Here is a 922,746-nt window from a genome sequence, read left to right as displayed (position 1 = left end):
GTCTCGAAGTATTGCGGATCGTCAATGAGCCTACAGCAGCTGCATTGGCATACGGTATGGAGAAATCCGAAGATCAGACTATCCTGGTATATGACCTGGGTGGTGGTACGTTTGACGTATCTATTCTCGAGCTTGGAGATGGCTTCTTCGAAGTTAAGGCGACCAGTGGTGACAACCAACTGGGTGGTGATGACTTTGACCAAGTAATCATCGACTACCTCGTAAGTGAATTTAAAAAGGATCAAGGTATTGATCTGAGCAAGGATAAAGCAGCTGTTCAACGTCTGAAGGATGCTGCAGAGAAAGCGAAGAAGGAATTGTCCGGAGTACTTACGACAACGATCTCTTTGCCGTTCATTACAGTAGTAGACGGCGTGCCACAGCACTTGGAGCTGAGCCTTACTCGTGCGAAATTCGAAGAGCTGTCCGCGAATCTTGTTGAGCGCACACTAGGCCCTACTCGTCAAGCATTGAGCGATTCCGGCTTGAATGCTAGTGAGATCGACAAGATCGTTCTGGTTGGTGGTTCCACTCGTATTCCTGCTGTGCAAGAGGCAATCAAGAAGCTGACAGGTAAAGAGCCACATAAAGGCGTTAACCCGGATGAGGTTGTAGCTCTGGGTGCGGCTGTTCAAGCTGGCGTATTGACTGGTGACGTTAAGGATGTTGTCCTGCTCGACGTGACACCTCTGTCCCTTGGTATTGAGACTGCAGGCGGCGTATTCACGAAGATGATTGACCGCAATACAACAATCCCTACAAGCAAGTCTCAGGTGTTCTCTACTTATGCGGACAACCAGCCAAGCGTAGAGATTCATGTCCTGCAAGGTGAGCGCGAGATGGCTGCTGGCAATAAGACTCTGGGTCGCTTCCAATTGGGAGACATCCCTCCAGCACCACGTGGTGTTCCGCAGATTGAAGTTACCTTCGATCTCGATGCCAACGGTATTGTGAACGTATCTGCAACGGATAAGGGAACAGGCAAGAGCCAAAAAATCACGATTACTTCTTCCAGCGGTCTGAGCGACGAGGAAGTTGAACGCATGATGAAGGATGCCGAGTTGCATGCGGAAGAAGACAAGAAGCGCAAGGAGCTTGTTGAGGCGAAGAACTCCGCAGACCAATTGATCTATCAAGTAGACAAGACCGTCAAGGATCTTGGCGATAAGGTCGATGCTTCCGAGATCGAGAAGGCAAATGCAGCCAAAGACAAGCTGCAAAAAACACTCGAAACCGACAATGTTGACGACATCAAGGCTGCAACAGAAGAATTGACAGAAATCGTGCAACAGCTGTCCGTGAAGCTCTATGAGCAAGCAGCACAAGCACAGCAAGCTGCTGAGGGTGGCGCATCCTCCGAAGGCGCTGCTCGCGATAATGTCGTAGACGCAGACTATGAAGTCGTTAATGATGATCAGGATAAGAAGTAAGCTACAATTAAAAAATGGCATGATGAACAAAAGGGCGTGAACGTTAACTTCACAGGAAGCTCGTGAACACATACAATTGTCGCATCATGCCGAATGCATAAATATAACGTGCTGAGCAGCCATGTCATGATGGAAAGGTCAAAGCCGGGACCTCCCGTGCTTTGACTTTGCTTTTTCCATGCCATACATGGGTTAGCCAATCAGTGCGTTAGGATGGGGGTGGAATGTTGGCTGACAAGCGTGATTACTATGAGGTGCTTGGTGTAAATAAAAGCGCCGGCGAGGACGAAATCAAAAAAGCGTACCGCAAGCTGGCCCGTCAATATCATCCTGATGTCAACAAAGCACCGGATGCCGAGAATAAGTTCAAGGAAGTCAAGGAAGCCTATGATGTGCTTAGCGATGGTCAGAAGCGAGCGCGCTATGATCAATACGGGCATGTAGATCCTAACCAGGGAATGGGCGGCGGATTTTCTGGCGGTGGTGATTTTGGTGGCTTCGGGGATATCTTCGATATGTTCTTCGGTGGCAACGGCGGTGGTCGTCGTGACCCGAACGCACCACAGCGGGGAAATGACCTGCAGTACAACATGACGATTGAATTTAAGGAAGCCGTCTTCGGCAAGGAGACAGATATTACAATTCCTAGAACCGAAAGCTGTGATACCTGTCATGGCTCCGGTGCAAAGCCTGGGACTCATCCTGAGACGTGCTCGGTCTGCCGTGGCACAGGACAGGAAGAGGTTGTGCAAAACACGCCGTTCGGTCGCATGGTGAATCGTCGTGCTTGCTCCAACTGTAGTGGCACAGGCAAGATCATCAAGGACAAATGCTCGACATGCAGCGGCAGCGGTAAGGTCCGCAAGCAACGCACTATACATGTTCGCATTCCTGCGGGAGTAGACGACGGTGCACAGCTACGTATGACAGGTGAAGGCGAAGGCGGATTGCGTGGTGGTCCAGCTGGTGACCTGTACATCGTTATTCGCGTGAAATCGCATGATTTCTTCGAGCGTGAGGGCGACGATATTTACTGTGAGATTCCGTTGACTTTTGCTCAGGCAGCGCTTGGGGATGAGATCGAGATTCCGACGCTTACGGAGAAGGTCAAGCTTAAGGTTCCTGCCGGAACACAGACTGGAACGTACTTCCGCTTGAAAGGCAAGGGTGTGCCAAGACTTCGTGGTGTAGGTCAGGGTGACCAGCATATCAAGGTAGTCGTAGTAACACCAAGCAAGCTTAGTGATGAGCAGAAGGATCTCCTTCGTCAGTTCGGTTCCTTAAGTGGAGAGCAGACACACGAGAATGAACAATCCTTTTTTGACCGGGTGAAGCGCGCATTCCGTGGAGATTAAGGCTCTGAATTGAAGACGATCGTTGTAATGCTCTAAAGTACTGTTACTGTCTGTATGACTTTAATGAGTACAAATAAATAGATATGTGAATAAGCCAGATTGCTGTGATCCGTTAAAGGATGCAGTGATCTGGCTTATTGCGTTATACCGTATAAGACAAGCATCCATGCATAAGAAACGATGCCGTGCACACCCTAAAGTGAGGCGGCAGGAGCTCAGCACTACAGAAGCTAGGACCTACGCATTCTGCAATTTTACTTCGAAAGGATTACACGCAGTATGATTGCATTTGGTGGTGCTATGCTCGCGTTGTACTAGGGCATAAATGAACTGTCGGACATTACAGGAAGAGGGATGGCTTGTGAGCGAGAAAAATATTCTAGCATACTTCAACACACCCGAACAGGCGCAGGAGGCGGCTAACAAGCTGAAGGCACTGCGAGTCGTCGATATGTCCATTGACCGGTTCAGTCGTTATCCAGGCGCAGGTATGAGCTCAGGTATTCCTGTCTTTTCCGGGAAAGTAAGTAGCCTGTCCTCTTTAACATCAGGTGCCGATTTTTACGGAAGCTCCTCATCCATTCTTGCTGCAGCTGATATTACGGCGAGCGGGATGAGTGACGGCGGCCAGGGAGGACCGACAGGGAAGGATATTTTGCTAACGGCCGTCGTCGATGAATCCATTCATCACCAGGCATTGCAGATCGTTGAACAAACCGGAGGCATGGTTTAGGAAAAGTAAATCAGGAAAATCAAAATAGGAAAATAAAATCAGGAAAATTAACATTCCATCTCGAAGGAGGCTGCTTCATGTCCAGAAATAAACGTCATGACAGAGTACTAACCAAGACTGACAAACTGAAGAAACTACAGTCCGCGAAGAATGAGGACGTAGAATTCTCGGCAGAGCTGGCCGATCATGATGATGTCGAAGCACTTCGTCGTAGTGAGGCGGCAGACCGCAGACAGGATCGCATTATGAACAAACCTGAGCTCAGCGATCTCTAGAATGCTGCTACAACTAGGGCTTGAAGGATTGATGAGGGACAGGGCTAGAGAGGGCTGCACCATAAGCAGTCCTCTCTTTTTTTGTGCTAGGGACAGCAAGTATAGTACAATACTATGGATGCTTGTTAAATGAGGAGGAGTAGAACTACATGTTATGGCATGAATTAACCATACATACAACAGAAGAAGCGGTGGAGATGATCTCCAACTTTTTGCATGAAGCCGGAGCTGGGGGGGTGTCCATTGAAGAATCGGGGACGCTGAACAAAGAGCGTGATACTTCCTTTGGACAGTGGTACGAAAGACCGCTGAACGATATTCCTGAGGGGCAGGCTGTCATTAAGGGTTACTTCGCTGAAGAGACAGATTTGAATGATATTCAGGGAGAGCTTGTACCGCGAATTGAAGAACTGAGAACATTCGATATTGATCCTGGGGACTATCGCTTCGAGCAACAGACCGTGAATGAAGATGACTGGGCTGACGCCTGGAAGCAGTACTTTAAGCCACAGCGTGTATCTGAGCGCCTGACCATTAAACCAACATGGGAGAACTACGAGCCAACTGGTAGCAACGAGCAGATTATCGAGCTGGACCCGGGTATGGCCTTCGGAACAGGAACACATCCTACCACATCTCTGTGTCTGCGTACGCTGGAGTCGGTCATCAAGGGTGGCGAAGAGGTCATTGATGTCGGTACAGGCTCCGGTATTCTATCTATCGGTGCAGTGAAGCTCGGTGCCAAGCACGTATTAGCCTTGGATCTTGATCCTGTAGCGGTGTCAAGTGCACTGGCGAATACCAGCTTGAATGGGCTGGAGAAGCAGATTACAGTTAAGGAAAGCGACCTGCTGTCTGTCCTGGATGGTCAAGATCCGTTGCTTGGGGTCGAGCTCCCGGTTCAGGTTGTCGTCGCGAATATTTTGGCTGAGATCATTCTGTTGTTCATTGACGATGTGTACCAGGCGCTCGTTCCAGGCGGTGTATACATTGCTTCAGGGATCTGGAAGAACAAGGAGCAGGTCGTGGAGGAAGCGCTGGTTGCAGCTGGCTTCCAGATCGAGGATAAGCACCGGGACGAGGACTGGATTGCGTTCGTAGCGAGAAAGGGGTAATCCATGGATTTCTTGAATTCCATATTCAGGTTCTCATTGACCGAATTACCATTCGTACTGCTGACACTCATGTTTGCATTTACGATTCACGAGTTCTCGCACGCCTATTTTGCGAATAAATTCGGAGACCCGACGGCCCGCCTCCTGGGGCGGGTGTCGCTTAATCCGGCAGTGCATCTGGACGTGCTAGGGACGCTGCTGCTCGTCATTGCGGGCTTTGGCTGGGCGAAGCCTGTCCCGGTGAATCGCGATAACTTCAGTAATCCCCGGCTCATGGGGATCGTGGTCTCCGCTGCTGGACCGTTAAGTAACCTGTTACTGGCCTTTGTGACTACACTGTTCTATGTAGGACTTGCAGCCACTGGGCTATGGTCGACGATTAGTGAAGCTAATCCAAATGCATTTGAGGCCATTCGCATTTTTGTTAATTATATGGTGACGTTGAATATCCTGCTGTTCCTGTTCAATCTGATTCCGCTGCCACCACTCGATGGGTACCGGATTCTGGAGGATGTGGCCCCTGGGCCGCTGCGTCGCCGATTGCAGCAGTTCGAGCAATACTCTATTTTTATTTTTCTGCTAATTCTGGTGCTGCCACCTGTGCGCGCCTTTACGATTGACCCACTGTATTCCATGATTAACGTGATTGCCGATCAATTTTTCAGATTTGCCATCATGTTGTTTGGAGTAGGGGGAGCCTAGCGGCTCCCTTTTTTTGTTGAGGCAATCGCCGAATGATTCGAAATACTGGTCATCCATCCACAAAAGTTGTATGATATATTTTTGGAAGCATCGTAATGAACGTGACTGAAGCAGGTAGGGAGGCACAAGCAATGCAGCGTTATTTCATCCCTCCGGCACACTTTCTGGAGGATCGCGTCGTTGTGGAAGGCGAGGATGCTCGTCATATCACCAGAGTGATGCGGAGCAGGCCTGGAGATCAATTTATCGTTAGTGACGGAATATCACGTGAAGCTCTGGTAGAGATTGAGGAGATCGGGGCAGAGAGTGTGACTGCTGTAATTATAGAGAAGCTGGATATGACATCCGAGCCGCAGGTGCAGGTTACAGTTGCACAAAGTCTGCCAAAGGGTGACAAGATGGAGCTGGTCATTCAGAAATGCACGGAGCTTGGGGCGTATGCCTTTGTTCCGTTTCTGTCTGATCGGACGGTTGTGCAGTATGACGGGAAGAAGGAAGCAAAGCGTCTGGAGCGCTGGCGCAAGATTGCCAAGGAAGCAGCAGAGCAGAGTCACCGCAATCGGATCCCGGAGCTGACAGCATCGCTCTCATGGAAGCAATTACTGGCCTCTTTTACGGGGTATGATCTGGTATGCTATTGTTATGAAAAAGAAAGCGGACGCCAGCTGCGTGACGTGATTGCTCCCTTTATGCAGGAGAGAGATAACGGTGCACCGGCTCCGCATATTTTGCTCGTGATCGGACCAGAGGGCGGATTTACAGAGCAAGAGAGCGTAGAAGCAGAGACGGCAGGTGCGCAATCGACAGGGCTCGGACGGCGCATTTTGCGTGCTGAGACAGCAGGGATGACTGCACTTGCTTGTATACTTTATGAATCAGGAGAAATGGGAGGGATTTGACATGCCGGCCGTGGCATTTTATACATTGGGCTGTAAAGTCAACTTTTATGATACAGAAGCGATATGGCAGTTGTTCAAGCAAGAGGGGTATGATCAGGTTGATTTCGATGAGCAGACAGCTGATGTCTATCTGATTAACACCTGTACTGTAACCAATACCGGGGACAAGAAGAGTCGACAGATCATTCGTCGTGCCATTCGCCGTAACCCGGATGCGATCGTAGCAGTAACAGGATGCTATGCCCAGACCTCGCCAGCCGAAATTCTGGACATTCCAGGTGTTGATCTGGTTGTAGGTACACAGGATCGGGATAAGATTTTGCCTTATGTCAAGCAGATTCAGGAGTCCCGCCAGCCCGTAAATGCGGTACGCAACATTATGAAGACTCGTGTCTTCGAGGAAATGGATGTCCCGGATTTCGCAGACCGTACGCGTGCTTTTCTGAAAATTCAGGATGGTTGTAACAATTTCTGCACATTCTGCATTATTCCTTGGTCACGTGGGCTGTCCCGCAGCCGGGAGGCCAGTAGCATTATTGCCCAGGCTCATCAGCTTGTAGAAGCTGGATATAAGGAGATTGTGCTGACAGGCATTCACACGGGTGGCTATGGTGATGATTTGGAGAACTACGATCTGTCTGATCTGCTGTGGGACCTGGAAAAAGTAGATGGACTGGAGCGCATTCGAATTAGTTCGATTGAGGCCAGTCAGATTGACGAGAAAATGCTGGACGTTCTGAAGCGTTCCCGGAAGCTGGTGCGTCACTTCCATATTCCGCTGCAAGCCGGAGATGATACGGTGCTGAAGCGTATGCGCCGTAAATATACAACAGAAGAGTTCTACAACAAGATGCTAATGATCCATAAGGCGATGCCTGATGTAGCGATCACGACCGATGTCATTGTAGGCTTCCCGGGCGAGACGGACGAAATGTTCCGGAATGGCTATAACTTGATGAAGAAGATTGGTTTCTCCGAAATGCATGTCTTTCCATATTCGAAGCGTACAGGTACTCCTGCGGCTCGTATGGAGGATCAGGTTGACGAGGACGTCAAGAATGCTCGTGTGCATGAACTGATCGAGCTGTCAGAGCAAATGCAGTTGGCTTATGCCCAAAAATTCGTAGGACAGGTGCTGGAGGTCATTCCTGAGGGAGAACCGAAGGGCTTGAAAAATAGCGGCAGGGTACATGGCTATAGCGACAATTACATTGATATCGTGTTCGAGGGATCTACCGAGCTGAATGGTCAGGTATGTCAGGTTCTGCTTACAGAAGCTGGAGTGAATGAAAGCCAGGGCAAGCTCATTCGTGTCGTGGACAGCAGTCTGCGTGCAGCGGCTTTGTAAAGCTATTATTGCTTGACAACATTAACGGACAAGGATTTTGTCTTCCGCTGGAGGATAAAATCCTTGTTTGCACAAGGAGGGCATGATATGACAGCCGTAAAAAAGGAAATATCTGCAGGTGGTGTGGTCTATCGTCATGTGGATGGGAAGCTTGAGGTTCAACTGATCACGGATCGTTACGGGAAAATGTCTTTGGCCAAAGGGAAAATGGAGGCCGGAGAGACCATTGAGGAGACTGCTCTTCGTGAAATTTTGGAGGAGACGGGCGTCACTGGAAAGATCATCAATCAGGTAGATATGATTGCTTATACGTATGAGCATCCTGATTATGGACAAGTCGATAAGGAAGTGCATTATTATCTCGTGGAGGCGCTGAGCGGTGAGTTGCAGGCTCAGGTTGAGGAGATTAAAGGCGTAGACTGGTACAGCCCTGAGCAGGCTTGGTCTCTGCAACGGAGCGGTGGCTATGATAATAACGATATTATTTTGCAAAAAGCACTGTCCCAACTGGATATTCATGTATCCTGATTAAGAGTCACATTAGAAATACAGTAGATCAAGGGTGCTTAATCTACTGTATTTCGCTGTATTTCTCCACTCGTCTGTTTGGATATCTTCTCAAAATAATCTACAACTACCTCATGGAATTCGAGAGCAGCCCGCGAAATGTATCGACTCTTGTGCCATAACAAAGCGATCTCCCGTACCAATTCCTCATTCTCTACACTGAGATATTTAATGTGCTCCCATGAATTCCTAGCCGTGCTTGGTATAAAGGCTATGCCAATTTCTGCTTCTACAAGAGAACTTAGCCTTGCAGGTTCGTCCCCCTCATATACATATTTAGGTAAAAATCCAACCGATTCGCATATGGAGTCTACCAGATCGCGAGTACCGTAACCTCTCTTAACACCAACAAACGATTCATCGCTTAGCTCACTCAAGGATACACTGCTTCGATCTGCCAGCCGATGGCTCTTTGGAACAGCCACAACGATAGGGTCGATGAACACGATTTGACATTCAATGTCTTCTCCTTGTATAGGAGGTGAGGCTAAGCAGAAATCGACCTCTCCTCTATGAAGGCGTGTAACCATCTCCTGTGTAGTCAGCATCTGAACATGAAATTGGATATGGGGCCGTCTTTTCCGAAACTCTCGCAGAATATGGGGTAACCTGCTTGCGGTGGTCACCGCCAATTCCAGTGTGCCATGTTCTGGGCTGGACAAATCGCTAATCTCCTGCTTACCCTGTTGCAATTCAAACAACGCTCTTTCTGCACGGAGAAGGAACCTACTACCGAACTCATTTAATCGCAACTTTCTCCCTATTCGATCGAATAAAGGGACGCCCAGATCCTCCTCCAATCGCTGAATCGTTTTGCTTAATGATGACTGAGTAACGTACAGACTGCGTGCAGCTTCAGTCATATGCTCCAGACGAGCTACTGCGATAAAATATTGCAGTTGAAGAAGTTCCATTTGCACTCTCCATTCATTCCTTCAAATCAATGAAATCATAACATAAAATGCTTTGGAATGAATAATGAATCTCAAGTAAGATGAGATGAATAAGATATTGGAGGGAGCAAAATGAGTGATCGCAGCAGGTGGTTGATGATTTCCGTTGGACTGGGGGTACTACTGAACCCCTTAAATTCTTCAATGGTCTCGGTTGCTATTGCAAGGATACAAAACGAGTTCCAGCTTGGATTTACAGTGGTTTCATGGATTATTTTTTCTTTCTACATAGCAAGCGCAATAGCTCAACCAATCATGGGAAAAGCCAGTGATTTATTGGGTCGGAGGAGGATATTTCTTACTGGACTTGTTGTATCCTTCGTTGCATCTTTATTAGCTCCCATATCGCCGAATTTTGGATGGCTTATCGTGTTCCGCATAGTGCAAGCCATTGGCACAAGCATGATGGTTGCGGTTGGAATGGCCCTCGTGCGAATTCACATTACGGAGAAACAAGCGACTGCGTTGTCAGTGTTGTCCATATTCCTCTCTGGAGCGGCAGCAATCGGACCTTTTATAGGCGGGATCATCATTCACTGGTGGAGTTGGCCTGCCATCTTTCTCGTTAATATTCCGTTCGTGGTGACAAGCTTTCTATTGGCTTGGAGCCATATTCCAAAGGACGAGCCGTCAGCATCATCCGCTGCACGTAGCATGTCCTTTCGTGAATGGTCTCAATGGATGGATGTGAAAGGGATTCTATTGTTCACGGTAGGGCTGATTGCCTTGCTTGTTGGATTGCTGTCAGCCAAATCTTCTGCTCAAATTTCGTTAAGTAATGTTAGTGTTACGCTGATGGGCTTCGTTGTACTGGGAGCTTTTGTACGGCATGAGCTCAAGGCGAAGTCACCTTTTATTCCTTTGCGTACATTTGCTAAATATCCTGCGATGACTTGGGTGAATGTCGAATTCCTGCTTGTGAATGCACTTTTTTACTCGTTTTTTTTCGGACTTCCTTCCTACCTACAAATGGTACGCCATGTCAGCGAGTTCCATACAGGCATTCTCATGCTAAGCTTAGGCTTGTGTTCACTCGTTACCTCTCCAATGGCAGGACGTTGGATTGATAAAGCAGGACCTCGACCAGCGTTGCTCGTGTCCGGCATACTGATGACATTTGGTTCAATATGGATCGTCACATTGAATGAAACTTCTCCGGTTATCAGTGTATGTGCGGCTTTAGCTGCGTTCGGTATTAGTAACGGGTTGAACAGTGTTGGTATGCAAGCGGCCTTGTTCAATAGCTCTCCAAAAGAAGTTATAGGGGTAGCATCTGGAATATTTAATACATCAAGATATCTGGGTACCATTCTCTCTTCATTATTGATTGGCAGCGTAATGGGGAGTAACTTCAGCTTCCAAGGATTCCGAGTGCTTGGGATGATCCTCACATTCATTGCATTGTCCTTGGTATTCATGAGTTGGCGGCGCCGGGAGTCAGGGCAATTGCAAGAGTCCTAGCCGATTATCAAAGATCGGGCATGATCTTGATGATGATGTTCACGACTACATGGACTACGATCTGATCACAGGTAGTGTATCCTTCGGCCCGCCAGCTTGGTCCAGTCGACTCCATATCGGGAGGTAGCATAAGGGGAGAGCCAATAATGAGCTAATCAGATTGAACAAGGTCTGAGCATGGGCGACCTGCGCTCCCGCCTCATTGGAGATCAGAGTTGCGGCTGTTTGTAGCCACGGGATTAAGGGCATGAAGATCAGCGCGCCAGCAACATTCAGCAGAATGTGGGTCCAGGCCACGAATTTGCCGGAGGTACTACCTCCGATTGAAGCCATCCACGCGGTAACGCAGGTGCCGACATTCGAGCCGATGACGATTGCAATGGCTACATCCAGCGGTAGCGCTCCCGTGGCCGCCAGACTCATAGCAATGCCAATAACGGCAACGCCGCTGTGCATGATGGCCGTGAGACAGGCTCCTGCAATAAATGCCCACCACATATTTTGAGTTGCATGTGTCAGAAACCACTGGAACATCCCCGTTTCCTCGACCCAGGGCCCGATGGCCTGCATGATGCGGATGCCTGTCATGATGAGTGCAAAGCCAGCGATAGCGAGACTGACAAACTGTAGGCCCAAGCCTCTGCCGGTATGCTCGTACCATATCACAGCAAGTATCCAGCTTAGGATAGATAATACCAGCAGAGGCAAAGCAATCGTGCCTAGCTGCAAACCCATCAGCTCTGTGGTAAGACACGTACCAATATTAGTGCCTAATATAATGCCAAGCGTACGGCCATATGTGAGTAAGCCAGCATTAACCATTCCTATGGTGATGACAGTCACGGCGCTACTGCTCTGCAATAGAGCAGTTATACCTGTACTGACCAGCAATCCTCTCAGCGGAGAAGCTGTGGCGTGCTGAAGCCCTCGCTGGAGCATAGGGCCGGCAAGCTTTCGCAGCCCTGACTCCATGATCTTCATTCCTCCAAGAAATACGAACAGCCCCCAGCCCAGTGGCATGATGATCTGATAGAACAAGCGTGTCCACTCCTTCCCGATTCTATTGATGAGGATCAGCCTGGTACATGCCGATAGATGTTTTTCATACTACATATATGAGGTAGCGGGCGGAGACATGACAAGCCCGGCTTGACCATCACTGTATCCTGCAGATGAGTAGACCAAAAGCAGGTGGAATGATATGCCGCAGCAAGCGAAAAGTAGATGCCTGTCTGCAATTGAGCTATAATGAATAAGTTAGTTAGTCTGGTATTTGTAAAAAAGGAGCGAAACACATTTGCCTTCCGTAATATTAGAGCGCAGTCGCAAGAAACGGCTGGAACAAGCTCATCCATGGATTTTTAAAAATGAAATTGCCTCTGTCGACGGGAATCCGTCCCCTGGAGAGCTCGTGAGTGTAATGAATCATCAGGGGCGCTTTTTGGCTGCAGGCTATTATAATCCAGCATCCCAGATCACGGTCCGCGTCGTGTCCTATCAACCACTTGAGGCGATGGATACAGCCTTTTTTGTACGTAGATTTCGAGAGTGCTTACAGCATCGTGAACGCTTCCTGAAGGATGGAGATGCCTATCGTCTGGTGTACGGCGAAGCGGACTTCCTACCTGGGTTGATCGTAGACCGCTTTGGTGACGTACTGGTGGTGCAGTTGCTGACCCTGGGCATGGACCAGCGTCGGAATGAGATTCGAGATGCACTGGCGGAGGTCGTGCAGCCGACTGCCATCTACGAACGCAGTGATGTATCCATTCGGGAGCTGGAGGGTCTGGAGCAGGTGAAGGGCCCGCTGTTAGGGGACTGCCCGCGTTATGTGACCGTGACAGAGAATGGCCTGAAGATCAAGGTAGACATTGTGGAAGGTCAGAAGACCGGATATTTCTTCGATCAGCGCGAGAATCGTGCAGCCATCGCACCATTGATGACAGGCTGGGGCGCAAGAAGTGGCATTACTCTGCAGGATGTGGAGGAGAACGGTCAGCTTGTAAAGCATCCGGTGAACAAGAGTGGCAAGCGTGTGGAATTTCCTTATTGGGATGGAGCGACTGTACTGGAATGCTTCTCACATACAGGAAGCTTTACGTTAAATGCTTGCCAGCATGGTGCCAAGAAGGTAACCTGCCTCGATATTTCCGAGCATGCGATCGAGAGTGCACGGGAAAATGTACGGCTGAACGGCTTTGAGGACAGAGTCGAGTTTGTCGTGGAGGATGCATTTCAGTATCTGCGAGATCAAGTGAAAGGTACCGAGGAACGTGCAGCGCGCGCAAGCGGTCAGAAGGTTGATACGTCCAAGCCACTTACCGCAGGGGGAGGCAAGACCTTTGATGTGGTGATTCTGGACCCCCCTGCTTTTGCGAAGACACGCAATGCTGTCAAAGGCGCTTGTCGCGGCTATAAGGACATTAACCTGCACGGCATGAAGCTCGTGAACGAGGGAGGATATCTGGTGACAGCCAGCTGTTCTTTCCACATGAGACCTGACCTCTTTCTGAGTACGATCAAGGAAGCGGCTGAGGATGCAGGCAAAATTCTGAGATTGGTCGAGTGGCGTGCGGCAGGTAAGGACCACCCTCAGATTCTGGGTGTTGAGGAAGGTCATTATTTGAAATTCGCCATCTTCGAGGTTCGGAGCAAGCACCTTCTGTAGCTTTTGTTAGCTGTCGGAGCGGATTGACCTCAGATGTACCGTTTATCTCAGGGAAGCAGGAGGTTGAGCGTGCATGAAGACGTGGTTTTTATACAATTGGCAGGTGCGCAAAGAATGGTATCGTTGGTGTGAAGCGCTAGATGAAGAAGAATTGCTCAGAGCTCGTACAGGCGGAGTGGGAGGGATTCTGAAGACGCTCTTCCATATCGTGGATGTAGAGTGGAGCTGGATCAGAGTCATGGAGGACAAGCCTGACACGGAAGAGGACTTTGAGGAATATAGCACGTTGGCTAAGGTAATGGCGCTTGATGCCAGATACCATCAGGATGTCTGTCCGTTCATAGAACACTGGCATGATGGTCTGGAGCACAAAGTATTTGTTAACCATCGTCATGATGGTAGTGTAGAGGAGCATATGTGGGGGGAGATTATGCGCCACATTGTTGCTCACGAGATACACCACATAGGGCAGCTTTCTGTTTGGTCACGGGAGTTAGGAATGCAGCCGCCTTCGGCTAATCTGATCCGTAGAGGCCTGAGAGATAGTCTGCCGCCTGTAAATTAATGTTTTTCAATTGGTTAAAGCTGGAGAGGCTCATGCATGGTTGCATGGGCTTTTCGGTATTGGCATACAGGCTGGTCACGAGGCTGTGACAAACGTATGTTCTTTGTTTCGGGCGTATTGTGCTATACTGTGCACATGATTGATACTTGGAAGGGACGGACAATCCGTCTGAATATAGGATCAAGACGTAAATGGCTAGGAGGTACAGGAGCATGATCCGTTTGATGATAGGACGTGCCGGGACCGGAAAGAGTACCCGGATTCACCGCGAAATTGATGCACAGCTGCAGGATAGCCCTGTCGGCTCTCCGCTCATTCTGCTGGTGCCGGAGCAGATAACCTTCCATACGGAGTATGAACTGCTGTCCGGTGGTAGCGTACAGGGCAGCGTGCGTGCTCAGGTGCTCGGCTTTCGGAGACTTGCTCATCGGGTGCTTCAGGAGACAGGTGGCTCGGCCATTGCTTCGGTAAGCGAAGAGGGTAAGAAGATGCTTTTATATAAAATATTGCGCAGACACAAGGAAGAGCTGCGTGTCTTCCGTGATTCAGGAGACCAGCTCGGCTTCGTAGATCGACTGAACCGTCTCTTCACGGAGCACAAGCAATACAGTGCAGAGGGTGAATCGTTGACAGAGCAATTAGGGCGTGTCGGGGCGATGAAGGATATGCCGATTTTAGGTGATAAGCTCCAGGACGTCGCCTTGATCTATCGGGAGTTCGAGCAGGAAATGGCTCCACTGTATCTCGACGGTGAGGACACGATGCTACGGCTAGCCGGACAGATCCAGCATTCACAGTGGCTAAAAGGCGCCCGCATCTGGCTGGATGGACATCGTACCTTCACTCCACTGGAGTACCAGGTCATTCGTGAACTGATGACTGTAGCAGAGGAATTTACGGTCTCCTTGACTTTAGACCCTACTTATGCGACAGGGCGTTCTCCGCATGAATTGGACATGTTCCACCCTACGGCGATAACATACACCAAGCTCAGAGGGATGGCAGAGGAGCTGGGCATTGAACAGCATACAGAAGTGCTGCGTCCTGAGGTTCCGCCTCGCTATCTGCCTGGCTCAGGGCTGATGCGTCTCGAAGCAGCCTTTGAGCAGCCGAGAGCACGGTCATTTACAGACCCGATAGAGGATATTCGGCTGTATGCTGCCTCAGATCGGCGTGCAGAGCTGGAGGGTGCGATTCGGGAAATAAGACGTCTGGCTCGTGAGCATGGCGTCAGATATAAGGATATGGTTATCCTTGTGCGGAATCCTGCCGATTATGAGCATCTGGCACAGCCGCTGTTTGCTAAATATGAGGTTCCGGTGTTCGTCGATGAGAAGAGAGGAATATTGCATCATCCCCTCGTAGAGCTGGTGCGGGCTTCGCTGGATATCGTGCGGCGAGGCTGGCGCTATGAGGATGTGTTCCGTGCCATCAAGACAGAGCTGCTGCTGCCATCTGATGGCCCGGTGAATCGGGCTCTAATGGACGAGCTTGAGAATTATGTCCTAGCCTGCGGCATTCACGGTTCACGCTGGACGGACGGCAAGCCGTGGAAATCAGTTCCGAGCCTGTCGCTGGACATGGAGGAGCAGGAGCGAAGCCGTCATAAAGATGAGCTTCTGGAGCGAATGGAACTATGTCGACAGGCCATTGTGACCCCGCTGCATGCGTTTGAACGACGGATGAAGCGGGCGAAAAGTGTAATTGCACAATGTGAGGCGCTGTATCTGCTGTTGGAGGAAGCCGAGATTGGGCAGAAGCTGGATCTGCTGATTCAGCAGGCCGAAGTGGAAGGGGACCCTGAGGCGGCTCGGGAGCACCGTCAGATCTGGGATGCTGTGCTGGAGCTGCTGGATCAGGTAGCCCAGATGATGGGGGACGAGCAGTGGGACAAGGAGCTGTTCGCATCCATATTGGAGACGGGATTGGCCGAATACCGATTGGCCTTAATTCCGCCTGCGCTTGATCAGGTCATCTTAGGAAGTATGGACCGATCCAGAGTGAATCATATTCAGCATGTTTTTCTGCTGGGGATGAACGAAGGGATTATGCCTGCTGTTCCGCAGGAGGATGGAGTACTGTCTGAGCAGGAAAGGGCACGCCTGTCGCAGCTGGGTCTCCAGCTAGCTCCCGAGGTGAATCGGCGCTTGCTGGATGAGAGGTTCCTGGCATACACGGCGATGACAGCTGCTGGGAGAGGACTCTGGCTTAGCTACCCCGTAGCTGATGATGAAGGCAAGCCTTTGCTACCCTCTGAATATATCAGGCAGCTGCGGAGCATGTTCCGTAGTCTGCGGGAGCAGCCGTTGGCTGCCGGACCGTTGCCTGGCAGCGAATGGGCGTTACAGGCCACATTTGCGGCGCATCCGGCGGATGCACTACCTCAGCTTGTTATGCAGCTGCGTCAGTGGATGCGGGGAGAATCCATCGCAGACCTATGGTGGTCCGTATACAATTGGTTCGCGTCATCTGCTTCGGACGGGCCTTATTATTCACGCCTGCGCCAGCTGCTCACCTCGCTATTCTATGCGAACCACACAATTACGCTGCTTGAGGATACGAGTCGCCAGCTGTATGGAAATACGCTACGAACGAGCGTCTCTCGGATGGAACGTTTCGTCGCCTGTCCGTTCTCGCACTTTGCCTCGCACGGACTTAAGCTTAAGGAAAGACAGGTGTATCGACTGAAGGCGCCAGATATCGGTCAGCTCTTCCATGCAGCACTTGGCATGATGGCTACAAGCTTGAAGGAGCGTAACCAGAGCTGGGGAAGCCTGAGTGCTGAGGAGTGCAGACAAGAGGCGGAGAATACGGTGGAGCAGCTGGCTCCCCGTCTGCAGGGCGAAATTCTGCTCAGCTCCAAGCGGTACGGCTATATCTTCCGCAAGCTAAAGGACATCGTAAGTCGTGCATCCGTAATTCTGGGGGAGCACGCCCGACAAGGAAGCTTTGAGCCGTTGGGACTAGAACTGGATTTTGGACCGGGCAAGGAGATTCCTCCTCTGCGCTTCGAGCTCGACAACGGGGTCGTGATGGAAGTGATTGGGCGTATTGACCGGGTCGATGTGGCTGAAGGAGAAGAGGGTCTTCTGCTGCGAGTGATTGATTACAAATCAAGCCAAAAAGACCTTCGTCTTCATGAAGTTTATTACGGCCTGTCGTTGCAGATGCTGACCTATCTCGATGTGCTGCTGACGCACGCCGAGCAGTGGCTCGGAGAGCCTGCTTATCCTGCGGGCACATTATACTTCCATGTGCACAATCCGCTCTTGCAGGCAGCGAATGGGCTACGTGAGGAGCAGGCACAGCAGGAGATGCTGAAGAAATTCAAAATGAAAGGCCTGCTGATGGCTGATCCGGGCGTTATTCGCAAAATGGATATGCTACTCGACAAAGGTTATTCCTCCATTCTACCTGTAGCAATCAAAGCGGACGGAACCTTTTACAGCAGCTCCTCTGTAGCTGGTCCTGGACAATGGGATCGTCTGCTGTCTGCCGTGCGACATAATATTCGCGATATCGGGAGCAGGATGACCAATGGAGAGACACGTATTGAGCCCTATCGGATTCAACAAGAGACAGCCTGCGATTTCTGCTCCTTCAGGCCTGTATGTCAATTCGATGATACGCTGGAGAGCAACGGCTACAAATGGTTGGGCAGACCGGGTAAGGAGCAGGCATGGAGCATGATCGAGCAGAAAGGAGGCGGGAACAAATGACGAAGCAATCTATACCGAAGCCGGAAGGCAGCATATGGAGTGATGATCAGTGGGAGGCCATCTCCCGTTCAGGGCAGGACATGCTGGTGGCGGCTGCGGCAGGCTCGGGTAAGACGGCAGTATTGGTGGAGCGGATTATTCGCAAAATAGCCGATCCAGAATCGGGCTATAGCGTAGATCGCCTGCTAGTAGCTACCTTTACCAAGGCCGCTGCAGCCGAGATGCGCCATCGTATTCGTGAAGCGCTGGAGCGATCGCTGGAAGAGAACTCGAATAGCGAGCATATCCGCCGTCAGCTTGCTCTGCTGGGCAGAGCCTCGATCACTACGCTCCATTCCTTTTGTATGGAAGTGATTCGTCGTCATTATCAATCCATCCCGCTGGACCCTGGCTTCCGCATCATGAACGAGCATGAGACCGAAATTATGCGCCAGGAGCTACTGGAGGAGATTTTCGAGGAGCAGTATGGATTACACCCGGAGGGCAGTGCCTTTCGGAGTATGGTCGATTGGTTCAGCGGTGAACGGACTGACGATGCTGTCTATGGCTTGGTGCAGCGATTGTATGATTTTTCGCGAAGCCACCCATGGCCGGAATATTGGTTAAGCAGTATGGCTGCAGCATTCCGTACCGAAGATCTGGAGCAGCTTGGCAGATCCGCATGGGTAAGGAGCATTCAGCAGGATGCCATTCTGTCCTTGCGTGGGGCAGCTAATCTGCTAGAGCAAGCTAGGGAAACGGCGGTACAGCCCGGTGGACCGGCTCCCTACGCTGTGACAGTTGAGGAAGAGCTGCATATGGTGCGAGATTTGCTGCAGCAGGTAGAGCAGGAGCCTTGGGACTCTCTGTATGATGCGTTTCAGGAGATTGCTTTTGGCAAACTGAAGCCCGTAAAGAAGGACCAGACGGATCAGATGCTACAGGAGCGTGTAAAGGCTCTGCGCGATAGTGCAAAAAAAACAATAACTGAGCTCAAGAGCTCATTGTTCGGTCGCAGACCCGAGCAATTTTTGGCGGAGCTGCACGATGCGGCACCTTTGATGGAGGAGCTAACGAGAGTGATCCAGGCGTTCGCTGAGCGCTTCCGTCAGGAGAAGCAGTCCAGAGGACTAGTGGACTTTAATGACTTGGAGCATTATTGTCTGCACATTCTTCGACATCCCGATTCCACACCGGGACAGCTGCTGCCATCGGATGCGGCACTTGAGTATCGCGCTCTGTTCGATGAAGTCCTGCTGGATGAGTATCAGGATACGAATACTGTACAGGAGGATATCGTGCGTCTGCTGGCGCGAGAGCAGCCTGGGAACCGATTCATGGTAGGGGACGTCAAGCAGAGCATCTATCGCTTCCGACTTGCGGAGCCAGGCTTGTTTCTTGATAAATATCATCGCTATGGCTTGGAGGAGAATGAGGGTCTGCTGATTGATCTGGCTCGTAATTTCCGCAGTCGCCGTGAGGTAGTGGATGCAGTCAATTTAGTTTTCTCACAGATTATGAGTGCAGAGGTCGCTGAGATTGTCTACGATGAACGGGCTATGCTGGTCCACGGTGCTTCGTTTCCGGAGGCTTCAGCTGTAGCTGGTTTAGCCGAAGATAGGAGTGGACAAGAAAAGTACGAACAAGCAGAGAATGGTCAGGAAGAGGCAGTCACACAACTGATGTCGCTGGAGCAAAAGTATGAGCCAGAGCTGCTGCTGATTGAACGGATGAGTTCACAAGAGAGCTATGGTTCTGGCTCCAGCGGTCTTTCCTCATCTGGCGAGGAGGGCGATGCAGAGACCAGGGACGAGGAGGAACTGGCTGAGCTGGAGACAGCTCGGCTGGAGGCCAGGCTAATTGTGCGGAGAATCAAGGAGCTGATCGGAGATACAGCTCCTGCTCTTCCGGTGTATGACAAGGCGTTGAAGGCCATGCGTCCTGCACGTTACGGTGACATAGTTATCCTGCTTCGCTCTGCTGCACTGTGGGCTCCGCTAATCATGGAGGAGCTTCGTCTAGCCAGCATTCCAGCCGCAGGCGAGCAGACGAAGGGGTATTTCAAGGCTACTGAAGTGGAGATTATATTGTCCTTGTTGCAGGTTATAGATAATCCACGACAGGATATCCCATTGGCTGCTGTACTACGCTCGCCGATTGTGGGCTTATCAGAGGAAGAGCTGGCGCGCATTCGATTGCAGCAGCCTTCAGGCTCCTTCTACGATGCAGTCCAACTAGCTGTGTCCCCACCTGAGACACAGGGCATTGTGGAGGCTGCTGTTGGTCTGCAGACCGATGCGCATAAGCAATCGATAGAGGAATCCAGGCTTGGACACTTCATGCACCAGCTTGAAGAATGGAGACGAGCCTCAAGACTAGGGCGTCTCAGTGAGCTGATCTGGCGACTATATCAGGAGACAGGTTATCTGGACTGGGTTGGAGGGCTTCCCGGTGGTATGCAGCGTCAGAGCAATCTTAAGGCACTATACGATCGGGCTCGTCTATATGAGCAGTCCACGTCGAATCGAGGGTTGTTCCGGTTCCTCACCTTCCTGAACAGATTGCGTGAGCATGGCGGTGATCTGGGTGCGGTCGCTACGGAGACGGATACAGATCAGGCTGTACGCATCATGACGATTCACAAAAGTAAGGGGCTAGAGTTCCCGATTGTCTTTGTGGCAGGAACCGCGAAGATGTTCAATCGGCAGGATCTGAACATGCCATTCCTGATGCATAAAGAGCTGGGGTTTGGTCCGAAATATGTAGCAGAGAAGGTGCGTGTAAGCTATCCTACACTGGCCCATCTGGCGATTCGGCGCCGCTTGCAGCTTGAACTGCTTGCCGAGGAGATTCGGGTGCTGTATGTAGCCCTGACTCGCCCGCGCGAGAAGCTGATTATGATAGGAACGGTGCGTGATCTCGCTGCACGGGTACTCGCATGGTCTGGAGTGAGCGGCCATGATTCCCCCGTATTACCTGACTATGTGCTCGCTTCTGCTCGCAGCTATCTTGATTGGCTGGGTCCAGCGTTAATTCGTCATCCGTCTGCCGCCGTGCTAAGAGAAACGGTCGGCTTGGAGCATGAGGTACCAGGGGCGTCATCACTTCCGTCAGCTCTACTACAAGGAGATTGGCAGGTTCATGTACATCGTTCTGATGAGCTGCTTATGGATCAGGGTGTTAGCACAGACGCAGTAGAAGACAAGGTTGTGGACCTAGCGTTTGAGAGCAGAATAAGGGCGTTACGCGCTGGTCAGGTCATTGGAACAGGGAATATGGATAAACAAGAACATGGTGCTGTAACAGGAGATAAGACAGAAGAGTATCGAACAGTAGAGTACGGGGGAGAAGAGGAGGCTGTGCAAGAAAAGAGCACAGCAGCGGAAATACTGGAACAAGCCCAGATTGCTAATACGCTAGCAGCGCTAACCTGGACTTATCCGTATGCGCTAGCTGGGCAGATTGCAGCCAGTACCTCAGCTACGGAGATGAAGCGAACAGCCGATGTACAGGAGCAGCTATCTGTAACCTGGGAGGAATGGCAAGGTGCTGATCGGCAGCAACCTATTGATTCACTAGGCAGGGTTGACACGCCCGCTGAGGATTCGCCTACAAATAAGCTGGCTCAGGAGAATCTGAGTCAGGGGGGGACGACTGAGGCTGGTAAATCCGTTCGTCAGGCAACTGTTCCTTTAAGTGCGGGAAAGACCTCATCACTGCAGCTTCGGAGACCCCGATTTATGGAGAATAAAGCGCTTAGTCCTACGGAACGAGGCACAGTCTACCATACCATGCTGCTTCATCTTCCCTTGCAAGGGCCTATCACACAAGAAAGCATAGAGGCTACCCGGAGGCATCTTGTGGACGCGGAGATTTTGCTGGAGCAGCATGCAGCGGTGGTGGATGCTGTGGTGCTCGAACGTATTTTTGCAAGTCCGATTGGACAGCGAATGTTAACGGCGGAGCAGGTCTGGAGAGAACAACCGTTCAGCTACGCACTACCAGTAAACGAATATCTACGTATGTCCCGCTACCGTGGGGATCTGGAGCCCTTATCCTCACGATCAACTGAGATCACGAATGATAAGGTGATGGTAAAAGGGATTGTGGACTGTATGTTTGAGGATTCAGAGGGACTGGTCCTGATTGACTATAAGACCGATCAGATCTCTGAATATCGAACGATGGACAGGCTGGTTGAGCAGTATAGCTTTCAGCTAGAGCTGTATGCCAGAGTGATGAAGGGTATCCTGCATAAGCCTGTAGCTGAGTGCTGGCTGTGCTTCCTGGAGACAGGTGAATTCGTACGTGTAGAAGTCCGTTCAGATGCAAGTCATGAATAATAACAGTGAATAAGTACATGGACAAGCACAAGTGAATAAATACAGTGCACAAGTACAAGTGAATAAATACAGTGCACAAGTACAAGTGAATAAATACAGTAAATAAAAATCAGGTGAATAAGTACAAGTGTGTGCGAAAGGAGGAACCCGCATGAGAATATTGCATACCGCAGATTGGCATCTAGGCCGGACACTGGAAGGACGGAGTCGTGTAAAGGAGCAGGAAGCCTTTCTGGAGGAGCTCGTTCGAATCGTTGATGACCAGCAGGTGGATTTGATTCTGATGGCTGGCGATGTATACGACTCCGTGAATCCGCCGGCAGTTGCCGAGCAGATGTTCTATGAAGCAGCGGCGCGTTTGACGGATCATGGTCGGCAGCTAGCGGTTATTGCCGGGAATCATGACCAGCCGGAGCGCGTGGCTTCCGTTAAGCCGCTTGTCCAACGCCGAGGCATTGAGCTAGTAGGTCTGCCTGGCTCGGAGGCCCTTCGAATCCATGTGCCCCGTACAGATGAGGTTGCTTTGCTGGCGGCCCTTCCTTACCCGTCAGAGGCTCGATTGAACGAGCTACTGACCGTGGAAGGGGATGAGGGAGTGCTGCGTGAGGCCTACAGTACACGAGTAGGTAAATTAATGTCTCACATGGCAGCGTCATTCCGACCAGACACCGTGAATTTGGCAATGAGCCATATTTATGTGCTAGGCGGGCTTGAGACGGATTCGGAAAGACCCATTCAGGTCGGAGGAGCCTATACTGTCGATCCCTCAGCCCTGGCTACTGGTGCCCAGTATACTGCGCTTGGGCATCTTCACAGACCCCAGCATGTAAAAGGTGAGGGAGTAATTCGTTATAGCGGATCTCCATTGGCCTACAGCTTCTCGGAGGCGGGGCAGGCGAAATCGGTCACGATTATTGATGCTTCTCCTGGAAAGGCTATACAGCTTGAGGAACTGCATTTGACGAGCGGTCGTCCGCTAGTTCGTTGGCGGGCTAAGGGAGGTCTGGAGGAGGTATATCGCTGGCTTGATGAAGGGCTGGACAAGACGGCCTACATTGATCTGGAGGTTACCTTGACCGAAGCGATGTCTATGGGGGATATTCAGCGTCTACGCAAAAGCAGGGACGGCATTATCCATATTCGCCCGATTTATCCCGAGATGGTCACCTCTATGGTAGAGCAGCAGCGCTCTGAGTTACCCTTGCCTGAGCTGTTTCGCTCCTTTTACCAGCGACAGACTGGGGGGGCTGAAGCGGAAGACGTGCTTGTGAAACTTTTTCTGGAACTGGTGGACGAGGATGCGGACCGTGAAGCCGTATTTTCAGAGGATTCAGCTCGTGAGAGCGGTGAGGGGATACCGTCATGAAGCCGATTCTATTAAAAGTTGGAGGTCTACAAAGCTACAGGGAGACGCAGGAGATTCAGTTCGAGCAGCTGACCGAGACAGGTCTGTTCGGGATTTTCGGGCCTACTGGCAGTGGGAAATCAACGCTACTGGATGCTATTACACTATCCTTGTACGGGAAGGTAGAGAGAGCAGTTAATGGAACACAGGGCATCATGAATCATGCCGAGGATTCGCTCTCGGTGCAGTTCACCTTTGAGCTGATGTCTGCTGACGGACCGCTGCGCTATCGGGTGGAGCGGCGTTTTAAGCGGACATCTGGTGTATCGGTCAGCAATACACTGAGCCGAATTGTCTCCATTACGCCTGAGGGTGATCAGGTACTCGCAGACAAGCTCGCAGATGTTACACGGTGCGTTGAGGATATCATCGGTCTGAAGATGGATGATTTTACGAGAGCCGTAGTATTGCCACAAGGGAAATTTGCCGAGTTCCTGTCCTTGAAGGGCAGTGAGCGCAGACAGATGCTTCAGAGGCTATTTCACCTGGAGCGCTATGGCGACCAGCTTGCCCAGAAGCTTAGCACGCGCGTGAAGGCGAGTGAGGCAGCTTTGAGAACGCTGGAGGCTGAGCAGCAGGGGCTTGGGCAAGCAGGAGAGGAAGCGCTCAAGGAGACGGAGGGACGACTGAAGGAAGCTGTAGTTGCAGCTGCGAAGATCCGCTCTGAGCTGGAGCAGCTATCAGGTGAGGCAGAGGCTATGCGCAAGCTGCGTGAACTGATTGTCGAACTGGACGGGCGCAAGGTCGAGCTTGAACGTCTTGCTTCCCGTGAGTCGGCGATTGCTGAGCTGGAGCAGCGGCTGGCCATGGCAGAAAGTGCGGCTTCGCTACTGCCTGTGCTGCAGGAGTGGAGACGCTCGGTTGAGCATGCAGAGCAGCAGGAGCGAAGCGTCCGTGAAGCTCAGTTGGCGGCGCAGCAAGCTGAGGAGGCAGCAATTAAAGCTGCTGAATCTGATGAGCGTGCGCAAAGGGCGCTCACGGAGGAGGAACCGAAGCTACTCGTTCGTATAGATCAGTTGGAGCAGGCTCAGGCGCTTCAACGGGATGTCGAGGAGCTCTCGATCCGTTGTGACCAAGTAGTGCAGCAGTTAACCGCAGGCAGGCAACAAAGAGAGCAGCTTGAGAGCACGCTTACGCGTGAACGGGAGCTGTACGCTCGTGGAGCTGCCCGTCAGAAGGAGCTGCAGCAGGAGTTGGAGCAGGTTGAGGTAAAGTTCGAAGAGCGGCAGCTCCTTCAAACTGCCCTACAACAGGTGCAGCAGTTACGGACATGGACAGAGCAGCTTCATGAAGCCGAAGGGGAACTGACAACACAGGAGCAGCTTGTGGCGCGTGCTAGGGCCGTAGAGAAGCAGTTATCAGAGGAGGTTGCAGAGCTTGCATCCAGCCATCAACAGCTTGCTGAGCTTGCGTCCAGTCAAGTAGAACGTTGGCTTAGCCTGCAGGAGCGTATGAAGGATGAGGGAGTAGCCCTATCGGCAGCACTTGAGCACCAGCGTAGGGAGCGGCAGGAGGAGGAACTCCATAGACTCGCTACCAGACTCGCGGCTGGCCTGCAGCAGGGTGAGGCCTGTCCAGTGTGCGGCTCATTGGAGCATCCTGCACCAGCAGCTGTAATAACTGCTGAGCAGCAGGTCGCTTCTGAGCTAGAGCAGCTTCAGGAGCTTAGTAGCGAGCTGCAGGACCTGCGAATAGAGCTACGCCAGCGGCTTCAGGAGTATCGGAATATACAGCTGCAGCTACCGTCGTATACAGCAGAGGCTGCAGCAGCACTAGCAGAGCCCATGTCAGTGACCGATGTAGCTTCTGCACGGACAAATAGCCCAAGCGAAGTCGCTGACGCTATTCGTAGCGTCGAGGATTGCCAATCTGCACTGAGCGAGCTGAAGGAATCCTTGACGGAGCTTCAGAGCTATACCCAGACGCTTCAGGAGCAGTTCACAGCTCTTCAGCATCGCGAGAAGTCTATTCACCAGAAGCACATACGAGCCGTTGCCGAGCGCGAAGCCGTCGAAGCGGCTTACATACAGGCTGAGCGCAAGCGCAATACCCTCTTCGAACGCCGGACGAATGCCGAATCCAGTTGGCAACAGGAGCATCCTGGAATGTCGATTCAGCAGACTGAGGAGCAATATCGTGTGCTGCAGGAGCGAGATGAACGAGCTGAGGATATTCGAAAACGGCTGAGTACCAGTGTGAGCTTCCTTGAAGAGAAGCAGGCTGCTGTGCAGCAACTGGAGCACGAAGTGGTCCAGTTGGACAAGCAGCTTATTACGATGGATGGGGAGCTTGGAGGCAAACAAGAGCTGCTGAAGGAGAAGTCCAGCCGCCTTCATTCCTGGATCGGTGATGGACATGCAGGACAGTTGTTGCAGGAGTCCCGCACCCGTCTTGAGGCACTCCGGGAGGAGTCTCGAAGCAATCGCGCTGTCAAGCTGCAATCCGAGGAGCGTAAGCACGATACCTCCAGAACACTGCTGCTGGCAAGGCAGACAGCAACAGCAGCTGTAGAACGGAGAACAAGTGCCGAGGAGCAATGGAATGAGCAGCTTGGGAGGTCTTCCTTTGCCACGGAGCAGCAGGTGCTATTCTCTATTCTGGATGAAGCAAGTGTGAACCAGCATCGTCAGGAGGTGCTGAATCATCGAGAGCTGGAGAAAGAGGTGCGTACACATGTACGACATCTTCAGGAGCGTCTGTCTGGTGCTGAACTGACCGAGGAGCAGTGGCAAGAACACCAGACCCGGCTGAGGGAAGCCCGTGAACGTGATGAAACAGCGATGAGCGAGAAGGCGAAGGCAGAGCGGGACTGGGAAGATATTCAGCTTCGCCATGTTCGATGGAAGGAGCTTGAGCATCAGCGGACGCGGCTTGTCGCTGAGAGCGAGCAGCTGTCCAAGCTGCAGAGCTGCCTGCGAGGCAATGCCTTTGTGGAATACATTGCCGAGGAGCAGCTTATTCAAGTGAGCCAGTCGGCTTCACAGCGGCTTCGGTTTCTGACGAGACAACGCTACGCGCTGGAAGTCGATTCAGGAGGCGGGTTCGTCATTGTGGATGATGCGAATGGGGGGATGAAGCGGCCTGTGTCCACACTATCGGGAGGTGAGACCTTCTTGACCTCGCTAGCCTTGGCATTGGCTCTTTCTGCCCAGATTCAATTGCGTGGTCAATATCCACTTCAGTTCTTCTTTCTCGATGAAGGGTTCGGCACACTGGACCCAGAGCTGCTGGATACGGTCATTTCATCACTGGAGAAGCTGCACCATGATCAGCTATCCGTCGGTGTCATCAGCCACGTCCCAGAGCTTCGTGCGCGCCTTCCACGCAAAATTGTAGTGCTTCCACCTGACCGAGAGGGTGGCGGCTCTAGAGTAGTGATGGAGACGCTGTAAGTAGCGATTCATTCGTAACGTCATTCGTAACGTGATATTCTTCACAGAGACAGATTCAAGGTGCTGTTATAATACAGCTAAGCCGACATACTATACTTTGCATTCCCTAGGGCAGATCCATCCGAATTGATGAGATGCTGCCCCGGTCTCCGAAGACCGAAAGGGGATGCCTTTTTTTATCCTAACCAATTTAACTGGCTGTGATTTCTTCATGTCCACATGCTTAATACGGTCTAGGTTAAGTCCTAAGTTAATGACCTAAGTATGTTCTTAGTAAGACTCAATTAAGCATTCAATAAGAATTCAATAAGAATTCAATAAGAATTCAATAAGAATTCAATAAGTAATTCAATAAGAATTCGACACGTTTAAGAACACTAATTACTACTCAGATAAGATCTCAGTTATTTTGACTCTCTATTTTTACTATTGCGTTTTATTTGTGATGTAACGTTTTCATCTCCTCGAAATAGCTAAGGAGTACAGCGCTGCGTATTAGCTTCCCTGTGTCTATAGGTCAATGCTGAATTTCAAGTAGCAAAGAGCCTATTTCTGAATACTATACAGCAGAAGCTATGAGGAGGAATGCAGGATATGGAAAATAACAATCCGGTTGTAGTGAGCCCTGCCCAAGGCTCCATGCCAACTAACATTAATGCCCCGATGCCGGGAATGACATCTCCAGCTGCGGCTGAGAAGGATGATGCCAAGGGGCTGTGCAAGAAGCACATGCATCGCTATGTATGCGTGTGGACGAGAGATGGCGGAATTCATGACGGTATTGTCGAGCATGTTGACGACGAGAATCTCTATCTAGCCGTGCCCGTAGGTGGCGAAAATGCAAATATGCCCTATGAATCAACAAACATGGCGCCAGGCATGCACGGTGGCTGTGGCTGTGGATGCGGCGGTGGCATGCGTGCCTTCGGTTACCCGGGCTTTGGCTTTGGTGGATATCCGTACGGATATGGCAGACGCCGCTTCCAACAGCTTGTGTTGCCACTGTATGTGCTGACTGCTATTAGTCTGTTGCCTTACTATTGATGCTGGTATTTTAAGCGCAGCGATATCGTGGAAGCGTGAGCCCGCTCTGTTTATACAGGCGGGTCCTTTACTTGGGTTTTATTGGACGGGCCTGCTCTATTTCCGGTATGATAGCTATAGAATGATTTTGATATTAGGAGGCAGACGGATGGATTGCTTGTTTTGTAAAATTGTTGAAGGTACAATTCCGAGCAAAAAAGTAATGGAGACAGACAATGTGGTTGTATTTCATGACATTCAGCCAGCAGCTCCAGTGCATGTGTTGATTATTCCGAAGAAGCATATTGCTTCTATGAACGAGGTAACAAATGAAGATCTGGCGCTGATTGGCGACATGCACAGCGTAGCACAGCAGGTAGCGCGTGAGCTTGGTGTGGAGCAATCAGGATACCGCTTGATTAATAACTGTGGTCCGGACAGCGGACAGGCAGTACACCATATTCACTACCATCTTCTGGGTGGGGCAAAGCTTGGTGCACTGACGGGAATCTCGGATTCACACGCTTAGTTACGCCCTCCAAACGCTTAATAATTTGGCTTCAAAAGAAGGGTATGAATGCGTTCCTGAATGTGTTCTGGGGTACATTCAAAATCTATTTACAGTTAAGGTTGACACAGGACAAAATTTTCACCTATAATGAGGTGTGATGAACCGTGTTATTGCTCTTGGACGGTCTGGTCGGAGGGAGGGAAAACTGGTGTCTGAAACTAAAGTTCGCAAAAACGAGACAATTGATGCTGCACTTCGTCGCTTTAAACGTTCCATCGCTAAAGATGGCGTATTGGCTGAGGTGAAGAAACGCAAGCATTATGAAAAGCCAAGCGTAAAGCGCAAGAAAAAGTCCGAGGCTGCTCGTAAGAGAAAGTTCTAGGAGGAGCTAAATACCATGCATTTGAGCGAACGATTGAACGAAGATATGAAGCAGGCGATGAAGAGTAAGGACAAGTTCAAACTCTCCACCATTCGAATGGTTCGTTCTACGATCAAAAATCTTGAAATAGATTTGAAACGTGATCTGGATGACAACGAAGTGCTTGATATTCTGAGTCGTGAGATCAAACAACGGAAAGATGCCCTCCAAGAATTTGAAAAAGCTAACCGTGACGAGCTTGCGGAAAGTACCAAAGCAGAAATCGAGATTCTTGTTCAATATCTCCCTACGCAGCTTACCGAAGAAGAAATTAAAGTTATTGTACAGCAGACCATCCAGGAAACCGGTGCTTCTTCGAAAGCCGATATGGGTAAATTAATGGCCGCCTTGATGCCTAAGGTAAAGGGGCGCGCGGACGGTAAACTCGTGAACCAATCGGTTCAACAATTTCTGCAATAATTTAAAGAAGCTAAACACTCCCTCGAACCTGAGGGGGTGTTTTTTCTATGCGCACATACATGTATAAAGAGGTGAAGTGCACTTTATGACACAGACGTAATGCTGTTGCACAACAAGTGGTAATCTGCCTGTTCAGACAAGGTGTGACATGAGCGGTAGGTGAAGTGTCAACTTTTTGAAACCTGAATACGTTTGCTGCGTAAAAATGTGCATGGCAGATCCCAAGAGTGTATGGTACTAGAGTGAAGTATTATTCAGGGAGATACATTTTGGGATTTGCGGAATGTTCAGGTGAAAAATCTGGTAAGCTGTATATACTAGGTGGGAAAGGAGGTAGAAAGAATGGCTAGGTTCAACCAACGGAAGCTATTCAGGCTGAGCTTGTCTTTTCTAACTTTAGGTATCCTGCTGATGTCCGCCTTCATGGTGCAGCCAGCGGCTGCTACGGAAGAACGCGCTGAGACGGGGGCAGTCTATGTACTCCCCGTAAAACAGACGATTGAGCAGGGGCTAGAGAACGTGTTGAAGCGTGGATTCAGTGAAGCTGTAGTATCCAAGGCTGGGTTGATTGTATTGGAGATAAATACGCCTGGCGGGCGGGTCGACACTGCGGAACGAATTAGTGAGCTGATTCAGGGCAGCGAGATTCCCGTGGTAGCCTATATACAGGGTAATGCCGCATCGGCAGGCAGTTACATAGCCCTTAGCGCAGACAAGATTGTCATGAAGCCGGGCAGTATGATTGGAGCGGCAGCGCTGGTCGATGGGCTGGGAAATCATATTGATGACCCTAAGCTGATTGCAGCGTGGAAGAGTGATATGGCCTCTGTAGCTGAAGCGAATGGACGCAACCCGCAGATAGCTGAGGGCATGGTCGATACCAAGATCGAAGTTCGTATGGATGAGATCGGCAAGGTCAAGCAACAAGGCGAGATTATTGCCTTGACCAGTGAAGAGGCCTTGAAGACTGGTTACGCGGATCACATTGCCTCGTCAAGACAGGAAGTTATTGAGTGGATGGGATACGGAACCGACGATGTCTTCGAGGTAAACAAGACTTCCTTGGAGCGGTTCGCAGAATTTTTGACCAATCCATGGGTACAAGTGCTGCTGTTGTTCCTTGGTATTGCTGGTGTGGTGATTGAACTGCTGGTACCAGGCTTTGGTGTGCCAGGAATTGTGGGCATCGTCGCCTTTGGCTTGTACTTCTTCGGTAATTACGCGGCTGGCTTTGCGGGCTACGAGACATGGCTGTTGTTCATCATTGGTCTGGTGCTGTTGATGATTGAGATATTCGTGCCAAGCTACGGGATTCTCGGGTTGCTGGGCTCCATCAGCTTGATTACAGGAGTGGTACGCGCTGCCTATGATACATCGCATGCACTCTTATCATTAGGTATTGCAACAGCTGCTGCGTCGGTAATCATTGTGATCGTGGCGATTGCCTTTAAGGACCGCGGGGTATGGAATAAATTTATACTTAGTGAGAACCTGACAGCCGATCGTGGTTATTCATCGGTCACGAATCGTGACGCGCTTACGGGCAAGACAGGTAGCAGTCTTACTCCCCTGCGTCCATCAGGTACAGTGAGTATTGATGGTGAGCGTATTGATGTGGTGACTGAAGGTGGCTTTATTGAAGCGAACAAACCGATCGTCGTCATTAAAGTGGAGGGAGGCCGAGTTGTCGTTGCTGAGGTGACAGATTCGGTCTAGTCTAAGCAGGGCGGATGCTGGATGATTGTATAGACTCTGGCTGAATTCCAAGCGGTGAGGCTTCAAAAAATATGTATTTATACTTGGAGGATGATCGAATTGTTCGAAGGTGGATTCATCGGAATATTGCTGATTGCTGTGCTGGTGATTATTGTCCTTAGTGTCTTCTTTAGCTTTTTTCCGGTTATGCTGTGGATTTCCGCATTGGCTTCGGGTGTAAAGATCGGAATCATTACGCTGGTTGCGATGCGGCTGCGTCGGGTTACGCCGAGCCGGATTGTTAATCCTTTGATCAAGGCAACTAAAGCAGGTCTTGGTCTCAATATTAATCAACTGGAGAGTCACTTTTTGGCGGGTGGTAATGTAGACCGTGTCGTAAATGCTCTAATTGCTGCACAGCGTGCTAACATTCCATTGGAATTTGAACGCGCAGCAGCTATCGATCTGGCTGGTCGTGACGTACTACAAGCTGTACAGATGAGTGTTAACCCACGTGTTATCGAGACTCCAGTCGTTGCGGCTGTAGCTAAGGATGGAATTGAAGTCAAGGTTAAAGCTCGCGTTACCGTTCGCGCTAACATTGACCGATTAGTTGGTGGTGCGGGCGAAGAAACTATCATTGCCCGGGTCGGAGAAGGAATCGTGACTACTGTAGGTTCCTCTAACTCTCACAAGGACGTACTGGAGAATCCAGATCTGATTTCGCGGACGGTTCTCTCTAAAGGGCTTGATGCAGGTACAGCGTTCGAGATTCTGTCTATCGATATCGCGGATGTGGATGTAGGTAAAAACATTGGCGCCTTCCTGCAGACAGAGCAGGCAGAAGCCGACAAGCGAATTGCGCAAGCGAAGGCGGAAGAGCGCCGTGCGATGGCCGTAGCACAAGAGCAGGAAATGAAGGCTCGCGTCGTTGAGATGCGTGCGCGTGTCGTAGAATCCGAGTCCGAGGTGCCCCTTGCTATGGCTGAAGCACTACGTAGTGGAAATATCGGTGTTATGGATTATATCAATATGCAAAATCTTGAGGCAGATACGCAAATGCGTGAAGCCCTTGGTAAGCCTAATGAAGACTCCGACAGGGATTCCACGAACAATAACAGATAATTGAAGCGGATACCGTAAGTGAGGCGGTGAATCATGAACCTGATAGGCTGGATATTTGATAATTTTTATATTGTGGCAGCGATTCTTTTCGGATTGTTCTCGCTTCTTGGTCGAGCGACCAAATCTACACAGCAGCCAACTAGACCAACTCAGCCATCGCCTTCTCACGCCGATCCCAATGGGCCGCAGACAGGTCGAGGGTACGGGGAGGATCGCAAGTATGACCCGGATGAAGATGACGGGTATGATTCTTCCTGGGACGATGATGATGAAGACTATGATGACTATGACTATGAGCGTGAGCATGATCAAAGGCGTAGAGACGTGAATGAACGTACGGACACGGGTTCTACTCAACGGGATACTTTATCCATGGGCCATCATAATGGCGAGGTTGACACTCTGGATGACCGTTTGCGCAAAATGGAAGAAGAGCGAGCACGTTTGAATGAGCGATTGAATCGGATTTCAAGCACCAATCTTTTTGAACCGGCAGAGGAACTATCGGAGTCTGCAAGCAGTGGCAGCACATTTCGTCGAATGTCTGCAGATGATGTCAGACAAGGAATCATTTGGTCCGAAATATTGTCACCTCCGAAGTCGAAGCGCAGATCCACGCGTTATCGTCGCAACATGCTCTAGATTAATCCTGTACTAAAGCTGCAATTCCCCACAAAATTGCGATCTGATGACGGTTACCGCTCATAAGATAGTGCTTAAGCATGCTCTATTATGCACGAGTGAAGCCGTTGGAGCTTATGGGCGTTAAGCAGTGCATGGAATCGAGCTCATTGAACTGCATTGAACTGCATACAATCGCATTGTATCAGTACCTGAAAAGCTGTATGTCTCTCGAAGACATACAGCTTTTTTGCGTACACCTTACATAAAAAATACCGTCTGTGAATAGGGTGTATGGAAGGGGACTATATGTCTGAGTTCCCTTCATAGCGCGATCAAGCAACTACAGCATCGTGCGGCAGTACAGGAAGGGGGAGGCTGCTTAATGGCCCGATTCAGCCGCAGGCTGCGGAAATGGACCAGTGAGGCTCTGGATTTGCCTCAGGACATTCTTTTGGATATGCCCCGCGTCATCTTAATTGGCAGCAGACAGCTGTATATCGAGAATCACAAGGGCCTGATGGATTTCACATCTGAGCACCTTCTGCTGGCACATGCTTACGGGAAGCTGAGAATCGAGGGCAGGGAGCTTGTGATCACCTCTATTTTGCCAGAAGAGATAAGTATAGAGGGTGAGATTATCCATATACGCATGGAGAGAACGGGGGATGAACCTTGAAGAATTCAACCTTAACCTGGATTCAAGGCCATGTTCGACTTGTAGTCAAGGGAGAACGAATTGCTGAATTGGTGAATCTGCTGACCGTGCAGGGCATACATGTGTGGGATGTAGTTTCCTTAGGTGAGCAAATGAGCAGCATGAGGGTACTTCTGCCGGATTTCTTTCGGCTTCGTCCCCTTTTGAAGCGGACAGGCTCCCGTATGCATGTGTATGAACGCAGGGGGCTTCCGTTTCAACTGTCACGCCTGGGTAGGAGGGCTTTTTTTGCAGCCGGTGTGGGTATATTTGTTCTGGTGCTGGTATTGATGAGCTCGTTAGTGTGGAATGTGGAGGTAAGGGGCAATGATCGGCTTACAGCGGACCGGGTGCTGCAGGCTGCCAAAAGCGAAGGTCTGTACCCTTATCAATGGAAATTCCGGCTCATGAGCCAGGACAAGCTGTCTCAGGCCCTCATGCGCAGACTTCCGGACACCTCGTGGGTGGGTGTGGAAATTCGCGGTACGGAGGTCATTATTCAGATTGTGGAAGCCGAGAAGCCTGAACCGACGAAGCTTCTTAGTCCACGTCATTTAATTAGCAAGGCAGATGCAGTAATTACCGAGATCTATGCAGAGCAGGGCAGACCTGTGGTTAGTCGGAACACCCGTGTCAAGAAGGGCGACATTCTGATTTCGGGCATGATCGGAGACGAGCAACACGCCCAGATGGTGGTAGCCAAGGGTGAGGTCAAGGGCATGGTATGGCATGAATATGAGATCGAGATTCCTCTGGAGCAGCATAGAAAGAGCTATACAGGGAACAGTTATGATAAACTGTATCTGGTGCTCGGGAATCGTGCCATCCAGATGTGGGGTTATGGCCAGAAGCCATATGCTGCTTATGAGACCGTAACGGAGCATAATCCGCTTACATGGAGAGATCTTCGCTTGCCCGTTGGATGGATGACTGAACGCGTTATGGAGTCGCAGAAGGCCACTCATGTAGTGAGTGAGGCAGAGGCTAAGATTAGCGGTATAGAGCATGCCAAAAAGCAGATTATAGCCAAATATGGCAAAGGAACTGAAATTTTAGGACAAAAAATTTTGCATGAGAAGAGAGAGAATGGTAAAGTTTATATGAAAGTATTATTTGAAGTTGAGCAGTATATCACGGAAGAACTTCCGATAGTTTATAACCAAGGAGATTGAGGATATTTGGCTGAACAACAAGGCAGCATACGCATTGCACTTCACAATGCGGGGGAGGGGCAGTCGCTCTTCGGACCGCAGGATTCGTTTCTGAAGATAATTGAAGGCGTTACGACAGCCAAGATTGATTCGCGCGAGCAGGAGATTGCGATTTATGGCGGTGTGCGTGAGGTTGAGATGCTGGGGCAGCTCTTTGATGTGCTGTTGCAGCTGATTCGTAACGGCTATGTACTGACTGAGCGTGACATGTTGTATGCAGTTGAACTGGCAAAGGATCATCGTGTCGATCAGCTGTTGGATTTGTTCAAGGGTGAGATTACGAGCACATTCCGTGGCAAGCCCATCCGCGTCAAGACCATCGGACAGAAGCATTATGTCACGACGATCAAGAAGCGTGATGTAGTATTTGGGATCGGCCCTGCTGGTACGGGCAAGACGTATCTGGCTGTAGTGCTCGCTGTGGCTGCCCTGAAGGAAGGCTCCGTCAAGAGAATCGTGCTTACACGGCCCGCTGTCGAGGCGGGAGAAAACCTAGGCTTCCTGCCAGGTGATCTGCAGGAGAAGGTCGATCCGTATCTGAGACCGCTGTATGATGCACTATACGATGTGATGGGTCCTGATCAGACGGCTAAGGCACTGGAACGCGGCCTGATCGAGATTGCACCACTCGCCTATATGCGTGGTCGTACGCTGGATGATTCCTTTATCATTTTGGATGAAGCCCAGAATACAACTCCGGAGCAAATGAAGATGTTCCTGACCCGTCTAGGTTTCGGGTCCAAAATGGTCATAACCGGGGATGTAACGCAGATTGATTTGCCTCGGGGCAAAAAGTCAGGTCTGGTCGAGGCGAAGTCCATTCTTAGTGGAATCGAAGAGATTGGCTTCGTACAATTCGCCGAAGAAGATGTGGTCCGGCATTCTCTCGTGCAGAAAATCATCGTGGCCTATGACCGTGCTGTTGAAAATCAAGTATAGAGAGGGATTGTTTTAATGACCTCGAAAGAACCATTGAAGGACAGAGCGCTCCAGTATAGAACAAGCGGATGGAAGTATAGCGTGGCAACACGCTATCTTCTGTTTTTATTTTTGATGCTTCTTTTCTTCGTAAGCCTGTCTCCACGACTGTTACCGGAGCGTTACGATATTCAGGTGAACATGCCAAGCGAGAAAGAAATCGTAGCTCCGATGCAGCTGCCGAACAACAAGGCTACCCTGAAGGCGCAAGAAGAGGCTGCCGAACGTGTGCAGTCGATCTATACGATTGTTCCGATGCGCAATGAGAATTTCGTGGTATCCATCCTGGATCGGATTGAACGGCTCAATCAGGACGACCAGGTATCACGTGAGGATAAAATCGGGATCTATAAGCAGGAGATTCCGCAGCGTGCCAGCGATTTTGTACAGAATTTTGTGAATAATAGCGCCAAATCAGATACCTATCCGCAAAAGCTACTGGACGAGGTATTGCAGCGGACGAAGGAGCAGACTTATCGCATCAGTGAGGAGACATTCATCAAGATTCCAAGGCTGACTTCCGAGCAAATTACTGCCATGAAGCCAGTTACCCGTGAGATTGTGATTCGGCTCATGAATGATCAGATTACCGATGCGCAAAGTGCGAGGGCGAAGGTAGCCGAGCTGGTAAGCACCAGTACGCTCAGCGACAGGACTTCGCGTGAGGTCGTGCAGGAGCTTGCCCGACTCGCCATCACAGCTAATAAGTTCTATGATGATGAAGCAACGAAGGAAGCCAAGGTGCAGGCCAGAGAGAATACACCTACGGTATTCATTAAACAAGGTGAGGTGCTTGTCCAAAAAGGAGAGCGAATTACGCCTGAGACCTATGCATTGCTAGATGAGAACAACCTGCTTAAGGACGAGATCAATTATTGGCCGCAGTTGGGACTTTTGTTGCTGTCGAGCCTGCTGGCAGGCGGTCTGGTCATGTATATACGCCAGTCAGACTCTCCCAAATTCAAGTATAATAACGCTCAACTTCTCATGCTGGTAATCATTTTCCTTATTACGATCGGCTCACTCTACCTAGTTAGCATTGTACAGAACAATGACCGGTCCTATTTGGGCTATTTTGCTCCTGTCGCTATTGGTGCCATGTTGATTACACTGCTGTTGGACCGTTCACTTGCCTTTGTGAGTGCTCTCATCTTCAGTGTATTATCCAGCATTATTCTCAATGTCCATCAAAATCAAATTTTCGATTATAACTTCGGCTTTTTTGCCATTGTTGTCTCCTTGACGGCCATCTTCACGATCCACCGGGTTAGTCAGCGATCAGCACTCTTCAAGGGAGCCATTATGTGCTGTATTTTCGGCAGTCTGACCGTGTTCGCTCTTGCATGGATTGATGAGGGAGGCTGGTCACAGACCACAACATTATACGCCGCAGCAGGCGCCTTCGCTGGTGGATTGGTTACAGCGGTGTTGGTCATTGGGCTGATGCCATTCTTCGAATCAACATTCGGCATTCTATCTGCGCTTAAGCTGGTAGAGCTGTCGAATCCGAACCATCCGCTACTGCGCAAGCTGCTTACAGAGACACCAGGTACGTACCATCATAGCGTTATGGTTGGTAATCTGTCGGAGGCGGCAGCCGAAGCGATTGGGGCGAATGGCCTGCTGTGCCGTGTTGGCTCGTACTATCATGATATAGGAAAAACGAAGCGTCCTTCTTATTTCATAGAGAATCAGAATGGAATGGAGAATCCTCACGATTCCATGGACCCGAAGCTGAGCAAATCCATCATTATTGCTCATGCACGAGACGGTGTGGAGATGCAGAAGGATTACAAGCTTCCTAAGCCGATTCGTGACATTGCCGAGCAGCATCACGGGACCAGCTTCCTCCATTATTTCTATCACAAGGCGTTACGACAAGCTGAGGAGCAGGGCATTCAGCCTGATTTCACTGAGGACGATTTCCGCTATCCGGGGCCGAAGGCACAATCCAAGGAAGCGGCGGTCGTTGGCATTTCTGATAGTGTAGAAGCGGCGGTTCGTTCCTTGCGCAAGCCGACAGTGGAGCAAGTGGAGTCGATGATTGAGAAGATTATCAAGAGTAAGCTGGATGACCATCAATTCAATGACTGTGATCTGACGATGCGAGAGTTAGATATCATAGCTCAGACACTGAAGGAGACGGTCATGGGAATATTTCATTCCAGAATCGAGTATCCGGAAGGTAAGCCGGGCCAGGCTAATGAGACCAAGCAGAGCTAGAAAGCGAGCAGCGAATAGAGTGTCCATGTAAATGTAGCAGTAGCTAGCTATAAAGGTCTCGCGGATCTTACAAATCGTGTAAACCGTGCAAACCGGCAGTCATAGAGAATTATTCCTAGAAGCTGGATGGAAAGGGATGTGTACTCATTGACATGCTGGTGTCTGGATAGGATGATAGATACACCACAGCGGCTTAGCCCGCTATGGTGGAATGATTGGCTTCAAATGAACGATAAAAGGAGCGTTATGTATGGGCCTGCAATTGGTATGGAATAGCGAACAGGATGATCTGGAAATAACAGATGTCCTGATCTCCACGCTGGAGACCCTCCTGGAGCGTGCTGGAGAGGCTGAAGGTGTAGCAGAAGGGGAAGTGGCCCTTACTTTTGTGACTGACGAACAAATTCACGAGCTGAACCGGCAATATCGGGGCATTGACCGGCCCACAGACGTGCTGTCCTTTGCCATGAATGAGGAGCTGGAAGAGGAGCCTGATATTATCTACAGCTTGGAACCTGAAGCAGAGCTGGAGTTGCCCGATATGCTGGGTGATATTATCATTTCGGTGCAGACGGCCAAGCGTCAAAGTGAAGAGTACGGTCATTCATTGGATCGAGAGCTTGGATTCTTATTCGTGCACGGGTTTCTCCATCTGCTCGGCTACGACCATCAGGATGAAGCGAGCGAAGCGGAGATGATGGGCAAGCAAGAGGCTGTGCTGGCTCAGGTGGGGCTGTTGAGATAATGAGAGAACGATCATGGAGGCTTACGTTTCGCCATGCCTGGGAAGGTATTGTGTACGCATTTCGCACCCAGATCAATATGAGAGTCCATGTGGCGGCTACGTTGCTGGTCGGCGTCATGGGCTACATCCTACATATTTCTGTAATAGATTGGCTCTTTGTCATCACGGCCATGGCGTTGGTACTGGTGGCGGAAATGATCAACACGGCCATTGAGACCACGGTGGATCTGATCAGCCCGGAGTTTCACCCTTTGGCCAAAATCGCCAAGGATACCGCTGCCGGGGCTGTGCTCATGGCTGCGGTATTTGCCGTTATTGTCGGCTGTATCGTGTTTTTTGAACCTGTAATGCACATTGCAGGTCAACTTGTATCTTTACGTTAATTTTTTTATAGTTGGAGGTTAGAATAATGATGGATTGGTCAGGGTTAATGCAAGAAGCGAGGGCTGCCCGTGAGAAGGCCTATGTGCCTTACTCCTCCTTCAAAGTAGGGGCTGCACTGCTGGATGCGGACGGAAATACTCATCATGGCTGCAACATTGAGAATGCTGCATATACGCCGAGCAACTGTGCCGAACGTACAGCCATGTTCAGCGCGATGGCTCAAGGGAAAAAGGCACGTAGCTTCAAGGCGATGGCTATAATTGGAGATACGGAGCAGCCTATTGCTCCATGTGGTGTATGCCGTCAGGTCATGGCAGAGCTATGTGCGCCGGATATGCCTGTTATTCTGGGTAATTTGAAGGGCGAGATGCGTGAGACCACGATGCAGGAGCTGCTTCCTTATGCATTCGGACCTTCTGATCTAGGCAAAGAGTAGACGAAGAGTTCAACGATTGAGTCTTTTGCCTGGAGCCAGTTTGCTTACAGGTATTAATTTAGAGCATGATCTTTCAGGAGGAAAATAAATGTCCAAGAAGCAATTCAAATCTGGATTCGTTGCCATTGTTGGTAGACCAAATGTGGGTAAATCAACGCTGATGAATCACGTCATTGGCCAAAAAATAGCGATCATGTCCGACAAGCCACAGACGACACGTAATAAAATTCATGGGGTATACACGACAGAGAATAGTCAGGTCGTTTTTTTGGATACGCCAGGTATTCACAAGAGACAGTCCAAGCTTGGTGACTATATGAATCAGACAGCCTTTAATACACTAGGCGAGGTGGAAGCTGTCTTGTTCCTGGTCGATGCTGCGGAAGGCATGGGCGGAGGAGACCGCTTTATTGCAGAGCAGCTTAAGAAGGTGAACACACCTGTAATATTGGTACTCAACAAGATTGACCGGATTGAGCCGGAAGCTCTCTTGCCACTAATCGAAGAATATCGCAAGCTGTATGATTTTTCCGAGATTGTACCTGTATCTGCCAAGCTGGGAAATAACGTGGATCGTCTACTGGAGCAAATTGCGAGATATCTCCCGGAAGGACCGCAATATTATCCTGATGATCAGGTGACTGACCATCCCGAGCAATTCGTAATTGCGGAGCTGGTTCGTGAGAAGATTCTGCATATGACCCGTGAGGAAATTCCTCATTCCATCGCTGTTATTATTGAGGATATGCGTAAGCAGGACAACGGGATCGTGCAAATCTCGGCCGTCATTTACGTGGAGCGGGATTCACAAAAAGGTATCATCATTGGCAAGCAGGGAGCCATGTTGAAGGAAGTGGGCAAGCAAGCGCGCAAGGATATCGAGAACTTGCTCGGGTCCAAGATCTTCCTGGAGCTGTGGGTTAAGGTGAAGAAAGACTGGCGCAATCAGGAGCGTGTGCTGCGTGATCTTGGTTTTCACCGTGATGCCTAAGCTCATCCAATAATTGCAACACATACAACGACTGTCAGCGAACATCCTATTTCGTAAATGCCATTCCGTTAATTCGGGCGCCATTTCCGAAAAGAGAGGATGAATACGAATGCGAGATTTTTCGTGGCAGTATTTTACGATGACTGGAGATGTCGATGCGTATTTATTGTACAAGCACGCTCAAGCAATTGAGCAGGGTGCCGTGGATGCAGAGTTGGACGAAGAGGACGAAGTCAATGAATGATTGGCTTGTTAGGCAATGGTTGGGGGAACAGTTATGCTCTACAGGTTGGAAGGAATCGTCATCCGTAGCATGGACTACGGTGAGGGAAATAAAATTATTACGCTTTGCACCGAGAACGGAGCCAAAGTTGGGGTACTCGTCCGTGGGGCCAAGAAGCCCAAAAGCCGCCATGGAGCGTTAACACAGCCCTTTACGTATGCCTCATATGTATTCTTCCGTAATACAGGACTGGGTACGCTGAATTCGGGAGAGATTCTGGAGTCCCATCATGAGCTTCGTGAGGACATTGTCAAGGCGGCTTATGCATCTTATGTATGTGAGTTGCTGGATCGTGTACTGCAGGAAGAAGAGACAGGCGCCTTCTGGTTCAGGCAGCTTAAGGCTTGTCTTTCAGCCATGTCTGAAGGAAAAGACCCGTTAACCGTGACGAATATGTACGAAATGAAAATCCTCCAGGCTGCCGGCTACGGTCCTCAATTGGATGCGTGTATCTCTTGCGGAAGAGCACTGGAGGAGGTACCCATCTTCATTAGCCCCCGTCTTGGAGGTGTGCTCTGTCGGTCCTGTCGTCATTTTGATCCGGCTTCACTAGAGCTGTCACCCAAAGCGCTTAAGCTACTGCGGTTGTATGCGCAGTTGGATCTAACGAGATTGGGCAATGTAAATATCAGTGATTCCACCAAGCAAGAGATCAAACAGGTCATGAGACAATTTATGGATATGCAGCTAGGCTTGCAGCTCAAAACTAGAAATTTTTTGGATCAGCTTGATAAATACGATATTCAGTAGTAATATGTTTCTATCTGGGTATCGTGCAATGTGATATTGTATGGTGCTGTATAGGAAACTCATTTCACTTTGAGTGAAATGGCTATGCTATGATCGAGAGGGTAGCAGACTGTGGCTTCTTATTAGCGAGCTGGGGATGGTGAAAGCCCGGTAGGAGCAAGCTGTGATGGCACTCGGGAGCGTGGATTTAACAATAACACTGAAAAGCGGATTGTCAGTCAAGTGGACTGATAATCAAGTAGGGTGGAACCGCGGGAGCAATGCTCTCGTCCCTACGTCTGTGCAGACGTAGAGGGGCGGGGGCTTTTTCATGTCCGGCTTGCCATAGATGTCGTCTGTACATAAGGAAATACAATATACAGAAGAGAGGCGTGTACTATGAATTTTCAGCAGATGATCTTGACGCTCCAGGATTTCTGGGCAGCTGAGAACTGCATTATCGTTCAACCCTATGATACCGAGAAGGGTGCAGGCACGATGAATCCAATGACATTCCTTCGTTCGTTGGGACCGGAGCCATGGAAGGTGGCCTATGTGGAGCCTTCACGTCGCCCGTCAGACGGTCGTTATGGCGAGAATCCGAACCGCTTGTACCAGCATCATCAATTCCAGGTCATTATCAAGCCTTCACCGGATAACATTCAGGAGATGTATCTGGAGAGTCTGAAGCGCCTTGGAATAGATCCGCTGAAGCACGATATTCGATTTGTTGAGGACAACTGGGAGAATCCGTCGCTGGGCTGTGCTGGTCTTGGCTGGGAAGTATGGCTCGATGGGATGGAGATTACGCAGTTCACGTATTTCCAGCAGGTAGGGGGTATTGAGACAAGCCCAGTATCTGTAGAGATTACGTACGGTATGGAGCGTCTGGCTTCTTATATTCAAGAAAAAGAGAATGTATTCGAGCTAGAGTGGGTGGAAGGCGTAACTTATGGTGATGTATTCCATCAGCCTGAGTATGAGCATTCCAAATATACGTTCGAAGTATCTGATGTGAAGATGCTATTCACCCTGTTCAATATGTATGAGGAAGAAGCAAACAAGGCTATGGCACAGCATCTGGTGTTCCCGGCTTATGATTACGTACTGAAGTGCTCACATACCTTCAATCTGCTGGATGCCCGCGGAGCAATCAGCGTTACAGAGCGTACGGGCTACATTACACGTGTCCGTAATCTGGCACGGCAAATTGCCGCTACCTACATGGAGGAACGCGAGAAGCTGGGATTCCCGTTGTTGAAGAAAGGGGATGTAGAGCATGTCTAAGGATATTCTGTTTGAAATTGGTCTGGAGGAAGTACCTGCCCGCTTCCTGCCTGCAGCAACAGAGCAGCTGAAGGATCGCATGCTGCAATGGCTACAGGAATCTCGTCTGGAGCATGGTACCCTAGAGACATACGCTACTCCGCGCCGTCTGGCTGTGCTGGTGCATGATGTTGCCGAGAAGCAAGAAGACATTGAAGAAGAAGTAAAAGGACCTTCCAGAAAGATTGCGCTGGATGATCAGGGCAACTGGAGTAAAGCGGCGCTCGGGTTTGCCCGCAGTCAGGGAGTAGACCCGGAGCAGTTCACCTTTAAAGAATTGAGCGGCGTAGAGTATATCTATGCGACCAAGAGCAGCAAGGGTGTTCACACTACCGAAATTCTTGCAGATGGACTGCGTCATATTGTGCAATCCATGACTTTCCCAAAATTCATGCGCTGGGCCAACTACGACTTCAAGTTCGTACGACCGATCCGCTGGATGGTGGCATTGTTCGGAGAGCAGGTGGTTCCTTTTGAGATTGCAGGTGTAATGGCTGGGAATGTAACGCGCGGACATCGTTTTCTGGGCACGGAAGTAACACTATCTGAGCCATCCGCTTATACAAAGGCGCTGAGTGCGCAGCATGTTGTAGCTGACGTTGATGTGCGCAAGAAGATGATCGTGGACCAGATCGAGGCGCTGGCCAAAGAGAAATCCTGGAATATCTCCATCAAAGAGGACCTGCTAGAGGAAGTGCTGTACCTGGTTGAGACACCGACCGTGCTATTTGGCACATTCGATCCGGCTTTCCTCAACATCCCGCGTGAGGTACTGATTACTTCCATGCGTGAACATCAGCGTTATTTCCCGGTATTTGATCAGCAGGGTGAGTTGCTTCCTTATTTTGTTACGGTACGTAATGGTGGAAACGAGTCACTTGATGTCATCGCTAAAGGGAATGAGAAAGTGCTTCGTGCCCGTCTCTCCGATGCCAAATTCTTCTATGAAGAAGATCAGAAGCTAGCTATCAAGGATGCGCTGTCCAAGCTTGAGAGCATTGTATTCCACGAGGAGCTTGGTACGGTCGGAGATAAAGTGCGCCGCGTTCGCAAGATTGCAGATACGTTGGCACAGAGTTTGAATGTGTCCTCCAATGACGCGGAATCCGTAAGCCGTACAGCTGATATTTGCAAATTCGACCTGGTCACTCAAATGGTCTATGAATTTCCTGAGCTGCAAGGCGTTATGGGACAGGATTATGCACTTAAGGCTGGCGAGAAGGCGGATGTTGCAAAAGGCATTTTCGAGCATTACCAGCCAAGATTTGCTGGAGATGCGGTTCCAACAACAATGGCTGGCGCAATCGTCAGCATTGCAGACAAGATCGATACGATCACAGGTTGCTTCTCGCTCGGGATCATTCCTACAGGCTCACAGGACCCGTATGCATTGCGTCGTCAGGCTGCCGGGATTGTTCAGATTATTCTGAACTGTGAACTGGCTCTGAAGCTGAGCGATCTGTTCGAGGTAGCGTTGAACGTACATGTGGATTTCGGGCATATGAAACGCAGTAGCGATGAAATTCGTAAAGATCTCATGGATTTCTTTGGTATGCGTGTGAAAAAGCTGCTCTCCGAGACACTGCGTTACGACGTCGTGGATGCTGTGATCGCGGCTGGCTTCGACCAGATCGCGTCGGTCGTTGCTCGTGGACAAGCGCTGATGTCTGCAGTTCAAGAGCAGGAGGACTTCAAGATTACTGTTGAGTCCTTCAATCGCTTGGCCAATCTTGCTGCCAAAGCATCACGCACGACGATCCAGCCTGAGCTGCTGACAGAGCAACAAGAGAAGGATCTATATGAAGTATGGGGCAAGCTGCATGTTCCTTATACGGCTGCGCTGGTAGTGCATGATGCAAGCAAGGCAATCTCGCTCGCAGCTGAGCTTACTCCAGCCGTTACTTCCTTCTTCGATGCTGTTATGGTCATGGCAGAGGATCAGGATATACGCGAGAATCGACTTGCACTACTGGCATCCATTCATGGAGATCTCAAGCAATTTGCAGATTTCTCCAAGTTAGTGTGGTAAGCCGTGTGTAATTGAAGAATTACTGGGTATAGATATAAGATACGGAACGATTGCGCATCATATAATGCAGCCGTTCCGTATTTTAAGATGATAGAATGTATAAGTTGTCAATGTAGCTGAACCATTCGATCATCGCTAGACCACTTCAACTAGATGCGGTAGGTCTTCTGTGAAAGCATGTCGATAGTCGTTTTTCTTATGAAATTAATGCATCGTGTGACTTCATGCCTTAGAGGGGTGACGAGCTGCGTGAATCATAACACCCGAATCGTCGTTGACGGAGATGCTTGCCCGGTTAAGGCAGAGATTATATCCACGGCACGACATTATAATATTGAGGTCATCATGGTGTCTTCATATGATCATGTTCTGCAGGGTGGAGTTGGGGTGAGCATTGTCACGGTAGATCGTAGTGATCAAAGCGCGGATCTGTACATTGCCAACAATATCCACGAGGGGGATATGGTTATAACCAATGATTATGGTCTGGCAGCACTGGCTTTGGCTAAGCGCTGCTATGCTTTATCCTTTCGCGGAACATCCTATGAGAATGAGACCATTGAATTTATGCTGGATCGTCGTCATACGTCTGCTAAGGAGCGGAAGCAAGGCCGTTTTGGCAAAGGCCCGCGACCATTCACTGTGGAGGACCGAAAGGCTTTTCAACATAAATTGACAAAACTTTTACAACTCTTGCAGGAGAATGAACAGGAATAGCGAATAATAATTTAGGTGCTATAGAGATGAAGGTGGTTGGAATGAGTGCCGGACATGGCAGTATACCGGAGCAGATTATTGAGGCGGTATTGCAGCAGCATGATATCGTAGATACGGTAAGCAAGTACGTGCATTTAACCAAGCAGGGGAAATACATGAAAGGTCTGTGCCCGTTTCATTCGGAGAAGACCCCTTCGTTCACGGTGACGCCTGATCGCCAAATTTTCTACTGTTATGGCTGTGGTATGGGAGGCAATGCCATCAAATTTACGATGGAAATCGAAGGACTATCCTTTCCCGAAGCGGTCAGATCCATGGCAGAGGAAAGTCATATCCCCCTGGGGGATTGGCAGGGGCGTGATACGTCACACCAACATCCTGAGGTAGAAAGACTATTGCAGGCTTATGAATTGACTGCGAAGCTGTACCATTTCTTATTGAAGAATACCGAACATGGCAAGGCGGCTATGGACTATCTTCGTTCAAGAGGCTTTACGGACAAGATCATTGATCAATTCCAGATAGGATATGCCCCCAACCGATGGGATACTGTAGTCCAGTTTCTTGAGAAGAGATCCTTTGATCTGGCGGAGATGGAAAGAGGAGGCCTGGTGTCTGCCCGTCATGAAGGAGATGGGTATGTTGATCGCTTTCGGGATCGTGTCATGTTCCCCATCTGGAACCGCAACGGCAAGACGGTTGCTTTTGCCGGACGGATTATGGGGGAGGGACAGCCGAAATATCTCAACTCACCCGAGAGTCGATTGTTTAACAAAAGCCGAACCCTTTACAATCTGCATCAAGCCAAGCCTGCTATCCGCAAGATGAGTCAGGCGGTACTATTCGAGGGCTACGGTGATGTGATTGCAGCTTGGGAGGCAGGTGTTCATCAGGGCACCGCGGCTATGGGCACAGCACTTACTGAACATCATGCTTTGATGCTAAAGGGTCTGTGTGAAGAGGTTATTTTGTGCTATGATGGAGATTCGGCTGGACAAGCAGCTGCCTTGAAGAACTTTCCGATCCTAGAGGAAGTCGGTTTGCGGGTGAAGGTGGCCCTGCTGAGTGATGGGTTGGACCCGGATGATTTCATCAGACGTTATGGAAGTGATCGCTTTAAGCGTCAGATTATTGATGGGGCCGTTTCAACCGTCAAATTTAAGCTTATATATCTGAAAAAAAACCATATACTCCTAGAAGAAGAGGGAAGAATCGCTTATTCCAAGGAGGCACTTCAGGTTATCGCCCCGTTATCTTCGCCTACGGAACGCGAGGTATACCTGCGAGAGGTGTCTGCTGAAGTGAATGTCGATTATGAGACTCTTAAGCAGGAGTGCAATTTGCTGAGGCAATCTCTGCAAAAAAAACAGTTGCCTGGGGATAATAACGCCAAAAGGTGGAATAATGGTAGGCATAAAAAAGCCCAAATACCAACCCCTCAAGTACTCCCTGCTTATCATGCAGCTGAGCGAAGATTGCTGTCCTGGATGATTCAGGATGCCGATGCCGCCCTGTATGTAGAAGAGAATCTGGGAGATGCTTTCAATATCGATGATTATGCAGCTATTGCTGCTTATCTGTATGCATATTATGCACAAGGTAAACCCCCTGACCCAAGCAGGTTCATGTCCTCGCTTCAAGATGATCGTCTGGAGAAGGCTGTAAGCTCGATTACGATGATGGACACACCAGGTCATTGGGAGCCATCCATGCTGGATGATTGTATCCGAGAGGTCAGGAAATATCCGCTGCAGCAGCAGTTGAATGAGAAAAGAGAGCAGATGATCGCTGCAGAGCGTTCTGGTGATTTTTTGCTGGCAGCACAAATAGCAAGTGATATTATAGCCCTAGAGAGACAATAAGGAGTAGGCCGGATGTTTCTAGGGAGGAGGGAGTCGAATTATGGCGAATGATCAACATACTGAACTAGAAACGGAACTAACGTTGGATCAGGTAAAGGATCAGCTAATTGAATTAGGTAAAAAGAGATCTTCCTTGAACTACAAGGATATCATGGAAAAATTATCGCCATTTGATCAAGACCCCGAACAGATGGATGAATTCTATGAGCAGTTGGGTGATATGGGGATTGATGTCGTGAATGACAACGACGAAGACATCGCCAGAATGCGTCCAAGTGATGATCCAGATTCCAATGATAATGATGACTTCAACTTTGATGATGATCTGAGCTTGCCTCCAGGTATCAAAATCAACGACCCTGTTCGTATGTACTTGAAGGAGATTGGACGCGTACCACTCTTGTCAGCTGATGATGAGATCGAGCTTGCCAAACGAATCGAGAACGGGGATGAAGAAGCGAAGCGCAGGCTGGCTGAAGCCAATCTACGTCTCGTGGTCAGTATCGCCAAGCGTTATGTAGGACGTGGAATGCTCTTCCTTGATCTTATTCAGGAAGGTAACATGGGTCTGATCAAGGCTGTTGAGAAGTTCGATCATGGCAAAGGTTTCAAATTCAGTACGTATGCTACCTGGTGGATTCGTCAGGCCATTACCCGTGCTATTGCAGACCAAGCAAGAACGATTCGTATCCCTGTTCATATGGTGGAGACGATCAACAAGCTCATTCGTGTCTCTCGGCAGCTCTTGCAGGAGTTGGGGCGTGAACCGACACCTGAAGAAGTCGCAGCTGAGATGGAATTGAGTGTTGAGAAAGTACGAGAAATTATGAAAATCGCACAAGAGCCTGTATCGTTGGAGACACCGATTGGTGAGGAAGACGATTCCCATCTTGGAGACTTCATAGAGGATCAGGAGGCGCTTGCTCCTGCGGATGCTGCAGCCTATGAATTGCTCAAGGAGCAGCTGGAGGATGTGCTGGACACGTTGACGGAGCGTGAAGAGAATGTATTGCGTCTTCGTTTCGGATTGGATGACGGACGTACACGGACCCTGGAGGAAGTAGGCAAGGTGTTCGGCGTTACTCGTGAACGGATCCGCCAGATTGAAGCCAAAGCCCTTCGCAAGCTTCGCCATCCTAGCCGGAGTAAACGGCTTAAGGATTTTCTGGAATAGAGAACGTTGCGGACCTTCTGCGGGCTAGACTGCAGAGGGTCTTTTTTTCGGACTATGGACGTGTGGCAGAAGTCTTGTTTTCTGTAAGAAAAATGTCTATCGAAGTACTTTCACAGAAGCCAGACCACCTTTAGTTGAAATTTTTCTTGCGATAATCGAATTGCTCAGCTTCGCTGAAAGTAATAATTCTATTATCTAAAGAAATCCCTTGCTCTGCTTCGACTGTGTTTTTATTTTATCTTTTTTTTACAGGTATTGCAAATGATTGGGACCCCGAAAGGCAAGAATTAATAAACAAGAAGATGAGAATCAGTCAATAGTACATTCTAGAAGATGTAGGTGAACGGATGAAACTCTCGGATCGATTGCAGTATATTATGGAGCAAATACCACCACATTCCCGTATGGCAGATATCGGCTCGGATCATGCTCTGCTGCCGGTGGCTGCCGTACGGAGTGGTAGGGTAGTGAGCGCGGTGGCTGGTGAGGTCAATGCTGGCCCGCTTCAGGCAGCACGCAAGCAGGTGCTGGATGCAGGCCTCGGTAACCGTATAGATGTCAGGCAGGGAGATGGCTTGGCTGTGCTGCAGCTGGATGAAGTGGATGTTATTACAATCGCAGGCATGGGTGGTGCACTGATCGCGAATATCCTCGACAGTGGTAAAGAGAAGCTGGCAGGCGTTCAACGACTGGTTCTGCAGCCGAATGTAGGTGAGGATATTCTGCGCAAATGGCTCATTCGCCATAACTGGATTTTGGTAAATGAGCACATTTTGGAGGAAGACGGTAAAGTGTATGAAATCCTCACTGCGGTACCTGGCACCTCAATTAGCACAACACATTCTGACTTGTACAAGCCTTTCACACTCGCTGGCTGCTCTGTTCGGGTAGATGAGGACCTCATGATTCGCATGGGGCCACTTCTGCTGCATAAGGTGAATGAGGTATTCATTCGCAAATGGCAGGGAGAGATTGCCAAGCTTCAGCATGTGACACAGCAGTTGGAGCTCGCGGGCCAGGAAGCGGCTCAGGAGAAGAAGGAGCAGCTGCGATTATTGATTCAACAATTAGAGGAGGTGCTGGCATGTTTGCCAAGGGACAAACCGTAATCGGCCTCGTGGAGCAATTGGCTCCCAAATATCTGGCGGTTCCTGATGACCGGATTGGTCTTCAACTGGGTAGTCTGCAAAAAGAGATCAAGCGTGTACTGGTCGCGTTAGATGTCAATGATGAGGTTGTAGAGGAGGCTATCCGCGTTCAAGCGGACCTGATCGTTGCCCATCATGCGATTATTTTCAGACCACTCAAGTCGTTGAATACCGATCAGCCAGTCGGAAAGCTGTACGAGAAATTAATAAAGCATGACATTGCAGTCTATATCACCCATACCAATCTGGATGCGGCTGAGGGCGGAATCAATGATTGGATGGCTGAGGCTGTTGGCATTGAGAGCAGCTCTGCGCTGGAGGCTACGTATACCGAGCAGCTGTATAAATTGGTAGTATTCGTGCCCAAGACGCACCACCAGCAGGTGCTGGATGCTGTACTCAATGCAGGAGCCGGACATATTGGAAAGTATAGTCATTGTAGCTTCAATGTGGAAGGTACAGGCACATTCCTGCCTGGAGAGGGCACTAGTCCAGTTATCGGTCAGGTAGGCCGTGTGGAAAAGGTAGATGAGGTTCGGGTGGAGACCATTGTGCCAGCTCAAGCACGTAGTAAAGTCTTGCAAGCGATGATCAAGGCTCACCCTTATGAGGAAGTGGCATATGACCTGTATCATGTAGAGCTTCAGGGTAAAGCCTTTGGGCTGGGACGAGTCGGCAAGCTGAAGCAGAGCATGACGCTTCGCGAATATGTGGATGTAGTCAAACAGGGACTTGATGTAAATCAGGTTCGTGTGGTCGGTGATCTGGACAGGACGATCAAGAAGGCGGCTGTTCTTGGAGGCTCTGGCAGTCGTTATGTGGGCAAGGCGCAGTTCAAGGGAGCCGATGTTATTGTCACAGGAGATATTGATTACCATACGGCTCATGATGCACTCATGGCAGGAATGACTATTATCGATCCAGGACATAACACGGAGAAAATTATGAAGTCCAAGCTGGCAGAGTGGCTAGGAGAGAAGCTGTCTGGTCAGCGCTATGAGACGGAGGTACTTGCATCGGAGATCAATACAGAGCCATTTGTCTTTATGTAGCTCTCTGTTATCCCTTGATGTAAATACTGCTGGAATATCCAACAGAATTACTGTAACAGGACTTGTAACGAGGGGTGAATCCTTGTATACTATGTAATGTTGTACGGAAAGTTTGACAGACAATCGCTGGCGGCGGCAGCCGCGAGAGGAAAGTCCGGGCTCCACAGGGCAGGATGCTGGATAACGTCCAGTCGGCGCGAGTCGAAGGATAGTGCCACAGAAATGGACCGCCGATGGCCGCTTCATGGCGGCACAGGCAAGGATGGAACCGAGGTGTAAGAGACCCCGAGGAATGCTGGTGACTTCATTCCTGGTAAACCCCATCTGGAGCAAGACCTAATGGGACACAGCTTCTTCACGGAAGCAGCCTTAGCCCGAGGTGTGTCTGGGTTGGTCGCTGGAGCTGTTCAGTAATGGATGGCCTAGATAGATGATTGTCGCTTTATAGTGGAAGGGTAGTTCCCGTTAGGACCACAACGAGCACAGAACCCGGCTTACGGAAGACTTTCCTAACTGCAACCTTGCACGCTCTACGTGCTTTCATGAGAGATACTTCATACTGTATCTTTAATAGCCAAAAGCTTAAGAACCTTCAAACTTCGCTGCTGCTGAAGTCTGAAGGTTCTTTTTGGTATCTTGAAGCTTTTTGGTATCTTGAGGCTTTTTGGTATCTTGAAGCTATGTGGTGTCCTGATGCTTTTAATTCTGCCGTAGTCGGTTGACTTCACATGCGCTGTTTAGGATTGCAGTACTTCTGCCGCAGCATATTGACGAAGCGCTCGGTCTAGTCTTTCGACTGCCTCAGGGAGCAATCCTGGATCTGTATGGGTGAAATTTACGCGGATTCGGTTCGTGCCTGATCCATCGGGATAGAATACTTGTCCTGGTACAAAGGCCACTCCCGCCTCCACTGCATGACGCAGCAGGACATCAGATTGAATGTGTTCAGGGAGCTGCACCCACATGAACATCCCGCCTTGTGGCTCAACCCAGTTAATTCCCTCCCACTGACGAGACTTGATAAGGTCCGTAAGCTTAAGCAGACGCTTGTAGTACTCCGCGGATACCGTGGCTATGTGAGCCTTGAGATCAAAGGAAGCGAGCAGCTCGGATAGAGCGCGTTGGTCGATCAGACTGGAATGCAGATCAGCGGCTTGCTTGGCTTTGGCAATGACTTTGATAATCTCAAGATCACCAACGACCCAGCCAGAGCGCAGCGCCGGAGCCACCATCTTCGAGAAAGTGCTAGTATATAGCACATTACCTGACCCACCGTACTGCTGATCTAGCGCATACAGCGAAGGGTACTTCTGCTGATGGAAATTCAGTTTGCCGTATGGATCATCCTCTACGATCAGCACCCCATGCTTACGGCATAGCTCTACCACACTGGCTCGACGCTCAATACTCCACACCTGCCCGGAGGGATTGGAGAACGTTGGAATGACATAGATAAATTTTGGACGATGACGGATAATTTTCGCTTCAAGATCGTCAGGAAGCATTCCATCCTTGTCGGTATCTACCATGGTCGGACAGGCACGATAGGATTGAAATACCTGTAAGGCTGCCAAATAGGTCGGGGATTCCACCAAAATGTGGTCACCAGGATCAAGCAGAATTTTGGCAATCAGATCAATCGACTGTTGTGATCCGGTAGTCATGATGATCTGGTCCGCCTGAGCTTCAATTCCATCCTTGCTCATTTGACTCGCAAGCTGCTCGCGCAGACGCGTTAATCCTTCTGTTAGTCCATATTGCAGTGCAGCTCCGCCATGTTCGAACACTTTTGCGTAAGCTTCACGAAGCGCATCTACTGGGAAAAAGGACTCCGCTGGTAGTCCGCCAGCCAGTGATAGAATATCCTTCCCTTGCGTCAGCTTCAAGATGTCCCTTACAGCGGATGAGCCCAAGTTGTTGGCCAAAGCCGAAAATCTGTCCTTCACTGCTTTCATCTCCTATGGTTCCTATAACAGACAGCTATTCTATGCCGTGGTATACTACGCTCCAAACCACATCAATTTTCGGCATACCCGCTCTGTATAGATTAAATTTGTAGTATCATACATGGAAAGTGGTATAACAGTAAAGCTAACAGTATAACAGTAAAGCTAACAGTATTCAGCTGGAGGAGAGATTCATGCATATTGAGCTTAACCGATCAGGTACATCAGTCAAGCTGTTCAAGCAAATTGCAGGCACGATCGCAGATCGCATCCGCTCGGGTCTGCTTGCGCCGGGTACACGCTTGCCCTCTGTCCGTCAGCTGTCTGCCAGCCTTGCTGTCAGTCAGGTGACCATCAGCAGGGCCTACGCTGAGCTGGAGTCAGGGCATCTGATCACCTGCAGTCAGGGAAAAGGCTGCTTCGTAGCAGCCTCAGCACCAGCAACCCCTGCTAAGGAGGAAGCAGACCAGACCTGGCAAATGACACTCGTCGATTATTTGCCCCGAGCACAGCTGTGGCGTAATTTCAATCATCAGCTTCATTCTCGCTATCCGTTCCATTTGGCGGCGCTTCATCCTTCGCTGTTGCCTGTACGGGATATTGTCGATAACGCCTACAAACATCTGTCGGACAATCCGGAATTGATGGCTCATTATGGTGCCTTCGAGGGAGATCTCGAATTACGGGCTCAGTTTGCAGAAATTTTGCGGCAAAAGGGGATACAGGTGTCGGCAGATCAAGTGCTGATTACGAGCGGAGCGCAGCAAGGCATTGACCTGGTAGCACGAACATTTGTCGGGCCAGGGGATGTCGTCTATGTCGAGGCTCCTACGTATACGGGGGCTATTGATGTATTTACCAGTCGGGGCGCAAAAATTATCATGGTTCCTATGGATGAGCAGGGCATGAAGCTGGATATGCTGACACGTCTATGTGACCAGCATCCGCCCAAGCTGATCTACACGAATCCAACGTTCCATAATCCGACAGGTCTGAATCTGAGTCTGGCTCGTCGCAAGCAGCTTCTGGAGCTGGCTGCAAGCTATCATTGTCTGATCGTGGAGGATGATCCGTTCTCCGAGCTATACTTTGACTCTCCACCTCCACCTCCCATTAAGTCTTTTGATCAGGGGGGACATGTGGTCTACATTAAGAGCTTTAGCAAAATCCTCGCTCCAGGCTGTCGTATCGCCTGTATGGCGGCCCAAGGCAGTGTATTGTCACGACTCATTGCTGCGAAATCTACAGCCGATCTGGGCAGCCCGCTACTTACGCAAAAAGCGCTCTTGCCGTTCCTGACGAAGCAATGGGGCAACCATGTCTCGAATCTGAGGAAACTATTAAGCCGACGCCTACAGATTGCAGTCGCAGTTCTGGCTGCTCACGCTCCGCGACGTATTAGCTGGGTCACTCCCAAGGGAGGACTGAACCTCTGGATCAAGCTACCTGATGATACGGACCTTGGAAGGCTCAGTCGTGAGGCTGACAAGCGAGGAATTTCTTTTTTGCCAGGTGAGGTATGCTACGCTGGAGGGACGGGAATGAAGGAAATTCGGATATCTTATTCGTTTGCGGGCGAAGAGGAGCTAAAGGAGGGGCTGAAGCTGCTTTGCGAGCTACTGAATGAAGATCAACAGCCGCTTCCTCCCGAACAAATGCATGTGCTGTAGAAGATCTAGATAAATGATTAATGGATAAATGATATGATAAACAAAAGGGGTGCAGTTCGCTATGTTAGTCATAAGCGATACTGCACACATTTTGTGTACGTGTCATCCCTCTAATTACCTTCTATGTGCAGGTCTTCTAATAACGTCTCCGCAGGATGGCATTCAGCTTGTCCCGGAGCTGCTGTGGCCAGAATTGCAGTGCACTGCTCTTGGACTCTGCGGCTACAAGTGCTTTATAGACATCAATCTGTCCATAGCCAAAATATTTGTCATGCCCCGGCTCACCAAGATCAATGACATTCTGCCTCATCACATCCATGACCTCATGATTCTTAAGCTTAGGGTTGTGAGAGCGGATGAGCGCAGCCAATGCAGCTACATGAGGGCTAGCCATGGATGTCCCTGACAAGGCGGCGTATTGATTACCTGGATAGGTGCTGGCAATGCTTGCGCCAGGAGCCATGACATCGACATAATCGCCATAATTGGAGAAGGATGCACGCTCCTGATTGGCATCGGTAGCAGATACCGCAAATACTTCAGGATACGCCGCAGGATAGCCGGGCCGCTCCGTATTATCATTGCCTGTGGCGGCAATCAGCACAATGTCCTTGTCGTACGCGTATTTAACTGCATCATGCAGGAACTCGGAGTCGACATAATTGCCGAGGCTCATATTAATGACCTTTGCACCGTGATCTGCAGCCCAGATGATGCCTTCGGCGACCGAATAGGTCGTCCCGGAGCCAGATTGGTCAAGTGCTTTTACAGGGAGTACTTTATTGTACCAGGTCATTCCCGCCACACCTTCATTGTTGTTCACGAGAGCAGATATGATTCCTGCTACATGCGTACCATGTCCGACATCATCATATGGCTTCTGAGCGGAGTCAACGACATTATAGCCTTCCAGCAGTTGCCCTTGAAGATCTGGATGATCCAGATCCACACCGGTGTCTACTACCCCTACAATCACGTCCTTGCTGCCTCGCGACAGGTTCCACCCTTTGTTTGTCTCTGTGGCTGGCAGGTTCCATTGATATTCAGAAAAGAGTAGATCATTAGGAAAACCTGGGCGCTCGGTTACAGTTTCGTTCGTCATATAGAGGTAATGCGGCTCGGTGTACAGAGGGTCCCAGTTCACTGTGAAATAATGCTTTAATTCCTTGTAGTTATGGTGCTTGGATTTGAAGACATAATTGTTGCCCAGCTTGCGCCCCTTGTCACAGTTCAGCGCGGTCATAATCTTTTGCATATGTTCCTCGGTTGGTTCGGAGCGGAAGCGAACGACGATTTCATTTTCGTAAAAATGGCTCGCATTTGCATTGTCGTGTCCTGTCTTGACGGTCATATTTTTCATCGTGTTGGGAAGAACAGACTCAACTTTGTACTCGCCCTCCTTGGGATATGGAATCATGCGCAGATTGTTGCGCTGATGATCCCTGACCTTGGCAAGAATTTTGTGGTCCATGACAGCTATGACTCCATGTGTGTGATCCCGATCTGGAACGGCCATAATGTAATAGTTCTTGTCGCCTGCAGCAAAGGTTGTTGATTCGTAGGTTCGGCCCTGGTGTAGTGCTTTCTTGGCAGCACTTAGTGCTTCTCTTGCTTCCTTGCTGCTCGTTAGAGAGCTCAGCTTCCCACTGGATTCCGTGATATGGGATTCCTTGCCATGACGCAGATCCATCCAGATCAGGGTATGAAAATGATCATGTGTCTTGCGCAGCTTGCCAGCAACATCACGCATGTGCTTCGTGTTATGATCGTGTCTGGAGTTCAGTAGCTCCTTGAGATGGGCTTTGGTATCCTGTCGTGACAGTTGCTCGGTTGCTTGCAGATCCTGGCTTAGCGTCATTCTTTTCAGCTTCTGCTCCTGCTGAGGGCTTGCGGACAGCCCTGTAGCTTGCGGCTTTGCAGGTGTAGCGTGACGCTCCCTTGGACTCGTGTTCAAGGTGGTAATCAGTGCCGCACATATAGCGGCTGCCGCAGCGATTCCTGCCACTTTTCCCCATGTGGAACGGGCCATATGCAATGCCTCCTGTGCTTGAGTTATTTAGCTTTGCTTTAGCGTGGATTGGTTTGTAGTTTTTTATACCGTTTGTCCCTGATTTGTGGTAGGATTAGAACTGATTATAAGCAAGGCCTATAGAGCAAATTAAATGAATTAGGTTTGGCCATAGGTGTTAACGGGTAACCATTGAGTGGTAGCTAATGTATTGAATGCAATTAAGGAACTGATCAAAGGGGAGCTGTATCTATGTCAGCAGTCAATGTTCAAAAATTATGTGAGTCCTCTCAGGAGAAGCTTAAAACGGCAATTGCGCGTCTGGAATTATTTCTGAACGATAATGCGCTTCCGCAGCTGACTGTGAATCAGGACGAGGAAACAATTCATTATTACAAAGGGTTCTTGTCGGATCTCAGACATCTGCTCGTGTACTCTGAAGTGTCCTATGAGAAGCTGGGAGTCGTGCTTCGCCGCGCTAATTTTGATGTCGATTTTGCTGAGAAGGCTTTATATAATGTTTATCACGACTGTGTAAACAGCTTTTTCTATCCCAAGAATGAGACGTATGCAGAGGATGGAAGATATGCCTATACAGGGCAGGATGCCATTCGTTTCCGCAAAAAGCCGCTTGAAGAGGTGCGTTCCGTTGTAATGGACGTAACTAAGGTGTATGAAGAGCTTCGTGATGACCTGTCTTATTATGAAAGTGACTATTTGACTCAGCGTCGCATGCAGACTCGTCGCGCTTAGGACAACACATGAAGCAATAAATGAAATTTGCATTATTGCCAAGAGACGCATATAAATAAATCCAATCATATATTGCATGAAAAAAGGACGTACAGCTCTCTGAGCATGTGCGTCTTTTTTGTGTTGTGTGTCGCTCTCCATCAACTGGCATACTGCGAGCAGGATAGCAGATGAAAAGGGGGGGATACTTATTGATGAGGTGATCCTACAAATGAATCATGAAGCTCGCCCAAACGTACGCTGTAGTGTGTCGAACTGTAATTATTGGGGACAAGACAATGTTTGTAATGCCGAAGCGATCTTGATCAACATCGATGAGTATGCCAAGAGCAGACTCAAGGAAGAGTATGCAAGTGAAAGCTTTGGCACAGAACAGGAAGGTCGTGCGGAGACTTCCGCAGCAACCTGCTGTCACACATTCAAGCCTAGAAAGTAATGCTGTTCCTGATCTAGCAGTAGCGGTCTAATTGCTGAGGAGGTGCTTGAAATGGAGTTCAAAGGAAAAAATTGTGATGATCCCAAGCCTGTGGAGCATACACACAAGCATGAGGACCGAAAACGAGTAGATTATCCTCGTATGGATCATCAAGAGGAGTATGCAGCAGAGGTAGCCCCGGTGTCTTCCAACAGAGTGTCAGATACCACGGATAGAACTTCTGATGCAGGACGAGTATCGGGTTATATTGGAGTTGCTCTGGGGATTCTTGCGATGTTCATGTGGTCCGTCATCCTGGGCCCTGTCGCAGTAATTCTGGGGTTCTATGCTTACTCGCAAGGACGCAAGGTGTCAGGTGGCTGGTCCATTGGTCTTGGTGTGCTAGCCACGATTGGTTATTTTGCTTTTCTTCCATTCATAAGGTAGTAATAACTCATTAGCTGTTGTAGAAAATTGGCGTGAGAGGCTCCGAAAGTTCATTTAATGAGCTTTCGAGCCTCTTTTTTCGACAAATACTTATGGCAGAGCTTAGTAAAACGGTGTATGATAGGCTATAATGCCATATAGAAAGTTGGGACAAGGGACATGCAAATAGACCCTCACGTGACGAAGACATTGTTGGAATCACAATATAACAATACTTCTACGGCTAATTCGGTATCTGACACCAGTACGGATTTCTCCAATATCCTTGCCGCTGCTGCAGCGCAGTCTTCGGAAAGTACGATTCAAGGAGATGTCACGGAAGAAGATGGCCTGCTTTGGCTTCATATTGGCCCATCCAAGGGAGCTTCAGCCTACAATCCTTTATTATTCCAAGCTACTGGTGTAGAGGAAGGCGAGACGAAGCCAACTGCTTATGATGCGCTGATCTCCGATGCCAGTCGTAAATATGGAGTTGCAGAATCACTGATTAAGGCAGTCATTGATACAGAGTCCTCCTTTAACCCGTACGCTGTGTCATCGGCAGGGGCCAAGGGACTAATGCAATTGATGGATGCTACGGCACAGGGATTAGGCGTTAGCAATTCCTTCGATCCAGCGGAGAATATAGATGCAGGTACCAGGTACTTGTCTTATCAGCTCAAGCGCTTCAATGGGCAGGAGCAAATGGCTCTGGCTGCTTACAATGCAGGACCAACCCGGGTTAACCGCTTGGGAGTGTCCACAGATGCGGAACTGATGAGCGTGCTCGGTCAATTGCCACTAGAGACTCAGAAATACATTTCCAAGATACAGGATGCTCGTAGCAAGTATCTTCTTGGCTAATCATAGGGTGAATTCAATATCTGCCAGTATCTGACTAGGTAGAGCACAAGTAATCAGCCAAAGGATCAATATGGGGATATTTTCGCGCGGATAACTCCGTTGCCTGATTTCTCCTGTTGGTCTATTTGTGTTGGTTGGCGTAGAGAGGAGACAAAGCCTTTGCTTTATTTTGATCATGCAGCCTCGACACCTCCTGATGCATCAGTAATTCAGACCATTACGGAGGTCATGCTGCAGCAGTTCGGGAACCCGTCCTCCATTCATCAATATGGAGATCAAGCTCATAAATTGCTACAGCGGTCACGAGAGGTGTGCGCGCGTGCGCTTGGTGTAAAGCCTGAAGAAGTATTGTTCACCTCGGGAGCAACGGAGAGTAACAATATGGCCATTAAAGGAGCAGCACGGAGACATGCATCCCGGGGACGTCATATCCTCACATCTGCGACGGAGCATCCATCGGTATATGAAGCGTGTCTTCAACTGCAAAGCGAAGGATTCGAGGTCGAGGTGCTTGGTGTAGATAGTCAGGGGCATATTTCTCCAGAACAAGTACTGAACGCGGTCCGCAAGGATACCATACTCGTGAGCATAATGCAGGTGAATAATGAGACTGGCCGCGTAAACCCGGTAGAAGCAATCGGAGCGCTGTTAAAATCACATTTTCCCAGAGTACTATTCCATGTGGATGGTGTTCAAGCCTTCGGAAAGCTACCTGTGCAGCTTGGAAACAGCGGTATCGACTTATACAGTATATCCGCTCACAAGCTTCGTGGGCCAAAGGGAGCTGGGCTGTTGTACGTTCGTGAAGGAGTTCTGCTTACTCCATTGATCTCGGGAGGTGGGCAGGAACGTGCCTTGCGCGGCGGGACGGAGAATATTCCTTTAATTGTAGGTATGGCCAAGGCTGTTCGACTAGCGGGTGAAAGACAGGAAAGCTTTGCCAAGCGATGCTCAGACTACCGTGACCGGATTACGCAGTTGCTGGAGGGTATCCAGGGCATACACATCAACAGCGGGCAGGAAGCACCACATATCGTTCATTTCTCACATGAGCATATGAAGGCCGAGGTTATGCTGCACATGCTGGAGGAGCTTGGTGTGCTCGTGTCAACCAGATCAGCGTGTTCTTCACGTGCCACGGAGCCTAGTCGTGTGCTTCTGGCAATGGGACGAAGCGAGCAGCTTGCGTCGCAAGGCATTCGCATCAGCTTCGGGGAGGAGCATACGGAATCTGATATCGGAGAGCTGATTACAGCACTGAAGCAGATGTCGGAGAGAGTGAAGGGATGGGAAGGGTGGAACAAAAGAAGATGAATTATGATCTATTATTACTCAGATTCGGGGAATTCACATTAAAGGGAAAGAACAGAGCTCGTTTTGAGAAGGCTGTGCTGAAGCATGTCAGAGCATTGCTGCAGGCTTTTCCGCAGGCTGTCATCCAACGTGAATTCGGACGTCTCTATATCGTACTGAATGGTGAATCTGGAGAAGAGATGATCAAGGTGCTGCAAAAGGTATTCGGCATTACGTCGATCAGTCCGGTCAAGCTTGCGAAGCTTGACGTGGAGGATATTGCAAGCAAGGCCGTTGCACTTATGCAGGAGTTAAATCTGCCTGAAGAAGCCACCTTCAAGGTGAATGCTCGGCGCGTGTGGAAGGAGTTCCCTCATTCCTCTCATGAGCTTAACCACCTGATAGGTGCCCCGGTGCTTCGGTCTTGTCCAGGACTAAAGGTGAATGTCAGAGAGCCGGATGTAGAGCTTCGTCTTGAGGTGCGTGAGCAAGGAGCTTACCTGTTCTGTGAAGTCATCCCTGCGGCTGGTGGATATCCACTGGGGACGAACGGCAAGGCCATGCTGCTCTTGTCCGGCGGGATTGACAGTCCGGTAGCGGCATGGTCCTCTATGCGTCGTGGTCTGGAGGTGGAGTGTGTTCACTTTTACAGCTATCCTTATACAAGCGAGCGAGCCAAGGAAAAAGTCATTGATCTGGCCAAGGTGCTGTCAGGCTATGCCGGACACATCCGTCTGCATCTGGTACCATTTACAGAGGTGCAGACGGCATTCACGCAGACACGTCAGGAAAATCTGATCATAACGCTGATGCGGAGAGCCATGCTGCGTATTGCTACTCGCTTGGCAGAGAAGGAAGGGGCTCTCGCCCTCGTAACTGGGGATAGCCTCGGACAAGTGGCAAGTCAGACGCTGCAGAGCATGAATGTTATTGGACGTGCGACGAATTTGCCGCTCTTGCGCCCCTTAGTGATGATGGACAAAAATGATATCATTGATAAAGCCAAAGATATTGGCACCTATGATTTGTCCATCTTGCCGTATGAGGATTGCTGCACATTGTTCATACCCAAATCTCCGGCAACGAATCCCAATCTGTGGGTGGTTGAGAAGATCGAAGCAAGCCTGCGGGAGCTACCAACCCTCATCGAGGAGGCTGTCGCCAAGACGGAAACGATCACATTGGAGGCAGGCAAAGATGTGAGAGGTCTGGATGACCAGGCCATCAACGAGGATTGGTTCTAGTACTTGACCAGAGCAAGTATGGGAGTGTAGAGCTGTTGAAAGCAGGAGTCCTGTCGAGTATGCTCTTCAGATCATTCAGCATGAGAGGATAAAAATAAGGCCGACGGTTCGCAATGTGCGACCGGCGGCCTATTAGTCTTGCTTGAGTATATGACCTCATCTTGAGAAGTTAGACCCTCTAGTCTGCTCAAGAAAAGGAGCTGTTGTGCTGTCGTAATCGAAGTCTACGATTGCGCAAGTAGCCCGTAACGAGAATACCAACGACGATTAGTATGATGAACAGGTTCTGCCATACCGGGTGACCTACGAACATAAAGGCGAGTCCTTGCTCCTGTGTAATCATATGCGCTGCAGTATATCCAAGTACGGTAGCTCCTAGATAGATAATCCAAGAGAATTTCTCGATCAGTCTGATAAAGAGGGTACTGCCCCATACGACGATGGGAACGCTAATCATGAGACCAAGCACTACAAGAATTAAATGCTGCTGCGCCGCTCCAGCAACAGCAATGACGTTGTCCAGTCCCATTGCGGCGTCAGCCACAACAATCGTACGAACGGCTTGCCACAGTGTGGTACCTGCCTGTATATCCGCATGCTCCTCCTGATCATGCAACAGCTTGGTAGCGATCCAGATTAGCATGGCTCCACCCACGAGCAGCAACCACGGAATTTGCAAAAGCCATAGCACCACGATGGTGGCTAGAATTCGAATAAGTACAGCGCCTGTGGTTCCGTAAATAATCGCTTTCTTCTGGCTATCTGCAGGAAGCTTGCGAGCAGCGAGCCCGATTACGATAGCGTTATCTCCAGCTAGTAACAGATCAATAAATACGACGTTTAGTAGCATAGCTAAAAACTGTAGCCAGGATAGCTCCACTTCATTCACTCCTTGACCTACTTTTTTAAACTCTGTAACCCTATTTAATGCCTACTAAATGGACCAATTATAGTCCTCTACGTGTACCCAGTCAAGCATAGCTTGGCCCCCTTCCGCATAGAGCTAGGATGGGAGGGATTATACAATGGAGCATATACTGCTACTTGCCAAAATACTCATGATCAATCTAGTACTTAGCGGTGATAATGCCGTCGTCATTGCGATGGCAAGTAAGAACCTGCCAGCCGGGCAGCGTCGACAGGCCATCTGGTGGGGATCCATGGGGGCCGTGCTGCTACGCTGTATACTTACCTTTGCAGCCGTGCTGCTGCTAGGAATCCCTTATATTCAGGCTGCAGGCGGGCTACTATTGCTCTGGATCTCGTTCAAGCTGCTGTTTGATGATGGCGATGCCGAACAGGTGCGTGAGGCGGCGACCATCGGAAAAGCAATTCAGATTATTCTAGCAGCTGACTTTGTGATGAGCCTTGATAATGTGCTGGCTATTGCTGCGGTTGCCCGTGGAGACCTCTCCATAATAGTTATTGGGATTGCCCTCAGTATCCCAATTGTTGTATGGGGCAGTACCCTGATTGCGGATCTGCTACATCGCTATCCAGCGCTCGTCATGGCCGGCTCAGCCATCCTTGCCTATACATCCGGCGAGATGATACTTCAGGATCCCAAGTTGGGCTACTGGCTCTCGCAGCTAGCCTACGCGTCCCATCCACTTTTACCGTTGGTGCTGGCATGCCTGCTAGTATTTGTAGGTATATATTACCAATACCGTAAAAGAACAGGCATGACCTCATAATAGTCTAATGATTCTGAGTGAAATTATTCATGAGCAGATCGTACGTCGAACCGGAGCCCTGGCAGGGGATAACACGTTAACATGAAACCGCAGAAAATGGCTATGAAGAAAAAAGCCGGATGAAGTAGTTTTTTCGGAGAACATCAGCTAAACTAATCATAACAACACAGTTAGGGAGCGCTTTGTCGCTATCCATTTCCCAGTGAATCTCACAAAAGAAGGTGAATATATGAATTCCGGAAAAGAACGCTTGATCGGTATAGCCATCGTCGCTGCAGGGCTTATTATTTTGCTTGGCAAGCTGGGGGTGTTCGCATTTCTTGGACAGGCATTTTGGCCTTTGCTCATTCTGGCTCCAGGAATCGTGCTGCACATTCTCTACATGTCCCGACTTCTGCCTGCTTACACACTCATACCAGCCGGGATTCTGACCGTCTACGGGGTTTTGTTCTTTCTCTGCAACACCTGGGGCTGGGGTCTGATGACATACCTATGGCCGTTTTTGTTGCTTGGTGTTGCGGTCGGGCTGCTGGAGTATGCTGTCTCTGAGGTTCAACGTCCTCGTCTGGCCTTTGCTCTTGGCATATGGAGCGGGGTTCTGTCCATCATTTTCTTGATTTTTACGCTGCTGCAGACGAGCATCAGCTACATTTTGGCGGTGTTACTGATCGCGGGTGGTCTGTGGCTTATCCTTCGCCGAGGGGGCAAACGGATCTGGTAAACGAGGGCTGGTAATTGAAAACTCTTGATTTATCCTTAAATTCAACTATAATATAAGGGATATTGTGCAGCGTCGGAGTGTTTCCCCGGCGCTTGTTTTGTGAGTGAATGGTTCCGGGTCTGCACAGTCGTGCAAAATCCGCAGCATATAGAGATATATAGACCATTATTTGACATAGGAAAGGATAATGAACAAACCATGCATGCAAGAGAGAATCTTCGCAACATTGCGATCATTGCCCACGTCGATCACGGAAAAACGACGCTCGTCGACAAGCTGCTTCAACAATCCGGAACATTTCGCGAGCACGAAGCGGTACAGGAAAGAGCCATGGATTCCAATGATCTCGAACGGGAGCGCGGAATTACAATTTTGGCGAAGAACACAGCCATTACGTATAAAGATTATCTGATTAACATTGTTGACACCCCGGGACACGCCGACTTTGGTGGCGAAGTGGAACGGATTATGAAGATGGTTGACGGCGTACTACTCGTAGTTGATGCTTATGAAGGCTGTATGCCACAGACGAAGTTCGTATTGCGCAAAGCGCTTGAGCAGAATCTGACACCAATCGTAGTTGTGAACAAAATTGACCGTCCTGCCGCTCGTCCGGCAGAGGTGATTGATGAAGTACTGGATCTGTTCATCGAGCTCGGTGCCAATGATGATCAATTGGAATTCCCTGTCGTCTATGCTTCCGCATTGAACGGGACATCCAGTACGGACCCTGAGAAGCAGGATGAGAACATGCAGGCTCTCTATGAGATGATCGTAGATCATATCCCGGCTCCAACAGAGAAGGTTGATGAGCCTCTGCAATTCCTCGTTACTCTGATGGATTATAATGAATACCTTGGCCGTATTGCCATTGGTCGTGTGAACCGTGGCGTTATCCGTCAGGGACAACCGGTTGCAGTCATGATGCGTGACGGTAGCAAGAAATCCGCACGGATCGAGAAGCTGTTCGGCTTCCAGGGATTGAAGCGTATCGAGACTGAAGAAGCTGGCGCTGGAGATATCGTAGCGATTGCTGGAATTAAGGATATCAATATCGGTGAGACGATTGCTGATCCGAATCAACCAGAGGCACTGCCTGTACTCAAAATTGATGAGCCTACGCTGCAGATGACATTCCTGGTGAACAACAGTCCATTTGCTGGACGCGAAGGTAAATGGGTTACTTCCCGTAAGCTGCGTGATCGTCTGCTGAAAGAGCTGGAGACTGATGTCAGCTTGCGTGTTGACGAGACGGATAGCCCAGATGCCTTTATCGTATCCGGACGTGGTGAGCTTCACTTGGGTATTCTTATTGAGAATATGCGTCGTGAAGGCTATGAACTGCAAGTGTCCAAGCCTGAAGTTATCATTAAGGAAATCGATGGCAAGAAGATGGAGCCGATCGAGCGCCTCTTGATTGATATTCCGGAAGAAAGCATGGGATCTGTCATGGAAAGCCTGGGTATGCGTAAGGCGGAGATGGTGAACATGATCAATAATGGTAGCGGCCAGGTACGTCTGGAGTTCCTGATTCCGGCTCGCGGCCTGATTGGTTACAGCACGAACTTCCTGACTTTGACCCGTGGCTACGGTGTAATGAACCATGCATTCGACAGCTATGGACCACTGGTTGGCGGTCAAGTGGGCGGGCGTCATCAAGGCGTACTAGTCTCCACTGAGAATGGGACCTCCACATTCTACGGTATGCTGGGAGTAGAGGACCGCGGTATTCTGTTCCTTGAGCCAGGTACTGAGATCTATGAAGGTATGATTGTTGGTGAGCATACTCGTGATAACGACATTGTTGTGAATATCTGCAAAGAAAAGCAGCTGACGAACGTGAGATCCGCTACCAAGGATGATACGGTTAAGTTGAAAACACCACGTATCTTCTCACTGGAGCAGGCACTTGAATATCTGAATGATGACGAATATTGTGAGATTACTCCACAATCCATCCGTCTGCGTAAGAAAATTCTCAACAAGAGTGAGCGTGAGCGTGCCGAGAAGCAACGTAAAATGGCACAAGCGAATTCATAATAGCACAGATCGGCAATTTGGCCAGAGAGAGCATCTGTTCCAAATGCTGGTCAGCCGCGGCGGCGAGTCCCTTCCGGGGCTTCGCCGTTTCGCGTTTTTTTGGAGATTAAAAATTGTATTATTAATTTCTAACTACCGTCTGTCTCCTGTGAGAATAGATAGATAGACGTTTGTTTATTCATATGATATCGCTAGATCTTGTGTCCTCATTATTTAAGCGAAAAGGTGTTGAATCATGAGCAACTCCCAGAATAATCTGCCTCCACGTCAACGAGCTGGAAAACGAGCCAAAGCAAGCAAAAAAAAGAAAAAGAGCTTCTTTCGCTCCTTCATGAAATTTGTTCTTTTCCTTATGATCATTGGATTGATTTCCGGAGGTCTATACGCATACTATATCATGAACAAGGTCGAGGCCGTTTTGGATACAGGAATCAATAAGCCCGTTCCACAGACGGAATTAGCAGAGGCTAAGCCTCTGACGGTATTGCTGCTCGGGACGGACTATCGTCCGAAGCATCAGACCTACCTTACGGACGTGATTATGGTAGCTACATTGAATCCGAAGACAAAATCAGCGACGCTGGTATCTTTGCCACGTGATACAAAACTCGAGCTAGATGGGTACAGATCACGCAAGCTGAATGAATACTATCCGGTCTTCAAATCACGGGAAAAAGAGTCAGGTGTGAGTGCTGAGGAAGAAATGAAGAAGATGATCAGCGAGTATATGGGGCTGAAAATTGATTATGTGACCGTTCTGAACTTCCAGGGCTTCCGTGATGTGGTAGATGAGCTGGGAGGCGTCAGCGTTACGGTGGACAAGAACATGTGCTATCGTGATACAGCAGATGGTACTGACATCAATCTGAAGGCCGGAGAGCAGCATTTGAATGGTGATAAAGCGCTCGATTTTGTAAGATATCGCAAATCCAATTGCAGACCGCGTACCGCAGCTTCTGATGATTTTGAACGCAACCAGCGTCAGAACCAGGTGCTTCGTGCTTTGATTGATCAGATGCAGAGCTTTAATGGACTTACGAAGTTCGGGAATGTCATTGAAGCTGTAGACAAAAACCTGACGATGGACATTGAGACAGCGCAAATGAAGAACCTTGTCTCTACCTATTGGAATATATCAAAGGATAATGTCACATACAATCCAGTAGCTGGTACTTGGCGAAGTCCGTATGTATACATTGACGAAGAGAAGCTGGAGGAAGCCAAGCAAGCCCTCAAGGCGGAATACGATGGAACGCACATCAAGAAGGATGTCGATGGAACCGATGATAGTGGAGATGCTGGTAGCAATACATGACAACTCTAGCCTTTGAATGATACTATGATTCTGTGATATACTTCTTAATAAGTAAGAGTAGTGGTGCTGAGGGAGGGACGTAGATGTCCGAGATGGTCACCCATTTGCCAGATACGCTGTGGAATCAACTGCAGGAAGAGGCTTTCGTCATCATCAATACGATTGATGCGGATAGTGGAGGACCCACTTCCACGGTACTCTCCTGGATTTATGCGGTGAACCCTGCCACATTACGTATTGCTGTGGATCATCATTCGCGTCTTGTTCACAACATGCACAAGTCTCCGCTGGTCACAGTGACTGTGTTCGGTGAAGGGACAATCTATGCCATTAACGGGCGTGCCAGTGTTGTGCAGGACCCGTTGAAGGATGTACCTTTTAAAATTTGTTGCTTTGATATTACGATTGAGGCCGTTCGCAATGCCTTGTTTTATGGCATGGAGCTGGCTTCGCCGCCTCAATATACAAGAGTTCAAGATGAGCGTGCAGCCCGGAAGCTGGATGCCCAGGTTCTTTCTGCCATGAAAAAAGCCTAGTGAGTGATCACTGGGCTTTTTCGTTTTTATTCATCTGTGGCTCGTTCTCGGATATTTGAGTATCTGTAGACATTTGCGGAATTAAGCGTCCCATAATATCAGCCAGCTCCAGGCCAAATCCCTGAATGGGATGTCCCGCCCGGATATCTGCAGCCATTTCTGATAAGCGCTGGGTAATATCGGCGTCAGCCGTGACAAGGGAGTTGAGACCATCCGGGTCCTTATGAATGGCTTCGGCTACGGAATACTTGATGGTGCCTACATCGGCACGCTCCAGCTTTCCGTCCACATCAATGCCGACGATGGCCGTATTGCCAAGAACTACACAGTTCGCATTCGCCACCCCGTTGACTCTGCGAGCTATTTTGGCTAGATGATCAGCCTGCTCAGTAGCATTGGCCTCCTGTGGCAGGCGGGCCACATCTTCTACGGGGTGAGCTGCAGGGCCATTTGGCACACTGTGCTCTCTAATATTTTGCTCTTGTCTGGATACACCACAGGCAGTCAGTACTAGACTGAGCAGCATGATACATGCATAGACTTTCACAAAGACTCCTCCTTTACTTGTATCTGATTCGTATGTTCCTCCCTGTTCTGAAAAGGAGGTGAGGCAATTTTAACGGGAACCTGCAATTATTGTGTCCGCCGGGAATATTAATATGTATGGAGCGCATGATTGTCCGTGCATGATCAGCATGTGCGTCCTGGAACAGATGCCGCTTTGGAGGGGATAGCTATGAAGAAAATATTTGTGATCGACACCAATGTCCTGCTTCATGATCCTAAAGCTATATTTGCATTCCAAGAACATGAAGTCATCATTCCCGCAGTGGTCTTAGAAGAAATTGACTCGAAAAAGCGCAATGCTGACGAGATTGGACGCAATGCCAGATACGTATCCCGTCTCCTTGATGCTCTAAGGGAGAGCGGTCATTTGCATAGCGGCGTACCGCTTCCACATGGAGGCAGGTTGAAGGTGGAGCTCAATCACCGCAGCTTTTTGAAGGTACAAGAAATGTTCGGAGAACTGTCCAACGACAATCGAATTCTGGCCGTTGCTTTGAATTATCAGATGGAAGAGAAGGAACAGGCTGAGCCGAAAACCGTAGTGCTTGTGAGCAAAGATGTACTTGTTCGCATCAAGGCTGATGTACTTGGGCTCATGACGGAGGATTTTCTATCGGATCGGACGGCAGGTCCTGAAGAGCTTTACTCTGGCTGCCTCACCATTCAGGTGCATCCTTCAATCATTGATGAATTCTATTCATTCCGGCAATTGGCCATTGCACCATTGCAGTTGTCCTTCAAGCTGTATCCTAACGAATTTGTCATTTTGAAGGATGAAATGGGCACAGGCAAATCGGCTCTATTACGGGTGAACAAGGAGGGAAGCAAGCTTGAGCCACTCTATCTGAGTAATGAGCCAGTGTGGGGAATTGCAGCCCGCAATGTTCAACAGAGAATGGCGCTGGAGCTGCTGCTCAACGACGATATACCTTTGGTTACGATTACGGGAAAAGCCGGTACGGGAAAAACCTTGCTCGCCCTCGCAGCGGGTCTGTTGAAGGTCGAGGATGAGCATAAGTACAAGAAGCTCCTGATTGCTAGGCCCGTCGTGCCAATGGGGAAGGATATCGGCTACCTGCCAGGGGAGAAAGAGGAGAAGCTTCGGCCATGGATGCAGCCGATCTATGACAATCTGGAATATCTCTTTGACGTTAAGAAGGCAGGAGATATTGATAAAATTCTCATGGGACTTGGCAGCATCCAAGTCGAGGCTCTTACCTACATTCGCGGTCGTTCGATTCCAGGACAATTCATTATTATAGATGAAGCACAAAATCTGTCCCGACATGAAATCAAGACGATCGTCTCTCGTGTGGGAGAGGGCAGTAAAATCATTCTGATGGGAGATCCTGAGCAGATTGACCATCCTTATCTGGATGCGTCGAGCAACGGATTGACCTATGTAGTGGAACGATTCAGACAGGAGGAGATCAGCGGGCATATTACCCTTGAGAAAGGTGAGCGCTCCAAGCTGGCTCAACTGGCGGCAGATCTATTATAATAATCATTATGGATATGAAAAAACCTTCAATGACCGAGACAGGTCGTTGAAGGTTTTTCCTTATAGCTTTTTCCGAATTTAAATGAAGATTTACGGATCAGAACTCAAAAAGCTTAATGAACAACCTACAAGCTAAGCTCGAGGGTGACCTCCATAGTTCCGGGTATAATCCGAACATCGGTTGCTTTAACATAAGAGATTAGTTGCTGCGGATAAAATCCGAGATCGAATTCCTCGCCAAGCGCCCTTCGAGTTGACTCCGGTAACTCCAATCCGTTAAAGACCAAGCGTTCAACATGAAAAACTATTGCATTCTGTGTGTTATTTTCTACTGAATAGTAGCCAGCGATCAGCAGGTTCATGGAGCCGCTTTTCCCCTGTACCGTGATTTGATCCTGACCGAATGTGAAGCCAAATTGCCGGAACAAGCTGCTTTTGGATTTGAGAAACTGGTTAAAGGCTTGCTCCTGCAAGGTTATATGATATGTTCTGCCGTTGGTGGAAATGGCGCCAGGCTGACTTTGGATAAATGCTGGAAGGTCCTGCATGGCACTGGCAAGAGCCCGAAAGTGACGCTTAACCTCATAGAGCCCGATATTTTCCCAATAAGCTGTCATTTCCTCGGCTAACAGCCTGATATTTTCAGGATCTGAGCTATTCGCGATCTGAGCAGACACCTGATCCTTGAGTCTGGATAGTCGTTCTCGTTGTTCCAGTAGTCTACTTTTTACATTTACTAATTCTGCAACGGTCCTAGCGGTATTCTGTTCTGTCCGGCGCAAAGCTTGATAATCGGATTGGTAGGCCGCTAGCACCTCTTGATCACGACTCATGATCAGATCGTAATAATCGTATAACGTTAGTAGCTGGTGTAGGTTCTCAGCTTCAAGAAGAGCCTGAAGCAACTGATCCCGATCACCCATATAATAAGCACGCACCACTTGAGAGGCGCGCTCCTGCTGTAACTGAATTTGCTCCTGTTGAGATGCTAGTTGCACACTGAGCCGGGATTGCTGCTGGATTAATTGCTCCTGTTCACTGCTAATCCGCTCGATCTCGTGATCCATTTCAACGATCGAGAGACTGTCCTCCAGAATTCGCCTCGTCTCCTCACTCGTAGGAGCAGCGTCTACGGGTGTGCCCCAAAGAACATAGACCAGTAATGCCATAGCTACCAGTCTGATTCCCTTCACATAATAAGTAGTAGTCAATGCTCTTCTCCTTTAAATGATGGCTTGTATGTATGTATATGAATGTAGCCCAGAATATAGCCTTCATCCATTGTAAAACATAAGTCGTGCGCTTGAAACCATGAACTTTTCGCATGAAAGGACCAAAATTGAAAATGAACGTATGGCGCATGCTCATTTTGGAAATACATTTTAGTATCAAATAGATTCTATGAACTCTACGAGAGGCATAGGAATGAAATGAGCAGCTTTTATACCTCATTCACATACCGGGACGGTACCGGTTCATGAAGATGGTTATTTATGATGTTGTTAGGAGGGCATTGGCATGACAGCAGTTAGACAAGATGCATGGAGTGCAGAGGACGATCTTATTTTGGCTGAAGTCACTCTGCGCCATATTCGCGAAGGCGGGACACAGTTGGCCGCTTTTGAGGAAGTAGGGCAGAGGATTGCCAGAACATCTGCAGCCTGCGGCTTCCGCTGGAACAGCTGTGTTCGCAAGAGATATGAGGAAGCTATCAGTAATGCTAAGGCACAGCGCCAGAAAAGAAGCTATCTCAGAAAGCAGAGCTCTGTAGTTGTATCCCAGATAGCCTCCTATGACGGATTGGTGGAGGATAGCAAGTACAAGCTGGATTCGATGAATGAAGACACGCTTTCTATGGATGCAGTTCTGCGATTTTTGCGTCAGTGGAAAGGAAACTATCAGGAATCGGTGCGACAAGTGAAGGTGCTTGAGAAGGAGCTACGGGATAAGGAAGAAGAGTTAGGCGAACTGCGCCGGGTAAATGACCGTTTATCCAAAGAGGTCAGCGAAGTGCAGACGGATTATAGAGTCGTTAACGATGATTACAAAGCGTTAATCCAGATCATGGATCGTGCTCGTAAGCTTGCATTTCTCAGTGAAGAAGAGGAAGAGCTGAAATCTCGCTTCAAAATGGATGCTAATGGCAATCTGGAGCGAATCGAGTAGTGAGTATAGGAATTTAAGGTAAGATAGAGCTGTCGGCTTGCATATACTATGCGAGCAGATGGCTCTTTTTTAGCTGAAAAATAGCTGAAGCGTGTGTGTATCTTCTTATATTACGCTATAGTATACATTGTTAGTGTGGTCAATCTGAAGTGATTTGAGTGTAGACCTTTTTCCCTGGACTACGATTATGTTGTATAGTAAGAAGAATAACATGTCATCCACTCAGGAACACGATTGTGCTAAATACACGAATAGCATATGCCATTGAGACTGGGTTTGGGGCGTATCATTCGTTAAATTTATTATAGACATGGAGGAATCCAATGCAGATTCAAATTATCGGTGGTGGTGCATTGGGACTACTACTCACGGGTAGACTAGTAGGTGCAGGGAATGAAGTTACCTTGTGGGTGCGCACCTTGGAGCAGGCTCATGCACTAGAAACAAAGGGTGTTACTGTAATTGAGCAGGATGGAAGGCAGAACTGTTATGCTGGAGATAGAATGATAGTCCGTCCTATGCAAGACTGGAACAGGACTCATGGCAATGCGCATGGTCAGGTCAGCCCAACTCCAATAGTTGTTTTGCTGGCTACCAAGCAAGGAGCAGTAGAAAATATAGCTGCGAGCATGAATAAGGCTGTTAATAATCTACATATTATATGCTTTCAAAATGGTGTTGGACATATCGAGAAAATTGCAAGCTTACTTCCCTGGGCTAGAGTTCGACCAGCCGTGACTACGGAAGGGGCCAAAAGATTAGATGCAACTACAGTAGTCCACGCAGGTTCGGGGGAGACAGAGATTGGAAATGATGTAGCTAGGGGCGAAGCTGAAGAGGCTTCAAGCTTGCTACAGCATGCTGACCAGGTAGATGAATTAGATCAAGCACTAATCGCCTTATTCAATGAGGCAGGATTTTCCTCGCACATGTCGAATGAAATCGATACAGCCATCTACCGCAAGCTATTGTTCAACTCCATCATTAACCCACTTACAGCTATTTGGAGAATTACGAATGGTGAGCTCCTGCAATCTGAACGACGAATCAGGCTTATGAAAGAGCTATATAATGAAGCAATTATTATCTATCAAGCAAATGGAATTGCAACTAGCTCAAATTGGTGGGAGGAACTGCTCAGTGTATGCCGTGCTACAGCAGCGAATCAATCCTCTATGCTGGCTGATGTACTTCATGAACGGCAGACAGAGATTATGGCCATTAACGGCGGGCTTGTACATCTTGCAGCCAAGGCTGGAATAGCAGCACCTTCGCATCGTATGCTCCTTGAGCTGATAGCGGGAATACAAATCGAAGAGAGGTGACGCCAATGGACTTCTTGCACAATACCTTCATTGTATTGAGTTTGCTTCCTTTTTTTCCTTTTCTGATCGTGTATTTCACAGTGTATACCCTCAAAAAAGATAAAAAACAAGCACTACTTACTGCGTTTGACATCACCACTGTCTTCCTGGTCGTATCTGTAGCGGCACTATTCAATAATATTTTCAATTCATCATTTGGCTTTTACTTAATCCTGCTGCTGCTAATAATTATGATGGGATTCATTGGCGGTGCTCAGAACCGCCTTAAAGGTGAGGTGAATTGGACAAGATTATTCAGAGCCGTGTGGAGAATAACATTTATTGGAACAAGCATATGTTACGCTCTATTTACTATTATTGGACTTTTTAGATACATATTCAATATGATGTGAACATAAATGACATAAGATGTGCCGGATTACATAAAAAAGTCGCATTTTTTTGAAAAAATCCTCGAAATTAAGGGATCAAATGTAGATTTTTTTGACCGGTGGTTGTATAATCTATAAACATATACCACATTCACTTAGGGGGAAAAGCTAGATGAAAAGGAAAAGTACGTTAGTCCTTTTGACACTGATCCTGGCTCTGGGTTCGCTGCTTGCAGCTTGCTCGTCCAACAACGGGAACAGTGCACAAAGTCCTGAAGGCAACACATCTCCATCTGAACCGGTAGCTGCAGCTGACCAGGTATTGCGCATTAACCTGAGTGCAGAACCACCAACTTTTGACCCGGCTCAAGCACAAGATAGCCAAACAAACACAGTGCTGAAGACGATGTATGAAGGTCTGGTAAGAATCGGTGCAGACGGTAAAGAACAACCAGGTACAGCTGAGTCTTGGGAAATTTCCCCTGATGGTCTGACTTACACGTTCAAGCTTCGTCAAGATGCTAAATGGAGCAATGGTGATCCTGTAACTGCTAATGATTTCGTATTTGCTTGGCAGCGTGTGCTTGATCCAAGTACAGCTCCTGCTCCTCCTTATGCTTATCAGTTGTACTACCTCAAGAATGCTGAATCGTACAACCTGAAACAAGGCGTTACTGATTTCGCAGATGTGGGTGTTAAAGCAATCGATGAGCACACACTCGAAGTAACTTTGGAAAATCCAACTCCTTACTTCTTGGGTCTGACTGCTTTCTACACATACTACCCAGTTCACAAATCCGTTGAGGGTAACGAGCAATGGGCAGTTAACAAAGATAGCATGATTGTAAATGGACCTTTCACTCTGACTGAGTGGACTAAAGGCCAAAAGATCGAAGTTACTAAAAACGAAAACTACTGGAACAAAGATGACATCAAGCTGAGCAAAATTTCTATGTCTCTTGTTAACAGTGGTGCTACTGAACTTGCTTCCTACAGAAGTGGTCAGCTTGACTACACTGGACATCCTAACGGTGAGATCCCTACGGATCAAATTCCAGGCGTGAAGCAAGAGCTTCCTAACGAGTTCAAAATCACGGGTATCGCAAGTACCTACTATTATATGTTCAACGTAACTGAAAAACCGTTTGACAATGTTAAGATCCGTAAAGCATTCGCGATGGCAATCGAAAGACAGCCTATCGTTGACAATGTAACTCAAGGTGGACAATTGCCTGCATTTGGATTCGTACCTCCAGGTATCAAGGGTGCATCCGATGAGTTCCGTAAAGAGCATGCAGACAGCGGCTACTTCACTGAGAACGTAGAAGAAGCTAAGAAATTGCTTGAAGAAGGTATGAAGGAAGAAGGCTACACTACTCTTCCAGAAATCACATTGCTGTACAACTCCAGTGAAGCGCACCAAAAAATCGCTTTGGCTGTAGCTGACATGTGGAAACGTAACCTTGGTGTTGATGTGAAGACACAAAACCAAGAGTGGGGCGTATTCCTTGAAAACCGTAAGCAACTGAACTATCAAGTTGCACGTGCTGGATGGTCTGCTGACTATAACGATCCAATCAACTTCCTGGATATGTGGACAACAGGCAACGGAAATAACGATTCCGGTTATGCCAACCCAGAATATGATGCACTGATCAAAGCTACACGTAGTGAAACTGATCAAGCGAAACGTATGGAAGAATTTGCAAAAGCAGAAAAACTTCTGATTCAAGATGATGTAGTTGTAGCTCCGATCTATTACTACACTAACGTTTCTTTGACCAAGCCTAACGTAAAAGGAATCGCACTTGATTTCAGTGGAGCTATTGACTTTACTAGAGCTTACCTGACTCAATAATAACAAATGAAGTGCTTCTGAAGTTGGATAGACGCTTCGGGATATATGTGTGGTTACTCCATATATATCCCGATTTTTTTGTGTGCCTTATTTATATCCAGTTTCTTGTAACCTTGAAAACAAATAGGATTAGACAACCTAATTCTGTTTCGATAAAATTGTACTTATGACTAAAAAATAGGGAGGTGCAGACGGGCAATGCTACGTTATTTAACGAACAAGTTCTTATTCATGCTGTTGTCTTTGTTTATTCTGATTTCGGCTACGTTTTTTCTGATGAAAGCCATTCCGGGCAACCCATTTCTGAGCGAAAAAGCAACGTCTCCCGAAATTCAGGCTCGCCTGATGCAGCAGTATGGTTTAGATAAGCCTGTCTATGAACAGTATTTTAAATACCTGGGTGATATCGCAACTGGTGATTTTGGAATCTCGATGAAGAAGCTGAATCAAAATGTTGGAGATATTATTAGCCAGACGTTCCAGGTATCACTGAAGCTCGGGCTTGTAGCGATTGTGGTGGCTGTCATTCTGGGTATTGCACTCGGTATGCTTGCAGCACTCTACCATCGTAAATTGATTGATAATCTCGCGATGTTCCTCGCCGTATTAGGGATCGCTGTTCCAAGCTTTGTGCTTGCATCACTGATCCAGTATTTCTTCGGACTGAAGCTCGGCTGGTTCAATGTTATGGGCTTTGAAGGTCCACTGGACTATGTCCTGCCAGTAGCTGCCTTGACGGCACAGCCGATTGCGTTTATCGCTCGTTTGACACGTTCCAGTATGCTTGAGGTTCTGCATGCAGAATACATCAAGACGGCTAAGGCCAAAGGTCTGAATGCCATTACAATCATGTTCAGACACGTGATTCGTAATGCGATCATGCCTGTAGTTACCTACGTTGGACCTATGACAGCAAATATTATTACAGGTTCTATCGTTATTGAAAGAATTTTTGGAATCGGCGGAATTGGTAAGGTTCTGGTTGAGAGTATTACAACTCGGGACTACACTATGATCATGGGTGTTACCATCTTCTACGGTGCCATACTGATGTTGGCTCGCTTTATTACGGATATCGCTTATGCATTAATCGATCCCCGTATCAAGCTAACCAGCAGGAAGGAGGGCTAAGCTTTGTCAGCAACTGAACATGAACTAAACGTGAACAAGCAAGGGCTGAAGCCAGATGACTTCCGCCAGGTTGGAGCGAATCAGCACGATTCAGAGGTTATCAAGCGCGAAAGTCTTTCGGCTTGGCGTGATGCATGGGAGCGTCTGCAGCAGAACAAGGTAGCCATGACAAGCCTTGTTATTCTTGCCTTGATTGTCCTGACTTCCATCGTAGGTCCATGGATTTCACCTCACGATTTCTATTCGAATGATCTGTTGAATACGAATAAGCCGCCTTCAGCTGAGCATTGGTTCGGTACGGATGATCTGGGACGTGACGTGTTCGTTCGTACATGGATGGGCGCTCGTATTTCCCTGATTATTGGTGCTGCGGCTGCTATGATTGACTTGCTGATCGGTATTATTTACGGCGGTATTATGGGTTACTTTGGTGGACGTGTGGATGAGTTCATGAACAAGTTCTCTGAGATCATCTATTCCATTCCTTATCTGCTCGTAACAATTCTGTTGCTGGTCGTGATGGAGCCAAGTGTAATCACCATTATTGTCGCATTATGTGTGACGGGATGGATTAACATGTCCTGGATTGTGCGTGGCGAAATGATGCAATTGAAGAACCGCGAGTTCGTGCTTGCTTCCCGTTCCATGGGTGCTGGTGCAGACCGTCTGATCTTCCGTCATTTGCTGCCGAATGCTGTAGGGCCGATCATCGTTACTCTGACATTGACGGTTCCACAAGCGATCTTCGCAGAGGCGTTCCTGAGCTTCCTGGGACTAGGTGTACAAGCCCCACAAGCATCGCTTGGCTCCATGATCGAATCTGCGTTGACTGGATGGATGTACTTCCCATGGCGTATGCTCTTCCCGGCTACTCTGATTGCACTGATTATGCTGTGCTTCAATATGTTTGGTGATGGTCTGCGTGATGCGCTTGATCCTAAGCTTAAGCGTTAAGAAATAGAGTGGCGGCACTATACTGCCAAGTGGTATGATCTCTTCACGAGATATACCTGTATATTTCAAGAGGTCAGCTGTTGATCCTCATTTAATCTTATATCCCAGTATGTCTGTGTCCGAAGCTGGTAGCACATCGGTCAATCTGGATCGTTGATCGGAGTGCTTCAGCTGCTAAGGGCCGCTATTCGGGGATTTTTGAGCATATCAAGTCAGACATAACCCGTAAGATCCAGGCACTTATTTGTACGAGGGATTTGACTGAATTTGCATCCAATGGCGACAGGGGGGACCGTATCGTGAGCAAAAATTTAATCGAAGTAAGTGGATTGAAGAAGCATTTTAACGTCGGTAAGGGTCGGGTGCTGAAAGCCGTAGATGACCTGAATTTCTACATTCGTGAAGGCGAGACACTGGGCATGGTTGGAGAATCTGGATGCGGTAAGTCCACTGCTGGCCGTACCATTCTGCGTTTGTATGAACCAACGGCTGGAAGTGTTTCCTTCAATGGAACAGACATCTATAAGCTGTCACCTGGTAAAATGAAAGCGATGCGTCGTGACATGCAAATGATCTTCCAGGATCCTTATGCATCATTGAACCCACGCTTCACAGTATCCGATATTATTGGCGAAGCGCTTGATATTCACCATATGGCTGGTTCGCGCGCAGAACGCAAGAAGCGTATTGAGGAGTTGCTGGACCTTGTAGGTCTGAACCCGGATCACGCTTCCCGTTACCCGCATGAATTCTCCGGTGGACAGCGCCAGCGGATCGGGATTGCACGTGCCTTGGCCGTGAATCCAAAGTTCATTATTTGTGATGAGCCGATCTCCGCACTGGACGTATCGATCCAAGCTCAGGTTGTTAACCTGCTGAAGGAGCTTCAGGAGCGCCTTGGACTGACATACCTGTTCATAGCGCATGACTTGTCCATGGTTAAGCATATCAGTGACCGTGTAGCGGTTATGTATATGGGTAAGATGGTCGAACTGGCTGACAGTGAAGAGCTCTACTCCAATCCTGTCCATCCGTACACGAAGATGCTGCTATCCGCTATTCCTCTTCCAGACCCGGACGTTGAAGCGAACAAGAAGCGTATCTTCATGCCGGAAGACGGTATTGAATCGGGAGATGACAATGATGATCCATTGGCTGGGAAGAAAAAGGTGTTCAACCTTGAGAACTCTAAGCTGGTGGAAGTATCCAAAGGTCATTTTGTGGCTGAGCCTTACGCTTGATTGACGCCCTACAGGGCTGGGATCAGAAGCTTGAGAAATTAATTAGCTCTATATAAGATATCCAGCTGCTTTGCGCGGCTGGGTATCTTTTTTTCATAAATAAAAAATCTGTTCATCATTTCTTTTGACGTAGGGCAGTTGTATTGGGTACAATCAAATAGGTTAGCTGCAGAATAGGAGGCCTACTCATGAATATCGTTCCTGAGGCGCTTCGTGCAGGCTCGATCCTGGCTGAAGATTACGCACGAGGAACCGTTAAGGCAATGGAGTTGTATACATACGACATACGTCAAACGGATACCTATGCACTTCGAGCGAAGCGTCTGGATGCTACTACTGAGCTGCGCATGAACCGTGAAGAGGTTGTGCGCTGTCTAGAATTATATAATACTCGTCACAATGCACATGAAGCTGTTAAGGCGTCTTTAGACCGCCTTAAGCGGCCAGAGACACTGGTCATCGTAGGAGGCCAGCAGAGCGGACTTTTATCCGGTCAGTTGCTAGTTATTTACAAAGCTATCACGATTATCAAAGCAGCAAAAGAAGCAGAAGCGAAGCTCGGACGCCCTGTGGTGCCTGTATTCTGGATTGCAGGTGAGGATCACGACTGGGATGAGGTTAACCAGACCTACGTTATGTCGGGAACCTCATCACCGCTTAAGCTGGCGCTTTCTGCCCAGCCGTCTGGCCGTAGTCAGGTGAGCGAAGTGGAAATTGCCAGTGAGGAGTGGGCGCAGCTTCTACGTGATCTGGAGCAGAATTTACCGGATTCTGAGCATAAGGGTCAGCTACTGGAGAACCTCCAGGGCCTATTGTATGCATCAGCTACATTAAGCGAAGCTTTTGCCAAGATTCTGGGGATGCTGTTTGGTCCATATGGACTCATTCTGCTCGATTCGGCAGATCCAGAGCTGAGACGGCTGGAGCAGACCATGTTCGAACGTATAATTCAGAAGAATGAAGCGCTGAATCAGGCCTATCAACAGGCTGAACAACAGGTTATCGAGCGTGGCTACTCTCCACAAGCCGATGTAGTAGATGGAGGGGTGAACCTCTTTTACATTCATGAAGGAGAAAGACTATTACTGTTTAGGCAACGGGATCAGTTCATGGATCGTCGTGGTCAAGTGGTGTTCAGTCAGGAGGAGTTGCTTCAGCAGCTTCGACTTCATCCCGAACGATTCAGCAACAATGTCCTCACACGGCCATTAATGCAGGATTACTTGCTTCCAGTGCTAGGAACTGTGCTTGGCAATGGTGAAATCTCTTATTGGGCGTTGACACGCCGAGCCTTTGAGGTCATGGGTATGGAAATGCCACCGTTGCTTCCACGCATGTCCTACACACTTGTGGAGCCAGTCGTGCACAAGCATATGACCAGGTACGATGTTACCTTCGGAGATGTATTGTATGGGCTGGATCAGAAGAAGCAGCAATGGCTGTCTGCTCAGGATGATTACGGAATGGAGGAAGAGTTCGGACGCGTACGTAGTCAATTCCGTGAATTATATGAGCCCTTGCTTGAGCGGGCCACAACCATCGAGAAAGGTCTTGCGCGAGTGGGCGCAACGAACCAGTCCAAAATTGAAGAGCAACTGTCGTACTTGGAGTCAAAAGTGAAAGAAGCCTTGGAGCGCAAGCATGAGACAGCATTGAACCAGTGGAATCTGATGGGTGCATCGCTATTTCCGCTGGAGCGTCCACAGGAGCGAGTGTATAATATACTTCTGTATATGAACCGTTACGGGAATCAGTTGCTTGAACAGCTTATGGATATTGAGCTGGACTGGGAACATCTTCACCGAGTGGTGTATTTGTAAGGGAACATCCTTGCTGAGCGAGGATGTCCATATTTTCAAAGGAGGCAGTACTATGACATCGGCATCTCTCCAGAATAGCATCATCACAGATATTTCACTTGCGGGTGAAGGTCATTTGAAAATTGATTGGGTAGAAGCCCATATGCCAGTGCTCAATCGGATTCGTAAGCAATTTGAAGCTGAGCAGCCGTTCGCTGGCTTAAAGGTAACGATCTGTCTTCATCTTGAAGCGAAGACGGCCTATCTTGCCAAAGTGGTGCAGGCCGGCGGTGCTGAAGTAACGATTACCGGAAGTAACCCACTATCTACACAGGATGATGTATGTGCAGCCTTGGTGGAGGACGGAGTTACAGTATTCGCCAAATACAATCCTGATCCGTCAGAATTCAAGGCGCTGCAGATCAAGGCTTTGGAGACCAAGCCGGACCTGATTATTGATGATGGCGGGGACCTCGTGACTTTGCTGGAATCCGAACGTCCAGATTTGGCTGCTACCATTCGTGGTGGAGCTGAAGAGACTACGACAGGTATTATCCGCCTCAAGGCGCTTGCTAAGGAAGGTAATTTGAAGTTCCCGATGGTGGCCGTCAATGACGCCTATTGTAAATATTTGTTCGACAACCGGTATGGTACCGGGCAATCTGCATTTGATGGCATTATCCGTACTACCAACTTAGTCATTGCTGGCAAGACGGTAGTCGTTGTGGGCTACGGCTGGTGCGGTAAGGGAGTAGCGATGCGTGCCAAGGGGCTTGGAGCCAATGTAATCGTGACGGAAGTAGATGCGATCAAGGCTGTAGAGGCGCATATGGACGGCTTCCATGTCATGCCGATGGTAGAGGCTGCGAAGCAGGGTGACTTCTTCATTACGGTTACTGGGAATAAAGCAGTTATCTCTGGAGAGCATTTTGATGTCATGAAGGATGGGGCTGTACTGAGCAATGCAGGGCACTTCGATGTAGAGGTGAGCAAGCCAGCAATGCTGGAGCGTTCAAGCTCTGTACGGACGGTGCGCCGTAATATCGAGGAGTATACCTTCAAGGACGGACGCAAAATGTATCTGATTGCCGAAGGTCGCTTGGTCAACCTGGCTGCTGCTGACGGACATCCTGCTGAGATTATGGATACAACCTTTGCACTGCAAGCACTTGGTCTGAAGTATGTGAACGATCACTATAACGAGTTGCAAGCAACAGTCGTGAATGTGCCTTATGAGATTGATGAGCAGGTGGCACGCTTCAAGCTGGAGAGCCTGGGCATCGGCATTGATACGCTCAGCGAAGAGCAGATCAAATATCTGGATAGCTGGAACGCGTAATTTGGAGTAAACAGTATTATAAATAAAGCGACGATATCAGATGGACATGGAGTCCTTTGATATCGTCGCTTTATTTATGTGTGCTTAGCTTTTTCTCTTTTTAAAACCAATGATGATGATCGGTACTAAAGCAAATATACCAATAACGAACAATTTAGCCGGAGTAGAGGGAGTGGTTGTCACAGGCTCATTAAAATCAAATGAAGCGGATCCCATAATGATTGCACCATCCTTAGTTGTTGGGCTAGATCGCTCTGACTTGATTTGTTTAATTTTCTGGTCGAACAAGGATTTTGTAATGGTCTTGTTGGAGTTAAGGTTGCTGATATTAAGTTTATCCGTAGTACTTAGGTTTATAGCTCGTTCTTGATCTCCCCCCTCAATCAGTAAGGCATGGAGGCCGTATCGTATGTCATCAATGAGCTTTAGCTGTTAATCAGGGTGAAGATTCGTCTCAACCGCCGTAATTGCGCTTTCAGGATATACAAAAGTGCTAATGCTCGATACCTTCCACTGTCCTGAATCATTATTACTATAAATGGTTCCAGTATCTTGCTCGTTAACACGAATTGAAAATACATAACCGCTAAAATTAGTATCACTGTTATATACATCATCAGAAATCGTATAGAAGGCTCTTCCGTCGCTTAATTTGGCTTCAGTAAAATCTTCGTTTTCAGTTAAACCATAGTCTTCTTTCACGGCATTTAGAGAATCTAGGTAATTTGCTCTAAAATCTGCTTCGATTTCTTTCCTAATTTGAGGCCCGGGAATTTCTTCATCAGCATGGGCTAAGGAATCCGTATCAAAGTTAAATAAAAATATACTCAACACAATACATAGTGTATAAATAAATTTTCTTTTCAATATGTTACCCTCCTTAAAATATGCTTTACGCAAAATGATAACTCTTGTTTTACAATTATAAATTATTTACTTCACATAAACGGTGCTCAAGGTGTTTCGCCAATCCCAAGCACTATTGCTTACAAATTCATTGTAATTTTTAATATATCCTGTCCCGTCAGCGGGATCGATGTAATAAACATTTCGAACTGATTTATTTGTGTCTTGATAGTAGACCTTTATTAAAAGAGCATGTCCATTACCATCCGTCCAAGCGATGGCAGCACTAAGGTTCATGTTTTTATCAATGTTACTTATAATTTCGCAAAATGATATTAAGAATGGTTGTTGATCTTATATTCCAGTTAGATAAGGCATTCTTCATATCGATTACAGTGCCTGTCTTATTAACTGCTGAACCATAGATCTTTGTAACAATTTGTGATTGAGTTGCATTCGCGCCCAGATAGTTTGCCAGCATGCTTGTAACAGCAGCCCAACACCAATAGCTTTTTTGCTGAACCTGTCCTGTTACTGAATTGTTCTTGTAATTAATGTAGTTTATTTACTTCTAGTGCCTTTGCCCAAAAAGAAAGCAATAAACATGGAAGAACAATTAAAAAACTTTTATTACGATTCATTTCATTCCCACCATTATCTGGATTTATTTGTAACTAACTTAACAATAACTTACGCGCGACGTCGAAGTAAGATGAATGGTGTAGAATTGGCAAAAAAATAATTATTTACCATTTATTATTTAAAATTATAAGTTTTTCTTTGTTTTTGGAGCTTGCGTAGATAAAGGGTTTTGATTTTTTTTAACGAATCTATTATGCTTAGGTGGTGGAAAGTGGGTCAAAGTGGGAGATTGGGGTAAGGAGTTGAGCTAAACGGTGTTTATGGGGGAGTTCCAACATAGCATGGATGACAAAGGACGCTTAACCGTCCCATCCAAATTCCGTGATGCTCTCGGAGCCTCATTTGTCGTTACCCGCGGTCTTGACCAATGCTTATTCGTATATCCCATGGAAGAGTGGGGCAATATGGAGCAGAAGCTAAAAGCACTGCCGATGATGAAAGCCGATGCACGCGCCTTCAGTCGCTTTTTTTTCTCGGGGGCAACCGAATGTGAACTGGATAAGCAAGGCCGGGTTCATTTGCCTGGAAATCTGCGCGAATATGCCAAGCTGGATAAGGATTGTGTGGTGCTTGGGGTATCCTCGCGCGTAGAGATATGGAGCAAGGAGACGTGGGAGCAGTATTTCAACGAGTCAGAGCATACTTTTAATGAGATTGCCGAGAAACTGGTTGATTTTAACTTTGAATTATAATGTCTGGAGGTCTAACGCTTGTTTCACCATATTACCGTACTCAAGGAAGAAGCGACGGATGCTCTGCAGATTAAGCAGGACGGGATTTACGTGGATTGTACACTAGGTGGGGCAGGGCATAGCTCTGTTATTGTGTCCCAGCTAGGTCCACAGGGAAGACTTATAGCCTTCGATCAGGATGACTGGGCACATGAAAATGCACAGCACAAGCTTGCGGAGTATATGGACAGAGTCACCTTGGTTAAGTCCAACTTCCGACATCTGCAAGAGGAGTTAGCGCGCTTGGATGTGCCAATGCTGAATGGGATTCCCCAGGTAGACGGCATTTTGATGGATCTTGGAGTCTCATCACCTCAGTTTGATGAAGGCGATCGAGGCTTCAGCTATAATCACGATGCTCCGCTGGATATGCGAATGGATCAGGATGGTCCTCTTACCGCGAGAGACATCGTGAACGAATGGAGCGAGCAGGAGATTGCGCGCATTTTGTATCAATACGGTGAAGAGAAATTCTCCAGAAGAATTGCGAAAGGGATTGTGGAGTATCGTGTGCATACCCCTATCGAGACAACCGGTCAACTGGTTGAATTGATCAAGGAAGGAATTCCTGCTGCTGCCAGACGAACGGGCGGCCATCCCGCGAAGCGAAGCTTTCAGGCTTTGCGGATCGCTGTCAATGATGAGCTCGGGGCACTAGAGGATGTGCTTCATCAGTCTGTCAATTGTCTGGCACCTGGTGGACGTATATCTGTGATTACCTTCCATTCGCTTGAGGACCGGATTTGCAAGCAGATTTTTGCAAGTTATCTGGAGAAGTGCACATGCCCGCCGGATTTCCCAATGTGTGTATGTGGTCGCAAGGGAATCTTGAAGCTGGTCAATCGCAAGCCGCTGGTGGCTGGCGAGGAGGAGTTGAAGTTGAACCCTCGTTCTCGTTCTGCGAAGCTACGTGCGGCGGAGAAACTGTGATTTTGAAGAAAATATGATTAAGATAAGGAGCGATTGGATGGCTTATACGCGCGGAAATCTTGCTGTCAAGCAAAAAGAAGAGCAGCAGCGATCGAGTCAGCAGCGCTACCGGGAGACGACGAAGGTTGTAACCCGGCGGCGTGAGCTACCGATTCGGGAGAAGCTGTTGTATTTGACGACGATTGTGGTCTGTGTAGTGGTTGCCGGATTTTTAATTGGGCGCTATGCACAGATGTATCAACTTAATACGTCGATTCATAGGGCAGATGTAGCAATCAGTACATTGAATACATCCATAGCCGAGCTTCAGGTGGAGAAGGAGAAGCTTGAGAATCAGGTTTTGCCAAAGGCAAAAGAACTGGGTTACATAGAGCCAACGCAGCTGCCCATTCGTGTGAAGCAAAATGTGACACCAAGCGTATCTACTGAGAGCAATAGTAAATAGCAGCGGATAGAAAGGTTGAATGTCATGTTGAAAAGAGTAAAGCTACGCTCCCTGCTAATTCTGGGTTGTGTAACCTTCTTTTTTCTCGTGCTGGTGTTTCGCGTGTTCTGGATTCAGGTGGTAAATGGAGAGGAATGGCAGGACCAGGTTCAGACCATGATCCAGAAAGATCAGGTAATTAAGGCCAGCAGGGGAACAATTACTGACCGTAACAATGACGTCCTGGCTACCGATGCTCCCGCATATACCGTTGTAGTGAATCCGAAGATCATTCAGGAATACAATCTGGAGGATGAAGTCGTAGCTCGTCTCCATACGTTACTGAACAAGCCGGAGTCCGAAATCGAACAGCATGTGCGCAACAAGAAAGAGGATGGGGAGTATCGTGAATATCGTGAGCTACGGCAGGAGGGCTGGAAGATTGAGCCAGCCCTTGCACGCAAGATTGACGAATTCAATGAAGAGTTGAAGCAGAAACACAAAGTGCTTAACGCCGTGTTTACGGTGAAGGAGACCAAGCGTTTCTACCCACAGAACAACTTGGCTGCCCATGTGCTGGGGTATGTGAACAAGGAGGGAAATGCTGTAACTGGCCTTGAGGCCTATTACGATAATGAGCTGAAGGGGATAGACGGCAAGCTCCTCTACGAGCGGGATCGCAAAGGAGTTAGCCTTCCGAACTCGGAGCAGGTCTATGAGCCAGCTGTCAATGGTAAAAAGTTAAGGCTGACAATCGACGACAAGATTCAATATTATATTGAAGAGGCAATGGAGGAGGCTTTTGCCAAATACAACCCGATCAGTATGACGGTGATTGCAGCAGATCCAAAGACGATGGAGATTCTAGGCATGGCCAATCTGCCAACCTATGATCCCAATACGTATGGTGAGACCAAGGATCAGAAGAATTTTATTAATCATGCTCTTCAGTCGATCTATGAGCCGGGATCAACCTTCAAAATTGTAACGCTTGCCGGTGCAGTGGAGGAGAAAATGTTCAACCCGAATGCTCATTTTGTCTCCCAGAGAACCGTAATAGGTGGCTTCCGTATCAGTGATAACGGTCGATACTATGGAGACATGTCATATCTGGCTGGGGTTAAACGTTCAAGTAACATAGCCTTTGTCAATCTGGGCTTCCGTATGCTTGGTCGGGAGAAGCTCCGCCATTATATTGATGAATTCGGTTTTGGTAGCAAGACAGGAATTGATCTTCCTGCTGAGGTGCCATCTCCAATCCGAGAGCTAGTCTATGATTCCGAAGTGGCTGCTGCTGCCTATGGTCATGGTCTTGTACAGGTAACGCCGATTCAGCAACTCGCAGCGATCTCAGCCATTGCTAATGGCGGTAAGCTCATGGAGCCGCACGTGGTCAAAGATATTATAGATACAGAGACTGGGGCAATACAAACCATTCAACCAAAGGTAATCCGTCAAGTCATCTCCGAGAAGTCCGCGAAGGATGTCAGCGGTTATCTGGAACAGGTAGTAGCTGACCGCGATATCGGTACTGGGCGCTACGCATACATAGATGGTTATCGTGTAGCGGGTAAGACAGGAACGGCGCGTAAGGTTGTTAACGGAAAATATGATGAGAACAAGGACGTAGTGTCATTTATCGGCTTTGCACCCGTAGATGATCCGAAGATAGCAGTGCTGGTCGTAATTGACGAACCGCGTGTAGCCAATGTTGGGGGCGGTACGGCAGCTGCTCCGATCTTCAAAGAAATTGTCTCTCAATCCCTGCAGTATATGGGCGTGCCTAAGACTGGTAGCAAGGGAGAAGGCGAGAAGAAGACGTCGAAAGCCTTCAAGCCCTTCAATGCTCCACAGCTAACAGGCAAGACGAGAAAAGATGCCCAAAATATGCTACTACAGCAAGGTGTAGCATATGAGACAGTCGGTAAGGGTTCTACCGTTGTCCGTCAATATCCAGCGCCTTCTGCACTAATGACTCCGGGCCAGCGGATGTATCTGCTTACAGAGGATAGCGGCAATATGGAGATTCCGGATTTGACAGGAGTGTCATTACGAGACAGCCTGGAGCTGCTGACCTTGATGAAGATTAGTGCGAAGATTGATGGAGAAGGCTATGTCATTCGTCAGAAAGAAGAGAAGCAGGGGGATAAGCGGGTGCTCTCGCTCTTGCTGCAGCCTGCAAAGGAGACGGTGACAGGCGTCGTTCCAGAGCTATCTGAAGATACGAATGGGGAGACAGACGGGAAGACGCAGGAAGAGGATACAGATGCACCTGGGGATTCAGCGGATAAATCCGGGGTTGAATTAGAATCAGAGGCATCTAGTACCACCTCTGCTCCTTAATAGCAGGTTCTTCAAGAGCAGGCTCTTCGGTGGTTTTATCTAGTAGGGACAAATGTTCTAAACCCGCTGAGATTCGAATAGTCATGATGTAGACAAGTCATGAGCTAATGGATCTCAAGCGGGGAGGGAACGGTGTGAAGGTCTCCAATGTTAGACTAAGAAAAAGATTGCTATGGACGCTGGCGGGGTTATTGATCCTGTTCGCGTCCTTGCTGATTCGACTTGCTTATGTTCAGTTGGGCATGGGAACGGAACTGGCAGCGAAGGCTGAAGATTCCTGGAGGCGCAATATTGTCTTTGCAGCCAAACGCGGCCAAATTGTAGACAGGCAGGGCACAGCTCTTACGTATAATATTACTTCGCCTACGGTTATCGCGATCCCAGTGCAGGTGAAGGACCCGGAGCAGACGGCGAAGAAGCTGGCTCCTATCCTGGAAATGAGCGAAGAGAGCGTATATAAGCTGATAACCAAGAGACAATCAAGCCAAAAACTACAGCCCGGTGGCCGGAAAATTACGATGGAGAAAGCTCAACAAATTCGTGATTTAAGGCTGCCGGGTATCGTTGTTACAGAGGACAACAAGCGCTTTTACCCATTCGGTGATCTAGCAGCCCACATTCTGGGCTTCACGGGTATTGACAATCAAGGCCTTACAGGCGTAGAGCAGCGCCATAATGAACGGCTACAGGGGATCGATGGTAGCATTGCCTATTTGTCTGATGCCGGCGGTCGACTGATGCCTGGTTCCTCGGAGAAATATATTCCGCCCAAGGAAGGGTTGAAGCTGCAGCTCACCATTGATAAGTCTGTTCAGTCGATCATGGAACGTGAGCTGGATCAGGCTATGGTGAAGTTTCAGGCTGCCTCAGCCCTGTCTATTGCGATGGACCCGAAGACAGGAGAGATTCTGGCGATGGCTAGCAGACCCGGATACGAGCCTTCTCTTTACAAGCAATATGAGCCGGAAGTGTACAATCGCAATCTGCCCATCTGGATGACTTATGAACCAGGCTCTACCTTCAAAATCATTACGCTGGCATCTGCACTGGAAGAAAAGAAAGTGAATTTGAAGAATGAGCACTTCTTCGATCCTGGGTATGTTGAGGTGGCAGGTGCACGGCTGCGATGCTGGAAGAAGGGTGGTCATGGTAGCCAGACGTTCATGCAGGTCGTCGAGAACTCCTGTAACCCTGGCTTTGTCGCTCTCGGTCAAAGGCTGGGTAAGGATACATTGTTTAAGTACATTCGTGACTTCGGATTTGGCAGCAAGACAGGCATTGATATGAGCGGTGAAAGTAACGGGATTCTCTTTAAGCCAGCTCAGGTAGGTCCGGTGGAGCTTGCTACTACCTCTTTTGGACAGGGGGTGTCTGTAACCCCAATCCAACAAATCACAGCTGTATCGGCAGCTATTAATGGTGGAAATCTCTATAAGCCGCACATTGCAAAGGCTTGGATCCATCCAGAGACCGGTGAGGTACTGGAGAGCATCGAGCCCGAACTGGTTCGCAAGGTCATATCGGAGGATACTTCTCGACAGGTACGGGAGGCTCTGGAGAGTGTAGTAGCCAAGGGAACAGGTCGGCCAGCTTTTATTGATGGATACCGTGTTGGCGGCAAGACGGGGACCGCGCAAAAGGTAGTCAATGGACGGTATTCTACTTCGGAGCATATCGTATCCTTTATAGGCTTCGCTCCAGCAGATGACCCGCAAATTGTAGTCTATACGGCTGTCGATAATCCGCTTGGCATTCAATTTGGTGGTGTTGTAGCCGCTCCAATTGTGCAAAATATTCTTGAGGATGCTCTGCACGTAATGAAGGTTCCACAACGGGAGCAGCAAATACCAAAGCAATACAAATACGGCGAGACGCCAATGGATACAGTACCGAATCTGGTTGGAGCTTCCGTTCAGGACCTCTATGAGGAGCTGAACATGAACTTCATGCTCGTCAAATCAGGCTCTGGGAATACCGTCATCAGCCAATCCCCGAAAGCGGGCTCAAGAGTCGAGCGAGGCTCGACCATTCGCATCTATATGGGGCAACATGCTGATGAGCATTCTGGCGACTCTGGTGACGAATCTGGAAAGGAAGATTGATTATGCAGTTACAATTTCTGGCCTCAGCTATAGCAACAGCCCGCATTATTGGTGAAGGAAATGTCGAGTGTCATGGCGTACAGGCAGACTCACGCCTCGTTCAGCCAGGAGATCTCTTCCTATGCCTTCCTGGCTTCACGGTAGATGGGCATGATTATGCGGCACAGGCCGTTAGTAAGGGAGCATCAGCGTTAGTTGTCGAGCGTGAACTGGATATCGAGGTTCCGCAACTGCTAGTCAAAGATGCTCGCCTTGCGATGGCGATCCTGTCGAACCAATTATTTGCATCACCCAGTCGTCAGTTGAATATGATTGGCATTACAGGTACTAATGGCAAGACGACAACCTCTTACCTAATTGAGAAAATACTACAAGACTCTGGAGTGCCTACCGGACTGATTGGCACCATCCAGATGCGTTACAATGGCAAGACTGTACCGATGTCTGGAACAACACCAGAAGCGGTGGATCTTCAAAAGAAGCTGCGGTTAATGGTAGACGAGGGAGTGAAGTCCTGTGTTATGGAAGTGTCCTCCCACGCGCTTGAGCAAGGCAGAGTCAAGGGGACGGACTTCCGAACAGCTATTTTCACCAATCTTACACAGGATCATTTGGACTATCACCATACAATGGAGCAGTACCGTGATGCGAAGGCGCTTTTGTTTTCCAGATTGGGGAATGCCTACAGTGAAGATCCGAATAGTCGAAAGTATGCTGTCCTAAATGCAGACGATCCAGCTTCTGAATATTTTAGCAAGGCTACTGCTGCAGAAGTAATTACATACGGATTGGAACAAGGCGCTGATATCAGAGCATCACAAATTGCGATCACCGCCAAGGGAACTTCTTTTCATGTAAGCACATTTAGGGGAGAAGCAGACATACAACTGCGGATGGTTGGGAAATTCAACGTGTATAATGCCCTTGCGGCGATTGCAGCAACCCTGCTGGAAGGTGTTCCATTGGAGCAAATTCGCAAAAGTCTTGAATCTGTTCCCGGGGTTGATGGCAGGGTAGAGGCAGTAGAAGCCGGGCAATCGTTTGCAGTCATTGTTGATTATGCACACACGCCAGACGGTCTGGAGAATGTCTTGCGCTCCGTCAAGGAATTCGCCAAGGGACGGATTGTATGTGTATTCGGCTGTGGTGGGGATCGGGATCGCACCAAGCGTCCATTAATGGGTGGAATCGCTGCACGCTACAGTGATCACATATTTGTTACCTCGGATAACCCTCGCACCGAAGAGCCTGCGGCCATACTCAAAGATATTGAGCAGGGGCTGTTGGAAGCTGGGATTTCCCGGGAAATCTACGATATGATTGAAGATCGCAGAGAAGCTATATTTAAAGCTATTGAAATGGCAAGCCCGGAAGATGTAGTATTGATTGCGGGAAAAGGTCATGAAACGTATCAGATCATTGGTAAGACATCTTTTGATTTTGATGATCGCATCGTGGCCAAAGAAGCGATAAGGGGCAAACTGAAGTGATAATTCGAACTATAAAAGAAGTTGCCGACATGTGCGGCGGCACAGTCGTAGAGGGCTGTGCAGCGGACGCTGTGGTCCGCGGTGTATTCACCGATTCACGTACACCGGTAGAGGGAGCGCTGTTCGTTCCTCTTCAAGGAGAGAATTTTGACGGGCATACCTTCGGAGAGCAGTGCTTACAGGCTGGTGCAGCTGCCTTACTGTGGCAAAAGGGTCATCCCAATATGCCGACAGGTCCGGTCATACTGGTAGACGATACGCTTAAGGCGCTGCAGCAGTTGGCATCTGCGTATTTGAAGAGTACTCCGGTTGCAGTCGTGGGAATCACCGGAAGCAATGGGAAGACGACGACGAAGGATATGATAGAGGCGCTGCTGTCTACGAAGTACAAGGTTCATAAGACACAGGGGAATCTGAACAATCATATAGGCCTTCCGCTTACTATTCTGCAAATGCCGGAAGATACGGACATCGCTATTCTTGAAATGGGTATGAGTGGTCGTGGAGAGATCCGTCTCCTATCTGAGCTTGCCCAGCCGGATGTGGCAGTGATTACGAATATCGGTGAGGCACATCTGCTGCAGTTAGGCTCCCGGGAGGAGATTGCAAGAGCCAAGCTGGAGATTATAGCTGGATTGAAGCCAGGCGGTCTGCTTGTTATGGATGGAGATGAGCCGTTGCTTCCACAGGTGCTGAAGGAGGCTAATACGGAGCAACCAGAGAACCTTCAATTGTATACGTTTGGTCGCTCTGAGAATAATGATGACTATCCGACAGCAATTACGACTCAGGAGCGGGGAATTCTCTTTACTGCACATTCTATGGGGCAAGAAAAATTACAGCTTCCGTTACTTGGTCATCATAATGTTTTGAATACTTTGGCAGCAATCGGAGTTGCCAGACACTTTACTCTAGGGCTGCCCGAGATTCGTCAGGGATTATCTTCTTTGAAATTAACCGGCATGCGTATTGAAATACTTACAAGTGATACGGGCCTGATGGTGCTGAATGATGCTTATAACGCTAGTCCTTCCTCCATGAAGGCGGCGATTGATACCCTGGCAGGCTATACAAGACAAGGCCGCAAGATTGCGGTATTAGGCGATATGCTGGAGCTGGGACCGCAAGAAGAGGATTATCATGCACAGCTTGGACGGTATGCTGCTGATGCCGGAGTTGCGAAGCTTTTCGCGTACGGACGCTTAGGTGCATTCATCGCGCAAGGGGCGCTGGAAATGATGGCCACGGCAGATGTAGCAGCCTATACCGACAAGGACGTATTGATTAATCATTTGCTGCAGGAGCTACAGCCAGAGGATATTGTACTGGTAAAGGCCTCACGTGGCATGAAATTAGAGATCGTTGTGAATGCATTGATCAACGCTCCGCTACAGAACTAAGGAGAAGAAAGGGGGACTACCATGGATATTCAATTGTTGCTACTTACGATCGGCGTATCATTTATACTGGCGGTGATCGCCGCCCCCCTGCTGATCCCGCTCCTGCGGCGGATGAAGTTCGGACAGCAGATACGTGATGATGGACCACAGAGTCATCTGAAGAAGACGGGAACGCCGACAATGGGGGGCGTAGTGATTCTGCTGGCTTTTACACTTACATTTCTCAAATTCTCAAGTGTGAAAAACACGGATTTCTATGTATTGCTTATCGCTACACTTGGCTTTGGGCTGATTGGTTTTCTGGATGACTATATTAAAATCGTGTTCAAACGGTCCCTTGGCCTGACACCACGTCAGAAGCTATTTGGACAGCTGTTCTTTGCAGGACTGATGTGCTGGCTACTAATTCAAAATGGTCATAGTACGGCTATTGCTGTTCCAGGCACTGAATGGTCCTTTGACTGGGGAGCATGGTTCTACTATCCATTCATTGTCCTCATGATGCTTGCAATCAGCAATGCAGTTAACTTTACAGATGGTCTGGACGGGCTGCTGTCAGGCACGAGTGCCATCGCCTTTGGTGCCTATGCGGTGATTGCTATTCAAGCCACATCTTTGCCTGCGGCCATCTGTGCTGCTGCGATGATCGGTGCCGTGCTCGGCTTCTTGGTCTATAATGCGCACCCGGCTAAGGTATTTATGGGAGATACGGGATCGCTCGGGATCGGCGGGGCGATTGGCGCTATAGCCATTGTTACCAAGAGTGAGCTGCTGTTCCTGATTATTGGCGGTATATTCGTGATCGAGATGCTGTCGGTAGTCATTCAGGTAGTGTCCTTCAAGACACGAGGCAAGCGCGTGTTCAAAATGAGCCCGATACACCATCACTTTGAATTATCAGGCTGGTCTGAATGGCGTGTAGTCATGACCTTCTGGGCGGTTGGTATTGTACTTGCAGGAATTGGACTCTATATCAGCAAGGGGTTGTAATTAATGAATCATCCACATACCTATCAAGACCAGCAGGTCGTTGTGCTTGGACTGGCCAAAAGTGGCGTGCAAGTAGCCAAAGCCTTGCATCGCGCCGGTGCGATTGTAACTGCAAATGACATGAAAGAGAGAGAACAGTGTCCCGAAGCCTCGGAATTAGAGGCTTTGGGAATTTCCGTTTTATGCGGAGGACATCCCGAGGGATTGATTAACTCTGACATTCAGCTGGTGGTCAAGAATCCAGGCATTCCTTATACAGCTCCGCCTGTACAGCAGGCTTTGGAGCTCGGTATTGAACTGGTAACGGAGGTTGAGGTGGCATACCATCTTACCAAGGCTCCGATTATTGGCATTACAGGCTCTAATGGGAAGACTACAACTACCACATGGGTAGGTAAGCTACTGGAGGCTTCTGGTCTAAAGCCTGTAGTTGCTGGCAATATCGGGACGCCGATGTGTGAGATTGCGGAAGAGGTTACTTCAGATCAATGGATTGTTGCTGAGCTTAGCAGCTTCCAGTTGAAGGGTACTACAGACTTCAGGCCAACTATAGCCTGCCTCTTGAACGTTGCAGAGACGCATCTGGATTACCACGGCAGCATGGAGGACTATGTTACCTCCAAGGCAAGATTGTTCCAGAACCAGCGTGACACGGATACAGCTGTCCTGAACTGGGATGATCCGGTATGTCGAGAGTTGATTACGCATGTGCGTGGCAAGCTGTTGCCTTTCTCACGGTCCGAGCAATTGCAGGAGGGGGTATTCGTGAGCCCGCCTTATGTTGACGGTGCTGAGGGTGATCTGGAGCGCAAGGTAGTGTATCGCGACTCTACAGGACAAGAGCATAACATTATTAAGGTTAGCGAGCTTGGCATTCCAGGGGTGTTCAATGTTGAGAACGCTCTTGCTGCATGTGCTATTGCCATCGCGGCTGGTGCGAGGCTAGAGGCTCTCAGTGAGCCTTTGGCAAGCTTCCGCGGAGTGGAGCATCGTCTGGAATTCGTAGCCGAGAAGAACGGTGCAGTCTATTATAATAACTCCAAAGCTACAAATAGCAAAGCTACACTCATGTCTCTCACATCCTTCAACCAGCCAGTTGTACTCGTTGCTGGGGGGCTTGACCGCGGCTCCGATTATATGGAGCTCCTACCCGCCTTGCAGGAAGGCGTAAAAGGGGTCGTACTATTGGGAGAGACCAGAGAAAAGCTGGCTTCTGTCGCGAAGCTAGCAGGCATAGAACGTATAGAGATCGTCGATAATGGGGAGGATGCCGCGTCTGTCCTTGTGACGGCTGTGAACCGAGCTGCCAGTCTGGCTACTGAAGGCGATGTCGTATTGCTGTCGCCAGCCTGTGCAAGCTGGGATATGTTCAAGTCGTATGAAGAGCGGGGACGAATTTTTAAAGAGGCGGTGCATAAATTGTAAGTAGGGGGGTGGATAAGCCCCTACTTATGGTGCAAGGGGTGGCCTCCTATATGAAGCAATCGCGTCCGGCTCCGGATTTATGGATGTTCGTCTGCATTATTGCCCTGCTTGCGATCGGCCTTGTGATGGTGTATAGCGCCGGCGCAGTGTTGGCTTTTCGTGAATATGGAGATTCCTATTATTTTGTCAAACGACAGTTGCTATTCGCCTCGCTTGGTCTGATCGCGATGTGGTTCACGTCAAGAATGGATTATCGGCTGTGGGGACAACTCGCGAAGCCCATGCTCCTGGTCTGCTTTCTGCTATTGCTTGCAGTTCTGATTCCGGGCATTGGAGTTGTGCGGGGAGGAGCTCGAAGCTGGCTGGGCATTAGTTCCTTCGGCATTCAACCTTCCGAGTTCATGAAGCTTGGGATGATTGTGTTTTTGGCGCGCTGGCTGAGCCGACCTGGTTATAACATTACATCCTTTACTAAAGGACTACTCCCACCTATGGGACTTGCAGGCCTTGCCTTTGGTCTTATCATGCTTCAGCCTGATCTGGGCACGGGCACGGTTATGCTGGGTGCGTCCATGCTGATTATTTTTGCTGCAGGGGCAAGTCTCAAGCAGCTTGGTTGGCTGGCGCTTGGCGGTGTGGCAGGTTTTGCAGCATTAATTGCGGCAGCGCCGTATCGTCTGAAGCGGATTACGGCTTTCCTGGACCCATGGTCCGATCCGCTAGGTGCGGGGTATCAGATTATTCAATCTTTATATGCCATCGGTCCTGGCGGACTGGGGGGACTCGGATTGGGTATGAGTCGGCAGAAGTACAGTTATGTGCCCGAGCCACAGACAGATTTTATTTTTTCAATACTTTCAGAAGAGCTGGGCTTCATTGGTGGCTGTATCGTTATTTTACTGTTTCTGATGCTGATATGGCGGGGCATGCGAACAGCGATGACTATTCAGGATACATTCGGGAGTCTGCTGGCTGTTGGAATTGTCGGAATGGTCGCGGTCCAGGTCGTGATTAACATAGGCGTCGTCATCGGACTCATGCCCGTAACCGGGATCACACTACCGTTAATTAGCTATGGCGGCTCTTCTTTGACCTTGATGCTGACAGCACTGGGTATATTATTAAGTCTATCACGTAATACGAGGTGATCTCATGCGAGTGGTGTTAAGCGGCGGCGGGACTGGAGGACATATCTACCCGGCGATTGCTGTAGCCCGACAGATTGAAGAGGAATTTCCTGATGCGGAGTTCCTGTATATTGGCGGTAAACGGGGGCTGGAAAGCAAGCTGGTGCCCCAGGAAAAAATAGATTTTGAGGCGATCGATATTACAGGCTTTCGCCGGAGCTTGTCTTTTGAAAATGTAAAAACAATTATGCGCTTCTTCCAAGGAGTACGGACCTCAAAGGCTCTGCTGCGCCAATTCAAGCCGGATGTCGTTATCGGCACGGGTGGCTATGTGTGTGGTCCGGTGGTATATGCAGCAGCAAGACTCGGCATTCCTAGCATGATTCATGAGCAAAATGCCATCCCTGGATTAACCAATTCATTCCTGAGCCGCTATGCAGATACGGTAGCTGTAAGCTTTGAAGGTTCTGAACGAGCTTTTCCAAAAGCCAAGCATGCGGTCTATACCGGTAATCCACGTGCAACTACTGTACGACATGCGAACAGGGACCGTGGCTTTGCTACGCTGGGACTCCCGATGGAAAGTTCTGTGGTGCTCGTAGTTGGAGGCAGCAGAGGTGCCAAGGCAATTAATGACGCCATGATTGACATGGCTCCGCAACTTTCGAAATTGAAGGACGTACATTTTGTTTATGTGACGGGTGAAAGCTACTTCGAGCGCACGACAGAGCAAGTACGCAGCAAGATTGGTTCTCTTCCTAACTATGTGCATATTCTTCCTTATATCCATAATATGCCGGAGGTGCTCGCCTGCACTTCCTTGATTGTGAGTAGGTCAGGGGCATCATTTTTGTCGGAGATTACCTCATTGGGTATCCCGTCCATTCTCATTCCATCGCCAAATGTGACGAATAATCATCAGGAGGCGAACGCACGCAGACTGGAGGAGGAAGGTGCGGCTGTCATGATCCGTGAGCCAGAGCTTACTGGCAAGAAGCTATTCGATGAAATCGCGGATATCATGCACAATGCTGACAGACGGGCTCACATGTCGACGGCCTCCGCTACGCTGGGCAAACCGGATTCTGCTGAGGTGCTGGTACAGGAGCTGGTGAGAATAGCAGGGAAGTCAAGGAACTAAATACAGACTTGGGCGGTTGTCACACGTGGCGTCATCCTGTCATAAGATACCTTATACATTGTGACCACCACCCGGGCTGCCGGCTAACGCCCGACCTTTAGATCTCCGCCATGCTCAATCGGTTGGGGAAGCAGCTGACAGTTCCTGGACACAGATGAACGCTGTTCTCGGCACAGCCTTCTCTGGCTTCTGTTTGGACGGGGGACCAGTAAGCTACGCTGATAAGAGAACTCGGATGAAAGCCGGACCCAGGGTCAGATGTGTCCATACAACTCAGTCCATTGAGGCTGTGCTGCGCCAAAGCGATAATCAACACCGGGCTAGCGACAGCAGAGGACGTGCTTACCCTTTTGCAGCATATTCAAAGCAAATATCATCTCATGCCGGCATTCTCCTTGAGCCGGAGTAACCTCGTGGTGGGTGAGCGGTAGAACTCGGAGGTGATACATTGGATAAACTGGTTATTGAGGGCGGATATCCTCTGTCCGGAACTGTTGGCATTCACGGTGCCAAAAATGCGGCGCTCCCGATCTTGGCAGCAAGCCTGCTTGCCAACGGCGAAGTGCAAATCCGCAACGTCCCGAATCTGCTGGACATCCAGGTGATGATTGGCATTCTCGGACGCCTGGGCTGCAATGTCAGCTATGAACAGCAGGCAGTGAAGGTAGATGCTTCAACGTTATCCACGACCGTCATTCCGGAAGACCTGATGAAGCAGATGAGATCATCCATCTTTCTGATGGGACCGCTCCTGGCCAAATACGGTGAAGTTACAGTATACCAGCCAGGTGGGTGTGCCATCGGAGAACGCAAGATAGATCTACATCTGGATGGTTTGCGTGCGCTCGGAGCAGAGATTATCGAGCAGAGCGAGCAGATTACCTGTCGTGCGTCAAGATTGACTGGTGCAGATATTCATCTGGAGTTCCCAAGCGTAGGAGCCACAGAGAATATCATGATGGCAGCGGTACTTGCCGAAGGAAGGACGACGATTACCAATGCGGCTAGGGAGCCGGAAATTCAGGATCTTCAGCGCTTTCTGAACACAATGGGCGCTCAGGTCATTGGAGCAGGGACAGATACGATTACGATTACTGGTGTAAAATCGCTACAATCCTGTTCGTACGGGATTATTCCTGATCGGATCGTTGCAGGCACGATTATGATTGCGGCAGCAGCAACTCGTGGCAACGTGACACTTACAGGCTGTAATCCGGGTCATATCTCGTCGCTCCTGCACGTCCTCCGGCGGGCTGGTGTTCAAATCAATGCTTGCAATGATATAATAAAAGTAAGCTGTATGACCCGTCCCAAGCCTGTTGGCCGTATTGTTACCTCACCCTATCCATCATTTCCAACCGATCTGCAGTCTCAGGTAATGGTACTGTTGTCCTTGGCTGATGGCTTCAGCATCATGAAGGAGACGGTATTCGAGAGTCGCTTCAAGCATGTGAACGAGTTGAACGTCATGGGTGCTGACATTTCAGTGGACGCGAATGCAGCCTTGATTCGGGGAGTTCCCCGTCTCTACGGTGCTACTGTCGAGGCAACGGATCTGCGTGCGGGAGCCGCATTGGTGATTGCAGGTCTCGCTGCTCAGGGACGAACAATCGTTGAGCAGGTCCATCATATTGATCGAGGCTATGATAGACTTGAACTACTATTCCAGAGTCTTGGAGCCAAGATGCGTCGTCAGTCTGTTGTACCGGAGGAGCTTGATTTTGCTAATTAACATTGCCTGCAGCGTCCCCTCCCTGTCGGAGGGGACGAGAGGCTTCTATGGGGAGTTCATATGCATAAAGCCCAGATCCCTGCACTCAGAGAGAGCAGGCCAAAAAGGAATACAAGTCGAAAAATAGCCTGGACCCTTTTCTTTTTATTTATCGTGCTGCTAGCGGTCCTTTTTTTCAGGTCCTCATTAAGCCAGATTACAGCGGTTCAATTTCAGGGAAGTACGTTTACGCCGCAGGACAAGCTGCTGGAGCAGAGTGGTCTGGAAATTGGTGGTCAATTTTTTGGTGCCAGTAAGGAAGAGATCATTAGTCGCCTGAAGCAGATTCAATCCATCCAGATGGTGAATGTGGACAAGCATTTCCCAGGGGAGATTAGCATTCAGATCAAGGAATACCCTACAGTGGCCTACGAGGTAAATACAGATGGAGAACTTAGAGCCATTCTCTCGAACGGGACAAGCGTGGAGGTATCCAGCAGTGGAATTGCTGTAGAGAAGCCCATTCTGACACAATGGAAATCCGATGATCCCATTAAAATTAAGCTTAGTCAGACTTTAGCCAACATTCCTAGTGAGTGGACTGCTGATATTTCAGAGATTTTACCAGACCCTACTCCTTCCTTTCCGGATCGTATTCGAATGTATACCCGGAGCCAGTTCGAAGTGCTGACAGCTGTATCATTACTTGAGAAGAAGATTAGTTATCTGAATCAGGTCATTGAGACGGAAGAGCCAGGAATGATCACTATGTTTCAAGCGGATACGTATGTTCCTTTCAAACCGCGCGAGGAAGATGGTAGCTTCGAAAATGCCACTACTCAGTGATCTGAAAAAATGATAAAATGAGTTTTATGAGCTCTAGCTCGGTATTCCTTCTTTTTTCTTGAAATTTTTATATCTTTGGCCAGAAGTTGGCACCGAAAAAATTTGTAGAAAAAAGAGGGATCGTATAAATAGTGTTGAATATTTGTAGAGGTATGTTTAGAGATGACAAATCATTTGGAGTTAGGAGGTGCCACAGACTTGAGTAACAATGACATCATTGTTAGTTTGGACATCGGTACATCCAAAGTTCGGGCTATTATAGGTGAAATGAATAATGGAACCTTTAATATTATTGGAGTTGGATCTGCCGACTCGGAAGGAATTCGCAAAGGTGCAATCGTAGATATCGATCAGACCGTGCAATCGATCCGCAGTGCAGTTGATCATGCGGAACGCATGGTAGGTATTCAGATAACTGAAGTATACGTGGGTATCACTGGCAATCATATTGGCCTGCAGACAAGCCATGGCGTGGTGGCGGTCTCTAATGAGGACCGCGAGATCGGTGAAGAGGATATCGAACGGGTGCTGAAGGCTGCGGAAGTCATTGCAGTTCCTCCGGAGAGAGAAATTATTGATGTAGTGGCCAAGCAATATATCGTGGATGGTCTGGAGGGCATCCAGGACCCACGTGGCATGATTGGGGTAAGACTTGAGGTAGAGGCTACCATCGTAACAGGAGCCAAGACGCCTATACATAACCTACTGCGTTGTGTTGAGAAGAGTGGCTTGCGTATTGTTGATCTGGTCCTGCTTCCGCTTGGTACGGGACAATTGTCTCTGTCCAAGGATGAGAAGACGATGGGTTCAGCACTTGTCGATGTTGGGGCAGGGTCTACCACGATTGCGATCTTTGAGGAAGGTAGTATTGTGGCTACATCGACTTTGCCGATTGGTGGCGAATTCGTAACCAATGATATCGCTTATGGATTGAGAACGTTAACCGACCAGGCTGAGAAGGTGAAGCTGAAATACGGCTGTGCCAATTATGATGATGCGGCTACAGATGTCCTGTTCAAGGTAACGCGCATCGGTAGTAATGTGGACAAGGAATTTAATCAGCAGGACTTGGCTGCGATCATCGAGCCTCGAGTGCAGGAGATATTCCAGCTGGTTCAGGCCGAAGTAAGACGACTTGGTTACACGGAGCTTCCTGGGGGTTATATACTTACGGGAGGAACTGTATCCATGCCAGGTGTACTTCAAGTAGCTCAAGGTGAGCTGGCTGCTTCGGTAAGGATTGCAGTGCCGGATTTCATTGGTGTTCGTGACCCTAGTTTTACTAGCGGAGTCGGTATTTTGCAAAATGCGGTACGCCAGTATCGTGTGCGCAGCCAAAGTGGCAACGTAAGTGCCAAGAAGCCGGCCAATCGAACGAAGAGCAGTCCCGCTCCGGAAAAAGAGCAAAAACCGGGATTTATCGAACGTTTGAAAAACATGTTCAGTGAATTTATATAACGGTTGAGTGCCATACATGGACGAGCTAGCCATGCACATTGAGGGGGAGAGGGAATAGTATGTTGGAATTTGATTTTGAAATGGAGAGTTTGGCCCAAATTAAAGTGATAGGCGTCGGTGGGGGCGGTAGCAATGCTGTCAACCGCATGATTGATAATGGAGTACAAGGCGTTGAATTCATTACGGTCAATACGGATGCCCAAGCACTTCATCTGGCCAAATCCGAGCATAAGCTGCAAATCGGCGATAAGCTGACTCGCGGTCTGGGTGCTGGCGCTAACCCTGATGTGGGCAAGAAGGCTGCTGAGGAGTCCCGTGATCTGATTATGAATACCCTGAAAGGGGCAGACATGGTGTTCGTTACAGCCGGAATGGGCGGCGGTACCGGAACAGGTGCTGCGCCAGTTATCGCTGAGATTGCAAAGGAATGCGGAGCATTGACAGTAGGTGTGGTTACACGCCCGTTCACCTTTGAGGGTCGCAAGCGGTCTACACATGCCGAGCAAGGGATCGAAGGCCTGAAGGAAAAGGTAGATACCCTGATCGTCATTCCGAATGATCGATTGTTGGAGATTGTAGATAAGAAGACTCCAATGCTGGAGGCTTTCCGCGAGGCAGATAATGTACTTCGTCAAGCCGTACAAGGCATCTCTGATCTGATTGCTGTACCGGGTCTCATCAACCTTGACTTCGCTGACGTGAAGACAATCATGACTGAGCGTGGTTCAGCCCTGATGGGGATCGGACTGGCAACAGGCGAGAACCGTGCTGCCGAGGCTGCGCGCAAGGCTATTATGAGCCCACTGCTGGAGACGTCGATTGAAGGGGCACGCGGGGTAATCATGAACATTACAGGCGGCGCTAATCTCTCTCTGTATGAAGTGAATGAAGCGGCCGAGATCGTGACTTCTGCGTCTGATCCGGAAGTGAATATGATCTTCGGTGCGATTATTGACGATGACATGAAAGAAGAGATTAAAGTAACTGTTATTGCTACAGGCTTCGAAGGCAAGCCAGCTCCATCTGCTCCTTCCCGCAAGCCGGCAGCAAGTCAGCCAGAACAGGAAGAGCGTCCGTCCAACCTGCGTCCGTTCGGCAACCAGCAGAGCGATCAGCTGGATATCCCGACCTTCCTGCGCAACCGTCCGCGGAACAACAATGACTAACATAAATTAGCAGGAATGTCCCCAAGTAGTATTCTACTTGCAGGACATTCCTTTTTTTTATTGAAGGATACAGTCGATCCTAATATTGAAAGGAGTTTCGTTGTTGCGGATTTTTCATCTTCTTCACCTATTGATTTCCGAGCAAATTGTTAGCAGTGAGTATCTAGCCAAACTGTTGAATGTGTCATCACGCACCATTCGGACGGATCTGAAGGAATTATCCGCATTGTTGTCCACACATGGAGCCACAATCAAGTCGCTAAAGGGAGCAGGATATCAGCTTGAAATCCATGATGAGCAGCGTTTCCGACATTTGCTGAAGCAATTGAAAGAAAATGAAGCGGCTACACCGCAGCAAGTAAGCGGATCATCCGAGAGCAGACATCGTTTTCTGATCAGGAAGTTGCTGTTGACGGAGGAATATTTCAGGCTTGAAGACTTGGCTGACCTACTGTTTGTAAGCCGTCCAACGATACAAAATGACATCAGGGAAGTACGGCGAATATTGAAGAATTACGGCTTGACGCTGGAGAATCGTCCCCATTACGGTGTTAAAATCAAGGGAAGCGAGACTCAGCTACGCTACTGCATGTCCGATTATATTTTTAGCCGTACGGAGATTGCACCCGAGAGCACGCATTCTCCATCCATTCTTTCTGATGAAGAAATGGATTTAATCAGAGAGGTTATTCTTGAACGCATTGAAGTCAATGACATTATATTATCCGATATTGCGCTCAACAATCTGGTCATTCATATCGCAATAGCTTGTAAGCGGATACGGGATGAAAGGTATGTCTCTTTTTATCCGCAAGAAATGAAAAAGATTGAGGCGCAGAAGGAATTTGGCGTGGCATCTGAGATAGTGTCCAGTCTTGAGCGCAAGATGAATCATTCCTTTCCTTTCGCTGAAGTTGCGTATATAGCGGTACATTTGCTTGGTGTAAGAACGATTGTAGCGGCTAATATGGACGATACGGAAATTAAAGGGATGATAGACGGCGAAATATACGACCTGGCAGTTGAAATATTGGATCATATTGAAAAAGGAATGCAACTAGGCATCCGCCATGACAAGGAGCTGCTTGTGGCATTGTGTCTGCACCTCAAACCAGTCATTAACCGTTTCAGATATGGGATGAATTTGCGCAATCCGATGCTGGATGAGATCAAATCCAATTATCCGTTGGCCTTTGAAGCGGGGATACTGGCGGGTGAAACGATCAGGAAGCGGCTTGGCTTTGAAATTGAAGAAAATGAAATTGGCTACCTTGCTATTCATATCGGTGCCGCGATTGAGCGAAAAAAAGAGCAGAACACTCCTAAGAGATGCCTGATCGTATGCGCATCGGGCAGGGGAAGCGCTAAATTGCTCTACTACAAGCTGCAATCGGTATTTGGCTCCAAGCTGGACATTGTCGGTACGACTGAATTTTACAAGCTCAAGCAGATGCCGCTCGATTCGCTGGATTTTGTAATCAGCACGATACCCGTCTCCGAAAAGCTATCGGTACCGATCATACATGTCAATACGTTTCTCGGCGGCACGGACGTAGACAAGATTGAGCAAGCTATCTCGGAAACTGGATTGCCGGCTATCCATTATATACGGAAAAAGCTCGTTTTTCTTCAGCAGAAAATGGACAGCAAGGAGGAAGTGCTGGCGTTTATGGTAGACAGGATTAAGGAGGCGGGGCTTGTCAAAGGCCCGTTCCTGGAGTCTGTGCTGGAGCGTGAAGCGATGTCTCCCACTTCGTTCGGCAATTTTGTAGCGATTCCCCATCCGATGGAGCCGTTTGCTGATTCGACCTTTTGGGCTGTATGCACGCTGCTGAAGCCTATTGATTGGGACGGCAAGCCGGTGCAGTTTGTATGCGTACTGTGCATGCAGCGCAGTAAAACGGAGGATGTACAGAGCATGTACAATATTTTGCTTACGATTTTGAATAACGAAGCTCTGGTCCAGCAGCTGATTAAATGTAAGACGTATTCGGATTTTGCTCGAGTTCTCCATGAGCATGCATAAGATTTAATCCAGTGAAACGACGTATGGAGGAATATCCCGATTCTCTAAAGAGGGATATTCCTCTTTTTGTATATAGTTATTTTCCGTTAAGAAGAGGAAAAAGCTTATGTTAAATTGTAAACGATTGCAATTTATAATAAATTTACAGCCAACAGCTACAGTAAGGGGTGCTGCTAAATCAGGGCTGCTCTGAAGGAGGGACCATAAGAGTGAGCGAAAAAGAAATAAACAATTCCGTTGGTGATGAGATTCTGGATGAGACTGAAATTGTATTTCAGATCATTTTGTACGCAGGCAATGCCCGCAGCTCGGCGATGGAAGCGATTGAGCTTGCCAAAGCAGGCAAGTTCACTGAAGCAAGAGAGGAGCTGGCAGCTGCAAAAAAAGAACTGATATCCTCTCACAAAATTCAGACCGGATTAATCCGGAAGGAAGCAGAAGGGGAGAAGATGGAGGTGTCCGTCATGATGGTTCATGCCCAGGATCATTTGATGAATGCGATTTCCATTCACGACATGGCCTCCGAGTTTGTGGACTTGTATGAACGTATTGAGCAATTGGGGTCGAAATCGTAGAGGGAGGTCTTTCTGATGGCACTCAAGGATAAAGTTGTTAATGGCCTTACATCAGTAGCGAACGCCATTAACAATTTTAAGTATATTATGGCTATCAAATCTGCTTTCATCACACTGATGCCTGTTATTATTGTAGGCGCTTTCGCGGTCCTTATATCCAATATGGTGATGGACCCGACGAACGGGTTGGCTCATTTTCGCCCGTTTGCATTTTTGGCGGATTACAAGCCGATTTTTACCGCGATCAACTATGCCAGCTTAAATATTCTGACCATACTCGCCATCTTTATGATTGGTCTGGAATTAGGTAGAATTAACGGAGAGAAGAATTTTTTTCCAGGATTGCTAGCGGTCATCTGCTTTGTTTCCGTTACGCCAACAACGCTTCAACTGATGGTGAACGGTGAGATGCAAGAGGTTACGAATGTGATTGCGCGTCAATTTACAGATACGAAAAGCTTGTTTCTTGGTATTTTTGTGTCTATCCTGTCTGTCGAGCTGTACAGTAAGCTGGGCAAATCGGATAAGCTCAAAATTAAGATGCCGGAAAGTGTGCCCCCCAATGTGGCCGTGTCGTTCTCGGCGCTGATTCCGACGATTATTACCGTAACAGTGTTCTCGGCCGTCGGATTTTTCTTTCATATGTTTACAGGCCTGTATTTGTATGATGCCGTGTATAATGTGGTGCAAAAACCGCTGGAGACGGTTGTGCAAGGTCTACCGGGTATCTTGACCTTGATGCTGGTTGCGCAAATTTTCTGGGTCATCGGCATCCACGGCAATCAGATGGTAAAGCCGATTCGCGAGCCGCTGCTGCTTGGAGCCATTACCGTTAACATGACTGCTTATGAGCAAGGGCTGCCTATCCCTAATATTATTACGATGCCGTTCTGGGACATCTACATGAGCATCGGCGGTTCCGGCGTTACTCTGGCTCTGCTTATCAGCATCCTGATCGCCTCCAAACGCGAGGATATGAAGGAGATTACTAAGCTATCAATGGGTCCGGGACTATTTAATATTAATGAGCCGGTTATTTTCGGGCTTCCGATCATGTTGAACCCTATTATGGCTATTCCGTTCATTATCACGCCGCTTGTTACGGGCACCATCGGTTACTTCTCGACATTGCTTGGTTTTGCCGGCCGTACGGTCGTCATGGTGCCTTGGACCACACCGCCGATTATTAATGCCTACCTGTCAACAGGTGGAAGCATCGGGGCGGTCATTACCCAGCTTGTGTGTATTGCGGTTGCAATATTAATCTATCTGCCGTTCGTCAGAATTGCCAACAAGCGGACCGCAGAGTAAGTAGAAAAATTGCGGAGTTAAGGAGGAGTAATCAATGGCTAAGCATACAATGAACATCCCGGCTGATTTTATAATAGGGGCTGCTTCATCCGCCTGGCAGACAGAAGGGTGGAGCGGCAAGAAGGAAGGGCAGGATTCTTATCTTGACAGGTGGTATATCAATGACCGCCATGTCTGGCATAACGGATATGGTCCGGCCGGCGCGACCGACTTCTATAATCGCTACAGCGAAGATATCGCACTTATGAAGCAGATTGGACTGACGCATTTCCGTACCTCTATTAACTGGTCCCGTTTTTTAACCGACTATGAAAATGTGATTGTAGACGAAACCTATGCGGATTACGTGGGACGGGTCATTGACGAACTGATAGCGAGTGGTGTCGAGCCGATGATTTGTCTGGAGCACTATGAGCTGCCGGCGTATCTGTTGGATAAATATGATGGATGGTCATCAAAGCATGTGGTTGAACTATTCGTGAAGTATGCGAAAAAGGTGTTTGAACGCTACGGCGACCGTGTCAAGCACTGGTTTACCTTTAATGAGCCGATTGTAGTGCAGACCCGCGTCTATCTGGATGCGCTGCGTTATCCCTATGAGCAGAACACCCGCAAGTGGATGCAGTGGAATTACAATAAAACACTCGCAACCGCCAAATGCGTGCAATTGTTCAAGAAGCAAGGCTATGGCAAAAACGGTGCGAAGATCGGCGCCATTCTCAATCCCGAGGTAACATATGCCCGCTCAAGCGCGCCGCACGATCAGTATGCAGCCCATGTATACGATCTGTTCTACAACCGGGTATTTATGGACCCTCTGATCAAAGGGGAATACCCCGAGGAATTGTTCGAACTGATGAATAAGCATGATATCACATTCGAGTCTACACCGGAAGAACTGGCTATCATCAAAAATAACACGATTGATTACGCGGGTATTAATTTGTATTATCCGCACCGAGTAAAGACGCAGACTAAGGCTTGGAATGAAAATGCACCTTTTCACCCGTCTTATTACTATGAGCATTTTGATCTTCCAGGCAAGAAAATGAACAAATCGCGTGGGTGGGAAATTTACCCTAAAATTATTTATGATATGGGCATACGTATCAAAAACGAATACAACAATATCGAATGGTTTATTTCCGAGAATGGAATGGGTATCGAGAACGAGGCGATATTCAAAAATGAAGAGCAGATCATTCAGGATGATTACCGGATTTCCTTCATCAGCGAGCATTTGTACTATACACTCAAAGCCGTGGAGGACGGTTCCAACTGCAAAGGGTACATGTTGTGGGCCTTCACGGATAATGTATCCCCGATGAATGCGTTCAAGAACCGCTATGGACTGGTTGAAATCAACCTGGAGAACGACCGCAGCCGGCATTTGAAAAAATCCGGTTACTGGTACAAGTCAATTATCGCTGAACGTTCGCTTACCGTTGATTTGGATGAAGAGTACAAGTAACTGAATGATGAAAAAATCGGATCAGGAGGCGTTAACTATGAAAACAATTATTCTTGCCTGTTCAGCCGGCATGTCTACTTCAATTCTGGTATCCAAGATGAAAAAAGAAGCGGAAGCAAGATCTCTCGAAATCGACATTATAGCCATTCCCGAAAGCACAATCAAGGATGAGCTGTCGGGCATCAGCGACCATGTAATTGCGATTCTGCTCGGTCCCCAGGTCCGCATGCGTAAAAATGCTGTAACTGAAATTGCGGCCCCGTACAGCATTCCGGTCGATGTCATCGACACGGTGGCCTACGGCAGAGGGAATGGTCCGGCAGTTCTGGATCAGGCCTTGGCGATGTCAAGCAATTAACGTAGGTGACGGATTAGAATCAAGAGTGAACGTTGGTTAATCAAAGATATGATTCCGTCGATATCTGGAGTAAATAATAGTATCTATGAAAAAAACAAAAGAACCGGGCGCACCGGTTCTTTTTCGTCAATATTTGATTCTGGCCGCAGCAAGCTACTATTCAAATCTGGCCGAATATTCATACATCTCTGCTCCGGCCTGATACATCAGCTCTTTGCTCGCCGCGATTTTGGGATTGATTTGATGATACAAAGTCCAGTTGATTTTCGTTTTGGATACTGCTTTTTTGTAGAGCATCATACCTTCAAGCTGAAGGTATGAGCCGCGGATAAGCTTTTGGTGAATGGAGGCAAGCTTCGGATGAGCCGGTTGGATTTGTTTGAGTCCGGATACGTATTTAGTGTAATTAGGGACAATTGTGTTATTCAAGTCTAGAAAAATTTGTTTGCGAGTGGCATTCGTAAGTTCAGGAGTATTGTTGAATGTATCTATTCCCTTGTCTTCATAAACATCGAGCTGACCGAGTTGATCCCAATAATCCATGTACTCGATATACTCTTGTACAAGCTCTGGATCCAAATCCCCATACAATTCCTCATCTGTGACCGTTTCGTCTGTTGGAGAGATTTCTGCTCCCGATTCGATGTTTGTACCGAAGGGATCAGTAGTGGTGTCAGCCTCGGCTGCTGACGACACGGCAGGGAACAGCATAGTCCCTGACAGTATGAGTGCTAAAGCTGCAAATACTATCGCGTTTCTCTTCATTCACAATCTTCCCCTTTTCTCTCTGAATGTTACAAGTGTACTTAGGACTTTAACACGTGATTTGCGAAACCTCTAGTCATAATAATCTTATAAATGAAAAATAAGGAATTTATTCGCGCAAGTTCATCCGACAGCAGCTAACTAGCCATGTACTCCACCTAATAACTGCGATGCTGTAGCGGAGGGGTGGAGGATTTCTGAAGAAACAAAGTGCTCGCCTTTAAAGCCCGATTTCATCCAATTATTTTTGTCTAATCTGGTAATCGGGTTTTAACAGCGATCGTAAGAAACCTCCAACCCGTAGCCCCCCGCCCCCTTCATCCGACAAAATTAGTTGGGCACATGCCTACAAAGTTAGACAGACTTTGAAATTCACTCCTCTTATACTTAACCGTATCCTGTAAATTGCACAGGCGGGTGAAACGATTGGTAGTGTATCTGGATCTCATCTTCTTGGTCAATCTGGTAATCGACGCAGTATTGATTATGGTGACGGCCTGGATGAGAAAGCTGCGGCCAGCATGGTGGAGGGTGCTTCTGTCCTCGGCTGTAGGTGCCGCTTATGTCGTAATGATGTTTTTTCCGCCGCTTACGTTTGCCTTTACCTTTCTGATCAAGTTCATGCTGTCTGTCATCATGCTTCTGATTTCCTTTGGATTCGGGGGACTACAGCGCTTCCTACGGACGTTGGGGGCGTTCTATATCGTGAATTTTGTAGCGGCTGGAGGTATTCTGGGGACGCACTATCTAGTACAGAATCCTGGTGAGGTCATGAATGGGATCTGGTTTTCAGCCTCGGGGGGATTATCTTTTGAGCTGAAGATTGGCTTCTGGTTCGTGCTGTGCATGTTCGCGGTGGTGATGATTATCTTCAAGACAGTTCAGGCTGCGAGACAACGCTCTGAACAGCTTGGCAGCTATCTGGGAGAGGTAGAGGCCAGCATTGATGGTGTATCTGTCCGTTGTACAGGCCTGCTGGATACGGGCAATCAGCTTGTTGACCCACTGACGAGAATTCCCGTGATGATCATGGAGCTTTCGCTATGGAGCACCTATTTTCCAGAATCATGGGAGCGTAAATTGAAGAATGGAGAGGCGGACAACCTGGTCACCGAGCTAGGCGAAGAGGAGTTCCGATGGCAGGATCGGTTACGGCTGATTCCGTATCGAGGCATTAACAAAGGCACGGCGTTCATGCTGGCTCTGAAGCCTGATGAGGTGACTGTGACGATGAACGGCCTTCGTTCCACAAGCAAGCGGGTATTAATCGGGCTGGACAGCGGTACGCTGTCGTCTGAAGGTCGTTACCGGGCTGTCATTCATCCTGATCTAATCGTCGCTTCTTTAAATCCTGAGGTAGGAGGAATTTGATGCGTTTACAAGTGTTGCCTGTCAAATGGAAGCTGTCTATTCAATTGCAGTATTATCGGGTGCTGTTCCTGCTGGGCTTGAAGACGGAGGAAATCTACTATATCGGAGGCAGCGAGGCCCTTCCCCCGCCGTTAACCCGCGAGGAGGAGGACTATCTGCTACAGAAGCTCCCCTCAGGAGACTCGGCGATACGTGCTGTCCTGATTGAGCGCAATCTGCGCCTGGTTGTCTATATAGCCCGTAAGTTCGAGAATACGGGGATTAATATCGAAGATCTCGTATCCATTGGGGCGATTGGTCTCATCAAAGCGGTGAATACATTTGATCCGGAGAAGAAGATCAAGCTGGCGACCTACGCATCACGCTGCATCGAGAATGAAATTCTGATGTACTTGAGACGGAACAACAAGACTCGCACAGAGGTGTCCTTTGACGAGCCGCTAAATATCGACTGGGATGGTAACGAACTGCTGTTATCTGATGTGCTTGGTACAGAAAATGACACTATCTATCGCAATATTGAGGAGCAGGTGGACCGCAAGTTGCTGCACAAGGCGCTCGACAAGCTGACGGATCGTGAACGACTCATCATGGAGCTACGCTTTGGATTACAGGATGGTGAGGAGAAGACGCAGAAGGATGTTGCGGATCTACTTGGGATTTCCCAATCGTATATCTCAAGGCTGGAGAAGAGAATCATTCGTCGACTGCGCAAGGAATTTAATAAAATGGTGTAGCGCTATCAATTGCATACCGCCGCCCGTCGACAGCTATGAAGTGAGTGAAGCAGAGTCCATGAACGAGTGTGAGGGACGAATAAAATTGGACCTCAAGGAGATAATGTACATTAATGTTGCTCCTTGGGAGGTAAGACACGATGACCCGTAATAAAGTTGAAATCTGCGGTGTGGATACAGCCAAGCTGCCTGTACTGACGAATGTGGAAATGCGCGAATTATTCACAGCTCTACAGCAACACAATGAACGCTCGGCCAGGGAAAAGCTGGTTAACGGGAACCTGAGGCTCGTCCTCAGCGTCATCCAGCGCTTCAACAACCGGGGAGAATATGTGGATGATCTGTTCCAGGTTGGCTGTATTGGGCTGATGAAGGCTATAGATAATTTTGACTTATCCCAGAATGTAAAATTCTCGACCTACGCTGTTCCTATGATTATTGGAGAGATTCGGCGTTATCTGCGTGACAACAACCCGATCCGGGTATCTCGTTCCCTGCGAGACATTGCCTACAAGGCACTTCAGGTCAGGGATAACCTGACGACTGTGAATTCCAGAGAGCCGACGATCTTTGAGATCTCCGAGGTGCTCAATGTTCCAAAGGAGGATGTAGTCTTCGCGCTGGATGCCATACAGGACCCTGTATCCCTGTTTGAGCCGATCTATCACGACGGCGGTGATCCTATCTATGTGATGGACCAGATCAGCGATGACAAGAACAAGGATGTATCCTGGATTGAGGAGATTGCCTTGCGTGAGGCGATGCAACGGCTGGGCCAGCGTGAGAAAATGATATTGTCCATGCGCTTTTTTGAAGGGAAGACGCAAATGGAGGTAGCTGATGAAATCGGCATCTCCCAGGCCCAGGTATCCAGACTTGAGAAGTCGGCAATCCAGCAAATGCAAAAGCATGTGAAATCCTAAATAAAATGGCTTCCATCTCAAATGGCTTCCATCAGGGCATCCTTCAAGATCGGGAATCTTGAAGGATGCCCTTTTCATCTTGAAAGCTGATGAACTGCTGCATAAAATTTAGTGGGACAGGACATTTTTACATTCTCCCTCATATACTTGCAAAGTAAAGGATGTGAGGCTGTGGATGAGATGAGGACTGTCATGCGAACGATTAAAATATCCGAATTTCAGACGAAGGACGTCATAAATGTCATGGATGGCAGGCGGCTGGGGCAGCTTGGCGATCTTGAAGTGGATTTGGAATACGGGCGTATTGAGGCGATTACTGTACCAGCAGCGGGTGTGTTCAAAGGCTGGTTCGGTGGAGGGAGCGAGCTGGTCATTCCGTGGCAGCATATCGTCAAGATCGGGACGGATGTCATCCTGGTGCGACTAGAGGAGCTGGCAGGGGTTCAAACGGAGAGACGGCGTACACCCCAAGGGGACTATGTGGAACGATGGGAACGCAAAGGTACGTAGAGACACCCGGAGCTGATTTTGGTACACTGGGCTGTAGAGGTGAAATGAATTGGAACCATTTGTGATTGAAGAATGGACAGGAGCAACGAGCGGAGGCGAACTTTCGTCAGGTCCCGTACCGCGCTTAATGAATCTTGAGGCTTGGCGGGCACAGGATGCACGGCTGCAGGCTGGATTCACGACACGGAGCGGGGGAACCAGCAGACCGCCTTACTATAGCCTGAACTGTGCTTATCATGTGGGAGACGATCCTGCAGCTGTGCTTAATAATCGTATACAGCTTGCAGGTCGTCTTGGCTTTGAACCAGAGGCCTGGACATGTGGCGAGCAAGTGCACGGAACAAGCATTGCTGTCGTGACAGCTGAGGATAAGGGCAAGGGCTTCCGGGATCGTGCTTCTGCTTTTGCAGATACTGATGGAATGATTACGAATGTACCAGGTGTGCTACTGACTTCTTTTTATGCTGACTGCGTCCCATTGTATTTCTGGGACCCCGTAGAACGAGTCGTAGGTCTGGCGCATGCAGGCTGGAAGGGCACAGTCGGTCAGATCGCATTGCGCATGATTACAGCTATGGAAGAGCAATACGGCACATCGAGAGCCGATCTGCGCGCAGCAATTGGACCTTCCATTGGCTCATGCTGCTATGAGGTAGATGAGCATGTGATGCGTCATATACGGGTTTTGGAGGAAGAATCGGGGGGGAATGGTTCATGGAACCAGAAGGTATATTACCCTACTGATGCGGGAAAAACGATGCTTGACTTGAAACAATGCAATCGACAGATTATGATGAAAGCAGGAATATTGGCGTCTAATATCGAATGTACTACTTTATGCACCAGCTGCAGGAACGATTTGTTTTTCTCTTATCGCAAGGAGAATGGCATGACGGGAAGGATGGCTAGCTGGATAGGCTTTGAAGAGAGGTGAACCTTCCTGTGTCCTTGGAAGACAGAATAAAGGATGTCCAGGCCCGAATCGGCGAAGCTTGTAGTCGGAGCGGCCGAGCCAGTCATGATGTGAATGTGATTGCTGTCACGAAATATGTGGCTGTCCCAGCCATGTCTGCTGTTCTGGACAGTGGGCTTGTGCATGTCGGTGAGAATCGCTGGCAGAACGCTGCTGAGAAGTGGGAGCAGCTTGGCGAACGGGGAATATGGCATTTTATAGGCCATTTACAGACGAATAAGGTTAAGGATATTGTGGATAAATTCAAGTATATTCACTCTCTTGATCGAATATCACTTGCTCAGGAGCTCGAACGCAGAGCTTCAGGATTGGACATGCAGATTCAAGCCTTTCTGCAGGTGAACATATCGGGCGAGGAGAGCAAGTACGGATTGGCACCGGAAGCGGTACAGCCCTTCCTGAAGGATATAGCCCACCTCAAGCATGTGAAGGTGATTGGGCTGATGACGATGGCTCCGCATGAGGAGGACCCCGAACAGACCCGTCCGGTCTTTCGCGGGCTGCGTGATCTTAGGGATGAGCTGAACGGACAAGCCTTGACTTCCGAGCCTTTGACTGAATTATCCATGGGCATGTCCAATGATTTTGAAGTGGCCGTTGAGGAAGGTGCGACCTGGCTGCGTCTGGGATCTGTCCTGGTAGGAAAAGAGGAGGGCTAGTATGGGCGTAATGAATAAGTTTATGAACTTTCTGGGCCTGCAGGAGGAAGAGCAGGTTGTTGAGCGGGAAATGCTACAGGAAGAAGAACTTGAAACTCCAGCCTTTGATAAGCGTAAGAACCAAAGAGGAAGCAATGTAGTCAGTATTCATTCCCAGAAGAATGTGAAGGTTGTCCTTTACGAGCCGCGCTCATATGATGAAGCCCAGGAGATTGCCGACCATCTGCGCTCTCATCGCTCCGTCGTCGTTAATTTGCAACGTATACGCAAAGATCAGGCTTTGCGGATTATTGATTTTTTGAGCGGTACCGTCTATGCCGTGAACGGTGGTATCTCCAAGGTAGGGCATAATATCTTCTTATGCACGCCAGACACGGTGGAAATTCAGGGCTCGATTACTGAAATTTTAGCCGATAGTGAATCTGAACTAGATAGGATGAGGTGATTGCGTTTTGAGTATTGAGATTGTTGTTGGTTTATTGCTTCAAATTTATACTTATATGATTATTGTGTACGTGCTGTTGTCTTGGCTTCCGAATGCCCGTGAGAGCTTCATTGGGGAATTGCTCGCGAAGCTTGTAGAGCCTTATCTGTCGCCTTTCCGCAGGTTCATTCCTCCGATCTTCGGTATGATTGATATTTCGCCGATCATTGCTCTGATTGTGCTGCGTTTTGCTGCTTCAGGTCTGATCTCCGTCCTGCGTTACTTTGTGTAGGAGGATGTCATGCATACGGAGATATATGAGCACTTCCACGCTGATGAGAAGGACTTCATAGATCGTGCTTCGGAGTGGATCGAGCGTGCAAGTGAGCTACATGAGCGCAAGCTCAGCGAATTCCTTGATCCTCGGCAGGCTTACATACTGAGCACCATTGCATCCAGAAACGGGGATGTGCAGGTCCGTCTGGACGGCGGCTACGACGGAGCCGAACGACAGCGGGCACTAATCGCCCCGGATTACAGTTATTTAGACGATGAGGATATGGGAGTCGTAGTGCTCTCCATCTCATCAGAGGATAAGAAGCTGTCCGAGCTGGAGCATGGTGATTATATGGGTGCTATTCTTGGCCTTGGCATTAAGCGGGGCAAGATTGGCGATTTTCATGTCCGGGATGAAGGCTGTCATGTATTGATGACATCGGATATCAGTTCATTCATTACATCCCATCTAGGGCAAGTCCACCGGGTACAGGTTCGAACAGAGCTGCTTCCTCTTGATCAGTTGATCAAGACAGAGACCGCCTATGAGACCATGGACCTTACGGTGGCCTCTTTACGTCTGGACGGAATTGTGAGTGACGTGTACCGCCTGAGCCGGAGTAAGGTACTGGCACCAATTCGCGCAGGACGCTGTCGGGTGAACTGGAAGCAGGAGGAGAATCCTTCCTGTATGCTGAAGGCTGGAGATGTGGTATCCTTTCATGGATTTGGTCGATTCAGGCTGCTGGAGACAGATGGTGTCACCAAAAAAGGCAGAATGCGTGTGAAAATCGGGAAATTTGTATAAATCATTGCAGGATTCTCGAACACTGTGTCGAATTGATTAAGCTAACAAGTTGGCACGAATTTTCCGATGCATACAGTAGAGTGTAGGAAGGCAGGAATGCACGGGCGCATGACAGTCCGCATTGTATGGCGTCTTACGACTAATCTTCTGGCATGCCCAAGAAGACAAATTCACAGGAGGTGGACATCATGCCATTATCACCATTGGACATACATAACAAGGAGTTTGCCCGTCGACTTCGCGGCTATGATGAGGACCAGGTTAATGAATTCCTGGATCAGGTGGTCAAAGACTATGATATCGTGCTTCGCGAGAATAAGGAGCTCAGAAACGAGTTGCTGTCCATTCAGGAGAAGCTGGATCATTTTGCGAATATTGAAGAGACGCTGAGCAAGACGATTATCGTAGCTCAGGAAGCAGCAGACGAGGTCAAGAACAACGCGAAGAAGGAAGCGCAGCTCATCGTGAAGGAAGCGGAGAAGAACGCTGACCGGATCGTGAACGACGCACTTGCAAAATCACGCAAGATCGCACTTGAAGTCGAGGAGCTCAAGAAGCAGGCTTCGATCTATCGTGCCAGGTTCCGTACACTGGTGGAGGCTCAGCTCGACCTGCTCAGCCAGGACGGTTGGGAAGCTCTGGAGAATCGTGAACGTGAAGTTCTTGATCGCGAGCGTGAGATGAAGGAGATTTACTAATTTCTCCATTCGTCGTGCGGTTGACTTTTGCTGGTAATCAGAGTATATTATCTGCATTGCGACATATTTGTAGCACAACTGTATCACAAACGATAAATTCCAAGACGGGAATCAGTACGTCATGAGCTTGTTCAGCAGAGAGTTGGCATTTCGGTGCAAGCCAACGTTCAAGGCATGATCGAATATCCTCCCCGAGAAGTGAGCTGAAGCGCGTTATGCGTGTGTAAGCGGTCACCGTATGCCATACGTTATCATGTGGCTCCCTGCTGAAGGCGGGGATTAGAGAGCCGGTTTGATCTGTTTACTCATCATTCTATAGAATAGGGTGAAGTGACAGATGTCGGAATCAGGGTGGTAACGCGAGCAGAGCCTCGTCCCTTTATGGGGCGAGGCTTTTTGGTGTTGTTTTTTTGGACTCACCAGAGTGTGATTTGAAGATGAAAGGAAGAAGATGAGGATGCAACGAGTAGATATCAAGGAAAAGGCCAGAACACGCGATCTGCGCGTGCTCGACAAGTGGAAGCAGGAGGATATTTTCCGTAAGTCGATCAGCAATCGGGAAGGAAAGCCGAACTTCGTATTCTACGAAGGACCTCCTACAGCAAACGGCAAGCCACATATCGGACACGTATTGGGCCGCGTCATCAAGGACTTCATTGGTCGTTACCAGACAATGAAGGGCTATCGTGTCGTGCGTAAAGCAGGATGGGACACACATGGACTGCCTGTTGAGTTGGGCGTGCAAAAGGAACTGGGCATCTCTCACAAGCATGAGATCGAGGAATACGGTGTCGAAAAGTTCGTAGAGAAATGTAAGGCTAGTGTCTTCGTATATGAGCAGCAATGGCGTGACTTGACGGAAGCCATCGGCTACTGGACGGATCTGGATAATCCATATGTAACATTGGAGAACGATTACATTGAAAGTGTCTGGAACATTCTGGCTACAGTCCATGACAAAGGACTGCTGTATCGCGGTCATCGCGTAAGTCCTTACTGTCCGAGCTGCCAGACGACCCTAAGCTCCCACGAGGTGGCACAGGGCTACAAAGACGTCAAGGATCTCAGTGCCACGGCGAAGTTCAAGCTTCATGAGAGCGGCGAATATGTACTGGCCTGGACGACTACACCATGGACACTCCCGGGTCACGTTGCTCTCGCTGTGAATCCTGATATGGAATATGCACGCGTGAAGCAAGAGGATGGAGTGTACATCGTTGCGAAGAATCTCGTGGAGAAGGTAATTAACGGCGAGTATGAATTGCTTGGCACACTCAAGGGCTCGGAGCTCGTGGGCCAGACCTACACACCACCATTCAACTATGTAGATGTGACGGGTGGAAGTACAATCCTGGGTGCCTCCTTCGTTACTGATTCAAGTGGTACAGGTGTCGTTCATATGGCACCAGCGCATGGTGAGGATGACTATCGTGTCATTCGTGAGCACGGAATTGGCTTCGTCAACGTGGTTAACCTCCAAGGCTGCTACACAGAGCAAGTCACTGAGTTGGCAGGTCGCTTCGTGAAGGATTGCGATATTGATATCCTGCGTATGCTGACAGATAAGGGGCTGCTCTATAGCAAGGAAAAATATGAGCATAGCTATCCGTTCTGCTGGCGTTGTGATACACCGCTCTTGTATTACGCCATGGACAGCTGGTTCATCCAGACGACAGCCATCAAGGAGCAGCTCATTGCGAACAACAATGAGGTGGATTGGTATCCGGGTCACGTCCGTGAAGGGCGCTTCGGTAAGTTCTTGGAGGAGCTGGTGGATTGGAACATTAGCCGTAACCGGTATTGGGGGACGCCACTGAATATCTGGAAATGTGAGGAGACCGGTGAAGAATTCGCGCCGCACAGCATCGCAGAGCTTCGGGAGCGGGCGATTGGCGACGTCCCTGAGGATATTGAGCTGCACAAGCCATTTGTAGATGAGATCAAGGTTCGCAGCTCCTGCGGTAAATACGTGATGACACGGACACCAGAAGTCATCGACGTCTGGTTCGATAGCGGCTCGATGCCATTCGCGCAGCAGCATTATCCGTTCGAAAATCAAGAGATTTTCGCGCAGCAGTTCCCTGCAGATATGATCTGCGAAGGAATTGACCAGACTCGGGGCTGGTTCTATAGTCTGCTGGCGGTGTCCACACTCCTGACAGGTAAAGCGCCTTACAAGGCTGTTATGGCGACTGGCCATGTACTGGATGAGCAAGGACAGAAGATGTCCAAGTCCAAAGGAAATGTGATTGATCCTTGGGAGATCATTGAGGAATTCGGAACGGATGCTTTCCGTTGGGCGATGCTGGCTGATAGCGCTCCTTGGAACAGCAAACGTTTCTCCAAGGGAATTGTTGGTGAGGCGAAGTCCAAGATGGTGGACACACTCGTCAATACCCATGCGTTCCTGACATTGTATGCGACGATTGATGGGTTCAACCCAGCAGAGCATCCATTCAAGCTGTCTGCCCACAAGCTGGATCGCTGGATTCTGTCGAGACTGAACAGCTTGATTGTGCAGGTCGATAAGGCGCTTGCTGTGAACGACTTCCTGAATTCCTCAAAAGCTATTGAGGGCTTCGTGGATGAGCTCAGCAACTGGTATATCCGTCGTTCCCGCGATCGCTTCTGGGGTAGTGGCCTGACAGAGGATAAGCTGGATGCTTATCGCACGTTGACTGAGGTATTGCTGACGACCTCGAAGCTGATTGCGCCGTTCATGCCGATGATTGCAGAAGATATCTATTTGAATCTGAGCGGTGGGGAAAGCGTGCATCTGGAGGATTATCCTGCAGCCAACGAGCAGCTGATCGATCTGGAGCTGGAACGGGATATGGAGACGGCACGCCGTGTGGTTGAACTCGCTCGGAACGTGCGTAATGAGACGGGCTTCAAGACCCGTCAGCCACTATCTGAGCTGATTGTATCTCTGGATAATGATTTCCATCTGGCGGATTATGAGGAGATCATCAAGGATGAGATCAATGTGAAGCAGATTCGTACAGAGACAGATGACAGCGGGTTCGTTGATTTTACACTCAAGCTTAATCTCAAGGTAGCAGGCAAGAAATACGGTAAGAACGTTGGGTTCCTGCAAAATCATTTCAAGGGCATGTCTGCAGCCGAGACTCGTACGGTAGTGGAGCAGGGCCTGTTGAATATCGTATCTCCAGATGGTGAGGAGCTGCAGGTGACTGCTGAGGAGCTGCTGGTGGAGAAGAAAGCGAAGGAAGGCTTTGCATCGGCTTCTGGCTATGGCCTGACAGTAGCGCTCAATACGGATATTACGCCTGAGCTGGAGCAAGAGGGCTGGGTTCGTGAGGTAGTTCGTGCTGTGCAGGATTACCGCAAGAAGCTGGATCTGCCGATCGAGAAATATGTAGCTCTGACGCTGGATGTCGATGATGAGCTTCGTACAGCGATCACGGCCTTTGATGCCGTATTGCGCGAGAACGTACTGGTTACAGATGTGCAATTTGGTCATGCTGAGCCGATGGAGCGCGTTGAGGCGGGCGGCAAAACAATCGGCGTTCACATTGCTGAATAATCAAGCAAGCATGGGAACACAATATAGGTAATGATTAGCAAATCACGAGCCTGAAGCTATGACTTCTAGGCTCGTGATTTGTTTTAAGTCTGTTTTTAGCTTTGTTTTAGCTTTGTTTGAGGTCATGAAGCGACTAATGCTGCTATGAAGGAGGCACAGGGATGACCACTCGGCGTCAGAGAAAATCCATGAACCGTCATGCACTCCGTGGGAAACACGATAAACGAACTGTCACGAAGGCGGTCATCAGGAGTGCGGCTACAAGGATGGAATATGCTCGCTTAGCCGACTATGCCCTGCTGCTCAATCGTCCTCTGCGTCTGATCTGGTTGAACCTGTTGTCAGGTACCTTCCGAGGCGTCGGCATTGCTATCGGCTTCACTTTTTTTGCGGCGACCATTATTTATATACTGCAAGTACTAGGAGCATTGAATCTCCCCATTATCGGGGATTACATTGCAGATATCGTCCGCATCGTACAGCGGCAGCTGGAGTTGACCAGCTATTAACAGCATTGGGAGTGCATCAAATTATCCCTATGAGATAGATGCACTCACTTAGGGCCGTACGATTAAAGCACTGAACTGATAAGAATGAGATATAAGCATGTATACATTAGGTTACAGGTGCAATAGGTGATATAGGTGCCACAGGTGCTACTCTTCATCCTCGTGTTCGGTCTCCAGTAAAGGAACGCCTTCACCTTTATCCAGGTAATCCTGATACTGCTTACTACGAATCACCGTGACATCATGACCATATAGATCGGTAGCGACGAAGTTCTCATAGCTTTCAACGAAGCCACCAAGGTCATCGCCTGCTTCGATCTCAATGTCATCATAACGGGTAATCTCGTTGGACTCGGCCATGGCGGGGGAGTTGGAGGAACCCCAGCTTTCGACAATTTGCCATGCGTCTTCCCCATCAAAGCCTGAATACTCGTGCTCATCAAGACTGCTACGTCCAAATGGCGGGGACAAAAATTCCTCTTCGACAGGTCTGTTATTTGAAGCTTGCGCCTCCCGGGAGTGCTGCACGCAATAGATGGTATAGGGAATGGCCTGCAATCGCTCGTACGGAATCGCTGCTCCGCATTCTGCGCAGCTACCATAGCTGCCTTCCTTCATGGCCTGCAAGGCAGAGTCAATCCGCTCCAGCATGAACTCATCATGCTCCGTCAAGGAGACATCCTTGGCTCGCTCGTATACTTCAGTACCGACGTCGCCTGGGTGATTATCAATGGTCGACAATTCTCCGGTCTCATAACGATGTGTATGCTCAAGCCCGTAATGATCATTATGCTCCAGACGCTGCTCAATGCTGCGTTTGCGGTCAAGCAACTCATTCTGAAGCCAATGCAGCTGCTCCGTGTCTAACAGGGACATAAGTGGCCTCCTTTCCAATATAGGAATAGGGTGCGCCGAGAGCCATGGTTTTAGCGAAGGAAAAATACGGTCAGTGAAATAGATGGTGCGTGGACTGAGTCTGGGCGATTATGCTACAATGAACGGGTCTGAAATTGGCAAGAAATGAATACGGAATTAGAAAGAACGGAGATGACATATCGCTGTGCTGTACTATGTAATCGCTCTACTCGTTTTTTTATTGGACCAAGGCACCAAATACTTAATAGCTACAAGACTTGAGCTTGGGGAACAAATCCCAGTGATCGGCAATTTCTTTCTGATTACATCCCATCGGAATCGCGGCGCGGCATTCGGAATACTTGAGGGCCAACGCTGGCTGTTCATTATCATTACCATTGTTGTGGTGATTGCGATCATATGGTATATGAGAAAAGCTCTTAAGAGTGGGCAACGGCTGTTACCATGGGGATTAAGTCTTGTGCTGGGTGGTGCAATCGGGAATTTCCTGGATCGGGCCCTGATGGGAGAAGTGGTGGACTTCGCACAGTTTAATTTTGGTAGCTATACGTTTCCGATCTTTAACATAGCCGATTCCTCCATCTGCATCGGAGTTGGATTAATTATTCTGGATACCATTCTGGATTCGAGACGAACAAAGCTTCAGGAGCAAGCGAAAGGAACGGGGCAGCATGATGGAACAGAATAACCATAACCAAAGTGATGTTACAGATGAGATTGATGAATCTACTGTGCAGGAGCTGCTGGCATGGATCGCAGAAGAATCCAAGACACGTATAGATAAATTCATTGCGGAGCAGCTACCGGATGTATCTCGTTCTCAGGTGCAGCTATGGATTGGGGATGGAAAAGTCCTTGTCAACGGTCAAGCCGTTAAGTCCAACTACAAGCTGAATATCGGGGATCATATTGAGCTATCTGTTCCCGAGCCTGAAGCTGTAGACCTACAGCCTGAGCCGATCCCTATTGAGGTCGTCTATGAGGATCGAGATGTCATTGTGGTGAATAAGCAAAGAGGGCTAGTGGTGCATCCGGCCCCTGGACATTCCTCGGGTACGCTGGTGAACGCTCTGATGTACCACTGCAAGGATTTATCCGGTATTAATGGTGAGCTTCGCCCGGGTATTGTACACCGAATTGATAAGGATACGTCCGGCCTGCTCATGGCAGCCAAGAATGATAAGGCTCATGCCTCGCTCGCTGCCCAGCTTAAGGATCACAGCGTAACTCGGCGTTATCTTGCGCTAGTGCACGGTAATCTCAGTCACGATCAAGGCACGGTCGATGCCCCGATTGGACGAGATACGAATGATCGCAAGATGTTCGCCGTGACAGAGCGTAACAGCAAGCATGCGGTGACTCATTTTATGGTACTTGAGCGCTTTGGCGATTACACGCTGCTGGAGCTGAAGCTGGAGACGGGGCGTACGCATCAGATTCGTGTGCATATGAAATTCATCGGTCATCCACTGGTGGGCGATCCTATGTATGGGCGAAACAAGGGGATCCGAATGGATGGACAGGCACTGCATGCAGCGGTACTTGGCTTTGTTCATCCATCGTCTGGAGAATACCTTGAATTCAGTGCTCCTCTACCTGAGGATATAGAAGATGTACTTGCTTCTCTACGCAGCAGGTAGTCCAATATTGCACTGCATGCGCTGATATAAAGCTGGCTTTTCGAGCACTCACTCTTCCTTTTCGGGAGTAGCGGGTGCTTTTTACATTTTACAAAAAGAGGGAGAACCTTCATCATTGCCCCTTGTTCACTTATTAACTGCGTATAGTCTATAAGAATCAGGAATAAATTACTATATTTATTTACAAAATAGACCCAATGGATTATTATACTTGAGATAATACATATGAATGCATTCGGTGATACCCTGCTGGCTAAGTTGTTGGGGTGTTTTTTTGTTAAGGAAGTAGATCACCCAAAAAAAGAATGGTCATTCCTATTCCGCATCGGCTATGGCGGCATGCAGTTAATATTTGTACCTATTTACATGATGGAGGTTTGGAATGAAAGTATTAAAGGTGTTTTCTATTTCTGTAGCTGTATTCGCTGTACTATTTTTAGGAGTGGCCTTATACATTACTTCAGCCATGCCGCAGCTATTACAGACGAATGACAGTTCATCCACGACGGATTCTTCACCAGACACTAAAAATGATGAGAATGCAGAGGTCAAGCAGAATGCCTTGCAGCCATCTTCAACCGAGAAAACTCCATCAACTACAAAGTCTCATTCGTCGGAGACGACAGATCCACCGAATGCTGAAGACAATTCGTCAGAGGCAACTGATTCCTCAGTTACTCAACCTGAGGATCCTTTGCAACCGGAGCCGGTCCAATCCTTGATGTCACCTTCAGAAGATGTAGTACAAGAAGCGCCGAAGGTAAGTTCAAGCTTGGATTCAAGTACCCTCATTATTGGAAGATGGAAAGCTGCTGGAATTCCAAATGGGTACATGGAATTCTTTAGAGACGGCACATTTGCAAGAGGCACTTATGAAGGCGAGAACGATTACTATGAATTTTCGGGGACGTATTCCTTTAGCAACAATACGCGCTTGAAACTCCAGTATGAGCTATGGACGTTAGCAACTCCCCCAGACTATAAAACTACCTCGGTAGAAAATACAAGTCATGTGTTCGAGATTGCCGTTAACGATAACAAACTAGTAATTCCTGGGGCCAAGAAACCATTTGGTGAAACGGAGTGGACTAGAGTTGATTAGAAGCAGTAAATATCGTCCTCTCCAAGTGTCGAGTAATCAAATCTACCCTATATAACAACATGTAGTGAGTTGTCTCCATTTATGGGAAGCTCATATTGTCATGTATAATTGGGCAATTGTGCGGAAGCTCTGGGATCAACTTCAGCAGTATGCATATCGGATAAAAGAAGCCTCTCGTACCACATGAAGTGGATTGAGAGGCTTTTTCGCTTTGGGCAATTTGGTTGCGATACGGACAAAGATCTATGATGACTCGACATTCAACTCACTGTGGAGATGGATTGAGCTTAAAGGATATGAAATGGAAGAAGACTTAAAAAAATCGGAGTGGATAATTATGCAGTAAAGCTGTATAATTATAAACGAAGATCAGATGGCTTACATTCCAGGTGAATTTCAGGTTACTTACAAGCAATAACAATGAACCGATGTAAGTGTGGAATCTTATTACAGCTTTTCTTTTGGGCAATGTGCAGAACTTACTTCTAAAGGATTCGTGCTCTCAACAACTTCATAATCTGCAAATGCTTCCGGTGCTCCGGCAGGCAAGGTGTTGACAGGCCATTTCCTGTATGTCATAATGCATGAAGGAAATCTGAATAGCACCTTTAAATCAGTCCCGTGAGGCTGGCAAGGTAACGTGAATGGAACAACTGCATCCACTGCGGTGGTATGCTTTGTTGTATCCGATGAGATCAGCGACAGGTGTACTCTGTCGTAGGAACTCCTTGCCATCTTTTAGGCAAGGAGTTTTTTTTGTATCTGTCACGGGACCATATCGGAAGGGATACCCGAGGAGGCTGGAAGCATGAGCAGTGAAGTACATGTACTTATGGATGAGACGGCAATACGCCGTGCACTAACTCGTATTGCCCACGAAATTTTGGAGAAGAACAAAGGGATCGGAGACTGTCTGCTCATTGGAATACGCACACGCGGTGTATATCTGGCAGAGCGGCTGGCAGCCAAGATTGAAGAGATCGAGGGAACACCGATTCCTTGGGGTGAGCTGGATGTCACGCCTTATCGGGATGATCGTAGCGCGACTGTCGAGAAGAACTGCGCGGAGCAGCTCAAGATGAGCCATCCAGTGAGCATCCAGGACAAGAAAGTCATCCTGTTCGACGATGTACTGTACACGGGGCGGACGATCCGGGCTGCGATGGATGCATTAATGGACTGCGGCCGACCACGTATGATTCAACTGGCGGTGCTGGCGGACAGAGGACATAGAGAGTTGCCGATTCGTCCTGACTATATTGGAAAGAATATTCCTACCTCCAGATCGGAGCAGATCGAAGTTGCTCTCATGGAGACCGATGGCAAAGATGAAGTCGTGATTATCCAGAATCGGGGGGAACAGGAATGATGGCACTCCAAACCAAACTCAAAGATCGCAGCCTGCTGGGACTCAAGGAATTAAGCCGTAACGAGATTGAATCCATTCTGGATCGTGCAGCCTACTGGGAAGGGCAGGAGCAGAAGCTGGTTCCCGTGCTGGAGGGCAAATTCGCAGCGAATATGTTTTTCGAGAACAGTACACGCACCCGCTTTTCCTTCGAAATGGCACAAAAACGTCTCGGAGCTCAGGTGCTAAACTTCGCCTCCGCAGCCTCCAGCGTTGAGAAGGGCGAGTCCATATATGATACAGTTCGTACACTGGAATCTATGGGAATTGATGCTGGGGTCATCCGGCTGAAGCCGGCAGGTGTTCTCCAGCAGCTGGCTGAGACGGTCAGTGTCCCGCTGGTCAATGCAGGTGACGGGAACAACGAGCATCCGACGCAAGGCCTTCTGGATCTGTACACGATGCGCAAAGCATTTGGTGAGCTGAGAGGTCTGAATGTAGCGATTATCGGAGATGTCCTGCATAGTCGGGTTGCCCGCTCGAATCTGTGGGCCCTGCAAAAGTTCGGAGCGCAGGTTCGCTTCTGTGCACCTCCAAATATGCAGGCACCAGAGCTGGCTGAGCATGCAGCTTATGTATCCATGGAGGAGGCGCTGCGCAGTGATGTTGTGATGATGCTGCGCGTACAGCTGGAGCGACATGCAGAAGGCATGCTGAAATCTGCAGAGCACTATCGTGAGCAATATGGTCTGACGGCAGAGAGAGCCTCGCGTCTGAATCGGAATACGGTTATTATGCACCCGGCTCCAGTCAATCGGAATGTGGAGATTGATAGCGAGGTCGTGGAAAGTCCGCAATCGCTGATTTTTCCACAAATGTCGAACGGCGTCCCTATTCGAATGGCCGTCATGGAACGGGCTATGAAGCTGTAAGGATGAAAGATCAGAGACTTGAAGCGGAGGAATCGAAGCACATGACATCCCAATGGATCATAAATGCAAGCTTGTTGAATGAGCAAGGTGAGCAGGTTAACGGAGCGGTACAGATAGTAGAAGGGCAAATTCAGGGCGTATATTACGGCCAAGAGCTTCCGAGTCCGGAGGAGGGCGCGGAGATCGTGGATGCTGGCGGCAAGCTGGTCATCCCGGGCTTGATCGATATGCACGTACATTTGCGTGAACCTGGCTTCGAACATAAAGAAACGATTGAGACAGGCAGCAGATCAGCAGTCAAGGGTGGATTTACAACAATCGCCTGTATGCCGAATACACGTCCAGTCACGGATAGCCCGGAGATTGTGGAGCTGGTTCTGAACAAAGCGAAGGAAGCTGGATTGGCGAAAGTACTACCATACGCCGCGATTACGAAGGGTGAGCTCGGACGAGAGTTGACAAATTTCGAAGCTCTGCGACAAGCCGGAGCCATTGGCTTCACCGATGATGGAGTGGGTGTACAGAGCGCGCAGATGATGAAGGATGCCATGTACCGTGCACAGGCGCTCGACATGCCAGTCATCGCCCACTGTGAGGACAACACCCTTGTAGAGGGAGCACCTGTTGCTGAAGGCTCGTTTGCAACCAAGCATGGCTTGAAGGGTATTCCGAATGAATCCGAAGCGATTCATGTCGGTCGGGATATTTTGCTCGCTGAGGCTACGGGTGTACATTATCACGTATGCCACGTCAGCACGGAGCAATCCATAAGGTTGATTCGCCAGGCCAAGGAGATTGGGATTCGAGTGACTGCGGAGGTATGTCCACACCATCTGATTCTGTCAGAAGAGGATATCCCGGGAATGGATGCCAATTGGAAAATGAATCCTCCATTACGCAGTCCACGCGACGTGCAGGCCTGCATTGAGGCCTTGATGGATGGAACGATCGACATGATCGTGACGGACCATGCACCGCACAGTGCAGAAGAGAAGGCTAAGGGAATGCAGCTTGCTCCGTTTGGCATCGTAGGCTTCGAGACAGCCTTCCCGCTGCTCTATACGAGATTCGTGGAGACTGGGCTGTGGACACTCGAATTCCTGGTGCAAAAAATGACAAAGGCCCCAGCAGAGGTATTCCGACTGGAGACGGGACGACTTGCGAAGGGAGCACCTGCTGACTTGACTATGATCGATCTGGAGCAGGAACAGGCAGTGGACCCAGAGACCTTCGTGTCCAAAGGCCACAATACACCGTTCGGTGGATGGAAGCTGAAGGGCTGGCCGGTTGCTACCTGGGTAGATGGTCAGATCGTCTGGAGCGCAAAAACAGAACAATAATACTCATTTTGCTAAATCAATCGCCAAGTGAAAGATGGCTGGGCGAGGATATGTGCAGAATGCTTAATAGACAAGATCAATTAGAGGAGTGAGACGGAATGCAGGCAAGATTATTGCTTCAAGACGGCACGCTGTTCACCGGCACAGCATTCGGTGCTGAAGGTGAAAAGACGGGCGAGGTGGTATTTAACACAGGAATTACAGGCTATCAAGAGGTACTTACAGACCCTTCGTATTGTGGTCAGATCGTTACGATGACATATCCGTTGATCGGGAACTACGGGATAACACGTGATGATTTTGAATCCGTCCGTCCTTATGTGCATGGCTTTGCGGTGCGCCGCTATGAGCCTGTTCCAAGTAACTGGCGAGCACAATACAGCGTTGACGCTCTGTTGAAGGAATATGGCATTATCGGGATCAGCGACATTGACACCCGGATGCTGACCCGCATCATCCGTCATCACGGTACGATGAAAGGCATTTTGACAACCTCCTCCAAGTCCGTGGAAGAGCTGCTGGAAATGATGAATGACACGACAATAGCTGAGCTCCGCAATCAGGTACCGATGACCTCGACTCCACATATGTACAGCAGCCCTGGTAACGGTGAGCGCATTGTACTGGTCGACTATGGCGCAAAAAGTGGTATTCTGCGCGAGTTGAACGAGCGTGGCTGTGATGTTGTCGTCGTGCCTCACAATGTGACTGCCGATGAAGTCCGCAGACTGAACCCGGATGGCATTCAGCTGTCCAACGGCCCTGGGGACCCTAAGGATGTGCCACATGCAGTAGATACTATTCGTGAATTGCTTGGCGAGTATCCGATCTTCGGCATTTGTCTCGGCCATCAGCTCTTCGCCCTAGCGGCAGGTGCAGATACTGAGAAGCTGAAATTCGGTCATCGCGGCGGCAACCATCCGGTTAAGGAACTGGAGAGCGGACGCTGCTTCATCACCTCCCAGAACCACGGTTACTCGGTAAACGAGCAGTCCGTAGAGGGAACAGAGCTGGAAATTACACATATCAACAATAACGATAAAACGGTGGAGGGACTCAAGCATAAACGCTTCCCAGCCTTCTCCGTGCAGTACCATCCAGAGGCAGCCCCAGGGCCGCACGATAGCAGCTACCTGTTTGACCGCTTCCTGGAAATGATCCGGGAGCACAAGCTTAATCACCCTCAACAACCGCGTCAGGCAGTCATCGCAGCTGCCGGGAAAGGAGCCCGTTAATTCATGCCGAAACATACAGATCTCAAAAAAATACTAGTCATCGGTTCCGGCCCCATTGTCATCGGGCAGGCAGCTGAGTTCGATTATGCAGGCACGCAAGCCTGTCAAGCATTGAAGGAAGAAGGCGTAGAAGTCATCCTGATCAACAGCAACCCAGCTACGATCATGACCGATACCAATATGGCTGATAAAGTATACATCGAGCCGATTACACTTGATTTCGTAACCCAGATTATTCGTCAGGAGCGTCCAGATGGTCTTCTGCCAACACTGGGTGGACAGACGGGATTGAACATGGCTGTAGAGCTGGCTCGTGCAGGTGTGCTTGAGAGCGAGAATGTGAAGCTGCTGGGTACACAGCTAAGCTCAATTGAGAAAGCAGAGGACCGCGACTTGTTCCGCGAGTTGATGCGCGAGTTGGAGCAGCCAGTTCCTGAAAGCGTGATTGTTACTACGCTTGAGGAGTCGCTGAATTTTGCAAATGAGATCGGATATCCAATTATCGTGCGCCCTGCTTATACACTCGGTGGTACAGGCGGCGGGATTTGTGCAAATGAGGAAGAGCTGCGTGAGATCGTAGCCTCCGGCCTTCGTTATAGCCCGATCGGACAATGTCTGGTCGAGAAGAGCATCGCTGGCATGAAGGAAGTAGAATACGAGGTTATGCGTGACGGTAATGATAACTGTATCGTCGTATGTAACATGGAGAACTTCGATCCAGTCGGTGTGCATACAGGTGACAGCATCGTAGTGGCTCCAAGCCAAACGCTGTCTGACCGTGAGTATCAGATGCTGCGCTCCGCTTCCCTGAAGATCATTCGCGCGCTGAATATCGAGGGAGGCTGTAACGTTCAGTTCGCACTGGACCCACATAGCTATCAATACTATGTTATCGAGGTTAATCCTCGTGTGAGTCGCTCCTCTGCGCTTGCATCCAAAGCAACAGGCTACCCGATTGCAAAGATGGCAGCGAAGATTGCACTCGGATATACGCTTGACGAGATCGTGAATCCGGTAACTGGGCAGACCTATGCTTGCTTCGAGCCCACCCTGGACTATATCGTCAGCAAAATCCCACGCTGGCCATTCGATAAATTTACATCGGCGAATCGGAAGCTGGGCACACAAATGAAGGCGACTGGAGAGGTCATGGCGATTGGCCGTACCTTTGAAGAGTCGATGCACAAGGCTGTTCGTTCCCTGGAGATCGGTGTGAACCGTATTCATCTGAAGGAAGCGGAAGAGCTCTCCGACGAGGTGCTGAAGCAGCGTCTGAACAAGCCAGATGATGAGCGGATGTTCTTGGTGGCAGAAGCATTCCGACGTGGATATACACAGCAGGAGATTCAAGACCTGACCAGCATCGACTGGTGGTTCCTCGACAAGATTGAAGGCATTGTAGAATTCGAGAAAAAGCTTGCTTCTGAGGAAGAGCTCACTTACGATACGCTGTACCAAGCGAAGCGCATGGGCTTCACGGACCGTTCCATCGCTGAGCTGCGGAGTGCATCGCCACTGGGTGCCGGGCATAAGACGGAGGCAGAGGTAACTGAATTCCGTAAATCACATAATCTTCGCCCTGTATACAAAATGGTAGATACCTGTGCGGCGGAATTCGAAGCAACCACGCCATACTACTACTCCACGTATGAGACTGAGAATGAAGTAACAGAGACTCGGAAGGAGAAGGTCGTCGTTCTGGGCTCCGGGCCGATTCGGATCGGGCAAGGGATCGAATTCGACTATTCCACGGTGCATGCGGTATGGGCCATTCAAAAAGCCGGGTACGAAGCCGTTATTATTAACAACAACCCGGAGACGGTATCGACGGATTTCAATACATCAGACCGTCTGTACTTCGAGCCACTGTTCTTCGAGGACGTCATGAACGTCATCGAGCAGGAGCAGCCGATTGGAGTGATCGTGCAGTTCGGTGGACAGACCGCGATTAACCTCGCCGCACCGCTTAGCAAGGCAGGTGTCAAGATTCTGGGTACAGACCTTGCGAGTATAGATGAAGCAGAGGACCGCAAGAAGTTCGAAGCGCTGTTGACTCGTCTGAAGATTGCACAGCCTAAGGGCAGTACAGTAACTTCCGTAGATGAAGCAGTAGAGACAGCACAAGGTCTGGGCTATCCAGTGCTGGTGCGCCCATCCTACGTACTGGGTGGACGTGCGATGGAGATTGTATACTCAGATGAAGAGCTGCTGAGCTACATGGAGCAAGCGGTTAAGATCAATCCTGAGCATCCGGTCTTGATTGACCGCTACATGCTGGGTAAAGAAGTGGAAGTCGATGCGATCTGTGACGGTGAGACGGTAGTCGTTCCTGGGATCATGGAGCACGTAGAGCGCGCCGGTGTTCACTCTGGTGACTCGATCGCGGTGTACCCGCCTCAACATCTGGATGCAGCTACGAAGCAGAAGATTGTGGATATCACGATCAGTATCGCTAAGGAATTGAAGACGATTGGCCTGGTGAACATTCAGTTCGTCATTCATGGCGGAGAAGTGTATGTCATCGAGGTCAATCCACGCTCCTCACGTACAGTGCCTTTCCTGAGCAAGGTTACGAACATTCCGATGGCGAATGTAGCCACTCAAGCGATCCTCGGTACGAAGCTGAAGGATATGGGCTACACGGATGGCCTGTGGCCTGAGAGTGAGTATGTATCGGTCAAAGTACCGGTCTTCTCCTTCGCCAAGCTGCGCCGCGTAGAGCCTACACTCGGACCAGAAATGAAGTCCACAGGTGAGGTTATGGGACGTGACGCTAAATACGCCAAGGCACTGTATAAAGGTCTTGTAGGTGCAGGCATGAAGATTCCTTCCACGGGTGCAATCATCGCTACGATGGCTGATAAGGATAAGGAAGAGGCAGTAGAGCTGCTGCGCGGCTTCTACAAGCTAGGCTACAAGATCTACGCAACTGGCGGAACAGCTGCTGCCCTGCAGGCCGCTAATATCCCGGTTACCATCGTGAATAAGCTCAGTGAGGGTACACCGAACATTCTGGATCTGATCCGTACGGGCGAAGCGAACTTCGTGTTCAACACGCTGACCAAAGGTAAGACGCCTACTCGTGATGGATTCCGTATCCGCCGTGAGGCAGTGGAGAACGGTATTGTCTGCATGACGTCCCTGGATACGGTCAAAGCATTGCTCGGTATGCTGGAGACCTTGAACTTCTCCTCCGAGGCGATGCCTGTTCTGAGCTAGCGGATAGAATAAAGAGCATAAGCTTCCTACAACATTAGTACCACGACTGGATATGGTTTCAGGTTGACCTGGAAAGTACGTCGTTAGCGGAAAGCGAGGAAGCCATAGAGAAACAAAGTATCCGGTCAAGGTACTTGAACACAGTAACGAATGATGAGAGGACATCTTCAGCACCGTCTGATGGATGTCCTTTATCACGGGTAAAAACCCCGAATGTGCACTGGAATGAGCTGAAATCGAGCAACAGGAGGTATAAATGCATGACCGATGAATTCAAGCGCATGGCCGGAAGGCTGATTGTTGCACTGGATTATCCGAATCCAGAGCCAGCCCGTCAACTGGTTCAGCAGTTGGAGGGAATTCCTTGTTACATGAAGATAGGTATGCAACTCTACTACGCGGCAGGTCCAGCCTTCGTGCAGGAGCTTAAGGCTAAGGGCTACTCCGTTTTTCTTGATCTGAAAATGCATGATATCCCTAATACAGTACGTGGTGGAGCGAACAGCATCACACACCTCGGCGTAGATATGTTCAACGTTCATGCAGCCGGAGGCGCTGCCATGATGCTGGCTGCCCGCGAAGGAGCTGAGGCTGCGCTGGAGGAGAACACAGACTTGTCCATGCCCATCATTATCGCAGTGACCCAACTGACCAGCACGAATCAGCAGGTGATGAATGAAGAGATTGGTATACCGGGTACTGTAGAAGATACAGTAGTGCGTTATGCGGTGTTGACGAAGGAGGCAGGACTGCAGGGTGTCGTAGCTTCCCCATTGGAAGCTTCAGCAATACAAGCAGCCTGTGGTCCTGAATTCAGTACAATAACGCCAGGTATACGTCCAGCCGGAAGTGACATTGGAGACCAGTCCCGCTTCACGACACCAGGATCAGCGATCGCCGGCGGCAGTACATACATTGTCGTGGGCCGTCCGATTACAGGAGCAGCAGAGCCAAGACAGGCTGCCCTACAAATTATTGAGGAGATGGTACAAGCATGACCACATTAGCAGCGATTCCCGAGAGTATTGCCGAGCATTTGCTTCGGATTCAGGCTGTAGCGCTTAGACCACAGGAGCCATTTACCTGGACATCAGGTATCAAATCCCCGATCTATTGCGATAACCGCTTGACGATGAGCCATCCAGAGGTTAGAGAGCTGATTGCTGATTCATTCGCCGCAGTCATCAAGGAGAGGTATCCTGAAGCACAGGTCATTGCAGGAACGGCAACAGCCGGTATTCCCCATGCGGCATGGGTTGCACAGAAGCTGCAGCTGCCAATGGCATATGTACGTGACAAGGCCAAAGGCCATGGCAAGGAGAATCAGATTGAAGGCCGCATCGAAGCGGGGCAGAAGGTCGTCGTCATCGAGGATCTAATCTCGACCGGGGGCAGCTCTATCAAGGCTGCAGAGGCTATTAAGCAGGTGGGAGCAGAGCCACTGGCGGTGCTGGCGATCTTCACTTATGAGCTGGATAAGTCTACCCAAGCATTCGCAGAAGCTGGCTTGAAGCTGGATACACTGTCGAATTACAGTGCATTGATGCAGGTAGCATTGCGCACAGGGGCTATTCAGGAGGAAGAGCTGGAACTGCTGCGTTCATGGCGCGAAGATCCATCGTCCTTCGGTAAGTAATTCGACACATCATATAGGTTGTGAAAATTCAATGAGCCTGAAGGGGTTATTCCTTCGGGCTCATTTTTTGTGCGTGCTATATTTCCTGCATTTCCTTTACCGCCCCAGCTTCCAGCTTGGCCAGACGCTTCATCAGCTTCTTGAGCATAACAGAGGCTTTGACACGTAGAGGCAGCTCTGAAGAGATCTCAATATGATACTTCTGAGTCAGAATTAATTCCTTGAGCCCAGCTACAGAGGCGCAGGGACGTTCGAGCACATTAAAGACGCTACCGTATTGCAGACATTGATGTGTGTCACTGCCAGCTGTGACTGGCTTGTTGAATGACGCTGCGAACTGCTCTACCTGCTCACGACAGGGCTGAATTCCATATTCATACATGTCCTTGGCATTCAGGTCAAAGGCATCCAGGCGTGCGAGCAGACTGCGGTCATGTAAAAAGAGTGGGGTGGATTTACGGAAGGGATGTGCACCGATCTTGAGCAACGGCCAAGCCTCCGCCAGATCCAGTAGATCTGCGAACGGGATGAACGAGTTTTTAGCTGTGTAAGGCTCCAGCAGCTTGCGAACTGCCAGAATGTGCTCTTTTTGCCCGATGAGCAAGATATGCCCTACCTCCTGAATATCTACCTCCATGCCGGGAAAGATACGTAGACCATCTGCCTCATAATATTCCCCATTATATGGATAAAGGCGATCCAAAGACTCATAGACATCATAGAAATTACGGGTATTAAAATGCTCGGTCAGAGCGAGTGCGTCTAGTCTACTGGCCTTGGCTTCAGTCACCATTTCTGTAAAATAGGCTGCCGAGAAATCGGATTTCTTGGACAATTTGCCGTGAGTATGAAGATCAATGCGCATTTGTGACACTCCTTATTATAAAATGTTAATCTGTCCGCCCAGCCAGAAAAGCATACCGACGTATATAGCTGATCCGCTAAGGAAAGCTATGTCACGTACCGTAATTTTTAAATGGGCCAGCTTGAGGCGAGTGGAAGCAGGATGCTTCATGCCATAGGAGAACCCTCTAGTCTCCAGAGCTTCTACGGTTGTGCGTGATCGTTTGGCCGTAGCCAGCATGAGGGGGAAGAAGGAGACCATAAGCAGCCTCATATAATACACTGCAAACCGCCAGTATAGCCATCCCGGTCGGGAAGGTACCTGTCCACGCAGCCTGTAGGATAGCATAATATTGCGATATTCACCGAACAGCACTGGCAGGATGCGATACGCATAGGACATGCTGAAAGAGAAAGCAGCGGGCATTCCTAGCGCGAGCAGCCCGTCCCCAATCCGTTCTGGGTCCATACCAGAGAAGACGGTTATGCTTGCCAGTGAGACAATAGACAGCTTGAGCGTCAGTAGCAGGAGAGGCATGGCCGATTCCAGATTTCCACCGAAAAATAGCGAGATGATGAACATCCAGCCGACCTGCCCTACCAAGCCCAGACAGAGAATGATAATAATGAAAGGGGCGGCTCGCGATAGAATGGTGGTCGTCACCATCATGAAGAACATCCCGAGCAGCACCGTGCCGTTATGAATGAACCAGGGTACAATCCCGAAGAACAGATACCAGATAAGCATCACCCGTGGATCAAGCCGTGACAGGCTGGCATGACCACTACCGTACACGGTATTCATCAGCTCCAGCTGAATGCGCTCAAGAGATATTTTATCAAGCCAGTTGCGGACAAGCTGCATGGAGAGCATCCTCCTTTGTGAGAGTCCTTGAGAGAAGCGTAGTCACAAAATCCTCTGTTGTTGAACAGAGTGAAGGCAGCTCCATCCGGTGCGATAGCTCCATAATCTGTGTGAGTGCAAGTCCGCAGCGGCGCAGCAGGGCAACATCTGCGAAGATATCAGCTGGCGGGCCGTCTGCCTCGACCTGACCATGATGAAGCACGATAACACGAGTGGCCCACTCGGTAACGAGCTGCATATCATGCGTGGCAATAACGGTGGTGCGTACGTGCTGATCCAGCTCTGCCAAGGTTGCAATCAGTTCTTCCCGGGTTGCCATATCGAGATTGGCAGTCGGTTCATCCAGCAGCATCAGAGCGGGCCTCATCGCTGCCCCTATCGCAAGTGTCACTCGACGCTGCTGTCCTCCGCTCAGAAGACGAGCATCCCGATCCTGCAACGGTCCCAGACGAAAGCGCTCCAGAACATGCTGGCTGTGCTGCTCTGCATCGGGCATACGACGTGCTCGCATGAAGTGCGAGACCTCCTTATGCACACTGTCTTCAATGAACATTTCACCAGGCTGTTGGAAAATGTAGGCCACCTGACCAGCGAGCCGTTCCAAGGAGGAACGGTTCGTGAGCTGCCCCAGCACGCTAACACTGCCGGATTGCGGTAGGCTGATTCCTGCTATGAGTTTCAATAGCGAGGATTTGCCTGCACCATTGTTGCCGACCAGTGCGATACGCTCCCCTTCGTACATAGTGAGGTTCAGCCCGCGAATAACCTCGTGCTCCTGCTTACTGAGTCCTCTATAGCTTAGTCTCGTATGACTGAATTCAACTACAGGTGTGGCTGCGGTAGCGTGACTATAAGCCTGAGTGACAGTAGGCATGTCTACTGGCATGGGCTCCAGGGAACTTATCTGCCTCGAAGCCCTTAAGCCTGTTGGTGTCTGTAGACTCCTGCTCATGAGCGGTGATGCTGTAGCATCATCTGCACCTATATTAATCGCTTCGGTGTGATGATAATCTGTTCCCGAGGACGTGGACGGGTATTGCGTTGAAAAATACATCGCCGCTTCCTCGACGGTCACCGGGTACAGCTCACCTTTCTGAACTGGAGTTTTAAGCAGGGCTTCGGCTGCCAGCTTTTCGGATGATGTGCGCTCTGTTTGTAATGCTGCCTCAGTATTTGGAGTGTAGATCTCCACCTTGGAAGTAAATGTAGTCTGCTTTAAGGTGTTAATTGCCCAATATTCAGCGACAGCTATGGCTGCGCGGGTGACCTCAGGAGGCTGAATCCCAAGTCGCTGTAGATCATCAATTTGGTTCAGTCCTTCCCTGACCGACAGCTTCCATACGACACGTCCTTGCTCCATGAGCACGACATCCTCGCAGAAATCAGCGATAAATTCCGTATGATGCTCGATTACAATAATGGTCTTGCCATGATCACGATGCAGGCGGGACAAGCATTCATAGATCTGTCTGGCATGCTGGGGGTCTAACTGAGAGACAGGCTCATCCACGATCAGAATATCCGGGTCCATCGACAATGCCCCGGCCAAGGCGAGTAGATGCTTTTGCCCGCCGCTCAGTTCCCAGATATACCGCTCATTAAGTCCTGTTAGACCACACATCGCAAGGGCTCTTTCGCCTAGCTCCCTATAGTGGGGAAGACCATAATTCAACGGTGCGAAGCAGGCTTCATCCAACACAGTAGGCCGTACTAGCTGATTATCAAAATCCTGATAGACGTAGCCGATGTTCTTGCTCAGCTCAGCTACAGCCTGACCTGCTGCCGAGGTACCCAGTACATGAACCTCACCGGAGAAATCCCCGGTATAGAACTGGGGAATCAGACCGTTAAAGAGCTTGCACATCGTTGATTTGCCGCACCCGTTGCCCCCGATAATCGCCGTGAAGCTACCGCGTGCCAGCTCCAGGGTGGCTTCGTTCAGGACAGGCTGCTCAGAGCCAGGATAAGTAAAGGTTACCTGCTGAATAGAGATAGCTTGTTCGGATTTAGGCATAAGGTGGGCTCTCCAGATCGCTGACGGCTTTGTTCTTGCTGCGTCTGCTCCGCATAATCAGCATCGTGATGGCGGCAATTAATGCTGCTGCACCTAGACTGATCCAGATCGCAGTGGTGCCAAGAGAATCTGCATAGTCTGTCTCCCATGCCGCAAAGTTAATATCCATCTCGGATAGGGATTCTGCGCCAAATGCCAGAGCAAAGAGCACAAGCCCAATGATAACCAGCTTCGGACGGAAGATACTGATCCCTTCGTATTTCATACCAGGATTCCGCGGCTTGATGCCGAGCAGAGGCTCGATTTTCCCGTAAAGCATAGGAACAAGATAGAGTGTGGGCAGTAACGCGAACAGGACGCCTGAGAACAATACATCATTCAGGAAGCCTACACCTTCAATAACAACTACGCTCTCTGCTAGTCCAGGCACGGCTTCTAGCTCCTCGACTCCGATCCATACCTTGCCGATATCGACCAGGGAGCTAAGAAATTGGTGAATGATAACGCCCGTAATCGCCGCGATGCCTACCTGTCTGCGATTGCGAGGGTCACTGACCATACGTCCAGCAACGTACATGGCGAAGGAGAAGGTAATGAATTTCTCCAGCTCACCCAGTCCGCCGAATTGACCCAGCATCAGCTCACCGAAGATCACCTCTCCAAGAGCGGCTCCCAATGCCGCAATCATGGGATGGAACAGAATACATAGCGTGAGTGGAATGAAGGCGAAATACTCGACAGACAATTCGATGGGGCCAAGCTGGAGCTTCGGGATCAGCTCTGTGAACATGTTGGACAAGCCGTACAGTGACATGGACAGTACAAACACCATCATTTTTTGCGAGGACGTGAGTGTGTAACGCTCGGTTATTTTTTTCATCGATACTTGCCTCCTCTGAAAGTTAACGATTATAGCCACAGTCTAGAGGCGGATTATTAACGCAAGGAAGGACATTTGTAAATCAAATGTAATTTTTATTACAAGACACATGATTTAATGAAAAAAATATTACATAAACGACCTACTTTCTGTCTGAACAACTGTTATACTGGAGTCACAGCAGGAAAAGGAGAACTTAACCAATGAACTTATTTGCCAAAAAGGAGCAATTATCCCCAGGACATCTGAAGATTGCAGACTTTATTGAACGTCACCCGGAGGAGCTGCTGTTCATGACCGAGCAGGAGATCGCTGACAGGCTAGGTGTCAGTATTGCTACGGTATCCCGCTTCTGGCGTGCAGTTGGTTACGATAATGCCAAGGCGTTCAAAATCCGGCTGCGCACCTCAGCAGATACCACCCCTGCACTGAAGCTGAACAAGACCATCTCACGACTCGATACAGACAGCTTGCCTGTACAGATGCTGGAGACTTCTGTCCAACATTTGCAGGATACATTATCACATATGAAGCAAGGGGAGCTGGAGCAGGCCGCAGCACTTCTGACCGAAGCACGGAGATTATATATTTATGCACCGGGTCCCTCCGCTGGACTCGCTGAGCTGTTGTCCTTCCGCTTGTCCCGCTTCGGTATGAGCATCATTCGCCTTGAAGGTGGGCATGAATTGCTGGAGACGTTGATGCACATGAACCAAGAAGATGTGGTGCTGCTCATGTGCTTCACCCGGCTACTGCCTGAAGCGGAAGTCATCCTTGACTATACTAGAGAAGCTGGTAGTCGGGCGATGCTGGTGACTGACCGCGAAGATTTGTTGTATGGACTGCCTGTGTCGTTGTCTTTTTATGTAAGTCGGGGAGAGCTCGGAGAGTTCCACTCTATGGTGACCCCGCTATTGCTGATGGAGCAGCTCGTGCTAGCAGTTGGACTGAAGCAGAAGGAGCATGCGCTCACCAATCTGGAGCGACTGACAGAACTGCGCGGACGATATGCGGATAAGCTGCCACGTGGCTAGATAGGTGGAGAAGTCAACAGCGAATAACATAGGAATGGCCGAATGTAAGTCATATGAATTATCAATAAAAGTTCGAATAAAAGTTCGAGTAAGCAGCTATCGCTGACCCGCATGCAGCAAAAAAGAGACAAGCGTTCACTCATGACTATTTAAAGCACCTGCATTGGTAGCTTTGTTTGCAGTCAGAAGAACATGCGTTGTCTCTTGTTTTTATTTAATATGGTATTACTTCTTATCTTTGCATCCGATGTACCACCGATTGCCTTAGCGCTTCAGCAGATCCTCACGTAAAGGCGTGAACACGTCCAAGAGTGCCGAGCCTTCCTCCAGGGAGGTGACTCCATGCTTGGCCTCACTTGGTATGACGATGCTATCGCCTTGGGATACGGCATACTCCTTGCCGTCGATTCGGAACACGAAGCTTCCTTTCAGGCAGTAGCTCATCTGTTCATGCACATGACTGTGCTCGTAGCCTTCAGCTCCTTTTTCAAAATGAACCTCCATCATCATCAGGTCCTTGCCTGCCTTCAGTATTTTGCGTTGTACCCCAGGCTCTGCTTGCTCCCATACACCAATATTACTCATGATTGAACATCCTCCTTTGAGAAAATATGAATTTGATTGACTCCAATCGGTAACTTGCGCTCTGCTGTATAGAGATTGTCAAAGGCATGTTGGTCTCGTTCAGCTGTTAACAGGCGGAACTTCCCTTCGAGTGCAAATGGAACCTCTTGTCCAAGCTTGCTGGCGTTAAGCACATATACGAGTTCTCGTCCGTCATGAGAACGGAGCTGGTACATGTGAATACCTTCGGGCAGCGTCACATCATGTAAAGCGTTAACCACAAGTGGTGGTGAACCCTGCCTTCTCGGATGCAGCAAAGTGATATAATCCTGTCCCGCAGTTCCATGCACTCTGAAGTGTTGCTGAGCTCCCAGCTCATACCCACCGCCGATGGCACCAACATCACTAGTGATTACAGGAGCTTGAGGGGATGCAATCATAGTATCCAGACACATTTCCTGCAGACCGTAAGCCGTAATTCTTTGGGCTGCCAGATCCGCATGCTCGCTGAGCGTATGCAGATTCCATACGGAATCATAGTCGCTGTCTATTTGGTCCCAGATGAGGTAGACGTGCCAGTCCGCTTTGACCCATGCTATATGCCGCCGATAAGAGCGGGCCAGCTCGTCAGGAATTGTGCTCGATACGTAATCCAGCTCCTCCGAGAAATAGACCGTATCGCAAGTACTACGTAATGGTCCATTCTGCAGGATACCATTTGCATCAGTGAACTGTACGACATTGTGTGCGCTACTCGACAGATACCAATGACGATCTCCGTTATAATATCCGCCAGTTCCCGAATCCAGTGTCAGCGGCACAGACTCAGCCCAGATCGAGAAGTGTCCTTCATCGTTATGGGCATGATACGTCAAGGGTGAAGCCTCGTAGAGCAGATAATGACTCTTATCAGGCTCATCTGTCTGGTCTCGGAATATAACATAGCCCATGTCTGGATAGTAGTCCGAGCCCAGCGTGGGAGCCTGTGCCTGCAGCTCAGGCTGCGGATAGAGCAGAGCGGCAAGTGGATAGGGGAAAGCACCATTATCTCGTACAACCTTGCCTCCGTGCTGCCATGCCCACATCATTTCACCCGCAAGGCTAGGATTCACCTCGCTATATTGCGGCGCAGCATAAGCCATCAGACGCCACCATTGCTCATGGACATTCGCATCGCCAACACTTGGAGTGACGATACGAGGACGTGGATGTTCATCCGCTCCTACCTTGACAGAACGGTCAAAGGTAATAGCCGAGCCGATCAGGAAGCGGTACATATCCTGTACACGCTCGTTGCCAAAATAATCAATCCCTCGAAGCCGCTTCAACAATACGAAGAACAGAAAATAGCGGTGCAAGACAGCGCCATGATAGCGAATGTTCTCAGGCCATGCTCCGCGAGCATCAACTACGTGCTCAAGCTGCCAATCCACAACGCGTCGGGCGTGCTCCAGATATTTATCGGCGTCCTTCTCCTGCGGGAACATTAGAGCATATACTCCAAGTCCCGTAGCTCGATCCGCATTCCAGTTGCTGCGCATGCCGCCTTTTTCATCCGGGAATTCGGTCAGATCATACCGATAATATTGGGTGTCCATCATCATAGTGGCTATGGAGCCCAGATATTCATGTATCCGTAGCTTTTCCTCTTGCTCTAGTACGTCTGCACCCATAATTTGCCCATAGATAATGGAAATGACAGCAAGCCCGCGCCCGATGTGAACGGCCCCGTATACATCGTCATCGTGCCAGCCTGTGGCCCGGAAAATCTCCATCCCCTGCAGCATATCATCCAGCATGTAGAGCAGCTTGTTCGCGCTAGATCTGGCATGGCGGGGGTCATCCTCCATCATATAGCGGTTAGCATCTGCTCCAGCTGCCTCAAGGAGATAGGCCCAGTTCGTGCAGGTGCTTCGCTGGAATAGGGGAGAGCGCATAGGTGAAGCCACGGGCTGATGCTGTTCATTGGTGAACGATACTTCGACCTGAACTGCAGCGCAGCTAGGGGGAAGAAGGCTAAGTGCTGTCTGCACACTGTAATATTGATCCCCTAGAACAGACACTGGCTGTTCATACGCCAGTACGATCGGCTCTGGTCCATTGCTGACTAATTCGAGACAGCTAGTCTTGACAACCTCGGCAGTCCCACCTGACGGTGTAATACCCGACGTCTGCGCGAAGGCTTCTGTAGATAGGTAAGGAACAGCCTGCATAGATGACCCTTCAGGGAGAGAAGCTCGCCATCCCGTCAGGTCCTGACCCAGATAAGGGGATGCCAACTCTACTGCCAGTCCGCGCTCGGAATGAGTGAGCTGAATGCCGCGAATTCGTGCAGTGCCTGGACCGACGATATGAATGGCGATATGCAGGTAGGCCGCAGTAACCGGTGTTTGAAACACGAACGGGTCCGTGCGGAAGGACCCAAGCTCCTGTAAGGAGGAAGCTTCCTCCGCCCGCAGGAATTGCTCGGACAGAGACACCTGTCGTTCGTATTCCTGTTGCATGGATGCCGAAGCACGGACGCGAGTACGGATGGCCTCCAGCTCTGACTTCTCGTAGCAGCCAAATGGAGCATTGGGAATACGATTGTGTATGGAAGGCATGAAAAGCTCCAACCTCCTTTATAGAATTCGTTAATAAAGGTTCTGATCTGATTATATCGTGGGTCTTACATAGTAAGGGATGGATAAATGTAAGGAGCAAAGGGGGTAAAGCAACTGAAAAAAGCAAATACGCTGAAAAAGTGAATTTCTCCCCCTTGGCAAGTGGTATTCTCCATAACTCCTTTTGACAAGTCACTCTTATGATGGGGATAAGGAAATTGAGTTGACCATGAGGAGGAATCACCCATGCACCATAGCAAACGCCAACTGAATGCTTGGACGTTTATTGCTCCCAGTCTGATCCTGACATTGATCTTCGGTGTCTATCCCATCATCTGGGCTTTGAAGTACATGTTCTATGATTATCAGGGCTTTGGCGAGCCTGTGTTCATCGGTCTGGATAATTTTGCACGTCTGTTCAGAGATACCGAGTTCTGGCATGCTGTACTGAACACCTTCATCTATGCAGGGGGCAAGCTGATTATTACAATCCCCGTATCCTTCATACTTGCGGTCATCTTGAACCGTGCGCTGAAAGGTAGACAGCTGCTCCGGGCCATTTACTTCTTACCTACAGTAGTAAGTGCTTCGGTTATGGCCATCGTATTCTATGTTGTGTTCAACTCCTACAACGGTATGGTGAACCAATTGCTGGTGAACTACGGAATTGTATCCGCTCCCATCGATTGGCTTGGACCTAAATATGCACTGTTGACTTCCATTATTATTGCGATCTGGGGTGCGATCGGGAACTACATGCTCTTGTTCATCGCAGGTCTGCAGAATATTCCCGAGGATCTGTATGAGGCTGCTTCCATTGATGGAGCAGGGCCGTTCCGGAAAATGTGGAGCATCACTGTGCCCATGCTGGGCCCTGTGCTGCAAATGATCATTATGCTCGCTATTACGGTTTCTCTGAAGGGCTATGAGAGCATTATGGTCCTCACAGAGGGTGGACCTTATGGACGTACAGAGGTTATGTATCTCTATCTGTACAAGCTGTTCTTCCCGATCTCCAGTGGAAGCTCCAGTATTCAACAATTCGGCTATGGTAGTGCCGTCGGCTTTGCCACAGCAGTCATCGTAGGTGTGATTACATTGATTTACTTCTACATTTCCAAGAAATTAAATGACGTCTATTAATGAAGGGGGAATCTACCATGAATACAGCCAATCCATCCGCTGGTCGTACTGAACAGCAACTGGAGTCCAGTGCACAGCTTGGCAAAGTGCGGAAGCTTGTCGCAAATATTATCCTGTGGATTTTCCTGCTGGCGGTAGCCGTTTTTGCCCTGTTTCCTATCCTGCTCGCGTTCTTCGGTTCCTTGAAGTCCAATCTGGAGTTATCTACTGGCTCTACGCTGCTGCCGCAAGCATGGAAATGGGACAACTATGTGCAGGCTTGGAATTCGGCGAATTTTGCACAGTTTACGTGGAATAGTATGTTCATCAGCTTCTTCACGACGGCAGGCACCATTCTGGTCGGTACGATGGCTGCCTATGCCGTAGCAAGGGTGGACTTTATCGGAAAGCGTCTATATATCATTCTCCAATCATCGACCTTGTTCATCTCCATCGGTGCCGTCGTATTGCGTCCGCAGTTCGACCTGATGGTAGCTCTGAATCTGCAAAAATCATTATGGGCGGTTATCATTATCCTGATCAGCTCTCACGCGACAGCCTTCTTCATGCTCATTGGTTTTGTGCGGGCGATTCCGAAGGATCTGGACGAAGCTGCTTATATTGACGGATGCAACTTCTATAGTGTATATTACAGAGTCATATTGCCGCTGCTGGTGCCTGCGATTGGTGTTACAGCGCTATGGACCTTCCGCGGAGCGTGGAATGAGTACATTCTGCCATTGGTCTTTACGATGACACAGCCAGGCTTGCAGACGCTGACCGTAGGTCTTGCGAGTCTGAAATACGGTGTAGGCGATGCGGCTCAATCCCAGCTGATGCTGGCAGGAGCGTGCTTGTCCATTCTTCCTATGTTGCTGGTCTATGTCGCTGCGAACAAAACGTTCATGCAGATGACAGCAGGCTCTGTCAAAGGCTAATAGCTACAGCAAGCAGGCAGAATCTGCGGTGAAGAGGTGTTAAGCTGTGATCAAAGCCTGGTTATACCGAACCTCACTCAAGAAACGTATCTGGGTATCGTTCACGATTTTAACCGTATTTTGCGTAGCCTTGACTGGTATATGCGCATATGTGATTGCAGCCCGCGCTATGGAGCGGAATGCATCGCAGCTGAACAAAAATGTCATTAGCCAGTCCGTGAATGTCCTGGATCAGAAGCTGAAGCAGATTATTGTCGCCTCATCTACGATGATGCTGAGTGAGACCTTCAAGCAGACCATTCGTGATATTCAGGCGAATAATACAGAGCGCTATTTTGTGAATTTTTCTCTGTTGCAAGGCCAGTTCACGCAGGCGGAGCTTACCGAGAATACGATTGATTCCATTTTGATTAGTACGCCTCATGGCGATTTTTACTCCAATAGCAAGCTTCGCAAGGCCGGGGTACCGTTCGAATCTACCCGTCTGTATCAGCGGATTAAGGAAGACCCGGCATCACCTTGGATTGAGTATCATCAGGATGAGCTGTTCGTAGGGGGAAATCGGGTCATTTCATTAATTCTTCAGCCCTTGACCGAGAATTATGTACCGGATGTATTTCTGACCATTAATGTAAAAGAAGCCATGCTGGAGAAAGTCGTTAGCGGAGGGGCCGATCATGGCTCCACCCGCTTTTTGCTTATTAAAAAGGATGGCACCAGCGTCATCGGCGATCAGAATCGTCCAGAGTGGACGCGATCGGATTCTTTTGTTGACAAGCTTGGCGCGGAGCCTGCGGGTGAATTTGAATATAATACGGATGCAGGAACCATGCTGGTAAGCTACGCCCAGTCCAGTTACGCCAGAGATTGGGTGCTCATTAGCTACCTCTCCAAGGAGGGGTTGCTGCAGCCTGTACGTAACATCCAATGGATGGTGCTGTTGATCATAGCCGGCTGTACGCTCCTGACGCTACTGTTGGCCGCCTACCTGTCGGGCCTTCTGCTCACACCTTTACAAAAGCTGCAACGCACGATGAAGCGTGTGGGGGAAGAGGATCTCAACGCCAGATTTGAAAGCCCTTTCCAGGATGAGATTGCAGAGGCTGGTCAGAAATTCAATGAGATGCTTGACCGGATCAATGGTCTGATTGTAGAGGTTAAGGCTACGGAGAAGGAAAAAAGAAAGGCAGAGATCAAGGCGCTTCAGGCGCAGATTGATCCGCATTTCCTGTACAACACACTCAATACGATCTTCTGGAAGTGCGAAATGGATGAGTATGAGGATGTGAAGCAAATGCTGATCTCCTTGTCCAAGCTGTTCCGGCTGGGGCTGAATAATGGATTGGAAATAACTACGCTGGATAAAGAGCTAGAGCATGTGCGTCAGTATCTGAGTCTGCAGCAGCAATGCTACGAGGGTTTGTTCGAATACACTATTACTGCCCCGCCTGAGCTGTTGAACAGGCCTGTGCTGAAGATTATCATCCAGCCCTTGGTGGAGAATTCCATCCTGCATGGTCTGAAGGAGAAACGGGAGCAAGGACAAATTCATATTGAAGTCACGTCAGATGAGACCTTTCTGATCATTAGAGTAACGGACAACGGAATCGGCGTGGATGCAGACCAACTTAATGCCAGCTTGAGAGAAGCAGGTGGCAGTGGAGGATATGCGCTGTCCAACATTCGCAACCGCATTATGCTCTATTACGGACAAGCAGCAGCGATCCACTTCACCAGCATACCTTACGAGGCTACTGTAGCTACCTTGCTGATTCCACTGGAAGGTGAGGATGAATCATGACATTTGATGAGCGTATCAAAATTTGCATTATTGATGATATAGCGACGGTGGTGCGCGGGTTATCCCAGCGTATTCCGTGGGAGGAGCATGGAATCACGGTAGCTGCGACGGCCAGCAACGGTGAAGAAGGCTTGAAGCAGATCCGGCTGGTGAAGCCGGATATCGTGCTAACGGATATTCGCATGCCGTTTTTGGATGGACTTGAAATGATGCGCAGCCTACAAGATGAGCTACCAGGCCTGAAGCTGATTTTCCTGAGCGGCTACACGGACTTTGCTTACGCACAGGAAGCTGTGAAGCTCGGAGCCTTCGATTTCATTGTCAAGCCATTCACGAAGGAGCAGGTACTGGAGTCCGTTCTGAAGGCTAAGGAAATTATCGAACGAGAACGCAGTCAAGTAGAGCAGATGCGCGGCATGGAGAAGAAGCTGCGTGAAAGTCTTCCGTACTTGAGACAGGAATTCATGCGGCTTGCAATTCGCTACGGTATTCAGCAGGATCGTCATCAGCAGCAATGGGATTTCTATGGGATTACAATGAAGGATCAGGATTTTGGCGTGATGGTCGCTGAGATTGATTTCTTCGCAGATCGTACCGCCGAGCTGCCCGTCAACGAGGTAGAGCTGATCCGATTTGCTGTGCAGAATATTATAGAAGAGACCATCTTCCGCTACACGAAGGGCATTGTCTTCCGTGAGAAGGTGAACCAGCTTGTGATCGTGGTGAATCCATGCGAGGCATTAACGATGGAGCAACTGGCAGAGCATTGCCGTGAAAATGTACATCTCCACACCTATCAGACCATTTCCATTGGTGTTGGTACGGAGGTGAAGCAGACGTCCCAGCTCGCCATGTCCTACAGACAGGCAGTGACGGCGCTGGCGTATACCTTCCTGACCGGGGGCAACAGTGTCTACTGCTTCGAGGAAGAGGCCGAGAGCAGAGCGGGTCATCTTCGTTACTCCTATGAGAAGGAGAAGGAGCTCCTGTATTGTCTACGTTCTTCCAATTTGCCAAAGGCAGAGGAGCAGCTGGAGCAGATATGGAACGAATGGATCGCTTGTCCGACACGTCCGGATCCAGCTCATGTGAAGACACTTTGTCTGGAATTGGCCCATTCGATCCATCGGGCATTCTCAGAGAAAGTATCCGAGGAGGAACAGAATGATCTGGATCGCAAGCTGTCCGACATGAATAATTCGACCTCCTTCGAGGATCTGCGTAGCCAGATCAGAGAATTGTGCCGCCAGGGTTGCGAGTATCTGAAGGTGAGACAGGTTAGTGACTCCCGCATTCTTGTGGAGCGGGCGATTTCACATATACGGAGCCATTTGCATCAGAATCTATCCGTGGGGGATTGCGCCAAGGTGGTGCATTTAAGTCCAAGCTATTTCTCCAATCTGTTCAAAAAGGAAATGGGGATGACTCTCGCTCAGTATATTACGAGTCAACGCATGGAACGGGCTAAGGAGCTTGTCCTGGAGGGGCTACAGGTGCAGGATATTGCCAGCTCGCTAGGGTACGAGGATCGTCCTTATTTCACGGAGCTGTTCAAGCGCCACACCGGGATGACGCCTACGGATTTTCGTGCAAAATACGCATCACCGGCTACCCATTAGAATGATGGTTTTCTCTCCCCTGAACAGTTGTTTTCTCCTTCACGACATCAGAGGACATTGGATTATGATTTAGTTGTAAATGAATGCGATTACAAAAGGGGAGGAAATAAAGGTATGGGTATGAAAAAATGGTTGTTATCTGGAGCTTCATTGCTGCTCGTGGGTTCCCTGGCTGCATGCTCCTCGGGACAGACAGCTACTCCTGAGACAGGCAGTGGTACGGAGGGACAGAAGACCAAGCTGGTGTACTGGACCATTGACCGACATGACTCCGATTTTATTGAAGCCAAGATTAAGGAATATCAGGAACTGAATAAAGATGTAGAGATTGAAATGAAGGTGATGGCGGACAACTATTCACAGTCCGTGGACATTGCCTTCGCAAGTAATCAAGCACCAGACATTCTGCGGGTCGATCCTGGTAACGTACCAACCTGGGTGAAGCGTGGGTATCTGGAATCGTTCGATGATTACATCTCGCCTGAGATGAAGGAGCGCTTCGCTAACGTGCTGATTGAGGAGAAGAATATGGTCGATGGCAAGATCTACACCCTGCCGAATATCGGTCAATTCTGGCGTTTGATCTACAATGTGGACCTGTTTGAAAAAGCAGGCATCGACAGTCCTCCGACGACCGTTGCGGAAATGGTTGAGGATGCCAAGAAGATCACAGAAGCAGGTAAGGATACCGGTGCTTATGGCTTCGCGGGCAACTTCAAGAGTGCAAGCGGTTTTGAGCGGATTGCCTATCCGATTACGACGTTAAGTAAGAATGTAGGTAATGAAGGCTATGACTTCCAAAAGGGACAATTTGATTTCGGTATGTATAAAGAAATAGCTGAGGCGCTGCATCAGATTAAAGAAGATGGAAGCATGCTGCCAGGCTCGGAATCGCTGGATATCGATCCACTGCGTGCGCAATTTGCGCAAGGCAAGATCGGCATGTACTTCAACCACTCTGTAGAGCCGACTGTATACAAGACCCAATTCCCGACAGACATTCGCTGGGCAGCAGCTATGCCGCCTACCATTGACGGACAGGTGAACGGTGCAGATCAGGTCATTTCCGGTAGCTACCTTGCATTGAGCAAGAATTCCGAGAACAAGGAAGCGGCATGGAAGTTCATTGAATGGATGTATAGTGATGAAGTACAGGTAGCCTACCAAGAGGGTGGCTATGGCCTATCCGTAATTCCTTCCGTAGCAGCAACTGCCAAGGCACCTGATATTGCTGGCATCGAGAACTTCTTGCCAACGGCCAATGACGGTATCTACCCGGCTACTCCGCTGATCATTACAGAAGGGCGTGTAGAGGGAATGAAGAAGGTCGATATCTTTAACCGCTTTATCTTCGCTGGTGGCGATCTGGACAAAGATATCGCAGATCTGAACGCTCGCTACAATGCAGCGCTGGAGAAGGCAAAGGCTGCTGGAGATACCTCCATCGAGGCCAAACCGGATTTCAGTGCGGCAGATCTTCAAGGGTCTCTGGCAGAGAAGAAGTAACGATATCAATAGAACGATATCAATAGTATGTAATGTCATAAAGTAATTTGTTTGAATGCATGGGCCTTCCCAACAGTCAGCTAGTGACCGGGTGAGGCCCTTTTACATATTGATCTGGTGATGAACGAAGAGCGCGGCTTTAGACGCGCTCATCAAGAAATTCGTGTGTGTAAATCGCATTAATTCTATCCAAAACGTTGTGCGCTTGATCTTTGAATTTTAAATCTGCAACCTGATCTTTCAGCAAAAACACGCCAGTCTCATTACAGTGTTCCCCGAGGGCCCCCTTATACAACTTGTTCGCACCGTGGATCGGTGGAGAGAAAAACAGCTTCATTAGCAATTCAACCACTTTGGGTAAACCCGACGGTTTCCCTTTTCTTAGCGTATTATTGCCACCCGGATCTACGCTGCGGATTTTAATGCCTTCTTTGGCAAGCTGCGGTGCGATAGCCTGAGTCCACAGCGAAAGCGCCAGCTTTGAAGTGGCATATGGACCAAGCAATTTGCGGAAGGTTTTGGGGCGTTCAAGGGTTTCGATATTAAACTTCTTTACATAGTTTAGTGTTGAAGATGAGGTGTTGATTACCGTTTTTAAGTCGGCGTTTTTTAAGAGCTCCTTTAATTCCATCAGAATGATATATGGAACGACCGTCATCAGTTCATAATGCTTCTCACGCCCTTGTTTCGAATAGCTCAGTTCGTGAAAGCTTCCGCCCGCATTGTTGAACAAGATGTCGATCTGCTGCTCTTTTCGTTTGATCTCTTCCAAAGTACGTCTCAAGCTGGCATAATCGGCAAGATCCGCTACTTTATACATGCGGAGCCATCCACTATTGATGGCATTTTGGATTCTCATATCATCGGTAGGAAAGTCGGAACGGTTCAAAGCAACCACCTGCCAGCCCTCCGACAACAACTTCCATGTTAATTCCAACCCGATTCCGTTGCTTGCACCAGTAATCAGTGCGATATGATCTCGTTGGTTCGTGTTCATTGTAGGACTCCTCCTGATGGTGGGATATTTCCCCTGATTGCGCATATTCTATAACTTGGAGTCGACTCTAAGTCAAGGAACGTAAACAAAGTTTTTGTTCTAAGAATAAGGGACTTGACTTGGAGCTAGCTCCAAGATGTATAATGCACAAAAAAGCAATCTCCGGGAGGAAACAGGATGATGGCAGAGCAGACCTTTACAATCAAGCAAACCGCCGAGCAAACAGGAATTTCCGAGGATACGATTCGTTATTACGAAAAGATCGCGTTGCTACCTCGGGCGGATCGGAAGGACAACGGGCATCGCATCTACCGGCAGGAAGACATCAATACGATCCGGCTGATATGCTGCCTGAAAAAAACGGGGATGCCGCTGGAGGAAATGCGGCCATTTTTGGCAGTCTCAGCCGACACAGATCCCGGAGAATATCCTGAGCTGGTAGAGTACATAAGGAGCCACAGGGAAAATATCGTCAGCCAAATCGCCTCGCTACAGCAGGTCGTCGATTTTATCGACATGAAGCTGGAGGAGGGAAGATACCGCCGGGACTTCTTGGATGAAAGCCAAGACGGCGTGTCAGAGAATATAACGGAAGAATCGAATCCCAAGCCCGTCTCACCCGTTGAGATGAGTTATTTTTCCGTATCGGCCAAAGCGGGCAAGTCAAGAGCAACTATAAGGTAAGCTCGCAAATAACAAGGGGAGTACCAGGGAAACAGACAATAACTTAACTAGCACAGCCCATGTTTTAGAAGGAATTAGCTCTAATAGGCTTATATAATCAATCTAAGTGAAGCACGGCTTTGCCCGAGAATTTCCGTTCCATAAGATTACGGGCAACGGTGTCAATTTCGGTCCAAGACGCCTCCACTTCGATTCGTGGGAATAACCGCTCATTTGTGACTAGCCGGGCCAGCAAACTCAGATCATCCGCGGCTGATTGACGAGTGAGTTCCTCACCTAAAAAGAAGCTGTACAAGGTTTTTCCTCCACTGGTCACCATATTCTTCATATCGATCATTGCGGTATTTGAAGAGGAAAATCCTACCGCAACGCAAATTCCTTGGGGCGCTAGCTGCGGCAGCAACGCCGCCAGTGTATTGCCGCCTACTGAATCGATAATCAGATCGTACGGCCCAAATTCGCTGGCTGATGAAATTGCGGAATATCCAATGATCACTTCGTCGGTTCCTACCTCCCGAACAAGCTCAGCCTTCTCTTCCGTGCTTGCCGTACCAACAACGTATGCGCCGGATTGGACTGCAAGCTGATGGGCGAATAGCCCAACTCCGCCGCTAGAGCCTGTAATGAAAATCCGTTTGCCAAGCAGCATGCCGCCTTTTTGAAGTGCATAAAGAGCCGTGAGCCCTGCTACGGGGAGGGTAGCCGCCTCCGTAAAAGTGAGTTTGTCTGGGATTTCGGCCAACAACGATACGGGAGCAGCCACTTGCTCACTCCAGGCTCCCATCGGGAGCAAACCAACAACCCTGGCCCCTTTTTGCGGTCCTGCGCCGTTCTCTGCCGGCTCGATGACTATCCCGGCGAAATCCCAGCCAGGACGACTAGCTATTTCCTGATTTTTAGCGTCACTCACTTCACCGCGGTTGAGTGAGATGGCCTTCACTTGTACAAGCGCTTCCCATGGATTAGGCTGCGGGGCATCAACTTCCTTGAAGGCCAAATGAGACGGGGCATGCGGATCAACAACAATAGTACGAATCATATCGGTTTTCCTCCATGTTGGTTATGGTCATTAGATGACCTTCATTTCAATGAAGAGTATACTTTTAAATAAAGGTTCGGCCCAAGTGCAGAACTACACTTCATAAGAGAAGGGAAGAGAGGATGGGGATAGATACGGAGAATTCCAGACATAGAATCGTAATGGGAGAAATTGAAGCCCTGCGGATAAAACGCCAGCAAAAGCTTGTCGATCGACCTCAACCATCCTTAAAACGATTTACTCAACAAGAGCTGAACGACGAGGCTTTTCCTTCGTATAAAAATCTGCTGGTTGGACGTACCCGCCGCATACCGACCCGCCAGACGATAATAAATATTGCAGAATATCTTGAGTGTACATCCGACGAGCGTAACGATTTACTTATGGCAGCTGGTTATCTTCCAATTCAGACCGAATTGTATGGACGATCGTTGGAGCGTGCAATAGAGTGGGCTCAGCAAACGATGAGGAGTATTCCTTTTCCCGCCATGGTCGTAACACATACTCAGGACATCAAGGGATTAAATGAGCCCTTTCATCAATTGTTCGAAATTCCTCTTGACCGTTCATATGATGGTTTAATGAATAGGGTCGATTTACATTTTAATTCTGGTTTTCCTATCCGGTCCCGCTCTACGTTTGACAAGGCGTCGTTTCAGCAGTGGGAGGAGCACATCATAAACGGAATACAAGCCTTTAAGAGTGAGCACATGCTCTCGCGTTATGATGCGTGGTATCAAAAATTGCTGGATAGAGTTCAGAAATATAACGCGTCCGAATATCTGAGTGTGCCGGATGTAGGGGGAAATGTTGATCAAACACAAACAATTCTAGCCAGAATGGAAAGCTCCGGAGACCTTATTCCCGTACGCTACAGACAGGTTTCGATCTCCGCAGGCGGCCGCTTATATCCGCAAGTTGAGGTTTTCCTGCCGGTAGATTCTGCCGCGCGCGCAGTTTTTGAGAAACTGGGATGTCCAACTGATTGTACATTTGTCTAATCAGATGTAATCTTAATGTCCGCAGAACTTATTGTCGGGGCAGAAATAATAAATTTTTAGACCGCCTTCAATGGCGGTCTTTTTCTCTGCAATTTCTTTAAATCTGAATCTTTTCGGAGTCTTTATTGGAACCGCGAAACTTTTGAACATCCCGTATCGGTGCTTGGCCATACATACGGGTATATTCACGACTAAATTGGGAGGGGCTTTCGTAGCCGACGCGGAACGCCGCATCAGAGGCTAGGAGAGATTCCGTTAACATTAACCGCCGGGCTTCCTGCAAACGAACCATTTTCTGGTATTGCAGTGGGCTCATCGCTGTGACGCGCTTGAAATGCTTGTGAAACGCCGATGTGCTCATATTCACGGATTTTGCGAGGTGGCTGATCGCTAGAGGGCGATCATATTGACGATTAATGAATCGGATTGCTTGAGCGATGTTATAGGAATGGCTACCGCTGGTCGCTAGTTGATAAAGGAGCGCACCCTGTTCGCCCTGAAGCATTCGATACAGAACTTCGCGGGTGATAAGCGGTGCTAGAACTGGAATGTCCTCAGGCGTGTCGAGCAGTTGCATGAGCCGCACGATGACTTCAAGCAACGCAGGAGACGTTTGGCTTAAAGCTATACCTCGGCCGGTTTCCGCCGAAACGGAAGCCGGCCAATTCATTTTTTCAACATTCTCCAGGATGGAACCGGTGTCGAAGCTCAATTTCAAGCCTAAAAATGGAGTCTCGGGTGAAGCCTCGACGATTTTACCTATGATCGGCAATTCTACGGAAGTGACTAAGTATGTCGAAGGATCGTATCGATAAGTTTCACGAGCCAGTGTAGCCGTCTTAACACCCTGCGCCACGACGCAAATGGATGGTTGGTAGACGGATTCCAACGGTTCCGACAAATGAGTAGCATGCATCAGGGATAAATTAGGAACAGCTGTCCGATGCGTTCCGCTATTGGGAGCATGGCGGCGTATTAAAAGTGCCAATTGCTGCAAGGCTTGTTCCATCCGCAGCGATTCGTCCATTGTCTATGTAGGCCATCCTTTCTAGAGAGGTGATATTTACTTTTATTATAAGGAGATGAAAGAGAATTAGGCAAGGACCGGACAGGAATGGTCTAACGGCATGATACGATTACTTACTATAATGAATTTGTAAAGTCTGGCGTATGATTGTTAGATTCATAACTTGATAAAGGAAGTGGAAAGGAAATGAGTGTGAATGGAAAAGTCGCGATCGTCACTGGGGCGTCGCGAGGAATTGGGCGGGCAGTGGCCATCCAACTAGCACGATCCGGAGCAAAGGTGGCTGTCAATTATTCCTCGAGCGGAGGAAAAGCGGACGAGGTTGTAAAGACAATTGAACAATTGGGCGGCCAAGCAGTTGCAATCCAAGCCGACGTAAGTAAGGTGGACGATGTTGAAATGTTGTTCTCGGAAACGCTAGAATGTTTCGGGCGTGTGGACATACTGGTTAATAATGCTGGCATCATGGAAAATCATGCGATTGCGGACGTGTCGGAGGAGATTTTTGATCGGCATTTCGCGCTCAACGTGAAAGGGACTTATTTTGCTTGCCAACAAGCGATGAAGCATATGATGCAAGGCGGAACCATCATTAACTTCTCGACGTCCGTCTCGGGTGCCATGCTTCCAACGTACAGCGTATATGCAGCAACGAAAGGAGCGGTCGAGCAGCTGACACGTCAATTGGCCAAGGAATTTGGTCCCAAGGACATCGCCATCAATTGCATCGCGCCTGGGCAAGTGGCAACGGATTTGTTCCTCAACGGTAAATCGCCGGAGTTGGTCGATTCGTTCCGTCGAATGAACGCGTTCGGACGGCTCGGTGAACCGGAGGATATTGCGAATGCGCTGGAGTTGCTCGTCAGTGACAAAGCCCGTTGGATAACGGGACAGACGATTCGCGTTAACGGCGGGTTTAATTGATCTTGAGGAAAGTAGCTCTGAGAAAGGAGAGGCGAACGAATAGCGTGAAGCAGCGTTGTTGGTGTAACTCTCTTTTGCGTGCTATCAGGACACGAAAAAGAAGCCGAAATACTTGCCGTTAAAGACAACACGGAGAGCCGTATCTTACCATGCTGAACTAACTGGCAACGTTAGTATAATGACAACAGCGGGAGACCAAGACTTTTTTTATCAAGTCTTGGTCTCCCGCTGCTTTTTACTAGTGGATGTCTAACATTTTTTCTGCTGACAGATCAAGTGAATGATATGCCTGAAATTAACCCAGTAACCCAGTAACTCGGTGAACGGGGTTCATCCACAATGTCGCTCCTTATTCATCTTCTTTGAATACAGGACGAATTTGACAAGTGAAGCGAATGTTCTTCTCGGACAAGCGATAGGCTGGCAGCAGCTCTGGACCACAGGAGTTGGAGCCGACACCGCTCATTTTGTAATCGATATGGACTACAGTCTCCGGAATCGGCTGCAGCTCATAGGTATGCTCTGCCTTGGCCAGCAGCTCTGGAGTCACATGCAGCGCCTGGAAGGAGAAATCCTCCTCAGCGGTGAAGCGGAGTCCCATACCAAGCAGGTTCGTTACGTTTGCCCATCCTGTACCGAAGCGTGCGCCATTCTCTTGTGGCATGACATAGTTCTGGAACAGTTGGTCAACGGTGGTCTCATACACGGCTTTACGGGTGCTGTGATGCTTGTCAGCATAGCCCTCATGTGGTCCATAGCCGAAGTACTCGACTTCCTCCGAACCCTTCGGCATCTCTAGACGAAGACCAAAGCGCGGCAGATAAGGAGCCTCTTCGTTCACATCCGCCTGCGTGCAGAAGGTGATTAGGCCTTGACTGTCCACTGTCCATACCGAACGGCCTTGAATCAGCATCGGACGAATGCTACCGCCAAGTCCGTAGGAGACGCGAATCTCAATGATGCCTGTCTCGGTGCGGCTCCATGAGCAACTGTAGATTTTCGTGTGGAGCTCGTGCATTTGCCAGCTCAACCAATCTTTCTTAATGTTAATGTCATTATCTGTTGGAGCTCGCCATACGGATAGCTTCGGCGGTGAAGCGAGCATTTCCACACCCTGCTTGGAGATCGAAGTGAATGTGCCGAGTCCAAGCTCGAAGGTGTAATGAAAATGACGACCACGAATCAACAGCTGACCATTTTCCTCCACAGTCTCCAGTGGCCATTCCGGTAACGACGAGACCATCGGTGCCACAGCCTGTTGCTGTGCGGCATATTCGAATTGAGCAAAGGAAAGCTCGTAGCCAGGTACTGACCAGGCCGTCTCCAGCTTGCTCCGATACGTGAGTGTAAGCCAGACCGAACCCTGCTCTTGCACCAGCTCCTCCAGAGAATAGGACAGCTGAATCACAGCCTGATCACCGGGCTGAACGTTTAGCTCTGAATGTAGACCTTGCGCGATAAGTTGCCCAGCTTGCTCCAGCTTCCAGTGCAGCATGACATTGGACAGATCCGTGAAATCATAGCGGTTATGAATGCGAATCTCTGCTTTTGCAAAGTCCACCAGCTCCGTATGGACAGGCGCGATAATCTGCTTGAGCTCCAGCAGACCTGTATGTGGCTTGCGATCAGGGGATACCAATCCGTCAATACAGAAGTTGCCGTCATGTGGCGATTCTCCAAAGTCTCCACCATAAGCGAAATATTTGGTACCATCGGCAGTAGTCTGCTGGATACCATGATCGCACCATTCCCATACACATCCGCCCATGAGCTTTGGATAGCGGTAGAATAAATCCCAATACTCTTTCAGATCCCCAGGGCCGTTCCCCATCGCATGGCTGTATTCACACAGGAACAATGGCTTGGTCTGATTCGGGTCCTCGGCGTAAGCCTGAACCTTCTCTGTGGAGGCATACATTTCGCTTTCCATGTCAAGGACATCCTTGCGCTTGTCGCCATTGTAGCGCTCAGCGGCTCCCTCGTAATGCACCAGCCTTGAGGCATCCCGCTGCTTGGTCCAGGCAGCCATTGCGATGTGATTGTCTGCATAACCGGACTCATTCCCCATAGACCAGATGATGACGCACGGATGATTCTTATCCCGTTCTACCATCCGCTCAGCCCGCTCTAAGAAGGATTCACGCCAGAGAGGGTCAGCAGAGATCATGTGGAAGGCCTCTTCCTTACCAGGGTAAGCGCGAATGAGCCCATGACATTCCAGATCTGCTTCATCAATGACATAGAAGCCATATTCGTTGCACAGATCAAGGAAACGCGGATCGTTCGGATAATGCGATGTACGAACCGTGTTAATGTTATGCTGCTTCATCAGCATCAGATCTTCCTTCATATGCCGCATGGAGACGGTAGCGCCCAGGACCGGATGAGAATCGTGACGGTTCACGCCCTTTAATTTGACGGGAACGCCGTTGATTTTGAACACGCTATCTTCAATGGATACGGTGCGGAAGCCAACATGATGAGCGAAGGTCTCCGCCCCAGCCTGAATAATCAGCTCATAGAGATAAGGCTGCTCGGCGTTCCATAGTGTTGGATTGTTCAGTCTTATGGACAGACTTCCATCCTTCGTCAGCTTGCTATGTGCAGTGCCGACAGAGCTTCGATTGTGGTCCAGCAGTGTGGCCGTCACAGGAAGCTCGTCTGTCGATAAGTCAGACGCTTGAATTTGAACATGCAAGTTGACGGAGGTCAGATCCTCATTGAAGGCTTGAAGGATTTCGAAGTCACGCACATGGCTATCCTCGCGGCTTAGCAAGTAGACATCACGGAAGATACCGGAATAACGCCACACATCCTGATCCTCCAAATACGTCCCATCACACCATTTCAGCACCATGACTGCGACTTTATTCTCGCCGGCCTGTACATAGTCGCTGATTCGGAATTCGGCAGGCATACGGCTGCCCTGACTGTAACCAACGAACTGACCGTTCACCCACAGGTAGAAGCAGGAATTGACCCCTTCAAACACGATATACTGCTGCTTCGTGGTCTCCTTCTCGGATAGATAGAAGCTACGTACATACAATCCGGCAGGATTTTCGCTCGGAACGTAAGGTGGATTGAATGGAATTGGATAGTTTACATTTGTGTAGTGCTGCTGATCATACCCATTCGTCTGCCAGCAGGACGGCACCAACAGTTGATCCCAGGAGGAGGTGTCGAAGTCCTGCTCATAGAAAGGCTCATTAACCTGATGAACACTTGCCTTGTAGCTGAAGCTCCAGCTTCCGTTCAAAGATTGGTAGTAAGGTGAATACCCTCTTTTTCTGGAGATGGCATCGGCCTGATTATCATAAGGTATGAAGGCAGCGCGGGCCGGTTCGCGATTCACCTGTAGAATATTTGGATTTTCCCAATAGGGTTCGATACGGATCATTTCATCAGACTCCTTGTCATGGTAAGATCACTGTAATAACACATCTGATTATATAGACAAAGAGAGTTAATACATAGGTGATAAATGGACATTTAACCTCACAAAAAGGACATGTTATCAAGGGGGGCAATACAGTGGAGAAGCTGGGACTACGAATCAATCTGTATCAGCAAAGCCCGGAAGGGATGCCGATTCAGCTATATACTATTGGGGTGGAGCCTCAAGCGCCCATGACGCGACCACAGGGCTTCTCAGCGATGCAATGCATGATTTCGCTCCAGGGAAGTGGGGTATTTCGAATCTATGGGGAGGAGGAATGGTCGGCTATTCCCGAGCACAGTCTGCTGTATATACCTGCTGGACTGCCGCATGAATACATGGCGCTAGATCAGCAGCATTGGCTGTTGGGATTCGTCACCTTCACGGAGCGAAGAGAGGGATGGATGGCCGAATTAGGCTTCGGGCAGCAGCCTTATTGTATGCCATTGACCGAGGTGGATTCCTTGTATGCACGAATGGAGGAGATGTGGGAGATTACAGGGGAGCGTCCTCAGCTGTGGAAGTCTGCTGAGCTGCTGCTATCATTCTGCGTGGAGCTGCATCGGTTGCAGAAAGCGGAGAGAACGGACATCGTGCCGACACGTCAGCCGGATAGTGTGGTAGAAGCGATTACCTCATTTCTGCATGATCATCTGGAGCGAGATTTCTCGCTTGATGAATTGTCAGCGTACATTGGCTATTCTGCGAAGCAGACGGTGCGGCTGTTCACAGGGCGAGTGGGCATGACACCACATCAGTATTTGAAAAAAATACGCATGGAAACTGCCACATGGCTACTTGATCATCAGCAGCAGATGACGGTGAAGGAGATTGCGCTTCATGTAGGGATGGAGCCGGACTATTTTACCCGTACCTTCAAGCAGACCTATACGGTCACGCCCTCGGAGCATCGCCAGCGCCAGCTTGACAAGAAGAAGCTCTGGACGCCAGGGAAGCGATGATTTCATGACCCATGGACATCTCCCATATGCAATTAATAAAGCCAAAAGGGATCTACCCATACCGTAAGGAAACTCATACCGTAAGGAAACCTATGCCGTTAAGGAAGCTCATTTTATTGATGCTAAATGCTAAGAAAGCATATGTATGACAGGGAATCATTGGAGATAATGCTATTTTTGCGACAAGCCGGGCACACTAGCGGGGACAACTTGTAGCGAAAGAGGGACGCTCATGCAGTGGATTTATTTCGGTAAGCTCTATACAACAAAGTTCCAGGCCGGCTGCCTGGCCAAGCGTCTTGAGGAGGACGGATGGATGTACGGATATCAGGACCCCAAGGCGGTAGAGATCTATCAGTCACGTAGGGGGCGCTACGGCGTTCGCTTCATACCGTGATTGAAGATATTATAGAAGGATTATTTTTTGAAAAGGTTAAATGGACGAAATCTGTATGGTGAACACAACAAAAAAACATGAGATAAAGCAAAAATCCTCTCCTGAATGAACAGGAGAGGATTTGCTATGTATGGGCCCTGAGGGACTCGAACCCCCGACCAATCGGTTATGAGCCGACCGCTCTAACCAACTGAGCTAAGGGCCCTCAATGCTATGCTGTGTTACTGATTATTCTTAGGAAACATCAAACAGCGGCGTTAATTAATATACAACATTTTCATTTCATTCGTCAAGTGTTTTTTTGACATCAGGATATGACGGCCTCATGAACAATACTGAACAGCTTTTATTAAAATTTTAACAAGTATGACTTTTGGTACAGTTGTGGACAAATGTAGGGGACATAATGGGAGTTGAGAGGAAAGTCCTGTACTATTATAGGGATATTCGTCGCAAGAGCCTATAAAAAAGTTGAACGAATGTGCCTATAGGTCTAAATAATCGGATCATATATGTCGAAATAGAACTTAAGGAGGGGGTTGTATGAACTGGAATGCAATAAAGGTTAAGCTTGGCATGCGTCTTGGCATGCATCCTGCCAGATCAACGGAGGAAGGCAGCTTTACGACCGGGATTATTTGGGGATTGCTGCTCAGTGCGGTACTCTGGGTATCTATTATTGGCTGGATTTCAATGCTATTCTAGAAGGACTAATAAGTAAACATTGTGCAGCTACAGTAGCTAACGGAAAGACGTAAAGGAGCAGCGAACAACGATAGCTCTGTTCCTGGAAGTAGCTGCAGACTACATATATCTGAAGTGAAAATCTAAAACACAGTAGAAACGTTTTGTTACAGTAGGAATAAGTATCGAAAAGCCTTTAATTGTAGTAGTAAGCGATTAATTGTAATATATGAGAAAACACCGCCCAGAAATGTGGTCAAGACCCCATTTAGTGGACATTGAAAAAACACCTAAGCTAGAAACTGGCGTCGGTACTCTACCGGCGTCAGTTTGTTTAATTTACGCTGTGGTCGTCTTCGGTTGTAAAAACGTATGTATTTCTCAATTCGTCTTTGTGCCTCTGCCAGATTTCGTATATCATAGGGATAGAGTCCTTCCGTTTTGAGATGCGAGAAGAAACTCTCCATGGAGGCGTTGTCTAGGCAATTGCCCCGGCGAGACATGCTGATTTGGGCGCCAACCTTTGGCAGCATGTCGTGGTAAGCATGAGACGTGTACTGGAACCCTTGGTCGCTGTGAACGACCAATCCGGTCACGTCTTTTTGCTTTGCAAATGCCTTGGCAAAGGTCTGGAGGACCAGCTCATTGTCGTTACGTTCGCTAAGTTGGTAGGCCACAATCTCGTTATTGAATAGGTCTTTGACTGCTGAGAGATACAACCAGCGTTCGCCTACCCGGTATTGAGTCACATCCGTCACCCATTTCTGGCTTGGTTTTTCGGCTGTGAAATTTCGCTTAAGCAGATTATCAGCTACACGCTCGGCAGCCTGGTATGTCATATTAAATCGACGTTTCCGGCGAATGCTGGCTTGAAGACCGAGCTTTTGCATAAGGCGCAGCACCTTCTTGTGATTCATCCATACACCTTCATCCTGCCACAAGAACAGCTGGATCTGCCGGTAGCCATACCTTCCTTCGTAGCGTTTATACACCGTGCGGATGAGTCGTTTAGCACCGGCGTCTGGGTCGTTGTTCTTCCGCTTCAAATATGCGTAGTAACCACTTCTAGAGACGCCAAGGAGTTGGCAGTATTCAGCTACTTGGCCGATGTCCGCTGCTTGCTCAATGAGCTTGAAGCGCTGTTCTTTCCCTCCCGCATCCAGATTTCCAAACACTTTTTTAGCATCGTATTCTCCCGTTTCAACTGCTGAACATATCGCTCCTGATCTAAATATTCTTTCCGCCTTCCTCGTTGATCTGCCGATACGTCCACTTTTCCTCTACGTGCAGGCGAATTGCCTCCACCTTGAGTTCCTCGGAATACGTCTTAAACTTTTGACCTTTAATAGCCATTAAAAATGCACCCCCTAGAAATTCATCGGTTAAACCAAGGGGTTTTTCCAATGTCTATTCTAAGGGGTGCACTTCAAATGTCTGTGGCGGTGTTTTGCTGTCTAAAAGAGGGCTAGGCTGGTATATCCGTTGTGCCTGCCTATAAACTCCTATAAAGCCTGTAGATGCCTGTACGCGCTTGTGGCGCCATGTAGCAACCGAGACCCATTCTGGTTGATAAGTAAGCCTAAGGGGGCATTATTCCTCCTCAGCTTCATGCTGGGTGTGCTTGCCACTAAAATCCTCTGCGAGCTTCTCCATTCCCTTGTTGACGGCTTCGTCAATCATATCGGTTGCTGCTGGACGGCTGGGGTCTACATCAGGGAGCTCATTGAAGCCTGGAGCTCGCTCCTCCAATGGCTTGTCATTCTCATGATCAGAAGCTTTGCTCATCTAGATACACCTCGTTTCTTCGAAAAGAACTGTTTGTGATTCAAGTGATATTGTAAGTGAGCCAACACTTGAGCCTGTATTGGGGACAAGTAATAAGTGAGACAACATGAAGTAATTTTTCGCTGACTTCACGATTCGCTATATGATGCTATTAACCCCATTCTTGATCTTGAATCAAAATGAAGCCGGAGAAGTTGTACCTCTCCGGCCAGGTCTTTCGTGCTTATCTGTGTTCAACTCGGTGTTCAACCAAATCGATGGTGCCCAGCACCAAATGGGCCAGACCAAATCCAAGAATGCCAGTGGCGGCGAGCTTGTACTTGCTTGCAAGCAGTACGGCTCCCGAGGCAGACACAACGGTACCAAGAACGGTTGGAACTAACCCTTCACGCATACATAACACTCCTCACAGATCAGAATGAAAGACAGCATTATTGTGTGTTTAAGCGTAACAGGATATGCGTGGTTGTTTTTTGTGTGAAGTTTGAATTTGTTGTTGGATAAATGTCTCAGGGTCTCCGCAAATACAGGATTTTTCAAAGGACTGAAAAAACACTTGCAAACATCTCTAAATTATCGTAAGATATGTTGGTGACCGAAAAACGGATATGAATTAAAAGCCTTCCAATTATTGCTTTGGATATAAGCGGAAGCATATATGATTTTATGCCGGGGTGGCGGAATTGGCAGACGCACAGGACTTAAAATCCTGCGGTAGGTGACTACCGTACGGGTTCGACCCCCGTCCTCGGCATCATATTTTATCGAAAGAATCCCTTGAAGTTCAAGGGATTCTTTCTTTTTTTAGTCGGAAACCTACAACACTGGGAACAAGCACTTTTTTACCGTTGGGGACGGATTGGGGACGAATTTTTGGATCGAAGACGTCAAGATGAGCTTTCGTTTTATGACTAAGCTTTTTGTTAACATAAGCATTAGTGTCTGTGATCACCTGAGGTGCATGACGAAGTCGACGAGGACGAAGAATAAGAAAAAGAGGCGTTTGGAGGATTACAGGAGATATTTAGAAGTGACCTTAAGAGCTCTGACGGCTAACGCTGTCAGAGTTTTTGTGCGTTCGTTTGAAAACCATTATAAACAAATATGCAAAATTACAGTATATTTTTATAGATCAGCAAGTATATGTTTAGACAGTAATTCAGAACTTGTCTATCATACATTCATATACCATGTGAAGAGGGGAATACAATGTATAAAAGTCTCGTGTCATTGATGTGTACAGTATCGTTGTTTCTGGCATTCTTTCCTGCTACGGCAGGCGCTGAGCCTGTTGGGATGCTAAGAGGTCAGGTTATTCAGACAGGAAGCCATCCGACTAACCCCATAGGAAAAACGAGTACTGTTACGGATAATGATTTCTCAACCTTTTTTAATTTGCGTTCTGAAATCGAAAGCCGGACTGTGAATGATTTTTTGATCTATCAGTTTTCTACTCCGGTTGATATTACTGCATATAAACTATATATAGAAAACTATAACAAATATACTTTAACTTTTATATTTTATGATTCCGCAAACAAAGAAATCACCAGATTCAGGCAGACCATTTCAGGGGATAATGGAATTTATCCTTTTGCCAAATCTATAGAAGGCGTAAAGAAAATGGTGGTATGGAACTCGGTAAAGACCAACCCAACCCTAAAAGTCTTGGAATGGGACGTATATAATATTCCTGTTGAAAATCCAACTACATTGACTGCTTCTGGCGGTGATCGTCAGGCAACACTGACATGGGATCAGGTTCCCGAGGCCGATTCTTATACGGTACGCTATGGTACAGAACCTGGAAAGTATACCGAAACGCTGACAGTAACGAAGGACAAATTTGAGGGTCTTGTTATCCCAGAGCTAACGAATGGGATAACATATTACTTTAACGTCATTCCAATTGTGAATGGAGTGGAATTTCTTCCTTCTAATGAAGCCTCAGCAACCCCAGAAGATTCAGAAGCTGAGGAACCGACAACACCGGGAGAGCCAGGAACTGAGCAACCAGGAACAGGGGAACCAACGAATCCAGAGGAACCTGGAACTGAGGAACCAACAGTGCCAGAACAACCATCCGGCAACCGAGCTATCTTGGTAGTCACAATGACGACTGGGCTGGAGAAGGAATTCGATCTGAGCATGAAAGAAGTAAACGACTTCATTGCCTGGTACGAAGCAAAGCAGGCCGGATCAGGAAAAGCCTCCTACGCCATCAATAAGCATGATAATAACAAAGGTCCATTCAGCAGTCGTAAGGATTACATTTTGTATGATCGTGTGCTGACCTTTGAGGTAAGTGAGTATTAATATAAATCCTGTCATAGAGCTACTGTGCTTTCTAGGGCTTCACCAGCTAATGCCGGTGGAGCTCTTTTGTTGATAAAAGTACTAGTATTCGCATATAGAGCAGGGGGAACGTGGGCCACTGCTTTTTTTGGGGAAAGACTGTAGACCCCTACCGAACAGATTTCTCCTGAATGTACTTGCGATAGAGGGCAGGCGTGATCTCCTCGAACTTTTTGAAGATTTTGATAAAATAACCTGATTCATTGAATCCCAGCTCATCACTGATCTGTGCGACGGGCATGTCGGTGACCTCTAGCAATTGCTTGGCCCACTTGATCTTCAGCCTTGCCAGATAAGTTGTGAAGTTCTCGCCAGTCTCCTTAGCGAACAACCTGCTGAAATAGCTTGGACTCAGGTGACACAGCTCGGCCATTTGTTTGAGCGTAATCTGTTCACTCTTGTGACTGTGTATGTATTCAAAAGCAGGCTGTAGCACCGGGCTCGTGATGTCGGTATCGCTCGGGCTGTTTTTGAGATAGGCATCTGCAATCGCATTGGTCATCTCTTTTTTAATGGATTCGATATTGCGAATGGAGTAGCCGGGCAGAATGGTGGACAGGTTCAACGACTCCTGATTCCCTGAGGCTTTCTCAAACATTTCGACCAGCAAATGCTTGTTCAGCGCCTCCTCCACAATGTAGCTGCAGAGCAGGGAAAGCATATTGGAGATGCTCACAATTTCATCATAGGTCATGACAGGCAACTGGTCATAGTCACTCTTTAATTTCTCCAGCTTTCCGGCATGCAGGGGCACGTTCTTGGAAGTGACGATCTGCTCCAGTTCAGTCCCTTTCTCGGGGTCGGCGAGCTTCACTTGTCCCGCCATCACGGCGCCGATATATTTACCATCGATCGTAATGGGAATCGCAATATCTATAATATTGAAATGACAAAGATAGACGTAGGGTTCATTGAGTCGAACGGCTTCTAGACCGCCGCGCGCATCACATTTTTGGCAGTAGGGAAGAAGCTCGGGATCTTGGCGAACATTCTGGCAGAAGGCCTGGCAGCTACTATGATTGGTTACGGGAATACCTTTATAATCCACGGTTAGTATTGCGAGCTTGGTCACCGTTGCAAGTGAGTCCTGTAGACGTTTCCATTTGTTAAGGTCCAGAATTTTATGAATATGTAGATATTCTTTGATCATAGGTGCGACCTCCATAGCTAACCTGAATCCATGAATTTGGCCGTTAAAAGTTAGCAATTTGTACATATTAAGATGGAATAACGATGGGTAATGTAGTATGGGAGGTCAATATGCAACCATCTCATGACAATAACATACCACGAATGTGTGAAAAGGCAAAAAATTACGATTGAAAATTATAATTATTTGTTATAAAAGTCCACTGTAAACGTCCATATCCTGCGTTATATTAGGGTTATTGTAAGCGATTAAAATTTAAACATATTTCTGATTTTATATCAGATCAGGAGGCGTATATCTATATGAGAAAAGCATTTATCAGTCCAACCAAATATGTGCAGGGCGAAGATGAGCTGTTGAACCTGGGTTACTTTGTACAATCCTTCGGGAATTCTGCCTTGCTAATTGCCCATCCGGATGATGTTCAGCGCGTAAAGGTGAAGCTGGATGCAACCGCAGAGAAGTTCAATATTACTTTTGTTGAAAGCGGTTTTAGAGGAGAATGCTCTCGTGAGGAAGTCGCACGCTTGCAAGAGATTGCGAAGGACAAAGGCTGCACCTGCACCATTGGCCTCGGTGGTGGTAAAGCGATTGATGCGGCTAAATGTGTAGCAGAGGGTGAGGCGTTGATTATCTGCCCAACGATTGCGGCAACCGACGCACCGACAAGCCACTCCGCCGTATTGTATACACCAGAGGGTGCCTTTGATGACTATGCTTATTTCAAACAAAGCCCGAGTGTAGTTCTCGTGGATACAACGGTGATCGCCAACGCTCCAACACGTTTCCTGGTATCTGGTATGGGAGATGCACTCTCTACTTATTTCGAAGCAAGAGCAACAGCAAAATCTTATTCCCGCGTGAATGCAAGTCTGCCGATGGGTTCCCGCGAAGGCTACACACCGTCAGCATTCGGTACGAATGCAGCGCTTGCCTTGGCGAAGCTGTGTTATGAAATGCTGCTGAGCGATGGCGTGAAGGCCAAGGTAGCCAGTGACAGCAACATGGTGACCCAAGCGCTGGAGAATATCGTGGAGACCAACATCCTGTTGTCTGGCCTTGGCTTCGAAAGTGGTGGTCTGGCTGCAGCCCATGCGATCCATAACGGGTTGACTATTCTGGAAGGCACACATCATTTCTTCCACGGAGAAAAGGTGGCGTTCGGAACCATTGCACAGCTCGTCCTTGAAAATGCTCCAACCGAGGAACTGCATCAGGTACTCGACTTCTGTCTTGAAGTTGGCCTGCCAGTCAGTCTGGCCGATATCGGAGTAGATACGATCAGCCAGGAAGAGCTGCTGAAGGTGGCAGAGATTGCTTGTATTCCGGAGGAATCCATTCACTCGATGCCGTTCCCGATCACAGTTCCTGAGGTTGCTGGCGCTATTGCAACAGCTGACCGGATCGGACGGGAGTACAAAGCTCGCCGGGAGGGGAAAAAATGAAAAAAATAATCAATCAGGCTGAGAATGTTGTCATGGAGATGTGCAACGGGATTGCGCTTGCGCACCCGGAGCTTGAATTTTTGAAGAAATATAAAGTGATTAAGCGCAGAGAGATCCAGGCTGATAAAGTCAGTCTCATCAGTGGCGGCGGTAGTGGACATGAGCCGGCTCACGCGGGCTACGTCGGAAAAGGCATGCTGGATGCAGCAGTGTGTGGGGATGTGTTCGCATCTCCTTCCCAAATCCAGGTGTATCAGGCGATCAAGGCCACGGCCAGCGACAAGGGTACACTCTTGATCATCAAGAACTATAGTGGAGATATGATGAACTTCAAGAATGCGGCGCATCTGGCAGAGGAAGATGGCATCGACGTACAGTATGTACGGGTTGAGGATGACATTGCTGTACAAGACAGCCTATATACTGTAGGTCGCCGCGGCGTTGCTGGTACGGTACTCGTTCACAAAATCGCCGGAGCAGCAGCAGAAGAAGGACGCAGTCTGGCAGAGGTAAAAGCAGTGGCGGAGAAAGCAGCACAGAATGTGCGTAGCATTGGTTTTGGATTCACATCCTGTACGGTTCCAGCCAAGGGTACCCCGACATTCGAGATTGCAGCGGACGAAATGGAATTCGGTGTAGGTATCCATGGTGAACCAGGCATTCGCCGTGAGAAAATCGTATCCGCAGATGAGCTGGCAGGCCGGATGGTCGGGGCATTACTGGCAGATATGAAGCTGGACAAGGATGCATCTGCCGAGATTGCGGTGCTTGTGAATGGCTTTGGCGCAACACCGCTTCAGGAGCTGTACCTGCTGAACAATTCTGTTCAACGGGAGCTTGCAGGGCATGCAGGTCTACAGGTGGCTACGACGTTTGTAGGCAACTACATGACAAGTATCGACATGGCCGGGGCATCTCTTACCCTACTGAAGCTGGACGAAGAGCTGAAGGCTCTGTTGTTCAAGGAAAGTGAAGCTCCTGCGTTCAAAGTATCCGGTCCTCCTGCAGCACAAGTGGCATATTCCGATGCAATAGAGGCGGCTCAGACTGAGGATGCTCCGGTATCTTATGAAGTGGAGACGCCTGCTTCGTCTGCGGTGATTAGCAACAATCAATTCTCCCTGGATAACATGGTCTACCTGCTTGATAAAATGAGCGAAATCATCATCAAGAACGAAGTGCCATTCTGTGAGTTGGATTCCCATGCGGGTGATGGCGATTTCGGCATGAGTGTGGCCAAGGGCTTCCGTCAATTGAAGCGCGAGTGGAATCACATCATTCATGAAGAGAAGAAAGACATCGGTTCGTTCCTCGATGCCTGTTCGCTTGTGATCATGGAATATTGTGGCGGTGCGTCTGGCCCGATCTGGGGCTCGGCCTTCCGTGCAGCAGGCAAGGCTGTGGGGGATGTACAGCAATTGAGCGTTGCTGCATTTGCCGAAATGATGCAGGCGGCGGTTCAAGGTATTCAGTCGACAGGAGAGCGCTCCTTCGGTCGTGGTGCCGTTGTAGGAGACAAGACATTGATTGATGCACTTGTTCCATGTGCCGATGCTTGGACGCAAAGTGCGGAGTCTGGCGATGACTTCAAAACCGCATTTGCCAAAGGTGCAGCAGCAGCCGTCGAGGGAGCGAAGAAAACGGAAGATATCGTGGCACGCATGGGCCGAGCAGGCACAGTCGGTGATCGTAGTCTGGGATATCCTGATGCTGGCGCTTACGCACTAGGCGTTATTTTCACAGAGCTGTCCGAGTCGATGAAATAACTACAGTAAACCAAAGAAACGACTTTAGTTCTAACTTCCATTAGACTAAAGTCGTTTCTTTGGTTTAGATTTGTCCAACCTGCTAGGTAGAACGTAAGAAAGTGTCTCGCTTAATGAGGAATGATTTAAATGGACATATTTTCTGGAGCCGACAAGGTTAATTTTCTTAGCTTGATGGAGCCCCCTGTTGCTTGAATGGTTATTTTCTCACATGTGCTTTCGGGGAACAATAAACTGGTTAACGCATGCTCACCGCCATTCATGAATAGCTCCATGGAGCCGGTGTCCAACATTAAACGAAGCTCAAGCGAATCTCCTGGAATGGTCTTAACGGATTGAGGCTTGGCAAACATCTCTGAGAAAGCTACTTGCCCAGAGCCTCTTCGATCTACTGTAAAGGTGCCATCTGTTGCAGAGTAGGTGATCGTCGATTGCTGCTGATCAGCGTGCTTTATAATGAGTTCCAATACGTGGGCGGAGCCCATATCCAATTGTACGTTCAAATCCAGGGCATGTAATCCCCAAGTAAATTCCTTTGGCGTGCCATCCATGATCTCCAGATCGGAACTAGTCAAATGTACTTGCGAGAAGTAGCTGTCAGCTTCTTCAACAGGTCTTTGCACAAGAAGGGTTTCATCATTTACTTGCTTTAGTTCAAGCACACGCGGTACGGTCATTGCGCCTCTCCAGCCCGATGTGGGAACTTGATTGGCGTAACGCCAGTTGCTCATCCAACCCAGATATATGCGCCGTCCATCTTGCTTAGGTATGTCTGAGAAGCTCACACCTGCATAGTTATCACGTCCATGGTCAAGGATGCGGATACTTTCATCGTCGGGCTTAAATGTGATTCCGTCAAAGGAACCGATAAAATATTGCGTTAGTGAGCCTGACTCCAATTCAGGATTATCTCCGACACTAACCAATAACACCCACTTGGTCGTGTTCGTGCCCTCAATCGTTAACGGGAAAAGATCAGGGCATTCCCACACGCCATCATGTATACCGATTCCATCTCCAAACTCACTGGTTAGTGTCCATTCCTTCAAGTCAGAAGAGATAAAAAAGGTTATAGTCTGCCCAGTAGCAAGGGCCATGATCCATTGTTCAGTAGGTGGATGCCAGAATACTTTAGGATCTCTGAAGTCGACTTTGCCTTCACTACGCAAGACTGGATTGCCATCATACTTCGTCCAGCTTCTCCCTTGATCATGACTGTAGGCCAAGCTTTGAGCTTGAACAGCTGGACCTCCATTGATTCCGTCCTTATGGCTAGTGAATATGGCTACAATGCCTGGCTTATTCGGGAAAAAACCAGTCGTATTATTCCAGTCAATGACGGCGCTCCCGGAGAATATGGTTCCGTTGTCATCTGGGTGTAAAGCAATACCGAGCTCCTCCCAATGAATCAGATCTGTACTAACGGCATGCCCCCAGTGCATAGGGCCCCATGTCGTTCCGTAAGGATGATACTGGTAAAACAAATGATACTCTCCCTCAAAATAGACAAGACCATTAGGATCATTCATCCAGTTTTCCTTCGGAGAAAAGTGCCATGCTGGTCTATATTTCACTAATTCTATGCTATTCATTATGTGGCCTCCATTATTTAGGAATTTGTATAACTGTCGTATCCCTTTTGTTTAATAGCCAGCCATTTGTCCAGACCGAGTCTATTAAGCTCTTGCAAATATTCATTCCATTCCGCATCGACATTGCCATTTTTAATCCATTCCGCCCGTTTGCGGTTCACGTAGGCAAATAGGTCCGTTTCGATCGTGGACAGCTGCTTTTGATCTTCAAGAGAGAAGAAGATCGGCGGATAATTGTGATCAGCCTCCATATGTGGAACAAGCTTCTCCTTCATAAGGTCAAGCCTCCAGGAGGCATCGTCAGGCTTAGTGGTATACACTCCGTAATATTCATCCAGGATGGCTAGTGGACCGCCAATGTTCGTTTTTTGTCTTAGCTCAACAGGTGCGCTTCCTTCAAGAGGGAGATGAGTTAGCATGTTCTTGTTCTCGTCGAACTTGAAAATATTCTGTTGCGTTTCATCACCGTATGTTCCCCAATTGTTCTGTACAGATTGAATCGGCTCGTAGAGCTGATCAATCCACTTCGCAGTTAATTCCAGATTTTTATTCGTGCTGGTAATCACCATCTTGCCACGACTGAACCCGAAATTGTTCGTTCGTGTTACGTTACTCTTGCCGTCCGGTCCAACCAGAGGTGGAAGTAGCTCATATTTATCGTTGTTGCCTGTGATGTTAGCTTTGTCCCACTGAAAGTAAAGGCCGTAGCGGTGATCCTGTCCTTTGGCTAAGTAAGTATTGTAGTCCTGTTCAAATGACTCTTCATCGATTAAGTTCATTGCATACAATTCATGGAAATATTTGATCGCCTCCTTATATCCATCCTGGTCTGCGGTAAACAGCACTTGGCCGTCATTGGTCACGACCGTATGATCCCCGTTGTCACCGAATCCAAAGGACCCAAACAGAAAGTTCATATCCTCGTTACCGTTGTTCATAATGAAGGACATGGGAATCTCATCCGCCTCACCGTTACCATTCGGATCATCTTGCTTGAAGGCAAGCAGTGCATTCTTCAGTTCCTCGGTTGTCGAAGGCATATCTAGACCCAGCTTATTTAGCCACTCCATGTTGATCCAGGCCATACCGTTAACGGAATGGATGCTCTCCTTGCCAGAGCCAAGCTCCTCAATCCAGGGGAAGGCATAAATATGACCATCAGGTGCAGTGATCATCGCTTTGTATTCAGGTGCTTCTTCCAGCACCTTTTTCAAATTAGGCATATGCTGTTCGATAAGCTCTTCTACCGGGACAATGGTTCCATCGCTTCCAAGCTGCAACAATTCATAGTCCGTATATCCAGCGTCCATAATGGCATCAGGCAAATCCCCGCTTGCGACGGCCAGGTTTCTTTTCTCGGTAAATGAATCAGAGGTATAGTTCTTCCAATTAATGTGGACCCCCGTGTGCTCCTCCAGTCTTTGATAGATCAGCTTCTCGTTCGGGTCTGAAGGGGCAAGCGGCGAGCTTTGGGTTATGAAATTCAGCGTTACTTTCTCTTGAAGGGGGAATGTGACGTTCTGCAGATTGTACTCTGGAGAAGCAGACGAGCCTGCATTGCCACCGCACCCCGCAAGGACAGCTACAGATAAAGCGAAGAGAGCAACAGGTTTAAAGTTGATTTTCATATGAATTCTCCTTGCTTATGGTTATTTGATAGAGCCTACAAGAACACCCTTCTCGAAATATTTCTGGAAGAAAGGATACATAATCATAAGTGGCAGACTTGAGACAATAATGGAAGAATACTTGATCATTTCTGACAGTTTCTTAAGTTCTGCCTGGGCGAGCGCGTCTGAAATCATACCTGGGTCCACCTGGTTCTGGACGAGGATGGACCGAAGAACAAGCTGAAGAGGGTATAGCCGGTTACTCTCCAAATAGATCATGGCATCAAAATAGGAATTCCACTGTCCAACGAAAGCATATAGCGCGAGTACAAACACGATTGGTTTGGAGAGTGGAAGGACGATTTTGAAAAAAATACCGAGCTCTGATGCTCCATCAATCTGGGCTGCTTGGAAGAGCTCTTTCGGAAGACCCATAAAATAGGTGCGGGCTAATATAATATTGAATACGCTGACAGCACTAGGCAAAATGATAGACCAAATGGTATCCAGCATACCCAAATCCTTCACGACCAGAAAGGTAGGGATCAGTCCGCCACTGAAAAACATCGTAATTAGAAATAAGATCATAAAAAGTCTTTTACCGACAAATCCTTCGATAGACAATGGATAAGCTGCCAGCACGGATACGATCACAGTTGCAGCAGCAAAGGCAGCCGAGTAGAGCAAGGAGTTGAAGAAGCCTCGAATCATAGCTTCGTTGCCTAATATCTTCTCGTAGCCCACCAGGCTCCAATCCGATGGGCTGATCGCCAGACCCTTCGTGATGAGCACGTTGGGGTTGAGAAAGGAGGCGAGCAGGACATAGAGCAGTGGAAAAAGGATGATTAATACGAAAAGAGCAAGGATGACATAATTGACCCCAAGCAGTACACGGTCTTTTTTCGATAATTGAAGATTCATGGGTCCTCCTTCTAATACAGGCCTTCGCCTTCATTCAGCTTCTTTACAACCGCATTAACGAATACCAGCAGAATCACGTTAATTACGGAGTTGAAAAGACCTATAGCTGTGGAATAAGCATAATCACCGGATTGTAGCCCTACCTTGTACACGTAGGTAGCAATAATTTCCGAGGTAGGAGAATTTAATGGTGTCTGCATCAGGAAAGCTTTCTCATAACCAATGGACATAATACCGCCTGCAGATAATATAAATAACACCGCCATAACTGGCTTCAAGGCAGGAAGGTCAATATGCCAAATGCGCTTCAGCAGAGAGGCCCCATCCACAGTAGCTGCATCATGTAGCTGCGGATCAACATTGGAAAGCGCTGCCACGTAGATGATTGATGACCACCCAGCACTTTGCCATATCCCGGATAGTATATAGATGGTGCGGAAGTAGGCAGGATCTGACATAAAAGAGATGGGTTTATCGGTAAATAGAGTAACCATAGAATTGACAAGTCCCGTTGGTGATAAAAAGACGAATAGCATTCCCGTAATAACAACAACAGATATGAAATTGGGAGCATATAGGATCAACTGAACATTCTTTTTAAGTTTTTGCCCTTTCAGCAAATTCAGCATCAGTGCCAACACGATCGGGATAGGAAACCCTAGAATCAACCCGTAAGCGCTTAATTTAAAAGTATTTAGAAATATGTCGTAAAAGTTAGGTGACGTCAGAAATCGAGAAAAATGCTCAAAACCTACCCAATCACTCCCCCAAATGCCTTTCATTGGACTAAAGTTTTTAAATGCGATGATGGAACCATACATGGGCACATATTTGAAGATGATGGTCAGGATCAAAGCGGGAAGCAAAAATAAGTAAAGAATATAATTTCTGAATACATAATGAATCCAACTGTTTTTTTGTTTTGTGATAACGGTTGTGTTTTTCAAGTTCATAACTCCTCCCAAGATTGCGCTTCCATGTTGTAGTCGCCATTGATTAAGAAGACCCTGATTCGAGAGCAATTATATGTCAACCGGATAACATATGTCAACCGGTTTCATAAAAGCGGTAAATGTGGTTTAATGGTAAAGGAATAGGTTATGATTGGCGTAACGAATACTTGAGGAATTTTGACAATAGGACGGTGTGAATGAAATTGAATCCGAAGATTGGAGACGTCGCAGAAAGAGCAGGCGTTTCAAAAACAACTGTATCACGTGTGATGAACAATAGAGGTTATATTAGCGAGGAAACGAAAGCTGCCGTTTTTGGTGCAATGAGGGAACTGAATTATTTTCCTAACGATGTTGCTAGATCGCTGTTTAATAAAAAGACGAATCTGATTGGATTGATCGTACCGACAATTAATAATCCGTTTTTTAGTGAATTAGCTTTTCACATCGAGAGCATTTGTTCAGCAAAGGGCTATAAAGTGCTTCTGTGTAATAGCCTTGGAAGTGAGGATAACGAAAGACGATATATCGAAATGTTAATGCGTAATCAGGTGGATGGAGTCATAGTGAGCTCTCATAACAGAGGAATTAGCGACTACAGTCAAAATAAGCTGGCGGTCGTCGCAGTTGATCGTTACCTGTCACCATCAGTTCCTGTTGTCGGCTCCGATAACTATGCAGGTGGAAAGCTCGCTACAGAACTGCTGCTTCGTCGTGGGTGCACGGACATTATCCACATCAACGGGCCAATTGAGTTGGAGACACCAGCGAACCTGAGACGGCAAGCCTACGAGGACGTGATGAGGGAACATGGTATGGCTGCAAAAGTATACGAGAATCACAAGTCATTTGATCAAAAAGCGTACATCGACTTATTTGATCAAATTGTTCAGGAGAATCCAGGATTGGATGGCGTATTTGCCAGTGATGATTTAATCGCAGCCACTTTTTTGCAGTATGCTAAACGACAAGGAATACGTGTCCCCGAAGATATTAAGGTCATTGGATACGATGGCTCGGATAACGTACAGGCATTTCTACCTGAATTATCTACAATACGCCAGCCCATAGAAGAAATTGCGCAGGAATCTATCCGGATATTGCTGGAGAAAATAGATGGGAAAGCTGATCATGAAGCCGAGGAACGGTATCTTCCGGTTACACTCTTGGAAAGGGAAACCACTTAGGTGGTTTTCAGTAAGATCATTTGTATAGGAGAAGTACTCAACGATTTTTTCTGTATGGATATTGGAACAAGTTTGGTAGAGGGCTTGCAAATAAAGTAGCTGCAATAGTCTGCACAAAGGTTGGCGCTATTTCATCACTACCAACGTTAAACGAAGTTAATGAGCTTGAGCTTTGATACAATGACTGCTTTACTGCGTGCCAATTCTTTTCTCCGCATTCCATGGAAACTTCACGGCGGAAAACCCAAACCAGAAATGGGTGACTGACATCACTCAATACCGGTTGGCGCCTAAATCAGCATGTCTTGCCGAGGCATAAGTCGAATCGAGAAATACATTCGATTTTATAACAAAGAAAGGTCCCAACGTAAATTAAAAAACTGACGTCGGTAGAGTACCGACGCCAGTTTGCAATCCAGTTGTTTTTTCAATGTCCACTAAATAAGGTCTTGACCAGACTAGCGTAATTGAATGGTGTGCTCATTAATTCAAATGCAAGGAGACTTGGTCACGTCCGTATCTCGCAATCAACTAGTGCGCCGAACCATTAATTCCGTAGGAAACACTTCTTCTACCGGTCCGATGTGCTGTCCTTTGGTCTCGACGGATTTTATCATCAACTTGGAAGCAGCCTCGGCCAATTCGTTGATGGGGTGCCGGATGGTCGATAAACTCAGTAACTCGGAGACGGTGGGCATATCATCGACACCAAGAACAGCAAGGTCTTCTGGAACAGACAGGCCCAAGTCCTTACAGGCCTTCAAGGCCCCGATAGCGCAAATGTCACTTAAACAAAACAAGGCTTGTGGTAGCTGATTGGTTCTGGCTAGGTGTACCACAGTATCGTAACCGAAATTTTCCGTCATATCTCCAGTAATTACGGTCGTTAGTTTTCCATTTTGCTGCAAGATATCGCTGGCACCGTTTAGTCGATCGTCGAACCCAGGAACTTGCCCGTGTGGGTAAGTCAACATCACTAGATTGTTATACCCACGCGATAATAAATGATTTACTCCGATCTGACCACTTTGATAGTCGTTAACACGCAGTACATGTGCTCCGTAAGATAAATTGTGGCGCCCCACAGTTATGACCGGTAGGTTAAGATCCATTAATTTGGGCATGAATTTTTCGGTTTCTATTGTCGCTTTAACAATGATTCCATCAACCATCTGGACATTCGTGAATATTTCTTCAAAGTCCAGAAGGATGATTTTATAGCCTAGCACTTTTAACCGCTGCTTAATCACTTGGGCAAAATGGAGGAAGTATAGATCCTCTAAATAGCCATCATAGGTGCTGTCGGATAATACGAGCCCAATCGTGTGCATTCTGCCAGTAATGAGACTTTTCGCAACAGGGTTTACCTGGTAACCTAACTTTGAGATCGAGAGACTGATTTTATCTTTTGTCCCTAAGCTCATTTTCTGAAAGTTTCCGTTTAGAAAATGAGAAACCGTAGAGGGAGATACACCTGCATCTTTTGCAACTTGAACTAAGGTAACCCTTTTATTAGCCATTTTTTTATACCTCTACTTGTTTGTATTGCGGCTGTTCCTCTAATTAACGCGGACGTCTTTCCAATACGCCAGGCAGAGCGGGAAAGGCTTGATGTGGTTCACTCTGGTACCAATAACATACGGAGCTCACGTCATCGCTTCTCTCGAATAATGCTTTTCCATCATGACCGATCTGTTGAACGGTGATCCGTAGATCCTCTTCAAACAATATAGGGTCAAGTATATGCCAACGATAGAAGCCGCGCATCGGACAAGCAGCTCCGTCGTAAATATGCGATCTTGTGTTGTCATTTACCTGGAAATGGGGAAATCCCATGAAAGGAGTGGAATAGGTCTGTTCCTGTACCGGGTTGCCGTTGTCGTATTTCACGAAGCCCCAAGCGCCGCCGAAGTAATCCTCTGTGCCTGTACCACAGATGGTCGGCCAATCCCGGTCGCCGTCGATGTAAAATTTCACTTCCCCTTCGCCGTACCAGTAACGCGATAAAGAGGTCCAAGCCATATAAGTGCCTATATATTTGCCTCTTCCTTTAATTCCATCAATAATCGTATAATCCTGCTTGAGCCTGGTCGGATTTTCTCTGCGAAATTGGGCGTGAAAATACTCCGTATCCTCCGGGAGCTCATCGACAAGCGTATAATCAAACTGGTAGAAGAACGCCTCGATCTCTTGAGTATGCTCGTTGGTTACAGTTACTCTGGCGGCTTTTTGAAAGGGCATTGCAAAGTAACTGTTCATGCCACCAACCGGATTGACCACGATTGGCAAGGAATTGACGATTGCTCTGGTACCAAAGCCGTTGCAGAAAAAATCGCCCAGCGGAGCTTCCACAGAGGGGGTGTCTTCATCGTCCCAATACATCCGCAATACTAGGTCGCGCAACACGAACCAGCCAGTCTCGGTCTGGTCGGTTACAGTCATCCAGATGTGCTGGATAATACCGGGACCTTCAATATCGACAAGCGTAGCGGTTTCTCCTTGGGCAAGCGAGATGAAGGCTTTGCCTTTGCGGGCAACGCCCAGAGGACCTACTGCCTTTCCACCTTGCCCTTTCAGTCCACGGGGATTTTCTGCCGTAATTGATCTGCTTTTTCCTTCCATTCTGCCAAAAAGTTGATTCATGGATTGCATGGTTGATCTCTCCTTATTATGGTTATCCTTTAACGGCTCCGTCAGAAACGCCTGCCATCAAGTATTTGTTCAGGAATAAATAAATGAAAATAATCGGGATGATGCTAATGCTGATGGCTGCAAACGTCTGACCCCAATCCGTAGCCCCGAATGCTCCAATGAACTCCTGAAGACCAACGGCAATCGTTTTGTATTGCTTGTCGCTCGTAAAAGTGTTGGAGAAAATAAAATCATTCCAAATGAGAACGAAGTTGATGGATGCGACCGTGATCGTCGTATTGATGGTTAATGGTGAAATGATTTTATAGAACACTTGATAAATATTACAACCGTCGATGACAGCTGCTTCGATCAATTCGTTGGGCACATAATTGTAAAAGCTGGTGAAAATCAAAATTGATAAAGGCAGGGCAAATCCGACTTGTGGAAGGATTAGTGCCAGATATGAATTCAATAGCCCGAAGTCCTTGTACATGATAAACAACGGGATCAAGGTAACTTGAATCGGAATCATGATACCAACCGTAAAGAACAGCAGCAGCTTGGAGTTCAGCTTGAAATTCATTTTTACTAGGGCGAATCCCGCCGTTGAGCTTAATAAGATAATCAGCAGCAGGCAACTGAACGTCACGATGGCCGTATTTTTGATATAAAGCAGCAGAGCGCTATCCTGGAATACAGCGGCATAGTTGTTGAACGACCATACCGTCGGTAGCGAAAAGGGCTTTGTCGTCAGTTCGATGCTCGATTTGAAGCTGGACAGCATCAGCCAGACAACCGGGTAGATCTGAATGATCAGGATGGCAATAACGATAAAATATAACAGGAAAGATAAAGCTCTTTTTTTGGATTGCATGTTATGCTTCTCCTTTCCTGGACTTGAATAAGGCCCGGATAATAAGAACAGCAATAAGGCTTTCGATCACGATAAATACAGCGATTGAGCTCCCATATCCGAATTGGTTGGTAGCAAACGCTTTTTTGTACATATAAGTGGTAACCAACTCAGTCGTCGAACCCGGCACACCGATGATATAAGGAATATCGAAGCCTCTCAGTGCACCAGTGGTACACATGATAAGGGCCAAACTTAACACAGGCTTGATACTCGGCAATTTGATATGGCGGATCAGCTGCCAACCATTAACACCGTCAATGGTTGCAGCCTCCTCGATTTCCTTCGGAATCGCAATCAGAGCTGCGTAAAAAATGACCATGTACATCCCTATAAAGCGCCAGCCCTCTGGAATGGAAACCGCAATCAATGCGGTGCTCGGATCGGATAACCAGGCGGTTTGCAAATGGCCCAGCCCAATCCAGTCCAGAAACATGTTCAGCAGACCAAGTGGCTGTAGGGAATAGAAGTTCCGGAACATCTGTGCGATGGCGACAGTGACCACAACAGCCGGCAAATAATACAGCGTTCTGAAAATGCCTGCCCCTTTTTTGACATATGAGAGCAACAATGCGAAAAACAATCCGATGAACACCTGCATTAGTACTACGATCACGACGTACACCAGGTTGTTTTTCACAGAATTCCAGAAGTAGGGATCATGAAACATCTTGATATAGTTGCCCAGCCCAATGTACTCGGCGTCTTTGATGCCGTTCCAATCCTGAAAGCCGTAGTTCAGCGACTGAATAATCGGGACAAAGACGGTTCCCAAATAAAAGAGCAAGGCTGGCGCGATGAAAATTAACCATGCCTTCTTGTCCTTGAGCACATTCATATGGAATCTCCCCGTAAGTTTTTTTGAAAGATAAAGTGAAGGGTCCACCCGGAACTTAACTGGCCGGGTGGGGTTGTGCCTTGAACGTTACATTTAGTTGGTGACGTTTTGGGCAATCGTATTGTCAATTTCTTTAGCGAACTCTTCCGGTGTCGTGGCTCTCATCATCAGCTTGATGATTAAATCACTCATGACGGAGTTTGTATTCGGGTCAAGCAAGGTATCCCAAGGCTTGGCAAATTCTGTACCGTAGTTATCCATATCTTTTTTAATTCTCAGGTACAGATCGGAGAATTGGGACTCGTCTTTAATCTCAAATTTGAGCGGAGACATCTGTTGTTTGGCTACATAGATGTCGCTGTAATTATTTAAGACATAACTCAGAAAATCCTTGGTAGTTGCATCGAATTTGTCAGCCGAGGCAGCAAGACCGATACCGCTGTTTCCAAAAAACTCATTATCCGGTGTTTTTGCGTTGGCCATGGTTGGCAGATAGAAATAATCCACGTTGCCTTTCATGTTATCTGGCATATTATTGTCAATGAAGGACGGAATTTCCCAAGTACCCATGTTATACATGGCAGCTTCACCGTTGAGGAACATGTTCTTGGCCGTCGTATAATCTGTAGTGGCAAATCCCTCCTGGAAGTATTGGCCCATCTCATAGGCAAAGTTCGCCGCTTGCATGCCGACCTCGTCGGTCATTTTGGCCTTGCCTTGGCTCAGATTTCTGGCAAATTCATTTCCGGTGGCTCGGAACGGAACCATGGCTGCATAGCGCAGCAAAGGCCAGACGTCAACGCCGTCAACGGCGATTGGTGTAATGCCCTTGTCTTTAAGCTTCTTGCTAACCGTCAGCATTTCATCGAGGGTCTTGGGAACACTGAGGTTGTTTTCTTTGAAAATTTTCTTGTTATACCAGGTCATCTCCAGCTGGTACTCCAAAGGGAGAAGGTACAGGCTTCCATCTGGAAGCTCCTGGTACTTCAGCGCAGGCTCGTAGAATTGATCGTACAGCCCTTGTTCATCCAGGAACTGCTTCATGTCAACCAGCATTCCGGCATCCGCCAATTGCTGGGCGTACGGATCAGCGTCCATATCGAGCAGTTCAGGAGCTTCACCGGAAGCGATGAGCGTTCTCAGCTTGGTCAAATAAGAAGGTCGATCAGACGTCACCTGAATATCCAGCTCGAATCCGGGATGCTCTTCCGCATACTTGCTCGCCAGTTCGCGCATCGTCTGCACGATCGCTCCGTCCGCCGGACGAGCTGATAGCCATGTAATCGTTTTAGTAGCTTGGCCATCGGACGAGGCTCCCTGTTTGTTGGTTTCATTCCCCGATCCGCCGCAGCCGGCGAGAGCGGTTGCAACCAATGCAAAAATAGTTAGAAGTGAGATGACCTTTGATATTTTTCTCTTTCTTTTCATTTCAATACCCTCCATTCGGACATAAAAAATCGATTTGATGACTTTTATTTGTGCAACAGGTTAATCTTTTGCTGCTGTCTTGATTTTGACATCATGGACTTGAACGGACCCCTCGTTCGCAAAAAAACCGAGGTGGCCGGTTTTGAAGTTATAGACCCGCGTTGTCATCGCAATGGCATTGTTGACATACAGACACAAGATATCATCCTCCATAATCAGCTTTACCGTTATCAGGTCGAGCTGTGAGAACTGAAGCGGTCTTTCGAGCTCAATCATTTGCGGTCTATCCCCGGCAATTTGCCATTGGAAAAAGCCGGGTTCGGTTCTTGGCCACATATCGAAGGCGACCCGATTGTGGAATGGATCGAATTTGATGAAATAGCCGGTGTCGAGCGCTGTGTCGGTTCGTAGCGCGATCCCGAAGTCTTTTGCCTCTTTCCAGTCTGTAAACGTAGCTTCGATCAGGACTTGGAAAGGCAATTCATTCAATATACAGTAAGCTAGTCCATCGGGAGATTCGAGCTCGAATCCGGTTTCTGCGTGTCGACAGTTGTTCTCTTCTCCTGAAATGGCAGCTAATTCTGTATTAAAATGCTCGTAGATCGACTGAGGCATTCTTACGAGCAAATCACCTTTATCGTTCTGATAAATCTCGTGAACGACGAGGGTCCCTGCCCATTCCCAGTCACCGTAATCGTTTGCAGCCTGTTTGGAAGGAACCCACCCGAAAGCGTATCTTCGTTCACCATCCGAGGCTGTTTTCGCCGCGTAAAATCCTCTGCCGTCAAAAGTGTCCGTGACTGGGGAAGTATACACGCCTTCGATGCTTTTGCTTTTTTTGTAATGTGTTACAAACTTTTCACTGAACGTTGAGTACACGAGATAGTGCCAATCTCCCATTTTGAAATAATCCGGACATTCCATAGTGATGTACTTGTCCGGGCTATAAAATGGCTCCTGATAATACCAATGCACCAGATCATTGGACGTGAGGAGGGCAACGCACCCACCTCTCTTTTCGGAAGAGTTCACTTGCCTTGAGGTAACGAGCATCCAGTACTCTTGTCGTTCTTCGTTAAAGAACACGTACGGATCACGCCAATCGAACTGCTCATAAATGATTCCGTCTCCATAAAGCTTGAAATTTGCCTCCTTCGTCCAATGGACTCCATCGGTTCCGGTTGCCTTCAAAATAACTTGTAAGGGCTTTCCATCAATGCAAAACTCGGCGTTGGGATTGTGGCCGGTGTAGAACAGGTGATACATGCCGTCCGGGTCCTTGATCACTGAACCGGTATAAGCGTTCCGATCAGGATCAGATTCATTTCCGTTGGGCAGAGATATTCCGTAATCTTCAAAATCCAGGCCATTCTTGGTTGTGATAAGGTTCCACGTCGTATGATTTCCATAATCTCCGTCGATTCTTTGATCGTGAAGATAGTAAAGCTTGTACTCTCCATTGTCGTAGAACGGAATCACATCTCCGACCCATCCGCCTTCTGGCTTGTAAAATACTTTTTTCATAGCGTCATCTCCATTTAGTAAAACGTTTTACAAACAAATCATAGCATAAACTTTTAAGTTGTCAACGTTTACATTTGTTATTTGCCAAAGAACAATTGTTTTTTTGGAATAACAAAAAAACAATATGGTAAAACGTTTGTCTAAAAGGTAAAATGATGGTGGAAACACTTACAATACAGGAGGAATCAAACATGCAAATTGGTGCAATTGAAGCGGGAGGCACAAAATTCATATGCGGAGTCGGGAATGAAAAAGGGGAAATTCTGGACCGGATCAGCTTTCCGACGGAGGTGCCGGAAAGAACGCTTGAGCAGGCGTTGGAGTATTTTCGGGACAAAAGTGTTGAGGCGATCGGAATCGGGTCTTTCGGGCCGATCAATCTGGATCACTTCAGCCCAGGTTACGGGCATGTGACCACGACGCCGAAACCGGGATGGACGGGGTTTGACTTCATCGGATATATAAAACGCGCTTACCCGGTGCCGATCGGTTTCGATACCGACGTGAACGCAGCAGTATTTGGCGAAGCGAAGTGGGGGGCGGCGAAGGGATTGGATAGCTGCGTTTATTATACGATCGGGACAGGTGTCGGCGTCGGCGTATACACGGAAGGCAAGCTGGTTCACGGACTAGTCCATCCGGAAGGAGGGCATGTGATGATCCGGAGGCATTCAGAGGATAGCTTCGGTGGTTTATGTCCTTATCATGGGGATTGCCTGGAGGGCATGGCCAGCGGACCCGCCATCGAAAAGCGCTGGGGATTGAAGGGAAGCGAGCTGCCGGGCGATCATAAGGCATGGGAGATGGAAGCTTATTATCTGGCGCAGGCTATTTCGGGGGTTATTCTGTTGTTATCGCCGAAAAAAGTGATTCTTGGCGGCGGGGTCATGCATCAGAAGCAGTTGTTTCCGATTATCCGCAAGGGAGTCGCCCATAACTTAAACGGATATGTCGCGTCCCCGGCAATTCTTGACGATATAGAGAATTATATCGTTCCTCCAACCTTGGGCGACAACGCCGGATTGTGCGGCGCTCTTGCGTTGGGAATTGAAGCTACCGGCCAACGATGTTAACCGTCTGATGAACTTGATTACGGAAGGGGAGAAATGCTATGTATCACGTGCTTGTAGCGGAAGATGAGCCGCGGCATCGCCGCGGTATTGCGGATATGATCAAGACACTCCGACCAGATGCTGCCCGTATCGCTACGCTTGCCGATTCCTGAGAAGGAGAGTGCAAGGCTGTTCTACCGGACTTTCTAGGACGTATAGCTTAAGCAGAAGAGTTGAAGTATAGTACAAGCAGCGGCAAACCGGGATTCCGGGCTTACCGCTGCTTTTGTTTGAGCTTTATAATATGGAATTTGATTTTCATTTATTTCATTCCCGACAACAACTGTAAATCAAGCACTAAACATGCAGGGATACAACATTGACCATTCTTCTTTGGAAAAGCGAGGAGGAGCTTCAAATAATTACAGGCAGAGAAGCTGCAGTGGATTCCTTGCATCGATGGGTGCAAAGCGTGTTGCTGTAACGCTTGGTAAGGCAGGTACATATATTTCCGGCGGAGTAAACGCAGTTCAGGTTCCAAGCGATCCCGTTCGATCGATTGGCACAGCGGGTGCTGGGGATGCTTTTGTTGGAGCACTACTCTATCCAATTTAGTAAATCGACTTTTGCACTTGAAAACTCTGAGATATTAAGTCATAGCCACATAACGGCTGAATACATCCGTCATGTGGCTAATGAATTGGTCAAATCAGCATCAGCAGCAGACCGGTGATGGAGGCACGGCACTCACATTAATCACTTAATATGTTCAACGTCCTAATAACCTGATTCCGGGCTTGTTAGATTGTCCAGCATATCATAATGCGTTCGCTGCAATGGTTTCTCTGCCGGGCCTTCGATAACATCCCCCGTATAGGAGAACCTCGATCCATGGCAAGGACAATCCCATGTCCGGTCTCCGGCATTCCAGTTCACCTCACAGCCAACATGCGTACAGGTCGTATCGACAATGTGAAGCTGTCCTTCCTGATCACGGTAGGCTCCTTTTCGTTCCCCATGCAGCGTAATGACGGCCCCTTGATCTTTTGCCAGATCCTGCGGCATAATCTCCGACGTCTCCAGCTTCCCTTTGATCAGATGCTTGACGACATTCGCATTTTCCTTGACCAAAGTCTTGAGACTCGGATCGGGGGTGAAGCGCAACGGCGTATACAGATCGGTATAAGGATTGTCTTTACCCAAGACTAGATCCTTGAGAAGCTGAGCAGCTGCTGTACTATTCGTCATTCCCCATTTACGGAAACCGGTTGCGATCAGGACCCGCGGCTGGGAGGAGGTAATCGGACCGACATAGGGCAGCTTGTCCAGCGTCACCAGATCCTGAGTTGACCAGCGAAATACGATGCTCTCCAGTCCCAGCACCTCCTGAGTGAAGCTCTCCAGTGCCTGGTAGTGTGTCTCCGTATCCTCTCCTTGCCCAGCTTTATGGCTATCGCCTCCGATGAGCACCAGCGTATCATTGCCATGCTGTACTGACCGAAGTGACCGGCTTGGCTGATCGATACTCAGGTACATCCCGCCCGGATAGGGCTTCTTGGTCTTGCATGCAAGGACATACGAGCGATCGGCATGCATTCTTGCCGAATACAGCCCAGTTCCCTCGTAGAAGGGGAAATGGGAGCAAGCAATGACATGGCTTCCCGTTACATTCGGTCCATTACGGGTAAGAACGGCGATCTGTTCACCATCTTCTTTTACATTGACTGCCGTGGTGTGCTCGAAAATAAGACCGCCAGCCTCTACGAACTGTTGTACCAGGTGCTTCAAATATTTCAGAGGATGGAACTGTGCCTGGTTGTCCATCTTAAGCGCTTTGTATATCTTGAGGTCAAAGGGGATACTGTCGACCAATTCGCCTGTAATACCCAGTTGATCATAAGCCTTGTACTCCGTCTCCAGCTTATGTGCAGATTGCTCAGTCGTCGCATACAAATATGCATCTTGCGTAAGGAGCTCGCAATTAATCTGCTGCTCCCGAATCGTGTGCTCGATAAATTGCTTGGCTGCCATATTAGCCTCGTAGTAATGTCTGGCCTTGGTAGCTCCAAAATGTTGGATCAGCTCATCGTAGATCAGATCATGCTGTGCAGTGATCTTGGCCGTCGTGTGCCCTGTTGTGCCGTTTAGCAGCGTGTCGGCTTCCAGCAATGCGACCTTGACGCCTTCCTTGGCTAGCAGATAGGCCGTTGTGATACCTGCCATTCCGCCGCCTACAATCACAGCATCCACCTGCACATCTTCTTCTAATGCCTTGAACGCCGGTAAATCGATGGAATCTCGCCACAGCGGTTCTGGAAAAGTCACTTGTATCCCTCCAAATTATTGTATGTACTTACTGGATAGGATTGGCGATTTCAGCATTTTTAAACGGGAGGAGGCACCTTGAGGACGAGCGACTTTGAGGGAGGGAAGAAATGTCAGTAAACGGAGATAATCCTTCGATACCGTATGACGTGGCTTTTAATCACTTGGAAGAGCTATTTCTGAGCTCACATCCAGCCTATAGCAGGGACTGGAGCAGACAGCTCATCGCTCGGTTCCGGCAGGCGAATTGTGCTTCGCTCTTCGTTCCTTTGATAATGACAACAGAGCTATAGCCATTAATTCCAGGCATGATACTAATGGTATAAGCAGGCGACCGCAGACGACTTCGGATAATACTATGAAGAGGTTCGCCAAGCTATAGGTGAAAAAGTCTATACCATCGGTATTATGCCTTATTATGTTGAATGCCGTTCAATTAGGCGATACTCCAGGGGAGCCACAGCTTCCTGCCTGGCATTCAGCATGTTGTGTATGATGATAAATGCATTCTCAGCCTGCTGCTGAACGGGATAATGAATGGTGGTCAGATCCAGCAGATGCGCTACCTCCGTATTGTTGAAGCCCATAATTCCTACTTCTCCTGGAGCGGATATTCCCATTCGGTGCAGAGTGGTTATGCAGCCAGCAGCCACCTCATCCGTTGCACAGAAAATAGCATCAGGCCGACGCGTCTGTGATACCCACCATGAGGCAAGCTCTTCGCCGTCCTGAATGGAGGTCTTGTCCTGAAAGAGAGGGAAATCATCTGCCGTGATCTGGCGTCGATGTGCAAAATCAGCGTAAGCACGTCTACGCTCCAGCGTATTCAGACCTGTGGACATCGGATAGACATTGAGAATATTGCGATATCCCTTGGCGTACAGATGCTCCAGTCCTGTCGCATAGGCGTCATACTGATCCATAAATACGGAGGGGATACGCTCATTCTCAAGCCGCTGCCATGTCACAATAGGCCCGTATTTCGTATAGGATTCAATGACCTCCCATTCATTTGTCCGCAGCACAAATACGAGCGCATCCAATTGCTTGCGCTTTAGCATCTCAAGGGCCACATGCTCTTTGCCTGCGTCTCCATTAGTAATGAACAGCGTAATGTTAAATCCGTATTTCTCCGCCGCCAGATTAAACGCATCAAGGAAGCTAATAAGCAGCGGACTGAAGGTGACGGAAATGATCCCGATAAGATGGGTGGCTCCTTTTTTCAGCGTAATCGCATTTCCGTTGGGGACATAGTCCAGCTGCTCCATGATCATGAGTACCTTTTGACGTGTGGTCTCACTTACATAGGGGTAGTTATTCAAGACCCGTGAGACGGTTGCTGTTGATACACCTGCCATGCGGGCGATTTGTTGAATGTTTGGCATCTGTGTTCACCTCAGCATCAAGCATAACACAGTTCGGGAAGCGGCTACAAAGCAGATCATACCGTTATTTCATGAAGTTGAATTTAGTGCTTGACCTGTAATGCATTACATACATTACATTGGGAGTGTAGAGAGATTCAATACCATTTCAGGAGGGTGACCTATGAAAAACGGAATAAAGATCGTAACTATTGGCGGCGGCTCCAGCTACACTCCAGAGCTTATTGAAGGTTTTATTAAGCGCTATCAAGAACTTCCTATTCGGGAATTATGGCTTGTTGATATTGAAGAGGGTAAGGAAAAGCTGGAAATTGTAGGGGCGATGGCACAACGCATGGTCAAGGCAGCAGGGATCGATTGCGAGGTACATTTGACGTTGAATCGTCGTGAAGCGCTGCAGAATGCAGATTTTGTCACTACGCAATTCCGTGTAGGTCAGATGGAAGCTCGTATCAAGGATGAGATGATTCCACTGAAGCATGGGCAAATTGGACAGGAAACGAATGGAGCAGGGGGGATGTTCAAGGCCTTCCGTACGATTCCTGTGATTCTGCAGATTGTGGAGGATATGAAGGAGCTGTGTCCGAACGCCTGGCTGATCAACTTTACCAATCCAGCAGGGATGGTTACCGAGGCAGTGCTCCGTTATGGACAGTGGGAACGGGTCATCGGCTTATGCAACGTCCCGATCATGGCTACGAAGACCGAAGCGGCCGTGCTGGGCAAAGCGGAGGAAGAGCTGTTCTTCAAATTCGCGGGCATTAATCACCTGCACTGGCACAAGATCTATGATCAAGCCGGACAGGAGCTTACAGGAGAAGCGATCGACAAGATGTATGGTCCTGATGCCGAGCCTGAGAAGATGGTGGAGAATATTAGAAACATGCGTTTCCTGCATGAGCAGCTTGTGCAATTGGAAATGCTGCCTTGTCCATACCATCGGTACTACTACATGACAGATGCGATGCTGAAGGAAGAGCTGGAGGAGGCGCAAAAAGAAGGCACACGCGGCCAAGTCGTCAAGCGTCTGGAGGAAAGTCTGTTCGAGCTCTACAAGGATCCGAATCTGGATTACAAGCCTAAGGAATTGGAGCAACGGGGTGGAGCTTATTACAGTGATGCTGCCTGTGAGATCATTAACTCTATTTATAACAATAAAGGAACGCTTATGGTCGTCAGCACACGCAATAACGGTGCGATCCCGGATCTGCCTAAGGAAAGTGCTATCGAAATCACGAGCATGATTACGGCTCATGGTGCCGAGCCGGTTCATTTTGGTTCCTTCCCTCCGGCGCAGCGGGGCTTGCTTCAGGTGATGAAGGCTATGGAGGAGCTTACGATTGAAGCGGCTGTTACTGGGGATTATGGTACCGCATTGCAGGCATTTACGCTCAATCCACTGGTGCAAAGCGGGGACTCAGCCAAGGCATTATTGGATGAAATGCTGGAGGCGCATCAACAGCATTTGCCACAGTTTCAATCCAAATGATGAACGTAATTCCTCTTTACAAAAATATTATGAACAATACGCATCTCTGTAAATAGAACGCAAGGGATAAATGCATCTGCTATCCTGTTTACAGTAGAGAAACTGTAATGCCGCCTGCAATAAAGAAACTGAAGAAACTGAAGAAATTGAAATAGAAGACAGCCTGTAAGCCTGTAGATTCCTAGCCGGAACCCACAGGTTACAGGCTGTTTTTATACACTTTTTGACTAATGCTTGGTTATTGAATAATTCATGATTCGTTAATAAGTTCGTGATCAGTTCAAGATCAGTTCAAGATCAGTTCAAGATCAGTTCATGATTTAGTTAACCCCGACAGCATCGAATGCGAGAGCAACCGATCTGGCCTGAGCTGAATTCGCGCCGTACAGGTCACGGGCCGATTGCACGAGTGCAGTCCGTGCTGCTGAGAAGTTCGAGGTTGGAGTCAGATAGTATACAAGGGCGTTGTAGTAGATTTTCACAGCATCGTCACGGCCGATTCCAGGTACGGTGACTCCGCTGAACGTTCCACCCGCTGCTGTCAAGTAATAGGCTTTATTAATAATACCGCTGTTAATATGAACTCCGCCGTAATCTGATGTGCCTGTGTAACGATTTCTATAGTGATCTGGCTGATCATAGAGTGTTGGGTTCGACATGGATCTCAAGGCATCTCCAGGAATATTAGGCGTATAGATTTCGTCGCCAATCAGCCAGTTCGTGCGCTGAACGTCGTTGCCAATAATATCGGAGAAGGCTTCGTTGAGTGCTCCGGATTCATTGACATATTCCAGGTTCGCTGTGAATTCGGTCACGCCGTGAGTTAGCTCGTGTCCAATAACGTCAGGATCTCCGGATAACGGGCGGAACGTGACACCGTCACCATCGCCATACACCATCCCTACGCCATTCCAGCCAGCGTTATTATAGGCATTGCCATAGTGGACTGTGGAACGGAGTTGGAACCCTCTTCCATCCAGACTATTGCGATTGAATTTAGAGAGGTAGTAATCGTATACCTTGGCAGCGTAGGCATGGGCATCGACAGCCGCTCCATCCGTCCAGACATTATCAGAGTCGGTCATCAGCGTACCTGGAAAGACAGTTCTTCTATTCGCTGTATAGGTCAAGATTCCATTGCCACGGGTCGTGTCTCGCAATTGATAGGTGCTGCCGGACTGTGTGGTTGTGAACGACTTGGTATCACCCAATACGCCTTTTCCTGTGCCGGTAGCCATGGTCAAGATATCGTACTGGTACACAATACTTCCGTCCAGGGCATCAATGAAGTAGCGTGTGCGAAGCAGAACAGGCTCAAGCAGGTTGACCTCTGTCATATATACAAGTCGTGCAGAATCCTTTTCAGGATAAATGTACAGCTTTGCAGTAGGCTTCACAGCGTGTTCGGCGACGTCAGGGTCTGAAAGTGAAATTTTCCCATCATTTGCACTCGCTTCGGCGTAGACGTCATTTGTTACCGCATCATTTGTGATGGCTTCCTTCGATACAGCTTCATCCGACACGACTTCCTCGGCGACCGAATCTTCGCTTGCCTGTTCCTTATCAATCAGCTTAAGCTCCTTGGATATACGCTCTGAAGCTTCAGCTTCTGCAATATACACGGCATCTGTTGCGCTGATTTTGGGGCTTGTCCCGCCAGGGATATTTTGATTGGATTTGGTGATCGTGGCGCCGAGAAGGGAAGTAACCTGTTCATTTTTATCCAAATGTACAGTCTGTACTGCGCCATAGACCGGGATGCCATCAATGTATTGCTGCAGACGATAATGATTCAATCCGTTGCTATCCTTCTCATGATTAATGATTTTCAGTTGCTTCTGTACATCTGTGCTGTTCAAGCCGAGTGATTTGGAGGAGTTCTGCAGATAATTCCATACCTTCTCCTCATTAGAAGCGGATTTCGGGGCATTAGCAACCTCGGCTACAAAGGCTGGCGTTAACTCAAATGGGCTGTCGCCTGAAGGCGCAGCACCCGCACCTGATGCAAGGGCGCTGAACAGCAGCGTACCTCCTGCTATAAGTGCAGTCGTTTTTTTCATTTGCATGGTTTATACACTCTCCCAAAAGAAAATTAGTTGTCTCTAATCTGCCGATCTAGCATCAGTAATGCTAGACGGTCACTCTAAAACGAAGCATCTTTAGCAGGTACGGGAAGAAAAGTGAAGTAACGCGTGAAGAGGAATAACTAAGGTGCAGAAGAGTTGTGAATCTGAATACAGGAGTAAGAGTCGTGGCAAGTAAGCCGGGCACTCCTCCCTTCAAGGATCGGATGGGTGCGGAGCTGGGATGAAGAAGGGGTTAAGGTTCGTTGATACATAAAAGTAATTATTTGTAAACCCTTCGAATCTGAAATTGATAGTATCATAGAATTATAGTTTCGAAAAGAGGTTTTTTTGAAATTTTTTGTAAAAAATCCGTTATAAGGAGAATGTAGTGTATGTCGAAACAAGAGCTGAAAGGAAAACAGGCCGAATTTCCTTCTTCCAGCGAATGACGGGATGATATGGCGTGGAGGTGTCATGCCATTGTGAACGAAGGGAAGCGGTAGGCTCGATAAAAAGCCTGCAGGAGAGAATCCTGCAAGCTCAATGACTATATTTCTTATCTTTGCTTCTTCGTAGCAGTTGGGGCATTTCGAGCAACAATTTATCCATGGTGATTGGATCATCGAAGTTCCATTTATTCTCGGAGTAGAACATTCGCTCCCTTTGAAGCGTTCTCCAGTAATCACTTTGCAGCATTTGATGGTACTGCTGTCGAGTCAGCGGATGATTGTCAGTCAACAAGAAATAAATATCTGCTTCGTAGATTTGGGAATAAGCAATGTCCGTCAGGCGGAAAGGTATTCCGTCATTAATCAATTCCTGTACTTTGGTAGAAGGCCTCAGCCCTCCTGTGTGATAGACAGTTAGCGAGAAGCCTTTCATTCCCATAACGTACAGGCTCCCCTCGACCATGGAGAATACCGTGGCAGTCTGTCCTACATCCATATAGCGAGCTGCTTCATGCCACATTTCCTGGCAAGCTACCTGATGGAACTGAACCCATCGCTTAGCCTGTTCTTTTTTTTGAAATAACTCGGCAACCTTCATAATCCGCTGGTATACAGGCTCATAGCGATTGATTAGTACCGTAGGCGCGATCAGAGCCAACTCATCTATCCACTCCTGTCGAAAGCCGCTGTGCACGATAAGATCCGGTTGTAGCTTGCGTATTTTGGACGGCTCACCCAGCAGGCCAATATCTTGCACACCGCTTAATTGATCCTTGTAAATAGCTCGCTTCCCGATAATATCCGTATCCGCCCCGATCGGCTGCACCCCCAGAGACAGCATGTCTCCAAGGGAATAACCCACAGCGACCACTCTATTGTACTCTGTAATGGCTGATGATTTGACGAACAGCTGCCTGGACGTTGATGCAACGTATTGCCTCGGTGTTACTCCTTCGATTTGCCTAAATTTTCGTATAAAATAGCTCTCATCCCTAAAGCCAACAGACTGCGCGATGTGTGAGAGGGTATCGTTTGTTTGCAGCAACAGCTGCTTAGCATGACGAATGCGTGTCTCCGCCAGATAATCCAGAGGCTTTTTTCCAGTAAGTGTCTGGAATAGCATGCTATACTGCCATTTCGCCACGCCAGCAATGCGATACAGCTGCTGCGCTGTGATCGTCTCATAGTAATGCTGGTCAATATAGGCGATGGTCTGCTCAACAGCCTGTATGCTGTCAGAGACGGTCTGATTTCTTTCCCGATTTTCCATAAGAAGCACTATCAGCTCTTGCATATGAATCTGTTCTTTTAACTTGGATACCTCGGATATTTCAGACTGGTCATGTAGCGACTCATACAGAAGGTCCAGCAATTGAAGCAGCTTGGCTTCATCAGCAATATCGATTCGGGTCTCGTAAGAAAGGGAGGAATGGATCTCGATGGCAGGTTGAGATATTCCGGGCTGAAAGACATAGAATTCAATAATGACAGCTCCGAGCTCTGGGGCTGCCGATTCTAACCCAGGGCTGTTCACATCTGAGTTGGAGAAGGGAGCGAACCGGATACTTGCATGTGCTTCGGGAGCCAACAAGTAGGCTTGATTATAGTCAGCTTGTATTAGATGCTTCCTTAATTGCAGCACTCCGTGGGGTGCTCTGAACAGAATAATTCTATGAGTTCCCGGGCGAGCCGGTATGACCTGTTCACAGGATAGTTGCTGTATGTTAAAGATGTTTGCAGGAATATATAAATAGACACCATCGAGGCTTGTTCGATCAGAGACTGCATCCTTACTAGAAGAATAACTCATCCCATACATCTCCTTTTCTTGGCTGAACAAAGTGTTCTGTTATCAGGAGCTGAATTTTGTGCTATGAAAAATCAGAAATCCAGTCATTGATCAATTATAGCAAACCCCATACTATAAATTGAAGATGATTTTCATTATCAATAGAGAGCCTGGGGGAGAAGCTACAATGAACTGCACAAGAAATCATAAATTATGGATCAGCCTGATGCTCGTAGCTGTAATATTGGTGACAGCAGCATGCTCGAATACAGGGGAGAAGACCGCTAATACCCAGGAGGTACAGAACGAAAATAGTGAGCAATCCATTACCGTGTCATGGATGAGGGATCTTGGGCCGTCCAATCCGCATGCCTATTATCCTTCACAATTGTTCTCACAGTCGATGATCTATGAACCATTGGTTGCTTATGGAAAGGGCGGAGAAATCAAGCCCCATCTGGCAAAGGATTGGAAGATCAGTGAAGATGGGAAGGAGTATACATTCTTCTTGCGTGAGGATGTGACTTACTCTGACGGCACACCATTTAATGCGACTAGTGTAAAACGTAATATGGATGCCATTCTGCAAAACAAGACCACGCATAGCTGGCTGGGAACTGCAAAATTGCTGGAGCGGGCCGAGGTTGTGGATGAATTTACTGTGAAGCTTGTTATGTCTGAGCCGTATTATCCTGTACTGCAGGATTTGACAACGGTTCGTCCATTCCGTTTCCTGGCTGATGCAGGCTTTCCCGAGGATGACAACACACTGGAGCATATAGCGGCACCTATTGGGACGGGACCCTGGATCCTTCAGGAATACAAGCAGGATGAGTATAGTGTGTTTGTTAAGAACCCCAACTATTGGGGGGAACAGCCTGCCTTGGACAAAATCACCGTGCGAATTATTCCCGACGCGGAGACGAGGGTGATGGCTTTTGAGAAGGGTGAGCTGGATCTGATTTTTGGCGAGGGCTCCATTAGTCTGGACTCCTTTACCGGACTTCGTGATGATGGACGGTACAAGACGGACCTGTCTGGGCCAGTAGGAACACGCAATCTAATTATCAATACGCAGAACGAGAAGCTGGCGGATATACGTGTGCGATTGGCCTTACAGCATGGATTTGACAAGGTAGCTCTGGTCAAAGGGATTACTTCTGATGTAGAACAGGTGGCTGATCAGGTGATCACCACAGACTATCCGTATGTGAAGCGGACTTACGCGCCACTCAGCTATGATACGGCCAAAGCTGAAAGCTACTTGGAGGAGGCAGGCTGGAGGCTCTCAGCTCCAGGTGGTGTGCGCGAGAAGAATGGGGAGCAGCTCAGCTTTGAATTAATGTACGATACGACAGATCGGATTCAAAAGGCCATGGGTGAGGCGCTGCAAGCGGAATGGTCGGCTATTGGTGTGAAGGTTAAGCTGACAGGAATAGAGCTAGCCGAGCAGACCAAGCGCTTCCGAGCAGGAAATTACGAATTGAATTTCTGGTTCAACTCGGGCGTGCCCTATGATCCTCATACTTTGGTAAACGCTGTGGCAGAGCCAACCTTTGGGGTGGCGGAAGCTCACACGAATATACCTGACAAGGATAAACTGGACAAGCAAATACATCAGGTGCTGGCATCTGTTAACGAGCAGGAAAGGCAGGAGCTATATGACGCGATCTTAGACACCATTCATCAGCAAGCGGTCATTGTTCCTTTATCGTATATTCGCCAATACACGGTCTACAATGATCGTCTGGACAATGTGACATTCCCGGATAGTCGATGGGATCATCCGTTCAACAGCATCCGCTTGAAATAAGGGCAGCGTATGAGTAGGCGTTCACAGCGGGAAGGGGACTCTCAGTCCATCTCATCAGGCATGTATCGGCTATATGCTCTTACATTTTTGTTTTTCAGTGTCAATGCCTTCACGCAGGTGGTTCTTCCTTTGTATGGTAAAAGTATTGGTCTGGATAACCGTACGATAGGTGTATTGCTTGGTGCCTATCTTCTGGTCAGCATGTTGTTGCGTCCATGGGCAGGGGCCGTTGTTGAACGAGTTGGAACTCGGCGTATGCTGCAATGGATTCTGCTCAGTCATCTGCTGGTGGTGCTGCTCTATGCGTGGCTCGATCAGACAGCATACGGTCTCATTCTGATCCGGGGATTGCAGGGGGCGATAGCAGCTTTCTTTTCTCTGACTTTACAGATTGCTGTAGTGGATGCTCTACCTGAGCGTGAAAGGGCACAGGGACTATCCCTATATTTGCTGTTCGGTATGCTGCCCTCGGTTATGGGACCTGCGGTTGCGTTATGGATCTGGGAGCATGCGGGCTTTCGCGGATTTATGATGAGCCTCCTGCTGGCAGCTGTTATTACGTGGCTGACAGGTCTCACAAGCCGGCTGTCATTAGGGAGTAATTCACATCGTTTGCCGTCGCAGAGACATGAGAGTAAGCAGCCCTCGGGGAGAAAAACGCATGCACTGCGCAGGGCTATCGTCAATCGGAGCTTTATCATGAGCAGTGTGGTGATGACAATGGCAGCCACAGGATTTGGTGCTACCACAGCATTCCTTGCTTTATACGTTGACTACACGAGAGTAGGCCACGCTGGAGTCTATTTTGCGATTCAGTCTGGTGTTATTGTGCTGGTGCGCTTTGCTTTCCGCAAGCTGCTTCCCTCGGATGGTATCTGGCATAGTCGCTCTATCGCCGTCCTGCTCGGTTCCATGGCCCTAGGACTACTATGCACGGTTATGGCACCTTGGACGGGAAAATCGATTGTTCTGTACATGGGGGCGGCGGCAATCGGTTTTGGGATGGCTCATATCTATCCTATTTTAGCAGCCTACCTGAGCATTGCTCTTCACCAGACTACTCGCAAAATCTGGATGGGGTTATTTATATCCATGGCAGATCTGGGTGCGGTCATCGGTAGCATAGGGATGGGGCTGGTCGCTGATTATATCGGATATGCATATGTGTTCGTCATATGTGCGGGCATGCTTGTGTGTACAGGCCTACTGGTTGCAGCAAGCAATGGCTTTATGAAGAAATCAGTCTAAGGCTTCTTGGCCATCATATTGTCCATTGTATGTGCAACAGGCTTGATTTGGCTAAATAGTCGTTCGATTTGACCATAGTTCTACCGCAGGGACAGTGCTAGGATTAGCCTATCTGAATACTTGCGAAATGGATAACAGAATCCGATAACAGAAATGAATAGCAGTAGTAACCAACATACAAGGAGGCTCTATACAAGGAGCTTCTTTGTGACTTCATTTGTGTAAGCGTTTCAAATGGATTGTGAAAGCCTGATCCTGATATGCCGAGCCATGAACCATGCTCTTATCGAACGTCCGAGCAACGTTATCACGCTATCAATCTGGTAATCCTGAGGAGGGTACATATGATGACTAACCCTGTTTCCGAGCCATTAGAGCACATGAAGGCACATGGCTATGATGCTTGGTTAAGCTACAAATCGTCGTTGCCTATCGCTGTTGCGGCTCAATATCGCTCCTGGTGTGGTGTCATCCATGTCAGCGAGCCGCATGCGACCATAGAGGCCGCCGCTACAGAGCTGCATCGGGGGATTACATCCATGCTGGATGTTCATACCGAGATGAGCAGCGCTACAACGGATCAGCCGCATATTGCGCTGGGAACCTTCAGCGGAATGTTTGGGGAAGATTCCAGTTATCCGGCGGAGTTATTTACCTCAACAGATCGTGAATCTACTGGAGCAGAAGGCTTTATCATCCGTACATGTCCTGCTGAGCGCTGCATTGCCATTGGAGCTGCGGAGCCTGTCGGGGTGCTGTATGGTGTGTATCATCTATTACGTCTTATGGGAACAGGCCGACCATTGGATACGCTTGATGAGGCGGTTGTCCCGGTCAACGGTCTGAGAATGCTCGATCATTGGGACAACATGGATGGCAGTATTGAGCGGGGCTATGCAGGTCCGTCCTTTCTGTACGAGCAGCATCAGTTCACGGCCAATCAGGAACGATTACGCGATTATGCCAGATTAATGTCCTCTATCGGCATCAATGCGATTTGTATCAATAATGTGAATGTCCATCAGCAGGAGACACAGCTGATCACTCCGCGGTATCTTCCAGATGTTGCGAAGCTTGCGGAGGTGTTCCGAATCTATGGTATTCAGCTATATCTGAGCATTAACTTTGCCAGTCCGCTGGAGTTGGGTGGCCCTGAGACGGCAGATCCCCTGAATGCTGCAGTCCGACAGTGGTGGACGGAAAAGGCTGCAGAAATCTATTCATTCATCCCGGACTTTGGCGGTGTTGTGGTCAAGGCAGACTCAGAGAATCGCCCTGGTCCATTCACTTATGGACGCAATCATGCGGATGGGGCGAATATGCTGGCAGAGGCGCTCCAGCCATACGGCGGTATCGTCATCTGGCGCTGTTTTGTATACAATTGCAAGCAGGATTGGCGGGATCGCTCAACAGATCGGGCTCGGGCGGCGTATGATCATTTTAAGCCGCTGGACGGTCAGTTCCACGACAATGTCGTGCTGCAGATCAAGAATGGACCGCTGGATTTTCAGGTACGAGAGCCTGTGTCACCGCTGCTCGGCGGCATGGAGCATACTCATCAAATATTGGAGTTTCAGATTACCCAGGAATATACCGGGCAGCAGCGACATGTCTGCTATCTGGTACCGCAGTGGAAGGAGATTCTGGAATTCGATACGTGTGCACAAGATAAATATGCTCCAGTTAAGCATGTGGTGGATGGGTCGTTATGGGAGCGGGCACGAAATGGGATAGCGGCCGTGACGAACGTAGGCGCAGACTGGAACTGGACCGGACATTTGCTGGCACAGGCGAATCTGTATGGCTATGGACGGCTTGCCTGGAATCCTGACTTGAGTGCAGAGGCCATTGCGGAGGAATGGGTGAAGCTAGTTTTTGGCCTGGATGAACTCGTGGTCAGTGCCATCACGCAGATGCTGATGGATTCGTGGCCGATCTACGAGTCATATACTTCCCCGCTCGGAGTAGGCTGGATGGTGAATCCGGATCATCATTATGGGCCCAACGTGGACGGATATGAATACTCGAAGTGGGGCACATATCACTACGCAGACAGCAAAGGGATTGGAGTTGACCGCACAGTCCATTCTGGTAGCGGCTATAGCTCACAGTATATGGGGGCGAATGCCGAGCGTTACGAGTCACTGGAGCGATGTCCAGATGAGCTGCTGTTATTTTTCCACCATGTTCCCTATGAGCACCGCTTGAAGTCAGGCACAACCGTCATTCAGCATATCTATGATACTCATTTCGCAGGTGCGGACAGAGCAGCAGCGCTGCTGTCCACTTGGAGGGAGCTACAGGGACGCATGAAGCAGACTTATTTCGAGCAGGTGGAGGCTAGGCTGGAGGAGCAAGTGGAGCATGCCAAGGAATGGAGGGACCAAATTAATACGTATTTCTACCGTAAGAGCGGTATTGAGGACCGTGAGCGGCGAATGATTTATTAAGCCTGTCTATGTGGCAATAGCTGCGAACGTGTGGGGAGATTTCCCTCTAGGTAGCACCTTGCCTGAATATGATTTCAGTATGTAGTCTGTAATTATTGTCCTCTTGGTATGTAATTATAGCTTTGGTATGTAATGATAACGTAGTATGTAAGATAACTATAGATAGTAAAAAAGGAAGCCTGCACTACTCGTGCAGGCTTATTTCTCGTTGAAGTATGGCTCCAGCAATTAGTTACCTTTGATCCCTCGAACGAGCTTGGGAGTCAGCTCCGTGAGATAGTAGAGCAGTGCGATGAATGGCATTGCCACGCCTATAAGGGCTGTAGGTCCCCAGCCGCCATGTGCGTAAGACCATCCTCCAAGAAAAGAACCAGCAGCTCCGCCCAGGAAAAAGATGGCCATGAACAGCCCATTGAGTCGGCCCCTGGTCTCATTGCCCAGAGAATAGATGGTACGCTGTCCGAGTACAAGGTTACCGGATACGGCCATGTCCAGCGTAATAGCAGCAACGACAAGGAGTGTGAGGGAAAACGTGGAGCTTCCTTGATTCAGGTAGGCGACCAGGAATGACAGAATGGCGATGATGAATGCCAAACCGGTCAATGGCTGGGTCCATCCTTTGTCTGCGAGTCTTCCGGCTATAGGGGCAGCGATCGCTCCCGCTACTCCAGCTAGTGCGAACCATGCGATCCCCTGCTGCGACAGGCCGAAGTGGTCCGTCAGATACAGGGGAACTGCTGTCCAGAACAGACTGAATGCTCCGAATAGAGAGGCCTGATAGGCTGCACGACGACGCAGGGCTGGCTGTGTCTTCAGCAAGGTCCAGAGTGATGCGATCAGCCCCTTATAGCTCAGGGATGGTGACGGCTTGCGGGTAGGAAGGGCACGGGACAAGAGGATAGCGAGCACGGCAATGGCTACGGCAGAGATCCAGAATACGGACTGCCAGCCCCAGACATCCGCTACGAAGCTGGCGACAGGCCGTGCGAACATAATCCCTAGCAGTAACCCACTCATTACATTGCCAACGACACGTCCTCGTTGTTCTTCAGATGCCAGATAGGTGGCGAAAGGCACTAATATCTGGGCCACGACACTGCCTAAGCCGAGCAGCAGCGAGAAGGTGAGGAACAACGCTGCGTTCGGAGCCAGAGCTGCACCGATTAGAGCAAATACAACAGCGACTAGGGCGGTAATGACAAGACGGCGATTCTCGAATAGATCACTGAGTGGCACGATGAACAGGAGTCCTATGACATATCCGATCTGGGTAATAGTTACGATGAATCCGGCAGTCTCGGCACTTAAGCCTGTTGCTGCACTGATCGGACCAACAAGTGTCTGGGAATAATAGAGATTGGCGACGATGAGCCCGCATGCGGCTGCTAGCAGGAAGACCAGACCGTTAGAGAGCGTTGCTTCTTGGGGGGCATGCTTTTTAATCATGAGAATAACCTCCTCGATTTAATGAACGGTTAGTTCACTAATTTGTATGAGTAAATAATATACTGAACGTTTCGTTTTGTAAATAGGCTGATTTTTTGATATACTACACATATGATTTTAAGGACCGAAGCCACTACGCCACGCGGGAGACTACAGTCAAATGAGAACAACAGCATTCCAATATCACCGAGCAAGTAGATCTACTTATCACTGAGCAAGTTGAGCTAACCAAGAAATCGAGTCCGTATTGGATCAGCGACTGGCGAAGAATTGAAGGAGGATGTACGGTATGAGCGGCAAAAGAGGAAGACCGCGCAATCTGGAGACGCAGCATGCGATTCTCAATACGTCATACGAATTATTGCTGGAGCATGGCTTCGGTGCAGTAACGATTGAGAAGATTGCGGAGCAGGCGCAGGTGAGCAAAGCAACGATCTATAAATGGTGGCCGAATAAAGCAGCGGTGGTGATGGATGGCTTCATGCATGCTGCTTCGGCCCGATTACCGATTCCCGATACAGGTAAGGTCACCGAGGATATACTACTGCATGTATCCAATCTGGTCCGGTTTATGACAAGTCGTGAAGGACAGATTATTACGGAGCTGATCGGGGGAGGACAATTCGACACAGCCCTGGCAACGGAGCTACGTTCGCGTTATATCCAGCCCCGTCGCCAAGAGGCAGGACAGCTGCTACAGAGGGGAATAGAGCGCGGAGAACTGCCAGAGCATCTTGATGTGGGAGTCACTATTGATCTGGTATACGGCCCGATTTTTTATCGTCTGCTGGTTACTGGTGATCCGCTCGACGAGGGGTATGTTCGCAGCCTGGTTGATCTTACGATCCGCAGTGTTCATCAATATTTTGCATAGATTCATTAGAGAGCTTCTAATGTACCTGGATGAGAATTGGTTGTGCAAATGCACAATCAATTTCGTCTTTTCATCAATATTTTTTTGTGGCGCAAACTCTTATACTGAAAGCGTGTTCAACAAGAGCAAGCTAGGAGGCTGCAAGGAATGGAAGGATTAATGATTGGATGGTATGGTGCATTGGCAGGGTTGGCGCTTGCAATCATTCTCATACTGAAGAAGCTCAACCCCGTATATGCTCTATTTTTGGGAGCGATTACAGGCGCATTAATCGGTGGTGCGAATTTGGAGGAGACCGTAGGCGTTCTTGTAAGCGGTACACAAAGTGTAATCGGAACCGTACTGCGGGTTCTGGCGGCTGGCGTGCTGGCTGGAGTCATGATGGAATCCGGTGCGGCTGAGACGATCGCACAGGCGATTGTGAAGAAATTTGGCGGGAGCAAGGCCATTTTGGCACTGACGCTGGCTACGATGCTAATTACAGCTGTAGGCGTATTCATCCCTGTCGCTGTATTGATTGTGGCGCCCATTGCCTTGTCTGTCGGCAATAAAATGGGGATCTCGAAGCTGGCATTACTGGTAGCGCTCTCGGGTGGAGGGAAGGCAGGCAACATCATTTCACCTAATCCCAATACGATTGCTGCTGCTCGCGGGTTCGAGCTTGACTTGAGTCATGTGATGCTCGCAGGGCTTTTGCCGGCAGTCTTCGGTCTCGCAGTTACAGTCATTGTGGCTTCGTTGCTGAAGAAGAAGGGAACCATGGTGTCGGGGGATGAAGCGCAATATAGCGAGAACGAGAATAATGATTATCCACCACTGGGGCGAGCAATTGTGGCACCACTGGTTGCTATCGTGCTACTAATGATCAATCCTATTGGCTCGCTGTCTGGCATTGAGCTGTTATCCAATATGAAGGTCGATGCTCTGTATATTCTGCCAATCGCGGGAATCATCGGGCTGCTGGCCATGGGTAAGGGCAACAAGATGCTGGAATATAGCGCGTCTGGTCTCAATAAAATGACGGCAACCGTACTGATTCTGATCGGTGCTGGCGGGATTGCTGGGCTCATCGCTGCTTCGGATCTCTCCACGCAGGTCGTAGCTCTGATTGAGGGATCAGGTATCGCCGGGACATTCCTTGCGCCGATCTCGGGTATTTTGATGGCGGCTGCCACAGCTTCTACTTCAACCGGTGTAATTCTAGCTACGGGTTCCTTCGGACAGGCTGTCCTGAATATGGGGACATCACCGCTAGCTGCATCCGTAATGGTACACACAGGTGCTACAGTTATTGATTCCCTGCCACAAGGCAACTATTTCCACGTAACTGCGGATAGCATGAAGATGTCGATCAAGCAACGTATGGGTGTAGTTCCTTATGAGGCGATTGTGGGCGGAACGATGACGATTGTCGCTACCGTAGTATACGGCTTCTTACTGTAGTGAAGCGATGTGAGCCACGTAGCCAAGTGAGATAACCAAGCTAAGTCAGCTATAACCTGAGTCAGCTATAAGCTAAATAAGCTAAATCAACTACGTTAAGCCACGTAAGCTGTGCTAAAACAATGACATGATGATTGAGTGAGACTATACAGATACAGGGATTGTTGACAGTAATGTGTCTACATTAATGATGGGGTGAGAGAGAATGCAATACAAGAATTTTGTACTGGCGCCTGATTCCTTTAAAGAGAGCATGACCGCCAAGGAAGTATGCGTAGCCATGGAGAAAGGACTACGGAAAGTGTATCCTGAAGCCAATTATATTCATGTGCCGATGGCAGATGGCGGTGAGGGAACGGTGCAATCTTTGGTAGATGCTTCAGACGGACAGCTGCTGTATGCTGAGGTGACGGGTCCGCTGGGTCAGATGGTAACGGCTTCCTATGGCATTATGGGAGATGGAACGACAGCTGCTGTCGAGATGGCGTCAGCCAGTGGTATCCATCTGGTGGAAAAGTCAGCTCGTAATCCGCTGATTACGACTACTTACGGTACAGGCGAACTGATACGCGAATGTCTGGATCGTGGTGTCCGCAAGATCATTATTGGGATTGGTGGAAGTGCGACAAATGACGGTGGCACAGGAATGGCTGCTGCGCTAGGGGCTCGCTTCCTGGATGCTGCAGGCGAAGAGCTACCATGGGGGGGAGGAAGTCTCGGTCGTCTGTCTTCCATTGACCTCACTGGACTAGACCCGCGATTGCAGGAGGTACAGCTGATCGTGGCTTGTGATGTGACAAATCCGCTCTGTGGTCCTACAGGGGCCTCGGTTGTATTTGGTCCACAGAAAGGCGCTACACCAGACATGGTGCAGCAGCTTGATGCCAATCTCGCTCACTATGCAGAGGTCGTGAATCGCAAGCTGGGTAAGAATGTATTGGATGTACCAGGTGCTGGTGCTGCAGGCGGTCTTGGTGCAGGCCTGTTGATTTTTACGCAGGCGGTATTACAAAAAGGGATTGATATTGTCATCGAATACACCGGGCTTAGCGATAAAATAGCTACGGCTGATGTCGTATTCACAGGCGAGGGCGGAATTGACTTCCAGACCAAATTCGGGAAGACACCCTACGGCGTAGCGAGAGCCGCCAAAGCTAAAGGCAAGAGGGTAATTGCTCTGGCGGGTTATGTCGGTGCCGGAATCGAGACGTTGTATAATGAGGGCATTGATGCGATCTTTGGGATTGTCCCTGGAGCTTCTGCTTTAGAGCATTTGCTGGCCGAGGGTCCCGAAAATGTAGAGCGTACAGCCGAAAATATTGCGCGTGTGTTGCAATTCGGCGAGAGCTCATGCTAGAAGAGGATTCACTGACTGCTTCAACTCTGGATTGAAAATCATTAACGATGACATGTGGACTCATTGGCTTGACCTCCAATCGCTTCATTACTTATTGATGCATCCGCAGTAGCTCATAGATCAACTCGGTGAGCTGTAGTAGATCGCGTGGATCTCGCCCGGTGATGGCATGAATTCGCTTCAGACGGTATTGTAAAGTATTGCGATGTATGTTCAGGGATTCGGCGGTCAGAGACATGCTTCCATTGTGATGAATGAAGCTTCGGAGTGTGTCCAGCAGCTCCGGTGTATCCTCCAGCTTGTGAGTGGTATGGGCAGGGCCAACAAGCCTTGCCTGACCCCACTGGATGAGGAACTCCACTTCATCGTAGGTCGTTACCTGCTGTGAAGGCCATAGCGCGAACAGGATGGACATGGCAGCCTTAGCCTGAGCATAGCTACTTGCAATACTGGCTTCGTGCCGTCCCCTGGAGATCCGAATGCTTGGATGATCAAGGAGCAGTCTTCGAATATGCTTATCCACATCCTCAGGCTGCTGCACTAGCAGGAGCCATGTATCATTTTCCACCTGAAAGGCAGTCTTGAATAGTAGCAGTATAGAGTCCTCGCTAGCTAGTGAGGAACTCTTCACATACAGGACCGTTGTCTTTATGACGAGATCCAGCTGATAGGCTGTGGCTTCTTTTCTCAGCTTCTGGGAATAGGCTCCATGATGGGAGAGCAGCAGCTCCACAAAGGCCTTCTTGCGATTTGCCTCCTCCGCACGATGCTCCAGCATGGTGCGCTGTTCAATGAGCAGGGAGACCGTCGTTCTGACAATACTGCAAAAGGGGCGTACCTCATCAGGATTGCCCGTAATTCCGATGACTCCGACGCAGACATGTCCTATGAAAATCGGCTCGTTTGTTCCTTGCTTCTCGTTGGTCCCATCCTCCCACACCTCAACCATGTGTCCGGTGGACAGAGCCTTAACGGCACCCTGATGGATGGTGCCCACCCGCTCCCGAGTCCCGCTACCCACGATAATCCCTTTTGCATTCATAATGTTAATGTTGTAAGGAATATCCTTCATCATCTTATCGACAATATCTTGTGCCTGATTCTCCGAAAGCTGGAACAAGGAATGGCCCCCTCCACTGGTTCATCTAATAGTAGCTACTGTCAACATATGTATTGTGCATATGAACAACATTATAGCTTTTTCATCATCCATATTCCAACATGCATACAGACAAGAGAGCCGCATAACTGGAGGAAGACATTGTATTCCTCGAAATTTTCTACTCCTTATAGCCATCACAGGAAGTATAATGGTCGATGACTGTCGTTTTTTGTTGTATGATGGATTTATGAAACGTTGGTTCCCCGAACCTAGGAGGGTGTCTTTTGTTTAGTCCAATGAAGGCCATGTTTCCCCAGCGCAAGAAGCTTAGTCTCACATCATTGCTAATCGGCCTTGTGACGCTTGTCGTAGTGCTCACCTCTACGATCCTTCTGGCAGGCTCCTATGTGTCCAAGAAAAATTCGCTAATCGAGACTACCCTACGCTTGAATTATAATAATGCCAGCGGCAAGGCCCAGACATTGAATTCCTTGTTCATCTCCATGAGGGAAAGTCTGCAGTATAGTGCCAATTCACTCACGGATGTGGAAGGCATGACTGCCAAGCAGCTCGCTGACTATCTGAATCTCATGCGCAATTCCAGCAACTTTTTCAATTCCCTGTATCGTATAGATGAGAACGGGCAGATCCGTGGAATCTCTCCATATAATCCCCAGAGGATCGGAGGGCATCTCACCACGAAATATGCACTTGAGGCTTTGCTTTCCCAGCGGCCCTATATTTCTTCTCCCTATGTAACACCCAACTCGCACAGACTTATTGTGTTCATGAGCCAGCCCTTATTTGATCAAAATAGCAATTATACCGGATTCGTTGGAGGTTCGCTTTATTTACAGGAGGACAATATTTTATCAAGTATTTTTGGCAACAATTCTGTGGATGATTCCGGTTCATATTATTACATTGTGGATGCTCATGGCCGTGTCTTGTATCATCCAGACAAGCAGGTGATTGGTTCGGATCTGGCCCAGGAGGAGGTCGTGCAAAGTCTGCTAGAGGGCAAAAGTGGACGTCAGCTCACAGTGGACCATCTCGGTCGGCAGATGATCGCTGGCTACTCCTATGTGGATTCGAATGGCTGGGGAGTGGTGGCGGTATCCCCGCTGGAGCGAATCCAAAAAGAGCTTATGGACAACTTGTACACCCAAATTCTGGTGTCTAGTCTGCCATTCATGATTTTGCTCATCGGTGTCATTCTGATTGCGCGTCAATTGGCCCGTCCTTTCGTGTATCTTGCAGATTTAATGAGCAAGCTCGGCAAGGAAAGGGTGGTATTGCCTGAAGCCAAATCACACTGGAATAGAGAGGCTGATCTACTGACGAAGGCGGTATTTCTGGCTGTCGCGGATATCCAGAAGCAACAGGACCAGCTTGCGCAGGATGCTGCTACAGATGGCTTGACCGGGCTACTGAACCGCAGATCCCTTGAGCAAATGATGCAGCAATGGCTGGAAGCGGGCACTTCCTTCTCGCTGATTCTGCTCGATGTGGATCGTTTCAAGCCGATCAATGATACCTATGGTCATCTGGTTGGTGATCGAGTGCTCAAGCATGTGAGTGATAAGGTGTTGAGCAATGTACGTCCGACAGATGCGTGTTTCCGATTTGGCGGAGAGGAATTCATCGTGCTGCTGCCGGATTGCGCTAAGGAGGAAGCTTTCGAGCTGGCAGAGATCATTCGTAAAGACATCGAGAGCAGTGCAGCGCCGATTCCTTCACGAATTACGATATCTCTCGGTGTAGCACATTGCCCTGATGATGCTGCGTCTGCTGAGCAGCTTCTACACAAGGCTGACCAGGCTATGTATTTGGCCAAATCCCAAGGTAGAAACCGGACGATGCTGGCAAAATAAAAAGCGGAAAGTCAACCAAGGCCTATGAGATTAGAAATCATAGCAGTGCCACCTATATGTAGGGGCACTGCTATTTGTCTGTGAGAACAGGTGGCTTGTAATAAACCCCGTGATAATTAATTGTATAAATGTTCTAAATTTAATTATTTGTTATAATTATCTATGTAAGCGGTTTCTAATGAATTAATCTAATATGGAGGGATGACACAAAATGAAGGCAGGTATTCGTTGGAGGCGAGGTTGGATGGCCGTATTAAGTGTAGCTCTGTTGGCGGCTACATGGTATGTGCCAGGAACGGGAAGCGAGATTCAGGCAGCAGAGCAGGTCAATGTGCGTGACTTCGGGGCACGTGCGGGGGTGACGGAGGATCAGTCGGCTGCTTTTCACGCCGCGATGAAGCATTTCTATGACAAGGGGCAAAAGGGTACGGTCTATATTCCCGCAGGCACCTATTACGTCGATAACGGTCTTCGTTTCCACGCTGGTGTGAATCTGGTAGGGGATGGAATAGGGCGAACGATTATTAAGAAGACAGGTAATGTAAGCAGCTACGTGGTGGGGAATCCGGTACTGCGCTCCGGCTCCAATAATCTGGAGGTCAGTGTGTCCAAGCTTACGATTGATGGAGATCGCACGAACCGTGCAGCTCGTGGTCTGGGACAAGTCGGGGGCATTAACATGGATGTGGATGTCCGCAATTTGACGTTGTCCAATATGGAGATCAGAGACACCACAATAGGCGCTCTCCTTCGTCGGACCAAGGATTCAACGATTCAGGACAGTGTGTTCGATCGCACAAGTGGACATGCTATCGCAGCCGGACATGAGAGCTTCCCTGTGGGTGAATTCAGAAATGTGACCATCACAGGTAACAAGATTACGAACTCAAGCGGTGGTAGCGGAATCAATCTGTCCCGTGCAGCTCGTGCTACGGTTACGAATAATGAAATTGTGAACAGTGTACAGCAATCAGACACCTATGGAGGCATTCGGATTCCAAATGGTGGCGAGAACAATATTATTAAAGATAATCGAATCGTGAACTATCCACGCGGAATCTTCGTACTTACAGGGGCAACTAATAATACCTTCGAGAATAACACGATTGTGAACTCTCGTATTCAGGGGATGCTGATTGAGGCGAATGACAATACGATCAAGGGCAACATTATTCAGCAGACAGATGCTTCCCTCAGCCCCGAGCTAATTCGTCTGTCTGGCGCGAATGGGAATGAGATCTCCCGCAATCGGATGGAGACGCACTCCCGCTTCAGCAACTTCGGGATTCGCCTGACGAACTCCAGCAATAATCGCATTGTGGATAATATCACCGATACTTCTGGGACTTCCGTCAGTGTTGAGGGTGGCAGTGGCAATACGGTCAGCGGTAACACCAATAGGAGATAGCTAATTAAAGTCGCTATTAAAGATAGCTATTAAAGATAGCTGAAATCGTAGAACGCTTTCCTGAGCTTTGTACTTGCTTAGGAAGGCTTTTTTTATGGAAAAGATAGGACATGTCAAGCTCGGTGGGGAGAAGTCTTGGGTGTGAATTTCTTTGGTTAGCATTTTGCATAATTCGATTTCAATCACTTTTGGAATACAAGATATGGACAGGAAGAATCACCCTGATCCATATCTTGCTGATTAGAAGTCGTTCTTTGGATTTATGCAAAATGCTCTGGTGTATAATATAATAAATTTTAGCCGTACACAGGGACGGAATTTCAATACATATGCTCAGGAGGCACGAGGCCATTGAATTATTCATTTTCCAACCGTTTCACAGCTATGCAACCCTCCATTATTCGCGAGATTCTCAAGGCCACATCAGGTCAGAACGTCATTCCGTTCTCTGCGGGCAATCCCGCACCTGAGACTTTCCCGGTCGAGGCGATCCGGGCCTATACACAGTCCATTCTGGAAGAAATGCCAGTAGCTGCTCTGCAATATGGAATTACAGAAGGCTACGCGCCTTTGCGCGACGTCCTGAAGAATCATTTGCACACCCGATTTGCCAGCGGTAAAGACATGGACGAGCTGATGATCGTCTCCGGCGCGCAGCAGGGTATTGAGCTCGCTTGTAAAGTATTCTGCAATGAGGGAGATACCATTATTTGCGAAAGTCCCAGCTTCATTGGGTCCTTGAATACATTTCGTTCCTCTGGTGCGAGACTGGTAGGGGTTCCTATGGAAACCGATGGCATCCATATCGGCTTGCTGGAGCAGGCGCTTCAGACCGAGAAGAATGTCAAGCTCATCTACCTGATCCCTAGCTTTCAGAATCCGACGGGTATCACGACATCACTGGAAAAGCGCAAAGCGGTCTATGAGCTGGCCCGACGCTACGGGGTTATGATTCTGGAGGATAATCCTTACGGAGAGCTCCGCTTCCGTGGTGAGGATGTTCCGACCATCAAGTCCATGGACGAGGAGGGACTGGTTATCTATGTGGGCTCATTCTCCAAAATATTGTCGGCAGGTCTTCGTGTCGGCTATGTGTTGGCCCCAGATGAGGTAGTCTCCAAGATGGTGGTCGCCAAGCAGGGGGAGGACGTGCATACAGCGATGCTTCCTCAGATTCTAGCTCATAAATTCATGACAGAATACGATTATGCAGGCCATATCGCCAATATACGGGATATTTATCGCCGCAAGTGCGACCTGATGGAGCAGAGTCTGGAAGCCCACATGCAGCAGTCTGTCACGTACACGAGACCAGATGGAGGACTCTTCCTCTGGTGTGAGCTGCCGTCCGGGATCTCCATGCTGGACTACTGCAAGACAGCGGCTGAACGAGGCGTAGCAGTCGTGCCTGGTACCGCCTTCCTGGTCGATGCGACAGCTTCCTGCAATGCCTTCCGTCTGAATTTCTCGACACCTTCGGATGAACAGATTCGACAAGGAATTGAGATACTGGGCCGTATATAGTCTTGTGCTGTTGTATGTACAGGCGAAAAATGGTATAGTATTGATTATTTGCTGAACGGTATTTCCTGTGAGAGTATCCAGTAACGAAGCCGGCTCCGGACTCACGGGGTCGGCTTTTGTGCTTGGCTCCTGCTGGAGCGCATGGACAGCCCGTACGTACATGATTTTAAACAGGTTAGGGGAGAATGAAAGTGTTCGGTAACGATTGGGATGAGGTATTGCATGAGGAAATAAACAAACCCTATTTTAACGATCTGAGATATACGCTCGCTAAAGAATACAAGCTTCATCAGGTATATCCGTCCAAGGAGAATCTGTTCTCTGCGCTTAAGCTTACTTCCTTCTCGGGTACCAAAGCCGTCATTTTGGGACAGGACCCATATCACGGCCCAGGACAGGCTCATGGACTCAGCTTCTCGGTGATGCCTGGTGTCAGAGTACCACCTTCACTGAAAAATATATATAAAGAGCTGCAGTCGGACCTTGATCTGCCTATTCCTGATCACGGCTATCTCATTCCATGGGCAGAAGAAGGTGTATTGCTGCTGAACAATGTACTCACGGTACGCCAAGGACAGCCTCAATCCCATCAAGGCATCGGCTGGGAGCAGTTCACCGATGCCGTCATTGCAGCGCTCAATGAGCGTGATGAGCCAATAGTGTTCATCTTATGGGGCAGTCATGCACAAAAAAAAGGTGAATTCATTAACGAGAGCAAGCATCTGGTCATTAAATCCAGTCACCCCAGTCCCTTCGCGGCACATCGAGGATTCTTTGGTAGCCGTCCATTCTCGCGGACGAATGAGTTCCTGCTGAGCAAGCAGCAGCAACCGATTAACTGGGAGCTTCAGAACCTATGACGAACGGAGGGGGGCACATGCGCCACTGGATCGGCCGCCATGTCATTGTGTCCTGCGGACCAGAGGGCAAGCGCAAGCTACGGGGAACCTTGGAGCATATTAATTATTCACAGCAAAGTGTGGTCCTTGCCCCGCGTATGCTTCAGATCCCCTTTCAGGATATTCTGACGATTCAGGCAGCCCTACCGTTAAAGGAACGTCGTCTGCCTTCTGTTGCGGCTCCGCATGTGGTGGGTTATATCATGAAGGAATCCTTGCAATTTGATAATGCGGTGTATTTTCAATCGGTCGTGACGATCTGGGAGGGAGATCGAATTCTGGCGTATGCCTGCAGACTACGCAGTCATGGACCGAATGAAGTGGTGCTGCAGGATGGACGTAGGCTGGACAAGCGTCATTATACATTTGTGGTGCGATCTTTAAGAGGGCAAGGTAATTAGCATGTGTTATCTGAAGTTGTTCCTGCTATACAATAACAAAAGCAGCATGAGGCCGAATAGGCACCATGCTGCTTTTGTTGACTCTGTTGCTACTGTGTGGTTACTCTGATCTACGATTACTCTACGCCATCCTTGTAATGGTTGGTCCAATTCTTGTCGCCTTTATGCATGAAGTCCTCTACCGTCTTCTCTAGCGTAGCGAGCAGCTGATGCTTGATGTCATAAATGGTGGTCCGGAAGAGTTCCTCCTCGCGGCCGACCACTTTCTCTCCATATAGTGCCTGGGCAGCGATAAATTTGCGGTGCTCCTCTACCAATTGATCAATGGATTCCAGAGCATGCTCCACATAATGGCTAATTCCTTGTTGCTCGCGTGGAAGTAATGATTTCAAATATTGCACTTTCTCGATAGTAGGCATATCGAATTCCTCCGTTCAATTAGTTAATCCGTAAAAACCCCCGGAACAGCGAACCGTCTCTCATCTTTATGTCACTAATTATACAATGTTTTCGGAAAATTTTCATTACTTTTTTATGGGAATGTGATTTTTTTTATATCTTATTTTCAAAAAAAAAAGAAACTGGAGCGTGTGTGAGAGGCTGCAGACCGCGCCAATCGACTACTTGGCAATCATGCTTGCAAGCAGAACAGCAAAGTTAGAGGGAGGAAGTGGATACAGGACCTAAGCAAGCTGTAGGCCCTGTGGCTGCCATATGTATGTATCGTAGAGCAGAAGTATGTTTGGCCCGACTGGCAAGGCTGCGTGATCCATGATGCGTAAGGTCAGGGCCAGGCATTTTAGATTTAAGAGGAATTCGTGCTATAATTGCATAAATTTCAGGAAAGGTTGACTGGTGAGATGAAGCTTTTTAAAGGTATATTTTGGGGAATCCTCATCAGCATTGTATTATGGATTGCCATATTCGGGCTGATTCGGGGACTGCAGTAGCGCTGGCTCAGCTTCGGCAATATCCCACCATTTAGACGATAACCTTGGTAACGCTCTTGATATCCTGATTGGATAGTTGATACATATTATGATCGTCATACAGTATCCATTGATCCGTTCCTGGTAGCGGTCGTAACCATCCGAATACGATGGTCTCATCAACCAGCTTGAGGATGACTGCCTGGGGATGATCCAGTACGGAATGATTGTGCTCATGATCATGCTCATGCATTACAGTGTGCCTCCTTTCCGATGCTCATACTATCATTTTCGACGAAAAGCAATTTATTGTTTATAGATATTCAGCCAATGAATCAAATTTTACATATCAGGATTATAAATAATTCCAAATCGCATCCTCAGGCCTCGCTACAAGCTTGTCCACCGTGAGCCCCCACGTAAATGAAGGGGTTATGTTCAACGTTGCCGTCTTCTATTCCATTCGTCCAGCAGCGTGATGTCATACAGATCCGCATTAATAGGCCCTTTCTCGTTACTATACTTGATTTTGATCAAGGACAGCAGATCAAACATGTCGCTTAGTACGCCAAAAAAGGAGCCGAGAATGGCCAGGTCATCCGCCGAAAGATCGTCCAGGAACTGTAAGCCGTTCGATTGTGAAGGAGCTGCTTTCTTGCCGGAATGCCCCTTTTTCGCCAAGTCAATCACCTGCTTCCGGGTAAGTTATGCGGACTTTGGATACTCAGGATAGTATATGTCCGTAGACGGAGACACTCCTATGCCTTTACCCAAAAAAAGCGAGATTTAAGGCCTCTTTTCGCTGTGCACTTGTCCTAATTGCGAATGAGTAGGCAACTTACAGTAGCCCAGAATGGCTAACCCGACTATGATTTTGTTCGCAGTCATCCAGCACGGGCCCGTCTATGATGGGAATTGGCTCATTGTATACGCAAAGGCCTATAATCGTGTCAGAGGAGGATAACCATGAGTACGCATGTATTTTACGTTCCGCCCGTGAATGTGATGGGTAAAGGTTGCCTGCAAGAGATTGGACCTAGCCTCAAGGAGATGAAGCTCTCCAAGCCACTGGTAGTTACTGATGCATTTCTGCTGAAGAGCGGCATTGCTGGCAAGGTACTAACGATTCTGGATGAAGCTGCTATTCCTTATGCAGTCTATAGTGATGTAAGACCCAATCCTACCTGTAAAAATGTACATGATGGTGTTGAATTCCTGAAGTCGCAAGGCTGCGACTCGCTGATCTCTATTGGTGGAGGCTCACCACAGGATACAGCGAAGGCCATAGGAATCATTGCCACGAATGGTGGACATATCAGAGATTATGAAGGCGTTCACAAATCCGTGCATAAATCGCTCCCGATTATTGCGGTGAATACGACAGCAGGTACCTCCAGTGAGGTCACCATCAACTACGTTATTACGGATGAGGAACGGAAAGTCAAGATGGTCATGGTGGACAAGAATAGCCTTGCCTCCATCTCGGTCAACGATCCGGAATTAATGGTCGATAAGCCGGCAGATCTGACAGCAGCGACAGGTATGGATGCGCTTACGCATGCCGTTGAAGCCCTGGTCACGCCAGGAGCTTATCCTGTCACAGATGCTACGGCTCTGGCTGCCGTGGAGCTCATCTTCCAGTACCTGCCGCGTGCCGTGGCGAATGGCCATGATCTGGAGGCGAGAGAGCAACTGGTCTATGCTGTATTTCTCGGCGGTATGGCGTTCAATAATGCTGGTCTTGGCTATGTACATGCGATGGCACATCAGCTGGGCGGCGTGTATGACCTGCCTCACGGGGTGTGCAACGCGATGCTACTGCCCTATGTGGAGGAGGAGAATGCCAAGCATGTGCCACACCGCTTCCGCGGGATTGCAAGAGCGATAGGCCTGAATGTTGAAGAGCGGACGGATCAGGAGTGTGCGGATTATGTCATTGAGTCCATCAAGCAGTTGTCACAAGAGGTGGGCATTCCGGCCACATTGTCTGAGCTGGGTGTGAATGAAGTCGATCTGGAGCTGCTGGCTGACAATGCAATGAAGGATGCCTGTGCACCGGGAAATCCTTTTACGCCTACCAAGGATGAAGTTATTGCAATGTTTCGTAAAATTCTGTAATTAACCAAGTGAATAACAGAGAAAACGAAAAAAAATAAAACCGTAATGAACCATAGTGAGGTTTGTTACGGTTTTATTTTGAGTTTGAGAATAAAATCACTTTGAATATTTTTGTTTATTTGTGTTTTCAAAGACAAACAAAGATGATATAGTCTTTTTAAGTTCATGATAACGCTAACAAATAAAAATATTCGGAGGTATGGGTATGGTACAGAGTTTGTGGGACGCACAGAAGGCATCTGGGATCCAGGAGGGACTGGGACAGCTGGTATACCGCTCCAATCTGCTGGGGTCAGACCGCCGGGTATGTAACTGGGGTGGAGGCAATACCTCCAGTAAGACGGTAATTCAGGATTTCCGCGGTCGCGATATCGAAGTCATGTATGTGAAGGGTAGCGGCTCTGATCTGGCTACAATGAAGGAAGGTAATTTCACAGGGCTTCGGATGGAGGATGTTCGTCCGCTATACGAGCTAGATGAAATGTCTGATGAGGATATGGTTGCGTATCTGGCGAATTGCATGGTAGATCCGAAGCATCCTCGTGCTTCCATTGAGACGCTGTTACATGCGTTCCTGCCGTTCAAGCATGTGGATCATACACATCCGGATGCGATCATCAGCTTGTGTTGTGCGGATAATGGCCAGGAGATCGCGCGTGAGATTTTCGGAGATAGCTTCGTATGGGTGCCTTACATCCGTCCAGGCTTTACACTATCGAAGATGATCGCTCAAGGGGTACGGAATAACCCGCAGGCAGAGCTTGTGTTGATGGAGAAGCACGGTCTGGTTACTTGGGGCGATACGGCTGAGGAAAGCTACGCCAAGACGATCGAGATGATTAACAAGGCTGAGGCGTATATCGAGGCACGTGTAAATGAGGAGCAACTCTTCGGCGGAGCCAAGAGCAAACCACTGCCAGCGGAGGAGCGTAGCCATATTGCTGCGGCCCTGATGCCATTCATTCGCGGAGCTGTCAGCGACGAGAAGACGATGATGCTGACCTTTGACGATGCGGACGACGTGCTGCAATTCGTATCAGGTAAGGATGCGCCGCAGCTGTCGCAAGTAGGAGCAGCTTGTCCGGATCATCTGGTGCATACGAAGGTCGTGCCGCTGTTCATTGACTGGACTCCAGATGCCAGCGACGTAGAAGGTCTGAGAAAGCTGTTGGCCGAAGGAATTGCTGCATACAAGGAGCAGTACAAGGCTTACTTCGAGCGGAACAAGCATGAAGGAGATGTCATGTTCGAGGCAGCTCCACGCGTCATTCTGATTCCGGGGATCGGCATGATCAATACGGGTAAGAACTGGAGCAACTCGAAGGTCAGCGGAGCGTTGTATCATCGGGCCATTGCGGTGATGCGTGGTGCGACGGCGCTCGGTAATTTCGTATCGCTGAGCGAGAATGAGTCGTACAACGTGGAATATTGGCCGCTTGAGCTATACAAGCTGTCTCTGGCACCGGCTGAAGCTGAATTCTCCCGTAAGGTGGCCCTGATCACAGGCGGCGCAGGCGGAATCGGTAGTGAGACGGCACGTCGCCTGGTCGAGGAAGGCGCACATGTAGTGCTGGCTGACCTGAACCTGGAGGGCGCTCAAAAGGTTGCCGACGAGATCAACGCCCAATTTGGAGAGCATCGTGCTCTGGCTGTACGGATGGACGTGACGAATGAGGAGCAGGTTACAGCAGCCTATGCTGAAGCAGCACTTCATTATGGCGGTGTGGATATCCTCGTGAACAATGCAGGACTCGCCACCTCCAGCCCATTCGATGAGACATCTCTCAAAGAATGGAACCTGAATATGAATGTGCTCGGTACAGGCTACTTCCTGGTAGCACGCGAGGCCTTCAAGACTATGAAGGATCAGGCGCTGGGCGGGAGCATGATCTTCATCGGCTCTAAAAACTCCGTATTTGCTGGCAAAAATGTAACAGCCTACAGCTCTGCCAAAGCGCTGGAGGCACATCTGGCACGCTGTATTGCAGCTGAAGGTGGAGAGCTTGGCATTCGGGTCAACACCATTCTGCCAGATGCGATTCTGCAAGGCTCCGCGATCTGGAACTCCAACTGGAGAAATGAACGAGCTGCGGCCTATGGCATCGAGCCTGACCAATTAGAGGAGCACTATCGCAAACGCACGACGCTTCTGGTCAACATTTATCCAAGAGATATCGCAGAGGGTGTTGCTTTCTTCGCTTCCTCCAAAGCAGCGAAGACGACGGGCTGCATGATGACCATTGACGGCGGTGTACCAGCGGCATTTACACGCTAACATGTCGATACAGCGGGAAGTCACGTCCTGAGCGGTGAGATAACTACAAGATTCCGGGGATCAAGCTATTCTCAGAGCATTCATAAAATGATGAATTATTATGTAGTAATGAATCGTTGTGCCATACACAAGCCATACACATGCAGGAGTGGCGGATGGAAATGAAGGACGTACGGATCATGGTTACACGAATCAGTTCCGAATATTTCCTTGCATCCGCTGCTCCAGGTCATATAGAACGATAATCAGAGGAGGACTTCAGCATGTCGGATAAGGCATATCAACTATTTGAAGAAATACAGCAGGCCAGAGGAGTTCAGCTGGATGTAGTGAAGGAGAAGCTGAAGCAGCTGCAGATCGAGACCCCATCATGGGGCTATGGAGATTCAGGGACGCGCTTCAAGGTATTCCAGAAGACAGGGGTGCCACGCAATCCGTTCGAGAAGCTGGAGGATGCGGCCCAGGTACACAAGGTAACAGGCTTGTGTTCCTCAGTAGCGATCCATATTCCTTGGGATAAAGTCGACGATTATGGTCAGCTTCGCAGTCATGCAGAGAGCCTGGGGCTCAAAATCGGTGCGATCAACCCGAACTTGTTCCAGGAAGACGATTACATGCTGGGTAGCGTGACGAATGCGGATGCAGCGATTCGCAAGAAGGCCACCGAGCATCTGCTGGAGTGTGTAGACGTGGCCAAGGAGACGGGGTCCAGGGATATCAGCCTTTGGTTCGCGGACGGTACGAATTATCCGGGGCAAGGGCATATTCGCAAGCGCAAGCAATGGATGCTGGAGTCGCTCCAGACCATGTATAATGCACTGACTCCACAGATGCGCATGCTGATCGAATACAAGGCATTTGAGCCAGCCTTCTATCATACAGACATTGCTGACTGGGGCATGGCCTTCAACTACGCGCTCAAGCTTGGACCACAGGCACAGGTGCTCGTTGATACAGGTCACCACCTGCCGGGAGCGAACATCGAGCATATCGTAGCCTATCTGATTGATGAACAGCGTCTGGGTGGATTCCATTTTAACAGCTATAAATATGCTGATGACGACCTCATTGTTGGTGCGATCAATCCGTATGAGCTGTTCCTGATCTTCTATCAAATTTTGGATGCAGCTGGAGATTCGGATCAGGCGATTCAGGATACTGTGAGCAATATTGCCTATATGATCGACCAATCCCATAATATTGAACAGAAGATTCCGGCCATGATTCGTTCTGTATTGAACGTACAGACTCAATATGCGAAGGCGCTGCTGATTAATCATGCAGAGGTAGCGGAAGCCGCGGAGCGCGGGGATGTGCTTGCAGCCGAGGATGCTGTCCGTCAAGCCTTCGAATTCGATGTGACACCGTTGCTGCGAGCTGTTCGCGAGGAGCAGGGGTTGCCTGCAGATCCGATGAAGGCGTATTTGTCTAGTGACTATGCCCAGCAGATTACTGCCAGAGGCAAGGGCGGTGCCAGCTGGTGAATGTACTCGCCTATGATCTGGGAGCAAGCAGCGGCCGAGCGATCCTCGGACGTCTGACAGACGACCGCATCGAGGTGGAGGAGATTCATCGCTTTTCCAACGATCCGGTCAAGGTCGACGACCGTCTGCATTGGGATATATTGCGCCTGTATCACGAATTGCTACAAGGATTGCTCAAGGCCAAGCATATGCGGGTACAGCCAGCGAGTCTTGCCATTGATTCCTGGGCGGTGGATTTTGGGCTGATCGGGAAAAGCGGTGAACTGTTGGGTAATCCCTATCATTACCGTGATCCCCACACGCAGGGAGTGATGGAGCAGGTCTGCTCTCAGGCGGGTGCCGAGTATATTTTTGAGAAGACAGGGATTCAGTTTCTGCCGTTCAATACCATCTATCAACTGGTGGCTATGCAGCAGGCAGGTTCACCAATGGTTAATGAAGCCGCACATTTTCTCATGATTCCGGATCTGTTACGGTATTTCCTGACGGGCGAGATGCTTAATGAGTTCACCAATGCAACTAGCACGCAGCTCTACAATCCGCGTCTAGGCGATTGGGACCGAGAGCTGCTCGGTCGGGTGGGAATACCTGATTCGTGGTTCGGCACTGTGGTAGACCCGGGTGCTGCTGCTGGTCAGCTGCGTCACAGCATCGGCAGTGATCTGGGAATAGACTCTATACCTGTCATTGCAGCAGCTGAGCATGATACAGGCTCTGCAGTAGCTGCTGTGCCGGCTTTGGAACGCTCCTTCGCCTATCTGAGCTGCGGCACGTGGTCCCTCATGGGCACAGAAGTAGAGCAGCCAGTGATTACGGAGACGGCCTTCCGCTATAATTTTACCAATGAAGGTGGTGTGGGTCGCACCTACCGCTTGCTGAAGAATATTATGGGCCTCTGGATTTTGCAGGAACTGAAGCGGGAGTGGGATCGTGAAGGGAGCGTATATTCCTTTCCTGAGCTGGTTCAGCTGGCGGAGCAGGCACCTGCGTTCGCTGCCTTGATCGACCCGGATGATGATCTGTTTTTGGCAGCGGGTAGCATGACCACGCGCATTCAGCAGTATTGCAGGCAGACGGGGCAAGCTGCGCCGGAGACACCAGGAGCGTATGCACGCTGCATTTTGGAGAGTCTGGCCTTAAAGTATCGCTATATTCTGGAGCTGACGGAAAGGGTGTCGGGACAGCAATTCAATGGTCTGCATATGGTCGGCGGTGGCATACACAATGCCCTGCTATGCCAGTGGACTGCGAACTCGATTGGAAAAATCGTATGGGCAGGTCCGGCAGAGGGGAGCGCAATCGGCAATTTAGCGGTACAATGGATGGCACAGGGTGTGTTCTCCGACATCTGGGAGGCGCGTCGTGTGATCCGTCATTCTTTCCCCGTCACGGAATATGAGCCTAGGGACATTGAAGCCTGGGAGCATGCTTATGGGCGGTTCTTGGATATGGCCGGATTGCAAATTTCAGAGTTGGAGTGAGTGGAATGCTGGTTGCAGAGCGATATGAGCTGATCGTACAGCTGGTCAATGAAAAAGGAAGTATACGTGTATCCGAGTTAAGCGAGCTGTGCAAGGTGACCGAAGAGACGATCCGCCGTGATCTGGATCGGCTTGAGGAGGCGGGAAGACTGCGGCGTTCCCATGGAGGAGCCGTCAGCATCAAGGAGGAGCAGCCAGAGATTCCATTTTCCGAGCGTGAAATCATGCATGCGGAAGAGAAGCGTCGTATCGCGGAAGCGGCGATCCAGCTGATCCGTCCCAAGGACCGTATATTGCTGGATGCAAGCTCTACAGCCTGGTATATGGCTTCCAAGCTGCCGGATGTGCCGCTGACCGTGCTTACGAATTCAATTCGTGTAGCGACTGAGCTAAGCACCAAGGATAAAATTGATGTGATCTCGACAGGCGGACTGCTGGTCCAGCGCTCGTTGTCCTTCGTAGGGCCTCTAGCGGAGCGTTCCCTGGATACGTATTACGTGGATAAAGTGTTTTTATCCTGTAAGGGCGTTCATCTGCAGCGGGGTGTAAGTGAATCCAATGAGCTGCAGGCGAGAATCAAGCAAAAGATGGTTGAAATTGCCGACGAGGTTATTCTGCTGGCGGATTCCAGCAAATTCGGACAGCAAGCGTTGACGCATGTCACCGATCTCTCGCGAGTGAATACGATTGTTACAGATCAAGGAATACACGAAGATATACTTGCCGGGCTGAAGGAACGGTCCATAACCGTTACGACAGTATAGGGGCATTTTCCGGGTTCGCTTGCTTATGCTGTTAGAGTCACTCCGTGTATCGTGGAGCCTGACTCGGCATGAGACGGCGCTAAATCCGGAGAGCTGTCCAGGCTACTGACAGGAGGCCAGGTCCGGTAATGGGCATGGCTTCCTGCTATATCAGGGCTACGAGGCGGCAGCAGATGAGAGAGGTGAGATGATGAAAGTATCCCTGTTTATTACCTGTTTGAGCGATGCAGTCTATCCCCGTGTCGGCGACGCGATGGTCAGACTACTCGCGCGCTACGGCGTACAGTTGGAATTCCCGCAAGTGCAGACATGCTGTGGTCAGCCCGCTTATAATAGCGGCTATTGGGACGAAGCAAGGACAGCAGCAAGAACAATTGTAAGTGCTTTCGAGGATAGTGATTTTGTTGTATCTCCTTCCGGCTCGTGCACCTATATGCTGCACCATTATCCAGAGCTGTTCAAGGATGAGCCTGAATGGCTGGAGAAGGCGCGGGACTTGGAACGGAAGACCTATGAATTCACACAGTTTCTTATTAAAGTGCTGGATGTAAAGGATCTGGGGGCTGTATTTCCACATAAGGTGACCTATCACCCCTCTTGTCATGGCAGCCGTCTGCTGGGAGTAAAGGACGAGCCCTTGGAGCTGCTTCGCTCCGTCAAGGATCTGGAACTGGTACCTCTGCCATTTGCGGAGGATTGCTGTGGCTTCGGTGGTACTTTCGCGGTGAAGATGCCGGATATATCGGGAGCTATGGTCACGGAGAAGGGTGATCATATCCTGGAATCCCAAGCGGAGGTACTGGTAGGCCTTGATATGGCCTGCCTGATGAATATTGCGGGTCATCTGCGCTATCGCAATGAGCCGGTGCGTGTCATGCATCTTGCAGAGCTGCTGTATGAGGGGGTGCAGTCGTGAGTACAGGCAAAATGATGACCGAGGATGTGAAGGACCGCGCAGAGTTAGCGCTAAATAATGATTTTCTGCGCAAGGCTGTACGTTTCACGACCGAACGATTGCGCAATGGCAAGAAAATGGCCTCTGAGCAGCATGGTCATTGGGAGGAATGGCGCGAACGCGGCAGACAAATCCGATTGCATACAATCGCTCATCTGGACTATTACCTGAATCTGTTCACAGAGCAGGCACGAGCGAATGGGGTTCATATCCATTTCGCCGAGCATGCAGCTGAGGCTGTGCAGATCTCCCTTGATATAGCTAAACGCCGCCAAGCACGAACGGTCGTGAAGTCGAAGTCGATGGTATCGGAGGAGCTCCACCTGAATCATGCACTCGAATCTGTAGATATTGAAGCAATAGAGACGGATCTTGGTGAATACATCATTCAGCTTGCTAATGAACCTCCCTCCCACATTGTAATTCCGGCTATTCACAAGAATCGCTATCAGATCGCCGAGCTACTCTCGAAGGAGGCCGGGGAGACGCTGGAGGCGGATACGACGATCCTGGCTGGCTTTGTACGCAAAAAGCTGCGGGAGAAATTTCTGGAGGCCGATATTGGCATGACGGGCTGTAATTTCGCGATTGCAGAGACGGGCTCTATGGTGCTGTTCGAGAATGAAGGCAACGCGCGTATGGTCTCGACACTACCGAAGACGCAGATTACATTAATGGGCATGGAGCGGATCATACCGTCCTGGGCTGATTTGGAGGTTATGGCGACGCTGCTGCCTCGTTCGGCAACTGGCCAAAAGCTGACCATGTATATGTCAGGCATTACAGGACCGCGCAGGACTGACGATGCAGATGGGCCAGAAGAGATGCATATTATCATCGTCGATAATGGTCGCTCTCTACAGCTGGGGAACCCGGAATTTCAGGAGCTACTGAATTGCATACGCTGTGGTGCCTGCTTGAATGCCTGCCCTGTGTACCGCCATATCGGTGGGCATGCCTACGGCGGGACCTATAGCGGCCCAATAGGCGCAGTGCTGACACCTGCACTTAATGGCAACGTGAATGAATGGAATGATATCGCGAGCGCCTCTAGTCTATGCGGAGCTTGTTATGAAGCTTGTCCGGTCAAGATTCCGCTTCATGACATGTTGGTATACCTGCGTCGGCGCAAGGTGGAGCAGGGACACGGCAACAAGCTGGAGTCTCTCGGCATGAAGGGCTTTGCCGCTGTCATGACAAGTTCACGGCGCTTCACTGCTGCTGTTCGACTGGGTCAGCTCGGCCAGAAGCCGCTGGTCCGGCAGGGTGGTATCTCGCTGCGACTGGGCCCGCTTCAGGGCTGGAACAGCTATCGTGTCGCTCCGTCACTTGCGGATCGCTCGTTCCGCCAAGGCTGGCAGACACTGGAGCAGGAGTTGCGTGAACACACCCGGCCAATGCAGCAAGAGACGTTAAGGCGCATGGAGCAGATCAAGCAGGAGCGTATTCAGCAAGCACAAGCAGAGAAGGGAGGTGGCAAGCGTGAATAGCGAGCATCAGGAATGGCTGCAGAAGATGGAGGAGCAATCCAGAAGCAGACAGAAGCAGTTCATGCAGCACATTGCCGACCGACTCGGTCGACCGCGCGTGACGGAGCCTCCTCGTCATCCATTTCGAGGCTCACCTGCCTTCTGGCAGGAATTCGAATGGAGCGAGGAGGAACGCATTGCTGAATTCACATCCAACTTTCTGAGTGTAGGTGGTCAGGTTGAGCGGCTCACTGATTGGTCAGAGGTGGGGGGATACATCCAGAGGCTGGCGGAGCAGATGAACGCACACTATATCGTAAGACAGCATCAAGACACCTTGGCTGCCTTGATGCTGGAGGAGCGCTTACCCCATTCCCAAATCTCCGTATGGAATACGGAGACAGACACAGCCTGGATGAGTCGAGCCGCTGAGGCTGACTTTGGCATCGTCGTAGCAGATCACGCCGTCGCCTACACCGGCTCCGTAACGGTATTATCCTCGGCGGATAAGGGAAGATCGGTGAGCCTGTTACCGACAGCGTTAATTGTCATCATTCCTGTGGAACGATTGGTGACCCGGCTGGGAGAGGTCCTTACGACATTTGATGAGGCCGGGCGTGAGCAGCTGCCAGCCGGTATACATTTTATATCCGGGCCTAGCCGATCTTCTGATATTGAGAATGATCTGACCATCGGGGTACACGGACCAGGGATTGTGCATGCGCTTCTGGTTGGTTAAGATGAAATATACAACTCAACGTAGGATACGAGATCTCCTAGAATCTTGACTGAATATGATAACGACCAAGCCGATTTGGGATCACTGTGGTGATTACTGAGTCGGCTTTTTTGATGTTGGTGTCGAGTCTTCAAGTCCATGTTAATGTGGATGTAGATATGGATGCAGATATGGATGCAGATGTAGATGTAGATGTAGATGTAGATGTAGATGTAGATGTAGATGTAGATGTTGTAGATGTAGGCTGTTGTCATCCTCGTCTCTCTATGCCCAGACATCAGCGATATGAGTTCTGATATGAACATATTGACATTATAACGATATATCGTATACAGTAATCTTATATTAGCTTTACGATATATCGTAATCAGATGCAGATTGAAAGTTCTGATGAGCGTCGTCGTTAGCGGAAAGTGGGAAAGCCTTAGAGAAACGACGAGTCCGCCTTTAAGCTTACTGTTCAACTGTGGTGTTCTCTTCGATCAAAGAACAGCAAGCTTAACAACGGTCGACAGGGCTCCCCGCTTGCAGCGACTCCCGCTCCAATTTGATTTAGTCAAGTACGAAGTGGTTACTCCTGAGCTATTATTTGAAATGAGGTGAGTTACTTGCGTCATGGACATATGCATTCCAATCGTCGCTTCTTCGGGAAGGGTAGAATTAAATACGCCCTACTGGATCTGCTACGCACCGAGCCAATGCATGGCTATCAGATGATGAAATCACTGGAGATCAGATCGGGTGGACGCTATATTCCAAGTCCAGGCTCGATCTATCCAGTGCTGCAAATGCTGCAGGAACGTGAGTTAATCAGCATGGAGGAGCAAAATGACAAGAAGGTCTATTCTATCACTGCAGCGGGAGCGGCCTTCCTTCTGGAGCATGAGCAGTGTCATCCCGCGGAGAGTCATGTACCCAAGCGTCCGGAGTTCCGAAGCATTACGGATCGTAAGGATTCGGATTGGAAGGACCCAGACACAGAGAGCGGCAAGCTGGTACGCTGCATCGCTGATGCCGAGCTCGACTACTGGGATGAGCCTGAGCGACTGGCCGAGCTGAACCGACTCTTCGGCAAGCTGAGACAAGAGCTGATGGAATGGCTGGAGCAGCAGCCTGCCCGTAGCGATAAAGACTCCAATACAGAGAAAGAGGAGCGCTAGTATGTGGAAATTGAGATCGTTCATGAAGCCTTATTGGCTTTTTTGTATTCTGGCGCCCTTGTTAATGGTGCTGGAGGTGTCGATGGACCTATTGCAGCCTCTGTTGATGGCGAGCATCGTGGACGACGGGATTATGAAGGGAGATATCGCACACATCCAGCGGAACGGACTGCTGATGATAGGCGTGGCCTTCATTGGTCTGCTGGGGGGTGTGGGTTGTAATATTTTTGCTGCCATGGCCTCACAGAATTTTGGTAATGATCTGCGCATTCGATTGTTCGAACAAATTCAGTCGTTGTCTTTCCGTAATCTCGATCGTCTGAAGACTGGCTCACTGATTACCCGGTTAACTAATGATGTGGTGCAGCTACAGAACTTTTCCCAGATGATCCTGCGTATGTTTGTACGTACTCCCATGCTGCTGATCGGAAGTCTGATTATGGCGATTGCAATTAGTCCGAGCCTAACTTCGGTACTGCTGGTATCGGTGCCTGTGCTGATTTTGATCCTGTTTTTTCTCATCAAGCGTTCGTTTCCCTTATTCTCGGCCATGCAATCCAAGTTGGATGGGGTCAATACGGTGCTACAGGAGAGTCTGCTCGGTGTTCGGGTCATCAAGGCCTTCGTTCGGGCAGATTACGAGCAAGACCGCTTCGATCAAGTGAATAATGAGTACACTGGGACTGCAATCAAGGCGGTACGGCTCATTGCGCTGAATCTGCCTGTCCTTACTCTGGTTCTAAATGCCAGTATTGTGGCGGTCCTGTGGTTCGGTGGACTGCAGCACTGGGGCGGCACGCTGGCTGTCGGCAATTTGATCGCCTTCATTAACTATATGACACAACTGATGATGTCGATGCTCATGTTGGGCGGTATGCTGGCCTTTATCTCCAGAGCCAAGGTATCTTCGGATCGTGTCAATGAAGTACTGGCGACCAGCTCTGAAATTACAGAGGAGCCGGATGCAGCAACAGCTGTGATCCGCAGAGGGCGACTTGAATTTGAGCATGTGTCCTTTGCCTACGATGAGGCAGGGAGTGAACAGGTGCTTAAGGACGTAAGCTTCACGGTAGACCCTGGCCAGACTGTAGCTATTGTCGGTGCAACAGGCTCCGGGAAGTCGTCATTGGTCGGGCTTATTCCACGCTTCTATGATGTGAGTGCAGGTGAAATTCGAATCGATGGGACACCGTTACCGAGTATGCAGCTGGATCATCTACGAGGGAGTATCGGGATGGTCATGCAGCAGGTACTTCTGTTCAGCGGCACGATCCGTGACAATCTTCGCTATGGTCGTCCGGAAGCAACGGATGAGGAAGTAATCACGGCGGCAAAGGCGGCACAAGCTCATGATTTTATTACGAATATGCCTGAAGGCTACGATACGCAGCTTGGACAACGGGGCGTCAACCTGTCCGGGGGGCAGAAGCAACGACTCTCTATTGCTCGTGCGCTCCTGACGCGCCCTTCCATTCTCATCCTTGATGACAGCATGAGTGCAGTGGATCTGGCGACGGAGGCGCGTATCCAGGAAGCTCTTGAGGACTTGATGAAGGATACGACCTGCATTGTTATTGCACAGCGTCTGTCTACTGCGGTTGGAGCAGACCTGATACTCGTGCTGGAGGATGGGCGGATTGCTGCGCAGGGGACACATGAAGAATTGCTGTCAACAAGCTCGATCTATCAGGACATCTACCGATCACAGCATAGGGAGGAGGGGCATGGCTATGTCACAGCCAACGGAGCACAAAGCTAGCGATAATAGAGCTCAGGCAGGCCTGCCACCAGCCCAGAGAATGTTCGTTCCCGGTAGAGGACCTGGTGGTGGTCCTGGCCCCGGGCAAGGTCCGGTCCCCGTAGTTCGTGCGGAGAATTCAATCGCTACGCTAAAGCGGATCTGGACCTATCTGGGCCGCCAGCGGGCGGGACTATTTATGGTGTATGCGGCTACGCTGCTGGGAGCCTTGGCCACGCTTGCAGGCCCATATTTCATCGGGCGAGCCATTGATGATTATATTATTCCACGTGATTATAACGGCTTGGTGCGTATATGTTTGCTGATCCTAGGGGTGTACCTGCTGAGTAGCACCCTGACCTGGATTCAGGCCTATGTCATGTCCAGCGTCTCCCAGGGAACGGTCAAGGAGCTGCGTCGAGACCTTTTCGCCAAATATCATCTGTTGCCTGTGCGGTTCTTCGACACTCGCAGTAATGGTGAGCTGATGAGCAGGGCGACGAATGATATTGAGAATATATCCAACTCCCTGAATCAGAGCGTTACACAGCTATTGAATAGTGTGATTACGCTGATCGGCTCATTGGTTATTATGCTGCTCTTGAATGTTCCGCTTACAGCCGTGACGCTGCTAAGCATTCCACTGGTGCTGCTGGTTACCCGTCAGATTACACGTGCAACCCGAAAGTATTTCAAAGAGCAGCAGCGCCACCTTGGAGATCTGAACGGATACATCGAGGAGATTGTCGGTGGTCAGAAGGTCGTTAAGCAATACGGGCGCGAGCAGGACGAGATCACTCGTTTTCGCAACATTAGTCAGCAGGTCAACAGAGTAGGTAAACGAGCCCAGATCTATTCCGGTATGGTTGGGCCTGTGATGAACCTGGTGAATAACTTTACCTTTGCGCTGATCGCAGCTATTGGAGGCTGGATGGCCTTTCACGATTGGACTACGGTCGGTGTCATTGTGAGCTTCCTGAACTATTCCAAACAATTCGGTCGCCCCGTAACCGAGCTTGCCAACCAGTATAATCTGATCCAATCCGCAGTGGCCGGGGCGGAAAGAGTGTTCGAGATTATGGATATGAAGACCGAGTATGATGAGCGACAGACCGAACGGGAAGAGCATCATGACAGTCATCATGATCGGGACCGTGTGATCCAGCATGCGAGTAGGCCATCCCATGCTCTAGCGCAGACTAGAGAACAGGTCCAGTTGACCAGCACTAGTAAGCTAAAGGGTGATGTCGTCTTCAGCAAGGTGTGCTTCAGCTATAGTGCAGACAATCCTATACTGACGGATGTATCCTTTGAGGCGCAGGCAGGGCAGAAGATTGCTCTTGTGGGACCTACGGGCGCTGGGAAGACTACGATCGTCAATCTGCTGACACGCTTCTATGATATCGACAGCGGAAGTATTCGTATTGATGATATACCGATTGAGGAAATGGACAAAAATAGCCTCCGCAGACAACTGGGCATGGTGCTGCAGGACGCGCATGTCTTCTCGGGCTCCATCCGGGAAAACATCCGCTTTGGACGACTGAATGCGAGCGATGATGAGGTGGTACAGGCGGCACGTCTGGCGAATGCTGATGCTTTTATCTCACGTCTGCCTGATGGCTATGATACGGATCTGGGGGTAGCTGGAGGTAATCTGAGCCAAGGGCAACGTCAATTATTAACGATTGCCAGAGCGATTCTGGCCGATCCTGCCATTCTGATTCTGGATGAAGCGACGAGTAGCGTGGATACGCGTACCGAAATGTATATTCAGGATGCTATGAAGACATTGATGGAAGGCCGAACGAGCTTCGTCATTGCCCACCGTTTGAGTACCATTCAGGATGCGGATCTGATTCTGGTTATGAAGGATGGCCGAATTGCCGAGCAGGGTACGCATCAAGAGCTGCTTGAGCGTAAGGGGTTCTATGCATCGTTGTACACAAGTCAATTTACGAACGTCAGCTAATGCGTATGATTTATGTCAGAAGCGGTAGCTTTGAACTCTTAGTCTAAATGGGGCTCGTCAAGGCTGGAATCATTCTATATAATGAGGAGAAGTGTCAATACCATTAGCTGTTAGCTATACAGCGACTGTGCCATCTTGATTGCAGAATAAGCTCATGGCCAGTCTGTACAGATTCAGCTTACGTAAGATTTGTGGAATGTTGGCATAGCTTGTATAGCTAGAACATATTTAGAATTCAGGTGCCTTTGTGATCTCACAAAGGGTAACAGGGAATAGGGTGAGAATCCCTAGCGGTCCCGCCGCTGTAACCGGGGAGCACAACTCCAAGACAAGTCACTCTGCCAATTGGCCGGGGAAGACAGGAGACTGTGTATAGATCCGGGAGCCAGAAGACCTACCTGAAGTCGATAGCAGCACCCCCTTCGAGGAAAGGAACGGTGTACATAGCATCTCGTAGCTAGTGTGGGAAAGCCCCGCTATGCCAGATGCCGGAGGAAGGATTGCCTAATGCTGAGGCTCCTGTTGTGGTAGCTCAGTATTGGCAGGCTTATTTCCGTATGTACACACCCCTGATCCGATAAGGATGCAGGGGTGTTGTTGTGTGTTGAGGGGAATCAATTGGACAGGAGTGAATGGGCAAATGGAACAGGTGACAACGAAACGAAGAGTATTAGGACAAGTGATGGTCTGCAACGGCTGCTGCTGCGGACGAACGGAGAAGGGCAAGCCAGGTATTCCCATGGATCGGCTGAAGAGTAGATGGAAGGAAGAGAAGCTGCTGAAATCCGTACAGCTCACGATTACCGGCTGTCTTGGCCCGTGTGACATTGCGAATGTCGTGTCCATCCAGACACCGGAAGGCCCGATCTGGCTTGGACGGATAGAAGAAGAGGCGGACTATGATGCTCTAATCGACTGGGCGGTTGCCTCCAGAGACGAGGAACGCTTGCAGGCTCTGCCTGAGCGACTACTCAAGTACAGATTCGAGCGCTTCAGTGCCGAGGCTGTTGCCAAGTAGAGGGGAAGCCTTGCCATGTTTCTGTAAGAAGATAAAGGGCCAGAGTCATATCACATATGATACAGTGATTGACCTCTGAGCCCTGTTTTTTCTTTATATTGTTTCCTTGTTCATGAATTGTAGCTGTTAGTGCAACTGATCAAGCTCTGCTAATGCTGAATAGTGCAGTCTGAGGAGATTGCTTCTTCATGAGCTGCTCGACTTATTGAGGGAACAGTGTGCTGATACGGTTTTTGATCTGGCTCAAAATATCAGCATAGGCTTCCTCGCTCAGGCTACCAATTCCACCAAAGAGAAGGTGGTCCACGGATTCAATACCGACAAAATCAAAAATACCAGTCGTGGACGTAATCTTCAGACCATCCGTCATGCCAATGGAGTCGTATACCTCCTTCGGTGTTCCGTGCGTATTAATGATAAGGCCTTGTTTACCCTTGAGCAGCTTGGCAATGCCTGCCTCTTCATAAGCATATGCGTAGCCGTAGGCAAATACCCGATCTACATATCCCTTCAGAATGGCTGGGAGCCCTGTCCACCAGATCGGATAAATGAAGGTCACGATGTCTGCTGCCGTGATGTAGTCTTGCTCGGTCTTAATATCCTCAGGTGTCTGTCCTGCTCTCATCGCGGCTGTGTCTGCAGAAGTCAGTACAGGCTCAAAATTCAGTTCATACAGGTCACGAACGATGACCTCATGCCCGTTACTCTCCAGGGCCTGAACTGTAGTGTTCAGAATGGCTCGGTTAAAGCTGTCAGTGTGCGGGTGTGCAAATACGATTACATGTTTCATCTAGATTCCTCCATTAAATTGAATATAGGTACTATATTATATGAGCATTTTGCATAGCTATCCAACATGGCGACTCTGCCTTGAAATGGGCCAATGCCTTCAATCCTGAAGTGCTTGTTTGCAACTTCTGTTGCGCAATGATCGTTCAACCTCATTTCGACGAATGGCCTGTGGCGCGTGCATTATGCCGCATGATAATCATTAATTGCATAGACATCAATGTATTTCGTTAAAAAAAGACAGCGCACATCTTATGTCGATAAACGCTGCAAAATATCGCCTAGCCATACTTCCAGTTGCTCCTGCTCGGCCGGGCTTAGACTGCCATAAATGGCTTGATTCAAGGTGTCTGAAATGTCTCGAAATACAGGCTCCAGTTCTCTTCCCTTATCCGTCAGATGAATTAACGTTACACGACTATCCTGATGGCTCTTGATTCGCTGAACGTAGCCGAACTTTTGTAGCTTATCTACCAGGACTGTCACAGTTGGTTGGGTACGGTGAATCCTGTCAGCCAGTGTCTTGATGGACAATCCATCCTCTTGGTAGAGATGAAGCAGGATATCTCCATGAGAGGGGACAATATCAAAGATCTGATGCTTCTCAAGCTCGGCTACAATCAGCTTGTTCATGGCATCTCTTGTTTTCCCTATAAGGGATGCGGCATTAAAATGTATCATATTTGTATGATACATAGATATCTATGTAAATGCAAGTATTTTATGACCCGTGAATAAAGTAACAAAAATGTAACCGTAGTCCTATAAATATAAATCGTTGTTTGCTGAATTTAAAGAGGCGAAGACATGCTGTTTACCCATTTTCGAAGCAGGTTAAGCTGGGAACTTGTTCCTGAAAATTGGAGTAGGCAGGTTAGGACTATGGAAGGTTATCCAGCGGAAAAGGATATGTTACACTGCAACGGATGTGGCAGATGGTTCATGCGAATTGGAAGGAATGTGCGCATGAGTCTGATCACGAATGTATCAAAAGGAAGAAGAGGAGATAAGCTCATGAAAAAATGGATCGTCATGTTGACGCTTCTGTGTCTGTGCAGTCTGCTAGTGATGCCCAATACGGCGCAAGCCCAAGCACTAAGTAAAGGAATGCAGAGCGAGCATGTATTGAAGCTGCAGGAGCAGTTGCATGCGCTCGGATATTTTCATGCAGGCTTTACAGGCTACTTTGGTGTCAAGACCGAGGCGGCCGTCAAGCAATTTCAACGGGATCACCGTCTGACAGCAGATGGTGTCGTGGGATCTGCAACACAGGCCAAAATGGACTCCTATGGTGAGGTGAAGCAGACAGTATTGGAGCAATTGGCCCGCATCATTCACGGTGAAGCGAGAGGGGAGTCGTTCGAAGGGCAGGTAGCAGTGGGAGCGGTTGTTCTGAATCGTGTTCAATCGGATCTATTTCCAAGCTCGATTCCAGATGTCATATTGCAGCCGCGACAGTTCACGGCAGTACAGGATGGTCAATATCGTCTGGCTCCCAACCAAAGCGCCTATCGTGCAGCGAGGCAAGCCCTGAACGGAGTAGACCCGACGAATGGATCATTATTTTATTACAATCCGGCGATTGCCACTTCCGAGTGGAGCATCAATCGTCCAGCCGTAATGTCACTGGGGCGGCATACATTTACGAACTGAAGAGGCTAGGTGTAGTGTCTGCCATTATCAATGAGTGATAATGTTGCCAAGTGGCCGATGAAGCTAATTTAACTAAATGTAGTTAACGAATATAGTAATGGATTCAAAGCTCTCCCAAAGCGAGTTTAGTTCGACATAGCAAAAGCATTAGAGCAAGGGATCGCCTGCGAGGCGGTCTCTTATTAATGGTCAGCGATAGCAAATGCCCTGCTCAAGGAGTACGGCCTTTGGACTATGTGGCCTACGGGTCACGTGAGCCAATGCCTGATTAGGCTGTTTTTTGTCATAGTGCCCTGTCCTTGGCTCGGCATCCTACATAATCTATATCAAGCCCCTAGAGAAAGGAGGGGAATTAACGTGGGAGAAGTTAACCAAGGCTATGGCGGATGGACATCAGTTGGTGCCATTCTGGTTCTGTTCATTTTGCTCGTTATCATCACTAAGGCTTTCTGGGTGTAAGGACTGTCAGAGAGGGCTAGATGAATAGCCAGTCATGGTTCTATGGCTGAGCGAATTTCAGAATAGCAATATACACACAGCAATCGGCAGCTTAGGGGTGTGTAGTCAGTCCCAGCAGATGGAATGGAGCTTTCAGTGAAAATCTTCAGGATATCTGAGGAAATGGCTGCGCATCCCGGATCGGAGCGGGCAGCACGATTGAATGCATTTGTTGAAGCAGGCAGCGCCTCTAAGGCGAGGTCTGCTTTTTTCATATTGGCGTTAGATATCAACATTAAGCATTGACTTTTCTGAAGGTACCATCTACACTTCATTTATTAAAATACTTTTAAAAACTAAATGAAACTGAGAAAGGCTGAAATAGTTCAAGAAAGGAGGCTGCCCAGCAATATGAATCCCATCTCGCATAATACGCAGCAGGTGAAGCGGCTTAATGTGGAGCTGGTCAAGAATACGCTGCGTTCCATTGGTGTGGGTACCAAAGCGTCGGTTGCCAGCCTGACGAAGCTCAGCATCGCTACCTGCGGCACAATTCTGAACGAATTGCTCCAGACAGGGGAGATTATTGATCTTGGCCCAGATGAATCTAGCGGAGGAAGACCTGCAAGTCGTTATCAATTCAACGCAGACTACGGTAGTGTCCTCTGTCTAATCATCCGTACAGAAGGTGGCATACACTCGATCTCGCATACCTTGGCCAATCTGAATGGAGAGATTATAGATGAGCAGAGTGTCATTATGGAGAGCATTACGCTAGCTATCGTAGAAGCTATAATCGATAAGCTAATGAATCAATATCAACATGTGCAGGCCATCGGTATCGGCATTCCAGGTGTAGCGCATAACGGTGTTATTGGTCTTTGTGATGTCCCTGAGCTGGTTGATCAGCCGCTAGGTCCACGGCTCAGGGAGCAGTACGCTGATGTGGAAGTGATCATTGGCAACGATATGAACCTGACCGTGTATGGTCTGTACAATCAGCAGCAATTTGCAGAGGAGACGAATTTTGCAGTCGTAACTTTTCCAAAATATCATTTTCCAGGGGCAGGCTTCATGATTGAGGGGCATCCACTTTCGGGTAGTACCCATTTTGGAGGTGAGGTGTCCTTTCTGCCCTTTGGTGTGTCGAGGGAGGAGCAGCTACGTCTGCTTAATACAAGAGAGGGCTTACGCATGCTGGTCGGAAAGACGCTGGTATCTATTATCGCGATTATCAATCCGGCTGCAATCGTAATTACTGGCGACACGATGGACGAGTCTATGCTGGATGAACTCACGCAAGACTGCCAGACTATGATCCCGCAAGAGCATTTGCCGAACCTCATCATTCGCAGAGATACTGCAAGTGAATATGTCGCCGGACTCATTGCTGTGGCCTTGGAAAGTCTGACGTATCGTATGGAGCGAATTGAGAAGAGATGGTAATATCTAAGGACAACTGGAGGGACTTATTTTGAATTCCGAACCACAGGCACGAAAGTTCAATAAGCTATACGCCATGCAACTGGCTACCATCTTTTTGGGATTCATAGTTTTTGGGATCTCGGAAAATGTAAAAGGGCCCGCAATTCCGCGTATTCAGTTCGACTTCTATCTTGATGAGAAGCAACTGGGAACGTTACTGTCCCTGAATGCGTTGGGATATCTGATTGCTTGCTCGTTCACGGCTATACTGGTCCGCAAATGGGGGATCAAGGCAGTGAGCGTGCTTGCTTTTGCGTCCATGATTTTGTCAGGAGTATTTATTTACTTATCTCATACATATCCGCTCTTTGCTTCTTCATATTTCTTTATGTATATCGGGAACGGCATGCTGGAGATCGCACTGGCCATCCTTGGCGCGCGAATTTTTGTGAAGAATACGGGGATGATGATGAATCTCTCTCATTTCTTCTACGGTCTTAGTTCAACCGTTGCACCGCTACTGGCGACCGGGGTCATGTCCTTGACCGTGTTCGGACATGTGCTGGACTGGCGTGGCATGTATCTGGTTACGCTATCACTGTGTCTGTTGCCGATTATTGCGGCACTGCGAAGTACATTTCCTGGTGATGATCTGCCACATGAGGATCGGGTATCGCTCAAGCAACTTACTCGTGATCCTGTTCTGTGGCTTGTAGTTATGATCCTATCGTTCGGTGTCGTATCCGAAATGGCGGTGGGAGGCTGGCTCGTCAACTTTCTGGAGAAGGCCTACGCTTGGGATACGGTCAAAGCCTCGGGTATGCTGTCAGCTTTCTTTCTGACCTTTTCACTAGGAAGATTATTGCTTGGGCCACTGACTGACCGGATCGGATTCGTCCTCTCGCTTATTCTGTTTTCCGCTTTCTCGGCGATCTGCACATTTGTGGCGATTGCTGGTGGAGAAGGGATGGCCTTCCTATTTGCGGTATCTGGCGCAGGTATTGCTATAATCTACCCAACAGTCATGGCGCTGATTGCCAAAAGATATCCTCATGGCAGCGATACAGCAATTACATTCACGGTTACGCTCATGGGAATCGGCAGTGTCATCGGCAACTATGTGATTGGTTGGGTCATTGATGCCTTCAAAGCTGCGTATGGTGAGACAACGGAGCTTGGCTTGCTGCGCGGACTGCAGGCAGGATACGGCTTCATCGGCTTGTGTGCGGCGATCTGCTCTGTGTCTGGTGTGATATTGTATGTGTATTTGAAGCGCAGACAGCAATTGATCTAATACCATGCCCCACATAACCCTCGTGCTTCTGAACGCATACGATATTGGACAAATGGAGGATCATTTCCTTTCTTGAATGATTGCATCTGATGTACCATCGTGATATGTTACTAATGTTATAACGCCTATCTGACGATATAATATTAGTCACATTGACGAAGCGCATAAAGAGCTAAGGAGACATGAGTTATGAGGGTACATGAGTTTATCATTCAAGGTGATCTGGACAGAGAGGACATGATCCGTATTTGTACGGATGCTTCCCGCTTTGCAGCAAGGATTACACTTCAATATAGAGATGAGAACGGTGAACGAATTGTAGATGTGAAAAGTCTGCTCGGGATGATGCTGATCGCAATCCCTGCTGGTACGTCGGCACGTCTCATCACAGTCGGCATGGATGATCTGGAAGCGCTGGAGTATTTGCTGCCAGAGTTCGAAGGTCATGCTGAGATGTATGTGTAGATTGTAGGATATGAGACGAAGGGCCAGTCACAGGCTACGTACTCTGGAGGTCACGATATTCATTGGAGAATGTTGTGATACCGGAGGGCGTGTCTGGGGCTGGCTTTTTCAATAGAGGCGGGGAATGTATTGAAAAAGGTTTTGTGTTTTTTTGTTTTTATAGTTCTTATAGGCTCGGTTCATTTGGAAATTGCACAAGCAAGTCCCTCAAGTACTTCTACACTTAGACTGGCAAATGGGTCCGTTTACATAGGGGAGGTTAAAAATGGACAACCCCATGAAATCAAAGCAGCCCTGCTAACCATCGATGGTCGGCAGGGCTGTTTTAGTAATGTACTATGTCAGTTGTTCAAACTGTCCACTTCATCAGTAAAGGCGCTCATGTACTGCTTGAATTTCCCAGTGTCAAAATTAGAGTTGGGATCATTTGCCTTCGGTGGGTTATCTTGAATGTGTTGATATAAACGATCCGCTTCCTCAGAGAGCTTTGTCCATATTTTCTTAGCTTGAGCATACTTCTCGTCTAAGTTTTTTACATATTCATCATATTCGGCTTTCTTAGCCATGGAATTCCCTAACAGATCCACAGTGAATTCTACATCCAGGTTTTGACCTGTGCTACTGGTGCCTGTATGTATGTACGAGCTTACATCAACAAAGCCAGCATTCCAAAGATCTGCAACGATGTAATTACGTATCTCGCTTAGTTTTTTCTCCGGAGATGGTTCGTCTGCAGTCTCGGGTATCGGTTCTTTAAAGCTACTTCTTAGCTTAGCGAAGTCCTCGTCATTCGAGTGAATACCCCATGTAATCTTATTGTCTTTGAATAGGACAATTAGCTCACTGGTTGGATTCGTTCCTTTTTTTCCTTGGATAAGAATAGCTGTGTCTTTCCCGCCTTCAGCGTCCGTATACTCAGTTGATTCAATAACCTTGGGATCGTTCAGCTTATCAACCTCAGGAACTTGGACATTTACCACCAGTTGAAATAATGATTGCACATCTGGATGGATCTTGTTTGAAATAAAAGCCTCTCTGGCTTCTTGATCTGAGCCATTTAGAAAGACATTAATGTATTCCAGCGCCATTTTTTCATTGTCGGTGAGTACTTTCTCTACGACAGAATTTGAGGACTCTGCCGAGATTGGAGCAGAAGCCGCATTTGAAGGTTCAGTGCTCGCTTTTTGTGAGCCGCAGCCTGATAAGATAATTGTAGCTGAGGCTAGACAGAGAAAAATATGTTTCTTCAAAGGTATATCCCCCTAATTTATGACAGTCCTATATAGCTTAACAGACCTAGGAATATATTACTATCTTAATTGCAAAATAAGCCAATAAAGATATATAGTAGTTAATAATATCGGAAACACTCCAAGCGATAACTTGCTGAAATTACAGGAGGACGTTAGGTAGCCTATGAAGAAGTTCAGAAAGATAATTTTCGCATTAATAGCAACATTCTTAATAGTTGTTGGCATTATTAATTTTTTTGTTGAAAATCATTGAATTCTTGAGAGCCATTGAGCCAAACTTCAAACAAAAATTCGACCATAACTCGCTTGAACGAAAACGCCGTAGCTTAAGAATCAAGAAAAATCCTTAGACATGGGTGGGGCGTGAAGGTGAGTAACTTGGGCTGATTTAAGGGGGTCAAGGGGGACTGTACTTTTCGGTATCATTTCGGCACCAAATGACGATTTCGAGGGCTTATTTGAGCATGAACAAAGTACCTAGAAATAAGAAAAACCCTTGATACACAAGAGTTTTTCAGTGATGATCTGTAGTGGGCTCGAACCACTGACCCCTACCCTGTCAAAGTAATAAGGTGGTTATTTTTTATTACCAGCATTTGCTTTGAATCGCATTAAATCAAGGTTTTCAGTAATTCGCTTAATAACTTTTGCGACGATTTCTTATGAATTTACGTCATTTTTTACGTCAATTTTGCGTCAACTGAAACATATTCCACTATTGGTCTTCTGGTTCAATAAATCTGTAATGCTTACCCGTTTTAAGAAAAAGAGTAATGAGTTTACACCTTCTCGTTATGATTGGAAAATCCTTTGGATCATATCCAATGACATTTCCATTCTTATCAACAACTACCTCAGACACAATTCTTAATTCCTTTTTTTCTTTCATGGCAGTCACCCTTCTATAGGATTACGTTTGTTTTAAAAGTATTACCTATAGACTCAAACTTAATAATTAGAACAAAAAAATGTGGGCAGTAGAAGGAATTATAGTCTATGTTTAGGTTGCGTTGAATCTTGATTCTTACGAGAAAATTTATCGAATTTCACCGTGGTCCTTTGTCTGACTTTTTTGGTGAGGTGGACGTATATATCTGAAGTTGTAGACAATCTAGAATGGCCCAACCTTTTTTGAATAGCCACTAGTAGAGGATCAATCATTGATTCATCTTCATCTTCAATAAGGAGAGTTCCCATACTGTGTCTGAGACCATGAAACTTTATATAACGTAACTTATTACGCTTGCAGAATCGTTCCCACCACCGAGAAGGATGCTTATAATAATAAGGTTGTCCGGTGCCATTATGGAAAACAAATTTCCGTTCGCCTCCAAGCCACTTATCACCTAATTCTTCTTTCTCCTCTTCCCACTCCTTAAAATATAAGCGCATTTCATCCATATACCATTCTGGCATATCCACTGTTCGGATAGAACTTACAGACTTTGGATCTTTCTCAATGGCTGTTCCTTTTTTAGTTAATGGTATATTGTTTTCAACTGAAAAGCAGCTCTCTGTAAAATATACTTGGGGCCATTCTAAGGCTATAAGTTCGCCTCTTCGGTATCCACCTAGCATTGAACCTAATATAAGCAATCTCCACTTTCGGGACTCACGATAAAGGGCGTCTACAACTTCTTGTGCTTCAGTTTCATTATAATACTGCGGGTTATTCTTTTGATCTAACTGTTTTTGTTTTCTTATCTCAATAGGCGGAGTAGGTTTTTTTATTCCCTCCATAGGATTAGAAAGTATCATTTGCCATTCCGTTGCTCTAGTCAGAATATTTTTTAGTACACGATAAATGTAACCGATTGTTCCAAAGTCTAGTGTAGCTAACTCAGCCGAAGAGTTCACATCTTCTTTCTTCCGCTTAGGTTTGGTCAAACGAGCTCCCGGACTCTCTAGCTCTTTTAGAAAATCCAGAATGTGACCTGGTTTTATTTGATCAAGATTTAAATGTCCAAAGGCTGGAATAAGTCTAGATTCAATGTGACTTTCATAAGCTTCGAGTGTTGTTGGAGAAAGTTTTGAGATTGCATAATGAGATCTCCAGATAGGGACGAACTCTTCGAAAGTTTTTCTGCTTGGCTTTATGTAGTTTCCACTCTTCACCTCTTCCCTAAATTTTGCGTATTCGAATTCCAGGAAAACCTCTAACTTTTTAGGACTCATTTTCTCGGTTACTTCTATAGTTTTAGTTTCTCTGCCATATTTGTTGTTGGGTCCCCTCCCTGTGCTTACAGTAAATTCCCACGAATTCTTTCCGCGTTTTCTAATGTTAGACACCTTATTCACTCCTTTGCTCATACAAACAATTCCCTCTGAGTAAGGGGGAAAAGGGGATTTATATAACAATCACACGTGTGGTATACGATTTAGGGGATACTTTTTCCAAGACTTTATTTGAATGAGTGGTGGATTAAGTCCTTATCAGTGTGAAACGTATACTTAGGTTCTCACTTTTCGGATTTTGCAGGGTTTGACGACTTTTCTTGTAATAGGATATCGAGCATTCCTAGTACTCTTTTTCGATCTTCATCAGTTAATTCATGGCCGTTATAGAATGCTTGTTTTCTATGTTCTAGTAAATATTTAATGTCAAAAAAACGTTGGGTAAGTTCCTCATTAGAGATCACAGTGGTATGCACAACTCCGTTAGAATCCACTGTTTTTTCATATCGATCTTCTCTAAATATTACTTCCACAGAACCTGAATTTCCTTCAAAGAAATCGTCAATGGCAGACTGATCTGGAGGAACTGAGGTATTGGACAGAGCAAATAAGGCATTTATCAGTTCCCTTGCCTTTTCATTGACAATAGAGTAGTCGGCTAACTTTTCTAAATTCTTTCTTGAAATTGAAAAATCCTCACCAAAATATTGTTTGTATTCAATTTCAAGTTTTAATACATCTTCTTTCTTCATTGATGGGAGGCTTAGTAAAATTTTTTCAACATCAGCTAATGTGTGTTCAAGAAAAGCACTATACTGAAGCGCTAATTTTTCGTAGCCTGCAGCACTCAACAATTTAGGATAGGACAAATCAAGTGGTTCTACTAATTTAGCGAGAAAATCCGGTGAAGGAGCTTTTTCCCGCTTTCCATTTTCAATTTGTGATAGATAAGGGTTCGAATAATCGAGTATCTTTCCTAATTGCACTAATGTTAAGCCTTTTTTATTTCTGGCAGTCTTAATCATTTCTCCAAGTTTGTTGTTGTCATTCATAATAAATACCCCTTTCTTACTAAAGATAATATCATCTTGCTTACAATTAGTAAATATTATCTTGTATTTAGTAAGATTGTGTGATATTCTTTCTTACAGAAAGGAAGAAACGGAGGTGTGACAAGGATATACCCTTTCACAAGCGATGAGAACATTATTTTCAGAAAAGGTGATACTAGGTGAATCATTTTGAACTAATACTTCACAGAAACTATCTTCCATTAGAAGAGGAATACGTTACCCGAAGTGTGACATCTGAAATGTATAAATGTGAGGGCAGAAAGGATTAACACCATCAATATGACTTGCCAGGCTGGACTAAATGACACTTTAAGCATTGGTGGATTTTGGAGTAAAAATTCATGTCTTGGTTATGTAATTCTGGCGGATGTGGGAATAAAGTTGATGAAGTCTCTATTAACAAACTTATCGTTGACATAAAAAAACGTTCGATTTTGTATTTCCCAAAGAGGCGGCTGCAGTTTACTACTGTTCAGACTAAAGAAAGGAAGATGAGTAATGGGAATAACTTATGCAGAATACCTACAAGAAAATTTAGGGGCTTTACCGATCGAAGAATGTTTGGAGGTGATAAATAAGGCTGAACAAGGCGAGATGACAGATTTTGATGTTGAGCAGGAACTTACGCCTGTTGTAGGGAGGATACTTTCAGATTTGTATATCAATGATCGTGAAATGTTTGAGTCGGTTCTCTTTAGAATTAAAGAGTCTGCTGAATTGATCAAAGAGAAGGAAAACAACCTAAGCTTCTGTATATGCCCAGTTCACGATGGTATTGATCTAATAACACAGTTTGAGTCTGTGCTAGTTCGTATGAGAAATGGGGCTATCTTGTCTGACCACTGGATTGATGAAGATGGCCAATTAATCATTTCATTGGATAATCCAAAATGAAATTTTCAGCGAATAGTGACTTAGGGGGGGGCGATAAGGATGTTTCAAATAACTTTAAAGATGGCTCGTTTAAACAGTGGTTTATCACTGGATCAAGCAGCTGAAGTAGCTGGGGTTACAAAGAAAACCATGAAGCGCTGGGAACAAAATAGTGGTAAAGCTAATCTAGCCTCTATCAATAGGTTGCTATGTGCTTATGGTCTCTCTATAGATCATGTTAGCTTTGGTAAAGAGGAAGAAGTAATTGAGAGATTAAAAACTAAGCTTAAAGAGGTGATCGAATAAATGAAAAAAATAACATTAACTGTAACTGAAGCAGCTGAGTTGATTGGAGTGTCCCAAACAACTGTGTATACCATGGCTAGGGAAAAACAGATTCCTCATACTAGGGTTCGTGGAAGGATATTGTTTCATCGTGATGTAATTGAATCTTGGTTGCGCGGTGAACTACAAGAAACGAAACATGCCTAGGCGGTGGAGTTCATGAACATTGATAAGATTCCTACAGAACTGAAAGAAAGAGATCAATGGGTTGTTTGGAAGCTTGAGCAGCGTAAAGGTTCATCCAAACCGACTAAAGTCCCTTATACTGTGGACGGTGAACGTGCTTCATCAACCGAACCGAACAACTGGGCAAGCTTTGAGGAAGCATTAACAGTCTACGAAAAGAGTAAAAGCGCACTATCAGGTATTGGTTATGTATTCGCGGAATCCGATCCATTTACCGGGATTGATATTGATAACTGCATAGTGGATGGAAAAGTGCAAGAGGACATTATAGAAATTGCTAAAACACTAAACAGCTACACAGAGCGCAGCCAAAGCAAAAAGGGCCTTCATATCATCGTAAAGGGGAGAATACCAGGACCGAGAAATAGAACAGGCAAATTCGAAATGTACGAACAAGGTCGCTTCTTCGTTATAACTGGCGACCATGTAGCCAAGACTCCAGAAAAGATTGAACAGCGTCAAAGTGAATTGACATGGTTATATGATCTCTTATTCGAAAGTAAAGAATCAATTAAACAGGTTGTCGCGGAATCAGAAGTGAGATTAGAAGATCAGGTAATCATTGAAGCGGCTAAAAGCGCTAGAAATGGTGAAAAGTTTAAGAAATTATATTCTGGGAGTTGGAGTTCTTACAACAGCTGGAGCGAAGCGGAACAGGCACTATGTAATATGTTAGCTTTTTACACAAAGAACGCAGAGCAAATAGACCGATTGTTCCGAGCAAGCGGCCTAATGCGCGAAAAGTGGGAACGGGAAGATTACCGTTCACGAACAATAACGAAAGCTTTGGAAGGGGTGAAAGCACAATATAAAGGAAATAATGACATGTCGAAAACGGTAAGAAAATCATCTAACAACAGATTATCACAATTTGAGAATGTTGACGAGTCAGAATATGAGTTCGTATTTGATACGGCAGCTGAATGGGACGGAAAACTTGGCGAGATGGCATTACATGGTTTGGCAGGAGATGTTGTCCGATTAATAGATCCACACACTGAAGCAGATCCAGCTGCATTGCTTATCAACTTTCTGACGATGTTCGGAAACATGGTAGGAACTGGACCGCACTTTGTGGTTTCTGGCGGTGAGCATAGGATGAAACTGTTCTCAGTTCTCGTTGGTGCAACCTTCAGAGGCAAGAAAGGAACATCACTGGAACCGGTATTGAAGCTAATGAATGCCGTCGATGTAGAATTTAATTCGCGGAAAAAATCAGGACTCTCTAGTGGGGAAGGTGTGATATTTGCCGTTCGAGATGAACTGATTGAGCAGCAAGCTATTTACGAGGGATCAGGTAAACAGAGGAAGCCGACAGGCGAATATGAAGAAGTAATAACGGATCCAGGTGTTAAAGAAAAACGGTTGCTGATCATTGAAAGTGAATTCGGATCCGTATTAAATGTATTGCGCCGAGACGGGAATACGCTATCGGCAATTATACGAAATGCTTGGGATGGTAGCGGGGACATTCGCACTCTTACCAAGAATCCAATGAAGGCTACTGACACACATATATCAATTCTAGGACATATAACACCGGAGGAACTTAGAAAACTTCTTACTGGGAACGAAATTCATAATGGTTTCGTGAATCGCTTCTTGTGGCTGTATGTTCAGCAATCGAAGTCTCTACCAAGTGGTGGGGAATTTCATAAAGTAGATGTTGGCCCAATCGTTGAGAGAATCAAAAATACTTTGGACTATGCAATCAATGGGATGCCGAAGGACAACAACGGGAACTTCCTCCCTATGGAGCGTGACAGCGCAGCTGCAGAGTTATGGGGAAGAATCTATGAACCTATCCAAAAGGACGCTAACGGCGTAATTGGGGCAGCTACAAGCCGAGTTATACCCTATCTAATGCGTATTGCCTGTATATATGCCTTGCTGGACCAGTCGCATCTGGTAAGAGCGGAACATTTAAGAGCGGCATTGGCGGTTTGGCAGTATTGCTACAAGTCTGTTGTATTCATTTTTGGTGAGCAACAAGTCCAAGACAATCCAATAATCACGAAGATAATATCAAGATTGAAGGATTGTTCAGAAGGGCTTAGTTTGACAGATATTAACGATCTATTCAAGGGAACTGTGAAGAGTGGTGAATTACAAACCGCGTTGAAAAAAATGCAAGAAAATGGACTTGTTAGTGTCCGGACCATTCGAGGAAAAGGCAGACCAAAAAGAGTTATTCAGTTGAATGTTGATGCAGGGGAAATAGCTTAAGGGACTTAATCCTGAACTTATTCAGAAACTAATCTCTGAAAAAGAACGCATGACAAACCCTTGATACTACTGAATTTGTTGAATCTGTCCCCTTAATCCCCTTTTTTCATAACTTTAAATACGAGAAGGTGATTTCATTGCCTACTGCTGATGAACTGATCTACGAAGCCGAGAAAGAACAAATGGACAAGATGGCGAAGGTAGCTGGGTTCCTCACGCTGTGTTCAGGAGAAATCTATACTTGTGAACTACATCGGACAACTCATGTATTCATAATGCCTGTGGGAGAGAAATGGAGCGCATGGCGTGAAACCTGGAAAGAAGGAAAGTTGTATTCTAATGCCCAGAAAATCATAGTTGAGAACGTCTCTTTCGAATCAGCTCTACAGAAGGCAAAGAGTTATGCACAATTCATTACTAAGAAACGAGGATGAGGGAAATGGAATCACAGCAATTACTGCTCCTCAGGGTTTTAATCGTCGATCTGAAAAAAGAACTTCTTGAGCTAGCGATGTCGGTTAGTGATGAAAGTGAAATACACACAAGAGAGAGTCTGTTCAACAAATTAATGAAAAAGGTGGAGTCTTGTAATGAAATCGAAGAAATATCATCAGAAAAATGGTCATCGAGTGGGCTAGGAAATAAAAAAAGTGCTCAGAACATTTGGAATTCGTAACCAAGTTTAGCCCGCCGTTTCGTTCGCTAAAACTAAAAAGCAGTTTTGGATTTAGACTTTATTATAAAAAAAGGCCGTAAGAAATCAAACCAGAAAAGAGTGTGTGGAATGATAAAAGCAATATATGGTATGGCTATGCCGTTCAATTCTTGTTATGTTGACTCTCCAAATAAGGAGAGTGAACCGTTCATTGTGGAAAAGACAAATGAGGAATCAGTCTTTTTTGATGAGATGGTCGGAATCACTCTTCAGCATGACTATGAAAAGCATTTTGGTACAACGAACCAGAATCTCACTATAAAGGTTACAGATAATGGTGTTTATTTCAGATTAATCCCTAACACTCCTCTTGGGTTATCGGTATACAAGAAGGTGAAGCGTTCGGCTTTAAGGCATTGTTCATTGTCGTTTATCGTCCCTAAGCGGATTAGGAATATTGAAATTGAGGATAGCAAGGCACCATTTCTCAAGGCAATTGGTATGGATAGCGATTTCATCGTAAAAGAATACAAGAAGATTATTATATACGAAATTTGTCTAACCAACGGCCCTGCGAATGAGGAAACATTTTGTACGACAGACCCGAATGACAAAAGGTTGAAAGGAATTGATTGGGATGGGCAGCCACTGCCTAAAGAAAGAATTTGCAATACGGACGGGTTGCCGTACAAGGAAAGTCTAAAGCAATGCTTAGAAAGTACAAATCAATTAATTGAGATCATGAAGGGGCTAATAAAATGAAACTAGTTGAGAAAATACAAAGTGTACTGCAGCGAGTGACGAACAGAGTATGTGAATTACGTGAAAAGCTAGATCAAGATAAAAAGATCATGGATGAGCTAGAGTATCAGTATTTTGAGGCTACATCTGGCGACGAGATCAATAAAGTGAATGACCAGATAAAGGAAGTGGCAGAGAGAATGCAGCAGAACAAGGACTTAATAGATGTTTTATCTAATCATAACAATCCTGTGATTCAATCAATGATAATTCAAGAGGTTGAGGAGCAACTGGATCAGCTTAATGGCATTGAGATAAAAGCGAGATCATTGTATAAGTCGCTGGTAAAACAGCGTTTAGAAATGATGAAAGGACTAGCTGCTCTTAATGAACTGAACAACAAAAATAAAGGCATCCAAGCTTATGTCGGTTCATTAGTGATTCAACTAAATGATGTAAGCAGAGATAGTATTGGATTAAAGGAGTTCTCTAAACCAGGGATAAATGTCTATGACTTCATAAATAAACTTTTTATCGAACGTTCTCAAGTATACAAATGAAGGATATCTGATGATGGTATAGCGGCTTATTGTGATGAAGTAGGATATAGCCCCCCTACCATCAAAGTTAAACATAGGGCGCGGGGGACCGGCGTGGCCCCTTCGTGCACACCGCGGGGATCTTTTCATGAAGGGGGGGTAACTTTAATCAATATTTACATTCAGGTTAAGTAATCATTAAAACTAAGGAGAGTTGAAGGTATGGATAAGATTGCACTTGAAAACGAAATGAATCAAGTACTTGAGAAGTTCAGAACAAGAACCGCTTCAAACTTAACACATATGAAATTACGTTCGGAACTTTGTACTGGAAAGACAGCTCTGCAAGAGGACTGCGAAAAACTGGCAAGTGAGGTATTCTGCTGCATGAACAATTTCAAAGATGTGATTCTAAAATACATTGAATGTAAGGGCTGATGGTGAAGACAATGATAACTATTTTAAACGTATCAAAGCAGCCTGTGGCGATCTTGGAGGACTATTTCAATGACGAGATAACTGAACAAATCAACGGGGCTTACACGCTCAATTTCAGCGTCTACATGGACGATGAAAAGAGTCAGTACATCTCTATTAATAACTTGGCTGAGGTAGAGGGCCAATGGTTCAATATCGTACATCACAAACGTACCCGTTCGAAAAATGATGGAGTGTATATTGAGGTTGAGTGTGAACAAGTCAGTTATGATCTGCTCTTCACTAAATTCGATCTTGGATTCATGCACACGGGATCACCTGCGGATTTACTTAATATGGCCCTAGAGGGTACAGGGTTTACAGTCGGCACGGTGGAGTTCGGTGGATGGATCACAATGGACCTCAAAGAGGGTGCAACCGCCAGAGCTGTGTTACTGGAGATAGCCACATTGACAGGCGGGGAATTACAGTTCGATAAGTACACGGTGTCTCTGCTGCAGCAACGGGGTCAGGATCGCGGCAGACAGTTCAGATTCGGGAAAAACCTGCTTGGTATTGTAAAGGACGTAAACGCGCAATCTGGCGAAGTTCTGACAGCCTACGAGGTGGATATTGTAGAACTGAACTCTTCGCCTGAATTCGAGGGTTTGGAGTCGTTTGAGCTTGGGGATTTAGTAAATATCGTCGATGAGGAATTAGGAATCAATGAGCAGCAACGAATTATCCAGTACTCGTATTCTCCTCAACGTCGTATCAACAGCAAAGTCACCATAGCCAATCACATACAAGGCATCCAGGACACGATTTACCGTATACAGACCACTACAGTAGGCAAAGACCGCTGGATGTACGGTGTGAAAATCGGACCTGACGAGGGCGTCGTTATTGAACGCTATGACAAAAAGGCCAAAACGATTCTGAATGCTGATCAATTCCGCATGCAGCGTGGTGACGGATCAGGCAGCTACATTGATTCTCTCTATTTTGATCCTATTGCCGGGGAGTACCGTTTTACCGGAAGACTCATAGCATCTGAAATCGAGGGCGGAAAGATTACGGGAGCTGAGATCATCGGCGGAGTTATAACGGGCGCTTTGTTCCGGACTGCCGAGGAAGGACATAGGCTTGAAATTAATTCTGATGAGCTTACTGCTTATACTTCAAGCGGAGGCAAGGCGCTAACCCTTGGTCAGGAATCAAATGGTGGCGGATTGTTGTTCATGGATAATGGCAGCCCATGCGGCTCTATATATGGCAATCCAGATGGTTTAATGATAGGTAATATAGCTGGAGTTTATATAAGATCCGTTGACGATATGACCTATATGCAGGGGCCAGTTGACTTTACTGATGCAACTGTTAGTGGGTTGAATATTTCTTCAATTGATGGCTTAGCTGAAGAGATAGCTAGCCTTAGGAGAGAGTTATCATATATTCACGGTAGACTTGTAGAAGATCTTGTCGTGAACGCTAATTTCGACGATGCTACGAGAAATCTCAAGCTGTACAGCGAAGCCAGAACAGTCGCTACGGTTAATATTCCTACTGGTGGCGGCACTAGTGCCTCACAATAAGCCAAAATGAAATAAAAAAATGGCCGTCAGGTTTTGCATAGAAGCCGAATCAATATATTTCAATTAGACCTTACTGATTGATATCAGTAGGGTCTTTCATTTTCCAGATAGTCGAAATTAGTTTTACGCAAAGAAAAAAAGCAAAAAAATGCTAATATTATACATTCTGAGTTATTTACAAAATAGCGGCATCTAATTACACTCTATTCAAGACAAAAAACACTTTAAGTCTTATTGAAACTTGAGTGATTAAAATTAGAAATGAGTGATTTTAAGCATGGATAGTCATAAGGAAGTCATAAAAACTATTGTTTTTGAATCAGCGGAAGAATTGTTTAATGAATTGTCTCCGTTTGGTAAGTATAGTTTTCTATTGTTTGACAATTATATATTCCGGGGAGAGTCAACAACAAAATACAAATTACTTCCAACTGCATTACGAGAAGAAAACAACCAATATTTATGGGATTTATTAAAACCTAATATTGATAAAGAAACGTTTGCGAAAAATACTGAGTATGCACAAAGATTTGCTGAGTATCAGGTGTTGTTTGATTTCTTTGTAATCAGTGACAGAAATGGACTTAGGATCCCACATAATGATGAAATACGTTATAATATGAGCCTACCATTTGGTACCAATGTTCACCTATTGAATATTTGGCTTCCGAAATCATTTCATGAGTTGGCGGCATTGGCGCAGCATTACGGATTGCCGACAAGACTTCTTGACTGGAGCTTAGACCCATTTGTCTCATTATATTTTGGCGCTATAAATGCATTGAAAAATGATTTAATTGAAGGTGACCATCTTGTAATGTGGGTTTTAGATGTAGCTCAGTTAACTAGTTTAAATCGACCTGTTAAGCAAATCCCTCTAAGCATTATAAATCCTCCCTATAGCGGTAATGAAAATTTAAAGGCACAGAAAGGGATATTGACTTTATGGGAAGATACAAGTGTAAGCAAACCTGGTGGGGAAATCCAATTATTGAATCAAATAGATAGGACCCCCTTAGATGAATTGCTTATTAAAATCTTATCCAATAATGAAGAATACCAAGGGAATTCATACCCAATGATGTTTAAACTATTATTACCAACAACCCAGGCTCCAATGTTAGTTTCTGCTCTCAAAACCATTAATTACTCGGCTGCATCTCTCTTCCCAGGTTTTGATGGAATCACCAAATCTATAAAGGAATATTCATTGTTAGGTCCATACTTTTCAAAATAGACAGAGGACAAGATGTACAAGTTAAAATAGCTCATAAGGATGAAATTAAGTCTGATTTAATTTCTTTTGTGACTATCTTATCACATGCGTATACTCTGTGGTGGAATCAGAAAACGTCGGAAACATTCTGCTAGTCAGGGGCGATAGATTATTTATTAATAAGAGGTTTAATTATGAGTTATAGAGCGTTACATTCATATCATGATTGGATATTTTTCGAAGGAGTTGTATTTTTCTAATGCATATTAATCAGTTTCCAAAAGAAGTTCAGGACTTCATTCATGAGTTGTGCGCCAAAGCGATTTTAAGGGCGATCCGTGAGGGCAAGTATGTTAGTGTACAAGCAGCATCAGAGGAGCTTGAGAATGAAGAATAAACAAGATTTATTTAAAAATGTTATCAAAGATATTGAGCGTTATATTGATGAGCAAGTAGAAACACGCTATAGAGAGAGAATACTAAATGATAGTGAGTACGATTTACAAGAAGAGAAAAGAGTTATCGCTAATGAAAGAATATCTTTAAGAGCTCTACCGGATATTCTCAGTGCTACTGATATTGCGAAGTGTTTAGGTATTTCAAGATCCCGGATTTATGAATTGTTTAGAATTAAAGAGGATCACGGTGGGATCCCTAATTTTGCAATTGGAAATTCTAGAAGGGCACAGAAGACGGATTTTTTAGAGTGGATTGAGAAGCGCAAATTAGAAAATAAAAATGGCTCATAAAATAAACAGTGGCATTTCATTAGCCAAGATACTCGAATCATTTGACAAAGAATATGAAACTCAAAAAAAACTGAAGGAGCTTGGTAAGGTGTCCAAAATAGAAATAGATATACCTCAAGATTTCTTTGATGTTATTCGAATTATTGTTAAAGAAGAGTTAGAATCTCTTTTAAAAAATACCACATTCAATTCACTTAATAATCTTCAATTAAAGGACAGATACCTAAACGTAAAAGAGGCTGCAGAATTATTTCAAGTAAGTGATAAAACAATAAGAACTTATATTGGAGAAGGAATGCCACATGTGCGCATAGGACAACAGATCCGATTAAATAAACACGAAATACTTAATTGGTTTACTACTAATTCAAGAAATTAATGCTTCTTCATTTCTTTGTAATTCTCAGTGAGGAGTTTCCATGCTATCCGATGCATCTCTTTTATGATTTCATCTACCTCGTGCTTTGTTTTAACGATATGATCGTCACATATATCAATTGTTGTATCACCGGTTTTGTATGACTTTACAACATTGCCGCCACTTAGGGCATCTTTCCCATTTTTCAATTCCAAACCTCCATTTTATTTTTACCCTAAAATTTATGAGAGTGTACGCCCTTCTCAGTGAAATTGTGGGTACATGGCTGCATGCCGGAGACACTTAAGGGCACATTTGGGAGTGCTCTTTTTTAGTTTTTTTTTTAAATTGCGAAAGGGAGCGTTACGTTATTTGATAAGACTTGACAATGATTTAGATGAATTTTTGCGTCATTTTTGCGTCAGTCAACTGATCAAACGAATTGTATTCAATAGTAAAAAAGAAAAAACCCTTACTACGTAAGGGTTCCCGGCAATGATCTGTAGTGGGCTCGAACCACTGACCCCTACCCTGTCAAGATAGTGCTCTCCCAGCTGAGCTAACAGATCAGATATATAACGGTAAGTAATATAATAGCGGAGTTTATCAACGTTGTCAACTACAAATGGATCACTCAGGCAATCGCAACTGATTTGTTCACGCTGATACAGGGGTTGCATTTAATAACACAGAGAGCTCTACCACTTCAGGTGGAGCTCTTGTTTTTCTATGGTAGTAATTCTGAAAAGAGTTCATTCATGCTTGGAGTATAATCTGCTCCTCTCCTTGAGAATAGACACAGCTCGTCTAACCTGCTCAGTAGCGGAAGGTTCAGGCGTCCATAATTTTCAAGTAAGCTGATGAATTCATTCATAAGGTAAAAATATGTTGCTCCTGCAGCCAGACTTAGGCTACCACTCAGTCCAAGTAAGCTGTCCACTCGGTACAGTACTGCAATTACTGTGAACATGAGCACTTTCTTCAAAATACCAAAAAAGCCCTTACGTGAACTGAGGCCAGTATGGGCTTGTTCTGGATAATTGTAACCTTCATAGACGGCTGCAGCCAGCCCAGTAAACCAGTCCAGCACAGTCAGAATAACTAGCAGAGCTAGTGCCTCGGACCATCCACCAAAGGCATAGCTGACAATAGCTCCCACAATACCAACGGTTAGATTTAATAGTTTATCATACATGTGAATTCCTCTTCTCGTTCAAATGTCAGTGCCAAAGCCATTAGGGTACAACCAGAATGATGAGAGCTCAAATAACGAAGCACGGGGCGAAAATTCGAATTTATTCAACAGATGATGAATACATATCCTTTCCAGCGCAAGTTACATGTTCTTTGCAAAATCGCCCGGATTTCACGTTCCGTCCATGATCGAATTTTGATCAGGGGCAATGGAATTTAAACAAGCTGCCGCCTGCACGACACAGACAGCAGCTTGAAATCGACTAACCTTTTTTTAGTTGTCCTTTACAAGGGGACATTTTATTGCTTTGGCTGACCTACTCTTATGTTGAAGCAGATAACAGCAGTGGCCTCATCATTTAATGTTATTACAATATGTACCAATGTGTACCGGAGGCTCTACCTTTTATCATAAGGACACAATCCAAATTACTTACATATTTCTGCCGAATATCTGCAGTCATTTCGATCCCGCTGAATCCCATTACTCGAGGGTATAAGAAAGCTGATAGATCAGGATTGCTTACTGAGATGGTGCCCTCAATACTCGTCTTTTGTCGTACATCAATTAAAGAACTAATCTGCTTGTGATGCCTGATGTTAAATACCGACTCCATATGGCTCTGATAAGGGACATCTACGAAAGCCTCAATCCGGCTCTCATCAACGGCTCTGACAGTTAGATATGCGCTCAAATCGGGCTGGTTAACTACAAGTTCACAGATGAAATCATCATGCTCAGGAGCGATATAGGTGATTTCTGATTCGAGGGCATTGTGTTCTCTGCGGTAAGGCGACACCGTTATATATCCATTTAAGTCAGGTGTGTTTACGACTAGCGTACTGTCTATGCTAGCTTTTCCTGGACTTGTGATTCGGATGTTCCCTGTGATCTCGTTGTGTACATTTTTGTAAGATGATACCGTCATATACGCACTGAGGTCCGGATTAGACACTGTAACGGTTGCGTCCTGGTCCGCTTTGAATTTACGGGCTATGCCAATAAACGAATCAACATCATTCTCAGTATAATAGGTTACCTTCAGTTCTCCATGTAACTCGGGCTTACTTACGTTAAGTATTGCTTCCCGATCGTCTTGCATGAAGTCTTCATATTTATGGACATAGAGCGTAGATTCTAATGAGTCTAGTCCTCTATAGCTCGGTACATTTAGATATGCAGTTCTGTCAGCTCTTCCTGCTCCATATACAAATAATTCAGACTCTACGATACCACGACCAAAACTATAATTTTGGGTAGTTATGTAACGCAACTGAAGAGTAGGGGACTTATCAGACTCTCTGGACCTAAAGTAGGTTGGATAGTTGCTGCTTGATTTAATAATAAAACCATAGTTATCTCTAGTTTCAAACTGCCATGATTTTACTAAATCAAGCAGATCCAGTTCAATGCAATGCTGCTCTCGATTGACAATATACTGATCAATGATCATTTCAGTGCCACTCGGCTTGTTCAGATAGGTAATACCATACTCGCGCCAGATTGAAGCAGGCTGATACAAGGTAATGGATGTTCCTTCAACAAAAGACCCGCTATAATACAACTTAAGCGTGGCTTTCTCAAGTTGATTGAGATCTGGGACGACTGCTTGAAGTTCTCCAAAATGAACGAAGGATTCGAACTCTTCGACTGAGGAAGATCCCACCATTAGGGACTGCGTCTCTCCATAGTTCATGGCCTGTAAATCTGCTCTGCTACGAACCGTTGCGTCTGCTATAGGAAGCAAGTCCTTGGTTACTCTTGGTGCTGGTAATAGCTCAAATTTGCCTAGCATTCGATTATGCGGAAGTACTTCTACTGTCCCATCTATTGAATGTAAACTTCGCGCTTCGATTGAACACGCTATTTCGGCTGTCTTGCCATATACAACGTTCAAATACCCATTAATAAGGTGTTCGCGTTGAATTCTTGCATCTAAAATACAGAGGATATCGGAATGGTCCGCATAAGCAACTAGCAACTCTGCATTAATTAAGTCATCTTCTTGGCGGTATAAAATAAATCTCCCCTCCATGCGATTGGAAGGGGATTTTATAAATATTTCACTTATAAGATCATAATATTGATCATTCAAGGGCTCACTTCCTACCTCATTGTATTGAGATTATGTTGTTCGTTTGGCGTTAAGCTTTAACTCAAAGATCCCATCAGGGATCGTTTTTGCATTCAGATCCGTTACAATGCGAACGTAAAATTCCTGTGTCTGATCCATGTCAGTATATCCATATGTAATATAGTTCGTTGGTAGAAAAGGAGACTGTTGCCGTGACAGTTCAATTTGCACACCTTCAGGAAGTTTCGACTCATTTACTTTAAGTAACAACTCATCTACGGGATATCCAAGCTGATTTTTGATCAAGACTTTCTGATCGATCGTAGTCTGACCAGCAAAGATGACATCGAAATCAAGATATTTAAGAATACCACCGAAGGTGTCGGATAAATATTCTCCTGATTCGTCCATAAACATCAGACCAGAGTAGGCACCGGTGAAGGAAATCTCCCGGTCATCGGTATCACCCCAATAATCACGGTACTCCACTTTTAACGTATTCAATTGATTGAATTTGATATCACGTTCGGATACATTAAAATCAATGTGTAATGGGGAAGGGGCAAGAGGCGTGAATTGTCCGTCAGATGGGAAGTAAGGGACACCATTAAGCAGGATACGATATTGGATTTTGCCCATATCACTGTCTTCGAGTTTACCTGACAGCTTATTACCAGAAAGCGATAACTGAATGGTTGCCTTGGTATTGACTACGTTGAATACTAAGCCTTCTAGTCTAGCAGTGTCTGTTGCGGCATCAACTTTTAACTGCATGGCATCTAGAGATGTTCCTTGGTCTGAGTTATGTATATTGTCCTCAATATAATAAGCCAATTGAATAGAATCATATTTCGCTAATTCTGATGACTTCATTCGATTCAGGTCATAATGACTCATCCCATCTTGCTTAAAGGCAGGCAGATCATGAATATCAATAGTTCTCCATTCACCATATCGCCAACTTTTCCATTCCCGACCATTGAAAGATACCGCAAATCTTAACTTGCCATTCTCAGATGTAAGTTTGCTGACTACAGCAAGCAGATCGCCATAAACAGTATATGGTTCTGTGTGTACTACAACCTGTGGTGAGGGAATAAAAGATGATTCGATATTCGGAACTGTATCTGAGTCACTCCATGTCACTACGTCAAAATCTCCCTCAAGCTCATCGAGTGGGGAGTAGTTGGCCGTAATATTTAACTTGGGATCTGTAACTGAGGGATCGTCTGTATAGTACAACACATCTACATTATCTCCCAACTCGTCATACAAGGTGAAAGGTTCCGTCTCCAGAGTGATTGAAGATTCTGTTTGATTGGGATCGTCTGTGTACTCTATGATTTGGATTTCTTTATTGGCCCATTCATCGCCGAGCGTGAAGGGTTCAGTTGTGACATTAAAAGATACTGTGAAAACATTAGTATCATCTGTAAAATAACATATTTCCACCTCGCCCATAAATTCTTGCCAAGCCTCTTCAGGAACTATAGAAATGTCATCCATACCATAGGAAAGATAATCTTGTTCTGTAGCACTGGGTGCAAGGCTATTCCATTTGGCATCTCTATAATAAAAAAACATGCCATTTTGAAAAATAAGTGATTTATAGTCAGGCACTAAGCCAAACATTTCAATCTCACTTAGGGATATTCTATTGGCAATAGCAACAGTACCTTTGTCCAAAACTATTCTATAAGTGCCATACTCATTATTATTGTTGAAACTGTATTTTTTTTTAGGTTCATTTTGCCATGATGCTCTAGTAACTCCACTTACCGAGTGAAGATTCACCCATGCACCACTAGCCTCCAGGCCTTGAAAAATCCAGCCTGCCGGAGCTTGCCCTGATCCAGCACCATTTGACGTTATTGAGTATCCTACAATGACTGTATTATTAGTGAATTTATAGCTTACCCACTGAGTATATTGGTTAGCAGATATCCATTCAGTACCATGATTACCATCAAACAACCTCCAGGTGGTACTAATACTTGATGAAGCGTCAACCACGCCATTAGGGGTAATATTGGATGTCATAATGGGTATCAGTGTTTCCGTTGATGCCTTTATAGGGATCACCTCTTGCTATACTATTTTTATCTATTAAAAACTATCTCTTCATTACGACAGCAATATTCCAATCACTCTTCGATTCGACATATCTATGGTATGTGTGAACTTTTCTCCTAAGACATCAGGTTTGGATATAGTTTCTATATTTTTTATCATATTCAAATGATTGTTAAAGCCAAACGGGGAGACAGTGTCTATTCCGTATTTTATAAAATGTTCTTCTTTTAATGTATTTTCCGAAAATGAAATTAGAATGGGAGATATTCTTTTATATATCTGAAACTCACCTATTGATAAAGTTGAAGAGCCTGAAGCTGCTGTGATATTAAGTCTATAATAGCGATAACTTTTTACGGGAGCTATATAGTATGATTTTGTCTCTCCTAGTGACCAAGAATTTTGCCCTGTTCTGCTATCTATGATCTCCCAATTTTGATTGTCATTTGAGCCTTCAAATGTCCATGCTGAAGGAGTTTGAGTTGCAAAGCTATCGTTTCTTGAAGAAATAGTATAAGCACTAAGTAAAACAGGAACATTCACATCAACCGCCAACCACCCCTTCGTACCAGATGTTGATCCCCAACGAGTGCTATTCTTTCTGTCAAATGCTTGATATGCTTCTCCGTCATTTACTTGGTTTGCACTAATAATATAGACTCCATCGTTGTTTTGAGTTAGCACAGGTATAACAGGTGTACCAAGTCCTTCCGTTTGCTCAATTGCATAATGACGGTTATCAGATGAAAGTAAGATTTTATTAAAATGATTAAATTCGTACATCTCCAACTCTCCAACAGATAGATATTGAGCATCGCCATTGTTGGCAGTGATATTTAGCCTATAATTAATGTAGGGCTTGGGGTTCAAAATAATATACTCTTTTTTTACGCTATTTGCCCAGGTACTTACATTAATTTGCGTGTCTAATGTGTCCCAGACCACTCGATCATTTGAACCCTCAAATGTCCAATTTTTTGGTGCACGGGTTAAGGCAGTTTGTTGTGGGTATATACAATATTTACCTATTTTTATTGGGTTGGAAAACTGATATGTAATCCAGCCAGTAGTGATTCCGTTTGTTGTCCAAGCACTCGAGAGTGATTCGTAATTATAGTCAAATGCAAAATAAGATTGCGAAGTATAGTGATTGCTACTTGCATTTGCTACACCTGAAGGAGTTGTGTTAGATGTCATTTTAGGAATAGCATTTTTCTTTGAAATCATACCCATAGAACATCCTCCTTTCTCATGAAATTATTATTGTATAGATAAATTTGTGATCTCTATGTACTTTTTTAAGTCTAACGTTGAATTGAACACTTTTCCTGAACCCAGCTCACTTTTACTAGTCATACTCTTAGCAAACGTTGATGATTTCCTATCTAAGACAGTCAAATCACTCATTCCTTCATTTAAAAGAGTAACTATCGAAGGAAGTACCGTTGATATAGTAGTCCACTGTCCATCCCTATATGCTTTATGTTTTCCTTCGGTCTTTATAAGGGTTCTTGTTTTGTGTATATAAGGAATTACTAGAATTGGCCTGAACCCAGTTCCCTGGGCTGCTGCTGAATAATTCGAAGGGTTGTGTACAATTGCCGATACATCACCACTAATACCACCCCGACCTGTTCTATAAGTTGGTCCGACATTATTTGTCGTAGAAGTCCAAGAAGCTGCCCCGCTCCAATTCCAAATATGATCGTCTCCTGCTGTGATGGTATTGTTTAATGTGGAATGGACAATGTATCTATCCCATTCGTTATTAGTGTCTTCTGCCGAAGCACCACCACTCATCAATCTTACTAATGTATCGCTTAACTGTGTTACTTCTTCAAGAAAGTCAACTTCTCTGACACGGATATAAGCACCACCGCCATTGGCTGTAAAAACCATTCGATATGAGGTATAAGCTCCTGCGTTGCCTTCTGGAATAGAGTACTGTCTTCTTAGGCCAGTAGTCCAACCTGTTTGGTTTGTCTGAGTATCCAGTACTGTCCAAGTAGACCCACCATCATTTGATCCTTCGACTCTCCATGCTCTTGGAGAATCCGTTCCAGGTGTAATATCTTGAGTGTAACTATAAGCTTTAATTATTTTAGAGTTTACAAAATCAAAACGAACCCATGAACCATTCCACCGTTGATTTTGCATAAGCCATGCAATACCCGTTTTATCAAAGGCACGATAAGCATCATATGTTGTCGAATATATACTACTGGCTGAAGCCTTTCCATAGGGAGCTTCATTAGCTGTGATGGGTGGCAAAGCACTCACTAACACTTGTTGACCTTCTAGCTGAAGTCCTGATACCATTCCAGCGCTATTAATTGTATCCCAAGAAACAAAATGTTGGATATTTCTGTCTGAAACAAGCATTTTCTTTTTATCCTGTGTCTCAGTCATAATCAAATAAAAATCACCGTAGGGAAATGAAATGCCACTACTCGAAGTGGGAAGGAAATCAAAACTTTCTTGCCCTAGACCTGTAAATACACCTGTTAGTTGAGGCAGAATTCCTCTATAACTACATCGGATACGCTTGCCAACTGACAATTCAATAGGATCTGTAACTTCGTCTGGATGTAGCATGCGTCCATCCGAATCAATATCAATTGCATCAAGTGAAAAATTATTACTTGTGCTTGTAGTTGTTAACTTTACTCTGTGAAGTTTGAGAGGTAAATGGAGTTCTTCAAACACAATTACTTGATATTTATTGGCTGAGTTATTGGGGTTATAGGTTGATACCACTCCATCAATATCAACAGTTACGTTGTCAACCCTATCTGTCCAATGTAAATCTATAAGTCTTATTTTTGAGCCATAAAAATGAAATTCTATTGAGCCTGTGCTGGGGCCACTTAATACCATATAATGGGCTGTCCCAAGATGCACATCTGCATTATTAGAGACAGTGCTCCAAGGGCCATTATATTTTAGAGTAGGGTGCATATCGTCATATCTTTTCCAGCCTGACTCTGGAATGTTTAATTGATCTCCTACTGATGTCATTAAATTATCTCCTTTCATAGATAATCTTTATTTTATAGATAATGGGTAGGAATCAGTGCTTTCTAAACTTATGTTATTGATGCACTTTGGATTGGAGTTCTTGTTGTATCAATTGTTTGCTTAAACACATTACCCTTTCCTAGCTGCGAACTTGTCTGGACTATGTAATTCTTCAATTTCATTTTTCTATTGAGTTTTATGCCTGCTCCAACATCCATTCCATAATTTTCGAAATTGTTTCTAGTGTCACTAATAAGCTCCGTTAATGAGGAATTATCCTCATACAATTTTAGTTCACCGATGGAAACGTAATTGCCAGAACCCGTTCGATTGATAGCAGATACAGTGATTCTATATATCAAAAAAGAAGTAGGTGATTTAACATCATAGCTTCTTTCTTCTGCTGATCTCCAGACTGGTTCATCTATACGTTCATCTAAATTAATCCATGTTTGTCCGTCATTGCTGCCTTGAAATATCCATGTTTTTGGGTCTCCATTATTGACATCAGCTCTTGAAGTAATCGAGTACCTAATGATGGTTTTGGGAGAACTAAACCTATATTGTAACCATCCAGAGGTAACGCCATTACCAGAAATCCAAGCGTCAAGATTGTTTGACACTGAACCATTAAATGCAAGATAAGGGAAGTAATTGCTTGTGCTATATTGAGAACTAGCACTGACCTCTCCACTAGGGGCTGTATTGGATGTCATAATTGGGATAGTACTGATGTTAAGATTTGTTTGTTTAACTGAGTGGTACTTATTTTCAGATGCGAACAAAAATTTATCAAGGAAGTTATATTCGAACATCTCTAGTTCATTGATAGCATAGGCTAATGTTGATCCATTGTTGCTTGTACAATATATTCTGTAATGTTTGTAAGCGACAGTATTGACAAAAGTGAAAGTTCTTTTTTCTGCTAGTCCCCAATTAATATTTTCATTTCTCTCATCAAGTTTAACCCAATCAACACCATTATGAGAGCCTTCAAATATCCAATCTTTAGGTGTCTGTGAAATGTCGGTAGAAACTGCCGAATTTCTTGATGATAAACTATACTGAGCGATAGTAACTGGAGAAGCAAACATATAGCTCAGCCATTGAGGAGTGGAAACACCACTTGACGCCCAACCCTGATCACTTATTTGGTTGAATGCATACCAGCTATCATAAGAAATTGAGTAAATGCTACTACTAGTCGCGGCTCCCACGGGCAATGTATTTGATGTCAATTTAGGAATTGCATTTACTTCTTTTATAGATGCCAAGAGTCTTGACCTCCTTCACTTGTACTTTCGTTAATCAACTTTCTACATTCTTATATTGCTCTTGTTCTGTATAAACCAATTCATTACCTCAATGCTGTAAAGCTATTGAATTTATCTTACTTAATTTACTTCTAGCGAAAGATGTTATGGTTATGTTTCCCTCGTCAGTCCACGAATCATCATTTACACCATTCAGTGCAATTGACCTTTTTAATCTTAAGCTTCCAGACGACGAATCTACATACTCCGTGTCATATTTACCATCAACAAATTCATCCAACAGAAATGTAGTCTCGGTCGGAGCAGTTTGTAAGACGATTTTAACCTGGGCGTACAGACCCGTTGGACTTAGAATCAAACTGTTGCTCGGCTCAACTTCAACGTAATCTGTCCATGTAGAGTTGTTCTGGGATGACTTTGTAAAAATCTTATAGGTGCTACTTAATGAAGTTGCTACGTTCTTGATTATTTTTTCAAAACTAGTCACTTTATCCCCGATTGAAATTACCTCTGATTCCCATGAACCTTCTTTCATATAAACTGTGTTGCCGTTTATATCCTTAGAAACGGACTTTAACTGTAGCTTTCCATCTATGTACTCTGTATTCACAAATGTTCCCTTAGACAGATCAATGGGAAATCCAATTACCTTCGTCGACATTTTACCTCAGCTCCCAATGGATATTTCCGCTCATATTCCCCAGTAAAGGGGCATGGATCTCATCTACGATCATTCCATCTCTGCGAATTATCAATTTTCCATCCAAATCCTTGCTGCTGGAGATTTTAATTTGGAAATAAGCTGGCTGATTCAGGGGAAGGGAGCACACACACTGAAAGCTGATGTTGGCATTTACTAAATCCATCTGCTTCTTATAGCCAAAGTTGTATTGTTCAATACGGGAGGGGAGGGACCCGCTGTGATCATGGTATTTAACATTTGCGGTGGTGGACGCATCTTTATATTGAATCAGATCGTTATATAGAAAGGTTCGGCCTGTCAAAGGATACTCCGCGTCACCGGTTTTATAAGCGATCTGAAAGGAGCTACCTTTAATAGAAAACACTCCATTTGCAACATTAAAAAATAGCTGATCACCATCACCGATCAGACCAAAAGCGATGATTTTACTTTTATCGATGTCATAAAAGTTATTATTTTTCTTTTTTTTAGCGTCATATTCCAACATGTTTGTACCATCATAGTATTCTGCCACCCAGATTTTGCTTTGATGTGGAACAGGGGAGTGCGCATGTAGTTTGTTTCCGAAGATCATAGTTACCCTCCATTGTATTGTGAGTATAAAAAAACAGGGCCGAAGATAACTTCAGCCCTGCCTCAGATTGAATCAAACGTATCTGTAATAAACACTTAATTTGAACTGTTGTCGTCCACTAACTGCGTCAAACGGTACTTTGCATTTTACGGTTACTGTTGCATAGTTTCCAGCGGAATCCACGGGATTGCCATTGTTGCTTACACCAAGAATTTCTTGTACACCTGGTTTTTGAGGAGTAGGGTAGAGAGTCCCATCCCAATTCTTCGTCGTGCTTCCAGTTGTTCCGATCGGTTTAGAAGCAATCTTGCCAATCTTGCTCGTGTCCAGATCAAGATCAGTCTCATCAAGACTATCCACTTGGGCATGGAACCAACTATTTTTTACAACTTCGACTTCTTTACCCGGAATATCGCCCGTGCCATTATCCATATCTCTTGTAGTGATTACGCAGTCTTCCATTTTGGACAGATCGGTTTTAGTAGTTGGGTCGGCTGCATCATATCGGTTATTCCAAATGTTAAATGTATGATGAGCCGAATCCGTATCCGCATCGATGGTTTGAAAGTTATATGGTTGAACGATTGTTGCCTGGTGGGTGCTATTCCACCAGCTAACGATTGGATTTCCTGACATAGAGTAATTCCTCCTATAATTTAAGTTCTAATTATGATATGTATGGTTAGGTCTTGAAAATCGAAGCCAGCTTTTGTAATGCTCATTCTAAATGCATCGCCTGCTTGCACTTGTCTGGTGGCTATTGTTTTGGACTGATCGTCCATATGTTGCTTCGGCTTAAAGTGAATCTTATTCTTGAGGATGCTAGTCCAATTCTGTAAATCTCTTGATTTCTCGATATCAATCTCGCTATCCGTCTCTCCAGCAACACCACAAAAGGCCTTCACATCTATAATCTCTCCATTGAAAGGGAAAGGATGTGGTATTTTAATGATCTCTTCAAAGACATGGGATTCCTTAGTGAACACGATTACTCGATCTTGGACTTCCAGCGGAATGTCCTTCAATTTTAGATGTTCAGCAACCGACATCAACCCATCCTTGAGCGCATTGACAGGTTGAAGATTAGAGCCAAATATATCAATTTCGATCCAGCGATTTCCGTCGTAGCGATATCTTTTACCGTCCCCATAAGTCTGAACGGTCCAACCCACCTCTGGGAATGGATAGGAGTCAACCAACTTTAGCAGGTCCTCGACGGGCTCCTTGAATACAAGTCGAGTGCTCTTATAGGCATCTTTCGCCCGATTTGCGGCCAAATTGGCCTCATCCGCAGCGATATTAGCATTGTCGGCAGCCTGCTTGGCCGTGTCAGTAGCTTCCTCGGACTCGCGAATGACCTGCTCCAGATGTTCGATTGCTAGCTGTGTCTCATTCAGGCGCTTATGCATCTCATCTACAATATCCTGTAAAGTATGCACGATATCGGGATTGCGCTGAACCATAGCGTAGATCCGAGATGCAGGGTACATAATAAGTCCCCGGCCCATATATCTACACAGCTTCAGAGTACCCTCGTGGGAAGGATGAACCTGTACGGCTCCTGTCTGATATTGCACCAGAAATTCATGCTCCTGCAGGAATGGACGCTGTTCATACACATCTTGCTTGATTTCTGTTAAGCCCGCAATTGTCACGCCATGAGCGGGGGAGGGCAACTCCAGCAACGTAATCATCCCGTTCATAACGAGCAAGGAATCGGCACGTGTTTTGAGGGGGTCCTCAGGCGTACCTTTACGAGTGACGAAGGTAATTGGGTCATTGATTTCCAATAAATGATGAAGCTCAGGCATTCATTCACCTCCTTTTCGATTCGTGGATGGGTCTAATCATATAATCCGATATTGATATCTCCATTGAATATCTGCATCTCCACTAATTCGGAATATGTTTTTTCCCGGGGGTAGAGATAGGTAGTTGTCATTAAAATTCTGATAACGATAGGTTACCGGTAGACTGCTTTCAATGTGCTGTTGTTCATTATTGACGTATACAGTTTCTCCGTTAATAAGGCTATCGAATTGAAAAACTTCACCGTTGTTGGAGATGTTCGTCATGCTGAAGTCTCCATTACCAACCTTCGTAATCCAGAGTTCAGGCTGACTGGCGAGATTACCTTTATTGTGGAAAACCATGACGGGCTCAATCGACAAGGTGATAGTTGGCTGAAAGGTAGGCTGCACTGCATAGTCGCTCGTCTGTAGGATGACACGGAACGATAACCTGGTGTTGTAGAGCGGTGTATCCTCATGAATATAAGGAATTTGGGCTCCGTTTGTACAAGTTGCCCACTCTGTCCAGTTGAAGCCATCATCGGATCTCCGGCATTGTACCGTAATGGAAGAGCCTTCCGGGGAGAACTGTGTCCAATCCATTCTGCTGATCGCTCCATCGGTGATCACAGGGAGGATTACGGGTGGATAGGTGTACATGCCACTACGGTTCGTTAGTGATTTTAATGTGGGCATAGTTAATCAATCTTTCCGAAGGGTCTGAAGTGAGAGGCAGCGCCAGACTCCTGCCACTTGGTCATTCGATAGCTGGCCCAGGAGGCATTCTTGTCATAGGTCGTTTGCCCGGTTACTAAAGACCAGGTGGGTTCTACATCTCCAGATTCTCCGGCCTGTAGACAGACATAGAATCTTCCATTATCAATGGTAGGCAACACAATATCATCCACCTTATATTGTGTTGTGGCCTGCCAGGTTACTGCTCCACGTGTATCTCCAAATTGAATCCCGGTCGAGACAGGGAAGATTGGCTCTGTCACTCCCGAATAACCTGCCTGAATACATGTATAGATATGGCCATTGAACACGGCAGGCACAACCTTGTCCCCATTGGAGTAAGCCTTGAGCTTGCCCCATGTTGGTGCACTTGTTCCGGCATGTGTGTTCACCCAGCCGATATGTTGGCCAGATACCGGATTTGTACGATAGAAGCGCTTAGACACTGGATAGGTGCCTTGAGTAGGTAAAGTATCTACATAGTCATCTGACACATCGTCCAATTTTTGGAAGTTGGCTGAGATGTCATTGACCATGCCCTCGAAGTCGTCCGTTTCGAACATGGTTCGCTTCAGCTTGAGCTTATGGGTCGTTGTTGGCATGTATCGTTTCTCCTTTCTTGTATAGCTTGGCTACTAAATTTCATAGAGCTTCTTGCTTCTGAACTCTGTCAGCATCGTCTTGCTTGGATTCAAGCGGATTCCGCCAGCATCCACAAGTATCTTGTTCTTCTCCCCAGTAGCGGTATCCTGAACCTGTACTGTGAACGGTTGGTATCTCCATGGATGTACTGGAGACGTGTAGAGAGGAGAGTAGGCGTATGGAGCATCACAGCGAAATGTTAGATTCAGGTAACCTTCATTCAATCCATTATGGATGATCGTAGGGTCATTCACGCATAAGGCATAATAGATTTTCTCTGGATCATCTGAAAAGAAGAGAGGCTGATAGTACGCCTGCTCTGTTAACCATCTGGCGACCTCTCGAATCCTTTGTTCATTCCACTTGTCCTCAAAGGCAAAGGCTACGCTTATGCTAAGAGGCTCCTTCTCCGTATGCTGAAAATAGGGCCGATCTCGGCCCTTCACAGTAACCTCACGGATCGATCTTGTTGCCGCAAAGATGTCCTCCTGCATGCCAGAGGCCAGGTTGACATTTATAATGTTATAGAAATCTGACCTTATGCCGGCATAGGAGAAATAGAGCGAATTTTTTATCAAACTTTTCTCACCACCGTTCTAAAATACTGTGAAACACTTTGTGCTGCCTGTAACCAGCGGAATTTCTTCGCTGTCGGCGAAAGATGTCACCATGCTTCCAATAAATGCTATAGGCTGCCCTTCGACATACACTTTAGTAGAGACGTTCTCCGTAATAATGCCATTGCCATATGTAGGGTTCTTAATGCTCCATCTGGAGCCTTCAGGCCGGTTTAACGCCCTTGCATTTTCAGAAGTATGATCTCCTAAACGGGCAGCGGCTCTTCCCTCAATAAATAGTTTGGATGAACCGTTTGTAACTTCCCCAGTGATTTCAGCATTTGCTGTATCATCATCAATTTCATCACCGTCTCTATTTTTTTGAACCCATTGGATGAAGTCATAGGCAGTGAATTTACGAATCTCTGATCCCACAGTTGCTATAGAAGGCATGCTAATCACCCCCTTCCTTAATTAGAAATGAGGTCTGAGGAATTTGAAAATAATGCAAACCACTAAAACTATGTAAGCTCCCTATTTGCTTATGTAAAATCATATCTAGTACCTGTGAATTCTATCGAGCCGTCAGGGTTCAGCGTAATGGATGCGTTATGATTCATAAGCTTCACATATCCTTGTTGAGCAGAGAGGGTGATGTTTCGTGCAGTCTGCGATATATCGTTCCCATCCACAAATAGGCGCAGACCCAGATCGTCTAATCTTACGCTTCGTTCCCGTCCGCTATTTCGGGCTTTGTACACAAAGTTGAAGGAGTCCGCAGGCTTCTCCAGAGTCCCAACACCATTTCCGGCAAGATCGCCTTCCCCCATGAAAATAACGGGGTAAGCCTGATCGCCAACACCCGTGAACGTGAATTTGGCTTTAATCTTCTCCTGCATGGAGTATTCCATTACGGGCCAATTGGTCACCTCGGCGGTCATCTCGCCGAATTGGGAGGCGTCCTTCCAATACAGCTTTCGGCCATCCTCCAGCACTCGCTGTGTACCTTGGCCTAGCACTTGACCGGTAATCCACTTGGCCTCATTCGCTTGGATACGGATATAGTTGCTCCAGTCTGTGGCCGCAGCATTGGTGAGGGTGGAGAGTGAACCGGCGCGAATCGTAGAAATGATTCCATCCTGCGCAGTGATCATATTCGCGGAGATGAGGGAGGCATCAATGGCACCTACACCAACGAGATCCCACCCCAGCAGGTCAAATCTGCGGTTAGCGGTGTCGGCGAGAAATTTACCGTCTGGTGTAGTCAATTCCAGATTCCGGAATCTTGCTTTGCCATTGATATAGATGGCTGCTGGTGCGGTATCAATGTCCTCTCCGCCTACAGATATCCCTTTGCTATCAATGAGCACCACACGGCTTCCACTACCGACGATGAGCTGTCCATCTTGGAATTTACCGCCTTTTGCATACATGACGCCGTCAGGTGTTACACGGAATGGAGCGCTGGACATGGACTCATTTCCTAACCGAAGGCCGTTAGCATCTACCTTGAAGACAGAGGAGCCAGTGCCGATGGTCATGGAGCCGTCCGCGATAATGCTGTCCTTGACACGAATATTCTGCGCGTGAAGCGTTCCCTGAACATCAGTCCAGAGCCTTTTCTCGAAGCTGCTACCATTCCTCTGATCAATGTAAAAGCCAGTAGCGCTGTCCATCCCGACATGGTTGACAATGCTCTTGTCGTCGCAATCCGTGGACGCATAATTGTTGAAAATAACGCCAAAACGATCAGGCTGGGTGGACGTCAGTCCCAACTTGACCACCTCACGTCCACAGCGATCCGTAATGGTGGTTGTAGGACCCTCTGTCATCCATAATCCATCAGGATCACCAATGACGACACGCTGACCAAGGATGATTTTGCCCAGTACCTGTTCGGCGATGACTCCATCTGCGGAAATGGCGGTCTCGTAACGTAGTCCACCGGAGCGAGTAAGCGCCAGCACGCCATGGGTAGCACGAAGGAAACGTTGCGGATCGTTCGGATCGGTAATCGTTATCCCTTTTTGGGAAATATCCACAAACTCGTTGGACGCCATGTTGACCTCATTCGTGACCTTATTCCAGAAATTCTCGAATAGCTGGCTCATCTCCGAAGTGTCATAGACTGCCTTTCCCCATTTGAACTTGTTGGAGTCTACGGTAACGCTGGTGTTCTTGACCTCGCTCAGGAATTTCTCCAGCCGCTTCGTCTCGTCATTGACATCCTTGGCATTGGAGACGACGATGCTGATGCTGGAGCCTTCATAGTCGTAGTTAATCTCTGTAATACGGGCTGTAACCTGGATGCCCAGCGGCTCGTACTTAATATTCACAAAATCGCCCAGCACCAGCTTATCCCAGTTGTACTGCTCCTCCACGATCTCGAGGAAGTTCACGACATCCAGCTCAATGGAGAGCTGCGGTGTATGCAGCTCTTTGAACTTGGCCTCGGCCTCCTTCAGCAGGTCCTCTGCATCGATAATACTGGAGTTGACGTATTCGCGCTCAATGATATACTCGCCCAGCTCGATGAGCTGAGCCTCCGTGAAATTGACTTCTTTGGAGGTCTGGCTTTGCAGCTGGGTAATTCGGCCACTCACCTCTGTAATCTTTTGTTCCTCGGCTCCCATTTCCAGCTTCTTCTGGGTAATCTGCATTTCCTTATTATCCAGACTATAGCGTTCAATGATCGCAGTCTTGTTGTTCTCTTCATACTCGGTGACACTAATGGTGCATACCTGCATATAGACGCTGGAGCTGCCGCCGCTTACTGTGATTTGCAGAGTATCCTGGTTGCGTACCTTGCCGAGCAGCACCCATTTTCCAGCCTGGATGCCCTGGTTGGCTCCATTCAGGGATACGGTCATTCCCGTGACATCCTCGACCTTGATCATGGCGGCATAAGGGAAGCCGTTATTCAGGTTGAAGCTGCGACTTGAGCTGCCACTATGCTGGTATTTCTCGAAGAACATTTTGCCATCGAATTGCTGTGACAGCATCGTATCCGTAATTACAGACTCGTTCTTCAGGAGTGCATCCAACTGCACGGATAGCTCGTTAAGCTTATGCTCATAGCCTTGACGTTCCTTGAGATAGGCTTGGAAGAGCGCCTTCTTGGATTCCAGTAGGGCAGCATAGTCGAGCAGGGCGTGGCAAAGGGAATCGCTCATATAATGGCTGGATTGCAGCACCCGCCGGTGTGTGTCTCGTTCGAACGGGTAGATCCAATAGCCAAAGTTCTCGATATAGTTCTGGCCCGTCGGGTTCACATCCTGAATGCCGAGATCGTCCTGGCCGAAGGCCTTCAGCCGGGTTACCATTTCGTCCGTCTGGATGCTGCGGTTCATTGACTTCAGGTACTTGCTCCAGGAGAAGGTCAGCCCCTTGTTGATGCCCGTCAGCTCCGGCTTGCGCAGGGAGACGGTTCGCCGCTCCGAATTGAATTCCAGAATGGCATTGTAGGTCTCGGCAACTTCACCCAGGCACTCTAGGACAGTGGAGTTGGGGAAATCAAAGGCCCGGTAGGTCAGCTTGAAATCCGCATCGATATAATCCACAGACCATAGCGTATCCGTGAGCAAAAATTGCAGAATTTCCTCCGCTTGCTTGGATTCCTCTGAGTACTCCTTGATCATCTTATCAGCCAACTGCTGGTTGATAGAGTAGCAGCTTACCGCCTTCGTATCCGCGTCCTCCTGCACCTCGTCAGCTAGAGTATGAATGAAGAACCACTCGGTCTGTGAGCCTTCTACGACCTTGATAAGATATCGCTCCCGTACAATATCAATATGCCGATTCGGCAGTAGTCGATGATGCTGGTCGATGAAGTAGGGGAGGGAGAAGGTTAATTCGTACACTCCCGCGAGCTTGGTTGCTTTGGAAATTTGGTACGCCTCGCTTAGCTTGCTGATGATCGTCCGATCCGGCTTGCAGAGGAAGAGCTGCGGTGTGACTGGCTTTTTGTAATAATCTATATCTCCTAACAATGTGGTCTCCTTTCTAAAAAACAGCTGAAGAGAGGAGGTGAAACCTCCTCAGACCAGCCTGCTTTTCATTTTCGTATTCAGTGCTGCCTCGAAGCTACGCCATAGCTTGGACCCACTATCCTTGTCATTGGCCTGGATGATAACCTGATCAATGGCGATAGATTGGTCGGTGCTGGTGGAGGAGCTCTGCTGATTCATCGTCTTGAAGATGGAGGCAGGGGTGAGTGCCTGGAGCTTGTCCATAATAGAGCGGGCTACCCCAACTGCATTTAAAATGTTTCCTGTATCCGCCTTGTTCAGCACCATTTCCTTCTCGTGCAGGAGTGCGAATTTGCCTTGCTGCCAAGATGAACCCGAGCCTGTCACCCCGCCTTGTTCAGCGGAGAACAGATTAAGCTTCTTGAGCTCGTCATAGGATTTATCTGGGAATCCGTGTTTCTGCCGGTAAGCTTCATTGGCGTTATACAAGGCCTGGAATTGTTTATCCAACTGCTTGTACTTGTCGCTATTCTTGTCCAGCTTGGCCATTTTCTCACGAAGTGTTTCAGCCTTGAGCTTGTTCTCCAGATAATCCTGCCAAGCTGCGGCCTTGGCCGCTTCATCTGTCTTGGACGAGCCAGCATTGTTGCCTGCGCCGCTGCCACTTCCATTGCCGGAGCCTGTGCCAATCTGGCTATCAAGGTTCTGGAAATTATCCAGCTGGGTTTTGTCCAACTGGAAGCTATTCATCATATTCTGGAATTGTTGGCTTGTCTCAAATGCGCGCTCCTTTAAGAAAGAGAAGAAGGTAGCGTATCCCCCCTTGAGCGCTTCAAGCTGCGTCTTGACTACATTGCTGTCCTCACTCATCAGGTTCTGCTTGATTTGGTAGAAGCGTTGCTCGTCCTCAAGCATGTCCTTATATTTGCGCTCGGTCTGTGTCTTTTCACTATCAATGTTATCCAGGATGGATTTGTTCAGATCATTTTCGGTGTCCTTGATCTGGTCCACAATGTCCTGTCGATCCTGAAGTTGATCGTTCAGTCCTTGCTTACGCAGTTCACGCTCACGATCCTCCTTGAACTTGGCGATTTCCTCGTCCTTAGTGTCCATTTGAGCTTGAAGATCCTGACGCTTCATTTTGGCTTCGTATGAGGTGTCAAGCAGGAGCTTGTTAAAGCGATCTTGCAGCTTCTGACGTTCGTCAATCTTACTCTTCAGCTCACTCTCGTAATCCTCACTTTGGGCGTTACGGTCAAGCTGTTCTAGCTCGTTACGTATGTAGTTCTCGAAAGCTTTATGTTCTTCGTCAATATTCTTCAGACGCTGCTCGTGGCGCTTGTTCTCGGCCTTGGTCTGATCCTCGATGGCTTGTAGGGCAAAATCTCTCTGCTGCTCGATAAGCTTCTTATAATTGCTAATAATCTTGTCAGCTGCGCTCTCCTTGATGGCGTAGATCGCGTTGCTGTAGTCCAGCGTTTGCTTAGTCAAGTCGTTCAGTCGCTGGGAGAGCTCTTCCTTCTGGGCGATGCTCAATTTCTCATTGGCAAGCTGAAGATTGACAGCATCAATTTGCTTAAATGTAGCTTCTCGTTGCTGATCCAGGAGTCCGATTTGCTTCTGTAACTCTTGTTGATATTCCGGTGAATTTTCATCCAGCATCGACATTTTGGAACGGGACAGTTCCAGCTCATAACCGGCTTCGTCGATCTTCTTCTGGTACTCATCCAGATTGCTGACAATGACCGCATAATATTTATCTTGCTTCTGTTTTTCCAACTCCCACCACTGCGTGGAATTCTCGGCAAGCTGTCTATCAAATTCACCATTAGTGATCTGCTTCTCCTGCACAAGTCGACGGAGTTCTTTATTCATTTGTTCTACTTGTTGCTGCTTCTCTTCTAGTAGCTTGATTTGAGAGGATTCTTCTTTTCGCCATTCCTCAGAGACTTGGCTGTATCTTGATTGTCTTCCCTGAGATTTGGCAGCCTCGTCGTCTTTTGTCTGGAGCTTGTCTTGGTATTCACGCACGAGATCCTGAATGATTCCGGCTCGGTTGTTCTCAAGTTCCTGTATCAATGAACTGATTTGTACATCTTTATCGGTAAAAACTTTTTCCTTGGTGTCAGGCTGTTTGGAGTCTTTGGTGGAATCATTGCTGGATGTGTCGGTCGCTTTGCTCGAACTACTGGCAGTGCTGGTTGTTGTATTTGCTCCGTAATATTTAAGTACATTATTTGCGTATTTTTTAGTCTCAGAATAAGGAATATTGCCGAGCCTTCCGTCGCGATCCCATTGTTTTACACGGTTTGGGCCTGCATTGTAGGCGTATAAAGCAGTTCTGACATTTCCATTAAAAATTTTGAGCATGTCAGCAAAGTATTTAGTGCCTGCTTTGATGTTTTGCTCGGGATCGTAGGCATTCCTTACACCAAGTTGTTTTGCTGTGTCTGGCATGAGCTGCATCAAGCCTTGAGCTCCAGCCGATGAGGTGGCATTCGGATTGAAGCTGCTCTCTGCCTGAATAATGGCTTGAATCAGCTTCGGATCAATTCCGTTTGCGGCAGCATGCTTGTTAATGAGATTAGCGTATTTTCCTGTTACCTGTGAAGAAGATGTAGTTCCCTGGCTTGAGGCAGCACTTGGCGTTGGAGTGGTATCATTTGTTGCAGTAGTATCCTTGCTCTTCTTCAGAAGATCGATTTGTTTCGTAATCAGATTGTTTTCCTGTTCCAGCGATTTACGATATTCACTTGATCCAGGCTTTAAACGATTTCTTTCATTTTGCAGGATGGCAAGCTCGTTTTTGATGTTTTGTAGCAAATCTCTTTGTTTCTCTAAAGCTGCATTAGCTTTTTCAGTTGCTTTTCTTTGGTTATCTTGCTGTTTGGTAGCTTTGTCGGAGGTTGAGAATAGACTGTTGACTATGGTTTCACTAAGGTTAGCTTTGGCAAGTAAGGTATCTAAATTCTCCTTCTCTTCCTGAAGTGCCTTTTTGAGTTCGCTTTCCGTTTCCCCTATATAATCATAATTGGATCTGTTAATTGTCTCAGAGCTACTTGCGTTTTTGTAATATCTGGCAGCTAGTTTATCTGCGGTCTCCTCAGATAAATTTCCCTGCTCTAGTTGCGCAGACAGTTCGCGAATGCGTGCAGGTATTTTTTCTCTCGCCCTTATCTCTGCTTCGAGCGCTTCAAGACGCAACTTAGCCTGCTCAATAGTAACTCTTGTATCGCTTAATTCTTCCTCATATATGGATTTTTTGCTATTTTTATAAACTCTAATATATTCGAGGATACCATCTTTAGTAAGCTTAGTCGTTTTAATGAAATCAGGAAAAACGTTATTAAGCTTTTGGATAGTCTCGGCTGACAAATGATTGCTGTCCTGTAACTCTTTTTGAGCTTGATTTAACAAATCTGTTTCTGTCTTGAGTTCTGTGTACTTCTTAAATGAATCATTTATTTCGGAGTCAAACAAGTTTGTTGTGTTGTCAGCACTTTTTACAGAAGTAATAAATGAATCCATAACTTTGCTAGCCATATTGGCGCTGACACCAGAAGCTTGTAGAGCTTGCTCTAACTTATCAAAGTTCCCCGTTTCGATAATCTGATTGAGGTCTATCTTGTTCTTATTTATATAATCAGCTATAGAACGTGTTAAGCCCTGGTAGTTGCGAACAACTTCTTGAACGTTACTCTCGCTAATATCAATGGAACTAATATATTCTTCACTGAGAGAACCCAAAATTAGGTTTGCATTTTGATTGCCAATTTTATCAGTAATCGTCTCATTAATAATTGAAAATTTATCTGCAAAAACTTTCTGGCCTTCTATTATTTTTGTGTTTAGACCCTCGAAAGTGTTAGATACTTCTGCATATTCATTTCGTACCCTTGCGGCTTCGGTATAAAAGTTATCACTATTCAAGTGAAGTGAGATCTGACCAGTAAGCTCAAGACCATTATTTTTAGAAAGCTCTCGTATATGCTCTTCTACTTCTTTATTGCGTATCATGCCACGATCATCAATGATCTGCTCTAGAGATACTTGATTGCTATTTTTATAGTCTTCAAGATAATTGATGATATCTACTGCATTTTTCTTAGTACTCAAATCTGGCTTGCGTTGGTTTAATTCCTGGTTTGCTTCAGAAATGTTCTCTGCAGCGCTTTTAAGCTCAGGACTCTCGGTAACCGAATTTGCAAGAATTTCTTTTTGAACAGCGAGTCTTTCTTTCTCTTTATCTAATATTTTTTGAACTTCTTCTTTTGTTTTGTAAACGGCCGCGCCTTCTTCATCAAAATATGCAATGATCTCAGGCATTAACTCGGCCATTCGCTGTCTAATTTGTAACTTTTCCTCTTCTGATTTATTGCCACTGTTGTATTCAATATCTAAATTAACAAGCTCATTTAAGTTTAATACTCGTTGATTTGTATTCTGCTCAAGATTATCAAAGAATTGCTTTTGTTGCTCATTGGCCTTAGCAAACGCATGAATGAGTCCTTCTGCAATCATGCCGATTCCAACAAGAAGAAGGCCTATGCCAGTTGAGGCTAGCATGCCCTTTATAGACACACCAAGTGCAGCGATACCGCCTCGCAGTCCTGCTAACACTCCGTTCATTGCAGTAGCCTGTATTATTGCATTGCGCATAGTACCGTTGAAGCTGACAAAAGCAAAGCCACCAGCCCCAAGCAGCAATGGCAGTAGACCAATCGTATCTACAACCTTGGTTAGTGCGGTCAAGAGGCTGGTGATGCTGCTGGTCAATACAATAACGGAATCAGACAACACAGCATTCCCGGCAGCGGAAGCAAGTCCATCCCACGAAGCCTTCAGGCGATCAATGCGACCTTGCAGGGAGCCCATATATTTATCATTTTCAAGAGCGGCAGCGCCTTGTGAATTCATTGCAGTCTCGGTCGCTCTGAGGGAGGTCCCGTATTCTTGCATTAATGCAATGAATTGATCACCTTTCCCATAACCAGCGAATTGTTCTGCTGTGAACTGCTGCTGTTCCTTGGTGAGTGTATTCCACTTACCAGCTAGATCGTCTAGAATAGCTGTCACGCTGCGGGCCTCGCCTTGCGCGTTATTCATGGATACTCCTACACTGCGCAGTATTTCTTCGGAAGTACTAAGAGAGGTTATACGTGTATAAATTGTACTCAGTGCGTCCACGCTGTTACTTTCAGGCCATCATGCCTTACTGACTATACGGTGAGAGTATAGCGGAGACGGTGCTTCTCAAAAGTGTCTTGACACTTGACCGTCTCTCTACGCCTTCATGTCATTCGGTTATAGCGTAGTTCAGACTATATCTTCATCTGTCGGATGAGCTGTACCTGTAGTTCTGGAGTTCTCCCATCTGGCAGATGCCTTGCGTGTAGTCGTTACGGGGATAGCAATAACTGCTATCTTCCCTCGGTATTACGTTCCTCAACGCTTCCACCGATATAGCAAGGTGTTCACTGGCCAATCGCTTGGCTAGGCGGCAACAAGCTTACCGACCACTGAGCCGCTTTCCTGTGTAGCTGTTGCCAGTGCTGTAGTATGGCCCAATAGCTGTTCCATGGATACCGTTGTTGTTACTCCTTGAATACGTTCAAGGGGGTAAGTCATTTCTGCTTACCTCTGCATTTTCGTAGCTTGCCAGGTAAGGGCAAGGGGATTATAGATGCAGACCAGACTCTATCTTTATCTTCGTACAGACGCTCATAGAGCGAGTACCAAGATAGTCAGCGTAGGATGCATCTGTCACCAGATCCACCGCGTAGTCGTTACGGATTGCTGAAAAGGTGAGAGAGTAGAGGCCGCACATCTGATGCGCAGTTCAACCCTCTGTATGCCGATGATTATTATGTATGTAGGCAATTATGAGTTCACTCAATTCTAGCTCTTTCCTCGGGATGACCTGTCCCCAGACGTTTCCCGATATGGCTGACTGTTCACTAACCGATCACTCGATTAGGCGGCAAGGGAATGATCCCCACCGTAGGTTTGGGCCGTACTGCCAGCGGATGACATACTGGCTGTGAGATCGCTGGTCGTGACAGCAAAGTTTCGGTTACAGGCTGTTACTTTCGGATGGCTGTCACATCCTACGGACTGTATCAATGACGATACAGCGGGAAGGGTGCTTCTTGAAAGTGTCTTGACACTTGACCCTTCCTCTGCACTTTCTGCGTCAGGTTATCGGTGCAGTTCAGACTATATCTTGTCCCTGCGGAGCAGGGCTTCGGCGTGTAGTCGTTGCGGATTCATGTGCCGCGATTCCCTAAGGCGTATTCATTCGCTAGGAGCAGCAAGCATGTCTTTCCTCAGAATTACCTACCTCTAGGCTTCCTCTGATATGGCCGAATTGAACTGCATACATTACTGTATGAGGAGGCTGAACCTGTCTACCTCTAATAATTGATCTGCTACACTAAGACTGCTGGACGAATCCGTGCCTAGCTTGGTTACTGCCGTAGAGACGGCTTCAATTGTCTGCTGGGGAGACATATCCGATATATTCTGCATGATCAAGGCGGTACGGGCCAGGTTGTTCACCTGACTCTCATCGAAGCCCATGCGGCTGAATTCCAGGATTGTCTGGTTCACTTCCTTCATGGATCTTCCGACCTCTGCAGCGCTCTTGGCGCTGTTCTGCAAAATCTGATCTACATTGGTGAACTCACCCAGCACACGCTTGAGCTCATTCATTTGGGTGTCGAGCTCGATCGTAATACGAGTCATATCTGCTAGGGCAGGTATGATCAGGGGAGCGAGCTTGCCAATGACCATTCCGCCCAAGCTACCTTGGCCGAATTTCTTGTCGATCCCTTCCATCTGAGCCTGGATAGCGGCAATTTGTTGTTTATATTCGTCTGAGAAGCCTGTACTGTCTAAACGTCTTTGCAGACTCGACATGCCTGTAAGAGAGCGCATCAGGAAATTGTAATTGGATGCTTCCTTATCGAGTAAGGCCTGAAGCTCCGACTTTGCTTTGTTAAATTCATTCCGTCGCGTATTTTCGCGCAAGGCCTCTTCAAATAGAGCATCCATATTTGGTGGTGTAGGCAATGGTTAATGTCACTTCCTTTTTATACTTGTGTCAGCAGTTAGCTGGATTTATGCAAAACGCTCGCAGCATCACTTACGGAAGAAATAGAAAAAAGAAGAGACATTAGGATCTCTTCTCCATTCCGTCGATGGGGCTCTGTTCCGCCGATACGTGATTAGTTGTGCAAGTTGAAGCATGATCTGTAGCGATGTCATCAGCATATATGTCCTCGACAATCTCGCAGAATCGATCATACCAATCGGCTGCAATCCCCTCGAATTCAGCTGGACCACAGTGGATGACGGCATGCTTGATCGCTAGTAGCATATCCTTGCGCTCAGGTGTCTCATCCATGACGATTCGCTCGTGATAGAGCTTCCTAAGCTCCTGCAAGCGTTCAGGATCGTTACGAAATGTTATGCGTCCGTCTTGCTCAAGCGGCTGGCCGTCTTCGTCGAGAAGGGCATAGTCCATGTTGATGTCATGCGAGTCTGACAACAGCTGGTCATAGTGTTCAGCAAGCCATTTTTTGAATCGAACTTTGTGCCTGGATTGTACACGATCCGTTTTTAACGTATCCAGATAGCCCAGGAAGTTCTCCACTTCATATTTATATAGCTCCATAGAATCCTCGTTGCTCCTCCTTAGTGCGGCTGCTTAGCTTCCGTGTGATCCGTATTCTGACGCGAGTCTTGAACGATCGCCATCTCTGCTAATGCTTCAGCCATATTGCTCTGCACCTTGCTCATCTGATCCTTCACCTTCATCAGTTCGGAATCAGGGATGTGCTGGAACACTTCCTCCATAATGCCTGTGTCAATCAGATTGCTAGTAGCACGGAGAAGAGGGTTAAGATCATTTTTTTTAGGGAGAGGCAGGTCCGTGAATTCACGCAAAATCAACGTGTATAGTATATTAAGGGTACCGGCAATCATCTCATCATCCAGCTTATTCGCAGCCTTCAGACCCTGAAGAAGTTCAAGATACACTGAGAGCACTCGCTGAATTCCTGTAGTGCGCAGTCTGGTATGGATTGTGACATCATATTTACCCAGGACCTGAATCGTTTGTTTCTCCTCAAGCCCGGAGCCGAGTTTATTTAATTCCGTTGCTGTCAATCTAGCCAAGTAGGGAAGCCTCCTTTTATATTCGTAATTAGGGTAATGCCGCCTGAACACTAGCTTACATGGGTGCCAACTATAGCGTGGTTAACTATTAATGCCTCCAAGTCCCGCCTATGAAGGCTGACTTGGAGGCATTTGCCTAGAGCTGCGTGTCAGACATGTGGACGCTTAATGCTATTTAAGGATATTAGTCCTCGTACAGGATCTCGTCCTTCATGACCTCGGCCCCGTCAATGCTGACTGGGAAGAGATCGAAGGTCAGACTAAGTGACGCTGGATCACCAGTAGGGGAGTAGGTGACGGTGAAGTTAGGCTGGAGCTTAACTTTATGGAATACTTGCTGGGAAGAGACTACGCTGCCGCCTTTTTCCGTAGCATAGATCGTGTCACCCACAATTTTGGCGTATTTCGGGAAGCCTTTTGCCGTGTAGGACAGTTTGGCCGTATCCGGTGCATTGAATTGGAAGTATACCTCTACCTCCTCGCCAACCTTAACAGTAGAAGTGGGGGCTAAAGTCACCACAGTATCTTGAACAGATTCGATAGTCTGCGGTTCTGCAATTACACCATTCACATAGCTATACACAGCCACCGCGTTTGTGCCGCCAATGGGTGCCTTAGAGAGAGTAACCGTCTTTGTACCGCTGCCGCCGTCTGCGACAGTTACGACCTGAGAGCGATAGATAGCATGTTCACCTTTTACAATCGGCTCTCCGGCGAGCATGGACAGGTGCTGCAAAGTGAAGACTTGTGTTTCGATCGTCAGCTTGGAAGTTTTGTCACCGTTCCAGGAGATACGATATGGGTTGCCATCACCACCGCGGGCATAGACTGTCTCCCCGGCAAATTCGTTCGTTGTAGTCGTAGCATAGTCAAAAGTCATAATAGGCTTATTCGTCGTGAAGTCGAAAATTTGCAGGTTAAGGTTGTTGCGGGAACCGTAGCGATCAAGATTAAGCATAAATAAAATCCTCCTAGTTGTTCACTGTTATAGTTGTTGTTTTCTTATAACTCGGTTTCTTTAATCCATTCGAATTCGGTCTTCTCGTCAAGATAACCGTTGGCCCATACTGGCAATAGCCGTTTGAACCGATCTTTGATACTCATGCGCTCGAATTGCTCAAATACCTGATATACGGTGAGACGGCCAATATTGAAGATATTCAGACCATTATCTCCGGCACAGCAGAGAATGGACAGAACGTCTTTCAACTCCAGACCACTTTCGTCTTTACTGTGAATAGCTTCTTCAAAAGCCATCATCTGCTCATACATACGGCGGGCACGCTCTGAGGGAAAGGATTTAGCTTGCTCAGTGGTATCTTTGATTCCATTAAGGCAAGCGATGACTTTGGCGATAGCTTGATAATTTTCTGCATCCACCAATACATGCTCCTGGACTCTAAACGAGGCAGTCTCTGAATGAAAGCTCACCTGCTGCCGCGTGAAAAAGGAGAGCGCCTCAGCAATATCGCGTATTACGGCCGGGTGATCCGTCAGCACCTCATAGTCGTCCATGTCAGCAATCGTGTGTAATTCCTCTAAGGAGATACCATATAACCGCTGCAAAATATCCTGTTTACGAAAGCTGCACAGCATCAGGTAAATAGAGTACTGCATGTATCCAAGGCTACCGACCTCCTCGATGCTAGGTGAGTGCAGTGGTACAGCTTCTTTTACAAGGAAGGGAAGACCTAGGAATAGCTGCAGTCGATCTGGCTTCATCTGTTCTGCTTTCATAGAGGTGCTCGGATGCTCCAAAATTGATATTGTAGCGACAAGGTAGAGTAGTCAGGCTGCACAGTCATTTCATTCATCTTCAGAAATTCCAGCTTCCCAAGCCCGAGCTCCTGATTATGTTGGAGTATCTTCTGCAGAATATTTGCGATATGGTCTGAGCGCAGTTGGTAATGCTTTGTAAAGATAAGGTTTTTATGTACGTGAGCTTTAAAATGAAGCAGTCCAGTAAGATGAGAATTCTTCCAGGGCTTGAATTCCCGGAAAGAAAAGGTAAGGTAGCTACGCGGTGGATCATCGGAGCTTGGTGTGAAATGGTACGGAAAGATATACTTGTTGAGCAACCCCGCCGCAAGCTCCGGATCTATCGTGGTCAATTCTGTTGTTACTGCTACTTTGGCTTCTGCAATGTCTGCTTCTGGATAGGCCAGTGCAGCACGCAATGCCTCAGAGCGGATCAATGTACTCATGATTTGGCCGCGAGCGTGTTCCAGACCTTGAAGCAATGTCATCGTTCCAGCACCTGCCCTTGCATAGACATAGTGTCCATATTCACGCTCCTTTTTCGTGTGATACGCAGTTACCTGATGGGTCCGTTATATTGGATATCAGGATTGCCCGAGAAACGCATATTATGGTCCCACTGATATGTAGGCACCTCTTTGATGGGGCAAGGCAGTAATAATCTGCAAGCTCCATCGAAGGTATCTATGTAAACACAGATGACCCTTTTGCCGGCTAAAAGGGTCATCCAGTGATTGCTTGTATCATGGGACAAGAGGAGGGAGAGGGCTGTGCACCGCTTCCTCCCTTAAAGACGTTTTGGTTAATTAAATAAAAATAGTGAAAGTCCTTATGCTAAGCGGCAACAGCGCTACAAGGACATCTTTTCAACTCGTGGGGACCGTTTTTGATTACGCTGTTTTCTTTTTTTATCACGCTCTTTCTCCTTGCGAATATGGTCATGACAAGGCTCGCAGTAGACCTGACGCTGCCTTGTGACCACAAACTCTGTATGACAACTCTCACAACAATGGATTTTATTCAGATTGCGTAGTAGATTCTCTAGCAGGATATCTCCAAAGGCAGACCATAGTGTATTCTTGTATTTACTATTTTTATGTTTATATAAATACTCCACCAGCATGTCTGTGACTTCGTAGGGACTGTGACTAGTAGTATCTAAAATAATTCCTCTAATTCTTTGGTACAACAAGGGATGAGTTGTTGCCTCAGCTTCATTTGGATTCGCAAGCAGCAGCTTCTTGTTCTGATCTAGCATTTGATAGGTGTGAATAATTGCTTCATCTAATACCACTCCGCATTTGGATCTCATTAATAAGGTGTAGTCGAATTTTCCGATACCTGCTTGCCGGAAGCTGATTCGCGGATTGGGTATCATCTGGAACAGCCGATTCATCACACTGTTGTTGGCTGCCTCTACCTTCCCTGATTCCTTATCCTTGGCATAAATGAAGAAAGCAGGAGCTTTTTGCTTGGTGTGACTCAGAATTTGCTGCTCCATATGTTCCGGACGCTGGGGCTTGTATAATGTTTTGGCATAATCAATGGTGAAATTATTCTCCATACATAGGATTTTGATGATATCCAGATTCACAGGATCACTATTCCAAAGCTTGGTGATATTGTTGCTTATAGTTCCAATATTACCCCCAGTGTACGCCGCCTTGAGTCCTGCAAAAATGCTGTCACTATGAATGGGCTCGGCATCGGCCTTTGCCATTGGATAATACAGCGGATAGATATCTACCATATTGCGTTTGGCAGCGGTGACTAATGTAGGATCGGCACAGACAAGTGCTTTATCACCATCATTATCGAACATCAGCAGCTTGCTGATGGGGTCATGAACACTGGTATAGAGGCTTTTGGTGATGAACCACCGTTTTAGCTGGTGATACAAGATTCCTCCTGACGGCATGCTCTCGATATAGATGTGGACTTCGTAGACAGTCCAATTCAGTGGTGTCTGGATACAGGTTGCAACTGACCTCTCCGTCTGCCAGCAGCCCAAGTGGGTTCTGCTCTCCAAGGAATAGATGCTCACAAAAGGCATAGAGATCGGGGCTGATGAAAGTGTACTTACCGTCCACATCAAGCTTGCCCGAGCGTGCTTGCCTGACCAGACTCTTTTTCACTTGTTTGATCGTCTCTTTGCTGTAGGCATCATTCAGAAGATCGGGATAATATTCGAGCGCCTGCTGAAAAGGGTTCTTGTGGCGGTTATGCGGCACTACACCCATGATCTTCAGCATCGTAGCTTTGTCGGTACCCATGTTATGGATATCTGCAGCTGTCTTGCTGCTCAGTGCCTTGAGCTCTGCATCCGTGATGTCGGTCAAGGTTTGTAGTATCTGATAATTAAGCTTGGCTTGACCTATAGCATCTTCCTCCAGATTGCATATGCCTGCTTGGCAGTTATGGGTAAGGTAATGGCTGGTATACTCTTCCCAGGAGGAGTAGTACTTCCACATCTTGAACTGACTCTTGGTGAAAATGACTTCGATGTTTTCCCTCAGAATATCATGCTCGACCCCATAGATATCCTTGATTAAGCCATATTTGCTATGACCGGCCTTCTTGTTCTGCTCACGGATGAATTTATCGAATGGAAACGGCATGAGCAAGCCTTTGACCCACGGCAGTCGGATCATCATGGCTTTTGAGCTTTTGCGGGGCAGGATCATTCCGCAGCCATCGGTGTGCTCAATCGGCACGTCCATCATTTGCCTATCAATGGAGTAGGTATGATCTGAAATGTAATCCACCATGGTGCGGATGGTTGTAGACATATCGTCCACAACAATACACTTTCGAATGTCAAAGGCTTGCCATTCTTCTGTGGCACTATTGCATAAAGCCAAGTAAGCAAGATATTTGTTAATGTTGATACCGCCTAGCTGATTAATGTGCTCACTGGTCAAGCCGCACATTAGGGAGCTTCTGTATTGTTCTAAGGTAGCCTCACGAATGAAGATGGTCTTTTTCTCTCGAATCTGACCTGCTGAAGCCGTAAAGCATACATAACGCTCATCCTGATACCAGAAGCCATGCCTGATAATATCCTGCAAGATATCAAAATAATAGGTCTGAACCACAATGATTTCTCGAGAAAGAGTATTCACTTCCATCTGCAATGTTCTTGTCAGGACAGACTCGAAGATGGATATTATATTTCTTAGATTCTGCTCATCCACTTCAGTTGGACGAATGACTCTGACCTGGTCGTTCTGCTTGAATTGCTCAACAAGTTCTTTTTTATATTTCTCTAGTCGCTTATTAGTTCTTGTCAGATACTCTACTGCCTTGCATCTGGTTAGGTCATCTGTCGTTGGCCGATCTCTTAGTTCCTTGAGCTTCATACGAAATCTGAAGTTACGTAACTGCTTCCTATGTATTCGTAATTCCGATTCATTATAGAAGGCGCTGGTATCTACACTAAAAATATGTACTTGCTTGCTTAAAAGAATAACAATCCCTCCGCTTCAGCTTTATGAGGCAGGTTCTGCCAGTTTGTTAATCATCGTTTCCTTGGATGTGGCCTTGAGAATATACTGAGTGCAATCCTCAGTACCAGCTAGCATACAAGGTGACACTAAGCGTTCATCATAATAATGATCGATTCCGTCATAGTATAGATCTTGCTCGGTAAGTATAGAAAAACCAGTTCTTTTATTTTTCATATTTTTACGTTAATACCTCCTTCCTTCACAAATGATAGGATCGAGCTTGCCTTCATAGTAATATAGACCTATCAATCTTTCAACACTATTTTTATGTTATTGACGAAAGTCAGTCAAAGCTTTATGATATCCACAGTATAGAGCAGGAGGGGGCGAAGGCCGTGAATAAGATATATGATCATCCCTTGTACAACGAGGAAATGAAGCAAAACTTTGTGAAGAACATGGATAATTCGAAGGAGATTATGCGTATTTTCAAGCGTGTAGCCCCACTCGAAGAAGCGCTGGGCATGGATCTTTATGATTTCAAGCTGGAGCACATTAAGCAGTTCCTGACATTGCTTCAATCAAAGAAGGTAAATCCGGTGAAGCAAGCTGCGGGGATCGTTGAATTGTACATAAAGTGGGCAATCATTCAGGGATTAAGGCAGGATTCGGGCAACCCCTTTGATGAGGTGCAATCTGTTGATTTTTATCGCACTTTTGTAGATACCCGTGTACAGACCATATTTTCGGAAGAAGAATTGAATGATATGGTAGATGGGGCCATTAATTTTCAGGATAAAATTGTGGTTCAGGCGTTATTCGAGGGAGTCTATGGTCGGGAGTATAGTGAGTTACTTAATCTGCAAGTACAGGATGTCCATGGGGACACACTTACCGTGCTGCTGCATGAAGATGACAAGGGTGTAAGCCGGCAGCGGACCATTCCAATCTCACAGCAGCTGTATGACATCATTCGTATAGCCAACCAGGAGAAGGAATACAAGAAGAACAATGGTATCGTCAGCCCCTCGATCAAGAAGGACTATAACGAACTCGTCACCAACAGTTATGTGGTACGGCCCGCCAGGAATGTACGAACTAGGGATGCCAATGCTCCAGCACACCCTGCCCTGATTAACCGTAGAATTGCAACGTTGGCCGAGTATTACGGCCGGAAGGGGCTTACTCCCACTAATATTCGTAATAGCGGCATGCTCAAGATGGCCAGAGATCTGTATGCGGAGAAGGGACAATTGGGAGATGTTGAATATAAGCTGATCTGCGACCATTACAATACTGGTATCACAGCTGCCGGCTACAACCTGAACCGCTTCAAGATTGATTTTCTCAATCATGATACGTTGAACCAGATTTATTCGTTGAACCTGAGAGGATAAAGCATAGGCTTTATTCTCTTTTTTTGTAAAAAGAAAACCATACGCTATGCGTATGGTTCGGGAGAGCTTTCAGCGATGTATTAAAAAAATCCCTCCTGGTGTTACAATAAATTTGGTTCGCCAACCGAATTTATCGCACAATAGGAGGGATACAGATGTCATCTGATGTGAACAGTTTAGCACATACAAAATGGAATTGTAAGTACCACATTGTGTTTGCCCCAAAGTATAGACGACAGGTCATTTACGGAAAGTTGAAGCAAGATATAGGTAGAATATTGCGACAATTATGCGAGAGAAGAACGTAGAAATAATTGAAGCAGAGGCGTGTAAGGATCATATTCACATGCTAGTGAGTATTCCACCGAAACTAAGTGTGTCCGCTTTTATAGGATATTTAAAAGGAAAGAGTAGCTTAATGATTTTTGATCGACATGCCAATCTGAAGTATCGGTATGGGAATCGGAAATTTTGGTGCAAAGGATTTTATGTGGACACGGTGGGAAGAAACAAGAAAGTGATAGAAGAATATATCCGCAAACAATTGCAGGAAGATATCGTCGCGGAACAAATAACAATGGAAGAATACATCGATCCATTTACAGGAGAAGAAACCAAAGGTAATCGAAAGAAGAGATAGAAAAAACCCCTTTAGGGGTAGCGGAAAAAGTAGTGCGGTTGGCGAATCATTCAATGCCCTTTTAGGGCTGGCCAGTAACAAAGGCTTTCAGCCGCAGAGCAAACCACCCGTTATACGGGTGGTTCTGATTTTGTGTGCGGAAGAGACAAGCTGAAAATTAGTCTTTTATCTACCGAAACATCGGCGGTTGGCGAGGGAGATTCTGTTATGATTAACAGGAACAAACGTTCCTGTTTTTTTGTTTTGACATTATATATTTAACATATAGCTTTGCTTCTGGCATGTCGACGAAGGGACAGTCTTTTGACTGGATATCCTCTCAAATTAGAGCTGCTTATTCGCTTGTGCCGCAAGGTTAGTCAGGGGGCTAGGAAGTATGGAGAACGTAATTCAATTACTGGGTATTGACAATAAATCGTTGGAGTTGATAGCTACTGTGAAGTTTCTGTTCACGACTGAGCATGAGATCGAACAGTTGCTGATGGATTGCATCGGGGCAAGCGAGGATCAGATTCATCGGTATCTCATTCATTATCGGCAACAGAAGATCCGATTCACCCGATATGCATCCTGCGAGGAGTTCGTGAAGGCATATACGGTGGATCGAGTGCCTGCACTGGAACGGCTTTTCCAGGAATATATAAGTCCGGCCAAGCTTGCGCGGCTTCATTGTGATGATCCTGAGGACATCTATTATCGACATTGCGAGAATATCGACATTCGTTTCAATCGATTCGCTATGCATTTTATGTGACTGACTTATGGAGTGGGGAGATGGGCAGGATGCGAGATTTTAATATTGAGCGGTTTAATGAGCTGTACCTTTATTTGACGATGGATGATTGTGATTACGGTGAATTGCAGGAGCTGCGCGACAAGATTCATGAATTGCTGAACGTTGTGCTGGATAAAATGGAGGCATTCTGATGCGAGATTTGGGACTATGCAAGTGCGCGGCATCTTAAGGGGGAACAGATATGAATCAGCAAGAGCAGTGGATTGCGTTAAGCAGCGAGGAAGAAGAGGCCACCCATGTCAGAATTATAGAGAATCGATTTCATGTGCCGATTACAATCGGAGCGATGTATGAGCTGAAAATGATCCACTATGGAGTGGCTTCAGTCGTCAGAAGTGAGCGGTATATTATTGACGACAACGGTGCAGATAATTTTTCCTTTGCGTTATGCTGCAAAAAAGAGTTCTATAAGAAGAGGGACTAGCCCTAACGAGTCATTTTAAATATGATATAAATTGTCTATGCTTATATATGAGAGAATTTTGATAGATCTCAAGATTCAACTACTACAACCATGAAAGGTATGGTACTCCATATGAAAAAGTTCCTGTCCAACACATGGCCTATCCTGACGCTTGTCTGCGTGGCCTTGATTGCGGGTGGCGTTACACTGGTGTATTTTCAAGGAAATAGTCTGCCCACGTCGGCTAGTCAAGTACAGCCTGCCCTTACGGATGCCGATCATGAGAATTACAATATCGTGACCGTAGAGGTCAAATCAGATGGCTTCTATCCTCGCAATATTGAAGTCGAGGCGGGTGTTCCTACCAAGATTAATTTCAAGAAAACGACGTCATCTACCTGCATTACAGATGTTACCTCCCCGGATATGTCGATGCTGCTCTACCTAGAGGGCAAGGACAATTATTTCACGGTGGAGGATTTGCAGCCAGGCACCTACAACTACAATTGTGGGATGTACATGTGCTTCGGTACAATTACCGTGATCTAACACAAATAAGCATCTCCAACCATGATCTGGGACTGACCTGATCTGGATGGGGGTGCTTATTAATATTACTAGCACCTTAAACGAATCTATAGAACTGCTGCAAGCGGGGAGCCCTGTCGACCACTGTTAAGCTTGCTGTTCTTTTGAACCAATATCTTAAGCAGATGAACAGCAAGCTTGAAGGCGGGCACTTCGTTTCTCTAGGACTTCCCCGTTTTCCGCTAACTACTACGCTTCGCCGACCACTAAACATAATTTCAGATTCGGTCAAAGTATCTAAAATACAAAAGTATCTAACCTACAATGGTTTCATGGCTATGATTAGAGTGTAGCTCGCTTCCCTGGGCTAGTCGCGAGCTCCTTGTGGAATAACAAAGGACACCGTCGTGCCTACGTCCGGTTCGCTCAGGATGGACAAGCCCTGACCGTACAAATGAATGAGACGCCGGTTCGTATTGGCTATGCCGATGCCGTTCTTCTCATGCATCGATGCAGTCAGTAGTTGCTGTACCTGCTCCTCTGTCATGCCCTTGCCATTATCCTGTACCTCCACCTTAATACCTCCCTGCACACGGGCAATGGTAAGCGTCAGTGTCCCACCTGCGGATCTGCTTAATAGTCCGTGTCTGACTGCATTTTCGACAAGAGGCTGTATGGAGAGCGGCGGTAGCATCAGCTCAATGGCTTGCCCCACATTCCATACGACAGACAGCCGTTCTCCGAAGCGCTCCTTCTCAATATAGAGGTAGGATTTGATTAGCTCCAGCTCATGGGACAGCTCCACAAGCTCGCCCGTATTGAGATAATTGAAGCTAATGCGCAGGAAGGAGGCAAATACATCTCCCAGCTTGCGCATTCTGTCTGTGTCGATATAGCTCAGCGCCATGACAGAGTTAAATGCATTGAACAGAAAGTGGGGCTGTATCTGTGCCTGAAGATAAGCTGCTTCAAGGCGCAGGCGTTCATTGATCGATTGCTTCAGCGAGATTAACGCCCGGATTCGATACTTCAGCTCCATAGCATCCACTGGCTTGGTAACATAGTCATTTGCTCCGGAAGAGAAGCCTGCATAAATATCTGATGGCTGGGTACGGGCTGTGAGCAGCAAGACGGGCAGCTCTGACATAGAGTAACGCTCTCGTATCTGTTGAGTCAGCTCATACCCTGACATCTGCGGCATCATGACATCCGCTATGAGTAAATCCCATGGTCTGGTGTCCAATATTTCGAGGGCCTCTCGTGCCGAAGCTACCGCTGTGATGCTATAAGGTTCGGAGGACAGCATGCTCTCGAGCACCTTCAGATTAATGGGATTATCATCTACAGCTAAAATAAGAGTATGACCTGCAGGCAATAGGGGCTGCACCTTGCCGTCTAGGATCCCCTGCTGCGAGGCAGCATCGGCAAACAAGGGAACATCCGTATCTGTCAGTCCTGCTGCTGCAAGCTCTTCCTGTCGATAGGCTGCTTCAGCCTCCACATGCTCGGACAATGCAGCATTATCAGATGTCATGTCACTGGTCGTAGCTACGGGCAGATTAAAGGTAAATACGGAGCCCTTATCAGGCTCTGACTCGACGTAGAGTGTCCCCCCGTGAAGCTCGATTAGTTGCTTGCAAATACTGAGCCCCAGTCCCATTCCCTGTTCCCCTTCGCTTCCAGAGCCACCTTGCTCGTAAGGCAGGAAGATCCGACGCTGAAGCTCTTCATTCATTCCGATGCCCGTGTCACGGACAGAGACCAGGATCTGATCGCCGTGCTGACCAGCTTGTAGCTCGGCTGAGACGATAATGGTCCCTTTCTCAGTGTACTTCAAAGCATTGTGCAATAGATTGTGTACGATTTGCACGAGCCTTTTCTCGTCGGCCATAACACTTGGCAGCGCATCTGGGATTTGAATCTGTAATTCAATGGGCTTGCGTTCCGTGATGAAGTTGAGCATGGCCGCAACTCCAGTCACAATGGATTGTACCTTAAGGGGCTGCCTCTCCAGCACAATGCGTTGCTCCTTCAGGCGAACCACATCAAGAAGGTCGTCAATTAATTGTGACATCCGGCGAGTAATCGTAATGAGCAGCTTCATATCCTTCATACTGTTCGTGCTCAGCCTGTGCTTCTCTTGCTCTGCAAGATTATGGGCAATGTTCATAATGCCATGTAGAGGAGTCTTAAGCTCATGGGAAGTGTTCGCCAAGAACTGATCCTTGAGCTGATCCGCGATCTGGAGCTGCTCATTCAGCCTCGCATTGGCTCTCGCATGCCGGAAGTATTTATTGAACCAGTATGTAGAGAAGCCCGTAATCGCAACAATCAGATCGACAGGATAATATACGGTCGATATATTCCGGGCGGACTCTTCTCCACTCCATATCAGATTAGACACCATGCCGCATATGCTGATGATGAGAAATACAATGTCGCGATCCATGTGCTGCTTGCTCAGCATGTTCCAGGTGATCATGACGAGCCATATAAATGCTATGTAAAACAGCGCATCGAAGATATAATACTGTACAATCCCGTAGCTGAAGGATACAGGGGTGACCAGCAATACCGCAGTAACTACAGCACATACTGTAATAAATATTCGCAAGGCCACTGTCGAGGTCGGTCTGCTGGTGAACCTGCTGAAGAGCAATAGAATAAATACATTTTGCCATAATAGCAGAATTACTCTCAGCTTGTAGGCCCAGGAGTAATCAATGGGCAACCATAACAGCAGGATGTTATCATGTCCGATCAGAATGGCAATGCCTGTGCATAGCGTTAGCATGAAGGTATAGATCAAACTTCGCTCTCCAGCACTGATGAAGTAGAGAATCAAAGCATACAATCCGTGAAGTGCCAGCACGAGGAAAATGAAGATTTGCAGCCCGATCGAATACCAGCGAACATAATCTATAGCGGCCTGTGATCCAAACCGTACAGGAGCAGCGATTCCACCCTTGCCAGGACTATCGAAATTCGCCATACGAATGACGAGTTCAACAGTATTGGTCGAATCTTTTTTCATCGAATAGGAAGGACTGAAGGATAGCTTGTGCGGGATATACTCCTCAGCTGTCGTAGCCACCTTACCCATAATTCCGGTCGTTTCCCCGTTAATCTCCACCTCGGCTGCTGCCTGCAGCTCCCTGAACCAGAAGGCAACGGGCTGATCCAAAGGGCCCATGAGAATGCGTAAATGATAGGTTCCGTAGCCGTAGGAGCGCTCCTTGTCCAGGTTCATGATATTTCCCCAATCACCCGGCACCTTCATGGCACTTGGGGTATATGCCTGAGATTGGATATCGCTTAGCGTGAGCAGTTCTCCAGGATAGAAATCCCACTCTCCATTTAAATAGAGAGCAGGGTCCTCCCCCAGATTCACATGCCGCAGGTCCAGAACACCATTCACGGGATGATAATCCTCGGATATTGGGAACATCTGTGACCATGCCCAGCGCATTCCGAGGAGCAGAGCAAAGGTAACAATAATGACCGTTACATATTTGAGATAGATTCCAGTAAACTTCTGCTGATGGATCATGGGATTGAAACTCGACATTCAGCAACTGTTCCCCTTTATATTATTATCTATTGGCAAGTATAACTCCGAAGAGTATAGTTAGATTTAAGGCATTTCTTATTCACGAATAGCATAATACATATTCATGAAAGGATATTTTTCTTGTATTAGGGAGCTGTCGAGCGAATGAAGATACTAATTATTGATGATGAAAAGCTGGCAATTGACTTCCTTGAAAGGCAACTGCTGCATATTCCAGGCATTGAGATTGTTGGCAAGTATACTGATGTTCATGCGGGAAAGGAGCACGTCTTACAACTGGATGTAGACGTACTTTTTCTCGATATTAGTCTGCCAGAGATCAATGGTCTGGAGCTAGCAGAGCAAATTGCTATACATAAGCCCAATATCTCAATCGTGTTCGTTACGGCTTATAATGATTATGCTGTACAAGCCTATGAATTGGAAGCATTAGATTACGTCGTTAAGCCAGTTAGTGTAGAACGGCTGACCAAGACGATTGAGCGGATACAGAATCGAATGAGAAGCCAGCAGATCATGGTCGAGCCTCCCAAGCAGCCAAGTGGTCCCCGCATCATCGAGATGAAGCTATTCCGGCAGGTGATGATCGAGGAGGCAGGTGGCGAGCTCCGGTTACTGCAGTGGCGGACCAACAAGGCACAGGAATTATTCATGTACCTGCTGCAGCATCGGGGGCGTCCCGTTCAAAAGTCGATGCTCATTGAAGTTCTGTGGCCAGAGCACGAGCTGGACAAAATATTAGGGCAGCTGTATAACACAGTGTATCATGTGCGCCAAGCCTTAAGGCCTTATCAGGATCATGTACGGCTGGAGACCGTATCCGAGGGTTATATTTTGCAGCTCCAGAATGTCCTGCTGGACGTAGATGAATGGAAGAAGCTGCAGGCTCTACTGACTGAGCCCTCAGCCAGTGTAGTACATGATTATGTTGCGGTTATGAACGGATACACTGGACATTATCTGGCTATGTATGATTATTGGTGGCTGGAAGCCGAGCGAGAGCGACTAAAGGAAGTCTGGCTTGATGTATCGTTTGCGCTTGCGAACTGGTATCGGGAGCAGGGTCTGATCAAGGAAGAGGAACAATGTTACTGGAAGATTGTGGAGATTATTCCGCACGAGGAAAGAGCTGGTTTTGCACTCATGCTCATCTATGCAACCCAGGGATTGAACACACGGGTTATACAGTGTTATAGCAGACTTAAGAACAGCATGTACGAGGAACTGGGGCTGGAGCCTAGTCCTCATATTACACATTGGTACGAGAAATGGCAAAAAGACATATCTTTATCCATGAGTCAGCCCTGATCCGGCACGCCGGATTAGAGGCTGGCTTTTTTTGTATTTCGCAATGAAATGAACTAAAAACAGGGACCTGTCCAGAATTTGTAAAGGTATGTTAAGTATAATGTCCATTGTTAGCCTAGAGAGGGGGAAGTCGGACAAAATCCATAGATTATACTATACTAGCACAAGCAAAAAGAAAAGAGGGTGACATGTTTCATAGCATGAACAGAAAAATTATAGCCATGCTCCTGACCTGGATGCTGCTTCTCCAGATGATCGTCGGTAATGGAGCGGTATCAGTCCGTGCGGACGAAGCAGCAATTCCGTCAGGAACTGCATCTGTAACAGGTGATACTTATGGAGCAACTGAATCGCAAGAGAGCGCAAGTGACTCGAACACTTTGGCGAGAGTAAGTGCCTTGCAGACTACGATGGGACAGGCTGACAGCCTGCTCACCAAGGTGACGGTGAAGGATCCCAGCGGGACTGTGATTGATGCTGTATACAATCCAGACCGGGTTGAACGCTCACAGCTCGGCGATGCCGTAAGGCTCGAATACGAATGGGCGTTAGAGAATGGTCACTCCTATAAGAGTGGAGACACGTTTGAATTTGATATTCCGCAGGAATTCGTCATTTACAGCAGCATTAACGGTCAGCTGATGATGGACGGTGGCCTGAGCGTTGGTGACTTTACAGTGGATACTGCAGGTCATGTGACGATGACGTTCAACAGTATGGTGGAGAACTATTCGGAAGTTGGCGGCATGCTGCAGATCAACACAGAATTCAGCACCCAGACGATCAGAGGCAGCGTGGAGGTGCCGATCTACTTCCCTATACGGGGCGGAGATCATGTGGCCCTCGTGAATTTCCAGCCATGGAGAGGCACACCGCTGGAGAAGGATGGAGTCGCAGACAAGGACATCAAGATCGACTGGGCCTTGGATGTGAACACCTCTCTGGATACGATCCAGCATGCAGAGATCTCGGACCAGCTTCCAGCAGGTCTTGAGCTTGATCCTGCTTCCATTCGGGTGTACAAGCTGTTACCTAATGTGGATCGTGCACCGGATCTTGGTGCAGAGGTAGCTTCGGGAGCGAATGTTTACACCTTGACGACAGAGACGGACGGCTCGGCCTTCCGGATTGCATTTAATGACACCAGTCTGAATTCTGCTTACCGGGTTGTGTATTCTACCTGGATTACAGATGAAGAAAAGACTAGCTTCACCAATGCGGCCGAGCTGAACAGTCAGCAAGGCAATGTTGCGCGCAAGAATGACACGGTCAATATCAAACGCGAGAAGCTGGTGACCAAAGAAGCAGGGGCGTATGATGATGCCAAGCAGACGGTGACCTGGACTCTGAAATACAACTACGGCGAGAAGGACATTCCACAGTCTGATGCTTTCCTTGAAGATCGTTTTGAGGAAGACATGGAGCTCGTTCCGGGTTCGTTTAAGGTGACAGATGCCCTGACAGGGGATGAATTGCTGGCCAGCCTGTATCAGGTGACTCCTGTCGTCGGAGTTAATGGGAAGAATGGATTCGACCTGCAGTTCACGTCCGATGTGCAGGCTGCATATAACATTCAGTACCAGACGAAGGCAACAGATCGTGTGTTCCAGAACCACACGGTGACTAATGATGTGGTAACGGAGCTGTCTGGCAAGGAAACAACGGCTACAGCAACACATACCTTCCGTAGCTCCATCGGGGTGAAATCCATTGCAGCAACGGATTATAGTGCTAAGGAAGTAACGTGGAGAATCGTAGTGAATCGGGATCAGTGGTCGATGTCCAATCTGGTCATTGATGATGCTTTTACAGGCGGAGGTCTGACGTATCTGCCAGGGTCCTTGAGCATTACTTCCACGGGCGATCCGGTTCTTCCTTATACACTGGATGACAGTGAACCGGACAAGGGATTTAAGCTTAGCTTCACCGGAACTTTTGAAGATACGTATACGATTACTTATAAGATTGCATTTGATGCAAAAGAATCCGTCTACGGTAATACTGCATTGCTGGATTGGACAGAAAAAACATCGCAATCAACGGATCCGGTACGATTGCAAGCATCTTTCCGTCCTAATGCCTATACAATAAATAATGGCTACAAAAATGGTCAGTACAATGCGCGTGAGAAGAGACTGACCTGGGATGTAATCGTCAACTATAACAGCTTTGCTATTCCGGGTGCTCTATTCAAGGATGAGCTCAAGGAAGGACAAAAGCTGGATCTGGATTCAGTCAAAGTCTATCATGCTCAAGTGCAGGCCAATGGTGAGGTGCTTCAAGGAGCGGAAATTACTCTGAGTCCAGATAAGATTAGCTATAATGCGAATCTGCTTACCATTGATCTGGGTGATATTTCCACTCCGTATTGGATTACACTGAATACCAGATTGGACAACACGTTGGTAGCGGAAGAGATTCCTAATACTGCGGGCGTTACTGGCACTGATGGAGCTGAGTGGAGCTGGGATCGGAAGGTTACGATTCCACGTGGTGAAGTCTATGTCAGCAAGACAGGGGCCAGAAATGGAGATCTGGTTGACTGGGAGATCAAGATTAATGAAGGACAGTCTCTCGTTGAGAACGCTCGTATTATTGATACACCGAGCGCCAATCAGGTACTGGTGCGTGACTCGTTCAAGCTCTACAAGGGAGATGTAGCAGCTAACGGAACAGTCACCTCTGGAGCATTACTCACTCCAGGAACGGATTACGAGGTAGTATTCCATAAAGGAGCCTTGGATGAGGAGAGCTTCGAGCTGATATTCAATGGAAGCATTGATACGGCTTATGTACTTCGTTATTCCTCCGAAATTGCTGTCACTGCAGACCGGGAACCCGTCACTAATGAAGTAAGCTTCGTAGGAGACGGTGTCACGTCGGGTGTGAAGGAGACGGAGTATAGCGTTGTCATTCGCTTCTCGGATGGTTCAGGTACCGGGTCCATTGCGCGGGGGGCTATCACGCTCACCAAGGTGGACGAGGATAATGCATCCCTCGTACTGGCTGATGCCACCTACGATTTACATGATAGCTCAGGCCGCCTGATCGGACAGAAGGTAACGGATAACCTGGGGCAGCTGAGCTTTACCAAGCTTCTCTATGGTACGTATACACTGACGGAGACAACCGCTCCAGCAGGGTATGAGCTGGATACTCGTCCGCATACGATCGTCATTGATAGCGCTGTGCTGCAGACGGGCGGTGTGAAGCGAGTTACGATGACGAACAAGAAGACACCTGAGCCAGAGATTCCCGTCAATCCGGGGCCGGGTCCAGGTGGACCAGGAGTGCCACAGACGCCTGAATACGAGCTTCAAATTCTGAAGGTCGATGATGCACAATCGGATCTGGTTCTCGAAGGAGCTACGTTCCTCCTTAAGGATTCATCACAACAGCTGGAATCGAAGACTGTAACTACAGATGCCTTCGGGAAAGCGGTATTCACGAAGCTGCAGGCTGGGCAGTACACACTGGAGGAGATCAAAGCTCCGCAGGGTTATGTCCTGGAAGCGAATGCAGTCAGACATGTGAATATCACGACAGAAGGAGTTAGGGTGGATGGATTACTGGTACAGCAGCTCGTGGTCACGAACCACAAAGAGTCAGCCACCCCGGTAACTCCCGAGCAGCCAACTCCTGAAACGCCGAAGCCAGAAGAGCCAAGTCGGCCAGGTGGTGGGGGATCCAAGGGAGATAAGGATCGGGATCGGGATGAGCTTCCGGGGAACTCCACAGTTCCTACAGAAACTCCAGTGAACGACACCTCTGAGGAGGCGCCTACCACGCCTGGTGGCACGTCAAATCAAGATGGGGGCACGAATCCAGGCTCTGCAGAAGGTGAGACAGATACGACTAGCACGCAGCCGGCAGCAGATGCGGAGGATAGCGAAGGCGACCATAGTCTTGAGGATCAGGATGGTCAACTGGGCGAAGCGGGGGATACCCTTGCCAACCAGTCCACGGACGAGGATAACGCGAATATGGCCCCACATCAAAATGCTTCAGTCAAGGGCATGCTGCCACAAACGGGTGAAGGTAGCTCATTGCCACTGCAACTGATGGGACTGCTAGTGATTCTACTAGGAGTCTGGATGACTTGGCGTACAAGAGTTAACAGACGCTGACGGGTAGCAGATAATCCGTACAGCATGCACCTCCTGGGGAGCTACACCCGCAGGAGGTGCTTTTTTGAGCAATTAGACAACAGACAGTATAATAGAGGTATCTAGCCTATTTAGATTGAACCTGTAAATGGAGAAAGGGAATGAGGCGCGGAGGTCCAAACGTTCGCTGTAGTTGCACGGACCCGAACTCTTAACATCTTAAGTTTAATCTATATACGATACCACCTGTAATTGTGATGTACTCATGAAAGGATGGAGATCAATGCGGCGCTTGCTGCCATATGGCTTGATTGTACTAGGAGTGCTCATCATGCTAAGTCCTTCCCTGATGCGCTGGTTCAACGATCACAAGCAGAATGAACTGATGCTGAAGGCAGAGCAATGGGAGGCTGGGCAGCATAAGCTCAAGCCATCCCTCGTGAATGAATTTGCGAACGTCTCCGCCATGCTGGAGGGAGATGCAGTAGCTGAGGCTCCACTTGTGGATTCTGATGCATTCAATGCTGTTAATGGTGATATCCCGGTAGCTGTTCTGGAGATCCCAGTGATCGAACTGAAGCTGCCCGTGCTGGAAGGAGCGACCCAGTCGAATATGCGTTACGCCGCCGCTCACATGAGTGAGACGGCACCGGTCGGTACTGGTGGTAATGCAGCGATTGCGGCACATCGCGCCAGAGCGGAGGGAAGGCTATTCAATCGGTTGGATGAGGTCCGTGTGGGTGATTCCATCCTGGCCTCTACAGCTACAGAGAAGTTCGAGTACATCGTTGATCGGGTTACGATCGTCGAGCCAAGTGACCTATCTGTTCTAGCGGATCGGGAGAATGAGGCCATGTTGACACTGATCACATGCACTCCGAACGGTAAGCAACGAGTGATCGTCCAGGCAAGTATTCACAAGACGTAATTATGAATGTAAATAGCTTCGCCTGCACCATGCCATGCTGCGACATCAGCTTGTGGTATGAGCTGCAGGCTTGTTTGCATTTAAGCATGTTAACCTTTGCTGCTGCGTAGTACATTGTGATATCATTTTTGTGTAGAGCGCTTCCAGAGTAGATAGATTACTACATAATATGGCTTCTGAGTCAGGCATTCCAGAATGACATACAAGATGTCTATGGTCCCTAAGAGGAGAGGAGATGACTAGATTTGAAAGGGGTTTCAAATCTGCGAATTTCAGCAGCGAGCGTATATGATATACAGGTAGAGCACACCAAGCCCATTGAGCATGTCTGGCGGATGATTCAGAGGGATCATCAAGCGGTATTTGGAGCACCACCTTTGACTCAAGCGGCAGGAGGGACAGGAGCGCCAGTCGTTATTGTCCGCTATGCAGAGGGTGAGGACGATTGCCCTTCGTGGCCGGAGTCGTACAGCCTTCACTATCGAGAAGAGGCGCATGGAACGGTACTGGAGATCGTAGGAAGAGACGAGTTGGGACTAATCTACGGGCTACTTCGCTATAGCCACAAAGTGCTTGGTGTAGATCCTTTCTGGTTCTGGTCCGAGCTGGAGCCGCTCTCTAGGGAGCTGATTGAAGTGGCTGCGGAGGATTATGAATCTGAACAGCCCTGTGTACGGTATCGCGGCTGGTTCGTGAACGACGAGGTCTGTCTGATCGGCTGGAAGGAAGAATACCCGCCAGGCGAGGAGGTATGGCTGCCAGTCTTCGAGGCATTACTGCGCTGTGGAGGAAACATGGTCATTCCAGGTACCGATTTACCACGAACGGGTATTCATCATCAATTGGCGGTCGATATGGGCTTGTGGGTGACGCATCATCACGCGGAGCCGCTTGGAGCAGAAATGTTCCTGCGTGCGTTCCCTGGCAAGGCACCGAGTTATAAGGAGCATCCGGAGCTGTTCGAGCAGCTCTGGCGGGAGGCGATCGAGCGGCAAAGGCATGACAAGATCCTCTGGGTGCTGTCATTCCGGGGGCAGGGGGACAAGCCGTTCTGGGAGGATGATCCCAGCTTCGATACACCTGCCGCACGAGGGGCCTTGATCTCCAGTGTTGTTCGCAAGCAGTATGACATGCTGCATGAATATGTAGAGCATCCGGTCTGCTGTATGGCGATGTATGGAGAGATTGCGGAGCTGTATAAGCAAGGGCATATTGAGGTTCCTCATCGCGTGATCAAAATATGGGCGGACAATGGGTATGGCAAGATGGTGTCCAGACGACATGGCTCTACCAATCATCGTGTAGCCGCCTTGCCTGCGCCGGAGGATAAGGGGCATCATGGCGTCTACTATCATGTGACCTTTCATGATCTGCAGGCCTCCAATCATCTGACCATGTTCCCTGCACCATCATCACTTATTGCAGATGAGCTGGGACAAGCCTTTGCAGCAGGAGCCAGCGATTATCTGCTGGTGAATTCGGGAAATATTTTACCTCATTTATATATGTTGGACCTAGTCGCTGAGCTGTGGCAGCGTGGGAAGGTAAGTGAGCGCGAGCATCTGGAGGCCTTTATTGCCCGCAATTATACGGTGTGTCAGCATGAGATCGCAGCGTTATATGAGCAGTATGCTTCCAGCACGATCAAGTACGGTCCGCACGCGGATGACCGGGCAGGAGATGAATTCTATCATCATGCGGCGAGGGATATCATAGGGCACTGGCTTCGCGGACAACAGCAGGGCAAGGACAGCCTGAATTGGGCAGTCGAAGCTCCCTCCTTGCTGGAGCAGGTGCGTTGGTTCCGCAGCAAGGCAGAGGAGGCCATTCCACGCTGGGAGCGTCTGGAACGACAATGTGCTGAGATTCTGGAGCAGCTACCGCCAGATGAGCGATGGAGGCTGGAGACACAGCTGCAGGTTCAGCTGCAGTTGCATCGGAGCGGCTGTCAAGGGCTGGCATATCTGTGCCAGGCATACGAATACTTTAAGGCGGGAGATAACCCGCGCTCCTTCATACAAGCCTCTCATGCAGTGTGGAGCTACAGCGAGGGCAAGCAGGCGCTGGAGCATGCTGCACAGGGACGCTGGGAGCATTTCTACCGAGCCGATTGGTTGACGAATATCGACAATACAATTGGCCATGCGGATACGGCCCGCCGCTTTGTGCGCATTCAGGGGGATAGCCCGGATATGTTCCGCTGGTACAAGGATTTTTTGATGCCGGAGACCGAGAAATATATTTATCTCGAAAATACCCATCGAAATCCGCTTCCAGATGATGAGCTTGCACGAAGACTTGAGGAGGTTCTATAGGCTAACTTGTTGTCTCCTATGATGGATGTTTTGCATCTTCAGCCCCAGCCATTTATAATGCCCGATATACGGTTTCTTTAAGGAGTCAAAGTAGCTGATCAAAGTAAAAGTAATTGATCATAGTACAAACAACTTATTGAATTTACTGATTATGGCTGGGAGGATCAGAAGTGGCAGCAGAGATTGTAAGCATTTCTACACAAGAGCAACTGGAAGAGGCATTGAAGATCCGCAAGGAGGTCTTCGTGGAGGAGCAGCACGTTCCACTGGAGGAAGAGATTGATGGGTACGACCAGTTAGGGGATCAGGTCCACCATTTACTCGTGTTAGAGGGTGGTACAGCTGTTGCAACAGCCCGTCTTATCTACTATGATGACGCTACAGCGAAATTGCAGCGGGTAGCTGTATTGCAGGAGCACCGGAGCAAGGGTTATGGGCGCGTAATCCTGTTGGCGCTAGAGCAGCGAGCTAGAGAGCTGGGGCTTCAATTTGCCTTGCTGGATGCTCAATGTCAGGCTCTCGGCTTCTATGAGAAGCTGGGCTATGTTACGATATCGGATGAGCCCTTCGATGATGCGGGTATTCCGCACGTACGGATGCGAAAGGAGCTTTAGAGCACGACGAAATCAGTTTGAGCACGGATTTAAGTGATAGAGCGAGCTAGCCGCAAAAATTCAAGATGATTGATTGAGTACTACGTGTGCTGTGTCAGTACATTTAGCGATACAAAAATAGCCGCAGTCTCCTGAACGGGAGCTGCGGCTTTTGGTGCTCACATACGACCAGTCTGTAAAGGCGGTCTAGCGTATCATGTCATCTGTATCATACATCCGGTGTTGCTCAAGGAACCTCATGACACCCGCCTGGTTACGGAACTGCTCCATGCTATCATCATAGTGCATCAGAAAGATTTTCTCCTGAATATCCTCAGGAAGAGAGCGGAGTTCATCCAACGTCGTATGCACCGCACCGTGGCCGATGAGCTGCACCTCATGCAGGATCAGACGATATCCCTGCTGGCGAACGAGTCTCTCTAACAGCTCGGGATGGAATGTCATATCTGCACTGTAGAAGATTTTTTCATTGATGAGCAAGGAATAGCTATCCTTACCTGGAATATGGCGAGTAGATATTAGCTCGACGCTAATACCAGGAACAAGTTCGGCTGGAGATCCGGGGGTGAGTGGCCTCACATCGAATACATCCGTAATGCGCTCGATATATCCATCCTGATGCATGCCGCCCCGCAGCGTATGATCCCAGAGCGGCTGGACAAGGCTCTCTGCTATGTACAGAATCGGCTTGCGTCCATGTACAATATTCATGCGGAAGCCAAGCTCTTCGAGCCCGCCTACATGATCGCCGTGAATATGTGTAATAAGAACCGCGTCCGGCTCAGTTAATGGGATCTGGAGCTGATACATGGCCTGAGGAGCTGTAATTCCAAAATCTATTAACAGCTTGCCGCTTCCACTGTCCAGCAGTGCATTGTTGTTGAAGTAGGTCTTGGCGAAGGCTCCGCCTGTTCCCAGCATTTGCAGTTTCATTCGTCGATATCCTCCCTCAAATGGATAGGTTCATAATATGGTTCTGCACCATCAATCTCCATTAAAATAACCTTGGAATACAAGCTGCAAACTGATCCTTGGACCAGCTAGTCAGCGGTCTATATTGACAGTGTAGCATGACTGTTCTGCTGTTCCCAAGTGAAGATGTCAAAAGTGTCATTTTTGTGGACAGCTAGCGCAACTTGTGGCCTGTTTTGCAGTATAAATGTACAACAACAGATGTTGAGTGGAGGGACATAACGGGATGAAATGGAGAAAAGTGCTGTGCATGGCGATGTTGTTTTCACTCTTCGGTGGAACTACGCTCGCGGCTGAGCCTAGCAAGGATCAGGTGCGTTTAATAATCAACGGGGAAGAGGCGAAGGACGGTGGGGTCGTCATTGAGGGCAAGACCTACGTACCGCTTCGTGACTTTAATGGTATCGTCAGCTTTGATCCGGCTACCGGCAAAGTGATATTTGAACAGCCGAATGTGCATATCTTTTTGTTCAAAGGGGACACCCCTTTTGGCAATGTCAATAAAGGTAAGCTGAAGTTCAATGTGTTCTCGCAGGTAGACAGTCTGCAGACCAATGCATATGCTGTGAAGATCGCGATTGCTGATCCGGACGGGAATGTGAAGGACATACAGAGCCAGGAGATCAAGGACCAGCAGAAGGATAACTTCTGGTTCAGGACGGCTGATTTCACCTATGATTTCAAGAAAGCAGGGAAGTATCGGGTAGGGTTCTATATTCAGGAGTCCAAGGATGGACCGTTCGTGCTGATCTCTGAAAAGGTGATTACAGCGCTTGAATCTTGATACTTGGCAAAAATTGACCTTACTTGGCTGACATGTTACCATACACATGAAGGACAATATTAACCGAAGGTAGGTATATCCATGACTGACCACAAGCATGAACACGGCGAATCCTGTGGACACGACCATGATCATGATCACGAGCATGAAGAAATGGTGCTCACTCTGACGGATGAAGAAGGTAACGATGTTGAGATGGTATTGGTAGAGACTTTTGATGTTGAAGACAAGGTCTATGCACTGCTACTCGAACGCGGCAATCCGGAAGCAGACGGCATTATTCTTCGTTTACAAGAAGAGAACGAAGAGATGATGCTTTATAATATTGAAGATGAAGAAGAATGGAAACGTGTGGAAGAAGCGTACAACGAGCTCGTTGCTCAGTACGAATAATCCCATGACCGGCTACAGAGGCCGGATATTAGGGTCCCCGCTTAGCGGGGGCTTTTTATTTAAGTGTAAATTTTCAATTGCAGGCACATTCAACAGTTCGAATTGAACCAATTAACTGCGGCCCTAACCCTTTACGAGAAAAAGAGCAGCTCTCGGCTGCTCTAATCTTTGGTGGTGCTATGTCTTGCTCGCACAATGATCATCTTACAGTTAGAAAATCGGATCAGCCTCGACAATGACCTTGACCTGATTGATGTAGCGGTCCTCGGGACCTTTCACAGGGAGGCCAACCTCAACATGGTCGACAATATAGTCGATATTCTCCTGAGTAATGACTTCACCTGGAAGCAGAATTGGAATACCAGGAGGATACACATAAATGAATTCAGCAATGATTCGGCCAGCCGATTCCTTGAATGGAATCACCTCAGTATCTGCATAAAAAGCATCACGCGGAATGAGGGATAGTTGTGGGATCTCCGGAATCTTCACAATCATTTCATTGACTTGGCCATCTGGATAGAATTTATCAGACAGTGCCTGCAGTGCCTCCAGCAATATATTTATAGAATCCTGTGTATCACCAGGTGTAACCAGGCACAGAATGTTATACATATCGCTGAGCTCAACCTCGATATTGTAGTGCTCACGCAGCCAGTTCTCCGTCTCATAGCCAGTTACGCCAAGGTGACGTACGTGGATGGTGACCTTGGTCGGGTCATGATCATATGCTGCCTCCGAGCCTAGAATATCGTTGCCGAAGCAGTAGAGGCCAGGAATTTCGTTGATAGCCCGTCTAGCCTGCTCTGCAAGCTCAATGGTCTGCTGCGCCATCTCAAAGCCGTTCAATGCGAGATTACGACGCGAGGTGTCCAGCGATGCCAGCAGGATGTATGAAGTGGATGTGGTTGTCAGCATACTGATAATCGTCTGTACCCGGTAAGGATTGATATAGCCGTTCTTGGTATTCAGATTCAGTACAGAGCTCTGTGTCATGGAGCCGCCTAGCTTGTGCACGCTTGTAGCTGCCATATCCGCACCGGCCTGCATGGCCGACATTGGAAGCTCGGGATGGAAATGAATAAGCACTCCGTGTGCCTCGTCCACCAGTACGGGGACGTCATAGCTGTGGGCCAGATCGACGATCTCCTTCAGGTTGGCACACACGCCAAAGTAGGTTGGATTGATGACCAATACGCCTTTGGCGTCTGGATGGCGCTCCAGAGCGCGGCGGACCGAGCTTGTCGTAATGCCGTGGTCGATACCGAGATTCTCGTCTTGTGCAGGAGACACAAAGATTGGCTTAGCACCCGAGAAAATAACCGCAGACATTACTGATTTGTGCACATTACGCGGAACAATAATCTTGTCACCCGGTGAGCACACGGACAGAATCATCGTCATGATCGCTCCGCTTGTCCCTTGGACGCTAAAGAAAGTATGGTCGGCTCCGAACGCATCGGCTGCAAGCTTTTGGGCCTGCTCAATAACCCCGGTTGGCTGATGGAGGTCATCAAGCGGGGCAATGTTAATCAAATCTATGGAAAGAGCATTATCTCCAATAAACTCTCGAAATTCCGGGTCTGTGCCTAGTCCCTTCTTATGACCTGGAATGTGAAATTGTACCGGATTACGCTCCGCATGTTGTTTTAGAGCCGAGAAAAGCGGGGTCTGGCGATGATCCATTAGTGCTGTCACAACCTTTCTTGTTGACGCTGTCGGCAGTCTGCCGGCTTCGCGTGTGAGTTATAGTTTTGAAATGATAAGGTGCTTCCTGATACAATACCTAATTATTAAACAAAATTGAGTATAGCAAAATGAGAACGGAATGCAAGCAAACAATTGTGAAATTAAACTGCTTAGGATGTGAAGTGGATGAGTGCTGTGCATACGGCAAATGCCAGAAGGCTCTGGTCTCCATTTTTTGTGTCTTTGTGGATACTGGTATTTCTGGTCGAATTTCTGAAAGGGTCCTTGCTGGTATCGATCCTTCCTATATATATGGGAGACTCCTTGGGGCTATCTGCAGGTGTCATTGGCATCGCCTTCTCGCTTCAGTACTTGGGTGACAATCTGTTCCGGGCGCCTGCAGGCTGGATTGCAGAGCGTATCGGCTACAGAGGCACGATGATCGCGGCCTTTATTGTGACCTTGCTGTCGGTCCTGATGCTGGCCTTCTTCACCTCACCACTCATGCTGGTGCTGGCCTGCTTGTTGCTGGGCATGGGAACCTCTCCGCTGTGGCCCTGTGCCATGACGGGTACGACTGAAATATCTGGGCCGACCAATAGCAACGGGCGTGCGATGGGTACGCTGGAGATCGCTCTCCTGAGCGGCACAGGCCTTGGCCCCATCATTATGAACTATATTGCCTCTCATTCGGGCCACGAATACGGAGTCGTGTTCATGGTGTTGACTGGAAGCGTCATTCTTGCCTTGCTGGTCTCCATGCTGCTGCCTGGCAGGAAGCCTGTATTGACAGTATCGGGTTCGGACGGCGGTGGGCGAGTGGATCAGCTCATGGACAGTATTAGAGAAACGCTGGATTTCGTGCGGCATCATCTCCACGTGAATCGGTTGATCTATCCGGCGCTGTTTCTGCAATCCTTTGTCATCGGTGTGCTGAGCCCTGTGCTGACGCTGTACGCGCGCACCGATCTCGGTCTATCTCCCAACATGTATAGCGTGCTGCTCGTAGCTGGTGGGGCGGTAACGGCTATCACGCTTATTCCTTGTGGGCGGCTAGTGGATCGTTTTGGCCCGAGGGTGTTTTTGCATATTGGATTCATGCTGGCAGGTCTTACCCTGCTGGTGTTCTTTCAGGTTAAAGCTCTTCCGCATATTTTTATTGCGGTCGGCGTTATCGGGTTCAGCTACGCACTCATCCTGCCAGCCTGGAATGCTTTCATTGCCAGCTTGATTCCCAAGAGCGAGCGTGGCACGATCTGGGGCTTCTTTTTGACGTTACAGGGTTCTGGTCTGGTCGTAGGTCCCATCATTTCTGGTCTGATGTGGGATCGGGCAGGCCATGCCTCACCGTTTCTGCTCGCAGGTGCAGGGATGCTGCTCTTGTTCTGCTGTCATTTCGCATTAGCCCGAAATCCTCTTCGCAAGCCACGACGCAGTGATCCATCCTAGACCGTTCTCAACCTCATGACGATCTTCATGGAAGTCTCATTACGAACAGCCCCTGAGTCGCTAGAGCGCGATTTCAGGGGCTGTATTCGTTGGAGCCCACAATCGGAAGCTTCATTTCATGCCGAGGTGCTGATCATGTCGATGTGCCTTTGATACTGCATAGCTGTAGCTATAGGAGCTCTTGTATTTATCAGCTAATGGCGAGGTCATCTGCCAAAGTGAATGCCATCTTGTAGAGGGGCAGCAGCTGCTTGAAGGTGGACTGAATGAGAGACAATAGTTCTTGTCCGTCACGCAGGCGCGCATCACCCCGCTCTAGGCGAATGCCGCAGACGACCTCGGATTTTTTGACTCGGCTCAGCTTGTCGGCTATTTCGAGCAGTGTTTCTGGTCCCGTGTCTGATTGAGGAGTTCCCTCAGGAGACATATGGTTCATGGACCAATAATAATGCCCCGGAACGATATCAGGAATGTCATCAATGTGAGACTTCAATTGCTCACCGAACACTACTTTGTTGGGACTTTCATAGATTATGGCAAAGACAATGAAGACATGAGTAGAGAACATACCTACTTCAAAATGCGGATAGGCCTTGTAGCCGCGCTTATTAGCTGCCCAGGCAACCCAGGTATCCTTCGGCGGATTCACCGTACGACGTGCGTGCTTGGCGATGTGCGGATACATCTGCTCGCCAGTCAGCTCGGTCATGTAGGGAGTCAATTCCTGACCAAGTAGCTCAAGCTTAGGTCTGACCTGCTCGATGAGTACCTCCATTCTGGCTTCAAGCCCGGGAATTTCAAATACATCAAAATCCTTCTCTTCAAATCCACGAAATGTCATCCTGTACCTCCTGTATATTCCTGTCACATCAAGCAATTCGCGTGATGATCATTCAGTGTCTGTTCAGTGTTTTGGTAGCAGCTCATAACGATAAGTATAGCATATGCGATAGTTTTTATTGACGCTCCGTGCCTGAAGATATGATGAAGTTCAAGGCTCAGCGCTGGATCTATCTTCATGAATCATTGGAATTCAGAACAAGAGGCAGCTTAGTCATAGAATATATAGCCATATGAGCAGCAAGCTGCTGAAATTTAGTCAAATAACCAAGTACCCTTACATATGATGAAGTATAAAATAGAGCAAGGATACGATCAGACTGAGCAGCCATTGCGCAGCCGAGGCTGATCCGAACCTTAAGAAGGAGGGATTGCCGTGAATAAGGGCTGCGAAGTGGAATACTGCAATTTGGAGCTCCGGTTTAGCCGCCGGCACATCCACAATTTAATCAAGGACCTTATTCAGGAGGGGTACTCTCTGTACTGGAGCGAGGACGAATCCTATCTCGTGCTCTCGGTCAGAACAGGACGCAAGCTCGTCAAGCTCCGTTTCCAACAGCTTCGGACAGGCGATTATAAGCTGGCGGGGGATTACATGATTCGGGATACAAAATTGGCAGAATGGCTGGAAAAGCTGATCGAGGTGACACGCGGACATGCTGTCGTCAAACGGTTCAAGGATCATCATATTCTGGTGGAGAACATTCTGTTCGGAGAAGTGATTCGTCTCGTTGAGGTCACAGGCTTCAAGCAGCGCATTCTGTTCCAGAAGGGACCCGTTCTGTCTGCCGAGGAAATGGAGGAAATGTTCAACTCGTGCGAGGGGGAAGAGCGGCTGCAGCTACTGACGATGGAAATTGACGATCATCTGGAACGATTGTCGGTTGCGCTTCGGGAAGGCGATGATCTCAAGGCAGAACGATGCCGCACAGAGCTGGTTCCGTTAGCCAGACAGCTTATGATGCTGGAAGGATGAGCAAGGAACGCTTTAGCAGGTAAAGGCACAAGCACATGAACTCAACTGGAGAGCTGTCGGGATGACCGACAGCTATTCTTTTGCTTGGGGAGGGATCAGTACAAGTAAGCTTTACTTAGGCGCTGGTTAGCGTAAGCGAGTATAAGTAGTCTTTGAAAATACAAAATACGACTAAGTCCGGTCTCGAAGAGGCATTGTAAGTTGTACAAGCAGTCCTGTAACAGGCAGGGGTTCACTTCTACACGCAAAAACGTTAAAATGTAATGTAATAGCATGCGCATATGCAAATGCTTGAATAAAAAAATATATGTGCAAAGGATGAGAAACCAGATGGCAAAACAGCAAATTGGTGTTATTGGTCTGGCCGTAATGGGCAAAAACCTGGCTCTTAACATTGAAAGCAAAGGCTTCACGGTCTCGGTATATAATCGTTCCTCCGAGAAGACACATGATCTGCTCAAGGAAGCGGAGGGCAAGAACCTGACAGGCACGTTCACTATTGAAGAATTCGTGAATTCCCTGGAATCCCCGCGCAAGATTCTGATCATGGTTCAGGCTGGCAAGGCAACAGATGCTACGATTGAACAACTTCTGCCACATCTGGACGAAGGAGATATTATTATAGATGGCGGTAACGCCTACTTCCCTGACACTCAACGTCGCAGCGCAGAGCTGGAGGCCAAAGGCATTCGCTTCATCGGTACCGGCGTATCCGGTGGTGAAGAGGGTGCACTGAACGGACCTTCCATCATGCCAGGCGGTCTGGAAAGTGCCTACAAGCTGGTAGAGCCGATCCTGACAGCGATCTCGGCCAAAGTGAACGGTGATCCTTGCTGTACATATATCGGTACGGATGGCGCAGGCCATTATGTGAAGATGGTTCATAACGGAATCGAGTACGGTGATATGCAATTGATCGGCGAAGCTTATCATTTGATGAAATCTGTACTTAACGTAGGTGCAGAAGAGCTGCATGAAATCTTCTCCGAATGGAATAAGGGCGAGCTGGACAGCTATCTGATTGAGATTACCGCTGACATCTTCTCCAAGTATGATCCAGAGACAGGTAAGCCTATGGTAGATGTCATTCTGGATGCTGCCGGACAGAAGGGTACTGGTAAATGGACAAGCCAAAACGCGCTGGATCTCGGCGTACCGCTGTCCATGATTACAGAGTCCGTGTTCTCTCGCTTCCTGTCGGCTATGAAGGAAGAGCGCGTGGCGGCAAGCAAGGTACTGAGCGGACCTACCGCACCAGCGTTCACCGGAGATAAGAAGGAGTTCATCGAGAATGTTCGCAAGGCGCTGTTCGCCAGCAAGATTGTATCCTACGCTCAAGGCTTTGCTCAAATGCGTGCAGCTTCCGATGAATACGGCTGGGATCTTAAATACGGCAAAATCGCAATGATTTTCCGTGGCGGCTGCATTATCCGTTCTCGCTTCCTGCAAAACATCATGGATGCCTACGATCAGGACCCTGCACTCAAAAACCTGTTGCTGGATCCGTTCTTCAAAAATGTTGTAGAATCCTATCAGGACGCTTGGCGTCAAGTGATTTCTGTTGCCGTTGCTAATGGTGTTCCTGTACCTGGCTTCTCCAGCGCACTTGCTTACTATGACAGCTACCGTACAGAGCGTCTGCCTGCGAACCTGCTTCAGGCACAACGTGATTATTTCGGAGCCCATACCTTCAAGCGTGTGGACAAGGAAGGCGTATTCCATCATCAATGGTTCTAATACGGCTGCTTTACAGCTAGGATAGCTGTAGTGTGCCAGGGGCGAATAGCTCCCGACTTCTGACTTACTAAAACTAGGCCCTGCTGCTTTTTTGGCGGCAGGGTTTTTCATGGTATCCTGTCGGTGGATTGTCTAATCTTTCGGGCCTGTGGTATGATATGAAAAGTTTAGAGCCAAAAGAGGTGTCACAGTGAGTCATAAAGAGCAATTTTCGAATATTATTCTAGTCGGGCTGTCCGGCACCGGGAAATCCACGGTATCTGAATTGCTGGCTCAGAGGCTGAATTACAGGCTGGTCGACATTGATGCTGAGATCGTGCGTACCGAGCAGCGACCGATCGTGGACATCTTCGCCGACGAGGGTGAGGCTTACTTCAGACAGGCCGAGTGCGATTGCTTGTGCCGGGTCGTGAAGAACCAGCATCAGATTATCGCTACAGGGGCGGGAGCCGTACTCCGTCCAGACAACTGTGAGGCTATGCTTGCAGGAGGGTTGGTAGTGGCCTTGACCGCATCGTTGGAGTCGATTGTCGCACGGATTCAAGGAAACACAGAGCGACCTTTACTAGCTGGTAATGTTGAGGAGAAGGTTAGACGGATGATGGAAGAGCGCAAGGATGCTTATCGATTCGCTCATGTCACGATCAACACAGAAGGGCGTAGCGCTGCTGAAGTAGCTTCTGACATTTTAACACAGTACCGCGTCTAAGCTTTTAGGGGAGTAAGTGGAGCGTCCCATGAAAAAGAAGGGCGGCTTAACCGCTCTTCTTTTTGTGAGACTATAGAAGGCTGTATCGAACCTATTGCTCTTGATTCCATTGCAGCATGCCGCCTACCATATTGGTACAGCCATTATAACCATGCTGCTGCAGGTACTCACAGGCACGTTCGCTACGGTAGCCACTGCGACAGATGAAGATAATTTCACCCGTGTTCTCAATCTCCGTGATACGATCCGGAATTTGCCCGAGGGGGATATGCTTCGCTCCTTCAATCATGCCTGCTGCTACTTCCTCATCCTCGCGGACGTCAATCATTTGCAGACGCTCGCCGGCCTGGAGACGCTGGCGTAATACAGAGGGCTCGATTTCGGCAATCTGTGTCATCGTTCGGACCTCATTTCGTTTGATTTCATGTCATTTGAGATAATTTCACTGCTATTTTTCGCAAATGGTTGTGATATATCTCATGGCATTTATGATATCCAAGCCATGTCTGTGCTGTCAACGGAGCACTTCATTCCACGGCTTACCAAACTATAAATAAGGGGCGCATTGTATATGGATGTTATCGTAAAACCTACTCCCTCCTTGAAGGGTCAATTCGGAGCGCTGTCCTCCAAGAACTATACAACTCGTTATTTACTCGCAGCTGCTCTTGCAGAAGGCACGAGCACGATTCATTTCCCTGCACACAGTGAGGATAGTGACGCTATGCGCCGCTGTATTGCGGACCTGGGAGCTGTGCTGGAAGAGGATGACGAGAAGATCGTCATTACAGGCTTTGGACGTAATCCCCATCCTGCGACGGAACTGAATGTGGGCAACGCAGGGGCTGTATTACGCTTTCTGATGGGGACAGCAGCGCTGCTGCCGGATGTGACCTTCGTGAACACATACCCTGAATCGCTCGGCAAACGTCCTCATCTGGACCTGATTGAGGCCTTGGAGCAGATGGGGGTAGAGGTGGAGCATCAGGCAGGACGCTTGCCTATTCGTATTCGGGGAGGTCAGCCTAAGGGCGGTCATATCCGTGTATCGGGTTCCGTCAGCTCGCAGTATTTAAGTGCACTCCTGTTCTTGACGCCGCTATTGGAGGAGGACAGTCACATTGAAGTGCTGCATGACCTCAAATCCAAAGTGGTCATTGGCCAGACGCTGGAGGTGCTGGAGCAGGCAGGAATCACAGTCCATGCCAGTGAGGATTACATGTCCTTCGACGTCCCTGGCCGTCAGTCCTATAAGGCTCGTGAATACACTGTGCAAGGGGATTATCCGGGCAGTGCAGCCATTTTGGCAGCAGCAGCGGTTACTCATTCTGACGTAACTGTAGAGCGGCTCATGGAGCACAGCAAGCAAGGTGAGCGTGCTATTGTTGATGTACTGCAGATGATGGAGGTTCCTTTGACACATGAGAACGACGTGGTGCGTATTCAGGGGAATGGTAAGCTGAAGGCGGTAGAGTTCGATGGAGATGCGGCGACGGATGCTGTGCTGGCAATGGTTGCGGCGGCTGTCTTTGCCGAAGGCACCTCCCGCTTCTACAATGTAGAGAATTTGCGCTACAAGGAATGTGACCGGATTACGGACTATCTGAACGAGCTGAAGAAAGCAGGGGCACATGTAGAAGAGCGTCAGGCCGAAATTATTGTCCACGGTACCCCGGAAGGTGTTCCAGGTGGGGTGGAGATTAATGCGCATTTCGATCATCGTGTCATTATGGCTTTGACTGTGGTCGGTCTGAGAGCGGCACAACCGTTACGAATTAAGGATGCACATCATGTGGCCAAATCCTACCCGCAATATTTTGATCATTTGCTTGCGCTTGGAGCCGATGTTGAGTGGGTACAATAATTCGGGCACAATAATTCATAGTGACAAGCCTTTCCTTGTGAGATAATAGAGAGGATGTAACAGGCACAGGGCGTCAAGCGATAGCTAGAGTCCCAGCGCCAAGCTATGGAGGTGATGAAGAATGACATATGCAAATCCTGATCGTGATACCATTCGCCAGATTCTTGAGCAAGTAGGTAATATTGCTGTAGTCGGCTTGTCGGACAAGACGGACCGTACATCTTATATGGTGGCTGCGGCCATGCAGAGCAGAGGCTACCGCATCATCCCGGTGAACCCCACTGCGGCAGGGCAGACTATTCTCGGGGAGACCTGCTATGCATCATTGAAAGAGGTTCCAGAACCCATTGATATGGTGAATGTCTTCCGCCGTAGTGAATTCTGTGCGGATGTCGCTCGTGAAGCCGTCGAGGTGAAGGCTTCTACATTATGGCTTCAACAGGGAATCATAAGTGAAGAGGCAGCCGAGATTGCAGCGGGCCATGGAATGCAGGTCATAATGGATCGTTGCATTAAAGTCGAGGAGGCGATCACCCGCCCGAATCGACCCTAGACTCTGTTACTCGGACGATCGAGTCGCCTTGGATGTTAGCAGAACGAATCCGATGTCTCATCGGGTTCGTTTTGCTTTGAAAATTTTTGACAAATGACAGCCGACCGCTTACCATCAGGATAGAAAGGAGAGGATAGCCATGAATTGGCTAGGATCCTTACAGCGGTTGGGCCGCGCGGTTATGCTGCCAACCATGGTGCTTCCTGCGGCTGCCATACTCCTTAGTCTGGCGAGTCTGCCTTGGAACCAATGGGGAATGCCACTGATTGCAGAGGTGGCTCAGGCGGCCGGGAACGGCATTTTTTACTTTCTGCCTTATTTTTTTGCCGTAGGTGTAGCTCTCGGCATGTCGAATCAGGCAGGGCAAGCGGGGCTTGCTGCTTTGGCCGGAATGGCCATCTATGACCAGGTTACAAAATATTTCGGGCAAGGACTGGTACATCCAGCCACCCTTATAGGCATTATCTTGGGCGTTATTTCTGCGGTCACGCATAATAGGTTCAAGAGCATCAAGCTGCCTGAGGTACTGCAGTTTTTTGGCGGTTCACGCTTCGTGCTATTGGTCATCGGGCTTTTCTCTGCCCTGTTTGCCTTTCTGATGCTGGGCATTGCCCCGGTACTTCAGGGGCTTTTGGGACAGTTGGCTGATCTGGAGCAGCATATGGGGGGCTTTGGCCTGTTCCTGTATGGCATTTTGTATCGGGTGCTTGTGGCATTTGGGCTTCATCATCTGCTGAATAATGTATTCTGGTTCCAGGTTGGGACCTATGAGACGCCTTCTGGACATATCGTGCAGGGTGACTTGCCTCGCTTCTTCAGTGGAGACCCGACAGCAGGCTACTTCATGTCAGGATTATTCCCTATTATGATGTTTGCGCTTCCGGCGATAGCCATTGCGATCATTCAGGAGGCTCGTGAGGATTTGAAGCCGAAGATTCGCAAGACGTTCCTCACGGCAGCGTTCGTATGCTTTTTGACAGGGGTGTCCGAGCAGATTGAGTTTGCCTTTTTGTTCGCAGCTCCTTATCTATTTCTAGTGCATGCTGTATTGTCAGGGCTGGCCATGTGGCTGACCTACGAGCTGGATATAAGGCATGGCTTCTCCTACTCGGCAGGCTTTATCGATTATGTGCTTAATTTCCACTTGTCAGAAAATGCCTGGTTGCTCATTCCTGTGGGCATCGCTTACGGACTAATCTACTATGTGTTGTTTCGCTGGGCCATCCGTACGTTCCGAATTCCGACGCCAGGTCGGGAGGAAGGGTCTGTACTGGAGGACTGGGCGGGGAGCATTCCTTACCGTGCACCGCTGATTCTGGAGGCGCTTGGAGGCAAGGAGAATATCGTGCAGGTGGAGTCCTGTATCACAAGGCTACGGCTGACTGTACATAATGACAGGCTTATTGATACGACAGCTATGAAAGCACTGGGCTCGGCAGGTCTGATCAAGCTGGGAGGCGGCAATGTGCAGGTCGTCTTCGGAACGTATTCAGAGCTCATTCGGGAGGAGATTGCCAAGCTACTGCAGCGTGATCTCACGCAGGTGTTGTTCAACGCTCCGGTACAAGGAAAAATGCTTCCGATCCATGAAGTTCCTGATCAGATTTTTGCTGCCAAGCTCGTGGGTGACGGTGTAGCTTTCATTCCAGAGAAGGGAGAGCTGGTCTCGCCTGTGCACGGCACGGTCATGCATCTGTATCCGACCATGCACGCCATCGGGATCGAGACACTCGACGGCATCGAAGTGCTACTGCATATCGGAATTGATACATCACAGCTCAAGGGTCATTTTACGGCCCTGGTGGCTGCTGGTGATCAGGTAGAGCCAGGACAACTGCTGATCAAGTTCGATCTGCAGGCTTTACGTCAGCTAGCGCCTTCGCTAGTGACACCGATGGTGATAACGAATCCGGACAGAATCAAATCATGGAGCTTCGCTCCGTTCAAGACGGTGAAGAAGGGGCAAGCGTCGGTCATGTCTGTTGTACTGTATGATAGGAATGTTGGAGGGGTTGAAACATGATATACGGCATAGGAGCTGCCTCGGGGATTGCCATCGGCAATGCTTTCGTTCTACCAAGCTGGGAGTGGGACTTAACCGATCAAAGAATGGACCCGGTGGACCTTGCCAAAGAATTTGAACGATTGTATGAAGGGATACGGACCTCCAAGGATGAGATTAATTCCATAAAGGATGAGTTCCGTGAGATCGTGGGGCCGGAGGAATCAAGCATATTTGATGCTCATCTGGCCATCCTCGATGATCCTGCATTCATGAATGAAATTCGCGGCATCATTGAACGACAATATAAGGCTGCTGAGGTAGCCGTCAAGGAAGCCATTGATCATTTTGTTACGATGTTCGATCTGTTGGACGATGAATATATGAAGGAGCGGGCGCTCGATATCAAGGATGTCGGGAATCGTTTGCTTAAGCATCTGTTGGGGGCCCCTGAGGTGACCCTGCCGAAGGACACGCAGCCATATATTCTGGTTGCTAAGGAGTTGTCGCCGTCTCAACTCGCCCATCTGAATCCGGGGCACGTCCTAGGGATTGTTACGCTGATCGGCGGGAAGACCTCCCATTCCGCTATCATGGCGCGTGCCCTCGGTATCCCACTCGTGTCAGGACTGGAAAGCAACAACAATCTGCCTGTTCAGACCGGGGATATGATGATTGTGGACGGGGACAACGGCAAGGTATATGTCAATCCTGGAGAGACGGCACTTCGTCGTTATACGAAGCTCCGTACAGAGCAGCTTCGTAAGAAGCAACAGCTTGAACTGCTCGCAACTGTCGATTCTGTAACGAAGGATGGCGAGCGAATTCATCTGGCTGCGAATATAAGCTCAGTTAAGGATTTGGAGATGGCCCTGAAGAACGGAGCCGAGGGTGTTGGATTGTTTAGAACCGAGTTTCTCTATATGGATCGGCCTGCTTTTCCGAATGAGGATGAGCAATTCGAGGTGTACAGACGTGTGGCGGAGAAGGCTGGCTCTCACCCAGTTGTCATCCGCACGCTGGACATCGGAGCGGACAAGCAATTGGATTACTTACCGCTTCAAGAGGAAGAGAACCCGTTCCTGGGCTACCGCGCTATTCGAATCAGCCTGGATCGACGTGATATATTCAAGACGCAGTTGAAGGCTATTTTGCGAGCGAGTGCGGCTGGTAATGTACGCCTGATGTACCCGATGATTTCTTCTGTAGAGGAGTTTCGTGAAGCCAATCAGGTACTTGCGGAGGCGATGCAGGAGCTTGAGGAACGAGGTGTTCCTTTCAACCCGCGTATGGAAAAGGGCATCATGATCGAGGTGCCGGGGGCAGCCTTGATAGCGGATTTGCTTGCGGAGGAAGCGGACTTTTTCAGCATCGGCACTAATGATCTGGTACAATATGTACTCGCTGTAGACCGCATGAATGAGCAAATTGCCCACATGTATCATCCCTATCACCCTGCTGTGCTGCGGATGCTCAGAATGATAGCGCAGGCAGCGCACAGGGCTGGCATCAAGGTAAGTGTATGCGGGGAGATGGCTGGGGACGAGCGCTCTGTTCCGCTCTGGCTGGAGCTTGGGATTCATAATCTCAGTATGTCGCCACAGTCTCTACTTCGTGTGAAGCATCGGGTGCTGAATACTACGGCCTCCAAGGCGAAGGTGATTGCTCAGGAATGCTTAGGCATCTCATATGCAGCGCAGATTGAGGAGAAATTAACCGTTGCAGCAGGCTTGGTTGTAGTCGACCAGGTCAAGGGCTGACGCGGCCAGCCGCGGGTCAACAGAGCATTACTTGGGTGATCACTCGGCTAGCTGTGAAGGCAATGGGTACCATAACGAACAGCAATGGTTGATTGACTCGGCAGAGCTGAACATGACTGAGTGTGATCACAATGTAGCTATAGCTTCTTAATAGGAAAGGGACGCCCGCTAGAATGAATTGCGGACGTCCCTTTATCATTTGGAGCTGAATGTGAAGTGCATACAAGTAGGTGAGTTGTGATGAAAGTTCGTCCAGCCCTACAGGAGCCTGTCAGAGTGACGCAGAGGCCTTTGCAGGGGACAATAGTAGCAAACTTCAACGCCATCTAGACAAAAGCTTAACAAAGCCTCAGGAAAGCTTACACGGGGTCAGAAAGCACTACAACGGAGCCTCACTGAGCTTAGAATGCCTCTGAATGCAACAGATGAGCCTATATGGCCCCACAGATTGCTACAAATGCCTCAACGGAGCTCTGAAGAACAAAGTTCTGCCTCTGAGCTAGCTCTTTATGTGCTTATCAACTTCGTTCGAGCGAACAGTGAGCTTGGCGCTGGTCGACAGGGCTCCTCACTTGTGCGATTCTACACATATATTCGATCCGGTCAACGTACTGGTAGCTTGATTAGTCCTTGGCTGCTAACAGATCACAAAATGCCTTGCCATAGGGCGGAAGGTCCGGCGGTCGACGTGCAGAGACGATATGTCCGTCTGTGACGACAGCCTCATCTTTCCAGATGGCGCCTGCGTTCTCCATATCGTCGCGGATGCCCGGCGTCGAGGTTACAGTGACACCATTCAGAATTTTGGCAGAGATTAGCACCCAGCCAGCGTGGCAAATCTGGCCAATGATCTTGCGATCAGCGTGCATTTCCTGAACAAGGCTGATCACCTTCGGATAGCGTCTTAGCTTATCAGGCGCCCAGCCGCCAGGTACCAGAATGCCATCATAATCACGGCTATCCAGCTCATCGAATGCATATTCTGCCTCCGCAGGGACCCCGTATTTACCGATGTAAGTCTTGCCCTTCTTCTCACCTGCGAGATGCACCTCTGCTCCCTCTTCGCGAACTCGATGGACGGGATACCACAGCTCCAAATCTTCGAATTCTTCATCTACCAGTGCAATTACTTTTTTTCCAGCCAATCTCATGTGTACACATCCCTTCTTCTGCTTTATGCTTTTAATATAACATTCGACGTGTAATACACCAAACGGACAGGGCTCCGTGCTGGAATTCGATAATTTATCCGTTTTTTTCGCGAAGTATGGCAATTTGTTCAACTTCTGTACAAAGGCAGGGAAATGAAGGCCAGAGGTCGAATCTCAAATGTATTGGCGTAGAATTAGATAATGGGGTGTATTGGAAAATGCGCAAGCATTGTAGTTGCGGGCGGGCGATGGGTCTGGAGTTACGAGTGATTATCTATGCCCGCAAGGTCAGAATCAGACATGTTCCTGTATATGTATGTGAGGAATGCTGTGGTTACGAGATCATGCCACAGGTTGCCGGACGTATGAAAGCCTTGATTGCGGAGCTTGGAAAGTCTCCCTCCCGGCAAAGCATATCGTTTGCTCAGCGGAATGAGCTGGCGGATGTCATACGTCTGTTCATTGCAGATGAGACCGATGCCCCTGGCGAGCATTGGGAACAGCGCTTTGAAGCCGCAAGGCAGGACAGGATTAATCTCTTGCTGGATCTTTATCGTGTTGCTTCCCAAAGTGGGGACGAGGCGTGGAAGTCACAGCTTCAAGAGAGGCTGGCTCAGCTCCCGGATTGCACCAATGATCCGTTGTTAACTGACGCTTGATACTTTTCATGAAAATTTTCATGGCCATCATTGGATTTTGCATGCACTTTTTGTTACCATGTAATTATGACTATCAGTGAAAGGAATGCATGTCCAATGGCTACTTTGAACCCGATCCACACTTCGGAGCAATTACACGCGGTACTGGACGCATCTTCGGACAAGCCTGTGCTTGTGTTCAAACACAGCACACGCTGTCCAATCAGTGCCCGTGCGCATCAAGAGGTAGAGAATTATCTGCGTTCCGCCAACGACAATTTTGAATACGGTATCATCCTTGTGGTTGAGGATCGTCCAGTGTCTCTGGAGGCAGCTGAGGTACTTCAAGTGAAGCATGAATCACCTCAGGTTATCCTTGTGAAGGATGGCTCAGTCGTCTGGCATACCTCCCATTCGGATATTACAGCTGGAACGCTTCAAGACACCCTGAGTCAGGTCTGAGAAGGCCTGTCATTGCGCAATTAAGGTTTTTGTCGTATCATGTTTTAAAATAGTATTTTGCACACATTGCTTCAAAATTCCACTGAATCTCATTATTCTATGCAGTATGGTACATAGGCAACTCCGGGATATGATTATACTGGCAGTACCGATTCGGATGGTAGATGCGAAATACATAACGGTACCTGGAGAACTGCAACGAAAATTTATCGGCAATGGAGAGAAGGAATGTGACGGTAACGATCTATGATGTTGCTCGCGAAGCAGGCGTGTCGATGGCGACCGTATCCCGCGTAGTCAACAATAACCCTAACGTAAAGCCCCAGACCCGCAAGAAGGTGTACGAAGCTATTGAGCGCCTCGGCTATCGTCCGAATGCTGTCGCAAGGGGACTCGCAAGTAAGAAGACCACGACCGTTGGGGTCGTGATTCCGGATATATCTAATTCGATTTTTGCGGAGATTGCGCGTGGTATCGAGGATATAGCTAACATGTACCACTACAATATTATCTTGTGTAACGCTGATAAACGTAAAGAGAAGGAAATCCGCGTCATCAATACGCTACTAGAGAAGCAGGTGGATGGACTGCTCTTCATGGGAGGTACGGTGACGGACGAGCATATTCAAGCGTTTCAGACGTCCGCTGTGCCTATTGTATTGTGTGCAACGAGCGACGAGAAGGGCTCTTATCCATCCGTGGATATCGATCACGAAGCTGCAGCATTTGACGCAGTCAGCACACTGATTCGTCACGGACACCGTCAGATCGCGATGATCAGTGGAACCCTTCAAGATCCTGCTAACGGCTATGCGCGTTTCCAAGGTTATAAGAAGGCGCTTGAAACAGCTGGAATTGAGTACCAGGAGGACCTGGTGCGTATTGGCAACTATCGTTATGAATCTGGCGTGGAAGCGATGAAATATTTTCTTGGATTGAAGAAAAAACCGTCCGCTATTTTCGCAGCTACAGACGAAATGGCTATTGGTGCCATTCACAGCATTCAGGATGAAGGCTTGAAGGTGCCTGATGATTTCTCGATCATTAGTGTGGATAACATTCGTATGGCCTCCATGGTGCGGCCGCAGCTTACGACAGTCGCGCAGCCGATGTATGATCTTGGCGCGGTAGCAATGCGTCTGTTGACTAAGCTGATGAAGAAGGAAAATGTGGAAAATCCACGCGTAATTTTGCCGCATGAGACGATTCTGCGTCTGTCTGTAAGCTCTGTGGACTAGATTAGACCTATAGATACAATATATGACTTGATCTTTTGCGTGCAAGGGATCAAGCAGGAAGAAAGCTCCTTTACGGGAGCTTTTTTTTCGAAATCAGACCTTGGAAGAGTCGCTCAATAGATGCAGCAGGGAAAAGGAGAGAACGTAATCATGAGTGAAGTGATAGGAATTATTGGAGCGATGGATGAGGAGATTGAATTGCTGCTGTCCTCAATGGAACAACAGAATCGAGTTGAGCGGGCAGGAATTATCTATGTCGAGGGAGAGATTGAGGGGCGGCGAGTGGTCGTCTGCAAATCAGGTGTTGGCAAGGTGAACGCGGCGGTGACTACACAGATTCTCATCGACTGCTTTCAGACGACGACCATTCTCTTTACAGGAGTGGCTGGTGCAGTCGACCCAGAGCTGAATGTGGGTGACATGGTGATTTCATCGACCTGTATGCAGCATGACATGGATGTCACGCCGCTTGGATACGCGAAAGGGATTATCCCTTATCAGGAGGTCTCGGAATTTGCAGCCGCCCCCGCGCTGATTCAATTGGCAGAGCAAGCATGTTCGGTTCTCGGAGCCAATTACCGGATTGGGAAGGTGCTGTCTGGAGATCAGTTCATTGCCAATGTGGAAAAGGTAGCATCTTTATATGAGGAGATGCAAGGGGCCTGTACAGAAATGGAGGGAGCAGCAGTGGCACAGGTATGCCATATGCACCGCATCCCATTCGTCGTTCTCCGATCCATGTCGGATAAGGCGGATGGCTCAGCCCATACCAGCTTTGCAGAGTTCACAGTAGAGGCATCCCGGCGCTCACATGCCATTGTAGATTACATGCTCAAGCATCTCCCGATCCACTAAGCTGCTATGCGTGCTGATCGCGGAAGCTACCTACTGAAACAGAAGCGACCTCCTGCTTCAAGCGAAGGTAATAGGTTGGTGGTGGTTGTGCAGGTTCACTAGGTTCACTTCACCACCAACCTTTGCTGTAAGCGCATGTATGGCTAATACATTTTACGTCGCTGAAAACGAACCCGATCAAAGGCTTCCTCGGAGGATAATGAGACATTCGGCCCCACACGGACCATAAGGCAGTTCGCAGGATGTGAACAAATCTCAGGGTCATCGGTCGCGTACCAGACCATCCCCACACATTTCATGAGCTGCTCCATCATCCTTCGATAGTCCCACACGGATAGCTTCGAGCCTTGTAAATCCCAATGCCAATAATACTCTGTCGTATATACGATATAATCATCGAGCTGTCCTTCACGAAAGCCTACCTGGATGAGTGCACGACCGATCCCGGTGGAGCGATAATCAGAAGCTACTTCTATGGCTCCCAGTTCCAGCAGGTCATCCATATTGGCCTCCGACCAGCGCTCCAGCTCGTCAGGATAATGGAAGGTGACATATCCGACAATGGTTGAATCCGTTCTGGCGATAATGACTCTTCCTTCTGGCAGAGCGGCAATCTCCATCAAAGCCTCATGCTGCTCCCGTGGTCTACGGAAGGCATCAAGCTGCTCATGGAGCTCAAGTCCCTCCAAATATTCGGCCGTTATCGGTCCCTCCACCACCAATGGTATTTCGGCATGCGGAAGCTGCTGCTGCTGGTATATTTTCGTATGCTGCATGAACAGGCTCCTTTCCTCGAAATGATGTCGGATTTACCTGTCTTCCCCTTTTTATAGCAAAAAAACAATTCTTTGAAAAGAATAGCGGTCACAAGTGTGCTATGCTATACTGATTTAGACATAAAAAGTTCACATTTTTCCAATAGCCAAAATAAACGAGCAAGATGAGGCATCTCATTTATCAGTCGTGAGGAGGCGAGAATTCATGCATAATGAATCAATGGAAAGTGTTGTATACGGTTCCAATATGGGCAATTATGAACAAGCCTGCAAGCGTTTTCAGTGGGAGGAGATAGAACGCCACTTCACCTGGTATAAGACAGGCAAGGTGAATATGGCACATGAAGCCATTGATCGGCACGTATATGAGGGGCGGGGGCACAGGACGGCGCTGCTCTATGCTGATGATGTCCGTGAGGAATCCTACACCTTTATGCAGCTATGTATGGAATCCAACCGCTCAGGTAATGTACTGCGTAAATTTCAGATTGGCCGCGGGGATCGTGTATTTGTGTTCATGCCACGTTCACCGGAGCTGATTATTGGCTTGCTAGGAATTTTGAAGGTAGGGGCCATCGCCGGACCGTTATTCGAAGCGTTCATGGAGACAGCTGTCAAGGATCGGCTGGAGGATAGCTCCGCAGTGGCGATCATAACGACACCTGAGCTGTTACCGCGTATTCGGCGTGAGGAGCTGCCACACCTGAAGCATATTTTTGTAGTAGGAGACAATGTGAATATAGAGGATGGACTCATTGACTGGAAGCACGAGATGGGTGAGGCTTCCTATGAGCTGGAGCCGGAGTGGCTGGGCCGGGAGGACGGATTGATCATTCATTACACCTCTGGCTCGACAGGCAAACCGAAGGGAGTGTACCATGTCCAAAATGCCATGATTCAGCACTACTACACGGGTAGACAGGTGCTTGATCTGCGTGAGGATGATATCTATTGGTGCACAGCTGATCCAGGGTGGGTGACAGGAACCTCTTACGGAATCTTCGCACCCTGGTTGAATGGAGCAACCAATGTCATTCGAGGAGGACGCTTTAACCCTCAGCAATGGTACCGCACGATTGAGCGCTATCAGGTTACGGTATGGTACAGTGCACCGACCGCTTTTCGCATGCTGATGGGTGCGAGTGCGGATATTCTGGATAAATATGATCTGACCAGTCTACGGCATGTCATGTCCGTCGGAGAGCCACTGAATCCGGAGGTCGTTCGTTGGGGCTGGAAGGCTTATGGTCAGCGCATACATGACACATGGTGGATGACGGAGACGGGCGGCCAGCTCATCTGCAACTACCCTGAGATGGCGATCAGGCCTGGCTCTATGGGTAAGCCATTACCAGGGATTGAGGCTGCTATTCTGGATGAACAGGGGCACAGGCTCCCACCGAATCATATGGGACATCTGGCGATTCGAACCCCATGGCCCTCCATGATGAAAGCGATCTGGAATAACCCGGATAAGTATCAGGAGTATTTTCGCTTTGAGGGCTGGTACGTATCTGGAGACTCTGCCTATATGGACGAGGATGGATATTTCTGGTTCCAGGGGCGGATTGATGATGTGATCAATTCCTCTGGGGAACGGATCGGCCCCTTTGAAGTAGAGAGCAAGCTGGTAGAGCATCCTGCGGTTGCAGAGGCTGGGGTGATCGGCAAGCCTGACGCTGTCCGGGGGGAACTAATCAAGGCGTTTGTAGCTTTGCGTGAGGGCTATGCAGCGACAGAAGAGCTGAAGGCTGAGATATATCAATTTGTAAAAGAGGGTCTCTCGGCGCATGCGGCTCCCCGTGAGATTGAATTCAGGGAAAAGCTGCCCAAGACACGCTCTGGCAAGATTATGCGACGTGTACTCAAGGCCTGGGAGCTAAACCTGCCTACAGGAGATCTATCGACGATCGAGGACTGATATGAACACTTATTAATTCTATCCTCTACAAAAAAAGAAACCTTCCTTATGATGAAATGGAGATCACAACCATTTCGAATCATAGGATCGGTTTCTTTTTTTATTATTTATCTACGCCTCACCAATCAAGGAGTCTTTGTGGCAGGAGAAAGTCCTGATTCACCCGCTGCGTTGATGGCGCTGATTCGGAATGAGCCTTTATTCAGACTGTGTGAGTTGTAATTGAAATGGGTACTCTGAGCAGTCCCTAAGAAATTAAAGGCATCTTTGCCGTCCTCACTATAGTAAACGTTATACCCTTGAATCCCTTCAGCAGAGGCATTTCCCTGCCAGGACAGGGAGATGCCATTAGCCGTTGCTTGCACTTGAGGTGCGGCTGGAGCTGAAGGAGGTCCAGCAGGTACTACAGGCTCACCAGTCTGGTCAGGTGGTGTGCTGTCAGGCGGTGGAGCAGCACCTGCAGTAACGGTAGCGCTAGGCGCAGATTCTCGACCAGCGACGTCTACAGCTGTAACATAATAGCTGCCTGTGCCTGCCGTGAACACCTTGCTGGCATCTGCCATGACGACTTTGCCTTGGCGTCTGAAATCTCCACCTGTAGACCGGTAGAGTCTATAGCCGACGACATCCTTATTTGGACTTGCGCTAAACGTAATGATGGCGTTCCCGTCCTTCGTCCCCGCACTTACATTGGATGGAGGAGATGGATCACTGCCGTCATCAGATCTCGGGTCGACATCCGTCGGCATATCCGCCGTAGCATCCTGCGGCAGATAATAGGAGATATCTCGGCGTCCTTTGACATAAGGCAAGGCCTTCTGCAGCTCCTTAATCAGCTCCGAGATAGGTTTCTCACGCTTGATTACTGTACGTTCCTTCAGCATATCGTCAGGAGTGCCATCTTTAGGGATGTAATTGACACCATTGAAGGTAATATATTTTGCTCTAGAAATACCATCGTCACGTTCCTTAGGAACGAATTTGCTGTTGAATTTGTCAGTCACAAAGCGATCTGTCATAGCAGTCGGAATCTTACCGCTGTAAGCCGATACAGTTCTGGTCACGATCCCGTCTGGGACAGGGAATGACTTGGTAGTGAACAGCTCAGGACGCTGCTCGACGACTTCATTCATAATCTGGGCCCACAGACGCCGTGCACGTTCCTTCTGAGCTGTTGTCTCCAGCTTATGCTCCTGATACTTGTAGCCAACCCAGACGCCTAGAGTAACATCTGGTGTAAAGCCCTCGAACCACACATCCGTATAGGATTGCGTCGTTCCGGTCTTCCCTACAATCGGAATATTACTGTGCTTGAAGTTGCGCTTTACCAGCCCACCGGTACCCTCAGTCACGACAGTTCTCAGCATATCGGTCATCAGATAGGCTGTCTGTGGTGAGAAGACGCGAACAGGCTCGTGGTCCTTCTTGTATACAACATTACCGTTAGAGTCGACAATCTTGGCAATCATGTAGGCATCATTGAATTGTCCGCCGTTGGCAATCGCACCATAAGCATTTGTCAGCTCTTCAACGGTCACGCCATATTTCATGCCGCCCAGTACCCCGGTCTGCGCCTGATAATCACTATCCTCGATGGTGGTGATCCCTAGCTTCTTGGCAAAATCCCAAGCATCCTTAATACCAACCTTCTCGTTGAAGATCTTGAGCGCTACGGTATTCATCGACTTATTCAGCGCATAGCGTGCTGTGACCAGTCCTTCATAACGATTGTTAGAATTCTTGGGAATATGATAGCTGTTCGAGCTGTTCTTCAGAATAATAGGGGAATCATCAAGGACACTTCCTGGCTGAACTGCTCCACTATCCAGAGCTGGCAGAAAGGCTGCAATGGGCTTCATTGCTGAACCGGGCTGCCTAACCATCTGCGTAGCGTAGTTCATCTGTTCCTCGTTGAAATCCCGTCCCTCGATCATTCCCAGGATGGCGCCTGTTTTATGATCAATTAGGATAGCTGCCGTCTGTTCCATTCCCTTGGTCTTGCTTGTAGGAGAGAAGTTGTTAGCGTTCTCCGAGATCGTATGCATCGCCTTATACACCGTCTTGTCGATTGTAGTGTAGACGCGATAACCACCTGTACGGAGTTGGTCCATAGCTTCCTGCAGGCGCTCACTGCTATTGCCTTGCGTGTCTGCATTCGCTGTCTGCTCGGAATTGTTCATGACAGACATTAGCACCTGTGCTGCCTGGCGTTCCGTTTCCAACATTAGATAAGGATAGGTGTTATATGCCTTGACGGTGCGTTTGGCTAGCGATCCTTTGACGTCAAAGGCCAGTGCTTCCTGATACTGAGCTTGTGTAATCTTGTTCTCCTGCAGCATCCGGCTCAGCACGAGCTTCTGCCGATTCATCGCCCTATTGAAGTTCTCTTCAACGAATTCACCCTTGCTGTTATAAGCAGAATATCTAGTCGGAAGCTGAGGCAGACCTGCCAGATAAGCGGATTGAGCGATGTTAAGCTCCTTCAGATCATTAATATTGAAAATACCTTTGGAGGCAGCCTTGATACCGAATACATTATATCCGTTGGAGCCTTTACCGAAGGGGACTTTATTCAGATATGCACTCATAATTTGATCCTTCGTCATGAATCGTTCCAGACGCAGGGACAGGAGGATTTCCTTTACCTTGCGATCCTCGGTCTGATCAAGACTCAGGAAGACTCGACGTGCCAACTGTTGGGTCAGTGTACTGCCGCCTGTCTGAACGGACTCGTTCAGCACCCTTTGCTTGACAGCGCGAAGTGTTCCAGAGATGTCTACACCTTTATGTTCATAAAAACGATTGTCCTCGATGGCAATGACAGAATCAATGACGATCTGAGGAATCTGGTCCAGACTGACAGGGCGTCTGTCCTCATCCGTACGAAGCTGTCCGATCGGTGAGCCGTCATTGAAATATGCGAAGCCAGTAATCGCATTTTCGCCTATCTGCTGTTCGATCATAGCCCTAGAACGCACGGGGTCATCCTTAACGATGGAAGCGACGTAGCCTGATACGGCTCCACCGGCAAACAGGATGCCCATAAAGGCTATAACGAATAGCCATTTCATGGTTATGCCCAGTCCGCGGAAAAATTTCCTCCAACGGGATACTTGACGTTTAGGGACTTTTTTGTTCTCATCAGTCATCAAGTCTTCCTCCTTTTAACAGGCACTATTATAGCACAAAAATATGGGTTCGACCCATAAGCACATAAGCCTGTCTTTTGAAAACTGACGATTCAAGAACGCTTATAATTGTAAAAAAAGGCAGGGGAAATACAATATTTGATGCAAGCAATGTAGTGTACTATTCATAAATGCGAAAAAAAGGAGAACCTCAAAGAGCTGATTTGCTCTTGAGACTCTCCTTTCGGTAATTCTAGTTACAAATTAACGGTTGTAGAATTCGACGATTTGCTTCTCATCGATGTCTTGGGACAGCTCAGCACGCTCTGGCAAACGGATGTATTTACCTTCGAACGCAGCATCGTTGTACTCCAGGTAAGAAGCCAGGTGTGTACGGTTCTCCAATGCTTCCTTGATGGAAGCCATTGTGCGGCTTCTTTCACGAAGACCGATAACATCACCAGGAGATACTTGGTAAGAAGCGATGTCTACCTTTTTGCCATTCACAGTCACGTGACCGTGGGATACCAATTGACGGGAACCCGCACGGGAGTTCGCGAATCCAAGACGGTATACCAGGTTGTCCAGACGGCTTTCGAGCAGGAACATGAAGTTCTCACCGGCAATACCTTGCATATTTTGAGCTCTGTTGAACAGTGTGCGGAATTGCTTCTCGCCCAGACCGTACATGTGACGCAGCTTTTGCTTTTCTTGCAGCTGCATACCGTAGTTGCTCATTTTTCTGCGTTGGTTAGGACCGTGTTGTCCCGGTGGGAAAGGGCGTTTCAATTCTTTACCAGTGCCGCTCAGAGAAATACCGAGACGACGGCTTAATTTAAATTTAGGACCAGTGTAACGTGCCATTATAGAGTTAACTCCTTCATAATTAAATTTGAGTCGGGCTCTCTTTGCGCTCTAGAGTGTCTGGCATGTAAATCAGATCATGCACAACTGACAGGAAAGTTCAGCCGCTGTCCTGTTAGCAACACAACAGATGAGGGTGACACAACCGTTTCGCCCAAATTTAAGACCGGAGCAGTAATGTATACCACCCAGTCTTCATCAACAATAAATATTATATGAAACGTAGTGGTAATGTCAAGAAAATTAAAAAAAGAAAACGTCAAAAAATGTCGATAGGTCTAATGGACTAAAAATTTGGGCCAATTCACTGAAAAATGGATGCAAATGCGAAGGGAAAGGAGTAAAATAGAGCATGTCTACATTCCTCGATTGCGTCTTCGTGTTAGATGCCTTTCAGAATTGCGCTAGAAGGAGTTGTACAAGATATCCAGCCTTCTGTTGAGAATTTGTACAGGAGGAGGGTTATATCATTGCTGTGAAGGAGCGCCCGATATGTCAGAATTTCCATCAGCGGATGACAACGTCCTCGTGAGTAACAAGACCAATCCAATAAAGCCGCTGTTAGACGGGCAATGCCCGGATTTTCTTTCTTGGCTGCAAAACATGGACATTACGCCTTTGGATTTTCCATACATTGATAATCTGCTGCTTACCGCATATACAGACTGGATTAGGCAGTCTGAAGGATTAGAGTGGCTACGGAAATTCTCCACAGCCGTATTTAACACCGGAAGTGCACAGATAGCTGGCGCATGGGAGACTGAGGTATATCAAGCCTGTGCGTCAAGAGTACTGAGTTCCGGTGCATGTGAGCACACGATTGAAGAATCCCCGGGTGGTATTCGCAACGTCGTCTACGGTGTTCCCTTATTTTCCCGGGTTCATCATGACCTGTTTGCTGTTCTGCTCTTCAAGATACCAGCGCAGGCGACCAGCGTTGCTCCGGGTCCTAGCACAGACTCACTTCAGACGGCTGCATTACATTACCGTAGCGTGTTCTATCAGAAATTCGAGAATCTGTTCGTTGCAGATCTTCTGCATTCGAAGAATACGGTGGGTGGCCCGTCCAAGACGCCGTCTATTCTATTTCAATTGGTAAAGCGCATGCATGACAAGATCGAAGTGGATGCAGTGCTGGATGAGGTGTTCGACAGTATATCGGACATGTTCCCCGATGTGGAGATTACATTGTATATGGCTCAGGAGAGGCAGAATCTCAATCTGCGGGTAAAGCAGCTACTTCTGGATCAGAAGAGCAGCAATGTCAGCGTGAAGGCCTTTGTCAGTGGCCAGCCTGCAGTGGGGCAGGTGGATGGTCAGGAGATCACCGAGCTAGGCATTCCATTGAAGGGCAAGCAGGGCACATATGGTGTTGTGCATCTGCAATTGCCGCCAGGGCAGAAGGAAATGAGCGAAATGGATATCAGCCTGATTACGATGATGGCGGACACAGCTGGAGTAGCTTTTGAGAACGCTAACCTGCTGGAGCAGTCCAACCTGCTCATCCAGGAGCTCAGATTGATCAACGAACTGGTCCAACGCCTGAATCAGAGTCTTCAGCTTACTGATATCGTTCATTTTGCCATCTTCGAGCTTATGTCCATTTTTCAGGCCGAGAATTGCTGCATTGTGCAGCTTGAAGAGAATGGAGAACATTCAAAAATCATTGGCTGCAACGTGAGGGCTTTTGAAAATAGAGTTCTATATGGAGATTCAGGATTTTCAGGCCATATCCAGAGTTCTGGTGAACCGGTGATCGTCTCCGATTATAGCAAGGAGTCTGCGATTGTGTCCGAGCTAATGAACGAGACGGGCTCGAAATCCATGATTGGTGTTCCGCTGCTCATGAGCGGCAAGGTCCGAGGCTCGATCATGCTGACGCATACACAGCCCTATTATTTCTCGTATAATAACTATAAATTGCTCCAGATGTTCTCGACGCACATCGGACTCGCACTCATGAATGCTTCCTTGCATGCACAGGTGAGAAGATTGGCTAATATGGATATGTTAACAGGATTACACGTACGCCATTATCTGGACAAGGTCATTCAGGAGCACCAGCAGAAGGATTTCTGTGGATCTCTTATTCTCATTGATATCGATCAGTTCAAGCGAGTTAACGATACGTTTGGACATCAGAAGGGCGACGATGTGCTGAAAATTGTCAGCGGAATTATTAAGGATAGTGTCCGCAGTGAGGATCTCAGTGCCCGTTGGGGTGGTGAGGAGCTAGCCATCTACTTGCCTCAGTTAGGTATTTACCAGGCTCTTCAGGTGGCCGAGACGATCCGCAAGAAGGTACCAGGAGAGACGGATCCGTCGGTTACCATCTCCTGCGGTATTGCGGAATGGAGCTGGATGGACGATCAGGTCAGCATAGAGAAGCTGTTCTATAGAGCTGATATGGCGTTGTACGATGCCAAGAAGCAGGGGCGCAATCGTACGGTGCTTGAGAATCTGGACGCTGAGCTTATGGGCCAGATCGAATGATATGCAGCAGATGTATAGCTATTGGAACCGAATTAAACTCATGAACTGTAAGCTCTCCTAAGCTCGTTGCCACTATGGCTGCGTGCAGGAGGGCTTATTTGTCGCATCAGCGGCTCAAATCTGTTCTAAGGGCCTATTCCTCTCCCGACCCTGCTAGGGCACAGCTTGCAGACTGTAATTCTGAATATAAGCGGGGGGAGTAGGGAAGCCTATTGTGCTGAACCTAGATTTTGGGGAGGCGGTAGATATGAGAGGATGGCGAATATACGCAGTGATCATCATCTGTACACTTCTGGCAGAGGGCTGCTTGAATGCAGATCAGGGCCACACGCCGCAGGAGCTGTACAGAATGGCTTCAGCTGGGATTGCGGGTAAGGAACGTATGAGCTTCCGCGGAATGGCCGCGATTAGGCGATCTAACAGTAGCTTGTTTGAGCAGCAGATACATTATGAGGGTTCTTTGCGTGGGCATGATGTCGTCGAGATTCGGACAATACTGCCGTCGGAGGAAGCAACGCTTTCCCCCGGACACAAGACGTCTAGCGAGCACAAGCCTTTTTCTATTGAAAATAAAGGCGGGCCAAAATCAATGATGCGGCGAGCACAAGGCAAGTGGCAGTTGAATTCATTGGGCAGCAGGGAGTGGGATGGGACGGTGGGGCGATTCAATCCATTTCATCAATTAAGTCAGCTGGACCGCTACAATAAGCTTGTATCATTGGAAAGCGGTTCTCCCCGCGGTGTCAAAATGCTTCGGATTGAATTGACTCCGGCCGACGCCAAGCAAATGCTTCGTGATGAATTGACTACGGAGATGGAGAGTATGGAGACCCATTATTTGAAGCAACTGCAGCAAATGGATGCAGTAGCCACCGTTCATAAAGATGAGCTACGCCAGGAGATTCAGCATACCCGCAAGCAGGAGCAGAGCGAGATGCTGAACAGACTTAAGGATGCCGAGGTGCGCGCCGTCTATCACATGACCATTGATAAGGCAACCAGTCTGCCATTGCGTCTGTCCTCCGAGACGAAGTTAAGCTACAAGAATGATCCGGAACAGGGAGAAGCATTGGTAACGGATGTTTTTTTTGAAGGGTATTAAGTTGTGTGAAAGAACGTGATACAATAAATAATGAAGAATTAACCTGTGTTCAAATGTGCATTTGCAGGTGATTACATAATCGGCTAACGCTGTAAATTAAAAGCTTGCAAAATGCCTAGGAATGAATGGACAAAGCAAGCATAGAGGAGAGAGCTTAATGAAGGACCCAAGAATTTTAAAATTGGCAGAGACACTCGTCGGCTATTCTGTTGATGTTCAGCCAGGCGAGAATATTTTGGTAGAGATGATCGGTTCGGAGCGGGATTTGCTTAACGCCATCATTGAGGAAATAGCTAAGCGTGGGGGAAATGCCTTCGTTGAGCTGACGGACCGCAGGGTGCAACGAGTGATGCTGCGCAATGCCAATCGTGAGCAGATTGAGACATGGGCAAAGCTGGACCTGGAGCGTATGAAGCAAATGCACGGATACATTGGTATTCGCGCAGGCGAAAATGTAAATGAACTGTCCGATGTTCCAGAGGACAAGATGAAGCTGTACAACTCATTGTACTCGCATCCGATCCATAGTGAACAGCGTGTCAAGCATACTAAATGGGTAGTTCTTCGTTATCCTAATGCAAGTATGTCTCAGCTGGCGAATACAAGCACAGAGGCCTTTGAGGACTTCTATTTCGATGTATGCACGCTGGATTATGCCAAGATGGATAAAGCACAGGACGCGCTTGCTGACCTGATGAGCCGTACAGACAAGGTGCGTATTACAGGACCGGGAACAGACCTGTCCTTCTCGATCAAAGATATTGGAGCTATCAAGTGCTCAGGCAAGCGCAATATTCCTGATGGAGAGGTCTATTCTGCTCCTGTCCGTAATTCGGTTAACGGTACGATCAGCTACAATACACCGACTCTGTACAATGGTGTGACTTTCGACAATGTGAAATTCCGGTTCGAGAACGGAAAAATTGTTGAAGCAGAGAGCAACAACAGTAGCAAGCTGAATGAAATTCTGGATACAGACGAAGGTGCACGTTACATTGGTGAATTCGCAATTGGCTTCAACCCGTACATTTTGACACCAATGAAGGACATCCTTTTCGACGAGAAGATCGCCGGCAGTCTGCACTTCACGCCAGGTCAGGCCTATGAAGAGGCTGATAACGGCAACCGCTCCTCCATTCACTGGGATCTGGTGTTCATTCAACGTCCTGAATACGGCGGCGGAGAGATCTACTTTGACGACGTCCTGATTCGCAAGGATGGCATCTTCGTGTTGCCGGAGTTGGAGTGCTTGAATCCGGATCAGCTGAAATAGGATTAATTTCTTGCTGAGAAAGCGGATTCAATGTATCATGAATGGAGTAATAAATCATATGATACAACAAGGTAATCCAGTTAAATCGGAGGGATTCATATGTCCAGTAACAATGCAGCAGTAGTAGAAATCGCCCAGACCGCAGGTAAGTTCACATCGTCCATCGTGCTTCATTCGGACAACAAGTACATTGATGTGAAGAGTATTCTGGGATTGTTCACCACACTGGTGAATAGCCACAGCTACGAGCTCCATGTGCACGGACCGGATGCAGATGAGGCTAAGCAAGCTATGGCAGAGGTATTTGCCAAGCACGGCATGGAAATTCAAGTCGTGACTGACTAGAACGATCAGAATCGATCTGTGTAGCTTCAGAATTAGTTATACTAGTGCATTACGGGTGTCGTCCTTATAGGGCGGCACCTGTTTTAATAATGGGACATCAGTGCCTACGAAAATGTTGCTTTTTATGCTTTTCCCTGTCTGTACGGATATTGTGGGACGTTTTTTAAGCAGAGGTTCTTGTATTGGCGCCTGAATTCGTCTAATATTAAAGACAGGATGTCTTTAGGTTATACCAAGACAGAGGGGGGAAGAATGTGACTTCATCTGATTTGCAAGAGCAGCTACACCTGAAAGCAATCAGTCTTCTTCAGGAAGATGCGGATAAAATACAGAAGCTTATTGAAGTACAGATGGAGAATCTGGCTACCCGTTACTGCCCTCTCTATGAGGAAGTTCTGGATACCCAAATGTATGGTTTTTCCAAGGAGGTAGACTTTGCTGTTCGTGCAGGACTTCTTCCAGAGCATGCGGGCAAACAGTTGGTGAGCAAGCTGGAACGCAATTTGGCTCTTCTGTATGAAGCAATGAACAACAAAGAGGAGTAGCTTTGTAGCTGCTGAAGCGATACAGGAGCATGCAGATCATACCTGCATGCTTTTTTTGAGGTCCTAGCTCCAGACTATAAAAAAAGGCGGTTCTCTGTTTCTAGAGAGCCGCCTTTTTTAAGATGCAATTGAACGGCGATGGACGTTTTTTTTATTCGTAGCAGGCAGGCCAGCTTCAGCTTATGAGAAGAGTGGCTCTCCTCTTTATACCAGATAAAAGGATACACCCAGAATGAAGTAGACAGCCAGTAGCATCAGTCCCTCATACCAGTTAGTCGATCCATCCTGCGTGATGGATTTGGCAATGAATACAGATACCCCGATGGCAACGAGCTCAATGGTGGTGAACACAATATCCATGGTATTTCCCATGAAATAACTAATGAAGATCAGGACGGGTGCCACAAATAAAGCAATTTGCAGGCTGCTACCGACAGCAATCTCGACAGATGCACCGATCTTATTCTTCATGGCGAGCATGATGGCTGCGCTATGCTCCGCTGCATTCCCGATGATCGCCACCAGGAAGGCCCCCACAAATAATTCACTCAAGCCAAACTGTGTGGTGAACGTCTCCAGTGTACCTACCAGCCATTCACTGACGAAGGCAACCATAATCGTGGCAATGACCAGATAGATAATGGAGGTTCGCTTGCTCCAGGCAGGAGCGTGCTCATGTGGGAGCTCCTCATCCTTCTGATCCGTTACATCCGATAAATAATCCTTATGAGTAATCATCGAGAAGAGCAGCCAGGCAAGATAGGCCACAATTAACACACCTGCTACGATTAGGCTGAGGGTGTCGGTGTCTTGATCAGTAATGGAGTGAGTCTTCAGAAATACAGCCGGAATGAACAGCGAAATGACCGCCACCACCATCAGAGAGCCACTAAGTCCAGCCAGTGAAACGTTGTAATTCTGAACCTTGTGCTTCAAGCCACCTGCGAACAGGCTAGCACCAAGCACGAGCAGCAGGTTGCCGATGATCGAGCCTGTGAGGCTTGCTTTTACCATATCATACAGACCTTCACGAATCAGGAAGATGGCAATAATCAATTCGGCAGCATTCCCGAAGGTGGCATTCAGAAATCCTCCCAGCCGCTGGCCTGCATAGTGGGCTACACTTTCGGTTGCTTTGCCAAGGAAGCCCGCTACCAGGATTACAGATGCGGCAGACAGGATAAACTGGATAATGGGGCTCCATCCTGCGTAATGACCAATAGCGCTCAGCAGGAAAAATACAATGAGAAGAATGGAATACAACGGCTTGGACATGTTGTGTACACCTCGTTTATATAGATGAGTCTTTCATATGTAAATCCTTGCTCAATTAATATAACCAGAACGACATAAAAGATAAACGATGTATGACACTGTATCCACGTAAAGGCTGTACGGGGATAGGCTCTCCAAATATTCACAAAGAGATGCATAACAGGGTTTGCATTTGCAGTGGGGAAGGATTTACAATACGAGTATGAAGGTGAAGGGGGATGTGTGGCATGGCAGAACAACTGCAATTAGAGAGCGGAAGTATCCGAGTATCCAACGATGTCGTCGCCAAGATCGCAGGACTTGCTGCGCTGGAGACGCCTGGCATTGCTGCAATGTCGGGAGGATTGTCTGATGGATGGGCGAAAAGATTAAGCGGCAAAAATGTTCAAAAAGGCGTGACTGTTGAAGTTGGTCAGCTGGAAGCCGCCATTGATCTCCGCATCATGGTTCTCTATGAAACACCGATCCACGAGGTCTGCCGTATGCTCCAGCAGAATGTACGGGAAGCGGTTGAGACCATGACGGGCCTCAAGGTTGTTGAGGTTAACGTCAAGGTGGAAGGCGTAGTATTCAACAAGGAAGATGAACTCTAATTGGCATACAGTGTTCCTGATTTGTGAATCGGGGTGTATGTTCCAAGGGCTACATGATAGCACCAACCAGTAAACGAGACATTATAATTGATGTAACATTGCATGCTGGGTTGCAAAAAAGACTGACGGATTATTAATCCGTCAGTCTTTTTGTGGAGAAATGTGTACTCAGCGGCTCAGCGTGAACGATTAGCGCGCTTACGCTCGAACGGTGTTGAAGGGGTCTGAGTTCGTATCTGAACTCCGGTCGTCCGTTCTTGTATGCTCTGCCTGGAATTCTCCCGGGAAATGCTAAGCATGATTCCCATAGATAGCATCATGACAAGCAATGATGACCCCCCATAGCTGATGAACGGCAAAGTAACACCTGTCATCGGGATGGTCTGGGTAACACCGCCGATGTTAATGAAGGCTTGAATCGCAATCAGTCCCATTATACCTGTGCCGACAAGGGTGCCGAACGAATCATGGCAACGCAAGGCCACAAGCATACCTCGCCAGATGAAGTATAGATATAAGAGCAGAAACACCGTAGTTCCAATAAAGCCAAGCTCTTCACCGATGACCGAGAAGATGAAGTCATTAAATGGATTTGGGAGATAGTGCAGCTTGACGATACCTTGTCCAAATCCAGAGCCTGTCACGCCACCCTCACCGATGGCTCTTAGCGATTGCAGCAAATTATAGCCTGAGCCCTGTTGGTCTTTTTTCGGGTCAAGGAAGGCTTCGATCCGTCCCACCTTATAATTAGTGCCACCGCCCGGCTGATCGTTGGGAGTCAGCGAGCTAAGGAGTGACCCGGCTCCAAACACGATTCCTGCCCCTAGAACGAACAACAGTACAGAGCCTACAATATGCTTGAGACTGGCTCCGCCCGTATAGATAATCAGGCCACAGGTTGCTACCAGTATGAAGCAAGACCCTAAATCCGGCTGGAGCATAATCAGACCGGCCACGAAGCCAACAATAACCATTACAGGTATGTACCCCGTACGCAAATCTCGAAATTTCTCACCTTTCTTGGCGATTAATGCCGATAGGTAAAGGATAATTGAGATTTTGGCAAGCTCAGTAGGCTGTATGCCGAACAATCCCAGGTTGAACCAGCTCTTGGCCCCATTCAGCTTGCTCATGAACAATACCAGTATTAGTAGAAGAACAGTAACGAAGAATAAAGGTACAAATAGCTTCTTGTATTTCTCCATTCGGATGTTCATGGCAACAAGCATTACGAAAAGGCCTAACACAGCAAATCCTGCCTGGCGCTTTGCAAAATAGAGTGCATCGTTGTTGTATTTTTCGCTCAGAAGGGCAACGCTCGAACTGGAACTGAATACCATGATTACGCCGAAACCGACCAGCAGTAATGTCAGTATTAGCAGTTGGAAATCGGGCGTACCTCTACGTCGCACCGGTTTCGTTTGTGTCATCTTAGCTACCCCTTGGTGAACGCCTCGACTTACTTGCCGAGCGCTCATGTATTCTTTACCATCATAGTATTTTTGGGGGGCTTCTGCAAGCGTATTAAGGCTAGTCTGCCTGTGCGCAATCAGGTTGTGCTGTCTAGGTATCAGAAGCTTGAATGTTCTGGTACAATAGGATGAAAGAAAAGCTGCCAAGGAGCGGCGCGCATGAACATACATATAGTGCAAGGAAGAGTGGATCAAGGAGGAACGTAGCATGACGGAACTAGCGGGCTTTGAGGGTTTGCAGGAGCAGATGGTCAGTTGGCGAAGACATTTGCACAGACATCCTGAGGTGTCTTTTCACGAAAGCAGGACAGCAGCCTTTGTGGCAACACATCTGCAGGAGTGGGGGATTGAAGTACGCGAGCATGTTGGAGGACATGGGGTCATCGGGATTATTCGCGGGGATCGACCAGGTCCTGTCGTGATGCTTCGAGCCGATATGGATGCTCTGCCGATTCAGGATGAGAAGGATTGCGAGTACCGTTCAACCGTAGACGGAGCTATGCATGCATGTGGACATGATGGGCACACAGCTATGCTGCTGGGAACGGCTCGTTACTTCGCACAGCATCGTCATGAGCTGGCAGGCGAGATCCGCTGCCTGTTTCAGCCTGCCGAGGAGTTGCTTCCTGGCGGGGCACTTCAGGTCATCAAGGATGGTGCGCTGGACGGTGTAGATGCTATCTACGGAATTCATCTGTGGACTCCGTTATCTAAGGGAACGGTGGCCAGCTGCGCAGGGGCTATGATGGCGGCGGCGGATGATTTTTATATCGATATTCATGGAAAAGGCGGTCATGGCGGCATGCCTCAGCACACGAATGATACGGTAGTCGCCGGAGCAGCACTCGTCATGCAGCTTCAAAGCATCGTCAGTCGTTCCATTGATCCGCTGCAGCCTGGAGTGCTGACCATCGGTACGATTCAGGGCGGTGCTGCGCAAAATGTAATTGCTGAGCGCTGTCAGCTGAGCGGAACGGTGCGGACGTTCGATGAGCATACTCGAGCCTTGATGAAAGAAAGGCTGCATAGCCTAACAGAGCAGATCACAGCAGCTTATAATACAAAGGCTGAAATTAAATATATTATGGGCTATCCGCCAGTAGTAAATAATAAAGAAGAAGCTGCGCGCTTCTTCCACGAGGCCACGTCCATATTTGGTGCAGAGCAGGTGCAGGAGACACCCAAGATTATGCCTGCCGAGGATTTTGCTTATTATTTACAGCAGTTGCCCGGCTGCTTCATGTTTGTTGGAGCAGGTAACCCGGACAAGGGGGCTTCTTTTCCGCATCATCATCCCAAGTTCGATTTTGATGAGGATGTCATGCTGAGCGGGGTCCGGCTGTTCATAGCGATGGCTACAAGCTTTGCAAGAGAGTATATTCATAAGCACGAATGACTTCATGATCAAATGGATACGCTACTGAACGAAAGGAGGGTATCCCTTATGAAGAAAATTCAAGAAGTAATGACCAAGGATTGTGTAACAGCGACGCCGAACGATGATATTTTTGAGGTGGCTGTGAAGATGCGTGATCATGATACCGGATTTATTCCTGTCGTCGACAGTGATGCAGGACGCCGATTGGTAGGTGTGGTGACAGACCGAGATCTGGTCATCCGTGGTTATGCAGACAAGCATCCCGGCTCTGCAAGCGTAGAACGCGTAATGACTACTGGAATTCGCACTGCCTCTCAGGACATGACAGTAGATGAAGCTGCGGAGCTCATGGCGGATCAAGCGATACGCCGTGTTCCCGTTACAGAGGGAGACCGTCTGATTGGCATTGTCTCTATTGGTGACCTGGCAGTCCGTGATATTTTTGCGGATAATGCAGGAGAAGCATTGAGTAAAATTTCGGAGCAGCATTTCCATTAAGGACAAATGTACCCATCATCACACATGCGGTAGCCACGGAAGTTCAACCTGATGCTCAGGTTGGGCTTCTTGTTTATGAACGGCTGTTCCGCAAGCTGTGTTTGGATGCATGACTTCTTATGTTGGTTAATTTATGGTCAATATTTTATTGCTCACAGGAGGTACATATGAGGGAGGATAAGCCTTGCATCGTGCAGCGTGACTTCACAGTATTGCTTGAGATGGGGCTATCGACATCAGATGAGGCACGAAGTCAGCTACAGGTCTACGCTGAGCTTGTCAAAAGCCCTGTTACGTTCCATACATACCGGATCACTCCGTTGTCTCTATGGCACGCAGCATCTATGGGGTGGACAGCTGACAGGGTCCTTGAAAGTCTAAATGCCTTCTCCAGATGGGAGATTCCCATATTGCTGCAGGAGGACATCAGGAATTACATATCACGGTATGGGCAGTTGATATTGAAGCAGGGAGTTTCGGGAGAGATACTGCTGCAATGTAATGATCCGAAGATATACAGCTTCATCAAGGAGTGTCAGGGCCTGGAGCGTTATGAGCTAGAGTGGTCTAGCTCGGATTCATCAAGTCCTTCTGGTACGTCCTGTGCAATTGTCCCCTTGCAATATCGTGGGCTGCTGAAGCAAGAGCTTACACGTCTCGGGTATCCTGTTCAGGATCTGGTGGGGTACCACGAGGGGACCAGTCTTTCTTTTCAACTGGGTGGGGAAGGAGGAGCGCTTGAGCTCAGAGACTATCAGAAGCAAGCTGCAGAAGCTTTCGCTGGAACGGGTGGTGCCGGAGGTAACGGTGTGTTGGTTCTTCCCTGTGGTGCAGGAAAGACCGTGATCGGGATGGCGGTGCTAGAACGACTGCAATGTGAAGCGCTCATATTAACTTCGAACACGACCTCGGTACGACAGTGGATGGATGAATTGAAGAACAAGACGGATATTCCGAGTGATCAGATCGGTGAGTATTCTGGGCAACGAAAGCAGGTCCGTCCTGTAACTGTAGCGACTTATCAGATTCTTACGCACCGTCGCTCCAAGGCAGCTGCATTTGAGCATATGAAGCTGCTCAGTGAACGGGATTGGGGATTGATTATTTATGATGAGGTGCATTTGCTCCCAGCTCCAGTATTCCGTGCTACCGCGGACATTCAGGCCACCAGAAGATTAGGATTGACAGCTACTCTCGTACGGGAGGATGGCTGCGAACGCGACGTCTTCTCGCTTGTCGGTCCCAAACGCTATGACATGCCGTGGAAGCAGTTGGAGGCACAAGGCTGGATTGCCAAGGTGGAGTGTGTGGAAGTTCGTATTCCGATGACGGAGCCATGTGCCCAGCAGTATATCCTGGCAGAAGGTAAGGATCGTTACAGAATTGCTGCCGAGAATCCAGCCAAGCTGGACATGGTAAGGGCATTACTAAAGCAGCATGCTGGCAAACCAGCCATCGTCATTGGGCAGTACCTTGACCAGCTTAAGGCATTGTCCAGAGAGCTTGGAGCACCTCTCATTAGCGGGTCCATGGCGCAGTCTGAACGTGTTAGGCTGTTCGAAGCCTTCCGTACAGGGGAGCTGAATACCATTATTGTCTCGAAGGTGGCGAATTTTGCTGTGGATTTACCAGACGCCGCTCTGGCGATTGAAGTGTCGGGTAGCTATGGCTCCAGACAAGAGGAAGCCCAGCGATTAGGGCGCATTTTGCGTCCCAAGGCGGATGATAACCGTGCTTATTTCTATGCACTTGTCACAGCAGATAGCAAGGAGAGTGAATTTGCGGCTCGTAGACAGCTCTTTTTGATCGAGCAGGGCTATGAATATGCTATACATCATGATAGTCGAAAGGAGGCATAGACATGCGACAGAATGACCCTGCAGCCCAGCCAGCAGCAGAAGCTGCTTGTACGGAACGGGAGAAGGCTGTACTCATGGCATGCTTCCGTGCATTTGCAGGGCAGCCTATGAATGAACGGGACCCGCTGCTCTGCATGAAAGGACGACTGAGCGGAGCCGAGACTAGAGCGGCAATTGTAGGGTTGCGGCGCAAGGGATGGCTCAAGGCGGTGATTAAGACGTGGGGAGAGCGACTGCTCTATATTCCTGCTGAACGACTTGAAATGCTCTATGCTGCGATGCTTCAGCGGGAGGAGTCTACCATCCAACGGACAGTTCAGCCAGAAATGGTCATTGCGGAAGCGACGGAGGCTGTTGTCTATCGTCTGCTTCACGTGCTAGCTCGCATGACACCTGATGGCGTGCCTTTAACTGCCAAGGGGACGGTCCATAAGCGTGTGCTCGGCAAGCTGGCAGAGATGTCTCCATTTAAGCCAGATGGTCTGCAAGGATTGGGGCTTCAATACGCGCATCAGGAGCTATATCCTGTACATACTGCCGTACTTCTGGATGTGTTACTCAGCCTGGGGCTGCTGGACAAGAAGACGGGTGCTTATGAGTTGGATGAGCGTAGACTGGCAAGCTGGCTTCGATTGACGGCGGGAGAGGCAGAGAAGCAGCTCATGATTGTCGTGATGGAGCGTTATGGTGCAGCTGACGCTATCATGGAGCATATTCGACAGCTATTACAGACGGATAGCTTCACAGATGGTCAGTGGTATGCTTGGCCTCCTTTGGAGAAATGGATGAGCAAGGTAGGCCTTCACCAGAATGGAGCAGAGTTGCTTACAGACAAGGCAAAGCAATGGATGCTGGCTCTAGCTGATTTTGGCTTCATGGATGTGGGGATAACAGCTGATGGCGATTTGGCGTTTCGCTGGCGCCATACAATCGGTCACAGGTATGAAGAAGTCTCATCCGCGAAAACAGATCGGGGGAGCTTCTTTATTCAGCCAGATTTTGAGGTGCTGGTGCCACCGGAGGTTGGACTGCATACTCGTTGGCGGTTGGAATGCTGTGCTGAGCCAATTAGCTATGGTGCGATGTGCGTTTATCGACTGAGTAGAGACCGAATAGCGGAAGCCATTGAAGGCGGCATGACCTCTTCTGGTCTGATGTCATTCCTGAGGGGTTACAGTGCAACTGAACTTCCACAAAACGTGGAGCTGGCTATCGAGCAATGGACAGCTGCTGTAGCGCGAACCTCACTAGAGATCGTCACTCTACTGCGCTGTCAATCGCTAGATGATGCAGAACGAGCTGCCGCTGATCCAGAGCTAAGCAAGGTCATGCAAAGGCTTGGGGAGCTGGACTTTATTGTGCCCGCAGGAGAGCAGGAGCGAGTGCGCAGTAGACTGGCTAGTATCGGGTTGGCTCCTCGTCGTGCTTTACAGGGAGAAGATACTTCTGCACAGCTGATCCCGCTGCTCACAGAGCTTGAGGATGATGACTATGGAGTGTTGATTCATGAAGTGGGAGCGGACGAAACGCAAGCTCGAGCCTTCTCGCCAGGATCGCGTTCGGGGCTAGTGTATACTGGGCGGACGCTGCATTACTACGAGGCCGATACCATCCTTCCAGAGTTAGAGAGAGACTATACGGGCTTGGAGGCTGTCCCCGTATCCTGGTATAAGGAGTGGCGGAGCTATCATGCTTCCACAGCTAGAGCGCTGCTGGAGCAGGCTATTCGTTGGGACTGCGCAGTCGGCTTGGAGACTGCTACGGGAAGGCAGGAGTGGCTGCCAGAAGCGATCACAGGGGGGAGCGATTGGAGAGTAACAGGGATGTTTCGTACAGCCGAGTTATCTGAACAATTGTCCAACTCATGCTTACCAGGTTCAGAAGAACAAGCTATGACCGCAATGCCTTCCAGCCTCGCTGTGCTGTCTCCGGCAGATTGGAAAGAAATGAAGCTGCTATTGCCTCTTTGACCCGTGAAAAGCTCTTCTGCATATTAGACGGATGTGATATGATGAAGGAGGCTACAGCCAAGCTGTAGAAATAAGGCATAGAAGCGAGATGAATATTCATGGACGTAGTTGAACTGGATTCGGTGAACCTGACCGACGTGCTGATATACGCCTATGAATTAGGCGATATGATTAATGAATCCACCGAAGTGGCGGATTATCTATACTGGAAGCAACGTGTGGAGATGAACCCGGACATTGCTGAATGGGTGCGCAAGCTGGAGCAGAAGAAGGAGCTCTTTCAGGAGACAGAGCGCTTTGGCCATTTCCATCCGAATTATCATGCTGCCAGAGAAGAAGTACAGAAGGTTGAAGAGCAGCTCGAACGGTTCGAAGAGGTTGCCCGCTTTAAAGAGGCCGAGAAGGCACTAGACAAGCTCCTGCATGAAATGTCGGAGATGATTGCTTATTCGGTATCGGATACGATTAAGGTTCCCGGCAACGACCCCTTGCCTAAGGGAGGCGGCTGCGGCAGCGGAGGTAAATGCTCATGTGGTTAAGGTCCTGCGCTACGGCGCAGGATTCACCCTGACACGAGGAGAGGAGGACAAGCATGTTTGCCGAACGGACAGGCTATATTATCTGGGTGAGCGATGTCAAGGCAGCCCGAAATCTTGAGAAATACGGAAGTGTGCACTACATATCCAAGCGTCTTCACTATGTAGTGATGTATATGAATGCCGATCGAGCTGAGGACACGCTCAAAAACATTCGCAGGCTGTCCTATGTACGCAAGGTCGAACGCTCCTTCCGCAATGAGATCAAGACCGAGTACAGCAAGTCTACGGATGAGACCAGCTTTTACGGAATGTAATGGTGGCATCTTTCAGAAACAGCCTTCGGGCTGTTTTTTATTTGGGTAATTTACTGCATAACCACGAAGCTTGAACCACCTTTTGCCGTCGAAATAAGGCGATCAGTCCCGTTTTTTTATGCAAATTGAGAATTTTTGGCTTGTGAAACCGGGACTTATGATGTAATATATTGGTTAGACAATTAGATAGAAAGACCTATCTAGTGGGGGGGATAACCCATTCGTGACAAATTAATGCAACGTTGGAGTACATATGAGCCATTTTTCATCGCGGTAAGCGACAAAAAGGTAGCAGATATTGTGATTACGAACCATGCCAAGATGCGTTACTCAGATCGCTTAGTCAGTGGCGAGCATGATGTGGATCATATTGCCCGTTGGTTATGGGAGTGTCTGAAGCAGGGCAGAATGACTGCCTATTACCGCAATGAGCAGGATGTATTTCTAATCGATAAGGATATTGTCGTAGTTGTGGAATTTGCTGAGTTGCCAGGAGAAGTAGATATCGCAGGTAACCCGCTCCACAAGATGATTATTGTGACCTTTTTGGGACGGATGTCGGAGACGATCGAGCTGAGGGATTTGAAGTCCTATTATTCCTGGCTGCGTCATTCCCGGCGTATGACCTTGATCAAGAACAATCGTAAGCGCAGATAGTAAGAGCCGAAGAACAGCATTCTGCATGTCTACTTAGCAGCACACAGTGGACTTGCGTGATGCATGTTCTTTTTTTAGCTTATATGAGCAATTAAGTCTTTGCGCGCAGTATGAAAAGGATTGTTTTTTTGTGATAGGGTCTCTTTTTCAGGTACAATAGAACACACAGGAAGGAGCGGTAGCTTTGAATTTTCATCAGCTTCAGATTTTCTATACCGTAGCCCAGCGAGGAAGCTTCTCGGCTGCAGCTCAGGCGTTGCATATGACCCAGCCAGCCGTCACTATGCAGATCCAGTCCTTAGAGGAGCATTTCGGAACCAAGCTGCTGGAGCGCTCCAGCAAGAGGATTGAACTAACCGAGGCAGGGAGAACGCTGCTGCCCTACGCCAGAAAAAGCATTGACCTCTTGCGGGAGGCTGACGAGTCCATGTCGAACTTCACAAGCATGCTGGAGGGACGTTTGCTGCTTGGAGCTAGTCTGACTATTGGCGAATATGTACTTCCTCGTCTGCTTGGATCCTTCGGACAGGAGTTCCCGCATATTCGCATTGTTATGAAGGTTATGAACACAACACAGATCATGGATGATATCCTGAAAAACCAGCTGAACTTCGGATTGATTGAGGCTCCGGTCCAGCATGCGGATATCGCTGTAGAGCCGATTATGAAGGATGAGTTGAAGCTAATTGTACCATCCCGACATCCGTTAGCTGAGCTGGAGATTGTCTGTCTGGAGGAGGTGCTTGCGTATCCGTTCGTATTGCGTGAGCAGGGCTCAGGAACGAGACAGGTGATGGAAGAGGAGCTGGCTCGGCATCAGATTGAACCCACCAGACTGGACATTATCATGGAGCTTGGCAGTACGGGTGCGGTCAAATCGGCTGTTGAGGCGGGGCTAGGGGTCACTTTCTTGTCTCCTTCCTCTGTAAAGCATGAAGTGGCACTTGGGCTGCTCAAGGTAATTGAAATCTCGAATATCTCCTTCCAGCGCCAATTCTACGTGATTCATCACAAATCCATGCTGCTCCCGATTCCAGCAGTGACGTTCCTATCTTATTTGCGGCGCCAATCCGGAATCCAGCGTGAGCAGCAGCATCAGCCCACAGGAGGTGTAATTACCGATGGCAGCTAATATTGTGGATACTGGACATGAGTTGCATTCCAGTGGTCGCTATGATCTGCATACACACACCCGTGCTTCTGACGGGATGAACACACCAGCAGAGCAGATCAGAAGGGCGAAGGTCAAGGGACTGCAGGGGGTGGCCATCACGGATCATGATACCGTATCGGGTATCCAGGAGGCACTTGAGGCCGGAACGGAGCACGGGGTGACGGTCATTCCGGGCGTTGAGATCAGTACGCGAGCGAAAGGAAAAGACATCCACGTGCTTGGTTATTTTGTAGATTACCTGGACCCATTGCTGCTTCAGCGCTTGCAAGAGCTACGGGAGACTCGAGGGCAGCGGAATCAACGGATCGTGGAGAAGCTACGCGAGCTTGGTGTGGAGCTCACGATGGACGAAGTCATTGCACAGCTCGGCAGGCCGCTGGAGCCGGACGAAAGCATCGGACGGCCGCATATTGCAGATGCACTTGTTCACAAGGGATACGCAAGCGATATGCGCGATGCGTTTGACCGCTATTTGACCGAAGGAGCTGCGGCCTATGTGTCAGTACCACGTGTAAGTCCGGGACAAGCTTGTGACTGGATTCGGGCTGCTGGTGGCGTGCCGGTGTTGGCACACCCGGGGCTCTATGCGGATGACGCATTGGTAGAGGCATTACTGGAAGAACACAGGCCTATTGGTATCGAAGTGTATCATGCGGATCATGACACGGCTGCCGAGGAGCGATATGCCAGAATGGCAGAGCAGTACGGCCTGATCCCGACAGCTGGCTCGGACTACCATGGGGAGCGCCAGGGTGTTGTATTCCATGGGGATCTGGGCAGTAGGACCGTGGCTGCGGATATTATCGAGCAATTGCGCCAGCATAAGCGGTCTGGGTCTGATTAGCGTTAGTTCAGTTATCGCAAAAGTAGATAAGAATAATGAAACACATAAAAAGGAACTCCTGAAGCCATAGCTCAGGAGTTCCCTTTTATCATAGGTAGCCTCAGTTCAGAATTACATTTGCTTCAATCGAACCGGTAATTGCTTGATGGTCTGCTCATCGGGTGTGATGAACAGGGTGCGCTGATTATCGTAGATGACGAAGCCGGGCTTGGCACCACTAGGCTTCTTGACATGACGAATGAGTGTATAGTCTACGGGAACGCTGCTGGATTGCTTGGCTTGACTGTAGTAGGCGGCGAGCTGCGCAGCTTCCTCCAGAGTAGCCTCCCCATACTGCTCCGCCCGGATGACGACATGGGACCCCGGAATATCCTTCGTATGCAGCCAGGTGTCGTTTGGACCTGCGAGCCTATTCGTGACATATTCATTTTGCAGATTGTTCTTGCCGACATACAGGTCAATGCCTTCTGAAGAGGTAAACAGATGCAGCGTAGGGCGATCTGTTTTTTTCTTCTTCTTGCCTTTCTTGGCGCGATCCCTCAGATAGCCCTGCTGAATCAGCTCCTCACGGATTTCGTCGATATCACTCATGGAGGCATGAGCCAGCTGCTGCAAGAGGTTATCCATATATCGAATTTCCTCATGTGTCTTCGCAAGCTGCTCGTGAATGACAGCAAGACTGTTTTTGTACTTGTTATATTTCTTAAAATAACGCTGTGCGTTATCAGAAGGCGTCAGCAGCGGGTCCAGATCGATGGTGAGCTCAGTCTGCTCCTCATCGTAATAGTTAATCAATGTGACCTTCTTGTCTCCCTTGCTAAGCTGATGCAAGGAGGCGAATAGCAGCTCACCATATATGCGATACTGATCGGCATCCTCAGCCTCTTCGAGATCCTTGTTCAGATGGTCTAGCTTCTTGATGTTTTTGTTCCGCTCGTTCTGTAGGAATCTCAGCAGATCACTAACCTTCTGCTTGACGGAATCCCGCTCCGCCTTCTCACCATAGAAATCCTCCATGCAGGCGCTGATGGACTCGAATGGATGCTCCTCTGTCAGCGTAAGTCGTATGGCGGAGAAGACCATTTTGTCCGAACCATGCAGCAGTCCCGAGACAGGGGTGAAGTGACGCTCACGTACCTGTTCCATCATATCACTAAAGGCTTGCCACAGTTGCTCTGGTGCTACAAATGCAGATGTGGTCGTACCGGCAGAAGATCCGCGATCCTCACCCAACGTGTGCTCCGCAGAAGACTCGCTTGCAGGCGGGGTAACAGCTGGAGTAGTGGTTGATTGCTGACCCGGCAAGTCTGAGGCTCGAAGGACAATCTCGGAAGCGACAAGTGGGCTAATTCCTGTAAAAGCATTCACAATCCACCGGGCAGCCTCTTCCTCCTGCTGCTCCCGGCGTGCTTGCAGAAATCCTGCTTCACCGATAGCTAAAGGGTCCAATTTATGCTGCTGTGGAGGCTCTACATAGGCAAAGCCCGGCATGATAACACGATAGCTGCTGATGGCTGGAGTAACATGGTGAATCCCGTCCAGAATGGTGCCTGTGGCTGGGTCCACCAACACAATGTTACTGTGTCGACCCATAAGTTCAATGATTAGCCTTTTGGAGGACATGTCCCCAAGCTCATCTCGTTGCCGGATATCTATGTGTATAATACGCTCCATGCCAATCTGGCGAATCTGCTCGATGAAGCCACCCTCACAATGCTTGCGAAGCAGCATGCAGAACATGGGTGCCTCAGGCGGATTGGTAAATGTGCGGTCAGTCAGATGCACACGCGGATAAGTCGGATTAGCCGAGAGAAGCAAACGATCATTGCCCCGATTCACCCGCAAATTCAACACAATATCCCGTTCATTGGGCTGGTATATCTTATGAATACGTGCTCCTATGTAGCTCTGTAGCTCGGCAACCAGTGCACGTGTAACGATTCCATCTAATGCCATTGTCAATTCTCCTGTCTTCAATCATGAGATCTCACACTATCATACACTAGCATCTTGCATAATTCGATTAATACCACTATATAGGGCAATATTTAGACGAATAGAAGCAATTCGATCTATACATAGAGGATTGGATATCGTTTGACGGATTTATGCAAAATGCTCACATAAGATTCTATCATACATAGGCGTTTGGCATAAACCAGTGGACATGATGCAGAAATGCATCTCGACATCATCAAGGCAGCCTTGTGATATTTTGGATCCTGTCCGAATAGATTAGTTTTAGGAGTCTGTCCGACCCTTCGAAGCATAGTTGGAGTGTGTACCGAGCTAGTTTGCGCCTAGGGCTTATCTAGTTATGGACTTGCTGGGGGCTCGCTGGCTGGGGTCCAGACCAATGGCGCCATAGGTAAGGAGTAGCTTCAACGGTTAGAGAAGGAGCAGTGCTTGTGCTGATCAGCAGGTGGTCAGATGGGGAAACGACTGGTACATCAGGCTCCGGCAGAGGGCCGGGGCCCGGATTATTAGACCGGGAGGGAACAGGAGACGATGAATCATACGGGGTGGCATCAGTTAGATGTCGGGGAGTTACAAGAGCAGCTTCAAGTGGATCTGAAGAGTGGAATACAGCATGAAGAAGCAGCGCTCAGAAGAAAGGAAGTGGGCTGGAACGAACTCAGCGAGGGCAAGAAGATCTCGCCGATTACTCTGCTGCTGAATCAGTTCAAGGATTTTATGGTATTGGTGCTGATGGGGGCCACCATTATCTCGGGCCTGCTAGGTGAATATCTGGATGCAATTACGATTATCGCCATTATTGTGTTAAATGGACTACTCGGCTTCGTACAGGAGTTCAGAGCAGAGCGATCCTTGCGAGCGTTGAAGCAGCTGTCTGCCCCATCTGCGAAGGTGCTGCGGGAGGGACAAGTGCATCATGTTCCTGCCAGGGAGCTGGTACCGGGTGATATCATCCTTTTGGAAAGTGGTGACCGAGTTCCTGCTGACGTGCGCCTGCTGGAGACGAACAGCTTTGATGTAGAGGAGTCTGCATTGACCGGAGAATCGGTGCCTGCAAGCAAGAGCAGTCAGCTAATTGCCGCGGAGGAGGTTCCACTAGGGGATCTGAAGAACATAAGCTTCATGGGAACGATGGTGACGCGAGGTACAGCCAAAGGGGTCGTTATTCGTACAGGCATGTCTACGGAGATGGGGAAGATCGCCGATCTGATCCAAAATACGGAGGCACAAGAGACACCACTTCAGCACAGGCTAGAGCAGCTCGGTAAAATCCTTATTGGTGTCGCTCTCGCTCTAACCGTAGTCGTGGTAGTAGCCGGGATTCTGCATGGACAGCCTGCCATTGGCATGTTCCTGGCCGGGGTGAGTCTGGCAGTAGCAGCGATTCCGGAGGGACTTCCGGCGATCGTCACCATCGCACTTGCGCTGGGAGTCCAGCGCATGATCAAGCGCAAGGCGATTGTGCGCAAGCTTCCTTCGGTAGAAACACTAGGATGCGCCTCGATCATCTGTTCAGATAAAACAGGCACGCTTACTCAAAATAAAATGACGGTGACCAAGCTATGGCTTGGCGGGAACCCGCTTACGGTAAGCGGTGAAGGCTACGATCCTGCCGGGCATATTATGCGCGAGGACAGACCTGTGCACCTGCAGCGTGAGCCTGCCCTACAGTTCCTGCTGAAAGGAGCGGCCTTATGTAACAATGCCGAGATTGTTCAGGTACCTTTGGATTCCCAACGTGGCAAGAAAAAGGACAAGGAGCAGGATTCGCTAGTCTGGGATCTGAAGGGAGATCCTACAGAGGGAGCGCTCATTACGGTTGCTGCCAAAGGAGGCATCACCCGTTCTTCGCTTGAGGAATCCTTCAGCCGGGAGCAGGAATTCCCCTTCGATTCTGAGCGCAAGCGGATGTCTGTACTGGTTCGCGATGAGGGTGGGAGTCGCTCCTTGTATTGTAAGGGGGCTCCTGATGTGCTGCTGGAGCGCTGCTCCTATATTTTATGGAATGGACAGAAGACTCCTCTTACGGGGACCTTGCGCTCCATGGTGATGAAGGCAAATGAAGAGATGGCATCGCAGGCACTGCGTGTCCTTGGCATTGCTTATCGTGATGTAAGATTGCAGGAGGAGCTTGCGGATGCGGAGGAAGCGGAGACACAGCTCATCTTCGTGGGTCTGACAGGTATGATTGATCCTCCGCGCCGTGAGGCTAGAGATGCCATAGCGAAGTGCAAGCGTGCAGGCATTCGTACGGTCATGATCACTGGAGATCACGGGACGACGGCACATGCCATTGCGCAGCAGCTTGGTATTATGGGACGATCTTCGCAGGTGCTGACAGGGCACCAGCTGAGCGGCATGAGTGATGATGAGTTGGATAAGGCCGTGGATCAGGTGTCTGTATATGCAAGGGTATCTCCTGAGCACAAGCTCAGAATTGTCAAGTCACTACAGCGCAACAATCATATTGTCGCCATGACCGGTGATGGTGTGAACGACGCACCAGCCATCAAGGCTGCGGATATCGGAATTGCGATGGGTGTGACCGGAACGGATGTGACAAAAGAGGCGGCATCACTGGTGCTGTCAGACGATAATTTCTCCACCATCGTTGCAGCCATTGAGGAAGGGCGCAATATATATGAGAATATCCGCAAATTCATTCGTTACTTGCTAGCTTCCAATGTAGGAGAGATTCTGACGATGTTTTTCGCGGTGATGGCGGGACTGCCGTTGCCGTTGCTACCCATCCAGATTCTGTGGGTCAATCTTGTGACGGATGGCTTGCCTGCAATGGCGCTGGGCGTGGATCAGCCGGAGAAGGATTTAATGGAGCACAAGCCTAGAGGGGCCAAGGAGAATATCTTTGCACGTCGACTGGGGTGGAAAATTATCAGTCGCGGGTTGCTCATCGGGTTGTGTACGCTCGGTGCATTCTGGGTAACTCTTCGAATTGCTCCCGAGAACCCGGCACAGCTTGCTCTTGCCCAGTCCGTGGCATTTGCTACCCTAGTACTCGCACAGTTGATTCATGTCTTTGACTGCCGAAGCTCCCGCTCGATCTTTCATCGGAATCCGTTCCAAAATAAATATCTCGTGCTGGCTGTCCTGTCATCCATCGTGCTGATGCTCATAGTAATGTACACCGAGTCATTGCAGCCGATCTTCAAAACGGTTCCGCTTGGCTTGAGAGAATGGGCACTGTGTATCGTAGCTGCAGGGATTCCTACCTTCCTTATGGGCATAGGAAGTGTCTGGGGTGGACGACGCAATCAAAGAATGCGTAGTGCCAGCGGTTATACGGGACGCGATCTGCGAACCCCGATCTAAACTAGTCGTTATAATATTGCATCAAATATGGGATACGCCATGGGCCGACGGCTCATGGCGTATTGGTCTAGAGTTCAGTAACCTAGAACATGATGTAGAATAAAGTGAATAGCAAATAGTAGACACTAAAAGTAGAAAGCAGCAGACAGTTCCCCACACCTTACTATCGTGCTATGATAGCGATATATATACGATGGGGAGTTGTTCTTCCATCCGTACTTAAAGTCGGACAGCACCGTTGTGAAGGAGTGGAAGAAAGTGAATTTTACAAAAATGCATGGCTTAGGAAATGATTTTATAGTGATCTATGGAGAGCAGGAGCTTCCTAAGCACGCAGCAGAGCTGGCTCAACGTTTGTGCCATCGCCATTTTGGGATCGGAGCGGATGGTATTGTATATATACTGCCCTCCGAGCAAGCGGACTTCAGGATGCGGATCATTAATTCCGATGGGTCAGAGGCGGAGCAATGCGGCAATGCCATACGCTGTGTGGCGAAGTACGTGTACGATCAAGGCCATACCGAGAAGCAAGAGCTTACGGTAGAGACGCGCGGAGCAGGAGTCCAGCATGTCAAGCTTACTGTTGTGGACGGGCAGGTGGATCAGGTTCGTGTAGACATGGGGGCTCCAGTCTTCCACGGATTAAGCATCCCGATGACCCTGGATATGGAGCAGATCAAAAATGTGCCCGTCGAGGTAGAGGGGCATACCTTTCATATTACAGGTGTATCCATGGGGAACCCGCATGCGGTGATTTTTGTGGAGGATGCTCCAGACTTTGATCTGCATCGCTGGGGGCCGCTGCTGGAGTCTCATGAGTTGTTCCCGAATCGGACCAATGTGGAATTTGTCACCGTACGAGATCGTTCTCGTCTGGATATGCGGGTATGGGAGCGTGGTGCAGGGCCCACACTGGCTTGCGGTACAGGAGCGTGTGCGACATTGGTAGCTGCTGTAATGAATGGTTATGCTGATCGGGAAGCACTGGTCAGTCTGGCTGGTGGTGATCTGCATATTGAATGGAGCACGGACAATGATCGTGTATATATGACGGGCCCTGCTACCATTGTATATCATGGGAATATATAACAGATAATAGCAGTATAAAGGCAAAAGGAGGCTGAATCGGCCTTCTTTTCTTGTAATCTTCGAAGAATTCCGGGCAACATTTTGTTCAGTTGTTTCGTACATAGATTTAGTGGGTGAAAAGATTAAGTAGATTCAAGGGTACATCCTTGGGTAATTCAGCAAGGGAGGTCATGAGATGGGCAAACGGACATGGGTTACAGCATCCCTGGCTGCAATTATGCTGCTGGCGGCGGTGCCTGGCCAGGTAACAGAAAGCGTTGTGCAGGCATCCGAGGTCGGTGATAACGGAACGGAGAAAAAGCTGGGTTCCTTGACGACTACGGTCACGAATAGCCTGAAGAAAGCTGTGGCAGAGCTGACAGACGAGCCTTTTACCTTTGAGAGTGTCTCGGATATGGGATCAACGTGGCTGGTTGAAGGGCAACTGAATAATGAAACAGCTATGCTTCAGGTTGAATATAGCAAGATCAAGAATCGGGTAGAGTCCACGATTATCAGATATAAGATCTCGACAGTGGATAAGGTGCTGGATGCCTCGCTAAGACAAAAGGTGAAGAGCAGCGCCCATGACTTCAATCCTGCAGAGCCTTTGGAGTTCGAAGCCTTTTGGCGTGTGAAGTCACCTTATCAGGACAACAATCCGAAGGATTACTGGGTATTCTGGGGCTCAGGAGAGCGAGCCTCGTCGCTGTATGTAGATGTAGCTAGTGACAACAGAATTACAATGACGGCTGACTATCCTGTGAGTAAGGTGGCCAAGACGCTGCTAGATCGCGGAAAGCAGGCCGTTCAGGAGCTGAGCGGAAGCAAGGTGAACTTTCAGTATGCCACCAGATTCAGAGATGAGGGCAGTGGTAGCTCCTACTGGGTACTGAAGGATGCCAACGAGATTAACAGTGTCAGAATTGGCTCCAAGACAGGTAGACTTTATGAGGCAGCTACGTTTCAGGTGGATTGGCAGAATGCCTCAGAGTTTGACAAGGTTTTTGCTGAACCGAAATACACTCCGGCTCAGGCTATAACGAAAGCTTCACCAGCTGCGAAGAAGCTCTTCAATATGGATCTCTCGGGCTACAGCGTGAGTGTCAAGGCCAATGAGTATACATTTACACGCAAAGGACAAGCAACTCTCGTTGGTAAGATCAATAAGAAAGGCGTATTCTACGAGCTGGCTCTAAGCCCGGTGAATGGCAAGCTACAATAAATGAGTCACATACTCAGACAGTCGATGAATTAGGCAATATTATAGGGGACAACACAGTCAAGAGGACAGGGATATTTCGGACAATACCGAAGCGATCTCGGTCCTTTTTCACTTCGATGTCTTATGTTTGCTGTCGGTTTGTGATACATTAGTATGAAACAACGTGACAGGGTGGAGTGAAGGCATGAGAGGGGATTTGAGAACAGCTTGGAACCGCGGTGCGCTAGTTGGGGATGGGGCTATGGGAACCTACTTGTACCAGCTTGGTGTGCCGGTAGGCAGCTCCTGTGAGGAATTGAACATCAGCTCACCAGAGGTTATAGCGGATGTTCATCGCCGCTATGTAGCAGCAGGTGCTCAGGTTCTGGAGAGCAACACCTTTTCAGCGAATCGATATAAGCTTGCCAGATATGGTCTGGAGAGCAGTGTGGTTGAGATTAACCGCGCAGGAATCCGATTGGCCCGCGAGGCGGCGGGACAGGAGAATTATGTGCTAGGTGCTGTAGGCTCAATTCGCGGCGCGAAACGCCCCGATATCACGAATCAGGAGCTACAGTATAACTATGAGCAGCAGATCGAGGCCATGCTCGCCGAGGGTGTGGATGGACTGCTCATGGAGACATTCTACGAGCTTGAGGAAATGAGAATTGCGCTTGCGAGCGCTCGTAAATATACCAATCTGCCAGTTGTGTGCCAATTCGGTGTAGATCAGATCGGTCGTACTACGGATGGCTACAGTATTCGTCAGGCTTTTTCCATCCTGAAGCAGGAGGGGGCCGATGTACTCGGCTTCAACTGTCATTCCGGACCCAAAGGTATCATGAGCGTTCTGGAGACGCTGGATGGACCACTGGAGATCCCGATGTCCGTCTATCCAAATGCAGGGTTGGCAGATTATGTGGACGGACAATATATCTACGGTGCTACACCTGAATATATGGCAGAATGTGCAATAACATTTGCAGAGCAGGGTGCACGCATAATCGGAGGCTGCTGCGGAACAACACCTGATCATATTCGCGCGGTGGCAGGCGCCCTTAAGAGCTACACGGCTCCGCTACTAGCAACAGAGCCGAAGCTGCTGACTATTACGGTGGATGAGCTCGCTCAGGTTGAGCCGGAATCAAACAAGGTCACGGATTCCGAGCAGATCATTCCCCCAGGAGGGCCTTCGCTTGTTGAGCTGGTGAAGGAACGCCATACTGTAATCGTAGAGCTAGATCCACCGAGAGATCTGGATATTCGCAAATTCATGCTGGGAGCCAAGGCGCTGAAGGCAGCTGGAGTGGATGCTCTGACGATGGCAGATAACTCACTAGCTGTGACTCGAATGAGCAATATGGCGCTTGGTCAGCTTGTCCAGACGGAAGTAGGAGTACGTCCCCTGATCCACATCGCCTGTAGGGATCGTAACCTGATTGGTACGCAATCGCATATGATGGGCTTCGATGCCTTAGGCATTGACCATGTGCTTGCCGTTACGGGTGACCCTGCGCGCTTCGGTGATCTTCCGGGTTCAAGCTCCGTATATGACATGACTTCCTTTGAGATCATTCGTATGATCAAGCAGTTGAATGACGGCGTTGCCTTCTCAGGTAATCCTCTTAAGCAAAAGGCCAAATTTGTGGTCGGAGCAGCGTTTAATCCGAACGTAAAGCATTTGAATAAGGCTGTGCAGCGTCTTGAAAAGAAAATAACTGCAGGTGCGGATTACATTATGACACAGCCTGTCTATGACAGAGAGCTGATTGTCCAGATCAAAGAGGAGACGAAGCATCTGGAGGTGCCGATCTTCCTTGGCATTATGCCGCTGGCTAGTGGAAGGAATGCCGAATACTTGCACAATGAGGTACCAGGCATTCAATTGTCTGAGGAGGTCCGCCAGCGTATGTCAGGACTGGAGGGCAGCGAGGGTAGGGCGATGGGAGTTCAGATCGCCAAGGAGCTGCTGGACACCGCTCTGGAGCACTTTAACGGCATCTACTTCATGACACCATTTATGTTCTATGAAATGACTGCTGAGCTGACTGACTATGTATGGCAAAAAACAGGTGCCCGTCCGGCCCCCTTGTCTCGTCCATAATAATCAATTACAATAGAATAATGGATGTGATGCCGATGTCATTAAGTATGACCGGATACGGTCAAGCCGTCCTCAATTATGGAGGCTACAAGGTACGCTTCGAGGTCAAATCCGTCAATCATCGCTATTGCGAGGTGTCGTTGCGGATTCCGAAGGAATGGACCCGGTTTGAAGACGGCTTGAGAAAAGAGGTGCAACAGCACGTCAAGCGCGGAAGAATCGATGTATTCATTCAACGCGAGCGGGAAGAGGAACAGACACGGCCTGTTCGACTGAACCACGTGGCTGTTGAGGCCTATCTGCAGGCTTCCAGAGAGCTGGCCAGCCGCTACGGCATGGAAGGGCAACTTGGTATTAGCGATCTATTGGCTCTGCCGGATATATTCACTTCTGCTGAAGGTCAGGACGCAGAGCAGGATGATGCAGCCTGGAGCCAACTTCTGCTCGAGGGTCTCAGAGAGGCTTGTCTCGGGCTGGTGGCGATGCGACGCAGGGAAGGCGAGTATCTGGTACGTGACCTGCAGTCCCGTATTGCGCGTCTGGAGGGACTGCATGCCGAGATTGCCGAACTTTCTCTGACGGTGGTGGCGGACTACAGGATCAAGCTGCGGCAGAGGCTTGCAGAGCTGCAGGATGGTTCCTTTTCGCTGGATGAGCACAGATTAGGCATGGAGATTGCGTTATTTGCCGATCGCTGTAACATTGATGAAGAGCTGACCCGGCTGCAAAGCCATTTTGGTCAATGCAAGGGACTTCTGTCATCGGACGAGCCCGCTGGCCGTAAATTGGATTTCTTAATTCAAGAAATGAACAGGGAAGTGAACACCATCGGGTCCAAGGCGAATCATCTGGAATTGGTCACCCGGGTTGTGGAATTAAAGGCGGAGCTTGAGAAGATTCGTGAACAAGCTGCGAATATTGAGTAGCTTCCTGCAGGCTTGTCGGCTACAGTCACTTGTATAGGGGGAAAATCCGGATTATGGCTATTAAATTGATCAATATCGGCTTTGGTAACATTGTGTCGGCTAATCGCATCATCTCGATCGTAAGCCCGGAATCGGCGCCGATCAAGCGCATTATCCAGGAGGCCAGAGATCGGCATATGCTGATTGATGCGACTTATGGACGTCGTACCAGAGCGGTAATTATTACAGACAGTGACCATGTCATTTTGTCTGCGGTGCAGCCGGAGACGGTTGCCCATCGTTTATCCACCAAAGATGATGACAATGATGAATAAAATGGAGTGTAATATGGCTAAGGGACTATTGATTGTATTATCCGGCCCGTCAGGGGTTGGCAAAGGAACGGTAGGCAACGCACTTCGGAAGCGACTTCCGGAGCTGACGTATTCCGTATCGGCGACGACTCGCTCGCCACGCTTGGGTGAGGAGGACGGAGTCAACTATTTCTTCAAGACCCGCGAAGAGTTCGAGTCCATGATCTTGAATGGTCAGTTGCTTGAGCATGCTGAGTATGTTGGGAACTGTTATGGCACACCGCGTGCTTTCGTGGAAGAGACATTGAATCAGGGCAAGGATATCTTCTTGGAGATTGAAGTGCAGGGAGCCTTGCAGGTGAAGGAAAGCTTCCCTGAGGGGATATTTGTATTCCTGCTGCCACCATCGCTGGATGAGCTCAAGGACCGCATCCGTGGAAGAGGTACAGAGAACTCAGCGGTCATTGATCACCGCATGTCCGTAGCTGTGGATGAGATGAATCTGATCCGGCATTACGATTATGCTGTGGTAAATGACGAGATTGAATTGGCCTGCAAGCGGATTGAATCCATTATCACTGCCGAGCATTGCAAAGTACGTCTGTAACAAGCTGTAGCAAGCTGCAAATAGCAGCAAAATACTTTTAACCATGAAGAGGTGTACTATCATGTTGTATCCGTCCATTGATGAAATGATGAATAAAGTTGACAGTAAATACTCACTGGTCGTAGCGGCTTCACGTCGTGCGCGTCTGCTGCGTGAGGGAGAGAAATCAGAGCTGAAGCAACCGAAATCCCACAAGTACGTGGGTGTGGCGCTTGAAGAGATCTACAATGATCATGTGCGGGTAGAGCGTACCGAGGACTAGAAGGCTTTTAAATACAGATAAAGAAATCGGCGTTCAGCCTACTTTTTTGACAACCGCAAGGTTGTTATTTTTTTCTGTCAGGGGGAATTGGTAATGATCAAGGGGAAAACCATTGTACTGGGTGTCACGGGGGGGATTGCGGCATATAAGGCAGCCATGCTATGCAGTAAATTAACCCAAAAGGGCGCGAGCGTACATGTCATTATGACTGACTCGGCCCGTCAGTTCATCACCGAGCTCACACTCCAATCGTTAACCCGAAATCCTGTCTATACAGATACGTTCGACGAGCGAAATGCTTCAGTCATATCCCATATCGACTTGGCTGATTCAGCAGATTTGGTGCTTGTGGCACCAGCTACGGCTAATACCATTGGCAAAATGGCACTTGGGCTCGCAGATGACATGCTGACGACGACATTACTTGCGACGACTGCTCCGATTATGGTAGCGCCGGCCATGAATGTCCATATGTATACACATCCTGCTGTCATGGAGAATATGCAGACGCTGGTAGAGCGTGGCGTCATGATGATTGAGCCTGGAGAAGGCCAGTTGGCCTGTGGTTATGTTGGCAAGGGTCGTCTGGAGGAGCCTGAGACCATTGTGCAGGTAGTGGAGCGTTTCTTCGAGCAACAACAGGGCATAGACTTGAAACAGAAGCCGCTGGAAGGTCGTAAGGTTGTCGTTACTGCCGGGGGGACGGTGGAGCGGATTGATCCGGTCCGATACATCACGAATGATTCATCTGGCAAAATGGGCTTCGCCATCGCGAGTGCCGCACGCCAGCTGGGAGCTGATGTGCATCTGATCGCTGCCCATACCACCGCGCCATTGCCTGTCGGGATCGTACCGGAGCGGGTCCAATCGGCCGATGAGATGCATCAGGCGGTTAAAGAGCAGTGGGATGACAGTGATATTGTTATTATGGCAGCGGCGGTTGCGGATTTTCGTCCGAAGGAGGCTGCTGCACACAAAATGAAAAAGCATGGAGATACCCTTGTTCTGGAGCTGGTCAAGACCGTTGATATTCTGGAGACCATGGGACAGAACAAGCAACATCAATATTTGATAGGCTTTGCGGCCGAGACGGAGCAGCTTGAGGAGAATGCACGCGGAAAGCTTGCTCGTAAAAATTGTGACCTTCTCGTTGCGAATGATGTGACGATGGAAGGGGCTGGCTTCGGAACGGATACCAATGCGGTGCAGATCTATGACAGGGATGGTCTGGTGGAGCAACTGACGCTCATGTCCAAACAGGAGATTGCCCGGCGTCTGTTACTTATTGCAGCGGAGCGGCTTCGATCGGAGTGAGTCAGATGAATATTGCTAAAGTCATCGTGGATGTTCCTGCGAAGGCCACTGACCGTGCCTTTGATTACTTAATCCCAGAGACACTGCGCACCTGGATTGAACCAGGCAGCAGAGTCGCTGTACCCTTTGGCAAGCGGACAGTTCAAGGCTTTGTAACATCTATTGAGCCGAAGCCGGAGCAGACCCGTTTCAAGCTGAAACCGATTCAGGAGCTGTTGGATCTTGTCCCCCCGCTATCCATGGATTTGCTGGAGCTTGGGGCCTGGATGAGTAAACGTTATGCCTGCAATCACATTGTAGCTTTACAAGCCATGATTCCGACTGCGTTAAAAGGTAAAGCGGAGCGTTATGTGACCTGGGCAGAGCCAGACTCAGACCCGGATGCCGAAGAAGCAGGTGTGCTGCTTGCAGATGATGGGATGAGTGATCCGGTTGAGCGCAACATTGTACATTTTGTACGCAACAAGGGCGAACTGACGCTGCAGCAGCTCAGTCGCCATTTTCCGAGTGAAGCCACAGTAATCAAGTCGCTGCTACGCAGGGGAGTCCTGCAGGAGAATCAGGTCATCAAGGATAAGGTAGGTAAGAAGACGCTGAAGGCTGTCAATCTTGCCGTGTCCCCGGGCGAAGCAGAACTTGCGCTGGACAGCTTTTCGAAGAAAGCGCAGAGACAGAAGGAGGTCTTGAGCTTCCTGCTGGAGCGTCGTGAGTTCCTGCCGCTGTCGCTCAAGGAGATTCTGACTTCGCTTAGCACCTCGGCTGCAACGGTTAAGGCACTGGAGAGCAAGGGACTTCTGCAGATTGAGGATGTTGAGGTGTTCCGTGACCCATACAAAGGTCGGCATTTCAAGCCCTCAAGTCCACTGCAACTGACTACAGAGCAACAAGCAGTCTATGACCGTGTGATACGACAACTTGAATCCTATGAACATGGTTCTTTTCTGCTGCATGGAGTGACAGGTAGTGGTAAGACTGAAATCTACCTGCAGAGCATTAGCCGCTGTATTGAACAAGGACGGCAAGCGATTGTGCTTGTACCTGAAATCTCATTGACTCCTCAGATGGTCGAGCGCTTCAAGGGAAGATTTGGTGATCAGGTGGCCGTCATGCACAGCCGTTTGTCTGGCGGGGAGCGTTATGATGAATGGCGTAAAATCAGAGAGGGACGTGTCAAGGTCGCCATCGGTGCACGCTCAGCTGTATTTGCTCCGTTCGACAGGCTTGGTCTCATTATTATGGATGAAGAGCACGAGGGCTCCTACAAGCAAGAGGAGACGCCTAAGTATCATGCGCGAGATGTAGCTGTGACACGTGCACATCAGCATGGAGCGGTTGTAATTCTGGGCTCGGCTACGCCAGCGCTGGAGAGCTACCATGCAGCCCGCTCCCAGAGCAATGACGAATTCGCTCCGCTTCTCTTGGAAATGAATCAGCGTGCGCTTGGCAATACGTTACCTGAGGTTCATATCGTGGATATGAGAGAGGAGCTACGTGCAGGCAATCGCTCCATGTTCAGCCGTTCCTTGCATCAGGGAATTGCCCAGCGTCTGGAACGGGGGGAGCAGACGGTACTGCTGTTGAATCGCCGTGGCTACTCTACGTTCGTGATGTGCCGCAGCTGTGGTTATGTGGCAGGCTGTCCTGAGTGTGACATCTCCCTCACCTATCATCAGCGCTCGCACAATCTGCGATGTCACTATTGTGGATATGCCGCTCAGGCTCCCGAGGTATGCCCGGACTGTGGCAGTGAGCATATCCGATATTTCGGGACAGGGACGCAGAGGGTGGAAGAGGAACTGGCCAAGCTATTCCCCGGGATTCGCGTCATTCGTATGGATGTGGATACTACCACGGAGAAGGGCTCCCATGAAAAGCTCCTGACGAGCTTCCGGGAGAAGAAGGCAGATGTCCTGCTCGGAACGCAGATGGTTGCCAAGGGGCTTGATTTCCCTGACGTCACCTTGGTAGGAGTAATCACTGCTGATTCTGCACTCAATTTGCCGGATTTCCGTGCAGCAGAGAAGACGTTTCAGCTGTTGACACAGGTGGCTGGCCGAGCAGGCAGACATCAGCTTCCTGGTGAGGTCTTTGTACAATCCTACACACCGGATCATTACTCCATCATTCATGCGAGCCGACACGATTATGCCTCCTTCATTCGTGATGAGCTGAAGCATCGTCGTAATCTGCATTATCCCCCTTACTGCCGGCTGATTCTTGTTACCTTCACGCATGAGCAGTTGCCTGTGCTTGTCCGTCTGGCGGAGAACTACACGGCACTGCTTCAGGAGAAGGCGCGGCGACTTGGTTGGTTCGGGAATATGGATCGTTTTACAGCTGATGTTATGGATATTTTGGGTCCCGTAGCTTCGCCCATACCGAGAATCAAGAATAGATACCGATTCCAATGTATGATAAAATGGCGTGGGACTATCGACGTCATCGAGTTGGCGCGCAGAACGGCTGATGAATTAGGAGAGGCCGCACAGGCACAACAGCTTCAGATCAGTCTTGATGTAGACCCACAAATGTTAATGTAGGCTCATGAGCTGCATATATATATGAATGAACAGAGATATTTTAAGTAAATTGCTGAGGATAGAGGAAGGTGTATTTAAGTTATGTCGATTAGAATGATTGTAAAAGAGCCTGATGATGTATTGCACAAGGTTGCCAAGGAAGTTACCAAGATTAACGGCAACGTTCAGAAGCTGCTGGATGATATGGCTGATACGATGTATGACGCCGAGGGAGTAGGACTGGCTGCGCCGCAGGTAGGTATCCTCAAAAGATTGATCGTCGTCGATGCCGGTGACGAGCATGGCCTTATCAAAATGATCAATCCGGTCATTATAGAGCAGGATGGAGAGCAATTTGGAGCTGAAGGCTGCCTGAGCATTCCAGGCTTCAACGGTGATGTGCGCCGTGCAGAGCAGGTGACGGTACAAGGGCTGGATCGTGAAGGAAGACCGATTACTGTGAAGGCGACAGGTCTTCTGTCCCGTGCCTTCCAGCATGAGATCGACCATCTGAATGGGGTACTGTTTACGGATATTGCTGAAAAAATATACGCGGTGTCTCCGGAGAAGCCGGGACCAAATAGCCGCAAATAGGGGTGATCCAGATGAAGAGTTCCACACGGATCGTCTTTATGGGGACTCCTGAGTTCGCAGTGCCTTCCTTGGAGGCACTGCTTGCTGAGGGCTACCAAGTGGTGGGTGTTGTAACCCAGCCGGATAAGCCGCAAGGACGCAAGCGGGTGTTGACTCCAACCCCGGTGAAGGAGGCGGCTCTTCGCCATGGTCTACCTGTCATGCAGCCTGTACGCTTGCGTAACCCGGAGGCTGTGGAGGAGCTGTCAGCATGGGAGCCGGATCTGATTGTTACGGCTGCCTATGGACAAATTCTGCCCAAATCTGTTCTGGACATGCCACGCCATGGCTGTCTAAATGTGCATGGCTCGCTTCTGCCACGCTATCGGGGCGGAGCACCGATCCAGCGTGCCATTATTCAAGGGGAAGAGGTAACGGGAGTCACCTTGATGTATATGGCGGAAGGGCTGGATACGGGAGATATGATTGCGAAGGTCGAGGTACCTATTTTGCTGGAGGATAACTCAGGTACGATATTCTCCAAGCTGAGCGAGGCAGGCGCCAAGCTGTTATTGGAGCAGCTTCCGTCGGTGCTAGAGGGAACCAACAGCCGCACTCCGCAAAACGATGCTGACGCAACATTTGCCCGCAATCTGACACGGGAAGACGAGCGAATCAACTGGAGTGACTCCTCGTTGGCTATATATAATCGCATTCGTGGTCTCGTTCCGTTCTCTGGTGCCTACACGATGTGGGATGAACAGGTGTTCAAGGTGTGGGCTGCTGCCCCGCCACAATCTTCACTTCATGGACAGGACGCTGATTCCAGCCTTTCACACACGTATACGGAATCGGATGCTCCTGGCAAGGTTCTGCAAGTGAATGAGCATGGGATTGAGGTGCGAACTGGAGATGGAAGTATCTGGTTGCGCGAGGTTCAGCCTGCGGGCAAGAAGGTTATGGATGCAGGCTCATTTGCTCGTGGTGGACAAATGAAGATGGGAACGGTCCTGTCATGAGCGGGGGCAACCGCAAGGCTCAAACAGAGCAAGGGAGCAAACCGCGCTCTGGGAACAAGCCTTCCTCGGGGAACCGACAGCAGACAGGAGGCAAGCAAACTTCTCGGCAACGCACAGCTCGTGAGGTGGCGCTGGACGTTCTGCTCGGAGTGGAGAACGAAGGGGCATACAGTAATCTGGAGTTGAACAACAGTTTGCAACAGGCTAATTTACAGCCGAACGACCGCGGTCTCGTTACAGAATTGGTGTATGGCACGATAGCTCGGCGCCTTACACTGGACTACCTGCTGGATCGTTTTGTACAGAAGGGGACGGCCAAGCTACAGGCTTGGGTCCGCTGTCTGCTACGCATGAGTGTCTATCAGCTAGTGTATCTGGACCGGATTCCATCTCATGCTGTCGTCAGTGAAGCTGTGAATATAGCCAAGCGTCGAGGACATCAGGGTATATCTGGCATGGTGAACGGCGTCTTGCGCAGTATGCTGCGTGAACCGGACAAGCTGCAGATTTCGGCGGATCTACCGACTGCCCGTCGTATTGCTCTGGAGCACTCGCATCCCGAATGGCTGGTCGAGCGCTGGATTACCCAGTATGGTGAGGCGGTCGCTGAACAGATCTGTCGTGCGAACAATGAGCCGCCTGTGGTCAGTGTCAGAGTCAATACGACGATGACATCGCGGGAGCGACTATTGGAGGAGATGAAGGCAGCGGGATTGGATGCTGTTCCCTCCGAGCTTAGCTCTTATGGGATTGTAGTCAGAAGCGGAGGCAATATGGCGCTTACATCCTGGTACCAGGACGGACTTCTTTCTGTGCAGGATGAGAGTTCTATGCTGGTAGCAGAGGCTGTAGCGCCGGAGCCTGACATGCATGTGCTCGATTGCTGTGCTGCACCTGGTGGGAAGACAGCGCATATGGCAGAGTTGATGAAGGATCGGGGCGCCATTATCGCCAATGATCTCCACCCACATAAGCGACAGCTTATTCAGGAGCAGGCGGAGCGGCTGGGTCTGGACAGCATTGAGGCAGTGACCGGGGATGCCCAGGAGCTTGGTGTACGATATGCCGGGTCCAGTTTCGACAGAATATTGCTCGATGCTCCCTGCTCAGGCTTTGGCGTTATTCGACGCAAGCCGGACCTGCGCTGGAGCAAATCCGAGCAGGACGTACAGGATATCGTCGCCTTACAGGCTGACTTGCTTCGGCAGACGAGCGTACTGCTGAGGCCGGGTGGAATTTTGGTGTACAGCACATGTACGATTGAACCGAACGAAAATGAGCGACAGATTCAACGATTCCTCCAAGAGCATCCGGACTTCAGGCTTATGCCTGATGACTCTTCCATCTGGAGCCATGTACCTGAAGCCCTGCGTAAGGAGGGCTCCCTGCAAATACTACCGCAACATTTTCGAAGTGACGGCTTCTACATAGCCCGTCTGCAACGAATGAAGTAGGCCATGGTCACCTGTGGAAGTTGAAACAGGCTGAGATGCTATTAAAGCAGACAAGCGTTTTCCCGTTAACTTGTGGGCTGCATTGCCGTGGAATTGTCTAGTAAGCCGTCGGCTATCTATAACCGGCGGCTTTTGTGCTGCTGGACCGGACATGACACGGAGAGACAAATGATGACAAGGATATCAAAAGAAACCTGGGATAACGGCGATCAGAATGTGGTTCTGTCGTCGGAGTGGCCAGTGTAAAGACTCTTTAGTTGAACCTATACAGCACGAAGGGCAGGTCTGGCCAAGGACATTCATGCCTTGTTCAGACCGGCTCGATTGAAAGCTTTTTACCGCTTCTTTCATTTGTGCTAAAATAGGAAGAATGAAAAATTAAACTGCACGGGTTGATTACAGTCAGACGGGCAGGAATTCAATGAATGGAAGAACAGGTGTGAATAACATATGACAAAACCTTTTATATATGATCTCTCCTATGAGGAGCTGCAGCAGTGGGTTGTGGACCAGGGAGAGTCGGCGTTTCGTGGAGGTCAGATTTACGACTGGCTATACGTCAAGCGTGTGAATGATTTTAATGAAATGACGAACCTATCCAAGGCACTGCGGGAGAAGCTTGAAGAGCAGTTCAGCTTTGTGACGCTCAAGGAGATAACAAGACTGGAGTCCAAGGACGGAACCGTTAAGTTCCTGTTCGGGCTGCATGATGATCATGCGATTGAGACGGTTATTATGAAGCACAATTACGGTAACAGCATCTGTGTCACCACACAGGTGGGCTGCCGGATCGGCTGTACATTCTGTGCGTCCACTCTGGGTGGATTGAAACGGAATCTGACCGCTGGCGAGATTGTGGCCCAGGTAGTCCAGGCACAGAAAATCCTGGATACCAGGGATGAGCGTGTCAGCAGCATTGTTATCATGGGTTCTGGCGAGCCATTCGAGAATTATGAAGCAACCATGACGTTCCTCAGAACGATGATTCATGAAAAAGGACTAAACATCGGGCAACGTCATATTACGGTGTCTACGAGCGGAATCGTACCGAATATCTACAAATTTGCAGATGAAGATACGCAGATTAATCTGGCGATCTCAATACATGCGCCGAATGATGCGCTACGCTCCAAGCTAATGCCAGTGAATCGTCGCTATCCGTTCCAGGACGTAATGGACTCACTCCGTTATTACCTGGCGAAGACAGGGCGGCGGATTACATTCGAGTATGCTTTGATCGGCGGCGTGAATGATCGAGAGGAGCATGCAGAGGAGCTTGCAGATGTGCTGAAGGATATGATGTGCCACGTGAATCTCATTCCTGTCAATCATGTACCTGAGCGTAAATACGTCCGTACCTCACGCAATGACATTTTCAAATTCCAGCGCAAGCTGGCAGAGAAGGGCATCAACGTGACCATCCGTCGCGAACAGGGCCACGATATTGCCGCGGCATGCGGCCAGCTTCGGGCTAAGCATATGGAGTTGGGGTGAAGTTCATTTGATTAAAACAGTTCATGTCAGCCATGTGGGACGCGTTCGTTCCGTTAATGAAGATTCAGCCTGGATCAGACATTTGGAGCAGGGCTACATTCTGGGTATCGTAGCTGATGGCATGGGAGGGCACCTTGCAGGTGATACGGCTAGTCGTCTCGCTGTTGAGACACTGGCTGCGGATCTGGCCACGCTGGAGACGGGCTTGTCGGAACAATCTTTGTCAGCTGCGCTCAGTGATGCCATTCTTCATGCGAATGAAGTGATCTATCAGACAGCTGCCAAAAATGATAAATATCACAACATGGGCACAACCGTAGTTGCCGTGCTGCTGAATGATACTAGAGGTGTCATAGGGCATATCGGGGACAGTCGTGCTTATATCGTATCCGGTGGTCAGGTCCGGCAGATTACGGAAGACCATACACTAGTGAACGAATTGTTCAAAAATGGGCAAATTAGTAAAGAAGAGGCCGGGAGTCACCCGCGTCGTAATGTACTGACGCGTGCCCTGGGCACAGATGCAGAGGTCAAAGTTGACCTTGATGCAGTTAGCCTAGAGCAAGGTGATGTCTTGCTGCTGTGCAGCGATGGATTGAGTAACCTGGTGAACGAACAACAGATTGGCAAGGTGGTAGGAGCTGGTGATATTCCGCTGGAGGAACGTGCGGACCGGCTTCTTCATCTGGCATTGCTTGCGGGGGGCGACGATAATATTACGGTTGCATTGTTCGAGCAGCCGCGTCCCGAGGCATCTGCTGATGAAAAGGGGTATGAATGATGATCGGACATCTGTTGGGCGGAAGGTATGAGATCATTGAACGTGTCGGCGGCGGAGGCATGGCGCTTGTCTACAAGGCCCAGGATATACTGCTGAATCGCTATGTGGCTGTCAAGGTGCTCCGTCAGCAGTTTGTGCATGATGAAGAGTTCATTCGTCGTTTCCGCAGGGAAGCCCAGTCTGCTGCGTCCCTATCTCATCCTAATGTGGTCAGTATTTATGATGTTGGCCAGGAGGATGAGGTGCATTACATTGTAATGGAGTATGTAGAGGGGCAGAATTTGAATGAAATTATCAAAGAGCGTGCTCCGCTACAAGTGGATGAGGCTGTTCGAATCGCTTCGCAAATCTGTGATGCACTTGAGCATGCCCACCAAAGCCAGATTATTCATCGGGATATTAAGCCGCATAATATTCTTATTGGACGGAATGGACGTGTCAAGGTAACCGATTTTGGTATCGCTAGAGCAGTAACCTCTACGACCATTACACAGACAGGCTCTGTTGTCGGTTCAGTGCATTATTTTTCTCCTGAGCATGCAAAGGGCATTACGACTGGCGAGAAATCGGATTTGTACTCATTAGGTATTGTATTGTATCAAATGCTCACGGCCCAGCTGCCATTTTTGGGTGAAAGCCCGATCAGTGTGGCACTGAAGCATCTACAGGAGGAATTCGAGGAGCCGCGCCGTGTGAACCCGCTCATTCCTCAGAGTGTAGAGAACGTTATTCTGAAATCAATGCGTAAAAATCCGGATGAACGCTATCAGTCGGCTGATGAGATGCTAGCTGACCTGGAGACCTGTCTGCTGCCAGAGCGCAGGAACGAACCTAAAGCAGAGTTCTACGTGGAAGAGGACGTGGAGCAGACCCGAATTATCCCGGCAATCAAGCCGCATCAGCAGGGCATGTCCCAACGGAACGGTGGAGGACGGGATTCATTGCAGGAAATGAAAGAGGACACAGCACTTGAGCAGCCGAAGAAGAAGAAACGCTTGGCCTTTTGGGTCACGCTAACGCTTGTAGTACTTGCGCTCATGGCCGTGCTGGTCATCGTTGTTGATAAGGCATTTGAGGTCTCCGACGTCAAGGTGCCTAATCTGGTTACACAGACCGAGGAACAAGCGAGAGCGACTTTGGCCGCACAAGGCCTGGAGCTGGCAGATCCGGTTCTGCAGGAGTATAAGGAAGGGATTGAGCCCGGAATTATATTTAAGCAGAGCCAGCCCGAGGGGGCGCTAGTGAAGGAAGGCTCGCTTATCCAGGTGACTGTCGGTACGGAGAAGCCGCTCACGCCAATGCCTAGTGTAACCGGGCAATCTTATGACGATGCAGTCAGCTTGCTGGTATCCAAGGGGATAACCGAGGATCGTATCAAGCAAAAGCAGGTTTTTGACGACTCGGCAGATGAAGGAACCGTTACGGATCAGATTCCTGCAGCAAATGAGGAATTCAATCCGGATGAGGTACAGGTGACGCTGTCCGTAAGTAAAGGCTCTGAGACAATAGCCATGCCTGATCTTACGAACAAGTCCAGAGCTGAAGCGGAGAAGGAATTGAGTGATGCGAAGCTTAAGCTTGTCTCAGTGAAGGAAGAGACTAGCTATGAGATTGAGCAGGGCAAGGTTACGAAGCAATGGCCATTCGAACCAGGTGCGGACGTGGCCCCAGGCTCTGAGATTACCATCTATGTGAGTACAGGATACCCGCCAGAAGCGATCAAGGTGCCATTCCAGCTGCCATTAGTACCAGCAGAGGAAGGCAAGAATGCCAAGATCAAAGTGACTGTTACCGATGCCCGTGGCGATAATCAGGACTGGGGAACAAGAACCCTGAATACCACGCAGATTGTCACCGTCGATCTGCTGCTGCGTCCGAACAAGGATGCGGTCGTCTCTGTGACACGTGATGGCAAATTTGTAGATAACTATATCGTAACTTACGTTGATGCCAAGAATGGTACCGTTCAAATGCCACAAGTCGCTCCACCTGCAGGCACGGAGCCAGAGATACCGCCTGTAGAGGAAGAAGCAGATCCTGCAATTACTCCAGAGCAACCGGATGCTACGGGTGGGGAGAATGGTGGCGAGACGACTGATCCTTCAGCCATGAATAGCGGTAATGGAGCGAATAGCACAATCAAGCAGGCAAGCCAGCATGTGGGACGCGGGAATGGAAATGGCAACGGTAATGATAACGGAAATGGAAATGGTAATAATTAAAAGTATGACAAAAACGCAACACCAGCAACAACGATACTTGATAGGCTACAACATCGTTCAGGCAGGATTCTTCTAGATCCTGCCTGAGCCGACTGACTCAACAAAAGGAGGACATCCTGATATATGCCTGAAGGCCGGATTATTAAGGCGCTAAGCGGATATTATTATGCCGCTCCTGTGGATGAGCAAGGAGCTCTTCTACCGAACGAACCTGTGACTCAGTGCCGTGCGCGAGGAATTTTCAAGAAAAGAGGAGTCTCGCCGCTGGTGGGGGATCGCGTGATGTATTCTCATACCGAGAATGGGGAAGGGATGATCGATGAGATTCATCCGAGAAGCACAGAACTGATTCGTCCCCCTGTAGCCAATACGACGCTCGCTGTCTTGGTATTCTCGCTGCGTGAGCCTGACCTCAACCTCCCATTAATGGACAAGTTCCTGGTTCACATTGAGCATGCAGGGCTGGATACGATTATTTGTCTCACGAAGCGTGACTTGTTGGAGCAACAGGTACAGAATGACACTGCTCTAGATACGGTACGAGAGCTCTATGAGCAGATTGGATACCGGGTGCTGGTGACCAGTTCGATTACAGGAGAAGGTACACAGGAACTAAAAGCCATGCTGGCCGGAGAGATTAGTGTCTTTTCCGGGCAATCCGGTGTTGGTAAATCCTCCATGCTGAATGCACTTGTACCCGGGCTTGCTCTGGAGACGAGCGCAATTAGCAATAAGCTGGGCAGAGGACGGCATACGACCAGACATGTGGAGCTGATTCCGCTCGATCATGGTGGTCTGGTAGCCGATACACCTGGCTTCAGCCAGTTAGATTTTCTTGAGCTTGGCGTGGAGGAATTGTCTGTATGCTTCCGGGAGTTCTCAGAGCGGTCGGCGGATTGCAAGTTCCGAGCCTGTACACACATCCATGAACCGGATTGTAAGGTCCGAGATGCTGTTGAGAGCGGAGAGATTGCTCGCAGCCGATATAGCAGCTATGTGCAGTTCATGGAGGAAATGAAAGAGAAGAAGCGGAGGTACTGAAGTATGGTAAAGATCGCGCCATCGATTTTGTCAGCAGATTTTGCCCGACTGGGCAGTGAGGTAGCTGCGGCTGAGGCTGGAGGTGGAGACTGGATTCACGTAGACGTTATGGATGGTCATTTTGTGCCTAATATAACCTTGGGATCAGCCATTACGGCGGCGATCCGCCCGTATACCAATCTTCCGCTTGATGTTCATTTAATGATCGAGCAGCCAGAGCGCTATGTTACGGATTTCATCAAGGCTGGAGCTAATGTTGTGACGGTTCATGCAGAGGCCTGTACGCATCTGCATCGAGTGCTGCATATGATCAAGGAGCAGGGCGCATTGTGTGGAGTGGCTCTGAATCCAGGAACTTCCCCTTATGTCATTAAGGAAGTACTGAATGATGTGGATATGGTGCTGGTGATGACGGTTAATCCTGGCTTTGGAGGGCAATCCTTCATTCCAGGCACGCTCGGAAAAATCAGACAAATACGTTCCTGGCTTAACGAGCTGGGGCGTCCAGACGTACATATTGAAGTGGATGGCGGTATAGCCGAGTCCACCGCAGCTCTGGTAGCGGAGGCAGGCGCTGATGTTCTAGTGGCTGGCAGTGCTGTATTCGGACGAGAGGATCGTGCCGCTGCCATTGCTTCGATCCGCGCACATGCTGAGGGTCGAGTACTCTGATCTTTTGGTTGAAGGCACTTTCTCATGAGACGGTATAATATTATATTTGAATAGTATAAATTTAACTCATACACCTCCACGAGAGTGTCATGTCCGATGCACACAGGCCCTGTTCTACCTTCTGTAGACAAGGGCTTGTTTGCTGTTCAACTCGTAGTGTGCTAAAATCATTGGCAGGGTTTTATTTAATATCCTTATCAATTTGCGGAGAGGAGCTGCCCAGGCATGAAGAAAAGAACACTACACTCGTTAGCTGTTGGCTATGGGTACTCTATTGCTGTCTTTTTCTAGAATTTTGACAATGGGATCAGTCTGTCCAATTACAGATGTATCTCAGGGCTATTAGAGAAGACAAGCAGGACAATCCAAATTGATGAGGTGGATGTATAATGAACAACACAGCAATAACACGACGGAATCCAGAGGGTGTGCCAGCGCCTGTCGGCCAGTACACGCATATCACCCGCATTCCTAGAAATGCCGAGCTGTTCGTGACTTCAGGCCAAGTAGGAGTCGATTCACAGGGACAATTCCCTAAGTCCATGAATGAACAGATCAGCAATACGTTTCGCAACATTCAGATGGTGCTTGCATCTGAGCAGCTAACTGCCTCCGATGTCATCAAGGTGAATATATGGGCCGTTGACAAGATTGATTGGGAGCATTTATATGCTGAGTGGGGACGGCTATTCAGCGAGACCTTTCCGGCGATGACCATTGGCTACATATCGGAGCTAGGCTTGCCAGAGATCAAGATTGAGATCGAGATCTGGGCAGCCAAGGTATAAGCTGACAGGCAATACTGTCCGTTAGAAAGTCATAGGCCTGAAGACTGATGCATAGATATGGTTACATGAGGGTGTTCTCATGTAGCCTTTTTTTATGGGGCAACAACTTGCAATCGGGTGCATAGACTAGGATGAATGATGCATGAGGATGATGGGGAGGGTGAAGCATGAAGTTTTATACAATCAAGCTGCCGAAGTTCCTGGGAGGTTTTGTGAAGGCGATCCTGAATACATTTCAGAAAAACTGAAGGACATGCAAAGTGGCACATACAGGCATGTTCCCTGTACAGGCTGCAGATGCGGGCGGGCTGCCGAGAACGGGTGAACACACGGGATCATGCCTCATGTCCATTTGAGCTGATATCCCAAACTACTGCTGATCAGGGATATCCTCAAGGGAGACTGAATGACTCCAGTGATAGCCTGTGCTCTGCAGTATGTCTTTTCCATATCAGGGAGCAGGGGGCGCTGGGGTCCATACTTTCTGATATAACCAAAAAAGCACCCGTTCATGACGAGGTGCCTTTTGCTTATACATATTAATTGTCTTATACGCGTGTTACTTTGCCAGCTTTCAGCGCGCGCGTGCTAACGAATACACGTTTTGGCTTACCGTTCACCAGGATGCGAACTTTTTGCACATTAACGCCCCAAGTACGGCGGTTACGGTTGTTAGCGTGAGAAACGTGGTTACCACTTCCAGGTTTCTTACCTGTCACATAACATTTACGAGACATAGATTCCACCTCCTATTCTAAAAATAACCCTTACAGAGGCCAGTTGCTTTTTATTCGTGAGTTGTATTACTCTCAACAAAACAATACTTGAGTATCATATCATAGTTAAAAAACCTTCGTCAATATATCCAAAAACTTTATTTATTTCTATTGCACGTTATAGTACAATATTGAGTAGTCCATCATACTCCAGGTGACAAATTGACATATTAATAATGGAAAGCCTTACCGGCCTGGGCCAGGCATGACCCGGGCTATAGATGTTGGTCTTATTACATGTGCTGCCCACATGTCGGCGGCTTCATTTTGCTCTAAGTAATAATCAGATCGACGATACGGCCACTTGGTGTATACCTGAGGACGATATGCATAAAGCGAGGAAGGGGAATTCTCATTGAGTAAGCGTTCTTTGAATGGAACAGATTTTACCGCAATGGTGTTAGCCGGAGCGGAACAATTGCAACAGCATGCCGAGCACGTCAATTCCCTGAATGTATTCCCGGTGCCTGATGGTGATACGGGAACGAATATGAATCTGACAATGAATGCAGGCGTAACCGAGATCACGAAAGGAGATTCTGCATCGATTGGTGTGATGTCGGGGATTCTTTCCAAAGGCCTGCTGATGGGGGCTCGCGGAAATTCAGGGGTAATTCTGTCTCAGTTGTTTCGCGGGTTTAGCCGTTACGCTGCCCCATACGAGGAATTGAATACTCTGCAATTCGCAGCCGCCTTGCAAAGCGGTGTGGATGCTGCCTACAAGGCAGTGGTGAAGCCCGTAGAAGGAACCATTCTGACCGTTGCGAAGGAAGCTGCCAAGCATGCCGTATATTATGCCCGTCGGGCCAATGATATTCCGGAGCTCATGGCAGAGGTGCTGTCCAAGGCGAAGGAAGCGCTCGCCATGACACAGGAGATGCTGCCTGTACTCAAGCAGGTGGGTGTCGTTGATTCTGGTGGACAAGGGCTTGTATATATTTATGAAGGATTCATGCAGTATCTCTCCAGCGGAACGACAGCTACAGGACAGGTTCGCCATACGGCTGCATCGACAACGTCAGCTTCAGCGGTCTCGCCAGTAGCAGGCTCTGTACCGACATCGGTAGTGGCTCCATCCTATGATGCTCCATTATCCGCGCAAGCCAAGCTGGAGACAGAGCATATTGAGTTCCTGTACGATATGGAGTTCTTCATCAATCGCCATCTGGGCGAATCGAATGGACAGCCATTTGATGAGGAGAAATTCGAGAAAGCGTTATCAGTGAATGGTGATTCTATTATCGTCATTGCGGATGAGGATATCGTCAAGGTACATGTTCACTCCAAGGCTCCAGGAGAGGTCCTTAATCTGGCACTCCAATATGGAGAGATCACCCAGATTCGTATCCTGAACATGCGCGAGCAGCACCGTGAACTGCTAACAGCGGGTATGGACGTGGCTCCTGCGCCAGAATGGTTCGCCGAAATTCCGGCAGAGCCTGCCCGCACGGTGGAGCCTTCCGAATTGCCTGCTCATGAGCTGGCCCCGCATGGCTTCATTGCCGTATCGCCGGGTGAAGGCATTACGAACATTTTCCGAAGCATGGGCGTAGATGTAGTGCTGTCTGGAGGACAGACAATGAATCCGAGCACGGAGGACTTCGTGAATGCGGTTCGTTCCATCGCGGCGGAGTACATCTACATCCTGCCGAACAACTCTAATATTATTCTTGCTGCTGAGCAGGCACGTGAGCTATTGGAGGATGAGCGCCAGGTATTCGTTATTCCGAGCAAGACCATTCCGCAGGGAATTGCGGCTGCGTTTGCTTTCCAGGAGGAAGAGAGCTTCGGTGTAAATCTGGAAAATATGGCAGAGGCAGTTACCCGGGTGCAATCCGGGCAGGTGACATATGCAGTGCGTGACACGGTACTTGATGAGATGGAGATCAAGGCCGGACATTATATCGGGATTCACAATTCCAAGATTGTAGCTACCGAGGAGCAATTGATTCCTACCTGCCGTGAGCTGTTGTCCAAGATGCTCGGCAGTGTGGATGAAGCGGTGCTTGTGATGATGCTGACAGGCTCGGATAGCGACCCAGCCGAGACCGAGGAGCTCGTATCCTGGATTGAGCAAGAGTATCCGGGGATCGACATTGAAGTACATGATGGAGGTCAGCCGATCTACTCATACCTGTTCTCGGTAGAATCCTGATATCAATCTGATTGCAGAGAGGGGACGGACGGATGAGCCGGACATTTATCGTAACGGACAGCACGGCTGATATACCTGCAGACCTGGTTAAGCAGTGGGGAATTCATGTAGTGCCGCTCACAGTCATGTTCGGTGACCAAGCCTATCTCGATGGAGTGGAGATGTCTGCCGGACAGTTCTATGAACGACTCGTTCAAGCGGCAGAGCTGCCTACCACATCCCAGCCATCTCCTGCGGAGTTTCTCAAGGTCTATAGCGAAATTCTGGAGCAGCACCCTGATGCTCATATTGTGTCTATTCACCTATCTTCCGGGGTGAGTGGCACGTACCAATCCGCGAGGCTGGCCGTTACCATGTTGGAACGTGAAGAAGCTGTAACTACGGTAGACTCCAAATCCGCTTCCTTCGGCTATGGTGCCTTGGTTGTCCAGGCAGCCAAGCTGGCTTCAAATGGAGCGGACAAAGATGTTATTCTGCGTGAGCTGGAGCGGATGGGAGAGCAAAGACGTTTGTTTTTCCTCGTAGATACGCTGCAGTATCTCCAGAAGGGCGGCCGGATCGGCAAAGCCGCTGCTATGATCGGCACATTGTTGAACATCAAGCCCATTCTGTCCATCGACCAGGAAGGGATCATCTACTCGATGGAGAAGGCGAGAGGACAGAGAAAAGCGATGTTGCGTATTGTCGAGATGCTAGAAGCTGATTTGCAGGGACAAAAAATTAATGTGGCTGTAGGCCATACCGCGAATCAAGCCTCTACCGATACCCTGCTTCAGCTATTGCGTGAGCGTTTTGCTGTGGAAGAGGTGCAGTACAGTGAGATTGGTGCTGTCATTGGCACCCATGTGGGTCCTGGTACACTTGCTGTCTACGCGTGGCCTGCAGGAGATGAGGTCTGAGGTATGCTGAATCTGGATCAAATACGTACGAAACAAATCCACGGCGTGAGTGCTCTTAAGGAAGAGGAGCTTCACGCCTTTGGCATCTCCAATATCAAGGAGCTGCTGGAATATTATCCTTACCGATATGACGACTATCGGTTAGGTTCATTAATTGAGGCCAAGGATCAGGAGAAAGTCACGGTACAGGCCAAGATTATAGGGATTCCTGTGTTGCAGCGCTATGGACGCAAATCCCGTCTCACATGCAAGCTGATGGCAGAGGACTGGATGTTCAGTGCTACCTGGTTCAACCGTCATTTTCTGAAGGAGCAGCTGACGGCGGGGCGGGAGATTGTTGTAACCGGAAAGTGGGATATGAAGCGAATGCAGCTCACGGTATCAGACTCTGAATTCCCTGATCAAGGCACGTCTCGTTCAGGCACGCTTCAGCCTGTTTATTCGGTAGGGGGCAAGATTACTCAATCCTGGATGCGAAAGACGATGAATCAGGCTTTGGAGCAGTACGGAGAGATGATCCCTGAAATTTTGCCACAGCAGCTCATTACGAAGTATGCACTTATGCCACGCAAGCAGGCTATTGCGTCCATTCATCGCCCTCAGGATAATCAGGAAGGGCAGGATGCGCGGCGCCGGATGGTGTATGAGGAGCTATTTCTCTTCCAGATGAAGATGCAGGCCTTCCGGGCGCTCAATCGTGGCCGTGCAGACGGTGTGGTACATACGGCGGATAATGCGACGATTCGCAGCTTCGTACGCAGTCTGCCCTTTGAGCTGACGGATGCGCAGAAGCGGGTAGAGCTGGAGATTCTGGCGGATCTGCGCTCGCCCTACAGCATGAACCGGTTGCTGCAGGGGGATGTTGGCTCAGGGAAGACAGTTATCGCAGCGATTGCGCTGTATGCTTCCGTTCGTTCCGGCTTTCAGGGTGCACTGATGGTGCCGACGGAAATTTTGGCTGAGCAGCATATGCGCTCATTACAGAAGATGTACGAGCCGTTCGGAGTAACCGTAGCATTGCTGACAGGCAGTGTGAATGGGCGTAAGCGCAAGGACCTGCTGGGTTCCCTGCAAATGGGTCTTACGGACATTATCGTCGGTACGCATGCGCTGATTCAGGAGGACGTCTACTTCCGCCAGCTTGGTCTTGTGGTCACGGACGAGCAGCACCGCTTTGGTGTGAATCAGCGCAGTATATTACGTCGCAAGGGCTACAATCCGGATGTGCTCACCATGACGGCCACACCGATTCCGCGTACGCTGGCTATTACGGCCTTCGGGGATATGGATGTATCGACGATTTCCGAGCGGCCCAAGGGACGGATTCCAATCTCCACCTACTGGGTGAAGCACAATATGATGGATCGGGTTCTTGGCTTCATCTCGCGCGAGATTGATCAGGGGCGGCAGGCCTATTTCATTTGCCCATTAATTGAGGAGTCGGATAAGCTGGATGTTCAAAATGCCATCGACCTGCATATTCAGATGCAGCAGGTCTTCCCATCTTATCGTGTAGGCTTGCTGCATGGACGGATGAGCGCTGCGGAGAAGGAAGGGGTCATGCGGGCCTTTTACGCGAATGAAATCCAGCTGCTCGTATCTACCACCGTAGTTGAGGTAGGCGTGGATGTGCCTAATGCGACCCTGATGATCATTATGGATGCGGAGCGCTTTGGGCTCTCTCAGCTGCATCAGCTGCGTGGACGTGTCGGGCGTGGAGCGCATAGCTCCTATTGTGTGCTCATTGCCGATCCCAAGTCGGAGGTAGGTCAGGAACGGATGAAGGTGATGACCGAGACGGATGACGGCTTTGAGGTGGCCCGGCGGGATCTGGAGCTGCGTGGGCCTGGAGATTTCTTCGGGACCAAGCAGAGCGGTCTGCCAGAATTTCGTATAGCGGATATGGTAGCTGATTTCGAGATCCTGGAGCGTGCACGTGAGGATGCAGTTCAATTGATAGAGGACAAGGATTTCTGGACCTCCTCCTCCTATGCTCCCTTGCGGGATTATTTGCAGCAGGAGCAGATTTTTCAGGGAGATGTTATGGATTAGGCAAATTCACGTTCTTCCCGTCATATATTGAGGATGATTGAATTTTGACGGGAGGCGTGGACAGAGTGAGCTATCAACAATATGGCATCAGCCCGCAGCTGGTAGAGCGGGTGAAGACGAAGATGAAGAATTCAGCCGTGAAGGAACGGATCAAGAAGCTGATGGACGGGGTCACGAAGGCCGATCTCCAGAATCGACCCACAGTACATCGACTGGTGAAGAGCTCTGCAGTCATTCTGCATGAGAAGCTGACACCAGCCCAAGAGGAGCAGCTTGTCTCTTTTGTCATTGGGCAGCGGATTGATCCGAACAACACCTTTCATCTGATTAAGCTGTGGGGGATGTTTCGATAAGTGTAATGGTAATGGTAAGCGCTAATGAATCGCCCACAAAAAAAGATACTCTAAGGCAAGCAAGCCTGCTAGAGTATCTTTTTTTTGTACCAAGAATGTGATGATTCCCTTTGGGAGTATAGCTATTCTTATATCTGATTCTTTTTGTACCCTCATGGCTTGGCAGCATGTCAATCCTTGCATTGTAATTGCTGATTTTACAAAAATGCCAGCCAGAGATATAGTCCCAGTAGTGTCAGTAACAAGGTCGGCACCGTCAGTACGATACCTGTCCTGAAATAGGTACCCCACGAAATGCGGATGCCCTTGGAGGAGAGCACATGGAGCCAGAGCAGCGTGGCCAAGGAGCCGATCGGAGTCATTTTGGGGCCCAGATCCGAACCGATGACATTGGCATAGATGAGTGCTTCCTTGACTGTTCCGGTGACGGATGCACTATCAATGGCAAGCGCATTAATCAGCACTGTCGGCAGATTATTCATCACGGAGGAGAGGACGGCAGCAATCATCCCCATGCTCATGGTAGCTGCTAGCAATCCCTCCTGGGCGGCGATTTGGATCATATGCGCCAGAGCATCGGTTAATCCCGCGTTACGCAGCCCGTACACGACAACATACATCCCAATGGAGAAAAATACGATCGCCCATGGCGCTCCCCGAATCACCTCTGGTGCCGGTACAGCTTTGCTTCGGCCAGCGATGAGCAGGAACAGTAGTGCAATCGCTCCAGCGATGAGTGAGACGGGTATGCGTAGCCATTCGCTGACAAGATAGCCAATGAGCAGCGCTGCCAGCACGAACCAGGAGATTCGGAATAGCTTTATGTCCTGGATCGCTTCCCTTGGCGGCTTGAGATGAGCAAGGTCATATTGTCTTGGTATGGCCTTGCGGAAGAGCAGGTACAGCACAAGAATGCTGGCTCCGAGCGAAAACAGATTGGGGACGATCATCCGCCCGGCATATTCCATGAACGTAATCCCGAAATAATCAGCTGATACGATATTGACGAGATTGCTGACGACCAGAGGCAGTGATGTCGTATCAGCAATGAAGCCCCCGGCAATGATGAAGGGGAACACCTGTCGCTCATCCAGTCGCAGCGCTCGCACCATGGCAAGCACGATCGGCGTCAGAATGAGAGCGGCTCCGTCATTGGCAAAAAAGGCCGCTACCACAGCGCCTAGCACCGAGATATACACGAACATTCGTACCCCATGCCCTTTCGCTGCGCTGGCCATATGCAAGGCGGCCCATTCAAAGAACCCGATTCTATCCAGAATCAATGAAATCAGGATAATGGCGACGAAGGCCAGCGTGGCATTCCAGACCATCTGGGTTACATCCCAGACGTCCTGTAGATCGACGACGCCAACCAGAAGGGCGAGCAGTGCTCCTCCACAGGCAGACCATCCGATCGAGAGATTTTTGGGCTGCCAGATCACCAGCACCAGAGTAATCAGAAATATTATGCATGACAAAACAATACCAACCACAAGTACCCTCCTAGATGTTCAACGAACAACGAAAACCTCAAATCTACTAAATGCTCATCTTAATATATAACTCTATGAATAGAAGTACAATTGAAAATAAGTCCTAACCGAATATTCCCGGAGCAAAAGCCGTCCTAGTAGTCATACACTGGTATAACACTGGTATGCGCTTATTCCTATTCGCCTGTAGCAGCAAATCTTTGGATGCGCTCGCCAATCTGATCGCGAACCCTTTGGAATACAACCCATTTTTCTTCATTCGTTCCCTGTGCCTTGGCTGGGTCATCGAAACCCCAATGCTCACGTCTTACCTGTGGAGGAGTGATTGGACACTTATCTGCCGCGTCTCCACACAAGGTTACAACCAGATCAGCACTGTTCAGCAGATGGGAATCAATAATATCCGATGTTTGAGTAGATATATCAATACCGACCTCCTTCATAGCCTTAATAGCGTTTGGATTAAGTCCATGAGCTTCAATCCCAGCGCTATATACATTCCAGTAGTCTCCCAAGTATTTTTTAGCCCATCCTTCAGCCATCTGGCTACGACATGAGTTGCCTGTGCACAAGAAGTAGATTGTCTTTTGTTTCATAATGGATATCTCCTTTTGATTAGTATATAAGTATATGCTTATATTTGAGGCGAGGGGGAGCCCCTATTTACAAACGGATGTAACACATTCTTTATTTAAGGCAGCAAGTATCATTTTGTTGTCAGGCATATACTTCAACACGTCTTGAATATAAGGCTTGTCTTCTACATTTAACGAATAATATACCCATTGCCCACGTTTATCCTCCTTGACGATTCCTTGGGCCTTGAGCTTACGCAAATGCTGGCTAACTCCTGGCTGAGATATCTCTAAAATATTAACAAATTCGCAAACACACCATTCTCGTTCTTTCATCAGCGCTAGCATCGTCAAACGTGTCTTATCAGCTAACAGCTTTAGTTGTTCAGCGACCTCTTGAATGGTCTTCACCTGATCCCTCCTTCATACATAAGTGACTGCTTATATAATAGTTGATGGGAAGAGTGAACTCAATACATAAGTGCTTCCAGAAATTATAATGTATACAGAACGGATGTTCTGATTATAATTAGATAAGAATGTATGTTCTCATTGCTGTGATTTTATAGAGGGGTGCATAATCATGCCTAAAAAAAATGAACGAATCATTTTTCTGGCAGACTGTCAGTCTTTTTACGCTAGCGTAGAAAAAGCCTCACGTCTGGATTGCGAGCATAAGCCGCTTGCGGTGGCAGGTGATCCTGCCCGAAGATCTGGAATTATTCTTGCTGCCTGCCCGATAGCCAAGAGCTTTGGCGTGACAACGGCAGAACGTCTTGGGGAAGCGCTGAAGAAATGCCCGGAGCTCGTCGTTGTTCGACCGCGGATGCAGTATTACATTGATGTGTCCTTGGCCATCTCTGATATCTATAGGCAGTATACAGATCTGGTAGAGGTGTTCAGTATAGACGAGCAGTTCCTAGATGTGACCGGAAGCCTTGGATTGTTCGGTGATCCGTTAGAGATTGCCCGAGAGATTCAGCAGAGGGTACTTCTGAAGACGGGAGTGTGGGTACGGATCGGAATGGGCTCCAACAAGATTCTGGCTAAAATGGCCACGGATATATGGGCGAAGAAGAACGAGAGCGGCTTGTATCGCTTACCGAAGTCGGGGCTTGAGATGCTGCTGTGGCCTCAGCCCGTGCAGAAGATGTTCGGTATTGGCTCGCGCATGACGAAGCATCTGGCCAGACTGGGTATGCATACGATTGGAGATATCGCCCGTACGCCGCTTCCTGTGCTGAAGTCCCGCTTACGGGCTCATTTTGGCAAGCAGTCAGACATTCAGGCAGAGGTGCTGTGGCGGAGTGCTCATGGGCTGGATGACAGTCCAGTCGCCCCGTACACATTTCGTACCCCTCAGAAGTCCATCGGTCATATGATGACATTGCCCAAGGATTATCTGGAGCCGAAGGAAATTGAGACCATTCTGCTGGAGCTGACGGAGGAAGTATGCCGGGACAGTCGGCGTAAAGGCTATATGGGGCAGGTGGTGAATGTCAGCTGCATGTGCAGCCCTTATGAGGCACCTACGGGATTTTCCCGGCAAAGGAAGCTGCTTGATCCGACGAATAGCACTAATAAAGTATTTGCGTCCGTGAAGGAGCTGTTCTATAAGTTCTGGGATCATATGCCTGTACGTCGTCTGGGTGTCAGCCTGAGTGATCTCGTCGAGGATGGGGTCTATCAGATCTCCTTCTTCGAGGATCAGGAGCGGGTGCGCTCCCTTGAGGAAGCGACCGATCGCATCAAGGAGCGGTATGGCAGTGCTGCTATCGTTCGGGCATCCTCTCTGACCTATGCGGGTCAGGCATTGGAAAGATCGCTGAAGATTGGGGGGCATTACAAATGAGCAAAAAGCTGCAAAATAACGGGCTATGGGAATCTAGCCGGATGATGCTGCCTGAGCATCGGGCGCGTATTCTGGAGGAGGCAGGGAGGGCAGACAAGAGGTCTCGTCCACTTCTGCATGAGGATGAACTGGAGGAGATGCTTCGCTATATCCTGATCTCGGAGCATGATGGGCTGCCGATACAGATTGAGCTATTCACCGAACGTGGTCCTGCTCATCGCGCAGAAGGCACGGTTACAGCCATTAGCCAGCATCAGCGAAAATTCAGAGTCGATACGCAGGATGGCTTTGAGTGGATTGATTTTGCCGAGCTGATGACAGCTCGCCTGTTATAGCCTTTACGTAGCGTTAATGTTCTATAATGAGACTCAGGACAGACGCTGGATAGAGAGCCTTGTGCTTGAGAACTAAGGACAGGGCAGTCTGGCGAAAGGAGCGTAGGAATGAGTCAGAGATGGAAAATCAAGGAGCTGGCCTCAGAGCTGCACGTATCTACACGAACGATCCGGTTCTACGAGGAGAAGGGGCTGATCACTCCTGAGAAGGACCCGGATAACGGCTATCGGGTGTTTGGTGAGCGTGATGTGACCCGGCTAAGGATGATTATCTCGCTTCGCGAATTTGGGATGTCGGTGGAGCAGGTCAAGCAGCTGCTGGGCAGCCTAGAGCAAGGGCGGCGGGAGGAGGCGCTGCATACACTGGAGCTTCAGCGTTCAGCGATGTTCGATAGCTGGATGGAGAGCAAGCAGCAGCTGGAGGCCGCTGATTATATGATTGATTGCCTGCGGACGGGCGAAGACCCTGAGTGGGGAAGCTGGTTCGCGAAGGCTGGTGGCTTGAAGCGACAACGCCAGCTGAGGAATTCATGGCAGGACAATTGGGATTTTGATAGCCGCGCAGCCATACATGATGAACTGGTGAAGCAAGAGGAGCTGCAGAGTGGCGGTCATCCGGCTTACTCGGATACCCTGCGGTTCATGGTGGAGCGCGTTCAGCCACAGCCCGGGGAAAAGGGAATTGATATGGGGACGGGGACCGGCAATCTGGCCGGGCTTTTTGCAGCAGAAGGGGCAATGATGGCCGGTATTGACCAGTCTACAGAGATGCTGAAGCAGTGTCGTCGTAAATTTCCACATATTGATGTCCGTCCGGGGAATCTGATGCGGATCCCGTTCGTAGACGGGAGCTTTGATTTTGCGGTGAGCAGTTATGCTATGCATCATCTGGCTGATGAACAGAAATACATTGCTTTAGGGGAAATATGCCGTGTGCTCCAGCCGCATGGCCGCATCTGCATTGCAGATGTGATGCAGGAGCCAGAACGTTGGGTGAGCGCAGCGCTTTCAGATGATATCGTAGTCGCTGATCAAGCAGGGCGTCTGGAGGATCGTCCGGTGGATTATCTATCGAATGATTGGCCCAACCCTCAGCCAAGCCTTCAGCCCAATTTTATGACAGATCCTCTGTCTAGCTCTATGTCAGATCCACTGGCGAATCATCTGGACAAGCAGCCAGCCTACTATGTGACGCCTTCGTTTCTGACAGAATGGCTTGAGCAGCATGGATATGTAACGATTACCCGGCGTGTCGCTGGTCCTGTCTACATGGTATATGCCGTTCCTGTTCATTATGGTCAGGCGCGCAGCGGAGCTCTTTTCTCCTGATGAGTGAAAGTCTCTTGACCTTGACGTAAGGGAAAGTTGTAGTCTTCTGGTGAAGTAGTACTCATGTGATAAGCCAGGAGGATGAAGAAAATGAAAATGATGACAGAGGCAAGCGATACGATTATGATCAAGGGTGCTCTCATTGTGAGTATGGTACCTGGAGAAGAGCCATATGAAGGAGATATTGCAATCAAGGGCACGCGAATAGAGGCGATGGGGCCAGAGCTTTCGAAGCAGCCGGGGGAGTGCATTCATGCACGTGGCATGATCGCTATGCCAGGGCTGATCAATGCCCATCAGCATTCACCGATGAGCCTGCTGCGGGGCTTCTCCGATGATCTGAAGCTGATGGACTGGCTTGATCGCAAGATGCTGCCAGCCGAGGCGCGGATGACGCCTGAGGATATCTATTGGGGAGCCAAGCTGGCGATTGCTGAAATGATCAAGTCGGGTACGACAGCTTTTGCTGATATGTACATTCATATGAATGAAATTGCCGAGGCTGTACAGGAGAGTGGTATCCGTGCATCGCTTACCAGGGGAGTAATTGGTCTGGAGGACGACGGGGGCCGCAGAATACATGAGGCGATTGATCTGATCGATCGCTGGTCCGGCAAAGCAGAGGGACGAATCACGACCATGATGGGACCCCATGCGCCCTATACCTGCCCTCCGGATATGCTGAAGGAGGTATTGAAGCTTGCTGAATCCAAGCGCGTACCGATCCATATTCATCTAGCTGAGACTCTGGAGGAGAGCGCGATCATTCAGGAGCGGTATCATTGTACACCAACACAGTATTTGCACGATTGTGGTCTACTGGATCATGATCATATTTTGCTGGCCCATGGAGTGCATCTGCAGCAGGAGGATATCCACCTGCTTCGCTCTATTCGTGGTGGTGGAATAGCTCATAATCCGGTGAGCAATCTGAAGCTGGCTTGCGGAATTGCTCCTATAACCGAGCTGCTAGAGCAAGGGGTTAGCGTCGGTCTAGGGACAGACGGAGCAGGCAGTGCTACAACGCTCGATATGTTTGCCGAGGTACGTGCGGGGGCATGGCTGCAGAAGCTGGCTAGTGGAGACCCCGCCCGATTCCGTGCCAGACAAGCACTAGCCATGGCTACAACCGAAGGAGCAGAATTGCTCAGGCTTGGAACAAGGGGAGGTCAGTTGGAGCCTGGGAGACTGGCTGACATCATCCTGCTGGACTTGCAGCAGCCGCACCTGCAGCCCCTTCATGATCCATTCTCCCTACTGGCCTATGCGGCCTGTGGTTCGGATGTGCACACCACTATTGTAAATGGTCGTGTGCTGATGAGAGAACGCCAGCTGTTGACGATAGACGAGCCAGAGCTGCTGCAACAGGCAGCTGTCCGTGCGAAACGAATCACAGCCGGGTTATGAGCGGATGTTGCACTGGCACTCGGCTTGAGGTACTTGGCTTGAGGGGCTGGACTAGAGGGATTGTTTAGAGAGTCGAGCAGAGAGTACCCACCTAGCCATTGCATCTGCAGGGTCCGATTAATGTACAATCTGGAACAGGCGACTTAGCTCGCGTCGCACCTCACTTCTGGCGAAGCGGGGGAGCATGGAGAAGAATCTCCGATATCCCCGGCACAGGTAATGCACTTCAATGCCAGCAGGACCTCGCTGCTCCTCCAGAACCTTAATCCCTCTTGCCCGCATATCCCGTCGGGTGGAGGTCAGCTCGTGGGTGATATGCTGCTGCAGGCGATCCAGTCCGCGAGTGTAGAGATCAGAGAGGTACAGTGTAGAGGAGGAATGCTTCAAGACGGCAATATCCTTTGCCAGCATATCGAGCATCAAGGTATACAAGACATAGGATTTCACCAGACGGTCATCCTCATGTGTAGGGATGGGAGGTGCTGATGATGGCTTCATAACATCGTTCACTTCCTTCATGGGGTACGATCTTAGATGTATGAGAACATATGTTCTTAATATAACCATCATAATGGAGTTCATACATTCCAGCAACGAGGAATTCATGGAAAATGCAGTGCACACAGACACTTGAAGGCACATGCTTCCCATGGACAGCAAAATAAGGTATGGTTGGTCATGTCTGTTGGAGTTCACAATTGTTAATGAAAGAAGGAATGATCAGATGCGCCGGCTGTATACTGCGCTTATTTTGTTAAGTCTTGTGTGGGGAGCGTCCTTCATGCTCATCAAGGTGCTATTGGCACATCAGATGGGTCCGTGGACGATAGCCAGCCTCCGCTCCTTGCTGGGCATGCTGTTCATCGTGCTAATGATGGTGCTGCTACGTAGGCCATTTGACTTGAAGAAGCTGAACTGGGGCGGGTCTCTGCTGGTGGGGATTATCAATATGGCGTTGCCTTGGGCACTCATTGCTTTCAGCGAGACGAGACTCACCAGCAGTATGGCTTCTGTGCTGAATGCGACGACTCCGATTTGGACGATGCTTGTAGGTCTGGTGTTCTTTGGAGCGGTGTTCGGCAGACAGCAATGGCTGGGGATGGGGATTGCATTTGCAGGCATCTTAGTACTGCTCGGCATTAATTCGGATACGATCATTGCTGCAGATCCAATAGGCTTTGCGGTGATGCTCTCGGCGACATTGTGTTACGCTATCGGCTCCCAGCTTGCGCGCAAGCTTCTGGGAGGTATGGATATGTACCAGATTTCGGTAGCTACCCTGGCAGGGGCGTGGATCAGCAGTACGCTGGCTGCGCTGGTGCTGGAGAGCCCGTCAATAGCTTCATTAGCATCGCTAGGGTCACTTCAGGTCATGGTTTCGCTATTGGGACTCGGCGTCCTTGGCTCGGGTGTAGCGTACATTCTGTTTAATTACATGCTGATGAAGGGTAGCCCAGAGTTCGCGACCTCCGTAACGTATCTGGTGCCTGCTACAGCGATGGTATGGGGCTATGCCTTGTTAGGCGAGCATATCGGTTGGAATCTGCTGGGTGGACTGGTGCTGATCCTCGGTGGAGTCTTCATCGCTAATCGTCGGGGAAGTGTAGGTTCATCAGGCAGAAGGGCAAAGGAAGGGCTTGATCGAGCAAAGCAGACGACGGTTCATATAGAGCAGAGAAGAAAGAAAAAAGCCAACGAGACAGAGGGAGCTATTATCGAGCATAGAATAACGGAGGACAGACACTAATCGTTATGATGCATTAGTCGAATTTCACAAACTGATGTACAGAATAAGGCGGGTGCGCTTCGAGCGTTACCCGCCATCATTTTACTCGTCCGATTCTACACTATTGAAATACACATGGACCATTTTTCATGGGCAGAGAGCAATCTATTGTCTCCGCTGATTGATTCCACACATTCTTCCCTATGTTATATAAGCTCGTGCTATATGGTTTGAAGCGTATGATACATGCTAGATATCCAGAATTTTAACAAAAATGAAGTGAAGGGAGAACGTGCCCTAGTCCAGTTGTATCCCCAACCTAAGTCCAGTTTTGCACAACTGTATTTATCTTCTGCATTTATCTTCCGCATCTTCGGGATTGTTACACAATTTTCCGTGCATCTGCTGCCAGACGCATAACCAAAGCTTTTAATCATATATTGTTAATGCCAGCGGATTTTAGTCTTACTTCGTGTGGATCTTGTGGTTGTGTAGAATGTTCTGCCGTCTAGGGGCTCTGCAACATTCGTTACCATGGATATGTATATCGTCGACTATGCATATCGTCCATTTTACGTAGGTTTGACATAACAGGGCTGTTTCACAGGTGCTCGTCTGTGGTAGAATTGTTACAGGGACTGGTTCGGCTAACCGACCAGTTGTGACGAAATAACATGCAGAAAGGATCAGGATACCATGTGTCCCCGAAGGATACTTCCCCAAAGGACGATCTGGAAACGGTATGATCTCTCTTATACTTAGCTTCTTCTCGTGGATGACGTCAGCCATTCTGACCGACTTTACGGAAGAGGGGATTGTGAAATGCGAAGGACCAAGTCCTCCAGGCTAAGCATCCATTTCGGCTTCCGTAAGAACGGTAGTTACACCAAACTTACGAGAAACCGAGGAAGCCTGTATGAGGATACCCAACCAAAGTTCAATTACTGTTAGTCAACTCGCCCCTCTAGCCCGACGTATGCTGGCTATGATGCTGGGCACGCTCATTCTTGCATTTGCTTACTACCATATTAATTTTGCGAATCATTTAACTGAAGGAGGATTCGTTGGCCTAGCTCTTCTGGGCAAATACGCCTTCGGTTGGTCACCTGCCTGGACGGCATTGCTGCTGGACATTCCAGTGCTGCTTGTCGCTTGGCTGTGGAAGGGCTGGAAGTTCATGGCCTCCGCATTGGTCGGAGCTTTGATGTTCTCTGGGTTCTACGCTGCCTTTGAATTATACTCGCCTCTGCATATCGATCTGGCAGGCAATCTGGCGGTAGCTGCCTTGTTATCAGGCTTACTGACAGGTGTCGGTGCGGGTCTGGTTATGAGATTTGGCGGTGCTACTGGGGGCGATGATATTTTATCCCTCCTCATTAGTCAGTGGAGAGGCTGGAAGCTGGGGAATGTATTTTTTGCCAGTGACTGTATCGTACTTCTTCTCTCGCTGTTATATTTACCGATGAAGGAGACACTATATACGATTCTTGCAGTATGGGTGGCAGGAAAGATTATCACCATCACCGTCACCTTCCGTCTACCGAAGCCAACTGTTGCTCCTAAAGTAACTCTGAAGCAGCAAGCGCACAGCTAGGCCTGGATTGTGGGGAGCTATACGCGATTCGAATTAACCGCATAGTAACCGCAGTGCCCCATGTTCCGGAGAGCATTGTTTAGGACTTCAGGCGAATGCTCTGGACTGATGAGAATGGGAAGGGTACGCAGACAGACGATAAGCATGAACGAATAATAGAGCAGATCAAGCATAGAGGTGCTCTTGATGCCACCATGGATCAGGAGCACCTCTATTTGTATGTGTATACATCACTTACTGAAATGGCGTGACTCCTGAATGCGACCATGCTGATCATGAATGATCACCCGTATGCTCTGGTCTGCAGACCAGCATTTGGCTTCTTGAACGGCCTCCGTCTTGGTATGGTGCACAGAAGAGGGATGATCTCGTCCCTGCTCCTTAATCGCCCAGCCTTCCTCGTGGGGAACGACATGAATGGGCTCATCCGTCTCGTATGCGGGATGGTTGCGATTCCATTCCTCAGCCTGAGCCGTTGCAATCGCAATTGCTCTCCCTTCCTCATAGCCGTTCGATAGGAGGGCATTGGCGATCTCGATCGCCTTGTTGCGCACACGTTCCTCCAGATTTTTCATGGATGGGGGGTAATCCTGCTTGTTCCACGGCATAACCATTCCTCCTGTCTCTTCCTTCAGGTTACGAAAAATGAGATTGAATCAATGCTCCTAAGGGACGGTAGATATAGAGCTTAGATATATATTACCCTTCCCATTCGTGGACAAACGCGGATCGCCGTAATTGTATCTCCCAACTAAGTAAAATCTGTGCCCAGCCGTTAGATGAGAAGGATTTGGCTTGCAGTTATCGGAAGGAGAAGGGCCACGGATGAATGTCAGTGATGGAACCATTACAGGAAGTATCACAGGAAGTATCGTTACCGGAGGTGCGAGCCCAGGTTCATAAGAGGGCTTAGAGGTAAGCAACAGGCAAAGCAAAGCCACAGGGGATCATCCGACTTTGAAGTTGAATGAAGATCCTGTGGCTTTAATTGTGCGTATTAACAGCAATTCGAGCTATATCGTTGACAAGGATGATTTCTCCCCGGGTAAATTCAGTAACACTGTACATGAATTAGTTACTGGAATAGCATCTTACTGGAAAAACAATTTACTTAAAAAAGTATCTTACTAAAAAAGTATCTTTCTGAAAAAAGCACTTTACTGAAATAGTGAAGCGTACTCTCCATAGCCCTCTTCCTCCAGCTTGTCCTTAGGAACAAAACGCAGCGCAGCGGAGTTGATGCAGTAACGCAAGCCATTCTCGCCAGGTCCATCATCGAATACATGGCCAAGATGGGAGTCTCCGATTCGGCTGCGGACCTCGGTGCGAATCATGAAATGACTAAGATCCGTCTTCTCCTTGATGCTATAGCTGCTCAATGGGCGAGTGAAGCTAGGCCAGCCGCAGCCTGCATCATACTTGTCCCGCGAGCTGAACAAGGCTTCACCTGAGACGATGTCCACGTAGATGCCCTCATCTTCGTGGTTCCAGAATTCATTCTGGAAGGGACGCTCGGTAGCATTGTTCTGGGTGACTTCATATTGCAGCGGTGTCAGCCGTTCCTGGAGGTTGGACTTGTCCAGCTTGCCGGACCAATGATTCTCGATGAAGTCCTCACGTCCAGAGCCTTTGCGATAGCGTTTGTAGTGCCCTGGATTCTTCTTATGATAGTTTTGATGATATTCCTCTGCTTCATAAAAGACAGAGGCTGGTACAATCGGTGTAACGATTGGTTGATCGAATCGTCCGCTGTCCGCAAGTGCTTTCTTTGAGGCTTCTGCTTTAAGACGCTGTTCCTCACTATGATAGAAGATGGCAGTCTGATAGGATTCCCCGCGATCATGGAACTGACCACCAGCATCTGTCGGATTAATCTGTTGCCAGAATAGCTCCAGCAGCTTCTCATAAGGGAAGACATAAGGATCGAAGGTAATCTGGACAGCCTCGACATGACCTGTCGTATCGGAGCAGACTTCCTCGTAAGTGGGGTTCTCTGTGTGACCACCTGTGTAGCCAGAACGGACTTTCTTGATTCCTGGCAGATCCTCGAAGGGAGATACCATACACCAGAAGCATCCACCTGCAAAGGTAGCTAATTCTGTATCGTTGGGATTTTTAATGATATCCATCTATAATCACTCCGTTCTTGAAGACATGTTATAAGCCGCGGATAATTCCTATCGGGAAATATCCTTAATTTAAATTATACTCGAATTGTGCCTCTGAGACCAAACTAGCTAGCTACCGTACAACTTTTTGCGCACCAGCATGAAGATGCCAATACTAATCCCGAGGTACAACAGGGCAAGTGAGACACCAGCGAGTGGGTAGGTGGCCAAGAGACCGCCAGCGAAAGCATAGGCAGTTACACCTGGTAGCTTACCAATACATGTACCAAGTGCGAAGCTGTGAAAAGGAAAGCGAGCTACCCCGGCATACACATTGACCACCGTCTGGGGGATGAGCGGAAAGAGCCGGGCCAGCAGCACAGAGACAAAGGGGTGACCCTCCATGACTCGGTTGACCTTGGATAGGGCAGGTGAACGCTGCAAATATGCCTGTCCGCTGGCGCGGAAAAAATAGCGAATCCCTGCGTAGACGGCAAATGCAGCCAAAGAGCTTCCGGTCCAGCAGATGAGAGCCCCTTGCCATGGGCCGGTTGTATAGGAGATAGCCGCGATCACCAGCTTGTAAGGAAAGACGGGGAGCAGGGCGAACAGGAACGAGACCAACAGCAATACAGGCCAGGATGCCTGCTGCTCAGTCCATGTCCACAAGCGCTCTCTCTCCAACCATGTCACCAGCAGTAGCAGGATATATCCACTCACAAAAATCCATTTTTTCATAAATAAATCCTTTCCAGAATAAAACCCTAATTAACAACGAATGAATACCTAATAAGTCTCTAATAACTCTCCAACAAGTCCCCGATAAAGTCCTGAACATGCTATAAATAAGATATGAACTAAGTTCTAGATAAGTTCTGAGGAAGTAAACAAGTTTCTAAAAAGTAAAGCAAGTTCTGGAGGAGCCTTAATTAAGTACTTACGATCGTGCTCAAAAAATAATGTAAGTGCCGATTCCTTGTTTATGTCATGAATGCTATAATATGCCGCATAGAATAATCCCAAAGGGGAGTAGCTCAGACAATAAAGTCGTCATGACGGGTAAATTTGCCCCGGCTTTATTGGCAACGTGACGTTGTAAGCGAGACCTTTGCCTGGAATCTTGAACATTCGGGTAAAGGTCTTTTTGATGTGAATTCAAAAGGCGCCGTTCCTGATTGTTCAAGGAGCAAGCGCCTTTTTGCATGAGTGTTGCGCATAGATCCCGAAAATGCTGCAAAATGCTGACATGCATGAATGCGAGTCGCAAAGCTAAGTATAACAAAAAAATGAGGGAGAGTGGGGAGCGCATGGATTTCATGTCTGTGGAGTTCTGGACAGCACTCATGTCCATCGTAATTATCGACCTGGTGCTTGCTGGCGACAATGCGATTGTCATTGGACTTGCTGCGCGTAATGTACGGAAAGAGGATCAAAGGAAGGTGATTTTCTGGGGGACGGTCGGGGCCGTTCTGATTCGTGTTATTGCTACGCTACTGGTCACGTATTTGCTGCAAATATACGGCTTGCGATTGATCGGAGGGCTGCTGCTCGTCTGGATCGCTTATAAGCTGCTCGTTGAAGAAAGGAAGCATGAAATCTCGGCAGGAAATCAGATGTGGGCTGCGATTCGTACGATTATTATTGCAGATGCCATGATGGGGCTGGATAATGTGCTCGCTGTGGCAGGGGCTGCGCATGGTGACATGATTCTGGTCATTCTGGGGCTGGCGATCTCGGTACCGATTATGGTCTGGGGCAGCACGATTATCCTTAAACTTACCGACCGCTTCCCCTATGTAATTGCCATCGGGGCTGCTGTACTTGCGTATACCGCTGCCAAAATGATCGTCGCCGAGCCGCTTCTTCATGACTGGTTCGTGAATCCTGTCGTGAAATACGGCTTCGAGCTTCTTGTTGTCATTGCTGTAGTGCTCTACGGCTGGAATGTGAAGAAAAGACGTGAGAGTAAGATCAAGAGCCGTCCAGTTCGGATTAAAACAGCGGAGTAATCATTACTCGTGCTGCTCCTGAGGGAAGGGGTCCAGCATTTCGGTAGTTGTATCAAGAATGCTACTTCCGGTTGCATCGCTTCTGAAGTTGGTATACGATTTGGTCACTAGCCAACAGTAGGAAGTGAGAGGAGAAGTACGATGGATGACAGCAATAAGCCTTCCTCAATGGAGGAAGTGATAGCCCAGCAATATCGGCAGGAAGAGGATATGATGATTCTTGTCTTTGCCCAGTGGTGCGTGAATCAGGGCTTAGACCCCGAGGTCTTGTATCGGCAAGCGTACCCGCATCAGGAGAAAAATGAGCGCCTGCAGCGAGTGCTGGAATTGACAGTACCTCGCGAGGAGGCTGGCGACATTCCGGATGATACCGTCCTTGGTGTGCTGTCCATGTTCGGTAATGAGGATCTGGCCATGATCGTGGCGGAGGCAAGAGAGCAATTGAACAGAAATCCCGCTAAGCCCGGATGATTCCCACCTCAATAACGTATGATAATGAGAGCAAGTCTCCCATTGTCATACGTTTTTTTGGTTATTGCTTGCGTTAGTTGTTTAACTTATGGGAAAGGGAGCTTACAGCTGCTCACGGTGCTCGGCGCGGTATTGGCTTGGTGATATCCCGTATTTTGCACGGAATACGCGGTGGAAATAAGTATAATTCGCAAATCCGGATGATTCAGCCGCTTGCTCCAAGGACATCGGGCTGAAAATAATCCGTTCTCGCGCCATATTGAGCCGAACCTCCAGCGCATATCGCATGATGGTGGTATCGAATGTTTCCTTGAACAAATGCACGGCACGGGATACGCTGATGCCGAGGTAGCCTGCAACGTCGTCCAGCTTAAAGGCAGTCGAGGCATTCTCCTCAATGTAATGCTTGATCTGGAAGGCCAGATAGCCGTGCTGGGAGGCAACAGGTTGCTCTGCCAACAGTCGGTCAATCTCGAGACAGAGAATCCGCATGTAATACTCCGAAATCTCAGGGTAAGGGTTGAATATCCGACGCTGCTCCATGACAATCTGGCGAAATATATTCAGTAGGGATTCGTTTAGTTCTACCCGCATCTTGGCTGGACGTTTGCGCTGCTTCCACCAGGCTTCAGCCCAGGGCCCCGTGAAGAAGATGTGATAATCACTGCTCTCGATCAGCGTGTCCCCTGTCGCATCCGTTTCGCTGTCAATTGTCAATTCGTAAGGCTCTGAAGGATGAAGGAGCAGCAGATCTCCAGCCACCACTTCGACCATATCGCTACCTATCCGTGCTCGGCAGCTACCGTCCGTCTGCAGGCGCAGCATGTAATTACGAATGCCTTCGGGCTGGCTTGAATAATAGGGTCTGCGGTGAAAAGAAAATCCGGCAGTCAGCACCTTACATGATTCATTAGGGGACATTGTAAGCACTCCTTTGCTTCCATGATCCAATTCCCGGATATCTGTCCTTATCCCGGAATCATAATCACGGTTACTTGATAAATATTGGCCAGATTGTTCATGTTCTAATCATATTATTCATTTTATTCGAGGGCTGTACAGAATACCATGAGAGTAGATTGTACACCTCATATAACTGGCATCTGAGGAGTGAAGAATATAGTGGAGAGAGTAAAGGCAGGCATTATCGGCTGCGGTCACATTAGTGCCGTATATCTCGAAAATCTGAAGCATAGTCCTTACATCGAAATCGTAGCTGTTGCTGACCTGCTGGCAGATCGTGCAAGAGCGAGAGCAGAGGAATTCTCTGTTGCAAACGTATACACAGTGGATGAGCTAATTCAAGATTCGTCCATTGAGCTGGTATTTAATCTGACCGTTCCTGGCAGTCATGCCATGACGGATCTGGCTGTGCTGGAGGCAGGAAAGCATGTATTCAGCGAGAAGCCGCTGGCCGTATCTCTTGAGGATGGCAAGCGAGTCCTTGAATGCGCCAGAGAAAAAGGTCTGCTGGTCGGCTGCGCACCGGATACCTTCCTGGGAGCAGGTATTCAGACGGCACGGAGCGCGATACAGCAGGGCATGATCGGACGTCCGATTGCAGCCACGGCTTTCTTTATGGGAAGCGGCCCGGAATGGTGGCATCATGATCCTGAGTTCTTCTATGCCGCGGGTGGTGGTCCTATGTTTGACATGGGTCCATACTATTTAACAGCCCTTGTGAATCTGCTTGGCTCGATCCGGCGGATTAGCTCCACGGTCGGAATTCAGATTCCTGATCGAATGATCCACAGCGGGCCGAAGGAAGGAACCCCGCTTCGGGTACAGACTCCGACGCATCTGGCAGGTAACATTGATTTTCAGAGCGGGGCGATTGCCACCGTCATTACCAGCTTTGATATCCGGGGGGCCTCGGAGCTGCCTTTCATTGAGATCTATGGTACAGAAGGGACAATGAGCGTTCCTGATCCCAATACGTTTAATGGTGATGTGAAGGTCAGACGCTTCGGTGCGGACGAGTGGGAGACGGTGGAGCCACTGTTCATATGCTCTCGCAACGAGCGCGGATTGGGGGCCTCGGAGATGGTCACAGCCTTGCGAGCAGGTAAGCAGCCGCGAACGAGTGGAGAGCTTGCCTATCACATTCTGGAGGCGATGCATGCGTTTCAGCGTTCCTCACTGGAAGGGAAGCACATCATCCTGGATAGCCGCTTCGAACCGGATGAGACCTTGTATTACGGCAATGAGATTCTGGCGAAGGTTGAAGTCTAGGTAGACATTGAAATCAAACGAGCGGCATACGAGGAAAATCTCACTTAATAGGTGCCTAAAAAAGCGTAAAAATGTGTTTTTTATGCATAAAAGGAAACTTTTTTAACATGACATACGTATGTAATATTAGAGACTCAAGATAAGGCAATCCCATTCAGTCTGAATATATGCATGATCCATTGAACTTTACATTATAGTTTTTGAAATTTTATCCATAGCGACAGGGGAGGATTATTCTATGAAACTTGGCGTATTCTTGGTCTTATTCGGGGACAGATCTTTGGAAGAAGCATTGGATTTTGCAGCATCCACGGGGGTAACGGCTGTAGAGATCGGAACAGGTGGCAACCCAGGCAAGAAGCATTGTGATCCGGCGGCATTGCTAGGTAATGATACAGCGATTCAGAATTTCAAGAAGGCCGTAGAATCTCGTGGGCTGACAATCAGTGCCTTAAGCTGTCACGGGAATCCATTGCATCCGCAAAAGCATCTGGCACAGCAGGATCATGAAGATTTTATCAACACGGTATTGCTGGCTGAGAAGCTGGAAGTACCTGTCGTGAATACATTCTCCGGCTGTCCGGGGGATCATGAGAACGCGAAGTATCCGAACTGGCCCGTAGCTCCGTGGCCGAACGATTATCAGGAGATTCTGAAGTGGCAATGGGAGAATAAAGTTATTCCTTACTGGACGGAGACAGGCAAGTTCGCAGCCGAGCATCATATCAAGATTGGATTGGAGCTGCATGGGGGCTTCTCTGTGCATACGCCTGCTACGCTATTGCGTCTGCGGGAAGCTGCAGGAGAAGTGATTGGTGCCAATCTCGACCCAAGCCATATGTGGTGGCAGGGAATTGACCCGGTTCAGGCTGTACAAATTCTTGGCCGCGAAGGAGCGATTCATCATTTCCACGCCAAGGATACCGTCATTGATCCAGTGAATGTCAACAAATACGGCCTGACAGATATGCAGCCGTACACCAATATGCTGGAGCGTGCGTGGCAGTTCCGTACAGTAGGATTTGGGCATGACATCAAGACGTGGGCGGATATCCTGAGCGCGCTTCGTCTTGTAGGCTATGATTATGTTGTCAGCATTGAGCATGAAGATGGACTGATGTCCATCGAGGAAGGCTTCACCAAGGCGGTTCACAATCTGAAGCAGGTGCTCATGAATGAACCGTTAGGCGAGATGTGGTGGGTATAACAGCTTGGGAGACAACAGGGGCAATATTTAGGGGGATAAGTTATGATTAACGTAACCATCTGGAATGAATTTGTTCATGAGAAAATACACGATGCCGTGCAGCGTGTCTATCCCGATGGATTGCATAATGCACTCGCTGCGGGGCTTGGGGGAGAAGGCTTCGCAATCCGTACAGCAACATTGGACCAACCGGAACATGGGCTAACGGATGAAGTGCTGAATTCTACGGATGTATTGATCTGGTGGGGGCATATGGCTCATGATCGGGTAAGTGACGAGGTTGTCGCCAAGGTGGTTCGCAAGGTGCAGGAAGGCATGGGCTTCGTGGTGCTGCATTCCGGGCACTTCTCCAAGCCGTTCAAGGCCTTGATGGGCACCAGCTGTGATCTGAAATGGAGAGTAGCTGGCGAGCAGGAAATCCTGTGGTCAGTAAATCCCTCGCATCCGATTGCAGAGGGCATTGATGCGAAGATTATTCTGGAGCAGGAAGAGATGTATGGCGAATTCTTCGATATTCCTACTCCGGATGAGCTGGTGTTTATTAGTAATTTTGCTGGAGGCGAAGTATTCCGCAGTGGTTGTACTTTCCGGCGTGGGGCAGGCAAGATCTTCTATTTCCGGCCAGGGCACGAGACGTATCCAACGTTCTATCACCCCGAGATTCTGAAGGTTATTGCCAACGGCATTCGCTGGACGTACCCTGTGCATCACCCGCAGCAAACTTATGGACGCAGCGAACCGGTTCGCCCTTTTGGCGAGGTACTCGTATGACATTTCCACATGTGTTTTCGTAGAGCGTCCGGAAGAGTAGGATGCGACCCGCAGGAAGGTGTAGCTTGATCAACGGTGTACCTCCCATCAGGCAGCCTTTGACGGATACATGCATGCTACTGTAATGATACGGTGAAAGACAGGCGACTCCGGGAATCGCCTGTCTTTCGTTATTTTCATGCCCTACAGCAATGTCCTACAATTAATTGGGACCAGGTCATTTTCAATTTGATGAAAATATGCTAAACTGAAATATACTAACTAATTGAAAGTTAACAACAGACCTGTCAAAGAGGTGAATAAAATTATGGACAATCATCCAACCCATTTGTGTCCCCGCTTTGAGACAGCCTTCTCATTCTTGGGGAAGCGCTGGAATGGTCTGATCATTCGGACGCTAATGGATGGGCCTAAGCGGTTCAAGGATATATCGAATCAAATTCCCAGCATGAGTGACAAGATGCTATCGGAGCGGATGAAGGACCTCGAGAGCGAAGGGATCCTCATCAGACATGTATACCCAGAGACTCCGGTTCGTATCGAATATGAGCTTACGCCTAAAGGCCAGGCACTGCGTCCAGTTATGGATCAGATTCAATCATGGGCTGAGGATTGGGTACAGTAGACAAGTAAAGTAAATGAAGAATGACAAGTTGTAGGTAGCATAAAAGAAGGTAACCTGAGTTCAAAATGGGGGGCCTTCTTTTTTTTGTTAAGATCATAGAATTTATACGTTCTCAGCGGAACTGAACAGTTCGAGCAACTCATGAAAAATGCGACATTTTTCACAAAAAATTGAAGTGAAAAAAAGTACAATATTTGTGACCAAAATCACAAAGTTAAAATTTTATCTATTTTAAAATTGAACTATAAGATATCAGGCATTGTCAGTCCATAAGAGAGAGCAGCAGACAGGCTGGGCATTGCTAAGGAGGGCTACAGTATGAGCAAGAGACGAGAGCAACTGGTACTGATTGGGAACGGGATGGCTGGAGTGGGTACATTAGAACAGATCATCAAGCTGGGCGGTGAATATGACCTGCACGTGTTCGGTAGCGAGCCGTACCCTAACTATAACCGGATCATGTTGTCTTACGTATTGGAAGGAAGCAAGACGGTTGAGGATATCATTCTGAACGACTGGGACTGGTACAAGGATAACGGTATCCAGCTTCACACGGATACTACCGTAGTGAAGATTGATGCCGAAGCCAAGACCATCTCTACAGACAAGGGTCAGACACTGGCCTATGACAAAGTGATTATCGCAACCGGCTCGAAGCCATTCATGCTCCCGATTCCGGGGATCGAGCGTGAAGGCGTCATTGGCTTCCGTGACGTGGCTGACTGTAGACAAATGATTGAGGCAGCAGGGACCTATCGCAAGGCAGCGGTAATCGGTGGTGGATTGCTTGGTCTGGAAGCGGCGAAGGGGCTTGTAAACCTGGGCATGGACGTGACCGTTGTGCATCTGATGGAAGATCTGATGGAGCGTCAGCTGGACCCTGCTGCTTCCTTGATGCTGAAGGCAGAGCTTGAGCGTCAGGGTATCAAATTTGCAATGGGTAAACAGACTGTAGAACTGACTGGTGACGAACGGGTGACAGGACTGCGCTTCAGTGACAATAGTGAGCTTGAGGCCGATCTGGTTGTCATGGCCGTAGGGATCAAGCCGAATACAGACGTAGCTGTAGCAAGTGGAATGAACGTGAATCGCGGGATCGTCGTGGATGACTACATGAGAACCTCTCTCCCAGATGTGTACGCGGTAGGCGAATGCACAGAGCACCGTGGTGTATGCTACGGTCTGGTAGCACCGCTCTTTGAGCAAGGTGCAGTGTTGGCGAAGCATTTGTGTGGTGCAGAGACTCAAGCCTATGAAGGATCTGTCGTATCCACGAAGCTGAAGATTTCCGGGGTGGACGTCTTCTCAGCAGGTGAGTTCCTGGATACCCCAGAGCATACCGTAATTACTGCGAAGGATGAATGGAAACGTACCTACAAAAAAGTGTTGCTGCGCAATAATGTAATTGTCGGAGCGGTATTGTTCGGGGACGTGACGGAGTCGGCTAATCTGCAGAAGCTCGTGCGTCAAGGAACAGAGATGAATGATGAGATCTACGGCTCCATTATGGGAACCGGATGCGCTGGACACAAAGCAGCTTCGGCTTCGGTAGCTACCATGCCTGATGATGAGATTGTGTGCGGTTGTAACGGTGTGACCAAGCTGGCAATCGTAGAGGCTATTACAGACCAAGGACTGACTACAGTAGATGAAATCAAGGCTTGTACAGGAGCTACCCGTTCATGTGGTGGCTGTAAGCCGATGGTGGAGCAAATCCTGCAATATGTGCTTGGTGATGGCTTCGAAAGTGCTGCCAAGCAAGGCATCTGTAGCTGTACATCATTGAGCCGCGATGAGATTGTAGCTGAGATTAAGGCCAAAGGGCTGACTACATCGCGTGAGGTCATGAATGTACTGGGCTGGTCCCAGCCTGAAGGATGCTCGAAGTGTAGACCGGCGCTTAACTACTACCTCGGCATGATTAATCCAGATACCCACGAAGATGAAGCAGAGTCGCGTTTCGTAAACGAACGTATGAGTGCCAATATTCAGAAAGACGGAACCTATACTGTCGTACCAAGAATGTACGGTGGGGTCACAACACCAGAAGATTTGAAGAAAATTGCCGATGTATCACTTAAATATGATGTGAAGGTAGTTAAGGTGACTGGCGGTCAACGTTTGGATTTGATCGGCGTGAAGAAAGAGGATCTGCCGAAGGTATGGGAAGAGCTGGATATGCCTTCCGGCTATGCGTATGCCAAATCGCTTCGTACAGTCAAGACCTGTGTCGGCTCGCAATTTTGCCGCTTCGGTACCCAGGATTCAATGGCGATGGGAGCCCTTCTCGAACGCAAGTTTGAGCGGCTCGATCTCCCAGCGAAGTTCAAATACGCTGTCAACGGATGCCCGCGAAACTGCGCAGAATCCTGCACCAAGGATATCGGTATCGTCGGTAACGACGGTGGCTGGGAAATATTCGTGGGTGGTAATGGCGGTATCAAGGCTCGCTTGGCAGACTCGCTCTGCAAGGTGAAGACAGATCAGGAACTGATTGATATCTGTGCGGCAGTTATGCAGTATTACCGTGAGACAGGGAATTACCTGGAGCGGACTTCGGAGTGGGTGGAGCGTATTGGCATTGAAGACATTCGAGCTCATACCGTGGAAGATCTGGAGAACCGCAAGGCACTGGTTGAGCGAATCGAATTCGCGCTGGCACAGGTAGAGGACCCATGGAAGAAGATCCTGAACAATCCAGAGAAACGTGAAGTGCTTTTCGAGAAAAAAGAACCAGTGATGTAATAGCTCGTACACGAGATCGCGATCTGGTTAACTAACTAATTTTAACTATAAACTATTAACTAATTTACTGATTGCTTATACGAAGCTCTCATGCTGATTTGCAGCTTCTGAGAGCTTCGCATAGCAGTGAGTCACAATAGTACATTAATACAGGAGGCGAAGGACCTTGAAAACCACAACAGAGTACTGCGCGGTAGGACGTCAGGAGGAGTTCTTTCCTATGATCGGACGTGTAATCCAACTGAAAGATGTAGAGATTGCTGTATTCCGTACATCCGACGGACAGATCTACGCAGTGGAGAACCGTAATCCTCATCCGAAAGGTGGCCCATTGGCCGAAGGCATCGTCTCAGGGCACTATCTCTATGATCCGCTCTATGATTGGAAGATTAATCTGGAGGATGGTCAGGTGCAGGCACCCGATCAGGGACAGGTTCGCACCTTTCCGGTCAGACTGGAGCAGGATCAGATCATGATTTTGGCCTAGCAGGCCGTAGACTAGCATTGGAAGCGTAACTTAGGAGGTGTGTCCCATGTTTGCACCCGACGTGGAGACGATGGTAGAAGCCGCAGTAAATAAAGTCAAAAGAATGAACGAAAGCTGGCCCAGGTATATGGTCGCTGCGCTGCTTGCTGGCGCCTATGTAGGCTTGGGAATCATCTTAATCTTTTCTCTGGGGGCTCCACTGGCTGCCATAAAGTCCCCGTTTCAGCCACTGATTATGGGGGCATCCTTCGGAATTGCTCTCACCTTGGTTGTATTTGCTGGCTCAGAGCTGTTCACGGGCAATAATATGTTCCTCACGGTGAGTACGATTGCCAAACGCACGACGGTGACGGATACATTGAAGAACTGGGGACTTGTTTTTATTGGTAACCTGGCAGGTGCTGTGCTACTGTCCTATCTGATTGCTGGGACCGGACTATTTCGGGGAATTCCCCAAGATCATCTGATCTTTGCTGCTGCTGCCAAAAAAATGAGTCTGCCATACACGGATTTGTTCTTCCGCGGTATTTTGTGTAACTGGCTTGTGTGTCTTGCCTTGTGGATGTCTTCTCGTGCGAAGAGTGAGGCGGCCCGGCTGGTACTCATCTGGTGGTGTCTGTTTGCCTTTATCGCGAGCGGCTATGAGCATAGTGTTGCGAATATGACTTTGCTGACTGTAGCCTGGGTGCTGCCTAACCATCCCGAGACCATTACATTGGCAGGCTGGCTGCACAACATGATTCCCGTTACCTTGGGGAATATCGTAGGTGGGGCTGTCTTTGTGGGTATGGCCTATAGCTATATTTCCTCCTATAGCAAACTTGGCAAGTCTCGTTCTTAGTACCTTGAGCAGATGAAATGCGAGTGTAGGACTGATTTCCGCTAACGATTACGTTCCTCAGATCATTCAACCTGAAATCATGCTCGGACAAAGCCTCAAGATGGGCTAGAAGAGTATATGAAAAGTATGTAAAGAGTATGTGAACTATAAAAGCCAGATCTCTGCAGCGATGTAAGCTGGAGGATCTGGCTTTTTTGCGAGCCATACTATAGGAAATGATAACGTTCAGTCATCTAGGTGGATTTCTCTAATACACGATCAGAGGTGCTATAGCTAATAGCGTGCTTGCTGGGCGATGGAGAAGGTATGGCGCCTAGGCAGTCGTCTAGCCATCTGCTGCACAGTCTCTGTGATTGATTGATGGCAATTGTGGCAAAGTCGTCCCTCACCGATCGGATGACGGCAGGATTCACAAGGATAGGTCAGATTAGCGTATGTATAAGAAAATTTGCGTGTCTTGACCCAATGAGCAACCTGTGCATATTCGATCCCGGCGGCGTTGCTTAGTTCCTCTGTCGTCGCCTGCGGATGCTTCCATAAATAATCGGTGCAGAAATCAAGCTTGCGGTCCTTATCCGAGCTGCAGTTCTGGCAGAGGTTGCGAGGATTTCTACGAAATATGGAACCACATTCAGGACAGTTCATTGTCTGTAACTCCATAATAATCATTCCTTTGTCATGTCGGATTTGAGTCTATGGATATATAATACTATGACTTATTGACTATATCCACTAGTTATTTAGACTTAAGAACTATTTGTATTGAATTAAACTAATTGCACATGGATCTTAGTACCTATTTGTCGAGAATATTGGAAAAGTCATATTTTCACAATGTTATAGTATTACCCCATTGTATTCCGATTATTCAGCAGATATGCTGTGTGAAGGTCTCTTTTACGGTGGGAAGTATGGACATAGACATGATCCAGTACTTCCAGTACTGGACTAGCTCAAATATATGAAGCGGGGGAATTAGTGAGATGAATCATGAATGGACACCATCATTCGAAGTAGAGCTCATGGATGTCATACGACTTAACAGCATCCATGCCTTGCAGGTGGGACAGCCCGAGGCTGTCGTAGTGAGCAGTCTGGGGGAGCCTGAATTGCCCGCTGCAAAAGTAAGTAAAAAATCGACGATGGTCCATTATACATACGGTAACGTTACAGTGATGGTAGAGCATGGGCATGTGATCGCAATGGATATTGATCTGCATGGTAATCGACAGAAGGTAGTGCATCCGGGGATAGTTGCTACATGGGGATTGAAGGAATGGCAAAGCTTTGCTGAGGATCAAGGCTGGAGTCTGGAGCATGTCCATGATATTGTCCAGATCCGGGGGGAAGTCATCACTCTTGGTCTATCTCTTGATGGCAAAATAGGGATGGTATCCATGCGCTAGTCAGTAGCAAGTTCGAGTTAAATATGTCTTGCTCACCGCTTCGACATGAACCAACGAAGTAATGAACCGATCTCATATCATGGAGGTGGATGTAAAGAGGTGTCCCAAGAGCCGTAGAATGGCTGACTGGGACACCTTTAGTTTTTACGTAAGCTAATCCTCGATCTTAAATTCTTATAGCTGCACTGTAAACAAACTTCACTTATGAGGCAGCTGCGTGTTCCCGCCTAGCCAAGCGTCGGTGGGCTATGAGCAGCAGGGGCAGTCCCAGAGCTGTCGTCAATGCAAGTGGGGCGAAGATAAGTAGGCCGTTATGTACTCCGACTTCATCAAGCAGGAGACCTCCCAGTATCGGGGCCAACACGTTGCCTATATTGTTGAAGCCAATAGTGCCAAAATAGGTGCCGCGCCATTCCGGCTGTGCGATGCGGTCTATTAGTACGTCCATCATCGTGAACATGAGCACCTCACCAACGGTAAACAAGACGACACCAAGCATCAGCATCATTAACCCGCTTGCCGTACCGAAGACGAGCAGACTGGCGGCTACGCAAAGATTACCCAGGATTAGGGGAATAACAGGCGGGAATTTACTCGCTGCCTTGACCACTGGATACTGAACGACAAGGACGGTAATCGCATTGAGCGTCAGCATGTAGGAGAAGAGGCGGGTGCCGTCCTCGAACAACGGACTGGTAGCGAGATATTGCGCCAAGGTTGAGCTGAAATGACCGTAGCCAAGCACGCAGAAGACCGTGCCGATTAGAATCGGCAAGAACACTTTGTCACGGCTAGTCGTGCGTAATGCTTCGCGAATGCTCGGAGAGCTGCCAGTCTCAGCTGCAGCCACAGGAACCGCATGGGATCTGAATTGGATAAAGATGACCACACCATACACAATATAGATCAATCCAGCGATCATAAAGGGAAATGTGGACTGTGCGGAGCCTAGTGCCACGCCAAGGAGCGGACCGAACACAACACCTAGATTAATAGCAAAATATCGCAGGTTGAATACGAGCAGCTTCTTGTCCTTGGGCGTGACATCTGCCAGCAATGCACGTGAAGCGGGTTCGAACACCGAACGGCACAAGCCATTCAAGGTATTCATAACAAAGAAGACCCACAGATGCTCTGCTGCAGCGAAGCCAAAGAACACGCATGCCCAGACGAATACGGAGATGAGCATGACTTTTTTTCGTCCGATTCGATCTGAGACGTAGCCGCCATGAAAGCTTACCAATACCCCTGCGAGTGCACTGACAGCAACCGTAAATCCGGCCTCTGTAGCGGAGGTGCCAAGCACCTGAATCAAGTAGATGGATAGAAAAGGGATGCTCATGGATGTAACAAGTCTGCCGAAGATGGTGCCGATAATGATAGTCCAGGCCAATGGATGAATGTGACGCAATGGATGTGACATGACGTAAGGCTTCTCCTTCTGCTTAATAATGTATATAATTGTAACGAGAAAAGAGGGCAATAAAAGTGTAAACATGAGATTAATCATTTCACCTTTTATTCCTGGCGAAAGGGTGGACAGATGGATCCTTACGAGGCACATTTTATCAAATTGGCACACACACTGGGGGGACCCAGAATGTCAGATGAGCAACGCCATCCAGCCATACCTGTCACGATTGATCAGCTCAGCGAATTATTGAATTGTTCGTCTCGCAACGTGAAGATCATCCTTCGCCGCTTAGAGGATATGCGTTACATTCACTGGACACCAGGGCGTGGAAGGGGACATATATCGCGCCTTCAGCTACTTCGCACCCCCAATGAGGTCATTACCGATGCATTTCACACCAAGCTCAAGCAGGGAAATATTAAGGCGGCGATTGATCTGATAGGCAGATCTGAGCTGGATGATGGTCGTAGAGAGCAACTATGGCTTGCTTTCCATGCTGAGATGGGCATGACCCGTCAGATGACCGCATCAGGTGGAGCCGATGTACTCCAGATGTCCCGATATCGCAGACTGGAGCCGTTGGACCCGGCATTAGTCTACACGGCTTTCGAAGCCTATTTGCTGGAGCAAATATGCAGTACACTGATCAGTTATGATGCGAATAGCATGCGTTTTCAGCCCAAGCTCGCTCATCTCTGGGAACATAATGATGATTACACGCGTTGGACCTTCTATTTGCGCAAGGGAGTCCAATTTCATAACGGTAAATCCTTCACGGCTGAAGACGTAAAGTATACCGTGGAACGATTGCAAGCGAGCTATGGCTCTGGAACCTGGCAATTAGAACAGCTTGAACGTGTGGAGATCCATGGGGGCCATTGCCTGAGTCTGATCTTTGCCTCGCCCAATCGAATGCTTTTGCATTGTGCTGCAAGCTTCACGATGAGCATACTGCCTCTGGGCTCGGACCCCCAGGTAAGCTTGATTGGAACAGGACCCTTTTGCATTACGAGTCTTACGAACACGGCACTCAGGCTCACCGCCTACGATTCCTATTTCGGGTACAGACCGCTGCTTGATGAAGTTAACATCTGGTTCCTGCCTGATGTAGCTGTCCAGGATCGGAGATATCAGCTGGCAGACCGGGATGTGACGCACGATGGAACTGGAAGTTTGGCGGAGGTGAAGCAGTCAAGTGAGCTTTCTTTTGAATACCAATCGGGTGGGTGCAGGTATCTGGTCTTCAACTTCAGGAGGGAGGGGCCGCAGCATAGAGCAAGCGTTCGTGAGGCCATTCGCTGCGTGTATGACCCTGTACTGCAAATGCAGGAATTAGGGGGGAGCCGCTTGTCTCCAGCCTTCAGCTTCTTGCCGTGGAGGAGTCTCGCTATGAATTCGGAAAATGGCTGGCCCAATAAGCTGGAGGATGCCAGAAGGCTGCTTCAGGAAAGTGGATATGCGGGGGAAGAGCTTCGTCTGGCTTATAAAATGCTGGAGAAAGAATCCATTGAGGAGGCCGAGTGGCTGCGCCAGCGCTGTGAACAGATCGGTATTTGCCTGACACTGGTTCCCTTCGAGACGATAGATTTCGCATTTTTGCTGGGGCAGGCTGACCTCGTATTGGCTGAAGAAATGCTAGAGGAGGACTGGGAATGGGGACTTATCAATTTTTTCAAAACCCAATTCAATTCTCTGCATCACTTATTGGACGATGCACGTATTCAGACGATCGAGAAAATACTGGAGGGGTACTCACAATATCCTGAGGCCCAGCGGCATGACCTGCTGTATCAGGTGGAAGGGCGAATACAGGAGCATAACTGGCTGCTGTACGGCTGCCACCTAAGCAAAAAAGCCCTTTATTATCAAGGGCTGCAGGGCTTGAATACTACGAATTTCGGCTACCTAGATTTCTCTAAGCTATGGATCAAATCGCCAGAAGGGATCTAATTTCAAGGGATGTAGCGTATACGAGTGCAAGTATCCATAATCATAGCATGAGACTGAATCAGATTCGGCAGATCTCTTTCGGGCAGAGCTCACAGTGGCAAATGCCCTGAAGATGCTCCAGGTCCTTGATCACAATCATGCCACCTTCGTATTCCACGGCATCTTTCTTGCGCAGATCGCTCAGCATCCGGTTCACGCTTTCCCGCGTAGCCCCAATCATATTAGATAAGTCCGTATGGGTAATCTTCTTATTAATAATGACATGATCGCCATGAGGCTCACCATATGTGTTGTAAAGACGGATTAAAGTTGAGCACAGGGCTCCTGGCTTACCGTAGAGCATGAGATCACGGAATTTGGTCTGAGTGATGCGGTGATGGGAGCCCATCCATTTCATGAAATCAATAGCAAAATCACAGTGCTGGCAGATTAATAGCTCCAAATCGGTATGATCCAGTACGCCTACCTCACTATCCTCCAGCACTTCGGCGGAGAAGGTATGCTTGGTGCCAAAGAACGGGTCAGCCTGACCGATCAGATCCCCATCCTGATGCATGTACAGTATCAGCTCTTTGCCTTCATCGGTAGTCTTAGTGATCTTCACACGTCCTCGTTTAATATAGAACAATTTATCTGAGGTATCGCCTTCCCAGAATAAATGAGAGCCCTCAGGAACTGTTCGATCTTTCATCACGGACAGCAGTCGATTCATATTCACATCCGATATACATCCAGTATTGCCTTTGTTCAATGTCTGTAAGTTAGGGTTGCTCATGTTCCATTTCCCCTTTGTAATGAAATGCAGAATTAAAATCATGTATCTGCAACTTCAGTATTTCAAATTAATTATATACCCTTTAGTTCAACTTGGGTGGGAAGAACTGGCGTGAAAAGTGGCGAATTTTCAAACTTTGTGAACCATTTCACTAAAAAAGATCAAAATTGAATTAGATTGTGAAAAAAATCACATAATAAGATAACTTCCTGTGTTACGATCAGTGCGTAGAAGAGAGAGCAACTACTATAAACATGGAGGATGAGGAACATGGCTGTAAAAAATGAAGTCACGAAGGCAGCAGAACCAACGGCAGAGCAGTACATCCAAAAACTGATTGATCGTGCGAACAAGGCACAGCAAGCATTCATGGAAATGGATCAGGAGCAGATCGACAAGATCATTCAGGCAATGGCTCTTGCGGGACTGGATAAGCACATGTATCTGGCTAAGCTGGCTGTGGAAGAGACTGGCCGCGGGGTCTATGAAGACAAGATCACGAAGAACATGTTCGCTACAGAATACATCTATCACAACATCAAGTATGACAAGACAGTAGGTGTCATTGAAGATAATGATTTTGATAGCTTCCAGAAAATTGCTGAGCCAGTCGGCATCATCATGGGGATTACGCCAGTTACGAATCCGACATCCACAACCATGTTCAAGGCGCTCATCTCCATCAAGACACGGAATCCGATTATCTTCGGCTTTCATCCATCCGCTCAGGAATGTAGCAAGGAAGCAGCCCGTATCCTGCTTGAGGCAGCAGTGAAGCATGGAGCTCCTGCCGATTGCATTCAATGGATTGAAGCACCTTCCATGGACAAAACGAACTCCCTCATGAATCACCCTGACGTTGCACTGATACTGGCAACCGGTGGCTCCGGGATGGTTAAGGCAGCATATAGCTGCGGTAAGCCAGCACTTGGCGTAGGTCCAGGTAACGTACCTTGCTTTATTGAGAAGACAGCAGATATCAAGCAGGCCGTAACTGATCTGATTCTGTCGAAGTCCTTCGACAACGGTATGATCTGTGCTTCCGAGCAGGCTGTCATTATCGAAGAACCCATCTATGATCAAGTAAAACAATTAATGATAGCGAACGGCTGCTATTTCGTAAATAAAGAAGAAGCTGCGAAGCTCACTGGCGGAGCTATGAACGTGGAGAAATGTGCAGTGAACCCTGCGATCGTAGGGCAATCGGCTATGAAAATCGCAGAGCTGTGCGGGATCACTGTTCCAGAGGGAACGAAGATTCTCGTAGCTGAGCTGGAGGGTGTTGGCACCAAATTCCCGCTGTCCGCTGAGAAATTAAGTCCTGTACTGGCTTGCTACCGTGTCAAAAATGCAGAGCAGGGCATCGAACGCGCTGCTCAAGTTGTTGAATTCGGAGGTATGGGACACTCCTCGGCGATCCACTCGAACAATGATGAAGTCATTCAGAAGTTCGCGAACCGCCTGCAGACGGGCCGGATCATCGTCAACTCGCCTTCCACGCATGGCGCAATCGGCGACATTTACAACACGAATCTACCATCCCTGACTTTGGGCTGCGGCTCCTACGGACGTAACTCGACCTCGTCGAACGTATCGGCTGTCAATCTGATCAATGTGAAAAGGGTGGCTAAACGTACCGTGAATATGCAATGGTTCAAGATTCCTGACAAAATCTATTTCGAGAAGAATTCGACGCAATATCTCGCTAAAATGCCTGACATCACTCGGGTAGCGATCGTAACAGACCCTATGATGGTCAAACTCGGCTATGTAGACAGAGTGACTCATTATCTGCGCCAGCGTCAGACGCCTGTAGCTATCGAAGTGTTCTCTGAAGTAGAGCCAGATCCATCGACAACGACTGTGAAGCGTGGAACAGATATGATGAATCGCTTCCAGCCTGACTGTATCATCGCACTCGGTGGCGGTTCGCCAATGGATGCCGCGAAGGGCATGTGGCTATTCTATGAATATCCAGATACTGACTTCCATAACCTGAAGCAAAAATTCATGGATATCCGCAAACGGATCTACAAATATCCGCGTCTGGGCCAAAAAGCCAAGTTCGTAGCAATCCCTACAACATCGGGAACAGGTTCGGAGGTAACATCGTTCGCGGTCATCACTGACAAGGAGCAGGGCAACACCAAGTATCCGCTCGCAGACTATGAGCTGACTCCAGATGTAGCGATCATTGATCCGGTATTCGTATACTCTCTGCCGAAGACAGCTGTTGCTGATACAGGTATGGACGTTCTGACACATGCGATTGAGGCTTATGTGTCTGTCATGGCAAGCGACTACACCGATGGTCTGGCAATCAAAGCGATCCAACTGGTGTTCCAATACCTGGAGCAATCCGCTCTGACTGGCGACAAGCTCGCTAGAGAGAAGATGCACAATGCTTCCACACTGGCAGGTATGGCGTTCGCCAATGCTTTCCTGGGTATTAACCATAGCTTGGCGCACAAATGGGGCGGTCAATATCACACTGCGCATGGACGTACCAACGCAATCCTGATGCCGCACGTCATCCGCTACAACGCGAAGAAGCCGACCAAGTTCGCTTCCTTCCCGAAATATTCAAGCTTCGTAGCGGATGAGCGTTATGCAGAGATCGCTCGCATTCTGGGACTGCCTGCACGCACGACAGAGGAAGGCGTAGATAGCCTGATTGATGCGATCCGCAAATTGAACAAGACGCTTGGAATCGAGGAGTCGTTCCAGCAGCTTGGCTTCGATGCCAAGGACTTCGAATCCCGTGTGGATTATCTGGCTGACCGTGCATTTGAGGATCAATGTACAACAGCGAATCCGAAGCTTCCACTTGTATCGGAACTAGCGGATGTATACCGGAATGCCTTCTACGGACGTTTCAATAAATAATACAAGGGTAATGCTGTTATATACAGCCATTACCAGATGGCTCAGCTCTCCTGCAAAGGGGAGCTGAGCTTGTTACGTAAGTGAAGGGAGGAATTTTTAATATTTGTGATTTTTATCACATACTCAACTGTATCATTAATCTACAATGAAGTTGTAAGACAGATCCCACCGAACACACTAAGGTTGCTGATTGAACCATGTATTCACCTTCCCAGGAATGTGAAAACAGGCACATGAAGGCGGGATCGTTGACAACGGGTATCACACCTTCAAAGCCCGAAGTCATAACAGACAACTAAACGGAGGGATTCACATGTCGGTGATTGAGAAAACATTACAAGAGCAACAATCGGGATGGCGCGGTTTCAAAAATGGTAAATGGTCCAGAGAAGTCAATGTAAATGACTTTATCGAACTGAACATTACACCATATCATGAAGATGAGAAATTCCTTGTGGGACCTACATCAAATACTACAGCTTTGTGGGATATTATCTCCGATCTGACGAAGAAGGAACTGGCTAACGGCGGCGTACTGGATGTGGATGTGAACACTCCATCTACCATTACTTCCCACAAACCAGGATACATTGATCAAGCCAAGGAACAAATCGTCGGTGTACAGACAGACGCACCATTCAAGCGTTCCCTGCAACCATTCGGCGGCATTCGGATGATGATCGATGCATGTAAAGCTTATGGATTTGAAGTACCACAAAACATTGTTGACATATTCACCCATATTCGCAAAACTCATAACCAGGGTGTATTTGATGCCTATACAGATGAAATGAGAGCAGCCCGTAAGGCTGGGATCATCACAGGTCTTCCAGATGCTTATGGCCGTGGCCGGATTATCGGTGACTATCGCCGGGTAGCACTATATGGAACAGACTTCTTGGTTCAAGACAAAAAAGGACAATTGAAGAGTCTTGAAGTTGACGCGATGGAAGAGGATGTTATCCGTCTGCGTGAAGAAATCTCCGAGCAAATCCGTGCACTGAATGAATTGAAGCAAATGGCAGCAGAGCATGGTCTTGATATCTCCAAGCCAGCCTTGAACGCCAAGGAAGCTTTCCAATGGGTGTACTTCGGTTACCTGGCTGCCATCAAGGAGCAGAACGGTGCAGCAATGTCGCTGGGACGCGTATCCTCTTTCTTGGATATCTACACTCAGCGTGATCTGGCAGAAGGTGTACTGACTGAGGAACAAGCACAAGAGCTGGTTGACCATTTCGTCATGAAGCTCCGTATTGTGAAATTCCTGCGTACACCTGACTATAACGAGTTGTTCAGTGGTGACCCAACGTGGGTAACTGAATCCATCGGCGGCATGTCCGTCACTGGTGAGACTCGAGTAACGAAGAACAGCTTCCGCTTCCTGCATACCCTGTACAATCTGGGACCTGCACCTGAGCCGAACCTCACTGTACTGTGGTCCGAGAAGCTGCCTGAAGCCTTCAAGAAATACTGTGCTAAAGTATCCATCGAGACTAGCTCCATTCAATATGAAAATGATGATCTGATGCGTCCGATCTATGGTGACGACTACGGTATCGCTTGCTGCGTATCCGCTATGAAGATTGGTAAGCAAATGCAATTCTTCGGAGCTCGTGCTAACCTGGCTAAAGCCCTGTTGTATGCAATCAATGGCGGTGTGGATGAGAAATCCGGTGCTCAGGTAGGTCCTGAATTCCCTGCAATCACTGGCGAAGTGCTGGACTACCAAGAGGTTATGAAACGCTTCAAGCCAATGATGGAATGGCTGGCCAAATTGTACATGAATACATTGAACGTCATTCACTACATGCACGACAAGTACAGCTACGAGCGCATTGAGATGGCGCTGCACGACCGTGATATTCTGCGTACGATGGCATGTGGTATCGCAGGTCTGTCGGTAGCCGCTGACTCCCTGAGCGCTATCAAATTCGCTAAAGTAAAACCGATTCGCAATGAAAAAGGCATCGCAGTGGACTTCGAGATTGAAGGCGAGTTCCCTTGCTATGGTAACAACGACGATCGCGTCGACAGCATTGCAGTAGAGCTTGTTGAGTCCTTCATGAGCATGATCCGCAAGCATAAAGCATACCGTAATGCATTACCTACCCAATCGGTATTGACCATTACCTCCAACGTGGTATATGGCAAGAAGACTGGTACTACACCTGATGGTCGTAAAGCAGGTGAACCATTCGCACCTGGTGCGAACCCAATGCATGGTCGTGACAAGAAAGGTGCGTTGGCATCCCTGAGCTCTGTAGCGAAGCTGCCATATGAGCACAGCCTGGACGGTATCTCCAATACCTTCTCCATCGTGCCAAAAGCACTGGGCAAGGAAGAGGAAATCCGCAAGAACAACCTGGTATCTATGATGGACGGTTACTTTGGAAGCAATGCGCATCACCTGAATGTCAACGTATTTGCCCGTGAACAACTCATGGATGCTATGGAGCATCCGGAAAATTATCCGCAGCTGACGATTCGTGTATCGGGCTACGCGGTGAACTTCATCAAGCTGACTCGCGAACAGCAGCTTGACGTGATCAACCGTACATTCCACGGATCGATGTAACACCTACATGAACTGAAGCAGAAGCGGATGCAGAAAGGGAGATGCAACATGTTAAAAGGACACATTCACTCACTAGAAACCTTCGGGACCGTAGACGGTCCCGGCATCCGCTTCGTGCTCTTCATGCAGGGATGCTTGCTGAAATGCCAATATTGTCACAACCCGGATACGTGGGCACTGAACGAAGGAAACCCAATGGAACTGGAGGAGGTCCTGGCCGAGATTGAGCCTTACCTGAGCTACTATCGCTCGTCTGGCGGTGGTCTCACCGTCTCGGGTGGGGAACCGACCCTGCAGGCCAAATTCGTCGCAGAGCTGTTCAGAGCTGTGAAGGAACGCTGGAATTTGCATACCACACTGGATACCAACGGCTTCAATGATGCGGATCGAATTCATGAGCTGCTCGAAGTGACGGACCTGGTGATGCTTGATCTCAAGCATATCGACAATGAGAAGCACATTAAGCTGACGGGAAAATCGAACGAGCGCATGCTGGAGACTGCACGCTGGCTATCGGATCAAGGACGTAAGATGTGGATCAGACACGTATTCGTACCAGGTATTCATGATGATGAAGATGATCTCCGCAATCTGGGGCGCTTCATCGGAACTCTGCAAGGGGTTGAGAAATTCGAGATTCTGCCGTATCACCAAATGGGTGTGTATAAATGGGAGATGCTTGGTAAGGAATATCCACTCGAAGGTGTCCCATCACCTACAGAAGAGGAAGTACAGCGTGCTTATCGCCTGATTGAGGAGGGCAGAGCTGAGACTTCTGCACAAATCGCTTCATCTTATATGTAACTTTGATATATGTAATTTTGATCTAAGTAACGATTATATATGTAAATCAACACTTAGGAATCCGCTGTCTTCACCTCAACAATTTCGTATATATCCATATGTATATCATGAATGTGTAACAAGCGCCGTAGTAGGGTTTACGGCGTTTTTTCTTGTGATTTCAGACTTTATAGACGGCAAAATCTGTTTTGTTGAGCTCTTATTCATTTTACGATGGTGTTACAAATGTTGAGTTATGTGAACTCAAGTAATTAAAATTGTGTTCTTTAACTAATTTTGTATGCTAGCGGAGCAACTTTTCGAACAACGGGGCGTCTAATAGTATGACTTTTTACGGGAAAGACTAGAAACTGCAATTAGAAGGAGACAAATAATGAATCTCAAGAAATGGACGATGCTCACAGTTCTGGTGTTAGCGCAGGTAGCTGCGGTACTCCCGGCGGGAGCGCAAGAAGCACAAGTCACCGAATCCAGTCTCGAGCAGACTGCTGATATCAGCGACTCTGTAACAAGTGATAATCAGAATACCAATGAAGATCAGGCAGAACAGCCTGCAGATTCCGCAGTAGATGCTGTAGAGCAGACAGATGCTACGACTCCTGTCACTCCACCTGTAGATACTGATAATCAGACCTCTGTACCTGGTACCGATGTTACGGATCAAGTGTACACTCCAGGAACGACCGGAACTGTTGGCGCACCGCAGAACTTGATTCTTTATATGAATAGCGCTCGCATCGTGCAGGATGGCATTGAATATACGGCTACCAAGCCAATGATGGTCAAGGATGGAGTATCCTATGTGGCTATCCGCTCGTTGGTAGACCGCGTCGGTCTGCAATTCTATTATGATGCAGCAACGAAAGAAACCGTCATTCGCCAAGGCAGTGACGAGCTTCGCTTCAAGACAGATAGCAATGTATACACGGTTAATGGAGTTCAAAAGACGATGAAGGGCCCTTCTTTCCAACAGGATAATGTCTTTATGGTTCCTCTGACCTCGATTACACAAGCATTGAATATTCCGTATACGGTTGATGCTGTGAACAAGACCGTTACGTTGAACCTGATTGCACTTCCTACAGCATCCTTCAAGGTTACGCCTTCGGAGATTTATGCTGAGCAGACACAAGTGGCTTATACAACACAATCCTCCTCTCCGCGAGGTTATGCGATTATCAATGAGCGCTGGGAAGGACGTCAAGACGTATTTCAGGAGCCAGGAACTTACGTCGTTACATATGCTGTGCAGGATGCAGCTGGTCAATGGAGTGAGCCTTACTCTGTGACCATCACGGTCAAGCCGCCGAATCAGCCGCCTGTAGCCATGTTCACCACCGACAAGAAGGAATATAAGATGGGGGAGAAAATCACCATCACTGACCTCAGTACGGATGATGAGAACGCCATTACCAAGCGTGAATGGAAGAACAACAAGCTGGCTTTCTTCGAGCCGGGTGAGGTTACCATTACTTTGACGGTTACAGACAAGCATGGTCTTACAGGTACTTATGAGACCTCAATTACCATTACAGATGAAGAGCTGTATAACGAAGATGACTTCAACAAATTCTTCACACCTTATGGCGACAAATATACCTTTAACGGTAGTGAAGTTCCTATGATGAGTTCAGTTCCATTGACGTCTACCTCGCAGCCACGGATGCTGATTCGTGCGAATAGTCCGGAGCGTGTGTTCCAGGATGGTGTTGTATATCAAGAGGTAGGAGTAGGTAGCCAGCGTATTCTGGTGCATCATGTGAACGAGACAGGCCGCAATGTCAAAATGTATGTGATTGCGACGAATAACAACATCGTGCCAGCTTACATGAATATCGAGAATTCCGGCTTTGCAGGACCAAGCCCGTTCGCTACAGCGGCAGGAAAAGTGTCCATCCGCAAATACTTCGAATCCATGCAGACAGGCAACAAACGCTCCAGTCTGGTGCTGAATCCAGGTGAGAGCCACATCATCCTGCAGGATCTGAATGCATTGCCGATCAAGCCGGACCAAGTTATCTCCTTGCTGTCTGACCTCTACACGGATCAACCGATCCAGTACAGAGTAGTTGTAGTAGAGGAGTCTGCTGATCCGATTGAAGCTCTGAATTATTTGCCGATGCTGGCGAAGGATGGAATTCATAACCGTGGTACCTACATGAGTGCAGATCGCACTTATGAGTACACAGATGTAGTGGGTACTACCGAGCAGCGTATCGCTATTGGTGATAACAATCTGGACCCGAATCTGAGCGGTTATGATGGTATGGATGGCTCAGCTACGTCCAATGCCGGTAACTTTGGTGTAGTATACAAAATCAAGCTCGATCGAGTAGCTCCATACTCTCTAATCACGTTCAACCCGCGTGGTGGACAATATTCCGGGTTCGCCATGGTGAACAATCAGATCACCGGATTGCCTACGAACGGAGCTGTCGAGGCGCCGCACGAGAATACTGTGCTGTATCGGACGGGTGTGATTGAAGAGGCCGTTGAGATCTACTTTACAGCGGCAGCAGGCAGCAATCTGCCTGTCAATCTCTTGATTATGCCTTTGCCTGAGCGCAAGCACTAGTAGGATTTGAGCCGATGAGGCTGTCCGATTGCAATAACTTTACCGTTAAAAGTCAACCCTAATGAGGAAGCAGCTCTCGATGTGGGTCCATCGGCGTAATGTCGGTGGCTCTCAGAAGGGGCTGTTTTTTTGAGTTATACCTTGGAGGACGTTTCATCGTTGTCCATTTCTTGCAGAGTAGTTGTTCGTGCTATAATGGAGAGAATGATAGGTGAAATAAAGACAACAGATGGAGGGAATAGGGTGAACAGCGCACGCTCCGCAGGAGAAGGTCATAAGCTCGATTCGAATCAGGAACGCGCTACTTCGCATCCACAGGATGCTAATCCTATGAGTGCCAGCCCGTCTGCTAAGAGGCATAATATGGGCCGCAGATTGGTTCAGGCTCCGATTCACTTTTATAGAAAAGCGATATCCCCACTCAAGCCACCGACCTGCCGCTTCTATCCAACCTGCTCTGCCTATGCGCTTGAGGCGGTAGAGGTGCATGGCCCTGCCAAAGGAAGCTGGCTCGCTCTGAAGCGCATTGGGAAATGCCATCCATTTCATCCTGGTGGGTTCGATCCTGTCCCCCCTCGCATCGAGACAATGGCTGGGCAAGGCGAACTGTCTGATACATGATCGTTATCCTTGACATGATGATTGGATTTTCGTTATATTTTGGTATAGAATGGTGAATGATGGTTAACAAAGAATGATGGTGAACAAGATGCATAACATAATCCTGTGAACGGATGAGTAAGGAGAACCCTGCCAGCACAGAGAGCCGGAATTAGCTGCGAACCGGTCTGGTTAGATTCCTGAATATGGTCCCGGAGGAACCGCTTTCGAGCTTCAGCAAAGCTGAGGTAAGAGGTTGGCGTGATCCAGCGTTAATGGACGGTTGAATAACCGATGGAGCCTGCTGGCTGTGAAGCAGCGGGGAATTTGGGTGGTAACACGTGAGATGACTCTCGTCCCTTATAATGGGCGGGGGTCTTTTTTGTGGCCCATAAGCATGGAACCTAGCTGATTGCTCTGCATGAAGCGCAAATATTATGCCAGGAGGAATTGAAATGGCGGATAACAAGACATTTTATATTACAACCCCAATCTATTACCCAAGTGACAAGCTGCATATTGGTCATGCGTATACAACGGTGGCTGGTGACGCAATGGCCCGCTACAAGAGACTGCGGGGCTATGATGTGCGGTATTTGACGGGTACAGATGAGCACGGACAGAAGATTGAACAGAAGGCCGAGGCTGCTGGCAAGACGCCGCAGCAGTTCGTAGACGGCATCGTAGCAGGAATTCAGGAGCTGTGGCATACACTGGACATCTCTAATGATGATTTCATCCGGACCACCGAGGAGCGTCACAAGACGGTAGTTCAGGATATCTTTGATCGACTGCTACAGCAGGGAGATATCTACAAGGGTGAATATGAGGGCTGGTACAGCATTCCGGATGAGACCTATTACACGGAGACACAGCTAGTTGATGTCGTGAAGGATGATGCCGGGAATGTCATTGGCGGGAAGAGCCCGGATAGCGGTCATCCTGTGGAGCTGGTGAAAGAGGAATGTTACTTTTTCCGGATGAGTAAGTATGCAGATCGACTGCTGCAATTCTATGAAGACAACCCAGGATTCATCCAACCGGAGTCGCGCAAGAAAGAAATGATTAACAACTTCATCAAGCCTGGACTGGAGGATCTGGCGGTATCCCGGACGACCTTTGACTGGGGAGTGAAGGTCAAGAATGATCCGAAGCACGTAGTCTACGTATGGATTGATGCCTTGTCCAACTATATCACTGCACTGGGATATGGCTCCTCGAATACAGAGCTCTATGATAAGTTCTGGCCAGCTAACGTGCACATTGTAGGTAAGGAGATTGTGCGCTTCCATACGATCTATTGGCCGATCATGCTGATGGCACTGGATCTGCCGCTGCCGAAGAAGGTGTTCGCTCACGGCTGGCTGCTGATGAAGGATGGTAAGATGTCCAAGTCCAAGGGCAACGTAGTTGACCCTGTGACCTTGATTAACCGCTATGGTCTGGATTCACTTCGTTACTATCTGCTGCGTGAGGTTCCTTTTGGAGCGGATGGCACATTCACACCAGAGAGCTTCGTAGAGCGTGTAAATTCGGATTTGGCCAATGACCTGGGTAATCTGTTGAACCGCACAGTAGCCATGGTCGATAAATACTTCGAAGGACGCGTTCCGGCTTATGAGCCGCAGGTGACTCCTTTTGATCAGGCGCTGGAGGACCTGTCGGTCGTAACTTATCAGAAGGTGGAGGAAGCGCTCGAGAATATGGAATTCTCCGTGGCGTTGACGGCGATCGGCCAATTCATCAGTCGCAGTAACAAATATATTGATGAGACACAGCCATGGACTCTTGCCAAGGATGAGAGCAAGCGCAGAGAGCTCGCTTCGGTTATGCTTCATCTGGTCGAGAGCCTGCGAATCGCCTCTATTCTGCTGCAGCCATTCCTGACTCGGGCCCCACGCAAGATCTGGGAGCAGCTCGGCATTACAGAAGGAGAGCTGACGGCTTGGGACAGTGGCAAGACCTTTGGCCAGATTCCAGAAGGAACGCAATTGCATAAGGGAGATCCGATCTTCCCGCGTCTGGACGCTACTGAGGAGGTAGCTTATATCGTGGAGGCAATGAGTGGCGGTGCCGTGGCAACTGCTGCAGATACGACACCAGCCAAGACGGATTCAGCGGCAGGCGCTGCTGCTGTAGAAGCTCCAGAGGTGAAGGAAGAGATCGGCATTGAGGATTTCGGAAAGGTGGAGCTGCGTGTAGCTCAGGTTATCGCGTGTGAGCCAGTGAAGAAGGCTGATAAGCTGTTGAAGCTGCAGTTGGACCTCGGGTATGAGCAACGTCAGGTTGTCTCAGGCATTGCGAAGTTCTACACACCGGAGGATATGGTCGGACGGAAGGTTATCTGTGTAACTAATCTGAAGCCTGTGAAGCTGCGCGGAGAGCTGTCTCAGGGGATGATTCTCGCTGCTTCTCACGGAGATCAGCTGACCCTCGCGACGGTACCAGAGTCGATGCCGAATGGTGCGATTGTCAAGTAAATCAAGTAGCATCAAGCATATGTTCACATATAGAAGACCGGCAGGGAATCATAATTCCTTGTCGGTCTTACTTTGATTGTGTCTTAGAACAGAGGCGCGTACTACCTGACTGGCAGGCTCCCTGCTCGAAACAGCTCTATACTCGAAACAACTCTATTACTCGAAAAAAATCTATACTCAAAACAGCTCTATACTCAAAAGAACTCTACTTCTAGAGAACGATACTCAATGCTCAATGCTCAATGCTCAATGCTCAATGCTCTCCTTACTCGCATGGACTAGCCGAGAGGCTGGGCTGCGCTGCAGATTAATGATCGCTTGATATGGTGGTATCAAGGATTATAGGTTGACAGCGACGGAGTGGTTTTCTATAATCCGAATAGTAACCATTACGATTTAGGCGGGAGAGCGTTCATGAATAACGAAATACAAGTACAGCAACAACGGCAACAATTGAAAGAACAGAAACTACAGAAACATCGGCAATCACATAACAAGAATGGCATACTGAAGCTTTGGCGGCGCAAGGCTGCAGCATATAGAGTAGCTTGGGTTGCGCTAGCAGCACTTTCATTCCTGTTGATCGCTGGTTGTGGTAGCCAGACTCAAGGTGCTATTCAGGAGGGAAAGGTAAATGTAGTCACTAGCTTCTATCCGATCTATGAATTTGCGAAGGAAATCGGCGGAGAGGACACGAATGTAATCAATCTGCTCCCTACAGGCGTCGAGCCGCATGACTGGACTCCGAAGAGTCAGGACATTATGAATACGTCCAAGGCACAGCTGTTCCTGTATAATGGTGCAGGGCTTGAAGGCTGGGTGCCTAATTTCCTGCAAGGCATCGACAAGAGCTCCCAGGTCAAGGCCGTGGAAGTGAGTCGAGGCATTGAGCTCATTCATACGGACGAAGATGATGGACATAATCACGGGGCTGCTGGACAAGCTGGAGATCAGCATTCTGTAAGTGAAGCGCACGAGGATGAGCATGGGCACGAGCATGATGCCCACGAGACGTCTGAAGGCACAGCAAGTAGCTCCGAACAGGAAGCACATGAGCATGATGGAACACATGATGTAGACCCTCATACGTGGGTAAGTCCCAAATCTGCACTGATTATGGCCGAGAATATCAAAAACGAACTGATTGCAGCTGATCCAGAGCATAAAGTAGAGTATGAGCAACGTTACGAGGGCTTGAAGGAAAAGCTGGTAGCGCTGGATGTAGAATTTGAGCAGAAGCTTTCTTCTTTGCCAAAGCATGAGATTGTCGTGTCTCATCAGGCGTTCGGCTATCTCTGCCGTGATTATGGCTTGGTACAGCATTCGATCATGGGACTGTCACCAGAGGCGGAGCCGCGTGGACAGGATCTTGTACGTCTGGCACAGTTGGTCAAGGACGAAGGCATCAAGTATATTTTCTTCGAGGAGCTGGTCTCGGATCGTCTTGCCCAGACCTTGGCGAGTGAAGCTGGTGTAGAGACAATGGTGCTGAATCCTGTGGAAGGATTGACCAAAGAGCAAGCGGCGAATGGTGATAATTATTTTACTCTTATGCAGAACAACTTGAATAATCTGGTCACTGCATTACAATAAAAGCGAAAAGCGGAATCAAGATGGAGGAGTTGTCATGGCTTATAGCGCAGTAGATTGTCACGATCATATTTTGCTGCTAAAGGACGTATCCTTTTCTTATCGGGACCAGCAGGTCATTTCCGGGCTCAGTTATGGGGTCCGTGAGCGTGATTTTGTAGGTATCATCGGCTCGAATGGTGCGGGGAAAACAACACTGCTGCGCATGATCGTAGGCTTGCTGCCCGTGACTCAAGGAGAGATTCGACTCTTCGGCGAGTCTGTCCAGAAGTTCAAGGATTGGGAGCGCATCGGCTATGTGCCGCAGAAGAACGCTTTTAATCCCTTGTTCCCTGCGACGGTCCGTGAAGTGGTGCTCTCTGGACTGTACAACAACAAGAGCATGTTTCGGCGTGTGGGCAGCAAGCAGCAGCGTCAGTGTGATGATGCACTGGAGACGATGCGTGTCCAGGATCTGGCGAGCAAGCGTATAGGTCAGCTATCTGGAGGCCAGCAGCAGCGTGTGTTTCTTGCCCGGGCTCTGATTAACAGACCTGAGCTGCTTATTCTGGATGAGCCGACCGTAGGAATTGATGCGGAGACGCAGGATGATTTCTTTGAACTAATCAAGCATATGCATGCCCACCATGAAATGACCTTCCTGATGGTATCGCATGATATGGAGCGTATGCAGGGGTACCTTGGGGATCAGCCTGCAGCCAGGAATGGCAAAATTGGATTCTATGTCAAACATTCACATGAAGCACTGGATTGCAGGGAGACTGATTTGCAGCACTCGCTGATTTGACCTACCAGATCCGGTTCATTTATTAGAGGAGTCGTTGCAGTGGACATTTTATGGAGTGATTTTTTTCAAAGAGCATTGATCGGAGGGCTTCTCATCGGCATTACAGCCCCGCTGATCGGTCTATTTCTTGTTCTGCGCAGATTATCCATGATCGGGGATACGCTGGCGCATGTCACGATTGCCGGGGTAGCACTTGGATTTCTGCTAGACAAGTTCCCATTAATCATGGGACTCATCTTCGCGGTGCTTGCGGCCTTCGCCATTGAGAAGCTCCGCAAGGCCTATAAGACGTATGCAGAGCTGTCGATAGCGATCATTATGTCAGGCGGTGTGGCCCTAGCCTCGCTGTTCTTCACTTTGGGGATGGGCTACAATACGGATGTCATGAGCTATCTGTTCGGTAGCATTTACACGCTGAATACGAGCGATGTCTATGTGGTCGGTGCTGTTACGGTCATTGTGGTAACTGTCGTCTTCCTGCTGCGTAAGGAGCTGTTCCTCCTGAGCTTTGAAGAGGATGCGGCGGCTGTTAGTGGTCTTCCGGTCAAGATACTGAATTTGCTCATTACCGTAATGACTGCACTTGTCATTAGCACAGCCATCAAGATTGTAGGGGCATTGCTGGTATCGGCGTTGCTGACGGTGCCTGTGGCAATCAGTCTTCTTATTGCCCGCAGCTTTAAGGCATCGGTGGTCCTGTCCGTCATTTTCGCCGAGATTGCTGTTGTAGTAGGGCTATTGATTGCAGGCATATGGAACTTGGCTCCTGGAGCAACCATTGTGTTGATGTTGATTGCCATGCTGATTACTGTGATGGCTGGTAAGAAAGGATTCACGACCTAGTCCCGAGAAGGGGGAGGTATATGCCGGATATTCATTGGGGCATTGCTTTTATGGCTGGACTCGTCTCTGCGCTGTCTCCATGCTGCTTACCACTTATCCCGGCCTATTTATCCTATATATCAGGTATTCCAACTGGGAATAGGGGGCAGAATTCGCTTGCCATGGAGGAGCGACGTGTTAGGATGCTAACTCATGCGGTGGCATTTATCCTGGGCTTCTCGGCTGTATTTTATTCGCTAGGCGCAAGTGCAAGTCTATTCAGCTACTGGTTCGGGCAGTACCGCGATACGCTTCGCTGGATATCTGCGATCTGTATGATCCTGATGGGACTGGTCGCCATGAATGTGCTTCGGGTTCATCTATTCATGAGGGATTATCGGGTGTCTCTACGAATCAAGCCAGTAGGGTATGTGGGCTCACTTTTGGTCGGGATCGGCTTTGCTGCAGGGTGGACACCATGCATCGGTCCGATGCTGGCTGCGATTATTGCCCTGGCTGCTGTAGAGCATCAGCAGTGGTTCTGGCTAATGACCTGTTATGTGGCAGGGTTCGCCATCCCTTTTCTAATTCTCGCTGCATATGCGGGCTCAGGCCCACGGCTATCGGGACGATATGGGGCATGGTTGATGAAGCTGGGCGGAGGGATGCTTGTGCTAACAGGGCTCTTGCTTCTTACAGACCACTGGGCAGACCTTAGTATTCTGCTTCAGCGCGTGACCCCCAATTGGCTGCGGCTGTAGTCTGAGACAACGATGATCAAGCTGCTATATGAGACTACAAATATTATGTTCATATGAGTAAAGACTCTACAGCAAACTACTACTATGTATAATTTAAGTGAACAACGATATATAAGGTTGAGTAGATAGCAGGGTGCCCGAATGAAGAATCGGAACACCCTCTTTTTTTCTTTGAAATTTAGAGAATAAATGTCTATACCCTGTGAAATAATCAAGTATCATGTGAAATAGTCAATGTTTGCCTTCGGAAAATGCTCAAATATCCGTTCCGTAATGAACTCTCGCAGGGCCTGCTGCTGTTCATCCGGGTATACATATTTATTTTGCCCCCAGCGCCCCCATTTTTTCTTTCGTTTCTCGATATCCATTTCGAGCTTGGTCTTGGGATATCTTTGCTCAATGACGGTCTTTGCGGTCTTCGTAAATCGGTGCTGAATCATCTCGAAGGTCAGATCCCGCTCGGCTTCAGGAGGTAATGTATCTGCCAGGCGCTCCAGTAGTTCAGCATAGCCTTGTTCCCATCCGTCATACCAGATAATAGGGGCAATAATAAAGCCTAATGGATAGCCTGCTGCGGCTACTTTACCTGCGGCCTCAATACGTTCATGAAAGCGTGAGGTTCCCGGCTCAAATTGTTTGATTACGTAGTCCGAGTTGACGCTAAAACGAATGCGTGTGTGTCCATTATGCTGCAGACCCAGCAACGGCTCCACATGATGGTATTTGGTTACGAACCGAAGACGACCGAATTCTTCCTTGGCCATGAATTGAATCAGATCCCCCAGAGAGCCAGTAATATGCTCCAGACCTACAGGATCGGATGTACAAGCTGCTTCGAAGCGTGTGATCTCTGGTGCTCTTTCCTCAATATATTGCTTGGCGGACTGTAGGATATCGTCGGTATTGACATACACTCTGACATAAGGCTTGGCACCTAGGGTTGTCTGTAAATAGCAATAATGGCAATGCCCCATACAACCTGTGGAGATCGGAATGGCATATTCTGCTGAGGGCTTTGACTGGTCAAAGGTTAACGTCTTGCGGAGGCCCACAACTAGCGTTCTTTTAGCCATACGGTACTTCTCCTGATCTGTTTCGCCCGGCAGGTTGGTAATTCGGTTATGAGAGGTTGTCATCTGATAAGGAATATTTTGTGCCTGGACCCAGTTCATAATATGCTGTCCCTTGGGATAATTCAGGGCATCTGGCTCAAAATAAACTAGATCGGGAATAAACGGCTTGGTGGGCTTTAACGTTCGAGCTGGACGAGTCTCGGTTATGGTTGCTCCGATCTTTATCCCCTCCTTTTTTTGACCATGCAGAATGGTTAGGATGACATCCTTAGAATGTGCTGATTTAGCGGGATCAAACGTGGCAATACATGTGAGCGAAGGGTGACAGGACTTGCCAATGAGTGTTGAGAACATGTATCATGGTTTAAGCAATGTAACAGCAGCACAACGCTGAAAAGAGGGAAAGAAAATGCCAACACCAAGCATGGAAGATTATCTGGAGCGAATTTACAAGTTGATTGATGAGAAAGGGTACGCAAGGGTCTCGGATATTGCCGAAGGTCTTGAAGTACACCCTTCATCGGTAACGAAGATGATCCAGAAGCTGGATAAGGATGAATATTTGATATATGAGAAATACAGAGGCTTGATTCTGACTCCCAAGGGCAAGAAGGTCGGCAAGCGCCTGGTGGATCGCCATCATTTACTAGAAGAATTTCTGGAACTGATCGGTGTAGATGAGGAGCATATATATAGGGACGTCGAAGGAATTGAGCATCACTTAAGCTGGAACTCCATTACTTGCATTGAGACGCTTGTGGAGTATTTCCGTCAGGATGATAGCCGAATTAAGGATCTTCGTCATATTCAGGAGGAGCTTGCCAAGGAATCCTGATGAGGAATCACAAGCTATTGCAACGGAACATGAGTCTGCTTGCCTTTTCTTGACGTCTGAAGACGTTTTTTTAGATGATATAATTTATAATTTCTCAGCGGAGCTGAACAATTCTATCATCGCAAGAAACCTCAACCAAGCGCGGTCTGCCTTCTGTGAAAGTACGTCGTTAGACGTTTTTTTTATTTTGCGGAAGACCGCAACCAACGTATCCTTTGGAACGTCTATCCTTTATAGACAACTCTTGTTGGCTGTAGAACTGAATAGAATGTTTCGGAGGTCAGAGATGTACAAGAAATGGTTCAAGACTTGGATGATTTGCGTAATCTTGCTATCCAGCATATTCGCACAGACGACAATATCGGCGGCAGCTCAGGATATCCAACTGGCACTTGATGGACAGACGCTTGATAGCGATGTGGCGCCGTACATAACAAGCAATAATGTAACGATGGTTCCTCTTAGAGTCATAAGTAACGGACTAGGTGCCTCTGTAGACTGGCAGCAAGCCACGGAGACAGTAATCATTACGGGGAACGACACTCAGCTCATGATGAGCAGGGGGGATCGATCTGCACTGGTGAATGGTAGCCCCGTCGCACTGGATTCAGCTGTGCAGACTAGAAATGGACGAGTGATGGTACCGCTGCGCTTCATAGGGGAAACGCTTGGTCTACAGGTGGATTGGAATGCTTCGACAAGATGGATTACACTGCAATCCGGGTCAGGTCAAGGAAGCATAGCTCCTTCTTTGCCGGGAAATACGGCTACTCCATCTACGGATTCTGGCAGCTCACGTCCAACACCTGCTGTACAAGCCTCTTCCTCCATGAGGGGAGCCTGGGTAGCGACTGTTAACGGTGACTGGCCATCGGCATCAGCCAAGAATAGTGCTCAGAAGCAGCGTCAGGAATTCACAGCGCTACTGGATGATCTGCAAGCTATGGGCATCAATGCGGTATTTGTTCAGGTACGGGCAAGCGGTGATGCGATCTATACCTCCAAGCTAGTTCCCTGGAGTAGGTACTTGACCAACACACAGGGGAAGGACCCTGGCTATGATCCATTAGCCTTCATGATTGAAGAAACACACGCCAGAGGGATGGAGTTCCATGCGTGGTTCAACCCGTTCCGGGCTAATACGACCAGTGCCAAGACGGGACTCGCTAGCAATCATGTGGTGAACGAGCACCCGAACTGGATCGTGAATACAGGAAGCCAGCTGTACATTAACCCAGGAATACCGCAAGCGCGTCAGCACATTATTGATGCGATCATGGAGGTCGTGAACAATTATGATATTGACGGTGTGCATCTGGATGACTATTTCTATCCATACAGCGGGAGCTTTAATGATGAGGCGACATATAAGGAGTCTAATGGCGTCTTCTCGAATAAGGGTGACTGGCGTCGGAACAATATCAATGTGTTCGTTAAAGAGCTAGGTGCATCTATCCATGCCAGCAAGCCGAAGGTTGAATTCGGGATTAGCCCATTCGGTGTATGGCGGAATAAATCGGTAGATATCACAGGCTCGAACACAAAGGCAGGCGTAACGGCATACGATACGACCTTCGCAGATGTACGTACCTGGATCAAGCAGGAATACATTGATTATGTTGTTCCACAGGTCTATTGGAGTATTGGCTTCGCGGCTGCACCTTATGATACGTTGGTATCCTGGTGGGCTGGGGAAGTGAAGGGAACGAATGTCAAGCTGTATATTGGTCATGCCCCGTACAAATTAGGTACGCCTGAGAAGGGCTGGCAGACAGCTCAGCAAATTATTGATCAGTTAGCATGGAATGAGAGCTACCCTGAGGTTAAGGGAGACATTTTCTTCAGTGCCCAGCATTTACGCAAAAATCCACTCGGTCTGAGTGAGCTTCTCAAATCCTATTATCAATAAAATGTATAGCAAAAACAGCAGCGACACCCGACATGCTTGGGTCTTCGCTGCTGTTTTTGCTGAGAAGCTGAAGCTCAGTTGTTCCATAACGATGTTCACTTATAGTGCATTGCTTCACTGTGTTCAACTATGCTACGGTGGCTTTGTTGGCAGCCTGTCGCAGCTCTGTACGGCGACCGAGCAAGTAGCCAATCAAGGAAGCCATCATTTGCTGAAAGACCATTCCCAGCACAACCGGAACGGCAACTGGAGGAGGGAAGAACGTAACAGCGAGTACAGCGCCTGCGCTAATATTCCGCATTCCCCCATTGAACATAAGAGCTACCTGATCGGCTTCATTCCATCTCAGTAAGCGAGAGCTCAAGTAGCATAATAAGTAGCCTATGGCTGCCAGTAAAACAATGACGAGGGCCATGCCGACGAGCGGCCAGTCAATATTCGTGAGATAGGGTGCAACCACCGAGCCATTAATGGCAACAACAACAGCCATGAACAGCTTGGAGAAAGGGTTCAGCCTAGGTCCCCAAATCGGTGCAATAGCACCCTTGGTCCATTCATTTAACATCATTCCGACCAGAGAAGGAACGACAATCATCCAGAACAGACTGCCCATCATAGCGGCCGAATCCAGCTGGATACTCGTGCCGAGCAATAATGACATAATGCCTGGAACGATAAACGGAGCAAGCAACGTGTCAATCAGAATGATGCTAAGTGTGAGTGCAATATTGCCACGATAGATCGACACCCAGATAAAGCTGGAAATCCCGGTTGGTATCACAGCGGCTAGCACCATTCCGGTAATGGTATAGGCGTCTGTCGGATATACGAGATGACCTAGCCCCAAGGCGACCAACGGCATGGCAAGATGCAAAATAAACAGACATACAATTAGAGGCAGCGGCTTCCGCAGAACGCCTACTAAATCACGAAAGCTCAGACTGATGCTGCCTGCAAAGGTCATGAATGCAAACAGCCATGGAGATAAAAACGTATAAGGCGAAAGCATACTTCCACACAGCACACCAATCAAAATGCTGGCTGGTGTAATAAGGGGCATAATACGATTCAATCGTTGGTTCAGAACCTGTAGCATAAAATTAGACATCCCTTTTCCCATATGATTTTCTATTATACATCTTTGAAGCAGTCAGGAATTTGTTTTTTTGGCAAACGTTCAAATGTATTACTTTGTGCATAGGATGAGAATGCGGCGTATGATATAATGTTCCATGCGAACTTAACAAGGTGGTTGAAATGATGAATTCCTATCAAGATTTATGCAAAAAAGTATTTAGTGATTTTCCTGAGGCACACACAAAATACGCAGAGCCTATCTCGAAGCATACATATACCCGCCTAGGCGGTGCAGCGGATCTGCTGATGTTCCCCACCGCGGTGGAGGAGGTCGCAACCATTGTTCAGCGAACGAAGGCACATGACATTCCGCTGACGATCCTTGGCTATGGCTCCAATATGATTGTCAGAGACGGCGGGATTCGTGGTGTGACCATGTCTCTTCAGCATTTGAATGGAATTGATATCCATGAAGGCATTATGAAGGCACAGGCAGGCTCCTCTATTATTGAAGTCTCGCGGGCCGCGCTACGAGCAAGCTTGACGGGACTGGAATTTGCCTGTGGTATCCCCGGCTCTACCGGTGGGGCTCTATACATGAATGCGGGTGCTTACGGAGGGGAGATGACGGACGTAGTCATCAGTGCTACCATCGTGACTGAGCAAGGTGAGATCGTGGTGATGAGCAAGGATGAAATGGAGCTGGCTTATCGTCATAGCAGGTTCATGCAGACAAGAGACATTATTGTCGACGTGACATTTCAGTTGACTCCTGGGGACCCGGCGCTCATTCGTGCCAAGATGGAGGAGCTAACTCTGGCGAGAGAATCGAAGCAGCCGTTGGAATACCCTTCATGCGGAAGTGTGTTCAAGCGCCCGCCAGGATATTTTGCAGGTAAGCTGATTCAGGATTGTGATCTTCAGGGAACTCGAATTGGTGGTGCAGAGGTGTCTACGAAGCATTCAGGCTTCATTGTGAACGTGGACCATGCTACTGCCCAAGATTATATTGATCTGATCGCATTGGTACAGCAGCGTGTCCGTGAGAAATTCCAGGTTGAGCTGGAGACCGAGGTAATTATCATCGGGGAATAGAGCCCATAGCTGCTTCTGCAGCTGCCTGCAGTGGCAAGATTCAGAGCCGCTATACGATTCGTCGTATGGCGGTTCCTTCTTTTTTCTTGACTTTTTAGCCGCTTGTCATGATATAGTTATGTAGACCAATTGTTATATTAAATTTTAAGGGTGTGAGTGTGTGTGTGAAAAAAAATAGCTCGAAGGACTTAATCATTGATACAGCCGCAAGATTATTCTTCTCACAAGGCTATCATGCTACAGGTCTGAACCAGATTCTGAAGGAAAGTCAGGCGCCAAAGGGTTCCCTATACCATTATTTCCCTCAGGGCAAGGAAGAGCTAGCTCATGAATGCATTCATCAGACCAATCTACACATAAAGAGCCGGTTTGAGGAGTTTTTTGCAAAGTACGACAATACTGCCGATGCGATTCAGGCTTTTATTCGTTCCATGGCGGATGAAGCGGAGAGCAACGGCTATACCGGGTTCATGCCCTTCAGCCTGTGGGCAGCTGTAGAGACGGCCTGTGTCAGTCCGCGTCTGCGTGAGGCATCTCAGGCTGTATTTGTGGATTGGCAAGAGATTATTTCTGAAAGTCTACACAAAGACGGCTTCTCTGATCAACAAGCTGAGGAGATTGCCCTGCTTATTATTTCCCTCATGGAGGGAGCCTTGATTATTAGCTTGACTCGCCAGGACAAGACACCGCTACTCACGGCGGCCGAATTCTTGGTCAAAGTGGCAAGGACTCCTGCGCAAGAGGCTTAGTTTTTGGCATTACACAGAATATTTACAGAGAGATAGGTTGAACTTAAAGCGTAATTTATTTGGTTTGACTTATCATTGGATAGAGGAGGATGGATCGTGGAAGCGACCATGAATGCCGATCTTACTAAAGATCAACAACAAGAGAAAGATAACAAACAATATAAGGTATTGCCCATTTTATTCGCCATGCTGCTCAGTGGATTTATGGGACTGTTCAGTGAGACGGCGCTAAATGTAGCCATGACTCCACTCATGAGACTGCTTGAGGTAGGTCCTACTACTATTCAATGGCTGACCACAGGGTATCTGCTGGTCATGGGGATATTGGTTCCTACATCTGGACTATTGCTGCAATGGTTCTCAACCAGACAGCTGTTCACGACATCATTGATATTTTCTATTGCAGGCACCATAGTTGCTGCTATAGCCCCAAGCTTTGAAGTACTGATGGTGGCACGCGTACTGCAGGCGACTGGTACAGCATTGCTGCTACCGCTGCTGTTCAATACGATTCTGGTGATCTTCCCGATTGAGAAAAGGGGAGCTGCCATGGGGCTGATTGGTCTCGTGATCATGTTCGCGCCAGCTAGTGGTCCTACCGTATCTGGTCTTATTCTTGCGAATCTTAGCTGGCATTGGATTTTCTGGATTTCTCTGCCGTTTTTTGTTATTTCCCTGCTGTTCGGTCTGCTGTTCATGCCGAATATCTCGACGTTGACCAAGCCAAAGATTGATGTGCTGTCCTTAGTTCTGTCTACACTGGGCTTTGGTGGAATTGTGTATGGTTTCAGTAGTGCAGGCGGCCACGGTGACGGGGCTGCGGGCTGGACAAGTCCGAATGTCATTGCAGCAATTGTGATCGGTGGTATCTCGCTGCTCTGGTTCGCGATTCGTCAGCTTCGCATGCCACAACCGCTGATGGATTTGCGCGCCTTCAAATATCCGATGTTCACGATTGGTCTGGTGCTGATTTTCATTTGTATGATGATGATGCTGTCCACCATGCTGATCTTGCCGATGTTCCTGCAACAGGGACTTCAGGCTACAGCTCTCGCGGCGGGTCTTGTGATGCTACCAGGAAGTCTGCTGAATGGATTCCTCTCTCCATTTATGGGAAGATTGTTTGACAAATTCGGCCCACGTTGGCTTGTTATTATCGGGATGGCTGTAATTTCTATTGTCCTGTTCGTATTGTCGGGTATTGATAACACAACCCCATTCGGATTGATTGTAGCACTGCACATCTTCCTGATGATCGGGATTTCGATGGTTATGATGCCAGCTCAGACGAATGGTCTGAATCAATTACCAATTGAATATTACCCACATGGTACAGCGATTATGAACACGTTACAGCAGGTAGCTGGAGCGATCGGAACAGCGCTTGCCGTGAGTATTCTGGCGGCAGGGCAGACTCGTTATTTGAATAGTGTAACGGATCCTGCGATGGCAACCGAACAACTGGCCTATACTGCAGGTGCTCAAAGTGCCTTCTTGTTCGCGCTGCTGCTTGCTGTGCTCGGTCTGATCGTTGCTTTCTTCATCAAGCGTGTGAAGGTGACAGGACAAGGTCAGCAAGGTTCTATGCATTAAGATTTGTGATCAAAATCATGTGGATCTATACTAAGCTTAGAACTAATAAACTGCGTTTCGTGTGTAGGTATTGCCTACAGCGAAGCGCAGTTTTTTTATGTGTACTCTTGGCTAGTAATAACTCAATCCATGATGCCAATAGCGTGGGTTGTACAAATCTGATTTTGAATGATTGAGGCGATTTAGGAGTTCCAAAGCTCATTTTACAATAAATTCCTTGACTTGCTTGGTCGTAGTGGCTACATTGAGATGGTCAGATTCCAGCTTCCTGAGTGTGGAACTTGATGAAAAGATTGGGGAGGATTAATAGAGATGAAAAGAGAAGCTGGATTTTGGATACGATTAGGGGCATTTGCTCTGGATATGTTGATAATCGTACTTCCCTTGTCCTTTGGTCTGGGCTTTTTTGGCGGATTCATGAATGGATTTGTGGAAGGATACACCGGAACAGTCATAGAGGAAAGCAGTGGAAGAGATGAAACTATTAAAAATATAGTAAATCTGGTGTATTTCCTGTATGCCTTGTTGCTCCCTGTTTTTTGGAATGGCAGAACGATTGGAAAACGCATCTGTGGTATTAGAATTGCCAAGTACACGACACTTGAGTCGCCTAACATTGGTAACATGCTATTACGGGTACTCGTAGCGGGAATTGCATATGTTTTTACATTTGGTATTGGTTATATTGTTAGCCTCTTCATGGTTATCTTCAGGCAAGATAAGCGTTCACTTCATGATATGATTGCAGGCACGGTCGTTGTCAGAGCAGATGCAAGCTACATGGACACCCCGGAGAGTATTGATCTCCACAAGTACCCTAGTCGCTTCTAATGTTATACTTGCGCCATTGCACTAATAATTACGCATATAAATGATTCGCATATAAACAACCCCTGTTCCCATATACATGTATCACAACGGGAACGGGGGTTATTTATCATGCTTATGAATGGTGTATTTCAAGGCGGAGGGATGAAAGGGATTTCGCTGGCTGGTGCGGTTCGGGCAGCTGAGCAGAACGGAGTTGTATTCAATCGATTGGCCGGTACCTCCTCTGGTGCGATTGTCGCTGCCCTCATTGCCGCGGGGTACACTGGAGAGGAAATGAAGGAGCTAATTCTGGAGACGCCATTCGTTAGCTTGCTGTACCGTTCTCCCTTGTTCAATGTAAAATGGGTTGGTCCCGCTGCGCGAATCTGGTTGAAAAAGGGACTGTACTCTGGAGAGGCACTAGAACATTGGGTCCGTGAGTTACTTAGAGCTAAAGGCATTCGAACCTTTGGAGATCTTCCACCAGGCAAGCTGCGGGTCATTGCATCCGATATTACCAACGGACGCATCCTAGTACTCCCTGATGATGTGAATCGCTTTGGGCTAGAGCCGCATTCGTTTGAGGTAGCGAAGGCCATCCGGATGAGCACAAGTATTCCGTATTTCTTCGATCCGGTTATGATCCGGCTCAATACCAAGCTGGCCAAAGGGCAGGAGTTCTCTAATCAATTCGTCTATGTGGTCGATGGAGCCATTCTCAGCAACCTGCCGCTATGGCTATTCGATCAGGAGCGTGCAGCGAAGGGAAAACGAGCGGAGGATATACCTACAGTAGGCTTTCAGATTGTGGGGAAAAACGAGACCAAGACTGCCTTCATTCGTGGACCACTCAGTATGCTACAGGCGATTGTGGACACGATGTTGTCTGCACACGATGAGCGATATATCGAGCAGGAGAATCGCTACCGTACGATCAAGATTCCTGCCTTGGGTGTGCGCACGACGCAGTTCAATCTATCCCCTGAACAGGGAGAGCAGCTGTATGCATCAGGCCTGCACGCAGGCAATGATTTCTTCCGCAATTGGAGCGTTGCTGCTTACCAGACGCAGTTCAAGAAGTTCCAGCTACTGAAGGACTCGGCTTTCGCAATGAAATAGCCATAACCATCGTCATAACAATTACCATGGTGATCGAGAGGGCTATAAGCATAGCCATAACTATAGGCATGGAAAAACGTCTATCGACGCACAGAAGCCAGACCGCGTTTAACTGAAGTTTTGCTTGCGATCATCGAGTATCGAATTGTCCAGCTTCGCTGCAACCATATAAATTCCATGTTCTTAACAAAAAACGGTCAAAGCTCAGCACTCTAAGAGTGCTTGACTTTGACCGTTTTGTATGAATGCTAGTGATATTTAGGGATGTCCTCGTCTTCTTTGCCTTTTTGGCCTTCAATGACGTAGAAAGGATATTCCTTGCGCTTCTTCGATGGTTGAGCCTTGCGACTGCTCGCTACCTTAGCCATGGTACGTGCGGACGGCTTCACCTTGGGCATCTTCTTACGTCTACGACTGCCTGGAGGGAACTTATACAGCAGAAATACGACACCAAAAATGGCGATCGGAATCATTAGCATCATTAATGAACCGAAATCACCCCGAATCAGGACGTCTGCAATCCCCCAGACTGCCAGTGCAATACTTACATAGAAGATCACCGCATGTCTGATCATCATTGATTCACCCTTTCACAGGATCGAGAGATGAGCTACTCCATTGTTCTTGCACAGGATTCTTCTCAAGCTCCGCATCCAAGGCAAGCATACGCTTGAAGGAAGCGATGGATACCTCAACCTGATCATTGCTAGGCTCCTTGGTAGTGAGCAGCTGCAGCCACAGGCCAGGATATCCCAAATAACGAAGCACCGGAATGTCTCTAAGAGCATTCGTAATTCTCAGCAGCTCGAAGGACAGACCAAGCACCAGCGGGAGCAGCAATATTCGCTGACCCATCCGCTCCCAGATGTTGTCATAAGGGAACAAGGAATACACAATAACACCGATAATGACCGTCAACATAATGAAGCTACTGCCGCAGCGATAGTGAAGTCGACTGTACTTCTGCACCTTCTCAGGTGTAAGCTCTTCGCCAGCTTCATAGGCACTTATTACTTTATGCTCTGCACCGTGATATTGGAACAGTCTCTTAATCATCGGAGTCTGAGAAATTCCCCACAGATAAGCGAGCAGCAAGATCAGCTTAATGACACCTTCCAACATGTTATGAAGCACCTGGCTTGTGAACAGGTTGCCGAAGAGAAATTCCTCAACCATGACTGGGACGAGCGTCAGTACAATTTTACCAAATAGAAAAGATAGAATGCCGACGGCAGCCACTCCGATAATCATGCTCAGGCTCCACTTGGATTCTTCTTTAGCTTTTTGCTCCGCGCGCTCCTCTGGATCAAGCTCATCATCTGCATAGGCGTCTGCTGAGTAATTCAGATGTCGTGTTCCTTTGGCACTGGAATCTATGATGCTGACAATCCCACGCAATAGTGGAATCTTGCGAAGCTTGTTCAGCAAGGGCTGCTCTTTACGCGGTACCTCTAGATATGTGATCTCGCCATTTTTGCGGCGTACGGCTGTGACGTTGACACGCTTGCCGCCGAACATCACACCTTCAATCACCGCCTGACCACCGTAGATGGCGGGTTTGGATGTCTGAGACAAACGGTTCACCTTCCATTCCGGGATGCTGTTATCAGCGTTCCCTATCTGATTATGAAATGATTATCTTACGATCAGCAGTGTGTAAAAATGCTGTGTCTGCATTTATTGTATCGAATTTTCAATAACATTTCTAGCCGATGAACATACTACAAAAAACGATGTCGCTACAATTCAGGAGGTACGGTAACTAATGGAGCATAGACAGCAGATCGGAAGCAGGCAGCATGATGGAAATAAGCGGCGCATGGGTATTGCCAATCAGGTGTCGGAAGGAAAAACCTCGGTCGTTAGCTTCTCCATGCTGACGGGCTTTTTCGCCGGGGTCATCTGGGGTTGTGTACGCTGGTTAAGCCACTACATGCATTTTACGCGGGTGGAGCCGGGGTTTCTGGCTGAGCCTTTTTTTCGCCACTCCTTTATTGTCAGCGGTGCTGGACAGATTACGGGCCTATTGTTCTTCATCGCCTTCTCGGTGCTGGCCTCTCTCCTGTATGCACTAACGATCAAGACTTTGAAAGGGCCGTATCCAGGTCTGATTTACGGTGTGGTATGGTGGGCAATCCTGTTTGTGCTGGCTGGACCCAAGCTTGGTATGATGTCGCCCGTTAACCGCTCCACCTGGGATTCGATATTCACAGATTTTTGCCTGATGTTAATCTGGGGATTATTCATTGGCTACACCATTTCAGTGGAGTTCACAGATGATCGAGTACGTGATACGGACAAACTAACAAGCTCTGAATGATGGGATGAAGAGCTTATCTAGGATGTATGTATATAAGGAAGCGAGCGTGAGCAAGAACAAAAACTTCTCAAGCATATGCATCGTGTGGTAAAATAGCTTTTGGTAATTTGGGGAATCTGTAAGTCTTGCAAGACCGAAAAGAGAGGATTGACCGATCATGAACAATCGTGTGAATCAGCTTCGTCACGCTATGAGTGAACGAAATGTACAGGCTATGCTAGTTGCAAGCCCTGTGAACCGTCGCTATTTGACCGGCTTTACCGGATCAGCAGGCTATGTGCTGGTTACGGAGCATGACAGTATTCTGCTTACTGATTTCCGCTATATGACACAGGCTCCTGCACAAGCCCCTGATTTTCAGGTGGTTGAGCATGCACCGCAGGTCATGGATACGGTAAGAGAGCTGCTTACAGCACGTAGTATTACCAAGCTGGGATTCGAGCAGGAGCATGTAAGCTATAGCAGCTACACTGCATATGGCGAGAAGCTGGCGACAATCGAGCTTGTTCCGGTATCGGGCCTGGTCGAGGGATTGCGTCTGTACAAGGATGCGAATGAGATTGAATTGATGCAGCGTGCTGCAGATCTAGCTGATGCTGCATTTGCTCATATTCTTCCCAAGATCAAGCCGGGAATTACGGAGCGTGAGCTCGATCTCGAGATGGAATTCTTCATGAGAAGCCGTGGGGCCACTTCCTCCTCCTTCGACACCATTGTTGCTTCAGGCGAGCGCTCGGCATTGCCTCACGGCGTAGCGAGCAGCAAGGCAGTGCAGAAGAATGAGCTGATTACCTTCGATTTCGGGGCACTGCTGGACGGCTATTGCTCTGACCTGACTCGTACAGTGGCAACAGGTGAGCTTGCTCCTAAGCTGCGGGAGATCTATGATGTCGTGCTGGAGGCACAGCTTCACACGCTGGAGCATATCCGTGCAGGCATGACAGGGCGTGAAGCGGATGCTCTGGCCCGTGATGTCATTACGAGACATGGGTACGGGGAATATTTCGGGCATAGTACCGGACATGGCTTGGGTATGGAGGTACATGAATCCCCACGTCTGTCCAAGCTGAGTGATGATGTATTAAAGCCAGGCATGGTGGTAACAGTGGAGCCAGGCATTTATTTGCCAGGACTCGGTGGTGTGCGGATTGAAGATGACATTGTCATTACCGATAATGGTATTCGCATATTGACCAGCTCAAGCAAGGAATTTACCATTGTGTAAATATGGCAGTGAACCTCAGCAACATAAAGTGGTGCAGAGGGTATTGATGGACACCTTAGGAGGGGTATTTTAGTGATTAACGTTAACGATTTTAAGACAGGTCTTACCGTAGAGGTAGACGGTGACATTTTTACCGTGCTGGATTTCCAGCACGTAAAGCCAGGTAAAGGCGCAGCTTTTGTCCGCTCCAAGCTGAAGAATCTGCGTAATGGTAATACAGTAGAGCGTACGTTCCGTGCAGGTGAGACAATCGGACGTGCTCAAATCGAGAATCGTGGTGTATCCTATCTGTATGCAAGTGCAGACGAGCATACCTTCATGGACAACGAGACTTACGATCAATTCACACTGGACAGCAAGCAGCTGGAATGGGAATTGAACTTCCTCAAAGAAAACATGAACGTTCATATCGTCAGCTACCAGGGCGAAATCCTCGGGATCAACCTGCCTACCAGCGTGGAGCTGAAGGTAGTTGAGACTGAGCCAGGTATCAAAGGAAATACAGCTACTGGTGCAACCAAGAATGCTAAGGTTGAAACTGGTCTGAATGTACAGGTTCCACTGTTCATTAACCAGGACGATGTTCTGCTCGTTGATACTCGTGACGGAAAATACATCTCCCGTGCATAGTTGATTATTACTCTAGACCTGCCTTCTTCAAGGCAGGTTTTTTAGTATAAGCTTTTCGGCCTATTTAAACAGAGATGTATGACCCTCATGGATAATGTGATACGGATAAACACTTCTGTAAAAAAACAATGGAACACGGTAATACTTTCGTATTATACTGTATTAAAGTTATGCCCGTGGATGTCTATTCGCTCGGGGTACAGCTTGGAAAACACTGCATAATGTGTAGTTTGAGGGAGTGAAATAGCTTTGTCTTTGTATGTTATGAAGTTTGGAGGCAGCTCTGTAGGAGATACGGAGCGAATGAAGCGTGTTGCCAAACGCATTGCGGAAAAACAAGATGAAGGGCACAAGTGCGTAGTGGTTGTGTCTGCTATGGGTGATACGACGGATGATCTCATCGATCAAGCCAAGCTGCTCAATGAGAATCCTCCTGCAAGAGAGATGGATATGCTGATGACGACCGGGGAACAGATCTCCATTGCCATGTTGTCTATGGCCCTGCATCAGTTAGGCAGAGAAGCGATCTCATTCACTGGCTGGCAGGCTGGATTTGTAACTGAATCCGAGCATGGGCGTGCGCGCATTCTGGATATTAAGCCAGCACGTGTACTTGAAGCGCTGGCAGCAGGCAAGATTGTCATCGTGGCCGGATTCCAGGGTCAGTCCGAGAGTGGCGAGATTACCACCTTGGGACGGGGTGGATCAGATACGACAGCCGTTGCGTTGGCCGGTGCCATCAAGGCAGATGCGTGTGAAATCTATACAGATGTAGACGGCATCTATTCGACAGATCCGCGGATTGTAAAGGTTGCGCGCAAGCTGCAGGAAATCTCTTATGATGAAATGCTTGAACTGGCCCACCTCGGAGCAGCAGTCCTGCATCCTCGTGCTGTGGAATATGCCAAGCACAGCAAGGTACCGCTGATAGTGCGGTCCAGTTTCAATTATAATGAAGGAACGGTTGTGAAGGAGGAAGCAGTCATGGAGCAAGGTGTAGTGGTTAGCGGCATTGCATATGATAAAAATGTAGCGCGCATCAGCATCCTGGGAGTAGTGGATGTGCCCGGTGTGCTGGCTCAAGTATTCGGAGCGCTGGCGGATGCCAAGATCGATGTGGATATCATTGTCCAAAGCGGTGTAATGGAAGGGAAAGCAGACTTCTCCTTCACAGTGGCACTGTCGGATCAGGCTGCAGCTGTCAAGGTTCTGGAAGGTATTCGTCAAGAGGTACCGTACCGTGAGGTGACAACGGAGGACGGGCTTGTGAAGATCTCTATCGTAGGTGCTGGCATGGTAAGCCATCCTGGTGTAGCAGCTAGTATGTTCGAAGTATTGTCGAAGCTTGGCGTCAGCATTAAGATGGTCAGTACTTCGGAGATCAAGGTGTCTTGTGTCATTGATGGAGAGAAGCTGCATGATGCGATCAGAGCGCTTCATACAGCATACAATCTCGATACCGAAGAGCAAGTTAGCGTAGGCGGACCACAAGAACGCAGATAGTAGATTACAACGATAATTGAATATTTTACGAGATTGGGAGCATGCCCCAGAAAGTATGATCTCGTGCTTATGCAACGGTAGCTTTGATTCAATTCAGAGCTACCGTTGTTTTTTTACGTGCACTTATATTCTCTCTTTTGAATCCTGTCATAATCGCTTCGTCCAAGCATAGACTTGTCTTAAGAGATAGAAGTCAGCTAGAGCAGACTGGGTTAGGAGGAAGCAGGATGGTAATGCAATGGCTCGATTTTATCCCGGAGCCTCTGAACATGATGCTGAGAAAGCTTCCAGTGACGCTCTTTGAGCGTCTGGAGGAAGTCAGGGTGAGGGAACAGAGGCCACTGGAAATAAATGCAGGGAGTGAGCATTATTTTGTTACGGAGGATGGCCGAACAACACACGAGGAACCGGAGGCGTACAAGCCAGGACGGGAGGATACACACAGGCTACTGGATCTGATCAGCAACCATTCTCTCTATACGCTGGAGGAGGAGCTGCGAAAAGGATTCATTACACTTCCTGGCGGTCACCGGGTCGGGCTGGCTGGAAGGACTGTACTAGGTGGAGGTCGGGTCGAACATCTGCGGGATATCAATAGCTTTAACATCCGTATTGCACGTGCTGTCCCGGGCGTAGCCGACAGAATCCTTCCGTACCTGCTCGATACCAAGACGAAGCGAGTCCTGCATACCTTAATCATCTCGCCTCCACAGCAAGGAAAGACAACACTGCTGCGTGATCTCGCAAGACAGCTGAGTCAAGGCTGGCAGAGCCGTAAGGGAGGGGTGCCTATGGGAATGAAGGTAGGCATCATTGACGAACGATCCGAGATTGCAGGCAGCTACAAGGGACTTCCTGGATTCGATGTCGGGCCCCGAACGGATGTGCTGGATGGATGTCCCAAGGCAGAAGGCATGATGATGATGATTCGCTCCATGTCTCCTGACGTGCTGATCGTAGATGAGATCGGTCGTCCTGAGGATGCAGATGCTGTACGTGAAGCGCTCTATGCGGGGATCAGTGTCATTGCCTCAGTTCACGGCAGGGATCTAGCCGAGGTAGCTGCAAGGCCAGGGCTTGCCAGCGTGACGACTCAGCAGATATTTCAGATGTATGTCCAGCTTGAGCGGACGAGCCGGGGAGTGTCCTTCCGTATAGCGGATGCTAAGCAGCGAATGATGACGATTGCTGAGTCACCGCCAGGAGGCCGAGGGTATGGGTAAGCTGCTGGGAGCGATCCTGATCATGCTTGCGGCAACGGTCGCCGGCTGGCACCGGGCAAGACATTTTGCTGAGCGGCCCAGACAGATCCGGGAGATGATCCTCGGACTACAGCGTCTGGTCACTGAGATTAGTTATGGCCTTACTCCTCTACCGGAAGCGCTGAAGAAGGCCGCCATGCCGATGAGCAAGCCCTTGCGAGAGCTCTTCGAACAGGCCGCAGATGCCATGCAGCCCGCCTCAGGGCTGACGGCCAGAGACAGTCTGCATCAGGCGATTCACAAGAGCTGGGGAAGCACCAGCATGAAGAACCCAGAGCGCGATACGATGCTGCAGCTCGCTTATAGCCTGGGTCTTAGTGACCGAGAGGATCAACTAAGACATATCACCTTAGCTGTACAGCAGCTCAAGCATGAGGAGGCGACGGCGCAAAGTGAGCAGATGAAGTATGAGAAGCTGAGCAGAAATATGGGGCTGCTGATCGGAGCATTAATCGTCATTTTGATGTATTAGAGCATTTTGCATCTTCACAGATCAAGCGATCGTCAATCCCTCAATATATATCGAAACGTGTAAGTTCGCCTATATATTGTACCTGATAGCAGGACTATTCCCAGGATGCAAAATGCTGGTATTAGCGAGGTGCTCGAATGAATCTGGAGGTTAACGCAATATTCCAAATCGCGGGAATCGGGATCATCATTGCGATGATCCATACCGTGCTCAAGCAGATGGGCAAGGAAGATATGGCTCATTGGGTCACTGTAATCGGGTTTGTGGTTGTTCTCTTTATGGTGGTCCGGCTGCTTGATGAGCTGCTGCAAGAGATTAAATCCATATTTTTGTTTCAGTAGGTGAAGCCTGTGGAAATCATTCAGGTTGTCGGCTTCGGACTGATCGCTACGGTACTCATTCTAACAATTAAAGAGCAAAAACCGATGTTCGCATTTCTGATAGCGACCGCGACCGGAATCTTGATATTTCTCATGCTGATCGGGAAGATCGGTAGCGTGATTGCCATGCTGGAACGATTGGCTCGCTCCTCAGGCATGGACATGATCTATTTCAAGACTGTCTTGAAGATTATAGGAATTGCTTATATAGCAGAATTTGGTGCCCAGATTGTGAGGGATGCGGGACAGGACAGCATTGCCTCGAAGATTGAGCTGGCGGGGAAAGTGTTGATTATGGTGCTTGCCTTGCCGATCATCGGAATCATCATCGAGACGATTCTGAAGCTTATGCCGGTGTGATTGTCTGCACCCAAGGGAGAGCTGATTGTGAGATACGCTGCTGTAGGAGTACGGGTGATCATCTGCGTCTTCTTCCTGTCGCTGTGGTCCGGGGCAGTTCTGGAGGCCAGTCCTGCGGATTCGGCTGTGAATGAATGGGTCAGAAGCCAGGCAGAGAGCCTGCCCAAGGATGAGGTCGAGCGGTACTGGGACCAGCTCATGAAGCAGTATGGAGGTTTTTTCCCCCAGCAGCATACGCCTTCCTTCATGGATATGCTGTTGCCCGGCAAGGATAAGTTCACGCTGGAGGGTGCACTATCAGCGCTAGGAGCATTTCTGTGGCAAGAAATCGCGGTGAATGCGAAGCTTCTGGTTACGATCGTGATGCTCAGTATTATGAGCATGGTACTTGAGACACTACAGACGGCGTTCGAACGAAATCAGGTCAGTAAAATAGCTTACTCTCTATGCTATATGGTCATTGTGATCATTGCTATTAACAGCTTCACGGTGGCTATTAAATATGCGAAATCAGCGATTGACATGATGACTGATTTTATGCTGGCCATGCTGCCATTGTTATTCACACTGTTGGCATCTATGGGCAATGTCATAACTGTATCTGTAACGCACCCGTTGATTGTGTTCATGATCCATACGATTGCCAATGTCATTCATATGATTGTTTTTCCACTATTCTTCTTCTCGGCCTTGTTGTATCTGGTTAGCTCCTTGACAGACAAGTACAAGCTGACACAACTGGCGAGTCTACTGAGAACGATCGGGGCTGGTCTACTCGGCGGTCTGCTGACCATCTTTCTTGGAGTAATCTCTGTGCAGGGCTGGACCTCATCTGTAACGGATGGGATGACATTACGTACAGCCAAGTTCATCACTGGCAGCTTCGTGCCTGTGGTCGGTAAGGCTCTGGCAGATGCAACAGACACCGTAATTACAGCTTCGCTGCTGGTCAAGAATGCCATCGGCCTTGCGGGCGTTATTATTATCCTCTTCCTGTGTGCCTTTCCGGCAATCAAGATTCTGACGTTGGCCTTGATCTACAGTGTTACGGCGGCCATTATGCAGCCACTCGGAAATACCCCGATCGTAAGCTGTCTGCAGTCTATTGGAAAAGGCATGATGCACGTATTCGCAGCTGTAGCTGCCGTAGGTCTGATGTGCTTTTTGGCCATTACGATAATGCTGACCGCAGGCAATCTGACGGTCATGATGAGGTGAAGCGATGTCCTGGCTCGGCGAATGGTTGAAGCATGTGATCCTGATTGTGCTGCTGGCTACCTTTGTAGATCTGATTCTGCCGAGCCGATCCATGGAGCGCTATGTGAAGCTGGTGCTTAGCTTACTCATTTTATTCACACTGCTGTCGCCGATTGTTGAATTACTACAGTTCCGGGGTGCCCAAGAATTGAAGCAGGTTCTAAGTGCCCAGCTGGACAGGGGGCAACGCCAACAGGGGGCACAGCCTTCGCTGGAGCAGATTCTAGCAGAGGGGGAGAAGCTGTATCAGACACAGGAAAAGGAGGCGCTCGATTGGGCAGGCAAGCAGGTCGCAGCCATGATGAAGGAGCAGGTGGAGGAGCACACAGGCCAGCGGGTGCAAGCGGTCGAGGTAGCCTTCACCCCAGTGCAGGACAAAGCGACGGGGGTTCGGACCGGGACGGAGATTACCGCTGTTCGTGTACGAATGGATCACACATCGTCAGTCGGCGCACCCAGGGGGAGCCTGGATAAACAAGACACCCAAGCTGTGAGTTCAGATGCCGGCACAACCGTTGCAAGTGAGACCAATTGGCACGGTTCTGGTGTCCCCCCCAATGCAAGTGTAGTTGCGGGAGGGACGGAATCGCTAGCCCCAAACGAGGAGGATACGGCCATCGCCATTGCTCCGGTGGAGAAGATCAAGATTGAGGTGAGCACTTCGACCATTGGCTCTGATCAAGCACAGGAGAGTACCACATCAGGTGCCCAGTCTTCGGATGCTAGGGGAGTACAAATGGATGGGCGCCAAGAAAAGACAGAATCCACTCCAGCTACCTCAGATGATGAGGACCTCCAGGGGCTCGCGGATTGGCTGGAACGGACCTGGGGACTGAAGCGCGGGATGGTACAAATTCAAGGCGGATCACAGCTCTAGCAGTAGATCGAATCGGGAGGTGAAGAAGGTGGGGAAATGGCAGAATTGGCTACAGCGATGGATTGGGGATGGGCCTGGCGGAGCCAAGCGCTCCAGCACGTTTCGCTGGCTGCTCATTCTGGGGCTGGTCGGGGTCGCGATCATGCTGTTCTATTCCTTCGTGAATGTCAAGACGATTGATCTGGAGAATGTAGGCCGTGAGCCCCCTAATCAGACAGGGTCTGCCGCGGTGATGGAGCCTTCTGTGACGGAGGAGAATCCCTTCGCTGCGATGGAAAAGACATTCGAAGATAACATGAAGTCCATGTTGGAGCAGATAGTAGGTGTAGGGGCCGTAGATGTCATGGTCACTGTCGACTCCACTGAGGAGCTAGTGGTTCAGCGCAATGTCAAGGATTCACAGCAGCAGACAGAGGAGACGGATTCGAATGGTGGCAAGCGACATATGACGCAGTACACAAGAGACGGTGAGATCGTGACCTATGAAGGCACAGGGGGGAATACCCCGATCATTACGAAGAAGATCAAGCCGCAGGTGCGCGGCGTTCTGGTGGTGGCGAAGGGAGCCGAGAACCGGATCGTCAAGCAACTGATTACGGATGCCGTACAAAAGGGACTGAATGTACCGACTTACAAAATCTCCGTAGTGCCTCGCAAGCAGGGTGAGCCAGGTTCTTGACCAAACATGATGATCTATAGGGCATCCATAAGAGCACTTATCTTGAATAGGATTGACGAATATTAAGGATTAAGAAGACATGTGATCCATGCAGGCACAGTTTTGTGTCATGTGGTGTGATTAGAAGTCCGATAAAGGAAGCCAATCGCACCTAAAATGCTCTAGAAATGTTGTAAACGATAACGAATGACAGGAGGAAGTAAGGAATGAATAACAAAAGACAAACAATATGGTTGGTGTCCATGCTCAGTCTCATGGTGGTGCTCTCTGCGTATTATCTCTTTACAGAAAGCCCTGCCCCTGATAACCCTCCCGTGGCTGATAGCGAGCAGGTGACGGATCTGAATGCTTCGGCTGCACAAGAGACAACAACCGGTGATTCGTCCACTCCGGATGGACTTGTTATTAATGAAGTCGTAACGGACGGAATCACGTCGACCAATCAGGAAGATGGCACAACAGGAGCAGAAGTTCAGGGAGCAGGCGAATCGCCAAGCACGGCTGGGACTCAGGATCCAACCGCGCCAGATAAGACAACGATAACAGATAAGGAGACTACGCCGCAGAGTACCGCTACAACAGAGCAGCCGCAAGCGACAGCCAAGACAGATGACCAGGTGCTGAAAGAAGTAGCAGCTGATCAGAACGCCAAGCCGACGGCCGCAGCTGTCATTGACGATTACCTGCTTGAGCGGGATGTGAGTAACCAGAAGAAGCATGAAAAGTTAACAGCTGCAATGAATGACAAGGCTTCGGAGGATGCAGCCGCAGCACAGCGTGAGCTTCAGGCTCTGGAGGATAAGCAAGCCAAGATTACCGGTATCGAAGAGGAACTGCAGCAGCAATACGCCAGTGCCGTCGTACGGGAGGAAGATAATGACAAGTACAAGGTCGTTGTCCTGAGTGACAAGATGGATGCGAAGCAGGCTGTAGGTATTGTGGATCGGGTGATGAAGGAATTGAATGTAACACAGGACAAAATCAGTGTACAGTATGTGGCCGAGTAACCAGATCAGCCTCCACAGAGGTGCCCGGGGCGGGTTCTTCCCCGGGCTCTTTCCATTTTGAACTATTGTGATATAATACATAAAGCTATCGTGTTATACTGGCAACCATTACGCGATGAGCGGTCATTGGCCGTTCTCCATTTGTACATACCGGTGTTGATCCGGGACACAGTTGCATGGCTCCAATATGGATAACGCCATAATGGACAAGACTGTGACAGAGCCAGCAGAATGCTGAAGGAGTGATTAATTGATATGTTTAATTTGAATGAGATTAAAGAGTTGATCAAGCTGGTTGACGAGACTTCTGTGCAAGAACTTGAGATTGAGAATGAAGGAACACGTCTGTCGATTCGCAAGCCTGGGCGTTCCGAGGTTGTGACTGTGCAAGCTCCACCTGCAGCTATTCCTTACGTTCAGACTGCAGCACCTGTACAGCAGGCTCCTGCTCAAGCCACTGGTGCTTCTATCCCGGCAGCTGAGTCGAATGATAACCTACATAAGATCGTATCGCCAATGGTCGGTACCTTCTACCGTTCTGCTTCCCCTGAAGCAGCTCCTTACGTGAGTGCTGGTGACAAAGTGAATGAGAAGACTACAGTATGCATTATCGAGGCCATGAAGTTGATGAACGAGCTCGAGGCTGAAGTGAAGGGCGAGATCGTCGAGATTCTGGTGGAGAACGGTCAACTGGTGGAGTACGGTCAGCCGTTGTTCCTGGTCAAGCCTGAGTAAGCGTCTGTAACGGGCAGAGAGATATCAATGCTCTAAGGAGGAAATATCATGACTTTTCATAAAATACTGATAGCGAACCGCGGTGAGATCGCGGTTCGCATTATTCGTGCGTGCCGCGAAATGAACATTTCTACAGTAGCTGTATATTCCGAAGCCGATAAGGATTCACTGCATGTCAGACTCGCAGATGAAGCTTATTGCATTGGACCTGTTTTGTCCAAGGATAGCTATTTGAATTTTACCAATCTGATGAGTGTAGCTACATTGACAGAATGTGACGCGATCCATCCAGGCTATGGATTTTTGGCTGAGAACGCTGATTTTGCTGAGATCTGCCAATCCTGCAATATTACATTTATCGGTCCTTCTCCAGACGCGATTACTCGCATGGGGGACAAGGCAGTAGCCAAGCAGACAATGAAGGATGCTGGGGTACCTGTTATACCTGGCTCTGATGGCTTGGTAGAGGATATGAATGAAGCGATTATGATCGCAAAGGATATTGGTTATCCAGTTATTATCAAGGCTACAGCAGGTGGCGGCGGTAAGGGGATCCGGATTGCTGATAATGAGGAAATGCTCATACAGCAGATCACGACTGCTCAGCAAGAGGCCCAGAAGGCTTTCGGGAACGCAGGTGTGTATCTTGAGAAATTCCTGACTGGCATGAAGCACGTCGAAATCCAGATTATCGCTGACAAGCATGGTAATGTCGCACATCTGGGAGAGCGTGATTGCTCCATCCAGCGTCGCCGTCAGAAGCTGATTGAGGAAGCCCCTTGTCCGGTACTAGATGAGGAGACTCGTGCACGCATGGGTGAGGCTGCTGTTCGTGCAGCCAAGGCTGTTAACTACTCTGGTGCAGGGACACTTGAATTCTTGCTCGGTCCGGATAATAACTTCTACTTCATGGAAATGAATACACGCATCCAGGTAGAGCATCCAGTTACGGAGATGATTACTGGTGTCGATCTGATCAAGGAAATGATTTCGGTCGCTGAAGGCAATGTCCTCTCCTTCCGTCAGGAGGATGTCGTTATGAACGGCTGGTCCATTGAATGCCGCATTAATGCGGAGGACCCGGATCGTAACTTCATGCCGGCTCCTGGTAAAGTTAACTTTTACCTCGCACCAGGTGGTCCAGGTGTACGGGTAGATAGTGGGGCATATCCGGGCTATAGCATTCCTCCTTACTATGATTCCATGATTGCGAAGCTGATCGTATGGGGAAGCACAAGAGACGAGGCTATAGCCAAGATGAAGCGGGCCTTGTCCGAGTTCATCATCGAAGGTGTACCGACGACTATTTCGTTCCATCAGCGTTTATTACAGCATCCAACCTTTGAAAAGGGCGACTTCGATATCAAATTCCTGGAGGAAAATGAGGTCTAAGCTGCATCGGGCTAACTAGTATCGCTGAATAGCTGGCAAAGCTACATTTTTTAAAAAAATTGCCGGTAATTTGGCGGTATTATGCCTTTGCAAGCAGTCCGGGATTGCTTGTGTGCGAAGGTTTGTCATAATGTTTACCAAATGATATAGTATGAATAATAAGTACATGCGTCGCATGAACGATGAACTTATGTTCCCGAAAGGTGTGTTGAGCGAATGAGCACTGTGCCAACTGAATTTGAACGTACTGAGATTGGCGAGATTCAGATTGCCCCTGAGGTCATTGAGGTGATCGCAGGACTGGCAACGGTAGAAGTTAAAGGTGTAGCAGGGATGAGTGGCGGACTCGCAGGCGGATTCGCAGAGCTTCTGGGACGGAAGAATCTGTCCAAGGGTGTTAAAGTGGAAGTGGGTCAGCGTGAGGCAGCCGTGGACGTCTCCGTTATTATCGAATACGGGAACCGTTTGCCAGAAGTTGCTGCTCAGATTCAACATAACGTCAAGCGTTCGATTGAGACCATGACAGGATTGAACGTAGTGGAGGTCAACGTGCATATCCATGACGTTCAATTCAAATCGGCTGTAGAGAAAGTGGAAGAGACTGATCTGACTGGACGGGTCAAATAAGCATTGTCACTGAAAACCCCCGACCTATGGGTCGAGGGTTTACTCTAATTTTAAGGAGGCTGTGCTCTTGTGGCTAAAATTATTGACAGGCTCCTGCTGTTCATCTACAGCTTGAGCATCGGGGTAATATCTATTGCAGCCATCTTCCTCCTAAGCGGAACGAATATCGGCTTTAGTCTAAGCTATATAGATGAGTACAACCTCCAGATTGCAGGGTATGTCATTGCAGGCGTGTTGCTGCTGATCAGTCTTCGCTTCTTTTACATCTCCATTCGTCGGGACAAGTCTTCTACCCCTTCGATCGATCAGCGTACAGAGCATGGAGATATCCAGATCTCTATGGACACGATTGAGAATCTGTGTCTGAAGGCGGCTGCCAAGCATCGCGGGGTAAGTGATCTGAAGGCGCGCATCAGGGTGGTGGAGTCTGGTCTGGATATTACATTGCGTGCAGTAGTGGATGGTGACATGTCTATTCCGGCATTGACGTCGGATATCCAGAAGGGTGTACATGACCATGTAGAAGAGATTACTGGTATTCCCGTATCGAGTGTGTCTGTCTACATAGCTAATGTCACAGCTTCTCCAAGCTTCAAGAGCCGGGTGGAATAGAGGTGATCTCCCTGATACAGTGGAAGGAAGTATGGGATCAATACAAGGGCCGAATCATAGGCGTTGTAGCAGGAATTTTTTTCGGCTTTATTTATTTATGGTTTGGTTTTTGGGATATGCTGTTCTTTGTACTATTGGTGTTCATAGGATTTACGCTAGGCAGACGAAGCGATACCCATCTGGGCTCTCTCATACCGTGGAGAGTGATTGGTGAATGGCTGAATGACCGATGGCGTCCGTTCAAATGAGACCTGTAATACGCTTTCTCCAGAAGGCTTGAGCCGCAGCTACATTGTACCCCTTGAACCATGGAGAGAGCTATTACAGGTTTTTTTGTATAGCATGCTTGGTATCATGGGAGCAGGCATGTGAGTTGGAACATACTAGATGTGTAACTATGCTTCACAAGAGGTTGGCAAGAAATCAATGCAAGAGCAGATGCTCAGGAGGCAATGTATGAAGAGACGTTTGGCAAGGGAATTGACGGTACAGAGCATGTACCATATGGAAATGAACGAAGTAAGCGCCGCAGAGGCCATCGAGATGCTACTACAGGAAGCTGCAGCGGACAATGAGTCCGAAGTGGTCCTGAGCGATACAGCGAAGCTGCGTGATTATGTACAAAAGCTGGTCGAAGGTGCATGGGAGCACCGCAAGGCGCTCGATGAGCTGTTGGCCGAATACCTGAAGGGCTGGCAGGTTAGCCGTCTGTCTCGTGTGGATCGTCAGATTCTCAGATTGGCGGCTTATGAGATGGTCTTTATGGATGATGTGCCTGCCAAAGTAGCGGTCAATGAGGCCATTGAATTGTCCAAGCATTTCGGCACCGAGGAATCCGGAAAGTTCGTTAATGGAGTCCTGGGTCGTATTATTCAAGAGCTAGAGCAACTTAAAAGCAGAAGATCTTAATGGTTGGATGGTCATCACGTAATCAAGGTACAAGGTAGACCCATAGAGCTATATGCATTGATCTGGGTACGAGTAAACTGGCATTCAAGCATTCAAGAGTATCCTATTTACAATCAGATGATATCTTGCGAGGGAGAGTGTACACCATGGCAGCACCGATTATTAATGGCAAACAAGTATCTCAGGAGATTCTTGGCGATATCGCCAAAGAAACAGCAAAGCTGAAGGAGCAAGGCGTGCAACCGGGGCTGGCTGTAGTGCTCGTCGGAGAAGACCCTGCTTCCCAGGTCTATGTCCGTAGCAAAGAGAAGACCTGTCTAGATTTGGGATATCATTCGGAGGTTCATCGTCTTCCAGCTGAGACAAGCCAGGAGGATTTATTGTCACTGGTCGCTGAGCTGAATGCCAAGCAGGAAGTTCATGGGATTCTCGTGCAGCTGCCGCTGCCTGCCCATATGGATGAGAAGGCGGTCATTAATGCAATCGCTGTGGAAAAGGATGTCGACGGCTTCCACCCAATCAATGTCGGTAATCTGGTCATTGGGGATGATAGTCTGTTGCCGTGTACACCGGCAGGGGTCATTGAGCTAATCAAACGTGCAGGTATTGATTGTGCTGGCAAGCATGCAGTTGTCATCGGACGCAGTAATATCGTCGGTAAGCCAGTATCTCTGCTGCTCCAACGTGAGAATGCCACTGTTACGATGTGCCATTCCCGCACAGCTAATATGAAGGAGCTCTGCAAGCAGGCGGATATTCTCGTCGTTGCGATCGGTCGTCCCAAATTCGTCGATGCGAGCTTCGTGAAGCCCGGTGCGGTTGTCATTGATGTGGGCGTGAATCGCCTGGATAATGGCAAGCTTGCTGGCGATGTTGACTTCGAGAGCGTACAAGAGATATCTGGTCCAATTACCCCAGTACCAGGTGGAGTAGGTCCTATGACGATTACCATGCTGATGCAGAACACCCTGATTGCGGCTCGTCGTGCAAGCGGCCTGAAATAAGGGGCTGACTATGGGAGAGCAGAAAATCTTCTCGATCAAGGATCTGAATCGATATATACGCATGAAGCTGGAGTCCGATTCCATGCTGTCCGATGTGTGGATTCGCGGGGAGATATCCAACTTTACCCACCACTCCAGCGGTCATATGTACTTTACGCTGAAGGATGAGAGCAGTCGGATCAAGTCGATCATGTTCGCTTCTCACAATCAGCGTCTGCCGTTCGTGCCAAAGGAAGGTGCCCGGGTCATCGCTCGCGGTAACGTATCGGTCTATGAGCGTGACGGGCAGTATCAGTTCTACGCAACGCATATGCAGCCGGACGGAATTGGTAGTCTGTATCTTGCCTATGAGCAGCTGAAGAAGAAGCTGCAGGAGGAAGGGCTATTTGCCCCTGAGAGAAAGCGTCCTCTGCCACGTATTCCGGCTGTTATTGCTGTTGTGACCTCACCTACTGGAGCAGCGGTACGTGATATTCTGATTACACTTCGTCGCAGATATCCACAGGCAGCGGTGCATCTGTACCCTGTTCTGGTGCAGGGTAAGGGAGCGGCCCCATCCATTGTGAAGGCGATTGGGACGGTGAATCGACTGGCTGAAGCCGATGTCATGATTGTGGGACGCGGAGGTGGATCACTTGAGGAGCTGTGGGCATTCAACGAGGAGATCGTAGCTCGGGCAATCTATAGCTCAACAATTCCTGTCATTTCTGCGGTAGGACATGAGACGGATTTTACGATAGCTGATTTTACGGCAGATCTACGGGCTGCTACACCTACAGCAGCAGCAGAGCTGGCTGTACCTGACATTCGTGAGCTATCTGATCAAGTGCGTCAGTTCGTGTCGCGGATGAATACGGCAGTGCAGCGCCGAGCAAGGGCTGAGCGTGAACGGCTGCAGCGACTGCAGCGTTCGCCTGTGCTGGTATTCCCGCGCAGGTATATGCTGCAGCATGCTGAGCGAATCGACGGTCTGCGTGAACGACTACGTCGTGCGGTTCAAGGACGTGCGAGACTTCATGTAGAGCAAAATGCGCGTCTGAGGCATGCGCTGGAGCGGCATAACCCTCGCGAGCAGGTGCAGGGAGCAAGACGGCAGCTAGATGGTCTGCGTCGCCAACTGGAGCAGGCCATTCGTTCCGGAACCAAGGAGCAGACAGCCAGACTGGGGGCCCATATCCGCCATCTTGATGCCTTGAGCCCGCTCAAGGTCATGGGCCGGGGTTATAGTCTGGTGTATGACGAGCAAGAACGTACACTCATCAAGTCACTTACCGATGTACAACCAGGAGACATGGTAAAAATTAAGCTGAGCGACGGGCAGCTCGACTGCCAGGTCTGGGGAATGAAGGAGGACGTGAAGAGCAGTGGCGAAGGAAACGGAGCTTAAATTTGAAGAGGCGATGGCCGCCTTAGAGGATATTGTCGGAAGACTTGAACACGGAGATGTGCCGTTGGAGCAGGCGATTGAGCTCTTTCAGCAGGGCATGAAATTATCTCAAGTGTGCAGTACCAAGCTGGAGCAGGTCGAGCGCAAGATTGAAATGATCGTAGAGGAGGACGGCGAGCTGCGCAGAAAGCCGTTCGGTGGGAACATCGAAGAGGGCGAGGGTGAGAATCTTTGAGTACGCAGCTGTCCTTTAAGCATTATTTACAGCAGACCGCAGAGGCGGTCGAAGGCGCATTGCCGCATATTTACCCTGCACATTGGGACATTCCTGTCTTGCTCAAGGAAGCCATGCATTATTCCGTAATGGCTGGCGGCAAACGCTTGCGTCCAGTGCTGGTATTAGCCGCAGCAGAAGCTTTTGGAGGTAGTCAGGAGGCTGCTATGCCAGTAGCCTGTGCTGTGGAGGTTGTTCACACCTATTCGCTGATTCACGATGATCTTCCTGCCATGGATGATGATGATCTGCGCCGTGGCAAGCCTACGAACCATAAGGTATATGGAGAGGCTGCCGCTATTCTGGCTGGCGACGCCTTGCTTACACATGCATTCTATTGCATTATTCAGGCAGGCAGACAAGCTGGCGTATCGGCCGATGTGCTGCTCGCGATCGTAGAGGAGCTGTCTGAAATGGCCGGAGCTCGTGGCATGGTCGGCGGTCAGGTTGCAGATATGTCTGGCGATCAAGGGATTACAAGCCTTGAAGAGCTTCAGTACATTCATCTGCATAAGACGGCGGATCTGATTATCTTCTCTTTACTCGCGGGTGGGCGAATAGGTGGTGCGAATGACCGACAGCTGGAAGCGCTGCGAACGTTCGGGCGTGATATCGGCTTGGCCTTCCAGATCCAGGATGATATCCTGGATCTGACCGGAAGCACGGACAAGCTGGGCAAATCAACACAAAGCGATGTAAAGCAGCAAAAGGTAACTTATCCTTACTTTATTGGGCTAGATGCCTCAGCGGCGGAAGTCGAGCGACTTACGCACTCTGCCAAGACAGCGATTGTGGAGGCTGGCATCCCAGATCCGACGCGCCTGCTGGAGCTTGCGGACTATCTGATGAAGCGCGATCATTAAGCTTGGGGAGTGAATAGCCTCAAGCGTGAGTCGTGGCTGTTAGAGTCGCACATTTTTGTGTGATATAATATGGATTATGTATTACATCAGGCAACATTAACAGATTCGACTACTTGAAGGAAAGCGGGGAGATTCGCGTGCTGCTTCCACACATAAAGCAACCAAGCGATTTGAAATCATTGTCTGTTGATGAGTTGGCTTCTCTCTCGGAGGAAATCCGGACATTTTTGGTGGAGAAGCTGTCTGTCACCGGAGGGCACTTGGCATCGAACCTGGGAGTGGTTGAGCTCACGGTCGCCCTGCATTATTGCTATGACAGTCCACAGGACAAAATGATCTATGATGTCGGGCATCAAGCTTATGTGCATAAGATACTGACGGGTCGTATGGACCGTTTTGATACCCTTCGTCAGCATGGAGGATTGTGCGGCTTCGTCAAGCGAAATGAAAGTGAGCATGATGTATGGGAGGCTGGGCATAGCAGTACTTCCCTGTCTGCTGCGATGGGGATGGCGTTGGCCCGTGACCTTAAGGGCGAGGACAACAAGGTCATAGCTGTCATTGGCGATGGAGCCTTGACAGGAGGTATGGCCTTCGAGGCCCTGAATCATATTGGTCACGAAGGCAAGAAGCTCATGGTCATTCTTAACGATAATGAGATGTCCATTGCTCCGAATGTCGGGGCTATGCATAATTATTTGAGCAAGATTCGATCTGACCGGCATTATCTAAGAGCGAAGGATGAGCTGGAGCTATTATTGAAGCGTATTCCAGCGATTGGGGGCAAGCTCGCCAAGTCCGCTGGACGGGTCAAGGATAGTCTGAAATACATGATGGTACCAGGCGTGTTGTTCGAGGAGCTGGGCTTCACTTACCTAGGCCCGGTAGATGGTCATGATCTGCCTAAGCTCATTGAGACCTTCCACCAAGCGGATAATGTGAATGGCCCTGTGCTGGTACATGTCCTGACAACTAAGGGCAAGGGCTACAAGCCAGCGGAAGCAGATTCGCATAAATGGCATGGCATTTCGCCTTACAAGATCGAGTCTGGTCAGGTGCTCAAGTCTGTGGGGAACCCGATGTATACCGAGGTATTTGGTCAGACACTTATCGAGCTTGCGAAGCAGGATGAACGCATTGTCGCAGTAACGCCAGCAATGCCAGGCGGTTCAGGTCTGGTGCCGTTCTCGAAGGAGTTTCCCGACCGGATGATTGATGTGGGAATTGCCGAGCAGCATGCTGCGACGATGTGTGCAGCTCTGGCGATGGAGGGAATGAAGCCGGTCTATGCGGTGTATTCTACCTTCATGCAGCGCGCTTACGATCAGATCGTTCATGACATTTGTCGGCACAATGCCAATGTCATGTTCGCGATTGACCGTGCAGGCTTCGTCGGTGCTGACGGAGAGACTCATCACGGGGTCTATGACGTGGCCTTCATGCGCCATATTCCGAATCTGGTCATGATGATGCCGAAGGATGAGAATGAGCTGCGTCACATGATGAAGACAGCTCTGGATTATAATGACGGACCGATCGCATATCGCTACCCTCGTGTTAATATCTTGGGCGTCCCGCTGGATGAGGAGCTAAAGGCGATTCCAATCGGTTCATGGGAGTATCTGCGGCAAGGCGAAGGTTATGCAATTATCGCCGCAGGGCCGATGCTGCAGGTTGCGACGGAAGCTGCTGACATCCTCAAGCGTGAGGGTCTACAGGTGCATATTATTAATGCCCGCTTCTTCAAGCCACTGGACGAGGAGCTTCTGCTGGAGCTTGCCCGCCAGGGAACGAAGCTGGTAGTTCTCGAAGAAGCGTCCGAAGCGGGTAGTCTGGGAAGCGCTGTGCTGGAATTCTATGCAAGACAGGCAAGCTTCGATATGCATATTCGTTTGCTGGGCATACCGGATTGCTTTGTAGAGCATGGCTCCATCAAGGAGCAAAGGGCTGAAGCAGGACTTACAGTTGAGTCAGTATGTGCAGAAATACGATCCCTTGCTACAACCCAGACCTTCGGCTACGGGCAGTCAGTATAAGCAAGAATAGGGGTTAAATATGTCAGTTCCAAAAGAACGTATAGATATTCTGTTAGTCGAGCAAGGCTTCTATGACAGCCGTGAGAAAGCGAAGGCGGCAATTATGGCCGGGCTTGTGCTGGCTGGAGGAGAACGGATCGAGAAGGCAGGAATGAAGGTTCCACGCGATAGTGAGCTGAAGGTAAAGGGTGCAGTACACCCATACGTCAGTCGTGGGGGATTGAAGCTGGAGAAGGCCATTCGGGAGTTCCAGCTTCAAATGGATGGAAGAGTGATGCTGGATATCGGTTCATCTACTGGTGGCTTTACGGATTGCGCGCTTCAGCACGGCGCATCCTATGTGTATGCCATTGACGTTGGATACAATCAGTTGGATTGGTCATTGCGCAATCATGAGCAGGTCTGCGTCATGGAACGAACGAATTTCCGATATACACAGCCGCAGGATTTGACGGGCCCAACTCCTGATTTTGCGAGTATTGATGTCTCATTTATCTCCTTAAAAATCATACTTCCTCCACTCATGAACCTGCTGAAGCGCCCGGCGGATATCGCGGCTCTCATCAAGCCACAATTCGAGGCGGGCAGGGAGAAGGTTGGAAAATCCGGTGTCGTGCGTGATTCAGCGACGCACCGTGAGGTTCTGACAACGATTCTGAATTATGCTTCTGAGCTTGGATTGTCACTTCAAGGTCTTACTTTCTCACCGATTACTGGCGGCGAAGGTAACATCGAATTCCTTGCTCATTGGAGATTGGAGCCGGAGGATCTAACGGAGGGTGAGGGTTCGGGGATTCACGCTACTTCTGATACAGATGTTGATATGATTGCAGAAAATGATGAAGCAATTATTCAGAATACTGCAGTTCGTGACCGAAAGGAACTGATTGATCAGGTTATCCGGCAAGCTAGTGAGACTTTTCAGGCAAGTGGTTCACGTACGAAGTAACAAGGGTTCTCAAGGGTTCTCGTTATGGGCTCTTGAGAGCTCTTTTTTTGTAAAGACGGATTGTAATATGAAGTGCGACACCTACTGGAAATAAATATACCAAAGAGCCCATGGCCGGATTCGTGTAGAATGAAGGTTCCTACACCACATTCACACAAGGAGAATCCACCATGAGCTACACACATCTTAGCATAATCGAGCGAAGCAAGCTAGAAATCCTCCACCAGCAGGGGAAAAGTACCAGAGCGATTGCCAAGGAACTTGGCAGACATCATGCCACCATTGGCCGTGAACTCCGCCGAAATGCAGCAGAACACCCGTACTGCGCGGAGAACTCGCAAGAGGGCTATGTCCAGCGCCGTAAGGCGTCAGTTTCCGGAGGTAAGTGGAATCTAGAACTGGCGAGTCGCATCGAAGAAAAGCTTCAGGCGACCTGGTCTCCGGAGCAAACCGTAGAGCGATTGCGTCAGGAGGGTCAAGCGATGGTATGTTTTAAAACGATCTATCGCTGGCTGTATACAGGCCGTTTGGTAAAAGGCGTGCTTACGGTTTTACGGCACAAAGGTAAACGGCAGAGACCTGCAGAGACACGCGGCAAGTTCGCTGTGGGTAAGGCCATCTCTCAGCGTCCGAAAGTGGTTCGTTCCCGGGAGACCTTCGGCCATTGGGAGCTCGATACAGTCGTCTCAGGCCGTGGGAAAAGCAAGGGCTGCTTGGCCACGTTTATCGAACGCAAAACCCGCTTGTACACCGCCATTCGGATGCCAGACCGTACCGCGTTGTCCATGGAGATTGCCTTTGGTGTAGCGGCCTCACAGTATCCTACCCATGCATTTCAAACCGCTACCGCAGACCGTGGCAAGGAGTTTGCCTGTTACGCCAGCTTGGAAGCTACTCATGGCGTACAGGTGTATTTCGCAGATCCGTATTCCTCCTGGCAACGCGGCTCGAATGAGAATGCCAACGGCCTCTTGCGAGAGTTTTTCCCCAAGGGGACCGATTTCGCGCAAATCACGGATGAAGCTCTGGAAAACGCTCTGCACTTGATCAACCAAAGACCACGTAAATGTCTGGACTGGAGGACCGCTCACGAATCCTTTTCAGAGGAACTGTCGCACTTGGCTTGACAATCCGTCTAAAGAAAAAAGCAATTCAGTTTGGTGGTTGATAAAAGAACGCATGTTCGCTTATAATATGAATCAAGAGAACAAGGAATTCGGACGAACTGCCTAGAATGAATACTAGGTGGGCAGCTAGATTAGTAAGAAAGTCATCCGTATAAGGATATGGTAGAAAACGCAGTGCATAATGCTGAATAATTATACCAATGATGTCATCCGATCACATATTCTCTATCACATCTGGACATAGCTTGAATAGAAGCGCTTGGAAAGACGAGGTCGCAGATTGACAACTAAGATGAGCAAGCACGACTGCTAACTAAGCTGAAAAGGTGGATACAGTCGAATGGACACGGGTTATGATTCAATACTCATGGTGTGCATAGCAGCAGGCTTACTGATCTGGGGCTATGTTGGACTGAGATACTGGCTGGAGCAGCCACGACGACGCCAGATGGAAGCGATTCCCCTTAATAACGAGATTCAGCCCGGGCCTGCGGTCGATATACTGGAGAAGGCTGGTTATGAAGTGGTAGGCGGCAAGATGAGGATTCCGCTCGCTTTTCTTATCGACAAGGAGACGGTGCACAGTCGGCTATATATGGATTACATAGCTGTAATGGATGACGACACATATATGGTGAAGACCTCAAGACGCAAGCAGCCGATGGAATGGAGCGGACCAGAGATGAGGGATAAGTATCTGTCGCTCATGCTGATCTATCCCAGCTGTGCGGGAATCCTGTATGTCGATACAGATCAGGAAAGCATCAAGCGAATAGTCCTTGCGGAGGACCATGACCTGGAAATGTATGATACGGAGTAGAACAGAATGAACACGGGAGGAATTATATGAAAGGCCAACGACATATCAAGATCCGAGAGATTATTACGAATCAAGAGATTGAGACACAGGACGAGCTGGTGGATGCGTTGCGTGCTGCAGGATTTCAGGTAACGCAGGCAACGGTATCTAGAGATATCAAGGAACTGCTGCTCATCAAAATCCCCATGGATGATGGCAGGTATAAATACTCGCTTCCGACGGACCAGCGTTACAATCCCGTACATAAGCTGAAGCGGGCCTTGGTAGATAACTTCCTGCATATTGATATTACGGGAAATCTGATCGTCATGAAATGCTTGCCGGGTACGGCAAATTCGATTGCAGCTCTGCTGGATAATATCGAATGGCCTGAGGTCATGGGAACGATCAGCGGCGATGATACGATTTTGATCATTTGCCGTACAGATGAGAATAGTGTAACTGTCCGGGAACAGATTATGGCTTATATTTCCTGACACGCTAGAGGAGGACTAGACTTTGCTGGTATTATTGTCCATACGTAATTTGGCTGTTGTTGAATCGGTAGATGTTCATTTTCATCAGGGCTTTCATGTTCTTACCGGAGAGACCGGCGCAGGTAAATCCATTATTATAGATGCTCTAGCCTTAATCGCAGGCGGGCGGGCGACTGCAGATCTGGTTCGCTTCGGCTGTGAGAAGGCGGAGATGGAGGCCCTGTTCGAGCTGCCCTCCAATCATCCGGTCTGGCATACACTCGAGCATCTTGGTATACAGGGCACCCCCGAGGAGCATCTGCTTATAAGAAGGGAAGTTACCGTCCAAGGCAAGAGCACATCCCGGATTAACGGACAAATGGTGAATCTGAGCATGCTTCGTGAAGTTGGCGAGCAGCTGGTGAATATTCATGGTCAACATGAGCACCAGAATCTGCTGCGGCCTGACAGCCATCTGGCGCTGCTGGATACATACGGAGAGCCAACCATCGGACCCGTGAAGCAGCGCTATAGACAGCAATATCAGTCCTTTGTACAGGCGGAGAGGGAGCTTAGGGAGCTACAGGCTTCTAGCCAGAAGTCATTTCAATTACTTGATATGTATCGTTTTCAACTGGAGGAGATTGCTGCAGCTCAGCTACAATCCGGTGAGGATGAATTATTAACCGAAGAACGGGTCAAGCTATCTCATAGTGAGAAAATGATGGGAGCCGTGGCAGGAGCGTACGATCTATTGCATAGTCGTGGATTAGACGCGGCAAGTCATGCAGCCATCATGATACAGGATATTGCTTCGTATGACAGCAAGGAATTGGCGCCCATTGCGGAGCAGATTCAATCTGCTTTTTACCAACTGGAGGATGCAGCCTTTCAGCTCCGATCCTATCAGGAGAATATTGAATTCAATCCAATTCGACTGCAGGAGATCGAACAGCGACTGAATATGATTATGGGACTAAAGCGTAAGTACGGCGAAAGTGTTGAGCATATATTGCAATATTACCAGCAAATTGAGCAGGAGACGGATACGCTGGAAAACAAAGATGAGCGGCTTGACCAGTTAACTAAGCGTCGCGACGAATTGCTACATGAGCTATTAAGCACTGCTGATGAACTTACACAGGCTAGAAAGATGATCGCTGGAGAATTAGCGGCACAGGTCGAGCAAGAGCTCAAGGATCTGCAAATGGGACGAACATCTCTGCAAGTACGCATTGAGCCTATGGAGGATCCGAGAGGCTATGAATGGAATGGACGAAGATTGCGTCCAACCAAGCAGGGAACTGATAATGCAGAGTTCCTGATCTCGGCCAATCCGGGTGAGCCGATGCGGCCGCTCAGCAAGATTGCTTCTGGTGGCGAGATGTCCAGAATTATGTTGGCGCTGAAGAGTATATTTGCTCGGCACGATCAAGTGCCAGTGCTAATCTTCGACGAAGTTGATACCGGAGTCAGCGGAAGAGCGGCACAGTCCATTGCGGAAAAGCTGTTCCGTCTGTCTTCGATCTGTCAGGTGTTCTCCATCACACATTTGCCGCAGGTGGCTTGCATGGCTGACAGTCAGTATTTAATCGAGAAGAACATATCCGATAATCGCACCATGACGCATGTAGAGGAACTGTCTGAGCAGGGCAGAATCAAGGAGTTGGCCCGAATGCTGGGCGGTGTCGAGATCACTGAAAAAACCTTACATCACGCGCAAGAAATGCTCAATTTGGCTGCAGCCAAAAAGGAGGAAAACAGGCACCGGGACAATGATTGACAGTAATAAAAGCCTGGGGGCGAGGTTACCTTATAGGTACGCAATTGGCGACGACCTTTTCTCGTCAAGCGAAAGAAGCAAAGGGAGCGTGACAGCCATTGAATTTCAACTTCAGGAACAACCTGCCCGGTCTTTTGCTTGTCCTGCTATTATGTATGGTGGGTATCCTCATGTCCCAGCACGGTACTGCATCTGCCGCAGCAAGTTCTCATAGTGCGAGTACGTGGGGGACCATTCCGAAATTATTATTACAACATTCCAGTGGAAGAGCCGAGCTAAGCCGACTGCCAGAAATAAAGGTGTATCCTGGTGGACAAACAATTGGTGTCAAGGTAAAATCTGACGGCATCCTGGTCGTAGGACATCATCTGGTCAAAGGCGATAAAGAGCCATTATCTCCCGGTGAAGCTGCTGGCATCCGACTTGGAGATCGGATCACACGTATTAACGGTACAGTTCCAGATAATCTGATGTTGGTATCTCAGGCAGTAGAGCAGGCTGGAAAACAGCATATCCCGCTTCAAATTACTTTGCAACGTGGCAGTGAACGTATACAGACTAAACTGATGCCGGCTTATGACCGTGAGGACAAGGCATGGCGCCTAGGTTTGTATATCAGGGATTCTGCAGCAGGGGTAGGAACGCTGACCTTTTTTGCTCCTGATCACGGTGTATATGGGGCACTTGGCCATGTCATTACAGACATGAATACGCAGACCCCAATTGTCGTAGGCAGTGGTCAAATTGTACAATCGAATGTAACCTCCATCTCGAAGAGCCAAAATGGAGAGCCGGGCGAAAAACGAGCTCATTTTATGAAGAATAATAAGGTCTTAGGGACGATTGAACGTAACACGCAATTCGGCATATTTGGTAAAATGGCACTTCAGCCTGAGCATAGCCTGTATAAGCAACCCATACCGGTAGGTTGGGCAGAGGAAGTAAAGGAAGGTCCAGCTGAAATATTGACGGTTGTAGACGGTCAGTCCATTCAGCGCTTCAAGGCAGAAATCGTTCATGTAGCCAATCAAGGCTCACCAGCAACGAAGGGTCTGGTAGTTCGAATTGTTGACTCCAATCTCATTGCAAAGACTGGTGGCATCGTACAAGGTATGAGCGGTAGCCCTATTATCCAGAATGGCAAGCTCATCGGGGCTGTGACTCATGTATTCGTGAATGATCCTAAGTCCGGTTATGGATGCTTCATCGAATGGATGCTACAGGACGCAGGCGTAGTTACTCACAAGCAAGGAGCGCTCAAAAATCTTAAGGCGAGCTGATGCCTTAAGATTTTTTTTGTCGAAATGCTACAGATAAGATCGAAATTTCAAATAAATTATTTATTATAAAACAACTAGCGAAAAAAATAAATAAAAATAATTTTCGACAGAAGGAATTCAATAAGTAATGTCGAAACTATATACTCCGAAGAAAAATACATGATAACCCAAATTCCTGTCAGAGAATAAAGGAGGAAGCACATTGCAAAAAATCGAAGTGCTGTTGGCTGATGACAACCGGGAGTTCACGAATTTGCTTGCTGAATATATATCGGATCAAGAAGATATGGAAGTAACAGGTATCGCCTTTAATGGTGAAGAAGTGCTCCAGCGGATTGAGGAGCTGCATAAGGTTCCTGATGTGCTGATTCTGGATATTATCATGCCTCATCTGGATGGACTTGGTGTCCTCGAGCGCTTGCGCGAGATGAATCTTTCTCCTCAGCCCAAAATTATTATGCTGACAGCTTTTGGGCAAGAGAACATTACACAGCGAGCTGTCCAACTAGGAGCATCTTATTATATCCTCAAGCCATTCGATATGGAGGTACTGGCGAACCGCGTAAGACAGCTGGTGGGCCTGCAATCCGTAAGCTCGGCTTCAGCCTCGATCTCCAATCTGAAGTCGAACGTGGTTCCAATGGGCAAAACCAAAAATTTGGATGCGAGTATCACCTCCATCATACATGAAATCGGCGTACCTGCGCATATTAAAGGATATCAGTATCTACGTGAAGCGATCACGATGGTGTACAACAACATTGAGATCCTGGGTGCCATCACGAAGACCTTGTATCCAGCCATTGCAGAGAAGTTCAAAACAACGCCAAGCCGCGTTGAACGTGCCATCCGCCATGCCATTGAGGTAGCTTGGACACGTGGTAACATCGACTCCATCAGCCACCTGTTTGGCTACACCATCAACATCAGCAAGTCCAAACCTACGAACAGCGAGTTCATCGCGATGGTTGCTGACAAGCTGAGAATTGAGCATAAGGTGAGCTGAAAGGATTAGCTTCAACGCATAACATTGAAATATACATTTCAGTCTATATTTGAGTTTTGCTCATCAATAGAACAATAGAACCCGTCAATGATGGTTAGAACGTCTAAGCATCATTGACGGGTTTTTAGGTTGGGTACTGGCTTACTTTCTTACGAACACAGAGTATCTTTCTGGATTTGCAAAACCTACTTTTCCAGCCAGTCGAATAGAGGCCGTATTATGAATATCACAGTCCCACTTTGGTGTTAACTCTCGCTGTAGACACTCCATTATAAAAGCCTCTGCGTTAAACTGGTCAAGACCCCATTTAGTGGACATTGAAAAAACACCTAAGCTAGAAACTGGCGTCGGTACTCTACCGGCGTCAGTTTGTTTAATTTACGCTGTGGTCGTCTTCGGTTGTAAAAACGTATGTATTTCTCAATTCGTCTTTGTGCCTCTGCCAGATTTCGTATATCATAGGGATAGAGTCCTTCCGTTTTGAGATGCGAGAAGAAACTCTCCATGGAGGCGTTGTCTAGGCAATTGCCCCGGCGAGACATGCTGATTTGGGCGCCAACCTTTGGCAGCATGTCGTGGTAAGCATGAGACGTGTACTGGAACCCTTGGTCGCTGTGAACGACCAATCCGGTCACGTCTTTTTGCTTTGCAAATGCCTTGGCAAAGGTCTGGAGGACCAGCTCATTGTCGTTACGTTCGCTAAGTTGGTAGGCCACAATCTCGTTATTGAATAGGTCTTTGACTGCTGAGAGATACAACCAGCGTTCGCCTACCCGGTATTGAGTCACATCCGTCACCCATTTCTGGCTTGGTTTTTCGGCTGTGAAATTTCGCTTAAGCAGATTATCAGCTACACGCTCGGCAGCCTGGTATGTCATATTAAATCGACGTTTCCGGCGAATGCTGGCTTGAAGACCGAGCTTTTGCATAAGGCGCAGCACCTTTTTGTGATTCATCCATACACCTTCATCCTGCCACAAGAACAGCTGGATCTGCCGGTAGCCATACCTTCCTTCGTAGCGTTTATACACCGTGCGGATGAGTCGTTTAGCACCGGCGTCTGGGTCGTTGTTCTTCCGCTTCAAATATGCGTAGTAACCACTTCTAGAGACGCCAAGGAGTTGGCAGTATTCAGCTACTTGGCCGATGTCCGCTGCTTGCTCAATGAGCTTGAAGCGCTGTTCTTTCCCTCCCGCATCCAGATTTCCAAACACTTTTTTAGCATCGTATTCTCCCGTTTCAACTGCTGAACATATCGCTCCTGATCTAAATATTCTTTCCGCCTTCCTCGTTGATCCAATAGACCAAACTCACCTTTCTCACGGTATTTTCGCATCCAACGCTTCATCCGACCCTGATCTTGGATTCCGAAATGATCGTTGATCTGCCGATACGTCCACTTTTCCTCTACGTGCAGGCGAATTGCCTCCACCTTGAGTTCCTCGGAATACGTCTTAAACTTTTGACCTTTAATAGCCATTAAAAATGCACCCCCTAGAAATTCATCGGTTAAACCAAGGGGTTTTTCCAATGTCTATTCTAAGGGGTGCACTTCAAACTGAGCCAGTCCTTTACCTCTAAACTGATCATTTGTCGCAATATCCACTTCTGCAAACGCTGACGATGAGAAAATGGAGATACATTCACTGGCATGTACGATGCTTGAGATGTCACCCTGAGTTATACAGTAACCGAAGCCTTTTTTCAAAAAACGTTCTACTGAGCCCCAATATTTGATTACATATGACTCATTAAAATCACTACTGTGCCGGAGGGTATCCTCATGGATCTGCTTACATTGAAAATCGCTGGCTAAGCTTAAAATGCTTCTCCCTCCAAAGTCGTTCTCATTAAAACGAAAAGAGAACCTTTGTAGTGACCTTAGTTCTCCCGCGAATAATTCATTAATTCTGTCATCCCATGCCTGGGTCGGAGAGAATAGAGTGAATCTCTGGTTAGAATTTTTTCTCTGCATAAATGTTTGTACCAGTAGGTCAGAAAAGTGATCATTTTGTTCGTCTCCCACAGCTACATATATACCCGAGTTAGTCCCAATCAATAAGGAACCCTCGTCGCTAACGATATCTCCAGCAATATAATTATCTAATACAGAGTAAGCAAAAGTAGGGAGAACCTGATCCTTATTTTCTTCAATTATATTCCTGCCGATCATAACCGCGTTCTCTAACATATCCAACAAGCTTCCTTTCACGATGCAGCGTTAAATATTCATTTTCTATGGAGCTTCATTGCACTGGGCAAAGTTATAAATGTACAACTGTACAACAATTATCTGATGTCACTGAGGTGTATCCATTGATCCAGAATCTGCTCCGCATCCTGTTTTAGTAGATCCACGCGGTAGTTGAGTTTTTTCTTGCGAAGCTTCTCCTCCAGTACATCAATGATGTGAAGCAGATCTATCTGGAACAGTTTCTGTTGCTCCTCTAAAAGTAGTTCACCCTCTGCTCTTGTAAAATGACGTGTGATCTCCAATTTGAGCTCCTCTTTACGGGTGGATAGCTTTCCAACATCATATTTTGACCTGATGAAGTGTCCTTGCTCAAAACCTTCCGGAACGTCACTTGATTCATGAAAATACTCATAACGTAGTGAAGGCTCTGTTTCGTCATGATGGCTAAAATAGCAGGAGATGCCGAGGTAGCTAAAAGAATCCCCGTACAATTCTGGGCGCATATGCTCATCCAGCAGACTTCGCAGTGAACTCAAACGATCAATGAATGGTTGGGCTGAGCGCTGATAGTTTCCTGAGCGTACTAGTCGCAACGGATTCTTCGGAAGTCGGTTTCTCTGGGAGTCCAGACTTGGCATTCCATAATCTGTTCGATCACTGCCATCAGAGATGACATAGCTATCTTTGTGTTTGCTCCAGCCGCGAGTAGACCCCTCAAGCTGCTGGAAGGTACGTGTGCGCAACTCCGTATAATAAGCACCGTTGATCCATTTTTCCGCGATGGCTTCTACAGGTGTCAGGTCTTGACCCCAGCCTATGATGGCCAAGGCCTCACACACCCGTACAAGCTCATTCCATTCAATAATGTTCGTATAGTGGAAGAGCCGGTGGTATTCTGGGAGTAGCTGCTTCCGAAGCTCGTTCACGTCAGAAGCCGCTTGAATCTGCTTCGTAAGTTCCTCTAGTGTGTCGGTTGCGAAGATGGATTTAATCATGGAGTTCTCCTTGAAAAAATGCGATATTGTAGAATAAAGTGGATGATGAATTCCGTTGTATTAGTGTATCATGTAAAAACTAGGATTTTTTTTGATTTTTGCAATACTATCTAATTATATCTATATCTATATCTCGATTTCCATTGTAATGTTATAAGTGCCGAGTAAGGCAGAACTTATTTCCAGAGTAATATAACGGACATATTTATTAGTTCATTTATTTATTGGTACAGCTGTGCATAGTATCGTTTATTGGATTGGAACATGCCCAAGAAAGACAAAATAGACATCTGTAAGATCCCAGAGGCGATGGTAATCGAATATACAAAAAATTCCCTGGGAAATTATTGGATGGTACAGTTATACCAGTTGTCCTTTTGATTCGTGTATTTCCTGAACAGCGCTACTTACATTTCGTTCCGGTGGTAGGCTACGATGAAGAGTATTTTTATTTAGCAGATTCCTTAAGCCACACCATAAAGAGCAACGAAGCACACTACAACAGAAAAATCTTAATTCGTGATCTGGAGGTGCTGTGGAGAACATGGTTACCTTTTTGCCAAAATTCATATTCGTGATACACCCAAAGCAGGTTTAGATGAAAAAAGGCAGGGCGTGAGGTGGAGCAATCCTTAGCGTAAGAGAGTTGCATTGCCATTACTTCGTCTAACAAATATAGTAGGAGGATTAATATATGGAGAGAATATATCTATCAAAACCTTCAATGCATTTGAAGGATGAATATTTGGACTTTTATCAGGAATGGATACAAAGTGGCGAAATGATAGTTCCCTGGGTTGTTAGTAGAGATCCATCTACATTTGAAGAAATGATAACATGGCTGAATGATAATGAAAGAGGGGTACACTTTAAGGAAGGCTGGGTTTCAAATTCGACGTATTGGTTAGTTGCGCCAAGCCATAGAATTTTAGGTGCAGTAAACATAAGACATGAGTTGACGGAATTTTTGATCAGTAGTGGCGGGCATATTGGATATGGAATACGTCCATCAGAGAGAAGAAAAGGCTATGCGACTCAATTATTGTATTTATCCTTGAAAGAAGCAAAAGCCTTAGGGATAGAAAAAGTTCTTGTTGTGTGTGATGAGGCTAATGTGGCTTCAGCACGAACTATTATTAGTAATGGGGGAATTGCAGATACAGATTTTATTGAAGAGGATGGGAACGTAATTAAGAGATATTGGATCGACAAGTGAAACAGAACGGTCAATTAGGAGGCCTACAAGGAGGCTGTTGATCAGGCTATGAGGGAGCGTAATTTGATTCGGTTATTTTATTGCATAGATGATACTTTTAATCGTGTTAGTGAATAGATAAGGAGACGAAAGTTGATGAAGTTGAAGTTATTATTTCTCAGTGTGATCATGGTTATTCTTTTATGCTCGTGCACTACTCGTGAAGCAGCCGTCGTTGTCGTTCAAGAACCAGATACGGGAATTGCTGAACTCGACACGACCATACATAAGTATTTCCAAAGCTTTAATCATATTAATGAGTGGAGCGCATATTCTTCAGATGATTTTGTCAAACAAGTGTATTGGTTGTGCTCAGGAGATACAACCGAAACCAAAACAATTGAAGAAATGAAAACTATTATTGCTGATATAAATAAACACAGCTTACAGCTTAATGAATGTAAACTTGATGAAGTTGAGAAGGTCAGTGCCGACCATGTAAATATCCATGTCACTAGGGCATGGGAAAATGGAGAGACTGATCAAACTTCATATTCTATTATTAAAATAGATGGAGAATGGAAGTTCGATCAAAGATTTTAAATTGGTTAAAGAATCTCCATTCTAATTATCTTGATTGGAATCGCTCTGGAGAAAGGGTACATCCCTACAGTGAAAATGACGATGGAGCATTAATGACGAATTAACTGTGTTGAAAAGGTAAGAGACCCGCAAACATCAGCAGGGGAGTGATGGGAATGGAGATTAGAGCAGTCAAGGAATTGACACCTGCGGATTGGCTTGAACTCGGTAATTTCGGCTACAGGTCCATTCAGAAATATGAGCTTACGACACAGGAAGCCCAAGGCTCCTTCAGCATGCATCTAAGCTTGATCGACCTGGAAGCTGTGTATGAGAAAGTAGAAATGAACGACGAGGAGGATCTGGCACGCTATCAGGAAATGCTGCAGCTGGGATATTCAGTCGGTGCATATAGGGATGGAGGTCTCATTGCCCTGGTCATTGCAGAGCCGCAGCACTGGAATAACACACTCATGATCTGGCATGTCCAGGTGCATAAGACGTACCAACGACAGGGATACGGTAAGCTGCTGATCGATCAAGTAAATGATATGGCTCAGGAAAAAGGGTTCAGGGCAACAACGATTGAGACACAGAATACGAACGTTCCAGCTATTCATTTTTACAGACACTGTGGTTATCAGATTGAAGGAATAGACATCTCGCTGTACTCGAATAATCGTAACCATGACGATGAAGTAGCTATTTATATGAGAAGGCCTCTGAGTAGAACGAAGTAACGCAAGCAGGGGAAATGAAGAGCAGAGAGATTTCACCGAGGAGAATCCAATGATAACCATAAATAATCTACATACCCAACCGTCCAGTCGCTATGAGGAGCTTGATCCTGAAAAGGAAGGAAATAAGAATACGAAATTTGCAGATATAATTATTGATGGAAAATCCCTTTATGAAAGACTTAAAAAGCATGATATGGTCCCGTCCTTAGGATGGGGAGTTGAAGAATATCAGAAGCTACTGATTCAATATTTTTTGCTGGAAAAGCCACATCCGCAAATGTATTACAGATATCCCATCCTTGTATGTCCTTGGTGTGGGGACGAAGAGTGTGGTTACATCTCAGTGAAAATTGATCGAGAAGGTGACCTTGTCATCTGGAAGGATTTCAGGTTAGAGCCAGATACGAAGCAGATCCATGTAGGGCCCTTCTATTTTGAATGGGAGCCATATCAGAGGGCTATTCGTGATACGCTCGGGATGGAGCAAGATTTATAATATGTGCTAATGATCTAAATATTCGAGATGCTAGAGACCATCCATTCTACGCTTGAAGGTGAAAAAGTGAACAAAAAGACCTTGCTTATTAAATCGGCATACTTCATTGAATTAACTGAAGAGGAATATCAACAGAATTATGATGAAATCAACTTGGCCATTTCTAGAGTAATCGGTAAGGATATCATGTGGTCTGCGAATAGAAAAATGAAGTGGGAAAGCATTTCTACAACAGTGCTAGATACGACGAAAATGAATTGTGGGAGATGTAACAATTGTAATAATTGGGTTACCAATCGAGAAGAAGCAAACCCAATAAGTGAATTAAATAATGGAGCGGTAGTAAATGGAGAACTGCTGTGTGATGAATGCTTACCTGAAGATCATAGATGGACATTTTAATGCTTGAACTACTGACGACCCATCATAGTATTGCGTGAAGGGATCATTCATACATAAGATTATGGCCCAATTCAGGTTAGAGTACTGTGGATGCACTCGCCCCAGTGGGGATAACATGCAAAAAGGAGTTACGCTATGGCCTATACGATACAAGGATTCATTTTAAGGGAGTCTAGCTTCCCAAGTATTCAAGCAATGCTACCCTATAAAAATATATGCTTAGCAACATTAAAGGAAGGGATGCTATTGATCCCGCTGACCGATGAGCTATATGATGAGATTCATGTGTGCGCAGCTAACGACATTGAAGGCTTCGACTGCTTAACAGACACAATGTTAGAGTTGCTGAGTGAGCTCTCCCGTGAGATGGATATTGGCTATATAGAAGCTGAATATTTTGGTGGAACCGGGTATCAGAATGGATTGCTGTATCGAAATTCAGCGATGACTCTACAGTATGTACAGGAGCAAGACGCTATTAATAAAGTGCTGCTAGGCTTGGGAGTTGTAAAGGCTGAGCCTCAAGATGAATTTGCTACAGTGGGCCTGGACAAACATAGAAGTAACGAGGGCTGGGCACAAAAGCAATGAAGCTAAGAAGCGATGGAGCAATGACTATGCATGATTGCCATCAGACACTGCGATTAACCAAGGGGAGATCAATATGAATGTTAAAATTCATGTAGTAGAGGACAACGAGGAGCTACCATTAGATTTATTACTTCTGGCAGATCCATCGGAGAAGATCGTAAGAGAATATGTCGGTAGAGGTACTTGTTATGTCGCCACATGGTTGGAGGAGATCATTGGAGTATTAGTACTGCTTAGAACCAGACCGGAGACCGTTGAAATTGTAAACATTGCCGTGCGAGAAGATCATCAGGGAAAAGGGATAGGTAGACAGCTTGTGGAGCAGGCAATAGCCAAGGCGAAGGAGCAAGAAGCCACAACCTTAGAGATCGGAACCGGGAATTCTAGCATACAGCAGCTAGCTCTCTATCAGAAGTGTGGGTTCCGAATTACGGGAATAGATCGGGATTTTTTCGTAAGACATTATGACGAAGAAATCTATGAGAACGGAATTCACTGTCGGGATATGATCAGATTGAGCATGGATCTGTGAGTAACGAGTCAATCATAAGCAGCTCGCAGCAGCTTTACACTCATATTTGAATGGTCCAGATATTAGAATCTAGTTATTCAAGCAAAAAAGGAGATCCACATGCATAAAGATGATTTTGGCAATCGAATGAAGGGCTATGAGAATATTTTCAGACAGACTCTACCGCAAAGACTTCCGGTAATAATCCGCATCGACGGCTCGCACTTCCACACTTATACTCGTGGGATGAACAAACCGTTTGATGAAGGGCTTATGCAGGCATTCTGGGAGACGTGCAAGTATTTAGGGCAGAACATTATGGGCTGTAAATTGATCTACCACCAAAGTGATGAAATCTCGATCCTGCTGACCAACTATGATAAGTTAACTACGCAATCCTGGTTCGAGAATAATCTGCAAAAGATCGTATCCATATCAGCCTCAATGGCGACAGCCAAGTTCAATGAGGTGATCACGAAGACCCATCCAGATAAGCCACTGGCTACCTTTGATAGCAGGGCATGGGTGCTTCCTCAGGATGAGGTCACCAATTACTTTCTGTGGAGACAGCAGGATGCTACCAAGAATAGCATTTCCATGGTTGCGCAGGCACATTTCGCGCATGAGGAGCTTCAGGGTCTGAATGGGAAGCAACTGCAGGACAAATTATTCGTCGAAAAGGGTATTAACTGGAATGACCTACCGATCTGGCAGAAGCGCGGAGTATGCATTACCAAGCAAGACTATAATAAAGGTGAAGCCATCCGCCGCAAGTGGGAGGTTGACCTGGATACACCAATTTTTAGCCAGCAGCGGGACTATATTGATCAACACGTCTATATCACGAAGGATGAATAATTATGGAATGCGTTATTTTCATTGGGATCCAAGCTTCGGGAAAGTCCACGTTCTATAAAGAACGATTCTTCACCACACATATGAGGATCAATCTGGATATGCTGAGGACGAGGTATCGTGAGCACATATTTGTCGAAGCAGCCTTGAAGGGGAAGCAGGCATTTGTAGTGGATAATACCAATCCAGCAGTGGCTGATCGACAAAAATATATCGCTGCTGCCAAGGAGCATGATTTTAAAGTGGTTGGTTACTACTTTCAGCCGGATTATGAGCTATCTATACATCGAAATGAACAGAGACAAGGGAAGGCGAAAATCCCTGAGATCGGTATCAAGAGCACTTTGAAGAACCTGCAGATTCCTTCTTATGCTGAAGCTTTTGACGAACTATATATGGTAAGATCATTGGATAATGAATTTGAAGTCACAGACATGATTCAGGAGGACCTAGAATGAGATTGTTGTTAATAGGAGTATCGTTGCTGTGCCTATTTCTAGCTGGTTGTACTAAAGAGGCTAACCCTGACAATGCTAACAACACAGAACAAGTGAAGGTACAGGATGCTACCTTGTCCAGTCCAGCATTAGAGAGTGAACAAGAACAGGTCGATGAAGGTGCTGCGGACACAGAACAAGAGGAAGCTAAGGTAGGCCAAGCTACAAATATTGCTGCAACAGAAGAGGAGAAAGAATTCATTCAGCGCTTCTATGGCGATTGGACCAGTAAGGAGCAAGAGGATGTTTCTTTGCGGCTAGTGGATGGCAAGGAAGAGATCGGCGTGAAGAATGGACAAATGTTAACTGTTGCTGATTTTTCAGTCACTGAAATCAATGCTGAGGAGCAATGGATCGTCATCCACGGATATTCGCAAGAGATCTCCTATGATGAGGAGATTGACAAAGTCGAGTTCACGAGCAAGCTGTACTTACAGAACAATGGAGAAGAGCTGCTGTATGTCTATGATTACCTCGGGGAAAGCAATGAGAGTCTGTGGGGTAAATAGATCATAACATGAGCGAATTATTGAATCTATTATCGAGCGACAAGCATGACTTTGAATGAGGACAACTGATATCCATGTATAATTATAAATTTACCAAAATGAATGATTTCACTGACCAGCACTTTCAACCTATTCGTGAGCTAGAGCAGCATTGTAAGACATTAGACCAGTCTAGCCTAAGAGTAGGCCATTGATAGTCTTAAGGAGAAGGATGGCGATGAGGCTTATCTATGTCATCTCAATGATGAGCTGATTGGTTTTCTCAGCTGGTATAGCTCGGATGGTGCAGAAGCCAATGTGAACGCTATGGTCCCGGCATATAACTTTGCGGATTGCGAATGAGCGCGATATCGAATTTATGGTTAGGTGTTTGGCCGATGCCTTTGGAGATACGGAAATCTGGACGAGGAACTATCTCAGTCGCATTTCGGAAGCTACACGTGTGACATACATAGCTATGAAGGGCATCTCGCTGATCGGCATGATTCGAGATTGTAGCAGAGTATCAATATTATGTGATCCCCATTCATGACCTCTAAAGTTATTCATATGAGGAATTGCAGGTGCCACGAGATTTAAGTACTAGGAAATGTATAAGGGGACAGTACTTGCTATAGTATTTGCAGATAGAGTTGGATTGGCCAGTATGCGGCCTAATATCCTAATGGAGCTGAGCAGATGGACGTAATACAATTTAAAGTAGAGCCCTCACAGGAGTCGGATTATACCGTCTTAAATATCTACGTGAATCAACAACCGTTCATTGAATGGGTAAAAAGCTATGAAATGCAGTTTGAACCGGACATTGCTGGCGGGTACGAGGGATTAGACATCGAGGATTTGATAGACATTGAAGGACATTTCCTAGGCAGACTTACGGAGGACGATCGATTCAACATGGAAGGCAAGATACAGCTTCTGGGCTGCAATTGCGGAATACCGAGCTGCTGGCCCTTCTTGGTCAAGATCACTGCACATGAAGATACTATTGTCTGGAGCGACTATGAGCAGCCATATAGAAATGAGGAATCAGCGGGCGGGCACTGGGATTATTCGAAGCTTGCTCCGCTGGAATTCGATAGGCGGCAATATGAGGAGGAGCTACAGCACCTGACGGATATGCTCGAAAGAAATGGTTAAAGTGCAGAATTTTCTTCCTAATTAGATTAGGTAAGATATTCCTTTTTAAGTGCACATGGGAGTGATCATATGGCTGACAACAAGAGTGGTAAGAGCTTCTATCTATCTGCGGATCAGATCGTTAAGCGAATTGATTCCAATGAAGGAAGTGGCGTCCTAGTGCTGGATACGGAATGGGAAGAGCCTAGCGAGTAGTAATAATACAAGAGAAGGATTAAAGAGAATATTACTATTGTGGGAGATAGATCGTGTGGAACAGGGGGGATGCTAGCGAAACCGTGGTTTTGTGTAGGTGTGGTTGTTAGACTGCTAGAAAGTCTTATTGATTTTATATGAGCTTATGCGAGGAATTAAAAGGTTGTTTATAGTAAAATTAGACCCACTAACAAATAGTCGATGGGTCTACTGTGTGACTTATCACTTGTTACTAAGTTCTTCACGAAGTGCACGCTGCAGTACTTGGGAGAAGTTAAGGCCAGCATCCATTGCAGCTGTATTCAGGTCTTCTGGGATCGTTAGATTTTTGCTCACGTATCTAATTTTTTCGTTTAGATTAACAGTAGCTACGATTGTACGCTGGTCAGTAGTGAGCTCCAGTTCATTAAGAGGTGTAGCAGAGGGAATTTCTTCTTTATCTTCTAGCCGACTTTCAATAGTGAGTTTTAATACTTCATTTGCTCGTTTGACAGCTTCCTCAATAGTATCAGCTTGTGATAAAGCTTCCTCTAAGTCGGGAAAAGAAATTTCAATATGCTCTCCTGAGAAACTTAAAATCGCAGGATAGGTGTAGTTCTTCTTCATTCACTAATCATCCTTTCTGTATTAGCAATTAATTTCCATTTCTAGTTTAAGAGAAGAAGGTTAAAATTTCATCCCCGTTTTCTTCTCAATGTCTTTCATGATGTGTATTGCAACATCCTTAACTGGATGGGTTATTGTAACTTTCCTTTAATTATAGGGTGTTTAAATTGGAAGTGATCGCCCACAGTATGTACAAGGTACCATCCACTAGCTTTCAAGATTTTAATTATCTCTCTTGAAGAATAACCCTTCATTCCTGTTACTCACCTCTGTAAATATTATAACGCGCATTGATGCGCGTTTCAATTGTTTTATGCACAGTTATGAGTAACAACTGGGCAGAATGATTATTCCTGACTGTACTTAGGGAATATTAAATAGTTGCTTGTGTAGTGTTCTACCAAGTGAATGGATTATAGTAGGAGTGTGAAAAATGAATTTGAAGGAAAAGTTAATTGAAATCAAAGAAAATAGCTATCAACCACCCCAAGACACTTTCCAATTGATACAAGAAATGATGGAGCATATCGGTTCTTTGGATGCCCAGCTACGTGATGAGCTCATTTATACAACCTTATCCAACTGGATTCCGGGTAATATGCTAACAACCTATGAACTCGAACAACTCTTATCCATTGTTTTGGATGATGACCATTTGCTGTATAGGCTTGGTGAAACAAATACAGATTCAGTCTTTACCCGATCATTCTCTATGCTAGTGATACCACTCCTCTTGATGAGGCATAAAGAATTACCATTTCTCTCAGGTGAGCGTATTCATCTGATAAAGGAGAAGGTATTTTACAATATACAGCAAGAGCGAGATTACCGTGGGTATGACGAAGAAAAAGGCTGGGCTCATGCGATAGCCCATGCAGCAGACGCTTTAGACGATTTGGCCCAATGTTCTGAATTGAATGAGAATGACCTCCTAGCCATCCTCGATTTGGTTTACGAAAAGATGACCATAACAGATCGAGTGTATTCCGACGGGGAAGATGAAAGAATGGTAAGATCTATAGTCAGTGTTTTAAATAGAAAAATGCTTAGTCAGACTGCTGTAGAAGAGTGGATTCAAAGCTTTGATGATGTGGAAAAGCCCTCAGAGTTTCTGCTTGCCTTTAAGCAAAAAAATAATATAAAGAACTTTTTGAAAAGTTTATATTTTCGAATTAAATTTTACAAAGTGGATGCTGATCTCTGCCCAATTATCGAGCATACTTTATATAAAGCAGAACAAGTATACTATTCCTAATTAAGTACGGGGAAAGTACTCTTACTTGCCTGTCTCTACTCCAAATACAATAAAGGCAAACAGTACCATGCAAAAGACTGTTTCTCTTAAAGGAAAAGCCAGTGTACAGTACGAGCGGTCGCTTGATTATGCGAGCACCTCGTGTGTCACTGGCTTCCTTGTATTCTCTTAATGATTATGATGGGCATGCGCATCCGGGGCATCGGCTTTGAGGGTGCATAGAACAGAGCTATCATGCATGTGCTTCTCGGATTCCACCTGGAGCGTGACGTGCTTAATATCCTTGTGCTCCAGCATATGCTCAATCTTGTGGATCAGAGCTTCCGTTCCATACACATCCATGCTTCCATCAACGACGATATGCGCCGTCAAAGCATTGTAGTTGCTGGTAATAGACCAGATGTGTACATCATGCACGCCTTGAACCCCATCCACCTGCAGGATCGTCTGCACAATTTCCTCCATATTTACACTTTTCGGTGTACCTTCCATCAGTACGTGCAGGGATGATTTGGTGACAAAGAAGCCACTGCGTAACACAAGCACCGCAACAATCACGCTTGCAAGCGGATCAGCCCAGCCCCAGCCAAAGAACATCATCAATAACGCTGCCGCAATCGCACCAATGGACCCCAGCATATCGCTGATGACATGCAGGTAGGCGCCACGCATATTCAAGTTTTTCTCGGTATCACTCTTACTCATCATCATCCAGGCCACCAGAATGTTAATGAGCAGCCCAATAACACTAATGATCAGCATGCCAACGGTTGCGACCTCTGGCGGGTTGGCGAATCTTTGAATTGCTTCATAGAAAATGTACAATGCGATGCCAATCAGTGTGACACCGTTTAGTACGGCAGCGAGAATCTCAAATCGTCTGTAGCCGAAGGTCTTCGTGGCATCTGCAGCTTTACCCCCGAAGGTGAAGGCCAATAAGGCAACTCCAAGTGCAATGGAATCGGACAGCATGTGACCAGCATCCGAGATCAGGGCCAGACTGTTCGTTACAAATCCTCCAACAGCCTCAATGAACATGTAACCCGTGATGATGATGAAAGAGAAGAGAAGTATTTTCTTGTTACTGCTGTGATTATGACTGTGTGCATGGTCGTGCCCGTGGTGTTGTCCAGACATAGAGATTCATCTCCTTTAGTATGTAGGTGTAACATGAGTCATAGTGTGGAAATGATGAGTTGAATTTAAATAATAAAATAACACATGAGCAATTATTCATATGTTTTTGATATCCACATTATATGACGCTCTACTCGCAGTGTCAACGCATCTATAAAAAATATAGAGAATAGAATCTAATTGAGAGGATTTTCACTTAGGAGTTCATACGCTATACTGTGTACTACGGTAAAAGCTTGATGATAAGCGGAATTTGGAGCAGGAGAGGGCTAGCATACTAATGAAGAGTGTGCTTGTAATAGAAGACGAAAAACCATTGTCCCGCTTTATCGAGCTGGAACTCCAGCTTGCGACTTCATCCGAATAGGATGTGATCCTGCTGGAACTCATGCTCCAAGGCTTAGATGACATGGAGGAATGGTCCTTCAGGGTATTGGAAATTCACATCATGTACTTGAGCTGTGGACACTGCACCTATCAGAAGGATGTATTTGTTGGGATGTGCGATTATTCATGGATTGGGATTAATTTAGTTATATCCATATTAGGAGACATACGACAATGAATGTAAAGAAGATATGCAACAGACTACGAGAACATGGAGTTCAACTGACAGAGGGTCTGACACAGGATGAAATTCAGCTGATTGAGACTACATACCAGATAGATTTCCCCCCAGATTTGAAGGAGCTATTGCAGCATGCATTGCCTAGTGGCGATAAATTCCCCAACTGGCGGGACTTTACGAAGACGAATGTCCATAACCTCCGTACCCGCTTGAAGTGGCCATTAGACGGCATGCTGTTTGATGTCGAGCATAATAATTTTTGGCATCCATCATGGGGGAGCAAGCCCGACAATGTAGCTGTTGCAAAGGAAATCTGCATCCATGAATGCAGGAGCGTGCCGAGACTCATACCGATCTACTCTCACCGCTACATTCCTTCCACTCCCACGGAGGCAGGGAACCCAGTATTTTCTGTGTATCAGACAGACATCATCTACTATGGAGAGAATCTTGAGGAATACTTGAAGGTAGAGTTCGGGGAAAAGCCATACAACCTCATCGAATTTGATAGAATCAAGCGTATTCCGTTTTGGACAGAGCTGGCAGAAGAATAGCACCAGAAGTAGAGTTAGGAGTAGAGATGGGGATATAGTATGAAGCATAATCCTTTTTCCCTGGAATAGTTATTACTAATCACGCTATTTCATAATCGGCTCGTCTATGCTTGGACCGTTAGGGAGGGGAAAAGGATGAATATGCATCCGGCTCAAGCTTATGCTGCCAGCGTCGATGTCTGTACTGTCACAACCTTTTGGGCACTGGCCGAAGCACTTATTCCGAACACGCCAGCGCTCGCCGTCTATGGGGCTGAACAGGTGCCTGGAGCAGCTGAATTATGTATTCACGAATATATGATCTGGGAGCTGGATCATGCCTTCTCGGTGGTGATTGGCCTGGGGCCGTCGGTTATACCGCTATCAAGACCAACGGCTCATCTGCTCAATTCCGGAGCTGTACAGTATACACAAGCACAGCAGACAGAGTGCCCACCGAATCCACAGATTTGGCATATTAGCCCGTTTGCATCGTTAACACCAATGGATCGTATTCGTGTGCTTTCTATGCTGGAAGAGGTGCAGATCGACCTGGGTGACTTACCGCTACCGTACACCTATAATGGTGGCTGGGTCAGGTTCATGGTGAGTATCCTGAACAGACAACTGATGTTCGGCAACTATTCGGAGTGGAACGCCTATGGAAGCACTCGATTGTTGACGCCTACCAAGCGAAGACTGGAATACTTTCCGATAAGCTGGACACAGGTGAAATATCCTGGTGTACAGCCGGGCTACCGTGTGTTCATGGGGTATGAGCTAACGATCGTTCGGGAAGGGGGGACATCCACCGTTGTATCCAACTGATTCGGCTTTCGAAACGGACGTTATTGTCATTGGCTCTGGAGGCGGAGGAGGCGTAGTTGCCAAGGAGCTTGGGGAACTGGGGTTAAAGGTGCTCGTGCTTGAAGCAGGTCCCTGGATTGGTAACAAGAAATGGCCGCATCCCAATAGTGACCGTGGCGGTGAATGGAGCTCCAGTTATCAAGATCTGGATGTAGGCATCTATAAGGACATCTATAACGCCTATGAGAACAATATGAACGATCAGATCTCTGGCGTATTTCGCTTTGGCCCAGCTGATCGAAGTCGTGTTCCCTGGAATCGGGTGACGCCGCAAAAAGGAGCGATCTGGCAAATTGCTGGAGTTGGTGGGACGACTCAGCATTACTGGAGTCAATCCCCTCGTGCTTTTCCGGCGGCGGTTGATGGAATATGGCCCATCAGCTATCGTGAGCTAATGCCCTACTATGAGCGTGTGGAGGCAACGCTGCCAGTACAATTTTCACCAACGACTCCCAAGGAAGAGCTATTCTATTATGGAGCGAAAAAAGCAGGCTGGACGCTGAATCCCACCCTGAATGTGACTACACCTGGCTATCGTCCCAACCCTAATGCTATATTGCCGGTCAATGAGCATCTCATGGACCCGAACTATTCATTGGAGCAATTATCCCATATGGAAGGCTGCACTTTGAAGGGGAATTGTGTGAATGGCTGTAGTGTTGGCCCCTCCGTAGATCGAATTGCCAAGCGTGGCACCTTGGTCAGCTACGTTCCTCTTGCATTGAAGACGGGAAATGTAGCCATTCGTCCCAATTCGTATGTCTTCAAGATTCTGACCGGGCATGATGCACAAGGTGGAGTTCGGGCTACAGGTGTACAATTTCGGGATACGTGGACGGGTGAGATAGGGGAGCTGACAGCCAGGACGGTCGTCATGGCTGCTGGCTGCATCGAGTCGCCGCGCCTATGGCTCAATTCGGAGCTGCCGCATAATGAATGGGTAGGTAGGGGGCTTACAAATCACTGCTTTGACTGGGTAGGAGGCGTCTTCGATGAACAGGATCTGATGCGGATCCTCGGCACGAATGATGTCTATCCATATGCTGGACACACCTCGGGCGCCAGAGTGGACATTCCGGGAACGGGGATTTTCCAAGTGTCCTGTCTGAGTCCAGGCTTAATGTCTTATTTGACCTATGGTTTTAGTGAAGCGGGCTATGATGCTTTGAATCCACCTGTGCAGGGGGAGCCATGGGATATTCGGGGCAGAGTTGTCGGCCCGCAATTGAAGGAATTGATGATGAATTACAACCGGACGATGACGATGCTACTGCTCACCGATGACGAGACACAGTACCATAACAGAGTAGGCATTGACCCCATTCTGAAAGACGAGCATGGCCCGATTCCGGTTATTCATTACAGGCCGAGCATCAAGACATTACAGCGACGAGACCAACTGGCCAAATACGCTTCAGAGACCTTGCGGAAGGCGGGAGCGAGAACGATTATTCGATCCGACACGCCTTTCTCCTTCATGCTACATCTGGAGAGCACGATGCGAATGGGATTTGTGACGGATAGTCAATGTGAGGCTTACCAGGTCAAACGGCTATTCATTGCGGATAATAGTGTGCATTTTAATGGCATTGGTGGCCCGAATCCGACACTAACCACACAAGCATTAGCCACCAGAACAGCCGAGGCCATTGCACACAAATATTTTTCCTAATTGCCTGCACCAACGACAAAATACATGACCATGCCAGCAAGCACCAGCAAAAGCCCCAGGACGATCGCCTTTCCAACCGTTCGCATCAGCTCACCACTCTCTACGAGATTGAACAGAAACAGAAATATATCAGTATTTCAGTATACACATGCTTGCCCTTCATCCATACTCTGACTCCATCATCATGAATGATGTTCAGCCAAGGAAAAGTTTACGATAGAAGTTAAGCGGCAGCCTCACCCTTTGGTGGGGCTATTTGAAGTTAAGCTGATTGTTGCCTCTGCATAAATTAGTAAAAAAAGGACATTTTAAGCTTGAGCTTGGAGTACAGGGGGTGAGAAGGATGAGACGGGGTAAAAAAGATCCTTTCGAAAAAAAGTTGAAGGGACTGGAATCTGCAATACATGTGGATATTTCCTCCCAGATGGATGAGAATATTGATCTGCTGAAGCAACAATTTGCTAATTGCTCTGATCTAGTCATACGCCGATTGCAGGTCCTTGGATCAATGCCTGGAGTTGCCATCTATCTGGATGTATTGGTCGATAGTGAAATGTGGGATATCGGTTTTTTGCAGCCTTTAATGCTACAGGACCAATCCCATGTCGAGAGTCCGGCCCAGTTGTATGAACTGCTAGGTCACAAGCTGGCATCCACGGTACAGCCAGAAATGATTCGCAATATGGGGAATATTATACAACGGATTGTCAAGGGAGAAATTATCCTGTTCGTCGAAAGCTTCTCAGAAGCCTATGCCTTCAAGATTGGCAACAAACTGCACCGGAATCTGGAGGAGCCGACGACTGAAGCAATCATTCGCGGACCTCGCTTCGGCTTCATTGAGAAGCTGGACATCAACATTGCCATACTGCGCCAACGACTACGTACCCCAAGGCTTAAGATGGAAAGAATGAGTGTGGGTAGTCTGTCACATACCGATATCGCGATTGTATACATAGAAGGCTATGCAAAACAGAGCGTGGTGGATGAAGTGAAGAAGCGCATCTCCAAGATTGATATGGATAGTGTGCTGGAATCAGGATATATGGAGGAGCTCATCGACGATCATCCCTATTCCCCTTTTCCGACGATTCAATCCACACAAAGGCCAGATGTAGTATCTGGTTCTCTGATCGAAGGGAAGGTCGCGGTGCTGATCGACGGTTCACCCATGTCGCTTGTGCTGCCCATCACCTTTTGGTTCGGCTTCCAGACCGCTGAGGATTACTATATGAGCTTCATATTCGCGACGATGCTTCGCTGGCTGCGTTATATGTTTGCGTTTTTAGCGATGACACTGCCTGCCATATATATAGGAATAACCAGCTTTCAGCAGGAAATGATTCCGACCTCTCTTGCGCTTAGCCTTGCAGCAGCCAGGGAGGTCGTACCATTTCCCGTTATGGCGGAGGCACTCATAATGGAGATTACCTTCGAGGCACTTCGCGAGGCGGGTATTCGCCTGCCACGCCCGGTCGGTCAGACGATCAGTATCGTTGGAGCACTGGTTATTGGACAGGCTGCGGTTCAGGCTGGCATCATATCTGCTCCTATGATCATTGTGGTTGCCACGACCGGGATTGCTTCATTTCTCATTCCCAATCCTGGCATGAGTCAAGCCATTAGCTTGATCCGATTCCCGCTCATGATTCTGGGGGCAACCCTTGGCTTATATGGGGTGGGGGTTGGCTTGCTAGCTGTACTCATTCATCTGGTCAACATGAGCTCCTTCGGGACAGCTTATATGACACCGATTGCGCCATTTCAATGGGCGGGCTTGGCTGATTCTATTATCCGTGCCCCATGGAGAGTGCTACGCAAACGACATCACTACAGTAAGCATCGAATGGATTAAGGAGGAACTGGGATGGCCCGATTACCATTAGTCCTGCGTTTTTTACTGATATTGTTGATTCCGGGCATGATTACGGGCTGCTGGGACCGCAAAGAGATGGATGAATTAGCGCTTGTCATGGCGAGCGGCGTTGATCTGACAGAGGATGGGCAGTTGGAGATCACTGTTCAGATCGCATTGCCAACAGGAATTCCCAGTGCTGTAAAGTCTGGTGGACAAGAGAAAAAGCCCATTATTGTCCTATCCTCCAAAGGCAGGAATTCATCTGACATTCTAGGTAAACTGCAACTGCAAATGTCGCGTACCATTCATTTTGGGCACCGGAGCGTCATTGTCTTTGGGGAACGATACGCCCGAAAAGGGGTGAATCAGGTGTTAGATACCTTTACCCGACTGCCTGAAAGCCGGTACAACAGCTATGTACTAACAGCAAAAGGGGCAACTGCCAAAGAAGTTCTGTCAACCCCGTACCTTCCTGAGCTGATTTCCGGTATCGGAATGGCCAAGATTCAATCCAATAACATCAGCTTTGGTGTGAAAATTGATCAATACGCATCTGCACTTGCAACCGAGGGAAGGTCAGCGATCACAGGGGGGATTCGGGTGATGGAGCAGGACCCCTCCAATAGGACGTTCATCATTGACCAAATCGCAATGTATCAGGGCAATAGGCTGGTGGGCTTCCTCGAAGGGGAAGAAGCGAAGCTGCTACGCTGGTGGTCTGAGCAGAACTACAAGACAAGATTTACAGTAAGAGTCGAGCCGGAAAGTCAAAGATATAAAGGCATTATCGGAGTGGAGCTCGTTGACAGCAAGAAAAAAATACACTTGAATATCCGGGACGGTATGCCTGAATTCCGAATTGAACTCAAGTCAACTGTGCGAGCTGTGGATAACGACTCCAGTCTGGACGTAACCCAGGAGGAGAATATGCGAAAGATTGAAATGCTGCTTTCCACACAGATCACGCAGGACATGGAGGGATTGCTTCGGCATATCAAAAATGAACTGAAATCCGATATCTTCGGATTAGGTGAAATCTTACATCACAGGCGGCCTTACGTCTGGAAAAAATTGAAGTCTCAGTGGATCGATGTGTACCCGACGACCCCTGTGCAAGTGGTGAGTAAGATCAAGATTGTACGTACCGGGAAGACTGAAAAGCCTGCACATGCAGGTAGTTCGAAATGATTAACGAAGCAGAGGCGGTGAATGAACAGTGAAGATGGAGCTAACAGGTATTCAGGTATTCTGGATGATCATGACGATGAACTTGGGGATGAGCCTGGTGATGACCATTACACCTGCTTTGCAGGTCGACTCTCAGGATGCTTGGATGTCTATAATTGTTGCTTGTGGCATCGCCATGCTCGTAGCCCTACTAGCTACCCAGACATCCAAGCTGCAGCCCGCTCTAACTCTCGTAGAGTCCAGTCAGAAGATCCTGGGGTCATGGCTCGGCAAGCTGGTGATTGTCACGTACATTATTCAGTGGTACACCATCATTCCGATTGTGCTCCGTCAGTTCTCTGATTTGGCTCAAGTCATGCTACTGCAAAAGACACCTAAAGAAGCGATCATTGCCTTGATGGTGCTTCTGATTGTATATGTGACCTACATAGGGGGGATTGAAGGAGTTGGACGATGCAGCGAATTTTTGGGTCCCATCATATTGATCATGGTAGCCGTGGTGCTAGTTGCGAATATTTTTAATGTTCATGGGAGTCAGATCCTACCGGTCTACGCAGACAGTGGCATGCTGAAGATTGTGAAGGGAGCCTTTGCCCCTGCGTCCTATCTGGGACACTCCATAGAATATCTAATGCTGGCTTCGTTCGTGAAACAGCAGCCGCATAAGTCTTCCTACGTATTCTGGGCTGTACTATTGGCTAGCTTCATGGTGCTCGTTACGACCGTAACTATAATTTGTACCATTGGGAGTACGCTGGCCTCGACGATGTGGTACCCTTTTTTTGAGTTGGCTCGAAAAATCTCGCTCTTCGGCTTTATTGATAATTTTGATGCTGTGCCTGTCGTGGTCTGGATTGCGAGTGTCTTCATCAAATTGTCCGTCTATTTCTTCGTTGCCTGCTATGGAACAGCCAAGTTCCTGAATATTCGTAACTGGAGAAATCTAATATGGATCCTTGCCCCGGTGATGTTTGCGTTCGCCTTGATTCCACAGGATGTATCGCAAGCCTCCACCAATTATCTGATCAACTATTGGGTGCCGATCGCGCTACCAATCAACATGCTCGGGTTGCCCCTGCTGCTGCTGGTAGTTGGGAAGTGGAGACAACGCAGGAGGAAGAATCGTTCTCGCCATGCATAATGATCATGCTACAATCAGCTTATACAATTCGTGAGGAGGAAAGATCATGTCCAATGTTAAAAACGATTCACAGCGTCACAAACTGATTCCACATCTGTGGTTCGATCGAGAAGCGACCGATGCTGCAGCGTTCTATTGTTCGATATTTCCGAATTCAGAGGTCACCCATACAACGCTCTTGCAGAATACGCCCTCAGGTGATTGTGATCTCGTCTCCTTCACCCTCTGGGGACTTCCTTTTCAGGCAATCTCGGCAGGGTCTTATTTCAAGCTCAACCCGTCCATCTCCTTCATTGTCAATTTTGATCCATCCCGCGAAGCGAACGCAAGCGCTATGCTGGACGAGGTATGGTCCAAGCTGTCCGATGGAGGTACGCCGCTAGTGCCGCTGGACAAGTATCCGTTCAGTGAGCGCTTCGGCTGGATACAGGATAAATATGGTGTTACCTGGCAGTTGATGCTGACGAATCCCGCGGGCGAACCCCGTCCTCCGCTTGTCCCTTCATTTATGTTCGTTGGTGAAAATGTTGGCAGAGCAGAGGAAGCACGCGAATTCTACCTCTCCATCTTTCGGCATTCCACCCCAGGCTCCTTGCAGCACTATGGACCTGGTCAGGAGCCCAATCAAGCAGGTACGGTCATGTTCACCGACTTCATGCTGGAGGGAACCTGGCTTGCGGCTATGGATAGTGCCATGGAGCACGCATTCAGCTTCAATGAAGCGATATCCTTTATGATTCGCTGTGAATCTCAAGAGGAGATTGATCATTATTGGGAGGCTTTATCTGCTGTACCAGAAGCCGAGCAGTGCGGCTGGCTCAAGGATCGGTACGGGATTTCGTGGCAGGTAGTTCCTGCCAATATGGATGACTTTATGAACAAGGGTACGGCAGAGCAGCGTGAGCGAGTAACGAAAGCATTCATGAGCATGAAGAAGTTCAACCTGGCTGAACTGCAAGCCGCCTTTGATGGTCCACAATAAATAAAGCCCCAATACCCAGTTCTATGGGTATTGGGGGAGGATTATCTATCGAACTGTACCACATGCTTTCTACCAGTAGGGGTCAGACAGAATGGATTATGGGACGTATTCCAGTCGATCCAGCAAGCAACTCTTCGATCTTCACGGATCGATGTTCCTGAATGGACCGCCACATTGCCTCACCTGCAGCAATAGAGCAAGCTCCTGCTAGCGATCCAGCAAGGATATCGTCACCTCGGTGCTTGTCCGGTCGCCCAAACAGGTCATTAAGCAACACTGGATCACCGCCGCCATGCCCACCTTCACCACGGACCACATAAATGATTTCCTTGGCTCCGAATAGAGGATAATAGTCAATCGTTTGTTGTGGAATCGGAAAAGAGATCCGGCTAGGTTCGTGGTATTCCGTACTTTCAATTCGACCTTTTGTACCATTGATTGCTAGCCGGTATCCTTCATAAGGCGCTGAGAAATTAATGGAATAACTCAGGAGTGCACCTTGGTTATATCGTATGGAAGCTGTGTATGTGTCCTCAATCCCGATCTCAGAATCAAAGATACATGCGTCTGTCCGGTAATTGGTGTATTTAGGTGTGGTGTTGTCTTCCGCACGCAGGTGGTCGTCACGGACATCTGCCGCCGACCAACGCATAACATAAGCGCAGTCTTCACGGACATCACACGTTTCACAGTAGCGTCCATCCACTTGAGCAGGATTATATTCAGAATTTGCACCGTAATAGTTCAAGGCTCCGAAGGCAAACACTTCCTCTGGCTGCTGGTCTAGCCACCAATTCACAAGATCAAGATGATGCGTTGATTTATGAACGGAAAGCCCTCCCGAGATTTCTCGATTCCTGTTCCATCTGCGGAAGTAACTGGAGCCATGAAAGGTATCCACGTACCAGTTCAGATCAACAGAGGTAATTCGGCCAAGCTTGCCGTCCCGAATCATTTCTTTGATCCGAAGATGTATCGGATTGTAACGGTAGTTGAACAAGACCGTTACCTTTCCTTTACTCCGTGCTTCGGCTTCCATCACTTTTACCGCATCCGCAGCGTTTGTGACCATCGGTTTTTCGGACAATACATCCAGGTTATGCTTGAGACCAGCAAGGATGTAATCAATATGAGTATCATCCCTGCTAGTAACGATGATCGTATCTGCGCCCGTCTCTTGCCGCATCCGTTCAAACTCCTCCGGGACGTAGGTCGGCACTTGGGTCAAAGCTGGAAACTGAGCTACTGCTACATCAAAACGAAGGGGATCACGATCCAGCAAGGCGACGATCTGATGTTCCTTCGCATAAGTGGTAAGCATGGGTTCTATAAACATGATTAATGCGCGGTTGCTGACTCCACATATAGCATATTTTTTCATAGATTATGCGCCTTCTTTCTTCATATTTACATCAGACAGAGTACAGAGGCGTGTCTAATTCCGGCAGGAAGTCGGATTATATCTTTAGAGAGCCGGTTCCAGCTGGCTAGATCATTGGATCCGAAAGCAGCATAACATCCCTCATGAAAGCCATCTGCCAGGAGAACCCATTTCCACGGGAGTTGATTATCTTCCGGAAGCATGTAAGCCGTCGGTCCTTCCAAGAGGGGAGGAGTTAGCAGATCCGAGAGTGGACCGAAAACAACTTTATCTGATGTAATCTCCATTCGGCATGAACGAATCGCTTTGAAGTCGGTGCCAGGCTCATTCCGTCCCCGCTCATCCTTAAATAGTAGAAGCTGGTCGCCATCTACTGTCACAACCGAAGCATCAATCACGTTAAATCCAGGGTCGAAAAACAGGGCTGGCTCCGTAAATGATTTGAAATCACGAGTGGTCGTGGACCAGATTCGATGATCTCGTGGACCTGGCTTTACGGTGGAGGACCAAATAATCCGGTAGAAGTCATGAACGGAGTCATAGAAGGCTTCCGGCGCCCATACGTTCTGAGTATCTGGCCATTGGTGCATTAGCGGAATAAGTCGCATGTCCTCCCAGTTGTTCAAATCGAGGCTTGTTGCATAGCCGATGCTAAGACTGTTCCAGCCATCCGTCCAAAGCGCATGGAACCTGTCGCTTTTGTCCTGAAGAATAAAGGGATCACGGATTTGTCCAGTCCCAATCGACGATGTCAGTATAGGAAGGCCGCCGTTTCGTTCTGTCCAAGATAGGCCGTCCACACTCTCTGCGAGAAATAGACTTTCCGCTTCTTCTTTAAAGTAACTAAGTAAGTACATAATATCCTCATGTCTTTCTTTTATTTAATACCGCTAGTTGCAACGCCTTCGACAAAGTGTTTTTGCGCAATGAAGAAGATAATGACTGGGGGAATAATAGCTACGATGGACATGGCGAACAGAGATCCCCAGTTGATCTGAGCAGCGTTATCCACAAACATTTGCAAAGCCAAAGGCACGGTGTACTTACGCACTTCGTTCAAATAGAGCAGTTGGTCGAAGTAGTCATCCCAGCTCCATAGGAATGAAAAAATTCCCATGGTGTAAAGTACTGGCTTACAGTTCGGTAACAGAATGCTGAAGAATGTACGAAAGGGACCACAGCCATCCATCAGAGCGGCCTCGTCTAAATCCCGGGGCAGCCCTCTTAAAAACTGAATCATCAGATATACAAAAAAGGCATTGCTGGCCAGAAAGTATGGCAAAACAAGTGGGAGAATCGTATTAATCCAACCCAGATTAGAAAACATGACATAACGCGGAATCAGCAGCACCTGCGTAGGCAACATCAAGGTTCCAAGCAGAATGGAGAACCATAGTTTCTTCAACGGGAAATTCATCCTTGCAAAAGGGAAGGCAACGAGTGAGCTGGAGAGAATACACCCAACTACCGATAAAAGTGAGATGGTTAGCGAATTGATGATGAAATCGCCAAAGGTGTAACCCGGAACAGCATCCCAGCCCTTTGCATAATTACTGAAATGGAACTGAGTTGGCCAAAGGCTTGTTACTGTGAAAATTTCATCATTGGCTTTAAAACTGCCGAGCAATAGCCAAATGATGGGATAGACCATCGTAAAAGACATGAGAATCAGTAGGAGATTTTTGCCGATAATGGCGGGCTTCAACTGCATCATTTCCCACTTCCTTTCGCGTCATTTTCATAATACACCCAGCGCTTGGAGGTCAGGAATATGATGGCTGTCACGGCCGCGATCAGCATAAGCAGACTCCAGGAAACAGCAGAAGCATAACCCATACGCTGTTGCTTGAAAGCAAGGTCGTAAATATACAATACAGAGAACAAAGTTTCGTCCATAGGGCCGCCCTTCGTGATGATATAACCTTGAGTAAACACTTGAAAAGAACTAATCGTCTGTAGAATCAAATTGAACAGAAGAATGGGCGAGATCATCGGTAGTGTGATCTTTAAGAATCGGGATAACGAACTTGCACCGTCTATCTGGGCCGCTTCGTATAGTTCTCCGGGGACATTTTTTAGACCTGCTAGAAAAATAACCATTGAAGATCCGAACTGCCATACAACAAGCATGATCAAAACATAAAGAGCATAATCAGGTTGCCCGAGCCATTCCTTTCCGGCAATACCAAGTAGGCTCAGAAAGCTGTTAAGCAAACCGTCCATTCCGAAAATATTGCGCCACATGACTGCAACAGCGACGCTTCCGCCGATCAGGGAAGGCAGGTAAAAGAGGGTTCTGTATATTGTCATGCCAAGTGAAGCTTTATACAGCAGAATAGCGACAAACAGTGCCATGGCAAGCTTCAATGGAACAGAAAGAAGGACATATGTCAGCGTCACTTCCATAGATTTCAGGAAGCGTGGATCTTGGAACATCTGGATATAGTTTTGCAGTCCGACAAAGGTCGAGCTTCGCAGTGTAGTTTCGGTTAAAGACAAATACAGCGAATTAAGAAATGGCCAAAGTGTCAATCCAAAGAATCCGATGAGCCATGGCAGCAAGAACAAATAGGCAACCCAAGCTTGCTTCTTGAAGCGACTTTGTTTTTTCTTAGTTTGGTTGATAAGGGCCGATGAGGTTCGTATGGTTTCCATGGGCTCCTACTCCTTTCTGACGTGGAAAAGCAGTGAAATCTGAAGCGAGCTATGCCCGCTCCAGTGATCCTGCTATTACTTGCCGCCAAATGCGGTGTTCACTTCATTCATTAGTTTTTTTGCGCCTTCATCGACGCTGACTTTACCGAACGCGATTTCCTGACCGACTTTCTCAATCAGACCCTTCCAGTTCAGAACTTGTGGGCCATTCGGAGGAAAAGCTATGGTTACGCCTTCAAGCTTGTTAATTGACTGGATTAATGCGATGTTCTTCTTGTCTCCTTCGGACAGATCCGAGGTCGACAGTAGCGCTTCTTGCTGCTCTTCGGTAGGCAGTACACCACGTGTTGTCTTCAGGACTTTGGCTGCATCGGTATCATGAACGAAGAAGTTGAGAAATTTTGCGGCTTCTTCAGGATGCTTCGTGGTCGTGCTGATGGAGAGTAACTGGCTTGTACCCGGCAACACGGTTCGTTGGGTCGTGGCACTCTGAGGCATCATGACCATATCTAATGTATTTTTAGTCTGACTCTGGAAACGGCTGAACGAACTGGACGCAATGGGAACGAAAGCGACTTTTCCCTTTACGATCAACGAATTGGCAGAATCGTCGGAAGTTGCCGACAGATCAGGAGGTGCTACCGCGTTCACGGTGCGAAGATCAGCCCAGTACTGGTAATAGGATTTAATTTGATCCTCAGTGAACGTGTAGGCTGTTGCGTCGTTCGGGAACGGTTCAGGTGCATCCAGTGCAGTAACACCAAATGTTTTAAATACGTCAAAGGCAACAGATGAATCGACAGCACCATAGACTTTGCCGCCTGACTTATCGTAGACTTCCTTAAACTTGGCTGCTAGGTCATCCCAGGTGTAGGGAGGCGTCGGAGGTTCAATGCCGAGACTGTCAAGTAATGTCTTGTCGTATAGGTAAGCATCTGTGGCAAGGCCGATGTAAGCACCGACTGTCTTCCCATCCATGGCTACGGATTCCATGACGGCTGTGTTCATACCTGTCTTGTCCAGTGTATCGTCCAGAGGCAGAAGGGCGTCGATGCCAAGCCGGTTGTTGATATCTCCGGTCGATTGGAACAGATCGGGAGCGCTGTTGCCTGCGACCTGAGCCTGTAGCTTGGACTCGTATCCGTCAAAACCCGAATATTCTGGGAGGATTTTAATACCCGGATTTTTTTCTTCAAAAATCTTGATCGCCTCAAGAGTAGCGGTGTGGCGGTCTTCCGATCCCCACCAGGCGAAGCGCAGTTCCACGGTTTCCTTTCCGTTACCTGTATCAGCAGTTCCATTCCCGCTGTTCGAACAAGCTGAGAGCATAAGTAAGGCTACGGAAAGAACGGCGATTGACCAAGTTTTCCATTTCATAAGATTGATCTCCTTTTGTATAATGTTCTCGCTTACAATTTAGATTCTATTATAAAGCGCTTTCATTAAGTAGATAATAGAACTACGAAAACGAACACATTTCAACGGAGAAATGACTTCCTTAGAACATCACTTGAATTGTGATGGTTTGACTCCGGTGTATTCTTTGAAAAGTTTACTGAAATAATGTGCGTTTTTGTATCCGACCTTTTGTGACACTTCGTATACCCGGCTACCTGGTGACAGCAGCAGTTTTTTAGCCCGTTCCATCCGCTGTTGAGTAACGTACTCCGTAAACCCTATCCCTACAGCCTCTTTGAACAAGGTACCTAAATAATTTGGCGTAAGAAATACCATTTGAGCAAGTTCTTCTAGTCGTAATTCCGAATCTAGATGACTTTCAATAAAATCTAGGCACACGCGAATAGTCTGACGATTCTTTTTGTCCGTAGTTTCGGGAAGGTAATCTATCAAACGTTTATACAGAGCTTTGATTAGTGGGAAAACTTCGTCAGGATGACTATGCTTTCGGATATTTTGAAAAGCACTGACGTATTCAGAGGCCAGAGAACTGGATGTCTCATTAAGCTCATAGAGAATCAGGGAAAGCAGCATGATTAATTCGCTGCTTAGTTTATGGATATAACCAGCCGGATATAAGGTCTCTGACTTTTTGTACTCTTGTTGAAGACGATTCAGTTGCTGCTCGACTAATTCTTCGTTACGGACGTATACTGCATTTAACAGCTTCTGACGTTCTTTGTCCGGGAATAAAGTCTGATCGTTCACAAAGGATTCTTCCCATCCGGCCGTAGGCTCCTCAACGGAGAATAGCCTTAGCTTCATTGCTTCACGAGCCTCCTGGAAGGATTTGGGTAGGTGGTAGGGAACAGTACATAGCTTGCCGTAAGCAAACTGAAAAGATACATGATGTCTAGCCTGAATTCCCTGGGAAGCTTCGTTCAAAACTAGTTGAAGTTGCACTGCATCTTCAGGCGTTGTAAAAGACATAAGAAGAATAATGCCTCTGACATTATAGAGTAGTGCGACAGGATCACCGCACGATTCTGCCGCAGTGCACACATTCTGTCGAATCAAATCCAAATTAGGCACCGCTGTAAGAGTAGGCAATACATAGCCAATCACTGCCTGGTAATAGGGAGCCTCCATGGGCAGGCCTATAAATTCCATCAGTTCTGGCTCATAGTCGCCCTTTAACATGCTGAACAGTAGTTGTTCCTGCAAAAGAGGCAGGCTTTCTTGCAACTTGTTCTCTACCCATGCGGTCTCATTCATTCGTTCCTTTTCTGCGCTGATAGTCTCAGTCAGCCTTTCGAGCACTTCCAGGATCGCATCTAATTCAATGGGTTTTAGAAGATACTCAAATATTCCGTAAGAAATTGCCTTTTTGGCAAACTCGAATTCGTCATGTCCTGTGAGCACCACAATTTTACACGGGTATTTCATCGTTTTAATGAACTGGGTTAATTCGAAGCCGTCCATGATCGGCATTTTTATATCCGTAAAGACAATATCAATCGGAGTTGCGGAATCTGAAAGTATATCTATTGCTTCTTTTCCGTTATTGGCATACCCCATGACCTGCATACCGTAGTCACTCCATTCAACGGCATCTCTTAATCCCTCCAGAACAAAGTCTTCATCATCTACAAGTAGCACTCGTAATTCGCTCAATGTGTGTCCTCCTCCATTTCTTGAAACAATCGCCGAGGTAGTCTGATCTGTGCAAGTGTTCCCCGTTCTACGTCTAGATAGCTTAGGCCATAAGACTGACCATAATGAAGTCTAATCCGCTCGTTTACGTTATGAATACCGTATCCAACCGACCCCAAACCCTGTTTCAGCGCCTCGTTTAACATCTCAGGGTTCACCCCAACTCCATCGTCTTTGATATGAAAAATCAGGTCATCCCCGCAGTAGATACCTCTGAGTTCGATCAGGCCTGCTCCCTTGTTGCTTGAGAGGCCGTGAACAAAGCAGTTTTCGACTAAGGGCTGCAGTATAATTTTGATGGTCTCACAAGTAAGCATGCTGGGATCGACATGCTGGACGTAATGGAAGCGGTCTTGGTATTTGTGACGCATAATATGAATGTAAGCATCCAAGTGAGCAAGTTCAGCGGACACCGATGTCAACTCTCTGCCTTTATTAAGGCTCAATCGGAATATTTTTCCGAGGTTTGCAGTCATCTTGCTAATCTCCGGTGCTTGATGTCGGATCGCCATCCAATTAATGGCGTCTAACGTGTTGTAAAGAAAGTGAGGATTGATTTGGGATTGAAGTGCCCGAAGTTCCATTTCCCTGAGTTGCTTTTGCTCACGCTCACTGTCTGCCATTAATTCTCGAATTTTTGAAGACATGATTAAGAATTTTTCATTCAGTTGTCCAATTTCGTTAGTATATTCTGAATCTAATTCAATATTGAAGTTGCCATGGCCTACCTTATTCATTTGTCGAATCAACCGTTTTAGAGGCTGAGTAACTGACTGTGAGAATAATACCGCACCAGTTACCGCGAGTACGAAGCAACAAGCAGCAACAAGCAATAATCGTGTGAAGAGGGCGGGCATACCTTCAACTACGTCACCATAGGGTTTAAAGCGAATAATTCGCCAATTGAAGTCGTTCGGTGAACTGAAAACGCTTAAGTATTTGTGATTGCCAAGATAAGTGAGTGTATATCCTTTTTTTTGATCTGCAAAAGAAGTTACGATATCATGAGTAGCCCTATCAGACAGCTTAGCTCCGGAAGTATCATAGATCTCATTATTTTCATCGGCAAAATAAATTAGGTCTCCATTCGATGAACGTAGCCCCGATAGATCATTTAAGCTGCTGAAATGCAGATTGATGAAGACATAGCCTAATCGAGTTTCGCCTTTAGTGATTTCATGGAAGTAAGTTATAATTTTTGTGTCTGTTCCATCGCTGCGCATATCATTGCTGCGAGGGGGGATAAATCCTTCTTTACGTGACTCTACATAGGACCAAAAGTTTTTTTCTACGGCGCGACTTAGCTCATAAAAGCCATTCGGATTAGAGTAGTTATAAATATCCATTCTGTCGGTTACAATCATGATTTCGCTAATATCGTTTCTCGAATAAGCTGCATTGGATAGAATACGAGTGGCGGTATCGTTGTTGCGAATCTGCTGATATAGATCCGATCCCTTGGAATGCTGAAGGATTGAGACCACTTCTGGATTGATAACAATAGATAGTGCAGCTGACCGAATTGAGGTCATGCGTTGGTTCACTTGGTAATTCATTTGTTCCAACTCAGACAGTGAATACTCGCTTAGTTTTGAAGAAATCAGTCTAGAAGTTGAGTAATAGACAACAATGCTAATTAGTGTCATTAGAATCAAAACAAGCAGACTTAGCATAATTAACAATGTTGGTTGAAGTTTTCGTATTTTGAACCAGTGTATGCGCATAGAGGTCCCTCCTCAACGTTTGTCGATTTATGCATTATTTTATCGAATTGGTTTTTAGAATAGCATCCTCTTTCACAGAAATCTATGAGTAACTTTCTTAATTACGGACTTGAAAGCTGCCCAGATTGATGAAGAAGATGAGCTGTCATGGGCAAACAAGTGATACAGAAAATCATATAGCTCTTCTATTCTGTCACAGGAGAAGCTTATTCCTCCTAGGGCTTTCACATGATGAAGGGGGCGAGGTTACGGAAGGTAAGCTTTATGCGACTCTATTAAGGCATAAGATTAACAAGATTTTACGTGCAGTTGATGATTTTTGTGCAACCAAATGATACCATGGGGCTATATATCCGCCCTCACTATAGGCATAAAGGATGCATTTTCATGAAGAAAAGGGTTTCTATATACCCATATACGAATCAGTTCACCAATTTTCTTACCTATGTTCATAATAATGCCCGGAAGACAATGATTACATATCGACAGTTCTCTGAGCTGCATAAGATTATGAGTCACAATCGGCTCACGACATTTTTTCAGCCCATCATGAATCTGCAGGATGGAAGCTGCCTCGGCTACGAGATATTAAATCGACCGCCTCTGTCGAGCAGTTTTCCCAGCACAGAATCCTTCTATGAGTTCATCGGTCATACCGATCAGGTCTTTGCCTTCGAACGGTTTTGTCGTGAAATTTCTATCGAACGCTTCAGAGCCTCCTTTCCGGCAGATAGAGACCCGAAGGAGGCCGTCGTATTTCTGAATGTACATCCCCAGGTGCTGGCTGATTCCCATTATCGGAGTGGAGAGACGGTCAATCTCCTTCACGTACATGGTCTGTCACCAGAGCAGGTTGTCCTTGAGCTCACCGAAAAGCAGGCGGTCCATGATTATCTTGAATTTGAACGGATTCTGTCCAACTATCGGGCACAAGGCTTCCGAATTGCAATTGATGATGTCGGTTCTGGTTATAGCAGTCTCAAAGCCATTATTAGCTTGAAGCCGGACTTCATCAAATTGGACAGAGCTCTGATTCGATACGCCGATGTCCACTCAGATCAGCAGCACCTTGTCAGGTTATTGAAGGAGTTCGCTGCTGGCTCGGGCACCTATATCGTAGCCGAAGGGATCGAACGAGATGAGGAGATTGAATTTTTGCGAAGTGAAGGCATTGAGTATGGACAAGGGTATGCACTGGGCCGACCAGATCCTCAATTAAAGTTCCCAAAGCTTGAATTTGGCCAAGCGGGGTTAAGAAATACAGATAAGAGTAACTAATTAGCTATGACAAAGAGAAGGTGAACGGTATATTTACGCAAATTGGAGATATAGCAGAAACCATTCCTGTAGTAGCGCCAGATACGAAATGCGATATTGTGTATCGTCTATTTAAGATGAAACCTAATCTGGAAGGAATTGCGATCATGGGAGAGGATGGTGTTCCATCATTGATGATGCGAGCCCGCTTCTTTCAACAGATCGGCTCACAGTATGGATATACCCTCTACATGGGCCGTCCGGTCAGCCTGGTCATGAACGTACGACCGCTTGTCGTAGATTATGCCGAGCAGATTACAGAAGTAAGTATTCAGGCTATGAATCGCACAGAGGAGGAATTGTACGATTTGGTGCTGGTGACCTCGAAAGGAAGTCTAAGCGGAGCGGTGAGTATCCGCCGTCTGTTGCTGGCTGTTGCTGATGTACGGGCTGAAATGGCGATCTTCATGAATCCGCTGACAGGCCTGCCTGGAAACCGTATCATTGATGACCGTCTGCATCAGACTCACCAATGTGATTCCTATAGCGTTCTGTACATAGATCTGGATTTCTTCAAATCATATAATGACAGCTATGGCTTCAAAATGGGGGATCAGCTGATTCAGGAGACCGCCAACTTATTACGTCGGCATTATGTGCTTCCCGAAGCATTTCTTGGTCATATTGGTGGAGATGACTTCATAGCCATGCTGAACCATCATCATTATCGTCAAGTATCAGAGGACGTCATAGCTGATTTTGAACAGATGAAGAGAGCATTCTATAATCGGGAGGATCTGCAGAATAACTACGTACTCGGCGAAGGTCGGTCCGGCCAGCATCGGCCCATTCCGTTGGTATCCATGTCCATTGCCGTAGTAACGAACAGCGAGTGTAAGTATGAGAGTGTGGATCAGATTGTGGATGAAGCCACCCGAATCAAAAAGATATGCAAGTCTGTATCGGGCAGCATTATCTGTACCAATGAGAAGCAAACGACAATCAGCCAGCAGCTTTATTCGTAGATGAGCATGAAAATGCTGGATTAACTGTGAGCAGGTTTAGTTTATATCGCATGTTAAGAAAGATATTCAGGTAAAGAAAGGGCTGCAGCATCCGCAAAGTAGATAGATACGGATGTGCAGCCCTGTTCTGCTATTCGTGTTATTCGGATTCACCGTTCAGGTAGTTGAAGAATGGCTGGTCCACCCAGAAAGTGTAGCTTGATACGGTCGCATCAGGTGCAAGCTTGCGCAGACCATCTGCGATCGCCCCGGTCTGTTCCTTGAGTGAGAAGGACTGGCCGTAATAGTTGCCAAGTGAGATTTTGTTGTTAGCAATGACCGGATAGCCGTTCAATGCAGTATGGGTATAATACAGCGGCTGCCACCAGGAGCCATAGATCAGCTTCGCAGTGGAATCGCTATTCTTTTTGGCATATTGGGAAATGATCTGATCGAAGCGGGCTTTGTCTGCCGTATTCTTGAATTCGAACTGAATGTCGTATTCCTTCGCATATGCAATATAGTTACCGTTCTCGATCTGTACTACCTTATAATCGGGTGTCTCCTTCGGCTCGCCCCATTCCTTCAGATAGATGAAGGCGGATGTCTTCGGCTGGAGCTGAACGGCCGCATCAATGCCCTCACTGCGCAGCAGGCCAACAAGCTGGACAGCATGCTTGATATCGTCGTGACCGTAGGTCAGCGTCAAATCATCAATGAAATTGGAATCAAATCGACTGTCCTTCAGGTTGTAGCCTGTGACGAGATCTGTCAGCAGTGCTTGATCCAGAATGGATCTCAGCTCTGGTACCTCAACCAATCCAGTCGAGCGGTAAGCGGCGTACAGCTTCGAATAAATATCTGCATCGTTCGTACGGCCAATGCTGTGTTTGTATTTGCCCTGACTCACGAGGATCCGTCCCAGCAGGGTATTGGTGTATTCTCGGCTAGCAGTTCCACCTTCACGAAGGGCAGGATAGAGACTCTCGGGGACAAGTCCAGTGTCGATGGCAGCTGCCAGCTCTTGGGCGGCTTGACCTGTTACCAGGCTACTGCTGATGCCGGCATGGCTTAAAGTCCGTGCGACTTTAGCATCGGGATAGGTGTAAGCCAGCTCCTTCAAGCCGGAGGCTTTGAAGGCGATCAGAGCTGCATCCAGAGCGTTCAGACGGTCAGCAGCCTTCACCTCAGTATCTGTCAGCACACCCGCATTGTATAGTGATGCAGCCGCATCATATAGAGCACTACCCGTAGTAAGATCACTGAATTCGGGAGCCGTGCCATCTACTGCGGAAACCTTTCCATCCAGAGCAACTGCTGCCAATGCCAGCATAAAATCCCCTTGGGTTGGCTGAGCAGGCAGTTCGATATTGAGCTTTACTTTCAGAAACTGGGCAAAATCAGCGGCGCTATCGCTGTGGATCGTAGCCTGTGGGTTCGAGACGACAGTAGCCGCCTGTGCAGAAGCATAAGGGGTGAAAGCGGGCAGGCTGAAGCTGCCAAGAGCAAGCGGTGCAGCAGCCAAGGCTGCCAGGGTGAAGCGTGATAAGGTTCTCAAGCGTGATTCCTCCTAATAAAATATTATGATATGAATTATGTATGCTGGCACCCAAGTGGGGATAGCCCGAAGAGAACATTTACGATATAATCCTACTAAACGGATTGGATATATCGAATTTAGGAATCAGAATTGCACTGAATTTAGCATGAACCTGATATGCTGTCAATGAGGAAATCAGGAAGAAATTGCACGGAATTGGAAGTTGTCTATGATCAAAATCATAAAAATCTACGAATGAAGTGTAAACCTTCAAAGATTTATTGACAAGGCTCGACATTTTCCGCTAGGATGATAACAAAGAATATCGAAAAGGGGAATTATAAAAAATGAAGCGTGGCTTTTCGTTCGTATTATCTATCCTTATATTGGCCATTTTGCTCTCAGCTTGTGGCACATCTGCTACAAAAAACGAACAATCCACTCAAGGGGCTGAAGGTGGAAACGATAGCGGCAAAGCTCTGAGAGTTGCACTCGTTCTTCCTGAGAAAATCGGGGTCAACCCATTCTTCGTCCAAATGGATGAGGGCTTCAAAAAAGCGGGTACAGACTTCAAGGTGGATGCCAAAACGATCGAGTCTACAGACCCAGCAGCATTTGAGCAAAATCTGCGTGCAGCAGTAGCTGAGAATTATGATCTGATCATCACAGCTACGTTCCAGGCGGAGGATGCGCTTAAGAAGGTAGCTGCTGAGAATCCGGACAAGCCATTCGCGATCATTGACACGACCATTGATCTGCCGAATGTCCGTAGTGTCGGCTTCCGCGAATACGAAGGAGCCTATCTGCTCGGCGCAGCGGCTGGATTGTCCACCAAGTCTAACGTAGTCGGCATGATTGCGGCGATGGACGTTCCCCTGATCAAGAAATATACGGAGGGCTTCAAGGCAGGTCTGGAATCTGTGAATCCGAACGCTGAGTTCCTGGTGAATTATGTGGGTGGCTTCAATGATCCGGCAAAAGCGAAGGAACTGGCGCTGGTGCAATTCGGCAAAGGGGCTGACTTCATCGCTGGAGCGTCTGCTGTAGGCGATCTTGGAGTGTTCGAGGCGGCCAAGGAGAAGGGCTTTTACACCTCCGGTCAGGATACGGACCGCACCGTTGAAGATCCAGAGCATATTGTCCTTTCACAATTGAAATCCACAGATACCGTTGCATATGAGACCGTGAAGGATTTTGTCGAAGGTGACTTTCAATATGGCGCTGTGAACTACGGACTGCAAGAAGATGGAGTGGGTCTTACTTATGTAACGCGTGATAGCGAGACCCCACTGAACGCTTTTGTTGGACAAGAAGTTGTAGACAAGGTTAAAGCGATCAAGGATGATATCGTATCTGGTAAAATCGTCGTGAAAGATCCGCTGCAGCCATAAGCTTCAGCCATAGAGTGATTCGCCGGCTGCCCAATGAGGCAGCCGGTTTTGCTGCTATTTCAAGCCTGAGTACGAGAGGAGCGAATCCCAGAAATGTTGCTGGAGATGGACAAAATTACAAAGATGTACGGTGGATTCACTGCGAACCGGAGCATCGACTTTCAACTACGTGAAGGTGAGATTCATGCTCTCGTTGGCGAGAACGGTGCTGGCAAAACAACGCTGATGCGCATGCTGTACGGGATGGAGCAGCCCACCTCGGGAACGATTCGAGTCCGGGGCCGTGAGGTCAGCATTTCCAGCCCGTCTCAGGCAATGGCGCATGGAATCGGGATGGTGCATCAGCACTTTATGCTGTTTCCTTCCTTCACGGTAGCCGAGAATATCGTGATTGGTCGCGAGCCAGCCAAGGCTGGGGCCTTTGACAGAAAGGCTGCTGCGCAGCTTGTGCAAGAATTGGGGCAACAATACAGCATGCCTGTGGACCCGTGGAAAAGAGTAGGCGAATGCCCGCTTGGCATGCAGCAGCGTGTGGAGATCCTGAAGGTGCTGTACCAAGGTGCAGATGTCATCATTCTGGATGAGCCATCAGCCGTACTTACCCCGCTGGAGGTGAAGGAGCTGCTTGCCAATATGAAGTCGCTCGCACAGCTCGGGAAGAGCTTCATCCTGATCACGCACAAGCTGCAGGAGGTCATGGAGGTAGCGGATCGGATTACCGTGCTGCGAGATGGGCAGGTGACGGGAACGATGAATGCGCGTGAGACCGATGTGGAGCAGCTCTCACGGCTGATGGTAGGCCGAGAATTGATTCGTATCGTGAAGCCGCCAGTTACCGTGGGTGAACCCGTCCTGCAGGTGAAGAACCTGACACTGGAAGGCAGCAAGGATCAGTCGGCCCTGAAGGATATTCAATTGGAGGTTCGACAGGGTGAGATTGTCGGTATTGCAGGTATCTCTGGTAACGGACAATCCGAGCTGATTCAGGTGATCGCAGGACTGCGCAAGCCGAAGCAAGGACAGATCCGATTGTCAGGTCAGGATACGACGAATTGGCCGGTCCGCCGCATTCGGGAGCAGGGTCTGGCGCATATCCCGGAGGATCGTTATATGTGGGGGGCAGCAAAGGATGCCACTGTTCGCGAAAATGGTCTCATGGGGCATCATCATCGGCTACAATTGAAGGGAATCGTAAGAACGCGACAGGCTCGCGAGATGGTCGAGCGCTGGATCAAGCAATTTGGCATCAAGACAGGATCAGTGGACACGAAGGCACAGTTTCTATCGGGAGGTAATCTGCAGAAGCTGATTGCAGCTCGCGAATTCGCGCAGGACACTCCATTTCTGATTGCAGCTGAGCCTACACGTGGTGTCGATATTGGCGCGATGGAAGCCATACATGCCGAGTTGCTGCGTAAGCGAAATGAGGGAGCAGGTATTCTGCTCGTCTCGTCGGAGCTATCGGAGATCTTACAGCTTTCCGACCGGATTCTGGTTATGTACGAAGGTGAGATTGCTGGTGAGCTGACGGCAGAGGCTGCTACGGAGGAACAGATCAGCTTGTGGATGGCAGGAGGGAAAGAACGGATATGAATCGTGTGAAAGACAGTCTTCGCGGGCTGGTACAGCCGCTTCTGGCTGTGCTCATCGGCCTCTTGGCTGGAGCATTGGCTATCCTTCTGGTAGGAGGCTCTGTAATTGAAACGTATGCAGAAATGTGGAAGGGTGCCTTCGGTAACTTCTACTTCTTCACGAATACTCTCGCCCGGTCCACACCCATTATATTAGCAGGACTTGGAGTAGCTCTGGCGTTCCGCGCCGGCTTCTTCAACATGGGGGCAGAGGGACAAATGATTCTTGGTGGTCTTAGCGCTGCCTTGACCGCATTATATGTGCCGGGACCGGGCTGGCTTGTCTGCATTGCAGCAGTAGCAGCAGGCATGATCGCTGGCGGTCTGTACTCCCTGCTGGCCGGCTGGCTGGATGCCCGCTTCGGCATGCATCTGCTCATCACGACATTGCTGCTCAACTATATCGCCTTATGGTTCAGCGGTTATATGGTAGCCTATCCGTTCAAGGATCAGACTGGCTCAGCGGCCATGGCGCAGACGCCCATGCTGGAGCAGGTGACATGGCTGCCGAAGTTGTTCCAAGGGATGGGACTTCATGCCGGATTCATCATAGCAATCGTTGCTGCGCTGCTGGTCTATTGGTTCACGCAGAGAACCGTGATCGGCTATGAAATCCGCATGTTAGGCAGTAATCCCTCCTTTGCAGCCTATGGAGGCGTCCGTCGGATTCGCATGATGATTCTAACCATGATTGTGAGCGGAGGACTGGCCGGATTGGCCGGGGCTGGGGAAGTGCTGGGGACCCAATATCGCTTCATTGACGGCTCCTTCTCCTCGGCGAGCTATGCGTGGAGTGGGATTATGGCTACACTTCTGGCTCGATCCCACCCGCTTGGTACGGCTATCGCAGCCATTCTGTTGGCCGCACTACAGACGGGGTCAATGGGAATGGAGCGGAACACCGATGTGCCGCTAGAGGTAGGAAGTGTAATTCAGGCGGCATTGACACTGTTCGTATCGGCCCAGATCGGGTACGCATTCCTGAAACGGAGAAAGGAGAAGAAGTCCAATGGAACAACTGTTTGATGCCTCCCTGTTCAACTCGACGCTGCGGATGGTCACACCGATCCTGCTGGCAGCGCTCGGCGGAGCGTTGTGCTCCCGGGTTGGCGTATTCAATGTAGGCCTGGAAGGACTTATTCTGATCGGCGCCTTCTCCGCTATACTGGGCAACTATCTATTTGGTCATGTGCTGCTTGCTGTAATCTTTTCTATTATAATAGTAGTTCTCTTCTCGGCGATGTTCGCGTTTATTAGCCTTAATCTCAAGGCGAATGCGATTGTTGTCGGGATCTCGCTTAATTTTCTGGCAGCAGGACTGACTACGTTCGCACTTCGCGCGATTTTCGATGTAAAGGGTGCCTATTATGACAAGAACATGGTGGGTCTGCCGAAATGGGATATTCCGCTCATTCAGGATATTCCTTGGGTTGGAACTGTATTTTCCGGGCATAGCCCACTAGTGTACTTAGGCATCATTCTTGCCATTGTGCTTCAATGGTATCTGTTCAAAAGCGTATCCGGCTTCCGTCTGCGCTCTGTTGGTGAGAATCCGGTCGCTGCGCAAAGCATCGGGATCAAGGTGCGACGTATTCAGTACGGTGCCATCCTGATGTGTGGTGTGCTCTGTGCGCTGGCCGGAGCACAGCTGTCCTTGGGTCAGGTGACGATGTTCACGGAGGGGATGACCGCTGGCCGGGGCTTCATTGCCCTTGTAGCAACGATGCTCGGACAATCCAATCCATTGGGTGTTATGGCCTCCAGTCTGCTGTTTGGTTTCATGGATGCGCTCGGCATTCGTTTGCAGGGCTTCTCGCTGCCAACACATTTTACGATGATGCTGCCATATATCGTGACCTTGCTGGCGATGTTCTTCTTCAAGGACAAAACCTATGCACAGGATGCCCTGAAAGCAGGCGGCAGCTCGCGCTAAGCTTGACGGAGATTGGGATGAGCGGATTACAGCCAAGCACCAAGGGATGAGGATCAAGGGTTAAAGATGTGCAGATACACATAGCAATCAACGATGTATGGACTAAGGAGGGAGCCGCTTGCATAACAAGGCTGAGCGACTGAAAAAAACGAAGACACCCCTGCCGGGTGTCGCCCGAGAGCATGGTGACCGCCTGCCTCCAGGACAGGTGCTGACAGAGAAATTTCCGATTCTGCACGAAGGGGAAGTGCCAGAATACGACATGACCACTTGGGATCTGAAGGTGTTCGGGGAAGTAGAGGAAGAACGCAGCTTCTCCTTCACAGACCTGCTGGCCATGCCACAGGTGAGCATCGTAAGCGACATTCATTGCGTGACGCGCTGGTCAAAGTTCGATACCCCGTGGGAGGGTATTCGTTTCTCTGACTTTCTGAAAGAGCTGCGGATTAAGCCTGATGCCAAGTATGTCATGATTCATGCAGACCATGATTATGAGACGAATGTTCCCCTAGAGGAGCTACTGCACGATGATGTGCTGCTGGCCTTCAAGTATAACGGTGAACCTCTAACCCCCAAGCATGGTTATCCGTTGCGTTTGGTTGTACCTCAGCTATACTTCTGGAAGAGTGCCAAGTGGGTACGAGGGCTGGAGTTCATGAAGGAGGATCGCAACGGATTCTGGGAGAATAATGGCTTCCATCATTTTGCCGATCCGTTCAAGGAACAGCGCTTCTCGGGGGAGGACCTGCCGATCCCAGAGGATGAATGGACGAAAAAGGAGTTTGATTGAGCTATGTTAATGCCTATTTTGCAAATTCACTCCGAGGATGTTCCACCATACGCCATTGTATGTGGTGATCCTGCACGTGCGGAGAAAATCTCCCGCAAGCTGGACAATGCACGTGAGCTGGCATTCAGTCGTGAATACAGAACTTTTGTCGGTGCATATGAAGGGGTGAAGATTGCCGTGGTCAGTCATGGTGTCGGATCACCAGGAGCCGCGGTATGCTTCGAGGAGCTTATCCGCGCTGGCGTGAAGACGCTCATCCGCGTTGGTACAGCAGGCTCCTACACGGCGGAATACCCTGCGGGCAGTGTTATTGTCAGCACGGCAGCAGTACGAACAGATGGACTGACACGACAGCTCGTACCCGAAGGATTTCCGGCTGTAGCGGATAGCGGGGTGACGGAGGCTCTGTACGCTGCAGCGCTTGTCGGGTCTGCTGCTCATTCGGCTGCTGGAAATGCAGAGCCTGACCAGGCAGTCGGCTCAGCTGAATTTACAGCGTGTAAGGTGGGGAAAGGCATTACCGTGACGCTGGATGCTTTCTTTACCGGAGTGGAAGACATACCGCATCGTAAATTCAAGCTGGCTGGTGCGCTGGCAGCAGAGATGGAGATAGCAGCACTATACATCGTCAGTACGCTGCGTGGAGCACGAGCAGGTGCCATCGTAGCTATTGATGGCTTCGCGGATAGCGATCTGGCGGCCGAGTATGACCCGCATACGAATGCCGTGGCTGCAGCTGTTGAATTAGAGATTGAGGCGGCACTGCGTGCCTTGACTCATGTAGCGCGTCAGGAGGAACAGGGTGCCTGAATGTGCGAAGGTCTGATTGCTGACATAATTTAAGAGATGGACTGCTTATGTTACCCGAGGACCGATATTGGCCTCGGGCCATTCGCGTTGGCTATTGGTTAGGCGTCGTATAAGGGAAGATAACGGGCGATTTGACACCGATGGTTCAAATGGTTTACTTTGGAGGTAGGCGCTTACATGAGATTGTGAAATGTCACAATTTATGGAAGGTAATGGTGTGGGGAACAACAATCTGCCAAAGGAGAGCGTGGCCATGTGGAACTTCATATGGTATGTACTAATCGGAGTTATCATGATATCTGCTATTGTGGTTTTTCTGCAGCGGACCAGAAATCCGCAGGATAGTCACCGTGATCAGGATGCGCGTGGAGCTAACGTGGTGAAATTCCAGCGTAAGCCTGAGAAGGCACCGAAGACGCAGAAATGCAGCTTTTGCAAAAAGGAAGAGAAGCTTACCTTCTATGCTGGGGATAACGGTCAAATATGGGGCGTATGCAAGAACTGCAAGCCTCAGGCAGAGCGTCGGGATATGCTACCCTTGTAGTTGCAAGCTGATTTTTAATAGTCTGGTGATGGGCTTCGATTCGTATATACCGCTCAGAGATGCAGGTGGCTGTCCCTGGCATCTCCGGGCTATGTATAACGTATCGCCACCGTTCCGTCGGTGTCTGTTAGTTGCAATCCACCTTGTGGGGGGGAACAAAGCATTCCCGGCAACGTGGCTCATAAGCCTCGGAATCGCCAATCATGACGATCGGACCTACCTTTGCAGGTTCACCGTTCACAATACGCTGTGTGAAGTTCGCCTCAGCACTGCCGCACACTGCGCAGAATGAGCTTAGCTTCTCAATGTCATCGGCCATGGCGAGCAGGCCACCAATGTAGCCGAACTCTTTACCTCTGTAATCCATATTCAGACCATCGACAATGACATGCTTTCCGCAATAGGCCAATTCCTGCACAAGCTGCATGATTGGACGACTAAAGAACTGCACCTCGTCAAAGGCAACCACATCCGCATCCTTCGTTTCGACCAGAATCTGCTGTACCGTCTCCTCAGTCAGCTTACGAGGAATAGAGATAGCAGGGAGCCTGTAGCCAATGCGGCTCACAATCTCATCCTCGGCATACCGGTTATCCTCTGCCGGCTTGTACGCTACTACCTTGCGACGCCCATACTTCATAAGCTTCTGGCAGCGGCGGATCAGTTCTCCGGATTTCTCACTGAACATGGGACCCGTAATTACGGTAATACGTCCTCTAGACAATACGATTCTCCTCTCTTTCCTAACAACAAGACATACAAGGCTTAATATGCAACCTGCGAACCTCTATCCGAAGAAAACGCCATTATAGATTACCATACCGCAAGCTCACGTTCCAGATAAAATCATACAATGGTGATCGATCCCAGTGCTGTTGCTATACGCCTAACCTATCCTGTATTGTATTCGAAAGTCCCCGGGGGGTTCTGCTTTCGGTCTTCTGGTGCTTATGGTCAAGAGACTCCATATATGGATTGCTCATTGCTATGACACTTTGCCACATGGTAAGGTAAGGTGATACGAACAACAGAAAAGGTGATGTGTCATGGCAGATCAAGCTAAGGATTACACGGCTCGAATAGAGGAGCTTCGGCAGAACGGGCAGCTAAGTCCACAGGCAGGAGAGCTGATTGCTCAAATGGCTGCCAAGATTCAGGAGCTGGAGCAACGTAATGAGCGTTTACGGAAGGCAGTACGAGCACAGTCCGGGACGCCGCGCATGTCGAGTAAGCTCAAGGATGCCCTTTATGAATAGTCCATGTTACATAGGAAGCGTAAGGATAATAAGAACGGATAGAAGCTACTGTACACGACGATTGCCAGCGCTCCGCTGTCATGAGCAGCAATCATACGTGTCTCTTTCGTTTGCGCAGATTTGTAAATGGTTAAAATTTTCATAAATACCGAATGGAATAATGGATATCAATGCATTCAAATATGTAATTAACGGAGGAAGCTATGACGATTAATTGTGATGTGGCGGTGCTTGGTGGAGGAACTGGTGGTTATGTGGCGGCGATTCGCGCAGCCCAATTGGGCAAGGAGGTCGTCATCATCGAACAGGACAAGCTTGGAGGGACCTGTCTGCACCGTGGATGCATTCCGAGCAAGGCGTTGCTGCGCAGTGCAGAGGTGTATGCGACTGTCAAGGAAAGTGCTGCCTTCGGCGTGGAGACTGCGGGTGCTACGCTTGTGTTCCCCAAAGTGCAGGAACGCAAGGAGCAGGTAGTTCAGCAACTGCACCAAGGGGTGCAATATCTGATGCGCAAGAACAAGATCACGGTACTGAAGGGAACAGGGCGCGTCATTGGGCCTTCGATCTTCTCGCCGAAGAGCGGTTCCATTGCCGTGGAGCTGGAGGATGGAGAGATGGAGACCGTCGTGTCAGGCAATCTGATCATTGCCACGGGCTCCCGACCACGTCAGCTCCCAGGACTTGAACCCGATGGACAGTATATCATGAGCAGTGATGAAGCGTTGACGATGGATGCCCTACCAGCTTCCATTATTATTGTCGGAGGCGGCGTCATAGGTGTGGAATGGGCTTCGATGCTGAATGACTTTGGGGTGGAGGTTACCATTGTGGAGGCTGCTCCGCGCTTGCTGCCTGCTGAGGATCCGGATGTGTCCAAGGAGCTGCAGCGCCTGCTAAGCGCCCGTGGGGTTAAGATTCTGACGAGCTGTGAGCTTCTGACAGATAGCTACGGCAAGGACGAGGAAGGCATCCAGATTGACATCAGACAGGGCGAGGAGACGCAGACGTTGAGCGCGGTGAAGCTACTGGTGTCTGTCGGCAGACAAGCCAATGTAGAAAATATCGGATTGGAAAATACAGATATCCGCGTCGTGAATGGCTTCATAGCCGTTAATGCGGATTATCAGACGCACGAGCCTCATATTTATGCGATCGGGGATTGCATTGGAGGGGTACAGCTTGCCCACGCTGCCAGCCATGAAGGGATTGCTGCGGTTCATCATCTGTCCGGAGAACAAGCTCACCACACACCTGACCACATGATTCCGCGTTGTGTGTATACCCGTCCTGAGACGGCCAGTGTGGGGCTGACGGAGGAACAGGCCAAGCAGGCTGGACGTGAGATCAAGGTGGGCAAATTCCCATTTCAAGCCATTGGCAAATCACTTGTATACGGCAGCAAAGATGGCTTCGTAAAGGTGATAGCTGACCGTGAGAGCAATGATATTCTTGGTGTGCATATGATCGGTACCCACGTAACGGACCTGATCAGCGAGGCTGCACTTGCACAGCTGCTTGATGCTACACCATGGGAGGTCGGCCAGCTCGCATATCCGCATCCGACGCTCTCCGAAATTCTGGGAGAAGCGATGCAGGCAGTAGATGGGAAAGCGATTGGAATCTAGCCTTGAAATCGGATGATGCAAAATGCTAAAGCAGGTGTTTTCTTTTTCGGAAGAAAACGATTATAATAGGGTTAAGCCAAGTCTTAGTACCAGGTTTTAAGACAAGACGGTATGAGTACTTGAATGCAGGCTGTATAACTCGGGAGGTGTCTCCATGAATGCAAAAAGTGCTGTGCACAGCAAGCAAAGGCATGAGCAGTTAGGATTGACAGATGAGCAAGCTATTGAAATGTATAGATTCATGCTGCTGGCGCGTACGTTCGACGAGCGTAATCTGCTGCTGCAGCGTGCAGGCAAGATCAATTTTCACGTATCCGGGATCGGGCAGGAGGCTGCACAAGTAGCGGCGGCTTTTGCTCTAGACAGGGAGCACGATTATTTTCTACCCTACTACCGTGACTATGGGTTCGTCCTATCGGTAGGGATGACCGCTCGTGAACTAATGCTATCTGCCTTTGCGAAGGCAGAGGACCCGAACAGTGGCGGCAGACAGATGCCAGGGCACTTCGGAAGCAAAAGGCTGCGGATCGTGACGGGTTCTAGCCCGGTAACGACGCAGGTTCCTCATGCCGTGGGGATTGCTCTGGCTGCGAAGATGCAGAAGAAGGACATTGTATCCTTCGTGACCTTCGGTGAGGGCTCCAGTAACCAGGGAGATTTTCATGAGGGCTGTAACTTTGCTGGTGTCCACAAGCTGCCAGTCATTATTATGTGTGAGAACAACCAGTATGCAATCTCTGTGCCTGTGCACAAGCAGCTCAGCGGCAAGGTTAGCGATCGTGCGCTTGGATACGGCTTCCCAGGTATTCGCGTGGACGGCAATGATGCCTTTGCAATCTATGAGGCAGTCAAAGAAGCACGTGAGCGAGCCATTCGTGGCGAAGGTCCGACGCTGATCGAGGCCATGATGTACCGTCTGTCCCCGCACTCCACTTCAGACAATGATCTGGCTTACCGGACCAAGGAAGAAGTGGACGAGAATTGGAAGAAGGACGGACTGCTGCGAATGAAGACGTATCTGATTGATGCTGGCATCTGGGATGAACAGCGGGATCAGGAGCTGAAGACAGAGCTGCTTCAGGTAATGAAGGATGCTATCGAATATGCGGATAAGGCGCCGTTTCCTCAGCCTGAGGATACACTTCTGCACGTGTATGCGGACAGCAGCGGAGAGGGGCAATAGCACATGGCAGTAATGGAATATATTGATGCCATTCGGTTGGCAATGAAGGAAGAGATGGAGCAGGACGAGACAGTGTTCGTGCTCGGTGAGGATGTTGGCGTCAAGGGTGGCGTCTTTACGACCACCAAGGGACTGATGGAGCAATTCGGGGAGATGCGGGTTATGGATACCCCTCTGGCTGAATCCGCAATTGCTGGCGTAGCGATCGGGGCGGCCATGTACGGCATGAAGCCTGTTGCAGAGATGCAGTATTCCGATTTCATGCTGCCAGCAACGAACCAAATCATCAGTGAGGCGGCCAAAATCCGCTACCGCTCGAACAATGACTGGAATTGCCCGATCGTGGTCCGTGCGCCGATTGGTGGTGGTATCTTCGGTGGGCTCTATCATTCTCAGTGCCCGGAATCCATCTTCTTCGGAACACCCGGCCTGAAGATTGTAGCGCCGTATTCGCCTTATGATGCCAAGGGACTGCTGAAGGCAGCCATTCGTGATCCTGACCCTGTGTTGTATTTTGAGAACAAGAAGAGCTACAAGCTGCTTAAGGGTGAGGTGCCTGAGAGCGATTATATCGTTCCGATCGGGGAAGCGAATCTGCTGCGAGAAGGGGATGACATTACGGTCATCAGCTACAGTCGTACGCTGCAATTCGTGATGGAAGCAGCTGCGGAGCTGGAGAAGGAGCAGGGCATTACTTCTCATGTACTTGATCTGCGCACCCTGCAGCCACTTGATCGTAATGCCATCATTGAAGCCGCTCGTCATACAGGTAAGGTACTGATCGTCCATGAGGACAACAAGACGGGCGGAGTTGGTGCAGAGGTCTCGGCGATTATCAGTGAGGAATGTCTCTTTGATCTGGATGCGCCAATCGCTCGCCTGTGCGGGCCAGATGTACCTGCAATGCCGATTAGCCCGCCGATGGAGAAGTTCTTTTTATTGAACAAGGACAAGGTGAAGGAAGCCATGCAGGAGCTTGCTCTGTACTAGGCTAGTACGAGAGAGGCCCTTAAGTGACATCACAATTAGCACGAATGTGCGGCGTGAAGCCGTGTAGTCGAGAGCTGATGGATGTAAATCAAGGAGTTGAAGAACATGTCTGACAACAAGCAGTGGACTGATGTAGTCATGCCGCAGCTAGCGGAATCACTCGTCTCTGCTACCATTGCCAAATGGCTCAAGCAGCCTGGTGAGAAAGTGGAACAATATGATCCGATTTGTGAGGTCATTACCGATAAAGTAAACGCGGAGATTCCTTCTACGGTAGATGGAATCATGGGCGAGCATCTGGCTGTGGAGGGGCAAGTGATCGCAGTTGATGAGATCATCTGTCGTATCCAGACTTCAGAGGGACACGGAGCAGCCCAGTCTGCGCAGCAGCCTGAGCATAGCCCAGTCATTGCTGAGCTGGAAGCTGAGAACGGTGCTGATCAATCAATGCGTCATCGCTATTCTCCGGTAGTTCAATCGCTGGCGGCTCAGCACGGAATTCAGTTGAGTAACGTCACAGGCACAGGGATTGGTGGGCGTATTACCCGCAAGGATGTACTGGCGTATGTGCAGCGCAAGGATACAGTTGCTCCGCAAGCGAGTAAATCAGCCCCAGCGGGCATAGCTGTGGAAGCACCAAGAACCAATGTCAACAGTACTGCCTCCGTCCCAAGCGAACAGGCAACTGCTACGCTCGGTGATGCTGCAATACCTGTTCGTAACAGCGGAATTCATCTGACGGAGATGCCGAAGATTCCTACGATTGAGGTTGAGGATGATCCTACAGGCAGAAGTGAATATTATATTGATGTGACGCCGATTCGCAATGCAATCGCCCGTAATATGCGCCAGAGTGTGTCAGAAATTCCGCATGCCTGGACCATGATCGAGGTTGACGTGACGAATCTGGTTATGCTGCGCAATCGCATTAAGGATGAATTCAAGCGCAAGGAAGGCATTAATATTACTTATCTGGCCTTCCTGCTGAAGGCCGTGGTGAATGCGATCAAGGATTATCCAATCATGAATTCCTTCTGGGCCGTGGATAAAATTATCGTGAAGCGGGATATCAATATCTCGCTGGCAGTCGGCACGGAGGACTCCGTATTGACTCCGGTTATCCAGAAAGCAGATCAGAAGAACATTGCAGGGCTGGCCCGTGAAATTGATGATCTGGCGCGCAAGACCCGCGAGGGCAAGCTGAAGCTGGACGATATGCAGGGCGGGACATTTACGGTGAACAACACAGGCTCCTTTGGCTCCATCCTGTCGTATCCCATTATCAACTATCCACAGGCTGCGATTCTGACTTTTGAATCCATCGTTAAGAAGCCTGTGGTTATAAATGACATGATTGCGGTTCGCTCAATGGCCAACCTCTGTCTGTCTCTGGATCATCGTATTCTGGATGGCGTCATCTGTGGACGATTCCTGCAGCGTGTGAAAGAGAACCTGGAGAGCTATTCTTTGGAAACCAAGCTGTATTAAAAAAAAGCTGTATGTAGTCAGTCTTATTCAATTGGGCAGTATTCGGATGAACAAGGCGCGCGGCTTCTTCGTGTCGCTGAAGAGAGAAGGGTACAGGCTGTGAACAGACGTCCGCTTGAAGTCAGCTATATACCAACAATGCCGTATGGAGAAGCATGGGAATTGCAAAAGGATATTGTGCAGGCGCTTGACCAAGGCTCAAGACAGGAAGCGCTGTTGCTGCTGCAGCATCCTCCAACATACACTATCGGCTCGCAGCGTCATCCTGAGCACCTGCTGCTGAGCACAGAGCAGTTAGAGGCAAAGGGAATCTCGGTATTTGAGATTGACCGCGGCGGCGATATTACGTATCATGGTCCGGGACAACTGGTCGGCTATCCACTGTTGATGCTCGGCTATGGACAAGACCTGGACTTGCACGGATATTTGCGATCGCTGGAGCAGGTCATTATCGACCTGCTTGGTGAGTATGGTCTGGAAGGGACACGCAAGGCAAGCTACACAGGCGTATGGATCGGAGATCGCAAGATCGCCGCGATCGGGGTCAAGTTCAACCGCTGTAAGCACCGCAGAGGCTTCATTACCAGCCACGGCTTCGCATTCAATGTGGAGGAAGGTGTGGAGCAGGACGGCTTCAGCGGGATTGTTCCGTGCGGTATTCAGGATTATGGAGTAACCTCGCTGGAAGGTGCTTTGGGTCAGAACATCAGCGTAGAACAGGTGGCAAAGGACATTTTGCCGCACTTTGTGCGCAATTTTCCCTACGATATTCAGAGAAATCATTCATAGACAGACCCAGTATGTATTCATAGATCAGATTGTGAGGAAGTCCACAGCGTATCTGGGCTTCCTTTTTTTGTTGAAACGGACTAGATTTCTAAATCATACATAGACTCAGGAAGGAGTAATAATGATTACTTCAAACCATTACAGTTCACTGGAGCTCAGTATAAATTGCTATAATTCCAGATATTCAAAAATAGGTGTTCACATTTATACCTACCAGCTTCCCATGTAAGTCCAATGACTCATGCAAAATGGCAGCAGAAGGGGACGAATCAACCATTTTTGGCGGGTAGTGTCGCTTGGACTTAGGGCGCTATGCTATGATGAAAACATGAGAACATACGATCTGTTTCGCGGAAGGGAGAACAACCATGCTAGAGATGATCAAGCCTCCGGCTGAGACACTATACGAGCAGGAGCTGAGGGCTCTGCGCGAGGAGGATACAGGTAGAAGACCGCCGAATTGGCTGCTGTCACCTATGTATGTGAGAGACTTCATTATAGGCAGAGACAAGCCTGTCATATTGGATGGACAAGAGGTTCGGATAACACGCAAATTTTACGGTAACGATGTATTGATTGAGCGGGCTATTGTAACGCTGGCTGGGAATCGGGGACTGATGCTGGTCGGAGAGCCAGGGACGGCCAAGACGATGCTGAGTGAGCTGTTATCTGCGGCCATCTCGGGCACCAGTCTGAATACAGTACAGGGTACGGCGGGAACGACGGAGGATATGATCAAGTATTCCTGGAACTATGCCATGCTGCTCGATCAGGGACCGTCTGAGGCTGCGCTTGTGCCGTCGCCTTTATACCAGGGAATGAAGCAGGGGATGATTACTCGTTTTGAGGAGATTACACGCTGTCCCTCCGAGGTACAGGATAGTCTCATAAGCATCCTGAGTGACAAAGTGCTCAGCATACCGGAGCTGGAAAGTGGCGTATTGTTCGCGAAGCCTGGCTTTAATGTCATTGCTACGGCGAACATTCGTGACAAAGGTGTCAACGAGATGAGCGGAGCACTCAAGCGGAGATTCAACTTTGAGACGATCCATCCAATAGGCAATGTCAAGATGGAAGCATACATTATCGAATCTCAGGCCAAAAATCTGCTTCAGCATAATGGTGTTGAAGTAGAGATTGAGCAGGATGTTGTGGAGCTGCTGGCTACGACCTTCATGGAGCTGAGAAAGGGCCAAAGCCGCGAGGGCTACAAGCTGGATATGCCACAGGCGACACTGAGTACGGCAGAAGCTGTATCTGTCTATGTGCAGAGCGCCATGACCTCCTACTATTATGAGGATCGACCTGTTACCATGGATCGACTTGTGCAGAATATGCTGGGAACGGTGGCTAAGGAGAGCGACAAGGATTTGTCAGTGCTCAAGGGTTATTTCAGCAAGGTCGTGAAGGAACGTGCCAGAGAGGACGAGCTATGGAAGGCTTACTATGAGGCGAGAACATGGATTCGCTGATGTCTGTCGCGAAGGCGGATAGCAGGACGGACAAGCATTTTACGGATTCGAACATTTCCATGACTATGTCGCACCATTCCACAATGGACGATCTCTCTGCGCTAGCCTCTGAGGAGTCGGGTGTATCTATGGAACAGCTAGATCTGCTATACCGTGAGCAGGTATTTAATTTGTCATCTAACGTAGTGTATTTTCCGGTACGTCATCATAGCCCGGCTTGCTCGTTTCATTTATTGCAAGCAATAGAAGCCTATAAGCCCCAAATTATATTAATTGAAGGCCCTGAGAGTGCAGACCCGTTAATTCAAGTATTGACGGATGAGGCAACTGTACCGCCTGTAAGTCTGTATTGTATGTACGAGACAAATGTGGAAAAGGCGGCCTTCTACTATCCGCTATTGAGCTACTCTCCTGAATACGTGGCGATGAGGGAGGCTGTGCGTCAGAACATTCCTGTCCATTTCATTGATCTGAATGTTCGCCCGCATTTCCTGAAAGCTCAGTCTGAAGCTGATATTCTCGCCAAGAAGGAGAGACAAAGACAAGAACAAGGCAGAGACAGGTCATCCTTGCAAGATGAGACGCTACTCACCTCCTCGGCATTCATGGACACGCTGTGCGAGAGTCTGAATTGTCGGAGCTTCGATGAGTTGTGGGAGAGATTGTTCGAGATTCGTGGTCTACAGCTCCGTACGACTGATTTTGCCCGTGAAGTATTCACCTATTGCACCTTATCGCGTATGTGCTATACGATACAGCGCCTTCAGGAGGAAGGGGAGCTAGAGCGGGAGCAGAACATGAGGCGTCACATCAGTCAGGCTGTTCAGAATTATGAGCGGGTCCTGGTGGTAACGGGTGGCTTTCATACGTATGGTCTACTGGATCGAGGACTGAAGGAGAGCGGAGGTCTGGAAAGGCAAGCAGAAGAAGTGGGTAAGACTGCGTCTAAAGAAGCGTCAAAAGATGTGTCAAAAGATGTGTCAAAAGATCTGTCTAAGGATCTGTCTAAGGATGTGTCTGAGGAAGCTGAGACAACCGCTACTACATCTTCATCTGAATCCACAGCTGGTAATTGTGAAGCAGCCCTGGCGACTCATGATTCTGGCGCTGTGAGCTCAGTTCAGTATACGAAGCAGATGTACCCCATGATCTATACCTTTGCCGAAGCCGATCGACTGAATGGCTACGCTAGTGGTATGCCATATGTGAACTATTACGAGCTGGCATGGACCCATATTGAGCAGTCGAGACAAGAGCCCTATACACGTACATCGCTGCAGCTGCTGACAGCATTGACCCACAGGCTACGTGAACAGAAGCAGCATGTATCTACCAGTGATGCTATTGAGGCTTATGCGATGTTACAGGGATTAGCTCACCTGCGCAGCAAACACGAGGGAGGAGTCTATGAGCTCCTGGATGCAGTGCTATCCGCCTTCGTCAAGGGTGAGTATTCGATCGCCACGTCTGAACCCGTTACGAGGCTGAAGGAGCTGTTAACGGGAGACAAGATTGGTCAGATTGCGCCCAATGATTGGCTTGTTCCCATTGTGGAGGACTTCAAGCGTCATGCTGCTGCGGCTAAGCTACAGATTAAAACGACAGCCAGACATAAGAAAACACTGGATTTGTACGCGCGACCTGACCATCGACGGATTAGCCAATTGCTGCATTGTGTGAGCTTTCTGGTGCCGGAGTTCGCCGAGAAGAAGGCAGGCCCAGATTGGCTGGGCAATCGGAACATGAACCTTGTGCGCGAGACATGGACATATTCCTACTCAGCATTGATTGAGGCAAGATTAATTGAGAATTCGATATTTGGCGGTACACTTCAGGCCGCAGCTGTACGCAAGCTGGAAGAAGCAGCGACAGAGATACCGGGGCATCATAGTGGACGGCTGGCAGATCTGCTTCTGCACGCTCTTCTCATGGGACTGCAGGAGCTCGCGAGCAGTCTCTATGGACTCGTACGCGCTGCACTGCGCATGGATGGCAGTCTACTGTCGTTATGCCAGACGCTGCGTGTCCTATACCGCCTTCAACAGCATGGGGTACTGCTGGGCCTTCGTGATGATGAGCAGCTTCCGCAGCTGCTTGTTGAGGCATATCGTTTAGCGGTAGACAGATTGCCTGCTATTATAGGGACAGCACCCGATGAGCACAACGACATCGTTGAGGGGCTAAAGCTGCTTGCGATGCTGTCCACTGCGTCCGATGTGCTTTTTGATAGTAGGTTCAGAGAACAGTTGACAACGCTACTGGAGGAGGAGCTGCCGCCATTGCTTGAGGGCGTATGTATGGCGCTAGCTGTGTCTGCAGGGGATCGTAGCCGAGCAGAGATCGCACAACGAACGAGAGGATATGTTTGTGGTACACCAGAACAGGTCCAGAAGTCTGCGCTCTATCTACAGGGACTATTCACGGCTGGGCGTGATGTGTTCTTGTATGATGATGAGCTGCTGATCGAGGTCAATCGTCTTCTGGAGGAGCTTCCGCATGAGGAGTTTATTGCTATGGTAGCGGAATTAAGGCTTGCGTTTACCTATTTCACTCCTATGGAGACCTCACTGATTGCAGACCGTGTGGCACATATGCTGAATTCACAGGATGCCTTGCTGGAGGAAGCGGGTGTGGAGGAGCAAGAGCTGCTACGTGCTCAGGCCCTTGATGACGCATTGCGAAAGGAGTTCACCGCATGGATGCTGATCAACACGAAGTAGATGATGGAGTAATACAGCGTACTTCTACAGCGGCAAACGCCAAGTCAGGGTCGACAGAACTACTGAATCGATGGCGATTATTACTGGGAGCCTCGGCAGAAGAGAGTCTGTCGCAGAATTCAGAATATAGCTATGATGATTACTCTTATACGGAGCTGGATGAGGTACTGGGCTATCTGTATGATCGTGAATATAGCGAGGAGCAGGGCTTCCGTCGTGAAGGGGGACAAGGAGCTCCCCAATTAACGGTACCAGATTGGCTGCACAAGATCAGAACACTTTTTCCCAAGACAACGGTAGAGGTATTGGAGAAGCAAGCGCTGGAGCGCTACGGCCTGTCAGAGCTACTGACGGATCGGAAGCTTCTGGAGTCACTAGAACCCAATATGAATCTGCTCAAAAATATTATGCAGTTCAAAGGTCGCATGAAGGGTGAGGTGCTACGTAGCGCTAAGGACATCGTGCGTACAGTCGTAGAGGATTTGCGCCGCCGGTTGGAGCTTGAGGTACGTTCCAGCATTTTGGGCAAGAAGAGTCGCTATGTGAGCAGTCCCGTAAAGTCGCTGCGTAATCTGAATATGAAGAAGACCATAACCCGAAATCTCAAAAACTATGATAAAAAACGCGGCAGATTCGTCATTGATCGTCTTTATTTTGATGGAAGTGTCCTGACCTACAATAAATGGAACATCGTCATTGCTGTCGATGAAAGCGGGAGTATGCTGGATTCTGTTATTTATAGTGCAGTCATGGCGAGTATCTTCCATAGTCTGAATGCGTTGCGTACGCATCTGATTATTTTTGATACCGAGGTGGTGGATCTCAGTGATCGGCTGGAGGACCCGGTTGATCTGCTGATGAGTGTCCAGCTTGGTGGGGGGACGCATATTACCAAGGCACTTCGTTATGCGGAACGTCTTATGGATAACCCGGGCAAGACGATTTTTGTATTGGTAAGTGATCTGGAGGAAGGTTACCCGCTTCCATATATGTATAAGGCCTGCAAGGATATTGTAGACGCGGGAGCAAAGCTACTCGTGTTAACAGCGTTGGATTTCAGCGGTGAAGCAGTATACAACCGGAATGCTGCCCAGGCCTTGAGCAATATCGGAGCCGAGGTTGCAGCTATTACACCGAACGAGCTGGCGGAGTGGGTTGCTGGCGTCATTCGTTAGATTACACGAGGTTACTTGTGCTATATGAATCATCATTGGAATGGGAGGGCTAGATTATGCTAAAGGAAACTTTAACGGAGCAATCATTAGTAGACAAGACACTGGAGCTGTACGGGAAGGATAATCGCCTGACGAAGCAGGATATCGAGCAGATTCGAAATTATGTAATGGGCAAAGAAAGTACAGTTCCAAGGCTCAGCTCAATTTCCAATTTTTCTTTCAGCACAATAGATCACCTGGAGAAGCTATTCAAGCAGGGGACCAGCGATGAAGCTCTTCGCTTATCCGCAGTGATCCTGACGAATAAAGGTCTTAGCTGGGGAGAATATCTGATTCCTGTCATCTTCCGTAATCAGATCTATCCAGTTGGTCTGGGCAAGACGAGTAAGAATGGAGCAGAACGTATGGAACGAATGCAGCCCATTATGGACAAGCTCTCGTCTTACCTTGGAGAAGCCGAGATGAACAGGCTGATTGAAAAACAATTGGGACAAAGTGAGATGCGTGCTCGTAGTGCGGTCACTCCGCATCAATTGATACAAGCCTTGCTCCTGCTGAGACTTTACTATCAAGCTAATGCGGATCAGGCGCAGGAGGGTCTGAAGAGAATTCCGGAATGGCTGCGGTTGGTAGTGACTGAGGATGCAGACGAATTACGCAAGCAGTTACATACGGCGATGGAGCCAATAATTCTACGGCGGGCAGATTACCGGGATAGACATAATGCGACCACTGCGGATCTGAATGCAGAGTGGGTTTCAGAGCGTCGTACACAAGTAGTTGCTACTCATTTCCCTGACAGCAGCGTGAATGCCAAAGAATTGCTGCCAAGGACTACACTGATGGATACGTTGTACCTGATAACTGCTGCTCTCCTGTATCGCTGCAACCTCCATGGTGGAAAGGACAGGATACTGGCTAGTCAAGAGGAGATCGATCAGGTACTGCTGGAAGCAGTACGACTGTTGCATGAGGTATGCCCACTGGAGGTTCGCAGCCATCTACTGAGGATGGATTATAACTCCTCCAAGCCAGATGAGTTGCTTGAGGGGCTGCTGCCTACGGATGAACCCTTTTCATTCATCGAGCAGTTGGCAGACTCGTTCAAATACAACATGATTACTTGGCGAAAGCTGCTAGACATGATCCCGGGACATTTGGAGGAGAGTCATCGGGCTTACGAGATTTTGGAGAATCCTTTTTTGAAGCTGATTATCCATACCGTGCTTGCCGACCAGGGGAAACTACTTCCAAAAGGTGCTGGAACCGTAGAGCAGGCTATTATAGCTCATCTGAGAAATAAGGCATTCAGCGGACGCTTTGGATTGATGCTGGCTCGTTATCTCGAAGGTGAGCTTACTCTTGAGGAATATTGGGGCGACCAGCAGAACCATGGACTATTCAACAGACTGAACAAGGATATGAACCGCAAGCAACTCGTCATTGCACTGTCCTTCCTGCCGCTGGAGTCCGAGGCAACTCGTCGTCTTGCGAGCCTAATCTCGTACAAGGGCGTCAATACACTGGAATGTGTCTCGGAGCTATACCGATCCTATGCTTTTGACGGACAGAAGTTACTGGAGACCTACGCAGATCATCCCGAGGTAGATCACCAGAAGCTGCTTGAAGCGCTTGTCTGGCTGAACGGAGTAACGGGCGATACGTATGACTATAACTTTATGGGGGAAGAGGCTTATCAGCGTCTGCTTCACACGTATCCAGAGGCTGTGCTTGGAAAATATGATGAGCTCTCTACGGATGCACGAGAGTTGTTCCTGAACACCATGCTGTCATCATGGGAGCAGCAGCCAGCTGAATTAATGACAAAGGTGTTCCTGAAGGGGTTGAATGATTCGTCCAAAAAACTCCGCAAACAGATCACTGCGGCCTTCACGGATCGAGTAGATCTTCAGTTGTATAAGGATGTGTATCTTGCCAGTAAAAAATCATGCATCAAGGAGCAGGTGCTGAATCTGATACGTCGACTTCCTGAGGCCAAGGATGCGTACACCGAACTGCTGTCGAAAGAGAAAAATAGCGCTCTGCGCGAGCTTATTCAGGTGCTACTGGATACGGCAGGGCAAGGTCCGGCACATGCACATGCTGCTCTGGCAAGACAGGCGGATGAGAAGAAGAAGTCCCGCCTGAGCTGGCTCTCGCTGGCGGATCTACCGCTGCTCAAGGATACTGATGGTCAGCCGCTGAGTCAGGACATTCAGGTATATGTGCTACTGCAATCCTTGGAATACAACTCAGGGCCGAATGAAATGCTGGAGGAGATGAATGTTTACGTGCAAGCTGCCTCCCTGGCAGACTTCAGCAGTGAGCTTATACAGCAATGGCTTCGGATGGGGGCTCCTGCGAAAGAGAAGTGGGTATTGTATCTGGGGGCAATGTTCGGAGACCGCAGGCTGGTGGATTTGCTAAGTAGGGAAATCAAAGGCTGGTCTGAGAGCGGACGAGGGGCTATTGCAGCCGAGTCTGTCAAGGTGATGTCCTACGTCAAGGATCTATCTGCCCTGATGACCATCGACAAGCTGGGGCGTACCATTAAGAATCGTCAGGTAAAGACGGCGGCGACGGAAGCGCTGCAGATGGCAGCAGAGAATGCCGGCTTGACACAGGAGCAGCTGGAGGATCGACTCATTACAGCGCTTGGTTTTGATAGTAAAGGTACACAGCGTCTCAGCTATGGAGCCCGATCCTTCCTCGTCAAGGTGAATCGTGATTATCAATTGAGCGTACTGAATGAAGAGACAGGTAAGGTGGTCAAGAGTCTGCCTGCACCAGGTGAGAAGGATGATGCCGAGCAGGCTAAGGAAGCAAAGACCCGCTTCACTCAGCTCAAGAAGGACCTGAAGACGATGGTTACTTTGCAGTCACAGCGGCTGGAAGAATCCTTGTCCAAACAGCGACTATGGTCTGCCCAAGAATGGACGGATTTGTTCGTTAACAATGTGATTATGCATCACTTTGCCGTAGGACTCGTGTGGGGCGTCTATGAGAACGAACAGCTCAAGGATACTTTCCGATACATGGACGACGGAACCTTCAACACGGTTGATGAAGAGGAGTACGAGCTGGAGGCAGATGTCCGGATTGGACTCGTGCACCCGTTGGAGCTTGATCAGGAGCAGCTTGAGGCCTGGAAGACTCAGCTTCAGGATTATGAAATTGAACAGCCCTTCGAGCAGTTGGAGCGAATCGTATATATTGTCGCAGAGGATGAGAGGAAGTCGCGTGAGTATGCTCATTTGCCTGCCGAAGAGTATTCTCCAACAGCCCTTCCCAAGACGCTTGAGAAATATGGCTGGTATAAAGGTGCCCCTGCAGATGGTGGCTTCTACCACGAGATGTACAAGGCGTACGGCGAATTGATTGCCGAGCTGCAATTCAGTGGAACCAGTGTTGTGTACTATGAGGGCCTGGAGGATATTACACTTACCTCGCTGGAGTTCTATCGCAATCGGCACAATAAATACCACTCCTATTACAGGGATGAGGCTATGGAGCTAGAGCGTGTACCCGCTCGTGTGTACAGTGAGACCATCTATGATATTTTGCGTGCTACAGGACGGTAAGAGCAACTGCTCGGTGAGAGCAGTATAGGAAGCGCATCAAGGCAGCGGTGTAGCTGCGGCGAACAGGAGGAGGATGGCGTATGGATGATGCTGGCTATAGGTTGCAATTTAATCAATTTATCGACCTATGCACAGAGGATTATTTGATCCGTTATGCCAATAAAGGGTTGTACAACCGCGCTCTTAAGGAAATAGCCAAGGGTACCCGTGCTGATTATACCTTTCTGCCTGCGTCGGTGAGCTGCCAGCTTGATGATGGAACGACATGTAAGCTGTATAACACGCTAGAGAAGTGGGAATGCAGTTGCCCATCTGAAGCTATATGCAAGCACATTCTAATCTCCGTATTATATTATCAGCAGCAGCTCATGGAGAGCCGTGAGGAACCGGAGGGAACGGCTTCGCAGGTGGATAGTAGCATGGTGGATGCGCAAATCTCAGCACAGGTTCCAATGGAGACTGACGCGAACGCAGTATCCCAGATAACCAAACCAACCCATGCAACACCGTCCCCTCAAGCTGTTCAACCCAAGGTCGATTTTAGCTGGCTGCTGACCCCGGAACCTGAATCTCTGATTGCTGGTTTTAAGCCGGCAATTCTGGAAGAAGTGGTGTTCCGGTTGAAGTATGAGGAGCCACTGGAGGTCAAGCATGACTCCTTGTTGACAGTACGATTAGCCAGACGAGAAGTAGAGGTATCCTTCACAGGAAAGCCTGAACCGGCGAAGGCTCTGTGCTCAGCTAAGGGTAAGGAGGGAGACCTGCTTCGACTAGAGGCGTTGCTGCGCTATCGTAGAATGCATGGTCTGAAGGATATCGAAGCCTTGAATTCCTCGTTGTATTCTGTCCGCTATTCTATGCAGGCAGTTCGTGAGTGCCGTAGACTCCTTCAGGAGCTGCTGTTGACAGGGCTAGCCAGATTGCCAGAGAGTATGCTGGCCAGGCTTGAGATTGCCGCGGTGACAGCCCATAGCGGGGAGCTTCCTGAAGTAGAACGGCAGTTGCGTGGATTGAAGGGGGATCTAGAACTATTCTTCAACAGACATATCCGGAGCTCCATGGGGGTACTCCTGGACCGCATAACCCGATTGGAACTGAGTCTCAAGCTATTGGAGGAACAGCAGCTGTCATTACCTCAATTATCCGAGCTGGCCGGGGAGTATCGCTCCCGTTACCATACTGTGCCTCGTTTGCAGCTGTATGGATTGGGAGCGGAGCCCTGGGAGACTCGTTCCGGCTATCGGGGGATTACTTACTATTTCTATTGTCCAGATGATCAAGGTATATATACTTATACCGATGCTCGACCGGTGTTCTATGAAAAGAACGAGTTCTTGTTCGAAGTGCATTATGCATCCTTTGCCCCATGGCTACCGGGATTAACGATGGAGCGTCTATCCAGAGAGCAGCTGGAGTTCAGGCAAGTGAAAGTAAATCGCGACCACAGGCTATCCTCGTCGGATTCGGCAGTGCTTGAATTGCTGCCACGAAATCGAATTGAGGAGATTCCGCTAGAGGGGGACTTGTTCAAAAGTATTTCACAGTTGGAAGGAGCCTCACGGCAGCCAAAACTATTTGCTGCCCGAACGGAGCAATTGGTTGTGCTGAAGCTTGAACGCATCGTGGATCGTTATTTTGATCAGTTGGCACAAGAGCTGATTCTGATTGGGGAAGATACGGACCAACTCAGGGTGACTATGACGATTCCCTATGATCAGGAATGGAAGACGGCTATCCAAGCATTGGAGAAGGATAATCGCACCCAGGAGCTGGAGCATTTTTACACGCTCGTAAGAATACAGGGACAGAAGCTCTATCCGATCAGTTTTTTGAAGGGAACGCAGGTGGTCAATCTCAAGCTCGATCTGTAGCTTCGGATCTACTGAACTGGATAGAAGAGCAATCTTTAGTTATTATCCAGTCTCAGTATTAAGACTAGCAAAGCAGGACTATGCTCAGAAAATAAATGAAGAATAGGAGTGAGGTGAAGTCGTGCAGGGAATGCATTCGCTCAGTGATAAGATACATAGCTGGTGTCAGGAGCTACTGCTTCGAGGCTTGTCTCAGCTCACATTGGATGATCTGGCTCTACTAGAGCAGCGGTCGGCAGAGGCTGCCCGACTCAATCTCCTATTCCTCCAGCAATTGCTGGAGCAGGTGATATATACTGGACGAGCTGCTGTACTGGGTGGTGATGCAGGTCCACAATTGCTGGAGGCCTACTGCATGCTTAGTCAGTATGTTAGTCTGATTGTTCAGGAGCCTGAGGCTCTGCATGCACTGGCAGAATGATCTGAAGTTGAGATTGAGAAGGTCGGTTGTAATTAAATACCAGCACAAAATAGGCAGTCTGCTTCTAAATGCAGCCTGCCAATTTGTGTTAAGCATTCGCTCTTATTTGCTGTTATTAGTATTGTTGTGTTGTCATCTTACTGCTGGTTATCTAAATATAAGAGGCTCCAGCACTGCCAGTAGGGTCGAGCCGACCATAGCGATTAGCATGACGTATACAAATACTTTGAACCATTTTTTGTGCTGCATGTGTAACTCCTTTATAATGAAGATGGAATGTTGAAGTTAATACTATTGTAACGCAATCCGAGTAGGGAGGAAAGTTAGTATGGTTGTTAAAGATCGATTGATTGGTGAATTTATGGAACTTGTACAGGTGGATAGTGAAACTAGGCACGAGCAGGAAATTGCGAAGGTGCTGAAGGATAAATTTATGGCGTTGGGTCTAGAGGTGAAGGAAGACGATTCCAAGGAACGTACTGGGCACGGTGCAGGCAATCTGATTGCGACCTGGAAGGCAACAGGCACGGAACAAGCACCGAAAATTCTGTTTACCTGTCATATGGATACAGTTGCTCCAGGTGTAGGAATACAACCAGAGCTGGGTGAAGATGGATGGATTCGTAGCAAGGGTGCGACGATTCTGGGAGCCGATGATAAAGCGGGAATAGCTGCATTATTCGAAGCCATTCGCGTCGCAGAGGAGCAGAAGCTTCCACATGGTCAGATTCAATTTGTGATCACGGTGGGCGAGGAATCTGGTCTGATTGGTGCAAGTGCGATGAAGCCTGAGGATCTCGATGCGGAATTCGGATTCGCGTTGGACTCGAATGGCGAAGTAGGATCCATCTGCATCGGTGCCCCTACCAGAGCGAACATTGAGATGACGATTACTGGCAAGTCTGCTCATGCTGGGGTAAATCCTGAGGATGGAATCAGCGCTATTCAGGTTGCTTCCAAGGCTATCAGTGCCATGAAGCTCGGCCGGATTGATAAGGATACGACCGCCAATATCGGCAAATTCGAAGGTGGCGGAGCAACTAATGTTGTATGTGAACTGGTGACGTTATACGCTGAAGCACGTAGCAATGTGCAGGAGAAGATGAGTCAGCAGATTCAGCAAATGCGTGACGCGCTGGAGACGACCTGTCGGGAGTACGGAGCACAGTCTGAATTCCGCAGTGAGATTGCCTATCCTGCATATAAGTTCAAGGAGGATGATGAACTGGTGCAGCTTGCACAACGGGCGATTCGCGGCATTGGACTGAAATCAGAAACCTTTGTCTCAGGTGGCGGGTCTGATGCGAATGTCTTTAATGGCTTGGGTATTCCTACAGTTAATCTTGCGTTAGGTTATGAATATATTCATACGACTCAAGAAAAAATTAAGGCAGATGATATCGTCAAGGCAGCGGAGATTGTGGTCGCCATTATCCGTGAGACTGCAGGTAAATGAGACACGGGCTCTAGAACATAAAAATGGCCTGGATTGGGAGCATCTCCGATTCAGGCCATATCTTCTATGTATCGACTGCGAATACGAATCATTGTTGTACTTTGTACTACATGGCAATGGTATAATCAGCTCTCAGTGACGATCTTCAAGGAATGTATGATCAAAGTAAGCTTTGAAATTCGGATATAGCTGCACAAGGTGGTCTTGCAGACTACTGCGCTCAGCCACGAGCTCGTCCAGATCGAACAGAATTTCATGCTCAATCTCATAGATCGCACACTCATCTTCATTCGGAGCTGCGCTCAGATCTATACAGCGAATCTTGCCATATTCGGCATCCCAGGCGAATGGTAGATACCCAAGCTTGCAGAGGACAGGATTATACATATTTCTAATGTCACCCAGCGGGTCATCCAGGCCTTGAGAGGGAACGACGTCAAAGTAATGATGATAAGTGGAAATAAATGCCTGATACCACTCAGGAAAAGTCAAGCCAAACTCATGCTCCAATTGTGCAATATCCTCCCGGGTAACCATGGAAGTTATCATCCTCCAGCTCGCCCAGTCCTGATCAGAAGAAATGGTAGCATTCTCGACCTTCATCTCGTCTGGAACATCAGGGTGCATCCAGCGGCAAAAGTTATCCTCTATCATATAATTGTAGCGCTCGTAGTAGGCTTCAAGTCCTTGCTTGATGTAGCTGCGAATGTTCAAATGTTCCATGCTGAAAGCTCCTTCTTATCCTCATTCCAAAGTCATTTTACAAGAACGTGTGTTCCTTGTGTATTCTAATACATTATTATCCATATGTCCAGAGCTGCTCCGCGCTGCCTGACAGTTTTGCCATTCGATGAGCGTCATATCGCTTCCAGCCGCACGTTGCCACTGCCGAAGCGTCGCTCGAATTTCCCAGCCTTTACCTACAATGAACAAGGCTTGTGTGGCCCGGTGTGTTGTCATGCCCCTCAACTCCTTCGCACTATGATCTGCTATAATGAGATCATATGTAGGTTGAGAGAATGATATACACGTAATCTACAAATTCGATTAGCGACTAATAATAGCTAAGTGTTAGTTTTTTTTTGTTATTTTTTTGTTATTTAAGGTTTGTTAACAATAAAGGCTCTTTCAAGAGCCTAGCTTAATTATTAAGGAGGCATACTATCCCAATGAAGTCCCAACAGCCAAGCTCCAATCACCCAACTAATCCCGACAATTCAAGCTCCAGCTCAATCATATCCAACGTGACCGTATCCAACGCGAATTCGGACAGTCTCACTCCAGCCCACGCCAGCGTAGTGTATTCGAATCCGAAGCTGGAAGAGAGCTTTATATCCACTGAGCCTGTATTTCAAGGCAAAATCATATCACTACAGGTGGATACTGTTAGGCTACCGAATGGTAGCTCGGCTACACGTGAAGTGGTGAAGCATCCAGGAGCTGTTGCTGTACTCGCGCTGCATCAAGGGAAGCTGCTGGTCGTCGATCAATATAGACAGCCGTTAGGGCGCTGCGAGGTAGAGATTCCTGCTGGCAAGCTCGATCCCGGCGAGGACCCGCTGGAAGCCGCAGGAAGGGAGCTGCGTGAGGAGACGGGCTATACGTCCACCAGCCTGCAACTGCTCCAGTCGTTCTATACCTCACCAGGCTTTGCTGATGAGATTATCCATCTCTATGTCACAGAGGATCTTCAGCCAGGACAGATGTCACCAGATGAGGATGAGTTCCTGGAGGTATCCGAGATTACGTTGGAGGAAGCTTTGACGTGGATTAAGGAAGGGCGTATCAGTGATGCCAAGACCATCATGGCGGTGTATGCTTGGCAGTTGCGCATGCTGACAGGGAGCTTCTCTTAACTACAGGAAGAGGCGAAATATAGTTATGAACAAGAATGATAAAGTAACCGCAACCGGGCTGCAGACGACCTATGCCGATCTTCACATTCATATCGGTCGTACCGAACGAGGGATTCCGGTCAAGATTAGCGGCAGTCGAGACCTTACCTTTGCCAACATCGCACACGAAGCTTCTGAGCGAAAAGGTATCCAGCTCACTGGCGTCATTGACTGCCACTCCCCGGCTGTACAGATGGATATACACAATAGCCTGGATAAGGGGGACATGACTGAGCTACCTGGTGGGGGGATTGCTTATAGGAATACAGTTATCCTGCTAGGCACTGAGATGGAGATTCGAGAGGCCGGACGTCCAGAGGCACATGTGCTTGCTTATTTTCCTACCGTTGCGATCATGGAGGACTTCACTGCCTGGATGAGCCGCCATATGAAAAATGTAAATCTCAGCTCTCAACGCATCTACGCTCCGCCAAAGGAGATTCAGCAGGAGGTCATCGGACGCGGAGGGCTGTTCATTCCTGCCCATATATTTACCCCTCATAAGGGGATATATGGCAGTTCTGCTGAGCGGATGGCTGAGATTCTGGATCTGGAGCAGATCCATGCCGTAGAACTGGGACTGTCCGCGGATACGGCTATGGCCGGGATGATTTCGGAGCTGGACCGTTATGCATTTCTCACGAACTCGGACGCTCATTCGCTTGGGAAAATCGGTCGTGAATACAATGAGCTGCTGCTTCGTGAGCCGAGCTTCGAGGAATTTCGCCTGGCCTTGCAAGGGTATGAAGGAAGAGCGATTGTGGCCAATTACGGGCTGAATCCGCGACTCGGAAAATATCACAGGACCTGCTGCACTGCTTGTGGGACGATGGTAGAGCATACGGGTGACTTGAGCTCTTGCTGTACGACATGCGGCAAGAAGAAGCTCGTCCGGGGTGTCTGGGACCGCATTGTGAGCATTGCGGATCAGAAGCAACCACAGAATCAGGAATTCTTCGCCCGTCCTCCTTATCGGTACCAGGTGCCGCTAGAATTCATTCCAGGTCTTGGAAAGGCGAAGCTTGCAAAGCTCCTGACAGCGTTCGGAACAGAAATGAATATACTGCATGCCGCAGACGAAGCCTCAATGGCTGACGTTGCGGGAGCGGATGTAGCCGAGAAGATCGTGAAGGCTCGCGAAGGACGGCTTCAGGTCGTAGACGGTGGTGGAGGTACCTACGGCAAGATCGCTGGTGGCCCTGGTAAATGAAAGAGTTCATGGATTAAATAACAAGAGTCATAGGCTACCCTGCTTGTTCATATTTTAGAATAAGCAGACGAAAGGGGCCAGGTAGCCGATGCAACGGATGATCCAATCTTTCCGGGAACGAATGACGTTCTATATCTTCTTTGCCGTCTTATTTTTGGTAGGAGTCGTATTTGGGGCACTCATGGTAAATGCCTTGTCGCTGGAGCAGCAGCAGGATCTGGGGAGATATCTGAATAATTTCTTTATTACGGTGAATCAGATGTCTGGCTCTGGCACGGCAGCAACGATTGCTTCCTTCTGGGATATCGCCGCTCTTCATTTGAAATGGGTAGCGATCATATGGGTATGCGGCCTGTCTGTAATTGGGCTGCCGGGTATTCTAGTGTTGAATTTTCTGAAGGGAGCCTTGATCGGCTTCTCTGTCGGATTTCTGGTCGGGCAGTATTCATGGAAGGGACTACTGTTTGCCTTGGTATCTATAGCACCACATAATCTGCTGGTCATTCCTGCATTGCTGGTATGCAGCGTAGCAGCTATGAACTTTTCGATTCAAATGATTAAAGATAGCGTGTTTATGCCAGGCAGATCGAATGGATTTTTGCGCCCCTTCACATCGTATTCGCTGGTAACGACCTCCATGATCGTATTGCTCATCGGAAGTGCCTGCTTCGAGACCTGGGTGACCCCGGTAATGATGAAGTGGACCACGCCAATGCTGACCGCTTTGTTGAAGATTTGAGTGTGCGCAAAGTGTTTGACTTTATTTGAATTTTCCCCCTATAATAGTAGAAGTGAAAATTGGGCAGTGCGCACAAAATCTCTGAGGGGGAGGGAGACAATGGAAGCGCGGATCGACAAGATTAAACAACAATTGCAATCGCAGGGCTACAAGTTAACGCCTCAGCGGGAAGCCACGGTAAGAGTATTGCTTGAGAATGAAGAAGACCATCTGAGTGCGGAAGATGTATTCATGCTCGTCAAAGAAAAAGCTCCTGAAATCGGTCTGGCAACCGTATACCGTACCCTTGAACTACTAAGCGAGCTGCATGTAGTTGAGAAGATCAATTTTGGTGACGGCGTTGCGCGCTATGATTTGCGTGGCGATACCTCCAAGCATCATCACCATCATTTGATTTGTGTACAGTGTGGAAGTATGGATGAGATCAGGGAAGATTGGCTGGGGCCGTTGGAGGAGCGTCTGGAGCGTGAATTCAATTTCTCAGTTCTGGATCACCGACTTGATTTCCATGGCATCTGCTATCGCTGTAAAAGCAAGAATGACAAGCAGGATGGAACTGACTAATCCGACTTATTCAGGTAGACAACAGAATTGTATGAGTATTCGATTGCTTAAGACTCAAGAAACTGAAGAGCCAAGCTCTCACCGATATTTCGGGAGAGCTTTTTTGCTGCCCATGTAGACTGCCTGCCAGAAGCGGCACGCCCTTTCATAACCTGATTTGATTGATCATATAGTGTAGTGATAGCCTGTATTCGCGCATGCCGTGAAGAAGGAAGCCATTGCCTAGGGGGCTGTGAAAATGATATTGTCTATTAGGAGGGCCTGCAGAACGCTGGCACTACTCTGTGTATTCTGCTGTCTGACGCTTGTACTCTATTTGGCGCTGCAGTGGGTAAGCGACTGGATTTCACCAGTCGATCATTACAGAATTCCGGAAGGAAATGCGATCAAGGTGTTCATTGATGAACTGCCAGCCAAGGAAGAGCCGTCTCCATTATCGGAACGACTTCGCTTTTTTTACTGGTATGGGGAGTAGCTACTGGCTACGGCATGAATTTTCGGGCAAGGAGCGTTAAATGATAGTATGAAGCAATATATACAGCCTTTCATCCATTATCTGGTGGAGGAAAAAGGAGTGTCTGCAGCTACACGGGAAGCTTATCAGCATGATGTGGAATCGTTCCTGTCCTATATAGACGAGCAGGGAATTGAGGAGCCGGACGACGTACGGCGTCTGCATCTGGCGGCCTACTTGAATGGGTTGAAGAAGGACAAGGCGTCTGCCACTGTGGCCCGTAGTCTAATCGCTATTCGTGCCTTATTTCATTTTCTGATCAGGGAAGGTGTGACTCTACAAGACCCTACTGTCCTGCTGGAGGCGCCCAAGAAGGAGAAGAAGGTACCGGTCGTCCTGACGACTGAGGATATGGAGAAACTGCTGGAGACGCCGGACATTTCCTCAGCTCAAGGACTACGGGACAGAGCTATGCTGGAGTTATTGTATGCTACAGGTATGCGTGTATCCGAACTGGTAGGGTTGAACGTCAATGATGTGCATGTGGAGCTACGTTATGTACATTGTACCGACTCCAAGGGGAATGAGCGAATCATTCCGATTAGCCGGGAGGCCTGTTTATGGCTTGAACGCTATCTGGACAAGCATAATCTAGGCACAGAGCTGGATACAAGTGGGCGCGATACACATCGGCCCCTGTTCATCAACGCAGCCGGGGGACGCTTAAGCCGTCAGGGTCTATGGAAAATACTCAAGAAGCATGCAGCTCTACTCGGGATGGAGGACAAGCTTACCCCACATACCCTGCGTCATTCGTTCGCGATGCATCTGGTCCATAACGGAGCAGATTTGCGAGCTGTGCAGGATCTTCTGGGTCATGCTGATGTATCCACGACACGGATGTATGCTCATACGTCCAAGGGGAACATGAAGGACATCTATGAAAAATTCCATCCGCGGGCCAGTAAATCCTCCACGGCATTACCAGATTCGGCGCATGTTGGGGATTTCAAGACCTAGGTAAAGCTCTTAGTATCTTGGTTCGAAACTGATTTCATGTTGAATTGGACCCCACTGATCTGGTCAAGGCGCTGGTCACAGGTTCAGATTCCGCTTCCGCGAAAGGATCGTCTAGCCTTTGAAGCGCTTCGTTCTATTTAACAATAACAGCATAAGGAGAGATACATATGTCTACAATTAATCAAGCAGCAATCCAAGAAGCAGCGGCGTATATTCGTCAGCACAGCAACAACATCAATCCTGAGATTGGCCTGATCCTTGGCTCAGGTCTGGGAATTCTGGCAGATCTCATTGAGGATGGCATTAGCATTCCTTATCATGACATTCCGCATTTCCCGGTGTCCACAGTAGAAGGACATGCTGGTGAGCTTCTGCTCGGCACCGTAGGGGGCCGCAAAGTGATGATGATGAAGGGCAGATTCCATCTGTATGAGGGCTACAAGCCAGAGCTCACGACCTTCCCTGTCCGCGTCATGAAGGAATTGGGCGTCAAGAGCATGCTTGTCACCAATGCTGCTGGCGGCGTGAATACGTCCTATGAAGCTGGAGACCTGATGGTCATTAGTGACCATCTGAACATGACAGGTACCAATCCGCTGATGGGGCCAAATGATAATGCCCTGGGTGTGCGCTTCCCGGATATGTCTGAAGCGTACAGCAAAAGATTGCGCGCGGTAGCTCATGAAGTAGCGCAGGAACAAGGTGTAAAGCTGCAGGAGGGTGTATATGCAGGACTACTGGGGCCGAACTATGAGACGCCTGCAGAGATCGTAATGCTGCGCACGCTCGGTTCTGATGCCGTGGGGATGTCCACTGTGTCAGAGGTAATCGTGGCACGTCATGCTGGCCTGGAAGTGCTGGGCTTCTCCTGTATTACGAATATGGCAGCGGGAATTCTCGACCAGCCGCTGGACCATAGCGAGGTCATGGAGACAGCTGATCGGGTCCGTGAGAAGTTCCTGAAGCTGGTACTTGGAATTATCCCGAAGATGTAATTGCAGCCTAATTCGATCGTTGAACATAGATTGAACATAGATACACGAAGGTGTCCTACAGGTGCTTGTTCCTGTCGGGGCACCTTTTCTTTTTTGTGCGTGGTACTGGAATAATTTTCACAAGTTCTGCCGACAATGGTTAGCAGCACCCGTATGAGCAGACAGAGACCAAATTCTGTGCAGCTCACGGGTTATGTCCAGAGGAGGGAACCGAAGTGAAGAAGTTAGGAATATCGCTCATGTTGTCCGCTGCCATTGGTCTGTCTACGCTGAATCCGGCAGTGCTTGCAGTAGATTCCCGGGAAAATGTGACTTCAGCAGTAGAGCTGGCACCTAGCGCAGGCTCAGCTATTCTGATGGATGCTGACACAGGTACTGTCATCTACGAGAAGAATAGTCATGCCAAGCTACCCCCGGCGAGCATTACCAAGATCATGACGATGCTGCTGACGATGGAGGCGCTGCACGATGGACGCCTGAAGCTGACGGATAAGGTGCGGACGAGCGAATACGCTGCTTCGATGGGAGGCTCGCAAATCTTCCTGGAGCCTGGCGAGGAGATGACTGTCGATGAGATGCTGAAAGGCATTGCGATGGCTTCCGGTAATGATGCATCTGTGGCCATGGCCGAGAAGATTGCAGGCTCGGAGCAGGCCTTTGTGGCGAAGATGAATGAGAAGGCGCAGCAATTGGGCCTGAAGGATACTAAATTTGCGAATTGCAATGGACTTCCTTCTGCCGAGCATTATTCATCTGCGCATGATATCGCCGTCATGAGCCGTGAGCTATTGAAGTATCCGCAGATTACCAAATACACGGGGGCATATCAGGATTATTTGCGCAAGACGTCCGAGAAGCCCTTCTGGCTCGTCAACACGAATAAGCTCGTGAGATTCTATACGGGTGCAGACGGTCTGAAGACGGGCTACACATCGGAGGCAAAATTCTGCCTCTCGGCTACAGCCGTGAAGGATGGCCTGCGTGTCATAGCTGTGGTGCTGGGCGAACCGAATACGAAGACACGCAACAGTGAGGTTGCATCCATGTTCGACTACGCCTTCACGCAATATACAATGAAATCAATCGTCAAGAGTGGCGAAGTCATCGGTACACTACCGATTGAGAAGGGCACGCAATCCTCCTTGCAGATCCGTGCAGACAAGCCGTATAGTGTGCTCGTCAAACGAGACGGCACAGCGGAAGGAATACGTCATGAGGTGCAGCTTCAAGAACATCTAAAGGCACCTGTTCACAAAGGTCAGACGATCGGCAAGCTGGTCGTATATCAGAAGGACAAAGTACTAAAGGAATTCGAGATCTATTCGGATACGGATGTTCAGAAGGCGAATTGGTGGCAGCTATTCAAGCGCACTACTTCTGAGCTGTTCTCGTAGTCCTCATTTGAGACTTTCAGAACAATCGGTATCATACGAATTGAATCGTCAGGTGTCTTTAGCAGCTGCAACGGATGTCTTGTAGATCGCTGTTGTTCTATGCGGATTCGTCGATTGATGGGTATCGGGGTAGGAACATTACGGTCCCGTGTAGATTTTCGCCGCAGTGTTGTTGATTTCTCGGAGTTTTCTTCTAGTTTTGTCGGCATGCAGGATTCCCCTTCTAAAGTGGAGAAATCCTTGTCCTAAGACAGGGAGGAGAGTGAACAAGCATGGATTTGCAGTTGCATATGGAGCACCATCGCAGTGTGTTAATCGTTCGTTTATCAGGTGAGCTCGATCACCATACGGCAGATCAGGTACGTGTTCAGATGGATGAAGCGATTATGCGGCAGCAGTGTGAGCATGTCGTGTTGAATTTACAGCACCTTCAATTCATGGACAGCTCCGGGCTGGGTGTCATTCTGGGCCGTTACAAGCTGCTCAAGCAGAAGGGTGGCAAAATGGCCATCTGTGAAGCGAATACTGCGGTGTATCGCTTGCTGGAGATGTCGGGACTGTTCAAAATCATGCCCTGCTATGAGAAGGAAGACAATGCGCTTACAGAAATGGAGGTGGTGTCATGAGGGAGGCACAGGGAAGTAATTTCATGACACTGCAGTTTGCTGCCCGCTCCGAGAATGAAGCCTTTGCCCGCGTCACGGTGGCGGCTTTTGTATCCCAGCTGGACCCGACCATGGATGAGCTGAGCGACCTGAAGACCGTCGTATCGGAAGCCGTGACGAATAGCATTATCCATGGCTACAACAGCAATCCTGAAGGGATAGTGACGATCAAGGCAGCGATTGATAGCGACGTGGTAACCATCATCATTGAGGATTCGGGATTAGGCATTGAGGATCTGGAGCTAGCACAGCAACCACTCTACACATCGAAGCCAGAGCTTGAGCGTTCTGGTATGGGGTTCACGATCATGGAGAACTTCATGGATGAATTTGAGGTCGTCAGTCAGCCAGGCACAGGAACCACGATCCGTATGAAGAAAAGGATTGAATCTAAGAAAGCCTTGTATAATTAGGGGTTGGACCTATGGATGCTGAAATGAAGCGTGGTGCGCAAACTTATCTGGATGATGCGGAAGTCAAGCGTCTGATTGCTCTCAGTCAGGCAGGAGATCATACGGCCCGAGATACACTCGTCAATTGCAACATCCGTCTCGTATGGTCTGTAGTACAAAGATTCATGAATCGCGGCTATGAGCCCGAGGATCTATTCCAGATCGGCTGTATCGGACTGCTCAAGTCCGTGGATAAGTTCGATCTGAGCTATGACGTGAAGTTCTCTACCTACGCGGTACCCATGATCATCGGGGAAATTCAACGCTTCCTGCGGGATGACGGGACCTTGAAGGTCAGTCGTTCGTTGAAGGAAATGGCCAATAAAGTCCGTAAAAAGCGGGACGAGCTCTCCAAGGAGCTGAATCGGCTACCGACGATCAAGGAGGTCGCAGATGGCCTTGGCGTATCGCCAGAAGAGGTAGTATTCGCCCAGGAAGCCAACAAGCCGCCGAGCTCTATTCATGAGACTGTATTTGAGAATGATGGTGATCCAATCACCCTCATGGATCAGATTGCTGATGATTCTCAGGAGAAGTGGTTCGAGAAGCTGGCCCTGAACGAGGCCATAGGCGGACTTACCGAGCGAGAGAGGCTTATCGTCTATCTACGATACTACAGGGATCAGACCCAATCAGAGGTGGCGGCCCGTCTGGGCATCTCTCAGGTGCAGGTCTCCCGTCTGGAAAAAAAGATTCTGCAGTCCATCAAAGAGCAGATCGCACAATAAGCATAGCTGAGACAAGTGCACTTTGGTTATACCCCTGTCAAGTCGACAAGGATATAACCACTTAAGGTGCCTTGTCTTTTTTTGCGTAACGGGATAAAAAACGGGAAGCAATTCATACTATGACTACATCTCAAAATGTTGGGAGAGGGACAGCATGGAGAATTACAATGCGCCAACTGTCTATTTGCGCTTACGTACTCGTGTACAGGTATCACCCGGACAGCAGCTGCGGCTGGGGGACGTAGCGCAGCTATTAACCGACCCGCAATGGGAGAAGCCCTTACTGCAATTGACATTGAAGCGTCCTCAAGTGAATGAGGGCAACCTCATCCTGATTGACATCCTGCAGATTATTGCTGCTATTCGGCAAAAGCTGCCGGGCGCAGTGATTGAATCCATGGGGAAGTCGCATGTTCTGGTGGAGCTGGTGGAGAAGCCCCGTCAGCCTTCGAAAATACTGTTTGTTATCGTCTGGGTGCTGCTATTTTTCGGTTCGGCATTGACCATCATGAATTTTCATGCGGACGTCAGCATGCAGGCTGTACATGTTCGAATTGTAGAAATGATTACGGGGAAGAAGAATACGAATCCGCATGTATTCCAGATCGCCTATTCTATAGGCATTGGAGCAGGGATGATCGTGTTTTTCAACCATTTGTTCAAGAAAAAGTGGAACGAGGAGCCTACGCCGCTGGAGGTGGAAATGTTTTTGTACCAGCAGAACGTGGATCAGTATGTCGTAGCCGAGGAATATGAGCGCATTCATAAGCAGGATGCGGATACGTCATGATGATGACGCTTGTCAGCTGGGGACTCCAGCTGTTGCTTGGACTAGCCTCTGGTATAGCTATTGGCGGCGGAGTGGTGGCGCTCTTTATCGTACTGAACATTATCCCGCGTCTCGCCCAGCTCACAAGATCCTATGACAAGGCTCATTGGTACGAGGGTGTCATGGTGTTCGGCTCGGTTGCCGGTACGATCGGGGATTTCTGGAATCTGACGGGATATGCACCCGTCTGGGTAACATGGCTGCCGGGACTGTTCTGCGGGGTATTTGTCGGCATGCTGGCAGCTGCTTTGACAGAGGTCCTGAATGTGCTACCGATTTTGGCCAAGCGTATGAATATGATGCCATACATTTTTGGTTTATACATGGCTATGGTCTTCGGCAAGGTATGTGGTTCGCTGTTCGATTGGTTCGTCTACTACCGATAATGGTCAGGCATATGGATTGATTTTGGAAAGGAGCATGATCGCGATGCGCAAAATGGAGCGAAGGGGACAGGAGGAGCATACTGACGAGCCTGTATTGGATGCTGCTTATGCCGAGCACAAGCGTCAGCATGAGAAAGAAGATGAACGCAAGAAAGAGGAGGAGACTTCGGCCAATGTCGAGGAATCCGTCATCTACTGGCAGGGACAAGATGATATATCCAGAAGCCTCAAGGAGAACAAAGAGACGCTAACAAAGGTCCTTGGACTCGGAGAGACGTTTGATGTCGTATTTCGGGAGATGACATTTGGCGGGACACCGACTGGCATATTATTCATTAACGGGTTCGCCAAGGATAACATCCTGACCGAGATTCTGAAAAGACTAAGTTATCTGACGCCGGAGCAGGTATCCTCCCATGCGCTCCATTCCTATTTCGAATATTATATTCCTCACATCCAGGTCACCAAGGAGCACAAGCTGTCGTCAGTCATTAACAGTGTCATGACGGGGATGAGCGCGATCTTCGTGGAAGGCGGAATGGCTGCCATCGTGCTTGATACACGCAGCTATCCAGCCAGAGGGCCAGAGGAGCCGTCATTGGAGCGTGTCGTCCGCGGTGCGCGAGACGGCTTCACGGAGACCATGCTGACGAATGTAGCCTTGATCCGTAGACGTTTGCGTGATCCGGGTCTGAAGTTCGAGGTGATGCAGGTGGGGAGAAGGACGCGGACGGACGTGTGTATTGCGTATATCGACGATATTGTTGATAAAGTGATGGTCGATTCGATCCGCGAGAAAATCAAAAAGATTGATAATGATGGTATTCCACTTGCAGACAAGCAGCTGGAGGAGCTGATTATTAATAAAGGCTGGCATCCGTATCCGCTAGTGCGTTACTCGGAGAGACCAGATGCGGTGGCTTCGCATATTATGGAGGGGCGTGTAGTCATTCTCGTCGATACCTCGCCAAGTGCGATGATTATGCCGACCACGTTTTTTGATCTGTGTCAGCATGCAGAGGAGAATCGGCAGACACCATTTATGGGGAGCTATTTACGTTGGATTCGATTTGCGGGGATATTTGCCTCCTTGTTCCTGCTGCCATTGTGGATGCTGATGGTTATCTATCCTGAGGTGCGCATGCCAGGTCTTGAGTTTTTGGGACCTAACGAGAACAATACCCATATTCCACTAATTGCCCAGTTTCTGATGATTGAGTTTGGGGTGGACCTGCTACGTCTTGCTGCTGTACATACCCCGACACCGCTGGCGTCTGCGATGGGTCTGATTGCTGCCATTCTGGTCGGAGACATTGCGGTCAAGACGGGCATCTTCGTGAATGAAGTGGTACTGTATATGGCCGTGGCTGCGATCGGGATGTTCGCTACGCCAAGCTATGAGTTGGGTCTAGCCAACAGGCTGATTCGCCTCGTATTACTGGTACTGGTGGCGGTATTCAAGGTTAAAGGCTTCGTAGTAGGTGTTACCTTGATTCTGATCCTACTGATCACACACCGTTCGTATAATTCATCCTATATGTGGCCGTTCATTCCGTTCAATGCGAAGGCTATGGCGGAAATTATACTTCGTAGGCCGATGCTGACCTCCAGAGATCGTCCTTCCTTCAACAAGACACGGGATAGCTCGCGAATGCCGCCTCGTGAGCGTCGAAGAGAATAAGACGGCAAGTACAAACGATTTGCATAAAAATCCATACCCATTCATCGGATTTTTGCTATACTGGTGTAAATGTTTCGATGGAATGAGACAGGATTCCCAGAAAGTGAGGCTCCAGGGTATGTTTTTACATGGTACAAGTCAAATTAATGCACAGGGACATTTGGAGATCGGGGGCTGCGATACGGTTCAGTTGAAGGAACAATTCGGCACCCCATTATATATTATGGACGAGCAATTGATTCGTCAGCGTTGCCGGGAGTTCGTGAGTGCATTCCGCACTACAGGGCTGTCCTTTCAGGTCGCCTATGCGAGCAAGGCATTCTGTACGGTGGCCATGTGTGCACTGGTTGCCGAGGAAGGCATGTCGCTGGATGTCGTATCCGACGGGGAATTGTTCACTGCATTGCAGGCGGGCTTCCCTGTAGAGCGGATTCACTTTCATGGCAACAACAAGACTCCCGAAGAGATCGAGATGGCGCTGGAAGCCGGAATCGGCTGCTTTGTCGTAGACAATGAGACTGAGCTGCATTTGCTGCAGGCGATTGCAAGCGAGAAGAACGTACAGGCGAATATTTTGCTCCGTGTAACTCCGGGAGTCGAGGCTCATACCCATGAGTACATCTCTACGGGACAGACGGATTCCAAGTTCGGATTCGACATCGGTAACGGGTCGGCTTACGAGGCGGTTAAGCTTGCCTTGCAAAAAAGCCAGCTGCGCCTGCTAGGTGTACATTCACACATCGGCTCGCAAATTTTCGAGGTAGACGGATTTATGGTTGCGGCAGAGCGGGTGGCTCATTTTACTCGTGAGGTGTACGAACAGCTGCGTGCGGAGTTCAGGGTCATTAACCTGGGCGGAGGCTTCGGTATTCGTTATACAGAAGAGGATACGCCGCTCGCTGTTGCCAAATATGTGGAGGCCATTAGCCAAGCGGTCCACACTCATTTTACCGGGATTGGCAAGCAGTTGCCTGAGATCTGGATTGAGCCAGGTCGCAGTATTGTAGGGGATGCGGGTACCACCCTGTACACGATAGGGAGTGTCAAGGATATTCCGGACATCAGAAAATACGTGTCAGTAGACGGCGGGATGACCGATAATCCAAGACCTGCGCTCTATCAGGCCAAGTATGAGGCTATGCTGGCCAACCGGGCCAATGATTCGGATGAAGAGACGGTGTCCATTGCCGGGAAATGCTGCGAGAGTGGTGACATGTTAATCTGGGATATGGAGTTGCCACAGGTACAATCTGGAGACTTGCTGGCTGTAGCGGCTACAGGAGCCTATAACTATTCGATGGCGAGCAATTACAACCGACTGCGCCGTCCGGCCGTTGTGTTCGTGAAGGATGGTAACGCAGAGCTGGTCGTACGCCGTGAGACCTTTGAGGATATTGTGCGTAATGATCTGGTGCCGAAGAAGGCGCTATCCCAATGCTAGAGACTAACTGTGAGCATAGATGATCACCTCGACAGACTGGATGTGACGGATTCGACATACTCGATGATGCATAGATCGTAAAAAAGATGTGAAAATTTTGCTAACTGTGCGGTTTCATAGTACACTAGTACTTGGACTTTATTGACGCTGAAGAGCGAAAGGAGAACGAACATAGATGGCAAAACAAGCAAAAATCAAGCTGGAGAACGGCGGCGAAGTGCTGATCGATCTGTTTGACAATGAAGCACCGAATACGGTAGCTAACTTTGAGAAACTGGCAAATTCCGGGTTCTACAACGGATTGGTATTCCACCGTGTCATTCCTGGCTTCGTAGCACAAGGCGGTTGCCCGAACGGTTCAGGAACAGGCGGCCCTGGTTACACCATTAACTGTGAAATCAACCCGAACAAACATGAGCGCGGCACGCTGGCAATGGCTCATGCTGGACGCAACACAGGTGGTAGCCAGTTCTACATCTGTTACCAGCCACAGCCTCACCTGGATGGTCAACATACCGTATTTGGTAAAGTGACAAAAGGTATGGAATTGGTTGATGCTTTCCAAGGCCGTGATCGCATGGAGACAGTTGAGGTTGTAGAGGTTTAATTTGAATACATGTGCGTTAGGCATATAGGAGAGTACAGGTCAGAATGGTTCTGATCTGTACTTTTTTTGTTGCCTTGTATTATCCAAATTCTCGTGATTTCAATCACAAGTGACTCTATCACCCAGGCCTATAATGTGCATATATTTAAAATTTAGTGTTTCTGAGAAATGAAAAATCAGCTGTACATGTGTGCATTACTTGCGGTGTACATAATTCAAACTAGGTGGTGGGAGCGTTATGAGTAAAGCCAATACAGTACAAGAATATACATTTGCCGACCTGAAGAAAATCTCGCGAACCCGAATGGGCGATTCACTTCCAATTGAGCTGTATCGGGCGATCCGCCTGATTGGCATGTATCAAGGACTTCCTATGAAGGGCAAGGGTACAACGGTGACAGTGGGTCGAAAAATAGGCGAAAGCCTCCCTGTCCAATCGGTGACAGAATTGCTGGATTTATTTCGCGAGCTGAAGATCGGAGACCCTCAGATTGTCGTAAAGGAAGAACATCGTATGGTAGTCGCAGTGAAGGATTGCTTTTGCTCAGGCTTGCCCGAGATGGAAGAGAGCATGGTGTGTGACCTGGAAGGGGCGATCATGGAGGGTGCCTTGACTCAAATTCTGAAACGGAGAGTTCATGTTCGCGAAATTAAATGCAATGTTAACGGCGATGAGCACTGTGAATATGAGGTTCGTTACTAAATGACAATAAGAGATTTGACTTATGTGAGTCCATCTCAAACCAGAAGACCTTGGTCCTGATAATGACAGGAGTAAGGTCTTTTTTATGCGGTAAAATGAACATATTTTTCACGTGCACAATTAAACAATGGTGATGTAAATTCCGATATAGCGGTAAGGGCTACTTTAAGTATAGCGATGATTCACTTGAAATGGGACAAACTGGAATTACGAGAGGTGCATTAATGCTGACGCTAAACAAGGCTGAGATTATTGATATTACAAGAAAGCAACTGGCGAAGGTCATGCGGCTATTTCCTATAGAGTTGAAATTTACAAACGATTTTGGACGAGAACGTCCGACAGCTGCACAGAAATTCAGTCTGACGAACCAGCATTATTCGGCCAAGGTAATGGACTGTGTACTGGAGCATGAGGTTCGGCCTATTTTGATGTGTGAAATTATCTATTTTCTGAAATGTGAGTACATGGATGGGACCGTAGATTTGCGGCTTGATTATGATTTGCGTGAGGGGATGGAGCAGGCTCCTTCGGCAACAGCTGTCATTACCTTTGATGATACTGCTGAGCTGGACATACAGGATCTTGAAATTCTGATTGACCTGGCTTTGCAGATGAATGATAAGCATTGGTTCAAAGAGCTAATGTACAAATATACGGAAATGCAGCGTTAAAGGACTGCCTGCATGGCGAAAGGTTACTTGTGATCAACGAGTAGCCTTTTTGCAGTGGAATGTGTAAAAAGCTAACAAGCACGCGGTGGTGTAGGAACACATTTATAAGACTGGCTTGCATTTTTTTCAGTCTAGTGTTAGTTTAGATATAATTTCTTGAACAATTCATTTTGTTCTGAGATGGCAGTTCAACAGAATTGCCGTAAGTCGCTTGTACAACTACATGTAAGTTTCCTTCGGGGTTGGGTGAAATTCCCTACCGGCGGTGATGGCTCTTATGCTTACGAAGCGTGAGTAGCCTTAGTCCGTGACCCGGATGCTGTCTGTAAGACAGCAGAAGGTGGACCTGGTGCAATTCCGGGACCGACAGTATAGTCTGGATGGGAGAAGGAGATCGGACACAGAATAGCTCTTTGTACATCTGCTGTATGAGACAGTGCGTGTACGCAGGCATGTTACTTACATACCTATAGAAGCTACGATGTGCTTCATTTCACAATGTAGTCTACTCATTTTCGAATGAGCAAGGCTTATTTAGGCAACGCTATTCCTGCTGGGATGGTCTGTTGACCTATGGATAATGTGAATGATTGAAAATGATCTGATATCTCTCAAACCCCTGGCGGAGCATCCGTTAGGGGTTTTCTGTGTTTTACGGTTGTGTTTTACGGTTCATTTGTACAAAGTCCCGTGCACTCGGTACGGTGGCTGGAAAGGAGGGAGAGGCATGTTTACTGGCTTGGTGGAGGAGGTCGGCACGGTGACTCGGATCACCCGTAACGGAGAAGCCATGGTGCTGCACATCCAGGCTGCTGTCATTATGGATGATCTTAAGCTGGGTGACAGTGTGGCGGTGAATGGTGTATGTCTGACCGTCACACAGATTGCAGGCAGCAGCTTCGGGGCGGATGTCATGCCGCAGACGTTCCGCCATACAGGTCTGCGCTTGTTGGAGTCTGGCAGCCGTGTGAACCTGGAGCGGGCCATGCTGGCCAATGGACGCTTTGGCGGACATATTGTGCAAGGGCATGTAGATGCAACAGGGAAGATTATCCGGGTGTATAAGGATCAGAATGCGGTGGTCTTCGAGCTCATGCCTGAGGATACAGCATTATTCAAATACTTGATTCCCAAGGGCTCTGTGACCATTGACGGGATTAGCTTGACGGTGGCCTACACGCAGCAGGATCTATTCGCTGTGTCGATCATCCCGCATACACTGGCAGCTACAGCGCTCCAGGGCAAGCACAATGGTGACGTTGTGAATCTGGAGTGCGACATTCTGGGGAAATATGTAGAGCATCTGCTACATGCCAGATATGAGAGCGGACCGAAGAAGGAAAGCAGCCGCATCGACATGGAGTACCTGTCCAAGCATGGCTTTTGTTAAAAAGGGTCGGCCAGAGCAGGAAAGTCAGGAGACTGACAACAGATAGAGTAATCTGAAGGAGGGATTATTGTGGATGACACCATTCAATTGGATCGCATTGAGGATGCGATCGCTGATCTGCGCCAAGGCAAAATTGTCATTGTCGTGGATGACGAGGATCGTGAAAATGAGGGGGATTTCATAGTTCTGGCTGATAAGGTAACGCCCGAAGCCATTAATTTCATGATTACAGAAGGTCGCGGTCTCGTCTGCGTAGCTATTTCACAGCAGCGTGCGAATCAACTTCAGTTGAAGCCGATGGTAGCTCAGAATACGGATTTTCATGGGACGGCCTTTACCGTTTCGGTGGATCACAAGCTTACTACGACTGGCATCTCCGCTGTCGAGCGGGCGATGACGGTAAGAGCGTTGGTTGATGATACTACAGGGGCGGAGGATTTCCGGAAGCCTGGGCACATGTTCCCGTTGATTGCCAAGGATGGCGGCGTATTAAGACGAGCCGGACATACGGAGGCTGCTGTTGATCTGGCGCGGCTTAGCGGCGGAGCAGAGGCAGGGGTCATTTGCGAGGTCATCAAGGAAGATGGCACGATGGCAAGACTACCGGATCTGGCTGAGCTGGCTACGAAGCATGGATTGAAGCTAATTACCATCAAGGACCTTATCAGCTACAGAATCAGCAGAGAGCAGTTGGTTCAGCGGGAGGTATCTGTGAAGATGCCAACCGAGTTCGGTGAATTTCATGCGGTAGCCTATACGAATGAGCTTGATTCCAAGGAGCATCTGGCACTGGTTAAAGGGACAATTGATCCAAGCAAGCCTGTGCTGGTGCGAGTGCACTCTGAATGCCTGACAGGAGATGTCTTCCATTCCTTAAGATGTGATTGCGGGCCGCAGTTCGCTGCCGCTCTACAACAGATTCAAGCGGAGGGTGCAGGTGTGCTGCTGTATATGCGTCAGGAGGGCCGTGGTATTGGCTTGATTAATAAGCTAAAAGCCTATAAACTTCAGGAAGAAGGACTGGATACAGTTGACGCCAATCTGAAGCTGGGCTTCTCGGCTGATCTGCGCGATTATGGCATCGGTGCACAGATGCTTCGGGATTTGGGGGTGCGGCAGATTCGTCTCATGACGAACAATCCCCGCAAGATAAAAGGACTGGAAGGCTATGGCTTGCAAGTCGTAGAGCGTGTTCCAATCCAAATTCCGGAGAATGAGAACAATACGGGCTATCTTCATACCAAGCAGGCCAAGCTTGGGCACCTGTTGACTTTTGACGCATTAGAGCAGAACGAGCAGATCTAAAATTAATATGAAAAAGAGAGGCTGATGAAGCGTGGCACATTATTTTGAAGGTCATCTTGTATCTAAAGGCTTAAAATATGGTATTGTAGTAGGAAGGTTCAACGAATTCATTACGAGTAAGCTCCTGAGTGGGGCACTTGATGCGCTTAACCGTCACGGTGTGATGGATGAAGAGGTTGACGTGGCGTGGGTGCCAGGTGCATTCGAGATTCCATTGATTGCGCAGAAAATGGCTGAGAGTGGAAAGTATGATGCAGTCATCACCTTGGGAACGGTCATTCGCGGTTCTACAACACATTATGATTATGTATGTAATGAAGTGGCTAAGGGCGTCTCTGCCATCAACCTGAAGACAGGTGTGCCTGTTATCTTCGGTTTGGTCACTACAGAGAATATAGAGCAGGCTGTTGAACGTGCAGGAACCAAGGCTGGTAATAAAGGCTGGGATTCGGCTGTCGCAGCCATTGAAATGGCAAATTTGAGCAAGCAGCTTCAATAGAAGCTTACTGGCTTGCTAAGGCTGCATGGGATAGCTTGCCGGACATTGTGCTGTCTACTGAATAAGCTCCTGCAATCAGGGGACTTGTCAGCAATCGGGGCAACTCACGGCAAGGGTCCTTATGGGCTTGTTGCGAATCCAAAAGCGACATTACAGTAAATTAGGACAGGCCGGAAGTAGTAATTTGGCGGGAGGAAGCACTTTTGACAGTGGTAACATATAAACTAGAGACGTTCGAGGGTCCGCTCGATCTGCTGCTGCATTTAATTGATAAAGCCGAGATTGATATACAGGACATACCCATCAGTGAAATAACCGACCAGTATATGGCTTATCTGAACAGCATGCAGGAGCTGGAGCTCGAAATCACGAGCGAATTTCTGGTAATGGCGGCCACGCTCTTGTCCATCAAGAGCAAGCTGCTTCTTCCGAAGCCTCCGGTTCTAGATTTCGAAGAGGATTACTTCATGTATGAAGAGGACGATGAAGATCCGCGTGCGGAGCTGATACGGAGACTGATCGAGTATCGCAAGTATAAAGGAATCGCACAGCATCTGAATGAACGCGAATGGGAGCGTAGCCTCATGTTCAGTAAGGAGCCGGAGGATCTCAGCTCATACATGCCTTCTGTTCCGGCTAACCCTGTGCAAGGTCTGCATGTCTCAGACCTGATCGCAGCTTTTCAACGGGCTCTACGTAAGTCTGAACGGCGTTCTGTCGTCACACGTATTCATCGCGACGAGATTTCTGTGAAGGACCGTATTCGGCAGGTGATGGGAGTGCTGCAAGGAGCTGGACGGGGAGGAAAGGTGCTCTTCTCCAAGCTGATGCATGAGGATATGCAGCGCCATGAGATCGTCGTGACCTTTCTGGCGATTCTGGAGCTGATGAAAATGAAGCAAATTGTGTGTTTCCAAGAAAATGTGTTTGAGGATATTGTTATGGAGTGGAGAGGGGAATTACTGGGCGATGGAATACCCGAAGCTGAAATCGATTATTGAGGGACTGCTTTTTCTGGCAGGGGAAGAAGGGCTTGCCGTGAAGCAGATCGCCGAGATTGTGGAGCAGCGTCCAGAGCTGGTCAAGGATTGTCTGGAGGATATGAGGAACGATATGCAGCAGTCCGGCAGGGGGATTCAATTGATTACACTTGCTGGAAGATATCAGCTGGCGACTTTGCCTGAGCACGCGCCATTCTTTGAGAAGCTAGCGTATTCTCCCGCTCGTGTGTCACTATCACAGGCTGCGCTGGAGACACTAGCGATTGTGGCCTATCGGCAGCCGATTACACGTGTAGAAATTGAAGAAATTCGTGGAGTCAAGTCAGAACGAGCCATACATACGTTGGTGAACAAAGAGCTTATAGAAGAGACTGGACGAGCTGATGCGATCGGAAGACCTATTCTCTATGGAACCACCAAAGCCTTCATGGAATACTTTGGACTGGCAAGCCTCTCGGATCTTCCGCAGCCAGAATTGTTCGAGGATACAGATCAGTTGGAGGAAGAGACGCAGCTGCTATTCGAGAAGCTGGGAGATCAATTGACCTTCGAAGAGGTCGAGCCGGATACAGAAGTATAACCATCAAGATATGCGTTAATAACGCAACTAGGTTTACAAGTCAGGTGTGATTGAAATCGGGCTAGCATAAGAAAAAGGAATAATGCTGCTAAGATCAGGGCTCTCAAGCTGAACAAGCTGGGATGCCCTGTTTTTGCGTCTGAATCTTTTCCTTTCATTGGGTTCATACTACCCTTATACAACCTTGCCTGAGGTAAGAACTGGACGGGATAGGAGGGAGTCATTCGTGTGGTTCTGGTGGTGGATCATCGGTGCAGCGGTAGTGTTGCTAGGTTTGCTGATAGCAGTGCTGTGTTCCCGCATACATATTGATGTAGAATTCGTCAAGCATGATCAGGATGATCGGCTGCATATTAAAATTAGAGCACTGTATGGTGTAATCCGATTCCGTTATGATGTCCCTTCTGTACTAATGCTGGGCGTCAAGAAGGGTTTACTGTTCCGAGTTGACCGCAACGGCAATCTACACATGCATGAATCTACGATCAGCAAGAAATCCATCGATAAAGATGAGATTAAGCAATGGTATGACCAATATAAAAAATTGCTTATAGGTACACAATCGCTGAGACGCTGGGCCATGTCCATGATAGCCCATTTTCACGTGAATAAGCTGGACTGGTCCACTAATATCGGGCTGGCGGATTGCGCGCATACAGCTACCTCGACAGGCGTGCTCTGGGCGATCAAATCCGCGTTGGTCGGCTGGCTGAGTACGTTATTGCAATTTCACCACGCTCCGTCCCTCTTTGTTGTACCTCTATGGAAGGGGGGCTATCGACTGAGTATGAGATTTCATATGCAATTGCATGTGTCTAGTGGCTCTCTGCTGAAAGCGATGCTCCTGCTGCTGTGGCGAATATCCCGTACACCGGGAGGGCTCAGAGTATGGAGAAAAGTGATGTCTGCGGGGAAAGAAAGAAGAAAGCGGCCTGAGCCGACAATATGAAGGTCGAATCAGACCCAAGTTTTCATGTCCAAGGATTATGTAGCCAATGGCACGTAAGCATCCAACAATCATTCCCATGCTGATACGAAGAAATGATATATATTTCTCTTGTGGAAACTTACCTATATGGATATTCAGCGTTCCTCTGAAGCATAATACGAGCAAGTACATCGTATTAAGGATTGTATATTGAGGAGGAATATTGAATGTCAGAGCATCCTATTCAAGGTCTAATGCAGACTGCAATGGAAAATATCAAGGGTATGGTTGATGTTAACACGATCGTCGGGGAGCCAGTTGAGACGAAAGACGGTACCGTCATTTTACCGATTAGTAAAGTGGGCTTCGGTTTTGCGGCGGGTGGTAGTGATTTTAATGTAAATGGCGAGGATGAGGAGTATGGCTCGCATTCTCATTCACATCATGAATCCGGAAGCGGGCTCAAACAAGGTCATCCGTTCGGCGGAGGTAGCGGCGGTGGCGTCTCGATCCACCCGATCGCCTTTTTGGTCGTAGGTCACCATGGTGCGCAGATTGTGCCGTTGGATAACCAGACGCATCTGTTCGAAAAAATTATTGATGCAACGCCTATCCTGGTGGATAAAATTCAATCCATGTTCCGAAATAACGGATATGCCGCAGGCGATCAGTCTGAGTTGATTCCTCAGGTTCCCGTAACGGACACTACAACCCATCATCAAGGACCAACCTATCTGTAATGCATTCGTATACAATCCTTTTCGCTCATAACATGTGCCCTGTGGCCGATGTGAGCGGAGAGGATTTTTTTTAGATAAAGAATTTATAAGTTTTCAGCTGCAAAACTCATAACATACTCGATACAACTTGTACATAAGATGGTACAAGATATGGCTTGAGGGAAGGAGTTCCCGAATGACAGGAAAGATGAGGAGTGCCCCGATGATAAAGAAGAAATGGATTCATACCATTGTAGTGATGTGCAGTCTGATGCTGGTCATGTCATCGGTTCAACCTGCATGGGCTGAAGAGGGTCGCCCGGCAAATGATAACCCGCCACCGTTGTCAACACATGCTCAAGCTGCTGCTCTGATCGATGTGACTTCCGGTCGGATCATTTATGCCAAAGAAGGCGACAAGGAACTACGGATTGCCAGCCTTACGAAGATTATGACAGCGATCGTAGCCATTGAGCAAGGGAATCTGCAGGATGACGTGACGGTCAGCTCCCGGGCTTTTGCCAAAGAAGGCTCCTCTCTATTCCTGCGTCTGGGGGAGAAGATGACACTGGAGCATATGCTATATGGTCTAATGCTGCGCTCCGGGAATGATGCCGCGACAGCGATTGCAGAGCATGTGGGTGGATCGGAAGAGGGCTTCGTATTTATGATGAATGAAAAGGCTGCGGAGCTGGGACTTCATCACACACAATTCCAGAATCCACATGGTCTTGATGCAGAAGGGCACTATTCTACCGCCAATGATTTGGCCAAGCTGACCGCCTACGCACTGCATAATCCTACCTTCCGCAAAATCGTAGGCACACGTGACAAGAAAGCGCCTAACCCCAATGATCCCTGGGATTATACTTGGCTGAACAAGAATAAAATGCTTCGATTGTATGAGGGTGCAGATGGGGTGAAGACGGGATATACGAAAAAGGCATTTCGTTGCCTGGTTAGCTCAGCTACGCGGGATGGCAGGCAGCTTGCAGCGGTGACCCTCAACGATGGAGACGATTGGAATGATCACGCCAACATGCTGGATTACGGCTTCAAGTATTATCCACTACAGGAGATTACCCGCAAGAATACACCGCTTCAAGGCTATACCTTCGTGACAGGTGCATCCTTCACTTATCCGCTAGCTGATGGCGAGGAAGAGAGGCTGGTAACCAAGCTAGTGCTGAATAAGCCAGCCGCAGATTCACAGAGAACAGCTGACTTTGGACTGCGTGGTCGAGTCGAGCTTGTACTGGATGGTCACGTGATCGGGCAGGTGCCTATATATGAGCAGGGTAGCTTTATTCCGGACACGAAGAGCAATGCCACGGTTAATTCCTTCATGTCAAACACTCGCAATCTGACCTGGCTAGATACATGGCGGGATGTTATAAGAGACATATTCAGGAACTGAGTTGTTGCCAAGGGAGGCATTAAGTAAAAGGGGGGTGCAGACATGATCAATCTGATCTGGCTGGCATTGATCCTGATTGGAATTGGCTTCGCAGCAGTACAGGGGAACATAGAGGCCGTAACGAAGGCTGCTTTTGACGGTGCCGCTTCAGCGGTTACAGTATGCTTTGGATTAATAAGTGTCATGGTATTCTGGCTGGGAATGATGAGGATGGCAGAGGATGCGGGTTTGATGAGCAAGCTGTCCAGGCTGTTGGCTCCTGTCGTTCGCTTTCTGTTCCCTGACGTTCCCAAGAATCATCCAGCCATGGGCTACATTCTATCGAATATGAGTGCGAATCTTCTGGGCTTGGGAAATGCAGCCACGCCTATGGGGATCAAGGCTATGCAGGAGCTGCAGGAGCTGAATCCGGACAAACAGACAGCCTCTCCAGCCATGTGTACGTTGTTGGCCTTGAACACAGCAAGCATTACACTAATTCCGACCACGATGATTGCTATACGTCTTAATTATCAATCTGCCAATCCTGCAGAGATCGTCGGAACAACGCTCGTTGCTACGGCGGTCGCTACGGTAGCTGCGATTGCGGCGGACCGCTGGTACCGCAAGCGCATGACCCGGCGTCCGCCACCAGGACGCACTGCTGCCCATAGAGCTACGAAAGGATGATACCGTCATGCTGCAGGTGATCACCCTCATATCCACCTGGGCCATTCCATGTATTCTGGCCTTTATTCCTCTATATGCCTATGTCAGAAAAGTCCCAGTATACGAGTCCTTTGTTGAAGGCGCCAAGGATGGCTTTTCTACGGCAATCGGCATTATCCCCCATCTTGTAGGCATGATGGTAGCGATCAGCATCTTCAGGGCATCGGGTGCTCTTGATTATATGCTGAGCTGGTTCGCTCCGCTTTTTCGACTATGGGACGTCCCGCCGGAGGTGCTACCGCTGGGCTTGCTCCGTCCATTGACAGGAACAGGCTCGCTTGCCTTTACAACAGACCTGATACGCACCTATGGACCTGACTCCATGATTGGTCGCATCGCTGCGACAATTCAGGGAAGCACGGACACGACACTGTATGTACTAACGGTATATTTTGGAGCCGTAGGCATCCGCAATGGGCGATATGCCCTGAAGGTAGGCCTCTTCTCGGACGTGGTTGGCTTCATCGCAGCTATCGTTATTTGTTTGTTGGTTTTTTAGCTTGTGATTTCCCGCTTTGCTGGGTATCATTAGCATGAGGTGAAAATAACGATAATGGAACGTTTACAGAAAATTCTGGCACAGGCAGGAGTTGCCTCCAGACGCAAATGTGAGGAACTGATTCTGGCCGGACAAGTTGAGGTCAACGGGGTTGTTGTCCAGGAGCTGGGCACCAAGGCTGATCCCGATCAGGATATGATTACGGTAAGTGGCAAGCCAATTAAGCAAGAGAAGAAGATTTATCTGATGATGAATAAGCCTAAGGGTGTAATTACAAGTGCATCGGACCCGGAAGGTCGCAAGATCGTCTCTGATTATCTGAAGGGCGTCAAGGAACGTGTGTATCCAGTTGGGAGACTGGACTATGATACCGAAGGGCTGTTACTGCTAACTAACGATGGCGAGTTCGCCAATCTGCTGACACACCCACGTCATCACGTACCCAAGACCTATCTGGCTACCGTTAAAGGGGTACCGCATGGTACCGAGCTGGACAAGCTCCGTGCAGGTATTGTACTGGAGGACGGTATCACAGCTCCTGCTGAGGTGGAATATCGAGACGTTGACCCTGACGGGAAAGAAGCAGTCATCGTGATTACGATCTACGAAGGGCGGAACCGTCAGGTTCGCCGTATGTTCGAAGCGATCGGTCACCCGGTGCTGCGTCTCAAGCGTATTGCTTTTGGAGATTTGCTACTGCAAAACCTGAAGCGTGGCCTGACCCGGCCACTCACGAAGGATGAGATTAACCGTCTGATCCAGCTTGCCAAATCCAAAAAAGCGAAATAGAAATAAGCAGTAAGGAAGCCAAAATGCGGGCAGCTTCGGTTGCTTGCGATCATTCCAAGCAGAGGTGAGTTGCTTCCCCTCTGTTTTTTTGTGGGTCGGGATTTGACCAAAGCCGGGAAAATAGTAAAATAGAGAAAGTGGCTTGATTACCAAAATATAAAACATTTCGTGAAATTCATGATGGCGCTTACGGATTTTGCTTTCAGGACAAGGTAATGGGGGCCAAGCGCGTAAGGGCTGCAAAGCGCATAAAGGGGTTGTTTCTAGATGTCGGATCAAGGTAACCGCATCCTGATCGTGGATGATGAGGAGCGTATCAGAAGGCTGCTGAAGATGTATTTGGAGAAGGAAGGATACATCATCGAGGAAGCCGAGGATGGGGAGACGGCTTTACGCAAAGCCACTTCGAATGATTACAGCATTATTCTATTGGATCTTATGCTGCCTGGCATGGATGGCATTGAGGTATGTACGCGTCTGCGGCAGGTCAAAGCTACGCCTGTGCTGATGCTTACAGCCAAGGGTGAGGAGATGAACAGGGTACAGGGCTTTGAAGTGGGGGCGGACGATTATGTCGTGAAGCCGTTCAGTCCACGTGAAGTTATATTCAGGGTAAAGGCCATATTACGTCGTTCCTCCGAGACGGCATTCTTAACCAAGGAAGCGACCCCGAGCAACAGCATCGTATTTCCGAACCTGGTCATTGAGAACGATGCCCATCGGGTCACGGCAGGAGGAATTGAGATTAGCTTGACGCCGAAGGAGTATGAGCTTCTGCACTACCTGGCGATCTCTCCGGACAAGGTCTTCTCGCGCGAGGAGCTACTAAAGGATGTGTGGAATTATGAATTCTTCGGTGACTTACGTACAGTAGATACCCATGTGAAGCGTCTGCGGGAGAAGCTGAATAAGGTATCACCGGAAGCGGCTAGCATGATTACAACCGTATGGGGAGTCGGTTACAAATTGGAGGTTCCCAAGTAACGTGAATTTCTGGCGATCCCTCGTAGGGAAACTATGGCTGACGATTATTTTCTTGGTTGGGTGTGTGCTCATCTTTCTTGGTTTGTTTTTGATGCCATATATTGATACCAATTTCGCTGTGAATGAATCGGCCGAGATCAAGCGACTGTTCACTTACACCTGTATCGTCGGCTTTTTGCTTACGACATTTTTTGCTCTGTTCCTGTTCACGAAGATAACGCAGCCGATGCAGCAGCTCATTCAGGCGACGAATTCGATTCGAGAGGGCAATTACGAGACAAGACTTTCTTTAGAGAATAGCGATGAGATCGGAGTGCTCTCCCATACGTTCAATCATATGGCCGAAGAGCTGGAATCCACGATTCGCAGCCTGAATCAAGAGAAAAATCAGCTCTCCAGCATTTTGCGCAGCATGACGGATGCGGTGCTAACCTTTGATCGTGAGGGACAGATTGTCCTGACGAACCCGCCAGGGCAGGATTTGCTAGATGGCTGGCGTGAGCTGCATTGGGAGCAGCAGGAGACGGAGGAGGAGAGTGAGAGCTTCACAGCCTTGCCTGAACCGCTTCGTCCATTATTCCATAGTGTGCTGAAGCATGGGGAGGACGCATCTGCTAATGTTCACGTGAAGCAAAATGTATGGTCTGTGCAAATGGCGCCGTTGTACACAGATAACAGCATCCGAGGTGTCGTCGCTGTACTGCGTGATGTGAGCGAGGAGGCCAGACTGGAGAAGATGCGTGCGGATTTCGTGGCGAATGTATCGCATGAGATTCGAACGCCACTGTCAATGATGCAGGGCTACAGTGAGGCCTTGCTTGATGGCATGGCTTCCTCCCCGGAGGAGAGCGAGGAGCTTGTACAGGTCATTCATGATGAATCGCTGCGAATGGGCAGATTGGTAAAGGATTTGCTGGACCTGACTCGCATGGATGCTGGGCATATGGACCTGCATCTGGAGCAAGTGGACGTGCATGAGCTTATTCAGCGGGTACAGCGCAAGTTCCTGGTACGAGCCAAGGAGAGGGAGGTAGAACTCGTCTATGAATCAGGAGATCGCCCATTAGTGCTCACTGCTGCTGACGAAGACCGCCTGGAGCAGGTGTTGACGAATCTGCTGGACAACGCCTTCCGGCATACACCGGCTGGAAGGGGAATCGTCATCCATGCGGATGAGACCGAGACAGATCGGCGCTCAGCTATAAGAATCCGAGTGAAGGACGAAGGAGTTGGCATTCCACCGGAGGATCTACCTTATATTTTTGATCGCTTCTATAAGGCAGACAAGGCAAGGGTAAGAGGGGAGGATGGAGGCACTGGCCTTGGCCTGGCGATTGTCAGGACCATCGTTGAAGCCCATCATGGTAAAATAACAGCCGAGAGTGGTATTGGTCAAGGCTCTGTATTTACAATGATCCTTCCTACTTGAAGAATGGTGTAGGCAACAGAACGTTTTTTGTTGAAAGCTGATAGATAATATTGTTCATCGTGGAACAACAGCAAACAAGCATGAACAAGTTCTTAGAAGAGCCGCTAATAATATGCACAGAAATAAGCCTGCCGAGCAAGGATTTATCCTCGTTTGGCAGGCTTTTCTTTTGCGTGGATTTCTGTACAGCTTTATGATGTCATTTACTGCTGTCTTTTCAGAAATGGTATGTTTCTATTCCAGCACGATTTCCTGAGCCATGTTTAGATCTTCGAGTGTGGTCAGCTGTACCAGTACGTCCTTCGGAACAGCCTTGTCAACCGTTAGAATCATGATAGCTTCTCCGCCGATTACTTTACGACCTACTTGCATGGCGGCGATGTTTACTTCATTTTGCCCCAGAAGGGTACCAACACGTCCGATAATCCCTGGTTTATCGTTATGGGAGATCAGAATTTGGTGCTTCTCTGGTGATACATCCACCGGGAACTGATCCAGACGGACGATTCGCTCTCCATAGCCGTTCAAGCGTGTTCCAGCGACCTTGTGCTCTTCACCGCTCTGGCTCTTGAGCGTTACGGTAATCAGGTTCGTGAAGCCTTTGGTCGTTGTGGATTTCGATACGACATAATTCACATCTCTGGATTTAGCCAGATGCATGGAATTCACGATATTCACATCATTGCCGAGGTGGCGGCGCAGCACGCCCTTAATAATATAGCGCGTCAGTGGCTGTGTATCACTCTCGGATAGCTCACCGGCATAATCCACTTGGATCTCGCTTACGGGCCCATTGATAATTTGAGCTGCCATACTACCAAGCTTCTCTCCAAGCGTGAAATAAGGCTGCAGCTTGTTCATGACACTAGGTGCAACTGGCGGCATGTTGACGGCGTTCTTGAACGGCTCATCGCGCAGGATGTGAAGCACCTGCTCCGATACGTCAATGGCTACATTTTCTTGAGCTTCCACCGTGGATGCTCCCAGGTGAGGCGTAACGATAATGTTTGGATGCCCCAGGAAAGGATGGTCCGGTGCCGGTGGCTCAGATTCGAAGACATCAAATGCAGCTCCAGCCACAATGCCTTCGTCAATAGCCTCTACAAGTGCCATTTCATCTACTACACCACCACGAGCACAGTTGATAATGCGCATGCCTTTTTTCATAACCTCGAATTGCGGACGGGAGATCATGTGGCGCGTCTCTGGCGTAAGTGGTGTATGCACTGTCATGAAGTCAGCATGCTTGACGATTTCATCCACACTTGCGAGCTTCACTCCAAGTTTTTCGGCACGCTCTTCTGTCAAGAATGGATCATAGCCGAGAATGTTCATGCCAAAGGCTTTGGCCCGTTTGGCGACTTCACTTCCGATTCGTCCCATGCCGAGTACACCCAGCGTTTTGTTGCGGAGCTCAACGCCGAGGAAGCTCTTGCGGTCCCAAGTTCCGTTGACTGTCTTGGCGTATGCTTGTGGGATATGACGGGCAAGAGCCATCATCATAGCGAACGCATGCTCACAAGTTGTAATGGTATTGCCGTCCGGTGCATTGATGACGATAATCCCGCGCTGCGTAGCGGCATCGAGATCAATGTTGTCTACGCCCACACCAGCGCGTCCAATGACCTTTAGGTTGGTGCCTGCGGCCATGATGCGCTCCGTTACACGTGTCTGGCTTCTCACAAGCAGGGCATCGTAGTTGCCAATAATCGCAACAAGCTCATCCTCGCTGAGTCCTGTGTTTTTGTCGACGGTGACGTCACTTGCGTCCATGAGCTGTTGAATTCCCAGATCGCTGATGGGGTCGGAAACTAATACTTTGTACATGTGAATCCTCCTCTTAATTGATCCTACTTGTGAACTATGTCAGTCAACCACACTTCAGTAGCACCGCATTACCGTACCAAAGGAACATGGTAAAGCACGCCGCGCTGTGCTCCCAGGAGATACGCTGGTTCGGAGTTTGCACAAAAAAAGCCCCCGATCCGCATACTATCTCCATAGTAAGGGACGAGAGCTGTCGTGGTACCACCCTAATTCGCAATTATTTCACAATAACTGCCTCAACGGTCAAATGACCTGAAAGATAACGGATTTCAACCGATTGCGCCTACTGGATATACAAAATCCACATTCGGGGCAATAACTCAGGAGCGCTAAAGACCATACTGATTGCCGTCGGCTTTCACCAAATACCGACTCTCTGAGGGACAATGTCAGTGTCTTCTCTCCATCGATGTCTGTCATATACTCTTAATTTTTTCATAATGTATCATGCCTGACATGGAGATGTCAATAGGGCATGAGGAGTTTAAATCTAGTGAGTCTACAGGGGCCTAAATGTGCTAATATAAGGAGTCTGGTGCCTTGAATCAAGTGGTAAAATTGGCTATGATGCTTAATGAATAACTTAGCAGAGGACTACGTGTACAATATGAAAAAGAAATGGAAGCTGAATTTCAGGCAGCCTGAAATTCATGATTTGAATGAGCGAATGCTGCTCATCAATCTGTATTTGACCCAGTTCCTGACCTTGTTGATTGGAACAGTGTGGGTACTATTGCAGGGACGTAATCTACTCGTTCTTTTTGACCTGCCTGGCGATCTGCGGTTTCTCTGGTGGGGGCTAGGCTTTGCTGCAGTCATGCTGGTAGTGGATCTCCTAATCTCTAATGTGGTGCCAGAGGATGCTATGGATGATGGCGGTATCAATCGAATGCTGTTCCGAAATCGTCCTGTATGGCATATTGTCTGTATTGCGGCAATCGTGTCGATTTGTGAAGAGCTTCTGTTTCGTGGAGCGATACAACATGCCTTCGGTCCTTATTGGACGAGTATTATTTTTGCGCTGATCCACATTCGGTATTTGCGGCACTGGATCCCCACTGGCTGGGTATTCTTGAGCAGCTACGGTCTTGGGTACATATACATTCAAGCAGATACATTGTGGGCCCCAATCTTGTGTCATTTTGTAATTGACCTGATCTCTGGGCTGGTACTGCGTTTTCGGAGGGAGACATGAATCAGGAGTTGAGCAGAGTAGAGCGGAACAAAATACAGCGTAGTCAGCGCTTCGATCGGTTCAAGCAGTTGTGGGGCAAGCCGCGTCCACGACATCTGGCAGCACGGCAAAGACTGCCTTTACAAGAAGCTGCGGGTGAAGCAGCATTGCAGCCTTTGACCTTGCATGAAGCGCCTGTTGTAGGCGTATCGCTTAAAGACTCGTCTGTGCTAGATATACATAATAAACAACCGATGACTCGCATGGAGCGTTCACGGACTGCTGAACAGGAGGGAAGCGAGGAACTGCCGGATGCCTACCCTTCGCGTGCGGAGTTATTCCCTTCCAGAAGGCTTCGCGTTAGCAAATGGTTTCTTAATTTTCTGAGCACACTGTTCATGCTAATCACAGCAGTGCTAGTATGGTGGGGAATCCAGGGAGCGCCTCCCGTAAAAACCTTGTTGCCAGAAATGTTCGGAGAATAGACGCTGTATATAAATTTTTTTTAATCAAACAAGCCCTGTCCTTGGGTAAGGAGCCAAAAGCACCTTCAAGGGCAGGGCTTGTTTAGTTTTGTTTGTTAGCGCGTTTGGTTCGCCCGTAGAGGCGGATTGCTCATAAAACAAACTTAACACTATCAGTTCTCCAGCTTAATGCTGCGAGGGTCCACGAAGCTATATCCCTTTTCCTCCAACTGGGTCAACAGCGTGTCTAATGCTTCGGCTGTCCATGGAAGCTCATGCATAAGGATGTTGCTGCCTGCGTGAAGCTGCTCCATGACATTTTTAATTAATGTCTCAGGATTGTTGGAGTGGGTCGCTTTCATGGTCCAGTCCAGTGAACCGTTAGACCAGGTCATATAGAGTAGACCGTTCTCCTTGGCAACCTTACGACCCACATCCCCGCCTGCACCATGCGGGGGACGGAAGAACACAGGCGTTACACCTGTTGTATCCTGTACCAACTTCTGTACATCCTCAATCTGTTGTTTGACTTTGGTCTCGGACTCATTTTTGAGCACAATATGATCATAGCTGTGGTTACCAATAATTTGTCCGCGCTCATGAATCAGCTTCAGCAGCTCGGGATTCTCTTTGACGCGGTAGCCGTTCACGAAGAAGATGGCTTTAGCCTCGTGCTTGTCTAAGGTATCCAGCATCTTGGTGATCAAATCCAGATCCTTCGGTCCATCATCGAACGTGAGCAGCACCACTTTGCGCTCGGTCCCTTCATCGATTGGCACAATGTCATAGTTGTTGTTCATCCGGTAGGTGACTGGAATGGGCGCGTTACCCTCAGCAGTCCCATCATTAGCTGAACTGTTCTCCGAGCTTGTGGCATCCGTGGAAGCTCCAGGAGTGTTGTCATTACCTGCATTCGCGGCAGGTTCCGTTCCCTGTGACGTATCACCCTCTGTGCCCACCTTAGTCTGTGGAGACTTTTGTTCCTGCGATGATGTGGAATCCCCGGAGGCTGTGTCTGCTGGCGAACTTGTAGGTTCTGTCTGGCTGCAGGCGCCCAACAGAAGCACGGCAGTCAGCAGCAGGACCGTCAGTCTGATTCGCATGATGTCACTCTCGCTTTCCTGAAATTATCTGTGTCTGTACCGCATGAGTTCATGCCCTAATGTCAACACTAACGTCGATCTTATCACAAAAAGGAGGAGCAAATTGTGAAGACATCGTCATTTTTTATGGGCGTGGTTCTTGGTGCTGTGGCCAGCTCCGTAGTCCAGCGTCGCAATATGCGTAATTTGAACCACATGATGAATAAGGCCAGAACGAAGCTGATGGATGCAGCTCTGCCAGGAATGGCAGGACTGGATAATCTGAATCTGGGGAAGGACAAGGGCCATACCCGAGACAAAAATCAGCATGAGCATACTGTCGCCCATGAGCATGAGAGACATGAGACACATACCAGCCATAGCAAAACGAGCCAGCCCCTAGACAAAGAGACCAATCTGAGATTGATCAAAGAATTTATACGTTCCACTCCGGATGTCAAAAAGGAAGTTGAGATGATTCTCAAAGAGACGAACACCGCCATACCGGGGATCTAACATCAAGAAGGCTGTATAGAATCATTTCGCGGCTTTTCTCGCCGGGTAAATGATTCTTTTTTTGTCGTTTTTATTGCGTGCATTTGAGGGTATAAAATGATAACATAGCTACATAGAACCATTTTTATCACAGGTATCTTTGTTGCATCATAATCTGTTTATAATACTCGGTTGCAGAGGAGGATCCAGTATGAAAATAGAAAGATTAGGTCAGGACAAGATACGGATTTTCCTTACATTTGATGACCTTAGCGAACGAGGCATCCAGAAGGAGGATATGTGGCAGGAAATGCCTAAAGTTCATGAGCTGTTCACCGAAATGATGGACCAGGCTTATAGTGAACTGGGCTTTGATGCTACGGGTCCTCTGGCGGTTGAAGTGTTCGCGCTCCCGGCCCAGGGCATGGTTGTTATTGTTACCCGAGGGAAATATGATCACTCTCAATACGGCTCGGGTCAGGATGACGATCTGCCTGAAGAAATTTATGAAATGGAAGTAACGCTGGAGCAAAGCGATTCCATTATTTATGCATTTAATGACTTCGAGGTCTTAATTGAGGCGGCACATATGCTGGCGGGCAATGTTACCGAAGCTGGCAAGCTGTATCATTATAAAGGAAAATGGATTCTATATCTCGAACCAGAGCAAGTGGAGGAAGCCAAGCATGGTGCGCTTATTGCTGTGTTGGCTGAATTCGGTGAGGGATCATCCCTCACACCAGCAGTACTGGAGGAATACGGCAAGCTTGTAATGCCCGAGAATGCTGTAAGCATGATCTGTGAGCATTTTGATAGTCGCAGTTGATTGCCAGGCTAATGAGTTCGCACGAGTTGGTGGTGGAACGAAGCCTTGCACATCTGCTTTACCGTAGACCTGAGTAGGCCGGTTCTGATTTCAGAATCGGCCAATTTTTACGACATGACATTAGATATAGATTTCATTTGCGGGGGGATGATTCGGTGCTTGTGTTCTCTTTATTAGCCGTAGCCACAGCGCCAGGAATCGCCTTGCTTACGTATGTTTACTTAAAGGACAAGTACGACTCAGAGCCTCTTCATATGGTGATTAAAGTTTTTCTGCTGGGATTTCTGATCGTGCTACCAATTATGATTATTCAGCGTGGGCTTTCTATTTGGCTCGGCACTCATCCATTTTGGGATTCCTTTGCAGTATCCGCTGGAGTGGAGGAGGTCGTTAAATGGTTCGTACTGGTCCACTTGATCTACAATCATACGGAATTCGATGAGCCCTATGATGGAATTGTATATGCGGCGGCCATCTCACTCGGGTTCGCGACAGCGGAGAATCTGCTCTATGTATGGGCAGGGCAGCCTTCAGTGGGAACGCTGCTATTGCGATCGCTGTTGCCTGTATCTGGTCATGCGATGTTCGGAGTCATGATGGGTTATTATATGGGCTTGGCTAAATTTTGCGAGACCAAGAGGACTCGTTCATATCTCACGGTCGCACTGCTGTTGCCTTGGTTCTGGCACGGGGTCTATGATATTATTTTGGATACCGTTGTGAACAACTGGATCTGGTTCATCATTCCATTGATGGCTTTCCTATGGTACCGTGGCATGGGGAAAATCAAACGAGCGAACAGCAGATCACCTCACCGTTTTGTGAAGCGGGATGAAGAGGTTAATATGTGACAAAAATGGACACACTTAGCAGAAGAGGGTCATCATTCTGCTAATGGAGGTGTCTTTTTTTGTGCGTGTAAAGGTGAAAATCTACTGTCCCTGCTGTGGCGAGAAATTCGTGCTCAGAGGGCACAAGGAGACAGACCGGATTGAGACAGGCTTTAAGCGTTGCCTGTGTGATAACGTGGATGATTTTATCATCGAAGAAGAATCTGTATAACCAAGATGCATAACCTTCCTTTTAACTTGTCACACTATGGTTAGTGTACCTGATGAAAGGAGAGCGAATCATGTATAAGCGTCTGAGTGCGGTAATGTTCCCCATCATGACTGTATTACTGATTGGTACAGCCGTGTGGGGTTATCAGGAGAACAAGGAAAAGAACTCTATCTTGCTGAAGGCAGAGAATCAGTACCAGCGAGCCTTTCATGATCTGTCTTACCATATGGACCAGCTTCATACGGAGCTCGGGAATACGCTTGCTGTCAACTCGGCTTCACATGGCATGCACCGCAAGAGTCTTCTCAATGTATGGCGTCTGACCAGTGAGGCGCAAAATGAGGTCAATCAGCTTCCGCTCACACTGTTGCCCTTCAATCACGCAGAGGAGCTGTTGTCGCGGATGTCCAATTTCGCCTATCAAACCTCGATCCGTGATCTGAGCAAGGAGCCATTGGATGAGCGAGAGATGAAGAATCTCAAGTCACTGTATGAGAATTCGAAAGAAATCTCCAAGGATATGCAGCAGGTACGGGAGAAGGTGCTCTCCAATCACTTGCGCTGGATGGATGTCGAAACTGCCATGGCCACAGAGAACAAATCAGCCGATAATACGATTATTGATGGATTCAAGACTGTAGACAAAAAGGTGCAGGAGTACCCAGAGCTTGATTGGGGACCTTCCATCTCCAGCATGTATGAGAAGCGTTCCGTGAAGAAGCTAAATGCATTGCCGATCACTGCGCAGCAGGTCAAGGAGAAGTCTGCCAGATTCGCGGATGTCAAGCCTGAATCAGTGAAGGTGACAGAGAACGGAAAAAATACGGAGTGGCCGTCCTATACGGCCAAGATTGATCTGGGTAAAGGGAATGCGAAGTCGATGGATTTCACTCGCAATGGCGGGCTGCTGATCTCTTACACGTACACCCGTGAAGTGGGACAGAAGAAGGCAGGGCGTGAGGAGGCGATTGAAGCCGGTAAGCAATTCCTGAGAAATAAGGAATATGGCGAGATGAGCCCTGTCGCATACGATGAGTACGATAATCTTGCTAATATCACCTTCGTTCCAGTCAAGGATAATGTATTCCTTTATCCGGAGAAGGTAACGGTCCGCACAGCGCTTGATAATGGAGAGGTAATAGGCGTCCAGGCTGCCGATTATGTATACGAGCACAGCGACAAGCGTATCATTCCCAAGGCCAAGCTGACGATAGAGCAAGCACGTAAAAAGTTGAATCCGGAATTCAAGGAATCCTACCACCGGATGTCTCTGATCAAAAATGAAATGTCCAAGCAAGTGCTGACACATGAATTTGGCGGTCGAATTAATGGGTCGGTGTATCGCATCTACCTGAATGCAGATACCGGTCTTGAGGAAAGTATTGAGGTAGTGAAGGATTCTGATGAGCCTAATCAGCGTACAGATGGTATTTAGGCTTGGTGAAGGATGTACATGCCATTGCGAAGGCATGTAATATTGAATGTGCTTAAGGGACTGAACGGAGAAATACTCTGTTCAGCCCTTTTTTTTGATAATAGAATTATTTCAGCGGAACTGAACAATTGGATTATCGCAAGAAAACTTCAACTAAACGCGGTCTGTCTTCTGTGAAAGTGCGCTAATTTTCAAAATGCCAATCTTTCCAACGCGAATCTAGGTCATATGGATGTCAGTAGGGCGGTGTTCAGGAATGCCAACCTGCAAGGAGTCAACCTGAGCGAAGCAGTACTCGAAGAGGCTGAATTCGAAGGTGTTCTGTACAACGCTGCTACAATGTGGCAAGACGGATTCGATCCGAGTTCCAGAGGAGCCATCCAGTTGTGAGAAGACTGTTCGGATAACTTCGATGGATTGTGTCCCATTGATAAATGGGCTTAATCATATTCATTTAATAGCTCATGGCTATGTCACGCTTCTTTAAAATTATAGTTATTTTATAATTCCTAGCGGGGGCGTGCGTGCTATAATCGGGTATAGCGGCACATGCTGCCATCATTTTCAGGACGGTGAGATCGTGTATCCGAAACACAACGAGACATTATACATTCAAATAGCCTCTGCTGACGAGCGTGAACGCGACGAGGAATACAAAGCAAGAATTCACGACATTACGGATCAAGGCATCCTCATCGATGTACCTATGAATGTTCACAACGGTAGACTTCGTAAGCTTCATTTTGGTGATGAGCTATCCGTGAAATACATTCAGGAGGATGGCAAAACACACTATTTTATTACCCATGTGCTCGGATTCGAACAGGATAATCTGCGGCTGGTAAGACTGCACAAGCCTCTTCCTGATGAAATATCCTCAGTACAGCGTCGCAGCTATTTGCGAGTACAGTCCAAGCTTGAACTGGCGGTTCAGAATGAGTTCGGTGATCGCTTCGTTGCTCAGACGATGGATGTTGGAGGCGGGGGCGTATCGTTCGATACGGGACGAAAGGATCTGGGCGCCGGACAGCAGCTTACCTGCTGGTTGCTGCTTCCTTATCAGAATGGCACACGTGAGCACGCGGACTTCAAGGCAGAGATTGTCAGGACGGTCGCATTAGAGAATGGTAGACAGCAGATTATGCTTGCCTATAAAGCAATTACAGATATGGAAAGGCAGAAGATAATCAAGTACTGCTTCGAGCACCAGCTAGTGTTCCGAGACAAATAGACGATATTCAATCGTAAATGGCCTATATTTGAAAATGAATGGGAATAAAATACATAGAGCTCTGGTACACTAACTCGCAGACATCAAAAGACCATGTGGAGGGACCTACATGACATCAGACGATCATAAGCGAGGCTCGTCCAAGGAGAACACGAATATCCCCTTCATTTTCCTCGTCATTTGCTGCCTGCTCAGTGTTGGTCTGGTCTGGCAGGTGCTGCTGCATATTCCCTTTACCTACGGGCTTCTTGCCCCACTGCGCGAGCTTGAAGGCATTCCTGTAGATCAGCAATATCTGGAGCATATGATGGAGAATGATGAAAATCTATGAATTTTATAACACTTGTGTTTTTGCATGCGCAAGCGATCTGTGGTATAATTTTCACGTCGCAGGCAATGCCTGCTTTTTTCTTGAGGATCAGCTTTGAGGAGGAGTGCCCCGTTGGTAAGCCAAATGACAGAACTAAACGGGAAAATAAACATTGCAATAGACGGACCAGCAGGGGCTGGGAAGAGTTCCGTAGCCAAGAAAGTGGCTGAAATTCTCTCCTATGTATATGTGGATACCGGCGCGATGTACAGGGCTGCAACCTGGTACATGCTGAAGCAGAATATTTCGGCTGAAGATGAATCCACTGTGCTTCAACGTGCACAGCAATTGGTTATTGAATTAATACCTGATCCTTCCGGTCAAAAGGTGCTGTGCAATGGAACAGACGTTACAGAGGCTATACGCTCCAGAGAAGTTACTGGTGTCGTATCCCAATACGCCCGAATAGCTGGTCTGCGCCAGCAGCTGACAGCAAGTCAGCGGAAGATGGCAGAGCGCAAGGGAGTTGTCATGGATGGCAGGGATATTGGTACAACAGTGCTACCTGATGCCGAACTGAAGGTATTTATGACAGCTAGTGTCAAGGAACGAGCTCTCCGCCGATTCAAGGAAATGCGGGAGACAGACATCACACTGGAGCAGCTGGAACGTGACATTGCTGCACGTGACAAGCTCGACGAGGAACGCGAGGTTTCGCCGCTGCGTCGCAGTGAGGATGCTATCGAACTCGATACGACCGATATGGACTTCGATACGGTAGTCAATACGATTGTATCTTACTGCAAAACCGCGATAGGATGGGGAGATTAATTCATGATTTATACCATATGCAGCGGTATTTTACGACTGCTGTACCGTTTACTGTTCAGAATTGAGGCTGTAGGAGCCGAGAATGTGCCTGCACAGGGGGGCGTACTGTTATGCTCCAACCACATCAGTAATCTGGACCCGCCGACGGTAGGTATACTATTGAAGCGCAAAGTCCATTTTATGGCGAAGGCTGAGCTCTTCGAGGTTCCAGTACTAGGCCCACTGATTGATAAGCTGGGAGCTTTTCCGGTGAAGCGTGGTGGCGTCAGTAAGGAATCCATTAAGCTGGCCATTCAGATTTTGCGTGATGGCAATGTGGTGGGCATTTTTCCGGAGGGTTCTCGTAACTCTTCTGGGATTGTCAAAAAAGGAGCCGCAAGCTTCGCACTTCGTAGTGGGGCCGCAGCTGTACCTGTCGCCATAGTAGGTGAGTACAAATTGTTCCGTAAATTGAAAGTCATTTATGGGCAGCCCGTGGACCTTGAGAGCTTTAAGAGCTCGACAGAGGGTGATCCACTGGAGCTGGCTACGGAAGCAATTATGTCACGCATTCGCACTATGAAGGAGACAGGACAACCAACCCGCGAGTAGCGGGTGCATGTTTTCTGTTTTCGCTGGAAGAATACTGATATATGAATGTTTTGAACTCTGCTACGAGCAGGTTTAAATAAATGGCTTTTTTGAATTGAGGAGGGTATTGACATGTCGGAAGAAACTAAAAATCAAGAAGTGTCAAATCAAGATGAACTGGACCAAATGGTATCATTGAAAAAAGGTGATACGGTAACAGGAACAATCGTAAAATTAGAAGATAACCAAGCGGTAGTAAGCATTGGATATAAATACGACGGTGTTATTGCGCTCCGCGAGTTGTCTTCCGCACAGCCAGGTGAGGAAGCTCCACAAGTAGGCCAAGAGATCGAAGCTAAGGTCGTAAGCATCGACGACAACAAGGAAAAGCTTGTATTGTCCAAACGTGCGATCGATAGCGAGAACGCTTGGGAAAAGCTGCAAAGCTATTCCGATAACAATGAAGTGTTCGAAGTCGTTGTTACTGACGTTGTTAAAGGTGGCGTAGTAGCAGACGTAGGTGTACGTGGATTTATTCCTGCTTCTATGGTAGAACGTCATTTCGTAGAAGATTTCAGCGATTACAAAGGTCGCACTCTGCGTGTTAAAGTGAAGGAACTGGATCGTGAGAATAACAAAGTGATCCTGTCCCAAAAAGATGTACTTGAAGCTGAGTACGAAGCTAACAAGCACAAAATCATGTCCGAGCTGCAAGAAGGTCAAGAAATCGTGGGTACGGTTCAACGCCTGACTCAATTCGGTGCCTTCGTTGATGTAGGCGGAGTTGATGGTCTGGTGCATGTATCCGAGATCGCTTGGACTCATGTTGACAAGCCTTCCGATGCAGTGTCCGAAGGTGACCAAGTGAAGGTTAAGGTTCTGAAGGTTGATCCTGAGAAGGGCAAAATCAGCCTGAGCATGAAAGCAGTTCAACCAGGTCCTTGGGAAACGGCTGCTGAGAAATTCAACATTGGTGATGTAGTGACTGGCGTTGTAAAACGTCTGGTGAACTTCGGTGCCTTCGTTGAAATTGCTCCTGGTGTTGAAGGACTGGTGCATATCTCCCAGATCTCTCACAAGCACATTGGTACTCCTCATGAAGTACTGAAAGAAGGACAAGAGGTTCAAGTGAAGGTCCTTGACCTGAACACGGCTGAGAAGCGTGTTAGCTTGAGCATCAAGGAGACTGAAGAAGCTCCTGCTCCTGCACCTAAGGCTGAGAAGACTCGTGCACCAAGAGAAAACAACAGTGCAGGTGTCTCCCATAACGAAAGCATGAGCGTGACCCTTGGCGAGCGCTTTGGCGACAAGCTCAGCAAATTCAAATAAGCAATACCCATGAGGTTAGAATAGGCATTAGGTACACCATCGGCGGACCCAGAGGGTTCGCCGATTGTTGTTACTTCCGATACTGACAGGAGGAGTTGAATTATGGCAAGACCCGTTGTGGCGATCGTTGGTCGACCCAATGTAGGGAAATCGACTATTTTTAACAGAGTTATTGGAGATCGTCTGGCTATTGTAGAAGATAAGCCAGGTATTACCCGTGACCGGATCTATGGAATTGGGGAATGGAATGGCAAGCCGTTCAGCATTATTGACACTGGCGGCATTGAAATTGATGGTACAGATGAGATCATGAAGTCCATACGGATGCAGGCTGAACTCGCAATCGAGGAAGCGGATGTCATTGTGTTCATGTGTGATGCCAAAAGCGGTGTTACACAGTCTGACGAAGAGGTCGCTCAAATGCTGTACAAATCAGGCAAGCCAGTAATCGTCGCTGTGAACAAGGTGGATAACATTGGGCGAAGTGATTTGATTTATGAATTCTATGGCTTCGGCTTCGGTGATCCGATCGGCGTATCCGGTAGCCACGGTACAGGAATCGGTGATCTTCTGGATGCGATTACAGAGAAGCTGCCTGAGCTGGAGGATGATGGGTACGATGATGATGTTATACGTGTGGCCTTGATTGGCCGTCCGAATGTCGGCAAATCATCTCTGGTCAATGCCATTCTCGGTGAAGAGCGAGTCATCGTCAGCGATGTTGCTGGTACGACTCGAGATGCTATTGACACTCCGTTTGAGAAAGATGGTCAGCGGTACGTACTTATTGATACTGCAGGGATGCGTAAGCGTGGTAAAGTGTATGAGACAACCGAGAAATACAGCGTTATGCGTGCCATGCGTGCTATTGAACGTGCAGATGTCGTACTCGTTGTCATTAATGGTGAAGAAGGTATTATCGAACAGGACAAGCATATTGCCGGCTACGCTTATGAAGCAGGTAAGGCTTCACTGTTTGTCGTGAATAAGTGGGATGTCGTGGAGAAGGATGACAAAACCATGAAGGAGTTTGAGACCAAAATCCGCGATCACTTCCTGTTCATGACGTATGCACCAGTGGTGTTCCTGTCAGCGAAGACCAAGCAACGTCTGCACAAGCTGCTTCCTGTAGTGCAGAATGTGGCTCAGCAGCACGCAATGCGTATACAGACGCATCTGCTGAACGATGTGGTATCCGATGCGGTTGCTATTACACCACCACCTACGGACAAGGGCCGTCGCTTACGCGTGAACTATGTGACGCAAGTGGCTGTGAAGCCGCCGACGATGGTTGTCTTCGTGAATGATCCAGAGCTGATGCATTTCTCGTATGAACGCTACCTGGAAAATAAAATTCGCGCCGCCTTCAATTTTGAAGGGACTCCAATACGGATCTTTACCCGGCGCAAGTCTGACGAAAGTTAGGGGAGAACAACTTGCTACTACAGACGGTTGCAATAGTAATCAGTTATTTGCTCGGCTCCATCAGCTTTAGTGTTCTATTCGGCAGATTGCTGAAGGGAGTCGATATCAGACAGCATGGCAGCGGTAATGCTGGTGCGACGAATACACTTAGAGTGTTGGGTAAGGGACCTGCCATCATGGTATTGGTGCTGGACGTACTTAAAGGCGTGCTTGCTGTCTGGATTGGTCATTGGCTGGGTGGAGACTCCGAATGGCTTCCTGCTCTCACAGGAATAGCAGCGATTATTGGGCATAATTGGCCGATCTACTTCAACTTTCGGGGAGGCAAAGGAATTGCCACTGCGATTGGGGTGCTGGCTTCGATTGCGCTCATTCCTGCTCTGCTTGCTGGTGTCATTGCGATTCTCTCGATTGTAATTACCCGTTTTGTATCGCTAGGCTCTCTGATTTTTGTCATTCTGACTCCTTGGATGATGCTGGTGCTTGGCTACTCATGGCCCCTGTTCTGGTCTGGCGTGATCATCTGTTTGTTCGCCGTCTGGAGACATCGTACCAACATCGTGAAGCTGATGAAGGGTCAGGAGAACAAGCTTGGTTCCAAGGGAGGGAATCATCGTGTCTAAGTCGGAAAAGGTTGCGGTATTGGTAGCAGGTAGTTGGGGAACTGCTTTGGCCGCGGTTCTGGCCGACAATGGATCTGAAGTTGTAATCTGGACCCGAAACGCGGAACAGGCTGAGGAGATCAACATGCTCCATACGAATAGCCGCTATCTTCCTTCCGCACAGCTGTCCCCAGCCATTCGGGCGACGACTGAGATGGGGGAGGCGGTCAGTGGAGCAAAGGCTGTCCTCATCGTTGCTCCCTCCTCAGCCATGCGCCAGGTGTCACGAGAGCTTGCTCGCCATGTTGGGCAAGATACACTCATCGTTCATGCGACGAAGGGCTTTGAGACGGAGACACTCAAGCGCATGTCACAGGTCATCTCTGATGAGCTTGGTTGCGAGGAAGGACATGTCGTTGTGCTGTCTGGTCCCAGTCATGCTGAAGAGGTTGTTCGTAAATGCCCAACAACGGTTGTAGTTGCTTCCTTGGAGGATCAGGCTGCGCAACGGGCTCAGGATTTGTTCATGAACTCGTATTTCCGCGTCTATACCAATCGTGATCTCATTGGTGTGGAGCTGTCTGGTGCACTCAAGAACATCATTGCGCTAGGTGCAGGAATGTCTGACGGACTTGGCTTCGGGGATAATGCCAAAGCTGCGCTGCTGACACGAGGACTCGCAGAAATTACCCGTGCTGGCGTGGAGATGGGTGCCAATCCGCTCACTTTTGCTGGTCTCGCAGGAATCGGTGATCTCGTCGTAACAGCAACCAGCCAGCACAGCCGTAATTGGAGAGCAGGCTCTATGCTGGGTAAGGGTATGCCGTTAGAGGAAGTACAACACACCATGGGCATGGTCATTGAGGGAATTCGTACGACTCAGGCTGCCCATGCCATTGCAGTATCGCTTGGCGTTCAGATGCCGATCACGGATCAGTTATACAAAGTACTGTTCGAAGGACAGGATGTCCGTGAGGCTGTAGAGGCCTTGATGGGTCGAGATCCCAAGACCGAGATGGAACTTATGCCCTTGAAGACTTGGGAACAGTGGAATTCCTGATCACAGGGGCATTCACCTTTTCCAGACTAAGCTCATACACTAATCTGAGCAATGTCGGAGGAGGGGAGACTGTGAGCAAGAACTTTCCAAAGGATGCACTGAAGGCTATCAATCAGAAGAGCGGAAAAAGCATTTCCGAGAACGCCGTCAAAAAGCTGGCTAGCAAGGTGAATTCGGAGACGATGCAGAGCGAAGCTCAGCTACGCCAATTGATTAAGCAGGTGGCGGCCATGGCTAAGTTGCAAGTATCGGAAGGTACCATTCAAGATATCGTAAAGGCTGTCAAGAAGAGCGGTATGAATCCTTCCAACATGGAAGCCTTGATGAAAATGATGATGAAAAAATAATGTGCTGCCTGGCTGCAAGGGGCCCGCGAACTTCTTAGGTTCGTGGGCTTTTGTGAAACCCGCGTTCAGGCTGCGATAACAATAGAACATTGGTTAAGAAAGGTGGAGCGCAGATGAAAAGGCTTGATCTGTCTGCGAGGCTGACCTCGATGCCACAGCTCCATGAAGCCATCCGGCAGCTGGCTGCCGCGTGGTCATCTTCGTCCTCTTGCTGGCTCTTGGGAGGAAGTTGTTCTTTACTTCTACAAGGCGTGGAGCTGGACAAGTCCCCGAATGATATTGATGTATATGCTGATCTTCGCGCAGCCAAGCAACTGCACGGGCACGCACCTGGTCGGTCCCTGGACGAGCAACAGCTGAGCAGAAGCGAGGCTTATTTATCTCTGCTAAGTCATTATGAGCTGGAAGGCTTGACCTTGGAATTGGTCGGAGGTTTCGAGGTGTACGCGACAAATTCTCTGTATCGGGTGGAGATTGAACAGGTGCTTCAATCTGCTGCCCCCGGGATAACGATCAGTAACTACTCCGTCCGTCTGATGCCCTTGGCCCACGAGCTCTTGTTCAATCTCCTGCGTGGCAGGGAGGATCGGTATCAGTCGATTGCCAAAACCATGAATACGGAAGCGGACGAGCATAGAGACCTGCTGGAGCTCTTGCTAGCACGGAATGTATGGTCTGATGCACACGTAGATCATCTCAGACGATTGCTCAACTGGCTCTAATACAAGCTTTGCTGGGAGGTGCTTATCCTGATGAGTCATGAGGTATGCTTTATGCCATCTGGCAAACGTATAGCAGTTCGCTCAGGCACAACTATTCTGGAAGCCGCGCGCAAGGCTGCTGTTCATATTTCCTCACGCTGCGACGCCAAGGCTTCCTGTCTGATGTGTAAGGTGACTATTGCCCCAGAGTGGGCCGAGGCTGCAGGCGTGCCGACCGAAGCAGAGAGGCGTAAGCTAGATTCACTGCTTCAGGAGGGTCAACGTCTGTCTTGCCAGGCCAGAGCTTGGGGACCGCTGGTAGTCACTGTACCAGAGGACCCGTTAAAGGCTGCGGTGCGCAGACAATTGGAGAAGCAACAGGAGGACGATGACAGCCTGTGGTAAAATGATTATTTAAGAGAATTGGCTTTTGGCCAAGGTGGACCTGGAGACGAATCCGTTATGGATTCGTTTTTTTTTGCTTAATTGTTTGCCTCACTGGATATGGATATTAAAACTCATACCGATACAGGTCTGTTCGGCGCTACACGTGCATATAATGACTGTGGCGGTTCAGCACAGGCTTGTGAAGAGGAGGAATGATTTCGTGCCAGAGTTATCAGTCATATCTTCACCGCCTGATACATATGATGATACCAGTCCAATTGCATGTACGAGTGTAGGCCGCTATGACCGATTCTATCAGCCATGACGCTCGGCGGCGGACGACTTCCAGGCTTGCTCTGCCGCAGCTGGGTACCAAGTCTTCTGATCGAACACGAAGCGGATGCTCTTATAGCATTTTTCCTTCGGAGAATCTTGAGGAGGGGATTTCATTGGAGAAAGTAGACATTTTTAAAGACATTGCCGAGCGCACCGGGGGAGATATCTATCTGGGAGTCGTCGGCGCCGTTCGTACAGGAAAATCAACATTTATCAAGCGCTTTATGGAAACGGTAGTCTTGCCAAATATTGCGAATGAAGCTGATCGGGTGCGCGCAGTGGATGAACTTCCGCAGAGTGCCGCGGGCAAGACAATCATGACAACAGAGCCTAAATTTGTACCCAACAATGCTGTACAGATACGTGTAGCAGAGGGCCTGGATGTAAACGTGCGATTGGTGGACTGTGTAGGCTATGCTGTGGAGGGTGCGAAGGGCTATGAGGACGAGAACGGCCCGCGTATGATCTCTACACCATGGTTCGAGGAGCCGATTCCATTCCAGGAAGCAGCGGAGATCGGAACACGTAAGGTCATTCAGGAGCACTCGACGCTTGGCGTCGTCGTAACGACGGACGGAACGATTGCCGAGATACCTCGCAGCTCTTATGTAGAATCCGAGGAGCGGGTCATTGAGGAGCTAAAGGAAGTTGGCAAGCCATTCGTGCTTGTTATTAACTCCACTCGTCCTAATAGCGAGGAGACCTTACAGCTGCGGAGTGAACTGGCAGCCAAGTACGATATTCCTGTCATGACACTCAGTGCAGCTACGATGACTGAGGATGATGTTACAGGCGTGCTTCGCGAGGTATTATATGAATTTCCTGTGCATGAGGTGAATGTCAATCTTCCGAGCTGGGTGATGGTCCTGAGTGAGAATCACTGGCTCCGGAACAACTATGAGAACTCAGTGCGAGACACTGTGAAGGACATTCGGCGATTGCGTGATGTGGATCGAGTCGTAGGGCATTTCATGGAATATGACTTCATTGACCGTGCCGGATTAAGCGGGATGAACATGGGGCAAGGCGTCGCTGAGATTGACCTGTATGCTCCAGACGAACTGTATGACCAGATTCTCATCGAGGTTGTTGGTGTGGAGATTCGTGGAAAAGACCACTTGCTGCAGCTTATGCAGGATTTCTCTCATGCCAAGCGCGAATATGACCGATTCGCGGAAGCATTGGAGATGGTGAAGACTACAGGCTATGGTATAGCAGCACCTTCACTATCTGAGATGGCTCTGGATGATCCGCAGTTGATCCGACAAGGGTCACGTTTTGGGGTGAGGCTGAAGGCAACAGCACCTTCCATTCATATGATTCGGGTGGATGTTGAATCTGAATTCGCTCCGATTATCGGTACCGAGAAGCAGAGCGAGGAACTGATGCGCTATCTGATGCAGGACTTTGAGAATGACCCGATCAAAATCTGGGAATCGGATATCTTTGGTCGTTCGCTCCATTCCATTGTTCGTGAAGGGATTCAGGGGAAAATTGCCATGATGCCGGACAATGCCAGATACAAATTGCAAGAAACGCTGGGACGCATTATTAATGAGGGCTCTGGCGGTCTAATTGCTATTATTCTTTAAGCAGATGCTGAGCAAGATCGCCTAATTTGCAACAGAAAATAGAGACAACGATAAGGTGCCTTCAAGCCAATGGCTGAGGTGCCTTATTTGTGTTTGTTAGACTTTTTTAAGCTAAACCATGAATAGCTAGAATTTTAAAAATAAACTTTTAAAACCTATTTACATTGTCGGATTAAAGCGATATATTATTTAATAATTCATAAACATGAATGAATATGTAATCACCTACAGGGTAGGACAAGCAGGACGAGGGGGAACAGAACGATGTTGAAGACAAAGAGAAAAGTATGGGGATTATCCTTGATGCTGGTGCTGGTAGTTATACTGAGTGCATGTGGTCAGAGCGCACAGACGGCCGGGGGCGGGGATAGCTCTAACACAGCAGGCTCCTCCGAACCTGGAGATCTGAGAGGCAAACGAATTGCGTTAATTATGGAATTTAATACAGGTACCTTCTCACAGCAATACGTGCAGGGGGTAGAAGAAGAGGTTAAGAAATTCGGAGGTACGCTTACTAAGTTCGTAGCAGATAATGACAAAGCGAAGATGGCTTCGCTGCTGGATAGTGCTATTACACAGCAATTTGATGCCATTCTGACAGATCATGGAGATGCGTTGCTGGAGCCAGGTCTGAAGAAGGCGGTAGAGCGTGGGATTCCGGTAATCGTGTTCGATGCAGCGGTGAACGTGCCAGGAGCCGTCGTCTTGTCACAGGATGATCAGAAGATGGCAGAGCTGACATTGGAACAGATGAAGAAGGATATTGGCGGCAAAGGGAACATTGTCAAGGTATGGGTAGCAGGCTTTGCGCCAATGGAGCGTCGACAGCTGTCCTATGCGAAGTTCCTGGAGGAGAATCCAGACATTAAAGAGATTGCGACCTTTGGTTCCGCACAAAACCCGGCATTGGACACACAGGCCAAAATGGAAGCTGTCCTGAAGCAATATCCGAAAGGCGAAATTACAGCCGTATGGGCTGCTTGGGATGAGTTCGCCAAAGGGGCTGCACGTGCGATTCAACAGGCTGGACGCGATGAGATCAAGATCTATGGCATTGATATGAGCGACGAGGATCTGCAAATGATCCAGGATCCTAGCAATCCTTGGGTAGCTTCAGCGGCTGTAGATCCTACAGATATTGGACGAGTTCAGGTACGATACGCATATCAAAAGCTCCATGGAGACAACCCGGAGGAGAAGGTTGTGCTGGAGCCCGTGTATGTGCATCGTGATGCCCTTCCTGACCAGCAAATCTCCACCAGTGAACTCTCTCAATATGTAGAGGGATGGGGGCAAAGTGAGCAAGGCAAGAAGGATTGGATGAGCGAATATGAGTCTGCGCAATAAGTCGTACTAGTGACCAGAGTTGGGGCGCCATGCGGGAGCATTTTATAGCTAGTTTAGAAGGCTTTCGTAGGCACGAGATAGGACAGAAAGTTCGGGCAGGCGCGCTACGGCGCGTCTGTTCTTGTATGTAAGGCTAAAGTCAGGAGGGTGGTCCCCTTGGGTAATTCGATGTACGAGCTCACGATGAAAGAAATTTCTAAAGAGTTCTCGGGCGTTCCGGCACTGCAGGGAGTGGATTTCTCCGTACGTGGTGGAGAGATACATGCACTGCTCGGTGCCAATGGTGCAGGTAAAAGCACGCTAATGAAGGTATTATCAGGAGCATATACCGCTGATAGCGGGACAATTGCTGCGGATGAACAAATATTGAGCATTCGTGATCCACTTGAGGCCAAGCAAGCGGGGATTCATTGTGTGTATCAGGAGGTTGATTCGGTCCTGGTGCCTCAGCTCACAGTAGCTGAAAATATCATGCTCGATGAACTTTCCGCGCGTGGCAGCGGGCTGTGGTTCGGTGGCAGGGGGATGAGACAGCAAGCTGAGCAGGCACTGCAGCGGCTTGGAATTCAGTTGGACCTTCAGCAGAAGGCAGCGGATCTGGCGCTAGCAGAGAAACAGATGGTGCTGATCGCGCGCATCCTAACCCATGACGCTAAGGTTATTATTTTTGATGAGCCTACGGCGCCATTAAGTCAGAGCGAGACTGTGCGATTGTTCCAGATTATGCATCAGCTCAAGCAGGAAGGGGTAGCTTGTATTCTCATTACACACCGCCTTCCTGAGGTTATAGAGCACAGCGACCGCGTCACGGTCATGCGAGATGGGCAGCAGGTATGGACAGGCTTTACCCAAGATACAGATACAGCGGGCATTGTGCAGCACATGCTTGGCAAAACCTTTGAGGAGGAGTTCCCAAAGTCGGATACGGCTATAGGTAATGTAGTTCTTGAGACGCAGGGTCTCAAGCAAGGAGTCAAGGTCCGTGGAGTCGATCTAAAGGTGCGGGCGGGGGAGGTGCTTGCGGTAGTCGGTCTTGTAGGAGCTGGGAAAACCGAGCTGTCCCGACTGCTGTCTGGTGCGGACCTACCAGATGAAGGAGTTATTATGCTGTCTGGTCAGAGGGTGCGGATAAAGCAGCCTGCTGATGCGATCGAGCAAGGGATTGTATCTGTTCCAGAGGAGCGGCGCAAGCAGGGAATTCTGATCGATGAATCTGTTGAGCGTAATCTTAGTCTGCCGATGCTGAAGCAGCTTAGTTCGTTCGGATGGGTGAATCGCGTGAAGGAGCGTATTCATGGGCAGCAGCTTGTCGCTTCCCTTGGAATCAAGACCTCATCTATACAGCAGGAGGTCAAATATTTGAGTGGTGGCAATCAGCAAAAGGTAGCCATCGGCAAGTGGCTTAATACGGGAGCAAGTGTGTTCGTATTTGATGAGCCGACCAAGGGCGTCGATATTGGAGCAAAAAGCGACATTTTCAAGCTGATTGGTGAGCTGGCTGCTGCTGGCAAGGCGGTCATTTATCTGACTTGTGAATTTGCAGAAGGCCTCGGAATCGGGGATCGAATTGCCGTGATGTACGATGGCGCCATTGTGAAGGAATTTGCCAGAGGTGAGACGGATCAGGAACGGCTGCTGCTGTATGCCAGCGGCAGTAGGGAGGAGTAAGGCATGAAGGACACATGGTTAAACGCATCTTTTAGATACGGGGCTGTTATTGTTATTGCTGCCGTATTCATTTATTTTTCGATCACACTACCGTACTTTTTCACATATGACAATTTGACAGATATTCTAAGCTCCATTGCGATTGTAACCTTCGTGGCCATTGGGGTTACCCTTTCCCAGATCGTGGATGGCTTTGATCTGTCTGTGGGCTCGACGGTATCTCTAACGACGGTAGCGGCTGCTACGCTTATGATCTGGTATGAGCAGCCCGTATATATCGTCATTATTGTCTCGCTGGCAATTGGTGCTATCGTAGGACTAATGAACGCTCTACTTATCGTCAAGCTGCGCATTCCCGATCTGCTGGCGACCCTTGCGGTCATGTATATTATCAGTGGTCTCCACAAGACGTACGCACAGGGCTATACCATCTACAATAACATGCAATTTCCGGATGGCAGTAAGGCTCCAGGCTCCATGTCTCCAGGATTTCTGTTACTGGGACAGGGCAAGCTGCTGGGGATTCCGATCTCCGTCCTGTTACTTATCATTGCTGTACTGTTCGTCCATATTTTCCTGACCTATACGAAGTATGGACGCCAGATGTATGTCACTGGCGGTAACAGAGAAGCTGCAAGATTGTCGGGGATCAAGGTCAACCGTGTGCGTACACTGGCTTACGTGGCTTCGGGTATATTTGCTGCGATCGGCGGGATTTTGTATGCATCGCGTGTCGGCTCAGGTCAGATTGACGCTGGTGCTCCTCTGCTGATGGAGGCTGTCGCGGCTGTATTCGTAGGTTTTTCTGTATGGGGGGCGGGGAAGGCCAATGTTATCGGTACCTTCTTTGGCTCTGTGCTCATTGGCGTGCTGGTGAATGGCTTGACCATGATGAATGTACAGTATTTTGCGCATGACATTATCAAAGGAACGGTGCTCGTGCTGGCGCTTGCAGTCACTTTTTATGTTTTGAATCGCCGTCGTACTTGAAATTGTTGATCTTCTGTATTACTATAAACCTTGTTCCGGCCTAAGTATGTTGTTCTATCAGCGATTTTGGGCATTGCTAACTAAAAATAAGCGGTTATACGTATATTTGACGGCAAAACGGAAAGAGTTGATACTACTTCGTTAGCAGCGATCTGAAGGACGGATGTTCTGCAGATCGTCATTTCCAGCAATACACAATGGATTCAGGAGGTGAATAACGTGAACAAGACAGACTTGATCAATCAAGTTGCTGAGAAAACTGAGCTGTCCAAGAAGGATGTAACCAAAGCAGTGGATGCACTGTTTGATACGATTTCTGAGGCTCTGCAATCCGGTGACAAGGTGCAATTGGTGGGTTTTGGTAACTTCGAGGTTCGTGAGCGTTCCGCCCGTAAAGGTCGTAACCCGCAAACAGGAGAAGAGATCGAAATTCCAGCTAGCAAAATCCCAGCATTCAAGCCGGGTAAAGCACTCAAGGACGGAATTAAATAGTATCGCAAGAAAAACTTCTGCTTAAAAGTGGTCTGTCTACTGTGATAGTACGACAATAGATGTTTTTCTTTAGATAATAGAATTTATAAGTTTTCAGCGCAGCTGAACCATTCGATTATCGCAAGAAAAACTTCCACTTAAAGGTGGTCTGTCTGCTGTGATAGTACGACAATAGATGTTTTTCTTACATATTTCCGATACGCAGAGAGAGGCTGTGAATTTTTATTCACAGCCTTTTCATTTGAGATGAATGAGCAGCGAAGAAGGGCTGCCGATAGTTGACAAAGCCTATGGGCCTATCCCATCATATAGATATTGAGAACGGGAGGAATCGGCAATGGAGAACACTACGCCCAACAACAATGAATATGTCGTCATCAAGGCGAAAAGCAACGGCTGTCAGGTCTTCGGCTTGACACGGGGCCAGGATACACGGCTACATCATTCCGAGAAGCTGGACAAGGGTGAAATTCTGATCGTCCAGTTCACCGAGCATACCTCGGCGATTAAGATTCGCGGCAAGGCTGTCGTGCTGACTAAGCACGGTGAAGTAGATACCGAGGATTAAAAAGCAGGCATAGCCTGCTTTTTTCTTATGTACAATGAAGTATGGACGAATTATCGGGCGGAGCTCTGCAGCCAAGATTATAGATTCAATATCCATTCGATAATAGAACATATAGCCAATTGTACAGACAGGAGAGAGGTCCCATGAAACCCTGGATCACGCTTGCGGGCTCCCTGCTTATCACTGCCGCAGCTGCGGTGCTGCTCCCCAGCCTCTATCAGCTTGAGATTGGTAGCAGCCTGAACCAGTCGGCAGAGGAGGTACTACTTCCCCAGCCGCGGATTGAACTTAATGAAGACAACCTGGTAGACCAAATGAATGTGCTTCCTCTGGATGTGCCGATCATGCGAGTGTCTTGGGACGAGGAGGTGCTGACGCTTGATCTTAAATTAGAAGCCCAGGGGATGGGGCCCGAGGCTGTATATCGAAGTATGGCTGAGGCAGCGGCCTTTTGCTTCTATGGTACGACCAATGTCAGGCAGTTGCTGCTGCGCGTTGTGGCCGAGGATGCCTGGACTGGAGGACGCCATCTGCTGCTGGCGGCAGACATACGCCGAAATGAATGGCCGCAGCAGTCTCTTACCGAGCTCCGTAGCTGGAACAGAGCCGAACTGAGTGAGGAGCTCAAGCGGACCTTCAGAGTGACAGATACCTTACTGTGGCGTAGCAGCTTTTCATCGTATGACTAGGATGCGGGACTCCAAGCAGAACTGAACGAAAAAAGAGCGAGTTATAAAGGTTCTTAAGTCGCACTGAAAGTGTAGATGTGATATAATAGACAGTATTGCGATATCTTAATTGACAGTAAAGTTTAGGCTCGGAGGCTAAGGATGAAACCGTACTGCATACCCCAGATGGCTACGAAATACGTGGAATACGATATGATACAGCAACATACGGATATGCCTGATTTTCCAGACAGCCGTGCCAGGCTGTTGTTTCTGTTTTTACAGAAGAATCCTGGTCTGAATGACGGATATGAGGAGCTCTATCCCCTCGTCACTTCGCTGGTACAGATGGGTCTCGATACCCACGACATGATAGATGCTTCAGGGACACTCGGGATGCGTGAGATGCGCTCCAGGCAGCTGAAGGTGCTTGCGGGGGACTATTTCAGCAGCCGCTTCTATCAGCTGTTGTCTCATGCAGGACAAGTAGAGACGATATCCAGCCTCAGCCGTGCGGTCTGTCAGGTGAATGAGGATAAGATGGTGCTGTATGCCAAGATGGGACAAGACAACTTGACAGCACAAGAGTACCTGGGGGCGAGCGTCCAGTTGAAGAAGACCTTGTTCGAGTCGTTCGGGAGCAGGGTTGCAGTCGCTGACCAGGAGTCGTGGGCAGGGCTGCTTGAGTCCTTTGCTGTATGTGAGACAATTGGACAGGAGCTGACGACACTCTCGAAGCAGATGCTTACGAAGTGCAGCTATGCCTATTGGCTTATCCAGAACTCCGGAGCGCCGGAGGACAGGGGATTGCTGGCTGATGGTCAGCTGGATGGAGCATCCTGGGACAGGCTTATAGTGAAGTATAAAGTGAGAGAAGGTCTTCTCGGCAAGCTGGATGCAGCCTTGGAGCAGATCGAACGCTGGAGTGTGGTACAATCCGATATCCGTTCCGATATTGTGCGGATGATCGATCCGTTCTTGTCTCTCGTACATTATCATCGCCAGGTTGCAAGGGAAGGTTAGGTGAATACAGTGGGTTCAAGTCAGACCAAGCCGAAAGAACAATTTGTTCATGAGGTCTTCGAGAGTATTGCGGGTAAGTACGATATTATGAATGATGTCCTGAGTTTTCGCCGACACAAGGCTTGGCGCAAATTCACGATGAAGAAAATGGAGGTCAGGCCAGGGGACACGGCTCTAGACCTGTGCTGCGGCACCTGTGACTGGACATTGTCACTGGCGTATGCAAGTGAAACAGGGCACATCCATGGACTGGACTTCAGCCACAATATGTTGGATGTAGGCAGACGAAAGATTAAGGAAGCATCGCGTGAACAGCAGATTACGCTTGTGCAGGGGAACGCAATGGAGCTTCCTTTTGCAGATAATTCCTTTGACCATATCACGATTGGATTCGGACTGCGCAATGTACCTGATCTTCATCAGGTGCTTCGTGAGATGCATCGGGTAGTCAAGCCTGGTGGACAAGTGGTATGCCTGGAGCTGTCCAAGCCGACTTGGCAGCCATTCAAGGGACTGTATTATTTTTATTTCCAGAAGGTATTACCTCGTTTGGCCAAATGGTTCGCGAAAAGATACGAGCAGTACAAGTGGCTTCCTGATTCTTTGGCACTGTTCCCCGGAAGGGAAGAGCTTGCCGGCATCTTCCGCGAGATCGGATTGAAAGAGGTCAAAGCCTATCCGTTAACTGGAGGAATTGCGGCATTGCATATCGGAATTAAGGAGAGTCAGCATGTTTAAAAAAGTCAAAATTTTCTCTGAAATGATCAAGATCGAGCATACAGTATTTGCTCTACCTTTTGCATTTATGGGAGCGATTCTGGGCTCCTTTGTAGTAAGCAATCAATTGCCTACCTGGGCGCAGATCGGCTGGATCTTACTCGCAATGTTCGGCGCTCGAAGCGCAGCGTTCGGCTTCAATCGGATGATTGATCGCTTTATTGATGCCAAGAATCCGCGTACGGCTGGTAGAGCAATTCCGGCAGGACTTTTGAAGTCCTCCGAGGTACTGATTTTTACACTGATCTGCCTTGCTTTGTTGCTATGGGCATCGTACCAGTTGAGCCCACTGGCCTTCAAGCTGTTCCCTGTTGCGCTGTTCATGCTGGTATTCTACTCCTACACGAAGCGCTTTACCTGGCTCTGTCACGTCGTACTGGGTCTGACCATTGGACTGGCGCCGCTTGGCGGCTGGGTTGCTGTAACCGGGCAGGTTGATTGGGCTGCATTTGTTTTTTATCTGACCATTGCTTGCTGGACGGCAGGCTTTGATATCATATACGCTTGTCAGGATATTGAGTTCGATCAGCGTGAAGGTGTGTATTCGATACCTGCACGATTTGGTGTTGCTCGTTCGCTTCATATTGCTCGGGCATTTCATATCGTAACGGCGATTGGCTTTGTGGTGCTGTTCTTCGCAGCCAATCTGAGCTGGTGGTATCTGGCGGGCATGATTCTATCTTACATTATCCTGTTCTACGAGCATTACATTGTGACACCTAAAGACTTGAGCAGACTGCAGACGGCGTTCTTCACTATGAATGGTGCGCTGAGTATTGTTGTGTTTGTCTTTACCTTCCTGGATTTAGTGGTGCGACAATTATGATGGCTGCAGCAGCATACAAGAGAATCGTTGTGGGTATTACAGGTGCAAGCGGGAGTATTTATGGCGTCAGACTAATCGAGACGCTGCTTGATGCTGGCATCGAGGTGCACCTGGTGGTCTCTAATGCCGGCTGGCGCGTATTGAAGGAAGAACTTGGCTGGAATGTGACTGACCGGGAAGGAACACTGAACGACATGTTCGGAGACCGTCCCGGTTCTCTTATATATCATCCGGTAACGGATATTGGTGCCTCGGTAGCTAGTGGCTCCTTCCTGGTGGATGCAATGATTGTCATGCCTTGCTCCATGGGCACGTTGTCTGCCGTTGCTCACGGGACCTCAGATAACCTGATGGCCAGAGCGGCTGACGTTATGATCAAGGAGGGGAGACCTCTTGTACTGGTACCGCGCGAAACTCCGCTTCATGCGATTCACCTGGAGAATATGCTGAAGCTGGCACAGCTTGGCGTCAAGATCATTCCGGCCATGCCGGCTTTTTATTTTCAACCACGTAGCATAGAAGATCTTGTCCACTTCCTTGTCGGAAAGGTGCTGGACAGTCTTCGCATAGAGCATAAGCTGTATACGAGATGGGGTGAGCCAGATGACCAAGGACAATCATGAACCTCTGTTCATCGGTAAAATACAATATACGAATGCGTGGCCAGTGTTCCATCATTTTCATACAGAGCAACTTCGGACATCGGCTGAGCTAGTAACGAAGGTTCCGGCAGTGCTGAACCGCAGAATTACAGAGGGCTTACTCGATATGAGCGCTATGTCTTCTTTTGCTTACGCATCTGCGGCGGAGCATCTGTTGATTCTTCCACAATTATCTGTCAGCGTGGACGGAGCGGTGAAATCCATTTTGCTCTTCTCACGCAAGCCGTTGAAGGATATCCGTAACGGAAGGATAGCGCTGACAAATACATCAGCAACCTCGATTAATTTGTTGAAGATCCTCATGAGCAGGTATTTGGGTGGGAAGCCGGAATATTTTGACTGTGAGCCAGATTTGGATACAATGATGAGACAGGCTGATGCGGCATTGTTAATCGGAGATCATGCGATCCGTGCTTCCTGGGCCAACGAGGACTATATAGTGACTGACCTTGGCGCTCTATGGAAGGAGTGGACGGGACATAGCATGACCTTTGCTGTATGGGCTGTCCGACGTGAAGTCGCCGAGCATAGACCTGAGGCTGTCGCGGAGATCGTGGAGGCTTTTTATGCCAGCAAGCGTCAAAGTCTGGAGAATTTGACTCCGGTCATAGAGCAGGCCATGAAGGACATAGGCGGAACAGAAACATACTGGAAGCAATATTTCACCAATCTATGTTATGATTTTGGCAAGAGAGAACAAAGTGGACTTGAGCTGTATCTACGTTATGCACATGAGATGGGTCTGCTTCCGCAAGAGATTAACCTGGAATTATGGAATGACAATATGCTGATACGGGTGAAAGAATGAAACGATTGGAATTGTTCGGTTTATTAAAAAAAGATATGAGCTACATCGAGGATGAGCTCTACCGTAGCATTGATACGCATGAGCCGTTGATTGGGGCGACTTCCATGCATCTGCTCAAGGCAGGCGGCAAGCGGCTTCGTCCTGTGTTCGTACTGCTGGGGGGCAAATTTGGCACGTATGATCTGGAAAGGCTGAAGCGCGTGGCTGTGCCACTGGAGCTAATTCATTCAGCCTCGCTCGTTCATGATGATGTCATTGATGATGCCGAGACCCGGAGAGGGCAGCTAACGGTGAAGGCCAAGTGGGACAATCGGATAGCGATGTATACTGGCGACTACATATATGCACGGGCACTGGCTATGGTGGCGGAGCTACCTAACCCGGATATTCACCGCGTGCTCTCCAAGGCTTTGGTGCAAATGTCCATCGGCGAGATGGAACAAATTCGAGATTTCTTCAATACAGAACAGAGCGTGCGAAACTATCTGCTGCGCATTCGCCGCAAAACAGCGCTACTAATCGCGGTAAGCTGTCAGCTTGGTGCAATGGCTGCGGATGCCTCCCCGGCAGTGGGTTCGTTGCTGTATAGCTATGGGTACAATGTGGGCATGGCATTCCAGATTCAGGATGACATTCTCGATCTGTGCGGAACAGAAAAACAGATTGGTAAGCCGCCTGGTAGTGATATGAGACAAGGCAATATTACACTGCCAGTGATCTATGCGCTGCAGCAGCCGGAGCTTAGTAGGCTGCTCAGAGATGAGATTGAATTGATTCGAGCTCATGAGGACGGTTACAGCACTCAGAAGGCGATTGAGTTGATCAAAGCAAGCGGAGGATTGGCTAAAGCGGAGCAGCTGGCTGACCGATATATAGAGAAAGCCTTGAGTTCCCTGGATCTTTTACCAGATCAGAAGGTCAAGAAGACACTGCGAGACATTGCCCATTTCGTGACCAGACGTACGTATTGACAGATGAATGGGAAGCATGAATTCATGTTTATCGTAACTTATTAAACAGATGACAAAGTACTTTAAACGTTTACATGGTTTCTGTTAGAATACAATGGAAGTTGAATCAATTTCATAATGGCTATGAATAAGTTGTGAAATTGATTCGGTCGATAACATACTGAAATCGTATTCGGATGGAGAGTGAGCCTATGGATCGCACGTTTCTAATGGTTAAGCCAGATGGAGTTCAACGGGGGTTAATCGGCAGAATTATCAGCCGCCTGGAGGACAAAGGCTTCAAGCTGGTTGCTGGAAAGTTTGTTCAGGTTACTAGAGAACAGGCGGAGCGGCATTATGCAGAGCATGTCGGCAAGCCTTTTTTTGAGAAACTCGTTAGCTTTATCACTTCCGGCCCTGTCTTTGCGATGGTGTGGGAGGGAGACGATATCGTCACGCTGTCCCGTATGCTAATCGGGAAGACGAGTGTAACTGAGGCACTGCCAGGGACGATTCGCGGAGATTTTGCCGCCCATACGCCCTTCAACCTGATTCATGGCTCGGATTCTCCGCAGAGTGCCGAGCGCGAAATTGCGAATTTTTTTGCTCCAACAGAATTGGTACAGTATGAGAAAAGCGTGGCGACCTGGATCTAGGAGAATATACATGTAAGGGATGGGTATCATGAGTCAGCTAGAACAAAGTCAGCCTGATCCTGACTACGCAGCGTTCATTCGCAACGTTAAGACAAGCACAGGTATTGATCTTGCACAGTATAAGGAAGCCCAGATGAAGCGGCGTCTAACGACACTCCGCAATAAGAACGGCTACACGACCTTTGTCTCCTTCTATGAGGCAATGATGAAGGAAAAGCCGCTTTTCTATGAGTTTTTGGATCGGATGACCATCAACGTGTCTGAATTCTGGAGAAATCCGAATCGCTGGGAAGTGCTGCGGGATGTTGTATTGCCGGAGCTACTTGCCGGAAAACGTCGCTTGAAGCTGTGGAGTGCAGCTTGCTCGACAGGAGAAGAGCCTTACAGCCTAGCTATGGTTCTGGATGGAAAAGGTCTGCTTGCGGAATCTACGATTCATGCCACAGACATTGATGACGGCGCGCTCGGGAAGGCGAAGGAAGGCAAGTATTTGGAGAGGTCACTCAAGGATGTACCTAAGGAAGTGGCTAGCAAATACTTCAAGCCTGATGGCATGGTGTATCGAATTGATGAGAAGCTCAAGAAGGCTGTGCAGTTCAAGAAGCAGAACTTGCTGCTAGATACCTTTGAGGATGGGTATGATCTAATCATTTGTCGCAATGTCATGATTTATTTTACAGAAGAGGCCAAGCATCTGCTGTATCAGAAATTCGCTAAGAGTCTTCGGCCAGGGGGCGTATTGTTCGTAGGCAGCACGGAGCAGATATTCTCGCCAGGACAGTACAACCTGGAGGCTACCGAGACATTCTTCTATCGGAAAAAGGCCTAGCATCAAGGTTTGGGGAAACACACGCGTGACTCTTTAGGAGAGCCGGCGTGTGTTTTTTCACAGGCACGGCATTTCTTGTCAAAGCACATTGGCTGTACTATAATGAGTTAACGGATTTTAGCGATGCACAGTTTAACAGTTTAAAGGGGGAACGCGCAATATGAGTCTACGCTACTTAACGGCAGGGGAAACACACGGACCCCAACTGACAGCGATTGTAGAAGGATTGCCTAGTAATTTGAAATTGAATTTTGAGGAAATTAATTTTCAACTGCAGCGCAGACAGAAGGGATACGGACGTGGTCGGCGCATGCAGATCGAGACAGATACGGCTACCATTGCTGGCGGAGTGCGTCACGGGTATACGACAGGTGCACCAGTAGCCATCATTGTGGAGAATAAGGATTGGAAGCATTGGCAGAAAATCATGAACATTGAGCCGATTGAGGGCAGTGACGAAGAGAAGCGTCGCGTGCATCGTCCTCGTCCTGGACACGCTGATCTGAATGGGGGTATGAAATACAACCTGAAGGACCTGCGAAATGTACTGGAGCGCTCCAGTGCTCGTGAGACAGCCATTCGCGTGGCGTGTGGTTCATTGGCACGGCAGCTGCTGGCTGAGTTCGGCATCAAAGTGGCTGGTCAAGTCATTCGAATTGGTGAGATTGAAGCACCATACCGTGACATGCCAATTGATGAGTTGATTGAGGTGACGGAAGCTTCTTCGGTGCGTGTAACGGACCCTGAGACTGAGAAAAAGATGGAAGCATACATTGATCAGATCAAGCAGGAAGGCGACACAGTCGGTGGCATCGTAGAATGCATCGTAGAGGGTGTTCCGATTGGACTCGGAAGCCACGTGCAATATGATCGCAAGCTGGACGCTCGTATTGCGCAGGCAGTGATGTCTATCAACGCCTTCAAGGGTGTTGAGATCGGGATCGGCTTCGAAGCTGGTACTATCCGCGGGTCCCAGGTGCATGATGAGATTCTGTACACGGAGGACAAAGGCTACCATCGTAGAACGAACCGTCTGGGTGGATTCGAGGGCGGTATGACAAATGGAATGCCTGTCGTTGTGCGCGGAGTTATGAAGCCAATTCCTACTCTGTATAAGCCGCTGCAAAGCGTGGATATTGATACCAAAGAGGCCTTCACCGCTCAGGTAGAGCGATCCGATGCCTGTGCTGTACCTGCTGCAAGTGTCGTCATGGAGCATGTGGTTGCCTGGGAGATTGCGAAGGCCCTGCTCGAAAAATTCGGCGGAGATTCCATTGAAGAGATGCATGCCAATATGAAAGCATATCAGGCACAGCTGGATAGCTACTAAGATGCAGACCATTACAGTTCAATTGGATCAAGAACGCACGTATCCCATCTATATCGGTAGAGGGCTACTGCCAGAGGCCGGCAATTATTTCCGCCAACATGGTATATCGAGCAAGAGCCCGCTACTCATTGTAGCTGATGATAATACAGCTCCGAGATATTTGAAGATTCTGGAGGACAGCCTGCGGGAGCAGGGGTACACGACAGTTGCTTCGATCGTGAAGGCTGGAGAGACCTCCAAGTCCTTGACGGTATATGAGCAAGTTATCACTACTGCACTGGAGGCAGGACTGAATCGGAGCTCAGCGGTCATCGCACTAGGTGGCGGAGTTGTAGGTGATCTCGCGGGCTTTGTGGCTGCGAGCTTCATGCGTGGCATCAAGTTCATCCAGGTGCCGACGACTATCCTTGCGCATGATAGCAGCGTAGGGGGCAAGGTAGGCATTAACCATCCTTTGGCTAAAAATATGATTGGCGCTTTCCACCAACCCGAGCTTGTATTGTATGACGTGGACACCTTACTGACGCTACCTCCTCGTGAGGTGTCAGCCGGACTCTCGGAGATGCTGAAGCATGGTCTGATTTGGGATGAAGCCTTCGCATACTGGTGCCTTGAGCATGCCGAGGAGCTATTGGCGCTTCAGCCCGATGCGCTTGAATATGGCTTGGGCCAAGGCTGTGCAGTCAAGGCAGCTGTTGTCTCTCAGGATGAGCGAGAAGAGGGACTGCGTGCCATTCTGAATTTGGGACATACGATCGGTCATGCCATTGAAGCAATTGCTGGCTACGGAGAATTTTTGCACGGAGAGGCCATTTCAATCGGGATGGTAGGTTCAGCTCTGCTCGGCGTACGTCTGGGAGCTGACCCGTCCCTCGCTGTGGAGACACGGAGCATGCTGAAGGCACTGAAGCTGCCCACTGTACTGCCCAAGCATCTGGCTACAGAGCAGCTGCTGACCGCCATGATGCATGACAAGAAGTTCAAAGAGGGAGTAGTCACTTTCGTAGTGCCACGGGCGATGGGGCGTGTGGATATTGTGAAGGATATTTCCATAGAGATGGTCAGAGAGGTCATCGAGCAGCTTAGAGAGGAGGAGTAAGCGTGTATAATCGAGGAATTCGGGGAGCAACGACCGTAAGCTCGAACAATGCGGACGAGATTCTCGAAGCGACCGCAGAGCTATTGAATGATATTGTATCCCGGAATCAGATTCAGCCGGAGCAGATCTGCCATGTGTGGATCACTATGACACAGGATCTGGATGCCGCTTTCCCCGCCAAGGCCATTCGGGAGCTGGAGGGCTGGGAGCTCGTCCCGCTGATGTGCGCTGTTGAGATACCAGTGCAAGGAAGTCTAGAGCGTTGTATCCGCTTTATGGTTCAGATCAATACGAACAAGACGCAGCGTGAGATCAACCACGTATATTTACGCGGCGCGAAGGTCCTGCGACCAGACTTGTCGTCCTCCAAGAGCAGCTCATGAATTTGGGAGTTGCCAAGGAGTGTCATTTTACGCTATAGTGTACCTATAGTTCAGATGAGTTCAGCATGAGATGAGTATGTAACGCAAGCTAGGCAGGATTGTTAGGTTATTAGATAAGCAGATGAGTGCTAGCGCGGAAGCGCCTAGTATAGATGAGTGAAAGTTAGAGTGCCCAAGTGAAGCTGGTTTAGTGATGTGATGAACTATTGGTCAGATCACGACAGTCTAATTTGGCTAAGAATAATTCCATATACTGTGGATAGCTAAGTTGAGTGAAGTAGAGTCAGTTGAGTCGAGATGAGAAGAGTTGAGATAAGCTAGGTCCATATTTTTTCGCAAAGGTCTGTCTATGAGATCAATACAGCAGTATCCTGTTGTGTGTTTGAACGGGATCGGTGTAAGACGAATAGACTTGCGAAGGGTTCTAAAGGCATGAGTTCACCGAGGATTATAGAGTACTACGTGTTCAGCGAAGCTGGGCCATTCTATAGTCTCTGGAGCTATATAGCCTCGAGCAGTCTTGCTTCATTAGAATGGCGTCGATAGATGTTACTCTAATGTCAAGTATCGGACTACCCAAAATATGGCGGCAATCGACATCCATTAACGACAACAGTCTCTACCTTACGGTAGGGACTTTTTTATTTGCCCAGATATTATCCATCACAAGTCGCAGTGCAAATATTTGAATTGAAGGAAGGAAGCGATCAAATGCTGACCCCTAATGTAGAGCTTGTAATTTCGATGGCCGGTCAATACAATCTGATCCCGGTACATAAAAAGGTGCTGGCTGACATGGAGACACCCATTCGGATTTTCCGCCGTTATGCGGAGCAGGAGCATGCTTTTCTGCTGGAAAGTGTGGAGGGTGGGGCGCAATGGGCTCGCTATTCCTTCATTGGCAAAGACCCTTTTCTGATGATCTCCGGTAAAAAAGGACGGCTTGTCATCAACAGCAAAGGGAGGGAGCAAGAGGTGCACGGCAAGCCGATTGAGGCGCTCAAGACGCTGCTGCGGAAATACCGCAGCCCCAAGCTGGATGAGATGCCGCCGTTCACCGGAGGGGCCATCGGATTCTTCGGTTATGATCTCCTTCAATATTATGAGAAGCTACCCGCTCATGCGGTGGATGACCTTAATATGGATGATATTCGCTTCATGTTCTGTGATCAAATCATTGTATTTGACCATGTCAAGCAGCAGATGCTGCTAGTAGGCAATGTACATGTGCCAGAAGGTGCAACGGATGATGAGATTCGCCGGGCGTATGCCGCTGTAGAGCGGAAGCTGGAAGCGACGGCCATGCAGCTGCGGCAGCCTGTGAAGGAGGACCCGTTCAGCGCAGCTACAGTACCTGGTGATGTAGAGCTGGGAACGATCCACTCCAATGTGACGAAGGAGCAATTTATAGGGAATGTGGAGCGGGCCAAGGAATACATTCGCGCAGGGGACATCTTTCAGGTGGTATTGTCCCAACGCTTCCATATTGATACCGAGGTATCGCCGTTGCATGTCTACCGCGTACTGCGGACGATGAATCCTTCTCCGTATATGTACTACTTGAAAATGGGCGAGGAAATCATCGTCGGTACATCTCCAGAGGCGCTGGTCAAGGTCGATCATGGCCGCGTAGAGACGAGACCCATTGCAGGCACGAGACCACGCGGTAGCACAGAGGCAGAGGATCAGGCTTTGGCAGAGGAACTGCTGAAGGACGAGAAGGAACGGGCAGAGCATCTGATGCTGGTGGACCTTGGGCGGAATGATCTGGGCAGAGTGTCTGAATTCGGCACGGTCACCTGTGACACATTCATGGAGATCGAGCGGTACTCACATGTAATGCATATTGTGTCCAACGTATCGGGACAGCTTGCCAAGGACAAGGATTTCTTTGATGCTTTCCTGTCCTGCCTCCCAGCTGGAACCGTCTCGGGCGCTCCGAAGCTGAGAGCGATGGAGATTATCGGGGAGCTTGAGCGTGAGTCCAGAGGAGCCTATGCTGGAGCGATCGGCTATCTCGGCTTCACGGGAAATATGGATACTTGTATTACGATCCGGACAATTGTATTCCGTAAGGGCAGAGCCTACGTACAGGCTGGAGCGGGGATTGTATGGGACTCTGTTGCAGAGAGTGAATATATGGAGACCATCAATAAGGCCAAGGCGATGCTGAAGGCGATTCGAACAGCTGAAGAAATGTTCCCACAGCCTGCTAGATTGGGAGATGTGCTGAATCAGGATTACTTGTTCGCTCCTTGATTGGATTCAGATGACATGCATGCAATAAGCATATAAGACAAAGGTGTCGCTGGCAGACACTGCATTATTCATAAGAAGGATTACAAATTGAGAAGAGGAGGAGTAGGCAATGAACATGGAGCACTTGATGCAGAACGGACTGAACCACATACTGGAAGGCAAGGACTTGAGCCAGTTCGAAGCGCGGAGCATGATGGAGCACATTATGAATGGAAAGGCCACGTCCGCTCAGATTGGCGGCTTGCTGACAGCACTGCGCATGAAGGGGGAGACGGTCGAGGAGATTACAGGCTTCGCAGAAGCGATGCGTGGGCATGCACAAGGCGTACAGGTAGAGCAGCGTCAGCTCCTTGACACTTGTGGTACTGGGGGATCTGGTATTCATAAATTTAATATTTCTACTGTATCTGCTATTATCGCATCAGCAGCCTCTGTGAGAGTCGCCAAGCATGGTAATCGTTCGGCTAGTGGTAGAGCTGGCAGCGCAGATGTACTTGAAGCTCTAGGTGTGAATATTCATCTGAACGGAGAGCAGGCGAAGGAGTGCTTGGAGCATGTCGGTATATGCTTCCTGTTCGCTCAGTTGTATCACCCTTCTATGAAGTATGCAGCTGCTCCAAGACGTGAGCTTGGGGTCAGAACCGTATTCAATATGCTTGGTCCGCTTACCAATCCGGCAGGGGCTGATCGTCAGCTGCTTGGTATCTATGATCGGAGTAAGACGGATGTTGTGGCAGCCGTGCTTCAGCGACTAGGTTCTAAACGGGCTTTGGTTGTATGCAGTCATGAAGGACTGGATGAGATTAGCATTTCAGCCCCGACGACGGTGTCGGAGCTCAGGAATGGAGATATACTGACATACGATATAGATCCCGGGCAATTGGGGCTTAGCACATATCCTCTGGAGCAGGTATTGGGTGGGGATGCAGCTACTAATGCGCTTATCATCCACCGTGTTCTGAACGGAGAGCAGGGACCGTATCGTGATGTAGTGTTGGCCAATGCAGGTGCCTGCATCTATGTCGCAGGTCTGGCCGATTCTTTGCAGGCAGGTGTAGCCACCGCTGCACAGGTCATTGATACAGGCAAAGCAAAGGAAAAACTACAGCAGTTAATTATGGCAACAGGAGGATATGAGCATGTATCTTGATCAAATCGTCGTCACCAAGCACAAAGAAGTTGCGAGACTTAAGGAAAGCTTTTCTATCGCAGAGGCAGAAAGAGTGATTAGAGAGTTACCTGCCACCAAGGGCTTCGAGGCTGCGCTCTCACAAAATCGCACACGGCCTATGGGCCTGATCGCAGAGGTCAAGAAGGCCTCACCCTCCAAGGGCTTGATTCGCCCTGATTTTCATCCGTTGGACATTGCCCGTGCCTATGAAGAGGCTGGTGCAGATTGCATCTCGGTGCTTACGGACGTGGAATATTTCCAGGGGGGACCTGAGGTACTGCGCTCTATTCGAAATACCGTCAGCATCCCGTTGCTTCGTAAGGATTTTATTATTGATGAGCTGCAAATCTATGAAGCACGAGTGCTGGGAGCAGACGCAATTCTGTTGATCGCGGCCATTTTGGAACCAGAGCAGATCGCCAGCTACCATCGCACAGCCCGTGAACTAGGTATGGATGTACTCGTGGAGGTTCATGATCGTCAAGAACTGGAGACGGTATTAGAGGTGGATGGAGCTACCCTCATCGGGGTGAACAACCGGGATCTGCGTACATTCGAGACCAGACTGGAGACGACGGAGCAATTAGCTGCCTTGGTACCGGATGATGTAACACTAATCAGTGAAAGTGGCATAGCTGGGCCGCAGGATGTAGAGTTTCTTAGAGGAACAGGAGCACAGGGGATACTGGTAGGGGAATATTTCATGCGTCAGCAGGATATCGGACGTGCTGTGCTCGAATTAATGGAAGGTAAGCTACAGCAATAGGAAAAGTGGCGATTACAGCTACAGAATGAAAGCAGAACAGAAACAACACAGAAGCAGCGCAGTAATGCTAATGATAACAGCAATGCAACGCAATAGTATTGGGGATCATGCTTTATGAGCTTAGAGAAAGGAGCAATAGCATGGAGAGGACGGCCGTAAAAATTTGTGGACTTCAAAGCGTTGAAGTGCTAAAATCTATGGTACATTTACCAGTGGATTATATCGGATTCGTATTTGCGCCAAGCAAGCGTCGGGTCACAGCACAGCAGGCGGCCGAACTGATCCCTATTCTAAGGGAATGGCAGACGGAAGCTGCGCCGCAAAGTGTCGGCGTATTTGTTAATCCCGAGCTGCAAGAGCTGAGGGAACTGCTTCACACAGCCCCGCTGGATATTATTCAGCTACATGGGCAGGAGAGTCCTGAATTTTGCCGTGCAGTTAAGGAACAATTGGACCTAAGGGTGATCAAAGCACTTCCTATTACGGATGGTACAGAAGCATCTGTACATAACCAATTGGATGACTATATCGGGACTATAGATGCTCTACTGCTAGATACACATGACCCCGTATATGGGGGAGGGTCGGGGCGAACTTTTGCATGGGACAGAATTCCTGCTTATCAGGACTGGGCACAGCAGCATGGAATTACACTGCTCGTCGCCGGAGGCCTGCATTCAGAGAATGTCACAGAGCTCATAGCGTTATATGCTCCTGACGGACTGGACGTATCTAGTGGCGTAGAGACAGATGGGATGAAGGATATACAGAAAATTACAAGTTTTGTGGAGAGGGTGAAGCGGCTTGACACAATATCCTGATATGAACGGACGCTTTGGGGTGTTCGGGGGCAGATTTGTACCTGAGACCCTGATGAATGCTTTGCTTGAGCTAGAGGAGTCTTACCGGAAGTATGCAGATGATCCAGCATTTAATGCGGAGCTGAATGATCTGCTGCAAAATTATTCGGGGCGGGAGACGCCACTGTACTACGCGAAGCGTCTCAGTGAGCATCTCGGACAAGCCAAGATCTACCTGAAGCGTGAAGACCTTAACCATACAGGTGCGCATAAGATTAATAACGCGTTGGGACAAGGACTGCTGGCACAGCGAATGGGCAAGACCAAGGTTATTGCTGAGACTGGTGCAGGACAGCATGGTGTAGCTACAGCGACCGTGGCTGCATTGCTTGGGCTGGAATGCAAAGTCTTCATGGGCGAGGAGGATACCGTTCGCCAGCAGCTGAACGTATTTCGCATGCGTCTGCTGGGTGCAGAGGTCGTTACTGTCACTTCAGGGACACGGACCCTCAAGGACGCCGGTAATGAAGCGCTTCGTTACTGGGTTAGCCATGTGCATGATACCTTTTACATTCTGGGCTCTGCTGTTGGACCGCATCCGTATCCGATGATGGTTCGTAACTTCCAGCGAGTTATCGGCGATGAGACACGCCGTCAGATTCTGGAGGCAGAGGGCCGACTGCCAAATGTCGTGGTAGCTGCTGTCGGAGGTGGTAGCAATGCCATCGGCATGTTCTATCCTTTTCTGGAGGATGAGACTGTGAAGCTGGTCGGAGTAGAGGCAGCAGGTAAAGGTGTCGATACAGAGTATCATGCGGCTACGATGACAAAAGGGACACACGGCGTGTTTCAGGGCTCCATGAGCTATTTGCTGCAAGACCAATACGGGCAAGTGCAGCCTGCACATTCGATCTCGGCGGGTCTGGACTATCCGGGAGTCGGTCCAGAACATTCCTATCTGAAGGATATTGAACGAGCAGAATACGTACCGATTACCGATGATGAGGCTATCGAGGCCTTACAGCTCATGTGCCGCTTGGAGGGAATCCTGCCGGCGCTGGAATCCTCGCATGCTATTGCTCAGGTCATCAAACTGGCACCACAACTGAGCAGTGATGATGTTGTAGTCATTTGCCTGTCTGGACGCGGTGATAAAGACGTAGAATCGATCATTAAGTATACAGGGGGAGAGCCGTCATGAATCGAATGGATGAAGTCTTCACGCGTCTGCGCGGTGAAGGGAGAACAGCGCTAATTCCTTTCCTGACGGTCGGAGACCCGGATCTGAATACAACCTTGGATATCATTCACGAGCTGGAGGAGGCCGGGGCAGATATTCTGGAGCTGGGAGTTCCCTATTCGGACCCTCTTGCTGACGGTCCGGTCATCCAGCGTGCCTCCGAGCGGGCCTTGCAGAGCCAAATTACGATTCACTCGTGTCTGGAGGTTGCCAAGCAAGCGAGAGAAGCCGGGTCACAGCTGCCTTTCATTCTCTTCACCTACTATAATCCTATTCTACAGATGGGATTGGAGACCTTTTTTGCAACGATTCGGACGCATGATATCAGTGGTCTGATTATTCCCGATCTTCCCATCGAGGAGGCGGAAGTCATGGGCAAGATGGCGGAAGAGGCCGATGTCCATCTCGTGCCGCTGGTAGCCCCGACATCCGATCAGCGAATTGAGAAGATCGTGAAGAATGCACGCGGATTTATTTATTGTGTATCCTCGCTTGGTGTAACGGGTGAGCGGTCCTCCTTCCATAATGAAGTGGATAGCTTCATCGCCAAGGTCAAGAGCTTCACAGATATTCCAGTTGCTGTCGGCTTCGGGATTTCTACACGGGAGCAAGTGCAGCGCTTCTCGCAAATGTGCGATGGCGTCGTGGTGGGCAGTGCCATCGTGCGGCAGATTGAAGAGACTATTCCTCTGCTTCGCGAGTCTGGTAGCAGACAGAATGGACTATTGCAAATTCGTCAGTTTGTGGCACAATTGAGAGTATAATTTTTTGCATTGCGCGTACGTGCTTACGTACGCGCAATGATGCATCTAGAAGGGGGAAACTGGCATGCAGCCAAAACAGCGTATTGTCGGTCTTCCGGTCTATAAGCCGGGCAAGCCGATTGAAGAAGTAAAGAAGGAGCTGGGTCTGAGCGAGGTCATCAAGCTGGCCTCCAATGAGAATCCTTATGGAAGCTCCCCTACAGTAGCCCAAGCGATTCAAAATGAGCTATCACAGCTGTTCTTGTATCCAGACGGGAGTGCTGTTGAGCTGACAGCACAGCTGGCTCAGCATGTTGGTGTTCAGTCTGATCAGATTATCTTCGGGTGCGGCTCGGATGAAGTGATTGCTCTGATTGCGCGTGCTTTCTTGCAGCCAGGCGACGAGACGATCATGGCAGATTCGACATTCTCCGTTTATAAGAGCAATGCTGATATCGAAGGAGCCGCTACCATTGAGGTTCCATTGGAGGATGGGACTCATGATCTGAGTGCGATGCTGTCTCGTGTGAACGAACGGACCAAAATCATTTGGGTGTGCAATCCGAATAATCCTACAGGAACTATTGTTACCGAGGATGAGCTCACTGCTTTCCTGGACCGTGTTCCACAGCATGTAATGGTCGTACTGGACGAAGCCTACTTCGAGTATGTAACCGATGCCTCATATCCCAATAGCATTCAATTGCTATCCCGATACGATAATCTGGTCATTCTTCGTACGTTCTCCAAGATCTATGGACTTGCTGCTCTGCGTGTAGGTTATGGAATTGGACGTGCAGCCGTGATCAAGCTGATCAATCAGGTGCGGGAGCCGTTCAACACGTCTCGCCTGGGACAAGCTGCAGCACGAGCAGCACTTCAGGATCAGGCCTTTGTTGACCACTGCCGTCAGAAGAATGCTGACGGAATTATTTATTTGCAGGAGCAATTCTCGCGTCTTGGTCTTGCGACTTTCCCGGCGCACGGGAACTTTGTCATGGTGGATGTAGGACGCCCTTCATCCGAAGTCTTTGACGCTTTGCTGCGTAAAGGAATTATTATCCGTTCAGGCTTTAAGAAACATCCAACATTCATTCGCGTAACGGTAGGGACTCCAGAGCAGAACGCAGCCTTTATTCATGCGCTTGAAGAGGTACTGGGAGCAGTTAAAGCGTAAATAACTGATAGGACAGATTCTGATGAAAATAGCTATAATTGGAGTGGGGCTGATTGGCGGTTCACTTGGTCTTTGCTTTAAGGGGAAGCCGGGAATCAACGTCGTCGGCCACGCTCATATGCCAGAACTCATTGACCCCATGATTACACGAGGCGTCGTGGATACGGCTACTCTGTCGTTGGAGGAAGCAACCGAGGATGCCGATTTTATTTTTCTGTGCGTGCCAGTAAGTCTGCTGGAGCATTATTTGCTCAGGCTGGCAGAGCTTCCTCTCAAGCAGGGCTGTATTATTACGGATGTCGGTAGTACTAAATCCTCGATTACCCGTCTGGCGTCTGAGACGAATCTTCAAGGGGCTTATTTTATCGGTGGGCATCCGATGGCAGGCTCGGAGCGCTCAGGGGTAACGGCAGCTTCTTCGGTGCTGTTCGAGAATGCTTATTATGTGTTGTGTCCTGACGCAAAGGTGCCTAAGCAAGCTGTGAACGCTTTGAAGGAGCTGCTGGGCCACACGAAAGCGCAGGTTGTGACAGTAGAGCCTGTCATGCATGATGATATCGTAGGTGCAATAAGTCATTTACCGCATATTATCGCAGCTTCACTCGTGAATCAGGTGCGGGCTTATGATGAGGAAAATCCACTCTACAGTACACTGGCTGCTGGAGGCTTCAGGGATATTACGCGGATTGCCTCCAGTGATCCTATCGTCTGGCGGGACATCCTGCTCAGCAATAGGCAGGTACTACTGCGGTTACTGCGAGATTGGAATCGTCAGATCGAACGTTTTACTGAGCTGCTGGAATGCCAGGACGGTTCTGGGGTTGAGCAGGAGTTTGCGACAGCCGGAGCATTCCGTAGTGAATTACCTGAGCGCCGTAAAGGAATGATCACGTCAACGTTCGATCTGTATATTGATGTCCCGGATACGCCTGGTATCATCGGTCAGATTGCGACATTGCTGGGCGATCATCGTATCAATCTGAGCAACATGCAGATTATTGAGAGCAGGGAGGATGTGCCTGGCATCCTGCGTCTGTCCTTCCGACAGGAAGAAGCATGGAGCCGGGCAAGGGAGCTCTTGCAGTCCCAAGGCCATCATGTTGTTATTTAGCTAGACATCTCGGGTTCATGCGGGGGTGGATGGAGGGCAGTCGGCCCGTCCATTCATTGCCTATACGGGACCCGATTTTCAATATTAAGGAAAAAGAAAACGCTTAAAAAAAGAGTGTTGACAAAATGAAAACGGATACATATAATAAAAGTACAGTATGGTTTCTCTCCACTCCTATCCTTTAACTAAACTACTTGAGACATAGTAGTAACCACTTAGGCCTTGGCCTAGGTGGTCTTTTTTTTGTTCTAAGGAGTCTTAAAAAAGATTTGTAAAAATCCGATAATCATACTAAGGAATTCACAGGCTTGAGAAAGCATATGGTATAGTTCGAGGTAGAACTCGAACTATATTCTAAGCTGAAGATTTCTTCTAAGGCCACGCTTAGGTCATTCCCCAAATCTATACTAAAGCTCTCTGCTAAATTACATGATAAAAGTCTTGAGCAAAAGACCTTTGGGATGAGGCACAGTAAGGGTTTGGAAATGTTTCTGATTGTTCACATTATTTTTTCATGATTTTCGGGCTTGTTTGGAGCTTTTGACCACTGGTTTTTTGTGATACAATGAACTAGGTATTTTTGGAACTTGGTCTTTTTTTTATTTTTATTTCGTGTGTTTTGACGGACGGATACTCTTTTTTGTTGATGATGACGGATGTTCTTTTTTGTTGATGATGTTGTTTTGTTTGTTTTCAGAAAAATATGCGGCTTGACCGCAACTTTTAATAACCTGTTCGGTAATACATATATAGAGTCGAACGGGGAACAGGCATGTTAGGGGCGAGGAGGCTCTCACTCGGATGATGACAGATTCCCAGTTGATTCAGGAAATTAAGCAAGGCAATGTGGAAATGTATTCAGAACTCATGCGCAGGTATCAGCGTAAAATTCTGGCTTTTGTATATCATATGTTAAAAAGCTCCAACCTGGAGATGATGGCAGAGGACTTGTGCTCAGAGACCTTTTACAAGGCCTACAAGAGCCTCGGGACCTTCCGTGAAGTGGATGCATCGTTCTCAACTTGGCTATACACAATTGCACGGAATACGGTGCTCAGCGAACTGCGTAAGCAGCGGAGCGGAAGTGTACCGTTAGAGGAAAGTGGTTATGTGCCAGTTGCACCTACGGATCTGATACCAGAGCAGGCGATCTTGCGTACAGAGCAGGTCGAGATGGTACGGGAAGCGATCAAGAATCTGCCTGAGAAGCAACGCTCCGCTTTGATTCTCAGAGAATATGATCAACTGGACTACCAGGAGATTGCAAAGATTCTCGGACAGACGGTAAGTGCTGTAAAATCTCTTTTATTCAGGGCGCGTTCAAGTGTTAAGAACCAATTGGAGCCTTATTTGTTTGAACCCGTATTTGAGGAAAGGGAAGGACTGAAGAGCCGATGAAATGCAGGGAGGCTAAGGAATTGTTCGGCAAGCTAGATCATTTGTCCGAGCAAGACCCGCGCCGCAAGATGGCTGAGGACCATCAGGCGGATTGTGAGCACTGTTCGGCAGATCAAGATTTGGGCCAAGTGAAGAGCTTAGCTGTTCAAGAGTTCGTAGATGAAGTAACTGAAGAGCAAGCAGAGCAAGTAAATCGCAGAGTCATGGAGCGGATCTACGCAGAATCTCCATGGCTAGTTCCTGGCGAAAATCGGCGTTCCAGAATCAGTCCTGCACTTCGCAGGCATGTATCGCTCTGGATTGCAGGATTTCTCGCCCTATTTTTATGCAGTTTTTTGGTGCTGAACCTTAGCGGACGCACCGTCCGACCGACAGAGACAACCCTGCAACCATCAGGCCTGATGCCTACCGGTGTGGCTGGATCAGACTCGGCTTCATCAAGCTTTATTGTGCATGTTCCCGAAGGCCATATTGGCATTATGGAACCGATCGTAGGGAATCTGATTCCTACGTATCCGCAATATTGGATGGTGCTGTCTGTACTCGCGGTGGCTCTGGCTCTGGTGTCCATCAGTTGGGTGCACCGAGTGAGGCGCTAGGTGAACAAAGAACAAGAGATCAAATGCCAAGTATGCAGTGAGCTCTGAATACAGAAGCTGAACTAATCGAACTACGGAGGAACTACAATGCTGCTAGGTTTGATCAGACACGGTCTTACAGATTGGAATGCAATGGGTAAGATTCAGGGGCAAAGTGACATTGCACTTAATGACGAGGGCAGAAGACAGGCCCGCTTGCTAGGAGAAAGGCTACTCCAGGAGCCTTTTGAATGGCACGCTATTGTTACAAGTCACTTGTCCAGAGCAAGAGAGACTGGAGAAATTTTGGGCGAAATACTGAAAATTCCGGTTCTGGAGCCAGACCAACGACTACAAGAGCGGGCTTATGGCGAGGTTGAGGGCTTGACTCAGGAGGAGCGGGAAGCTCGTTGGGGCAAGGAATGGCATTTGCTCAATCTTGGCCAGGAATCGGAGGCAGCTCTGATTGAGCGTGGAATGCATTTTTTGCAGGATGTATGGGATAAACATCAGGACAAAAACTTGCTTATAGTATCGCATGGTGCTTTGCTTGCCCAGCTGTATTCCAGACTGTACCCCGAGCATGTGAGTGAACGAATTGGGAATCTATCTCTTACGATTATCAAAAGAGAGGATCTGGAATGGGTAAAGGTGCTGTTCAACAGCACAGATCATTTGCTTTAGGCATAGCACTTGCTATAGGAAGAAATGTTCAAAGGTTTTCTTACAGCCCTGCGGCTGAAGGAAGCCTTTTTTTCTTTTTACTCTATTTTACGTTTAAGAGAGCATAAATTCGTCAAAGATGTGCATAGACAGCATTGCTTCTAAGGCTAGAATCCATTCTCCAGCGACAGGACGAAGATAAGGCGGTGGAACCCTTGAACCTTGCAGATATGCTCACCTTTGCGGACATTGGACAATTGAACAGAATTGCCGATCATTATGCTTGTGAATGCAAGCCTAACTCCAAGCACGAATTGATTCAGGGAATTCTTAGCAAGCTGGGAGGAAGGGATTTCTTCGAGCAACAGGTGCAGGAACTGCATGCAGCAGACCGCAGATTTTTGAACAGTCTCCTTTTTGACGAAAGGCCCTACCTGAGCATGGAGGAGCTATTGGCTACAGCCCGTCAAGCTATTGGAGACGCGGAAGAGGGTGCTGAGCAGACACCCCGAGCGGTCGTGTCCCGTTTGCGTAACTCGGGCTGGCTATTCAACGGTTCGACGCACAACACGCGTTACCTGTATCAGATGCCGGAGGATCTGAAGAAGCGACTTCGGCATACAATCAGCAAAAGCATGCGAGCGGCAGTGACAAGCCTGCCCCCCCCACAGGCATACCGGGATGAAGGTCATCTGCTGGCTGAGGATCTGAGACTCATGCTGCGATTTGTAGATGGTCATGAGATTACATTGAATGCAGAAGGTGTCATGTACAGAAGAAGCCAACAGCAGCTCATAGAGCATATGCATATTGCGGAGCAGCTTACAGCCAAGGGAGGCTGGCGGTTTGGATACGGGAGGTCGTTCAGGCATTACCCTGATCGTCTGGCTTTGCTGCTGGATTATGCACTGCACCGCAGATTGATTCAGGAACGGAACGGACTGCTGATCCTGACAGATGCAGGACGGGAAACGCTGGATATACCGCTTGAAGACAGTATGATACAGTTGTTCAGATTTTGGTTAAGATTGTATAAAGGCGCTATCCCGAATCTGTTCTCACTGGTCTACTGGATTTGTACATGCACAGAGCAGTGGATATCCAGTCAAGAGCTGTACGAGCAGGTACAGGGATATATCAAGCCCTTCTACTATGACACAGCAGAGGATATCTTCACTAGACGTCTTCTCCGAATGATGATGCATTTGGGGATGCTCAGGTCAACGGATCAGGAGCAAGGTGCGATCCAGATGACAGCATGGGGTAGGGAAGCCGTTCGAAGCTATGGTATCGAGCTGTGTTGACATTCCTGACGGTGGTTGCTAGAATCTCATCCAAATGTAGAAAGGGTGAGTTCTATGAAGATTGCTTACAAGGACTATCTGCCTTCTGTTCATTCTACCGTGTACGTAGCCGAAGGGGCCAAGCTGGTAGGGGATGTCACCATCGCTGCACAATCCTCAGTATGGTTCAACGCGGTGCTTCGAGGAGATATGGCGCCAGTAATCATTGGGGAGCGTTCCAATATTCAGGATAACGTCGTGGGTCATGTGAACACGAATCAGCCGCTGGTGCTGGCAGAGGATGTATCGGTAGGCCATTCTGCTATTATCCATGGCTGCACCATCGGCAAAGGTACATTAATTGGCATGGGGGCTATCGTACTTAACGGCGCAGAGATTGGTGAATATGCTTTAGTAGGGGCAGGCTCCATCATAACGGAGCGTAGCAAGATTCCTCCCTATACGCTGGCACTAGGCTCCCCGGCACGAGTAGTGCGCGAGCTGACAGAGGCGGATCTGGAGCGAATGGCTCTTACGGCACAGAATTATGTCGAGAAAGGCAAGCAATATCAAATTCCTTGAACCCTAGTTTGGAGGTGCATCCTATGGATAAAATGAAAGTTACTTATGAAGTCATGCTGGGACTGTCAGCTGAAATGGTGCTTGATGATGCTTTGCAAAAGTATCGTAGTGAGAAGCTGTACCTGGCCATTGACGAGGCACTAGCTTCCAAAGACGAGGTAGCTTTTCGGAATCTTACGGATGAACTGAAAGCGATGATTCGATAAGCTGCAAGCTTGCTTAAAAGTAGCAGCCACAGTAGAATAGAATACAGAGCCTGACCGTATATGCGGTCAGGTTTCTTCAAGATGGTGAAACACTTTTAGATATCGTACATAAGTTTTGAGTGAGCCGAAGTGAGTCGGACCTTGCTTGCAACAATCCTTCCGCCAAGTGCGGTCTGTTTTTTTGTGGAGGAGCGTCGAAGGACGTTTTCTTGGCTTTTTAAAGTGTCTACATGGCTGGATCTGTTTATGAGGTCCACGTCCATGCCGGAGGGGGAACATGGGTTGTCAATTTCGTTGTTATGGAGTCGGGCTTTTTTGACGAATCGCTATTTTTTGTGGCTGCTGTTCATTTGTAATCTGGTAGGCACTGTGTATGGGTATGTATGGTACGGGGCGCAGCTTCGCTATACTTGGGAGGAATACCCCGGCTGGCTGTTAGTTTTTGTACCCGATAGTCCGACAGCAAGTCTATTTTTTTGTGCAGCCTTGTTATTTTTACTGTATCCTCCCAAACGTTTGCTTGGCAGGGCGCTGCGTGCAGTATTGGAAGCTCTTGCGGTAGTGACCAGCGTGAAATACGGTGTATGGGCATCTGCGATTATCTTTGCTGGGGCAGCCCAGGGAGGAATGATTCAGCCTACCGACTGGATGCTCGTTGCCTCACACACGATTATGGCGGTAGAGGTATTGCTGTATGTGCGTTTTTTTACCTTTGGAGCGGGGGCTTTGGCCTTGGCAGCAGGGTGGACCTTCCTGAATGATACGATGGATTATACATATGGGATTTTCCCTTGGCTACCTGCTACGCTGCATGATCATGTCCCGGCTGTACGCAATTTTACATTCCTGCTGACGCTTGGAAGTGTACTGCTTGGGGGCTTGTTCAGGTATCTGGGTGTGCGCGGCGTTCGGCAAGAGGAACTGCAGCGCTAGTATCATTGATATTTTGGAGTAGGTGCGACAGTCCAGCTCAACATAGCTCAAGCACAACAACACACTTCAAGCACGTTCAACAGAATACGTACGTTTAGGAAAAAGGTGAACACACACTCGTCTGTGCACTGGGGCATATTCTGATTGTCTCCCTGCGTGGGTAGTTCTAGTCGCTTCCTCTTGTCCATAAGCTAAGGATAAGGGGGTGTCCGATGAACCGATTCAAACAGTTATGTGCTGTTGCTGTCAGCATACTTCTTGCTAGCATTCTTTTGCTTCCTGAAGGTATAGCGGACGCTGGCGTTCAGATCGCAGGTGCGAAAGAAGCTACGATTAGAGAATTGAATCAGCGGGCAGAGCTGCTCTATAGATATGCATCTGATGGTGATATTAGCGCGGTACAGCAGGAGCTTGAACGTATTCGCAGTCTCTTTGCCAGCGGAGATGTTCAGCAACAGCTTACGATGGAAGGGGTTCACGCCCTGTCAGGTAGCATTCTTGATCTGGAGCAGTCTTTACGGTCTGTACAGGCTTCCCAGGAGGAGACCGTTCGCGTGGCCGCCAGCTTGAGGTTGGCTACGGACACGCTTGTTCATCCGAAAAATCCACTTTGGCAGCAGTATTTCAAGATATTAAAGGAAGATCTGAACGCCATGCAGACTCAATTCTCCAAAGGCAGTAAAAGCGGAGTATCAACAGAGCTTCAATCTATGGAGGAGCATTATGCCACCATTCGTACAGCCGTCGTTGTGAGCGGGTCTTCTGCTGCGGTGGTTCGAATGGACTCCTGGATGTCGTATATGCGGGGAGTTGCGGATCGGCAGCCATTAGATATTTCTGCACTTCAGTCTGCCATGGGCAGCGGAAGTGAGACGTTAAACGTGTTATTCGGCAGAGAAAAGGACGCATCGGCCTTCGCCAGCTTTGTCCCGATAGCTGACAGTCGCAATGCCATGCTGGCCATCTCCATCCTGCTATCCTGCGCACTAAGCTACGCAGCTTATCGCAAGTATAATGGAGAAAGCCCCTGGAAGCCACGCTTCAGGAGCTAATAGGTGTTCTACCAGCAATTGCCCCAATGGCGATGAGACAATAAGGTCTTATAGCCTTGGGGCAATTTTTTTCATTACTCTTCTCTAAAGCCTTCACCGTGGACATCCTGAACTTCACTAATAATCATGAATGCTCGCGGATCGACAGATTTCACGATTTGCTGTAAGCGACGAATTTCCTGTCGGGAGACAACGCAATAAGCGACGTACTTGGCCTGCTGTGAATAGGCGCCAATTGCCGGAATGATCGTTACCCCTCGCTCCATGTCCTTGGTAATGATAGAGGCAATCTCATTTGCATGGTCGCTGATAATCATGAAGGCTTTGCCCGAATAGGCCCCTTCCTGAATAAAATCAATGACCTTGGAAGCGATGAAGACGGCAACCAGTGTGTACAAGATCTTCTCCTTGGGAATATAGAGTAATGAGGTCCCGATGATAATGACATCAATGCCAAGCATAATTTGTCCCATGCTCCAGCCATACCGACGATTCAATATTCTGGCTATAATATCAGAGCCGCCAGTAGTGCCGCCGAAGCGGAATACGATGCCTAACCCGGCCCCCAGCGTTACACCTGCATATAATGCAGCTAGTAAAATATCATGCTCGGTTGCAAAAGGCTCGATCCAGCCAGCCTTGATCATTCTTTCGAATAGCCACAGGAAGAAGGTTAGCGCTCCGATGCCGATCCCTGTGTAGATCATCTGTCTTCCGCCGAGAACTTTCCACCCGATCATGTAGAGAGGTATATTAAGAAGAAGGGTGGACAGGGATGGCGAGATGGAAAAGGCATAGTTCAGCAATAGTGTTATGCCTGTTACTCCGCCTTCCATCAGTTTGTTAGGAATGATGAAATACAGGATTCCAAAAGCAAATACAGCAGCACCTAGCACGATTGGTAGTATGGTTTTAAAAGGCTCCAGAGACTTTAGCGTCTTCATATTATCCCTCACTGTTAATAATTTGGCGTTGCCTTTAGAATATTTTTCCGGGCAACCTTACATAGTATACCTTGTTCATGGAAGATAAAAAATATTTGTTTTCAAATCTTCTTTACGATAACATATGGATAAACCTTCGTAACGACCAGTTCAAGCAGCTCTTATTGGAATTTGGAGCTTTGGCGCAACTGTTCGTTCTATAGTGATAGTGAGTTGCTAAAAGGAGATTGGATTCATGGACAAAACACTTGCAGACATGCAGCGTGAAGTTGATCAGTATATTTCGCAGTTCAAAGAAGGATATTTCAGTCCTTTATCTATGCTGGCACGCATGTCGGAGGAAGTGGGAGAGCTCGCGCGCGAGGTGAATCATTCTTTTGGTGAGAAGCCGAAGAAGGCGGACGAAGCAGATAACTCCATTGAACTGGAGCTTGGGGATATATTGTTTATCACCATTTGCTTTGCCAATTCCCTTGGCATTGACCTAACACAGGCCCACGATAAAGTGATGCACAAATTCAACACACGCGACGCAAATCGCTGGACCAAAAAGGACACCGATTAGGCTATCCTTACATATGCTGTACTAAACCGGAATTCGGAGGTGCGGCAGCATGAAGGCGGATGATTGCATTCAGAAGGCATACCAATGCATATTGAACAGCGATTTTGAAGCGGCAATCCGTTATTTTGAACAGGCTATTGCCCAGGAACCCCATGTTGCCAGCCATCACTACCGATGCTCCGTCACTCATGCCCGCAGCAATCACCTGGATCAGGCTGTTCAATGCGCAAGAAGAGCTATACAGCTGGCGCCCGGGCAAGAGGAATATGTGCTTCATTTGCACGCCCTGGAAGCCAGGCAATATACAGCAGAGGCCCGCAGGCTCCTTGAAGGAGATCAGCGCCATGATCAGGCGATTACGCATTTGGCCTTATCCCTCCTGATGGAGGCTGTAAGACTAGACCCTTTAAGCGGGGATGCGCTTGTACTGACGGCATTAGCCTATGGAGAGCTATCCCGATACGATGACGCTATTCGTGCGATTCAGGAGGCGCAAGCCCTTCTTCCTCATGAGGAGAGGTTGAATCGTCTGCTAGTAGATATGCACCGTCGCAAATTAGAGGCGGATACCGGACATGAGCCCCATTGACTCGGGCCTGATGAAGATGAAACTAACGACTTCCAGACAGCAGCAAAAGGAGATGCAAACATGGCAGATAAAATTAGAGTAGCAGTTGTAGGAGCCGGCGGACGTATGGGAAGAGAAGTAGTTAAGCTGGCTTTGCAGGATCATGAGCTTGAGCTTGTTGCTGCAGTGAGTCGTTCCGAGGTTGGGATGGATGCAGGAGCGATGGTTGGATTAGAACCAGCCGGAGTGCTCGTAACAGAAGATCTGGAGTCGGCACTGGCAAGCAGTGGTGCGGAGGTCATGGTGGATTTCACAACCCCACAATTCGCATACAAGCATACACTGCTTGCCATCCAGCATGGTGTACGTCCTGTCATGGGGACGACGGGCTTCACGCCTGAGCAGATTGAAGAATTGGACAAGCAATGCAAGCTGCATGGGATCGGTGGGCTGATTGCACCCAATTTCTCCATTGGCGTCATTCTGATGATGCGATTCGCTGCCCAAGCGGCTAAATATTTCCCGCATCTTGAGATTATTGAGTATCACGGGGATCACAAGCTTGATGCCCCTTCCGGAACTGCAGTGAAGACAGCGGAGATGATTGCCGAGCAGCGTCAGGAGCTCCGTCAGGGCAATCCGCATGAGGAAGAGACAATTGAAGGCTCGCGCGGAGGCTACTATCAGGGCTTCCGTATTCATAGTGTTCGATTACCAGGTGTATTCGCTCAGCAGGAGGTTGTGTTCGGTGATTATGGGCAATCGCTCAAAATTCGTCATGACTCCTACGAACGTGCTGGATACATGCCAGGGGTTAAGATTGGGATTCAAAAGGTAATGGAGCGCACTGGAATGGTGTATGGATTTGAGCATTTTATTGATTAGTATCTAACTGGATGAGAGAGGGTACACATCTATGCTGAAAATTGCATTTATCGCTCACGACAGAAAAAAAGACGAAATGGTTAATTTTGTGACAGCCTACGAGCATGTCTTTAAGGATTATGAGCTGTACTCTACGGGTACAACCGGACAACGTATCATGGATGTGACCTCGTTGAAGATCCACCGCTTCATGAGCGGTCCACTAGGCGGAGATCAGCAGATTGGTGCGCTTGTCGCACAAAATGAAATGGATCTGATCATTTTCCTGCGCGATCCACTTATGGCCCAGCCGCACGAGCCTGACATCACGGCCTTGCTGCGTTTGTGTGACGTACAGGGGATTCCGCTTGCGACCAATATTGCGACTGCTGAAATTCTCGTAAAGGCTGTAGATCGGGGAGACTTTGCTTGGCGCAACCTGGTTCATAAATACAAGCCTGGTGTAGATGAGGCTGGGGACGCATGAGTCTGGATATCTTGATATTCGGTGCTCATGCGGATGACGCCGAGATTGGAATGGCAGGTACAATTGCGAAGCATGTGTCGGCAGGAATGCGGGTAGGAATCTGTGACCTCACTCGTGCCGAGATGTCCTCTAACGGGACTGTAGAACTTCGGCAGAAGGAAGCCGACGAGGCCGGGCGGATCTTGGGACTGGCGACAAGAAGCAATCTGGGACTGCCCGATCGGGGACTGTACATAACACCAGAGCATATTGCTACAGTAACAGCAGAAATTCGCCGTCATGCTCCTTCCATCGTGTTTGCACCATACTGGGAGGACAGGCATCCGGATCATGTGATGTGCAGTAAGCTGGTCGATGAGGCTGTCTTCAACGCGAAGCTGCGTCGGTATATGCCAGAGCTGCCAGCAGTACATGTACAACAGCTGTACTATTACTTTATCAATGACCTTGGACAGGCCGATGTCATCGTAGATGTAACCGAGCATTATGAGCTCAAGGAGCAGAGCCTGATGTGCTATCGCTCCCAATTCGATGCACCTGCCGAAGGTGATGATGTAGTCGCAACACCTCTGAACCAGGGGTATCTACAGCGCGTGCGTGCCAGAGATTCCTTACTCGGGCAGCGTTCGCTGATTCAGCTGGCGGAAGGGTTTGCCTGCAAAACACCGATTGTAGTTGAACATTTTCATTCCCGCGGGTAGCGCTTTTGAACGTTACAGCGGGATTTTTTTCGGGAATAGACCCGTCATTGTTTCGTACAAGGATGGTACATATAGAAGTTAATTTAAGTGTAGGAAAAAGAGGTGACCTTGGAACATGGATCGCAAATTAAAAATTGGTATCACCTGTTATCCCTCTTTGGGTGGATCAGGCGTAGTTGCTACAGAACTAGGTAAGCTCTTGGCCGAGCGTGGACACGAGGTCCATTTTATCGCGAATGGCATTCCGTTTCGATTAGGTGGACATTTCCATCGGAATATCTTTTATCACGAAGTCGAAGTCAATGATTATTACGTATTTCGTTATCCTCCGTATGATCTGTCATTGGCTACCAAGATGGCGCAGGTTGCGCAAATGAAGAACCTGGATGTTCTGCATGTCCATTATGCGGTACCACATGCGGTATGTGCCTTTCTTGCGAAGCAGATGGTCGGAGATCAATTAAAGGTAGTAACAACCCTTCATGGTACGGATATTACGGTCCTGGCTCAGGATGAATCGCTTAAGGATCTCATCAGGCTGGCTATCAACCAGAGTGATGCGGTTACGGCTGTATCGCAGGATTTGATTACAGAGACAATTGATGTGCTGGATATCGAGCGTCCGATTGATCTGACCTACAATTTTGTGGACAAGCGGGTGTACTTCCCGAGAGATGCGGCTTCCCTGCGGAGGGATTTTGCACGGCCAGATGAGAAGATTCTGATGCATATCTCGAATTTCCGACCGGTGAAGCGTGTCAGCGATGTACTGGATATCTTCTACCGAGTACAGCAAAAGGTGAAATCCAAGCTGCTGCTGGTAGGTGAAGGCCCTGATCTGCCGAAAATTCGTTGCAAGATTGAAGAGCTCGGACTGCAGGACGAGGTGTTCTTTGTTGGCAAACAGGACGAAATTGCACAAGTTATCTCGATGGCAGATGTGCTCCTGCTTCCTTCGGAGAAGGAGAGCTTCGGATTGGTTGGTCTGGAGGCCATGGCCTGCGGCGTACCGACAGTAGGATCGACGGCTGGTGGAATTCCTGAGCTGATCGTTCATGGAGAGACTGGATTCCTGGCCGGAATTGGCGATACAGAGCGCATGGCGGACTATGCCATTCAGTTACTGACGGATGAACAGCTCGCGGCAAACTTCAGAGAAGCCTGCCTTGAACGCGCACGGACCGTATTTTGCGATACATTAATCACTCAGCAGTATGAAGATATTTACTACCGGGTACTGGGACTTGAGACGTCTGCTTTGAAGCCGATTAATGGCTAAAAAAGTAACCCGACCTGCCATGTGTCACATCTGCCATAGCTGAAAGCTCAGGCTTGATGGGGCAGGCTCCTAATATCGGTAGTAACGCTTGCGGATTACAGCAGTAAAGGTGGGAACGCTATGTATGGTTGGCGTTACGCTGACCCCGATATGGTCAGCAATGGATTAAAAGTGTTGAATACGCTGATAGCAGCAGGCTATGAGACCTATTTTGTAGGTGGCTGTGTACGCGATGAGCTGCTAAAGCGCCCCGTGCATGATATGGACATAACGACGGCGGCGGAGCCTGAGCAGGTACTGAATCTTTTTCCAGATGCCATTCCTACGGGGATCCAGCACGGGACGGTTACAGTCATGCTTGAGGGCAACCCTTATGAAGTCACAACATTCAGAACGGAATCCGACTACAAGGATCACCGCAGACCTGCGGATGTAGCCTTCGTCAAGGAGATCATCGAGGACTTAAGAAGACGGGATTTTACGATGAATGCTATTGCAATGCGGCCTGATGGCACAAGAGTCGATCCCTTTGCAGGTGAAGAGGACATTCGTCTGGAGCTTGTTCGCTGTGTAGGCGAGGCTGAGCAGCGATTCGAGGAGGATGCTCTGCGCATGCTTCGTTGTGTGCGATTTGCGGCGAACTTTGGCTTCAGTATCGCTTATAACACGTGGAAGGCCTTGCTTCACAAAAGAGAACTTCTGCAGCATATTGCAATGGAGCGTGTGCGCACCGAGATCGAGAAGCTCCTGGAAGGCCCAGACCCTCTAAGAGGACTTGAGCTGCTTCGACGTTCTGGCCTGCTCAGCTATACGAAGGTCCCTACACCATGGGAGCAGGTCGATCCAGCTCTGCTGACACGTCTGGATGAGCTGGCACCTCCTCTGCGCTGGGGCATGCTGGCATGGTCTACACGTTTACCGGCAGAAGAGCTAGACCCAGTGCTGCGAGGGTGGACCTGCTCGAATGAAGTGCGAGAGCGTGCAATCGCTCTGCTACGCATGGAGGCCTCGCTTCAGCACGGAATAATGAATGCAATCATGGAGCAAGCAACACCAGCAGTTGGGCTGCATCGGCTGTGGATCAGCTTGATTCTAAAATATGGACCTGTAGCAGCAGAGGATTGGCTTGAGGTGCAACGGGTGATGCCGACTGAGTATCGTGAGCTTTCTTTGGAAGCCCGAAGTCATATGGAGCTAATCACGACACGTGGGCAGGAATGGCTGAGCTCAGCCCCGGTGCTTCAACTGAAGGATTTGGAGATTACCGGCGGGGAATTGGCGGCTATACTGGAGCGTCGTGGAGGACCTTGGCTGGGACAGCTCATGGCTCGTTTATTGTATAAGGCAGCCTGTGGGGAAGTAAAAAATGAGCGTGAGGCTCTAATTGAAGAAGCGAAGCGGGTGATGAACGATGAACAAGCATGAGCAGTTGCTACGCCTGTTGCTGGACTCGGAAGGCAGTGATATTTCCGGAGAGGATATTAGTCGCCAGCTGGACATTAGTCGTACGGCGGTCTGGAAGCATGTAAACAAGCTCCGCAAGCTGGGGTATGAAATTGATGCATCCCCTCGCCTTGGCTATCGCCTGTCGCGCCGTCCCGAGTGGCTGCAGCAGGGAGAGCTGGCTACAGCCATCGACACTCGGCGATTCGGGCAAGAGCTACGTGTGCTGATGAGTACAGCTTCGACGCAGCAGGTGGCCATGGAGCTCGCGGAGTCCGGGATGGCTGAGGGATTGACTGTGCTTGCAGAGGAGCAGACTGGAGGTCGCGGGCGATTCGGTCGGAAATGGTTCTCGCCACCGGGAAAAGGCATCTGGATGAGCATAGTTCTCCGACCTCAACAGCCGCTTCAGTATACTTCACAGCTTACGCTGGTGACGGGTGTGGCTGTATGTCGGGCCATTCGCCAATGCACAGGTGTGCAGGCTGAGATCAAATGGCCGAATGATCTGCTTGTGAATGGTCGTAAGCTATGTGGTATTCTGCTGGAGTCCGCTGTTGAGGACCAACGACTAAGGTATTGCATTGCAGGGATTGGAATTGATGTGAACCTGGAGGCAGAGGATTACCCAGAAGAGCTAAAGGGCGTAGCAACCTCGCTACGACTGGAATCAGGTAAGGTCATCAATCGCACGGAGCTGATCGCGGCGATCTTGTCTGAGCTAGAGAGCTTGTATGATCTGTATGCAGAGCAGGGATTCACACCAATTGCAGCCCTTTGGGAGGCGCTCTCGGTATCACTTGGGCGTAGAATTCGTTCTGTCATCCGAGGAGAGACTGTTGAAGGCACAGCTATGGGCTTGGATACGAGTGGTGCCTTGCTGTTGCGTCTGGATGATGGTCAAGTGGTGCCTGTATTTTCGGGAGAAATAGAGCTCAAGGCTTAATGAATCAAGAGTAACTTTATACAAAATGTAACTTACTTCCAGGATGGATTTATGCTACATGCTTTGTTATAATGTAACGGAGGCGGTATCGGATTGAGCCGAACTGCACTCCGGGGCATTGCCCATCCATTACAAAGCTGACCAACATACTTCATTTGCTGGCCCGCGTTGGATTCTGCTCTGAGCCGAACAGGACCGAGACAGAAGGGACGATCGCGAGTGACTCTTTTTTGGCTGTTCGGACCTTTGTAACGCGTTTTCATTACGTGTTGAAAGGTTTTTTTGCTTTGCCAAAAAAAGAACTGAAGGGAGCAACAAAACAATGGCAGCACAACCACTGAATATTGTGAAGATGAAAAAAATGAAGCAGGATGGAATTCCGCTGAGCATGATTACAGCCTATGATTATCCTTCCGCGAGGCTTGCGGAAGAGGCCGCCGTCGATATCATTCTCGTAGGTGACTCATTAGGGAATGTCGTGCTGGGCTACGATTCCACCATTCCGGTGACACTCGACGATATGGTCTACCATACGCGCGCTGTGGCACGTGGAGCTGAACATACATTTATTGTCGCAGATATGCCTTTTATGACCTATCACAGCGGTATAACAGAAGCGCTGCAGGGGATCCGCAGACTAATGCAGGAAGGACATGCCCATGCGATCAAGCTGGAGGGCGGCGCGGAGATTGCGGACACGGTTCGTGCTACGGTACAGGCAGGAGTTCCTGTGCTTGGACATATCGGTCTGACACCACAGTCCGTAAATCAGATTGGCGGCTATCGTATTCAAGGCAAGGATGCTGCGGATGCTGAGCGTCTGATGCGAGATGCCAAGGCTCTGGAAGAGGCTGGTGCCTTCGGTATTGTACTGGAACTCGTAACTGAAGAAGTAGCGGCTGCCATTACATCAGAGTTGAAAATTCCGACCATTGGAATCGGTGCAGGCCGAGACTGCGACGGGCAGGTGCTTGTGTACCACGATGTCCTCAAATATACGTCCGATTATATGCCTAAGCGTTTCGTGAAGACTTACGGCGACATTGGCGAGCAGATCAAGCAAAGTATTGGGCAATATGTAAATGAAGTCAAAAATCGGAGCTTTCCAGCCAAGGAGCATGTATTTACGGCTGATGACAGCGTAGTTCAAGCACTCTACGGTAAAGTAGCGAGCGAGAAGACTCCAGAGAAGGTGAGCAGCAAATGAGGATTGTAAAGGATGTTCAGGAATTACGCCGTCTGCTAAGTGAGCTTCGCCGTCCTAACGGAGCAGCAGTGCAAGAGCGCAGCGTAGGCTTCGTCCCAACGATGGGCTACTTGCATGAGGGGCATGCCAGCCTGATGAGAGCTGCCAAAGAGCAGTCGGATATTGTGGTGATCAGCATATTTGTGAATCCCATTCAGTTCGGGCCTAATGAAGACTTTGACAGCTATCCGCGGGATGAGCGACGCGACGCTGCTCTCGCAGAGCGTGAAGGCGTAGATATTCTGTTTATGCCGACTGTAGATACAATGTATCCTCAGCCTACTCGTACGAAAATTCGGGTAAGCGACCTGACAGACCGCCTCTGCGGGGCTTCCAGACCAGGTCATTTTGACGGCGTGACCACGGTTGTTGCCAAGCTATTCAACATGGTACAGCCTGACAAAGCCTTCTTTGGTATGAAGGATGCGCAGCAGGTGGCCGTGCTCCAGCAAATGGTGCTGGATCTCAACATGAACGTAACTATTGTGCCGTGTCCAATTGTCAGAGAGGGTGATGGACTGGCGCTAAGCTCCAGAAACGTCTATCTGAGCCCGGAGGAACGTTCTCAGGCGCTTGCGCTATCCAAGGCTCTTCGCACCGCCCAAGAGGCTGTAACAGAGCATGAAGCTTCGACAGTCGGGGAGCTTGATGCAATATTGCGTCAGACGATTAATCAATCACCATTAGCACGGATTGATTATGTTGAAATTTTGACTTTCCCGTCTCTTCAACCACTGGATCTAACGCAGCGATTGGAACAAATTGAGGAAGAAGTTATTATGGCGCTTGCCGTTCATTTTGGCCGTACTCGCCTGATTGACAATATGAGATTACAAAAAGCGGAGGTTCTGTCCCATGTATAGAACGATGATGAAGTCCAAGATTCATCGGGCAACGGTCACGGAAGCCAATCTGAATTATGTTGGCAGCATAACAATAGATGAGACGCTGATGGAGCAGGCTGATCTGCTGGAGAACGAGAAGGTCCAGATTGTGAACAACAATAACGGTGCCAGATTGGAGACTTACGTCATCCGTGGTCCCAAGGACAGTGGCGTCATTTGCCTGAATGGTGCAGCAGCTCGATTGGTTCAGCCTGGAGATAATGTCATTATTATATCTTATGCCAGTATGAGCAATGAAGAAGCCAAATCATACCAACCAACGGTAGTATTCGTTGATGATAAGAACCGTGCTGTACAGACCATGCATGAGGAAGTACACGCTACCATCATGTAACAGCAGAGGGGCGGATGAAACGAGGGCTTTGGGCGAAAAATGTGAGTACACGTCGCCGATCTGCATCTGGTCACCTTACGACGTGAATTCCATCATCTTGTGAAGGGTGGCGTGCATAGGTATGTTCAAGCATGTATTCGCAGAGATGAACGACATGTTAGATGAAATCATGAAATATTACCCTTCTGCCCAAGGCCCTCGAAAGGAAGAATTGATGTATAAATGGGGGCTGCTGCGTCGGATGAGCGACTCCATGATTGATCAATGGCTAGCATTTGAAGAGAAGATGAGTGATATGCGTGCAGTACAGCAGCAGCACAACGCTGGTCCTGTACATTCGGATGTGGATGCCTATCCAGAGTTAACGCTTGATGCGTGTACTCGTGGCATCGGATATTTCCGTCTGACGATGTACAGGGAGGCAGCGGAGCAATTTGGCCAGGTGCTTGCTGTATACCCACAAAGTCTGATGGCACATATGTACAGAGCTATATCTAATTTGTATAACGACTATTTCCAGGAGGCTGCTAGTGGGCTTCGTCAGGCGTTGGAGCTTACCAGCGATGCAAAGACAAAGGCTGTCCTTTATAACGCACTCGGCTGTGCAGAGACCAAGAGCTCCAATGTCGAGGCAGCTCTGCAATACTTCAAACTGGCCTTAAATTATGATCCTTCTCTGCAAGAGGCGCTTCAGAATATGGAAGCATGCCGAACCAACTCCGATCTTTTACGCTTTGGCGAACCTTTCCATGCCTGATTTTCTTTGAATCTGAACCATTAAGGGCGATGCCTTGCATCGCTCTATTTTGTTGTTGCCTGTTCAATAGCTCAAACTTTTGGTATGCTTATCGAACCATAGTCCATTCCGATGTATACTAATTATGGGTGGAAAGAAAATTCATTTGATGGAAGGGATTAAGGTTGAAATGAAATTTGCAGTATTGGATTTTGAGACGACAGGAACCCAGTCCACGGATGATATCATTCAAGTCGGGCTTGCTATTATAGATCATGATTTAAGCATCTCCCAAATATACGGTTCTTATGTAAATCCGGGAAAGCCGATTCCACCATTCATTACGGGCTTAACTGGCATCACAGATGAAGATGTAGCCAATGCCCCGCAGCTTGAAGATATGATGGTTGAGCTGGTTCCATTATTAAATGATACGGTGCTGGTCGGGCACAATGTGGCCTTTGACTTCAATTTTTTACAAAGTGCGCTTGATCGCTGTGGTTATTTGCCTTACCAAGGACGTATTCTGGATACAATGGATTTCCTGAAGATCTTCTTTCCGTCATTGGGCTCGTATCAGTTGGGGTATGTATCCTCGGAATTTGGTCTCGTGCATGACAGGCCACATCAGGCCGACAGTGATGCGCAGGCAACCGCCGAGGTATTCATTAAGTGTCTAGAGGATCTGCAGGCGCTGCCGCTCATTACGATTCAGCGACTGTGTGAGCTGTTCCAAAATGAGGACAGTGATCTTAGCTGGTTTTTTGAAGGCGTACGTGAACAGCGTGAACGCGAGACAGATCAGGATCTGAACGGTTATAGCTTCTATCGTCAGCTCGCACTCAAGGTTGAGGACTGGACAGACATAACGACACCTAGAGACCCTGAGGAAGCTAGTCCCCTCAGCGGTGTGACTTTTGAGGAATTTCTGGAAGGCGTGCAGGAGCGTATGCGGTCCACCTTGAAGCAATATGAGGAGAGAGAAGCGCAGAACCAGATGTTCGCTACTGTGATGGAGGCCCTTCAGAAGGATAAGCATTTGTTGATTGAGGCAGGTACAGGTACGGGGAAATCTCTCGGTTATCTTCTGCCAGCCTTATATCAGAGTGTGAAGACAGGCCAGAAGGTGACTGTTAGCACGCATACAATCAACTTGCAGGAGCAGCTTCGTGAGCGTGATATTCCCTTGCTGACACAGGTTATGGACTTTCCGTTCCGGGCTGCGATATTCAAAGGACGTGGGCATTATTTGTGTCTGCGGAAGTTTGAACATAAAATAAATAAGAGAGAGTTCGCGACACCCAAGGAGGACCTGATCACAGCTGCACAGATGATTGTCTGGCTCACGATGACGGAGACCGGCGATGATGAAGAGCTGAACCTTAGCAGTCGAGGAGGGGACTTCTGGGAGACGGTAGCAAGTGATTCGGATTCCTGTCTTGGCCGATCCTGTCCTTGGTTCCGTAAATGCTTCTACCATCGTGCTCGCCACGAAGCAGGTACAGCAGATGTCATCGTAACGAACCACTCCAAGCTCTTCACGGATGTGAAGGCCAGTCATCAGCTGTTGCCCAGCTATGAGCATCTGATCATTGATGAAGCGCACCATTTGGAAGAGGTAGCAGGCAAGCACCTGGGACTTCATATGAAATATTTCACATTTATTCATCCGTTGACCCGACTATTCAAGGATAGTAAGACAGGTCAATTGCCAGCGCTACGGCAAATGCTGAATCAATCCGGTATGGAACAGGCCACTGGCTGGTCTTCCACGATTGACAGCATGTATGGTGAGGCTGTGGAGGCGAAGGAAGCATGGGATAAGCTGAGCGAGATGCTATTCGCAATGCTGCCTGAGCGCTCGGATGCCTCGCCGGGAGAGAGTGGGCAATTCTCGTCACGCCTGAAGCCATCTGACAAGCCCAAGGGCTGGTCAGATGCTGGGGCACTGGAGCAGCAGATCTATTTGATCCTCGGCGAGCTCATTCGTCAAGGAGACAGGCTACTACAGGAAGTGGAGGATGAGCTGGAGGATTTCGGCACAGAGAGCCTCATGATTGATCTGAAGGGACTGTTCAAGGATCTGGCTGGCTTCCGTGAGAATCTACGCTTCTTCATGAAAATGGAGGATGAGACTACGGTATACTGGCTGGAGGCAAGCGGTCAGTTCCGCAGTAAATCCCTGCAATTTTATGCAGTTCCGGTGGATGTCAGTCGTCAGCTGAAGGAGATGTTTTTTGATAAGAAGAGCAGTGTGGTATTAACTTCTGCGACACTCTCGGTCGACAAATCCTTTCAGTACATGATAGACCAATTAGGGCTACAGGAAGCGGCTGACACCGGCAGGCTTCTTACGTCGATGCTGCCATCTCCTTTCAATTACAGAGAGCAGGCACTTCTCGTCATCCCACGGGATTTTCCAAGTGTCAAGGGTAGCATCGGTGATGAGTTGTTCGTAAGTACGCTGGTGCAGTCCCTGAGTAAGGCAGCTCAGGCAACCAAAGGAAGAATGCTTGTGCTGTTCACTTCCTATCGTATGCTTCGGCAGGTGCATGAGCCGCTCAAAGAATCGCTGGCAGCCAGTGACATTACGGTGCTCGGTCAGGGTGTAGACAGTGGAAGTCGTTCGAGGTTAACTCGCAGATTTCAGGAGGCCAAGTCGGCCGTATTGCTAGGTACAAGCAGCTTCTGGGAAGGGGTCGATATTCCTGGGGATGCACTGACCTGCCTTGCCATCGTTCGTCTGCCATTCCAGCCGCCCAATCAGCCGTTATTGGAGGCCAAGAGTGAGCTGCTGCGTCAGCAGAACAAGAATCCATTCATGCAGCTATCCGTGCCGCAGGCTGTCATACGGTTCAAGCAGGGCTTTGGTCGTCTGGTCAGAACAGGACAGGATCGTGGCGTGGTCATTCTCTATGATACGCGAGTGCTGGAGTCATATTACGGGAAGCATTTCCTGTATTCACTTCCAGGACCCAAGATGGAGCATATGCCAACTACGCAGATGGTTCCGCGAATCGCGGATTGGCTTCATGAGCCGGTACAAGGATAAATTTTGTTCAAATTAGAATGTAAAGTTATACAGACCGTTGTGACTAGGAGGAGCAAGTATGAAATCGGATAAAATCTCGGAAGCCGTCGTTCGTAGGCTCCCTGTTTACCTAAGATATTTGAATGAGCTGCAAAAGCGTGAAATCTCTACGGTGTCCTCGCAGGAACTGGGCCAGAAGCTGGATCTGAATCCGGCCCAGATCCGCAAGGATCTTGCGTATTTTGGTGACTTTGGACGAAAGGGCATTGGCTATGATGTCACCTATCTGATTGAGATTATTCGTCATATACTCAAAATCGATCAGCAGATTAACGTAGCTTTGGTTGGGGCAGGTAATCTCGGGCAAGCGTTGTCCAACTATAATGCATATCTGAAGGACAATATGAAGATTGTAGCCGTATTCGATGCTCTACCTACCAAGGTTGGAACGAAGATTAACACGCTGCAGGTACAGCCTATGGAAGAGCTGAAGGAGACGGTTGAGCGGCTAAATATCCGAATCGGGATTATTACTGTGCCGGATTTTGAAGCACAACGTGTTGCTGATCTGATGATTGACAGCGGCATCGAAGCTATCCTGAACTTTGCGCCTACGATCCTCAAGGCTCCACGGCACATTCGTATTCACGCGACAGATTTTACGACAGATTTGCTGAGCCTGGCTTATTATTTGGAGGATGGAAAGGAAGAGAAGGAACATGACAAGCAATAAATGGATGATCAAAAACGGACATTTTGCAGTGAACGGGCAAGATGCTGGTGTCATTGAAGGCTGTATGATTATAGAGGATAGCCGAATTACATATATCGGACCGACCATCCCCGATGGAGAAGAGAATACTCCTGTTGTCGATGGCAAAGGCCTGCTGTTCCTTCCTGGACTTGTGAATACACATGGTCATGCGGCTATGTCGTTGCTGCGTGGTTATGGAGATGATATGGTGCTACAACAATGGCTGCAGGAAAAAATGTGGCCCATGGAGGGGAAATTCACCTCTACGGATGTATATTGGGGTACCTCCCTGTCGGTGCTTGAGATGCTTAAGGGAGGTACGACGACATTCCTGGACATGTATGATCACATGGATGAGGTCGCCAAAGTCGCTGAGCAGTCCGGTATTCGTGCCTGTCTGATGCGTGGAGCCATCGGTCTATGTTCAGAGGAAGAGCAGCGGATGAAGCTTAATGAAGCGGTTGCTTTTGCAAAAAATTGGCATGGCAAGGCGGACGGACGCATTACAACGATGATGTCTCCGCACTCTCCTTATACATGTCCACCAGCCTTCATCGAGCAGTTCGTTCAGGCTGCTCATGATCTGAACCTTCCGCTCCACACACACATGTCAGAGACGCTCGCAGAAGTAGAGCAGAATGTAAGAGAGTATGGTGCACGTCCAGTAGAGCATCTTCAGAAGCTTGGTTTCTTCTCCAGACCATCGCTGGTCGCCCATGCTGTTCATTTGAACGACGAGGAGGTTCAGGTGCTTGCACAGTATGACGTGGGTGTGTCTCACAATCCAGGCAGCAACCTGAAGCTGGCAAGCGGTGTAGCCAGAGTGCCAGATCTACTTCGTGCAGGCGTCAAGGTGTCCTTGGGCACGGACGGACCAGCCAGCAATAACAATCTGGATATGTTCGAGGAAATGCGTCTGGCTGCGCTTATTCATAAAGGTGTGTCTGGCGATCCTACAGCCGTACCGGCAGCTGAGGCGTTGCGGATGACGACAGAGTACGGTGCAGTTTCGATTGGGCTGAAGGAAGTAGGAGTCTTGGCAGCGGGCAACAAGGCAGACTTTATTGCGCTGGACATGGATCAGCCACATTTCCTGCCTCGTACGGATCTCATCTCGCATGCAGTCTATTCTGCGAGTGCCAAGGACGTTGTGCATGTGTGGGTAGATGGCAAGCAAGTGCTTAAGGATGGAAGCTGCCTCACACTGGATGAGGAGCGAATTCGTTATGAAGCCCAGGCAGCGTTCGAGGGGCTGCTGGCGCGCTAATCTATTTTTTATCCGGAAAGGAAGTTCGGGTTGAAGAACAAGAGGAAATGGCTCACAGGCATCATTCTGGTCCTGCTGTGGCTGTTCGCAGGCATCTATGCTTATTACTCCTATGTTACACAGGACCAGCGTGTCGAGCGCAATGCAGCAGTGGAGAAGGCACGGCAGGATGCGAAGATCGTGTCTGTAAATAATTCATGGAAATCTGTCTGGGATTCCATCTACTGGGTCGTTGAGGGCACGAATGCCGACAGTCAGCAGGTGATGGTATGGGTTCCATTCGAGCCGGTGGAGAACGCACCTGATACGGTAAAACAGGATGCTTCCGTCCATACCGAGCTATTGAATGAGGGTATAAATGAGGATCAAATGCGGGCGCGGATCGAGAGTGATCTGCCGAATGTGGATATCATTAGCCTCCGGCCTGGCGTGTACGACAATCAATATGTATGGCAGCTCATGTACCGGGAGAACGACAGCTATCGCTACCGATTCTATCGCTTTCAGGACGGAGCTGAGGTGGGGCAAGGATATACGCTTCCAGGCAAATAGTCAGGTAAGCATTCGTTGTCAAATGGATGAACAGAGTCTTATGTAGCGAACGAGCTAATTGGAATGGAAGAGCCTACCATACTGTACGGAGTAGAGTTGTTTCAGAAAATCTTGAGATTTTCTGGGGCAACTCTTTTTCTATTTGCTCCATTTTAAGAGATTCACATTTAAATTTTGAAAAATAGACATACTTTGCTTTTAGCTAATTGATATATCGTGTGATATACTCTAGTATATACTAATGCTGCACTTGTTTGAGAGACAAGAGTTATGATTGCTTGTTTTTTGTTGTTATGCGTTGTTATCAGAACTTAAAAATCACAGTCGGAGCTATGCAAATAGAAGAGTCTATAGGATGTGCTTGGAAGATGCTGATGGAAGAGGAGTGGTCGTATCGCTGACATAGTCTACTGTTATGTGCAGTCTGTGTGTAGAGATGCAGAGTCGTCCAGCCATACTGTATACTTAGTAGAAATAGAAATGAATCTTGTATTACCTGAGAGGAGGACGTTAATTTGAAACTTCGCATTGTACCTATAGCGCTGGCAGCAGTACTATCCGCTTCCGTATTGTTCGGTGGCTGGTTTCTGTATCGCCAAGTAGCTGTGCACCAACCACTGCAGAAGATTGTTACCCAATACCCTGGTGTAACAAGTGCTCAAGTAGATATTAACCAATCCGAGGTCACCTTGAAACTTGATCTTGAACCCGATACAGATGTTCGTGGACTCGTTCAGGCTGTGAAGGAGGACGGCAGCTCTGTGCTCGGGAGCAAGCGACTGAAGTTGGACATTAAGGATCATTCGGACCAGGAGCTGGACAAGCTGTGGTCTCAAGCGATGTTCCCTATTGCAGAAGCTATGGATAGCAAGAGATATACGGATATTCCTGCAACCATTAACGGACTGCAGCAGGGTATGATCAAGGCTGACACCAATATGGATGATACGAACGTCTACATTCGTCTGCAAAATGGTGAAGCCAGTAAATATATCATTTTACCTCGTGAATCGCAGAAGATAGGGGTGTGGCCGAATGCCTAGATGGGTGAAGGAGACGTTGATTGGTACCGTTCCCGTAGTGCTTATATTTCTGATTTTTATCGGAATTAATATATTCCCTCTGCTCCTGGCAGGAGCGCTCGTTGGAGGATTGCTATTGATGCTTCACATGCGTGGGGGGATTGCTGTAGGGGCTGCTCAGGATAAGAAACGCAAGCAAGCTGGTCCTGCGAAGCTGACCTTCGAGGAGATCGGTGGTCAGGAGAGCGCCAAGCAGGAGCTTCGCGAGGCGCTGGATTTTCTGGTGCGTCATGAGGAAATATCCCGCTTCGGCATTCGTCCACTTAAAGGGATATTGCTGACGGGGCCTCCGGGAACAGGGAAGACGCTGATGGCCAAGGCTGCAGCACAGTATACGAACTCTGTGTTTGTCGCGGCTTCAGGTAGTGAATTTGTTGAGATGTATGTCGGTGTCGGTGCTGGCCGGATTCGGGATCTATTCCGCGAAGCACGCAACCGTGCCGCCAAAGACAAGAAGGATAGTGCCATTATCTTTATCGACGAGATTGATGTTATTGGAGGCAAGCGTGAGGGGGGTCAGCAAAGGGAGTACGATCAGACGCTGAACCAGCTTCTTACGGAAATGGATGGGATTTATTCCTCCGAGACGCCGCGGATCTTGCTCATAGCTGCTACGAACCGTAAGGAAATGCTGGACAGCGCCCTGCTGAGACCTGGTCGTTTCGACCGTCATATTCAGGTGGATCTACCTGACAAGAAGGGCAGACAGCATATTCTGGAGCTGCATGCGAAGAACAAGCCAATCAAGGAGAATGTGGATCTCAGCAGAATTGCAGAGGAGGCCTACGGCTTCTCCGGTGCGCAGCTGGAAAGTGTTATGAACGAGGCGGCGATCTATGCGATGCGGCAAAATGAGGCGGTCATTGACCAGCAGCATTTGTCCATGGCGATTGACAAGGTTATGATGGGTGAGAAAACAGATCGGGAATCGACCGCAGAGGAGAAGAAGCGGGTTGCTATCCATGAGCTGGGCCACGCAATTATGGCCGAGATTGTACGTCCCGGCAGCGTGAAGCAGGTGGCGCTGAGTCCACGTGGTAAAGCCTTGGGATATGTCCGTCATAATCCGCAGCAGGAGCATTACCTGTACACAAAGGCATTTCTGGAGGAGCAGATTATGATCTCGCTAGCTGGAGCGGCAGCAGAGGAGATGTACTACGGTGGTCGTAGCACAGGCTCCAGCAATGATTTTGAGCAAGCGATCCAGATCGTTCAGACGATGATGACCTCAGGACTGACTTCGTTAGGGATTATTAATATGGAAATGATGACCAAGCAGGAGCTTATGCGTGAGAATAGTGAAATTCTGAACGCTCTTCATACAAGAACATTGGAGCTACTGGAGCAGCATCGGCCAATATTCGACAATTCTCTTGACATTCTGATGCGTGAAGAAGTTCTCAATGGGGAGCAATTCAGATGTCAATTTCGTGAAAATACCCTTCTACCAGCATAATTTTTTTATGCTGGTTATTTTTTTTTACTTTTGTTCCGTGCTAAGATATTATTATCTATTGGGTCTTACAAATGTATTTTTCGACATGGAAGGATACAATATACGATATAGGCCTTGAAAGGATGGAGCAGAAGACCATGCAATTTAAAAAAATCGGCGTCATTGGTGGCGGTACTATGGGTCAAGGCATTTCCGAAATGCTGGCAGCCAAAGGTATTGATGTATTGCTGCTTGAGAAAACTACAGAGCGACTGGAACATGCCTACAGCATGATTGAGACAAGTCTGGACAAGCAACTGGAGAAGTGGGCAATTACCCAGGCGGAGAAGAAGCTGATTCTGTCCCGCATTCAGAAGATTACACATCTGGCTGAACTGAGCAGCTGTGATATGGTTATTGAGACCATTACAGAGGATCTGGAAGCCAAGAAGGTCGTCTTCAAGGAGCTGGACCATGTATGTCCTAGTCACATCATCCTGGCAAGTAACACTTCTACGCTGAGCTTGACTGAGCTTGCAAGTGTAACGGAATATCCAGAACGCGTTATTGGCATGCACTTTATATATCCTGTATCCCGCATTGATCTGGTTGAGATTATCCGTGGTCTGAAGACTTCGGACGGGATTTTTGAACATACGAAGTATTTCGTTGAGACATTGCTTGAGAAAAACGGCGTCATGGTATATGAATCTCCGGGGTTTGTAACCAGCCGGATTATTTGCTTGCTTATTAACGAAGCAACTCATGTCCTGCAAGAGGGCGTTGCCTCTGCTCAGGATATTGATGACGCAATGCGCATCGGCTACAGCTTCCAACACGGTCCACTGGAGATGGCAGACCGCTTCGGTCTTGATTCCGTACTTGCAGCATTGGAGCGTATGTTCCGTGAATTCGGCGAGCTGAAGTACAGACCTTCCGTCGTACTCAAGAAGATGGTGAGAGCTGGAAATCTGGGCGTTAAGACAGGAGAAGGCTTCTTCAAGTATGACAAGGATGGTGACCGTATATGAAAATTCTAGTAATCAATGCAGGTAGCTCCTCGCTTAAATATCAATTGTACGACATGACAGATGAATCCGTATTGGCGAAAGGTCTGGTTGAGCGGATCGGTATGGATTCTTCTATTCTGACCCATAAGCCGACTGGCAAAAATGAACTTACTGAGGTCAGTGAGATTCTGGAGCATACGACTGCAATCCGTAAGGTACTGCACGCACTCACTAGTGAAGAATATGGCGTAATCGCTAATATTGATGAGATCGATGCGGTTGGCCATCGTGTAGTGCATGGTGGAGAGGCATTTAAGGAGTCTGCTCTCGTGACAGATGAGGCGAAGAAGGAGATCCGTCGTCTGTTTGACTTGGCTCCACTGCACAATCCGCCATCCATGCTGGGAATCAACGCTGCAGAGTCGAATATGCCAGGTATTCCACAGGTGGTTGTATTTGATACAGCCTTCCATCAGACGATGCCTGAAAAAGCCTATATGTACGCGATCCCAAGAGTGTTGTACAATAAATACAAGGTGCGCCGTTATGGAGCACACGGAACATCCCATGACTACGTGAGCAAGGAAGCGGCTAAGTTCATCGGCCGTCCGCTTGAGGATCTGAAGATCATCACTTGCCACATCGGTAATGGAGCAAGTATTACAGCAGTTAAAGGCGGGGATTCCGTCGATACCTCTATGGGTATGACTCCGCTTGAAGGTCTGATGATGGGTACACGTAGTGGTGACCTGGACCCTGCGATCGTTCCTTATGTCATGAATAAGGAAGAGTTAACTGTCAATGAAGTGAACTCCATGCTGAATAAGCATAGCGGATTGCTTGCCATCTCAGGAATCAGCAGTGACATGCGTGAGATCACGGATGGCGTAGAGAAGGGCGACGCGAACTCCATTCTGGCATTTGACATGTATACGTACCGTGTACGCAAATACATCGGTTCCTATGCAGCAGCTATGAACGGCGTTGATGTCATCGTGTTCACAGCGGGTGTCGGGGAGAACTCTGCTATACTTCGTAAGAGAGTGCTGGAGGAGCTTACCTTCCTGGGTATTGAGCTCGATGAATCCCTGAACAACATTCGCTCCGGAGAGCCACGCCGTATTACTACAGCGAACTCCAAAGTAGAGGTACTGGTTGTCCCTACGAATGAAGAGCTGGTTATCGCACGTGATACATTCCGTCTGGTTTAGGAAATATACGGTATACGAAGCATGAAGATCAAGTGGCTCCTGTCCTTGTCAACGGGCAGGGCTGCTTTTCAAGAAAACCTACCTCTTTCACGCAGTCTGTCTTCCTTGGAAAGGCTGCGAGAGAGGTTTTCTTATTTTCGGTTATGAGGAGAGATAGACAATGACGTTAAAGAGTACAATTTCGGAAGTGGGCCGTCATGTAGGCGAGACGGTACGCGTTGGTGCATGGGTACATAACAAGCGCTCCAGCGGCAAAATTCAATTTTTGCAGCTTCGTGACGGAAGCGGCTACATTCAAGGTGTAGTTGTGAAGAGTGAAGTACCTGAGCAGGTATGGGATGATGCCAAACGCTTGACCCAAGAGAGCTCCTTGTATGTGACAGGTATTATTCGCGAAGAGCCGCGTAGCAAATCCGGCTACGAGATGACGGTTACGGGCGTTGAGATCATTCATATTACAGAGGATTATCCGATTACACCGAAGGAGCATGGTGTAGACTTCCTCATGGATCACAGACATCTGTGGCTGCGTGCGCCGAAGCAGCGCGCGATCATGATCATCCGTGCAGAGATTATCCGGGCTGTGCAGCAGTTCTTTGACGGAAATGGATTCACGAAGGTGGACCCACCGATTCTTACTCCGTCTTCTGCAGAGGGAACGACAGAGCTGTTCCATATCAAATACTTTGATGAAGATGCATTCCTGACACAAAGTGGCCAGCTGTACATGGAGGCTGCAGCCATGGCACTGGGTAAGGTCTACTCCTTCGGTCCGACCTTCCGTGCTGAGAAATCCAAGACACGTCGTCACTTGATTGAATTCTGGATGATTGAGCCAGAGATGGCCTTCGTTGGGCTTGAAGAAAGCCTGGAAATCCAGGAGCAATTCGTAAGTCATGTCGTTCAGTCGGTGCTCAAGAATTGTCGTCCTGAGCTTGAGACCCTGGGACGTGATATCTCCAAGCTGGAGAATATCCAAGGTGAATTCCCGCGCATTACTTATGATGAGGCTATTGAATTCCTGCAAGGACAGGGTTTTGATATTCCTTGGGGGGAAGACTTTGGTGCTCCGCATGAGACAGCCATTGCCGAGAAATACGACAAGCCGGTATTCATTACCCATTATCCGGCTGCGATCAAAGCTTTCTACATGAAGCCTGATCCGAATCGTCCAGAAGTCGTGCTGTGTGCCGATATGATCGCTCCAGAGGGCTATGGCGAGATTATTGGTGGTTCCCAGCGTATAGATGATCCGAAGCTGATGGATGAGCGTTTTGCAGAGCATAATCTTGCACGCGAAGCTTACCAATGGTATATGGATCTGCGTACTTATGGTACGGTGCCGCATTCGGGCTTCGGCTTGGGTCTGGAACGGACAGTAGCTTGGATCTGCGGTCTGGAGCATGTGCGTGAGACAATTGCCTTCCCGCGGATGCTATACCGCCTGTACCCATAATTGATGATGAACTATGGACCGCACGGACAACAGGATAAGCAGTCTGCATGGGTAGAAGGCGCAGCGCTCGTGCTGGAGGACGGAACGGTTCAGATTCCCCATGCACTACTGCGTTATTACCGTAGCCTGCGTCTACTGGATACGGAGGCCATGCTGCTGCTACAGCTGATGGCCTTCCGCCAGCAGGAGCATAATGAGTTCCCGACACTCGACGAGCTTCAGAGTCGTATGGGATTAACGGCTGACGGGATTGGTAAGCTGCTGCAGAAGCTGATCCACGAAGGCTGGATTAGCATTGATAGCGTGGCTTATGAAGGCTCAGACGTACAATATGAGCGTTATAACCTGGCAGGGGTATACCATAAGCTTGCTACCTATCTCTACAACGAACAGCAGCGTAAGAGACCTACAAAGGACTCAACCGAGCTTGATGACCTGTTTACAGCGGGTGCACACGAAGGTGAACGTAATCTGTTCACGATTTTCGAGAAGGAGTTCGGCCGACCACTGTCTCCGATGGAATACGAGACTATTGGCGGCTGGATAGATCATGATCAATATCCTGAAGAGCTGATTTTGCTAGCATTGAAGGAGGCGGTCTTTACTGGTAAAGTACATTTCCGCTACATTGATCGCATTCTGCTCGAATGGAATCGCAATCGAATTCGTACACCGGAGGATGCCAAGGCCTATGCCCAGAAGTTCAGAGGCGGAGGTCGCTGAAGCATCAGAGGCTAGTGCTGATCTAGAAAAACGCCTATCGGACGTACGTTCACAAAAGACATACCGTGTTTAGCTGAAGTCTTTCGTGCGATAGTCGAATGGATCAGTTCCGCTGAAAATTTATAATAGTACTATGATCTAAAATAAGCTTACAGGCCGACCGGTATTCCACGAAGGAATGTCTGGTCGGTCTTTTTTTAACAAAAATCATACATAATGCAGGGGTACACGCATCAGGGAGCGTCTATCTATAAGGGAAGGGGGAGAGGATGATTGAAGTAGAAGATATGATTGACCGGATTCGTGAAGGGGACCGTACGGCCTTCAGGGAACTGGTGCATCATTTTAGCAGACATGTGTACCATGTGACCTATTCCGTGCTGCATGATGAGAAGGAAGCCGAGGATGCAGCTCAGGAAGTATTTGTCCAAGTCTTTGTCTCTCTCTCCCAATACCGAGACGAAGGCTTCAAGACTTGGCTTACCCGTATCGCGGTACGTAAAGCAATTGATACCAAGCGCAAACGAAGTCGCAGACCTGCAGAGCTGGTGGACCCTCTTGAAGGCTGGGATCAGCTTCTTACAGATGACGAAGATATTTTGGCGACAGTGCTTCAGAAGGAGAGAATGACCGAATTCGCAGCGAGGATTGCTGCCCTGCCTCATCAGCACAAGGAGATTATCACGGCGTTTTACATAGAGGGTAAGAGCTATGAGCAGATGGCAAAGGAAATGCAGGTTGCCACGAAGACGATAGAATCGCGCTTATACAGGGCCAGACAGTGGATACGTGCGAACTGGACAGAGGAGGAGTGGGCATGAGCGATCAATACAAGACATCAGCAGACGACTGGAAAAGCTATATTCAGGGGCAAGCATCAGCGAAGGAGGAAGATCGTCTCGAGAGCATGCTCATGGATCAGGAAGAAGTGGTGACAGCCTACCTGAGGCAGCTAGAGCAGGAAGCGGATGTGCTGCCAGAGTTGGGCGATATCACCGCCTTTGCGGATCGAATAATGGCTAGCCTACCAGCTACCACAGACATGGTGGGAACTGAGGGCACTGGGCACCTGCCTGAGACTCCTCTCTATGTTGAGAAAGCGTCCACGGCTATCGGACTGGTCCAAGCTGCAGTACTGGACGAAACTACTGGCATGGCCGACAAGTACGAATTTATGACGGTTCAGAAGCAGGCTAAGGTTATTGAGACCACGTGGACCACCGAGATCACTGAGATGACTAAGATCTCTGAGGTCATTCCGCGTCACGAAAGGGGGAAGCGCTGGTATCACCGAAAATGGGCTCATTACGCCATCGCAGCCAGTATTACACTGATATGCTCCTATACCGGGGCCTTTGATCAGCTTTCCCCCGCAGAGTCACTGCGCGTACAGTCTGATTTTCACACAGCTGAATCGGTTAGTGAAGAAGTCATGAAGGCTGCGACAGGCTGGCTGGACCGCGTGCAGGGTCGTTAAAAGATACCCCTGAATCTTAGTAAATGCTGAGATAAGAGGATAAGATAATGAATAAGGAGGAATATCGCAATGCCAACGTCGGAGCGTAGCCGCTTGCTAGCATTTTTGTTGAATGTGATTCCTGGCTTGGGCTTTTTATACTGGAATCGTAGACTGGCAGCTTTTATCTACTTTAGTCTGACGATGTCAGGCTTGGGAGGCGGTGTCTTCCTATCACTTGTAGCAAATGATGGGGGTTATTTTCTAGCAGCACTGATAGCACTGTTCTTACTATGGTGCCTCTGCATGCTACATATGTTAATTGTGTTATTGACCTACAAGCCAGGGAGCGCTATGAATCAGCATCCACCTTATTACGGGTCTGCGTATCCTGTTGGTGCTGGCCCAGAGTATGGTCCTTACACAGCAGATGAGATGCTGCACACTGTAGGGGATCAAAATGGGGTTCAAGGTATGCAAGCTGTACCGATGTCCCCGCCTTACTCTCATAACCATCATGGAGGAGACCATGAACGCTTGATTACGATCTTGCTGTCATTCATTCCTGGTCTGGGGCATTTTTACCTCGGGCTGATGCAAAGAGGTCTGTCCTTCCTTTTGGCATTTTTTGGGCTGGGGGCCATGCTGCTATTCATTGATAGTCTGATGGCTTATACCGATGGTTTTCTGGCTTTTCTCGTATTGATGCCAGTGATTTGGCTGTATTCGATGTTTGATGCGGTCAAGCTGGTCCATATGAAGCTAAGCGGAGAAGTATTGAACGATCAGACGGTGTTTGAGGATTTGAATCAGGGTCGCCGTGATGGTAAGCGTAGCAAGATTCTGGGCATGATCCTTTCCGTACTGCCAGGAGCAGGACATATGTACCTAGGTCTGCAAAAGCGTGGTCTGCATCTTATGGTGCTGTTTCTGGGCGGAATTTACGTGCTGGATGTCCTGCGATTGTCCGTTTTCCTGTTCCTCATCCCGATCGTATGGTGCTATAGCTTCTTTGATAGCTTGCAGTTGATTAGTCGATATGGGAGTGAGAAGCTAGAAGATCGGCCCATATTCGAAGGTTGGCAGTTGTATCGGCACTGGATTGGTGCAAGTCTCTTGTTACTTGGGCTGTATTATATCCTGACAAATGCAGTTGTTCCTTCCCTCGACATACGCTTTCCCGAATGGAGACTATCGGATCGCATCGACAGGCATTTGAAGACCCTTATCGTCTCAATCTTGCTCATAGTTGGTGGAATCAAGCTGTTACAGAAGCAGAGCGGCGGCTCTACGGATAAGCCTCGCCGTACGTCCAGTCGATAGAGCGTCTGTGCCTGGCAGTTGTTTGAATCAAGCAAGTATGCGAGGTCACCATGGGACAGACAGGCACGATCTCTCGTAATGCTCTCCTCGTCCACTCGTCATTCTCTTTCCTTTCAATCGGTGGCCACTCATTAGCCACTCATCAACATCACGCAATGTCCAATCGAATCGTGGTATGTTACACTGTGGATAATGCTCATACTACAAGCGGATTGAACGAAGGAGAGATACAATGTCGATGATTGCGATTGATCCGGTCACATTGACCGATCGTGAAAATTATAAGCTACTTACAGGAAGCATCATTCCAAGGCCCGTAGCCTGGGTGACAACGCTCTCCAGCACGGGTGTGGTGAATGCTGCTCCATTCAGCTATTTCTCTATCGTCTCCTCAGATCCGCCACTCATCTCTGTCTCTGTTCAGCGAGTACAGGGGGTGTCCAAGGATACGGCTAGAAACGCAATAGAGCGCGAAGAATGGGTCGTCCACATCACTGACGAGGACAATGTGGAGGCTGCTAACCGCACAGCCGCGCCGCTGCAGCCCGACGAGAGCGAGGTAGAGGCAGCGGGTCTGGAGACGATTCCAAGCAGAGCCATTCAGGTACCGGGGCTCAAGCAGGCCAAAATTCGAATGGAATGTGTCCTGGAGCAGGCTATTGCGCTTGGAGGCACGCCGGAGCTGCCAGCCTGTGATCTCCTGATCGGTCGCGTGGTACAGTATCACTTGTCCACGGACGTCTATCAGAACACCTACATTCAGGCCAAAGCGCTGGCGCCCGTCAGTCGTTTGGCTGGCAATGCATATGCCAAGCTGGGAGAGACATTTTCGCTGGACCGCCCTGTAAAGTGATAATGTAGCATTCCCATTACCATGAGATAGATCTAGACACCTTCAAGAACTACTTCCATATCGTAAGATGTGGAGGACAGATTGGAGGTGTTTTTGTGTTGGCCACAAGACTGGGTATCTCATTGCACCAAAATGAAGGCCACTGCAATGAGGAGGGCGGGTATTTCTGTGAGTTTATGATGTAGGAACCGTGTGTTCAGTGGGTCGGCACTAATGGAGAGATTGACAAAGAGGAAGAGGAATTGTACGAATAACTAATCGTAATAATTACTAATAAAGTTAAGAGGGATTAAAATGAGAATATTGAAGTTAAAATTCCTCCAGAGGTTCGTTCCTCTTTACGATTAAAGTATGAGTGGGATGAGGGAAAACTAACTTTATTTGAGGAACGATCGTATTCTAACGGGCGAGAATGGATCAGATCAGCTATCGTACAGTTTCGTATGGAATTAAAAAAATAAATGGAAAATGCATAGCGAATAGCCGGGGAGATGAGCTGCTCATTCCCTGGCTATTCGCATGACACCAATCTCTCAACACTCAAGCCTTATTCTAATCCGATAGTGGCAACTCCATGCAAATTCTCTTAATATCTTCTTCGAAGGACTTCGGTATGAAGTCGTCAGATAGCGGATATTCCTTCAGTAATCGACTAGATTTCACTAGATATTGCTCATAGCGCTCAATGAATGTATCGACAGTTGGACATAGGACCTTGGCGCCTCGGGCGATACCTTGAATGATTTTAATTCGATAATAGTCTTCCTTTGGCATGCGTGGAATATCCCAGGCACCATCGTGGTTTACGAAGACAGTACGAATAGGGACCGCCGAGAAATCGAAGTATTTACCGTGTTGGTTGGGCTCTGAGTATGGATCGATAAGTAGTGATGCATAGCGGACGTAAAGCAAATATTGCTGATGGATGGAATCAAGCTCTGTAAATTGATCAATCTCCTGTCGTGAGAGGCTTTCTGGTCGGACAGGATAGTTATCGTCAACCATAAAACGCAGCAGATTGATTTCTTTCAGAATTAATTTCTGGGAAAGAACTGAAATTTCCTTCCATTGGAGGAGCATCTCATGGATGAGAGTCGGTGTGATGGGCCCTTCCGGGAATAGCTTGTATACGTATTTTGAAGTGTCAGGTGGGTTGAAAATAGTATCAAGAGAAAAAGGATTCATAAATAATGGACAGTGAACGTACAAGGAGATGTTGTGTGCCTCCGCCTCAAGTGCTGAATTCGCTCCGATCAGCTCGATACCTGCTTGGGCGTATAGATTCAGGAATGCTTCTACGAATTGGGAGGCCTGCGTAGAAGACCCTGCATAGACCCTACGCTTGACTGCTGTGGTCAGCACATGCCCAGGAGGCTTGTCCGCCATGAGACGCGTATCTCCAATGTAAGTGGAAAAACTGACGACCTCAGCGTTACAGCGTTGCTCTTTCAGATACTGACGGATAAGTGCATTGGACCCAAATGTCGGGGACAGAAGCACCACACAACGCAAGTTTTCCAGAAGCTCGGGCTGGAGCTGTGCTAGCACCGGTATATAGGCATCCGCGGTCACAGTCAACAGCAACGTATCCCATGGACCTTTCACATTTTTGTATCCGTAAAAAAATTCATCCACCCGTTCTTCACCAGTGAGTGCTTCCAGCTTGACACTACTTACTTCGACGATAAGTTGTCCATTACTTTCTCGCAACGCTTCGAATAGAGGGACGGAACGAACAGAGTGTCTCCCCGCAATACCAACATGGCTCTTGCACCAGCGCTTGAATAATATGGCTAGTTGTATGGCTGCAGGCCCTGTTCCTGCCACAAGGACATTACCAAAGAGATTCATGAACGTGCACCTCCAACGGGATTCAATGTCACTATTTTGGTATATAGAGCCACGTCGAATATGCGCCTAGGCTGAGCCACCTTATCGGCGAGCTTCCATTTCTGTGAATCTGTTTCTTCCATGGGGTAGTTGAAGAGGCTTTTCAGATCGTCTCCATACCTCATGGCTACGACAACATGAGGAGAAGTGACATCATGCAGCCAATCAAGTAAGGCATATTTGACGGATACGGTTGAACTGAAAATAATGTGTGTTGCCATATGGATATCATCCAAGCTTTCCAATGATAGATGCTCTAGTCGAATTCGTAGGTCGGGTCCCAGCCGCTCAATGACCTTCCTGCCTAAATCAACTGCTTCAGCATCTAGGTCGATTCCAATAACTTCAGCTCCTATTTGTTTGGCTATCAGTAGTGGCGTCATCGGAAAGGAGCCTGATCCAACCAGCAACACTCTGGAATCGGCAGATACTTCAAAGCAGCCAAACTCATTTTTAATAGAGCTCTCGATATGATGAAAGTAGTCGTTCCTGTCATCACCGTCATGAAGTAGCTTAAGGGCTCGATATTTCTCCATGATGGCTACACAGCGAGCTGATGTATCTCGTAATTGGTTTACGATCTCTCGAAGCTCAGTCCTATTTTGCTCTCCGAGCTCTCTCCAAAGTCGTTGGTTAGATTCATCAATAATAAAGGCGGAATAGTCATCAATGGTCTGCTGAAGCTCCAGGCTGTGTCTTAGGGTCCCGTCATATTTCGCAGCAGCCAGCTCAAATTGATCCCGGAATTGAATAAGTGGACGGAAGATTTGATCCATTACAATCCATTACCTCCTCAGAAATGAATGTTCATTAGCGATATTGACGTAGGTTTTACCTTGGGCAACAATGTCGACCGTGCTTTTAATGTGGACACTTTTGATGCTTTTCTCATGCCAGCATACGTTCGTATGAATGATGCCGCCAGGCTGAAGCACTGGGATATCAATGGATTTACGTGTGCTCCACGCTAGGTAACATCCAAGTGATGCTGTACCTGAGCCACAGCCTTGCTCCCAGATAAGACTATCAAGGGTAGGGACAAAAATGAGTGGTTTTAGCTCATGCGTTGAAGGACGATACAGCATAACGCCTACTAAATCAGCCCCTGTAACGACACCTGCAAGCCTTGCCAAACGTTCGGCAGCTGGAGCATCTAATTCGAATTGCTCAAGGTCGATCAAGAGGTGGAAGGAATCAGTATATCGAACGATACCCACTTCAAGATGGAGACCTTCAAAAGCGAAGGAGGAGCACTCTACTATTTTGGGAATAGGTGTGCTTGCCTCGCACTGGTATCCGCTGGATAGTTTTTCAACCTCACATGTAACTGGCCGTAATGAGCCCGAAGTCTCCAGCATGACCTCTACTCTTTCACCTGGAAGCAACATTCTCGCTGATGCCAGCTGTGCTCCTAAGGCCAAGCAAGCATTTCCACAAAATTCACCTCCTGCCATCTGAAGCTTGGCGGCACAGCCATGATGTGCAGAGCCCTCAACATAACCTACTTGTTCGGCGTAGAGGTGACCGTAACTCATTAATTGGGAGGCAATAGGAGCAAGCTGTACTGGGGGCAACTCACTTACGACGAGAATTGTCATATTATCAGCGGTGTTGCATTTAACAAATTCAATCTCCAACTTCATCCGACGAACCTCCCGACATCGTGTGGAACGACCACACATTGAATTAAATAGTAATTTTTACTATTAATCTCGCTATTATCATAGTAATATATTGGAAAATCGTCAACTGTTTTTTAAGATAATAGAGTTTATAAGTTTTCAGCGGAGCTGAACAATTCGATTATCGCAAGAAAAACTCCTACTAAACGCGGTCTGTCTTCTGTGAAAGTACGTCGATAGTGTTGTTCTTAAAATTTCAAAATCGAACAAAAATGAATTGACAAATGATAATAGTTATTATTACAATCAAGAAGTTCATTAATAGTAATTATTACTATTTGTATAAAAGGGGAGTGTCGATTTTAATGAAGAGAAATAGATTGGCTATGCTGTTAGCATCCATGCTGCTTATAGCGTTTTTAGTTGGATGTGGTGAGGGTAGGAAGAACAGTAAGGGAATTGAGGAGAAGGCAGCTGAGCTGACTTTTGCCACCGCAAAAGATATTAACGATATGAATCCGCACTTGTATCCTGGCTTGATGGCAGCACAAGGAATGGTGTATGAATCGCTTGTGGAGAATACTGCAGATGGGATCAAGCCTTTACTTGCTGAATCATGGGAAATATCAGATGACGGTAAAATATACACCTTTCATTTGAGAAAAGGCGTAAAGTTCCATGATGGAGAGCCTTTTAATGCCGAAGCTGTTAAGCAAAACATTGAAGCCGTCCAGCGGAACGCAGACAAGCACGCCTGGGTCAAGCTATCTACCAAGCTGGATCAAGTTGCTGTCATTGATGAGCATACTGTTCAGCTAACTTTGAAGGAAGGATACTATCCGACGTTGCTTGAGTTATCAATGACACGCCCATACGTTTTTCTCTCACCAAAGGATTTCCTGAACGGAGAGACAAAAGATGGCGTAGCGGGATATCACGGCACGGGTCCCTATAAGCTTGATGAGCATGTGACGGAACAATTTGCTCGTTTCTCGGCGAATCATGAATACTGGGGTGGAGCGCCAAAGCTGAAGACGATTACAGCAAAGGTACTACCTGCAGGAGAGACGACATTACTGGCTTTGCAGAAAGGCGAGGTTAATTTTGTCTTCACGGATGACCGAGGTACTGATAGCGTTGCTGTGGATGCGATGCAGCGTCTTGTCGATTCGGGAGCTTATCAAATCGTTCGTAGCGAGCCGATGAACACGAAAATGATTGTGGCCAACAGTAGTCATAATGATAGTCCAATCCATGAAAAAGCGGTACGGGAAGCCATTTGGCACCTTATTGACCGCGAGACGATCGCACGCACCATATTCAGTGGAACGGAAACTCCCGCAGATACATTGTTCTCATCCAATGTTAATTATGCAGATATTGGGCTTCCGAAGAGAGAATACGATCCCGATAAGGCTGCTGCGCTTTTGACAGAGGCAGGCTGGGGGAATACGAGTGGAGCCGAAGCAAGGATGAAGGACGGCAAGCCATTGTCCATGAAGCTGTATTACGATATTAACTCATCCTCCCAAAAGGCGCAGTCGGAGCTGCTACAGAGTGAAGCACTCAAAATCGGTATGAATCTGGAACTGTTCGGGGAAGAGTCGACTTCCATTGCAAACCGGAGATCGACGGGCGAGTATGATCTTCTATTTAATCAGACTTGGGGCCTCGCTTATGATCCGCAAAGTACGATTACTGCATTTGCAGCGGAATCCTCCTATCGCTATACGACGAGTGGTATTCCACAGGCGGAGGAATTGTATCGACAAATTGATGAGGTCATGATCTCCTCGGATGAGGAGACAAGGAAACAGCTCTATAGGGATATTCTCACGACTGTCCATGAAGAAGCCGTGTTTATTCCACTTACCAACGGGAGCGTTACGGTAGTTGCGCCTTCGGAGTTGCAAGGGATTTCTTTCAAGCAAACACAATTTGAACTTCCTTTTGAGAAATTCAGCTTTAAATAAGCTGCAACTGTAGAGCATACATGAATGTGAGGTGAAAATCAGGAATTATGGCTGAATATATCGTTAAACGCATAGCCGTTGCATTTCCATTGCTTGTGGTCATTTCATTTCTAACGTTCGTGCTTAATCAATTATCGCCAATGGATCCGGTTGAGGTCGTTCTACATGCACAAGGCGTGCCGACAATAACCGAAGAGCTGATTGCGAAGACAAGAACGGAACTTGGAATGGATCGTCCGTTTCTAGTCCAATATTGGGATTGGCTGCAAAATTGTCTGCAACTGGATTTCGGCAACTCTTACGTAACGGGCAAGCCAGTGTGGTCGTTGCTGGGCCCAGCATTATTTAACACGCTACAATTAACCATCGTATCTTCGCTCATCATTATTATCTTATCACTTGGACTTGGTGTGGCATGTGCCTTAAGGGAAGGTAAATGGCTGGATTTTTCAGTGAGGGGCCTCTCCTTCCTGCTTACATCTATGCCAGCTTATTGGTTGGCCTCACTCATGATATGGTATTTTGCTGTTAAGCTTGACTTATTGCCTACGAATGGAATGGACTCTTATAGCAGCTTTATTTTGCCAGTTGCAGTGATCGTCATCGGCTACGCAGGTATCTACTTCCGCACGATTCGGAGTTCCATGCTCAGCAATCTCAATGAAGATTACGTTTTGTATGGTAGAGCCAACGGATTGTCGGAGTACCGCATAACCCTGCAAGTGCTACGGAATTCATTACAGGTTGCGGTATCCGTGTTTGGTCTCGCGATTCCGGTCATATTGGGCAGCACTGTTGTTGTCGAGAATATTTTTGCCTGGCCTGGTTTGGGTACGCTCACTGTCAATTCGATACTTGGTAGAGATTTTCCGATCATCCAAGCATATGTGCTGATACTTTCCGTTGCTTTTGTGCTGTTCAATACAGTGTCAGACTTGATTAATGCCGTGATGAATCCTCAGCTAAGGAGGGAGTTCTAAATGAAGCTGCTTGTACGATTAATGAAGGACAGGCTAGCGGCTCTCTCGCTTGTTTTCATAGGAGCCACGCTGCTTATAGGAGCTTGTGCACCGTTCATAGCTCCACATGCCCCTAACGAGGTAAATATGGATCTGCGATTCGCTGGAGCGTCTTGGCAGTATTGGCTGGGTAACGATCATCTGGGTCGATGCATTCTTTCGCGCCTGATCTATGGTATACGTCCCAGCGTGCTGTGGGTACTCGCTGCCCTTGCCGCCTCAGCAAGTATTGGTATAATTATCGGATTTGTCGCAGGTTACTTCAAGGGAAGAACAGATGCTTTTTTGATGCGGGTATGCGATATCATGCTTTCGTTTCCAGGCTATGTCATGACACTTGCGATCATCGGCATGATGGGAGCTGGGCTAACGAATATCTTAGTGGCATTTGTGCTGATGAAATGGGCTTGGTTTGCACGCGTTATTCGAACTTCAGTCATGCAATTTGCCGACGCCGATTATATTAAGTTTGCTAAAGTCATGGGCTCAGGCAACTTTCGTATTATGGCTCGACATATTGCACCCGTGGCGTTGCCGGATATTGCGGTGATTGCCAGTAGCGCATTTGGGTCCATGATATTGCAAATATCAGGACTGTCCTTTCTAGGCCTTGGTATTCAGGCTCCGCATGCGGAGTGGGGTATGATGATGAATGAAGCGAGAGCAGTCATGTTCATTCGTCCTGAGTTGATGGTTGCTCCAGGCGTAGCCATTATTCTGGTCGTGTCAGCGATTAACTTTCTTTCGGATTCTCTACAGAAAGCGCTTGATCCGAAGCTGATGACGGGAGGAAGGCATATTAAAGTGCGATCGGGCGGGATCTTAGCAGGATTGCGAAAGAAGGAGGTGGCCTGATTCTATGACTACTGTGCTTGAGGTCGAGCATTTGAAAATATGGGATGACAGAACGGGACAAGTGCTCGTTCCCGACAGTTCTTTCCGCCTTGTCCAGGGGAAATGCTTGGCGATCGTCGGGGAGAGTGGCAGTGGAAAGTCACTGACATGCAAGGCGCTGACAAGACTTAATCGATCCGGGATTCGTCAGTCGGGACGGATTGCACTGAGCGGAATAGATTTGTCGGAACTCTCTACGAAAGACTTACGCCAATACAGGGGAAGAAGGCTTTGTATGATCATGCAGAATGGCATGAGTGCATTTGATCCTTCCAGATCGATTGGAGCCTATCTGTTCGAGATTTTGTCCGTCCATTTTAATTGGCGGCGTAGCGAGATGGTGGACAGCATTGCCGTTGCCATGTCAAGTGTGGGCCTTAAGGAGCCGAGTGTGATTATGCGTCGCTATCCGCATGAATTGTCAGGAGGGATGCTTCAGCGGGTGATGATCGCTCTTGCCATTGTGCTTGAGCCTGATGTCATCATTGCCGATGAGCCAACAACGGCGCTGGATGCTGTAACGGCTTACGAAGTTGTGGAGCAGTTCGTACGGCTTCGTGAACGATTCGGCAGCTCGATGATTTTTGTATCACATGATCTAGGCGTGGTTAGACGGATTGCAGATGACGTGATGGTGATGAAAGACGGGGAGATTGTGGAGCAGGGTTCAGTAGAAGATATTTTTGCTGGAGCGAGTCATCCATATACCCGTTATCTTGTGTCCTCCAAGCAGGCGCTTAATCTCCACTACAACCAATTAATGGGGGGAGGTGCGGAGCGTGCTAAAGGTTAAGAATGTGAATAAATCATATCGGCAGAACGGTCTGTTACGTAAAACGCAACATCAGGTGCTATTTGATATGAACTTCGAATGGGAAAAAGGCGAATGCCTCGGCATCATTGGTGAAAGTGGTAGCGGAAAATCCACACTGGGGAGATTGCTGCTTGGTATCGAAAAGCCGGATAACGGCATGATCTCTTTTGGGGGCAAATCTGTTACGGATCGCAGAACGCGGCGTGGAGCCATCAGCGCAGTCTTTCAGGATTATACCTCTTCCATGAACCCGTTTTACACGGTAAAGCAAGTACTACTCGAGCCTTTGAGCATTACGGGGAGCTCTCTACAGTCTGAAGATATGGGTAAGGTGCTTCATCAAGTTGGATTAGATGATTCTTACCTGGCCCAATTCCCGCATGAGTTATCCGGTGGTGAGGCGCAGCGAGTATGTATTGCAAGAGCAATCATCACCGAACCGGAATGTATTCTACTCGACGAAGCTATAAGCTCACTGGATGGTTCAGTCCAAATGCAGGTATTGGAATTGCTGAAGCGTTTAAGGGAGACCTATGCGATGGGATATATCTTCATCACCCATGATATTCAGGCCGCTGCTTACCTATGTGATCGTATCATGATTATCCGCAATGGTCGAATCGAAGAGGTAGTCGCAACCTCTGAATTGAAGCATGTCCAGTCTCCGTACGCCAAAGAGCTTTTGCGAAAGGTACTGGCATGACGTATAGTTATTTCCCACTGTAATGGTATCGATAAGGAAGGGGACCTTGTAGTGAAGGGAGCACTATCATTACCGTTTCTACGACTTTATTTGCTGACACTGTTGTACTTCAGCGCCAATTCAATCTTGAATGTGATCATACCTTTAAAAGGTGATTCCTTAGGCGCTACCAATACAACAATAGGGGTTGTTATGGGGGCGTATTTGCTGACGACCATGGTCTTTCGCCCATGGGCCGGCCAAGTAATCCAGCGCTATGGACCGATTAAGGTGCTGCGTGTCATCTTAGTGATTAATGGTCTAGCACTGCTCATTTATACCTTTGCGGGTCTTGGAGGATATTTCTTTGCTCGGGTACTACAAGGAGTATGTACTGCCTTTTTCTCCATGTCGCTACAGCTTGGAATCATAGAAGAGTTACCGGAAAAAGAACGTTCTGAAGGCATATCCATGTATTCACTGTGTGCGTCCATGCCTGGAGTTTTTGGACCGTTGCTCGCGGTAGGTATGTGGAGGGTAGAGGACATTGACTACTTTGCAATGGCGATGATTAGCATAGCTGTACTTACTGGGATCACGGGTTTTAGTACCAAGGTTGGACCAAAGGAAGCCGAACTGGCTAAGAAAGAACAGAGCTTAGGAACGGGGATGCTGTCGTCTTATAGCCAATTGATCAAAAATCCCCATTTGTTTCGATGCAGTGTTATCATGTTTACTGCTTCTCTTGTATTTGGGGCGGTAACCACTTTTATACCGCTATATGCGGGGCAAATTCATAACGGTAGTGCGGCGATCTTCCTTATGCTTCAGGCAGGAATCATTGTAATTACTCGATTTGTCCTAAGGAAAAAGATTCCATCCGATGGGAAATGGCATACATCTTTTATAATGGGGATCATGCTGATTCTTGCGATAGGTGTAGAATGTATAAGTCTATCAAACGTCGCAGGTGCTTTATTGTTTTATGTGGGTGCGTTCTTTTTAGGGGTGGCTCAAGCCCTGATCTATCCAACCTTAACTACATATTTGAGTTTCGTGTTACCTCAAGTGAATCGAAATATTTTAATAGGCTTATTTATTGCAATGGCTGATTTAGGTGTGTCCATGGGTGGAATACTCCTAGGACCGATCGCCGACTTTTTCTCCTATTCTACGATGTACATGATTTGTTCCATTTTAGCTGCGCTGATGCTTGTGTTTGCCTTTAAGCGCCTTAAGCCTTCAGACGAGTCCGTTTTGCATTAAGATCGTAAGAAGGTATAAAGAATCAGGTTCTTCCTCGCGATGAGGACAAGTTCCTGATTCTTTATCGTTTAAGCTATTTTCGGGCTGCTTAGATAAATTAAAGGTCTAATTCCGTATCCCGGCTTGGGTCGCTGTATCTGTAGATTCCAGGGTTCAATTCAATTTTTTCGTCCAACGGCACATTTTTGTAGTGATCTATGAATATTTCAGCAGGTACCATGCCTCTAGGAAGGATTTCAGGCACTACTTCTGTACCTTCTATGCGTAACGTAGTCTGACTAACCCTCTTGAAGCTAGGGGAATGAGAGGAGGACTCCACAATCAATTCCTCGCCATCAATGTAGTACGCAAATTGAATTTCAATGCCGTCCACATCTATTGTAGTGAACTGTTTTTCTGCCGTCGGCGTGTTCAGCGTAGCCCAATTCTTTGAGGTATCCCGTTTTTCCATGACAGCATCCTTCAATATGAGTTGCATTGGCACATTAGACCAATCCTTGTACCATTCTGGGGATTCAAATTGTAATATATGCTGATTGCTTCCGGAACCCCCCCTTACAATCGAGCCAGTGATGATTCTATCACCTATAACCAACTGAGCCGTGTTATAATGCACGATTCCTTTCTTTAGCGAATCCTCTTGGTCTATATGGATTTGTATATTTAGTGGTGTAACTACTAGCTCCTTTAAAGTAAGACCTGTCTTTGCCAGGAATTCAGGGCTAGTCTGTAGCTTCTTCGTATACATAGCCTCACTTGCTTTTTTACCATCTGCCTCAAAATCAAATGTCCAAGTCCCGGTAATCCGACGTGCTTCTTCTGTAAAAGTAAATCGTAAATCGGCGCGCTTCCATTCTGCTTCGGACAGATCGAATACCTGCTCGATATATACGTCCGATCCTGTGCTGGGCATGTGCGTTGGGATAGCATTCTTCTCCTGACCATCCATAACTACAACCAGCTGTGGATTGCCTTGTCCTAAGTCAGATGGCTCCGCAGCAACCTTATATCGGATGATCGTCTGGCTAGAGGTATGCCGAATCGACTCGACCTGAATAGTAGGGTACTGCGCGGCACCCGTTTGGATCGTATCCCCAGACTGTGGTTGGGCTTGCAAAGGAAGCTTCCGCTCTGCATATAATACGAGATTCTGTGCTTCGAACCGATAGTCTCTTGTATCATCTTGTAGTGTATCGGGTGCATCATAGATACCAATCAGCTTTTTACTGTCAGGGTCGTAAAACAAAGAATCCGTTACTTTGATCTTGTCACTGGATTGGCTAGTCAAGGTATTGTTCTCGGTGGCAAATCCGATATAAGAGGTTAGGTCGTCAGGAGTATCCAAGGATACGAGCATTTTCATTTTGTCTCCATCCGTTACGACCCCGTTCAAATGCATAGTAACTCCTGAACTTGATGCCTTGAGATCATATTGCTGGCCAACACCATGATTTAAGGCATTGGTTATGCTCCGACCGCCGATTTTATCCCAATTGATAGCTACACCGGCGAATGCCGGAATACCGATAAGCAATACGCACCAGAATACCAGGCTGATCGGAACAAGCTTGGCACGCTGAGGTCGAGTCATTGGGTAGGCATTCGGACTTTGCTGCCGCTTGTATGCTGCTTTTTCTATGGCTGCCCACATCAGATCGTAATCCGGCTGAGGCACTTGTTCATCCTTTTTGGTAAATGGACTCATTTGTAATCATCTCCTTTAGTTGGGAATCAGCCATACGATTCAGCAATTTCAGACCTTTGAATAACCTTGATTTTACGGTTCCTTCGGGTATATTCATGACTTGAGAAATCTCTGGCACGGTCAATTCATTCAAATATCGCAGAATGACGACCATTCTGAGCTTATCCGGTAGTTGACTGTATAACCCTTGAAGTGCTTGCTTGGTTTCTCTATGCTCCAGATGATCCTCCACTTGATTGGAATGCTGAGCTCTGGAGAGCAAATAGTTGCGAATCTCCTTCATCCAGCCCGTTTGGCGCCTTTTCATAACACGGTTACACTCATTGGCTGCAATACGCAGAATCCATGATTTCATATTTCGCACGTTTGTTCGATCAGCCAGAATGACTTTTATGAAGACCTCCTGGGATACATCCTCTGCATCTGCCTGATTTTTCAACAAATAGTAGCAGAAATAATATACATGCTCTTTGTACATCTCAAAAATCTCTCGATCATTCATGCTGCTGCACCCCCTTTTTTGCTATGTTCAGTAATAAGACCTATAACGAGACGTAATCGTTCATTCTCTTGATCAGTCAGAGGGAGTCTATAAGCTCTCTGAGAAGTGGTTAGTAGATCTATAAGTTGGGAGAGGGAGTAGGAGAGAGTACCTATGAGTACTGTAGGAGCAGAAGCTAGAATTAGTAAAGATAGCCTCTGAAACAAAGTAGTAAGTATATGTATTAAGCTAGAGTGAGTACGTGGTTCAGAGTGGACTGAGCACAAAGAGCACAGCAAGCTAGATACAGGGCTATAAAGCTATATGGAAAAGGGCTATAAAGCTAAAATTCTGCATCATGAAAATAACCCGCCGAGAGCATGTTGAGCACATGGCCTCTCGGCGGGCTGGGTATTATGGAGCTTGATGACTTACTTTTCAAGTAGTAGACGGCGATAAGCAACCTCAAAGAGGAACTCGAAGGCCTCCAAATGCTTCTTCGCTTCAAAGGCATCACGCCCCCAGGCATAGATACCGTGATTGCGTAGCAGGATGCCAGGGATGGCAGCGTTCAGGACATCCGGCACCAGGCGTGCAATCGAAGGGATGTCCGCATAGTTAGGAAGCACAGGAACTTGAATGGCTGCGTTCTCCTCCCAGATGTTAAAAGCTTTGATGAGTTCGATCCCTTGCACAGGGACATGACCCTGCTCTCCGTAATATTCCGAGATCAGGTTGTTGAACACCGTATGTACATGGAACACAGCGCCGCAGCCCGTCAGACGGTAGATTTCACAATGAATCAGTGTCTCCGCACTAGGCTTCAGACCCGTGGTCTCTGCTGGTTTGCCATTCTGATCTACGATCAGGAAATCCTCTGGTGTACGCTTGGATTTGTCTTTGCCACTGGCGGTGACTGCGAAATGGAAACTCTCGGGTGAGAACTCACCTACACGCATAGACAGATTGCCGCTGGTGCCAGGGAACCAGTTGCGTGCAGCGAACAGATCCTTGATATCCGCCAGTTCTTCAAGCACACGATTTTTGTCCTCAGCTGGAACATTAGATAGACTCATATTACAGCACTCCCTGCTCAAGCTTAGTTGTCAGATCATTCACGATCTCATGGAACGTCTCGAAAGGAACATGGGGAACACCAAGCTCCTGACATTTGGTCGTCAAAATGGAACGTGAATAGACGAGATCGGCTATTTTGGCTCCTTCAAAATCAGTCAGGCTATCTCCAATAAGAATGCGCGTGTAGTGCTCCTGCGGATAACGTCGCATGACTGTTGTCTTGCACATGCCACAGCCGTTCTCACATGGTGGCTGGCAGGTGTGTGGCCAGACAATCTCAATGGCTTCCTTCGTAAAGTCCGCACTATTACAGTAGATATGATCGGCTGGAATATCGAACGGCGCAAGCAACGGCTGAATGAAGAAATCCATTCCGCCACTCGTCACGAAAAATTCAATATCCTGACTGCGAATATATTGTAGGAACGTGTCAAATCCCTCACGTATGCCTGCCTGACCCAGCACGAAATCAATGACCTCATCCTTGCGAGAGGAGGGGATCAGTGCGAACATGGCACTTACCCCTTCGAGCAGCGTGATGCGACGATCAAGAATATCCTGCATGATCGGCTCGTAGCCAGGAGGACTGAAATGCTTCATGATCGCAACAATATTGTCGCTCATGGTAATGGTGCCGTCAAAATCACAGAAAATGACTGGCTTGCGCTTAAGGCTCAACGCTCTCCCCCCCATAGCTCAAGAGCAGCCTTCAGCTCTGGATGTGACTCTGCATAATCCGCGAGCGAGATCGACTGCCCAGCAGCTGCGATCGCTTGAACAAAGGCTTGTCCACCAGCCTCCGTGCCCATCGGATGTCCATGAATGCCACCACCGGCATTCACGACCACATCCGTACCAAAGTCACGAAGAATCAGAGGCACCAGGCCTGGATGGATCCCTGCAGAGGGAACAGGTAGGCTTGGCTGCAGAGGCAAGTCCGTACGAACCAATTCATCCCGAATAGCCATATTCTCATCACGTGGCATGGTCACTGAACCATACGGAGATGGGAACAGGACCAGATCCGCGCCCGCAAGTCGCATCAGCTGACCAAGCAGGACTGAGGGCGAGATGCCGTAGTGAGGAGAAGGGTACATAGCCCCCGCCAACGCTGGATGTGCCGCAATTGGTATTTGAATGTCCGGATCGGCACTTAGCTCTTGCAGTGCGTCATAGCCATAGGACAGCACATTGAAGAGCAGGGCATTCGCACCAGCATCAATGGCCTTGAGAGCCTGCTTGCGCAGCTGGGAGGTCGGACCGGTCAAATTCACAGCGTACAGCAGCTTTTTACCCGTCTCCTTGCGAGCCTCTTCCGCAGCCTGGATACAAGCCTCTACACGCTTCTCAATCGGCGTCAGCTCATTCTCGAACAAGATCTCATCATCCTTGATCAGATCCACTCCACCAAGGGCCTGCTTGTAGAACTGCTCACGCAGCTCAGGCAGATCGAGGCCAATCACGGATTTGAAAATACTCATCAACAAGGGACGATCATGGACACCGAGCTCATTGCGTAATCCGGAGATTCCGAACTTGGGTCCCCGGAAGGCCGACAGGAACGCATCCGAGAAAGCAAGGTTCGTAAGCTTAATGCGGCCATCCATTGAGATTTTGCCAAAAACAGTGACCAGCAGCGCTGGAATGTCCCGACTGAAGTTGATATCAGGATAGGCAATGGTCATATCTGCATAACGCTGCCCTGGTCCTTCATCGTGGATGTCGACGCTTATGACTTCACCCAGATGCTGCTTCATAGCCTCGCGACGTGCTTGGGGTAGCTCGGTCCAGCTGCCGACAGTCATGCCGACTGCGATGGACTGAGCTTTCTTGTTAAAATCTGTGTGGTCGTCGTATACCCGGTACGTAGCTTGGCAATAGCTCATTCATGCACCTCCAGCTCGGCACCCATTTCACGAGAGCGCTCGGCACAGCGGTTCACCGCTGCAATGACATTTTCGAAGAAATCCCCCTCATCCAATGCATGAAGTGCCGCTACGGTAGAGCCATTGGGCGACATAATCTTGGTACGAAGAGCAGAAGGCTCCTCACCAGTCTGCTGAACCATGCGTGCTGCGCCAAGCACCGTCTGCACCGTCAGGTCCTGGCATTGCTGTGGAGAGAGTCCGCCACGAATTCCTGCGGCGATCATCGCCTCCATCAGGTAGTAGACATAGGCTGGGCCGCTACCCGAGATCCCAGTCAGAATTTCCATTTTGTCCTCAGGAATTACGCTGACGGTACCTACGGACTCGAACATCATCATGACCTGGCTGCGCTGGTCATCGGTAATCTCCTTGGAGAAGGTAATGCCAGTGGCGCCCAGTCCGATCGAGCTGGAGGTGTTCGGCATCGTTCGCGCAATCGCCTGCTTGCGTCCGAGCAAGGCCTGAATCGTGCGAATCGAGAGACCCGCTATAACCGAAATTACGAGCTGATGCTCAGAAAGCAATGGGCCAAGATGCTGCAACGATGCGCGAGCATCCTTAGGCTTCATTGCCAGTACAATCACTGGACTGGTGCGCAGGAGCTCATCCTTTGCCTGCTCATCGCCAACGGTCTCTACACCATATCGCTCCTGTAGCTCTGCCAAACGTTTGGCATTGCTGCGATTCATCATGGTAATGTCCGAGGGACGAATAACGGAGCGGCTGATCATGCCGCGTACCAGTGATTCTGCTAATGATCCAGCGCCCATAAAGGCGACTTTACTGTCAATGAGTGGTTTAATGGAAGATGCTTCACACATGATTGGTGGTACCCCCTGCCTAAATTTTGAAAATAGTGCTGCATCCTTCGATTGTAATGGCTATCCATGCAATAGTACAGTCCAATAGGAGAATGGAATCAGGTCCAGAGAACAAATTCGGCAACTGATCTTCACTTACTATCGTGAAAAGCTGTATGACGGAGATCGAGGCCGCACATGCGAAACATGCAGCATCTATTCTTCGTACTTGTTATTCGCGAATTTGCCCGTTGCCATGAACAATGAATTTGGTTGATGTCAACGCTGGCAGTCCCATAGGTCCGCGTGCATGCAGCTTCTGTGTACTGATGCCTATCTCGGCACCGAATCCGAATTCAAAGCCATCGGTGAAACGAGTAGAAGCATTATGATAGACCGCAGCAGCATCTACCTCTTGCAGGAAGCGCTCCGCCATCGCCGTATCCGCAGTAACTATACATTCGGAGTGCATGGTACCGAAGCGTGCGATATGCTCCAGTGCCTCATCTAATGAAGAGACAACCTTCACATTCAAAATATAATCGTTATACTCGGTAGCGTAATCCTCATCGGTAGCTGTACGGGCATTCGGGACAAACTGTCTTGTCTGTTCACAGCCGCGCAATTCTACACCCGCATCGACGAACTGTTGTGCTAGCGCTCCGAGGTGAGATGCAGCATAGTCACGGTGCACCAGCAGTGTCTCCATGGAGTTGCATACGGATGGGCGCTGTACCTTCGCGTTCAAGGCAATGCTGGCAGCCAGCTCAACAGGAGCGGTGGCATCCAGATACGTGTGGCAGACGCCAGCACCAGTCTCGATTGCAGGTACCTTGGAATTTTGCACGACATTATCAATCAGTGCTTTGCCCCCGCGCGGGATAATGACATCCAACACGCCTGTCAGCTTGAGCATCTCATCTACCGAGGAGCGGTTAGGGTCCTCGATAAGCTGTAAAGCCTCAGGCGGAACAGCCGTCGAGGCAAGTGCCGTATGCATAATCTCAACAATCTTCCGGTTGGAGGATAGAGCGGAGGAGCCACCACGCAAGACGACAGCGTTACCGGTCTTCAGACATAATCCGGCAGCATCCACCGTTACATTCGGACGGGCTTCATAGATGATGCCGATGACCCCGAGCGGTACGCGGATTTTGCGAATATGCAGGCCGTTCGGACGCTCGAACTCATCCATTGCTTCCCCTACAGGATCTGGCAATGCTGCAATCTGTCTCAGCCCTTCTGCGATGCCCTCGATCCGGCTCTCCGTCAGCTTAAGACGGTCGAGAAGGGACTCTGAGGTGCCATTCTGGCGTCCGCGCTCCAGATCTTCCTGGTTGGCGACAATCAGCGCCTCATGCTCCCGCACAAGTGCGTCTGCCATAGCTAATAGAGCCTGATTTTTCTGCTCTGTTGTCAACAGGTTCAAGGTCGCTGTAGTGTTTTTTGCCAGCCGCGATTTGTGCAATACTTCACTCTTGGTAACTTCACTGCCTAATACATCGGTCATCTTGTAATCCTCCTTATATTTGTATAATTAGCAGGCCATTGCGACCTAATCCATACTTCATTCTATAATGTAATCCACTCATCCCGATGGATGACCTCCAGGCGGTGGATGGAGCCGAGCTTGCTCACGATCTCCCCGCTGGGGAGACCTGCGATACTGTTCAGCTGGCTATCATCGTAATTGACAATGCCGCGTCCCAGAATCTTGCCCTCCGGCCCAACGACCTCCACCACATCCCCCGCATGGAAGGTACCATCTACTCGGACTACCCCGACCGGCAGCAGGCTATGACCGCCATATACCAGCGCCTTCTCGGCCCCAGCATCCACATGCACGGAGCCGAGCGGTGTAGACATGAAGCCCAGCCATTGCTTCTTCATTGGAAGGGAGGAGAGTGTCGTATCAAAATAAGTTCCCTTGCCGCTGCCCATGACAGCCTGCATGAGATCACCTGACTCCTTTACCCGGCCTACGAAGACGGGAACACCTCCGCGCGTGGCCACCTTGGCCGCTTCGATCTTGGAACGCATGCCACCTGTACCTACAGATGAACCTGAGTCACCGCCGAGTGCATGAATTTCAGCTGTAATTTCACCGATTCGCTCATATTTGACAGCATTTGGATTTTTGTGGGGGTCTGCACTGTACAGTCCGTCGGTATCCGTAATGATGACCAGGTGAGCGGCTTTGACAAGATTCGCGACCAGCGAGGACAGCATGTCATTATCCCCGAATTTCAGTTCATCGACAGAGACGGTATCATTTTCATTGAAGATAGGGACCACTTGCTGCCGCAGCAGCTCTTCGACAGTCAAGCCGGCATTGTTCATCCGTTTGCGAATGAGAAAATCACTTCGGGTCAACAGAATTTGGGCAGTGGTGATGTTATGTCTACTGAAGGCTTGCTGATAGCACTGCATTAATAATGCCTGACCGACAGCCGCTGCTGCTTGCTTCTCGTGCAATTGCTTGGGACGGGTCGGATAGCCGATCTCCCGAAAACCTGCTGCGACCGCCCCGGATGTGACGAGCAGCACCTCATGCCCAGCCGAGCGCAGCTGCGCTATTTCTGCCGCAAAAAATTCGACTGCAGCGCGATTCAAGCCACCCTCTGGTTCTGTCAAGGAACTGCTACCAATTTTGACCACTACGCGCGAAGACATTGTAACCACTTCCTTCTAGCTTACTGAAATGTTGTATACTGTTCCACTGAGGCAGGGAGTACATACGAAAGTGGGCATAACACAAAAAAACTTTCATCCTTTGCCAATGCAAAGGACGAAAGTTCTAGCTTCCGCGGTACCACCTTTATTGATGATGAATATCATCCGACTCTGCCTGTAACGTCAGGTAACGTCCTGCTGTGCAGGCCGCTCGGGGGTAGGGTTCGGAGGATACGGATGGTAAATTCTCTCAGCCAGTGGAATTTACTCTCTGAGCACCGCATGTACTCTTACTGGTCCCGTCAAAGCGTTTCAAGTTATTTGGTAACAGAATACCACGAACGGAGGGGGTTGGTAAAGCGTCTGTTGCTTTAAAAGAGATAGGCTACCTAAATGATTTTGTTAAATGACTTTGTTCTCTGAGGGAATCGCTACGGGCTCGGAGGTTTCTTCCGATCGCTGTTCAAGCCCGATTTCCTGAATGGATCAAAGCGAGTGTAGTCGAAATCGGGCTTGAAAGGCGACCACTCCGTTTCTCCAGAAATCCTCCGACCCTCCGCTGCATCGGCGCGTGTAAGTTCTTTCTATACCAAGATTGCGGTTATCGTCTCGTCATCTGTTTCCACGTAAAAAGAGACATTGAACCACGCGCTCATGAAGAGTGCGACATGTGCTGAGCAGTCTCAGGGTAGCGGTCACTCGGATTTCAATCCACGCACTCATGAAGAGTGCGACTTAAGTAAGACATTGAATCGAATGCAGAGTAAAGTTATTTCAATCCACGCACTCATGTAGAGTGCGACTCACTGAGGTTAATCAGCTGACTGATCGTGTCATGATTTCAATCCACGCACTCATGTAGAGTGCGACCGCCCGGATCAGGCCATTAAGAACCCAGCCTTTATTTCAATCCACGCACTCATGTAGAGTGCGACCTTGGTCAAAGACGTCAACGTTCTGGAACGCCAAGATTTCAATCCACGCACTCATGTAGAGTGCGACCCAGTAAGCATAAATTGCTTTGGTTTCATATCATGATTTCAATCCACGCACTCATGTAGAGTGCGACCAGGGTAGCCCGAAATGTTGTCCACACCCCGTTAAATTTCAATCCACGCACTCATGTAGAGTGCGACCAGTACAATGTTCGTTTTTCAATGCGAGATCCAGATTTCAATCCACGCACTCATGTAGAGTGCGACATTGTCGTTTTTTATATTGTACGATGAGTATGTGATTTCAATCCACGCACTCATGTAGAGTGCGACAGCAGAAAGCAGCGTAAACACGCTGTACCCAGAAATTATTATACCGTATATCCATTACATTGGAGGCATTTAGACGATTTAAAACACAGTCGTGTTCACATTTCATTCACATTCGACTCATTTTCGACAAAATCTGAGGTGCGAATCCCCCAAGAATTTCATGTGAGCTTGGGGTTCGCACCGAAGTGGATACTTGCTTGGAGTGATCCAAGGGCGCGATATTGACCATAAGTGGAGTTCTAGTAGTGGGGGGCAAAATATGATCACTAGCCAAGGGGTGGACGTCGCCATGGCAAGAAAACATAAACTGAAGCCGTCATTCAAACAAAAGCAGCTAGAGAAAAGCAAAGGGTACGTATAGAGAGGATGGGCAGGCAGGCTATTCTGTAGTAGACCGAATTATCCAAAGGAAGTAAGATGTTGATAACGTCCTAATATAAGACGGAAACGATGTAGGAGCGTGGAATACTTTTGGTCGAATCAATTAAAGGCTACATTATAAAATACTTTCATTTCATTACTCAAAAAAAAGGCTACATTATAAAATTCTTTATTACATTGTTTCTTAGCGGGCTTACATACTACCTTAGTACTGTTATCCCTCCACCTAGAAGAAGCCGCTGGTATTCACGCGAGTATTTAATTGATTTTATATTTACGGATCCTAAATTGTATTTGTTCACTACTTTAGTAAGCCTGGTTACATTGATAAACTTAATCTTTTTTGCACTCTCAATACTTGTTGTTTCGGGTAAGAATTATTTTGATCATGATACAGAATTATCGAACATTGGTAAAATGTTTTATAAGCTGATTTCCGTTCTTGGTTTAATTGTGATTGTGTTTACTTTTTTGAACCAGAGTGTTTATTTTTTCTTTATAATCCTAAGTACAGTAGCGTTACTTATATTGGTAATTGCGGTTATTGCAATTAAAGAGAGTAAGAAAAAGCACCCATAGTGGTACTTTTCTTTGTCATGGCCATGCCCTGGCGAAAGTAACCCAACACAAGGAATGTTCTTCCTAAATTACTGTCCGTCACTGGAAGATGCATGCTAGATTGAACTAGGAACTAGCAACGGATCAGGTCGGAATAGTAAAGAGTAGTGGGCATTAAGCCGCTACTCTTTCTTTGTTAAGGAGGAATTCCTTGGGGAGTATCTGATTAATGAAAGAAGGTCTCAACCAATACGAGATGAGAGAGTCTTTTGAAATGATTAAGTACGGTTCATTGTTGCTACGTTCAGTAAAGTCTTGGAACGAAACAAGGTCCTTACGCTAACGGGGAACGATAGCCTACGATGGAACTTGCCCAACAAATTGGGCAGACGCACGGGGAACTTCATCCCTTTATGAAGTATATTCATACTGACAATGGACAACGCTTAGGATAAATATTACCTTATGCGGGAGGTCAGCGCTTCTTGAAATTTGAACTAGGACGTTGCTTACTGAATGAACGATTGATGGAATCCGGAAAGTCAGCGGAATGGCTGGCAAAAGACTTGCTCTTAAAACCGGAACGAGTCTACGACTTTATTGAAAATAAGAGGATGATGCCACTCAAAATTGCCATATCAATCGCCGATTCCATCGGTTGTGATGTTCGTGACTTGTATGAGTTAGTTCCGTTCGACAATGACGTAGGGAGATTAGTCTAAAAACTACAACGCATGATAAAACGGGAGAAGCCGTCCCCTGTGATCATTCAGGTATCCCCGGCTGAGATAGCGGCCCGCCGCGTGCGGTATTATCGACAACATCTGCTAGTCCTAGACGTTGGTTAGGTGGTTAATTGAAGGCACAGTTTGGAAGGACACTATACATGTAACAGCAAAGACGGCATAAACCTTGTAGCTGATTTAATCGATGTTGGCAATTCCCCATTGTCCTTCTTGGTTTTTAGTAAAGAAAACGGTATTTCCTGTATTGTAGACAGAGCCGTCTGATGATTTTTTTGCATATCGAACGCCTACATGGATGCGCTCGCGACCGTCTATTGTCAATTTCTCTAGGATATCCAGATCATAAAACATATATTGAGCATCTTTGTCATCAAAAAATAGTGAGTCAAGATTGTACCCTGATTGCAAATGTGTCTGAAATTTCTCCTTATCCTGGGCAATAACGGCTTCAAGTGTTTCTTTTAATTTGGTAATAATCTCTTCATTAAAAAAGCTCTTTTTATACGCTTCAAAATCAATAGATACCTCTGGTTTGAACTCAGCTTCTGTAATTTCCTTAAACTCTTTGGTAGAAGGATCAATGAGCTGCTCTGGAGCAGGATCGTTTGAGGTGTCTTGCTGAGTATGGGGATCTGAAGGTGGTTGGTTTGCAGGCTTGCTGGCTTCTGGATTCGTACTAGAAGTATCTGTGCTAGCTTCTTTTCCGCAGGCCGTTACAAGCATAAGGCCAACGATCCCTACAGCTAACACTCGGCGTGTAAATGTATTCAAATTCATTCCTCCTTTAAAATGGTTAAACGGTAATAATCGGGAAAAAGTTACGTTACAAAAGTGCTGACAGTCCCGTCTTTTTGCTTCCTTTCCAAGATACTATATTAATGTTCATTAATCCCTTATTACTGTTCCAGTTAACTAAGGCCTAATGCTTCACATACGAATCTCAGCACAAATATACATGTTTTTCTTTCAATAGCTAGTCCATCTAGTGAAATTAATAAAACAGTGTAGATCTAAATAATATACAACGAACTGCTCTTGTAGCGTTTCTCTTTTTTATATGTGTAGTGAGAAAATGCCCCGGTGGGGTATTGGGCTCCACTTAGGCAATTTCAAATAACTTATGTTTTCAAGTTATTTAGGTATTCTTAAGACGAATCATATTATAAACGTAGCGATCACTATCGATTGGATTCTTAAGGGGGCTACCTACTTGCATTTGTGTAGAACCTGATCCGTCCAGCATAATAGAGTCAACCGCATCAAGCCCTAGATCATCCATAATATCTCGCATAAATGGTACACTGCCATGCCCGGCAATGAGATAGGCATCATTGTTCTTCCAGGCTAAGATCGTTCTATTAATTGGGAGGTATTATCCTAGCTCGCCTTTAATAGAGGATCCACCCCAGCTTTCCAAATTATAGTCATTCCCGCCAATAACCATTTCCACTATGGACTTCGGATAGTACTGATACACCTCATTTACATTTTTAATGTAAAGGTGTCTGGCTCTGAGGTTACCGTTCATATCCCGATAAAAGACAGCAGACTTTCGGGAAATCTCGTTCCCATTAACTGAGGTGTTCGACATGTAATTCTTACTCAATGTTCGGCCCTTATAAGTGACCGTTTGGTTTTCTTCCCCGGCTACATAAACGATAGAAGCACCTCCGGTAGGAGGGCTGCTGTATCCGTCAGTCGCTTCGAAAAACCCGCCATTGATACCAACGTAAGCAGTCTTGTTTACTGGCCGCAAAATCGTTTCTGTTTTGATGTTGCTAAGCGATGTTTTGATAATGTTTTGCTCCCTCAATGAGGCCGGGATAAGTTTCCACGTATAGTATTCATAGTTTGCCATGTTGCATCTCTTTCAGATTTATTTTTCCTTTCATCTACATAGGAAAAATAAGAGAAGGAATTACAACCTAAAGAATTTGTTTATTTCGTTTTCCCTTGCTTTGACCACAGAAAGTCCAACCCCGCAAAGAGCAAGGCGATTCCGAGATAGAAATAGCCATAGCGGTGTAAAATCGAAGGAATAAGCATGGCAACTATGCCCGTCAGCAGATAAATCAATGCACGAATAGAGAAGCGGACTTGAAAGGATTTTAGCAGGAAAAAAGGTAAGGCAAATGCGAGCAATACAAGGGGATACACTAAAAACAAAGCAGCGACGACAAAGACTAATACGGATTCATTGGGCGACAATGAAAACGGAAGGTTTTCACCTCTTTGGCCATCCAAGTAAAAAGCTAGCGCAGTGGCAACGATGGAAAGAATCAGCAGACTTAATCCGGAGAATAACAAGCGTTGAACATTCGGCTTCATCAGATTGGCTCACCCCTCTAAGAAATTAAACTATACGTACAGAGTCAAAGTGTACTAGATTCACTCGTATAGCGCAAAAAACCACCGTTAGCAGGTTGGAAGCCTCGGTGGCTTTTGCTTGTCGTTGTGTAAGATGATTGTACCCTTGAGCATGCTTAGGGGCAGGTTATTCCTGCCTTCATTCTATTTAACGACATCACATTATAGTTATAAGGTTAACAACATGGCATTTCATCTTAAAAGGTTTCAACGTGGATCTTTGAATTCGGTATCAATGTCTTGCAAAAATAGAATAATCATCGTAAAAACAATAAAGTATACAGCAAAAGCTGATTTAGCATTCTCTTCTTCGCTAAAGATCTTTGAAGGTCCCGCTCTTAATCCCATGAAAGTTACCTTACAATTCTCTTAATGTTCCAATTCAAACACAAATGACCCGTAAGAGGTCACTTTTTCAAGGTGTCCATTTTACGGGTCACAGTTCAAAGGGAAGAAGAAGCCATTTTTTCTAGCGTGTTTTAATAATAATTCGGTAGTTGATAGGAAGTTACACCTTCTAATGGTGTTAGTAAGGTAAAGAACATCCACCGACTTAAGTAGAGTGCGACGTCCGGATGAATCCACGGCAACGATCTGTAACTCATTTCAATCGACGAATTCACATAGAGTGCGACCTCCGCCAATCCTCATCCCGCTGCAAGAAGGTTTCCTGTTTCAATCCACGCACTCAAGTAGAGTGCGACAGCGAAAAGTGACTTAACCAAGTTGCCGATACTTCTAATTCTAACGTAAAACCGTATGAATTAAAGAGAACAAGTGCTGCTTTCCTAGCCACGTGTTCAAACTCTGTTCACATTCGACATGTATTCGACAAAATCTAAGATGCGAATGTCCCGGGAAAATCATGTGAGCTTGGGGTTCGCACCAAAAGCTAGCTAACAATTGTGCAGTATAGATATCACGTTTTATAGCATCAGCAAGGGCAGTAGCGGAGGGTCGGAGGAATTCTGGAGAAACGAAGTGTTCGCCTTTAAAACCTTATTTACACCGCTAACTCTGTTATCTAATGAATAAATCAGGTTTTAACAGCGATCGAAGGAAACCTCCGAGCCCGCAGCGTCACGACGCCCGAAACCATGCCGGCAGCTACACCATGTACGAATTCCGAGCCGTTTTACCTCTCCATGCACGAATACCGCGCCCTTAGCATCTCCATAACCGAAGCAGAAAGACCTTAGCCGAACAATCCTAGCCTTCCGATACGCTGAGCGGCCTCAATGAGCCGTTCTTCCGAGCTCAGCAGCCCAATCCGAACATAGCCCTCTCCATGCGCACCGAAGCCAACGCCTGGAGCAACGGCCACCTTGGCTTCTTTGAGGAGCAGCTCTGCGAACTCGGATGAGCTGTACTTCTCAGGAACAGGCAGCCAGCTGAAGAATGAGCCTTGGGGACGGTCTGCCTTCCAGCCGATCTGCTCCAATGCACCAAAGAAGGCATCACGCCGTGATTCATACCGTCCGACCAGCTCAGCGACACAACCCTGTGGGGCTGTCAAGGCCTTGGCTGCTGCCGCCTGAATCCCTCCGAACAGGCTGACGTAGATATGATCCTGCAGCAGGTTTATCTTGGAGATAATCTCCGCATTTCCGAGCGCGAAGCCAACCCGCCAGCCTGCCATATTGTAGGTCTTGGATAATGTATAGAATTCGATACCGACCTCCTTGGCACCAGGAGCTTGCAGGAAGCTTACGGGTCGATTGCCATCAAAGCCGATGGCACCATAGGCAAAATCACTAGCAATCACGATCTGATGCTTCCGCGCAAAAGCAACCGTATCCTCGTAAAAGGACAGCGGAGCTGTAGCAGACGTCGGGTTGTTCGGATAGTTGAGGAACATCAGCTTGGCCAGCTCACGCTCCTGCTCCGAAATAGCCTGATAGTCAGGCAAGAAGCTGTTGCTCTCCAGCAACGGCATGAATGACATTTTCGCACGAGCAAGCGCTACACCTGACCAATAATCCGGGTAGCCGGGATCAGGCACGAGACATACATCTCCGGGATTTAGCAAGATTTGCGGTAGCTGTACAAGTCCCGTCTTGCCGCCGAAGAGAATGGCGACCTCGGTCTCGGGGTCAAGCACTACGCCATAATCCTCCAAGTAACGACGGGCGACGGCCTCCTTCAGGAAAGCATGCCCGGTGAACGGGGAATATTTATGGAATTGAGGTTCCGTGGCGGCAATCTGAAGCTCCTCGACAATATGCTGCGGCGTGGGCGTATCGGGATTTCCCTGTCCCAGATTGATGACATCATGACCTGCTGCAATCTCACGGTTCACTTGCTGAACCAGGGTGGCGAAGAATTGCGTAGGCAACTCGTTCATGACCGAAGCAGTCGGGATTGGAAATGCGGATATATGATGCTGGACTGAGTTCAGGTTCATCGGTTTCACACTACCTTTATTATGGGGTCTGAATTTCGTTAAAGCTTAATCTATCATGATATTCCCGGGTTGTATAGGGGGGATTAACCTGCTATCTGTATGAAATCACGGTTGCACAGAGCTGGATGAAGCGGCTATGATAAGGTCACTACGTTACATGAGAACCGAATATCGGGAGTATTGTAGACAAAGGAGGCGTATGATGTCACAACTGGGAGATTCACAGGTCCATATTGCACTTATTCAGGCGGATATCGCGCTTGGTAATCCTGAACACAATCGGAGTCATATCGAGAAGCTGATGCAGGAGGCCGTGCAGACCGGCCCTACAGATCTGATCGTGCTGCCAGAGATGTGGAATACCGGCTACGCCCTAGATCGCATTCATGAGCTGGCTGATGCAGAGGGTCAGGAGACACGAGCATGGGTCAGCGAATTTGCACGTACACATGCTGTGAATGTGGTGGCGGGGTCTATTGCGGAGAAGCGCGCGGACGGACAGATTTACAATACGATGTATGTATTCGATCGTGAGGGCAACACGGTAACCTCTTATTCGAAGATTCATCTGTTCCGTCTTATGGATGAGGAGAAGTATCTACAGGCGGGTACGGAGCAAGTACAGTTTGAGTTGGACGGGCACATTCGAGCAGGTGCTTCGATCTGCTACGACATCCGCTTTCCGGAGCTGGCTCGCTCGCTTGCCTTGTCAGGTGCGAATATGCTGATTGTTCCGGCGGAGTGGCCGCATCCCAGACTTCATCATTGGCGTACACTGCTCACTGCGAGGGCGATCGAGAACCAAATGTACGTGCTGGCCTGCAATCGCGTGGGGCGCGGGGGAGAGACGGAATTTTTCGGGCATTCGACGATTATTGACCCTTGGGGGGAGATTGTCGCTGAGGGTGGCGAAGCCGAAGGAATCGTGCGCGGAAGCATTACACCAGGTCTCGTCACGGAGGTGCGAGGTCGTATTCCAGTATTTGAGGATCGACGTCCGACACTATATTCCTTGGATTAAATAACTTATTAGAATAAAACATACTAATTAGTATATGTAACATTTTTATATGTAAATGTAATCATTTTAATGGTGAGAAAAGTTCTGCTGCTGGATAGCTTATATTCAGTGGCAGGATTTTTTTACGTTGCAGACTAGGATTTACTAGGATCTATAGTGTGGGCACTGTAGAGTTCCTTGGGCGACAGTCAGATTAGGCAGGAACACATTCTTTTCTCCTGCATACTGTATCACGTAGGTTGTATAACTACTGGTATAGTCAAGGAGGGATTATCATGAGCATGCCGCAAATTCCAGAAGAGCGGTTCAGGCCCAGCAAAGAAGAAGTTGTCATTGATCTCCTGAAGTCCATCGCGATGGAGGAAACGGCCATTTCTCATATATTGAATGCCGAGGCCGAGAAAATTCAAGCCTTTGTGGGCAAGAATCTGGATTTTCCAGGCTGTCCGACGACGAAAGAGATTATCCGTTTCAATGCGCAGGTGTTCAAAGTAATTGATGTAGTAGTCATGAAGGAATGGCTGTTGCTGAGAAAAATGGAAAATGCGATGGAATTGGAGACGACTGCCTGCCACATTGAAGTTGAATGTGAGGAATAGTCATGATCCATCAGGAGCTGAAGGAAGTTGCTCAATCGTTGGATCACTATGTGGATGCAGTGTCTAGACTATCACAGGCGATTGAGCAAAACGGAATTCCTGTAGATTCGGAAGCGTCCATGAAGCGTTTGCTGATGCCCCTGCAATTTTTCACGGATACGATTATGCCGCGCTTCTCGGTGTTGCTGAACGGTGAGACACAAAGGTGGTACTTACTCTCGCGCAAGCTTGGCACCAGAATACGCACACTGCAAGGCAATCAAGGCTCACAGAAGCGGCGTATTGCAACGGGGGGAACAGCCGTATATAAGGCGACGCATATTGCGAGTCCTCCCACAATGGTTGTTCGTTCGCTGATGATGGACGTTTCTCCCTGGCTTCACCCTATGGTCAAAATTGGACGAAGAGGCTAGTATCAGAGCAAAGCGTTCAGTGATGCCAGACTTGGGAAAGATCAAAGTAAAGGAGGGAGTAGCTTGTCTCAGCCTACAATACCGAATATTACCCCCAATATAACGGTAACTGAGAAGGAAGCCGTAAATTTGCTGCTGGCCTCGATCGCTCTAGAGGAGATGTCACTTGCACATATCATGAATGCCGAGGCCGAGAAGATCCAGTTCGTTCTGGGTACGTTGAATTCGACGACAAGGTCGCCTGAGAAGATAACCAATCAGGATTTGTTCAAGATTAATCAATCGGTATTGAATATGATGAATGAAGTGATCGTCACCGAGATATTGCTGCAGATGAAATTCTCCAACGTGCTCAGGCTCGTGGAGAAGAAGAAGTAATCATTCGAGGGTCTCGCTCCTCTGAACGTATGGTGTTAAGAGTACAGGCTGGAAAAGTGGAGAAAATAAGTCCTTTTGCAGTCTGTACCAGGCTTTTGAAAGTAAACGGCCTAGACGAAAAAATAAAAAAGGAAATCATAGTAAAAGAATGGATATTTTTTACTTATTGTGCTATATTGAATGCAGGGCCAGAGTAAGACAGGGCATTCACTGCAGCGCGTCCTTTACTTCAGATGAAAGTGAGGTGACGGGCTTTTTGTGTTGCTGAATCATGACGGAAAGGAGGCTCTACAGCTTCACCCAAATCATGAGAAGGAGGCACAGAACAGCATGGGAGGACGCAGCAAGCTTTCTGGAAAGAAAGCAGTTCGTTTTATGTTAGCGCTTACAATTGGTGCGGGAGTATATTCCTTTCCTGGTGCAATTCAAGCGGCTCCTACAGATTATAATTACGCTGAGGCACTGCAGAAGTCGATTTATTTTTATGAAGCACAGCGTTCGGGAGCCTTGCCGGAGAATAATCGTGTCGAATGGCGCGGCGATTCCGGAATGATGGATGGGGCGGACGTAGGTCTTGATTTGACCGGAGGGTGGCACGACGCTGGTGATCATGCCAAATTCGGTTTTCCAATGGCGTACTCAGCCACCATGCTGGCATGGTCCGTGTATGAGTATCGTGATGGCTACGAGCAGACAGGCCAGCTTGATGCGATTCTCGACAATATCCGTTGGGCGACAGATTACTTTATGAAAGCGCATACTGCACCTAATGAGTTCTATGGCCAGGTAGGAAACGGACAGGACGACCATAACTGGTGGGGACCTGCAGAGGTCATGCAGATGGACAGACCTGCTTACAAGATTGATGCTCAGCATCCAGGTTCTGATCTGGCGGGCGAGACGGCAGCTGCATTGGCTTCCGCATCCATTATATTCAAGGAGAGTGATCCTGCTTATTCTGCCGAGCTGCTTCGGCACGCCAAAGAACTGTATCAATTTGCGGATCAGTACCGCGGTAAGTACTCGGATAGCATTACGGATGCCCAAGGGTTCTACAACTCCTGGAGCGGTTACGGAGATGAGCTGAGCTGGGGCGGAGCCTGGCTGTACCTGGCGACGGGCGAACAGACTTATCTAGACAAGGCCGTTGCTGCCAGCAGTCTGTGGGGCAACCAGAGTGGCTACTGGGATTATAAGTGGGCTCATTCATGGGATAGCAAGCATCTTGGAGCATCCTTGCTGCTGGCAAGAATTACGGGAGATTCCCGTTTTGTGAACATAATCGACAAGAATATCCAATATTGGAGCACCGGTGTGGAGGGAACCGGGGAAAGAATCAGCTATACGCCAGGTGGACTAGCCTATGTGGACGAGTGGGGCGTATTGCGCCATGCAGCGAGTCAGGCGTTTCTGGCTTTCGTATACTCTGATTGGGTTACGGACGATGGGAAGAAAGATAACGCGCGCGAGTTTGCCGAGAGCCAGATTTTGTACATGCTTGGCGATAATCCTCGCAATAGCAGCTATGTGGTCGGCTTTGGCAATAATCCGCCGGAGCATCCGCATCACCGGACCTCACATGGCTCTTGGACAGACAGTGAATCTGTGCCTGACAAGAACCGCCATGTGTTGTACGGCGCGTTAGTAGGCGGTCCGGACAGGACGGATGGTTTTACTGACGACATCTCCGATTATGTGTCGAATGAGGTGGCTACGGACTATAATGCAGGCTTCACGGGGGCCCTGGCGAAGATGGCGCTTCTGCATGGACAAGGTCAACAGCCACTGGCTAATTTCCCGACACCAGAGGTGCGCGAGGATGAAATGTTCGTTGAGGCGGCAGTACATGCAAGCGGGAATAATTTTGTCGAAATCAAGGCGCTGCTGAACAATCGTTCTGGCTGGCCTGCGAGAGTCAGTGACCAGATGAGCTTCCGCTATTATGTTGACTTGAGCGAAGCCGTAGCTGCTGGTTATGGTCCGGATGATATCACGGTGACGGTCTCGGGCTACAATGAGGGTGGTACAGTATCTCCGCTTCAGCCGCATGATCCGGATAATCACATTTATTATACGGAGGTGGATTTTACAGGAACCAAGATCTATCCAGGTGGACCGTCGGCGTATCGTAAGGAAGTTAACTTCCGTCTGTCGGCACCTCAGCATACCAGCTTCTGGGATAACAGTAACGATTACTCATTCGAAGGTATCGCTTCAACAGGCTCAACGCCTGTGAAGGCCCTGCATATTCCGGTATTTGAAGCAGGCCAGCTCGTATTCGGCGAGCAGCCAGGGGCCGGTCAACCGGGTACACCGACAGCTCCGTCAGCACCTCGCAGTGTTCAGGCGGCTTCTGGCGATGGAGAAGTCCGGCTTACCTGGGGAGCTTCGGCGAATGCACAGAGCTACAAAGTCTATCGTTCAGAGGTGAACGGGGGACCTTATAGCGAATTGGACGCTACTGCGGACAAGAGCTACACAGATCGTGCAGTGACTAATGGTCAGCTGTATTACTATGTGGTATCTGCCCTGAACAGTGTAGGCGAGAGCGTATACTCGGTTCAGGTGCAAGGGGCGCCACGGGAAATTACTGCGCCTGAGGTCGGAGCTTTAAAGGTACAGTATCGCAATAATGACAGCAATGCTTCAGACAATCAGATTCGTCCCTCGTTGAAAATTGTCAATACAGGCGATGAAGCTGTAGCACTTCAGGATGTGAAGCTGCGCTACTATTTCACAGTAGATGGTGAACAGGCACAGCAATTCCACTGTGATTATGCTGTGCTGGGAAGCTCCAATGTGAAGGGAGAATTCGTGAAGCTGGATCAGCCAGTATCCGGCGCGGATTATTATCTGGAGATCTCATTCACCTCTGGAGCGGGTGTACTTGCCCCTGGAGCAGACAGTGGCGAAATTCAGATTCGCTTCAACAAGGCGAACTGGACGAATTATAACGAGTCCGATGACTACTCATACAACGGAAATATGCTCAGCTTTGGAGATTGGGATCGGATTTCACTCTATGTCGGGGAAGAGTTGACATGGGGAACGGAGCTGGATTAATAAGAGAGCTGGAACAGTTGAATGGGCAGAGCCAGCAATGGTGCTTGTGCACCTTACTTCTTGTTCCGCCTCAATAGATCATTTGCCCAAAGAGAAGCAAGCTTCACACTTGATCATTCCAAAATTCATAATGGGAAGGAAGATTAGGGTATGAGGAGATTTACATGGAAAAAGCCTCTCTCCATCGCCATGACAGCAACACTGTCCTTAACTATGGTGTTCGGCTCCTTTCAGGCAACCGCATCAGCGGCTGCAGAAGATTCCACACCAAAAGCAGTAGCTTCCTCATCGGAAGCAACAAGATTCTTGCAACTGTATGACCAGATTAAATCGCCTTCGAGCGGTTACTTCTCTGCTGAAGGCATTCCCTATCACTCTATTGAGACTCTGATTAGTGAGGCGCCAGACTACGGGCACATGACAACCTCGGAAGCTTACAGCTACTGGATGTGGCTGGAAGTGCTGTATGGATACTATACGGAAGATTGGAGCCACCTGGAAGATGCATGGGATAATATGGAGAAATATATTATTCCGATCAATGAAGGGGATGGCAAGGAAGAACAACCGAGCCAAAATAAATACAATCCGAACAGTCCAGCTACCTACGCTGCAGAGAATCCATTTCCGGATCAATATCCTAGTCAACTGTCCGGTAAGTACCCAGCGGGAAAAGATCCGCTTGATGCCGAGCTGAAGGCTACGTATGGTAGCAACCAAAGCTATCTTATGCACTGGCTGCTGGATGTGGACAACTGGTATGGCTTCGGCAATCTACTGAATCCGAGTCATACAGCAACGTATGTGAATACGTTCCAGCGTGGTGAGCAGGAATCCGTATTCGAGGCTGTACCGCACCCTTCACAGGACGACAGAAGCTTCGGCAAGACTGGGGAAGGCTTCATGTCCCTGTTCACGAAGGAAGCTCAAGCTCCTGCAGCTCAATGGCGTTACACGAATGCTTCCGATGCGGAAGCACGTGCTGTGCAGGCGATGTTCTGGGCGAAGGAACTGGGATACGATAATGAAGTATATCTGGGCAAAGCCAAGAAAATGGGCGATTTCCTTCGCTACAACATGTACGATAAATACTTCCAGGTCATTGGCAGTGCTGCTGATGGCACACCACAGGCAGGCAACGGGAAGGATGCAAGTCACTACCTGATGTCCTGGTACACAGCCTGGGGTGGAGGTCTTGGACAAGATGGAGACTGGGCTTGGAGAATCGGGGCCAGCCACGTGCACCAAGGCTATCAGAACGTAGTAGCTGCTTACGCTCTCTCGGATGACGAGAACGGCGGTCTGGTACCGAACTCGCCTACAGCCCAAGCGGACTGGGAGAAGTCACTGGAGCGTCAGCTAGAATTCTACACATGGCTGCAGTCCAATGAGGGCGCCATTGCAGGCGGAGCCACCAACAGCTATGGCGGTGACTACAAAGCTTATCCTGCTGGAACAAGCACATTCTATGATATGGCTTATGAATTTGCTCCTGTCTATAAAGATCCGCCGTCCAACAACTGGTTCGGCATGCAGGCCTGGCCTGTAGAGCGTATTGCTGAGCTGTACTACATCATGGCGAAAAACGGCGATACGTCCAGTCAGAACTTCCAGATGGCGAAGCAGGTTGTTCAGAACTGGGTCGATTGGTCAATGGACTATGTATTTGCTAACGAGCGTCCGGTTACAGACAATGACGGTTACTATCTGAATGAAGCCGGCAGCCGCATTCTGGGCGGTAAAAATGCTCAGGTAGCTACAACGTCGGCTCCAGGTGAATTCTGGCTGCCAAGCAATCTGGAGTGGTCAGGTCAGCCTGCTACTTGGAAAGGCTTTGCTAGCCATGCACCTAACACGAATCTTCGTGTAGTTACCAAATCCCCTGGTCAAGATGTTGGTGTACTGGGAAGCTATGTTAAAGCGCTTACATTCTTTGCAGCTGCCACGAAGCTTGAAAATGGCGAATATACAGCTCTGGGTAACGAGGCTGCTCAATTGTCCAAGGATCTGCTGGATGTAGCTTGGGATTACAATGATGGCATCGGGATCGTAACGAAGGAGAAAAACGGTTCTTACTCCCGTTACTTCGAGAAAGAAGTATTCTTCCCGGCTGGCTGGACTGGAAAAGGTGGCCAAGGCAACATCCTGCCAGGCAACAACACCATTCCTTCTGATCCTGCCAGAGGTGGGAATGGCGTCTATGCAAGCTTTGTCGACATCCGTCCGAAGCTGAAGGAAGATCCAAAATGGTCTTACCTTGAGAATCTGTACAACAGCTCCTGGAACCCAGTGACAAAAACTTGGGAGAACGGTGAGCCAGAATTCACTTACCACCGCTTCTGGTCACAAGTAGACATTGCTACCGCTTACGCTGAGTATGATCGTCTGATTAATGGCGGAATTGGCGAGCCAGAACCAGCTGCTCCAAAAGCACCAACGAATCTCAAAGCAACAGCTGGAGATCAAGAGGTGACGTTGAGCTGGAGCAAGTCTACTGGAGCTGATAGCTATACTGTCAAACGCTCCACAACAGCTGGAGGTCCTTATACGACTGTGACAACAGTAACCAACAGCACGTACACAGATGTTCAACTGGTAAATGACACTCCATACTTCTATGTAGTGAATGCTGTAAATGCCATCGGCACAAGTCCTGATTCGGCGGAGGTTCGCGCTGTCCCTACAGCCGCACCTGAACCGGCTGTGGGCGATGTGAAGGTTGAATACAGAACCAGTGATACCAATGCGAGTGACAACCAGATTCGCTTCAATCTTCGATTGACGAATCATGGAATGGAGGCTGTTAATCTCAGCGACGTGAAGGTCCGGTATTACTACACCGTTGAAGGCGGACAGTCCCAAGAATTCCATTGTGACTATGCGGCGGTGGGTAGCGGCAATGTTCGCGGAACCTTCGTGCCACTGTCAGGGGCGGTAGCGGGTGCCGATCATTATCTGGAGATTTCCTTCGCTTCGGGAGCAGGAACGCTGGAGCCTGGTGCAAATTCTGGCGACATTCAGATCCGTGTGAACAAGTCGGATTGGTCTAACTACAATGAGAGCGATGACTTCTCCTACGATTCAACGAAGACTTCTTATACTGAATGGGAGAAGACTCCATTGTACCTGAACAATACGCTGATCTGGGGCTTGGAGCCTTGATCTGATATTAGTGGTGTAATATCATTACCAAGCTACACAAAAGACGGTTCTGCGGGCTGGAGTTCAGCCTTGCAGAACCGTGTTTCATGCGTGCTAAGAGCTGTGAGCCGAATTAGTCAAAATTCCCGTCTACTCGTCCTATCTGCGGAACGAGAAGCCAACGGAGAGCTGGTCCACGGTGTCCTTGAAGGTATCAATGAATGCCTCTGCCGCCTTCGACAAATAACGCCCCTGGCGGTATGCGATGACAAGTGTTCGACTTGGCGCAGGCTCAGCGAGCTGCAGATAGACAGGAACGAACTCGCTACGGGCAGCTCTGGCAATGAATCTTGGAACAAGGGTAATGCCCATACCTGTAGCTACCAGAGATTGAACCGTCTCAATATTGTTGCTTTCAAATACGACCTTCGGCTCGAATCCTGCCTGCTGACATAGATCGACCATAATTTTGCGGAAGCCCTGTCCTTTCTTGAGCACGACGAAGGGTTCATTCTTCAGCTCCTCCAGACGTACCGGAAGCGGCTCTCTACCGTTAGCACGCTCAGCGAGAGGATGCAGGGGAGGAACTGCCAGATCAATGAGCTCTTCTCCAATGGGCACATAGGATAGGGACGGCTCGTTCAGGGGGAGGGAGAGCAGACTAAGATCCGTCTGACCGCTGGCTGTTTTCTTTTCCAGATTCATGGACGAGTCCTCCAGCAGTGTGATCTCAATGTCCGGGTATGCCTGTTTGAAAGCAGGCAGTACATGTGGCAGCAAGTGCGAGCCTGTGATTGGCATACTGCCGATGACAACCTTTCCCTTACGTAGCTGAGAAATGTCATCCATTTCACGCCGCAGCAGCTCCATACCATCCACGATCTTTTGCGCCTGTCTCACGAAGGTCTCACCTGCATGCGTAAGCTCTACGGTGCTCGTACTTCGCTGGAAGAGCACAACACCCAGTTCCTTCTCTAGCTTGGACACCTGCTGACTAAGGGAGGGCTGGGCGATATGAAGCTTCTCTGCAGCTCTTGAAAAATTCCGCTCCGCTGCAATTTGTAACGTATATTGAAGCTGTCTGAATTCCATATTTAACCTGCCTTTATATTCTAGAAATGCGGTTTCTCACACCAATACTTCTATTATATATAATATGAGCTGCGAAGACCATCATAGCTGCATATGTGCTACGAAGACTATATAGCCACAAAAGCCAGTGTGTAAGCACTTCGGGTTGCTGTATATATGGGGCACTTACAATTTAATGAAGGTTGCACCTTATCATAGGAAGAGGTTACAGATAAATAATTGGTGACATTCCCCTAGGTTGTCTTTATAGGCTAAGGCTATAGCTCTCATAGATATTATATCTTGGAACAATGGACATGGGGATGATATATTAGTGTCACTATAGAGAAGGGTTAACGCCTTCTTACATGTTCGAATCCAACAGGGGTGAATAGAATGAGCAAAAAGACGATGTTTGAAAAGATCTGGGACAATCATGTAATTCATTCGGAAGACAATAAGCCTAGCATCCTGTACATTGACCTGCATTTGGTGCACGAGGTGACTTCTCCGCAGGCTTTTGAGGGTCTGCGCATGAACGGTCGCAAGGTACGCCGCCCTGACCTTACATTTGCAACGATGGACCACAACGTACCTACCAAGGACAGATTCAATATTACAGATCCGATCTCCAAGCAGCAGATCGACACGCTGACTTCCAACTGTCGTGACTTTGGCGTAACACTGTATGATCTGGATACGATTGACCAAGGCGTTGTTCACGTTATGGGTCCTGAGCTTGGGTTGACGCATCCAGGTAAGACAATCGTCTGTGGTGATAGCCATACGTCCACACACGGTGCTTTCGGAGCGTTGGCTTTCGGTATTGGTACCAGTGAAGTGGAGCACGTACTTGCAACCCAATGCTTGCAGCAGGCCAAAGCAAAGACGATGGAAGTACGCTTTGTCGGCAAGCGTAAGCCGGGTGTAACCGCTAAGGATATGATTCTTGGAGTAATTGCCAAATACGGTACAGATTTCGCAACAGGTTATGTTATTGAATATACAGGTGAATCGATTCGCGAGCTGTCCATGGAAGAGCGCATGACCGTCTGCAACATGTCCATCGAGGGCGGTGCAAGAGCGGGTATGATCGCTCCTGACGAGACGACATTCAACTATCTGCGTGGTCGTCAGCATGTACCTCAGAACGAAGCTTTCGAAAAGGCAGTCGAGGCCTGGAGTCAACTGGTAACGGATGAAGGAGCAGAGTTCGATACCGTGCTGGAGTTCGATGTAGATTCATTGATTCCGCAAGTAACCTGGGGAACCAGCCCGGGCATGGGTACGGACATTTCTTCCGCGGTACCGAACCCGGCAGACCTGCCAACCGAAAATGAACGTAAAGCCGCTGAGAAGGCGCTTGAATACATGGATCTGGCACCAGGGACTCCAATGTCTGAAATTCCTGTAGACTATGTATTTATTGGTTCCTGTACGAACGGTCGGATTGAGGATCTGCGTGCAGCGGCTGAGATCGCACGTGGCTACAAGGTATCCGAGCAAGTAACAGCAATCGTCGTACCTGGCTCTGGACGCGTGAAGATTCAGGCAGAGCAAGAAGGTCTTGATGTGATTTTCAAGGAAGCGGGCTTCGAATGGCGTGATGCAGGCTGCAGTATGTGTCTCGCAATGAACCCGGATGTATTGAAGCCAGGACAACGCTGCGCCTCTACCTCTAACCGTAACTTCGAGGGACGCCAGGGCCGTGGTGGACGTACGCATCTGGTATCTCCGGCGATGGCAGCCGCAGCAGCAATCCATGGACGTTTCTACGATGTTCGTGACTGGAAATTCAAGCAGGAAGTAGTCAGCTAGTTGACGGGAGGAGACGTACAATGGAAGCATTCAAGACATTAAACGGAATTGTGGCTCCGGTAGACCGGGTCAATGTAGATACAGACGCAATTATTCCCAAGCAATTTTTGAAACGAATCGAGCGCACGGGGTTCGGACAATTTTTGTTCTATGAGTGGCGCTTTGACGAGGAAGGCAATGTGAATCCGAATTTTGAACCGAACAAGTCCCGCTATGAGGGAGCCTCCGTGCTGATCTCACGCGCGAACTTTGGTTGTGGCTCCTCTCGTGAGCACGCGCCTTGGGCGATTCTGGATTATGGCTTTCGCTGTGTAATTGCTCCATCCTTTGCGGATATTTTCTATAATAACTGCTTCAAGAATTCCATTCTGCCGATCAAGCTCTCGGAGGAGCAGGTCGAGGATCTGTTCCAGCGTACAGCTGCGCATGATGGATATCGCCTGAATGTTGATTTGGAGCAAAAGAAGATTACGGACGAGTATGGTCTGGAAATCAACTTTGATCTGGATGAGCACCGCAGACAATTTTTGCTGCAAGGGCTGGATGACATCGGGCTGACGCTTCAGCATGAAGACAAGATTTCTTCCTATGAGCGTGACCGTGAAGCACGTGCTTTTGTATAAGTAAGCTGTCTTTCATCGGGAGAATAGGGTGAACAGCCTGGAGAACAGCCATAAGTTTGTTATGTTTGTTCTCATTAAATTAGGCCTTCAAGCATAGTAGCTCTCTTGGTAGATGAACTCCTTCGTTCGCAAGATAGAACGGGGGAGTTTTTGCTATTACAAAAAATGCGGAATTTCTCGAATTGTACCGAAACATTTACAAGGCGAACGGCGTCTAATTATGTAATAGGTGTAATCCATATTTTGGAGTCCTGTCGAGACGAACTACAGATTGAAGGAGATATGGAAATGAAAAAATACGGATGGATGATAATCCTGGCCTTTTTTGTATGGTTACTACCTGTATACAATCAGGCTGCGGCGGCAGGTACGTCATTATTCATGAACGGAGAACGGCTTGATACGGGAGCCAACGCGGGTCCTGAGATGGTGAACGGGAAAGTGATGGTTCCGCTACGTGTGGTCGGTGAGCAATTGGGCTACCAATTCAATTGGGAGCCGGAGCAGTTCAAAATTACGATACATAAGGATCAGTCAGAAATGGCTATGTATGTAGGACGCACGATGGCCTACGTCGGGTCAGAAGAAGTATCCCTGGATACACCGCCTCTGCTGCGGGGCAATTCCACCATGGTGCCATTGCGCTTCGTGGGTGAGCAGATGGGTCTTAAGGTAGACTGGAATAATGCTACCAAGACCGTATATCTGGAGAGCAATACAGGCTCAGGAGCGGGTGGAAAGGGTACTGTGAGCTCAGGTAATGTGGATAACGAGAAGCCAGTTCCTACGACGCCAGTGAACTCTGAGCCAGCAGTGACGCCAGGCAATGAAAGCACACCGGATACGGGGAGTGCGACAGCAGATAATGACACATCGGATACCTCTGACACGAATGAGCAACAGTTGATTAGGGATATCCTTTTCAGTGACAATCGCCTCACGGTAAGAACAGATTCCGGACTGAAGCCGAGTGTCTTCACGATGACAGGACCTGATCGTATTGTGATAGACTTTGCGGGAGCAGGTTTTGCAGGCGAGCTGAAGGACGCATTCCCGCTCGGAAGCAGCGGCTCCAGAGAATTGGAGATCTATGATGATCCTGCCGTGAAGCAGATTCGTTTTGCCATGTTTAACGAAGGAAGTACATCATCGGCACGCATTGTGCTGCAGTTGAACACAGCTAAGGAATACATCTTGTCGAACGAAGGTGACGACAGCATTGTCATTTCCTTGCAGGACAAGCAAGGTCCGATTATAACGCCTAGTGGAGAGAGTGGGCGCCATGTTGTCGTGCTGGATGCAGGACATGGTGGTTCAGACCCTGGAGCGTCGAGTGTGACCGGACGCAAGGAGAAGGAATTCAATCTGGCTGTAGCTCTGCTGGTGCAGCAGCAATTGCAGAATGACCCTGATATTGAATTGGTGCTTACCCGTAACGGTGACACTTATCCAGGGCTGAAGGACCGTTCTTCGTTAGCGAACCAGGTTAATGCGAATCTCTTCGTATCCATTCATGCGAACAGCCTGGAGAAGTCGGAGAAAAACGCGTTGATTAACGGGTCGGAGACTTATTATACCAAAGCGGATAGCAAAGCTTTTGCCGATGTGTTGCATAAGCACCTCATAGCAGCAACAGGACTTAAGGATAACGGTGTACGGGTGAAAAACCTACATGTTACTCGGGAAACAAAGATGCCTGCAGTGCTGCTGGAGGCTGGATATTTGAGTAATGTCAATGATGAGGCTGTATTATTCACTCCTGACACTCAGCAGAGGATAGCAGACGGAATTGTAGCTGGTATTAAAGAGTACTTGGGGTTGCAGTAGTGGCTGACTGACAGCGACAGACTGTAAAGAATATGAGACGTTCATGGGGCCTGCATGGTTGCCTATGAGCGTCTCTTTTTTGCCTGTTCACATAGATAATAGCCGAGTATTAACATAGGGGAAGGAGATGCTTTTGTTGTGGCCGCTACGGGCTCGGAGGTTCCTTCCACTCGCTGTTAAAGCCCGACTTCTGATTGGATTAAAGATATAGCGGTGGAAATCGGGCTTTAAAGGCGACCACTCCGTTGCTCCAGAAATCCTCCAACCCTCCGATAGTACGATGCACGGCTGATTTTATTATTAAAAATCGGTTGTAGTAGAAAAATTAGATAGCATATAAAAAAACTAATTCATTAATGTTTTCTATTGGAATGAAGCAGAATTATCAATTCTTCTGTGTTATTATTTAAGAAGTTTTTGATAATATTGGGAATGGTGGGGTATTGTGAAAATCAATGATAATAAGCTGCGTTTATTAAATGAAACTGTATATAACGAGTTAACAGCAATACTAAAAAAATTAAATAAACGTATTTACATTAAAATTTATGCTCTTGTTTATGAAAAGGAGAAAGCTTCTTCTCCTATTAAAACGTTTCGTATTAAGAAAACCGTAAGTAATGGTGAAAACTCGACTTCTACTTCCCAAGATGTACTGCAAACGATAGAGAATGTATACTCTGAACTCAAAATAGATGTCACAAAAGCAGGGAATACCTACGAAAAGATCAAAAAATATCTGAATCAAGATTGGAACAACAAAGGTAATCAGTTGATTGCAACTAACAGAGAAAAAACAACGGCTTCTTTTCATGATACTGAAGGTGAAGAAATCTTAAATAGCGAAAATCAAATCAACGACACACGTATACTGTATGTGAATCAAATGCCTTTTAACGATGAGAAATCGACTTGTTCAGTTGGTTACATACTAGAAATACGAAATGTCGATCAGCAAACACGTAGGATATTTTACGATATCCCGGAATTATCCTATTTAAGAATGGTTTTGGATTATTTTTTTAATGATTTTTTCGCTCTTTACGATGAATCTATTAAAATAAATAACTACACTTTTACAACGCAAGATACTATTGTGCGAAAGTACAATGAGGATGGAACCCAGTTTAACAGAAGGGTAACGCGCTTGTTTTTCGGGAAAATGCAGCATTACTTTCAGTGTAATTTTGTGTATGGTAAATTTGGAAGTGAGTTTGAAAACCAGCTAACTAACCAATATTACATCAACAGCTTACTGGAAAAAATAGATGATATTTCTACGTTAACTTATGAAAGTAGCAGTCCATTTGGATCCATACTGTTCATGAATAAAGACGTTATCACTGAGCAATCTATTGTTCGCTTTACAGTTACTTTCACAGAGGAAGATCGGATTCGTCTTGAAGATGCTAAGCGAATACGCAAACTATTGGAACTCACCAATGTAGAGAAGGACTTATACCTAATCGCTGATGAAAACGAAATATACGGGCTAGGAGAAGTGAAGTGGAATTTGCAAGGAGATATTCTGGCACTAAGACTCGACTTCACAGGGTTATCCAAATATAATCTTGTGCTGGTACGAACACATGAAGAATCTGAAATTGAAGGTGAACTGCATATTGAAAATGAGAAGAAATATTATCGTTCTAATCTTAGCTTAATCGAAACTGAACTAGTATCTGTATCTTTTAAAAACCCAAGATTAGGAGAGGAAGGATACAGTTCTGAGAAGTTTACAAGCCTTTTAAAAAGAGAGTTTTGGAAACATGAAGCGGATAATGATCAAATTAAGCTGAAAATAGATAGGCTGGATCAGGTCGTTCGCAAAGCGCGTGAGCAAAAACATGGCACTATGGTCGTTATAACGGAGAAGTTGATAGCTCAGCAAGAACTGAGCAAGCTTAGTAAACAGTCTACACTAATCGAGCCTAGTATTATTAATCCAGACTATATAAAGTTTTTAACGTCTATAGATGGCGCGATTTTTTTTGATACAGATGGTAACTGTCATGCAATTGGTGTTATTCTGGACGGTAAATCAAAAAAAGATATAGGTGATGCCAGTCGCGGTGCACGTTACAATTCAGCACATCGTTACTTACATAAACTGAAGGACGATGATGACAAGAAATGTGTAATTGTCATTATTTCCGAGGATGGAACGGTGGATTTGATCCCGGAACTGAAGTATGAAGATAAGCTATTAGGGATATCGGAAGAAGTTATCGACATGATAAATGAAGAATCTTATGATCCAGTCAAGCTTCGTGAAATGGAGGAAGAACTACTTCAATCGGAAATTGTTGACAGTGATTGGTTATTTAAAATTGGTGGGGTATATTATAGAAATAAGGACTATGACAAGGCTATAGAGTTCTTTGAATGTGGTCGCAAGCGAGCTGAAGCAAGTTTTATTCGCTCTCAATACTATAATATATGGGGCAATTGTTACGATAAAAATGAAAATTATATAACTGCTATAGATATGTATAAGTTGGCTTTAAAAGCTGTCAATAATGATCAATCTAAGGCTGTGTATTTAAGGAATATAGGTAATAGTTATCTTAAACTCGGTTTGAAAACGAAAGATACTGATAATTATAGAGAATCAATAAATTGGATTAGTAAATATATCGACCTAACAAAAGATAGTTCTATTAAGCAGTCAGCAGATATATTTTATATTAGAGGCTTATGCTATTTAAAGTTAAGCGAAGTGGAGAAAAAAACAGAAATAAAGAATTTACTATTAGATAATTCGATAAATGAATATAATCAAGCAATTGATATGGAACCAGAGGCTTATAATTACTATATAGGGAGATATCAGTCATATAAACGTTTAGGCCACGTCCAAGATTGTATTAAGGACTTAATTCAGGCTGAGTCTCTAAGGCATGATGATCAATATATTGATGAATTAGATAAATTATTAGGGGAATACCCTGATTATATTACCCTAGCAATGAATTTTTACAAAGGTTTGGTAGGTCAGGAGGTAGGATTTCGTCAATTAGAAGAACTGATAACAAAGTACGAGGCTACGGCCGAGTCAGGTATACAAATCGAGGAAGCAGCGGTAGCTACAGAATCTCAAAGGAGTGAGGACAAGAAATAAAGAAATTTTATTACTCCATTCATTCTAAGTGTTGTTACGTGCAGCGATGTAGCGGAGGGGCGAAAGATTTCTGGAGGAACGAAGTGTTCGCCTTTAAAGCCGGATTACTTCCACGGTCCCATCCTAGTTAATCAGAAATCCGGCTTTAACAGCGACTGGAAGAAACTTTCGAGCCCGTAGCTTCTCCCGCGACATTCTTTCCCTACAAACTGAGCCCAAATATGTACGAATCATTGAGTCATGCGACAAGAATTCGCCTCTTGTAGTGTGGCTTCTTTTGTATTCATTGACATAAGGATCACACTTTGGGCGTGAATCTATAGTCCTATTTCGCTATGCGCAATCCTGCATTTCGACAAATTTTCGTGCTAAAGCAGAATATTTTGCCGGGAAAAAAGAAATGTTTCGCAACTTTTGGAAGTGGGGAACGTCTAAAAGGTTGTCCGATATTGCGCAAGCATGCATTATCGGGACACTAGCCGGAGCATGTGGCAAAAATTCAAGAATGGTAGGGGTGAAGGATGAAGAAATTTAGCTTTTTATTGTTTCTATTTGTCTTCATGTGGGCGATTCCGGGCTACGGGCACGCAGCATCAGGTGGTGCTTCAATCTACCTTGACGGCGAGCGGATCAGTGTCCCAGGCGGCGCTAAAGTAGAGGTCGTGAATGGCAGTACGATGGTTCCCATTCGTGTGATCTCTGAGAACCTGAATTATGATGTGAATTGGAATCAGCAATCTCGAACGGTCAAGATCTCCAAAGACGGTACGAATATTGAGCTGGTCATTGGCAAGAAGACTGCTACCGTTAATGGACAAAGCAAGACGTTGATTGCTTCTCCACTCATACGCTCCGACATTACTTTGGTTCCACTGCGCTTTATTGCGGAGCAAATGGGTGTGGATGTGAGCTGGGATGCAAATAGTAAATCCGTATACTTAGTTACCCAGAACAGCGGCTCTGGAAACGGTGAGGTAACCCCGCCAGCTGCAGGAAATAATGGGACAGATGGAACAGAGGTCGTGCCGGGAGACACGAATGAGGGTCTTGCACTGGTGAACGGAATCAGCTTCAGTGACAACAAGCTGATTATTTCCACAACCAATGGTACGGTGCAACCGTCCACGTTCACGATGGCAGGACCAGACCGGATTGTCATTGATCTGCCCAATACGGCTTTTGCAGCTAATTTTGGAAGCATGCAGTCGCTGAATGAACAGCTCAGTGGGCAATTGGATGTATGGTCCAATGAGAAGGTATCTCAAATACGGTATGCACTATTCAGCGAAAATCCGTCTACCATACGTGTTGTAATGGATCTGACTGAGTCGATGAGTTATAGAGCTTACAATGAAGGCTCCAACCTGATTGTCGTGGATCTGGGCAATACGAACTCGAATACAGGCACTTCAACGCCAATCGGTCCGAATGGCAAGCCTGTCGTGGTTATTGATGCAGGACACGGAGACCAGGACCCAGGTGCTGTGAGCAAGAACAAGAAACGGGAAAAGGACTTCAACCTGACCATGGCTTTGAAGGTCGAGCAGGCCCTCAGTAAATATCAGGACATTGAGGTTGTATTGACCCGCAGTAATGATACGTTTCTGGCATTAAAGGAACGGGTACAAATAGCTGAGAACATGAATGCCGCAGCATTCGTATCCATTCATGCAAACAGTGCTTCCTCGGCTACGGCCAGTGGAACAGAGACCTACTATCAGCGGAGTGACAGCAAGGAATTCGCGAATGTAATGCACAAGCATTTTGCGGCAGCAACGGGACTTCCTGACCGGGGAATCCGCTATGGTAACTTCCACGTTATACGGGAGACGACGATGCCTGCAGTTCTGCTGGAGGCTGGATATTTAAGCAATACGAAGGATGAGGCCGCGCTCTTCTCAACAGCATTCCAGGATCGGGTAGCCAAGAGCATCGCTGATGCCATCGCTGAATATCTTGGATTGAATTAGGATGAACGCACACAGGCCATCGCTCAGTCAGTCAGATGAGAGATCAGCAGAGTGCACATCGGTGAGGAAGGAGGCGGATACAGTGAAGATGAAAGTCTGGCTAATTTGCATTTTTGCAGCAGTAGTAGTTTTAAGTGCTGGCTGTGCTGGTCGACAAGCAGCTCCTCCGGCAGCACCTGCGACTCCCACGGAGGAGGTATCGGGAGCTACTGAGCAGGAGACAGAGCAAGAAGCGGGTAATGATTCAGAGGGACAAGCTACCGATCCCGGTCTAGTGAATGCTCCGAATACGACCCCGACTGCCAGTGAGCAAGGTACTGGGGAGCAGGAGGTCGTGACCGAAACGATTAGAACGTACTATACGGATACGCAGCTAATGCAGCTAATCGAGACGAATAAGGAGATTACTTATCCAAGTCAGTTGGAGAAGTATATGGAGTCCTTCAAGACATTGCAAAAGAGCGATTCTGAGGACCAGCTTACCTTGTGGTCGGATCAGATTGTTGTTCACCAGATCAAGTTCGAGCAAGGCAAGCTGACCTTCGATATCGCGCTTCCGGATGAAGCTCGACTCGGTTCGGGTGGTGAAGCCTTGGCCATCGAAGCCTTCAAGCAGACGATGTTCCAGTTCGATGAAGTGAAGTCACTGGATCTACTCGTTGATGGCAAGGCACTGGACAGTCTGATGGGGCATGTAGAGCTAGAACATCCCATGACACAGGAGTAGCAGGAAAATGCTGCAATTGTGTGAAAAACTGAGTTTTTAGGTGCAATCCTTGTCATTTAATGTTACACTATTAGGGCGCATCGGGGCCAATAATTGGCGGTGCGCCCTAAATAGTAATCATTCCTTGATTTGGAGGATTATTTAGAATGACCGTCTTGATGCGGGCTTGCTGCCGTATCAAGGCGTTTTTTTTGGTAGGAGGTAGGATTCGTGAATACAGCCACAGCACGTCATATTCTGGATACGATCGCAACCATGTTTCCTGATGCTCATTGTGAACTGAATCACAGTAACGCTTTTGAACTGACGATTGCGGTTCTGCTGTCCGCACAGTGTACGGATGAGACTGTTAACAAAGTGACGGCGGATTTGTTTCGTAAATACAAGGCACCTGAAGATTATGTAGCGGTTCCTCTTGAGGAGCTAGAGCAGGATATCAGAAGGATTGGTTTGTACCGCAACAAAGCCAAGCACATTCAGAATCTCTGCCGCATTCTACTGGAGCAGTACAATGGTGAGGTGCCGCAAGCGCATGAATTGCTCGTTCAGCTACCGGGTGTAGGACGAAAGACGGCCAACGTCGTGGTATCCAATGCTTTTGGCGTTCCGGCCATTGCGGTAGATACTCATGTCGAGCGTGTCTCCAAGAGGCTGGGCCTCGCTGGCTGGGACGACAGCGTACTGGAAGTGGAGAAGAAGCTAATGAAGCGTGTGCCGCGCGAAGAGTGGACCCAGACGCACCATCGTCTGATTTTCTTTGGAAGGTACCATTGCAAAGCTCAGAATCCCCAGTGCCCGGTCTGTCCATTGCTGGAAGTATGCCGGGAAGGCAAGAAACGTATGAAAACCTCCCAGAGCAGGAAGGATAAGGAGAAGAGCAAGGTTTCTCCCAAGCCTGCATCTGCCCGCAAGACCGTTTAATTTTATGATTAGAAAAGGATGAGACAAACAATGAAGTGCATTTCCGTGTATACTGACAATTTTGAAGCTTTTTCCGACGTTTTTGAGCAAGTGCTGGATCGTGGTCTGTCCGAGAACGAAGAGACCGAGCTCGAAGGCATTACAGTAAGTCATTCAGGTGATGTACCTGATCATTATCTGGAGCGTATGTCCCAAAAGCCTGAGGTTGTCGTGATGAAGGACAAGTCACGCGGTATTACAATCCTGCAGCACGGTCAAGTATTTGAAATACTGCTGCCAGTGCTGGAGACGGTCAACTAATACGTGGCTTGAAGTACAGCATGCTGAATGCAGCAACAGATCTTCAGAGGGATTGGACCAATCCTTATGGATAAGTGATACATGAGCAGGACGGAATCTTGTTTCCGACCTGCTTTTTTTTTGCTGTTTTGTGCTACAATAGAATGAATTTAAAGTAATAAATGGCAAGCTGCAAATCGAGTATAGGTTAGATGAATTCGACAAGGAGTGGAACCGGGCTAATGAAACCAATGATCCACGAAGTGTCCGGAGCCATGGAACGCTTACAGGACTTTTTTCGTCAAGCGAATGATGCAACAGCCGCAGGAGCAGTAGGAGATTTGTTGAAAAAGGCACAGGCCGGGGAGCTGACCATTGCATTCTGCGGTCACTTTTCTGCGGGTAAATCCAGCATGATTAATGCCCTCTGTGGGCATCAGGTGCTGCCTTCAGGTCCTGTTCCGACCAGTGCCAATGTTGTAGCGATCCGCCAGGGGCAGCCGCGCGCTCTGATCTATGGAGCTCAGGCAGCGATGGCCGTGCCAACTGGGGCAGCAGGAACTGCTGTAGCTGTAGACACATCCCTGTCCGTAGACACGCCACTTGAGGTCAATGCGTCAGAGTTGGCTGATTACTGCAAGAATGGTGGAGATTATCGCTCCATTGAAGTATGGCAGGATATTGCTGTACTGGAGGGTGGCGGCGTATTGCTGGATACGCCTGGAGTTGATTCAACCGATCGTGGTCACGCTCTGGCAACGGATTCGGCTCTGCATTTGGCAGATGTCGTGTTCTATGTGATGGATTACAATCATGTTCAGTCTGAGAACAATCTTACGTTTGCCAAGAGTCTGTCGGATTGGGGCAAGCCTTTGTACCTCATCGTCAATCAGGTAGATAAGCATCGGGAGCAGGAGCTGTCGTTTGCGAAATATCGTTCATCTGTTGAAGAGAGCTTTCAGGCCTGGGAAGTTCATTATACTGATCTGCTGTTCAGCTCATTGATGAAGCCAGAGCTGCCCTATAACCAATGGGACCAGATTCCTGAGCTTATTCGCGCCCTGATTGCTCAGAAGGAATCGTTAGTCTCCTATAGCTTGCTGACGTCAATGCATGCACTCGCAGAAAGACATGTGCAGGCCGAGGATGAGCGAACAAGGGAGGAGCGGGAAGCTCTGCTGGAGCAGGCTGGTGGTGAGGAGCAGGTCAAGCATAATCAGCAGGCGCTAGCTGAGCTGCAGGAGCGTGACGAACTTCTGAGAACGCTTACGGATCGGGAACGGTCCAAATTCAGATCAGCGCTTGACACGATATTAGAGCAGGCACATTTAACCCCGGCTGAGCTGAGGGACGTAGCTGCTGAATATCTGGATACTAGAAGACCTGGCTTCAAGGCGGGCTTTTTGTTCGCTCAGGCGAAGACGGAGCGTGTAAAGGAAGAGAGGCTGGAGCAGCTGACACGCATGCTGCGGGAACAGGCTGAAGGACAGCTACTTCCGCATGTTCGGACACTGGTCCGTTCACTTGGACAAAGCCACGGGCTATGGAATGCAGAGCTGGAGGAGGAGCTTGCTGCTGCAGCACCGGTCATTGATAGCAAGCTTGTGCAGGAGCAGGTTAGGGAGTCGGCTATATCCAGAGAATATGTAATCCATTATTGCCAGCAGCTGCGCTCTGAGATCATTGCTCGTTATCGACAGGCGTCTCTAGGGCTGGCTGAACGAATATTCGATTCTCTGAAGCAAAAGACAACTCATGAACAGGAGGAGCTTGCTGAACAAATCGGAATAGCAGAGCAGAAGGCAGCTAGCGCACTGCGATACACCCAGCACCAATTGGAGGCAGAGGCTCACAAGGCGAAATTGCTGGCTGTCCTACCGGAAGTGGCAGGCCCACCAGCTCATATGCCGCACGTTCGACCGATGGATGAAGCGGTGCTGACAGCAATAACGGCCCAGGAGCACATACATGCTGGGAGGGTCGAATCCGTAGCAGCATCCGTACGCGGTACTATACATGAGAGCGCTGAAGCTGTAGCCAGTCCGGGCGATGGCGGGAGATTGCAGCGCTTAGAGCAAGCAGCCCGACAACTGCAAGCTGCTGCAAATATTGCTGCTCCATATCCAGCCTTGGATTCCTTGGTGCAGGCCCTAATGGAGCGTGCAACGACTCTATCGCAAGGGAAATTTACTCTCGCGCTATTTGGTGCATTCAGTGCGGGCAAGTCTTCATTCGCCAATGCTCTGCTTGGTGAGTCCGTCTTGCCGGTATCTCCACATCCAACGACGGCAGCCATTAATCGGATTATGGCTCCAGATCTGCAAGCAGGTCAGCACCATGGAACGGCTGCTATTCGGATGAAATCGGCCGAGGCCTTTCATGAGGACCTTGCTTACTCTTTTCGTTTGTTAGGCCTCGAAGATCCAGGTACGTCAGATTGGAGGCTGGCGGTAGAGCGCCTGACCCCTGCTGGTGTTCACCCTGCTGGACGGCCTCACTATAGCTTCCTTAAGGCTGCAGCTGCAGGCTGGGATCATATAGGTCCTTATCTGGGGCAGGAGCTAGTGGTTAGTATGGACGAATACAGGCAGTATGTAGCTGAAGAGAGCAGGTCATGCTTCGTAGACAGTATTGACCTGTATTATAGCTGTCCTCTGACCCAGCAAGGAATTGTCCTGGTCGATACGCCAGGAGCCGATTCCGTGAATGCCCGTCATACGGGTGTTACCTTTAACTACATGAAGCACGCTGATGCGCTTGTATTTGTGACCTACTACAACCACGCCTTTACCCAGGGCGATCGGCAGTTCCTGATGCAACTGGGCAGGGTGAAGGATGCCCTTGTTATGGACCAGACCTTCTTCGTTGTCAATGCTGCTGATCTATCCTCAGGGGAGGAAGAGCTGGCAGCCGTTGTACAGCACGTCTCGCAAGAGCTCCGTAGCACAGGGATTCGTCAGGCCCGAGTCTATCCTGTATCGAGTTTGCTAGCACTACAGGGCAAGTCGCAAGCTGATACAGAGAAGTATGAGCAGTCTGGATTTGCGGCGTTTGAGGAAGCCTTTGCATCATTTGCAGGGCAGGAGCTTGCAGGACTGTCGGTTCGTGCGGCTGCGCAGGATATCGGGCGGCTACGACAGCGCATGGAGCAATGGGCTGAGGCCGCATCTGAAGGCATCGAGGCACGAGAGCAGAAGCTGCTCACGCTGAAGACAGTTCAGACTGAGACGTCTGCAATTGCATCAGCATGGGCTTCCCAGCGCACAGTCACAGAGCTGGAGGGAGAGGGAGAGGAACTACTTTACCATGTGCGGCAGCGAATGGGCTACCGTATTCCCGAGTTCATATCGGGAGCGTTTCATCCGTCCGTGCTCAGAGAGGGCGCAGGAGATCTACGAGCGATCTTCGCGGCATGTGGGCGAGAGCTGCTTCGTATGCTGGAGATTGAACTAAGTCAGGAATTGCTTGCAACTACGCTGCGTATTGAGAAGGCGGGCAAGCAGCTTCTTCATCATGAAGCAGCACGTTGCTGCGAGGAGTTTAATGGGAAACTGGACGGTCTGGATTGCATTCCTCCAGAGGCCGGCGCTTGGTCTGTACCAGAGCTGGAGGATGTAGCGTTGCAGATCGGCAGCGACTGGAAGAGCTATTGGTCTTTGTTCAAGAATCCCAAGCACTTCTTCGAATCCCAGGGACGTCGTTCTCTTCAGCAGGCTTTGGAGCCGTTGCTTCGTGATGCAATCGCTGCGGAGACGAACCGATTGAAGGTCAGATTGTATGAGCATTATACAGAGCTTATCCGCAAGGAGAGACAAAGTCAGGCTACGCACCTTGAGCGACAGGTGGCGGATAGCATTAAAGGCATGGAGCAATCTATGTCGGGAGCAGAGGAGCCCGGGCATTGGCGGAAGCTGGCTGCAGAGCTGAGACAGCTGGAGGAATTGATCTAGCTAGCTCGCCTCGGGTACTAGCCACTAAATGGACCATTGAGAAAGAAGTCCATTTCAAAATCTTCAACAGCATAGTGCTGATAAATCTGCATATTATTGTAATAATGCAGCAAAGGTAGATAGGAGGCACCCCTGCCATTGGCAGGGGTGTTTTATGTCTATGAATGAATAAGAGTGGAAGTGCGAGTTATCTCCCATATTCCATTAAAAGAAAGCGATTTATTTTCAGGAATGGGGAACTATTGCCTGTGAAGGCGGAATTTGCCGGGATATCCTCTTTGCCGCTCTGTGAAAGCGGTGTTAAACTTCATAAGGCTGATGTACTTCATTTCATTAAAGAACATGATGGAGGGAAAACTCATGGACGTTCTCAGGCAACTGCAGGGCTTCTTCCGAGAACGAAGGCATTATTTGCTGCTTTCGATCCTTTGCCTTGCTATTGCGACTGCGCTCGGGTTAGTCTATCCTACCCTGCTGCGGTTGCTGATTGATGATGTCATTGTCCCAAGAGAGTTTGATGCAGTGCCCATTCTCGCCTTGTCTGCACTAGGCGTAGTGGTCCTCAAGGCAGGTATGCAATTCCTGCACGGCTTCTTCGGTGGACGACTCGGTAATTTCCTCGCTTATCGACTACGTAATGCCTGCTACGAAAAGCTTCAATTTTTATCTTTCCGTTACTACGATACAGCCAAGACTGGCGACCTTATGTCACGTCTGACAGGTGATCTGGAGGCGATCCGTAACTTTATCGGCTTCGGCTTCGCACAGCTCCTGAATGTATTACTGATGGTCATCTTCGGCTCAATCATGATGCTGTCCATCAATTGGCAGCTGACACTCATTACGTTAGTCAGTATGCCGCTTCTTACCTTCGTAGCTCTACGTTTTGAATCCAAAATCCACCCCACCTTTCAGGACATGAGGCTGGCGCTGAGCTCCTTGACAACAGCAGTACAAGAGAATATCACAGGTGTTCGGACCGTGAAATCTTTTGCCAGAGAATCCTATGAGGTTGAGAAGTTCTCCCTGCGCAACGAGTATTACAAGAACAATCAGATTGCAGCCGCTACTCTATGGAGTCGTTACTTTCCCGTCATGGAACTGCTGGCTACCTTCAGCATTGTCATCCTTATGGGTGCCGGCGGCTATCTCGTGATTCAGAACACCCTGACTCTGGGCGAGCTGGTTGCGTTCTTTAGCTTGATTTGGTACATTATCGGACCCATGTGGGGGATTGGCTTTCATATTAACAACTACACTCAATCCAAGGCATCGGGTGAACGTGTGCTAGAGCTGTTGAATCAGCCTGTCGATGTCCAGGATTCGCCAGCTGCGCGTTCGTTGGCGGATGCGGAGGTCCACGGACATGTCAAATTCGAGGAGGTTACCTTTGCGTACGGCAATAAGATGCCGGCTGTAGTTGATATTAATATTGATGCACCGCCAGGAAGTGTCATCGGCCTTCTCGGAGGTACCGGCTCGGGCAAGTCTACTGTAATTCAATTGCTCATGAGAGCCTATGATGTTAGCAAGGGGAGAATTACGCTCGATGGCATAGATATTCGTGAGCTTAAGATCAAGGATCTGCGCTCCCAGATTTCCTCGGTCTTTCAGGAGACCTTCCTATTCTCCTCCTCCATTCGTAATAATATTGCCTATGGCATGAGCTATGTCACCATGGAGGACATCATTCGTGTCTCGAAGCTCGCTAAGGCACATGATTTTATCTCGGAGCTTCCCGAGGGCTATGATACTGTGGTGGGTGAACGCGGCCTTGGTCTGTCAGGGGGGCAGAAGCAACGGATTGCGATTGCACGGGCTTTACTTAAGAATCCCAAGATTCTCGTGCTGGATGATGCCACGAGTGCAGTGGACATGGAGACAGAACACGAAATTCAGAGCGGCTTCCGCGAGGTGATGGAGGGCCGTACGACCTTTATCATCGCCCACCGGATCTCCTCCCTGCGTCATGCTGATGAGATTCTGGTGCTGGAGGAGGGGAGAGTCGTGCAACGCGGCACTCACAAGGATCTTATAGAACAGCCCGGACCTTATCAGGATGTGTATCACATTCAATATGCTGATCATATTGCACAGATGCAAGCTGCATCGGAAAAGGTGAATCCATGAGTATTCAGACAGAACGTTCCCCGCGCAGCGGCTCTTTCAAGCCGTCCGGAAATCCAGAGCAGCGGCCACAGAATGAGCGATTCGTGTACCAAGACGACAACGTAATTGACAAACCCTTTAACTGGGTAGAATTCAAGCGATTGTTCGCGTACATGAAGCCTTATGCAAGGCAAATGCTGCCGCTGATTATCGTCATGATGATTCTTGGAACGGTGACAAAGCTATCGGTGCCTTATCTTACTAGCCTGGCCATTGACCGTGCAATCGCACCACCGTCTCCTCTTCAGCCCAGCGTCAGTCTACTATTCCTGCTTACATCGGCAGTGTTCATACTTATCCTCATTCAATGGGGAGCCAATACTTATCGCATTAAATACACAAACATTATCGGGCAGCGGGTCATTTATGATCTGCGCTCCGATCTGTTCCGGCATATTCAGAAGCTATCGTTCAATTTCTTTGATAAAAGACCTGCTGGCTCTGTATTGGTGCGGGTGACGAATGATATTAACTCCTTACAGGACCTGTTCACTAATGGGGCCGTTAATGTAATGATCGACTGCGTGCAGTTGCTGGGCATTATTGTTATTCTGTTGCTCATCAATTGGAAGCTGGGTCTCGCCGTCATTCTGACTGTACCGATCATGTTCATTATCTCGACGAAGTTGAGGGTTAGAATTCGCAGAGCCTGGCAGGAGGTGCGGATGAAAAATTCCCGGATTAACTCCCATCTCAATGAATCTATTCAGGGCATTCGCGTTACTCAGGCTTACACACAGGAACAGGAGAACATGAGCTACTTTGACGGCATGAACAACTCCAGCAAGAGATCGTGGGACAAAGCATCCGCGATGAACCAAGGCTTCGGCCCTCTGATCGATATCACCGGCGGCTTCGGTACGCTGATCCTCTTCTGGTTCGGTTCCTATCTCATCCAGACAGATCAGCTCACGGTGGGCTTATTGGTAGCCTTTGCGACATATGTGGGTAACTTCTGGGAGCCTATCAATCGCTTGGGTCAAATGTATAATCAGCTGCTGGTGGCTATGGCTTCCTCCGAGCGAATATTCGAATTCATGGATGAACAGCCCTCGATTACCGACAAGCCAGGTGCCAAGGAGATGCCAACCATTCGCGGTGATGTACGCTTGAAGGATGTGGTCTTCGAATATGAGCCAGGCAGACAGGCGCTAAAAGGGATTCAAATAGATGTAAAGGCTGGGCAATCCATAGCTCTTGTTGGACATACGGGATCAGGCAAGAGTACGATCATTAATCTGTTGAGTCGTTTCTATGACATCACCTCTGGTGAGCTGACGATTGATGGTCTGGACATCCGTGATGTGAAGGTAGAGAGTCTTCGGAGCCAGATCAGTATCGTGCTGCAGGATACCTTTATTTTCTCGGGAACGATACGTGACAACATACGCTTCGGGCGGCTGGATGCAACGGATGAGGAGATTGAGAAGGCGGCCAAAGCTGTGCATGCGCACGATTTCATTATCAATTTGCCGAGGGGCTATGATACAGAGGTAGAGGAGCGAGGCAATGTACTGTCGATGGGGCAGCGGCAGCTTCTGTCCTTCGCCAGGGCACTACTGGCTGATCCCAGAATTCTGATTCTGGATGAAGCAACGGCCAGCATCGATACCGAGACTGAGTTGAAAATTCAGGATGCGTTGAAGGTATTGCTTCAGGGCAGAACCTCCTTCATGGTAGCGCATCGACTGTCCACCATTCGACATGCCGATAACATCATCGTACTGGACCATGGTAAGATCATCGAATCCGGTAATCATGACCAATTAATGAAAAAACAAGGTGTTTATCGCGGGCTTGTCGAAGCACAGTTCAGATTTGTGTAAAAAAAATCGTAAAAAAATCGCGTTTTTTGTAAATAAATTAGCGGAGCACTATTGCAATCTTGGGCCTGAACCCTGAAAATATAAGATGTTAGAGCTATATTGTCAGAGGGGGAAGGAACAGATGTGGGGTGCTCCATATTCATCCGGAGCCAAAAAGATGCTGCTGCTCGGCAGTGGTGAGCTCGGTAAAGAGGTCATCATTGAAGCACAGCGTTTTGGAGTCGAATGTATTGCGGTTGACCGCTATGCCAATGCTCCTGCGATGCATGTAGCTCATCGTTCACATTGTATCGACATGCAGGATGCTGATGCACTCAAGGCTCTGATTCGCCTTGAACAGCCCGATCTGATCGTCCCGGAGATTGAAGCGATTGCTACACAAGCGCTTATCGAGCTTGAAGAGGAAGGCTACAATGTCGTTCCTACAGCGAGAGCTGCTCGTCTAACGATGGACCGTGAGGGCATTCGGAGATTGGCAGCAGAGGAACTGAACTTGCCGACAGCCGATTACTGTTTTGCTGATAGTCTGGACGAGCTCCAGGCAGCTGTTGATGAGCTTGGTACACCGTGTGTGATCAAGCCACTCATGAGCTCTTCTGGCAAAGGTCAATCGGTATGCAGGCAGCCTGAGGAAGCAGCGGCTTGCTGGGAAGCAGCACTTGAGGGCGCGCGGGGTAAGACTGCAAGAGTCATCGTCGAGTCCTTTGTTCCTTTTGACAGTGAGATTACATTGTTGACTGTACGTTCGGTATCAGGAACGGTATTTTGTCCGCCGATCGGCCATATTCAGAAAGACGGGGATTATGTGGAATCCTGGCAGCCTCACTACATGTCGACAGAAGAGCTGCAAGAAGCGCAGGAAATTGCCAGAGCTATTACTGATGAGCTAGGCGGTTATGGCATCTTTGGAGTAGAGCTTTTCTTGACACCGAATGGTGTGGTCTTCAGTGAAGTGTCACCAAGACCTCATGACACAGGAATGGTCACGATGGTAAGTCAGGAGTTATCTGAATTCGCTCTCCATGCACGCGCAATACTTGGCCTGCCTGTTCACGATGTGAAGCTGATCGCACCAGGGGCGTCAGCTACGTTGAAGGCTGAGAGCTCAACTACTAACTTTACGATTGGTGGCTTGGAGGAAGCACTCGCCATACCAGGCACTCAGGTGCGGGTATTTGGCAAGCCAGAGACCAAGGTTGGCCGTCGTATGGCGGTTGCTTTGAGTACGGCGGAAGAAGTGGAGACGGCTCGTCAAACAGCTAAGCAAGCTGTAAATAAGCTGAAAGTGGAGGTATACCATGTCTAACAACGTTTTGGCTCCCGAGCTTACGATACGGTCCAGTAAGCTTGATGACAGTGAATGTATCACCGGATTAATGCGGGAGATTTGTTATCCGATGACCTGCGGTGTGATGCGCGAACGAATGGAAGCCATTGAGGGAGACGCTCATGCCATGATGATGATTGCTGAACTGGACGGCAAGGTAGTAGGTGCTGTCGGTGCACAGATTGTTCAAAGTCATGCTTATCCAGAGCCTGCAGCACAGATTACGCTATTGATTGTCTGCAAGGAGAACCGTGGTGAAGGAATCGGCAAGCGCCTGGTAGCATCTGCAGAGCAATGGGGGCGTGAGCAAGGCGGTAGCAGTCTTCTCGTAACCGGAGCGAACCGGGAACGTAATGCGGATGCTCTGGATTTTTATGAGCACATCGGATTTGAAAAACATGGATACCGAATTAGCAAGAAGCTTATTTAGCTTCTGATCTGTTAGAACAGCCTAGAGCTGTTCTTTTTTTGCCATTTGATTTCCAGTATTTAAGTTACCCTATCCGCCATCATTCGTGCTATACTGACACAGTAAACATGACAAGTTTGTAATCATTTTGTAATCAAATTTATTCACATGAGGAGTTGACGGAATGCAACGCACATGGAAAAAGATGTTAATGGCTAGTTCAATGACGGTGGCTCTGTCGGCCGCATTGGTAGCCCCTGCTTCGGCAGCAACAGGATCTTCACCGGAGGACCTGTCTTCATATTTGCAAAATTGGCTCCAAAATAATGGATATAAAGTAGTCGTACAGAAGGGGGAGGTTCAATGGCCTAGCACGCAGACGGAAGAGGCCAGCAAGCCAACCAAGCCTGCTACGACGACCACAGCGTCTCCAGAGGCTACGAAGCCACAGACTGCGCCAACCAAGCCTGTAGCGTCCCCATCGACGGGAACAAGCGGCAACACGAGTGGAAATAGCAGCGCCAGCGGGAACACACAGGACAAGTCCCAGTTTGCAGCCAAAGTAGTGGAATTGGTTAATGTAGAACGGAGCAAGGCAGGACTCGGTCCGCTGACAGTGCATACCAACCTGACCAAGGTTGCTGTTGAGAAGGCTAAGGACATGAGTGTGAACAACTACTTCTCTCATACTTCACCAACCTATGGTTCGCCATTTGATATGATGAAGCAATTTGGGGTCACTTATTCCTACGCAGGCGAGAATATTGCCATGGGTCAAAAAACGCCTGAAGAAGTCATGAAGGGCTGGATGAATAGTCCTGGACACAAGGCGAATATCTTGAACAAGAACTTCACGATGATCGGTGTAGGGTATTACAACGGCTATTGGGTACAGGAGTTCATTGGAAAATAAGAATTCATTTGAAGGAGCGGTTCCCTGACAGGGGGCCGCTTTTTTCTGTCCATACTCTTTAGCTATTATCCCCTAAATTATTCAAAATCCATCATACATGAATCACAATTCAATTTACGTAATACAAGCTTGCGAGGGACGAATCCTGCCGTCGCAGGGTGTAGTATTTGCAAAATATGCCTGGAACCTATATCTTAATTACATTAGCTTTCGGGAGGGAATGGAAGTGAATTCGACAACTTGGATTTGGCGCACGGTAGGTTCTGTGTCGGCAGCGGCTACGCTACTGCTGTTATTTGGCTTCATCTCTGCAATAAATACGATCGTAAATCCATCCTCAGGAGGTGCAGCTCCTACCCCGGATCAGCAGACAGCACCGTCAGCGAACCCGGTAGGCGGAGCAGATGAAGCCTCCGAGATTCGAATAGCAGCTATTGGTGATTCGCTCGCCAAGGGTACGGGTGACGATACAGGTAATGGCTTTGTCAGAAGAACGGTCCAGATTCTGAACGAGCAGGAGGGCCGTAGTGCCCGTCTGATTAACAATCTTGGAATTAATGGACTTACGACAGAGGGGTTGCTGACCAAGCTCGATGAGCCAGGAACGTCATATGTGCTGAAGGAAGCGAATCTGATCATGCTCTCGATAGGTGGTAATGATCTGTTTGCAGGTGTACAGGCTACGGAAGGCACAGGTGTACCACCGACAGCCGAACAGTTAAGAGCGGTACTTCCTGCTGCCCAGGAGCGAGTTGCGCAAGTGCTGGAGAAGCTGCATACGATAAATCCAAATGCCAAGGTTGTGTACCTTGGGCTATATAATCCCTTCGGGGATTTGAAGGAATATCAGGTGCCAGGAAATGCAGTTGTAGCGGAGTGGAATCAATCTATATTAGCGTTAATGAGCAAGCATCAGAACATGGTTCTGATTCCTAGCTTCGACTTGTTTCAGCAAAATCTGCAGTCTTATCTGTCCTCTGATCATTTTCATCCGAATGGAGATGGATATCAAGCGATAGCAGAGCGAGTTGCACAAGGATATGGTCCTGCACCGCTGTCGAAGAAGGAGGAGGCACAGCCATGAACCAGATAATATCTAAAGAGGCAGAGATGTTAAATGGTGATGCGGGAGATATGAGGGACAGACGATCTCAGGCTTCTGATGAAGTAATTCTGTCCGTTCAGGGCGTGAAAAAGAAGATAGGCTCTAAATGGATTATTCATGATGTTACCTTCGACGTACGAGCAGGTGAAATTTTCGGTTTTCTGGGTCCGAATGGGGCGGGGAAGACGACGACGATTCGGATGCTGGTCGATCTGATCAAGCCGACGAGCGGCACGATCAGTGTCTGCGGATATCCTGTGAACCGTGATCCCGAACGAGCACTGCAGTATGTTGGCTCCATCGTCGAAAATCCGGAAATGTACAGCTACCTTACGGGCTGGGAAAATCTTGAGCATTTTGCACGTATGCAGCCAGGCATTGGAGCGGAGCGAATTCAGGAGGTTGTAGAGCTGGTACAGCTGGATCGGAGAATCCATGATAAGGTGAGTACTTATTCGCTTGGTATGCGGCAGCGACTGGGTATTGCTCAAGCTCTGCTGGGCAAGCCCAGACTGCTTATCCTTGATGAGCCGACGAATGGTCTCGATCCCAAGGGCATTAAGGAAATGCGGATCTTCATCCGTCAGCTGGCAGAACAAGGTATGGCCGTATTCGTATCCAGTCATTTGCTGAGTGAGATTCAGCTTCTCTGTGATCGTGTAGCTATTATCAGCCGGGGGAGAGTGCTTGCGGTTGGAGGCGTCAAGGAGCTAGTAGCGCAGAACTCAGGGCTGGCGGGCTGGCAGCTTGCCCCAAGAGAAGCAGGGTTAGCCATCCTGCAATCAACTGCGGGTGTCAGCGTGCTGGATCGGCCAGATGAAGTACTGGATGATAGCATCATAGCCGGTATGGGACCCACTGCCATCTTTGCCGAGATGGATGAGCAGATGATTCCTGGACTTGTCACGACGCTTGTAGCCGAAGGTGTATCCGTGCTAGGCGTTACGAAAATCAATCCGACTCTGGAGCAGTTGTTCCTGAAGATGACAGAGGGTGAAGTCATTGAGTAGCATTCTTCCGCTCGTACAGAACGAGACGATCAAGATTATCAAGAAAAAGCGGTTTTACGTTATACTGCTCATATTGCTCGTATTAGTGCCCATGTTCACCTATGCGCAAATGAAGGTGGCTCAGAATAATCGGGAGAAATTCGGTGGCGACTGGCGACTTGAGGTCAGACAGGCTATTACCGATAATCAGAATTCGCTGGGCAGTGACAGAGTTCCTGAGGAATGGAAGAAATATCGCAGCATCTTCATTCAGCAAATGCAATACTATCTGGAGCATGACGTGAATCCGAGTGAGCCCAATGGTGTGACCTTTACGCGTGAGTTCATGGATAACTCCGTCAACCTGTTTATACCGCTGTTAATTATGGCCATTGCTTCAGACCTTGTATCCGGGGAACGTACGACTGGCACGATCAAATTGCTGCTAACCCGTCCCGTGCGACGATGGAAGGTATTGCTGAGTAAACTGATTACGCTAATGATGTTTGTCTCCTTGATCGTGTTGTCGGTCTTTATTATGAGCTACGTCATTTCAGGGTTGTTCTTCGGGTATGGCGGGTTCGGTATGCCGGTCTTTACAGGATTCCAGATTAGTGGTGCTACTGTAGATGTGTCGCAGGTGCAGGCTATTCCACAGTGGCAATACATGCTGCTGCAAAGTGGATTGATCTGGTTCGTAAGCATGGTCGTAGCGATTCTGGCCTTCATGGTGTCCGTATTGGTGCGAAGCACGGCAGCAAGTATTGTGGTGATGATGGCTGCATTAATTTCAGGAACCATCTTGACGAATATGGCTTCGGCGTGGCAAAGTGCAAAGTATCTGTTCATGGTGAACCTCGGCTTGACGGATTATCTGGCTGGTGACCCCCCTCCAATCGAAGGGATGACATTGCTATTTTCCCTTGCGGTGCTTGGGGTCTGGGGGATTATCGGCTTAGTCGTATCATTCACCGTCTTTACGAAACGGGATATATTGAATTAAAATGGACAAAGTAAAAGAAAACATCTGTTTGCATTTTTAAGCAAAACACGGTCATGATTAGACAAAGGGGGAGCATGAATGGTCGACCAACTCGACTTGTTCGCCAGAGAATCCGGGCAAGACAAACGCAGCTCGGATTATGGCGCGGACGACATTCAAGTTCTCGAAGGGCTTGTGGCGGTACGGAAACGGCCGGGCATGTACATCGGGAGCACCAGTTCTTCGGGACTGCATCATTTGGTATGGGAAATCGTTGATAATGCGGTGGATGAGCATCTCGCCAAATTTTGCTCCCGTATAGAAATTACATTGCACAAGGACGGCTCAGTTACCATCACGGATAATGGGCGAGGGATTCCGACGGGAATGCACAAGATGGGAATTCCCACACCTCAGGTAGTCTTTACGATTCTGCATGCAGGGGGCAAGTTCGGCGGCTCCGGCTATAAGAAATCCGGCGGTCTGCATGGTGTCGGTGCTTCTGTAACGAACGCATTATCCGAATGGCTTGAGGTAGAAATCTACCGGGAAGGCAAGGCTCACCGTCAAAGATTCGAATATTGGGTGGATGAGCAGGGCACCGAGCATGTGGGCGAGCCAACGACAGGACTTGAAGTTCTGGGAAATACGTCGAAATCTGGAACGAAGGTTACCTTCAAGCCGGATATTCGGGTCTTCCAGAGCGGAATTAATCTGAATTACGATACACTGGCGGAGCGACTGCAAGAGATCGCATTCCTGAACTCCGGGCTTCGAGTGTTCATCAAGGATGAGCGCAGTGGCAGAACTGACGAGTTCTATTATGAAGGTGGCGCTAGTCAATTTGTTGCGTATCTGAATGAAGGTAAGGACGTACTGCATGATGTCATTCATTTTTCGGCTGAAAAGGACGATATTGAGGTCGAGGTAGCTGTTCAATATAATACAGGCTACACCGAGACACTGGCTTCCTTCGTCAATTCAATTCCTACACGGGGTGGAGGAACACATGAGACCGGATTCAAAACGGCTTATACCCGTGTTATGAATGATTATGCCCGTCGTACGGGGATGCTGAAGGAGAAAGAGAAGAATCTGGAGGGAAATGATCTCCGCGAGGGCATGATGTCTGTCATTAGCGTCAAGATGTCTGAGGTAGAGTTCGTCGGGCAGACCAAGGATCAGCTCGGTAGTGCCTCAGCACGAAGTGCTGTAGATGCGATTGTAGCAGAGAGCATGCAGCGGTTCCTCGAAGAGAATCCACAGGTTGCCCAGACGCTGATTCGCAAATCCATCCAGGCCTCCAAGGCCCGTGAGGCAGCACGCAAGGCTAGAGATGAGATGCGTTCTGGCAAGAAGCGCAGTGAGAGCTCGAATCTGAACGGTAAGCTGTCCCCGGCACAATCGAAGGATTTCTCGCGCAACGAGCTGTTCATCGTCGAAGGAGATTCGGCAGGCGGCTCAGCCAAGCAGGGGCGTGATTCCAAGATTCAGGCCATCCTGCCGCTAAAGGGCAAGCCGATGAATCCAGAGAAGGCGAAGCTTGCAGATATCATGAAAAATGAAGAATATCGGGCCATTACGGCTGCTATCGGAGCAGGGATTGGACCGGAATTTGCGGTAGAAGACAGCAATTATTCCAAGATCATTATTATGACGGACGCGGATACGGATGGTGCTCACATTCAGGTGTTGCTGCTTACCTTCTTTTATCGCTATATGAAGCCGCTGATTGATGCAGGCAAGGTGTACATAGCTCAGCCGCCGCTGTACAAGATTACACGCAAATCCGGCAAGCTGGAGACGGTACGTTACGCCTGGAGCGATGAGCAACTGCAGAATTACCTCAAGGAATTCGGGCGTAATTTCGAACTGCAGCGCTATAAAGGTCTGGGTGAGATGAATCCGGATCAGCTATGGGAGACAACAATGAATCCCGAGACACGGGTACTGCTACAGGTACAGATTGAAGATGCCGCTAAGGCTGAACGCCGTGTATCTACACTAATGGGCGACAAGGTAGACCCGCGCAAGCGCTGGATTGTGGAAAATGTAGATTTTACCGCCTTCGAGGAGTAAGATGTACAGCTAGTCTCGCTTATCATTTCATATAGTTCAAGGGCTGTAGTAGTTTTGTAGAAGGGCATGTGTTTGCCAAGAGACATGCAGAAGAGGTGCTGTTTTAGATGAGCTTATCCGAACAATTTTTACCGGCTTTTCTGGAAGAAGTCGTTGGAGACCGATTTGGCAGATACTCCAAATACATTATTCAAGATCGGGCTATTCCCGATGTGCGCGATGGCTTGAAGCCTGTGCAGCGTCGAATCCTGTACGCTATGTACGATTCAGGCAATACACCCGATAAGCCATATCGCAAATCGGCCAAGACGGTCGGCGATGTGATGGGTAACTATCATCCGCACGGGGATTCCTCCATCTATGAGGGTATGGTGCGGATGGCACAGCCTTGGAAGATGGGGCATGTGCTGGTGGATGGACACGGTAACTGGGGTTCTCAGGATGATGATCCGGCTGCAGCGATGCGGTATACAGAAGCCAGATTATCTCCCATCGCATTGGAAATGTTGCGTGATATTGAGAAGCGTACGGTGCTGTTCAAGGATAACTTTGACAATACTGCCAAAGAACCCGTCGTTCTCCCTTCCAGATATCCGAACCTGTTGGTGAACGGTGTCAGCGGTATTTCCTCTGGCTTCGCTACGGAGATCCCAACCCATAATTTGCGCGAGGTGATTGATGCCTGCATAGCTGTTATGGAGAAGCCTTCCATCGAACTGGAAGACATCATGATGTTCATCAAGGGACCGGATTTCCCGACAGGTGGACTCATCATGGGAGAAGAGGGCATTCGTGACGCTTATCGTACCGGTAAAGGCAGAATCTATATTCGCTCCAAGACGGAGATCGAATCCCTCCGTGGGGGGAAGCAACAGATTGTGATTACCGAAATCCCTTACCAGGTTGTGAAATCACGACTTGTTACAGCTATGGAAAATATCCGCCTGGAGAAAAAGGTCGAGGGTATTGCCGAGGTGCGTGATGAGAGTGGACGTAATGGTCTGCGTATTGTCGTCGAGCTCAAGAAGGATGCCGATGCCGATGGAATTCTCGCTTATCTGCTGAAGAAGACCGATCTGCAGGTAGCCTATAACTTCAATATGGTTGCGATCGTGAACAAGGCTCCACACCAGCTCGGGATCAAGCCTATTCTGGAGGCCTATATTCAGCATCAGCGCGAAGTGGTCACGCATCGGACTCAGTTTGACCTTGAGAAGGCCGAGGATCGTGCGCATGTGCTGGAAGGTCTGGTGAAGGCGCTCAATATACTGGATGAGGTCATTGAGGCGATTAAAGCCTCCAAGAATCGACAGGATGCACAGAATAACCTGCAATGGATGTTCGGCTTCAGTGAACGGCAGGCAGATTCCATTCTTACCCTGCAGCTGTACCGTCTTACCAATCTGGAAATCACCTCACTGGAAAAGGAATTGAGCGATATCCAGAAGAAGGTAGCTCAGTTGAGAGGTATTCTGGAGAGTGACCGCAAGCTGGTCAGCCTGATTCGCAAAGAGCTGCTGGAGATTCGGGAGAAGTACGGCATAGATCGTCGTTCGGATATCCAGAGCCAGGTTGAGGAGATCAAGGTAAATCTGGAAGTCATGGTTAGTGCTGAGGATGTATTAGTGTCACTATCCAGACATGGATATGTGAAACGTACGAGTCAGCTGTCCTTCACTCGCTCGGGAGCAGATCGTAGTGGATCAGGTGTGCGTGATGGTGACTACATTCATCAGCTCCTGGATGTGAACACACTGGATTCCTTGCTGATATTTACCCAGAAGGGGCAATACTTCCTGCTGCCAGTCCATCAGGTTCCGGAGTACAAGTGGAAGGAGCCTGGTACGCCAATAGTGAACGTCATTCCGCTCACCAAGGAAGACCGGATTGTTAGTGTCATTGCTGTGAAGTCATTGGATGAGGCAGACAAGAGTCTGGTATTCACTACCCGCAAGGGTCAAGTGAAGCGTACCGAGCTGAAGGAATACGCCACGAAGCGTTCTGGTGCTGTTGCTGCTTGTAAGGTGTCGGGCGATGATGAGGTACTGTCTGTTACGATGAGTGACGGCTCGAAGGATATTATGCTCATTACACGGGGTGGTATGAGTATTCGCTTTAAGGAAGCCGAGGTTAACCCGATGGGCCGTGTATCCGCTGGCGTGAAGGGGATTCAGCTGGCCGATGGAGACGAGGTTGTAGCCTCGCTTTGGGTTCATGAGGATGAAGGTGAGATCCTTGTCCTAACCGATCTGGGTTACGGCAAACGCTCACTGCTGCTGGACTATCCTTCACAGGGTAGAGGTGGCAAAGGAATTGCTACCTTCGAATTCAAGGAAGGCAAGCGAGTACGATCGAACGGTACACGATTAATAACTGCGGTTCACTGCAAGGAAGCTATTCAGGTACAGGTGATCACTGGAGATGGAGTTGTTACTACATTCCTTTCGGAAAAAACTCCGTTAACAGATCGCAAGGATACCGGCAAGCAGCTTGTGTCAATTGACAAGAAAGACCCGGTTGTAGATGTAGTATTCTGGCCTGAGGTAGATTCAGAGGCAGTTGAATAAAGCGGTAGTATGTATGTGTCTAGAACAGAGCCAACCTGTATGAATAGGTTGGCTCTTTACTGTACAGTCAGGAATTTATTCCTTAGGCGTATAATTCACTTCATTACGGCAGGAAGAAACCTTTTTATGGAATTAATGTCATGACATATCGGATTAATGGTCCATGAAATGGTTGATAAGCAGGAATATGGCCGCTTACGGCGAATTTGTGTTATAGGAGCAATGGATGGGCTTTAGAAATAGAGTAGAGTCTATATGATAGTGTAAGCTCTAATTCATTCTTTAGCCATGTACGGTGAAAGAACAAGCCAAATTTGGTTCGGGAGGTGAATGTGTGCAAGCATCGGAGTTCGCCAGACTGTGGACAAGACTGACGAAGGATTACAAGGCACATATGGAAGAACAATTGGCTCCTTCATTGACAGAAGCCCAGCTTACGGTGTTAGAGCTGCTAATGGAGCATGACAGAATGAAGCCATCAGAGCTCATTCCTTACTTGGAGACAACCCCCGCGGCGGTAACGATGTTGCTTGATCGAATGGAGAAGAACGGGTTAGTTAACCGAGAGCGGGATCAGCAGGATCGGAGAATTGTATGGATTCTAAGCACGCCTCAAGGTCGTGAGGAAGCCCAGCGAGGAATTAGCGTACGTGATGAATTTATGTCATCGGTGTTAAGCAGAATTTCCGTTCACAATCAGAATGTATTGTTGTATCTTCTTGGGAAAATTACATCCTGATCATAGATCAGCATATGATCGGCTCGATACATACATAGATGACTAGACAAGCAGAATCCTCTCCTGGTTAGAGCATGCCTCATGCCATAGACATGATGCTCTACCAGGAGAGGATTGTTTATTCACGCATTAATGGTATCTGCACGTGGAATGCCAAAATGTGGTGTGCCGTCCTCATTCCAATGGATTAGTTGTACTCGTGTGTGACGGTTAGGATCATATAACGGATCACCTTCGATTTCAGTATAATTTCTAGCATGAAACACGAGCAAGTCGTGCCTGCCATCCTCGGTTACGGTGAAGCTATTGTGCCCAGGACCAAACTGTTTATTTTCGAGTGAAGTCGTAAATATCGGCACAGGTGATTTCATCCATGAAGCCGGATCTAGTAGATTACTATGTTCATCTGCTGTTAATAAGCCCATGCAATAATTTTCATCGGTGGCACTTGCAGAGTAGGTCATGAATATTCGGCCATTACGTTTAAGTATGGCTGCTCCCTCATTAACTAGGAAACCACGGACCTCCCAATCGTACTCAGGAATGGATAAGCATACTTGTTCTCCTTTTAATGTCCAAGGATTCTCCATCTCAGAGATATATAGATTCGAATTCCCTGGAATGTCCGGGTCTTTTTGGGCCCATACATAATATCGTCTGCCCTGATGCTCAAAGGTGGTCGCATCCAGGGAGAAAGAATCCCATTTTGTTTTGATTTGAGCTTTCTCAATCCAATTGCCCTCCAATGGATTCGTTGATGCATTTTCGAGTACGAACATGCGATGATCGAATAATCCATCCTTTGTCTCTGAAGTACGGGCAGCGGCGAAATATACATACCATTTACCATCTATAAAATGAATCTCTGGTGCCCATATATTTGCACTCATCAAGCCCGTGCTGTGCTTCACCCAGATGGTTACTTTCTCCGCATCAATGAGACCTTCAAGCGTCTGAGCACGACGCAATTCGATTCGGTCATATTCAGGAACAGAACCTGTGAAGTAGTAATAACCGTCCGTATGTTTATAAATGAAGGGGTCTGCTCTTTGTTCGATTAGAGGATTTCTAAGATTGACTTCAAGCATGTTAACAGCTCCTATTATATAAATTTGATTGTTCATTATCCTTTAATGCCAGAATTCAAATTGATTGACTGTATGAAGTATTTCTGTGCAAATAGAAATAGCAATAAGGTAGGGATAATAGCTAGCATTGCAGAGCCCATGAGCTGTCCAATCATCCGATAGTTCCCATAGATATCTTGCAGCAGCAGCAAGCCTGCTGTAACAGGCATTTTCTCCACATCCGTGTATACGATGACAGGCCATAAGAAATCATTCCAAGATCCTGTGAAGGAGAACAATGCACACACGATCAGAATAGGTTTTACTAGTGGTAAAATAACAGAAGTGTAGATTGCAAAATGAGTGGCACCGTCCACATGTGCAGACTCATCCAATTCTTTCGGAATTCCATTCATAAATTGTCTAACCAAGAAGATGTTACCCATACCTGCTAGTCCGGGCACAATCATGGCCCAAGAGGTATTTACCCAACCGAGCATATCAATGATTTTGTATGAAGGGATTAAGTTCACAACACCCGGGAAGAGAGAGATCCCTAGCAATGTGAAAAATAATGCATCTCTACCTTTAAACTTCATTCGAGAGTAGCCGTAACCCGTAATAGAGATGACAATCACGACCAGTAAGGTATGAAGAGTAGCGATAAAAATTGAGTTGAATAACCAACGTAAAATGGGAGCTGTTGAGGTATTCGTTAGAATATGAATATAATTCTCTCCCGTCCAGCTTTCGGGCAGGAGACGAAATCCGGAAGATACGACTTCACTTTGTGAACGGAATGAAGTTGTAATGCCAAATATAACGGGAAACGCCCAAATGACGCATAATGTAATTAGGAATAAATACGATACGCATTTAGAAATGCTTATTTTCTTCAACATGATCGGCACCTACCTTTTTCGCAGCCTCGCTTATCTCCGTGTCTCGTGAGTTAATCCGAATTTCGATTCATGACATAATATTGCAGCGCCGAAACGATTAATATGACAAGTCCAAGCAACACAGCCATAGCAGACGCCATTCCAGCAATAGATTCCCCTTTACCGAAGGCTAAGTTCCGAATGAACATCATAAGTACTGCTGTCGTCTCATTCGGCCCCCCTTTAGTCATCATCAAGGGCTGAGCGAAGACGTTAAATGCCCCCGCTGTAGTCATCACAAAGGTATAGATCAACGGAAAACGAATGGAAGGTACCGTAATACTGAAAAATTTTCGAATGGAGCCAGCTCCGTCCAGTGCTGCGGATTCATATAGATCTTCACCAACACCACTAATTGAAGCACGATAAATAATCATATTTCCGCCTACGCCTCCCCAGACTGAGAGGATTACGATAATCATCCAAGCGTATGGTTGATGAGTAGCCCAAGCTACATCGGAACCAAACAAATTGCTGGCAATGCCTAATTGCTTGTTGAAGATCAGAGACCAGATGAGCGCCGCAGCAGAAATAGACACCAATCCGGGAATGTAGATCACCGCTTGAATAAAGCCTTTACCTTTAACTTTCTTGTGCTCTAAAGCTACGGCTACAAGCAAGGGGATAATAATCAGTGGTGGAACGGTGAATAGCACGAATAATAAGGTGTTTCTAAGTCCATTCAAAAATTGAAAATGAAAGGTGGATGAGGTATCAAATAAAATGGTTCTGTAATTATCAAGACCTACAAATACAGGATCACTCATCAAATTCCATTTGGTGAACGAAGCGTAAATTCCATAGATCGTAGGAACTAATATAAACAAAGCAAACAAAATAATGTGGGGACCTACAAAAAATGCAGGTGACCAGTTGAGTTTCCTTTTCATAGGCGGTAGTTCTCCTTCTGTAAGGCTATTACTCATGGTACGTCCTGTCGCTACATACTATTTTGTCTCGGCTGGTTGTTGTACGGTCTCTGCAATCTTGTCTTCTACATATTTCTGTGCCTTCTGTAATCCTTCATCCAGTGTAATGTTCCCACGAATAAGATCAGGCGCATAGGTGTCTAACGCCTCGGCGACATATGGATAGTACTCATACGTGTAAATATGAAGAGAATGGGTCTCTGCTTCATTTGAGGTAAAGAAGGACTGCATGAATTTGTCATATTCGGGGCTTTCAATGACTTGCTTGCTCGCGACGATCTGACCAGCTTCGGCCCATTTAATCGAATTCTCACGGACGAACTCTAGGAATGAAGCGATGCCTTGTTCCTTCTCCGTCGTCCGTTCTTGATTTTTTAGCAAGGAAAATAGATGAGAGGATGCTCTGTTCGTAAATTTATCTGGAGAGAAAGAGTAAATATTAGTTACGCCAAAATGAAGACCTTCGACAGCAGCGTGTCCGGTTGAGCTCCAAGTACCATCCGTAGAGAACAACACATTGCCAGATTGGAACATCAAATATCCATCTTCACCAAATGGGGTCATTAAGCCGGCATCATTTATTTTTTTGATTTCTTCGATGGCATGTCGCATTTCAGGTGTATCGACTGTAGGTTGACCGTCTTGCTCTACATCGCCGCCGAGATTCTGGATTTGAGCCAACAGTACCCAACTGATTAGAGCGTCATTAACGACGTAGTCGCCTTCTTTTAATTTTCCTTGTAGTGATAGCATTTCATCGAAGGTAACAACATGATCATCCAGGAAATATTCCACGTCATATTCTTTTAATAAATCTTTATTGTAGTACATCGCATTACTATGAATGTCCAAGGGGACCGTATATTGTGTGCCATCAATCGTACCTGCTGACCACGCTTGGGGAAGATAATTTGATTCTTTAAGCTCTGGTTGCGCTTTCAATACTTCGGTTAAGGGAGTTAGCAATCCTTGCTTTACGAAACTAGGAACACGATCCGCATGAATGAGAGCTAGATCTGGCACGCCTTTTCCCGAATTTAAAACGGTGGAGACCTTGGTGTACATGTCAGCGGTGATGACGTGTTTTATTTTTATTTCAGGGTTGGTTGCATTGTAATCTTTGACCAGCTGGTCCATGTAAGCACCATCATCACCCGTTAGTGGGGTCCAGAATGTGATGGTGTTCTTGTCAGTTCCTCCACATCCAGCTAACAAAGTTACGGTTAACAACATGAATGCCAGTAGTAAACTTGTTCTGTTCCTCATGAGTTGTTCCTCCTCTTCAGATTTGTGTTGCAAATGGATAATTATAGCAGGTGGTTGTTTGAGGTTCAGTATACTTGTGGTTAGAAAACATGTCAAACGTATTTGTAAATCTAATTCAATATAATACCCATTTGATTAACTAATATATTAACTTAAAGCCTTGAATTTGTATTTTAATAGAATTAAAACAACAAATATGTTAAGTTGAAGAGAGTGGATTTTATCATATAATTAATTTACATAAAAATCGCAAAGGATGAGTTTGCATGCAATTAGACATTGATGTGTCCTCTTTGGTTGTGTACGAGGCTTTGGCAAGTGAAGTCCGAATCAAGATCATTCAGTTATTGTCGAAAAACAAAATGAATATTAAAGAATTAGCGCAGGAACTTGAGCTAAGCAGTCCTATTGTGGCTAAACATGTTCAAAAGCTGGAGGATGCTGGAATCATTAGAACAGAGAAAGTACCAGGTAAATCAGGTCTGCAGAAGATTTCAATTCTCAAGGTGGATCACATTGAGATTAATTTCCCCAAGAAGATATTTCATTCCTTTGCATCTTACGAGACGTCAGTACCGATCGGTCATTACACAGATTATGATCTCAAGCCAACTTGTGGCTTGGCGACCGATAAAGAATTCATAGGCCGTGTCGATGAGCCTAAGTTCTTCATGGACCCCAAGCGAGTGGATGCAGAAATTCTTTGGTTTACGCAAGGCTTTGTCCAATATAGCATTGCTAATTTTTTGAATAAGGAAGAAAAATTACAGCAATTCGAGATCAGTCTGGAGCTTTCATCTGAATTTCCATTCTCGAACGATGTTTGGCCATCGGATATTACTTTTACACTGAATGGGCTGGAGCTTGGGACATGGAGGAGCCCCGGTGATTTTGCGGATACAAGGGGAAAATACACACCGAGTTGGTGGCCACACAATATTAATCAATATGGATTATTGAAAACGATTCGAATTACAGGGCATGGGACATACATTGATGGAGATCCAATGTCGGAAGTGTCAGTTGCTGATCTCGATACCTTGTGTGATCGGTGGGTGTTACGTATTGAAGTAAAAGAAGACGCAAGCTATGTTGGTGGAGCCACTATTTTTGGTAAAAAGTTTGGAAACCATCCTCAGGATATCAATTTCAAGCTATTTTATTTGTGATGTATTTGTTTTAAATAAACATAAAAAGTTTCAGTATTTTATTTACAAAAGCAGTTCCGTATGTTAATTTTAGCTCAATCTGAAAATATGATTAAACAGGAGGGATTTACATGGGAAATTCTGTTCTGGTACATACAGATTGGGTCAAAGGTACGATTAACAAACATATTTATGGACAATTCGCGGAGCATTTAGGGCGATGTATTTACGAGGGACTATGGGTGGGAGAAGAATCAAGCATTCCTAACACCGATGGCATTCGTAATGATGTATTGAAAGCGCTACAAAAGTTAAATATTCCTGTGCTTCGCTGGCCTGGTGGCTGCTTTGCGGATGAATATCATTGGAAGGATGGTATTGGTCCCAAGGAGCAACGGAAGAAGATGATCAATACGCACTGGGGCGGAGTCGTCGAGAATAATCATTTTGGCACACATGAGTTTTTTCGATTATGTGAATTGCTCGGTGCAGAGCCTTATATTAACGGTAATGTCGGCAGTGGAACGGTACAGGAGATGTCCGAGTGGGTAGAATACATGACGTTCGATGGAGAATCTCCTATGGCGAACTGGCGCCAAGAAAATGGGAGAGAGCAGCCCTGGAAGCTGAAATATTTTGGGGTCGGTAATGAGAATTGGGGCTGTGGCGGCAATATGCGCCCTGAATATTATGCGGATTTGTATCGTCAATTTCAGACATATGTGCGTAACTATGGCGACAATGTACTGTACAAAATCGCTGGTGGTGCCAACGTTGACGACTACCATTGGACAGAAGTGCTTATGCGTGAGGCTGCACCATTTATGGACGGGCTAAGCTTGCACAATTACACCATTCCAGGCTCTTGGGAAGAGAAGCAGCATGCACTTGGTTTTGATGAAGCAGCATGGTTCGAGACGCTGAAAAAGGCACTTCATATGGATGAGCTGATTACAAGACACTCTACCATTATGGATAAATACGATCCGAACAAGCGAATTGGAATGATCGTTGATGAATGGGGAACATGGTTTTTGCCAGAGCCAGGCACCAATCCGGGCTTTTTGTACCAACAGAACACCTTAAGGGATGCACTCGTAGCTGGTCTACATTTTCATATTTTCCATCAGCATCATGAGCGTATTCATATGACGAATATTGCGCAAATGGTGAACGTCCTACAGGCCATGATCCTGACAGAAGGAAATAAAATGCTGCTGACACCGACATACCATATCTTTGAGATGTTCAAAGTCCATCAGGATGGAAAGGTGCTGGCAACCTCGGTCGAGCACAGTCATTATGAATTTAACGACGAGAAGCTGCCGGAATTCACGGTATCTTCCTCTGAGGATGCAGAAGGCCACATCCATATTAGCTTATGTCATCTTAATCCGAATGCCTCTAGTAAAGTGAATGTGGAGTTGAGGGGATTACAATCGGATATTGATGTTGCAGGAACTGTGCTGACAAGCTCATCTATGCAAGATCATAATACGTTTACCGAATTGGACAAAGTAAAGCCAGTAACCTTTGCAGACTATAGCTTTCACCAGCAACATCAGCTTGATGTAGTGCTACCTCCAATGTCTGTCGTGATGCTGACGATTAAAAAGAAATAGAGCTTGTGATGCGGCAGCTGACAAGCTGCCTGGATATCCAAAGGGCTATTTTCTTCCACGTGAAATGGAAGGAGGTGGCCTTTTGTTTGTGTTGACTTTTACATATCAGAAGTGTAATATGTGTTTATTAGTTCGTATGCGAAATATATTAATATGAAATATATGCAAGCGAAATATATACATGCGAATGATTGTGATTTTGTATGTTTAATCGATTTGTATGTTTAATCTAGAGGAGGACGGATTCATGGAAAGGAATAGGGAGGTGTACCGCATTGTTCAATCATTCAGAAGAGTGCACCATGCTTTCATGCAGGTATTCTGGGAGCAAGGAGAACAGAAGAGCCTGACGCCTGTGCAATTTCTGGTCTTGTCAGTACTGCTGGAGCGCCCGAATACTAGCCTGACCGAGCTGGCTGAGCGTGCCCACATGGGCAACAGCACGATGAGTGGAGTGGTTGAGCGTCTTGTGAAGGCTGGATACATCAGCCGAGAGCGGCTGCCGAATGATCGGCGTTCACTTACACTTCGGATTACTAGCGAGGGTGAGCAGATCCGAAATGATATTGAGAAGATGTGGATGGACCGTGTCTCCGGAATTCTTGATATTCCAGTGCAGGACCGGGACATCATATTAGATATCCATCAGCAGATTATATCGAAGCTTACAGCTAAAGGAGTGGATTAACATGGGAAATCAAGCAGATGTAGCTGTTGATGACCAGATGAAGACTATAAAAAAAGCACCAATCGTGATTGCTTTATTGATTGGGGCATTTGTTACGTTGTTGAATCAGACCCTTATTAATGTAGCGTTACCTAAGATTATGGGTGATTTATCCATAGACACCCCTACGGCACAATGGCTCATTACAGGCTTTATGCTGGTAAACGGCGTTCTGGTTCCGGTTACGGCTTATTTAATGGCCAAATTCAGTACCAGACAGCTGTTTCTCGGGTCGATGGTCTTATTTACATTGGGAACTATCTTGTGCGGCTTAGCGCCTAACTTTGCTGTTATTCTAATTGGACGACTCGTGCAGGCTAGCGGTGCGGGCATCTTGATGCCGCTCATGACCGTGGTGCTGCTGAATATTTTCCCGATTGAGAAGCGCGGGCAGGCCATGGGAATGGTGGGTGTGGCCATGATCTTTGCTCCAGCGATTGGACCGACCCTATCCGGATATATTGTACAAAATTATGATTGGCGCGTATTGTTCTGGATTATTTTGCCCGTGTCGGTCATTGCCTTACTTATTGGTGCACTATTCCTGAAAAATGTTACACAGGTGTCGAATCCCAAGCTGGATAAGCTGTCTGTCGTGCTGTCCACACTTGGATTTGGGGGCTTGTTGTATGGCTTCAGCTCCGCTTCGGATGGCTGGGACCGTCTACCGGTGTATGGCTGTCTGATCATTGGGGCCATCTCCTTGCTGCTGTTCATTCGCCGCCAACTGCGGGCGTCTGAGCCGATGTTGGAATTTCGCATTTTCAAATATAACATGTACAGCTTGACGACAGCCATTAACGTAATTGTAACCATGTCTATGTATGCTGGGATGATTCTGCTGCCGCTGTTCCTGCAAAATGTCAGAGGCTTCACTCCATTGGAATCTGGCCTGTTGTTGCTCCCAGGCTCCATTCTGATGGGCATTATGTCCCCTGTGACGGGCATGATCTTTGACAAAGTAGGAGCACGCTGGTTGTCGATTGTTGGTCTGCTTATTATGACCATTACGACGCTGGAATTCTCACGTCTGTCGATGGACACGAGCTACACAGAGCTGATGATTAATTACACCGTGCGAATGTTCGGTATGTCCATGATTATGATGCCCATTCAGACAGCGGCTCTCAATCAGTTGCCGAATACACTAAATGCACATGGTACAGCTATGTCTAATACGTTGCGGACCATTGCGGGCTCGATTGGTACAGCTGTGCTTGTCACGATTATGACCATTCAATCCGCCTCATACGGTGAGAAGCTTGCTCTGACACAACAGGTATCCCCAACAGATGCGAGTGCCATGTCTATGATCAAAAATGAAGCCTTAGTTTATGGAATTAACCATGCATTCTTAGTGGCGACTATCCTGTCCGCCGTGTCATTGATTCTGGCCTTCTTTATCAAGAACACGAATCCGCGTAAACAAGAGGAAGGTGCAACAGCCAAGAAATCGCAGATGGCGACATCATCCTAACTGAATCACTGGGAGTGAGCAATGCAAGGAAAATGTGCCATAAGAATGAATTATGAGACTGTACTGTCAGTCCGTATTTAAGTCAGTATTGTGAGTCTGTGTGGTTAGACAACAGCATAAGAGAGTTGGAAGGTTACTTCCTAGTAAATGGATCTTATGGGCCATACAAATAAAAGGTCGAAGAGGTGCTCCTTGTCCGAGCATCTGTCTTCGACCTTTTGTTGCAGTTGAGACATATAGAAACTACGTCAACTCAACTCAACTCAGCGAAAAAGCTGTTCTGCCGCTGTCTGTTCCACGAGGTTGCAGGTCCATAGCATGATGGGGAGGGCCAAGACTACAGATCCTCGTACAACTGCGCTGGCCACTCATTCCAGGGGAAAGCAAGTGGCGGCATGGAGCGGAATAACATGGGCTCCTTCGTAATAGGGTGAGGAGCACCAGCCTCCAATGACCACAGGGCCAGCTGCTGTCCGGGCTTGTTAAGCTGCTGCCCGTATTTCTGATCCCCATACAGTGGACATCCAATGTTGCTTAGCTGAACTCGAATCTGATGAGGTCTGCCAGTATGTAGCTCTACTAGAAGAAGGCTCAGCCCACTAGCATGACCCAGAGTTTGATAATCGAGTATGGCCTCCTTGGCGCCAGGCTGGCTTGGTCTAACGACCTGTACCGTATTCGTACGGCTATCCTTCAGCAGATAATCCTTCAGGCGAGCTTGTGGAGCCGGCGTGCCATGTACGACTGCTAGGTAGCGCTTATGGAAGCTGCGACTTCTTACTGCCTCCGATAGTCTGGATGCTGCTTTGGAGGTCTTGGCGAAGATCATGGCGCCGCCTACGGGTCTATCCAAGCGATGGATCAAGCCGAGAAATACGTTACCAGGCTTTTGGTGTCGAATCTTGAGATCCTCCTTCAGCAGGCTGAGCAGATCGGGATCACCGCTGGCATCCTCCTGTGTCGGAACATTGACTGGCTTCTCCACGGCAAGAACATGATTATCCTCATAGAGCACGGAAATGCCTGAGCTGAGGCCAGATTCATGCATCATGGCGATTATGCCTCCCAGCGGCCCAGAATACCGCAAGGCAGGTTCAGACCAGAACGACTGATGGGCAGACCGATCTCGCCTGTGCTGATGCTACCTCCGTATTTCGGCTTCATGGTCATGCTCAGCATATTGTGGAGGACGGATGGCGATATTCCGGTAGTATAGGAGTTAATCAACAGGAACAGAGGCTCATCCGAGATAATCTCCATACACGACTCCAGGAACGGATAAAGGCTCTGTTCAAGCTTCCAGGTCTCCCCGCTTGGTCCTCGTCCATAGGATGGAGGGTCCATAATAATGGCGTCATAACGGTTGCCTCTGCGTTGCTCGCGTTGTACGAACTTGAATACGTCATCCGTAATAAAACGAACAGGCCGATCTGACAGGCCGGAGAGCTGCACGTTTTCTTTTGCCCATTGGACCATGCCCTTCGCTGCATCTACATGCACGACACTTGCTCCAGCCGCTGCAGCGGCAACTGTGGCACCGCCTGTATAAGCGAACAAGTTCAGCACAGAGATAGGTCTTCCTGCTGCGGAGATCTTGTCCATCATCCAGCTCCAGTTAGCTGCTTGCTCCGGGAATAGGCCCGTATGCTTGAAGCTCGTAGGCTTAATGTGGAATTTGAGCTGCTTGTAGCCAATGGTCCAGCGTTCAGGAACGGGCTTCTTCATATCCCAGTTGCCGCCGCCGGAGGAGCTACGGTGATAGTGACCATGCACTTGCTGCCACTCGCTCGTCTCAGAGGTCAAGGGCCATATAATTTGCGGGTCCGGTCGACGCAGGATGATGTCACCCCAACGCTCCAGCTTTTCGCCGCCTCCCGTATCGATTACTTCATAGTCTTTCCAGCCGTCTGCAACGTACATTGTATAATCATTCCTTCAACAGTCATTTGGACACTATTGTACAACAATTTTGACCAAGCACGCTACCCGAAGCGCTTATCTCTTACTATTGTTGATTAAAGCTGACATTATTCGGTTAAGGTAAGGTATAGGTTCAATGTGCGGATAAATGTCCTGTGAAGGAGGTGTCAAACGGATGCAGAGCAGCATGCACAAAATTGCACTTGTTCTCCTATCGTATGGCTGTCTAGTCACTGTTATCTATGGTATAGCAGCTCTGGAGTACGAGGTGTCCGTAGGACTTGGTTGGACGCTGAACGGCCTGGTGCCCGCACTCGTTGGTTATGGCTTATGGAGGAAGGCACGACAAGCGCGGCAAGCTGACTTGCAGAAAACCATTCTGCGACTAGCAAAGCAGCATGACAATCTACTAACGGCAGCAGACGTGGCCCTTGAGACGGAGCTGGACATGGGTGAAGCAGAGCAGCAGCTGGAAGTTATGCGGACAAATGGGCTCATGCGGTTGAAGGTCGCTGACAACGGGACGTGGGTATATGAATGTAGCTCGCTGCTGACGATGGAGGAGAAAAGGAGAGCAGAATCCTTGTACTGAACTTAACGATGTAGATGATCAATTTCGGTCACTAGGATCGGTCACTAGGAAGGGTAAGGCTTTTTCTATATATTGTTCTGCCGAGGAAGACCCTTTCTTTTTCCAATCTACAGATGCTGCGTAAATTCCGTTGCTTAATATGACTGCACCCACCCTGAGCGCTTCGGGATCACGATTAGATTGTGGCTTAAGCAGTAGAGAAAAAAATAAGTTTTCTAGATCAATTTTGATTTTTTGTTCAACCATTGTACTAAATGCTTCATAGCTCCCACTACATTGGGGGCTTAAGTGTGAATTCTCCATCGTCTCTGTATGAAAATCAGCTAATGCAAGGGAGATCGTTACATAAGTTTCTTTATTTAATTTATCGAGATAGTCAAGGTTTTTAAAAGTGCTGTCTATTACAGCTTCTTTAATGACAACATCCAATAAATCATACTTATCATGAAAATGGGAATAAAGAGTTGCACGATTGACAGTTGCTTCATCCGTAATATCTTTTATAGTAATATCCTTGAAGTTCTTTTTTAGAATGAGCTTAATAAAAGCATCCATTAACAATTTTCTTGTCCGCAAAATACGTGGATCAATTTTGTGTGTCATTCTCTGTGTACTCCTCCCTCTCCTGAAGAGATAGACGACTATTTTTCCTGTTTGTTGTTTAAGCGATAAAATCCGAACATTGATGATTGATGATCAATAAACATCAACTTACAATTCACTATGTTACCAAATAATACATTGATCGAACAGGAGAACAGGAGGATTACAAATGAGACAACCGATTGATTATGTTTCAGGACATGCATACCCTGGTATGGTGGTCCTTGTGACATCTAAACATGAGGATAAACACAATATAATGGCGGCTGGTTTCCACACAACGATAGGCTATGCTCCCCTTATTTATGGTGTTTCGTTACGAAAAGAAGCATATACATACGATTTGATTATGAACAGTGGTAATTTTGGTATTAATTTTGTTCCAGCAAAGCTTGCTGAACTCATTCAGATTGTAGGAACCAGGAGTGGGAGAGATGTGGACAAATTCTCTGCGTATAACATCGAATATGATAATGGTATGAAGCTGGATGTTCCAATATTAAAAGAAGCCTATTTTGCTTATGAGTGCAAGGTAATAGATGCAAGAAACTATGGAAGCCATGATTTTGTAGCTGGGGAAATCCAGACTATTTACAAAGATGAAGAAAAATTTATAGAAATAGACGGATGGACTATGCCAAATATGAATAAGTTAGAGGTCCCTCTTTATTTAGGAAGTTCTGTATATGCTACTTTCAATGGTGATGCAGAGCAGAAGGATTATGTAAAGTATCGTTTTAAATAAAGAAAGTTGGAGCTGGGGACTCTATGATTAGCTCCACTCCAATACAGTTATGATGAACCAAGTCTCAACAGCAAATAATATGGTTCTTCATGTTGTCCGCCTTGTAGGGGCGGGCTTTTTTACTTGTTGAGAAATAATGCTTCGTTTTTTATATTTGACAATGAGAATCATTATCAAATATGATGGATATAGAATATGGATCATGACCAGAAAGCGAGGATTATATAGATGAAATTTATCATTGTGTACGCAAGCATGACAGGAAATACCGAGGAGATTGCCGAGCTGATTGCGGAGGGGATTCGCCAGGAAGGGCATGAAGTCGTATTGAAGGAATCCCATGAGTGCAGTGCTTCACAGTTGCTTGAGTATGATGGATACATTATGGGATTGTACACATGGGGCGACGGCGAGCTTCCTGATGAATTTGAGGATTTCTTCGAGGAGCTGGATGAAGTGGATCTCGCGGGTACGCGCACTGCACTGTTCGGCAGCGGAGATACATCCTATGCGGAATTCTGTGGAGCTGTAGATCTGCTCGAAAATAAGATCAAGGAGCGCGGAGCTACTGTGGTGCAGGAGAGTCTGAAGCTTGAATTCAATCCAAGGGATGATGAGAAGGAGATCTGCCGCTCCTTTGGACGTCAGTACGTACAACATAGCAAAGAACCGGTATGACACATGTCAAGAGGGGAGTGAAGCTGGATGAAGAATGCTGATCAGGAATCGGTCTCCCTTCCGCTGCTGATGGACTATCAGATCGAGCATTTGTGGCGTTGCCCTTATCGGCTTCAGAAGGCGGAGCAGAAATCGAACCGCAGACAAAGCTGGGACTGGGAGCATCATGTGCAATACGCGGTTGGTCACGCTCTTAGTGAGTACTATCACCTGCGCCCTGAGGTTAGGAATGAAATTCCGCTTCAATATATGCTGGAGAAATGGTGGCCCAAGCGGCCAGATGGCTTCGAATCCGTAACGCATTATTGGGAGATGAAGGACCAAATCACTGCGGGAATCTACAAAGTAGGGACCTCGAATCAGGACCTGGGCGTACCCGTCCTATTATACGAGCAATTCCGTACACCAATCCCAGACTTGGCAATTGAGCTGTCGGTTATTATTCAAGCGATGTGGCAGCAGGCTGATCAAGGCCAGCCGATGCTGGTACAGAAATATTTGGTCAGCTACCATGAAGCGGTTGTTGAGGCTTACCGCCATCTGGTGACCGTCTTTTGTCACTATGCCTTTGGTCGGCTTCCTTCCAGCATTGAAGTCTTCTGCTTGCTGGAGAATCGCAGATTGACCTTTTTTACGCATCGCCAATCCTTGAATCAGGCTATGGATTATGTAGCGTTGCTGCGAGATTCCTTGAAGGATGTCCAGCGGAACAGCCGCGAATGCCAATGCGCATCGTGTGTGTCCCGGCGAATGAGCTATCTGAATCGCGTGGAATCCGCAGGGGAAGGGCCAGGTAGGCTGCTGAGCTGAGTAGGTATTTGAGCTCATCCAATATGGTTATTTTGAAAGTACATATAACGGTTGTTTCAGGCTTTGCGGTATTTCGCCGAGCTTGAGCAACCGTTTTTTTGTTGCGATTCATACAGAATATTTTGGTATTGAGCAAATTTTGTTATTGATTATTTGAAGAATACTTATATAATATATCATTAGTTTCATATGTTAAAATTGTAATATGGTTCTTCATGACTAGTGTAAAGGACAGTCAGAACACAGGAGATCGTACATGATGTAGAGCAAATAAGGGGATGAGGGACATGTTGATTAGGTAAAAATGTAAAATATTTCAAATTGTTAATGTTACATTTTCATAATAAATATAGAACTGGAGTGGAAAGGCAGTGAGCAAGAAGACAATATTGCCGGTGTTAGTCATTTTATTGATTCTCAGCGGCGGAACAATCGGATTCTATTACTGGTATCAGGGTTCTCATTTTGTGAAGAGTGAGGATGCTCGAATTCAGGCGGATGCCTACAAGGTTATGCCTTTGATCTCAGCGGAAATTACACATATTGATGTGGAAGAAGGCGACGAACTGCTCAAGGATGAGCCTGTGGCAGAGCAGGACGTTAGTGGACTGGATTCCAGCATGATTAACAAATCCGTTCTCCATGCCCCGATCAGTGGCACCGTCATCAAGGTGCATGCCAAGGAGCATGAAATGGGGACACCTGGGCAGGCTGTAGTGACGATGGCCGACATGAATAGTTTGTACGTATCAGCGAACATTGAAGAGACAGACATTAGTCGCATCGCGGCTGGGCAGCTAGTGGACGTTACGCTGGATGCAGCAGGCAACCGTTCGATTCAAGGAAAGGTCAGAACCATTGGCCAGGCTACGAACTCCGTCTTCTCCTTGATCTCTTCCGTCAATACGAGTGGTAACTATAATAAGGTAACACAGCGAATTCCCATTGAAATTGAATTGAACGTTCCCGAAGGCATGAAGCTAATCCCTGGCTCGAACGTTGAAGTGAAAATCCATACAAAATAGGAGGGGTAAACGTGGCTGATACGGAAATCACAACCTCTCCACCAGGTGCTGACAAGGAAAGCTGGCTGGCATTTATGGCCATTGTACTCGGAGCGTTCGTCGCTATCCTGAATAACAGTCTGATTAATGTCGCGATTCCAAAGCTGACTACGGATCTCGGCTCAACAACCTCCCGTATTCAATGGGTAATAACTGGTTATACCCTGGCTTCGGGAGTGATCGTTCCGATTACCGGGTACATGGAGCAGAAGATTGGCTACAAGAAATTTCTCATTCTTGCGCTGAGCATCTTCGCGATCGGAACGGCTATTTGTGCTTTGGCGTGGAGCGACAGCTCCTTGATTGCGGCACGCGTCCTGGCTGGCTTGGGTGGAGGCGTCATCATGCCGCTGAGCATGACAATTGTCTACAAGATCATTCCACGACATCAGATCGGTATGGCACTTGGAATATGGGGGATTGCAGCGATGGCTGCTCCTGCCGTAGGCCCGACGCTCAGTGGTTATTTGATCGAGTGGGTCAACTGGAGATTCCTGTTCATCGTGTGTCTGCCTGTAACGGTATTGGCGATTCTACTAGTTGTCTTCCTGATCAAGGAGCCAGAGAAGGGGACGCCGAGGGCGTTTGATCTGCCCGGCTTTGTACTTGCTGCGACCTGTGCAGGAACACTCCTGTATGCTCTATCCAACGGACAGAGTGACGGCTGGACTTCTTTCAAGATCGTAGGTCTGTTATTCATAGCTGTCTGGTCCTTGATTTTCCTGATTTATGTGGAGAGTGGCAAGGAGAACGCAGTGATTGAGATTTCATTGTTCAAAAATTTTAAATACAGCATTAGCGTAGTGGCCTCCAGCTTGGTCATGATGGGGATGTATGGCGGGACCTTCCTGACTCCGTTGTTCTTGCAAAATATTCAGGGTGTCTCACCGATTGAGACAGGTATCATACTCATTCCCCAAGCGGTGGCGATGGCTGTCATGATGCCGATTGCTGGACGTCTATTCGATAAATACGGCATCGTGCCGCTCGGACTGGTGGGCCTGACACTCACAAGCTTCATGACCTATCACTTGCATCTGCTTACACCAGATACATCCCATGCATGGCTAGAGACCGTCATGGCGCTACGCGGCATCGGAATCGGCATTTGTATGATGCCTCTATCGACAGTAGGGATGAACGCCGTTCATCCAAGCAAGGTAGCCAACGCCTCCACGGCCTCTAACTTGGTGCGTACGGTATCGGCTTCGATGGCGATTGCGGTCTTTACATCCATTATGCAGAGCCGATCGGCAGTGCATGCACAGCATGTATCCGAGTCGATTACTGCAGATGCGGCTCACACTTTTCAGAATATGCTGGGCAGTGGCTGGACCTCTACGGTCTCCAAACTGATTCAGTTGGACGCTGCATCACGAGGCATTGCGGATACATTCTTGATCTCATCGGTTCCGTTATTTTGCGCGATACCGCTTATTTTGCTGTTCATCGGCCAGCGTAAGCAGCGTGAGCAGGCTTCATAAGCACGCATTATAATGATGGATTTAATTCCGGCTTTGCAAGTAGGTATGTTCATTACGGATTCTAAGCAACGCGTTACACAATACGGCATTCAGATGAAAGGCTATGAAGTACCACGCCTGTCTGTCGTACAACAGATTATGATCATCAGTAAAGAAGGGAATAGCTATGATAAAAATGCAAATGCAGCGGGCATTGCCTGTCCTAATAGTAACAACTGCCCTCCTGTCGGGCTGCGCAACAAGTACGCCAGCAGCAGGGGAAATGGTTGTGCCTGTGAAGGTGTACCAGTCGCAAGAAGGCATCCTTGGTCACGGAAGCCAATATACGGGCACGATTACACCTGCCGAAACGGTAAACATCGTACCGAAAATATCCGGTCGCGTGGCGGCTCTTCAAGTCGATGTAGGGTCCGAGGTCAAGAAGGGACAAGTGCTCTTCACGCTGGAGGATCAGGACCTGCGCAATAATGTGGCTAAAGCCGAGGCAGCAGCTACCGCAGCAGCAGCGGGTGTAGAGACGGCGACCGTCTCGCATGAATCCAGCATGGTCCAAGCACAGTCAGGGGTAGTGCAGTCCAAGAGCGGTGTTATTCAATCCCGCAATGGGCTCAGCCAGGCTAGCAATGCCGTCACACAAGCCGAGTCTGCCGTTAAGCAGAGTACGAATGGAGTGACCACGGCAAAAAATGCAGTCAAGCAGACCCAGCAGGCTTTGGAGGATTCGCAGCGGAATCTTAGTCGAATCCAGACCTTGTTCGAAGAGGGAGCGGCTACAAAATCCCAGCTGGAGCAGGCTCAAACAAGCCTGACTGCTGCCGAAACGGCACATAGCAATGCCGAGAACGCACAAGCGAATGCCGAGCAGCAGCACATCGCGGCCCAGAAGGCGCTGGAGACAGCTCGTCAAGCCTATGCGAATGCGAATAGCTCACTTAGCAATGCCTCCAGCGGATACGGAAATGCTGAGCATCAGCTTGAGGTATCACGCAGTACGGCAGCTATTACTGCAAGTCAGGAATCGTTGAAGCAGGCACAGATTAACAAGGATATTGCACAAAATGCCCTGAAGGACAGCGTCATTACCTCGCCAATTAACGGTGTAGTAGGGGCCCGAAATATGGAAACGGGAGAGATGGTATCTCCTCAGGCAGCGGCATTAGTAGTGACGAATTTGAGCAAGGTCAATACCTTGATCTATGTGCCATCCGAGGACATTAATCAGATTAAGCCAGGCGACCGAGTTCAGGTACGAGCTACCGCCTTCGATTACGTAACCTCAGGGACGGTCAAGACGATCAGCCCGCTAAGCCAGAATGGAAAAGGCTACCCGGTGAAGATTGAAGTGGATAATGCTGATATGAGCTTCAAGGCAGGGATGTTGGCAGCTGTCAGCTTCGCAGATCATGATGCCGAGTCCGGGATTCTGGTTCCTAGCTCTGCCGTACAGCACGTAGATGAGCATGATTATGTGTATGTTGCCAAAGAAGGGGCAGCTGTACGTAAAGAGGTCAAGATCGGGCAAACAGCCGGTTCGCAGACACTGTTAACAGGCGGAATTGGAAAGGGAGAGTCCGTTATTATCAATAAACTGGCTTTGCTGGAGGACCATACTCCAATTCGTGTTTCCCAATAAGTTGTAATATGCAGTTGTTATAATAACTGTTGCTGTATATTAGCGGTGTTGCCGATAGTCGGTAGCACCGTTTTTTGTTCTGCAAATTTCAAGTGCTATTTGCGGCAAGGTTGTAGAACGGGCTAAATGAGCATGAAAGCGGCTGGAGGTCCAAACGTTCACCATAGTTGCGCGGACCCGAGCTCTGAACATCTTCAGTTCAATCTATATAGTGTGAATTGTCAAATTTTGACGAGAAGCAGGTCGGTCATTTACACTAAGAGAGGCCTTTTTCATATGATAAATGGAGGGATTCACGATGGAAATCAAGTTATCCTTGGATTATGAAGCCTATGAAGGTGGAGCAGTAATGGTGGACCTGGTTCGTGAGCTGGCGGGGAAGCCGGAGAGCACAGAGGTGACCTCATTGATCATTGGTGACTGGGGCGGAGCCTATGAGCAGGGCCCAGAGGATTTTGTGGAAGAGCTGATTGCACAAAAGGAACAGTTCCCGCAATTAAAGAAGCTGTTTATTGGAGACATGGGCTACGAGGAATGTGAGGTATCCTGGATCAATCAAGCGAATCTGGGGCCGCTGCTGCAGGCTTTTCCCCAGCTGGAGTCGTTCACGGTCAAGGGAAGTACAGATCTGGAACTTGACCCGCTGAATCATGACCATTTACAGGAGCTCGTCATTATTTGTGGTGGACTTCCAAAAAGAGTCCTTCATCAAATCCATGCAGCCTCTCTACCGGAGCTACGGAAGCTGGAGCTGTATCTTGGGGTTGAGGACTATGGCTTTGATGGACAAATGGAGGATATCTTACCATTTCTGAACCAGAATCCTTTTCCGAAGCTGACTTATCTTGGGCTCAAGGATAGTGAGCTACAGGACGAGATTGCAATCGCTGCTGCACAGTCCCCGGTGCTGAGTCAATTGGAGGTGCTTGACCTCTCCATGGGCACGCTATCGGATCAAGGAGCTGAGGCTCTGCTGGCAAGCGAGGGTGTGCGTAAGCTCAAGCATCTGAATCTAAGCTACCATTACATGTCGGATGAGATGCTGCTCAAATGGAAACAAACTGGACTGTCTGTAGATATAAGTGAACAGCAAGAGTCTGATGAGGATGATTGGCGTTATCCGGCATTGACCGAATAGGATGTGCCATAGACATTAGTGAATGTAGCTGATGAACGTAGCAAAGGTGGGATCATCATGAATCGCGCGACATGTGGGCAGATAGACGAGGGGATGCTTAACATCTATGCAGACAGCTCTCATGCGGACAACATCGCCTGGATGAGGAATGTACCTTACATTGTCATCGGTAATTCAGGCAATAAGCGCATACTCGGTATTCAACAAGCCAGAGCCAGTCTCGGATTGCAACCACCCATAGTGCTGAGCTACCTTGAACTGCTGGAATGGAAGCGTAGGGGTCGACACCTGTCGGAAATGCCTGAGTTGATGGCGGTGCATGCTAATCATTCTGCCAGCACCAGAGGCCCGGTCCTGCGTCTTGATGCCCCAGGTGATCATTTTGGTGTAGAAATGGAGCTTATCGCTCTAGGCGCCGAAGAGAGCATAGGCGACGATAGCCTGCTACCCATGAAGGGCATTCTGGCTACAGGAAGAATGCTCTCGGCAGAGCAGGCCAGATCATTGCAGCCGCATCCAGGGCGTATTTGGTATCCTGCGCAGTGGTTCAAAGGCTACTGCCGATTGCTGGCATGGCTTCGCTCGGAAATGCTGCTATTATGGCCTGAGCATCACTGGATCAATGATCCTGTGGACATTCCAGTCATGTTCGACAAGCGCTGCACCAGTACCCGTCTGTCTTCAGCAGGGGTGAGAGTCCCTCAATCGCTGCATGGGCACTTACTAAGCTCTTCTGCGCAGACTTATCGTGCGGATGTTGTGATTCCAGGAAGCGGCGAGGAGCTGAGAGAGAGCTTGCAGAATGCAGGCATGCATCGCGCATTCATCAAGCTGTTCTGCGGCTCTGCTGCTTCGGGTGTGATTGCCTATCAATTTCATCCGGTGACGGGGAAAGAAATTGCCCAGACGACGATTGGAATGGAGCAAAGCAGAGGTGAGCTCGTATTCTACAACTCTGGCCGCCTACACAAGTATACCGACGCAGCAAGCATCGGGCGACTGTTGGACTGGCTATGTCACGAGGGAGTACATGTGGAGCGCTGGATTCCCAAAGCTTCCGTTCATGGGAAAGCTTTCGATGTCCGGCAGCTAGTACACCGGGGCAAGGCCTGCCATGCCGTGCTACGTGCAAGTCGAACACCGATCACCAATCTTCACCTGCGCAACGAACGTCTTCAGCCTGAGGAGGCAGGGCTAGCCAATCCTATCCTGCAGAAGGTGGCAGCAACAGCCGAGCAAGCTCTTGCGGCGTTTCCACATTCCACGACAGCGGGAGTGGATGTGCTGGTTCCTGCGGACGGCAGCGCACCCTACGTGGTGGATATGAATCCTTATGGTGATCTGTTGTATCATGTTCGCTATGAAGGCATGGACACGTATACGTGGGAAATGGCGCATTAAATATAGAGTAAGATTGACAACTGCAATGACAAGGAGGGTGCCGAATGCCAGATATGAATGAGATTGTAGGTACCCATGACATCCTGATGATTACACTGGATACGCTGCGTTATGATGTAGCCAAGCTGGAGGAGGAGCATTGTCCAAACCTGTGTGCGGACGGCCCATGGGAGAAGAGACATACACCAGGAAGCTTTACCTATGCGGCTCACCATGCCTTCTTCGGTGGATTTCTACCGACGCCAGCGAACACCGACAAAGCCTCACATGTAAGGCTGTTTCATACGAAAAATACAGGACTGCCCACGCACCCCCATAGCTGGTTGTTTGATGCCCCTGACTTGGTAACAGGATTACAGCAGGAAGGGTATCGGACCATTTGTATAGGTGGTGTCATCTTCTTCACCAAAAAGAACAAGCTGGCCAAGGTACTGCCATCATACTTTATGGAAAGCTACTGGCGGATGACCTTCGGTGTAACGAACCCGAGATCCACGGAGCATCAAGTAAATCATGCGCTAAAGCTTCTAGCTGATGCTGATCCTGCGCAGCGGCTATTTATGTTTTTGAATGTGTCGGCTCTGCATGACCCCAATCATTATTTTGTACCGGGTGCGAAGAAGGATTCCATCGAGACCCAGAGAGCGGGGCTTCGATATGTGGATGAGCAATTGGGGCCACTGTTCGAGGCGATGCGCAGACGTTCCAAGACCTTCTGCATGGTGTTCTCGGATCATGGAACGGCCTACGGAGAGGATGGCTATGAAGGGCATCGGCTAGCACACGAGGTCGTCTGGAATGTGCCATATCGCGAATTCTTCCTGTGATGAGAAATATCGTGCAGCAGACAGCAGATTGAAGTATGAACAGGGGCTTGATGTCCTGATGGAGCATAAATGAGAGGAGGGAGCATTAATGAGTACCGTGCCCGAGGAACCGGCTCTGTCCATGAATCGTGGCGGCTCTACACATCAGAGTAAGAGGCCACAGCGAATGAACAGAGCAGATTGGCCGCAGCACTGGATCGAATGGGAGGCAGGACTACGGGAGGCCCCCTATCGTTCTTATTTATACTCTTATCCACATAAAACGGCATATCATGAGATTAATCCACCGATTCCATTATCCACCCTATGGAGTAAGGAGAAGCTGGAGAGCTATTTTTTGTACATGCATATCCCGTTTTGCGGTGCGAGATGCGGCTTCTGCAATCTCTTCACGCTCCCGGATCGAAGAGCTGATGTCCATGTGGAGTACGTGGATGCGCTTGAGCGTCAGGCACGTGAATGGGCTCCATTTGTGAAGGGGAGTCCGTTCTCTCGCTTTGCGATTGGTGGTGGAACACCTACTTTGCTGTCAGCGGAGCTGCTGGAGCGGGTATTCCATATTGCCAAGCAAGAGATGGGGCTGGATACGGAACAAGTCTCCATTTCGGTGGAGACCTCACCAGATACAGTTACTCCCGATCGGCTGGAGGTGCTGAAGAAGCACCGTACCGATCGAATCAGCATGGGCATTCAGAGCTTTGTAGAAGAGGAGAGCATAGCCATTCATCGACCGCAAAAGCCCGCTCTGGTCCGACAGGCATTGGATATGCTACAAGAGTATCGTTTCCCGCTACTAAATGTAGACCTGATCTATGGACTACCTGGGCAGACGGTAGAGTCGTGGCTGTATTCGCTGGAACAGGCTCTGTCGTACAATCCCGGTGAAATTTTTATTTACCCACTATATATTCGTGAGAATACCATTCTCAAGCCTGGACAGACAGGTCTAGAGAAGGATATTCGCCTTGAGCTATACAAGGCCGCGAGTCAAGGGCTTCTGCAGGCTGGCTATAAGCAGTTCTCCATGCGACGCTTTGCACGTGAGGGTGCAGGTACCACGAAATCACTGCTTCCCTACAGCTGTCAGGAGGAAGGAATGGTAGGTCTGGGCTGCGGCGCACGCTCGTATACTCAGGGCGTTCATTACGCTTCCAGATACGGTACGAGCATTGCAGCAACACGGCATATTCTTGCAGATTATGTGGCAGCCAAGCGACATGACGCCGTGGACTACGGCTTCATCTTGAATGAAGAGGAGCGGCAGCGTCGTTTCATCCTGAAGGCACTTCTCCATGCAGAGGGGCTGGAGCTTGCAGCCTATAGTGAGCGCTTTGGCGCAGAACCCTTCGTTCACGTACCAGAGCTGTCGATGCTGGTCGGTACAGGAGTTGCATATATTGAAGAGGACGTTCTTCGGCTGACAGAGGAGGGCATGGGCTACTCGGATGCCATTGGGGATTGGTTGATTTCATCCGATGTTCGTAACCGAATGGAAGGATATGTACACGCATGAGGGCGACTTTATATTTTCGAGGGACACTATCCTCTTGTAATTATACTTGTCCATATTGTCCCTTCAGCAAGACGAAGGATTCGCGGGAGACACTAATGCTTGATCGCAGACAGCTGGCGGAATTTGTAGACTGGGTTGAAGCACAGCAGGAGCAGGGGCATACGCTGTCGATCTTTTTTAATCCCTATGGCGAGGCGTTGATTCATTCCTGGTATCGCGAGGCTCTGGTACGTTTATCCCATATGCCTCATATCGAGAAGTTATCCATTCAGACGAATCTATCAGTGAAGCTGGACTGGACGGAGCAATTGCAGCCAGGGAAAATGTCATTCTGGGCGACTTATCATCCAGGTCAGACACAGGAAGACCACTTTCTGTCTCAATGTCAAGCCATCCACAGCCGTGGGCTTGGACTCAGTGTTGGAACGGTGGGGATTCGTCAGTCGTTTCCAGCCATTCGCTCCCTCCGTGCCCAGCTTCCGAAGGAGGTCTATATGTGGGTGAATGCCTTCAAAGACCGCCCACACTATTATACGCCCGCGGAGGTTGAGGAATTAACCGCCCTTGATCCTTACTTTGGGTGGAATGTACAGGATTATCCCAGTCAGGGCAAGGCTTGTGCAGCAGGAGAGACGGTCTTCTACGTGCAGGGGAATGGGAATGTCAAACGATGCTACAAGGATCGGCAAGTCATCGGCCATCTTTACCGGAACGGACTTGAGGGATTGGCTACTGAGCGAAGCTGCCGCATGAAGATGTGCGGCTGTCACATCGGATATATCCATATGAAGGGGCATCCGATTGGTGAGCAATTCGGCGGAGGACTGCTAGAGCGGATTCCTGGTCGACCGATACCGCGGGAGGACAGGGAGGTGCAGCAGGCATGAGACAGGCTCGTACGCCGCTTCTACGACGAGACAAGGAACAGCTTAACAAGCATACAGCAGCTGTAATCTGGTTAACGGGTCTGCCCGGAGCAGGCAAATCAACGCTTGCTACAGAGCTTGAGCATATCCTGCATGAGAAGGGCATTCGAACGGCCCTCTTGGATGGGGATGTATTGCGCCAAGGCCTTAATCGTGATCTGGGGTATACTGCCGAGGCACGAGCAGAGAATATTCGAAGGACAGCCGAAGTCGCACGTCTACTAGCGAATGCGGGAGTAGTCACCATCTGTGCTCTGATTTCACCCTACGAAGTAGATCGTCACCAGGCCAGAGAGATCATCGGTCCCATTCCGTTCTGCGAGGTGTATGTGGATTGTGACCTTGATATTTGCGAAAGTCGTGATCCTAAGGGAATGTATCGGAAGGCACGAAGTGGAGATATTCCGAATTTTACAGGAGTCAGCGCACCCTATGAGGTACCCACTCACCCTGAGCTACGAATTGCGACTGGGCACAACGATGTGAAGCAATCGGTCGATGAGCTGCTGTCCGGGCTGTCCGCACTGCAGTTGATTCGAAACGTGAGATTGGATAACGTTCATCACTAGTGCCATTTGAATTTTGGACATTAGAGACAATCAAATTCAGCGATGCAGAAAAGATGGGTCTGATTTTAGCTTATGTGCAAAAAGGGGATTCCCCGGTTCATGGAACCAGCGGGAATCCCCTTTGCTATTAGCGTATATCTATTCGGTGTTCAGACTACGTGCGAATATGAGCTGTGATCTCTTCATCCAGATGCAGCGTCAAATCCTCACGATAGGCCCGAATCTGATATTCGGTATGCACGTATCTCAGGATAGCTTCAGTAATGTTGGACTCGACCAGATACTGACTTCTGCCATGAACCCATACTTCAGCAGTGTAGCCTGTGTCCTCATCCCAGCTAAGTTCGACCGAAATATCGGTCGGGCTTACTTGCTTGCGTTCAGCCATATGAAGGCAGACCGCGTTTATAATTTCATCCATGCTTATAACCATAGTTTATCAACGTCCTTGGTGAGAATCATTGACTTTGCGGCGATTTTTGAAGTTGCGATACAGTGCGAATGCAGCTACCACAATCAGATAAATAACGAGCAGGTTCACTGCAAGACCCAGGATCTCACCCAGTCCACCCATACCAGCGAACAGTCCGCCAAACAGCAAGCCTGCAATACCGCCGATCATCAGGCCCTTCATGAGTCCGCCACCACCGAACATGCCACCACCTGTAGTACGGTTTGCCGTGTTGGAAGCAGCGCCATTCGTGTTGTTCGTGCCGCTGTCGCTCTTGTTGACGTTACTGCTGTTGTTGGCTTTGTTAGGTGTCTGCTGGTAGCTCTTGACTCCGGATTTGAAGCCGCCTCGTCTAGCATCTGCCGTGGAAGGCGCAGCCAAGGCAAAGATTAAGGTGAAGGCCATCATAATCATGGTGAATTTTTTAAGTGAGAATGCTTTCATTAATATCGAATACCTCCATTTAATTTAAATTAATCATCTTACTCAGCCGCTTACACATGTTATACGAATCAGCTGGAGAAGGGTTTCAAAAATAATTATTAAAAAAATGATAATTTTATGCGTGCAATACGAACGAGTAATTCAATGCCTCTTTTTTAACCGTAGAGCACTAATGTGCCCTGAAACAGTTCTGAATGGCAGATTAGCTCGGGAGTAATCAGGTCCAAATTCCGATTAAGTTACTAGCTGTTGAGCGTCAAGAACGGATTGTTATCAGCTCTTACATCACCCGTAGCGAGCATGCGAAGCACCATCTGGCACCATTCCAGACCAGCCTTGGCATTCAAGAGACCCTTCTGCACCAGAATGAAATCGCCGAAGGAAGGGCTGCCGAAATGCAAATTATCTGTCGGGATGTTCTCCAGAATCTTTTCGAAATATTGAATGCGTCCTGTAAAATGCCGTTTGCGTTCTTCCAGCATACGGACGGCGCTGCCCTGATCAGCAAGCCATAGACAGAATAGGCGAAGACTCAGCTCATCCCTCGTAACGGGTGGGGCTGCAGACTCTTGAGTCCATTGCTGCAAAGTATGAATACCTTTGTCTGTAATGGAATACATTTTCTTGTCGGGTTTGTCCGATTGCTGAATCCAACGGGAGGACAGAAGTCCGTTCTTCTCCATACGTGATAGCAACGGGTAGATCTGACTGTGCTTGGCTTGCCAAAAAGGCTGAATCTCCAGCATCAGATCGTAGCCCGAGGATTCCCGTCTAGCGAGCAATCCTAATAAACCATAGGATAGCAAATTCATATTGAATAGTCTCCTTCATCCAATTTGCGAACATGTTGTACATTTGAATCGGCGGCTGAGCGGTCTGCTGCATACGAGCAGCCACTTATTTCAGCATTTTGCTCAACCCATTACAGCGCCATCAAGCACAATATATATACGCAAAATATTGAAGTGCATAAATATTGTTCTTGAAAAACATGAATTGGATTTATGCAAAAGGCTTATATAAAAGTGTACACTGAAACTGTATGGTTTGACAACTTGTGCTCTGAATTGCTCATGTAACATAAAGAGACCGATTCCATATGTTTCCTGAAATCGGTCTCTCAAGTATAGAGGGAACTTATGCTTTTTCCTGCTCATAACCGTCTACTACTAAGGTAAGCTCACCTGTCTCTGGGTGAATAATCATGCCATGCACGGGCACTTCCGCAGGTAGTAACGGATGGTTCTTGATGACTCCCACAGTGCTTGTCACGCCTTCTGTGACATTTTCGAAGCCACGTAGCCATTTCTTAAGCTTGATACCTGAATTTTCTAGCGTACTTAGGACCTCTTGTGATATTCCGCGCTCCAGCATGTGTCCAATCATGACATCTGAGTTCAAGGCAGCCATGCCGCATTCGTGATGTCCGACGACAACGACTTCATCGGCGCCCAGCTCATAGATGGCTACCAGCACGCTCCGCATGACACTTCCGAAGGGTTGAGAGATGATCGCTCCGGCATTCTTGATGACTTTAACGTCTCCGTTACGAAAATTCATAGCACTATGCAGTAACTCTACCAAACGGGTGTCCATACAAGTGATTAACACCATTTTTTTGTTGGGGAATTTGCCAGTCTTGAAGCTCTCGTATTCTTTTTTTTCCACGAAGGCTTTGTTATGTTCTAGTATTTGCTGGATCTGATTCACGTTCATTCCTCCTACGTTTACAAGTGATCTTAAAGCGGTGAATTACTTATTTCAAAATTTAGCTTTTGAAGCGGAATTGAATTTGATTATACGTAACTATAGAAGTATCATCAAGTAGTAAGCAAAAAAATGAAATGAGGTGGATAGCATGGCACAAGCACCAGCTGAGCGGCTCGAAGAGCTGAAGGAACTGGTTCGCAAGATTAAAAGCTATGTGGAGGCAATCGGACTCATGCATTGGGATCTAAGAACGGGAGCTCCCCGCAAAGGAGTCGATATCCGCTCGCAGACGATCGGAATGCTCACTACAGAATGCTTCAAGCTGCAGGTGTCGCCACAGATGGGCGAGCTGCTGGAGTATTTTGCGGATCCAGGAATCATGGCAGATCTTAGCGATACAGATCGACGACTGATTGAAGAATGCCGCACAGAATATGAGCGTAATCGTTCCGTTCCGGCGGACAAGATCAAGGAGTACAGCATTCTCGCTGCGCAATCCGAGAGCTATTGGGAAGAAGCGAAGGCTAATAACGACTTTGCTGGCTTTGAGCCTTACCTTACGAAGATTGTAGCCTTCAAGCAGGAATTTATTGAATACTGGGGCGTGAAGGATACTCGTTATGATACGCTGCTGGATATGTACGAGCCTGAGCTGACGGTTGCGAAGCTGGACGATGTGTTCGGAAGGCTTAAGAAAAGACTGGTACCTCTATTGGAGCGTATTCAGGCATCTCCGTACCAGCCGACACACGATTTCTTACATAAGGACTATGATGTCAAGCAGCAAGAAGCATTCGGACTGTTCCTGCTCAAGGAAATGGGCTACGACTTCGAAGCGGGACGACTTGATGAGAGTGTACATCCTTTTGCTACTGGACTGAATCCCGGGGATGTTCGCATCACGACTCACTACATGCCGAATGATGTCCTCAGTGCGATCTTCAGTTCTCTCCATGAAGGAGGGCATGCGCTGTATGAGCAAAATATCTCGCAGGAGCTGGCAGGTACGCTGCTGGCTGAAGGAACCTCGATGGGGATTCACGAATCGCAGTCCCGTCTTTGGGAAAACATGATTGGCCGAAGCAAACCATTCTGGCAGCGTTACTATAACGATCTGCAGAAGCATTTCCCAGAGCAATTGAAGGACGTGACGATGGAGCAGTTCTATCTGGCAGTGAATCGGGTGGAGAATTCCTTGATCCGGATTGAAGCTGATGAATTGACCTACAATCTTCATATTATTATCCGTTATGAGATCGAGAAGATGCTGTTCAACGAAGGTCTTGAGGTCAGTAAGCTACCAGAAGTATGGAATGAGAAGTACAAAGCGTATCTGGGGCTCACACCTCCAAGCAACAGTCAGGGAGTGCTACAGGACGTACATTGGTCTGGCGGTGATTTTGGATATTTTGCCTCGTATTCTTTAGGAAATATGTATGCCGCACAAATTTTGGCGACGCTGCGTAAGGAAATGCCAGAATTCGATCAATATATCGCGCGTGGTGAGCTGCTGCCCATCAAGGAGTGGCTGACGGACAAAATTTATGTGTACGGCAAGAGCCGCACGCCTTCCGAATTGATCGAAGCTATTACAGGTGAGGAGTTGAATCCGGATTATCTGGCTGATTATCTGGAGCAGAAGTATACTGAGATTTATAAGCTCTAGTCGAAATGAAATTGATCAGACCGAAATCGTTCTTAACGATAACGAATGTATGCTGCTGCGATCCCATTAAGCTTGTTAGCAACTATGGGATAACACCGCTTGTCATGGCTGCATGTAGCACAAAAACCAGCTAATACTTGTCAAGGATTTTGTATTGGTGATTCACGTTCTTCTTGGTATACTATTTTTGAGCACAACAAAGAACCCTCATTGGCGTGAAGGTTCTGGATAATTATGGGTCAAGGTTTGAAGGGCTGCTGTTTGCTGAGGATGGCGTACACGTGATGTAGTAGCTTGTTGGCGCAGGCGATCACGACCACCTTGTACGGCTTGCCCTCTTTTCTTTTTTTCTCGTAATACTCCCGAATTCTTAGATTAGTACTTCCGCGAATCCCACACTGTACGGCTAAATATAACGCTCTACGAAGCCTCTTGGAGCCTCGTTTGGTTATTCGGGAGCTAGTCGCTGTGAATTTTCCGGAGCTGAATATGCCGGGGTCTAACCCTGCAAAAGCCACCAGTTGTTTGGCTTCTTTAAACTGCCGAACATCTCCGATTTCTGCGACAATAGCGGCTGCCAACTTATCTCCGATTCCCGGTATACTCTTCATGAGTTCAACCTCTGGAAGAACCGTTGCCAGCTCATCCATTTGCTTCTCCAGTACACTCAATTGTTCTGTGAATGCTAGAACTAAGCTTACTATACTGCTTAAAACCGAGGTTTGTGTAGGGCTCCTCGGCTCCTCACTCCATCGGGACAATACTTCCTTGAGGTGTTCTGTCTTCGCCTCTGCCCACTTCTTAGAATGTGATTTTCCTGCGTTTTTTTGGATGACTCCATGAAGATCCTCTGCTTGGTCTTCCAAGCAACGAGTAAGCACGTGTAGAGATGTCGCCGAGAACAGGTTACTAAAAACCTTCTCATATTCCGGGAAAACCTGATCCAGCAAGGCCCTCATATTTAATTTTGCTTGTACAAACATCCCCGTTACAAACTCATGCTGCCTCGTCACATGCTGAAGTTCCGTATAGCCCTCTTCCCACGTCCGGTGCGGGGTGACATCTCCCCGGTAATACATCTCGGCTAAATGCCAAGCATCTGCCGCATCCGTCTTCACCTTTCTTAACCGAGTACCCTTCGCCCGCTTAGCCTGTAAGGGATTGACGATGAAATATGTCCATCCACTGCGTTTCAAGTAGGCGACAAGTCCACGATGATAGTGACCGGTTGCTTCCAGAATAACCACTGGCGACTGCAGTCTGTGCTTGCAACTCGGATAGAAGCCGACCCAATTGCTCCAACCCACTTTTCTCGTGGGAGATGCTTATCGCCTTCCTCCAAGACTCATTCCGCTTTAAAAATGCTTGTACCACGCTGAATCCCTTTGCTACATCTACTCCCACTACAGGCTCCATAACAACCTCCTAAATCGTATTTGCCGGCACTCCTACGATGGTTCCAAACCCATAGCTTCGCTTGTGATGCGGGGTCTATTGCCCCTACCAGCTCAAACATGGTCATTGGAGATAGTAGGAGAACAGTTTTTGTGACGGGGTAACTCTCCCCAAAAGGCCCTGCGTTCTCCCGGCTACCGCCATCTTATTCTACCTACAAAAATAGGCCAACCAGAAGTTTCTGGCTGACCTAATAATACGAAAGGCCCTCCCGAGGAGGGCTTTTTTGTCGTTATCGCTGTGCGAAGCTTGCCCCAGTAGAAGGAGACATTGTTGCACAGTTTGTAACTTAAGCATTCATGATAATCCCTGTCGGGATATGTGCATGAATGGATAGTGTAGTGTATGTATTAAGTGCGGTGTGCATTGTAGAAAGGTGGATGTAGTGTGGTGTCTGCGATTAACCATTCCTGAAACATCTGCATAGTTATGTAGAAAGATCGAAGGTGAATTGGGAGGAATGGGGATGAGAACAGCCGGCTGGATCAAGACGGGAATGGCAGCAGTGCTGTGCGGGCTATTGCTCGGTGGCTGCGTGCCAAAGCAGCAAGGGATCGAGATACAACTAGGCGAGGTTGCGCGGACAATATTCTATGCACCGCAGTATGTGGCACTGAGTCAGGGCTTTTTTGAAGAAGAGGGACTGAATGTAGAGCTTACGACGATTCCCGGAGGGGATAAATCCATGACGGCTCTATTATCCAATCAATCGGATATTGCGCTAATCGGAGCAGAGACCTCTATATATGTAGCGCAGCAGGGGACAGAGGACCCTGTCATGAACTTTGCACAACTAACGCAGACGGATGGGACCTTCCTGTTCGCGCGACATGCTGAAGGATCCTTCGATTGGAACTCCCTGGTAGGGTCCAAGTTTTTAGGTCAACGCAAAGGCGGCATGCCGCAAATGGCGGGAGAATTTACATTGCGTAAGCAGGGGATTGATCCCCATCAGGATATGGAACTGATTCAGAACATAGATTTTGCCAATATTGCTTCGGCGTTCGCTTCAGGCACTGGCGATTATGTGCAGCTGTTCGAGCCACAGGCTTCGATCTTTGAACAGGAGGGCCGAGGCAAGGTGGTTGCTTCCTTTGGAGAAGAGAGTGGACAATTACCGTATACGGTCTACATGGCTAAACAGAGTTATATGAAGAAACATCCAGCGGCCATTCAGAAATTTACGAACGCAGTACACAAAGCCCAGCTGTGGGTAGACACGCATACAGCAGAGGAGATTGCCGAAGCGATCCTGCCATTCTTCAAGGATACCGACAAAGCAATTGTGGTCAGCAGTGTCAAACGGTACAAGGAGCAGGGGACATACGCCGTTAGCCCGGAAATCGACGAAGCAGAGTGGAATAATCTGCTGGATGTGCTGGACGGGGCTGGAGAGCTTCAGCGTCGGGTACCACTTACCGAGATTGTAGACAACAGTCATGCGCTGCAAGCTGCTTCGACCGAATAAATCATCGCTGAAAGGGGGCGACCTGCCTTGAACCGAATGGTAGAGCTCAGACATGTGACCCATGTATATGTGACGGATCGTGAGGCCTCTCTGGCGGTAGAGGACTTGAATCTATCGGTCGCTGCCGGCGAATTCATCAGTCTTGTAGGCCCCAGCGGATGTGGCAAGACGACTATACTATCCATGATTGCGGGTCTGCTGCAGCCAACTACGGGGGAGGTCCTGCTCCGCGGCAAGGCGGTGGAGGGCCCTAGCAGCATGGTTGGGTATATGCTGCAGCAGGACTATTTATTTCCTTGGCGGACGATTCTTGATAATGCGCTGCTGGGCTTCGAATTGAATGGCCGTGTGGACGAGGAAGCGAAGGAACGGGCACAGCTCCTGCTGCGGGGCATGGGACTAGGTGGTACAGAGCAGCTGTACCCATCGCAGCTGTCCGGTGGGATGAGGCAGCGCGTGGCACTGGTCCGAACACTTGCGACCAACCCCAGCCTTCTGCTCCTGGATGAGCCGTTCTCGGCTCTGGATTATCAGACGAAGCTGCAGCTGGAGGATTTGATTGCCGAGACGCTCCGTGAACGGGGCAAGACAGCGATTCTGGTCACGCATGATCTGGCGGAGGCGATCGCAGTCAGTGATCGTGTCATTGTATTGGGCCGAAATCCTGGTCATCTTCGACGCATGTTCCGGGTACCGGTGCAGATTCGCGATACACAACCGTTTTATGCCAGGGAGCAGCCGGGCTTTAACGAGTTGTTCCACGAAATCTGGGCCGAGCTGGAAGACTCGGGCGGAAGGGAGTGACAGATATGGAGAAATCCGTTGTGAAGCGGGATTCATCCTGGCTGAAGACTCTGCACCGGGAGCATCTGAGACGTAGTCGACAGTTAACCCGACGTGTGCTGTCCGTGCAACTCGTAATATTATTTGCATCCCTTGCCCTATGGGAGATCGCAGCTCGACTGCGTTGGATTGATGTACTGCTGTTCAGCTACCCCACCAAGGTGGTGCTTCAGATTGTCGGTGATGCACTCAGCGGCGAGCTCTGGGGTCATCTGGGCGTGACTGTTGGGGAGACCATCGCGGGCTTCTTGCTGGGAACACTACTCGGGACGCTGCTGGCAGTGCTCATTTGGTGGTCACCTTTCCTCTCCAGAGTGCTGGACCCGTACATGGTTGTATTTAACAGCATGCCCAAGGTGGCTCTCGGTCCAATATTTATAGTTATGTTTGGAGCAGGCTTCATGGCTATTCTGATGACGACATTGTCCATCACGGTCATCGTTACAACGCTTGTCGTGTACAACAGCTTTCGGGAAGTCAATGATCATTACATTAAGGTGGTCAGGACACTTGGGGGGAGCAAACGCGATATTTTTGCGAAGGTCATCCTGCCCGCCTCTTTTCCTACCATTATCTCTTCGCTCAAGGTGAATGTGGGTATGGCATGGGTTGGTGTCATCGTAGGTGAATTCCTGACAGCCAAGAGCGGACTGGGATATTTGATTATTTATGGCTTTCAAGTGTTCAATTTCACGCTGGTGATGTCCAGTCTCCTGATTATTTCGGTGGTGGCTACGTTGATGTATCAGGGGGTGGCCTATCTGGAGCGCAAGCTGCTGGCGGGCAGGCCACAATGATGAACCATAATATAGGGCATAAGTTGGTCATAAGAGAGGGGTTCCAGGAGGCTATATCCTGAGAAGTCCTCTTTTTGTTAGCACTGGCTGAGTGATCGTTACGCATAGAACTAATGCTGATATGAGATTATAGTCATGAAAATAGCGAATGTGTTATTTCTAAAAAAATGATGTATGATGAAAATGCATCAAAATGACTTTCAGAAGGGATTATGTGAATGGCATGGGTTTTCGGGTGATTAAGACAGCGATTGCAGCGCTAATGGCTGTCCTCATCGCAGACGGTCTCGGAGTACATGGAGCGACTTCGGCCGGGTTGCTGGCGATATTGGGGGTGGACGTAACCCGTAAAAGGAGTATCCGCTCTATTTCGGCCCGATTTTTTGCATCAGTGGTAGGCCTATTGTTTGCAAGCGTACTCTTTCTCTTGTTTGGTCTGCATTACTGGGTGCTGGCGCTATATATTTTGACTGCCTTCCCGATCATTGTAAGGGCTGGTTTCAAGGAAGGGATTGTAACAGGCTCGGTTGTTGTCTTCCGGGTGTTCAGCGAAGGGGTCGTGGACACGCATACACTGCTGACCCAGCTGTACCTTCTGCTTATTGGACTGGGCTCAGCAATGGTTGTGAATCTGATCTATATGCCGCGTACGGATAATACGATGCTGGAGATTCGGCATCATATTGACGAGACATTTTCCATCATCTTCAGTAATATCTCCCGGACATTGCGCGAGCCTGGCTTCGTCTGGAATGGTCAGGAGATTATTGATGCTGAGATGGCGATTGCCAAAGGGATCACGGAGGCTGGACGTTCCCTGGAGAATCAGGTGATTAATCCAAAAGAGGATTGGAAGATCTATTTCTATATGCGAAAGCAGCAGCTGGAATCCATTCAATATATGCTTCAGCTTGTCTCGCAGATGTACGAGCATATGCCACAGGGCGACCTGATGGCTGAATTGTTCGAGCAGCTCAGTAAGGATGTCCTCACGGAGCACTATACCGGAAGAACGGAGAAGCTATCCGAACTGGTAGGGAACAAGTTCAAGGAAATGGAGCTGCCAAATTCGCGTGAGGAGTTCGAGGTCCGCTCGGCTATTTTGCAGCTGAACCGCGAGCTGGAGCGTTTTTTGAAGATAGCCAAAAAGGATAAGGCTCCTGCTCCAACAGAGCATCGCGCTTCTCCTTTTCCTTCCTAGGAGTGCTTCCAGATAAATAATCTCATTTTCTCTATATCTATTTACTCAACATTCGCCCACATCCTGCATACATATGTATGGAATGATTGTATGGAGGAGGTTCAAGAATGTCATTGAGTCATAAACAACATCGTAGAGAAATTATTACCAAAGCGATCTGCGGCAAAGGTCGCAAATTCTCTACCGTAACACATACCGTGACTCCGCCACATAATCCGACCAGCATTCTGGGGGCATGGATTATCAACCACCAGTATGAAGCGGTCTCCGCCGGCGATGGAATTGAGGTTGTGGGAACCTATGATATTAACATATGGTATTCCTACAACAAAAACTCTCAAACCGATGTGGCGAAGGAAACGGTATCGTATGTAGAGCAGGTTGGTCTGTCTTATGTAGATCCGAAGCACCGGGCTTCTACAGTGGAGGTGTCTGCGGATGCAACGCAGGAGCCTAGCTGTGTGGAAGCGACGGTGTCCTCGGCAGGCAACAGTGTCGTGATTCGTGTAGAGCGTGAATTCGCAGTAGAGCTAATCGCTGAGACCAAGGTCGTTGTACGTGTGTATGACACTGCCGATGAGGAGGATAAGGATTACGAATTCCTCTCCGATGAAGGCGAGTTAGAGGATCTCGACTTCGAATTGCTGGATGATGAGCTGTAGAGAGAGAAGCATATAGAGCGACTGGCGCTTAGATCAGAGGGGTGATGGTACAGAGCCCTTGTATGATGCCCTTGCGTGTGACTATGGGATAATATATGCGCCGACAGCGGCTAAGTAGAGGGCGGATGCCCTCCTTTTTATTTTTTAGAGGAATTAAAGGGGGCAAGACGAGGTCGTGACGCGAGTGAGGGAGCTGAGCAAATGGTGAAGACTTTAGGAGATCCTTCTCTGTATGCAGGGCTAAGCGAACAGCAGAAGCTTGCACGTCTTTTGCGCAGTGGTATTCGAGCCAATTGGGAGCCATCCCGCACGAAGGGCTTCGCGCTGGGCTACGCTGTGCTGATTCGTGAGCTGGAGCTTCTCGAGGTGAGCAGACGAGGAACTGCGGCACGTATGGGGATCATGGCCGTGGAAGGGCAGGATGAGTCGATAAGTTCTGTCTTGATGAAAAAGCTGGAGCGAGCGGCTGTCCGAACGTTGTACACACTGGGATTGGACAGCGGTGAGGTAATACTGATGCCAGCCATGGACGCAGGGTACGAGGTGCGGTCCGTAAGGGAGGCGCCATGGACGGAAGATTCACGTCTGCAACGCATGTATCAGTCCAGGGAATCTGCTCATGCGCAGGAGAAGGCTGAACGTGACATTGCCGGGTACGGGAGAGCCCTTGTAGGAATGGACCCGGAGTTCATCTTGGTCCGACGTGACCAAGGGAAGGTGGTTCCTGCCTCACGATTTCTGGAGCGGTGGGGGGAAGCTGGATGTGATGCGGTGACGAGAAGAGAGCGCACACTTTTTCCGATTGCAGAACTCAGGCCCGCACCCAGCAGTGAGCCTGAACGGTTACTGCGGCATTTACGAAAGGCACTTGCAGCAGCATCTTCTCGAATCACGGATCGTTCCTTATTGTGGAGAGCTGGTGCCATGCCACAGCCAGGTCTTCCTCTAGGGGGGCATCTGCATTTTAGCCGTGTACGCCTAGAGGCAGAGCTACTGCGTGCATTGGATAACTATCTGGCTTTACCTATTGCCACCTTGGAGGACCCAAAATCCACAGCGAGACGCCCGCGGTATGGTATCTTGGGGGATTTCAGACGGAAGGAGCATGGAGGCTTCGAGTATCGGACCTTGCCCAGCTTTCTGATTTCACCCCTGCTGGCCAAAGGCGTCATTGGTGCAGCGTACCTGATTGCGGAGCATTATCAGGAGTTACACCTCAGGCCACTGGACCAGGAAGAGATCCACGCCGCATTTTATGCAGCTGATCGTGACCGCTTGTATACCTGCTTGGAACCATTGCTGCAAGGGATGGAGAAGGTGGTAGATTATGAGCGTTATGAGCCCTTTACAGGACCGCTCTTTCGGGAGCTGCGTTCAGGCGGTCATTGGGATGAGATGAGAGATATTCGTCCTCTATGGCGGCTTCCTACGTAGGGAAGAGAACACAACGGAAGCATGCTAGCAACAGTTGACATGTTTTGAGCTGGCTTTTTTGATATAATGAACCTCTAGGATTGTTCGAATAGATGATATAGGGCATTTTGCATAAATCCAAGAAACGACTTATATCCAGCAATTTATTGATCAAATTGATTTTATTTGTCAATAATTTGTATCCGAAAGTGCTTAAAATCGAATTATGCAAAATGCTGGAATAGCAATATTGGAGACAGTATACAGATTGATGTAATTTTGGAGGTTGTCATGGCCAATTATACGCCAATGATTCAGCAATATTTACAGATTAAGGAACAGGCGCAGGATGCTTTTCTTTTCTTTCGGTTGGGTGATTTCTATGAGATGTTCTTTGATGATGCCGTTCTGGCTTCCAAGGAGCTGGAGATAACACTGACTGGACGTGAAGGAGGCGGCGAGGCCAAAATTCCTATGTGTGGAGTGCCTTACCATTCTGCAGACAACTATATTCAGCGCTTGATTGAGAAGGGCTATAAGGTAGCGATCTGTGAGCAAATGGAAGACCCTTCTGTGACAAAAGGGATGGTCCGGCGCGAAATCGTACGGGTCATTACACCAGGAACGGTGATGGATGGGAAGAACCTCGGCGATCGGGCCAACAATTACGTTGTATGTGTGACAGAGGCTTCAGGGATGTTGGCCCTAAGCGCGAGTGATCTGTCCACTGGTGAGTTGTACGTTACTTCGGTACCGTACGCCGAGGAGTGGCTGATGGATGAGATTAATATTTATGAGCCATCAGAGATTATCGGGGATGCTCGACTGCTGACACTTATATCCTCTAGAACGCTCCCTACCAGCAGGAAGATCGTCTATACCGAGTGGGACAAATCCAAGGACGATCTCGTGCGAAGCCAATTCGGGGAGCCTGTGTGGGCCCGTATGCCTGAGGAGCGTCGTCAGTGCGTCTCACGCTTGGTGGCTTACTATCATGAGACGCAAAAGCGCTCCTTAGGTCAATTGACCCAGATCTCATCCTATGAACCGAACCATTTCATGATTCTGGACCCGTTCACCCGCCGGAATCTGGAACTGGTAGAGACTGTGCGTGAGCGCTCCAAGAAAGGCTCGCTTCTGTGGCTCCTTGATCGAACCGAGACCTCTATGGGAGCTCGGATGCTGCGACGCTGGATTGACAAGCCACTAATCTCGAAGCAAGCGATAGAGGATCGTCTGGAGGCCGTGGACAAGCTATATCACCAGTTCATTCTCCGTGAGGATATCCGTGAGCAATTGAAGGAGATCTACGATCTGGAGCGTCTGGTGGGACGTATTGCCTTTGGCAGTGCCAATGCCCGTGATCTGATCGCGCTGCGTGCTTCTCTGGAGCGCATTCCTGAGCTTCAGCAACTGTGTGCTGCTTCACCATCCATCACATTGCAGCAGATTGCCAGCAATCTGGACCCATGTACAGATCTGTATCAGGAGATCGAACAAGCTATCATGGAGGAACCTCCTGTATCGGTGCGGGAAGGTGGCATGATCAAGCAGGGCTATCATCAGCGGCTGGATGAGCTGAGGGAGGCAAGCACGAACGGCAAACGGTGGATTGCTGAGCTGGAGGCGAAGGAGCGTGAAGCGACAGGCATTCGTTCTCTCAAGATCGGCTATAACAAGGTGTTCGGCTATTATATAGAAGTAACCAAATCGAATCTGGCCTCTCTTCCAGCTGGACGTTATGAACGGAAGCAGACGCTGGCAAATGCAGAACGGTACATAACACCAGAGCTGAAGGAGAAGGAGACTCTGATTCTGGAAGCTCAGGATCAGATGGTCGATCTGGAGTACAGTTTGTTTGCTGCCTTGCGTAGTAGACTGAATGAAGAGATTCCCCGCCTGCAGAGCTTGGCGGAGCGAATTGCGGAGATGGATGTCTATCAATCCATGGCGACGGTCAGCAGTGAGCGTGGATTCGTTAAGCCTGAGATCAACGATGGCTATGATCTAATTGTGGAGCAGGGGCGTCATCCAGTCGTGGAAGCGGTAATGAAGGATGTTGGCTTTATTGCTAATGCGACCAGGCTGGAAGAGGACAAGGCACGTATATTGCTGATTACCGGTCCAAATATGGCTGGTAAGAGCACCTACATGCGTCAGGTCGCACTGATCAGCATTATGGCTCAGATTGGCTGTTTCGTTCCAGCAGAGCAGGCCAAGGTGCCTCTGCTGGATCGAATATTCACACGGATCGGTGCTGCTGATGATTTGATTGGTGGTCAGAGCACATTTATGGTTGAGATGGCGGATATTCAGGTCATGACCGAAAAGGCCACCCCACGCAGCTTGATTATTATTGATGAGCTGGGACGTGGGACCTCGACTAGTGAAGGGATGGCTATTGCTCAGGCTGTTATTGAATATGTGCACGACCATATCGGGTGTAAGGCACTGGTATCCACTCATTTTCACGAGCTGGCGCATCTGGAGGAGAGCCTTCATTCATTGCGCAACTATTCTATGGCGGTGCAGGAGAGTGGGGACAAGGTTCATTTTCTGCGCAAGCTGGTGGCGGGGGCTGCAAGCAGCAGCTATGGCATTTATTGTGCTCGCCTGGCCGGCCTTCCTGGATCCATTATAGAGCGTGCCAATGGTCTTCTGGATGGTTTTGAGGATGCTGCGTCACGGGTGACCGCTGGTGTGGAGCGTGATGCACAGGCTTATAAGCCTTCCGAAGGTGATAGTCACCTGAAGGAGACGGAGAAGGGGCTCGCGTTGCGCGAAGTCTCTGTGACGTCCGAGATGAAAGCGAGCGAGACCTGGAACAGCCCGTTTACACATCAACAAGCTCGGCAAGATGAATCACAGAATCAGCATCCTCATCAGCATATTAGCCGAGACAATAACACGTACACTGATCAATCTAATGTTCAGCATCCGGACCAGCAAAGTGATCGAGAAGAAAAGATAGCAGCAATAGCAAAGGAACATTCGCCGCAGTCAGATGGCAAGGGTGTGTACCAACTTTCGCTCTTTGGCGAACAGGATATTACACCAGTCAAGACTGTGTCCCGTGAAGATGCTGCTGTGGAGCAATTTATCCAGCAGGTCAAGCGTGCGGATGTTATGAATATGACGCCTCTGCAAGCGATGCAGCTACTAAATGAGCTGAAGCTGAGGGCTACGGAGCTGTCGTAATCGAACATGGTGCTGTGCTACTGTTTGTATAAGTCTGCCTGAGCTGTAAGGAGGTAATGCTATGGCTAGAATTAAAGTGCTTGATGAGCATATCGCGAATCAGATTGCTGCTGGCGAGGTCGTGGAACGCCCTGCATCCGTAGTCAAAGAGTTACTGGAGAATTCGATTGATGCGGGAAGTACTCGAGTGGAAGTATCCGTGGAAGAAGGGGGCCTCCAGAGCATTCGTGTAACTGACAACGGTGGCGGTATCGACCCGGAGGATGTGGAGACAGCCTTCTACCGACACGCGACGAGCAAGATCATCCACGGACGGGATCTCTTCCAGATCACGAGTCTGGGCTTCCGTGGAGAGGCTTTGCCAAGTATAGCTGCCGTATCCAAGGTAGAACTCCTGACAGCCTCTGGAGATGATGGCAAGGCCCGCAGAATCGTTATTGAAGGCGGTAAGCTGGTGACCCATGAGGAAGCGGCTGCACAGCAAGGAACGGATTTCATAGTGCGAGAGCTGTTTTATAATACTCCGGCCAGGTTGAAATATATGAAGACGATTCAGACGGAGCTGGGCCACATCTCGGATGTGCTGTATCGTATGGCCTTATCACATCCAGAGATTGCGTTCACGCTGCGTCATAACGGCAATACGTTGCTAAGGACTCTGGGAAATGGTGACTTACTGCAGGTCATCGCCGCAGTCTACGGTACAGCCGCTGCAAAGGCTATGATTCCGCTAGAGGATGAAAGTCTGGATTACCGACTCTATGGCTATGTCAGCCGCCCCGAGTGGACTCGCTCCAGTCGGAATGCCATCTCAACCGTTGTGAATGGTCGTTATATTCGTGGCTACGGTCTGAATCAAGCCTTGCTGAAGGCTTACCATACATTGCTGCCTATTAACCGTTATCCGCTTACGGTATTGTGTCTGGACATGCATCCATCATTGGTGGATGTGAATGTACATCCCGCCAAGCTGGAGGTGCGATTCAGTAAGGAGCCCGAGCTCTATCAATTCGTGGAGCAGGCTGTACGGAGTGCTTTGCATCGGGAAGTGCTGATTCCGAAGGCTGTGAAGCGAGAGATTGGCAGTCCTACCAGCAGAGCCTTCATCCAAGAGCAGTTTCGCTTCGGGTCTGCAGAGCAGGGGGCGAGTACCTTGCCAGATTCGTCTTCGGCGTTACAGCAGACCTCCGAAGTTGTGACGATCGAGCAGGCAGCAGCTAGTAGCCAGACACATCTGGTAGCTGAGGACGAAGAACTCGATGCCCCAGCACCTGATGTGATCGCTGAAGCTACGAAACAGGAGGGAGCGTTCAATTCCATTCCTGAGCAGGCTTCCAAGACGTCAGGAAGGCATGCTGCAGCCAGCTCCGAATCGGCTCTCAGCGAGCAACTCAGCGGTGAGTCAAGTCAACAACTTAGCACAAGAACAGAATTACAGTCCGAAGATACGGCGCATGGAGGCAAGTCATTGTCATCAATGAATAAGCAGGACACAGGCCAATCTGGCAATGTCTATACGGCATCGGCATATTCAGACAAGTCTGACCTAACAGAGCAGACAGCTGCACAAAATGCTGTAAAGAAGCCGGAAAATAGGGAGTATGCTTCAGGTATAGCTGGAGTAAAAGATTCAACGACTTCCAAGATGGCCTCGAGTACAGTGGTTAAGAATGCAAGCGTGGCGCCGACAGCTTATAGCAATGGAAGCATCGTACGTGAGACGTCAAGCCGCGGAGCCGGGAGCTATCAGTCAGGTCGGGGGTCCAGTTCGAATCGTGCTTCCATGAGCTGGACACCAGAGCAGCTATCATCGGTAGCGGGATCTGTACCTGAAATTCCGGCTTTTCCTGAGCTCAGTGTCATTGGTCAGCATCATGGAACCTATCTGATTGCGCAAAATGATAGTGGCCTGTATCTGATTGATCAGCATGCGGCTCATGAGCGTATTAATTACGAGTACTATTACGAGAAATTTGGTAAGCCTGAGCAGGCCTCGCAGGAGCTGCTTTTGCCCATTACGCTGGAATTCACCCCATCGGAGTCTGACAAACTTAAGGACCGCTTGAGCTGGTTCGCTCAGGTTGGGGTACATTTGGAGCATTTCGGCGGTCAGACGTTCCGCGTAACCTCTTATCCCTATTGGTTACCCAAGGGAGAGGTGCAGGATGTTATTGAAGAGATGGCAGAGTGGGTGCTTGACGAAAAATCCATCGACCTTGCCAAGCTGCGCGAGGCCAGCTCGATTATGTGCTCCTGCAAAGCCTCCATTAAGGCTAACCAGAAGCTTACGTTACAGGAGGCGGATGTGCTGCTGAAGCGTCTTTCGGCCTGTAAGCAGCCGTATACATGTCCTCATGGTCGCCCCATCGTGATTTCCTTCTCGACGTATGATTTGGAGAAGATGTTCAAGCGAGTTATGTAGTATGTGCCAATATCAACAGTTCAGCAAGATATAGCGAGGAAGTATGCCAGTGAGCAGTTATAATCCAATTCAAGATATGATCGTGACTACGGGGGACAACCCTTCCCCCGCGGTCATTGCGCGAGCAGAGGAGTTCGCGTATACGCATAAGCTCAAATATGCACCAAGAGGGCGCTTGTCCATCGCCAGGCTGGCGGAGGTCCATGAAGCTGTGGACGTGCTTGTTATATTGCACGAAGCTGTACGGCTGATTCGGCCGGGCCGAACACCCATGTCGTTCCATCCCAGCATGGGGCTCATTCGCGCCAAGCGCGTGCTGAAGCAGGAATCAGATCCACTGCTGACCATCTCGAGAGTGGCTCCAGGCGATCAGATCCTGGATTGCACAGCGGGTATGGGCTCCGATGCGTTGGTTCTCTCAATGGGAGCTGGTCGCACCGGACAAGTCACTGCGCTGGAAAGCTCTTTCCCGGTGTATGCTCTTTTGCGTGAAGGGATGAGTGAGTATCAGTCGGGTGTACCCGAGATTGATGAGGCGCTACGGAGAATTGATGTGCGCCATACGGGGCATCTGGAATGGCTCAGCCAATTGGAGGATCGCAGCGCGGATGTGGTCTATTTTGATCCAATGTTCCGAGATCCCTTGCTGGACTCAGATTCCATCGGTCCGTTGCGTAGTTACGCCAATCCAGATCCGCTGAGCGAAGTCAGCATTCAGCAAGCTTGCCGGGTAGCGAGAAAGACGGTTATTCTAAAGGAGAAACGCAGCAGTGCTGAGTTCAGACGTCTTGGCTTTGAGGCGGAGACACGCGGACAGAAGAAAACAGTGTACGGAGTGATTAACATTGACAGCGCTACATAAGCCACCACTATTGGTGCTGGTCGGCCCAACAGCGGTTGGCAAGACCAAATCAAGCATCGACACGGCCAAGACCTTCGGCTGTGAGATTATATCCGGAGATTCCATGCAGGTCTACAGACATATGGACATCGGTACTGCGAAAATATCCGAAGCGGAGATGGAGGGCATTCCCCACCATTTGATCGATATTCATGAGCCAGAGTACCCTTATTCTGTGGCGGAATTTCAGGCGGAATGCCGAAGGCTGATTCACGATATTCAAGGTCGCGCCAAGCTTCCATTCATCGTAGGTGGTACGGGACTCTATGTAGAATCGGTATGTTATGAATATCAGTTCTCCGAGGTGGGTGCTGATGAGGCTTTCCGGGAGGAGCAACTAGAATTTGCGCAGCAACATGGTGCTGATGCCCTTCATGCCAAACTGGCAGAAATTGATCCCGAGAGCGCACAGCGACTGCACCCGAATGATCTTCGCCGAGTGGTCAGATCTCTTGAGGTGTACCATGTCAGCGGTCAGACGCACAGCTCCCTTCTGGCGGCACAAACAAAGGAATCTCCTTATCATCTGTGCATTGTGGGTTTGACAATGGATAGGGAAATGCTATATAAACGTATTGAAGACCGCATCGACGGTATGCTGAGGCAAGGGCTTGTAGAAGAAGTGTCCGCGCTAATGGAGCGTGGTGTGCGAAGTGATGCAATATCCATGCAAGGACTGGGCTACAAGGAGATTTCAGCCTACCTGCGTGGTGAGATGACTCTGGATGCAGCAGTTACGTTGCTCAAAAGAGACACCCGCCATTTTGCAAAACGGCAGCTTTCCTGGTTCCGGCACATGAAGGACATTGAATGGATTGATGTCACGCACGCATCATCTGTTCAAGAGACATCTCGGAAAATCCGAGACATTGTTGCAGGAAAGTACGGGACAGACCTTGAATATACTTCAGAACAACTCAAATGATAATTGGGGGTACGGCTAAATGAACAAGTCCATCAACATCCAAGATACGTTCTTGAACCAACTGCGCAAAGAAACGATTCCTGTAACTGTGTATCTGGTGAACGGATTCCAAGTACGTGGGATTATTAAGGCCTTTGACAATTTCACAATTATTATCGACTCCGATGGACGTCAGCAAATGATCTACAAACACGCTATTTCGACCTTCACGCCACAGCGCAATGTCTCCTTGATGCAGCAGCAGGATTCCAGCAACGAGGGATAAGTAGGTCATTTCTGAAACTTTCTAGCTTCACATTGCGTTTAAAAGAATAACAATGAATCCGGAGCAACCTGAAACAAGGTTGTTCTTTTCATTCGGAAGTCATTGTCTGTGCTAATCGACATGGATTGGAGTAGCAGAGAGAGAGACATATTTTGTATAGCGAAAGGGAGTCAGGGTAATGTCAAATGATTCATTGTCCAGATCCGGAAATCGCAACAGACCCAGAACACCTGCCAACCCGAAGCCGAAGGCTAAGAAAAAGAAGATTACAGGCAAACGTGTGATGTGGACGCTGTTTTTTACAACAGCCTTTGCGGTATTCTGTGCACTGGCCGGATATCTGTTTTTGACCGTAAATGGGGAGAAGCTATACCAGGCTAACCTGGACAAAGTAACGGTGAATCCACCTACGGAGATCTACGATCGAAACGGTAAGCTGATGACAGAGCTATCATACGAAAAAAGCGATCCCGTCGAGGGGGATGAGATACCTCAGCTATTGAAGGATGCGTTCGTAGCTACTGAAGATAAACGATTTTATGAGCATCAGGGCGTCGATATTTGGGCCATCGGCCGTGCGGCCGTGCGGGACGTTGTAGCAAGAGCTGCGGTAGAGGGTGGTAGTACGATCACGCAGCAGCTCGCCAAGAACCTGTTCCTAACCCGGGACAAAACCTTTTTCCGTAAAGCAACCGAGGTCTCCATTGCGATGGCACTAGAACGGGACATGGAGAAGGATCAAATTCTGACTCTGTACCTGAACCGGATCTTCTTCGGTCATCAGCGGGTAGGTATCAAGGCAGCATCGGAGTACTACTTCGGTAAGAGCGACCTCAATCAGCTGGAGCTGTGGGAGATGGCGACATTGGCCGCAATGCCAAAAGGACCATCCAAATACAATCCATTGTCGAATCCGCAAGAATCCAAGGATCGCAGAGCTGTCGTGCTTACATTGATGCAGGAGCAAGGCTATATCACCAAGGAGCAGATGGATGAGGCCAAGGCTGTAGATTATGCATACGAGCCTCCAGCAAGAGAGCAGAAATACCAGCCTTTCATTGAATATGCTCTGGACGAGGCAGAGGATGTGACGGGGCTTACCCGTGATGATCTGACTGTCGGTGGATACAAAATCTATACGACGATGGATGCCCAGGCGCAGACTGCGCTGGAAAAGGCCTTCAAGGACGATGATTTGTTCGAGAAGAGCAGGGACGAGCAGCCTGTACAGGGCTCCATGGTTATTATGAATAATCAGAACGGTTCTCTGGCTGCTATTCTAGGGGGGCGTGACTATCAGCGTGGTAATCTGAATCGGGCTACAAGTGTTCGCAGACAGCCTGGTTCGGCATTGAAGCCGATCGTCTCCTATGCACCTGCACTGGAGACAGGCAAGTTCAATTCCAACTCCCTGCTGAACAATGAGAAGCAGTGCTTCGGTAACTATTGTCCGAAGAACCTTCATGGATACTCGTCAACTGTAGGTATGAAGGAAGCCATTACCAAATCGGAAAATATTCCAGCGGTATGGCTGTTGAATGAAATTGGTGTGAACACAGGCTATACGTTCGCCCAGAAGCTGGGAATTCAAATGGGCGAAAATGATAAGACCTTGGCCATCGCCTTGGGCGGTATGGAGAAAGGGACCAACACCCTCGAAATGGCGCAGGCGTACAGCGCATTTGCCAATAAGGGGAAATATCAGCCCGCTTATGCCATTAAGGAAATACGGGATAGCTCTGACTCTGTGCGCTATAAGCATGAATCGAGCCTGACCGAGGTCATGTCTCCAGCAACGGCTTACTACATGACTGAGATGATGCAGGATGTCGTGAATACAGGCACAGGCAGAAGAGCTAAGATTGATTGGCCAGTTGCAGGTAAGACTGGTACAACTCAAAGTGGCATTTCGGGCAATAGCGGCAACCGGGATGTATGGTTCGTCGGTTACACACCTGAATACACGGGAGCTGTGTGGATGGGGTATGATCAACCTGACCGTAACCATATGCTCAAGAACAGTAGTGGTCTGACAGCCCAGTTCTTCGGTCGTGTCATGAGCGAGGCGCTCAAAGGTCATCCAGTGACTTCCTTCGAGAAGCCGGATGGACTGGAGCCGCCGGAACCCGTGGTAGAAGAGCCGCTGGTGTCCCCGGTTAGCGGACTTGCGGCAGATTATCGCCCTGAGACACAAATTGTCAACCTGTCTTGGAATTCGTCCGAGACGGAGCAGGTACAATACCGTGTCTACCGGAAGGCTGAGACCGAATCGGATTTCCGGGGGATTATTGAGGGATTGTCAGTTACCAATACAGAGGATATTGATGTACCTGAGGGTATGACCTTTGATTACTATGTCGTCGCTTACGATGCGCAAGGCAATGAGTCTGATCCGTCCAATACGGTTCGCGTTCAGATTACAGCTGCTGAACCACCTGCACAGGAGCAGCCTGGTGATCTCGAACCGGACCCTGAGAACCCTATTCCAGGTGATGGAACACAGCCTGGTAACCCGGAGTGGCCGGGAGTGCCTGAGGACCCGAATAACGGAGGCGGAACTGGTGTAGATCAGCCAGGGGGTACGAATGGGACTGATCCTGTGACTCCTGGTTCCGATAGCGAGGTTCCAAGTGATCAGCAAGAGATTCCTCCAGTAGACCCGGGGAGCACGAATCCATCCAATGAGCCTGTTCAGGGGACTCCGGATGCAACGGTCAGTCCCGGGCTAGAGAATAGCGGCAATCACGGAAATGGTAATGGTAACGGAAGAAGTAACGGAAATGGGAATCAGGGGAATGGCTTCGGGGGCTAAGTTGAACTATGAAGTCGAAGATAGGAAGGCTACTAAGGTACTTATACCTAGTAGCCTTCTTTTTTGTGACAAGCGTCCGCTTTGAGTGTATTGTGCAAATATGGTAAGCTTGAGGTACCAATGTTGGAGAGGAACGTCTATATGAAGCGTAAATTTGGAGACCGAGCGAATTGGCGCCGCATTACGAATCGCAAATTCACCTGTCGGTATATTCAGAGTGAAGCGTTCACCGGGTACGTGACTCTATACACAATGCTGAACTTGAAGGAGCCATTATGGAAGACGTATGGCAGTCATACGTTCTGTATTGCAGACAAAGGCTATTCTTGGCTGCAATATTATCCTAAAGATGAGCATTATGTAGTAACGGCGATGTTCGATGATAAGCAACAGATTGTTGAATGGTATATTGATACCTGCCGCGGTCAAGGAGTCACGGATCAGGGGGTTCCCTGGTTTGATGATCTGTACCTGGATGTGGTTGTCCTGAGCAATGGCGAGATTTTTTTGGTAGACGAAGATGAACTGGAGGAGGCCCTTGAGAAGGGACATATCTCTGCAGAAGATGCTGCTCTTGCGGAGCGCACCGCTGCCGACCTGCTCAAGGCCATTGATGCACATGTCTTTCCTTATTTCAAGATGTCGCTTCAGCATCGTGCGGAGTGGTTTCACAATGGAGAGTTCAGGAGGAGGCAATGAAGAACTTATTGCGCAAGCACAGCTCCTCCATAGTTAACGTAAGTGAACCATCCCCTACGAGGCCGCGCACCAAGCGCTGGCGTATTATTTTTGTGATCATTCTCCTTGGCGGTGCATTGTGGGCCAGCAGCTTCATCTGGAGAATGAACACGGCTGAGAGCACAGCAAATCTTGTGACTGCGGATGTAGGGATCGTGCTGGGAGCGTCAATGTGGGGAGATGCTCCCAGCCCTGGTCTGAAGGAACGGCTAGAAGAGGCCAGGCTGCTATATGAGAGTGGACAGGTTCCGAGGCTGATTGTAAGTGGTGGTCTGGATGATCCGTCATTTCGCTATACAGAAGCAGAAGGGATGCAACGATATTTGATCCAGCATGGCATTCCTGAGGAGCATATCCTACTTGAAAATGATGCGACCAGTACGTATGAGAATTTACTGCTGAGTCAGCAGATTATGAAAGACCATGGCTATAGGACGGCCATTATCGTCACGCATACTTACCACGGTCCCAGAGCCATGGAGATTGCGCGTGCCCTTGATTATAAGAATCCACAATTATCTCTTACCGATACAGAGGTTCTTTCTCCGATCGTGCATCAGGGACGAGAGGTGCTGGCTTATGCGAAATGGACCCTTCAGCGCATGTTGCTAGCTGTCTGAACTTATGTTTTCTTGGATCATAGGTGGTGCGAGCCTGAATCGGCTGCGCCCTGCCTCATGTCATGAACAAAACTGCTAATATGGACATGCACCACTGAATACATTGATTAAAGGGACGGTACCCGATCAAATGTCGAGGTGATGGATGCATGAACGGACGGGGAATGGCAGCAGGTAAACAAGCTGCGGAACGGCCTTCCAGGCAGATCAATGTCGTAATACGCAGCCAGGAGCCTCAGAATTCTATAGAAGCTGCTGCTGCAGCGCTACCTGCCAAGGAATTGCCACAGCATGCTCTGTATCAGGAGATCCGCAAAGAGCTGGATCAGCTCGTTGGTCTGGATAACATCAAAGAACTGGTGTTTGAAATTTATGCTTTCTTGCAAATTGCGCATATGCGTGCAGACGCAGGACTGCTGAGCGATGCACACGTCTATCATATGATATTCAAAGGTAACCCAGGCACGGGAAAGACGACGGTGGCCCGGATCGTTGCCAAGATGATGCAGCGGCTTGGTGTATTATCCAAGGGGCATCTGATTGAAGCGGAGCGTGCGGACCTGGTTGGGGAATATATCGGGCATACAGCTCAGAAGACCCGTGATTTAGTGAAGAAAGCCATGGGCGGCATATTGTTTGTGGATGAAGCCTATAGCTTGGCGCGGGGCGGAGAAAAGGATTTTGGCAAGGAAGCCATTGACACCTTGGTAAAAGCGATGGAGGATCAGAAAAATCAGTTTATTCTGATCCTGGCAGGCTACTCCGGGGAGATGGATTTCTTTCTGCATACGAATCCCGGATTACCTTCGCGTTTTCCCATTCAAATGGAATTCCCAGATTATACAGTGGACCAGTTGATTCAAATCTGTGAGCTGATGGCCAAGGATCGGGATTATATTTTGCTCCCCCAAAGCATACTAAAAATGAAGCAGCATTTAATGTCTGCAAAGCAGGAAAGTCTCCACGCGTTCAGTAATGCGCGCTATGTTCGCAATGTCATTGAACGTTCTATTCGTCATCAAGCGGTTCGATTATTGAATCAGTATGCTAGCGGTCAGCCCGGCAAGCTGGAATTGATGACGCTACGTCCGGAGGATTTGAAAATATCCAACGATTAGGCGATAATAAGGGTTTGGGCACAAGTGTTCTATGAATACAGTAGTGATTGGGCGTATGAGTAATAAGGATACAGTTAATAATCTCAAGGTAATAGTAATAATTTGCTGTAACTGTGTAGTATCATTAAACGGAGTAATATGACCGATGTATAGGATGTATGAGGGTCAGAAATGGGTCAAGCGTGCCAAAATAAAAATCATATCTCTAAAGCCTGAGCCGACCTGGATAAGGTCGGTTTCTGCGCGGATATTGAAATTGAAACGAACATTGCAGCAAGAGGAGCTGAACAAGCATAGATGAGCAACCAAACTTTTGACACACAAACAGATATTAAGGATCGTGCAGTCCTGGTCAGCCTGATCACGGATGAAGTGAAGCGTACTGGTGTCGATCCCCAATATTCTCTGGATGAGCTGGTGAAGCTGGCGGAGACGGCGGGGGTAGAAGTATTAAGTGTAATGAGCCAAAACCGGGAGACAAGGGATACAAAATGGTTCATCGGTAAAGGGAAAGTGGAGGAGCTGCGGGCCATTGCGGATACACTTGGTGCGACTACGGCCATCTTTGATCAGGAGCTGTCCGGTGCCCAGGTGCGAAATCTGGAGGAAAGTCTGGACCTCAAGATCATTGATCGTACGCAGCTCATATTGGATATATTCGCGCAGCGGGCCAACACGCGTGAGGGGATCATACAGGTTGAGCTTGCCCAGCTCTCCTACCTGCTGCCGCGTCTGTCGGGACAAGGTAAAAACCTCTCCAGACTTGGAGGGGGAATTGGAACACGGGGGCCTGGTGAAAGCAAGCTGGAGACAGACCGACGTCATATTCGTGACCGGATCGGGGAGTTAAAGCGTCAATTGGAAGAGGTTACACGGCATCGCCGGCTGCATCGAGAGAGAAGGCAAAAAAGCGGAGTCATTCAGGTGGCACTGGTGGGGTACACAAATGCAGGGAAATCAACATTACTCAAGCAGCTGACTGCTGCGGATGTATATATTGAGAATCAGCTTTTTGCTACGCTTGATCCGACTTCTCGAAATATGGAACTGCCAAGTGGAAAAGAAATTGTACTGACGGACACCGTTGGATTCATTCAGAACCTTCCACATGACTTGGTGGCCGCATTTCGGGCGACGCTAGAAGAGGTTAATGAGGCGAATCTGATTCTCCATGTGGTGGATGCTTCGTCTGACATGAGAGATGATCAGATGAAGGTGGTACAGAACATCCTGCAGGATCTGGGTGCAGCAGACAAACCGCAGCTGGTGTTGTTCAACAAGAAGGATGCTTGCTCACCTGAGCAGCTGGAAATGCTTCCGGCAGGTCCTGAATACGTGAAGCTAAGTGCTTTTGATGAAGCGGATTTGTTGAAGGTTCGGGAGATGATTCAGGAGCATCTTACTGGGGATACCATTGTGTACAAAATTCCAGCGGAGCGAGGAGATCTGACGTCGGTCATCTATCGCGTTGGGGATGTCATTCGGACGGAATATGAAGAGAATGATGTGATATATGAGGTTCGATTGCAGAAAAGCGAGTATGAAAAATACGGCTATGCTTTGCGAGAATTTACAATGGCATAACATGAAATGAAAGTTATTTACAATATAGACTGTCAAGAAAATGACATGAAGAGGTATACTATTCGTCAGCTTGAGGGACAAAAAGGGGATTGAGGTTAAGGATGGTTCATTTTTCACCAGAGATTGAACAGGTTAAGGAACGGGTAGAGGAGAAGATTCAGGGGAGATTACGGGAGATTGACAGCATTGTGGACCTGAATCAGTGGAAGGTCATTGAGGCGTTCCAACGGCATCAGGTGAGTGATTTTCATTTTGCTAATTCGACGGGTTATGCGTATAACGATCGTGGGCGAGAGGTGCTCGACCTTGTGTATGCGGATGTATTCGGGGCAGAAGCTGCCCTAGTTAGACCGCACTTTGCATCTGGCACGCATACAATTGCAACAGCGTTGTTCGGTGTGCTCCGTCCTGGCGATGAGCTGCTGTACATTACGGGGCGTCCATATGACACTTTACACAAGGTTATTGGTCACGAGAATGACGGAACGGGCTCACTTGCAGACTTCGGAATTCGTTATCGGGAAGTGGCTCTTCAGGCAGATGGCGAGATTGACTGGTCAGCCGTACAGCAGGCGATCAGCCCGGCAACAAAGGTCATCGGTATTCAGCGTTCACGGGGCTATGACTGGCGGGCGTCCTTCACAGTGGCTCAGATTGCTGAGATGATTCAGCAGGTGAAGGAAATGAAACCAGACGTTGTAGTCTTCGTAGATAACTGTTATGGAGAATTTACGGAGAAGCAAGAGCCTACGGATGTTGGTGCCGATCTGATGGCGGGCTCGTTAATTAAAAATCCGGGGGGCGGAATAGCAGAGACCGGAGGCTACATATGTGGTAAAAAGGAATATGTGGAGCTGGCGGCTTATCGTTTGACTGCACCAGGGATTGGTTCAGAGGTTGGGGCTATGCTGGGGACCACGAGACATATTTATCAGGGTTTGTTTTTGGCGCCTACCTTAGTCGGGCAAGCTGTAAAGGGAAGTGTTTTCGCAGCAGCTGTGTTCGAGGAAGTGGGCTTCGAATCCAAACCAGGCTGGCAGGAGCAAAGGACTGACCTCATCCAGGCTGTTTCTTTCACAGGTGCTGAGCATCTCATTGCATTCGTACAGGGGATACAACGTGCTGCAGCTGTGGATAGTCATGTGGTGCCGGAGCCTTGGGACATGCCTGGCTATGAGCATCCTGTCATTATGGCGGCAGGGACCTTTATTCAGGGAGGTAGCCTGGAACTATCCGCGGATGCGCCGATTAGAGCGCCTTATATCGGTTATATGCAAGGAGGACTTACCTATTCCCACGTCAAATTTGGTGTTCTAATGGCACTGCAAACGATGAAGGATCGCAATTTACTGTGAGTTTACCTAACATATCATTGACATTTTACATCAGATAAATGTACAATGAGGTGAAGAAAAGATCACTGGAAGGTTGATGAACGATGGGTGACGAAATTCGCAGAAATATGGCCTTATTTCCAATCGGAATCGTTATGAAGCTGACAGATCTGTCAGCGAGGCAGATTCGTTATTATGAACAGCACAGTCTGATTGTTCCGGCACGTACGTCCGGTAATCAGCGCCTTTTCTCATTCAATGATGTAGAGCGCTTGCTTGAAATCAAAGCACTGATTGAGAAAGGGGTTAATATCGCAGGCATTAAGCAGGTAATGAACCCTGTCTCCAAAGAATCTGAGGAAGCAACGGTAATTACGGCTGATACTGAGGTCAAGCGTCGGGAGCTGTCAGATACGCAGCTGCACCGTTTGCTGAAGCAGCAGCTCGTTGCAGGGAAGAGACCAGGTCAGGTCTCCATGATTCAGGGTGAGCTGTCCAGGTTTTTTAATAAATAATTAGCTATTATACTCCATTACATGATAAGAGAGAAAAGGAGAGGTTACATTGAGTTACAGCAAAGAAGACATTCTCCGTATTGCCAAGGAAGAAAACGTTCGTTTTATTCGTCTGCAGTTCACGGATTTGCTTGGTACCATTAAGAATGTAGAGATTCCTCTGAGTCAGCTTGAGAAGGCACTGGATAACAAAATGATGTTTGATGGTTCTTCGATTGAAGGCTATGTCCGCATTGAGGAATCTGATATGTATCTGTATCCAGATCTAGATACATGGGTGATTTTCCCTTGGGTTACGCAAAACCGCGTGGCGCGTCTAATCTGTGATATTTATATGCCTAATGGTGAGCCGTTCGCTGGAGATCCACGTGGGATCTTGAAGAAAGTGTTGAAGGAAGCCGAAGAAATGGGCTACTCTTCCATGAATGTTGGACCTGAGCCTGAGTTCTTCCTGTTCAAGACAGATGAGAAGGGCAATCCAACAGAAGAATTGAATGACCAGGGTGGATACTTCGATCTGGCTCCGACGGATCTGGGCGAGAATTGCCGTCGCGAGATCGTTCTGACACTGGAAGAGATGGGCTTCGAGATTGAGGCTTCCCACCACGAAGTGGCACCAGGCCAGCATGAAATCGATTTTAAATATGCAGACGCTATCAAGGCTGCGGATCAGATCCAGACGTTCAAACTGGTCGTGAAGACTATCGCGAGACAGCATGGCCTGCACGCTACATTTATGCCTAAGCCATTGTTTGGCATGAACGGCTCAGGAATGCACTGTCACCAATCCTTGTTCCAAGGCGACACTAATGTATTCTATGATGAAAGCGATACGCTTGGCTTGAGCCAGACAGCACGCTATTATATGGCAGGAGTGTTGAAGCACGCTCGTGCGATGGCGGCAATTACGAATCCTACTGTGAACTCGTACAAGCGTCTTGTACCAGGCTATGAAGCTCCTTCCTATGTGGCATGGTCTGCTAGCAACCGTAGCCCGATGATTCGAATTCCGGCATCTCGCGGTTTGAGCACTCGGATTGAGGTTCGTAACCCAGATCCGGCTGCTAACCCTTATCTGGCACTGGCTGTAATGCTGAGAGCAGGTCTGGATGGCATTAAGCGTCAATTGACATTGCCAGCTCCGATTGACCGTAACATTTACGTCATGACAGAGGAAGAACTGGTGGAGGAAGGCATTGCAAGCCTGCCTGCAGATCTGAAGGAAGCGCTCGGCGAGCTACTGCGTAGTGAAGTAATTGCAAGTGCGCTGGGAGATCACGCGCTCGCATATTTCTATGAGCTTAAGGAAATTGAATGGGACATGTATAGAACTCAAGTTCACCAATGGGAACGCGATCAATATCTGTCCTTGTATTAAGAGTAAGAATGCTGTAGTAACAAGGATTTTTGAGGATTAATTCGGGGGATGTTTTAGAAGGGAGCGTTAATTCTTCTGAGGCATCCCCCTTTTATCCCCCAAATCTGAACCGAGAATAGAGGCCGTGTACTGTTCATATTTATCCATGCTGCGCTTCTCCAGCTTTTTTGAAATATGAGCATACACGTCAGATGTAATTTGCACGCTCCCGTGACCCAGCTGCTCCTGCACAAACTTAATGTCTGCACCTGCTTCAAGCATGAGTACAGCGTAAGTGTGACGGAGAGAGTGGATACGTAAATCGTCATGCAGTTCTGCCCGTTTTAAAATAGCCTTGAATGAGTTAAACAGAGTTGACTTGGGCATAGGTTTCCCATCGTTGCGACATAGAACTAGATCCAGGTCATACCTATACATAGATTCGCCTAAATTAGCCTTGTTTTGATCTTGCCAATCACGATGGTACTTAAGATCATTAGTAAGTGTAGTGCTGAATGCGATCGTGCGTGTTGACCTGAAGGTTTTGGTATCACCAAACAACTCGTCCTCTTCATCAGGTTGAAAATCAAGAGTTTCGTCGATATGGATCGTTTTTTCATCAAAGTTAATATCGGACCACTTTAGAGCTGCCGCTTCCCCTTTTCGCATACCTGTTTCTATCAGTGTCTTATAAAATATCCAGTGTATATAACCATAACTCCTCGCGGTGTGCAGAAACTTAGGTATGTCCCCCGAGTCAATGAATTCAACAGAACTCTTCTTTTTATCGCCTTTGATAACAGAACCCATACAAGGGTTTCGCTCTAATTTACCTTGTATAACTGCGCGTTCCATCGCCCCGTATACCGTTGTGTTAATTATTTCTACAGTTCTCCGACTCAATCCCTTTCCGAGACAGTGGTCCAAGAAATCCTGATACATATCTGGCTTTAAATTCTTAAGCATCAACATCTTAAAGTAGGGCTTAATGTGTGTATTTAAATTGTTTTCATGCTGCCTAATTGTATTTTTTCGTACAACACCTTTCTTATATTTGTCAATCCAGTTGCGAATAAAGTCCACTAAGGTCACGTCAGTCTGCTCATAGCCTTGCTGAAGTTTTTTTAAGAAATCGGCAGCTGCTAACTCAGCTTCAGGTTTAGTTCTAAAGCCCGAATCTGATTTTTCCCGTTGCTCCCGTGTGAAAGGGTCGGTGTATTTTAACCGATATCTCCATCCACTTTTCAACTTTTTGTAATTAGCCATTATTAACCCTCCGAAAGAACGTGTGTTCCTGTTTTTGTATATGTTAAACCGCTTTGCAGCGGTGGAAGCGCAAGTTAAGATAGGAATATATGTAGTTCAGATGGGATAGAACACCGACGCAAAAACTGTTCTTTTGTCTCTCCTGTTTCTGGAGTGGCCGAAGAAGTGAGCAGCTTAACGGCAAATTGATTTGCCTGCTTTTCATATTTCCCGGTGTTAGAAAATGACCTCTCATCCAAAAAGAATCTACTGATGCCGGGGTGTAGTCGGTCATGTGCCAGCTCATGGGCGCAGATAAATTTCTGCCAAGGTTCACTTAATCCTGAATGTATTGCAATGAAACGGCGTCGAAGTTTGCGATAGTACATACCGCGTGTGTTTTCTCCAAGGTCGCACTGCCAAATTTGAATATTAAGTCCTTCTGCAATTTGAAAAGGGCAGTTAGTTTTGAATCTTCGTACAAGTCTCTGAACGATTTGGTCCATAGATTAGTCCTCGGATTTTTTGCGACCGTAAGTTTCTTTATTCTTCTTTTTTGCGTCCCAAAACATAGCTTCCATAACTCGCTTTATTTTTTCTTTATCGTCTTCTGAGATCGGAATACCGTCAAACATTACTGGCTGATCTTCTTCTAAGATTGTCTTGAAGTCGCGTACATCCTTTGGTGTAGCCCACTCAGGGTACTGAAGTTCTTCTGTAGATTTATCACTTTCAGCCGTACCTAAGAGAAAGTCAAGGCTAACACCAAAGTAGTCGGCAATTTTCTGGAGCTTTTCCTGTTTAGGCGTATATTTACCTTGTTTCCAACTGGTAAGTGTGGCTGTCGTGATTCCGGTTTCTTTTGCAACACGATAAGCTGTGACGTTACGTTCTTTTAATAGCTTTTCAAATATTTCATACATTAAGTTTTCCTCCACTTTTTTTGATCACAAAATAAAGTCAGAAAACTAAGCCTATTTAGGTTGACTAACTTAGATAGCTATGCTAACATACAAACATAACTTAGAATACTAAGTTAAATCAAAATAAGACTAAGATTTCTTTTATAACTTAGGTCGCACTATGGATTATATAAGAAAACTTAGCTATGTGTCAACAGGTCTGTGTGAAAGGAGGTTACTTCAGTGTACGAAAAGTTTCAAGAGCTATTGATCGAGTCAAAAAAAACACCCTATCAGGTGTCTAAAGATACTGGTGTATCCACATCTACTTTATCCAATTGGAAAGTCGGAAATTATACCCCGAAGCTTGACAAAATCAAAGTGATCGCAGACTACTTCGGGGTGTCTATTGATTACTTCTTGGATTAACCCGCCGGAGATTATGTGCCAAGAACTAAACAAAAGCATACTAGCAAGAGAAGGCGGTGATAGAAGGTGTTAACAGTCAGTGTAAATGAAAAAGAAGCGCTTCAGCTAATTAAACAGAAAATAGTTGAAGTTCTAAAAGAAGCTGACGTTGAGTATGTGTTCTGGGATGCAACTGAGTTAAAGCGACGTACTTGCATGAGTTGGAATTTTATTCAGGAACAGTTTTTCTTTCATCCTGATTTTCCGAAACGGAAAGTAGGCAGTAAATGGTACTTTCCTGCTAGGGAGACTCGCAATTTTTTGGAGAACTGGTTAGCGGATCAACCTAAATAAAGAGTTAGAGGAGGGATATGTATTGCAAATAGACATTAACTTAATCAAAGTCAATGACAGAATCCGTAAAGATTTCGGTGGCATTGAAGAGCTTGCGCGAGATATTGAACAAAATGGACTAATCAATCCAATACTGGTGACCCCAGACTATCAGTTAATAGCTGGAGAGCGTCGATTGCGTGCGCATCAATTCCTGGGCCGTGAAGAAGTAACAGTCAGGGTCATGGAAATTGAAGATTTCGAACACCAGCTCCGCCTTGAGATCTCTGAGAATGAGCACCGCAAGGAGTTCACTTTTTCCGAAAGAGTGGACTGGGCACGGCGCTTGGAAGAGGTCGAGCGTATCAAGGCAAAAGAACGGATGGCAGGTAAGGAGAATTTGCCTGACCAACCATCTGGGCAGGTACGAGACATTGTAGCGGATCAAGCAGGTTTTGGATCAGGTCGACAGTATGACAAGGCCAAATACATCAAAGATAATGCCACACCAGAAATCATTCAGCAGCTTGACGAAGGATTAATAAGCACGCATAGGGCTTACGTCGAGACGAAGGAGCGTTTGGAGGCTGCTGTTCGTGAGGCGGAGGAGAGAGCTAGGCAAGCAGAACAAGAAAGAAGCGCCCTGCAGAAACAATACAAGGATGCTGTTCCGGCAAATCAATTGGAAGAGGCCGTTGCTGCTGCCGTTGAACGTCATGAGGAAGAGACAAACGTCTTCCTTCAGAAGAAGGATCAAGAGGCTGCTGCAAAGATTAAGGAACGGGATGATTACTGGAAGTCCAAACTGGAACAAGACTTGGAATCCGAACGCGTGAAAGTGGACGAGCTTAAAATGGGCTATCAAAGGGCTAAAGAAGAACTGGAGACAATCAAGCTTCAGCAGCCTGATGATTTTGACGATCAGCAGGCAGCGGCCCAAATGAAGAAACTTCGTTTCGAAGCTGACAGCAATACGATACAGGTCAGCATTCATGTAAAGCAGTTTCTTCAGAAGGTTGGAATTACTTCATTTATGCTTGGGGCCATTTCAGGCGCGAGCAGTTCTGAGAAGAAGCGTTTATCAGAGAGCCTTGATATGTTGGAATCCTTTATTGAGCAGCTGCGGCCTGCTATTAATTCTAGGAAGGTGGTAGAGAAATGACACTTATTAGTTCTAATCAACAGACTGATTTTCTGACCGTGGTCGAGAAGCAGATGCAATTGACTGAAGCTCAGGGGATGGCAATCCGCGGCTTGGTAGAAGGGATCAAGCAAATGCATTTAGACGTAACGGAAAAGGTTGAAGAAGTACAGATGATGGTTCAGGAGGTCAGGGACAGCGTTACGCTTATTGACGCGGAATGCTATCAATTGCAGACTCTTGTCCATCAAAAGTCGATTGCTCTAACAAAGGATCGTTACAAAGAGACTGATGGCAAGTTCAAAGATACTGTCGGTCGGTATCGGAGAATGGTCTGGAGTAAACTCAAGAGTCGGTTTGAGGTGGTGAAATACAGCCATATCAGACGAATTGACTTTGATGACGCAGTGGACTTCATTCGGGATTTTCGTCCGGAGGACTACATTTAAGGAGTGAGTTGGTTTGAAGATTATGACACTTGACCAGTTAGCTCAGCTTTGGTCTCACAAGCCATTGCAGTATACCATAATCAGACGAAATATTGATAGGAAAGAGAGGTCATGCTGATCCGTGCAGACAAGCTACTCCGGACCAGAGTGTTACGGAGGGAATTGAGAGATTTGTACGAGGATTACATTGATGCTGATGAACTCGGCGTCAGTAAAAATGGTATCCAGAAAAACATTGTCTCTTTAAGCAGCAGACTGGAACGTCTCGAAAAATCAATTAAGAAGAACGTTGAGTATGAGGGGTTGGAATGGTCGCCACCTTCTGGTTATAAGGTAGCCGGAGAGGAATTAGGTCGTTGTAAGTTGTGTAATCGTATCGTCTTCTCTGGGCAAAAGTACCCAGACCCAAAAGAAGAAGGACTTTTCTGTAATTACTATTGCAGATCGGTATTCCGCAAAAGTAACAGAAAAATCCCATGAGTTAATCGTGCTACCAACACGATCACTTGTTTAACAATTCACCGGAAGTATAACACGAAAACTAAATAATGAAAATAGGGGGATGACCCATGAAGGGTGAAAAAGATTTTACATCATGGCAAACCAGTATCGCTATCAGAGGAGATAAAGACATATCTCATCCCGTCTTTATGAGCATGCTTGAAATGATGAAAGGTAGAGGGTTCGCCATTGGTTCAGACCCACGGATAGACCGCGACTATGCCATTCTTTCAAAGGATCATTTTACTGGGAGCAAGGGAGATCTTCTCTTCACAGCTGAAAAATATAACATCGGTGCTCGAATCGAATTCTACCAAGAAATAAATGTGGAGAACCCCAATGGCGGAAGGTATGACTTTGACAAATTTGAAAAGATGCCTTATCTGCTCCAGAAGCGCTTCTTGGTAGAGCGCAGACATATTGAGAATTTTTTGCTAGGCGAAGGTTTTAAGTGTGACTCTAAGCCGGAGCTTAAAACATCGTTTGATAAGGTGTTCCACGAACTTAACTCACCAAGTAGACACTGGAGCTCTGATAACCTTCCAAATTACAATGCGCTTGACAAGGATGGTGTGCGGATTAGCAATGGAGAGGTTAAGTACTTCCGAGATCATAAGGAAGGGCTAATGCGTGGAACTGTCTATCACAACATCAACAACATGTGGTGGGTGATTGTAAACAAAGATTGTTATACCAATTTGGCTGCATTTGAATTGTTTGATCTGGATTCCAAGCCTGAAAACAGAATTAGGAAATTGATTAGAAGATCAGGACACCAAAATCCTAAATCACGGTTTACTCCATCGGATGAGCAGTTGAAAGAATGGAACAAAAAGGCGAAGCGTGCTGGTAAGGATGGAAGAATTAAATTGGCTAACGAGATATTAAGATACCTATATGAAATCGGTTGGATGTCTAGAAACTTTCAGTTTCTTATGAAAGAATCCAAACGTTTGGGGCTTGTTGAGACTGAGGGTAATCCTTATTTCTTTGGAGAAAGAATAGGTGAGAGAAAATTCGATCCGCCGAAACCTATTCCCCTTTATCCCAAGCCGAGACGCATGTCAGGAACTGAATCTGGATGGGTAGAGAATTTGAGGAATTATGTGACTTATGGGAAACCAACGGTCTCCAAGTGGTTTTGCAAAGATCAAAATGGTGAAGGTGGACAAGCGTACCTTTGGCCTGAAGTCAGGGAAAGACTTTTATTGATCGGCGCACATGCTTAGCAAGGAGAGGCTGAATCATGTCTGAAATAAAGTGGATTAAACTCAGCGTAAATATGTTTGGAGACGAAAAAATTGAACTCATCGAAGATATGCCTGAAGCAGATACGATCATTGTTATATGGCTCAAATTATTAGCTATGACAGGTAAAGCTAATATGGGTGGGTACATCATGTTGACCGAAACTATCCCCTATACGGAAGATATGTTGATATCAGCTATCAAGCGTCCTCTTCCGGTGATACGAATGGCTTTGTCTATATTTCAACGTTTCGGGATGTTGGAAGTCTCTGAACAAGGAGCTTACTTTCTTCCGAATTGGGAGAAGCATCAGAATGTGGATGGAATGGACAAAGTAAGAGCTCAAACAAATGATAGGGTTCGCAGGTTCCGTGAGAAGCAAAGGCTACTTGAACCTACCTCGAAAAAACAAGGTCGAAACGGTAACGTTACAGGAAACGCTTCAAGTAACGTTACAGTAACGCCCAGTAACGGAACAGATATAGAACTAGATTTAGAAAAAGAAAAAGAAAAAGATAGTAGTTGTTGTTTACTGCCCGAGGCTGAAGTCAATTCCAAAGATGAGGGGATACCGTCTTCCCGGCAAGGTGCCGTTCCTGCCACTCCTGAAACAGATACCGACTCTGGACAGGCTGAAATATTATCCGCGGAATTAGATTATCGCAAGGCAGTTGCCAGCAAGTACCTTCAACGCAGAGGCAGGGGCTTAGATATCACGATGGCTGACGAAGCCAGCATTGATGAATTACAAGCTGCTAGCATCCCTCTCCAAACTGCTTTAGATGGCATCGACCAGTCCTTTGACAAATTCAAACCAAAGCATAAGCGAGATGAGATTCGAAGTTTGAACTACTGTACGACCATAATTTTCTCGCTGCATGCATCACGTCAAGTTGCCATTGAAAGGACTGATGCGGTGGAGCATGAACAGGAAGATGTCTTCGTGCTTAAACCAACTGAACAGTACACCGAAGGCGATTTACAACAAATGCTTGCTGAGCTAAGAGCAAAACAGGGAGGCTGACAGCGTGGGAAGTTTTCAGGAAGAATTAAAGGCACTAATACCTTCTCGATTTTCCGAGCGTCAAGCTGCAGTCATCCAGCAAATTGATAGTCACCCGGAAGTACAGCGACTAAGGCAGAAGTATCCTGATCGAACAGAAGACTTAATCAGTCCACGGCGCTATAGGGACATATCACAGCATCTTGCCTATTGTGATGCATGCAGTGTATGTCCCGGTTTAAAAGACTGCCAGAACGCCCAGAAGGGGCATAGGAGTGTTGAGGAGCCAAACGCCGACAACAGCAGCGAGCTAGTCTTTAGGTTTCGTAAATGTGATCTCTTGAAGGCTTATGAAAGGCAACAAGGCATAGGGCAGAGAATTAAGAGTCATTTCATCCCAGAGCATATTTTGAATGCTACCTTTGATGATATCGAGCCAGATGGTCCGAGGATGGCAGCTATAGCAGGATCGGTAAAGTTTTGTAGTGAGTTTGTGCCAGGTAAGACCGTAGAGGGCTTGTATCTTTATGGGGCGATGGGAGTTGGAAAAAGCCGTGTCGCTGGAGCCATTGCTCAAGAACTTGCTAAATGTGATGTGGATGTTCTCATGGTCTACGTACCTGATTTTATCGAAGAGGTCAAAGATGCCATTGGCTCCAAAGAAAGTGTAGCGAAGAAACTTGATGCTCTCAGGACGGTGCCGGTGTTGATACTTGATGATATCGGAGCGGAGTCTATGAGTGGTTGGGTAAGAGACGAAGTAATTAGCCCGATCCTCCAGAGACGTATGGAGAGATTGCCGACCATCTACACATCAAATCTAACTATGAAAGAGCTATTCAACCATTTTGCTAATGCCAAGGGAGCTCAGGACGAGAAGAAAGCAGCTCGGATTATTGAACGGATTGAACCATTTGTGAAGATACTGCCGGTCGGTGGTAGAAATAGACGGAGGGATTAAGATGTGCAGAACATGTGGAGGTAGCCAAGTGGCATATCAACGCAAGGGAGCTATTGTAATGCTGGGACCGTGTCCTGCATGCAATCCAAATGCCAAGAAGGAGGGAAAGCCTTATGAATATAGTAGTGGACAGCGCATTACTGTCTGAAGCGTTGGATGATGCTAGTAAGGCTGTATCATCTAAGAGTATTATGCCGATTCTCGGCTATTTCCTTTTGGAAGCTGATCAAAGTGGATTGACTATAACAGGGACAGATGATCGGGCAATGATTCGTTCATACATTCTTGAAGAACATGTGAAAATTGATTGTGAGGGGAAAACAGTTCTCCCAAAATTGCTTTTGGAAATGATCAAGAAATTAAATGGAGAAATTCGGATCGAATCTAAAAACAAATTCGATGTAATCATTACTTCACGCAATAAAGAAATAGAAATGTCTGGGCTAGACCCTGAAGAATATCCACCATGCCCGACGATCAACGATGATGAGTACATTGAAATTACAGGTAAAGACTTCCGCAAGATGTTGAAGAAAACGATATTTGCCGCAGATGTTGAAGGGAAAAGCTTTCCTATTATCACGGGAGTTCATGTCTATCTAGAAGATGGAAAGATCGGAATGGAGGCAACCAATAGACATCGACTTTCGAAAACTGAAAGCGATATGGAAACAGATGGTTTGGGAAGTGCCGTAATTGAAGCCAAAGGGCTTGTTGAATTGCAAAAGATCGTAAATGACAAAGATGAAATACAGTTTGGGTTTTCGAGAGCTAACGATGGTCGAGTAACGTATGCTTTTATTCGCACAGAAAGGTTCACCTTTTACTCTCGCGTGTTGGAGGGAGCATACCCAGATATTAAGCAAATGCTGATTGTTCCAGATAACTGCACAAGAATAGATGTAAATAGACAGGAGTTTCTGGATTCTATTGAATTGATCAATACCATGGCCAAAGAAGAAAAAAATAATGCGGTTTCATTGAGCGTGACTTCCCAAGAGATAAACATTAGAGGAAGAGGCAAGCAGATGGGCAAGGCAAGTGAGAACATTGAGCCAATCAAATATATCGGACCAGACATTTCACTCTCGCTTAATGCCAAATATGTCCTGGATGCATTAAAAGCCATTGACGGAGACGTTGTAACGCTGTCTTTTGCTGGGGAAAGGAAGTCCGTTTTTATTTACAGTGAAGATGAAACCTCGAGCATTCATGCAGTCGCGCCTTATCGGGTGTCAGGCCAATGAACAAATATAGAGCGAAGAAGGTCGTAGTGACCGAGGACGGCACTTTGTTTGAGGAATGGATTATAAAAAGGTACAACCTGGACATAACGGGGGTTCGATTTGATAGCAAAGCCGAGGGAGAGTATTACCAGGAACTTCTTCGGCAGCGGAAGTATGGAGAGATCAAAGACTTCGTTTGCCAGCCTAAATTCGTTCTGCAGGAGGCTCCCAAAGTTACTTATGTTGCTGACTTCCTAATAACTGACTTGGACGACAGCCAGAGAGTAATTGATATAAAGGGTGTAGTGACCCCGACCTTTAAAGTTAAATTGAAATTATTTCAAGCAAAATATCCGACTTTACGCATTGATATACTTGTAAAAAAGCACGGAGAATTCATTCTGATCCAACAGTATAAGAAGGAAAAATCGGAGCTGAAACGAGCTATTAACAAACTCATTAAACGAGCAGAAGGGGAGAAGAAGAATGCCAGAACTGGCCGGAATGCAAGTGAAATTCACCGTAATAAAAAATGAGGATGTTGAAAAGCATCTTGATGATCGTGAGAAAAGTGAACTGTCACAACTACTTTGGAAGATTCAAGAGTCGCGCCGTTTGGAAGGAAAGGTGCCATTGAATACTTATTTGGTAGTCAATACAGATGAACCATATGCAGTGGATGTAGTGAGGATTTTGCAAGCAAATGGACATTGGGGGCCAGCATCCGATCCTAACCAAGCAGAAATGCGATTTAAGGGAGACGAGTTGCTGTTGCCAGAGATGGAGGACATCATTAAATGAAACCCACCCAAAATCGACCAGAGGTGACACAGCGAATCATTGAATTGTTAGATAAGCAAAACGAGAAAGGCCTTAGGAAGTACGGGACTACTATAGACCAAGTACCATACCCAGCTTATGACTGGAAGTTAATGGCGCTAGAAGAGGCCGTTGATTTGATTCAGTACCAGCAGAAAGAGATTATGCGGCTTGAGAGGCTGCTCAACCCGATTTAATAAAAATGGAGCACAGAGGTTTATTTATCCTCTTGCTCCTCAACAACAAATAAGTCTTCAATTGATACTCCTAGCGCCCTAGCGATTTTAAAGAGATGAGCGGACTCATGACGACTATTTTTATCGAATCTACTCAGGGACCCTTGAGGTATACCAGTTAGCTCAGATAGTTGCAATTGAGTCATGTCTTTATCTTTTAACAGGGCCATTAAGTTCGGCTTCACTGTAAACATTGAAATCACCCTTTCAATCAGAATTATACGATATCGCATATTATTTTTCAAGATGTATTGACCTGATATTCGATATCGTATATGATTGTATAAAGATGAAATATACGAAATGCGATAAGGAATAAAATGAATTCTAAATGGGTGAGGAAGATTTTCCTTGCCAGTAACAATGTATCGGCACAGGTAACGTTGTAATGGAACTTTATAAAAAACGAAGGATGGATGAATGTGACCGAACAAGAGGCAGATGAATTCACAACCGCGCTTTCTGTTAGGTATAAGGAGGTCGCATCGAACCATTCAAAAGATGATCCTTTAGTAATCATCTGGAGCGAGGCGATAAGCGCGTTACCTCCTGAACTCAAGTTTCAATTCGAGCAAAAATATAGTGAATTTCTTACATTATAAAGGTGGATTCAATAATGAAGACTCTTGATCTGAACAAACTTGAGGAGCAGCCGATTGAGGTTCAGGAGGCTATTTCCTTCTATGCAAGCTTCACCTTGAAAAAGGTTTCCGTAACAACAAAAGAACGGATTAAGCATTATGCAGTATTAGAACGTGTTGGACTGTTAGAGCCTGTAAATCCGTAGTGGGTGCGTAGTGATTTAGGTTCAAAATACAAGTAAGGGCGAAGTCAAAGCGCTGGAAAGGTGGAGGAGTAATGTCCCATCAGACATTCTGGAAACCAGAAAAGAAACCAAAAGAGAAGAAGGCATATAGTGGCCTTGGGTGCAGTAAGAAAGTCAAAAAGCAAGTTCCGGATTGGAAGAAGGGCATACTTGCTCATCACCATTCGCGCCCTTCTCGTGCTGATCGAGCAGAATTTCCTCCTGAAGTTGTAAATGAGATTAAAGAGGAAACAGAAGGAATGTGCCAATGTAACTGTGGACGCGCCGCCACTCAAACACATCATGTAATGCCGAGAGGTCGTAGCGGTCGAGGTGTAAAGACTAATGCCATGCGAGTATGCGATACATGTCATGATCGCATTCAAATCAATGAAGATGAGCTTCAATACTGGATCGAATATTACACGCATCTTCATGGAGATAGATTTTGGTTTGATGAACAAGATTGGGATGAGTACTACAGAAAGCAGGAAGCGCAGCGCCAAAAGGAACAACAAAAGCAAAGACAGCGTGAATCAATTAATCCTGTAATTGAACTCATATCAACCTCTGCTGGGCGTTCCTTAAAAGCGAAAGAAATTAAATTGATTGAATTGATGGATGAAAAACAAATAGTGGTGTTCTCGTCCATGATTAACGACATTGTTCGAGTTGAAAGTAAGCATCAAATACAGTTTGGATATGGATACTTCGATGATTGAGATGTAGTTATTTCATATAACAACGAACTTATAAGTTATTTGAAGATATAAGAGATAAAGGAGGGAGACAGCATGACACCCAAGGAAGTAAAGGAAGCACCTTTTTATTATTTGCGAAAAGATGATAGAGCCATATACAAGCACAGTAGATTATCCCGATGGTATCGTGGGCCATTCACAGGGATTGACGGAAGGTACCAAGGATGCAAATTTACCGCTGCAAAACGTTGAAGAGGATTTTGAAGTTGAGACAGCGCACGCATGAATACTGCGGAGAGTACTTCGACGTATACGACGATCACGGCATAGTTGATATACCGGCCGAAAAATCAACAATCGAGGGATAGAGGGGATATAACACATCCCCTACTACACCAAACCAATAAACCAAGGGAGAGATATAGATGTGCCAAACAGTCGAATGCCCATGTTGCGGAGCAGAAAACGATATGACGGATGTGTTAAGTGACGGATTATCATCAAACAACACCACTGATTGGGAATGCGAAGAGTGTGGGGAAGAGTTCGAGATTCAAGTGGAGTTTGAACCAAGCTTCAGTGCCTCGAAAATCGAATATGAAGCCTGTGACAATTGCGGCAAAGACACACGGGATGTCTACCGGAAGGGCAGAGTGTTCCCGTTTCCTGAAAAGCTAGAGGCACAAGGCAGCAAATTCTGTCATTCGTGCTGGTCAAAGGCTGCTTCGGAAGAGATGAGGGCATAGCAGCCTCTTACCCTATATCCCTATAAAGGAGAAATAACGAATGGCAAAAGAGATTATCTGGTCCGAGGAACAAGAATTCGCGTTTGGGAGAGCTATTGATTTCCCGAGTATGGAGGACTTCATAGCGGTTGTAAAAGACCAATACGAGGATGGTATATGCGTTGTAACGGATGTCACTGTTGAAGCTTACGTTTATTCTGAATCAGGCATCAAAGCAGAATTTTTAAGCCCTATGTCACAAGTAGACATCACTATTGAAAACTACTATGTCGGCCAGGTGGAACGAGTAGAAAACGAAGAGGATTGATATAGGGGCCTACGGGCCTCTTAACCCCCAACCCATAAGGAGTGATAACCGTATGGCGTATGATTTCATGCGTCGCAATCCCGAGGCCGGTGATTTTAGGCTCGGTGTCGTTGCTTGGCCTGCGCTAATAGAGTATGCCTTTGGTTGCTTATTTCCGTGTATGAGCAAAAACGGTAGATGGGCATACAGCGCAAAGACAGACAAGCGGTTCAAAACTGAGCATAACTATCCAATTCTGCTGTCCAACAGCCGCATGCGTGTGACCTCGGCCGAAGCAAAGGTAATGGCCCGCATGACAAGAAACTTTGTCGCGATTCAACGGACGCTGGACGATTCCCACTACAACAATGACGTGCTATTCGATGCACCGGAATGGGAAAAGAAGTGGCCTCAGAAAATTCACGATACTTGGATCGAAGAGTATGAAAAATTTGCAGATTGGGCGGAAAAATCAGGAGGATTCACAATAGGTTGAGGTTTTAGGGCCTTAACAGGGAGGGATATACAACGTGCAAGGACTGATAATCAAGCCACAATGGGCTGACATGATACTCTCAGGCGCTAAGACATGGGAGATACGCGGCAGCCGTACCACGAAGCGCGGAAGGATAGGCATAATCAAGAGCGGCAGCGGCATGGTGTACGGAGAGGTTGAGCTTGAAGATTGCCTGCCATTAACATACGAAGCTTGGCACAACAACATGCCCAAGCATCAAGTGCCCTATCAAAACATCAACTACAAGACCCCGTATGCTTGGGTACTGACGAACGCGAGATTATATGACGAACCCATTCCGTACAAGCATCCGCAAGGTGCAGTGATTTGGGTCAATTTAGGGGAGGAAAAACACTCATGAGTACAGTGAAACACGATCTTGTGTACGTACTGATTAACGAGACTACACAAGAAGTTGAAATGGCTACAACGAATGATTCAGAGGCTTGGGCTTATTATCGCGATGTCCACCTGGTAAGCATGAATATATTCCTAGACATGAATCGCGTCGGATTCTTGCGAGGGGGACAGCGATCATGACACATACTGATCCAAAGCACATGACAGACGATCAGCTTCGCAAGGAGCTAGAAGAGGCACGGAAAGAAACGGGATTAGCACGGCTTGCTTATGAAGGATTACAAGAAGAATGCGTAAGTCGTGGGGAATATGAATCTTTGCTTAACAAATATAGCGCCTTATCAAGATCGCTTCACGAGGCACAACAGACCATAGCCATCCAAAAAAGGACGCTTAAGTTCTATGCAAACAAAAATAATTATGTATGGTCACATACCTATGATGAAACCGGAGAAGTAGAGGAAATACCGTCAAAAATATGGCGTGATCGTGGAGATTTGGCGCTTAAGGCATTAGGGGAATAACCCTACCCAAATAGAGAGGTGAGAATAAATGAAGTGTCCTGAGTGCGATAGAGAAGATCCAACATTAAAACCAGGGGATGGATATTGCGACCTATGCCTGATGGATGACATAGATTATTCTAGCTCCGACGATTATTGTAGCGCGGATTAACCATATTGCTGAACCCAACAAAATGGTCGGGTAGGGCTGGGGTTCTACCCGTAAGGAGGATATAACGTGCTGACCGTGTTGATTTGGATGTTGGGCATATACCTGACGATTGGAGTCGTTAGCTTATGCGTTGTGACAATAGTGGACAAAGAGATACCCGATATCCAATCCGCAATAGCCAACATAGCCTTATGGCCTCTTGTGTGGATGCTTGTAATATTTTTTAAAATCTACGGCTTTAAGCTTTGAGGAGGATATATAAAAATAGCCCATAATGCGAAAACATCATGAGCTAGAGTATCTGGAGTATAAGGTGTATATAGGAAGGGGATTCGAACCCCTGAGACTCGAAAGTCTATCTGATTATCAGTCAGACGCCTTAAACCACTCGGCCACCCTTCCACACTAACGACATTATATTATATGATGGAGATTTTTGTAAATGGAATATCAGTTCCAACGACAAGTGTATCCTCCTTGATTTGGTTACATCAAGGATCTCACTGTACTTAGAACATTCACTAACTCATCATATTTTATAGCTTTTGAAAGTAGTGTGGCTCTTAGAATTGAGTATAACATATTAAAAAAATAAGCAACAAAGCCGCTTAGTATAAACAAGAAAATGATCATCCCCCAACCATTGTCTATTTTGAAACCAATAAACTCACTCCATAGGGGGAACATTATTAAACCAGTTAATGTTACGGGAACCCATCGTCTGAATTTAATTGTTTCACTTTTCTTTGAAAAGTAATCAATTAACTCATCAATCTCTATACTCTGAAATTGTGGCTTTCCTAGTAGTTCCAACATAAAGTCACATCTGAATGCAAAAATAAAGTCTGCATCGAAACTATAATTAATTTTCTTGTTTGTAATAAATAAAGCATATTTCGGATGTCTTTTTCTAGCAACAGAATGAGAGAAAAAAATTGAAAATTGTAGAAGAACCATGCTTACCGAAGCTAATAATAGAGAGGTCCGTACAGGCCATATAGCGCTAACTGAGGGCACTAGGCTATAAAAAATAAGGAATAGAGCTGTAGCTACTGTGACAACTGAAGATATGAGAAGCCATAATGTCAGTTTACTCATCATAATTTTAGGTATAGACAAGTCCCTTATAAATTTCCTTTCTATTTCTAAAGTTTTTGTTAGAAAATCAATTGTTGGGGTTTGAGGCAAACAAATCACTCCATTCAATAAATTCCTAAATGAATAATAAATTAACATTTTCATGGCGTCAAATAATGCTAGAAATAAAGTAGATAAAGGGGATGATGGTTTGATAGAAAACAATCGAGTAGACAGTCAAAGCGAAGATGTAGAAGATAATAAAAAAATTATTCAAGTAAATTTCTTTGATGATCTTGAAAGAGACGATATACGCAAAACTAAATGGTTATTAGAAAAATACGCGGATATGATTGACGTAATCAGGAACTATGAATTTGCTTTGCAACAGATCGAAAATGGTATGTCTGCCTATGAATTACTCTCTGCTGAGGGTTTTGTAGCCAAAAGAGACACTGGACATGAGTTGACAGCAGACATAACAGCTAATGCAGTAATCCTTAAGGACAAGCGACACACAAATTATAAGTTCTATCTCTTCATCACGAATAACGTCCAGTTTGCAATTAACAACATGCGAGATCCACATGAAGGACTTGCTGCAAAGCTTCTGTTCCTGGACGGCATGAAATATCTCAAAGCTCAACAATATATGGAGAGAGGATACCGTAAGGATATTCCGGGTATTTCAGCAACAACATTTGCGGATAAAAGGCGCAGGGCCATAGCAAACATTGCAAATAGCTTGAAGATCAACCGAACATTGGACTTTGTGACTATCGACTATGGCCGAGGTCGGAATCAAGAAGGAGAGATCGGACTTCGGATACCAGTAGTAAACTAGACCGTGAGGGCTATGCCTTTGCGGTTTTTCTTTCGGTATAAATCCGTAGCGGAGCAGTAGTGGAACCATCTTACACTTTACATAGCAACAAATAAATAGAATTGAGCAGGAGGAATAAATCATGAGTACAGAAGCAAGTGCAGTAGTTACAGGTGGTTACGCATATTTGGACAAGGATGGGTATTTCAAGGTCGTAGATGCCAAAAATACAGCCGAAGAAGCAGCGGCTGGCAAGGTAATCAAATTCAACGGCCAACACGCATATGGACATGCTGTTGTACCGGTAGGCTCTGAATACGAGCAATTGGTCATCAAGACAACCGGAGGTAACCTTGCTGACAAGTTCGGACGAGTGGTTCCTGAACATGTCAAAGCGGCGATTGCTGTGCTTGTATAAATCTGGTCATCAATTAAAGTCGTTCCTTCGTGGATCGGCTTTTTTATATTTCATGATGGAAGGTGATTATTATGAAGATCATCAAATTGCTCGTTAAAATGACAGCACCGCGATCCACATTAGCTAGGAACAGGAGTGAAGGTCGTCATGGCAAGAAAACGTAAAACGGAAACCACCTGAACCGAAGCAGCCGGAGAAATGTAAAGGTTGTGTGTGGGGGGATGGGATAAAGTTCGACAGTTCTGTTGTAGACCTGTTTATCCAAAGGATGTAAAATAGTCCTATTATATTTGACATCAGGAAGGGTTATTTAAATGGGTGAAATTGATTATACTGGCTTGTTAACAATACCAGTAGCCACTGCAATCCTTACTACGGGAGCGTTGCTCATTAAAGAGTGGTTTCAAAGTAGAAACGCTACAAAAAGGGCTTTAACCGAGAAAAAGTTGGTTGAGCTATACAACCATTTGTACAGTACAGTTGTTCAGTATGAAGGAAGGTTGAGTATAAAATATAATAAAGAAATGTACGGTATTGATCCTAACGGTAAAGAGCAGTATAGAGAGGTGCCAGAAACCGAGTATCCTGAATTGTGGGAAGAAGCAATCCAAAAAGCTTCCAATGAAATTTATAATAAGATTCATTTGTTAGAATATGATGATCTTATTTTGTGGCTTAAGGTTGAAGAAGGTATGCAAGAAGAATACGTATTCGAAGATCCATCAGTCAACAAAGCCTTATCCTATCGGAAATTTTGTAAAAATGTTAAGGGCAGTTATGGCCGATTATATAACGAGTTCCATCTCAGTACTAGAAAAAGAAAGAAGGCGAGAATAAAGGAGCTGAAACTGAAACTGAAACATGAGAAGAAAAATCCTTTCTATAAAACAAAGATTGAGAAAACTAAACGTATAAATGCTATTAAAGATAAGATTAAAGAAACTAAGAAAATTTAGCACCCATCGTGGTGTTTTTTATTTTGCTCTCATATGACGAAATACGAGCCGTTCTGAGCCACCTTCCTGCTGAACGTCCGAATTACAGGAATGAGCCTAGAAGAGGGCTGAGAACAACAACTGAGTGAGCGTACACGCCTATCTGAGCCATGCCCAAAGGTGAAACCAACTCAACACAAAAATGAGCTTGACCACCGTAATCTATTGTCTGATACTGGAAGTTGTCGTATCAGCATTAGTTGGGGAGTGGTCAGATGAAAAAGAGATATATCATGCTCATGTTTTTTATTGTTGTCGCTATGTGGGCTACTTCGTGGTATCTCATACCAAAATGGTATAATAGAGCGGCACTAGAAGCTGGGACATTTGGAGATATGTTTGGGGCAGTTAATGCTTTGTTCTCAGGCCTTGCTTTTGCGGGACTTATTTACACCATCTCAGTCCAAAGAGAAGAGTTAAAAGAGCAAAGAAAGGCTATAGGAATGCAGACAAATGAATTAGAGCTCCAAAGGCAAGCCATTGAGATGCAAACTAAAGAACTGTCTCTTCAAACAAAGGCTATTGAAATGCAAATAACAGAGTTGGAAAATCAAAAATTAGAAATGGTTCGAACAGCGAATGAATTGGAAGATCAAAAAAAGCTTATGAATTTTCAAACAATTTTAAATACGTTAAATGGGATGTTGTCTGTAAAAAAGGATGCAAAGCAAAGATTGGGTAATAACAAGGGAGAGACTTACTTTTTGGAGATATTACAGGGTCGTAATTACAGAAAAATAAAAGAAGCATATCGAACCAATTTAAATGACTATCTTTCAATTTTTTTTGATATTCTTCAATATATTCAAAACTCTAGTTTGGAAGAAAGCCAAAAAAAAGAGTTAGCCGAGATTGTATTTATTAATACATCGAGTCAAGAATACCAAGTAATATTACTCTTCTCTGAAGAACATCAACATAGAAACATGTTATTGAAAAGTGTTGATTTTGAAGAAAAGATTAAAGCTAGAGAGTTCAGCAAATATGGAATCGACCATTAAAGGCGCCCTTTTGGATGCTTTTTTATGCAATGAACATTTGGAGGTAACCATGTAAAACAGAGTCATACCGATAGATTTGATTAATGCAGCAGCCTGCAGAGCATAAGAGACCTTAGACGGGACATATACAAATGCGGACTGTTGCTGACCTAGAGCGTCTGGTTGAGTTAGACATTAGGTCTCAGAAAGATGAACTTTAGCAATTCTTATAAAATGACGATAAAAGAATAAATATTGAGTCACTGGGAGGGAATATTTCATACGGAAAAGAAAAAAGGCCAGTAGAAATTTGTCAATGTATTTGGACCTGCTTAAGGGGATAGAGGAAGCACAGGATATAGAAGGGATAGTAACTTCTACAGAGACAACTGAAGCTACATTACGATGTTTATCACGTCAGAACTTGCTTCGAATTAAATCAGATATCAGAACAATCGTAGAGCAGAATAAGCAGATGAATGTAATTAGCATTGCTGTTTCTCTGTTAACTTTTGCTCTACCAATGTACTTCAACAGTGTGAAGGAAATGATTATTGATATCATAGAAAATTTAAAATTAATATTGGTAATCGATTATATCTCTGATAAGCAAATAGTGGGCATTTCAAATTTCTTTGTGGCAACACTTGCTTTCGTGTTTGTATTTGTTATTATAACTAGTCTACAGAAACGTATTGATTCAACTAGGCAGTTAAGCTTGCTTGAACAGCTTATTGAAGGTATTTTAGTTAGACGTGATGTTTGGGATTCTGTTCACGAAACAGCGTATTTTGAATATCAGACATTTTTAAGTGACAGAAAGAACAAATATCTTTTATAGACGTGGCTGATAAGCCCGTCTTTTTTTTGGGGTGGGTAATATGTAATGATCAGAGAGCGCAGTCACGAATATTGGGATAGTGACGGTTGCTGGAGTTAGATTTTAGAGCAGATGGCGTAAAGCCACTGCTTTTTTTGTTCAGGAAATTTTTCCTTGGAAGGAGATGCTGCGATGAAGTTTGTTCAACCAATTCGCGATCCCAGAAAACTCGAAATGATCAAGAGGAATCTGAAAGATAAAAATGAGCGCAACTACATCTTGTTTCAAATTGGGATTAATACAGGTTTACGTATTTCGGATATATTGCCATTAACAGTGAAGGATGTGAAGGGGACACATATTTCGATCCGCGAGAGGAAGACGGGGAAGGAGAAGAAGGTTTTGATACGCAAGTCGTTACGCAGGGACCTTGATAGATACATTTCAGGAATGTTGGATTGGGAGTATTTGTTTCAAGGAAGAAAAAGGAAAGGGCAGATGAAACGACAACCCATCACCCGAAATATGGCCTATAAAATCATAAGAGAAGCTGCCGAAGAAGCTGGTCTTGCAGAGATCGGAACTCACTCAATGAGAAAAACATTTGGGTACAGTTTTTACAACGAAAAGAAGGATATAGCGTTACTAATGGATTTATTCAATCACACCGAAGAAAAGGTGACTTTGAGGTATATCGGCATCCTTCAGGACACTTTAGACGATGCTTTAGACGACTTCGAGCTGTAGTTAATTCACTTCAAACAGGCAATGATGAATTAATAGTAGGCAATCTAGTAGAAAACGAGTAGTGACAACATCTTCAACCAAATTATGAATTACACAGAATATATATTGAAGTTAATTAAATAAGAAGTTTATGGGAGGCTAGGGCCCGCCTGGTAGAGAGAACGATAGCTAACGATGACAGCTCATTCGTAACGTTTGATCAATACTGATCTTAAATAGGAATTCCAACTCAATCGTTAAAATAGAGGTGATAATTTTGTGAGTAGACAGCAAAATCCAAATAGGAAAAAGGCGTTTAAAATCTGGAAGGATAGCGGATCGACTTTGAAGCCAAAAGAGATTGCTGAAAAGCTGGGGATCAGCGCTGAGTCAGTTCGAAAATGGAAGTCGCTCGATCAATGGGAGAATAAGTTAGACAATAGCAGACCCGGGGCTCCGAGGGGCAACAGAAACGCCAAAGGGAATCGGGGTGGTAAAGGTGGTCCTCCAGGAAATCAGAAAGCGGTAACTCACGGGCTATTCCGTAAGTTTGAACCACAGGACCCAGAATATCTTGAAATACTCGATTTAGCTCAGCAGATTGACCCGGTGGATATGATCTGGTATGACATCACGAAAGGATTCCAAAAAATCATTTGGGCTCAACGAATTTTCTTCATTGAGGGCAAGGATGATCTGACGAAAGAGCTTAAAAAGGAAAAACAGGGGGATTCCTCATTCGAGCAGGAGTGGGAGATTCAATTTGCTTGGGACAAGTATGCAAGTTTTATTAAAGCTGAAACGGTTGTTATGCGTGAGATCAGAGGTGCCATAAAACAATTCCTTGCCATTGTTCCCGAAAAGGATGAGCGCCGATTGAAACTGGCTCAAATGAAGGCTCAAGTTGAGAAGACCAAAATGGAAATCGAAGAATTGAAGAATGGAGAAAAAGATAGACCTACCGAAATCAATGTGAAGAGGTGGTCTAATGTCTCTGACGCTGGACATTGATCCTTTCGAAGGTTGGACGCCGCATTCTAAACAAATAGAAGTTATGGAGAGTACCGTCCGCAATAATGTGCTGAACTGTGGTCGGCGCGGCGGGAAGACGAATGTCGGTGCTCGTAAATTCTTTGATAACATTCTGGCCGATATGGAACGAGGGAAAGGACTCCCCTATAAGCCACCTAAGAACATCAAAAAGATGAAGAAGCCTAAGCCGCGCCTTGAGTATTGGTGTGTTTCTCCAACATACGCAATGTCAGAAATTCAGCAAGAAGAATTATCAGATGTATTACCAGAAGAAATGATTGAAAGCTGGGACCTATCCAAAAACCGTGTATGGTTAAAGGGATGGGTCCTTATTCAATTTAAATCAGCGGACAATCCTAAGTCTCTCGTTGGTAAAGGTTTGGACGGCGTTTGGTTGGATGAAGCGAGTAAGATGAAGGCCGAAACATGGACTGGATACCTTTCTTATGCCTTAGCGGATAAAGGCGGCTGGAGCGTATGGACAACCACACCAGAAGGTATTAACTGGTTCGCAGAAGATATTGTCCTGCGAGGACAATGGGTAGACGCAGGGTTGGAAGAAGAGCAGTACATGAACGATCCTGAATGGTGTAATTTCTACTGGACTTCATTAGATAACCCAATCCCTGAGCTGCAGCGTAATATTCAACGGATGATCGAGACATACCCAGAGCGATATGTGGATAGAGAGATTAGGGCGAAATTCAACGTCTTCCACGGACAGGTGTACGACGAATTCAAGCGAAGCACTCATGTTGTAGACATTCGCTGTTTAGATGAAAGCATCCACCTATACGAAGTCACTTATCCAGACGGAAGCATAAGAGATATTACCTTTAGCCGGTTTATTGGCGGCATGGATCATGGTTGGAATGATCCGGCTGTATTGCTTGTCATAGGCTGCATAGGCGAAGAGTATTACATTGTTGAAGAGTCATACGTTCAACATGTCAATGTACTTGTAGTGAACGACAATGGTGCTATGGAAGACTGCCTTGTAAAACGATATAAAGAGATGGATGACAAATATCATTTCGAAGAAATATGGGCAGATCCATCACAGCCAGAATACATCAGTACCTACAATATGAATGATTTGCCTGTGAAAGCAGCTGACAACGCTATTGGCCCTGGTATTCGCGAGGTATCTATACTCTATAAAGTTAAGTCGGGGACAGGGCGCCCAAATATATATGTGAATCGCGAGTGTAAAAATGAAATCAAGGAAACAGAAAACTACAAATGGAAAGAGAAGTCAGGACAACATACCGAAGAGGCTGAGGATAGAAGCAATCATACACAGGATTCGAAGCGATACGCTATATACAATGACCGAAAAGGTGTAACGGGGTTTGCTTTTGGATAAAATATGTTTCGTTTTACAACAATGTTCCCATAAAAATTATAAGTTTATTGCACATTTCGACAAAACGGGGCGTATGGTTGTTTTCTTATAATGATCAATTTTTAGCAACTATCGTAACAACGATATCTATGCCAACTGCGTGACTATTTCTCATAATGATTAAATATGTTGATGGAGAAACGGTAAGGTTAGAAAAAATAGTTGGATAATATTGTGGACTGTTAACCGAGTATCCTCCGCTTATTATTTTCTGTCCAGGAGCAGGACTCATGCTAATCTCGACTGTTTCATTAGGGTTGATTCTATAAAAACCCCAAGCATAAATCATAAAACCATCTTCGTATGGGTAAACGTTTTTGGCGGTTGAGTTATCTAACAAGATTCGTCTATTTTGTCTGAAATTCATATATTTCGAATACTGCTCGTTAACGTATCTTTCTTGAAAGTAAGACATGATTACCATCGACTCCTTTTATTGGCCTATAGATCAGCATATTACAAATTAACATTTATGTTCTGGGTACTTGCCTATGCGAGGGTTTTTGTGTAATGTACAAAACTTATGCTTAGAGTTTTTGGTGAATAATTTAGTGGGAAAAACAAATGATAATAAAAAACAAATGATAATAAAAAACAAATGATAATAAAAAACAAAGCGAGGGAGATTAATGGCAGATTCATTTATCTATAGAGCAACCGTGAAGACTCATCCTGAGTATGGAGCAGGTACCAATGAGGATGTGTTTATAAGATTAAAGGGTGCAAGAGAAGTGAACGGAGATTGGTTCTTGAGTGTAAGAGGTGTTGATAATATGGAGGCGAAAAAATATAATCCTTTCACGTTCCATTTAAGATCAGATTACTTTTTGGGAGATATAGAGAGTGTTTATATTTATGTTGAGGAAAATGAGTGTGATAATGACGGGCCTGCATGGAACTTAGATTATATAGAAATTTCATTTTCTGATGGAGGACAAGAGAAAGTTTGGAGATTTGATGTATATAAATGGATTGGAGTACAGCGTAGAGACCCTTCTGTTAAAATGTTAAATTATATTGAAGTGGACAGACAAGGGAAAATCACTGAACACAATCCAAGCAGTTTTAAATTAAATGAATTCAGCAAGAAAAGTGTGGAGAATGGGAATCAGGTCCCGAATCCGCAGTAACACCGTAACGACTCGGTGTTATTATTTATCCATGGAAATATGAACAAATACAGAAGGTAAGGAATATTTTCCTGCCTTCTTTTTGTTTGTCGGAAAGGAGGAACTGACTTGGGTTTAAGGCAATGGGTAATTAACTGGATTGCAGCAGGTAGGCCGAAGAACGAACCTGATAGGCAGACAGAAAGCTATCCTTTCCCTTTTGGTATTATGATGAGCAAGGGTAACAACCAACCTGCTCCAAAGAGAACGCCAACAAATCTGCGGACATTGTCAGAATCACCGATACCTCGCCGTGCGATAAACGTCATCAAGAACGGGATCACAAAACTGAACTGGTCTGTAGCTGCTATTGATGAAAATGACACCGAGAAGTATCGGGAGATATGCAAGATTATCGAGCGTTCGTTGCTGAAGCCGAATCCTGGCGATTCATTTAGGTCCTGGATTGAGCAGATAGTTGAAGATATGCTAGTGTGCAGCGCTGGTTCGTCGGAGATTCTAAGGGCTGGCGATCCACTCAGGCCGTTCAGGATGTATCCCGTAGATTCATTTTCGATTGATCTATACCCAGAATGGGACGGAAAGCCAAACTCATACAGATATGCGCAGCGAGTGCATGGTCAGTATGTACATTTGAAATCATCTGATCTCATGTATATCCGAATGAATCCTAGGACGAACACTCCTTTTGGTCTATCTCCACTTGAAACGGTCTGGGAAACGGTAGAAAGCTTCATTACTGCTCACCGATCAGCAGGAAAACAGGCTTCGAATACGGCTACAAAGAAATTGATAAACCTAGGTAAGGGTGCGGATAGTAAGGCTGTTTCGGCTTTTCGTTCTTATTGGGAAAACGAAGTGCTGGGACGAGGTGTAAACCCCATAATCGGTGGGGAAAATCCAAGCATCCTAGATCTTGGAGCTATTGATGACAAGGCGCTATATCTTGAGTGGCAACGGTTTTTAATTGAAATTGTAGCTATTGCGTTTGACCTCTCTCCAAAGAAGCTAGGGCAGACCAAGGATGTCAATCGCAGTACAGCGGACAGTGAAGACGAGGATACGAATGACACGGTAGAAGCGATAGCAGAGAATATTGTAGAGCATATTAACAACCACATCATAGACGGTATCTTTAATCTTGGTGGGGTAGTTGAATTTAAGTATCACTATGCTTCATCACTCAAAGATCAAAAACTGAAAGCTGATATTGATGCAATATACTTGGATCGCAGGACAATCACTCCCGATGAGGTGCGTGACAGCCTTGCACGTAAGGCGCTGCCTAATAAACACGGTGAGGTTCTGTTGCAACCGAGCAAAGCAGCGGTAGTGGATTTGAATGAAGCAACTGCAAAGGCCCCACCAAATAAGGAAATAGAAGAGTCGGACCCGAACGCCACTGAAGAGTAGGCGTTTTTATTTTGCTCTGAGAGGAGGTGAGAACCTAAGTGCTTAAAACGTTGAAAATGAGTAGACAGACAATGCGTGTTCAAGATTTTAAGATGTCTGATGCAGGTAGCCATCCGAATAAAGTACCTTTCAAATGTACGTTATTTGCAGTAGATCAACCAAGTGAGGGTTCACCTCATGGAGCTGGGGGAAAGTTGATACGTATTTCATCCAGTGTTTGTGACCAGTGTCTTCATACGTTTGTGGGTATGGCACTTAACATTGATTATGTCAACGGCATGTCTGACCATGATCCTCGGTTCAAGGTGGCGGTCATCGAAAAGGCATACCGGGCAATGGATGGATATGCTTGGATTGAAGGGTACATTTACGGCAAAGATTTCCCGGATGTAGTTGCAACGATTCGTTATTACAACGGATTAGCCGCCGAGTACAACTGGAGTGAATATCAATTTGGGGCATCACTCGAAATGGAAGCTTCTGTACAGAATGCTACTGACGCGGAGAATGTACTCGAAGTAATGGAGTTTTGCGGCACAGGGGCAGCTATCTTGTTCGCGGATGCCGCTGCCTATAAAACAACGAGCTTTGCTGCTCGTAATACGAAACAAAACAAGGAGGAAGTAGATATGACACCAGAACAAATCAAAGCTATGGAAGATGCTATGAAGGCTCTACAAGAAGGCATGACGACTATTACAGCCAGCGTGAAAAGCGTGGTTACGGAAGTGGGCTCTATTAAAGGAGATATTACTGCTATGAAGGCTGCTAGTGCCGAAGCGGAACAAAAATCAGCAGAAGAACAAGCTGCCGCTGACTTGAAGGCTGCTCAGGACAAGGTGGATGCTCTGGAAAAGGAATTGAAGGATCTGAAGGCAGGGAGTACGCCTCCTCCTGAGCCGGATCGAAAAACATTCAGCGCAGCAAGTTTGCTCTCCAAATTTGGAGCAACCTTCTCAGGAAGTGCTGAAGAGCCTGATTACAAGACCTTCTGTGCCTCGGTAGACGCTTTGAATCTCTCTTCTTCCGATTCAATGAAACTTAAAATGCAGGCAAAAGAGGAATTTGCCAAGAAAGCGAGCGTGTAATATATGAATAACCGCGTAGGACAAGCGCAATTCGTCGAAATTGCTGCTGCTACTCAATTTCAAGGTCCGGGAGCAATCATCACAGATGATTTTCAGAAGGAAATTACAGATGTATTGCGCCGGACTTCTATCTTGGATGGAAGATTGAATTATGTACCGGCAACAGGCGACATTTCGACTTACTATGAACAAAATACAGTTAATGGCGGCGCGTTCGTCGATCCTCGCAATCTATCGGCTACGGCTACCAGCAATACACGCACACCGCATGGTGTGAAGATCAAAGCTCTGACAAACCAAGTGAATTTTGGTCATTATGATATTACGCTGGGACAGCAACAAAACAACTTCCCCGAACTCAAGGCTAAAGATTTGAACGATATGCTTAACGGTATCGGCCTTGCTCATGGTAAGGCGCTTTGGAGAGGGACTGATACAGGCCTGGCAGTGCCTGCAACTCTCCAATATGTGGGGATTGCTACCCAAATCACGAATACATTCACTGTTGGGCCGACAGCATCCATTGTCTCGGCTATTCGTGCGAAGATCGCTGCTATGGTAGCGAGTGAGTTGTATGAACTTATGCCAACCGCTATCTATATTCATCCAATAGCCCACCATTACTTGGAAGAGGAAGAACGTAACGCAGCCAACAACGAAACTCAAATCAGTAACATCAAGAAGACAACTGTCGCTGGTTTGGAAGTACTGGCTATTATGACTGCCGCTGGACTCTTGCCGATCATTCCGGAACCATTTATCACTTCTTCCACCAATGCTACAACAGCATCGAACACCGACTATGGCATTGCGATTGTGACCGAGCCTATGATCGAATACCACTATGTAGGTGAGAAAGGGATCTACCTGTTCCAACTCGGTACAACAGGAAGCCTTCAAGAGCAATATGTGGGTATCAAGTATGGAGCTCCTGTTGCTAAGGGTCCAAGCTATGCGCATGCCTACGGCACAATTGAGCGCCCTACAATTGCAGCAGTAGGCTAATAAAATTTAAGATTCAGGAGGCGGTCAGATGACTGCCTCTTTTACTGAAAGGAGATGATAGAATGGCAAAATCTAACCTTGATAAGCTGAAGGATGCAATCGCTGAAAGTAAAGCATTGCTTGAAAAATCGGTGATCGGTGAGGACGATGGGCAGTTCCCACAACAATCGGCGGACTCACTCCAGGAAGCTATTACTGCAGCGGAAACATTGGTTAGTACTGATGGCGCAGAGCCGAGTCAGTTTGATGCTCAAACGACAGCACTTAACGCTGCCAAACAAGCCTTCATGGAAACTAAAATCGAGAAACCGGAGCCCGTTATTCGGAAAGTGTCTCTTCGAGGTACACCGAGTCAGAAGAAAGGTGCTCACACAATACATTTCAAGAGCACTGTCGTGAACTTTGTGGATGGAGAGGCTCAGGTCCCTATTGAGCTTGCAGATGAATTGGCTAACGCTGGGTATATAGAATGAGTCAGTACCTTGAATTAACTGATACTGATTATGTACCGGCAGGAGTCAAACTAACCGAGGCACTAATCATCCGAGCTTCGGCGATCATCGACGGCAGATGCAGGCGTGAAATCGGAGTTAAAACTTACGCGGAACGTATACCGCTTACCAATCAACAGCGAGGGCATTTGTCCTACTTCCCGGTTGTAGAGGTTTCAGAAGTGAAGGCTAGAGCGAAACAGGGGTTAATGGGCAATTTCTTCGGTCCTCCAGGTTTTGAGCCTATTGCCGATATCAGCACTATTGATATCGATAAGGACATTGGCACTGTCTGGTGTGGCTACTCTCCATTCGGATCGGCCTACGCTGAACTTGAGGTAACATACATCAGCGGCTGGGAGACAGTCCCTGATAAAGTCAAGGCGGCATGCGGTCTGATCATAGGACAGCTAGTCGGGAACCCGAACAGCAATGTTAAATCGAAGAAGGACTTCGACTATAGTATTGAATACTTCAGCAATAGCATGATCACGCCAGAAATAGCCGATCTTCTGTCAGAGTTTGAACATAGGTCTTTTAGGTAGGTGATGCGACATGTTCTACGAGTTCTCACACCGTCATACTCCTTGCGTGGTGGACGGAAACGAGGATACAGTTATTCTCTCTAGGGAGACTAAAGCAACGACAGTAATGGGTAAAGAATACGTCTATAACGGCGTGTTTGCGCCTGAATCACTTGTGAATCGTGGTTCCTTGGTGCAAACGGAATACACATTCCTTGTCCTAACTCTGAGGAAAACAGTTGATCAGGACAACTACTGCTCCCTGGTAAAAACAATTGCTGTTGTCGAAGTTCAAAGACACCAGCAATTGTTTGGTGAAAACGACAACCCGATAGGCACAGAGTTTGTTACTGCAGCTTCTGACGTTGTCTGCTTTGCACAGTATGTAACTGCGCAGTTGAGACAGCAGGAGCCTGGGTTATTACCTAGCACTGTTTTCGTTCTGCAAATGCAGACTACGGTGGATGTTAAGGACCCTCAAGATCCTGAGCTATCTTCCCCCGATAGGATTGTGATGGGTAGCAAGACATATCAGGTGGATGTGGTAGATAGGATCAAGTATCCTAATTTGCTGCATGTTCAGCTTTCGGAGGATCGGCGATGATTACGGGATATGATTCAGTTCGGGCCACGAAAGATTTGGAGAATAAGCTTACTGTTGAAATAACTGGTTTGACAAAACTTGTCTTGCTTACTGCAAAGAGTGGTATCCGCTATTATCCTGCAGTTCGTGATCATTTGGAAATGCATATGTTCGTCTTAGCAAATCAGATGATATCAGGCAATATTACAGCAGATTACTGGGAAGCATGGCTCGAGCAATTTGGCAAGGGCTCAAAAATGGCAGACAGCACCCAAAATCCCGGCCTTGTCACCTACATGAAGAGTGATGCATGGAACCGGATAAGATCCAAAGGAAGCCGGGTTATCGTTGGACGAACTCGTGGGAAATACCGTGCGATTGATGGAACGATTAAAGAATCGAAGGGCGGATATGCTGGTGTTGACTTGGAGGAACTGGCAGAGCGAGGCGATATTGATCCATCATTCAAGGCTACGCCGCCGACATACTTCCTACGAGTTGCTATCCAATCCAATCGGAATCGTATTCTGGAGGGAATCAGTCATGTAATAACTGAGTTCCCTTATCATAAATACTTCGTGGAGGTGAAGGAGTGAGGCTACAACTTATTGATGCCGTGCAGCACGCGCTAAAATCAGATTCGGAGCTTATGTCCCTGCTAAAGCTTTCTCCTTCATCACCTTCTGAGGAAATCGTTAAGCGATTCACGAAGGGTATGGAGCCAGAGATAACAGTTAGTAAGGATACAGTTCCACATATCTGCCAATACGTCATGCCGGGGCGGTATGCGACTAATCCGCTGGTCTTTGAAGGCAAGTTCTGCATTGATTTTTATGGGAAAACATCTTATGAAGCTAAATTGATGTTTGAGCAAGCGTTCAAGGTCCTACACGAAAGAAGATTAACTGTACCAGGATTCAGGTCTTATCTTTGTGTATTGGCCTACGATACTGATTTTGCAACTGATATTCAGGGAGCTAAAGGGTATAAGGCAATATTCGATGTAGATTACTTGAGAACGAATTGAGGTGATGAAATGTCTGAAGAAGCATCTAAGCCGCCGGTGCTCAACAAAGAGTCTTCGGAGTTGAAAAAGCTGATCACCGAGAAGATCAACCTTGCTAAGAAGTTGGGTATCATGGGTAACTTGGAACCAATTCAGGGCTATAGTGATACCGAGGAATACAAACGGATCGAAGAAATTGATAAACGATTATGGGAACTGGTCAAATAATCTGGCCAGTTCTTTTTGTGTTCACTTTGAGGGGGATGAATTATGGAACCATTAGTTTTTGACGGAGTAGGAACAGTCCAGGTATACGAGACTGGAGGTACGCTGAAGTTTCTGGATGACAAGATCACAAAGGTAACATTGCAGTTACAATTCGACTGGCAGAAGGTCATGGGCGGCGACAGCGGATATGCATTCCACTACACGGCGCAGGATCTGGCTGATAAGGCTAGCATCGAAATTCCGCGTTATTCGGATATTCTTGCAGAGTTATCCCAGGGAGCCGAATCTGAGAAAGGCACAGTCAGCTTTGATGAAACTGAACAAGGTTTTCTTGATCCAACAGATGGATACAAGGTAAAAGCTCCTGCTAAATTCAGCGGTACGCTGGTTGCAGCCAGTGACAAGGTTTACTTGAAAGATAAGGATACAGGGAAATTGATGGAGCTTACGCGTGTAGCATCCACACCAACAGCAGAACAGTATACAATCACTGCAGATGGAGTTATTAAATCTGATGCTGCCAATGATGATAAGCAGATTATCGTTACTTTCAAGTGGTCGAAGGAGAATTCGACAAGAAGTATGCTGAGTGGCACGCGCCGTCCCAAGCCGTTCAAGCTGGTTCACCGTTTTTCCTTGGTAGATGACCGGGATGGAAAAGAGGTTCCTTGCCAATTAACAATTTGGAAAGCGCTTGGTGGCGGCACGTTGGATGTGTCTCAGGAAAGAAAAAAACCAACCAGCAATACACTATCGTTGGAAATTATGGAGCCAGACAAAACCCTTGAAAACCCTAACGGATATGCAGTTGAAATCATTTTCGGCATCTAATCAAATTAATATTAAACCCTCTGCCTAATCAAGCAGAGGGTTACATACATTGAGGAGGCAATTTAATGAGTGAGGACACGCAGTTGGACAAGACTCTTAATATCGGCTCAGAAATTACGCTTGGTGAAGGTATTGTAAAACACGTCAAAATCGGAACTATTGCTTTGATACGCCAAGTGCGCCAACTCATGAGTGGCAACGAATATAAGTTCTCTTTTTCTATCGGGCGCGATAAATGGGAAGCTACAGAAGATCGAGCTGAGGTTGATTGGCCTAAGATTGAGGCTTTGCACAAGGAAGCCTTTAACCTTGTATTGGTTGAAGGATTGACGGACGAAGAATACGAGAATGTAAATGAAGAGGGTATTAAGGAGTTAGATGTCCTCTTGGAACGATTTCTATAAAGGGTCCTTTCCGCCTGATGAAGATTACGAATCTGATAATGAGGAAGATCAAGAAGAAACTGAGGATGATCGGGAAACGGATTGGTTGGAGCTTTGGGCATTGTGCATCAGCGAGGGGATATCTGATTCGGAATGGCCAAATATGACCATTCCGAAGATCAGAGCACTCATGAAGGCCAAGAACAGAAAACGGGAATTCGAAATCATTCTTCACGGCGGCAAAGTCGAGAACAAAAAACCGAAGAAGGTCAAGTCATTATCTGATCTTGGGTTCTTCCATAAATAAAGTAGAGGTCTCCGCTATCATGCAGGAGACCTCTTTTTCTGTATTCAGGGCAGGAAAAATTTCCTGAACCATATGCGAGGTGAACAAGGTGGCAGATTTAAGTAAAGATGTAGTTGGTGCTCGGATTAGTCTGGATACAAGTAAGATATTACCGGCATTCAAGGTTATCGACAGTGGAGCAAGAGCCAATGCAGAATCGTTTAAACTTCTAAATGCTGAATTAGGAATCAGTGAGAAGAATTTTAAGTCCTTAGCCAGCAGTGCGGATAAGTTTGCTCTTTCGGCTGAAGATAGAAGAAAGAAGATTCTGGCTGAGTCGGAAGCGCTTGTAAGGCAGCGTACTGCACAGGCTGAATTAAATACGGCCCGGAAGAATCAATTGGATCAGGCTAATAAGATAACCGACGAGAAGCTGAGGGCGCAGCAGGCAATTGTAAAAAAGCGCGAGGATGCAATAGAACAGCAGGAACGTGAACACCTGAAGCGTATGGAGGCTTTACAGAATAAAGCATCATCTACAGGTCAGATATCAGCAAAGGTTTCAGGGGCTGGGACTGACGACAGGACGCGTGAACGTGTCTTAATGGAAGAACAGTCCATACGGATGAAGATATCTCAACTGGCAGAGAAAGAAGCGCAGCAGGCACGTAAGAACGCACAGGACTATGAAAAGTTTTGGGTGAATGCGTTACGTGCCAGAGAGCAAAAAGAGGCACAAGTCCGGGAGAAGGTTCTTCAGGAAGAACAGAAGATTCGGCGCTCTTTAAGTCAAACTGAAACACAGATGAAGCAAACCTTCAGTACAACTCCTAATTGGATGAGTCGAGTAGGAGATATGGCTACCCATGCACTCGTATTTAATACGGCGTATACAGCTATGCACAAAGTACAGGAAGCCCTTAAAGAAGGATTAGTAGGGATAGAATCCAATATGGCGGGATATATCCAGACAAACGAGCATTACTTCCTGGAATATAACGAAGGCACAAAAGAAATGGTCATGAATACTCAGAAGCTTCATGACGAGACAACCAAATTTATTAGAACTGCACACGATCTTGGTGCAGAAATCATGGATGTGACTGAATCAGCACGTCTATGGGGACGGATGTACAAGGATGCTGGAGTGGTACAGGAGATGGTACGCAAATCCACTATGCTCTCCACTGTGGACCTTGTTTCGCTTGAAGATGCAACAAAATCAATGGAGTCTACTTTTGCTCAATACGGGGTCCAAGTCAAGGACAGTAATGATGCAATGGTGCTCGGAGGAAGAGTGTTAGATTCCTGGTCGAAAGTGGCGCATGACACGATGGCGCCGGCTCGTGACTTAGGCGCAGCTTTTGAGCGGACTGGTAAGATTGCTGCGGAAACAGGTGTGTCATTCGACTTCATGAATGGTCTTATCAGTGCGGGTGTCCGTAACACGGCGCTCAGTGGTGAGAACCTGGGTAACATGTGGAAAACGGTACTCGGTACAATACGTACTGATAAAGCCGTTTCCGAAATTGAGCGCTTGGGTGTTGCAACCAAAGAGGTTGTGGATGGTCAAGAACAATGGAGGAGAGCGGAAGATATTCTGCTTGATTTATCTACTAAGGTCATAGATAAAAACTATGATTTGACAAAGTCTTACGCGGATATTTCGCGTGGGGTCTATCAATATGCGAAACTAGCTGCTTCATTAAACGCTGGCGATATTTTACTAGGCACAGCTGCTTCTATCGGTTCGAGCGGATCAACACTGGAATACCTCAAGGTTCAAATGGACACCATCCAGAGAAAGGCGGTGCAAACTAGAGCTTCGTTGTTAGAAATATTCAATAATGCTGGAGATGATGGGCTTCGCCGAACAATTAAGGATGTTCTTGATGCCATAGATCAACTACTGATAGGACTCACCAAGGTTCCTACAGGCGTCTTTGAGGGGACAGCAGCAATAGGGGGATTATTGCTCGCCTATAGGTCGTTAAGTGGGCCAATAATGAATGTAGTAGCCGCTGTAAAAGTCTTGACGACAGCTAAGGCAGCAGAAACAGTTTCTGTAGCAGCTAATACAACTGCAAACGAAGTAAACATTGTAACTTCTCAAGGTGCAATACTATCTACTGTTCAGAAAACTGCCGCAACACAAGCATCAGCTGTAGCAACCACAGCTCTAACTAGAGCACAAGCCGTTTCTACAGTAACAATGGCCGCTGCTACTGCTGGTCTATCATTATTGGCTGGAGCAATTGCACTGGTCGTTTGGCAAAGCGGTAAAGCCGAAAAAGCTGCCCGAGAAAGAATGCAAAACCTGAAGGATGAAGACGCGGCAGCTCAACAGATGGTGAGCCAATATCAACGTCAGATAGAGTTGCTTCCTAAATTAGTCAGTGCCCACCGCTCATTAGAGCAATCGCTTAAATTAAGCTCAGGTTCTGTTGAAAGAGAGACGCAAGTCAAGAAGCAACTCGAAGAAGTGTCCAAAGCCCTTGTCATCACCCTTGGAAAAGAAGGTGCGAAGCAACTTGAAGCAGCTGGCTACACCGATGAAGCAGTTCAGGTACAAGTTAATGCGTTGAATAAGCTCATCGAGAAGCAAAATGAGGCTCGTAAAAATTTATTAACAGGCAAACAAAATGAATTAGATGATCAATTGAAAAAAAACACAGAAGAATTGGATAAAGCGAGAAAGCAATTACAAGAAGTACGAGACAGTTTGGTGTCCCAAATGGGCGAATTCTTCAAGAGCGTCTTTACTTTTAAAAGCTTGGATGAAGCATCTAATTCCGTGAAATTGTTAGAAGAAAAAGTGAACGGGCTAGAAAAAGAAAATCGTGAACTTGCTGCTTCTGCCGCTGAAGTAGCCGTGCAATTGGGCCAAGCTGCTATAGAGACTGATCAATTTGCGGGGAAAGCAGGGACAGCGGCAGAAGGAACGAAGGCTCAAGAGGTAGCCTTGGCAGACCTAAGAGAACAAATTGAAGGCAATAGCAAGTCCGTTTCTGAAATCAACAATCTATTAAGTGATTTGTCAAAAGGACAATCCCTTAATGCAGATGCAGCCACGGCCCTCATTTTAAAATATCCGGAACTGACTTCTGCTATTTATAAGACTGCGGATGGATGGAAATTTGAAACCGATGCTGTTGAAATTTTACGTAAGGCGAAAGTGCAGAAAGCAATTGATGATCTTAAATCAGAAAAAGAATCCGCATTCATCACAAAAGTGCAGACTGACGAGAGATTAAAAGCATATGACATAGAGGCTCAGGCAATCAGAAGCTTAGCAGATTTAAAAGCTAGGTTAAATGGGGTTGTGGCACGCAGTCCTCAAGAAGTTGCTGATATGCAATCCAACCTTAATAGCATGACTGGAATAAGAGGTATTCTTAAAGCACCCTTCCAGATGCAGTTGGATTCGGATAAGACAAAGGTTGATAACAAGAAAGAGATAGAAGATATTTACAGTGAATATGCTAAGGAAATGAAAGTCTATGACGACAAGATAAAAGCACTTGGTAATCTATATACGGATAAGAATTTTGGTGTAAGCTCTGATTCAGGCAAGAAAAACAAAGGCAAGAGTGATGCTGATAAAGCAGCAGAAAAGGCTGCTGCTGCACGCAAAGAAGCTTACTCAGAAGATTTGGAAAATTTTAGGTATATCGCCGAACGTAGCGAGTGGACTATAGATCAACAAATTGATGGATACAAACGCCTAGGTCAAAGACACAAGCAGTATTTGTTGGAAGATAAGGACGGAATGAAGCAATACGTCCGAGACGTGCAAAAACTCAATGACACTAGATATCAAGAAGATGTCGAGAATCTTGAACGCCGAACCGAACGTATGCGCCAAGCAAATAAGCAAGAAATCGAGATGGTCAAGGCCAGTCTTGATTTTTACACCAAGGAACAGGAGAAGTCCTATCTACGACCAGCTCAACAGAGAGAGGTTCAAAAGCAGATTTATGATCTGAGTGTCCAATATAACGATTTGCGGTATCAGAATAGTGAGAAATGGATAGATAGAGAAATATCGAAATTGGAGATGGCTGGACAAAGCAAAATCGCCATTCTTAAGATGGAATATGATGCTTATGTCCGCATGAGTAATGACAGAGATAGAACTGCTGAACAAAGCTTTCAGTTGCAAAAAAACATTCACGAGAAGCGTAAGGCATTAGAGGATGAATTTTTATCCGATTTCCAAAAACGAATCAGCTATTACAAGAGTATGGAGGAAATATCCGTATCGGATCAGCTCAGTGCGTGGACAAAAATGCAGGCCCTCTATAAAGAAGGATCTGAACAGCGAATGGAGATAGATGTGCAGGTCCACGACTTGAAAAAGCAGCTTCTTGAGTCTCAGACAAAGGCTGCTGCGGAAGCAGCAAAAAAAGAGAAGGCATTACTAGAAAAGAATCGTGACGAAGAAGTTAAGAGAATCGAAGCTGAACGCGATGCTTTTGTCGAGGCGCAGGATGCCAAGATCAAGGCCATAGACGATTTGCTAGCCAAGATGCAAACGGACAATGAAGATGAAGACTACGAACGCGCGATGGCTGAGAAACAGGCACGACTTGCACTGCTCGAATCTGCTGTTGGTCCAGAGGGAATCGCTGAACGAAAGCAGGTCCAAAAGGACATTGAGGACTTGCAGCGGGAGCATAACCGAACGTTGGCTAAGCGAGGGCTGGAAGACCAGAAGAAAAAGCTTCAAGACGAAAAATCGGATCGCGAAAAGGATTACAGCGATCAGATCGAAGCTGCCAAACAGCATTACGACCAACTCGCCAGTAAATATGACGAATATAGCGATAGTGTAGGGTCTAAGGCCCAAGACCTAAATAATGCCCAAATAATCGCTGAATCCAATAAAAACGCTGAAATATTACGCCAGTTGGATCAATTTATAGCTGACTATCTTGCTAAGATGTCTGAAATAAGCAACACTTCAATCTCAACTTCGTTGGATACTACTACAAATTCGATTTCTGAAAAAGATAGGGATCTAGCACGCTACAATGCCAACATAGACAAATGGTACAGCGGTAGTAAGGAAGAAAAAGCTGCGGCTCATGCAGAGAACGAAGCGCTTAGACAAAAATATAAAATAAAGAAAGACACGGGCAAACTCCAAAAATTTCATTCAGGCGGCATAGTCCAAGGAGACAGAGGAGCAGAGGTCCCCGTTATTGCTCGGGCGGGGGAGATGTATCTAAACGATCAGCAACAGAGTAATCTATTAAAAATTATCAATTTCAGGATGCCTTCTCTCAATTTCTCAATGCCCGAGTTCTCTCTGCCATTAGCTTCGGGTGGATCGAATCCGCAGCAAATTAGTAATCAGTTCGCAATAAATTCAGGAGACACTTACATTGCGGACGAATCATCGGCAAAGGTGTTTTGGACGGAGAGAGACAATCTTCTGAGGAGATTGCAAGCGAGGGGAGGTAAGTCATAATGATTGATGCAACGGTGAATGGCGTGTCATTCAAATCAATCGGACTGGGGTTAAAGAGACATGATATTCCTGTGCTGCCACCGACAAAGGATTATAGTCTTGAAATTGCTGAGCGAGACGGCGAACTTGATTTTGGTAGCACCTATGCTGCTCGGACAATCAACCTGGAATGTGTCATTATGGCAGACGATACTACCCTTGATTACCATAGAAGAGTCGCTCAAGTTGCGGCTCTTTTTAATGCTAAAAAAGGGGATACCGTATTCACGTTTGCTGATCTCCCAGGAAGGAGATATATCGGACGCTATGCTGGTACGTTGGATATTGAAAAAATCCTTTTCGATGGGGAACTCACCATACCTATAAAAATGGGGGAGCGTCCATTCCCGGAGAGTGACGAGAATATCATCGAAGTAACGATTACTCAGTCACCTCAAACAGTAAGTGTAATTTCTACAGGAGATAAAAGGGCAAGTCCTATTATTGTATTAACCAACATCGGGAGTAACACCATTCGTAATTTCACAATCAGAAATGAATACCAGGTGGATTAGGAGGTTTTTAGATTGGCAGATGCATTATTAAGCAAAAGCAACTACTGGAAACAGGCGTGTATTAATGCAGCGCTGCGTGGAGTGACCTTTGCATCACCGACTACGCTGTATATTGCTCTATATACCTCAGCGCCTACCGATGGGGATACGGGGGCTGAGGTAAGCGGTGGAGGCTATGCACGGCGAGTAGTGACCTTCAGCGCGCCAACATTGGCTGACCGCAAGGCGATTGTGCAGAGCGCAGCAGACATATCATTTCCCACGGCCAGCGCTGATTGGGGACTGGTGACGCATATCGGGATTAGGACAGCGGCGAGCGGAGGGAACTTACTGTATCACGGAGCAGTTAAGACGCCGCGTACTGTGCAGACCAATGATACTCTGCGGTTTCTTGCAGGACAAATTAAAGTAGACGAGGGGTGATGAAGAGTGGAGAAGATGTATGCAGCGGTAGTCAACAGCCCAAAAACTGAGTTGACAGAACTGATTACCGATACTCAAACAGAAATCGCAGTAGAAAATGCTGCCGTGCTGCTACAGGGCGAAGGTATTGCAGTTATCGGCAACGGAGATGTAGCTGAAACGATCACATACACTAGCATTGAGGACGATATACTGATGGGCTGTGTAAGAGGATTCCAGGGTACGCCGCGTGCGTGGCCGTCAGGAACAAGAGTCGCTCGAAACTATACCGCTTATGACCATGACTCTGGAATGCAAAATATTCTTGAACTGGCCACTGACATTGCGAATCTAGCAACTGAAGTAGCTAACAAGACACAGGATGCCTCACTTACTCAAAAGGGGATTACGCAACTATATAACGGAGTAGACAGTGCGTCTCAAGCGCTGGCTGCGACGGCTAACTCCGTTAAGTTTGCCTATGATTTGGCGAACAGCGGGCATGTCCCACGTGGAAATATACCAACAAATTGGGACGCAGCTACTCAAATGGGAGTATATGTATATACTAATGGAGCATCTACAAACGCTCCGCCAGGTATTACGGGGGCGCAAATGTATGGTGTGCTTGTGGTCGCTGTAGCTGGAGCATATATTACTCAAAGGTATACAGCTACACCTACTGGCGAAACTTGGAGCCGGAGTAGGACGGAATCGGCGTGGAACCCATGGTCAAAGGATATAACGTCTTTTGGTGGCATGATGATAGGACCTCTATCAGTGAATGCGGGGAAGCTGGGAGATACAGTAGGCAGTAGTTTGGATACTGCTTACTTTGGGACGGCTATGACGAATAACGTGTCAGGACTATTTATCCGCCAAGTAAGAACGGAAAACGGAACCACTTGGGAAGGTACAGCAACTGATATAAGACGAAAAACTGACTCAACAGATCAAGCTGTATTAAGGTTTCGGGGAGACGATGTCCTTTTCCTAAATGCAGATGGATCTTGGACAAGTTTGCGGTATCTTAGGCACGCCGCTCCGACGATTGGTAGCGGTAGCCCAGAAGGGGCAGTTACGGCGCCCGTTGGAAGGTTATACCTTAGATCGGATGGATACGCTGGAGAAACGCTATACATCAAAGAAACAGGCACGGGTAACACAGGATGGAGGGCCGTAAAATGATAAAAGATGTAGTCATATTAGATGGCCAAGTAATCAATATCGGCCCCTGGGATGAGCAGATTCAGCGTGTCCTAGTCTCGCCAGCGGAGTACGATGATGAGGGCTTAATTGTCAAGGATGCTGTGTATGAGGACGTTGTGACTAATCCAATGCCGGAGGGTGCAGTTATCGAACAACGGGAGATCGAGACAGCGCTGGACGGTGGCCTGATCGTCAAGGGGACGGCTAAACCATCCGAAACAGAGCTACTTGGACAGCAATTAGCTGCGGTCAAGCTACAGGCTATGCAGCAGACTGCTGCTGTCAGCTCATTAGGCCAGGAACTTGCGGCGGCGAAACTGACTGGTATTCAGCAGCAGCAAATGATTAGCAATCTCGGAGTGGAACTGGCTGCTACAAAATTAGAGTTAATTAACCTTAAAGGAGCTGAGTAATATGACATTTTGGCAAATGGCTTATCAATGGAAATGGGTAACCGCTGAGGCGTTGAAAGGTGCCGTCAAGACGGACAGCAACCCATTTGGCGAAATTACCACGGATGAATATAAGACCATTACAAGTGTAGTCTTCGCATAATCCCAAGCGATCGGGAAAAGGAGGGCGCTATGTTCGGTGGAGGATTTAACAACTTAAGCTTCAACGCGGGAAGTGAAGAGGGGGTCACCCTAGACCTCTCCGCCCATCTTTCCGGCACAGGGCAGATTTATTCTCGCAAACTGGAGACGGAGGGCGCAGACAGCGACAATGGATTTAACTTAATGGCCTTTAATACGACCGAGCCGGGGACTGTTGCCGAATACGTATTGGAGTTTGTGTTGGATATGACCGCCGCCGCCTCGTTATCCGGGGAGGGGGCAGTACAAGCCGACTTCATACGTGAATACGTGCTGGAAGCTGCTGAGATGTCCGGGGAGGGCCGTGTAGCCGCTGCGGACTTTATCCGCGAGATTAGCCTACAAGTTGTCCCTATGTCTGGTGCTGGAAATTTATCAGCGGAACTGTCCAAATTTCATACGGACTACATTGAATTGACTGACGTATTTGCTCCGGGCGATGTAATTACTATCGACTCAGGGAAATTCAAGATAACCCGGAATGGGCAGAATGTATCCCATCTATACAACGGTGATTTCTTTGACCTTAACCTCGGTCGTAACAATATCACCTGGACAGACCCGGAGACCGGCCGGACGATTCTCTTCCGGATTACACACCGTGACAAATATTTATACTAATGGAGGTTTGGTATGCCTACTCCTACTATGCAAGTCTTTGATAAAAATATGCGAAGGGTCGGGACATTAGTAGACTCTTTTGATATTCAACGCCGCAGGCGCATTAACAGTGACCATGAATTAACTTTCATGGTGCCGATGACTAGCGAAGATTATCGCGAGAAGCTAGCAATCAAGGGCCACGTTCAAGATGAGCGTGGTCAATTTTATGTCATTCAGTCCCGGAGCCGGTCGCGTGAAGGACGGAAACTGACGGCAAATATATATTGTAACCATGTCATGTTCAAGCTGAATGATTTTAAATTTCCATATGCCTCTTATATTGCGGAAGCCTATGGAATCCATATCAAGCAACTCACTGATTTGATTACTGCAGCAACAGGAGGGAGATTCACTTTTGCCATACATGACACATTTGATCTCCATGATGTGAAGGATTTCGGACGCGGGACGTGTTTAGAAGCTCTGAACAAGATTGTTCAAATGTATGAATGTGAAGTGGAGCCTGATAATTTCGTTATCAACCTCCGTAAGAAAATCGGGGCAGACAACGGACTACAGTACCGGCTTAAGAAGAACATTGTCTCCAGTTCCTTTAAAGACAAAGGAGAATCACTGGTAACGCGCATGTTCGCGCAGATGAAGGATGGCAGGACGTTTATAGGAATGGACGCTTCTCTTTTGACTGATGAGGAGCGCAGCTTACTTTCAGGGGTGCCGGGTACCATTGTAAACGGTAAGCTGGCTGTGAACTATTTGATATCCCCTTACGCTCAATATTGGGCCAGTGACTCGGTCCCGTTTTACGATGGGGAAATCATTGAGCAAGACATTGAAGAGGCTGAGGACTTGCTCAAAGCTACAAGAAAGGCTCTACGAGAGCAAGAAGTTGTCTCCTTGGAACTCACTGTTTCGACAGCCGATTTATTCAAGATAGACAACACAGAGCCACATCCGCACTTGGGCGATACGGTCATGTGTATTGATCCTGGAATGGACATGAACAAGCTAAAAGCCCGGATCACAGAGCTTACAGAATATCCGTACAGTAGAGATAAACATTCAGAACCGACTATTTCCAACATCAATCTTCGAGATTATGCGGATATCATATCGGATCTGGAACGGAATAAGAACATTGTTAACAATCTCTTCAGTAACGGGAAAATCCGGACGGAGGTGTTCGAGTCCTTTGCGAAGCAGGCCGTAATCGACATAAACAACTCTAAAACGGAAATCAAATACGATCAACGAGGGATTATCCTACAAGATCAGACCAATGTACTGAATCAGGTCATTATGACCTCAAACGGAGTAGTTTTAACCACAGACGGAGGCCAAACGGCTCGAACGGCTATTACGGCCTATGGGGTTGTAGCAGAACAGATTGTCGGGCAGCTCGGCAATTTCGTTTCTTTGGTCATTGGATCAGGTAACAATGTGACCAAGATCAATACCAACGGAATCAGTGCTGGTCATGACGATTACAATAGCGCTCCGTTCCGGGTAGATATGCAGGGCAATGTTATAGCTCGCTCAATCAAACTTACCGGGCAAATAGACAACTCACAGATGCAGTCATCAGATATTACTACCTCTAACCTTACCGCTTCTAATATTAGATCTACTACTATTAGAACAAGTGCTTTAATTGGTAATGAAATAGAAGGAGGAGTTATTACAGGAGCCTTGTTTCGCACGGCGAAAACTGGACGAAGGATAGAAATTAATTCTAGTGGTCTTACAGCATACAATTCTAGTGGAGAAGAGGCAATCTCTCTGGGACAAACTTCTAATGGTGGCCACTTGGTATTTTCAGATAGAGGTAGTGCTGCTGGAGAGATTTATGCAGATTCGAACGGTATACGTATTGGTAATATGGGTGGAGTATACATCAGATCTCGAGATGACTACACATATCTTCAGGGGCCAGTGAATTTTGATGACGCCACGGAAGTGCAGGGCCTAAAACAGTATCACATTGATGGTCTAGATGAAGAATTACGAAATATCAGAGATCAAATTTCCAACATTAGAGTGCAGATATTTGAGGATATGGTTATTAATGCTGAATTTGATAATCGCACAAGAAATCTTAAACTTTATAGCCGTGGTAGCACGGTGGCCACGGTTAACATCCCTATTGATTAATTTGGACAATCTGGTTTACGACAATATCTTCCAATGTTACTATTAGGACAAACAGACTATTGGTGGAGGTATTTCAATGAACAAAAAGATGTACTTGGGCGTCGGTGTTTTACTGGGAGCAATTCTTGCAACAGCTGGTGGAGCTGCTGCAGAACAAATTAATTCTTTGATCGGAAAGGCAGTGGACGGAGAATATAATGTGCGTGTGAACGGATCTGCGTTGTCTGAAAGCGCGATTGTCGTTGATGGTAAAGCTCATGTTCCCCTTCGCGCTGTTTCCGATTCATTGGGAGCTGATCTTGTGGTGAACGGGAAAACGATTGAAATCAGAACGAATGCTGAGCCTAACATTAGCACTAATACTGAGGCTAAGAGCGAAGTGGTAATCAGCAACCCATATTCACATTTGCCTAAGAATCTGATAGAGGAAAAAAGAGACAATGCAGCTGAATGGGTAGTTGCCTTGGAACGTGATATTGATTCATATGAAAAAGCTATTTCAAGAGTAGACAAGCGAATTAGTGCAGCTGGTGATGATCAAAACATTCTTGATCACATCAGTAAAAGTGTTGAAGAAGACAAAGCAAAATTGGATGATGCAAAGTCAAAATTAGTTGAAGTCAAAAATGATCTAAAGCTACTTAATGAAGCATTAGCTAATAAGTAAAATATGTAATGTCACAGGAGCCCTCTTAGTATGGAGGGCTCTAAGTATGAACTGGAGTAGGTGAAGTAATTGGAGAACTTTATTGGAGCAATAGTGTTTATTCTCCCAGGATTCTTATTGTATTTTTGGATTCAATCTTTTGGAATTAACCCTGTAGTAAAACACACTCCCGGAGAATTTACGGCTGTAGCTGCTCTTTTATGGTTGCCGACTTCCTTTGTAACATTGCTGATATATAATGGCGTCATTTTTTTATCACGCTATTTTGGAAAAATGGACTTTGTGTGGTCACTAGATTTATTGAAAAGGGAATCCAATAATATTGTTTTTTTAGCAGTCTTTTTAGTTCTTAGTGTAGTTGTTAGCTTCACTATGGGTTGGATTTGGGCGACAAAAATTTACAAACACCATTTAACATTGATAAATAAAATTCGCGAAAAACGTGGAATAGCACCGTTTTCTGAAACTCCTTCAGTTTGGGATGAAGTTTTCGGGAAAAATGATAGTCAAGTTGTGGAGATTGGCAAAATAAATAAAGAGGAAAAACCTATTATTGGAAACATAGTGAAAGCGTCCCGGACTTTTGAGCCAGAACGCTATCTTAGTTTGAAAGATGTAGATTTCTTCACTAAATTGGTCGAGGAACATACTATCCCTGTGATTCAGATTCTATACGATGCCAAAACAGGAGTTTATATTAAAATATTTGATCCTGAAGCTATAGAGGATGCACAACATAAGGAATAACTTACTTCTTCTTAGGATCAGCAGAAGAAATTCGAGCGCTAGGCTTGTCCACGGACCTTTGTTCTCCAACTGGAGAGTTAGACTGCTTTGGCGAATTTGCGGGCTTATTGAAATCACTCATTTTTTACCTCCATTTGATGTTTTTGAGGAATCATTTTTATTACTACTACCACTAATTTTGTTTGGCTCAACCAATCTAGCGGATTTTTTCTCGACTGAATAGTTACTGTGTTTATGCTCAACATGTTTATCTGACATGATCCCCTCTCCCTTCCAATATTCCATAATTCGACATGGTGTGTATGGAATCCTTTTTGCACAGTAAAGTGCCGAAAATGAAATATACTTAGACACAGTAAAGCCTCTGTCTTAACTGGAAGAGAAGATTTACATCCTTACAAAGATGGGGAATCTTTAAATCCGTACTACAACAGCAACAAAATGATTCTAAAATACAAGTATGAAAGCCTCTGATAACTCAGGGGCTTATTTTACGTTTCGAAACAAATTATAGGAGTGGTGAAGAATGAGCAAAGGCATGATTGTCTTTGAAAATCAGCATGAAGTGACAATATTGACAAGGGAAGACGTCGGGATTGATTTCAAAGGTGATTTTCTAATAAGTGCAAAAGACATTGCTGTAATACTGGAATATCAAGGGGAAAAGGCGACCAATAATGTATTGAAGTTCTGCAAAGAATCTCATATATTTCGAGTGAAAAATTCGGACATTCTGAATCGGAATGTCCGAAAAATGAACAATGCAGGAGAGGCTTTTGTGACAAGTTTTGCTTTAAATCGTGTGCTTGGACAATCTAGTCAGCCGAAGGCAGAGGCGTTTCAAGATTGGCTATATGAAGACATTCTTCCTTCAATCCAAAAACATGGAGTTTACGCTACAGACAATGTAATTGACAACATTCTTAATAACCCTGACTTTGGGATCGAACTGCTGACAAAGCTTAAGGAGGAACGCGCTGCCAGAGTCCAGGCTGAGCGAACGAATGCTATTCTTATGCACGTTAACAAGACTTATACCGCCACCGAGATCGCCAAAGAACTTGGATTCAAGTCAGCGATTGCATTGAATAATGATCTGGGTAATCGAAAGATTCAATTCAGACAAAATGACACTTGGTTACTGTACAGCAAATATGCAGATTGCGGATATGTTGAAATTAAACAAGAGGTTTTGGATAACGGGAAGGTCATTTATCACCGTAGATTCACTCAATTGGGCCGTAAATGGTTACTGAAAACTTATGGAGGAGAGTAGAGGAGGCGTCCATTCAGGAGCCTTCTTTTTCTTTTCAAAGGAGGTGAGAAGGATCGTGGCAAAGATAAAATCTACGTTAGATATTCAATTAGACTTATCGCAGCCGGTTGAAGAGTTAACTCAAGTCATTTCGGCTGTAATATCTACTCAGCCAGCACGAGGGAAAGAAATTCTTGAGGGGTTGGATATAGCAGTAGGTAATGCATTGGCAGACATCCGCTTCAAAGAGAACGAGGAGTAGGAATTGCAGTCCAAATTGCTCAGGAAAAATTTCCTGATCGGAGGTGAGAGAAAACGATGCAAGATCCACAAGTAGAAACATTGCAGCGTATAACAAGAGTCGAAACCAAAATAGACAATATTGAAGAAAAGCTTGATTCAGCCATTAATGTTAGGGATGTTGCTACTGCAGCTGCTCAATCGGCGAAGTCTGCACACCACCGGCTGGATCGCATTGAAGAAGCTCATAAATGGCTTTGGCGTACAGTTGCTGGTGCTCTTATTCCCATAGTCATCGGAGCTATTGTAACAGTCATTAAGCTAGGAGGTATGTGATTATGAATTGGGATATTATCAGTGGAATGCTTGATACAAGATTGGCTTTGGTGCTGGCTGCTTGCTGGTGTGTTGGATATATACTCAAGAAGACGCCGCAGGTGCCTGACTGGAGCATTGTTTACGCCGTGACGCTTGTTGCTGTGGGCCTGACAATCTGGCTATTGGGATTCGGTCCGCATAGTATCGTCCAGGGTGTGCTGTGTGGTGCCGTGGCCGTTTATAGTAATCAACTGGTCAAGCAGGTGAAGAAAGGGACTGATCAGCCATGATTTCAAAGGGAAATTTCTTGCTGATGGGGCCATCTGAATTCAAAGGGTGGCTCGACAAGCAAAAAATAACCAGGAGTATAGACAAACTCCAGGTTCATCATACAGCATTGCCTAACTACTCTACTCGTCAGATTGTCAATGGAGTAGCTAAACAAGATGTCTGGAAATGTCTTGAGGGCATGAGAATGTTCCATTTGTCACAGGGTTGGTCCGGTACAGGGCAAAACATAACCGTACTTGAGGATGGACACATTGCCATCAGCTTGGATCGAGACTTGAATAAGACGCCTGCTGGAATTAAAGGGGCCAATACAGGTGCTTTGTGCATAGAGATCATCGGAAACTTTGATCGTGGTGGGGATACGATGACATTAACACAAAAACAAGCTGTGTTTCACCTATATGCCTGTCTAGCTCTTAAGTTAAATATCCCTATCGATACTTCCCATATCGTCTATCATGCCTGGTACACTTCGTCTGGAGCCTGGTTAGGTGATTATGTGAAAGATAAGTCCAGTAAAACCTGCCCAGGATCAAATTTCATGGGGGATGGAAATACAAAGGCTGCGGCTGAGCGCAACTTCATCCCTGGCATCAAAGCAGAGATGCAATGTATCATGAACGGAGGCGACGATTCAATGACAACAAAGGAAGACAAGGCATTTGAAGAACTACAGGCGACGGTGAAGCAGCAAACTGAAACGATCAAGAAACTGGAGCAGCACAACTGCATGCCGGAGATTCCATCGTGGGCTGTGAAGGCCTGCGAGGCAGCTAAGGCTGCTGGCATTGTGGACACTACTGCCAAGCGTAGTTATGATTTTTATAGCTTGCTGACGGTACTGCATAGGGCAGGAATGTTGATTACACAAGATAAGAGTAATTGAGGAAATATTTCGAAGAAGTTCGTTCTTATTTTCGACATTTCACATACACTGTAGACTGGAATAGGCCTTAAAATGATATTATCGATTATGTATCCCCTGCAGCTTACTGGCAGGGGATATTTTTGTTAGGAAGTGGAATAATTTTGTTTAAGTACAAATAATTATCGGAATATAGAAGGAGTTGAACAAGTAATGGAGAATAATTCCTGTAACAATAAATCAGGAGGTATGGAGATGGCGGTTAATGATAGAATTGAAATTATTTCAAACAGTAACCCTGAAATATATGGAATAGTAGGCACGATTTTAGCTATTTCAAAAAATGATATTGGGACAGATATTAGAGTCAAAATGGAAAATGGGCTGGATATCTGGATAGATGCAGAGGATGCTGTTATTTACTAAAAAAGATAAAATGTGACAAAATGCGTATTGACATGATAGAATAGGCCTATCTACCGGCGAGAGGAGATAGGCCTATATGCATATGGATTTTAGAGTGTATCAGGTGATTTATTCTGGAGATTTAGCCAAAGGTGGGGGGAGATTGTTTCAATATCTCCAAGGCTTAGCTAAAATACCAGGAGAACAAGGGTTTGAGTATTGCATCACGAGTGAAATTGATTACCAAGCTGGTATCATTTGTGGATGTTTAGCTGAAGAATACTCACCAGATATCAATTCCGTAGATGATGATAAAAACGTATATGTACCTGATGTTGCTCCTTATCTAAACACGTACTTCGCTCTCGATTTACAAGAGCAAAGATTTTTTGTTCAGCATAGGGAATATCCTGCTACTAATCTCAACAGAGAGCAAGCACTTGTGAGACTTGCCACAATGATTAATGGAGGGTACCAAGATATTTATGGCCCTGCGTTTGATTATGTAATCACAAATCGGGACGTTAGCGACGATGAGTTTATTGAAGTTTTTAATCAAAACAGAATTACATCTCTTAGGGTAAAACTATTCCCACAAGGGAGATTACTCAGTAGAGATGCTAAAATAATGGGAGATCTCGACCTCAACTCGGCATGGATCAATGGCTGGAATACAGACACCAGTGAGACATATGAAGTTGTTCTTAAGGCCCCTGGTAGAGGTGGTGTTGGGGATTTAAGAAGGTCTCCACTTGCTGTTAGTCTAATTAATGTCCCGGTAAAGGAAATTCTCGAGTTAAACTATTGGAGTGAAGAGGATGGAGTGGGAACAATGTCAAGAACTGACCTTAGAAAACTTAGGGTTCAGGGTCTTGATAGACGAACCCAACCTATTACTGGCATAGATCGTTTACTACTCGATTTACGCAATCGTAGGCCTGAAATTAGAAGATTTATTGCATTCGAGATATAAAATACATTTTCTACATTGTTGGTGGTGAACCAGCGGGTGATTTTTACCTGTGGGCCTTTTTCACTATAAATTTTCGTTGCAATTGTAAGTTAGTATATGTATGTCACTAGTCACAATATTAGTTGAAAGATAATTATCCTCAAAATACAAATATGATAGGTGAGACAAATGACTGAAAAATTTTCAAATACATTAACAGAAGATATTGAAGTGTATCCAAATTATCCTGAAATTCTTTCTTCAACTGTAAGTGAAAGCTATCCGAAATATGCAAGAAAAAAACTATTGAAACAAATGGAAAAAAACGAAGTGGTACGACTTGAGAAAAGTAAAAAAGTATCTGAAGGTAAAAATGTTTTGGACTTATCTGATATCGAAGATGAAGAAAATCAGCTTTCAGAAGGAATAGCAAGAGCACAATCGGTAGTGAGACACGTCGAGAAAGATGAGTTTTTGAAATCCTATAAGTTTGCAGTTCTTTTTTCCGTTACTGAGATTGATGAGACTCTAATCGATGAAGGACTTATAAAAAATAAGATTGTTGATTATTTTTCAGCAAATCGTCCCAATGATTACATTTTTGATGAAAAAACATATAAATCGATTATTCCAACAAAATATGCTATAGGCAATATTATAATGTTTAAATTTAGTAGGCTGCTTTCGGGTTTCCCTCCTAATACAGAAATTAAGAAACAGTACAAATATCCAATTATTGCAGTATATCACAAACACCTCGGAGTGCTTGAGATTAGATTGGACAGAGTCAAACCATATTTTCAAGATGATGAATTTTTTTACACTCAGCAAATTGAACTTGTGTTAAATTGGTTTAAGATAAACTTGGATTGTCAATTTGAAAACATTAACTTTCCTGCTGTCATCGACTATATCATTAAAACTCTAGAGCAAGACGAAGTAAGCGTGCACTCACAATCCATGAGTTTACCAAATGGAGGAAAGGCTGTTCTTGATACTGGAGCAAATGAGAATTATATCCTTCCCTTGCTCGGAGAGCTTAAAGAATTAATTAGATCAAATGAAGAACTTTTTGATAAAAGTCCTGAAATTAGACAAATTCTCGATGGTTTTATTGCTGAAATTGAGACAAATGCCAACCTACCATGGATAGCCTTAATATGGAAAGGCACTGACAAAGGAAAAAGCACAACGGTTAAGTTTAAACACGATTATTTAAATCAAGAGTACAGCTTTTTGCAGTATTATGGACAACAATCCAATATGGAGAAGATGAATAATGTCACCGACTATATTATCAAGAATAAAATCGAGTTTGAGCGACTCGAAGATATTAACGGAGCGGAAGCTGACGGACCTGCTAACGATTCTAGCAACATATAAAAAAGGCCAGCTTATTTATCCAGGTGTCCTGATAAGACGGTTAAATGTAAATATGTCAGTCGCATATCAAGTCTTGGAAATAATCAAACAGTTAAAGATTATTATTGTTGTCTTTGAAGTATACTGTCATCGTTGTGGACAATTTACTGGAGCAATATACAATACAATTGCCGAAATTCCCGAGTCACACGATTGCGAAAACTGTGATTCCGAATTAACAGCTATTAAAAACAGTGTAGCAGTATATAAGGTGATTATTGATGAGTAATGAAGGTTTGTCACCTTACCAATATCTGCAGTTTAAAAATATTGATGACATGGAAGAACATTTCAATACTCTTTCGAAACTAAATGATAATGATTTGGCTGAGTATCACAAATTACTATTAAATTTAGAAAAAGTAAATGAAAACAGAGTAACAAAAACTGGGAAAGGGCAGGACAACAACAACACCATTCAAAAAGGAAAAGCTCTAGAGCAGTTGGTTTCTTTTCTTTGGGGAAGATCGGGATTCTTTGAGGTTCATGACAATATTCGAAATAGCACAAATGAAATTGATCAACTTATAGATTTCAATTTCAAAGGAATACTTTTCGAGAGCTTTTTACCAGTAAATCGTATTAATAGTAGGTTTCTAATATCGGAATGCAAAAACTATAATAAAACTATAGGTGTTACATGGGTAGGTAAATTATACTCTCTGACTTGTACGAATTCTTCAAGGTTTGGTTTTCTTTTCTCGTATCATGGAATGGCTGCAAGAGGTGGATGGGATTCTGCTATAGGACTCACGAAGAAACTCTTCCTTCAAAAGGAGAGAATAGACGAAAGAGTATTCATAATTGATTTTAATATTGAGGATTTTAGAAAGATTGCCGAAGGACAAAATTTCCTATATTTAATGAAATCTAAAATTGATGCTCTTTTGTTGCAAACTAGTGTTGATAGTTTTATATCAAAGCATCCCGCGGAAGAAACTAAAGAATAATATATTAAAATCTACTTATTAGTGACACCCTACTATTTTAGCTAGTAGGGCATTTTTAACATTAGGGGGATTTTCGTGGTGAAGCCAGATGAATTACAGGATAAAAAAACTAAAGATGCAAAAGACACAATATTACACAAGTATTTACTGTTCGGGTCGATTTTCATGGTGATTTTAGGTGTTTTGTCTCCATCCGTAATAGCTTCGATTTTTAACAGAACTGGTTTTGAGGGGTACATGACTTTAGGTACTATAGGAGATTGGTTAGGGGGATCGACGACCCCTTTTTTGACATTCGCAACTTTTTTGATTGTCGTAGCTGGGTATCTAGCTCAACGTGAAGAGTTAAAAAGCACCAAGGAGGAGTTAGTACTTAATCGTGAAGAAATGGAAAAGAGCAGAAGTGAATTGAAAAATCAAACAGAAAATCTTACGAAACAGGGGTTTGAAAACACATTCTTTAAAATGATTTCTTTACACAATGAAATTATTGCATCAATGATTGGTCACAAATCTTCGAGCGGAGTTCGACAAAAGACGGGAAGAGAATCATTTGCGGTCTACTACGAGGAGTTAAAAAGGAAATATAATCATGGCGTAATCAATGGTCTTGAACGTTCAAATGCATTGAAATCCAGTTATAGATCTTTGTACAGTCAGCGAGAATCGGATTTATTTCATTACTACAATCATCTTTATACTATATTGGAGCTAATAGATAGTTCTAGCTTAAAAAAAGAAGATAAATTGATGTACGCTAGAATATTCAAATCCCAATTATCTAGTCACGAAATTATCATTATACTTTACCACGGACTCAGCGAGATGGGGTATGAACTAAGTGTATTGTTGCGAAAATACAGGATATTCGAAAATATAAACAGACACCTACTCTTTGCAAGAGAAGATCTGGCAGATTTTTATGACATAGAATCACGCAATAGAAATATTGAGTTATGAATTTTTATTAAAATATTGAGTTATGATTTTATTCTGAATGAAAGAATGTTGTTCAAAGGGGAGCTTTATGAGTCATACATACAGAGTTTTAACCACGGACGATGATTTCCTAGTAGCGGCATTATCACAATGCAAGGTATATGTAGTGAAGACCCTTAATGATCAAATGATGGAGATTATCGAGTATGGCGGTCATGTGGAGAAATACACTCCCGAGTCAATCAAGATCGACGGGTCGTATTTCTTCCGAGATCAATATGAATTTAGAACCGACATTAAGAGCTCTACTGGCTAACCCCGGTGGAGCTTTTTTAGTATAAGTACATGTCCTAGGAGGGACACTAATGAAAACAATTAGGGGATGAACTAATGAGTGAAATCGGAAAAATATTACCAAGTATAAGTCCACAGGTTGTAAATAGCAGACATCCAAGGTCACCTATACCCGAATCTAACTATATAAATGTCAGTTTGTTTATTTCCCATCCAGATCCTAAACCTTTTCCAGCAAGCAATAGCATACCAGAAGAAATCAAGAAAAGATTTCTCGAGCACATTAGAAATTTAGAAGCATTATTTGAAACGAAATGCGGAAAAAAATTAAAAATCAGAAATGTGTGGAGGACTTGGGACAATATTAGTACTACGGCAAAGGTACAATTAAGGGCAGAAGAAATCCCGGTGGACATAGAGAAAGCAGAAGAAGTTACGAAACAAAGAACACGACACAAAGGTTATTTTCCAGAGATTAACATTATGATTTGGTACATTCTTGGAGATTACCTTTCTTTAAATGAGAATCCAAACAAGAAGGTAGTTGGTCGAGCATACAGTGATGTAAGCGATGATCCCTGTGCGCTAGTGTTTATTACTGAGAAAGCTGGACCCTATGCGTTAGCTCATGAAATCGGTCACATCCTGAGTGACTTCGAGGACCCAGACCCAGACCCAGAAGCCGACTCAAAGGCGCACAATAAAAACCCAGATAATTTAATGTATTTTGAAGAAGGGGGAACTAATATTACTGCTGCACAATGCGAGAATTTTTTTAAACATAAGTTTATCAAAGCACCCAACTGAATCTGTTCTTGTTTATCTTAAACAGTAGGGCCTTTTATGCTAAAAGGAAGATTGATTTCGACGTATAAAATGAATGTATATTCGTGTCATTGGCGTGATAGTAAGGAGTAAGTATGGTTAGGAGACATGCAAAGACCCACTAACCTATATTAGTCGGTGGGTCTTTTTTTGTACTAAGTTTAACAATTGTAATCATTTACTGACATAAACATTTCCGCCTGTAGCTGTGCCATAAGGGGTGTCGATGTTATTTGTTATTACAACTATATAGTCTGCTTCAGGTAAGTTATAAAAAGTTACTTCTCCTGGATCTCCAAAAGCACCTCCATAATTTCCATGAAACGATTTGCTTCTTTCAATTTCGTTAGTCCATTGATTATAGAGTTCATATTTAACATTAGCGTTGCTATTTCGGTCAACATCACCATATCCAGTTAACATTCTATACTGATCTACCTTTATAGTAACGTAAGAACCCTTCGTAACATAAAAAGATGATCCAACTTCTCTGATATTTTTTCCATACAAAGTTGTATGCCAATTTGAGACTGAAGTAGCTGCGAATAAAGGTGAAGCTACAAGAGCAGAAAATAGAAGTGTGAGGAGAGTTGCCATAAAGAATTTTCTTGCTTTTACCATGTTTACATCTCCTTTAGTATGTTTTGGAATTATCCGATCGGCAATATAATTGTACCTTATTTGGTAATATTACTCAACAATTTAAATTTAAAGTGAATATATTAACTAGATTCTATAATAGGGTTAAACTTGCTTAAATACTACTCAACATACAGAAACTCGCTGACCAAATAGGTCAACGAGTCTGCTTACGTTTACTTTATTATTTTTATCTTGTGAGTCTTGGTCACTGAATTGCCACTAAAAAACACGAGTTTTCCGTATACTCACTTACTCAGCTTATATAGGCAATACTGGTTCAGTGAAACCTTCTCCGCAGCTGCACGCTCAGCTAACTGTCGGTGCAGACTACGTGGCACCCTAACATTAAACTTCCCGCTGTATTCATCATCCTTCAGCGGCTCGTTGATCGGGTCGCCATACTCCAGCTTTACCTCTAGATAACCTTCCATAGCTTCGCGCACGCTCTCGTAAGCTTCAGCATAGGTATTTCCGTGACTATGGCACCCGTCCAACTCAGCAACCGTAGCAAAAAAATAGTCGCCGCTCTCGTCCTTTACAGGTCTGATCTGAATTGTATAGGGAAGCGACATATAATAAGCTAAATCCTTGTTTTCCATGATTACCGGCTAGGATATAATGAAGAATAAGGAGAGGGGAGCGGTCACTCCCCAATCCGGTCCAGTACGTCCTTGACGTACGCCGCCTTTAGCGGTTGTTCCTTTTTGATGGTTGTCAGGTCTCCTGAACTGTTACGGAATTGAAAGTGCGAGCCTTTACTTCTCACTAATTCATAACCGTAATGCTGGAGTACTTTGGTGACTTCATCAAATTGGATTCCGTGAGGGCGGTTTTTCATTTTCTGGACCAGTTTTTCAATCCTAGCCATGTCTCACCTCCTATTTGTATAGTACCATATATAGTACTATTCATCAAGTGACTCAGTAATTTATTTCCGATTGATAAACGAATATATGTTCGCATATAATAAGATGAGCTATTGACCACAGGAGGCGGGTGTGCCATGTCTAAGAAGCTACAGGGAAACGGACTGTTCGACAGTTCCCGATTCATGCTACCTGAACATACGGAACGCATACGGAGACATTATATAGAAGAAACTGGGAGATCCAAGCCAGTTCTGGATGCTCAGGAGATCGAATTAATTGAGCAAGCGATTGTGGATTCTTACAACCGACGAGTGCCTGTGGAGCTGAAGGTGTTTAGCCCATTTGAGGACGTTCGGGCGAGTGGAGTGGTGACAGCTTTAAATACGTCCCTTAGGGAAATTAAGCTCATGCAAGATGAGAACGATTACAAGTGGATCAAACTAGAGGATATATTGTTAGTTTATTTATAAAAAAATATGATACTTATAACTAAAAATCCCATTATAGAGCGGTAATTGGATTGCTAATAATCTTGTGGTAAATGTACTATTATAGTGTGTTTACATCTAATTTACGCGAGGGGTTATGGTGATGTGGGAGCCTATACGGTTCTTAGCTGTTGGGAGTTTAGAGACGTTAGCGGCATTCATGCTTATGCTTTCGATTTTTCGACTAGGTGTAAAGGATTACATCTGGCAAGGGTTATTTATCGGATTGCTCATGAATTTGATTAGTCTAGTTGTCAGAAACGAATTATCTATGCCCTTCTTAATGCCAACGATTAGTACGATCTTTTACATACTGTTATTGTGCACTGTGGTTAGGGTGCCGATAATGTGGTCAGCTGTCATCGCTGTAATAGGCATGTTTATTTACACAGCATTTCAGGGCTTAGTTATCCTTGCTGCAGTAGGGAAAAATCCATTTGATATAGAGCCTAATGGATTGGGCATAGAGATACAGTTGGTTTGCATAATCGTTACCTTTATGCTGGCGTTCTTTCTGGATAAGTTCAAAATTGGGTTCATAGCTGATTTTGAAACACTAAGATTTAAGTGGGAACATGTCTTAGTAGTGGCATTTATTCTGGCTGCTTTGGTAGCGTGTACAGTTGTTATGTTTTTCAATAACCTTCTATTAATAGTGCTGTTCCTTGCATTAGCGGCTGCTATGTTTCTGTACTATGCAGTTATGAAGGAAAGGGAGGAATTCGATAAGTGATAGAAAGTTTGTCGCTCCGACTGGCAAATCATATTAAAAGCGTAGTACCAGAGCATCCTGCATCAGTGGCAAAATTGAAATTTTCGCTAGCAATTGGAATAAATATGTCGTTCATTATTGCATTGACATTGCTAATTTCGGTTGTTACAGATCGAACAAAAGAAGTCATCATCATAATGCTGGCTTTCGCAATCCTCAGGCAAATGACAGGTGGTTTTCATCTCAAGACTGGAATGGGGTGTGTGTATGCCTCAACCATTCTAATGACGGTCTTGTCCTATATTTCATTTGACTATATATGGACTATAGGCGCTACAGTGATTAGCATGCTGCTCATTCTGTTGTTAGCACCTGCGGGGATCGAGAAACAGTCCAGAATACCCCAAACTTACTACCCTGTATTGAAATGGTCATCTTTTGTCTTGGTAGGTGTAAATCTATTAGTTGCCTCTCCATTAATAGCAATTGCGGTCTTTGCCCAAAGCTTGACTTTGGTCGTTGGAAGGAGGTGAAGGCATGAAGAAAAACATCTATACAGCGGTTGCGTCCTGCTTGGCTTTTGCAGCGACATGCTTTGTTAGTATTGCTAGTATCGCATTCATTTACAGTCCAGACGTTCCCGAAGAACTACTTAAATAGGAGCTGATTGGATGCTTACAGTGACTACTGAGCCGGATGGTGCAGGCGGAATAAAGCATGTCAACATTAGCGATGTTTGGTACATGAAGTACTCATCACGTTTGGATCGAATTGTGGTACATACACAAAGGGATGAGTATTTCATGACTGGTACGATTACGTACTGGGAGCAAGCTCTAAATGACAGCAGATTCAAATATTTGAAACTGGATCGCAGTACACTTGTGAATACTGATAATATAGTTGTGGTCAATTCGATTTACAAGAGAGTGTTCTTTGAATACGATCCTGGCAGAAGATCCAAAAGCTGCGATATCGTTAATCACCGATACAAACAACTACAAAGAATGATTGAAGTTTTGAATCCAGATATAACGCTTATTTAGGCCGCGCGAGAGCGGTCTTTTTTGTGGAGGGAATTTGTCGAATAAAGTAGAAGAATGGGACGAATTCGCGATGCGAATTTTTATTTACTTATTACACTATATGGTATTTAATAGTAGTATAGTCATGGCGAAGTTATGACTTGTGGATTATAGACATAGTGACCTTCATTACTTCAGTGTCTTGGCTTCAGAGAGGAGGGAGTCTTGTTAAGTAATTGAGATAATAAGATGATACTAACTATGGCACAGCCATAGTTTTTCCCGGGGGAGAGCCGACTATAGGCTCACTCATAGATTAGTTCGTATAACTCTTCGACCTGACAGGAAAGGGCAAATGCAATGTTAAGCATCACGTCAGCGGACATCTTATCTCGATTGTTGGCCCAATTAGATATTAATTGTTCGCTGTACCCTGTTTTGATTGCAAGGTCAACTTGCTTCATACGACGATCTTTAAGCAGCACCTTTAATCGGCATCTCCCACGGGAGACACGCAAGATATTTCAATCCCCTTGAGAAAAGTTTTATCAATGAATTATATCATCGCTACTATTAACAAGTAAACAACACAGCATATACAAAATCAATGCAATAAAGGACGTGCATCTATGCTACAACATGAATTAACTATCGGTTGGGATGTTAGTAAGAATTTAGCCGAATTATATATTCTGTCTGTGATTAAAGTTATGGGGCTAATCGAACCCATCACTATTAATGTGACAGCACCTTCATGGACTCATAAATTTACCTTTAATTAGACATACAGGGCAGACGATTTATACTCGTCTGCCCTGTAAAGTCATCCCCCGAATCGTCCCCCAAACATCCCCCAACTCGTGAAAAGCAATGAAAAAATATGAACAACTGCTTTTACTAAGGGAGCGATAGAGCGCTATATTAATGAAGGAAAATATTCTGTGATGCTATCGCACATAAATAGAACTCAAGTTCACCAATGGGAACGCGATCAATATCTGTCCTTGTATTAAGATGACAACCCTTGGGACCATAAGGCTCCAAGGGTTTTTTGCTTTGTTGAAGGGGGCGAAATACCCCTACTGTCGAAGTAGATCATATACATAGAATTACTACTGCTAAGATATCTACTGCTAAGAAATACTTCTCCTCACATTTGTTGAAATTTGTTATGGTATTTTGATTCTAATTCAAATTGAGTATGGGGAGCCCGAATCTATAAATGCTGAAGCTTTTGGACAAAGCAGGCGACGAGGTGCCGTTGCTATATCCTGCTGTAATCATAGAATAAAGGAAGAGAGTAACCAGTAAAGAGAGTAGTGAGAGAGATTACTAGCTTTCTATATCACACGTCCGTATTCATGAAAAGGAGAGGGGCGAGCAAGATGACAAATCCATTCGATGGTTACCGGCTTACCAGCCCATTCGGATATCGGACTCATCCTGTGGACCAGGTCAGAAGATTTCATCGCGGAGTGGATCTGGTGATTACCCCGCCTGATGGCGAAATAAAAGCATTTACTTCAGGATTGGTCCTTCATGCCAAACTGGGAGTTACCGGCTCTGGATTCGGTAATATGGGTATAATTGTTGCTATACGTGATGTGCATGGATATCTACATGTATATGCACATCTATCTAGTGCGGGAGTAAAAGAGGGACAGCAAGTTCAGCGAGGTCAGGTCATTGGTCGGCAGGGGAGTACGGGGAGTTCAACAGGACCGCATTTGCATTACGAAATTCGTAGGGCATCATCACCCTCATACGGCTACACACCCACAGAAGCCGGAGTTGTAGAGCCTACTCAATACTTGATAAATTATTATAGGGCAACAGAGCCGGGGAAGGAGAACCCAGTGGCACAGGAAAGAGATGTTCATGGCGTCAGTCCATGGGCCGAGAAGGATTGGAAGGAAGCCGAAGCTAACGGCTATTTTGACGGCAGTCGACCAGGAGCTCCAATGACGAGGGAGGAAGCAGCGATTGTGATTAATCGCTTGCGGCGAAATTTCTTGACTCTGATTGGAGAAGTCGGGGGGAATGTAAAAGAGCTAGACGAGCGCTTAAAGAGGATCGAAAGAGCCACTAATCAAACACCTAATAATTCCTAAATGAATGTATTGCCAGTCACCCACATATCCGTGTTAGCCGGATACTCACTAAATGATCCTACGGCCTGAATTGAAGCAGTATTAGAAGCATAATGCCAGAAAAATATGCTGGAAAAGTAGACTGGATCGCACGTTATGCTTTACGAAAGTAGGACATTCCCTAGTTATTACGTAAGAAAATACACCCTCATAATACTTAGAAGAAGCAAGCACGCTTGTCCATTCATAGTAAATGAGGGTGTATTGGCTTATATCTTACATACTGAAAGAAGTCTAATGGAAATCTCTGAAGAGTCCTACAACCTTGCCCAAAATTGTAACATGGGTTAAACGCAGCGGTTCAAAAGCAGGGTTCTCTGGCTGCAGTCGAATGTGATCCTTTTCCTTGTAGAAGGTCTTCACAGTTGCTTCGTCCTCTTCAGTCATGGCAACGACGATCTCTCCGTTATTCGCCGTCTGTTGTTGACGAACGATCACGTAATCCCCGTTGGAAATGCCTGCCTCGATCATACTATCTCCTACAACAGATAGCATAAACATCTTGTCCTCGCCAACGAACTGCTGAGGAAGAGGAAAGTAGTCCTCAATGTTCTCAGTAGCTGTAATAGGTACACCAGCTGTAACTTTGCCGACGACAGGGACACGAGACACCGTATAGTTGAACATATGGGCACTATCGGATTCTTCCTGACCCAGAAGCTCAATGGCGCGTGGTTTTGTAGGGTCACGACGAATCAAGCCCTTCTTCTCAAGACGATCCAGATGACCATGAACTGTCGAGCTGGACGCCAAGCCTACTGCTTCGCCAATCTCTCGGACTGAAGGAGGATATCCCTTCAAGCGTACTTCATTACGTATGAATTCAAGTATTGCCTGTTGTCTGCTGGAAATCTTGGACATACCGTATCAACCCCAATATAGTAACGTTTGGGAAAATTATAACATAGAACTTCCGTTCGCACAAACATAAGTTCTAAATAGTAAGTGATTAAATGAAGTTAGATCCGTTTCCAGATAGCCATTGACTGGAATACTGGATAGTTGAGATCAAGGCGGGTGTATGAAAAGAGGCAGAAGTTAATCTTCGGAACAAAGTCGAAAAAAAGGAGAACCTTTGTTCGGAAAATGTATTGAACAAAACATGTGTTCGTGTTATATTGATTTCAACATTAACGAACACATGTTTGGAGGGCTCGGAAAATGAGATATACAACTTATAATAGCATCTATGCTTCTACAAGCTCTGAAGCAATTTCACATACCCAAAGCTTACTGGTGAGACTTACAAAATCCGTTTTGTTCAGACTTGTTTCAATTATGTTTGTGTTGTGGTTGAGCGGAACAGGAATTATTACAGTGCTTGCTGATGAGGGAAATACTCAGCCATTGACCGAAAAGGTTGTTGTAGAACCTGGGGATACGTTGTGGGGTATTGCGGTGTCCCATAAGCCTAAGAGAATGGACCCGAGAGTCTATATTGAAGCGATCAAGCATGTAAATGGGTTGAAGGAGTCAGGAGTAAGAGCTGGGCAGGTGCTGTACCTACCCTGAGACTGGATGGATGTCAAGCTTGGAAATTTGAATAGTAGATACAGTGACTATCCTCCCTGCTGTTAAGTTGAATCCCACTGTAATCGACTTTGTACGATCCTTTGCAGGATTACGAAATACAGCTAATATGAATGAGCTAGCCCATGATTCTTATGGTAAATCCAGCTCGATTGTTGATATACAGTAATATTGTATCTTCTATTACATATCCGTTCCTAGTCTTGTCTGGAACTTCATTTGTAGCTTGTTGGGGCGTGCCTTGACAAGCTCTTTTCTACATGTCAAAGTGTATTATATCTTTGCTTATAATGGAGGGAAATAGATTGGAGATTGAGGTATTAGTTGAGCGTATTAATGTGCTCGCACGTAAAGCCAAACAAGAGGGACTTACAGAAGAGGAGACCCTGGAGCGAGCTGAGCTCCGTGAAATATATCTCGGCAACATCCGTAAAAATTTCCGGCAGCAGCTGGAATCCATTGAATTCGTGGATGATGAGAGTTCAAAAGAAGATGGATCAGACAGCAACAAGCAATAATGCTTCGAAAAACCGTAAGACCGCTTCAATTATGCACTAGCGGATATTCCATGGGAAGGAACTGTGAATATGTCTCGATCATTTGAGCGAAAAGTACGTAAAAATATGCAGCAGGTCAATAAAAACCGTAAGAAAAACGGTCAACAAACTATACAAGGAGGCAGTGCTTCGACTGGAGACAAGTTCTATGGCCGCAATGTGAGTGTACCGGTCATGCTGGCCGGCCTGGCTATCCTGTATTTGTCCATGACGCTCTTTCTGACCAATCGGGGTATGGGCACCATGGACTGGGTCGTCTTTGTTTTGTATATATTACTGGCAGTTATCTTCTTCCTGCGCCGTCCTTACTTGAGAATAACCAAGGACACACTATACTCTTTCCGCAGCGGTCGTGAGAAGTTCATGGCAGTGAAGGATATCAAGAGTATTCAGGTGCAACGTGGCTATGTAACGGTTGAGAAGAATGGCAGATGGGGCAACTGGGTGTTTTCCAAGACACTCGCCAGATACGACACGGACGCTATTACCGAACGTCTGAAGGCATTTGCAGCACTTCACAACATTAAATTTACAGAAGAACATCCAAAAAGCTAAAGAAGAGTGGGGCGGTTAAGATGACAATCCAAGCTGTTATGTTTGATCTGGACGATACTTTGCTATGGGATGAACGCAGTGTAGAGGAATCTTTCGATGCTGTATGTGAGCAGGCTGCTTCTGAGAAGGGAATCGATCCCGCGAAATTAAAAGAAGCAGTACGTGCGGAGGCGCGTGCACTTTATGAGTCCTATGAGACCTTTCCATTCACGAAATTGATAGGCATTAATCCTTTTGAAGGCTTATGGGCTCATTTCAATGGAGGAGAGCAGACGGAGTTCCGGAATCTGGAGCAGCTTGCGCCCGTATATCGCACAGAATCCTGGCGTAAAGGTCTTGAGCGATTAGGTGTACAGGATGCGGAGCTGGCTGCAAGGCTGGCAGATCAATTCATGTCTGAGCGGAGATCACGTCCGTACGTATATGAGGAGACCTTCGCAGTTCTGAAAGAGCTGAAGGATCGCCAATTCAAGCTGCTTTTGTTGACGAACGGCTGTCCGTCCCTGCAGCAGGAGAAGCTGGATGGTGTTCCTGAGCTGGCGCCTTACTTTGATCACATTATCATCTCGGGAAGCTTCGGGAAAGGGAAACCAGACCCGACTATCTTTGAGCATGCTCTTTCCCAACTAGGTGTTACTAGTGAGGAAGCAATTATGGTGGGTGATAAGCTGACAACGGACATTAAGGGAGCGGTAGCTGCCCATATTCGTGCGGTATGGGTGAACCGGAACGGTAAGACAAATACAGAATCGATTCAGCCAGACTACGAGATAAAGCATTTATCCGAGCTGCACGATATCATTCAAACGATCTAATCAGGCATCTTAACTGATCCTTGGAACCCTTTCTTTGTGGTAAGTTCACCTAATTGGACTTGGCTTAATCATTGCAGCGAAAACGGCATGACCTCATTTTTTGTGAGGTCAGTGCCGTTTTTTGCATACGAAAAAAACAAGCTCCATAGTTCCTTTTCAGAACATGGAGCTTGTTCATAGTTAGCATCGTACGAGATGCTGAAGCGCAGAGGGACTACGAACTAGGCAAGAATTGAGTTTGAGCTGTGACCCATCTTCCCACCATAAGTTGTAATGTTACAATTCGAATTACGCCTTGATAAAAGTAGGATCATCGTAGTGCTCGGCAATCCAACCATTTTCCTCGATAAACAGTCGCACAGCAACGATTTTTTGATTTTCCATTAGTGTGAAGAAGTGAGGGGTGTTCTCTGGCACCGAAATCACGTCGCCTGGAGAGAGCTCAACATTGAAGTATCCAAGGTCTTCGCCGCCCTTAATGATAAAAATCCCTTTGCCGCCGACAATCGCGCGAATCTCATCCTCGGTATGTGTATGAATATCCTCGAATTTGGCAAGAAGCTCCTCCAGATTCGGTGTGGCTTCAGAGAGAGTGATCACATCCCAAATTTTATAGCCTCTTCGTGCCGCCAAGTCCTTAATTTCGCTATCGAATGTCTCTAGTACTTGTTTTTTCTGTTCATCTGAGAGCAAGAAGTTCTCTTTCAATTCAGAAGAGAGCTTGCTGACATCCCAATGCTCATACAGCACCTCTTGCTTCTCCAAAAATGCTCTCACAGCCTGATCTCCAGTAATACGCTCCCCGGTGTTGCGAATCACGATTTCAGCCATTTCATTTTCCCTCTTTTCCACTTGGATTAATTATATTAATATTAATATAATATTATAACCAATGATAGTTCATTTGTCGATGAAGATTATGAGAGGATATGCATAACTTATCCATAGCTAGAGAGAAATTATAGAGAGTGAATTTCCTGGTGCGCATTTACCATCACGGGAGATTCGTATCTGTTGCCGAAGCTTAGCTGTAGTTTATGATTTTGATTATGTAAGGTTTATGTATGAAAATGCGAGTTGAATGTATCATATTGACGGTCTTTCTGCTAAACTAAGATTTAACGTTTTACGGGGGGGAACATGCACGCGATGAAACCAAGCATTCAGGAATCTATTCTGAAACGAATCCTTATTCTGGATGGTGCCATGGGTACCATGATTCAACAGGAAACACTCTCTCCCGAAGACTTCGGCGGCGAAGAGCTGGAGGGCTGTAACGAGATGCTGGTCCTTACGCGACCGGATGTAATACAGCGTATTCATGAGCAGTATCTGGAGGCAGGGGCTGACCTGATTGAGACGAATACATTCGGTGCTACTTCTGTTGTATTGGATGATTATGATATCCCTGAGAAGTCACGTGAAATCAATCTGGCTGCGGCTAAGCTTGCACGGGCGGCTGTGGATAAATATACAACACCGGACAATCCCCGTTATGTGGTTGGGGCGATGGGGCCAACGACAAAGACACTATCCGTAACGGGTGGTGTCACCTTTGCTGAGCTGGTTGAGAGCTATGAGGAGCAGGCGCTCGCGCTAATCGAAGGCGGAGTGGACGTGCTGCTGCTGGAGACCTCACAGGATACTTTGAATGTCAAGGCAGGGAGTATTGGCATTCGGCAAGCATTTGAGAAGAGCGGTGTAACGCTTCCGCTAATGATATCGGGAACGATTGAACCGATGGGTACGACCCTTGCTGGGCAAAATATTGAAGCGTTCTCCATCTCGCTAGAGCACTTGAATCCGATCTCCATTGGACTGAACTGTGCTACAGGGCCAGAGTTCATGAGGGACCATATTCGTTCGCTGTCATCTATCTCGAGTGCAGCAATCAGTTGTTACCCTAATGCAGGCTTGCCTGATGAGAACGGGCAGTATCATGAGTCACCGGATTCGCTAGCTCGCAAGATGGCTGCTTTTGCTGAGAAGGGCTGGATTAATATTGCTGGAGGATGCTGTGGTACGACTCCAGAGCATATTCGGGCTATGGCTGAAGCCATGTCTCAATATGAACCAAGACCACTTGTAGGAGAGCATTCTCCTGCTTTATCGGGTATTGAGCCTGTATATATTGAACAGGATAATCGTCCGTATATGGTTGGTGAGCGCACCAACGTGCTTGGATCACGGAAATTCAAGCGCCTAATTGTAGAAGGAAAGTATGAGGAAGCTTCGGAAATCGCTCGTGCGCAGGTCAAGAGTGGAGCACATGTCGTTGATATTTGCGTGCAGGACCCGGATCGAGATGAAGCTACAGACATGGAAGCCTTCTTGAAGCTGGTAGTTAACAAGGTTAAGGTTCCCTTAATGATTGATACTACAGATGTCAAAGTAATTGATCAGGCACTGCAGTATTCTCAGGGAAAAGCGATTATTAACTCCATTAACCTTGAGGATGGCGAGGAGAAGTTCGATGCCGTTGTACCACTGATTCATAAGTATGGTGCAGCCGTTGTAGTAGGTACGATTGATGAGCGTGGTCAGGCGATCACCCGTGAGGATAAGCTGGAGGTTGCCAAGCGCTCACATGATTTGCTGGTGAACCATCATGGTCTCAAGTCGGAAGATATCATCTTTGATACACTTGTATTTCCAGTAGGAACCGGAGATGAGCAGTATATCGGGTCGGCGGGGGAGACGATTGAAGCTATCCGGATCATTAAAGAGGCACTGCCAGGGGTGCATACCATTCTGGGAATCAGTAACGTATCGTTCGGCCTGCCAGAAGCTGGCCGTGAGGTGCTGAACTCGGTCTTCTTATATGAGTGCACGAAGGCAGGTCTGGATTATGCAATTGTAAATACAGAGAAGCTGGAGCGCTATGCGTCCATTCCCGAGTTCGAGCGGAAGCTGGCTGAAGAGCTGATATATAATACCAATGATGAGACATTGGCATCCTTCGTTGCAGCTTTCCGTAATAAGAAGGTAGAGAAGAAGGAGAAGGTCTCCAATCTGACGCTGGAAGAGAGATTGGCGTCATATGTAGTCGAGGGCAGTAAAGAAGGGCTTATTCCTGATCTGGAGGAAGCACTCAAGAAATATGCACCACTCGCGATCATTAACGGTCCACTGATGGCGGGTATGGAAGAGGTCGGACGACTTTTCAATAACAATGAGCTTATTGTAGCTGAGGTACTCCAAAGTGCCGAGGTCATGAAGGCTTCTGTAGCTTTTCTGGAGTCTTTCATGGAAAAGAATGAATCCTCGGTGAAGGGGAAAATTATACTGGCAACCGTTAAAGGGGATGTTCACGACATCGGTAAAAATCTGGTAGAGATCATCCTCTCCAACAATGGTTACCGAATCATTAATCTGGGTATTAAAGTACCACCCGAGCGGATTATTGAAGCTTATCGTGAGGAAAAGGCCGATGCGATTGGATTGTCAGGGCTGCTGGTCAAATCAGCACAGCAAATGATCGTTACAGCGCAGGATTTGAAGACAGCCGGCATTGATGTGCCCATTCTCGTAGGCGGTGCTGCTCTGACACGTAAATTTACAAAAACAAGGATTCGCCCTGAGTACGATGGAATGGTAGTATACGCAAAGGATGCTATGGATGGTCTGGATATCGCCAATAAGCTGATGAATCCGCAGACGCGCGAGGTCATGCTCCAAGAAATGAAAAATGAGCAGGCAGCTGAGGCAGCGACCGCGACAGTTCCTAAGACAATGCCAGCGCTTAGCCGGGCTGTGCGTTCCAATATCTCGACAGACGTACCAGTCTATACAGCCCCGGATCTGGAGCGCCATGTTCTGCGTAACTATCCGATCGGCCATATTATTCCTTATGTAAATATGCAGATGCTGCTGGGGCATCATCTTGGGCTGAAGGGCAATGTAGAGCAGTTGCTCGCCGCGAGCGACCCCAAAGCGATCAGTTTAAAGGAAACGGTAGATGGAATTCTTCAGGAAGCGGTACAGAACTCAATTATTCAGGCGCATGGCATGTATCGTTTCTTCCCGGCACAGTCTGAGGGTAACGACGTTCTTGTGTATGATCCGGCTGACACATCGAAGGTGCTGCACAAGTTCACCTTCCCTCGGCAGCAAGTGGAGCCATACTTGTGTCTGGCGGATTTCCTGAAGCCGGTTAGCTCTGGCATTATGGATTATGTTGGCTTCATGGTCGTCACAGCGGGTCAAGGAATACAGCAGCTCTCGACAGCCTGGAAGGACCAAGGGGATTATCTGAGATCCCATGCCCTGCAAGCTGTGGCTCTAGAGGTAGCTGAGGGGCTTGCAGAGCGAGTACATCACATGATGCGCGATATTTGGGGCTTCCCAGATCCTGCTGACATGACAATGAAGCAGCGTCATGGAGCCAGATACCAGGGGATTCGGGTATCGTTTGGCTATCCAGCTTGCCCGGACCTTGAGGACCAGGAGCCGCTATTCAAGCTGTTAAAGCCAGAGGATATTGGTGTTGAGCTGACGGAAGGGTTTATGATGGAGCCAGAGGCTTCCGTATCTGCGATGGTGTTCAGTCATCCGCAGGCACAATATTTTAACGTAGAAAAGGTATAACTCTTATTGCAGAATGTTTGGGCAGATGTCTGGCCTGAGGATTCGGTCTGATCAGAGGAAGAAGGTAGAGAGGTATGGAACTGTACTTTTTGGGGACAAATGCGGGTGTACCGACATTACAAAGGAATGTGACTTCCATTGGATTGCGCCTCCTGGAGGAGCGTCGAAGCATGTGGCTATTCGATTGCGGTGAAGGTACACAGCAGCAGATTCTGAAATCCCCGTTAAAGCTAAGCAAGCTGGAAAAGCTGTTCATCACGCACATGCATGGTGACCATATTTTCGGCTTGCCGGGGCTAATCTCCAGTCGGGCGTATCAGGGTGGTGTGAATGCATTAACCATATATGGCCCACCAGGGATCAAGAAATATATTGATACCTCGCTTGAGCTAAGTCAGTCGCGGATTAACTACCCACTGGAGATTATAGAGCATCAGGGAGGCGTCATCTTCGAGGATGCGCAGTTTCGGGTAGAGGCCGCTCTCCTGGAGCACAGAATAGACAGCTATGGCTATCGCATCATCGAGAAGGATAAACCAGGCAGGCTGGAGCCAGCATTGCTACAGCAATATGGAATCAAGCCCGGTCCATTGTATGGTCAATTGAAAAAGGGTGAGCCTATTCATCTGGAGGATGGACGTGTGGTGCATCCCGAGGATGTACTGGGTGATCCGAAGAAAGGCAAAATTGTCACGATCTTAGGGGACACTCGTCCCTGTGAGGGTATCGTTAAGCTCTCAGCCGATGCGGACCTGGTCGTGCATGAAGCTACATTTGCCCATGGACTGGCTGATACAGCACATGAATACTATCATAGTACTGCTCGTCAGGCAGCTGAAGCAGCACAGCAAGCAGGGGTGACCCAGCTTGTACTAACACATTTCAGCTCAAGATACAAAGACATGGAGGAGCTGGAGGAATTGCTGACTGAGGCCAAGTCGGTATTTCCTAATACGCTGCTGGCTGAGGAGCATATTATATTACCTATAACAGGAGCCGGAGAATAACGATCCAGACGCTCATTTCAGGCTCATTTTGCAGGTGCCGGAGGCTGACTCCGGCACTTATTTTTGTCTATGTAGAGGTAAAAAATCGGTGTTCTGCGGGATATTTCCGGTGATTATTTTCCGGGCAAGCGCAGGATACGACATTTGTTCTTGACGAAACTCTTAATATTTGATACATAAATTGCTCCCATTCGACCAGGATTTCTTCGGTGTCATGTATTCCTGCTATTGATTTTGACGTATTGCGACACATGGTTTACAATCAGCGGGGAATGAACAGTTTTATTCAGGATTTCTATATTGCCCAAAGATTGCTACTACGGTGGGGAACCGCTTGGAGGTACAGCTATGAAGCCTTTACTTATTGATTTGGACGGAACATTATATCACGGTAGTCATATGATTCCAGAGGCAGATCGTTTCATATTAAGCCTGAGAAAGAAAGAATTCCCTTATTTATTCGTAACGAACAACTCATCAAGGACACCTGAGCAGGTAGCGTTACACTTGTCAGGAATGGGAATTCCCGCCGATTCACAGGACGTATGTACCTCAGCGATGGCTGCCGCCAGATATATTGCGGAAGAACATCCAGGGGCAAGGGTATACTGCATAGGAGAGGAAGGATTACAGCGGGCCATTGTGGACGCAGGTCTACAGCTTGTGGAAGAGAGTCCTGATGTTGTCGTGCAAGGGATTGATCGGCATTTTACATATGATAAGCTGGCTGCTGCGATGCGCTGGATTATGGATGGGGCGAAGTTCGTCATGACGAACCCTGATTTGCAGCTCCCAGCATCTGGTGGACTTATACCTGGTGCAGGCACCTTGGGAGCAGCCATCGAAGCAGCGACTCAGGTGAAGCCACTAGTAATCGGCAAGCCGTCCGGCATTCTGATGGATTATGCATTGGAGCTTCTTGGAGTGAACGCTGCCGATACGCTAGTCGTTGGGGATAACATACGTACGGATATCGCTGCAGGAGCGGCAGCTGGATGCAAGACAGCCCTGGTTCTGACAGGCGTATCTACACGGACCAATATGGAAGCACATATGAAGGTCGCAGCCGTAAGGCCGGACTATGTATTCAATGATCTGCCAGAGCTCCTGACTTGGCTGGAGCGCTAACATTTTATTTTATGCGGAAGGATTGATGAACTAATGCCTGAACTACCGGAAATGGAGAATTATCGCACTTTACTGTCTGAACGCATTCTTGATCAACCCATTACGGGCGTCACCATAGAACGGGAAAAATCTCTGAACGTATCCACAGATGTATTTCGTAATGCATTGATTGGGAACAGTGTCGTGTATATTGAGCGGAAAGGTAAGCATCTGATCTTCCATCTGAATTCAGGACGCCGTCTACTGCTACATCTGATGCTCGGGGGTATGATGTATCTGGGCAGTGAGGAGGACAAGCCTGATCGTACCACGCAAATTGAGCTGGACTTTAGTGGGCTGAAGCTATGGTTCATTGGCTTGCGATTAGGATATCTTCACTTATTGACCTCGAAGGAGACAATGGAGGCACTATCTGATCTGGGCCCTGATCCTTTAGACCGCCATATGACGCTGGAGAAATTCACTGGACTGCTAAAAGGTCGCCGTGGAATTCTCAAGAGCACGCTTGTAAATCAGCATTGGATTGCCGGCATTGGCAACTGTTATGCAGATGAAATTGCTTTTATCGCAGGCATAACGCCTTCCTCCAAAATTACAGGCATTGCTGCATCCGCTGAACTTACGAGCAAGCTGTATCATGCTATGCAATCTGTACTGCGTGAAGCATATCAGGGCGGGGGTTATATGGAGATGCCACTATTTAAGGAAGATACTCACACGGGTGGCTTCAATGATCAGTGCAGAGTATATGATCGTGAGGGAGAGGCATGCACGCGCTGCTCCGGTAAGATTCGCCGAGTCGAGCTCGCGAGCCGTAAGGTATTTTACTGCCCAGATTGTCAGACTGAGGTATAACTCATGTATATCGGCGCCCACGTTAGCACCAGAGGAGGCTTTCTCAAGGCCGCAGAGAGAGCCCGAGCCGCAGGAGCGGGGGCCTTTCAGTATTTTTCGAAAAATCCGCGCAGCCTTCAGCTTAAGGCTCCCGATCTTAGAGATACTGAGGCTTGTCTTCGCTATTGTCGTACTCATGGGCTACAATCCATTGTACATACTGCCTATGTAGTGAATCCGGCGACAGGAATGACTCAAGGGAACGAGCTCTACGCTGCGACCGTAGCATCTCTTCGCAATGATCTGCTCATTGCAGAAGGGTGCGGCTCCTCGGGGATCGTTGTTCATTTTGGACATCTCAAATCAGCAGATCCGCTCACGGGCTACAAGAACATTATTCAATGTCTGAATGATGTTCTGAAGGACTGGCACGGGCAGACGAAAATTCTGCTGGAGAATCAAGCGGGAGATCACGGGCCGATGGGAGTCACGATGGAGGAAATGGTGCAGATTCGCAATCTGTGCCATGCCCCTGAGCGTATCGGCTTCTGTTTGGATACCTGCCATGCCTTTGCTTCGGGGATGTGGAGTGGGCAGCCGGATGATGAATGGTGGAATAAAGGAGAGACATTGGGCTATTGGGCAACACTCGGAGCAGTACATCTTAATGATTCACGCTATGGGGCCGGGTCCTTGAAAGATCGCCACGAGCGTGTGGGAAAGGGTCGAATTGGGGAGCGAGGCTTGCGCTGGTTGTTGGAGCACGAGACGATCCGTTCAATCCCTGTTATACTGGAAAGTGCACCTGGTGAGGATGGTACTCATCAGGAGGACATACACATGCTCTATTCTTGGTTTGAATAGCATGTGTAGCCAGAAGAGTATGTATAGTGAATAGTATGAATAACTACCACAACAAGCAGTACACCAACGGGATGCAACAGGGGATGATAGGTGGATGGAGGAGCAATCGAATGCATTTATATATGGATGATTACAGGCCTTGCCCACAAGGCTTCGCCCTCGCCAGAGATGCTGAGGAATGTATAGTGATGCTTAGAGAATGCCACGATCAAATAGATATTCTCTCCCTTGATTTTGATCTGGGACCATGGGGAACGACAGGACTTGAGGTTGCTTCGGCTATTGTGCGAGAGAAGCTGTATCCTAGACGTATTTATCTCCATTCCTCTAGTGATTACGGCAGAAGAGCCATGTATGAGCTACTGTATGAGCATAAGCCCAATGATGTTCAGTTGTATAACCATGCTATGCCTCATGAGCTACTCATCCAGATTGCAGGGGAAGGATAGTCCGCTATGAAGGAGCTTGCACAGAAGGAACTGCAACGGAGCATTTGGGAAGGATACCGCTTGGCTGTGTATGTGTACACTCCCATGTGCGGAACGTGTGCTGTCGCCCGTAAGATGCTGGATGTCGTAGAGCAGATGCTGGATACAGATATATTGGTACAAGCCAACATTAATGGCATTCCTCAGCTCGTACAGGAGTATCAGATTGCCAGTGTGCCTGCGTTGCTTCTATTTGATGGAGGCAGTGAGAGCCCCCGTGTCATTTATCGGATGGAGTCCGTACAGCATTTGCTTGAACAGGTGAGGAGTGTAGAAGCATGATTTCGATGAAGGATATTGTTCTTAAACGCGGGAATGTCCGCATTCTGGATAATGTCAACCTACAGCTTGGACAAGATGAGCATTGGGCCATTTTGGGGCGAAACGGCTCAGGCAAAACGACCTTACTGGAGATGATGACAGGCTATCTGTTCCCAACTAGTGGCCAGATTGAGGTGCTGGGCAATGTATACGGTCAATGTGACGTCCGTGAGGTCCGGAAGGATATTGGGTATATCAGTCAGTCCTTGCTGGAGAAAATGTCCTTGAAGGACCCGGTGTGGGAGGCGGTAGCGACAGGTGCGTATGCGTTTCTTCGTTTTTATCAGGACATTCCTGATGAAGCTAAGGAAAAGGCTATTCAACTATTGCAGGGGATGAAGCTTGGACGCACGCTAGAGCAGCCGCTTGGCACACTTTCTCAGGGGGAGCGCAAGAAAGTCATGCTGGCCCGTGCCTTGATGGCGGAACCGAAGCTGTTAATCATGGACGAGCCATGTTCAGGTCTTGATCTGTATGAGCGGGAGAACTTGCTGATCGAGATCGATCAGTTGCGGCAACGGAATATGTCGGTCATATATGTTACTCATCACATTGAGGAAATTGTACCTCTATTCACGCATGTGGCGTTCATTAAAGATGGCAGGATAGTGGCTGCTGGGCCGAAAAAGGAAGTTCTGACAAAAGAAACGATTATGCACACCTATGATATCAGCGTCGATCTGAATTGGGATGAAGATCGGCCTTGGATTCGGGTGCGCACTGGAGGTTAAGGAATTTGGAAGCGATGTTACCGGAATCAGGCCACGGCGAGGACACGGGCAGTCAAGCCCGTTTTATTTGCTCGGCTAATTTTAGTTTTGCACCCTATGCACAGGAGGAGCTCCGCCGTCTATTTGGTTCGTTGAAGAGTACGATGCTTGTACCAGGAGAAATTTTTCTAGTTACCTTACCTGCTGAGTCTGCAGATGTGGTCAAGCGGCTGCAGGAACACCCTGTCATGTTCTTACGCCACTTGTTCCCTGTACAGTATCAGGAGCCTGTGGAGGATGCCGAGTCAGCACTGGAGCAGTTAACGAAATATGTACTGGGCCAGCATAAGAAGCTGCAGGGAAGACGAATTTCCATTCAGGTGCGTAAAACAAAAGACTCGACCTACTGGACGGAAAGTGCCGGGGCACTTAAGCAGGCTATTACGGATCGTCTGTCGGAGCTACAGGCCGAATTCACGGTGCGTGAGGCGGATTACATTCTATCAGTGCTAGCTGATGGTCCTGTATGGTACGCAGGTCTGTCGGAGCCTGCTGACAATCTGTCTGACTGGAATGGTGGAGCGATTCGCTTCCAGAAAGAAGAGGGACAGGTCTCGCGGGCCAAATTCAAGCTGCTGGAAGCGGCAGAGCAATTTGGTATTGATTTTACGGCCTATCGAAATGCACTGGATATTGGAGCAGCACCTGGTGGCTGGACGTCCTTCCTGCTTGAGCGTGGCGTGAAGGTGACAGCTGTTGATCCGGCTAAAATGGACCCGACTGTTATGAGTATGCCGAACCTGACTTACTTGCGAAAAAATGCAGGTGAAGTGCGCTTTCGGGAGCAGCAGTTCGACCTTCTGGTATGCGACATGAGCTGGAGTCCGAAGCAGATGGCTAAATTGGTTACGAATCTGCTATACAGCCTGGTTAGTGGCGGAACAGCAATAGTGACGGTAAAGCTGATGCATAAGAAGCCGCTTGCGCTCATACAGGATGTCATATCTACCTTTGAGGAAGCCGGTATGCAGGTACAGCGTGCCAAACAGCTTTTTCATAACCGGGACGAGATTACACTTTATATGATTAAGTATTTGTAGATGTGTGTAATGCGCTATGTACTAGGTTTTAAGGGTCATTGATTGAATCCAAGGACTGACTTTAAGAAATTTCAAAAACTAGTTTACAAATTCTGTACACATGCTATATAATTACTTCTAAATTGCATGGTAACTGAATAGAGCATACAGGGAAAGCATCCCGAATCACCTCGTAATAGAGGAGGATTCATGGATGACTTTCCCTTTTTTGTGTTGTGAATTTTATATGAATAAGGCTAGGGATATGGGAGGGATCATGTTGAGGGCAAAGGTGCGACTTGCTCAAGGGGAGGTGCTGGTCAGTAGATACCGGATCAGTAGAACGATTGGTGCAGGAGGTATGAGCCGTGTGTATATGGCAGAGGATCTCAAGCTGAACGGAAAAGTGTGGGCGATCAAGGAGACAGCCGTGCAGCATAGCCGCTTAATCGATCTGCGCAGGGAGGCTAGCTTGTTGATATCACTTACACATTCTCGCTTGCCACGTGTAACTGATTTTTTCGAAGATATGGAGAGCGGCTACGTCTATCTGGTGATGGACTATATCGAGGGGGTGACACTAGAGGAGCATCTGCGAAGCGCGGGTGCAGACCTACATCGGGATGATCATATCCGATCGTTCGCACTGCAGCTGCTGGATGTTCTGCAATATCTACACGGCCATCAGCCTGCTGTAATTTACCGGGATTTGAAGCCTTCCAATATCATGATTACGCCAGATTATGAGCTGAAATGCATTGATTTTGGCATTGCGCGCAATTACAAGGTAGGTTATGAAGAGGACACTGTAAAGCTCGGGACGATTGGCTTTGCCGCACCGGAGCAGTATGGAGGAGGGCAGACGGATGAACGCTCGGACCTCTATAGTCTGGGGGCAATTCTCCTGTACATGGCCTCATCCGGCAAATATAGCGAATGGCGACCAGAGGTGGAGCGAGAGATTCAATCATGTGTACCAGGTGAGCTGCTGACAATCATTCGCAAATTGCTGCGTTATAATCCAGGTGAACGCTACCAGACAGCGCAAGAGGTAGTTGGCGATATTCAGTTCAGTTTATATGGAGGTGAATGGAAGGATAGTCACCGCACCAAAGGAATCGGGCACAGCGGTACGCGAGTTATTGCACTCATGGGCACTGCAGCTGGCTGTGGAGTGACCCACACGGCTATTGCCATTAGTCATTTTCTTGAAAGAAACGGCTATTCGGTTGCTTTGGCAGAAATGAATGAAGAGACGTGGGCATTTGATCGAATACGAGGCCTTCTGCAGGGAGAAGCAGAGTCTATGGAGCAGAATCGGGCTAGTCGCTCTTTTGCCCTAGAGGGAGTGCATTACTGGAGGCGAAGCTCCAGAGCGGACGTCATTGCTTTACTTGGCGGCAGTTACGAATGGATTGTCCTTGATATGGGTCATCTGAGTCATACGTACAGCCTGGAAGAATTTCAGCGTGCAGACTTCCCGATTATCGTCGCGCCAGGAGCCGAATGGCGAGTGGCTGATCTGATACATTTTGTCCAGACACTTCCCTGCGAGCCGCAAGCAAGATGGAGCTACTGCCTTCCACTCGCTTCGCAGGAAGTTGCTTCTAGAGTCGGTCGTGTTCTAAAGACGAAGCGAATGTTTGCTCTTCCGCTGCATCTGGACCCATTTGGTCCAAGCACGGATATGGAGCAAGAATTAAGTAAATTAATTCATGGCTCTATGCCAGTACGTAAAAAGTGGTTTCGTTTTTTGTTCAGAAGATAGAATGAGGGAGGTTCAGCTGGAATGTCCAGATTTAGACTTCGCCACAGGCAACTCGCACTCGCTGTGGGGATCGGCGCAGCGATTACACTGTTAATCTGTACAGCAGTAGGTATATGGATCATGAAGAGTGTGCAAGGCGGCTACAGTGAGCAGCGTTCTGCGCTGGAAATTCAGCTTGTTGAAGCACAGGAGATATTAAACCAAGAATTTAAGGAGGTTCCACTGGTGTCCAGGGCACGCACAGCAGGGGATCAACTATCGGCAGAGGATATTGCAATGGTTCGCTTACCAGTGACAGCTTTACCTGAGAACGTTTTGGCGTTGGAGGATGTGATCGGCAAGTACACCAAGATTTCTTTACCAAGAAACACACCGGTTACTGCATCTATGCTGTATACCAAGGGTGTAACTGCAGCAGATATACGGAATCAGGAGTTTCGGCTAATTCAGCTTCCACAGAAGCTAAAGCAAAGGGAGTTCGTTGATGTTCGCATCAAGTTTCCGACTGGAGAGGATTTTATTGTTCTATCCAAAAAAGAAATAAAAGATCTCTCTGGCGATCTCATTACCTACGAAATGAGTGAGGAGGAGATACTCATGATGTCAAGCGCCATTGTAGACGCCTATATTCATGACGCAACTATATATGCACTCAGCTATGTAGATCCTTATATGCAAAAGAATGCGGTGGTTACCTATCCGCCGAAGCAGGAGGTCCGCAAGCTCATTCAATCGGATCCCAATATCGTCGCAATTGCGACCAAGCAGCTTGAAATCCGCAAAAGAGAGACGCTTGAGGCGCATCTCATAAATATGTCGGAGGTAGACCTCCAGAACTTTAAGGCTGGAGCCGGCATCCAAAATCAAAGCAAAAATGGATTAAGTACCAGCTACATCGAGAAAGGTAGCAATGAATATACATCAGAGCTCCCACCAGTAATGAGTTCTTATCCAACTAGCTCTACAGATTCAACTGTGGATGTGAGTTCCACAATTGAAGGTTCGAGGGGAAACCATCAGCAAGATCAGGACAGCAAGAAAGTGTATAGTTCTTTAAACAATGAGTTGTCAAGACGAGAGTCGAAAGTTCAGTCCAATTCCGTCAATGTATCGGAAACGGAAGATCCTGCAGCAACTGCTGAGGATATCATCTATGGGCAACAGCCGGAGAAGCACGTAGAACCATAAAGAGGAGCATGCTTTGTGAAGAAAATACTGTTTATAGGGGCCTGTGATAAATCTGAGCTATTAATGTACTGTGCCAAAATAATGTCCAAGGCAGCTTGGCAAGTGTTGATCGTTGATGCCACGATGCAGCAGAGATACAGCTATATGATTCCGGAATTTGAGGCGAAGCAGATCATTACTGAATGTAACGGCTTTGATGTCGCCACGAACTTTCTTCCTTCTTGTACAGCTGGGGAGACAATCTATGAAGCCTTGAATACAGAATTACAGCAGGAACAGAAGAACTTGGGTACGTACGATTTTGTGTTAATTGATACCGACATCTCGTCATTTCTTGAGTCAAATTCGATTCGGAAGTGGGGAATGGTGGACCAGCATGTGCTTGTGTCAAATGCGGATCGGTACACCATTAGCTGTAATATAGCCATGTTGGAGATATATCTGGGACAGATGCAGACGAAGCTCATACCCTTTACAGAGATACACTATCCGTTCGTGGAAACGATTGTCGATCCAGAGTATTTACGGTCTACCCTGTCTCATTTACCGATTACGTTTGAAGAGGAGCGCGAGTTTTTATTTTATCTGGATGAGCGGGAGATGGCCCTGAAGAGTCAGATGCAATTCGAATCAGAGTTTCGATTAAAGTCTCTTTCTAGGGCAACCAAGCGCAATCTGCTCCATCTTCTGCGGATCTGGACAGAGGTTCCACCGAAGCAACTACAGGGAGCACTGAAATTAGCTGAGAGGGGAAGATAGGATGGCAATTATTACATTTTGGAGTCCTGAGCGTGGGAGAGGTAACTCAGCCAATGCTGCAGCAGTAGGCACGCTGCTTGGACTGGAGTATGACCTGCGAACGTTAATGGTGCAGACTCAGCAACGCGGGGGAGATTTACAGGGAGCTTTCGCCAAATCCAAGGAGCTACAGCTCAAAAATTTTGTGAACACAGCTACTTTAGGCTTGGATGCCCTGGAGCGACTATTAAAAACGAAGCGACTCACTCCGGAAAGCATCAGCAATCACTCTATTTCTCTGGAACCTGGGAGACTGGATTTGCTGCTAGGAACTAACAAACAGAGTCGAGCTTATCAGGATCACTGTTATCGAGAAGAGCTTTCAAGAATGCTACCGTTGTTGTTTGAACAGGCGAATCGATATTATCAGGCGATCATACTGGATGTGTGCAGTGGATTTGAGAATCCAGTGACTAATCGGCTGTTGGAGCAGTCTGATCTGATCGTGATTAGTCTGGGTCAAGAGACAGATGGGATTGAGAGATGTATGTGTCCACAATTTTGGCCAGAATCACTTCAACATAAGCCTAAGCTTATTCTCCTGTCTCAATATGACAGTAGATCTAAATACAGCTTGGTGAATCTAAAGCGTACGTATCGGATTCAAGGGCCGATTCTAACGGTACCTTATCTTTCAGCTTATCGGGATGCTATAAATGACAAGGATGTGCTGTCCTGGTTCCGGCGCACACGCCATGTCGGTAGACGTCATGATAGTTACTCATTTATCAGTGATGTACAGCGAATCACAAAAGAGATTTTAACTCAGATAGGAGTCAATACAGATGTTAAAAGGATAGAGAGGGGAATATCGTAGTGACGTTTCTCATAAATGGCATCATCATTTGTGTGATTCTACTTGCTTTGATCGTATGGTGCGTCTACCAATTAAGAAGATTGAATGCATACGCGGTTCCAGCCACAACATTACCTCAGCTGGAACGTGAAAAGTACAGCTTGCAGGTGATGATTAAGTACATTAAAGATCAATTCAATGAATTGACTGGAGCCAACCTATACGATTTGGCACTAGATTTGGAGGATTTTAATCGTCACAAGCAAATGCGTACGGAATTGAAGGCAGCCTTGAAAGGCTGTAATAGTGGTGATCTTTATGACAAGCTGTACATCAAGGAGCTTATCTTTGATTTGCTCATTCGCGATTACGGACTGAACGAGCATAATGTGGATCAGATCATTCCATTTGGAGAGCCAGCACAGCTTACGGTACAAGATCAGTTTGATATTTTGCTTCAATTATATAAACAAAAGTATCAGTACAAAGCCCTCTCCCGCATGATTGACGAGTATCGGCTGGATGATCTCAAACAGGTCATTGAACATGGTGACACAGAATCCTACATCATTACAGCGGAGGAAATCAGGCACATATATCGGCAGAAGGTAAGAGGTAGCCTTAGCTTTGAGGACAAGCTACAGATTATTACGCAAAGGATTTATCAGAGCTTCAAGGGATTTGGCGTTATTGATGAGATTCGCAACATGGATATTGACGGTATATCCGGGGGAGTGTCAGGTATTCCTTCGTCTATGAGGGATATTGAGGACGAAGAGGAGATGTTGATGACGATGCGAACTAATTCAGCACAGGATGCCACTCATTCGATCTGGATTATGTATCGTGGCAAAACGATCCATCTGTCCTTCCTGTCTTTTGGCAGTGAATTAGAACTGAAGCGAATTTGTCAGACGATCTACAAATGGAACAATCCAGGCCAGCTCACTGAGCAGAATGGTTATATTGTTAATGACATGAAGGATCATTCCCGCATTGTAGTAATGCGTCCTCCTTTCGCCGAGTCGTGGGTGTTTTTTAATCGAAAGTTCAATCTGTCATATACGAATCTGGAGCAGTTTCTACAACCTGAGGATGGAGAATCTGTCTGTAATGCGGACCTGCCTGCCGAATTGATTGCGCTCTTGATGAAGGGGGCGAGAGTTACAGCAGTTACTGGTGATCAGGGAACCGGGAAATCCACGCTAATGATGGCTATGACTCGGTACATTCATGGGTATCTGACACTGCGGGTACAGGAAATGGCTTTTGAGCTCCATCTGCGCAAGCTGTTTCCACAGCGTAATATTGTTTCTATTCGCGAGACAGCAGATATTACAGGCCAGAAAGGGATGGATATCCAGAAGAAGACGGATGGAGCTGTCAATATTATCGGTGAGGCAGCTACAGCAGAGCAAGTAACCTGGTTCTTGCAGGCGGGGACCGTTGCCAGCTTGTTTACCATTTTATCACACCATGCCAAGACGTTTCGGGATTTGGTCTACTCGCTTCGTAACTCGACTCTTCAGACAGGTCTATTTCGTAATGAGTCCATTGCCGAGCAGCAGGTAGTAAATGTATTGGATTTTGATATCCACTTGTTCAAGGATGCGCAGGGGCGAAGATACATTGAGCGAATAACGGAATGTGTACCTTTATTGGATCAGCAGTCTTACCCGAATCAGCCGGAACAGGCTGCCATGGAGTTTTACAGACGTATGACAGATCGCAAGACCTTCGAGGGACGAGATATCATCGTATTTGAGAATGGTGGGTATGTTGCCAAGCATCCCATTTCAGAACATCAAACATCAGAAATGATGAAGCATATGAATGATACGGATCGTGCCAAGCTGGTTCATTTGATATCAGTCTATTGGGGGCAGCCTGCATGAATCTTTGGCTATTATTCGGGATGGCCCTTGGGGGCTTCGTTATACTCATGCTGTTGTTTATTCTTATTACTATCGGTAACCAACGAACTAGACAAAGGAATATCTTGCAGCAGCAGTTTGGCAGACGTGCTAGCCAGCATCGGCTTCATCTGTTCTACCAAAAATCGTATGTTCATTTTCAGAGAGTACCTCCTCTACGCAGGTACATATGGAAAATTCGCAAACGCCTTGAAGTTCTAGATTCTTTTGACGAATACACGATTCGGCGTCAGACGATGAGAATAGCATTTACTACCTTGATCTCGACTACTGTACTGGTAATACTGTTCTGTCTAATCAGTCGGGATTTCATTACGATGTGTTTCATTTTGTTTGGAGCTGTCGTGGTGAATGGAATTATGATTACGACGTTCGTGAACCGTGTAGAGGATCGCTTACTGAAGCAGTCTGTTATTTTATTTGAAAATACACGACATCAGTTCCAGCGTACCAAGAATGTTGAGGAGGCCATTTATGAAGCTAGTCAGAGTGCTCCTCATGAGACAGCTGGCCACGGAGAACGCATTTATGAGATTTTAACAGCAGATGATCAGCAAAGGGCACTGGATATCTACTATGAAGTTGCGCCCAACAAATATTATAAGATGTTCACCGGCTTCTCTTATCTAGTCTCAGAGTATGGCGATCGAATGGTGAGGGACTCCTCTATGTACTTGAATGCAATTGCCAAGCTAATTCAGGACATTAATTATGACATTCTACGAAGAGATAGACTTAACTATCTTCTCAAGGGACTTTCCACGATCGCAGTGCTCTCGGTTCTGTTCATTCAACCTATTGAGGGCTGGGCGCGAAGGTATTTTCCAGTGATGAGTGACTTTTATACAAGTAAAATGGGCTTTTTTACAAAGGTGTTCTTCTTCCTCATAGTGCTATTATGCTACGCCATGATCAAGAAGCTGCTCGCTAACGATGAAGCCCGGTACATAGCCAAGTCTGAGCGTATGCTGTGGGAGAAGCTTCTTTATACCAAGATACTGCCGCTACGATGGTTGGTGGATCGGATCATACCGCAGCGACATCAAAAAAAACACTTTAGACTTGTTCAACTAATCAAGAACGCAAATTCTTATCTAACGTTGGAATGGCTTTATGTACAGCGCATGTTACTCTGTCTGATCGTACTTGTTATGTCGGTAACGATGTTCGTGTACATGCATTCATTAGCTACACACAACGTACTATATGATCCACTGAGGGGTACGGGAGTGTTTGGAAGATTGGGCCCCAATGAACTAAGGACTGCTCAGCAGAATACAGATTTTGATCGTGCCATAATTCGGACGCTGGCCCAAGGAACAGAGGTAACACCCGAAAGGTTAAGGACCTTAATCAGCACATTCACACAGACTAGTGAGCATGATACGAGAACAATTACAGCAGCTAATCGGATCTATCACAAGTATATGGAGATTCAACAGGAATACTTCAAATGGTGGGAGCTACTCTTTACCCTGATCCTGGCAACAGCAGCTTATCACTGGCCCGTCTGGCTACTGCATTTTCAGAAAAAAGTACGTTACATGGAAATGCAGGATGAGGTGGATCAATTTCATACTATTATATCGATTTTGGCTCATTTCGAAAGAATGGATGTTGAGACCGTTATGGAATGGATGGAGCGTTACAGTGTGATTTTCAAGGACCCGCTAAAGAATACGCTTAATATCTTCAGTAGTGGCCCAGAGGAGGCTTTGGAGAATTTAAAAGAAATCGTATCCTTTGAGGCTTTTGGGAGAATCATCGAAAAGCTACAGCTGTCCGTTGAGAAAATTCCATTAAGGCAGGCATTTGATGATCTGGAGCTAACAAAGGAGTATTACTCCGAGAAACGAAAGGAGCATTTCAACAGATTAATTGAGGTGAAAGCATTTTGGGGAAGAGCTCTGGGTCTTACCCCATCATTTTATCTGATTTTCTTGTATCTCGTTGTGCCGATGGTGTATCTGAGCATCATGCAAACGGCAGATTCGTTTCAGCAAATTACGAGAATATCAGGAAGGTAGAGGTAGTTTGAATTGTGAATCATGTGAAAAGGAGATAAGGACATGAGTACAGCAGCAAAAGCTATTTTAGGAGCCGCGGGATTATTTCTAGCTATCGCTCTCATTACGCTAAGTGTAACATTGTTTGGTACAGCGCAGGAGGGTGCGAAGCAAGCACAAACGGAGTTCTCCGCCATTCAGACAGAGCTATCGGGTCAGTCCTATGCTGGTTATGATAATACCATTTTGACAGGTAGTCAGGTGGTGAATACGATCCGCAAATATTCGAATAAAGAGGATTTTTCAGTGAAGGTAATTACTAATAAAAATTCGGGAGGTACGTCTTATACAAAAGGGAACATTGGTGGAACGACGAAGCCAACCTCCAATGAATATGTGAATCCATCTGGTCAATTTGAAGGTACGATTGAACGGGATGTAAACAATGTCGTGACAGGAATTGTATTTAAGCAGAGATAGTATTCAAGCTGGACTTAGGATGGGATCGAGAGCATGAACGTAGTAGAAAGAATGTTATTCATGTCATTAAGCGTAGGGCTATTTATTACGGCAATCACAGTGGCGATATCATTGTATAGTCAAAGTCAGGCTTCTTTGGCTACGGTGGACGAAGCCATAACCATAAGGGATAGAGACTTGATCATGAGTCCTGCCTTAGAGGGAGACGAGGTTGTGTATGGCACCACAGTTCTCCAGTCTATATTTCAGATTGCTGAGATTGATGCGGATATTATAGTGGACGGGTATCTCTTTCAAAAAGATGCTGACATCCATGAGGCAAATGTCGGTATGATCTCGATGGAATCGGACTATGGCATAGAGTATCTCAGGAATAATCAAGGAAAGCTCGAACGCGTTGTTTTCCGCAAAAGGTAGGGATGGTTGAAGATGGCCAAATACATACTTTATCCTTTTGTATTTATGGTCGCTTGTGGTCTGCTTTATATTTATCCGATGCAATCAGCCTTTGAGCAGCAGGATCAAATTGCTTATAACATGGCTTATCAGGCAACGACCAGCTTTGTGGATGCAGTTCGGAATAAAGGGTATATCTCTCCGATCATGTATAACGATTTTGTCAGGGAACTGGGAACCTCGAATCTCTATGATATCCAGCTTGAACATAAGGCCAAGCAATATCATCCGATATACTCAGATCCGGAAGATCCAGACTCCTTCACAGGACAGACTGACGTATTCTATGACGGGAAATATACCAATGAGGTAATGGCTACGTTATTTCCTGGAGGGATGACCTCAGATGAAAGTGAACATCGCAAGTACTATATGAGAACTGGGGATTTCTTTTCCGTGACCGTAAGGAATACGAATACGACGAAGGCCACGCTGATCCGCAATTTTCTGACGGGAAGTGAATCCATTGCATTTAACAGGATCTATATTCCGTACGGGGGCATGATCTTGAATGAAGATTTTTAGCTGGGCTGTGGTGTTTGTCATAATCGTGTTCCCTCTGTTCTTTAAGAATGACCTAAGAGTAATGGAACAGGAGCGCACGCAGGAAGCTATGGTCATGTATAACGGAGCTTTTCAGGCGGCTGTGCAGGATGCTGCTTTTGCGCTGCAGATGAATGAAAGTCAGAACCAGGAAAGTAATTACGGCTCACTGAAGAAAGTTCGAGCCAATAAGGAGTTGGCTGTAGAAGCTTTCTACGAAACTTTATTTCATAATACTGGTATTGCAGATGATGCCACAGCGCAAGGTGTCTTGAAAGCTTATATACCTCTATTAGCTATTATTGATTACGACGGGATCTGGGTGTATACAAATGAGTCGTTCCGCAATGAAAGAGGAGAACTGGAGAATCGGCAGGTATGGAACTCGAAAAAAGCATACACATATCTGGATGAGCAAGGCAATAGCATTGCTTTCACGCTGGACGACTATATCTATGCCTATAATTCTCACAATAAACAGTGGGTTGAGGGCACGAGAGAGGAAGTCGCTGCTGAAGTGGATTACAATATCCCACTGGTGAATGACCCAGTAGCCTTCGAAGCTGTTCGTAGGCAAACGATAATAGATACATTACAGCGGAATGTGGAGCATACGATCAATTTGTACAACCAGCATGTCAGTCGCGTGGGGATTAGTTACAGGTTCATGTTGCCTGTTATTTCTCAGGAGGAATGGAATAACACCATCAATGATGTTGGCGTGCTCTCCTTCATACAAGGTGTCCCTGTAGGGATGAACTACTATAACAGCTATGCGCTGGGAGGAAGCAGACTAATCAAGTCACCGGTGATATACGGATACGAGCAGGATGGTCAGAAAGTATACTATCGGGAGTCAGATTATTTTGGTGGCGAAATTCTGGAGAAATTCAGTAGTGAGCGTGATGCGGCTCAAGCAGGCTATTATCCTGGGAGACGGTGATTGAAATAAGTTTACAATAAATGTATAAAAATATTGGTTAAATAAGGAAAGGGGGTTAAACTAGATATAGTGATAAAAAAAGTGAGAAAAAGGGGATTTATACAAATGAAAAAACTAGCTCTAGCCGTGTTTGCAGGTATTACATTTACCTCTGCAGTAACTGCCTTAGTGGGTACACCCAACATTGCAGTAGCTGCTGCAGCCTTCAAGGATGTGTCAAGCACTCATTGGGCTAAAGCTTCAATAGATGCTGCAGTTAACAAGGGATACTTGAAAGGGTACTCGGATGGAACTTTCCGTCCCAACGCCCCTGTGACACGTGCGGAGTTTGCCGCAATTTTGTCCCGTATCTCCACAAATCAGGTTGTAGATGGTAAGGGTAGCTTTGCGGATTTGAAAGGGAATTGGAGTGAACAGGAAGTTACTAAAGCGTTAGGTATGGGCTTTATGTCACCTTCTGATTACCCTGGAGGCTTCAAACCTTCAACACAGCTGACTCGCCGTGAGATGGCGAAGTGGATGGCGTCAGGCTTGGCTTCCGCGCAAGAGGATTTTCAGAAAGCATTAGAAGACACCAAGGATACGCTGGTGCCTGTTGCTGAGTATTACAAGGGTGGCTTGGACAAGGTGGATTATCCGTATGTATCTGTAGCACTTGGTACAGGTCTTATGAATGGTTATGAGGATGGTTCTTTTGGGACCGCGAAGACAACGACACGTGCTGAAGTAGCAGCGATTTTGAGCCGCTATGAAGAAGTGCAGAAGAAAGAAGCGAGTAGCTTCCGCGACTTGAATGAAATGCGTGAAGTGGGCCTGACTGGAACGAACCTGAAGTCGTTAACGCCATATCAATATGGAACAGTCGCGAAGACGGGGGAAGTAGCGGATTTTAAGCAGATCAAAGATATACCTTATAAAATGAGGAATAACTTGGGGACTCAAACAATTCATAGGATGATTGTGGTAGATGCTACAACGGATAAAAAGCCTAAGAATTTGTATGGAAAGATGTTTATTGATAAAAAGTTTACAGGCTTTGTTGATGCTGCTAGATATAACGTTTTTATTGAAACGACTGTCACGCCAAGTGGGGATAACTTAAATAATTTAGCATTTGCAAATGCCAATGGAAACCATCTTTTGAGCGGATCGAATTTTTATAGCGGAACAATCAAAAATTTTGGAGTCAATGCTTTACCGGAAGATGAATATGTTTCGTCTGGTTTTTTTAAAGAAGGTAAGACTCAAAGGTTCTGGATGGAAGCAACTATTAGTAAAGTGTCTGATTCAACAAGAAGAGCTGAAGTTATCGATGTAAATAATAAAGTCACAGTAATGTTTATATCAAATGAATAAACGAAGGGAGTGCAGTAATTGACTCCGAAATTTAAAATGAAAAATATTTTGGTTATCTTTATGGTTTTTACATTCTGTTTTTTACCGAATCTAGCATTTGCTGATCCTGTAGCTGCAGTGAGTGGAACGTTGGATGATCAATTGGAATTAAAAAACTCATATATTACGCCAGTGGGACCAGTGAAGCAGCAAAAGCATGTTATTCCCGTTTCAGGTGTGAGAGATGCGAATCCGGGGATTTACTGGTTTCAGAAGGATGATGGAGATTGGTATGCTACTTCGTATCGAGCTCCAGGTGGCCAAAAAAAGACAGCAAATATTGGATCGGATCACGAGCCTTGGCCAGCTGTTGAGGAAATTACAGATAAGATTAACATGAAAAACGATAGTTATAGGCCAAATAGTTACCTTGATAAGCAGAACAAGTCATATACTCCAAATCAAGTTACAAATGCTCATATTGCTAAAGTGATGACAACAGGTTATCAAGAACAAAAATCAAAAATAATTGAATTGCAAATATCAGATTTATATTTTGTACTTATTACTTCATACACTGGAGAAATTGGATCAGGCGAACAAGACGGTACTAATCTATATAGGCAAGAATATAACAAACAGCAAGAAGTCAACGGAAGACCATCGACACGACCAAATGGAGCTCCCAAAAAGACGGCTCTGTACCTGACCCCAGTCGATCTTGAATGGAGAGGTACCATTGTAGAGCACAAAAAGATTCAGGTCACGGGGAAACAACAGCTTGCTATTGACGAACAAGCTCAATTCACCGCTGAGGTGGCTACACAGGCACCGGGTCAAACGAGCTTCGGGCATTGGTTTGATGTGACAACTCGTAATAGTGAAACTGATAAGACGGAATGGAAATCAGACAACAGCAATATCGCTACTGTCGATCCGCAGACAGGCATGGTCACGGCTAAAGCCAAAGGTACCACTAAAGTTACGGCAACCTGGAAAAGTGATGTTTACTGGCTCACCTCTTCAATAGTTGTGGCTGTAGATGGAGAAGAATTACCCGAGCCGGAGCAGGAGCCAGGAGTTGTATGCACTAATCCTGCTTCAGCAGGTGCACAGACAGGTAGTCTCATGAATGGCAGTGCTGTAGGCAAAATTAAGGCCGATGAACGTGACGGTGAAAAATTTGAAGTGGCCAAAGGGATTCCGACCAGTGAAAGTCTATATGGTGTTGTTCAGGCGCGGGAGTATCTGTACAACAACAAATTTGAAAAATTCACGGGTACATGTACCTTTACGGTTCCTGTTTCCAAGACATATAACCTGAAATGGAAAGAGGAGGAGGAGCGGGAGCGGCCTGATGGCACATCACGTACGGTCACTGTAAATAAATCCAGCAGTGTTACCGTGAATCCACATTATGATATCGTTCGTCCATATTCGTACTGGACTATTCCAGAAATGCAAGCTTTCAAAATCGACAATGCGAAGCTTAAAAACTATGCTTTTGAAGGCGGAGAAATTGTGATTCAGCCAGGAAGTAGCTATGACAGTCCATCCATGACGCTGGAGACGGGTGTAGAACATCTCGAATATCCGGACATTGTAACGGCCCGCGCCCCAAGTCAAACCATTGATGGTGGCCATAGTGAGCCAGATGTACCGGACCAAAATCTAAAATCCTTTGCAGAGGCTGCCACCCCACAGCTGAATGTACGAAATGATGCTTTGGAGTTTAATGGTCATACCATTATGGACGGTGCGATCGTTCAAACGAATGGGCCCGCGCCAGGCCGAATTCCAACGCCTCTAAGCATTGACGAGAACACTTTATTTAAGCCATATAATATGATTCCAAAGGTGAAAGTGAATCAAGCAGATAATGCTTCCACAGGAACAATTACCTATTTGCAACTGGAGGGGAGTTTGGGGGAGGCAACTAATCAGGAACAGCCTATTGGAAATCTTAACTCCGTAACGGTCCATACCCCTGTCGTCATGTATCCGGCCATTACGGACGATAAGGCGTTTAATCAACGGGTATCACCAACGTCTGGGCGTGCAGCACTCATTATGGATCGACCATTTACAGTGACAATGCCAACAAGTGGTGTGCACCGAGATATTCGCGGCTTTGGCCATCGGGATTATGCAAAATATACAGCGTATAAGCAGGTACTATTCGAATTTGATGTGTATAACGAGGAAAAGAACAAGTATATCCCGAAAAATACGTGGATTGATATTCCAATTGCTCAATTGAATACGACATTTCGCATGCCAACATGGGTAGATGAAGGCAACTATACTGTCCATTTTCGTTCTATGGCGGAGAATGCACCTGCTGAATTCACTTGGCAGAGTATGGCGAATACTGACTTGAATCATCATGTGGCGATTAATACGATTCCTGTACAAGTCATTGGTCGGCTGTACGATTTTAAAATTACAGACATTGCTGATTACGATTGGGAGACCGTCTTCCGTGCTAAAAAGGGGAGTACTAAGCCTACAGGAGCAGCATATTGGGTGGGTACGAGCTCTATTGATGGCGCAAAACGCGGTAACACCTTTCCTTATGTCTTACCGATAAGACCTGGCAGTCACCCGAATACAGGATATAAAAATGTAGCGATTAAGACAGGCTATCATTTCAAATTCGATTTCAAGACGAAAGGGAATATGTTCGGTGCTAATGACCGAGTGAAGATCTTACCTACCTTCTACTTCGTCAATAAAGATGGAAGTGGTCGTCAGAAAGTGGATCTATATTACCACAACCAGACGACAGGTCAAAAATTCGTCAAAATCGGATCTGCTCAGGACACCGCGCAGCGTAGCATCATTCTTAGTGATCGTTTACGGAATGTACCTGCCGAGGACATCAGCAATACAGCTAAATTCGTCGCGACCTATGGTAATGTGAAATTTGAGCAGCAAGCAAAGTAAAAGACCGAGATTGGTGGGTATAGTCAGCTGAATTTGACGCAGCATGTTCGCACCTTGATCGGATCAACACAACAAGTGCCTGAAACGGTGGACAAAGGTCGTATGCTAGCTGCCGAACAGCAGTGGTATGGTGAATATAGTTTGCCTGCAGCTCCATATGTGGTGCCTGCTGGATTCAGTATTTCGGAATACGGACGAACCCATAAACTGACTGATAAATCACCCATTTTCTTGCGAAACGGTTATATCGTGGTCAACTTCAACATCGAGACGTATCGCGCTGGAGAGGATCAGCCATACCTTCGATATTACCGCCTTCAAGGAGCGACTACGCCATTGGACAACCAGTGGAAGTTAGAAGGGTACAGTAAAGTAGCTAAGGATCGCTATGGTAACTCCTTTGACGCTCCAGATGGAGATATAGCTTACTATCATGGAGACTTATCCAGCTATGATGACTTCAGTTCCAACGTAACGCATTAATAGTAAAGGAGGAACGCTATGAAGGGATTTAAGCTCATGTTGACTGTGATTCTCTTCTCTGGCATATTCACGCCGTACTTTAATAAAGCGCACAGTGCAGATCGAAGTCGCAATGAAGCAGTAATCAACATGGTTTTATTTCATTCCAATGACTCGGACTCCAGTCAGACTAAGATCGAACTTGATCCAGTTGAAGCTCTGGAAGAATCTCAACTCACTAGAAAAAATTCATATAACAACGATTTAATTACGTTTTCTAATACGAGCAGATTAAAGGATCAAATCCCCCCTGATATGCCTAATATCAGTGTGAATTACGTGAATTGGGAAAGTGATGACATCCGTGTCATGATCCAGCATGGCTACGACACAGGTGGCAGTGGTGTTGAGAGGAGTCAATATCGTGTGGATGAGCGGGAGTGGCAGGATTATTCTGGTCCATTCACTCTAAAGGCTCAGGATCGAGCTCAGGTTCTAACGGCTCGGACCATTGACCGAGCCGGGCATATCAGTCAAATTACTCATGCGAGCCTGCAGATTGAGCGTACTCGTCCTGCGGCACCTAAGATCACGCTTAATTCAACGGATTATACGAAGGAGGCTGTGGGGATTCAGTTAACGGGTCCCAAGGCAGGAGAAGAGAAGGTACAGTATCGTATTGGAGAAATGGGGGTGTGGACGGACTACACCAGGCCATTTCAGTTGGAAGCCTCAGGACGCACGACCGTGTATGCACGAGCGCTTAGTATCCAGGCAATACCGAGTGATGTAGTATCAGCGGATGTTAAGATTGAGCCTGCATCGGCCAACGTCACGGGAGCCGTGGACATGCTTACTGTTGAACAATGGGAGCGGAAGGGAGAGGTAGAAGCCAAACGGACATTCTCCTTTGTGAAGGAATTTATCCAACAGTTCCAGCATTGGGCCATAGATATACAGAAACGGTTCGACAGTCGAATGAAAGTGAAGCTTCAGCAGCCGACAATTATTCTTTCCACGAAGGGATATTGGAGATTAAAGAGGGAAGCTATTAAAGTTTCTGAAAGAAGGCGGAATAAGTACAAAAATAATCATTTTTTAGCATCTCGTCTTCAACGAATTAGTGTTTTTCTGGCAGCAGTTGTCTTGCTACAAAGCTTTGGTATAGTCATCGCACCTCTCAAAACCTATGCGGCAGCGCATATGTATAACTTTAATCGATATGAAGCTGTGGCTACTCCATATGGGCCTTGGACAAATCATTTTGGTGGGGATCCCAAAGCTGATGGGGGTACAGAAGGAGCTCTTATTGATTGGCACATTAAAGCGGTAATGTATCAGAATGCTAGATTTGATAGCACTAGTGGGGAATATGTACTATACGGTAACAAGACAACGATGGAAATTCGAACGGCGAATACTAGCACAAATGATTACGATATTAGGGATTATCCCTATGTCGCCTCTATTAGTAGTGAAAATCGGCAAAATCCTGGATACGAGGCCAGAGAAATGCCTCAAAAAACACTGAGAGTTGCGCGGTACTCCTCTTACGATCAGAGTGAGAGGGAGGCTCGATTTACCTTTAATGATTATACAGCAATACCAAGTGGGTATAATTACAGTCCTGGCAACTTTGTAACAACAGTGCAAGCTGCAGATGGCGCTTATCCAGACCATGGAAGGGCAGCGGATGGCTACTTTTACGTTAAGGGTAGTGTAGTCAATGCTGTCCCTTCCATAGCAATTACTAGTGCTGGTACACACTATATCTCTGTAACCAATGGATATAATACGATTACCATTTCGGGAACAGCCAACGACACGGATGGTGATAGGTTGACCATTATGGGGAATCTAGGCGGTGTGACAAAATCCATCACAATCTATCCGGGGGTGTGGTCCTTAACGTGGTCTGGTTCGGAGTTGGCAGAAGGAATAACTTCCATGAATGTCAACGTGAGTGATGGATATGGAGGGACAGCTTCCGCTTGGTATTCTGGAAGCTTTATCGTCGATAAGACCGCACCAACAGCACCAACAATCACGATGGATCGTAGTGGCTGGTACAACGGAAATAAGATGATAACAATCACGCATGGTTCTGAGAGTCAAAGTGGCGTTCAAAAGTCGCAGTTACAAATCGGTACTGGCGGATGGACAGACTATACAGCCCCATTCACTGTGAATGAGCGGATAACGGTGAATGCTCGAACCATCGACAAAGCCGGGAATATAAGTACTATTTCTAGTCTGGATACACAAATTGATAAAACAACCCCGTCAGCACCAACGGTTACATCAGATCATGGTGGCTGGTATAACGGAAGCAAGATGGTTACAATTACCAACGGTCAGGTGGGCCCGAGTGGGATACAGAAATCGCAAGTACAGATCAATAATGGGGATTGGACAGATTATACAACTCCTTTAACGGTCAGTGAACGTGTTATCGTGAATGCACGCACTTTCGATCAGGCGGGAAATATCAGTACTGTGGCTAGTCTGGATACCCAGATCGATAAGATTCCACCGCAGAAGCCAACTCTTGTGCACGGAGGCGGATCCGATTGGCAGAGTAGGGACACCACTATCAACATTACACATGGCATAGATTCAGGTGGTAGTGAAATTAAAGAGACGCAATATCGGATTAATACGGGTAACTGGGAAACCTACACCACTCCGATCCTCCTTAGTGAGGAGGGTCAAACGGTATATGCCCGGACGTGGGATCATGCAGGTAATGTAAGTAGCGAAGCTTCATCGGAAGCGAAAATCGATATAACACCTCCAACTTCGCCAATCATTGAAAAAAATACGACTGGTGATACAACGGGAAATGTTGAATTTTCAATCTTACCTGGAACAGACACGGTGAGTGGTGTGAAGATGACAGAGTATAAAGTGGGGGCCACTTCTGTTTGGCAGACCTATTCAGGACCGATTACCGTTACTGAAGAAGGCGAGCATCAGATATTTGCGCGTAGTACTGATTTTGCAGGTAATCATAGCAGCATTACAAATGGTACGATAGTCATTGATAGAACAGCACCAACCGTTCCAAGTATCAGCTTGTCCACGAACAACCACACAAGAGAAAGCGTTCAGTTTAAGATCTCAGGTTCTGTGGACACAAGAGGCCTCCGGTACGAGTATAAGCTTGGTAATGGGATTTATGTGTCTGGAGAGCAAGGGGAAGTTACTGAGGACGGAATAACGGTTATTACTGCACGTGCAGTAGATGAGGCTGGCAACATCAGTGCGGAGACGACTACGACGGTACGCATCGATAAAACCGATCCAGTCATTCATATTAGCCCATCACAGCGTGGATGGTCACAAGAGATGATTAAAGCTACCATTCAATATCAAGATCATGGCTCAGGCATCAACCCAGATCGGCGCTATTATCAAGTTACTTCTTCTCCACAAGAACCTGATAGCTGGGAGCTAGCAAGCAGTAACAGCTTCCAGGTGAATGTTACGCAAGAAGGTATTTGGTACATCCATGCCAAAGTAGAGGATAACGTAGGGAACAGTACGGTAGCTAGTTCTTCAGCGTTGCATTTGCAGCAACCACCTATAGCACCAGAGCTTTCCGTGCAATCTATCGGCCTCAATCAAGCTGCCCTTCAATGGACTCTTCCTAGCGGGAAGAGCTTTACAGGCGGGTATGAGTACACATTGCGTAATCTTTCCAATGGACAAGGCGTGAATCTCACTTATCCTGGGGATTGGGCAGTAGATCATTCGTTATCCTCGGGTACGAGCTATGAGTATGAGGTAACGGTTCGAAATCACGTGGGTGAAGCAGTAAGCCATCCAGTGCGTCTACTTACTTTACCAGCAGCTCCAAGGAATCTGTCTTTATATCCAGTAGAACGAGAGGCTGGACATATCACAGTCAGCTTTGATGCAGTAAAGTCAGCTGATAGTTATAGAATTGTAGCCTTTAACATGGATTCTCAGCAAGAAGTATATAATCAAACGGTAACCACTAGCGTATATCAACCGATCGTGAACTTACAGCCGGACACAGTCTACAATGTTACGGTGTCGGCAATCAATGCTACTGGAGAGGGCCCCACCACAAGTCAATCGATTTTATCGCTCCCAGACGCTCCTGATGGGTTCAAATCGGTTTCGATTGGCGAAAATTCCGTGGACCTAACTTGGCATAGTGTGACAACGGCAACTTACTATGCACTGGATCGCAATAATGCACCTGTCACAGAATCTGTATATGAAGCATTTTCAGATATAGGCTTGTCCTCTGGAACGGCGTACAACTATCGTCTCTCAGCCATTAATACTACGGGTTCAGGTGCGTACAGTCACATGAATGTGCTCACCTTGCCGGGGATGGTAGATAACTTAACTGTAGTCGAAGCTCGGCGTAATGAGCTGTTGATTGCCTGGAATCAGGTTCGAGGAGCATCTGGCTACCGAATGGTGGTCAATGGCGGGCAAGAATACGTATTTGGGGCACATGAGCTTCAAGCAACGATTCCGAACCTACCCGCTGGTACACCAGCGAACATAAGTATCCGGTCACTAAATAGTAGCGGACTAAGTGTAACAAGCTCGACTTATGGCCTTACACTGCCAGATCAGGTTGGAGGGCTAAACGTAAGCGATATTAAGGAGAACTCAGCTGTGATTAGTTGGGCACCCGTTCATGGAGCTACAACATATAAGATCAGTGTGAATGATCGTAAATATACGGTTTCGGGCACCCATTTTGTTGTTCGAGGATTAACCGGAGGAACTACGTATCATTTTCAAATTACTGCTGGGAATACGTCTGGATTCGGAGAGAGTTTAAAGGGACGTTTTATTACACAACCAACACAGGTCGTGGGTTTTACCGCAGAAAATCCAGAAGACCGATCGTTCACATTGACATGGGAGCCTGTTAAAGGTGCAACAAAGTACATCGTTTACCAAGGGAAAGAGGAGCTTGGCGTTGTGAGCGAGGCACGCATGTCAGTCTTGAAACTTGAACCTGGAATTAACTATACGTATAAGGTCATTGCTATAAATGAGTCAGGTAACGGGTTACCAGGGGAATTCTACTGGAGGACATATCCGAGCCCTGTAAAGCAGAACGATGTATGGATGAAGGACATTACAACGTCAAGGGCTACCGCAGAATGGAATCAGATATCCGGAGCGGATTATTACCAAGTTTACTTAGATGGAAAGCTGTTAGGCGACACGATGGACTTGACATACTCTTTTGAAGGCTTTGACAGTTCAGAGCGTCATGTCGTCAGCGTTGAGCCTGTGAATAGCAGTGGCACTAGCGAGCCTTATGAGGTTAGCTTTGAAACCTTGCCTGATAGTGGATTTTCAGTTGAGGTGGAATCCAAGCACACTTCTATTACGATAACAGTCGGAAATACCCAACCTAACGATACGATTGTCATTATGAATAAAGGGATGGTCATTTACAAAGGCAGAGATCCTGTGTTTGTATGGGAGCCGCTGAAGAGTGGAACAAGTTACGAACTGGACATCTGGACGGAGAACGGCCAAGGGGCTAGGAGCTCAACGAAGAATATTAAGGAACGTACCAAGTCCAGTGCTAAGACATTTACTCCTATGACAGCTACCACTGAGATGATTAAGGAAGACAATGTTATAAATGCTGGATCACAAATTAAAGATTCACTAGTTACCATACCAGCCCCAAAGGGAGATTTAGGGGATGAGAGTAGCAATTTTTCTGGTGCAGGATTTAAAGACATCGAGCGTACTTTCAATCGTGCCAAAATACAAGAACTAGCTGACCGAGGTATTGTAAAAGGAACTTCTGACAGGACGTATGAGCCGGAACGGGAGGTCACCCGAGCAGAATTTACAGCTATGATAGTTCGTGCCCTACAGTTGCCTGAAGAGGATACGATATTAACGTTTAAAGATATTCAGCCTACTGAGTGGTATATTCCAGAGTTGAAATCGGCAATTAAGCATGTGGTAGCACGGGGGTTTTCGGATGATGTATTTGCTCCTGATCAATTGATTTCAAGGGAACAGGCCTCTAAAATGCTTGGGAATGTCACTGAGCAAGACGGAACGGCAGGGGGAGAAGAGCGATATAATGATGAGCTTCTAATAGCAGGGTGGGCCCGAGAAGAAGTACTGGGACTCACACAGCTCTCCTTGCTTCAGGGATATCCAGACGGAACTTTTCGTCCGAAGCATTACGTGACTCGTGCAGAGGCAGCCGAGATGATCTATAATTTGCTGCATTATTTGAACTGAGACGTAGAGGCTACCCGCACAGCACTTTACAATTTTCAATGTGTTATGATACGATTACATCATCTTCCAATTCGGATCAAGATTTGAACTTAACTAGCTCTACAATAAAATGTGAAGCAGTATATAGTCATTCTTGACTAGTTATAAGAGTTTGATCATTTAGTTAATAAGCGTTGTTAAAAGAGAATATCATGTATTCTCCTAACTACCCGTTATTGATCTGCAGCTAAAATGAATAATTAAAAAGACAACACTAGGGGAGCCGAGCAACTGGCTGAGATGGAACAATTGTGTTCCGGACCCTTTGCACCTGATCTGGATTATGCCAGCGTAGGGAAGTGGTGATAATTGGATGCATTTAGACAGCTTGACTTGAGCTTACTTTGTATAAGCTACGGTTTTGTGCGTATTGGCTTTGGGTCTTACGGGTATACGCATTGGCCTGTCTATTGTATATCCTTGAGCTTATTTCACCACTTTCCTTCTGGAAAGTGGTTTTTTGTTTTCCCTTTACTTTCATATTTGTTTACTGCTCGGGACTAGTACTTTGTAATGTGAAAGGGGCAATTATTGATAGAAGTATATGTCATTACAGAGGGAAAAGGGGGCATAAAGCTACTAGGGTAAGTTTTGGCTTGCTAATATTTTGAATAGGAGGAGATAAAAACATGAGGCTAAAGATTAATGGGCAAGACATGACGTTCGGAGCACATATTAATCGGGTTGATCAGCTGCTGAGCGAGCTCGATTTACAGGTGAAGACTGTTGTAGTAGAGCTCAATCGGAGAATTTTGGTGCGGGATATGCATCATCAAGCAGTATTGTGTGACGGAGATCGAATAGAGATTGTCCATTTTGTAGGCGGTGGTTAAACATGTTGCACATAATATTCAAACAGAGTAGCTCCTGATTACTGCTGGATACAGGTATTTGTATATCTGGATATACACAAACACGTGTTTGAAGCATCTAAAGGTGAAAGTGTTGCATTAATTGTACGATGATTGAAACTGAAGCAGAGGGGATTTATCAAGACATACTGACCTGTTAGTGTTATGGGCTGTCACGAAATATTTCAGGTGTTCCATATGAGAAGGATGCAACAATTGCACAGCTCCCCCGGTTCCCGAATTGTATGATATGATTAAGTGTAGAAGTGATCAGTCATTCCTTTGCATTAACCTTATCTTGCATACCGTCATCTGTTCCTCTCCGCTGTAGCATAGGGACAAAAGTACGGACAAAAATAAGGACAAAATGGGGCCAGTTATCGCGCTCCACTTTCCGCTCCTTACTGTTATCAAGAGTTCGCTGGTTCCTTAACAATAGCAAAGTCAACGAGTAGACTTGTGAGAGTAGAACCAGTGAGTAGAACCAGTGAGTAGAACTAGGGAGTAGAACTAGGGAGTAGAACTAGGGAACAGATCCAATTAAGCTCCGTTGTTCTTAGGGGTAGATACGGATCTAAGCTAGCAATGATTATGATCAAGCCACAAGCTGTGGCAAGCAGCCCATCGGAAGGAATGGTATGTACGTGAGTGAATCAGCAGAACCAAGTGAAATTCAAGATTACCAAGACCACCAAGACCACCAAGACCACCAAGACCACCAAGACTACCAAGACCACCAAGACCACCAAGACTACCAAGACCACAAGCAGGCTGACAGCGCTTATGATATGGAACGGTACTCAAGACAAATCCGTTTTGCTCCGTTCGGGAGTGAGGGCCAGCGGCGTCTATCAACCTCGCATGCACTCATCATTGGTGCGGGTGCCCTGGGTACAGGGATAGCGGAAACCCTTGTCCGCTCAGGCATTGGTACCTTAACGATTGCAGATCGTGATTATGTCGAATGGAGTAATTTACAGCGTCAGCAGCTGTACGATGAGAATGATGCGATCTCACGAACGCCAAAGGCGATTGCTGCTCTTAATAGACTTTCTGCCATCAATTCCTCGGTGAAGATCCATGCGCACGTGCTGGATGTAAATGTGGAGGAACTGGAAGAGCTCATTGCTGGCGCAGACATCATCATGGATGCGACCGATAATTTTGATACAAGATTACTGATAAACGATATTGCCTGTAAGTATGGCATCCCTTGGATCTATGGTGGATGTGTGGGAAGCTACGGTATTACTTATACATTTATACCAGGGAAAACGCCTTGTCTGAGCTGCCTGCTGGGTAGTGTTCCACTTGGTGGAGATACATGCGATACGTCTGGTATTTTGCCACAGGCTGTACAACTCGTGACAGCACATCAGACCTCTGAAGCACTGAAGCTGCTCAGCGGGCATGAAGATGTACTACGAGACAAGCTACTCTCATTTGATGTTTGGCGAAATGAGCATGTAGCGATTGGGGTCAATAATGCAAAAAAAGCGGACTGTCCATCCTGTGGACCAGCCCCGCGTTATCCTTATCTGGATGCGGCCAACCGACAAAAAACAGACGTGCTATGCGGGAGAGATACAGTTCAGATCAGACCTTCGCGCAAGCTACAGATTTCGCTCAAGGATATGGCTGAGCAATTGGAGAAAGCGGGTGCTCAAGTAACATTGAACCCGTTTCTGCTATCACTGGATCTTGGAGAGAATCGAATTGTGCTGTTCCCGGATGGTCGTGCACTGATTCATGGCACCAAGGATATTGCGCGAGCTAGAAGTCTCTATCACCGATATTTTGGTTAAGCCTAGCGCTCCCTGAATGTCCAAGAGTGAATCTACCCATACTGATGACGAGCTTTCCTTTGGAGTATAGAGACGGGCTTGTGTTTAAACGAAGGAAGGCTCAGATTGAGCAAACGGGTGAGAGTATTGGAGGACATGATCCTGATCCTGAGTGAAGAGGATAAAATGGAGATTATACTGGCGCTCACAGCGGATGGGTATAAAGTGAAATCTATACACCATCGTGAAGAGGCTGTAGACTGGCTGCAAGCAATGAGTACGGATATCATGCTGATGGAGGTTAAGGGAAGGTTATCTTTGGAGAGTCTGCCACAGGATATTTTAACTGCGCTGAGGATGTGCGCTCCGCACATTCCTGTAATTTTCCTACTAGATCGCTACGACCCTGAAAATGTAGTTGCCAGCTTCGAGGCTGGTGCCAAGGACGTAGTTCATGTTGCAGAGGATACCTCAATTGTCTTGGCAAGAGTACGAAATGTATTACGCTGTACCCGCCCGAGGCATCGTATGCAGAGTGAGCTGGAGATCGGGGATATGATTATTCACCAGGAAATTAGACAAGTGTGGCGTGCTGGAATTGAAGTGGAGCTTACGCCCAAGGAATTTGATCTGCTGCTGTATCTTGCTTTGCAAGTGAACAGGGTATGCAGTCGTCGCGAAATCCTACGACATGTATGGGAGCATGACTATATCTCTGATACGAATGTGGTGGACGTCTACATAAGACATTTGAGGAAGAAGCTGGATCGCGGCCATAGGCAAAAGCTAATTCGCACCAAGCGCGGGATAGGCTATTATATTGCTCAGCCCGAATGAGTACAAGCTTATTTGTGAAAAACTAACGCAAATTCATGATTATAGAAAAAGTGCTCGCATTGGCTGTTGGCAGCCATGCAGAGCACTTTGTTTTTGGTGGATATTCGGACTAAGTTGTTCTGTACTACTTACTATAATGCATTAGGGCGGACTAAAGTACGCGACGAGCCTTCAGATAGGTTCTCTTCCATGTACCGGAGTTCAGATCGGAGATCGTCACACCTGGCTTGCCGTAGGTATGAAGTATTTTGCCATTGCCTGCATACACTGCGACGTGAGTTACATTTTTCCCGGTGGCACGACTGCCACTGGAGAAGAATACCAGGTCTCCTTTGCGCAGATTAGACTTGGATACCGCTTTGCCTTCTTTGGATTGAGCAGCCGATGTTCTTGGCAGATCAACCCCGTACTTTTCAAAAATATGTTGCATAAACGAGGAGCAATCGAAAACTCTGGTTGTTTTAGTAGAAGCGCCGAAATCATAAGGGGTTCCCATGTATTTTTTTCCGTATTTCAATAGGCTGTCAGCAGTGGACTGGCTTGTAGCTGTTGCGGCTTGAACCGGCTGTGCGTCATATATAGCAACGGCACCGAGGCCGATGGAGACTGCAAATCCAACAGTTGCAATTTTCTTAAACATTGGTTGTAAATTCATGATGTGTGTACCTCCAAGAAATGTGTAGTCATTCATGCGAGATGAATGCTTGTCCGCTTTCCTGGAATGAGTATAACAGTTTTGTAACTTCCTAAAAGTTGGATGAAGTCATGAAAATCTACTCGTACAGCGCTTTTGTGGCTTTTATGAAAAAATGATTAAAATTATAACATGAAACAAATTTTGTGATTTATGGAGAGTTGAAAAAGAGAAGAAACCTTTATATATCAAGGTTCTTCTCCTCATTTGTTGATCTCTAGCAGCGTGGATCATGGGTTGTATAAATTACAAAATTGTAACTTTGTATTTCGAGTTTTTTAATCTTTAGACGGATTGTAATATGAAGTGCGACACCTACTGGAAATAAATATACCAAAGAGCCCATGGCCGGATTCGTGTAGAATGAAGGTTCCTACACCACATTCACACAAGGAGAATCCACCATGAGCTACACACATCTTAGCATAATCGAGCGAAGCAAGCTAGAAATCCTCCACCAGCAGGGGAAAAGTACCAGAGCGATTGCCAAGGAACTTGGCAGACATCATGCCACCATTGGCCGTGAACTCCGCCGAAATGCAGCAGAACACCCGTACTGCGCGGAGAACTCGCAAGAGGGCTATGTCCAGCGCCGTAAGGCGTCAGTTTCCGGAGGTAAGTGGAATCTAGAACTGGCGAGTCGCATCGAAGAAAAGCTTCAGGCGACCTGGTCTCCGGAGCAAACCGTAGAGCGATTGCGTCAGGAGGGTCAAGCGATGGTATGTTTTAAAACGATCTATCGCTGGCTGTATACAGGCCGTTTGGTAAAAGGCGTGCTTACGGTTTTACGGCACAAAGGTAAACGGCAGAGACCTGCAGAGACACGCGGCAAGTTCGCTGTGGGTAAGGCCATCTCTCAGCGTCCGAAAGTGGTTCGTTCCCGGGAGACCTTCGGCCATTGGGAGCTCGATACAGTCGTCTCAGGCCGTGGGAAAAGCAAGGGCTGCTTGGCCACGTTTATCGAACGCAAAACCCGCTTGTACACCGCCATTCGGATGCCAGACCGTACCGCGTTGTCCATGGAGATTGCCTTTGGTGTAGCGGCCTCACAGTATCCTACCCATGCATTTCAAACCGCTACCGCAGACCGTGGCAAGGAGTTTGCCTGTTACGCCAGCTTGGAAGCTACTCATGGCGTACAGGTGTATTTCGCAGATCCGTATTCCTCCTGGCAACGCGGCTCGAATGAGAATGCCAACGGCCTCTTGCGAGAGTTTTTCCCCAAGGGGACCGATTTCGCGCAAATCACGGATGAAGCTCTGGAAAACGCTCTGCACTTGATCAACCAAAGACCACGTAAATGTCTGGACTGGAGGACCGCTCACGAATCCTTTTCAGAGGAACTGTCGCACTTGGCTTGACAATCCGTCTTTATTAATTAAATTGTGAGGGGAAATACTCTGGCAAACGTGCTAATACGTATAGTCAGGAAACAAACATCTTACAGAGGTGTATTAATAAAATGAACGAGTAATGAGGCATAACAGGTATGATAATACATCTATCTAGTATGTTCTAACTACAAACAGCACCGGCTTGCCCCGTACTATATTTGCCCAACGGTTATCATATAATATCTGTCGCTTTAAGGTGATATTCTCCAAGGTGCGTATAATTCAATCAGCATGATTGTCCAGCTCAGTCTCGGCTTTGAATCACGAGAAGTACTCCGCTACAGATGGTGACCACCCCTGCATCTCCCGCCAGGTGATTACTAATGCCTAAAGATTGTCCGAGCTTGAGTGTGGCATCTACTAACGGGTACTTGAAGCCCTCCAGCGTAATCCCTGTCACCTCAGGGCTCAGCGGAAGAAGTGAGATATAGGGGTATCCCATAGATTTCACTTCCAACGATGAGTCTGTGAGCATGATGTAATTATTCGAATCCTTGATGCTGCAAGGTATGCGATGCTGTAACACCTGCATTAGCAGCTGAATGTTAGCCAAAGTATGGTCCATCCTCGTTCCTGTGGCGCCTAGCAGAAGGATCTCATCAGGCTGCTGCTTCAGCGCCAGCTCGATAGCCAGCTCTGTATCAGTAAGATCTTTGTCTACGGCATCGCAGGCCAAGAGTCGTTCTGCGTAGTCTTCAATCTGATGAAGTTGTTCTGGAAGGATGGAATCGAAATCCCCGACAGCGAGATGGATCGGTATATGATGCTGCATCAAGTAGAGTGCTCCGCGGTCCGCGCCGATAATAAAATCATTTGCCTGAATTTCTTTCCAATCCTCCTCGTGAAGCTGTCCCCCTGAGTAGATTACTACACGCTTATGTGTCACGTTCTCATCTCCTTGATATTTAAAGCTAGCTTGCCGCCTGGTGTACTTCTGAAGCTAAGGTTCAGTCTGTTGTTCATGTTGCTGGTCCTATGTAAGCGGATCGGGGTGAGGGCCGAAGTACCAGACTTGTATTCCACACGGGCTGAATCAATTTTACATTATGTATTGTATGGATTGTATGGATGTAGCCAGCTTATTTTTTACGCTGGTGAGACATGGAGTATTTGCTGATTCGAACATCTCCATTCAATTTGATCGTTTTATAGTATAACGTTGATTATTCTCTTGCACAATTCGGCGACATGCCGCTACAATAGATTTCATGTGAAAGATGACACCCCGGGTTATATTTTCGGAAGATTTGAGAGACTATGCCTGGTGTTGGCGACGACAAGTGACAACATATGGAGAGGAAGCGTAGAAGGATTGGACATGCACATTTTTGATTGGTTCAGCATGATCGGCACAGTAGCCTTCGCAGTATCAGGCGCGATTGTTGCGATGGAAGAGGGATACGACATTCTTGGCGTGCTGGTACTAGGCCTTGTGACTGCTTTTGGGGGCGGTGTTATCCGTAATGTACTAATTGGTGTTCCGGTGACTACGTTATGGAGTCAGGGGTCGCTGATTATGCTGGCTGTTATTTCAGTAGCTATTGCTTTTATTCTCCCATTATCCTGGATTACACATTGGCGTAGAACTGAGGTGTTCTTTGATGCCATTGGTCTTGCAGCCTTTGCGATCCAAGGCGCGTTGTATGCGACTCAAATGAATCATCCGCTGATTGCAGCTATCGTTGCTGGTGTCATGACGGGGATTGGCGGCGGAATCATTCGAGACATATTGGCTGGACGCAAGCCACTGGTGCTCCGAGATGAAATCTATGCCGTGTGGGCGATGGTAGGTGGCTTCATGGTCGGTACGGGCTTTACGAAGACCCCGGGGGAACTCATCATTCTGTTCACGGGCATTGTATTGTTCCGAATGTTATCGGTATATTATAAATGGAAGCTTCCTAGACGTGCGCTGGATACCGGATCAGCCGGAACTACAGCCGCAGCGAAGCCGAAGAGAGATTATGCAGATTGGGGGACGCCTTAACAGATGAACAATCACATTAATGTATTATTCGTGTGCCTGGGCAACATTTGCCGCTCACCAATGGCCGAGGCTGTATTCAGACATCAGGTTGCTGAGAGAGAGATGAAGGAGCAAATAACGGTAGATTCTGCCGGTACAGGAGATTGGCATGTAGGCAAGCCTCCACATGAGGGTACATTGAACCAACTGAATATGCATGGCATCAGCAGTGATGGTCTATTCGCTCGTACTGTCCAGGGAGAGGACTTTGCGCAATTTGATTACATTGTATGCATGGATGATTCCAATGAGCAGAATTTACGTCGCTTGCCTGGTGGGGGAGAGGCTGACATCCTCAAATTCATGGATTTGCTACCCGATGAGCTGCAGCGGGAGGTCCCGGATCCGTACTTTACAGGTAACTTTGAAGAGGTATATCGCTTGATCAACGCTGGCTGCGAGAAGCTTCTGGACAAAATTGTCGAAGAAAGGCTATGATTAACTATAGTAGCGCCTGCTTGAAGCTGATGTGCTAAGACGACTTTACATAGAAGCGTCTGTAATAGGTACTCACATGCTGCTACTGTCGAAATAAGCCGAATCATGGAGTCTCCACAAGAGACTCTGTTGTTTGTGAGCAATTGTAAGCGTACACATTCGGATGGGAGCGTGTAGCCCCAATGTTTTCTAAAGGGAGCTACGGATTGATGGTGAGTTTTACCGAAGTTCCCGATGCGCAAATGCCATGAAGGGAGGGACTAGAGCTAGTAGAAATGGATGCAGCGTACACTCAGAGCAGTATAGCTGTGGGTAACAGTACGTGGGTAAACGAATGATGGAGCAATCGTGAAAAGAAAAAAAGGGAATCGTACGATCCCCTTTAGGCCAAATTCAGAAAATACATAAGTGCATCAGGCAATTCATTCTGCCAGAAGCCCCACAGATGCTGGCCATCCTTCTCGCGATAGGAGACGGTTGCTCCCCGCTCCTCAAGTAGCTGGCGGGTGAGACGATTAAGCTCCACAAAATCATAAACGCCAGTATCACTCTTGAAGTTCGTCTCCTGCAGACCGACGACCATCCATACATCCAGATGGGACAAGTCTTTTTCTTCCGCGATCAAGGCTCTGGACTCATCGTAGTAAGCACCGGAGAGACTGATGATCCGTGTGAACAGGTCAGGATAAAGCAAGGCTAGATGCAGGGAAACACTGCCTCCTAGTGAGTCGCCGGCAAGAATTCGTTCGGAAGGTTCACGGCGTACAGCATATTTTCCTTCTATATAAGGAATAATCTCTTCGGCGAAGCATGAGGTATAAGCCTCGAACCTGCTACCAAATGGAGCATACTCCGAAGTGCGGATGGAGGTATCCACCTCTACACCGACAATGATGAAAGGCTCAATACCTTCATCCAAAATCAGCCTGTTCGCATGTGTAGCGATTCGACCAAAATTGAAGAACTCTTCTCCATCCTGACAATAGACAACGGGGTAGCTGAGAATCTCATTGTATCCGGGTGGGAGATAGATGCGAAGTGCTCTTTTGGCACCAAGCCACCGGCTTTCGATCTCGTCTTTCAGAATGGTGCGTTTTAAATAGCGAGAATCCGTCATGTTTCGTCACCTTTCATGGGTAAATTTTTGCAATCATGATCACAATAAGTTAAGATTACCGTGATTGAAATTGCAAGTAAAATACAACATTGTTCTGTTCAAATTTAAAAGATGTACTAAGCTGTTATATAAAATTTAGTCACCTGTTACATATAGCAAAAACAGAAAATCTTATAAAAAATGCCGTTTTCCTTTGACGGGAGAGATGAAACAGGTGTATAATAATTCTATAACAGCGGAACTTGATATTCAAATTTTTTTGTTGAGGTGAAGATAATGAGCAAGGTTCCTTATGAAGTATATACAGAGGAGGTAGAAGCTCTGTCTGTACTTTCACCGGCTGGTGAAATCGTTAATGAAGAGAAAATGCCTAAGCTTACTGATGATCAATTGAAAGAAATTATGTACCGTATGGTATTTACACGTACTTGGGATGACCGTGCCGTGAATCTGGGCCGTCAAGGTCGTCTGGGCTTCTACGCACCGGTATCCGGACAAGAAGCAACAATGATCGGTAGTGAATTCGCTCTGGATAAGGACGATTTCGTTGCACCTGGTTACCGTGATATTCCACAATTGGTATGGCATGGTCTGCCACTGTATCAAGCATTCCTGTACTCCCGTGGCCATCAACATGGCGGTCAAATCCCTGATGGCGTTAAAGTATTGATGCCACAAATCATCATCGGTGCGCAAATTCTGCATGCGATGGGTCTTGCAATGGGCTTCAAGCTGAGAAAACAAAAACAAGTCGTTATTACTTACACTGGTGATGGCGGTTCTTCCGAAGGTGACTTCTACGAAGGTCTGAACTACGCTGGAGTTTACAAACTGCCGGTTATTTTCTTCGTACAGAACAATGGTTATGCGATCACTACTCCATTCTCCAAGCAAACTGCGGCATTGTCCATCGCTCATAAAGCGGTTGCTGCTGGGATCAAAGGCGTAAAAGTAGATGGCATGGACGTGTTCGCGGTAATCAAGGCTGTTCAGGAAGCAGCTGAGCGCGGACGCAATGGCGAGGGTGCAACCCTGATCGAAGCGGTAACTTATCGTTTCCGTCCTCACTCTTTGTCTGATGATGCTTCCAAATATCGTTCCAAAGAAGAAGAAACAGAGTGGAGCGAGAAGGACCCAATCGCACGTCTGGCTAAATATCTGGAGAAAAAAGGTCTTTGGACTGAAGAAGATACAGCTCGTGTGAAAGAAGAAGCAAAAGCAAAAGTAAACGAAGAAATTAAAAAAGCTGAAAAAACCGAAAAAATGACAGTAGCAGGCTTGATCGACAGCATGTTTGAGTCCACTCCTAAACATCTGGAAGAGCAAAAGGCTGATTTCGAATAAATGCACGTACAGGCCGGGGGAACTCCCGGTCTGGCTTGAACGAATTATAAAGTGATGAAATGAAATGTGACTTGTAATGTTTAAGGAGGAAATGAAGCAATGGCACAAATGAACATGAAAGAAGCGATCCGCGACGCACTGCGCGTTGAATTGAAGCGTGATCCTAACGTTCTGCTTTTTGGTGAAGATGTAGGTCATGTGGGCGGTGTATTCCGTGCTACTGAAGGTCTGCAAAAAGAATTCGGTGAAGAGCGTGTATTCGATACTCCACTGGCTGAATCTGCAATCGGTGGTCTGGCTGTAGGTCTTGGTATTCAAGGCTTCCGTCCGGTAGCTGAAATCCAGTTCGTCGGCTTTATCTTCGAAGCTCTGGACCAAATCGTCGTACAAGCGGCACGTATGCGTTATCGTTCCGGCGGCGTGTACAACTCTCCAATCGTATTCCGTACACCATTTGGTGGCGGTGTAAAAGCAGCTGAGCTGCACACGGATTCCCTGGAAGGTCTTCTGACACAAACCCCAGGTATTAAAGTGGTTGTTCCATCCAATCCTTATGATGCGAAGGGTCTGATGATCGCTTCCATTCGTGATAACGATCCTGTCTTCTTCATGGAGCACTTGAATCTGTATCATGCATTCCGTGCTGAAGTGCCAGAGGAGGATTATGTAGTAGAGCTGGGCAAAGCTAACGTAGTTCGCGAAGGCTCTGACGTAACGATTATTACTTATGGCATGATGGTTCATACTTCTGTTAAAGCAGCTGATGAGCTGGAGAAGAAAGGTATCAAGGTTGAAGTTATTGACCTGCGTACGATCAGCCCGATCGATATTGATACCGTTGTAGCCTCCATCAAGAAAACGAATCGTGCTATCGTCGTTCAGGAAGCGCAAAAGAGCGCGGGCGTTGCTGCTGAAGTCATTGCACAAATCAATGAAAAAGCAATCCTGCACCTGGAAGCTCCGGTACTGCGTGTAGCAGGTCCAGATACTGTGTATCCATTTGCTCAAATCGAAGACACTTGGTTGCCTAACCCTGCACGTGTAGTGAAAGCAGTCGAGAACGTCCTGGCATTTTAATTGAACTGAATAGATAGGGAGGTTTTTTGCGTGGCAAAGTTTGAATATAAATTCCCTGAACTGGGCGAAGGTCTGCATGAGGGCGAAATTATCAAAATGCATATCAAAGTCGGGGATAAAGTAACCGACGAAGATATCGTCATGGAAGTGCAAAACGACAAAGCGGTGGTAGAAGTTCCTTGTCCGGTAAATGGAACAGTTACTGAAGTGTTCGCTAAAGACGGAGATGTATTCCATGTTGGTCAAGTTGTAGCAGTAATTGATGCTGAGGGTGAACTGCCTGAGCAAGATGATGCACCAGCAGACCAAGCGGCTCAAGAAAAAGATGCAGCTCAAGGTGGAGCTGAGACTTCGAACTCCGCAGCAGCTTCCAGCCCGTCCGATGCAAAAGAAGGCGGTCAAGGTGCTACTCCAGCTGCTCCTTCCAAAGAAGTACTGGCTACACCTAGCGTTCGCAAGTTTGCTCGTGAGCAAGGTGTAGACATCGCTCAAGTAACAGGCACTGGCAGCAATGGCAAAGTGACTCGTGAAGACGTTGAAGCCTTCAAAAATGGTGGCGGCCAAGCTGCAGCACCAGCTGCATCCAGCAAAGCTGAGGAATCCAAGGCAACAGCACCAGCTGCATCCGCGGCAGCTGCTGATCAACGTGTAGAAGAAGAGCGCGTACCGTTCAAGGGTATCCGTAAAGCGATCTCCAATGCGATGGTTAAATCCGCTTATACTGCACCACACGTTACAATCATGGACGAAGTGGATGTTACCGAGCTGGTTGCTTTCCGTACACGCATGAAGCCAATCGCTGAGAAGAAAGGCGTTAAGGTTACTTATCTGCCATTCATCGTTAAGGCACTCGTTGCTGCATCCCGTGAGTTCCCGGTGCTTAACGCAATGATCGACGAAGAAGCGAACGAAATTGTGTACAAAAAGTACTACAACATCGGTATCGCTACAGATACAGATGCTGGTCTGATCGTTCCAGTCATCAAGGATGCTGACCGTAAGAGCATCTGGATGATCGCAGACTCCATTCGTGATCTGGCAGCACGTGGTCGCGAAGGCAAGCTGAGCCCGAACGAGATGAGAGGAAGCACTATTTCCATCACAAACATCGGTTCCGCTGGCGGTATGTTCTTCACTCCAATCATCAACTTCCCAGAGGTAGCTATCCTGGGTACTGGTCGCATCAGTGAGAAGCCAGTTGTGAAAAATGGCGAAATCGTAGCTGCACCAGTTATGGCTCTGTCCCTGAGCTTCGACCACCGTATTATCGACGGTGCCACTGCACAGAATTTCATGAACTATATCAAACAGCTGCTCGCTAATCCTGAGCTGCTCGTTATGGAGGTGTAATCAATGGTAGTAGGAGACGCTTCTCTGGATATTGATACATTGGTCATCGGTGCGGGTCCTGGCGGTTATGTTGCCGCTATCCGTGCAGCACAGCTGGGTCAAAAGGTACTGATCGTTGATAAATCCGAGCTGGGTGGAGTGTGCTTGAACCGTGGTTGTATTCCTTCCAAGGCTCTGATCTCTGCAGCTCATCAATATGAGAATGCACTGCATGCTGATTTCTTCGGCGTATCTGTAGGCGACGTGAAAGTCGACTTCACGAAGACTCAAGAATTCAAAAACGGTGTCGTAAAGAAAATGACAGCAGGTGTATCTGGCTTGCTGAAAGGCAACAAAGTTGAAATCTTCAACGGCGAGTGCATGTTCATTAACGAGAACGAGGCACGTGTATTCAACGATCACGAGTCCCCTCGTTACCGTTTCAAGAACTGCATTATCGCGACGGGTTCCCGTCCAATCGAGCTGAAGCCATTCCCATTTGGCGGACGCATTCTGTCCTCGACAGAAGCATTGAACCTGCCAGAAGTGCCTAAGAGCATGATCGTAATCGGCGGTGGCTACATCGGTGCTGAGCTGGGTCAAATGTACTCCAAGTTCGGTACGAAGGTAACTATCATTGAAGGTCTGGATACTGTACTGCCAGGATTCGATAAAGATATGACTAGCCTTGTAGCGAAGAACATGAAGAAGACGAACATCGAGATCGTAACAGGTGCAAAAGCTGAAAGTGCTGAGCAAACAGATAAAGATGTTACTGTGAAATACTCTGTGGGTGGCGAAGCGAAAGAAGTAACTGCTGAGTACCTGCTGGTAACCGTTGGCCGTCGTCCTAACACAGATGGCGAGCTTGGTCTTGACCTGATTGGTGTAGAGACAGATGAGCGCGGCTTCGTAAAAGTCGACCATCAAGGACGCACTAACCACAAGCATATCTTCGCAATTGGTGATATCGTAGCTGGACCAGCTCTGGCTCATAAAGCTTCTTACGAAGGTAAAGTAGCTGCTGAAGCTATTGCAGGCGAGCCATCTGTAGTAGACTACAAGTGCATCCCTGCTGTAGTATTCACAGATCCAGAGTGCGCAAGCGTAGGCTACAGCGAGTCACAAGCTAAAGAGAAAGGCCACAAAGTAAAAGCTGGCAAATTCTCTTATGCAGCTAACGGTCGTGCAGTATCCCTGAACGGAGCAGAAGGCTTCGTGAAGATCGTTGCAGACGAAGAGACTGGCCTTGTGCTTGGTGCTCAAATCGTAGGTATCGAAGCTTCCAACCTGATTGCTGAGCTGGGTCTGGCTATCGAGATGGGTGCAACCCTGGAAGATATCGCTCTGACTATTCATGCTCACCCAACCCTGGGCGAGATCGTAATGGAAGCTGCTGAGCTGGTATTGGGTAACCCAATCCATGCGATCGCACCACGTCGTTAATTTTCGCTTCTGAGATCTAATAAGTTATTTGTAGATTCTAACGCTTGTCATTAGTGTTAGCTGGGAGTATTCCCAAGCAACTGCATGTTGCTTGGGGGTGCTCCTTTTTATATGATCTATATTGAGGTCTGAGGAGGAGAACCTTAGTCCACTGCTTTTGTACTGTCTGCTGACATCTCCAGCAAACTGTTGGTGGGTGTCCATCAGACATGTTACACTAAACTAATGAGTTATGTACTAGCATGGAAATGAGGAGAAGCTATGAAGAACTATCAGGAACTGTTACGAGATATTTTGGAGAACGGAGTCGACAAAGGTGACCGTACGGGGACGGGCACACGTTCCGTCTTCGGACGCCAGCTGCGTTTTGACCTGTCTAAAGGATTTCCGCTCGTTACGACTAAAAGAATACATCTCAAATCCGTCATTCATGAGCTATTGTGGTTCTTGAAGGGGGACACCAATACATCCTACCTGAAGGAGCACGGTGTGACGATCTGGGACGAATGGGCTGATAAAGAAGGGAATCTGGGACCGGTATATGGCTCGCAGTGGCGCGCATGGGAGACGCCTGATGGTCGTCATATTGATCAGATTGCGAATGTAATTGATTCCATTCGGAACAACCCGGATTCGCGCAGACATATTGTAAGCGCCTGGAATGTGGCCGTCATTGATGAGATGAAGCTGCCGCCATGCCACTTTGTATTTCAATTTTACGTGGCTCAGGGTAAGCTGTCCTGTATGCTCACGATGCGCTCTGTAGACACGTTCCTAGGTCTTCCGTTCAATATTGCCAGCTATGCCTTGCTCACGCATATGGTTGCTCAGCAGTGTGATCTGGAGGTTGGAGAGTTCGTATGGTCCGGTGGTGACGTACATATCTACTCCAATCATATGGAGCAGGTACAGACGCAACTACAGCGTGAGCCATATCCATTGCCGAACCTAGTGATTAAGCGTAAGCCGGACTCCATCTTTGATTATGTCTACGAGGATTTTGAGTTTGAGAATTATCAGCACCATCCAGGCATCAAAGCACCTGTTGCAGTGTAAGTAAACATGGGACTGCTTTTTTTAAACTAAGCAGCTGTGTCAATACAGCTTTGAGGAGGGATTTTATGAGCATTACGATGATTTGGGCGATGGATAGCAATCACCTGATCGGCAAGCAGAACCGTCTGCCATGGCGTATACCACACGATATGGCTTTTTTCAGAAGACAGACGCTCGGCAAGACAGTCGTATTGGGGCGCAAAACCTGGGATTCATTTAACCAGAAAAGCCTTCCCCAGCGTAGAAATATCGTTATGACCCGGGATCAGGAGCTCAAGGTCAGCGATGCTGAACTTGTGCATTCCACCGAGGAAGTCTTGGATATGGCGAAGCAAGAGGAAATCATGATCATAGGTGGGGGGGAGATCTATAAGCTCTTCTGGCCCCATGCGGATAAATTGCTGGTTACCCGGATTCATGAAGAGTTTGAGGGAGACTCCTATTTCCCTGAGCTCGATTGGAGTTCATGGCGCATAGCAGACACCACTCCAGGCATCAAGGATGAGAAGAATCCTTATGACTATGAGTTTATTACGTATGTACGATAAGCTCTCTACCAAGAGAGATGTACACAGATTAATTCTAAATATACCTAATTAGCAGCAGATTCTGGATTAGCATCAGATTCTGGGCTTAGAGTCTATAGTCCCATAAATTAATACTGAAGAAAGTATGATTAGGCGAGTTGATTGCTTGTTGTGAGTCGATTATTATAAGCCTTCCCCTGACGTGAACAAAGGAGACAGCTTGGGCGGAATAGCTGCTCTTAAAAGTCCAATATGAATTATTTATTGACTTGATTCAAAAATAGTTTCGCTAAAACGAAAAATGTTGCACAACATTTTAACACTTCTGTACGCTGATGTGATACAATAAATCAAATTTGAAATCAACGAGGAATACCATTTTATCGTTCGGAAGTACTGGGATGAATCACTGTATCATTACCAAAATGTTCGTGAAATGGCACAGAAGCGAAGAGATGGGGGAAGGTAAGATGTCTACACCAACTGGATTTATGGAATATAAAAGACAGCTTCCAGCTGATCGCAATCCTGTAGAGCGGATCAAAGACTGGGAAGAATTCCATAAACACTTGTCTGAAGAGGAATTGCGTACACAGGGTGCACGATGTATGGATTGTGGAACCCCTTATTGTCATACCGGAATGGACATGGCCGGCAGTACCTTCGGATGTCCGGTGCATAACTTGATCCCGGAATGGAATAATCTTGTATACCGTGGATTGTGGAGGGATGCACTGGATCGCCTGCACAAAACGAACAATTTTCCTGAGTTTACTGGACGTGTCTGTCCTGCTCCATGTGAAGGTTCCTGTACTGTAGGTCTGATTGGGCAGCCTGTCACGATTAAGACGATTGAAGAGGCTATTATCGAAAAGGGCTTTGAAGAGGGATGGGTGACACCTAATCCTCCTGAGAAGCGTACGGGCAAGCGTGTAGCCGTCGTAGGCTCTGGACCTGCTGGTCTGGCTGCTGCTGCACAGTTGAATAAGGCTGGTCATCTGGTTACAGTATACGAACGTTCTGATCGTATCGGCGGACTGTTAATGTACGGTATTCCAAGCATGAAGCTGGAGAAGAAAGTGGTACAGCGCCGTGTGGATCTGCTTGCAGCAGAGGGAATACAATTCGTGACCAACACAGAGATCGGAAAGGATATTCCGGCTCAGCAGTTGGTGGACGAGTATGATGCTGTTGTAATGTGTGGAGGTGCGACTAAGCCACGTCAGTTCAACATTGAAGGAAGTGAGCTGAACGGCGTCCATTACGCAATGGATTACCTGAACAGCTCCATTAAGAGCTACCTTGATTCCAATCTGGAGGATGGCCAATATATCCCGGCAGAAGGCAAGGATGTTATTGTCATCGGTGGGGGGGATACGGGCTCTGACTGTGTTGCTACTTCACTCCGGTTGGGCTGCCGCAGCGTGACACAATTCGGTACACATAATAAGGCACCATTGGAGCGCGATCCGATCGCCAATCCATGGCCACAATTCCCGAATGTCTATCAACTGGATTATGCACAAGAGGAAGCGAAGGCTATCTTTGGCGAAGACCCGCGTGAGTTCTCCATCATGACGACGAAATTTGTAGGGGACGAGCAAGGTAATCTGAAGGAATTGCACACGGTTCAGATCCAGCGGATCGTAGATGAATCCGGACGCAAGATCTACCAACCGATTCCGGGCACGGAGCGTGTATTCCCTGCACAGCTAGCGCTGATTGCGATTGGCTTCGATGGTCCAGAGTCAACGATTGTGGATGAATTGGGGCTGGAGACAGACCGTCGTTCCAATGTAAAAGCTCGTTATGGCAAATATGTAACCAATGTTGAGAAGGTATTTGCAGCTGGGGATATGCGTCGCGGTCAAAGTCTCGTTGTATGGGCAATTAATGAAGGCCGCGAGGCTGCCCGTGAGGTGGACAAATATTTGATGGGCGCAACTGTTCTGGTATAAGTACAGGATAGATATAGATGTAAGTATAGAGCCGTCACATTAGGCTAAACGTGTTAACTCTGTCGAATCATTGTATTCGGCAGAGTTTTTTTGTTTTTTAATAGAGCGCGGCGTTTACACAAAACATAATGTCATTAAATATAACTCAAACTTTTTTATCGAATGTTTATAATGTTGTATTGATAGGTATCATAACATATAATGGCGAGTAATGAGCATGAAATTATCTATTAAATTCTTTTTTATAACATAAATTCTTTATTTATCACCCTCTATGATATTTTATATAACATTAATTATTGTTTAATTAAATTTTGCTTGCAAATACAATCCCAGCATACAGCGTCGTACATAGAAGCCTTATAAGACTACATTACAGCATATTTAGAGTCATTCTCCCCTTTATGACCAAGGAGATTGATTCTTTTTTTGCGTGAATTTTCAAATCTATTTTCATTTACAGAAGATTTACATGCTAATGATATCGGGCTAACTGTTGCTTTATAACATAAGTGCATGTGGTACCGTTCCCACTGTGGGATCGGTCTCACACTACATAGTAGAAAGGAACGTCATCATGAAGCTGCTGGATCTACAAAGCAATTGCACTCCTGAGGACTCTAGGACACATATTCGGATTCCTTTTGTACTGACCCAAGCGACGGAAGAGCTGAGAATCCGGTTCGAATATGCACCGAAGACATTGGATGATAGAGAGCACTCCATACGTTTACTGGAGAAGAGCTTTGAAGAATATTTGTTGCCAACTCAGCGGCAGCAAGCCATTACACATGTGGATCAATATCTCCCACTGAAGAATCTCATTACTTTGTCAATTGATGATGAGCAGGGGTACCGAGGAGCTTGTCATCGCCATGATGAGATACAGAACTTATCCTTGTCCGCAAGCAAGGCGTCTCCAGGGCTGATGACCGGGCCGCTCAGAGCGGGCTCTTGGTCAGTTACGCTTAGCCTGCATTGCATTGTTACGGAATCATGCAGCTACCGGCTGCAAATTTGGACAGCTGAAGCAGAGGAGGAGGGCTCATGAGATGGCTAGGCTGCGAATTGCATACTCATACCCTGCATAGCGACGGGAAGCAGACCTTGTCCGAGCTGGCAGCAGGAGCTGCACAACTGGGATTTGATGCAATTGCATTGACAGATCACAATACGATGTCTGGCCTTGGTGAGCGGGGGAAAGTAGCACAAGAGCATGGTCTGCTGATCATCCCAGGGATGGAATGGACGACATTTTATGGACATATGGTTACGCTGGGTCTGAATGATTTTGCTGACTGGCGTAAGACGGATAGAACCCAGATTAGCTCCGGCATTCAGGAAGTGCAGCGGCATGGGGGAATTGCGGGTCTGGCTCATCCCTATCGGATCGGAAGTCCCGCATGTACTGGATGCTACTGGGAATATGAGATACAGGATTGGTCCAAGGTGAATTACATTGAGGTGTGGTCTGGTACGTTCGCATCCATCAAGATCAGTAATCAACGGGCGTACTCTCTGTGGACAGACAAGCTGAATGCAGGCTACCGAATCGCTGCGACATCCGGAAGGGACTGGCATGAACAAATAACAACCGAGGAGCCGATCTCAGTGACGTATCTAGGAATTCCAGCTGACATAGAGCCTACAGAGGCTGATTTGGTGCAGGCACTCAGCGTAGGACGTGCATCCGTTACGATAGGTCCGTTGCTGACGCTGGAGCTTGAAGTGAGGGGCGACAAGGTAGGCATCGGTTCTGTAGTTCGCAGATATTCAATGGAAGAGACCGCTGTAGCCCATATAGGTCTGGACTTCACTGTCAGATCAGGCTTATGGAGACTTCAAGATCAGACTTGCCGTCTCGTATTATGTTCCAATCTCGGAATTGAGAATGAACGGGACATTTCATTGAGAGATTTATCCGGGTCTGAGCATTACCAGGCTGCGCTCAACAGTAACGGAAGGCAGTGGCTGAGAGCAGAGCTGTGGGGCACAGTGCAAGGGGCCAATACTCTGATTGCCTTTACAAATGCCATTTATTTTGAATAAGGAGTGGGAATAAAATGAAGCCTTTTCCTCTGGTCACAGCCCACACGGGATGTATGGGCATGCCTGAGCATTCGTTGGCATCGCTTAGAGCAGCTTTAGAGCAGGGAGCGGATGTGTACGAGGATGATATACGTGTAACCAGCGATGGTGAGCTCGTGCTGGCTCATGATGATGAAGTGCTACTGTCAGATGGACGTGTAGGTAGCATCGCTGGGATGACGCTTCAGCAGTTAAATGATGGACTAGCAGAGACGTTAACCAAGTTGACGGATATATTGCCGATCATTAGAAGCTCAGGAATTACGATGAATCTGGATATCAAGACAGCGGGTAGTCTGGAGCGTGTGTTTAGGCTGATCGAGAAGAGTGAGCTGATCGAGCAGGTGTTTCTGAGCGGCTGTGAATCCGCTGTAGCTCTGGAGGCGGACAGACATGGCCGGCATATTCGCAAGCTGCTTAATGTCGATATTGCCAGTTTTCAGTCCTTACCTTATGTGGATGCCATAGTTAAAGCCTGCGAGGATGCTGTAGCAGCGGGCTGCTTCGGACTGAATGTCCCTTATCAGCTAGTTGCTTCAGAGATGATTCATGTAGCGGAGTCCAGTCAACTCGCTGTGTATGTCTGGACGGTTGCTGAAGAGGATGACATGAAGCGCATGGCGGATATGGGGGTGGCATCCATTACGACCCGCAATGTGGCGGAACTCATGAAGGTCAAGGCGGAATGGACGATGCAGAGGTGAGAGACGGTTGAAGGATAAAGTGAATTATAGCCTGAAGGAGCTAGCTCAGCTGGCAGGGGTGTCCAAATCCACAGCTTCAAGAGTCATATCAGGAAAAGGCTACGCCAGCCCTGAAGTGAGAGAGAGGGTACTCAGCGTAGCAGAGCAGCTGCGATACAAGCCTAATGCGGTCGCCCGGGCGATGGTTACCAAACGGACATACAACATCGGTGTCATTGTATTCCGCGAGACGTTGCCGATTGTGTCCCATCCGCTCTACGGCAAGATTATTGACGAGATCTTGATGGCCGCTGAGGATCGAGGCTACTCCATCTTTTTGAAGACGGATAAGGAAATGTCCCTTCGCTCAATGGATTATATGCTGGAACAGCGTGTGGATGGCCTGATTCTGGTGAGTCGATTGCGCAAGAATGTGATTGACTACGTGAAGAAATTCAATATTCCCTACCTCATGGTTAATGGCTCTACGGATGATCCTGACGTCATCCATCTGGTCAGCAATGACGAGGAGGGGGGAGAGCGTGCGGCAGCCTATCTGTATGGACGGGGACACCGAAAGTTCTTTATTATCGCAGGTCCGGGTGCTCATCGCAGCCATTCGCTCCGTCTGGAAGGGTTCTGCAGACGACTTGGGCAGCTAGGCATTCAGGCTGGGGAGATTTTTGTGACAGAATCGCCTGAATCTCATTTTGAATGGGGTAGCAAGCTTATGACCAAGCATGTTGAGGACATTAGGCAAGGTGGGTATACGGCATTATTTACAACTAATGACATGTTGGCGCTCGGTGCGATGAAGGTATTGCTGGAGTGTGGCGTACGCGTGCCAGAGGATGTGGCCGTCATGGGCTATGACAACATTGAGTATGGAGCCATGTATTCTCCGTCACTGACAACGGTAAGTGTCAATGCCACAGGCATTGGGCGAGATGCTGTTGATATCCTGGACAGGCTGATTTGTGGGGATACGAACGTGCCGACATTGCTTGAGTATCCAAGTGAAATCAAGATCAGACAGTCTACATAAATCCACGAAGGTAAAGGAGTGTGAAAGCACATGATGTGGTACTGGAAAGCTGTCGGCTGGCGAAGGATTATCGAATTTATGCTGCTGACCGTGTTTGCCATCTTTTTTGCAGGGCCGTTATTGAATCTGCTTGTGCTGGCGTTCAGTGAAAAATGGACCTATCCGAACGCACTACCCCAGGAGTGGGGGTTTAAATGGTGGAACTTTGTGCTCGCGAAGGATGATATCGTATCGTCGATCTCGCTCTCCTTTCTGATTGCTGCGCTCGTCACGGTGCTGTCCATCGTGCTGTGCATTCCGGCTGCCTATGCCTTTGCGAGACTACAGTTCCCGCTGAAGCGCATCTTTCTATTCTCGTTTTTGCTGACACAAGCCTTTCCGAAAATGGGGCTATACATCTCGATCGCTGTACTCTTCTATCAAGTTGGACTAATGAACACGCTGCTTGGTGTGGTGCTGATCCATATGATCAATGTGTTGATGTTCATGACGTGGATTCCGACAGCTGCCTTCCGCAATGTGCATGCGGCACAGGAAGAGTCGGCAAGGGATGTGGGAGCCAGTCCATTCAGAGTATTTCGTAGCATTACGCTACCGATGGCGATGCCTGGTATTATGGTCGCTTCTGTATTCACATTTCTCAACTCGCTGGATGAAGCGCAGGGAACATTCCTGGTCGGGATTCCTGATTACAAGACGATGCCAGTTATTATGTACTCCATTATCTCTGATTTTCCAAGCAGTGCAGGAGCGGTATTCTCTATAATTCTGACCCTGCCGACGATTATTCTTCTATTGGCCGCGCAGCGCCTTGTTAGTGCCGATGTGCTGGCAAGCGGATTTCAGACGAAGTAACGGTACTGTTCAGGATAGAAAGGGGCAAGAGCATGCAATTAGCAGTACGTGAGCTGACGAAGAGGTACAAGACGGGTGATGGGGTTAGCGGCATCAATCTGGAGGTTGAAAAAGGAGAGCTAGTCACCTTGCTCGGACCGTCAGGATGCGGCAAAACGACAGTGCTACGCAGCATTGGTGGCTTTTTGGAGCCAGATTCAGGGGATATCCTGATTGAAGGTCAAAGTGTCATTCAGCTTCCACCTGAGCGGCGCCCGACTTCCATGGTATTCCAAAGCTATAATCTATGGTCGCATATGACGGTCTATGACAATCTGGCCTTTGGTCTCAAGATTCGCAAAATGCCGAAGGCTGACATTCGGAATGCTGTCACAGATGCGCTCAAGCTCGTGCGTCTTCCAGGCTTCGAGAAGAAATACCCGTCTCAATTGTCCGGTGGACAACAGCAGCGTGTCGCGCTTGCCAGATCACTCTTGCTCAAGCCGGCAGTCCTTCTACTGGACGAGCCTTTCTCCGCGCTTGATGCGAAGCTACGCTATGAGATGCGTGAGGAGCTCCGCGAGATTCAGATGCAGACAGGACTTACCATGATATTCGTCACGCATGATCAGGAGGAAGCCTTGTCCCTGTCCGACCGCATCGTGGTTATGAATAGCGGACACATCGAGCAGATTGCCAGTCCACAGACCATATATGATGAGCCAGCTACATTATATGTAGCGAGCTTCATTGGTAAAATGAACTTTTTGGAGGGGGTGGCGGATGAGCACAACATCCGGGTGGGAGCAGTAGCATTTCCTAATGCACAGGGATTAAGCGGTCAGATTATGGCGGCAATACGCCCAGAGGATGTAGATTTTTGCGAAGTAACAGAGAAAGGGAATCAATTTTCTGGTGTGATCAAGCAGATTATGATTTTGGGTCATTATGCAGAGGTGACAGTAGATCTATCCGAGGGACTGGGACAGCTGCGTGCCTTTCAGACGAAGGAAGCTACCAAGGATTTAGCGATTGGGAAACAAGTTGGAATCTCCATTGCGAGATTGACTGGATATCCGGCAAAGGTAAACCAATAACGGAGGATGATAAATATGCTTACTAAAAAAACGTGGTTGACAATGTTCTCTTCAGTTATGCTATCTGCCGTTGTGCTGGCTGGTTGCGGTGGTGGTGCCGCTACTTCGAATTCAGCTACAGGTACCGGCCCAGCAACATCGTCAGGGGCTTCCGGTGAGAAGACTTCCTTCAACTTCTACTTCACAGGCTCGCAAAATGTTAAGGATCTGTGGGATACGCTGGTTCCTATGTTCGAGGAGCAGAATAAGGAAGTTGACGTTAATATGGTATATATCCCCTCAGGTACGGGAGCAGAGCCAACCTATGATCGCATTTTGGCTGCCAAGCAGGCTGGCAAAGGCTCCGGTGACATTGATCTGTATGAGGATGGCATTAACTTTGTAAACCAAGGCACGAAGGATGGCGTATGGGAGCAATTGTCCAAGGATGCTATTCCGAATCTGGCTAATGTAAAGGAACAAACGATGCAGGATGTTGACAGCTACGCGATTCCTTATCGCTCCTCTGCGGTAGTGCTGGCCTATGATAGCACCAAGATCACAAATCCCCCAACTACATTGGATGAGCTGTTAACGTGGATCAAGGCTAACCCTGGACAATTTGCATATAATGACCCGTCTACTGGTGGCTCGGGCAGTTCCTTTGTACAGACTGTGATCTATAAGGATCTGCCAGAGGAAGATATTCATAATTCCGATCCTGCTGTGATGCAAAAATGGGATTCCGGCTTTGCTACGCTGAAGGACTTGGGTCAATATGTGTACGGTGACGGCATCTATCCGAAAAAGAACCAAGGAACACTTGATTTGCTGATGAACAGTGAAGTATCCATCATTCCGGCGTGGTCAGATATGGTACTGCAACAGCTGAATGAAGGGCTATTACCGGATACCGTCAAGATGCAGCAAATCACGCCTGGCTTCAACGGTGGACCTACTTATCTGATGGTGAACAAGGAATCCGACAAGAAGGAAGCGATCAACCAGTTCCTGGACTTCGTTCTATCACCTGAGGCTCAAGCTGTTGTAGTAGACAAAATGAACGGCTTCCCGGGAATTGAGCTGGACAAGATGCCACAGGAGACGCAAGATAAATTCACTGGCGTTGCTGAGGGCTTCCGTACCTTTAACATTGGCGATCTGAGCACAGAGATCAACAAACGTTGGCAAAATGAAGTTGCAGCCCAATGAGTAAGGAACTGAGGCAAGCGATTACCGGATTGGGAATGGTCCTTCCATCCTTCGGTATTCTGTTATTCGTAGTTATTATTCCGATTGTGCAGACGTTGATCATGAGTCTGGGGAACGGTGAAGGTGGGTATGATCTGAGCCGCTATGAGCTGCTGTTCACGGATAAAGGGATGCGCAACAATATCATGTTCACCTTGCGTATTACTCTGATTACCTGTGTGTTTGTGCTGCTGATCAGCTACGCGCTTGCCGTGTATATGCGATTCAACAACGGACCGATCGTTGATCTGATTCGCAAGACGTATATGATTCCATTGTTTATTCCCGGGGTCATAGCCACCTATGGCTTGATCAACTTGCTCGGCAATCATGGCTGGCTGGCTCGTATTCTGGATGGAACGGGTGTTGAGCTTCCACGGATTATTTTTGACGAGAAGGGTATCATCATTGCTAATCTGTGGTTCAATATCCCGTTCACCACCATGTTGCTTAGCTCGGCGCTGGCTGGAATACCTTCCTCTGTGATTGAGAGTGCGAAGGATGTAGGGGCAGGAAGGCTCAAGCTGTTTGTCCGCTTTATTCTTCCGCTTACCTATAAGACGTTTTTGGTGGCTGTAACCTTTGTGTTCATGGGAGTTATCGGATCGTTTACAGCACCATTCCTGATCGGGGCCAATTCCCCGCAAATGCTGGGTGTGTCCATGCAGCAGGTATTCAGCGTCTTCCAGGATCGGGAGCAGGCAGCCGCGATGGCATTCTTTTCCTTCATGCTGTGTTCGATACTTGGGGCCTTTTATATTCATTCCATGGCCAAGGAAGAGAATGCCAAAATATAGTATGGGGCAATAAATATAGTTTCATATAGTCTCGTATGGGACTGGTATTGACCAGGGGCCTCATATTCCACCAAGTGTGGGATGTGAGGTCCTTTACTTGTGTGCATGGGATAGACATGGACGGGTTATCACTATTCATTTTCAGCTCTCGGCAAATTCGACATCCGTAATCTGTGTTATAATGTGTGCTGCAGGCTCGTACGGGCAAGGTGGTCAGAAAGGATGAATAGCTATGAAGACATTGGTTATCGCGGAGAAGCCAGACATGGGACGAACCATTGCGGCTGTCATTGAACCGCGTGCCAAGAATAACCGCAGCTACCTGGAGGGGGAGCAATATATCATTACATGGGCAATCGGACACCTCCTGGGCTTGGCGGAGCCAGATGCATATGATCCCAAATATAAGAAATGGAGTATACAGGATCTTCCAATCATACCGGAGCGGTTCCAAATTGTGCCGAATCCGAGAACGAAGGATCAATTGAAAATTATCGGTGAGCTGGCGGGGCGCTGCAACCATGTCGTTAACGCCTGCGATGCCGGGAGAGAAGGGCAATACATATTCGCGCTTATACAGCAGCAGCTAAGACTCAAGCAGCCTGTAAAAAGACTGTGGATCTCCGATCTGACGGCGCAGAGTATCTCGGCGGGCTTCGCCAATCTTAAAGATGCCGCAGATTTCGAGTTTTTGACACAGGCAGCCAGGGCACGTAGTGAAGCAGATTGGCTAATCGGCATGAATGCCTCGCGTGCGTTTACGACACGACATAATGCCTTGCTCTCTGTAGGTCGGGTGCAGACGCCTGTGCTGGCACTTATTCACGATCGGGAGAAGGAGATTGAAGCATTTCAATCGCAGACCTTCTATGATGTAATTGCCTATTTCAAGCAAGAGGATACGATATATAAGGGAATGTGGCAGGGAGATCGCTTGACCGAAGTCGAGAAGGCAGAGGCGATCGCCGCGCAGACGCGGGGGAAGCCAGGCATCGTCGAAAGCTACGATGTAAAGGAGACTAAGGAATACCCATTTAAGCTATATGATCTTACCCTGTTACAGCGGGAAGCCAATGCGAAGTATGGATACTCTGCCAAGAAGACGCTTGATCTGGCACAGGCCTTATATGAGAAGCACAAGATTATCTCCTATCCGCGGACCAATTCCAATTATGTAACAGAGCAGAACATTGAGGGAATGCACAAGGCGCTACAGATGCTCAAGGGGACTTCCTATGCCAAATGGGCTGACCAAGCCGATAGTAAACGGGTGCATAAGAACAATAAAGCGGTCTGTAATCCGGCCCGGGTCGAGGATCACCATGCGATACTGCCCACGCTGAAGAGGCCGGGTACCTTGAGCAAGGAAGAGGAGCACATCTATGATCTTATCGTTCGTCGCTTCCTGTCGCATTTCTACCCGCCAGCTGAATATCGGGTGCATAGCATCATCACCAAGGTGGAGGAGCATCGCTACAAGACAGGTGTGAAGGAGCTGATCTCCTTGGGCTGGAAGGTGCTACAGGAAGCAGCTGGTCAAGGCTCCAGCAAGCCTAGCAAGCGGGGGAAGAAGGATGACGCGGAGGACAAGGAAGAGGAGGAGCTGCTCGACGGTCCGTTCCATCTGAAGCCAGAGCAGGGTGTACTTTGTACAGAGGCAGAGGCTAAGGAAAAGGCAACCAAGCCACCCAAGAGCTATACCGAAGGTACTCTGCTGAAGGCCATGGAGAGTGCTGGCAAGCAGATGGAGGACGAGGAGCTGCGTGAAGTCATGAAGGATGCAGGACTCGGAACTCCAGCGACGCGTGCTGCCACGATTGAACGTCTCAAGCAGGTCGGATATATCGACATGAAGGGAAAGCGCATCCTCATCACCGAGAAAGGCAAGACCGCGATTGAGCTCATCCGTGGGGCCGGGGTTGATCTCCTTGCTTCGCCGGAAATGACCGGGCAATGGGAGCGGCGACTTCATCAGATCTCGCGAGGTGAGGCGCAGCAGGAGAAGTTCATGGACAATGTCAAGAAATTCACCATTTCTGTCATCGAAAAAGTAAGGCAGCAGAAGCCTGCTGCGGCAACTGCCTTCGGCGAGGATTCGCGGGGTCGCAAAGGTGGCCGAACGGTGAACGCGAAGGGAAGTGCGAGAACAACGAGAAATGTGGGCGGAAGAGGCAGCTCTGCTGGATCAGTCTCGTCACGTGCAACTGGCGAGTTCTCTGGTGGACAAGCACAGAAGAGCGCGGACCCGACTACCCGCAAGCTGCTGGGAACCTGCCCACGGCCTGGGTGCGGGGGCGCAATCATTGAAGGGCGCAAAGGCTATGGATGTACTCATTTCAAGCAAGGGTGTTCCTTTGTCATCTGGAAGGAATATGCAGGTAAGAGCGTATCTGAGACGATGCTGGGATCATTGCTAAGTAAAGGCCAGACCCAGAAGCTTACTTTCAAGACCCGTAGCGGGGAGTCCGTTAAAGGACGAATTTTGTTGGAGGATGCTTCTACAGGCAAGCTTGGTGTGCGGAAGGAAGAGTAGAGCTACCGTATAGGAGCACGCTAATAAGGAACACACAAAATAAGGAACACACAAAAAGAACCCTAGCCCAGGGTTCTTTTGTGTTGGTGAATTTGAATGCTGTCATGGATGACACTAGGGACCTCGGTCAGCTTCTGAATAGTGTACATTACCGAGGAAGGCTTCTGTTCTAGCTCAATCATGTTATACACCCATTCCTTCGCTTGCTTCAGGTAGATGGCGTGAATTCCGGCCTCCAGGGCGGGTGAGATGTCCGTACGCAGAGAATTGCCGATCATCCAGGTTACTTTGCGATCGAATACATTTTCCTCCAGAATACGTTCCAGTGCGGAGAAATTCTTATGCTGGCGAATGTAGATACGATCCTCAAAATAATCGGTTAGCTTCATCTGATCGATCTTCTTCTGTTGAATGGCAACCTCGCCACCTGTGTATAGATTGAGTTGATGGCCATTCTTCAGCAAAGACTCTAGCGTCTGGGTCATGCCCGGGTAGGGCTCGACCTCTTGGCTGTATACGTTTCTCCCCAGCTCCAGCAGCATATTTTCATCGAAGGACCCTGGAATGCGTCCAAACTGCTTGCAATAAAAGCGGTAGGTCTCAACTAGAGAGCGGGGGAAATGCTCGCTGGCAAATCCAACCTGAGCTACTCCGGCTACGTCAATCTCAATCTGCTTACTGCGGATCTGCTCCTCGGTAAGACTGTGCTCCCCGAACCATTGCAGCATCTGGTCAACGAATTGATCCAGGATCAGGTCAAAATACTTGTTACAATATATCAAGGTGTCGTCAAGATCGAAAATAATCTGTTGTTTGGCAGTCAATTGATGCGTCACTCCTAACCAGTCTACAGTCGGATATACGTCTCCAGGAACATTTGCAGGTCCGCAGCGCCCTCCGGCCGAATGCTGAATTTCTCTTTTTGATAGCGGCCGATATGTATGCGCAGCATACCGGCAACTCTCAGTATCATCAGGTCTGACATGAGCTCATCATCATCCTTCTTCAGATCCTTACGCATATCGGCAAGAGACTTCGGCTCCTCCGCTACATATCTGAGCAAGCGTAGACGCTGCGGCTCAGCCACCGCCCTTGTCAGACGGAGCAGCGTCGTAGGTGGATCGTCCTCGCTTTCTTCAGGGACATCAACAGGATATTGAATGAGCAGCGTGCGGCTGTAAAAGCAGTACGTATTGATAGGACGATTGTGCACGATAGGAAACAGCACCACAGTATCAAGCGCATCCAGATGAGGGACTACGAGCCCAGCTGTGGCATATTCGACGAGAGCCTCTGGCTCCATTTTTGTCAGCAGCATCCGTTTCTCGGCAGCATCCTCTTCAGCCAGAATCCGCATACTGTGCTCCAGAGAGCGGAAGTAGTCACGGTACCATGAACGCAGGAGAGGGGTATAATCCCTCCGAATTCGTATGGAATCCTCCAGGGTCAGGAAAGGAACGTGATGCACAATCAGATTATACATGTCCTGATCAAGCCCATCCTCCAGATAATCGAGGTATTCCTTGATTTCATCTGTATCAGCAGGACGGCAGATGGCCCAGGCATACAGCACATCGTAATCGTTAAAGGGCCAATCTTTGGCCCGAGTCAAGGCAGAATGCACTTCAGGTGACAGTCGCCCATCAACCTCTTCAATCCATTGGGACCCCATGTCCATATCCCGGACCCATTTTTTGGTCACATATACCATGAAGCTGCCTAGCAGCTCATATACAGGGGATACATCAATTCTCACCTCATAACTCATGTAACACGAAGCCTCCTATCCTATATCTCCAGCCATTAGACGGCTTGGCCGGAAGGTCATTATATGAAGGTGAAGATGCGATTTTCAGCAAGAATTACATTATTCATTATGGCTTGTTTTACAGGACGTTGTCCACTATAATGTGAACTAGTGTGTTCAAATTCGTATAAAAGCACCAATGGTATTTACGCTTTGTCTCTGTAGGCTCTACAGGACACATATGGTCATGACCTGAATCGTCATCGAAGATGGCGATTTATTTTTATCTGTCATGTGAAACTTATTCGTTACTTGTGATCCGGTTCTACAATTGGAGGAATTATGTTGTCAATTCGTCATTCATCGCCTGCAACTTCATTTAAGCTGCAGTATTTCATCTTGATTGCTGTCATCGTGGTAGCAGGACTCAGCCAGGGCATGCTGCTTCCGGTACTATCGATCCTGCTCGATCGCATGGGGGTTCCTCCATCATTGAACGGGCTGAATGCTGCAGCGCTTTATATAGGCTCATTTGCCATGACGGTCATTGCCGAGCGAACGCTTGGCTTTTTAGGGTTTAAGAAGCTGATTGCTGGCGGACTGGCACTGGTCCTGGTGACTGTATTGGTATTTCCGCTCATACCGGACGTAAGGCTATGGTTCGTGCTTCGTCTGCTAGTTGGTGTTGGTGACAGTGCACTGCACTATTCCACCCAGCTGTGGGTGCTAATGATGGCTCCGCCGGAGACAAGAGGCCGAAATATTTCATTTTACGGCATGTCCTACGGGTTAGGTTTTAGCCTTGGTCCGCTGGGTATCAGGCTTCTCGATTGGGGAATGGCTGTTCCATTCATCCTGATGGCGGTTCTACTCCTGATCGTCCTTGTATGTGCTCTTTGCTGGCTGCCGAGCGCTCATCCTGAGACCCATGAGACAGCCGCGAAGCCTGACCGTGCACGTTATCGCAAAAGCTATAGCTGGGCATGGTACGCCTTGCTGCCGGCTTTTCTTTACGGATATATGGAAGCGAGCATGAACAGCAACTTCCCACTATATGGACTGCGTATTGGTTATACGGAAAGTCAAATCTCCGCACTAATGCCTTTTCTTGGCCTGGGGGGACTTCTTCTGCAGCTCCCACTGGGAATCTGGAGTGACCGTTGGGGGCGAAAAAAGGTGCTTATTATTTCGGCGCTAGCTGGTGGTGTCTTGTTCATGCTGGTACCGTGGTCGGGGACTCAGTTTGTCTGGAGCATGCTTCTACTGGCAGCCGCTGGTGGACTTGTCGGCTCCTTCTTCTCGCTGGGACTGGCTTACGCAGCAGACATCATGCCGAGGTCTCTGCTTCCCGCCGCAAATGTTGTGGCATCCTTTCATTTCAGTATTGGCAGCATAGCGGGTCCTAATCTGGGAGGACTGCTTCTGGATCATACAGTTCCTGGAAGTCTATTCCTGCTGCTAGGTGCCTTCTATATCCTGTTTGGTCTGCTAGGTGTTGGCTTTCGCTCACGTAAGGTGGAAGCCTCGTAGCATATCTTGCTGTTAACAATTAGGACCGTGGGAAAGTTCAGTTTGCATGGTCATTATTGGGAGTTTACAATAAACTAAAGATACTGTGTTCCTTTTCATTGCATTACATACAGCCATATTAAAATTTATAGAGGGCAAAGGGGATTCCGGATGATCAGAATACGTCAATTGACCAAGCATGTCGGCGCTGACCGAATACCGGTTCTACGCGGCATTGATATGGATATTCATACAGGAGAGTTCGTCGGATTGGTAGGTCCTAGCGGCAGTGGAAAGAGCATGCTGCTGCGATGTTTGTCCATGAAGGAGACGTGGGATCGCGGAAGCCTGATTATAGAGGGAAAGGATATGCTGCAGGAGGGGTTCCAAGGTAAGCAGACGATTAAGCGTGAATGGGCGTATCTGGAACAGAATCCCTATGTTCAGATGAATCGTTCGGCACTGAAGAACGTATTAATTGGACGCGCCGGGCAGACTCCTCTCTGGCGAATGATTACCGGCATGATTCGCTCTGACGACTACATGGGAGCTATGGATACACTGGAGCATTTGGGTCTGCTGGATAAGGCTCATGACAAGTGTGAAAAGCTGAGTGGAGGCGAGCGGCAGCGCGTCGCCATCGCCAGAGCCATGGTGCATGGTGCGAAGGTCATTCTTGCGGATGAGCCCGTAAATGGGCTGGACCCAGCTTCCGCAGATCGTGTGCTGGATACGTTCCGGCAGTTATGCAAGGAGCAGAAGTTGACGGTTATTGCAGTGCTTCCCCTCGAGTTGGCTGAGAAATATGCTACGCGAATTTGGGGGCTACAGCAAGGTGAAGTGGTGCTGGACGTCTATGACCGGAGATTAACCTATGCGGAGAAGAATTTGCTGTGAACGGAAGTGTGAGCATGATTGGCAGATGGATTAAAAGGATCGGTGTGAGCGGGACTCTGCTGCTAATGGCTGCATTCCTTGGAGGCTGTGGGATTTTTTCGGACAGTGATCCCATCAGCCTGATGCGCAAGCCGCTGCTACCTGAGGAAGCTCAGAAGCTTAGTGGTGTCGTAACCAAGCAACTAGCGGGGCGAGAGCCCATTCGTCCGCGTGATCCAGCGGATACGACTTCGATCCGAATTGAGGATTTGAATAATGACGGTACGAAGGAGGCCGTATTGTTCTATGAGACACCCGAGGATGAGAATGTCCGCATTCGCGGGATGCTGCTCGAGAATCAAGGGGGTACTTGGGTCAAGAAGCTGACTTTTGATGGAGCAGGCCTGGTACTTGAATCCTTCAAGCTGGTGGACGTTACCAACGATGGTACAATTGATATTGTAGCCGGCTTCTCTCGCGGAGAAGACGACGCAATGAAATACCTGGTGGTCTACTCGTATACTGGAGGTACGCTAGAGAAGGTATGGGAGACGCCTTATACGTATTTCGCTGTTGATCAGCCGGACGGCCGGGCAGCGGAACGCAAGCCCTTGGACATGAATGGTGACGGATTGACAGACATCACTATTGTGTCTTTGCTCAAGAATGAGTATTACAATGTAACTACGTATCAGTACAATGATGGCTTCAAGGAGCTGGGCAAGGTAGATCTGGATAATCAGGCTAACTATGTACTTCGTGCATCGGCAGGACAGGTAGCCGAGAACAAAACAGGACTTATTCTGGACACCTTTGTTGGCCAAGGCTCGACGGTCTCCAATATCATTACGATGGAGAATGGCCAGCTCATCAGGGCTGACATTGAAGATCAGACGTTCAAGGATGCTTACATTCTTAGTGAGGACGTCGATCGGGATGGGATACTGGAATTCGGCAAGCTGGAGACGCCAGCAGGATGGGAGGATGCAAGCCCAGGCGAGCGTCCACAGCTCATATCCTTCTATCAGTGGGATGGCAAGAAGGGTAGCACCTTCAAGATGCAGCAATATCGAGATTGGCAAAGCCGATACTATATTAATATTCCGCCTGAGCTACATGGTCAGGTAACGATCGATCGCAAATCCGATCTGGAGAAGCATATTACCTTCATTATGAAGGATACGGGCGAAGTGCTCGCAGAGATCAAGTTCTTTTCTCTAACGGCGTGGGAGGAGAACGGTTCCGAATGGCAGGAGCTCGTGCGTACAAGCGAGCAGGTCATTGGGCTGAAGCGTTCGGATAAATTCAAGACAGGCAAGGATATTCGCACCCTGATGAAAAATAACAGTATCGGAAAGGAAGGACAGAAGTGAGCAAAGTATTGATTATGGAGGATGAAGAGTCCATTCGTAGTTTTATCGTTATTAATCTGAAGCGTAACGGCTTTGAGGTGCTTGAATCAGCAGATGGGAATGAGGCGCTGAGCATCCTTAATTCGGTGCCTGATATTGATATTGCCCTTCTGGATGTGATGGTGCCAGGTATTGATGGTTTCGAGGTATGCAGAAGAATCAGAGAAACGAATGAGCGAATCGGCATCATTTTCCTGACAGCCAAGGTGCAGGAGCAGGATAAGGTCTATGCACTGTCCGTAGGAGCCGATGATCATGTCAGCAAGCCATTTAGCCCTACTGAACTGATCGCACGGATTCAGTCCTTGCTGCGACGTGTGAATGTGCATAGAGAAGGTGCAGCGAAGGTATCCTTCCAATCCGGTCCATTCTCGCTGGACCTGATTACGAAGCAATTCAAGAAGGGGAGTCAGCTCATTGAGCTTACCCCTACCGAGTTCTCCCTTGTTCAGTTCTTTCTGGAAAAGGAGAACACTCCACTAAGTCGGGATGTCCTGCTGGATCATGTATGGGGAAAGGAGTATATGGGAGATCCGAAGATTGTGGATGTGAACATTCGCCGCTTGCGGCAGAAGCTGGAAAACAATCCTTCCGAGCCGATGTACTTGCAGACCGTGTGGGGACATGGATATAAATGGAAAGGTCAGGGGCAATGATCAAGAAGGGGATCGCCAGACAGATTGTACTTCACTACTTTTTTGTAGTCTTTCTGACTTTAACATTGGCTGAAGTCATTTTTATGTTTGCGATCAGAACCTACTACTATGATGCGATTTTTAACCATATAGAGCTGCATGCCAATGTTATTAGCCGCACAAGCCAGCTCTATTACAATACAGATCAGACGTTGAACTCCTACATGATCAGCAATTTCTCCATCGACAGCACGCAGTTGGAGGTGCTGGACGGGGAAGGAAATGTGCGTGTGAACTCATCTGGCTTCGAATCGGATCGAAAAATTCAGACCAGTGACGTAGCGCAAGCCCTCGCAGGGAATACAGGCCGCTGGGTTGGCAAGCAGCCAGAGACAGGGCAACAGGTCATGGCCGTCTCGAAGCGGCTGTCAGGCACAGGGGCGGATGATGTGTACATTCTACGCTATGTTACCTCGCTGGAGAAGGTAAATGAGCGACTCTTCAATATGACCCTGATGTCGGTAAGTATCGGGGGGGCAGTACTGGCGATTGTCTTGATCTTCAGTATGGGCTTGGCGAATTCGATTGTAAGGCCTATTAACAATATTACTGCCGTCTCCGCGCTGATGGCGAAGGGCAGATTCGATGTTCGGGTGAAGGGAGATTATCGTTATGAGCTTGGTGAGCTGGCTTCTACCCTGAATTATATGGCTCAGGAAATTGTGCATACGAATCAGGTAAAGGACGATTTCATCTCCTCCATTTCGCATGAGTTGCGTACGCCTCTTACGAGTATTAAAGGCTGGAGTGAGACGCTGAATTCCGGAGGATATGACCCGGAAGAGACCAAGATTGGTATGCAGATCATTTCCAAGGAAACGGACCGACTTATTGGCCTTGTGGAGGAGATTCTCGACTTCTCCAAGCTGCAGCAAAATGAAATGAAGCTGGTCATGGGGACGGTCAATATTCGGGAGCTGCTGCAGGAGATTATGCTTAATGTATGGGCCAAGGCTGAGATGAAGAAGATCAAGCTGAAGATGGAAGCGGACGAGGAGCAGGTATTCCTGGTTCATGGGGATGGTAACCGTCTCAAGCAGGTGTTCCTGAACATTGTAGACAATGCCATCAAGTTCTCTCATGAGAGTAGCCACATCTTTATTCTCATCAGCAAGTCCAATGACCGAATTACAGTGGCCGTTCAGGATTCAGGTATTGGCATCAGCATGGAGCATCTGGAGAAGGTAAAGGACCGGTTCTTCCAAGTGGACCATCAACGGGGTGGTACTGGGTTGGGCCTGGCGATTTCGCAACAATTCGTAGAACGGCATGGCGGTGAGATGACACTGAACAGTGTATTGGGTGAAGGAACGACAGTTACCGTGATTTTGCCTGCATCGACCGAGCAGCCGGAGGCGAGGAGGAGCGACAGTACAGATGCTACCTCACTTGATCAAGCTATAGAGCAGCAGCCAGGTTATGAGCTGGAGGAAGAGAGCAAGCAAGACAAGTAGCATCTAAACTCCTCAGTATTCCTCATTCATTGTGGATTCGTCGGTTCTGAATAAATTCGACTATAGCATTCGACACGGCAGGAGTAGGGGAGTGGGGAGCAGTGGACCAAATGAGCTTACTAGAAGCATACCAGATAGAGCAAGGTGAACTGAGGCTGTACCGTGCAGAGCGAACACAGCTACCAGACATCTTGGTATTACTCAGAGATGCCGCAGAGTGGATGGTTAGCAGACAGATCGAGCAGTGGAAGCCGGAGATGTTCACTGAGGAAGTGATTCATGACTACTTTGAGAGCCGGGAAATCTATATCGCATACCTGAACGAAGCTCCGGCAGGCTTGTACACTTTACAATTTGATGATCCAACCTACTGGAAAGACAAAAATGACCCGGATTATGGATATTTGCACCGGTTAACCGTGCATAGTGGCCTCAGGGGACTCAATCTAGGTCCGAGACTACTGCAGTCAGCAGAGCGAATTGTCCAGCAACGCGGTAAAAAGGGACTCAGGCTGGATTGTGTTGCCCATAATCGCAAGCTGAATCATTTTTACCAGATGCAGGGCTTTCGGTTGATGGGGGTGTCGGATATGGGAACCCGGTTCGCCTCTTTGTACCAAAAATCGTATGCAAGGGCAGAATCAGAGCTCGACGAACGAATTCAATTGGCGTTCTTACAGAAGGAAGACATTCCAGTCCTACTGGAATGGGTACGACACCAGACGGAAGAGGAATACGTGCAGTGGGCCGGTGCGGCCTGGGCGTTCCCGCTGACCGAGGAGCAACTGCTGGCTGAGCTGGAGCAGGCGAATCTGCCTGCCGAATCAGATCGTCTGCTCTTTAAAGTGATGCATGCTGGCAACATGGTGGGGCATGTGGGCCTGTTCAGTATTGATCGTCATCATGAGTCCGCCCGGATCGGTAAGGTGCTGATTGCGAGTCCGCAGGACCGGGGAAAGGGCTGGGGGCAGCAGGTCATTCGTGAGGCGCTTCGCATCGGCTTCGAGGGAATGAATTTGCACCGGATGACGCTTGGTGTATATGATTTTAACCTTCGTGCAATTGATGTATACACGGCGGCAGGCTTTCAACGTGAAGGAATTATGCGAGATCAGGCTAAAGTTGGGGGTCGCTTCTGGACCCTTCATGAGATGGGCATATTGCGCAACGAATGGCAGGCCAGGAGTGCGGCCCATTGGCAAACTTAATTATTGTAGTAACCGAAACAAGCATCCCCAAGATGGCTGCAAGTACAGCTGTCTTGGGGATGCTTGTCTTATATCCTTAATAATCAAATACCTTGATTAGACGAACTGTGAATAAAATGTCGCTCCAAGCGGGCAACTCTGGCGATAAACAGATTCGCTCTTACCGCCAACTTAAGAGGACAAGCCTTCTGCACGGAGGCGTCCATTTTTTTCGTAGACCTCTTTTAGCAGGCTCTTCGATGGCTGACGCAATACTGGCTTGCCTGGAACCATCTCACCGGGACCTACAACAGCGATATCGTGGAGATTGCCGCGAATGACGGCGCCATCCTTTACGATGGCTCCTTCACCAATAATGGCATGCTCGATCACAACGTTGCGTCCGATGCGGGCGTTAGGCATAATTATGCTATCTGTGACCCGAGAGGACTTGCCGATCTCGGCTCCACAGAATACAATGGAATTATTAGCTGTGCCTTCCACATAGCAGCTTTCATGAATCAGGCAGCTATTAGCAGCAACTGTATTTTTCCGCAGAGCGGGCTTGACCCGTGTAATTCTTGTATACATTGGCCAATCTTCACGCATGAGGTTGATTTCACTGTTCGGCTGCAGCAGATCCATATGCGAGTCCCAAAGGCTTTTTACTGTACCAACATCCTTCCAATAGCCCTGGAATTCATACACATATACGGGATCTTGCTCGGCAAGCATCTTTGGAATGATATCCTTACCGAAGTCATGACTTGAGCTCTGGTCATTAGCATCTGCCAGCAAATATTCCTTCAGATAACTCCATCTAAAGATATAAATACCCATCGAAGCCAAGTTACTGTTAGGCTGTTCTGGCTTCTCCGCAAATTCAACAACCTCCTGATGCTCATTAGCGCTCAAGATCCCGAAGCGGCTCGCTTCATTCCATGGTACCTCCATGACTGAGATGGAAGCAGCAGCGCCTTTTTCAATATGGAAATTCAGCATATCTCGATAATTCATATGATAAATGTGGTCACCAGACAAAATTAGAACGTGCTCGGGATTATGTTGCTCGATGTAGGCTATATTTTTGTAAATAGCATCTGCAGTTCCCGTGTAGCCTTCTTGTCCTACGTTATAGGAAGGCAGCAGGCTCACGCCAGTCGTTCCATTATTGTGCAGCCCCCACGGCTCTCCTTGGCCGATGTGCTGATGTAATGATTCAGCCTCATACTGAGTCAATACGCCGACAGTATCAATCTCCGAATTCGCACAATTGCTGAGCGGAAAATCAATAATGCGGTAATGACCGCCGAAAGGGACGGCCGGCTTAGCAATTGTAGATGTAAATGGTGCAAGGCGTCGCCCTTCACCGCCAGCAAGAAGCATTGCAATACAATCTTTATTCTTCATCTCGTTTTCCCTCCCGATAATTGTCGTCGTTGTTCAATACATAAACGCAATTAGGATTCATGAAACTTTATAATGTTTTACATTCAATGGAAAAAATGAACTTATCATAGTTACATTTTCGATCAATATTTATGAATCTAGGCAAAATCTTCACCTTTTCCGCATAATTAAATTTGAAGCTTACTCGTTCATTTTTTGTTCAAACTGGTAACAATGGGGTAATGAACCTGATGGAAATATAAATATGTAAAGCAGGTGATGGATTGGAAGAGCAAGGTCGGCACAACAAATCCACGGATGAGTTCAGTGCAGGTTCAATCTCACAGCAGGACATTTACTTATTTCATGAAGGCACGCATTATGGAAGCCATCGAATCATGGGGGCTCGGATGACCGTAGAAAATGGTACGCCTGGCGTGCGTTTTACTGTATGGGCACCGAACGCGCAGCATGTGGGTCTGGCAGCCGATTTCAACCAGTGGAACGGTCAACAGGATTCGTTATATAAGATACCCCAATCTGGCATATGGACTCGGTTTTTTCCTGGGATTCAGGAAGGAACATTTTACAAATACGATATTACCGCAGCTGATGGTGAACGTATGTTGAAGGCAGATCCCTATGCGCTGCGTGCGGAGCTGCGACCAGCTACAGCTTCTGTGGTGGCCTCTCTGGAAGGTTATAAGTGGAGGGATGGTTCCTGGAGGCGGAGACGTAGGGAATTATATGCCAAGCCAGTTCATATCTATGAGCTCCATATGGGAACCTGGCGGCAGAAGCCGGATGGTACTTTTTATACATATAGGGAAATGGCAGATCAGTTGGTCGAGTATGTAACAGAGATGGGGTATACGCATATTGAGCTTATGCCGTTAAGTGAGCATCCTTATGACCTGTCTTGGGGCTATCAGCTAACAGGTTATTTTGCAGTAACCTCGCGCTATGGCTCCCCGCAGGACTTCATGTATTTCGTGGATACGTGTCATGTTGCTGGGATTGGTGTCATCATGGATTGGGTACCTGCTCATTTTGCGAAGGATGCTCATGGGCTAAGACGTTTTGATGGGAGTCCGCTGTTCGAATATGCCGATCCGCTATTGGCCGAGAAGCCTGGATGGGGGACGCTGTCCTTCGATTACAGTAAAGGAGAGGTACGTTCCTTCCTGATCTCGAATGCATTGTTCTGGATGGATGTGTACCATATTGACGGATTGCGTGTGGATGCGGTGACCAGTATGATTCGTCTTGATTTTGAGAAAGCAGAGGGACAATATCGGCGAAATGCACATGGAGGTATTGAGAATGAGGATGCGATCCAGTTTCTGCAGCAGTTGAATGAGACGGTGTTCCGGTATTACCCTTATGCACTCATGATGGCTGAGGAGTCAAGCGCCTGGCCGAAGGTTACCGCCCCGACCGATGAGGGAGGACTGGGCTTCAACTATAAATGGAACATGGGCTGGATGAATGACACTCTTGATTATGTAGAGACAGAGTTCAGTCAGCGCCAGGAAGCTCACCATTTACTCACATTTCCGATCTGCTACGCCTATGCCGAGAACTTTACCCTTCCACTGTCGCATGACGAGGTGGTGCATGGGAAGAAGTCACTGCTGGACAAGATGCCAGGGAGCTATGAACAGAAATTTGCGGGGCTTCGTCTATTGTTGGGCTACCAGATGACCTCTCCAGGTAAAAAGCTGCTGTTCATGGGTGGGGAGTTCGGTCAGTTCATTGAGTGGAAGGATGAGGACGCGCTTGACTGGTTCCTGTTGGATTACGACAGTCATCGCCAGATGCATCATTTCAGCAGGGAGCTAAACCAGCTGTATCTGCGTGAGCCAGCCCTTTGGCAACTAGATCATTCCTGGGAGGGGCATCAATGGATTGATGCGGATAATCAGGAGCAAAGTGTCATCAGCTTCATACGCAAGGGGAAAAAGAAGAAGGATGATCTGTACGTTGTAATCAATTTTGGGGCAGTCGACTACCCTGCCTTCCGCATTGGAATGGAGCGTTCTGGCATCTATCAGGAGCTGCTGAACAGTGATGATAAGCAGTATGGTGGAAGCGGGGAAGTGAATACAGGTGGACTACGAACGGAAGGTATTCCGTGGCATAAGCAACTGCATAGTCTCGAGCTGCATCTTCGACCGCTTAGTATGGTGATCCTGAAGAGAGAAGCTGCCATACCCAAGACGAATGTAAGGTCGGATGTAACGAAAAGTGCAAAGAAAAATGTAATAAAAAACCAAGGGAACTAATGAAAATATAGAGACGAACAAAGGAGGAATCCGTATGAATATTGTATTTGCTGCTGCTGAAGTACATCCTTTTATGAAGACAGGCGGTCTGGCTGATGTGATCGGAGCTCTTCCCAAAGCTCTTCAGGCATCTGGTGCCAAGGTGAGTATCATTATGCCCAAGTATAAAGGGATTGCTGAAGAGTATGTTCGTAAAATGAAGCCACTGGGCAACATGCAGGTACAGGTAGGCTGGCGTGATCAGTACTGCGGAGTGTATCTACTGACGCATGAGGGCGTGCAGGTGTATTTTATAGATAATGAATACTACTTTGGCCGGGATGGAATCTACGGCTATATGGACGATGGTGAGCGGTTTGCATACTTTAACAGAGCTGTCCTTGAGGTGCTCCCGCTGCTTGAATCCAAGCCTGATGTGCTGCATTGTCACGATTGGCATGCAGCAATGATCCCGTTATTATTGAAGGATCAATATCGTCAGCTTCCTTTCTATAGCGACATCCGAACTGTATTCACCATACATAACCTGCTGTATCAAGGTGATTTTCCATATGAGGTGCTCACCGAGCTGTTAAACATCAGTGGGGAGTATTTTACGCCAGAGGGTGTGGAGTATCACGGAAGATTAAATTTCATGAAAGCAGGGCTGGTATTCTCAGACCACGTTACGACAGTAAGTCCGACCTATGCACAGGAGATCCAGACCGAATATTATGGATATGGACTTGAGGGACTGCTTCGTAAGCTTGGTTATGAGGGTCGATTGAGCGGGATTGTGAATGGTATTGATGTGAAGAGCTACAATCCGGCTACTGACGCACATATTTACAGCAAGTATCGTACCAGCCTCGCCAAGAAGTTGGAGAACAAAATCGGTCTGCAGCAGGAGCTAGGACTCCCGGTACGTCCAGATGTTCCTTTGCTGGCGATGGTTACACGCCTGGTGGATATGAAGGGGCTTAGCCTGGTCACCCGTGTACTGGATGAGATGATGTATTACGATGATTTTCAATTTGTCGTATTGGGCACAGGGGATCCGGCTTACGAACGGTGGTTCCGTAGTGCAGCAGAGCGCTATCCATTGAAGATGGCTGCTCAAATTCAATTCAGTGAGTCTCTCTCACGTAAAATATACGCCGCCAGTGACATGTATTTGATGCCATCCCGGTTCGAGCCATGCGGAATCAGTCAATTGCTTGCATTGCGCTACGGCAGCATTCCGATCGTTCGAGAGACCGGTGGCTTGAATGATACTGTGCAGGCATATAACGAATTTACAGGGGAAGGGAACGGATTCAGCTTCGCTCATTACAATGCCCACGATATGATGAATACGATTCGCAGGGCGGTTGATTTATATAAGCAGCCTGAGCATTGGCAACGCTTGACGCAAGCTGCATTCAAGGGGGATTACAGCTGGAATGTATCCGCTGCAGCCTATCTGGATATTTATAATCGACTGATGGAAGAGGACAGCTAGGATCTTGACCAGATTAAATATGAGTGTAGAACCGCTAATATAGAATGGACAAAATAAAACACCTTCGAGGCTAGAGATTGCAGCCATGTCGTAAGTGGAAGACATGATGGCAATCCTGCATTGAAGGTGTTTTTGTTAGCTGTGGGTGAGGCTAGCCAGTTAAGACACATTTGCCTTAACAGTTAAGTTCAACAAATGAACTCAATAATCGGGCTCAACAGTCAGGTTCTGCTGAATTGTTCGAATATTACGTGCGTGCTTGCCTTACTTGCTTACCACTAGGCTTGTGCTGACGTGTTACGGGTGAACTCTTCCTTGATCCGTGCCAGCAGCTCCGGCTTGGTAATGACATCGTTAGCCGTCCAAGCCAATGTCTTGGCTGCTAACAGCATACGGTCCAAAGCAAGCTCTTGCATCGCATGATCCCGGAATTCTGGAGTATGCAGCATATGGCGCTCAAGCGTAACCTGTACATAAGGATGAATGGATGGACAGTGTAAGGATACATTGCCAAGGTCCATGGAACCATGATCACCACCGCTAACAATCAGGTCAGCATCAACACCAGCTTCTATCAAATTGGAACTGAACGCTGTGGATAGCTCCTCATTGGTCAGCATTTCGTCATACGATAGCTCATAGTTAGACACCTCGAGGCGGCTCCCGGTCTGCAGGGCTGCACCTTCAGCGATCTGAATTACCCGCTGTGTCAGCTTGTTCAGCTGCTTCCGGGTGGCTGCCCGTACATAGAATTGCGCGGAAGCATAATCGGGTACGATATTAGCAGCCTGGCCACCGTGGTTAATAATTCCATGAATACGTACATCGCTCGTCACATGCTGTCTGAATGCATTCACGCCATTGAACGTCTGAATGACCGCATCAAGCGCATTGATGCCTTCGTGAGGACTTGCAGCAGCATGGGCGGCCTTTCCATAAAATTCAAACTGAACGGCATCGATCGCCAAGGATCGGCCTGAGGTCTCGAATTGATAGAGCGGGTGAACCATCATAGCGACATCGCAATCATCAAATAGTCCTGCTTCCGACATCGGTACCTTCGCTCCGCAGGTCTCCTCTGCCGGGGTGCCATAGACTCGAATCTCTCCACCAATTTCATCAATGACGGATTTTAGACCTACAGCCGCACCGACACTCATCATGCAGATCAAATGGTGCCCACACGCATGTCCAAGATCAGGTAGAGCGTCATATTCGGCGAGAAATGCAATGGTCGGTCCTGGCTTGGTAGCTCTGTAGGTAGCTATAAATGATGTAGAAATCCCAAGTATCGGAGCTTCGACCGTAAATCCGTGAAAGTCCAGCTCCTCCTTGAGTTTGGCTGAGGCTAAAAATTCCTCATTTCCCAGCTCCGGATGTGCACCAATATATAATGAAATTTCCTTGAAACGGGAACCATATTCCTTAATGGTATTCTCAATTTGCTGCTTCGTGTTCATTTTCTTACATCCTTTCACAACATTGAAATATTTCATGGTCATAATGATAAACAATCGTTTGCATAATCATGCATTCTCATCTATAATGACACAGTTATGTTAATTATACAGGAATAAGGAGAGAAGGAAAGTTTGAAAAGAATATATTGTCGTTATGCGGCCATCGTACTCGCTGCTGTCATGATGATCCTGGCAGTGGTACCAGCTTATGCAGCGGATTCCACGAAGCAGAAGCTGGTTCTCGGAACTAGTGCTGATTTTGCACCTTATGAGTTCCACAAAACGATAGATGGCAAGGACCAGATTGTCGGCTTTGACATTGAAATTGCGAAAGAGATTGCTAAGGATCTCGATCGTGAGCTTGTAATTGAAGATATCGGATTTGATGCGCTACTGCCAGCTCTACAAAGCGGACGGGTAGATATGGTCATCTCGGGGATGACTCCTACGGACGAACGTAAGCGCAGCATTGATTTCTCGGACAACTACTATCAATCCCGCCAGGTCATTGTCGTCAAGGCGGAGAATAAATCCAAATTCCCGACAATGGATAGCTTGCGTGGAGCCAAGATTGGTGTCCAAAAAGGCTCCATTCAAGAAGAGATTGGTATGGGGATTCCAGACGCACAGCTGACCTCTCTGGACAAAATCTCAGACATCATTCTCCAATTGCGTACGAATCGGGTGGAAGCTGCCATTATGGAGGATACGGTAGCTGCCGGTTATCTGGATAGTGAGGTCGTACTTGCGCCAGCAGTACCAGATGTGCCAGAGGTACAGGCAGCCATTGGTGTCCAAAAGGGCAATACCGAGTTGCTGAACTCCATTAATGGAACATTAGACAGACTCAAGGCCAATAATGATATTGAGCGTATGGTTGAAGAGGCAAGCGCACTTGCTGCGGATCGTCCGCAGGCAAAGTCTCCAAACATCATTGAAGTGTTCTGGGAATACCGTAATTACTATATCACAGGTGTAGGATATACGTTGCTGCTGTCAGCGCTTGGTGTGCTGTTCGGCTTCATTATCGGTCTATTCATCTGTTTCATTCGCATGTCAGGTATTCGAGTACTGCAATGGATTGGAACGACGTATGTCGAGATTTTGAGAGGCACGCCGATGCTGGTGCAGCTCATGATTGTGCATTACGGATTCTCTTTGACCTTCGGGATCAACTTTAGTCCATTGCAATCGGGCATCATTACGCTATCCATCAATAGCTCCGCCTATCTGGCAGAATTGTTCCGCGCAGGAATTCAAGGCGTAGACCGTGGACAGATGGAAGCGGCACGTTCCCTCGGGATGAAGAGAGGCAAAGCGATGAGATTCATTATTTTGCCGCAGGCCCTTAAGGCAGTGTTGCCTGCGATTGGTAATGAGTTCATCACGATCATCAAGGAATCCTCAATCATCTCGTTCATTGGCATGATGGATCTGATGTACCAGGCCTCTGTTGTTAAGAACATTACTTTCCAGGGGATGAGTCCATTCATCATCGCCGCGGCCTTGTACTTTGTCATGACATTCGGACTCTCCAAGCTGCTTGGATTGTGGGAAAGGAAGTTGAGAGCTAGTGATAACCGTTAATCAATTACGCAAGTCCTTCGGTCAGAATGAAATTCTGAAGGGACTCGATGTGCATATCAAGAAGGGCGAGGTCGTTGTTGTCATTGGACCAAGTGGTTCGGGCAAAAGTACTTTTCTGCGTTGTCTGAATCTGCTGGAGGAGCCATCGGCAGGTGAAATTCTGTTCGAGGGCGAGCCGATTACAGCCAAAGGCCACGATATTAATAAGACTCGTGAGAAAATGGGAATGGTATTTCAGCATTTTAATCTGTTCCCGCACATGAATGTACTGCAAAATCTGACGATCGCGCCTGTTCAGGTGCTTGGAAAATCTCAAGCTGAGGCTGAAAAGATCGCGGACGAGCTCTTGGCTACAGTAGGGCTGTCCGATAAGCGTGTTGCCTACCCGAACCAGCTGTCGGGTGGTCAGAAGCAACGTATCGCCATTGCGCGTGCGCTGGCTATGCAGCCACATATGATGCTCTTCGATGAGCCGACCTCGGCGCTTGACCCCGAGATGGTCGGAGAGGTACTGGACGTTATGAAGAAGCTGGCTGAGCGCGGAATGACGATGGTCATCGTCACACACGAAATGGGCTTTGCACGTGAGGTGGGAGACCGGATTCTGTTCATGGATAACGGGCAGATTGTTGAGGAAGGAAGTCCTGGCAAGGTATTCGGAAATCCAGAGAATGAGCGTACGCGCGACTTCCTCGCGAAGGTGCTCTAGTTACATTTCGAATAGTACTGTAGCGACATCTCGAACCATAACAGCCAAATTTTAAACTCTATATGTATGGTGAAAGAACAGCTCTGGTAGGTCCATTCAAGGACCCGCCGGAGCTGTTTATCATTTGGAGAAATAGCATCCTAATTATGTCTATATCACGCGTCAAATCCAAGTTAACGGCATATACCAACATTTTCATGCAGTAAAGGTTACAAACTTGTGATAATATGCTTACAAATCTTAACCTTTTCGATTGCAGGTTGCGGTGATTAATAATTCAAATCTTGAAAGCCATAATCCTGAATCGTAAAAGGTGAGAAATTTTGTAATGCTGTCATACATAGGAGGATAACTTACATATGAAATCGTTCGGTAAGATGATGAAATCAACCTTGTTGGTATTGGGTGTAGGTCTGACTGTAGCTGCGGGGACTGCAGATGCGGCAAGTGTACATGTGGCCAAAGATGGAGATACATACTTCAAGCTGGCGCGTCAGTATGGGGTGAACATGGAGGCGCTTATGGCGGCTAATCCGCAAATTCCAGCCAACAATATCTATGACGGACTTAACATTAAGCTACCTGAGGATACAGCAGTGCAGGCCAAGTCGATTTCTGCTACTCCAATAAAGGAAGCTGCGAAGATCTCAGCCAAGCAAGTGGAGGCGTGGGGAAAAACGTTTAATTACTCCAAGGTGCTGAATGTGACGGCTACAGCCTACTCAGCAGCAGCTGACGAGAATGGCGGGTGGGGCCCTGTGGATTACTTCGGTAATCCGCTGAAGATCGGCACGATTGCCGTGGATCCTAAGGTGATTCCGATGGGAACCAAGGTACTCGTTACAGGACACTCTCATCCTGGATTACCTGCTAATGCCTTTGTGGCGGAGGCACTTGATATGGGCGGGGCCATTAAGGGCAACAAGATCGACATCTTCATACCTGGCTCGAAGGCTTCGGTCAGCCAGTTTGGTTTTCAGGATGTAAAGCTGTATTTTATTGAATAGTAGCTTTGCTGAAGATTAGCTTTTGAAAAGCTGTAGTCACTGTCAACCATGAACATAATCCGTAATCATTGAATCGTATTAGTGAATAGATTGAAGGATGTCCCGTCAAGCCATGGGTTGGCCTTGGGACATCCTTTTATTTGTTTGGAAATAGCTTGTTCACTGCTTCTTGCTGAGCGGTAAGGAGGCAGGCACGTGTAGCAGCTCGGGAAGAGTAACGAAGGAGTAGCCCTTACCTTCCAGCTCGCTAATCATGCTCGGAAGCACGCGAATGGTTCCGTGCAGATCAGTTGTAGTTCCACCACCTGCATGCATGAGAATAATAGAGCCTGGCCCGGTATGAGGCACCACGTTATTTCTGATTTGGCGCGGACTGAGGCCCTTCCAGTCCATGGAATCGACATTCCAGTTCACAATCTTATACCGCGAGCTGCGTGCCCAGCGTAATTGGGGCTCTGTAATCTCACCATAAGGCGGCCGGATCAGCTTGGGGCGAAGGCCTGTAATCCCTTGAATAATTCGTTCGGATCTGAGGATTTGCTGGCTGAACTGACTCGAATTAAGCTTGGCAAAATTCGGATGATTGAAGGAATGGTTGCCGACGACATGTCCTTCCTTTACAATTCTTCGGACCAGATCAGGATGTTTGCGTGCGCGGCTTCCAACAATGAAGAACGTTGCCTTGATCTTATGCTTCTTGAGAACATCCAGTACATATGGCGTGTAACGTGGATCAGGAACGTCATCGAAGGTTAATGCAATTTGACGAGTCTGCGACTGAGGACCGCTCATCTTGAAGGTATCAGCATATTTTTTTCGCAAGTCCCCAAGTGTGCGAGGCTTGGTACTGGTGGTCTGTACATTTTGAACAGTCTGGTCACTCTCTGCGGGCTGGGGAGAAAGACATGCAGTAGCAGCGGATTGGACATGGCTGTAAGCTGACGGATAGCTGCTGGAGAGCAGCAGTGCCGCTAATGTAATATTGGCCCATAGTGGCATGGGATTAGCCCCCTTTTTCGTTTCTCTCGCGCATCAGTGTGTTAGTATTTCCAAATGCCGTCAAATTATGTAGTAGCATCATTTGAAAATGCCACATGATTTGCTATGACATGTTGGGTTAAGTTAAAATATAAGTAATTGGAAAAAAGCTGAAACGATTGGAGTATTCCTGACGTATATAGAAGTATTGATAAAATCATCGGTAGATCAAAGGAGGAACTGCAATGTCTATCTTCAAGCGATTAAGAGATCTTACACTATCGAACATTCATGCGGTTATTGATAAAGCTGAGGACCCAATCAAAATGACAGAGCAATACATCCGTGATATGCGTGAGGACCTTGAGGATGCCGAAAAGGCGGTTGCCGCCCAGATTGCCATCGAGAAGAAATTCAAGCAGCTGTACGAGGAGCAGACAGCTCTTGCTCAGAAGCGTGAGGAGCAGGCTCATACCGCCGCCAAGGCACAGAACGTGGAGCTAGCGCGCCTAGCGCTGGAAGAGAAGAAGACAGCAGAGGATAAGGCAGCAGAATACAAAGCCAGCTATGAGCAGAACAAGGCGTCAGCTGATCAATTGAGAGCCAAGCTGACAGAGATGCGCAAGCAACTAGAGGAAATGAAGAGCAAGCGCGAGACACTTGTAGCCAGATATCAGGCTGCCAAAGCGCAGACAGAAATCAACAAATCCATGAGCACATTCAGCACGGATTCAGCTGCTTCTGGGATGAAGCGTATGGAGGAGAAGATGCTCCAAATGGAAGCGCGTGCTGAGGCAAGCAACGAGCTAGCAGACAAGGGCAAGTCGCTGGATGATGAGATGGAAGCCTTGACCAAGAATAGCGAGGTTGAGGATGAGCTGGCTGCATTAATGAAGCAGTATGAAAATAAATAATTGCTGCTAAAGCGTGAGACGAATGGCGAAGGTGAGAACAATCCACTCTCCTTCGCTTTTCAGTCTGCTGTTTTTGCAAAGTACCCTTAGTTAAGCATGACTCTATACTACGTTGAACGGTACTGACAGCATGTGCGCTTGAGTAACAGATGAAGGATGGTAGGACATATGGATCTTCACTCCATTATTGCGATGTTCACTTGGACAGTCGCAGGAGCAATTTTGTTGTTTTTATTCATGTATCTAGACTCCTTATTTACGAAATATAAGGATTTTGAAGAGGTCAAAGCCGGCAACGTAGCAGCAACGACTCGATTGGTCATGAAGTTGGGAGCACAGGCCTACATCCTGTCCGCCTCCATGGCTACTGCCAACAAATTGAGTGAGGCATTGTTGTATTCCTTGCTCGCTTTTCTCATGCTCTTCGTACTGGAGGGGTCTGTGCGAGTCGTTCTTCGAAAATGGGCTAAATTTGATCTTGATGAAGGCACTCAACGTGGTCACATCGCGCATGGCTTGTTCAACGGCTCCTTGTATATCGTTGGTGCCCTGATCATTGCGGCCTGTTTCTGACGGTATAATGCACAAAAAACACTAGAGCTGTCACTCGGAAGCAGCCTTCGTGCAGCAAATCCAAGGATTTGTCACAACGTGAGAGCGGCGTATGGAGGACAGCTCTTTTTGTCATTTTCGGGATTGTCGTACATTTGCGGATTTCCGTGATCTGGGAATGGTGCTGGCTGGTTGCTTGCGGATCCATTTGAGGAAGGAAGCCATCTGCAGATTGGATTGCAAAGCTTCTATGGTGGTGAGCTGGAGCTCGATCAGTTGCCGATTCGTGAACAGATGATGAATATGCTGATGACATGCAACACACAGATCCACAGTAGGCAGGAAGGAGCCACCTTCTTCCCGCGGTGTTAAATGGTGTACGGTAGTCACAACCGGGGTGCGTCTGCAAAGCTCACATTGGTCTGGTGCCTTCGTCATATTCAATTTATCCTCCTCTGCACAGGAACACATACAACTTTAGTCGTGAGCTCGACCATCCTCCTTGCGCTGGCCCTTGAGCACAGGCTCAAGCACATCCTGCACACTGCGCTCCCATAACGGAACATCGGTCCTATACGCAGCACGTACATTCAGATGACCGGCCAATGGGGCCGTGATGAACACGAATACGATACCCAATAAAAGTCTGGCGCTTGCATAATGATCATAAATCCAGAAGTAGAGAAAGGCTGCAGTAAGAATACATAGAACGCCAAGTGTGGTACTTTTGGTTGCGGCATGAGCCCGTAGATATACGTCAGGCAGCCGAATAAGTCCGAAGGTGCTTAATATGCTCACAATGGCTCCAATCAATACCAGTCCTCCAACGATTAGCCCACCTGCGGTCTCAACGATCATTCTCACGCTCAAGCACCACCCCTCGTTCAATATAACGGGCAAAAGCTACCGTGCTCAGAAAGGCGAGTATGCCAATCAGCAAAATAATATCAAGATACGCCTGCGTATGCTGTGCCATGGACAAGACCGTAACCACGGCGATGAGATTGATGCCAATGGTATCTAACGCGGTAATTCTATCCGCCATGGACGGCCCACGTAGCACTCGATACAAGCAACCACAGATTGAGACCGATAATAGAAACACCGCGATCAGAAATATAGGCTGCAGCATCAGCGAGTCACCTCCATTATGCTTTTTTCAAAAGTATTGCGAATTTCCTCAGCCATGCTGTGTTCATCCGTAATGTTCATGGCATGAATATAGAGCGTGCGGTTATTATGCGAGACTTCAAGCAGCAATGAACCTGGTGTAAGAGATATCATGAGATACAATAGACTTAGCTCCCAATCCGTGTTTAGCTGGCTTTTGTAGATAAAGACGCCTGGGCGAATATCCAGCTGTGGCTTGATAACCTGCCGGATGACGGTATAGCTGGCATGCACGAGCTGGACGAGCAGTACTCTGAGCAGCTTGAGGATCGCCCAAATCCTCATTAGATATAATCTTTGCGGAAAGAATCTGCGCAGCACTGCAATCAGAATCAGACCAAGCAGGTAGCCGATCAGGAACTGCAGGACGGTCCATTCCGCACTGAGGAACATCCAGATGAGCGCGATGATCAGATTAAGCAAAATTTGAAAGGCCATCAGATCTACTCCTTTAACACGGCATTAATGTACAGCTCCGGCTTCAGCAACAGAGTACCCGATTCAGAGACGAACGGGTAGATGAATTCGGCAGCAGGTCCAATACATATGATCAGTACAAATAGCAGCATCGAAGAAAGGAGAAGTGGGCGTACGGGATACAACGTGATTTCTTTTTGCGTGACTGGAGTACCCCAGAAGGCTTTTATGAAAATTTTGATAATGGAGTACATCATCAGCAGACTTGCCACAATGGCAATGATCGTTAGACCGTACAAGCCAGCCTCTAGACCACCTTCGAATAGCATCAGCTTGCCTGGAAAGCCGCTCAAAGGTGGAACACCTGCCAGAGCCAATGCTGTAATGAACAGCATCCAGCCCAGCAATGGGTAGGATTTGATGAGTCCGCCCATTTTGTTAAGATTGGATGTCCCTGCCGCTGCAATCAAGGCTCCGCCAAGCAGGAACAATAATGTCTTGATTAGCATGTCGTGAAATAGATACAGCAGCAGACCCTCCAAGGCGATTTTGCTGGAAGAGGCCATCCCGTACGCGACGAAGCCAACACCTGCCACTACGTTATAAACCATAATCTTATTCACATCCATGTACGACACTGCACCAATGACCCCCAGGATCATCGTCGCGCCAGCCATCGTGCCGATCACCGTCTGCGTGAGGTCTGGATCATGATAGAAGATTAGCGTGAAAATCCGGATTATGGCATACAGTCCAACCTTCGTAAGCAGGCCTGCGAACAAGGCGGTCACGACAGAAGGGGGCGCCGCATAAGAGCCTGCCAACCAGAAGAACAGGAACAGCCCGGCCTTGATGCTAAATACAATCAGCAGCAGTACTGAGATGACACTCAGAATACCATCTTGACCGATCTCCGCCACGCGGACTGACAGATGAGCGAGGTTCAAGGTTCCAGTAATAGAATAGAGAAAACCAATCGCTGCAACGAACATTGCGGACGATACAATATTGATAAGTACATACTTTAGCGTCTCCCGCAGCTGGTGTGAGGTCCCTCCGAGGACAATAAGTGCGTATGAAGACATCAGCATCAGCTCGAAGCAGACGAACATATTGAAGAGGTCCCCTGTCAAGAACGAGCCATTGACACCTGCCATCAAAAAATGAAAGAACGCATAAAAATGGTACTCTTCACGTTGTCGGTTAATGCTGCGAAATGCATAGAACATACAAGATACAGAGATCAGGGCTGCTGTGAAGACTAATAAAGCAGCCAGGCGATCAGCGACGAGCACGATACCGTAGGGAGCATTCCAGCCCCCCAGATTCAAGGTCTGAATACCAAGCCCACCTGTCTCAATGAGAAGGATCATAGCCGTAGCCGCGTTAATGAGTACAGACGTTCCACTCACCATCCGTTGCCAGTGAATACTTCGAGAGAGCAGCACGAGTATAATGCCTGTTAACAGAGGGACAAGGATCGGAAGAATCACTGCATTATTCATGGCCAAGCTTCCTTACTTCTTCCATATCGTCGGTTTTCAATTTGAGGTAGGATCGATAGCTAAGCACGAAATAAAATGCGAGCAAGCCAAAATTGATGACGATGGACGTCAGGATTAAGGCTTGGGGAAGAGCGTCCACGTAGCTGTCTGCATTCTCGCCCAATAAAGGGGGGGAGCCGCTCTTCAAGCCAGCTAGTGTAATGAGAAGTAGATGTACGGCATGAGTCAGCGCGGATGTTCCCAGAATGATCCGCAGCAGACTGCGGGATAAAATCAAATATACGGCAATGGTAAATAAAATACCGACACTAAGACACATGATGATTTCCATATCAACGATCCTCCCCGATTTGTGTAATAATGGTCATCGTTACACCGATTACAGTCATATACACCCCTATATCGAAGAGCAATGCTGTAGCAAGCTCCGTCGTTCCGAGCAGCGGCAGATCAAAATAACCGAAGGTATGGCTAAGGAATGGAGCCTGGAACAGAAAGGAGCCCATGCCTGTCAGCACGGCAATCAACAACCCGACAGCAGTCAGTTGACGATAATCAAGGCGAATCACACGATGCATCGTCTCTGTCCTAAAGGCAAAGCCTAGCAGAATCAATGCGGCCGCCGTAACCAGGCCACCAATGAATCCGCCGCCTGGCTCATGATGACCTGCGAAGAACAGGTGCAGCGCGAAGGTCAGGACGATGAAGATTACAATCTTCATGAGCGTCTGCAAAAAGATATCATTGCTTCGCAGGGGTACGGTACTCCATAGCAAGGAGTGCTGCTCCAGATCCCTTTGCTTCTCAAAGGCCTGAACACTGGTCGGATTGTGGAATTTGGTGCGTGCACCGAGGTCCTTGCCATCCAGACTCAGATGGATCATGCCATAGATAGCCAGCGAGGCGACACCGAGCACGGCAATTTCGAGCAATGTATCAAAGCCGCGGAAGTCTACGAGCAGCACATTAACGATGTTCTTTCCACCTGCCAGCTTGTAGCTGTTCTCTGTAAAAAAACGAGATATGGATTCTACATTTTCGCTCCTAGTCGCAGCCAGTGCAATCAACGTCATGATGACTCCTACAGAGACGGCGATAATCAAATTCACAGTGCGATAAGATCTCGATGATTTGCCTGAGCGCAGCTCTGGCAGGTGATAGAAGCACAGCAGCATCAAGGCAACGGAGATCGTCTCTACGATCATCTGAGTCAAGGCCAGATCGGGTGCCCGGAATAAGACGAAGAACAGTGTAACGAGATAACCGACTGCCCCTGTGAGAATAACAGCGGATAATCGTTCCCGCGCGAGTGGGATGCAGATTGCGGCAGCAATCAGGCCAGCGAGAATCAGTAACTCGTAGATACGGATTGGAGCTAGCTTGGTCTGGTCCCATGGAATGACGCTCGCTCGGTAGAACGTGTAACCTAGCAGCAGTACACTAAAGGAGAAAATGTACACCAAATAATTGCGGACAGAGCCGTTCATATAGAGCTCAGTGAGCCTGCGTGCAGCGTTGCCAGACCGTCTGAAGAACTGAGTGAGCAGAGTATTAATGGACAACTGATGTGGATAGAAGCCATATACTCTGAACCAGCGATGGCGTGTGTAATATAGCAATGCTCCGACGAGCACGACGCCGATAGTCATGAACAGCTCCGGTGTCCAGCCATGCCACATCGAGAGGTGTACCTTAATATGCTCACCCTCCGTAAGAGAGGAAGGGAGTACAGAGATCATGGCAGGCTCGAGTAACGTGTAGGACAACACATTCGGGAAGAGACCGAACACGATGACGAGGATGACCAGAATCGCAGGTGGAATCAGCATCCCGATTGGTGGTGACTTCACCTTGCCTGAGGTCAAGTAAGAGTGCGGCTCTCCAAGAAAAGGTTTGCTTAGCAGGACTACGGAATAGATGAAGGTGAACACACTTCCAATCCAGGCCAGCACAGGAAATAAATTTCCCCAGGTCTCAAGGCCGTAAAAATTAAAGCTCATCATGTCAAAGGTTGCCTTGAGGAACTGCTCTTTGCTCAAAAAACCGCTAAACGGAGGTATACCGGCCATGGACAGCCCGCCAATTACCGTTATGGTAAACGTAGCCGGAAGTATCGTAATTAGCCCACCCAGCTTGCGCATATCTCTGGTGCCTGTAGCATGGTCCACAATACCTGCTGACATGAACAGTGCACCCTTGAATAATGCATGATTGAACAAATGAAAGATGCCAGCAAGCGTTGCTGTCGTATAGAGCACAGGCTCATGTGTCCCTCTGTATAACGCTGCTGATCCCAGCCCAAACAAAGTCATAATCAGACCTAGCTGTGAGATGGTAGAGTAAGCCAGCAAAGCCTTCATATCATTTTTTCGTATTGCTGAAAAAGCGCCATAGCATAGTGTTATTAAGCCAACTGACGAGATCGTCCAGAACCAAGCTGCGTTCCCAGCGAACACAGGAGTCAATCTGGCAACCAAGTAGATTCCTGCCTTGACCATCGTAGCGGAATGCAAATAGGCGCTTACCGGGGTAGGAGCCTCCATCGCATCAGGTAGCCATATGTGAAATGGGAACTGTGCAGACTTACTAAAGGCGCCGATCAATATCAGAATCATGGCTGGCATGAACATCCAATGCTCTGTGATTGGCCCCAATGCAGCTATGGTTTCTCGAATGCTGAAGGTTCCTGACATAATTCGAAGCAGAATAATTCCTCCGAGCATACAGAAGCCACCGAGAACGGTAATCATGAGAGATTTAAGGGCACCAGCTGCAGATTTAATCGATTCATGCTTATAGCCGATTAGCAAGAAGGAGGAAATGCTCGTCAATTCCCAGAATCCATAGAGAACGATTGTATTGTCAGACAGGACAATTCCCAGCATGGCTCCCATGAACATCATGAGGTATAGATAGAATGGACCTAGCTGGTTTTTGGTCCGATCCATGTAGAAGATGGAGTACCACACGACTAGCGCACCAATGCCTGTGATTAGCAATGACATCAGCATGCTCAGACCATCGAGTACTAATGTGAAGTAGATCTCCAGCGAAGGAATCCATGGCAGATTGGATTGGGGGAAAAGCTGCTGCTGGACTGTGGGAATCTGGCTTATAAAATAAAGGAAGAGTAGTAATGGAGCCGGGAAAATGAACCAGCCTGTATGTACTTTGGGCACCCAGCGATACGCGAGTAAGCCTACAATACCGGCAAAGAAAGGAATAGCAACAATCAAGTGCAACATATAGATACAGAGCCCCCTTGTGGATAAAATAGTCATGCATGAGGCTTACAACAAATGCAGTGGACACAATTTACACTGTCTTAACTCTTACCCAAAGAATGCTGGTACAGAATCGGATTCTTGTTACAGATCTGTAACAGGGATACGAACCGCAGATTATAGTGTCGACGCAGGGCAGAGTAACGAGAGGATTTCGTTTCGAAAAACCAGTCTGACACAGGATGTTACTTAATGCGCTCCTATTGTTCTGGCAGATATGTTATTCTGAATGAATGGAAAGGCGTACATAGAAGAATGGAGTGAGAAGTATGAATCAATGGTTACATTCAGACGATTACACCACAGAACGGTACCACCGCAAAGCTATCTCTGTTGAACAAGCGCAACAGCTGGTAATGCAGCGTGTTTTACCTGGGGCAAGCGAGCAAGTACATCTCACGGAGGCAGCAGGGCGCTTTCTGGCGGAGTCTATATATGCACCACACCCTTTCCCAAATTTCAGACGTTCGGGCATGGACGGCTATGCGATCGTTAGCTCAGACACGGCCCCATGCGGAGGTAGCGAGGGTCAAGATGTTTGGCTGCAGGTCATTGATGAGGTTGCTTGTGGATTCGTATCAGAAAAGGTGGTGGAGTCCGGGACGGCGGTGCGTATCATGACAGGGGCACAGGTACCGGATGGTGCTGATGCGGTCGTCATGTTAGAAGCTACTAGATTGAAGGAAGAAGCAGGACAGGTCTATGTCGGACTGAAGAAGCGGGTTCAACCGGGAGCGAATGTAACGGAGATCGGTTATGAGTTAAAGGAAGGCGAGCTACTCCTCCAGAAGGGCGCACAGCTGGGTCCAGGAGAAATATCGGTGCTGGCGACCTTTGGAGTCGGACTGGTTACGGTATATCGTCAACCACGGGTAGGAATTTTCTCGACAGGCTCGGAATTGCTGCAGCTCGATGAACCTCTTCAGCCTGGCCGAATTCGTAACAGCAACACTTATATGCTCGCCGTACAGATTCGCAATGCGGGAGGCATTCCTTGTCTGCTGGAGGCAATCACAGATGATGTAGAGCTGGCCCGTGAACGGCTGCACGAGGCACTTGAGCAAGTGGATATGGTCGTGACGAGTGGCGGAGTGTCCGTCGGAGATTACGATATTATGGGTGAGCTTGTCCGGCAGGAGGGAGTGGAGCTTCTGTTCAATAAAATCACGATGCGTCCTGGTAGCGTAACCACCACTGCCGTGATTGAGAATAAACTGCTGTTCGCCCTTTCCGGTAATCCTGGAGCATGCTTCGTCGGGTGTGAGCTATTGGTAAGGCCATTTATTCGCGGTATGCAAGGAGCGGAGGAGCCTTATCTGGCGGAATGGACGGCCTATATGGGTGCAGACTACCGCCGAATGAATAATTACACACGTTTCGTAAGAGCAACGTTGAGCTTCCGTGACGGTCAGGTGATTGCAACTCCAGCCCGAATTGACGAGTCTAGTGTCATGATCTCGATCAAGGACGCCGATGGTTTGATCGTCATTCCTCCAGGTACGCCGGAGGTGCTGGAAGGGGAACGAATTCAGATTCTCAAGCTGGAGAAGGCGTCCATATGACCGAGCGAAGGGAGGATGTCGAGTTGAAGAGAGAGGGACCGGAGCGGACGGAGCCTTTCATCTTACAGGTCGCAGGGTATAAGAATACGGGCAAGACTACATGGCTGACAGGGCTCATACACCAGCTTAATGAGCAGGGCATCCGTTCTGCGGTCATTAAGCACGATGCCCACAGCTTTGATATGGACCACCCAGGTACGGACACCTTCAAGCTTCGTGAGGCTGGAGCGGTGGGCGTGGCAATTACGTCAGCGAAGCGGACAGCAATTATAGAAGAATATGAAACGTCGCTGGAGGAGTTGATTGCTGTCTTCTCGAAGAGTGGACGCTATGACTGTATTTTTATTGAAGGGTTCAAGCAAGCGGATTACCCGAAGCTGGTCATGATTCGTCAGGAGACGGATTTGGAACTACTTGACTCGCTAATGCAAGTGATTGGCGCTGTATGTGCAACCGACTGCCAGAAGCTGGTCAGCAGCCGCGCTGCGGACATAATGCTGTATGAATACAGCAAGCCCAAGCTGGCGGCTGACTGGATTGTGGATAAGCTCAAAGGAAAATAGTTCGAAGACGCACAAAGCTGGCCTCAGGCATCAGCACGACGCTCAATAGCATCGGACATAGTCTTGTCTGTAAGATGAGCATAGACCTCGGTCGTCTCTGTTGAAGCATGGCCAAGCTGCTCCTTCGTTTTGTAGATATCATTTTGCAAATAATAGTCGGTTGCGAACGAATGTCTTAGCTTATGTACGGTCAGGGAAGGCTTACCATAGCGTTTGGCATACTTGATGACCATGGCCTGTATGGCGCGCTTTGTCATTCGTTTGCCTTCCTGTGCACCATTGGGAATGGCCAGAAACAGAGCCTTCTCACGCTTGACAGGACGATAGCGCTGATGACGAAGTTCCAGATATTCCGCCAGATCGTCTCTTGCTTGTCCACGAAAATAGACGGGAGTCTTGAAGGTCTCGTCATTATTCCCTTTACGATAGACGTAGAGCAGCTTGTTGTTCATGTCCAGGTCATCCACATTCAGATTGACAACCTCGGACACCCGCAGCCCGGAATTCAGAATGAGGCTGGCAATACAGGCATCCCGTTCCTTATTCAGGTTATAGGCATACATAGCTTGCTTATTATCGGCAGCATCATGTCCATAGCCCTCATGGATGTACGTAATGAATTCCAGCAGCTCATCCTCCTCCAGCAGCTTGCCTTTCAGCTTGGCAGCGGTGTCCTTGGGCTTATGAATTCGCTTGATCTCTACCTTGGCCATAATGTTCCGTTTCAGTAGTGGATAGAACTCTTCATCCTCGGCGATCTGGCTTAAGTAATGGAACATGGAGCGCAGGGAGGACAGCTTGCGTGATACGGTAATTCGCGAATTCGTTCCCTCTCTTTTCGTTGTCAGAAAAAGCCGATAGCTGGTAATACTATTCATATGTAGCTTCTCCAGCTCCTCCAGCGTTACGCCACTATTGCGATCTGCAGAGGAGAGTCCTTCGGCGCGAAGCCAATTGAAGAAGATATCGTAATCTCGTACATACTCCAGCAGAGTAGAGGGAGACAGGTCCGGCAGCTTATAGTCGACAAACTGCTGTACATACCACGGCATGGACGGAAGCTTCTCGTCAAGCTTTTGCCGATCGATTTCCTTTTGGACATTCATCTCATACACCTCAGATATTCTAGGATTCTACTGTATTTTAGCACATTGCAGGAGGCGACGACATTGAACTTGAGGATTGAGCGTGTCCCGTATGAGCAGAAGCATATCATCAAGCATCTGATGCAGTTTTATTTGTACGATTTCACAGAATTTCTTAATATCCCTTTGGCTGAGGATGGGCGCTACCCGCCTTATCCGGATTTGGCTGAATATTGGACCAGTGGGGATGCCAAGCTTCCTTTTGTCTTCCGAAGAGACGATGTGCCTATTGGCTTTGCCCTTATCGATCAAATGGAGGACAGCACCGAGTGTGATTTTTATATGGCGGAGTTCTTCGTGCTTCGTCCGTTCCGCAGAGATGGCATCGGGACTTATGCAGCACATCAGCTGTTCCGGATGATGCTAGGCAGATGGAAGGTTACACAGGTGAAGAGTAACGTCCCGGCCCAGCTATTCTGGCGTAAGACCGTTGATTCTTACACGGAAGGCGATTATAAGGAACGAACACATCCGTGGAAGGGGAGTACAAGTCAGTATTTCACATCATGAAATAAAATGATTAATTATATGAATCATTAATTAGGTAATGTATTTGTTTGCTTTTTCTGATTTATTTTGAGAAAGCGTCGTGCATTGACTTTAATTATCGTTGCTGTACTAACAATCATTTAACAAGTTTTCCGGTCACATGAACAATGTCTCCTTTCATTCTTTGGGTAAACTGCTGAAAACTCGGCTCATTTTCTGGTATCTTCTAACAGGATATCGGGCATACAGAGGCAATTCACCTAGGAGTCGCATTGTGTGTTCAGTAGTTTAGCTCACAGATTGTAACCATAAGGTTAGTTTCTAGTAAGTAACTTATCATTATTGTAGGTGTTTTCCTTCGCCACATAATGAAATATAGTTCTAGTAAGAAACATAGCTTCAAATGGATATTGACCGCTGTAAAATTTTAGAATATAGTTTGTTTATAGTGGTATATTCTGGAATTTATGTGTGAGAGGTGGTTTTTGCGTGGAGTCCTGGCAATAGCACAATTTTCCGAATGCTGCGGTATTCACCCTAGAACCCTTAGTAATCTGATCAAAAGATCACGTCCTATTGCTGTAAGCCAGCTTGATCTTATCACGAAAGGTATGAAACTTGCTGAAGGTTATTTCTATGAAACTTACATAGATAGTTACATCATAGGTGATGCGATGGATTGGCGAAGAGTAGAGCCTTTAATCTTTAGATGTGCAGAACTCAACAAATTAGATACAATCCAACGCATCGTAAATCAAGCAATGGAGAAATTGATGTACTGCTCAAAATTGTTTAATACGGCAGAGAAATTATTAACCAAAAAGCTACATGCTACTGCAATTCTTCTTTATGAAGGTGTCGCTGAAGGGGAACGATTTCACAATTATTTTGTTTTATTTCTAAATGATATGGCTTATTATAATTTGATTAAAGGGAATCTTGAAACAGGTTTCAATTATCTATTAATTTGCCTAAAGAAATCTTACGAGATTAACAATAAACCATGTATTATTAAGTGTGTAGGACTATTTGAGAGTTTCAGGGGACAAGCAAATCAAGATGTAGAGGATGACTATCAAAATACGATAAAAGAGGTGTATAAATATGAAAAAAGATAATCGTACTAATATGTTTATGTACTAGTTTTACTTTAATTTACTCAGTTCCAATTCAAGCTGAAATATCTAAAACTGTTACTGTACAAGGTTTTATATATGGTGGAGGCTAAGAGGAATTATCGTTAAAAACTATAATAAATATACTTTTGCACAAAAACACTTTTGAATTTTTTGAAAGTGTTTTTTTCTTTTTTTTTGATCAGCGGTCAAAAAAAAGAAAATATGATTTTTTACTTTTTATTCTAAATTATTACATAAGGAGGGAGAAGAATGACAACAACAAAAATAGGTGTTTTGCTTCGCATTGAACGAGCCAGAAGGAAACTGTATAAAATCCAGAAAGAGAATGTGTCACTAACACATCCCAAAGTAATCCAGCAATCAAGGTTGTTGGATGTCCTAATAAACAAATATCAAGGAAGTTGATCGTTTTTTCAATACAATTAGGATCAATTATTATCCCTAAAAACTATTTTAGACACATAAATGGCATGGTTTCCTGTTGATAGAAAGAATGTATTTTTTGTAATATTTTATATATACAGTATTAAATGAGAGGATATGATTTTATTGAAAAATATTAATTTTTGATAGTTTAGAAGACAACAGAAGATTGAATTATTTAAATGGAGGTTGGTAATCAATGAAGACAGTTTTTTTTAAGGCCCTATTTTTTGTTCCTATTTTATTCGCTATGATAATTATTGGTAATATTAACTATGCTTTTGCTGATTCATTAACTACTCAAGCTGAGTTAAAACAACAAAATAGTACTTTCAGTGAGAATGATTTGTTTGATGAACCAGTTAGTGTAATTGACTCTACATATGAACATTTATCAGTTCAGGCAACTCAAGAATATGTAGCTGTTTTAAGAATGTTTTCTGTTGGCGCAAATAACACGCGAGGAAGTTCTGGAGACGATGGAAGTTCGGCATTTGGTACACACTCGTTCATAACCGTGAAAAATATAAGTGGATCAAATTTGACCATTGGGGGACTTTCAGGAATAACAGATGGAAAGACAGTATCCCTGGGAACATGGGGAAATAAAAGTGAACATAAAGGGTTATGGTACAATTTGGAGTCGGAAATGATTGCAAGCTTTAATACTTATGGTGGAAGAGTATCTACTCATATGTGGCTAACTAAAGAACAACTGAATAATTTGAACTATTTTATTACTAATAGAGATTCTTGGAGCTATACTAATAATTGTTCTTCATTTGCCGTGCGAGCTTGGAATTATGTATCTGATAATAAGTACAGTGCAGGGTCTCCAAATACTCCAAGAAATTTAGCGTTTTCAATTAGAGACGGAGCCTACTCTATAGATGTTGCGGTTCCGCAAGACTATAAAGTATACTATGCTAATGGAACAAGTGCACCTGTAAAAAGTAATGTTTGGAATTAATTCCTAATGAGGAGGCACACTTTGAATAAAAAGAGCATGACTCTCATTGGCGTCTTCCTACTTATAATTGTGATCGCGGCGGTGGTAATTTTGTTTTGGAAAGTAACATTAAATCCCGGTAGTATCGGTATTCGGGAAATTACAGTGTCCAATAAAACGATCACTCTGCAAGGTGATATTTTAGATAGTGCTCATCACTTTGTAGATGCTAAGGTCCTTCAGCAAGAAAATTCCTTATTTATTTCTATCCGAGGGAGTTTGCTGCCAAGACCCCATTCCAGTGGATCATTTCATGTTTCCTTGAATAATGATTATGGGCAAATAGATCGAATTTATTTGAGCAATGGAAGTAAGCAAGACGATATTCAGATTTGGCCAAAATAAAGTTGTGAGCACGAAACTAGTTGCTTTGATCATGTGAACTTTAAATAACTATATGCAAAAATCCCCCAGTTAGCGCGAATACCGCGTGTGGCTGGGGGATTTTTGCCTACCATCATAAATAGTGGCTCAGCGTGCTTGATGATGGTGCATCAAGCTTGAGTCATCCGTAAGTTATCGGCTTAACCAAGCTGCTGCGCGAAGGTGATCAGCACGGTCATGGTAATCACATTCACAAGTGTAGACAAAAGGACGGTCTGCGCGGCAAAATCAGGCTCGTTCTTGTACTCCTCAGCCAGGATAGCCGTATTCACACCTGTAGGCATGCCTGATGCAATCAGCAGCGCTTGTGCAGGAACACCTTCGAGTCCGAGCAGCAGCACAAGTGAAAACCCCACCGCCGGTCCGACAAGAAGGCGAAGCACCATACTGAGATAGACGGAAAACCGCTTCATGCGAAAAGGATACTGCACGATCTGTGCCCCCAGTGTCAATAGAGCCAAAGCAACCATCGAGCGACTGACATAGTTCAGCGGCTCCATAAGCAAGGGAGGTAGGGGCTCATGCAGCAAATTCAGACCAAGACCAAGCACGAGAGCGTAAGGGACAGGCATTTTCAGAAAGTTCATTAATATTTTACGCGGGCTTGCGCTTCCGTTCTGCACGACAAATGCACCGTAGGTAAAGGTGATGAAACTTTGAAAGGTCATGACAAGGGCTTGGACAGAAGCGGCGACAGGCTCGCCCTTGAAGACCAGCTCGTTGATCGGAATCCCATAATTTCCGGAGTTATCAAGCATGACGCTATTGGTAAAAGCACCGCGCATCCCGGGACTGTATTTCATTGAGCGTGCTACGATGGTACTGATCAGATACAGGATCAAGACGTACAGGACGTAGAACAGGGCTACAGACCCTAGCAGGGAGAAGGGAATATTCGAGCTATAAAGACTGACAAATACGATGGCAGGAGTTATATAGTAAAAATTGATTTTCGCCAATGTGTACAAATCTAGACGGAAAGCATACTGCATAATACATCCAAAACCGATCAGCACGAAAATGGGTAGCACTACTTCAAGTAAAATAGATAGGAACATGCCATAGTCAACTTCTTTCATCCAGTAGTTACGTCGAATCAAGGATCTCCCGAGATAGACACTGATAAAAATTATACTGCAAAAGTGAAAGTCATCGGGTAGCAAATTTCTGAAATCGATAATAAAAAATGTGAACAAAGTCAAAATTGCATCAATATGTGCACAGAAGCAGGCTTTGGATAACTGTAATTTTGTTCGTATTAGGCACGAATAGGAACGTGCGTTCCTTGATGAGCTGAGACACATGCAGCAACAATATGAAATTAACACTGTGCCAGAATGAAGTTCATTTATAGCTACTATTTTTCTTATTTCATCATATGAAAAATTCACAATAGTAAAAACAACGAATCTTGTACATTCCGTGCTAACCCAGCCTATCCCACATATCTATATAGAGAAAAGTTCCGGTTCCACAACCCACCCCGCCTACATACACTACTTGAGACCTGTTTTTCTAATCACTCTGAAGGGAGAGACACTTTCGTGCATCGATTCTGGGAGAAAGTGATCAAACCGATTTTGGCCGTAGTACAGCCGTCATCCATTGTGGAGATAGGCTCCCTGACCGGGCTGAACACGGTGAAGCTTCTGGATTACTGCAAGCATCTGGACGCCGTCTGCTATGTCATTGATCCCCATCCTAAATTTGAGGTGGAGTGGATGAAGATTTATTACCGGGAGAAGTTCGAGCTTCGTCAGCAGCTCAGCCTGGAGGCATTACCCGAGCTTGAACAGTATGACCTGCTTCTAATTGATGGCGATCACAATTACTACACTGTCTATCATGAGCTGAAGCATGCAGAGGATATGGCAAAGCTCAGTGGGAGGTTCCCGGTCATTTTGCTACATGATACTGCGTGGCCGTATGGACGGCGAGATATGTATTACGACCCTGATAATGTGCCGGAGGAGCAGCGCCAGCCATGTGCCTTGAGTGGGATCGTTCCAGGCTCATCCGCGCTGGTCGAAGGAGCTTTCAATCACACGGTACATAATGCTCTCACGGAATATGGGGAGCGAAACGGTGTACTGACGGCGGTGGAAGATTTTGTGAAGCAATCCGAGGTCAAGCTGAAGCTGTATTTACTGCATTCCAACAATGGTCTGGGTATACTGCTTCCTGAGGATTCGGAGCTGAATCCGGTGATTTCATTCATTGTAAATACCTCAGGGCTATAGCGCTTGAGATAAGGGCAAAGGGAAAGGAGGCGGCCTATGAGCCTAACATCTATTATCATTCTGACCCATAACGGTCTGGACATGACACGTGATTGTGTGGACAGCATCTTTAGACATACTCCGGAGCCGTTCGAGCTAATTTTTGTAGACAATGCTTCAACTGACGGCACCGTGGAGTACCTGAAGACGGTTCCACAGTCCAGACTTATCTGTAATGACTATAACGCGGGATTTGCGGCTGGATGCAATCAGGGTCTACTAGCTGCAGAGGGTAAATACCTGCTGCTATTGAATAATGACACGATCGTAACGAAGCATTGGCTGGGAAAATTGATGGAACGCCTGGAAAAGCAACCCGAGTTAGGGGCGGTGGGGCCCGTAGCGACTCATGTTGCGCCGATACAGTGTGTGTACGATTATAACGGGAACAATGTAGCCGACATTGATGCATACGCTGCACACCGAGCTAATACGCATCACGGCCAAGGCTTTTATTCCCATAAGCTGATTGGCTTCTGTATGCTGATCAAGAGAGAGGTACTAGAGCGGATTGGCGGGCTGGATGAACGTTTTTTTCCAGGGAATTATGAGGATGACGATCTCTCGCTGCGCATTCGGATTGCAGGGTATGCCCTGTGGGTGGCACAGGATGTATTTATCTATCATAAGGGACAGGGAACGTTTGAGCACACCGCAGCACAGGTTGGCTACCGGCTAACGTCAATGGAGAATGCGGAGCGCTTCCGTGAGAAATGGAATGTAGGATTGTCAGCCTTTGAGATTGCACTGCGTGGCTACAATCCGACAGACATCGTCTTGCGAGATACGATCTTCATACCAGAGCGGCATTGTATCCCTTTAATGTCAGTTAGGCAGGAAGCGGCCAATACGGAGCCATCTGTTAAGACGGAGGATTCAGCAACCGATCAAGAAGACTAATCAACAATTTAACCATTTCGTGCAACACGTGCAAGGGTAACAGGTAACAGTAGGGTGATGAGTGTATAGCAAGTTGGGTCTAGTCCAAAAGACAGTCCGATGGTAGCCGAGGAATGCTCTTGTCAACATTATTGGCACTACATGCCATGACTTGACTGGAAGATTACTCAAGCTATATCGGACTGTTTTTTGATATTACTCGTGTTTGAAGCTGAAGCTAATGAATTGAACCGATCAAGCTCTTATTCCAGATTAAGACTTAGGAATATCGCAGCCTTCGTCCGTACAGACATTACCGCCATCGTCATCAGTGGAATTCAGCACAGTCAGGGGTGATCTCTCTGCCCAGGCTTTCTGAAGCGCGTCTCTGAATACCTCTGGTGGCTGTGCGCCTGACACCGCGAATTTGCGATCGAACACAAAGAATGGCACTCCGCGAACTCCAAGCTGGCTACCTTCAGCCTCATCCGAACGAACCTCAGTTGCATACTGATCACTCGCAAGCACGGCCGACGCCTGATCTCGATCCAGCCCCACTTCAGCAGCCAAAGCCGCTAGCGTATCTGGCTGCCCGATATGCTTCCCTTCCATGAACACAGCCTCGAACAAGCGCTCACTTAATTCAAGCATCTTATGATTGGCGGCTGCCCAATGTGTCAAGCGGTGAGCATCGAATGAATTGGTTGGCACCATGTCATCGATCTGATACTCCAGTCCTGCAGTTCTTGCGTTAGCCTTCATGTTATCATTCATGGCCTGCGCTTCCTCCAGGCTTACGCCGTATTTTGCAGATAGCTCCTCTTTGATTGTTTTTCCGCTATTGAGCTCGGCGTCTGGGTTTAATTCAAAGCTCTTGAATGTAATTTCGACTTCATCCCGGTGAGGGAATGTGGCAAGCACCTGCTCCAGACGGCGTTTGCCAATATAGCAGAATGGACACATATAATCGGACCAAATTTCAATATTCATCAATAGACCTCCAATTGTTATTGCAGTAAATGAAACATTGATAGTTACATAATCAATCAAATTATAATCAATCTAAGAGTAAAATTCAAAATGAATTATACCAAGTTAACTCATAAGAATTATTGACAAATATTTGTGGGAGGGAATATAATCACCCTAATTCAGATCAGTAGTCTGGAGAACAGATGCTCTAATCTAAAATTAGTCACATTTAATACTATAAAATTACAAAATATGATTTCAATTTGATACAAATATATGGAAATCATCTCATAAACAAGCTAAAATGACTTATATCAGAGCGAGGGAACTTATTGGTATTCAACGTAATTAATCCCTCTCAGACCAAGAGTCTACTAATTGATAAATACTGATTTTATAAGAAAAATATGGGAATATAATCCGAAAATAACTGAATGTTGCTTTTTCGAGACTCGTTAATCATCTCTGATTAGTAACAAGTAATGATGTGGAGGTTTACATGCTGACCAAGGATTATGAGCAATTAAAGCTGGAACACGATCTGTTGTTACACCTTTCCAAATACGATACGCCTGTAGGAGCGACGACGCTCGTGCTAGTCATGGACAAGGAATTTGGACTAAGTCAGGCTTCGATCGGCAGAAAGCTGATGGAATTCGATGCTCTGGGCTATACCGAAAGTGTGGGGCGAAAAGGGCGTGTACTTGCAACAACCGGACGAGAGCGACTCAAGAGCCTTGAGCGGGAGCTGGCCAAGTTCCGTGACAACGCCAAGCTGATGCAGGCTCTGCATGTATCGGACAAGCAGTCGCTTATTGATCTGCTTGTCGCAAGACGAGCCCTCGAAAGAGAGACGGTATGGCTGGCGGCTCAGCATGCTACAGAGGAGCAGGTAAATATGCTATGGGAATCCATTGCGCGCCAGAATAAATTAATGGCTGATGGTAAGATTCCAATCCAGGAGGATCGGGAATTCCATGAATTAATCGCCAAAGCCTCAGGGAATTTCATTCTTCTGCATGCACTGCAGCTCGTATGGGGTGAAGGAGCACATCTTCCCGCTACTGCACTGATTCGCAGGTCTGTAGGGAGCGAGCTGGTCGTCGATCATCAGAAGATTGTAGAATGTATCGCCACCGGCTCTCCATATGAAGCAGCATCGGCCATGGTTACGCACATTAATCAGATGATTGAGGATGTTCATAAATATTACGATCAGATTCATGCTCAGCAATAACGTTGTTCACAAGCGAGGGACATTCTAGGTCAGGGCTAGGCAGCATGAGGTATTGGACTGGCAATTAGGGGGAACAGACATGTCAACATACAGGCTCGGCATTGATATCGGGGGGACATTTACAGATGTCATGCTAACAGATGAAGCGGGTCACACGCACGCACTCAAAACACCTTCGGTACCCTCGGCACCGGAGCAGGCCATATTTAACGCGATTGAGCAGTTAAAGGAAAGAAATATACAGCCTGCTGAGGTAGAGCTGTTCGTGCATGGCACTACACTTGGGGTAAATACGCTCATTGAACGTAATGGCGCTACCACAGGACTGCTAGTAACGAAGGGGTTCCGGGATGTGCTGGAGATCCGTCGTCTACGGTTGGAGAACACGACCGACCTGTATGGGGACAAGACAATACCTTTAGTTCCCAGATATCTCGTGCGTGAGGTAGACGAACGAATGCTAGCGAGTGGGCGCGAATATCAGGCATTAGATGAGAATGAACTCAGGATAGAAGTCCAGGCTCTTGTAAAAGAGGGAGTAACCGCCATAGCAGTCTCATTCCTGCATGCATATCACAATGCGGCACATGAGCAGCAGGCTGTGGAACTGATCCGCCGGGAATTCCCACAGCTATTCGTGTGCTCCAGTAGTGAGGTGTGGCCACAGCAACGTGAATACGAGCGGACTTTGGTCACGGTGATGAACGCATATGTAGGCTCCCGAATGAGTGAATATTTCCGTGGACTTTTACAAGGCACAAGAGAGCGCGGGATGAATGCACAGGTGCTATCCACCATGTCTAATGGCGGGGTGATGACAGCAGAGAGAGCGGCAGCAGAGCCGGTAAAGACCCTGTTATCTGGTCCAGCTTCTGGCGTAATCGGAGCTACCTATGTAGCAAGAATGGCTGGTATGGACAAGATTATTACCTTCGATATGGGAGGAACCAGTGTAGACGTTGCCTTGATTGATGGAGAACCTGCATATTCTACCGAGAATCAAATCGGTGATTTTCCGGTCATTATCCCGGCTGTTGATGTGACAGCGATTGGTGCCGGAGGAGGCTCTATCGCCTGGATTGACTCGGCGGGGGTTCTCAAGGTCGGTCCGATGAGCGCTGGTGCAGATCCGGGTCCAGCCTGCTATGGCAGAGGCGGAGAGCAGGCCACCACGACGGATGCCTATGTACAACTGGGAATAATCCATCCTGACCGTTTTTTGGGAGGAGGCATGCAGCTGAATCCTGAATTGTCCAAGCAAGCACTTGCCGCGCTGGGTAGCCCTCTTGGGCTGAGCCCCACGCAGACCGCGCAGGCCATTCTGGATGTGGCGACTTCGAATATGTATGCCCAGTTCACTCCATTGATGGCACGCAAAGGGATTGATCCGCGTGATTACACGTTGCTGGCTTACGGAGGAGCAGGTCCAACACATGCCTTTCTGCTAGCAAGAGAGGTGGGTATTACAAAGGTGCTCATTCCTCCATCCCCCGGCACCCTATGCGCGACGGGCTGCATTGTAGCGGATCTGCGAAATGATTTTGTACACACCTTATATAAAAGTGGGGATCAGTTGCAGGACGGAGAATTGGAGCAGCTGTACGCCAGATTAGCTGGGCAAGGGCAACGGTGGCTGGAGGAAGAGAGTAGTCGTGGGATACCGCTGGAATCGACTTACTTGCTCTACAGTGCGGACATGCGATATGAGGGTCAGGCCTTTGATATTGAAGTGCAGCTCCCAGCTCATGCTGAGGAGGGTTGGGGATGGATTCAGACGGCTATCGAGCGTTTTCACAGCCAATATGAGAGCATTTTTGGCATCAGTCAGCAGAGTGCGCCTGTGTCCTTTGTTAACTTGCGAGTCACAATTGTCGGTGTAACCCGCAAGCCAGCAGGCTCGCATCAGCCCCTTCGGCAGACAGAGAGTAAAGTTAGCGACTTCCGCCTTATTCAGTTCGATGGGGCCGAGTGGGAGGCTAGTGTTGTTAGCCGGGCGAGTCTATCTCTTCAGGAATGGCTCTCAGGGCCCGTCATCGTCGAGGAGTATGATACAACTGTCTTCGTTCCACCAGGCTACCGGGTACAGGCTGATAAGCAGGGTAACATCGTTGGGGAGGTGGAAGCATGAGTGGTCAGCAAGTTGATACCCAGATCGAAGGCATGACAACAGATCGTGTGTTTCTGGAGATATTCAAAAACCGGGTACAGGCAATTGTTGAGGAAATGGCAAATGTGGTGCTGAGAACAGGCTTTACGGCCTTTGTCAAAGAGACGGGAGATTTCGGTACTTACCTCCTGTCAGCCACAGGCGAGACCTTTGGTTCCCCGTTGGATACGGGATACAGCCTTTCGCTTGGTATTCCGGTAGAAGATGTACTGGCTACTATTGGAGAATGGCATGAGGGTGACGTTGTCATCTGTAATGATCCATATTCCACAGGTGGGATGGCTACCCACTTGCCGGATGTATATTTGCTAAAGCCTATCTTTTATGACAACAAGATTGTAGCTTACGGCCTATGCTTCATTCATTCCTCGGATGTGGGTGGCAAGGTACCTGGCAGCGTCTCGCCGAGCTCGTATGACATTCATCAGGAAGGAATCCGACTCGCGCCAATGAAACTCTATGACAAGGGCGTGCTGAATGAGCAGCTACTGCGCATTTTTCTTGATAACTGCCGTATTCCTGATCAGAACTGGGGAGATCTTCGTGCTCTCATGGCAGGGCTTCATCGTGGAGAGCAGCGCATACAGGAGCTAATCACCCGTTACGGTCTGTTGAAGGTGGAGCAGGGAATCGAGGATTTGTTGTCCTACGCAGAAGTACGGGTTCGGCAGATCATACAGGACATTCCTGACGGTGCTTATGAATTCTGGGATTACATTGAGGATGGTCCCGGTGGCTACCCGGTACGCCTGCGCTGTCGAATGGTCGTGGCGGCTGATGAGATTTTTCTTGATTTCAAGGGGACCGATCCACAAGTGCGAGCGTCCTTTAATATTCCTACGCTGAACAAGCAAGGACACTATTACTTAGTGCCAGCACTGATTCGGTATTTCCGAACACTGGACCCATCCATTCCCTGGAACTCGGGTATGGTTCGCATGATTTCCAATGATGCACCACTAGCCAGCATTCTGAACCCGGAATTTCCAGCTGCGATCGGTGCCCGTGCCGCGACATTTATCCGTCTCATGGATGTGTTAACAGGTGCGCTGAGCAAGGCGCAGGAGAACAAGCTGCCTGCGGCTGGCGCTGGACAGGCTGCCATTATCATGCTTGCCATGACCGATCCGGTAACAGGCAAGCGCAAGGTGGGCGTCATTCAGCCGATCTGCGGGGGCTCAGGCGCAAGGCCCATGAAGGATGGCATTGATGGCATGGATTTTGCCGTCGGCCATCTCAGGAATATTCCAGCAGAGACGGTAGAAGCAGATATGCCAATCCTGATCGAGCGTTATGGGCTGCGGGCGGATTCGGCTGGAGCTGGCAAGTATCGCGGGGGCTCGGGAATTGAGCTACAGCTCAAGGTACTTAGTCCCGATACAGTGCTGACGGCGCGGAATATGGAGAGGATGCAGTTTCAGCCATGGGGCAGACTTGGGGGCAAGGCTGGTGCGGCTGGCATAGCAGTGAAGAATGCTGGATTGCCCGATGAGCTGGTGACGGGACGAATTGATGAGTTACTGCTACAGCCGGGTGATTCTGTTACATTTTTCTCCCAAGGTGGTGGTGGATATGGTCATCCTTATGAACGGGCGACGGATCAGGTTCACCAGGATGTGCGAAATGGTCTACTGTCAGCAGAGTCAGCTCTTGACGAATATGGCGTTGTGATTCATGACGATGAAGTTAACGAAGCCGAGACTGCAGCAGTACGGGCGGGAGGAGAACGCAAGCAGTCTCCATTCGACTTCGGCCCTAAGCGTGAAGACTATGAGACTGTATGGACTGATGAGCTGCAGCTCGCCGTGAATGCAGCGCTGTTGCAATATCCTCTTGCTCTACGCGATTATTTGAAACGACGTACGATGCAGGATATGGATGCACGTGCGCTGCGAGGGGAGGTGCCTCGACCAGCAGACGCTGCCACGATCATGAATCAGCTTCATCAGAGCATTGTATCGCAATATGCATAGCCCTGGATTAGCTAGCCTATATTGGCGTTCGGTGATGGTCTAATCTGAAGATCTAGGGAAGGCAAATTATCGTTAGCTCATTATTAAGGGAGGTAATTGTTCATGAAACAACCATTTAGAAAGTCTGCGACCTGGCTCTCGTTACTCCTTACACTCACGATGCTCCTCTTAAGCGCATGCGGAAATGCAGCAGAGCCAGCAGCTACACCCGCAGATCCTGCAGCATCTGGAGATAACGGTGAGAAAATCAAGCTCACCATGTTCATCTGGGCGGGTGCGAATCAGGATGTCGTTCCTAAGGAAGTCGTTGCCGAATATGTGAAGAATCATCCGAATGTCGAAGTGACCTTTGAGGAATCTTCTAACTCTGTCATGTATCCGAAAATGGTTGCTGCCAAAAATGCAGACCCGAATAATCCGGTTGTGAATTTCGGTTATTTCAATGCAGATGCCTCCGCCAAGGGGATTAACGATGATATGTGGGAAGCGCTTGATCCAACGATCGTCACGAACATGAAGGATATACCGGAGCAATACCACACACCGGATAATCGTGGCATTGTATGGGGGGTCACGAATTTCGCTCTTGTCTATAACAAGGATCTGGTAAAGACACCTCCAACCAGCTGGAGTGATCTCTGGGAGAATCCAGAGTTCAAGGATAAGGTTGCCCTCTGGGATTACATGTTCTATGCCTATATCGCACCCGTCATTGAGTTGAAGGGTCAGGAGCTGGGAGCAACCTATGAGAATCCGGAGCCTGCCTTCAACTTCTGGGCTGAGCACACGGATCAGATTCGTACACTAGTTACCTCTAACGACCAACTCAAGAACATGCTGATCTCTGGTGAAGCGTTGATTGCACCGTTCAGCTCCCAGACTGCACAGACCTGGATTGATGAGGAAGGAGCACCGCTTGAGGTCGTCATTCCGAAGGAAGGCTTCGTATCGTTCCCGTACTCACTACAGGTAGTCAAAGGTTCTTCACCAGAACAGATCAGAGTAGCGAATGAAATCATTAATGAGCTGCTGGCTGCCGAAAATCTGCAAAAATACGCCGAAGCAACGGGTACACCGTTCACGAGTACAGCTGCACAGGTACCAGACAAATTCAAGGATGATCCTTCCTTCTCCGTAGAGGAGCAGAATAAGGGCCTGAATCCTGAATGGTCTACCATGGCTCAGAATGCCTCAGTCTGGAAAGACCTGTGGGATCGAATTGTCAAGACTAAACTGTAACCAGCAACAGGGAAGCGCACAAGAGGAGGCACAGTCATGTCCGTAATGGGAAATCAAACAGCGATCGAAGCGCGTCAGGTGGTGAAGCGATATGGCAGCAACTTTGCTGTCAAGCATGTATCCTTTCAGGTCAAGCAGGGAGAGTTCGTCTCTCTGCTTGGACCAAGCGGCTGTGGGAAGACCACACTGCTGCGGATGCTGGGAGGCTTAGAGCTGCCGGATGAAGGCTCCATCTATCTGTCTGAGAAGGATGTGACCCGTGTCCCTTCTTATGGAAGAGACACGAACATGATCTTTCAACAGCTGGCACTCTTTCCGCACATGGATGTCTACAATAATATAGCCTATGGACTTAAGATGAAGCGCTTGCCCAAGACCGAGATTCGTTCGCGGGTAGAACGAGCTTTGGCATTGGTGCAGCTACCAGACTATGGACGTCGCGCGATCTCTCAGCTCTCGGGAGGACAGGCCCAGCGGGTAGCCATTGCAAGAGCGCTCGTCAATGAGCCGAAGGTATTGCTGCTGGATGAGCCATTGTCCGCCTTGGATGCGCAGCTAAGACTAGATATGCAGAAGGAGCTTAAGCGAATCCAACGTGAATCGGGCACGACCTTTATCTTCGTAACCCATGATCAGAGCGAGGCTTTGAACGTATCAGACCGTATAGGTGTCATGTATCAGGGGGTTCTGCTACAGTACGGTACACCGGATGAAATCTATGAGCAGCCTGTGAACCAATTTGTGGCCAAGTTCATCGGTGATACCAATCTGCTGCCGGCTCAGGTGCAAAGCATGGATGAGGCCCGTATGACGATTACTACCATGGAGGGACAATTCACCATACATGTGAAGCCGCCAAAGACAGGCAAGGTCGAGCTGGGCGAGCGTGGAGACATTTCCATTCGTCATGAGTATATTCGTATGGGAGAAGAGGCAGAGCAACTGGATAATCGACTGAAGGCACTCGTCACAGAGGTTCATTATGCAGGTACCCTGCTACGCTACGAGCTTCGCATTGATGGGCAATTGACCTTGCTGGCGAATGTCCCTCATGCTCCCGGAAAGATTCGCTATGCGGCGGGGGATATGGTGACGGTTGGCTGGAATGTGCAGGATGGAATCTATTTGACTCGCCGGGAGGAGGGAAGCTCGTGAAGCATCGGGTTGACCGTGTGCTGAGCTGGCTGACGCCGAAGCACTCGTCATGGATAACGCCGCTCCTGCTGCTTGTCCCTTCTTTACTCTTGATGGGCATTGTATTTATCGGCTCGCTGCTCATCTTTGGCAGATACAGCTTTGATGCCTTTGAGAATGGGAGATTAATGCCTGCCTTTCAATGGGATGCGTATATTGCCTTCCTGGCAGACCCGTATTACTGGAGTATTATCCGCGACACCTTCAGTCTCACACTAAAAGTAACCGGAATTACGCTATTGCTGGCCTATCCGCTGGCCTATTACATTTCCCAGCTACGTAATGGTACCTGGCGTCAGATGATCTTGCTGATCACGTTCATGCCGCTTCTGGTCAGTGCCGTTGTGAAGTCATACGCGTGGATGGTATTGCTCTCCCGCCAGGGACTTGTGAATTGGTTATTCATTCAGAGCGGGATCACGGACACTGGATATGAGATGACGTTTAATGAAGTAGGGGTTATTATCGCACTCGTGCATATTTTCTTGCCCTTCATGGTCATTCCCATTCTGAGCGTGCTGGATCAGCAGCAAGGCCAGCTGAAGGCAGCAGCGCATGATCTCGGTGCGGGCAGTCTGCAGACCTTTTTAACGATAACCTTGCCATTATCGGTTCGGGGCATTGTGTCAGGCGTTCAGATTGTATTTACACTGTGTCTAACGGCATTCACGACACCTGCTTTAATCGGCGGGGGCCGAGTCATGACGCTGCCGACATTCATCTATCAGCGGACCCTGGATACCAATTGGCCGATTGCTGCCGTAGCCAGTCTGTTCCTGATCGTATCCTCTACAGCCGTAGTATGGCTACTAAATCGTCTAGCAGATCGCTTGACCTTCCTGCGTTCGAGAGGAGGCATGGAGCGTGCGGCATAGACCATTATGGATTACTGGCCTACTAACTGCGGCGGCATGGCTAGTATGTATTTTTTTGGCGACCCCGCTGGTCATCGTCGTGATTACTTCTCTGAATTCTGCGGCTTATAGTGTATTTCCGCCGAAGGGCTTATCCTTCCGCTGGTATGAGAATCTGTCGTCGCAGCCGCAGTTTTTGCAGGCTTTTGGAAATAGTGTATTTACATCATTATGTTCCACTATACTGGCACTTGTCGCAGGGACGCTTGCAGCCCTTGCCATACAGCGCTACGAGTTCCCCGGAAGAAATCTACTGCGGGCTATCTTCATGTCACCGATGGTCGTTCCAAAGATTGCGCTGGGCGTGGCTTATCTCATTCTATTCTCCAAGCTGAAGATTGCCGGGGGCTTATTTGCACTCATCCTGGGTGAGGCGGTGACAGTATTGCCCTTTGTGCTCGCCATTGTGGGCAGTACATTGGCCAACATCAAGAAAGAATACGAGGAAGCTGCGGCGGACCTGGGGGGAGGACCCATCCGGGTGTTTTTCACGGTGACCTTACCCCAAATGAAGCTTGGCTTGCTGCTTAGTGGTGCTCTTTCTTTTATATTCACTTTTGATCAGGTAGAAACCGCTTTGTTGATCCTAAGGCCACCCAATTATACACTGCCAATTGAATTGTTCCTGTACATGGAAAAATGGCAAGACCCTACAATTGCAGTAGTCTCTACATTAATGCTGCTGTTCGCCATATTGCTCTTCTTCGGACTGAAGCTGATGCTTCGATCTGTGCCTGAGGTGCAGAAGTTTGTGAATAAGCAACATGACAAGTAATAGGATAGACGGTACCTGTTGATACAGAACGAAGCAAGGAGGTAATATGCTGCATGAACAATCCATTGGAGATGAGGAACACAGTATCTGCCGATTCTGCAAGTACTGCACATCGGAAACGTGCTGAATACATTATGGAGCGAGAGGGTCTGCAGGCGCTGGTTGCCACCACACCTGAAAATGTATCCTACGTCATCGGTTCACAGCTACGGGCGACGAACTGGACGATGCAGATCTATGCCGTACTTCCTCGGAACGCTAACGCAAGATCACGGCTTATTATGCCGACCAATCGGCTAGGAGTGATTGCCCAGATGGGACTGCCTGAGGCGGACATTTATCTCTACAGCGATTTCTTCCTTGAAGGCTCCCCAGATGGGAAGCCCTCTACAGCCGATATTGATCTCTTGTATCATTTGTTAGGCTCAGTACAGACATACTCCGGGCCACTGGAGGCACTACGAGCTGCGCTGAAGGACCTCGATGTGAATGATGGACCACTGGGCGTCGATGAGATGCGGATGTCTCCGGCGATCTATGAACGTTTAAGCGACAGTCTTTCTGCAGGGGCGCTCCGTTCAGCGTATGGCTTGTTCCGGGAGATTCGTCAGGTCAAGACTCCAACTGAATTGCAGCGTCTTCGTACAGTTGCGGCATTAAATGAACGGATTGAGTTAGAGCTCATTCACAAGATCGCGGCCAATGTGCACGAAGAGGAATTAGCTGAGCATTACCGGCTAGAAGTAGTCAGAGCAGGAGGAGTGCCTGCTATGGTCGCAGTCGGGGCAGGACCACGCAGCGCGTTACCACTGATTGAACGTTACTTCCATCGGGTGCAGCCTGGTGATCTGGTACGCTTTGACCTTTGCTGTCAGCTCGATGGCTATTGGGCAGACACAGGTCGAACCGTTGTGCTGGGTTCTCCGTCCCCATGGCAGCGCAATCACTTTGCAGCTGTCAAGAGCGGATGGGAGCGGGCACTTGAGCTGGTGCGGCCCGGTGCGAAGGCATCCGAGATTTTTGAAGCAGCGGTA

The 922,746-nt window shown here is 47.8% G+C and carries 855 protein-coding genes, 4 tRNA genes, 1 other RNA gene, 3 pseudogenes, 1 CRISPR repeat array, 3 riboswitches and 3 other annotated features (2 of these 870 only partly in view); of the genes and pseudogenes, 670 read left to right on the top strand and 193 right to left on the bottom strand.

Translation table 11 applies throughout. The features are described 5' to 3' along the window. From dnaK to MKX74_RS18315, 9 genes are all read left to right on the top strand, one after another. Window positions 1-1,430 carry the 3' portion of a molecular chaperone DnaK gene (gene dnaK, locus MKX74_RS18355; protein ID WP_018887949.1) on the top strand. It extends 412 nt beyond the left edge of the window, so only the last 1,430 of its 1,842 coding nucleotides appear in the window; its start codon lies off the left edge, out of view; the stop codon is at window positions 1,428-1,430. 227 nt (window positions 1,431-1,657) lie between these two features. Next, complete coding sequence (gene dnaJ, locus MKX74_RS18350; RefSeq protein WP_025681382.1) at window positions 1,658-2,785, top strand: molecular chaperone DnaJ; 1,128 nt, start codon at window positions 1,658-1,660, stop codon at window positions 2,783-2,785. A gap of 361 nt (window positions 2,786-3,146) precedes the next feature. Further along, complete coding sequence (locus MKX74_RS18345; RefSeq protein ID WP_341179360.1) at window positions 3,147-3,518, top strand: hypothetical protein; 372 nt, start codon at window positions 3,147-3,149, stop codon at window positions 3,516-3,518. A 77-nt stretch (window positions 3,519-3,595) separates the two neighbouring features. Further along, the gene (locus MKX74_RS18340; protein WP_018887946.1) at window positions 3,596-3,793 is read left to right on the top strand and encodes a YfhD family protein; all 198 of its coding nucleotides are present in this window, start codon (window positions 3,596-3,598) and stop codon (window positions 3,791-3,793) included. 149 nt (window positions 3,794-3,942) lie between these two features. Next, entirely contained in the window at window positions 3,943-4,908 is a 966-nt protein-coding gene (prmA, locus tag MKX74_RS18335) for a 50S ribosomal protein L11 methyltransferase (RefSeq protein ID WP_025681383.1), read from the top strand. Between the two features lie 3 nt (window positions 4,909-4,911). After that, window positions 4,912-5,610 carry a site-2 protease family protein gene (locus MKX74_RS18330; RefSeq protein WP_025681384.1) on the top strand — a complete coding sequence of 233 codons (699 nt, stop codon included), beginning with the start codon at window positions 4,912-4,914 and terminating at the stop codon, window positions 5,608-5,610. A gap of 131 nt (window positions 5,611-5,741) precedes the next feature. After that, window positions 5,742-6,509, top strand: coding sequence for a 16S rRNA (uracil(1498)-N(3))-methyltransferase (locus MKX74_RS18325; RefSeq protein WP_026281275.1), 768 nt, complete (start codon window positions 5,742-5,744; stop codon window positions 6,507-6,509). Window position 6,510: 1 nt separating this feature from the next. Next, window positions 6,511-7,857, top strand: coding sequence for a tRNA (N(6)-L-threonylcarbamoyladenosine(37)-C(2))-methylthiotransferase MtaB (mtaB, locus tag MKX74_RS18320; RefSeq protein WP_341180608.1), 1,347 nt, complete (start codon window positions 6,511-6,513; stop codon window positions 7,855-7,857). Window positions 7,858-7,944: 87 nt separating this feature from the next. Continuing rightward, window positions 7,945-8,385, top strand: coding sequence for an NUDIX hydrolase (locus MKX74_RS18315; RefSeq protein WP_341179359.1), 441 nt, complete (start codon window positions 7,945-7,947; stop codon window positions 8,383-8,385). Between the two features lie 38 nt (window positions 8,386-8,423). Here the strand turns inward: MKX74_RS18315 and MKX74_RS18310 are convergent, their stop codons facing one another. Continuing rightward, complete coding sequence (locus MKX74_RS18310; RefSeq protein WP_341179358.1) at window positions 8,424-9,338, bottom strand: LysR family transcriptional regulator; 915 nt, start codon at window positions 9,336-9,338, stop codon at window positions 8,424-8,426. Between the two features lie 111 nt (window positions 9,339-9,449). Between MKX74_RS18310 and MKX74_RS18305 the strand changes: the two genes are divergently transcribed. Further along, complete coding sequence (locus MKX74_RS18305; RefSeq protein WP_341179357.1) at window positions 9,450-10,838, top strand: MFS transporter; 1,389 nt, start codon at window positions 9,450-9,452, stop codon at window positions 10,836-10,838. A gap of 54 nt (window positions 10,839-10,892) precedes the next feature. Here MKX74_RS18305 and MKX74_RS18300 read toward each other — a convergent pair whose 3' ends face one another. Beyond that, window positions 10,893-11,876: a Na/Pi cotransporter family protein gene (locus MKX74_RS18300; protein WP_341179356.1), complete on the bottom strand. Its 984-nt coding sequence runs from the start codon at window positions 11,874-11,876 to the stop codon at window positions 10,893-10,895. A 259-nt stretch (window positions 11,877-12,135) separates the two neighbouring features. Here MKX74_RS18300 and MKX74_RS18295 point away from each other — a divergent pair, with 259 nt between their 5' ends. The 31 genes from MKX74_RS18295 (at window position 12,136) to rnpB (ending at window position 51,222) form a co-directional block, all read left to right on the top strand. After that, entirely contained in the window at window positions 12,136-13,506 is a 1,371-nt protein-coding gene (locus MKX74_RS18295; RefSeq protein ID WP_341179355.1) for a class I SAM-dependent rRNA methyltransferase, read from the top strand. Between the two features lie 73 nt (window positions 13,507-13,579). Beyond that, complete coding sequence (locus MKX74_RS18290; protein ID WP_341179354.1) at window positions 13,580-14,071, top strand: DinB family protein; 492 nt, start codon at window positions 13,580-13,582, stop codon at window positions 14,069-14,071. A 212-nt stretch (window positions 14,072-14,283) separates the two neighbouring features. Further along, the gene (gene addB / locus MKX74_RS18285; protein ID WP_341179353.1) at window positions 14,284-17,790 is read left to right on the top strand and encodes a helicase-exonuclease AddAB subunit AddB; all 3,507 of its coding nucleotides are present in this window, start codon (window positions 14,284-14,286) and stop codon (window positions 17,788-17,790) included. Further along, window positions 17,787-22,112 carry a UvrD-helicase domain-containing protein gene (locus tag MKX74_RS18280; RefSeq protein ID WP_341179352.1) on the top strand — a complete coding sequence of 1,442 codons (4,326 nt, stop codon included), beginning with the start codon at window positions 17,787-17,789 and terminating at the stop codon, window positions 22,110-22,112. The genes addB and MKX74_RS18280 overlap by 4 nt, the downstream gene beginning before the upstream one ends. A 151-nt stretch (window positions 22,113-22,263) precedes the next feature. Further along, window positions 22,264-23,478 carry an exonuclease SbcCD subunit D gene (locus MKX74_RS18275; protein WP_341179351.1) on the top strand — a complete coding sequence of 405 codons (1,215 nt, stop codon included), beginning with the start codon at window positions 22,264-22,266 and terminating at the stop codon, window positions 23,476-23,478. Beyond that, window positions 23,475-26,909, top strand: a complete 3,435-nt coding sequence (locus tag MKX74_RS18270) for an SMC family ATPase (protein ID WP_341179350.1) — start codon at window positions 23,475-23,477, stop codon at window positions 26,907-26,909. The genes MKX74_RS18275 and MKX74_RS18270 overlap by 4 nt, the downstream gene beginning before the upstream one ends. A gap of 639 nt (window positions 26,910-27,548) precedes the next feature. Then, on the top strand, window positions 27,549-27,953 hold the full coding sequence (locus tag MKX74_RS18265; protein WP_081625317.1) for a hypothetical protein: 405 nt from the start codon (window positions 27,549-27,551) through the stop codon (window positions 27,951-27,953). Between the two features lie 148 nt (window positions 27,954-28,101). After that, entirely contained in the window at window positions 28,102-28,461 is a 360-nt protein-coding gene (locus MKX74_RS18260; protein ID WP_018886723.1) for a histidine triad nucleotide-binding protein, read from the top strand. Window positions 28,462-28,651: 190 nt separating this feature from the next. Beyond that, window positions 28,652-28,825, top strand: coding sequence for a 30S ribosomal protein S21 (gene rpsU / locus MKX74_RS18255; protein ID WP_005547957.1), 174 nt, complete (start codon window positions 28,652-28,654; stop codon window positions 28,823-28,825). A gap of 15 nt (window positions 28,826-28,840) precedes the next feature. Beyond that, complete coding sequence (locus MKX74_RS18250; protein WP_018886724.1) at window positions 28,841-29,284, top strand: GatB/YqeY domain-containing protein; 444 nt, start codon at window positions 28,841-28,843, stop codon at window positions 29,282-29,284. Between the two features lie 342 nt (window positions 29,285-29,626). Next, complete coding sequence (locus tag MKX74_RS18245; RefSeq protein ID WP_341179349.1) at window positions 29,627-31,000, top strand: NfeD family protein; 1,374 nt, start codon at window positions 29,627-29,629, stop codon at window positions 30,998-31,000. A gap of 90 nt (window positions 31,001-31,090) precedes the next feature. Further along, entirely contained in the window at window positions 31,091-32,104 is a 1,014-nt protein-coding gene (gene floA / locus MKX74_RS18240) for a flotillin-like protein FloA (protein WP_445667283.1), read from the top strand. A 72-nt stretch (window positions 32,105-32,176) separates the two neighbouring features. Then, the gene (locus tag MKX74_RS18235) at window positions 32,177-32,746 is read left to right on the top strand and encodes a hypothetical protein (protein ID WP_341179348.1); all 570 of its coding nucleotides are present in this window, start codon (window positions 32,177-32,179) and stop codon (window positions 32,744-32,746) included. Window positions 32,747-33,110: 364 nt separating this feature from the next. Next, window positions 33,111-33,404, top strand: coding sequence for a sporulation protein YqfC (gene yqfC / locus MKX74_RS18230; protein WP_018886728.1), 294 nt, complete (start codon window positions 33,111-33,113; stop codon window positions 33,402-33,404). Then, a complete protein-coding gene (gene yqfD, locus MKX74_RS18225) occupies window positions 33,401-34,594 on the top strand; it encodes a sporulation protein YqfD (protein ID WP_341179347.1) in 1,194 nt (397 codons plus the stop codon). Before yqfC ends, yqfD begins: the two co-directional genes overlap by 4 nt. A 6-nt stretch (window positions 34,595-34,600) precedes the next feature. Beyond that, window positions 34,601-35,572, top strand: a complete 972-nt coding sequence (locus MKX74_RS18220) for a PhoH family protein (RefSeq protein WP_341179346.1) — start codon at window positions 34,601-34,603, stop codon at window positions 35,570-35,572. 15 nt (window positions 35,573-35,587) lie between these two features. Further along, window positions 35,588-37,834, top strand: coding sequence for an HD family phosphohydrolase (locus MKX74_RS18215; protein WP_341179345.1), 2,247 nt, complete (start codon window positions 35,588-35,590; stop codon window positions 37,832-37,834). Window positions 37,835-38,084: 250 nt separating this feature from the next. Beyond that, window positions 38,085-38,579: an rRNA maturation RNase YbeY gene (gene ybeY / locus MKX74_RS18210; protein ID WP_341179344.1), complete on the top strand. Its 495-nt coding sequence runs from the start codon at window positions 38,085-38,087 to the stop codon at window positions 38,577-38,579. Continuing rightward, a complete protein-coding gene (locus tag MKX74_RS18205; protein ID WP_018886733.1) occupies window positions 38,579-38,962 on the top strand; it encodes a diacylglycerol kinase family protein in 384 nt (127 codons plus the stop codon). Before ybeY ends, MKX74_RS18205 begins: the two co-directional genes overlap by 1 nt. Before the next feature lie 29 nt (window positions 38,963-38,991). Further along, on the top strand, window positions 38,992-39,399 hold the full coding sequence (cdd, locus tag MKX74_RS18200; RefSeq protein WP_341180606.1) for a cytidine deaminase: 408 nt from the start codon (window positions 38,992-38,994) through the stop codon (window positions 39,397-39,399). An 88-nt stretch (window positions 39,400-39,487) separates the two neighbouring features. After that, window positions 39,488-40,390, top strand: a complete 903-nt coding sequence (era, locus tag MKX74_RS18195; RefSeq protein WP_025679304.1) for a GTPase Era — start codon at window positions 39,488-39,490, stop codon at window positions 40,388-40,390. 109 nt (window positions 40,391-40,499) lie between these two features. Beyond that, a complete protein-coding gene (locus MKX74_RS18190) occupies window positions 40,500-40,634 on the top strand; it encodes a YqzL family protein (protein WP_018886736.1) in 135 nt (44 codons plus the stop codon). 33 nt (window positions 40,635-40,667) lie between these two features. Next, window positions 40,668-41,423 (top strand): DNA repair protein RecO, encoded by a 756-nt coding sequence (recO, locus tag MKX74_RS18185; RefSeq protein ID WP_341179343.1) that lies wholly within the window; start codon window positions 40,668-40,670, stop codon window positions 41,421-41,423. 378 nt (window positions 41,424-41,801) lie between these two features. After that, window positions 41,802-42,689, top strand: coding sequence for a glycine--tRNA ligase subunit alpha (gene glyQ, locus MKX74_RS18180; RefSeq protein ID WP_018886739.1), 888 nt, complete (start codon window positions 41,802-41,804; stop codon window positions 42,687-42,689). Next, the gene (gene glyS / locus MKX74_RS18175; RefSeq protein ID WP_341179342.1) at window positions 42,682-44,757 is read left to right on the top strand and encodes a glycine--tRNA ligase subunit beta; all 2,076 of its coding nucleotides are present in this window, start codon (window positions 42,682-42,684) and stop codon (window positions 44,755-44,757) included. Before glyQ ends, glyS begins: the two co-directional genes overlap by 8 nt. Before the next feature lie 249 nt (window positions 44,758-45,006). Further along, window positions 45,007-45,474, top strand: a complete 468-nt coding sequence (locus MKX74_RS18170; RefSeq protein WP_341179341.1) for a YaiI/YqxD family protein — start codon at window positions 45,007-45,009, stop codon at window positions 45,472-45,474. A 41-nt stretch (window positions 45,475-45,515) separates the two neighbouring features. Then, a complete protein-coding gene (dnaG, locus tag MKX74_RS18165) occupies window positions 45,516-47,336 on the top strand; it encodes a DNA primase (RefSeq protein ID WP_025679310.1) in 1,821 nt (606 codons plus the stop codon). Between the two features lie 40 nt (window positions 47,337-47,376). After that, window positions 47,377-48,510, top strand: coding sequence for an RNA polymerase sigma factor RpoD (gene rpoD, locus MKX74_RS18160; RefSeq protein ID WP_018886743.1), 1,134 nt, complete (start codon window positions 47,377-47,379; stop codon window positions 48,508-48,510). Between the two features lie 347 nt (window positions 48,511-48,857). After that, window positions 48,858-49,619, top strand: a complete 762-nt coding sequence (locus tag MKX74_RS18155) for a tRNA (adenine(22)-N(1))-methyltransferase (RefSeq protein WP_018886744.1) — start codon at window positions 48,858-48,860, stop codon at window positions 49,617-49,619. Further along, window positions 49,595-50,710 (top strand): Nif3-like dinuclear metal center hexameric protein, encoded by a 1,116-nt coding sequence (locus MKX74_RS18150; protein WP_018886745.1) that lies wholly within the window; start codon window positions 49,595-49,597, stop codon window positions 50,708-50,710. Before MKX74_RS18155 ends, MKX74_RS18150 begins: the two co-directional genes overlap by 25 nt. A 107-nt stretch (window positions 50,711-50,817) precedes the next feature. Beyond that, window positions 50,818-51,222, top strand: an RNA gene (gene rnpB, locus MKX74_RS18145) — RNase P RNA component class A. A 225-nt stretch (window positions 51,223-51,447) separates the two neighbouring features. On the opposite strand, the gene MKX74_RS18140 is transcribed toward rnpB, so the two are convergent. Beyond that, window positions 51,448-52,656 (bottom strand): aminotransferase-like domain-containing protein, encoded by a 1,209-nt coding sequence (locus MKX74_RS18140; protein WP_341179340.1) that lies wholly within the window; start codon window positions 52,654-52,656, stop codon window positions 51,448-51,450. A gap of 194 nt (window positions 52,657-52,850) precedes the next feature. Between MKX74_RS18140 and pdxR the strand changes: the two genes are divergently transcribed. Next, window positions 52,851-54,326: a MocR-like pyridoxine biosynthesis transcription factor PdxR gene (gene pdxR, locus MKX74_RS18135; RefSeq protein WP_018886747.1), complete on the top strand. Its 1,476-nt coding sequence runs from the start codon at window positions 52,851-52,853 to the stop codon at window positions 54,324-54,326. Between the two features lie 136 nt (window positions 54,327-54,462). Here the strand turns inward: pdxR and MKX74_RS18130 are convergent, their stop codons facing one another. Beyond that, a complete protein-coding gene (locus MKX74_RS18130; RefSeq protein ID WP_341179339.1) occupies window positions 54,463-56,355 on the bottom strand; it encodes a S8 family peptidase in 1,893 nt (630 codons plus the stop codon). 231 nt (window positions 56,356-56,586) lie between these two features. On the opposite strand from MKX74_RS18130, the gene MKX74_RS18125 reads away from it, so the two are divergent. From MKX74_RS18125 to thiI, 6 genes are all read left to right on the top strand, one after another. Continuing rightward, complete coding sequence (locus MKX74_RS18125; protein WP_018886749.1) at window positions 56,587-57,087, top strand: YpuI family protein; 501 nt, start codon at window positions 56,587-56,589, stop codon at window positions 57,085-57,087. 211 nt (window positions 57,088-57,298) lie between these two features. Beyond that, window positions 57,299-57,523: a DUF1540 domain-containing protein gene (locus tag MKX74_RS18120; protein ID WP_341179338.1), complete on the top strand. Its 225-nt coding sequence runs from the start codon at window positions 57,299-57,301 to the stop codon at window positions 57,521-57,523. Window positions 57,524-57,574: 51 nt separating this feature from the next. Then, window positions 57,575-57,949, top strand: a complete 375-nt coding sequence (locus tag MKX74_RS18115; RefSeq protein ID WP_018886751.1) for a hypothetical protein — start codon at window positions 57,575-57,577, stop codon at window positions 57,947-57,949. Window positions 57,950-58,108: 159 nt separating this feature from the next. Then, window positions 58,109-58,792, top strand: a complete 684-nt coding sequence (locus MKX74_RS18110) for a lytic transglycosylase domain-containing protein (RefSeq protein WP_341179337.1) — start codon at window positions 58,109-58,111, stop codon at window positions 58,790-58,792. A 159-nt stretch (window positions 58,793-58,951) separates the two neighbouring features. Further along, on the top strand, window positions 58,952-60,106 hold the full coding sequence (locus MKX74_RS18105; protein ID WP_341179336.1) for a cysteine desulfurase family protein: 1,155 nt from the start codon (window positions 58,952-58,954) through the stop codon (window positions 60,104-60,106). Then, the gene (gene thiI / locus MKX74_RS18100) at window positions 60,103-61,329 is read left to right on the top strand and encodes a tRNA uracil 4-sulfurtransferase ThiI (protein ID WP_341179335.1); all 1,227 of its coding nucleotides are present in this window, start codon (window positions 60,103-60,105) and stop codon (window positions 61,327-61,329) included. The genes MKX74_RS18105 and thiI overlap by 4 nt, the downstream gene beginning before the upstream one ends. Window positions 61,330-61,516: 187 nt before the next feature. Here the strand turns inward: thiI and MKX74_RS18095 are convergent, their stop codons facing one another. Continuing rightward, window positions 61,517-62,179, bottom strand: a complete 663-nt coding sequence (locus MKX74_RS18095; RefSeq protein WP_445667325.1) for a TerC family protein — start codon at window positions 62,177-62,179, stop codon at window positions 61,517-61,519. A 175-nt stretch (window positions 62,180-62,354) separates the two neighbouring features. Here MKX74_RS18095 and MKX74_RS18090 point away from each other — a divergent pair, with 175 nt between their 5' ends. The 5 genes from MKX74_RS18090 to MKX74_RS18070 all read left to right on the top strand — a co-directional run bounded on the left by MKX74_RS18090 (window position 62,355) and on the right by MKX74_RS18070 (window position 67,635). Beyond that, a complete protein-coding gene (locus MKX74_RS18090) occupies window positions 62,355-63,023 on the top strand; it encodes a TerC family protein (protein WP_341179333.1) in 669 nt (222 codons plus the stop codon). Window positions 63,024-63,252: 229 nt separating this feature from the next. Continuing rightward, on the top strand, window positions 63,253-63,744 hold the full coding sequence (locus tag MKX74_RS18085) for a hypothetical protein (RefSeq protein WP_018886757.1): 492 nt from the start codon (window positions 63,253-63,255) through the stop codon (window positions 63,742-63,744). A 198-nt stretch (window positions 63,745-63,942) separates the two neighbouring features. Then, on the top strand, window positions 63,943-65,784 hold the full coding sequence (gene typA, locus MKX74_RS18080) for a translational GTPase TypA (RefSeq protein WP_018886758.1): 1,842 nt from the start codon (window positions 63,943-63,945) through the stop codon (window positions 65,782-65,784). A gap of 235 nt (window positions 65,785-66,019) precedes the next feature. Further along, window positions 66,020-67,099, top strand: coding sequence for an LCP family protein (locus tag MKX74_RS18075; protein ID WP_341179332.1), 1,080 nt, complete (start codon window positions 66,020-66,022; stop codon window positions 67,097-67,099). Window positions 67,100-67,182: 83 nt separating this feature from the next. Beyond that, entirely contained in the window at window positions 67,183-67,635 is a 453-nt protein-coding gene (locus tag MKX74_RS18070; RefSeq protein ID WP_341179331.1) for a pyridoxamine 5'-phosphate oxidase family protein, read from the top strand. Window positions 67,636-67,642: 7 nt separating this feature from the next. Here the strand turns inward: MKX74_RS18070 and MKX74_RS18065 are convergent, their stop codons facing one another. Next, on the bottom strand, window positions 67,643-68,182 hold the full coding sequence (locus MKX74_RS18065; protein ID WP_341179330.1) for a YhcN/YlaJ family sporulation lipoprotein: 540 nt from the start codon (window positions 68,180-68,182) through the stop codon (window positions 67,643-67,645). Between the two features lie 189 nt (window positions 68,183-68,371). Here MKX74_RS18065 and MKX74_RS18060 point away from each other — a divergent pair, with 189 nt between their 5' ends. Then, the gene (locus tag MKX74_RS18060) at window positions 68,372-69,703 is read left to right on the top strand and encodes a PhoH family protein (protein ID WP_025677079.1); all 1,332 of its coding nucleotides are present in this window, start codon (window positions 68,372-68,374) and stop codon (window positions 69,701-69,703) included. A gap of 125 nt (window positions 69,704-69,828) precedes the next feature. Here MKX74_RS18060 and MKX74_RS18055 read toward each other — a convergent pair whose 3' ends face one another. Next, complete coding sequence (locus tag MKX74_RS18055; protein ID WP_341179329.1) at window positions 69,829-70,914, bottom strand: hypothetical protein; 1,086 nt, start codon at window positions 70,912-70,914, stop codon at window positions 69,829-69,831. A 307-nt stretch (window positions 70,915-71,221) separates the two neighbouring features. Between MKX74_RS18055 and MKX74_RS18050 the strand changes: the two genes are divergently transcribed. The 9 genes from MKX74_RS18050 to MKX74_RS18010 all read left to right on the top strand — a co-directional run bounded on the left by MKX74_RS18050 (window position 71,222) and on the right by MKX74_RS18010 (window position 81,887). Next, the gene (locus MKX74_RS18050; RefSeq protein ID WP_341179328.1) at window positions 71,222-71,869 is read left to right on the top strand and encodes an RsfA family transcriptional regulator; all 648 of its coding nucleotides are present in this window, start codon (window positions 71,222-71,224) and stop codon (window positions 71,867-71,869) included. Window positions 71,870-72,192: 323 nt separating this feature from the next. Continuing rightward, window positions 72,193-73,194: a ketopantoate reductase family protein gene (locus MKX74_RS18045; protein ID WP_341179327.1), complete on the top strand. Its 1,002-nt coding sequence runs from the start codon at window positions 72,193-72,195 to the stop codon at window positions 73,192-73,194. A 5-nt stretch (window positions 73,195-73,199) separates the two neighbouring features. Then, window positions 73,200-73,586 (top strand): DUF3397 domain-containing protein, encoded by a 387-nt coding sequence (locus MKX74_RS18040; protein WP_341180605.1) that lies wholly within the window; start codon window positions 73,200-73,202, stop codon window positions 73,584-73,586. 151 nt (window positions 73,587-73,737) lie between these two features. After that, entirely contained in the window at window positions 73,738-75,423 is a 1,686-nt protein-coding gene (locus MKX74_RS18035) for a peptide ABC transporter substrate-binding protein (protein ID WP_028588773.1), read from the top strand. Between the two features lie 198 nt (window positions 75,424-75,621). Beyond that, the gene (locus tag MKX74_RS18030) at window positions 75,622-76,554 is read left to right on the top strand and encodes an ABC transporter permease (protein ID WP_028588774.1); all 933 of its coding nucleotides are present in this window, start codon (window positions 75,622-75,624) and stop codon (window positions 76,552-76,554) included. 3 nt (window positions 76,555-76,557) lie between these two features. Further along, entirely contained in the window at window positions 76,558-77,508 is a 951-nt protein-coding gene (locus MKX74_RS18025) for an ABC transporter permease (RefSeq protein ID WP_341179326.1), read from the top strand. Between the two features lie 296 nt (window positions 77,509-77,804). Next, the gene (locus MKX74_RS18020; protein WP_033413321.1) at window positions 77,805-78,749 is read left to right on the top strand and encodes an ATP-binding cassette domain-containing protein; all 945 of its coding nucleotides are present in this window, start codon (window positions 77,805-77,807) and stop codon (window positions 78,747-78,749) included. Window positions 78,750-78,937: 188 nt separating this feature from the next. Beyond that, complete coding sequence (gene bshC / locus MKX74_RS18015; protein ID WP_341179325.1) at window positions 78,938-80,569, top strand: bacillithiol biosynthesis cysteine-adding enzyme BshC; 1,632 nt, start codon at window positions 78,938-78,940, stop codon at window positions 80,567-80,569. Between the two features lie 52 nt (window positions 80,570-80,621). Continuing rightward, the gene (locus MKX74_RS18010) at window positions 80,622-81,887 is read left to right on the top strand and encodes an adenosylhomocysteinase (RefSeq protein ID WP_018886772.1); all 1,266 of its coding nucleotides are present in this window, start codon (window positions 80,622-80,624) and stop codon (window positions 81,885-81,887) included. Between the two features lie 432 nt (window positions 81,888-82,319). Here the strand turns inward: MKX74_RS18010 and MKX74_RS18005 are convergent, their stop codons facing one another. Together MKX74_RS18005 and MKX74_RS28240 are read right to left on the bottom strand one after the other, a co-directional pair. After that, window positions 82,320-82,754: a hypothetical protein gene (locus MKX74_RS18005; RefSeq protein WP_341179324.1), complete on the bottom strand. Its 435-nt coding sequence runs from the start codon at window positions 82,752-82,754 to the stop codon at window positions 82,320-82,322. Between the two features lie 289 nt (window positions 82,755-83,043). Then, entirely contained in the window at window positions 83,044-83,289 is a 246-nt protein-coding gene (locus MKX74_RS28240) for a papain-like cysteine protease family protein (protein WP_445667324.1), read from the bottom strand. Between the two features lie 340 nt (window positions 83,290-83,629). Between MKX74_RS28240 and mraZ the strand changes: the two genes are divergently transcribed. From mraZ to MKX74_RS17905, 20 genes are all read left to right on the top strand, one after another. Continuing rightward, window positions 83,630-84,067: a division/cell wall cluster transcriptional repressor MraZ gene (gene mraZ / locus MKX74_RS18000; RefSeq protein ID WP_018886773.1), complete on the top strand. Its 438-nt coding sequence runs from the start codon at window positions 83,630-83,632 to the stop codon at window positions 84,065-84,067. Between the two features lie 18 nt (window positions 84,068-84,085). Next, window positions 84,086-85,036 carry a 16S rRNA (cytosine(1402)-N(4))-methyltransferase RsmH gene (rsmH, locus tag MKX74_RS17995; RefSeq protein ID WP_341179323.1) on the top strand — a complete coding sequence of 317 codons (951 nt, stop codon included), beginning with the start codon at window positions 84,086-84,088 and terminating at the stop codon, window positions 85,034-85,036. Window positions 85,037-85,073: 37 nt separating this feature from the next. Continuing rightward, window positions 85,074-85,481 carry a hypothetical protein gene (locus MKX74_RS17990; protein WP_341179322.1) on the top strand — a complete coding sequence of 136 codons (408 nt, stop codon included), beginning with the start codon at window positions 85,074-85,076 and terminating at the stop codon, window positions 85,479-85,481. A gap of 24 nt (window positions 85,482-85,505) precedes the next feature. After that, the gene (locus tag MKX74_RS17985; RefSeq protein ID WP_341179321.1) at window positions 85,506-87,803 is read left to right on the top strand and encodes a penicillin-binding transpeptidase domain-containing protein; all 2,298 of its coding nucleotides are present in this window, start codon (window positions 85,506-85,508) and stop codon (window positions 87,801-87,803) included. 134 nt (window positions 87,804-87,937) lie between these two features. Next, window positions 87,938-89,905 (top strand): stage V sporulation protein D, encoded by a 1,968-nt coding sequence (locus MKX74_RS17980; protein WP_341179320.1) that lies wholly within the window; start codon window positions 87,938-87,940, stop codon window positions 89,903-89,905. Window positions 89,906-89,907: 2 nt separating this feature from the next. Next, entirely contained in the window at window positions 89,908-91,395 is a 1,488-nt protein-coding gene (locus MKX74_RS17975) for a UDP-N-acetylmuramoyl-L-alanyl-D-glutamate--2,6-diaminopimelate ligase (protein WP_341179319.1), read from the top strand. Beyond that, entirely contained in the window at window positions 91,395-92,795 is a 1,401-nt protein-coding gene (locus tag MKX74_RS17970) for a UDP-N-acetylmuramoyl-tripeptide--D-alanyl-D-alanine ligase (protein WP_341180604.1), read from the top strand. Before MKX74_RS17975 ends, MKX74_RS17970 begins: the two co-directional genes overlap by 1 nt. 21 nt (window positions 92,796-92,816) lie before the next feature. Continuing rightward, window positions 92,817-93,785 (top strand): phospho-N-acetylmuramoyl-pentapeptide-transferase, encoded by a 969-nt coding sequence (gene mraY / locus MKX74_RS17965; protein WP_018886780.1) that lies wholly within the window; start codon window positions 92,817-92,819, stop codon window positions 93,783-93,785. 3 nt (window positions 93,786-93,788) lie between these two features. Then, window positions 93,789-95,210 carry a UDP-N-acetylmuramoyl-L-alanine--D-glutamate ligase gene (murD, locus tag MKX74_RS17960; RefSeq protein WP_341179318.1) on the top strand — a complete coding sequence of 474 codons (1,422 nt, stop codon included), beginning with the start codon at window positions 93,789-93,791 and terminating at the stop codon, window positions 95,208-95,210. A 50-nt stretch (window positions 95,211-95,260) separates the two neighbouring features. Further along, window positions 95,261-96,358: a stage V sporulation protein E gene (gene spoVE / locus MKX74_RS17955; RefSeq protein ID WP_025680828.1), complete on the top strand. Its 1,098-nt coding sequence runs from the start codon at window positions 95,261-95,263 to the stop codon at window positions 96,356-96,358. Window positions 96,359-96,362: 4 nt separating this feature from the next. Beyond that, window positions 96,363-97,478 carry an undecaprenyldiphospho-muramoylpentapeptide beta-N-acetylglucosaminyltransferase gene (gene murG, locus MKX74_RS17950; protein ID WP_341179317.1) on the top strand — a complete coding sequence of 372 codons (1,116 nt, stop codon included), beginning with the start codon at window positions 96,363-96,365 and terminating at the stop codon, window positions 97,476-97,478. A 448-nt stretch (window positions 97,479-97,926) separates the two neighbouring features. Next, complete coding sequence (gene murA, locus MKX74_RS17945) at window positions 97,927-99,210, top strand: UDP-N-acetylglucosamine 1-carboxyvinyltransferase (RefSeq protein WP_018886784.1); 1,284 nt, start codon at window positions 97,927-97,929, stop codon at window positions 99,208-99,210. A gap of 60 nt (window positions 99,211-99,270) precedes the next feature. Then, window positions 99,271-100,035, top strand: a complete 765-nt coding sequence (locus tag MKX74_RS17940; RefSeq protein ID WP_341179316.1) for a cell division protein FtsQ/DivIB — start codon at window positions 99,271-99,273, stop codon at window positions 100,033-100,035. 198 nt (window positions 100,036-100,233) lie between these two features. Further along, window positions 100,234-101,493 carry a cell division protein FtsA gene (gene ftsA, locus MKX74_RS17935; protein WP_018886786.1) on the top strand — a complete coding sequence of 420 codons (1,260 nt, stop codon included), beginning with the start codon at window positions 100,234-100,236 and terminating at the stop codon, window positions 101,491-101,493. 59 nt (window positions 101,494-101,552) lie between these two features. Next, window positions 101,553-102,659: a cell division protein FtsZ gene (ftsZ, locus tag MKX74_RS17930; RefSeq protein ID WP_018886787.1), complete on the top strand. Its 1,107-nt coding sequence runs from the start codon at window positions 101,553-101,555 to the stop codon at window positions 102,657-102,659. Between the two features lie 103 nt (window positions 102,660-102,762). Then, window positions 102,763-104,685 (top strand): BglG family transcription antiterminator, encoded by a 1,923-nt coding sequence (locus MKX74_RS17925; protein WP_341179315.1) that lies wholly within the window; start codon window positions 102,763-102,765, stop codon window positions 104,683-104,685. Between the two features lie 209 nt (window positions 104,686-104,894). Beyond that, window positions 104,895-105,260 (top strand): PTS lactose/cellobiose transporter subunit IIA, encoded by a 366-nt coding sequence (locus MKX74_RS17920; protein ID WP_018886789.1) that lies wholly within the window; start codon window positions 104,895-104,897, stop codon window positions 105,258-105,260. A 15-nt stretch (window positions 105,261-105,275) separates the two neighbouring features. Further along, on the top strand, window positions 105,276-106,571 hold the full coding sequence (locus tag MKX74_RS17915; RefSeq protein WP_341179314.1) for a PTS sugar transporter subunit IIC: 1,296 nt from the start codon (window positions 105,276-105,278) through the stop codon (window positions 106,569-106,571). 34 nt (window positions 106,572-106,605) lie between these two features. Beyond that, the gene (locus MKX74_RS17910; RefSeq protein WP_341179313.1) at window positions 106,606-108,042 is read left to right on the top strand and encodes a glycoside hydrolase family 1 protein; all 1,437 of its coding nucleotides are present in this window, start codon (window positions 106,606-106,608) and stop codon (window positions 108,040-108,042) included. Window positions 108,043-108,079: 37 nt separating this feature from the next. Next, window positions 108,080-108,400 carry a PTS sugar transporter subunit IIB gene (locus tag MKX74_RS17905; RefSeq protein WP_341179312.1) on the top strand — a complete coding sequence of 107 codons (321 nt, stop codon included), beginning with the start codon at window positions 108,080-108,082 and terminating at the stop codon, window positions 108,398-108,400. Window positions 108,401-108,556: 156 nt separating this feature from the next. On the opposite strand, the gene MKX74_RS17900 is transcribed toward MKX74_RS17905, so the two are convergent. Further along, complete coding sequence (locus tag MKX74_RS17900; RefSeq protein ID WP_341179311.1) at window positions 108,557-109,165, bottom strand: hypothetical protein; 609 nt, start codon at window positions 109,163-109,165, stop codon at window positions 108,557-108,559. A 426-nt stretch (window positions 109,166-109,591) separates the two neighbouring features. Between MKX74_RS17900 and spoIIGA the strand changes: the two genes are divergently transcribed. The 12 genes from spoIIGA to MKX74_RS17840 all read left to right on the top strand — a co-directional run bounded on the left by spoIIGA (window position 109,592) and on the right by MKX74_RS17840 (window position 120,600). Next, window positions 109,592-110,536, top strand: coding sequence for a sigma-E processing peptidase SpoIIGA (gene spoIIGA / locus MKX74_RS17895; protein ID WP_018886795.1), 945 nt, complete (start codon window positions 109,592-109,594; stop codon window positions 110,534-110,536). Between the two features lie 14 nt (window positions 110,537-110,550). After that, entirely contained in the window at window positions 110,551-111,273 is a 723-nt protein-coding gene (sigE, locus tag MKX74_RS17890; RefSeq protein WP_025680830.1) for an RNA polymerase sporulation sigma factor SigE, read from the top strand. A gap of 140 nt (window positions 111,274-111,413) precedes the next feature. Beyond that, complete coding sequence (gene sigG, locus MKX74_RS17885; RefSeq protein ID WP_018886797.1) at window positions 111,414-112,196, top strand: RNA polymerase sporulation sigma factor SigG; 783 nt, start codon at window positions 111,414-111,416, stop codon at window positions 112,194-112,196. 171 nt (window positions 112,197-112,367) lie between these two features. Next, complete coding sequence (locus MKX74_RS17880) at window positions 112,368-112,706, top strand: YlmC/YmxH family sporulation protein (RefSeq protein WP_445667282.1); 339 nt, start codon at window positions 112,368-112,370, stop codon at window positions 112,704-112,706. Between the two features lie 49 nt (window positions 112,707-112,755). Next, complete coding sequence (pgeF, locus tag MKX74_RS17875) at window positions 112,756-113,640, top strand: peptidoglycan editing factor PgeF (RefSeq protein WP_341179310.1); 885 nt, start codon at window positions 112,756-112,758, stop codon at window positions 113,638-113,640. A gap of 8 nt (window positions 113,641-113,648) precedes the next feature. Continuing rightward, the gene (locus MKX74_RS17870; RefSeq protein ID WP_341179309.1) at window positions 113,649-114,338 is read left to right on the top strand and encodes a YggS family pyridoxal phosphate-dependent enzyme; all 690 of its coding nucleotides are present in this window, start codon (window positions 113,649-113,651) and stop codon (window positions 114,336-114,338) included. A 1-nt stretch (window position 114,339) separates the two neighbouring features. Further along, entirely contained in the window at window positions 114,340-114,783 is a 444-nt protein-coding gene (locus MKX74_RS17865) for a cell division protein SepF (protein ID WP_018886801.1), read from the top strand. Window positions 114,784-114,790: 7 nt separating this feature from the next. Continuing rightward, window positions 114,791-115,054: a YggT family protein gene (locus MKX74_RS17860; RefSeq protein ID WP_018886802.1), complete on the top strand. Its 264-nt coding sequence runs from the start codon at window positions 114,791-114,793 to the stop codon at window positions 115,052-115,054. Window positions 115,055-115,063: 9 nt separating this feature from the next. Continuing rightward, entirely contained in the window at window positions 115,064-115,846 is a 783-nt protein-coding gene (locus tag MKX74_RS17855) for a YlmH family RNA-binding protein (RefSeq protein ID WP_341179308.1), read from the top strand. A gap of 188 nt (window positions 115,847-116,034) precedes the next feature. Continuing rightward, entirely contained in the window at window positions 116,035-116,544 is a 510-nt protein-coding gene (locus tag MKX74_RS17850; protein WP_018886804.1) for a DivIVA domain-containing protein, read from the top strand. A 92-nt stretch (window positions 116,545-116,636) separates the two neighbouring features. Beyond that, window positions 116,637-116,926, top strand: a binding site (T-box leader). A gap of 75 nt (window positions 116,927-117,001) precedes the next feature. Then, complete coding sequence (ileS, locus tag MKX74_RS17845; RefSeq protein WP_341179307.1) at window positions 117,002-120,091, top strand: isoleucine--tRNA ligase; 3,090 nt, start codon at window positions 117,002-117,004, stop codon at window positions 120,089-120,091. A 161-nt stretch (window positions 120,092-120,252) separates the two neighbouring features. Continuing rightward, on the top strand, window positions 120,253-120,600 hold the full coding sequence (locus tag MKX74_RS17840) for a DUF5665 domain-containing protein (protein ID WP_445667281.1): 348 nt from the start codon (window positions 120,253-120,255) through the stop codon (window positions 120,598-120,600). A gap of 147 nt (window positions 120,601-120,747) precedes the next feature. Here the strand turns inward: MKX74_RS17840 and MKX74_RS17835 are convergent, their stop codons facing one another. Then, window positions 120,748-121,476, bottom strand: coding sequence for a TraR/DksA C4-type zinc finger protein (locus MKX74_RS17835; RefSeq protein ID WP_341179306.1), 729 nt, complete (start codon window positions 121,474-121,476; stop codon window positions 120,748-120,750). A gap of 184 nt (window positions 121,477-121,660) precedes the next feature. Here MKX74_RS17835 and lspA point away from each other — a divergent pair, with 184 nt between their 5' ends. From lspA to pyrE, 10 genes are all read left to right on the top strand, one after another. After that, window positions 121,661-122,164: a signal peptidase II gene (gene lspA / locus MKX74_RS17830; RefSeq protein WP_025680835.1), complete on the top strand. Its 504-nt coding sequence runs from the start codon at window positions 121,661-121,663 to the stop codon at window positions 122,162-122,164. Continuing rightward, window positions 122,148-123,116: an RluA family pseudouridine synthase gene (locus MKX74_RS17825; protein WP_341179305.1), complete on the top strand. Its 969-nt coding sequence runs from the start codon at window positions 122,148-122,150 to the stop codon at window positions 123,114-123,116. Before lspA ends, MKX74_RS17825 begins: the two co-directional genes overlap by 17 nt. 382 nt (window positions 123,117-123,498) lie before the next feature. After that, window positions 123,499-124,218, top strand: coding sequence for a hypothetical protein (locus MKX74_RS17820; protein WP_341179304.1), 720 nt, complete (start codon window positions 123,499-123,501; stop codon window positions 124,216-124,218). A gap of 808 nt (window positions 124,219-125,026) precedes the next feature. After that, window positions 125,027-125,587, top strand: a complete 561-nt coding sequence (pyrR, locus tag MKX74_RS17815; RefSeq protein ID WP_018886811.1) for a bifunctional pyr operon transcriptional regulator/uracil phosphoribosyltransferase PyrR — start codon at window positions 125,027-125,029, stop codon at window positions 125,585-125,587. Continuing rightward, on the top strand, window positions 125,587-126,498 hold the full coding sequence (locus tag MKX74_RS17810) for an aspartate carbamoyltransferase catalytic subunit (RefSeq protein ID WP_404821460.1): 912 nt from the start codon (window positions 125,587-125,589) through the stop codon (window positions 126,496-126,498). The genes pyrR and MKX74_RS17810 overlap by 1 nt, the downstream gene beginning before the upstream one ends. Window positions 126,499-126,500: 2 nt before the next feature. Then, window positions 126,501-127,838 (top strand): dihydroorotase, encoded by a 1,338-nt coding sequence (locus tag MKX74_RS17805; RefSeq protein ID WP_341179303.1) that lies wholly within the window; start codon window positions 126,501-126,503, stop codon window positions 127,836-127,838. A 98-nt stretch (window positions 127,839-127,936) separates the two neighbouring features. Further along, window positions 127,937-129,073 (top strand): glutamine-hydrolyzing carbamoyl-phosphate synthase small subunit, encoded by a 1,137-nt coding sequence (gene carA, locus MKX74_RS17800; RefSeq protein WP_018886814.1) that lies wholly within the window; start codon window positions 127,937-127,939, stop codon window positions 129,071-129,073. 3 nt (window positions 129,074-129,076) lie between these two features. Further along, complete coding sequence (gene carB / locus MKX74_RS17795; protein WP_341179302.1) at window positions 129,077-132,292, top strand: carbamoyl-phosphate synthase large subunit; 3,216 nt, start codon at window positions 129,077-129,079, stop codon at window positions 132,290-132,292. 260 nt (window positions 132,293-132,552) lie between these two features. Next, a complete protein-coding gene (pyrF, locus tag MKX74_RS17790) occupies window positions 132,553-133,290 on the top strand; it encodes an orotidine-5'-phosphate decarboxylase (RefSeq protein ID WP_341179301.1) in 738 nt (245 codons plus the stop codon). Next, on the top strand, window positions 133,287-133,928 hold the full coding sequence (gene pyrE / locus MKX74_RS17785) for an orotate phosphoribosyltransferase (RefSeq protein WP_025680842.1): 642 nt from the start codon (window positions 133,287-133,289) through the stop codon (window positions 133,926-133,928). The genes pyrF and pyrE overlap by 4 nt, the downstream gene beginning before the upstream one ends. Window positions 133,929-134,004: 76 nt before the next feature. On the opposite strand, the gene MKX74_RS17780 is transcribed toward pyrE, so the two are convergent. From MKX74_RS17780 to MKX74_RS17765, 4 genes are read right to left on the bottom strand one after another with little or no spacing between them, the layout of a single operon-like run. Beyond that, on the bottom strand, window positions 134,005-134,793 hold the full coding sequence (locus MKX74_RS17780; protein WP_341179300.1) for a PHP domain-containing protein: 789 nt from the start codon (window positions 134,791-134,793) through the stop codon (window positions 134,005-134,007). Window positions 134,794-134,808: 15 nt separating this feature from the next. After that, entirely contained in the window at window positions 134,809-135,636 is an 828-nt protein-coding gene (locus MKX74_RS17775) for an energy-coupling factor transporter transmembrane component T family protein (protein WP_341179299.1), read from the bottom strand. After that, window positions 135,611-137,650, bottom strand: a complete 2,040-nt coding sequence (locus MKX74_RS17770) for an ABC transporter ATP-binding protein (RefSeq protein WP_025680845.1) — start codon at window positions 137,648-137,650, stop codon at window positions 135,611-135,613. Before MKX74_RS17770 ends, MKX74_RS17775 begins: the two co-directional genes overlap by 26 nt. Further along, a complete protein-coding gene (locus MKX74_RS17765; RefSeq protein ID WP_018886821.1) occupies window positions 137,643-138,530 on the bottom strand; it encodes a hypothetical protein in 888 nt (295 codons plus the stop codon). Before MKX74_RS17765 ends, MKX74_RS17770 begins: the two co-directional genes overlap by 8 nt. 203 nt (window positions 138,531-138,733) lie before the next feature. On the opposite strand from MKX74_RS17765, the gene MKX74_RS17760 reads away from it, so the two are divergent. Then, window positions 138,734-139,564 (top strand): MurR/RpiR family transcriptional regulator, encoded by an 831-nt coding sequence (locus tag MKX74_RS17760; RefSeq protein WP_341179298.1) that lies wholly within the window; start codon window positions 138,734-138,736, stop codon window positions 139,562-139,564. Between the two features lie 264 nt (window positions 139,565-139,828). On the opposite strand, the gene MKX74_RS17755 is transcribed toward MKX74_RS17760, so the two are convergent. Then, window positions 139,829-140,149: a cupin domain-containing protein gene (locus tag MKX74_RS17755; protein ID WP_018886823.1), complete on the bottom strand. Its 321-nt coding sequence runs from the start codon at window positions 140,147-140,149 to the stop codon at window positions 139,829-139,831. After that, window positions 140,146-142,731: a heparinase II/III domain-containing protein gene (locus tag MKX74_RS17750; protein ID WP_341179297.1), complete on the bottom strand. Its 2,586-nt coding sequence runs from the start codon at window positions 142,729-142,731 to the stop codon at window positions 140,146-140,148. Before MKX74_RS17750 ends, MKX74_RS17755 begins: the two co-directional genes overlap by 4 nt. Window positions 142,732-142,977: 246 nt before the next feature. Between MKX74_RS17750 and MKX74_RS17745 the strand changes: the two genes are divergently transcribed. From MKX74_RS17745 to MKX74_RS17725, 5 genes are all read left to right on the top strand, one after another. Further along, window positions 142,978-143,874 (top strand): carbohydrate ABC transporter permease, encoded by an 897-nt coding sequence (locus MKX74_RS17745; RefSeq protein WP_018886825.1) that lies wholly within the window; start codon window positions 142,978-142,980, stop codon window positions 143,872-143,874. A 17-nt stretch (window positions 143,875-143,891) separates the two neighbouring features. Then, complete coding sequence (locus tag MKX74_RS17740; RefSeq protein ID WP_018886826.1) at window positions 143,892-144,791, top strand: carbohydrate ABC transporter permease; 900 nt, start codon at window positions 143,892-143,894, stop codon at window positions 144,789-144,791. A 46-nt stretch (window positions 144,792-144,837) separates the two neighbouring features. Then, on the top strand, window positions 144,838-146,592 hold the full coding sequence (locus MKX74_RS17735) for a sensor histidine kinase (RefSeq protein ID WP_341179296.1): 1,755 nt from the start codon (window positions 144,838-144,840) through the stop codon (window positions 146,590-146,592). After that, entirely contained in the window at window positions 146,589-148,211 is a 1,623-nt protein-coding gene (locus MKX74_RS17730; RefSeq protein ID WP_341179295.1) for a response regulator transcription factor, read from the top strand. Before MKX74_RS17735 ends, MKX74_RS17730 begins: the two co-directional genes overlap by 4 nt. Before the next feature lie 114 nt (window positions 148,212-148,325). Beyond that, window positions 148,326-149,717 (top strand): ABC transporter substrate-binding protein, encoded by a 1,392-nt coding sequence (locus MKX74_RS17725; protein ID WP_018886829.1) that lies wholly within the window; start codon window positions 148,326-148,328, stop codon window positions 149,715-149,717. A gap of 139 nt (window positions 149,718-149,856) precedes the next feature. On the opposite strand, the gene MKX74_RS17720 is transcribed toward MKX74_RS17725, so the two are convergent. Continuing rightward, window positions 149,857-150,714: an SDR family NAD(P)-dependent oxidoreductase gene (locus MKX74_RS17720; RefSeq protein WP_341179294.1), complete on the bottom strand. Its 858-nt coding sequence runs from the start codon at window positions 150,712-150,714 to the stop codon at window positions 149,857-149,859. Window positions 150,715-150,891: 177 nt separating this feature from the next. Here MKX74_RS17720 and MKX74_RS17715 point away from each other — a divergent pair, with 177 nt between their 5' ends. Continuing rightward, window positions 150,892-151,398: a MerR family transcriptional regulator gene (locus tag MKX74_RS17715; protein ID WP_025680851.1), complete on the top strand. Its 507-nt coding sequence runs from the start codon at window positions 150,892-150,894 to the stop codon at window positions 151,396-151,398. A gap of 97 nt (window positions 151,399-151,495) precedes the next feature. Here the strand turns inward: MKX74_RS17715 and MKX74_RS17710 are convergent, their stop codons facing one another. Then, a complete protein-coding gene (locus tag MKX74_RS17710; RefSeq protein ID WP_025680852.1) occupies window positions 151,496-152,437 on the bottom strand; it encodes a zinc-binding dehydrogenase in 942 nt (313 codons plus the stop codon). A gap of 122 nt (window positions 152,438-152,559) precedes the next feature. On the opposite strand from MKX74_RS17710, the gene MKX74_RS17705 reads away from it, so the two are divergent. Continuing rightward, complete coding sequence (locus tag MKX74_RS17705; protein ID WP_018886833.1) at window positions 152,560-153,438, top strand: hypothetical protein; 879 nt, start codon at window positions 152,560-152,562, stop codon at window positions 153,436-153,438. A 97-nt stretch (window positions 153,439-153,535) separates the two neighbouring features. On the opposite strand, the gene MKX74_RS17700 is transcribed toward MKX74_RS17705, so the two are convergent. Then, entirely contained in the window at window positions 153,536-154,465 is a 930-nt protein-coding gene (locus MKX74_RS17700) for an AraC family transcriptional regulator (RefSeq protein ID WP_018886834.1), read from the bottom strand. Between the two features lie 186 nt (window positions 154,466-154,651). Between MKX74_RS17700 and MKX74_RS17695 the strand changes: the two genes are divergently transcribed. Further along, window positions 154,652-155,389, top strand: coding sequence for an SDR family oxidoreductase (locus MKX74_RS17695; protein WP_341179293.1), 738 nt, complete (start codon window positions 154,652-154,654; stop codon window positions 155,387-155,389). A gap of 349 nt (window positions 155,390-155,738) precedes the next feature. Here MKX74_RS17695 and MKX74_RS17690 read toward each other — a convergent pair whose 3' ends face one another. Next, on the bottom strand, window positions 155,739-158,789 hold the full coding sequence (locus MKX74_RS17690; protein ID WP_341179292.1) for a glycoside hydrolase family 2 TIM barrel-domain containing protein: 3,051 nt from the start codon (window positions 158,787-158,789) through the stop codon (window positions 155,739-155,741). A gap of 134 nt (window positions 158,790-158,923) precedes the next feature. On the opposite strand from MKX74_RS17690, the gene MKX74_RS17685 reads away from it, so the two are divergent. Together MKX74_RS17685 and MKX74_RS17680 are read left to right on the top strand one after the other, a co-directional pair. Further along, on the top strand, window positions 158,924-159,790 hold the full coding sequence (locus MKX74_RS17685) for a helix-turn-helix domain-containing protein (RefSeq protein ID WP_018886837.1): 867 nt from the start codon (window positions 158,924-158,926) through the stop codon (window positions 159,788-159,790). Between the two features lie 232 nt (window positions 159,791-160,022). Next, window positions 160,023-160,187 (top strand): hypothetical protein, encoded by a 165-nt coding sequence (locus MKX74_RS17680; RefSeq protein WP_018886838.1) that lies wholly within the window; start codon window positions 160,023-160,025, stop codon window positions 160,185-160,187. 131 nt (window positions 160,188-160,318) lie between these two features. Here the strand turns inward: MKX74_RS17680 and MKX74_RS17675 are convergent. After that, window positions 160,319-160,392 (bottom strand) — tRNA-Ile (locus MKX74_RS17675). 338 nt (window positions 160,393-160,730) lie between these two features. Here MKX74_RS17675 and MKX74_RS17670 point away from each other — a divergent pair. Beyond that, window positions 160,731-160,892, top strand: a complete 162-nt coding sequence (locus MKX74_RS17670; protein ID WP_018886839.1) for a hypothetical protein — start codon at window positions 160,731-160,733, stop codon at window positions 160,890-160,892. Between the two features lie 269 nt (window positions 160,893-161,161). Here MKX74_RS17670 and MKX74_RS17665 read toward each other — a convergent pair whose 3' ends face one another. The 4 genes from MKX74_RS17665 to MKX74_RS17650 form a co-directional block, all read right to left on the bottom strand. Beyond that, on the bottom strand, window positions 161,162-162,046 hold the full coding sequence (locus MKX74_RS17665) for an IS3 family transposase (protein ID WP_169445793.1): 885 nt from the start codon (window positions 162,044-162,046) through the stop codon (window positions 161,162-161,164). Window positions 162,047-162,098: 52 nt separating this feature from the next. Continuing rightward, window positions 162,099-162,224, bottom strand: a complete 126-nt coding sequence (locus MKX74_RS17660) for a hypothetical protein (RefSeq protein ID WP_341179291.1) — start codon at window positions 162,222-162,224, stop codon at window positions 162,099-162,101. 237 nt (window positions 162,225-162,461) lie between these two features. Continuing rightward, window positions 162,462-162,656, bottom strand: a complete 195-nt coding sequence (locus MKX74_RS17655) for a hypothetical protein (protein ID WP_018886840.1) — start codon at window positions 162,654-162,656, stop codon at window positions 162,462-162,464. 223 nt (window positions 162,657-162,879) lie between these two features. After that, window positions 162,880-163,050, bottom strand: a complete 171-nt coding sequence (locus tag MKX74_RS17650) for a hypothetical protein (protein ID WP_018886841.1) — start codon at window positions 163,048-163,050, stop codon at window positions 162,880-162,882. 274 nt (window positions 163,051-163,324) lie between these two features. Between MKX74_RS17650 and MKX74_RS17645 the strand changes: the two genes are divergently transcribed. Further along, a tRNA-Leu gene (locus MKX74_RS17645) sits at window positions 163,325-163,410 on the top strand. 455 nt (window positions 163,411-163,865) lie between these two features. Next, window positions 163,866-164,972, top strand: coding sequence for a hypothetical protein (locus tag MKX74_RS17640; RefSeq protein ID WP_341179290.1), 1,107 nt, complete (start codon window positions 163,866-163,868; stop codon window positions 164,970-164,972). A gap of 148 nt (window positions 164,973-165,120) precedes the next feature. Here the strand turns inward: MKX74_RS17640 and MKX74_RS17635 are convergent, their stop codons facing one another. Continuing rightward, entirely contained in the window at window positions 165,121-166,161 is a 1,041-nt protein-coding gene (locus MKX74_RS17635) for a PocR ligand-binding domain-containing protein (RefSeq protein ID WP_341179289.1), read from the bottom strand. Between the two features lie 302 nt (window positions 166,162-166,463). On the opposite strand from MKX74_RS17635, the gene MKX74_RS17630 reads away from it, so the two are divergent. Continuing rightward, the gene (locus tag MKX74_RS17630) at window positions 166,464-167,606 is read left to right on the top strand and encodes a glycerol dehydrogenase (RefSeq protein ID WP_341179288.1); all 1,143 of its coding nucleotides are present in this window, start codon (window positions 166,464-166,466) and stop codon (window positions 167,604-167,606) included. Further along, window positions 167,603-169,372 (top strand): dihydroxyacetone kinase subunit DhaK, encoded by a 1,770-nt coding sequence (gene dhaK / locus MKX74_RS17625; protein WP_341179287.1) that lies wholly within the window; start codon window positions 167,603-167,605, stop codon window positions 169,370-169,372. The genes MKX74_RS17630 and dhaK overlap by 4 nt, the downstream gene beginning before the upstream one ends. Window positions 169,373-169,497: 125 nt before the next feature. Here dhaK and MKX74_RS17620 read toward each other — a convergent pair whose 3' ends face one another. Genes MKX74_RS17620 through MKX74_RS17605 form a run of 4 tightly spaced genes read right to left on the bottom strand, consistent with a single transcriptional unit; the run spans window position 169,498 to window position 174,448 of the window. After that, complete coding sequence (locus MKX74_RS17620; protein ID WP_341179286.1) at window positions 169,498-170,964, bottom strand: glycoside hydrolase family 32 protein; 1,467 nt, start codon at window positions 170,962-170,964, stop codon at window positions 169,498-169,500. A gap of 17 nt (window positions 170,965-170,981) precedes the next feature. Next, window positions 170,982-172,592 carry an ABC transporter substrate-binding protein gene (locus MKX74_RS17615; RefSeq protein ID WP_341179285.1) on the bottom strand — a complete coding sequence of 537 codons (1,611 nt, stop codon included), beginning with the start codon at window positions 172,590-172,592 and terminating at the stop codon, window positions 170,982-170,984. Between the two features lie 21 nt (window positions 172,593-172,613). Then, complete coding sequence (locus tag MKX74_RS17610; protein WP_018886848.1) at window positions 172,614-173,495, bottom strand: carbohydrate ABC transporter permease; 882 nt, start codon at window positions 173,493-173,495, stop codon at window positions 172,614-172,616. Between the two features lie 11 nt (window positions 173,496-173,506). Continuing rightward, window positions 173,507-174,448 carry an ABC transporter permease gene (locus MKX74_RS17605; RefSeq protein ID WP_341179284.1) on the bottom strand — a complete coding sequence of 314 codons (942 nt, stop codon included), beginning with the start codon at window positions 174,446-174,448 and terminating at the stop codon, window positions 173,507-173,509. A gap of 203 nt (window positions 174,449-174,651) precedes the next feature. Here MKX74_RS17605 and MKX74_RS17600 point away from each other — a divergent pair, with 203 nt between their 5' ends. Beyond that, window positions 174,652-175,635 (top strand): LacI family DNA-binding transcriptional regulator, encoded by a 984-nt coding sequence (locus MKX74_RS17600; protein WP_341180602.1) that lies wholly within the window; start codon window positions 174,652-174,654, stop codon window positions 175,633-175,635. 527 nt (window positions 175,636-176,162) lie between these two features. Here MKX74_RS17600 and MKX74_RS17595 read toward each other — a convergent pair. The 6 genes from MKX74_RS17595 to MKX74_RS17570 all read right to left on the bottom strand — a co-directional run bounded on the left by MKX74_RS17595 (window position 176,163) and on the right by MKX74_RS17570 (window position 182,972). Next, window positions 176,163-177,155: a LacI family DNA-binding transcriptional regulator gene (locus MKX74_RS17595; RefSeq protein ID WP_341179283.1), complete on the bottom strand. Its 993-nt coding sequence runs from the start codon at window positions 177,153-177,155 to the stop codon at window positions 176,163-176,165. Window positions 177,156-177,198: 43 nt separating this feature from the next. After that, on the bottom strand, window positions 177,199-178,287 hold the full coding sequence (locus tag MKX74_RS17590; protein WP_341179282.1) for a glycoside hydrolase family 172 protein: 1,089 nt from the start codon (window positions 178,285-178,287) through the stop codon (window positions 177,199-177,201). Window positions 178,288-178,309: 22 nt separating this feature from the next. After that, window positions 178,310-179,143 carry a carbohydrate ABC transporter permease gene (locus tag MKX74_RS17585; protein WP_341179281.1) on the bottom strand — a complete coding sequence of 278 codons (834 nt, stop codon included), beginning with the start codon at window positions 179,141-179,143 and terminating at the stop codon, window positions 178,310-178,312. Window position 179,144: 1 nt separating this feature from the next. Continuing rightward, complete coding sequence (locus MKX74_RS17580; RefSeq protein ID WP_341179280.1) at window positions 179,145-180,020, bottom strand: carbohydrate ABC transporter permease; 876 nt, start codon at window positions 180,018-180,020, stop codon at window positions 179,145-179,147. 93 nt (window positions 180,021-180,113) lie between these two features. Continuing rightward, entirely contained in the window at window positions 180,114-181,448 is a 1,335-nt protein-coding gene (locus MKX74_RS17575; protein ID WP_341179279.1) for an ABC transporter substrate-binding protein, read from the bottom strand. 60 nt (window positions 181,449-181,508) lie between these two features. Further along, window positions 181,509-182,972, bottom strand: a complete 1,464-nt coding sequence (locus MKX74_RS17570; RefSeq protein WP_341179278.1) for a GH32 C-terminal domain-containing protein — start codon at window positions 182,970-182,972, stop codon at window positions 181,509-181,511. 191 nt (window positions 182,973-183,163) lie between these two features. On the opposite strand from MKX74_RS17570, the gene MKX74_RS17565 reads away from it, so the two are divergent. Both MKX74_RS17565 and MKX74_RS17560 read left to right on the top strand, forming a co-directional pair. Further along, window positions 183,164-184,045, top strand: a complete 882-nt coding sequence (locus tag MKX74_RS17565; RefSeq protein ID WP_341179277.1) for an ROK family protein — start codon at window positions 183,164-183,166, stop codon at window positions 184,043-184,045. Window positions 184,046-184,483: 438 nt separating this feature from the next. Further along, window positions 184,484-184,639, top strand: a complete 156-nt coding sequence (locus MKX74_RS17560; protein ID WP_445667280.1) for a PfkB family carbohydrate kinase — start codon at window positions 184,484-184,486, stop codon at window positions 184,637-184,639. 162 nt (window positions 184,640-184,801) lie between these two features. Here MKX74_RS17560 and MKX74_RS17555 read toward each other — a convergent pair whose 3' ends face one another. Beyond that, the gene (locus MKX74_RS17555) at window positions 184,802-186,349 is read right to left on the bottom strand and encodes an FAD-dependent oxidoreductase (RefSeq protein WP_028588835.1); all 1,548 of its coding nucleotides are present in this window, start codon (window positions 186,347-186,349) and stop codon (window positions 184,802-184,804) included. Between the two features lie 110 nt (window positions 186,350-186,459). Here MKX74_RS17555 and MKX74_RS17550 point away from each other — a divergent pair, with 110 nt between their 5' ends. Next, the gene (locus MKX74_RS17550) at window positions 186,460-186,642 is read left to right on the top strand and encodes a hypothetical protein (RefSeq protein ID WP_018886853.1); all 183 of its coding nucleotides are present in this window, start codon (window positions 186,460-186,462) and stop codon (window positions 186,640-186,642) included. 123 nt (window positions 186,643-186,765) lie between these two features. On the opposite strand, the gene MKX74_RS17545 is transcribed toward MKX74_RS17550, so the two are convergent. Beyond that, entirely contained in the window at window positions 186,766-187,734 is a 969-nt protein-coding gene (locus MKX74_RS17545) for a LacI family DNA-binding transcriptional regulator (RefSeq protein WP_018886854.1), read from the bottom strand. Between the two features lie 163 nt (window positions 187,735-187,897). Here MKX74_RS17545 and MKX74_RS17540 point away from each other — a divergent pair, with 163 nt between their 5' ends. After that, window positions 187,898-189,223, top strand: coding sequence for a 6-phospho-beta-glucosidase (locus MKX74_RS17540; RefSeq protein ID WP_341179276.1), 1,326 nt, complete (start codon window positions 187,898-187,900; stop codon window positions 189,221-189,223). 320 nt (window positions 189,224-189,543) lie between these two features. On the opposite strand, the gene MKX74_RS17535 is transcribed toward MKX74_RS17540, so the two are convergent. Next, a complete protein-coding gene (locus tag MKX74_RS17535) occupies window positions 189,544-191,283 on the bottom strand; it encodes a M4 family metallopeptidase (protein ID WP_341180601.1) in 1,740 nt (579 codons plus the stop codon). 546 nt (window positions 191,284-191,829) lie between these two features. Further along, window positions 191,830-193,548 (bottom strand): AraC family transcriptional regulator, encoded by a 1,719-nt coding sequence (locus MKX74_RS17530; RefSeq protein ID WP_341179275.1) that lies wholly within the window; start codon window positions 193,546-193,548, stop codon window positions 191,830-191,832. Window positions 193,549-193,714: 166 nt separating this feature from the next. Between MKX74_RS17530 and nikA the strand changes: the two genes are divergently transcribed. From nikA to MKX74_RS17515, 3 genes are all read left to right on the top strand, one after another. After that, on the top strand, window positions 193,715-195,340 hold the full coding sequence (gene nikA / locus MKX74_RS17525) for a nickel ABC transporter substrate-binding protein (protein WP_341179274.1): 1,626 nt from the start codon (window positions 193,715-193,717) through the stop codon (window positions 195,338-195,340). Between the two features lie 9 nt (window positions 195,341-195,349). Beyond that, on the top strand, window positions 195,350-196,588 hold the full coding sequence (cntE, locus tag MKX74_RS17520; protein WP_341179273.1) for a staphylopine family metallophore export MFS transporter CntE: 1,239 nt from the start codon (window positions 195,350-195,352) through the stop codon (window positions 196,586-196,588). Window positions 196,589-196,932: 344 nt separating this feature from the next. Then, on the top strand, window positions 196,933-199,038 hold the full coding sequence (locus MKX74_RS17515; RefSeq protein ID WP_341179272.1) for an alpha-glucuronidase family glycosyl hydrolase: 2,106 nt from the start codon (window positions 196,933-196,935) through the stop codon (window positions 199,036-199,038). A 228-nt stretch (window positions 199,039-199,266) separates the two neighbouring features. On the opposite strand, the gene MKX74_RS17510 is transcribed toward MKX74_RS17515, so the two are convergent. Next, complete coding sequence (locus tag MKX74_RS17510) at window positions 199,267-200,484, bottom strand: MFS transporter (protein WP_341179271.1); 1,218 nt, start codon at window positions 200,482-200,484, stop codon at window positions 199,267-199,269. A gap of 289 nt (window positions 200,485-200,773) precedes the next feature. Here MKX74_RS17510 and MKX74_RS17505 point away from each other — a divergent pair, with 289 nt between their 5' ends. The 3 genes from MKX74_RS17505 (at window position 200,774) to MKX74_RS17495 (ending at window position 204,158) form a co-directional block, all read left to right on the top strand. Further along, window positions 200,774-201,358 carry a TetR/AcrR family transcriptional regulator gene (locus MKX74_RS17505; protein ID WP_036633857.1) on the top strand — a complete coding sequence of 195 codons (585 nt, stop codon included), beginning with the start codon at window positions 200,774-200,776 and terminating at the stop codon, window positions 201,356-201,358. Between the two features lie 147 nt (window positions 201,359-201,505). After that, window positions 201,506-202,801, top strand: a complete 1,296-nt coding sequence (locus tag MKX74_RS17500) for a GntP family permease (RefSeq protein WP_341179270.1) — start codon at window positions 201,506-201,508, stop codon at window positions 202,799-202,801. Between the two features lie 205 nt (window positions 202,802-203,006). Continuing rightward, window positions 203,007-204,158, top strand: coding sequence for a glycerate kinase (locus MKX74_RS17495; RefSeq protein WP_341179269.1), 1,152 nt, complete (start codon window positions 203,007-203,009; stop codon window positions 204,156-204,158). A gap of 91 nt (window positions 204,159-204,249) precedes the next feature. On the opposite strand, the gene MKX74_RS17490 is transcribed toward MKX74_RS17495, so the two are convergent. Then, window positions 204,250-205,278, bottom strand: a complete 1,029-nt coding sequence (locus tag MKX74_RS17490; protein ID WP_341179268.1) for a CdaR family transcriptional regulator — start codon at window positions 205,276-205,278, stop codon at window positions 204,250-204,252. A gap of 266 nt (window positions 205,279-205,544) precedes the next feature. Between MKX74_RS17490 and MKX74_RS17485 the strand changes: the two genes are divergently transcribed. The 5 genes from MKX74_RS17485 to MKX74_RS17465 all read left to right on the top strand — a co-directional run bounded on the left by MKX74_RS17485 (window position 205,545) and on the right by MKX74_RS17465 (window position 211,366). Beyond that, window positions 205,545-207,134 carry a sensor domain-containing diguanylate cyclase gene (locus MKX74_RS17485; RefSeq protein ID WP_341179267.1) on the top strand — a complete coding sequence of 530 codons (1,590 nt, stop codon included), beginning with the start codon at window positions 205,545-205,547 and terminating at the stop codon, window positions 207,132-207,134. Window positions 207,135-207,378: 244 nt separating this feature from the next. After that, complete coding sequence (locus tag MKX74_RS17480) at window positions 207,379-208,542, top strand: glycosyl hydrolase family 28-related protein (RefSeq protein WP_018886867.1); 1,164 nt, start codon at window positions 207,379-207,381, stop codon at window positions 208,540-208,542. A 351-nt stretch (window positions 208,543-208,893) separates the two neighbouring features. Next, on the top strand, window positions 208,894-210,066 hold the full coding sequence (locus MKX74_RS17475; RefSeq protein ID WP_018886868.1) for an aminotransferase-like domain-containing protein: 1,173 nt from the start codon (window positions 208,894-208,896) through the stop codon (window positions 210,064-210,066). A 191-nt stretch (window positions 210,067-210,257) separates the two neighbouring features. After that, window positions 210,258-210,926: a uracil-DNA glycosylase gene (locus MKX74_RS17470; protein ID WP_341179266.1), complete on the top strand. Its 669-nt coding sequence runs from the start codon at window positions 210,258-210,260 to the stop codon at window positions 210,924-210,926. Continuing rightward, the gene (locus MKX74_RS17465) at window positions 210,923-211,366 is read left to right on the top strand and encodes a hypothetical protein (protein ID WP_341179265.1); all 444 of its coding nucleotides are present in this window, start codon (window positions 210,923-210,925) and stop codon (window positions 211,364-211,366) included. Before MKX74_RS17470 ends, MKX74_RS17465 begins: the two co-directional genes overlap by 4 nt. 116 nt (window positions 211,367-211,482) lie before the next feature. On the opposite strand, the gene MKX74_RS17460 is transcribed toward MKX74_RS17465, so the two are convergent. The 3 genes from MKX74_RS17460 to MKX74_RS17450 all read right to left on the bottom strand — a co-directional run bounded on the left by MKX74_RS17460 (window position 211,483) and on the right by MKX74_RS17450 (window position 212,976). Next, entirely contained in the window at window positions 211,483-211,785 is a 303-nt protein-coding gene (locus MKX74_RS17460; RefSeq protein ID WP_341179264.1) for a hypothetical protein, read from the bottom strand. A gap of 562 nt (window positions 211,786-212,347) precedes the next feature. After that, window positions 212,348-212,548 (bottom strand): hypothetical protein, encoded by a 201-nt coding sequence (locus MKX74_RS17455; protein ID WP_018886873.1) that lies wholly within the window; start codon window positions 212,546-212,548, stop codon window positions 212,348-212,350. Between the two features lie 185 nt (window positions 212,549-212,733). After that, complete coding sequence (locus MKX74_RS17450) at window positions 212,734-212,976, bottom strand: hypothetical protein (RefSeq protein WP_341179263.1); 243 nt, start codon at window positions 212,974-212,976, stop codon at window positions 212,734-212,736. A 285-nt stretch (window positions 212,977-213,261) separates the two neighbouring features. Between MKX74_RS17450 and MKX74_RS17445 the strand changes: the two genes are divergently transcribed. From MKX74_RS17445 to MKX74_RS17385, 13 genes are all read left to right on the top strand, one after another. Continuing rightward, complete coding sequence (locus MKX74_RS17445) at window positions 213,262-214,413, top strand: iron-containing alcohol dehydrogenase (RefSeq protein ID WP_018886875.1); 1,152 nt, start codon at window positions 213,262-213,264, stop codon at window positions 214,411-214,413. A gap of 205 nt (window positions 214,414-214,618) precedes the next feature. After that, entirely contained in the window at window positions 214,619-216,688 is a 2,070-nt protein-coding gene (locus MKX74_RS17440) for a bifunctional aldolase/short-chain dehydrogenase (protein ID WP_341179262.1), read from the top strand. A 263-nt stretch (window positions 216,689-216,951) separates the two neighbouring features. Further along, window positions 216,952-218,172 carry an L-rhamnose isomerase gene (gene rhaI / locus MKX74_RS17435; RefSeq protein ID WP_341179261.1) on the top strand — a complete coding sequence of 407 codons (1,221 nt, stop codon included), beginning with the start codon at window positions 216,952-216,954 and terminating at the stop codon, window positions 218,170-218,172. After that, a complete protein-coding gene (gene rhaB, locus MKX74_RS17430; RefSeq protein WP_341179260.1) occupies window positions 218,169-219,653 on the top strand; it encodes a rhamnulokinase in 1,485 nt (494 codons plus the stop codon). The genes rhaI and rhaB overlap by 4 nt, the downstream gene beginning before the upstream one ends. A gap of 5 nt (window positions 219,654-219,658) precedes the next feature. Beyond that, complete coding sequence (locus MKX74_RS17425) at window positions 219,659-220,417, top strand: DeoR/GlpR family DNA-binding transcription regulator (RefSeq protein WP_018886879.1); 759 nt, start codon at window positions 219,659-219,661, stop codon at window positions 220,415-220,417. 190 nt (window positions 220,418-220,607) lie between these two features. After that, window positions 220,608-221,333, top strand: coding sequence for a (Fe-S)-binding protein (locus MKX74_RS17420; protein WP_025677380.1), 726 nt, complete (start codon window positions 220,608-220,610; stop codon window positions 221,331-221,333). 11 nt (window positions 221,334-221,344) lie between these two features. Further along, window positions 221,345-222,862, top strand: coding sequence for a LutB/LldF family L-lactate oxidation iron-sulfur protein (locus MKX74_RS17415; RefSeq protein WP_341180600.1), 1,518 nt, complete (start codon window positions 221,345-221,347; stop codon window positions 222,860-222,862). Continuing rightward, window positions 222,855-223,580 carry a LutC/YkgG family protein gene (locus MKX74_RS17410; RefSeq protein WP_341179259.1) on the top strand — a complete coding sequence of 242 codons (726 nt, stop codon included), beginning with the start codon at window positions 222,855-222,857 and terminating at the stop codon, window positions 223,578-223,580. Before MKX74_RS17415 ends, MKX74_RS17410 begins: the two co-directional genes overlap by 8 nt. 119 nt (window positions 223,581-223,699) lie before the next feature. Next, entirely contained in the window at window positions 223,700-223,876 is a 177-nt protein-coding gene (locus tag MKX74_RS17405) for a hypothetical protein (RefSeq protein WP_341179258.1), read from the top strand. Window positions 223,877-224,188: 312 nt separating this feature from the next. Beyond that, the gene (locus tag MKX74_RS17400; protein WP_341179257.1) at window positions 224,189-224,740 is read left to right on the top strand and encodes a PadR family transcriptional regulator; all 552 of its coding nucleotides are present in this window, start codon (window positions 224,189-224,191) and stop codon (window positions 224,738-224,740) included. 1 nt (window position 224,741) lies between these two features. Beyond that, window positions 224,742-226,499: an ABC transporter ATP-binding protein gene (locus tag MKX74_RS17395; protein WP_341179256.1), complete on the top strand. Its 1,758-nt coding sequence runs from the start codon at window positions 224,742-224,744 to the stop codon at window positions 226,497-226,499. Further along, complete coding sequence (locus MKX74_RS17390; protein ID WP_341179255.1) at window positions 226,471-228,450, top strand: ABC transporter ATP-binding protein; 1,980 nt, start codon at window positions 226,471-226,473, stop codon at window positions 228,448-228,450. The genes MKX74_RS17395 and MKX74_RS17390 overlap by 29 nt, the downstream gene beginning before the upstream one ends. Before the next feature lie 220 nt (window positions 228,451-228,670). Next, window positions 228,671-228,866, top strand: a riboswitch (cobalamin riboswitch). 224 nt (window positions 228,867-229,090) lie between these two features. Continuing rightward, window positions 229,091-229,468, top strand: a complete 378-nt coding sequence (locus MKX74_RS17385) for a (2Fe-2S) ferredoxin domain-containing protein (protein WP_028588858.1) — start codon at window positions 229,091-229,093, stop codon at window positions 229,466-229,468. 202 nt (window positions 229,469-229,670) lie between these two features. Here the strand turns inward: MKX74_RS17385 and MKX74_RS17380 are convergent, their stop codons facing one another. Beyond that, window positions 229,671-230,258, bottom strand: coding sequence for an NAD(P)H-dependent oxidoreductase (locus MKX74_RS17380; RefSeq protein WP_341179254.1), 588 nt, complete (start codon window positions 230,256-230,258; stop codon window positions 229,671-229,673). A 251-nt stretch (window positions 230,259-230,509) separates the two neighbouring features. Next, window positions 230,510-230,938: a MarR family winged helix-turn-helix transcriptional regulator gene (locus MKX74_RS17375; protein WP_025677395.1), complete on the bottom strand. Its 429-nt coding sequence runs from the start codon at window positions 230,936-230,938 to the stop codon at window positions 230,510-230,512. 333 nt (window positions 230,939-231,271) lie between these two features. Between MKX74_RS17375 and MKX74_RS17370 the strand changes: the two genes are divergently transcribed. The 5 genes from MKX74_RS17370 to MKX74_RS17350 all read left to right on the top strand — a co-directional run bounded on the left by MKX74_RS17370 (window position 231,272) and on the right by MKX74_RS17350 (window position 235,532). After that, window positions 231,272-231,910 (top strand): cell wall hydrolase, encoded by a 639-nt coding sequence (locus MKX74_RS17370; protein WP_133567279.1) that lies wholly within the window; start codon window positions 231,272-231,274, stop codon window positions 231,908-231,910. Between the two features lie 357 nt (window positions 231,911-232,267). After that, window positions 232,268-232,369 carry a YjcZ family sporulation protein gene (locus MKX74_RS17365; protein ID WP_208115152.1) on the top strand — a complete coding sequence of 34 codons (102 nt, stop codon included), beginning with the start codon at window positions 232,268-232,270 and terminating at the stop codon, window positions 232,367-232,369. Between the two features lie 390 nt (window positions 232,370-232,759). After that, complete coding sequence (locus MKX74_RS17360) at window positions 232,760-233,794, top strand: ROK family protein (protein ID WP_341179253.1); 1,035 nt, start codon at window positions 232,760-232,762, stop codon at window positions 233,792-233,794. Window positions 233,795-233,867: 73 nt separating this feature from the next. Then, window positions 233,868-235,067: an MFS transporter gene (locus tag MKX74_RS17355; protein WP_341180599.1), complete on the top strand. Its 1,200-nt coding sequence runs from the start codon at window positions 233,868-233,870 to the stop codon at window positions 235,065-235,067. 189 nt (window positions 235,068-235,256) lie between these two features. Next, window positions 235,257-235,532 carry an HPr family phosphocarrier protein gene (locus MKX74_RS17350; protein WP_018887479.1) on the top strand — a complete coding sequence of 92 codons (276 nt, stop codon included), beginning with the start codon at window positions 235,257-235,259 and terminating at the stop codon, window positions 235,530-235,532. A gap of 341 nt (window positions 235,533-235,873) precedes the next feature. On the opposite strand, the gene MKX74_RS17345 is transcribed toward MKX74_RS17350, so the two are convergent. The 4 genes from MKX74_RS17345 to MKX74_RS17330 form a co-directional block, all read right to left on the bottom strand. Beyond that, window positions 235,874-236,782, bottom strand: a complete 909-nt coding sequence (locus MKX74_RS17345; RefSeq protein WP_341179252.1) for a hypothetical protein — start codon at window positions 236,780-236,782, stop codon at window positions 235,874-235,876. A 718-nt stretch (window positions 236,783-237,500) separates the two neighbouring features. Next, complete coding sequence (locus MKX74_RS17340) at window positions 237,501-237,674, bottom strand: hypothetical protein (RefSeq protein ID WP_341179251.1); 174 nt, start codon at window positions 237,672-237,674, stop codon at window positions 237,501-237,503. Between the two features lie 98 nt (window positions 237,675-237,772). Then, window positions 237,773-239,074: a site-specific integrase gene (locus tag MKX74_RS17335; RefSeq protein WP_341179250.1), complete on the bottom strand. Its 1,302-nt coding sequence runs from the start codon at window positions 239,072-239,074 to the stop codon at window positions 237,773-237,775. A gap of 170 nt (window positions 239,075-239,244) precedes the next feature. Next, window positions 239,245-240,012 carry a helix-turn-helix domain-containing protein gene (locus MKX74_RS17330; RefSeq protein ID WP_341179249.1) on the bottom strand — a complete coding sequence of 256 codons (768 nt, stop codon included), beginning with the start codon at window positions 240,010-240,012 and terminating at the stop codon, window positions 239,245-239,247. A gap of 519 nt (window positions 240,013-240,531) precedes the next feature. Between MKX74_RS17330 and MKX74_RS17325 the strand changes: the two genes are divergently transcribed. From MKX74_RS17325 to MKX74_RS17265, 13 genes are all read left to right on the top strand, one after another. Then, window positions 240,532-240,927, top strand: a complete 396-nt coding sequence (locus MKX74_RS17325; protein ID WP_341179248.1) for a hypothetical protein — start codon at window positions 240,532-240,534, stop codon at window positions 240,925-240,927. A gap of 39 nt (window positions 240,928-240,966) precedes the next feature. Then, entirely contained in the window at window positions 240,967-241,212 is a 246-nt protein-coding gene (locus MKX74_RS17320; protein WP_341179247.1) for a helix-turn-helix domain-containing protein, read from the top strand. Next, a complete protein-coding gene (locus MKX74_RS17315) occupies window positions 241,213-241,398 on the top strand; it encodes a helix-turn-helix domain-containing protein (RefSeq protein WP_341179246.1) in 186 nt (61 codons plus the stop codon). A gap of 12 nt (window positions 241,399-241,410) precedes the next feature. Further along, the gene (locus tag MKX74_RS17310) at window positions 241,411-243,663 is read left to right on the top strand and encodes a phage NrS-1 polymerase family protein (RefSeq protein WP_341179245.1); all 2,253 of its coding nucleotides are present in this window, start codon (window positions 241,411-241,413) and stop codon (window positions 243,661-243,663) included. Window positions 243,664-244,102: 439 nt separating this feature from the next. Further along, window positions 244,103-244,339 (top strand): hypothetical protein, encoded by a 237-nt coding sequence (locus MKX74_RS17305; RefSeq protein WP_341179244.1) that lies wholly within the window; start codon window positions 244,103-244,105, stop codon window positions 244,337-244,339. A 45-nt stretch (window positions 244,340-244,384) separates the two neighbouring features. Beyond that, the gene (locus MKX74_RS17300; RefSeq protein ID WP_341179243.1) at window positions 244,385-245,080 is read left to right on the top strand and encodes an HK97 family phage prohead protease; all 696 of its coding nucleotides are present in this window, start codon (window positions 244,385-244,387) and stop codon (window positions 245,078-245,080) included. Beyond that, a complete protein-coding gene (locus MKX74_RS17295; RefSeq protein WP_341179242.1) occupies window positions 245,077-245,619 on the top strand; it encodes a hypothetical protein in 543 nt (180 codons plus the stop codon). Before MKX74_RS17300 ends, MKX74_RS17295 begins: the two co-directional genes overlap by 4 nt. Window positions 245,620-245,820: 201 nt before the next feature. Next, window positions 245,821-246,036, top strand: coding sequence for a hypothetical protein (locus MKX74_RS17290; RefSeq protein WP_341179241.1), 216 nt, complete (start codon window positions 245,821-245,823; stop codon window positions 246,034-246,036). Window positions 246,037-246,047: 11 nt separating this feature from the next. Continuing rightward, window positions 246,048-247,610 (top strand): prophage endopeptidase tail family protein, encoded by a 1,563-nt coding sequence (locus MKX74_RS17285; protein ID WP_341179240.1) that lies wholly within the window; start codon window positions 246,048-246,050, stop codon window positions 247,608-247,610. 277 nt (window positions 247,611-247,887) lie between these two features. Next, window positions 247,888-248,847 carry an FRG domain-containing protein gene (locus MKX74_RS17280; RefSeq protein ID WP_341179239.1) on the top strand — a complete coding sequence of 320 codons (960 nt, stop codon included), beginning with the start codon at window positions 247,888-247,890 and terminating at the stop codon, window positions 248,845-248,847. A gap of 238 nt (window positions 248,848-249,085) precedes the next feature. After that, window positions 249,086-249,223, top strand: coding sequence for a hypothetical protein (locus MKX74_RS17275; RefSeq protein WP_341179238.1), 138 nt, complete (start codon window positions 249,086-249,088; stop codon window positions 249,221-249,223). Then, window positions 249,213-249,575 carry a helix-turn-helix domain-containing protein gene (locus MKX74_RS17270; protein ID WP_341179237.1) on the top strand — a complete coding sequence of 121 codons (363 nt, stop codon included), beginning with the start codon at window positions 249,213-249,215 and terminating at the stop codon, window positions 249,573-249,575. The genes MKX74_RS17275 and MKX74_RS17270 overlap by 11 nt, the downstream gene beginning before the upstream one ends. Then, window positions 249,565-249,954: a helix-turn-helix domain-containing protein gene (locus tag MKX74_RS17265; protein WP_341179236.1), complete on the top strand. Its 390-nt coding sequence runs from the start codon at window positions 249,565-249,567 to the stop codon at window positions 249,952-249,954. Before MKX74_RS17270 ends, MKX74_RS17265 begins: the two co-directional genes overlap by 11 nt. Here MKX74_RS17265 and MKX74_RS17260 read toward each other — a convergent pair. The 27 genes from MKX74_RS17260 to MKX74_RS17130 form a co-directional block, all read right to left on the bottom strand. Then, window positions 249,951-250,142 carry a hypothetical protein gene (locus tag MKX74_RS17260; RefSeq protein WP_341179235.1) on the bottom strand — a complete coding sequence of 64 codons (192 nt, stop codon included), beginning with the start codon at window positions 250,140-250,142 and terminating at the stop codon, window positions 249,951-249,953. The two genes, MKX74_RS17265 and MKX74_RS17260, sit on opposite strands and share 4 nt — an antisense overlap. Window positions 250,143-250,429: 287 nt before the next feature. Continuing rightward, a tRNA-Val gene (locus MKX74_RS17255) sits at window positions 250,430-250,502 on the bottom strand. A 158-nt stretch (window positions 250,503-250,660) separates the two neighbouring features. Next, on the bottom strand, window positions 250,661-251,128 hold the full coding sequence (locus tag MKX74_RS17250; protein WP_341179234.1) for a phage holin family protein: 468 nt from the start codon (window positions 251,126-251,128) through the stop codon (window positions 250,661-250,663). A 367-nt stretch (window positions 251,129-251,495) separates the two neighbouring features. Further along, complete coding sequence (locus MKX74_RS17245; protein WP_341179233.1) at window positions 251,496-253,223, bottom strand: DNRLRE domain-containing protein; 1,728 nt, start codon at window positions 253,221-253,223, stop codon at window positions 251,496-251,498. 30 nt (window positions 253,224-253,253) lie between these two features. After that, on the bottom strand, window positions 253,254-255,242 hold the full coding sequence (locus MKX74_RS17240) for a hypothetical protein (RefSeq protein WP_341179232.1): 1,989 nt from the start codon (window positions 255,240-255,242) through the stop codon (window positions 253,254-253,256). A gap of 84 nt (window positions 255,243-255,326) precedes the next feature. Next, window positions 255,327-256,508 carry a discoidin domain-containing protein gene (locus tag MKX74_RS17235; RefSeq protein WP_341179231.1) on the bottom strand — a complete coding sequence of 394 codons (1,182 nt, stop codon included), beginning with the start codon at window positions 256,506-256,508 and terminating at the stop codon, window positions 255,327-255,329. 27 nt (window positions 256,509-256,535) lie between these two features. Beyond that, window positions 256,536-258,293, bottom strand: a complete 1,758-nt coding sequence (locus MKX74_RS17230) for a discoidin domain-containing protein (protein ID WP_341179230.1) — start codon at window positions 258,291-258,293, stop codon at window positions 256,536-256,538. 68 nt (window positions 258,294-258,361) lie between these two features. Then, complete coding sequence (locus tag MKX74_RS17225) at window positions 258,362-259,567, bottom strand: discoidin domain-containing protein (RefSeq protein WP_341179229.1); 1,206 nt, start codon at window positions 259,565-259,567, stop codon at window positions 258,362-258,364. 88 nt (window positions 259,568-259,655) lie between these two features. After that, a complete protein-coding gene (locus tag MKX74_RS17220; RefSeq protein ID WP_341179228.1) occupies window positions 259,656-260,228 on the bottom strand; it encodes a hypothetical protein in 573 nt (190 codons plus the stop codon). 1 nt (window position 260,229) lies between these two features. Continuing rightward, window positions 260,230-260,844, bottom strand: coding sequence for a hypothetical protein (locus MKX74_RS17215; protein ID WP_341179227.1), 615 nt, complete (start codon window positions 260,842-260,844; stop codon window positions 260,230-260,232). 72 nt (window positions 260,845-260,916) lie between these two features. Continuing rightward, window positions 260,917-261,480, bottom strand: a complete 564-nt coding sequence (locus MKX74_RS17210; protein WP_133567268.1) for a hypothetical protein — start codon at window positions 261,478-261,480, stop codon at window positions 260,917-260,919. A gap of 20 nt (window positions 261,481-261,500) precedes the next feature. Next, the gene (locus MKX74_RS17205; protein WP_133567267.1) at window positions 261,501-262,655 is read right to left on the bottom strand and encodes a hypothetical protein; all 1,155 of its coding nucleotides are present in this window, start codon (window positions 262,653-262,655) and stop codon (window positions 261,501-261,503) included. A gap of 36 nt (window positions 262,656-262,691) precedes the next feature. Beyond that, window positions 262,692-263,330, bottom strand: coding sequence for a hypothetical protein (locus MKX74_RS17200; RefSeq protein WP_341179226.1), 639 nt, complete (start codon window positions 263,328-263,330; stop codon window positions 262,692-262,694). A 2-nt stretch (window positions 263,331-263,332) separates the two neighbouring features. After that, a complete protein-coding gene (locus MKX74_RS17195; RefSeq protein ID WP_341179225.1) occupies window positions 263,333-263,971 on the bottom strand; it encodes a hypothetical protein in 639 nt (212 codons plus the stop codon). A gap of 33 nt (window positions 263,972-264,004) precedes the next feature. Beyond that, window positions 264,005-264,589, bottom strand: a complete 585-nt coding sequence (locus MKX74_RS17190) for a distal tail protein Dit (RefSeq protein ID WP_341179224.1) — start codon at window positions 264,587-264,589, stop codon at window positions 264,005-264,007. Window positions 264,590-264,607: 18 nt separating this feature from the next. Then, window positions 264,608-265,021, bottom strand: a complete 414-nt coding sequence (locus tag MKX74_RS17185; RefSeq protein ID WP_341179223.1) for a PAAR domain-containing protein — start codon at window positions 265,019-265,021, stop codon at window positions 264,608-264,610. Between the two features lie 89 nt (window positions 265,022-265,110). Further along, complete coding sequence (locus tag MKX74_RS17180) at window positions 265,111-268,557, bottom strand: phage tail spike protein (RefSeq protein ID WP_341179222.1); 3,447 nt, start codon at window positions 268,555-268,557, stop codon at window positions 265,111-265,113. 48 nt (window positions 268,558-268,605) lie between these two features. After that, on the bottom strand, window positions 268,606-273,642 hold the full coding sequence (locus MKX74_RS17175; protein ID WP_341179221.1) for a transglycosylase SLT domain-containing protein: 5,037 nt from the start codon (window positions 273,640-273,642) through the stop codon (window positions 268,606-268,608). Between the two features lie 387 nt (window positions 273,643-274,029). Further along, the gene (locus tag MKX74_RS17170; RefSeq protein ID WP_264177733.1) at window positions 274,030-274,164 is read right to left on the bottom strand and encodes a hypothetical protein; all 135 of its coding nucleotides are present in this window, start codon (window positions 274,162-274,164) and stop codon (window positions 274,030-274,032) included. Window positions 274,165-274,917: 753 nt separating this feature from the next. Next, window positions 274,918-275,607, bottom strand: a complete 690-nt coding sequence (locus MKX74_RS17165) for a phage tail tape measure protein (protein WP_341179220.1) — start codon at window positions 275,605-275,607, stop codon at window positions 274,918-274,920. 103 nt (window positions 275,608-275,710) lie between these two features. Further along, complete coding sequence (locus tag MKX74_RS17160) at window positions 275,711-276,211, bottom strand: hypothetical protein (protein WP_341179219.1); 501 nt, start codon at window positions 276,209-276,211, stop codon at window positions 275,711-275,713. Window positions 276,212-276,231: 20 nt separating this feature from the next. Then, window positions 276,232-276,714 carry a hypothetical protein gene (locus tag MKX74_RS17155; protein ID WP_341179218.1) on the bottom strand — a complete coding sequence of 161 codons (483 nt, stop codon included), beginning with the start codon at window positions 276,712-276,714 and terminating at the stop codon, window positions 276,232-276,234. Between the two features lie 184 nt (window positions 276,715-276,898). Then, window positions 276,899-277,672, bottom strand: coding sequence for a hypothetical protein (locus tag MKX74_RS17150; RefSeq protein WP_133567258.1), 774 nt, complete (start codon window positions 277,670-277,672; stop codon window positions 276,899-276,901). A gap of 44 nt (window positions 277,673-277,716) precedes the next feature. After that, the gene (locus MKX74_RS17145) at window positions 277,717-278,451 is read right to left on the bottom strand and encodes a hypothetical protein (protein ID WP_341179217.1); all 735 of its coding nucleotides are present in this window, start codon (window positions 278,449-278,451) and stop codon (window positions 277,717-277,719) included. Next, window positions 278,448-278,960, bottom strand: coding sequence for a hypothetical protein (locus tag MKX74_RS17140; RefSeq protein ID WP_341179216.1), 513 nt, complete (start codon window positions 278,958-278,960; stop codon window positions 278,448-278,450). The genes MKX74_RS17145 and MKX74_RS17140 overlap by 4 nt, the downstream gene beginning before the upstream one ends. A 362-nt stretch (window positions 278,961-279,322) precedes the next feature. Next, window positions 279,323-280,372 carry a hypothetical protein gene (locus tag MKX74_RS17135; protein ID WP_341179215.1) on the bottom strand — a complete coding sequence of 350 codons (1,050 nt, stop codon included), beginning with the start codon at window positions 280,370-280,372 and terminating at the stop codon, window positions 279,323-279,325. Then, complete coding sequence (locus MKX74_RS17130; RefSeq protein ID WP_341179214.1) at window positions 280,314-281,831, bottom strand: RNA dependent RNA polymerase; 1,518 nt, start codon at window positions 281,829-281,831, stop codon at window positions 280,314-280,316. The genes MKX74_RS17135 and MKX74_RS17130 overlap by 59 nt, the downstream gene beginning before the upstream one ends. A gap of 482 nt (window positions 281,832-282,313) precedes the next feature. Between MKX74_RS17130 and MKX74_RS17125 the strand changes: the two genes are divergently transcribed. The 6 genes and pseudogenes from MKX74_RS17125 to MKX74_RS17100 all read left to right on the top strand — a co-directional run bounded on the left by MKX74_RS17125 (window position 282,314) and on the right by MKX74_RS17100 (window position 285,703). Beyond that, entirely contained in the window at window positions 282,314-283,315 is a 1,002-nt protein-coding gene (locus tag MKX74_RS17125; protein WP_341179213.1) for a site-specific integrase, read from the top strand. Window positions 283,316-283,470: 155 nt separating this feature from the next. Next, window positions 283,471-283,955 (top strand): annotated as a pseudogene (gene tnpA / locus MKX74_RS17120) (IS200/IS605 family transposase). A gap of 376 nt (window positions 283,956-284,331) precedes the next feature. Continuing rightward, complete coding sequence (locus tag MKX74_RS17115) at window positions 284,332-284,709, top strand: hypothetical protein (RefSeq protein WP_028588888.1); 378 nt, start codon at window positions 284,332-284,334, stop codon at window positions 284,707-284,709. A 29-nt stretch (window positions 284,710-284,738) separates the two neighbouring features. Further along, complete coding sequence (locus tag MKX74_RS17110) at window positions 284,739-284,882, top strand: hypothetical protein (protein ID WP_166653137.1); 144 nt, start codon at window positions 284,739-284,741, stop codon at window positions 284,880-284,882. 50 nt (window positions 284,883-284,932) lie between these two features. Continuing rightward, window positions 284,933-285,175 (top strand): hypothetical protein, encoded by a 243-nt coding sequence (locus MKX74_RS17105; RefSeq protein WP_341179212.1) that lies wholly within the window; start codon window positions 284,933-284,935, stop codon window positions 285,173-285,175. A 90-nt stretch (window positions 285,176-285,265) separates the two neighbouring features. Next, entirely contained in the window at window positions 285,266-285,703 is a 438-nt protein-coding gene (locus MKX74_RS17100) for a cupredoxin domain-containing protein (protein ID WP_231505401.1), read from the top strand. A gap of 346 nt (window positions 285,704-286,049) precedes the next feature. Here the strand turns inward: MKX74_RS17100 and MKX74_RS17095 are convergent, their stop codons facing one another. After that, complete coding sequence (locus MKX74_RS17095; protein ID WP_341179211.1) at window positions 286,050-289,250, bottom strand: hybrid sensor histidine kinase/response regulator; 3,201 nt, start codon at window positions 289,248-289,250, stop codon at window positions 286,050-286,052. 147 nt (window positions 289,251-289,397) lie between these two features. On the opposite strand from MKX74_RS17095, the gene MKX74_RS17090 reads away from it, so the two are divergent. The 5 genes from MKX74_RS17090 (at window position 289,398) to MKX74_RS17070 (ending at window position 298,524) form a co-directional block, all read left to right on the top strand. Then, complete coding sequence (locus MKX74_RS17090; RefSeq protein ID WP_341179210.1) at window positions 289,398-290,561, top strand: response regulator; 1,164 nt, start codon at window positions 289,398-289,400, stop codon at window positions 290,559-290,561. Between the two features lie 200 nt (window positions 290,562-290,761). After that, entirely contained in the window at window positions 290,762-294,688 is a 3,927-nt protein-coding gene (locus MKX74_RS17085; protein WP_341179209.1) for a collagen binding domain-containing protein, read from the top strand. 262 nt (window positions 294,689-294,950) lie between these two features. Continuing rightward, the gene (locus MKX74_RS17080) at window positions 294,951-295,595 is read left to right on the top strand and encodes a class D sortase (RefSeq protein WP_341179208.1); all 645 of its coding nucleotides are present in this window, start codon (window positions 294,951-294,953) and stop codon (window positions 295,593-295,595) included. A 245-nt stretch (window positions 295,596-295,840) separates the two neighbouring features. Continuing rightward, window positions 295,841-297,910 (top strand): glycosyl hydrolase 115 family protein, encoded by a 2,070-nt coding sequence (locus MKX74_RS17075; protein ID WP_341179207.1) that lies wholly within the window; start codon window positions 295,841-295,843, stop codon window positions 297,908-297,910. A 170-nt stretch (window positions 297,911-298,080) separates the two neighbouring features. After that, window positions 298,081-298,524: a GNAT family N-acetyltransferase gene (locus tag MKX74_RS17070; protein ID WP_341179206.1), complete on the top strand. Its 444-nt coding sequence runs from the start codon at window positions 298,081-298,083 to the stop codon at window positions 298,522-298,524. Between the two features lie 186 nt (window positions 298,525-298,710). On the opposite strand, the gene MKX74_RS17065 is transcribed toward MKX74_RS17070, so the two are convergent. Continuing rightward, window positions 298,711-299,457: an MBL fold metallo-hydrolase gene (locus MKX74_RS17065; RefSeq protein ID WP_341179205.1), complete on the bottom strand. Its 747-nt coding sequence runs from the start codon at window positions 299,455-299,457 to the stop codon at window positions 298,711-298,713. A gap of 265 nt (window positions 299,458-299,722) precedes the next feature. Between MKX74_RS17065 and MKX74_RS17060 the strand changes: the two genes are divergently transcribed. Both MKX74_RS17060 and MKX74_RS17055 read left to right on the top strand, forming a co-directional pair. Continuing rightward, a complete protein-coding gene (locus tag MKX74_RS17060) occupies window positions 299,723-300,280 on the top strand; it encodes a copper amine oxidase (RefSeq protein ID WP_018887500.1) in 558 nt (185 codons plus the stop codon). Window positions 300,281-300,361: 81 nt separating this feature from the next. Then, entirely contained in the window at window positions 300,362-300,673 is a 312-nt protein-coding gene (locus tag MKX74_RS17055; RefSeq protein WP_341179204.1) for a DUF1292 domain-containing protein, read from the top strand. Window positions 300,674-300,883: 210 nt separating this feature from the next. On the opposite strand, the gene MKX74_RS17050 is transcribed toward MKX74_RS17055, so the two are convergent. Continuing rightward, window positions 300,884-302,359, bottom strand: a complete 1,476-nt coding sequence (locus MKX74_RS17050) for an aminotransferase class I/II-fold pyridoxal phosphate-dependent enzyme (RefSeq protein ID WP_018887502.1) — start codon at window positions 302,357-302,359, stop codon at window positions 300,884-300,886. A 189-nt stretch (window positions 302,360-302,548) separates the two neighbouring features. On the opposite strand from MKX74_RS17050, the gene MKX74_RS17045 reads away from it, so the two are divergent. Beyond that, a complete protein-coding gene (locus MKX74_RS17045; protein ID WP_341179203.1) occupies window positions 302,549-303,811 on the top strand; it encodes an MFS transporter in 1,263 nt (420 codons plus the stop codon). A gap of 190 nt (window positions 303,812-304,001) precedes the next feature. Here the strand turns inward: MKX74_RS17045 and MKX74_RS17040 are convergent, their stop codons facing one another. Then, window positions 304,002-304,652 carry a YktB family protein gene (locus MKX74_RS17040; RefSeq protein ID WP_341179202.1) on the bottom strand — a complete coding sequence of 217 codons (651 nt, stop codon included), beginning with the start codon at window positions 304,650-304,652 and terminating at the stop codon, window positions 304,002-304,004. Between the two features lie 375 nt (window positions 304,653-305,027). Between MKX74_RS17040 and MKX74_RS17035 the strand changes: the two genes are divergently transcribed. The 3 genes from MKX74_RS17035 to MKX74_RS17025 all read left to right on the top strand — a co-directional run bounded on the left by MKX74_RS17035 (window position 305,028) and on the right by MKX74_RS17025 (window position 308,073). Further along, the gene (locus tag MKX74_RS17035; protein WP_018887505.1) at window positions 305,028-305,627 is read left to right on the top strand and encodes a hypothetical protein; all 600 of its coding nucleotides are present in this window, start codon (window positions 305,028-305,030) and stop codon (window positions 305,625-305,627) included. 330 nt (window positions 305,628-305,957) lie between these two features. Next, window positions 305,958-307,364 (top strand): NADP-dependent phosphogluconate dehydrogenase, encoded by a 1,407-nt coding sequence (gndA, locus tag MKX74_RS17030; protein WP_025681731.1) that lies wholly within the window; start codon window positions 305,958-305,960, stop codon window positions 307,362-307,364. Window positions 307,365-307,554: 190 nt separating this feature from the next. After that, window positions 307,555-308,073 carry a shikimate kinase gene (locus tag MKX74_RS17025; protein WP_341179201.1) on the top strand — a complete coding sequence of 173 codons (519 nt, stop codon included), beginning with the start codon at window positions 307,555-307,557 and terminating at the stop codon, window positions 308,071-308,073. Window positions 308,074-308,164: 91 nt separating this feature from the next. On the opposite strand, the gene MKX74_RS17020 is transcribed toward MKX74_RS17025, so the two are convergent. After that, on the bottom strand, window positions 308,165-308,470 hold the full coding sequence (locus MKX74_RS17020) for a rhodanese-like domain-containing protein (RefSeq protein ID WP_025681730.1): 306 nt from the start codon (window positions 308,468-308,470) through the stop codon (window positions 308,165-308,167). A 174-nt stretch (window positions 308,471-308,644) separates the two neighbouring features. Between MKX74_RS17020 and aroA the strand changes: the two genes are divergently transcribed. From aroA to ptsP, 4 genes are all read left to right on the top strand, one after another. Continuing rightward, complete coding sequence (gene aroA, locus MKX74_RS17015) at window positions 308,645-309,937, top strand: 3-phosphoshikimate 1-carboxyvinyltransferase (protein WP_341179200.1); 1,293 nt, start codon at window positions 308,645-308,647, stop codon at window positions 309,935-309,937. A gap of 121 nt (window positions 309,938-310,058) precedes the next feature. Next, the gene (locus MKX74_RS17010) at window positions 310,059-310,490 is read left to right on the top strand and encodes a CoA-binding protein (protein ID WP_018887510.1); all 432 of its coding nucleotides are present in this window, start codon (window positions 310,059-310,061) and stop codon (window positions 310,488-310,490) included. A 139-nt stretch (window positions 310,491-310,629) separates the two neighbouring features. Next, on the top strand, window positions 310,630-312,513 hold the full coding sequence (locus MKX74_RS17005; protein ID WP_018887511.1) for a glucose PTS transporter subunit IIA: 1,884 nt from the start codon (window positions 310,630-310,632) through the stop codon (window positions 312,511-312,513). Continuing rightward, the gene (gene ptsP / locus MKX74_RS17000) at window positions 312,510-314,252 is read left to right on the top strand and encodes a phosphoenolpyruvate--protein phosphotransferase (protein ID WP_341179199.1); all 1,743 of its coding nucleotides are present in this window, start codon (window positions 312,510-312,512) and stop codon (window positions 314,250-314,252) included. The genes MKX74_RS17005 and ptsP overlap by 4 nt, the downstream gene beginning before the upstream one ends. A gap of 623 nt (window positions 314,253-314,875) precedes the next feature. Here ptsP and MKX74_RS16995 read toward each other — a convergent pair. After that, window positions 314,876-315,403, bottom strand: coding sequence for a type 1 glutamine amidotransferase domain-containing protein (locus MKX74_RS16995; protein ID WP_341179198.1), 528 nt, complete (start codon window positions 315,401-315,403; stop codon window positions 314,876-314,878). Window positions 315,404-315,621: 218 nt separating this feature from the next. On the opposite strand from MKX74_RS16995, the gene MKX74_RS16990 reads away from it, so the two are divergent. The 4 genes from MKX74_RS16990 (at window position 315,622) to MKX74_RS16975 (ending at window position 318,596) form a co-directional block, all read left to right on the top strand. Then, the gene (locus tag MKX74_RS16990) at window positions 315,622-316,062 is read left to right on the top strand and encodes a hypothetical protein (RefSeq protein WP_028588907.1); all 441 of its coding nucleotides are present in this window, start codon (window positions 315,622-315,624) and stop codon (window positions 316,060-316,062) included. Window positions 316,063-316,158: 96 nt separating this feature from the next. Continuing rightward, window positions 316,159-316,503 (top strand): bacillithiol system redox-active protein YtxJ, encoded by a 345-nt coding sequence (gene ytxJ / locus MKX74_RS16985; protein WP_018887516.1) that lies wholly within the window; start codon window positions 316,159-316,161, stop codon window positions 316,501-316,503. Between the two features lie 230 nt (window positions 316,504-316,733). Next, window positions 316,734-317,741: a catabolite control protein A gene (gene ccpA, locus MKX74_RS16980; protein WP_133567238.1), complete on the top strand. Its 1,008-nt coding sequence runs from the start codon at window positions 316,734-316,736 to the stop codon at window positions 317,739-317,741. Between the two features lie 150 nt (window positions 317,742-317,891). Beyond that, a complete protein-coding gene (locus MKX74_RS16975) occupies window positions 317,892-318,596 on the top strand; it encodes a 5'-methylthioadenosine/adenosylhomocysteine nucleosidase (RefSeq protein ID WP_341179197.1) in 705 nt (234 codons plus the stop codon). A 143-nt stretch (window positions 318,597-318,739) separates the two neighbouring features. On the opposite strand, the gene MKX74_RS16970 is transcribed toward MKX74_RS16975, so the two are convergent. After that, entirely contained in the window at window positions 318,740-319,372 is a 633-nt protein-coding gene (locus MKX74_RS16970) for a GNAT family N-acetyltransferase (protein WP_341179196.1), read from the bottom strand. A 205-nt stretch (window positions 319,373-319,577) separates the two neighbouring features. Between MKX74_RS16970 and acsA the strand changes: the two genes are divergently transcribed. Continuing rightward, window positions 319,578-321,293, top strand: a complete 1,716-nt coding sequence (gene acsA, locus MKX74_RS16965; protein ID WP_341179195.1) for an acetate--CoA ligase — start codon at window positions 319,578-319,580, stop codon at window positions 321,291-321,293. Between the two features lie 125 nt (window positions 321,294-321,418). Here the strand turns inward: acsA and MKX74_RS16960 are convergent, their stop codons facing one another. Beyond that, window positions 321,419-324,442: a transglycosylase domain-containing protein gene (locus MKX74_RS16960; RefSeq protein ID WP_341179194.1), complete on the bottom strand. Its 3,024-nt coding sequence runs from the start codon at window positions 324,440-324,442 to the stop codon at window positions 321,419-321,421. A 243-nt stretch (window positions 324,443-324,685) separates the two neighbouring features. Then, a complete protein-coding gene (gene rpsD / locus MKX74_RS16955; protein ID WP_341179193.1) occupies window positions 324,686-325,285 on the bottom strand; it encodes a 30S ribosomal protein S4 in 600 nt (199 codons plus the stop codon). Between the two features lie 492 nt (window positions 325,286-325,777). Between rpsD and MKX74_RS16950 the strand changes: the two genes are divergently transcribed. From MKX74_RS16950 to MKX74_RS16930, 5 genes are all read left to right on the top strand, one after another. After that, a complete protein-coding gene (locus MKX74_RS16950; RefSeq protein WP_341179192.1) occupies window positions 325,778-327,778 on the top strand; it encodes a sensor domain-containing diguanylate cyclase in 2,001 nt (666 codons plus the stop codon). A 247-nt stretch (window positions 327,779-328,025) separates the two neighbouring features. After that, window positions 328,026-328,880: a hypothetical protein gene (locus tag MKX74_RS16945; RefSeq protein ID WP_341179191.1), complete on the top strand. Its 855-nt coding sequence runs from the start codon at window positions 328,026-328,028 to the stop codon at window positions 328,878-328,880. Window positions 328,881-329,037: 157 nt separating this feature from the next. Next, window positions 329,038-330,153, top strand: coding sequence for an aminopeptidase (locus MKX74_RS16940; RefSeq protein WP_018887525.1), 1,116 nt, complete (start codon window positions 329,038-329,040; stop codon window positions 330,151-330,153). A gap of 99 nt (window positions 330,154-330,252) precedes the next feature. Further along, entirely contained in the window at window positions 330,253-330,498 is a 246-nt protein-coding gene (locus MKX74_RS16935; protein WP_018887526.1) for an HPr family phosphocarrier protein, read from the top strand. A 254-nt stretch (window positions 330,499-330,752) separates the two neighbouring features. Continuing rightward, entirely contained in the window at window positions 330,753-331,043 is a 291-nt protein-coding gene (locus MKX74_RS16930) for a YlaN family protein (RefSeq protein WP_018887527.1), read from the top strand. Between the two features lie 204 nt (window positions 331,044-331,247). Here MKX74_RS16930 and cax read toward each other — a convergent pair whose 3' ends face one another. Beyond that, the gene (gene cax, locus MKX74_RS16925) at window positions 331,248-332,318 is read right to left on the bottom strand and encodes a calcium/proton exchanger (protein ID WP_341179190.1); all 1,071 of its coding nucleotides are present in this window, start codon (window positions 332,316-332,318) and stop codon (window positions 331,248-331,250) included. A 227-nt stretch (window positions 332,319-332,545) separates the two neighbouring features. On the opposite strand from cax, the gene MKX74_RS16920 reads away from it, so the two are divergent. Beyond that, a complete protein-coding gene (locus MKX74_RS16920) occupies window positions 332,546-332,911 on the top strand; it encodes an Asp23/Gls24 family envelope stress response protein (RefSeq protein WP_018887529.1) in 366 nt (121 codons plus the stop codon). Between the two features lie 176 nt (window positions 332,912-333,087). Here MKX74_RS16920 and ftsW read toward each other — a convergent pair whose 3' ends face one another. After that, window positions 333,088-334,341, bottom strand: a complete 1,254-nt coding sequence (gene ftsW, locus MKX74_RS16915; protein WP_341179189.1) for a putative lipid II flippase FtsW — start codon at window positions 334,339-334,341, stop codon at window positions 333,088-333,090. Between the two features lie 250 nt (window positions 334,342-334,591). On the opposite strand from ftsW, the gene MKX74_RS16910 reads away from it, so the two are divergent. The 9 genes from MKX74_RS16910 (at window position 334,592) to MKX74_RS16870 (ending at window position 343,616) form a co-directional block, all read left to right on the top strand. Beyond that, entirely contained in the window at window positions 334,592-335,779 is a 1,188-nt protein-coding gene (locus tag MKX74_RS16910) for a M20 metallopeptidase family protein (protein WP_341179188.1), read from the top strand. A 48-nt stretch (window positions 335,780-335,827) separates the two neighbouring features. Further along, window positions 335,828-336,259 carry a CBS domain-containing protein gene (locus MKX74_RS16905; RefSeq protein ID WP_018887532.1) on the top strand — a complete coding sequence of 144 codons (432 nt, stop codon included), beginning with the start codon at window positions 335,828-335,830 and terminating at the stop codon, window positions 336,257-336,259. 167 nt (window positions 336,260-336,426) lie between these two features. Then, window positions 336,427-338,118 carry a DNA repair helicase XPB gene (locus MKX74_RS16900; RefSeq protein WP_341179187.1) on the top strand — a complete coding sequence of 564 codons (1,692 nt, stop codon included), beginning with the start codon at window positions 336,427-336,429 and terminating at the stop codon, window positions 338,116-338,118. Between the two features lie 2 nt (window positions 338,119-338,120). Next, window positions 338,121-340,088: a helicase-associated domain-containing protein gene (locus tag MKX74_RS16895; protein ID WP_341179186.1), complete on the top strand. Its 1,968-nt coding sequence runs from the start codon at window positions 338,121-338,123 to the stop codon at window positions 340,086-340,088. 98 nt (window positions 340,089-340,186) lie between these two features. Then, window positions 340,187-340,627: a YlbF family regulator gene (locus tag MKX74_RS16890; protein ID WP_018887535.1), complete on the top strand. Its 441-nt coding sequence runs from the start codon at window positions 340,187-340,189 to the stop codon at window positions 340,625-340,627. Between the two features lie 53 nt (window positions 340,628-340,680). After that, on the top strand, window positions 340,681-340,941 hold the full coding sequence (locus tag MKX74_RS16885; protein ID WP_018887536.1) for a YlbG family protein: 261 nt from the start codon (window positions 340,681-340,683) through the stop codon (window positions 340,939-340,941). A 219-nt stretch (window positions 340,942-341,160) separates the two neighbouring features. Next, window positions 341,161-341,598, top strand: coding sequence for a hypothetical protein (locus MKX74_RS16880; protein ID WP_025678487.1), 438 nt, complete (start codon window positions 341,161-341,163; stop codon window positions 341,596-341,598). A gap of 184 nt (window positions 341,599-341,782) precedes the next feature. Then, window positions 341,783-342,730 (top strand): selenium metabolism-associated LysR family transcriptional regulator, encoded by a 948-nt coding sequence (locus MKX74_RS16875; RefSeq protein WP_018887539.1) that lies wholly within the window; start codon window positions 341,783-341,785, stop codon window positions 342,728-342,730. Next, complete coding sequence (locus MKX74_RS16870) at window positions 342,720-343,616, top strand: PHP domain-containing protein (RefSeq protein WP_341179185.1); 897 nt, start codon at window positions 342,720-342,722, stop codon at window positions 343,614-343,616. The genes MKX74_RS16875 and MKX74_RS16870 overlap by 11 nt, the downstream gene beginning before the upstream one ends. Before the next feature lie 111 nt (window positions 343,617-343,727). Here the strand turns inward: MKX74_RS16870 and MKX74_RS16865 are convergent, their stop codons facing one another. Next, on the bottom strand, window positions 343,728-345,572 hold the full coding sequence (locus MKX74_RS16865; protein WP_018887541.1) for an Rqc2 family fibronectin-binding protein: 1,845 nt from the start codon (window positions 345,570-345,572) through the stop codon (window positions 343,728-343,730). A gap of 552 nt (window positions 345,573-346,124) precedes the next feature. Between MKX74_RS16865 and MKX74_RS16860 the strand changes: the two genes are divergently transcribed. The 20 genes from MKX74_RS16860 to spoVM all read left to right on the top strand — a co-directional run bounded on the left by MKX74_RS16860 (window position 346,125) and on the right by spoVM (window position 369,512). Beyond that, window positions 346,125-348,923, top strand: coding sequence for a calcium-translocating P-type ATPase, SERCA-type (locus tag MKX74_RS16860; RefSeq protein WP_018887542.1), 2,799 nt, complete (start codon window positions 346,125-346,127; stop codon window positions 348,921-348,923). 258 nt (window positions 348,924-349,181) lie between these two features. Beyond that, window positions 349,182-350,012 carry a diaminopimelate epimerase gene (gene dapF, locus MKX74_RS16855; RefSeq protein ID WP_018887543.1) on the top strand — a complete coding sequence of 277 codons (831 nt, stop codon included), beginning with the start codon at window positions 349,182-349,184 and terminating at the stop codon, window positions 350,010-350,012. Window positions 350,013-350,187: 175 nt separating this feature from the next. After that, window positions 350,188-351,216, top strand: coding sequence for a hypothetical protein (locus MKX74_RS16850; RefSeq protein ID WP_018887544.1), 1,029 nt, complete (start codon window positions 350,188-350,190; stop codon window positions 351,214-351,216). Between the two features lie 184 nt (window positions 351,217-351,400). Further along, complete coding sequence (locus MKX74_RS16845; protein WP_341179184.1) at window positions 351,401-353,299, top strand: bifunctional homocysteine S-methyltransferase/methylenetetrahydrofolate reductase; 1,899 nt, start codon at window positions 351,401-351,403, stop codon at window positions 353,297-353,299. 35 nt (window positions 353,300-353,334) lie between these two features. Beyond that, window positions 353,335-354,225, top strand: coding sequence for a YicC/YloC family endoribonuclease (locus MKX74_RS16840; RefSeq protein WP_018887546.1), 891 nt, complete (start codon window positions 353,335-353,337; stop codon window positions 354,223-354,225). A gap of 53 nt (window positions 354,226-354,278) precedes the next feature. After that, window positions 354,279-354,539, top strand: coding sequence for an extracellular matrix/biofilm regulator RemA (gene remA, locus MKX74_RS16835; protein WP_005548256.1), 261 nt, complete (start codon window positions 354,279-354,281; stop codon window positions 354,537-354,539). Window positions 354,540-354,552: 13 nt separating this feature from the next. Beyond that, on the top strand, window positions 354,553-355,125 hold the full coding sequence (gene gmk, locus MKX74_RS16830; RefSeq protein ID WP_018887547.1) for a guanylate kinase: 573 nt from the start codon (window positions 354,553-354,555) through the stop codon (window positions 355,123-355,125). 61 nt (window positions 355,126-355,186) lie between these two features. Then, window positions 355,187-355,387: a DNA-directed RNA polymerase subunit omega gene (gene rpoZ, locus MKX74_RS16825; RefSeq protein ID WP_018887548.1), complete on the top strand. Its 201-nt coding sequence runs from the start codon at window positions 355,187-355,189 to the stop codon at window positions 355,385-355,387. 93 nt (window positions 355,388-355,480) lie between these two features. Next, window positions 355,481-356,701 carry a bifunctional phosphopantothenoylcysteine decarboxylase/phosphopantothenate--cysteine ligase CoaBC gene (gene coaBC, locus MKX74_RS16820; RefSeq protein WP_341179183.1) on the top strand — a complete coding sequence of 407 codons (1,221 nt, stop codon included), beginning with the start codon at window positions 355,481-355,483 and terminating at the stop codon, window positions 356,699-356,701. 5 nt (window positions 356,702-356,706) lie between these two features. Beyond that, window positions 356,707-359,241 (top strand): primosomal protein N', encoded by a 2,535-nt coding sequence (gene priA / locus MKX74_RS16815; protein WP_341179182.1) that lies wholly within the window; start codon window positions 356,707-356,709, stop codon window positions 359,239-359,241. Window positions 359,242-359,322: 81 nt separating this feature from the next. Beyond that, a complete protein-coding gene (def, locus tag MKX74_RS16810) occupies window positions 359,323-359,814 on the top strand; it encodes a peptide deformylase (RefSeq protein WP_018887551.1) in 492 nt (163 codons plus the stop codon). An 11-nt stretch (window positions 359,815-359,825) separates the two neighbouring features. Further along, window positions 359,826-360,812, top strand: coding sequence for a methionyl-tRNA formyltransferase (gene fmt, locus MKX74_RS16805; RefSeq protein WP_341179181.1), 987 nt, complete (start codon window positions 359,826-359,828; stop codon window positions 360,810-360,812). After that, window positions 360,809-362,266 carry a 16S rRNA (cytosine(967)-C(5))-methyltransferase RsmB gene (gene rsmB / locus MKX74_RS16800; protein WP_018887553.1) on the top strand — a complete coding sequence of 486 codons (1,458 nt, stop codon included), beginning with the start codon at window positions 360,809-360,811 and terminating at the stop codon, window positions 362,264-362,266. The genes fmt and rsmB overlap by 4 nt, the downstream gene beginning before the upstream one ends. 450 nt (window positions 362,267-362,716) lie before the next feature. Continuing rightward, window positions 362,717-363,760 carry a 23S rRNA (adenine(2503)-C(2))-methyltransferase RlmN gene (gene rlmN, locus MKX74_RS16795; RefSeq protein ID WP_018887554.1) on the top strand — a complete coding sequence of 348 codons (1,044 nt, stop codon included), beginning with the start codon at window positions 362,717-362,719 and terminating at the stop codon, window positions 363,758-363,760. A gap of 7 nt (window positions 363,761-363,767) precedes the next feature. Continuing rightward, a complete protein-coding gene (locus MKX74_RS16790; RefSeq protein WP_025680574.1) occupies window positions 363,768-364,541 on the top strand; it encodes a Stp1/IreP family PP2C-type Ser/Thr phosphatase in 774 nt (257 codons plus the stop codon). Continuing rightward, entirely contained in the window at window positions 364,541-366,763 is a 2,223-nt protein-coding gene (pknB, locus tag MKX74_RS16785) for a Stk1 family PASTA domain-containing Ser/Thr kinase (protein WP_018887556.1), read from the top strand. The genes MKX74_RS16790 and pknB overlap by 1 nt, the downstream gene beginning before the upstream one ends. 123 nt (window positions 366,764-366,886) lie before the next feature. After that, entirely contained in the window at window positions 366,887-367,804 is a 918-nt protein-coding gene (gene rsgA / locus MKX74_RS16780) for a ribosome small subunit-dependent GTPase A (protein ID WP_018887557.1), read from the top strand. Window positions 367,805-367,807: 3 nt separating this feature from the next. Beyond that, entirely contained in the window at window positions 367,808-368,476 is a 669-nt protein-coding gene (gene rpe / locus MKX74_RS16775) for a ribulose-phosphate 3-epimerase (RefSeq protein WP_018887558.1), read from the top strand. A gap of 389 nt (window positions 368,477-368,865) precedes the next feature. Further along, window positions 368,866-369,264, top strand: a complete 399-nt coding sequence (locus tag MKX74_RS16770) for a RidA family protein (RefSeq protein ID WP_341179180.1) — start codon at window positions 368,866-368,868, stop codon at window positions 369,262-369,264. 167 nt (window positions 369,265-369,431) lie between these two features. Beyond that, window positions 369,432-369,512: a stage V sporulation protein SpoVM gene (gene spoVM / locus MKX74_RS16765; RefSeq protein WP_010345573.1), complete on the top strand. Its 81-nt coding sequence runs from the start codon at window positions 369,432-369,434 to the stop codon at window positions 369,510-369,512. Window positions 369,513-369,812: 300 nt separating this feature from the next. On the opposite strand, the gene rpmB is transcribed toward spoVM, so the two are convergent. Beyond that, entirely contained in the window at window positions 369,813-370,001 is a 189-nt protein-coding gene (gene rpmB, locus MKX74_RS16760; RefSeq protein ID WP_018887560.1) for a 50S ribosomal protein L28, read from the bottom strand. A gap of 394 nt (window positions 370,002-370,395) precedes the next feature. On the opposite strand from rpmB, the gene MKX74_RS16755 reads away from it, so the two are divergent. From MKX74_RS16755 to MKX74_RS16740, 4 genes are all read left to right on the top strand, one after another. After that, window positions 370,396-372,195, top strand: a complete 1,800-nt coding sequence (locus MKX74_RS16755; protein WP_018887561.1) for a DAK2 domain-containing protein — start codon at window positions 370,396-370,398, stop codon at window positions 372,193-372,195. Window positions 372,196-372,227: 32 nt separating this feature from the next. Beyond that, a complete protein-coding gene (locus MKX74_RS16750; RefSeq protein WP_341179179.1) occupies window positions 372,228-373,094 on the top strand; it encodes a DegV family protein in 867 nt (288 codons plus the stop codon). A 3-nt stretch (window positions 373,095-373,097) separates the two neighbouring features. After that, window positions 373,098-375,146, top strand: coding sequence for an ATP-dependent DNA helicase RecG (gene recG / locus MKX74_RS16745; protein WP_341179178.1), 2,049 nt, complete (start codon window positions 373,098-373,100; stop codon window positions 375,144-375,146). Between the two features lie 65 nt (window positions 375,147-375,211). Further along, entirely contained in the window at window positions 375,212-375,499 is a 288-nt protein-coding gene (locus MKX74_RS16740; protein WP_018887564.1) for a stage VI sporulation protein F, read from the top strand. 197 nt (window positions 375,500-375,696) lie between these two features. Here MKX74_RS16740 and MKX74_RS16735 read toward each other — a convergent pair whose 3' ends face one another. The 3 genes from MKX74_RS16735 to MKX74_RS16725 form a co-directional block, all read right to left on the bottom strand. After that, on the bottom strand, window positions 375,697-376,992 hold the full coding sequence (locus MKX74_RS16735; RefSeq protein ID WP_018887565.1) for an arsenic transporter: 1,296 nt from the start codon (window positions 376,990-376,992) through the stop codon (window positions 375,697-375,699). Between the two features lie 176 nt (window positions 376,993-377,168). Further along, window positions 377,169-377,588 (bottom strand): arsenate reductase (thioredoxin), encoded by a 420-nt coding sequence (gene arsC, locus MKX74_RS16730; RefSeq protein WP_018887566.1) that lies wholly within the window; start codon window positions 377,586-377,588, stop codon window positions 377,169-377,171. Window positions 377,589-377,651: 63 nt separating this feature from the next. Beyond that, the gene (locus tag MKX74_RS16725) at window positions 377,652-377,978 is read right to left on the bottom strand and encodes an ArsR/SmtB family transcription factor (protein WP_341179177.1); all 327 of its coding nucleotides are present in this window, start codon (window positions 377,976-377,978) and stop codon (window positions 377,652-377,654) included. Window positions 377,979-378,150: 172 nt separating this feature from the next. Between MKX74_RS16725 and MKX74_RS16720 the strand changes: the two genes are divergently transcribed. The 4 genes from MKX74_RS16720 (at window position 378,151) to MKX74_RS16705 (ending at window position 382,490) form a co-directional block, all read left to right on the top strand. Beyond that, window positions 378,151-379,419, top strand: a complete 1,269-nt coding sequence (locus MKX74_RS16720) for a DNA polymerase IV (RefSeq protein ID WP_018887568.1) — start codon at window positions 378,151-378,153, stop codon at window positions 379,417-379,419. Next, entirely contained in the window at window positions 379,416-379,754 is a 339-nt protein-coding gene (locus MKX74_RS16715) for a YolD-like family protein (RefSeq protein WP_018887569.1), read from the top strand. The genes MKX74_RS16720 and MKX74_RS16715 overlap by 4 nt, the downstream gene beginning before the upstream one ends. 108 nt (window positions 379,755-379,862) lie before the next feature. After that, window positions 379,863-381,083 (top strand): MerR family transcriptional regulator, encoded by a 1,221-nt coding sequence (locus MKX74_RS16710; protein WP_018887570.1) that lies wholly within the window; start codon window positions 379,863-379,865, stop codon window positions 381,081-381,083. A 90-nt stretch (window positions 381,084-381,173) separates the two neighbouring features. Then, a complete protein-coding gene (locus MKX74_RS16705; protein WP_018887571.1) occupies window positions 381,174-382,490 on the top strand; it encodes an amidohydrolase in 1,317 nt (438 codons plus the stop codon). A gap of 117 nt (window positions 382,491-382,607) precedes the next feature. On the opposite strand, the gene MKX74_RS16700 is transcribed toward MKX74_RS16705, so the two are convergent. Then, window positions 382,608-382,988, bottom strand: coding sequence for a hypothetical protein (locus MKX74_RS16700; RefSeq protein WP_036633893.1), 381 nt, complete (start codon window positions 382,986-382,988; stop codon window positions 382,608-382,610). Window positions 382,989-383,214: 226 nt separating this feature from the next. Between MKX74_RS16700 and MKX74_RS16695 the strand changes: the two genes are divergently transcribed. Continuing rightward, a complete protein-coding gene (locus MKX74_RS16695) occupies window positions 383,215-384,237 on the top strand; it encodes a DMT family transporter (RefSeq protein WP_341179176.1) in 1,023 nt (340 codons plus the stop codon). Window positions 384,238-385,192: 955 nt separating this feature from the next. Beyond that, window positions 385,193-385,810: a YitT family protein gene (locus tag MKX74_RS16690; protein ID WP_445667279.1), complete on the top strand. Its 618-nt coding sequence runs from the start codon at window positions 385,193-385,195 to the stop codon at window positions 385,808-385,810. 230 nt (window positions 385,811-386,040) lie between these two features. On the opposite strand, the gene MKX74_RS16685 is transcribed toward MKX74_RS16690, so the two are convergent. From MKX74_RS16685 to MKX74_RS16675, 3 genes are all read right to left on the bottom strand, one after another. Further along, window positions 386,041-386,418 (bottom strand): DUF2188 domain-containing protein, encoded by a 378-nt coding sequence (locus tag MKX74_RS16685; RefSeq protein ID WP_341179174.1) that lies wholly within the window; start codon window positions 386,416-386,418, stop codon window positions 386,041-386,043. Between the two features lie 549 nt (window positions 386,419-386,967). Next, window positions 386,968-387,939: a peptide-methionine (S)-S-oxide reductase MsrA gene (msrA, locus tag MKX74_RS16680; protein ID WP_018887578.1), complete on the bottom strand. Its 972-nt coding sequence runs from the start codon at window positions 387,937-387,939 to the stop codon at window positions 386,968-386,970. 108 nt (window positions 387,940-388,047) lie between these two features. Further along, window positions 388,048-388,656: a TVP38/TMEM64 family protein gene (locus MKX74_RS16675; RefSeq protein ID WP_025680590.1), complete on the bottom strand. Its 609-nt coding sequence runs from the start codon at window positions 388,654-388,656 to the stop codon at window positions 388,048-388,050. Window positions 388,657-389,225: 569 nt separating this feature from the next. On the opposite strand from MKX74_RS16675, the gene MKX74_RS16670 reads away from it, so the two are divergent. Beyond that, window positions 389,226-389,927 carry a TerC family protein gene (locus MKX74_RS16670; protein ID WP_028588948.1) on the top strand — a complete coding sequence of 234 codons (702 nt, stop codon included), beginning with the start codon at window positions 389,226-389,228 and terminating at the stop codon, window positions 389,925-389,927. A gap of 141 nt (window positions 389,928-390,068) precedes the next feature. Then, window positions 390,069-390,398: a hypothetical protein gene (locus tag MKX74_RS16665; RefSeq protein ID WP_018887581.1), complete on the top strand. Its 330-nt coding sequence runs from the start codon at window positions 390,069-390,071 to the stop codon at window positions 390,396-390,398. A gap of 102 nt (window positions 390,399-390,500) precedes the next feature. Here MKX74_RS16665 and MKX74_RS16660 read toward each other — a convergent pair whose 3' ends face one another. Beyond that, window positions 390,501-391,319 carry a helix-turn-helix transcriptional regulator gene (locus MKX74_RS16660; RefSeq protein ID WP_341179173.1) on the bottom strand — a complete coding sequence of 273 codons (819 nt, stop codon included), beginning with the start codon at window positions 391,317-391,319 and terminating at the stop codon, window positions 390,501-390,503. A gap of 201 nt (window positions 391,320-391,520) precedes the next feature. Here MKX74_RS16660 and MKX74_RS16655 point away from each other — a divergent pair, with 201 nt between their 5' ends. The 7 genes from MKX74_RS16655 (at window position 391,521) to MKX74_RS16625 (ending at window position 399,306) form a co-directional block, all read left to right on the top strand. Further along, window positions 391,521-392,630 (top strand): Gfo/Idh/MocA family protein, encoded by a 1,110-nt coding sequence (locus MKX74_RS16655; RefSeq protein WP_341179172.1) that lies wholly within the window; start codon window positions 391,521-391,523, stop codon window positions 392,628-392,630. A 238-nt stretch (window positions 392,631-392,868) separates the two neighbouring features. Further along, entirely contained in the window at window positions 392,869-393,837 is a 969-nt protein-coding gene (locus tag MKX74_RS16650) for a sugar phosphate isomerase/epimerase family protein (protein WP_341179171.1), read from the top strand. Window positions 393,838-393,879: 42 nt separating this feature from the next. Next, window positions 393,880-394,608, top strand: a complete 729-nt coding sequence (locus tag MKX74_RS16645; protein WP_018887585.1) for a ThuA domain-containing protein — start codon at window positions 393,880-393,882, stop codon at window positions 394,606-394,608. 307 nt (window positions 394,609-394,915) lie between these two features. Continuing rightward, the gene (locus MKX74_RS16640; RefSeq protein ID WP_018887586.1) at window positions 394,916-395,233 is read left to right on the top strand and encodes a winged helix-turn-helix transcriptional regulator; all 318 of its coding nucleotides are present in this window, start codon (window positions 394,916-394,918) and stop codon (window positions 395,231-395,233) included. Between the two features lie 318 nt (window positions 395,234-395,551). After that, complete coding sequence (gene nirB / locus MKX74_RS16635; RefSeq protein WP_341179170.1) at window positions 395,552-397,978, top strand: nitrite reductase large subunit NirB; 2,427 nt, start codon at window positions 395,552-395,554, stop codon at window positions 397,976-397,978. Window positions 397,979-398,144: 166 nt separating this feature from the next. Then, window positions 398,145-398,465 carry a nitrite reductase small subunit NirD gene (gene nirD / locus MKX74_RS16630; RefSeq protein WP_018886423.1) on the top strand — a complete coding sequence of 107 codons (321 nt, stop codon included), beginning with the start codon at window positions 398,145-398,147 and terminating at the stop codon, window positions 398,463-398,465. A 46-nt stretch (window positions 398,466-398,511) separates the two neighbouring features. Further along, window positions 398,512-399,306, top strand: a complete 795-nt coding sequence (locus tag MKX74_RS16625) for a formate/nitrite transporter family protein (RefSeq protein WP_018886422.1) — start codon at window positions 398,512-398,514, stop codon at window positions 399,304-399,306. Between the two features lie 273 nt (window positions 399,307-399,579). On the opposite strand, the gene MKX74_RS16620 is transcribed toward MKX74_RS16625, so the two are convergent. Then, a complete protein-coding gene (locus MKX74_RS16620) occupies window positions 399,580-399,966 on the bottom strand; it encodes a hypothetical protein (RefSeq protein WP_028588955.1) in 387 nt (128 codons plus the stop codon). 323 nt (window positions 399,967-400,289) lie between these two features. Here MKX74_RS16620 and MKX74_RS16615 point away from each other — a divergent pair, with 323 nt between their 5' ends. Beyond that, a complete protein-coding gene (locus MKX74_RS16615; RefSeq protein ID WP_025680595.1) occupies window positions 400,290-400,712 on the top strand; it encodes a hypothetical protein in 423 nt (140 codons plus the stop codon). 202 nt (window positions 400,713-400,914) lie between these two features. On the opposite strand, the gene MKX74_RS16610 is transcribed toward MKX74_RS16615, so the two are convergent. Continuing rightward, window positions 400,915-402,135 (bottom strand): MDR family MFS transporter, encoded by a 1,221-nt coding sequence (locus tag MKX74_RS16610; RefSeq protein ID WP_341179169.1) that lies wholly within the window; start codon window positions 402,133-402,135, stop codon window positions 400,915-400,917. A 177-nt stretch (window positions 402,136-402,312) separates the two neighbouring features. On the opposite strand from MKX74_RS16610, the gene MKX74_RS16605 reads away from it, so the two are divergent. Further along, window positions 402,313-404,076, top strand: a complete 1,764-nt coding sequence (locus MKX74_RS16605) for an ABC transporter substrate-binding protein (RefSeq protein ID WP_341179168.1) — start codon at window positions 402,313-402,315, stop codon at window positions 404,074-404,076. Between the two features lie 58 nt (window positions 404,077-404,134). On the opposite strand, the gene MKX74_RS16600 is transcribed toward MKX74_RS16605, so the two are convergent. Continuing rightward, the gene (locus MKX74_RS16600; protein ID WP_341179167.1) at window positions 404,135-404,851 is read right to left on the bottom strand and encodes a Crp/Fnr family transcriptional regulator; all 717 of its coding nucleotides are present in this window, start codon (window positions 404,849-404,851) and stop codon (window positions 404,135-404,137) included. Between the two features lie 270 nt (window positions 404,852-405,121). Here MKX74_RS16600 and adhE point away from each other — a divergent pair, with 270 nt between their 5' ends. From adhE to MKX74_RS16550, 10 genes are all read left to right on the top strand, one after another. After that, entirely contained in the window at window positions 405,122-407,737 is a 2,616-nt protein-coding gene (gene adhE / locus MKX74_RS16595) for a bifunctional acetaldehyde-CoA/alcohol dehydrogenase (protein ID WP_018886417.1), read from the top strand. 313 nt (window positions 407,738-408,050) lie between these two features. Beyond that, a complete protein-coding gene (pflB, locus tag MKX74_RS16590; RefSeq protein WP_018886416.1) occupies window positions 408,051-410,312 on the top strand; it encodes a formate C-acetyltransferase in 2,262 nt (753 codons plus the stop codon). A 48-nt stretch (window positions 410,313-410,360) separates the two neighbouring features. Then, window positions 410,361-411,116 (top strand): pyruvate formate-lyase-activating protein, encoded by a 756-nt coding sequence (gene pflA / locus MKX74_RS16585; RefSeq protein ID WP_025680599.1) that lies wholly within the window; start codon window positions 410,361-410,363, stop codon window positions 411,114-411,116. A 373-nt stretch (window positions 411,117-411,489) separates the two neighbouring features. Further along, the gene (locus MKX74_RS16580) at window positions 411,490-413,691 is read left to right on the top strand and encodes a copper amine oxidase N-terminal domain-containing protein (RefSeq protein ID WP_341179166.1); all 2,202 of its coding nucleotides are present in this window, start codon (window positions 411,490-411,492) and stop codon (window positions 413,689-413,691) included. Window positions 413,692-414,054: 363 nt separating this feature from the next. Then, complete coding sequence (gene yidD / locus MKX74_RS16575) at window positions 414,055-414,312, top strand: membrane protein insertion efficiency factor YidD (RefSeq protein ID WP_025680601.1); 258 nt, start codon at window positions 414,055-414,057, stop codon at window positions 414,310-414,312. 96 nt (window positions 414,313-414,408) lie between these two features. Beyond that, window positions 414,409-414,655 (top strand) — a binding site (T-box leader). A 91-nt stretch (window positions 414,656-414,746) separates the two neighbouring features. Beyond that, window positions 414,747-416,771, top strand: coding sequence for a methionine--tRNA ligase (gene metG / locus MKX74_RS16570; RefSeq protein WP_341179165.1), 2,025 nt, complete (start codon window positions 414,747-414,749; stop codon window positions 416,769-416,771). 414 nt (window positions 416,772-417,185) lie between these two features. Continuing rightward, window positions 417,186-418,364 carry a metal ABC transporter solute-binding protein, Zn/Mn family gene (locus MKX74_RS16565; RefSeq protein ID WP_341179164.1) on the top strand — a complete coding sequence of 393 codons (1,179 nt, stop codon included), beginning with the start codon at window positions 417,186-417,188 and terminating at the stop codon, window positions 418,362-418,364. A 34-nt stretch (window positions 418,365-418,398) separates the two neighbouring features. Further along, entirely contained in the window at window positions 418,399-419,148 is a 750-nt protein-coding gene (locus tag MKX74_RS16560; protein ID WP_341179163.1) for a metal ABC transporter ATP-binding protein, read from the top strand. A 39-nt stretch (window positions 419,149-419,187) separates the two neighbouring features. Beyond that, the gene (locus tag MKX74_RS16555) at window positions 419,188-419,991 is read left to right on the top strand and encodes a metal ABC transporter permease (RefSeq protein ID WP_028588967.1); all 804 of its coding nucleotides are present in this window, start codon (window positions 419,188-419,190) and stop codon (window positions 419,989-419,991) included. A gap of 20 nt (window positions 419,992-420,011) precedes the next feature. Continuing rightward, window positions 420,012-420,731 (top strand): cytochrome c biogenesis CcdA family protein, encoded by a 720-nt coding sequence (locus MKX74_RS16550; protein ID WP_341179162.1) that lies wholly within the window; start codon window positions 420,012-420,014, stop codon window positions 420,729-420,731. Between the two features lie 218 nt (window positions 420,732-420,949). Here MKX74_RS16550 and splB read toward each other — a convergent pair whose 3' ends face one another. After that, window positions 420,950-422,158 (bottom strand): spore photoproduct lyase, encoded by a 1,209-nt coding sequence (gene splB, locus MKX74_RS16545; RefSeq protein WP_341179161.1) that lies wholly within the window; start codon window positions 422,156-422,158, stop codon window positions 420,950-420,952. A 55-nt stretch (window positions 422,159-422,213) separates the two neighbouring features. On the opposite strand from splB, the gene mntR reads away from it, so the two are divergent. Both mntR and MKX74_RS16535 read left to right on the top strand, forming a co-directional pair. Next, window positions 422,214-422,639 (top strand): transcriptional regulator MntR, encoded by a 426-nt coding sequence (gene mntR / locus MKX74_RS16540; protein WP_018886406.1) that lies wholly within the window; start codon window positions 422,214-422,216, stop codon window positions 422,637-422,639. Between the two features lie 313 nt (window positions 422,640-422,952). Continuing rightward, on the top strand, window positions 422,953-424,548 hold the full coding sequence (locus MKX74_RS16535) for a family 10 glycosylhydrolase (RefSeq protein ID WP_231505527.1): 1,596 nt from the start codon (window positions 422,953-422,955) through the stop codon (window positions 424,546-424,548). Between the two features lie 127 nt (window positions 424,549-424,675). On the opposite strand, the gene MKX74_RS16530 is transcribed toward MKX74_RS16535, so the two are convergent. Next, window positions 424,676-425,644, bottom strand: a complete 969-nt coding sequence (locus MKX74_RS16530; protein ID WP_018886404.1) for a bile acid:sodium symporter family protein — start codon at window positions 425,642-425,644, stop codon at window positions 424,676-424,678. Between the two features lie 164 nt (window positions 425,645-425,808). Between MKX74_RS16530 and murB the strand changes: the two genes are divergently transcribed. From murB to MKX74_RS16505, 5 genes are all read left to right on the top strand, one after another. After that, a complete protein-coding gene (gene murB / locus MKX74_RS16525) occupies window positions 425,809-426,720 on the top strand; it encodes a UDP-N-acetylmuramate dehydrogenase (protein WP_025681642.1) in 912 nt (303 codons plus the stop codon). Between the two features lie 164 nt (window positions 426,721-426,884). Then, complete coding sequence (locus tag MKX74_RS16520) at window positions 426,885-427,469, top strand: TetR/AcrR family transcriptional regulator (protein WP_341179160.1); 585 nt, start codon at window positions 426,885-426,887, stop codon at window positions 427,467-427,469. 108 nt (window positions 427,470-427,577) lie between these two features. Further along, window positions 427,578-429,062 carry a DHA2 family efflux MFS transporter permease subunit gene (locus MKX74_RS16515; RefSeq protein WP_051289583.1) on the top strand — a complete coding sequence of 495 codons (1,485 nt, stop codon included), beginning with the start codon at window positions 427,578-427,580 and terminating at the stop codon, window positions 429,060-429,062. A gap of 312 nt (window positions 429,063-429,374) precedes the next feature. After that, a complete protein-coding gene (locus MKX74_RS16510; protein ID WP_445667278.1) occupies window positions 429,375-429,893 on the top strand; it encodes an RDD family protein in 519 nt (172 codons plus the stop codon). Between the two features lie 108 nt (window positions 429,894-430,001). Next, window positions 430,002-430,991 (top strand): patatin-like phospholipase family protein, encoded by a 990-nt coding sequence (locus MKX74_RS16505; RefSeq protein WP_341179159.1) that lies wholly within the window; start codon window positions 430,002-430,004, stop codon window positions 430,989-430,991. 248 nt (window positions 430,992-431,239) lie between these two features. Here the strand turns inward: MKX74_RS16505 and MKX74_RS16500 are convergent, their stop codons facing one another. Together MKX74_RS16500 and MKX74_RS16495 are read right to left on the bottom strand one after the other, a co-directional pair. Continuing rightward, window positions 431,240-431,569 (bottom strand): hypothetical protein, encoded by a 330-nt coding sequence (locus MKX74_RS16500; protein WP_445667277.1) that lies wholly within the window; start codon window positions 431,567-431,569, stop codon window positions 431,240-431,242. A gap of 4 nt (window positions 431,570-431,573) precedes the next feature. Continuing rightward, complete coding sequence (locus MKX74_RS16495; protein WP_018886397.1) at window positions 431,574-432,566, bottom strand: DUF1385 domain-containing protein; 993 nt, start codon at window positions 432,564-432,566, stop codon at window positions 431,574-431,576. Between the two features lie 190 nt (window positions 432,567-432,756). Between MKX74_RS16495 and MKX74_RS16490 the strand changes: the two genes are divergently transcribed. The 30 genes from MKX74_RS16490 to spo0A all read left to right on the top strand — a co-directional run bounded on the left by MKX74_RS16490 (window position 432,757) and on the right by spo0A (window position 460,222). Further along, window positions 432,757-433,311, top strand: a complete 555-nt coding sequence (locus tag MKX74_RS16490) for a YqhR family membrane protein (protein WP_341179158.1) — start codon at window positions 432,757-432,759, stop codon at window positions 433,309-433,311. Between the two features lie 154 nt (window positions 433,312-433,465). Next, window positions 433,466-434,536, top strand: a complete 1,071-nt coding sequence (locus tag MKX74_RS16485; protein WP_026281249.1) for a M24 family metallopeptidase — start codon at window positions 433,466-433,468, stop codon at window positions 434,534-434,536. A gap of 72 nt (window positions 434,537-434,608) precedes the next feature. Next, window positions 434,609-435,166 carry an elongation factor P gene (efp, locus tag MKX74_RS16480; protein ID WP_018886394.1) on the top strand — a complete coding sequence of 186 codons (558 nt, stop codon included), beginning with the start codon at window positions 434,609-434,611 and terminating at the stop codon, window positions 435,164-435,166. A 249-nt stretch (window positions 435,167-435,415) separates the two neighbouring features. Further along, window positions 435,416-436,669: an aspartate kinase gene (locus MKX74_RS16475; protein ID WP_018886393.1), complete on the top strand. Its 1,254-nt coding sequence runs from the start codon at window positions 435,416-435,418 to the stop codon at window positions 436,667-436,669. A 233-nt stretch (window positions 436,670-436,902) separates the two neighbouring features. Further along, complete coding sequence (gene spoIIIAA / locus MKX74_RS16470) at window positions 436,903-437,892, top strand: stage III sporulation protein AA (RefSeq protein WP_197031804.1); 990 nt, start codon at window positions 436,903-436,905, stop codon at window positions 437,890-437,892. Further along, on the top strand, window positions 437,885-438,403 hold the full coding sequence (gene spoIIIAB, locus MKX74_RS16465; protein WP_341179157.1) for a stage III sporulation protein SpoIIIAB: 519 nt from the start codon (window positions 437,885-437,887) through the stop codon (window positions 438,401-438,403). The genes spoIIIAA and spoIIIAB overlap by 8 nt, the downstream gene beginning before the upstream one ends. A 137-nt stretch (window positions 438,404-438,540) precedes the next feature. Beyond that, window positions 438,541-438,744, top strand: coding sequence for a stage III sporulation protein AC (spoIIIAC, locus tag MKX74_RS16460; protein ID WP_018886390.1), 204 nt, complete (start codon window positions 438,541-438,543; stop codon window positions 438,742-438,744). A gap of 9 nt (window positions 438,745-438,753) precedes the next feature. Beyond that, entirely contained in the window at window positions 438,754-439,143 is a 390-nt protein-coding gene (gene spoIIIAD, locus MKX74_RS16455; RefSeq protein ID WP_025681649.1) for a stage III sporulation protein AD, read from the top strand. Between the two features lie 27 nt (window positions 439,144-439,170). After that, window positions 439,171-440,361 (top strand): stage III sporulation protein AE, encoded by a 1,191-nt coding sequence (spoIIIAE, locus tag MKX74_RS16450; protein ID WP_341180596.1) that lies wholly within the window; start codon window positions 439,171-439,173, stop codon window positions 440,359-440,361. Window positions 440,362-440,365: 4 nt separating this feature from the next. Continuing rightward, window positions 440,366-441,277 (top strand): stage III sporulation protein AF, encoded by a 912-nt coding sequence (gene spoIIIAF / locus MKX74_RS16445; protein ID WP_341179156.1) that lies wholly within the window; start codon window positions 440,366-440,368, stop codon window positions 441,275-441,277. Between the two features lie 28 nt (window positions 441,278-441,305). Beyond that, window positions 441,306-441,956 (top strand): stage III sporulation protein AG, encoded by a 651-nt coding sequence (gene spoIIIAG / locus MKX74_RS16440; protein WP_018886386.1) that lies wholly within the window; start codon window positions 441,306-441,308, stop codon window positions 441,954-441,956. Between the two features lie 206 nt (window positions 441,957-442,162). Beyond that, window positions 442,163-442,963, top strand: coding sequence for a SpoIIIAH-like family protein (locus MKX74_RS16435; protein ID WP_341179155.1), 801 nt, complete (start codon window positions 442,163-442,165; stop codon window positions 442,961-442,963). 255 nt (window positions 442,964-443,218) lie between these two features. Beyond that, entirely contained in the window at window positions 443,219-443,698 is a 480-nt protein-coding gene (gene accB / locus MKX74_RS16430; protein ID WP_018886384.1) for an acetyl-CoA carboxylase biotin carboxyl carrier protein, read from the top strand. A 48-nt stretch (window positions 443,699-443,746) separates the two neighbouring features. After that, window positions 443,747-445,090 carry an acetyl-CoA carboxylase biotin carboxylase subunit gene (accC, locus tag MKX74_RS16425; protein WP_025681654.1) on the top strand — a complete coding sequence of 448 codons (1,344 nt, stop codon included), beginning with the start codon at window positions 443,747-443,749 and terminating at the stop codon, window positions 445,088-445,090. A 216-nt stretch (window positions 445,091-445,306) separates the two neighbouring features. Then, window positions 445,307-445,717: an Asp23/Gls24 family envelope stress response protein gene (locus MKX74_RS16420; protein ID WP_018886382.1), complete on the top strand. Its 411-nt coding sequence runs from the start codon at window positions 445,307-445,309 to the stop codon at window positions 445,715-445,717. A gap of 69 nt (window positions 445,718-445,786) precedes the next feature. Then, window positions 445,787-446,329: an alkaline shock response membrane anchor protein AmaP gene (gene amaP / locus MKX74_RS16415; RefSeq protein WP_341179154.1), complete on the top strand. Its 543-nt coding sequence runs from the start codon at window positions 445,787-445,789 to the stop codon at window positions 446,327-446,329. Between the two features lie 14 nt (window positions 446,330-446,343). Further along, window positions 446,344-446,577, top strand: a complete 234-nt coding sequence (locus MKX74_RS16410) for a DUF2273 domain-containing protein (protein WP_341180595.1) — start codon at window positions 446,344-446,346, stop codon at window positions 446,575-446,577. A 208-nt stretch (window positions 446,578-446,785) separates the two neighbouring features. Next, on the top strand, window positions 446,786-447,238 hold the full coding sequence (nusB, locus tag MKX74_RS16405) for a transcription antitermination factor NusB (RefSeq protein ID WP_018886379.1): 453 nt from the start codon (window positions 446,786-446,788) through the stop codon (window positions 447,236-447,238). Between the two features lie 146 nt (window positions 447,239-447,384). Beyond that, the gene (gene folD / locus MKX74_RS16400; RefSeq protein WP_028588986.1) at window positions 447,385-448,242 is read left to right on the top strand and encodes a bifunctional methylenetetrahydrofolate dehydrogenase/methenyltetrahydrofolate cyclohydrolase FolD; all 858 of its coding nucleotides are present in this window, start codon (window positions 447,385-447,387) and stop codon (window positions 448,240-448,242) included. Window positions 448,243-448,252: 10 nt separating this feature from the next. After that, window positions 448,253-449,629, top strand: a complete 1,377-nt coding sequence (gene xseA, locus MKX74_RS16395) for an exodeoxyribonuclease VII large subunit (RefSeq protein ID WP_341179153.1) — start codon at window positions 448,253-448,255, stop codon at window positions 449,627-449,629. Beyond that, window positions 449,607-449,864 carry an exodeoxyribonuclease VII small subunit gene (gene xseB, locus MKX74_RS16390; RefSeq protein ID WP_028588988.1) on the top strand — a complete coding sequence of 86 codons (258 nt, stop codon included), beginning with the start codon at window positions 449,607-449,609 and terminating at the stop codon, window positions 449,862-449,864. The genes xseA and xseB overlap by 23 nt, the downstream gene beginning before the upstream one ends. Then, entirely contained in the window at window positions 449,861-450,766 is a 906-nt protein-coding gene (locus tag MKX74_RS16385; protein WP_341179152.1) for a polyprenyl synthetase family protein, read from the top strand. The genes xseB and MKX74_RS16385 overlap by 4 nt, the downstream gene beginning before the upstream one ends. Before the next feature lie 137 nt (window positions 450,767-450,903). Continuing rightward, complete coding sequence (gene dxs, locus MKX74_RS16380) at window positions 450,904-452,802, top strand: 1-deoxy-D-xylulose-5-phosphate synthase (RefSeq protein ID WP_018886374.1); 1,899 nt, start codon at window positions 450,904-450,906, stop codon at window positions 452,800-452,802. 19 nt (window positions 452,803-452,821) lie between these two features. Then, complete coding sequence (locus MKX74_RS16375; protein ID WP_341179151.1) at window positions 452,822-453,751, top strand: TlyA family RNA methyltransferase; 930 nt, start codon at window positions 452,822-452,824, stop codon at window positions 453,749-453,751. 170 nt (window positions 453,752-453,921) lie between these two features. After that, window positions 453,922-454,878, top strand: a complete 957-nt coding sequence (locus MKX74_RS16370) for an IS30 family transposase (protein WP_028591466.1) — start codon at window positions 453,922-453,924, stop codon at window positions 454,876-454,878. Window positions 454,879-455,218: 340 nt separating this feature from the next. Further along, entirely contained in the window at window positions 455,219-455,698 is a 480-nt protein-coding gene (locus tag MKX74_RS16365) for a hypothetical protein (protein ID WP_341179150.1), read from the top strand. A 26-nt stretch (window positions 455,699-455,724) separates the two neighbouring features. Next, window positions 455,725-456,174, top strand: a complete 450-nt coding sequence (gene ahrC, locus MKX74_RS16360; RefSeq protein WP_018886371.1) for a transcriptional regulator AhrC/ArgR — start codon at window positions 455,725-455,727, stop codon at window positions 456,172-456,174. Window positions 456,175-456,196: 22 nt separating this feature from the next. Further along, the gene (gene recN, locus MKX74_RS16355; RefSeq protein ID WP_341179149.1) at window positions 456,197-457,936 is read left to right on the top strand and encodes a DNA repair protein RecN; all 1,740 of its coding nucleotides are present in this window, start codon (window positions 456,197-456,199) and stop codon (window positions 457,934-457,936) included. Window positions 457,937-458,034: 98 nt separating this feature from the next. Further along, window positions 458,035-459,216, top strand: coding sequence for a SpoIVB peptidase (gene spoIVB, locus MKX74_RS16350; RefSeq protein WP_341179148.1), 1,182 nt, complete (start codon window positions 458,035-458,037; stop codon window positions 459,214-459,216). Between the two features lie 202 nt (window positions 459,217-459,418). After that, window positions 459,419-460,222, top strand: a complete 804-nt coding sequence (gene spo0A, locus MKX74_RS16345) for a sporulation transcription factor Spo0A (protein WP_018886368.1) — start codon at window positions 459,419-459,421, stop codon at window positions 460,220-460,222. Between the two features lie 141 nt (window positions 460,223-460,363). Here the strand turns inward: spo0A and MKX74_RS28235 are convergent, their stop codons facing one another. From MKX74_RS28235 to MKX74_RS16325, 5 genes are all read right to left on the bottom strand, one after another. Beyond that, the gene (locus MKX74_RS28235; protein WP_445667276.1) at window positions 460,364-460,540 is read right to left on the bottom strand and encodes a GNAT family N-acetyltransferase; all 177 of its coding nucleotides are present in this window, start codon (window positions 460,538-460,540) and stop codon (window positions 460,364-460,366) included. 11 nt (window positions 460,541-460,551) lie between these two features. After that, window positions 460,552-461,436, bottom strand: a complete 885-nt coding sequence (locus tag MKX74_RS16340) for an IS3 family transposase (protein ID WP_169445793.1) — start codon at window positions 461,434-461,436, stop codon at window positions 460,552-460,554. Next, window positions 461,358-461,702, bottom strand: coding sequence for a helix-turn-helix domain-containing protein (locus tag MKX74_RS16335; RefSeq protein ID WP_028592002.1), 345 nt, complete (start codon window positions 461,700-461,702; stop codon window positions 461,358-461,360). Before MKX74_RS16335 ends, MKX74_RS16340 begins: the two co-directional genes overlap by 79 nt. Window positions 461,703-461,756: 54 nt before the next feature. Beyond that, window positions 461,757-462,413 (bottom strand): GNAT family N-acetyltransferase, encoded by a 657-nt coding sequence (locus MKX74_RS16330; protein WP_341180594.1) that lies wholly within the window; start codon window positions 462,411-462,413, stop codon window positions 461,757-461,759. A gap of 98 nt (window positions 462,414-462,511) precedes the next feature. Next, window positions 462,512-463,411, bottom strand: a complete 900-nt coding sequence (locus MKX74_RS16325) for a hypothetical protein (RefSeq protein WP_341179147.1) — start codon at window positions 463,409-463,411, stop codon at window positions 462,512-462,514. Window positions 463,412-464,105: 694 nt separating this feature from the next. On the opposite strand from MKX74_RS16325, the gene MKX74_RS16320 reads away from it, so the two are divergent. The 12 genes from MKX74_RS16320 to MKX74_RS16265 all read left to right on the top strand — a co-directional run bounded on the left by MKX74_RS16320 (window position 464,106) and on the right by MKX74_RS16265 (window position 471,124). Further along, window positions 464,106-464,627, top strand: a complete 522-nt coding sequence (locus MKX74_RS16320) for a GNAT family N-acetyltransferase (protein WP_341179146.1) — start codon at window positions 464,106-464,108, stop codon at window positions 464,625-464,627. Between the two features lie 135 nt (window positions 464,628-464,762). Further along, window positions 464,763-465,209, top strand: coding sequence for a hypothetical protein (locus MKX74_RS16315; RefSeq protein WP_341179145.1), 447 nt, complete (start codon window positions 464,763-464,765; stop codon window positions 465,207-465,209). A gap of 155 nt (window positions 465,210-465,364) precedes the next feature. Next, window positions 465,365-465,928 carry a GNAT family N-acetyltransferase gene (locus tag MKX74_RS16310; RefSeq protein ID WP_341179144.1) on the top strand — a complete coding sequence of 188 codons (564 nt, stop codon included), beginning with the start codon at window positions 465,365-465,367 and terminating at the stop codon, window positions 465,926-465,928. 49 nt (window positions 465,929-465,977) lie between these two features. Next, window positions 465,978-466,424 (top strand): oxidoreductase, encoded by a 447-nt coding sequence (locus tag MKX74_RS16305; RefSeq protein WP_341179143.1) that lies wholly within the window; start codon window positions 465,978-465,980, stop codon window positions 466,422-466,424. A gap of 27 nt (window positions 466,425-466,451) precedes the next feature. Continuing rightward, window positions 466,452-466,826: a hypothetical protein gene (locus MKX74_RS16300; RefSeq protein ID WP_341179142.1), complete on the top strand. Its 375-nt coding sequence runs from the start codon at window positions 466,452-466,454 to the stop codon at window positions 466,824-466,826. Window positions 466,827-467,072: 246 nt separating this feature from the next. Next, window positions 467,073-467,417 (top strand): hypothetical protein, encoded by a 345-nt coding sequence (locus tag MKX74_RS16295; RefSeq protein ID WP_341179141.1) that lies wholly within the window; start codon window positions 467,073-467,075, stop codon window positions 467,415-467,417. Between the two features lie 73 nt (window positions 467,418-467,490). Beyond that, on the top strand, window positions 467,491-467,949 hold the full coding sequence (locus tag MKX74_RS16290; RefSeq protein WP_341179140.1) for a GNAT family N-acetyltransferase: 459 nt from the start codon (window positions 467,491-467,493) through the stop codon (window positions 467,947-467,949). Window positions 467,950-468,048: 99 nt separating this feature from the next. Further along, window positions 468,049-468,786 carry a tRNA(His) guanylyltransferase Thg1 family protein gene (locus MKX74_RS16285; RefSeq protein WP_341179139.1) on the top strand — a complete coding sequence of 246 codons (738 nt, stop codon included), beginning with the start codon at window positions 468,049-468,051 and terminating at the stop codon, window positions 468,784-468,786. Window positions 468,787-468,788: 2 nt separating this feature from the next. Further along, the gene (locus MKX74_RS16280; RefSeq protein WP_341179138.1) at window positions 468,789-469,241 is read left to right on the top strand and encodes an ATP-binding protein; all 453 of its coding nucleotides are present in this window, start codon (window positions 468,789-468,791) and stop codon (window positions 469,239-469,241) included. Next, window positions 469,238-469,789, top strand: coding sequence for a hypothetical protein (locus tag MKX74_RS16275; protein ID WP_341179137.1), 552 nt, complete (start codon window positions 469,238-469,240; stop codon window positions 469,787-469,789). Before MKX74_RS16280 ends, MKX74_RS16275 begins: the two co-directional genes overlap by 4 nt. 678 nt (window positions 469,790-470,467) lie before the next feature. Continuing rightward, the gene (locus MKX74_RS16270) at window positions 470,468-470,929 is read left to right on the top strand and encodes a hypothetical protein (RefSeq protein ID WP_341179136.1); all 462 of its coding nucleotides are present in this window, start codon (window positions 470,468-470,470) and stop codon (window positions 470,927-470,929) included. Window positions 470,930-470,998: 69 nt separating this feature from the next. Continuing rightward, window positions 470,999-471,124: a hypothetical protein gene (locus tag MKX74_RS16265; RefSeq protein WP_341179135.1), complete on the top strand. Its 126-nt coding sequence runs from the start codon at window positions 470,999-471,001 to the stop codon at window positions 471,122-471,124. Window positions 471,125-471,346: 222 nt separating this feature from the next. Here the strand turns inward: MKX74_RS16265 and MKX74_RS16260 are convergent, their stop codons facing one another. Together MKX74_RS16260 and MKX74_RS16255 are read right to left on the bottom strand one after the other, a co-directional pair. Beyond that, complete coding sequence (locus MKX74_RS16260; protein WP_341179134.1) at window positions 471,347-471,730, bottom strand: type II toxin-antitoxin system HicB family antitoxin; 384 nt, start codon at window positions 471,728-471,730, stop codon at window positions 471,347-471,349. A 131-nt stretch (window positions 471,731-471,861) separates the two neighbouring features. Next, complete coding sequence (locus MKX74_RS16255) at window positions 471,862-471,984, bottom strand: type II toxin-antitoxin system HicA family toxin (protein ID WP_341179133.1); 123 nt, start codon at window positions 471,982-471,984, stop codon at window positions 471,862-471,864. Window positions 471,985-472,163: 179 nt separating this feature from the next. Between MKX74_RS16255 and MKX74_RS16250 the strand changes: the two genes are divergently transcribed. Further along, window positions 472,164-472,985 (top strand): DUF2785 domain-containing protein, encoded by an 822-nt coding sequence (locus tag MKX74_RS16250; RefSeq protein WP_341179132.1) that lies wholly within the window; start codon window positions 472,164-472,166, stop codon window positions 472,983-472,985. Window positions 472,986-473,153: 168 nt separating this feature from the next. On the opposite strand, the gene MKX74_RS16245 is transcribed toward MKX74_RS16250, so the two are convergent. Further along, window positions 473,154-474,122 (bottom strand): cation diffusion facilitator family transporter, encoded by a 969-nt coding sequence (locus tag MKX74_RS16245; RefSeq protein ID WP_341179131.1) that lies wholly within the window; start codon window positions 474,120-474,122, stop codon window positions 473,154-473,156. Window positions 474,123-474,683: 561 nt separating this feature from the next. On the opposite strand from MKX74_RS16245, the gene MKX74_RS16240 reads away from it, so the two are divergent. The 7 genes from MKX74_RS16240 (at window position 474,684) to MKX74_RS16210 (ending at window position 482,931) form a co-directional block, all read left to right on the top strand. Beyond that, complete coding sequence (locus MKX74_RS16240; protein ID WP_341179130.1) at window positions 474,684-475,244, top strand: SMI1/KNR4 family protein; 561 nt, start codon at window positions 474,684-474,686, stop codon at window positions 475,242-475,244. 135 nt (window positions 475,245-475,379) lie between these two features. Next, a complete protein-coding gene (locus MKX74_RS16235; protein ID WP_341179129.1) occupies window positions 475,380-476,051 on the top strand; it encodes a hypothetical protein in 672 nt (223 codons plus the stop codon). Beyond that, on the top strand, window positions 476,038-477,762 hold the full coding sequence (locus MKX74_RS16230; RefSeq protein WP_341179128.1) for a GMC family oxidoreductase N-terminal domain-containing protein: 1,725 nt from the start codon (window positions 476,038-476,040) through the stop codon (window positions 477,760-477,762). Before MKX74_RS16235 ends, MKX74_RS16230 begins: the two co-directional genes overlap by 14 nt. 343 nt (window positions 477,763-478,105) lie before the next feature. Beyond that, window positions 478,106-479,617, top strand: a complete 1,512-nt coding sequence (locus MKX74_RS16225; protein WP_341179127.1) for a spore germination protein — start codon at window positions 478,106-478,108, stop codon at window positions 479,615-479,617. A 12-nt stretch (window positions 479,618-479,629) separates the two neighbouring features. Beyond that, the gene (locus MKX74_RS16220; RefSeq protein WP_341179126.1) at window positions 479,630-480,808 is read left to right on the top strand and encodes a Ger(x)C family spore germination protein; all 1,179 of its coding nucleotides are present in this window, start codon (window positions 479,630-479,632) and stop codon (window positions 480,806-480,808) included. Between the two features lie 34 nt (window positions 480,809-480,842). Continuing rightward, on the top strand, window positions 480,843-481,949 hold the full coding sequence (locus MKX74_RS16215) for a GerAB/ArcD/ProY family transporter (RefSeq protein WP_341180593.1): 1,107 nt from the start codon (window positions 480,843-480,845) through the stop codon (window positions 481,947-481,949). Window positions 481,950-481,995: 46 nt separating this feature from the next. After that, complete coding sequence (locus MKX74_RS16210) at window positions 481,996-482,931, top strand: VOC family protein (RefSeq protein ID WP_341179125.1); 936 nt, start codon at window positions 481,996-481,998, stop codon at window positions 482,929-482,931. A gap of 82 nt (window positions 482,932-483,013) precedes the next feature. Here MKX74_RS16210 and MKX74_RS16205 read toward each other — a convergent pair whose 3' ends face one another. The 7 genes from MKX74_RS16205 to MKX74_RS16175 all read right to left on the bottom strand — a co-directional run bounded on the left by MKX74_RS16205 (window position 483,014) and on the right by MKX74_RS16175 (window position 491,802). Beyond that, window positions 483,014-484,312 (bottom strand): Gfo/Idh/MocA family protein, encoded by a 1,299-nt coding sequence (locus MKX74_RS16205; RefSeq protein WP_341179124.1) that lies wholly within the window; start codon window positions 484,310-484,312, stop codon window positions 483,014-483,016. 26 nt (window positions 484,313-484,338) lie between these two features. Next, on the bottom strand, window positions 484,339-485,169 hold the full coding sequence (locus MKX74_RS16200; RefSeq protein WP_341179123.1) for a glycoside hydrolase family 43 protein: 831 nt from the start codon (window positions 485,167-485,169) through the stop codon (window positions 484,339-484,341). 20 nt (window positions 485,170-485,189) lie between these two features. Beyond that, on the bottom strand, window positions 485,190-486,026 hold the full coding sequence (locus MKX74_RS16195; RefSeq protein WP_341179122.1) for a carbohydrate ABC transporter permease: 837 nt from the start codon (window positions 486,024-486,026) through the stop codon (window positions 485,190-485,192). Further along, complete coding sequence (locus MKX74_RS16190) at window positions 486,023-486,967, bottom strand: carbohydrate ABC transporter permease (RefSeq protein WP_341179121.1); 945 nt, start codon at window positions 486,965-486,967, stop codon at window positions 486,023-486,025. Before MKX74_RS16190 ends, MKX74_RS16195 begins: the two co-directional genes overlap by 4 nt. 75 nt (window positions 486,968-487,042) lie before the next feature. Next, window positions 487,043-488,233 (bottom strand): ABC transporter substrate-binding protein, encoded by a 1,191-nt coding sequence (locus tag MKX74_RS16185; RefSeq protein ID WP_341179120.1) that lies wholly within the window; start codon window positions 488,231-488,233, stop codon window positions 487,043-487,045. A gap of 240 nt (window positions 488,234-488,473) precedes the next feature. After that, window positions 488,474-490,039: a response regulator gene (locus MKX74_RS16180; RefSeq protein ID WP_341179119.1), complete on the bottom strand. Its 1,566-nt coding sequence runs from the start codon at window positions 490,037-490,039 to the stop codon at window positions 488,474-488,476. Then, window positions 490,036-491,802, bottom strand: coding sequence for a sensor histidine kinase (locus tag MKX74_RS16175; protein WP_341179118.1), 1,767 nt, complete (start codon window positions 491,800-491,802; stop codon window positions 490,036-490,038). Before MKX74_RS16175 ends, MKX74_RS16180 begins: the two co-directional genes overlap by 4 nt. A 387-nt stretch (window positions 491,803-492,189) precedes the next feature. Between MKX74_RS16175 and MKX74_RS16170 the strand changes: the two genes are divergently transcribed. Continuing rightward, window positions 492,190-493,080: an EAL domain-containing protein gene (locus tag MKX74_RS16170; protein WP_341179117.1), complete on the top strand. Its 891-nt coding sequence runs from the start codon at window positions 492,190-492,192 to the stop codon at window positions 493,078-493,080. A gap of 116 nt (window positions 493,081-493,196) precedes the next feature. Further along, on the top strand, window positions 493,197-494,084 hold the full coding sequence (locus MKX74_RS16165) for a GGDEF domain-containing protein (RefSeq protein ID WP_341179116.1): 888 nt from the start codon (window positions 493,197-493,199) through the stop codon (window positions 494,082-494,084). Between the two features lie 139 nt (window positions 494,085-494,223). Here the strand turns inward: MKX74_RS16165 and MKX74_RS16160 are convergent, their stop codons facing one another. Further along, on the bottom strand, window positions 494,224-495,621 hold the full coding sequence (locus MKX74_RS16160) for a hypothetical protein (protein ID WP_341179115.1): 1,398 nt from the start codon (window positions 495,619-495,621) through the stop codon (window positions 494,224-494,226). A 329-nt stretch (window positions 495,622-495,950) separates the two neighbouring features. Between MKX74_RS16160 and MKX74_RS16155 the strand changes: the two genes are divergently transcribed. The 7 genes from MKX74_RS16155 (at window position 495,951) to MKX74_RS16125 (ending at window position 502,702) form a co-directional block, all read left to right on the top strand. Beyond that, window positions 495,951-496,994, top strand: coding sequence for a BMP family lipoprotein (locus MKX74_RS16155; protein ID WP_341179114.1), 1,044 nt, complete (start codon window positions 495,951-495,953; stop codon window positions 496,992-496,994). A gap of 93 nt (window positions 496,995-497,087) precedes the next feature. Beyond that, window positions 497,088-498,587 (top strand): ABC transporter ATP-binding protein, encoded by a 1,500-nt coding sequence (locus MKX74_RS16150; RefSeq protein WP_341179113.1) that lies wholly within the window; start codon window positions 497,088-497,090, stop codon window positions 498,585-498,587. Beyond that, window positions 498,584-499,651 carry an ABC transporter permease gene (locus tag MKX74_RS16145; protein WP_341179112.1) on the top strand — a complete coding sequence of 356 codons (1,068 nt, stop codon included), beginning with the start codon at window positions 498,584-498,586 and terminating at the stop codon, window positions 499,649-499,651. Before MKX74_RS16150 ends, MKX74_RS16145 begins: the two co-directional genes overlap by 4 nt. Further along, window positions 499,635-500,558, top strand: a complete 924-nt coding sequence (locus MKX74_RS16140; protein WP_018886325.1) for an ABC transporter permease — start codon at window positions 499,635-499,637, stop codon at window positions 500,556-500,558. Before MKX74_RS16145 ends, MKX74_RS16140 begins: the two co-directional genes overlap by 17 nt. 118 nt (window positions 500,559-500,676) lie before the next feature. Next, window positions 500,677-501,348: a sulfite oxidase-like oxidoreductase gene (locus MKX74_RS16135; RefSeq protein ID WP_341179111.1), complete on the top strand. Its 672-nt coding sequence runs from the start codon at window positions 500,677-500,679 to the stop codon at window positions 501,346-501,348. A gap of 3 nt (window positions 501,349-501,351) precedes the next feature. After that, window positions 501,352-502,158 (top strand): nucleoside phosphorylase, encoded by an 807-nt coding sequence (locus MKX74_RS16130; RefSeq protein WP_341179110.1) that lies wholly within the window; start codon window positions 501,352-501,354, stop codon window positions 502,156-502,158. Between the two features lie 190 nt (window positions 502,159-502,348). Next, window positions 502,349-502,702, top strand: a complete 354-nt coding sequence (locus MKX74_RS16125) for a hypothetical protein (RefSeq protein WP_341179109.1) — start codon at window positions 502,349-502,351, stop codon at window positions 502,700-502,702. 127 nt (window positions 502,703-502,829) lie between these two features. On the opposite strand, the gene MKX74_RS16120 is transcribed toward MKX74_RS16125, so the two are convergent. Continuing rightward, complete coding sequence (locus tag MKX74_RS16120) at window positions 502,830-503,426, bottom strand: thymidine kinase (protein ID WP_018886321.1); 597 nt, start codon at window positions 503,424-503,426, stop codon at window positions 502,830-502,832. 322 nt (window positions 503,427-503,748) lie between these two features. Here MKX74_RS16120 and MKX74_RS16115 point away from each other — a divergent pair, with 322 nt between their 5' ends. From MKX74_RS16115 to MKX74_RS16060, 12 genes are all read left to right on the top strand, one after another. Further along, window positions 503,749-503,958 carry a hypothetical protein gene (locus tag MKX74_RS16115; protein ID WP_018886320.1) on the top strand — a complete coding sequence of 70 codons (210 nt, stop codon included), beginning with the start codon at window positions 503,749-503,751 and terminating at the stop codon, window positions 503,956-503,958. Window positions 503,959-504,161: 203 nt separating this feature from the next. Next, window positions 504,162-505,583, top strand: coding sequence for a dihydrolipoyl dehydrogenase (gene lpdA / locus MKX74_RS16110; protein WP_341179108.1), 1,422 nt, complete (start codon window positions 504,162-504,164; stop codon window positions 505,581-505,583). Between the two features lie 154 nt (window positions 505,584-505,737). After that, window positions 505,738-506,766 carry a thiamine pyrophosphate-dependent dehydrogenase E1 component subunit alpha gene (locus MKX74_RS16105; RefSeq protein ID WP_028589030.1) on the top strand — a complete coding sequence of 343 codons (1,029 nt, stop codon included), beginning with the start codon at window positions 505,738-505,740 and terminating at the stop codon, window positions 506,764-506,766. 3 nt (window positions 506,767-506,769) lie between these two features. Next, window positions 506,770-507,756: an alpha-ketoacid dehydrogenase subunit beta gene (locus tag MKX74_RS16100; protein WP_018886317.1), complete on the top strand. Its 987-nt coding sequence runs from the start codon at window positions 506,770-506,772 to the stop codon at window positions 507,754-507,756. Window positions 507,757-507,861: 105 nt separating this feature from the next. Beyond that, window positions 507,862-509,244 carry a dihydrolipoamide acetyltransferase family protein gene (locus MKX74_RS16095; RefSeq protein ID WP_341179107.1) on the top strand — a complete coding sequence of 461 codons (1,383 nt, stop codon included), beginning with the start codon at window positions 507,862-507,864 and terminating at the stop codon, window positions 509,242-509,244. 99 nt (window positions 509,245-509,343) lie between these two features. Next, window positions 509,344-510,033: a lipoyl(octanoyl) transferase LipB gene (gene lipB / locus MKX74_RS16090; protein ID WP_341179106.1), complete on the top strand. Its 690-nt coding sequence runs from the start codon at window positions 509,344-509,346 to the stop codon at window positions 510,031-510,033. Between the two features lie 368 nt (window positions 510,034-510,401). Further along, window positions 510,402-511,505, top strand: a complete 1,104-nt coding sequence (locus MKX74_RS16085; RefSeq protein WP_025678450.1) for an ATP-binding protein — start codon at window positions 510,402-510,404, stop codon at window positions 511,503-511,505. Further along, the gene (locus MKX74_RS16080) at window positions 511,493-514,225 is read left to right on the top strand and encodes a DUF5682 family protein (protein ID WP_341179105.1); all 2,733 of its coding nucleotides are present in this window, start codon (window positions 511,493-511,495) and stop codon (window positions 514,223-514,225) included. The genes MKX74_RS16085 and MKX74_RS16080 overlap by 13 nt, the downstream gene beginning before the upstream one ends. After that, a complete protein-coding gene (locus MKX74_RS16075; protein WP_341179104.1) occupies window positions 514,201-515,400 on the top strand; it encodes a VWA domain-containing protein in 1,200 nt (399 codons plus the stop codon). The genes MKX74_RS16080 and MKX74_RS16075 overlap by 25 nt, the downstream gene beginning before the upstream one ends. 56 nt (window positions 515,401-515,456) lie before the next feature. Continuing rightward, window positions 515,457-518,981, top strand: coding sequence for a DUF4132 domain-containing protein (locus MKX74_RS16070; protein WP_341179103.1), 3,525 nt, complete (start codon window positions 515,457-515,459; stop codon window positions 518,979-518,981). Between the two features lie 80 nt (window positions 518,982-519,061). After that, the gene (locus MKX74_RS16065; RefSeq protein ID WP_341179102.1) at window positions 519,062-520,852 is read left to right on the top strand and encodes a hypothetical protein; all 1,791 of its coding nucleotides are present in this window, start codon (window positions 519,062-519,064) and stop codon (window positions 520,850-520,852) included. Window positions 520,853-520,973: 121 nt separating this feature from the next. Further along, the gene (locus tag MKX74_RS16060) at window positions 520,974-521,273 is read left to right on the top strand and encodes a hypothetical protein (RefSeq protein ID WP_341179101.1); all 300 of its coding nucleotides are present in this window, start codon (window positions 520,974-520,976) and stop codon (window positions 521,271-521,273) included. A 147-nt stretch (window positions 521,274-521,420) separates the two neighbouring features. Here the strand turns inward: MKX74_RS16060 and prli42 are convergent, their stop codons facing one another. After that, complete coding sequence (gene prli42, locus MKX74_RS16055; RefSeq protein ID WP_018886308.1) at window positions 521,421-521,522, bottom strand: stressosome-associated protein Prli42; 102 nt, start codon at window positions 521,520-521,522, stop codon at window positions 521,421-521,423. 79 nt (window positions 521,523-521,601) lie between these two features. On the opposite strand from prli42, the gene MKX74_RS16050 reads away from it, so the two are divergent. Next, a complete protein-coding gene (locus MKX74_RS16050) occupies window positions 521,602-522,729 on the top strand; it encodes a M20/M25/M40 family metallo-hydrolase (protein WP_341179100.1) in 1,128 nt (375 codons plus the stop codon). A gap of 132 nt (window positions 522,730-522,861) precedes the next feature. Here MKX74_RS16050 and MKX74_RS16045 read toward each other — a convergent pair whose 3' ends face one another. Both MKX74_RS16045 and MKX74_RS16040 read right to left on the bottom strand, forming a co-directional pair. After that, a complete protein-coding gene (locus MKX74_RS16045; protein ID WP_341179099.1) occupies window positions 522,862-523,452 on the bottom strand; it encodes an SMI1/KNR4 family protein in 591 nt (196 codons plus the stop codon). Between the two features lie 21 nt (window positions 523,453-523,473). Continuing rightward, window positions 523,474-523,689, bottom strand: a complete 216-nt coding sequence (locus MKX74_RS16040) for a Z-ring formation inhibitor MciZ (protein WP_018886305.1) — start codon at window positions 523,687-523,689, stop codon at window positions 523,474-523,476. A gap of 209 nt (window positions 523,690-523,898) precedes the next feature. Between MKX74_RS16040 and MKX74_RS16035 the strand changes: the two genes are divergently transcribed. The 31 genes from MKX74_RS16035 (at window position 523,899) to MKX74_RS15885 (ending at window position 551,414) form a co-directional block, all read left to right on the top strand. Further along, the gene (locus MKX74_RS16035) at window positions 523,899-524,585 is read left to right on the top strand and encodes an NUDIX hydrolase (protein ID WP_341179098.1); all 687 of its coding nucleotides are present in this window, start codon (window positions 523,899-523,901) and stop codon (window positions 524,583-524,585) included. A 25-nt stretch (window positions 524,586-524,610) separates the two neighbouring features. Further along, window positions 524,611-525,834: an endonuclease Q family protein gene (locus tag MKX74_RS16030; RefSeq protein ID WP_341179097.1), complete on the top strand. Its 1,224-nt coding sequence runs from the start codon at window positions 524,611-524,613 to the stop codon at window positions 525,832-525,834. 88 nt (window positions 525,835-525,922) lie between these two features. Further along, on the top strand, window positions 525,923-526,573 hold the full coding sequence (spoIIM, locus tag MKX74_RS16025) for a stage II sporulation protein M (protein WP_341179096.1): 651 nt from the start codon (window positions 525,923-525,925) through the stop codon (window positions 526,571-526,573). Window positions 526,574-526,672: 99 nt separating this feature from the next. After that, window positions 526,673-527,137, top strand: coding sequence for a ferric iron uptake transcriptional regulator (gene fur, locus MKX74_RS16020; RefSeq protein ID WP_018886301.1), 465 nt, complete (start codon window positions 526,673-526,675; stop codon window positions 527,135-527,137). Between the two features lie 238 nt (window positions 527,138-527,375). Further along, entirely contained in the window at window positions 527,376-527,612 is a 237-nt protein-coding gene (locus tag MKX74_RS16015; protein WP_341179095.1) for a DUF4227 family protein, read from the top strand. 48 nt (window positions 527,613-527,660) lie between these two features. Then, window positions 527,661-528,611 carry a site-specific tyrosine recombinase XerD gene (gene xerD, locus MKX74_RS16010; protein ID WP_341179094.1) on the top strand — a complete coding sequence of 317 codons (951 nt, stop codon included), beginning with the start codon at window positions 527,661-527,663 and terminating at the stop codon, window positions 528,609-528,611. 167 nt (window positions 528,612-528,778) lie between these two features. After that, window positions 528,779-529,606 (top strand): purine-nucleoside phosphorylase, encoded by an 828-nt coding sequence (locus MKX74_RS16005; RefSeq protein ID WP_018886298.1) that lies wholly within the window; start codon window positions 528,779-528,781, stop codon window positions 529,604-529,606. 215 nt (window positions 529,607-529,821) lie between these two features. Beyond that, window positions 529,822-531,000 (top strand): D-alanyl-D-alanine carboxypeptidase family protein, encoded by a 1,179-nt coding sequence (locus tag MKX74_RS16000; RefSeq protein WP_341179093.1) that lies wholly within the window; start codon window positions 529,822-529,824, stop codon window positions 530,998-531,000. Between the two features lie 272 nt (window positions 531,001-531,272). Then, complete coding sequence (gene spoIIAA / locus MKX74_RS15995) at window positions 531,273-531,626, top strand: anti-sigma F factor antagonist (RefSeq protein ID WP_025678469.1); 354 nt, start codon at window positions 531,273-531,275, stop codon at window positions 531,624-531,626. Further along, window positions 531,623-532,078, top strand: coding sequence for an anti-sigma F factor (gene spoIIAB, locus MKX74_RS15990; protein ID WP_018886295.1), 456 nt, complete (start codon window positions 531,623-531,625; stop codon window positions 532,076-532,078). Before spoIIAA ends, spoIIAB begins: the two co-directional genes overlap by 4 nt. 11 nt (window positions 532,079-532,089) lie before the next feature. Continuing rightward, complete coding sequence (gene sigF / locus MKX74_RS15985) at window positions 532,090-532,845, top strand: RNA polymerase sporulation sigma factor SigF (RefSeq protein ID WP_018886294.1); 756 nt, start codon at window positions 532,090-532,092, stop codon at window positions 532,843-532,845. 154 nt (window positions 532,846-532,999) lie between these two features. After that, the gene (locus MKX74_RS15980) at window positions 533,000-533,635 is read left to right on the top strand and encodes a stage V sporulation protein AA (protein ID WP_018886293.1); all 636 of its coding nucleotides are present in this window, start codon (window positions 533,000-533,002) and stop codon (window positions 533,633-533,635) included. Window positions 533,636-533,637: 2 nt separating this feature from the next. After that, window positions 533,638-534,060: a stage V sporulation protein AB gene (locus tag MKX74_RS15975; protein ID WP_026281239.1), complete on the top strand. Its 423-nt coding sequence runs from the start codon at window positions 533,638-533,640 to the stop codon at window positions 534,058-534,060. Window positions 534,061-534,103: 43 nt separating this feature from the next. Next, on the top strand, window positions 534,104-535,741 hold the full coding sequence (locus MKX74_RS15970) for a spore germination protein (protein ID WP_445667275.1): 1,638 nt from the start codon (window positions 534,104-534,106) through the stop codon (window positions 535,739-535,741). Between the two features lie 118 nt (window positions 535,742-535,859). Next, on the top strand, window positions 535,860-537,182 hold the full coding sequence (lysA, locus tag MKX74_RS15965) for a diaminopimelate decarboxylase (RefSeq protein ID WP_341179092.1): 1,323 nt from the start codon (window positions 535,860-535,862) through the stop codon (window positions 537,180-537,182). Between the two features lie 175 nt (window positions 537,183-537,357). Beyond that, entirely contained in the window at window positions 537,358-537,789 is a 432-nt protein-coding gene (locus MKX74_RS15960; RefSeq protein ID WP_018886289.1) for a peptidylprolyl isomerase, read from the top strand. Between the two features lie 238 nt (window positions 537,790-538,027). Continuing rightward, the gene (locus MKX74_RS15955) at window positions 538,028-538,492 is read left to right on the top strand and encodes a V4R domain-containing protein (protein WP_018886288.1); all 465 of its coding nucleotides are present in this window, start codon (window positions 538,028-538,030) and stop codon (window positions 538,490-538,492) included. A gap of 224 nt (window positions 538,493-538,716) precedes the next feature. Next, window positions 538,717-539,166 carry an IDEAL domain-containing protein gene (locus MKX74_RS15950; protein WP_018886287.1) on the top strand — a complete coding sequence of 150 codons (450 nt, stop codon included), beginning with the start codon at window positions 538,717-538,719 and terminating at the stop codon, window positions 539,164-539,166. A 228-nt stretch (window positions 539,167-539,394) separates the two neighbouring features. Next, window positions 539,395-539,562: riboswitch (FMN riboswitch) on the top strand. Window positions 539,563-539,893: 331 nt separating this feature from the next. After that, window positions 539,894-540,556, top strand: coding sequence for a riboflavin synthase (gene ribE / locus MKX74_RS15945; protein WP_018886286.1), 663 nt, complete (start codon window positions 539,894-539,896; stop codon window positions 540,554-540,556). 69 nt (window positions 540,557-540,625) lie between these two features. Beyond that, entirely contained in the window at window positions 540,626-541,861 is a 1,236-nt protein-coding gene (locus MKX74_RS15940) for a bifunctional 3,4-dihydroxy-2-butanone-4-phosphate synthase/GTP cyclohydrolase II (protein WP_018886285.1), read from the top strand. 31 nt (window positions 541,862-541,892) lie between these two features. Beyond that, complete coding sequence (gene ribH / locus MKX74_RS15935; RefSeq protein ID WP_018886284.1) at window positions 541,893-542,360, top strand: 6,7-dimethyl-8-ribityllumazine synthase; 468 nt, start codon at window positions 541,893-541,895, stop codon at window positions 542,358-542,360. Window positions 542,361-542,563: 203 nt separating this feature from the next. Further along, window positions 542,564-543,361, top strand: a complete 798-nt coding sequence (locus tag MKX74_RS15930; protein ID WP_018886283.1) for a segregation and condensation protein A — start codon at window positions 542,564-542,566, stop codon at window positions 543,359-543,361. Continuing rightward, the gene (scpB, locus tag MKX74_RS15925; RefSeq protein WP_018886282.1) at window positions 543,330-543,941 is read left to right on the top strand and encodes an SMC-Scp complex subunit ScpB; all 612 of its coding nucleotides are present in this window, start codon (window positions 543,330-543,332) and stop codon (window positions 543,939-543,941) included. Before MKX74_RS15930 ends, scpB begins: the two co-directional genes overlap by 32 nt. Window positions 543,942-544,167: 226 nt before the next feature. After that, a complete protein-coding gene (locus MKX74_RS15920; RefSeq protein ID WP_341179091.1) occupies window positions 544,168-544,890 on the top strand; it encodes a DUF2953 domain-containing protein in 723 nt (240 codons plus the stop codon). Window positions 544,891-545,096: 206 nt separating this feature from the next. Beyond that, on the top strand, window positions 545,097-545,609 hold the full coding sequence (ytfJ, locus tag MKX74_RS15915; protein WP_018886280.1) for a GerW family sporulation protein: 513 nt from the start codon (window positions 545,097-545,099) through the stop codon (window positions 545,607-545,609). Window positions 545,610-545,811: 202 nt separating this feature from the next. Then, a complete protein-coding gene (locus MKX74_RS15910; RefSeq protein ID WP_341179090.1) occupies window positions 545,812-547,005 on the top strand; it encodes a D-alanyl-D-alanine carboxypeptidase family protein in 1,194 nt (397 codons plus the stop codon). Between the two features lie 42 nt (window positions 547,006-547,047). After that, complete coding sequence (locus MKX74_RS15905) at window positions 547,048-547,674, top strand: nucleoside recognition domain-containing protein (RefSeq protein WP_018886278.1); 627 nt, start codon at window positions 547,048-547,050, stop codon at window positions 547,672-547,674. 7 nt (window positions 547,675-547,681) lie between these two features. Beyond that, window positions 547,682-548,212, top strand: a complete 531-nt coding sequence (locus tag MKX74_RS15900; RefSeq protein WP_018886277.1) for a spore maturation protein — start codon at window positions 547,682-547,684, stop codon at window positions 548,210-548,212. Between the two features lie 54 nt (window positions 548,213-548,266). Then, entirely contained in the window at window positions 548,267-549,001 is a 735-nt protein-coding gene (locus MKX74_RS15895; RefSeq protein WP_028589061.1) for a pseudouridine synthase, read from the top strand. A gap of 267 nt (window positions 549,002-549,268) precedes the next feature. Beyond that, a complete protein-coding gene (locus MKX74_RS15890) occupies window positions 549,269-549,985 on the top strand; it encodes a response regulator transcription factor (protein ID WP_018886275.1) in 717 nt (238 codons plus the stop codon). 1 nt (window position 549,986) lies between these two features. Beyond that, entirely contained in the window at window positions 549,987-551,414 is a 1,428-nt protein-coding gene (locus MKX74_RS15885; RefSeq protein ID WP_341179089.1) for a HAMP domain-containing sensor histidine kinase, read from the top strand. Window positions 551,415-551,648: 234 nt separating this feature from the next. On the opposite strand, the gene serA is transcribed toward MKX74_RS15885, so the two are convergent. After that, window positions 551,649-553,241, bottom strand: coding sequence for a phosphoglycerate dehydrogenase (gene serA, locus MKX74_RS15880; protein WP_341179088.1), 1,593 nt, complete (start codon window positions 553,239-553,241; stop codon window positions 551,649-551,651). Between the two features lie 176 nt (window positions 553,242-553,417). Beyond that, window positions 553,418-553,660, bottom strand: a binding site (T-box leader). A gap of 188 nt (window positions 553,661-553,848) precedes the next feature. Here serA and MKX74_RS15875 point away from each other — a divergent pair. Together MKX74_RS15875 and MKX74_RS15870 are read left to right on the top strand one after the other, a co-directional pair. Beyond that, a complete protein-coding gene (locus tag MKX74_RS15875) occupies window positions 553,849-554,436 on the top strand; it encodes a CPBP family intramembrane glutamic endopeptidase (protein WP_341179087.1) in 588 nt (195 codons plus the stop codon). Next, window positions 554,433-554,900 carry a hypothetical protein gene (locus MKX74_RS15870; RefSeq protein WP_018886271.1) on the top strand — a complete coding sequence of 156 codons (468 nt, stop codon included), beginning with the start codon at window positions 554,433-554,435 and terminating at the stop codon, window positions 554,898-554,900. Before MKX74_RS15875 ends, MKX74_RS15870 begins: the two co-directional genes overlap by 4 nt. A 152-nt stretch (window positions 554,901-555,052) precedes the next feature. Here the strand turns inward: MKX74_RS15870 and MKX74_RS15865 are convergent, their stop codons facing one another. After that, window positions 555,053-555,982, bottom strand: a complete 930-nt coding sequence (locus MKX74_RS15865; protein ID WP_341179086.1) for a polysaccharide deacetylase family protein — start codon at window positions 555,980-555,982, stop codon at window positions 555,053-555,055. Window positions 555,983-556,087: 105 nt separating this feature from the next. Between MKX74_RS15865 and MKX74_RS15860 the strand changes: the two genes are divergently transcribed. The 51 genes and pseudogenes from MKX74_RS15860 (at window position 556,088) to MKX74_RS15610 (ending at window position 601,538) form a co-directional block, all read left to right on the top strand. Then, window positions 556,088-556,477, top strand: a complete 390-nt coding sequence (locus MKX74_RS15860; protein ID WP_025681401.1) for a hypothetical protein — start codon at window positions 556,088-556,090, stop codon at window positions 556,475-556,477. Between the two features lie 190 nt (window positions 556,478-556,667). Continuing rightward, window positions 556,668-557,282: a genetic competence negative regulator gene (locus tag MKX74_RS15855; RefSeq protein WP_018886268.1), complete on the top strand. Its 615-nt coding sequence runs from the start codon at window positions 556,668-556,670 to the stop codon at window positions 557,280-557,282. A gap of 155 nt (window positions 557,283-557,437) precedes the next feature. Further along, window positions 557,438-558,133: a glutamic-type intramembrane protease PrsW gene (gene prsW, locus MKX74_RS15850; RefSeq protein WP_028589067.1), complete on the top strand. Its 696-nt coding sequence runs from the start codon at window positions 557,438-557,440 to the stop codon at window positions 558,131-558,133. A gap of 61 nt (window positions 558,134-558,194) precedes the next feature. Further along, window positions 558,195-558,344, top strand: coding sequence for a hypothetical protein (locus tag MKX74_RS15845; protein ID WP_018886266.1), 150 nt, complete (start codon window positions 558,195-558,197; stop codon window positions 558,342-558,344). A 70-nt stretch (window positions 558,345-558,414) separates the two neighbouring features. After that, window positions 558,415-559,779: a germination protein YpeB gene (gene ypeB, locus MKX74_RS15840; protein ID WP_018886265.1), complete on the top strand. Its 1,365-nt coding sequence runs from the start codon at window positions 558,415-558,417 to the stop codon at window positions 559,777-559,779. Between the two features lie 195 nt (window positions 559,780-559,974). Next, window positions 559,975-560,169: pseudogene (locus tag MKX74_RS15835) on the top strand (pentapeptide repeat-containing protein); the annotation flags it as partial. Between the two features lie 190 nt (window positions 560,170-560,359). Then, a complete protein-coding gene (locus tag MKX74_RS15830) occupies window positions 560,360-561,010 on the top strand; it encodes a flagellar brake protein (protein WP_018886263.1) in 651 nt (216 codons plus the stop codon). Between the two features lie 109 nt (window positions 561,011-561,119). Then, on the top strand, window positions 561,120-561,341 hold the full coding sequence (locus MKX74_RS15825; RefSeq protein WP_341179085.1) for a hypothetical protein: 222 nt from the start codon (window positions 561,120-561,122) through the stop codon (window positions 561,339-561,341). Window positions 561,342-561,464: 123 nt separating this feature from the next. Continuing rightward, a complete protein-coding gene (gene cmk / locus MKX74_RS15820) occupies window positions 561,465-562,151 on the top strand; it encodes a (d)CMP kinase (protein ID WP_081625301.1) in 687 nt (228 codons plus the stop codon). Between the two features lie 3 nt (window positions 562,152-562,154). Continuing rightward, complete coding sequence (locus tag MKX74_RS15815) at window positions 562,155-562,742, top strand: lysophospholipid acyltransferase family protein (protein ID WP_018886260.1); 588 nt, start codon at window positions 562,155-562,157, stop codon at window positions 562,740-562,742. A gap of 111 nt (window positions 562,743-562,853) precedes the next feature. Continuing rightward, entirely contained in the window at window positions 562,854-564,050 is a 1,197-nt protein-coding gene (gene rpsA / locus MKX74_RS15810) for a 30S ribosomal protein S1 (RefSeq protein ID WP_018886259.1), read from the top strand. 102 nt (window positions 564,051-564,152) lie between these two features. After that, complete coding sequence (der, locus tag MKX74_RS15805) at window positions 564,153-565,475, top strand: ribosome biogenesis GTPase Der (RefSeq protein WP_018886258.1); 1,323 nt, start codon at window positions 564,153-564,155, stop codon at window positions 565,473-565,475. Window positions 565,476-565,486: 11 nt separating this feature from the next. Beyond that, window positions 565,487-566,098 (top strand): glycerol-3-phosphate 1-O-acyltransferase PlsY, encoded by a 612-nt coding sequence (gene plsY, locus MKX74_RS15800; protein WP_018886257.1) that lies wholly within the window; start codon window positions 565,487-565,489, stop codon window positions 566,096-566,098. Next, window positions 566,091-567,137 (top strand): NAD(P)H-dependent glycerol-3-phosphate dehydrogenase, encoded by a 1,047-nt coding sequence (locus MKX74_RS15795; RefSeq protein WP_018886256.1) that lies wholly within the window; start codon window positions 566,091-566,093, stop codon window positions 567,135-567,137. The genes plsY and MKX74_RS15795 overlap by 8 nt, the downstream gene beginning before the upstream one ends. A gap of 71 nt (window positions 567,138-567,208) precedes the next feature. Beyond that, window positions 567,209-567,484 (top strand): stage VI sporulation protein F, encoded by a 276-nt coding sequence (locus tag MKX74_RS15790; RefSeq protein ID WP_018886255.1) that lies wholly within the window; start codon window positions 567,209-567,211, stop codon window positions 567,482-567,484. A gap of 113 nt (window positions 567,485-567,597) precedes the next feature. Beyond that, a complete protein-coding gene (locus MKX74_RS15785; RefSeq protein ID WP_341179084.1) occupies window positions 567,598-568,206 on the top strand; it encodes a hypothetical protein in 609 nt (202 codons plus the stop codon). Between the two features lie 30 nt (window positions 568,207-568,236). Next, on the top strand, window positions 568,237-568,590 hold the full coding sequence (locus tag MKX74_RS15780; RefSeq protein ID WP_341179083.1) for a 2Fe-2S iron-sulfur cluster-binding protein: 354 nt from the start codon (window positions 568,237-568,239) through the stop codon (window positions 568,588-568,590). Window positions 568,591-569,021: 431 nt separating this feature from the next. After that, window positions 569,022-570,500, top strand: coding sequence for a stage IV sporulation protein A (gene spoIVA, locus MKX74_RS15775; RefSeq protein ID WP_018886252.1), 1,479 nt, complete (start codon window positions 569,022-569,024; stop codon window positions 570,498-570,500). 264 nt (window positions 570,501-570,764) lie between these two features. Further along, the gene (locus MKX74_RS15770) at window positions 570,765-571,847 is read left to right on the top strand and encodes a sugar ABC transporter substrate-binding protein (protein ID WP_341179082.1); all 1,083 of its coding nucleotides are present in this window, start codon (window positions 570,765-570,767) and stop codon (window positions 571,845-571,847) included. Window positions 571,848-572,003: 156 nt separating this feature from the next. Continuing rightward, on the top strand, window positions 572,004-573,515 hold the full coding sequence (locus MKX74_RS15765) for a sugar ABC transporter ATP-binding protein (protein ID WP_341179081.1): 1,512 nt from the start codon (window positions 572,004-572,006) through the stop codon (window positions 573,513-573,515). Between the two features lie 3 nt (window positions 573,516-573,518). Then, window positions 573,519-574,505, top strand: coding sequence for an ABC transporter permease (locus MKX74_RS15760; RefSeq protein WP_025681411.1), 987 nt, complete (start codon window positions 573,519-573,521; stop codon window positions 574,503-574,505). 210 nt (window positions 574,506-574,715) lie between these two features. Continuing rightward, window positions 574,716-574,997, top strand: coding sequence for an HU family DNA-binding protein (locus MKX74_RS15755; RefSeq protein ID WP_407667801.1), 282 nt, complete (start codon window positions 574,716-574,718; stop codon window positions 574,995-574,997). Between the two features lie 337 nt (window positions 574,998-575,334). Then, window positions 575,335-575,565: a trp RNA-binding attenuation protein MtrB gene (gene mtrB, locus MKX74_RS15750; RefSeq protein ID WP_018886247.1), complete on the top strand. Its 231-nt coding sequence runs from the start codon at window positions 575,335-575,337 to the stop codon at window positions 575,563-575,565. A 143-nt stretch (window positions 575,566-575,708) separates the two neighbouring features. Beyond that, a complete protein-coding gene (locus tag MKX74_RS15745) occupies window positions 575,709-576,254 on the top strand; it encodes a hypothetical protein (RefSeq protein ID WP_341179080.1) in 546 nt (181 codons plus the stop codon). Between the two features lie 165 nt (window positions 576,255-576,419). Then, window positions 576,420-577,256: a heptaprenyl diphosphate synthase component 1 gene (locus tag MKX74_RS15740; protein ID WP_341179079.1), complete on the top strand. Its 837-nt coding sequence runs from the start codon at window positions 576,420-576,422 to the stop codon at window positions 577,254-577,256. A gap of 9 nt (window positions 577,257-577,265) precedes the next feature. Further along, window positions 577,266-577,994 (top strand): demethylmenaquinone methyltransferase, encoded by a 729-nt coding sequence (locus MKX74_RS15735; protein ID WP_025677766.1) that lies wholly within the window; start codon window positions 577,266-577,268, stop codon window positions 577,992-577,994. Continuing rightward, window positions 577,987-578,859: a UbiA-like polyprenyltransferase gene (locus tag MKX74_RS15730; protein WP_018886243.1), complete on the top strand. Its 873-nt coding sequence runs from the start codon at window positions 577,987-577,989 to the stop codon at window positions 578,857-578,859. The genes MKX74_RS15735 and MKX74_RS15730 overlap by 8 nt, the downstream gene beginning before the upstream one ends. Beyond that, window positions 578,859-579,482 carry a UbiX family flavin prenyltransferase gene (locus MKX74_RS15725; RefSeq protein WP_025677769.1) on the top strand — a complete coding sequence of 208 codons (624 nt, stop codon included), beginning with the start codon at window positions 578,859-578,861 and terminating at the stop codon, window positions 579,480-579,482. The genes MKX74_RS15730 and MKX74_RS15725 overlap by 1 nt, the downstream gene beginning before the upstream one ends. Then, a complete protein-coding gene (locus tag MKX74_RS15720) occupies window positions 579,463-580,329 on the top strand; it encodes a menaquinone biosynthesis protein (RefSeq protein WP_341179078.1) in 867 nt (288 codons plus the stop codon). Before MKX74_RS15725 ends, MKX74_RS15720 begins: the two co-directional genes overlap by 20 nt. Further along, window positions 580,326-581,300, top strand: a complete 975-nt coding sequence (locus tag MKX74_RS15715) for a polyprenyl synthetase family protein (RefSeq protein ID WP_341179077.1) — start codon at window positions 580,326-580,328, stop codon at window positions 581,298-581,300. The genes MKX74_RS15720 and MKX74_RS15715 overlap by 4 nt, the downstream gene beginning before the upstream one ends. Window positions 581,301-581,491: 191 nt before the next feature. Then, entirely contained in the window at window positions 581,492-581,935 is a 444-nt protein-coding gene (gene ndk / locus MKX74_RS15710) for a nucleoside-diphosphate kinase (protein ID WP_018886239.1), read from the top strand. A gap of 28 nt (window positions 581,936-581,963) precedes the next feature. Then, window positions 581,964-582,764 (top strand): CheR family methyltransferase, encoded by an 801-nt coding sequence (locus MKX74_RS15705; RefSeq protein ID WP_025677774.1) that lies wholly within the window; start codon window positions 581,964-581,966, stop codon window positions 582,762-582,764. 160 nt (window positions 582,765-582,924) lie between these two features. After that, the gene (gene aroC, locus MKX74_RS15700; RefSeq protein ID WP_018886236.1) at window positions 582,925-584,094 is read left to right on the top strand and encodes a chorismate synthase; all 1,170 of its coding nucleotides are present in this window, start codon (window positions 582,925-582,927) and stop codon (window positions 584,092-584,094) included. Window position 584,095: 1 nt separating this feature from the next. After that, window positions 584,096-585,193: a 3-dehydroquinate synthase gene (aroB, locus tag MKX74_RS15695; RefSeq protein WP_341179076.1), complete on the top strand. Its 1,098-nt coding sequence runs from the start codon at window positions 584,096-584,098 to the stop codon at window positions 585,191-585,193. A 2-nt stretch (window positions 585,194-585,195) separates the two neighbouring features. After that, the gene (gene aroH, locus MKX74_RS15690; RefSeq protein ID WP_018886234.1) at window positions 585,196-585,576 is read left to right on the top strand and encodes a chorismate mutase; all 381 of its coding nucleotides are present in this window, start codon (window positions 585,196-585,198) and stop codon (window positions 585,574-585,576) included. A gap of 711 nt (window positions 585,577-586,287) precedes the next feature. Then, a complete protein-coding gene (gene trpE / locus MKX74_RS15685; RefSeq protein ID WP_341179075.1) occupies window positions 586,288-587,835 on the top strand; it encodes an anthranilate synthase component I in 1,548 nt (515 codons plus the stop codon). A 109-nt stretch (window positions 587,836-587,944) separates the two neighbouring features. Further along, complete coding sequence (trpD, locus tag MKX74_RS15680; protein ID WP_018886232.1) at window positions 587,945-588,985, top strand: anthranilate phosphoribosyltransferase; 1,041 nt, start codon at window positions 587,945-587,947, stop codon at window positions 588,983-588,985. Next, complete coding sequence (gene trpC, locus MKX74_RS15675; protein ID WP_341179074.1) at window positions 588,975-589,772, top strand: indole-3-glycerol phosphate synthase TrpC; 798 nt, start codon at window positions 588,975-588,977, stop codon at window positions 589,770-589,772. The genes trpD and trpC overlap by 11 nt, the downstream gene beginning before the upstream one ends. A 140-nt stretch (window positions 589,773-589,912) precedes the next feature. Next, entirely contained in the window at window positions 589,913-590,593 is a 681-nt protein-coding gene (locus MKX74_RS15670) for a phosphoribosylanthranilate isomerase (protein ID WP_341179073.1), read from the top strand. Then, on the top strand, window positions 590,577-591,773 hold the full coding sequence (gene trpB / locus MKX74_RS15665; RefSeq protein ID WP_028589092.1) for a tryptophan synthase subunit beta: 1,197 nt from the start codon (window positions 590,577-590,579) through the stop codon (window positions 591,771-591,773). Before MKX74_RS15670 ends, trpB begins: the two co-directional genes overlap by 17 nt. Then, entirely contained in the window at window positions 591,770-592,576 is an 807-nt protein-coding gene (gene trpA, locus MKX74_RS15660) for a tryptophan synthase subunit alpha (RefSeq protein ID WP_341179072.1), read from the top strand. The genes trpB and trpA overlap by 4 nt, the downstream gene beginning before the upstream one ends. Before the next feature lie 64 nt (window positions 592,577-592,640). Next, window positions 592,641-593,732, top strand: a complete 1,092-nt coding sequence (gene hisC, locus MKX74_RS15655; protein ID WP_341179071.1) for a histidinol-phosphate transaminase — start codon at window positions 592,641-592,643, stop codon at window positions 593,730-593,732. Window positions 593,733-593,754: 22 nt separating this feature from the next. Beyond that, on the top strand, window positions 593,755-594,843 hold the full coding sequence (locus MKX74_RS15650) for a prephenate dehydrogenase (RefSeq protein ID WP_341179070.1): 1,089 nt from the start codon (window positions 593,755-593,757) through the stop codon (window positions 594,841-594,843). An 801-nt stretch (window positions 594,844-595,644) separates the two neighbouring features. Further along, window positions 595,645-596,241 (top strand): RNA polymerase sigma factor, encoded by a 597-nt coding sequence (locus MKX74_RS15645; RefSeq protein WP_018886225.1) that lies wholly within the window; start codon window positions 595,645-595,647, stop codon window positions 596,239-596,241. Between the two features lie 20 nt (window positions 596,242-596,261). Beyond that, the gene (locus MKX74_RS15640) at window positions 596,262-596,840 is read left to right on the top strand and encodes an anti-sigma factor (protein ID WP_341179069.1); all 579 of its coding nucleotides are present in this window, start codon (window positions 596,262-596,264) and stop codon (window positions 596,838-596,840) included. An 87-nt stretch (window positions 596,841-596,927) separates the two neighbouring features. Then, window positions 596,928-597,503 carry a histidine phosphatase family protein gene (locus MKX74_RS15635; protein WP_341179068.1) on the top strand — a complete coding sequence of 192 codons (576 nt, stop codon included), beginning with the start codon at window positions 596,928-596,930 and terminating at the stop codon, window positions 597,501-597,503. 194 nt (window positions 597,504-597,697) lie between these two features. Continuing rightward, the gene (locus MKX74_RS15630; protein ID WP_341179067.1) at window positions 597,698-598,786 is read left to right on the top strand and encodes a hypothetical protein; all 1,089 of its coding nucleotides are present in this window, start codon (window positions 597,698-597,700) and stop codon (window positions 598,784-598,786) included. Window positions 598,787-598,840: 54 nt separating this feature from the next. Continuing rightward, on the top strand, window positions 598,841-599,347 hold the full coding sequence (locus tag MKX74_RS15625) for a gamma carbonic anhydrase family protein (protein WP_341179066.1): 507 nt from the start codon (window positions 598,841-598,843) through the stop codon (window positions 599,345-599,347). Window positions 599,348-599,370: 23 nt separating this feature from the next. Beyond that, window positions 599,371-599,553 carry an IDEAL domain-containing protein gene (locus MKX74_RS15620; protein ID WP_018886220.1) on the top strand — a complete coding sequence of 61 codons (183 nt, stop codon included), beginning with the start codon at window positions 599,371-599,373 and terminating at the stop codon, window positions 599,551-599,553. Window positions 599,554-599,835: 282 nt separating this feature from the next. Next, window positions 599,836-600,486 (top strand): DUF1405 domain-containing protein, encoded by a 651-nt coding sequence (locus tag MKX74_RS15615; RefSeq protein WP_341179065.1) that lies wholly within the window; start codon window positions 599,836-599,838, stop codon window positions 600,484-600,486. Window positions 600,487-600,698: 212 nt separating this feature from the next. Then, the gene (locus MKX74_RS15610) at window positions 600,699-601,538 is read left to right on the top strand and encodes a sporulation protein YpjB (protein WP_341179064.1); all 840 of its coding nucleotides are present in this window, start codon (window positions 600,699-600,701) and stop codon (window positions 601,536-601,538) included. Window positions 601,539-601,612: 74 nt separating this feature from the next. On the opposite strand, the gene MKX74_RS15605 is transcribed toward MKX74_RS15610, so the two are convergent. Next, the gene (locus MKX74_RS15605) at window positions 601,613-602,482 is read right to left on the bottom strand and encodes a YitT family protein (RefSeq protein ID WP_018886217.1); all 870 of its coding nucleotides are present in this window, start codon (window positions 602,480-602,482) and stop codon (window positions 601,613-601,615) included. Window positions 602,483-602,717: 235 nt separating this feature from the next. Here MKX74_RS15605 and MKX74_RS15600 point away from each other — a divergent pair, with 235 nt between their 5' ends. From MKX74_RS15600 to MKX74_RS28230, 27 genes are all read left to right on the top strand, one after another. Further along, window positions 602,718-603,047: a nucleotide pyrophosphohydrolase gene (locus MKX74_RS15600; RefSeq protein WP_025677795.1), complete on the top strand. Its 330-nt coding sequence runs from the start codon at window positions 602,718-602,720 to the stop codon at window positions 603,045-603,047. Window positions 603,048-603,096: 49 nt separating this feature from the next. Beyond that, complete coding sequence (locus MKX74_RS15595) at window positions 603,097-603,636, top strand: tetratricopeptide repeat protein (RefSeq protein WP_018886215.1); 540 nt, start codon at window positions 603,097-603,099, stop codon at window positions 603,634-603,636. 60 nt (window positions 603,637-603,696) lie between these two features. After that, window positions 603,697-604,500 carry a 4-hydroxy-tetrahydrodipicolinate reductase gene (dapB, locus tag MKX74_RS15590; RefSeq protein WP_341179063.1) on the top strand — a complete coding sequence of 268 codons (804 nt, stop codon included), beginning with the start codon at window positions 603,697-603,699 and terminating at the stop codon, window positions 604,498-604,500. 31 nt (window positions 604,501-604,531) lie between these two features. Continuing rightward, a complete protein-coding gene (gene mgsA, locus MKX74_RS15585; RefSeq protein ID WP_018886213.1) occupies window positions 604,532-604,966 on the top strand; it encodes a methylglyoxal synthase in 435 nt (144 codons plus the stop codon). Beyond that, complete coding sequence (bshB1, locus tag MKX74_RS15580) at window positions 604,963-605,667, top strand: bacillithiol biosynthesis deacetylase BshB1 (protein ID WP_341179062.1); 705 nt, start codon at window positions 604,963-604,965, stop codon at window positions 605,665-605,667. Before mgsA ends, bshB1 begins: the two co-directional genes overlap by 4 nt. 115 nt (window positions 605,668-605,782) lie before the next feature. Next, entirely contained in the window at window positions 605,783-606,946 is a 1,164-nt protein-coding gene (bshA, locus tag MKX74_RS15575) for an N-acetyl-alpha-D-glucosaminyl L-malate synthase BshA (RefSeq protein WP_018886211.1), read from the top strand. 120 nt (window positions 606,947-607,066) lie between these two features. Beyond that, a complete protein-coding gene (locus tag MKX74_RS15570; RefSeq protein ID WP_341179061.1) occupies window positions 607,067-608,371 on the top strand; it encodes a CCA tRNA nucleotidyltransferase in 1,305 nt (434 codons plus the stop codon). Further along, window positions 608,358-609,335, top strand: coding sequence for a biotin--[acetyl-CoA-carboxylase] ligase (locus MKX74_RS15565; RefSeq protein ID WP_341179060.1), 978 nt, complete (start codon window positions 608,358-608,360; stop codon window positions 609,333-609,335). The genes MKX74_RS15570 and MKX74_RS15565 overlap by 14 nt, the downstream gene beginning before the upstream one ends. Window positions 609,336-609,657: 322 nt before the next feature. Beyond that, window positions 609,658-610,542, top strand: a complete 885-nt coding sequence (gene panB / locus MKX74_RS15560) for a 3-methyl-2-oxobutanoate hydroxymethyltransferase (protein ID WP_341179059.1) — start codon at window positions 609,658-609,660, stop codon at window positions 610,540-610,542. After that, complete coding sequence (panC, locus tag MKX74_RS15555; protein WP_341179058.1) at window positions 610,539-611,444, top strand: pantoate--beta-alanine ligase; 906 nt, start codon at window positions 610,539-610,541, stop codon at window positions 611,442-611,444. The genes panB and panC overlap by 4 nt, the downstream gene beginning before the upstream one ends. Next, window positions 611,437-611,820 (top strand): aspartate 1-decarboxylase, encoded by a 384-nt coding sequence (gene panD, locus MKX74_RS15550; RefSeq protein ID WP_018886206.1) that lies wholly within the window; start codon window positions 611,437-611,439, stop codon window positions 611,818-611,820. The genes panC and panD overlap by 8 nt, the downstream gene beginning before the upstream one ends. A 121-nt stretch (window positions 611,821-611,941) precedes the next feature. After that, window positions 611,942-612,577: a hypothetical protein gene (locus MKX74_RS15545; RefSeq protein ID WP_341179057.1), complete on the top strand. Its 636-nt coding sequence runs from the start codon at window positions 611,942-611,944 to the stop codon at window positions 612,575-612,577. A 169-nt stretch (window positions 612,578-612,746) separates the two neighbouring features. Next, window positions 612,747-615,608, top strand: a complete 2,862-nt coding sequence (gene dinG, locus MKX74_RS15540; RefSeq protein WP_341179056.1) for an ATP-dependent DNA helicase DinG — start codon at window positions 612,747-612,749, stop codon at window positions 615,606-615,608. 58 nt (window positions 615,609-615,666) lie between these two features. Beyond that, the gene (locus MKX74_RS15535; RefSeq protein WP_018886203.1) at window positions 615,667-616,320 is read left to right on the top strand and encodes a redox-sensing transcriptional repressor Rex; all 654 of its coding nucleotides are present in this window, start codon (window positions 615,667-615,669) and stop codon (window positions 616,318-616,320) included. Next, a complete protein-coding gene (locus MKX74_RS15530; RefSeq protein ID WP_341179055.1) occupies window positions 616,307-617,608 on the top strand; it encodes an amidohydrolase in 1,302 nt (433 codons plus the stop codon). Before MKX74_RS15535 ends, MKX74_RS15530 begins: the two co-directional genes overlap by 14 nt. A 30-nt stretch (window positions 617,609-617,638) precedes the next feature. Next, window positions 617,639-618,160, top strand: coding sequence for a cell wall elongation regulator TseB-like domain-containing protein (locus MKX74_RS15525; protein WP_341179054.1), 522 nt, complete (start codon window positions 617,639-617,641; stop codon window positions 618,158-618,160). Window positions 618,161-618,675: 515 nt separating this feature from the next. Continuing rightward, a complete protein-coding gene (locus MKX74_RS15520) occupies window positions 618,676-619,203 on the top strand; it encodes a hypothetical protein (protein WP_341179053.1) in 528 nt (175 codons plus the stop codon). After that, complete coding sequence (locus MKX74_RS15515) at window positions 619,196-620,698, top strand: AAA family ATPase (protein WP_341179052.1); 1,503 nt, start codon at window positions 619,196-619,198, stop codon at window positions 620,696-620,698. The genes MKX74_RS15520 and MKX74_RS15515 overlap by 8 nt, the downstream gene beginning before the upstream one ends. Window positions 620,699-620,835: 137 nt before the next feature. Continuing rightward, complete coding sequence (locus MKX74_RS15510) at window positions 620,836-621,708, top strand: 3-hydroxyacyl-CoA dehydrogenase family protein (protein ID WP_025677815.1); 873 nt, start codon at window positions 620,836-620,838, stop codon at window positions 621,706-621,708. Next, entirely contained in the window at window positions 621,705-622,898 is a 1,194-nt protein-coding gene (locus tag MKX74_RS15505) for an acetate/propionate family kinase (protein ID WP_341179051.1), read from the top strand. The genes MKX74_RS15510 and MKX74_RS15505 overlap by 4 nt, the downstream gene beginning before the upstream one ends. 160 nt (window positions 622,899-623,058) lie before the next feature. Beyond that, window positions 623,059-624,354 carry an asparagine--tRNA ligase gene (asnS, locus tag MKX74_RS15500; protein WP_018886196.1) on the top strand — a complete coding sequence of 432 codons (1,296 nt, stop codon included), beginning with the start codon at window positions 623,059-623,061 and terminating at the stop codon, window positions 624,352-624,354. Between the two features lie 3 nt (window positions 624,355-624,357). Next, entirely contained in the window at window positions 624,358-625,077 is a 720-nt protein-coding gene (locus MKX74_RS15495) for a DnaD domain protein (protein ID WP_018886195.1), read from the top strand. A gap of 269 nt (window positions 625,078-625,346) precedes the next feature. Further along, entirely contained in the window at window positions 625,347-625,898 is a 552-nt protein-coding gene (locus MKX74_RS15490) for an RNA polymerase sigma factor (RefSeq protein WP_341179050.1), read from the top strand. Beyond that, window positions 625,895-626,554, top strand: a complete 660-nt coding sequence (locus tag MKX74_RS15485) for a hypothetical protein (RefSeq protein WP_341179049.1) — start codon at window positions 625,895-625,897, stop codon at window positions 626,552-626,554. The genes MKX74_RS15490 and MKX74_RS15485 overlap by 4 nt, the downstream gene beginning before the upstream one ends. Before the next feature lie 69 nt (window positions 626,555-626,623). Further along, window positions 626,624-627,856 (top strand): multi-tm2 domain protein, encoded by a 1,233-nt coding sequence (locus MKX74_RS15480; protein ID WP_341179048.1) that lies wholly within the window; start codon window positions 626,624-626,626, stop codon window positions 627,854-627,856. A gap of 238 nt (window positions 627,857-628,094) precedes the next feature. Then, a complete protein-coding gene (locus tag MKX74_RS15475; RefSeq protein WP_341180591.1) occupies window positions 628,095-628,709 on the top strand; it encodes a flavin reductase family protein in 615 nt (204 codons plus the stop codon). Window positions 628,710-629,011: 302 nt separating this feature from the next. Then, complete coding sequence (locus tag MKX74_RS28230; protein ID WP_445667323.1) at window positions 629,012-629,170, top strand: DUF3024 domain-containing protein; 159 nt, start codon at window positions 629,012-629,014, stop codon at window positions 629,168-629,170. A gap of 91 nt (window positions 629,171-629,261) precedes the next feature. Here the strand turns inward: MKX74_RS28230 and MKX74_RS15470 are convergent, their stop codons facing one another. Genes MKX74_RS15470 through MKX74_RS15460 form a run of 3 tightly spaced genes read right to left on the bottom strand, consistent with a single transcriptional unit; the run spans window position 629,262 to window position 632,242 of the window. Then, on the bottom strand, window positions 629,262-630,560 hold the full coding sequence (locus tag MKX74_RS15470) for an opine metallophore biosynthesis dehydrogenase (RefSeq protein WP_341179047.1): 1,299 nt from the start codon (window positions 630,558-630,560) through the stop codon (window positions 629,262-629,264). Next, window positions 630,557-631,375, bottom strand: coding sequence for an SAM-dependent methyltransferase (locus MKX74_RS15465; protein ID WP_341179046.1), 819 nt, complete (start codon window positions 631,373-631,375; stop codon window positions 630,557-630,559). The genes MKX74_RS15470 and MKX74_RS15465 overlap by 4 nt, the downstream gene beginning before the upstream one ends. Before the next feature lie 9 nt (window positions 631,376-631,384). Then, a complete protein-coding gene (locus MKX74_RS15460; RefSeq protein WP_341179045.1) occupies window positions 631,385-632,242 on the bottom strand; it encodes a diaminopimelate epimerase in 858 nt (285 codons plus the stop codon). Window positions 632,243-632,586: 344 nt separating this feature from the next. Between MKX74_RS15460 and cntA the strand changes: the two genes are divergently transcribed. Genes cntA through cntE (MKX74_RS15430) form a run of 6 tightly spaced genes read left to right on the top strand, consistent with a single transcriptional unit; the run spans window position 632,587 to window position 638,869 of the window. Further along, window positions 632,587-634,194 carry a staphylopine-dependent metal ABC transporter substrate-binding lipoprotein gene (cntA, locus tag MKX74_RS15455; RefSeq protein WP_341179044.1) on the top strand — a complete coding sequence of 536 codons (1,608 nt, stop codon included), beginning with the start codon at window positions 632,587-632,589 and terminating at the stop codon, window positions 634,192-634,194. Between the two features lie 47 nt (window positions 634,195-634,241). Next, window positions 634,242-635,174 carry a nickel/cobalt ABC transporter permease gene (gene opp1B / locus MKX74_RS15450; RefSeq protein ID WP_341179043.1) on the top strand — a complete coding sequence of 311 codons (933 nt, stop codon included), beginning with the start codon at window positions 634,242-634,244 and terminating at the stop codon, window positions 635,172-635,174. Further along, window positions 635,175-636,068 carry a staphylopine uptake ABC transporter permease subunit CntC gene (gene cntC, locus MKX74_RS15445; protein WP_341179042.1) on the top strand — a complete coding sequence of 298 codons (894 nt, stop codon included), beginning with the start codon at window positions 635,175-635,177 and terminating at the stop codon, window positions 636,066-636,068. A gap of 4 nt (window positions 636,069-636,072) precedes the next feature. Further along, window positions 636,073-636,900, top strand: coding sequence for a staphylopine uptake ABC transporter ATP-binding protein CntD (gene cntD / locus MKX74_RS15440; RefSeq protein WP_341179041.1), 828 nt, complete (start codon window positions 636,073-636,075; stop codon window positions 636,898-636,900). Next, complete coding sequence (locus tag MKX74_RS15435; protein ID WP_341179040.1) at window positions 636,887-637,624, top strand: ABC transporter ATP-binding protein; 738 nt, start codon at window positions 636,887-636,889, stop codon at window positions 637,622-637,624. Before cntD ends, MKX74_RS15435 begins: the two co-directional genes overlap by 14 nt. Window positions 637,625-637,675: 51 nt before the next feature. Continuing rightward, window positions 637,676-638,869, top strand: coding sequence for a staphylopine family metallophore export MFS transporter CntE (gene cntE, locus MKX74_RS15430; protein ID WP_341179039.1), 1,194 nt, complete (start codon window positions 637,676-637,678; stop codon window positions 638,867-638,869). Window positions 638,870-638,966: 97 nt separating this feature from the next. Here cntE (MKX74_RS15430) and MKX74_RS15425 read toward each other — a convergent pair whose 3' ends face one another. The 8 genes from MKX74_RS15425 to proB all read right to left on the bottom strand — a co-directional run bounded on the left by MKX74_RS15425 (window position 638,967) and on the right by proB (window position 647,533). Further along, entirely contained in the window at window positions 638,967-640,574 is a 1,608-nt protein-coding gene (locus MKX74_RS15425) for a DUF4179 domain-containing protein (RefSeq protein ID WP_341179038.1), read from the bottom strand. Then, window positions 640,549-641,076 (bottom strand): sigma-70 family RNA polymerase sigma factor, encoded by a 528-nt coding sequence (locus MKX74_RS15420; RefSeq protein ID WP_133567111.1) that lies wholly within the window; start codon window positions 641,074-641,076, stop codon window positions 640,549-640,551. The genes MKX74_RS15425 and MKX74_RS15420 overlap by 26 nt, the downstream gene beginning before the upstream one ends. A gap of 410 nt (window positions 641,077-641,486) precedes the next feature. Beyond that, the gene (locus tag MKX74_RS15415; RefSeq protein ID WP_341179037.1) at window positions 641,487-642,131 is read right to left on the bottom strand and encodes a methylthioribulose 1-phosphate dehydratase; all 645 of its coding nucleotides are present in this window, start codon (window positions 642,129-642,131) and stop codon (window positions 641,487-641,489) included. A gap of 1 nt (window position 642,132) precedes the next feature. After that, complete coding sequence (locus tag MKX74_RS15410; RefSeq protein WP_025677848.1) at window positions 642,133-642,810, bottom strand: 2-hydroxy-3-keto-5-methylthiopentenyl-1-phosphate phosphatase; 678 nt, start codon at window positions 642,808-642,810, stop codon at window positions 642,133-642,135. Further along, complete coding sequence (locus MKX74_RS15405; RefSeq protein ID WP_341179036.1) at window positions 642,807-644,018, bottom strand: 2,3-diketo-5-methylthiopentyl-1-phosphate enolase; 1,212 nt, start codon at window positions 644,016-644,018, stop codon at window positions 642,807-642,809. Before MKX74_RS15405 ends, MKX74_RS15410 begins: the two co-directional genes overlap by 4 nt. Next, entirely contained in the window at window positions 644,015-644,881 is an 867-nt protein-coding gene (proC, locus tag MKX74_RS15400) for a pyrroline-5-carboxylate reductase (protein WP_018886172.1), read from the bottom strand. Before proC ends, MKX74_RS15405 begins: the two co-directional genes overlap by 4 nt. Window positions 644,882-645,092: 211 nt before the next feature. After that, a complete protein-coding gene (locus MKX74_RS15395; protein WP_341179035.1) occupies window positions 645,093-646,370 on the bottom strand; it encodes a glutamate-5-semialdehyde dehydrogenase in 1,278 nt (425 codons plus the stop codon). A gap of 62 nt (window positions 646,371-646,432) precedes the next feature. Further along, a complete protein-coding gene (proB, locus tag MKX74_RS15390) occupies window positions 646,433-647,533 on the bottom strand; it encodes a glutamate 5-kinase (protein WP_341179034.1) in 1,101 nt (366 codons plus the stop codon). 703 nt (window positions 647,534-648,236) lie between these two features. Then, window positions 648,237-648,801: direct repeats of the CRISPR family, unit length 32 nt; unit sequence ATTTCAATCCACGCACTCATGTAGAGTGCGAC. Window positions 648,802-650,225: 1,424 nt separating this feature from the next. Here proB and MKX74_RS15385 point away from each other — a divergent pair. After that, window positions 650,226-650,462: an XRE family transcriptional regulator gene (locus MKX74_RS15385; RefSeq protein ID WP_341179033.1), complete on the top strand. Its 237-nt coding sequence runs from the start codon at window positions 650,226-650,228 to the stop codon at window positions 650,460-650,462. Between the two features lie 201 nt (window positions 650,463-650,663). On the opposite strand, the gene MKX74_RS15380 is transcribed toward MKX74_RS15385, so the two are convergent. The 5 genes from MKX74_RS15380 to MKX74_RS15365 all read right to left on the bottom strand — a co-directional run bounded on the left by MKX74_RS15380 (window position 650,664) and on the right by MKX74_RS15365 (window position 655,230). Then, window positions 650,664-651,257, bottom strand: coding sequence for a hypothetical protein (locus MKX74_RS15380; protein ID WP_341179032.1), 594 nt, complete (start codon window positions 651,255-651,257; stop codon window positions 650,664-650,666). A 364-nt stretch (window positions 651,258-651,621) separates the two neighbouring features. Beyond that, a complete protein-coding gene (locus MKX74_RS28225; RefSeq protein ID WP_445667322.1) occupies window positions 651,622-651,837 on the bottom strand; it encodes a phosphodiester glycosidase family protein in 216 nt (71 codons plus the stop codon). Between the two features lie 21 nt (window positions 651,838-651,858). Then, window positions 651,859-652,344, bottom strand: a complete 486-nt coding sequence (locus MKX74_RS15375) for a hypothetical protein (RefSeq protein ID WP_341179031.1) — start codon at window positions 652,342-652,344, stop codon at window positions 651,859-651,861. 80 nt (window positions 652,345-652,424) lie between these two features. Beyond that, window positions 652,425-652,814: a hypothetical protein gene (locus tag MKX74_RS15370; RefSeq protein WP_341179030.1), complete on the bottom strand. Its 390-nt coding sequence runs from the start codon at window positions 652,812-652,814 to the stop codon at window positions 652,425-652,427. A gap of 1,234 nt (window positions 652,815-654,048) precedes the next feature. Then, window positions 654,049-655,230: a pyridoxal phosphate-dependent aminotransferase gene (locus MKX74_RS15365; protein ID WP_341180590.1), complete on the bottom strand. Its 1,182-nt coding sequence runs from the start codon at window positions 655,228-655,230 to the stop codon at window positions 654,049-654,051. Window positions 655,231-655,459: 229 nt separating this feature from the next. On the opposite strand from MKX74_RS15365, the gene MKX74_RS15360 reads away from it, so the two are divergent. From MKX74_RS15360 to MKX74_RS15335, 6 genes are all read left to right on the top strand, one after another. Beyond that, window positions 655,460-656,278: a carbon-nitrogen family hydrolase gene (locus MKX74_RS15360; RefSeq protein ID WP_341179029.1), complete on the top strand. Its 819-nt coding sequence runs from the start codon at window positions 655,460-655,462 to the stop codon at window positions 656,276-656,278. 275 nt (window positions 656,279-656,553) lie between these two features. Beyond that, window positions 656,554-656,877 carry a hypothetical protein gene (locus MKX74_RS15355; RefSeq protein WP_341179028.1) on the top strand — a complete coding sequence of 108 codons (324 nt, stop codon included), beginning with the start codon at window positions 656,554-656,556 and terminating at the stop codon, window positions 656,875-656,877. Window positions 656,878-656,879: 2 nt separating this feature from the next. After that, window positions 656,880-657,290: a hypothetical protein gene (locus MKX74_RS15350; protein WP_341179027.1), complete on the top strand. Its 411-nt coding sequence runs from the start codon at window positions 656,880-656,882 to the stop codon at window positions 657,288-657,290. Window positions 657,291-657,353: 63 nt separating this feature from the next. Next, window positions 657,354-657,668: a hypothetical protein gene (locus tag MKX74_RS15345; protein ID WP_341179026.1), complete on the top strand. Its 315-nt coding sequence runs from the start codon at window positions 657,354-657,356 to the stop codon at window positions 657,666-657,668. A 330-nt stretch (window positions 657,669-657,998) separates the two neighbouring features. Beyond that, on the top strand, window positions 657,999-660,731 hold the full coding sequence (locus MKX74_RS15340; RefSeq protein ID WP_341180589.1) for a glycoside hydrolase family 9 protein: 2,733 nt from the start codon (window positions 657,999-658,001) through the stop codon (window positions 660,729-660,731). A gap of 150 nt (window positions 660,732-660,881) precedes the next feature. Further along, window positions 660,882-663,893 carry a glycoside hydrolase family 48 protein gene (locus tag MKX74_RS15335; protein WP_341179025.1) on the top strand — a complete coding sequence of 1,004 codons (3,012 nt, stop codon included), beginning with the start codon at window positions 660,882-660,884 and terminating at the stop codon, window positions 663,891-663,893. Between the two features lie 138 nt (window positions 663,894-664,031). On the opposite strand, the gene MKX74_RS15330 is transcribed toward MKX74_RS15335, so the two are convergent. Continuing rightward, on the bottom strand, window positions 664,032-664,964 hold the full coding sequence (locus MKX74_RS15330) for a LysR family transcriptional regulator (protein ID WP_018886153.1): 933 nt from the start codon (window positions 664,962-664,964) through the stop codon (window positions 664,032-664,034). Window positions 664,965-665,339: 375 nt separating this feature from the next. Here MKX74_RS15330 and leuC point away from each other — a divergent pair, with 375 nt between their 5' ends. The 20 genes from leuC (at window position 665,340) to MKX74_RS15230 (ending at window position 695,284) form a co-directional block, all read left to right on the top strand. Beyond that, window positions 665,340-666,761, top strand: coding sequence for a 3-isopropylmalate dehydratase large subunit (gene leuC / locus MKX74_RS15325; protein ID WP_018886152.1), 1,422 nt, complete (start codon window positions 665,340-665,342; stop codon window positions 666,759-666,761). 20 nt (window positions 666,762-666,781) lie between these two features. Beyond that, entirely contained in the window at window positions 666,782-667,384 is a 603-nt protein-coding gene (gene leuD / locus MKX74_RS15320) for a 3-isopropylmalate dehydratase small subunit (protein WP_018886151.1), read from the top strand. 288 nt (window positions 667,385-667,672) lie between these two features. Continuing rightward, on the top strand, window positions 667,673-669,211 hold the full coding sequence (locus tag MKX74_RS15315; protein WP_341179024.1) for an N-acetylmuramoyl-L-alanine amidase family protein: 1,539 nt from the start codon (window positions 667,673-667,675) through the stop codon (window positions 669,209-669,211). A gap of 445 nt (window positions 669,212-669,656) precedes the next feature. Then, window positions 669,657-672,332 carry a tetratricopeptide repeat protein gene (locus MKX74_RS15310; protein ID WP_341179023.1) on the top strand — a complete coding sequence of 892 codons (2,676 nt, stop codon included), beginning with the start codon at window positions 669,657-669,659 and terminating at the stop codon, window positions 672,330-672,332. Window positions 672,333-672,853: 521 nt separating this feature from the next. Further along, a complete protein-coding gene (locus tag MKX74_RS15305; protein ID WP_341179022.1) occupies window positions 672,854-674,302 on the top strand; it encodes an N-acetylmuramoyl-L-alanine amidase family protein in 1,449 nt (482 codons plus the stop codon). 88 nt (window positions 674,303-674,390) lie between these two features. After that, a complete protein-coding gene (locus tag MKX74_RS15300; RefSeq protein ID WP_341180588.1) occupies window positions 674,391-675,029 on the top strand; it encodes a GerMN domain-containing protein in 639 nt (212 codons plus the stop codon). 210 nt (window positions 675,030-675,239) lie between these two features. Next, window positions 675,240-675,950: an endonuclease III gene (gene nth, locus MKX74_RS15295; protein WP_341179021.1), complete on the top strand. Its 711-nt coding sequence runs from the start codon at window positions 675,240-675,242 to the stop codon at window positions 675,948-675,950. A gap of 30 nt (window positions 675,951-675,980) precedes the next feature. Continuing rightward, a complete protein-coding gene (locus tag MKX74_RS15290) occupies window positions 675,981-676,250 on the top strand; it encodes a hypothetical protein (protein WP_018886145.1) in 270 nt (89 codons plus the stop codon). Between the two features lie 221 nt (window positions 676,251-676,471). Next, window positions 676,472-680,179 (top strand): dynamin family protein, encoded by a 3,708-nt coding sequence (locus tag MKX74_RS15285; protein WP_341179020.1) that lies wholly within the window; start codon window positions 676,472-676,474, stop codon window positions 680,177-680,179. A 360-nt stretch (window positions 680,180-680,539) separates the two neighbouring features. Continuing rightward, on the top strand, window positions 680,540-682,309 hold the full coding sequence (locus MKX74_RS15280) for an ABC transporter ATP-binding protein (RefSeq protein ID WP_341180587.1): 1,770 nt from the start codon (window positions 680,540-680,542) through the stop codon (window positions 682,307-682,309). Further along, a complete protein-coding gene (locus tag MKX74_RS15275) occupies window positions 682,306-684,174 on the top strand; it encodes an ABC transporter ATP-binding protein (protein WP_341179019.1) in 1,869 nt (622 codons plus the stop codon). The genes MKX74_RS15280 and MKX74_RS15275 overlap by 4 nt, the downstream gene beginning before the upstream one ends. Window positions 684,175-684,295: 121 nt before the next feature. Beyond that, entirely contained in the window at window positions 684,296-685,480 is a 1,185-nt protein-coding gene (gene purT / locus MKX74_RS15270) for a formate-dependent phosphoribosylglycinamide formyltransferase (protein ID WP_341179018.1), read from the top strand. Further along, entirely contained in the window at window positions 685,473-685,931 is a 459-nt protein-coding gene (locus MKX74_RS15265; protein WP_028590728.1) for a GNAT family N-acetyltransferase, read from the top strand. The genes purT and MKX74_RS15265 overlap by 8 nt, the downstream gene beginning before the upstream one ends. A gap of 163 nt (window positions 685,932-686,094) precedes the next feature. After that, window positions 686,095-686,823: a CAP domain-containing protein gene (locus MKX74_RS15260; protein ID WP_341179017.1), complete on the top strand. Its 729-nt coding sequence runs from the start codon at window positions 686,095-686,097 to the stop codon at window positions 686,821-686,823. A 226-nt stretch (window positions 686,824-687,049) separates the two neighbouring features. Next, complete coding sequence (locus MKX74_RS15255) at window positions 687,050-687,907, top strand: GDSL-type esterase/lipase family protein (protein WP_341179016.1); 858 nt, start codon at window positions 687,050-687,052, stop codon at window positions 687,905-687,907. Between the two features lie 26 nt (window positions 687,908-687,933). Then, the gene (locus MKX74_RS15250; protein ID WP_341180586.1) at window positions 687,934-688,938 is read left to right on the top strand and encodes an ABC transporter ATP-binding protein; all 1,005 of its coding nucleotides are present in this window, start codon (window positions 687,934-687,936) and stop codon (window positions 688,936-688,938) included. Further along, window positions 688,931-689,920 (top strand): ABC transporter permease, encoded by a 990-nt coding sequence (locus tag MKX74_RS15245; RefSeq protein ID WP_341179015.1) that lies wholly within the window; start codon window positions 688,931-688,933, stop codon window positions 689,918-689,920. Before MKX74_RS15250 ends, MKX74_RS15245 begins: the two co-directional genes overlap by 8 nt. Before the next feature lie 78 nt (window positions 689,921-689,998). Further along, complete coding sequence (gene parE, locus MKX74_RS15240; RefSeq protein WP_028590731.1) at window positions 689,999-691,978, top strand: DNA topoisomerase IV subunit B; 1,980 nt, start codon at window positions 689,999-690,001, stop codon at window positions 691,976-691,978. A 107-nt stretch (window positions 691,979-692,085) separates the two neighbouring features. Then, window positions 692,086-694,545, top strand: a complete 2,460-nt coding sequence (gene gyrA, locus MKX74_RS15235; RefSeq protein ID WP_028590732.1) for a DNA gyrase subunit A — start codon at window positions 692,086-692,088, stop codon at window positions 694,543-694,545. Between the two features lie 334 nt (window positions 694,546-694,879). Continuing rightward, on the top strand, window positions 694,880-695,284 hold the full coding sequence (locus MKX74_RS15230) for a MarR family winged helix-turn-helix transcriptional regulator (RefSeq protein ID WP_341179014.1): 405 nt from the start codon (window positions 694,880-694,882) through the stop codon (window positions 695,282-695,284). 122 nt (window positions 695,285-695,406) lie between these two features. Here the strand turns inward: MKX74_RS15230 and MKX74_RS15225 are convergent, their stop codons facing one another. Genes MKX74_RS15225 through MKX74_RS15210 form a run of 4 tightly spaced genes read right to left on the bottom strand, consistent with a single transcriptional unit; the run spans window position 695,407 to window position 699,487 of the window. Beyond that, window positions 695,407-696,372, bottom strand: a complete 966-nt coding sequence (locus tag MKX74_RS15225; protein WP_341179013.1) for a glycoside hydrolase family 43 protein — start codon at window positions 696,370-696,372, stop codon at window positions 695,407-695,409. Window positions 696,373-696,407: 35 nt separating this feature from the next. Further along, window positions 696,408-697,253, bottom strand: a complete 846-nt coding sequence (locus MKX74_RS15220) for a carbohydrate ABC transporter permease (protein WP_341179012.1) — start codon at window positions 697,251-697,253, stop codon at window positions 696,408-696,410. A 50-nt stretch (window positions 697,254-697,303) separates the two neighbouring features. Then, window positions 697,304-698,182 (bottom strand): carbohydrate ABC transporter permease, encoded by an 879-nt coding sequence (locus MKX74_RS15215; RefSeq protein ID WP_341179011.1) that lies wholly within the window; start codon window positions 698,180-698,182, stop codon window positions 697,304-697,306. A gap of 57 nt (window positions 698,183-698,239) precedes the next feature. Next, a complete protein-coding gene (locus MKX74_RS15210) occupies window positions 698,240-699,487 on the bottom strand; it encodes an extracellular solute-binding protein (protein WP_341179010.1) in 1,248 nt (415 codons plus the stop codon). 266 nt (window positions 699,488-699,753) lie between these two features. Between MKX74_RS15210 and MKX74_RS15205 the strand changes: the two genes are divergently transcribed. From MKX74_RS15205 to MKX74_RS15190, 4 genes are all read left to right on the top strand, one after another. Next, window positions 699,754-700,656 carry an ArsR family transcriptional regulator gene (locus tag MKX74_RS15205; protein WP_133567090.1) on the top strand — a complete coding sequence of 301 codons (903 nt, stop codon included), beginning with the start codon at window positions 699,754-699,756 and terminating at the stop codon, window positions 700,654-700,656. Window positions 700,657-700,766: 110 nt separating this feature from the next. After that, window positions 700,767-702,257, top strand: a complete 1,491-nt coding sequence (locus MKX74_RS15200) for an alpha-N-arabinofuranosidase (protein WP_341179009.1) — start codon at window positions 700,767-700,769, stop codon at window positions 702,255-702,257. Window positions 702,258-702,504: 247 nt separating this feature from the next. Continuing rightward, window positions 702,505-702,945 carry a MarR family winged helix-turn-helix transcriptional regulator gene (locus tag MKX74_RS15195; RefSeq protein WP_018886126.1) on the top strand — a complete coding sequence of 147 codons (441 nt, stop codon included), beginning with the start codon at window positions 702,505-702,507 and terminating at the stop codon, window positions 702,943-702,945. Between the two features lies 1 nt (window position 702,946). Next, window positions 702,947-704,461: a DHA2 family efflux MFS transporter permease subunit gene (locus MKX74_RS15190; RefSeq protein ID WP_341179008.1), complete on the top strand. Its 1,515-nt coding sequence runs from the start codon at window positions 702,947-702,949 to the stop codon at window positions 704,459-704,461. A 337-nt stretch (window positions 704,462-704,798) separates the two neighbouring features. On the opposite strand, the gene MKX74_RS15185 is transcribed toward MKX74_RS15190, so the two are convergent. Both MKX74_RS15185 and MKX74_RS15180 read right to left on the bottom strand, forming a co-directional pair. Next, entirely contained in the window at window positions 704,799-705,512 is a 714-nt protein-coding gene (locus MKX74_RS15185) for an RluA family pseudouridine synthase (protein WP_445667274.1), read from the bottom strand. 5 nt (window positions 705,513-705,517) lie between these two features. After that, complete coding sequence (locus tag MKX74_RS15180) at window positions 705,518-706,381, bottom strand: class I SAM-dependent methyltransferase (RefSeq protein WP_341179007.1); 864 nt, start codon at window positions 706,379-706,381, stop codon at window positions 705,518-705,520. A gap of 175 nt (window positions 706,382-706,556) precedes the next feature. Here MKX74_RS15180 and MKX74_RS15175 point away from each other — a divergent pair, with 175 nt between their 5' ends. Continuing rightward, window positions 706,557-706,973 (top strand): hypothetical protein, encoded by a 417-nt coding sequence (locus MKX74_RS15175; RefSeq protein WP_341179006.1) that lies wholly within the window; start codon window positions 706,557-706,559, stop codon window positions 706,971-706,973. Window positions 706,974-706,991: 18 nt separating this feature from the next. Here the strand turns inward: MKX74_RS15175 and MKX74_RS15170 are convergent, their stop codons facing one another. Next, complete coding sequence (locus MKX74_RS15170) at window positions 706,992-707,576, bottom strand: TetR/AcrR family transcriptional regulator (RefSeq protein WP_341179005.1); 585 nt, start codon at window positions 707,574-707,576, stop codon at window positions 706,992-706,994. Window positions 707,577-707,745: 169 nt separating this feature from the next. Here MKX74_RS15170 and MKX74_RS15165 point away from each other — a divergent pair, with 169 nt between their 5' ends. The 12 genes from MKX74_RS15165 to cysC all read left to right on the top strand — a co-directional run bounded on the left by MKX74_RS15165 (window position 707,746) and on the right by cysC (window position 720,364). Further along, the gene (locus MKX74_RS15165; RefSeq protein WP_341179004.1) at window positions 707,746-708,321 is read left to right on the top strand and encodes a flavin reductase family protein; all 576 of its coding nucleotides are present in this window, start codon (window positions 707,746-707,748) and stop codon (window positions 708,319-708,321) included. Between the two features lie 228 nt (window positions 708,322-708,549). Further along, a complete protein-coding gene (locus tag MKX74_RS15160) occupies window positions 708,550-708,999 on the top strand; it encodes a flavodoxin (protein ID WP_341179003.1) in 450 nt (149 codons plus the stop codon). A gap of 27 nt (window positions 709,000-709,026) precedes the next feature. Next, window positions 709,027-709,809: a hypothetical protein gene (locus tag MKX74_RS15155; RefSeq protein ID WP_341179002.1), complete on the top strand. Its 783-nt coding sequence runs from the start codon at window positions 709,027-709,029 to the stop codon at window positions 709,807-709,809. Window positions 709,810-710,180: 371 nt separating this feature from the next. Next, entirely contained in the window at window positions 710,181-710,834 is a 654-nt protein-coding gene (locus MKX74_RS15150) for an HlyD family secretion protein (RefSeq protein ID WP_025680138.1), read from the top strand. Between the two features lie 11 nt (window positions 710,835-710,845). Beyond that, window positions 710,846-712,357: a DHA2 family efflux MFS transporter permease subunit gene (locus MKX74_RS15145; RefSeq protein ID WP_341179001.1), complete on the top strand. Its 1,512-nt coding sequence runs from the start codon at window positions 710,846-710,848 to the stop codon at window positions 712,355-712,357. A gap of 166 nt (window positions 712,358-712,523) precedes the next feature. Beyond that, window positions 712,524-713,990, top strand: a complete 1,467-nt coding sequence (locus MKX74_RS15140; RefSeq protein ID WP_341179000.1) for an efflux RND transporter periplasmic adaptor subunit — start codon at window positions 712,524-712,526, stop codon at window positions 713,988-713,990. A 298-nt stretch (window positions 713,991-714,288) separates the two neighbouring features. Then, on the top strand, window positions 714,289-715,128 hold the full coding sequence (locus MKX74_RS15135; protein ID WP_341178999.1) for an STM4015 family protein: 840 nt from the start codon (window positions 714,289-714,291) through the stop codon (window positions 715,126-715,128). A gap of 57 nt (window positions 715,129-715,185) precedes the next feature. Next, window positions 715,186-716,529: an STM4014 family protein gene (locus MKX74_RS15130; RefSeq protein WP_341178998.1), complete on the top strand. Its 1,344-nt coding sequence runs from the start codon at window positions 715,186-715,188 to the stop codon at window positions 716,527-716,529. Between the two features lie 44 nt (window positions 716,530-716,573). Next, the gene (locus MKX74_RS15125) at window positions 716,574-717,356 is read left to right on the top strand and encodes an STM4013/SEN3800 family hydrolase (protein ID WP_341178997.1); all 783 of its coding nucleotides are present in this window, start codon (window positions 716,574-716,576) and stop codon (window positions 717,354-717,356) included. Window positions 717,357-717,522: 166 nt separating this feature from the next. Next, a complete protein-coding gene (locus MKX74_RS15120) occupies window positions 717,523-718,869 on the top strand; it encodes an STM4012 family radical SAM protein (RefSeq protein WP_341180585.1) in 1,347 nt (448 codons plus the stop codon). Continuing rightward, window positions 718,866-719,756: an STM4011 family radical SAM protein gene (locus tag MKX74_RS15115; RefSeq protein WP_341178996.1), complete on the top strand. Its 891-nt coding sequence runs from the start codon at window positions 718,866-718,868 to the stop codon at window positions 719,754-719,756. The genes MKX74_RS15120 and MKX74_RS15115 overlap by 4 nt, the downstream gene beginning before the upstream one ends. Continuing rightward, on the top strand, window positions 719,753-720,364 hold the full coding sequence (gene cysC, locus MKX74_RS15110) for an adenylyl-sulfate kinase (protein ID WP_341178995.1): 612 nt from the start codon (window positions 719,753-719,755) through the stop codon (window positions 720,362-720,364). The genes MKX74_RS15115 and cysC overlap by 4 nt, the downstream gene beginning before the upstream one ends. Before the next feature lie 154 nt (window positions 720,365-720,518). On the opposite strand, the gene MKX74_RS15105 is transcribed toward cysC, so the two are convergent. From MKX74_RS15105 to MKX74_RS15090, 4 genes are all read right to left on the bottom strand, one after another. Continuing rightward, the gene (locus MKX74_RS15105) at window positions 720,519-720,797 is read right to left on the bottom strand and encodes a YxcD family protein (protein WP_018884198.1); all 279 of its coding nucleotides are present in this window, start codon (window positions 720,795-720,797) and stop codon (window positions 720,519-720,521) included. Window positions 720,798-720,803: 6 nt separating this feature from the next. Further along, window positions 720,804-721,259 carry a hypothetical protein gene (locus MKX74_RS15100; protein WP_018884199.1) on the bottom strand — a complete coding sequence of 152 codons (456 nt, stop codon included), beginning with the start codon at window positions 721,257-721,259 and terminating at the stop codon, window positions 720,804-720,806. Window positions 721,260-721,501: 242 nt separating this feature from the next. Further along, complete coding sequence (locus MKX74_RS15095) at window positions 721,502-722,071, bottom strand: PadR family transcriptional regulator (protein ID WP_018884200.1); 570 nt, start codon at window positions 722,069-722,071, stop codon at window positions 721,502-721,504. 325 nt (window positions 722,072-722,396) lie between these two features. Continuing rightward, window positions 722,397-722,969: a beta-class carbonic anhydrase gene (locus MKX74_RS15090; RefSeq protein ID WP_018884201.1), complete on the bottom strand. Its 573-nt coding sequence runs from the start codon at window positions 722,967-722,969 to the stop codon at window positions 722,397-722,399. A gap of 148 nt (window positions 722,970-723,117) precedes the next feature. Between MKX74_RS15090 and MKX74_RS15085 the strand changes: the two genes are divergently transcribed. After that, complete coding sequence (locus MKX74_RS15085; protein ID WP_341178994.1) at window positions 723,118-724,635, top strand: carboxypeptidase M32; 1,518 nt, start codon at window positions 723,118-723,120, stop codon at window positions 724,633-724,635. Window positions 724,636-724,874: 239 nt separating this feature from the next. Here the strand turns inward: MKX74_RS15085 and MKX74_RS15080 are convergent. Beyond that, window positions 724,875-726,051 (bottom strand): annotated as a pseudogene (locus MKX74_RS15080) (IS110 family transposase). 505 nt (window positions 726,052-726,556) lie between these two features. Between MKX74_RS15080 and MKX74_RS15075 the strand changes: the two are divergent. From MKX74_RS15075 to glnA, 19 genes are all read left to right on the top strand, one after another. Continuing rightward, window positions 726,557-727,558 carry an ABC transporter substrate-binding protein gene (locus MKX74_RS15075; RefSeq protein ID WP_341178992.1) on the top strand — a complete coding sequence of 334 codons (1,002 nt, stop codon included), beginning with the start codon at window positions 726,557-726,559 and terminating at the stop codon, window positions 727,556-727,558. Between the two features lie 36 nt (window positions 727,559-727,594). Continuing rightward, the gene (locus MKX74_RS15070; RefSeq protein WP_341180584.1) at window positions 727,595-728,362 is read left to right on the top strand and encodes an ABC transporter ATP-binding protein; all 768 of its coding nucleotides are present in this window, start codon (window positions 727,595-727,597) and stop codon (window positions 728,360-728,362) included. 5 nt (window positions 728,363-728,367) lie between these two features. Then, window positions 728,368-729,198 (top strand): ABC transporter permease, encoded by an 831-nt coding sequence (locus MKX74_RS15065; RefSeq protein ID WP_018884205.1) that lies wholly within the window; start codon window positions 728,368-728,370, stop codon window positions 729,196-729,198. A 223-nt stretch (window positions 729,199-729,421) separates the two neighbouring features. Continuing rightward, window positions 729,422-730,399 carry an aromatic acid exporter family protein gene (locus MKX74_RS15060; RefSeq protein ID WP_025680093.1) on the top strand — a complete coding sequence of 326 codons (978 nt, stop codon included), beginning with the start codon at window positions 729,422-729,424 and terminating at the stop codon, window positions 730,397-730,399. Between the two features lie 107 nt (window positions 730,400-730,506). Next, window positions 730,507-731,061 carry an outer spore coat protein CotE gene (locus tag MKX74_RS15055; protein WP_018884207.1) on the top strand — a complete coding sequence of 185 codons (555 nt, stop codon included), beginning with the start codon at window positions 730,507-730,509 and terminating at the stop codon, window positions 731,059-731,061. Between the two features lie 201 nt (window positions 731,062-731,262). Continuing rightward, a complete protein-coding gene (locus tag MKX74_RS15050; RefSeq protein ID WP_341178991.1) occupies window positions 731,263-732,495 on the top strand; it encodes a putative amidoligase domain-containing protein in 1,233 nt (410 codons plus the stop codon). 270 nt (window positions 732,496-732,765) lie between these two features. Further along, entirely contained in the window at window positions 732,766-735,672 is a 2,907-nt protein-coding gene (gene mutS, locus MKX74_RS15045) for a DNA mismatch repair protein MutS (protein WP_341178990.1), read from the top strand. 61 nt (window positions 735,673-735,733) lie between these two features. Beyond that, window positions 735,734-738,094 carry a DNA mismatch repair endonuclease MutL gene (gene mutL / locus MKX74_RS15040; protein WP_341178989.1) on the top strand — a complete coding sequence of 787 codons (2,361 nt, stop codon included), beginning with the start codon at window positions 735,734-735,736 and terminating at the stop codon, window positions 738,092-738,094. 49 nt (window positions 738,095-738,143) lie between these two features. After that, on the top strand, window positions 738,144-738,956 hold the full coding sequence (locus tag MKX74_RS15035) for a class I SAM-dependent methyltransferase (protein ID WP_445667273.1): 813 nt from the start codon (window positions 738,144-738,146) through the stop codon (window positions 738,954-738,956). Further along, window positions 738,940-739,920: a tRNA (adenosine(37)-N6)-dimethylallyltransferase MiaA gene (miaA, locus tag MKX74_RS15030; RefSeq protein WP_341178988.1), complete on the top strand. Its 981-nt coding sequence runs from the start codon at window positions 738,940-738,942 to the stop codon at window positions 739,918-739,920. The genes MKX74_RS15035 and miaA overlap by 17 nt, the downstream gene beginning before the upstream one ends. A 19-nt stretch (window positions 739,921-739,939) precedes the next feature. Next, entirely contained in the window at window positions 739,940-740,185 is a 246-nt protein-coding gene (gene hfq, locus MKX74_RS15025) for an RNA chaperone Hfq (protein WP_018884213.1), read from the top strand. 178 nt (window positions 740,186-740,363) lie between these two features. Beyond that, window positions 740,364-742,997, top strand: coding sequence for a PBP1A family penicillin-binding protein (locus MKX74_RS15020; RefSeq protein ID WP_341178987.1), 2,634 nt, complete (start codon window positions 740,364-740,366; stop codon window positions 742,995-742,997). Between the two features lie 141 nt (window positions 742,998-743,138). Further along, entirely contained in the window at window positions 743,139-743,696 is a 558-nt protein-coding gene (locus MKX74_RS15015) for a DUF402 domain-containing protein (RefSeq protein ID WP_341178986.1), read from the top strand. Next, window positions 743,693-744,355: a YdcF family protein gene (locus MKX74_RS15010; protein WP_018884256.1), complete on the top strand. Its 663-nt coding sequence runs from the start codon at window positions 743,693-743,695 to the stop codon at window positions 744,353-744,355. The genes MKX74_RS15015 and MKX74_RS15010 overlap by 4 nt, the downstream gene beginning before the upstream one ends. A 149-nt stretch (window positions 744,356-744,504) precedes the next feature. Then, window positions 744,505-745,473 (top strand): AAA family ATPase, encoded by a 969-nt coding sequence (locus MKX74_RS15005; protein ID WP_018884257.1) that lies wholly within the window; start codon window positions 744,505-744,507, stop codon window positions 745,471-745,473. A 297-nt stretch (window positions 745,474-745,770) separates the two neighbouring features. After that, window positions 745,771-747,057: a GTPase HflX gene (gene hflX / locus MKX74_RS15000; protein WP_018884258.1), complete on the top strand. Its 1,287-nt coding sequence runs from the start codon at window positions 745,771-745,773 to the stop codon at window positions 747,055-747,057. Between the two features lie 101 nt (window positions 747,058-747,158). Beyond that, window positions 747,159-748,412 (top strand): methionine gamma-lyase family protein, encoded by a 1,254-nt coding sequence (locus MKX74_RS14995; protein ID WP_018884259.1) that lies wholly within the window; start codon window positions 747,159-747,161, stop codon window positions 748,410-748,412. 83 nt (window positions 748,413-748,495) lie between these two features. Then, the gene (locus MKX74_RS14990) at window positions 748,496-748,906 is read left to right on the top strand and encodes a MerR family transcriptional regulator (protein WP_018884260.1); all 411 of its coding nucleotides are present in this window, start codon (window positions 748,496-748,498) and stop codon (window positions 748,904-748,906) included. Between the two features lie 49 nt (window positions 748,907-748,955). Continuing rightward, entirely contained in the window at window positions 748,956-750,284 is a 1,329-nt protein-coding gene (gene glnA, locus MKX74_RS14985) for a type I glutamate--ammonia ligase (RefSeq protein WP_018884261.1), read from the top strand. Window positions 750,285-750,350: 66 nt separating this feature from the next. On the opposite strand, the gene MKX74_RS14980 is transcribed toward glnA, so the two are convergent. From MKX74_RS14980 to MKX74_RS14970, 3 genes are all read right to left on the bottom strand, one after another. Then, window positions 750,351-751,529 carry a tyrosine-type recombinase/integrase gene (locus MKX74_RS14980; protein WP_341178985.1) on the bottom strand — a complete coding sequence of 393 codons (1,179 nt, stop codon included), beginning with the start codon at window positions 751,527-751,529 and terminating at the stop codon, window positions 750,351-750,353. A gap of 74 nt (window positions 751,530-751,603) precedes the next feature. Further along, the gene (locus MKX74_RS14975) at window positions 751,604-752,014 is read right to left on the bottom strand and encodes an ImmA/IrrE family metallo-endopeptidase (RefSeq protein WP_341178984.1); all 411 of its coding nucleotides are present in this window, start codon (window positions 752,012-752,014) and stop codon (window positions 751,604-751,606) included. A gap of 3 nt (window positions 752,015-752,017) precedes the next feature. Continuing rightward, window positions 752,018-752,431: a helix-turn-helix domain-containing protein gene (locus MKX74_RS14970; protein WP_341178983.1), complete on the bottom strand. Its 414-nt coding sequence runs from the start codon at window positions 752,429-752,431 to the stop codon at window positions 752,018-752,020. A gap of 222 nt (window positions 752,432-752,653) precedes the next feature. On the opposite strand from MKX74_RS14970, the gene MKX74_RS14965 reads away from it, so the two are divergent. From MKX74_RS14965 to MKX74_RS14910, 12 genes are all read left to right on the top strand, one after another. Next, on the top strand, window positions 752,654-752,839 hold the full coding sequence (locus MKX74_RS14965; protein WP_341178982.1) for a helix-turn-helix domain-containing protein: 186 nt from the start codon (window positions 752,654-752,656) through the stop codon (window positions 752,837-752,839). Between the two features lie 66 nt (window positions 752,840-752,905). Further along, entirely contained in the window at window positions 752,906-753,172 is a 267-nt protein-coding gene (locus tag MKX74_RS14960; protein ID WP_341178981.1) for a group-specific protein, read from the top strand. 22 nt (window positions 753,173-753,194) lie between these two features. Next, the gene (locus MKX74_RS14955) at window positions 753,195-754,313 is read left to right on the top strand and encodes a ParB N-terminal domain-containing protein (RefSeq protein WP_341178980.1); all 1,119 of its coding nucleotides are present in this window, start codon (window positions 753,195-753,197) and stop codon (window positions 754,311-754,313) included. After that, on the top strand, window positions 754,310-754,741 hold the full coding sequence (locus tag MKX74_RS14950) for an ORF6C domain-containing protein (RefSeq protein WP_341178979.1): 432 nt from the start codon (window positions 754,310-754,312) through the stop codon (window positions 754,739-754,741). The genes MKX74_RS14955 and MKX74_RS14950 overlap by 4 nt, the downstream gene beginning before the upstream one ends. 171 nt (window positions 754,742-754,912) lie before the next feature. After that, window positions 754,913-755,221, top strand: coding sequence for a hypothetical protein (locus MKX74_RS14945; protein WP_341178978.1), 309 nt, complete (start codon window positions 754,913-754,915; stop codon window positions 755,219-755,221). 89 nt (window positions 755,222-755,310) lie between these two features. Then, window positions 755,311-756,471: a hypothetical protein gene (locus MKX74_RS14940; protein ID WP_341178977.1), complete on the top strand. Its 1,161-nt coding sequence runs from the start codon at window positions 755,311-755,313 to the stop codon at window positions 756,469-756,471. Between the two features lie 17 nt (window positions 756,472-756,488). Then, window positions 756,489-757,514: a phage replisome organizer N-terminal domain-containing protein gene (locus MKX74_RS14935; protein ID WP_341178976.1), complete on the top strand. Its 1,026-nt coding sequence runs from the start codon at window positions 756,489-756,491 to the stop codon at window positions 757,512-757,514. Between the two features lie 4 nt (window positions 757,515-757,518). After that, the gene (dnaI, locus tag MKX74_RS14930) at window positions 757,519-758,454 is read left to right on the top strand and encodes a primosomal protein DnaI (RefSeq protein WP_341178975.1); all 936 of its coding nucleotides are present in this window, start codon (window positions 757,519-757,521) and stop codon (window positions 758,452-758,454) included. A 113-nt stretch (window positions 758,455-758,567) separates the two neighbouring features. Next, window positions 758,568-759,701, top strand: a complete 1,134-nt coding sequence (dnaN, locus tag MKX74_RS14925; RefSeq protein ID WP_341178974.1) for a DNA polymerase III subunit beta — start codon at window positions 758,568-758,570, stop codon at window positions 759,699-759,701. Continuing rightward, window positions 759,698-760,216, top strand: a complete 519-nt coding sequence (locus MKX74_RS14920) for a DUF1064 domain-containing protein (RefSeq protein WP_341178973.1) — start codon at window positions 759,698-759,700, stop codon at window positions 760,214-760,216. Before dnaN ends, MKX74_RS14920 begins: the two co-directional genes overlap by 4 nt. Continuing rightward, window positions 760,167-760,481, top strand: a complete 315-nt coding sequence (locus MKX74_RS14915; protein ID WP_341178972.1) for a hypothetical protein — start codon at window positions 760,167-760,169, stop codon at window positions 760,479-760,481. The genes MKX74_RS14920 and MKX74_RS14915 overlap by 50 nt, the downstream gene beginning before the upstream one ends. Further along, window positions 760,478-760,696, top strand: a complete 219-nt coding sequence (locus MKX74_RS14910) for a hypothetical protein (RefSeq protein WP_341178971.1) — start codon at window positions 760,478-760,480, stop codon at window positions 760,694-760,696. Before MKX74_RS14915 ends, MKX74_RS14910 begins: the two co-directional genes overlap by 4 nt. Before the next feature lie 20 nt (window positions 760,697-760,716). On the opposite strand, the gene MKX74_RS14905 is transcribed toward MKX74_RS14910, so the two are convergent. Next, on the bottom strand, window positions 760,717-760,929 hold the full coding sequence (locus tag MKX74_RS14905) for a helix-turn-helix domain-containing protein (protein ID WP_341178970.1): 213 nt from the start codon (window positions 760,927-760,929) through the stop codon (window positions 760,717-760,719). Between the two features lie 228 nt (window positions 760,930-761,157). On the opposite strand from MKX74_RS14905, the gene MKX74_RS14900 reads away from it, so the two are divergent. The 10 genes from MKX74_RS14900 to MKX74_RS14855 all read left to right on the top strand — a co-directional run bounded on the left by MKX74_RS14900 (window position 761,158) and on the right by MKX74_RS14855 (window position 764,674). Beyond that, the gene (locus tag MKX74_RS14900; RefSeq protein WP_341178969.1) at window positions 761,158-761,337 is read left to right on the top strand and encodes a hypothetical protein; all 180 of its coding nucleotides are present in this window, start codon (window positions 761,158-761,160) and stop codon (window positions 761,335-761,337) included. Between the two features lie 14 nt (window positions 761,338-761,351). Continuing rightward, window positions 761,352-761,522 (top strand): hypothetical protein, encoded by a 171-nt coding sequence (locus MKX74_RS14895; RefSeq protein WP_341178968.1) that lies wholly within the window; start codon window positions 761,352-761,354, stop codon window positions 761,520-761,522. 71 nt (window positions 761,523-761,593) lie between these two features. After that, window positions 761,594-762,262, top strand: a complete 669-nt coding sequence (locus tag MKX74_RS14890) for an HNH endonuclease (protein WP_341178967.1) — start codon at window positions 761,594-761,596, stop codon at window positions 762,260-762,262. 121 nt (window positions 762,263-762,383) lie between these two features. After that, window positions 762,384-762,527 (top strand): hypothetical protein, encoded by a 144-nt coding sequence (locus tag MKX74_RS14885; RefSeq protein ID WP_341178966.1) that lies wholly within the window; start codon window positions 762,384-762,386, stop codon window positions 762,525-762,527. A 184-nt stretch (window positions 762,528-762,711) separates the two neighbouring features. Further along, entirely contained in the window at window positions 762,712-762,987 is a 276-nt protein-coding gene (locus tag MKX74_RS14880; protein WP_341178965.1) for a hypothetical protein, read from the top strand. 40 nt (window positions 762,988-763,027) lie between these two features. Next, window positions 763,028-763,294: a hypothetical protein gene (locus tag MKX74_RS14875; protein ID WP_341178964.1), complete on the top strand. Its 267-nt coding sequence runs from the start codon at window positions 763,028-763,030 to the stop codon at window positions 763,292-763,294. Between the two features lie 52 nt (window positions 763,295-763,346). Continuing rightward, window positions 763,347-763,769, top strand: a complete 423-nt coding sequence (locus MKX74_RS14870; RefSeq protein WP_341178963.1) for a hypothetical protein — start codon at window positions 763,347-763,349, stop codon at window positions 763,767-763,769. 34 nt (window positions 763,770-763,803) lie between these two features. After that, window positions 763,804-764,151, top strand: a complete 348-nt coding sequence (locus MKX74_RS14865) for an ASCH domain-containing protein (RefSeq protein ID WP_341178962.1) — start codon at window positions 763,804-763,806, stop codon at window positions 764,149-764,151. After that, the gene (locus MKX74_RS14860; protein WP_341178961.1) at window positions 764,148-764,330 is read left to right on the top strand and encodes a hypothetical protein; all 183 of its coding nucleotides are present in this window, start codon (window positions 764,148-764,150) and stop codon (window positions 764,328-764,330) included. Before MKX74_RS14865 ends, MKX74_RS14860 begins: the two co-directional genes overlap by 4 nt. After that, window positions 764,327-764,674, top strand: a complete 348-nt coding sequence (locus MKX74_RS14855) for a hypothetical protein (RefSeq protein ID WP_341178960.1) — start codon at window positions 764,327-764,329, stop codon at window positions 764,672-764,674. Before MKX74_RS14860 ends, MKX74_RS14855 begins: the two co-directional genes overlap by 4 nt. Before the next feature lie 467 nt (window positions 764,675-765,141). On the opposite strand, the gene MKX74_RS14850 is transcribed toward MKX74_RS14855, so the two are convergent. Both MKX74_RS14850 and MKX74_RS14845 read right to left on the bottom strand, forming a co-directional pair. Then, window positions 765,142-765,229, bottom strand: a tRNA-Ile gene (locus MKX74_RS14850). An 82-nt stretch (window positions 765,230-765,311) separates the two neighbouring features. Further along, window positions 765,312-766,031, bottom strand: coding sequence for a hypothetical protein (locus MKX74_RS14845; protein WP_341178959.1), 720 nt, complete (start codon window positions 766,029-766,031; stop codon window positions 765,312-765,314). A gap of 34 nt (window positions 766,032-766,065) precedes the next feature. Here MKX74_RS14845 and MKX74_RS14840 point away from each other — a divergent pair, with 34 nt between their 5' ends. The 8 genes from MKX74_RS14840 (at window position 766,066) to MKX74_RS14805 (ending at window position 773,062) form a co-directional block, all read left to right on the top strand. Then, window positions 766,066-766,746 carry a hypothetical protein gene (locus MKX74_RS14840; protein WP_341178958.1) on the top strand — a complete coding sequence of 227 codons (681 nt, stop codon included), beginning with the start codon at window positions 766,066-766,068 and terminating at the stop codon, window positions 766,744-766,746. Between the two features lie 121 nt (window positions 766,747-766,867). Continuing rightward, window positions 766,868-767,143, top strand: a complete 276-nt coding sequence (locus MKX74_RS14835) for a hypothetical protein (protein WP_341178957.1) — start codon at window positions 766,868-766,870, stop codon at window positions 767,141-767,143. A 314-nt stretch (window positions 767,144-767,457) separates the two neighbouring features. Further along, window positions 767,458-768,099 (top strand): hypothetical protein, encoded by a 642-nt coding sequence (locus MKX74_RS14830; protein ID WP_341178956.1) that lies wholly within the window; start codon window positions 767,458-767,460, stop codon window positions 768,097-768,099. Window positions 768,100-768,353: 254 nt separating this feature from the next. Further along, entirely contained in the window at window positions 768,354-769,139 is a 786-nt protein-coding gene (locus MKX74_RS14825) for a hypothetical protein (RefSeq protein ID WP_341178955.1), read from the top strand. A 295-nt stretch (window positions 769,140-769,434) separates the two neighbouring features. Further along, a complete protein-coding gene (locus MKX74_RS14820) occupies window positions 769,435-769,959 on the top strand; it encodes a hypothetical protein (protein WP_341178954.1) in 525 nt (174 codons plus the stop codon). Window positions 769,960-770,130: 171 nt separating this feature from the next. Further along, window positions 770,131-770,685 carry a tyrosine-type recombinase/integrase gene (locus MKX74_RS14815; protein ID WP_341178953.1) on the top strand — a complete coding sequence of 185 codons (555 nt, stop codon included), beginning with the start codon at window positions 770,131-770,133 and terminating at the stop codon, window positions 770,683-770,685. Window positions 770,686-770,943: 258 nt separating this feature from the next. Beyond that, the gene (terS, locus tag MKX74_RS14810; protein ID WP_341178952.1) at window positions 770,944-771,675 is read left to right on the top strand and encodes a phage terminase small subunit; all 732 of its coding nucleotides are present in this window, start codon (window positions 770,944-770,946) and stop codon (window positions 771,673-771,675) included. Beyond that, window positions 771,653-773,062: a terminase large subunit domain-containing protein gene (locus tag MKX74_RS14805; RefSeq protein ID WP_341178951.1), complete on the top strand. Its 1,410-nt coding sequence runs from the start codon at window positions 771,653-771,655 to the stop codon at window positions 773,060-773,062. Before terS ends, MKX74_RS14805 begins: the two co-directional genes overlap by 23 nt. 94 nt (window positions 773,063-773,156) lie before the next feature. On the opposite strand, the gene MKX74_RS14800 is transcribed toward MKX74_RS14805, so the two are convergent. After that, a complete protein-coding gene (locus MKX74_RS14800; protein WP_341178950.1) occupies window positions 773,157-773,516 on the bottom strand; it encodes a hypothetical protein in 360 nt (119 codons plus the stop codon). Window positions 773,517-773,730: 214 nt separating this feature from the next. Between MKX74_RS14800 and MKX74_RS14795 the strand changes: the two genes are divergently transcribed. From MKX74_RS14795 to MKX74_RS14685, 23 genes are all read left to right on the top strand, one after another. Further along, on the top strand, window positions 773,731-774,231 hold the full coding sequence (locus tag MKX74_RS14795; RefSeq protein WP_341178949.1) for a PLAT/LH2 domain-containing protein: 501 nt from the start codon (window positions 773,731-773,733) through the stop codon (window positions 774,229-774,231). A 108-nt stretch (window positions 774,232-774,339) separates the two neighbouring features. Beyond that, on the top strand, window positions 774,340-775,644 hold the full coding sequence (locus tag MKX74_RS14790) for a phage portal protein (protein ID WP_341178948.1): 1,305 nt from the start codon (window positions 774,340-774,342) through the stop codon (window positions 775,642-775,644). A gap of 38 nt (window positions 775,645-775,682) precedes the next feature. After that, window positions 775,683-776,732 carry a 3-oxoacyl-ACP reductase gene (locus MKX74_RS14785; RefSeq protein WP_341178947.1) on the top strand — a complete coding sequence of 350 codons (1,050 nt, stop codon included), beginning with the start codon at window positions 775,683-775,685 and terminating at the stop codon, window positions 776,730-776,732. Window positions 776,733-776,735: 3 nt separating this feature from the next. Further along, window positions 776,736-777,737 (top strand): hypothetical protein, encoded by a 1,002-nt coding sequence (locus tag MKX74_RS14780; RefSeq protein WP_341178946.1) that lies wholly within the window; start codon window positions 776,736-776,738, stop codon window positions 777,735-777,737. 62 nt (window positions 777,738-777,799) lie between these two features. Further along, complete coding sequence (locus MKX74_RS14775; protein ID WP_341178945.1) at window positions 777,800-778,210, top strand: hypothetical protein; 411 nt, start codon at window positions 777,800-777,802, stop codon at window positions 778,208-778,210. Continuing rightward, window positions 778,207-778,773, top strand: a complete 567-nt coding sequence (locus tag MKX74_RS14770) for a hypothetical protein (protein WP_341178944.1) — start codon at window positions 778,207-778,209, stop codon at window positions 778,771-778,773. The genes MKX74_RS14775 and MKX74_RS14770 overlap by 4 nt, the downstream gene beginning before the upstream one ends. A 10-nt stretch (window positions 778,774-778,783) precedes the next feature. After that, complete coding sequence (locus tag MKX74_RS14765; protein ID WP_341178943.1) at window positions 778,784-779,356, top strand: hypothetical protein; 573 nt, start codon at window positions 778,784-778,786, stop codon at window positions 779,354-779,356. Window positions 779,357-779,523: 167 nt separating this feature from the next. Continuing rightward, window positions 779,524-779,931: a hypothetical protein gene (locus MKX74_RS14760; protein ID WP_341178942.1), complete on the top strand. Its 408-nt coding sequence runs from the start codon at window positions 779,524-779,526 to the stop codon at window positions 779,929-779,931. Continuing rightward, entirely contained in the window at window positions 779,928-780,362 is a 435-nt protein-coding gene (locus MKX74_RS14755) for a hypothetical protein (protein WP_341178941.1), read from the top strand. Before MKX74_RS14760 ends, MKX74_RS14755 begins: the two co-directional genes overlap by 4 nt. Before the next feature lie 9 nt (window positions 780,363-780,371). Next, on the top strand, window positions 780,372-780,569 hold the full coding sequence (locus MKX74_RS14750) for a hypothetical protein (RefSeq protein WP_341178940.1): 198 nt from the start codon (window positions 780,372-780,374) through the stop codon (window positions 780,567-780,569). Between the two features lie 42 nt (window positions 780,570-780,611). Beyond that, window positions 780,612-781,400, top strand: a complete 789-nt coding sequence (locus tag MKX74_RS14745; RefSeq protein ID WP_341178939.1) for a hypothetical protein — start codon at window positions 780,612-780,614, stop codon at window positions 781,398-781,400. A gap of 65 nt (window positions 781,401-781,465) precedes the next feature. Then, window positions 781,466-781,804, top strand: a complete 339-nt coding sequence (locus MKX74_RS14740) for a hypothetical protein (RefSeq protein ID WP_341178938.1) — start codon at window positions 781,466-781,468, stop codon at window positions 781,802-781,804. After that, window positions 781,779-782,090 (top strand): hypothetical protein, encoded by a 312-nt coding sequence (locus MKX74_RS14735; RefSeq protein ID WP_341178937.1) that lies wholly within the window; start codon window positions 781,779-781,781, stop codon window positions 782,088-782,090. Before MKX74_RS14740 ends, MKX74_RS14735 begins: the two co-directional genes overlap by 26 nt. A 79-nt stretch (window positions 782,091-782,169) precedes the next feature. Beyond that, window positions 782,170-787,542: a phage tail tape measure protein gene (locus MKX74_RS14730; protein WP_341178936.1), complete on the top strand. Its 5,373-nt coding sequence runs from the start codon at window positions 782,170-782,172 to the stop codon at window positions 787,540-787,542. After that, window positions 787,542-788,096, top strand: coding sequence for a phage tail domain-containing protein (locus tag MKX74_RS14725; RefSeq protein ID WP_341178935.1), 555 nt, complete (start codon window positions 787,542-787,544; stop codon window positions 788,094-788,096). The genes MKX74_RS14730 and MKX74_RS14725 overlap by 1 nt, the downstream gene beginning before the upstream one ends. A 12-nt stretch (window positions 788,097-788,108) precedes the next feature. Beyond that, window positions 788,109-788,519, top strand: a complete 411-nt coding sequence (locus MKX74_RS14720; RefSeq protein WP_341178934.1) for a phage tail fiber protein — start codon at window positions 788,109-788,111, stop codon at window positions 788,517-788,519. A gap of 51 nt (window positions 788,520-788,570) precedes the next feature. Then, window positions 788,571-789,686, top strand: coding sequence for a pyocin knob domain-containing protein (locus MKX74_RS14715; RefSeq protein WP_341178933.1), 1,116 nt, complete (start codon window positions 788,571-788,573; stop codon window positions 789,684-789,686). After that, on the top strand, window positions 789,683-790,120 hold the full coding sequence (locus MKX74_RS14710; RefSeq protein WP_341178932.1) for a hypothetical protein: 438 nt from the start codon (window positions 789,683-789,685) through the stop codon (window positions 790,118-790,120). The genes MKX74_RS14715 and MKX74_RS14710 overlap by 4 nt, the downstream gene beginning before the upstream one ends. A 1-nt stretch (window position 790,121) precedes the next feature. Beyond that, a complete protein-coding gene (locus tag MKX74_RS14705; protein ID WP_341178931.1) occupies window positions 790,122-790,262 on the top strand; it encodes an XkdX family protein in 141 nt (46 codons plus the stop codon). A 29-nt stretch (window positions 790,263-790,291) separates the two neighbouring features. Continuing rightward, a complete protein-coding gene (locus MKX74_RS14700; protein WP_341178930.1) occupies window positions 790,292-790,921 on the top strand; it encodes a phage distal tail protein in 630 nt (209 codons plus the stop codon). 12 nt (window positions 790,922-790,933) lie between these two features. Further along, window positions 790,934-793,072 (top strand): phage tail protein, encoded by a 2,139-nt coding sequence (locus MKX74_RS14695; RefSeq protein ID WP_341178929.1) that lies wholly within the window; start codon window positions 790,934-790,936, stop codon window positions 793,070-793,072. 76 nt (window positions 793,073-793,148) lie between these two features. Beyond that, on the top strand, window positions 793,149-793,739 hold the full coding sequence (locus MKX74_RS14690) for a 2,' 3'-cyclic nucleotide 2'-phosphodiesterase (protein WP_341178928.1): 591 nt from the start codon (window positions 793,149-793,151) through the stop codon (window positions 793,737-793,739). A 69-nt stretch (window positions 793,740-793,808) separates the two neighbouring features. After that, window positions 793,809-794,486, top strand: coding sequence for a DUF6338 family protein (locus MKX74_RS14685; protein WP_341178927.1), 678 nt, complete (start codon window positions 793,809-793,811; stop codon window positions 794,484-794,486). Between the two features lie 117 nt (window positions 794,487-794,603). On the opposite strand, the gene MKX74_RS14680 is transcribed toward MKX74_RS14685, so the two are convergent. After that, window positions 794,604-794,744: a hypothetical protein gene (locus MKX74_RS14680; RefSeq protein WP_341178926.1), complete on the bottom strand. Its 141-nt coding sequence runs from the start codon at window positions 794,742-794,744 to the stop codon at window positions 794,604-794,606. 268 nt (window positions 794,745-795,012) lie between these two features. Between MKX74_RS14680 and MKX74_RS14675 the strand changes: the two genes are divergently transcribed. The 12 genes from MKX74_RS14675 to MKX74_RS14620 all read left to right on the top strand — a co-directional run bounded on the left by MKX74_RS14675 (window position 795,013) and on the right by MKX74_RS14620 (window position 803,224). Next, a complete protein-coding gene (locus MKX74_RS14675; protein ID WP_341178925.1) occupies window positions 795,013-795,762 on the top strand; it encodes a phage antirepressor KilAC domain-containing protein in 750 nt (249 codons plus the stop codon). A 55-nt stretch (window positions 795,763-795,817) separates the two neighbouring features. Then, window positions 795,818-796,003, top strand: coding sequence for a hypothetical protein (locus MKX74_RS14670; protein WP_341178924.1), 186 nt, complete (start codon window positions 795,818-795,820; stop codon window positions 796,001-796,003). 56 nt (window positions 796,004-796,059) lie between these two features. After that, window positions 796,060-796,317 carry a hemolysin XhlA family protein gene (locus MKX74_RS14665; RefSeq protein WP_341178923.1) on the top strand — a complete coding sequence of 86 codons (258 nt, stop codon included), beginning with the start codon at window positions 796,060-796,062 and terminating at the stop codon, window positions 796,315-796,317. 2 nt (window positions 796,318-796,319) lie between these two features. After that, window positions 796,320-796,589: a phage holin family protein gene (locus MKX74_RS14660; protein WP_341178922.1), complete on the top strand. Its 270-nt coding sequence runs from the start codon at window positions 796,320-796,322 to the stop codon at window positions 796,587-796,589. Beyond that, window positions 796,586-797,476, top strand: a complete 891-nt coding sequence (locus tag MKX74_RS14655; protein WP_341178921.1) for a peptidoglycan recognition protein family protein — start codon at window positions 796,586-796,588, stop codon at window positions 797,474-797,476. Before MKX74_RS14660 ends, MKX74_RS14655 begins: the two co-directional genes overlap by 4 nt. A 234-nt stretch (window positions 797,477-797,710) precedes the next feature. After that, window positions 797,711-797,881 (top strand): hypothetical protein, encoded by a 171-nt coding sequence (locus MKX74_RS14650; RefSeq protein ID WP_341178920.1) that lies wholly within the window; start codon window positions 797,711-797,713, stop codon window positions 797,879-797,881. Between the two features lie 76 nt (window positions 797,882-797,957). Beyond that, window positions 797,958-798,833: a hypothetical protein gene (locus MKX74_RS14645; protein WP_341178919.1), complete on the top strand. Its 876-nt coding sequence runs from the start codon at window positions 797,958-797,960 to the stop codon at window positions 798,831-798,833. Window positions 798,834-799,001: 168 nt separating this feature from the next. Further along, window positions 799,002-800,195: a hypothetical protein gene (locus tag MKX74_RS14640; RefSeq protein ID WP_341178918.1), complete on the top strand. Its 1,194-nt coding sequence runs from the start codon at window positions 799,002-799,004 to the stop codon at window positions 800,193-800,195. A 260-nt stretch (window positions 800,196-800,455) separates the two neighbouring features. Beyond that, window positions 800,456-801,184: an acetylglutamate semialdehyde dehydrogenase gene (locus tag MKX74_RS14635; RefSeq protein ID WP_341178917.1), complete on the top strand. Its 729-nt coding sequence runs from the start codon at window positions 800,456-800,458 to the stop codon at window positions 801,182-801,184. A gap of 78 nt (window positions 801,185-801,262) precedes the next feature. Next, the gene (locus MKX74_RS14630; protein ID WP_341178916.1) at window positions 801,263-802,144 is read left to right on the top strand and encodes a putative phage abortive infection protein; all 882 of its coding nucleotides are present in this window, start codon (window positions 801,263-801,265) and stop codon (window positions 802,142-802,144) included. A 67-nt stretch (window positions 802,145-802,211) separates the two neighbouring features. Then, complete coding sequence (locus MKX74_RS14625; RefSeq protein WP_341178915.1) at window positions 802,212-802,439, top strand: hypothetical protein; 228 nt, start codon at window positions 802,212-802,214, stop codon at window positions 802,437-802,439. A 74-nt stretch (window positions 802,440-802,513) separates the two neighbouring features. Further along, entirely contained in the window at window positions 802,514-803,224 is a 711-nt protein-coding gene (locus MKX74_RS14620) for a hypothetical protein (RefSeq protein ID WP_341178914.1), read from the top strand. A gap of 192 nt (window positions 803,225-803,416) precedes the next feature. Here the strand turns inward: MKX74_RS14620 and MKX74_RS14615 are convergent, their stop codons facing one another. From MKX74_RS14615 to MKX74_RS14605, 3 genes are all read right to left on the bottom strand, one after another. After that, complete coding sequence (locus tag MKX74_RS14615; protein ID WP_341178913.1) at window positions 803,417-803,863, bottom strand: hypothetical protein; 447 nt, start codon at window positions 803,861-803,863, stop codon at window positions 803,417-803,419. Between the two features lie 266 nt (window positions 803,864-804,129). Then, window positions 804,130-804,456: a type II toxin-antitoxin system HicB family antitoxin gene (locus MKX74_RS14610; RefSeq protein ID WP_341178912.1), complete on the bottom strand. Its 327-nt coding sequence runs from the start codon at window positions 804,454-804,456 to the stop codon at window positions 804,130-804,132. Window positions 804,457-804,527: 71 nt separating this feature from the next. Next, complete coding sequence (locus tag MKX74_RS14605; RefSeq protein WP_341178911.1) at window positions 804,528-804,752, bottom strand: type II toxin-antitoxin system HicA family toxin; 225 nt, start codon at window positions 804,750-804,752, stop codon at window positions 804,528-804,530. A 135-nt stretch (window positions 804,753-804,887) separates the two neighbouring features. Between MKX74_RS14605 and MKX74_RS14600 the strand changes: the two genes are divergently transcribed. The 5 genes from MKX74_RS14600 (at window position 804,888) to MKX74_RS14580 (ending at window position 806,999) form a co-directional block, all read left to right on the top strand. Continuing rightward, window positions 804,888-805,223, top strand: coding sequence for a YolD-like family protein (locus MKX74_RS14600; protein WP_341178910.1), 336 nt, complete (start codon window positions 804,888-804,890; stop codon window positions 805,221-805,223). A 121-nt stretch (window positions 805,224-805,344) separates the two neighbouring features. Then, window positions 805,345-805,974, top strand: a complete 630-nt coding sequence (locus MKX74_RS14595; RefSeq protein WP_341178909.1) for a hypothetical protein — start codon at window positions 805,345-805,347, stop codon at window positions 805,972-805,974. Continuing rightward, window positions 805,971-806,486: an accessory gene regulator ArgB-like protein gene (locus MKX74_RS14590; RefSeq protein ID WP_341178908.1), complete on the top strand. Its 516-nt coding sequence runs from the start codon at window positions 805,971-805,973 to the stop codon at window positions 806,484-806,486. The genes MKX74_RS14595 and MKX74_RS14590 overlap by 4 nt, the downstream gene beginning before the upstream one ends. Before the next feature lie 4 nt (window positions 806,487-806,490). Then, window positions 806,491-806,613 (top strand): cyclic lactone autoinducer peptide, encoded by a 123-nt coding sequence (locus MKX74_RS14585; protein ID WP_341178907.1) that lies wholly within the window; start codon window positions 806,491-806,493, stop codon window positions 806,611-806,613. A gap of 11 nt (window positions 806,614-806,624) precedes the next feature. Continuing rightward, window positions 806,625-806,999, top strand: coding sequence for a LytTR family DNA-binding domain-containing protein (locus MKX74_RS14580; protein WP_341178906.1), 375 nt, complete (start codon window positions 806,625-806,627; stop codon window positions 806,997-806,999). A gap of 284 nt (window positions 807,000-807,283) precedes the next feature. Here the strand turns inward: MKX74_RS14580 and MKX74_RS14575 are convergent, their stop codons facing one another. Then, the gene (locus MKX74_RS14575; protein WP_341178905.1) at window positions 807,284-807,463 is read right to left on the bottom strand and encodes a helix-turn-helix domain-containing protein; all 180 of its coding nucleotides are present in this window, start codon (window positions 807,461-807,463) and stop codon (window positions 807,284-807,286) included. 900 nt (window positions 807,464-808,363) lie between these two features. Between MKX74_RS14575 and MKX74_RS14570 the strand changes: the two genes are divergently transcribed. Beyond that, the gene (locus MKX74_RS14570) at window positions 808,364-809,089 is read left to right on the top strand and encodes a M23 family metallopeptidase (protein WP_341178904.1); all 726 of its coding nucleotides are present in this window, start codon (window positions 808,364-808,366) and stop codon (window positions 809,087-809,089) included. 273 nt (window positions 809,090-809,362) lie between these two features. On the opposite strand, the gene lexA is transcribed toward MKX74_RS14570, so the two are convergent. After that, window positions 809,363-809,989 carry a transcriptional repressor LexA gene (gene lexA / locus MKX74_RS14565; RefSeq protein ID WP_018884263.1) on the bottom strand — a complete coding sequence of 209 codons (627 nt, stop codon included), beginning with the start codon at window positions 809,987-809,989 and terminating at the stop codon, window positions 809,363-809,365. A gap of 417 nt (window positions 809,990-810,406) precedes the next feature. Between lexA and MKX74_RS14560 the strand changes: the two genes are divergently transcribed. From MKX74_RS14560 to MKX74_RS14545, 4 genes are all read left to right on the top strand, one after another. Beyond that, window positions 810,407-810,640: a LysM peptidoglycan-binding domain-containing protein gene (locus MKX74_RS14560; RefSeq protein WP_341178903.1), complete on the top strand. Its 234-nt coding sequence runs from the start codon at window positions 810,407-810,409 to the stop codon at window positions 810,638-810,640. Between the two features lie 323 nt (window positions 810,641-810,963). Then, a complete protein-coding gene (locus tag MKX74_RS14555) occupies window positions 810,964-811,176 on the top strand; it encodes a DUF896 domain-containing protein (RefSeq protein WP_341178902.1) in 213 nt (70 codons plus the stop codon). 69 nt (window positions 811,177-811,245) lie between these two features. Beyond that, entirely contained in the window at window positions 811,246-811,770 is a 525-nt protein-coding gene (locus MKX74_RS14550; protein ID WP_018884266.1) for a hypothetical protein, read from the top strand. Between the two features lie 20 nt (window positions 811,771-811,790). Beyond that, window positions 811,791-812,585 (top strand): HAD family hydrolase, encoded by a 795-nt coding sequence (locus MKX74_RS14545; protein WP_018884267.1) that lies wholly within the window; start codon window positions 811,791-811,793, stop codon window positions 812,583-812,585. Between the two features lie 288 nt (window positions 812,586-812,873). On the opposite strand, the gene MKX74_RS14540 is transcribed toward MKX74_RS14545, so the two are convergent. Continuing rightward, window positions 812,874-813,416 (bottom strand): 1,2-dihydroxy-3-keto-5-methylthiopentene dioxygenase, encoded by a 543-nt coding sequence (locus tag MKX74_RS14540; protein WP_341178901.1) that lies wholly within the window; start codon window positions 813,414-813,416, stop codon window positions 812,874-812,876. A 318-nt stretch (window positions 813,417-813,734) separates the two neighbouring features. On the opposite strand from MKX74_RS14540, the gene metH reads away from it, so the two are divergent. The 14 genes from metH to MKX74_RS14470 all read left to right on the top strand — a co-directional run bounded on the left by metH (window position 813,735) and on the right by MKX74_RS14470 (window position 830,048). After that, window positions 813,735-817,172 (top strand): methionine synthase, encoded by a 3,438-nt coding sequence (metH, locus tag MKX74_RS14535; RefSeq protein WP_341178900.1) that lies wholly within the window; start codon window positions 813,735-813,737, stop codon window positions 817,170-817,172. 74 nt (window positions 817,173-817,246) lie between these two features. Further along, window positions 817,247-818,179 (top strand): ribonuclease Z, encoded by a 933-nt coding sequence (gene rnz / locus MKX74_RS14530; protein WP_341178899.1) that lies wholly within the window; start codon window positions 817,247-817,249, stop codon window positions 818,177-818,179. Between the two features lie 348 nt (window positions 818,180-818,527). Then, a complete protein-coding gene (locus MKX74_RS14525) occupies window positions 818,528-819,307 on the top strand; it encodes a TIGR01457 family HAD-type hydrolase (protein ID WP_025680108.1) in 780 nt (259 codons plus the stop codon). A gap of 33 nt (window positions 819,308-819,340) precedes the next feature. Continuing rightward, complete coding sequence (locus tag MKX74_RS14520) at window positions 819,341-820,162, top strand: Fpg/Nei family DNA glycosylase (protein WP_341178898.1); 822 nt, start codon at window positions 819,341-819,343, stop codon at window positions 820,160-820,162. Window positions 820,163-820,165: 3 nt separating this feature from the next. Then, on the top strand, window positions 820,166-821,005 hold the full coding sequence (locus tag MKX74_RS14515; protein ID WP_341178897.1) for a deoxyribonuclease IV: 840 nt from the start codon (window positions 820,166-820,168) through the stop codon (window positions 821,003-821,005). Window positions 821,006-821,115: 110 nt separating this feature from the next. Next, the gene (locus MKX74_RS14510) at window positions 821,116-821,454 is read left to right on the top strand and encodes a cyclic-phosphate processing receiver domain-containing protein (protein ID WP_028590780.1); all 339 of its coding nucleotides are present in this window, start codon (window positions 821,116-821,118) and stop codon (window positions 821,452-821,454) included. A 6-nt stretch (window positions 821,455-821,460) separates the two neighbouring features. Further along, on the top strand, window positions 821,461-821,775 hold the full coding sequence (locus MKX74_RS14505; protein ID WP_341178896.1) for a thioredoxin family protein: 315 nt from the start codon (window positions 821,461-821,463) through the stop codon (window positions 821,773-821,775). Beyond that, window positions 821,772-822,545, top strand: coding sequence for an ABC transporter ATP-binding protein (locus MKX74_RS14500; protein ID WP_341178895.1), 774 nt, complete (start codon window positions 821,772-821,774; stop codon window positions 822,543-822,545). The genes MKX74_RS14505 and MKX74_RS14500 overlap by 4 nt, the downstream gene beginning before the upstream one ends. Window positions 822,546-822,559: 14 nt before the next feature. Continuing rightward, window positions 822,560-823,624, top strand: coding sequence for an SAM-dependent methyltransferase (locus MKX74_RS14495; RefSeq protein WP_341180582.1), 1,065 nt, complete (start codon window positions 822,560-822,562; stop codon window positions 823,622-823,624). Between the two features lie 256 nt (window positions 823,625-823,880). Further along, window positions 823,881-825,371, top strand: a complete 1,491-nt coding sequence (locus MKX74_RS14490) for a serine/threonine-protein kinase (RefSeq protein WP_341178894.1) — start codon at window positions 823,881-823,883, stop codon at window positions 825,369-825,371. Window positions 825,372-825,392: 21 nt separating this feature from the next. Further along, window positions 825,393-826,559 carry an SAF domain-containing protein gene (locus tag MKX74_RS14485; RefSeq protein WP_341178893.1) on the top strand — a complete coding sequence of 389 codons (1,167 nt, stop codon included), beginning with the start codon at window positions 825,393-825,395 and terminating at the stop codon, window positions 826,557-826,559. 15 nt (window positions 826,560-826,574) lie between these two features. Next, window positions 826,575-827,318 (top strand): hypothetical protein, encoded by a 744-nt coding sequence (locus MKX74_RS14480; protein ID WP_341178892.1) that lies wholly within the window; start codon window positions 826,575-826,577, stop codon window positions 827,316-827,318. Window position 827,319: 1 nt separating this feature from the next. Beyond that, window positions 827,320-828,174 (top strand): hypothetical protein, encoded by an 855-nt coding sequence (locus MKX74_RS14475; protein WP_341178891.1) that lies wholly within the window; start codon window positions 827,320-827,322, stop codon window positions 828,172-828,174. After that, complete coding sequence (locus MKX74_RS14470) at window positions 828,174-830,048, top strand: pilus assembly protein CpaF (RefSeq protein ID WP_341178890.1); 1,875 nt, start codon at window positions 828,174-828,176, stop codon at window positions 830,046-830,048. Before MKX74_RS14475 ends, MKX74_RS14470 begins: the two co-directional genes overlap by 1 nt. 11 nt (window positions 830,049-830,059) lie before the next feature. On the opposite strand, the gene MKX74_RS14465 is transcribed toward MKX74_RS14470, so the two are convergent. Beyond that, complete coding sequence (locus MKX74_RS14465) at window positions 830,060-830,224, bottom strand: hypothetical protein (RefSeq protein ID WP_341178889.1); 165 nt, start codon at window positions 830,222-830,224, stop codon at window positions 830,060-830,062. Between the two features lie 99 nt (window positions 830,225-830,323). Here MKX74_RS14465 and MKX74_RS14460 point away from each other — a divergent pair, with 99 nt between their 5' ends. From MKX74_RS14460 to thiS, 10 genes are all read left to right on the top strand, one after another. Further along, a complete protein-coding gene (locus tag MKX74_RS14460; protein WP_341178888.1) occupies window positions 830,324-832,114 on the top strand; it encodes a hypothetical protein in 1,791 nt (596 codons plus the stop codon). Window positions 832,115-832,156: 42 nt separating this feature from the next. Beyond that, window positions 832,157-832,573, top strand: coding sequence for a hypothetical protein (locus MKX74_RS14455; RefSeq protein WP_018884284.1), 417 nt, complete (start codon window positions 832,157-832,159; stop codon window positions 832,571-832,573). Between the two features lie 33 nt (window positions 832,574-832,606). Continuing rightward, on the top strand, window positions 832,607-832,990 hold the full coding sequence (locus MKX74_RS14450; protein ID WP_341178887.1) for a hypothetical protein: 384 nt from the start codon (window positions 832,607-832,609) through the stop codon (window positions 832,988-832,990). Between the two features lie 12 nt (window positions 832,991-833,002). Next, window positions 833,003-833,554 (top strand): hypothetical protein, encoded by a 552-nt coding sequence (locus MKX74_RS14445; RefSeq protein ID WP_341178886.1) that lies wholly within the window; start codon window positions 833,003-833,005, stop codon window positions 833,552-833,554. Next, entirely contained in the window at window positions 833,541-834,515 is a 975-nt protein-coding gene (locus MKX74_RS14440; RefSeq protein WP_341178885.1) for a hypothetical protein, read from the top strand. The genes MKX74_RS14445 and MKX74_RS14440 overlap by 14 nt, the downstream gene beginning before the upstream one ends. Before the next feature lie 105 nt (window positions 834,516-834,620). Beyond that, the gene (locus tag MKX74_RS14435; RefSeq protein WP_341178884.1) at window positions 834,621-835,871 is read left to right on the top strand and encodes an S-layer homology domain-containing protein; all 1,251 of its coding nucleotides are present in this window, start codon (window positions 834,621-834,623) and stop codon (window positions 835,869-835,871) included. Window positions 835,872-835,907: 36 nt separating this feature from the next. Further along, window positions 835,908-838,796, top strand: a complete 2,889-nt coding sequence (locus tag MKX74_RS14430) for a DUF5704 domain-containing protein (protein ID WP_341178883.1) — start codon at window positions 835,908-835,910, stop codon at window positions 838,794-838,796. 54 nt (window positions 838,797-838,850) lie between these two features. Next, a complete protein-coding gene (locus MKX74_RS14425; protein WP_341178882.1) occupies window positions 838,851-839,279 on the top strand; it encodes a hypothetical protein in 429 nt (142 codons plus the stop codon). 18 nt (window positions 839,280-839,297) lie between these two features. Continuing rightward, window positions 839,298-845,528, top strand: coding sequence for an OmpL47-type beta-barrel domain-containing protein (locus MKX74_RS14420; protein WP_341178881.1), 6,231 nt, complete (start codon window positions 839,298-839,300; stop codon window positions 845,526-845,528). A 245-nt stretch (window positions 845,529-845,773) separates the two neighbouring features. After that, window positions 845,774-845,882: riboswitch (TPP riboswitch) on the top strand. A gap of 314 nt (window positions 845,883-846,196) precedes the next feature. Then, the gene (gene thiS, locus MKX74_RS14415; protein ID WP_341178880.1) at window positions 846,197-846,400 is read left to right on the top strand and encodes a sulfur carrier protein ThiS; all 204 of its coding nucleotides are present in this window, start codon (window positions 846,197-846,199) and stop codon (window positions 846,398-846,400) included. 597 nt (window positions 846,401-846,997) lie between these two features. On the opposite strand, the gene MKX74_RS14410 is transcribed toward thiS, so the two are convergent. Continuing rightward, window positions 846,998-847,222 carry a hypothetical protein gene (locus MKX74_RS14410; protein ID WP_341178879.1) on the bottom strand — a complete coding sequence of 75 codons (225 nt, stop codon included), beginning with the start codon at window positions 847,220-847,222 and terminating at the stop codon, window positions 846,998-847,000. Here MKX74_RS14410 and MKX74_RS14405 point away from each other — a divergent pair. Together MKX74_RS14405 and MKX74_RS14400 are read left to right on the top strand one after the other, a co-directional pair. Continuing rightward, the gene (locus MKX74_RS14405) at window positions 847,207-848,223 is read left to right on the top strand and encodes a thiazole biosynthesis adenylyltransferase ThiF (protein ID WP_341178878.1); all 1,017 of its coding nucleotides are present in this window, start codon (window positions 847,207-847,209) and stop codon (window positions 848,221-848,223) included. The two genes, MKX74_RS14410 and MKX74_RS14405, sit on opposite strands and share 16 nt — an antisense overlap. 105 nt (window positions 848,224-848,328) lie before the next feature. Next, on the top strand, window positions 848,329-849,039 hold the full coding sequence (locus MKX74_RS14400; RefSeq protein WP_341178877.1) for a response regulator transcription factor: 711 nt from the start codon (window positions 848,329-848,331) through the stop codon (window positions 849,037-849,039). 151 nt (window positions 849,040-849,190) lie between these two features. On the opposite strand, the gene MKX74_RS14395 is transcribed toward MKX74_RS14400, so the two are convergent. Continuing rightward, on the bottom strand, window positions 849,191-849,694 hold the full coding sequence (locus MKX74_RS14395) for a C40 family peptidase (protein WP_341178876.1): 504 nt from the start codon (window positions 849,692-849,694) through the stop codon (window positions 849,191-849,193). A 443-nt stretch (window positions 849,695-850,137) separates the two neighbouring features. Here MKX74_RS14395 and MKX74_RS14390 point away from each other — a divergent pair, with 443 nt between their 5' ends. Next, the gene (locus tag MKX74_RS14390) at window positions 850,138-851,094 is read left to right on the top strand and encodes an IS30 family transposase (protein WP_028591466.1); all 957 of its coding nucleotides are present in this window, start codon (window positions 850,138-850,140) and stop codon (window positions 851,092-851,094) included. Window positions 851,095-851,371: 277 nt separating this feature from the next. On the opposite strand, the gene MKX74_RS14385 is transcribed toward MKX74_RS14390, so the two are convergent. Beyond that, window positions 851,372-852,013: a thiamine diphosphokinase gene (locus tag MKX74_RS14385; RefSeq protein WP_341178875.1), complete on the bottom strand. Its 642-nt coding sequence runs from the start codon at window positions 852,011-852,013 to the stop codon at window positions 851,372-851,374. A 432-nt stretch (window positions 852,014-852,445) separates the two neighbouring features. Between MKX74_RS14385 and MKX74_RS14380 the strand changes: the two genes are divergently transcribed. Together MKX74_RS14380 and MKX74_RS14375 are read left to right on the top strand one after the other, a co-directional pair. Beyond that, window positions 852,446-853,114: a trimeric intracellular cation channel family protein gene (locus MKX74_RS14380; RefSeq protein WP_036634892.1), complete on the top strand. Its 669-nt coding sequence runs from the start codon at window positions 852,446-852,448 to the stop codon at window positions 853,112-853,114. A 3-nt stretch (window positions 853,115-853,117) separates the two neighbouring features. Further along, the gene (locus tag MKX74_RS14375; protein WP_341178874.1) at window positions 853,118-853,591 is read left to right on the top strand and encodes a low molecular weight protein-tyrosine-phosphatase; all 474 of its coding nucleotides are present in this window, start codon (window positions 853,118-853,120) and stop codon (window positions 853,589-853,591) included. Window positions 853,592-853,973: 382 nt separating this feature from the next. Here the strand turns inward: MKX74_RS14375 and MKX74_RS14370 are convergent, their stop codons facing one another. Continuing rightward, window positions 853,974-854,708, bottom strand: coding sequence for an alpha/beta hydrolase (locus MKX74_RS14370; RefSeq protein WP_025677639.1), 735 nt, complete (start codon window positions 854,706-854,708; stop codon window positions 853,974-853,976). Window positions 854,709-854,984: 276 nt separating this feature from the next. Between MKX74_RS14370 and pdhA the strand changes: the two genes are divergently transcribed. The 16 genes from pdhA (at window position 854,985) to MKX74_RS14290 (ending at window position 873,752) form a co-directional block, all read left to right on the top strand. Continuing rightward, window positions 854,985-856,052 (top strand): pyruvate dehydrogenase (acetyl-transferring) E1 component subunit alpha, encoded by a 1,068-nt coding sequence (gene pdhA / locus MKX74_RS14365; protein ID WP_018884299.1) that lies wholly within the window; start codon window positions 854,985-854,987, stop codon window positions 856,050-856,052. Window positions 856,053-856,151: 99 nt separating this feature from the next. Further along, window positions 856,152-857,129 carry an alpha-ketoacid dehydrogenase subunit beta gene (locus tag MKX74_RS14360; protein ID WP_018884300.1) on the top strand — a complete coding sequence of 326 codons (978 nt, stop codon included), beginning with the start codon at window positions 856,152-856,154 and terminating at the stop codon, window positions 857,127-857,129. 30 nt (window positions 857,130-857,159) lie between these two features. Beyond that, a complete protein-coding gene (locus tag MKX74_RS14355) occupies window positions 857,160-858,479 on the top strand; it encodes a dihydrolipoamide acetyltransferase family protein (protein ID WP_341178873.1) in 1,320 nt (439 codons plus the stop codon). Window positions 858,480-858,482: 3 nt separating this feature from the next. Further along, window positions 858,483-859,904 carry a dihydrolipoyl dehydrogenase gene (gene lpdA, locus MKX74_RS14350; RefSeq protein WP_018884302.1) on the top strand — a complete coding sequence of 474 codons (1,422 nt, stop codon included), beginning with the start codon at window positions 858,483-858,485 and terminating at the stop codon, window positions 859,902-859,904. Between the two features lie 261 nt (window positions 859,905-860,165). After that, window positions 860,166-860,960 carry a thymidylate synthase gene (gene thyA / locus MKX74_RS14345; RefSeq protein WP_341178872.1) on the top strand — a complete coding sequence of 265 codons (795 nt, stop codon included), beginning with the start codon at window positions 860,166-860,168 and terminating at the stop codon, window positions 860,958-860,960. A gap of 65 nt (window positions 860,961-861,025) precedes the next feature. Continuing rightward, the gene (locus tag MKX74_RS14340; protein WP_341178871.1) at window positions 861,026-861,508 is read left to right on the top strand and encodes a dihydrofolate reductase; all 483 of its coding nucleotides are present in this window, start codon (window positions 861,026-861,028) and stop codon (window positions 861,506-861,508) included. Window positions 861,509-861,957: 449 nt separating this feature from the next. Next, the gene (locus MKX74_RS14335; RefSeq protein ID WP_028590803.1) at window positions 861,958-863,445 is read left to right on the top strand and encodes a glutamate synthase subunit beta; all 1,488 of its coding nucleotides are present in this window, start codon (window positions 861,958-861,960) and stop codon (window positions 863,443-863,445) included. Between the two features lie 577 nt (window positions 863,446-864,022). Further along, complete coding sequence (locus tag MKX74_RS14330; RefSeq protein ID WP_025677643.1) at window positions 864,023-864,496, top strand: hypothetical protein; 474 nt, start codon at window positions 864,023-864,025, stop codon at window positions 864,494-864,496. Next, window positions 864,493-865,494, top strand: coding sequence for a CehA/McbA family metallohydrolase (locus MKX74_RS14325; protein WP_025677644.1), 1,002 nt, complete (start codon window positions 864,493-864,495; stop codon window positions 865,492-865,494). The genes MKX74_RS14330 and MKX74_RS14325 overlap by 4 nt, the downstream gene beginning before the upstream one ends. 14 nt (window positions 865,495-865,508) lie before the next feature. Then, a complete protein-coding gene (locus MKX74_RS14320; RefSeq protein ID WP_341178870.1) occupies window positions 865,509-866,237 on the top strand; it encodes a glycerophosphodiester phosphodiesterase in 729 nt (242 codons plus the stop codon). A 7-nt stretch (window positions 866,238-866,244) separates the two neighbouring features. Further along, complete coding sequence (locus MKX74_RS14315) at window positions 866,245-867,261, top strand: LacI family DNA-binding transcriptional regulator (protein ID WP_341178869.1); 1,017 nt, start codon at window positions 866,245-866,247, stop codon at window positions 867,259-867,261. 30 nt (window positions 867,262-867,291) lie between these two features. Then, window positions 867,292-868,116, top strand: coding sequence for an ABC transporter permease (locus tag MKX74_RS14310; protein WP_341178868.1), 825 nt, complete (start codon window positions 867,292-867,294; stop codon window positions 868,114-868,116). A gap of 32 nt (window positions 868,117-868,148) precedes the next feature. Beyond that, window positions 868,149-869,192, top strand: a complete 1,044-nt coding sequence (locus tag MKX74_RS14305; protein WP_341178867.1) for an ABC transporter ATP-binding protein — start codon at window positions 868,149-868,151, stop codon at window positions 869,190-869,192. Window positions 869,193-869,207: 15 nt separating this feature from the next. Further along, window positions 869,208-870,383 (top strand): extracellular solute-binding protein, encoded by a 1,176-nt coding sequence (locus MKX74_RS14300; RefSeq protein WP_341178866.1) that lies wholly within the window; start codon window positions 869,208-869,210, stop codon window positions 870,381-870,383. Next, complete coding sequence (locus tag MKX74_RS14295; protein WP_025677651.1) at window positions 870,380-871,219, top strand: ABC transporter permease; 840 nt, start codon at window positions 870,380-870,382, stop codon at window positions 871,217-871,219. The genes MKX74_RS14300 and MKX74_RS14295 overlap by 4 nt, the downstream gene beginning before the upstream one ends. 232 nt (window positions 871,220-871,451) lie before the next feature. After that, the gene (locus MKX74_RS14290; protein WP_341178865.1) at window positions 871,452-873,752 is read left to right on the top strand and encodes a type IA DNA topoisomerase; all 2,301 of its coding nucleotides are present in this window, start codon (window positions 871,452-871,454) and stop codon (window positions 873,750-873,752) included. A 62-nt stretch (window positions 873,753-873,814) separates the two neighbouring features. Here MKX74_RS14290 and MKX74_RS14285 read toward each other — a convergent pair whose 3' ends face one another. Together MKX74_RS14285 and MKX74_RS14280 are read right to left on the bottom strand one after the other, a co-directional pair. Continuing rightward, window positions 873,815-874,576 carry an HAD family hydrolase gene (locus MKX74_RS14285; protein WP_341178864.1) on the bottom strand — a complete coding sequence of 254 codons (762 nt, stop codon included), beginning with the start codon at window positions 874,574-874,576 and terminating at the stop codon, window positions 873,815-873,817. A 23-nt stretch (window positions 874,577-874,599) separates the two neighbouring features. Then, complete coding sequence (locus MKX74_RS14280) at window positions 874,600-875,520, bottom strand: hypothetical protein (RefSeq protein WP_018884316.1); 921 nt, start codon at window positions 875,518-875,520, stop codon at window positions 874,600-874,602. Between the two features lie 321 nt (window positions 875,521-875,841). Here MKX74_RS14280 and MKX74_RS14275 point away from each other — a divergent pair, with 321 nt between their 5' ends. The 6 genes from MKX74_RS14275 (at window position 875,842) to MKX74_RS14250 (ending at window position 882,653) form a co-directional block, all read left to right on the top strand. Next, on the top strand, window positions 875,842-877,029 hold the full coding sequence (locus MKX74_RS14275) for an MFS transporter (RefSeq protein WP_341178863.1): 1,188 nt from the start codon (window positions 875,842-875,844) through the stop codon (window positions 877,027-877,029). Between the two features lie 150 nt (window positions 877,030-877,179). Next, window positions 877,180-877,905: a phosphonate ABC transporter ATP-binding protein gene (locus tag MKX74_RS14270; protein WP_018884318.1), complete on the top strand. Its 726-nt coding sequence runs from the start codon at window positions 877,180-877,182 to the stop codon at window positions 877,903-877,905. 14 nt (window positions 877,906-877,919) lie between these two features. Next, window positions 877,920-879,257 carry a hypothetical protein gene (locus tag MKX74_RS14265; RefSeq protein ID WP_154658989.1) on the top strand — a complete coding sequence of 446 codons (1,338 nt, stop codon included), beginning with the start codon at window positions 877,920-877,922 and terminating at the stop codon, window positions 879,255-879,257. Beyond that, on the top strand, window positions 879,254-879,952 hold the full coding sequence (locus MKX74_RS14260) for a response regulator transcription factor (RefSeq protein WP_018884320.1): 699 nt from the start codon (window positions 879,254-879,256) through the stop codon (window positions 879,950-879,952). Before MKX74_RS14265 ends, MKX74_RS14260 begins: the two co-directional genes overlap by 4 nt. Beyond that, window positions 879,949-881,445 carry a sensor histidine kinase gene (locus MKX74_RS14255; RefSeq protein WP_341180581.1) on the top strand — a complete coding sequence of 499 codons (1,497 nt, stop codon included), beginning with the start codon at window positions 879,949-879,951 and terminating at the stop codon, window positions 881,443-881,445. The genes MKX74_RS14260 and MKX74_RS14255 overlap by 4 nt, the downstream gene beginning before the upstream one ends. 110 nt (window positions 881,446-881,555) lie before the next feature. Further along, window positions 881,556-882,653, top strand: coding sequence for a GNAT family N-acetyltransferase (locus MKX74_RS14250; RefSeq protein WP_341178862.1), 1,098 nt, complete (start codon window positions 881,556-881,558; stop codon window positions 882,651-882,653). A gap of 171 nt (window positions 882,654-882,824) precedes the next feature. Here the strand turns inward: MKX74_RS14250 and MKX74_RS14245 are convergent, their stop codons facing one another. Then, a complete protein-coding gene (locus MKX74_RS14245; RefSeq protein WP_341178861.1) occupies window positions 882,825-884,042 on the bottom strand; it encodes a glucose-1-phosphate adenylyltransferase in 1,218 nt (405 codons plus the stop codon). Window positions 884,043-884,305: 263 nt separating this feature from the next. On the opposite strand from MKX74_RS14245, the gene glgB reads away from it, so the two are divergent. Both glgB and glgA read left to right on the top strand, forming a co-directional pair. Next, entirely contained in the window at window positions 884,306-886,306 is a 2,001-nt protein-coding gene (gene glgB, locus MKX74_RS14240; RefSeq protein WP_341178860.1) for a 1,4-alpha-glucan branching protein GlgB, read from the top strand. A gap of 34 nt (window positions 886,307-886,340) precedes the next feature. Then, complete coding sequence (gene glgA, locus MKX74_RS14235) at window positions 886,341-887,786, top strand: glycogen synthase GlgA (protein ID WP_341178859.1); 1,446 nt, start codon at window positions 886,341-886,343, stop codon at window positions 887,784-887,786. Between the two features lie 278 nt (window positions 887,787-888,064). Here the strand turns inward: glgA and MKX74_RS14230 are convergent, their stop codons facing one another. Next, entirely contained in the window at window positions 888,065-889,246 is a 1,182-nt protein-coding gene (locus MKX74_RS14230) for a M20 family metallopeptidase (protein WP_341178858.1), read from the bottom strand. 132 nt (window positions 889,247-889,378) lie between these two features. Between MKX74_RS14230 and MKX74_RS14225 the strand changes: the two genes are divergently transcribed. The 3 genes from MKX74_RS14225 (at window position 889,379) to MKX74_RS14215 (ending at window position 892,549) form a co-directional block, all read left to right on the top strand. Then, complete coding sequence (locus MKX74_RS14225) at window positions 889,379-890,833, top strand: ABC transporter substrate-binding protein/permease (RefSeq protein ID WP_018884327.1); 1,455 nt, start codon at window positions 889,379-889,381, stop codon at window positions 890,831-890,833. After that, window positions 890,820-891,542 carry an amino acid ABC transporter ATP-binding protein gene (locus MKX74_RS14220; RefSeq protein WP_018884328.1) on the top strand — a complete coding sequence of 241 codons (723 nt, stop codon included), beginning with the start codon at window positions 890,820-890,822 and terminating at the stop codon, window positions 891,540-891,542. The genes MKX74_RS14225 and MKX74_RS14220 overlap by 14 nt, the downstream gene beginning before the upstream one ends. Window positions 891,543-891,901: 359 nt before the next feature. Then, window positions 891,902-892,549 carry a 3D domain-containing protein gene (locus tag MKX74_RS14215; protein WP_018884329.1) on the top strand — a complete coding sequence of 216 codons (648 nt, stop codon included), beginning with the start codon at window positions 891,902-891,904 and terminating at the stop codon, window positions 892,547-892,549. 159 nt (window positions 892,550-892,708) lie between these two features. On the opposite strand, the gene MKX74_RS14210 is transcribed toward MKX74_RS14215, so the two are convergent. Further along, on the bottom strand, window positions 892,709-893,548 hold the full coding sequence (locus MKX74_RS14210; RefSeq protein WP_341178857.1) for a polysaccharide deacetylase family protein: 840 nt from the start codon (window positions 893,546-893,548) through the stop codon (window positions 892,709-892,711). 224 nt (window positions 893,549-893,772) lie between these two features. Between MKX74_RS14210 and MKX74_RS14205 the strand changes: the two genes are divergently transcribed. After that, window positions 893,773-894,441 carry a PspA/IM30 family protein gene (locus tag MKX74_RS14205; protein WP_341178856.1) on the top strand — a complete coding sequence of 223 codons (669 nt, stop codon included), beginning with the start codon at window positions 893,773-893,775 and terminating at the stop codon, window positions 894,439-894,441. A gap of 168 nt (window positions 894,442-894,609) precedes the next feature. Next, window positions 894,610-895,014: a DUF350 domain-containing protein gene (locus tag MKX74_RS14200; RefSeq protein ID WP_018884332.1), complete on the top strand. Its 405-nt coding sequence runs from the start codon at window positions 894,610-894,612 to the stop codon at window positions 895,012-895,014. 111 nt (window positions 895,015-895,125) lie between these two features. On the opposite strand, the gene MKX74_RS14195 is transcribed toward MKX74_RS14200, so the two are convergent. The 7 genes from MKX74_RS14195 to MKX74_RS14165 are packed head-to-tail and all read right to left on the bottom strand — an operon-like array spanning window position 895,126 to window position 901,330. Then, window positions 895,126-895,431, bottom strand: coding sequence for an HNH endonuclease (locus MKX74_RS14195; protein WP_341178855.1), 306 nt, complete (start codon window positions 895,429-895,431; stop codon window positions 895,126-895,128). A 39-nt stretch (window positions 895,432-895,470) separates the two neighbouring features. Then, window positions 895,471-895,851, bottom strand: a complete 381-nt coding sequence (gene mnhG, locus MKX74_RS14190) for a monovalent cation/H(+) antiporter subunit G (protein ID WP_018884334.1) — start codon at window positions 895,849-895,851, stop codon at window positions 895,471-895,473. Next, window positions 895,841-896,125 carry a Na(+)/H(+) antiporter subunit F1 gene (locus MKX74_RS14185; protein ID WP_341178854.1) on the bottom strand — a complete coding sequence of 95 codons (285 nt, stop codon included), beginning with the start codon at window positions 896,123-896,125 and terminating at the stop codon, window positions 895,841-895,843. The genes mnhG and MKX74_RS14185 overlap by 11 nt, the downstream gene beginning before the upstream one ends. Further along, window positions 896,125-896,601 (bottom strand): Na+/H+ antiporter subunit E, encoded by a 477-nt coding sequence (locus tag MKX74_RS14180; RefSeq protein ID WP_025677139.1) that lies wholly within the window; start codon window positions 896,599-896,601, stop codon window positions 896,125-896,127. The genes MKX74_RS14185 and MKX74_RS14180 overlap by 1 nt, the downstream gene beginning before the upstream one ends. Window positions 896,602-896,606: 5 nt before the next feature. Further along, entirely contained in the window at window positions 896,607-898,085 is a 1,479-nt protein-coding gene (locus MKX74_RS14175) for a Na+/H+ antiporter subunit D (RefSeq protein WP_341178853.1), read from the bottom strand. Beyond that, complete coding sequence (locus MKX74_RS14170; RefSeq protein ID WP_341178852.1) at window positions 898,078-898,416, bottom strand: Na(+)/H(+) antiporter subunit C; 339 nt, start codon at window positions 898,414-898,416, stop codon at window positions 898,078-898,080. Before MKX74_RS14170 ends, MKX74_RS14175 begins: the two co-directional genes overlap by 8 nt. 1 nt (window position 898,417) lies before the next feature. Further along, on the bottom strand, window positions 898,418-901,330 hold the full coding sequence (locus MKX74_RS14165) for a Na+/H+ antiporter subunit A (protein ID WP_341178851.1): 2,913 nt from the start codon (window positions 901,328-901,330) through the stop codon (window positions 898,418-898,420). A 308-nt stretch (window positions 901,331-901,638) separates the two neighbouring features. Between MKX74_RS14165 and MKX74_RS14160 the strand changes: the two genes are divergently transcribed. After that, window positions 901,639-902,931 carry a molybdopterin molybdotransferase MoeA gene (locus tag MKX74_RS14160; RefSeq protein ID WP_341178850.1) on the top strand — a complete coding sequence of 431 codons (1,293 nt, stop codon included), beginning with the start codon at window positions 901,639-901,641 and terminating at the stop codon, window positions 902,929-902,931. Next, window positions 902,928-903,494 (top strand): molybdopterin-guanine dinucleotide biosynthesis protein B, encoded by a 567-nt coding sequence (mobB, locus tag MKX74_RS14155; protein ID WP_341178849.1) that lies wholly within the window; start codon window positions 902,928-902,930, stop codon window positions 903,492-903,494. The genes MKX74_RS14160 and mobB overlap by 4 nt, the downstream gene beginning before the upstream one ends. Window positions 903,495-903,517: 23 nt before the next feature. Here mobB and xerS read toward each other — a convergent pair whose 3' ends face one another. After that, complete coding sequence (xerS, locus tag MKX74_RS14150; protein WP_341178848.1) at window positions 903,518-904,600, bottom strand: tyrosine recombinase XerS; 1,083 nt, start codon at window positions 904,598-904,600, stop codon at window positions 903,518-903,520. A 63-nt stretch (window positions 904,601-904,663) separates the two neighbouring features. Between xerS and MKX74_RS14145 the strand changes: the two genes are divergently transcribed. The 5 genes from MKX74_RS14145 (at window position 904,664) to MKX74_RS14125 (ending at window position 908,044) form a co-directional block, all read left to right on the top strand. Further along, on the top strand, window positions 904,664-905,149 hold the full coding sequence (locus MKX74_RS14145; protein WP_341178847.1) for a GNAT family N-acetyltransferase: 486 nt from the start codon (window positions 904,664-904,666) through the stop codon (window positions 905,147-905,149). A gap of 590 nt (window positions 905,150-905,739) precedes the next feature. Then, the gene (locus tag MKX74_RS14140) at window positions 905,740-906,246 is read left to right on the top strand and encodes a hypothetical protein (protein WP_341178846.1); all 507 of its coding nucleotides are present in this window, start codon (window positions 905,740-905,742) and stop codon (window positions 906,244-906,246) included. Window positions 906,247-906,516: 270 nt separating this feature from the next. Next, window positions 906,517-906,672, top strand: coding sequence for an aspartyl-phosphate phosphatase Spo0E family protein (locus MKX74_RS14135; RefSeq protein WP_084165477.1), 156 nt, complete (start codon window positions 906,517-906,519; stop codon window positions 906,670-906,672). Between the two features lie 217 nt (window positions 906,673-906,889). Then, a complete protein-coding gene (locus MKX74_RS14130; protein WP_341178845.1) occupies window positions 906,890-907,660 on the top strand; it encodes a hypothetical protein in 771 nt (256 codons plus the stop codon). Window positions 907,661-907,681: 21 nt separating this feature from the next. Continuing rightward, the gene (locus MKX74_RS14125; protein ID WP_341178844.1) at window positions 907,682-908,044 is read left to right on the top strand and encodes a hypothetical protein; all 363 of its coding nucleotides are present in this window, start codon (window positions 907,682-907,684) and stop codon (window positions 908,042-908,044) included. A 179-nt stretch (window positions 908,045-908,223) separates the two neighbouring features. On the opposite strand, the gene MKX74_RS14120 is transcribed toward MKX74_RS14125, so the two are convergent. After that, window positions 908,224-909,141 (bottom strand): AEC family transporter, encoded by a 918-nt coding sequence (locus tag MKX74_RS14120; protein WP_341180580.1) that lies wholly within the window; start codon window positions 909,139-909,141, stop codon window positions 908,224-908,226. A 486-nt stretch (window positions 909,142-909,627) separates the two neighbouring features. Here MKX74_RS14120 and MKX74_RS14115 point away from each other — a divergent pair, with 486 nt between their 5' ends. After that, window positions 909,628-910,323: a class I SAM-dependent methyltransferase gene (locus MKX74_RS14115; RefSeq protein WP_025677151.1), complete on the top strand. Its 696-nt coding sequence runs from the start codon at window positions 909,628-909,630 to the stop codon at window positions 910,321-910,323. 36 nt (window positions 910,324-910,359) lie between these two features. After that, on the top strand, window positions 910,360-911,262 hold the full coding sequence (locus tag MKX74_RS14110; protein WP_341178843.1) for a glycosyltransferase family 2 protein: 903 nt from the start codon (window positions 910,360-910,362) through the stop codon (window positions 911,260-911,262). A gap of 252 nt (window positions 911,263-911,514) precedes the next feature. Here MKX74_RS14110 and MKX74_RS14105 read toward each other — a convergent pair whose 3' ends face one another. Next, window positions 911,515-912,231 carry a DsbA family oxidoreductase gene (locus MKX74_RS14105; protein WP_341178842.1) on the bottom strand — a complete coding sequence of 239 codons (717 nt, stop codon included), beginning with the start codon at window positions 912,229-912,231 and terminating at the stop codon, window positions 911,515-911,517. 481 nt (window positions 912,232-912,712) lie between these two features. Here MKX74_RS14105 and MKX74_RS14100 point away from each other — a divergent pair, with 481 nt between their 5' ends. The 8 genes from MKX74_RS14100 to MKX74_RS14065 form a co-directional block, all read left to right on the top strand. Continuing rightward, the gene (locus MKX74_RS14100; RefSeq protein ID WP_018884348.1) at window positions 912,713-913,450 is read left to right on the top strand and encodes a FadR/GntR family transcriptional regulator; all 738 of its coding nucleotides are present in this window, start codon (window positions 912,713-912,715) and stop codon (window positions 913,448-913,450) included. 79 nt (window positions 913,451-913,529) lie between these two features. After that, complete coding sequence (locus tag MKX74_RS14095; RefSeq protein WP_341178841.1) at window positions 913,530-915,578, top strand: hydantoinase/oxoprolinase family protein; 2,049 nt, start codon at window positions 913,530-913,532, stop codon at window positions 915,576-915,578. Beyond that, window positions 915,575-917,590 (top strand): hydantoinase B/oxoprolinase family protein, encoded by a 2,016-nt coding sequence (locus MKX74_RS14090; RefSeq protein WP_341178840.1) that lies wholly within the window; start codon window positions 915,575-915,577, stop codon window positions 917,588-917,590. Before MKX74_RS14095 ends, MKX74_RS14090 begins: the two co-directional genes overlap by 4 nt. A gap of 102 nt (window positions 917,591-917,692) precedes the next feature. After that, window positions 917,693-918,829 carry an ABC transporter substrate-binding protein gene (locus tag MKX74_RS14085; RefSeq protein ID WP_018884351.1) on the top strand — a complete coding sequence of 379 codons (1,137 nt, stop codon included), beginning with the start codon at window positions 917,693-917,695 and terminating at the stop codon, window positions 918,827-918,829. A 36-nt stretch (window positions 918,830-918,865) separates the two neighbouring features. Continuing rightward, window positions 918,866-919,984, top strand: coding sequence for an ABC transporter ATP-binding protein (locus MKX74_RS14080; protein ID WP_341178839.1), 1,119 nt, complete (start codon window positions 918,866-918,868; stop codon window positions 919,982-919,984). Beyond that, window positions 919,981-920,898, top strand: a complete 918-nt coding sequence (locus MKX74_RS14075) for an ABC transporter permease (protein ID WP_341178838.1) — start codon at window positions 919,981-919,983, stop codon at window positions 920,896-920,898. The genes MKX74_RS14080 and MKX74_RS14075 overlap by 4 nt, the downstream gene beginning before the upstream one ends. Further along, window positions 920,888-921,712 (top strand): ABC transporter permease, encoded by an 825-nt coding sequence (locus MKX74_RS14070; RefSeq protein ID WP_341178837.1) that lies wholly within the window; start codon window positions 920,888-920,890, stop codon window positions 921,710-921,712. Before MKX74_RS14075 ends, MKX74_RS14070 begins: the two co-directional genes overlap by 11 nt. 53 nt (window positions 921,713-921,765) lie before the next feature. Beyond that, on the top strand, window positions 921,766-922,746 hold the 5' portion of the coding sequence (locus MKX74_RS14065; RefSeq protein WP_341178836.1) for a Xaa-Pro peptidase family protein. 255 nt of this gene lie beyond the right edge of the window; 981 of the gene's 1,236 nt are visible here — the first part of the coding sequence; the start codon lies at window positions 921,766-921,768; its stop codon lies off the right edge, out of view.

Source organism: Paenibacillus sp. FSL K6-1230 (assembly GCF_038002385.1).
GTDB lineage: Bacteria > Bacillota > Bacilli > Paenibacillales > Paenibacillaceae > Paenibacillus > Paenibacillus massiliensis.
This window is presented reverse-complemented; position numbering and strand designations above follow the sequence as displayed.

What these genes read in the sequence shown, in the direction of transcription:
- MKX74_RS18340 (WP_018887946.1), top strand. Translation starts at nt 3,596, where the DNA reads ATGTCCAGAAATAAACGTCATGACAGAGTACTAACCAAGACTGACAAA.
- prmA (WP_025681383.1), top strand. Translation starts at nt 3,943, where the DNA reads ATGTTATGGCATGAATTAACCATACATACAACAGAAGAAGCGGTGGAG.
- MKX74_RS18330 (WP_025681384.1), top strand. Translation starts at nt 4,912, where the DNA reads ATGGATTTCTTGAATTCCATATTCAGGTTCTCATTGACCGAATTACCA.
- MKX74_RS18325 (WP_026281275.1), top strand. Translation starts at nt 5,742, where the DNA reads ATGCAGCGTTATTTCATCCCTCCGGCACACTTTCTGGAGGATCGCGTC.
- mtaB (WP_341180608.1), top strand. Translation starts at nt 6,511, where the DNA reads ATGCCGGCCGTGGCATTTTATACATTGGGCTGTAAAGTCAACTTTTAT.
- MKX74_RS18315 (WP_341179359.1), top strand. Translation starts at nt 7,945, where the DNA reads ATGACAGCCGTAAAAAAGGAAATATCTGCAGGTGGTGTGGTCTATCGT.
- MKX74_RS18310 (WP_341179358.1), bottom strand. Translation starts at nt 9,338, where the DNA reads ATGGAACTTCTTCAACTGCAATATTTTATCGCAGTAGCTCGTCTGGAG.
- MKX74_RS18305 (WP_341179357.1), top strand. Translation starts at nt 9,450, where the DNA reads ATGAGTGATCGCAGCAGGTGGTTGATGATTTCCGTTGGACTGGGGGTA.
- MKX74_RS18290 (WP_341179354.1), top strand. Translation starts at nt 13,580, where the DNA reads ATGAAGACGTGGTTTTTATACAATTGGCAGGTGCGCAAAGAATGGTAT.
- addB (WP_341179353.1), top strand. Translation starts at nt 14,284, where the DNA reads ATGATCCGTTTGATGATAGGACGTGCCGGGACCGGAAAGAGTACCCGG.
- MKX74_RS18280 (WP_341179352.1), top strand. Translation starts at nt 17,787, where the DNA reads ATGACGAAGCAATCTATACCGAAGCCGGAAGGCAGCATATGGAGTGAT.
- MKX74_RS18275 (WP_341179351.1), top strand. Translation starts at nt 22,264, where the DNA reads ATGAGAATATTGCATACCGCAGATTGGCATCTAGGCCGGACACTGGAA.
- MKX74_RS18270 (WP_341179350.1), top strand. Translation starts at nt 23,475, where the DNA reads ATGAAGCCGATTCTATTAAAAGTTGGAGGTCTACAAAGCTACAGGGAG.
- MKX74_RS18265 (WP_081625317.1), top strand. Translation starts at nt 27,549, where the DNA reads ATGCCAACTAACATTAATGCCCCGATGCCGGGAATGACATCTCCAGCT.
- MKX74_RS18260 (WP_018886723.1), top strand. Translation starts at nt 28,102, where the DNA reads ATGGATTGCTTGTTTTGTAAAATTGTTGAAGGTACAATTCCGAGCAAA.
- MKX74_RS18250 (WP_018886724.1), top strand. Translation starts at nt 28,841, where the DNA reads ATGCATTTGAGCGAACGATTGAACGAAGATATGAAGCAGGCGATGAAG.
- MKX74_RS18245 (WP_341179349.1), top strand. Translation starts at nt 29,627, where the DNA reads ATGGCTAGGTTCAACCAACGGAAGCTATTCAGGCTGAGCTTGTCTTTT.
- floA (WP_445667283.1), top strand. Translation starts at nt 31,091, where the DNA reads ATGATCGAATTGTTCGAAGGTGGATTCATCGGAATATTGCTGATTGCT.
- yqfC (WP_018886728.1), top strand. Translation starts at nt 33,111, where the DNA reads ATGGCCCGATTCAGCCGCAGGCTGCGGAAATGGACCAGTGAGGCTCTG.
- MKX74_RS18215 (WP_341179345.1), top strand. Translation starts at nt 35,588, where the DNA reads ATGACCTCGAAAGAACCATTGAAGGACAGAGCGCTCCAGTATAGAACA.
- ybeY (WP_341179344.1), top strand. Translation starts at nt 38,085, where the DNA reads ATGGGCCTGCAATTGGTATGGAATAGCGAACAGGATGATCTGGAAATA.
- MKX74_RS18205 (WP_018886733.1), top strand. Translation starts at nt 38,579, where the DNA reads ATGAGAGAACGATCATGGAGGCTTACGTTTCGCCATGCCTGGGAAGGT.
- cdd (WP_341180606.1), top strand. Translation starts at nt 38,992, where the DNA reads ATGGATTGGTCAGGGTTAATGCAAGAAGCGAGGGCTGCCCGTGAGAAG.
- era (WP_025679304.1), top strand. Translation starts at nt 39,488, where the DNA reads ATGTCCAAGAAGCAATTCAAATCTGGATTCGTTGCCATTGTTGGTAGA.
- MKX74_RS18190 (WP_018886736.1), top strand. Translation starts at nt 40,500, where the DNA reads ATGCGAGATTTTTCGTGGCAGTATTTTACGATGACTGGAGATGTCGAT.
- recO (WP_341179343.1), top strand. Translation starts at nt 40,668, where the DNA reads ATGCTCTACAGGTTGGAAGGAATCGTCATCCGTAGCATGGACTACGGT.
- glyQ (WP_018886739.1), top strand. Translation starts at nt 41,802, where the DNA reads ATGAATTTTCAGCAGATGATCTTGACGCTCCAGGATTTCTGGGCAGCT.
- glyS (WP_341179342.1), top strand. Translation starts at nt 42,682, where the DNA reads ATGTCTAAGGATATTCTGTTTGAAATTGGTCTGGAGGAAGTACCTGCC.
- dnaG (WP_025679310.1), top strand. Translation starts at nt 45,516, where the DNA reads ATGAGTGCCGGACATGGCAGTATACCGGAGCAGATTATTGAGGCGGTA.
- rpoD (WP_018886743.1), top strand. Translation starts at nt 47,377, where the DNA reads ATGGCGAATGATCAACATACTGAACTAGAAACGGAACTAACGTTGGAT.
- MKX74_RS18155 (WP_018886744.1), top strand. Translation starts at nt 48,858, where the DNA reads ATGAAACTCTCGGATCGATTGCAGTATATTATGGAGCAAATACCACCA.
- MKX74_RS18150 (WP_018886745.1), top strand. Translation starts at nt 49,595, where the DNA reads ATGTTTGCCAAGGGACAAACCGTAATCGGCCTCGTGGAGCAATTGGCT.
- pdxR (WP_018886747.1), top strand. Translation starts at nt 52,851, where the DNA reads ATGCATATTGAGCTTAACCGATCAGGTACATCAGTCAAGCTGTTCAAG.
- MKX74_RS18130 (WP_341179339.1), bottom strand. Translation starts at nt 56,355, where the DNA reads ATGGCCCGTTCCACATGGGGAAAAGTGGCAGGAATCGCTGCGGCAGCC.
- MKX74_RS18125 (WP_018886749.1), top strand. Translation starts at nt 56,587, where the DNA reads ATGTCAGCAGTCAATGTTCAAAAATTATGTGAGTCCTCTCAGGAGAAG.
- MKX74_RS18120 (WP_341179338.1), top strand. Translation starts at nt 57,299, where the DNA reads ATGAATCATGAAGCTCGCCCAAACGTACGCTGTAGTGTGTCGAACTGT.
- MKX74_RS18115 (WP_018886751.1), top strand. Translation starts at nt 57,575, where the DNA reads ATGGAGTTCAAAGGAAAAAATTGTGATGATCCCAAGCCTGTGGAGCAT.
- MKX74_RS18110 (WP_341179337.1), top strand. Translation starts at nt 58,109, where the DNA reads ATGCAAATAGACCCTCACGTGACGAAGACATTGTTGGAATCACAATAT.
- thiI (WP_341179335.1), top strand. Translation starts at nt 60,103, where the DNA reads ATGAATTATGATCTATTATTACTCAGATTCGGGGAATTCACATTAAAG.
- MKX74_RS18095 (WP_445667325.1), bottom strand. Translation starts at nt 62,179, where the DNA reads ATGCTACTAAACGTCGTATTTATTGATCTGTTACTAGCTGGAGATAAC.
- MKX74_RS18090 (WP_341179333.1), top strand. Translation starts at nt 62,355, where the DNA reads ATGGAGCATATACTGCTACTTGCCAAAATACTCATGATCAATCTAGTA.
- MKX74_RS18085 (WP_018886757.1), top strand. Translation starts at nt 63,253, where the DNA reads ATGAATTCCGGAAAAGAACGCTTGATCGGTATAGCCATCGTCGCTGCA.
- typA (WP_018886758.1), top strand. Translation starts at nt 63,943, where the DNA reads ATGCATGCAAGAGAGAATCTTCGCAACATTGCGATCATTGCCCACGTC.
- MKX74_RS18075 (WP_341179332.1), top strand. Translation starts at nt 66,020, where the DNA reads ATGAGCAACTCCCAGAATAATCTGCCTCCACGTCAACGAGCTGGAAAA.
- MKX74_RS18070 (WP_341179331.1), top strand. Translation starts at nt 67,183, where the DNA reads ATGTCCGAGATGGTCACCCATTTGCCAGATACGCTGTGGAATCAACTG.
- MKX74_RS18060 (WP_025677079.1), top strand. Translation starts at nt 68,372, where the DNA reads ATGAAGAAAATATTTGTGATCGACACCAATGTCCTGCTTCATGATCCT.
- MKX74_RS18050 (WP_341179328.1), top strand. Translation starts at nt 71,222, where the DNA reads ATGACAGCAGTTAGACAAGATGCATGGAGTGCAGAGGACGATCTTATT.
- MKX74_RS18045 (WP_341179327.1), top strand. Translation starts at nt 72,193, where the DNA reads ATGCAGATTCAAATTATCGGTGGTGGTGCATTGGGACTACTACTCACG.
- MKX74_RS18040 (WP_341180605.1), top strand. Translation starts at nt 73,200, where the DNA reads ATGGACTTCTTGCACAATACCTTCATTGTATTGAGTTTGCTTCCTTTT.
- MKX74_RS18035 (WP_028588773.1), top strand. Translation starts at nt 73,738, where the DNA reads ATGAAAAGGAAAAGTACGTTAGTCCTTTTGACACTGATCCTGGCTCTG.
- MKX74_RS18030 (WP_028588774.1), top strand. Translation starts at nt 75,622, where the DNA reads ATGCTACGTTATTTAACGAACAAGTTCTTATTCATGCTGTTGTCTTTG.
- bshC (WP_341179325.1), top strand. Translation starts at nt 78,938, where the DNA reads ATGAATATCGTTCCTGAGGCGCTTCGTGCAGGCTCGATCCTGGCTGAA.
- MKX74_RS18010 (WP_018886772.1), top strand. Translation starts at nt 80,622, where the DNA reads ATGACATCGGCATCTCTCCAGAATAGCATCATCACAGATATTTCACTT.
- MKX74_RS17990 (WP_341179322.1), top strand. Translation starts at nt 85,074, where the DNA reads ATGGCTTATACGCGCGGAAATCTTGCTGTCAAGCAAAAAGAAGAGCAG.
- MKX74_RS17985 (WP_341179321.1), top strand. Translation starts at nt 85,506, where the DNA reads ATGTTGAAAAGAGTAAAGCTACGCTCCCTGCTAATTCTGGGTTGTGTA.
- MKX74_RS17975 (WP_341179319.1), top strand. Translation starts at nt 89,908, where the DNA reads ATGCAGTTACAATTTCTGGCCTCAGCTATAGCAACAGCCCGCATTATT.
- mraY (WP_018886780.1), top strand. Translation starts at nt 92,817, where the DNA reads ATGGATATTCAATTGTTGCTACTTACGATCGGCGTATCATTTATACTG.
- murD (WP_341179318.1), top strand. Translation starts at nt 93,789, where the DNA reads ATGAATCATCCACATACCTATCAAGACCAGCAGGTCGTTGTGCTTGGA.
- spoVE (WP_025680828.1), top strand. Translation starts at nt 95,261, where the DNA reads ATGAAGCAATCGCGTCCGGCTCCGGATTTATGGATGTTCGTCTGCATT.
- murG (WP_341179317.1), top strand. Translation starts at nt 96,363, where the DNA reads ATGCGAGTGGTGTTAAGCGGCGGCGGGACTGGAGGACATATCTACCCG.
- MKX74_RS17940 (WP_341179316.1), top strand. Translation starts at nt 99,271, where the DNA reads ATGCATAAAGCCCAGATCCCTGCACTCAGAGAGAGCAGGCCAAAAAGG.
- ftsZ (WP_018886787.1), top strand. Translation starts at nt 101,553, where the DNA reads ATGTTGGAATTTGATTTTGAAATGGAGAGTTTGGCCCAAATTAAAGTG.
- MKX74_RS17915 (WP_341179314.1), top strand. Translation starts at nt 105,276, where the DNA reads ATGGCACTCAAGGATAAAGTTGTTAATGGCCTTACATCAGTAGCGAAC.
- MKX74_RS17910 (WP_341179313.1), top strand. Translation starts at nt 106,606, where the DNA reads ATGGCTAAGCATACAATGAACATCCCGGCTGATTTTATAATAGGGGCT.
- MKX74_RS17905 (WP_341179312.1), top strand. Translation starts at nt 108,080, where the DNA reads ATGAAAACAATTATTCTTGCCTGTTCAGCCGGCATGTCTACTTCAATT.
- MKX74_RS17900 (WP_341179311.1), bottom strand. Translation starts at nt 109,165, where the DNA reads ATGAAGAGAAACGCGATAGTATTTGCAGCTTTAGCACTCATACTGTCA.
- sigG (WP_018886797.1), top strand. Translation starts at nt 111,414, where the DNA reads ATGACCCGTAATAAAGTTGAAATCTGCGGTGTGGATACAGCCAAGCTG.
- MKX74_RS17865 (WP_018886801.1), top strand. Translation starts at nt 114,340, where the DNA reads ATGGGCGTAATGAATAAGTTTATGAACTTTCTGGGCCTGCAGGAGGAA.
- MKX74_RS17855 (WP_341179308.1), top strand. Translation starts at nt 115,064, where the DNA reads ATGCATACGGAGATATATGAGCACTTCCACGCTGATGAGAAGGACTTC.
- MKX74_RS17850 (WP_018886804.1), top strand. Translation starts at nt 116,035, where the DNA reads ATGCCATTATCACCATTGGACATACATAACAAGGAGTTTGCCCGTCGA.
- ileS (WP_341179307.1), top strand. Translation starts at nt 117,002, where the DNA reads ATGCAACGAGTAGATATCAAGGAAAAGGCCAGAACACGCGATCTGCGC.
- MKX74_RS17840 (WP_445667281.1), top strand. Translation starts at nt 120,253, where the DNA reads ATGACCACTCGGCGTCAGAGAAAATCCATGAACCGTCATGCACTCCGT.
- MKX74_RS17835 (WP_341179306.1), bottom strand. Translation starts at nt 121,476, where the DNA reads ATGTCCCTGTTAGACACGGAGCAGCTGCATTGGCTTCAGAATGAGTTG.
- MKX74_RS17825 (WP_341179305.1), top strand. Translation starts at nt 122,148, where the DNA reads ATGATGGAACAGAATAACCATAACCAAAGTGATGTTACAGATGAGATT.
- MKX74_RS17820 (WP_341179304.1), top strand. Translation starts at nt 123,499, where the DNA reads ATGAAAGTATTAAAGGTGTTTTCTATTTCTGTAGCTGTATTCGCTGTA.
- pyrR (WP_018886811.1), top strand. Translation starts at nt 125,027, where the DNA reads ATGAGCAGTGAAGTACATGTACTTATGGATGAGACGGCAATACGCCGT.
- MKX74_RS17810 (WP_404821460.1), top strand. Translation starts at nt 125,587, where the DNA reads ATGGCACTCCAAACCAAACTCAAAGATCGCAGCCTGCTGGGACTCAAG.
- MKX74_RS17805 (WP_341179303.1), top strand. Translation starts at nt 126,501, where the DNA reads ATGAAAGATCAGAGACTTGAAGCGGAGGAATCGAAGCACATGACATCC.
- carA (WP_018886814.1), top strand. Translation starts at nt 127,937, where the DNA reads ATGCAGGCAAGATTATTGCTTCAAGACGGCACGCTGTTCACCGGCACA.
- carB (WP_341179302.1), top strand. Translation starts at nt 129,077, where the DNA reads ATGCCGAAACATACAGATCTCAAAAAAATACTAGTCATCGGTTCCGGC.
- pyrF (WP_341179301.1), top strand. Translation starts at nt 132,553, where the DNA reads ATGACCGATGAATTCAAGCGCATGGCCGGAAGGCTGATTGTTGCACTG.
- pyrE (WP_025680842.1), top strand. Translation starts at nt 133,287, where the DNA reads ATGACCACATTAGCAGCGATTCCCGAGAGTATTGCCGAGCATTTGCTT.
- MKX74_RS17780 (WP_341179300.1), bottom strand. Translation starts at nt 134,793, where the DNA reads ATGCGCATTGATCTTCATACTCACGGCAAATTGTCCAAGAAATCCGAT.
- MKX74_RS17775 (WP_341179299.1), bottom strand. Translation starts at nt 135,636, where the DNA reads ATGCAGCTTGTCCGCAACTGGCTTGATAAAATATCTCTTGAGCGCATT.
- MKX74_RS17770 (WP_025680845.1), bottom strand. Translation starts at nt 137,650, where the DNA reads ATGCCTAAATCCGAACAAGCTATCTCTATTCAGCAGGTAACCTTTACT.
- MKX74_RS17765 (WP_018886821.1), bottom strand. Translation starts at nt 138,530, where the DNA reads ATGAAAAAAATAACCGAGCGTTACACACTCACGTCCTCGCAAAAAATG.
- MKX74_RS17760 (WP_341179298.1), top strand. Translation starts at nt 138,734, where the DNA reads ATGAACTTATTTGCCAAAAAGGAGCAATTATCCCCAGGACATCTGAAG.
- MKX74_RS17755 (WP_018886823.1), bottom strand. Translation starts at nt 140,149, where the DNA reads ATGAGTAATATTGGTGTATGGGAGCAAGCAGAGCCTGGGGTACAACGC.
- MKX74_RS17750 (WP_341179297.1), bottom strand. Translation starts at nt 142,731, where the DNA reads ATGCCTTCCATACACAATCGTATTCCCAATGCTCCATTTGGCTGCTAC.
- MKX74_RS17745 (WP_018886825.1), top strand. Translation starts at nt 142,978, where the DNA reads ATGCACCATAGCAAACGCCAACTGAATGCTTGGACGTTTATTGCTCCC.
- MKX74_RS17740 (WP_018886826.1), top strand. Translation starts at nt 143,892, where the DNA reads ATGAATACAGCCAATCCATCCGCTGGTCGTACTGAACAGCAACTGGAG.
- MKX74_RS17730 (WP_341179295.1), top strand. Translation starts at nt 146,589, where the DNA reads ATGACATTTGATGAGCGTATCAAAATTTGCATTATTGATGATATAGCG.
- MKX74_RS17725 (WP_018886829.1), top strand. Translation starts at nt 148,326, where the DNA reads ATGGGTATGAAAAAATGGTTGTTATCTGGAGCTTCATTGCTGCTCGTG.
- MKX74_RS17720 (WP_341179294.1), bottom strand. Translation starts at nt 150,714, where the DNA reads ATGAACACGAACCAACGAGATCATATCGCACTGATTACTGGTGCAAGC.
- MKX74_RS17715 (WP_025680851.1), top strand. Translation starts at nt 150,892, where the DNA reads ATGATGGCAGAGCAGACCTTTACAATCAAGCAAACCGCCGAGCAAACA.
- MKX74_RS17710 (WP_025680852.1), bottom strand. Translation starts at nt 152,437, where the DNA reads ATGATTCGTACTATTGTTGTTGATCCGCATGCCCCGTCTCATTTGGCC.
- MKX74_RS17705 (WP_018886833.1), top strand. Translation starts at nt 152,560, where the DNA reads ATGGGGATAGATACGGAGAATTCCAGACATAGAATCGTAATGGGAGAA.
- MKX74_RS17700 (WP_018886834.1), bottom strand. Translation starts at nt 154,465, where the DNA reads ATGGACGAATCGCTGCGGATGGAACAAGCCTTGCAGCAATTGGCACTT.
- MKX74_RS17695 (WP_341179293.1), top strand. Translation starts at nt 154,652, where the DNA reads ATGAGTGTGAATGGAAAAGTCGCGATCGTCACTGGGGCGTCGCGAGGA.
- MKX74_RS17690 (WP_341179292.1), bottom strand. Translation starts at nt 158,789, where the DNA reads ATGATCCGTATCGAACCCTATTGGGAAAATCCAAATATTCTACAGGTG.
- MKX74_RS17680 (WP_018886838.1), top strand. Translation starts at nt 160,023, where the DNA reads ATGCAGTGGATTTATTTCGGTAAGCTCTATACAACAAAGTTCCAGGCC.
- MKX74_RS17670 (WP_018886839.1), top strand. Translation starts at nt 160,731, where the DNA reads ATGAACTGGAATGCAATAAAGGTTAAGCTTGGCATGCGTCTTGGCATG.
- MKX74_RS17660 (WP_341179291.1), bottom strand. Translation starts at nt 162,224, where the DNA reads ATGGCTATTAAAGGTCAAAAGTTTAAGACGTATTCCGAGGAACTCAAG.
- MKX74_RS17655 (WP_018886840.1), bottom strand. Translation starts at nt 162,656, where the DNA reads ATGAGCAAAGCTTCTGATCATGAGAATGACAAGCCATTGGAGGAGCGA.
- MKX74_RS17650 (WP_018886841.1), bottom strand. Translation starts at nt 163,050, where the DNA reads ATGCGTGAAGGGTTAGTTCCAACCGTTCTTGGTACCGTTGTGTCTGCC.
- MKX74_RS17640 (WP_341179290.1), top strand. Translation starts at nt 163,866, where the DNA reads ATGTATAAAAGTCTCGTGTCATTGATGTGTACAGTATCGTTGTTTCTG.
- MKX74_RS17635 (WP_341179289.1), bottom strand. Translation starts at nt 166,161, where the DNA reads ATGATCAAAGAATATCTACATATTCATAAAATTCTGGACCTTAACAAA.
- MKX74_RS17630 (WP_341179288.1), top strand. Translation starts at nt 166,464, where the DNA reads ATGAGAAAAGCATTTATCAGTCCAACCAAATATGTGCAGGGCGAAGAT.
- dhaK (WP_341179287.1), top strand. Translation starts at nt 167,603, where the DNA reads ATGAAAAAAATAATCAATCAGGCTGAGAATGTTGTCATGGAGATGTGC.
- MKX74_RS17620 (WP_341179286.1), bottom strand. Translation starts at nt 170,964, where the DNA reads ATGAATAGCATAGAATTAGTGAAATATAGACCAGCATGGCACTTTTCT.
- MKX74_RS17615 (WP_341179285.1), bottom strand. Translation starts at nt 172,592, where the DNA reads ATGAAAATCAACTTTAAACCTGTTGCTCTCTTCGCTTTATCTGTAGCT.
- MKX74_RS17610 (WP_018886848.1), bottom strand. Translation starts at nt 173,495, where the DNA reads ATGAATCTTCAATTATCGAAAAAAGACCGTGTACTGCTTGGGGTCAAT.
- MKX74_RS17605 (WP_341179284.1), bottom strand. Translation starts at nt 174,448, where the DNA reads ATGAACTTGAAAAACACAACCGTTATCACAAAACAAAAAAACAGTTGG.
- MKX74_RS17595 (WP_341179283.1), bottom strand. Translation starts at nt 177,155, where the DNA reads ATGGCTAATAAAAGGGTTACCTTAGTTCAAGTTGCAAAAGATGCAGGT.
- MKX74_RS17590 (WP_341179282.1), bottom strand. Translation starts at nt 178,287, where the DNA reads ATGCAATCCATGAATCAACTTTTTGGCAGAATGGAAGGAAAAAGCAGA.
- MKX74_RS17585 (WP_341179281.1), bottom strand. Translation starts at nt 179,143, where the DNA reads ATGCAATCCAAAAAAAGAGCTTTATCTTTCCTGTTATATTTTATCGTT.
- MKX74_RS17580 (WP_341179280.1), bottom strand. Translation starts at nt 180,020, where the DNA reads ATGAATGTGCTCAAGGACAAGAAGGCATGGTTAATTTTCATCGCGCCA.
- MKX74_RS17575 (WP_341179279.1), bottom strand. Translation starts at nt 181,448, where the DNA reads ATGAAAAGAAAGAGAAAAATATCAAAGGTCATCTCACTTCTAACTATT.
- MKX74_RS17570 (WP_341179278.1), bottom strand. Translation starts at nt 182,972, where the DNA reads ATGAAAAAAGTATTTTACAAGCCAGAAGGCGGATGGGTCGGAGATGTG.
- MKX74_RS17565 (WP_341179277.1), top strand. Translation starts at nt 183,164, where the DNA reads ATGCAAATTGGTGCAATTGAAGCGGGAGGCACAAAATTCATATGCGGA.
- MKX74_RS17560 (WP_445667280.1), top strand. Translation starts at nt 184,484, where the DNA reads ATGGGTGCAAAGCGTGTTGCTGTAACGCTTGGTAAGGCAGGTACATAT.
- MKX74_RS17550 (WP_018886853.1), top strand. Translation starts at nt 186,460, where the DNA reads ATGTCAGTAAACGGAGATAATCCTTCGATACCGTATGACGTGGCTTTT.
- MKX74_RS17545 (WP_018886854.1), bottom strand. Translation starts at nt 187,734, where the DNA reads ATGCCAAACATTCAACAAATCGCCCGCATGGCAGGTGTATCAACAGCA.
- MKX74_RS17540 (WP_341179276.1), top strand. Translation starts at nt 187,898, where the DNA reads ATGAAAAACGGAATAAAGATCGTAACTATTGGCGGCGGCTCCAGCTAC.
- MKX74_RS17535 (WP_341180601.1), bottom strand. Translation starts at nt 191,283, where the DNA reads ATGAAAAAAACGACTGCACTTATAGCAGGAGGTACGCTGCTGTTCAGC.
- MKX74_RS17530 (WP_341179275.1), bottom strand. Translation starts at nt 193,548, where the DNA reads ATGAGTTATTCTTCTAGTAAGGATGCAGTCTCTGATCGAACAAGCCTC.
- nikA (WP_341179274.1), top strand. Translation starts at nt 193,715, where the DNA reads ATGAACTGCACAAGAAATCATAAATTATGGATCAGCCTGATGCTCGTA.
- cntE (WP_341179273.1), top strand. Translation starts at nt 195,350, where the DNA reads ATGAGTAGGCGTTCACAGCGGGAAGGGGACTCTCAGTCCATCTCATCA.
- MKX74_RS17515 (WP_341179272.1), top strand. Translation starts at nt 196,933, where the DNA reads ATGATGACTAACCCTGTTTCCGAGCCATTAGAGCACATGAAGGCACAT.
- MKX74_RS17510 (WP_341179271.1), bottom strand. Translation starts at nt 200,484, where the DNA reads ATGATTAAAAAGCATGCCCCCCAAGAAGCAACGCTCTCTAACGGTCTG.
- MKX74_RS17505 (WP_036633857.1), top strand. Translation starts at nt 200,774, where the DNA reads ATGAGCGGCAAAAGAGGAAGACCGCGCAATCTGGAGACGCAGCATGCG.
- MKX74_RS17500 (WP_341179270.1), top strand. Translation starts at nt 201,506, where the DNA reads ATGGAAGGATTAATGATTGGATGGTATGGTGCATTGGCAGGGTTGGCG.
- MKX74_RS17495 (WP_341179269.1), top strand. Translation starts at nt 203,007, where the DNA reads ATGCAATACAAGAATTTTGTACTGGCGCCTGATTCCTTTAAAGAGAGC.
- MKX74_RS17480 (WP_018886867.1), top strand. Translation starts at nt 207,379, where the DNA reads ATGGCCGTATTAAGTGTAGCTCTGTTGGCGGCTACATGGTATGTGCCA.
- MKX74_RS17465 (WP_341179265.1), top strand. Translation starts at nt 210,923, where the DNA reads ATGACGAACGGAGGGGGGCACATGCGCCACTGGATCGGCCGCCATGTC.
- MKX74_RS17460 (WP_341179264.1), bottom strand. Translation starts at nt 211,785, where the DNA reads ATGCCTACTATCGAGAAAGTGCAATATTTGAAATCATTACTTCCACGC.
- MKX74_RS17455 (WP_018886873.1), bottom strand. Translation starts at nt 212,548, where the DNA reads ATGCATGAGCATGATCATGAGCACAATCATTCCGTACTGGATCATCCC.
- MKX74_RS17445 (WP_018886875.1), top strand. Translation starts at nt 213,262, where the DNA reads ATGAGTACGCATGTATTTTACGTTCCGCCCGTGAATGTGATGGGTAAA.
- MKX74_RS17440 (WP_341179262.1), top strand. Translation starts at nt 214,619, where the DNA reads ATGGTACAGAGTTTGTGGGACGCACAGAAGGCATCTGGGATCCAGGAG.
- rhaI (WP_341179261.1), top strand. Translation starts at nt 216,952, where the DNA reads ATGTCGGATAAGGCATATCAACTATTTGAAGAAATACAGCAGGCCAGA.
- MKX74_RS17425 (WP_018886879.1), top strand. Translation starts at nt 219,659, where the DNA reads ATGCTGGTTGCAGAGCGATATGAGCTGATCGTACAGCTGGTCAATGAA.
- MKX74_RS17420 (WP_025677380.1), top strand. Translation starts at nt 220,608, where the DNA reads ATGAAAGTATCCCTGTTTATTACCTGTTTGAGCGATGCAGTCTATCCC.
- MKX74_RS17415 (WP_341180600.1), top strand. Translation starts at nt 221,345, where the DNA reads ATGATGACCGAGGATGTGAAGGACCGCGCAGAGTTAGCGCTAAATAAT.
- MKX74_RS17395 (WP_341179256.1), top strand. Translation starts at nt 224,742, where the DNA reads ATGTGGAAATTGAGATCGTTCATGAAGCCTTATTGGCTTTTTTGTATT.
- MKX74_RS17390 (WP_341179255.1), top strand. Translation starts at nt 226,471, where the DNA reads ATGTCACAGCCAACGGAGCACAAAGCTAGCGATAATAGAGCTCAGGCA.
- MKX74_RS17385 (WP_028588858.1), top strand. Translation starts at nt 229,091, where the DNA reads ATGGAACAGGTGACAACGAAACGAAGAGTATTAGGACAAGTGATGGTC.
- MKX74_RS17380 (WP_341179254.1), bottom strand. Translation starts at nt 230,258, where the DNA reads ATGAAACATGTAATCGTATTTGCACACCCGCACACTGACAGCTTTAAC.
- MKX74_RS17375 (WP_025677395.1), bottom strand. Translation starts at nt 230,938, where the DNA reads ATGATACATTTTAATGCCGCATCCCTTATAGGGAAAACAAGAGATGCC.
- MKX74_RS17370 (WP_133567279.1), top strand. Translation starts at nt 231,272, where the DNA reads ATGAAAAAATGGATCGTCATGTTGACGCTTCTGTGTCTGTGCAGTCTG.
- MKX74_RS17360 (WP_341179253.1), top strand. Translation starts at nt 232,760, where the DNA reads ATGAATCCCATCTCGCATAATACGCAGCAGGTGAAGCGGCTTAATGTG.
- MKX74_RS17355 (WP_341180599.1), top strand. Translation starts at nt 233,868, where the DNA reads ATGCAACTGGCTACCATCTTTTTGGGATTCATAGTTTTTGGGATCTCG.
- MKX74_RS17350 (WP_018887479.1), top strand. Translation starts at nt 235,257, where the DNA reads ATGAGGGTACATGAGTTTATCATTCAAGGTGATCTGGACAGAGAGGAC.
- MKX74_RS17340 (WP_341179251.1), bottom strand. Translation starts at nt 237,674, where the DNA reads ATGAAAGAAAAAAAGGAATTAAGAATTGTGTCTGAGGTAGTTGTTGAT.
- MKX74_RS17330 (WP_341179249.1), bottom strand. Translation starts at nt 240,012, where the DNA reads ATGAATGACAACAACAAACTTGGAGAAATGATTAAGACTGCCAGAAAT.
- MKX74_RS17325 (WP_341179248.1), top strand. Translation starts at nt 240,532, where the DNA reads ATGGGAATAACTTATGCAGAATACCTACAAGAAAATTTAGGGGCTTTA.
- MKX74_RS17320 (WP_341179247.1), top strand. Translation starts at nt 240,967, where the DNA reads ATGTTTCAAATAACTTTAAAGATGGCTCGTTTAAACAGTGGTTTATCA.
- MKX74_RS17315 (WP_341179246.1), top strand. Translation starts at nt 241,213, where the DNA reads ATGAAAAAAATAACATTAACTGTAACTGAAGCAGCTGAGTTGATTGGA.
- MKX74_RS17310 (WP_341179245.1), top strand. Translation starts at nt 241,411, where the DNA reads ATGAACATTGATAAGATTCCTACAGAACTGAAAGAAAGAGATCAATGG.
- MKX74_RS17305 (WP_341179244.1), top strand. Translation starts at nt 244,103, where the DNA reads ATGGAATCACAGCAATTACTGCTCCTCAGGGTTTTAATCGTCGATCTG.
- MKX74_RS17295 (WP_341179242.1), top strand. Translation starts at nt 245,077, where the DNA reads ATGAAACTAGTTGAGAAAATACAAAGTGTACTGCAGCGAGTGACGAAC.
- MKX74_RS17290 (WP_341179241.1), top strand. Translation starts at nt 245,821, where the DNA reads ATGGATAAGATTGCACTTGAAAACGAAATGAATCAAGTACTTGAGAAG.
- MKX74_RS17285 (WP_341179240.1), top strand. Translation starts at nt 246,048, where the DNA reads ATGATAACTATTTTAAACGTATCAAAGCAGCCTGTGGCGATCTTGGAG.
- MKX74_RS17280 (WP_341179239.1), top strand. Translation starts at nt 247,888, where the DNA reads ATGGATAGTCATAAGGAAGTCATAAAAACTATTGTTTTTGAATCAGCG.
- MKX74_RS17275 (WP_341179238.1), top strand. Translation starts at nt 249,086, where the DNA reads ATGCATATTAATCAGTTTCCAAAAGAAGTTCAGGACTTCATTCATGAG.
- MKX74_RS17270 (WP_341179237.1), top strand. Translation starts at nt 249,213, where the DNA reads ATGAAGAATAAACAAGATTTATTTAAAAATGTTATCAAAGATATTGAG.
- MKX74_RS17265 (WP_341179236.1), top strand. Translation starts at nt 249,565, where the DNA reads ATGGCTCATAAAATAAACAGTGGCATTTCATTAGCCAAGATACTCGAA.
- MKX74_RS17250 (WP_341179234.1), bottom strand. Translation starts at nt 251,128, where the DNA reads ATGTATGATAAACTATTAAATCTAACCGTTGGTATTGTGGGAGCTATT.
- MKX74_RS17240 (WP_341179232.1), bottom strand. Translation starts at nt 255,242, where the DNA reads ATGACATCCAATATTACCCCTAATGGCGTGGTTGACGCTTCATCAAGT.
- MKX74_RS17235 (WP_341179231.1), bottom strand. Translation starts at nt 256,508, where the DNA reads ATGGGTATGATTTCAAAGAAAAATGCTATTCCTAAAATGACATCTAAC.
- MKX74_RS17230 (WP_341179230.1), bottom strand. Translation starts at nt 258,293, where the DNA reads ATGACATCAGTAGGAGATCAATTAAACATTCCAGAGTCAGGCTGGAAA.
- MKX74_RS17220 (WP_341179228.1), bottom strand. Translation starts at nt 260,228, where the DNA reads ATGTCGACGAAGGTAATTGGATTTCCCATTGATCTGTCTAAGGGAACA.
- MKX74_RS17215 (WP_341179227.1), bottom strand. Translation starts at nt 260,844, where the DNA reads ATGATCTTCGGAAACAAACTACATGCGCACTCCCCTGTTCCACATCAA.
- MKX74_RS17210 (WP_133567268.1), bottom strand. Translation starts at nt 261,480, where the DNA reads ATGTCAGGAAATCCAATCGTTAGCTGGTGGAATAGCACCCACCAGGCA.
- MKX74_RS17205 (WP_133567267.1), bottom strand. Translation starts at nt 262,655, where the DNA reads ATGCCTGAGCTTCATCATTTATTGGAAATCAATGACCCAATTACCTTC.
- MKX74_RS17200 (WP_341179226.1), bottom strand. Translation starts at nt 263,330, where the DNA reads ATGCCCACATTAAAATCACTAACGAACCGTAGTGGCATGTACACCTAT.
- MKX74_RS17195 (WP_341179225.1), bottom strand. Translation starts at nt 263,971, where the DNA reads ATGCCAACAACGACCCATAAGCTCAAGCTGAAGCGAACCATGTTCGAA.
- MKX74_RS17185 (WP_341179223.1), bottom strand. Translation starts at nt 265,021, where the DNA reads ATGCCTTCTATAGCAACTGTGGGATCAGAGATTCGTAAATTCACTGCC.
- MKX74_RS17175 (WP_341179221.1), bottom strand. Translation starts at nt 273,642, where the DNA reads ATGAATAACGCGCAAGGCGAGGCCCGCAGCGTGACAGCTATTCTAGAC.
- MKX74_RS17170 (WP_264177733.1), bottom strand. Translation starts at nt 274,164, where the DNA reads ATGACTTACCCCCTTGAACGTATTCAAGGAGTAACAACAACGGTATCC.
- MKX74_RS17160 (WP_341179219.1), bottom strand. Translation starts at nt 276,211, where the DNA reads ATGGAGCTATATAAATATGAAGTGGAGAACTTCCTGGGCTATCTGGAT.
- MKX74_RS17150 (WP_133567258.1), bottom strand. Translation starts at nt 277,672, where the DNA reads ATGCTTAATCTTGATCGCTACGGTTCCCGCAACAACCTTAACCTGCAA.
- MKX74_RS17145 (WP_341179217.1), bottom strand. Translation starts at nt 278,451, where the DNA reads ATGAAAGCAGAACAGATGAAGCCAGATCGACTGCAGCTATTCCTAGGT.
- MKX74_RS17140 (WP_341179216.1), bottom strand. Translation starts at nt 278,960, where the DNA reads ATGACATTGCTTCAAGGTCTGGAACACGCTCGCGGCCAAATCATGAGT.
- MKX74_RS17130 (WP_341179214.1), bottom strand. Translation starts at nt 281,831, where the DNA reads ATGAAGCTCAAGGAACTAAGAGATCGGCCAACGACAGATGACCTAACC.
- MKX74_RS17115 (WP_028588888.1), top strand. Translation starts at nt 284,332, where the DNA reads ATGGAGAACGTAATTCAATTACTGGGTATTGACAATAAATCGTTGGAG.
- MKX74_RS17110 (WP_166653137.1), top strand. Translation starts at nt 284,739, where the DNA reads ATGCGAGATTTTAATATTGAGCGGTTTAATGAGCTGTACCTTTATTTG.
- MKX74_RS17105 (WP_341179212.1), top strand. Translation starts at nt 284,933, where the DNA reads ATGAATCAGCAAGAGCAGTGGATTGCGTTAAGCAGCGAGGAAGAAGAG.
- MKX74_RS17100 (WP_231505401.1), top strand. Translation starts at nt 285,266, where the DNA reads ATGAAAGGTATGGTACTCCATATGAAAAAGTTCCTGTCCAACACATGG.
- MKX74_RS17095 (WP_341179211.1), bottom strand. Translation starts at nt 289,250, where the DNA reads ATGTCGAGTTTCAATCCCATGATCCATCAGCAGAAGTTTACTGGAATC.
- MKX74_RS17090 (WP_341179210.1), top strand. Translation starts at nt 289,398, where the DNA reads ATGAAGATACTAATTATTGATGATGAAAAGCTGGCAATTGACTTCCTT.
- MKX74_RS17085 (WP_341179209.1), top strand. Translation starts at nt 290,762, where the DNA reads ATGAACAGAAAAATTATAGCCATGCTCCTGACCTGGATGCTGCTTCTC.
- MKX74_RS17080 (WP_341179208.1), top strand. Translation starts at nt 294,951, where the DNA reads ATGCGGCGCTTGCTGCCATATGGCTTGATTGTACTAGGAGTGCTCATC.
- MKX74_RS17065 (WP_341179205.1), bottom strand. Translation starts at nt 299,457, where the DNA reads ATGAAACTGCAAATGCTGGGAACAGGCGGAGCCTTCGCCAAGACCTAC.
- MKX74_RS17060 (WP_018887500.1), top strand. Translation starts at nt 299,723, where the DNA reads ATGAAATGGAGAAAAGTGCTGTGCATGGCGATGTTGTTTTCACTCTTC.
- MKX74_RS17055 (WP_341179204.1), top strand. Translation starts at nt 300,362, where the DNA reads ATGACTGACCACAAGCATGAACACGGCGAATCCTGTGGACACGACCAT.
- MKX74_RS17050 (WP_018887502.1), bottom strand. Translation starts at nt 302,359, where the DNA reads ATGGATCATCGCCAGACCCCGCTTTTCTCGGCTCTAAAACAACATGCG.
- MKX74_RS17045 (WP_341179203.1), top strand. Translation starts at nt 302,549, where the DNA reads ATGAGTGCTGTGCATACGGCAAATGCCAGAAGGCTCTGGTCTCCATTT.
- MKX74_RS17040 (WP_341179202.1), bottom strand. Translation starts at nt 304,652, where the DNA reads ATGACATTTCGTGGATTTGAAGAGAAGGATTTTGATGTATTTGAAATT.
- gndA (WP_025681731.1), top strand. Translation starts at nt 305,958, where the DNA reads ATGGCAAAACAGCAAATTGGTGTTATTGGTCTGGCCGTAATGGGCAAA.
- MKX74_RS17020 (WP_025681730.1), bottom strand. Translation starts at nt 308,470, where the DNA reads ATGACACAGATTGCCGAAATCGAGCCCTCTGTATTACGCCAGCGTCTC.
- aroA (WP_341179200.1), top strand. Translation starts at nt 308,645, where the DNA reads ATGGATGTTATCGTAAAACCTACTCCCTCCTTGAAGGGTCAATTCGGA.
- MKX74_RS17010 (WP_018887510.1), top strand. Translation starts at nt 310,059, where the DNA reads ATGACATATGCAAATCCTGATCGTGATACCATTCGCCAGATTCTTGAG.
- MKX74_RS17005 (WP_018887511.1), top strand. Translation starts at nt 310,630, where the DNA reads ATGAATTGGCTAGGATCCTTACAGCGGTTGGGCCGCGCGGTTATGCTG.
- ptsP (WP_341179199.1), top strand. Translation starts at nt 312,510, where the DNA reads ATGATATACGGCATAGGAGCTGCCTCGGGGATTGCCATCGGCAATGCT.
- MKX74_RS16995 (WP_341179198.1), bottom strand. Translation starts at nt 315,403, where the DNA reads ATGAGATTGGCTGGAAAAAAAGTAATTGCACTGGTAGATGAAGAATTC.
- MKX74_RS16990 (WP_028588907.1), top strand. Translation starts at nt 315,622, where the DNA reads ATGCGCAAGCATTGTAGTTGCGGGCGGGCGATGGGTCTGGAGTTACGA.
- ytxJ (WP_018887516.1), top strand. Translation starts at nt 316,159, where the DNA reads ATGGCTACTTTGAACCCGATCCACACTTCGGAGCAATTACACGCGGTA.
- MKX74_RS16975 (WP_341179197.1), top strand. Translation starts at nt 317,892, where the DNA reads ATGAGTGAAGTGATAGGAATTATTGGAGCGATGGATGAGGAGATTGAA.
- MKX74_RS16970 (WP_341179196.1), bottom strand. Translation starts at nt 319,372, where the DNA reads ATGCAGCATACGAAAATATACCAGCAGCAGCAGCTTCCGCATGCCGAA.
- acsA (WP_341179195.1), top strand. Translation starts at nt 319,578, where the DNA reads ATGCATAATGAATCAATGGAAAGTGTTGTATACGGTTCCAATATGGGC.
- MKX74_RS16960 (WP_341179194.1), bottom strand. Translation starts at nt 324,442, where the DNA reads ATGACTGATGAGAACAAAAAAGTCCCTAAACGTCAAGTATCCCGTTGG.
- rpsD (WP_341179193.1), bottom strand. Translation starts at nt 325,285, where the DNA reads ATGGCACGTTACACTGGTCCTAAATTTAAATTAAGCCGTCGTCTCGGT.
- MKX74_RS16950 (WP_341179192.1), top strand. Translation starts at nt 325,778, where the DNA reads ATGTCAGAATTTCCATCAGCGGATGACAACGTCCTCGTGAGTAACAAG.
- MKX74_RS16945 (WP_341179191.1), top strand. Translation starts at nt 328,026, where the DNA reads ATGAGAGGATGGCGAATATACGCAGTGATCATCATCTGTACACTTCTG.
- MKX74_RS16940 (WP_018887525.1), top strand. Translation starts at nt 329,038, where the DNA reads ATGAAGGACCCAAGAATTTTAAAATTGGCAGAGACACTCGTCGGCTAT.
- MKX74_RS16935 (WP_018887526.1), top strand. Translation starts at nt 330,253, where the DNA reads ATGTCCAGTAACAATGCAGCAGTAGTAGAAATCGCCCAGACCGCAGGT.
- cax (WP_341179190.1), bottom strand. Translation starts at nt 332,318, where the DNA reads ATGTCCAAGCCGTTGTATTCCATTCTTCTCATTGTATTTTTCCTGCTG.
- MKX74_RS16920 (WP_018887529.1), top strand. Translation starts at nt 332,546, where the DNA reads ATGGCAGAACAACTGCAATTAGAGAGCGGAAGTATCCGAGTATCCAAC.
- ftsW (WP_341179189.1), bottom strand. Translation starts at nt 334,341, where the DNA reads ATGACACAAACGAAACCGGTGCGACGTAGAGGTACGCCCGATTTCCAA.
- MKX74_RS16910 (WP_341179188.1), top strand. Translation starts at nt 334,592, where the DNA reads ATGACGGAACTAGCGGGCTTTGAGGGTTTGCAGGAGCAGATGGTCAGT.
- MKX74_RS16905 (WP_018887532.1), top strand. Translation starts at nt 335,828, where the DNA reads ATGAAGAAAATTCAAGAAGTAATGACCAAGGATTGTGTAACAGCGACG.
- MKX74_RS16900 (WP_341179187.1), top strand. Translation starts at nt 336,427, where the DNA reads ATGAGGGAGGATAAGCCTTGCATCGTGCAGCGTGACTTCACAGTATTG.
- MKX74_RS16895 (WP_341179186.1), top strand. Translation starts at nt 338,121, where the DNA reads ATGCGACAGAATGACCCTGCAGCCCAGCCAGCAGCAGAAGCTGCTTGT.
- MKX74_RS16890 (WP_018887535.1), top strand. Translation starts at nt 340,187, where the DNA reads ATGGACGTAGTTGAACTGGATTCGGTGAACCTGACCGACGTGCTGATA.
- MKX74_RS16885 (WP_018887536.1), top strand. Translation starts at nt 340,681, where the DNA reads ATGTTTGCCGAACGGACAGGCTATATTATCTGGGTGAGCGATGTCAAG.
- MKX74_RS16870 (WP_341179185.1), top strand. Translation starts at nt 342,720, where the DNA reads ATGGCAGCTAATATTGTGGATACTGGACATGAGTTGCATTCCAGTGGT.
- MKX74_RS16865 (WP_018887541.1), bottom strand. Translation starts at nt 345,572, where the DNA reads ATGGCATTAGATGGAATCGTTACACGTGCACTGGTTGCCGAGCTACAG.
- MKX74_RS16860 (WP_018887542.1), top strand. Translation starts at nt 346,125, where the DNA reads ATGAATCATACGGGGTGGCATCAGTTAGATGTCGGGGAGTTACAAGAG.
- MKX74_RS16850 (WP_018887544.1), top strand. Translation starts at nt 350,188, where the DNA reads ATGGGCAAACGGACATGGGTTACAGCATCCCTGGCTGCAATTATGCTG.
- MKX74_RS16845 (WP_341179184.1), top strand. Translation starts at nt 351,401, where the DNA reads ATGAGAGGGGATTTGAGAACAGCTTGGAACCGCGGTGCGCTAGTTGGG.
- MKX74_RS16840 (WP_018887546.1), top strand. Translation starts at nt 353,335, where the DNA reads ATGTCATTAAGTATGACCGGATACGGTCAAGCCGTCCTCAATTATGGA.
- remA (WP_005548256.1), top strand. Translation starts at nt 354,279, where the DNA reads ATGGCTATTAAATTGATCAATATCGGCTTTGGTAACATTGTGTCGGCT.
- gmk (WP_018887547.1), top strand. Translation starts at nt 354,553, where the DNA reads ATGGCTAAGGGACTATTGATTGTATTATCCGGCCCGTCAGGGGTTGGC.
- rpoZ (WP_018887548.1), top strand. Translation starts at nt 355,187, where the DNA reads ATGTTGTATCCGTCCATTGATGAAATGATGAATAAAGTTGACAGTAAA.
- coaBC (WP_341179183.1), top strand. Translation starts at nt 355,481, where the DNA reads ATGATCAAGGGGAAAACCATTGTACTGGGTGTCACGGGGGGGATTGCG.
- priA (WP_341179182.1), top strand. Translation starts at nt 356,707, where the DNA reads ATGAATATTGCTAAAGTCATCGTGGATGTTCCTGCGAAGGCCACTGAC.
- def (WP_018887551.1), top strand. Translation starts at nt 359,323, where the DNA reads ATGTCGATTAGAATGATTGTAAAAGAGCCTGATGATGTATTGCACAAG.
- fmt (WP_341179181.1), top strand. Translation starts at nt 359,826, where the DNA reads ATGAAGAGTTCCACACGGATCGTCTTTATGGGGACTCCTGAGTTCGCA.
- rsmB (WP_018887553.1), top strand. Translation starts at nt 360,809, where the DNA reads ATGAGCGGGGGCAACCGCAAGGCTCAAACAGAGCAAGGGAGCAAACCG.
- rlmN (WP_018887554.1), top strand. Translation starts at nt 362,717, where the DNA reads ATGACAAAACCTTTTATATATGATCTCTCCTATGAGGAGCTGCAGCAG.
- pknB (WP_018887556.1), top strand. Translation starts at nt 364,541, where the DNA reads ATGATCGGACATCTGTTGGGCGGAAGGTATGAGATCATTGAACGTGTC.
- rsgA (WP_018887557.1), top strand. Translation starts at nt 366,887, where the DNA reads ATGCCTGAAGGCCGGATTATTAAGGCGCTAAGCGGATATTATTATGCC.
- rpe (WP_018887558.1), top strand. Translation starts at nt 367,808, where the DNA reads ATGGTAAAGATCGCGCCATCGATTTTGTCAGCAGATTTTGCCCGACTG.
- MKX74_RS16770 (WP_341179180.1), top strand. Translation starts at nt 368,866, where the DNA reads ATGAACAACACAGCAATAACACGACGGAATCCAGAGGGTGTGCCAGCG.
- spoVM (WP_010345573.1), top strand. Translation starts at nt 369,432, where the DNA reads ATGAAGTTTTATACAATCAAGCTGCCGAAGTTCCTGGGAGGTTTTGTG.
- rpmB (WP_018887560.1), bottom strand. Translation starts at nt 370,001, where the DNA reads ATGTCTCGTAAATGTTATGTGACAGGTAAGAAACCTGGAAGTGGTAAC.
- MKX74_RS16750 (WP_341179179.1), top strand. Translation starts at nt 372,228, where the DNA reads ATGAGCCGGACATTTATCGTAACGGACAGCACGGCTGATATACCTGCA.
- recG (WP_341179178.1), top strand. Translation starts at nt 373,098, where the DNA reads ATGCTGAATCTGGATCAAATACGTACGAAACAAATCCACGGCGTGAGT.
- arsC (WP_018887566.1), bottom strand. Translation starts at nt 377,588, where the DNA reads ATGAAACAAAAGACAATCTACTTCTTGTGCACAGGCAACTCATGTCGT.
- MKX74_RS16720 (WP_018887568.1), top strand. Translation starts at nt 378,151, where the DNA reads ATGCCTAAAAAAAATGAACGAATCATTTTTCTGGCAGACTGTCAGTCT.
- MKX74_RS16715 (WP_018887569.1), top strand. Translation starts at nt 379,416, where the DNA reads ATGAGCAAAAAGCTGCAAAATAACGGGCTATGGGAATCTAGCCGGATG.
- MKX74_RS16710 (WP_018887570.1), top strand. Translation starts at nt 379,863, where the DNA reads ATGAGTCAGAGATGGAAAATCAAGGAGCTGGCCTCAGAGCTGCACGTA.
- MKX74_RS16705 (WP_018887571.1), top strand. Translation starts at nt 381,174, where the DNA reads ATGAAAATGATGACAGAGGCAAGCGATACGATTATGATCAAGGGTGCT.
- MKX74_RS16700 (WP_036633893.1), bottom strand. Translation starts at nt 382,988, where the DNA reads ATGAAGCCATCATCAGCACCTCCCATCCCTACACATGAGGATGACCGT.
- MKX74_RS16695 (WP_341179176.1), top strand. Translation starts at nt 383,215, where the DNA reads ATGCGCCGGCTGTATACTGCGCTTATTTTGTTAAGTCTTGTGTGGGGA.
- MKX74_RS16690 (WP_445667279.1), top strand. Translation starts at nt 385,193, where the DNA reads ATGCTGGCTATGATGCTGGGCACGCTCATTCTTGCATTTGCTTACTAC.
- MKX74_RS16685 (WP_341179174.1), bottom strand. Translation starts at nt 386,418, where the DNA reads ATGCCGTGGAACAAGCAGGATTACCCCCCATCCATGAAAAATCTGGAG.
- msrA (WP_018887578.1), bottom strand. Translation starts at nt 387,939, where the DNA reads ATGGATATCATTAAAAATCCCAACGATACAGAATTAGCTACCTTTGCA.
- MKX74_RS16675 (WP_025680590.1), bottom strand. Translation starts at nt 388,656, where the DNA reads ATGAAAAAATGGATTTTTGTGAGTGGATATATCCTGCTACTGCTGGTG.
- MKX74_RS16670 (WP_028588948.1), top strand. Translation starts at nt 389,226, where the DNA reads ATGGATTTCATGTCTGTGGAGTTCTGGACAGCACTCATGTCCATCGTA.
- MKX74_RS16665 (WP_018887581.1), top strand. Translation starts at nt 390,069, where the DNA reads ATGGATGACAGCAATAAGCCTTCCTCAATGGAGGAAGTGATAGCCCAG.
- MKX74_RS16660 (WP_341179173.1), bottom strand. Translation starts at nt 391,319, where the DNA reads ATGTCCCCTAATGAATCATGTAAGGTGCTGACTGCCGGATTTTCTTTT.
- MKX74_RS16650 (WP_341179171.1), top strand. Translation starts at nt 392,869, where the DNA reads ATGAAACTTGGCGTATTCTTGGTCTTATTCGGGGACAGATCTTTGGAA.
- MKX74_RS16645 (WP_018887585.1), top strand. Translation starts at nt 393,880, where the DNA reads ATGATTAACGTAACCATCTGGAATGAATTTGTTCATGAGAAAATACAC.
- MKX74_RS16640 (WP_018887586.1), top strand. Translation starts at nt 394,916, where the DNA reads ATGGACAATCATCCAACCCATTTGTGTCCCCGCTTTGAGACAGCCTTC.
- nirB (WP_341179170.1), top strand. Translation starts at nt 395,552, where the DNA reads ATGAGCAAGAGACGAGAGCAACTGGTACTGATTGGGAACGGGATGGCT.
- MKX74_RS16625 (WP_018886422.1), top strand. Translation starts at nt 398,512, where the DNA reads ATGTTTGCACCCGACGTGGAGACGATGGTAGAAGCCGCAGTAAATAAA.
- MKX74_RS16620 (WP_028588955.1), bottom strand. Translation starts at nt 399,966, where the DNA reads ATGGAGTTACAGACAATGAACTGTCCTGAATGTGGTTCCATATTTCGT.
- MKX74_RS16615 (WP_025680595.1), top strand. Translation starts at nt 400,290, where the DNA reads ATGAATCATGAATGGACACCATCATTCGAAGTAGAGCTCATGGATGTC.
- MKX74_RS16610 (WP_341179169.1), bottom strand. Translation starts at nt 402,135, where the DNA reads ATGTCACATCCATTGCGTCACATTCATCCATTGGCCTGGACTATCATT.
- MKX74_RS16605 (WP_341179168.1), top strand. Translation starts at nt 402,313, where the DNA reads ATGTCAGATGAGCAACGCCATCCAGCCATACCTGTCACGATTGATCAG.
- MKX74_RS16600 (WP_341179167.1), bottom strand. Translation starts at nt 404,851, where the DNA reads ATGAGCAACCCTAACTTACAGACATTGAACAAAGGCAATACTGGATGT.
- adhE (WP_018886417.1), top strand. Translation starts at nt 405,122, where the DNA reads ATGGCTGTAAAAAATGAAGTCACGAAGGCAGCAGAACCAACGGCAGAG.
- pflB (WP_018886416.1), top strand. Translation starts at nt 408,051, where the DNA reads ATGTCGGTGATTGAGAAAACATTACAAGAGCAACAATCGGGATGGCGC.
- pflA (WP_025680599.1), top strand. Translation starts at nt 410,361, where the DNA reads ATGTTAAAAGGACACATTCACTCACTAGAAACCTTCGGGACCGTAGAC.
- MKX74_RS16580 (WP_341179166.1), top strand. Translation starts at nt 411,490, where the DNA reads ATGAATCTCAAGAAATGGACGATGCTCACAGTTCTGGTGTTAGCGCAG.
- yidD (WP_025680601.1), top strand. Translation starts at nt 414,055, where the DNA reads ATGGGCCGCAGATTGGTTCAGGCTCCGATTCACTTTTATAGAAAAGCG.
- metG (WP_341179165.1), top strand. Translation starts at nt 414,747, where the DNA reads ATGGCGGATAACAAGACATTTTATATTACAACCCCAATCTATTACCCA.
- MKX74_RS16565 (WP_341179164.1), top strand. Translation starts at nt 417,186, where the DNA reads ATGAATAACGAAATACAAGTACAGCAACAACGGCAACAATTGAAAGAA.
- MKX74_RS16560 (WP_341179163.1), top strand. Translation starts at nt 418,399, where the DNA reads ATGGCTTATAGCGCAGTAGATTGTCACGATCATATTTTGCTGCTAAAG.
- MKX74_RS16550 (WP_341179162.1), top strand. Translation starts at nt 420,012, where the DNA reads ATGCCGGATATTCATTGGGGCATTGCTTTTATGGCTGGACTCGTCTCT.
- splB (WP_341179161.1), bottom strand. Translation starts at nt 422,158, where the DNA reads ATGTTCTCAACACTCATTGGCAAGTCCTGTCACCCTTCGCTCACATGT.
- mntR (WP_018886406.1), top strand. Translation starts at nt 422,214, where the DNA reads ATGCCAACACCAAGCATGGAAGATTATCTGGAGCGAATTTACAAGTTG.
- MKX74_RS16535 (WP_231505527.1), top strand. Translation starts at nt 422,953, where the DNA reads ATGATTTGCGTAATCTTGCTATCCAGCATATTCGCACAGACGACAATA.
- MKX74_RS16530 (WP_018886404.1), bottom strand. Translation starts at nt 425,644, where the DNA reads ATGCTACAGGTTCTGAACCAACGATTGAATCGTATTATGCCCCTTATT.
- murB (WP_025681642.1), top strand. Translation starts at nt 425,809, where the DNA reads ATGAATTCCTATCAAGATTTATGCAAAAAAGTATTTAGTGATTTTCCT.
- MKX74_RS16515 (WP_051289583.1), top strand. Translation starts at nt 427,578, where the DNA reads ATGAATGCCGATCTTACTAAAGATCAACAACAAGAGAAAGATAACAAA.
- MKX74_RS16510 (WP_445667278.1), top strand. Translation starts at nt 429,375, where the DNA reads ATGAAAAGAGAAGCTGGATTTTGGATACGATTAGGGGCATTTGCTCTG.
- MKX74_RS16505 (WP_341179159.1), top strand. Translation starts at nt 430,002, where the DNA reads ATGCTTATGAATGGTGTATTTCAAGGCGGAGGGATGAAAGGGATTTCG.
- MKX74_RS16500 (WP_445667277.1), bottom strand. Translation starts at nt 431,569, where the DNA reads ATGATGATCAGACATGCGGTGATCTTCTATGTAAGTATTGCACTGGCA.
- MKX74_RS16490 (WP_341179158.1), top strand. Translation starts at nt 432,757, where the DNA reads ATGGAGCATAGACAGCAGATCGGAAGCAGGCAGCATGATGGAAATAAG.
- spoIIIAA (WP_197031804.1), top strand. Translation starts at nt 436,903, where the DNA reads ATGCAATGGCTCGATTTTATCCCGGAGCCTCTGAACATGATGCTGAGA.
- spoIIIAB (WP_341179157.1), top strand. Translation starts at nt 437,885, where the DNA reads ATGGGTAAGCTGCTGGGAGCGATCCTGATCATGCTTGCGGCAACGGTC.
- spoIIIAC (WP_018886390.1), top strand. Translation starts at nt 438,541, where the DNA reads ATGAATCTGGAGGTTAACGCAATATTCCAAATCGCGGGAATCGGGATC.
- spoIIIAF (WP_341179156.1), top strand. Translation starts at nt 440,366, where the DNA reads ATGTCCTGGCTCGGCGAATGGTTGAAGCATGTGATCCTGATTGTGCTG.
- MKX74_RS16435 (WP_341179155.1), top strand. Translation starts at nt 442,163, where the DNA reads ATGAATAACAAAAGACAAACAATATGGTTGGTGTCCATGCTCAGTCTC.
- accB (WP_018886384.1), top strand. Translation starts at nt 443,219, where the DNA reads ATGTTTAATTTGAATGAGATTAAAGAGTTGATCAAGCTGGTTGACGAG.
- accC (WP_025681654.1), top strand. Translation starts at nt 443,747, where the DNA reads ATGACTTTTCATAAAATACTGATAGCGAACCGCGGTGAGATCGCGGTT.
- MKX74_RS16420 (WP_018886382.1), top strand. Translation starts at nt 445,307, where the DNA reads ATGAGCACTGTGCCAACTGAATTTGAACGTACTGAGATTGGCGAGATT.
- nusB (WP_018886379.1), top strand. Translation starts at nt 446,786, where the DNA reads ATGAAGAGACGTTTGGCAAGGGAATTGACGGTACAGAGCATGTACCAT.
- folD (WP_028588986.1), top strand. Translation starts at nt 447,385, where the DNA reads ATGGCAGCACCGATTATTAATGGCAAACAAGTATCTCAGGAGATTCTT.
- xseA (WP_341179153.1), top strand. Translation starts at nt 448,253, where the DNA reads ATGGGAGAGCAGAAAATCTTCTCGATCAAGGATCTGAATCGATATATA.
- MKX74_RS16375 (WP_341179151.1), top strand. Translation starts at nt 452,822, where the DNA reads ATGTCAGTTCCAAAAGAACGTATAGATATTCTGTTAGTCGAGCAAGGC.
- MKX74_RS16370 (WP_028591466.1), top strand. Translation starts at nt 453,922, where the DNA reads ATGAGCTACACACATCTTAGCATAATCGAGCGAAGCAAGCTAGAAATC.
- MKX74_RS16365 (WP_341179150.1), top strand. Translation starts at nt 455,219, where the DNA reads ATGGACACGGGTTATGATTCAATACTCATGGTGTGCATAGCAGCAGGC.
- ahrC (WP_018886371.1), top strand. Translation starts at nt 455,725, where the DNA reads ATGAAAGGCCAACGACATATCAAGATCCGAGAGATTATTACGAATCAA.
- MKX74_RS28235 (WP_445667276.1), bottom strand. Translation starts at nt 460,540, where the DNA reads ATGTCCACTAAATGGGGTCTTGACCAGTTTAACGCAGAGGCTTTTATA.
- MKX74_RS16335 (WP_028592002.1), bottom strand. Translation starts at nt 461,702, where the DNA reads ATGGCTATTAAAGGTCAAAAGTTTAAGACGTATTCCGAGGAACTCAAG.
- MKX74_RS16330 (WP_341180594.1), bottom strand. Translation starts at nt 462,413, where the DNA reads ATGTTAGAGAACGCGGTTATGATCGGCAGGAATATAATTGAAGAAAAT.
- MKX74_RS16325 (WP_341179147.1), bottom strand. Translation starts at nt 463,411, where the DNA reads ATGATTAAATCCATCTTCGCAACCGACACACTAGAGGAACTTACGAAG.
- MKX74_RS16320 (WP_341179146.1), top strand. Translation starts at nt 464,106, where the DNA reads ATGGAGAGAATATATCTATCAAAACCTTCAATGCATTTGAAGGATGAA.
- MKX74_RS16315 (WP_341179145.1), top strand. Translation starts at nt 464,763, where the DNA reads ATGAAGTTGAAGTTATTATTTCTCAGTGTGATCATGGTTATTCTTTTA.
- MKX74_RS16310 (WP_341179144.1), top strand. Translation starts at nt 465,365, where the DNA reads ATGGAGATTAGAGCAGTCAAGGAATTGACACCTGCGGATTGGCTTGAA.
- MKX74_RS16305 (WP_341179143.1), top strand. Translation starts at nt 465,978, where the DNA reads ATGATAACCATAAATAATCTACATACCCAACCGTCCAGTCGCTATGAG.
- MKX74_RS16300 (WP_341179142.1), top strand. Translation starts at nt 466,452, where the DNA reads ATGCTAGAGACCATCCATTCTACGCTTGAAGGTGAAAAAGTGAACAAA.
- MKX74_RS16290 (WP_341179140.1), top strand. Translation starts at nt 467,491, where the DNA reads ATGAATGTTAAAATTCATGTAGTAGAGGACAACGAGGAGCTACCATTA.
- MKX74_RS16285 (WP_341179139.1), top strand. Translation starts at nt 468,049, where the DNA reads ATGCATAAAGATGATTTTGGCAATCGAATGAAGGGCTATGAGAATATT.
- MKX74_RS16280 (WP_341179138.1), top strand. Translation starts at nt 468,789, where the DNA reads ATGGAATGCGTTATTTTCATTGGGATCCAAGCTTCGGGAAAGTCCACG.
- MKX74_RS16275 (WP_341179137.1), top strand. Translation starts at nt 469,238, where the DNA reads ATGAGATTGTTGTTAATAGGAGTATCGTTGCTGTGCCTATTTCTAGCT.
- MKX74_RS16270 (WP_341179136.1), top strand. Translation starts at nt 470,468, where the DNA reads ATGGACGTAATACAATTTAAAGTAGAGCCCTCACAGGAGTCGGATTAT.
- MKX74_RS16265 (WP_341179135.1), top strand. Translation starts at nt 470,999, where the DNA reads ATGGCTGACAACAAGAGTGGTAAGAGCTTCTATCTATCTGCGGATCAG.
- MKX74_RS16260 (WP_341179134.1), bottom strand. Translation starts at nt 471,730, where the DNA reads ATGAAGAAGAACTACACCTATCCTGCGATTTTAAGTTTCTCAGGAGAG.
- MKX74_RS16255 (WP_341179133.1), bottom strand. Translation starts at nt 471,984, where the DNA reads ATGAAGGGTTATTCTTCAAGAGAGATAATTAAAATCTTGAAAGCTAGT.
- MKX74_RS16250 (WP_341179132.1), top strand. Translation starts at nt 472,164, where the DNA reads ATGAATTTGAAGGAAAAGTTAATTGAAATCAAAGAAAATAGCTATCAA.
- MKX74_RS16245 (WP_341179131.1), bottom strand. Translation starts at nt 474,122, where the DNA reads ATGTCTGGACAACACCACGGGCACGACCATGCACACAGTCATAATCAC.
- MKX74_RS16240 (WP_341179130.1), top strand. Translation starts at nt 474,684, where the DNA reads ATGAATGTAAAGAAGATATGCAACAGACTACGAGAACATGGAGTTCAA.
- MKX74_RS16235 (WP_341179129.1), top strand. Translation starts at nt 475,380, where the DNA reads ATGAATATGCATCCGGCTCAAGCTTATGCTGCCAGCGTCGATGTCTGT.
- MKX74_RS16225 (WP_341179127.1), top strand. Translation starts at nt 478,106, where the DNA reads ATGAGACGGGGTAAAAAAGATCCTTTCGAAAAAAAGTTGAAGGGACTG.
- MKX74_RS16220 (WP_341179126.1), top strand. Translation starts at nt 479,630, where the DNA reads ATGGCCCGATTACCATTAGTCCTGCGTTTTTTACTGATATTGTTGATT.
- MKX74_RS16215 (WP_341180593.1), top strand. Translation starts at nt 480,843, where the DNA reads ATGGAGCTAACAGGTATTCAGGTATTCTGGATGATCATGACGATGAAC.
- MKX74_RS16210 (WP_341179125.1), top strand. Translation starts at nt 481,996, where the DNA reads ATGTCCAATGTTAAAAACGATTCACAGCGTCACAAACTGATTCCACAT.
- MKX74_RS16205 (WP_341179124.1), bottom strand. Translation starts at nt 484,312, where the DNA reads ATGAAAAAATATGCTATATGTGGAGTCAGCAACCGCGCATTAATCATG.
- MKX74_RS16200 (WP_341179123.1), bottom strand. Translation starts at nt 485,169, where the DNA reads ATGTACTTACTTAGTTACTTTAAAGAAGAAGCGGAAAGTCTATTTCTC.
- MKX74_RS16195 (WP_341179122.1), bottom strand. Translation starts at nt 486,026, where the DNA reads ATGATGCAGTTGAAGCCCGCCATTATCGGCAAAAATCTCCTACTGATT.
- MKX74_RS16190 (WP_341179121.1), bottom strand. Translation starts at nt 486,967, where the DNA reads ATGGAAACCATACGAACCTCATCGGCCCTTATCAACCAAACTAAGAAA.
- MKX74_RS16175 (WP_341179118.1), bottom strand. Translation starts at nt 491,802, where the DNA reads ATGCGCATACACTGGTTCAAAATACGAAAACTTCAACCAACATTGTTA.
- MKX74_RS16170 (WP_341179117.1), top strand. Translation starts at nt 492,190, where the DNA reads ATGAAGAAAAGGGTTTCTATATACCCATATACGAATCAGTTCACCAAT.
- MKX74_RS16165 (WP_341179116.1), top strand. Translation starts at nt 493,197, where the DNA reads ATGAAACCTAATCTGGAAGGAATTGCGATCATGGGAGAGGATGGTGTT.
- MKX74_RS16155 (WP_341179114.1), top strand. Translation starts at nt 495,951, where the DNA reads ATGAAGCGTGGCTTTTCGTTCGTATTATCTATCCTTATATTGGCCATT.
- MKX74_RS16150 (WP_341179113.1), top strand. Translation starts at nt 497,088, where the DNA reads ATGTTGCTGGAGATGGACAAAATTACAAAGATGTACGGTGGATTCACT.
- MKX74_RS16145 (WP_341179112.1), top strand. Translation starts at nt 498,584, where the DNA reads ATGAATCGTGTGAAAGACAGTCTTCGCGGGCTGGTACAGCCGCTTCTG.
- MKX74_RS16140 (WP_018886325.1), top strand. Translation starts at nt 499,635, where the DNA reads ATGGAACAACTGTTTGATGCCTCCCTGTTCAACTCGACGCTGCGGATG.
- MKX74_RS16130 (WP_341179110.1), top strand. Translation starts at nt 501,352, where the DNA reads ATGTTAATGCCTATTTTGCAAATTCACTCCGAGGATGTTCCACCATAC.
- MKX74_RS16125 (WP_341179109.1), top strand. Translation starts at nt 502,349, where the DNA reads ATGTCACAATTTATGGAAGGTAATGGTGTGGGGAACAACAATCTGCCA.
- MKX74_RS16115 (WP_018886320.1), top strand. Translation starts at nt 503,749, where the DNA reads ATGGCAGATCAAGCTAAGGATTACACGGCTCGAATAGAGGAGCTTCGG.
- lpdA (WP_341179108.1), top strand. Translation starts at nt 504,162, where the DNA reads ATGACGATTAATTGTGATGTGGCGGTGCTTGGTGGAGGAACTGGTGGT.
- MKX74_RS16105 (WP_028589030.1), top strand. Translation starts at nt 505,738, where the DNA reads ATGAATGCAAAAAGTGCTGTGCACAGCAAGCAAAGGCATGAGCAGTTA.
- MKX74_RS16100 (WP_018886317.1), top strand. Translation starts at nt 506,770, where the DNA reads ATGGCAGTAATGGAATATATTGATGCCATTCGGTTGGCAATGAAGGAA.
- MKX74_RS16095 (WP_341179107.1), top strand. Translation starts at nt 507,862, where the DNA reads ATGTCTGACAACAAGCAGTGGACTGATGTAGTCATGCCGCAGCTAGCG.
- MKX74_RS16085 (WP_025678450.1), top strand. Translation starts at nt 510,402, where the DNA reads ATGCTAGAGATGATCAAGCCTCCGGCTGAGACACTATACGAGCAGGAG.
- MKX74_RS16080 (WP_341179105.1), top strand. Translation starts at nt 511,493, where the DNA reads ATGGATTCGCTGATGTCTGTCGCGAAGGCGGATAGCAGGACGGACAAG.
- MKX74_RS16075 (WP_341179104.1), top strand. Translation starts at nt 514,201, where the DNA reads ATGGATGCTGATCAACACGAAGTAGATGATGGAGTAATACAGCGTACT.
- MKX74_RS16070 (WP_341179103.1), top strand. Translation starts at nt 515,457, where the DNA reads ATGCTAAAGGAAACTTTAACGGAGCAATCATTAGTAGACAAGACACTG.
- MKX74_RS16065 (WP_341179102.1), top strand. Translation starts at nt 519,062, where the DNA reads ATGGATGATGCTGGCTATAGGTTGCAATTTAATCAATTTATCGACCTA.
- prli42 (WP_018886308.1), bottom strand. Translation starts at nt 521,522, where the DNA reads ATGCAGCACAAAAAATGGTTCAAAGTATTTGTATACGTCATGCTAATC.
- MKX74_RS16050 (WP_341179100.1), top strand. Translation starts at nt 521,602, where the DNA reads ATGGTTGTTAAAGATCGATTGATTGGTGAATTTATGGAACTTGTACAG.
- MKX74_RS16045 (WP_341179099.1), bottom strand. Translation starts at nt 523,452, where the DNA reads ATGGAACATTTGAACATTCGCAGCTACATCAAGCAAGGACTTGAAGCC.
- MKX74_RS16040 (WP_018886305.1), bottom strand. Translation starts at nt 523,689, where the DNA reads ATGACAACACACCGGGCCACACAAGCCTTGTTCATTGTAGGTAAAGGC.
- MKX74_RS16035 (WP_341179098.1), top strand. Translation starts at nt 523,899, where the DNA reads ATGAAGTCCCAACAGCCAAGCTCCAATCACCCAACTAATCCCGACAAT.
- MKX74_RS16030 (WP_341179097.1), top strand. Translation starts at nt 524,611, where the DNA reads ATGAACAAGAATGATAAAGTAACCGCAACCGGGCTGCAGACGACCTAT.
- spoIIM (WP_341179096.1), top strand. Translation starts at nt 525,923, where the DNA reads ATGCAACGGATGATCCAATCTTTCCGGGAACGAATGACGTTCTATATC.
- fur (WP_018886301.1), top strand. Translation starts at nt 526,673, where the DNA reads ATGGAAGCGCGGATCGACAAGATTAAACAACAATTGCAATCGCAGGGC.
- MKX74_RS16015 (WP_341179095.1), top strand. Translation starts at nt 527,376, where the DNA reads ATGATATTGTCTATTAGGAGGGCCTGCAGAACGCTGGCACTACTCTGT.
- xerD (WP_341179094.1), top strand. Translation starts at nt 527,661, where the DNA reads ATGAAGCAATATATACAGCCTTTCATCCATTATCTGGTGGAGGAAAAA.
- MKX74_RS16005 (WP_018886298.1), top strand. Translation starts at nt 528,779, where the DNA reads ATGTCTACAATTAATCAAGCAGCAATCCAAGAAGCAGCGGCGTATATT.
- spoIIAA (WP_025678469.1), top strand. Translation starts at nt 531,273, where the DNA reads ATGGATTTGCAGTTGCATATGGAGCACCATCGCAGTGTGTTAATCGTT.
- spoIIAB (WP_018886295.1), top strand. Translation starts at nt 531,623, where the DNA reads ATGAGGGAGGCACAGGGAAGTAATTTCATGACACTGCAGTTTGCTGCC.
- sigF (WP_018886294.1), top strand. Translation starts at nt 532,090, where the DNA reads ATGGATGCTGAAATGAAGCGTGGTGCGCAAACTTATCTGGATGATGCG.
- MKX74_RS15980 (WP_018886293.1), top strand. Translation starts at nt 533,000, where the DNA reads ATGGAGAATTACAATGCGCCAACTGTCTATTTGCGCTTACGTACTCGT.
- MKX74_RS15975 (WP_026281239.1), top strand. Translation starts at nt 533,638, where the DNA reads ATGACGCTTGTCAGCTGGGGACTCCAGCTGTTGCTTGGACTAGCCTCT.
- MKX74_RS15970 (WP_445667275.1), top strand. Translation starts at nt 534,104, where the DNA reads ATGCGCAAAATGGAGCGAAGGGGACAGGAGGAGCATACTGACGAGCCT.
- lysA (WP_341179092.1), top strand. Translation starts at nt 535,860, where the DNA reads ATGTTTTTACATGGTACAAGTCAAATTAATGCACAGGGACATTTGGAG.
- MKX74_RS15960 (WP_018886289.1), top strand. Translation starts at nt 537,358, where the DNA reads ATGGCAAAACAAGCAAAAATCAAGCTGGAGAACGGCGGCGAAGTGCTG.
- MKX74_RS15955 (WP_018886288.1), top strand. Translation starts at nt 538,028, where the DNA reads ATGAGTAAAGCCAATACAGTACAAGAATATACATTTGCCGACCTGAAG.
- MKX74_RS15950 (WP_018886287.1), top strand. Translation starts at nt 538,717, where the DNA reads ATGCTGACGCTAAACAAGGCTGAGATTATTGATATTACAAGAAAGCAA.
- ribE (WP_018886286.1), top strand. Translation starts at nt 539,894, where the DNA reads ATGTTTACTGGCTTGGTGGAGGAGGTCGGCACGGTGACTCGGATCACC.
- scpB (WP_018886282.1), top strand. Translation starts at nt 543,330, where the DNA reads ATGGAATACCCGAAGCTGAAATCGATTATTGAGGGACTGCTTTTTCTG.
- ytfJ (WP_018886280.1), top strand. Translation starts at nt 545,097, where the DNA reads ATGTCAGAGCATCCTATTCAAGGTCTAATGCAGACTGCAATGGAAAAT.
- MKX74_RS15910 (WP_341179090.1), top strand. Translation starts at nt 545,812, where the DNA reads ATGATAAAGAAGAAATGGATTCATACCATTGTAGTGATGTGCAGTCTG.
- MKX74_RS15905 (WP_018886278.1), top strand. Translation starts at nt 547,048, where the DNA reads ATGATCAATCTGATCTGGCTGGCATTGATCCTGATTGGAATTGGCTTC.
- MKX74_RS15900 (WP_018886277.1), top strand. Translation starts at nt 547,682, where the DNA reads ATGCTGCAGGTGATCACCCTCATATCCACCTGGGCCATTCCATGTATT.
- MKX74_RS15895 (WP_028589061.1), top strand. Translation starts at nt 548,267, where the DNA reads ATGGAACGTTTACAGAAAATTCTGGCACAGGCAGGAGTTGCCTCCAGA.
- MKX74_RS15890 (WP_018886275.1), top strand. Translation starts at nt 549,269, where the DNA reads ATGTCGGATCAAGGTAACCGCATCCTGATCGTGGATGATGAGGAGCGT.
- serA (WP_341179088.1), bottom strand. Translation starts at nt 553,241, where the DNA reads ATGTACAAAGTATTAGTTTCCGACCCCATCAGCGATCTGGGAATTCAA.
- MKX74_RS15875 (WP_341179087.1), top strand. Translation starts at nt 553,849, where the DNA reads ATGAAAAAGAAATGGAAGCTGAATTTCAGGCAGCCTGAAATTCATGAT.
- MKX74_RS15870 (WP_018886271.1), top strand. Translation starts at nt 554,433, where the DNA reads ATGAATCAGGAGTTGAGCAGAGTAGAGCGGAACAAAATACAGCGTAGT.
- MKX74_RS15865 (WP_341179086.1), bottom strand. Translation starts at nt 555,982, where the DNA reads ATGCGAATCAGACTGACGGTCCTGCTGCTGACTGCCGTGCTTCTGTTG.
- MKX74_RS15855 (WP_018886268.1), top strand. Translation starts at nt 556,668, where the DNA reads ATGAAAATAGAAAGATTAGGTCAGGACAAGATACGGATTTTCCTTACA.
- ypeB (WP_018886265.1), top strand. Translation starts at nt 558,415, where the DNA reads ATGTATAAGCGTCTGAGTGCGGTAATGTTCCCCATCATGACTGTATTA.
- MKX74_RS15825 (WP_341179085.1), top strand. Translation starts at nt 561,120, where the DNA reads ATGACATCAGACGATCATAAGCGAGGCTCGTCCAAGGAGAACACGAAT.
- cmk (WP_081625301.1), top strand. Translation starts at nt 561,465, where the DNA reads ATGACAGAACTAAACGGGAAAATAAACATTGCAATAGACGGACCAGCA.
- MKX74_RS15815 (WP_018886260.1), top strand. Translation starts at nt 562,155, where the DNA reads ATGATTTATACCATATGCAGCGGTATTTTACGACTGCTGTACCGTTTA.
- rpsA (WP_018886259.1), top strand. Translation starts at nt 562,854, where the DNA reads ATGTCGGAAGAAACTAAAAATCAAGAAGTGTCAAATCAAGATGAACTG.
- der (WP_018886258.1), top strand. Translation starts at nt 564,153, where the DNA reads ATGGCAAGACCCGTTGTGGCGATCGTTGGTCGACCCAATGTAGGGAAA.
- MKX74_RS15785 (WP_341179084.1), top strand. Translation starts at nt 567,598, where the DNA reads ATGAAAAGGCTTGATCTGTCTGCGAGGCTGACCTCGATGCCACAGCTC.
- MKX74_RS15780 (WP_341179083.1), top strand. Translation starts at nt 568,237, where the DNA reads ATGAGTCATGAGGTATGCTTTATGCCATCTGGCAAACGTATAGCAGTT.
- MKX74_RS15770 (WP_341179082.1), top strand. Translation starts at nt 570,765, where the DNA reads ATGTTGAAGACAAAGAGAAAAGTATGGGGATTATCCTTGATGCTGGTG.
- MKX74_RS15760 (WP_025681411.1), top strand. Translation starts at nt 573,519, where the DNA reads ATGAAGGACACATGGTTAAACGCATCTTTTAGATACGGGGCTGTTATT.
- mtrB (WP_018886247.1), top strand. Translation starts at nt 575,335, where the DNA reads ATGGAGAACACTACGCCCAACAACAATGAATATGTCGTCATCAAGGCG.
- MKX74_RS15745 (WP_341179080.1), top strand. Translation starts at nt 575,709, where the DNA reads ATGAAACCCTGGATCACGCTTGCGGGCTCCCTGCTTATCACTGCCGCA.
- MKX74_RS15740 (WP_341179079.1), top strand. Translation starts at nt 576,420, where the DNA reads ATGGCTACGAAATACGTGGAATACGATATGATACAGCAACATACGGAT.
- MKX74_RS15730 (WP_018886243.1), top strand. Translation starts at nt 577,987, where the DNA reads ATGTTTAAAAAAGTCAAAATTTTCTCTGAAATGATCAAGATCGAGCAT.
- MKX74_RS15725 (WP_025677769.1), top strand. Translation starts at nt 578,859, where the DNA reads ATGGCTGCAGCAGCATACAAGAGAATCGTTGTGGGTATTACAGGTGCA.
- MKX74_RS15720 (WP_341179078.1), top strand. Translation starts at nt 579,463, where the DNA reads ATGACCAAGGACAATCATGAACCTCTGTTCATCGGTAAAATACAATAT.
- MKX74_RS15715 (WP_341179077.1), top strand. Translation starts at nt 580,326, where the DNA reads ATGAAACGATTGGAATTGTTCGGTTTATTAAAAAAAGATATGAGCTAC.
- ndk (WP_018886239.1), top strand. Translation starts at nt 581,492, where the DNA reads ATGGATCGCACGTTTCTAATGGTTAAGCCAGATGGAGTTCAACGGGGG.
- MKX74_RS15705 (WP_025677774.1), top strand. Translation starts at nt 581,964, where the DNA reads ATGAGTCAGCTAGAACAAAGTCAGCCTGATCCTGACTACGCAGCGTTC.
- aroC (WP_018886236.1), top strand. Translation starts at nt 582,925, where the DNA reads ATGAGTCTACGCTACTTAACGGCAGGGGAAACACACGGACCCCAACTG.
- aroB (WP_341179076.1), top strand. Translation starts at nt 584,096, where the DNA reads ATGCAGACCATTACAGTTCAATTGGATCAAGAACGCACGTATCCCATC.
- trpE (WP_341179075.1), top strand. Translation starts at nt 586,288, where the DNA reads ATGCTGACCCCTAATGTAGAGCTTGTAATTTCGATGGCCGGTCAATAC.
- trpD (WP_018886232.1), top strand. Translation starts at nt 587,945, where the DNA reads ATGAACATGGAGCACTTGATGCAGAACGGACTGAACCACATACTGGAA.
- trpC (WP_341179074.1), top strand. Translation starts at nt 588,975, where the DNA reads ATGTATCTTGATCAAATCGTCGTCACCAAGCACAAAGAAGTTGCGAGA.
- MKX74_RS15670 (WP_341179073.1), top strand. Translation starts at nt 589,913, where the DNA reads ATGGAGAGGACGGCCGTAAAAATTTGTGGACTTCAAAGCGTTGAAGTG.
- trpA (WP_341179072.1), top strand. Translation starts at nt 591,770, where the DNA reads ATGAATCGAATGGATGAAGTCTTCACGCGTCTGCGCGGTGAAGGGAGA.
- hisC (WP_341179071.1), top strand. Translation starts at nt 592,641, where the DNA reads ATGCAGCCAAAACAGCGTATTGTCGGTCTTCCGGTCTATAAGCCGGGC.
- MKX74_RS15650 (WP_341179070.1), top strand. Translation starts at nt 593,755, where the DNA reads ATGAAAATAGCTATAATTGGAGTGGGGCTGATTGGCGGTTCACTTGGT.
- MKX74_RS15645 (WP_018886225.1), top strand. Translation starts at nt 595,645, where the DNA reads ATGATGACAGATTCCCAGTTGATTCAGGAAATTAAGCAAGGCAATGTG.
- MKX74_RS15635 (WP_341179068.1), top strand. Translation starts at nt 596,928, where the DNA reads ATGCTGCTAGGTTTGATCAGACACGGTCTTACAGATTGGAATGCAATG.
- MKX74_RS15625 (WP_341179066.1), top strand. Translation starts at nt 598,841, where the DNA reads ATGAAGATTGCTTACAAGGACTATCTGCCTTCTGTTCATTCTACCGTG.
- MKX74_RS15620 (WP_018886220.1), top strand. Translation starts at nt 599,371, where the DNA reads ATGGATAAAATGAAAGTTACTTATGAAGTCATGCTGGGACTGTCAGCT.
- MKX74_RS15610 (WP_341179064.1), top strand. Translation starts at nt 600,699, where the DNA reads ATGAACCGATTCAAACAGTTATGTGCTGTTGCTGTCAGCATACTTCTT.
- MKX74_RS15605 (WP_018886217.1), bottom strand. Translation starts at nt 602,482, where the DNA reads ATGAAGACGCTAAAGTCTCTGGAGCCTTTTAAAACCATACTACCAATC.
- MKX74_RS15600 (WP_025677795.1), top strand. Translation starts at nt 602,718, where the DNA reads ATGGACAAAACACTTGCAGACATGCAGCGTGAAGTTGATCAGTATATT.
- MKX74_RS15595 (WP_018886215.1), top strand. Translation starts at nt 603,097, where the DNA reads ATGAAGGCGGATGATTGCATTCAGAAGGCATACCAATGCATATTGAAC.
- dapB (WP_341179063.1), top strand. Translation starts at nt 603,697, where the DNA reads ATGGCAGATAAAATTAGAGTAGCAGTTGTAGGAGCCGGCGGACGTATG.
- mgsA (WP_018886213.1), top strand. Translation starts at nt 604,532, where the DNA reads ATGCTGAAAATTGCATTTATCGCTCACGACAGAAAAAAAGACGAAATG.
- bshB1 (WP_341179062.1), top strand. Translation starts at nt 604,963, where the DNA reads ATGAGTCTGGATATCTTGATATTCGGTGCTCATGCGGATGACGCCGAG.
- bshA (WP_018886211.1), top strand. Translation starts at nt 605,783, where the DNA reads ATGGATCGCAAATTAAAAATTGGTATCACCTGTTATCCCTCTTTGGGT.
- MKX74_RS15570 (WP_341179061.1), top strand. Translation starts at nt 607,067, where the DNA reads ATGTATGGTTGGCGTTACGCTGACCCCGATATGGTCAGCAATGGATTA.
- MKX74_RS15565 (WP_341179060.1), top strand. Translation starts at nt 608,358, where the DNA reads ATGAACAAGCATGAGCAGTTGCTACGCCTGTTGCTGGACTCGGAAGGC.
- panB (WP_341179059.1), top strand. Translation starts at nt 609,658, where the DNA reads ATGGCAGCACAACCACTGAATATTGTGAAGATGAAAAAAATGAAGCAG.
- panC (WP_341179058.1), top strand. Translation starts at nt 610,539, where the DNA reads ATGAGGATTGTAAAGGATGTTCAGGAATTACGCCGTCTGCTAAGTGAG.
- panD (WP_018886206.1), top strand. Translation starts at nt 611,437, where the DNA reads ATGTATAGAACGATGATGAAGTCCAAGATTCATCGGGCAACGGTCACG.
- MKX74_RS15545 (WP_341179057.1), top strand. Translation starts at nt 611,942, where the DNA reads ATGTTCAAGCATGTATTCGCAGAGATGAACGACATGTTAGATGAAATC.
- dinG (WP_341179056.1), top strand. Translation starts at nt 612,747, where the DNA reads ATGAAATTTGCAGTATTGGATTTTGAGACGACAGGAACCCAGTCCACG.
- MKX74_RS15535 (WP_018886203.1), top strand. Translation starts at nt 615,667, where the DNA reads ATGAAATCGGATAAAATCTCGGAAGCCGTCGTTCGTAGGCTCCCTGTT.
- MKX74_RS15530 (WP_341179055.1), top strand. Translation starts at nt 616,307, where the DNA reads ATGACAAGCAATAAATGGATGATCAAAAACGGACATTTTGCAGTGAAC.
- MKX74_RS15515 (WP_341179052.1), top strand. Translation starts at nt 619,196, where the DNA reads ATGCCTAGATGGGTGAAGGAGACGTTGATTGGTACCGTTCCCGTAGTG.
- MKX74_RS15510 (WP_025677815.1), top strand. Translation starts at nt 620,836, where the DNA reads ATGCAATTTAAAAAAATCGGCGTCATTGGTGGCGGTACTATGGGTCAA.
- MKX74_RS15505 (WP_341179051.1), top strand. Translation starts at nt 621,705, where the DNA reads ATGAAAATTCTAGTAATCAATGCAGGTAGCTCCTCGCTTAAATATCAA.
- asnS (WP_018886196.1), top strand. Translation starts at nt 623,059, where the DNA reads ATGACGTTAAAGAGTACAATTTCGGAAGTGGGCCGTCATGTAGGCGAG.
- MKX74_RS15495 (WP_018886195.1), top strand. Translation starts at nt 624,358, where the DNA reads ATGATGAACTATGGACCGCACGGACAACAGGATAAGCAGTCTGCATGG.
- MKX74_RS15490 (WP_341179050.1), top strand. Translation starts at nt 625,347, where the DNA reads ATGATTGAAGTAGAAGATATGATTGACCGGATTCGTGAAGGGGACCGT.
- MKX74_RS15485 (WP_341179049.1), top strand. Translation starts at nt 625,895, where the DNA reads ATGAGCGATCAATACAAGACATCAGCAGACGACTGGAAAAGCTATATT.
- MKX74_RS15480 (WP_341179048.1), top strand. Translation starts at nt 626,624, where the DNA reads ATGCCAACGTCGGAGCGTAGCCGCTTGCTAGCATTTTTGTTGAATGTG.
- MKX74_RS15475 (WP_341180591.1), top strand. Translation starts at nt 628,095, where the DNA reads ATGATTGCGATTGATCCGGTCACATTGACCGATCGTGAAAATTATAAG.
- MKX74_RS15470 (WP_341179047.1), bottom strand. Translation starts at nt 630,560, where the DNA reads ATGAATCTCTTTGGTAATGTCCTTGTGGCAGGAACAGGGCCTGCAGCC.
- MKX74_RS15465 (WP_341179046.1), bottom strand. Translation starts at nt 631,375, where the DNA reads ATGGATCAAATCTTCCGTCCACTTATTCAATTCCGGGATCAATTTGAG.
- MKX74_RS15460 (WP_341179045.1), bottom strand. Translation starts at nt 632,242, where the DNA reads ATGAAGTTGGAGATTGAATTTGTTAAATGCAACACCGCTGATAATATG.
- cntA (WP_341179044.1), top strand. Translation starts at nt 632,587, where the DNA reads ATGAAGAGAAATAGATTGGCTATGCTGTTAGCATCCATGCTGCTTATA.
- opp1B (WP_341179043.1), top strand. Translation starts at nt 634,242, where the DNA reads ATGGCTGAATATATCGTTAAACGCATAGCCGTTGCATTTCCATTGCTT.
- cntC (WP_341179042.1), top strand. Translation starts at nt 635,175, where the DNA reads ATGAAGCTGCTTGTACGATTAATGAAGGACAGGCTAGCGGCTCTCTCG.
- cntD (WP_341179041.1), top strand. Translation starts at nt 636,073, where the DNA reads ATGACTACTGTGCTTGAGGTCGAGCATTTGAAAATATGGGATGACAGA.
- MKX74_RS15425 (WP_341179038.1), bottom strand. Translation starts at nt 640,574, where the DNA reads ATGAGTCCATTTACCAAAAAGGATGAACAAGTGCCTCAGCCGGATTAC.
- MKX74_RS15420 (WP_133567111.1), bottom strand. Translation starts at nt 641,076, where the DNA reads ATGAATGATCGAGAGATTTTTGAGATGTACAAAGAGCATGTATATTAT.
- MKX74_RS15415 (WP_341179037.1), bottom strand. Translation starts at nt 642,131, where the DNA reads ATGAGTCTATCTAATGTTCCAGCTGAGGACAAAAATCGTGTGCTTGAA.
- MKX74_RS15405 (WP_341179036.1), bottom strand. Translation starts at nt 644,018, where the DNA reads ATGAGCTATTGCCAAGCTACGTACCGGGTATACGACGACCACACAGAT.
- proC (WP_018886172.1), bottom strand. Translation starts at nt 644,881, where the DNA reads ATGTGTGAAGCATCTTCCATTAAACCACTCATTGACAGTAAAGTCGCC.
- MKX74_RS15395 (WP_341179035.1), bottom strand. Translation starts at nt 646,370, where the DNA reads ATGACCGATGTATTAGGCAGTGAAGTTACCAAGAGTGAAGTATTGCAC.
- proB (WP_341179034.1), bottom strand. Translation starts at nt 647,533, where the DNA reads ATGTCTTCGCGCGTAGTGGTCAAAATTGGTAGCAGTTCCTTGACAGAA.
- MKX74_RS15375 (WP_341179031.1), bottom strand. Translation starts at nt 652,344, where the DNA reads ATGGCAAACTATGAATACTATACGTGGAAACTTATCCCGGCCTCATTG.
- MKX74_RS15370 (WP_341179030.1), bottom strand. Translation starts at nt 652,814, where the DNA reads ATGAAGCCGAATGTTCAACGCTTGTTATTCTCCGGATTAAGTCTGCTG.
- MKX74_RS15360 (WP_341179029.1), top strand. Translation starts at nt 655,460, where the DNA reads ATGTCACAACTGGGAGATTCACAGGTCCATATTGCACTTATTCAGGCG.
- MKX74_RS15355 (WP_341179028.1), top strand. Translation starts at nt 656,554, where the DNA reads ATGAGCATGCCGCAAATTCCAGAAGAGCGGTTCAGGCCCAGCAAAGAA.
- MKX74_RS15350 (WP_341179027.1), top strand. Translation starts at nt 656,880, where the DNA reads ATGATCCATCAGGAGCTGAAGGAAGTTGCTCAATCGTTGGATCACTAT.
- MKX74_RS15340 (WP_341180589.1), top strand. Translation starts at nt 657,999, where the DNA reads ATGGGAGGACGCAGCAAGCTTTCTGGAAAGAAAGCAGTTCGTTTTATG.
- MKX74_RS15335 (WP_341179025.1), top strand. Translation starts at nt 660,882, where the DNA reads ATGAGGAGATTTACATGGAAAAAGCCTCTCTCCATCGCCATGACAGCA.
- MKX74_RS15330 (WP_018886153.1), bottom strand. Translation starts at nt 664,964, where the DNA reads ATGGAATTCAGACAGCTTCAATATACGTTACAAATTGCAGCGGAGCGG.
- leuC (WP_018886152.1), top strand. Translation starts at nt 665,340, where the DNA reads ATGAGCAAAAAGACGATGTTTGAAAAGATCTGGGACAATCATGTAATT.
- leuD (WP_018886151.1), top strand. Translation starts at nt 666,782, where the DNA reads ATGGAAGCATTCAAGACATTAAACGGAATTGTGGCTCCGGTAGACCGG.
- MKX74_RS15315 (WP_341179024.1), top strand. Translation starts at nt 667,673, where the DNA reads ATGAAAAAATACGGATGGATGATAATCCTGGCCTTTTTTGTATGGTTA.
- MKX74_RS15305 (WP_341179022.1), top strand. Translation starts at nt 672,854, where the DNA reads ATGAAGAAATTTAGCTTTTTATTGTTTCTATTTGTCTTCATGTGGGCG.
- MKX74_RS15300 (WP_341180588.1), top strand. Translation starts at nt 674,391, where the DNA reads ATGAAAGTCTGGCTAATTTGCATTTTTGCAGCAGTAGTAGTTTTAAGT.
- MKX74_RS15290 (WP_018886145.1), top strand. Translation starts at nt 675,981, where the DNA reads ATGAAGTGCATTTCCGTGTATACTGACAATTTTGAAGCTTTTTCCGAC.
- MKX74_RS15285 (WP_341179020.1), top strand. Translation starts at nt 676,472, where the DNA reads ATGAAACCAATGATCCACGAAGTGTCCGGAGCCATGGAACGCTTACAG.
- MKX74_RS15280 (WP_341180587.1), top strand. Translation starts at nt 680,540, where the DNA reads ATGGACGTTCTCAGGCAACTGCAGGGCTTCTTCCGAGAACGAAGGCAT.
- MKX74_RS15275 (WP_341179019.1), top strand. Translation starts at nt 682,306, where the DNA reads ATGAGTATTCAGACAGAACGTTCCCCGCGCAGCGGCTCTTTCAAGCCG.
- purT (WP_341179018.1), top strand. Translation starts at nt 684,296, where the DNA reads ATGTGGGGTGCTCCATATTCATCCGGAGCCAAAAAGATGCTGCTGCTC.
- MKX74_RS15265 (WP_028590728.1), top strand. Translation starts at nt 685,473, where the DNA reads ATGTCTAACAACGTTTTGGCTCCCGAGCTTACGATACGGTCCAGTAAG.
- MKX74_RS15260 (WP_341179017.1), top strand. Translation starts at nt 686,095, where the DNA reads ATGCAACGCACATGGAAAAAGATGTTAATGGCTAGTTCAATGACGGTG.
- MKX74_RS15250 (WP_341180586.1), top strand. Translation starts at nt 687,934, where the DNA reads ATGTTAAATGGTGATGCGGGAGATATGAGGGACAGACGATCTCAGGCT.
- parE (WP_028590731.1), top strand. Translation starts at nt 689,999, where the DNA reads ATGGTCGACCAACTCGACTTGTTCGCCAGAGAATCCGGGCAAGACAAA.
- gyrA (WP_028590732.1), top strand. Translation starts at nt 692,086, where the DNA reads ATGAGCTTATCCGAACAATTTTTACCGGCTTTTCTGGAAGAAGTCGTT.
- MKX74_RS15225 (WP_341179013.1), bottom strand. Translation starts at nt 696,372, where the DNA reads ATGCTTGAAGTCAATCTTAGAAATCCTCTAATCGAACAAAGAGCAGAC.
- MKX74_RS15220 (WP_341179012.1), bottom strand. Translation starts at nt 697,253, where the DNA reads ATGTTGAAGAAAATAAGCATTTCTAAATGCGTATCGTATTTATTCCTA.
- MKX74_RS15215 (WP_341179011.1), bottom strand. Translation starts at nt 698,182, where the DNA reads ATGAAAAGGAAACTCAACTGGTCACCTGCATTTTTTGTAGGTCCCCAC.
- MKX74_RS15210 (WP_341179010.1), bottom strand. Translation starts at nt 699,487, where the DNA reads ATGAGGAACAGAACAAGTTTACTACTGGCATTCATGTTGTTAACCGTA.
- MKX74_RS15205 (WP_133567090.1), top strand. Translation starts at nt 699,754, where the DNA reads ATGCAATTAGACATTGATGTGTCCTCTTTGGTTGTGTACGAGGCTTTG.
- MKX74_RS15200 (WP_341179009.1), top strand. Translation starts at nt 700,767, where the DNA reads ATGGGAAATTCTGTTCTGGTACATACAGATTGGGTCAAAGGTACGATT.
- MKX74_RS15195 (WP_018886126.1), top strand. Translation starts at nt 702,505, where the DNA reads ATGGAAAGGAATAGGGAGGTGTACCGCATTGTTCAATCATTCAGAAGA.
- MKX74_RS15190 (WP_341179008.1), top strand. Translation starts at nt 702,947, where the DNA reads ATGGGAAATCAAGCAGATGTAGCTGTTGATGACCAGATGAAGACTATA.
- MKX74_RS15185 (WP_445667274.1), bottom strand. Translation starts at nt 705,512, where the DNA reads ATGATGCATGAATCTGGCCTCAGCTCAGGCATTTCCGTGCTCTATGAG.
- MKX74_RS15180 (WP_341179007.1), bottom strand. Translation starts at nt 706,381, where the DNA reads ATGTACGTTGCAGACGGCTGGAAAGACTATGAAGTAATCGATACGGGA.
- MKX74_RS15175 (WP_341179006.1), top strand. Translation starts at nt 706,557, where the DNA reads ATGCAGAGCAGCATGCACAAAATTGCACTTGTTCTCCTATCGTATGGC.
- MKX74_RS15170 (WP_341179005.1), bottom strand. Translation starts at nt 707,576, where the DNA reads ATGACACACAAAATTGATCCACGTATTTTGCGGACAAGAAAATTGTTA.
- MKX74_RS15165 (WP_341179004.1), top strand. Translation starts at nt 707,746, where the DNA reads ATGAGACAACCGATTGATTATGTTTCAGGACATGCATACCCTGGTATG.
- MKX74_RS15160 (WP_341179003.1), top strand. Translation starts at nt 708,550, where the DNA reads ATGAAATTTATCATTGTGTACGCAAGCATGACAGGAAATACCGAGGAG.
- MKX74_RS15155 (WP_341179002.1), top strand. Translation starts at nt 709,027, where the DNA reads ATGAAGAATGCTGATCAGGAATCGGTCTCCCTTCCGCTGCTGATGGAC.
- MKX74_RS15140 (WP_341179000.1), top strand. Translation starts at nt 712,524, where the DNA reads ATGATAAAAATGCAAATGCAGCGGGCATTGCCTGTCCTAATAGTAACA.
- MKX74_RS15135 (WP_341178999.1), top strand. Translation starts at nt 714,289, where the DNA reads ATGGAAATCAAGTTATCCTTGGATTATGAAGCCTATGAAGGTGGAGCA.
- MKX74_RS15130 (WP_341178998.1), top strand. Translation starts at nt 715,186, where the DNA reads ATGAATCGCGCGACATGTGGGCAGATAGACGAGGGGATGCTTAACATC.
- MKX74_RS15125 (WP_341178997.1), top strand. Translation starts at nt 716,574, where the DNA reads ATGCCAGATATGAATGAGATTGTAGGTACCCATGACATCCTGATGATT.
- MKX74_RS15120 (WP_341180585.1), top strand. Translation starts at nt 717,523, where the DNA reads ATGAACAGAGCAGATTGGCCGCAGCACTGGATCGAATGGGAGGCAGGA.
- MKX74_RS15115 (WP_341178996.1), top strand. Translation starts at nt 718,866, where the DNA reads ATGAGGGCGACTTTATATTTTCGAGGGACACTATCCTCTTGTAATTAT.
- cysC (WP_341178995.1), top strand. Translation starts at nt 719,753, where the DNA reads ATGAGACAGGCTCGTACGCCGCTTCTACGACGAGACAAGGAACAGCTT.
- MKX74_RS15105 (WP_018884198.1), bottom strand. Translation starts at nt 720,797, where the DNA reads ATGGTTATAAGCATGGATGAAATTATAAACGCGGTCTGCCTTCATATG.
- MKX74_RS15100 (WP_018884199.1), bottom strand. Translation starts at nt 721,259, where the DNA reads ATGAAAGCATTCTCACTTAAAAAATTCACCATGATTATGATGGCCTTC.
- MKX74_RS15095 (WP_018884200.1), bottom strand. Translation starts at nt 722,071, where the DNA reads ATGAATTTGCTATCCTATGGTTTATTAGGATTGCTCGCTAGACGGGAA.
- MKX74_RS15085 (WP_341178994.1), top strand. Translation starts at nt 723,118, where the DNA reads ATGGCACAAGCACCAGCTGAGCGGCTCGAAGAGCTGAAGGAACTGGTT.
- MKX74_RS15075 (WP_341178992.1), top strand. Translation starts at nt 726,557, where the DNA reads ATGAGAACAGCCGGCTGGATCAAGACGGGAATGGCAGCAGTGCTGTGC.
- MKX74_RS15070 (WP_341180584.1), top strand. Translation starts at nt 727,595, where the DNA reads ATGGTAGAGCTCAGACATGTGACCCATGTATATGTGACGGATCGTGAG.
- MKX74_RS15065 (WP_018884205.1), top strand. Translation starts at nt 728,368, where the DNA reads ATGGAGAAATCCGTTGTGAAGCGGGATTCATCCTGGCTGAAGACTCTG.
- MKX74_RS15060 (WP_025680093.1), top strand. Translation starts at nt 729,422, where the DNA reads ATGGGTTTTCGGGTGATTAAGACAGCGATTGCAGCGCTAATGGCTGTC.
- MKX74_RS15055 (WP_018884207.1), top strand. Translation starts at nt 730,507, where the DNA reads ATGTCATTGAGTCATAAACAACATCGTAGAGAAATTATTACCAAAGCG.
- MKX74_RS15050 (WP_341178991.1), top strand. Translation starts at nt 731,263, where the DNA reads ATGGTGAAGACTTTAGGAGATCCTTCTCTGTATGCAGGGCTAAGCGAA.
- mutS (WP_341178990.1), top strand. Translation starts at nt 732,766, where the DNA reads ATGGCCAATTATACGCCAATGATTCAGCAATATTTACAGATTAAGGAA.
- mutL (WP_341178989.1), top strand. Translation starts at nt 735,734, where the DNA reads ATGGCTAGAATTAAAGTGCTTGATGAGCATATCGCGAATCAGATTGCT.
- hfq (WP_018884213.1), top strand. Translation starts at nt 739,940, where the DNA reads ATGAACAAGTCCATCAACATCCAAGATACGTTCTTGAACCAACTGCGC.
- MKX74_RS15020 (WP_341178987.1), top strand. Translation starts at nt 740,364, where the DNA reads ATGTCAAATGATTCATTGTCCAGATCCGGAAATCGCAACAGACCCAGA.
- MKX74_RS15015 (WP_341178986.1), top strand. Translation starts at nt 743,139, where the DNA reads ATGAAGCGTAAATTTGGAGACCGAGCGAATTGGCGCCGCATTACGAAT.
- MKX74_RS15010 (WP_018884256.1), top strand. Translation starts at nt 743,693, where the DNA reads ATGAAGAACTTATTGCGCAAGCACAGCTCCTCCATAGTTAACGTAAGT.
- MKX74_RS15005 (WP_018884257.1), top strand. Translation starts at nt 744,505, where the DNA reads ATGAACGGACGGGGAATGGCAGCAGGTAAACAAGCTGCGGAACGGCCT.
- hflX (WP_018884258.1), top strand. Translation starts at nt 745,771, where the DNA reads ATGAGCAACCAAACTTTTGACACACAAACAGATATTAAGGATCGTGCA.
- MKX74_RS14995 (WP_018884259.1), top strand. Translation starts at nt 747,159, where the DNA reads ATGGTTCATTTTTCACCAGAGATTGAACAGGTTAAGGAACGGGTAGAG.
- MKX74_RS14990 (WP_018884260.1), top strand. Translation starts at nt 748,496, where the DNA reads ATGGGTGACGAAATTCGCAGAAATATGGCCTTATTTCCAATCGGAATC.
- MKX74_RS14980 (WP_341178985.1), bottom strand. Translation starts at nt 751,529, where the DNA reads ATGGCTAATTACAAAAAGTTGAAAAGTGGATGGAGATATCGGTTAAAA.
- MKX74_RS14975 (WP_341178984.1), bottom strand. Translation starts at nt 752,014, where the DNA reads ATGGACCAAATCGTTCAGAGACTTGTACGAAGATTCAAAACTAACTGC.
- MKX74_RS14970 (WP_341178983.1), bottom strand. Translation starts at nt 752,431, where the DNA reads ATGTATGAAATATTTGAAAAGCTATTAAAAGAACGTAACGTCACAGCT.
- MKX74_RS14950 (WP_341178979.1), top strand. Translation starts at nt 754,310, where the DNA reads ATGACACTTATTAGTTCTAATCAACAGACTGATTTTCTGACCGTGGTC.
- MKX74_RS14940 (WP_341178977.1), top strand. Translation starts at nt 755,311, where the DNA reads ATGAAGGGTGAAAAAGATTTTACATCATGGCAAACCAGTATCGCTATC.
- MKX74_RS14935 (WP_341178976.1), top strand. Translation starts at nt 756,489, where the DNA reads ATGTCTGAAATAAAGTGGATTAAACTCAGCGTAAATATGTTTGGAGAC.
- dnaN (WP_341178974.1), top strand. Translation starts at nt 758,568, where the DNA reads ATGAATATAGTAGTGGACAGCGCATTACTGTCTGAAGCGTTGGATGAT.
- MKX74_RS14920 (WP_341178973.1), top strand. Translation starts at nt 759,698, where the DNA reads ATGAACAAATATAGAGCGAAGAAGGTCGTAGTGACCGAGGACGGCACT.
- MKX74_RS14915 (WP_341178972.1), top strand. Translation starts at nt 760,167, where the DNA reads ATGCCAGAACTGGCCGGAATGCAAGTGAAATTCACCGTAATAAAAAAT.
- MKX74_RS14910 (WP_341178971.1), top strand. Translation starts at nt 760,478, where the DNA reads ATGAAACCCACCCAAAATCGACCAGAGGTGACACAGCGAATCATTGAA.
- MKX74_RS14905 (WP_341178970.1), bottom strand. Translation starts at nt 760,929, where the DNA reads ATGTTTACAGTGAAGCCGAACTTAATGGCCCTGTTAAAAGATAAAGAC.
- MKX74_RS14895 (WP_341178968.1), top strand. Translation starts at nt 761,352, where the DNA reads ATGAAGACTCTTGATCTGAACAAACTTGAGGAGCAGCCGATTGAGGTT.
- MKX74_RS14890 (WP_341178967.1), top strand. Translation starts at nt 761,594, where the DNA reads ATGTCCCATCAGACATTCTGGAAACCAGAAAAGAAACCAAAAGAGAAG.
- MKX74_RS14885 (WP_341178966.1), top strand. Translation starts at nt 762,384, where the DNA reads ATGATAGAGCCATATACAAGCACAGTAGATTATCCCGATGGTATCGTG.
- MKX74_RS14880 (WP_341178965.1), top strand. Translation starts at nt 762,712, where the DNA reads ATGACGGATGTGTTAAGTGACGGATTATCATCAAACAACACCACTGAT.
- MKX74_RS14875 (WP_341178964.1), top strand. Translation starts at nt 763,028, where the DNA reads ATGGCAAAAGAGATTATCTGGTCCGAGGAACAAGAATTCGCGTTTGGG.
- MKX74_RS14870 (WP_341178963.1), top strand. Translation starts at nt 763,347, where the DNA reads ATGGCGTATGATTTCATGCGTCGCAATCCCGAGGCCGGTGATTTTAGG.
- MKX74_RS14860 (WP_341178961.1), top strand. Translation starts at nt 764,148, where the DNA reads ATGAGTACAGTGAAACACGATCTTGTGTACGTACTGATTAACGAGACT.
- MKX74_RS14855 (WP_341178960.1), top strand. Translation starts at nt 764,327, where the DNA reads ATGACACATACTGATCCAAAGCACATGACAGACGATCAGCTTCGCAAG.
- MKX74_RS14840 (WP_341178958.1), top strand. Translation starts at nt 766,066, where the DNA reads ATGGCGTCAAATAATGCTAGAAATAAAGTAGATAAAGGGGATGATGGT.
- MKX74_RS14835 (WP_341178957.1), top strand. Translation starts at nt 766,868, where the DNA reads ATGAGTACAGAAGCAAGTGCAGTAGTTACAGGTGGTTACGCATATTTG.
- MKX74_RS14830 (WP_341178956.1), top strand. Translation starts at nt 767,458, where the DNA reads ATGGGTGAAATTGATTATACTGGCTTGTTAACAATACCAGTAGCCACT.
- MKX74_RS14825 (WP_341178955.1), top strand. Translation starts at nt 768,354, where the DNA reads ATGAAAAAGAGATATATCATGCTCATGTTTTTTATTGTTGTCGCTATG.
- MKX74_RS14820 (WP_341178954.1), top strand. Translation starts at nt 769,435, where the DNA reads ATGTATTTGGACCTGCTTAAGGGGATAGAGGAAGCACAGGATATAGAA.
- MKX74_RS14815 (WP_341178953.1), top strand. Translation starts at nt 770,131, where the DNA reads ATGAAGTTTGTTCAACCAATTCGCGATCCCAGAAAACTCGAAATGATC.
- MKX74_RS14805 (WP_341178951.1), top strand. Translation starts at nt 771,653, where the DNA reads ATGTCTCTGACGCTGGACATTGATCCTTTCGAAGGTTGGACGCCGCAT.
- MKX74_RS14800 (WP_341178950.1), bottom strand. Translation starts at nt 773,516, where the DNA reads ATGTCTTACTTTCAAGAAAGATACGTTAACGAGCAGTATTCGAAATAT.
- MKX74_RS14795 (WP_341178949.1), top strand. Translation starts at nt 773,731, where the DNA reads ATGGCAGATTCATTTATCTATAGAGCAACCGTGAAGACTCATCCTGAG.
- MKX74_RS14780 (WP_341178946.1), top strand. Translation starts at nt 776,736, where the DNA reads ATGAATAACCGCGTAGGACAAGCGCAATTCGTCGAAATTGCTGCTGCT.
- MKX74_RS14775 (WP_341178945.1), top strand. Translation starts at nt 777,800, where the DNA reads ATGGCAAAATCTAACCTTGATAAGCTGAAGGATGCAATCGCTGAAAGT.
- MKX74_RS14770 (WP_341178944.1), top strand. Translation starts at nt 778,207, where the DNA reads ATGAGTCAGTACCTTGAATTAACTGATACTGATTATGTACCGGCAGGA.
- MKX74_RS14765 (WP_341178943.1), top strand. Translation starts at nt 778,784, where the DNA reads ATGTTCTACGAGTTCTCACACCGTCATACTCCTTGCGTGGTGGACGGA.
- MKX74_RS14760 (WP_341178942.1), top strand. Translation starts at nt 779,524, where the DNA reads ATGATATCAGGCAATATTACAGCAGATTACTGGGAAGCATGGCTCGAG.
- MKX74_RS14750 (WP_341178940.1), top strand. Translation starts at nt 780,372, where the DNA reads ATGTCTGAAGAAGCATCTAAGCCGCCGGTGCTCAACAAAGAGTCTTCG.
- MKX74_RS14745 (WP_341178939.1), top strand. Translation starts at nt 780,612, where the DNA reads ATGGAACCATTAGTTTTTGACGGAGTAGGAACAGTCCAGGTATACGAG.
- MKX74_RS14740 (WP_341178938.1), top strand. Translation starts at nt 781,466, where the DNA reads ATGAGTGAGGACACGCAGTTGGACAAGACTCTTAATATCGGCTCAGAA.
- MKX74_RS14735 (WP_341178937.1), top strand. Translation starts at nt 781,779, where the DNA reads ATGTCCTCTTGGAACGATTTCTATAAAGGGTCCTTTCCGCCTGATGAA.
- MKX74_RS14725 (WP_341178935.1), top strand. Translation starts at nt 787,542, where the DNA reads ATGATTGATGCAACGGTGAATGGCGTGTCATTCAAATCAATCGGACTG.
- MKX74_RS14710 (WP_341178932.1), top strand. Translation starts at nt 789,683, where the DNA reads ATGATAAAAGATGTAGTCATATTAGATGGCCAAGTAATCAATATCGGC.
- MKX74_RS14705 (WP_341178931.1), top strand. Translation starts at nt 790,122, where the DNA reads ATGACATTTTGGCAAATGGCTTATCAATGGAAATGGGTAACCGCTGAG.
- MKX74_RS14700 (WP_341178930.1), top strand. Translation starts at nt 790,292, where the DNA reads ATGTTCGGTGGAGGATTTAACAACTTAAGCTTCAACGCGGGAAGTGAA.
- MKX74_RS14695 (WP_341178929.1), top strand. Translation starts at nt 790,934, where the DNA reads ATGCCTACTCCTACTATGCAAGTCTTTGATAAAAATATGCGAAGGGTC.
- MKX74_RS14690 (WP_341178928.1), top strand. Translation starts at nt 793,149, where the DNA reads ATGAACAAAAAGATGTACTTGGGCGTCGGTGTTTTACTGGGAGCAATT.
- MKX74_RS14680 (WP_341178926.1), bottom strand. Translation starts at nt 794,744, where the DNA reads ATGTCAGATAAACATGTTGAGCATAAACACAGTAACTATTCAGTCGAG.
- MKX74_RS14675 (WP_341178925.1), top strand. Translation starts at nt 795,013, where the DNA reads ATGAGCAAAGGCATGATTGTCTTTGAAAATCAGCATGAAGTGACAATA.
- MKX74_RS14665 (WP_341178923.1), top strand. Translation starts at nt 796,060, where the DNA reads ATGCAAGATCCACAAGTAGAAACATTGCAGCGTATAACAAGAGTCGAA.
- MKX74_RS14660 (WP_341178922.1), top strand. Translation starts at nt 796,320, where the DNA reads ATGAATTGGGATATTATCAGTGGAATGCTTGATACAAGATTGGCTTTG.
- MKX74_RS14655 (WP_341178921.1), top strand. Translation starts at nt 796,586, where the DNA reads ATGATTTCAAAGGGAAATTTCTTGCTGATGGGGCCATCTGAATTCAAA.
- MKX74_RS14650 (WP_341178920.1), top strand. Translation starts at nt 797,711, where the DNA reads ATGGCGGTTAATGATAGAATTGAAATTATTTCAAACAGTAACCCTGAA.
- MKX74_RS14645 (WP_341178919.1), top strand. Translation starts at nt 797,958, where the DNA reads ATGCATATGGATTTTAGAGTGTATCAGGTGATTTATTCTGGAGATTTA.
- MKX74_RS14640 (WP_341178918.1), top strand. Translation starts at nt 799,002, where the DNA reads ATGACTGAAAAATTTTCAAATACATTAACAGAAGATATTGAAGTGTAT.
- MKX74_RS14635 (WP_341178917.1), top strand. Translation starts at nt 800,456, where the DNA reads ATGAGTAATGAAGGTTTGTCACCTTACCAATATCTGCAGTTTAAAAAT.
- MKX74_RS14625 (WP_341178915.1), top strand. Translation starts at nt 802,212, where the DNA reads ATGAGTCATACATACAGAGTTTTAACCACGGACGATGATTTCCTAGTA.
- MKX74_RS14620 (WP_341178914.1), top strand. Translation starts at nt 802,514, where the DNA reads ATGAGTGAAATCGGAAAAATATTACCAAGTATAAGTCCACAGGTTGTA.
- MKX74_RS14615 (WP_341178913.1), bottom strand. Translation starts at nt 803,863, where the DNA reads ATGGTAAAAGCAAGAAAATTCTTTATGGCAACTCTCCTCACACTTCTA.
- MKX74_RS14610 (WP_341178912.1), bottom strand. Translation starts at nt 804,456, where the DNA reads ATGTCGCTTCCCTATACAATTCAGATCAGACCTGTAAAGGACGAGAGC.
- MKX74_RS14605 (WP_341178911.1), bottom strand. Translation starts at nt 804,752, where the DNA reads ATGGCTAGGATTGAAAAACTGGTCCAGAAAATGAAAAACCGCCCTCAC.
- MKX74_RS14600 (WP_341178910.1), top strand. Translation starts at nt 804,888, where the DNA reads ATGTCTAAGAAGCTACAGGGAAACGGACTGTTCGACAGTTCCCGATTC.
- MKX74_RS14595 (WP_341178909.1), top strand. Translation starts at nt 805,345, where the DNA reads ATGTGGGAGCCTATACGGTTCTTAGCTGTTGGGAGTTTAGAGACGTTA.
- MKX74_RS14585 (WP_341178907.1), top strand. Translation starts at nt 806,491, where the DNA reads ATGAAGAAAAACATCTATACAGCGGTTGCGTCCTGCTTGGCTTTTGCA.
- MKX74_RS14580 (WP_341178906.1), top strand. Translation starts at nt 806,625, where the DNA reads ATGCTTACAGTGACTACTGAGCCGGATGGTGCAGGCGGAATAAAGCAT.
- MKX74_RS14570 (WP_341178904.1), top strand. Translation starts at nt 808,364, where the DNA reads ATGACAAATCCATTCGATGGTTACCGGCTTACCAGCCCATTCGGATAT.
- lexA (WP_018884263.1), bottom strand. Translation starts at nt 809,989, where the DNA reads ATGTCCAAGATTTCCAGCAGACAACAGGCAATACTTGAATTCATACGT.
- MKX74_RS14560 (WP_341178903.1), top strand. Translation starts at nt 810,407, where the DNA reads ATGTTTGTGTTGTGGTTGAGCGGAACAGGAATTATTACAGTGCTTGCT.
- MKX74_RS14550 (WP_018884266.1), top strand. Translation starts at nt 811,246, where the DNA reads ATGTCTCGATCATTTGAGCGAAAAGTACGTAAAAATATGCAGCAGGTC.
- MKX74_RS14545 (WP_018884267.1), top strand. Translation starts at nt 811,791, where the DNA reads ATGACAATCCAAGCTGTTATGTTTGATCTGGACGATACTTTGCTATGG.
- MKX74_RS14540 (WP_341178901.1), bottom strand. Translation starts at nt 813,416, where the DNA reads ATGGCTGAAATCGTGATTCGCAACACCGGGGAGCGTATTACTGGAGAT.
- metH (WP_341178900.1), top strand. Translation starts at nt 813,735, where the DNA reads ATGAAACCAAGCATTCAGGAATCTATTCTGAAACGAATCCTTATTCTG.
- rnz (WP_341178899.1), top strand. Translation starts at nt 817,247, where the DNA reads ATGGAACTGTACTTTTTGGGGACAAATGCGGGTGTACCGACATTACAA.
- MKX74_RS14525 (WP_025680108.1), top strand. Translation starts at nt 818,528, where the DNA reads ATGAAGCCTTTACTTATTGATTTGGACGGAACATTATATCACGGTAGT.
- MKX74_RS14520 (WP_341178898.1), top strand. Translation starts at nt 819,341, where the DNA reads ATGCCTGAACTACCGGAAATGGAGAATTATCGCACTTTACTGTCTGAA.
- MKX74_RS14515 (WP_341178897.1), top strand. Translation starts at nt 820,166, where the DNA reads ATGTATATCGGCGCCCACGTTAGCACCAGAGGAGGCTTTCTCAAGGCC.
- MKX74_RS14510 (WP_028590780.1), top strand. Translation starts at nt 821,116, where the DNA reads ATGCATTTATATATGGATGATTACAGGCCTTGCCCACAAGGCTTCGCC.
- MKX74_RS14505 (WP_341178896.1), top strand. Translation starts at nt 821,461, where the DNA reads ATGAAGGAGCTTGCACAGAAGGAACTGCAACGGAGCATTTGGGAAGGA.
- MKX74_RS14500 (WP_341178895.1), top strand. Translation starts at nt 821,772, where the DNA reads ATGATTTCGATGAAGGATATTGTTCTTAAACGCGGGAATGTCCGCATT.
- MKX74_RS14495 (WP_341180582.1), top strand. Translation starts at nt 822,560, where the DNA reads ATGTTACCGGAATCAGGCCACGGCGAGGACACGGGCAGTCAAGCCCGT.
- MKX74_RS14490 (WP_341178894.1), top strand. Translation starts at nt 823,881, where the DNA reads ATGTTGAGGGCAAAGGTGCGACTTGCTCAAGGGGAGGTGCTGGTCAGT.
- MKX74_RS14485 (WP_341178893.1), top strand. Translation starts at nt 825,393, where the DNA reads ATGTCCAGATTTAGACTTCGCCACAGGCAACTCGCACTCGCTGTGGGG.
- MKX74_RS14475 (WP_341178891.1), top strand. Translation starts at nt 827,320, where the DNA reads ATGGCAATTATTACATTTTGGAGTCCTGAGCGTGGGAGAGGTAACTCA.
- MKX74_RS14465 (WP_341178889.1), bottom strand. Translation starts at nt 830,224, where the DNA reads ATGAACATACGATTTTTGGTAGAACAGATGAAGCCGATGCTGGCTAGC.
- MKX74_RS14460 (WP_341178888.1), top strand. Translation starts at nt 830,324, where the DNA reads ATGAGAATAGCATTTACTACCTTGATCTCGACTACTGTACTGGTAATA.
- MKX74_RS14455 (WP_018884284.1), top strand. Translation starts at nt 832,157, where the DNA reads ATGAGTACAGCAGCAAAAGCTATTTTAGGAGCCGCGGGATTATTTCTA.
- MKX74_RS14450 (WP_341178887.1), top strand. Translation starts at nt 832,607, where the DNA reads ATGAACGTAGTAGAAAGAATGTTATTCATGTCATTAAGCGTAGGGCTA.
- MKX74_RS14445 (WP_341178886.1), top strand. Translation starts at nt 833,003, where the DNA reads ATGGCCAAATACATACTTTATCCTTTTGTATTTATGGTCGCTTGTGGT.
- MKX74_RS14440 (WP_341178885.1), top strand. Translation starts at nt 833,541, where the DNA reads ATGAAGATTTTTAGCTGGGCTGTGGTGTTTGTCATAATCGTGTTCCCT.
- MKX74_RS14435 (WP_341178884.1), top strand. Translation starts at nt 834,621, where the DNA reads ATGAAAAAACTAGCTCTAGCCGTGTTTGCAGGTATTACATTTACCTCT.
- MKX74_RS14430 (WP_341178883.1), top strand. Translation starts at nt 835,908, where the DNA reads ATGAAAAATATTTTGGTTATCTTTATGGTTTTTACATTCTGTTTTTTA.
- MKX74_RS14420 (WP_341178881.1), top strand. Translation starts at nt 839,298, where the DNA reads ATGAAGGGATTTAAGCTCATGTTGACTGTGATTCTCTTCTCTGGCATA.
- thiS (WP_341178880.1), top strand. Translation starts at nt 846,197, where the DNA reads ATGAGGCTAAAGATTAATGGGCAAGACATGACGTTCGGAGCACATATT.
- MKX74_RS14405 (WP_341178878.1), top strand. Translation starts at nt 847,207, where the DNA reads ATGGAACGGTACTCAAGACAAATCCGTTTTGCTCCGTTCGGGAGTGAG.
- MKX74_RS14395 (WP_341178876.1), bottom strand. Translation starts at nt 849,694, where the DNA reads ATGAATTTACAACCAATGTTTAAGAAAATTGCAACTGTTGGATTTGCA.
- MKX74_RS14390 (WP_028591466.1), top strand. Translation starts at nt 850,138, where the DNA reads ATGAGCTACACACATCTTAGCATAATCGAGCGAAGCAAGCTAGAAATC.
- MKX74_RS14380 (WP_036634892.1), top strand. Translation starts at nt 852,446, where the DNA reads ATGCACATTTTTGATTGGTTCAGCATGATCGGCACAGTAGCCTTCGCA.
- MKX74_RS14375 (WP_341178874.1), top strand. Translation starts at nt 853,118, where the DNA reads ATGAACAATCACATTAATGTATTATTCGTGTGCCTGGGCAACATTTGC.
- MKX74_RS14370 (WP_025677639.1), bottom strand. Translation starts at nt 854,708, where the DNA reads ATGACGGATTCTCGCTATTTAAAACGCACCATTCTGAAAGACGAGATC.
- pdhA (WP_018884299.1), top strand. Translation starts at nt 854,985, where the DNA reads ATGAGCAAGGTTCCTTATGAAGTATATACAGAGGAGGTAGAAGCTCTG.
- MKX74_RS14360 (WP_018884300.1), top strand. Translation starts at nt 856,152, where the DNA reads ATGGCACAAATGAACATGAAAGAAGCGATCCGCGACGCACTGCGCGTT.
- lpdA (WP_018884302.1), top strand. Translation starts at nt 858,483, where the DNA reads ATGGTAGTAGGAGACGCTTCTCTGGATATTGATACATTGGTCATCGGT.
- thyA (WP_341178872.1), top strand. Translation starts at nt 860,166, where the DNA reads ATGAAGAACTATCAGGAACTGTTACGAGATATTTTGGAGAACGGAGTC.
- MKX74_RS14340 (WP_341178871.1), top strand. Translation starts at nt 861,026, where the DNA reads ATGAGCATTACGATGATTTGGGCGATGGATAGCAATCACCTGATCGGC.
- MKX74_RS14335 (WP_028590803.1), top strand. Translation starts at nt 861,958, where the DNA reads ATGTCTACACCAACTGGATTTATGGAATATAAAAGACAGCTTCCAGCT.
- MKX74_RS14330 (WP_025677643.1), top strand. Translation starts at nt 864,023, where the DNA reads ATGAAGCTGCTGGATCTACAAAGCAATTGCACTCCTGAGGACTCTAGG.
- MKX74_RS14325 (WP_025677644.1), top strand. Translation starts at nt 864,493, where the DNA reads ATGAGATGGCTAGGCTGCGAATTGCATACTCATACCCTGCATAGCGAC.
- MKX74_RS14320 (WP_341178870.1), top strand. Translation starts at nt 865,509, where the DNA reads ATGAAGCCTTTTCCTCTGGTCACAGCCCACACGGGATGTATGGGCATG.
- MKX74_RS14310 (WP_341178868.1), top strand. Translation starts at nt 867,292, where the DNA reads ATGATGTGGTACTGGAAAGCTGTCGGCTGGCGAAGGATTATCGAATTT.
- MKX74_RS14305 (WP_341178867.1), top strand. Translation starts at nt 868,149, where the DNA reads ATGCAATTAGCAGTACGTGAGCTGACGAAGAGGTACAAGACGGGTGAT.
- MKX74_RS14300 (WP_341178866.1), top strand. Translation starts at nt 869,208, where the DNA reads ATGCTTACTAAAAAAACGTGGTTGACAATGTTCTCTTCAGTTATGCTA.
- MKX74_RS14295 (WP_025677651.1), top strand. Translation starts at nt 870,380, where the DNA reads ATGAGTAAGGAACTGAGGCAAGCGATTACCGGATTGGGAATGGTCCTT.
- MKX74_RS14290 (WP_341178865.1), top strand. Translation starts at nt 871,452, where the DNA reads ATGAAGACATTGGTTATCGCGGAGAAGCCAGACATGGGACGAACCATT.
- MKX74_RS14280 (WP_018884316.1), bottom strand. Translation starts at nt 875,520, where the DNA reads ATGAGTTATGAGGTGAGAATTGATGTATCCCCTGTATATGAGCTGCTA.
- MKX74_RS14275 (WP_341178863.1), top strand. Translation starts at nt 875,842, where the DNA reads ATGTTGTCAATTCGTCATTCATCGCCTGCAACTTCATTTAAGCTGCAG.
- MKX74_RS14270 (WP_018884318.1), top strand. Translation starts at nt 877,180, where the DNA reads ATGATCAGAATACGTCAATTGACCAAGCATGTCGGCGCTGACCGAATA.
- MKX74_RS14265 (WP_154658989.1), top strand. Translation starts at nt 877,920, where the DNA reads ATGATTGGCAGATGGATTAAAAGGATCGGTGTGAGCGGGACTCTGCTG.
- MKX74_RS14255 (WP_341180581.1), top strand. Translation starts at nt 879,949, where the DNA reads ATGATCAAGAAGGGGATCGCCAGACAGATTGTACTTCACTACTTTTTT.
- MKX74_RS14250 (WP_341178862.1), top strand. Translation starts at nt 881,556, where the DNA reads ATGAGCTTACTAGAAGCATACCAGATAGAGCAAGGTGAACTGAGGCTG.
- MKX74_RS14245 (WP_341178861.1), bottom strand. Translation starts at nt 884,042, where the DNA reads ATGAAGAATAAAGATTGTATTGCAATGCTTCTTGCTGGCGGTGAAGGG.
- glgA (WP_341178859.1), top strand. Translation starts at nt 886,341, where the DNA reads ATGAATATTGTATTTGCTGCTGCTGAAGTACATCCTTTTATGAAGACA.
- MKX74_RS14230 (WP_341178858.1), bottom strand. Translation starts at nt 889,246, where the DNA reads ATGAACACGAAGCAGCAAATTGAGAATACCATTAAGGAATATGGTTCC.
- MKX74_RS14215 (WP_018884329.1), top strand. Translation starts at nt 891,902, where the DNA reads ATGAAATCGTTCGGTAAGATGATGAAATCAACCTTGTTGGTATTGGGT.
- MKX74_RS14210 (WP_341178857.1), bottom strand. Translation starts at nt 893,548, where the DNA reads ATGCCACTATGGGCCAATATTACATTAGCGGCACTGCTGCTCTCCAGC.
- MKX74_RS14205 (WP_341178856.1), top strand. Translation starts at nt 893,773, where the DNA reads ATGTCTATCTTCAAGCGATTAAGAGATCTTACACTATCGAACATTCAT.
- MKX74_RS14200 (WP_018884332.1), top strand. Translation starts at nt 894,610, where the DNA reads ATGGATCTTCACTCCATTATTGCGATGTTCACTTGGACAGTCGCAGGA.
- MKX74_RS14195 (WP_341178855.1), bottom strand. Translation starts at nt 895,431, where the DNA reads ATGACGAAGGCACCAGACCAATGTGAGCTTTGCAGACGCACCCCGGTT.
- mnhG (WP_018884334.1), bottom strand. Translation starts at nt 895,851, where the DNA reads ATGATCGTTGAGACCGCAGGTGGGCTAATCGTTGGAGGACTGGTATTG.
- MKX74_RS14185 (WP_341178854.1), bottom strand. Translation starts at nt 896,125, where the DNA reads ATGCTGCAGCCTATATTTCTGATCGCGGTGTTTCTATTATCGGTCTCA.
- MKX74_RS14180 (WP_025677139.1), bottom strand. Translation starts at nt 896,601, where the DNA reads ATGGCCTTTCAAATTTTGCTTAATCTGATCATCGCGCTCATCTGGATG.
- MKX74_RS14175 (WP_341178853.1), bottom strand. Translation starts at nt 898,085, where the DNA reads ATGAATAATGCAGTGATTCTTCCGATCCTTGTCCCTCTGTTAACAGGC.
- MKX74_RS14170 (WP_341178852.1), bottom strand. Translation starts at nt 898,416, where the DNA reads ATGGAAATCATCATGTGTCTTAGTGTCGGTATTTTATTTACCATTGCC.
- MKX74_RS14165 (WP_341178851.1), bottom strand. Translation starts at nt 901,330, where the DNA reads ATGTTGCACTTGATTGTTGCTATTCCTTTCTTTGCCGGTATTGTAGGC.
- MKX74_RS14160 (WP_341178850.1), top strand. Translation starts at nt 901,639, where the DNA reads ATGAATCAATGGTTACATTCAGACGATTACACCACAGAACGGTACCAC.
- mobB (WP_341178849.1), top strand. Translation starts at nt 902,928, where the DNA reads ATGACCGAGCGAAGGGAGGATGTCGAGTTGAAGAGAGAGGGACCGGAG.
- xerS (WP_341178848.1), bottom strand. Translation starts at nt 904,600, where the DNA reads ATGAATGTCCAAAAGGAAATCGATCGGCAAAAGCTTGACGAGAAGCTT.
- MKX74_RS14140 (WP_341178846.1), top strand. Translation starts at nt 905,740, where the DNA reads ATGAAACTTGCTGAAGGTTATTTCTATGAAACTTACATAGATAGTTAC.
- MKX74_RS14135 (WP_084165477.1), top strand. Translation starts at nt 906,517, where the DNA reads ATGACAACAACAAAAATAGGTGTTTTGCTTCGCATTGAACGAGCCAGA.
- MKX74_RS14130 (WP_341178845.1), top strand. Translation starts at nt 906,890, where the DNA reads ATGAAGACAGTTTTTTTTAAGGCCCTATTTTTTGTTCCTATTTTATTC.
- MKX74_RS14120 (WP_341180580.1), bottom strand. Translation starts at nt 909,141, where the DNA reads ATGTTCCTATCTATTTTACTTGAAGTAGTGCTACCCATTTTCGTGCTG.
- MKX74_RS14110 (WP_341178843.1), top strand. Translation starts at nt 910,360, where the DNA reads ATGAGCCTAACATCTATTATCATTCTGACCCATAACGGTCTGGACATG.
- MKX74_RS14105 (WP_341178842.1), bottom strand. Translation starts at nt 912,231, where the DNA reads ATGAATATTGAAATTTGGTCCGATTATATGTGTCCATTCTGCTATATT.
- MKX74_RS14100 (WP_018884348.1), top strand. Translation starts at nt 912,713, where the DNA reads ATGCTGACCAAGGATTATGAGCAATTAAAGCTGGAACACGATCTGTTG.
- MKX74_RS14095 (WP_341178841.1), top strand. Translation starts at nt 913,530, where the DNA reads ATGTCAACATACAGGCTCGGCATTGATATCGGGGGGACATTTACAGAT.
- MKX74_RS14090 (WP_341178840.1), top strand. Translation starts at nt 915,575, where the DNA reads ATGAGTGGTCAGCAAGTTGATACCCAGATCGAAGGCATGACAACAGAT.
- MKX74_RS14085 (WP_018884351.1), top strand. Translation starts at nt 917,693, where the DNA reads ATGAAACAACCATTTAGAAAGTCTGCGACCTGGCTCTCGTTACTCCTT.
- MKX74_RS14080 (WP_341178839.1), top strand. Translation starts at nt 918,866, where the DNA reads ATGTCCGTAATGGGAAATCAAACAGCGATCGAAGCGCGTCAGGTGGTG.